Source organism: Bifidobacterium dentium JCM 1195 = DSM 20436, assembly GCF_001042595.1.
In the GTDB taxonomy this organism is placed as follows: domain Bacteria; phylum Actinomycetota; class Actinomycetes; order Actinomycetales; family Bifidobacteriaceae; genus Bifidobacterium; species Bifidobacterium dentium.
On the sequence record NZ_AP012326.1, the window covers coordinates 690135 to 1612880 of the forward strand.

The 922746-nt window shown below is 58.6% G+C and carries 771 protein-coding genes, 23 tRNA genes, 1 other RNA gene, 9 pseudogenes, 1 CRISPR repeat array and 3 riboswitches (2 of these 808 running past the window's edge); of the genes and pseudogenes, 448 read left to right on the plus strand and 356 right to left on the minus strand.

The annotated features are described in order from the left end of the window. The 8 genes from BBDE_RS02890 to BBDE_RS02925 all read left to right on the plus strand — a co-directional run. Positions 1-168, plus strand: partial view of a hypothetical protein gene (locus BBDE_RS02890; protein WP_003837111.1) — the 3' portion only. It extends 198 nt beyond the left edge of the window; only the last 168 of its 366 coding nucleotides appear in the window; its start codon lies off the left edge, out of view; its stop codon occupies positions 166-168. Between the two features lie 3 nt (positions 169-171). Further along, positions 172-462 (plus strand): hypothetical protein, encoded by a 291-nt coding sequence (locus BBDE_RS02895; protein ID WP_003837109.1) that lies wholly within the window; start codon positions 172-174, stop codon positions 460-462. A gap of 165 nt (positions 463-627) precedes the next feature. Further along, on the plus strand, positions 628-2490 hold the full coding sequence (locus tag BBDE_RS02900; protein WP_003837107.1) for a tape measure protein: 1863 nt from the start codon (positions 628-630) through the stop codon (positions 2488-2490). Between the two features lie 11 nt (positions 2491-2501). Further along, a complete protein-coding gene (locus BBDE_RS02905) occupies positions 2502-4001 on the plus strand; it encodes a hypothetical protein (protein WP_012901938.1) in 1500 nt (499 codons plus the stop codon). A 15-nt stretch (positions 4002-4016) separates the two neighbouring features. Then, positions 4017-5243: an SGNH/GDSL hydrolase family protein gene (locus tag BBDE_RS02910; protein WP_003837104.1), complete on the plus strand. Its 1227-nt coding sequence runs from the start codon at positions 4017-4019 to the stop codon at positions 5241-5243. 2 nt (positions 5244-5245) lie between these two features. After that, a complete protein-coding gene (locus BBDE_RS02915) occupies positions 5246-5488 on the plus strand; it encodes a hypothetical protein (protein WP_003837101.1) in 243 nt (80 codons plus the stop codon). Between the two features lie 42 nt (positions 5489-5530). Then, the gene (locus tag BBDE_RS02920; RefSeq protein ID WP_003837098.1) at positions 5531-6280 is read left to right on the plus strand and encodes an endolysin-like domain-containing protein; all 750 of its coding nucleotides are present in this window, start codon (positions 5531-5533) and stop codon (positions 6278-6280) included. Next, complete coding sequence (locus BBDE_RS02925; RefSeq protein WP_003837096.1) at positions 6277-6519, plus strand: hypothetical protein; 243 nt, start codon at positions 6277-6279, stop codon at positions 6517-6519. Before BBDE_RS02920 ends, BBDE_RS02925 begins: the two co-directional genes overlap by 4 nt. On the opposite strand, the gene BBDE_RS02930 is transcribed toward BBDE_RS02925, so the two are convergent. Beyond that, positions 6499-7344: a tyrosine-type recombinase/integrase gene (locus BBDE_RS02930; protein WP_033489576.1), complete on the minus strand. Its 846-nt coding sequence runs from the start codon at positions 7342-7344 to the stop codon at positions 6499-6501. The genes BBDE_RS02925 and BBDE_RS02930 overlap by 21 nt on opposite strands. A 51-nt stretch (positions 7345-7395) precedes the next feature. On the opposite strand from BBDE_RS02930, the gene BBDE_RS02935 reads away from it, so the two are divergent. The 11 genes from BBDE_RS02935 (at position 7396) to BBDE_RS02985 (ending at position 16843) form a co-directional block, all read left to right on the plus strand. After that, positions 7396-7469: transfer RNA gene (locus tag BBDE_RS02935), tRNA-Ile, on the plus strand. A gap of 293 nt (positions 7470-7762) precedes the next feature. After that, on the plus strand, positions 7763-7975 hold the full coding sequence (gene rpmE / locus BBDE_RS02940) for a 50S ribosomal protein L31 (protein ID WP_003837091.1): 213 nt from the start codon (positions 7763-7765) through the stop codon (positions 7973-7975). A 158-nt stretch (positions 7976-8133) separates the two neighbouring features. Next, the gene (gene prfA / locus BBDE_RS02945) at positions 8134-9222 is read left to right on the plus strand and encodes a peptide chain release factor 1 (RefSeq protein ID WP_003837090.1); all 1089 of its coding nucleotides are present in this window, start codon (positions 8134-8136) and stop codon (positions 9220-9222) included. A gap of 95 nt (positions 9223-9317) precedes the next feature. Next, on the plus strand, positions 9318-10184 hold the full coding sequence (prmC, locus tag BBDE_RS02950; protein ID WP_187116110.1) for a peptide chain release factor N(5)-glutamine methyltransferase: 867 nt from the start codon (positions 9318-9320) through the stop codon (positions 10182-10184). A gap of 63 nt (positions 10185-10247) precedes the next feature. After that, positions 10248-11444, plus strand: coding sequence for an ABC transporter substrate-binding protein (locus BBDE_RS02955; RefSeq protein ID WP_003837087.1), 1197 nt, complete (start codon positions 10248-10250; stop codon positions 11442-11444). A 30-nt stretch (positions 11445-11474) separates the two neighbouring features. Beyond that, entirely contained in the window at positions 11475-12401 is a 927-nt protein-coding gene (locus BBDE_RS02960) for a branched-chain amino acid ABC transporter permease (protein ID WP_003844912.1), read from the plus strand. 2 nt (positions 12402-12403) lie between these two features. Beyond that, complete coding sequence (locus tag BBDE_RS02965) at positions 12404-13495, plus strand: branched-chain amino acid ABC transporter permease (protein WP_033489574.1); 1092 nt, start codon at positions 12404-12406, stop codon at positions 13493-13495. Continuing rightward, positions 13492-14292, plus strand: coding sequence for an ABC transporter ATP-binding protein (locus BBDE_RS02970; RefSeq protein ID WP_003837083.1), 801 nt, complete (start codon positions 13492-13494; stop codon positions 14290-14292). Before BBDE_RS02965 ends, BBDE_RS02970 begins: the two co-directional genes overlap by 4 nt. Next, positions 14292-14996 (plus strand): ABC transporter ATP-binding protein, encoded by a 705-nt coding sequence (locus BBDE_RS02975; RefSeq protein ID WP_003837080.1) that lies wholly within the window; start codon positions 14292-14294, stop codon positions 14994-14996. Before BBDE_RS02970 ends, BBDE_RS02975 begins: the two co-directional genes overlap by 1 nt. A 48-nt stretch (positions 14997-15044) precedes the next feature. Next, entirely contained in the window at positions 15045-15707 is a 663-nt protein-coding gene (locus tag BBDE_RS02980) for an L-threonylcarbamoyladenylate synthase (protein WP_003837078.1), read from the plus strand. Next, on the plus strand, positions 15704-16843 hold the full coding sequence (locus BBDE_RS02985) for an MraY family glycosyltransferase (RefSeq protein ID WP_003837075.1): 1140 nt from the start codon (positions 15704-15706) through the stop codon (positions 16841-16843). The genes BBDE_RS02980 and BBDE_RS02985 overlap by 4 nt, the downstream gene beginning before the upstream one ends. A gap of 243 nt (positions 16844-17086) precedes the next feature. Here the strand turns inward: BBDE_RS02985 and BBDE_RS02990 are convergent, their stop codons facing one another. Both BBDE_RS02990 and BBDE_RS02995 read right to left on the minus strand, forming a co-directional pair. Further along, positions 17087-18262, minus strand: coding sequence for a tyrosine-type recombinase/integrase (locus BBDE_RS02990; RefSeq protein ID WP_159430552.1), 1176 nt, complete (start codon positions 18260-18262; stop codon positions 17087-17089). Next, positions 18262-18963 carry a hypothetical protein gene (locus BBDE_RS02995; protein ID WP_003837070.1) on the minus strand — a complete coding sequence of 234 codons (702 nt, stop codon included), beginning with the start codon at positions 18961-18963 and terminating at the stop codon, positions 18262-18264. Before BBDE_RS02995 ends, BBDE_RS02990 begins: the two co-directional genes overlap by 1 nt. A 700-nt stretch (positions 18964-19663) precedes the next feature. Here BBDE_RS02995 and BBDE_RS03005 point away from each other — a divergent pair. The 6 genes from BBDE_RS03005 to guaB all read left to right on the plus strand — a co-directional run bounded on the left by BBDE_RS03005 (position 19664) and on the right by guaB (position 27120). Further along, the gene (locus BBDE_RS03005) at positions 19664-19888 is read left to right on the plus strand and encodes a hypothetical protein (protein ID WP_003837065.1); all 225 of its coding nucleotides are present in this window, start codon (positions 19664-19666) and stop codon (positions 19886-19888) included. 118 nt (positions 19889-20006) lie between these two features. Further along, positions 20007-21197, plus strand: a complete 1191-nt coding sequence (locus tag BBDE_RS03010; RefSeq protein WP_003837063.1) for a DUF3631 domain-containing protein — start codon at positions 20007-20009, stop codon at positions 21195-21197. A 35-nt stretch (positions 21198-21232) separates the two neighbouring features. Beyond that, complete coding sequence (locus BBDE_RS03015) at positions 21233-21472, plus strand: hypothetical protein (RefSeq protein WP_003837061.1); 240 nt, start codon at positions 21233-21235, stop codon at positions 21470-21472. 69 nt (positions 21473-21541) lie between these two features. Beyond that, a complete protein-coding gene (locus BBDE_RS03020; RefSeq protein WP_003837059.1) occupies positions 21542-22147 on the plus strand; it encodes a hypothetical protein in 606 nt (201 codons plus the stop codon). A gap of 523 nt (positions 22148-22670) precedes the next feature. Continuing rightward, positions 22671-24677, plus strand: a complete 2007-nt coding sequence (locus BBDE_RS03025) for an HK97 family phage prohead protease (protein ID WP_003837056.1) — start codon at positions 22671-22673, stop codon at positions 24675-24677. Between the two features lie 898 nt (positions 24678-25575). Further along, a complete protein-coding gene (gene guaB / locus BBDE_RS03030; protein ID WP_033489571.1) occupies positions 25576-27120 on the plus strand; it encodes an IMP dehydrogenase in 1545 nt (514 codons plus the stop codon). Positions 27121-27745: 625 nt separating this feature from the next. Here the strand turns inward: guaB and BBDE_RS03035 are convergent. Together BBDE_RS03035 and BBDE_RS03040 are read right to left on the minus strand one after the other, a co-directional pair. After that, entirely contained in the window at positions 27746-28729 is a 984-nt protein-coding gene (locus BBDE_RS03035) for a CTP synthase (protein WP_033489569.1), read from the minus strand. 561 nt (positions 28730-29290) lie between these two features. After that, a complete protein-coding gene (locus BBDE_RS03040; RefSeq protein ID WP_033489567.1) occupies positions 29291-30325 on the minus strand; it encodes a LacI family DNA-binding transcriptional regulator in 1035 nt (344 codons plus the stop codon). A gap of 332 nt (positions 30326-30657) precedes the next feature. On the opposite strand from BBDE_RS03040, the gene BBDE_RS03045 reads away from it, so the two are divergent. The 5 genes from BBDE_RS03045 to BBDE_RS03065 all read left to right on the plus strand — a co-directional run bounded on the left by BBDE_RS03045 (position 30658) and on the right by BBDE_RS03065 (position 36986). Further along, a complete protein-coding gene (locus BBDE_RS03045; protein WP_003837045.1) occupies positions 30658-32415 on the plus strand; it encodes a glycoside hydrolase family 13 protein in 1758 nt (585 codons plus the stop codon). A gap of 28 nt (positions 32416-32443) precedes the next feature. Then, positions 32444-33724 (plus strand): MFS transporter, encoded by a 1281-nt coding sequence (locus BBDE_RS03050; RefSeq protein ID WP_003837044.1) that lies wholly within the window; start codon positions 32444-32446, stop codon positions 33722-33724. Between the two features lie 121 nt (positions 33725-33845). Next, positions 33846-34499 carry an oligoribonuclease gene (gene orn / locus BBDE_RS03055; RefSeq protein WP_003837043.1) on the plus strand — a complete coding sequence of 218 codons (654 nt, stop codon included), beginning with the start codon at positions 33846-33848 and terminating at the stop codon, positions 34497-34499. 85 nt (positions 34500-34584) lie between these two features. Further along, a complete protein-coding gene (locus BBDE_RS03060; protein WP_012901954.1) occupies positions 34585-35478 on the plus strand; it encodes a Cof-type HAD-IIB family hydrolase in 894 nt (297 codons plus the stop codon). 101 nt (positions 35479-35579) lie between these two features. Continuing rightward, entirely contained in the window at positions 35580-36986 is a 1407-nt protein-coding gene (locus tag BBDE_RS03065) for a PIF1 family DEAD/DEAH box helicase (RefSeq protein ID WP_003837039.1), read from the plus strand. Positions 36987-37005: 19 nt separating this feature from the next. On the opposite strand, the gene BBDE_RS03070 is transcribed toward BBDE_RS03065, so the two are convergent. Continuing rightward, complete coding sequence (locus BBDE_RS03070; protein ID WP_003837038.1) at positions 37006-37392, minus strand: hypothetical protein; 387 nt, start codon at positions 37390-37392, stop codon at positions 37006-37008. 150 nt (positions 37393-37542) lie between these two features. On the opposite strand from BBDE_RS03070, the gene BBDE_RS03075 reads away from it, so the two are divergent. Next, positions 37543-39378, plus strand: coding sequence for a proline--tRNA ligase (locus BBDE_RS03075; protein ID WP_003837037.1), 1836 nt, complete (start codon positions 37543-37545; stop codon positions 39376-39378). Between the two features lie 406 nt (positions 39379-39784). Then, a complete protein-coding gene (locus BBDE_RS03080; protein ID WP_228369744.1) occupies positions 39785-40447 on the plus strand; it encodes a single-stranded DNA-binding protein in 663 nt (220 codons plus the stop codon). Positions 40448-40459: 12 nt separating this feature from the next. Here the strand turns inward: BBDE_RS03080 and BBDE_RS03085 are convergent, their stop codons facing one another. After that, positions 40460-42541, minus strand: coding sequence for a M13 family metallopeptidase (locus BBDE_RS03085; protein WP_003837031.1), 2082 nt, complete (start codon positions 42539-42541; stop codon positions 40460-40462). Between the two features lie 175 nt (positions 42542-42716). Here BBDE_RS03085 and BBDE_RS03090 point away from each other — a divergent pair, with 175 nt between their 5' ends. The 3 genes from BBDE_RS03090 (at position 42717) to BBDE_RS03100 (ending at position 45711) form a co-directional block, all read left to right on the plus strand. Further along, a complete protein-coding gene (locus BBDE_RS03090) occupies positions 42717-43463 on the plus strand; it encodes an HdeD family acid-resistance protein (protein ID WP_012901957.1) in 747 nt (248 codons plus the stop codon). 38 nt (positions 43464-43501) lie between these two features. Continuing rightward, on the plus strand, positions 43502-44278 hold the full coding sequence (gene map, locus BBDE_RS03095) for a type I methionyl aminopeptidase (protein ID WP_003837028.1): 777 nt from the start codon (positions 43502-43504) through the stop codon (positions 44276-44278). Positions 44279-44418: 140 nt separating this feature from the next. Then, positions 44419-45711, plus strand: a complete 1293-nt coding sequence (locus tag BBDE_RS03100; protein WP_003837026.1) for a citrate synthase — start codon at positions 44419-44421, stop codon at positions 45709-45711. A gap of 20 nt (positions 45712-45731) precedes the next feature. On the opposite strand, the gene rlmH is transcribed toward BBDE_RS03100, so the two are convergent. Both rlmH and dapD read right to left on the minus strand, forming a co-directional pair. Next, the gene (gene rlmH, locus BBDE_RS03105) at positions 45732-46211 is read right to left on the minus strand and encodes a 23S rRNA (pseudouridine(1915)-N(3))-methyltransferase RlmH (RefSeq protein WP_003837023.1); all 480 of its coding nucleotides are present in this window, start codon (positions 46209-46211) and stop codon (positions 45732-45734) included. Continuing rightward, positions 46208-47197, minus strand: a complete 990-nt coding sequence (gene dapD / locus BBDE_RS03110; protein WP_003844859.1) for a 2,3,4,5-tetrahydropyridine-2,6-dicarboxylate N-succinyltransferase — start codon at positions 47195-47197, stop codon at positions 46208-46210. Before dapD ends, rlmH begins: the two co-directional genes overlap by 4 nt. Before the next feature lie 206 nt (positions 47198-47403). On the opposite strand from dapD, the gene BBDE_RS11630 reads away from it, so the two are divergent. The 14 genes and pseudogenes from BBDE_RS11630 to BBDE_RS11655 form a co-directional block, all read left to right on the plus strand. Then, positions 47404-47535 (plus strand): hypothetical protein, encoded by a 132-nt coding sequence (locus BBDE_RS11630; RefSeq protein WP_003837018.1) that lies wholly within the window; start codon positions 47404-47406, stop codon positions 47533-47535. 181 nt (positions 47536-47716) lie between these two features. Then, positions 47717-48847 carry a peptide chain release factor 2 gene (gene prfB, locus BBDE_RS03115; protein WP_033489589.1) on the plus strand — a complete coding sequence of 377 codons (1131 nt, stop codon included), beginning with the start codon at positions 47717-47719 and terminating at the stop codon, positions 48845-48847. 17 nt (positions 48848-48864) lie between these two features. Continuing rightward, positions 48865-50091, plus strand: coding sequence for a cell division ATP-binding protein FtsE (gene ftsE / locus BBDE_RS03120; protein ID WP_003837013.1), 1227 nt, complete (start codon positions 48865-48867; stop codon positions 50089-50091). Next, complete coding sequence (gene ftsX, locus BBDE_RS03125) at positions 50091-51014, plus strand: permease-like cell division protein FtsX (protein WP_003837012.1); 924 nt, start codon at positions 50091-50093, stop codon at positions 51012-51014. Before ftsE ends, ftsX begins: the two co-directional genes overlap by 1 nt. Positions 51015-51132: 118 nt before the next feature. Further along, positions 51133-52566, plus strand: a complete 1434-nt coding sequence (locus BBDE_RS03130) for a CHAP domain-containing protein (protein ID WP_003837010.1) — start codon at positions 51133-51135, stop codon at positions 52564-52566. Positions 52567-52684: 118 nt separating this feature from the next. Continuing rightward, a complete protein-coding gene (smpB, locus tag BBDE_RS03135) occupies positions 52685-53164 on the plus strand; it encodes an SsrA-binding protein SmpB (protein WP_003837008.1) in 480 nt (159 codons plus the stop codon). Between the two features lie 119 nt (positions 53165-53283). Then, positions 53284-54225, plus strand: a complete 942-nt coding sequence (locus BBDE_RS03140; RefSeq protein ID WP_033489564.1) for an ABC transporter substrate-binding protein — start codon at positions 53284-53286, stop codon at positions 54223-54225. A gap of 151 nt (positions 54226-54376) precedes the next feature. Then, positions 54377-55303 carry an ABC transporter substrate-binding protein gene (locus BBDE_RS03145; protein ID WP_012901961.1) on the plus strand — a complete coding sequence of 309 codons (927 nt, stop codon included), beginning with the start codon at positions 54377-54379 and terminating at the stop codon, positions 55301-55303. A gap of 36 nt (positions 55304-55339) precedes the next feature. Then, positions 55340-56321, plus strand: a pseudogene (locus BBDE_RS03150) (amino acid ABC transporter permease). A gap of 10 nt (positions 56322-56331) precedes the next feature. After that, entirely contained in the window at positions 56332-57126 is a 795-nt protein-coding gene (locus BBDE_RS03155; protein WP_003837000.1) for an amino acid ABC transporter ATP-binding protein, read from the plus strand. A gap of 260 nt (positions 57127-57386) precedes the next feature. Further along, complete coding sequence (gene glmS, locus BBDE_RS03160; protein ID WP_003836997.1) at positions 57387-59279, plus strand: glutamine--fructose-6-phosphate transaminase (isomerizing); 1893 nt, start codon at positions 57387-57389, stop codon at positions 59277-59279. Between the two features lie 9 nt (positions 59280-59288). After that, a complete protein-coding gene (locus tag BBDE_RS03165) occupies positions 59289-60083 on the plus strand; it encodes a pseudouridine synthase (protein ID WP_003836995.1) in 795 nt (264 codons plus the stop codon). A gap of 123 nt (positions 60084-60206) precedes the next feature. Then, positions 60207-61499, plus strand: a complete 1293-nt coding sequence (sstT, locus tag BBDE_RS03170; RefSeq protein WP_003836992.1) for a serine/threonine transporter SstT — start codon at positions 60207-60209, stop codon at positions 61497-61499. A 496-nt stretch (positions 61500-61995) separates the two neighbouring features. Next, positions 61996-63292: pseudogene (locus tag BBDE_RS11655) on the plus strand (ABC transporter substrate-binding protein); the annotation flags it as partial. A gap of 111 nt (positions 63293-63403) precedes the next feature. Here the strand turns inward: BBDE_RS11655 and BBDE_RS03185 are convergent. Then, complete coding sequence (locus tag BBDE_RS03185; RefSeq protein ID WP_033489561.1) at positions 63404-64411, minus strand: LacI family DNA-binding transcriptional regulator; 1008 nt, start codon at positions 64409-64411, stop codon at positions 63404-63406. A gap of 234 nt (positions 64412-64645) precedes the next feature. Here BBDE_RS03185 and BBDE_RS03190 point away from each other — a divergent pair, with 234 nt between their 5' ends. Genes BBDE_RS03190 through BBDE_RS03200 form a run of 3 tightly spaced genes read left to right on the plus strand, consistent with a single transcriptional unit; the run spans position 64646 to position 68700 of the window. Continuing rightward, the gene (locus tag BBDE_RS03190) at positions 64646-65575 is read left to right on the plus strand and encodes a carbohydrate ABC transporter permease (protein WP_048349412.1); all 930 of its coding nucleotides are present in this window, start codon (positions 64646-64648) and stop codon (positions 65573-65575) included. Between the two features lie 49 nt (positions 65576-65624). Then, positions 65625-66617: a carbohydrate ABC transporter permease gene (locus tag BBDE_RS03195; RefSeq protein WP_003836982.1), complete on the plus strand. Its 993-nt coding sequence runs from the start codon at positions 65625-65627 to the stop codon at positions 66615-66617. A gap of 10 nt (positions 66618-66627) precedes the next feature. Continuing rightward, on the plus strand, positions 66628-68700 hold the full coding sequence (locus BBDE_RS03200) for a beta-galactosidase (protein WP_003836981.1): 2073 nt from the start codon (positions 66628-66630) through the stop codon (positions 68698-68700). A gap of 169 nt (positions 68701-68869) precedes the next feature. Here BBDE_RS03200 and BBDE_RS03205 read toward each other — a convergent pair whose 3' ends face one another. Beyond that, complete coding sequence (locus tag BBDE_RS03205; RefSeq protein WP_003836979.1) at positions 68870-70429, minus strand: alpha-N-arabinofuranosidase; 1560 nt, start codon at positions 70427-70429, stop codon at positions 68870-68872. A gap of 273 nt (positions 70430-70702) precedes the next feature. On the opposite strand from BBDE_RS03205, the gene BBDE_RS03210 reads away from it, so the two are divergent. Together BBDE_RS03210 and BBDE_RS03215 are read left to right on the plus strand one after the other, a co-directional pair. Beyond that, positions 70703-72058 (plus strand): ABC transporter substrate-binding protein, encoded by a 1356-nt coding sequence (locus tag BBDE_RS03210; RefSeq protein ID WP_012901967.1) that lies wholly within the window; start codon positions 70703-70705, stop codon positions 72056-72058. A gap of 176 nt (positions 72059-72234) precedes the next feature. Next, positions 72235-73665: an ABC transporter substrate-binding protein gene (locus BBDE_RS03215; RefSeq protein ID WP_003836975.1), complete on the plus strand. Its 1431-nt coding sequence runs from the start codon at positions 72235-72237 to the stop codon at positions 73663-73665. Positions 73666-73740: 75 nt separating this feature from the next. Here the strand turns inward: BBDE_RS03215 and BBDE_RS03220 are convergent, their stop codons facing one another. Beyond that, positions 73741-74511 (minus strand): type III pantothenate kinase, encoded by a 771-nt coding sequence (locus tag BBDE_RS03220; protein WP_003836973.1) that lies wholly within the window; start codon positions 74509-74511, stop codon positions 73741-73743. 11 nt (positions 74512-74522) lie between these two features. Beyond that, positions 74523-75818, minus strand: coding sequence for a bifunctional phosphopantothenoylcysteine decarboxylase/phosphopantothenate--cysteine ligase CoaBC (gene coaBC / locus BBDE_RS03225; RefSeq protein WP_003836971.1), 1296 nt, complete (start codon positions 75816-75818; stop codon positions 74523-74525). Between the two features lie 155 nt (positions 75819-75973). On the opposite strand from coaBC, the gene BBDE_RS03230 reads away from it, so the two are divergent. The 5 genes from BBDE_RS03230 (at position 75974) to BBDE_RS03250 (ending at position 81077) form a co-directional block, all read left to right on the plus strand. After that, positions 75974-77608: an ABC transporter substrate-binding protein gene (locus BBDE_RS03230; protein ID WP_003836969.1), complete on the plus strand. Its 1635-nt coding sequence runs from the start codon at positions 75974-75976 to the stop codon at positions 77606-77608. Positions 77609-77691: 83 nt separating this feature from the next. Further along, positions 77692-78672: an ABC transporter permease gene (locus BBDE_RS03235; protein ID WP_003836968.1), complete on the plus strand. Its 981-nt coding sequence runs from the start codon at positions 77692-77694 to the stop codon at positions 78670-78672. Continuing rightward, positions 78669-79538, plus strand: coding sequence for an ABC transporter permease (locus BBDE_RS03240; protein WP_003836966.1), 870 nt, complete (start codon positions 78669-78671; stop codon positions 79536-79538). Before BBDE_RS03235 ends, BBDE_RS03240 begins: the two co-directional genes overlap by 4 nt. Beyond that, positions 79535-80323 carry an ABC transporter ATP-binding protein gene (locus BBDE_RS03245; protein WP_003836964.1) on the plus strand — a complete coding sequence of 263 codons (789 nt, stop codon included), beginning with the start codon at positions 79535-79537 and terminating at the stop codon, positions 80321-80323. Before BBDE_RS03240 ends, BBDE_RS03245 begins: the two co-directional genes overlap by 4 nt. Next, positions 80316-81077, plus strand: a complete 762-nt coding sequence (locus tag BBDE_RS03250) for an ATP-binding cassette domain-containing protein (RefSeq protein ID WP_003836962.1) — start codon at positions 80316-80318, stop codon at positions 81075-81077. The genes BBDE_RS03245 and BBDE_RS03250 overlap by 8 nt, the downstream gene beginning before the upstream one ends. Here the strand turns inward: BBDE_RS03250 and BBDE_RS03255 are convergent. Continuing rightward, entirely contained in the window at positions 81041-81847 is an 807-nt protein-coding gene (locus BBDE_RS03255) for a histidine kinase (RefSeq protein WP_003836959.1), read from the minus strand. The genes BBDE_RS03250 and BBDE_RS03255 overlap by 37 nt on opposite strands. Positions 81848-82484: 637 nt before the next feature. On the opposite strand from BBDE_RS03255, the gene BBDE_RS03260 reads away from it, so the two are divergent. The 5 genes and pseudogenes from BBDE_RS03260 to BBDE_RS03280 all read left to right on the plus strand — a co-directional run bounded on the left by BBDE_RS03260 (position 82485) and on the right by BBDE_RS03280 (position 88070). After that, complete coding sequence (locus tag BBDE_RS03260) at positions 82485-83495, plus strand: cystathionine beta-synthase (protein WP_003836955.1); 1011 nt, start codon at positions 82485-82487, stop codon at positions 83493-83495. Positions 83496-83567: 72 nt separating this feature from the next. Beyond that, positions 83568-84747, plus strand: a pseudogene (locus BBDE_RS03265) (cystathionine gamma-synthase). A gap of 17 nt (positions 84748-84764) precedes the next feature. After that, positions 84765-86726 (plus strand): DNA helicase RecQ, encoded by a 1962-nt coding sequence (recQ, locus tag BBDE_RS03270; protein ID WP_003836952.1) that lies wholly within the window; start codon positions 84765-84767, stop codon positions 86724-86726. Between the two features lie 135 nt (positions 86727-86861). After that, a complete protein-coding gene (locus BBDE_RS03275; protein ID WP_003836951.1) occupies positions 86862-87347 on the plus strand; it encodes an S-ribosylhomocysteine lyase in 486 nt (161 codons plus the stop codon). A gap of 237 nt (positions 87348-87584) precedes the next feature. After that, complete coding sequence (locus BBDE_RS03280; protein WP_003836948.1) at positions 87585-88070, plus strand: GNAT family N-acetyltransferase; 486 nt, start codon at positions 87585-87587, stop codon at positions 88068-88070. Between the two features lie 37 nt (positions 88071-88107). On the opposite strand, the gene BBDE_RS03285 is transcribed toward BBDE_RS03280, so the two are convergent. Further along, a complete protein-coding gene (locus BBDE_RS03285) occupies positions 88108-89535 on the minus strand; it encodes an amino acid permease (RefSeq protein WP_003836946.1) in 1428 nt (475 codons plus the stop codon). 234 nt (positions 89536-89769) lie between these two features. On the opposite strand from BBDE_RS03285, the gene alr reads away from it, so the two are divergent. From alr to BBDE_RS03305, 4 genes are all read left to right on the plus strand, one after another. Further along, on the plus strand, positions 89770-91128 hold the full coding sequence (gene alr, locus BBDE_RS03290) for an alanine racemase (RefSeq protein WP_003836944.1): 1359 nt from the start codon (positions 89770-89772) through the stop codon (positions 91126-91128). Positions 91129-91226: 98 nt separating this feature from the next. Then, positions 91227-92480 (plus strand): deoxyguanosinetriphosphate triphosphohydrolase, encoded by a 1254-nt coding sequence (locus BBDE_RS03295; protein WP_003836942.1) that lies wholly within the window; start codon positions 91227-91229, stop codon positions 92478-92480. Positions 92481-92646: 166 nt separating this feature from the next. Then, complete coding sequence (gene dnaG, locus BBDE_RS03300) at positions 92647-94728, plus strand: DNA primase (RefSeq protein WP_003836940.1); 2082 nt, start codon at positions 92647-92649, stop codon at positions 94726-94728. Between the two features lie 372 nt (positions 94729-95100). Then, positions 95101-96297: an anion transporter gene (locus tag BBDE_RS03305; RefSeq protein ID WP_003836938.1), complete on the plus strand. Its 1197-nt coding sequence runs from the start codon at positions 95101-95103 to the stop codon at positions 96295-96297. Positions 96298-96364: 67 nt separating this feature from the next. Here the strand turns inward: BBDE_RS03305 and BBDE_RS03310 are convergent, their stop codons facing one another. Then, complete coding sequence (locus BBDE_RS03310; RefSeq protein WP_003836937.1) at positions 96365-97000, minus strand: VanZ family protein; 636 nt, start codon at positions 96998-97000, stop codon at positions 96365-96367. A gap of 463 nt (positions 97001-97463) precedes the next feature. Here BBDE_RS03310 and BBDE_RS03315 point away from each other — a divergent pair. The 3 genes from BBDE_RS03315 to BBDE_RS03325 all read left to right on the plus strand — a co-directional run bounded on the left by BBDE_RS03315 (position 97464) and on the right by BBDE_RS03325 (position 101327). After that, positions 97464-97537 (plus strand) — tRNA-Arg (locus tag BBDE_RS03315). 246 nt (positions 97538-97783) lie between these two features. Then, positions 97784-98749, plus strand: a complete 966-nt coding sequence (locus BBDE_RS03320) for a DMT family transporter (RefSeq protein ID WP_003836936.1) — start codon at positions 97784-97786, stop codon at positions 98747-98749. A gap of 544 nt (positions 98750-99293) precedes the next feature. Further along, positions 99294-101327, plus strand: coding sequence for an elongation factor G (locus BBDE_RS03325; protein ID WP_003836931.1), 2034 nt, complete (start codon positions 99294-99296; stop codon positions 101325-101327). Between the two features lie 127 nt (positions 101328-101454). Here the strand turns inward: BBDE_RS03325 and BBDE_RS03330 are convergent. The 4 genes from BBDE_RS03330 to BBDE_RS03345 form a co-directional block, all read right to left on the minus strand. Next, positions 101455-101530 (minus strand) — tRNA-Gly (locus BBDE_RS03330). Between the two features lie 33 nt (positions 101531-101563). Further along, positions 101564-101636: transfer RNA gene (locus BBDE_RS03335), tRNA-Val, on the minus strand. 44 nt (positions 101637-101680) lie between these two features. Beyond that, positions 101681-101752 (minus strand) — tRNA-Val (locus BBDE_RS03340). Between the two features lie 75 nt (positions 101753-101827). After that, positions 101828-102706 carry a GNAT family N-acetyltransferase gene (locus BBDE_RS03345; protein WP_003836929.1) on the minus strand — a complete coding sequence of 293 codons (879 nt, stop codon included), beginning with the start codon at positions 102704-102706 and terminating at the stop codon, positions 101828-101830. A 266-nt stretch (positions 102707-102972) separates the two neighbouring features. Here BBDE_RS03345 and BBDE_RS03350 point away from each other — a divergent pair, with 266 nt between their 5' ends. The 20 genes and pseudogenes from BBDE_RS03350 to BBDE_RS03450 all read left to right on the plus strand — a co-directional run bounded on the left by BBDE_RS03350 (position 102973) and on the right by BBDE_RS03450 (position 122628). Further along, positions 102973-103629, plus strand: coding sequence for an amino acid ABC transporter permease (locus BBDE_RS03350; protein ID WP_003836928.1), 657 nt, complete (start codon positions 102973-102975; stop codon positions 103627-103629). After that, positions 103616-104290 carry an amino acid ABC transporter permease gene (locus tag BBDE_RS03355; RefSeq protein WP_003836927.1) on the plus strand — a complete coding sequence of 225 codons (675 nt, stop codon included), beginning with the start codon at positions 103616-103618 and terminating at the stop codon, positions 104288-104290. Before BBDE_RS03350 ends, BBDE_RS03355 begins: the two co-directional genes overlap by 14 nt. Beyond that, a complete protein-coding gene (locus tag BBDE_RS03360; protein WP_012901981.1) occupies positions 104283-105101 on the plus strand; it encodes an amino acid ABC transporter ATP-binding protein in 819 nt (272 codons plus the stop codon). Before BBDE_RS03355 ends, BBDE_RS03360 begins: the two co-directional genes overlap by 8 nt. Positions 105102-105137: 36 nt before the next feature. Then, a complete protein-coding gene (locus tag BBDE_RS03365) occupies positions 105138-106043 on the plus strand; it encodes a cysteine ABC transporter substrate-binding protein (RefSeq protein WP_033489701.1) in 906 nt (301 codons plus the stop codon). Positions 106044-106311: 268 nt separating this feature from the next. Further along, the gene (locus tag BBDE_RS03370) at positions 106312-107322 is read left to right on the plus strand and encodes a ketopantoate reductase family protein (protein ID WP_003836922.1); all 1011 of its coding nucleotides are present in this window, start codon (positions 106312-106314) and stop codon (positions 107320-107322) included. Between the two features lie 58 nt (positions 107323-107380). Continuing rightward, on the plus strand, positions 107381-108247 hold the full coding sequence (locus tag BBDE_RS03375) for a MetQ/NlpA family ABC transporter substrate-binding protein (RefSeq protein WP_003836920.1): 867 nt from the start codon (positions 107381-107383) through the stop codon (positions 108245-108247). Positions 108248-108355: 108 nt separating this feature from the next. Continuing rightward, a pseudogene (locus tag BBDE_RS03380) lies at positions 108356-109434 on the plus strand (methionine ABC transporter ATP-binding protein). Between the two features lie 5 nt (positions 109435-109439). Continuing rightward, positions 109440-110099 (plus strand): methionine ABC transporter permease, encoded by a 660-nt coding sequence (locus tag BBDE_RS03390; RefSeq protein WP_003836915.1) that lies wholly within the window; start codon positions 109440-109442, stop codon positions 110097-110099. Positions 110100-110204: 105 nt separating this feature from the next. Further along, on the plus strand, positions 110205-111380 hold the full coding sequence (locus BBDE_RS03395) for a pyridoxal phosphate-dependent aminotransferase (RefSeq protein WP_003836913.1): 1176 nt from the start codon (positions 110205-110207) through the stop codon (positions 111378-111380). 246 nt (positions 111381-111626) lie between these two features. Beyond that, positions 111627-112838 carry a trans-sulfuration enzyme family protein gene (locus tag BBDE_RS03400; protein ID WP_003836911.1) on the plus strand — a complete coding sequence of 404 codons (1212 nt, stop codon included), beginning with the start codon at positions 111627-111629 and terminating at the stop codon, positions 112836-112838. A gap of 34 nt (positions 112839-112872) precedes the next feature. Beyond that, positions 112873-113625 carry an amino acid ABC transporter ATP-binding protein gene (locus BBDE_RS03405; RefSeq protein WP_033489703.1) on the plus strand — a complete coding sequence of 251 codons (753 nt, stop codon included), beginning with the start codon at positions 112873-112875 and terminating at the stop codon, positions 113623-113625. A gap of 144 nt (positions 113626-113769) precedes the next feature. Next, entirely contained in the window at positions 113770-114543 is a 774-nt protein-coding gene (locus BBDE_RS03410; protein ID WP_228369745.1) for a transporter substrate-binding domain-containing protein, read from the plus strand. A gap of 81 nt (positions 114544-114624) precedes the next feature. Further along, positions 114625-115287: an amino acid ABC transporter permease gene (locus BBDE_RS03415; protein WP_003836905.1), complete on the plus strand. Its 663-nt coding sequence runs from the start codon at positions 114625-114627 to the stop codon at positions 115285-115287. Between the two features lie 427 nt (positions 115288-115714). Next, positions 115715-116881, plus strand: a complete 1167-nt coding sequence (locus tag BBDE_RS03420) for an iron-containing alcohol dehydrogenase (RefSeq protein WP_003836903.1) — start codon at positions 115715-115717, stop codon at positions 116879-116881. Between the two features lie 39 nt (positions 116882-116920). Then, positions 116921-117988 carry a methionine ABC transporter ATP-binding protein gene (locus BBDE_RS03425; RefSeq protein WP_126622061.1) on the plus strand — a complete coding sequence of 356 codons (1068 nt, stop codon included), beginning with the start codon at positions 116921-116923 and terminating at the stop codon, positions 117986-117988. Next, entirely contained in the window at positions 117985-118662 is a 678-nt protein-coding gene (locus BBDE_RS03430; RefSeq protein WP_003836900.1) for a methionine ABC transporter permease, read from the plus strand. Before BBDE_RS03425 ends, BBDE_RS03430 begins: the two co-directional genes overlap by 4 nt. A gap of 42 nt (positions 118663-118704) precedes the next feature. Beyond that, positions 118705-119571: a MetQ/NlpA family ABC transporter substrate-binding protein gene (locus tag BBDE_RS03435; protein WP_003836898.1), complete on the plus strand. Its 867-nt coding sequence runs from the start codon at positions 118705-118707 to the stop codon at positions 119569-119571. Positions 119572-119605: 34 nt separating this feature from the next. Further along, a complete protein-coding gene (locus tag BBDE_RS03440; RefSeq protein WP_033489708.1) occupies positions 119606-120463 on the plus strand; it encodes a DUF1684 domain-containing protein in 858 nt (285 codons plus the stop codon). Between the two features lie 34 nt (positions 120464-120497). Beyond that, positions 120498-121577: an iron-containing alcohol dehydrogenase family protein gene (locus tag BBDE_RS03445; protein ID WP_003836894.1), complete on the plus strand. Its 1080-nt coding sequence runs from the start codon at positions 120498-120500 to the stop codon at positions 121575-121577. Positions 121578-121731: 154 nt separating this feature from the next. After that, positions 121732-122628, plus strand: coding sequence for an SPFH domain-containing protein (locus BBDE_RS03450; protein ID WP_003836892.1), 897 nt, complete (start codon positions 121732-121734; stop codon positions 122626-122628). A 178-nt stretch (positions 122629-122806) separates the two neighbouring features. Here the strand turns inward: BBDE_RS03450 and BBDE_RS03455 are convergent, their stop codons facing one another. After that, positions 122807-123244 (minus strand): hypothetical protein, encoded by a 438-nt coding sequence (locus BBDE_RS03455; RefSeq protein ID WP_003836890.1) that lies wholly within the window; start codon positions 123242-123244, stop codon positions 122807-122809. A 374-nt stretch (positions 123245-123618) separates the two neighbouring features. On the opposite strand from BBDE_RS03455, the gene BBDE_RS03460 reads away from it, so the two are divergent. The 3 genes from BBDE_RS03460 to BBDE_RS03470 are packed head-to-tail and all read left to right on the plus strand — an operon-like array spanning position 123619 to position 127050. Continuing rightward, positions 123619-124308: an ABC transporter ATP-binding protein gene (locus tag BBDE_RS03460; protein WP_003836887.1), complete on the plus strand. Its 690-nt coding sequence runs from the start codon at positions 123619-123621 to the stop codon at positions 124306-124308. A 34-nt stretch (positions 124309-124342) separates the two neighbouring features. Next, positions 124343-125566, plus strand: a complete 1224-nt coding sequence (locus BBDE_RS03465; RefSeq protein WP_003836885.1) for a COG1361 S-layer family protein — start codon at positions 124343-124345, stop codon at positions 125564-125566. Next, positions 125563-127050, plus strand: a complete 1488-nt coding sequence (locus tag BBDE_RS03470) for an ABC transporter permease (protein WP_003836883.1) — start codon at positions 125563-125565, stop codon at positions 127048-127050. Before BBDE_RS03465 ends, BBDE_RS03470 begins: the two co-directional genes overlap by 4 nt. Before the next feature lie 3 nt (positions 127051-127053). Here the strand turns inward: BBDE_RS03470 and BBDE_RS03475 are convergent, their stop codons facing one another. Continuing rightward, positions 127054-129000, minus strand: a complete 1947-nt coding sequence (locus BBDE_RS03475; RefSeq protein WP_003836881.1) for a 1-deoxy-D-xylulose-5-phosphate synthase — start codon at positions 128998-129000, stop codon at positions 127054-127056. Positions 129001-129159: 159 nt separating this feature from the next. On the opposite strand from BBDE_RS03475, the gene BBDE_RS03480 reads away from it, so the two are divergent. The 5 genes from BBDE_RS03480 (at position 129160) to BBDE_RS03500 (ending at position 134460) form a co-directional block, all read left to right on the plus strand. Beyond that, positions 129160-130149 (plus strand): zinc-binding dehydrogenase, encoded by a 990-nt coding sequence (locus BBDE_RS03480; protein ID WP_003836879.1) that lies wholly within the window; start codon positions 129160-129162, stop codon positions 130147-130149. A 53-nt stretch (positions 130150-130202) separates the two neighbouring features. Continuing rightward, positions 130203-130700: a 5-(carboxyamino)imidazole ribonucleotide mutase gene (gene purE, locus BBDE_RS03485; RefSeq protein ID WP_003836878.1), complete on the plus strand. Its 498-nt coding sequence runs from the start codon at positions 130203-130205 to the stop codon at positions 130698-130700. Next, entirely contained in the window at positions 130684-131859 is a 1176-nt protein-coding gene (purK, locus tag BBDE_RS03490; protein ID WP_003836876.1) for a 5-(carboxyamino)imidazole ribonucleotide synthase, read from the plus strand. Before purE ends, purK begins: the two co-directional genes overlap by 17 nt. Positions 131860-131870: 11 nt before the next feature. After that, the gene (locus tag BBDE_RS03495) at positions 131871-132266 is read left to right on the plus strand and encodes a Fur family transcriptional regulator (RefSeq protein ID WP_003836874.1); all 396 of its coding nucleotides are present in this window, start codon (positions 131871-131873) and stop codon (positions 132264-132266) included. Between the two features lie 145 nt (positions 132267-132411). Further along, a complete protein-coding gene (locus BBDE_RS03500) occupies positions 132412-134460 on the plus strand; it encodes an LTA synthase family protein (RefSeq protein WP_228369746.1) in 2049 nt (682 codons plus the stop codon). Positions 134461-134626: 166 nt separating this feature from the next. Here BBDE_RS03500 and purD read toward each other — a convergent pair whose 3' ends face one another. The 3 genes from purD to purF all read right to left on the minus strand — a co-directional run bounded on the left by purD (position 134627) and on the right by purF (position 138619). After that, entirely contained in the window at positions 134627-135889 is a 1263-nt protein-coding gene (gene purD / locus BBDE_RS03505) for a phosphoribosylamine--glycine ligase (RefSeq protein WP_003836870.1), read from the minus strand. Positions 135890-135970: 81 nt separating this feature from the next. Further along, on the minus strand, positions 135971-137005 hold the full coding sequence (gene purM, locus BBDE_RS03510) for a phosphoribosylformylglycinamidine cyclo-ligase (protein ID WP_003836869.1): 1035 nt from the start codon (positions 137003-137005) through the stop codon (positions 135971-135973). A 99-nt stretch (positions 137006-137104) separates the two neighbouring features. Beyond that, on the minus strand, positions 137105-138619 hold the full coding sequence (gene purF, locus BBDE_RS03515) for an amidophosphoribosyltransferase (RefSeq protein ID WP_003842451.1): 1515 nt from the start codon (positions 138617-138619) through the stop codon (positions 137105-137107). Positions 138620-138804: 185 nt separating this feature from the next. On the opposite strand from purF, the gene BBDE_RS03520 reads away from it, so the two are divergent. The 3 genes from BBDE_RS03520 (at position 138805) to BBDE_RS03530 (ending at position 141621) form a co-directional block, all read left to right on the plus strand. Next, positions 138805-140397: a Y-family DNA polymerase gene (locus BBDE_RS03520; protein ID WP_003836865.1), complete on the plus strand. Its 1593-nt coding sequence runs from the start codon at positions 138805-138807 to the stop codon at positions 140395-140397. Next, on the plus strand, positions 140394-140621 hold the full coding sequence (locus BBDE_RS03525; protein WP_003836862.1) for a hypothetical protein: 228 nt from the start codon (positions 140394-140396) through the stop codon (positions 140619-140621). Before BBDE_RS03520 ends, BBDE_RS03525 begins: the two co-directional genes overlap by 4 nt. A gap of 388 nt (positions 140622-141009) precedes the next feature. Beyond that, on the plus strand, positions 141010-141621 hold the full coding sequence (locus tag BBDE_RS03530; RefSeq protein ID WP_012901997.1) for a DUF4230 domain-containing protein: 612 nt from the start codon (positions 141010-141012) through the stop codon (positions 141619-141621). 409 nt (positions 141622-142030) lie between these two features. On the opposite strand, the gene BBDE_RS03535 is transcribed toward BBDE_RS03530, so the two are convergent. From BBDE_RS03535 to purT, 3 genes are all read right to left on the minus strand, one after another. After that, positions 142031-145765, minus strand: coding sequence for a phosphoribosylformylglycinamidine synthase (locus tag BBDE_RS03535; protein ID WP_003836859.1), 3735 nt, complete (start codon positions 145763-145765; stop codon positions 142031-142033). 100 nt (positions 145766-145865) lie between these two features. Beyond that, entirely contained in the window at positions 145866-146618 is a 753-nt protein-coding gene (gene purC / locus BBDE_RS03540) for a phosphoribosylaminoimidazolesuccinocarboxamide synthase (RefSeq protein ID WP_003836857.1), read from the minus strand. 122 nt (positions 146619-146740) lie between these two features. Continuing rightward, the gene (gene purT, locus BBDE_RS03545; protein WP_003836855.1) at positions 146741-147994 is read right to left on the minus strand and encodes a formate-dependent phosphoribosylglycinamide formyltransferase; all 1254 of its coding nucleotides are present in this window, start codon (positions 147992-147994) and stop codon (positions 146741-146743) included. Between the two features lie 26 nt (positions 147995-148020). On the opposite strand from purT, the gene BBDE_RS03550 reads away from it, so the two are divergent. Next, positions 148021-149196, plus strand: coding sequence for a glycosyltransferase (locus BBDE_RS03550; protein ID WP_003836854.1), 1176 nt, complete (start codon positions 148021-148023; stop codon positions 149194-149196). A gap of 36 nt (positions 149197-149232) precedes the next feature. Here the strand turns inward: BBDE_RS03550 and BBDE_RS03555 are convergent, their stop codons facing one another. Both BBDE_RS03555 and BBDE_RS03560 read right to left on the minus strand, forming a co-directional pair. Beyond that, positions 149233-150258 (minus strand): threonine aldolase family protein, encoded by a 1026-nt coding sequence (locus BBDE_RS03555; RefSeq protein ID WP_003836852.1) that lies wholly within the window; start codon positions 150256-150258, stop codon positions 149233-149235. 81 nt (positions 150259-150339) lie between these two features. Continuing rightward, positions 150340-150412 (minus strand) — tRNA-His (locus BBDE_RS03560). Positions 150413-150625: 213 nt separating this feature from the next. Between BBDE_RS03560 and BBDE_RS03565 the strand changes: the two genes are divergently transcribed. From BBDE_RS03565 to BBDE_RS03625, 13 genes are all read left to right on the plus strand, one after another. After that, positions 150626-151681, plus strand: coding sequence for a bile acid:sodium symporter family protein (locus tag BBDE_RS03565; protein WP_003836849.1), 1056 nt, complete (start codon positions 150626-150628; stop codon positions 151679-151681). A gap of 779 nt (positions 151682-152460) precedes the next feature. After that, positions 152461-152832: a 30S ribosomal protein S12 gene (gene rpsL / locus BBDE_RS03570; protein ID WP_003808601.1), complete on the plus strand. Its 372-nt coding sequence runs from the start codon at positions 152461-152463 to the stop codon at positions 152830-152832. A 5-nt stretch (positions 152833-152837) separates the two neighbouring features. Further along, positions 152838-153308, plus strand: coding sequence for a 30S ribosomal protein S7 (gene rpsG, locus BBDE_RS03575; protein WP_003825775.1), 471 nt, complete (start codon positions 152838-152840; stop codon positions 153306-153308). 31 nt (positions 153309-153339) lie between these two features. After that, positions 153340-155469 (plus strand): elongation factor G, encoded by a 2130-nt coding sequence (gene fusA, locus BBDE_RS03580; protein WP_003836847.1) that lies wholly within the window; start codon positions 153340-153342, stop codon positions 155467-155469. 172 nt (positions 155470-155641) lie between these two features. Next, positions 155642-156841: an elongation factor Tu gene (gene tuf, locus BBDE_RS03585; protein WP_003836844.1), complete on the plus strand. Its 1200-nt coding sequence runs from the start codon at positions 155642-155644 to the stop codon at positions 156839-156841. A 183-nt stretch (positions 156842-157024) separates the two neighbouring features. Continuing rightward, the gene (efp, locus tag BBDE_RS03590) at positions 157025-157588 is read left to right on the plus strand and encodes an elongation factor P (protein WP_003836842.1); all 564 of its coding nucleotides are present in this window, start codon (positions 157025-157027) and stop codon (positions 157586-157588) included. 25 nt (positions 157589-157613) lie between these two features. Then, positions 157614-158057, plus strand: a complete 444-nt coding sequence (gene nusB / locus BBDE_RS03595; protein WP_003836841.1) for a transcription antitermination factor NusB — start codon at positions 157614-157616, stop codon at positions 158055-158057. Positions 158058-158146: 89 nt separating this feature from the next. Continuing rightward, positions 158147-159364 carry a glutamine-hydrolyzing carbamoyl-phosphate synthase small subunit gene (gene carA, locus BBDE_RS03600; protein WP_012902005.1) on the plus strand — a complete coding sequence of 406 codons (1218 nt, stop codon included), beginning with the start codon at positions 158147-158149 and terminating at the stop codon, positions 159362-159364. After that, positions 159357-162737, plus strand: coding sequence for a carbamoyl-phosphate synthase large subunit (gene carB, locus BBDE_RS03605; protein ID WP_012902006.1), 3381 nt, complete (start codon positions 159357-159359; stop codon positions 162735-162737). Before carA ends, carB begins: the two co-directional genes overlap by 8 nt. A 2-nt stretch (positions 162738-162739) precedes the next feature. Continuing rightward, positions 162740-163669 carry an orotidine-5'-phosphate decarboxylase gene (gene pyrF / locus BBDE_RS03610; protein ID WP_126622084.1) on the plus strand — a complete coding sequence of 310 codons (930 nt, stop codon included), beginning with the start codon at positions 162740-162742 and terminating at the stop codon, positions 163667-163669. Between the two features lie 59 nt (positions 163670-163728). Then, on the plus strand, positions 163729-164337 hold the full coding sequence (gene gmk / locus BBDE_RS03615; RefSeq protein ID WP_003844862.1) for a guanylate kinase: 609 nt from the start codon (positions 163729-163731) through the stop codon (positions 164335-164337). 128 nt (positions 164338-164465) lie between these two features. Continuing rightward, positions 164466-165026, plus strand: a complete 561-nt coding sequence (locus BBDE_RS03620) for an IS3 family transposase (RefSeq protein WP_003837948.1) — start codon at positions 164466-164468, stop codon at positions 165024-165026. Beyond that, entirely contained in the window at positions 164987-165832 is an 846-nt protein-coding gene (locus BBDE_RS03625; RefSeq protein WP_080513433.1) for an IS3 family transposase, read from the plus strand. Before BBDE_RS03620 ends, BBDE_RS03625 begins: the two co-directional genes overlap by 40 nt. 83 nt (positions 165833-165915) lie before the next feature. Here BBDE_RS03625 and ilvD read toward each other — a convergent pair whose 3' ends face one another. After that, positions 165916-167775 (minus strand): dihydroxy-acid dehydratase, encoded by a 1860-nt coding sequence (ilvD, locus tag BBDE_RS03630; protein ID WP_003840836.1) that lies wholly within the window; start codon positions 167773-167775, stop codon positions 165916-165918. A 201-nt stretch (positions 167776-167976) separates the two neighbouring features. Here ilvD and rpoZ point away from each other — a divergent pair, with 201 nt between their 5' ends. The 5 genes from rpoZ to fmt all read left to right on the plus strand — a co-directional run bounded on the left by rpoZ (position 167977) and on the right by fmt (position 173807). Beyond that, entirely contained in the window at positions 167977-168261 is a 285-nt protein-coding gene (rpoZ, locus tag BBDE_RS03635; RefSeq protein WP_003840835.1) for a DNA-directed RNA polymerase subunit omega, read from the plus strand. A gap of 183 nt (positions 168262-168444) precedes the next feature. Beyond that, a complete protein-coding gene (gene metK / locus BBDE_RS03640; RefSeq protein WP_003840833.1) occupies positions 168445-169659 on the plus strand; it encodes a methionine adenosyltransferase in 1215 nt (404 codons plus the stop codon). A gap of 54 nt (positions 169660-169713) precedes the next feature. Continuing rightward, entirely contained in the window at positions 169714-171945 is a 2232-nt protein-coding gene (locus BBDE_RS03645) for a primosomal protein N' (RefSeq protein ID WP_003840831.1), read from the plus strand. A gap of 107 nt (positions 171946-172052) precedes the next feature. Beyond that, positions 172053-172763: an HAD family hydrolase gene (locus BBDE_RS03650; protein ID WP_003840830.1), complete on the plus strand. Its 711-nt coding sequence runs from the start codon at positions 172053-172055 to the stop codon at positions 172761-172763. Between the two features lie 78 nt (positions 172764-172841). Then, positions 172842-173807, plus strand: a complete 966-nt coding sequence (gene fmt, locus BBDE_RS03655) for a methionyl-tRNA formyltransferase (RefSeq protein WP_003840827.1) — start codon at positions 172842-172844, stop codon at positions 173805-173807. Between the two features lie 185 nt (positions 173808-173992). On the opposite strand, the gene serB is transcribed toward fmt, so the two are convergent. Continuing rightward, positions 173993-174667 carry a phosphoserine phosphatase SerB gene (gene serB, locus BBDE_RS03660; protein ID WP_003840825.1) on the minus strand — a complete coding sequence of 225 codons (675 nt, stop codon included), beginning with the start codon at positions 174665-174667 and terminating at the stop codon, positions 173993-173995. Positions 174668-174696: 29 nt separating this feature from the next. Between serB and arc the strand changes: the two genes are divergently transcribed. From arc to BBDE_RS03685, 5 genes are all read left to right on the plus strand, one after another. After that, positions 174697-176286 carry a proteasome ATPase gene (gene arc / locus BBDE_RS03665; protein ID WP_003840824.1) on the plus strand — a complete coding sequence of 530 codons (1590 nt, stop codon included), beginning with the start codon at positions 174697-174699 and terminating at the stop codon, positions 176284-176286. Positions 176287-176331: 45 nt separating this feature from the next. Continuing rightward, positions 176332-177915: a depupylase/deamidase Dop gene (gene dop, locus BBDE_RS03670; RefSeq protein ID WP_033489184.1), complete on the plus strand. Its 1584-nt coding sequence runs from the start codon at positions 176332-176334 to the stop codon at positions 177913-177915. Between the two features lie 131 nt (positions 177916-178046). After that, on the plus strand, positions 178047-178877 hold the full coding sequence (locus BBDE_RS03675) for an inositol monophosphatase family protein (RefSeq protein WP_003840822.1): 831 nt from the start codon (positions 178047-178049) through the stop codon (positions 178875-178877). A 102-nt stretch (positions 178878-178979) separates the two neighbouring features. Beyond that, complete coding sequence (locus BBDE_RS03680; RefSeq protein WP_012902012.1) at positions 178980-179171, plus strand: ubiquitin-like protein Pup; 192 nt, start codon at positions 178980-178982, stop codon at positions 179169-179171. Next, positions 179171-180634, plus strand: coding sequence for a proteasome accessory factor PafA2 family protein (locus BBDE_RS03685; protein ID WP_003840819.1), 1464 nt, complete (start codon positions 179171-179173; stop codon positions 180632-180634). Before BBDE_RS03680 ends, BBDE_RS03685 begins: the two co-directional genes overlap by 1 nt. 61 nt (positions 180635-180695) lie before the next feature. Here the strand turns inward: BBDE_RS03685 and BBDE_RS03690 are convergent, their stop codons facing one another. From BBDE_RS03690 to BBDE_RS03755, 14 genes are all read right to left on the minus strand, one after another. Continuing rightward, the gene (locus BBDE_RS03690) at positions 180696-181496 is read right to left on the minus strand and encodes a dioxygenase (RefSeq protein ID WP_003840817.1); all 801 of its coding nucleotides are present in this window, start codon (positions 181494-181496) and stop codon (positions 180696-180698) included. Then, the gene (locus BBDE_RS03695) at positions 181493-181852 is read right to left on the minus strand and encodes a hypothetical protein (RefSeq protein ID WP_003840814.1); all 360 of its coding nucleotides are present in this window, start codon (positions 181850-181852) and stop codon (positions 181493-181495) included. The genes BBDE_RS03690 and BBDE_RS03695 overlap by 4 nt, the downstream gene beginning before the upstream one ends. Before the next feature lie 146 nt (positions 181853-181998). Further along, positions 181999-182280: an HU family DNA-binding protein gene (locus tag BBDE_RS03700; RefSeq protein ID WP_003808664.1), complete on the minus strand. Its 282-nt coding sequence runs from the start codon at positions 182278-182280 to the stop codon at positions 181999-182001. A gap of 155 nt (positions 182281-182435) precedes the next feature. Continuing rightward, on the minus strand, positions 182436-184886 hold the full coding sequence (locus BBDE_RS03705) for a lysylphosphatidylglycerol synthase transmembrane domain-containing protein (RefSeq protein WP_003840812.1): 2451 nt from the start codon (positions 184884-184886) through the stop codon (positions 182436-182438). Positions 184887-185004: 118 nt separating this feature from the next. After that, positions 185005-186447 (minus strand): adenylosuccinate lyase, encoded by a 1443-nt coding sequence (gene purB / locus BBDE_RS03710; protein ID WP_033489302.1) that lies wholly within the window; start codon positions 186445-186447, stop codon positions 185005-185007. An 81-nt stretch (positions 186448-186528) separates the two neighbouring features. Beyond that, positions 186529-188007, minus strand: a complete 1479-nt coding sequence (locus tag BBDE_RS03715; RefSeq protein ID WP_003840809.1) for an esterase/lipase family protein — start codon at positions 188005-188007, stop codon at positions 186529-186531. Beyond that, on the minus strand, positions 188004-188198 hold the full coding sequence (locus tag BBDE_RS11535) for a WXG100 family type VII secretion target (protein ID WP_012902016.1): 195 nt from the start codon (positions 188196-188198) through the stop codon (positions 188004-188006). The genes BBDE_RS03715 and BBDE_RS11535 overlap by 4 nt, the downstream gene beginning before the upstream one ends. A gap of 289 nt (positions 188199-188487) precedes the next feature. Further along, on the minus strand, positions 188488-189066 hold the full coding sequence (locus BBDE_RS03725) for a DUF6466 family protein (RefSeq protein WP_012902018.1): 579 nt from the start codon (positions 189064-189066) through the stop codon (positions 188488-188490). Continuing rightward, the gene (locus BBDE_RS03730; RefSeq protein WP_012902019.1) at positions 189063-190082 is read right to left on the minus strand and encodes a vWA domain-containing protein; all 1020 of its coding nucleotides are present in this window, start codon (positions 190080-190082) and stop codon (positions 189063-189065) included. Before BBDE_RS03730 ends, BBDE_RS03725 begins: the two co-directional genes overlap by 4 nt. Next, positions 190079-191146, minus strand: a complete 1068-nt coding sequence (locus BBDE_RS03735; RefSeq protein WP_003840801.1) for a VWA domain-containing protein — start codon at positions 191144-191146, stop codon at positions 190079-190081. Before BBDE_RS03735 ends, BBDE_RS03730 begins: the two co-directional genes overlap by 4 nt. Beyond that, on the minus strand, positions 191147-191671 hold the full coding sequence (locus BBDE_RS03740; RefSeq protein ID WP_003840799.1) for a hypothetical protein: 525 nt from the start codon (positions 191669-191671) through the stop codon (positions 191147-191149). Further along, on the minus strand, positions 191668-192621 hold the full coding sequence (locus BBDE_RS03745; protein WP_003840798.1) for a DUF58 domain-containing protein: 954 nt from the start codon (positions 192619-192621) through the stop codon (positions 191668-191670). The genes BBDE_RS03740 and BBDE_RS03745 overlap by 4 nt, the downstream gene beginning before the upstream one ends. Then, positions 192618-193685, minus strand: coding sequence for an AAA family ATPase (locus tag BBDE_RS03750; RefSeq protein ID WP_003840795.1), 1068 nt, complete (start codon positions 193683-193685; stop codon positions 192618-192620). The genes BBDE_RS03745 and BBDE_RS03750 overlap by 4 nt, the downstream gene beginning before the upstream one ends. An 18-nt stretch (positions 193686-193703) precedes the next feature. Further along, positions 193704-194414, minus strand: coding sequence for a uracil-DNA glycosylase (locus tag BBDE_RS03755; protein WP_033489192.1), 711 nt, complete (start codon positions 194412-194414; stop codon positions 193704-193706). Between the two features lie 140 nt (positions 194415-194554). Between BBDE_RS03755 and BBDE_RS03760 the strand changes: the two genes are divergently transcribed. Both BBDE_RS03760 and groL read left to right on the plus strand, forming a co-directional pair. Next, positions 194555-195193, plus strand: a complete 639-nt coding sequence (locus BBDE_RS03760) for a LytR C-terminal domain-containing protein (protein ID WP_003840792.1) — start codon at positions 194555-194557, stop codon at positions 195191-195193. 282 nt (positions 195194-195475) lie between these two features. Continuing rightward, a complete protein-coding gene (groL, locus tag BBDE_RS03765) occupies positions 195476-197092 on the plus strand; it encodes a chaperonin GroEL (protein WP_003840790.1) in 1617 nt (538 codons plus the stop codon). Between the two features lie 139 nt (positions 197093-197231). On the opposite strand, the gene BBDE_RS03770 is transcribed toward groL, so the two are convergent. Next, positions 197232-197522, minus strand: a complete 291-nt coding sequence (locus BBDE_RS03770; RefSeq protein WP_003840787.1) for a WXG100 family type VII secretion target — start codon at positions 197520-197522, stop codon at positions 197232-197234. An 82-nt stretch (positions 197523-197604) separates the two neighbouring features. Here BBDE_RS03770 and BBDE_RS03775 point away from each other — a divergent pair, with 82 nt between their 5' ends. The 5 genes from BBDE_RS03775 to BBDE_RS03795 all read left to right on the plus strand — a co-directional run bounded on the left by BBDE_RS03775 (position 197605) and on the right by BBDE_RS03795 (position 202825). Further along, positions 197605-198504: a TPM domain-containing protein gene (locus tag BBDE_RS03775; protein ID WP_003840785.1), complete on the plus strand. Its 900-nt coding sequence runs from the start codon at positions 197605-197607 to the stop codon at positions 198502-198504. 4 nt (positions 198505-198508) lie between these two features. Then, the gene (locus tag BBDE_RS03780) at positions 198509-199240 is read left to right on the plus strand and encodes a response regulator transcription factor (protein ID WP_003840783.1); all 732 of its coding nucleotides are present in this window, start codon (positions 198509-198511) and stop codon (positions 199238-199240) included. 13 nt (positions 199241-199253) lie between these two features. After that, the gene (locus BBDE_RS03785) at positions 199254-201101 is read left to right on the plus strand and encodes a sensor histidine kinase (protein ID WP_003840782.1); all 1848 of its coding nucleotides are present in this window, start codon (positions 199254-199256) and stop codon (positions 201099-201101) included. Between the two features lie 164 nt (positions 201102-201265). Then, positions 201266-201655: a cold-shock protein gene (locus tag BBDE_RS03790; protein WP_003840781.1), complete on the plus strand. Its 390-nt coding sequence runs from the start codon at positions 201266-201268 to the stop codon at positions 201653-201655. Positions 201656-201658: 3 nt separating this feature from the next. Beyond that, entirely contained in the window at positions 201659-202825 is a 1167-nt protein-coding gene (locus BBDE_RS03795; RefSeq protein WP_003840779.1) for a DUF3027 domain-containing protein, read from the plus strand. Positions 202826-202963: 138 nt separating this feature from the next. On the opposite strand, the gene BBDE_RS03800 is transcribed toward BBDE_RS03795, so the two are convergent. Beyond that, positions 202964-203983: a universal stress protein gene (locus tag BBDE_RS03800; RefSeq protein ID WP_003840777.1), complete on the minus strand. Its 1020-nt coding sequence runs from the start codon at positions 203981-203983 to the stop codon at positions 202964-202966. A 139-nt stretch (positions 203984-204122) separates the two neighbouring features. Between BBDE_RS03800 and BBDE_RS03805 the strand changes: the two genes are divergently transcribed. Continuing rightward, a complete protein-coding gene (locus BBDE_RS03805) occupies positions 204123-206714 on the plus strand; it encodes an ATP-dependent Clp protease ATP-binding subunit (protein ID WP_012902026.1) in 2592 nt (863 codons plus the stop codon). Positions 206715-206888: 174 nt separating this feature from the next. On the opposite strand, the gene BBDE_RS11540 is transcribed toward BBDE_RS03805, so the two are convergent. Next, entirely contained in the window at positions 206889-207428 is a 540-nt protein-coding gene (locus BBDE_RS11540; protein ID WP_012902027.1) for a hypothetical protein, read from the minus strand. A 908-nt stretch (positions 207429-208336) separates the two neighbouring features. Then, complete coding sequence (locus tag BBDE_RS03815; protein WP_012902028.1) at positions 208337-209773, minus strand: DUF349 domain-containing protein; 1437 nt, start codon at positions 209771-209773, stop codon at positions 208337-208339. Between the two features lie 117 nt (positions 209774-209890). Between BBDE_RS03815 and hisS the strand changes: the two genes are divergently transcribed. From hisS to BBDE_RS03860, 9 genes are all read left to right on the plus strand, one after another. After that, positions 209891-211282 carry a histidine--tRNA ligase gene (gene hisS / locus BBDE_RS03820; protein ID WP_033489198.1) on the plus strand — a complete coding sequence of 464 codons (1392 nt, stop codon included), beginning with the start codon at positions 209891-209893 and terminating at the stop codon, positions 211280-211282. A gap of 62 nt (positions 211283-211344) precedes the next feature. Continuing rightward, positions 211345-213144: an aspartate--tRNA ligase gene (gene aspS, locus BBDE_RS03825; RefSeq protein WP_003840765.1), complete on the plus strand. Its 1800-nt coding sequence runs from the start codon at positions 211345-211347 to the stop codon at positions 213142-213144. 155 nt (positions 213145-213299) lie between these two features. Beyond that, positions 213300-214844, plus strand: coding sequence for an ABC transporter substrate-binding protein/permease (locus tag BBDE_RS03830; RefSeq protein WP_003840763.1), 1545 nt, complete (start codon positions 213300-213302; stop codon positions 214842-214844). Next, positions 214841-215635, plus strand: a complete 795-nt coding sequence (locus tag BBDE_RS03835) for an amino acid ABC transporter ATP-binding protein (RefSeq protein WP_003840762.1) — start codon at positions 214841-214843, stop codon at positions 215633-215635. Before BBDE_RS03830 ends, BBDE_RS03835 begins: the two co-directional genes overlap by 4 nt. Positions 215636-215955: 320 nt before the next feature. Continuing rightward, a complete protein-coding gene (locus tag BBDE_RS03840) occupies positions 215956-216753 on the plus strand; it encodes an amino acid ABC transporter ATP-binding protein (protein ID WP_003840758.1) in 798 nt (265 codons plus the stop codon). 32 nt (positions 216754-216785) lie between these two features. Continuing rightward, positions 216786-217628, plus strand: coding sequence for a glutamate ABC transporter substrate-binding protein (locus tag BBDE_RS03845; protein WP_033489200.1), 843 nt, complete (start codon positions 216786-216788; stop codon positions 217626-217628). A 2-nt stretch (positions 217629-217630) separates the two neighbouring features. Further along, positions 217631-218308, plus strand: coding sequence for an amino acid ABC transporter permease (locus BBDE_RS03850; RefSeq protein WP_003840755.1), 678 nt, complete (start codon positions 217631-217633; stop codon positions 218306-218308). A 6-nt stretch (positions 218309-218314) separates the two neighbouring features. Continuing rightward, the gene (locus BBDE_RS03855) at positions 218315-219448 is read left to right on the plus strand and encodes an amino acid ABC transporter permease (RefSeq protein ID WP_003840752.1); all 1134 of its coding nucleotides are present in this window, start codon (positions 218315-218317) and stop codon (positions 219446-219448) included. Positions 219449-219624: 176 nt separating this feature from the next. Next, positions 219625-220536, plus strand: a complete 912-nt coding sequence (locus BBDE_RS03860; RefSeq protein ID WP_390622463.1) for a PPK2 family polyphosphate kinase — start codon at positions 219625-219627, stop codon at positions 220534-220536. A gap of 11 nt (positions 220537-220547) precedes the next feature. Here the strand turns inward: BBDE_RS03860 and BBDE_RS03865 are convergent, their stop codons facing one another. Then, positions 220548-223106 carry a DEAD/DEAH box helicase gene (locus tag BBDE_RS03865; RefSeq protein WP_012902034.1) on the minus strand — a complete coding sequence of 853 codons (2559 nt, stop codon included), beginning with the start codon at positions 223104-223106 and terminating at the stop codon, positions 220548-220550. An 84-nt stretch (positions 223107-223190) separates the two neighbouring features. Between BBDE_RS03865 and BBDE_RS03870 the strand changes: the two genes are divergently transcribed. The 9 genes from BBDE_RS03870 to nhaA all read left to right on the plus strand — a co-directional run bounded on the left by BBDE_RS03870 (position 223191) and on the right by nhaA (position 232626). Continuing rightward, positions 223191-224567, plus strand: coding sequence for a replication-associated recombination protein A (locus tag BBDE_RS03870; RefSeq protein ID WP_003840747.1), 1377 nt, complete (start codon positions 223191-223193; stop codon positions 224565-224567). A gap of 126 nt (positions 224568-224693) precedes the next feature. Beyond that, on the plus strand, positions 224694-226211 hold the full coding sequence (locus BBDE_RS03875; protein ID WP_003840746.1) for an MFS transporter: 1518 nt from the start codon (positions 224694-224696) through the stop codon (positions 226209-226211). 101 nt (positions 226212-226312) lie between these two features. Then, positions 226313-227971 (plus strand): peptide ABC transporter substrate-binding protein, encoded by a 1659-nt coding sequence (locus BBDE_RS03880; protein WP_003840745.1) that lies wholly within the window; start codon positions 226313-226315, stop codon positions 227969-227971. Positions 227972-228077: 106 nt separating this feature from the next. After that, on the plus strand, positions 228078-228698 hold the full coding sequence (locus tag BBDE_RS03885; RefSeq protein WP_100070439.1) for an ATP-dependent Clp protease proteolytic subunit: 621 nt from the start codon (positions 228078-228080) through the stop codon (positions 228696-228698). A 2-nt stretch (positions 228699-228700) separates the two neighbouring features. Then, on the plus strand, positions 228701-229402 hold the full coding sequence (locus BBDE_RS03890) for an ATP-dependent Clp protease proteolytic subunit (RefSeq protein ID WP_012902038.1): 702 nt from the start codon (positions 228701-228703) through the stop codon (positions 229400-229402). A gap of 104 nt (positions 229403-229506) precedes the next feature. Further along, positions 229507-230823, plus strand: coding sequence for an ATP-dependent Clp protease ATP-binding subunit ClpX (clpX, locus tag BBDE_RS03895; RefSeq protein ID WP_003840742.1), 1317 nt, complete (start codon positions 229507-229509; stop codon positions 230821-230823). Between the two features lie 87 nt (positions 230824-230910). Then, positions 230911-230987: transfer RNA gene (locus BBDE_RS03900), tRNA-Arg, on the plus strand. Positions 230988-231028: 41 nt separating this feature from the next. Then, a tRNA-Arg gene (locus tag BBDE_RS03905) sits at positions 231029-231102 on the plus strand. 144 nt (positions 231103-231246) lie between these two features. Continuing rightward, positions 231247-232626 carry a Na+/H+ antiporter NhaA gene (gene nhaA, locus BBDE_RS03910; protein WP_003840740.1) on the plus strand — a complete coding sequence of 460 codons (1380 nt, stop codon included), beginning with the start codon at positions 231247-231249 and terminating at the stop codon, positions 232624-232626. Between the two features lie 34 nt (positions 232627-232660). Here nhaA and BBDE_RS03915 read toward each other — a convergent pair whose 3' ends face one another. From BBDE_RS03915 to BBDE_RS03945, 7 genes are all read right to left on the minus strand, one after another. Next, on the minus strand, positions 232661-233332 hold the full coding sequence (locus BBDE_RS03915; protein WP_012902041.1) for an O-methyltransferase: 672 nt from the start codon (positions 233330-233332) through the stop codon (positions 232661-232663). Positions 233333-233337: 5 nt separating this feature from the next. Further along, positions 233338-234264, minus strand: coding sequence for a succinate dehydrogenase/fumarate reductase iron-sulfur subunit (locus tag BBDE_RS03920; RefSeq protein WP_033489203.1), 927 nt, complete (start codon positions 234262-234264; stop codon positions 233338-233340). A 59-nt stretch (positions 234265-234323) separates the two neighbouring features. Continuing rightward, positions 234324-236183, minus strand: a complete 1860-nt coding sequence (locus BBDE_RS03925) for an FAD-binding protein (RefSeq protein ID WP_003840734.1) — start codon at positions 236181-236183, stop codon at positions 234324-234326. Positions 236184-236242: 59 nt separating this feature from the next. Next, positions 236243-237592, minus strand: coding sequence for a DNA-processing protein DprA (locus BBDE_RS03930; protein WP_003840733.1), 1350 nt, complete (start codon positions 237590-237592; stop codon positions 236243-236245). Next, positions 237589-239115: a YifB family Mg chelatase-like AAA ATPase gene (locus BBDE_RS03935; protein WP_003840732.1), complete on the minus strand. Its 1527-nt coding sequence runs from the start codon at positions 239113-239115 to the stop codon at positions 237589-237591. Before BBDE_RS03935 ends, BBDE_RS03930 begins: the two co-directional genes overlap by 4 nt. Beyond that, positions 239115-239567, minus strand: coding sequence for a YraN family protein (locus tag BBDE_RS03940; RefSeq protein ID WP_003840731.1), 453 nt, complete (start codon positions 239565-239567; stop codon positions 239115-239117). The genes BBDE_RS03935 and BBDE_RS03940 overlap by 1 nt, the downstream gene beginning before the upstream one ends. A gap of 161 nt (positions 239568-239728) precedes the next feature. Continuing rightward, on the minus strand, positions 239729-240604 hold the full coding sequence (locus BBDE_RS03945) for a bifunctional hydroxymethylpyrimidine kinase/phosphomethylpyrimidine kinase (protein ID WP_012902044.1): 876 nt from the start codon (positions 240602-240604) through the stop codon (positions 239729-239731). Positions 240605-240933: 329 nt separating this feature from the next. Here BBDE_RS03945 and BBDE_RS03950 point away from each other — a divergent pair, with 329 nt between their 5' ends. The 7 genes from BBDE_RS03950 (at position 240934) to BBDE_RS03980 (ending at position 250219) form a co-directional block, all read left to right on the plus strand. Further along, complete coding sequence (locus tag BBDE_RS03950) at positions 240934-242244, plus strand: O-acetylhomoserine aminocarboxypropyltransferase/cysteine synthase family protein (protein WP_003840723.1); 1311 nt, start codon at positions 240934-240936, stop codon at positions 242242-242244. Positions 242245-242525: 281 nt separating this feature from the next. Further along, positions 242526-243065: an ECF transporter S component gene (locus BBDE_RS03955; protein WP_012902045.1), complete on the plus strand. Its 540-nt coding sequence runs from the start codon at positions 242526-242528 to the stop codon at positions 243063-243065. Positions 243066-243187: 122 nt separating this feature from the next. Continuing rightward, a complete protein-coding gene (locus BBDE_RS03960; protein ID WP_003840719.1) occupies positions 243188-244777 on the plus strand; it encodes an ABC transporter ATP-binding protein in 1590 nt (529 codons plus the stop codon). Next, positions 244777-245586: an energy-coupling factor transporter transmembrane component T family protein gene (locus BBDE_RS03965; protein WP_003840718.1), complete on the plus strand. Its 810-nt coding sequence runs from the start codon at positions 244777-244779 to the stop codon at positions 245584-245586. The genes BBDE_RS03960 and BBDE_RS03965 overlap by 1 nt, the downstream gene beginning before the upstream one ends. Positions 245587-245598: 12 nt before the next feature. Further along, positions 245599-246618, plus strand: coding sequence for an Lrp/AsnC family transcriptional regulator (locus BBDE_RS03970; RefSeq protein WP_003840715.1), 1020 nt, complete (start codon positions 245599-245601; stop codon positions 246616-246618). Between the two features lie 120 nt (positions 246619-246738). Beyond that, positions 246739-247530: an ABC transporter ATP-binding protein gene (locus tag BBDE_RS03975; protein WP_012902048.1), complete on the plus strand. Its 792-nt coding sequence runs from the start codon at positions 246739-246741 to the stop codon at positions 247528-247530. A gap of 49 nt (positions 247531-247579) precedes the next feature. After that, positions 247580-250219: an ABC transporter permease gene (locus tag BBDE_RS03980; protein ID WP_033489207.1), complete on the plus strand. Its 2640-nt coding sequence runs from the start codon at positions 247580-247582 to the stop codon at positions 250217-250219. A 133-nt stretch (positions 250220-250352) separates the two neighbouring features. Here BBDE_RS03980 and BBDE_RS03985 read toward each other — a convergent pair whose 3' ends face one another. Together BBDE_RS03985 and BBDE_RS03990 are read right to left on the minus strand one after the other, a co-directional pair. Further along, on the minus strand, positions 250353-251099 hold the full coding sequence (locus BBDE_RS03985) for a response regulator (protein ID WP_003840710.1): 747 nt from the start codon (positions 251097-251099) through the stop codon (positions 250353-250355). A 30-nt stretch (positions 251100-251129) separates the two neighbouring features. Continuing rightward, positions 251130-253667 (minus strand): sensor histidine kinase, encoded by a 2538-nt coding sequence (locus BBDE_RS03990; protein ID WP_003840708.1) that lies wholly within the window; start codon positions 253665-253667, stop codon positions 251130-251132. 229 nt (positions 253668-253896) lie between these two features. On the opposite strand from BBDE_RS03990, the gene BBDE_RS03995 reads away from it, so the two are divergent. The 8 genes from BBDE_RS03995 (at position 253897) to BBDE_RS04030 (ending at position 262186) form a co-directional block, all read left to right on the plus strand. After that, positions 253897-255234 carry an alpha/beta fold hydrolase gene (locus BBDE_RS03995; protein ID WP_003840706.1) on the plus strand — a complete coding sequence of 446 codons (1338 nt, stop codon included), beginning with the start codon at positions 253897-253899 and terminating at the stop codon, positions 255232-255234. A gap of 16 nt (positions 255235-255250) precedes the next feature. Further along, positions 255251-256051 carry a pyrroline-5-carboxylate reductase gene (gene proC, locus BBDE_RS04000; protein WP_003842373.1) on the plus strand — a complete coding sequence of 267 codons (801 nt, stop codon included), beginning with the start codon at positions 255251-255253 and terminating at the stop codon, positions 256049-256051. Positions 256052-256068: 17 nt separating this feature from the next. Further along, the gene (ychF, locus tag BBDE_RS04005; protein WP_003840703.1) at positions 256069-257166 is read left to right on the plus strand and encodes a redox-regulated ATPase YchF; all 1098 of its coding nucleotides are present in this window, start codon (positions 256069-256071) and stop codon (positions 257164-257166) included. 326 nt (positions 257167-257492) lie between these two features. After that, on the plus strand, positions 257493-257945 hold the full coding sequence (locus BBDE_RS04010) for a GntR family transcriptional regulator (protein WP_003840701.1): 453 nt from the start codon (positions 257493-257495) through the stop codon (positions 257943-257945). After that, positions 257942-259048 (plus strand): DUF1648 domain-containing protein, encoded by a 1107-nt coding sequence (locus BBDE_RS04015; RefSeq protein WP_003840700.1) that lies wholly within the window; start codon positions 257942-257944, stop codon positions 259046-259048. The genes BBDE_RS04010 and BBDE_RS04015 overlap by 4 nt, the downstream gene beginning before the upstream one ends. Before the next feature lie 226 nt (positions 259049-259274). Next, complete coding sequence (locus BBDE_RS04020; protein WP_003840698.1) at positions 259275-260057, plus strand: hypothetical protein; 783 nt, start codon at positions 259275-259277, stop codon at positions 260055-260057. Positions 260058-260137: 80 nt separating this feature from the next. Further along, the gene (locus tag BBDE_RS04025; RefSeq protein WP_003840695.1) at positions 260138-261088 is read left to right on the plus strand and encodes a DMT family transporter; all 951 of its coding nucleotides are present in this window, start codon (positions 260138-260140) and stop codon (positions 261086-261088) included. Positions 261089-261121: 33 nt separating this feature from the next. Continuing rightward, positions 261122-262186 (plus strand): YeiH family protein, encoded by a 1065-nt coding sequence (locus tag BBDE_RS04030; protein ID WP_003840692.1) that lies wholly within the window; start codon positions 261122-261124, stop codon positions 262184-262186. Here the strand turns inward: BBDE_RS04030 and BBDE_RS04035 are convergent. Further along, positions 262131-263456: a Na+/H+ antiporter NhaC family protein gene (locus tag BBDE_RS04035; RefSeq protein WP_003840690.1), complete on the minus strand. Its 1326-nt coding sequence runs from the start codon at positions 263454-263456 to the stop codon at positions 262131-262133. The two genes, BBDE_RS04030 and BBDE_RS04035, sit on opposite strands and share 56 nt — an antisense overlap. Before the next feature lie 148 nt (positions 263457-263604). Between BBDE_RS04035 and BBDE_RS04040 the strand changes: the two genes are divergently transcribed. The 10 genes from BBDE_RS04040 (at position 263605) to BBDE_RS04085 (ending at position 274219) form a co-directional block, all read left to right on the plus strand. Further along, positions 263605-264546: a LysR family transcriptional regulator gene (locus tag BBDE_RS04040; protein WP_187116108.1), complete on the plus strand. Its 942-nt coding sequence runs from the start codon at positions 263605-263607 to the stop codon at positions 264544-264546. Between the two features lie 108 nt (positions 264547-264654). Continuing rightward, the gene (locus BBDE_RS04045; protein ID WP_003840686.1) at positions 264655-265572 is read left to right on the plus strand and encodes a DUF362 domain-containing protein; all 918 of its coding nucleotides are present in this window, start codon (positions 264655-264657) and stop codon (positions 265570-265572) included. Between the two features lie 64 nt (positions 265573-265636). Continuing rightward, positions 265637-266215, plus strand: a complete 579-nt coding sequence (locus BBDE_RS04050) for a uridine kinase family protein (RefSeq protein ID WP_012902054.1) — start codon at positions 265637-265639, stop codon at positions 266213-266215. Positions 266216-266287: 72 nt separating this feature from the next. Beyond that, a complete protein-coding gene (locus tag BBDE_RS04055; protein WP_003840682.1) occupies positions 266288-266863 on the plus strand; it encodes an ECF transporter S component in 576 nt (191 codons plus the stop codon). 174 nt (positions 266864-267037) lie between these two features. Further along, positions 267038-267874, plus strand: a complete 837-nt coding sequence (locus BBDE_RS04060) for a sulfite exporter TauE/SafE family protein (protein ID WP_003840680.1) — start codon at positions 267038-267040, stop codon at positions 267872-267874. A 196-nt stretch (positions 267875-268070) separates the two neighbouring features. Next, the gene (locus tag BBDE_RS04065; RefSeq protein WP_003840679.1) at positions 268071-268817 is read left to right on the plus strand and encodes a helix-turn-helix domain-containing protein; all 747 of its coding nucleotides are present in this window, start codon (positions 268071-268073) and stop codon (positions 268815-268817) included. 131 nt (positions 268818-268948) lie between these two features. Then, positions 268949-269761: a histidine phosphatase family protein gene (locus tag BBDE_RS04070; RefSeq protein WP_003840675.1), complete on the plus strand. Its 813-nt coding sequence runs from the start codon at positions 268949-268951 to the stop codon at positions 269759-269761. A 125-nt stretch (positions 269762-269886) separates the two neighbouring features. Beyond that, complete coding sequence (locus tag BBDE_RS04075) at positions 269887-271176, plus strand: uracil-xanthine permease family protein (protein ID WP_003840672.1); 1290 nt, start codon at positions 269887-269889, stop codon at positions 271174-271176. 147 nt (positions 271177-271323) lie between these two features. Next, positions 271324-272034 (plus strand): SDR family oxidoreductase, encoded by a 711-nt coding sequence (locus BBDE_RS04080; protein ID WP_003840670.1) that lies wholly within the window; start codon positions 271324-271326, stop codon positions 272032-272034. Positions 272035-272104: 70 nt separating this feature from the next. Next, the gene (locus BBDE_RS04085; RefSeq protein ID WP_003840668.1) at positions 272105-274219 is read left to right on the plus strand and encodes a DEAD/DEAH box helicase; all 2115 of its coding nucleotides are present in this window, start codon (positions 272105-272107) and stop codon (positions 274217-274219) included. A gap of 120 nt (positions 274220-274339) precedes the next feature. On the opposite strand, the gene BBDE_RS04090 is transcribed toward BBDE_RS04085, so the two are convergent. The 3 genes from BBDE_RS04090 to BBDE_RS11405 are packed head-to-tail and all read right to left on the minus strand — an operon-like array spanning position 274340 to position 276087. Further along, positions 274340-275128 (minus strand): ABC transporter permease, encoded by a 789-nt coding sequence (locus BBDE_RS04090; protein ID WP_003840666.1) that lies wholly within the window; start codon positions 275126-275128, stop codon positions 274340-274342. After that, a complete protein-coding gene (locus BBDE_RS04095) occupies positions 275125-275868 on the minus strand; it encodes an ABC transporter ATP-binding protein (protein ID WP_003840663.1) in 744 nt (247 codons plus the stop codon). Before BBDE_RS04095 ends, BBDE_RS04090 begins: the two co-directional genes overlap by 4 nt. Positions 275869-275928: 60 nt before the next feature. Then, a complete protein-coding gene (locus tag BBDE_RS11405; protein ID WP_155115369.1) occupies positions 275929-276087 on the minus strand; it encodes a hypothetical protein in 159 nt (52 codons plus the stop codon). A 194-nt stretch (positions 276088-276281) separates the two neighbouring features. Here BBDE_RS11405 and BBDE_RS04100 point away from each other — a divergent pair, with 194 nt between their 5' ends. The 4 genes from BBDE_RS04100 (at position 276282) to gndA (ending at position 282529) form a co-directional block, all read left to right on the plus strand. Then, a complete protein-coding gene (locus BBDE_RS04100) occupies positions 276282-277667 on the plus strand; it encodes an alpha/beta hydrolase (protein WP_003840658.1) in 1386 nt (461 codons plus the stop codon). 19 nt (positions 277668-277686) lie between these two features. Continuing rightward, entirely contained in the window at positions 277687-280242 is a 2556-nt protein-coding gene (locus tag BBDE_RS04105; protein WP_033489211.1) for a bifunctional lysylphosphatidylglycerol flippase/synthetase MprF, read from the plus strand. Between the two features lie 116 nt (positions 280243-280358). Continuing rightward, positions 280359-280973 carry a Type 1 glutamine amidotransferase-like domain-containing protein gene (locus BBDE_RS04110; protein WP_003842336.1) on the plus strand — a complete coding sequence of 205 codons (615 nt, stop codon included), beginning with the start codon at positions 280359-280361 and terminating at the stop codon, positions 280971-280973. 107 nt (positions 280974-281080) lie between these two features. Continuing rightward, a complete protein-coding gene (gene gndA, locus BBDE_RS04115) occupies positions 281081-282529 on the plus strand; it encodes an NADP-dependent phosphogluconate dehydrogenase (protein ID WP_003840654.1) in 1449 nt (482 codons plus the stop codon). 100 nt (positions 282530-282629) lie between these two features. Here the strand turns inward: gndA and pgl are convergent, their stop codons facing one another. The 5 genes from pgl to BBDE_RS04140 form a co-directional block, all read right to left on the minus strand. After that, entirely contained in the window at positions 282630-283421 is a 792-nt protein-coding gene (gene pgl, locus BBDE_RS04120; RefSeq protein ID WP_003840653.1) for a 6-phosphogluconolactonase, read from the minus strand. 30 nt (positions 283422-283451) lie between these two features. Further along, positions 283452-284411 carry a glucose-6-phosphate dehydrogenase assembly protein OpcA gene (locus BBDE_RS04125; RefSeq protein ID WP_003840651.1) on the minus strand — a complete coding sequence of 320 codons (960 nt, stop codon included), beginning with the start codon at positions 284409-284411 and terminating at the stop codon, positions 283452-283454. After that, the gene (gene zwf / locus BBDE_RS04130; RefSeq protein ID WP_033489263.1) at positions 284408-285979 is read right to left on the minus strand and encodes a glucose-6-phosphate dehydrogenase; all 1572 of its coding nucleotides are present in this window, start codon (positions 285977-285979) and stop codon (positions 284408-284410) included. The genes BBDE_RS04125 and zwf overlap by 4 nt, the downstream gene beginning before the upstream one ends. A gap of 107 nt (positions 285980-286086) precedes the next feature. Further along, positions 286087-286755 carry a RibD family protein gene (locus tag BBDE_RS04135; protein ID WP_012902061.1) on the minus strand — a complete coding sequence of 223 codons (669 nt, stop codon included), beginning with the start codon at positions 286753-286755 and terminating at the stop codon, positions 286087-286089. 214 nt (positions 286756-286969) lie between these two features. Then, positions 286970-287761, minus strand: a complete 792-nt coding sequence (locus BBDE_RS04140; RefSeq protein WP_003840645.1) for an SDR family NAD(P)-dependent oxidoreductase — start codon at positions 287759-287761, stop codon at positions 286970-286972. A gap of 201 nt (positions 287762-287962) precedes the next feature. On the opposite strand from BBDE_RS04140, the gene BBDE_RS04145 reads away from it, so the two are divergent. After that, a complete protein-coding gene (locus tag BBDE_RS04145) occupies positions 287963-288472 on the plus strand; it encodes a methylated-DNA--[protein]-cysteine S-methyltransferase (RefSeq protein ID WP_003840644.1) in 510 nt (169 codons plus the stop codon). Positions 288473-288482: 10 nt separating this feature from the next. Here BBDE_RS04145 and BBDE_RS04150 read toward each other — a convergent pair whose 3' ends face one another. Next, positions 288483-288998: a flavodoxin gene (locus BBDE_RS04150; protein WP_003840640.1), complete on the minus strand. Its 516-nt coding sequence runs from the start codon at positions 288996-288998 to the stop codon at positions 288483-288485. Between the two features lie 169 nt (positions 288999-289167). Then, entirely contained in the window at positions 289168-289950 is a 783-nt protein-coding gene (locus BBDE_RS04160) for an SDR family oxidoreductase (protein ID WP_003840638.1), read from the minus strand. Positions 289951-290100: 150 nt separating this feature from the next. Here BBDE_RS04160 and BBDE_RS04165 point away from each other — a divergent pair, with 150 nt between their 5' ends. After that, a complete protein-coding gene (locus BBDE_RS04165) occupies positions 290101-290997 on the plus strand; it encodes a LysR family transcriptional regulator (RefSeq protein WP_003844161.1) in 897 nt (298 codons plus the stop codon). Positions 290998-291038: 41 nt separating this feature from the next. Here BBDE_RS04165 and BBDE_RS04170 read toward each other — a convergent pair whose 3' ends face one another. Then, complete coding sequence (locus BBDE_RS04170; protein WP_033489265.1) at positions 291039-291623, minus strand: sugar O-acetyltransferase; 585 nt, start codon at positions 291621-291623, stop codon at positions 291039-291041. 161 nt (positions 291624-291784) lie between these two features. Then, positions 291785-292300: an NAD(P)H-dependent oxidoreductase gene (locus BBDE_RS04175; protein WP_003840634.1), complete on the minus strand. Its 516-nt coding sequence runs from the start codon at positions 292298-292300 to the stop codon at positions 291785-291787. Positions 292301-292461: 161 nt separating this feature from the next. On the opposite strand from BBDE_RS04175, the gene BBDE_RS04180 reads away from it, so the two are divergent. The 17 genes from BBDE_RS04180 to BBDE_RS04255 all read left to right on the plus strand — a co-directional run bounded on the left by BBDE_RS04180 (position 292462) and on the right by BBDE_RS04255 (position 311612). Then, positions 292462-293232, plus strand: coding sequence for an AzlC family ABC transporter permease (locus BBDE_RS04180; protein WP_003840632.1), 771 nt, complete (start codon positions 292462-292464; stop codon positions 293230-293232). Further along, positions 293229-293567: a branched-chain amino acid transporter permease gene (locus BBDE_RS04185; protein WP_003840631.1), complete on the plus strand. Its 339-nt coding sequence runs from the start codon at positions 293229-293231 to the stop codon at positions 293565-293567. The genes BBDE_RS04180 and BBDE_RS04185 overlap by 4 nt, the downstream gene beginning before the upstream one ends. Before the next feature lie 229 nt (positions 293568-293796). Then, positions 293797-296211, plus strand: a complete 2415-nt coding sequence (locus BBDE_RS04190) for a carbon starvation CstA family protein (RefSeq protein ID WP_003840629.1) — start codon at positions 293797-293799, stop codon at positions 296209-296211. A gap of 51 nt (positions 296212-296262) precedes the next feature. Continuing rightward, positions 296263-296415, plus strand: a complete 153-nt coding sequence (locus BBDE_RS11030) for a CstA-like transporter-associated (seleno)protein (RefSeq protein ID WP_074696000.1) — start codon at positions 296263-296265, stop codon at positions 296413-296415. 177 nt (positions 296416-296592) lie between these two features. Beyond that, positions 296593-299817, plus strand: coding sequence for a UPF0182 family membrane protein (locus BBDE_RS04195; protein WP_003840626.1), 3225 nt, complete (start codon positions 296593-296595; stop codon positions 299815-299817). Between the two features lie 91 nt (positions 299818-299908). After that, on the plus strand, positions 299909-300421 hold the full coding sequence (locus tag BBDE_RS04200; protein ID WP_003840624.1) for a GNAT family N-acetyltransferase: 513 nt from the start codon (positions 299909-299911) through the stop codon (positions 300419-300421). Positions 300422-300480: 59 nt separating this feature from the next. Continuing rightward, positions 300481-301080 carry an aminoacyl-tRNA hydrolase gene (gene pth / locus BBDE_RS04205; RefSeq protein ID WP_003840623.1) on the plus strand — a complete coding sequence of 200 codons (600 nt, stop codon included), beginning with the start codon at positions 300481-300483 and terminating at the stop codon, positions 301078-301080. Beyond that, positions 301070-304591, plus strand: coding sequence for a transcription-repair coupling factor (mfd, locus tag BBDE_RS04210; RefSeq protein ID WP_003840620.1), 3522 nt, complete (start codon positions 301070-301072; stop codon positions 304589-304591). Before pth ends, mfd begins: the two co-directional genes overlap by 11 nt. 120 nt (positions 304592-304711) lie before the next feature. After that, complete coding sequence (gene eno / locus BBDE_RS04215; protein WP_003840619.1) at positions 304712-306010, plus strand: phosphopyruvate hydratase; 1299 nt, start codon at positions 304712-304714, stop codon at positions 306008-306010. A 72-nt stretch (positions 306011-306082) separates the two neighbouring features. After that, positions 306083-306643, plus strand: a complete 561-nt coding sequence (locus tag BBDE_RS04220; RefSeq protein WP_033489268.1) for an FtsB family cell division protein — start codon at positions 306083-306085, stop codon at positions 306641-306643. 14 nt (positions 306644-306657) lie between these two features. After that, positions 306658-307224 carry a DUF501 domain-containing protein gene (locus BBDE_RS04225; protein WP_003840615.1) on the plus strand — a complete coding sequence of 189 codons (567 nt, stop codon included), beginning with the start codon at positions 306658-306660 and terminating at the stop codon, positions 307222-307224. Between the two features lie 33 nt (positions 307225-307257). After that, a complete protein-coding gene (locus BBDE_RS04230) occupies positions 307258-308253 on the plus strand; it encodes a Ppx/GppA phosphatase family protein (protein WP_003840613.1) in 996 nt (331 codons plus the stop codon). A gap of 41 nt (positions 308254-308294) precedes the next feature. Then, positions 308295-308374: transfer RNA gene (locus BBDE_RS04235), tRNA-Leu, on the plus strand. 187 nt (positions 308375-308561) lie between these two features. Next, a complete protein-coding gene (locus BBDE_RS04240) occupies positions 308562-309131 on the plus strand; it encodes a hypothetical protein (RefSeq protein WP_003840610.1) in 570 nt (189 codons plus the stop codon). Between the two features lie 44 nt (positions 309132-309175). Next, complete coding sequence (locus tag BBDE_RS04245; protein ID WP_033489306.1) at positions 309176-310633, plus strand: L-serine ammonia-lyase; 1458 nt, start codon at positions 309176-309178, stop codon at positions 310631-310633. A gap of 51 nt (positions 310634-310684) precedes the next feature. After that, positions 310685-311092, plus strand: a complete 408-nt coding sequence (locus BBDE_RS04250; RefSeq protein WP_003840606.1) for an FKBP-type peptidyl-prolyl cis-trans isomerase — start codon at positions 310685-310687, stop codon at positions 311090-311092. Positions 311093-311132: 40 nt separating this feature from the next. Then, positions 311133-311612 (plus strand): GreA/GreB family elongation factor, encoded by a 480-nt coding sequence (locus BBDE_RS04255; protein WP_003840604.1) that lies wholly within the window; start codon positions 311133-311135, stop codon positions 311610-311612. A gap of 117 nt (positions 311613-311729) precedes the next feature. Here BBDE_RS04255 and trhA read toward each other — a convergent pair whose 3' ends face one another. Next, positions 311730-312626, minus strand: a complete 897-nt coding sequence (gene trhA, locus BBDE_RS04260; RefSeq protein ID WP_003840601.1) for a PAQR family membrane homeostasis protein TrhA — start codon at positions 312624-312626, stop codon at positions 311730-311732. A gap of 133 nt (positions 312627-312759) precedes the next feature. Here trhA and BBDE_RS04265 point away from each other — a divergent pair, with 133 nt between their 5' ends. Next, positions 312760-314244: a sensor histidine kinase gene (locus tag BBDE_RS04265; RefSeq protein ID WP_003843901.1), complete on the plus strand. Its 1485-nt coding sequence runs from the start codon at positions 312760-312762 to the stop codon at positions 314242-314244. 102 nt (positions 314245-314346) lie between these two features. Here BBDE_RS04265 and BBDE_RS04270 read toward each other — a convergent pair whose 3' ends face one another. The 4 genes from BBDE_RS04270 to BBDE_RS04285 all read right to left on the minus strand — a co-directional run bounded on the left by BBDE_RS04270 (position 314347) and on the right by BBDE_RS04285 (position 319470). Then, positions 314347-314625 (minus strand): WhiB family transcriptional regulator, encoded by a 279-nt coding sequence (locus tag BBDE_RS04270; RefSeq protein ID WP_003809589.1) that lies wholly within the window; start codon positions 314623-314625, stop codon positions 314347-314349. Positions 314626-314709: 84 nt separating this feature from the next. Continuing rightward, positions 314710-316533, minus strand: coding sequence for an FtsK/SpoIIIE domain-containing protein (locus BBDE_RS04275; protein WP_003840599.1), 1824 nt, complete (start codon positions 316531-316533; stop codon positions 314710-314712). 93 nt (positions 316534-316626) lie between these two features. Next, the gene (locus tag BBDE_RS04280) at positions 316627-318009 is read right to left on the minus strand and encodes an LCP family protein (RefSeq protein WP_171843672.1); all 1383 of its coding nucleotides are present in this window, start codon (positions 318007-318009) and stop codon (positions 316627-316629) included. A 69-nt stretch (positions 318010-318078) separates the two neighbouring features. Continuing rightward, positions 318079-319470: an LCP family protein gene (locus BBDE_RS04285; RefSeq protein ID WP_442857952.1), complete on the minus strand. Its 1392-nt coding sequence runs from the start codon at positions 319468-319470 to the stop codon at positions 318079-318081. Between the two features lie 274 nt (positions 319471-319744). Here BBDE_RS04285 and BBDE_RS04290 point away from each other — a divergent pair, with 274 nt between their 5' ends. The 3 genes from BBDE_RS04290 to BBDE_RS04300 are packed head-to-tail and all read left to right on the plus strand — an operon-like array spanning position 319745 to position 324707. Beyond that, entirely contained in the window at positions 319745-320044 is a 300-nt protein-coding gene (locus BBDE_RS04290; RefSeq protein WP_003840592.1) for a WhiB family transcriptional regulator, read from the plus strand. 32 nt (positions 320045-320076) lie between these two features. Beyond that, positions 320077-323175, plus strand: a complete 3099-nt coding sequence (locus BBDE_RS04295) for a glycosyltransferase family 2 protein (protein ID WP_003840589.1) — start codon at positions 320077-320079, stop codon at positions 323173-323175. Next, entirely contained in the window at positions 323172-324707 is a 1536-nt protein-coding gene (locus BBDE_RS04300; RefSeq protein WP_012902072.1) for a DUF5719 family protein, read from the plus strand. The genes BBDE_RS04295 and BBDE_RS04300 overlap by 4 nt, the downstream gene beginning before the upstream one ends. Before the next feature lie 4 nt (positions 324708-324711). On the opposite strand, the gene BBDE_RS04305 is transcribed toward BBDE_RS04300, so the two are convergent. Continuing rightward, positions 324712-325140: a metallopeptidase family protein gene (locus tag BBDE_RS04305; protein WP_074695905.1), complete on the minus strand. Its 429-nt coding sequence runs from the start codon at positions 325138-325140 to the stop codon at positions 324712-324714. Between the two features lie 81 nt (positions 325141-325221). Between BBDE_RS04305 and BBDE_RS04310 the strand changes: the two genes are divergently transcribed. Both BBDE_RS04310 and BBDE_RS04315 read left to right on the plus strand, forming a co-directional pair. Beyond that, positions 325222-326037 (plus strand): HAD-IIB family hydrolase, encoded by an 816-nt coding sequence (locus BBDE_RS04310; protein ID WP_033489277.1) that lies wholly within the window; start codon positions 325222-325224, stop codon positions 326035-326037. Next, entirely contained in the window at positions 326021-326779 is a 759-nt protein-coding gene (locus BBDE_RS04315) for a ComF family protein (protein ID WP_003840582.1), read from the plus strand. The genes BBDE_RS04310 and BBDE_RS04315 overlap by 17 nt, the downstream gene beginning before the upstream one ends. Here BBDE_RS04315 and BBDE_RS04320 read toward each other — a convergent pair. The 3 genes from BBDE_RS04320 to glgB are packed head-to-tail and all read right to left on the minus strand — an operon-like array spanning position 326758 to position 330839. Further along, a complete protein-coding gene (locus tag BBDE_RS04320; RefSeq protein WP_012902075.1) occupies positions 326758-327834 on the minus strand; it encodes a sensor histidine kinase in 1077 nt (358 codons plus the stop codon). The genes BBDE_RS04315 and BBDE_RS04320 overlap by 22 nt on opposite strands. An 11-nt stretch (positions 327835-327845) precedes the next feature. Next, positions 327846-328568, minus strand: coding sequence for a response regulator transcription factor (locus BBDE_RS04325; RefSeq protein WP_003842169.1), 723 nt, complete (start codon positions 328566-328568; stop codon positions 327846-327848). Positions 328569-328583: 15 nt separating this feature from the next. Further along, positions 328584-330839, minus strand: coding sequence for a 1,4-alpha-glucan branching protein GlgB (gene glgB / locus BBDE_RS04330; RefSeq protein WP_003840577.1), 2256 nt, complete (start codon positions 330837-330839; stop codon positions 328584-328586). A 137-nt stretch (positions 330840-330976) separates the two neighbouring features. Here glgB and BBDE_RS04335 point away from each other — a divergent pair, with 137 nt between their 5' ends. Next, complete coding sequence (locus BBDE_RS04335; protein ID WP_003840576.1) at positions 330977-331573, plus strand: CarD family transcriptional regulator; 597 nt, start codon at positions 330977-330979, stop codon at positions 331571-331573. 9 nt (positions 331574-331582) lie between these two features. Further along, positions 331583-332059, plus strand: coding sequence for a 2-C-methyl-D-erythritol 2,4-cyclodiphosphate synthase (gene ispF / locus BBDE_RS04340; RefSeq protein ID WP_003840575.1), 477 nt, complete (start codon positions 331583-331585; stop codon positions 332057-332059). Positions 332060-332061: 2 nt separating this feature from the next. Here ispF and BBDE_RS04345 read toward each other — a convergent pair whose 3' ends face one another. From BBDE_RS04345 to BBDE_RS04355, 3 genes are all read right to left on the minus strand, one after another. After that, positions 332062-332898: a metal ABC transporter permease gene (locus tag BBDE_RS04345; RefSeq protein ID WP_003840574.1), complete on the minus strand. Its 837-nt coding sequence runs from the start codon at positions 332896-332898 to the stop codon at positions 332062-332064. Further along, the gene (locus tag BBDE_RS04350; RefSeq protein ID WP_012902077.1) at positions 332895-333782 is read right to left on the minus strand and encodes an ABC transporter ATP-binding protein; all 888 of its coding nucleotides are present in this window, start codon (positions 333780-333782) and stop codon (positions 332895-332897) included. The genes BBDE_RS04345 and BBDE_RS04350 overlap by 4 nt, the downstream gene beginning before the upstream one ends. A gap of 140 nt (positions 333783-333922) precedes the next feature. Further along, a complete protein-coding gene (locus BBDE_RS04355) occupies positions 333923-334969 on the minus strand; it encodes a metal ABC transporter solute-binding protein, Zn/Mn family (RefSeq protein WP_003840572.1) in 1047 nt (348 codons plus the stop codon). A gap of 141 nt (positions 334970-335110) precedes the next feature. Here BBDE_RS04355 and BBDE_RS04360 point away from each other — a divergent pair, with 141 nt between their 5' ends. The 6 genes from BBDE_RS04360 to pyk all read left to right on the plus strand — a co-directional run bounded on the left by BBDE_RS04360 (position 335111) and on the right by pyk (position 343197). Continuing rightward, complete coding sequence (locus BBDE_RS04360; protein ID WP_003840571.1) at positions 335111-335986, plus strand: bifunctional methylenetetrahydrofolate dehydrogenase/methenyltetrahydrofolate cyclohydrolase; 876 nt, start codon at positions 335111-335113, stop codon at positions 335984-335986. A gap of 155 nt (positions 335987-336141) precedes the next feature. Beyond that, positions 336142-337614, plus strand: coding sequence for a 30S ribosomal protein S1 (rpsA, locus tag BBDE_RS04365; RefSeq protein ID WP_003840569.1), 1473 nt, complete (start codon positions 336142-336144; stop codon positions 337612-337614). Between the two features lie 203 nt (positions 337615-337817). After that, the gene (coaE, locus tag BBDE_RS04370; RefSeq protein ID WP_033489308.1) at positions 337818-338441 is read left to right on the plus strand and encodes a dephospho-CoA kinase; all 624 of its coding nucleotides are present in this window, start codon (positions 337818-337820) and stop codon (positions 338439-338441) included. Between the two features lie 5 nt (positions 338442-338446). Continuing rightward, positions 338447-340558 carry an excinuclease ABC subunit UvrB gene (gene uvrB, locus BBDE_RS04375; protein ID WP_033489310.1) on the plus strand — a complete coding sequence of 704 codons (2112 nt, stop codon included), beginning with the start codon at positions 338447-338449 and terminating at the stop codon, positions 340556-340558. 39 nt (positions 340559-340597) lie between these two features. Further along, positions 340598-341581 (plus strand): TerC family protein, encoded by a 984-nt coding sequence (locus BBDE_RS04380; RefSeq protein WP_003840565.1) that lies wholly within the window; start codon positions 340598-340600, stop codon positions 341579-341581. 173 nt (positions 341582-341754) lie between these two features. Further along, positions 341755-343197 carry a pyruvate kinase gene (gene pyk, locus BBDE_RS04385; protein ID WP_003840563.1) on the plus strand — a complete coding sequence of 481 codons (1443 nt, stop codon included), beginning with the start codon at positions 341755-341757 and terminating at the stop codon, positions 343195-343197. A gap of 124 nt (positions 343198-343321) precedes the next feature. Here pyk and BBDE_RS04390 read toward each other — a convergent pair whose 3' ends face one another. After that, positions 343322-343930, minus strand: a complete 609-nt coding sequence (locus tag BBDE_RS04390; RefSeq protein ID WP_003840562.1) for an NUDIX domain-containing protein — start codon at positions 343928-343930, stop codon at positions 343322-343324. 187 nt (positions 343931-344117) lie between these two features. Here BBDE_RS04390 and BBDE_RS04395 point away from each other — a divergent pair. Beyond that, positions 344118-344191: transfer RNA gene (locus BBDE_RS04395), tRNA-Leu, on the plus strand. A 348-nt stretch (positions 344192-344539) separates the two neighbouring features. Here the strand turns inward: BBDE_RS04395 and BBDE_RS11680 are convergent. Further along, positions 344540-344716: pseudogene (locus BBDE_RS11680) on the minus strand (hypothetical protein); the annotation flags it as partial. A 113-nt stretch (positions 344717-344829) separates the two neighbouring features. Here BBDE_RS11680 and BBDE_RS11685 point away from each other — a divergent pair. Both BBDE_RS11685 and BBDE_RS04410 read left to right on the plus strand, forming a co-directional pair. Beyond that, a complete protein-coding gene (locus BBDE_RS11685; RefSeq protein ID WP_003840560.1) occupies positions 344830-345009 on the plus strand; it encodes a helix-turn-helix transcriptional regulator in 180 nt (59 codons plus the stop codon). A gap of 28 nt (positions 345010-345037) precedes the next feature. Further along, entirely contained in the window at positions 345038-345424 is a 387-nt protein-coding gene (locus BBDE_RS04410) for a hypothetical protein (RefSeq protein WP_003840559.1), read from the plus strand. A gap of 108 nt (positions 345425-345532) precedes the next feature. Here BBDE_RS04410 and BBDE_RS04415 read toward each other — a convergent pair whose 3' ends face one another. Further along, positions 345533-345901 (minus strand): hypothetical protein, encoded by a 369-nt coding sequence (locus BBDE_RS04415; RefSeq protein ID WP_228369748.1) that lies wholly within the window; start codon positions 345899-345901, stop codon positions 345533-345535. 345 nt (positions 345902-346246) lie between these two features. On the opposite strand from BBDE_RS04415, the gene BBDE_RS04420 reads away from it, so the two are divergent. From BBDE_RS04420 to BBDE_RS04445, 6 genes are all read left to right on the plus strand, one after another. Then, positions 346247-347482, plus strand: a complete 1236-nt coding sequence (locus BBDE_RS04420) for a helix-turn-helix domain-containing protein (protein WP_003840556.1) — start codon at positions 346247-346249, stop codon at positions 347480-347482. A gap of 91 nt (positions 347483-347573) precedes the next feature. Further along, entirely contained in the window at positions 347574-348809 is a 1236-nt protein-coding gene (locus BBDE_RS04425) for a DUF2637 domain-containing protein (protein WP_003840555.1), read from the plus strand. Between the two features lie 48 nt (positions 348810-348857). Beyond that, complete coding sequence (locus tag BBDE_RS04430) at positions 348858-349661, plus strand: hypothetical protein (RefSeq protein WP_003840554.1); 804 nt, start codon at positions 348858-348860, stop codon at positions 349659-349661. Between the two features lie 382 nt (positions 349662-350043). Beyond that, on the plus strand, positions 350044-351327 hold the full coding sequence (locus BBDE_RS04435) for a winged helix-turn-helix domain-containing protein (RefSeq protein WP_003840552.1): 1284 nt from the start codon (positions 350044-350046) through the stop codon (positions 351325-351327). Between the two features lie 359 nt (positions 351328-351686). Next, positions 351687-352016 carry a hypothetical protein gene (locus tag BBDE_RS11545; protein WP_230454358.1) on the plus strand — a complete coding sequence of 110 codons (330 nt, stop codon included), beginning with the start codon at positions 351687-351689 and terminating at the stop codon, positions 352014-352016. Continuing rightward, on the plus strand, positions 352013-352360 hold the full coding sequence (locus BBDE_RS04445) for a hypothetical protein (RefSeq protein ID WP_003840549.1): 348 nt from the start codon (positions 352013-352015) through the stop codon (positions 352358-352360). The genes BBDE_RS11545 and BBDE_RS04445 overlap by 4 nt, the downstream gene beginning before the upstream one ends. Here the strand turns inward: BBDE_RS04445 and BBDE_RS11690 are convergent. After that, entirely contained in the window at positions 352329-353024 is a 696-nt protein-coding gene (locus BBDE_RS11690) for a DUF6037 family protein (RefSeq protein WP_222705295.1), read from the minus strand. The two genes, BBDE_RS04445 and BBDE_RS11690, sit on opposite strands and share 32 nt — an antisense overlap. A gap of 246 nt (positions 353025-353270) precedes the next feature. Here BBDE_RS11690 and BBDE_RS04450 point away from each other — a divergent pair, with 246 nt between their 5' ends. From BBDE_RS04450 to BBDE_RS04505, 10 genes are all read left to right on the plus strand, one after another. Continuing rightward, positions 353271-354233: a Fic family protein gene (locus tag BBDE_RS04450; protein ID WP_228369750.1), complete on the plus strand. Its 963-nt coding sequence runs from the start codon at positions 353271-353273 to the stop codon at positions 354231-354233. A 457-nt stretch (positions 354234-354690) separates the two neighbouring features. Further along, complete coding sequence (locus BBDE_RS04460) at positions 354691-355494, plus strand: hypothetical protein (RefSeq protein WP_003840543.1); 804 nt, start codon at positions 354691-354693, stop codon at positions 355492-355494. A gap of 253 nt (positions 355495-355747) precedes the next feature. Then, positions 355748-356131: a hypothetical protein gene (locus BBDE_RS04465; protein ID WP_003840538.1), complete on the plus strand. Its 384-nt coding sequence runs from the start codon at positions 355748-355750 to the stop codon at positions 356129-356131. Between the two features lie 11 nt (positions 356132-356142). Then, on the plus strand, positions 356143-356340 hold the full coding sequence (locus tag BBDE_RS04470) for a hypothetical protein (RefSeq protein WP_228369751.1): 198 nt from the start codon (positions 356143-356145) through the stop codon (positions 356338-356340). Beyond that, positions 356337-356576, plus strand: coding sequence for a hypothetical protein (locus BBDE_RS04475; protein WP_003840534.1), 240 nt, complete (start codon positions 356337-356339; stop codon positions 356574-356576). The genes BBDE_RS04470 and BBDE_RS04475 overlap by 4 nt, the downstream gene beginning before the upstream one ends. Next, complete coding sequence (locus BBDE_RS04480; protein WP_003840532.1) at positions 356573-356752, plus strand: hypothetical protein; 180 nt, start codon at positions 356573-356575, stop codon at positions 356750-356752. Before BBDE_RS04475 ends, BBDE_RS04480 begins: the two co-directional genes overlap by 4 nt. Continuing rightward, positions 356749-357234 (plus strand): HTH domain-containing protein, encoded by a 486-nt coding sequence (locus tag BBDE_RS04485; protein WP_003840530.1) that lies wholly within the window; start codon positions 356749-356751, stop codon positions 357232-357234. Before BBDE_RS04480 ends, BBDE_RS04485 begins: the two co-directional genes overlap by 4 nt. Before the next feature lie 484 nt (positions 357235-357718). Further along, entirely contained in the window at positions 357719-357919 is a 201-nt protein-coding gene (locus BBDE_RS04495) for a pyruvate formate lyase-activating protein (RefSeq protein ID WP_033489283.1), read from the plus strand. Next, on the plus strand, positions 357916-358200 hold the full coding sequence (locus BBDE_RS04500) for a hypothetical protein (protein WP_003840526.1): 285 nt from the start codon (positions 357916-357918) through the stop codon (positions 358198-358200). The genes BBDE_RS04495 and BBDE_RS04500 overlap by 4 nt, the downstream gene beginning before the upstream one ends. Continuing rightward, complete coding sequence (locus BBDE_RS04505; RefSeq protein WP_003840525.1) at positions 358197-358388, plus strand: hypothetical protein; 192 nt, start codon at positions 358197-358199, stop codon at positions 358386-358388. The genes BBDE_RS04500 and BBDE_RS04505 overlap by 4 nt, the downstream gene beginning before the upstream one ends. Positions 358389-358651: 263 nt before the next feature. Here the strand turns inward: BBDE_RS04505 and BBDE_RS04510 are convergent, their stop codons facing one another. Both BBDE_RS04510 and BBDE_RS04520 read right to left on the minus strand, forming a co-directional pair. Continuing rightward, on the minus strand, positions 358652-359530 hold the full coding sequence (locus BBDE_RS04510) for a hypothetical protein (protein ID WP_003840523.1): 879 nt from the start codon (positions 359528-359530) through the stop codon (positions 358652-358654). An 838-nt stretch (positions 359531-360368) separates the two neighbouring features. Continuing rightward, positions 360369-360749 (minus strand): ASCH domain-containing protein, encoded by a 381-nt coding sequence (locus BBDE_RS04520; protein ID WP_003840520.1) that lies wholly within the window; start codon positions 360747-360749, stop codon positions 360369-360371. A 550-nt stretch (positions 360750-361299) separates the two neighbouring features. Between BBDE_RS04520 and BBDE_RS04525 the strand changes: the two genes are divergently transcribed. The 13 genes from BBDE_RS04525 (at position 361300) to BBDE_RS04590 (ending at position 375187) form a co-directional block, all read left to right on the plus strand. Beyond that, positions 361300-361911, plus strand: a complete 612-nt coding sequence (locus BBDE_RS04525) for a DUF4192 family protein (protein ID WP_003840518.1) — start codon at positions 361300-361302, stop codon at positions 361909-361911. Positions 361912-362375: 464 nt separating this feature from the next. Beyond that, positions 362376-362576, plus strand: a complete 201-nt coding sequence (locus BBDE_RS04530; RefSeq protein WP_003840516.1) for a hypothetical protein — start codon at positions 362376-362378, stop codon at positions 362574-362576. A gap of 75 nt (positions 362577-362651) precedes the next feature. Then, positions 362652-363011: a hypothetical protein gene (locus tag BBDE_RS04535; protein ID WP_003840514.1), complete on the plus strand. Its 360-nt coding sequence runs from the start codon at positions 362652-362654 to the stop codon at positions 363009-363011. A gap of 381 nt (positions 363012-363392) precedes the next feature. Then, the gene (locus BBDE_RS04540) at positions 363393-364136 is read left to right on the plus strand and encodes a DUF2786 domain-containing protein (RefSeq protein ID WP_228369752.1); all 744 of its coding nucleotides are present in this window, start codon (positions 363393-363395) and stop codon (positions 364134-364136) included. Positions 364137-364149: 13 nt separating this feature from the next. Further along, the gene (locus BBDE_RS04545; RefSeq protein ID WP_003840509.1) at positions 364150-364788 is read left to right on the plus strand and encodes a 3'-5' exonuclease; all 639 of its coding nucleotides are present in this window, start codon (positions 364150-364152) and stop codon (positions 364786-364788) included. A 356-nt stretch (positions 364789-365144) separates the two neighbouring features. Beyond that, entirely contained in the window at positions 365145-365624 is a 480-nt protein-coding gene (gene ssb / locus BBDE_RS04550) for a single-stranded DNA-binding protein (RefSeq protein ID WP_003840508.1), read from the plus strand. A gap of 1135 nt (positions 365625-366759) precedes the next feature. After that, positions 366760-367422: a hypothetical protein gene (locus tag BBDE_RS04555; RefSeq protein ID WP_228369753.1), complete on the plus strand. Its 663-nt coding sequence runs from the start codon at positions 366760-366762 to the stop codon at positions 367420-367422. A 36-nt stretch (positions 367423-367458) separates the two neighbouring features. Then, a complete protein-coding gene (locus tag BBDE_RS11550; RefSeq protein WP_012902084.1) occupies positions 367459-367959 on the plus strand; it encodes a hypothetical protein in 501 nt (166 codons plus the stop codon). Then, the gene (gene mobF, locus BBDE_RS04565; protein WP_228369754.1) at positions 367950-372140 is read left to right on the plus strand and encodes a MobF family relaxase; all 4191 of its coding nucleotides are present in this window, start codon (positions 367950-367952) and stop codon (positions 372138-372140) included. Before BBDE_RS11550 ends, mobF begins: the two co-directional genes overlap by 10 nt. A gap of 155 nt (positions 372141-372295) precedes the next feature. Beyond that, positions 372296-372610 carry a hypothetical protein gene (locus tag BBDE_RS04570; protein WP_003840499.1) on the plus strand — a complete coding sequence of 105 codons (315 nt, stop codon included), beginning with the start codon at positions 372296-372298 and terminating at the stop codon, positions 372608-372610. A gap of 278 nt (positions 372611-372888) precedes the next feature. Further along, positions 372889-373461 (plus strand): hypothetical protein, encoded by a 573-nt coding sequence (locus tag BBDE_RS04575; RefSeq protein ID WP_003840495.1) that lies wholly within the window; start codon positions 372889-372891, stop codon positions 373459-373461. Positions 373462-373472: 11 nt separating this feature from the next. Beyond that, the gene (locus BBDE_RS04580; RefSeq protein WP_003840494.1) at positions 373473-374672 is read left to right on the plus strand and encodes a helix-turn-helix domain-containing protein; all 1200 of its coding nucleotides are present in this window, start codon (positions 373473-373475) and stop codon (positions 374670-374672) included. 302 nt (positions 374673-374974) lie between these two features. Further along, complete coding sequence (locus tag BBDE_RS04590) at positions 374975-375187, plus strand: hypothetical protein (RefSeq protein WP_003842093.1); 213 nt, start codon at positions 374975-374977, stop codon at positions 375185-375187. Positions 375188-375550: 363 nt separating this feature from the next. On the opposite strand, the gene BBDE_RS11065 is transcribed toward BBDE_RS04590, so the two are convergent. Next, positions 375551-376123: a DUF2599 domain-containing protein gene (locus BBDE_RS11065; RefSeq protein WP_074695894.1), complete on the minus strand. Its 573-nt coding sequence runs from the start codon at positions 376121-376123 to the stop codon at positions 375551-375553. Between the two features lie 175 nt (positions 376124-376298). Continuing rightward, positions 376299-376487: an RDD family protein gene (locus tag BBDE_RS11555; RefSeq protein WP_228369755.1), complete on the minus strand. Its 189-nt coding sequence runs from the start codon at positions 376485-376487 to the stop codon at positions 376299-376301. An 810-nt stretch (positions 376488-377297) separates the two neighbouring features. Here BBDE_RS11555 and BBDE_RS04600 point away from each other — a divergent pair. Both BBDE_RS04600 and BBDE_RS04605 read left to right on the plus strand, forming a co-directional pair. Then, the gene (locus tag BBDE_RS04600; protein ID WP_003840486.1) at positions 377298-377873 is read left to right on the plus strand and encodes a replication protein RepA; all 576 of its coding nucleotides are present in this window, start codon (positions 377298-377300) and stop codon (positions 377871-377873) included. A 132-nt stretch (positions 377874-378005) separates the two neighbouring features. After that, entirely contained in the window at positions 378006-378848 is an 843-nt protein-coding gene (locus tag BBDE_RS04605) for a hypothetical protein (RefSeq protein WP_228369756.1), read from the plus strand. A 384-nt stretch (positions 378849-379232) separates the two neighbouring features. Here the strand turns inward: BBDE_RS04605 and BBDE_RS04615 are convergent, their stop codons facing one another. The 5 genes from BBDE_RS04615 to BBDE_RS04635 all read right to left on the minus strand — a co-directional run bounded on the left by BBDE_RS04615 (position 379233) and on the right by BBDE_RS04635 (position 384774). After that, on the minus strand, positions 379233-380408 hold the full coding sequence (locus tag BBDE_RS04615) for a glycoside hydrolase family 1 protein (protein WP_003840481.1): 1176 nt from the start codon (positions 380406-380408) through the stop codon (positions 379233-379235). Positions 380409-380419: 11 nt separating this feature from the next. Then, positions 380420-381298 carry a carbohydrate ABC transporter permease gene (locus BBDE_RS04620; protein WP_003840479.1) on the minus strand — a complete coding sequence of 293 codons (879 nt, stop codon included), beginning with the start codon at positions 381296-381298 and terminating at the stop codon, positions 380420-380422. A 1-nt stretch (position 381299) separates the two neighbouring features. Next, a complete protein-coding gene (locus BBDE_RS04625) occupies positions 381300-382217 on the minus strand; it encodes a carbohydrate ABC transporter permease (protein WP_003840478.1) in 918 nt (305 codons plus the stop codon). Positions 382218-382221: 4 nt separating this feature from the next. Next, positions 382222-383520 (minus strand): extracellular solute-binding protein, encoded by a 1299-nt coding sequence (locus BBDE_RS04630; protein ID WP_003840476.1) that lies wholly within the window; start codon positions 383518-383520, stop codon positions 382222-382224. Positions 383521-383646: 126 nt separating this feature from the next. Then, entirely contained in the window at positions 383647-384774 is a 1128-nt protein-coding gene (locus BBDE_RS04635) for a LacI family DNA-binding transcriptional regulator (RefSeq protein WP_003840474.1), read from the minus strand. Between the two features lie 603 nt (positions 384775-385377). Here BBDE_RS04635 and BBDE_RS04640 point away from each other — a divergent pair. Beyond that, positions 385378-386223 (plus strand): hypothetical protein, encoded by an 846-nt coding sequence (locus BBDE_RS04640; protein ID WP_012902088.1) that lies wholly within the window; start codon positions 385378-385380, stop codon positions 386221-386223. Here BBDE_RS04640 and BBDE_RS04645 read toward each other — a convergent pair. From BBDE_RS04645 to BBDE_RS11410, 8 genes are all read right to left on the minus strand, one after another. Continuing rightward, on the minus strand, positions 386186-386554 hold the full coding sequence (locus BBDE_RS04645; RefSeq protein ID WP_228369757.1) for a hypothetical protein: 369 nt from the start codon (positions 386552-386554) through the stop codon (positions 386186-386188). The two genes, BBDE_RS04640 and BBDE_RS04645, sit on opposite strands and share 38 nt — an antisense overlap. After that, the gene (locus BBDE_RS04650; RefSeq protein ID WP_003843921.1) at positions 386551-387300 is read right to left on the minus strand and encodes a hypothetical protein; all 750 of its coding nucleotides are present in this window, start codon (positions 387298-387300) and stop codon (positions 386551-386553) included. The genes BBDE_RS04645 and BBDE_RS04650 overlap by 4 nt, the downstream gene beginning before the upstream one ends. A 17-nt stretch (positions 387301-387317) precedes the next feature. Continuing rightward, entirely contained in the window at positions 387318-388712 is a 1395-nt protein-coding gene (locus BBDE_RS04655) for a hypothetical protein (protein WP_033489298.1), read from the minus strand. Then, positions 388696-390231 carry a hypothetical protein gene (locus BBDE_RS04660; protein ID WP_003840464.1) on the minus strand — a complete coding sequence of 512 codons (1536 nt, stop codon included), beginning with the start codon at positions 390229-390231 and terminating at the stop codon, positions 388696-388698. The genes BBDE_RS04655 and BBDE_RS04660 overlap by 17 nt, the downstream gene beginning before the upstream one ends. Further along, entirely contained in the window at positions 390218-392239 is a 2022-nt protein-coding gene (locus BBDE_RS04665; protein WP_003840462.1) for a type IV secretory system conjugative DNA transfer family protein, read from the minus strand. The genes BBDE_RS04660 and BBDE_RS04665 overlap by 14 nt, the downstream gene beginning before the upstream one ends. 46 nt (positions 392240-392285) lie before the next feature. Then, complete coding sequence (locus tag BBDE_RS04670) at positions 392286-394022, minus strand: hypothetical protein (RefSeq protein ID WP_003840460.1); 1737 nt, start codon at positions 394020-394022, stop codon at positions 392286-392288. Between the two features lie 124 nt (positions 394023-394146). Further along, the gene (locus tag BBDE_RS04675; RefSeq protein WP_003840459.1) at positions 394147-394392 is read right to left on the minus strand and encodes a hypothetical protein; all 246 of its coding nucleotides are present in this window, start codon (positions 394390-394392) and stop codon (positions 394147-394149) included. A gap of 106 nt (positions 394393-394498) precedes the next feature. Beyond that, positions 394499-394648, minus strand: coding sequence for a hypothetical protein (locus BBDE_RS11410; RefSeq protein WP_003840458.1), 150 nt, complete (start codon positions 394646-394648; stop codon positions 394499-394501). 358 nt (positions 394649-395006) lie between these two features. Here BBDE_RS11410 and BBDE_RS11480 point away from each other — a divergent pair, with 358 nt between their 5' ends. Continuing rightward, positions 395007-395540, plus strand: coding sequence for a hypothetical protein (locus BBDE_RS11480; protein ID WP_187116106.1), 534 nt, complete (start codon positions 395007-395009; stop codon positions 395538-395540). Positions 395541-395886: 346 nt separating this feature from the next. Here BBDE_RS11480 and BBDE_RS04685 read toward each other — a convergent pair whose 3' ends face one another. The 4 genes from BBDE_RS04685 to BBDE_RS04700 all read right to left on the minus strand — a co-directional run bounded on the left by BBDE_RS04685 (position 395887) and on the right by BBDE_RS04700 (position 402325). Further along, positions 395887-399780, minus strand: a complete 3894-nt coding sequence (locus tag BBDE_RS04685; RefSeq protein WP_033489300.1) for an LPXTG cell wall anchor domain-containing protein — start codon at positions 399778-399780, stop codon at positions 395887-395889. A gap of 219 nt (positions 399781-399999) precedes the next feature. After that, positions 400000-400965: a hypothetical protein gene (locus tag BBDE_RS04690; protein ID WP_003840451.1), complete on the minus strand. Its 966-nt coding sequence runs from the start codon at positions 400963-400965 to the stop codon at positions 400000-400002. A gap of 196 nt (positions 400966-401161) precedes the next feature. Beyond that, positions 401162-401683: a PBECR4 domain-containing protein gene (locus tag BBDE_RS04695; RefSeq protein ID WP_228369758.1), complete on the minus strand. Its 522-nt coding sequence runs from the start codon at positions 401681-401683 to the stop codon at positions 401162-401164. Between the two features lie 321 nt (positions 401684-402004). Continuing rightward, complete coding sequence (locus tag BBDE_RS04700) at positions 402005-402325, minus strand: hypothetical protein (protein ID WP_003843888.1); 321 nt, start codon at positions 402323-402325, stop codon at positions 402005-402007. Between the two features lie 165 nt (positions 402326-402490). On the opposite strand from BBDE_RS04700, the gene BBDE_RS04705 reads away from it, so the two are divergent. Beyond that, on the plus strand, positions 402491-403114 hold the full coding sequence (locus BBDE_RS04705; RefSeq protein WP_012902096.1) for a hypothetical protein: 624 nt from the start codon (positions 402491-402493) through the stop codon (positions 403112-403114). Between the two features lie 40 nt (positions 403115-403154). Here the strand turns inward: BBDE_RS04705 and BBDE_RS04710 are convergent, their stop codons facing one another. The 4 genes from BBDE_RS04710 to BBDE_RS04725 all read right to left on the minus strand — a co-directional run bounded on the left by BBDE_RS04710 (position 403155) and on the right by BBDE_RS04725 (position 405829). Further along, on the minus strand, positions 403155-403466 hold the full coding sequence (locus BBDE_RS04710; RefSeq protein ID WP_012902097.1) for a hypothetical protein: 312 nt from the start codon (positions 403464-403466) through the stop codon (positions 403155-403157). Between the two features lie 37 nt (positions 403467-403503). Further along, the gene (locus BBDE_RS04715) at positions 403504-404280 is read right to left on the minus strand and encodes a hypothetical protein (protein ID WP_012902098.1); all 777 of its coding nucleotides are present in this window, start codon (positions 404278-404280) and stop codon (positions 403504-403506) included. 360 nt (positions 404281-404640) lie between these two features. Beyond that, on the minus strand, positions 404641-405519 hold the full coding sequence (locus BBDE_RS04720; protein WP_003840440.1) for a hypothetical protein: 879 nt from the start codon (positions 405517-405519) through the stop codon (positions 404641-404643). 73 nt (positions 405520-405592) lie between these two features. After that, entirely contained in the window at positions 405593-405829 is a 237-nt protein-coding gene (locus BBDE_RS04725; RefSeq protein ID WP_012902099.1) for a hypothetical protein, read from the minus strand. A gap of 220 nt (positions 405830-406049) precedes the next feature. Here BBDE_RS04725 and BBDE_RS04730 point away from each other — a divergent pair, with 220 nt between their 5' ends. Next, positions 406050-406355 (plus strand): hypothetical protein, encoded by a 306-nt coding sequence (locus BBDE_RS04730; protein ID WP_003840436.1) that lies wholly within the window; start codon positions 406050-406052, stop codon positions 406353-406355. A 2-nt stretch (positions 406356-406357) separates the two neighbouring features. Beyond that, positions 406358-406705 (plus strand): hypothetical protein, encoded by a 348-nt coding sequence (locus tag BBDE_RS04735; RefSeq protein ID WP_003843910.1) that lies wholly within the window; start codon positions 406358-406360, stop codon positions 406703-406705. A gap of 395 nt (positions 406706-407100) precedes the next feature. Here the strand turns inward: BBDE_RS04735 and BBDE_RS04740 are convergent, their stop codons facing one another. From BBDE_RS04740 to BBDE_RS04775, 8 genes are all read right to left on the minus strand, one after another. Then, on the minus strand, positions 407101-407307 hold the full coding sequence (locus BBDE_RS04740) for a hypothetical protein (RefSeq protein ID WP_033489777.1): 207 nt from the start codon (positions 407305-407307) through the stop codon (positions 407101-407103). A 118-nt stretch (positions 407308-407425) separates the two neighbouring features. After that, on the minus strand, positions 407426-408742 hold the full coding sequence (locus BBDE_RS04745; protein ID WP_012902102.1) for a HipA domain-containing protein: 1317 nt from the start codon (positions 408740-408742) through the stop codon (positions 407426-407428). Between the two features lie 438 nt (positions 408743-409180). Beyond that, positions 409181-410635, minus strand: coding sequence for a PrgI family protein (locus BBDE_RS04750; RefSeq protein WP_012902103.1), 1455 nt, complete (start codon positions 410633-410635; stop codon positions 409181-409183). A 119-nt stretch (positions 410636-410754) separates the two neighbouring features. Continuing rightward, positions 410755-412320, minus strand: a complete 1566-nt coding sequence (locus BBDE_RS04755) for a type IV secretion system protein (protein ID WP_003840420.1) — start codon at positions 412318-412320, stop codon at positions 410755-410757. An 85-nt stretch (positions 412321-412405) separates the two neighbouring features. Continuing rightward, a complete protein-coding gene (locus tag BBDE_RS04760) occupies positions 412406-412771 on the minus strand; it encodes a hypothetical protein (protein WP_003840419.1) in 366 nt (121 codons plus the stop codon). 74 nt (positions 412772-412845) lie between these two features. Then, positions 412846-413523 carry a hypothetical protein gene (locus BBDE_RS04765; RefSeq protein ID WP_012902104.1) on the minus strand — a complete coding sequence of 226 codons (678 nt, stop codon included), beginning with the start codon at positions 413521-413523 and terminating at the stop codon, positions 412846-412848. Between the two features lie 17 nt (positions 413524-413540). Beyond that, on the minus strand, positions 413541-415028 hold the full coding sequence (locus BBDE_RS04770; protein WP_003840415.1) for an aggregation-promoting factor C-terminal-like domain-containing protein: 1488 nt from the start codon (positions 415026-415028) through the stop codon (positions 413541-413543). 157 nt (positions 415029-415185) lie between these two features. Next, positions 415186-416517 carry a tyrosine-type recombinase/integrase gene (locus BBDE_RS04775; protein ID WP_012902105.1) on the minus strand — a complete coding sequence of 444 codons (1332 nt, stop codon included), beginning with the start codon at positions 416515-416517 and terminating at the stop codon, positions 415186-415188. An 816-nt stretch (positions 416518-417333) separates the two neighbouring features. Here BBDE_RS04775 and BBDE_RS04785 point away from each other — a divergent pair. The 8 genes from BBDE_RS04785 to glgX all read left to right on the plus strand — a co-directional run bounded on the left by BBDE_RS04785 (position 417334) and on the right by glgX (position 427840). Then, positions 417334-417783: a DUF3290 domain-containing protein gene (locus tag BBDE_RS04785; RefSeq protein WP_003840411.1), complete on the plus strand. Its 450-nt coding sequence runs from the start codon at positions 417334-417336 to the stop codon at positions 417781-417783. A 1-nt stretch (position 417784) separates the two neighbouring features. Further along, entirely contained in the window at positions 417785-418444 is a 660-nt protein-coding gene (locus BBDE_RS04790; protein ID WP_003840409.1) for a DUF421 domain-containing protein, read from the plus strand. A 1034-nt stretch (positions 418445-419478) separates the two neighbouring features. After that, positions 419479-420096: a CPBP family intramembrane glutamic endopeptidase gene (locus tag BBDE_RS04800; RefSeq protein ID WP_003840405.1), complete on the plus strand. Its 618-nt coding sequence runs from the start codon at positions 419479-419481 to the stop codon at positions 420094-420096. A gap of 345 nt (positions 420097-420441) precedes the next feature. Then, complete coding sequence (locus BBDE_RS04805) at positions 420442-421218, plus strand: ANTAR domain-containing response regulator (protein WP_003840404.1); 777 nt, start codon at positions 420442-420444, stop codon at positions 421216-421218. Further along, positions 421208-424057, plus strand: a complete 2850-nt coding sequence (polA, locus tag BBDE_RS04810) for a DNA polymerase I (RefSeq protein WP_003840403.1) — start codon at positions 421208-421210, stop codon at positions 424055-424057. Before BBDE_RS04805 ends, polA begins: the two co-directional genes overlap by 11 nt. A gap of 25 nt (positions 424058-424082) precedes the next feature. After that, positions 424083-424988, plus strand: coding sequence for a Nif3-like dinuclear metal center hexameric protein (locus BBDE_RS04815; protein WP_003840402.1), 906 nt, complete (start codon positions 424083-424085; stop codon positions 424986-424988). Between the two features lie 2 nt (positions 424989-424990). Beyond that, complete coding sequence (locus BBDE_RS04820; protein ID WP_003840401.1) at positions 424991-425617, plus strand: NUDIX domain-containing protein; 627 nt, start codon at positions 424991-424993, stop codon at positions 425615-425617. Between the two features lie 99 nt (positions 425618-425716). Then, positions 425717-427840, plus strand: coding sequence for a glycogen debranching protein GlgX (glgX, locus tag BBDE_RS04825; RefSeq protein ID WP_003840400.1), 2124 nt, complete (start codon positions 425717-425719; stop codon positions 427838-427840). A 72-nt stretch (positions 427841-427912) separates the two neighbouring features. Here the strand turns inward: glgX and BBDE_RS04830 are convergent, their stop codons facing one another. Then, positions 427913-429082 (minus strand): hypothetical protein, encoded by a 1170-nt coding sequence (locus BBDE_RS04830; protein WP_003840399.1) that lies wholly within the window; start codon positions 429080-429082, stop codon positions 427913-427915. Between the two features lie 105 nt (positions 429083-429187). Between BBDE_RS04830 and BBDE_RS04835 the strand changes: the two genes are divergently transcribed. Both BBDE_RS04835 and aroA read left to right on the plus strand, forming a co-directional pair. Further along, positions 429188-429261, plus strand: a tRNA-Pro gene (locus BBDE_RS04835). Positions 429262-429456: 195 nt separating this feature from the next. Continuing rightward, positions 429457-430809, plus strand: a complete 1353-nt coding sequence (aroA, locus tag BBDE_RS04840; RefSeq protein ID WP_003840398.1) for a 3-phosphoshikimate 1-carboxyvinyltransferase — start codon at positions 429457-429459, stop codon at positions 430807-430809. 25 nt (positions 430810-430834) lie between these two features. Here the strand turns inward: aroA and BBDE_RS04845 are convergent, their stop codons facing one another. After that, entirely contained in the window at positions 430835-431818 is a 984-nt protein-coding gene (locus BBDE_RS04845) for a restriction endonuclease (protein WP_012902106.1), read from the minus strand. Positions 431819-431926: 108 nt separating this feature from the next. On the opposite strand from BBDE_RS04845, the gene BBDE_RS04850 reads away from it, so the two are divergent. The 4 genes from BBDE_RS04850 to BBDE_RS04865 all read left to right on the plus strand — a co-directional run bounded on the left by BBDE_RS04850 (position 431927) and on the right by BBDE_RS04865 (position 436046). Further along, positions 431927-432247, plus strand: coding sequence for a hypothetical protein (locus BBDE_RS04850; RefSeq protein ID WP_003840396.1), 321 nt, complete (start codon positions 431927-431929; stop codon positions 432245-432247). A gap of 123 nt (positions 432248-432370) precedes the next feature. Further along, a complete protein-coding gene (locus BBDE_RS04855; protein ID WP_033489749.1) occupies positions 432371-433696 on the plus strand; it encodes a hypothetical protein in 1326 nt (441 codons plus the stop codon). An 85-nt stretch (positions 433697-433781) separates the two neighbouring features. Further along, on the plus strand, positions 433782-435029 hold the full coding sequence (locus tag BBDE_RS04860) for an SPFH domain-containing protein (protein WP_003840393.1): 1248 nt from the start codon (positions 433782-433784) through the stop codon (positions 435027-435029). Between the two features lie 180 nt (positions 435030-435209). Continuing rightward, positions 435210-436046, plus strand: a complete 837-nt coding sequence (locus tag BBDE_RS04865; protein ID WP_228369759.1) for a hypothetical protein — start codon at positions 435210-435212, stop codon at positions 436044-436046. 96 nt (positions 436047-436142) lie between these two features. Here BBDE_RS04865 and BBDE_RS04870 read toward each other — a convergent pair whose 3' ends face one another. From BBDE_RS04870 to guaA, 4 genes are all read right to left on the minus strand, one after another. After that, positions 436143-436772: a response regulator transcription factor gene (locus BBDE_RS04870; RefSeq protein ID WP_003840389.1), complete on the minus strand. Its 630-nt coding sequence runs from the start codon at positions 436770-436772 to the stop codon at positions 436143-436145. A gap of 14 nt (positions 436773-436786) precedes the next feature. Continuing rightward, the gene (locus BBDE_RS04875; protein ID WP_003840387.1) at positions 436787-438307 is read right to left on the minus strand and encodes a sensor histidine kinase; all 1521 of its coding nucleotides are present in this window, start codon (positions 438305-438307) and stop codon (positions 436787-436789) included. Beyond that, positions 438304-440061 carry a histidine kinase N-terminal 7TM domain-containing protein gene (locus BBDE_RS04880; protein WP_003840385.1) on the minus strand — a complete coding sequence of 586 codons (1758 nt, stop codon included), beginning with the start codon at positions 440059-440061 and terminating at the stop codon, positions 438304-438306. Before BBDE_RS04880 ends, BBDE_RS04875 begins: the two co-directional genes overlap by 4 nt. 207 nt (positions 440062-440268) lie before the next feature. Further along, on the minus strand, positions 440269-441831 hold the full coding sequence (gene guaA / locus BBDE_RS04885; protein ID WP_003840382.1) for a glutamine-hydrolyzing GMP synthase: 1563 nt from the start codon (positions 441829-441831) through the stop codon (positions 440269-440271). Between the two features lie 454 nt (positions 441832-442285). Here guaA and BBDE_RS04890 point away from each other — a divergent pair, with 454 nt between their 5' ends. The 4 genes from BBDE_RS04890 to BBDE_RS04905 all read left to right on the plus strand — a co-directional run bounded on the left by BBDE_RS04890 (position 442286) and on the right by BBDE_RS04905 (position 450014). After that, positions 442286-444763, plus strand: a complete 2478-nt coding sequence (locus BBDE_RS04890) for a phosphoketolase (protein WP_003840380.1) — start codon at positions 442286-442288, stop codon at positions 444761-444763. A gap of 170 nt (positions 444764-444933) precedes the next feature. Further along, positions 444934-446634, plus strand: a complete 1701-nt coding sequence (gene pta / locus BBDE_RS04895; RefSeq protein WP_003840378.1) for a phosphate acetyltransferase — start codon at positions 444934-444936, stop codon at positions 446632-446634. 90 nt (positions 446635-446724) lie between these two features. Next, the gene (locus BBDE_RS04900) at positions 446725-447954 is read left to right on the plus strand and encodes an acetate/propionate family kinase (RefSeq protein WP_003843955.1); all 1230 of its coding nucleotides are present in this window, start codon (positions 446725-446727) and stop codon (positions 447952-447954) included. A 236-nt stretch (positions 447955-448190) separates the two neighbouring features. Further along, positions 448191-450014: an acyltransferase family protein gene (locus BBDE_RS04905; protein ID WP_012902108.1), complete on the plus strand. Its 1824-nt coding sequence runs from the start codon at positions 448191-448193 to the stop codon at positions 450012-450014. Between the two features lie 79 nt (positions 450015-450093). Here BBDE_RS04905 and BBDE_RS04910 read toward each other — a convergent pair whose 3' ends face one another. Continuing rightward, on the minus strand, positions 450094-451452 hold the full coding sequence (locus BBDE_RS04910; RefSeq protein WP_003840373.1) for a nucleobase:cation symporter-2 family protein: 1359 nt from the start codon (positions 451450-451452) through the stop codon (positions 450094-450096). Between the two features lie 62 nt (positions 451453-451514). Continuing rightward, entirely contained in the window at positions 451515-452096 is a 582-nt protein-coding gene (locus BBDE_RS04915) for a xanthine phosphoribosyltransferase (protein WP_003840370.1), read from the minus strand. Between the two features lie 188 nt (positions 452097-452284). On the opposite strand from BBDE_RS04915, the gene BBDE_RS04920 reads away from it, so the two are divergent. The 5 genes from BBDE_RS04920 to rpsD all read left to right on the plus strand — a co-directional run bounded on the left by BBDE_RS04920 (position 452285) and on the right by rpsD (position 458720). Next, positions 452285-454906 (plus strand): ATP-dependent helicase, encoded by a 2622-nt coding sequence (locus BBDE_RS04920; protein WP_390622462.1) that lies wholly within the window; start codon positions 452285-452287, stop codon positions 454904-454906. A gap of 510 nt (positions 454907-455416) precedes the next feature. Further along, on the plus strand, positions 455417-455815 hold the full coding sequence (locus tag BBDE_RS04925) for a DUF4418 family protein (RefSeq protein WP_003843793.1): 399 nt from the start codon (positions 455417-455419) through the stop codon (positions 455813-455815). Position 455816: 1 nt separating this feature from the next. After that, complete coding sequence (locus BBDE_RS04930; protein WP_003840365.1) at positions 455817-457028, plus strand: ABC transporter permease; 1212 nt, start codon at positions 455817-455819, stop codon at positions 457026-457028. A gap of 2 nt (positions 457029-457030) precedes the next feature. Then, the gene (locus tag BBDE_RS04935; protein WP_003840363.1) at positions 457031-457840 is read left to right on the plus strand and encodes an ABC transporter ATP-binding protein; all 810 of its coding nucleotides are present in this window, start codon (positions 457031-457033) and stop codon (positions 457838-457840) included. A 253-nt stretch (positions 457841-458093) separates the two neighbouring features. Then, entirely contained in the window at positions 458094-458720 is a 627-nt protein-coding gene (rpsD, locus tag BBDE_RS04940) for a 30S ribosomal protein S4 (RefSeq protein ID WP_003841914.1), read from the plus strand. A 120-nt stretch (positions 458721-458840) separates the two neighbouring features. Here the strand turns inward: rpsD and BBDE_RS04945 are convergent, their stop codons facing one another. Next, entirely contained in the window at positions 458841-459218 is a 378-nt protein-coding gene (locus tag BBDE_RS04945) for a phage holin family protein (RefSeq protein ID WP_012902109.1), read from the minus strand. A gap of 52 nt (positions 459219-459270) precedes the next feature. Between BBDE_RS04945 and BBDE_RS04950 the strand changes: the two genes are divergently transcribed. The 6 genes from BBDE_RS04950 to mltG all read left to right on the plus strand — a co-directional run bounded on the left by BBDE_RS04950 (position 459271) and on the right by mltG (position 465083). Further along, positions 459271-459945 (plus strand): histidine phosphatase family protein, encoded by a 675-nt coding sequence (locus BBDE_RS04950; RefSeq protein ID WP_003840360.1) that lies wholly within the window; start codon positions 459271-459273, stop codon positions 459943-459945. An 87-nt stretch (positions 459946-460032) separates the two neighbouring features. Beyond that, a complete protein-coding gene (locus BBDE_RS04955) occupies positions 460033-460419 on the plus strand; it encodes a DUF948 domain-containing protein (protein WP_003843863.1) in 387 nt (128 codons plus the stop codon). Continuing rightward, on the plus strand, positions 460419-460655 hold the full coding sequence (locus tag BBDE_RS04960; RefSeq protein ID WP_003840355.1) for a hypothetical protein: 237 nt from the start codon (positions 460419-460421) through the stop codon (positions 460653-460655). The genes BBDE_RS04955 and BBDE_RS04960 overlap by 1 nt, the downstream gene beginning before the upstream one ends. Positions 460656-460743: 88 nt before the next feature. After that, on the plus strand, positions 460744-463422 hold the full coding sequence (gene alaS, locus BBDE_RS04965; protein WP_003840353.1) for an alanine--tRNA ligase: 2679 nt from the start codon (positions 460744-460746) through the stop codon (positions 463420-463422). 10 nt (positions 463423-463432) lie between these two features. After that, a complete protein-coding gene (ruvX, locus tag BBDE_RS04970) occupies positions 463433-463909 on the plus strand; it encodes a Holliday junction resolvase RuvX (protein ID WP_003840352.1) in 477 nt (158 codons plus the stop codon). Next, on the plus strand, positions 463902-465083 hold the full coding sequence (mltG, locus tag BBDE_RS04975; protein ID WP_003840350.1) for an endolytic transglycosylase MltG: 1182 nt from the start codon (positions 463902-463904) through the stop codon (positions 465081-465083). Before ruvX ends, mltG begins: the two co-directional genes overlap by 8 nt. Before the next feature lie 14 nt (positions 465084-465097). On the opposite strand, the gene BBDE_RS04980 is transcribed toward mltG, so the two are convergent. After that, on the minus strand, positions 465098-465568 hold the full coding sequence (locus BBDE_RS04980) for a prepilin peptidase (RefSeq protein WP_033489693.1): 471 nt from the start codon (positions 465566-465568) through the stop codon (positions 465098-465100). Positions 465569-465615: 47 nt separating this feature from the next. Between BBDE_RS04980 and aroC the strand changes: the two genes are divergently transcribed. The 11 genes from aroC to BBDE_RS05035 all read left to right on the plus strand — a co-directional run bounded on the left by aroC (position 465616) and on the right by BBDE_RS05035 (position 482489). Next, the gene (gene aroC, locus BBDE_RS04985) at positions 465616-466809 is read left to right on the plus strand and encodes a chorismate synthase (RefSeq protein ID WP_003840345.1); all 1194 of its coding nucleotides are present in this window, start codon (positions 465616-465618) and stop codon (positions 466807-466809) included. A gap of 12 nt (positions 466810-466821) precedes the next feature. Beyond that, on the plus strand, positions 466822-468441 hold the full coding sequence (locus tag BBDE_RS04990; RefSeq protein WP_003840344.1) for a bifunctional shikimate kinase/3-dehydroquinate synthase: 1620 nt from the start codon (positions 466822-466824) through the stop codon (positions 468439-468441). 45 nt (positions 468442-468486) lie between these two features. Beyond that, complete coding sequence (locus tag BBDE_RS04995) at positions 468487-468936, plus strand: type II 3-dehydroquinate dehydratase (protein WP_003840343.1); 450 nt, start codon at positions 468487-468489, stop codon at positions 468934-468936. Positions 468937-469406: 470 nt separating this feature from the next. Continuing rightward, positions 469407-474479: a type I pullulanase gene (gene pulA, locus BBDE_RS05000; protein WP_003840341.1), complete on the plus strand. Its 5073-nt coding sequence runs from the start codon at positions 469407-469409 to the stop codon at positions 474477-474479. A 125-nt stretch (positions 474480-474604) separates the two neighbouring features. Beyond that, on the plus strand, positions 474605-476266 hold the full coding sequence (locus BBDE_RS05005; protein ID WP_003843912.1) for a CTP synthase: 1662 nt from the start codon (positions 474605-474607) through the stop codon (positions 476264-476266). 196 nt (positions 476267-476462) lie between these two features. Continuing rightward, a complete protein-coding gene (gene sufB, locus BBDE_RS05010) occupies positions 476463-477917 on the plus strand; it encodes a Fe-S cluster assembly protein SufB (RefSeq protein ID WP_126622086.1) in 1455 nt (484 codons plus the stop codon). 5 nt (positions 477918-477922) lie between these two features. Then, on the plus strand, positions 477923-479146 hold the full coding sequence (gene sufD / locus BBDE_RS05015) for a Fe-S cluster assembly protein SufD (protein WP_003840336.1): 1224 nt from the start codon (positions 477923-477925) through the stop codon (positions 479144-479146). Between the two features lie 19 nt (positions 479147-479165). Beyond that, positions 479166-479945: a Fe-S cluster assembly ATPase SufC gene (gene sufC / locus BBDE_RS05020; RefSeq protein WP_003840334.1), complete on the plus strand. Its 780-nt coding sequence runs from the start codon at positions 479166-479168 to the stop codon at positions 479943-479945. Further along, positions 479942-481216 (plus strand): cysteine desulfurase, encoded by a 1275-nt coding sequence (locus BBDE_RS05025; protein ID WP_012902113.1) that lies wholly within the window; start codon positions 479942-479944, stop codon positions 481214-481216. Before sufC ends, BBDE_RS05025 begins: the two co-directional genes overlap by 4 nt. 6 nt (positions 481217-481222) lie before the next feature. Then, positions 481223-481774: a Fe-S cluster assembly sulfur transfer protein SufU gene (sufU, locus tag BBDE_RS05030; RefSeq protein WP_003840330.1), complete on the plus strand. Its 552-nt coding sequence runs from the start codon at positions 481223-481225 to the stop codon at positions 481772-481774. Between the two features lie 124 nt (positions 481775-481898). Further along, positions 481899-482489 carry a metal-sulfur cluster assembly factor gene (locus BBDE_RS05035; protein WP_003840329.1) on the plus strand — a complete coding sequence of 197 codons (591 nt, stop codon included), beginning with the start codon at positions 481899-481901 and terminating at the stop codon, positions 482487-482489. A 133-nt stretch (positions 482490-482622) separates the two neighbouring features. Here BBDE_RS05035 and glgC read toward each other — a convergent pair whose 3' ends face one another. The 3 genes from glgC to BBDE_RS05050 form a co-directional block, all read right to left on the minus strand. After that, on the minus strand, positions 482623-483867 hold the full coding sequence (gene glgC, locus BBDE_RS05040; RefSeq protein WP_003840326.1) for a glucose-1-phosphate adenylyltransferase: 1245 nt from the start codon (positions 483865-483867) through the stop codon (positions 482623-482625). A gap of 148 nt (positions 483868-484015) precedes the next feature. Further along, the gene (locus tag BBDE_RS05045; RefSeq protein ID WP_012902114.1) at positions 484016-484882 is read right to left on the minus strand and encodes a TrmH family RNA methyltransferase; all 867 of its coding nucleotides are present in this window, start codon (positions 484880-484882) and stop codon (positions 484016-484018) included. A gap of 56 nt (positions 484883-484938) precedes the next feature. Beyond that, a tRNA-Leu gene (locus tag BBDE_RS05050) sits at positions 484939-485025 on the minus strand. 120 nt (positions 485026-485145) lie between these two features. On the opposite strand from BBDE_RS05050, the gene BBDE_RS05055 reads away from it, so the two are divergent. The 6 genes from BBDE_RS05055 to era all read left to right on the plus strand — a co-directional run bounded on the left by BBDE_RS05055 (position 485146) and on the right by era (position 490523). Continuing rightward, positions 485146-485943 carry a 16S rRNA (uracil(1498)-N(3))-methyltransferase gene (locus BBDE_RS05055; RefSeq protein ID WP_012902115.1) on the plus strand — a complete coding sequence of 266 codons (798 nt, stop codon included), beginning with the start codon at positions 485146-485148 and terminating at the stop codon, positions 485941-485943. A gap of 75 nt (positions 485944-486018) precedes the next feature. Further along, on the plus strand, positions 486019-486354 hold the full coding sequence (locus tag BBDE_RS05060) for a histidine triad nucleotide-binding protein (protein WP_003840321.1): 336 nt from the start codon (positions 486019-486021) through the stop codon (positions 486352-486354). Positions 486355-486397: 43 nt separating this feature from the next. After that, positions 486398-487540, plus strand: a complete 1143-nt coding sequence (locus BBDE_RS05065) for a PhoH family protein (RefSeq protein ID WP_003840319.1) — start codon at positions 486398-486400, stop codon at positions 487538-487540. Next, positions 487530-488075 carry an rRNA maturation RNase YbeY gene (gene ybeY, locus BBDE_RS05070; RefSeq protein WP_003840318.1) on the plus strand — a complete coding sequence of 182 codons (546 nt, stop codon included), beginning with the start codon at positions 487530-487532 and terminating at the stop codon, positions 488073-488075. The genes BBDE_RS05065 and ybeY overlap by 11 nt, the downstream gene beginning before the upstream one ends. 32 nt (positions 488076-488107) lie before the next feature. Continuing rightward, positions 488108-489529, plus strand: a complete 1422-nt coding sequence (locus BBDE_RS05075; protein ID WP_012902116.1) for a hemolysin family protein — start codon at positions 488108-488110, stop codon at positions 489527-489529. Beyond that, the gene (gene era, locus BBDE_RS05080) at positions 489522-490523 is read left to right on the plus strand and encodes a GTPase Era (RefSeq protein WP_003840314.1); all 1002 of its coding nucleotides are present in this window, start codon (positions 489522-489524) and stop codon (positions 490521-490523) included. Before BBDE_RS05075 ends, era begins: the two co-directional genes overlap by 8 nt. 218 nt (positions 490524-490741) lie before the next feature. Here the strand turns inward: era and BBDE_RS05085 are convergent, their stop codons facing one another. Then, a complete protein-coding gene (locus tag BBDE_RS05085; RefSeq protein ID WP_012902117.1) occupies positions 490742-492778 on the minus strand; it encodes an AMP-dependent synthetase/ligase in 2037 nt (678 codons plus the stop codon). A gap of 247 nt (positions 492779-493025) precedes the next feature. Between BBDE_RS05085 and BBDE_RS05090 the strand changes: the two genes are divergently transcribed. Genes BBDE_RS05090 through BBDE_RS05100 form a run of 3 tightly spaced genes read left to right on the plus strand, consistent with a single transcriptional unit; the run spans position 493026 to position 495929 of the window. Further along, positions 493026-494171, plus strand: a complete 1146-nt coding sequence (locus BBDE_RS05090) for an NAD(P) transhydrogenase subunit alpha (protein WP_012902118.1) — start codon at positions 493026-493028, stop codon at positions 494169-494171. 9 nt (positions 494172-494180) lie between these two features. Further along, positions 494181-494486 carry an NAD(P) transhydrogenase subunit alpha gene (locus BBDE_RS05095; RefSeq protein WP_003809446.1) on the plus strand — a complete coding sequence of 102 codons (306 nt, stop codon included), beginning with the start codon at positions 494181-494183 and terminating at the stop codon, positions 494484-494486. Then, positions 494487-495929 carry an NAD(P)(+) transhydrogenase (Re/Si-specific) subunit beta gene (locus BBDE_RS05100; protein WP_003840307.1) on the plus strand — a complete coding sequence of 481 codons (1443 nt, stop codon included), beginning with the start codon at positions 494487-494489 and terminating at the stop codon, positions 495927-495929. Positions 495930-496019: 90 nt separating this feature from the next. Here BBDE_RS05100 and BBDE_RS05105 read toward each other — a convergent pair whose 3' ends face one another. Then, positions 496020-497270, minus strand: coding sequence for an MFS transporter (locus tag BBDE_RS05105; protein WP_003840306.1), 1251 nt, complete (start codon positions 497268-497270; stop codon positions 496020-496022). A 107-nt stretch (positions 497271-497377) separates the two neighbouring features. Then, the gene (locus tag BBDE_RS05110) at positions 497378-498046 is read right to left on the minus strand and encodes a TetR/AcrR family transcriptional regulator (RefSeq protein WP_003840304.1); all 669 of its coding nucleotides are present in this window, start codon (positions 498044-498046) and stop codon (positions 497378-497380) included. 185 nt (positions 498047-498231) lie between these two features. On the opposite strand from BBDE_RS05110, the gene BBDE_RS05115 reads away from it, so the two are divergent. The 3 genes from BBDE_RS05115 (at position 498232) to BBDE_RS05125 (ending at position 502817) form a co-directional block, all read left to right on the plus strand. Continuing rightward, positions 498232-500295 carry a glycoside hydrolase family 31 protein gene (locus BBDE_RS05115; RefSeq protein WP_012902119.1) on the plus strand — a complete coding sequence of 688 codons (2064 nt, stop codon included), beginning with the start codon at positions 498232-498234 and terminating at the stop codon, positions 500293-500295. A gap of 2 nt (positions 500296-500297) precedes the next feature. Then, on the plus strand, positions 500298-501323 hold the full coding sequence (locus tag BBDE_RS05120; protein ID WP_003840301.1) for a LacI family DNA-binding transcriptional regulator: 1026 nt from the start codon (positions 500298-500300) through the stop codon (positions 501321-501323). Positions 501324-501476: 153 nt separating this feature from the next. Then, positions 501477-502817, plus strand: a complete 1341-nt coding sequence (locus BBDE_RS05125; protein ID WP_033489687.1) for an MATE family efflux transporter — start codon at positions 501477-501479, stop codon at positions 502815-502817. Between the two features lie 23 nt (positions 502818-502840). On the opposite strand, the gene BBDE_RS05130 is transcribed toward BBDE_RS05125, so the two are convergent. After that, complete coding sequence (locus BBDE_RS05130; RefSeq protein WP_003840298.1) at positions 502841-503866, minus strand: aldo/keto reductase; 1026 nt, start codon at positions 503864-503866, stop codon at positions 502841-502843. 166 nt (positions 503867-504032) lie between these two features. On the opposite strand from BBDE_RS05130, the gene BBDE_RS05135 reads away from it, so the two are divergent. From BBDE_RS05135 to BBDE_RS05160, 6 genes are all read left to right on the plus strand, one after another. Further along, the gene (locus BBDE_RS05135) at positions 504033-504440 is read left to right on the plus strand and encodes a cupin domain-containing protein (protein WP_003841865.1); all 408 of its coding nucleotides are present in this window, start codon (positions 504033-504035) and stop codon (positions 504438-504440) included. 197 nt (positions 504441-504637) lie between these two features. Then, complete coding sequence (locus BBDE_RS05140) at positions 504638-505399, plus strand: ABC transporter ATP-binding protein (RefSeq protein WP_003840290.1); 762 nt, start codon at positions 504638-504640, stop codon at positions 505397-505399. 2 nt (positions 505400-505401) lie between these two features. Beyond that, complete coding sequence (locus tag BBDE_RS05145; protein WP_003840289.1) at positions 505402-508392, plus strand: ABC transporter permease; 2991 nt, start codon at positions 505402-505404, stop codon at positions 508390-508392. Positions 508393-508410: 18 nt separating this feature from the next. After that, complete coding sequence (locus BBDE_RS05150) at positions 508411-509016, plus strand: PadR family transcriptional regulator (RefSeq protein ID WP_003840288.1); 606 nt, start codon at positions 508411-508413, stop codon at positions 509014-509016. Between the two features lie 33 nt (positions 509017-509049). Beyond that, positions 509050-509472, plus strand: a complete 423-nt coding sequence (locus tag BBDE_RS05155) for a fluoride efflux transporter FluC (RefSeq protein WP_012902121.1) — start codon at positions 509050-509052, stop codon at positions 509470-509472. Between the two features lies 1 nt (position 509473). Further along, positions 509474-509845: a fluoride efflux transporter FluC gene (locus BBDE_RS05160; RefSeq protein ID WP_012902122.1), complete on the plus strand. Its 372-nt coding sequence runs from the start codon at positions 509474-509476 to the stop codon at positions 509843-509845. 45 nt (positions 509846-509890) lie between these two features. On the opposite strand, the gene BBDE_RS05165 is transcribed toward BBDE_RS05160, so the two are convergent. Next, a complete protein-coding gene (locus BBDE_RS05165) occupies positions 509891-511054 on the minus strand; it encodes a PucR family transcriptional regulator (protein ID WP_003840283.1) in 1164 nt (387 codons plus the stop codon). 311 nt (positions 511055-511365) lie between these two features. Here BBDE_RS05165 and BBDE_RS05170 point away from each other — a divergent pair, with 311 nt between their 5' ends. From BBDE_RS05170 to BBDE_RS05190, 5 genes are all read left to right on the plus strand, one after another. Continuing rightward, complete coding sequence (locus BBDE_RS05170) at positions 511366-512583, plus strand: aspartate aminotransferase family protein (protein WP_003843914.1); 1218 nt, start codon at positions 511366-511368, stop codon at positions 512581-512583. Positions 512584-512634: 51 nt separating this feature from the next. Then, the gene (locus tag BBDE_RS05175) at positions 512635-513225 is read left to right on the plus strand and encodes a cytidylate kinase-like family protein (RefSeq protein ID WP_003840277.1); all 591 of its coding nucleotides are present in this window, start codon (positions 512635-512637) and stop codon (positions 513223-513225) included. Between the two features lie 92 nt (positions 513226-513317). Further along, entirely contained in the window at positions 513318-515990 is a 2673-nt protein-coding gene (locus BBDE_RS05180; RefSeq protein WP_003840275.1) for a bifunctional amino acid transporter/iron-containing alcohol dehydrogenase, read from the plus strand. A 193-nt stretch (positions 515991-516183) separates the two neighbouring features. Continuing rightward, on the plus strand, positions 516184-516912 hold the full coding sequence (locus tag BBDE_RS05185; protein WP_003840274.1) for a LysE family translocator: 729 nt from the start codon (positions 516184-516186) through the stop codon (positions 516910-516912). A gap of 60 nt (positions 516913-516972) precedes the next feature. Next, positions 516973-517386 carry a GNAT family N-acetyltransferase gene (locus BBDE_RS05190; protein ID WP_012902123.1) on the plus strand — a complete coding sequence of 138 codons (414 nt, stop codon included), beginning with the start codon at positions 516973-516975 and terminating at the stop codon, positions 517384-517386. Positions 517387-517398: 12 nt separating this feature from the next. On the opposite strand, the gene BBDE_RS05195 is transcribed toward BBDE_RS05190, so the two are convergent. After that, positions 517399-518397, minus strand: a complete 999-nt coding sequence (locus BBDE_RS05195) for an alpha/beta hydrolase (RefSeq protein ID WP_012902124.1) — start codon at positions 518395-518397, stop codon at positions 517399-517401. A 260-nt stretch (positions 518398-518657) separates the two neighbouring features. Here BBDE_RS05195 and BBDE_RS05200 point away from each other — a divergent pair, with 260 nt between their 5' ends. From BBDE_RS05200 to BBDE_RS05210, 3 genes are all read left to right on the plus strand, one after another. Next, on the plus strand, positions 518658-519254 hold the full coding sequence (locus tag BBDE_RS05200) for a 50S ribosomal protein L25/general stress protein Ctc (RefSeq protein WP_012902125.1): 597 nt from the start codon (positions 518658-518660) through the stop codon (positions 519252-519254). Positions 519255-519478: 224 nt separating this feature from the next. Then, a complete protein-coding gene (locus BBDE_RS05205; RefSeq protein WP_012902126.1) occupies positions 519479-520606 on the plus strand; it encodes a branched-chain amino acid aminotransferase in 1128 nt (375 codons plus the stop codon). Between the two features lie 203 nt (positions 520607-520809). Beyond that, positions 520810-521556 carry a trimeric intracellular cation channel family protein gene (locus BBDE_RS05210; RefSeq protein ID WP_012902127.1) on the plus strand — a complete coding sequence of 249 codons (747 nt, stop codon included), beginning with the start codon at positions 520810-520812 and terminating at the stop codon, positions 521554-521556. Positions 521557-521613: 57 nt separating this feature from the next. Here the strand turns inward: BBDE_RS05210 and rpsT are convergent, their stop codons facing one another. Beyond that, positions 521614-521874, minus strand: coding sequence for a 30S ribosomal protein S20 (gene rpsT, locus BBDE_RS05215; RefSeq protein ID WP_003840264.1), 261 nt, complete (start codon positions 521872-521874; stop codon positions 521614-521616). A gap of 156 nt (positions 521875-522030) precedes the next feature. On the opposite strand from rpsT, the gene lepA reads away from it, so the two are divergent. The 12 genes from lepA (at position 522031) to BBDE_RS05275 (ending at position 542953) form a co-directional block, all read left to right on the plus strand. Beyond that, complete coding sequence (lepA, locus tag BBDE_RS05220; protein ID WP_003843805.1) at positions 522031-523911, plus strand: translation elongation factor 4; 1881 nt, start codon at positions 522031-522033, stop codon at positions 523909-523911. After that, on the plus strand, positions 523911-525119 hold the full coding sequence (gene hemW, locus BBDE_RS05225) for a radical SAM family heme chaperone HemW (protein WP_003840262.1): 1209 nt from the start codon (positions 523911-523913) through the stop codon (positions 525117-525119). Before lepA ends, hemW begins: the two co-directional genes overlap by 1 nt. 190 nt (positions 525120-525309) lie before the next feature. Beyond that, the gene (gene gltB, locus BBDE_RS05230) at positions 525310-529881 is read left to right on the plus strand and encodes a glutamate synthase large subunit (RefSeq protein WP_033489684.1); all 4572 of its coding nucleotides are present in this window, start codon (positions 525310-525312) and stop codon (positions 529879-529881) included. Position 529882: 1 nt separating this feature from the next. Beyond that, complete coding sequence (locus BBDE_RS05235) at positions 529883-531430, plus strand: glutamate synthase subunit beta (protein WP_003840258.1); 1548 nt, start codon at positions 529883-529885, stop codon at positions 531428-531430. Between the two features lie 204 nt (positions 531431-531634). After that, complete coding sequence (locus tag BBDE_RS05240; RefSeq protein ID WP_012902128.1) at positions 531635-532096, plus strand: membrane protein; 462 nt, start codon at positions 531635-531637, stop codon at positions 532094-532096. Positions 532097-532252: 156 nt separating this feature from the next. Then, on the plus strand, positions 532253-533497 hold the full coding sequence (glgA, locus tag BBDE_RS05245) for a glycogen synthase (protein WP_003840254.1): 1245 nt from the start codon (positions 532253-532255) through the stop codon (positions 533495-533497). 151 nt (positions 533498-533648) lie between these two features. Continuing rightward, the gene (locus BBDE_RS05250; RefSeq protein WP_228369760.1) at positions 533649-534500 is read left to right on the plus strand and encodes an ABC transporter ATP-binding protein; all 852 of its coding nucleotides are present in this window, start codon (positions 533649-533651) and stop codon (positions 534498-534500) included. 75 nt (positions 534501-534575) lie between these two features. Continuing rightward, the gene (locus tag BBDE_RS05255) at positions 534576-535631 is read left to right on the plus strand and encodes a tRNA (adenine-N1)-methyltransferase (protein ID WP_003840250.1); all 1056 of its coding nucleotides are present in this window, start codon (positions 534576-534578) and stop codon (positions 535629-535631) included. Positions 535632-535719: 88 nt separating this feature from the next. Beyond that, positions 535720-536277, plus strand: a complete 558-nt coding sequence (locus tag BBDE_RS05260) for a SixA phosphatase family protein (RefSeq protein ID WP_003840249.1) — start codon at positions 535720-535722, stop codon at positions 536275-536277. A gap of 327 nt (positions 536278-536604) precedes the next feature. Continuing rightward, positions 536605-538911, plus strand: a complete 2307-nt coding sequence (gene metE / locus BBDE_RS05265; protein ID WP_003840247.1) for a 5-methyltetrahydropteroyltriglutamate--homocysteine S-methyltransferase — start codon at positions 536605-536607, stop codon at positions 538909-538911. Between the two features lie 15 nt (positions 538912-538926). Beyond that, the gene (gene metF, locus BBDE_RS05270; RefSeq protein ID WP_003840245.1) at positions 538927-539766 is read left to right on the plus strand and encodes a methylenetetrahydrofolate reductase [NAD(P)H]; all 840 of its coding nucleotides are present in this window, start codon (positions 538927-538929) and stop codon (positions 539764-539766) included. A 94-nt stretch (positions 539767-539860) separates the two neighbouring features. Further along, the gene (locus BBDE_RS05275) at positions 539861-542953 is read left to right on the plus strand and encodes a bifunctional [glutamine synthetase] adenylyltransferase/[glutamine synthetase]-adenylyl-L-tyrosine phosphorylase (protein WP_003840243.1); all 3093 of its coding nucleotides are present in this window, start codon (positions 539861-539863) and stop codon (positions 542951-542953) included. 195 nt (positions 542954-543148) lie between these two features. Here BBDE_RS05275 and BBDE_RS11485 read toward each other — a convergent pair whose 3' ends face one another. Further along, positions 543149-543421: a hypothetical protein gene (locus tag BBDE_RS11485; protein ID WP_012902130.1), complete on the minus strand. Its 273-nt coding sequence runs from the start codon at positions 543419-543421 to the stop codon at positions 543149-543151. A 119-nt stretch (positions 543422-543540) separates the two neighbouring features. Between BBDE_RS11485 and BBDE_RS05285 the strand changes: the two genes are divergently transcribed. The 8 genes from BBDE_RS05285 to pyrE all read left to right on the plus strand — a co-directional run bounded on the left by BBDE_RS05285 (position 543541) and on the right by pyrE (position 550705). Further along, positions 543541-544230, plus strand: a complete 690-nt coding sequence (locus BBDE_RS05285) for a pentapeptide repeat-containing protein (protein ID WP_003840240.1) — start codon at positions 543541-543543, stop codon at positions 544228-544230. 142 nt (positions 544231-544372) lie between these two features. After that, positions 544373-545335 (plus strand): aspartate carbamoyltransferase, encoded by a 963-nt coding sequence (pyrB, locus tag BBDE_RS05290; protein WP_012902131.1) that lies wholly within the window; start codon positions 544373-544375, stop codon positions 545333-545335. Further along, positions 545335-545754, plus strand: coding sequence for an aspartate carbamoyltransferase regulatory subunit (locus BBDE_RS05295; protein WP_003840238.1), 420 nt, complete (start codon positions 545335-545337; stop codon positions 545752-545754). The genes pyrB and BBDE_RS05295 overlap by 1 nt, the downstream gene beginning before the upstream one ends. A 3-nt stretch (positions 545755-545757) precedes the next feature. Beyond that, positions 545758-547176, plus strand: a complete 1419-nt coding sequence (locus BBDE_RS05300) for a dihydroorotase (RefSeq protein ID WP_003840237.1) — start codon at positions 545758-545760, stop codon at positions 547174-547176. Continuing rightward, positions 547176-548138 (plus strand): orotidine-5'-phosphate decarboxylase, encoded by a 963-nt coding sequence (gene pyrF, locus BBDE_RS05305; RefSeq protein WP_003840236.1) that lies wholly within the window; start codon positions 547176-547178, stop codon positions 548136-548138. Before BBDE_RS05300 ends, pyrF (BBDE_RS05305) begins: the two co-directional genes overlap by 1 nt. Before the next feature lie 69 nt (positions 548139-548207). After that, positions 548208-549026, plus strand: a complete 819-nt coding sequence (locus BBDE_RS05310; RefSeq protein WP_003840235.1) for a dihydroorotate dehydrogenase electron transfer subunit — start codon at positions 548208-548210, stop codon at positions 549024-549026. A 4-nt stretch (positions 549027-549030) separates the two neighbouring features. Then, a complete protein-coding gene (locus tag BBDE_RS05315) occupies positions 549031-549984 on the plus strand; it encodes a dihydroorotate dehydrogenase (RefSeq protein WP_003840234.1) in 954 nt (317 codons plus the stop codon). A 28-nt stretch (positions 549985-550012) separates the two neighbouring features. Further along, positions 550013-550705: an orotate phosphoribosyltransferase gene (gene pyrE / locus BBDE_RS05320; RefSeq protein ID WP_003840233.1), complete on the plus strand. Its 693-nt coding sequence runs from the start codon at positions 550013-550015 to the stop codon at positions 550703-550705. A 59-nt stretch (positions 550706-550764) separates the two neighbouring features. Here the strand turns inward: pyrE and BBDE_RS05325 are convergent. The 4 genes and pseudogenes from BBDE_RS05325 to BBDE_RS05340 form a co-directional block, all read right to left on the minus strand. Beyond that, positions 550765-551688: pseudogene (locus BBDE_RS05325) on the minus strand (LysR family transcriptional regulator). A 126-nt stretch (positions 551689-551814) separates the two neighbouring features. After that, a complete protein-coding gene (locus BBDE_RS05330; RefSeq protein ID WP_003840231.1) occupies positions 551815-552450 on the minus strand; it encodes an HAD family hydrolase in 636 nt (211 codons plus the stop codon). 86 nt (positions 552451-552536) lie between these two features. Then, positions 552537-553316 carry a gamma-glutamyl-gamma-aminobutyrate hydrolase family protein gene (locus tag BBDE_RS05335; RefSeq protein WP_003840230.1) on the minus strand — a complete coding sequence of 260 codons (780 nt, stop codon included), beginning with the start codon at positions 553314-553316 and terminating at the stop codon, positions 552537-552539. Between the two features lie 122 nt (positions 553317-553438). Beyond that, a complete protein-coding gene (locus tag BBDE_RS05340) occupies positions 553439-554032 on the minus strand; it encodes a TetR/AcrR family transcriptional regulator (RefSeq protein ID WP_003840229.1) in 594 nt (197 codons plus the stop codon). Positions 554033-554207: 175 nt separating this feature from the next. On the opposite strand from BBDE_RS05340, the gene BBDE_RS05345 reads away from it, so the two are divergent. Both BBDE_RS05345 and BBDE_RS05350 read left to right on the plus strand, forming a co-directional pair. After that, positions 554208-554909: an ABC transporter ATP-binding protein gene (locus BBDE_RS05345; protein WP_012902132.1), complete on the plus strand. Its 702-nt coding sequence runs from the start codon at positions 554208-554210 to the stop codon at positions 554907-554909. Continuing rightward, positions 554903-558199, plus strand: a complete 3297-nt coding sequence (locus BBDE_RS05350; RefSeq protein ID WP_003840227.1) for an ABC transporter permease — start codon at positions 554903-554905, stop codon at positions 558197-558199. Before BBDE_RS05345 ends, BBDE_RS05350 begins: the two co-directional genes overlap by 7 nt. 117 nt (positions 558200-558316) lie before the next feature. On the opposite strand, the gene BBDE_RS05355 is transcribed toward BBDE_RS05350, so the two are convergent. Further along, complete coding sequence (locus BBDE_RS05355) at positions 558317-560098, minus strand: bifunctional ADP-dependent NAD(P)H-hydrate dehydratase/NAD(P)H-hydrate epimerase (RefSeq protein WP_003840226.1); 1782 nt, start codon at positions 560096-560098, stop codon at positions 558317-558319. 95 nt (positions 560099-560193) lie between these two features. Between BBDE_RS05355 and BBDE_RS05360 the strand changes: the two genes are divergently transcribed. Further along, complete coding sequence (locus BBDE_RS05360; protein WP_012902132.1) at positions 560194-560895, plus strand: ABC transporter ATP-binding protein; 702 nt, start codon at positions 560194-560196, stop codon at positions 560893-560895. Positions 560896-561064: 169 nt separating this feature from the next. On the opposite strand, the gene BBDE_RS05365 is transcribed toward BBDE_RS05360, so the two are convergent. Beyond that, a tRNA-Asn gene (locus tag BBDE_RS05365) sits at positions 561065-561137 on the minus strand. A gap of 34 nt (positions 561138-561171) precedes the next feature. After that, positions 561172-561244, minus strand: a tRNA-Asn gene (locus tag BBDE_RS05370). Between the two features lie 264 nt (positions 561245-561508). On the opposite strand from BBDE_RS05370, the gene bsh reads away from it, so the two are divergent. The 4 genes from bsh to BBDE_RS05390 all read left to right on the plus strand — a co-directional run bounded on the left by bsh (position 561509) and on the right by BBDE_RS05390 (position 565090). Further along, on the plus strand, positions 561509-562459 hold the full coding sequence (gene bsh, locus BBDE_RS05375; RefSeq protein WP_012902133.1) for a choloylglycine hydrolase: 951 nt from the start codon (positions 561509-561511) through the stop codon (positions 562457-562459). Between the two features lie 240 nt (positions 562460-562699). Next, entirely contained in the window at positions 562700-563170 is a 471-nt protein-coding gene (locus BBDE_RS05380) for a MerR family transcriptional regulator (protein WP_003843611.1), read from the plus strand. A 45-nt stretch (positions 563171-563215) separates the two neighbouring features. Continuing rightward, positions 563216-564262 carry a zinc-dependent alcohol dehydrogenase family protein gene (locus BBDE_RS05385; RefSeq protein ID WP_003840217.1) on the plus strand — a complete coding sequence of 349 codons (1047 nt, stop codon included), beginning with the start codon at positions 563216-563218 and terminating at the stop codon, positions 564260-564262. Positions 564263-564331: 69 nt separating this feature from the next. Continuing rightward, positions 564332-565090 carry a carboxymuconolactone decarboxylase family protein gene (locus tag BBDE_RS05390; RefSeq protein ID WP_012902134.1) on the plus strand — a complete coding sequence of 253 codons (759 nt, stop codon included), beginning with the start codon at positions 564332-564334 and terminating at the stop codon, positions 565088-565090. A gap of 74 nt (positions 565091-565164) precedes the next feature. On the opposite strand, the gene BBDE_RS05395 is transcribed toward BBDE_RS05390, so the two are convergent. After that, the gene (locus BBDE_RS05395) at positions 565165-566286 is read right to left on the minus strand and encodes a 5-methyltetrahydropteroyltriglutamate--homocysteine S-methyltransferase (RefSeq protein WP_012902135.1); all 1122 of its coding nucleotides are present in this window, start codon (positions 566284-566286) and stop codon (positions 565165-565167) included. A 217-nt stretch (positions 566287-566503) separates the two neighbouring features. Between BBDE_RS05395 and BBDE_RS05400 the strand changes: the two genes are divergently transcribed. Together BBDE_RS05400 and BBDE_RS05405 are read left to right on the plus strand one after the other, a co-directional pair. Then, positions 566504-567217, plus strand: coding sequence for a GDSL-type esterase/lipase family protein (locus tag BBDE_RS05400; protein ID WP_003840211.1), 714 nt, complete (start codon positions 566504-566506; stop codon positions 567215-567217). An 85-nt stretch (positions 567218-567302) separates the two neighbouring features. Next, entirely contained in the window at positions 567303-568328 is a 1026-nt protein-coding gene (locus BBDE_RS05405) for a cation diffusion facilitator family transporter (protein ID WP_003843567.1), read from the plus strand. Positions 568329-568360: 32 nt separating this feature from the next. On the opposite strand, the gene abc-f is transcribed toward BBDE_RS05405, so the two are convergent. After that, a complete protein-coding gene (abc-f, locus tag BBDE_RS05410; RefSeq protein WP_003840207.1) occupies positions 568361-569962 on the minus strand; it encodes a ribosomal protection-like ABC-F family protein in 1602 nt (533 codons plus the stop codon). A gap of 167 nt (positions 569963-570129) precedes the next feature. Further along, positions 570130-570768 (minus strand): AAA family ATPase, encoded by a 639-nt coding sequence (locus BBDE_RS05415; RefSeq protein WP_012902136.1) that lies wholly within the window; start codon positions 570766-570768, stop codon positions 570130-570132. 255 nt (positions 570769-571023) lie between these two features. Between BBDE_RS05415 and BBDE_RS05420 the strand changes: the two genes are divergently transcribed. After that, on the plus strand, positions 571024-571629 hold the full coding sequence (locus BBDE_RS05420) for an isochorismatase family protein (protein ID WP_003840203.1): 606 nt from the start codon (positions 571024-571026) through the stop codon (positions 571627-571629). A gap of 539 nt (positions 571630-572168) precedes the next feature. Next, entirely contained in the window at positions 572169-572702 is a 534-nt protein-coding gene (locus tag BBDE_RS05430) for an ATP-binding cassette domain-containing protein (RefSeq protein ID WP_228369761.1), read from the plus strand. Between the two features lie 104 nt (positions 572703-572806). Here the strand turns inward: BBDE_RS05430 and BBDE_RS05435 are convergent, their stop codons facing one another. The 3 genes from BBDE_RS05435 to BBDE_RS05445 form a co-directional block, all read right to left on the minus strand. Next, positions 572807-574396 carry a malolactic enzyme gene (locus tag BBDE_RS05435; RefSeq protein WP_230454353.1) on the minus strand — a complete coding sequence of 530 codons (1590 nt, stop codon included), beginning with the start codon at positions 574394-574396 and terminating at the stop codon, positions 572807-572809. A gap of 242 nt (positions 574397-574638) precedes the next feature. Continuing rightward, entirely contained in the window at positions 574639-575418 is a 780-nt protein-coding gene (locus tag BBDE_RS05440) for a DNA alkylation repair protein (protein WP_003840197.1), read from the minus strand. A 75-nt stretch (positions 575419-575493) separates the two neighbouring features. Then, a complete protein-coding gene (locus BBDE_RS05445) occupies positions 575494-576156 on the minus strand; it encodes a YczE/YyaS/YitT family protein (RefSeq protein ID WP_003840195.1) in 663 nt (220 codons plus the stop codon). Positions 576157-576852: 696 nt separating this feature from the next. On the opposite strand from BBDE_RS05445, the gene BBDE_RS05455 reads away from it, so the two are divergent. Both BBDE_RS05455 and BBDE_RS05460 read left to right on the plus strand, forming a co-directional pair. Beyond that, positions 576853-577860 carry a VanZ family protein gene (locus BBDE_RS05455; RefSeq protein WP_003840190.1) on the plus strand — a complete coding sequence of 336 codons (1008 nt, stop codon included), beginning with the start codon at positions 576853-576855 and terminating at the stop codon, positions 577858-577860. A gap of 126 nt (positions 577861-577986) precedes the next feature. Continuing rightward, positions 577987-578062: transfer RNA gene (locus BBDE_RS05460), tRNA-Gly, on the plus strand. A 53-nt stretch (positions 578063-578115) separates the two neighbouring features. Here the strand turns inward: BBDE_RS05460 and BBDE_RS05465 are convergent. Then, entirely contained in the window at positions 578116-578484 is a 369-nt protein-coding gene (locus BBDE_RS05465; protein WP_033489781.1) for a cupin domain-containing protein, read from the minus strand. 560 nt (positions 578485-579044) lie between these two features. Between BBDE_RS05465 and BBDE_RS05475 the strand changes: the two genes are divergently transcribed. From BBDE_RS05475 to BBDE_RS05545, 15 genes are all read left to right on the plus strand, one after another. Next, entirely contained in the window at positions 579045-580577 is a 1533-nt protein-coding gene (locus tag BBDE_RS05475; RefSeq protein ID WP_003840186.1) for a DUF3375 domain-containing protein, read from the plus strand. A gap of 5 nt (positions 580578-580582) precedes the next feature. Further along, positions 580583-581290, plus strand: coding sequence for a DUF4194 domain-containing protein (locus BBDE_RS05480; protein ID WP_003840184.1), 708 nt, complete (start codon positions 580583-580585; stop codon positions 581288-581290). After that, on the plus strand, positions 581287-584796 hold the full coding sequence (locus tag BBDE_RS05485; protein ID WP_003840182.1) for an ATP-binding protein: 3510 nt from the start codon (positions 581287-581289) through the stop codon (positions 584794-584796). Before BBDE_RS05480 ends, BBDE_RS05485 begins: the two co-directional genes overlap by 4 nt. Positions 584797-584915: 119 nt before the next feature. Continuing rightward, positions 584916-587855 carry an excinuclease ABC subunit UvrA gene (gene uvrA, locus BBDE_RS05490; RefSeq protein WP_003840180.1) on the plus strand — a complete coding sequence of 980 codons (2940 nt, stop codon included), beginning with the start codon at positions 584916-584918 and terminating at the stop codon, positions 587853-587855. After that, positions 587852-590170, plus strand: a complete 2319-nt coding sequence (gene uvrC, locus BBDE_RS05495) for an excinuclease ABC subunit UvrC (RefSeq protein ID WP_003840178.1) — start codon at positions 587852-587854, stop codon at positions 590168-590170. The genes uvrA and uvrC overlap by 4 nt, the downstream gene beginning before the upstream one ends. Before the next feature lie 63 nt (positions 590171-590233). Then, on the plus strand, positions 590234-591181 hold the full coding sequence (locus tag BBDE_RS05500; protein ID WP_012902141.1) for a shikimate dehydrogenase family protein: 948 nt from the start codon (positions 590234-590236) through the stop codon (positions 591179-591181). Continuing rightward, positions 591181-592119: an RNase adapter RapZ gene (rapZ, locus tag BBDE_RS05505; protein WP_003840174.1), complete on the plus strand. Its 939-nt coding sequence runs from the start codon at positions 591181-591183 to the stop codon at positions 592117-592119. Before BBDE_RS05500 ends, rapZ begins: the two co-directional genes overlap by 1 nt. A 149-nt stretch (positions 592120-592268) precedes the next feature. Next, the gene (gene whiA / locus BBDE_RS05510) at positions 592269-593219 is read left to right on the plus strand and encodes a DNA-binding protein WhiA (protein WP_003840173.1); all 951 of its coding nucleotides are present in this window, start codon (positions 592269-592271) and stop codon (positions 593217-593219) included. A gap of 130 nt (positions 593220-593349) precedes the next feature. Then, positions 593350-594555: a phosphoglycerate kinase gene (locus BBDE_RS05515; RefSeq protein ID WP_003840171.1), complete on the plus strand. Its 1206-nt coding sequence runs from the start codon at positions 593350-593352 to the stop codon at positions 594553-594555. Positions 594556-594655: 100 nt separating this feature from the next. Further along, the gene (locus BBDE_RS05520; RefSeq protein WP_003837948.1) at positions 594656-595216 is read left to right on the plus strand and encodes an IS3 family transposase; all 561 of its coding nucleotides are present in this window, start codon (positions 594656-594658) and stop codon (positions 595214-595216) included. Continuing rightward, positions 595177-596022 (plus strand): IS3 family transposase, encoded by an 846-nt coding sequence (locus tag BBDE_RS05525; RefSeq protein WP_080513433.1) that lies wholly within the window; start codon positions 595177-595179, stop codon positions 596020-596022. Before BBDE_RS05520 ends, BBDE_RS05525 begins: the two co-directional genes overlap by 40 nt. Positions 596023-596159: 137 nt before the next feature. Next, positions 596160-596954, plus strand: a complete 795-nt coding sequence (tpiA, locus tag BBDE_RS05530) for a triose-phosphate isomerase (RefSeq protein WP_003841753.1) — start codon at positions 596160-596162, stop codon at positions 596952-596954. Between the two features lie 114 nt (positions 596955-597068). After that, positions 597069-597317: a preprotein translocase subunit SecG gene (gene secG / locus BBDE_RS05535; protein WP_003840168.1), complete on the plus strand. Its 249-nt coding sequence runs from the start codon at positions 597069-597071 to the stop codon at positions 597315-597317. A 90-nt stretch (positions 597318-597407) separates the two neighbouring features. After that, positions 597408-598259 (plus strand): HAD family hydrolase, encoded by an 852-nt coding sequence (locus BBDE_RS05540; protein ID WP_012902143.1) that lies wholly within the window; start codon positions 597408-597410, stop codon positions 598257-598259. Between the two features lie 160 nt (positions 598260-598419). Then, positions 598420-599961 (plus strand): aminotransferase class I/II-fold pyridoxal phosphate-dependent enzyme, encoded by a 1542-nt coding sequence (locus tag BBDE_RS05545; RefSeq protein WP_012902144.1) that lies wholly within the window; start codon positions 598420-598422, stop codon positions 599959-599961. A 92-nt stretch (positions 599962-600053) separates the two neighbouring features. Here BBDE_RS05545 and tal read toward each other — a convergent pair whose 3' ends face one another. Both tal and tkt read right to left on the minus strand, forming a co-directional pair. Further along, positions 600054-601157 (minus strand): transaldolase, encoded by a 1104-nt coding sequence (gene tal / locus BBDE_RS05550; protein ID WP_003840161.1) that lies wholly within the window; start codon positions 601155-601157, stop codon positions 600054-600056. 90 nt (positions 601158-601247) lie between these two features. Continuing rightward, entirely contained in the window at positions 601248-603356 is a 2109-nt protein-coding gene (gene tkt / locus BBDE_RS05555) for a transketolase (protein ID WP_012902145.1), read from the minus strand. Between the two features lie 378 nt (positions 603357-603734). Here tkt and hrcA point away from each other — a divergent pair, with 378 nt between their 5' ends. Both hrcA and dnaJ read left to right on the plus strand, forming a co-directional pair. Next, positions 603735-604862: a heat-inducible transcriptional repressor HrcA gene (gene hrcA, locus BBDE_RS05560; protein WP_187116105.1), complete on the plus strand. Its 1128-nt coding sequence runs from the start codon at positions 603735-603737 to the stop codon at positions 604860-604862. A 52-nt stretch (positions 604863-604914) separates the two neighbouring features. After that, complete coding sequence (gene dnaJ, locus BBDE_RS05565; RefSeq protein ID WP_003840156.1) at positions 604915-606063, plus strand: molecular chaperone DnaJ; 1149 nt, start codon at positions 604915-604917, stop codon at positions 606061-606063. A gap of 91 nt (positions 606064-606154) precedes the next feature. Here the strand turns inward: dnaJ and BBDE_RS05570 are convergent, their stop codons facing one another. Next, a complete protein-coding gene (locus BBDE_RS05570; protein ID WP_012902147.1) occupies positions 606155-606946 on the minus strand; it encodes a fructosamine kinase family protein in 792 nt (263 codons plus the stop codon). 146 nt (positions 606947-607092) lie between these two features. Between BBDE_RS05570 and BBDE_RS05575 the strand changes: the two genes are divergently transcribed. Next, complete coding sequence (locus BBDE_RS05575) at positions 607093-607974, plus strand: undecaprenyl-diphosphate phosphatase (RefSeq protein WP_012902148.1); 882 nt, start codon at positions 607093-607095, stop codon at positions 607972-607974. Between the two features lie 101 nt (positions 607975-608075). On the opposite strand, the gene BBDE_RS05580 is transcribed toward BBDE_RS05575, so the two are convergent. After that, entirely contained in the window at positions 608076-608897 is an 822-nt protein-coding gene (locus tag BBDE_RS05580) for a PAC2 family protein (protein WP_003841745.1), read from the minus strand. A 227-nt stretch (positions 608898-609124) separates the two neighbouring features. Between BBDE_RS05580 and BBDE_RS05585 the strand changes: the two genes are divergently transcribed. The 9 genes from BBDE_RS05585 (at position 609125) to BBDE_RS05620 (ending at position 612157) form a co-directional block, all read left to right on the plus strand. Continuing rightward, positions 609125-609197 (plus strand) — tRNA-Gly (locus BBDE_RS05585). Positions 609198-609227: 30 nt separating this feature from the next. Further along, positions 609228-609298: transfer RNA gene (locus BBDE_RS05590), tRNA-Cys, on the plus strand. A 42-nt stretch (positions 609299-609340) separates the two neighbouring features. After that, positions 609341-609412: transfer RNA gene (locus tag BBDE_RS05595), tRNA-Val, on the plus strand. Between the two features lie 29 nt (positions 609413-609441). Then, positions 609442-609517, plus strand: a tRNA-Val gene (locus tag BBDE_RS05600). Between the two features lie 512 nt (positions 609518-610029). Continuing rightward, positions 610030-610158, plus strand: a complete 129-nt coding sequence (locus BBDE_RS11635; protein WP_003840145.1) for a hypothetical protein — start codon at positions 610030-610032, stop codon at positions 610156-610158. A 104-nt stretch (positions 610159-610262) separates the two neighbouring features. Beyond that, positions 610263-610451: a hypothetical protein gene (locus BBDE_RS05605; RefSeq protein ID WP_003840143.1), complete on the plus strand. Its 189-nt coding sequence runs from the start codon at positions 610263-610265 to the stop codon at positions 610449-610451. A gap of 74 nt (positions 610452-610525) precedes the next feature. Beyond that, the gene (locus BBDE_RS05610; protein WP_033488966.1) at positions 610526-610963 is read left to right on the plus strand and encodes an FHA domain-containing protein; all 438 of its coding nucleotides are present in this window, start codon (positions 610526-610528) and stop codon (positions 610961-610963) included. Between the two features lie 96 nt (positions 610964-611059). Continuing rightward, on the plus strand, positions 611060-611683 hold the full coding sequence (locus tag BBDE_RS05615; protein WP_012902150.1) for a MerR family transcriptional regulator: 624 nt from the start codon (positions 611060-611062) through the stop codon (positions 611681-611683). Between the two features lie 90 nt (positions 611684-611773). After that, positions 611774-612157: a hypothetical protein gene (locus BBDE_RS05620; protein WP_003840139.1), complete on the plus strand. Its 384-nt coding sequence runs from the start codon at positions 611774-611776 to the stop codon at positions 612155-612157. Between the two features lie 133 nt (positions 612158-612290). Here the strand turns inward: BBDE_RS05620 and BBDE_RS05625 are convergent, their stop codons facing one another. The 6 genes from BBDE_RS05625 to BBDE_RS05650 all read right to left on the minus strand — a co-directional run bounded on the left by BBDE_RS05625 (position 612291) and on the right by BBDE_RS05650 (position 620015). Further along, positions 612291-613016, minus strand: a complete 726-nt coding sequence (locus BBDE_RS05625) for an HAD hydrolase-like protein (RefSeq protein ID WP_003840137.1) — start codon at positions 613014-613016, stop codon at positions 612291-612293. A gap of 103 nt (positions 613017-613119) precedes the next feature. After that, positions 613120-613467 carry an RNA polymerase-binding protein RbpA gene (locus BBDE_RS05630; protein ID WP_003841738.1) on the minus strand — a complete coding sequence of 116 codons (348 nt, stop codon included), beginning with the start codon at positions 613465-613467 and terminating at the stop codon, positions 613120-613122. Between the two features lie 91 nt (positions 613468-613558). Further along, entirely contained in the window at positions 613559-616165 is a 2607-nt protein-coding gene (locus BBDE_RS05635; RefSeq protein ID WP_012902151.1) for a DEAD/DEAH box helicase, read from the minus strand. A 19-nt stretch (positions 616166-616184) separates the two neighbouring features. Further along, entirely contained in the window at positions 616185-616502 is a 318-nt protein-coding gene (locus BBDE_RS05640) for a hypothetical protein (RefSeq protein WP_003840130.1), read from the minus strand. Positions 616503-616511: 9 nt separating this feature from the next. Next, positions 616512-618428, minus strand: a complete 1917-nt coding sequence (locus BBDE_RS05645; RefSeq protein WP_003840129.1) for a helix-turn-helix transcriptional regulator — start codon at positions 618426-618428, stop codon at positions 616512-616514. A gap of 138 nt (positions 618429-618566) precedes the next feature. Continuing rightward, on the minus strand, positions 618567-620015 hold the full coding sequence (locus BBDE_RS05650; protein ID WP_003840126.1) for a UTP--glucose-1-phosphate uridylyltransferase: 1449 nt from the start codon (positions 620013-620015) through the stop codon (positions 618567-618569). Positions 620016-620199: 184 nt separating this feature from the next. On the opposite strand from BBDE_RS05650, the gene BBDE_RS05655 reads away from it, so the two are divergent. Together BBDE_RS05655 and BBDE_RS05660 are read left to right on the plus strand one after the other, a co-directional pair. After that, positions 620200-620276, plus strand: a tRNA-Pro gene (locus BBDE_RS05655). 209 nt (positions 620277-620485) lie between these two features. Beyond that, positions 620486-620911 carry a hypothetical protein gene (locus BBDE_RS05660; RefSeq protein ID WP_003840123.1) on the plus strand — a complete coding sequence of 142 codons (426 nt, stop codon included), beginning with the start codon at positions 620486-620488 and terminating at the stop codon, positions 620909-620911. Between the two features lie 79 nt (positions 620912-620990). Here BBDE_RS05660 and der read toward each other — a convergent pair whose 3' ends face one another. Continuing rightward, a complete protein-coding gene (gene der, locus BBDE_RS05665) occupies positions 620991-623120 on the minus strand; it encodes a bifunctional cytidylate kinase/GTPase Der (RefSeq protein WP_003840121.1) in 2130 nt (709 codons plus the stop codon). Continuing rightward, positions 623117-623890 carry a pseudouridine synthase gene (locus BBDE_RS05670; RefSeq protein ID WP_003840120.1) on the minus strand — a complete coding sequence of 258 codons (774 nt, stop codon included), beginning with the start codon at positions 623888-623890 and terminating at the stop codon, positions 623117-623119. The genes der and BBDE_RS05670 overlap by 4 nt, the downstream gene beginning before the upstream one ends. Before the next feature lie 139 nt (positions 623891-624029). On the opposite strand from BBDE_RS05670, the gene BBDE_RS05675 reads away from it, so the two are divergent. After that, on the plus strand, positions 624030-624974 hold the full coding sequence (locus BBDE_RS05675) for an MIP/aquaporin family protein (protein WP_012902153.1): 945 nt from the start codon (positions 624030-624032) through the stop codon (positions 624972-624974). Here the strand turns inward: BBDE_RS05675 and BBDE_RS11095 are convergent. The 39 genes from BBDE_RS11095 to BBDE_RS05860 all read right to left on the minus strand — a co-directional run bounded on the left by BBDE_RS11095 (position 624891) and on the right by BBDE_RS05860 (position 661876). After that, the gene (locus BBDE_RS11095) at positions 624891-625172 is read right to left on the minus strand and encodes a hypothetical protein (protein WP_003841723.1); all 282 of its coding nucleotides are present in this window, start codon (positions 625170-625172) and stop codon (positions 624891-624893) included. The two genes, BBDE_RS05675 and BBDE_RS11095, sit on opposite strands and share 84 nt — an antisense overlap. A 127-nt stretch (positions 625173-625299) precedes the next feature. Then, positions 625300-626928 carry a bifunctional phosphoribosylaminoimidazolecarboxamide formyltransferase/IMP cyclohydrolase gene (purH, locus tag BBDE_RS05680; RefSeq protein ID WP_003840116.1) on the minus strand — a complete coding sequence of 543 codons (1629 nt, stop codon included), beginning with the start codon at positions 626926-626928 and terminating at the stop codon, positions 625300-625302. Continuing rightward, a complete protein-coding gene (locus tag BBDE_RS05685; RefSeq protein ID WP_003840114.1) occupies positions 626876-628258 on the minus strand; it encodes a cell division protein PerM in 1383 nt (460 codons plus the stop codon). The genes purH and BBDE_RS05685 overlap by 53 nt, the downstream gene beginning before the upstream one ends. Next, complete coding sequence (gene sucD / locus BBDE_RS05690) at positions 628255-629178, minus strand: succinate--CoA ligase subunit alpha (RefSeq protein WP_012902155.1); 924 nt, start codon at positions 629176-629178, stop codon at positions 628255-628257. Before sucD ends, BBDE_RS05685 begins: the two co-directional genes overlap by 4 nt. Before the next feature lie 2 nt (positions 629179-629180). Beyond that, on the minus strand, positions 629181-630374 hold the full coding sequence (gene sucC / locus BBDE_RS05695) for an ADP-forming succinate--CoA ligase subunit beta (RefSeq protein ID WP_012902156.1): 1194 nt from the start codon (positions 630372-630374) through the stop codon (positions 629181-629183). A gap of 47 nt (positions 630375-630421) precedes the next feature. Further along, positions 630422-631003 carry an adenine phosphoribosyltransferase gene (locus tag BBDE_RS05700; protein WP_003840110.1) on the minus strand — a complete coding sequence of 194 codons (582 nt, stop codon included), beginning with the start codon at positions 631001-631003 and terminating at the stop codon, positions 630422-630424. A gap of 107 nt (positions 631004-631110) precedes the next feature. After that, positions 631111-631485 carry a preprotein translocase subunit YajC gene (locus BBDE_RS05705; protein ID WP_012902157.1) on the minus strand — a complete coding sequence of 125 codons (375 nt, stop codon included), beginning with the start codon at positions 631483-631485 and terminating at the stop codon, positions 631111-631113. Positions 631486-631575: 90 nt separating this feature from the next. Then, positions 631576-632649: a Holliday junction branch migration DNA helicase RuvB gene (gene ruvB, locus BBDE_RS05710; protein ID WP_012902158.1), complete on the minus strand. Its 1074-nt coding sequence runs from the start codon at positions 632647-632649 to the stop codon at positions 631576-631578. Between the two features lie 11 nt (positions 632650-632660). Then, a complete protein-coding gene (gene ruvA, locus BBDE_RS05715) occupies positions 632661-633278 on the minus strand; it encodes a Holliday junction branch migration protein RuvA (protein ID WP_033488944.1) in 618 nt (205 codons plus the stop codon). A 44-nt stretch (positions 633279-633322) separates the two neighbouring features. After that, positions 633323-633904, minus strand: coding sequence for a crossover junction endodeoxyribonuclease RuvC (ruvC, locus tag BBDE_RS05720; RefSeq protein ID WP_003840101.1), 582 nt, complete (start codon positions 633902-633904; stop codon positions 633323-633325). Positions 633905-633910: 6 nt separating this feature from the next. After that, positions 633911-634666 (minus strand): YebC/PmpR family DNA-binding transcriptional regulator, encoded by a 756-nt coding sequence (locus tag BBDE_RS05725; RefSeq protein WP_003840100.1) that lies wholly within the window; start codon positions 634664-634666, stop codon positions 633911-633913. A 53-nt stretch (positions 634667-634719) separates the two neighbouring features. Further along, positions 634720-635913, minus strand: coding sequence for a glycosyltransferase family 4 protein (locus tag BBDE_RS05730; RefSeq protein ID WP_012902160.1), 1194 nt, complete (start codon positions 635911-635913; stop codon positions 634720-634722). Between the two features lie 4 nt (positions 635914-635917). Next, complete coding sequence (locus tag BBDE_RS05735) at positions 635918-636934, minus strand: phosphatidylinositol mannoside acyltransferase (protein WP_033488942.1); 1017 nt, start codon at positions 636932-636934, stop codon at positions 635918-635920. Then, a complete protein-coding gene (gene pgsA / locus BBDE_RS05740; RefSeq protein WP_003840088.1) occupies positions 636927-637592 on the minus strand; it encodes a phosphatidylinositol phosphate synthase in 666 nt (221 codons plus the stop codon). Before pgsA (BBDE_RS05740) ends, BBDE_RS05735 begins: the two co-directional genes overlap by 8 nt. Positions 637593-637695: 103 nt before the next feature. Next, positions 637696-639729, minus strand: a complete 2034-nt coding sequence (thrS, locus tag BBDE_RS05745) for a threonine--tRNA ligase (protein WP_012902162.1) — start codon at positions 639727-639729, stop codon at positions 637696-637698. Positions 639730-639872: 143 nt separating this feature from the next. After that, positions 639873-640703 carry a DUF881 domain-containing protein gene (locus BBDE_RS05750; protein WP_003840085.1) on the minus strand — a complete coding sequence of 277 codons (831 nt, stop codon included), beginning with the start codon at positions 640701-640703 and terminating at the stop codon, positions 639873-639875. A 6-nt stretch (positions 640704-640709) separates the two neighbouring features. Continuing rightward, on the minus strand, positions 640710-641042 hold the full coding sequence (locus BBDE_RS05755; RefSeq protein WP_003840083.1) for a small basic family protein: 333 nt from the start codon (positions 641040-641042) through the stop codon (positions 640710-640712). Further along, complete coding sequence (locus BBDE_RS05760; RefSeq protein WP_033488940.1) at positions 641043-642017, minus strand: DUF881 domain-containing protein; 975 nt, start codon at positions 642015-642017, stop codon at positions 641043-641045. Then, a complete protein-coding gene (locus tag BBDE_RS05765; protein WP_003840080.1) occupies positions 642007-642624 on the minus strand; it encodes a CDP-alcohol phosphatidyltransferase family protein in 618 nt (205 codons plus the stop codon). The genes BBDE_RS05760 and BBDE_RS05765 overlap by 11 nt, the downstream gene beginning before the upstream one ends. Positions 642625-642637: 13 nt before the next feature. Further along, on the minus strand, positions 642638-643489 hold the full coding sequence (gene hisG, locus BBDE_RS05770) for an ATP phosphoribosyltransferase (RefSeq protein WP_003841694.1): 852 nt from the start codon (positions 643487-643489) through the stop codon (positions 642638-642640). A gap of 48 nt (positions 643490-643537) precedes the next feature. Beyond that, positions 643538-643801 carry a phosphoribosyl-ATP diphosphatase gene (locus tag BBDE_RS05775; RefSeq protein WP_003840073.1) on the minus strand — a complete coding sequence of 88 codons (264 nt, stop codon included), beginning with the start codon at positions 643799-643801 and terminating at the stop codon, positions 643538-643540. 35 nt (positions 643802-643836) lie between these two features. Beyond that, positions 643837-644502: a ribulose-phosphate 3-epimerase gene (gene rpe / locus BBDE_RS05780; RefSeq protein ID WP_012902166.1), complete on the minus strand. Its 666-nt coding sequence runs from the start codon at positions 644500-644502 to the stop codon at positions 643837-643839. Between the two features lie 34 nt (positions 644503-644536). Further along, positions 644537-645556, minus strand: a complete 1020-nt coding sequence (gene lgt / locus BBDE_RS05785; RefSeq protein WP_012902167.1) for a prolipoprotein diacylglyceryl transferase — start codon at positions 645554-645556, stop codon at positions 644537-644539. A 66-nt stretch (positions 645557-645622) separates the two neighbouring features. Continuing rightward, positions 645623-646501 carry a tryptophan synthase subunit alpha gene (trpA, locus tag BBDE_RS05790; protein ID WP_003843614.1) on the minus strand — a complete coding sequence of 293 codons (879 nt, stop codon included), beginning with the start codon at positions 646499-646501 and terminating at the stop codon, positions 645623-645625. Positions 646502-646520: 19 nt separating this feature from the next. Then, positions 646521-648614: a bifunctional indole-3-glycerol phosphate synthase/tryptophan synthase subunit beta gene (locus BBDE_RS05795; protein ID WP_003840065.1), complete on the minus strand. Its 2094-nt coding sequence runs from the start codon at positions 648612-648614 to the stop codon at positions 646521-646523. A gap of 45 nt (positions 648615-648659) precedes the next feature. Continuing rightward, positions 648660-650216: an anthranilate synthase component I gene (trpE, locus tag BBDE_RS05800; RefSeq protein WP_033488938.1), complete on the minus strand. Its 1557-nt coding sequence runs from the start codon at positions 650214-650216 to the stop codon at positions 648660-648662. Further along, positions 650213-650620 (minus strand): phosphoribosyl-AMP cyclohydrolase, encoded by a 408-nt coding sequence (hisI, locus tag BBDE_RS05805; RefSeq protein WP_003840060.1) that lies wholly within the window; start codon positions 650618-650620, stop codon positions 650213-650215. Before hisI ends, trpE begins: the two co-directional genes overlap by 4 nt. A gap of 57 nt (positions 650621-650677) precedes the next feature. After that, positions 650678-651448: an imidazole glycerol phosphate synthase subunit HisF gene (hisF, locus tag BBDE_RS05810; RefSeq protein WP_003843624.1), complete on the minus strand. Its 771-nt coding sequence runs from the start codon at positions 651446-651448 to the stop codon at positions 650678-650680. A 93-nt stretch (positions 651449-651541) separates the two neighbouring features. Further along, positions 651542-652723, minus strand: coding sequence for a 23S rRNA (adenine(2503)-C(2))-methyltransferase RlmN (gene rlmN / locus BBDE_RS05815; protein WP_126622065.1), 1182 nt, complete (start codon positions 652721-652723; stop codon positions 651542-651544). A 25-nt stretch (positions 652724-652748) separates the two neighbouring features. Beyond that, positions 652749-653735, minus strand: a complete 987-nt coding sequence (locus tag BBDE_RS05820; RefSeq protein ID WP_012902172.1) for a phosphatidate cytidylyltransferase — start codon at positions 653733-653735, stop codon at positions 652749-652751. A gap of 56 nt (positions 653736-653791) precedes the next feature. After that, the gene (gene frr / locus BBDE_RS05825; RefSeq protein WP_012902173.1) at positions 653792-654346 is read right to left on the minus strand and encodes a ribosome recycling factor; all 555 of its coding nucleotides are present in this window, start codon (positions 654344-654346) and stop codon (positions 653792-653794) included. A gap of 48 nt (positions 654347-654394) precedes the next feature. After that, on the minus strand, positions 654395-655144 hold the full coding sequence (gene pyrH / locus BBDE_RS05830) for a UMP kinase (protein WP_003840051.1): 750 nt from the start codon (positions 655142-655144) through the stop codon (positions 654395-654397). Then, positions 655141-655290 (minus strand): hypothetical protein, encoded by a 150-nt coding sequence (locus BBDE_RS11415; protein WP_003843583.1) that lies wholly within the window; start codon positions 655288-655290, stop codon positions 655141-655143. Before BBDE_RS11415 ends, pyrH begins: the two co-directional genes overlap by 4 nt. A gap of 31 nt (positions 655291-655321) precedes the next feature. Then, entirely contained in the window at positions 655322-656173 is an 852-nt protein-coding gene (gene tsf / locus BBDE_RS05835) for a translation elongation factor Ts (protein WP_003840049.1), read from the minus strand. A gap of 73 nt (positions 656174-656246) precedes the next feature. Beyond that, positions 656247-657065 (minus strand): 30S ribosomal protein S2, encoded by an 819-nt coding sequence (gene rpsB / locus BBDE_RS05840; RefSeq protein WP_003840047.1) that lies wholly within the window; start codon positions 657063-657065, stop codon positions 656247-656249. Positions 657066-657346: 281 nt separating this feature from the next. Further along, a complete protein-coding gene (locus BBDE_RS05845) occupies positions 657347-657832 on the minus strand; it encodes a peptide deformylase (protein ID WP_033488936.1) in 486 nt (161 codons plus the stop codon). A 2-nt stretch (positions 657833-657834) separates the two neighbouring features. Then, a complete protein-coding gene (locus tag BBDE_RS05850; RefSeq protein WP_033488934.1) occupies positions 657835-659883 on the minus strand; it encodes an AMP-dependent synthetase/ligase in 2049 nt (682 codons plus the stop codon). A 115-nt stretch (positions 659884-659998) separates the two neighbouring features. Beyond that, the gene (locus BBDE_RS05855; RefSeq protein WP_003840042.1) at positions 659999-660616 is read right to left on the minus strand and encodes a hypothetical protein; all 618 of its coding nucleotides are present in this window, start codon (positions 660614-660616) and stop codon (positions 659999-660001) included. Between the two features lie 135 nt (positions 660617-660751). Beyond that, positions 660752-661876 carry a GuaB3 family IMP dehydrogenase-related protein gene (locus BBDE_RS05860; RefSeq protein WP_003840040.1) on the minus strand — a complete coding sequence of 375 codons (1125 nt, stop codon included), beginning with the start codon at positions 661874-661876 and terminating at the stop codon, positions 660752-660754. A 136-nt stretch (positions 661877-662012) separates the two neighbouring features. Between BBDE_RS05860 and BBDE_RS05865 the strand changes: the two genes are divergently transcribed. After that, positions 662013-663233 carry an NADP-dependent isocitrate dehydrogenase gene (locus BBDE_RS05865; protein ID WP_003840039.1) on the plus strand — a complete coding sequence of 407 codons (1221 nt, stop codon included), beginning with the start codon at positions 662013-662015 and terminating at the stop codon, positions 663231-663233. A 141-nt stretch (positions 663234-663374) separates the two neighbouring features. Beyond that, positions 663375-664904, plus strand: a complete 1530-nt coding sequence (locus BBDE_RS05870; RefSeq protein WP_033488932.1) for a type 1 periplasmic-binding domain-containing protein — start codon at positions 663375-663377, stop codon at positions 664902-664904. An 87-nt stretch (positions 664905-664991) separates the two neighbouring features. Here the strand turns inward: BBDE_RS05870 and BBDE_RS05875 are convergent, their stop codons facing one another. After that, positions 664992-666803, minus strand: a complete 1812-nt coding sequence (locus BBDE_RS05875; protein WP_003840036.1) for an AMP-dependent synthetase/ligase — start codon at positions 666801-666803, stop codon at positions 664992-664994. Between the two features lie 101 nt (positions 666804-666904). Beyond that, entirely contained in the window at positions 666905-667558 is a 654-nt protein-coding gene (locus BBDE_RS05880; RefSeq protein WP_003840035.1) for a M23 family metallopeptidase, read from the minus strand. A 101-nt stretch (positions 667559-667659) separates the two neighbouring features. Here BBDE_RS05880 and BBDE_RS05885 point away from each other — a divergent pair, with 101 nt between their 5' ends. Then, the gene (locus BBDE_RS05885) at positions 667660-668037 is read left to right on the plus strand and encodes a transcriptional regulator (protein ID WP_171843645.1); all 378 of its coding nucleotides are present in this window, start codon (positions 667660-667662) and stop codon (positions 668035-668037) included. A 32-nt stretch (positions 668038-668069) separates the two neighbouring features. Here BBDE_RS05885 and BBDE_RS05890 read toward each other — a convergent pair. From BBDE_RS05890 to BBDE_RS05960, 14 genes and pseudogenes are all read right to left on the minus strand, one after another. Further along, positions 668070-668145: transfer RNA gene (locus tag BBDE_RS05890), tRNA-Asn, on the minus strand. Positions 668146-668207: 62 nt separating this feature from the next. Continuing rightward, positions 668208-669251, minus strand: a complete 1044-nt coding sequence (tsaD, locus tag BBDE_RS05895; RefSeq protein ID WP_003840033.1) for a tRNA (adenosine(37)-N6)-threonylcarbamoyltransferase complex transferase subunit TsaD — start codon at positions 669249-669251, stop codon at positions 668208-668210. Between the two features lie 15 nt (positions 669252-669266). Further along, entirely contained in the window at positions 669267-669764 is a 498-nt protein-coding gene (gene rimI, locus BBDE_RS05900; protein ID WP_003840032.1) for a ribosomal protein S18-alanine N-acetyltransferase, read from the minus strand. A 10-nt stretch (positions 669765-669774) separates the two neighbouring features. After that, the gene (tsaB, locus tag BBDE_RS05905; RefSeq protein ID WP_012902180.1) at positions 669775-670542 is read right to left on the minus strand and encodes a tRNA (adenosine(37)-N6)-threonylcarbamoyltransferase complex dimerization subunit type 1 TsaB; all 768 of its coding nucleotides are present in this window, start codon (positions 670540-670542) and stop codon (positions 669775-669777) included. 69 nt (positions 670543-670611) lie between these two features. Beyond that, positions 670612-671187, minus strand: coding sequence for a tRNA (adenosine(37)-N6)-threonylcarbamoyltransferase complex ATPase subunit type 1 TsaE (gene tsaE / locus BBDE_RS05910; protein ID WP_003840030.1), 576 nt, complete (start codon positions 671185-671187; stop codon positions 670612-670614). Beyond that, entirely contained in the window at positions 671184-672170 is a 987-nt protein-coding gene (gene holA / locus BBDE_RS05915; protein ID WP_167555763.1) for a DNA polymerase III subunit delta, read from the minus strand. Before holA ends, tsaE begins: the two co-directional genes overlap by 4 nt. A gap of 41 nt (positions 672171-672211) precedes the next feature. Continuing rightward, a complete protein-coding gene (locus BBDE_RS05920; protein ID WP_228369670.1) occupies positions 672212-673819 on the minus strand; it encodes a ComEC/Rec2 family competence protein in 1608 nt (535 codons plus the stop codon). Positions 673820-673929: 110 nt separating this feature from the next. Next, a complete protein-coding gene (locus tag BBDE_RS05925; RefSeq protein ID WP_003840027.1) occupies positions 673930-674325 on the minus strand; it encodes a ComEA family DNA-binding protein in 396 nt (131 codons plus the stop codon). Between the two features lie 431 nt (positions 674326-674756). Then, a complete protein-coding gene (leuS, locus tag BBDE_RS05930) occupies positions 674757-677729 on the minus strand; it encodes a leucine--tRNA ligase (RefSeq protein WP_003840024.1) in 2973 nt (990 codons plus the stop codon). 72 nt (positions 677730-677801) lie between these two features. Further along, a complete protein-coding gene (locus BBDE_RS05935) occupies positions 677802-678647 on the minus strand; it encodes a transporter substrate-binding domain-containing protein (RefSeq protein ID WP_003840022.1) in 846 nt (281 codons plus the stop codon). Positions 678648-678710: 63 nt separating this feature from the next. Further along, entirely contained in the window at positions 678711-679661 is a 951-nt protein-coding gene (locus BBDE_RS05940) for a magnesium transporter CorA family protein (protein WP_003840021.1), read from the minus strand. A 207-nt stretch (positions 679662-679868) separates the two neighbouring features. Further along, positions 679869-680696: a histidine phosphatase family protein gene (locus BBDE_RS11565; RefSeq protein ID WP_003840020.1), complete on the minus strand. Its 828-nt coding sequence runs from the start codon at positions 680694-680696 to the stop codon at positions 679869-679871. A gap of 211 nt (positions 680697-680907) precedes the next feature. Then, positions 680908-681588: pseudogene (locus tag BBDE_RS11570) on the minus strand (class C sortase); the annotation flags it as partial. A 12-nt stretch (positions 681589-681600) separates the two neighbouring features. Next, positions 681601-683397 carry an isopeptide-forming domain-containing fimbrial protein gene (locus BBDE_RS05960; protein WP_228369671.1) on the minus strand — a complete coding sequence of 599 codons (1797 nt, stop codon included), beginning with the start codon at positions 683395-683397 and terminating at the stop codon, positions 681601-681603. A gap of 108 nt (positions 683398-683505) precedes the next feature. On the opposite strand from BBDE_RS05960, the gene BBDE_RS05965 reads away from it, so the two are divergent. Together BBDE_RS05965 and BBDE_RS05970 are read left to right on the plus strand one after the other, a co-directional pair. Beyond that, a complete protein-coding gene (locus tag BBDE_RS05965) occupies positions 683506-684777 on the plus strand; it encodes a sensor histidine kinase (RefSeq protein ID WP_003840013.1) in 1272 nt (423 codons plus the stop codon). Then, positions 684774-685553, plus strand: a complete 780-nt coding sequence (locus tag BBDE_RS05970) for a response regulator (RefSeq protein ID WP_003840011.1) — start codon at positions 684774-684776, stop codon at positions 685551-685553. The genes BBDE_RS05965 and BBDE_RS05970 overlap by 4 nt, the downstream gene beginning before the upstream one ends. A 76-nt stretch (positions 685554-685629) precedes the next feature. Here the strand turns inward: BBDE_RS05970 and BBDE_RS05975 are convergent, their stop codons facing one another. The 7 genes from BBDE_RS05975 to BBDE_RS06010 form a co-directional block, all read right to left on the minus strand. After that, positions 685630-686034, minus strand: coding sequence for a pyridoxamine 5'-phosphate oxidase family protein (locus tag BBDE_RS05975; RefSeq protein WP_003840010.1), 405 nt, complete (start codon positions 686032-686034; stop codon positions 685630-685632). Positions 686035-686261: 227 nt separating this feature from the next. Next, positions 686262-686334: transfer RNA gene (locus tag BBDE_RS05980), tRNA-Ala, on the minus strand. An 88-nt stretch (positions 686335-686422) separates the two neighbouring features. Continuing rightward, a complete protein-coding gene (locus BBDE_RS05985; protein WP_003840009.1) occupies positions 686423-687478 on the minus strand; it encodes a hypothetical protein in 1056 nt (351 codons plus the stop codon). 65 nt (positions 687479-687543) lie between these two features. Continuing rightward, entirely contained in the window at positions 687544-688290 is a 747-nt protein-coding gene (locus BBDE_RS05990) for a histidine phosphatase family protein (RefSeq protein WP_003840007.1), read from the minus strand. A 20-nt stretch (positions 688291-688310) separates the two neighbouring features. Beyond that, the gene (gene rsfS, locus BBDE_RS05995) at positions 688311-688715 is read right to left on the minus strand and encodes a ribosome silencing factor (RefSeq protein WP_012902188.1); all 405 of its coding nucleotides are present in this window, start codon (positions 688713-688715) and stop codon (positions 688311-688313) included. 2 nt (positions 688716-688717) lie between these two features. Beyond that, positions 688718-690100: a bifunctional UDP-N-acetylglucosamine diphosphorylase/glucosamine-1-phosphate N-acetyltransferase GlmU gene (gene glmU / locus BBDE_RS06000; RefSeq protein ID WP_003840004.1), complete on the minus strand. Its 1383-nt coding sequence runs from the start codon at positions 690098-690100 to the stop codon at positions 688718-688720. Between the two features lie 543 nt (positions 690101-690643). After that, the gene (locus BBDE_RS06010) at positions 690644-691951 is read right to left on the minus strand and encodes a hypothetical protein (protein WP_003839999.1); all 1308 of its coding nucleotides are present in this window, start codon (positions 691949-691951) and stop codon (positions 690644-690646) included. 277 nt (positions 691952-692228) lie between these two features. Here BBDE_RS06010 and BBDE_RS06015 point away from each other — a divergent pair, with 277 nt between their 5' ends. Both BBDE_RS06015 and BBDE_RS11575 read left to right on the plus strand, forming a co-directional pair. Then, positions 692229-693041 carry a hypothetical protein gene (locus tag BBDE_RS06015; protein WP_012902190.1) on the plus strand — a complete coding sequence of 271 codons (813 nt, stop codon included), beginning with the start codon at positions 692229-692231 and terminating at the stop codon, positions 693039-693041. Then, positions 693038-693223 carry a hypothetical protein gene (locus BBDE_RS11575; protein WP_003839996.1) on the plus strand — a complete coding sequence of 62 codons (186 nt, stop codon included), beginning with the start codon at positions 693038-693040 and terminating at the stop codon, positions 693221-693223. The genes BBDE_RS06015 and BBDE_RS11575 overlap by 4 nt, the downstream gene beginning before the upstream one ends. A 782-nt stretch (positions 693224-694005) precedes the next feature. On the opposite strand, the gene BBDE_RS06030 is transcribed toward BBDE_RS11575, so the two are convergent. The 4 genes from BBDE_RS06030 to BBDE_RS06045 form a co-directional block, all read right to left on the minus strand. Further along, complete coding sequence (locus BBDE_RS06030) at positions 694006-694296, minus strand: hypothetical protein (protein ID WP_003839988.1); 291 nt, start codon at positions 694294-694296, stop codon at positions 694006-694008. 193 nt (positions 694297-694489) lie between these two features. Then, a complete protein-coding gene (locus tag BBDE_RS06035; RefSeq protein WP_003839986.1) occupies positions 694490-697027 on the minus strand; it encodes a DUF2075 domain-containing protein in 2538 nt (845 codons plus the stop codon). A gap of 187 nt (positions 697028-697214) precedes the next feature. Next, a complete protein-coding gene (locus BBDE_RS06040; RefSeq protein ID WP_012902193.1) occupies positions 697215-698027 on the minus strand; it encodes a hypothetical protein in 813 nt (270 codons plus the stop codon). 190 nt (positions 698028-698217) lie between these two features. After that, the gene (locus tag BBDE_RS06045) at positions 698218-698958 is read right to left on the minus strand and encodes a hypothetical protein (protein WP_003839983.1); all 741 of its coding nucleotides are present in this window, start codon (positions 698956-698958) and stop codon (positions 698218-698220) included. A 155-nt stretch (positions 698959-699113) separates the two neighbouring features. Between BBDE_RS06045 and BBDE_RS11640 the strand changes: the two genes are divergently transcribed. The 5 genes from BBDE_RS11640 to BBDE_RS06065 all read left to right on the plus strand — a co-directional run bounded on the left by BBDE_RS11640 (position 699114) and on the right by BBDE_RS06065 (position 702349). Beyond that, positions 699114-699239: a hypothetical protein gene (locus tag BBDE_RS11640; RefSeq protein ID WP_003839982.1), complete on the plus strand. Its 126-nt coding sequence runs from the start codon at positions 699114-699116 to the stop codon at positions 699237-699239. 230 nt (positions 699240-699469) lie between these two features. Next, positions 699470-699724 (plus strand): hypothetical protein, encoded by a 255-nt coding sequence (locus BBDE_RS06050; protein ID WP_003839979.1) that lies wholly within the window; start codon positions 699470-699472, stop codon positions 699722-699724. A gap of 137 nt (positions 699725-699861) precedes the next feature. Then, a complete protein-coding gene (locus BBDE_RS06055) occupies positions 699862-700509 on the plus strand; it encodes a 5' nucleotidase, NT5C type (protein ID WP_003839977.1) in 648 nt (215 codons plus the stop codon). Positions 700510-700511: 2 nt separating this feature from the next. Continuing rightward, complete coding sequence (locus BBDE_RS06060; protein WP_003839975.1) at positions 700512-701189, plus strand: hypothetical protein; 678 nt, start codon at positions 700512-700514, stop codon at positions 701187-701189. A gap of 11 nt (positions 701190-701200) precedes the next feature. Continuing rightward, a complete protein-coding gene (locus tag BBDE_RS06065; RefSeq protein WP_003839974.1) occupies positions 701201-702349 on the plus strand; it encodes a zeta toxin family protein in 1149 nt (382 codons plus the stop codon). Positions 702350-702432: 83 nt separating this feature from the next. Here the strand turns inward: BBDE_RS06065 and BBDE_RS06070 are convergent, their stop codons facing one another. Continuing rightward, positions 702433-703764: a 3'-5' exonuclease gene (locus BBDE_RS06070; RefSeq protein WP_003839972.1), complete on the minus strand. Its 1332-nt coding sequence runs from the start codon at positions 703762-703764 to the stop codon at positions 702433-702435. Between the two features lie 388 nt (positions 703765-704152). On the opposite strand from BBDE_RS06070, the gene BBDE_RS06075 reads away from it, so the two are divergent. Genes BBDE_RS06075 through BBDE_RS06085 form a run of 3 tightly spaced genes read left to right on the plus strand, consistent with a single transcriptional unit; the run spans position 704153 to position 707744 of the window. Further along, positions 704153-705442, plus strand: coding sequence for a hypothetical protein (locus tag BBDE_RS06075; protein WP_012902195.1), 1290 nt, complete (start codon positions 704153-704155; stop codon positions 705440-705442). Beyond that, on the plus strand, positions 705442-706377 hold the full coding sequence (locus BBDE_RS06080) for a hypothetical protein (RefSeq protein ID WP_012902196.1): 936 nt from the start codon (positions 705442-705444) through the stop codon (positions 706375-706377). The genes BBDE_RS06075 and BBDE_RS06080 overlap by 1 nt, the downstream gene beginning before the upstream one ends. Continuing rightward, the gene (locus BBDE_RS06085; protein ID WP_003839968.1) at positions 706374-707744 is read left to right on the plus strand and encodes an ImmA/IrrE family metallo-endopeptidase; all 1371 of its coding nucleotides are present in this window, start codon (positions 706374-706376) and stop codon (positions 707742-707744) included. Before BBDE_RS06080 ends, BBDE_RS06085 begins: the two co-directional genes overlap by 4 nt. Positions 707745-708091: 347 nt before the next feature. Then, positions 708092-709151: a CRISPR direct-repeat array (repeat unit 36 nt; unit sequence ACTGGGAATTAGCTTCTACCCTTCTTGATAAACTTG). 50 nt (positions 709152-709201) lie between these two features. Here BBDE_RS06085 and cas2 read toward each other — a convergent pair. From cas2 to glyA, 13 genes are all read right to left on the minus strand, one after another. Next, positions 709202-709534 carry a CRISPR-associated endonuclease Cas2 gene (gene cas2, locus BBDE_RS06090; protein ID WP_003839959.1) on the minus strand — a complete coding sequence of 111 codons (333 nt, stop codon included), beginning with the start codon at positions 709532-709534 and terminating at the stop codon, positions 709202-709204. Beyond that, positions 709521-710438 (minus strand): type II CRISPR-associated endonuclease Cas1, encoded by a 918-nt coding sequence (cas1, locus tag BBDE_RS06095; protein WP_012902198.1) that lies wholly within the window; start codon positions 710436-710438, stop codon positions 709521-709523. Before cas1 ends, cas2 begins: the two co-directional genes overlap by 14 nt. A 6-nt stretch (positions 710439-710444) precedes the next feature. After that, positions 710445-713810, minus strand: coding sequence for a type II CRISPR RNA-guided endonuclease Cas9 (cas9, locus tag BBDE_RS06100; protein ID WP_003839956.1), 3366 nt, complete (start codon positions 713808-713810; stop codon positions 710445-710447). A gap of 746 nt (positions 713811-714556) precedes the next feature. Continuing rightward, the gene (locus BBDE_RS06105) at positions 714557-714745 is read right to left on the minus strand and encodes a hypothetical protein (RefSeq protein WP_003839951.1); all 189 of its coding nucleotides are present in this window, start codon (positions 714743-714745) and stop codon (positions 714557-714559) included. Between the two features lie 2 nt (positions 714746-714747). Beyond that, positions 714748-718164: a DUF499 domain-containing protein gene (locus BBDE_RS06110; RefSeq protein WP_003839950.1), complete on the minus strand. Its 3417-nt coding sequence runs from the start codon at positions 718162-718164 to the stop codon at positions 714748-714750. Positions 718165-718179: 15 nt separating this feature from the next. Then, positions 718180-720942, minus strand: coding sequence for a DUF1156 domain-containing protein (locus BBDE_RS06115; RefSeq protein ID WP_003839948.1), 2763 nt, complete (start codon positions 720940-720942; stop codon positions 718180-718182). A gap of 99 nt (positions 720943-721041) precedes the next feature. Then, positions 721042-724587: a helicase-related protein gene (locus BBDE_RS06120; RefSeq protein ID WP_228369673.1), complete on the minus strand. Its 3546-nt coding sequence runs from the start codon at positions 724585-724587 to the stop codon at positions 721042-721044. Between the two features lie 185 nt (positions 724588-724772). Next, positions 724773-724843: transfer RNA gene (locus BBDE_RS06125), tRNA-Gln, on the minus strand. A 146-nt stretch (positions 724844-724989) separates the two neighbouring features. Beyond that, on the minus strand, positions 724990-726012 hold the full coding sequence (locus tag BBDE_RS06130) for a ribose-phosphate diphosphokinase (protein WP_003839946.1): 1023 nt from the start codon (positions 726010-726012) through the stop codon (positions 724990-724992). Between the two features lie 91 nt (positions 726013-726103). Continuing rightward, the gene (nadD, locus tag BBDE_RS06135; protein ID WP_003839944.1) at positions 726104-726832 is read right to left on the minus strand and encodes a nicotinate-nucleotide adenylyltransferase; all 729 of its coding nucleotides are present in this window, start codon (positions 726830-726832) and stop codon (positions 726104-726106) included. Positions 726833-726846: 14 nt separating this feature from the next. After that, the gene (locus tag BBDE_RS06140; RefSeq protein WP_003839943.1) at positions 726847-727398 is read right to left on the minus strand and encodes a hypothetical protein; all 552 of its coding nucleotides are present in this window, start codon (positions 727396-727398) and stop codon (positions 726847-726849) included. Then, a complete protein-coding gene (locus tag BBDE_RS06145; protein ID WP_003839942.1) occupies positions 727395-728708 on the minus strand; it encodes a glutamate-5-semialdehyde dehydrogenase in 1314 nt (437 codons plus the stop codon). The genes BBDE_RS06140 and BBDE_RS06145 overlap by 4 nt, the downstream gene beginning before the upstream one ends. A 115-nt stretch (positions 728709-728823) precedes the next feature. Beyond that, positions 728824-730131 carry a serine hydroxymethyltransferase gene (gene glyA, locus BBDE_RS06150; protein ID WP_003841639.1) on the minus strand — a complete coding sequence of 436 codons (1308 nt, stop codon included), beginning with the start codon at positions 730129-730131 and terminating at the stop codon, positions 728824-728826. A 208-nt stretch (positions 730132-730339) separates the two neighbouring features. Here glyA and thrC point away from each other — a divergent pair, with 208 nt between their 5' ends. Both thrC and BBDE_RS06160 read left to right on the plus strand, forming a co-directional pair. Next, positions 730340-731827 carry a threonine synthase gene (gene thrC, locus BBDE_RS06155; RefSeq protein WP_003839937.1) on the plus strand — a complete coding sequence of 496 codons (1488 nt, stop codon included), beginning with the start codon at positions 730340-730342 and terminating at the stop codon, positions 731825-731827. Positions 731828-731924: 97 nt separating this feature from the next. Then, positions 731925-733229, plus strand: coding sequence for an MFS transporter (locus BBDE_RS06160; protein WP_012902202.1), 1305 nt, complete (start codon positions 731925-731927; stop codon positions 733227-733229). Between the two features lie 314 nt (positions 733230-733543). On the opposite strand, the gene BBDE_RS06165 is transcribed toward BBDE_RS06160, so the two are convergent. Beyond that, complete coding sequence (locus tag BBDE_RS06165; protein WP_003839931.1) at positions 733544-734545, minus strand: LacI family DNA-binding transcriptional regulator; 1002 nt, start codon at positions 734543-734545, stop codon at positions 733544-733546. A 240-nt stretch (positions 734546-734785) separates the two neighbouring features. Between BBDE_RS06165 and BBDE_RS06170 the strand changes: the two genes are divergently transcribed. The 4 genes from BBDE_RS06170 to BBDE_RS06185 all read left to right on the plus strand — a co-directional run bounded on the left by BBDE_RS06170 (position 734786) and on the right by BBDE_RS06185 (position 740162). Next, the gene (locus tag BBDE_RS06170; protein WP_003839930.1) at positions 734786-736036 is read left to right on the plus strand and encodes a sugar ABC transporter substrate-binding protein; all 1251 of its coding nucleotides are present in this window, start codon (positions 734786-734788) and stop codon (positions 736034-736036) included. A 186-nt stretch (positions 736037-736222) separates the two neighbouring features. Continuing rightward, positions 736223-737281 (plus strand): carbohydrate ABC transporter permease, encoded by a 1059-nt coding sequence (locus BBDE_RS06175; RefSeq protein WP_230454363.1) that lies wholly within the window; start codon positions 736223-736225, stop codon positions 737279-737281. After that, the gene (locus BBDE_RS06180; protein WP_003839928.1) at positions 737278-738129 is read left to right on the plus strand and encodes a carbohydrate ABC transporter permease; all 852 of its coding nucleotides are present in this window, start codon (positions 737278-737280) and stop codon (positions 738127-738129) included. Before BBDE_RS06175 ends, BBDE_RS06180 begins: the two co-directional genes overlap by 4 nt. 29 nt (positions 738130-738158) lie before the next feature. Continuing rightward, positions 738159-740162: a glycogen debranching N-terminal domain-containing protein gene (locus BBDE_RS06185; protein WP_033488922.1), complete on the plus strand. Its 2004-nt coding sequence runs from the start codon at positions 738159-738161 to the stop codon at positions 740160-740162. A 292-nt stretch (positions 740163-740454) separates the two neighbouring features. On the opposite strand, the gene BBDE_RS06190 is transcribed toward BBDE_RS06185, so the two are convergent. Both BBDE_RS06190 and BBDE_RS11580 read right to left on the minus strand, forming a co-directional pair. Continuing rightward, on the minus strand, positions 740455-741015 hold the full coding sequence (locus BBDE_RS06190; protein WP_033488920.1) for a pyridoxamine 5'-phosphate oxidase family protein: 561 nt from the start codon (positions 741013-741015) through the stop codon (positions 740455-740457). After that, on the minus strand, positions 741012-741566 hold the full coding sequence (locus BBDE_RS11580; protein ID WP_012902207.1) for a CBS domain-containing protein: 555 nt from the start codon (positions 741564-741566) through the stop codon (positions 741012-741014). Before BBDE_RS11580 ends, BBDE_RS06190 begins: the two co-directional genes overlap by 4 nt. A 448-nt stretch (positions 741567-742014) precedes the next feature. On the opposite strand from BBDE_RS11580, the gene BBDE_RS06200 reads away from it, so the two are divergent. Beyond that, entirely contained in the window at positions 742015-742392 is a 378-nt protein-coding gene (locus BBDE_RS06200) for a GntR family transcriptional regulator (protein ID WP_003839915.1), read from the plus strand. 73 nt (positions 742393-742465) lie between these two features. Here BBDE_RS06200 and BBDE_RS06205 read toward each other — a convergent pair whose 3' ends face one another. The 3 genes from BBDE_RS06205 to BBDE_RS06215 form a co-directional block, all read right to left on the minus strand. Continuing rightward, on the minus strand, positions 742466-743143 hold the full coding sequence (locus tag BBDE_RS06205) for an HAD family hydrolase (protein WP_003839913.1): 678 nt from the start codon (positions 743141-743143) through the stop codon (positions 742466-742468). A gap of 73 nt (positions 743144-743216) precedes the next feature. Further along, positions 743217-744947 (minus strand): DNA repair protein RecN, encoded by a 1731-nt coding sequence (gene recN, locus BBDE_RS06210; RefSeq protein ID WP_003839912.1) that lies wholly within the window; start codon positions 744945-744947, stop codon positions 743217-743219. A gap of 9 nt (positions 744948-744956) precedes the next feature. After that, positions 744957-745931: an NAD kinase gene (locus BBDE_RS06215; RefSeq protein ID WP_003843608.1), complete on the minus strand. Its 975-nt coding sequence runs from the start codon at positions 745929-745931 to the stop codon at positions 744957-744959. A gap of 185 nt (positions 745932-746116) precedes the next feature. On the opposite strand from BBDE_RS06215, the gene BBDE_RS06220 reads away from it, so the two are divergent. Both BBDE_RS06220 and BBDE_RS06225 read left to right on the plus strand, forming a co-directional pair. Then, on the plus strand, positions 746117-747580 hold the full coding sequence (locus tag BBDE_RS06220; RefSeq protein WP_003839908.1) for a potassium transporter TrkG: 1464 nt from the start codon (positions 746117-746119) through the stop codon (positions 747578-747580). Between the two features lie 63 nt (positions 747581-747643). Then, entirely contained in the window at positions 747644-748297 is a 654-nt protein-coding gene (locus BBDE_RS06225) for a potassium channel family protein (RefSeq protein ID WP_003839906.1), read from the plus strand. Between the two features lie 12 nt (positions 748298-748309). On the opposite strand, the gene BBDE_RS06230 is transcribed toward BBDE_RS06225, so the two are convergent. The 4 genes from BBDE_RS06230 to tyrS are packed head-to-tail and all read right to left on the minus strand — an operon-like array spanning position 748310 to position 753286. Continuing rightward, positions 748310-749068, minus strand: a complete 759-nt coding sequence (locus tag BBDE_RS06230; protein WP_003839904.1) for a TlyA family RNA methyltransferase — start codon at positions 749066-749068, stop codon at positions 748310-748312. Between the two features lie 13 nt (positions 749069-749081). Beyond that, entirely contained in the window at positions 749082-750110 is a 1029-nt protein-coding gene (locus BBDE_RS06235; RefSeq protein ID WP_003839903.1) for an HAD-IIA family hydrolase, read from the minus strand. 15 nt (positions 750111-750125) lie between these two features. Further along, positions 750126-751907: a tetratricopeptide repeat protein gene (locus BBDE_RS11105; protein ID WP_074695872.1), complete on the minus strand. Its 1782-nt coding sequence runs from the start codon at positions 751905-751907 to the stop codon at positions 750126-750128. Positions 751908-751963: 56 nt separating this feature from the next. Beyond that, entirely contained in the window at positions 751964-753286 is a 1323-nt protein-coding gene (gene tyrS, locus BBDE_RS06250; protein WP_003839897.1) for a tyrosine--tRNA ligase, read from the minus strand. Between the two features lie 175 nt (positions 753287-753461). Between tyrS and BBDE_RS06255 the strand changes: the two genes are divergently transcribed. Continuing rightward, the gene (locus tag BBDE_RS06255) at positions 753462-755267 is read left to right on the plus strand and encodes a DUF975 family protein (RefSeq protein WP_228369675.1); all 1806 of its coding nucleotides are present in this window, start codon (positions 753462-753464) and stop codon (positions 755265-755267) included. Positions 755268-755289: 22 nt separating this feature from the next. On the opposite strand, the gene BBDE_RS06260 is transcribed toward BBDE_RS06255, so the two are convergent. The 14 genes from BBDE_RS06260 to BBDE_RS06325 form a co-directional block, all read right to left on the minus strand. Further along, positions 755290-756072: a putative ABC transporter permease gene (locus BBDE_RS06260; RefSeq protein WP_003839895.1), complete on the minus strand. Its 783-nt coding sequence runs from the start codon at positions 756070-756072 to the stop codon at positions 755290-755292. 7 nt (positions 756073-756079) lie between these two features. Further along, positions 756080-756586, minus strand: a complete 507-nt coding sequence (locus BBDE_RS06265; RefSeq protein WP_003839894.1) for an HD domain-containing protein — start codon at positions 756584-756586, stop codon at positions 756080-756082. Continuing rightward, entirely contained in the window at positions 756586-758067 is a 1482-nt protein-coding gene (gene argH / locus BBDE_RS06270) for an argininosuccinate lyase (RefSeq protein WP_003839892.1), read from the minus strand. Before argH ends, BBDE_RS06265 begins: the two co-directional genes overlap by 1 nt. A gap of 140 nt (positions 758068-758207) precedes the next feature. Beyond that, positions 758208-759464, minus strand: coding sequence for an argininosuccinate synthase (locus BBDE_RS06275; protein ID WP_187287356.1), 1257 nt, complete (start codon positions 759462-759464; stop codon positions 758208-758210). A 77-nt stretch (positions 759465-759541) separates the two neighbouring features. After that, positions 759542-760060 carry an arginine repressor gene (gene argR, locus BBDE_RS06280; RefSeq protein WP_003841604.1) on the minus strand — a complete coding sequence of 173 codons (519 nt, stop codon included), beginning with the start codon at positions 760058-760060 and terminating at the stop codon, positions 759542-759544. After that, complete coding sequence (gene argF / locus BBDE_RS06285) at positions 760060-761028, minus strand: ornithine carbamoyltransferase (RefSeq protein WP_003839887.1); 969 nt, start codon at positions 761026-761028, stop codon at positions 760060-760062. Before argF ends, argR begins: the two co-directional genes overlap by 1 nt. Before the next feature lie 18 nt (positions 761029-761046). Beyond that, positions 761047-762342 carry an acetylornithine transaminase gene (locus BBDE_RS06290; RefSeq protein WP_003839885.1) on the minus strand — a complete coding sequence of 432 codons (1296 nt, stop codon included), beginning with the start codon at positions 762340-762342 and terminating at the stop codon, positions 761047-761049. Next, positions 762332-763288, minus strand: a complete 957-nt coding sequence (argB, locus tag BBDE_RS06295) for an acetylglutamate kinase (protein ID WP_003839883.1) — start codon at positions 763286-763288, stop codon at positions 762332-762334. The genes BBDE_RS06290 and argB overlap by 11 nt, the downstream gene beginning before the upstream one ends. A 9-nt stretch (positions 763289-763297) precedes the next feature. Next, the gene (gene argJ, locus BBDE_RS06300) at positions 763298-764470 is read right to left on the minus strand and encodes a bifunctional glutamate N-acetyltransferase/amino-acid acetyltransferase ArgJ (RefSeq protein ID WP_003839881.1); all 1173 of its coding nucleotides are present in this window, start codon (positions 764468-764470) and stop codon (positions 763298-763300) included. Further along, positions 764467-765561 (minus strand): N-acetyl-gamma-glutamyl-phosphate reductase, encoded by a 1095-nt coding sequence (argC, locus tag BBDE_RS06305; RefSeq protein WP_003839879.1) that lies wholly within the window; start codon positions 765559-765561, stop codon positions 764467-764469. Before argC ends, argJ begins: the two co-directional genes overlap by 4 nt. Positions 765562-765694: 133 nt before the next feature. Further along, positions 765695-766432: a hypothetical protein gene (locus BBDE_RS06310; RefSeq protein WP_003839877.1), complete on the minus strand. Its 738-nt coding sequence runs from the start codon at positions 766430-766432 to the stop codon at positions 765695-765697. Positions 766433-766464: 32 nt separating this feature from the next. Continuing rightward, a complete protein-coding gene (gene pheT / locus BBDE_RS06315; RefSeq protein WP_126622067.1) occupies positions 766465-769074 on the minus strand; it encodes a phenylalanine--tRNA ligase subunit beta in 2610 nt (869 codons plus the stop codon). Between the two features lie 7 nt (positions 769075-769081). After that, the gene (gene pheS / locus BBDE_RS06320) at positions 769082-770149 is read right to left on the minus strand and encodes a phenylalanine--tRNA ligase subunit alpha (protein ID WP_012902218.1); all 1068 of its coding nucleotides are present in this window, start codon (positions 770147-770149) and stop codon (positions 769082-769084) included. Positions 770150-770214: 65 nt separating this feature from the next. Then, positions 770215-771087 (minus strand): TrmH family RNA methyltransferase, encoded by an 873-nt coding sequence (locus BBDE_RS06325; RefSeq protein WP_003839872.1) that lies wholly within the window; start codon positions 771085-771087, stop codon positions 770215-770217. A gap of 191 nt (positions 771088-771278) precedes the next feature. On the opposite strand from BBDE_RS06325, the gene BBDE_RS06330 reads away from it, so the two are divergent. Next, a complete protein-coding gene (locus BBDE_RS06330; protein ID WP_003839870.1) occupies positions 771279-773000 on the plus strand; it encodes an FtsX-like permease family protein in 1722 nt (573 codons plus the stop codon). An 11-nt stretch (positions 773001-773011) separates the two neighbouring features. Then, complete coding sequence (locus BBDE_RS06335) at positions 773012-773695, plus strand: ABC transporter ATP-binding protein (protein WP_003839868.1); 684 nt, start codon at positions 773012-773014, stop codon at positions 773693-773695. A gap of 6 nt (positions 773696-773701) precedes the next feature. Here BBDE_RS06335 and BBDE_RS06340 read toward each other — a convergent pair whose 3' ends face one another. After that, the gene (locus tag BBDE_RS06340) at positions 773702-775069 is read right to left on the minus strand and encodes a dipeptidase (RefSeq protein ID WP_003839867.1); all 1368 of its coding nucleotides are present in this window, start codon (positions 775067-775069) and stop codon (positions 773702-773704) included. 123 nt (positions 775070-775192) lie between these two features. Between BBDE_RS06340 and BBDE_RS06345 the strand changes: the two genes are divergently transcribed. The 4 genes from BBDE_RS06345 to glnA all read left to right on the plus strand — a co-directional run bounded on the left by BBDE_RS06345 (position 775193) and on the right by glnA (position 779993). Next, positions 775193-775792 (plus strand): DUF3043 domain-containing protein, encoded by a 600-nt coding sequence (locus BBDE_RS06345; RefSeq protein ID WP_003839865.1) that lies wholly within the window; start codon positions 775193-775195, stop codon positions 775790-775792. A 105-nt stretch (positions 775793-775897) separates the two neighbouring features. After that, positions 775898-777379, plus strand: a complete 1482-nt coding sequence (locus tag BBDE_RS06350) for a dihydrolipoyl dehydrogenase family protein (RefSeq protein WP_003839863.1) — start codon at positions 775898-775900, stop codon at positions 777377-777379. 108 nt (positions 777380-777487) lie between these two features. After that, positions 777488-778270 (plus strand): DUF4191 domain-containing protein, encoded by a 783-nt coding sequence (locus BBDE_RS06355; RefSeq protein WP_003839861.1) that lies wholly within the window; start codon positions 777488-777490, stop codon positions 778268-778270. A gap of 286 nt (positions 778271-778556) precedes the next feature. Continuing rightward, a complete protein-coding gene (glnA, locus tag BBDE_RS06360) occupies positions 778557-779993 on the plus strand; it encodes a type I glutamate--ammonia ligase (protein ID WP_003839859.1) in 1437 nt (478 codons plus the stop codon). A 441-nt stretch (positions 779994-780434) separates the two neighbouring features. Here glnA and BBDE_RS06365 read toward each other — a convergent pair whose 3' ends face one another. The 3 genes from BBDE_RS06365 to BBDE_RS11115 all read right to left on the minus strand — a co-directional run bounded on the left by BBDE_RS06365 (position 780435) and on the right by BBDE_RS11115 (position 783604). Continuing rightward, positions 780435-781649, minus strand: coding sequence for an ATP-grasp domain-containing protein (locus tag BBDE_RS06365; RefSeq protein ID WP_228369677.1), 1215 nt, complete (start codon positions 781647-781649; stop codon positions 780435-780437). Between the two features lie 305 nt (positions 781650-781954). Then, the gene (locus tag BBDE_RS11340; protein WP_126622068.1) at positions 781955-782353 is read right to left on the minus strand and encodes a hypothetical protein; all 399 of its coding nucleotides are present in this window, start codon (positions 782351-782353) and stop codon (positions 781955-781957) included. Positions 782354-782365: 12 nt separating this feature from the next. Then, positions 782366-783604, minus strand: a complete 1239-nt coding sequence (locus BBDE_RS11115; RefSeq protein ID WP_012902222.1) for an MFS transporter — start codon at positions 783602-783604, stop codon at positions 782366-782368. Positions 783605-784287: 683 nt separating this feature from the next. Here BBDE_RS11115 and BBDE_RS11345 point away from each other — a divergent pair. After that, positions 784288-784689, plus strand: a complete 402-nt coding sequence (locus tag BBDE_RS11345; RefSeq protein WP_003839853.1) for a Fic family protein — start codon at positions 784288-784290, stop codon at positions 784687-784689. A 528-nt stretch (positions 784690-785217) separates the two neighbouring features. After that, complete coding sequence (locus BBDE_RS06385) at positions 785218-785508, plus strand: type II toxin-antitoxin system HicB family antitoxin (protein WP_003839849.1); 291 nt, start codon at positions 785218-785220, stop codon at positions 785506-785508. 612 nt (positions 785509-786120) lie between these two features. Here the strand turns inward: BBDE_RS06385 and BBDE_RS06390 are convergent. The 3 genes from BBDE_RS06390 to BBDE_RS06400 form a co-directional block, all read right to left on the minus strand. Further along, complete coding sequence (locus BBDE_RS06390) at positions 786121-786336, minus strand: hypothetical protein (RefSeq protein WP_003839844.1); 216 nt, start codon at positions 786334-786336, stop codon at positions 786121-786123. Between the two features lie 197 nt (positions 786337-786533). Beyond that, on the minus strand, positions 786534-787568 hold the full coding sequence (locus tag BBDE_RS06395) for an alpha/beta hydrolase (RefSeq protein WP_003839841.1): 1035 nt from the start codon (positions 787566-787568) through the stop codon (positions 786534-786536). Position 787569: 1 nt separating this feature from the next. Further along, positions 787570-789018: a sugar porter family MFS transporter gene (locus BBDE_RS06400; RefSeq protein ID WP_003839840.1), complete on the minus strand. Its 1449-nt coding sequence runs from the start codon at positions 789016-789018 to the stop codon at positions 787570-787572. Between the two features lie 200 nt (positions 789019-789218). Here BBDE_RS06400 and BBDE_RS06405 point away from each other — a divergent pair, with 200 nt between their 5' ends. Next, positions 789219-790103 carry an AraC family transcriptional regulator gene (locus tag BBDE_RS06405; RefSeq protein WP_003839839.1) on the plus strand — a complete coding sequence of 295 codons (885 nt, stop codon included), beginning with the start codon at positions 789219-789221 and terminating at the stop codon, positions 790101-790103. Between the two features lie 76 nt (positions 790104-790179). Here the strand turns inward: BBDE_RS06405 and BBDE_RS06410 are convergent, their stop codons facing one another. The 11 genes from BBDE_RS06410 to BBDE_RS06460 all read right to left on the minus strand — a co-directional run bounded on the left by BBDE_RS06410 (position 790180) and on the right by BBDE_RS06460 (position 804757). After that, the gene (locus BBDE_RS06410; RefSeq protein ID WP_003839837.1) at positions 790180-790950 is read right to left on the minus strand and encodes a type I restriction-modification enzyme R subunit C-terminal domain-containing protein; all 771 of its coding nucleotides are present in this window, start codon (positions 790948-790950) and stop codon (positions 790180-790182) included. Between the two features lie 273 nt (positions 790951-791223). Further along, positions 791224-791664, minus strand: a complete 441-nt coding sequence (locus BBDE_RS11645; protein ID WP_269447084.1) for a sortase — start codon at positions 791662-791664, stop codon at positions 791224-791226. 709 nt (positions 791665-792373) lie between these two features. After that, the gene (locus tag BBDE_RS11420; RefSeq protein ID WP_003839829.1) at positions 792374-792535 is read right to left on the minus strand and encodes a hypothetical protein; all 162 of its coding nucleotides are present in this window, start codon (positions 792533-792535) and stop codon (positions 792374-792376) included. Positions 792536-792722: 187 nt separating this feature from the next. Then, complete coding sequence (locus BBDE_RS06425; RefSeq protein ID WP_003839827.1) at positions 792723-793328, minus strand: hypothetical protein; 606 nt, start codon at positions 793326-793328, stop codon at positions 792723-792725. Positions 793329-793688: 360 nt separating this feature from the next. After that, positions 793689-794228 carry an LOG family protein gene (locus tag BBDE_RS06430; protein ID WP_003839826.1) on the minus strand — a complete coding sequence of 180 codons (540 nt, stop codon included), beginning with the start codon at positions 794226-794228 and terminating at the stop codon, positions 793689-793691. 78 nt (positions 794229-794306) lie between these two features. Further along, positions 794307-795131, minus strand: coding sequence for an energy-coupling factor transporter transmembrane component T family protein (locus BBDE_RS06435; protein ID WP_003839824.1), 825 nt, complete (start codon positions 795129-795131; stop codon positions 794307-794309). Continuing rightward, complete coding sequence (locus BBDE_RS06440; protein ID WP_003839822.1) at positions 795128-796621, minus strand: ABC transporter ATP-binding protein; 1494 nt, start codon at positions 796619-796621, stop codon at positions 795128-795130. Before BBDE_RS06440 ends, BBDE_RS06435 begins: the two co-directional genes overlap by 4 nt. Positions 796622-796725: 104 nt before the next feature. Next, positions 796726-797337, minus strand: coding sequence for an ECF transporter S component (locus BBDE_RS06445; protein WP_003839821.1), 612 nt, complete (start codon positions 797335-797337; stop codon positions 796726-796728). A 27-nt stretch (positions 797338-797364) separates the two neighbouring features. Next, positions 797365-797470, minus strand: a riboswitch (TPP riboswitch). Between the two features lie 35 nt (positions 797471-797505). After that, entirely contained in the window at positions 797506-798630 is a 1125-nt protein-coding gene (locus BBDE_RS06450) for an Mrp/NBP35 family ATP-binding protein (RefSeq protein ID WP_003839820.1), read from the minus strand. 85 nt (positions 798631-798715) lie between these two features. Continuing rightward, positions 798716-801409, minus strand: a complete 2694-nt coding sequence (ligA, locus tag BBDE_RS06455; RefSeq protein WP_003839818.1) for an NAD-dependent DNA ligase LigA — start codon at positions 801407-801409, stop codon at positions 798716-798718. A 15-nt stretch (positions 801410-801424) separates the two neighbouring features. Further along, positions 801425-804757: a hypothetical protein gene (locus BBDE_RS06460; protein WP_033488956.1), complete on the minus strand. Its 3333-nt coding sequence runs from the start codon at positions 804755-804757 to the stop codon at positions 801425-801427. A gap of 146 nt (positions 804758-804903) precedes the next feature. On the opposite strand from BBDE_RS06460, the gene BBDE_RS06465 reads away from it, so the two are divergent. The 3 genes from BBDE_RS06465 to BBDE_RS06475 all read left to right on the plus strand — a co-directional run bounded on the left by BBDE_RS06465 (position 804904) and on the right by BBDE_RS06475 (position 809778). Further along, positions 804904-807069, plus strand: coding sequence for a hypothetical protein (locus BBDE_RS06465; RefSeq protein ID WP_003839814.1), 2166 nt, complete (start codon positions 804904-804906; stop codon positions 807067-807069). 143 nt (positions 807070-807212) lie between these two features. Further along, positions 807213-808880 carry an aryl-sulfate sulfotransferase gene (locus BBDE_RS06470; RefSeq protein ID WP_003839813.1) on the plus strand — a complete coding sequence of 556 codons (1668 nt, stop codon included), beginning with the start codon at positions 807213-807215 and terminating at the stop codon, positions 808878-808880. A 55-nt stretch (positions 808881-808935) separates the two neighbouring features. Then, complete coding sequence (locus BBDE_RS06475) at positions 808936-809778, plus strand: ATP-binding cassette domain-containing protein (protein WP_048349418.1); 843 nt, start codon at positions 808936-808938, stop codon at positions 809776-809778. 6 nt (positions 809779-809784) lie between these two features. Here the strand turns inward: BBDE_RS06475 and BBDE_RS06480 are convergent, their stop codons facing one another. Both BBDE_RS06480 and ppgK read right to left on the minus strand, forming a co-directional pair. Beyond that, a complete protein-coding gene (locus BBDE_RS06480; RefSeq protein ID WP_003839809.1) occupies positions 809785-810951 on the minus strand; it encodes a pyridoxal phosphate-dependent aminotransferase in 1167 nt (388 codons plus the stop codon). Positions 810952-811029: 78 nt separating this feature from the next. Continuing rightward, positions 811030-811797 (minus strand): polyphosphate--glucose phosphotransferase, encoded by a 768-nt coding sequence (gene ppgK, locus BBDE_RS06485; RefSeq protein WP_003843557.1) that lies wholly within the window; start codon positions 811795-811797, stop codon positions 811030-811032. Between the two features lie 241 nt (positions 811798-812038). Further along, a riboswitch (FMN riboswitch) is annotated at positions 812039-812191 on the plus strand. 5 nt (positions 812192-812196) lie between these two features. Here ppgK and BBDE_RS06490 point away from each other — a divergent pair. The 4 genes from BBDE_RS06490 to BBDE_RS06505 all read left to right on the plus strand — a co-directional run bounded on the left by BBDE_RS06490 (position 812197) and on the right by BBDE_RS06505 (position 816915). Continuing rightward, positions 812197-812799, plus strand: coding sequence for an ECF transporter S component (locus BBDE_RS06490; RefSeq protein ID WP_012902234.1), 603 nt, complete (start codon positions 812197-812199; stop codon positions 812797-812799). Then, positions 812799-815102: an energy-coupling factor transporter ATPase gene (locus tag BBDE_RS06495; RefSeq protein ID WP_003839803.1), complete on the plus strand. Its 2304-nt coding sequence runs from the start codon at positions 812799-812801 to the stop codon at positions 815100-815102. The genes BBDE_RS06490 and BBDE_RS06495 overlap by 1 nt, the downstream gene beginning before the upstream one ends. Before the next feature lie 42 nt (positions 815103-815144). Beyond that, a complete protein-coding gene (locus BBDE_RS06500; RefSeq protein WP_003839801.1) occupies positions 815145-816503 on the plus strand; it encodes a metal-dependent hydrolase family protein in 1359 nt (452 codons plus the stop codon). A gap of 106 nt (positions 816504-816609) precedes the next feature. After that, a complete protein-coding gene (locus tag BBDE_RS06505; RefSeq protein WP_003839799.1) occupies positions 816610-816915 on the plus strand; it encodes a YhbY family RNA-binding protein in 306 nt (101 codons plus the stop codon). Positions 816916-817055: 140 nt separating this feature from the next. On the opposite strand, the gene tenA is transcribed toward BBDE_RS06505, so the two are convergent. The 4 genes from tenA to BBDE_RS06525 all read right to left on the minus strand — a co-directional run bounded on the left by tenA (position 817056) and on the right by BBDE_RS06525 (position 824302). After that, positions 817056-817808 (minus strand): thiaminase II, encoded by a 753-nt coding sequence (gene tenA, locus BBDE_RS06510; RefSeq protein WP_003839798.1) that lies wholly within the window; start codon positions 817806-817808, stop codon positions 817056-817058. Beyond that, positions 817809-817914: riboswitch (TPP riboswitch) on the minus strand. It lies immediately after the preceding gene. Between the two features lie 78 nt (positions 817915-817992). Further along, on the minus strand, positions 817993-821844 hold the full coding sequence (locus BBDE_RS06515) for a DEAD/DEAH box helicase (protein ID WP_003839796.1): 3852 nt from the start codon (positions 821842-821844) through the stop codon (positions 817993-817995). 22 nt (positions 821845-821866) lie between these two features. After that, the gene (locus BBDE_RS06520) at positions 821867-823303 is read right to left on the minus strand and encodes a C1 family peptidase (protein ID WP_003839794.1); all 1437 of its coding nucleotides are present in this window, start codon (positions 823301-823303) and stop codon (positions 821867-821869) included. A 162-nt stretch (positions 823304-823465) separates the two neighbouring features. Then, a complete protein-coding gene (locus BBDE_RS06525; RefSeq protein ID WP_003839792.1) occupies positions 823466-824302 on the minus strand; it encodes a MazG nucleotide pyrophosphohydrolase domain-containing protein in 837 nt (278 codons plus the stop codon). Between the two features lie 152 nt (positions 824303-824454). Here BBDE_RS06525 and BBDE_RS06530 point away from each other — a divergent pair, with 152 nt between their 5' ends. After that, positions 824455-825354 carry a GmrSD restriction endonuclease domain-containing protein gene (locus tag BBDE_RS06530; RefSeq protein WP_407921652.1) on the plus strand — a complete coding sequence of 300 codons (900 nt, stop codon included), beginning with the start codon at positions 824455-824457 and terminating at the stop codon, positions 825352-825354. A gap of 63 nt (positions 825355-825417) precedes the next feature. Here BBDE_RS06530 and BBDE_RS06535 read toward each other — a convergent pair whose 3' ends face one another. The 3 genes from BBDE_RS06535 to BBDE_RS06545 form a co-directional block, all read right to left on the minus strand. After that, positions 825418-826140 carry a potassium channel family protein gene (locus tag BBDE_RS06535; RefSeq protein WP_003839788.1) on the minus strand — a complete coding sequence of 241 codons (723 nt, stop codon included), beginning with the start codon at positions 826138-826140 and terminating at the stop codon, positions 825418-825420. A 107-nt stretch (positions 826141-826247) separates the two neighbouring features. Next, a complete protein-coding gene (locus tag BBDE_RS06540; protein ID WP_003839786.1) occupies positions 826248-827633 on the minus strand; it encodes an MATE family efflux transporter in 1386 nt (461 codons plus the stop codon). 180 nt (positions 827634-827813) lie between these two features. Next, entirely contained in the window at positions 827814-828806 is a 993-nt protein-coding gene (locus BBDE_RS06545; RefSeq protein ID WP_012902240.1) for a D-2-hydroxyacid dehydrogenase, read from the minus strand. A gap of 142 nt (positions 828807-828948) precedes the next feature. On the opposite strand from BBDE_RS06545, the gene BBDE_RS06550 reads away from it, so the two are divergent. Further along, positions 828949-829323: a DUF488 domain-containing protein gene (locus tag BBDE_RS06550; protein ID WP_003839785.1), complete on the plus strand. Its 375-nt coding sequence runs from the start codon at positions 828949-828951 to the stop codon at positions 829321-829323. Positions 829324-829346: 23 nt separating this feature from the next. Here BBDE_RS06550 and dtd read toward each other — a convergent pair whose 3' ends face one another. The 7 genes from dtd to BBDE_RS06590 form a co-directional block, all read right to left on the minus strand. Further along, positions 829347-829826: a D-aminoacyl-tRNA deacylase gene (gene dtd, locus BBDE_RS06555; protein WP_003839781.1), complete on the minus strand. Its 480-nt coding sequence runs from the start codon at positions 829824-829826 to the stop codon at positions 829347-829349. A gap of 212 nt (positions 829827-830038) precedes the next feature. Beyond that, a complete protein-coding gene (locus BBDE_RS06560) occupies positions 830039-830632 on the minus strand; it encodes a TetR/AcrR family transcriptional regulator (RefSeq protein WP_003839778.1) in 594 nt (197 codons plus the stop codon). Between the two features lie 74 nt (positions 830633-830706). Beyond that, entirely contained in the window at positions 830707-831060 is a 354-nt protein-coding gene (locus BBDE_RS06565) for a hypothetical protein (protein WP_003839776.1), read from the minus strand. Positions 831061-831272: 212 nt separating this feature from the next. Continuing rightward, positions 831273-832079, minus strand: a complete 807-nt coding sequence (gene ucpA, locus BBDE_RS06570; protein ID WP_003839772.1) for an SDR family oxidoreductase UcpA — start codon at positions 832077-832079, stop codon at positions 831273-831275. A gap of 90 nt (positions 832080-832169) precedes the next feature. Continuing rightward, complete coding sequence (locus tag BBDE_RS06575; RefSeq protein WP_228369678.1) at positions 832170-833612, minus strand: APC family permease; 1443 nt, start codon at positions 833610-833612, stop codon at positions 832170-832172. Between the two features lie 225 nt (positions 833613-833837). Beyond that, positions 833838-834785: a zinc-binding dehydrogenase gene (locus BBDE_RS06580; protein WP_003839768.1), complete on the minus strand. Its 948-nt coding sequence runs from the start codon at positions 834783-834785 to the stop codon at positions 833838-833840. Positions 834786-835169: 384 nt separating this feature from the next. After that, positions 835170-835538 (minus strand): metallopeptidase family protein, encoded by a 369-nt coding sequence (locus tag BBDE_RS06590; RefSeq protein WP_012902245.1) that lies wholly within the window; start codon positions 835536-835538, stop codon positions 835170-835172. Positions 835539-835753: 215 nt separating this feature from the next. On the opposite strand from BBDE_RS06590, the gene BBDE_RS06595 reads away from it, so the two are divergent. From BBDE_RS06595 to BBDE_RS06605, 3 genes are all read left to right on the plus strand, one after another. After that, positions 835754-836221, plus strand: coding sequence for a D-aminoacyl-tRNA deacylase (locus BBDE_RS06595; protein ID WP_003839761.1), 468 nt, complete (start codon positions 835754-835756; stop codon positions 836219-836221). 37 nt (positions 836222-836258) lie between these two features. Then, positions 836259-837284, plus strand: a complete 1026-nt coding sequence (locus tag BBDE_RS06600) for an adenosine deaminase (RefSeq protein ID WP_003839759.1) — start codon at positions 836259-836261, stop codon at positions 837282-837284. Positions 837285-837432: 148 nt separating this feature from the next. Then, on the plus strand, positions 837433-837900 hold the full coding sequence (locus BBDE_RS06605) for a macro domain-containing protein (protein WP_003839757.1): 468 nt from the start codon (positions 837433-837435) through the stop codon (positions 837898-837900). Positions 837901-838010: 110 nt separating this feature from the next. Here the strand turns inward: BBDE_RS06605 and BBDE_RS06610 are convergent, their stop codons facing one another. From BBDE_RS06610 to BBDE_RS06620, 3 genes are all read right to left on the minus strand, one after another. Beyond that, positions 838011-838772, minus strand: a complete 762-nt coding sequence (locus tag BBDE_RS06610; RefSeq protein WP_206690733.1) for an alpha/beta fold hydrolase — start codon at positions 838770-838772, stop codon at positions 838011-838013. A 237-nt stretch (positions 838773-839009) separates the two neighbouring features. Then, positions 839010-839621, minus strand: coding sequence for a sugar O-acetyltransferase (locus BBDE_RS06615; protein ID WP_033488912.1), 612 nt, complete (start codon positions 839619-839621; stop codon positions 839010-839012). A 162-nt stretch (positions 839622-839783) separates the two neighbouring features. Continuing rightward, positions 839784-840164 carry a VOC family protein gene (locus BBDE_RS06620; RefSeq protein ID WP_003839749.1) on the minus strand — a complete coding sequence of 127 codons (381 nt, stop codon included), beginning with the start codon at positions 840162-840164 and terminating at the stop codon, positions 839784-839786. Positions 840165-840281: 117 nt separating this feature from the next. Between BBDE_RS06620 and BBDE_RS11130 the strand changes: the two genes are divergently transcribed. Continuing rightward, the gene (locus BBDE_RS11130; RefSeq protein ID WP_074696071.1) at positions 840282-841175 is read left to right on the plus strand and encodes an AraC family transcriptional regulator; all 894 of its coding nucleotides are present in this window, start codon (positions 840282-840284) and stop codon (positions 841173-841175) included. Positions 841176-841497: 322 nt separating this feature from the next. Here BBDE_RS11130 and BBDE_RS06625 read toward each other — a convergent pair whose 3' ends face one another. Continuing rightward, a complete protein-coding gene (locus BBDE_RS06625) occupies positions 841498-843654 on the minus strand; it encodes a DUF2075 domain-containing protein (RefSeq protein WP_033488910.1) in 2157 nt (718 codons plus the stop codon). A gap of 27 nt (positions 843655-843681) precedes the next feature. Between BBDE_RS06625 and BBDE_RS06630 the strand changes: the two genes are divergently transcribed. Further along, complete coding sequence (locus BBDE_RS06630; protein WP_003843634.1) at positions 843682-844005, plus strand: nucleotide pyrophosphohydrolase; 324 nt, start codon at positions 843682-843684, stop codon at positions 844003-844005. A gap of 142 nt (positions 844006-844147) precedes the next feature. On the opposite strand, the gene BBDE_RS11590 is transcribed toward BBDE_RS06630, so the two are convergent. Next, the gene (locus BBDE_RS11590) at positions 844148-844426 is read right to left on the minus strand and encodes a M78 family metallopeptidase domain-containing protein (RefSeq protein WP_012902249.1); all 279 of its coding nucleotides are present in this window, start codon (positions 844424-844426) and stop codon (positions 844148-844150) included. 509 nt (positions 844427-844935) lie between these two features. Next, entirely contained in the window at positions 844936-845811 is an 876-nt protein-coding gene (locus BBDE_RS06640; RefSeq protein WP_228369679.1) for a CPBP family intramembrane glutamic endopeptidase, read from the minus strand. Between the two features lie 456 nt (positions 845812-846267). Between BBDE_RS06640 and BBDE_RS06645 the strand changes: the two genes are divergently transcribed. Further along, the gene (locus BBDE_RS06645) at positions 846268-846810 is read left to right on the plus strand and encodes a GNAT family N-acetyltransferase (RefSeq protein ID WP_003839731.1); all 543 of its coding nucleotides are present in this window, start codon (positions 846268-846270) and stop codon (positions 846808-846810) included. Positions 846811-846869: 59 nt separating this feature from the next. On the opposite strand, the pseudogene BBDE_RS06650 reads toward BBDE_RS06645, so the two are convergent. After that, positions 846870-847199 (minus strand): annotated as a pseudogene (locus tag BBDE_RS06650) (3-hydroxyacyl-CoA dehydrogenase family protein); the annotation flags it as partial. A gap of 347 nt (positions 847200-847546) precedes the next feature. Here BBDE_RS06650 and BBDE_RS06655 point away from each other — a divergent pair. Next, positions 847547-848296: a YdcF family protein gene (locus tag BBDE_RS06655; protein WP_033488908.1), complete on the plus strand. Its 750-nt coding sequence runs from the start codon at positions 847547-847549 to the stop codon at positions 848294-848296. A 68-nt stretch (positions 848297-848364) separates the two neighbouring features. Here the strand turns inward: BBDE_RS06655 and BBDE_RS06660 are convergent, their stop codons facing one another. The 8 genes from BBDE_RS06660 to BBDE_RS06695 form a co-directional block, all read right to left on the minus strand. Next, entirely contained in the window at positions 848365-849351 is a 987-nt protein-coding gene (locus BBDE_RS06660) for an exonuclease (protein WP_003839720.1), read from the minus strand. A gap of 43 nt (positions 849352-849394) precedes the next feature. Beyond that, positions 849395-850765, minus strand: coding sequence for a trigger factor (tig, locus tag BBDE_RS06665; protein WP_003839718.1), 1371 nt, complete (start codon positions 850763-850765; stop codon positions 849395-849397). A gap of 53 nt (positions 850766-850818) precedes the next feature. Then, the gene (locus BBDE_RS06670) at positions 850819-852111 is read right to left on the minus strand and encodes an HRDC domain-containing protein (RefSeq protein WP_204311270.1); all 1293 of its coding nucleotides are present in this window, start codon (positions 852109-852111) and stop codon (positions 850819-850821) included. Positions 852112-852130: 19 nt separating this feature from the next. Beyond that, entirely contained in the window at positions 852131-852781 is a 651-nt protein-coding gene (locus tag BBDE_RS06675) for a DUF3000 family protein (RefSeq protein WP_003839715.1), read from the minus strand. A 141-nt stretch (positions 852782-852922) separates the two neighbouring features. Next, positions 852923-853804: a pyruvate formate-lyase-activating protein gene (gene pflA / locus BBDE_RS06680; protein WP_003844037.1), complete on the minus strand. Its 882-nt coding sequence runs from the start codon at positions 853802-853804 to the stop codon at positions 852923-852925. A gap of 116 nt (positions 853805-853920) precedes the next feature. After that, positions 853921-856296 (minus strand): formate C-acetyltransferase, encoded by a 2376-nt coding sequence (gene pflB / locus BBDE_RS06685; protein ID WP_003839712.1) that lies wholly within the window; start codon positions 856294-856296, stop codon positions 853921-853923. Positions 856297-856544: 248 nt separating this feature from the next. Continuing rightward, complete coding sequence (locus BBDE_RS06690; protein ID WP_003839710.1) at positions 856545-857684, minus strand: glycerate kinase; 1140 nt, start codon at positions 857682-857684, stop codon at positions 856545-856547. Between the two features lie 49 nt (positions 857685-857733). Next, a complete protein-coding gene (locus BBDE_RS06695; protein ID WP_003839708.1) occupies positions 857734-859092 on the minus strand; it encodes a GntP family permease in 1359 nt (452 codons plus the stop codon). Positions 859093-859122: 30 nt separating this feature from the next. Between BBDE_RS06695 and BBDE_RS06700 the strand changes: the two genes are divergently transcribed. Beyond that, the gene (locus BBDE_RS06700) at positions 859123-860415 is read left to right on the plus strand and encodes a CdaR family transcriptional regulator (RefSeq protein ID WP_003839706.1); all 1293 of its coding nucleotides are present in this window, start codon (positions 859123-859125) and stop codon (positions 860413-860415) included. Positions 860416-860440: 25 nt separating this feature from the next. On the opposite strand, the gene BBDE_RS06705 is transcribed toward BBDE_RS06700, so the two are convergent. The 6 genes from BBDE_RS06705 to BBDE_RS06730 all read right to left on the minus strand — a co-directional run bounded on the left by BBDE_RS06705 (position 860441) and on the right by BBDE_RS06730 (position 866612). Continuing rightward, positions 860441-860671, minus strand: coding sequence for a hypothetical protein (locus BBDE_RS06705; RefSeq protein ID WP_003839705.1), 231 nt, complete (start codon positions 860669-860671; stop codon positions 860441-860443). 22 nt (positions 860672-860693) lie between these two features. Continuing rightward, positions 860694-862391, minus strand: a complete 1698-nt coding sequence (locus BBDE_RS06710) for an NAD+ synthase (RefSeq protein WP_012902257.1) — start codon at positions 862389-862391, stop codon at positions 860694-860696. 108 nt (positions 862392-862499) lie between these two features. Next, complete coding sequence (locus BBDE_RS06715; protein ID WP_003839699.1) at positions 862500-863648, minus strand: M20 metallopeptidase family protein; 1149 nt, start codon at positions 863646-863648, stop codon at positions 862500-862502. A gap of 42 nt (positions 863649-863690) precedes the next feature. Further along, positions 863691-864380, minus strand: a complete 690-nt coding sequence (locus tag BBDE_RS06720; RefSeq protein WP_003839697.1) for a methionine ABC transporter permease — start codon at positions 864378-864380, stop codon at positions 863691-863693. Between the two features lie 5 nt (positions 864381-864385). Further along, positions 864386-865525 carry a methionine ABC transporter ATP-binding protein gene (locus tag BBDE_RS06725; RefSeq protein ID WP_003839695.1) on the minus strand — a complete coding sequence of 380 codons (1140 nt, stop codon included), beginning with the start codon at positions 865523-865525 and terminating at the stop codon, positions 864386-864388. A gap of 115 nt (positions 865526-865640) precedes the next feature. Further along, complete coding sequence (locus BBDE_RS06730) at positions 865641-866612, minus strand: MetQ/NlpA family ABC transporter substrate-binding protein (RefSeq protein ID WP_003839694.1); 972 nt, start codon at positions 866610-866612, stop codon at positions 865641-865643. Positions 866613-866889: 277 nt separating this feature from the next. Here BBDE_RS06730 and BBDE_RS06735 point away from each other — a divergent pair, with 277 nt between their 5' ends. Then, on the plus strand, positions 866890-867696 hold the full coding sequence (locus BBDE_RS06735) for a Cof-type HAD-IIB family hydrolase (RefSeq protein WP_003839692.1): 807 nt from the start codon (positions 866890-866892) through the stop codon (positions 867694-867696). Positions 867697-868304: 608 nt separating this feature from the next. Here BBDE_RS06735 and BBDE_RS06740 read toward each other — a convergent pair. Further along, the gene (locus BBDE_RS06740; RefSeq protein ID WP_003839685.1) at positions 868305-869210 is read right to left on the minus strand and encodes a DnaB-like helicase C-terminal domain-containing protein; all 906 of its coding nucleotides are present in this window, start codon (positions 869208-869210) and stop codon (positions 868305-868307) included. A 96-nt stretch (positions 869211-869306) separates the two neighbouring features. Here BBDE_RS06740 and BBDE_RS06745 point away from each other — a divergent pair, with 96 nt between their 5' ends. The 3 genes from BBDE_RS06745 (at position 869307) to BBDE_RS06755 (ending at position 872256) form a co-directional block, all read left to right on the plus strand. Beyond that, positions 869307-870071: a hypothetical protein gene (locus BBDE_RS06745; RefSeq protein ID WP_033488905.1), complete on the plus strand. Its 765-nt coding sequence runs from the start codon at positions 869307-869309 to the stop codon at positions 870069-870071. 27 nt (positions 870072-870098) lie between these two features. Further along, positions 870099-871637 (plus strand): cell division protein FtsZ, encoded by a 1539-nt coding sequence (locus BBDE_RS06750; protein WP_003839683.1) that lies wholly within the window; start codon positions 870099-870101, stop codon positions 871635-871637. A gap of 193 nt (positions 871638-871830) precedes the next feature. After that, positions 871831-872256 (plus strand): hypothetical protein, encoded by a 426-nt coding sequence (locus BBDE_RS06755; RefSeq protein WP_003839681.1) that lies wholly within the window; start codon positions 871831-871833, stop codon positions 872254-872256. 359 nt (positions 872257-872615) lie between these two features. Here the strand turns inward: BBDE_RS06755 and BBDE_RS06765 are convergent, their stop codons facing one another. Beyond that, positions 872616-873455, minus strand: a complete 840-nt coding sequence (locus BBDE_RS06765; protein WP_003839678.1) for a GIY-YIG nuclease family protein — start codon at positions 873453-873455, stop codon at positions 872616-872618. Between the two features lie 15 nt (positions 873456-873470). Beyond that, a pseudogene (locus tag BBDE_RS11145) lies at positions 873471-873928 on the minus strand (IS3-like element ISBlo10 family transposase); the annotation flags it as partial. 572 nt (positions 873929-874500) lie between these two features. Between BBDE_RS11145 and BBDE_RS06775 the strand changes: the two are divergent. After that, positions 874501-875040, plus strand: a complete 540-nt coding sequence (locus tag BBDE_RS06775; RefSeq protein WP_012902264.1) for a peptidylprolyl isomerase — start codon at positions 874501-874503, stop codon at positions 875038-875040. A 179-nt stretch (positions 875041-875219) separates the two neighbouring features. Here the strand turns inward: BBDE_RS06775 and BBDE_RS06780 are convergent, their stop codons facing one another. From BBDE_RS06780 to BBDE_RS06790, 3 genes are all read right to left on the minus strand, one after another. Next, a complete protein-coding gene (locus BBDE_RS06780; protein WP_003839668.1) occupies positions 875220-877544 on the minus strand; it encodes a RelA/SpoT family protein in 2325 nt (774 codons plus the stop codon). 105 nt (positions 877545-877649) lie between these two features. Then, positions 877650-878126 carry a dUTP diphosphatase gene (gene dut / locus BBDE_RS06785; RefSeq protein WP_003839667.1) on the minus strand — a complete coding sequence of 159 codons (477 nt, stop codon included), beginning with the start codon at positions 878124-878126 and terminating at the stop codon, positions 877650-877652. Further along, positions 878126-878419, minus strand: coding sequence for a DUF4193 domain-containing protein (locus BBDE_RS06790; protein ID WP_003844001.1), 294 nt, complete (start codon positions 878417-878419; stop codon positions 878126-878128). Before BBDE_RS06790 ends, dut begins: the two co-directional genes overlap by 1 nt. A gap of 151 nt (positions 878420-878570) precedes the next feature. Here BBDE_RS06790 and sepH point away from each other — a divergent pair, with 151 nt between their 5' ends. After that, positions 878571-879590, plus strand: a complete 1020-nt coding sequence (sepH, locus tag BBDE_RS06795) for a septation protein SepH (RefSeq protein WP_003839663.1) — start codon at positions 878571-878573, stop codon at positions 879588-879590. A gap of 15 nt (positions 879591-879605) precedes the next feature. Here sepH and BBDE_RS06800 read toward each other — a convergent pair whose 3' ends face one another. After that, positions 879606-880835 (minus strand): alkaline phosphatase family protein, encoded by a 1230-nt coding sequence (locus BBDE_RS06800; RefSeq protein ID WP_012902265.1) that lies wholly within the window; start codon positions 880833-880835, stop codon positions 879606-879608. A gap of 187 nt (positions 880836-881022) precedes the next feature. On the opposite strand from BBDE_RS06800, the gene BBDE_RS06805 reads away from it, so the two are divergent. Continuing rightward, positions 881023-883716, plus strand: coding sequence for a DNA gyrase/topoisomerase IV subunit A (locus tag BBDE_RS06805; RefSeq protein WP_003839659.1), 2694 nt, complete (start codon positions 881023-881025; stop codon positions 883714-883716). Between the two features lie 3 nt (positions 883717-883719). Here the strand turns inward: BBDE_RS06805 and BBDE_RS06810 are convergent, their stop codons facing one another. From BBDE_RS06810 to BBDE_RS06820, 3 genes are read right to left on the minus strand one after another with little or no spacing between them, the layout of a single operon-like run. Beyond that, entirely contained in the window at positions 883720-888471 is a 4752-nt protein-coding gene (locus BBDE_RS06810) for a DEAD/DEAH box helicase (RefSeq protein ID WP_003839658.1), read from the minus strand. A gap of 29 nt (positions 888472-888500) precedes the next feature. Further along, positions 888501-888716, minus strand: coding sequence for a helix-turn-helix domain-containing protein (locus tag BBDE_RS06815; RefSeq protein ID WP_003839657.1), 216 nt, complete (start codon positions 888714-888716; stop codon positions 888501-888503). Between the two features lies 1 nt (position 888717). Continuing rightward, on the minus strand, positions 888718-889251 hold the full coding sequence (locus BBDE_RS06820; protein WP_003839656.1) for a DUF2975 domain-containing protein: 534 nt from the start codon (positions 889249-889251) through the stop codon (positions 888718-888720). A 156-nt stretch (positions 889252-889407) separates the two neighbouring features. On the opposite strand from BBDE_RS06820, the gene BBDE_RS06825 reads away from it, so the two are divergent. Further along, complete coding sequence (locus tag BBDE_RS06825; protein WP_228369681.1) at positions 889408-890814, plus strand: DUF4153 domain-containing protein; 1407 nt, start codon at positions 889408-889410, stop codon at positions 890812-890814. On the opposite strand, the gene BBDE_RS06830 is transcribed toward BBDE_RS06825, so the two are convergent. From BBDE_RS06830 to BBDE_RS06845, 4 genes are all read right to left on the minus strand, one after another. Beyond that, positions 890799-892031, minus strand: coding sequence for an MFS transporter (locus tag BBDE_RS06830; protein WP_171843688.1), 1233 nt, complete (start codon positions 892029-892031; stop codon positions 890799-890801). The two genes, BBDE_RS06825 and BBDE_RS06830, sit on opposite strands and share 16 nt — an antisense overlap. A 161-nt stretch (positions 892032-892192) precedes the next feature. Further along, positions 892193-894529: a DNA gyrase/topoisomerase IV subunit B gene (locus BBDE_RS06835; protein ID WP_012902269.1), complete on the minus strand. Its 2337-nt coding sequence runs from the start codon at positions 894527-894529 to the stop codon at positions 892193-892195. A 99-nt stretch (positions 894530-894628) separates the two neighbouring features. Further along, on the minus strand, positions 894629-896014 hold the full coding sequence (locus BBDE_RS06840; RefSeq protein ID WP_003839652.1) for an RNA polymerase sigma factor: 1386 nt from the start codon (positions 896012-896014) through the stop codon (positions 894629-894631). A gap of 146 nt (positions 896015-896160) precedes the next feature. Next, positions 896161-896700 (minus strand): DUF4192 domain-containing protein, encoded by a 540-nt coding sequence (locus tag BBDE_RS06845; RefSeq protein WP_228369682.1) that lies wholly within the window; start codon positions 896698-896700, stop codon positions 896161-896163. Positions 896701-897094: 394 nt separating this feature from the next. On the opposite strand from BBDE_RS06845, the gene BBDE_RS06850 reads away from it, so the two are divergent. Together BBDE_RS06850 and BBDE_RS06855 are read left to right on the plus strand one after the other, a co-directional pair. Then, positions 897095-898174 (plus strand): polyprenyl synthetase family protein, encoded by a 1080-nt coding sequence (locus tag BBDE_RS06850; RefSeq protein WP_012902271.1) that lies wholly within the window; start codon positions 897095-897097, stop codon positions 898172-898174. Between the two features lie 120 nt (positions 898175-898294). Then, on the plus strand, positions 898295-900454 hold the full coding sequence (locus BBDE_RS06855) for a Stk1 family PASTA domain-containing Ser/Thr kinase (protein ID WP_003839649.1): 2160 nt from the start codon (positions 898295-898297) through the stop codon (positions 900452-900454). 40 nt (positions 900455-900494) lie between these two features. On the opposite strand, the gene BBDE_RS06860 is transcribed toward BBDE_RS06855, so the two are convergent. Beyond that, positions 900495-901184 carry a lysophospholipid acyltransferase family protein gene (locus BBDE_RS06860; RefSeq protein WP_003839648.1) on the minus strand — a complete coding sequence of 230 codons (690 nt, stop codon included), beginning with the start codon at positions 901182-901184 and terminating at the stop codon, positions 900495-900497. A gap of 51 nt (positions 901185-901235) precedes the next feature. Between BBDE_RS06860 and BBDE_RS06865 the strand changes: the two genes are divergently transcribed. Further along, positions 901236-901790 carry a hypothetical protein gene (locus BBDE_RS06865; RefSeq protein ID WP_003839647.1) on the plus strand — a complete coding sequence of 185 codons (555 nt, stop codon included), beginning with the start codon at positions 901236-901238 and terminating at the stop codon, positions 901788-901790. Positions 901791-901969: 179 nt separating this feature from the next. Here the strand turns inward: BBDE_RS06865 and trpD are convergent, their stop codons facing one another. From trpD to hpf, 3 genes are all read right to left on the minus strand, one after another. Beyond that, positions 901970-903022, minus strand: coding sequence for an anthranilate phosphoribosyltransferase (trpD, locus tag BBDE_RS06870; protein WP_033488900.1), 1053 nt, complete (start codon positions 903020-903022; stop codon positions 901970-901972). 230 nt (positions 903023-903252) lie between these two features. Then, positions 903253-906129 carry a preprotein translocase subunit SecA gene (gene secA, locus BBDE_RS06875; RefSeq protein WP_012902275.1) on the minus strand — a complete coding sequence of 959 codons (2877 nt, stop codon included), beginning with the start codon at positions 906127-906129 and terminating at the stop codon, positions 903253-903255. A 192-nt stretch (positions 906130-906321) separates the two neighbouring features. Continuing rightward, entirely contained in the window at positions 906322-906978 is a 657-nt protein-coding gene (gene hpf, locus BBDE_RS06880; protein ID WP_003839643.1) for a ribosome hibernation-promoting factor, HPF/YfiA family, read from the minus strand. Positions 906979-907156: 178 nt separating this feature from the next. On the opposite strand from hpf, the gene rnpB reads away from it, so the two are divergent. After that, positions 907157-907514, plus strand: an RNA gene (gene rnpB, locus BBDE_RS10905) — RNase P RNA component class A. Here the strand turns inward: rnpB and BBDE_RS11150 are convergent. The 7 genes from BBDE_RS11150 to BBDE_RS06915 all read right to left on the minus strand — a co-directional run bounded on the left by BBDE_RS11150 (position 907508) and on the right by BBDE_RS06915 (position 914568). Beyond that, positions 907508-908185, minus strand: coding sequence for a regulatory protein RecX (locus tag BBDE_RS11150; protein ID WP_074695997.1), 678 nt, complete (start codon positions 908183-908185; stop codon positions 907508-907510). The genes rnpB and BBDE_RS11150 overlap by 7 nt on opposite strands. A 3-nt stretch (positions 908186-908188) precedes the next feature. Beyond that, positions 908189-909349: a recombinase RecA gene (gene recA / locus BBDE_RS06890; RefSeq protein ID WP_003841471.1), complete on the minus strand. Its 1161-nt coding sequence runs from the start codon at positions 909347-909349 to the stop codon at positions 908189-908191. Between the two features lie 258 nt (positions 909350-909607). Beyond that, the gene (locus BBDE_RS06895; protein ID WP_012902278.1) at positions 909608-909841 is read right to left on the minus strand and encodes a DUF3046 domain-containing protein; all 234 of its coding nucleotides are present in this window, start codon (positions 909839-909841) and stop codon (positions 909608-909610) included. A gap of 105 nt (positions 909842-909946) precedes the next feature. Continuing rightward, complete coding sequence (locus BBDE_RS06900) at positions 909947-910456, minus strand: helix-turn-helix domain-containing protein (protein WP_003839635.1); 510 nt, start codon at positions 910454-910456, stop codon at positions 909947-909949. Positions 910457-910517: 61 nt separating this feature from the next. After that, positions 910518-911081: a CinA family protein gene (locus tag BBDE_RS06905; protein WP_003839632.1), complete on the minus strand. Its 564-nt coding sequence runs from the start codon at positions 911079-911081 to the stop codon at positions 910518-910520. A gap of 5 nt (positions 911082-911086) precedes the next feature. Beyond that, positions 911087-911746: a CDP-diacylglycerol--glycerol-3-phosphate 3-phosphatidyltransferase gene (gene pgsA / locus BBDE_RS06910; protein WP_003841467.1), complete on the minus strand. Its 660-nt coding sequence runs from the start codon at positions 911744-911746 to the stop codon at positions 911087-911089. 35 nt (positions 911747-911781) lie between these two features. Beyond that, complete coding sequence (locus BBDE_RS06915; protein WP_012902280.1) at positions 911782-914568, minus strand: FtsK/SpoIIIE family DNA translocase; 2787 nt, start codon at positions 914566-914568, stop codon at positions 911782-911784. Between the two features lie 262 nt (positions 914569-914830). Between BBDE_RS06915 and BBDE_RS06920 the strand changes: the two genes are divergently transcribed. Both BBDE_RS06920 and BBDE_RS06925 read left to right on the plus strand, forming a co-directional pair. Further along, complete coding sequence (locus BBDE_RS06920) at positions 914831-917869, plus strand: glycosyl hydrolase (RefSeq protein ID WP_003839628.1); 3039 nt, start codon at positions 914831-914833, stop codon at positions 917867-917869. Between the two features lie 113 nt (positions 917870-917982). Continuing rightward, positions 917983-918774: a Fic family protein gene (locus BBDE_RS06925; RefSeq protein WP_033488897.1), complete on the plus strand. Its 792-nt coding sequence runs from the start codon at positions 917983-917985 to the stop codon at positions 918772-918774. A 20-nt stretch (positions 918775-918794) separates the two neighbouring features. Here the strand turns inward: BBDE_RS06925 and miaA are convergent, their stop codons facing one another. Beyond that, the gene (gene miaA / locus BBDE_RS06930) at positions 918795-919799 is read right to left on the minus strand and encodes a tRNA (adenosine(37)-N6)-dimethylallyltransferase MiaA (protein WP_003839624.1); all 1005 of its coding nucleotides are present in this window, start codon (positions 919797-919799) and stop codon (positions 918795-918797) included. Then, on the minus strand, positions 919783-921237 hold the full coding sequence (gene miaB, locus BBDE_RS06935) for a tRNA (N6-isopentenyl adenosine(37)-C2)-methylthiotransferase MiaB (RefSeq protein WP_033488952.1): 1455 nt from the start codon (positions 921235-921237) through the stop codon (positions 919783-919785). Before miaB ends, miaA begins: the two co-directional genes overlap by 17 nt. A 116-nt stretch (positions 921238-921353) precedes the next feature. Between miaB and BBDE_RS06940 the strand changes: the two genes are divergently transcribed. Next, positions 921354-922100 carry a GTP pyrophosphokinase gene (locus BBDE_RS06940; protein ID WP_003839619.1) on the plus strand — a complete coding sequence of 249 codons (747 nt, stop codon included), beginning with the start codon at positions 921354-921356 and terminating at the stop codon, positions 922098-922100. Between the two features lie 3 nt (positions 922101-922103). Here BBDE_RS06940 and BBDE_RS06945 read toward each other — a convergent pair whose 3' ends face one another. After that, positions 922104-922746 carry the 3' portion of a DMT family transporter gene (locus BBDE_RS06945; RefSeq protein WP_003839617.1) on the minus strand. Its footprint extends 371 nt past the window's final position, so 643 of the gene's 1014 nt are visible here — the last part of the coding sequence; its start codon lies off the right edge, out of view; its stop codon occupies positions 922104-922106.

A 922746-nucleotide genomic window follows, 5' to 3' on the forward strand; every position in this document is an offset into this window, starting at 1 on the left:
GGACGCAAGGCCGTGCCCTATGCCGGCCCGATCAACTACGGGTGGCCCGCACACCATATCAGCCCACGCCTGTTCGTCAACACGGGCGTGGCCCAGTCCGAGCCGCAATGGCAGCGGCTCTACCTCGATTTCATCAACAGGACACTCAGCCGGATACAAGGAGCATGACCAATGGCAAACGCGAAGATCACCTACACCGACGGCAGCGAGGACATCGTGCCGGTCACCATGCGCGCGACCTGCAAGGCCGAAGCCCACGCGTTGGAGGAAGGATGGGGCACCGTGCAGCAGTCCCCGGTACGCTGCGGCGCCTACGCCGCCTATGCGGCCCTGCGCATGGCCGGACGCAGCGTACCGCCGTTCGACAAGTGGCTCGACGGCGTGGAAAGGCTCGACATGCTCGCCGCCGCGCCGCGAAACGACGACGTGGAGGACACGGACCACGCAAACCCTACGGACTGACGGCGTGGCCCGAAGGGTCGCTGGGCCGGCTGAGTTTCCTGCTGGCCCAACGGTTCGGCGGCACGCCGTGGCAATGGCGCGAGAGGGCCGACGAACGTGACTGGGGCACCGGCCTGAACCAGCTGATCAGGGAACAAGAGGAACGCGAAGCGAAGGGGTGAGACCATGGGCCGTTCGGCCATCATGTCGGTGAGAATCACCGGCAACGCGGACGACGCCGTCAAGGCGCTGGAGAGGACCACCACGAAGGCGGCCGCGTTCGGCTCGGCCCTGGGCGGTCTCGCGGTCAAGGGCGTGACCGCCCTGTGGGACACGGTCAAGGGCTTCACCTCAGACGTGATCGCCATGTCGGACGGCACCGACAAGTTCATGAACACCATGAGCTTCGCGGGCATCGACTCGTCGGCCGTGACCGCCGCCGCGCAGGCCGCCCGAAAGTACGCCGACGACACGGTGTACGACCTGTCCACCATCCAGAACACCACCGCGCAGCTGGCCGCGAACGGCATCGGCAACTACACCGAGCTGACCGAGGCGGCCGGCAACCTCAACGCCGTGGCCGGCGGCAACGCCGACACCTTCAGATCGGTCGCGATGATGCTCACCCAGACCGCGGGCGCGGGCAAGCTCACCACCGAGAACTGGAACCAGCTGGCTGACGCGATCCCGGGCGCGTCCGGCAAACTGCAGGAGGCGCTGCTCAAGAACGGCGCCTACACCGGCAACTTCCGCGACGCCATGGCCGACGGGCAGATCACCGCCGACGAGTTCAACCAGGCATTGCTGGACCTCGGTATGACGGACGTGGCCAAACAGGCCGCGACCAGCACCCAGACCATCGAAGGCGCGATGGGCAACCTCGAGGCCGCCGTGACCGGCGGCCTGACGGACGCGTTCAACCTGTTCAAGCCGACCGTGACCGGCGCGATCAACACGGCCAGCGGCCTGGTGACCGATCTGGCCACGTCGGGCGTGGCGAACCTGCAGACGTTCTTCAACCAAGTCAAGGACACGGGCGCGTTCGACAGGCTCATCGCCGCCGGCAAAAGCGTGGGCGAGGGTTTCAAAAGCCTTTTCGACGGCGTGAGCGCCGTGGCCTCCGCCATGACCGGCGGCCAGCCGGCCGGCACATCGTTCGGCAATATGCTCGACACGCTGGCCGGCGCGGCGGCCACCGTGGGCGGCTGGCTCAAGACCGCCGGCGACTGGATCAGCCGGAACACGGACCTCGTGACCCCGCTGGTGGCCGCCATCGGCGGCGCGGTGGCCGTGGTCACCGCCGTAAGCACGGCCATGCAGGCGGCGGCCGCCGCGCAGGCGCTGCTCAACGCGGTCATGGCCGCGAACCCCATCATGCTCCTGGTCACGGCGATCGCCGCACTGGTCGCCGGGCTGGTCTGGTTCTTCACCCAGACCCAGACGGGCCGGCAGATCTGGTCCGACTTCACGGCGTTCATCTCGCAATGCGTGACCAGCATCGTGGGCTTCTTCACCTCGCTGGGGTCGTCCATCGGCACAGCGTTCACCAACGCGGCCAACGGCGCCAGGAACGTGTGGAACGGAGTGGTCGAATGGTTCGGTTCCATCCCGGGCAAGATCAAGGGCTTCTTCTCGAACGCCGGATCGATCCTCAAGGACGCGGGCGCGGCCATCATCAACGGTTTCCTCAACGGGCTCAAGGGCGCGTGGAGCAACGTGACCGGCTGGATAGGCGGCATCGGCGACTGGATCAAGGAACACAAGGGCCCGCCCGCCTACGACGCGGTCCTGCTGACCGACAACGGCCGGCTGATCATGCAGGGCTTCGCCAAAGGATTGAACCAGGGATTCGACACGTCCGTGGCGGCCGCCATCCGACGCGCCAACGGCAGGCTCGGCAAGATCGACCTGCACATGGGCACGGACGGCACGGCCGCGGGCAACACCACCATATTCAATGTGACGGTCCAGGGCGAGGTGCTCGACAAGGAAGGCGTGGCCAAGGCGATCAGGAAGCTGTTGGACGACTACGCGGACAGGCGGCGATGATGAGACAACCGATGCTTTACGTGGACCGCGGGCAGGGTTGGGAGAACCTGACCGGCCATGCGGGCTCGCCCGCCGCGCTCTCCTCCTTCTCCATCGATTGGGGCTCGGCCTCGCCAAAGGAACAGCCCACGGTGAACGTGCTGCACTTCCGGCTGCTCGACCGCACCGGCATGCTGGCCGGCAACAGCACGCGCCTGGCCGGCATGAAGGTGCTGATCCAACTGTCGCGACGCCCCGCATGGCGCGACCTGAACGAACCGTCGTCCTGGAGCCGGCAGGCCGACACGCTCACCTGGGACGGTCTGCACCTCGCGCACCGGCCCGACCCGACCGAGGGGCCGGACCCGACCGCATTGACCATCTTCACCGGCAACACCGCCACCGGCGGCGAGATCGAACAGCGTGCCGACGGAACCTACCTGCTCGACCTGTACGCCAACGCGCAACTGGTCAGGGCCGGCCGCACCACGCAGCAGGGACCCGTCTCGACGGACGCGAGCCTGACGGGCCTGCACTGGACCGGCAGCGCGGCGCAACGCGTGGACGAGATCAACCGGCGGCTCACGACGCTCGGCTGCCCGCCACTGTCGGACGAGGCCGTGACATGGCTCAAAACCAACGCGCCCACGCCCGCACCCTACGAGGCGGATTCCCATCCCGACCTGTCCACCATCCTGCACTCACTGGCCGCCACCCATCCCGACCTGCCGCTCTACTACGAGCGTCACCGGCACGGTTCCGAAAACCTCGACCTCGTATTCGCGGGCCGGCCGGCGGCCATCACCATGCACGCCGACGGCCGGCTGACCGTCGAGGGAGCGGGCCTGGAACAGGAAGCCGCGCCCGCCGACGCCATCACCGTGGACGACACCGTGCTGACCATGCCCGCTCCCATCTGCCAGGTGACGCTCAAGACACGCGCGGTCAAATGGGACGAATCCGGAAACAGGTTCGCCTTCGAGGACGACGAGGTGGACATCACCGACCGCGGACGCCTGCCGGCCAATCTCACGGAAACCACCGCCGCGGCGACGTTCTCGTCGGACGCCATCACACGCGACGATTCCGGCGGCCGTTGGAAAGGCGGCGTATGGGCCCCCACCGACACGCAGCGCGACCAGTGGGCCGAATGGCTGGCCGTGCAGACATTGAGACTACGGCCCAAAAGCCTGACGGCAAGCAGCCGACGGCTCGACATCGACCTGTTCGAGCAGGCATTGCAGCCGACGGCGAGCCTGTGGGCATTCGTCAGCACCCGGTATACCAAACTGCTGTCGGACGACGGCACGCCGGCCACGTCGGGCGCCTGGCTCGCCACGGGCGGCACCCTTTCGTTCGACTGGCGCGACGGGATGCCGGTGCTGTCCAACGAGCTGGATGTCAGCCCGCTGCCCATGCGTCCCAGCACGCTCAGCCGGTGGCGGGACCTCGAACCCATCGGCATCGCCTGGAAGGACATGCCCGCGTTCACATGGGGCGAGATGTCGCAGATCACCTACTTCACCGATTAAACAGAAAGGACCATCATGGCAAACGAATCCTTCGACCCGTCCAAGATGCCCACGACGCCCCGCTACGGCATCCGCTATCCGGGCGCCACCGACCTGGTGCGCTACGCGTCGCAGCAGTTCAAGGCCATGGCCGAAAGCATCGACGACAAGATCGACACGTTGCCCGCCTCGGTCACCGCGCGCGTGGACCAGGCGGCCACGCAGGCCGCGGCCAGCGCTCAGACGGCCCAGGCGGCCGCCGCGACGGCCGGAACCCTGGCCGACCAGAACATGGCCGCCAACCTGAACAACAAGGACTCGAAGACATCCCTCGCGCTCGACAAGGTACTGAACAACGGGCCGCGCTGGCGTAACGCCGTGATCATCGGCGACAGCCTGTGCAGGGGACACTATTCCAGCGCGGACCATGACGGCCAGGGCATCGGCGACGTGGTGTGCAGGATCCTGGGCATAGCAAGCGTGCAGAACGTGGCCGTGTCCGGCAGCGGCTTCACCGTCGGCGGGACCAACACGTTCATCAACCAGTGGAACCGCGTGACCAACAAGGCCGACGTCGATCTGGTCCTGGTCATCGGCGGCGTGAACGACAACAACAACGACTGCGGCGCGGCCTGCACGCAACTGGTCAACGCGATCCGCACCTCGGCCGCCAACGCCCGCATCTACGTATTCCCCGTGGCCGGAGGCCTCGGCCTCGGACTGGCCGGCCACTACACGGCCCTGCACTCCATCAACAACGCGATCATCGCCCTGCCGGGCCAACATCGCGGCGTGGTCCTGATGCAGGGCTGCCACAGGTGGGGCCAGATGATCGCGGAAAGCCAAGCGGACGGCACCATCCACATGAAGAAGGAAGGCTACGAGGCATGGGCTCGTATCGCGGCGCGCCTGATGCTGTCGGGCCAGAACACGTTCTGGCCCGAATACGCGCGCGACCTGAACGTGACCAGCATCAGCGGCGACCCGCTGTTCGACCAGATCCAGTGCAAGCGGTTCATCGAGGTCAACGGCACGATCACCCTGCAGATCCGCGCGCACACCGGCCGCGCCATCGACACCGGATTCACCGTATTCACGGCGGACAAGTACCTGTGCGGCGACATCACGACCAAATACCTCCAATGCGGCGCGGGACTGGATTCATACCTGACCGTGGAGAGCGGCGGTCTGAAGGTGCAGATGGCACAACTGCCCAAGGACAAGTGGGTGCTGATCGAATCCTCCTGGATCGCGGGCATGTGACCATGACGTTCGATGTGCTCATCGCATTGATCACGACCGGCGGAGTGATCGTCGGCGCCCTGCTCGGCTTCGCGGGAACGTCCGTCAGGAACCGGCTCGACGCCTACCGGATCGCGCAGGACATGCAACAGGACAACCAGAAGCTCTGGCAGTGGAACCGCCAGCTCGTGGACCACATCTACAAGAATCTGGGCCCACCGCCGCCACGGCCGCCGGACGACCTGTTCAAACACGACAACGACTAGGAAGGAGAACAATTGGCGGACCTCAACACACTGTGCGCGCGCATGCGCTACTGGTGTCAGACCGCGAACATGGGCTACTCACAGACCGACCGGTGGCATTTCGACCCGGCCGGCGGCAACTGCGACTGCAGCAGCCTGGTGATCCACTGCCTGCAGGAAGCGGGATTCGATACCGGCAGCGCCGGATACACGGGCGACCTGAGCCGGAACCTGACCAGCCGCGGCTGGACGAGACTGCCCGCCGACGGCCATCCGATGGCCGGCGACATCCTGCTGAACGACGCCGATCACGTCGCCGTCTACCTGGGCGACGGCCTGCTGGCGCAGGCCAGCATCAGCGAAACGGGCGGCATCACCGGCACGGCCGGCGACCAGACGAACGGCGAGACGAACGTCTCACCCTACTACGACTACCCATGGGATTGCTATTTACGATACGAAGGAGAAACCATGCCAACGGCACAGGAGATCGCGGAAGCGGTCTGGGATTTCGAGCAGAACGGCGTCAAATGCCGCGACAGGCTGCAAGGCACCGACGAGGCCGCCAACGCGGCGGCCGAAAGGGTCTGGACGTTCCTCATCCAGGGCGTTCAGGCACGCGACCGGCTCTACGGACTCGACAACATCCAGACGCCACAGCTCGCGGCCACCGTGGCGGCCCAGTCGGCGGCGCTCGAGACATTGGCCAAAAGCGTGGGCACCGACCCCGACACCATCGCGGCCAGCGTGGAACAAGCCGTCAAGGCGAGACTCGCCACGCTCAGAATCACAGTGGAAGGAGACCAGTCATGAGCAACACGCCAAACATCGCGGATCACGCATCCGACACCAGTCAGGACACCTACCGGCCCGTCTTCAACGACACCGTGCGGACAGGGATCTACCTGCTCAGCCTTGTCTGCGTGATCGTCGGTTTCGGATTCTCCCGGTTCGGCGACCCCGCCATCGGCGATTACATCACCACGGCCGGCGGGATCCTCGCCGCGGGATTCGGCGTAGCCTACAACCCGCTACGCATGAACGCGAAGTGAGCTGACCACCTTACGGAGTTCCTCGGGCGGCATGGCCACGTACCTTTGCGTCGTGGCCACGCTGCTATGCCCGAGAAGCGTGGACACCGCCAGAAGATCATGTGTCGCCAGATACGCCTGCGTGGCGGCCCTGTGCCGGAGACTGTGCGTCCCGTACGATTGAGGCAGCGCACTGCCTACGATCTTGCCAACCCGGCCGGCGGTGAGATGGCTGATTCCGTGATCGTTACGGGACGGGAACAGCCAGCCGTCCCCAGTCTGACGGATTCGCACGGCCAGATCCTGCGGCAACGGTATCAGCCGCTGCTTATCGCCCTTGCCAACGACCCGCAATAGCGCATTATCGGCCGGCCCGACCACATCACGACCGGACACCTTCGCTATCTCGCTCCTGCGTAGCCCCAGTTCGGCCCCGAGCCTGACCATGAGCCGGTCACGTTCGGACAGGCCATCCATCGCCTCCCTGATACCGGTTTCCGGGCAGGGACGAGGGTGTGGCTTCGATCCCGCGACATGTGGCAGTCCGATGGCCGGATTGTCGGATCTCAGGTCGTGATCGACGCACCAGTCGAAATAGCTCGTCAACGTCGCCCGTATCCCCTTGCGTGTCTCGGCCGAAAGACCTTCCCGTCCCATCCATTTCTCGCAATCGGCGCGCGTGACGTTTTCCGGCGGCTTGCCGGCAAGATAATGCACGAAACCCCATAGTTTCACCCGTCTCGTCTTAATGGTGCTCGGCATCCTTCCCGCCGCTCTCAGATATGTCAGCCACTGATCCACGCTTTGTTCCCAGGTCTGCGGGAACGGTTCAGGTCGCAATCGCATTTTGACCACCTCCATCAGGTGGTGATACTATGCTTTAGCCGATTATGGCGTGGGGTGTTAGCTCAGTCGGTTAGAGCAGCGAACTCATAATTCGTCGGTCCGGGGTTCAAGCCCCCGACGCCCCACTGGTTGATTTATGCGGCTTGCGTCAGATCCAGGAATCTGAAGCCGCTACCCACCCTTTGCAATAAGTCGTCACGGGCTTGTACCGTGGACCCGCCGGTCCACGGTACAAGCCCGTGACGCCCCACCATTCCCTCCGGGCATTGGCAGGTACGGTTTTACCGCCGGCCAAGAAGCGCTCAGCGAACAGATGAGACAAAGTCCGGCCTTCTGCTATAATCCCAAAGGTTATCCGGTTCACGCTCTGCCATAGGGGCATTGCGACCCGGGTTCCCCGAATCTCTAGGAGACAATTATGCAGCAGGGTATTCATCCTGATTATCACGCAGTGCAGGTTACCTGCTCTTGCGGCAACACCTTCGTGACCCGTTCCACCGCCAAGAGCGATCATATGACCGTCGACGTGTGCTCGAGCTGCCACCCGTTCTATACCGGCAAGCAGAAGATCCTCGACACCGGTGGTCGCGTGGCCCGCTTCGAGAAGCGCTACGGCAAGAAGGCCAAGTGATTCTTATTGCCTAGGCAATGAAAACGCCAGCCCGTTATGGACTGGCGTTTTTTCGTTTCCGGGGCACCTTATATGATGAACAGGTTGAGTAGGTTTCGGCGACGCTGAAAAACCGTGAACAAGTCGCTGAAAATCATGAAGTAAAGAAAAGGCGTACATTGGCAGACGAACAGTTCCCCGCAGCGGTCACCGCGCTTGAGGAATACCGCAATATCGAACAGCAGATGGCCGAGCCGGAAGTCGCATCGGATCCCGACAAGATGCGCAAGCTGGGTCGTCGCCATGCCGAGCTTGGCGCAATCGTCTCCGCCTACACCGCCTATAAGCAGACGAAGGATGATCTGGAAGCCGCCAAGGAAATGGCTTCCGAAGACCCGGACTTCGCCGAAGAAGCCAAGCGACTGGAAAACGAATTGCCGGAGATCGAGGAGAAGCTGCGCACCGCGTTGATTCCGCGCGATCCGGACGATGCCCGCGACACGATCATGGAGATCAAGGCCGGCACCGGCGGCGAGGAGGCCGCATTGTTCGCCGGCGACCTGCTGCGCATGTATATGAGGTATGCGGAGAAGCGTGGCTGGGCAGTGACCCTGCAAAGCGAGAACACCACCGAATTGGGCGGCGTCAAGGACGTTCAGCTGGCCATCCGCGCCAAGGGAACGCCTGCGCCGGAAGACGGCGTGTGGGCGTCGCTCAAGTATGAGGGCGGCGTGCACCGTGTGCAGCGTATCCCCGTGACCGAATCGCAGGGCCGCATCCAGACTTCCGCGGCCGGCGTAATCGTGTTCCCGGAAGCTGATGAGGATGACGATGAGATCGATATCGATCCGAAGGATCTCAAGATCGATATCTTCATGAGCTCCGGTCCGGGCGGACAGTCCGTGAACACCACCTATTCCGCGGTGCGTATGACGCACATTCCGACCGGCATCGTGGTGAGCATGCAGGATGAGAAAAGCCAGATCCAGAATCGTGCGTCCGCATTGCGCGTGCTCAAGAGCCGTCTGCTTGCCATGAAGCATGAGGAGGAAGCGGCCCAGGCCGCCGACATGCGTCATTCGCAGGTGCGTTCGCTGGACCGTTCCGAGCGTATTCGTACGTACAATTTCCCGGAGAATCGCATTGTCGATCACCGCACCAATTACAAGGCCTACAATCTTGACGCCGTGCTTGACGGCGATTTGCAGGCCGTGATCGACAGTGACATTCAGGCGGATGAGGCCGACCGTCTTGCCAATCAGAAGTAAGGGTTCGAGTGACTGACGTGGCGAAGCCCCTCCCCGCATCGGCGCGGTCGACCGGAGACGAGACCGTGGCGACCATCGTCCGCGGTGCCGCGGCCATGCTGCGCGCCGCAGGTGTGGATACACCCGAACATGATGCGAAACTGCTGTGCGCGGAGGCGTTCGGCGTTGATCTGCAGAGCGTGAACAAAGCCATGCTGCTGGGCGATGGGCTTCTCGGACTGGCCGAGGATCCCGTGAAACCGCTCGAAGCATTCCACGCGATGATCGACCGTCGTGCCCGGCGCGAACCGCTGCAGCACATCACCGGCCATGCGCCGTTCCGCTATCTCGACTTGAAGGTCGGTCCCGGTGTGTTCATCCCACGGCCGGAAACCGAGCTGATCGTGCAGGAAGGCATCGATTGGATCACCCGCAACGGCGGATACCATGCCCGTGTGGTCGACCTGTGCGCCGGAAGCGGCGCCATCGGTCTGGCCGTCGTCACGGAAGTGCCGGGCAGCGAGGTGTGGGCCGTGGAGAAAAGCGAGCGAACCGCCGAATGGACCCGGCGTAACCTCAATGAGACGGCCCAAGCGCATCCCAGCATCATCGGCAATTATCATCTGGAAATCGGCGATGCCACGCAGATGCCGACACTGCACCAACTGGACGGCACCATCGACATCGTGCTCACGAATCCTCCATATGTGCCGCTCAGCGAAATACCCGAACAGCCGGAAGTGCGCGACTATGATCCCGACATGGCGTTGTACGGCGGTTCCGCCGATGGCACGCTGATTCCCGAACGCATCATCTTACGCGCAGGCAAACTGCTGCGACCAGGCGGTCTGCTGGTCATGGAACACGACATTTCACAGGGCGAGCGTCTGGCCGCTTATGCGAACGCGCACGGCTTCGCCAACACCCGGGTACGCAACGACTACACCGGCAGACCCCGATATCTTATTTCGGGAAAATCGTGACAATTCCGCGGAACCGTACTATAACGGACTGCGCTTGGTAGACGAGAAGGGAACGAACGGCACATGAGATTCAAATATGCCGAAAGGCTGGCCGTGCTATGTCTCGCAGCGGCGACGACGCTGTCCGTATCCGCCTGTTCCGGCGGCAACATGTATGCGTCAAGCAACGACAGCAGCAGCATCGCGGACAACGATGTGATCACCATCGGATCGGTCACCACCAATTCCGGTGCAGCCGCCGCCTATGGCGAATCCGAAGTCAGCGGCTTCAAGCTTGCAATCAAGGAAATCAACGAGAACGGCGGCATTTTCGGCAAGCAGGTCAAGCTTGAATCCATGGACGACAAGGGCGACGTCATCGAAGCGTCCAATGCGTTCAACCGTCTGGCAGGCGAGAAGAACGTCATTGCGGTGCTGGGACCGACCATCTCGTCGACCTCCGGAGCCGTGGCGCCGCTGGCCGACCAGAATCAGATGCCGTCCATCGCACCTGCCGCCACCGCCGACTCCGTGGAAACCGGCGGATACCTGTTCCGTACATGCTTCAAAGACTCCTATCAGGGCGAGATCGCGGCCAAGTACGCCGCCGAGACCCTGAAAGTCAAGAAGGTGGCCGTACTCTACGGCACCGGCGATCCCTATTCCTCCGGTGTGGGCAAAGCATTCGTGGCAGCCGCAAAGCAAGCCGGGCTTCAGGTCGTGGCCGAAGAGAACTCCTCCAGCACCGACGATACCGAATACTCGTCACAGCTGCAGAAAATCGAGGCGTCCGGAGCCGAATTCCTGTACGCGCCGTACTATTACTCCGCCGTTGGTCCGTATATCGTGCCGCAGGCGCGCTCCGTCGGCTACGACGGCTACATCATGGGACCCGATGGCTATGACGGCTTGAAGACCACCGGCAACAAGGCTCGTTACGATAAGGTGCTCTACACCACACACTATTCACCGGACGACAAGTCCAACAAGAAGGTGCAGCGGTTCATCACATCGTACAAGGCCGCCAACAACGGCGAGTCGCCGAACACCTTCACCGCGCTCGGATACGATTCCGTCTACATGTTCAAGCAGGCCATCGAGCAGGCAGGCGAACACGCCACCCGCACCGACATCCGCAACGCCATCGCCGGCATGAACTTCTCCGGCGTCACCGGCGCATTCACGCTTGACAAGCACGGCTCCCCGAAGAAATCGGTCATCGTGCTGGAAATGAAGAACGGCTCACCGACCTACAAAGACACTATTCAGCCGGCCGAATAAGCCGCATAACGCAACAAGAAAGGAGGAATGATGGGCGATCAGATCATCATGTTCATCAGTCAGATCTTCAACGGTCTGAAAATCGGCAGCGTGTATTCGCTGGTGGCATTGGGCTACACCATGGTCTACGGCATCATCCGACTGATCAACTTCGCGCACGGCGACTTCATCATGGTCGGCTCCTACGTGCTCATGCTTACCATTCCGTTCATCCTCGCCTGCGGTCTTCCCGCATGGCTTGCCGTCGTTCCTGCGATTCTCGTATGCGTGGCCGTCGGCGTGATCGTCGAAAAGGCCGCCTACAAGCCGGTGCGCGAAAAGGGCAACAACATGACCGCCCTGATTACCGCCATCGCCATGAGCCTGTTGCTGGAAAACGGCTCCCAGGCGATTTTCGGCGCCGACTATCAGACTGTGCCCACCGTCATCCAGATTCCGACCTTGGCGCTCGGTGGGCTCAAGATCGACGGTGCCACCATCCTGACGGTGCTGTTGGGCCTGGTCATCATGGTCGCGCTGCAGCTGTTCGTGACATACACCAAGCAAGGCAAAGCCATGCGCGCGGTCTCCGAAGACAAGGAAGCCTCGATTCTGATGGGCATCAACGTGAACTCCACCATCACCCTCACCTTCGCCATCGGCTCCGGTCTGGCCGCGGTGGCCTCGCTGATGTACTGCGTCTCGTATCCGCAGGTTTCCCCGATGATGGGCGCCATGCTGGGCCTGAAAGCCTTCGTCGCCGCGGTGCTCGGCGGCATCGGTTCCATTCCGGGCGCCATGGTGGGCGGTCTGGTGATCGGCGTGGTCGAAAGCCTCACCAAGGCGTATATCGGCACCATCACCGCTGGCGTGATCACATCGGCGTTCTCCGATGCCATCGTGTTCGGCATCCTGATCATCGTGCTGCTGGTCAAGCCGTCCGGTCTGATGGGTGAGCCGGAAAGCGAGAAGGTGTGATCATGAAGAAATCGATGCTTTCCATCAAGCAGTCGTATCTGGTATGCGCCATCGGCGTGGCGGTGCTGTTCGGCCTGCTCATGGCCGTGTGCGAAACCGGCGTGGCCTCGCTGTATGTCAAGGGCATCATCATGACCTGCTGCATTGCGGTGATCATGACCACGTCGCTGAACCTCACCATCGGCGTGCTCGGCCAGCTTACGCTCGGCTGTTGCGGATTCGAGGCGATCGGCGCCTATTCGGCGGCTTTGCTCAGCAAGTTACTCGTCGCCAACGGCGTGCAGATGGATGCGACGCTACGATTCCTGCTCGTCACCTTCGCGGGCGGTGTGGTTGCCTGCATCTTCGGCATCCTGGTCGGCATTCCGGCATTGCGACTGCACGGCGATTATCTTGCGATTATCACGCTCGGTTTCGGTGAGATCATCCGTGTGATCATCCAGAATCTGAAAGTGGCCGGAGGCAAGGGCCTGTCGGAAGGCCAGCAGGGACAGGCACTGATCGGCATCGACCGTCTTGCCAATCTGTATGTGGTCTTCTGGATCACCGTCGTGACCGTGGTGCTGCTGTTCATGTTCGCCCGGTCACGGTACGGCCGTGCGGTCAAGGCGATTCGCGACGATGAGATCGCGGCCGGCGCGTCCGGCATCAACATCACCTACCTGAAGGTTATGGTGTTTGCGATTTCCGCGTTCTTCGCGGGCATCGCGGGAGGTATCTTCGCACAGTACATCGGCGCGTTGACGCCAAGCATGGCTGGCTGGCTGCAGTCGATTAACTACGTGATCATGGTGGTATTCGGCGGCATGGGATCACTCACCGGCTCCATCGTGGCCGCCGTGGGCCTGACGATTCTGCCTGAACTGCTACGTGCCTTCTCCGAATACCGCATGCTGGTCTATTCGGTGGTGCTCGTGCTCATCATGGTGTTCCGTCCGCAGGGCATCTTCGGCAACTGGGAGTTCTCGCTGCCGAAACTCGTGAACAAGCTGTTCTATCCGTCGCGCATCAAGGCGCACGGCAGGTCCGCCACCGTGGCAAAGACCGACGGGAAATCCTCCGATGGCGCCGATGACAAGGAGGCGAAGGCATGAGCGAACCGATTCTGCGCGCCGAACACCTCGGCATCACCTTCGGAGGCCTCAAAGCCGTCTCCGACTTCAACATGACCATCAACGCGGGCGAACTCGTCGGACTGATCGGCCCGAACGGCGCCGGCAAAACCACCGTGTTCAACCTGCTGACCGGTGTGTATCAGCCGACCGAAGGCGAATTCTTCCTCGACGGCAGGCGTATGAACGGCAAGAAAACGTATCAGGTGGTGCGTGCCGGCATCGCAAGGACCTTCCAGAACATTCGTCTGTTCGACAAGATGACCGTGGAGGAGAACGTGCTTGTCGCGTTCGACCAGTCCTTCACGTATCGGTTGGGCGGTGCGATCTTCCGAACGCCGAAGTTCTGGAAGCAGGAGCGTGACATGCATGCCAAGGCCATCGACCTGCTGCGCATCTTCGGTCTGGAAGGTCTGGCCAACACCGAAGCGGCGAATCTGCCGTACGGTGCGCAACGCAAGCTGGAAATCGCGCGTGCGCTGGCGACCGGCATGAAACTGCTGCTGCTCGACGAGCCTGCGGCCGGCATGAATCCTACGGAAACCGAAGATCTGCTGCACTGCATCAACGTGATCCGGGATCGTTTCGGCATCGCCATCCTGCTCATCGAACATGACATGAGTCTTGTCATGAACGTGTGCCAGCGCATCCAGGTGCTCGACTACGGACGCACCATCGCATCGGGACTGCCCGAGGAAATCGCCAACGATCCGCAGGTGATTTCCGCGTATCTGGGTGCCGATGACACCGACGAAACCGCCGAGGGGAGAGAAGCCTGATGCTGGAAATCAAGAATCTGAGCGTCTCCTACGGGGCGATCGAAGCGGTCAAAGACATCAGCCTTACCGTGAACGACGGTGAGATCGTATCGCTGATCGGCGCGAACGGCGCCGGCAAAACGACCACGTTGCACACCATCACGGGCCTGACTCCGGCGCAATCCGGCTCCGTGATGTTCAATGGCGTTGACCTGCTCAAAACGCACAGCAACAAGATTGTGACCCTTGGCATGGCGCACATTCCTGAAGGCCGCCACGTGTTCACGCGCATGAGTGTGCAGGAGAATCTCGAGATGGGTGCCTTCAGCCTGAAGGATCGCTCCCACATGGCCGCCGACCTGAACATGGTGTTCGACTATTTCCCGCGACTGAAGGAACGCCGTAACCAGCTGGCCGGTACGCTGTCCGGCGGTGAGCAGCAGATGCTGGCCATGGGGCGTGCGTTGATGAGCCACCCGAATACGATTCTGATGGACGAGCCGTCGATGGGTCTGTCGCCGAAGCTGGTCAAGGAGATTTTCGCCATCATCCGCAAGCTTCATGACGAAGGAATCACCGTACTGTTGGTCGAGCAGAACGCGAAAATGGCGCTATCGATCGCCGATCGTGCATATGTGCTCGAAACCGGGCGCATCACCATGGAAGGCGATGCACAGGATCTGCTGCATGACGAGCAGGTACGCAAGGCCTATCTTGGTGCGTAATGTTCTGCCTTACAATAGTGAGGTCGACAAGGCTATGAGGGAGGTGTCATGAGCGAGGTTCGCACAATTACGGACGAATCCCTGGCCCAGGCCGTCGAAATCATACGTGACGGCGGATTGATCGTGATTCCTACGGATACGGTGTATGGCGTCGCCTGCGATCCACGCAACGTCGAGGCCATCAGGAAAATCTACATGGTCAAGCAGCGGCCGAAATACAAGCCGTTGCAGGTGCTGTTGGCTTCGATCGACGGTCTGGACGCGCTTCGGCTCGATCTTCCGGTGCCGTTGAACCGGCTGGCCGCCATGTTCATGCCGGGCGCGTTCTCGCCGATTGCCGAAGCGCGAGACAACTGTTCGCTGGCCACGATTCGCAGGGATCCGGCCACCGGCAAAACTACGCAGGGCGTACGCATTCCGAATTCCGCCGCCACATTGCGCATCCTGCGCGCAGTCGGCCCGCTGGCGGCAACCAGCGCAAACCGTTCCGGCGAGGAAAGCGCGCAGACCGTCGACGAGGCGGTCGAGGCCTTGGGCGATGCCGTCGGCCTGTATCTCGATGGAGGGGCGACGCCAGGGCATGTGTCGTCCACGGTGGTCGCGGCCGATCCTCATGGACGCGACGGTATCTCGATCCTTCGAGAGGGAGTGATACGCGAAGCCGTGATCCGTAAGGCGCTGACCCTGAATGGCGGTGCATTGGGCATATGAGAATCTACCTGTTCATCGCGGCCATCGCCGGCGGGGTCACCTATCTGATCACACCGTTGATTCGCCACGTCGCCATCGAAATCGGCGCCGTCGGAGAGGTGCGCGCACGCGACGTGCACACCATTCCGACGCCGCGGCTGGGCGGTCTCGGCATGCTCATGGGCTTTACGGTTTCCATGCTCTTCGCGTCGAAGATCCCGTTCATCGAAGTGCTGTTCGCGCAATCGAAGCAGGCGTGGGTGATTCTTGCCGGCGCGGTCATGATCAGCCTGCTCGGCATGGCCGACGACCTGTGGGATCTTGATTGGATGCTCAAACTTGCGGGGCAGCTGCTGATCTCCGTATTCGTGGCATGGGGCGGCCTGCAGATCATCTCGCTGCCATTGGGCTCGTTGGTGACGGCATCGCCGAGTCTCTCCATGGCCATCACCGCGTTCCTCATCGTTGCCTCCATCAATGCCGTGAATTTCGTAGATGGTCTTGACGGCCTCGCCTCCGGCATCGTCGCCATCGGTGGCATCGCATTCGCCATCTACTCGTATATCATCGCCCGGAATTCGCCGTCGTACGCGTCGATGGCGACGTTGATCGACATCGCCATGGTCGGCATGTGCGTCGGATTCATCCTGCATAACTGGCATCCTGCGAAACTGTTCATGGGCGATTCCGGTTCCATGCTGCTCGGCTATCTGATTACATGCGCATCCATCGTCATGACCGGCCGGCTCGATCCGGCCACCATCCATGCCAGCATCTATCTGCCGGTATTCATGCCGATTCTGTTGCCGATTCTGGTATTGTTCCTGCCGATTCTCGACATGTGCCTGGCGATCGTACGGCGTGTGAGCAAAGGGCAATCGCCGATGCATCCTGACCGAATGCATCTGCATCACCGCATGTTGCGCATCGGTCATTCCGTGCAGGGAGCCGTGCTGATTCTGTGGGGCTGGGCTGCGCTGATCGCATTCGGTTCGATTATGACGTTGTTCTTCAAGGCGCAGCATGTGCTGATCGGTTTCCTGATTGCGACCGTATTGCTGACGATCGCCACGATGTATCCCTATCTGAAGCATAGGATTCCGGAATTGCGCGAAGAGAACGCCCGGGCCGACGCACAGCATGCCAGGCACGACTGAGCCGCATCCGCGAATCCTACGGAAACGATGCACCCCTATGAACGGCCACGGGGTTATGTGACGTACCGGCCTTACGATTGGTTTCCGTGTAGATTCCGTCGTGTCGCGCTAAGTCAGCACGCGTTCATATAGTGTGTCTATTAACGTGATGCCGCTAGGTAAACCCGTCAACGCCTTGTATTGCAACGCTTTTCAGCGCTCAATACGATGGTCCAAAAACGCTATTAGCAGACAATCCGGCATTTATCCGGCATTTTCAATCATCGTCTCGAGCGCGTTCGCGGCCTTGCCGCTGTTGCGTCCCCGGGCGATATACACGTTTTCCGTGGTTGCCGTATCGGAATGGCCCAGATAGTCGGCGACGTCCAGAGTGTTCAATCCGGCGTCATGCAACAGCGAAGCGCATGTTTTCCGTAGCGAGTGGGGTGACAGGCTCTCGCCTTTTCCGAAACCCAACGCCTCACGTTCACGCCGCAGATCACTGGCCACGACATTGGGAGAACGTACCAGGTATTCGCATGAGCCACCCGACAAAGGGCGCGGGAACACGAGGTTATGAGGGTTCGGGATGCCGCCGGTATCAAGGCTTATCCTGCGTAATTCCAGCATGTGCATTATCGATTTGGGGGCTGTGATGGTCCTTCGACTGTGTTCGGTCTTGGGGTGCGCCTGCAACGTCATGCCCTCGCCCTTACATCGGATCGCTATACGTTCGACGCTCAATGTCCCCGCCGTGAAATCCACGCAATCCCAGCATAGGCCGCACGCCTCGCCTACGCGTAGGCCGGTGTACAGCATCAGACGGATTATATCGGCTTCGTCATGGCTTACGAGCCATTCGTTTGTTTCGACGGCCTTGAGGAACTTCTGCACCTTGTCGGCAGGGATCGCCACGGATCCCTCCCGGTGCCTGCTCATTCGTTTCAGGTCCCGCACGGGATTGTGCAGAATCGCGCCCTGGGCCACGGCCATCTCCATCATGCCGGAAAGCACAAGTTTGACCATGGACACCGTGGCGCTGCCTGATCCGCCGGCCACGCCATCGAGGAACGTCTGCAATACGAGCGGGGTTGCCTCGGCGATGGTCAGCGAGTCGAGACGCGACACGTATTTCCGGTAGGCGTTCGTGTAGGCGTTGATGGTGTTTTCCGCCTTACCGGTTTGCGTGGCCAGCCACAGGCCGGCGAGATCGCCTAGGGTCGTGTTCGGTTCGATGGCGCCGAACGTCCTGCGTTTCAGCTGCTGGCAGTACTCCTCGAGTAGGATTCTCGCGCGTTCCTTTGATGGGGCGGAACGTTCCAGTTGCCGGAAACTGCCGTCGTTCATGCGCATGCGGCAGTGCGCCACCCACTGGCCTCCTTCGTTGTGGGTGTAGCGGAACGTGCCATGCTGTCCGATGGGAATACGTGGCCGTGGCATCATTCGCCGCCCACGCCGGTGACGCGGTAGAAACGTTGTGCTATGTCTTCCTCTGTCTCCATCTTCAGTGACGAAAAGTTTTGTTCCAAATCTTCTACGTTCCTATCCATGATGCTTTCTGGCCACACTCGTTCTTTCATTAGTTTCACCCAGTGCGATGCGGTACGCATGGGAATATCGAACCGTTCGGAAACGCTTTTTGCGGGAGACTCGCGGAATAATTGCGCGACGTAGTAGATTCTAGCAACCCATTTCAAGGTGTTGTCGCATGGCCCTTGCTCACGGTATTCGGAAAAAGGCACTTTTGACAAAACGGCATCCCAATCTCCAAGTATGCCGCATGGTGTGCCATCATCAATCACATATAGATCAGGCGGGAAATCTTTCACTATCCGTTCAATAGGTAATTTATGCATGTTGCTGACTTTTAAGCCACCGAACCAAGTTTCACCGGTGAAATCGCACTTGCTGATAATCATCTGGTTTTCGGTGGCCGAATAAGTTAGTCCAATTTCGACATGCATGTATGGTCTGAGTGGATCGTTTACATCACTCGCGTAAACGTGGATCAATGCATCGTAGGGATGAATTGCTAGATCCGGTGCTATTGGAGTGAACAGGCCACTAAGTGAATCTTCCTCGCCCCATACCCGATATATGGTGCTACCGCTAGTGAAATTTTTACCTTCATTAAAACTCATATGTTAATTATGCGTACTTATTGCGACACGCGCAATTGCTTACTAATTTATGTATGCGCAAACAAGTGCTATCATCTGTCTTAGGTTGCATACCGATTAATGGGTACGCAATGGCGGAAGGATAGAAATGGACACACAGGTTTCCCAGCTCTGGACCGTAAAAGATCTCGCGCAGTATCTAGGCGTCAGTGTTTCGGCGATCAATCACAAGCGATGCTATGCGCCGGATCAGGTTCCGCCGGCCATCAAGATAGGGAGCCGCGTTCGTTGGCGTCCCGAAACCGTTGAGGCATGGCTGGACGCACACACGGAGGTGGCTGCATGACCGACGTAAGGAAAAAGGCCGCGACGGGGGCAACCGTCACGGCCAGCGAAAAAAGGACTATCCCTAATCCGTCTACCAGTCTACCCGAGGTGATGCCCCGATGGATACAGGAAACGCCCATGCTGGCAGGTCTGGCGATGACGCCGCTCGCCGCGGGACTGGCCGAATGGCATCCGCTGGCCGCCCTGATCGTGGCGTTGGCGGGACTGACTGGCGTACTGCTTACACGGAATACATGCGGCTGCTCAACATCCTCCGGGAGATCGGCACGGGCCAACGCGCCCGGCCCACGGGTTGTTACTTCGGGGACGGGGTGGCGCGGACCCTCGACGGCACGCCCTTCGAGCCGCTCGACTGGGGAGAGGTGAGGCAGGCATGAAGGATTTGCGTCTCATTCATTGCGTGGATTACGACAAGTTCGGCGTCCCTACCACGCAACCGGAACTATTGCGGGCGACCCGCGATAACGACACCATCACCATCGGCATCGGCGCGGATCCGCTCACCCGCAAGGAATTCGCCATGACCGCGGGAGAAGCACGACGGCTGGCCGACTGGATCCGGCAGGAAATCGGGAGGAAGATCGATGAACGGCAATGAGATGGGAGGCGTGGCGGCCGCGCTATCCCCGAAAAATGTGCCACATGTGCCACTTGGCGACACATCAAGGTTCTCAGGTGTTACATCGGCGCTACATCCTGTTACGCGTGGCACGTGTGTGGCACGTGAAAACCGCGAGGTAACGCCAAGTGGCACATGTGGCACTTTTTCGGCGGACAGCACGGAACGTGGCGACCGGCTGCTGTACGAGACGCGCAGATTCATCACGCAATACGTCGATTTCCCATCCGAGGACTTCGCCACCGCGGTGACGCTGTGGATCGCGCACACATGGTTCGCCGACACCCTCTACACCACGCCGCGGCTCATATTCTCCAGCCCGGAGAAACGCAGCGGCAAGACCCGCGCGCAGGAGGTGACCGCGCTGCTATGCCCCAATCCCGTCAACACGATCAATGTGAGCCCGGCCTACCTGTTCCGCAAGCTGCAGCCGGACGAGGGCGACATGCTGCCGACCATCTTCCTGGACGAGACGGACGCGCTGTTCACCGGCAAGGCCAGCGAGAACACCGAGGCCATCCGCGGGATCATCAACGCCGGCTACAAGCGTGGCGCGACCGTGGGGCGTGCGGAGATCCGCAACAAGACGGTGGAGGTCTGCGACTATCCGGTATTCGCCCCGGTCTGTCTGGCCGGTATCGGCGGACTGCCGGACACGATAGAGGACCGTGCCGTGATCGTGCCGATGAAACGCCGCAGGCCGGACACCAGGCTGAAACCGTTCCGCGACCGCAGCGCCACGGCCGAGGCCGCGCCCTTGCGCGAACGGCTGGAGCGCTGGGGACGGGTGCAGGCGTCGATAGTCGAAACGTGGAGGGATGCCGACTATCCCCGGCTGCCGGACGCGATCCAGGACAGGGACGCGGACGTGTGGGAGCCGCTGTTCATCGTGGCCGGCCTCGCCGGGGGCCCTTGGCCGGGCATCGCGGCGGCGATAGCGCCGAAAATCATCGCGGGGCAGCATGTCGAGCCCACCAGCGCCGGCGAGAGGCTGCTCTACGACATTCGCACCGTGTTCGACGCCACCGGGGAGCAGTCACTGCCCACCGTGACCCTGATCGGCAGGCTGAAGGAACTGGAGGACTCCCCGTGGGAAACGATGGGGGATTCCGGAATCGGCGTGAGGGATCTGGGCAGGATGCTCAAGCCATACGACATCGGGATTAGACACGGACACCAACATTCGATCCGATGGCACGGCAGCCCGGTGCGCGGATACCGACGCGAGGACTTCGAGGACGCGTGGGCGCGATACCTGCAGCCCGCGCCGGCCGCGCGAACGGCATAGGCCGCGGCACCCATGTCCTTAAGGGGTATCGAGATATGACGAACATCCTGCATTACATCGACGACTCGACGCCGGACGGCACCAGGACGACCACGCTATGCGGTTCCCCGCTGACCGCGGACCGCGCGGGAGCCGCCAGCATCATGGCGACCGGGAGCTGGACCATGTGCCCCTTGTGCGAGCTGCGCCGCACGCTGATCGGCATGGGACTGGAAGCGGACCCCTACCCGGAACGCCCGGCACGACGGCGATGGGAACAGCCCCCGCTGTTCTAGCCTCGCCGCCACGAATCCCGACCGGCTTCGCGAACCATCAACAACCAACCATCCGAAAGGAAGCATGAAATGACCACCACAACCACCACCACAACCACCACCAAGGCCGACGCGACCGTCATCGACGTGGACGCCGACGGGCGCATCACGCCTCCGGTCTACCCGCACGTCGCCGGCGAGGCGTGGGTGTTCGACACCGACTGGGCCGAGGACGCCATACTGCTGTTCGACGGCACGGACCCGGTCTACGGGTTCGAGTACCGCATCTACCTCAACGACGACGAGGACATGCCCCGCGCGTCCCTGATCTGCGACGGCTACGACGACACGTTCGACACGGCCGGCATCGTCCACGATCTCGCCGACGCGACCGCCGACGGGTTCGTCGCGTGGCTGCACGACTGCGCCGCCTGCTACTCGTGGACCCGCGCGCTGGCCGCCACGGGCGGGCTCGCCACGCTATTGGAGCAGCGGCTGCTGCCCGAACGCGGGACCGGGAGGGCGACGGACCGGCTGCGCCTGTACGAGTCGCTGCTCATGGCCGCCGCCCGCGAACTGCGGGACGTGCTCGACCGCCGGAACCTCGCGTTGGAGATGCTGTTCGACGCGCACGGCGCGACATGGGCCGTCAGGGCGAACGAACACGACGAGACCGTATACGAATGCGCAGCCTGACCGAGGTGCGCGCTTGGCTCAAAGGCGTGGAACTCAGGGAACAAGGGGAGTGAACGGCCCCGTAACGGATTTTGCGCCGCCCGCGCGCTTCGCGGGCACCCAACCCCTCATACAGTAAGGAGATAAACACATGAACGACAAGCAGATCAGCCCGAAGGCCATGCTCGACTGGGTGGACGCGATGGAAAGCGTCGAATACGCCGAGGACGTCCTGCGGCAGGCCGACGAGGCGGGCATCGAGTAGACCCCGTCCCCGCAGTGTTCCCCATTGACCGGCGGCCGTTGTGGTAGCATGGGACGTATCGGGCCCATGCGCCGAACGGCCGCCGACCTTTCCGGTTCGCGAACGTTCCGCCGGGGTTCGGACGATCAGCCAGCGACGGCCGGCATCAACGCCCGCCAACGTTCGCAACCGTGAACGGCCGGACACGCGGCCATCCGCCACATATGGCATGGCAGGGATGCGTGCTTTCCGACCAGCAGCATATTTTCCCTTTTTCTATTTTTTAAGGCTGATTCATCTATGCATATCAAAAGCAACGAATCGCATATCGCGGTAAAAGGCGACAAGACGGGCCGGTCCTTGCAGGAAGGCCAGTTCACCGCCTACGCGTCCACATGGACGCGCACGCCCGACTGCTACGGCGACGTGGTACGCAAGGGCGCGTTCGCCGACACGCTGCGCGCGTGGGGCGAAACGGGGGACAGCATCCCCATCCTGTACGGGCACAACGAGTCCGACCCCGACTACAACATCGGCTACGTGACCGAGGCCGTGGAGGACGATCACGGCCTGCGCGTCACCGGCCAGCTCGACATCGACACGAACCCGAGGGCCATGCAGGTGTACAGGCTGCTCAAGGGCCACCGGCTCAACCAGATGTCGTTCGGCTACGAGGTCATCGACCAAGGGCCGGCCGACAGCATGGCGGGCCAGTGCAACGAACTGCGCGCGGTCAAGCTCCTCGAGGTCTCCATCGTGCCGCGTGGCGCGAACCCGGACACCAGCATCGAGGGCGTCAAGCAGGCCCCGGCCGAAACGTACACGCCGAACACGTCCGGCATGACCTCCGAGCAGGTCAAGGCCGCGTACGCCGAACAGTTCCAGCGCAACACCACCCATCTGGCGGACGCCCACAGGAAACTCACCAAGGGCGTGGACGACGGGAGCAGGGAGCGCATCCTCGACGCCAACCGGCGCATACTGCAATACCTCGAAGATCAGAGCCCGCACACCATCTTCACCAAGAGTGCAATGGACAAGCAGACCGAGCAGGCCGGCACCATCCGCCGGCGGGCGCAGATCGAGCAGCGCGCCATCACGCCCGAGGAACAGGCCACGCTGGACAATTACGAACTCTTCAAGGAGTTCCGCCAAGACCTTGAACAGAGGGCACGCAAGGAAGACGAGAAGCTTCGCCGCATGCTGGCCGCGTCCGTACCGTCCGACGACGTGTCAATCCACTCCCTTACCGCAACATCGAAAGCAGGATACGAGGAAACCATGAACGACAACATCAACACCAAGGCATACACCTTCGCCCGCAACGAGGACAACGGCCACGCGATGAACCCGACCCTGAGGAAGGGCCGCGTCGCCATCCGCAGCGTCAAGGAATCCATGAACGCCGCATGGAACGGCCACAACGCCACGAACGCGACCAAGACGGCCCCCGCACTGACCGGCAGCGCGATCTTCCCCGTGCCGATCATCAACGCGAACGAGCCCATCCGCGACGCCGCCGACGAGGTGCCGCCCCAGCTGCTCGAATACATTCCCGCGTTCCTCTGCCAGAGCGGCGACTACGACATACTTATGGAGAAGACCCCGGACAATCCCGGTTCCGCCGCCGTGGTGCCGGCCGGACAGGAGAAGCCGACCTTCAGCATCGGACTCGAGAAGCAGCGCCGCCAGCTCAAGGTAATCGCGGTACTGTCCGACCCCATCGACAAGTACGTGCTGCTGGGTGGCGGCGAATACGGCGGGCTCGACGTGCAGGAACACATCACCGGCCGGCTGTACACCGAGATCCTGCGCACCCTCGAAAGGGAGATCCTCACCGGCGACGGCAGCGACGCCCACCTGCTCGGACTCGACCACATCGAAGGCGTCAAGACGCAGGCGTTCGCCGGAGGAATCCTCGACACCATCGTCAACGGCATCGCCCAGATCGAACGGCAGGGCATCACGGTACAGACCATCGCCATCAGCCCGGCCGACTGGCTGGCCGTATGCACCGCCAAGGACACCACCGGCCGCTACCTGACCAACAACGCCATCGACCCGGTGAACATGCGTCTTTGGGGCAACAACGTGGCCGTGGCCGCCGGACTGCCCGAAGGCACGGCATGGGTCATCGGCTCGGGCTCCCTGCAGATCGCCACCGACGCGACGATGGCCCTCGCATGGGACGCGTACGGCACCCTGTTCAAGACCAACGCCGTGCAGTTCCGACTCGAGGCACGCTACAGCCTCGACGCGCTCAAACCGCACGCGCTGTGCAAGGTCAGCCTGAGCGCCGGCAAGTAACCATTCCTCCCCGCCATCCGTCCTTAGCGTTTCCATCGGACGGCGGGGACACGCACGGGCCCGGCCGAACGCCTCCCTACCGGCCGGGCCCACCCCCACACCCTAGGGGGCGTTCCGAAAGTTCGATGGAGGGCGCCAAAAGCGCGCCGCCGAAACTCTCCTTTTCGTGTCTGGGGTTTATGGGGCCGAACCACCGGCAGGGATGCCGGCATGGCGTCGTTTTCCACGGGGTGGTCACGTCGGCCCCGACCGTGTGCATCGCGCACATGGTTGCCGCCCGCGCGCATGAGGGTGAGCTGTGCGTATCATACGCACAGTTGGGTTCGGGATACTCGCCAAGGGAGTACCCCGGATATGGGGATTTCCCATGTTCGCCCGGCAACGAATCGTTGACGGGTTCAGTATTCATGAAGTCACCGCCGTTGGCTCGTTCGATGAACCTCCCTAATACGGAGGATACTGATTCTGAGAGGGTACATGTCCCATCGGTACCCTTGAAATGGTAAGGGTTTCTTGGGTTTACCAGATGGCCCTGCAGTATCCTCATTGCCTATCGATACCTCTCAAAAGTCGTAGGCCACGTGGGGCACGTGGGCCACACGGGACACATGCGCGGCCTATGTGTCCTATCCGGCCTACGTGTCCTACGCCATTCGCATGGTGTCCCTGGACCCGACCTAGGGCGTCGGCATTCCACCGACCCATGCACCCACATCATGATTCGTGAGATCGCGTGTCCTAGTGTATGTGACACCAGAATTGGCCGGCATTTACTCGGCAGAATCAACTGCATCATCTGACATCCGGTTATACCGGTTGTCCTGTATTTCTAAAGGCGACGACAATTCTTGACACCCAGCAATAACCCCTAATACATAGGGCGTTATAAAGTGTGTCTATGGCTACAATTCCTGATATGAATGCAGATTCCACGTACGCTCCACTTCCACCGATTTTCGCTCAGCTTGGCCTCGCTTATGACGATGTGCTGTTGCTGCCGAACGAGACGGATGTCATTCCGTCCGAGGTGGACACCACCACTCATCTGACCCGTAACATCACGATGAAGGTTCCGGCCATTTCCGCCGCCATGGATACCGTCACCGAGTCCGACATGGCCATTGCCATGGCTCGTAACGGCGGCATCGGCGTGCTGCACCGCAACCTCTCCATCGACGATCAGGCCGCTCAGGTCGATGTCGTCAAGCGTTCCGAATCCGGTATGATCAACAATCCGCTCACCGTGAGCCCGGATGTGACGCTGGCCGATCTCGACAAGCTGTGCGGCCGTTTCCATATCTCCGGCCTGCCGGTCGTCGATAAGGACAACAAGCTCGTCGGCATCATCACCAACCGCGACATGCGCTTCATCGCTTCCGAGGATTACGATCACCTCAAGGTCTCCGACGTGATGACCCGCGAGCATCTGATTACCGGTCCGTCCAACATCTCCAAGGAAGACGCCCACGACCTGCTGGCCAAGTACAAGGTCGAAAAGCTGCCGCTGGTCGACGCCGAAGGCCACCTGACCGGTCTGATCACCGTGAAGGACTTCGTCAAGACCGAGCAGTATCCGGATGCCACCAAGGACGAGCAGGGCCGTTTGCGCGTTGCCGCCGGCATCGGTTTCCTGGGTGATGCCTACAACCGTGCCTCCGCCTTAATGGAGGCCGGCGTGGACGTGTTCGTGGTCGATACCGCTAACGGTGAGGCCAAGCTCGCCCTCGACATGATTAGCCGTCTCAAGTCCGATTCCGCTTTCAAGGGCGTCGATATCATCGGCGGCAACGTGGCGACGCGTCAGGGCGCACAGGCCATGATCGACGCCGGAGTCGACGCCGTCAAGATTGGCGTGGGTCCGGGCTCCATCTGCACCACCCGCGTGGTCGCCGGTGTCGGCGTTCCGCAGCTCACCGCCGTGTATGAGGCCGCTCAGGCCTGCCGTGCCGCCGGTGTTCCATGCATCGCCGACGGTGGCATCCACTACTCCGGCGACATTGCCAAGGCTCTTGTGGCCGGCGCATCCTCCGTGATGCTCGGCGGCACCCTCGCAGGCTGTGAAGAGGCTCCGGGCGAGAAGGTGCTCCTGCACGGCAAGCAGTACAAGCTGTACCGTGGCATGGGCTCCCTTGGCGCCATGGCTCCGCGCGGCAAGAAGTCCTACTCCAAGGACCGCTACTTCCAGGCCGATGTCACGTCCAACGACAAGGTCGTTCCGGAAGGCGTCGAAGGCGAAGTGCCGTACCGCGGACCGCTCAACGCCGTGCTGTACCAGATGATCGGTGGCCTGCACCAGTCCATGTTCTACATCGGCGCCCACAATATCGCCGAAATGCCGGAACGCGGACGTTTCATCCGCATCACCGACGCTGGTCTGCGCGAATCCCACCCGCACGACATCGTCATGACTGCCGAGGCGCCGAACTACTCCGGTCGTCAGTGAGCCTGACCGGCCGGTGGGCCGGGCGGCAGCTATGAGGTGGTATCGAACCTTTATGGTTTGATACCACCTTTTGTTTGTAGGTACTGAATGACTTGGAACGGGCCGCCATAATGGTCCGCCATGTGATTGAATGGGCTTTTGCCTGTGAGAACCGGTCCGTTACCCAACGGTTGCGCCCCCAACCCCTGCTGTTGCGGGCCGTGTCCTGCAAGAACCATCCCATTGCCCGACAGTCATTCCCCAGACCCCAACTCCGGAAGCCGTATCCTGCGAGAGCCGTTCCGTTGCCCGACGGCTACGTCCCCAACCCCCTGCTGTCATAGGCCATGTCCCGCGAGAGCCGACCCGTTGCCCGACGGTTGCGCCCCCCAACCCCGCCGTTGCGGGCCGTGCCCTGCGAGAACCGGCCCATTATCCAACAGCTACAACCCCGAACATGGTCATCAGGGGCCGCGCCCCGCGAGAACCGGTCCGTTACCCTGCAACCGTGCCCCAAGCACCACATCTGGAGCTGTGGCCGTAGAGAACCGGCTTATTGCCCCAAAAACCAGCCACTGAGAATGATTCCCGCACGAATCCGATGCATTTCGGGTGCAGATGAATCAATCCCCGGTCCGAAGACTGTCTATGACAAACTGGGTTGCATTCGTACGAACGGGCGAGGCACTCCGGCTTGGCAGAGCTTGCTTACCAGGCCAGTTCGATTCACTGCGTCTTCGTAATACAAACGTACTATTTTGGTCACGCCCCAACTGCAGAGCGACTGCTCGCGATCTCGTTGTTCATTGACGATTGTCTGGATGTTTTTCCTGTCGGTCATCATGGGATCGGTGTACTTCGCCATGCCATCGTATTCGGCGACGATAATCCGTCCGTCAGGCAGGAACCAGATGAAATCGACCCGATACCATTTACCGCCACCGGATGGATCATGGATTACGTGCTGGATGAGCGGATTTTGGAATCCTTCCTCGATCATCGTTGCGCGGGTGAACGATTCGCCTCCGTTGTCGGATAGTGGGTTGCAGTACGCAAGCAGTTTCTTCAAAGCATCTGTGTTTCGCCGAATCCTTGGAATGAGGTCCGTGATTTTCTCGCTAAGCTCTGAATCCTGTGCCATTGCGGAATCGAAGATGGGCAACACCTTGCGGAAAGGGAACATCAACGAGCAGTCAAGAAGCGTCCGTTCCGGTGTGGTGACGCGTATTCCGTTGATGATTCGTTCGGAAATCCTTGGCATGTAGATGCGCCCAAGAGCATGATTCGTAGGTTTTTGATTGCCGCGCGAGCAGTCCGCGCGGTATATTCCGCTTGCATGTATGCTCCATGGATGTTCATATCCATATACGGCCACTGCGCTCGGACCGGCAAAGATGATTCGTGGATTTTGGATCTGCAGGGCGCGAACCTGATGAATGGTTCTTTGTGCAGGGTCCAATGTGTTCCAGTATTCGTTCTCCATGAAGAGGCCACGGTGCGGCGAGCAAAGTTCCCCGTGCTCCACTCGCTTACGCAGCGCCTTCCCGTCGGCCTGCGTTGCGGGGATGGCGCATCGGCTCTCACGCTTTGCCTCTTGAAGAAGTTGGACACATCGCTTGTTCGTTCTCATGAGAGCGAAGATAAATCATTTGGTTTGTGCGGATGATGTTTTTTCGTCCTGTGGTCGGAGAATGGCCTATTGGCGTGTCGGAAGCTGAAGAACCTTGAAAATCCAACCTTTTCCGATGTGGATAACTTCTCCCATTGTCGCGTCATGGTATTGGTCCATGGGCCAACGTGGGCAATTATGGGACGTGACTGTTGGGCAATGGGCCGGTTCTCGCAGGTGGCGGCCTGCAACGGCGGGTTCGGGGACGTAGCCGTCGGGCAGCGAGCCGGTTCTCGCAGGACATGGCCCGCAACGGCAGGGTTTGGGGGCGCAACCGTCGAGCAACGGGTCGGCTCTCGCGGGACATGGCCTATGACAGCAGGGGGTTGGGGACGTAGCCGTCGGATAATGGGCCGGTTCTCGCGGGGCGCTGCCTCTGATGGCCATGTTCGGGGCTGTGGCCGTCGGGCAATGGGACAGTTCTCGCAGGTTGCACCCCCGGAGGTAGGGCGCCTGTTGGTCAGCGGGACGGTTCTTGCAGGACACGGCCCGCGACGGCAGGATTTGGGGAAGTTGGGGCAATCAATGCACGCGTTCCGTGGTGCTTCGTAGCACAAGGGAAGTGGATATGACGGAGAACGGTTCCTCCAAGGTTTCGCCTGCCAGCAACGCGAGTGTCTTACGTGCCGCAATGCGTCCGATTTCCGTAGGATTCTGGTGCATGGTGGTCATGTCCACAATCGAGGCGCTTGGATCGTCATCGAATCCGACTACGGATACATCCTGAGGCACACGCCATCCCATGCGGCGCAGTTCCTTGAGAAGGGGAACGGCCGCCGCGTCGACGGATACGCAGATGCCGGTCGGCTGTTTTGGTGCGCTGAGCAGTTGTGCGACGATGCCGGAATAGATGTCCTGTTCGTTTTGCACGTCCATATGGGTCAACGATGGCACGATGATAATGTCATCATCGCCGTAGCCGCATTCCTTGGCGGCGTCCAGAAACCCTTTTTCGCGCACGATGTCCGAGCAGATGAACGGTGAGGCGTTGACGGGTTGCCCGATGTAGGCGAGCGTCTTGTGTCCCAGTGACTTGAGGAAGCGTACGATTGCGCTCATGGCCGCCGCGTCATCGATTGCGACTCCGGCGTCGAGTCCGTGCGTGCTGGGGGCGTTCATGCCGACCACAGGGATGGTCAGTTCGCCGAGTACCCGCTTCTTTGCCTCGTCGAAGTCGAAGGATGCTTCGATGATTGCGTCGACATTGCGATTGCCTGGCAGATTCTGGAAGAAACGATCCAGATCTTCCTGCGTCCACACGATGTAGGGAACGACGTCGTAGTCGGCCTTTGACATCACCTCGTAGATGCCTTCGAAGGCGTGGGAGTTGAACCAGCTGCTGATTTCGCTCGGCAACAGCACCGCGATACGCATGGTTTTGCCGGATGCCAGGGATGATGCGCTTTTCGAGAAGGAGAAGTGGAGACGGTTGGCCTCTTTTTCGACACGTTCTCTGGTTTCGGGGTTGACTCTGTCCAGTCCACGCAGTGCTCGGGATACGGTGGAGACGGATACTCCGGCCGCCTTGGCCACGTCTGCGATGGTGGTGCGAGTCACGTTCGGTTCTCCTTAAGTCGGGTTTTGCGATTCATATTTGCTTCGTTCGTCACCCTACCATATCACGACACGCCCATTTTGTAAAAACGCTTGCATGACTGCAAACACTGTAATTATTGCCTTTTCTGGCATACTTTGAAGATGGCTGGGATTATGACTTGCAAAAATTTGCGCAAGCGCTATTATGAGATTAGTCAACCAATGCACAAACAACAATGTGGTTGCGAAGAATAGTCAAATAATTGCAAGGAAAATCAATGCTGCCTAGCAATGATGGGTGACATTGATTGCCGTTAAAAGGTGTACAAACGCTTGCATGATAGGAGGAAAAAATGACTGAAGTCACCGATCCCGCACTGTGGTGGAAGCAGGCCGTGGTCTATCAGGTCTACCCGCGTTCCTTCAAGGACTCCCGTGGCGAGGGACTCGGCCAGATCGCCGGTGTGACCGAAAAGATCGACTATCTGAAGGACCTTGGCGTCGACGCCATCTGGCTCAGTCCGTTCTATCCGTCCCAGCTGGCCGACGGTGGCTACGACGTGGACGATTACCGCAACGTCGACCCGAAGCTCGGAACCATGGATGATTTCGACGAACTCGCCAAGGCCGCACACGCACGAGACATCAAGGTCGTGGTCGACATCGTGCCGAATCACAGCTCCAATCTGCACGAATGGTTCAAGGCCGCCCTCGCAGCCGAACCGGGATCGCCGGAGCGTGACCGCTATATCTTCCGCGACGGCAAGGGTCCGAATGGCGATCAGCCACCGACCAACTGGGAGAACCATTTCGGCGGCCCGGCATGGACCCGCGTGCCCGACGGCCAGTGGTATCTGCATATGTTCACCAAAGAACAGCCCGACTGGAACTGGAACAATCGTGAGGTGCGCGACGATTTTCTCAGGACCTTGCGCTTCTGGCTCGATCACGGCGCCGATGGCTTCCGCGTGGACGTGGCGCACGGCTTGGCCAAGGATCTTGACCGCGATGACCTCGATGACTATGTGGTCTGGTGCACCAACGACCAGCCGGAGGACGGTTCTCATCCGGTAATCGATCGTGACGAAGTACATGACATCTATCACGAGTGGCGCAAGGTGTTCAACGAGTACAATCCTCCGGCGTTCGCCGTGGCCGAGGCCTGGGTGCGTCCGAGCCGACAGCATCTGTATGCCTCGCCGGACGATCTTGGCCAGATCTTCAACTTCGAATTCGCCAAGAAGGACTGGATCCGCGACGACATGCACCTGGCCATCGAGGAGGGGTTGGAGAGCGCGGAACGTTCCGGCTCCACCGCTACGTGGGTGATGAGCAACCATGATGTGATCCGTCATGCCACCCGTTACGCCCTGCCGCAGGTGCCGACCGGCGAATATCATCGTCTGGCGCTTGATTGGCTGCTGCGCGACGGCACCACGTTCGAAGAGAATCGCGAGCTCGGCACCAAACGCGCCCGCGCCGCGATCATGATGGAGATGGCGTTGCCCGGTTCCGCCTACGTGTATCAGGGCGAAGAGCTCGGCTTGTTCGAGGTGGCCGACATTCCGTGGGATGAACTGGAAGATCCGTCCGCATGGCGTACGTCCCGTTCCGCCAGCACCAAGGGCCGTGACGGCTGCCGTGTGCCGTTGCCGTGGGTCGCCGCGGACGCGCCGAAACTGGATGATCCAGACGATGAATTCGGTCACGAAGGTTCCTTCGGATTCTCCCCGGCCGGCGCCACTGCCGAACCGCATCTCCCGCAGCCGGCATGGTACAAGGATTTTGCGGTCGACGTGGAATCCGCCGATCCTGATTCCATGCTGAACCTGTACCGCCGCGTGCTGGCATTGCGCCATGACATGCAGACCACCGACCTGAGCGTCGAATGGCTGCCGGAAGACCGACCGGGCAAAGCGCATGACGGTGCCAATGGATTCCCCGGCGGCACCATCGCCTACAAGCGTGCCAATGGATGGGCCTCCATCACCAACTTCGGCGAAGAACCGGTCGCACTGCCGCAGGGCGATGTGCTGCTGACCTCCGGACCGCTCACCGATGACGGCAGGCTGCCGCAAGATACCAGCGCCTGGCTGAAATTGGCCGACTAATCGCAAACATCGCGTAAAGGGGATAATTATGTCGAAAATCACTACGGTCGCATCCACCGTGCCGGTCGTAACGGAGGAAGGATCGGCGGATAGTGCCAAGTGGCGTTTCACCGGAGGCTTTCTTGCCTTCTCGGTGCTGTCCGGTGCGGCCTTCTACATGACGATGTCGGTGCTGGTGCCACAGCGCCTGCGTGACATCGGCATCGCCAACTCCACTGCGGTGCTTGGCACCATCAACGCGGTCGGCTCAATCGCTTCCATCTTCATCGCACTGTTCATCGGCGCGCTATCCGACCGCACCGCAACCCGTTGGGGCAGGCGCACGCCATGGATCTTCTGCGGCGCGTTCATCTACGGCGTCTGCTTCTGGGCGTTGAGCCGTCCGATCAGTGCCGTGATCATCGGCCTCGTCTACGTGCTGGCGTTGATTGGTCTGAACATGGTGCAAGCCCCGATTTACGCCCGTATCTCCGATCAGGTGGCTCCGACATCGCGTGCCACCGTGTCCGCCGCAATCGGTGCGGGCGGTGTGATCGGCCAGGGCATCGGTACGTTGGTCGGCTCCTCGCTGATCGAACATATGGAACTCGGCTTCATCTGCGCAGGCATGTGTGCGCTGGCCGCGGGCGTACTGTCCGTGGTGATCGCTCCACGCGAGCCTTCCAGTGAAAACATGCCGAAGAACACCGACGAGCCGCTGTGGAAGGTCGTGGCGGCGTCGCTTACCCCGCCGCTGAAGAATTGCGCCGACTTCTACCGTGCGTTCATTTGCCGCACCTGCCTGATCGTCGCCTACCAGATGGTGTTCAGCTATCAGCTGTACATCCTGCAGGATTACATCGGCCAGGACAAGCTGTCGGCGGCGGCTTCCATCCAGGTCATTTCCGTGATCACCATGATCGTGTCCATCATCGCGTCCCTGGTGGCAGGACCGATTGCGGACGCTCTGAACCGCCGCAAGGCGCCGATCATCGTGGCATGCACGTTCTTCGCCATCGGTTTGGCCATGCCGTGGATTTTCCCGACGCAACAGGGCATGTTCCTCTTCGGCGGCATCGCCAGCTTCGGCTATGGCATGTACCTGTCCGTCGACCAAGCGCTGAACGTCGATGTACTGCCGAACAAGGAAACCGCCGGCAAGGATCTCGGCTTCATGAACATCGCCACCTGTGCGGGGCAGGCCATCGGCGTGGCCATCACCTCCACGCTGGTGAGCGTGCTCGGCTCCTATACGGTGGTGTTCCCGGTGGCCATCGGCATGACCGCCATCGCCGCCATCAGCGTGCTGGGCATCAAACGCGTGCGCTGAACAACGAACCGGAGCGCACCGCATACCGCAGGGCGGGGAAGAATCTCCCTACCCTGCGGTATCTTCATATGTTCGGCTCCACGCAGCGGGCGCGGCCGCAAACATATGAAACGAGGCAACAATGGTAGATGCGCATGACGGCGAAACATACACCGCTGAAGGCTCGCGTCTGATCTGGATCGACTGCGAGATGACCGGCTTGGATATCTTCGGCGGCGACGAACTCGTCGAAGTGTCCGTAGTGCCGACCGACTTCGATCTGAACGTGCTTGACGAGGGCGTCGATTTCGTGATCAAGCCCAGCCAGAAGGCCGTGGATCATATGAACGACTTCGTGCGCAACATGCATACCCGCTCCGGCCTGATCAAGGAGTGGGAACACGGCCTTTCTCTCGACGAGGCGCAAGCCAAGGTCGTCGAATACGTCAAGCGATTCACGCCGGACGGCGTCAAGCCATTGCTGGCCGGCAACACCATCGGCTCCGACAAGAAGTTCCTCGACCACTACATGCCGGAACTCATGGAGCACCTGCATTACCGCACCATCGACGTAAGCACGTTCAAGGAACTTGCCCGTCGCTGGTATCCGGCCGTCTACCTCAACCGTCCTCCGAAGAACGGCGGTCACCGCGCGCTCGCCGACATCATTGAGTCCCTGGATGAACTGCGTTACTACCGCAAGGCGTTCATGGCGCCGACGCCGGGACCGGATGAGGCCGAGGCCAAGGCCATCGCCGACGATATCAAGGCCACCAGTCTGATCGGCGAGAACTGATCGATTCGGGCGCATGGAACGACGGCGGTCCATGCCGTCCGTGATGTTTCCCCGACAATCGAAGGCAATGCAGGAAAGGACCCTTATGAGCGTAGCCGACTGGACCACCATCGACCAGCCGCAGGATATCCGACTCGTGGTCGCCGATATGGACGGCACCTTGTTGGACGAACATGGCCGGATTCCCGAAGGCTTCTGGGACATGCTCGCCAGACTGCGTGCGCGCGGCGTCGAATTCGTGCCGGCTTCCGGCCGCCAGTACGCCACGCTGCGCAACATGTTCGCTTCGAAGGCGTCCGAAGTGCTGGACGGGGGAGAGCTTTCCTATATCGCGGAGAACGGCAATGTCGTGGCGGTGGACGGCAAGGTCGTCGAAGTACATGGCGTCGATCTGGGCATCACGCGTCGCACCATCGACATGGTGAACGCCTCCGTGTCCGCCGGCGAATACGATATGGGTCTGGTGATCTGCGGTCTCAACACCGCATACGTGCAGCGTACCGATACGCCGTTCCTTGACGAGGTCGGCAAGTATTACGCGGCGTTGAAGATCGTCGATGACCTGCGCAAGGTGCTGGATTTCGCCGTCGAACCGGACGATTACGTTCCGGGCGAAGAAATCATCCTGAAGCTCGCGATTCTCGATTTCGGCAGTTCCGAGCAGATGACGAACAACAAGCTCGCTCATGTAAGGAACGATTACCAGGTGGTCGTCTCCGGGCAGCATTGGGTGGACATCATGAATCCGGCCACCGACAAGAAGCAGGGCGTCGAGGCGTTGCAGCGCGCGTTGGGCGTCACTCCCGCACAGACGGCGGTGTTCGGCGATTATCTTAACGACCTGCTGATGCTTGAGGCGGGTGACTGGTCGTTCGCCATGTCCAATGGCCATCCGGACCTGCGGGCGGCCGCACGTTATCTTGCGCCGTCGAACGCCAGTCGTGGTGTGCTCAAGGTTGTTGATAGGCTGATTGACTGACGGATGATTGCGCGCGGAGGCGCGATTGCCCGGTGACGGCCATGCGATTCGGTCGTAGCCGAGTGCGGGCGGTCACATGACGGAGGGGAAGGCGGTGCGATATGCGGCAGGAAGAGGCTCTTGCGATTCTGGGCACCGGCGCGAACGTCTTTCTGACCGGTGCGCCCGGTGCCGGTAAGACCTACGTGCTTAACGAATTCATACGTCAGGCGCGTGCGGATGGCGCCTCCGTGTCGGTCACCGCGTCGACCGGCATCGCGGCCACGCATATCAATGGAGTTACCATCCATTCATGGAGTGGCATAGGTCTTGCCAACGCGCTGTCCGATAAACTCGTCACCACCATTCGCATGCGACGCAAGCGCAAGCTGCAGGCGGCCGACATCCTCATCATCGACGAGGTTTCCATGTTGCATGCGTGGCTGTTCGACATGGTCGATCAGGTGTGCCGTATCATTCGCAAGGATTCGCGGCCGTTTGGCGGACTGCAGGTGGTGCTTTCCGGAGACTTCTTCCAGTTGCCGCCGGTGTCCGTTTCCGGGCGCGATCATGACCTGATCGTGCCCAGTCCGGAATTCGCGGCATCTCGTGAACGTTATGCGCGTGCCGGGCTCAATCCTGAGGGATTCGTCACCGAATCGTTGGTATGGCAGGAGTTGAGCCCTGTTGTCTGCTACCTGACCGAGCAGCATCGTCAAGATGACGGCAAACTGCTTGGCGTACTCACCGACATCCGGGAGGGTTGCGTCAGCGATGAGGATCGTGATCTTCTGTTGACCCGGCTGGGCCGTATGCCAGAGCCGAATCAACGGGCCGTGAATCTGTTTCCGGTCAACAGACAGGCCGATTCACTCAACGACATGCGTCTGTTCGCGATCAGGGAGGAACCGCACGAGTATGTCGCCGAATCCTCCGGCCCGGCAAATCTGGTGGAACGGCTCAAAAGGAACATGCTCGCGCCGGAACATCTGTTGCTCAAGACCGGAGCTGCCGTGATGGCGGTGCGTAACGATACCGACCGTCAGTTTGTGAACGGCTCCTTGGGCACGGTGCGTGGGTTTGCCTCTGATGCCAAAGGCGGCTGGCCGATCGTCGAGTTCGAGAACGGCAATATCGTGACCATGAAGCCGAACTGTTGGCAGATGCAGGACGGTGATACCGTGCTCGCCTGCGTGAATCAGGTGCCGTTGCGCTGCGCGTGGGCCATTACGATCCACAAGTCGCAGGGGATGACGCTCGACCGTGCGGTCATGGATCTGCGGCGCACTTTCGCGCCCGGCATGGGGTATGTGGCGTTGTCGCGGGTGGAGAATCTTGAGGGGTTATATCTGGCGGGCGTGAACGAGCGTATGTTCCTGGTCTCGCCGGATGCGGTGCGGCTTGACGGCGAGCTCAGGCTTGGTTCGGCGAATGCCAGCGATGCGCTTGCCAGATATGGCGCCTCTGCCTTCATGCCGTTGCCGTCGAGCGATGCGGACGACGAGTTCGCCCAGGATGCCCTGTTCTGATTCGCTTTGTGGCCCTTGGTCAGCCCATCGCCTGCAATGAGCGGGCGAGATCGGGGTCGAGCTCGACTTCCGTCTCGACGTCTTCCGGATCCGGATCCCAGCAGCTGACGATCACGCAGGCCAAGCCGATCAGCAGCCAGATGGGATTGTGCTGCAGGAACGTGAACCCGGGAATCGCACGTGTGACGACGAGCCATGCCATCATGCCGACCAGCGCAAGGACATTGAACAGTTTCTTCCATGGCAGTGAAATCAACACCACGCACAGCAGGGCCATGCTCAGACCCACCCATGTATTGCCTTCCGACAGTACTTCCGGTGCGGCTGCGGCGAATACGAAATAGCAGATGATGCCGATCCAGCCGAGTTTGTTCCAAATCGAAATGTGCGCGGTAATGTGACGCATGACATGCCGTCCTCTCTCAACGTGCGCCGCTCAATCGTCAGTTTCCTGAGATTATATACAGGCCACATGACTTATTTATAACTCTATAAATAAGATGTTTTCCGAGTGTTCGTAGCAGTTACGTCGCCTTGCCTGAGTAACTTGGGGCGTATGACCAAAGCACTTCGTATGTCTACCATGTTCCTGCGTACCCTGCGCGAGGACCCTGCCGATGCCGACGTCGTGTCGGACAAGCTCCTGCAGCGCGCCTGCTACCTGCGCAAGGCCGCCCCGGGCATCTGGACCTGGCTGCCGCTGGGCCTGACCGTTCTGAACAAGATCGAGAACATCATCCGTGAGGAGATGGCCTCCATCGACGCCCAGGAGGTTCATTTCTCCGGCCTGCTGCCGCGCGAGCCGTATGAGGCCACCCACCGTTGGGAAGAATACGGCGACAACATCTTCCGATTGAAGGACCGTCATGAAGCCGACTATCTGCTGGCGCCGACCCATGAGGAAATGTTCACCCTGCTGGTCAAGGACCTGTATTCCTCGTACAAGGACCTGCCGGTGACCCTCTACCAGATCCAGACCAAGTACCGCGACGAATTCCGCCCGCGTGCCGGTCTGATCCGAGGCCGCGAATTCATTATGAAGGATGCCTACTCCTTCACCCTTGACAAGGAAGGCCTCGTCAAGGCCTATATGGACGAACGCGGTGCCTACGAACGCATCTTCGACCGCCTTGACCTGAAGTATGTGCCGGTGCATGCCATGGCCGGTCCGATGGGTGGCTTCGAATCAGAGGAATTCCTGGCTCCGATGGAGATCGGCGAGGACACTTTCGCGCAGTCTCCGTCCGGCAAGGCTTGGAACGTCGAGGCGTTGACCACTCCGGAGCCGGAAGCCATCGATTGCACCGACACCCCGGCCGCCGAGAAGCGTCCGACCCCGGATGCCGCCACCATCGACAAGATGGTCGAATTCGCCAATGCCAACCATCCGCGTTCCGATGGTCGTGCGTGGCAGGCCTCCGACATTCTGAAGAACGTGGTAATCGCCGTCATGCATCCGCAGGACGACAACCATGACGAACCGTGGCGCGAACTCGTGGTCGTAGGCGTGCCCGGCGATCGTTCGGTCGATATGAAGCGTCTCGAGGCTCAGTTCACCCCGGCCGAAATCGAAGAGGCCACCGAAGAGGATCTGAAGAAGCATCCGGAACTTGTCAAGGGCTATATCGGCCCGATGGCGCTCGGTCCGCAGGCCCGTGATGGCAAGAAGGCCGAAGCCGCCGAAGAGACCGGCGAAGCGCTGCGATACTTCGTGGATGCGCATATCGCCCGCGGTTCCGCGTGGTTCACCGGCGCCGACGAACATGAGGTTGACTATTATGACCTTGTCTACGGGCGTGACTTTGAGGCCGATGGCACCGTCGAGGCCGTTGAGGTGCGTCACGGCGATATGAGCCCGGACGGTTCCGGCCCGTTGAGCTTCGAGCGTGGCGTGGAAATCGGACAGGTGTTCCAGCTGGGCCTGAAATACTCCAACGCCCTTGGTTTGAAGGTGCTCGACCAGAACGGCAAGACCGTTCCGGTGTGGATGGGTTCCTATGGCATCGGTGTGTCCCGTGTGATGGCCTGCATCGCCGAAACCCACCATGACGACAAGGGTCTGGCTTGGCCGGCCGTCATCGCCCCGGCCCAGGTGCATGTGGTCGCTACCGGCAAGGATGCGGCAGCGTTCGAAGCCGCGGAACAGCTGATCGCCGAACTCGAGGCCAAGGGCATCGAGGTCATTTTCGATGACCGTAAGAAGGTCTCACCGGGTGTGAAGTTCAAGGATGCCGAGCTGATCGGCGTACCGCTGATCGCCGTTGCCGGCCGCGACACCGTGAACAATGGCACCATTGAAGTGCGCGATCGCAATGGCGAGAACGCCGAGGCGGTGCCGGTCGCCGATGCGGCGCAGGTGATTGCCGACCGCGTCGCAGCTCTGCTCCAATAGCGGCAAGCGCCACCTGTTGTTTTCCGAACGGGCGCAGCGAAGCCGAGGATTCTACGATATTGGGGATTCGAGGCCTTGTTGCGTCCGTTCATCATGACGGGCATTGTTTGTGTGGGGAGATCGAAGCACAGTCCATACACAACCGATTGTGGATGAGTGTGGATAGTGGGTGTCTTGTCCACCCATTGTCCACGACTCGCCCGGAGGTCTTTCAGTTATCCACATTCCCCATTCGGCGTTGCGTCGGCCCGTCATCATCGGCGATAGTGGAATCACCGCGGAAACGCAAGGATGCGGGAAGTCGTACGGCGCTCCTCTCTCTCATACCCCTTTACCTGACCGTATGTGCTTCCGTACCGATTCGGTACTTTCCGCGGCCCACATCCGTTGGCAGAAAGGGCCGATCATGGCACAGCAACAAGGCTTACTCACCATCACCGGATATGTCGGCGCAAATCCGGTGCCATTCAACAGGGAGGGCATGCCTCATGCAAGCTCGTTCCGTCTGGCCAGCACCCGCCACTATTTCGACAATCGTGCGCAGCAATGGCGTGACCTGCCGACCACATGGATTACGGTGAAAGCGTATCGGACGTTGTCGGAAAACATCTGTCAATCATTCAAAAAGGGCGAGCCGGTCATAGTGACCGGTGTGCTTGCCACGGAGACGTGGAATGGCGAAAACGGGGAATTGCGGTCCCGCACGGTGCTTGAAGCCAGCAATGCGGGGCATGATCTCAATTATGGGGTCACCGCATTGCGTCGATTCGCCAAACCCAATGCGGCCAATGCCGAGTCGGCGACGCAGACGCCGGCGGCTCGATCCAATGCCGGAGTGCAGATCGGCGTCGATCCGTACACGAATCCACAGGGTGCGACCGGTACGGCGGTTTCGCAACCGGTGGAGGTATTGCCTCACGATGAACCTGAACTACAATCGGCGGAGGTCGGCGCTGACGCACCGGGCGATTCTTCGGGATGGCCGGCGACTGACGTGCAGCCGGATGAATATGCGAAGGCCGCCGAATCCGTCAAGGAAGAAGGGGAATTCGGCGGCCAGGAGTTTTAGCGGCCTGTTCGTCTACCAGATGCGCACGCGCTGTTCGGGGGCAAGCCACATGCCGTTGTCCGCAGTCACGTCGAAAGCCTTGTAGAACAGGTCCACGTTGCGTGCGATGCCGTTCGTGCGACACTCGGCGGGGGAGTGCGGATCGATCTGCAGATACTGCTCGGCCAGTTCGTCGCGGTTCTTGGTGCGCCAGATGGAGGCATAGCTCAGGAAGAAACGTTGCAAGCCGGTGAAGCCGTCGATTTCAGGCGCTCCGGCCAGAGAGGACTCAATGGCCTCCTCGGAACCGTCCTTTTCGCGGCCGGCAGCGTCATCAAGAGCGAATGCGTAGGCTTTCAGTGCGATGTTCACGCCGCTCAGATCGCCGATATTCTCACCGATGGTCAGTGCGCCGTTGACATGCGGGGCTTGGGACGGGTCATCGGAGTACTTCTCGGCGAGCTGTGTCGGCACGAACTCGTTGTACTGGCCGATGAGTTTGCGCGTCAATGCCTCGAAGTTGGCCTTGTCCTCTTCGGTCCACCAGTCGTTGAGCTTGCCGTCGCCGTCATACTGCGAACCCTGATCGTCGAAGCCATGGCCGATCTCGTGACCGATCACCGCGCCGATGCCGCCGTAATTCGCGGCGTCCTCGGCATCCGGGTTGAAGAACGGCGGCTGCAGAATGGCGGCAGGGAATACGATCACGTTCATGGTTGGCTCGTAGTAGGCGTTCACCGTCTGCGGGTTCATCAGCCATTCGTCCTTATCAACCGCCTTGCCGACCTTGGCCAGTTGGTAGCCCGTCTCATACAGGTTGGCCGCGTGCATGTTCTCGGCGAATCCTGCTTCCTCGCGAACGTCCAGTGCGGTGTAGTCGCGCCAATGGTTCGTGTAGCCGATCTTCGGCACGAACTTGGAAAGCTTCTCCAACGCCTTGGCCTTGGTCTGCTCGCCCAGCCAGGCGGAGTTGGAGATGGAGACGCGGTAGGCGTCGATGAGGTTGGCGACCAGCTGTTCCATGCGCCGCTTGGAGGATTCGGGGAAGTGACGTTTCACATACTCACGGCCGATGTCTTCGCCGCAGACGCTGTTGACGAGCGAAACACCGCGTTTCCAACGGTCGCGCTGCTGCTTCTGGCCGGAAAGCACCTTGCCGTAGAAGTCGAAGTTGGTGTCGTCGAACTCATGCGGCAGTTCCAACGTGGATCCGATGATCACATGGACGCGGGCCCACAGTTTGAGGTCATCCAGATCGGCGGCGGCCCAGAAGGCGTTGAGGCCTTTGACGAAGCTCGGTTCATGCACGATTGTGCGGGAGAAGCATCCTGCGAAATCAATCGGCTGCGTCGCGGCCGCGGTGGTGGTGTTGTACGCCTCCTGCCAGGACTCGATCCAGGCATCCAGGCCATAGTCGGCAAGCATGGTGCTCAGCTCGGCATGACCGGTGGGGTTATAGGTCTTCTGCGAATCACGGGTGGCGACATTGTCCCAGTGGTACGAGGCGATTGTCGCCTCGACTTCAAGGAGGCGTCTGGCTTGGGATTCGGCCTCATCGTCGGCTTCGACGAGTTTGGCGTTGGTGAGCTGCTTGGCCACCATCTTGACGTAGGCTTCGCGGATCGGTGCGTAATGATCCTCGCGATAGTAGGCCTCATCCGGCAATCCGAGACCGGCCTGTTCGATGTGGATGATGTTGGTCTCCGGGGCGCCGGGATTGCCATAGACGGCGATGCCGAATAGGTCCGGTCCGCCAATCGGGTTCATTGCGCCCAATGCGCGCACCAGCCCGGCCTTGTCGGTGGCTTCGTCGATGGCGTTGAGTTGGTCGGCGATGGCGGTGAGTCCGGAGGCATCGATGGCGTTCACGTCGAGGAAGCTCCTGAACAGCGTGCGTGACTTGACGGCCGGACAGTCATCGTCTTCGAGGATGTCGTGAATCTGGTTTTCGGCGTCCTCGGCAAGCTTGTCGAAGGAGCCGTAACGGGAGCGGTCGTCGGGGAGGCGGTACATGTCGATCCACGGGCCGTTGACATAGCGGAACAGATCTTGTGCCGGAGCGGTCACAGCGGAGAACGATGCCGGATCGATGCCGGAAGTCAAAGTGGTACTCATGGCTTCACACTATCCATATTTGGTGACAAAACGTTGTTATGCATGCCGGTGCTCCGGCTTGGCCGAACCCCCGATATCAGCCGACGGCAAAATAGACAGCTTGTCGAATAGTGTTGATGGTTAGAATTAGACAAGCTGTCTAAGATAGTGGCGGAACGTAAAGGAAGGAACGACCATGACCGATCCGAATATGCATGATCCGCAGGAGCAGCCGGAATATGGCGCCTACGACCGGAGCCACTACGACCGGAATCGCGACGAGGCGCAGACGCCGCGCTATTTCAATCCTTATGGAAATCCTTATATGGCCGGCGGCAATCAGGGGCAGGATGGCTCCTGGCAGCCGGTGAGCCCGTTCAAGCTGGTGGAGGAATGGCTGCCGCAGCAGGCGAAGAACGCCATTCGCGGCGTCTACGGCGTACTCGGCGTCGTCGCCCTCATCCTTGGCCTGGCCCTGCTGATCTGGCCCGGTGCCACCTTGAAGGTGGCAGCCATCGCGTTGGGTGCCTATTTCGTGGTCTCCGGCGTGATTCGTATCGTCACCGCGGTCGTGGAACTCGGCCTGCCGGGAGGGTGGCGCGTGCTGGACATCCTCATCGGCGTGCTGCTGACCGTCGGTGGCGTGATCGTACTGAAGAACGCCGCGCTGTCTGGTGCCACGCTCGCCGTGCTCATCACCATGGTGGTCGGTCTCGGCTGGATGATGGAAGGCGTGATGGCGCTCGTCGAATCCTGGCGTATGCCAAGCTCCGGATGGGCCGTGGTCTATGCGCTGTTGTCGATCGTGGCCGGTTTCATCGTGCTGTTCTCCCCGGTGAGTTCCACCGCATGGCTCATCCTCTTCGGCGGCTGCGCCCTGATCGTGCTTGGCGTCGTCGCCATCGTCCGTGCCTTCACCTTCGGCAAGCCCCGTCGCGGGTAACGTCGCCGCTGTAGGGCGTGCGAAGTAGGGTTGGAAGCATGATTGAACTGAAAACTCCAAAAGAGATCGAAGCGATGAAGCCGGCCGGTCGTTTTGTCGGCGGAATCCTGCGCGACCTGAAGGAATTCACCAAAGTCGGCACCAACCTGCTTGAAATCGACGAATTCGTGCATAAGCGCATCGTCGACCGCAAAGGCGCCACGTCCTGCTACGTGGACTATGCCCCGGATTTCGGCACCGGTCCGTTCGCCCACTACATCTGCACTTCCGTGAACGACGCCGTGCTGCATGGCGTGCCGTTCGACTACAACCTGAAGGATGGCGACCTCATCAGCTTGGATCTCGCCATCAACGTGGACGGCTGGGTGGGTGATTCCGCCATCAGCTTCGTGGTCGGCGACCACAAGGATCCGGAGGACCTGCGCCTGATCAAGTGCACCGAAGAGGCGCTTGAGGCCGGTATCGCCGCCGCGCAGCCGGGCAACCGTCTTGGCGACATCTCCAGCACCGTCGGCGACGTGGCCCGTGAGTATGGCTATCCGATCAATCTGGAGTTCGGCGGTCATGGCGTGGGGCACATCATGCATGGAGACCCCCATGTGCCGAACGACGGTCGTGCGCATCACGGCTACAAGCTGCGTCCGGGTCTGGTCATCGCCATCGAGCCATGGTTCCTCAAGACCACCGATGAAATCTATCAGGATCCGAAGGACGGTTGGACCCTGAGGAGCGAGGATGGTTCACGTGGCGCGCACAGCGAGCACACCATCGCCATCACCGAAAACGGTCCGGTGATCCTCACCGTTCGCGACTAGTCGATTCGCAATGCAAAACCTCCCTCTGGCGAAGAGGGAGGTTTTGCATATGCGGCGGCTATTTTTGAGACGTAGGTTTGTCGCGAAACAAGCATGCCATATAGTGAACACTACTTTGAACGGTTAAGGAGCGTGCGAGTATGGCCACAGCCCATCTGAGTGTGGAATCAAAGGACTTCACCCTGCCGGTGGTCGAGGCCACGGCAGGCGCGGACGGCATCGTGGTATCCACGTTGCGCAACGATGGCTGGGTCACGCTCGATCCGGGCTTCCTGACCACTGCGCAGTGCGAATCGAAAATCACCTACATCGACGGCAAGAACTCGATTCTGCGATATCGAGGCTATCCCATCGAGCAGCTGTGCGAAAAATCCGATTTCCTTGAAGTCGCCTGGCTGCTGCGCCACGGTGAGTTACCCAACCAGGAACAGTACGACCGATTCATCTCCGACATCAACCACCGTACGATGGTAGGGGAGGACTTCCGCACGTTCATGGGCTCCTTCCCGCGCACCGCGCATCCTATGAGCGTAATGGCATCCGCCATCAATGCGCTTGCCACCTTCTATCCGGACACCACCGACATCACCGACTCCGACCAGCTCGACGAGGCGGCGACCATCATCATGGCGAAGGCCCGTACCATCGTGAGCTACATCTTCCGCCGTCGCCGTGACGAGCCGATGCTATACCCGGATTATTCACGCGGCTATGTCGATGACTTCCTGCGCATGTGCTTCGCCGTTCCGTACGAGCCGTTCGACTCCGATCCGCTGTATGTGCACGCGCTTGGCCGACTGCTCATCATCCATGCCGACCATGAGCAGAACTGCTCCACCTCGGTGGTACGCATCGCCGGTTCCGCACACGCCAATCTGTATTCCGCCGTCGCGGCCGGCATCAATGCGCTGTCGGGCCCATTGCACGGCGGTGCGAACGAGGCCGTGCTTCGCCAGCTCAAGGCCATCCGCGATTCCGGCAAGTCCGTCAAGGAATTCGTGGAGGATGCCAAGGCCAATGGTCAGCGCATCTCCGGCCTCGGCCATCGTGTGTACAAGTCGTACGATCCGCGCGCGGCCATCGCCAAGACGTATCTGCAGAAGATCATGGAGCGTGCCGATACCCTGAAGCTGCCGGCCGATGAACGCGCACTGTTCGACGTGGCCACCGAGCTGGAAGAGATCGCGCTGAACGACGAATACTTCATCACCCGTCACCTGTACCCGAACGTCGACTTCTACACCGGTCTGATCTACCGTGCGATCGGCTTCGATCCATCCATGTTCACCACGCTGTTCGCGTTGGGCCGCATTCCGGGCTGGATCGCGCAATATCGCGAGATGCTTGCCGATCCGAACACCAAGATCGGCCGTCCTCGTCAGGTCTACACCGGCTACACCAAGCGTGACTACACCCCGATGGACAAGCGCTGACCACCGGAATCGCGCCAAGACTACTTGTGGTAGGGCTCGCCGGCGTTGATTTTGTAGGCGCGGTAAATCTGTTCCAACAGGATGACGCGCATTAGCTGGTGCGGGAAGGTCATTCTGGAAAAGCTCAGCAGATAGTCGGCACGTTGGAGAATCGACGGGTCGAGGCCAAGCGAGCCGCCGATGATGAGCTGGATGTGACTGGTGCCATGCAATCCGAGGCCGTCGATTTTGGCGGCCAGCTCCTCACTGGTGAGCTGCTTGCCTTCGATGGCCAAGGCGATGACGAACGCATCGTCACGGATATACCTGGCGATGCGTTCGCCTTCCTTCGCCTTGATCTGGCGTTCCAAGCCCTCGCCCGCGTGCTCCGGCGTCTTCTCATCCGCCACCTCCACGATGTCGAGCTTGCAATACCGGCCCAGCCGTTTCGAATATTCCGCGATGGCGTCTCGAAGATACTTCTCCTTGACCTTGCCGACGGTGATAAGCGTTATTTTCAATTGTTGTGAAGCTTCTCGTTGAGTTCGATGCCGGTCTTGCGATACCGGGCCTCAATGCGGCCGGACACCGAGTTGCGGATGAACAGGATGTTGTCCTTGCCGGACAGATCCGCGCCCTTGACGGTCTCGAGCGGCTCTCCTGCGGCGACCTTGGCCTTGTCGTAGATGGTGACCTTCGTGCCGGCGGTCACGTACAAACCGGCTTCGACCACGCAGTTGTCGCCCAGGGAGATGCCGATGCCGGCGTTCGCGCCGAGCAGGGAGTGCTCGCCGATGGAATTCTTCAGCTTGCCGCCGCCCGACAGGGTGCCCATGATGGAGGCGCCGCCGCCGATATCGGAACCATTGCCGACCACAACACCCTGAGACACGCGGCCTTCGACCATGGAGACGCCGAGGGTGCCTGCGTTGAAGTTCACGAAACCGGCATGCATGACGGTGGTGCCCTCGGACAGGTGAGCGCCCAGACGCACGCGGTCGGCATCTCCGATGCGTACGCCGGTCGGCACGACATAGTCGACCATGCGGGGGAACTTGTCGATGGACAGTACGTTCACATCGGCCTTCGGCAGGCCCGGGGCGGCCTGGTTGGCAACGTTCATCACGTCGAGTCTGCGCAAGGCGAAATCCTCGACCGCAAACGGACCGTAGTTGGTCCACACCACGTTGTTAAGCGCGCCGAAGATGCCATCGAGGTTCAGGCTGTTCGGCTGGGCCAGACGCATGCTCAGCAGATGCAGGCGCAGATAGGCGTCGGCGGCGTTCTCGATCGGCTCGTCGAGTTTGGAGATGGTGAACACCGGAATGCGACGCACCCCGCGGGCATCGGTGCCCTCATGGGCCAGATTGCCGAAGCCGTGGTTCGGGCGGGAGACTTCTTCGGGAGCTTCGCCGAGCTTGAGCTCCGGATACCATACGTCCAAGGTGTTGCCGGCGGCGTCCACGCTGGCCAGGCCCCAACCCCACGCAGTGCGCTGATCGGTCATTTGACTCTCCTTCAATGCGAATATTGCTTGTTCCGTTAGCAACATTAGCGTCAGGGGATGGCGTTGGGCGCCAAGATTCCATGTGTCGGGTGTCACCGGGCATGGCCCCTGCCCGGGGCGGTGTGCGCGGGCCCTCATCGGAAGAGGCGGGGCGTGACATCGGAAGAGGGGAGCAAAGTACGACGTGTTGCGTATACTTTGGCAACGTGAGTGACTATCAGAACAATCGTGAGCAGCGTGAACGCCGCCGTCGCACCGTAGTGCGTGCGGTGGGCATCATCATTGCCGCCGCGATGTTGCTGAGTGTGGTTATTCCTGCTATCTACGCAGGTCTTTGACGTCGTTAGGCCCGCATGGTCCGGAGCGGGTCTGCATTCCCCCAAGCGAGAACAGGTTCGCGGTTTCGCTGCAAGGGAAGTGCGTGCGGGCTCGCGGAAACACCGAAGGATTGTGCGAGAGCTGTAAGCGGCTCCCCGACAGATCAAGATAATCAACGTAAAGAAATGTATGGTGTACACGATGGCAGAATTTGATTATTCCCAGGCTATTGGCGAGGCACGCGCCAAGTATGAGTCCATTTCCAAGGCGCTTGACGTCGATCGCCTTACCGCCCAAGCCAAGGAGCTTGAGGTGCAGGCGGCCGAGCCGGGTCTGTGGGACGACCCTGAGAACGCCCAGAAGATTACCAGCAAACTCTCCGCGGTGCAGTCGCAACTCAAGCGTCTCTCCTCCGCGAGCCAGCGCATCGACGATGTGGAGACTCTCGTCGAGCTCGGCCGCGAGGAGGAAGACGCCGACACCCTCGAAGAGGCGAAAAACGAGATCGAAGGCATTCGGCACGATCTGGACGATATGGAGATCCAGACCCTGCTCGACGGCGAATACGACGAACGTTCCGCCGTGGTGACGATTCGATCCGGCGCCGGCGGCGTCGACGCGGCCGACTTCGCGCAGATGCTGCTGCGCATGTATCTGCGTTGGGCCGAACGCAACGGATACAAGGCCAAGGTCATGGACACCTCCTATGCGGAAGAGGCGGGCATCAAGTCCGCCACCTTCCAGGTGGATGCTCCGTATGCCTACGGTCGTATGAGTGTGGAGGGCGGCACCCACCGTCTTGTGCGCATCTCCCCGTTCGACAACCAGGGCCGCCGACAGACCAGCTTCGCCGCCGTGGAAGTGGTGCCTCTGGTCGAGGCCACCGATCATATCGACGTGCCGGATTCCGAAATCCGCGTCGACACGTATTGCTCTTCCGGCCCGGGCGGCCAGGGCGTGAACACCACGTATTCCGCGGTGCGCATCACCCACATTCCGACCGGCATCGTCGTGACCATGCAGGACGAGCGTTCGCAGATTCAGAACCGCGCCGCCGCCATGGCCGTGCTGCAGTCCCGACTGCTGGTGCTGCGTCACGAAGAGGAAGCCAAGAAGAAGAAGGAACTCGCCGGCGACATCAAGGCCAGCTGGGGTGATCAGATGCGTTCCTACGTGCTGCACCCATACCAGATGGTCAAGGATCTGCGCACCGGCTACGAAACCTCCCAGACCCAGGCCGTGTTCGACGGCGACATCGACGCATTCATCGAGGCCGGCATCCGTTGGCGTCATGAACAGCGCCGTGCCGCGGCCGAAGAGGCAGAAGCGTAACGCAAAGGGGAACCACGATGGCGCTGATCTCGCTCGATCACGTAAGCAAAGTCTATCCGAAGGGCACGCGTCCGGCATTGGATGATATCAACCTCTCCATCAATCGAGGCGATTTCGTCTTTTTGGTGGGCGCATCCGGCTCCGGCAAAACCACGCTGCTGAGCCTGCTGCTTCGTGAAGAGGAAGCCACGGATGGCGAGATCCGCGTCGCCGGCAACGATCTGAGACGGCTGGCCCCACGTCAGGTCCCGTTCTACCGTCGTACCATCGGCTTCATCTTCCAGGATTACAAACTGCTGAACAACAAGACGGTGTGGGAGAACGTCGCCTTCGCGTTGGAGGTGATCGGCACAAGCCGGTCCACCATCAAGTCGCTGGTGCCGAAAGTGCTGGAGACGGTCGGTCTGACCGGTAAAGAGAACAGCTATCCGCATGAGCTTTCCGGCGGTGAGGCCCAGCGTGTAGCCATCGCACGCGCCTATGTGAACCATCCGCAGATCCTGCTTGCCGACGAGCCTACCGGCAATCTCGACCCGACTACGTCGCTGGGCATCATGGAGGTGCTGGACGCCATCAACCGTACCGGCACCACCATCGTGATGGCCACGCACAACGAAGAGATCGTCAACTCCATGCGCAAACGCGTGGTCGAACTGCATACCGGGAAAATCGTGCGCGATGAACAGCAGGGATCGTACGATTCCGCGCTGTACTTCCCGGACGCCGAAGTCGAATCCAAATCGCATCAGGCGTTGGGCACGTCCGATAAGGACCAGCGGTATCGCGCCCCCAATGCCATCGAAACCGGTTCGCAGGTGGATGTGGAAGGCGAGACCCGCATCGAGACCGCGGCGAATGCCGTCGACGCCATCACACAGACGCTGAGTTCCGGGGCAGGGGACGAAGGCATCGCCCGACTGGCCAACTCCGTGCATTCCGGACGTACCGGACGATATGGCGATGCCTTCGCCTCTCCGGAAGACACCATGACCTGGGGCAAGGGCCTCAAGCTTGACGATATCGACGGGTCTGAAGGGCAGGCCGAAGCCGTGAGCGAGCCTCCCGCACCGCCGACGGCGGTAAAATCCGAGACGTCTGCGGAATCCGAGGTGACCGCAACGACCGAGACTGCCACGGCAGCCGAAACACCGGGAGAGAACGAGACCCTGAATCCTCCGGCACCGCCCGCTCCATCCGGCGATGCCGCCCAAGAGGCGGAAGAAGTACACAAGGAGGACGACTGATGCGCCTGCGCTTCATTCTTTCCGAAACCTGGACCAGCCTGACCCGCAACGTGTCGATGATCATCTCCGTGATGCTGGTCACCTTCATCTCCTTCCTGTTCATCGGTGCTTCGGCCCTCATGCAGGTGCAGGTCACCGAGGCGAAGGGCGAGTGGTACGACAAGGTGGAGGTCGTGGTGTGGCTCTGCCCGGATGGCACCAGCCAGGCCGCATCCTGTGCCGCCGGCACGGCACCGACCGATCAGGAGATCGTCGATCTCGAGAACCTGATCCATCAGGAAGCAGGCAAGGTCGTTTCCAAGATCACCTATGTGAGTCGTGAGGACTTCTACAAGAACACCTTCCTCAAGCAATACCCCACAGGTACCTATCAGGGCCGTACGTTGACCGCCTCCGATATGCAGGCCTCCCTACGGCTGAAACTGAGCGATCCGACCAAGTATCAGGTCGTTTCCGAAATCCTCAACGGGCGAACCGGCGTGGAGGAAGTGCAGGATCAGCGCAAGATCTTCGATCCGGTGTTCTCCGTACTGAACCGCGCCACCGCGGTGACCATGGTGCTTGCGGCCGTGATGATAGTGGTGGCCATCATGCTGACCGGCACCACGATTCGTATGAGCGCCGCCTCGCGTAAGAACGAGACCGAGATCATGCGATTGGTCGGCGCTTCCAATTGGACGATTCGATTGCCGTTCGTGCTGGAAGGCGTATTCGCCTCATTCCTCGGATCGTTGCTTGCGGCCGGTGCGTTGAGCGGCATCGTGAAGGTGTTCATTACCGATTGGCTGTCGCAGACCGTGCAGTGGATGCCGTTGATTACGCAGAAAACGGTGTGGTTGGTCGCGCCCGCTTTGATTCTCGGTGCGGTCGCGTTGTCGGTCGTCGCCTCCAGCATTTCGCTGAGAAGGTACCTCAAGGCGTAGCGGCTCCCAAGGTTTTTCCGGCATGGTCCCAGGAAGTTTCATTACTTGGACTTCCAGCTTTCTTCTGTACAATGCCGAAAGAACGGTTGGTATCGGAAAGGCTTCAATGTCAAGGAAAATGGTTCAACGGGCACACGCCGTCACCGGCATGCTGCTGGCCTCGGCGATGCTGTGCGCTACGGGGATGGCGGTCATGGTGGCGCCCGCACCGCAGGCCCGTGCGGTGAGCGTCTCCGAATATCAGAACAAGGTTGCGGATCATGCGAAGCTGAAAGCCCAGCTTTCCGGCGTAAGCAGCGATCTTGCCGATACGATTCTGCAGCTTGCGGATCTCAACGACAATCAGATTCCGGCCGCCGTCGAGGCCGCCGACGCCGCTCAGCAGGCGGCTCAGCAGGCGCAGAGCCTGGCCGATGCCACTGCGGAGCGACTTGAGGCGGCCAAGCAGGATAAGGCGACTTTGGAGGAGCAGATCGCGCAGACCGGCAGCGATTACGATGATGCCAAGGCCGCGGTGGCCCAGTTGGCACGTCAAAGCTTCCATGGTTCCGACGTGTCCGATGTGTTGGACGTGGTGACCAACTCGACCACGACGGACGAATTCGTGAACAAGATGCAGTCCGAAGCGGCGGTGACCCGTAGCGAAACGAACGCGGCGAGCGATGCCGCGAACGATCTGAACACATCGATGAATCGTGAGGAACGTCTGAGCGCCATCGAAGACAAAATCACCCAGCTCAAGACCCAGGCCGATGAACAGGCCGCCAGCGCCCAGCAGGCCGCCAGCGACGCCAATGCCAAGAAGGAGGCCCTGCAGCAGCTGCGCGATGAGGGTGCGGCGAAGCGTGAACAGCTGGAGGCGCAGAAAAGCCAATTGACCACGCAGAGTGCACGTGAGGCCGCGGACATCGTGGCCATGAAATCACAGATCGATTCGTGGAACAACCAGTACAACAGCGGCAATAGCGCCACGCCGAATCCAGGAAACAACCAGCAGCAGTCCGGCGGCAATTCCAGCGGCAACACATCGTCGAACAATTCCGGCACCAACACCGGTGGCAACGGTCAATCCACCAATACCAATACCGGTGGCAACACCAATTCGGGCAGTGCCAGCGGCATGGACTACTCCGTTCCTGGCAGCTGCCCATCCGGTTCCGGATACTGCTACGGGCATAACACCGGCAATACGGTCGGCGGCTCCGCCTATCCGGCACGGCAGTGCACGTTGTGGGCATACCTGCGGCGCTCCCAACTCGGGCTTCCTGTCGGATCCTATATGGGCAACGGTGCCGAGTGGGCCAATACCGCGCGCAGCCTTGGCTATCTGGTGAACAATACCCCGCATTATGGCGCGGTCATGGTGTTCGCCCGTGGGCAGAGCGTCGGAGGTCACTGGACCGCCGATTGGCAATATGGGCATGTGGCCGTGGTGGAACGCGTCAATGCGGATGGTTCGGTACTGATCTCCGAAGGCGGCACCGGATTCTCCACGTTCCCCGCATGGGAGACGATCTCCAATGCGGGAGCCTATCAGTACATCCATTACTGACATATCGGTGAATGTCCTGTGGCCAAGCGTGCCGTTCGAATCGTCGGGCGGCACGCTTTCGTGATATTGTCTGTTGTTGCATCGCATCGCACCATGGGAAACCGGAAAGGAGGTCCGGATGGTCAAGGAACAGGGAACGAAACCGATTGCGCAGAACAAGAAAGCGCGGCACGATTACGCCATCGAGGACAAGTACGAGGCCGGTCTGGTGTTGACCGGCACCGAAGTGAAGTCGCTTCGTGAGGGGCGCGCATCGTTGGCGGAATCCTTCATCACCATCGATCGCCGCGGCGAGATATGGCTTGAAGGAGCGAATATTCCCGAATATCTGAACGGTACGTGGAATAACCATGCGCCCAAGCGCAAGAGGAAGCTTCTGCTGCATGCCGAACAGATCGCCAAGCTCGCACGGCAATCGGAAGCCAAGGGGTACACCATTGTGCCGTTGAGCCTGTACTTCAAAGACGGACGGGTCAAGGCGGAAATCGCGCTCGCCCGGGGCAAGAAGGAATTCGACAAGCGGCAGGCCCTGCGTGAGGAGCAGGACAAACGTGAGGCACTGCGTGCCATGCGCTACGCCAACAGGCAGGTCCGCTGACCACATTTCGAACATTTTGCGCAGGATTTACGTAGCTGTAGCAATGGCCTCTTATCGTGCCTGACATGACCCGGTTTGGCTGGGTCGGCTTGGCTGGGTCTTTAGAGAGAGGACTTGATATGGCATTCAGGAACATGAAGGCGTGCGCGGCGATTGCATTGAGTGCCGCAATGGTGCTGTCGATGGCCGCCTGCGGTACTTCAGACAAGGCGGATTCCTCCGCTTCCGGCGGCTCAAGCTCGTCTTCGAGCACCACCGGTTACGATGTCTCCGGCGTGAAGAAGGACGACGACATCGCCGCAATGCTGCCGGATTCGGTGACGAAGGACGGCAAGTTGTCCATCGGCATGGACACTTCTTACGCTCCGGCGGAATTCCTTGCCGAAGACGGCAAGACCCCCGTCGGCTTCGATGTGGACATCGCCAAGGCGTTGGCCAACATCTTCGGCCTGGAAGCGGATCCGGAGACCTCCAACTTCGATTCGATCATTCCATCCGTCGGGTCCAAGTATGACATCGGCATCTCCTCCTTCACCATCACCAAGGAGCGTATGGAGGCCGTCGACTTCGTGAGCATGTTCAAGGCCGGCTCCACGTGGGTCGTCAAGAAGGACAATCCGAATAAGGTGGATACCTCCAGCCTGTGCGGACTCAAGATCGCGGTGCAGACCGGCACCACCCAGGAAGAGGAAGTCAACGAGGCCCAAGAGCAGTGCAAGGCCGACGGCAAGCAGGACATCCAGATCCTGTCCAACAAGCTGCAGACCGATGTGACCACCAACGTGGCCACCGGCAAGGCCGACGTGTTCTATGCGGACTCGCCGGTCGCCGGCTACGCCATCGCGCAGACCGAGGATACGCTGGAGGCCCTTGGCGAGGATGTCGGCGTGACCAAGGAGGCCGTGGCCATCAAGAAGGGCGATTCCGACACTGCCAAGGCCGTGCAGGCCGCCCTGCAGAAGCTCATGGATGACGGCACCTACATGAAGATCCTCAAGCATTGGGGCGTCGAATCCGGCGCCATCGACAAGGCCGAGATCAATCCGACCGATCTAAGCTGATTCCTCCGATTCCCGCCTCTGGCGGGGGAGGAAATACTCACGTAGCATTACTGCCTTATCGTACCCATTTGGGATACTGGGGATTCGTTGCTTCGGGAAGCGATGAATGTTCGGTAGAAGAAGAGAAGACAGAAGAAAGAAGAATACGATAATGGCAGTGAAATTCAAGTCCATGGCGGCCCTCGCGCTGAGCGCCGCCATGCTGCTCTCCATGGCCGCCTGCGGCACCACCGACAGCGCCGATTCCAGCGCCTCGGCGAGTTCATCAAACACCACCACCGGCTATGACGTCTCCGGCGTCCAGAAGGATGACGAGCTGGCCAAGCTGGTCACCGAAGGCACCACCGTCAAGGACGGTGAGCTGTCCTCCGGTATGGAACTTTCCTACGCTCCGGCTGAATTCTATGCCGAAGATGGCAAGACCCCGGTCGGCTACGACGTGGACATGACCAAGGCCATCGCCCAGGTGCTGGGCCTGAAACCGAAGATCGTCTCTTCCATGTTCGACACCATCATCCCGTCCATCGGAACCAAGTACGATCTGGGCATTACCTCCATGACCATCACCAAGGAACGTATGGAGTCCGTGGACTTCGTCAGTTATTACCGTGCCGGCTCCACCTGGGCCGTGCAGAAGGGCAATCCGAAGAAGCTCGATGCCTCCGACATGTGCGGCGCGAAGATCGCCGTGCAGACCGGCACCACCCAGGAGGATGACGCCAACGACATCGCCAAGGGATGCAAGGCCGACAACAAGGCCGAGGTGCTCTCCTATAAGCGTCAGGCCGAAGCCGCCACCGCCGTGGCCACGGGCAAGGCCGATGCCTTCTACGCGGATTCGCCGGTTGCGGGCTATGCCATTTCGCAGACCGACGGCCTTGAAGCTCTCGGTGACGTGGAAGGCGTCGCCAAGCAGGGCATCGCCATCGAAAAAGGCAACGAAAAGCTGGATGAAGCCGTGCAGAAAGCCCTGCAGAAGCTTATGGATGATGGCACGTACATGAAGATCCTCAAGCATTGGGGCGTCGAATCCGGCGCTCTTGACAAGGCCGAGATCAATCCGACCAATCTCGACTGATTCCGGCGCAAGCGGAGACAAAAGGAAGTCAGCATCATGGCGAAGAAACAAGTCGACGGCGACGGCCTCGATATTCCGAATCGCATCAAGGCGTTGCCGGTCAGGCGCACCGGTCCGATCGTTGCGGCCGTCATCGTCGCGCTGTTCGCCGCGATGCTGGCGCAAGGCCTGATTACCAACCCGCGTTTCGAGTGGAACGTGGTCTGGAAGTATCTGTTCAACGAGAATGTGCTGGAAGGCATCAAGTACACGCTGTTGCTGACGGTCATCTCAATGGTCATCGCCATTCCTTGCTGTGGTTCTGGCCGTGATGCGCAAATCCATCAACCCAGTGCTTCGTGGCGTGAGCTGGTTCTATATCTGGTTCTTCCGTGGCACCCCTGTGTACACACAGTTGGTGTTCTGGGGCCTGTTCGCCGTGCTGATTCCGCGTATCGGCATCGGTATTCCATTTACCTCCATCGAATTCTGGAGCGTCGACTCGCAGTCCGTCATCACCGCATTCAACGCGGCGTGGCTCGGTTTGGTGCTGAATGAGGCCGCCTATCTGGCCGAAATCGTGCGCGCGGGTCTGGAAGCCGTCGATCCGGGCCAGACGGAAGCCGCCAAGGCTTTGGGAATGAAGCGTTCTCTGATCATGCGCCGCATCGTGCTACCGCAGGCCATGCGCATCATCATCCCGCCGACGGGCAACGAATTCATCGGCATGCTCAAGACCACGTCGCTGGTCAATGCCGTGCCGTTCACGTTGGAATTGCAGTTCGCCACCACCGCCATCGCGACCCGCCTGTACAAGCCGATCCCGTTGCTGATCGTGGCCTGCATCTGGTATCTGGTGATCACCTCCATCCTGATGATCATCCAGTCCCGCCTTGAAAAGCACTTCGGCAAGGGCTTCGACGCACGCCCCGCCGGTGCCCGCGGCAAGCAGACCCCGCTTCCGGGCAAGACCGAAGGTGAGCCGCAGGATGACATCAACAAGCAGAACGAAGCCACGTTCGCTGGCATGAACGCGTGAGGGAGTGGCAATGACTGAAACAACGATTGATGGTGTCGTTCCTGCAGTGAAGGCCACGCAGGTACATAAGGCCTTCGGCAGCCTGCACGTGCTCAAAGGCGTTGACATGACCGTAATGCCGGGAACCGTGACCGTGATTCTGGGTCCTTCCGGTTCCGGCAAATCCACTTTCCTGCGCCTGATCAATCAGCTTGAGACGCTGACCGGCGGCGAAATCGACGTCGACGGCGAGATGATCGGCTACAAGTATGTCGACAAGGGCGGTCGGCAGGTGCTGCAGACCTTGAATGACAAGGAAGTGTCCGTGCAGCGTTCCAAGCTGGGCATGGTGTTCCAGCGGTTCAATCTGTTTCCGCATATGACCGCGCTCGAAAACGTGATGGAGGCGCCGGTCCGCGTCAAGCACATGGGCAAGAAGGAGGCCCGCAAGCTGGCCATTCAGGAACTGGAACGCGTCGGCATGGGGGAGCGTCTTGACCACTATCCGGCACAGCTTTCCGGCGGTCAGCAGCAGCGTGTGGCCATCGCCCGTGCCCTTGCCATGAAGCCGGAGATCATGCTGTTCGATGAGCCTACCTCCGCACTTGATCCGGAATTGGTGGGTGAAGTGCTCAACGTCATGCGGTCGTTGGCCAAAGCGGGTATGACGATGGTGGTCGTGACCCACGAAATCGGCTTCGCTCGCGAAGTCGCCGATCAGGTCGTATTCATGGACGGCGGCGTGGTCGTGGAGCAGGGCGGCCCTGAAATCATCGACAACCCGCGGGAGCCGCGTTTCAAGGACTTCCTGCAGCACGTGCTGTAAGACGGTTCGAAGGCTCAATCGCAACCTCCCAAACTGCCGACGCTGACAGGCTGATAAGCGTCGGCAGTTTGGAAGGTTTCGCATTCTGCCGACGCTGACGGGCTGTCAGTGTCGGTGGTTTGGGTGATTCTCCAATCTGCCGATGCTGACGGGGCGGTCAGCGTCGGCAGATTGGATTTTTGCGTTCATATGGCAAAGGTTCGTGAGAACGAGGCGGTTCGTTTCGTGCTTGACACCATCAACCGATAGGCTAGGTATCTATGTGTGGAATCGTAGGATATGCAGGAAACGTCAAGACCGCGTGCGGCAAGCCCTTGGAAGTATGCCTTCAAGGACTGCAACGTTTGGAATACCGCGGTTATGATTCGGCCGGTGTGGCGCTGACCGCGCCCGGCATGGGCCACGTGGAAGTACGTAAGAAGGCCGGTCGTCTCGCCAATCTGGTGGAAGACGTTGAACGCAATCCGATGCCGCTGGCCACCGTAGGCATCGGCCACACCCGTTGGGCCACCAACGGCGTGCCGAATGACGTCAATGCGCACCCGCATACCTCCCGTGACGGTAAGGTCGCCATCATCCATAACGGCATCATCGAAAACGCCTCCCAATTGCGTCTCGACCTGCAGACCGAAGGCTACCATTTCGCCTCTGAGACCGATACCGAAGTCGCAGCCAAGCTGCTTGGCAAGATCACCGACAAAATCATCGAGGAGGAAGGCGGGCCCGACCTGTTCAAGGCCGTGCGCCGTCTCGCACGGATGCTTGAAGGTGCGTTCACCATTCTGGCCACCGACTGCCGACAGCCGGATATCGTGGTCGGCGCACGCCATGATTCGCCACTTGTGGTGGGGCTCGGTGAAGGAGAGAACTTCCTGGGTTCCGATGTGGCCGCATTCGTGGCCTACACCAAGCGAGCCATGGAAATCGATCAGGATCAGGCCGTCATGGTCTCCGCCAACAAGGTGGTCGTCTCCGATTTCATGGGCAATATCGTGCCTGATCCGAAGATCTACACCGTGGATTGGGATGCTTCCGCCGCCGAGAAGGGCGGATGGGACTCCTTCATGGACAAGGAGATCCATGAGGACCCGGCCGCAGTGCAGCGCACGTTGCTAGGTCGTCTCGACAAGGATGGCAACCTGAACCTCGATGAAGTGCGCATTGACGAACATGACTTCAAGGCCATCGACAAAATCATCGTCATCGCCTGCGGTACGGCGGCTTATGCCGGTATGGTGGCCAAGTACGCCATCGAACATTGGGTGCGCATCCCGGTCGAAGTGGAGCTCGCCCACGAATTCCGCTATCGTGACCCGATTCTTACCCCGCGCACGCTTGTGGTGGCCATCTCGCAGTCCGGTGAGACCATGGATACGCTGATGGCGTTGCGTCACGCCCGAGAACAAGGTTCCAAAGTGCTGGCCATCTGCAATACGCAGGGGGCATCCATCCCGCGTGAATCCGATGCGGTGCTCTATACGCACGCCGGTCCGGAAGTGGCCGTGGCCTCCACCAAGGCGTTCGTGGCGCAAATCACCGCAGCGTACGTGCTTGGCCTGTATCTGGCGCAGATCAAGGGTGCGATGTTCCGCGACGAAATTCAGCAGACGCTTGACTCCCTCAAGGACATGCCGCGTAAGATTCAGTGGGTCCTCGACACGCAGACCAAGGCCGTACATGATGCGGCCGCACAAATGGTTGATGCGAAGTCCTTCCTGTTCCTCGGCCGTCACGTCGGCTATCCGGTAGCCATGGAAGGCGCGTTGAAGCTCAAGGAGATCGCCTACACCTTCACCGAAGGCTTTGCGGCAGGTGAATTGAAGCATGGACCGATCGCGCTGGTCGACGAGGGCGAGCCGGTCGTGTTCATCGTGCCGCCGGCACGCGGACGCAACGTGCTGCACGCCAAGGTCATTTCCGGCATCGAAGAGGTCAAGGCGCGTGGCGCGTATATCATCGCCGTGGCCGAAGAGAACGATCCCGATGTGGAGCGATACGCCGACGTGGTGTTCTGGCGTCCGGCATGCCCGACGCTGATGAGCCCGCTTGTGGATGTGGTGCCATTGCAGCTGTTTGCCATGGATATGGCCAAACTTAAGAACTATGACGTGGACAAGCCACGCAATCTCGCCAAGTCCGTCACCGTCGAGTAGTGGCGACGTATGGTTCCGTCGGAACCCGGCAGGGCCTCGCAGGAAGAGGTCGTGTTGCGGCAGGAGCGCAGACATAGATATGTGATTGCGGAACCTCATATTCCTTTCGAATATGAGGTTCTGTATGAGGATGACGGCATCATCGTCATCGACAAGCCGCATTTCCTCGCGACCACGCCGCGCGGCATGTGGTATCGCGAAACGGCGCTGATACGGTTGCGCGAGAGGTACGGCGAGCCGGATATCGTCCCGGCACATCGGCTGGATCGGTTGACCGCCGGTGTCGTCGTATTCGTACGCAAACCGGAATTACGCGGTGCCTATCAGATGCTGTTTCAGGAACATAGGACCGTCAAGACCTACGAATGTTTGGCGCCGCTCGCCCCTGTCGTACGACCGCGGTACGGCACCGTCACGAGAATCGATCGGAATCAGCCGTTCCCGCTGGTACGCAGATCGCATATCGCGAAAGACCGAGGTAGGTTGCAGGCATACGAAATACCGGCGGCCGTCAACGCGGAAAGCCTGATTGAGCGCGGCGACAATCCGCGCATCATCGATGGCAACGTGGTGATCAACTACGTCTTGCATCCCAAAACCGGCAAAACGCATCAGTTGCGCGTACATATGAATTCGCTGGGGCTGCCGATTCTCGGCGATGTTTTCTATCCAGATGTCATCCAGCGACCGTATGACGATTTTTCACGGCCATTGGAGCTGGTGGCGCGCAGGCTGGAATTCGACGATCCGGTAACGGGAGAATCCCGCGCGTTCGTATCCAACGCATTGCTCGGCGACGCGTGAATCTCATGGTGGGCGTGTCTTCCGTTGTGGACATGGCCTTTTCCCGACGCAAACGTGACGGTAGGATGATTTTCTGCTTGACGGTCGGGTGGAACACCGGCCGAGAACACGAGAGAGAAGACTATGAAGCATATTTCAGGAGCGGCCAAAGCCGTCATCGACAAATATAATGGCACGGAGCTGATCATCCGCATCATTGTCGGCCTGATTGCCGGCACCATCCTTGCCCTGATCATGCCGCACATGACATGGATCGGCGAATTCGGCACCTTGTTCGTCAATGCCCTGAAAGCCATCGCCCCGATTCTGGTGTTTGTGCTCGTGGCCAGCGCACTCGCCCAAGGCGCATCCAAGCTTGATCGCCGTTTCGGCACGGTGATTTTCCTGTACCTGTTCACCACCTTTCTGTCCGCGGTCGTAGCCGTGCTTACTTCCCGTGCCTTTCCGCAGACCCTGTCGTTAGGCAAGGCGGCCAAGGCCGATGTGGTGCCGCAGGGCCTTGCCGAAGTGGTGCAGACGCTGTTGACCAACATCGTGTCCAATCCGATTCAGGCCATGATCGATGGCAACTACATCTGCATTCTCATGTGGGCCTGCCTGTTCGGCCTGGCCATGAAGGCCATCGCCACCGAAAGCTCCAAGGCGTTCATGGCCAACGTGGCTGACGGCGTATCCCAGGTGATTCGTTGGGTCATCAACCTCGCTCCGTTCGGCATCATGGGCCTTGTGTTCACCAATGTGGCCGATAACGGTCTCGCAGCCTTCACCAAGTACGGCTCGCTGCTTCTTCTGCTTGTCGGCACCATGCTGCTCATGGTGCTTGTATTCGGACCGCTGGTCATCTTCATCTACCTGCGCCGCAATCCGTACCCACTGGTCTACCGTTGCTTCAAGGAATCCGGCGTGACCGCGTTCTTCACCCGTTCCTCCGCTGCGAACATTCCGGTCAATATGCAGCTGTGCGAAAAACTCGGCCTCGATAAGGACATATATTCCGTATCCATTCCGCTGGGCGCCACCATCAACATGAATGGTGCCGCCGTGACCATCACCGTCATGGCCATGGCCGCTGCGAACACGCTCGGCATCCAAATCTCTCTGCCGGCCGCCATCCTGCTGTCCGTGGTCTCCGCGCTTGGCGCATGCGGCGCTTCCGGTGTGGCCGGCGGTTCCTTGCTGCTCATTCCGATGGCTTGCTCGCTGTTCGGCATCAACAACGACATCGCCATGCAGGTGGTGGGCGTCGGCTTCATCATCGGCGTCATTCAGGATTCCGTGGAAACTTGCCTGAACTCCGCCTCCGACGTGGAATTCGCGGCTACCGCCGAATACCACTCCTGGCTCAGGCAGGGCCGCCAGTTGCCGGCCTTCATGTATTCCAAGAAGGAGCGTCAGCGGCTCGGCATCGAAGCCTGAGTCTTTCCTGTACGGATATCGTTGGTGTCACAAGAAACCGGTGTATTCCATTCGAGATGCAGATTGATCGATATGCCATGCACTTTCTTCATGGCACATCGCGATTGTCTTACCTTGTAGATGTGGCAATCGTACCAGCTCTTTTAGAGTGTGTATTCGAATGGGAATTATACCGGTCTTACATTTTGCCAACAGAGGAGCGTCGCTGACATGCTTGTGCGTACTGAGGTGGCCGCTAGAAGCAGCCATTGAAGTTGTTATTAATTTGAGATAACTCATTACAAATGTTTGCATGAGTGCTTCTAGAGAACGTTATATTTCAAAATTGCTGGAAGGGCATGTATGATAAATTTGTTTGCGCAAACATTAATTTCAGCTATGCTCATAGCCAGCGAAAAAGGTGCTCAATGGTTGAGGGTTCCACGCTGGATGAGCCGGTGTGGGGCCGGATAAAAAGGAAGGAAGAACGATAAAGCTCAACAAGCGAATTATCGCTATGATTGGGGCAACCGCTATGGCTGTGCCGCTGGCTGTATGTGGAGATTCTGATTTGCTATCGAGCCAGCCAGCTCAGGAGAGTGATGTCAAAGAGATTACCGTCTGGGCATGGGATCCGACTCTTACGTAGGTTGCCAAGGATTATGAGAAGAAAACCGTCATCAAGGTGAACCTTAGGAACGTCGGTACCGATACCAAGGAATATTATGCACTCGATAATGCCGTGGAAGCCGGCTCCGGTGCCTCTGACGCGGCTCAGATTGAGTATTATGCCGTTCCGCAGTATGCGATTAAGGACAATCTACTGGATATTACAGATAAGACTCCCGGATATAAAGATTTCTACACTCTAGGACCGTGGGCTTCTGTTCAGTTTGCCGGCAAAGTGTACGACTTGCCGATGGATTCCGGCCCGATGGCTTTTCATCGTAATAAGGAGGTCTTTGACAGGGCTGGTGTCGATGCCGATTCTATTAAGACTTGGGATGATTACTATGAGGCTGCCAAGAAGATTCATGCGCTTGGAGACAGTTATTACATCACATCCGATTCAGATGATGGTGGATTCTATGACTCCATGGTTTGGCTCGCTGACATACCATCAAAACCTCATCCGATAGTACCGAGGTGACTGCCAACCTGACAGGTGACGAAGGGGTCAGGAAGTTTGACACATTCTGGCAGAAGATGTTGGATGAGGGGCTACTTGATACCAAGACCACCGGTTGGACTGAAGGCTGGTTTAAGGCATGGTGGATGGCGTCATCGCTTCGTTATTTAGTGGTGCTTGGATGCCTGCCGACATTGCCAATTCCGCCGCAGATGGTGCTGGTAAGTGGCGTGTGGCCCAGATGCCGACTGCTGATGGTTCCTCTACCAACGTGGAAAATGGTGGTTCTTCTCTGGCAGTGCTGTCTTCATCCAAGAAAGCGCAGGCGGCTTATGATTTCATTGAATATGCCAACCATGGTGATGGTGTGGCCGCTCGTGTCGCTGGCGGCGCTTTCCCGCTGATAAGAAGTCTTAGGGGGATTCCTTCAAAAATGCCAACATTGTCAAGAATTCCGATGGTGAGGAAGTGGGCTACTTCAGTGGGCAGAAATATAACGAAATTCTGGCTCATGCTGCTGAGAATGTGTCTTCCTATTATCGTTTCTGCCATTCGAAGTGAAGTGAAGGCCAGCAATGTGTTGGGTGACTACTTTGGTACACCGGTGATCAGAAGCTCTCTAATGGCGTTGCGGCTTGGCAGAAAGCCTTTGCAGGGTTATAGCAGGGAGCAAGGCTTCACACTGAGCAACCATCGCTGCTTTCATAATGAAAAGGTTGCCGTGGCAACCTTTTCAATTCGATACGTGCAATCGCGGGTGCGAAAAAGAGAGAGGGAGTGATGTTGTGATTAATGTCTAGTTGAGCTCTCGTACGGATCCTCGGTCGATGAATTCGGGAGGAATCACCGTTTTGATGCCCGAAGGCACTTTTTCACCGTTGCACTGTCGTTCGATCATCGAAAAGGCCTCGTTGCCAACGACTTTGAATTTCAGCCGTAATGTGGTCAACTCAAGGCGCGGGACAACGCCTTTAAGTGAATCATCCACTCCGATGATGCTGACATCCTCCGGAACGCGTTTACCGGCTGCCCTCAATCCGAGCATGGCACCATAAGCCATTTGATCGTTGGCTGCGTAGACTGCAGTGCAGTCATGCTCGTGTGCGAGTGCCAAACCCGCCTGATATCCGCTATCGGCTTCCCAATCACCAACATACATAGGGGGGGTGGGAATGCCGACTTGGGCCAAGGCATCACGCCATCCTCTGATACGGCTTTGTGCCGCGCGCGAAGTGGATGGGCCTGCGATGTGGTATACAGTTTTGTGCCCCTTCGATAGAAAATAATCGACAGCCGCAGTGGAGCATCCGTAGGAGTCGGAATCGATGGTGGGACAGTAATTTGCCGGTTCTTCGGAAATAAGCACGACGGGCAAATCCCGTGACGGTTTAAACTGGTTGAAATCGGTGAAGTTGCGTTCCATGATGACGACTGCCCCGTCAAGGGGAAGCTGCTCCACCAGCTTCAGGGCACCGGACAAGGAGCGGTCTTGTAGGTTGTCGAGGGTTCGAATGGTTGTAGAGTATCCGTTATCGGCCGCGGCGCTGACAATTCCTTCAAGGGTACGAGCATTACCATATGCTGACATATGCGATAGCAGTACGCCGACATTATTGAATTTTCCGCTTTTCAATGCGCGTGCAGCATAATTTGGGCGATATCCGAGACGTTCCATTGCAACCTCGACTTTCCGTCGTGTTCCCGGACGAACGGCTGCGCTGCCATTCGCGACGCGAGAAACAGTCTGCGAAGAGACGCCGGCTTCTTTGGCGACGTCCTGCAAGGAGACTGAGATTCGATCCATGTCTTCTACCTCCCCTGATGAATGCGTGTAGTATCCATGGTACATGTATGTTGGATATAATGTTTTCGTCATCATAGTGCTTGCGTTTCAGAAAAATATAAAGTAGACAGAATTACGTTAAAGTAGACAAAATAGAGTTATAGTGTTATTCTGATAACGTAAACATTTTAAAGAGGTTACTTCGTATTTGCGATGTTGAAATATGAAGTGGCGTTACCTCGAAGGAGAGGCATAATGTCCGCAATGGAAGTTGCTTCCGATGTGCCAGCGCGTTCGGCAATTGTCCGCGTCAATAGGCATCATGCGGATTGGCGTGGTTGGAAGTTCATGTGGCCGTTCGCGTTGGTGTTCGTGTTCGTGTTCGTCATCCCGATCATGTACGCGGTGTACATCAGTTTCTTCCAGAACAGGATGATCGGGGGCACGCGGTTCGTGGGATTCGACAATTACGTCCGTCTGCTGCACGACCGGCAGTTCTGGAGCGCGGTGGGCCGGGTGGCGCTGTTCACGGTGGTGCAGGTGCCGGTCATGCTGTTCCTGGCCGCGGCGATGGCGTTGGCCCTGGATTCCATGAAATTGCACGGCACCAGGTTCTTCCGTATCTCCACGTTCCTGCCGTACGCGGTGCCGGCCGTGGTCTCCACGCTGATCTGGGGGTTCATGTACGGCGCGAAGTACGGGCTGGTGGGCTCGTTCAACGGCTTCTTCGGCACGCATCTGGACGTGCTGGCCCCGGGCGTGCTGCTCGCCTCGATCGGCAACATCGTAACCTGGGAGTTCACGGGCTACAACATGCTGATCTTCTACAGTTCGCTGTCCACGATCCCGCATTCGCTGTACGAGGCCGCGTCGATCGACGGCGCGAGCGAATGGCAGATCGTCAGGTCCATCAAGCTGCCCGAGCTGCGCGGCAGCCTGGCGATCACGGTGATCTTCTCGATCATCGGCTCGTTCCAGCTGTTCAACGAGCCGAGCATCATGCAGAACATGGTGCCGGGCAACGCGATCGGCACGTACTACACGCCGAACATGTACGCGTACAACCTGAGCTTCGCGGGCAACCAGAGCAACTACGCGGCCGCCCTGGCGATCACGATGGCGGTGATCACGATGGCGATCGCGTACGCGGTGCAGCTCAGGAGCATGAAAGAGCAGATGAGGTAGGCGCGCGGGCGCGTCGCCTCACGGGCATGAGGATTCAAGGAGCATCAAGATGAGCAATGCAAGCAGCGCCGCCGCGGCGGGTCCGAAGGGGCGGGAGAAGGCCGCCTGGAAGGCGGAGAGGGAACGCCGCAGGCGTGTGGCCAGGGACGAGAGGGCGGAGCGGGCGAGGGCCGCGAGGTCGGGGTTCGCGAACGTCGCGAACCCCAGGCGCAGCGCCCTGCTGACCCTGGTATGCGCGGTCTTCGCCGTCTACTGCCTGTTCCCGTTCTTCTATCTGCTGGTCAACGCGACCAAGACGCAGGCGGACTTCACGTCGACCTTCGGTCTGGGGTTCGGCAAGACGTTCGCCCTGTGGGACAACGTCGTCACCGTGTTCACCTATGACGGCGGGATCTTCGGACGCTGGTTCCTCAACACCGTCCTGTACGTGGTGGCCGGCGCGGGAGGGGCCACGCTGCTGGCGATCATGGGCGGCTACGGTCTGGCGAAGTTCCGTTTCCCGGGGCGCAGGGCCGTGTTCGTGGTGGTCATCGGCGCGATCAGCGTGCCGGGCATCGCGTTGGCGGTGCCGCAGTTCCTGCTGTTCGCCAAGCTGAACCTGACGAACACGCCGTGGGCCATGGTCATCCCGAGCCTGGTGTCCACGTTCGGCCTGTACCTGATGTGGATCTTCTCGGACCAGGCCGTGCCGACCGAGCTGCTCGAGGCGGCGCGCGTGGACGGGGCGGGCGAGTTCCGTACGTTCTTCCAGGTGTCGCTGCCCTTGCTGGCGCCGGGCATCGTGACCACGGCCCTGTTCGCGATCGTGGCGACGTGGAACAACTATTTCCTGCCGTTGATCATGCTCAAGGATTCGGATTGGTATCCGCTCACGATCGGGTTGAACCAGTGGAAGGACCAGGCCTCCACGGCGGGTGGGCAGGCGATCCAGAACCTGGTGATCACGGGTTCGTTGGTCACGATCGTGCCGTTGGTGATCGCGTTCCTGTGTTTGCAGAGGTATTGGCAGTCCGGCCTGTCCGCCGGCGCCGTCAAGGAATGATTGGAGAACAATGACGCAGCGCAGAGCACATCGTTGGCCCAAGCCGTTGTCGGGTCGGTCGGAACGCATCTGGTACGGAGGCGATTACAATCCGGATCAGTGGCCCGAGGACGTATGGGATGAGGATATCCGCCTGATGAGGCAGGCGGGCGTGAACCTGGTGTCCGTGGGCATCTTCTCCTGGGCGCGGATCGAGCCGGAGGAAGGCGTGTATGACTTCGGCTGGCTTGACCGCATCATCGACAAGCTCGGCAAAGCGGGCATCGCCGTGGATCTGGCGTCCGCTACCGCTTCGCCGCCGATGTGGCTCACCCAAGCGCATCCCGAGGTGCTGTGGAAGGACGAGCGCGGCGATGTGTGCCAGCCGGGCGCCCGCCAGCACTGGAGACCTACCAGCCCCGTGTTCCGTGAATACGCGCTGAGACTGTGCCGTGCGATGGCCGAACATTACAGGGACAACCCGTATGTGGTGGCTTGGCATGTGAGCAACGAATACGGCTGCCACAACCGGTTCGACTATTCCGAGGACGCCGAGCGCGCGTTCCGACAGTGGTGCGAGGAACGCTATGGCACGATCGAGAAAGTGAACGACGCGTGGGGCACCGCGTTCTGGGCGCAGCGGATGAACGACTTCTCCGAGATCATCCCGCCGCGTTTCATCGGCGAGGGCAACTTCATGAACCCGGGCAAGCTGTTGGACTTCAAGCGGTTCAGCTCCGACGCGCTCAAGGCGTTCTACATGGCGGAACGCGATACGCTGGCCGAAATCACGCCGGATCTGCCGCTGACCACCAATTTCATGGTCTCCGCGAGCGGCACCGGATTGGACTATGACGATTGGGGTGGCGAGGTCGACTTCGTATCCAACGACCACTACTTCACTCCGGGAGAGGCGCATCTGGACGAGCTGGCGTTCTCCGCGTCCCTAGTGGACGGTATCTCGCGCAAGAACCCGTGGTTCCTGATGGAGCATTCCACCTCGGCGGTCAACTGGCGTCCGATCAACTACCGCAAGGAACCCGGGCAGTTGGTGCGTGACTCCCTGGCGCATGTGGCGATGGGTTCGGATGCGGTGTGCTATTTCCAGTGGCGGCAGTCGAAGGCGGGCGCGGAGAAGTTCCATTCCGCGATGCTTCCCCACGCTGGTGAGGACTCGCAGGTGTTCCGTGACGTGTGCGAATTGGGTTCCGACCTGAACGCGCTGGCGGACAACGGACTGCTTGGCACCAGGCTGGCGAAATCCCGTGTGGCCGTGGTGTACGACTATGAGTCCGAATGGGCAAGCGAACACACCGCCACCCCAACCCAGAAGGTCCGTCATGTCGACGAGCCTCTCGCATGGTTCCGTGCGCTGGCGGACAATGGTGTGACCGCCGACGTCGTGCCGGTACGTTCGAATTGGGACGAGTACGAGGTGGCCGTGCTGCCGAGTGTGTACATCCTTTCGGAGGAGACCACGCGCCGTGTACGCGAGTACGTGGCGGGCGGCGGCAGGCTGATTGTCACGTATTACACGGGCCTGTCCGACGAGAAGGATCATATCTGGCTTGGCGGCTATCCGGGGTCGATTCGTGATGTGGTCGGCGTGAGGGTCGAGGAATTCGCTCCATTGGGGGACGATTGGCCGGGGACTCCCGAGTACCTCGATCTTGACAACGGCACGACGGCGCATGATTTCGCCGACGTCATCACGTCCGTGGGCGAGCATGCCACCGTGATCGCCTCGTTCAAGGATGATCCGTGGACGGGAATGGACGGACGTCCCGCAATCGTCGGCAACGCATATGGCGAGGGACGTACGGTGTATGTCGGGGCCAGTCTGGGCCGTGATGGCATTGCCAGGAGCCTGCCCATGATGTTCTCCTCGTTGGGCGTGGAGGTTCCCGAAGCGAGCGATCCGGGGCTGTTACGTGTCGAACGCGTCGACGAGGCGAGCGGGGCGCGCTTCGTATTCCTGTTCAACCGCACGCATGCCGTGATTGAAGCCATGCAGGATGGCCGGCCGGTCATCGCATCTCTCGCCGATGTTGGCGATGGCAAGGTGACGGTGCGGCCCAACGGCGTAATCGTGCTCAGGAAGTAACACAGGCCAATCACATATAGCCGTCGGCAGGTTGGGTGTTTCCCAAGCCACCGACGGTTGGCCCTATCCAACCGTCGGTAGATTGAGCAATCACCCAAGCCGCCGACGGCTGCATGCGTCTGAGCGTCGGTGGTTGGGGTGGTTCTTAGACTGCCGATGCTCAGAAGGTCTATGCGTGGAATTCCACGGCGGCCCAGCTGATTGCCGGCAGAGTGGATGAAATGGTACCGTCCGCGACGGTAACGGTCAGGCTCCGCGGCACGACGGCTGTCGGGTCGTAGGCGGTATTGCGGCGATGCGGATCGTCGTCATGCAGCATAATCGCCTTGTCCACACCGCAAGCGGCGATATCGAAGCCGGGCAGACCGGCCAATGAGATGACGACGTCGTGCGCGTCGACCGCATCGCGGTTCACCATCAGCAGCAGGCCGGTGCGGGAATCGTCATCCCAGGTGATCACCGAATCAAGCGCACTGGTCGGACCGAACGATTCCGTCCCGACTTCCGGAGAGTCGATGGTTGGGCTATAGGCGGTGCCGCGGGCATGGCGCGCCGCCTCGGCGAACGGATAGAACACGGTTTGACGCCACGCCGGTCCGTTCTCCTCGGCCATGATCGGCGCAATCACATTGACCAGCTGTGCACGTGAGGCGGAGCGCACGCGATCGCAATGCTTGAGCAACATGATCATCAACGATCCCTCAACCACCGCATCGGCCGCATTGTAGATGTCTTCCAGCAGATGCGGTGCCTTTGGCCACGACTCATGATGAAGATTCTTGCCGGACTGTGCCTTCCACTCGGCCTCCTGCCGGTTCCATACGTCGGAATACCAGGCGCCCCACTCGTCGAACGACAATGCGATGTCATGATCGCCATGGTGCGCGGCCTTGGCCTCGTCGGCGCATTCGGCGACCGTGGCGATGAATCGCTGCATGTCCTGCGCGCTGGCCAAGTAATCCTGCAGTGACTTCGCGCCACGCTCATAGTAGTAGGCGTGGCAGGAGATGAAGTCGAGGTTGTCGTATGCCTTGGTGAGCACATTGCGTTCCCATGAGCCGAAGGTCGGCATATGTGCACTGGAGGAGCCGCAGGCCACCAGCTCCAAGCCTGATTCCGCCAGCTTCATGGCATGTGCGACGCGGTCCACGGCGGCCGCATACTCGTCGGGGCTCATATGCCCAACCTGCCAGGGACCATCCATCTCGTTGCCGATGCACCACATCTTGATGTCCATTGGCTCGGCAATGCCATTGCCTACACGGCGGTCGGCCAATTCGGTGCCAGGTGCGCCGTTGACGTACTCCAGTTCTTCGAGTGCGGCCTTCAACCCACGGGTGCCCATGTTGACGGCCAGTATGATTTCGGTGCCGGCCTTCCTGCTCCAACGATAGAAATCATCGATGCCCACTTCGTTGGTTTCGGTGCTATGCCAAGCGAGGTCGCGCCGTACCGGGCGTAGTTCGCGCGGGCCGATGCCGTCCTCCCAGTTGTAGGCGGAGACGAAATTGCCGCCGGGATAGCGCACACAGGTCACGCCCAGTTCCCTGACCAGGTCGATGACGTCTTGCCTGAAGCCGTTCTCATCGGCGGTGGGGTGGCCGGGCTCGTAGATGCCGCCGTATACGCAGCGGCCGAGATGCTCCACGAAGGAGCCGAAGATGCGTGGGGGAATATCGGCGACGGCATCGTCCGCCTGTACCGTGATTCTTCCGGTTGTAGGGGTCATGGCGCAGTTCCTTCCAATGTTGTGAGAATAGAATGCCTACGTTGCGCGAACAACATTGTGCGCAACATTGTCTGTAATCATAACGTGTTTACGTGAGTAAACAAAAAGTCATCTTCATCTCAATGTTGTTGAAAAATAGGTGATTCACGTTTTGTTTGCGTAAACATATATTTTATGCTATCCTCGTTGCTATCGTAAGTGGGTCAATGACGGACCCGCAATCGATAATGCCGACCGATGAAGGAAGCGGTCGTGTTTAAGGAAGGAAGAACGATGAAGTTCACTGCACTTAAGAAAATCATTGCCCTGACCGGCACCGTAGCAATATTGGCAAGCGTTGCTGCCTGCGGCACCTCGTCGAATTCTTCAGGATCCTCGAAAGATGATGGTAAGACCGAGATTCTGGTATGGTCTTGGGACTCCACCCTAGCCCGTACGGTCAAAGATTTTGAGGCGGCTAACCCGAATATCAAAGTCAAGGTGACTAATGCCGGTACGAATAAGACGGAATATACAGCCTTAAACAATGCCATTTCCGCAGGCAAGGGGGCGCCGGACTTGGTGCAGATTGAATATTATGCACTACCTGAATATCAGATTCGCGATGAAATAGAGGATTTGAGCCAGTTTGGTGCAGATAAGTTCTCCGATTTCTATACGCCTGGAACCTGGGCCTCCGTGAACCTCGACGGTGGTGTCTATGCATTACCAATGGATTCCGGCCCTATGGCATGGTTCTATAACAAGGATGTGTTTGACAAGGCTGGAGTTGATCCAACTCAGGTGAAAACATGGGATGACTTCTATGATGCAGCCAAGAAAGTCCGTGCAACCGGATCATATATCACTTCTGATTCCGGTGATGCTGGTTTCTTTGACTCCATGACTTGGTTGGCTGGTGCGAAGCCGTTCTCGACAGGGTCTGATGGACAGTCGGTCACTATCAACCTCAGCGGTGACTCCAAGGTCAAGTCCTTCATCGATTTCTGGCAAAAGATGATTGACGATGATCTTATCGATACGAAGACCGCTGGCTGGACTGACGATTGGAACAAGGGGTTGAACGACGGGTCCATCGCATCCTTGTTGACCGGTGCATGGATGCCATACAATTTGCTCTCTGGCGCGCCTGATGGGGAAGGAAAGTGGCGTATTACTCAAATGCCAACCGCCGATGGCTCCGAAACCAATGCGGAGAATGGTGGTTCCTCGCTAGCCCTAGTCAAAACCGATGATAAAGCGAAGGCTGAAGCGGCATACAAATTTGCTGAATATGCATGCCACAATGCCAAAGGCATCAAAACACGTGTAAATGGAGGCGCTTTCCCCGCGGATAATGACACCCTTAAGTCCGATGATTTCCTAAATATGACTGCCCTGACTGATTCTGATGGTAAAGCTCACGAATACTTTGGAGGACAAAAGTTTAACGAAGAGCTAGCTAGGGCTGCGGCTAATGTCTCGACCGGCTATAAGTTCCTGCCGTTCGAAGTTTATGCACGCGGTGTATTCGGTGATGATGCAGGTGCGGCTTATACTGACAAGTCCATTACTCTTGCCAAAGGCGTGCAAGCTTGGGAGAAGAATCTTAAGGATTATGCATCGCAGCAAGGATATACGGTAAAGTAACTGAATTGTATTCGTAAAAGCCGATTACAGTATATTGGTGTGTGGGGCGTTACGACATATGGATATGTTGTAACGCCCCACGTTGTTTTTTGTGAACTTCTGTCATCTGCGAGTGTGGATTCGACTGTCTGACGTACACTCGAAACGTATTGCGAATGAGGACGTCACAACACAGGATGAGGGGAGCGGGCGTGAGGCTGAAGCTGGTGAAACGACTGGTCGCCGTCTGCTGCGCCGGCATTATGGCGGCGAGCGCCGCGGCCTGCGGAGCCAGCCAGGATACCCGTACCGAAATCACCGTATGGTCGTGGGAGCCCAGCATGAAGTCGGTGATCGCCGGTTTTGAAAGGGAGAACCCCGACATCCATGTGATTTGGAAGAACACCAGCGGGTATGACAAGCTCAACAATGCCATTCAGGATGGTTACGGCACTCCCGATGTGGTGCAGCTCGAGTACTATGCGCTACGGCAGTATGCGGTGAGCAGCCAGTTGGTCGACATTACCGATCGGGCCGATAACTATCAGGATTTCTTCACGCCTGGCACTTGGTCATCGGTGCAGCTCAACGGCCGCATCTACGGACTGCCGATGGATTCCGGTCCGATGGCGTTCTTCTACAATGAGGATGTGTTCGAGCAGGCCGGAGTGGACGCTTCCAAGATTCGTACGTGGGACGATTATTATGAGGCGGCCAAGAAGCTCAAGGAAATCGGCGTATACATCACGGCGGATTCCGGTGACGCCAGTTTCTATGATGCGATGATCTGGCTGGCTGGTGGCCGTCCGTTTTCCGCGTCCAACGATGGCAAGAACGTGAGCATCAACCTGACCGATGATTCGGGCACGAGAAGATTCACCGAATTCTGGCAGAAAATGATCGATGAGGGGCTGGTCAACACCAGTCTGAGCACTTGGTCCGACGGATGGAAGGAAGCCGTGGGCAACGGCACCGTTGCATCCATGTTCTCCGGAGCGTGGATGCCGTCATTGCTGATGTCGGATTTGCCCGGTACCGCGGGCCTATGGCGTGTATCCCAGATGCCGACCCCGGATGGCAAGGCCGCCACGGCGGAAAATGGCGGATCGGCGCTCGCCGTGCTGCAGCGTTCTCGTAAGCCCGAAGCGTCCTATCGGTTCATCGAATACGCATGTCATGAAGCCGATGGCATCAAGACGCGCGTGGATGGTGGAGCGTTTCCGGCCGACAACGATACCCTGTCCGATGCGGAATTCCTCAGCAAGACCACGGTGACCGATGACCGGGGCATCGAAGTGCCGTATTTCGGCGGGCAGGAATATAACAGGGTGCTTTCCCAAGCCGCCGAGAATGTGACGACGGGCTACCAGTATCTGCCTTTTGAAGTGTATGCGCGAAGCGACTTCCGCTCCACCGTGGGCAAGGCCTACAAGTGGGCCACGTTGCTGCGTCGCGAACAGGATAGGCTGAACATCATTGCCGCCGGTGGTGAAACCGACGCGTCCGGCATCGGCGACGCCTTGAAGAACACCGATTCCTCCGACCGGCTTAAGCTGAAAAGCGGCATTGCGCTGTGGCAGAAGGATCTGAAGGAGTACGGCAACAATCAGGGCTTTACCATTCAGTAGGCTCAGTAGGCCGAGCATGCGGCCGCATGTATGGGAGGCGGCGGATCGGTCGCTCCGGTCAGGGCCGATCCGTGCTTATCGTACGTTGCGTTCGTAGATGTGCAGCATGCCTTTGAAGATGAGTTCCGGATCGTAGATGTCAATCATATCGGTGTCATCGGCGAACACGCGGCTTAATCCGCCGGTCGCCACCACGCGGAAGTCCTCGTCGATCTCACGATGGAACTGCATGATGGTGCGTTCGATACCGCCCAGGAAGTTATAGTACAGGCCCGCCTGCATGGCAGGTTTCGTGCTTGTGGCGAGAATCGACTTCGGGCGCGTGATCTCCACCTCGGGCAGCTGTGCGGTCGCATCCCATAACGCCGCCGCGCCGGTTCGGATGCCCGTGGTGATGAGCCCGCAGATCACCGACGCGTCGGCCGTCACATAGTTGAACGTGGTGGCCGTGCCGAAATCCGCCACCAGAATCGGTCCGCCATACTCGTAATATGCTCCCGCGCAGTCGGCGATGCAGTCGGCACCCATGCTTTTCGGATTGTCTATGCGGATATTGATGCCGGTTTTGACGCCCGGACCCACGATCATCGGATCGATGTCAAGGAACTTCACGATGCTCGCGCGGAACGAATGCATGACCTTCGGCACCACGGAGGAGATGATCACGTCATCTACATCCCCCGGCGCGAAACCGCTCAGTTTAAGGAATTGCGTGATCATCAGACCATACTCGTCGGAGGTATGGTTCGCCTTCGTGGTGATGCGGTACGTGCCTGCGATCCTGCCATCGTGGATGAATCCGAGCACGACGTTGGTGTTGCCGATGTCCACTGCGATCAAAAGCATGCCAAACTCCTTTACGATTCCTGGGAACCCTGTTCGCCGGCCACGTCGACATGCAGTCCGGCAAGTTCCGTGAGCATACGTTCGGCCAGGTTCCGTTTGCTCATCTTCTGCCAATGTTCGATATGAGGCCGCTCCGGGATCGATCCCGGCCGAAGCACGGTCACCACATTCGTGTCGGCGGCAAAACCGGCGCCCGGCGTGCGCAGATCGTTCGCGACCAGCATGTCGCAATGCTTGGAAGCGAGCTTTTTCGCCGCGTTGCCTTCAAGATCCTGCGTTTCCATGGCGAAGCCGCACAACGTCTGCCCGTCGCGTTTGTTGGTGCCCGCCCAAGCGAGAATGTCGGGATTCGACACCAGTTCAAGCGTAATGCGCTCGCGTCCGTTTTTCTTGATTTTCTCGGCGGACCGCTCGGCCGGACGGAAGTCGCCGACGGCCGCGGCCATGATGGTGATGTCGGCATTCGCAAACGCATCCTGCACGGCCCGGAACATCTCCTGGGCGCTCCGCACGTTGACGACATCGACGCCATGCGGCGCCTGAAGCGAAACCGGTCCGGACACCAGCGTCACCTTCGCGCCCATGTCCCGCGCCCGTTCGGCGATGGCATAGCCCATCTTGCCCGTCGAATGATTCGTCAGATAGCGTACCGGATCGAGCGGTTCCTGCGTAGGACCGGCGGTGACCAGTACGTTGCGTCCCTTCAACGGCAGCGAATTGTCCGGAAGATCGCCGTGCAACAGATCCGCCACGGCCGCTTCGATGCCGGCCGGCTCCTCCATACGTCCCTTGCCGATGTCGCGACAGGCAAGCATGCCGGATTCCGGCTCCACGATCGTCCAGCCAAGTTCCCGGCACGTCTGCAGATTGCGTTGCGTCACGGCATTGGCATACATGTGCACGTTCATGGCGGGGCATAGCACCTTCGGGCCCTCGTCATAGGCGAGAATCGTGCTCGTCAGCTGATCGTCGGCGATGCCGCATGCGATTTTCGCAATCGAATCGGCGCTCGCCGGCGCCACCACCAAAATGTCGGCCCACTTCGCGTCATCCACATGATTGATCTGCGTGGAGTGCATAGCCGTTGCGGAAACATCGCCGTCAGTACGCTGGGCGGCGAACATCGCCGTGCGTGTCGGCGTATGCGTCAGTGACGTGAACGTCAATGGAGTGACGAACTCCTGCGCGGCCGCGGTCATCACCACACGCACCTCATGGCCCTGCTTGCTCCAGTCGGAGGCGAGATGGCAGGCCTTGAAGGCGGCGATGCTACCGGTGACCCCAAGAAGAATATGCGCAGTGGTCATGGCTTCACAGGTCCTTCCATAGAGCGAGCCGACGACGAGGTCAAGTATATATCGAAGCGGATGCGGCCGCGGGTACGCCGAGCGGTAGAATCAGACAGTGGTGATCGACCCGGTATGGGCGGTCAACCATGCATCGCAATCACATAGGAGCAAACATGTCGCAACCTTCAGGTGCGCACGGCGAAACCGGCGCAACCGAAACGAAGACCAATGCGGCGAGCACCGACGCGACGCTCAACGCGCGCGTCAAATCGCCGAAACCCAGCGGATTCAACAAGTGGATCCCCATCATCATCGCAGCCGTCGTCACACTCGCCGTCATCATCGGCATCGCGGTGGTGCGCAACGGCGGCAAAACCGACGGATCCGCCAACACTGCGAATACCGCCGATACCGTGACCATCGGGCTCAAACTCGCGCCCGTCAGCCTCGACATCCGCCACCAATCCGGTTCCGCCATCGAGCAGGTGCTCATCGGCAACGTCTACGAGGCGCTGCTGTCGCGCGATTCCGACAATCAGGTGCAGCCGGGGCTCGCCAAAAGCTGGGACATTTCCGAAGACGGCAAGACCTATACCTTCCATCTCAACAAGAACATGAGCTTCTCCAACGGCGACAAGCTCGACGCCGAAGACGTGGCATGGTCCATCAATCAGCTCAAGGAACAGCAGTACTACAACGCCAATCAGGTGGCGAGCCTCGAAAAAGCCATAGCCGTCGACGCCGACACCGTGCAACTCACGCTGTCGAGTCCCGACTCCAACCTGCTATGGTACCTGACCGGCCGCCCGGGTCTCGTATTCGACAAGCAGGCCAAGTATGACGCGAAAACCGAGGCCATCGGCTCCGGGCCGTATACGGTCGAATCCTTCGACTCCAGCAGCAAGATGGTGCTCAAGGCCAATCCGAAGTATTGGGGCACCGCACACAAGGCCGTCACGCAGAACGTGATCCTGCGGTTCCTGACCGATGACAATGCGGCGGTCAACGCCCTGAAAAGCGGTGACGTGGACGTGCTCTCCCCGGTCAACGCCACGCTTGCGAAATCGCTGGACGCCAAAACCTACAAGGTTTCCGCGGCCGACGGCAGCGACAAATACGTGCTCGCCTTCAATTGCACCAACGCCAAGCTTTCCGACAAGCGCGTACGGCAGGCCATCCGCTACGCCATCAACCATAAGGAAATCATCGCCTCCAGAGGAGACGTCGACTATGCGCTCGGCGGTCCGATCCCATCCGTCGACCCCGGCTACGAGGACCTGACCGACCTGTACCCGTACGACCTCGACAAGGCCAAGTCCCTTATGGCCGAAGCCGGCTACTCCACCGACAAGCCGCTTACGCTCACCCTTACCTACGCCAATACGTACGGCACCGAACTCGGCGACCAGCTACGCAGCCAACTTGCCGACATCGGCATCGAACTGAACATCAACTATGTGGAATTCTCCACATGGCTGCAGGATGTGCACGCCAACGGCGACTACGAACTGTCGCTGGTGGACCATGCCGAAAGCCATGATTTCTACAAGTGGACCACGCCGGACTACTACTACCATTACGACAACAAGGAAGTGCAATCGCTGTATGCCAAGGCGTTGGCCGCGACCGACGATGCCTCCCGCGACGACTACCTCAGACAGGCGGCGAAGATCGTCAGCGAGGATGCGCCGGCGGACTGGCTGTTCGGATACCGCGTGAGCGTGGCCTATAGCAGGAACATCTCCGGATTCCCGGAGAAACTCAGCCAGACGGTACTGCCGCTGTGGCAGATATCCAAGGCGCAATAGCCTCTCGGCCACGAGTGGCGCATACTGGCCTTCCGTTCGTGACGCTGACACGTTGCGATTTGAAATGGTGAAAGAGACATATCATGAGATTCCTCGGTAAGCGGCTTCTGCTGTTTGTGGGGGCGTTGGTAGGGTTATCGCTGCTGGTGTTTGCGCTGCTGCGAATCCTGCCGGGCGATGTGGCGGCCGTGGTGGCCGGCACCAATGCGACGGCGGAACGGTTGACGTCGCTGCGCGCGCAGATGGGGCTGGATAAGTCGTATGCGGCGCAGTATGGCGATTGGGTGCTCGGCTTGCTGCACGGTGATCTCGGCACTTCCGTGGTCAGCGGCAAGGCGGTGTCCGCACAGGTGTCCTCGCGCGCTTCCGTCACCTTCCCGCTGATCGTGCTGAGCCTGCTGATTGCGCTGGCGATCGGACTGCCACTCGGATGCGCGGCGGTGTTGACCCGCAATGTGCGGCTGCGCGGGGTGTTCCATGCGGCTGCGATCGTAGCCGGTGCGATTCCGGCGCTGTGGGGCGGCTTGCTGTTGATTCTGCTGTTCTCGAAGGGCATTGGACTGATGGGATTGCTGCCTTCGCAGGGATTCCCGGACGCGGGATGGGCCGCTCCGCTGAGCGCGATGGCCGCGCTGGTTTTGCCGGCTTTGGCCACAGGCATTACCGCAGGTGCTTCGATTATGCGTTACACGCGTGCCGCGGTGGGGGACATGGCTTCCTCCCAGGCGGTCGCCATGGCCATGGCGTGCGGCATGACACGCAGGCAGGCCGTGTTGCGTGTGGCTTTGCGTCTGGCGATTCCGCAGCTGGTGTCGGTGATTGGCCTGACCTTCGCGCAGATGGTCACCGGGGTGATGGTGGTGGAGAACCTGTTCGCGCTTCCTGGCCTCGGTTCGATGCTGGTCACCGACGTCGGCAATCGGGATCTGACCGCGGTGCAGAGCGAACTGTTCCTGCTGGCGGCGTTTTTCCTGTTTCTGGGACTGCTGGTCGACCTGCTGCATCGCATGCTCGATCCGCGACTGAAGAATGCGACCATTGGTTCGGGTGAGGTGCTTTCATGAACGATCGTATGCATGCCCTGCGAGTCGTGCTGCAATCCATGTGGAACCGTGCGGGCGGCCGCTATGCGCTTATCGTGATGGGTCTGTGGCTGCTGGTGTCGGCGATTTCATTGGCATGGACGCCGTATTCGCTGTTGGCCACCGACGGTTTCAACACATGGGGCTCGCCGTCCTCTGCGCACCTGTTGGGTACCGATGGTGTGGGTGCGGACGTACTGAGCTGGCTGATGGCCGGTTCTCGTACGAATCTCATGATCGCCGTGCTTACGGTGGCGGTCTCGGCCGCGTTCGGCCTGCTGCTCGTCGCCGCCATGGTGTCGCGTCATGGCGCGTTCTCATCGGTTTCCGTGGTCGTCGTGGATGCGTTGATTTCGATTCCGACGGTACTCGTCGCACTGATTCTGTCCGTACCGTTCGGCGCGTCCGTGGTGGTGATCGTCGCCGCCTGCGGATTCGCGTACGGGCTGAATCTGGCGCGAATCCTAAGACCTTCCGCTCTGCTGGCCGCACGTTCGGCATACGTGGAATCGGCCATATGGTCGGGAGCCGGCCCGATTCGCGTGTTCTTCACGCATATTGTGCCGAACACGTTGCCGGTACTGTCGGTGCAGCTGTCGATGAGCGCCGGAACCTCGCTGCTCGCGGAGGCCGGCCTGACCTATCTCGGCGTCGGCGTCGGCGCGGGCGTCCCCAGCTGGGGACATTCCCTTGCCACATCCGTGCGGTTCATCAGCATCCACCCGTTGGCCGTGGTATGGCCGGGCCTGGTCGTGACGCTTGTGGTCATAGCGTTGAATCTGTTCGGCGATGCCCTGCGTGACGCCATCGATCCGCTGGTCAATCCGGCATTGAGGGAGGTCGCATGAGCGTAACCATCCGCAATCTCACCATCGTCATCGGCGGCAAAGCGATCGTCAGCCATGTCGATCTGGATATCGCCGACGGCGAGCGCGTCGGACTGATCGGCTCGTCGGGTTCCGGCAAATCCATGATTGCCAAGGCCATGATGGGGCTGCTGCCAGCCACTGCGCAGGTGAGTGGCTCCATCGAAATGGGTGGCAGGCGGATCGTCGGCGCTACCGACGCCGATATCGCCGATTTGCGTGGACGTTATGTGGGCATGGTGTTCCAGAATCCGGCTGCGGCGCTGAATCCGGTGATGACCGTGGCACAGCAGATCGGCCTTCCCCTGTATCTGCATTACGATCTGACGGCGGCGGAACGTGCGGAGCGCATCAGGGTCATGCTTGCCAAGGTGGGGCTTGACGAGGATGTGTTGCGCAAATATCCGCATGAACTGTCCGGCGGCCAGCAGCAACGCGTCGGCATCGCGACCGCGCTGGTCTCCTCCCCTCATCTGATCATTGCGGACGAGCCGACCACGGCGCTGGATTCCATCACCCAGCGGCAGATCGTCGGCTTGTTGACTTCGCTGGTGGACGATGCCGGAGCCTCCATGCTGTTCATCACGCATGATTTTGCGGTATTGCATCATGCGACCACACGATGCTATGTGCTTGAGCGCGGCGGCATCATCGAATCGGGGGCAACGGCGGATCTACTGGCTTCGCCGCATACCGGGCAGGCCATACGGCTGGTTGAGGCGGCTCGGGAACTGTCGCTTACGACGAAGGAGTCCGATCGTGTCTGACATCGTGTTGCAGGGGCGTGGCATCGACAGGTATTTCGGTTCGGGAAAGCACCGCAGGCAGGTGTTGTTCGGTGTCGATATCGATGTCTATGCGGGTGAGTGCCTGGCGGTGATCGGCGGTTCCGGTTCCGGTAAAACCACGCTTACGCGGGTGTTGCTCGGACTGGAATCCTCGGATGGCGGCGACATCACCTATCAGGGGGTTGGCATCGTTGGTGGCGCGGAACGATTGCGCCGGCAGTCTGGTCTGGTGTTCCAGGACCCGTTCGGCTCCCTTGACCCACGTTGGCGTATTGAACGTTCCATCGCCGAGCCGTTGCGTCTGCATCATCCCGACTGGTCGGACGAGCGCGTGGGCGCCCGCGTGGCCGAGTCGTTGCGTATGGTCGATTTGGATCCGAAGGATTTCCTCAACCGTTTTCCCATGGATCTTTCCGGCGGGCAGGCGCAACGGGCGGCGATAGCGCGCGCCATCGTGGATCATCCGCGGATTCTGCTTGCCGACGAGCCGATGAGCGCCATTGACGTGGCCGCAAGAATCCGAATTCTTGATTCCTTCCGGCGAATTCGACAGGCGGAGCCGGACATGGCGTTGATTATGGTCTCGCATGATCTTGGCGTGGTACGGCATATCGCCGACCGCATCATGGTACTGCATGACGGACGGGTGGAGGAGAGCGGCCTGACCGGTGAGGTGCTGGACGCTCCGCGGCGCGACTACACCCGTGAGCTGATTCGGGCAGCCTCGCTGTAACCGGTGCGATTTGGCTGGCCCGTCCGTTGCGCGATGGTCAACATGAGCATTGCGTGATCGGCATCCCGTTGTACGACCAGATCGCCGCCGCATAGCATCCGCATCCGTTCGCGGACGTTGCTGAGATCGATGATCGCCTGCCGGTCGTCCTTCAGACGGGTGCATGGCGCGTCGGACATGACCTGTACGTACCAGTATTGCCGTTCCTTCCATGAGCTGACCGTCAGATGAAGGCCGCTTTTGGAAGTTCTGCCATAGAGCAGCATGTATTCGATGACCGTCTGCAAGGACATGGGAGGAATCCGGAACGCTTGCTCCTCGAGTCGCCAATCGACGTGGATGGTTTCCGTCGGATCGAGTTGCTCCAACTTGATGTATGACTTGCAGAAAGCGACCTCGTCGATGAGCGGTACGGTCTGGTCGTTGCCGAATACCGACAGATTGCCACGCAGATATGCGGAGAAGTCGGCGATGATGCGGCGGGCCTTGGAGGGATCCTCATCGCATAGCTCCTCAATGGCGGTCAGTGAGTTGAAGATGACATGCGGCTGCCCGGCGAGTGTGATGGTTTTGCTGATGGCCAGATCGATTTCGTGCTGCAGTGCGCGTTGCGCGTTGCGACGTTCATGCAGCACGTACAGGAGTACCAGCGCCATCAATGTCCCGATGATGAGGGTGATGACGGCCAGATGCCGCAATTCGATGACGTACGTTGAATCCGCGGACGCGAATGCCCATGCGAATGGGTTTCGTACGTGTGTCGGATTCATGTTCCCCCCTGATGCCCGAGTACGCGGGTTCCTTCTCTTGTGCACCATAGCGGATGAACCGTATCAGAAGCGTATCTGACGACCCTGTAAGGCGGCGTCAAGTCCAAGATGCCGTTTGTGCGGAAACGATGGGGAGAGGTTGGTGGGCTCATCGGTAAGGTCATTCATGCCGGTCTTTGCGAAATCGGTTAAGCGTCGAGCGTTCACGTGTCGCAGCTGTTGCCGGTGTGGTGGTGACCGTGTTGCGCAGGGGGTGACACGCCGATGTCCGAGGGTGTGGTATTGTTTGAGCCATGTTCAATTTCTCATGTTGTTGCTGTCGCTGACCAACCGCCCGAGGGGCGCGCGGTTCATCGACGCATAACTTGAGATAGGACATTCTTCAGCGTCTGCATGCTGCAGACGGTTGTGAATCGTCAGCCTTTCGTTCTTCCGACGGCATGAGTGCCGCGGTTGGAAAACATGCGCAACGCAACGAATCCCATAACCATGTACGGTGCGGACGAGCGAAGAACATACGACATCACAACGAGTCCCGTTTCAACACTGCACGTGACATCGCGAGCTTCTCGAACACAACGAACACGACGCTTGAATATCGAAAGCCCCCGAAACCACACTGCACAAAGGAAACGCCATGACCATCCACGATTCCCTGGCCGAACTCATCGGCAACACCCCGCTCGTCAAACTCAACCATGTGACCGACGGCATCAAGGCCACCATCGCGGTCAAGGTCGAATACTTCAATCCGGGCGGTTCGTCCAAGGACCGCATCGCCGAACGCATCATCGATGCGGCCGAGCGAAGCGGCGAACTAAAGCCCGGCGGGGTGATTGTGGAACCGACCTCCGGCAACACCGGCGTAGGTCTGGCTCTGGTGGCGCAGCAGCGCGGTTACCGTACCATCTTCACCCTGCCCGACAAGGTCTCCGAAGCCAAGCGCGCCGTACTGCGCGCCTATGGGGCCGAAGTGGTCGTGACCCCCACCGACGCCGGTCCGGACGACCCGCGTTCCTATTATCAGGTGGCCGAACGCCTCGCCAAGGCGATTCCCGGCGGCTATCGCCCGAACCAGTACGACAATCCGAACGGCCCGGAAAGCCACTACCACACCACCGGCCCGGAAATCTGGCAGGCCACCGACCATAAAATCACGCATTTCGTGGCCGGCATCGGCACCGGCGGCACCATCTCCGGCACCGGCCGATACCTGAAGGACGTTTCCGACGGAGCCGTGCAGGTCATCGGAGCCGATCCGGAAGGCTCCATCTATTCCAATCCCGACGACGTGCACCAGTACAAGATCGAAGGCGTCGGCGAGGACTTCTATCCCAAGGCCTTCGACCGTGGGCTGCCTGACGAGATCGTGCAGGTGAACGATGCCGAAGCCTTCGAAATGACCCGTCGACTCGCAGGCGAGGAAGGCCTGCTGGTCGGCGGCTCGTCCGGCATGGCCGTCGTGGCAGCCATCAAGTACGCCCGCGAGCACGATTTGGATGAGCGCCAGACCGTCGTAGTGCTATTGCCGGATTCCGGTCGTGGATACATGGAGAAGATCTTCGACGACGACTGGATGCGCGCCAACGGCTTCGCCGACATCGTGGAACGCACCACCAAACCAAGCTTGGCCGAGCAGTACCTGTAATACCGGCCATCCATCATCATGTCAATCATCCGTTCAACCCAGACCATACGCTACTTCCAAGGAGTTCCCATCATGACCATCTCGACCAACACCGCAGCCCTGAACGCCACCGCACTCGCCACCCGTGCCATCCACGCCGGACAGGAACCCGACCCGACCACCGGAGCCGTGGTCACGCCGATCTACATGACCTCCACGTTCAAGCAGGACGGCGTCGGCGGGCTACGCGGAGGCTACGATTACAGCCGTTCCGTCAACCCGACCCGCAACTCCTTCGACGAGCAGCTCGCCGCAGTGGAAGGTGCCAGGTATGCGCTGAGCTTCTCCTCGGGCCTGGCCGCCATCGATGTACTGCTGCGTTCCACCATCAGGCCGGGCGACAACATTCTGCTCGGCAACGACGTGTACGGCGGCACCTATCGATTGCTGTCCAAGGTGTTCGTGCCGTGGGGCATCGGCCTCGATGTGGTCGACATCACCGACACTGCGGCCGTCTCCGCCGCGCTGGGCAAGAAGCAGTACAAGTACATCTGGGTCGAAACCCCCTCCAACCCGTTGCTGAACATCACCGACATCGCCGCCACCTCCGCAGTGGCGCATGCGCACGGCACCAAGGTGGTCGTGGACAACGTTCGCCTCGCCGGTATTGCAGCATCCATTGGCCGACGGTGCCGACGTGGTCGTCTACTCCACCACCAAGTACATCGGCGGCCACTCCGACGTGGTCGGCGGCGCCGTGGTTCTCAACGACAAGGAGACCCGAGACGAGGTGGCCTTCCTGCAGAACGCAGCCGGTGCCGTGCCGTCCCCGTTCGACTCCTGGCTCGACATCCGAGGCCTGAAGACCCTTGACTTGCGTGTCAAACAGCACAGCCGCAATGCGCTCAAGGTGGCGCAGTGGCTCGAAACCCGTCCGGAAGTGGAACGTGTATGGTATCCGGGTCTTGAATCCCATCCGGGACACGAGATCGCCGCACGTCAGATGCACGGCGGCTTCGGCGGCATGATCTCCGTGCAGATCGCGGCCGGTTTCGAAGCGGCCAAGAAGTTCGCTGGCGCCACCGAAGTGTTCACGTTGGCCGAATCCCTGGGCGGTGTGGAATCGCTGATCGAACATCCGGGTGCCATGACCCACGCCTCCGTGGCCGGTACCACCCTTGAAGTGCCTGCCAATCTGGTTCGCCTGTCCGTCGGGCTCGAAGACGCCGACGACCTGATCGCCGACCTCGAGCAGGCGTTCCGCCAAATCTGATTGCTACACTAAGGGGCATGACGGCAATAACGGATTCCCGGGCACTGGACGCACTGAAACAATACTTCGGCTATGAAGCGTTCCGTCCCGGGCAATCCGGCATCGTCGGCTCCATCATCGCCGGACGCGACGTGCTCGGCGTCATGCCGACCGGTGCGGGCAAGTCCGTCTGCTACCAGATTCCAGCCACAATCCTGCCGGGCGTCGCCATCGTCATCTCACCGCTGATCTCGCTGATGCGCGATCAGGTCGATGCCTTGAACGACGCCGGCATTCCGGCCGCGTTCATCAACACCACGCAAACGCCGGACGAACAGTCGTCCGTATTCGCACAGGCCTCGGCAGGCTTCATCAAACTGCTGTACGTCGCCCCGGAACGTTTGGAAACCGAACGTTTCCGCAACTTCGCAAGCCGTACGCCAATCTCATTGGTCGCCGTCGATGAGGCACACTGCGTATCCCAGTGGGGACAGGATTTCCGCTCGTCCTACCTCGGCATCGGCGAATTCATCGCAAACCTGCCGGCACGTCCGACCGTAGCCGCATTCACCGCGACCGCAACGGAACGTGTACGTCACGACATCGTCTCCATGCTGGGATTGCGCGACCCGGATGTGACCGTCACCGGCTTCGACCGACCGAACCTGTATTTCGACGTCATCAAGCTGGAAACTAGGCATAAAGCCTTCTGGGTGGCAAAATACGTTGCCGAACATGCCGACGAATCCGGCATCGTCTACTGCGCGACACGCAAGGAAACGGAGGCGCTCGCGGCCTCGCTCAACCATGCCGTGGCGGAATTGCGCGCGGCGGACGGTGCCGATCCGGGGCAGGCGGGTCCCATCGCGGTCGCCTATCATGGCGGCATGTCCCCGGACGTGCGTGAGCGGGCGCAACGCGACTTCGTGACTGACCGTGTGCCTGTGGTCGTGGCCACCAACGCATTCGGCATGGGCATCGACAAATCGAATGTGCGCTACGTGATCCACCACAACATGCCTGAATCCATTGAAGCCTACTATCAGGAGGCGGGCCGTGCCGGCCGTGACGGCGAACCCAGCCGCTGCACGCTACTGTGGAACGAATCCGACATCGTTACGCGTCGTCGACTGCTTGACTCTGACTATGAGAACGAACGACTGACGCCCGACGAGCAAGAAGTCGTACGTAGGGCCAAGCGCCGTCTGCTCGACGCCATGGTCGGATACTGCCGTACCACCGACTGCCTGCATATCTATATGACCCGTTATTTCGGCGAGAACGATACGGTCGGCGGCACGTCTGACGGCAAGTGCGCAGGTGGCTGCACCAACTGCGAGCACACCTTCGAAACCGTGGACGTCACCGAAACGGCACGAGCCATCAGCCGATGCGTGCACGATGTGAATCAGAACGTCGGTATGGGCAAGATCGTCAAGATTCTGCGTGGTTCGAAAGCGCAGGATCTGAGCTATCTCAATCCGGAGAGCATGCCTACGTTCGGTATGCTCGAAGGTGTGTCGGAGGCGCGCATACGTGATGTGCTCAGTCAGATGGCAACCGACGGATTTCTGTTCATCTCAGAAGGACGTCTGCCGATCGTGAAATTCGGAACGCGCGCGGCGGAGACGGTCGCACCGGGATTCCATTACGAAATCAAGAAAATCGAGCGCACAAGCCCCACGAAACGTGGAGGAGCGGCACATGGAACGTCTTATGAGGCAGGCGATGAGATAAGCTCCACGGCGGTTGGCTCCTATATTCCCGATGATGATGCCGAGGCGTTGTTCCAGAGGCTACGCGAACTGCGCCTCGACATCGCACGCGAAATCGGCAAACCGCCGTACATCGTGTTTTCCGACAGGACGTTGCGCGACATGGCACGGATACGCCCGGTCACCAATGCGCAATTCCTGGCCGTCAATGGCGTGGGCGACAACAAGCTCAGACTGTATGGCGAGCGGTTCATGAATCTGATCCGTTCGATCAATGCCGGCTGAGCGTGGCCTTTCCGCCGGATTGCAGCGCGTTATCGGCAAAACGCATGACGCTTCGGTTGACTGCGCCCCATGAAACGACAACAGTAGGAACGAACATCGCTTATGCGGGACAGTTCGCAGGAAAGGACAACAGCAATGGCAGACGACAAGCCGGTCGTGGAAAGCTTCCAATTGGACCACACCAAGGTGAAGGCGCCGTATGTGCGTTACATCGATACCGAAAAAGGACCGAACGGCGACGTGGTGTCCAACTATGACCTGCGTTTGGTGCAGCCGAACGAGAACGCCATCCCCACCGGCGGATTGCACACCATCGAACACACCATCGCGGTACTGTTGCGCGAACGCATTCCGGGCTACATCGACTGCTCGCCCTTCGGATGCCGTACTGGCTTCCATCTGCTGACCTGGGGCGAACACTCCACCGAGGATGTGGCCAAGGCTCTGAAGGAGGCGCTGGAATTCATCGCTTTCGAAGCCACTTGGGATGATGTGCCGGCCACCACCATCGAAAGTTGTGGCAATTATCGCGATCACAGCCTGTTCACGGCGAAGGAATGGTGCAGAGACATTCTCTCCAAGGGCATCAGCTCTGATCCGTTTGAGCGCAAGCTGGTATGAGAAGGCTATCTGCCTTATAGATGGCACGTATTCGTCGCATATCAGGCGAAAAGCCCGGGAAAGATACCCCCTAAGTGGCAATTTGCCCTAGGTATCTGCCATCTATAAGGCAGATAGCTGGATGTGTGCGGCCTGTGCAGTGAGCATGGTATTTTTGACGCTCGGAATACGAGAGAACGAATCAGAGGTGAACAGGTGAGCGAGACCATTCCTGAACGGCGCTTCCGCCGCGCCACGATGGCTGATCTTCCGATCATGTTGGAGATTTACCGGCATGCGCGTGAACTCATGGCCGCCAACGGTAATCCCACGCAATGGGGCAGCACATTCCCGCGCGAGGAAGTGGTTCGTGAGGACATCGAGATGCAGCGTACCATACTGCTGGTCGACACCGTTGACGGCAAGGAGCGTGTGCTCGCCCAATTCGCCCTGTGCCTAGGCATTGATCCGACCTATGTGAACATTGACGGTGCCTGGTTGGATGACGACCCATATGTGACCATCCACCGCATCGCCTCGTCCGGGCTCGGTAAAGGTGCCGCCAAGGACTGCATCAATTGGGCCCTTGAACATTACGGCAACGTGCGTGCGGATACGCATCCGAACAACAAGGCCATGCAGCACATCTTCGAATCCAATGGATTCGCGCGCTGTGGTCTGATCCAGCTGCTGGATCGATCCACCGATACCACACGTATCGCCTATCAGCGCCACGAGTGGTGATAAAAAAATGCTCCCCATCGGGGAGCATTTTTTTTATTTAGAACAGGCCCGGTTCGTTCAGCTTGGAACGCTTGCGGCTATACGCGAAGTACACAATCAGGCCGAGTCCGAACCACACGGCGAAACGCACCCAGGTTTCCCAGTTGAGGCCGAGAATCAGCACGAAGCAGAACACGATGGCCAGAATCGGCGTGAACGGTACGCCGGGAGCCCTGAATCCACGGTGCGCATCCGGCTGGGTCTTGCGCATCCACAGAATGCCCGCCGATACGATGATGAACGCGGACAGCGTGCCGATGTTCACCAGTTCGAACAGTACGTTGATGTTGATGAAACCGCCGGCGACAGCCGTCAGAATGCCGAAGAACCAAGTACCCTTGAACGGGGTGCGATACTTCGGGTGCACTTCGCCGAAGAACTTCGGGAACAGGCCGTCACGGCTCATGGCGTAGCAGATACGGGACTGGCCGTACAACTGGACCAGCATCACGGTGGTCATGCCGAGCAACGCGCCCAGGTTCACGATGAATGCCAGCCAGTTGAGACCCGTTTCGAGAATCACGCCTGCGACCGGTGCGTCGATGAACTTCGCGAATTCCTTGTACGGTACCACGCCGGTCATGATGAGCGTCATGATGATGTACAGCACGGTCGACAGCGCCAACGAGATGAGAATGCCGCGCGGCAGCGTCTTGTTCGGATTGATGGTCTCCTCGGCGGAGGATGACACCGCGTCGAAGCCGATGAAGCTGAAGAACACAATCGATGCGGCCGGCACGATGCCGTATGGCTGCGTCGAACCCGGCTGGAACGTGTAGATGCCGTAGGGGGAGAACGGCTTCCAGTTGGCGGGGTTCACATACCAGACGGTGCACACGATGAACAGTACGATGATGGCCAGTTTGATCAACACCATGATGTCATTGGCCTTCTTCGTCTGGTTGATGCCGATCGACAGCAGCCATGTGATGACGAGCACGATCACGAAGCCCGGCAGATTGAAGTAGGTGGTGACTCCCGGCGTGGTACCGTAGGCGGCGGTCAGCTCGACCGGCAGATGCAGTCCGAAGCCTTCCAGCAGCTTGTTGAAATAACCGGACCAGCCGGCGGAGACGGTGGCTGCCTGCAACGCATATTCCAGAATCAGATCCCAGCCGATCACGAAAGCGATCAGTTCGCCGAACGCGAGATACGCATACGAGTAGGCGGAACCGGAGACCGGTGCCATCGCGGCGAATTCCGCATAGCACAGGCCGGCAAAACCACAGCAGATGGCCGCCAACAGAAAGGAGATGCACAGTGCCGGGCCTGCGGTGAGAGCGCCCTTACCGGTGAGCACGAAGATGCCGGTGCCGATGATGGCGCCGATGCCCAACATGGTAAGGTCAAAAGTTTTCATTGTTCGCTTGAGCGGGGTCGACTCGGAGACGAGTTGATCCACAGATTTCTTGCGAAATAGATCCATGGTCTTCTTTTCCCTTTAAATGGATTCCTTATGGGCTGAACCGGACGGATTTCCGGGACTCTGGCACGCCTCAACGCCAGAAATCAAATGGGTCTTCCTAACAGCATCGAAAGACCTCGTGTATGGAGAGTGTAAAGACCGGCCGCGGACAAAATCGTGGAAACCGCGTGAAATGTCTCATAATCCGCGTGTGCGCAACATGGCACGTCACACAACGGCGTAACAATAGGAGCCATGACTTTGAGCGCTACACGTGAATGGCAATTCTCATCCGACCAGGGCAAGGCGAATTATGAGGCGGCCCGTCGGCGGTATCCGGCGCAGGCGATCGTCGATCTGGCCGCGTTGCGTGACAACATGCGCCACTTGGTGAGCGTGGTCGGCGGACCGAATTCGGGTACGGCCGTGATGGGCGTGGTCAAAGCCGACGCCTATGGCCATGGCCTGATTCCTGCAGCCTTGGCTGCCTTGGCGGGCGGCGCGACTTGGCTCGGCACCGCACAATCGCATGAGGCGCTCTTGCTGCGCAAGGCCGGTATCGGCTTGGACCGCTGCCATATTCTGACATGGGTCTACAACGGCACCGCGGTGCCGTTCGCTGAGCTGGTTGCCAACGATATCGACGTTTCCGTCGGTTCGCTTGGTGGTATCGACGGCGTGGCCGAGGCCGCGCGTCGTCTCGGCAAAACCGCCCGTGTACATGTGAAGGTCGATTCCGGTTTCGGACGTAACGGCTTCACTCCGGCCGGTTTCGACGCGGCACTCGCCAAGTTGGTGCCGCTCGTCAAGGAGGGCGTGTTGCATGTCGTCGGCCAGTGGAGCCATCTGGCTGTCGCGGATGCGCCGGACGTGCCGGAATTCGTAGCCTCCACCGACCGTCAGATTGAGAATTTCAAGGATTTCACCCGCCGTATGGAAGCGGCCGGCATCGCCCCGGAGATTCGTCATCTTGCCAATACCGCCGCCACGTTGAGCCGTCCGGAAATCCATTTCGAGCTGACCCGTCCGGGCATCGGCCTGTACGGTTACGAGGCGGATCCGGCCATGGGCACGCCCGGTACGTATGGTCTGAAGCCGGCCATGACCTTGCAGGCGCAGCTCGGCACCGTCAAGGATGTCGAGGCGGGACATGGCATCTCCTATGGCCGCACCTATCTGACCCCGACCGACACTTCCACGGCGATCGTACCAATCGGGTATGCGGACGGCATTCACCGTTCCGCTTCCGGCTTCGATATGGAAGGTGCCAAGCATGTGGTCAAGGCTGGCGGCCCGGTGCGTGTGATGACCGCTGAAGGTCCGCGTCTGTACCGTGTGTCCGGCCGGGTATGCATGGACCAGTTCATTCTTGACCTGCATGGCTCCGCGGATGCGCTCGGCATCCACGAGGGAGATACGGTGGAACTGTTCGGTCCGGGTCGCGGCGAGGATTACGCCGAACCCACCGCCGACGATTGGGGCCGTGCCGCCGACACCATCAGCTATGAGATCTTCACCTGCCTGCGCAATCGCATCCCGCGCCTGTACGAGCATGCCACGGAGGTGCTGTCCGCCGAAGATCTCGCCAAACTCGATTCGAACAGTATTCTGTAAAGTACCTGATTCGTCGGAACGATGGGTGCCAGTCGAGCGCCTGCCGGCGGGAGCGGTTGGCCTTCAGGTCGACCGGGGTGTGCTGAGCGGAGGTGCCCATGACGGTTGGTTACACGTCTTTCGATGAAGAACGGTGGGCCCCGGAACCGCCGAAATCCAGTACGCGCACCGCCTTCCAGCGTGATCGGGCCCGGCTGATTCACTCGTCGGCACTCCGTAGGCTCGGCGCGAAAAGTCAGGTGTTGGTGGCCGGTACCGACGATTTCGTACGAACCCGACTCACGCACACGTTGGAGGTTGCGCAGATTGGCCGTCAGATTGGCGCCTCCCTCGGCTGTGATCCGGATGTGGTCGACTGCGCCTGTCTCGCGCACGATCTCGGCCACCCGCCGTTCGGACACAACGGAGAGCGTGTGCTTGCTGAAATCGCGGAACATATCGGCGGTTTCGAAGGCAATGCGCAAACCTTGAGATTGCTCACCCGGCTCGAACCGAAAATACTGTTTCCCGATGGGCGCCCCGCCGGAGTGAATCTGACACGTGCGGCGCTTGACGCCACCGTCAAATACCCGTGGACCTACGCCGAGGCCGCCGAGCATCCCAAAGGGGAACGCAGCGCGAAATTCTGCGTCTACCCGGATGACGGGGGAGTGTTCGAATGGCTCAAGCAAGGCGCTCCCAAGGCTGCGAGGCCGGTTGAGTGCCAGGTCATGGATCTGTCTGACGACATCGCCTACAGCGTGCATGACGTGGAGGACGCCATCGCCACCGGATCGTTCAATCCGGACGTACTGCACGAAAGCAGTGTGATCGACGCCGTCATTGAGGATTCACGTAGCTGGTACGGCCGGCAGTGGGATCCCGACCAACTTGTGGCGGCATTTCATCGTATGCATCATCGTGGCACTTTTCCCGGCTACTTTGACGGATCTCGCCATTCGCTGGCAGCCCTGAAGAATATGACCAGCGACCTGATCGGACGGTTCGCGAACTCCGTCGAAGCCGCGACGCGGGACGTGTACGGCAGCGATCCGCTCACCCGCTACCATGGCAATCTCATCATCCCTGAGGAAACCAGCTACGAAATCGTGGCGTTGAAAGGCATCACCGTGCATTTCGTGATGGCCCCGGGCGAACGTGAACCGATGCATGATGCGGAACGACGGATTGTCGCCGATCTGGTCGAAGTGTTCATGGCCGACGATCCGCGCCCCTCCAGCGCGCTCGAAAGCGTGTTTCTCGACGATTGGAATGAGGCCGCCGACGACAACGCCCGCCTGCGCGTCGCAATCGACCAGGTCGCCAGCCTCACCGACACCTCCGCACTGGCCCTTCACTCCTTGCTTTGCTGACGGGCGGACAAACGACAACCCCAAGCAATCCCAGTTCTTTCCCGCTTCCTGGCGCAGCGGCGGATGCGATGCGCGATCGCGGTCTTGGCCGAACGGCCTTGATCGTGCCGTGCGTTGCATGCGCCGCGTAGTCATAACCTGTGGGCACGCTGGTACTCTGGAACGTATGCCGGGAATGATTCTGAAGGAAGATGTCGAAAAAGTACGTGCCGCAGCCGATCTGTATGACATCGTGTCCGCAACGGTCACGCTCAAACCTTCCGGAACCGGCACTTACGTAGGCCTATGTCCCTTCCATGACGAGAAGACCCCGAGTTTTTCGGTGCGTCCCGCGCTCGGCGTGTGGCATTGTTTCGGCTGTGGCCTCGGCGGCGACGTGTTCGGCTATGTGGAGCAGCAGGAAAACATCGACTTCCGTGATGCGGTGGAATTGCTGGCCGACAGGTACCATATCGAGTTGCGTTACGATCAGGCGAACGCCAAGCCCGAGCATGCCGGTTCGAAGCGTGCCCGTCTGCTCGAAGCGAACGAAGCGGCGCAGGAGTTCTTCGTATCGCAGTTGATGACCAGAGAGGCGCTTGCCGCCCGCAAACTGCTCGATGGCCGTAATTTCAGCCAGGCTGACTGCCAGCGATTCGGCTGCGGATACGCGCCGCAGGGTTGGGACAATCTCGTACGCCATCTGGCGGGCAAGGGCTTCACGCAGAAGGAGATGCTCGATGCGGGCCTTGCACGTCAGGGTCAGCACGGCGTCTACGATTATTTTCGCGGGCGTGTGACCTGGCCGATTCGCGATTCGACAGGCCGTACGCTTGGTTTCGGCGCGCGCAAGCTGTATGAGGATGACGCGATCAACGCGAAGTACATCAATACCCCCGATACGCAGTTGTATCGCAAGAACCAGGTGCTGTACGGCATCGATATGGCAAAATCCGCGATCGTGAAGAAGCGTCAGGTGGTGATCGTCGAAGGCTACACCGATGTGATGGCCATGCATCTGGCCGGCATCGATACCGCCATAGCCACTTGCGGTACTGCGTTCGGTGCCGAACATGCCAAGATCGTGCGGCGTCTGATTGCCGATGATTCGCTGGGAGCCGTACAGTTGGTCGGACCTTTGAAGGTCGAAGGTCAGGCATTGAGCTCGCGCATCGTATTCACTTTCGATGGCGATGCGGCCGGGCAGAAGGCCGCCATCCATGCGTTTGGCTTGGACTCGGCGTTTCTGTCGCAGACCTTCGTGGCCGTGGCCGATGACAACCTCGATCCATGCGACCTGCGCATCAAACGGGGCAACGAGGCGGTGCGTTCTCTGATTGAGCAGGCGAAACCGCTGTATGACTTTGTGATCGAGGCGGCGATCGGCCGGTTCGACACCACCTATACGACCGGTCAGATGGGGGCGGTCAAGGCGGTCGCGCCACTGATCGCGCAGATTCGGGATCGTTCGCTGTTGGACCTGTACACCCGCAAGGCGGTTCGTCGTATCGGCATCGATCTGGACATCATGCAACGTGAAGTGCGCGATGCCCGTCGTAAGCTCAACGTACGCGATGACGATGCCTACGCGCCGAAACGACGCTACGTCGGTGGCAACGCCGTGGAACAGCGCGTGGAACAAGGTGCCAACCCGTATGAGAATCGCTCCGTGCGGAAGGCCTTGGAGCATCGTGACGCCACCGAGCAGACCTACTACCGTATCGATGATGCCGTGTTCATCTGCGAACAGCAGTTCATGGCCACGCTGATTCAGGTGCCGCGTGCCGTGGAGCCGAGCATGTTCGCAGGGCTCACATTGTCGAACTTCATTACGCCGGTGTTCCGTTCGTTGTTCCAGGCCGTGGCCGCGGCAGGTGGCTTGCCGAGCGAGGATACGCCGCAAGGTCTGTGGATGCATAATCTGACCAAGGCCGGCGGGCCGATGCTCGAATCGGTAATCAACGAGCTGGCGGTCATGCCATTGCCGCTGCCGCCGAGCGAAGACGACATGAACATGGGCCGGGCGTCGCGGGAGCAGGAAGGTGCCGTGCAGCTGCGCAAACCGACGGATGCCGAACGGCGTTATGCCTCCGAGCTGCTGGCCCGCCTGCTAGACATGGGTCTTATGCGTAAGATCGGTGCGGCCAAGCGTCGTATGGCGCAGTTGCCGGATGGCGGTGAGAAGATCGAGTTGCTCGGTCAGGTCACGAACATGGAGGCCCTGCGCAAGGATCTGCAGGCGAAGGTGTACGGCAACAACATCGCCTGACGAAGGTTCGCCGAATGATCCACCCACTTAGGTAGGAGCCCGTCATGGGCGTCTTCGTGCATGTCGACGTGTCGTTTGGCGAACGGAAGGTGACGAAAGCGAACCGGTGCTGAACGCTATCCGAACAATAGACGAAATCCTTGTTGAAGACTTTATCAATAACAGGTCCATGGCAATGCTTTTGGGTGTTTTGCCGGTTTGCAATGGCATAAGGCAGTAAGGCGGAGTGGTCGAAAAACGTTGGAATGGTCGGAATTTCAGCACGCCGAGGCCTTATGATAGGCGGAGTTTCGGGTAAAGTGGGTACGGCATTTGATGAACATAGCTCACTGTTGCAGACGATGTTGCAGGTGAGGATTCCTGGAGGAATGGATGCGACGTTTGGTGGTCAAGGTCCTGAAGAACGAGACCATTCTCGTAGTGGCTTCCATACTCGCCGTGATCTCGTGCTTCATCGTTCCGCCGGATAAGGAGTATGCCGGCTATATTCATGCCAGCACCATCTCGCAGCTCATCTGCCTGATGTTGGTGGTGTGCGGGTTCCAACGCATCGGTGTGTTCCGTATCATCGGCTCGCGTCTGCTGCATCATGTCAGCACCGCACGCGGTCTGGTGATCACGCTGATTTCGCTCACCTATTTCTCCGGCATGCTGATCACCAACGACGTGGCATTGGTCACGTTCATCCCATTCGCGTTGGCCGTGCTCACCATGGCTCATATGGAGGAGCATGCGGTGCTCGTCGGCACGCTGATGACGGTCGGTGCGAACGTCGGCAGCATGCTCACCCCGATCGGCAATGCGCACAACCTGTATCTGAAGGCGCTTACCGGCATGCCATCATCTGAAATGATCGGCATCATGGCACCATATTCGGCGACCGCGGCGGTGCTACTGGTACTCATCACTTGCGTGGTATTCGGCAAGAAGCCGGTTTCCGAATTCTCTTCGATCGACGGTGTCGGCATCGAACAGAACGTGCTCGCTCCTCGCGCCGACCAGCCGCAGCCGGATGAGATCCGCGTGACCGGCTATGGTGCCGGTTATGGCGGCTGGCGCACGCTGGTATATTGTGCGCTGTTCGTGGTCTGCCTGCTCGCGGTGAGTGATTTCATTCCGCTGTGGGTCATGTGCGTGATCGTGGTGGCGGCTTTTCTGCTGTGCGATCGCCGCGTATTCCGCAATGTCGATTGGGGACTGCCGCTTACGTTCTGCATGTTCTTCATCTTCATCGGCAACATGAAGCGTGTGCCGGAATTCTATGAGCTGGCGGCCTCGCTGGTGGGCGCGCACCCGCTGGAGGTGTCCGTAGTCTCCAGCCAGTTCATCTCCAACGTGCCGACCACGCTGTTGCTCTCCGGTTTCTGCGACCAGTGGCGTGAGCTGATCATCGGCACCAATCTGGGTGGCATGGGTACGCTGATCGCATCCATGGCCTCGCTGATTGGCTACAAGAATGTGGTGCGCAAGTATCCGAACAAGAAGGGCCGCTATCTGGCCGTCTACTCCGCGGTGAACGTGCTGTTTCTCATCGTGCTCGTAGGATTGAGCTGGATTATCGAGCCGTGAGCCGGTTGTGACTGGGCGATTCGATGGATTGTCCGCGGTGTCGGACATATCGTCGAATTCAAGGGCGTCATCGTTTGCTGATGATGACGAAGTTCCCTTGTCTCTGCATGCTCCATCCGCGGGAATCGGTATGGTTTTGCGCAAGAAAGCCAAGGGCGAAGCCAAAGGTGTTGAGCAGGATGTCATCAACGTCGAAAATACCCAGATGCAAGATGCTTTGGATGAGTTCGCAAATCGTAATGAATGCGAGGAAAAGCAGGATTGTGACTTTGGGGGACTGACACTTCCATGCCAGCATAAAGCCTATTGGCATGAATGCAAGCATGTTGAACAGAACTGTGAGAGGTGCTTGAAGGAGTTCTTGGACAATCAATAATGGGTTAACATTAAAGCCGGATATTCCTCTACTTTTAAGCATTATTATTGCAAAAATTAATAAAAGATATAATGCAGTGATGAAATATAGCAATAGAACATGAATTTTACCTATGCAGATTTGATATGTAAGCAGTGCCGTGATTAATGAGCAACAGGTAAGCAAGGCGATGATGCATACGTGGGATTGCATGAAAGGATGGAGCGATCCCAGTATGGATTCAATGGTTTGCCATATTTCGATGCAATCCACAAGCGCAAAACGAAATAGGAAAAAGGATAGCACGCCAATGCAGACGGCGACAAGCAAAGATTCTCTGCGTTTCATTCGTTGACTCTTTCGCCGCTGTGAATGATAAGGCATTATCTGTCGCGCGGCCGGTATGCGGTACTTTCAAATCCTTATGCGGGTAATTCTACTCCGGTCGCCAATGGTGTGACAATTACCGTGAATTACGGGCAGACTCGTAATTATAGGGCGAACTGCGGCATAGCGGTCTGTGCGGTAAAGAGGGGCGTAGGGATGTGGTCCCATTGTCTTGCGGGGCGTTCGAGTAAGATGCATCTGGGTTTTCACTGTAAAAACACCGGGTGAGGGAGCGTATAAACTTCGTTGCATCTCCTCTGCTGCCCTAATGGTATGGGTTCGCAACGAGCGACATGTTATCGATGATTGAGCTCAGGGATGCCGGATTGCGCTTGTTGATGAGGGGAATGTGACGGGGTGGGGCAGAATTGTTGATGTGTCAAGTTGGCAACCGCGTGTGAACTGACTATACTGAATCAGGTTTGGCCCTGTAGCTCAGCTGGATAGAGCATGTGACTTCTAATCTCAAGGTCGGGAGTTCGAGTCTCCCCGGGGTCACGATCAAGTCCTCGCCCCCATACGGAGCGGGGACTTTTCCATAGTTCCCCCCAATCTACCGACGCTAAGATACGCCTCACCATCGGTGGATTGGGAGAACATTCAATCCACCGACGCTGACATGCCATCTACCGTCGGTGGATTAGGATCTTTCCCAATCCACCGACGCTGACGGGTTCTTAGCGTCGGTAGTTTGGAAATTGCATCCTACTATAGTGACGTGCTGGAGGAAGAAGGAGTCAAGGCATGCTGCAGTTGCTGTTGGGTGTTTTTTCGGGTTCCATTACGCCGGTGCAAACAGCGGTGAACGCGCGTCTGGGCCGTTCTGTCGGTTCGCCCTTGCGTGCCTCAATGGTGTCGTTCAGTGTGGGGTTGCTGTCGATGCTGGCCATTGTGTTGGCGACGGGGCCTTATCCGTTGTTGTCGGCTACGGCGGCGGACGGCCCATGGTGGATGTGGCTCGCCGGTGTGTTCGGCGTGACGTTCCTGACCGGCAACGTGTTGCTATTGCCGAAATTAGGTAGTTTGAGGACCGTGATCATGACGGTCGCGGGGCAGATCGTCATGGGATTGCTGATCGACGCTTTTGGCTGGTTCGGCGCACAACAGCGGGCGATTTCACCGTTGCGTGTATGCGGCACGGTTCTTGCAATGGCGGGTTTCCTGCTTGCCGTCATGGGGGCCGGTCTGCAGCTGGGTCATCGAGATGCGGCGGATGATGCAGGAGTGAGACGACATGTCAATCCGGGAGCTTCGCACGATGTGCTTGCGATGGCGCTATGGAGTTTGGCAGGGGTATCCTTCGGCATGTGTTCGGCTGTTCAAACGGCCTTGCTCGGCAGACTTGGCGTCTCGTTGGGATCTCCCGCCAAGGCTTCGTTGGCCTCCTTTGTCGTCGGGCTGGCTGCTCTGACGATTGTGGTGGGTCTGGTCGACCATACCTACAGTCTCGGCGATGCGTTGGAAAAAGGCAACCCATGGTGGATGTGGGTAGGCGGATTACTGGGGGCGACTCTGGTGATGTGCAATGCATATCTGTCCTCGGAAATCGGCACCGGTATGACGGTCATGCTCATATTGCTCGGGCAGGTTGGCGGAGGGCTTGTGGTCGACCGATTCGGCCTGTTGGGAGTACCTCGCAAACATGTACGAGCCGCCCAATACATCGGGGTGATTCTCGCCGCAATGGGTATTGTTCTCAAAGCCTTGTGAACACCGTGGCTATGAGTTTGCATGGTGCAAACCCTTTCGCGTGTGTTCGGTCGATGCGACGATGAGGGGTTCCCGTAATGATGCCAACATCCTGTTTGATTGGTTGAGGGGATAAATAATCCAGTGGGTGGATGATGTATCCCATTCACAAACCCTGCAGCGGGATGATTGCGCCAGTCACTGGAGAAATCGGGACGTTGAGAAGCCATTTGCAGGGGTGATTGTTCCAGTGACTGGATGATTTGGTGCATTGCGGGAGCGCCCAGCGGGATGATTCATCCACAGGCCGGATGATTTGGGACGCTGAGAAGTCTGTGAACGGGGTGATTGTTCCAGTGTCTGGATGTTTCGGGATTCTGAGTGGCTTGCGAGCGAGGTGATTCACCCACAAGCTGGAATAATTTGGACGCTGAGCCATCCGAGATCGTTGGCACATGGCCAAGGATGGCGGCATTGCACGTGCCCTTCGCGACGACGATTGCGATTGTTGAGACAGGGGCGGTGTGTATGTTGTTGATAGGTTAGTCGGCCTGTGGGAGGGATTATGAAACGAATCGTCACCGGCATTCTGGCACATGTGGATGCGGGTAAGACCACATTGTCGGAGGCGTTGCTCTATGCCACCGGTCAGGTGCGCAGGCTTGGCCGTGTGGATCATGGCGATGCGTTTCTCGACACGAATGCAATGGAGCGTCAGCGCGGCATCACCATCTTCACCGAACCGGCCATCATCAAAGCGGACGGTCTTACGCTGACCCTGCTTGACACTCCAGGCCACGTCGATTTCTCCGCCGAAACGGAACGCACCCTGCGTGTACTCGACTATGCGATTCTGGTGATCTCCGGCACCGACGGCATTCAGGGTCATACCGAGACGCTGTGGCGATTGCTGGCACGTTACCAGGTGCCCACTTTCGTCTTCATCAATAAGATGGATGCGCCCGGTGCCGATAAGGCGACATTGTTGAACCAACTCAAGCAACGTTTTTCCGATGGCTGCATCGACTTTACAGGTTTCACCGGTGCAGGGGAGCGGGGCGCAGACAATCCCGCATTTGCGGATGCCATGGAAGCAATCGCCATGCAGGACGAATCCGCCATGAACGCCTACCTCGAAGCCGGAACCGTTTCGGATGAAACCATCCGTACCATGATCGTGCATCGCGAGATCTTCCCTTGCTTCTTCGGTTCGGCTCTGAAAATGGAAGGCGTCGAAGCATTCATGTCAGGCTTCGAACGATACGTTGAAGAGCCTTGCTACGGCAACGAACTCGGAGCGCGTATATATAAGGTGTCACATGATGCGCAAGGCAATCGCCTGACTTGGTTGAAAGTGACGGGCGGCGACTTCGCGGCGAAGGCATTGCTGACCGGCACGGTGCGGGTCGGTTCCGCCACGGCAGGCGACGGTTCGTGCGGTGAAGACGGTACATGGCATGAAAAGGCCGATCAGGTGCGTGTCTACTCCGGTGCGAAATTCACCACGGTTGACACGGTTCCGGCCGGTACGGTGTGTGCGGTGACGGGCTTGACACGGACATTCCCCGGCGCAGGCCTGGGCTTTGAACGCAACGGTGAGAGTCCGATACTGCAGCCGGTGCTCACCTACACGCTGCTGCCAGGAGAGTGTGACATCCACAAATGCCTCGTGGCGTTGCGCGAGTTGGAGGATGAGGATCCGCTACTGCATGTCGTGTGGCAGACGCGTCTCGAAGAAGTGCACTTGCAGTTGATGGGTGCCGTACAGCTGGAGATTATCCAGCAGATGATGCACGACCGTTTCGGATTGGACGTTTCGTTCGGTCCGGGCAGCATTCTCTACAAGGAGACGATTGCCAAACCGATTGAAGGCGTGGGCCATTTCGAACCGTTACGTCACTATGCGGAGACCCATGTGCTGCTTGAGCCGTTGCCGGCCGGAAGCGGCATGCGGTATGCGACCGTGTGCAGCGAGGACGTGCTTGACCGTAACTGGCAGAGACTGATTTTGCAACATTGTCAGGAACGTGAACATCTGGGTGTGCTTACCGGCTCGCCTATCACCGATATGAGGATTACGTTGTTGGTCGGCCGTGCGCATCTGAAACATACGGAGGGCGGTGATTTCCGCCAGGCCACATATCGTGCGATCAGGCAGGGCCTGATGGAGGCGAAGAAGCAGGGCGATTGCCGTCTGTTGGAACCGTGGTATGGCTTCCGTCTGGAAGTACCGCAGGACATGGTCGGTCATGCCATGGCTGACGTGCAGCGGATGGGTGGCACATTCGAGACTCCGAGTCCCGATGGTGAGTACATGGTATTGGATGGCACCGCTCCGGTGGCCGAAATGCAGGACTACGCGATGGATGTGAACGCCTACACGCATGGCCGCGGACATTTAAGTTGCGTCTTCGCCGGATACCGTCCTTGCCATAATGCCGATGAGGTGATTGAGAACGCGGCATACGATCCGGAAGCCGATCTGGAAAACACGCCGGATTCGGTGTTTTGCGCGCATGGTGCGGGCTATCCGGTCAAATGGTACAAGGTGCCGGAATTCATGCATCTCGGCTATGCATGGAGTGGCGTGGGGGAGTAGGAAGCATCGTCGGGTTGTCCCGATTATCGTCGGCGCATGATGGGGACAACCCGACGGTAGTCTGATGCGGTGAAAAGAAAAAACCCCAGTATCGAATGATGCTGAGGTTTTGCCGAATGAGATTTACTGGAGCGGACAACGGGACTCGAACCCGCGGTCTCAACCTTGGCAAGGTTGCGCTTTACCAACTAAGCTATGTCCGCAAAGAATTTCTGCCGTGAGAAGCAGAAATTCAGTGGGTGATATAGGAATCGAACCTATGACCCCTTCCGTGTGAAGGAAGTGCGCTAGCCGCTGCGCCAATCACCCGTGGATGTCTCCACCGGCTTGCCGGCTTCGTCATCCGCTTCGCGTGGGCGATACAAGATTCGAACTTGTGACCCCTTCCGTGTCAGGGAAGTGCGCTACCTCTGCGCCAACCGCCCGAAGCGAGTGCTAACTTACGTGGATAATCCACGAAATGCAAATCATCGGCGTGTCGTAGGGTGTGCGGCGAAACGTCAGCTCTGTGCGGTCACCGCTGGAAACTCCGTGGTCTCGGGAACCTCGCGATCCATGGTGGCGGTGGCCTCGCTCATGGCCACACGAATGCTTTTCGCGGTCGCCATCGCGGCAATTTTGGCGGGAAGCGTGGCATGGCTGCTGGTATTCAGCGTGTCGGCTGAGGCAGGGGCGTACTGCGGGAGGGTGGCGGATTCGGTCGCAGCACCGATCGCATCGCCTATGCCGGGCTCGGCGGCCTCCACTGGCCTGGTCGGCGAGCCGGAAGGCATGCCCGCCTTGACCACGGCGATGGCCGCGGTGACCTCGCCAGGTCCTTCGGCGGCGCGATCGGCCTGCTCGGTGGTGGCATGCGTGAGTTTTAATCGCATCTGATGCCAGACCACATTGCCATGGGTGGATGAGGAAACGCCCTCATCCACGAATCCCAAGCGGGCGTAGAATCCAATCAGACGTTCCTTGCAGGTGAGCACGATGCCGTTACGTCCGGCGAGCACCGAATCCAATATCACGCGACGCAGCAGATAGCTGGCGCAACCACGATGCTGATACACGGGAGCCGTATCCACGCCGAAGATCATCTGCCATGCCCCGTTCTCGTCATGCATGGAGGCGTCATCGTACATGGCGTCGCTGAGATCCGGTTCGTCGGTGGTCATGCCGTTGACGAAGCCTACGAGCGTGCCATCCTGGACGGAAGCGGGGAAGCAGGCGTCATCGTCGCTTTCGGTGTTGACCAACAGCCAGAAATGGTCGGGGTACGCGGCGACGCGAGCGGTGAGGCTTTCGTTGCTCGCCGCCTCCGCAGGAGGGAAGCACGCGGCTTCGACCGCCACAATCGCGTCAAGGTCATCCATGGTTGCATGTCGAATGAGCATGTGCCTACTCTCTCGCGAGGTGTACCCAATCTTCACATTCGGTCATCGGCTTACAGCAGAAACGCATGCTGTGCGATACTGTGAAAGGATTGCCGGGAGGCCGGTTCGCGGGTTCCTGATAAGTCCCTATATGAAAATCCGATAACGCCATGGCCTGTTGCCGGTCCGTTCCGCGCTACGATGGGCCGCGCCTGTCAAACAGGTCGTACGACAGTGCGCATCGGATATGGACACGCGAATAGCGATGAGAGGCGAGGAGGTGACACGTGCTCGACTGGACGTTTATCACGCATTATGCGCCGTTTTTTGTCACAGGCTCTGAAATGACGCTGTTCATCTCGGTGTTCGGCATCGCCCTCGCGATTGCCGTCGGTCTGGTCTGCGCGGGCGTTGAAATCGCACGTATCCCCGTCCTGCGGCAGATCGTGCGCGTTTACATCGAACTGAGCCGCAACACCCCGTTGCTGGTGCAGCTGTACTTTCTGTACTTCGGTCTGCCGAAGCTCGGCGTGGTTTGGTCGGCCGAACAATGCGCCATCGTGGGACTCGGTTTTCTCGGCGGCTCCTACATGGCCGAGGCGATGCGCGGCGGACTTGAGACCATACCCAACGTACAACGCGAATCCGCCTACGTACTGGGATTCAATACATGGCAGACCCTGAGCCGTGTGGTTATTCCGCAGGCCGTCAGCACGTCCATTCCCGGCGTGGTGGCCAATGTGATCTTTCTGATCAAGGAGTCTTCCGTGGTTTCCGCCATCGCGCTCGCCGACGTGATGTATATGGCCAAGGATCTGATCGGCATGTATTACAGCACGTATGAGTCGCTGTTCATGTTGGTGGTCGCATACTTGATTATTCTGCTGCCGATTTCGCTGTTCGGCACATGGCTGGAGCGGAGGTTCGACTATGAACGGCGCTGAGATTCTGCTCCAGCCGGGCGTCTTTCCACGCTTGCTGCAGGGACTGTGGGTCACGGTGTGGATTGCCGGCGTGTCCGTCGTGCTTTCCGTTCCGGTCGGACTGATCGTCGGTTGGCTGATGACGATGAACAATCCCGTCATCCGATTGCTGACCCGCATCTATCTTGATTTCATTCGCATCATGCCGCAGCTGGCATTGCTGTTCATTGCGTTCTACGGTTTTGCCCGCGCCTGGAACTGGAACCTGGATGCGACCGGTGCCTGCGTGTTCGTATTCGTGCTGTGGGGCGGCGCCGAGCTGGGCGATCTTGTGCGTGGTGCGCTCGAATCGATTCCCGACGCGCAATATGAGTCCGCTTACGTACTGGGACTTGGTCCCTGGCAGACCTTCACCCGGGTGATTCTGCCGCAGGCGTTGCGCAGGCTTCTTCCGGCTTCGGTGAATCTCGCCACCAGAATCGTCAAGACCACTTCGCTGGCAGTACTGCTCGGTGTGGTCGAGGTGATCAAGGTGGGCCAGCAGATTATCGATGCGAACCGTTTTCAATACCCGACCGGAACCTTGTGGATTTACGGGGTGATCTTCTTCATGTACTTCATCGTGTGCTGGCCGCTGTCCATCGTGGCCCGCCGACTGGAAAAGAGGTGGTCGCATGACTGACATGCAGCAGCCAAGCCTTCAGGTCGCGCATCTGGTCAAGCAGTACGCCAACGCCGACAGGCCGGTGCTGAACGATATTTCCTTCGAGGTACCGCACGGCAAGGTGTTCGTGATCGTCGGACCTTCCGGTTCCGGCAAATCGACGCTGTTGCGCACCATCGCGGGACTCGAGCCGATCCAGGGCGGTACCATATCGCTCAATGGCGAGGTCATCGAAACCGGCAGGCCGGGCACCGAATCCGCAGGTCGCAGCAAGCGCAGCAGTGAGTTGCGCACGCGTATCGGCATGGTGTTTCAAAGCTATGACCTGTTTCCGAACAAAACCGTACTCGGCAACATCACGCTTGCGCCGACCCTCGTGCAGAAGCGTGACAAGGCCGAGGTCGAAGAGGAGGCCGTCGCGCTGCTGGAACGTGTTGGACTGGCTGATCGCAAGGATGCCTGGCCACATGAGCTTTCCGGCGGTCAGCGTCAGCGTGTGGCCATCTGCCGAGCGTTGATTCTGCATCCGGAAGTGCTGCTGTTCGACGAGGTCACCGCCGCGCTTGACCCGGAAATGGTGCGTGAGGTGCTCGACGTGATGCTCGAACTCGCCGATCGCGGCCAGACCATGCTCATCGTCACGCATGAGATGCAGTTCGCGCGGGCTATCGCCGACCAGGTCATCCTGCTTGAAGACGGTGGCATCGTGGAGCAGTCCGATGATGCCGAGAGATTCTTCACCCACCCGCAGACCGAACGTGCGCAGCAGTTCCTGCACACCTTCGAATTCGACAGGCATCGCACATCAGGCGATGCCGTCGACCAATAGATTGTGATGGCAGTCATCTTGAAGAGAGGAGAAACCATGACCGCATCAATCATCAGCAAAACCGTAAAGAACATCGTGGCCGCATCGGCCGCGTTGATCATGGCGGCCTCCGTGGCTGCATGCGGCCCGTCCGCAGCGACCCCGAGTGACGAGGGTTCCACTGCGAGCGGCTCCAGTTCGAGCAAGACCACCGCCCGTACCCTGGACGAAATCAAAAAGTCCGGTGAGCTCAAGGTGGCCGTGTTCTCCGACAAGGCCCCGTTCGGCTATGTCGACAAGGACGGCAACTACGCCGGCTACGACGTGTACTTCGCCGAGCGTCTCGCCAAGGATCTGGGCGTGAAGGCGGCCTACACCTCCGTCGATCCCGCTGCCCGTGTGGACGTGCTCACCTCCAACAAGGTCGACGTCACCCTCGCCAACTTCACTGTGACCGACGAACGCAAGGAGAAGGTCGACTTCGCCAAGCCGTACATGAAGGTCGCGCTCGGCGTCGTTTCCCCGGAAGGCGCTGAAATCACCGATGTAAGCCAGCTCAAGGGCAAGACCCTGATCGTGGCCAAGGGCACCACCGCGGAAACCTACTTCGAGAAGAACGAGCCCGACATCAAGCTGCAGAAGTATGACCAGTACGCCGATGCCTATAATGCGTTGCTCGATGGTCGTGGCGACGCATTCTCCACCGATAACACCGAGGTGCTTGCCTGGGCCAAGTCCAACAAGGGCTTCAAGGTCGGCATCACCAAGCTCGGTGACGAAGATACCATCGCTCCGGCCGTGCAGAAGGGCAACAAGGAGTTGCTCGACTGGATCAACGAGGAAATCGACAAGCTCGGTGACGAGAACTTCTTCCACAAGGATTACGAGGAGACTCTGAAGCCGGTGTACGGCTCCGACGTCGACCCGGACGACATCGTCGTGGAAAAGGGCGTCGTCGACTGACGATAGCCGTCGACCTGCGATTTGCAAGACGACACCCATGGGAAAGGCCTTTCGCTTTCGCGGAAGGTCTTTTTTGTTGGGATCCCGGTCGCGCCCCTGTTGATGCCGACATCCTGATAACGCTCCATAAATATTGATTATTACGATTTGCGCCTTCCATAAGAAGTGCGTATAGCCACGCCGGTATCCGGCTTGATTATTTCCGATATCTTGTGATTGTCCGTTTGAAAAGACGGTGAAAAGCACTGACGAGAGAGGAGATCGGGGCATGAAGTACGCAGTGATCGGTGCCGGCGGAATGGGCATTCAGTATGGTGTTCTGTTGCAGGAGTTCGCGCATAAGGACGTTGATTTCATCGATACGTGGAAGCCGAACGTCGAGAAGATTCGCGAACAGGGCGGCGCCTATGTGTCGCAGGATGGCGAAGACCGCCATCTGGTGCCGATCGACGTCTACTATCCGGAAGAATACACCGGCGAGCCGGACGTGTGGATCGTATTCGTCAAGCAGATGCAGCTCGACGCCGTGCTCAAGCGCTGCGCCCACCTGTTCAACGACCGCCAGATCGTGTTCTCCGCGATGAACGGGTACGGCCATTTCGAAAAACTCAACGAATACTTCTCCAAAGACCGTATCTACGGCGGTACGGCACTGATCGGCGCCTACGTATATGGTCCGGGCGACTTCAACTTCACCGGTGGCGCCCATGCCAAGGCCATGAACCTGTGCTCCTACGCCGACGATCCGAGCGAGGGGGTGAAGGCGGCCGAACAGGTGCTGTTCGAGGATTTCACGGCGGCCACGCTGAACCCGACTATCGTGGAGAACTTCATCGGCATGTGCATGGCCAAGATCGTGTTCAATGCCGTGCTCAACACGCTGTGCACCATGTATCAGATTCGCTTCGGCGAATTTCACGCACATCCCGACGCGCGCTGGCTCACCGAACAGCTCGTGGACGAGGCCTACGGCGCGGCCGAGGCGGCGGGATACGAACTGCTCGGCACACGTGAGACGGAGGTCGAGACCATTCTGCACACCGCCGGAGTGGCTCATCCGCTGCACTACCCGTCCATGTATCAGGATCTGACCAAGGGACGTCCCACGGAAGTCGACTACATCAACGGATACATCGCCAAGGTGGGCCGCGAAAACGGCTACGTATGCAAGCTGCATGAATTCCTCACCCGAGAGGTGCATCTTGCGGAACGTGCCTTCGCCATCCACAATCCGGATATCGTAGCCCAGGCCGAAGCCGACGCCGAGGCAAGCAAGTGACCGTATAAGTAACCATATATCTTCGTTTTTTCTGACACACATACGAGAGAGGAAACCCATGACCATCAACATCCTGAAGAAAGCGAACGACGTCAAGCGCGTGTTCGCAGCCGTACTCGCCGTCACGACGCTCGTCTCCGTCGCCGCCTGCGGCTCCGACAGCACCTCGGCCAGCCTCGACTCCAATAGCGGCAAGACCACCAAGATCACCGTGGGCGTGTGCCCCGGACCATATGGTGACATGGTCGAAAAGGTCATCGGCCCGCTCCTCAAAGACGACGGCTTCGAACTCAAGACCAAGCTGTTCAACGATTACGTGCAGCCCGACAAGGCGCTCGCCTCCGGCTCCATTCAGGCCAACCTGATGCAGCACATCAACTATCTGAACAAATTCACGAAGGACAACAACCTCGATCTGACCTCGCTGGGCCAGGTACCGACGCTGGGCCTGGGCATCTACTCCAAGAAGTACCAGTCCATCGACGATATCGAAGACGGCTCCACCGTGTCCATTGCGGCCGATGGCTCCAATCTGGCACGCTCGCTTGGAGTGCTTGAACAGCAGGGCCTCGTGACCCTCAAGGGAGACATCGACTCCACCAAGGCTTCCGTCAACGACATCGCTTCGAATCCGAAGAACCTCAAGATCAAGACCCTTGACGCGGCCCAGCTGGCCCGTTCCGTCGATACGGTCGATGTGGCGCTCGTTCCGGGCAATTTCGCCTGGGCTGCGGGACTCAAGCCAGCCGAGGCGCTTGCCACGGAACAGCAGGACGAAGGCGTGATCAATGTGTTCGTGGTCAACACCAAGGACGTCGACTCCGACTTCGGTAAGGCCGTCAAGAAGTTGCTGACCAGCCAGGAATTCAAGGACGCCATCGCCAAGAGCGATTTCAAGGATTTCGGCAAGCCGACCACTTGGTGAACCGTCGACTGGCCTGATCGGTGGGTTTCCCGTGTGAGATGCGTTGAGCGGGAAAGCCCACCGATTCGTCAATCGAGTTACCGAGCCAATCGAAACAACGAGGGAACAATGAGCGTCATCGAACTGAAGGATGTATCCGTCACCTTCCATGAAGGCGGCCGAACCGTCGAAGCCGTCAAACATGTGACTTTGAACGTCGACAAAGGCGAGATCTTCGGCATCGTCGGTTTTTCCGGTGCCGGCAAATCCACGCTGGTACGTACCATCAACCTGCTGGAACGCCCCACCGGCGGACAAGTCGTCATTGACGGCAATGACATCACCGGGCTGAGAGGTGCGGATCTGCGCGGGCTGCGCAAGAAAATAGGCTTCATCTTCCAGGGCTTCAACCTGATCGGCAACGTCACGGTCGGCAAGAACATCGAATTCGCGCTTAAAGCGGGCGGATATCCGAAGCCGCAATGGCAGGAGCGCATCCGCGAACTGCTTACGCTCGTCGGACTGGAAAACAAGATCGACAGCTATCCGTCCAGCCTTTCAGGTGGGCAGAAGCAACGTGTATCGATTGCCCGTGCGCTTGCCAACGAGCCGGAGATCCTCCTGTGCGACGAGGCCACCAGCGCGCTGGATCTTGAAACCACGGAAGGCATTCTGGCGCTATTGCAACGCATCAATCGCGAGCTTGGCATCACCATCGTATTCATCACGCATCAATTGGATGTGGCCAAGCAGATCTTCGACCGCGTGGCCGTGATGGAAAACGGTGTGGTAGTGGAACAGGGCAACACCTTCGACGTGTTCAGTGCGCCGAATCATCCGACCACCAAGGCGTTGGTGGAACCTACCTTGGCATCGCCGTACCGCCGCAGTTGGTGCCGTCGCTACCGGTCGGCACCATCGTGGAGCTGCGATACAAGGGCGATGCGGCGCTTGAGCCGCTCATCAGCCAAGTGGCACAGGATTACGGCGTAAGCATCAACGTGTTGCATGCCAACGTGGAATACTTCGGTTCGCAGGCCATCGGCATTCTCATCGTGTTGGTGGGCGGAGCGGGCGAGCCGCTGGTACAGGCGCTGAATCAGTTGAAAACGCACGTGTTCAGCTACCGGGAACTTGATCGCGGACAGCTGGCGATCGCTCCTGAAACCGCCGATTCCGTTGCATCCGCTCAAGCTCAGGAGGTGTGAGAGATATGGAAGAAACCCTTGAGATCCTTCAGGAAAATCTTGCTCAGGCGCTATTGGATACGGCGTATATGGTTGTCATTTCCGCCATCATCGGCGTGGTGCTCGGCACTCTGATCGCGCTGTTGCTGTATTTGACTGAAAGCCGCCTGTTCAAGCCGAATCGTGTGGTCAACACCATCGTCGGATTCATCGTCAACGCCATTCGATCGCTACCGTTCCTGATTCTCATGGTCGTGCTCATCCCGGTTGCGCAGCTCTTGCTCGGCGACCCGTACACGCCGACCGGCGGCGCGATCTCCCTGTCGATCGCCGCAGTGCCGTTCTTCGCCCGAATCGCGGAAAGCGCGTTTTCCGAAGTCGATCCGGGCCTTTTGGAGGCGGCCATCTCCACCGGTGCCACCACCAGGCAGATCATCTGCGAAGCGGTGTTCCCACAGGCGTTGCCGTCGTTCATCCGCGGCGTGGTGCTCACCATCATCTCGCTGATCGGCTACTCCGCGATGGTCGGCACCATCGGCGCGGGCGGCATCGGCGACATGGCCATCCAGTACGGCTATAACCGGTACGAAACCGGCGTGCTCGTGGCGATCGTGATCATTCTGATCGTCATCGTGCAGATCATCCAATGGATCGGCGATGCCATCGCACGCAAGGTGACTCACTGAGCTTGACGGTGTCGTAACAAAGGTTGACGGCGTACGTGGCAAGCTGAGGCTGTTTTCGGTCCCGGCTCCACGTACGCGGTTGCTTTCAGCAAGGCAGGTGTTTTCATGACTTCATACGTTTCCCCGGTCGCGTTCACTACGGTCGCGCAGTCGATTCCGCCGAATGTCTTCGCCGACATGGACCGCAAGGTCGCTGCCGCCGTCGCGGGCGGCGCCGACGTGATCGATCTGGCGAAAGGCAATCCGGACGCCTTTCCGGCGGATTTCATCCGTGACGTCGCCAAGCAGGCCGTCGATGACCCCGCGAACGCGCGGTATTCGCCGTTCGACGGCAAACCGAGTTTTCTGCAGGCGGCCGAGCATTGGTATCGCAATACGTACGACGTCGACTTGGATTGGAGGACGCAGTTGTTTGCGGTGGAGGGCGCCGTCGATGGATTGGCGGCGCTGTTTGCGGTGCTGGTGTCTGAGGGAGACGCCGTTGCATACGCGGATCCGTATTATCCGTCGTACCATTGCATGACACTGATGAGCCGCGCTGAGGAGATTCTGCTGCCATCGCTTGCCGAGCGCGGATTCCTTCCCGATCTGGATGCGGTGCCGGGGGAGACCTGGGATCGCGTCAAGGTGCTGATTCTGAACTATCCCAACAATCCGACCGGCGCGCAGGCGCCGCGTGAGTTCCTGGAACGCGCCATCGAGCTGGCTCATGAGCACCGCTTCGTGATCGTACAGGATTTCGCCTATGCCGGTTTGGGTGTGCGCAATCAGCAGATCAGCATCCTATCGTTGCCGGATGCGTTCGATGTGACCGTCGAGGTATGCTCACTCTCGAAGATGTACGCGATGGCCGGTTGGAGGGCCGGATTCATCGCCGGTAACGACGACATCGTCAGCCACGTCAAACAGTATCACTATCAGATGGGTTCCATGGTGACCGGCAACGTGCAGGATGCCGGTACCGTGGCCTTGCAGTCCGATCAGGAATGCGTGGCCGAGTTGGCTTCACGCTATGCGTTGCGTCGGCAGATCGTCGCCGACGGTCTGCGCGATGCCGGCTTGGACGTGTTCGATTCGGACGGTGGCATATACGCTTGGGTGCATGCTCCGGAAGGGCTGACCGGCGAGCGGTTCGCCGATCTGCTGCTGGAACGTGCCGCCGTAGCCGCGCTGCCGGGTACCTGTTTCGGCAAAGTCGGCGTCGACTATGTGCGATTCAGCCTATTGAAGTCAGAGGATCAACTGCGGGAGGCGGTGCGCCGCATAGCCGCCGTGCTGTAGTTGCTAATGGTCGGGCGGTCGTTCTCTGGATGAGAATCGGCCGCCCGGCCATTGTTTTGTCGGTATGTGCCGGTATATGAAAAATCGATAGTGCCTTCAAGAACCCCGAGGTCGCGCGGGAGCGTCAAAAGACCATAAGCAAAGCCTATAAGAAGAGCCGTGTTTCACGGTTTTCGATGGTGTTCAATGACGAATGTCGCCGCATGAAAGATATGCGGCCTGATTGAACCCGAGGGGGTGCGCATCATGGCCAGATTCAATACCCAGCTTGTCCACGGGCTACCGGTCAACGACAACAACACCGGAGCCGTGAACCCGCCGATCTACAACTCGTCCACCTATGCTTTCGAATCGGTCGAGTCCATGCCTCGCTGGGATTATGCGCGCAGTGGCAATCCAACCCGCGAGTTCCTAGAAAAGCAGATCGCGCAACTTGAGCATGGCACACGTGGTTTCGCTTTTGGTTCCGGCCTTGCCGCCATCCATGCGGTGTTGTCGATCTTCCAGCCCGGCGACCGTATCATCGCTGGAGATAATGTATATGGCGGGTCATATTCGCAGTTGAACGAACACTTCAACCGCTGGGGTCTTCTCGTTGATTCCGTCGACACCTGCAATCTGACAGATGTCGAGCGGGCCGTCGCAGGACATGATGCAAATGGTAGATTTCCGGCAAAGGCAATCTACTTTGAAACCATCACCAATCCCTTGCTGAAGGTGAACGATGTGTATGCGATTGCTGAAATCGCACATCGTTACGGGGCGATAGTAATCGTCGATAATACGTTCGTTACGCCGTATCTGCAGAATCCGCTTGATCTCGGGGCGGACATCGTACTGCATTCGGCTACGAAGTACTTGGCCGGACATTCCGATGTGATTGCGGGTTTGGTCGTGACGAAGGATGATCGGCTTGGACAGCGTGTATACTTTGCACAAAATCGTCTTGGTGGAGTGCTCGCTCCGACGGAGTGTGATTCGGTGCGTCGGGGCATTCAGACGTTAGCGTTGCGATTGGAACGGCAGCAGGAGAACGCGATTTCGGTGGCGAAGTACTTGTTGAACCATCCGCTAGTGAGGAACGTCTATTATCCAGGACTCACTGATGGTGAGAATCTGGTTGCTAAGGGGCTTCGTGGCGCCGGTGGCGTCCTGAGCTTTGAGGTCGTCAAGGGAATCGACCCATCTGACGTGTTGAACAACCTGAGGCTATTCCGTTTGGCGGTTTCCTTGGGCGCTGTTGAGAGTCTCGCCGAACTACCGTGCCGTATGACGCATTTCGAACTTCCGCGTGACGAGCGTTTAAAAGTCGGCATCACTGATGAGCTGATTCGCCTATCCATCGGCATTGAAGATGCTCGTGATTTGACGGAAGATCTGGCTCAGGCATTTGAGAAGGCTGCAGAAGCTTGTTTGATTGCGAGGGAGAAACCGCTTGACGAGAGTGCGCTGGTCTGAGAGTCAGCTATCACGTGACGATTGAGGTGTAAGCATGATAAAGATTCGAGGCGTACGAAAATCGTTCGGGACGCAAGCGGTACTTAATGGCATCGATTTGGATATTCCGCAGGGCAACGTCGTTTCAATCATCGGGCCGAGCGGGTCTGGAAAATCGACGCTATTGCGTGTGATTGACTATCTGGAGTCTGCCAATGATGGGACGATTGACTTCGGTCAAGGCATTGTTTCTTTGGCCAGTGCCAGGCCTAAGGATATCTTTTCGGTTCGTTCGAAGATTGGATTCGTGTTCCAGAATTACAACCTTTTTCTGAATAGAACCGCTTTAGATAATGTTGCGCTTGGCTTGATGCATGTCAAGGGACAGAGCCGCAAGGAGGCTGAACGTACTGCGCTTGATGAGCTTGAACGGGTGAAAATGGCTGATTTTGCCGACAGATATCCGAGCAGGTTGTCCGGAGGCCAGCAGCAGCGTATCGCCATAGCTAGGGCGATCGCCTTGGAGCCGGAGCTGTTGGTGTTGGATGAACCTACGTCTGCTTTGGATCCGGAAATGGTGGGCGGAGTGCTTGCCGTTATCAGGTCTTTGGTTGATTCCGGAATGACCATGCTTATGGTTACGCATGAGATGCGTTTCGCTCGTAATGCATCTGATCATGTCGTGTTCTTCGAAAGCGGCAAAATCGTGGAGCAGGGTAGTCCGGAACGAATCTTCAATCACCCGACTGAAGTGCGTACTGCGCGGTTTCTGGCTTCGATACACGATTCTAGTTTAATTTATAGCTAGAAATCTGGAGACATTATCTTAGTGGAATCCGGGGAATCGCGAACATCATCTGCTTGTAATTTTTAGTGAAATTGACTGAATGGTAATCATTGGAAGTAGGAAATAATGTCTAGGAATATTTCAGTGTGGAAGAAATTTGTGACTGTGACAATTGCAGCAATCTCGATTATCGGTTTTGGTGCATGTGGTTCATCTAATAATTCCTCATCAGTCGGTGAGCTTGATCAAATTAAGGAGAATGGAGAAATTGTTTTCGGAACAGAAGGCACATATGCTCCATTTTCCTATCATGATGCTGATGATAAGCTGACTGGTTACGACGTTGAAGTTGCAACGGCCGTTGCCAAGGAACTTGGCGTTAAGGCCAAGTTCGTAGAAGCCAATTGGGACTCTCTTCTTGCTGGAGTGGATGCAAAGAAGTTTGATACCGTAGCGGATCAGGTGGCGCCGAGTGATGAGCGCAAACAGAAATATGATTTCACTGATCTCTACACCTATTCGCAGGGTGTTGCGGTGACGAAAAAGGGAAATGATGACATCAAGACCTTCGCTGATATCAAAGGTAAGAACGCAGCCGAAACCAAAACCAGCAACTGGAACCAGACCGCCCAGGAAAATGGCGCCAATATCGTGTCCGTCAATGATTTCGCCCAAGCCGTTGATGCCATCACATCTGGTCGTGCAGAGGTGACGCTCAATGACAAGTTGGCGGTTCTTGACTATCTTAAGCAAAAGCCGGATGCGGAAGTTCAGATTTCCGCAAAGTCCGAAGTCAGTCCTGCTGCGGCCTTCCCCATTCGTAAGGGTGAGGACGATCTGGTGAAAGCCGTCAATGATGCTCTTGCCAAGCTACGGAAGAAGGGTGTCTTGGAGAAGCTTTCCGTTAAGTACTTCGGTGAGGATGTCTCTGTCAAGTAAATCCGTATTCGTGATTTCACGGTGGTTGCGGGACTGTGATTCGTGGCCGCCGTGGAATGTGATGTAGAGACAGGAGGAATCATGGACGGCAGGCTTTGGGGAGTCATTGTTGACTCCTTTGACAAATTGTTGATTCCGGGGTTGACGGTGACCATCCCGTTGACTCTCATATCTTTTGTCGTCGGATTGGCGTTGGCCATTGCAGTTGCGCTTGTCCGTGTGGCGAAAGTGCCGGTAATTCAACGGATTGCCCAATTCTATGTGTGGGTGTTCCGAGGAACTCCCCTGTTGGTTCAATTGTTCGTGATTTTCTTTGGTTTGCCATCGGTGGGCATTGTCGTTCCTGCTTTCCCGTCTGCGATCATCGCGTTCTCTCTCAACGTTGGCGCTTATGCTTCGGAGACGTTGCGCGGGGCTATCCTTGCAGTGCCTAAGGGTCAGATTGAAGCCGGCCTGACCACTAACTTGAATTATCTGACCATCATGCGGCTTATCGTGTTGCCGCAGGCGTTCAAATCTGCATTCCCCGCATTGTTCAACACTTTCATCTCGTTGGTGAAGGACACCTCGCTTGCTGCAAACATCACAGTGGCCGAGATGTTCATGGCCGCGCAGCGTATCGTCGCGACTACGTATGAGCCTTTGGTGCTGTATTGCGAAGTCGGTCTTATCTATCTGGCGTTTTGTACGGTATTGACTTGGCTGCAGGGGATATGCGAAAGGCAGCTTGCCAAACGTTTCTGATTTTGCCGTATTGGCGGATCATCGATTGACGGCAATGACATCGAAGTTGCGAATCGGCTCATCTCATGCTTCCGGGTCGGTCGAGTCGATACCCTGATGGGACGGGTTTTGGATTTGTTGGTTGTCTCTTTGCCCATATGCCTGTAAATAGTTAACATCGGCGTGGCTGTATTGCTGGCATTTACAAGATAGTGCTTGGTGTATTTTGCTGATAAGTAAGGAAGCGAATACCGTTAAAGCATTAATCTAGTGTGATGTTATTAATAATATTGATGATTCTTTATTAAGATAATATTATTCTTTGCGTAGTCGGAAAGCTATAGATTATACATATATCGCAAGTCGCGTGGAGCACGCTTTTATGTGCTTTACTGTGGTTTAGTGCAAACAATAATTAATTTTTTGAGAATATAAAAGGAAATGTATTATGTCTTTTATCTACTATACGCAAAGCAAATTGGTTTTTGGCGTTGGTTCCCAAAATCAATTGGAGGCATTATTGCGAGAGAATGCGGCAACCTCCATTTTGCTGATATACAGCGGTGATTATGTATTCGACCTCGGCATCCATGATGTCATCAATCAGGCTGCACGCAACATAGGGGCGAATCTGATTGAGAATGGCGACGTTGTGCCAAACCCGCATATCGACCTGGTTCGGAATCTGATTGATCAGGCTCGGGCGGCAGATGTCGACTTCATCTTGGCGGTAGGCGGCGCAAGTTCGTTCGATACGGCCAAGGCGGTGGGTGTTGGTCTTGAGTACGATGGGGACGTCTGGGATTTATTCACTGGAGTTGCCGAACCACAGAGCAGTGTTTCGGTCGGCGTGATTTCCACGATTCCCGGGAGCGGTTCCGAGGTATCGGATTGCGCGGTGCTTCAACAAGGACATGACAAACGCGCCTTAGAGAACCGTATTGTGATTCCGAAATTCGCCATAGTCAATCCGGAGTATTCCCGTACCGCTCCTTATCGATATCAGGCGGCTGCGGTAGCGGATCTCGCAGTTGGCTTCCTAGAACCGTATTTCACGGCGAAAGATCATTTGGAATCCGAGGACAGATTACTCGAAGGGGGCCTGAAGGCGGCACTGGTGGCAGGCAGGCGATTCGTGGAGGATCCTCAGGATTTGAAGAATCGCACCGAACTGCATTGGCTGTCAGCAACCATGTTCAATCATTGCTTTCTGGCCACAGGTTCGGAGAATGACTGGACCACTCACCGGATCGAACATGAGCTGGGTGGTGAGTTTGATGTTATTCATGGTGAGGGAATTTCGGCAATTCTGCCATCGATCATCCGTTATGTGGCTCGACGCCAACCGAAGAGGTATGCCCAGCTCGCCGTTCGGGTATTCGATGCCGATCCCTACGACAATGACGCGGAACAGCTTGCCAACTACTTCGCCAATCGAATCGAAGAGCATTTCAAGGCTTTTGGACTTGCCACGAGCCTGCATGAACTGGGGATTGCGGAGAGCTCCATTGAACATGTGGCTGATCGATTGACTCTTAATGGAAGCAAAACAGTCGGCAATTATTCACCGCTCGACCGGAATGATGTCATAGCGGTACTTCGCCTCGCTTACTGAACATGGCTGTGAATTGTCACGAAACCGTAAGGAATGGATATGACGGATGAAACGACAATATCGTATCAGCGAAATCTGGTGACGATAAGGAATCTCAAAAAAATATACCGCACCGAAGATGGTGAGAAGGTGGCTTTGCATGATGTGAACCTGAATATCACCAAAAGAGACATTTACGGCATCATAGGATTGAGTGGTGCCGGAAAATCCACACTGGTACGGTGCATTAATGGCCTGGAACGATATGATGGCGGCTCCATGGTCGTTGATGGACACGAAATCACAGATCTGTCCAAAAAAGACCTCAGGGCGGTACGCCGCTCCATCGGCATGATTTTCCAATCATTCAATCTCATGCCTTCCAGAACGGTGGCGGGTAACGTTGAGCTGGCATTGCTTGATTCAGGTCTTGGCAAGGGTGAGCGGGAATCCCGTGTCAAGGAACTGCTTGAACTAGTGGATTTGTCCGAAAAGGCCGATAATTATCCGAACGAACTATCTGGTGGTCAGAAGCAACGCGTTGCCATCGCACGGGCATTGGCCAACAATCCTAGCATCTTGCTCAGTGATGAGGCCACCAGTGCACTTGATCCCAACACTACGAAGTCCATTCTGAGACTGCTCAAGCATCTACATGACACTTTGGGGCTGACGATTGTCATCATCACGCATCAGATGTCGGTGATCAAGCAGATTTGCAATCGCGTCGCGGTGATGGATCGCGGCACCGTTGTGGAGGAAGGCAAGGTATTCGATATCTTTGCCAATCCGAGGGCTCCTCTGACGCAGGCTTTCGTAGCGACGACTTCGAACCTTGGAAAAATCAGTGATCTGCTTGAGGACGGCTCGAACTTGGTTGATCTCAATCCGGGTCAGGTGCTGCTACGTATGAAATACATATCGAAGGAAGTGTCCGAAGCACTCGTCTCGCATATCTCTCGCTCATTTAATATCGACGTCAACATCATTTTCGGTGACATCGACATTATCGACGATGCGCCGTTGGGCGGTCTGGTGGTGATTTTGGATGGTCCCGCCGACCATATTGAGGCTGCAATCGACTATCTGAAGAGTCGCAATATCGGAATCGAGGTACTGGCGCAATGAACATCCTTGCTCAGTGGTTTCCCAATGTGGTCCATCGACTACCTGAATTCATCGACAGTTTCGTTCAGACGCTTATCATGGTTGCGGTCACTGGAGTGCTTTCCTTCATGTTGTCCACTGTTTTTGCCGTGGGCCTGACACTGACCCAGCGGGACGGTCTTGCTCAGCAGGCCGTGGTTTTCAATGTTCTGGATAAACTGATCAATCTGTTCCGATCTATTCCGTTCATCATTCTTGCGGCGGCTTTGGTGCCGTTCACTAGGGCGTTGGTCGGTACGGCAATCGGAACGAAAGGAGCGATTTTCCCACTGGTCGTCGGTATTACGCCGTTTTTCACCAGACAGATCCAATCCGCTCTTGCGGGAGTTGATCCAGGTCTCATCGAGGCGGCGGAATCCATGGGCATGAGTACGTCGAAGATCGTATATCGCATCTATCTCAGAGAGTCCGTTCCATCCATTATTCGTGTGAGCGTCATCGCGATTGTGAGCCTGATCGGTCTCACCGCAATCGTCGGCATTGTCGGAGGCGGCGGCTTGGGCGATTTCGCCATCCGTTATGGCTATCAACGGTACATGCTTGACGCCACCTATGCGACCATCATCGTCTTGGTCATGCTCATCGGCGTGATCGAATTCGTCGGCAGACAGTTGGTTGCGTTGACCGAACACTGATTTCACAACATTGCACAACAAAGGCAAAAAAGGAAGGGAAACATGGCAACTTCAAACAAAGCAAAAGCCAAAAGGAATCTGATCACCGTGCTGGTCGCATTGGCATTCGTGATTGTAGGAATCGTTGGATATTCGATATATCGCAACGCACAGAGCAGTGGCGGCACCGTTGTGACGGTTGGCGTGGTCGGCAATTCCGATGATGCCATCTGGGAGGCTGTGCAGAAGGAGCTTGACGACGAGAACTCCGGTATCACAATTCAGACCAAGGCTTTTCAGGATGGTATCTACGCCAATCAGGCTCAAGCGAATGGCGAGCTTGATTTGACGGCATTCCAGCACTATGCATTCCTTAATCAGGAGAAAGAACAGAAGGGGTATAAGCTCACGGCAATTGGCGAGACCTACATTTCACCGTTGAATCTTTATTCCCAAAAATACAAGAGCGTGAAGGATTTCAAAGCCGGAGACAAAATCGCCATCCCCAACAATGCGACGAATACCGGCCGCGCATTGAAAGTTTTGGATTCCGCAGGCTTGATTAAACTGAAGGACAACACCAAGGCGAATCCGACCGTTGACGACATCGCGGAGAATCCCAGCGGCATCGATATCGAACTCAATGATGCCGCTGCCATCATCAACCTGCTTCCGGACTACGCAGGTGGCATCACCAACACCAACTTCATCATCGATGCCGGCATGAGCGTGGATGATGCCCTCTATCAGGCGCCGATTGATTCCGGCAACAAGAGTTTCAAGCCATACATCAATATCATCGTGGCTCGCGATGATCAGAAAGACAACGCCACCTATAAAAAAATCGTGGATGCCTACCATACCAAGGCCGTGGCGAATGCCATCACCAAGAACTACAAGGGTGCCGTGGTACCGGTGTTCAAGTACTGAGCGGTCGGTCGAGCGATTAGAAAGGAAAACCGGTATGACGAATCACAACGTTCCCCAAGACGCACATAAAGCGGATCCATATATCCAACAGTGGCATATCTGGCATGCGCAGCGTGTCGAGGAGTTGTCCTCGCCACATGGATATCTCTCCCCGACGTCCATCAATTGGATCAATGATGGTCAGAGCAAAACCATAGAGGGCATCCCAGGAACCTGGTCGTCTAAAAATGATGTGTTGGTCTACACTCCCGAAGAACGTGCACAGGTATATAACGCGGAGACGCTCGTTGAACAGCCACTCGTCTTTGTACCGACAGCCTTTGGAGAGGAGGCGTTGGGCTATCTCGATTATGGTGATATTCGAATCGAAGTCAATGCGCAAACCAATCTTAACGATCAGAACAATCATCTGTTCTGGCTCCGTGTGAAAGATCCCGATGCAGAACGTCGTAAAGCCTTCAAAGGCATCGAACATTTTCCGATTGACCGCAGATGGCGATTCCCCGCGACGTTCCGCCGGGCAGATGATGACGAATTGGATATTCATGATTCCGTCGTCAAGACGGTTCTGCAATCCTATCCGGTATTGGGCTTCGTGGAATTCGATTATGGCGGTGGACATCATTCGCTGGTGGTCTCGAACGTATTCGGTCATGTTACGGTGTTTTTCTCAGATGAAACGACCGGCAAGGAAACCTATGGTATCGGGCGGGTGCTGCATCTTGATCCATTGAAACTCGATGCGCTTGATGTCATCGATTTCAACTACGCCTTTAACTATCCGTGTGCGTTCTCGCCATATTGCACGTGTCCGATTCCTTCTCGAAGGAATCATCTGCCGTTCGCGGTGACGGCAGGGGAGAAGACTCCTGAAGACAGTGCGCAGTACTGATATCGTCGAAACGGGATGACGCATAGGGGGTGTGATGAGCTCAAATGTTCATGATGATGATGTACGAAGCGGACCGGATCGCTACATCAGCGAGTTGGGCGTCGCCAAGGACATTGGTCGGTACCTGTCTGATTACCGGCATCCCGTAATTGTAAGCGGAGAACATTCATGGAATGCCTTTGCCGAGTATGCGGATGAAGTCCCCGAATATCCGGTGTTCAGATATGATGGCAGTGCCACGCTACGTAACGCACAGGAGTTGGCGCAAATCATCGGGACGTCGCAGGCGGATGCCATCGTGGCCATCGGAGCCGGGAAACTTTCCGATACGGCGAAGAATGTCGCTGAAATTCTCGGCATTGATTTGATAATGGTGCCGACGTTGGCAGCCACTTGCGCGGCCTACTCGGCACTGTCCGTCAATTATGATGACCGGCATCGCTATGTCGATGCACCGTTGCATTCCCGCAATAGCAACTTAGTTCTAGTCGATGCAACTTTGATCGCAACCGGGCCATATGAATATCTGGTCGGAGGCATAGGCGATACTTTGGCCAAATGGTACGAGTCTAGGCCCGTGTTCGAAAGTGGCGCTTCGCTCGCCATCTTTGACAGGCTTTCACGACAATCCGCACTGCTGATTCGTGAGACATTGCTCAAAGAGAGTGAACTTGCTCTGAAAGCTCTGCGGAGAGGAGAAGCCAATGAGCATCTTCGGCTGGTCGTGGATACGAACATCGGTCTGGCTGGGACGGTTGGTGGTTTTGGAGGGTGCAAGGCACGGGCCTCTGGTGCCCACTCCATGCATGATGCGCTCACTTTGTTGCCGCAGACGGCTTCCGTCGTGCATGGGATGAAAGTCGCATATGGCATCATGGTTCAGCTTGTCGCGGAGGGGCGAAGCAGCGAGGCTCGTGCCTTGATTCCGTTCTATGATGCGGTGGGGTTGCCCCATTCGTTAGCTCAGATTGGTGTCGATTCGTGGAATAATGCAGTTCTGCGTAAGGTTGCTGAATTAGCATCCAGCGAACAGGCGGCTTTTGCGCGGGCGGTTCCTGGAATCACCGCGGATGATGTGATGCAGGCAATGGAACAAGTTGAGCGGTTGCAGTAGCGGGGTGCACCGACTGGCCGGCTTGCGCATCGCGGTTCCGCTTCCGGACAAACCATGCAAACGAATGCAATCTGCTGATATGGTTGACGGTTAGGCGTCACAATGGTTGCGACGCTTGGATCTATCAAGAGAAGCCAGAGGAGGAAGTGACGATATGGGCTTTCTATATGCTCTCCTTGTCATTGCGGTGATCATCGCCATCCTGTTCCTGTCCACGCTATTCATCGTGCCGCAGCAGCAGGCCTACATCATCGAACGGTTCGGCAAGTTCAACAAGGTGCAGTTCGCCGGCATCCATATTCGTATTCCGTTCGTCGACCGCATCGCCATGAAAACCAACATGCGTGTCAACCAACTCAACGTGCAACTGGAAACCAAGACGCTCGACAACGTGTTCGTCACCGTCGTGGCCTCCACCCAGTTCCGTGTGAACCCGGAGAACGTGGCCACTGCTTACTACGAGCTGCGCGATCCGGCGGGCCAGCTCCGCTCCTACATGGAGGATGCCTTGCGTTCCGCCATTCCGGCGCTGACCCTTGACGATGCGTTCGCCCGTAAGGATGACGTGGCCTTTGACGTGCAGAAGACCGTCGGCAATGAAATGGCCCGTTTTGGCTTCACCGTGGTCAAGACGCTGATTACGGCCATCGATCCGAGCCCACAGGTCAAGAACGCCATGGATTCCATCAACGCGGCCCAGCGCGAGAAGGAAGCCACCCGTCAGCGTGCCGAAGCCCAGCGCATCCAGATCGAGACCCAAGCCGCCGCAGAAGCCGAGAAGACTCGACTGCAGGGCGAAGGCCAGGCCAACTACCGTCGTGAGATAGCCAACGGCATCGTCGATCAGATCAAGAGCCTGCAGGCCGTCGGCATGAACATCAACGACGTGAACAACGTGGTGCTGTTCAACCAGTATCTTGATGTGATGCGTTCGCTCAGCGAGTCCGACAACACCAAGACCGTGGTCTTGCCGGCATCGACGCCAGGCGGCTATCAGGATCTGTATGAGCAGGTCACCAAGGCCATGCTCACCGCCGGCGAAGCGAAGTGATGTGAAGGCTTTCGCCTGCCACTTTCTGTATTGTCACGGTAGGTGAAACCCCTCCTTTCGGTGGAAACCGCATGAATGGTGACGGAGAGTGCGGAAAACCCGAAAGGAGGGGCTTGTCATATTCGGGTGCACTGCATATCAGCGGTGCACGTTTGATTGGCGGGCGGAAGGATGCGTGTCAGGCGGCGCTTCCGACCAGTTGTCGTACCGGCATCATTGTCACGGTGTCGGTGTTGCCGACGGTTTCGAGGGCATTGATGCGGGTTTGCAGATCGATGACCTTCTTCTCCAGCCATTTAATGGTCATGGATTGGGTGAGTACCAGCAGATCGTGCTGATCGGAGCCGGATGCATTGGCGAAATCCCGTGCTTCGAGCATGATTTGCGGATCGGCCTTCCAGCGGGCGATGGCACGTTCGATGCGTTTGCCGCCGACGATCTTCGGATCGAGGCCGGCGCTGGCGAAGATGCTGGTCGGGCCATTGCCCCGCAGATACTGCGCCATGCAACGTACCTGGAAGTCGTGCGAATAGGTGATGCGGTCGGCGGAGGCCCGCTCGACCGCGGGCAGGGTATTCAGATAATACACTTCGGCCTGAGTGAAACGACGACGCATGATGATCCCCTTTCTAATGATCAGCTTCGGCTTTCGGCGCTTCTCTGAATGTCGAAGCTGATGATTTCATTCTATTTTCATGATTTGCGGGGTGAATGGCTTCTGGCACGAAACGGGGTGTTCTTGGCGCGAAACGAGGGGGTTATCATATCGACGAGAGATGACGAATATGGCGATAAGCCGGTGAAATCAGGTGGGTCAGGGTGTTCCCCTAGGGGATGCAAGGATGATGAAAAAGGTATAGACTCAACCCCAGAACCTCAAGGGGAAGGCGAAGAAGGCTTGTGGAAGGGACCGTACCATTGCATCCGATATCGGTTGAACGAACAGGTGCAACGGCATCTGCCGGCACCGTTGTCAGACCAATCATCGAGGTGAGGAACCTGCGCAAGGAATATCCGGTGCTTGACGAAACCGTCGTGGCGCTGGAGCGCATCAATCTCAATATTCCACGTGGTCAGATTTGCTGCATCTACGGCGAATCGGGTTCCGGCAAGTCAACATTGCTCAATCAGCTGGCGGGCATGGAAAAACCGACGAAAGGCGGCGTGCGCATCGGTGGCGTGCCGATCTCCCGCCTCGATGAACGGCAATTGGCGGAATTCAGGCAGAAACACCTCGGTTTCGTGTTCCAGTCCTACAATCTGCTGCCGAATCTCAATGCCATCGAAAACGTGGCGATGCCGTTGATGTTCCGGGGCGTGCCCAAACAGAAGCGCGAAGCGGTCGCCAGAACCATGCTCAGGCGTGTGGGCCTTGGCAAACGCATGAGGCATTATCCGACGCAGATGTCGGGCGGTCAGCAGCAGCGCGTCGGCATAGCGAGAGCCTTCGTGGCGCGACCGGAGGTCGTATTCGCCGACGAGCCGACCGGCAATCTCGACTCCAAGACCAAAACCGACGTGATGGATATGATCTGCGCGTTCGCACACGATTTCAATCAGACCATCGTGCTCGTCACGCATGACGACAACATGGCGCAATACGCCGACCGCATCGTCACGTTACTTGACGGGCGCATCATCGACGACCGACCCGTGCATCACGGCCGAAACAGGGCATGACGCAGACAGATACAGAGAAGAAGGACCGTTTTTCATGACCAACACCAATCGCAAGACTCGATTCGTCAACCTGCTGATCGCCACGGTGGCGGCAGTGGTCATCATGCTGACCTGCATGGTGCCTCATGCGTTCGCCATGGCCGGAGGTGCGGAATATGAGGCGGCACGGGCCGCGGCCGGTCAACTGGCCGACACCAATGCCGACGCGGGCACGGGATCGGACGGCACCGTCAATCCGGCGAATGGAGGCTCTGACGGCAGCGATGGCGGAAGCGAACAGATTGCCGGCCCCGTGCCGAACATCATCATCACCAACTTCACCTATGGCGATGGCTCCGTATCGGTCGGCAGTAGCTTCAATCTCGGTTTCACCTTCCAAAACATGGGCAAGGTGGCCGTGCAGAACATGGTCGTGACCGTTGACGGCGGCGAAAGCTTCGCCATCAACGGCGGCACGAACACCTTTTACTTCGATTCGCTGTGGGCAGGCTATTCGCTCACGCAGAGCGTGCCGATGCAGGCATTGTCCAGCGCGAAGAGCGGCGCCCAGGGCATTACCGTAAGCTTCAAATACGAATACGTCGATAATAATGTGCGCAGCTCCAACAGTTCCGACATCAAGATTTCGGTACCGGTCTCGCAGCCCGACCGTTTCCAACTGAGCGATCCGGTGCTCCCCGACATCATCAACGCCGGTGAGGAAGCCACCATCACCATGGCATACGTGAACAAGGGCAAGGGCGACATTTCCAATGTCGAGGCATCCATCGAAGGCGACGGCATCACCAGCACCCAGGCCACGCAGTACATCGGCAACGTGGCGTCCGGAGCGTCCGGATCCATAGGCTTCGCATTCACGCCGAACGAGGCGACAGAGACCGAGGCCAAACTGCGCGTGACCTACGAGGACTCCGACGGACAGTCGCAGACCAAGGAATTCCCGGTAAAGTTCACTGCGCAGGAAGCCGCCAAGCCTGACATCAACGACGGGATGACGCCTGATGATGGGCAGAACCAGCAGGGTGTTCCGGCATGGGTGTGGGCGCTCGTCGCCCTTGCCGTCATCGTGGCGATCGTGTTGACCGTCGTGTTGGTCCGCCGTCACAGGAAGAAGGCCAAGAAGCACGATATCGACGAGGATTGGGACGATTGGGCGTCCGGTGATTCTGCCGGTTCCGCCGCGGCCGACGAGGCGCCGACGCAGACGATTGCACCTGCCGATCCCGCATCCGCCGATTCCGCCAAGGGGCAGGCATGAGATTTTCCGATATCCTGCACACCTGCAGTCAGAATCTGTTCCGACGAAAGTCGCGCACGATTCTGACGGTGCTCGGCGTGGTCGTCGGCTGCTGTTCGATCGTGCTCATGATCTCGATCGGACAGGGCATCAACGAACGGAACGAGCAGATGCTCAAAAGCATGGGCAGCCTCAACGTCATCACCGTATACGCCGGCAGCGGCTCCCAAGGAGGGGGCGGATATGACGATGCCGTGAACTCCGCCGGTTCTTCGACGGAGGCGAAGCTGAACGACGATGCCGTGCAGAGCTTTCGCAATATTGCGGGCGTGAGCGGCGTGCTATCGGAAAAGACCCTGCAATATACCACTGATGCCACTGCAGGCGTCGGCAACCGGTATGCGGCGCAGTATCTGTCGGTCATGGGTGTCAACACGTCGCAATTGGAGGCATCCGGCTACACGCTCAAAAGCGGCCGATTGCCGTCAAGAAGCGGCGAAGTGCTCGTCGGCGAAGGCACCGCCTACAATTTTCTCGACAAATACCGGTCCGGCGCGGACATACAGCGGACCGCACCGGGCGGCTACGTCTGCGATGCGAGCGGCGAATGTCAGGAAAGCGAAGGTGAGGAGCCGTTCTTCGATGTGCTCACCACGAAAATAACGCTGATCACGGGGGCGAACTATCAAAGTCCGGACGATTACCGTAAGGTCGGCAGTGGGACTTCGGGCGGATCCGACACGGACGGCAATGCCGGCCAGCAGACTCCGACCATCTCCAACGAATACACGCCGGTAGGCGTAGTCAAGTCGAGCGACAACGGTTACGATGCGTTGAGCAACGGTGTGGTCATGACCATGGACGATATGAAGGCCTTGATGGCCAAGGCGGCCAATACCAGCGTCACGGACGTATCCCGCAACTTCACTTACGATCAGATTCTGGTACGGGCGGAAAACATCAAAGATGTGCCGAGTATCGAAGCCCAGATCAAGTCAATGGGGTACCAGACCTCGTCCTTCGAGCAGACGCGCAGGGAGATCGAGAAGCAGACGCAGGGCATTCAGTTGGCGCTGGGCGGTATCGGCGGCGTTTCGTTCCTGGTGGCCGCCATCGGCATCGCCAATACGATGATCATGTCGGTATCGGAACGAACGCGTGAAATCGGCATCATGAAGGCGCTTGGCTGTTATGTGCGTGACATTCGCGTGACCTTTTTGTGCGAGGCCGGTGCAATCGGTCTGATCGGTGGCGTGATTGGCTGCCTGATTTCCGCTTTTGGTTCGCTCGGCATCAATCTGGTGGCATTGCACGGATTCAGTTGGGAGAACGTCATCAAGGCCATCATGGGCGGTGATGACGTCAGCAGAATCTCCGTGATTCCGTGGTGGCTGTTTGCGGCCGCAACCGTGTTTTCGATCGCAGTCGGCGTGCTTGCGGGTTTCGGACCGGCCAATAAGGCCGTGAAGATTCCGGCGCTCGACGCCATCAAAAACGAGCAGTAGGCACTAGGGACGCGCCTGACGAATACGGTTGACGATACACTCGGACGTCAGGCCGTAACGCCGGTTGAGATCGGCAAGCGGCACACGGTCGGTGAACTCCTTGACCGCACCGAAATTGAGGACATGCACGGCGTTCGCCCGCGAATCGGTCGAATTGGCGTAGAAGGCGGTGATCTTCTCGCCCCATCCGCCCTCCAGTTGTCCATCCTCAAGGGTCACCACGATCCGGTGGCCATCCGCCAACATGGACAACAGTTCCTCATCCAACGAGGAATACTGCGGCACCGCAATCAGCGTGGCGGTCACCGGGAGAGCCGGCAGACCGTTCGAATCGCCATCGGCGCCGCCTTCCGACAGGCGGTCGACCACTTGGGAAGCCAACGCGACGGTGTTGCCAAGTCCCAGAACCGCGATATCCCGCCCCGCCTGAAGAATCTGATACCTGTTGAACGGACAATCGCCGGCATTGTCGACAGCCGGAATGACCGGTTCGTGGCCTGCGGCACGTGCTATCGGATCGAACGCCATATCCGCGGCGCGTTCCAACTCGAGAATCTGCTCGCCGGGCATGCGGATCGCCACCACGCCATGTTCGGACGGGCCGGTGGCCCACGCCAGCATGTCGAGCATCTGCTCGCCGCTGGTCGGCGCAAGGCAGGTCAGATCCGGGATATTCGCGAACATCGTGATATCAAAGGCGCCGGAATGCGTGTTGTCCGTACCGGAAAGGCCGGCGCCGAAAATCAGCAGCGTCACCGGAACATGGTTCAGCGACAACTCCTGCTGCAGCTGATCGAACGTGCGCTGGAAAAACGTGGCGGAAGTCGCCAACACCGGTCTTCCGCCGGCTTTGGCGATACCTGCCGCGAACGCCGCGGCATGTTCCTCGGTGATGCCGGTATCGATATAGTGCGCACCCGCGCGTTCACGGAAATCACGGGTTATGCCGTTCGACCCGGGTGTCGCGGGGGAGATGACCACCAATCCCGGTTCGTTCGCAAACCGCGATTCGAGCGAGTTCATCGCCATGGCGCCATAGTATTTACGCGCGTCGAGCGCCGCGTTGAGCGCAGAATCGGGATTCTGCCAGTGATTCGCCTCGCATTGGCCGGCATGCGGTTCGGTACCTGTCTGGTTGCAGCCATCCGAACCATTGTTGCCATCGCCGGCCGCTTCGTCGAATCCGAGTCCCTTGGTGGTATGCACATGCACCACGATCGGATGGTCGATGTCCTTGACTGCGCGCAGCGCCTCCACCAGCGCGTGTACATCGTTGCCCCGCTCCACATATCGGTAGTCCAGACCGAACGCTTTGAACAGGTTCAATGCGGCCGTGCCGTCCGACTTGCGCAGCGCCGCCAGCGAGCCGTACATGCCGCCGAAATCCTCGGCTATCGACATCTCGTTGTCATTGACGATGATGATGAGATTGCCGCCCTGTTCAGCCGCGTTGTTCAGTCCCTCGAAGGCGATCGCCGAGCTCAACGCGCCGTCGCCGATCACGGCGATCACATTGCCGATCGCGCTGGAACCGGAGGCACTGACCTGCATATCGCGGGTCTTCGCAAGACCGCAGGCCAATGAGATGGATGTGCCGGTATGCCCCAGCACGAAGGAATCGTGCTCGCTTTCGAGCGGATTCGTGAAGCCGGTCACCGACCCGAACTGTTTCGGATCGGTATAGGCCGTGGCACGCCCGGTCAGCATCTTATGCACGTAGCTTTGGTGGGAGACGTCGAAGACAAGACGGTCACGCGGTGAATCGAATACGCGGTGCAGGGCCACCGTCAATTCCACGACACCCAGATTCGAGCCGATATGGCCACCATGGCGCCTGCCGTATTCCAACAGGGTGCCACGGATTTCAGCGCACAGATCGGCAAGCTGCGAAGAGGAAAGGGCATGCACGTCGGCCGGAGAGTGTATCGAATTCAACATGCCAACGGTCATCTTGTCCAACGATCCTTTCCCTTGCCTTCCAAAGGCGAAATCCTATCGCACCATGTGCCCCCGCGGTGAGATTTGCGGGCAAATGACTGCAAAGTCTTCTCAACTGCGGCACAATGGAGTCTACGAAACGTTGCACACAGTATTCGCAAAGGAGGGCCAATGAGGGCCGTATACGCTGCAGGGGTGGATTACGACGATCCGCTGTCCGTGCTGGAGGTGGGCGAGCGGCCGGAACCACAAGGCAAGCCGTTCTGGTCGACCATCAGCGTGCATGCCTCCACCGTGAACCACCATGATGTCTGGAGTCTGCAAGGCGTGGGCCTGAGCGCCGATGCCACGCCGATGATCCTCGGCACCGACGCGGCCGGCGTGCTCGAAGAGGACATTCCCGTACGCAAAGGGCTCAAAGCCGGAAGCGAAGTGGTGCTCTACACGTTCATCGGCACCGACGGCGCAGGGGTCATGCCAGGGGAGCGACGCACCATCCTGTCCGAAAAATATGCGGGAACCATGGCCGAGCTGACGCAGGTACCCAGCGCGAACGTGTTCGCCAAACCGTCCAACCTGAACCTTGACGAAGCCGCTGCGCTTGGCACCAGCTGGTTGACCGCGTATTCGCTATTGTTCACCTCGGCGAACGTAAAACCCGGGGATACGATTCTGATTCAAGGTGCGGGCGGCGGCGTGTCCACTGCGGCCATACAGCTCGCGCATGCGGCCGGTCTGGAGGTGTTCGTCACCTCCCGCAGCGAAGCCAAGCGCGCCAAGGCCGTGGAACTCGGTGCCGACGCGGCCTTCGAACCCGCCGCACGACTGCCACGCAAGGTTGATGCGGTCATCGAATCGGTGGGCGCGGCCACATGGAGCCATTCGGTCAGATCGGTACGACCCGGCGGCACCATCGCCATCTGCGGCGCCACCACCGGCGACCAGCCCGGAGCCGAACTGACTCGCGTGTTCTTCCAAGACATCCGCGTGCAAGGCAACACCATGGGATCGCGAGAGGACTTCGCAAGACTGCTCCGCTTCGTGGAACACGCGGACCTGCATCCGGTGATCGACTCCACGTTCGCGCTCGCCGATGCGCGTCGCGCCTTCGCCAAAGTGATCGACGGCGATGTTTTCGGAAAGATAGTGCTGCACATCTAGCCGATTGCGTAAAGTAGCAAAGGTATTCTTGGCTATTCTCTACGGAGGTTTTCATGGCAGACAATAAGCCCGAAGTGGCGGTGATCATGGGCTCGGCGAGCGACTGGGAAACCATGAGGCATGCATGCGAGATACTCGACGAGTTCGAAGTGCCGTACATGAAGCAGGTGATTTCCGCACACCGCACTCCGGAACTCATGGGTGAGTTCGCCCATGACGCCCGTGCCAATGGCCTGAAGGTCATCATCGCCGGCGCTGGTGGGGCGGCCCACCTGCCGGGCATGGTCGCAGCCCAGACCACGTTGCCGGTCATCGGCGTTCCGGTGCGTTCCCACGCCCTGTCCGGCTGGGATTCGCTGTTGTCCATCGTGCAGATGCCTGGCGGCATCCCGGTGGCCACCACCGCCGTGGGCAACTCCGGTGCCACCAATGCGGGCCTGTTGGCCGTGAGCATGCTGAGCACCACCGACGAGCGCTTGGCCGAGGCTCTGCAGGAATACCGTGATTCATTGAAGGAAAAGGTGGCTGAATCCAATGCCCAGCTTGTCTGAGGAAACCGACGGCCGTGTCGAGCGTCTGATGCCGGGGGCTACCATCGGCATCATCGGCGGTGGACAGCTTGGCCGTATGATGGCACTGTCCGCACGATATATGGGCTTCAGGATCGGGGTGCTCGACCCCACCCCCGATTGTCCGACCGCGCAGGTGGCTGATTTCCAGATTGCCGCCGAATACGACGACATCAACGCCATCCGCGAACTGGCAGAGCGATCCGACGTACTCACCTACGAATTCGAGAACGTGGATGCCGATGCCATCGATCAGGTGCGCGCCCTTGCTGCGGCACCGCAGGGTACCGATTTGCTGCGCGTTACGCAGGATCGTGTCAATGAAAAGCGTTTCATCAACGATCATGGCACCGAAACCGCTCCGTGGAAGGCCGTGAACAGTTTTGAGGAACTCGACGCGGCATTGGATGAGATTCATTATCCGGCCGTGCTGAAGACCCGTTCCGGTGGTTATGACGGTCACGGTCAGACTGTACTTCGTTCCGAAGCGGATTTGGAGAAGGTGCGCGCCCGTGGCGATCGCGGCGGTGGCTTCCCTCCCAGCATTCTTGAGGGATTCGTCGATTTTGCCTTCGAGGCGAGCATCCTTGTGGTTGGCAACGGCAAGGACTACGTGACCTTCCCGATCGTACGCAACGAGCATCGCAACAACATCCTGCATATGACCATCGCACCGGCCGAAGTGAGCGATGAGGTGGCGTGTGAGGCGCACGAACTCGCCCTGCGTTTGGCTGAGGGCTTTACGCTGGCTGGTATTCTGGCCATCGAGCTGTTCGTCACCAAGGATGGCAGGGTAGTGGTCAATGAATTGGCTCCGCGCCCGCACAATTCCGGACACTACACCATTGAGGCATGCTCTTTCGACCAGTTCGACGCACACATCCGTGGCATCGCCGGATGGCCGCTCGAACAGCCCCGGCTGTTGAAACCGGCCGTGATGGTGAATGTGCTCGGCCAGCATGTGGCGCCGACCCGTGCCTTGATCGCCGATCATCCCGAATGGAACATGCATGACTATTGCAAGGCCGAAGTGCGTCACGATCGTAAGATGGGACACATCACCGTGCTGACCGACGACACCGCCGAAACCGTGGCCGATCTGGAATCGACCGGCTGCTGGAACGACTTGAAGAAAGCCTGAAATTCGAACCAATGAGTGAACACATCGTACGTCAGACCCGTCAGAAGGATGCGATCCGGGAGGCGCTGAGCGGCAATGACGAATTCATCTCCGCCCAGGACCTGCACCGCAAGCTGGAAGACGAGGGTGTGCATATCGGTCTGGCGACGGTGTACCGCCAACTCAACGCGCTGGTCGAGTCGGGCCGTGCCGATACGGTACGGCTCGACGGCCAGCAATTGTACCGTTTATGCGGTGACGACGGGCATCACCATCATCTGGTATGTACGTCATGCGGTAAAACCGTGGAAATCGACCCTCCGAGTGAAGACTGGCTGCGCGGCATCGCGGAAAAGCACGGCTTCACCATCGAATCGCACACCGTCGAGGTGTTCGGCCTGTGCCCCGACTGTCGGCACCGTCGATAGCCGCACGGGAAGACGTAGCATTATCGCCCGCGAGTAGCGAAAATCGTAAAGAAATATGCTCGCATACCGCTCTTTTCAGGAACATATATCACAATGAGCATGGCAAAACGTGAACAAAGTGGGGAAACGCGTGACCAGAACATCCGTGAACAAACCAATTGAAGAACTGAGCATCGCAACGGTCGGCCCGTCCGCTCGCGGCAAGGAACGCAAGGCGTTCCCGGGTTGGCTCTACGCCGTGCTGTTCCTGGTATTCGATTTTCTTGCGATTGCGATTCTGCAGTGGGGCGTGACGCTGTCCAGCACTAGGGTGACGCTGTCCAGCCCGCTCAACGGTCTGGGTGACCTCGTCTCGAAAATGTGGCTGAAGCTGAATTTCGTGCTTCTGCTGAACATGATCATGGTCGGCATCGTCTATCTGGTGCTGCTCATGCTGTGCAATCGTTTCTGGATAGCCACGCCGGTACTGATCGCAATCGCCACGGTCATTGCGGTAATCGAACGATTTAAGGTTGAGATTCGTTATGAGGCGATTCTGCCGTCCGATCTGAACTTCCTCGGTTCGAACACCGGCAATCTCATGAGTTTCATGCCATCGAACGCGCCGCTGGTGATTGGCGTTGCCGCGGCCGCGTTCGTCGTGTTCGTGGCATTGATCGTGTTCCTCAACCATATCGACGGGCGTCATGGTCGCATGATCCGCAGTGCCAACCCCGGGCTTGCCGCAGTCACCCGACTGCTGCTGATTGCGGTGCCCGGTCTCGGATTCGGTCTGTATGTCGCGCAGGTCGGCACCGTGGATTCATGGGCATACGGCCTATCCCGAGGCATGGGAGACACGCCTTCCATGTGGGATTCCGTCTACGATGCGCAGCGCAACGGCCCGGTCGTCTCCTTCGTGCGTCAGCTCAATCCGAAAGTCATGGACAAGCCTTCCGATTACAGCGAAGAGACCATGAAGGCCGTGGCCGCACGCTATGCAAAGGCCGCGAAGAAGATCAACGCGAATCGTTCCGCGAACATGACCGACAGTACCGTGATCTATGTGCTGTCCGAATCCTTTTCCGACCCCTCGCGTGTGCCGGGGCTGAAGGTTAACAAGGACGCGATGCCGAATATCCGTTCCATCAAGGAGCACACCACTTCCGGCCTGATGCTCTCTTCCGGATACGGTGGCGGCACCGCCAATCTTGAATATATGGGTCTGACCGGCCTGAGCATGGCGAATTTCGATTCGTCGCTGACCAGTCCCTACCAGCAGCTGGTGCCGACCGAGCATTGGACGCCGACCATCAACCAGATGTGGGGCGCTGCCAAGAACTCCATCGGCCTGCACCCGTACGAGCCGTCCATGTATTCGCGCGCCACGAATTATAAGAAGTTCGGTTTCTCGCACTTCTACACGCTTGAAGGCGATGACATCATCTCGCATCAGGACAAGATCGATGATTCCCCGTACGTCAGCGACGAGGCCGCCTATGCGAGCACCATCGAAGAGGTGAAAAAGAGCAAGAGCGGTCAGTTCCTGCAGCTCATCACCATGCAGAATCACATGCCGTATAAGAATTGGTACAAGAACAATGAGTTCAAGGCCGAATCGACCACCGGCACACCGCTGGGGGAAGGCGAAACCGAGTCTATCGAAACCTATGCCAAGGGCGTGGAACTGACCGACACCGCCACCAAGGACTTCCTTGAGCAGCTTGACGAAATCGACAAGCCAATCACCGTAGTCTTCTATGGCGATCATCTGCCGGGCATCTACTCATCCGCCAGCGAGGATGAGGATAATTCGCTCGACCTGCACCTGACCGACTATTTCATCTGGTCCAATAAGGCCTCGTCCTCGGCCAATACCAAGATTTCCGACGACAATTACTCTTCGCCGAACTTCTTCGTGGCCGAGGCGGCCGAACATATGGACGCCAAGGTATCGCCGTATCTGGCGTTCCTTACGCAGATGCATTCCAAGATCGCCGCCATGGAACCACCGGTCGTCAACAACATCCAAGGCTGGGATCGCATTCCCGAAGGTCAGAACATCTATCTTGACCAAGACGGCAAGCCGATGGCCGAAAAGGATCTCGATGCCGAAACCAAGCAGTTGCTGGCCGACTACAGGCTGATCCAATATGACATTACGGCAGGTAAGAACTATCTGAAATCCACCGGTTTCATGAATCTGCCGAAGTGATGGCGGCGGCATGCCGCGAACGGTGCGGTTGACGGGATCGGGGGCGACCATTGATCCCGTCCGCTCACGAATGAGGTCGAAATTCACGGCGAGCCCGCCAATCGAATGGTTTCCTGGCTGTACAGGCATTCGATCGGCGGGCTCGCCTCGTATGTTCGTATGTCGTTTATGCGTTCAACGCCTTGGAACCGATGTCGTGGCGGTAGAACATGCCTGTGGTGTCAAGCTGGTCGATGATTGCGTAGACCTTGTCCTGAGCGGCCTTGATGTCGGCGGCGGAGGTTTCGACGAGCAACACGCGGCCGGAGCTGGCCACCAGACCGTTGTCGCCATTGGCCACGCCGGCGTAGTAGACATGGGAATCCTGATCAACCGGAATCTCAGGGATTGCGGCACCCTTGACCACGTTGACCGGATAGCCTTCGGCGGCGAGCACCACGCCAAGGGTGGCGTTCTCGCCATCCCAAGTGAACTCCGGGGCTTCGCCATTAAGAATGGCATTGATGCCGGCACCGAGGTCGGAAGTGAGTTTCGGCAGCACCACTTCGGTTTCCGGATCGCCGAAGCGGGCGTTGAACTCGATGACCTTCGGACCGTCGGCAGTGGCGATCAGACCCGCATACAGAATGCCGGTGAACGGTGTGCCTTCGTCGGCCATGGCTTCGACGGTCGGTTTGACGATGGTCTCAATGGCGGTGTCGATCACATCCTGGCCGATTTGCGGCACCGGGCTGTAGGCGCCCATGCCGCCGGTGTTCGGGCCCTTGTCCTCGTCGTAGGCGCGCTTGTGATCCTGCGAAATCGGCATCGGCCAGAAGTCGGTGCCGTTCACGAAGCTCATCAGCGAGAATTCCTGTCCTTCGAGGAAGTCTTCGATAACCACTTTGGCACCGGCGTTACCGAAACGGTGATCGACGAAAATATCTTCCAAAGCGGCAATGGCGGTTTCCTCATCCATCGCAACGGTCACGCCTTTGCCCGCAGCCAAACCGTCAGCCTTGATCACGATCGGGGCACCATGTTCGCGCACGTAGGCTGCGGAACGGTCCAGGTCGTCGAAGGTCTGATACTTTGCGGTTGGAATGTCGTGACGTTCCATAAGCTGCTTGGCGAAATCCTTGGAGCCCTCGATCTGGGCGGCGGCCTTATTCGGGCCGAACGCCTTGATGCCGGCTGCGGCGAAATCGTCGACAATGCCTTCGATCAACGGCACTTCCGGACCGACGAATACCCAGTCGTAGTCGTTGTTCTTCACGAATTCGACCAGCGCGGCATGGTTGGAAGGATTGAGCTGCGTAGTGCGGATGCCGTCCAGTTCCATGCCTGGATTGCCCGGGGCCACGGTGACCTCGCTGACACTGCCGCCACGCATCAACGCGTGCGCGATGGCGTGCTCGCGCGCGCCGGAACCGATAACCAGAACCTTCATATTTCCTCCTATCACTGTCCCCGCCGAGGGGTTGCTACGAAATGATCGGGGTGAACCGATCCGGTTCACCCCTTATTGCCATTACTGAAGTTCGACGTCGTCGTTGGTCTTCTTCACAATGCTGCCCAGCACATAGCCGGTCTCGCCGTTGCTCTTCAGCAACTCCATGGTTTCATCCGCACGGTCGGCGCTCACGGCCAGCACCATGCCGATACCCATGTTGAAGATGTTGAACATTTCCATATGATCGATTTCGCCGGCCTTCTCGAGTACGTCGAAAATTGGCAGGATCGGCCAGGAGCCGAGGTTGATGCGGGCGGCAAGGCCGTCCGGAATCATGCGCGGGACATTCTCGATGAAACCGCCGCCGGTGATGTGGGCCACGCCCTTGACCACGCCCGCCTCGAACAGTGGGGAAAGAGCCTTCACATAGATTTTGGTTGGGGTGAGCAGCACGTCGCCGAGCTTTTCACCGTTCAGCTCGTCCAGCACGGTGTCCACGGTGTAGCCGGCCTGTTCGAACAAGGCTTTGCGTACCAAGGAGAAGCCGTTGGAATGCACGCCTGTGGATGGCAGGCCGATGAGCACGTCACCTTCGCAGATGGTGGAGCCGTCGACGATTGCGGACTTTTCAGCCACGCCGACTGCGAAACCGGCCAGATCGTACTCATCTGCGTCGTACATGCCCGGCATTTCGGCGGTCTCGCCGCCGATCAGACCGGAACCGGCCTGCACACAACCGTCGGCGACTCCTGAAACGACCTGCTCAAGCAGGGCCGGGTCGTTCTTGCCGCAGGCGATGTAGTCCAGGAAAAAGAGCGGTTCTGCACCTTGGGCGGCGATGTCGTTGACGCACATGGCCACGCAATCGATGCCGATGGTATTGTGCTTGTTCGCCATCTTGGCCACGACCAACTTGGTGCCGACGCCATCGGTACCGGAAATCAGCACAGGCTCCTTATAGCCGAGAGAAGCGAGGTCGAACAGGCCGCCGAAGCCGCCGATGCCGCCGACCACGCCAGGACGGTTGGTGCGTGCCACATGGGACTTGATGCGCTTGACGACTTCGTAACCGGCTTCGACGCTTACGCCGGCCTCTTCATATGCTTTTGGCATATCAAACCTTTCTAGGGTTCCAGTGTTCTTCTTTGTGGTTGCGGACGTGTAATGAGTCGGGTTCCGGATGGTCGAATCGCCATGCGGAACCCGAAACGGTTATTCTTGTGCCTCCGTCGGCTGCACCTTGTACTCGTTGCCCTCGTACTTGCTCTTGTACAGGGCGAACTCAGGCAGACGCACGCGATCCTCAGGGGTGAGGGATTTGAGGAAGTCGGCTTCGTAGTCGGCAAGGGCGGTGGGGTAGTCGCCGTTGAAGTAAGCGACGCACAGGCCTCCGTAGGGCGCATCCGCACCCAGACCGATGGATTCGACCAAGCCGTCGAGCGACAGGAACGCCAAGGAGTCGGCACCGATGAAATCGCGAATCTCCTCGACCGATTTCTTAGCGGCGATGAGCTCCTTGGTGGTGGAGATGTCGATGCCATAGAAACACGGATATTTCAGCGGTGGTGAGCTGATGCGCATGTGCACCTCTGCCGCGCCGGCCTCCTTGAGCAGCTGCACGATGCGCTTGGAGGTGGTGCCACGCACGATGGAATCGTCGATGACGACCACCCGCTTGCCTTTGACCACGCCGCGCACAGCGGACAGCTTCATACGCACGCCCTGTTCGCGCAGTTCCTGCGTTGGCTGGATGAAGGTGCGGGCTACGTACTGGTTTTTGATCAGGCCCATTTCGTTCGGCAATCCGGCGGTTTCCGCATAGCCGGAAGCGGCGGAGAGCGAGGAGTTCGGTACGCCGATGACCATGTCGGCCTCGACCGGGGATTCCTGCGCCAGTCGTGCGCCCATGCGCTTGCGGGCGGAGTGCACGTTCACACCGTAGATGTCGGAATCAGGGCGGGCGAAGTAGATGAATTCCATCGAGCAGATGGCCAACTGCGTCTGGTTGGTGTATTGCACGATCTTGTAGCCGTGGTCATTGATCACTACGATCTCGCCCGGACGGATATTGCGCACGAGTTCGGCGCCGACGATATCGAGCGCGCAGGTCTCGGAGGCGAGCACATAGGCGCCGTTCTTCATCTTGCCGAGGGAGAGCGGTCGGAAGCCATTCGGATCGAGCGCGCCGATCATGGCGTCTTCGGTCATGATCAGATAGGCAAAACCGCCGTGCACGGTGTTGAGCGCTTCCTTGAGTTTGTCCATGAACGTACGTTGCGTGGAACGACGCAGCAGGTGCATGAGCACTTCGGTATCGGAGTTGGAATGGAAGATCGCGCCTTCATCTTCCAGCTTGCGACGCAGGGACGGGCAATTCGTCAGATTGCCATTGTGGCATAGGGCCATATCGCCGTCATGGAAACGGAAAATGAACGGTTGGATGTTGTCGGTGCCGCCCGAACCGGCAGTGGCGTAACGCACATGGCCGATCGCCCTGTCTCCCTTCAGACGTTCGATTTCACGTTCGTCGCTGAACACCTGGGTCAGCAGACCCGTTCCGCGATGACCGATGAGATGACCATTATCATTCGAGACAATGCCGGCGCCTTCCTGACCGCGGTGTTGCAACGCATGCAGACCGAAGTAGGTGAGTCGGGCGGCGTCCGGGTGGCCCCAAACGCCGAAGATACCGCATTCCTCGTGGATGTCTTCGAGTTCAGCTGACAAGCCAAAGCTCCTTCCAAAACCATGGAGACAAGGGGTTCGCTACCGTTCAACCCTACCAACCGCCGGCTACAACCGGCGGGTTTGGAAGGAATGATGAAACACGCGGCATGTCGAACGGATGTTCGAAAACCTTGCTATGATGAGGGGGTAAATCGTCCATTGTCGGAAGGGTGGAAGGAAGGACCATGGCCGAACGTACCTATATCGCCATCGACCTGAAGTCCTTCTACGCCTCGTCCGAATGCGCGGAACTTGGTTTCGATGCGTTACGCACGCATCTGGTGGTGGCGGATCAGTCGAGGAGCGACAAGACCATTTGCCTGGCGGTATCTCCGTCACTGAAGGAGTACGGGCTTCCCGGGCGTGCGCGGCTGTTCGAAATCAAAGCAAAACTCAAGGAGGTCAACGCGACTCGGCGCAAGGCGGCGCCAGGAGGCGTGCTCATCGGCGAATCGTACAAGGCGGATGAGCTGGAGGCCAATCCGAATCTCGCCGCAGGCGTGTACATCGCCAAACCCCGCATGTCGCACTATCTCGCCGTCAGTGCGAAAATCTACGGCATCTATCTGCAGTATGTGGCTGCGCAAGACATTCATGTCTATTCCATTGACGAGGTATTCATGGATGTCACCGGGTACCTGCGTGCCTACGGCAAAGGCGCGCACAATCTGGCGAAGGAAATCATCCAACGGATCTTCGACGAAACCACCATCACCGCGACGGCCGGCATCGGCACGAATATGTATCTTGCAAAAGTGGCCATGGACATTGTGGCGAAGCATATTCCGGCGGATGCGGACGGCGTGCGCATCGCGCAACTGGATGAGATGTCATACCGGCGTCTGCTGTGGAACCATCGGCCGTTGACGGATTTCTGGCGCGTGGGCCGCGGATATGCGAGAAAACTTGAGGCGCAAGGGTTGATGACCATGGGTGATATCGCCCGATGCTCGCTGGGCAAGGCCTCCGAATACTACAACGAGGATCTGTTGTACAAGCTGTTCGGTGTGAACGCGGAGCTGCTCATCGACCACGCGTGGGGTTGGGAACCGTGCACCATCGCCGATATCAAGGCGTATAAGCCGGCCGGGCACAGCATGAGTTCCGGGCAAGTGCTCACGGGTGCCGTTGGTTTTGAGACCGCACGACTGATCGCCAAGGAGATGGCGGACACACTGTCGTTGGATCTGGTGGCCAAAGGCGTGAAGGCCGGCCGTATGGGACTGATGGTCGGATATGACACCGCCAGTTTGGACCCGAAACGGTTGGGGGAATGCGGTACGCCGGAATTGAAGATGATTGCCGAGCGGGCGGCGGCTGAGTACGACGGTCCGATTGCGGTTGACCGATATGGCCGCCGTGTGCCCAAACCTGCGAACGGATCGATTGATCTGAGGGAGTGCAGTTCCTCATCGGCCCGTATCCGTGACGCCGTGGATGAGCTGTTTTGCGCGATTGCGGACAGGCGGTTGCTGGTGCGGCGGTTGAATGTGGTCGCAGCGGAATTGGTTGCTGAAGAGGAATTGGCCGCACGACGAACGGTTCCTGACTATACCCAACCAGACTTGTTCGATATTGTCGAGGGAGATGTGGAAGCGCAGGACGTTGCGGCTCGCGGTGCTCGGCCGGAACCGGAAATGACCGAACGCCATGTACAACGAACCATCCTTGACATCAAGCGCAAGTTCGGCAACAACGCAGTCATCAAGGGTATGGACCTCTTTGATGACGCTACCGGTCAGCAGCGCAACAATCAGATCGGGGGCCATGCCGCATGAGCCTGCAGGAGACCCATCGCTACGACGACATCATCGATCTACCGCATTGCCAGTCGCGCACGCATGCGCACATGAGCACGCATAATCGTGCCGCCCAATTCATGCCGTTCGCCGCACTGACTGGCTATGGGGATATCATCAGACAGACCGCTGAATCCAGCAATGCGGCCGTCGAACGAGCCAACGCGCCCGTGAACCTCGAAGACGGTTACTTTTCCGCCTGAGTCTACGGGTTTGTCAGTGCTCGCCAACGTGTTTCTTGGCATGTTTCCGGCGTCGACTGAATGCGTGTGAATCTTGCTGGGTCATAATCATGAGCGAACTGTCCGTATATGTGAGAGAGAGGGGCGGTCATTCCGTCTGCCCAAGTGTCGAATATGCGTCGTGCAACAGCGGGAAGATTGTTGACCGTGCTGTAGCAGACGCAGACTTGGTTGCTTAGTATAAATGGTTTCTCGTTGGTTTCGCTAGCCAAGTAATCGACATTCATGCCGATGAAATCAGCGATAATGGCGTATGGTAAGGCCAATGATATGACATACGACGTCGTAGTCACTACGGGCCTCTCAAGAGAAAGAGAAGATTATGACGGCAAAATCCGTTATGAGGAACATGAATAGCAAGAAGGCGAAAACGATCATCATCGTTGTAGGCATCGTGGTCTGCGTTCTGCTGGGAATGTTGATCTACCGCAAGGCTGAGGATTTTTTTAATCCTCAGAAGGAGGGGTCTACAATCACTACGACGATCGTTTCTCGTCAGCTTGAAAAGATGCAGGATCTGACCACCGCGAAGGAGAACGACTACGGGTTTGAGGAGTTCTCCGAGGGCAAGGTCTCCTATGTGAACAAGAAGAAGTTCACCATGTTCTACAGTTACGAGATTCGTGCCGGTGTCGACTTGTCTAAGGCGAAGATTGCGGTTGATAACGAAGCCCACACGATTTCCATCACATTGCCGAAAGCGGAGTTGCAATCGGTGTCAGTCGATCCTGATTCTCTGAAATTCTTTGATGTGGAAAACTCATTGTTTAATGGCAATGATGTGACCGACACCGCTGACGCGTTGAAGGAGGCGAAGAAGGCGGCATCGAACAAAGCCAACAAAAGCGAGCTTCTTCAGGAAGCCAACGATCAAGCTGTGGAAATCGTTGAAAAGGCGTATGCGCCGATTGCAAAGGCAGATGGATATAAGGTCAACGTTCAATTCGCCGACAAGCAGTAAGCGGTTCCGTCAATGGAGGTGTAATTGATGCAAGGCCTGATTCATATCAGATGAACATCATTTGAGTGCAGAGTCGGTGAATTTGATGTCTGGTCTCGGCTTATTTCGCTTATAGATGGCGGTTCCATAGCAGAATGACGGTTAAATTTGTAATGAATATACCCCCTAAGCTGGATTTCCATTTCTTCATCTGCCATCTATAAGCGAGATAGCGTGAAGAAGCGGTTGGACTGGCGTGGCTCCATGACATGAAACATGTAAGGCTTGGAAGAAGATTACGGTCGGTGCCACTGGATTGAAGACTAACTGTATACGGATAAGGTTCGGCGGCGGAAAGACAGGGGAGGGTTGGAATCCACGCAGGATTCCAACCCTCCCCCTTTGGCCTATGCGTTCACTGCCGAGGTGCTCAGGCGGTGAAATACTCCACACCGGCTGCGAACAGCGGCTGGTCCTTCTCGCCTGGCACGTTCTTGAACGTGCCGTTACTGTAGCGCTCGGAGTGGCCCATCTTGCCGAACACGCGGCCGTCCGGGCTGGTGATGCCTTCGATGGCCAGCAGTGAGCCGTTCGGGTTCACGTCGAGGTCCATACCCGGCACGCCGGCCTCGTCCACGTATTGCGTGGCGATCTGGCCATTGGCCTTGAGCTGGGCGAGCACGTCGTCGGAAGCCACGAAGCGGCCCTCGCCGTGGGAGATGGCGATGGTGTGCATGTCGCCCACCTCGGTTTTGGCGAGCCACGGGGAGAGGCTCGATGCTACGCGGGTGCGCACCAAGCGGCTCTGGTGGCGGCCGATGGTGTTGAACGTCAACGTCGGGCATTCGGCGGTCATCGGCACGATATCGCCGTACGGCACCAATCCGAGCTTGATGAGCGCCTGGAAGCCGTTGCAGATGCCGAGCATCAGACCGTCGCGATTGTTCAACAGGTCGCGCACGGCCTCGGTCACGGCCGGGGCGCGGAAGAATGCGGTGATGAACTTGGCGGAGCCGTCCGGCTCGTCGCCACCGGAGAAGCCGCCAGGAATCATGATGATCTGGCTCTTCTTGATCTCCTCGACCAGCGCGGCGGTGGATTCGGCTACGGCAGCCGGGGTGAGATTGTTCACGATGAGCGTGCTCACGTCGGCACCGGCACGCTCAAAGGCGGCGGCGGAATCATATTCGCAGTTGTTGCCGGGGAACACCGGAATCACCACATGCGGCTTGGCGATGCCGGCGCCGGTATACAGGGTCTTCTTCGGCGCGTTGAAAGACACGGTTTCGACGGTCTTGCCCTTGTCTTCACCCTTGGAACGGTACGGGAATACGGATTCGATGCCGCCCTCCCAAGCATCCTGAAGTTCGGCCAGTTCCAGCGTCTCGCCGGCGGCTGAGAAGGAATACTCCTCGGTGGTCTTGCCGATCTCGCCAACCTCCACCAGATTGGACATGGACGGAATCTTGGCACCGTCGGCCAGCTCCACAATGAAGGAACCGTATGCCGGAGCGAACAGGTCGTCCACGGAGATGCCGTCAGCTAGCTTCACGCCAATCTGGTTGCCGACGGTCATCTTGAAGATGGCCTCGGCGGTGGCGCCGTAACCCGGTGTGGATACAGCCAACGCATCGCCGAATTCAGTGAATGATTCGATGGCGGAGAACACTTCGAGCAGCGCATCTTTGTCCGGCATCAGACCATCAGCCTGGTAACGCGGGGCGATGCGGACCACGCGGTGGCCGGCGCCCTTGAACTCGGGGGAGGTAGCGCGCTTCATATTGCCCACCGCCACGGCGAAGGAAATCAGGGTCGGCGGAACGTCAAGCTGCTCGAAGGTGCCGGACATGGAGTCCTTGCCACCGATCGCACCCGCACCCAGATCGATCTGGGCCATCAGGGCGCCCAGTACGGCGGCCATCGGCTTGCCCCAACGCTCCGGTTCATCGCGCAGCTTCTCGAAATACTCCTGGAAGCTCAGGTAGGCCTTCTCGTGCTCGAAACCGGCGGCGACCAGCTTTGACAGGGATTCGACCACGGACAGGTATGCGCCCGTGAACTGGTTCTTCTCCATGATGTACGGGTTGAACCCCCAGGCCATCGCGGAGGCGGTGGTGGTTTCGCCGAACACCGGCAACTTGGCGACCATGGCCATGTTCGGAGTCAGCTGCCTCCTGCCGCCGAACGGCATGAGTACGGTGCCTGCGCCGATCGTGGAATCGAAACGTTCGCTCAAGCCCTTGTTGGAAGCCACGTTCAGGTCGGTGAGCATGGTGCGCATACGCTCGGACAGCGAGCCGGAAGCCCACGGCGTGGCGTAATCATGCTGCGTTTCGACATGCACCACCTGATGCTTCGGAGCGCCATTGGAGGCGAGGAATTCGCGGGACAGGTCCACGATCGTGTCGCCATTCCAGACCATCGTCATACGCGGATTTTCGGTCACGGTTGCGATGACCTCGGCTTCGAGGTTCTCTTCCTTGGCGTAGCTAAGGAACTCGTCCACATCCTCCGCAGCCACATCCACGGCCATACGTTCCTGCGATTCGGAAATCGCAAGCTCGGTGCCGTCCAGACCTTCGTACTTCTTGGATACCTTGTTGAGATCCACATACAGGCCGTCAGCCAGCTCGCCGACCGCCACGGATACGCCGCCCGCGCCGAAATCGTTGCAGCGCTTGATCAGACGGCATGCGTCGCCACGACGGAACAGACGCTGCAGCTTGCGTTCGACCGGTGCGTTGCCCTTCTGCACCTCGGCACCGTCGAGTTCCAGCGATTCGACGTTGTGGGCTTTGGAAGCGCCGGTCGCGCCACCGATGCCGTCACGTCCGGTACGTCCGCCGAGCAGGATGATCTTGTCGCCCGGAGCCGGGGTCTCACGGCGCACATGATCGGCCGGAGTCGCGGCCACGACCGCACCGACCTCCATGCGCTTGGCCACATAGCCCGGGTGGTAGATCTCGTCGACCTGGCCGGTGGCCAGACCAATCTGGTTGCCGTAGGAGGAATAGCCCGCAGCCGCCGTGGTGACGAGCTTGCGCTGGGGGAGCTTGCCCTCAAGCGTTTCGGAAACCGGAACGGTCGGATCGGCGGCGCCGGTCACGCGCATGGCCTGGTATACGTAGGAACGGCCGGACAGCGGATCGCGGATGCAGCCGCCGATGCAGGTGGCCGCGCCACCGAACGGCTCGATTTCGGTCGGGTGATTGTGGGTCTCGTTCTTGAACAGGAACAGCCAGTCCTCATCCTGACCGTTCACATCCACCTTCACCTTGACAGTGCAGGCGTTGATCTCCTCGGATTCGTCAAGGTTCTTCAGGATGCCGTTCTTCTTGAGCCACTTCGCACCGATCGTGCCCATATCCATCAGGCACACCGGCTTGGCGTCGCGGCCCAGTTCGTGACGCATCTCAAGATACTTGTCGAATGCGGCCTTGACGGTGGCATCATCGATGGTGACCTCGTCAAGCTGCGTGCCGAATGTGGTATGTCGGCAATGATCGGACCAGTAGGTGTCGATTACCTTGATTTCGGTGATGGTCGGATCGCGTTGCTCCTCGGTGAAGTGCGCACGGCAGAACTGCAGGTCGGCCAGATCCATGGCGAGACCACGGTCGGCGATGAACCGCTCAAGCTCGGCGTCGCTCATGGTGCGGAATCCGTCGATGACCTCCACCTTGCCCGGGACCGGCACCTGGGTCCTGAGTGTGGTCTTGGTGTCCAGCGAAGCCTCACGCGCTTCGACCGGGTTGATTACGTAATGCTTGATGGCGTCGACGTCTTCGGCGGAAAGATCGCCTTCCAACGCATACACCTTGGCGGAGCGCACGGTCGGGCGCTCACCCTGCGAAATCAGCTGGATGCATTCGCTGGCGGAATCGGCACGCTGGTCGAACTGTCCAGGTAGATATTCCACTGCGAACACGGTGTCCGTGCCAAAATCCGGCAAATCGGCGGATACGTTGTCCACCTGCGGCTCGCTGAACACGGTCGGTGTGGCCTGGGCGAACAGTTCTTCGCTGATGCCTTCAACGTCGTAACGGTTGACGAGACGCACGTTCTTCAATGCCTTGATGCCGAGAATGGTCCTGAGCTCGTTGGCGAGTTGTCGTGCCTCGACGTCAAAGCCGTGCTTCTTTTCCACGTATACGCGAAAAACCATGTGTCATCTCCTTCTCACAAAAGTTTCGGGATTCCAAAGAATGATGAAAACAAATTGAGCCCGCATCCGGCTTGTGCTTCAGATGCGGGCTACACACGTATTATTCGGCTACTTCGATGCCTTCGGACTTGGCGAGCTCGGCCAGACGGCTCTCAATCTCCTCATATGCGGGGATGATGTCGCCCAAGTCGCGGCGGAACAGATCCTTGTCGAGATGTTCGACCTTGCCGGACTTGTCGCGCTGATCCCACAGGCGGCAGGAGTCAGGAGTGATCTCATCGGCCAGCAGCAGCGTGCCATCGGAGGTACGGCCCATTTCGATCTTGAAGTCCACGAGCTTGACGTCGATCTTGGCGAAGATCTCGATCAGGGCCTCGTTGATGCGGCGGGCGAGTGGTGCGATTTCGGCGAGATCCTCGCGGGTGCAGGTGCCGAGAGCCACCAGATCGTCGTCGTTCACGAACGGATCGTGCAGGTCGTCGTTCTTCAGGAAGTATTCGAGCACCGGCTCCTTCAAAGCCATGCCCTCTTCAACGCCCAAGCGAGAACAGAAATGGCCGGCGGCGGTGTTGCGCAGCACGATCTCCAGCGGGAACATGGTGACCTTCCTGACCAGCTGGGAGGTGTCACCGACGCGGGCCACAAGGTGGCTTTCGATGCCGCGTTTCTTCAGAAGATCGAAGATGAGGGTGGTAATGAGATTGTTCAACCTACCCTTGCCGGCGAAGTCTTCCTTCTTCTCGCCGTCACCTGCGGTAGCGGAGTTCTTGTATTCGACCCAAAGCACTTCCGGATCGTCAGTTGCGTACAGTTGCTTGGCCTTGCCCTCGTAGAGCTTTTCCAGCTTCTCCATTACTCGCCTTTCCTGGGGTTGGTAGGTAGATAGTTTGGTGAACTTGACGGTTAACAAGATACCAACGGGAGGCTACAATCGGGGCGTTTTCGGTGCGTTCCGAAAACGCCCTCGAAGGGTGGTCAGGCTACGCTGACCGTAAGCGTTTCGGCTACATGTGCGGCTTTGGCCCGAGCGTCGGATTCGCTGGCTCCGATGGCCAGCGCCACCGCCATGCGACGATGGCCATGCACCTCAGGCTTGGCGAAGATGCGTAGGTCGGTTTCCGGCTCGGCCAACGCATCGGCGACGTTCGTGAATTCAGCCTCGCCGTCACCCGCCACCACGATGGCATGGCTGGCGGCGACGGATCCTGCCGGAATGGAAAGCGCCACGTGACCTTCCGTAATCGGCAGGCCGAGAACCGCGCGGGCGTGCAGGGCGAACTCGCTCAGGCGCTGCGAGGCCATGGTCACCATGCCGGTGTCGTGCGGTCGGGGCGAAACCTCATTGAACAGTACGGAACCGTCGGTCAGCACGAACAATTCCACGCCGAACACGCCCCAACCTTGTTCTCCGGAGGCCTTCGCCTTCGCCACAAGGCCTTCCACCGCAGTTCGTGCGATACGTTGCGCCTGTTCGAGCACGTTTGTGGTAAAGGCGGCCGGTTGCCAGGATTCGCGGTAATCGCCGCTTTCCTGACGTTGCCCGATCGGAGCGCAGGTCACGATACCTGCCGAGGAGCTTACGGTCAGTACGGTCAGCTCGTAGTCGAGCGGGGCCAACGCCTCCACGATCACGCGGGACACATCTCCCTCATCATGCGCACGCCGACCCTCCTGAGCTTCCGTCCAAGCGGCGTCAATCGCACCTGCGGAACGTACCACGGACTGTCCGTGACCGGAAGAGCTCATGATCGGCTTGACTACGCAGGGATATCCGACGACTTCGGCACCGGCGCGAAGTTCCTCGAGCGAACCGGCGAAACGGTACGGCGTGGTCGGCAGTCCCAAATCCTCATGCGCAAGTACACGCAGTCGTTCACGATCCATGCAGATCGCCGCGATTTCGGCACTCGGCACCACCTGCGCACCATGAGCGGCGGCTGCGGCCAGTTCGGCGGTGGCGATCGCTTCGACTTCCGGCACGATGATATCCGGCTTGACTTCATCGAATAGCGCACGCAGTCGTTCGGCGTCCGCCATGTCAAGCACACGGTATTCGTGAGCGACTTGTTGGGCGGGGGCGCCGGCGTAGGAATCGGCCGCACACACCCAGGCGCCGAGCCTCATCATTTCGAGGGCAACCTCCTTGCCCAGCTCACCGGCGCCAAGAAACAGAACGCGGGTCGGATGGTTGCCAAGCGGAGTGCCTAAGGTACGATTCTCTTCAGTCATGATTCTTATTGTGCCATCGGCGTAGGATGGGGCGCATGCTTGAGAACGAAAAGAAGGAAGCCGACCGACCGTTGACCATCGCCATGGTGGTCGACACATCGGGCAACCGGGGCAACGGCACTTCGAATTCCGCCCTGCAATGGGCGCAGGAGCTGGAACGTCAAGGGCATCATGTGCGTCTGGTCGGCATCGGGGCGCCTGATTTCCCGGCTCGTGTAAACCATGTGCCACTGGTGAGCTGGGTGGCGAAGCAGCAGCAGATGCAATTCGCCGAACCGAGCGATACGCTGTTCCGCGCGGCGTTCCTGGGCGTGGATGCGGTGCATATCTACACGCCGTTCCGTTTCGGACAGCATGCCTGCAAGGTGGCCAGGCAGATGGGCATCGCGGTCACTGCCGGATACCATGTGCAACCGGAGAACATCACCTACTCCGCGGGGCCCCTTAAATACGTGCCTGGCATTGACTCATTTATATATTGGCTGTTCAATATGTGGTTGTATCGCAGGATCGGCCATGTGCACGTACCTACCGAGCTTGGCGCCAGTCTGTTGCGTTCGCATGGGTATAAGGCGAAACTGCACGTGATTTCCAACGGATATGAGACTCGTTTCACGCCGAGACGGCAACGGAGGGAAGACGGGGCCGTCGCCAAGCCGTTCCGTATCGTCGCGTCGGGTCGCCTGACCCACGAGAAGAATCATGTCATGCTGATTCGTGCCATCGCGCGATGCCGTCATGCGCAGGATATCGAATTGACGATCGCCGGCACCGGCCCGTTGAAAAAGAAGCTGCAGAGGATGGCCGACCGTCTGCTCGCCCGCCCCGCCTCCATCGGATTCCATAGGAACGCCGATATGCCGGCCCTGCTGCGTTCCGGTGACCTGCTGGTGCATCCGTCAATCGCCGATCTGGAATCGGTGAGCGTGATCGAAGGCATGGCATCCGGCCTGGTGCCGGTAATCGCTTCGTCATCGTTGAGCGCAGCCGGACAGTTCGCGTTATGCGACGAGTCGCTGTTCCCCGTTGACGATGTGGATGCGCTGGCCCGCCGCATTGACTGGTGGATCGACCATCCGGCGGAACTCAACGAGTGGGGTTCCGTCTACGCCGAACATACCAAGGAACATTATTCGGTGGCCGCTTCCGTACGCAAGTTCGTGGCCATGGAGCGCGAAGCCATCGCGGACAACGCGAAATAGCCGCTCGTGCCGGACCGTCAGGACCGGTGGAGTGAGCTAGAGCAGTGCGATAAGCTCCTCGACCTGCTCATCGGTGGTGGCCCAGCTGGTGCAGATACGCATTACGGTGTGCGTGTCGTCGGCCTTCTCCATGAAGCCCAGACGAACATGCCGCTGCAGACGTTCCGATGTCTCATTGTCAAGCGTGATGAAAATCTGATTGGTCGGTGCGTCGAAGGTCAGTACATAGCCGCGTTCCACGAGTGCTTCGCGGATACGGTCGGCTGCGATGTTGGCACGACGTGCGATGCGGCTGTACAGATTATCGGTGAACAGCGTGTCGAACTGCAGCCCGAGCAGCCAGCCTTTGGCCAGGAGGGCACCATGCCGTTTGATGAGCGTGACGAAATGCTTCGGCACGCTGCCGTGCGTGAACACCACGGCCTCGCCGAACATCGCGCCCACCTTGGTGCCACCGATATAGAACACGTCGGCGAGCCTTGCGATGTCTTCAAGGGTCACGTCGTTGCCGGTGGCGGTCAGCGCGTAGCCGAGGCGTGCGCCGTCAATGAACAGCGGCAGTTCGTATTCGTCGCATACCTTGCGGATCGCCTTCAGCTCGGACAGCGTGTACAGCGTGCCGTATTCGGTGGCTTGCGAGATGTAGACACAGCCCGGAAACACCATATGCGTGTAGTTGCCGTCCGCGTAGAAGTTCGCACAGTACTCATCAAGCTCGTTCGCATCGATTTTGCCGTCATGATGGGGGAGCGTCAGCACCTTGTGCCCGGTGCATTCGATGGCGCCCGCCTCATGAACGTTCACATGGCCGGTATCGGCGGCCACCACGCCGGCGTACTGCGGGGTGATGGAATCGATGACGATCTGGTTGGTTTGCGTGCCGCCGACCAGAAAGAAGATCTCGGCTTCCGGGCTTGCGCATGCCTCACGGATTTTCGCCTTGGCGGATTCGCAGATTTCGTCGTTGCCGTAGCCGGGATACTGTTTCGTGGCGGTATTCCGGATGCTCTCGATGATTTCCGGTGTCGCGGCGCAGGAATAATCGTTTTCGAAAGACAGCATGATGCTCCTTAGCTGGTTGCCATCGGTCGTATGTCTTCGGGAATAACAAAAAACCTCGGAATGTCTTCCGAGGTTTACCGGGGTGGCTAACGCGGCTCGAACGCGCGACCTTCTGAACCACAATCAGATGCTCTACCAACTGAGCTATAGCCACCATGTCGTTACTCCCCTAAGGAAGCGCAACAGGTGAATACTATACACGATTTTTCGGGGATGGATATTCCGGCGTGTTGCGTTGGAAGAAACGGCATCCGTCGTTCGGCATATGAACGCGGTGTCACATGCGCGGTACACGTTGGCATAGGTTGTATCCGCAATCCAAAAGATGATGTTGACGTATCAATGACATTGCTGAATCGAGAGAGAAATGCAGAAAGTCAAAGCCTTTGGTGAGTGGCTCACCAAATGGTTCACCGCAATCGTGATCGTGTGGGCCGTATTCAATTATTTCGTTCCTCAGGCCAGCTTGTGGGGCAAGTCCTATACCGGTTACTTCCTGGGCATCGTGCTGTTCGGCATGGGCCTGACGTTGACGCTTGATGATTTCAAGCGCATCCTTACTCAGCCGTTGATGGTGATCGTCGGCACCGTGGCCCACTTCGTGATCATGCCGCTTGTCGCCGTGCTACTGTGCTGGATCTTCCGTCTTGATGGCGCACTGGCCGTCGGTGTGATTCTGGTCGGCTGCTGCCCGTCCGGCACCTCATCCAACGTGATGAGCTACTTGAGCCGTGGCGACGTGGCCTTGGATGTGTCCATCGGCATCCTGTCCACGTTGTGCGCCCCGTTCATGATTCCGCTGCTGATGCAGTGGCTGGCCTCCCAGTACGTGACCGTACCGGTCGAATCGTTGTTCCTCAACGCCGTCAAGGTGGTGCTCTTCCCGATTGCCCTCGGTGTGATCTGCCATGCCGTTTTCAAGGAGAAAATCGAGAAGATCACGGTGGCGCTGCCAATCGTCTCCCAGGTCGCCATCCTGCTCATCATCGGCGTGGTGGTCGCGGCCAACGGGCCGAAGCTGTTCGTGGCCTCCTCCCTGCTGGCCATTCCGGTGGTCATGCTGCACAATCTGTGCGGTTACGCGCTGGGCTTCGGATTCTCCAAGCTGATGTACAAGGTGTATCCGAAGGGTTTCCGCTATGCGCAGCAGAAGGCCATCACCTTCGAGGTCGGCATGCAGGATTCCGCTTTGGGTGCCACCCTGGCCCTGACCTCCTTCGCGTCCAACCCGTTGGCAGCCGTGCCGTCCACCTTCTTCAGCGTGTGGCACAACATCTCCGGCTCGGTGCTTTCCAGTTGGTGGCGGGAGCATGACGACAAGCATCGGATTCACCCCGATTCCGACAACGGCGAGAAGGGAACCGCGACCAAGGCCGATGCCGACGAAGTCGAATCAAAGGCCACTGAATCGACGAATGCCTGATTCGTTCCGCTTGATCGCCTGATGGCGATATGTGTATGCAACCCCTGAACCGCTCAGAACGGCTCAGGGGTTGTTCGTTTTCGACGGTAATTCCGGATTGTCTGTTCGGTTTTGTCGCTTTGTGCCCGTAAGGCGTAAAGCATTGGAATTGTTGGGATTTGACAGTGTCGCTACCCGTGTTTCGCGTGCGGTTTAGGGTATACTGATAAGTGAAGGCCGGAGTTGTGGATCGGTCGAGAAGTCGGCAGGTCGCAACGAAGCGTCCACGGCCGCGAGGCACATGCGCAACGCCTTCAAGATAATTGAATAATAACTGAAGAATAATTGAATATAGCGATTCGAAAAGGCGGCAAGAGGCAGTACGGCAGGGAGGCCGGGCCGCAGCAAAACAGACAGTAGGCATCGCATTTGGGTTATTGTGAACGCGCAAGGTGGCGCGTAAGAACCGAGAGTGGGAACCTCCTTCCCCGAGCGAATGGTCCCGGTGGCCGGTAAGCCACCGGGACCATTCTTTATGCCATGACACGACGGGAAAGGTATTGTCCGGCAAGAGCGTATACTAGTAATTCGTGTGTGCCAATGGCATGCCTTATGTAACAGGCGTGCGGATTGGGATATCCCGGAACTCGTGCGAATCACGCGCAGTAATGCGGCGGTGAGAGAGGAACGGGCCATCGGGCCGGTGGACTGTGGCTGTCTTTACGATTCGGTGTCGTGAAGTGTGCGCAGTGCGGCGGTCACACGAAGACAAAAGAAACCACTGAATCGGAGAATTCAAGTTGCCTACTATTGAACAGCTCGTCCGTAAGGGACGTCAGGCAAAGCCGAAGAAGTCCAAGACTTTGGCGCTGAAGGGAAGCCCGCTGCGTCGCGGCGTGTGCACCCGTGTCTACACCACCACCCCGAAGAAGCCGAATTCGGCACTGCGTAAGGTCGCCCGTGTGCGCCTGAGCTCCGGTGTGGAAGTCACCGCTTACATCCCGGGCGAAGGCCACAACCTGCAGGAGCACTCCATCGTGCTCGTGCGCGGCGGCCGTGTCAAGGATCTGCCGGGTGTTCGTTACCACATCGTGCGTGGCGCCCTCGATACCCAGGGCGTTAAGGACCGCAAGCAGGGTCGTTCCCTGTACGGAGCAAAGAAGGCGAAGTAAGAGATATGTCACGTAAAGGACCTTCCAAGAAGCATCAGCTGCTGCCGGATCCGATCTACGGTTCCACCGTTGTGGCACAGCTCATCAACAAGATTCTGCTCGACGGCAAGAAGTCGATCGCCGAAGACATCGTTTACTCCGCTCTCGATATGGTCAAGGAAAAGACCGAGCAGGAGCCGGTGGCCGTTCTGAAGCGCGCTCTCGACAACATCCGCCCGTCCCTCGAGGTTCGCTCCCGCCGTGTCGGTGGCGCCACCTACCAGGTTCCGGTCGAGGTGAAGCCGGCTCGTGCCAACACCCTGTCCCTGCGCTGGCTGACGGACTTCTCCCGCGCTCGTCGCGAGAAGACCATGGCCGAGCGCTTGGCCAACGAAATCCTCGATGCCTCCAACGGTCTCGGTGCCTCTGTCAAGCGCCGCGAGGATACTCATAAGATGGCGGAAGCCAACAAGGCATTCGCTCATTACCGCTGGTAATTAGTCGAGTAACGAGAGTTAAGGAATACTCATGGCACTAGACGTGCTTACTGATCTCAACCAGATCCGTAACATCGGCATCATGGCTCACATCGATGCCGGCAAGACCACCACCACCGAGCGTATCCTGTACTACACCGGCAAGAACTACAAGATCGGCGAGACCCACGATGGCGCCTCGACGATGGACTTCATGGCTCAGGAGCAGGAGCGCGGCATCACCATCCAGTCCGCGGCCACCACCTGCTTCTGGAATCGTCAGACCCATGACGAGAAGCAGAAGTTCCAGATCAACATCATCGATACCCCGGGCCACGTGGACTTCACGGCCGAGGTGGAACGTTCCCTGCGAGTGCTCGATGGCGCCGTTGCCGTGTTCGATGGCAAGGAAGGCGTGGAGCCGCAGTCTGAGACCGTGTGGCGTCAGGCCGACAAGTACGGCGTTCCGCGTATCTGCTTCATCAACAAGATGGATAAGCTCGGCGCTGATTTCTACTACTCCGTCGACACCATCAAGACCAAGCTGGGTGCGACCCCGCTCGTCGTGCAGCTGCCGATCGGCGCTGAGAACGACTTCGCCGGCGTCGTCGACCTGATCCGCATGAAGGCCTACGTCTGGAACGACGTCAAGGATGATATGGGTGCCCACTACGACACCACCGACATCCCGGCCGATCTGCAGGACAAGGCTGAGCAGTATCGTGCAGAGCTGCTCGACCAGGTCGCCGAGTCCGACGAGGAACTGCTCGAGAAGTACCTCGAGTCCGGAGAACTGACCGAAGACGAGATCCGCTCCGGCATCCGTAAGCTCACCATCAACCGTGAAGCCTATCCGGTGCTGTGCGGCTCCGCCTTCAAGGACAAGGGTGTTCAGCCGATGCTGGACGCCGTCGTCGACTACCTGCCGAGCCCGGAGGACGTGCCGTCCATCGTCGGTTTCGATCCGAAGGACGAGTCCCACGAAATCGATCGTCACCCGACGACCGATGACCCGTTCGCCGCTCTGGTCTTCAAGATCTCTACGCACCCGTTCTACGGCAAGCTCGTCTTCGTGCGCGTCTACTCCGGCGCCGTCAAGCCGGGCGACACCGTGCTCGACTCCACCAAGGAGAAGAAGGAACGCGTCGGCAAGATCTTCCAGATGCACGCCGACAAGGAGAACCCGGTGGACGCCGCCGAAGCCGGCAACATCTACACCTTCGTGGGCCTGAAGAACGTCACCACCGGTGACACCCTGTGTGACGAGAAGGCTCCGATCTCTCTCGAATCCATGACCTTCCCCGATCCGGTGATCGAGGTGGCCGTGGAGCCGAAGACCAAGGCCGATCAGGAGAAGATGAGCATCGCTCTGGCGAAGCTGTCCGACGAGGATCCGACCTTCCAGGTGAAGACCGACGAAGAGTCCGGCCAGACCCTGATCTCCGGCATGGGCGAGCTGCAGCTCGACATCATCGTCGACCGTATGCGTCGTGAGTTCAAGGTGGAGTGCAACGTCGGTAACCCGCAGGTTGCATACCGCGAGACGATCCGCAAGGCCGTCATGAACCAGGAATACACGCACAAGAAGCAGACTGGTGGTTCCGGCCAGTTCGCAAAGGTTCTGATGAACTTCGAACCGCTGAACACCGAAGAGGGCGAGACCTACGAGTTCGCCAACGAGGTTACCGGCGGCCACATCACCAAGGAATTCATTCCTTCCATCGATGCAGGCGTGCAGGAAGCCATGGAATCCGGCATTCTCGCCGGCTTCCCGGTGGTTGGCGTCAAGGCAACCGTCACCGACGGTCAGGTCCACGATGTCGATTCCTCCGAAATGGCCTTCAAGATCGCAGGTTCCATGTGCTTCAAGGAAGCTGCCCCGAAGGCCAAGCCGGTCATCCTCGAGCCGATCATGGCCGTGGAAGTGCGTACCCCGGAAGAGTACATGGGCGATGTGATGGGCGATCTGAACGCCCGTCGTGGTTCCATCCAGTCCATGACCGATTCCACCGGTGTCAAGGTCATCGACGCCAAGGTTCCGCTGTCCGAGATGTTCGGCTACATCGGCGACCTGCGCTCCAAGACCCAGGGCCGTGCAATGTTCACCATGCAGATGGACTCCTACGCAGAGGTTCCGAAGAACGTCTCCGAGGAGATCATCAAGGCCCAGCGCGGCGAGTGACACACGCCGCCGCTTCATTGGAAACTGTCTCCAGTCAGCGTTAGTATTTTGTAGCGCTGACTGGGTTCGGGCTCCAAAGTGGCACAAACCCGTCAAACCCAGTAATATGTAGCGAGTGCCTTGAACCGAGTTCAAGGCTGTTTACTACGAGACGTCCAGGAGGACAAAACACATGGCAAAGGAAAAGTACGAGCGTACTAAGCCGCACGTTAACATTGGTACCATCGGCCACGTCGATCACGGTAAGACTACCCTGACCGCAGCCATCTCCAAGGTCCTGCACGAAGAGTACCCGGACATCAACCCGGCCTACGACTTCAACCAGATCGACGCCGCTCCGGAAGAGCAGCAGCGTGGTATCACCATCAACATCGCCCACATCGAGTACCAGACCGCTGAGCGTCACTACGCTCACGTCGACTGCCCGGGCCACGCCGACTTCGTGAAGAACATGATCACCGGCGCTGCCCAGATGGATGGCGCTATCCTCGTTGTGGCCGCCACCGACGGCCCGATGGCTCAGACCCGCGAGCACGTGCTGCTCGCTCGTCAGGTGGGCGTGCCGCGTATCCTCGTCGCCCTGAACAAGTGCGATATGGTCGACGACGAAGAGCTCATCGAGCTCGTTGAGGAAGAGGTCCGTGACCTCCTCGACGAAAACGGCTTCGATCGCGATTGCCCGGTCATCCACACCTCCGCCTACGGCGCGCTGCACGATGACGCTCCGGACCACGACAAGTGGGTTGAGTCCGTCAAGGAACTCATGAAGGCCGTCGACGAGTACATCCCGACCCCGACCCACGATCTGGACAAGCCGTTCCTGATGCCGATCGAAGATGTGTTCACCATCTCCGGCCGTGGCACCGTGGTTACCGGCCGTGTCGAGCGTGGTAAGCTCCCGGTCAACTCCAACGTTGAGATCGTCGGCATCCGTCCGACCCAGACCACCACCGTCACCTCCATCGAGACCTTCCACAAGCAGATGGACGAGTGCGAGGCTGGCGACAACACCGGTCTGCTGCTCCGCGGCATCAACCGTGACCAGGTCGAGCGTGGCCAGGTTCTGGCTGCTCCGGGCTCCGTGACCCCGCACACCAAGTTCGAGGGCGAAGTCTACGTGCTGACCAAGGACGAAGGCGGCCGTCACTCGCCGTTCTTCTCCAACTACCGTCCGCAGTTCTACTTCCGTACCACCGACGTCACCGGCGTCATCACCCTGCCGGAAGGCGTTGAGATGGTGCAGCCGGGCGATCACGCTACCTTCGGCGTTGAGCTGATCCAGCCGATCGCTATGGAAGAGGGCCTGACCTTCGCAGTGCGCGAAGGTGGCCACACCGTCGGCTCGGGCCGTGTCACCAAGATCATCGAGTAGTTTTACCCGATATCGCAAGGCACGCTTGAACTAGCGTTTCTCAGGAAAACCTCCCCAGACCCACGTCTGGGGAGGTTTTCCCATATATATGGAAGGTGCGCAATCAAAGTATGCACGCCGTGGCATAATGGGCAAGGCTATTTTTGAGCTTTCCCTGTTAGTCGAAGAAATAGGTGAGTTAATTTGGCACAGACTACCAATGACATCAAGAACGGTTCCGTCCTGAACCTCGACGGCCAGCTGTGGTCCGTCATCAAGTTCCAGCACGTCAAGCCGGGCAAGGGTCCCGCCTTCGTGCGCACCACCATCAAGAACGTGCTTTCCGGCAAGATCGTCGACAAGACCTTCAACGCTGGCATGAAGATGGAATTCGAGACCGTCGACAACCGTAACCTCCAGTATTCCTATGAGGACGGCGACAACTTCGTGTTCATGGACATGACCACTTACGACCAGATCTACATCCCGAAGACCTTGGTCGGCGATCAGGCCAAGTACCTGCTCGAAGGCACCGACTGCGTCGTCTCCTTCCATGACGGCACCCCGCTGTCGGTGGAACTGCCGGCCTCCGTGATCCTGACCGTGACCCACACCGAGCCGGGCCTGCAGGGCAACCGATCCAACGCCGGCACCAAGCCGGCCACCGTCGAGACCGGTGCTGAGATTCAGGTGCCGCTGTTCATCGGCGAAGGCGAGAAGGTCAAGGTGAACACCACCGACGGCTCCTACCTCGGCCGCGAGAACTGAGAGTAGAAGGACGAAAGAAGCTTCCATGGCACGTTCCACCGCTCGCAAAAGGGCTCTGAATACGTTGTATGAAGCGGATGAGAAGGGACAGGACATCCTGTCCCTTCTTGCTGAGCGCATCGAGCAGCCCGGCGCTCAGACACCGCTGCCTGATTATGCCATCGAAATCGTTCGTGGCGTTGCAGAGAATCTTTACCGGATCGATTCCGTGCTTGATGAGCACTCCACGGGTTGGAAGGTCAAGCGCATGGGCGTTGTCGACCGCAATATCCTGCGCATTGCCGTTTGGGAGATCATGTTCAACGATGATGTGCCCAATATGGTGGCGATCGATGAGGCTCTGGGCCTCGCCAAGACATTGTGCGATGACGATTCCCCGGCATTCATCCATGGCCTGCTCAGCGCGGTGAGCGCCGACGCGGGTGATGTTCAGGTGGATGACCACCCGACCGACGATTCGGCTCAGTAAACAGCCGAAAGGCAAGCGATTCGGCCGGGTCGCGAGTCCTAACCGGCCGCTATCCTTGGTACGAATACCTTGACTATAAGGGGGTTTTGGTGAACCAGTATGATTCCGAAGCCGTGACTTTTGCCCCTCAGGATGCCGTTCTCGTTCTCGAAGACGGTCAAGTGTATGTGGGCGAACCTTACGGTGCGATCGGTACGACCAGCGGGGAGATCGTTTTCGCGACCGGCATGACCGGATATCAGGAAACGCTTACGGACCCCAGCTACGATCGTCAGATCGTGGTACAGACGTTCCCGCACATCGGGGACACGGGAATCAACCAGGAGGATCCGGAATCCTCCAGAATCTGGGTCGCCGGATATGTCGTGCGTGACCCCAGTCCGAACGTGAGCAATTGGCGTGCCACGGGTAGCCTTGACGATGATCTGGAATCGAACCATATCGTCGGCATCAGCCATATCGACACCCGCAAGCTGGTACGCCATCTGCGTTCCGCGGGCGTGATGCGTGCCGCCATTTTCTCCGGAGACGCCCTGCTTGACGCATCCGGCAAGCCGCGCACCATTGAATCCATGCTTGACGAGGTCAAGGCCACTCCGCAGATGAAGGGCATGAGCCTGTACGACGAGGTCAGCACCGACGAGGCCTACACCATCGAGCCGTGCGGCGAATTCGAAGGCAAGGAGCCGCTGTTCACCGTGGCTGCGGTCGATCTCGGCATCAAGGCCATGACACCTCACCGTATGGCCGAACGTGGTTGCCGCGTGCATGTCGTGCCGTCCACCATCACCTTCGACGAGCTCGAAGCCCTCAATCCCGACGGCGTGTTCTTCTCCAATGGCCCGGGCGACCCGGAACAGGCCGATCCGGAAGTGAGTCTGCTACGCAAGGTGCTTGACGCGGGCCATCCGTTCTTCGGCATCTGCTTCGGCAACCAGCTGCTCGGTCGCGCACTCGGCTTCGGCACCTACAAGCTGAAGTTCGGCCACCGTGGCATCAACCAGCCGGTCAAGGACATGACCACCGGCAAGATTGAAATCACCGCTCATAACCATGGCTTTGCCGTGGATGCCCCGATCGGCGAAACCGTGGATGCGCCGTTCGGCGACGGCAAGTATGGCAAGGTGTTCGTCAGCCACATCGACCTGAACGACAATGTGGTCGAAGGCCTGCAGTGCGTCGACATCCCGGCGTTCTCCGTGCAATACCATCCGGAGGCCGCCGCCGGCCCGCACGACGCCGCATACCTGTTCGATCGTTTTGTGGATCTCATGCGTTCCGCCAAGGAGGAAAACCGCAATGCCTAAGCGCACAGACATCAAGTCCGTGATGGTCGTCGGCTCCGGCCCGATTGTGATCGGCCAGGCCGCGGAATTCGATTATTCGGGCACCCAGGCCTGCCGCGTGCTTCGTGAAGAGGGCATTCGCGTCATTCTGGTCAACTCGAATCCGGCCACCATCATGACCGATCCGGAAATGGCCGACGCCACCTACATCGAACCGATCTCCACCCCGATTCTCGAACAGATCATCGCCAAAGAACGTCCTGACGCACTGCTGCCGACGCTCGGCGGCCAGACCGCCCTGAACGCCGCCATGGCTCTCGGTGAGGCCGGTGTGCTGAAGAAGTACGACGTCGAGCTGATTGGTGCCTCCCTCGAGGCCATCGACCGCGGCGAGGACCGCGAACTGTTCAAGAAGGTCGTGGAGGAGGCCGGCGCCGAATCCGCACGTTCCGACATCGCGCACTCCATCGAGGAAGTCGACAGGATCGCCGAAAAGTTCGGCTATCCGCTGGTCGTCCGCCCGAGCTTCACCATGGGCGGCCTTGGTTCCGGCATCGCGCACGACGAAGAGGAGTTGCACCGCATCGCCGGTGCCGGCATCCATTATTCGCCGACTGACGAGGTCCTGATCGAAGAGGGCATCGAGGGCTGGAAGGAATATGAGCTCGAGCTGATGCGCGACAAGAAGGACAACGTCGTGGTCGTCTGCCCGATCGAAAACGTTGATCCGGTCGGCGTGCACACCGGCGACTCCATCACCGTGGCCCCGGTCTTCACTCTGACCGATCGCGAATACCAGAAGCTGCGCGATATCGGCATCGCCATCATCCGTGGCGTGGGCGTCGACACCGGTGGCTGCAACATTCAGTTCGCAATCCACCCTGATACCGGCCGTATCATCGTCATCGAGATGAACCCGCGTGTGTCCCGTTCGTCCGCGCTGGCTTCCAAGGCCACCGGCTTCCCGATCGCCAAGATCGCGACCAAGCTGGCTCTTGGCTACACGCTCGATGAAATCCAGAACGATATCACGCAGTCCACTCCGGCCAGCTTCGAGCCAACCATCGACTACGTGGTCACCAAGGTGCCGCGCTTCGCATTCGAGAAGTTCCCGGGTGCCGACCCGACCTTGACCACCTCCATGAAGTCTGTCGGCGAGGCCATGGCACTGGCCGGCAATTTCCAGGAATCCCTTGGCAAGGCCATGCGCTCCATCGACAAGCGTCATATGGGCTTCAACTGGGACGGCGACAAGCCATCCGCCGAAGAGGTCGAACAGCTGCTCGAAGCCATCAAGGTGCCGACCGAACATCGCTATCTGCAGATTCAGCGTGCCCTGTGGGGCGGTGCCACCGAAGAGCAGATCTTCGCGGCCACCAAGATTGATCCGTGGTTCATCCGCCAGTTCGAACTCATCAATGAGACCGCATTGGAGGTCAGGAACGCTGAGAAGCTCACCGGAAGGCTGCTCAAGAAGGCCAAGCTCGCAGGTCTGTCCGATCTGCAGATCGCTCATCTGCGCCACCTCGGCGATGAAGGTGAGAACACCATCCGTGAACTGCGCTGGACCTATGACCTGCGTCCGGTGTTCAAGACCGTCGACACCTGCGCTGCCGAATTCGATGCGGCCACGCCGTATTACTACTCCTGCTATGCCGATGAGACCGAATTGCGTCCGCGTGATCGCGAGGCGGTGATCATCCTCGGTTCCGGTCCGAACCGCATCGGCCAGGGCATCGAGTTCGACTATACCTGCGTGCACGCCGTGCAGGAGCTGGGCAAGGACTATGACACCATCATGGTCAACTGCAACCCGGAAACCGTGTCGACCGATTATGACATGTCCGATCGTCTGTACTTCGAGCCGCTCACCTTCGAAGATGTGCTGGAAATCTACGAAGCCGAAAAGAAGATGGGTCCGGTCAAGGGCGTCATCGTGCAGCTCGGCGGTCAGACCCCGCTGTCGTTGGCCGCGCGCCTCAAGGCCGCCGGTGTACCGATTCTCGGCACCACGCCGGAATCCATCGACTTGGCCGAGAACCGTGAGCTTTTCGGCGAGGTGCTCAAAAAGGCCGACATGAACGCGCCGCGTTACGGTACCGCATTGAGCTTGGAAGAGGCTCGCGAGGCTGCCCATGGCATCGGCTACCCGGTGCTGGTGCGCCCGAGCTACGTGCTTGGCGGCCGTGGCATGGAAATCGTCTATGACGACGCCCAGCTGCGCAAGTATGTCGACCGCGCCCTTAGGGAGGCCCAGGCCGATACCGTGGTCTCCGGCCGTCTGCCTTCGCCGTTGCTGATCGACAAGTTCCTGCAGGATGCCGTGGAAATCGACGTCGATGCCTTGTTCGACGGCGAGGAACTCTACATCGGCGGCATCATGGAGCATGTCGAAGAGGCCGGCGTGCATTCCGGCGATGCGGCCTGCACCTTGCCCCCGAGCACCCTGTCCGACGACCAGATCCGTCGTCTGCGTGAGGGTACGTACGCCATTGCCAAGGGATGCGGCGTTCAGGGCCTGATCAACGTACAGTACGCCTTCATGGCCAATACGCTGTATGTGATCGAAGCCAATCCGCGTGCTTCCCGTACCGTGCCATTCGCCTCCAAGGCCACCGGTGTGGCTCTGGCCAAGGCCGCCGCCCGCATCATGGCCGGCGAAACCATCCAGCAGCAGCGAGACAATGGCCTGTTGCTGCCTCACGGTGACGGTGGTGACATCCGCCGTGGCCAGCAGGTGGCCGTCAAGGAATCCGTATTGCCGTTCAAGCGTTTCCGTACCTCGTTGGGCAAGACCGTCGATGTGCTGCTTGGACCGGAGATGCGTTCCACCGGTGAGGTCATGGGCTTCGACCGTGACTTCCCGCACGCCTTCGCCAAGAGCCAGCTCGCCGCCTACGACGGAGGCCTGCCGACCAGCGGCAACGTGTTCATCTCCGTGAACGACACCGACAAGCGTCAGCTGCCGCTGTTCGCCGCCCGATTGGTGGAGCTCGGCTTCAACATCTGGGCCACCGAAGGCACCGCCTCCGTACTGCGCCGCTATGGCATCGACTCCAAGATCGTGGATAAGATCAGCGTGCGCATGGATTCCGATCCGGAAGATCCGGTCACCACCTACCACGCGGAGGGCAGCGTCGGCAAGAACGTGGTTCAGCTGATTGAGGAGGGTGCCATCGACCTCATCCTCAACACGCCGAATTCCCGTGGCTCCCGCTCCGATGGCTATGCCATCCGTTCGGCCGCGATTGCAGCCGATCTGCCTCAGTTCACCACCATGACGGAGTTCTCCGCCGTGCTGATGGCGATCGAGGCCGTAAAGAATAATGATTACCAGATCATGAGCATTCAGGATCATTCCAAGCAGCTGTTCGAACTGGAAAGCCGTGAGTAATGATGAGTAGCCTCAGCAATGAAGAGTTAAACGCCCAACGGTCCGATTTCGGTCTGCGTCTGAGCAATTCCATGGCCAAATATGGTCCGTTGTGCGTCGGTATCGATCCACATCGACAACTTCTCATCGACTGGGGCTACAACGTGGATGCCTTGGGTGCGGAGCTATACGCCATGCGTATGCTCCAAGCCGCCAACGGTCGGGCTGCGGCCGTCAAATTCCAATTCTCCATGTTCGAGCGCTACGGTTCCAAAGGCATCGCGGCGCTCGAGCGTGTGCTCTATGCGGCACGTCAGATGGGCACCATCACCATCGTGGACTGCCTGCACGGAGGGTTGCCGACCACGGTTTCGGCATTCGCCGACGCCTACTTCAAACCGGGCGCTCCCTTGCTGGCCGATGCCATCACGTTGCTGCCGTATTACGGCGCACGTTCGCTCGGAGGCGTCATCAACGACGCCCTCAACAACGGGCGGGGCGTATTCATCGCATCGTTGACCTCCAATCAGGAGGGGGCCAGCCTGCAGACCGCCATCCGCCAGGCAGGGGAATACAAGGGCAAGACCGTGGCCTTCGGTATCGCCAGCACTGCGCAGAAGTTCAATAACGGCATTGATGGCATGGGCTCCGTAGGTCTGATCATCGGCGCCACCATCGGCCAGTGGATCAACGACAGCGGCGTGGATCCATCGAAATTCACCGGCCCGATCCTATCGCCGGGTTATGGATGGCAAGGCGCCGAAAAACGTGATCTGAAAACCGTGTTCAAAGGCACCAAGGGCAACGTGCTGGTCACTGTCTCCCGCTTCATCGCGGCACATGGCCCCAGCATCGCCGCTCTGACTGAAGCCACTGAATCCGTGGCTCTTGACATTCGTCAGGCGTTGCTGGAAGCTTCCACCGAAGGTGACGAGATCGACGAAGTCGACTAGGCGAATGCCGTTTTCCGGCTTGCATACGCAGACGATAACCAATCAAGGATGTTGCATTCATGACTTGTGTACATAACGAAGACGCAACCACCCGTCACGGAAGACTGATTGTGCTGTGCGGACCCGCAGGCGTAGGCAAAGGCACCGTACTTGGCCGTGTACGTGCGCAGCATCCGGAAATCTGGTTATCGGTATCGGCAACTACGCGTCAGCCACGCCCCGGTGAGGTGGATGGCGTGAACTACTACTTCATGAGCGAACGGGAATTCCTCGACAGGGAGGCCCGAGGTGAGTTTCTGGAAACCGCCGACGTGTTCGGTCTGGCGCATTACGGTACGCCGATTCAACCGGTTGTGGAACATTTGGAACAGAATGTTCCGACCGTGTTGGAGATTGATATCCAGGGAGCACGACGTGTCAAGGAACGGGCGGAAGAGCTCGGCCTCGATGTGATGACCGTGTTCATCGCACCGCCGTCGTTCGAAGAGCTCAAGCGGCGCTTGATCGGGCGTGGTACCGAAACAGCGGAACAGCAGGCCAAAAGACTTGAAACGGCGAAGATTGAACTGGCGGCCGAATCGGAATTCGATGTGGTGATTGTCAACGAAGTGGTGGAGGATGCAGCCGCGCAGCTGTGGAATATCATCGCCACGGAGTTCGGACTGTAGGTTCCAGTCGGTACGACGACCGCAGAGGGCGGGAATACGAAAAGGGGGTTACGCGGGTTTTTGAACCGCACCCCGATTATTGGACTGAAGAAATTCGGATTCGATGATTGGAGGTGTGGTTCTTTCGTATGCGTGAGGATCGGAGGAAGCACTATGACGACGGGTTCCGGCGCGAGGCGCTGAGGCTCATTGAGGCCGGCGTGGGCAAACGCTCCCTCGCCCGTCGGTTTGCGATGCCCGTGCAGACTGCGGAAAAATGGATCATGCTGTACAGATCCAACGGCGGGGAGGCGGTCATGGGAACCACCGGCAACAGGCGTTATGACTGGGAGACGAAGGTCGCGGCGGCGCGGGACCACGTCGAGAACGGCTTGAGCGTGGCCGAGGTCATGGCCAGGTACGGGATAGCGAGCATCGCCCCGCTGCAGCGTTGGTGCCGCGAATACCGTGCCGGTGGCGCGGAGGCGTTGAGGCCGAAGCCCAAGGGCAGGCCTAAAGGCGCGAAATCCAAGCCAAGGCCGAAACCCACGCGGGAGCAGGAGCTGACCGAGGAGGTCGCCTACCTGAAGGCGAAGGTCGCGTACCTGGAAAAACTCCGGGCCCTGCGGGCGCAGAAGTCACGAAGCGCGAGCGAAGCGCCGTCGTCCGACTGCTCGCAGGGCAGGGGCACCGGCTCGACCACCTGCTGAAGATCAGCGGGTTGGCGAGATCCACGTATTTCCACCATCTGTCGCATCCGGCGCATGAGACGCGCCCCGACCTCGATCCCATGGTCGCAGAGATCTGGGAAAGGACGGCCAACGGGTGCGGCCACCGGCAGATCCATATGTGCCTGGTCCACGAGTTCGGACAGAAGGTGTCGGCCAAGAGCGTCCTGAGGGTCATGCGCCGCATGGGACTCAGATGCCCGATCCGCGCCAGGAATCCATGGAGAGGCTACAGCTCGTACAGGGGCGACGCTGGCGGAGGGGTGCCGAACCTGCTCAAACGCGACTTCACCGCCGGCAAGCCGTTCGAAAAACTCGGCACCGACGTCACCGAATTCAAGGTCGCGGGCGGCAAGGCCTACCTCGCGCCCGTGTACGACATGGCCAGCAAGGAAATCGTCGCCTGGGACGTGAGCCGGCACCCCGGCATGGGGCAGCAGCGGCGTCTGCTCGCCATGCTCGAAGCCAGGCTGCCCGGGGGCGCGAACCCGATCCTGCACTCGGACATGGGATGGCAGTACCAGCACCCGTGGTGGCGCGGGGAGCTCGAACGGCTGGGCATCCGCCAGTCCATGAGCCGCAAGGGCAACTGCCTGGACAACGCCGCCACCGAACAGGTCTTCGGACACCTCAAGGACGAGTTCTACCGGGGGCGCGAATTCGACTCGTACGAGCAATTCAAACGAGAACTTGACGCGTACGTCATCCACTGGAACACCAGACGACGCCAGATACGACTCGAGGGACACACCCCGGAGGAATTCCGAAGCGTGTCCCTCGCAGCCTAGACCTGTATCCTATTTAACAACGTCCAACAATCGGGGCGCAGTTCATTTCCGCGTAACCCCCTTTTTTGAGTTCTACAGGGTTCTCAGGCGAGACCGGAGAGCCTGTTGATCAGCTCCGGGTCTCGGGTCGCACCCTTGTCGGCGGAGCGGGCGAAGGCCGCATAGGCCTTGAGCGCCTGGGACACCTTGCGGTCGCGGTGCGCCACGTAGCCGTCTCCGGCTTCGATCTCGGCGCGACGCTGGGCCAGCTCATCATCGGTCAGCTCGACGTTCACAGTACGGTTCGGAATGTCGATGGTGATGATGTCACCGTTCTTGATCAGCGCGATCGGTCCCTTGTTCGCCGCTTCAGGCGCGATGTGGCCGATGGACAGGCCCGAGGAGCCGCCGGAATAACGACCGTCGGTCAGGAGGGCCACTTCCTTGCCGATGCCCTTGCCCTTGACGAAGGAAGTCGGATACAGCATCTCCTGCATGCCCGGTCCGCCCTTCGGACCCTCATAGCGAATCACCAGGGCCATGCCTGGCTTCAGCGTATCGTTGAGGATGACCTCGATGGCCTCCTCCTGGGATTCCACGACCAGAGCCGGTCCACGGAACGTCCAAATCTCCTTCGGCACGCCTGCGGTCTTGACCACACAGCCGTCGGGAGCGAGGTTGCCGCGCAACACGGCTAGGCCGCCTTCGGTGACCGCCGGATGGTCGATGTCATGGATGGCGCCGTTGACACGGTCGCGGTCGAGCGAATCGAACAGCGTGGTGTGCGTCCACGGATCGGGGGAGACGATGTGGCCCGGAGCGGCCTTGTACATCTGCTGCGCCTCCTCGGTGCAGGAGTCGCGCATGATGTCCCAATCGTTGAGCTTGTCTTCCAGAGTCTTGTAATCGACGGAATGCACGTCGCGGTGCAGCTTGCCCGCACGGTCGAGTTCGCCGAGGATGCCGGTGATGCCGCCTGCGCGGTGCACGTCGGAAATCTCCCATTCACCGGACGGCGAGGCCTTGCAGATGCACGGCACGGTATGCGAGATGCGTTCGATGTCGTCAAGGGTGAAGTCCACATCGGCGGACTGGGCCATGGCGAGGATGTGCAGCACGGTGTTGGTGGAACCGCCCATGGCCACATCCATGGTCATGGCGTTCTCGAAGGCCTTCTTGGTGGCGATGGAACGCGGCAGCACGGTCTCATCGTCCTCGTCGTAGTACTGCTTGGCGATCTTGACGATCTGTTCGGCGGCGCGCTTGAACAGATCCTTGCGGTAGGAGTGGGAGGCGAGGATGGTGCCGTTGCCGGGAAGCGCCAGGCCGATGGCTTCGGTCAGGCAGTTCATCGAATTGGCGGTGAACATGCCGGCGCAGGAGCCGCAGGTCGGGCAGACGGTCTTCTCGTAGGCGAGCAGGGCCTCTTCGTCCAGATTGTCGTCGGCGGAGGCGTACATCACGTCGATCAGATCGGTGTTCTTCTTCACGGTGCCGTCGGGCAGTACGGTGGTACCGGCCTCCATCGGGCCGCCGGAGACGAATACGGTAGGGATGTTCAGGCGCAATGCGGCCATGAGCATGCCCGGCACGACCTTGTCGCAGTTCGGGATGCAGATCAGGGCGTCGGCGCAGTGCGCATTCACCTGGTATTCCACGGTGTCGGCGATGATATCGCGGCTCGGCAGGGAGTAAAGCATGCCGGTGTGACCCATGGCGATGCCGTCGTCGACGGCCATCGTGTTGAACTCACGGGGGATGCCGCCGGCCTCCTTGATGGCTTCGGAAATCAGTCGGCCGACCTTGTTCAGGTGCACATGGCCCGGCAGGAACTCGTCAAAGGAGTTGGCAATGGCGATGATCGGCTTGCCAAAGTCCTTGCCGTCCACGCCGGCGGCACGGTAGAGGGCGCGTGCGCCCGCGAATACTCGTCCATTCATCAGTTTTGCAGATCGCATTTCCATGCCTTCTATTGTGCTGGCCGAACGGGACACGCGTTTTGTCAAGAGTCACTATGTGGAATTTTCATAAGCGTTACATTCCCCGGACGGCAAGGCGGCTCCGAATGCCCTGTGTGGGGATTGCGTCCGTCCAGCTGCGCCTCTATACTTACGAGATTGGAAAAGAAGCTTCGCGCTTATCTGATGATTGGGAGATAATCAACTATGGCATTCGGCACTCAGCCAACCCCGACCGGACTTGCGGATCCGCCGATCGACGATCTGATGGAGCATGCGGACTCCAAGTACGCCTTGGCTATTTTCGCCGCCAAGCGTGCTCGCCAGATCAATTCCTACTTTACCCAGCTCAATGAGGGTCTGCTGCAGAACGTCGGCCCGCTGGTGGAGTACCAGAACCAGGAAAAGCCGTTGTCCATCGCGTTCCGCGAGATCAACGATGGTCTGCTGGAGGAGACCCTCGGCGAGGACGACCTGACCGAAGGCAACTGATTTCCAAGGAATCGCGCCTGATTTATTTTCTTTCGCCCCGATACCTGAACGGAGCGCATGAGATGATGGTTGCAAAACCATTGATTGCGTCCTGAGGGTTGGGGCGTTTTCTATATTCGCCATTCACGACAACAGACATCCGGGCGGAGTTGGGATGACCGCCCTAGGAAAGGAGCAGCCGGCATGGCTGAATTGAAGTTGATTTCCGCCGAATCGGTGACGGAAGGACATCCGGACAAGGTCTGCGATCAGATTTCCGATGCGATTCTCGACGATATGCTGCGTCAGGATCCGCAGTCGCATGTGGCCGTGGAAACCTGCGCTACCACCGGACAGTTCTTCGTGTTCGGCGAGGTGACCAGCGAGGGATATAGCGACATCCAGAACATCGTGCGTACCGTGGTCAGGAACATCGGTTACACCAGTTCCAGGGTCGGCCTCGATGCCAACTCCTGCGGCGTGATGGTCTCCCTGACCGAGCAGAGCTCCGAAATCAACCAAGGTGTGGCACGTCTCGACCGTGAGAAGGAGTCCGCGGCCTCCCGCGAAGAGCGCTATGAGGCGCAGGGAGCCGGCGACCAAGGCGTGATGTTCGGCTACGCCTGCGATGAGACCGACGTGCTCATGCCCTTGCCGATCTATCTGGCCCACCGCCTGGCCCATCGTCTGACCGAAGTGCGCAAGAGCGGTGAAGTGACGCACCTGCGACCGGACGGCAAAACTCAGGTGACCATCGAATATGACGACGACGATCGTCCGGTCCGTCTCGATACCGTGCTGGTCTCCACGCAGCATGATCCCGAAGTGGATCAGGCTTGGCTCAAGGAACAGCTGACTGAACATGTGATTCGCCCGGTGCTTGACGACGTGCTTGCCGATCGCGTGACGCACGATGAATACCGTGTGCTGGTGAACCCGACCGGCTCGTTCGTACTTGGCGGTCCGGCCGCGGATGCGGGACTGACCGGACGCAAGATCATCGTCGACACCTATGGTGGCGCGGCGCACCACGGCGGCGGTGCCTTCTCCGGCAAGGATCCGAGCAAGGTGGATCGTTCCGCGGCCTATGCGGCCCGTTGGGTGGCCAAGAACATCGTGGCCGCAGGCCTTGCCCGCAAGGTCGAGGTGCAGGTGGCCTACGCCATCGGCGTGGCCGATCCGGTATCCATCAACGTGGAGACCTATGGTACCGAAATGGGAGTGACCCGCGAGCGGATTCAGCAGGCGGTACGCAAGGTATTCGATCTGCGTCCGGCCGCCATCATCGACGAACTTGACCTGAAACGCCCGATTTACGCCAAAACCGCCGCATATGGTCACTTCGGGCGCGCTGACGCCGACTTCACGTGGGAGATCGTCAACAAGGTCGATGACCTCAAGGCGGCGATCGCCGAGTAGGGCGAACGCCGAGAGTACGTATGTCAAACGGGTGGCTGCGTTACTCTTGGAATCATGACCTTTGAGGATGCCGAGCAGCTGGCGCTTGACGGGCTTGCCCCGCGCAAGCGGCGCAAACGCATGCCCGTAGCCAAAACGCCGGCTGCCGAGCATCCCGTGGCCCAAGTGGTGTTGGACGTGCAGGCCACGCATCTGGGACAGACCTTCGACTATTACGTCGAGGAGAAATATTCCGAGGTGGCCCGGCCCGGCGTGATGGTGCGCGTGCGATTCGGAGGCCAACGCGTCAATGGCATTATCTGGAATCGGACGGATGTCAGCGATACTCCGGCGTCCGCATTGCGCTTCATCGACCGTGTGGTCACCGACGGCGTGCTGGTTCCAAAGGCCATGCGCGAGGACATTACGTTGATCGCCGACGCTTTCGGGGGTACCCGCGCCAATATTCTGCGTCTTGCCGTGCCGCCGCGTGTGGCACGAGTGGAGCAGGAACAGCGACGAAGCGGATCCACGGCACGCGAGGGCAGGGCAAGGGCGGAACGTCTGCTCGCCGTGGAGCAGGAGCACTTCGACCAGCTGAAGGCCCGGTACGGTGGCGTCAACCTGCTACGGGAGGCTCTGGAAGGCTCGCGTTTTCAATCCTTCGTATTCGACACCCTTCCGGGATTCGACCATTGGCGACGATGTGCGGCATGGATGGTGGCCGCCGCGCTTTCGCACAACAGACCGGCCGTGATCGTGCTGCCTACCATGCGCGAAATCAACGATATGATCGAAACCCTGCAATCCATCGGACTGCGTGTGTTCGCCCAAACCAACGCCTCCAGCGGCGGCTACGACGGTGACATGGCCGTGCTGAATGCGCAGATGCCGCCTGCGGAACGATATCGTGCCTATCTGGCTGCGAGCAGTGGACGGGTGTCATGCATCATCGGAACGCGGGCCGCCATGTATGCGCCGGTGGAAGGTCGTGCCCTGTTTCTGATCGTGGATGATGTGTGCTATCAGGATGCCGACGGCATGATGCCTTACGCCAATGCCAGAGGGGTATTGCGTCTGCGTGCCAAGGCCCATGGCGGAGTATTCGTGGCGATGGCGAATGCCCGAAGCGTGCAGAGCCAATGGGAAACCGATGCCACACATGTGGGGGAGACGCCGGTCAGCGGCTTCAGTACGCCGATTCATGCGCTTCCGGCGGTGACTAAAGAGGCGAGTCCGTGGATTCGCTGGCTCAACCGTGACGAGTTGGCGCGTGTCGCGGATCCGACCATCGGCGCCCGTGTGCCGCACACGGCCGTACGCGTGCTGTCCAAGGGACTGGAAAGCGGTCCGGTGCTGTTGTCCATTCCGCAGGATGGCATCACCGAGGCGCTGAGTTGCTCGCAATGCCACCGCCAGGCGCGATGTGCGCAATGCACCGGGCCACTGGAACGCTTGCAGGACGGTTCGATTCGATGCCGTTGGTGCGGTGCCGCCACCGTGCAATGGTCATGCCCCGCCTGCCATAACGAACGTATGCGCGTGGTGCGGGTCGGTGCGGCCGGTACCGCGCAGGAACTGGGCAAACTGTTCCGTGGCGTGCCGATCGTGATATCCACGCCAAGCCAGCCACGAGGCATTGTGCCGGACATTGCCTTTGCGCCGCAGCTGGTCATCGCCACCCCCGGCGCCGAACCTCGTGTGCGGGGGACCAGCCCGTACGAGTGCGAATATCGGGCGGTGGCGATTCTGGATGCCTGGATCAGCCTGTATGCATTCGGCATCGATGCGGGCGTGGATACGCTCACCGCCTGGATGCGTGCGGTGTCGCTGTGCGCGCCACGGGTCAGGGACGGACAGGCGTTGCTGCTTGGCGAGACCGATCCGGTGCTCGCCCAATCATTGATGTTGTGGAATTCACCGCGGTTGGCGCAGACCGAGCTTGAAGAGCGTGCGCAGACGGCCCTGCCCCCGGTGTTCGCGGCGGCATGCGTATGGGGTCGCCGAAGTGCGGTGAAAACGGCGCTGGAACGAATCGGCGCTCTGTCGGGCGGTGACTGGGCCACCATCGAAACCGTGGAAGGTGTCATGCCTTCGGTGCTGGGCCCCGTGCCGATTCCGCAGCCACGCACCATCGATACCCGTGAGCTGGAGGTGACCGCCGACCGGGTCAAGGCGATCGTGCGTGTGCCGCAAGGCAAACGTGCCGAACTGGCCCTGCGACTGCGCAACGCCAGCGCAAGGCATGTAGCCGCACGGGAGGCGGGCGAGCTTCGGTTCCAACTCGATCCGAAGGAACGCATCTAAGCATTCCAAAAGCGCCTTGTCGAAACCATTTGTGAAGGTCACGTCCTCTCGCCGTGAAACACTATGGAAGACCTGAAGGACTCCATCGAATATGAACGGAGGAACGCATGAAAGGCTGGCCTGGAGAGCCCGACATGGAATACGACGTGCTGATGGCCGACGGCGAGGCGGCCGCCAACGCGGGCAAGCCGATCACCGATGTGATCTTCGATTTCGGCAATGTGCTGATATATTGGGATCCGGCCGCGGTGATGACGCCGCGATACGACGATGAGCTCGTCGAGCGGTTCCTCGACAACGACATCTCGGGCTTCTACGACATCAACAACCTGCTGGACGGTGGCATGTCCAACGACGAAGGCGTGGCGCTGATGCGTAAGACCAGTGGCGACCAGTGGGCCGACATGCTGCAGTACTATCTTGACAACTTCGTCGATTCACTCACAGGCGTCGTGCCCGGCGCCCGTGTGCTGATCAACGATTTGAAGGCCGCTGGCATCGGCGTCTGGGGATTGAGCAATTGGCAGAAGGACCTGTTCCCGATTGCGCTGGAACACTACGATATCCTGCAGACGCTGAACGATCGCGTGGTTTCCGGCTACGTCGAGCTGCGCAAGCCGCACAAAGACATCTATGAGCATGCGTTGGACCGGTTCGGCATCAATGCCGCAGGTGCGATGTTCGTGGACGACAAGGCGATGAACATCGTCGGGGCGAACGAGGCCGGCATTCGTGGTGTGCGATTCAAGGATTCGCGTGCCCTGCGCAGGTTGCTAATCGCCAACGGCGTCGATATTCCCGCCGTACTGCAGGCGTGACGTTCGCGATCGTCGCGGCATCGATCCCGCGACGTCGATGATGGTTTGTGATTGAGATGTGGACAAGGAGTCTGATTCATGCTGAAAGTGCTTTTCGCCGGTTCTCCGGAAGTCGCCGTACCGTCGCTGAGGATGCTTGCCGAAGATACCGAGCATTTTGAGGTAGTGGCCGTACTCACCCGTCCGGACGCACCGACCGGCCGCGGACGCAAGCTCGTACCGAATCCGGTCAAGCAGGCCGCGCTGGAATTGGGATTGCCAGTCATCGAATCCGATCCGAGCGAAGAGACCTTCATCAACGAACTCACGGCCACCGGCGCACAGGCCGCCGCCGTGGTGGCCTACGGCAAGATCCTCAAGCAGGAGGTCTTGGACGCCTTGCCCATGGGCTGGTACAACCTGCATTTCTCGCTGTTGCCGCAATGGCGTGGCGCCGCTCCGGTGCAGCGTTCCATCTGGGCAGGGGACACTTTGACCGGCGCCACGGTGTTCCGCATCGTCAGGAAGATGGATGCAGGCCCGATTCTGGCGCAATCCACCGTGGAAATCGGTGCGCACGAAACCTCCGGCGAACTGCTGAACCGTTTGGCTGAAGATGGCTCCCGATTGCTGGCCGCTTCGCTGCAGGCCTTGGCCGATGATCAGATCGCGCCGGTCGAACAGCCCGCAGGCGCCTATGAAATCGCCCAGAAGATCACCGTTGAGGATGCGCGCATTCGCTTCGACGTTCCTGCGTTCGCCGTCGACCGGCAGATTCGTGCCTGCACTCCGAATCCTGGCGCCTGGTGCGAACTGCATGCCAGCGCTGACGCCGAGCCGACCACCCTGCATGTGTTGCGTGCGCAGACGTCCGACATGGACAATCCGAATGTGCCCGCCACGCTCGAACCGGGACGAATCGTGGCAGGCAAGAAGCATGTGTGGATCGGCACCGCCACCCAGCCGTTGGAGCTGCTCGAAGTCAAGGCTCAGGGCAAAAAGGCCATGCGTGCCGCTGACTGGGCCCGTGGAGCCCGCCTCGACGGGACGGCTTTCTGTAGGTAACAGTCGGCTATGGCGTCCGCAGTGACGGACGGCATGCATTGACGACACGCTCCGGGCCGTTCAGGACAAGTCTTTACGGCTCTTTACGGCCTTACAGCGCATGCCAATCCGACACCTGCCGTACGTGCGGATGCTACGTCATTCCGCAAGCCGCGCGGTTGCGACGGGTACGCGCAGCGGAGGGGCTATCTGAGAAAATCGAGGATCTTGATGAGGTCACGTTCGTTCAGACGGTGCGGAGCCTCCTGCTGGACCTTCGGTTTGGCGCAGAATGCCACGCCCAATCCCGCCGCATGAATCATCGGCAGATCGTTGGCTCCGTCGCCCACGGCCACGGTTTGCGCCATGCTGACTCCCATTCGGCCGGCCCATGTGCGCAATGATTCCAGCTTGACGTCCTTGGTGACGATATCGCCAAGGACGCGGCCCGTCAGCCTGCCACCGGCGGTTTCGAGACGGTTCGCAATCCAGTAATCGATGTTTGCGTCGGATGCGAGACGATCCACGACTTCATGAAATCCTCCGGAGACGACGCCGATCTTCCAGCCATAGTCGTGCAACGCATCGATGAGGGCAAGCGCGCCGTTCGTGAAATGGACGGCATGGTAGACATCGTCGAACATCGAAATCGGCAAATCCTTCAGCAATGCGACGCGGGCACGCAACGCATCGCGGAAATCCAATTCGCCGTTCATCGCACGGGCGGTGACGGATGCGATTCGATCACCGACGCCGGCGGCGACGCCGAGCTCGTCGATGACCTCTTCGTCAATCAACGTGGAATCCACATCCATTACCAGCAGTCCGGGGTGGGACAACGTGGGCACGGTGGCAGCATTCAGCGTTTCTTCTTCAAGCATGGTTTCGATTGTCGGAAAGCATTAGGACAATGGGTATTCTGGACGGTGAATCGAAGAAAGCGAGGGTCGGCATGGAACGGCAGGATGAGAGGTTGCGGTCCCTCAGTGAGGCCAATGACCGGCTGATGGCCAAGAACCATGCGTTGGCGAAGGCATTGACCCGTGCCACGCAAGAACTCACCAAGGCCAAGGCGCAACTGAATCAGTTGGCCGGGCCTCCCATGACTTTCGCCACCATGATACGCGTGCATGCGGCGAACACCGACGAACAGGGGGTGCAGCACGCCAGCGCCGAGGTGATTTCGGGCACGCGGCGCATGATCGTGCCGGTGGCGGCGAACGTACAGGCGTCGCGGCTGGAGGCGGGACGTACGGTGCTGCTCAACGAGAACATGGTGATAGTGGATCAGCATGACACCGACACCTTGGGTTCGGTGCGCACCGTCAGACAGGTTCTTGACGACGGTCGTCTGCTGGTGGCCGACAGTGGAGGCAACGTCACGTTGGTACGCCGTGCCGGCACACTCGCCAAGGAGAACGTCAATACCGGCGATCGGGTGAGCGTGGATTCCTCCGTCCGCTTCGCGCTGACCCTGATTCCCGTCGAGGATGACGCCGATCTGGTGCTTGAGGAGACTCCGGACGTCACCTTCGACGACATCGGCGGTCTGGACGAACAGATCGAGCGCATCCGTGACGCCGTGCAGATGCCGTTCCTGCACCGTGAGCTGTTCGAACGCTATGATTTGAAACCGCCGAAAGGGGTGTTGCTGTACGGCCCGCCCGGCAACGGCAAGACGCTGATCGCCAAGGCCGTGGCAAACGCGCTCGCCGAAGGTTCCGGCGCGGGGTCGGGCGTGTTCCTTTCCGTGAAGGGGCCGGAGCTGCTCAACAAGTTCGTCGGTGAGTCGGAACGTCTGATTCGCATGATTTTCAGACGTGCGCGCGAACGTGCCGCCGACGGCAGGCCGGTCATCGTGTTCATCGACGAGATGGATTCGTTGCTGCGCACTCGCGGTTCCGGCGTGTCCTCCGACGTGGAAACCACCATCGTGCCGCAGTTCCTCTCCGAACTCGACGGTGTGGAAAGCCTTGACAATGTGATGGTGATCGGAGCCTCCAACCGCATCGATATGATCGATCCGGCCGTGTTGCGTCCGGGTCGACTGGATGTGAAAATCCGTGTGGAACGTCCGAAAGCGAAGCAGGCCGAGCAGATCATCCGCCACTATCTGACCGACGACCTGCCGCTCACGCCGGGCATCGAGGCGAAGGCCCTGACCAGCGTGCTCGTCGCCGACATCTATGCGGTCAGCGAGCATCGCCACCTATGCGACGTCTGCGACGAACACGGGCAGTGGTCGCCGGTCTATCTGGCCGACGTGGTTTCCGGAGCGGTATTGAAGAACGTCGTGGATCGCGCCAAGACAAAGGCCGTCAAAATCTCCATCGAATCGGCGGAGCCCGCGGCGATCGGCGTGAATCTGCTGGCGAAGGCCGTGCAGGAGGAATTCGAAGAGACCCGTGACGCCGTGCTGGACGCCGATCCGGTGCAGTGGAGTCGAATCAACGGATTCGAGGCCGGGCATGTGACACGCATCAGGCCGACGGCGCAATAACCGGATCGGATCGGCCGGTATAGGGCAGAGGAAAGGAATCGGGAGATGAGCGTTCGTCGAGTAATGGGAACCGAAACCGAGTATGCGGTTTCCAGTCGTGGGCAAGGCCGGTACAATCCGGTGCAGCTATCATTCGATGTGGTCGGCGCCGCCGCGGATGAACGCACGAAGCATATCCGCTGGGACTATCGGCAGGAAGATCCCGTCAACGACGCCCGCGGCACCCGTATGGAACGCGCCTGCGCACATCCCGACCTGCTCACCGACGCGCCACAGCTCAACATCACCAACGTGATCGCAGCCAATGGCGGACGCATATATGTCGACCACGCGCATCCGGAATACTCCGCGCCGGAAACCACGGACCCCTTCGAGACGGTGCTCTACGACCATGCCGGTGATCTGATCATGCAGCAGGCCGCGCAGAAGGCGAGCGGCATCACGGGCCGCGCCATCATGCTGCATCGCAACAACGTGGACGGCAAAGGCGCCAGTTGGGGCACGCATGAAAACTATATGATGCTGCGTGCGGTGCCGTTCGAGCATGTGGCACGGCTGATGACCGCGCATTTCGTTTCGCGGCAGATCTATACAGGCTCCGGTCGCGTCGGCCTGGGGGAGCGCAGCGAGCGCGCCGGCTACCAGCTCAGCCAGCGCGCCGACTACTTCCACATGAAAGTGGGACTGCAGACCACCTTCGACCGGCCCATCATCAACACCCGTGACGAATCGCACAGCACCGATGCATACCGTCGATTGCACGTGATCGTGGGCGACGCCAACCGTATGGACGTGCCGCAGGCGCTGAAACTCGGCACCACCAGCATGCTGCTGTGGGTGCTCGAGCATGGCAGGGAGGCGGGACTCGATCTGGAGGCGATGATGGACGCGCTGGCGCTCGCCGATCCGGTGGAGGCCATGCATACCGTCTCGCACGACCTGACGTTGAATGCCGAACTGCCGTTGCGCAACGGCGGCATGACCACGGCATGGCAGATGCAGGTCACCTTGCGGAGCATGGTGTATGCGGCGGCCGCGATGGTCTACGGCAGCGACACGGCGGGAGAACCCGTCTGGCCGGACCGTTCCACGCGCAACATCATGGCGATGTGGGGTCAGGCGCTCGCCGACGTGGCTGCCATCCGCCATGCCGACGACGATCGGCGTCTGGCCATGCGCGAAGAGGCAGGCCGCATCGAATGGCTGCTCAAATGGCGGCTGCTGGAGAAACTGCGCCGTAAAACCGGTTCCGATTGGGCCGACCCACGTTTGGCCGCCGTCGATCTGAGATGGGCCGCGTTGGATTCCTCGGATTCGATATTCATGAAACTGACGCCCCAGATGGAGCGGCTGGTCGATGATGCGCAATTGAGGCGGGCAATCTCGGAACCACCAAGCGATACGCGTGCCTGGCTGCGCGCGCAGATGATCCGGCGTTTTCCCGAACAGACGGTGGCCGCATCCTGGTCTCATCTGACCGTTCGCAGTGAGATGAGTGGTGATGAATCCGTGGAGAATGCCATGACGTCATTGGATATGTCGGACCCTTTGGACTTTGGCGAATCCCAATGTCTGCGAGCCTTCGAGGGGGCATCGGACGCGCAGACGGTCATGAACCGCTTACGCTGAACATCACGTCGGTCGCGTACTATTCGTGATGATGGTATAACCATGCCAGGCAACAGGAACACAGAAACAGGCCCTGATATCAGGAGAGAACATATCGGGCGCGCAGTATGACGAATGAAAAGGCATAATCTATGGAGTTGAGGCAAGCGGCCCTCGAAGTGGCCCGTATTCTGCAGGATGCAGGCAAACACGCATTGAACGATCAGACCAATCCGCGCGATATGAAAAGTCTTGAGCTGTCGGACGACCACCTGCATTTCACGTCGGATCTCGACAAGCGTCTCGCACAGTTCATCAGCAACCGCATCACCTATGTCGACGTATTCGATGGATTTTGGCAGTTCCGCCCCGAAGAATGCCATCCGGGGGAACGGTACTGGTGCGTCGGAGGCATCGACGGCGTGATCAATTTCGCCCACGACATGCCGGAGTGGGCCATCACCGTGACCTTGTTCGAATTTAACGAGCAGTGCTCCGCACAGCCGATTCTCGCGGTGGTGCATGCCCCGGCGTTGGGTTTGACGTATCTTGCCGTCCGTGGCTCCGGTGCCATTCGTATCCGTCGCACCCCGTTGGGCGACAAGCGCGAGAAGATCATCCCCTCCACCACACCGTCATTGGACGGGGCCGTGGTGAGTTTCGGCATGTCGTACGTGCCGGCGGAATCCAAGCGATCACTTGACGTGGTGGCGCGCATCGCCGGACGTCCGGCCGACATCAAGCGCGTGGGGCCGGTGTCGCTGGATCTGTGCAAGGTGGCTGACGGCACGTATGATGCCTATTTCGAGCCGCATCTGCATAAATGGGATGTTCCCGCCGTGTCGGCCGGTGCCATGATGGTCTGGGAGGCGCAAGGTCACCTGAGCCAATGGAATGGCGACGGCGTTCACTGGCGTCAGGAAAACGACGTGGTCGCCACCAACGGACTCATCAACGACGATTTACGTCAGTATTTGGTATAGCGCCATAGGGCCTGTCTCTCATGGCCTCATGTGTGGCGCAGTCGGCGCCGTTGCGATTGGTGCAATCGCTGGCGGATGCCGAACGTATCGAAAGGGAAAGCCATGCCTCAGGAATTCGAACAGATCCGATCCGCGGACCAGCCGTTGGACAGCGAGGAGAGCGCTCCGGTCGCCGGTGCGCGAACGGATGATACCGTGGATGCCTTGGATGCCGTGCTGGATGATATCGAATCCGTATTGGAAACCAACGCCGAAGAATATGTCGGCAGTTTTGTGCAAAAAGGCGGCGAGTGATGCCCCAGCTGCGCGACAGCGGCAATCATTCGACGGCCCCGCTTGACGGCAGGACCCGCGGTGAGGTCGACGCGTTCATCCGCATCTTCGGCATCGAAACCGAGTATGGAGTCAGCGTGACCGGAGCCGATGCGCCCTGTGATGCGGGGCAGACGGCCATGATGATGTTCCAGCCGATCGTGGCCCAGGCCAGATCGACGAACACTTACATCGAAAACGGTTCGAGACTCTATCTTGATGTTGGTTCGCATCCGGAATACGCCACGGCGGAAGCCCGGGATCCCATGGATGCGTTGGCGCTTGACGCGGCCGGCGAGCTGGTGATGCGCGATCTTGCCATGGACACCCAGCACAGGTTGCGGGAAGGTCATGGCAGGCGTGCCATCGTGCATGTGTTCAAGAACAACGCCGATTCGGCCGGTCATTCCTTCGGTTGCCATGAAAATTATCTGGTGCGGCGTTTCGTGCCGTTGGAGACCATCGAACATGAGTTGTTGCCATTCTTGATCACCCGGCAGATATTCACCGGTGCCGGTCGTGTGGGCGGACAAGGCTTCCAGATCACGCAACGTGCCGATTTTCTGGATGAGGCCGTGTCTTCGGCCACCACGCGCTCGCGCCCGATGGTGAACACGCGCGACGAACCACATGCCGATCCGGACGCGTTCCGTCGTCTGCATGTGATCATCGGCGATTCCAACCGGTCCCAGTGGGCTACGATGATGAAACTCGCCACCACGCATCTGGTGTTGTGCGTCATCGAACAGGCGGGGCGTGAGGGGCGTGAATCCGGATTCGCACGGTTCGCCTTCGCCGACCCCGGCGCGGCGAATCATGCCGTCAGTCGCGATGCGAGCGGCGTCGGTGCGGTCTTTGACATGGCCGATGGCGATGTGATTCGCGGTGGTGCGGTCGCCGTGCAGGAACGATATCTGGCGGCGGTGGAACGTTTCGTCGAAGATCATCCCGAAGTCGGGGCCTCGTTGCCTCGTACCGATGTACATGATGTGATCGCTCAATGGCATGAGGCGTTGGAAGCGTTTCGTTCCGGTGACGTCGACGCTTTGGCCGATAGGGTGGATTGGGTGTGCAAGAAGCGCTTGTTCGATGCCTTGCAGGCTCGTACCGGCCATCTTCCGGCAAGCAGACTCGAGCAGTTGGACATGGACTATCACGATGTGGCCAACGGTACCGTATATGCTTCGCTGTGCCGCCGTGGCGGCATGCGCACGTTGTTGGGGCGGGATGCGGCGGATCGTGCCGTCCACATGCCTCCTGACGATACCCGTGCGGCTTTACGGGGCAGATTCGTGCGGGAGGCGAAGGCGAAGGGTGCCCGGTATTCCTGTGATTGGACCAGACTCACGTTGATGTCGCCCCACCATTCGGAAATGGTGTTGCTTGATCCCTTCGATTTCGAGGAATCGGAGCGGTTCCGGCAGATGATGGATATGCTGGCCTGAGTTCAAGCCGGAGGGGGTATGCGCCTGATCCGGCATCTTGGCTGATGCGAGGAGGGAAGGTTCAGGCTTCGCCGCGGTATTTGGCCATCATCTGCGACTGCATCTGTTGGGCGCTTGGCGGCGTCCAGGTGATGGCGTCGGCTCCGGCGTCGATGGTGGCGAGAATACGTTCCTCGGAGCCGCCTCCGGAAGCCAGGATCGGAATTTCCGGATGGTGCTCTCGAATGCTGGAGACCACCTGTGCGGTTCGTGCGCCCGCCGCGACGTTGATGATGGCGGCGCCTGCGATGATTTTGCATTCGGTGACTTCGTCATCTTCGGTAACGGTGGCGATGACCGGAATGTCGATCATGGACATGGTGGTTTCGATGGTTTCCGCCGGAGCGGGGGCGTTGATGACCACACCTGCTGCGCCCTGCATCTCCGCCACCATGGCCAATTCGGCCACACGCGGGCCGGTGGTGGTTCCACCGCCCACGCCTACGAACAACGGCATCTGGGCCACCGTCAGCAATGCCTGCGTGATCACCGGCTCCCCGGTGAACGGATACACCGCCAGAATGGCGTTGGCGTTGGTATTGCGAATGATCACTGCATCGGTGGTATAGGCGAAGGATTTGAGCGTATGCCCCTTCACCGTAATGCCGCCGCACCGTTGCGCGATGATTTCCGGCACGCGTGCGCTTGGAGAGGTCAATCGTCCTTCGACGATGGCGGTGCCATACGCGGTGCGGGACACATATGGCGTGGCGGAATGCTGTTCCACGGCGACATCCGCGCTTGGCGTGAACAACGAACGTTTGCTGATGGGGATAAGAGCCGGATCATTCGGCTCCGGAGTGCCTGTTTGATCGATGCTCATTCCTGTGCCTCCGTACCTGAACGATCGAGCATGAGAAACTCATGAATGGCTTTGCGTCGTTCGGTGATCTCCTCGTCCAGAAGTCTGGTATCGGTGTTGTCGATGATACGCTGCAGGTATTCGCTGAGAGTGGAAAGTTCATCGGGATTCAGGCAGTCGAACATGCGCAGGGCCGATTCGGTCTGCTCCTTGATGGGGCGCATGAGGGGTCTTCCGCGACGTGCCGCATCGACGTTTCTGACCGTTGCCGCCGCGCGACGTGCCGTTCTGGCCCTGGTCGCCTTGAGTTTGGAATGCAGCAGCAGGATGTTGAGCTCATGGAGCTGATTGATTACGATCTTCCTCTGGTCGGCCATGGCGGTTCCTGTCTATATGGACACGATGTCTAATATGTAAAGTCTATCTGGAAAATCAGGAAACGCAACCCGTCGCTGCAATGTCGTGAAACGACTGGGGCCCCGACCATCATGGTCGGGGCCCCAGTCGCCAATGAATCAGAGACTCACTTGGTGACGGCCTTCTTCAGCAGGGAACCGGCGGAGATACGAACACCGTAGGTTGCCGGGATCTCGATGGTCTCGCCGGTGCGCGGGTTGCGGCCGGTACGAGCGGCACGCTTGACGCGCTCGGCGGAGAACAGACCGGTCAGCTTCAGGCCTTCGCCGGACTGCATTGCCTCGACGAACACGTCCTGGAAAGCGTTCACAGCTGCCTCAGCCTGTGCCTTGGTCAGGTTGGACTTCTGAGCGATCTTCGAGACGAGATCAGACTTGTTGTATGCCATAAAGCATCCTTCTTGGGTCAGGGGACATCCTGATTACTCTGATGTCCACGTTCATTACGATATTAGCGCACCTTACCGCCGAAAACCGCATTCTATAAGGGTTTTGGCGAGATTTTTTAGAAAAACGGACCAAAATGACCGGTCACGAATCGATTCTAAATCAGATTATGCCTGTCAAGCCACTTCATGGCCAACGCACCGACCGGGATCCGTAGCCAGTAGAAGGCAATTCGGTAGACGAGAGTAGCGGAGACGGCGATCGTGGAAGGAACCCCTACGGCGGTGAACGCCACGGACAAAGCCGCTTCGACCGCACCCAAGCCGCCCGGTGTCGGCACTGCGGAACCGAGCGTGTTCGCCAAGAGAAAAATAAAGGTCGTTTCCACGGGATTCGTATGGTATCCGAATGCCAGCAACGCGGCCCAGAATCCCAAACCGGTACCGATATTGAGAATGAGTGCGCCCACGATGCCGAAAAGCAGTTCCTTCGGCCTGGTAAGCACATCCACCAGATTGCGCGCATACGACATGACGATCGGCAGATACTTGTCCGTGACCAGATGACGCACCGGCGGAATCGCCATGCCCGCAGACACGATCAGTGCAACGATGGCGATTACCATGATCAACGTATTGGTGGGAATCATGCCGGAAAGCGTGTTACGGCCGGTGAATACGCCGATGACCAACAGCAACACTATCGTAGTGGCGCCCTGCACCGCCCAGACGGCACTCATGATGGCGGTCGCCTTGGTATTGCGATAGCCGCTTTTGCGCAGGAACTGCAGATTGACGAATGCCGGACCTACGCCCGCGGGCATGGAAACCGCGGTGAATCCTGCGGCCATCTGCGAACACATCAGACCGATGGGATTGCGCTTGTCGGCATCCATGAATCCGCCCAGCGTCATGGCGGAACCGAACCAAGCCACGAACCCGAGAGCCACGCAGACCAACGCCATGGCGAGATTCGCCTCTTTGACGGCCTTGATCATCTCACCCGGCTGAACCTGCGTGAACACGACGTACACGGCCACTACCAGCAGTGCGATGGCGATGAACGAACGGAAACTGAATCTCGAAAGCGTGACCTTTTCCATGGAATCGGCCATTTCCTGCGGAGCGAGGGCGGAGATGCGGTCGCGAAGCCGCACCAGTAATTGCTTGTCCCATCCAGGCAGGGCGCGAGTGGCGGCAGGGGCGGCGGCCTTCTGCACGAACGGGGCCAGATCGATGAGCCGATCGTCGCCCCATGTCCGACGGGCGCAGGCCATGGCACGATCCACGCCATTCAGCGCGCTCAGCACAATCAGCAGCTGCACCTTGTCGAGCGCGAAATTTGGCGCACTGCTGCCGTAGTCGCCATTCTGCCAGCCGGCGATCACCGGAGTGCCGTCCTCCATGCGCGAAAGCGTGTTCGGCGTGATGCGACGGTGGGTAAAGCCATGGCGGTGGGCCTTGTCCAGATACGCCATGAACTGTTCCATGTCACTGTCGCTCATGGTATTGAGATTGCATTCCAAAGGCATGCGGCCGGAACGGAACACCAGAATCGAGGATTCGCCGTTGTCGGCCACGCCATAGACCCCCGGCGCGACGAGACCGGCGTTATGCAGTCCCAGCAACATGGCGTAATGATGATGGATGGCGTCGATGGAGGAACGGTCCCGGCGCATGGACACGCCGGTCAGCCGAATCCATTGCCACAGCTGATTGAGATATCCGGCGACATGCACCTGATTGTCGAGCACGGATACGATGAAACGGTCGCCGTTGGCGTCAACGGCATCGTAGATGCGGGAGTTTTCGATGAGATCGTCATCGAGAATGGCCTGCAGCATGCCCGAATCGGCACCGGAATCGAGACGGCGTGACAGAGAAGCGACATCGATGCCGATGGAACGCAACGACTGCACCACCTGCGAACCCCATGCTCCGTTGGTCTGCGTACCGATGGCGAAACGAATCAGCATGCCGATGATACGGCCGACCGCGAACGAGACCAGCACTCCGGCTACGGAATTCCACGACAGCACCACCAACAGCACCGCCACGGTATAGAGGACGTTCCATCCCCATTTCACGGCGGATCGTGTGCGTCTTGGGCCCGCGGCGGTAAGGAACGCGGCCATGGCCGCATAGAAATCAGGAAGCAGACCGGTGCCGGTAACCGTGCCGTTGGAAAACAGGGAGGCGATCAGCAGCGTATTGCGAGTGCCGGTAATCAGTGCAGACACGCCCCAGACAGCGGAGAATCCAAGAATCAACGCGATGGCCGAGGTCACGCTCTGCAGCCACTCCTTGGCAATCAGCAGCTGCAGCAGTACGCTGACGGCAATGAACACGATGGCCAGTTGCTGCAGCAGGGAAGCCGGCACGTCCATAAGCCAGCTCACCGCGTGACTGGCCGAGCGCACGTCCGACTCGACGCCGGAGGCCGTGCCATGCAGGTAGATCGAGAACAGGATGACCACCACTGCGATGATCAATGCGAATCCGGCGTGCAACAGATCTGCGAAATCCCGGCTACGACGCGGCGGAATATCATCGATGCGCACTTCATGCTTGCTGGCGGCGGGGGCGTGAGACACTATGACATGCTCCATACATACGGTTAGACAAAGACGGTGACTGCTGCCGTCATCGCTTTCGATGATACAACTTGGGGCGGCTGCGGGGGAAACGCAACCGCCCCAAGAGGCTTATGACCGTACGTGAACCGGATCAGCGGGCGAAATCGACCAGTCGAGAGGCCACACCGGTATACGTGGCCGGAGTCAGTGCCTTCAGACGTGCCGCAGTGGCCTCGTCGAAGGACTGCTCGTCGATGAACCTCTCGACGGCATCCTGGGAGATTTCATGGCCGCGCATCAGTTCCTTGACTTTCTCATAGGGCTTGTCCATGCCCGGCAGGCCGGCCAGCTCGCAGGCGCGCATGGCGGTCTGGATCGGCTCGCCCAGCACTTCCCAGTTGGCGTCAAGCTCGGCCTGGATGGCGATGTCGTTCGGATGGATGGAATTCAGTCCGCCCATCAGATTGTTCAGTGCCAGTACGGAGTAACCCAGGGCCGAACCGATGTTGCGCTGCGTGGTGGAGTCGGTCAGATCGCGCTGCCAGCGGGATTCGACCAGTGTGGCGGACAGGGTGTCGAGCAGCGAGCAGGAGATCTCCAGATTGGCCTCGGCGTTCTCGAAGCGGATCGGATTGACCTTATGGGGCATGGTGGAGGAGCCTGTGGCACCCTTGACCGGGACCTGGGCAAACACGCCACGGGAGATGTACATCCACACGTCCACGCACAGATTGTGCAGGATACGGTTGGTGTGGCTGATGGTACCGTACAGCTCAGCCTGCCAGTCGTGGGATTCGATCTGCGTAGTCAGCGGATTCCAGGTCAGGCCCATGCGGTTGGTCACGAACTCGCGGGACACGGCAACCCAATCCACATCCGGGCAGGCCGCCAGATGGGCTCCGAACGTACCGGTCGCACCATTGATCTTGCCGAGGTATTCCTGATTCCTGACCTTGTTGAGCTGACGGCTCAGGCGGTACACGTACACCGCAAGTTCCTTGCCCAACGTGGTCGGTGTGGCCGGCTGGCCGTGGGTCAGCGACAGCATGGCCTTGTCACGGTATTCCTCGGCCTTTTCCGCCAGATGGTCGACGATGGCCTGCGCGCCCGGCAGCCATACGTTCTCGATACCGTTTTTCACGCAACGGGCAATGGACAGGTTGTTGATGTCCTCGGACGTGCAGGCGAAATGCACCAAGGTCTTGAGTTCGGTGAGCTGCGTCTCGTGACCGAGTGTTTCTGCCGCCTTGTCGAGCTGATCGTCGATGTAATACTCGACGGCCTTCACGTCATGGTGGGTCACGGCCTCATGGGCGGCATGCTGGGCGATGCCTTCGGCGCCGAAATCCTCCGGAATGGCGCGCAAAAACGCCTGCTCCTCATCGGTAAGCGGCTTGATACCGGGAACGATGGTCTTGAAACCGTTGCCTTCGAAACCATTGGCAAGCAGAATCATCCATTCGACTTCCACGCGCATGCGCTCGCGGTTGAGCGCAGGTTCGCTCAGATACTCGACGAGGGGGGCGGTCTGCTGATGATAGCGGCCATCGAGGGGGGTCAGGGCAATTGCAGGGGAGATGTCAGTAAGATTCATGTTGTACAGCATACTTTTAGCCGTAAACGAGATTCCGTCGGTGTCCGCTCGCCGGTTGCCGATGACACGCCCGCGAGGAGCTCACTTGCTCATACGGCCTTGCCAGTAGGTGACTTCCTCCAGATCGCCGTCGATGACGTTGCGGAAATGCCGTTCGTGGTTTTCCAGGGCGGCCGATCCCATATCGGAGGCATTTCGATAGGCTGCCTGATGGTATTTGAGCCAATGGGTGATTTCCTTGGTGTCGGGCGCATCCTGCACTTCGGTACCGGTGAAGAGAGAGCCGTCGTCAGAGGTCTGGCTGACCGTGCCCCGTACGGTGAGCCAGTGTTCGGTATTCGGATTGACCGCGCCGTCCAAGGCTGCGACCAGTTCGTCATCCATTTCCACGCTGGTGACCCATGTGCTTTCGGGAATCGGATGGTTGGCCACGGGGGAACCGGCGGTCACCACATGTTCGATGTCGTATGCATCCTTGAGATCCGAAGCAAGCGTGGCCGCAACGATGCCGCCTTGGGAATGACCGATCATCGCCACCGGTTCGTCCGGACCGATGCCTGCCCGTTCCATGGCTTCGGCCACCATGCGGGCACTATCGGCCTGCATGCGTTGCTGGGAATCCGAACTCATGAGTTCCACGTTCTGCGGCCATCCGAACGGCGAATCCGGTTTGCCGTCGGTTCCGGGAATCGTGACCAGCCAGGCGTTGGATCCATCTTTTCTGCGGTATTTGGAAATGGCTATGGTGCCGTAGTCCAAGCCGCTGCCAAGATCGATTGTGCCGAGGCGTTCTTCGGCAAGCCGCCGCAGATCCTCCATGGAATCGGCCACACTGTGCGATTCGCGCACCACGGTGGCATTGGCATGCACTTGGGTGACGCTGAGCTCATTGCCTTGAATGAGGTCATATCCGGGTGCCGTGACCTTGGCGATGCGCTTGGCCGCGATATTGACCTCATCGGTATGGAAGAGCCCGCGCAATCCGCCGAGACCTGCAATGGCGGAACCGGCGCCGCTCATCAGTCCTTCCTGCGCCCAATCCAGCGAATCCAATGCATGGATTCCATTGGGGTCGCCTTCTTTCGCCGAGCCAAAGACAAAGCCTCCGAGCGAAAGGAGGCCGGCCGCTGCAAGCGACTCCTTCGGGAATGTGGTAACCGTGGCCTGGAGCAATTCATTGAGTATGCGCCGGTTGCGGTCATCCGCCTGGGCATACAGGGAGTGCGCCCTGATGACCAAATCGGCGAGCCATGTGAGCTTTTCCGCCATGACGTTACAGGCGCTTGCATGTTCGGCGCAACGTTTGATGATTCGATCGTAGGGGAACGATATATGGTCGTCCCCGTTGCAGATGATGCCGTTTCCGCCGAGCGCTGCGGCGAAGGGCGTGCCGTAACGCTGGGCTTGAAGCTGCAGTACCGTTGCATTCCATGTGTTCGACATGACCGCATATGTTCGGGAAGCGTCCGACAGGGCGGTGGCGACGCCAAGATATTGGTTGTAGTCGGCGGTCGAATACCTGCGACCTCCGCTGATGGTGGATGTGACCTGCCAACTCATGCCGCACCTACCGACCACAGCGTACGTGAAGTGGTTCGCAACGCTTCCTTCAGGGTGGTGGATAGGCGATGCAGTTCCGTAAGCTGACTACGGAAGGATTCCGCTGCGGTACCGTTCCAATCCGTCAACTCGCTGCGTGCAAGCGTGGACTCAAGCTGGTCGAGGCCCGCGCTGCATGATCTGATTCGCATATCGACAAGATTCTGACTGATCCGTATGCCGGCGCGGCACCGGCATGTTGTACCGGGCGGAGCGACGGACCCCATCGGCAACGGAGGATTCGCGACCGTGCCGGATGCGCTGTATGCAAGTGATGTGTTCATGGTGTCATTGAACACGTATGCACGATGAGGAGTGCAGGAAAAATGGGGTCGGTGGTCGAAGGACGCGAGAAAAACACGATGCCGGCGTGTCATCGTTGAAAAGACAACGGAAACGCGCCGGCAATGCGGTGGATAAGTCAATTCCGACCGGATTCCGTCACCATGGTTTGGTCTGGGTCGAAGATGAATCCGAATCCTGGTTGGCGGCCGAACCTTTGGATGATTCATCACTCGAATCAGGCGATGTGGATTGCGTGTTCTGCTGAAGGAGTTCCTCCACCTTCTTGCGTTGTTCCTTGGTCAGGTTGCCGCCGCTTTGCTGTTTGTCCGTATCGTTCTGCGAGGACTCGTTCTGGACGTTTGTGTCGGAATTCTGAGGATCGCTCGTTGCCTTGATTGTTTTGAGCGTGCGTTTGGTCAATTGCTCGGATACCGCACTGTTATGCTTGATCGCCTCACGCAGCTGCGGCAGCAGCAGCGCCCCGACGGAAGCGGCATCCCGGAATTGCGCGTCCGTTTGCTGTTGTTGCGCGTTCAGTTTGTCGAGGTCGGGAGTCTGCGACTGACTGGTCTTGATGTTTTCAATCAGACTTTGCGTGGCCTGATTGTACTGGTTTGCGGCCACGAGATTCACGACGGCCAGCGCCGCGACGGCGACCAACGCCACGGCGATGACGATCAGTGCGACGCGTACCGGCAATGAGGCGCGCGCCTTACGCGGGGATGATGCATTCATAGCAACCTCCTTGATGACGCCAGCCATGCGCCGAGCTCACAGGATAACAAGAATGCCACCGCAATCGCGAATGGCCAGACCAAGGGAGTGACACGTGTTCGCTGCTTGGCGGTCTGCGAGATGCGCCATTGGCTCGAGGCTTCTTTCGACATGCCGGAACTCATGGTGTTCGAGGCGTTCAGTTGCAGGGCGGTACCGCTGAGCTCATCGGCGATGGTCTTCATGGTATCCGCATTCATGCGGGATATGCCCGGCTGGCCGGTTTCCGGATCGGTGACCCATTGCTGATCGGTTTCGCCCACGCCATCGACCGTGACGGGAATCTGGCCTCCTTGTTCGCTACCGACCGCCACGGTGAACGCATCGTTGAGATATCGTCGCAGTGAGGAGAAGGTGCGTCGGGTTTTCGAGGAGGTCTGTTCGCCATCGGAGATCAGATACATCACGATGGCATCATCGGGATGTTGCTCATGAATTGACTTGCAGGTCAACAACAGCTGATCGATCGGAACGTCAAGCGTGGAGCCGGATGAAACGGAGGTCGCCTCCGGGGCGAGGGTGTCGGCCCAATTGTCAATCGCCTTGGAATCAGGGGTCAATGGAACATCCAACGTACCGCTGGCGCCGAAACGCACCGCGGCGAAACTGGAATTCGGGTACAGGCCGGTGATGTCCTTCACCGCCTGCTTGGCCACATCCAATCGGGTTTGCAGCTCGTCGGAACCATATTGCGCATCCTTGACCGCCATGGAGCCGGTCACGTCGACGGCGATCACCACATCGGTGGCGTTGATCGCACGGTTATGCGTGGACGATACGATGCTGGGCGTCAGGATCATGACCGCAACCAGCAGGCAGATCAGGGTACGTCGCGTGCAGGCCCATACGGTTTCGTCGCTGTCGGCGCGCCGCCTTATGTGCAGCATGACCTCGATTATGGCGGCCGCCAGCATGACGGCGGCCAATACGCCGCCCGCCGGCCATCCCAGCGCCGGTGAGAAAGTCAGATCGTTCATCGTCTCAACCTCCATGCGAGCGCCAGCCAGATGATCGTCAATACGGCCAGGGCCAACGTCCACCAGCCGGGAGCGTCGACGAGTGAGGCCTTGCTGTTCGCCGCATTCTCATGGCTTCGGCGTGAATCGATCTGTTTGACCAGTTCGGCCACGGATGAGCCGCCGGATTGCGTCAGGAACACACCTCCGTGCGCTTCGATTTCGGATTTGAATGCGGAGGTCGTCTCGTCGCCTTCGCTTTGCTTCGGCCCGGAGAACAGGCCGTCCACGGTGATTTTCGCCTCGGAGGTCAGTTGCAGAGCCTCATTCAGGGTGTAGATGGGCGTTCCGGACACGACGTTGTCGGTGGCCAGCACGATGGAGGCCGCACGCTGACGGGCCGCATTGTCCGCATTGGCCTGACCATAAGCGAAACCGGGCAGCATCGCGGCGCAGCTGACCACACCGTCGCCTATCAGCGACGTGGCTTCCTTGCGGTTCTGCGTTCCCTCCAGCCAATCGGAGATCTTCTGGTAGTCGCTGTCCTTCATCTTATCGATATCGTCCTGTGATTCGACGCCCTTGAGGATCTTGCTGGCCTCGGCAAGCTGCTTGGAAACCAGCTCATAGTCGTCGGTCAACGGGAACACGGTCCGCGATGTCGAATTGAAGATGCTCAGACCAATGCGTTCGCCTTTGAAATTGCTTACCAGCTTGCGGTAGGTATCGATGACCTCGCGATCGTAGGGAAGCGTGGAACCGGATACGTCAAGGCACAGCACGATGTCACGGCTGCCGGCGCGTTCCTCACCCTCGTCGACCTGGCTCGGTCTGGCGACCAGGGCTACGGAAACGACCAAGGACAGCGTCAGCAGCACTGCTGCCAGGCGAGACAACGTGCGCCACAGGCGGAAAAGGCGGGAGGCCGTTTCCGTGTTGAGATCGTCATCCAAGCTGAACGAACGAGCGGCGTCGGTGTCATGCCTCTGCGCATGCGAGGCCACCAACATCAAGACGGCGATGACGGCGATGGCGCCGATGACGCCTGCGACGGCGGCCCAAGGCCAATGCCATGACAGTTCCATCTACCGCCACCTTTCCACAAGATTGGCCACCCATTCCCCGGCCTGTTCCACCGTTGCCTCACGTGCGATGCCGTTGTTCGCGGCATCGGCGAATTCGGGCGGATACAACGCCTCGATGGTTTGACGAAGCAACGTGATGCCCTCCTGATTACCGGTGGTGCGCGGAGCGGCGTCGATGTCGGCGAGCGTGCGGTTGCGGATGTCGACGCCGGTGACGGTCGAAACGTAGTCCCGGGACAAGGCCGCCAGCTCGGCAAACGCGTCCTCACGGCTGATTTCGCCCCTATCATGACGGGTCACGATGTCATCGATCCGTTGTCTCCACAGCGCCCTGTCCGTCAATTCGTCATGCCGACCGCGAGGTTGCCGACGTGCGGCTTTTCGGCCCGGACGGGACAGCCCTATGGCCGCGGCCACCGTCATCGCGGCCAGAACCAGGCAGATGACCAGCGTCACGATCAGCGGCATCTGCAGGTCGATCAGGCCCAACGGCTTCAAGTCGGTTTCGGACAAATGGAGCGTCATGACTTCCCTCCCGACGATAGGCGTGCGGGGGAGCGTAGCGGGTTATGCGAAGACCCGGCCAAGGCCATGGAAACCATGTGCACGAATTCGTCGAACATGCGCTCGCTGGATCCGGCATGAATCACCGTGGACCCGCAACGATTCAACTCCCGGCGCACGGCCGCGGCGAGATACCCGCGATGCGTACGCACCTCCTGCGCCGTTGTGCGGTTGCGCAGGAATGCGGGGACACGGCGAGGGCCGTTGCCGTCGAAGACATGCGTGAAACGTCCATATTCGAACGGGTTGATGGTGGCTACGTCGATAAGCACCATGGGATGCGTACGCGCAATGCGTCTTATGGCTTCGATATGGCGCTCCTGTAGGGCGTGCTCATCGGTGGCAAGCACCACCAGCGCTTCGCGGTCACGAATGCGACGCGCGTATTCCAGCAGCGCGTCGATATTGCGCGGATTGAACCAATCACGTTCCAATGCCTGATCCAACGTCTGTTCGAATTGTGCGAAGCCCCCGTTGAAAGGTATCCGCGTGATCGAAGCGGAGTCGCCGAAGACCACGGATACTTCGTCGCCACGACGCAGACTCAACGCGGCGAACATGCACAGCGCATTGGCTGCGACCTGATACGCCTGTTCGCCCGAAGGGCAAGTGCCGGTCATCTCCTGGCCGACATCCAGCAACAGCCATGCACGGGAAGTCGACGGACGTTCCCTGAGCACCACCATTGGGCGGCCGACGCGGGCGCTGGTCTTCCAATCGATCTGTCGAGCCTCGTCGCCGGCCTCGTAGACGCGGATGTCCATCACATCATCCGATCCGAAGCGTTTGTTCGAAGCGTGGGCACCCTCCAGCACGCCCAGCGCCTTGCGAACGGTAGGCAGGCTCAACGTGGTTCCGAGGGCTTCGATCTTTCTTCGGATCGGATTGTCGGAACGGTTCTGATCGATCATGGAACGGGAACCGCCTGCACGATCGAATCGACGACTTGATCGCTGTTCACACCGTCGGCCAGAGCCTCGAACGTAAGAATGATGCGATGGCGAAGTACCTCGTGGGCGAAGGCCTTGACATCTTCCGGCACCACATAGTCGCGACCTTGCAACAGCGCATTGGCCTGGCCGATGCGGGTCAGGGCAATGGAGGCGCGCGGCGAGGCGCCGAGGCGTACCAACGAGGACAGTCCCTGCACCGGATGCGATCCTGCGCCGCGGGAGGTCGCCGCGATATCGACGGCATACTGCATGATCGCGTCGGACACATGTACGCGACGGGCGCATGAACGCAGGAACTCCGCGTCGCTGATGGAAATGACCTCGGAGGTGATGGCTCTCGGATCGAAGGTGTCGGAACCGCGACGAGTGAGCATGGCGAGCATGCGCTGCTCCTCCTGAGCGCTCGGATAGGTCATGACGGCCTTCATCATGAAACGATCCATCTGGGCTTCGGGGAGATTGAACGTGCCTTCCTCCTCGATGGGGTTCTGCGTGGCGATGACCATGAACGGCTTCGGCAGCGCGATACGCTGGCCGCCGATGGTAGTGGCGCCTTCGGCCATGGCTTCCAGCATGGCCGACTGGGTTTTCGCGTTGGAACGGTTGATTTCGTCCAGCAGTACGAAATTCGCGTGAATCGGACCGATCTGCGTGGCGAATCGTTGTGTGGAGAAATCAAACACCTGCGTGCCGATCAGATCGGATGGCATCAGATCCGGCGTGCACTGTACGCGCTTGAACGTACCCGACACGGAGGTGGCCAAGGTCTGAGCAGCCGTGGTCTTGGCAAGACCCGGCACCGATTCGATGAGAATATGGCCGCCGGCCACCAGCGTGGTGATCAGGGATTCGCGCAGATTCTCCTGGCCGACCAGGGTCTGGGCGAATCGGGCGCGAATCTGCGAACCCAGTTTTTTCGCGCGGTTGATGTCTTCTGCGGATAGTGCGACTGTGGTCGGTGCAGTCGGGGCCGGAACCGACGCCGACTGGGGAACCTGCGGTTTTGGAGGGAATAAAGCCATGCCATCTACTGTAACTGGTTAAGCTGACGGCAAAGACCAATCGACAGGCGAGGATCCCATCGAAGTCAGCGCCGCGTTGGCGCGAGAGAACGGCTTCGAGCCGAAGAATCCATAACGTGCCGACATCGGACTTGGATGGGGAGATTTGATGATGAAGGCATTCGTGAGCAACGGCTCCAACGTCTGCGCATTGCGACCCCAGAGTATGGCGACGAGGGGCTTGGGGGTGCCGTCCGCGTTCGTCCTCGCGTTCAACGCGCGGATCGCCGCTTCGGTGACGGGCTCCCAACCTTTGCCCTGGTGGCTGTTCGGATGGCCGACCCCCACGGTCAGGCACCTGTTGAGCAGCATGACGCCCTGCCCGGTCCACGGTGTCAGGTCGCCGTTGGCCGGCATGGGCAGGCCAAGGTCGTCGGTCAGCTCCTTATAGATGTTGGTGAGGCTTCGGGGAATCGGCCTGACATCGGGGGCCACGCAGAAACTCAGGCCGACCGGATGGCCCGGGGTGGGGTAGGGATCCTGACCGACGATCAGCACCTTGATGTCGTCGAACGGAATGGTGAATGCACGCAGAATGTTCTTGCTGGCGGGCAGGTAGGGGCGGCCTGCGGCGATCTCTCCCCTGAGGAAATCGCCCATGCGATGCACCTGCGGCTCCACATCGGACAGCGCCGTGGCCCAACCGGGCTCGATAAGTTCGGATAACGGCTTGATATGAGCTTGAGTCATGGGTATTACTGTACGACCCATGGTACGACCTTGTACGCCTATGTCGTGCGTGCATGACTGGGGCACGCGACGCGAATTGGCCGCTGACTGCAGTGGTCAGTACACTTTCAGTGTAAGTGTGCGAGAAATGAGGTCGTAAGATGGCTCAACAGGACAAGGAAACCTATGATTCCTATGCCAAGGATGCATTCGACAATCCCCCGGCGGGGCCGATGGGCGTCCACCGGGGTGCGCGATCGGCCGCATCCCGTGCCATGCCGTACGTCATAGTGGTCGTGGTGGCATTGCTCGCCGGTCTGCTGTTCTGGGGAATCTATTCCGGTGAAATCGGCAAGTTGAAGATGCCGTGGTCATCGTCGCAGGCAAGCTCGTCACAGACCGCATCCACCAAGAAGACGGCTACGGCCGAAGCGCAGTCCAGTGATACGGCCACCGCCACGCAGACTCCGGACGCCACGGGGGAGGCGAGCGATACGGCGTCACCGACCGAGTCCGCGACGCCGGAGCAGATCGTGAACAAGGACACCCAGATCCGTGTGATCAATGCCACGAACGTCACCGGTTACGCACAAAGCAAGGCGAACGAGCTGACCAACGCCGGATATACGAGTGTGACCCCCAGCAACCCGACCGGTACGGTTCCCACGCAGACCGTGGTCTGGTACCAGAACGAAACCGACAAGGCAACCGCCGAAGATGTCGCCCAGACGCTGGGAATCACCAATGTCGAGCAGAGTGACGGATTAGTCACCCCGATTGTGGTGGTGCTGCTGAACTGAGAGCGCGTCACGAAAAACGCCGGGACCCCTGTCCGTATCGGGCAGGGGTCCCGGCGTTGGAAGAATACCGGAATCGCAGGGCTATGCCGTGGCGTCGAAGGGGCCGGTGTTCTTGCCGATAGCGCAAAGCACGCACCTCGGTTTGGCACTCGAGGCCCGAGAGTGCTAATCTGCACAATTAGCACTCGAGGAGTGAGAGTGATAACTGGCAGCTGACGGCCGGCATCACGGACTCGTCTCCGACAGTGGGAACAATACCGTGTAGCCATATGTGGAGGAACAATGGCAAAGATCATTGCATACGACGACGAAGCGCGTCAGGGAATGCTCGCGGGCCTCGACAAGCTCGCCGACACCGTCAAGGTCACCCTTGGCCCGAAGGGCCGCAACGTGGTTCTGGACAAGACCTACGGCGCCCCGACCATCACCAACGACGGCGTTTCCATCGCCAAGGAAATCGACCTTGATGACCCGTACGAGCGCATCGGCGCCGAGCTGGTCAAGGAAGTCGCCAAGAAGACCGACGATGTCGCTGGCGACGGCACCACCACCGCCACCGTGCTGGCCCAGTCTTTGGTGCATGAAGGCCTGAAGAACGTCACCGCCGGCTCCAACCCGATCGCCCTGCGTCGTGGTATCGAGAAGGCTTCCGAGGCCATCGTCAAGGAGCTCGTCGCAGCTGCCAAGGACGTCGAGACCAAGGATCAGATCGCTGCCACCGCAACGATCTCCGCCGCGGATCCGGAAGTCGGCGAGAAGATCGCCGAAGCGCTGGACAAGGTCGGCCAGGATGGCGTCGTGACCGTCGAGGACAACAACCGCTTCGGCCTGGATCTTGACTTCACCGAAGGCATGCGTTTCGACAAGGGCTACATCGCCCCGTACTTCGTGACCAACGCCGAGGATCAGACCGCGGTGCTCGAAGACCCGTACATCCTCCTGACCTCCGGCAAGCTGAGCTCCCAGCAGGATGTCGTGCATGTGGCCGAGCTGGTCATGAAGACCGGCAAGCCGCTGATGATCATCGCCGAGGACGTTGACGGCGAGGCTCTGCCGACCCTGATCCTGAACACCATCCGTGGCACGTTCAAGTCCTGCGCCGTCAAGGCTCCGGGCTTCGGCGACCGCCGTAAGGCCATGCTGCAGGATATGGCCATCCTGACCGGCGCACAGGTCGTGTCCGACGAGCTGGGCCTGAAGCTCGACTCCATCGACATGTCCGTGCTCGGCACTGCCAAGAAGATCATCGTCTCCAAGGACGAGACCACCATCGTGTCCGGTGGCGGCTCCAAGGAGGACGTGGCAGCCCGCGTGGCTCAGATCCGCGCCGAAATCGCCAACACCGACTCCGACTACGATCGTGAAAAGCTGCAGGAGCGCTTGGCCAAGCTGGCCGGTGGCGTCGCGGTCATCAAGGTGGGTGCCGCCACCGAGGTCGAGGCCAAGGAACGCAAGCACCGCATCGAGGATGCCGTGCGCAACGCCAAGGCCGCCATCGAGGAAGGCCTGCTGCCGGGCGGCGGTGTCGCTCTGGTCCAGGCTGCCGCCAAGGCCCAGAAGGACGTTCAGCTCGAAGGCGACGAAGCCACTGGCGCCGCAATCGTGTTCCGCGCCATCGAGGCCCCGATCAAGCAGATCGCCGAGAACGCCGGCCTGTCCGGTGACGTGGTGATCGACAAGGTTCGCTCTCTGCCCGACGGTCAGGGTCTGAACGCCGCCACCAACGAATACGAGGATCTACTGGCCGCCGGCGTCACCGACCCGGTCAAGGTCACCCGTTCCGCCCTGCAGAACGCAGCCTCCATCGCAGGCCTGTTCCTGACCACCGAAGCTGTGGTGGCCAACAAGCCGGAACCGCCGGCAGCCGCTCCGGCCGCTGGCGCCGACATGGGCTACTGATCGGCCTGATATAACCGATCGGTCCGATCGCTGACTGAGCGAACAGACATTACGGGAACCCGTCTTTCCTTTGGGAGGAGACGGGTTCCTTGCGTTTGCCGGCCATGCGGGGTGATGCCACCACTTACTGATGCCACCACTACTGTGCGAATAGGCGGGACGCCTGCATTTCCGTGTCCGCGTACAGCGAGGATGCCTGCATGAGCGCATGTTGAATGGATTCCAAGGACCGTTCCATCTGCTGCTGCGCCGCACGCCATTGTTCGGCCACGGCATTGAACTGTGTGGCCGCGCCGCCCCTCCAGACGCTCTGCAGGTTGTTGAGATTGCCGTACATGCCCTGTACCGCTTGTCGAATCGATTGGATCGAGGCGCTCACTGCGGCGCTGGATGACTGTATCTGTTCCGAATCGACTTGAAACTGTGGCATGGTGTGTTCCTTTCATCGTTGAATGTGTGCATATCAGCCGTTCGCTTACTGATTGGCGTATCCGAACGGTAAGGTGGAGCGTATGGCAAAAGTGAGTGGAACCAATGCACAATCGAAGGCTGTGGTCGGAGGATGGTCCCAAACCGGATGCATCGGCGTGTCGCGTCAGTATGCCCAAGGCGAACATCGCTGGATTCACGCGCTTTTCATACTGTTGGCAGCCATGTTGTGCTGCTGTATGACGTTGTGCATAACTCCCGTCGGATGGGCCGATGATACGCAGACGAACGATACACAGACCGGCATCACCGCGACGGATAACATCACCGATACTGAAAACCTGCTTGGATCGAATGTGTCCGAAATCACCGACGCCATCAAGAACACCAAAAAGGAGACCGGGGTCACCGTTCGACTGCTGTACCTGTCGACGTTCAATACGGGTAAGAAGAAGCCATCCCAGTGGGCGAGCGATTTGCTGGAATCCCTGAAGCCCCAACCGAATACCGTGCTGCTCGCCGTGGCCGCGAACGACGGTAACCTAGTGGTGGCGGTATCGTCGAACTCCGACGAATGGCTGAAGAAGAAGTCCACGGTGGACGCGCTGTCGGATGCCGCGCAGAAGCCGCTGATGGAGTCCACGCCCGATTGGTCGAAATCGGCCACGGCGATGATGGATCAGATCGTACTGGCCAAAAAGACGTCCACGTCATCGAACGTCACCATGATCGGCGTAGGCATCATGGGAGCCGTTCTGGTGCTGTTGGTCGTCATCATCGTAGTGTTCCACATCTATCGTAAGAAACATCCGAAGCGGCGCAGGAAGAGGCGCGGCAGCCATCGCAAGACCAAAGGCGGCGAATTCGAGACGTATCGTGAGGTCGAGGAGAAGACGGAGCCGGCAAAGGCGTGGAATCCGCAATCTTCAACGGAAGACCCAGATATCGTTCAGGAAACGTCCAGCGAATCGAGTGAAGCTTGAAGGCATGAGTAAGCCTATTGAAGCATCAATTGTCGTTGTCGATGACGAACCATCCATTCGCGAGTTGCTGGTGGCCTCGCTGCATTTCGCGGGATTCGAGGTGAATACCGCGGCCTCCGGTTCCGAGGCCATCGAGGTCATCGAAAAAACGCAACCCGATTTGATCGTGCTGGATGTGATGCTTCCGGATATCGATGGTTTCACGGTGACCCGACGCATTCGTCAGGAAGGCATCGCCACACCGGTGCTGTATTTGACGGCACGCGATGACACCCAAGACAAGGTCATGGGCCTGACCGTCGGCGGCGACGATTACGTGACCAAACCTTTCAGCCTGGAGGAAGTGGTGGCGCGCATCCGCGCCATTCTGCGCCGTACCCAGGAACAGGTGGAGGACGATCCGATCATCCGGGTCGGCGATCTGGAGATCAACGAGGATTCGCATGACGTATCCCGTGCCGGCCAGCCGATCGATCTGAGCCCCACCGAATACAAACTGCTCCGTTACCTGATGGACAACGAAGGCAGGGTGCTTTCCAAGGCGCAGATTCTTGACCATGTGTGGCAGTACGACTGGGGCGGCGACGCAGCAATCGTGGAATCCTACATCTCCTATCTACGTAAGAAGGTCGACGGCATCGTGGTCGAGGACGCCGACGGCGAAGAGCATAAGGTGACCCCGCTCATCGAAACCAAACGTGGCATCGGCTACATGATTCGCGCACCCAAGAACTGAGACGATCCGATCGATGAGCCGGGACACCAAGCGAACACAACCTGACGATGCAGGCGTTCAGGGCGGGCCTGCGGCGCAGGCCGCATCTCAAACGTCGCCAGCCCGTCGCCCATCGTTGTTTCGACGTATCGGCAGACGGGTCGATGCGATTCCTCTGAGCACGAAACTGGTCACCTGCATCATCGTGCTGCTGACCATCGGTACCATTGGCATCTCGTTCTCCATCCGAACGCTGGTCGGCAACTACCTGCTGCAGAAAACCGATACGCAGCTGATCAACCAGGCGCAGCTGGTGTTCAACAATATGGATTCGCTGGGCGATACCACCGACAGCGAGAACAGCAGGAACAGCCTGATGAACACCTACTACGTGGAGGTGCGCACCAGTGACAGCAAAATCACCGGAACCGGGTTGGTGCCGGTGCTCAAAGACGGAGTGGTTTCCGAACCGAGCCTGCCGGCGGACGGCAGCAGCGACGGCGTGACGCTGGGGCAGCCTTTCACCACTCAGGCCGTGGTCCATGTCACCGGTAACCATGTGCCGGATCATTCCACCATGCAGGCGGCCCAATCGCCGTGGCGTGTCGTAGCCCTGCCATGGAGCGAGCGAGGCAAGGACGGCCAGGTTAAAAACAGCGGCATCGTGTACATCGGCCTGTCGTTGAGTGACCAGATCGATACCACGAATACGCTGACCAGGTACTGCGCGATGGTAGGTATCGCCGTTGTGCTGCTCGGCGCGATTCTAGGCACCATCGTGGTGCAGAGCACACTCACTCCGCTCAAGCGCATCGAGAAGACGGCGGCGAAAATCGCGGCCGGCGACCTGAGCCAGCGTGTTCCGGATATGCCGGAAAACACCGAGGTCGGCTCGCTGTCGGTGTCGCTCAACACCATGCTGACCCGTATCGAGGAGAGCTTCCATGCACAGGCGGAGACAACGGAGAAGATGAAGCAGTTCGTCTCCGACGCCAGTCATGAGCTGCGTACGCCGTTGGCCGCCATTCATGGCTATGCGGAACTCTATAAGATGCAACGCGATATGCCGGGGGCGCTTGAACGCGCCGACGAATCCATCGAACATATCGAAGCCTCCAGTGCGCGTATGACGGTGCTGGTGGAGGATCTGCTGTCCTTGGCGCGACTTGACGAAGGCCGCGGTATCGACATCACGCAGCAGGTTCCGCTCACTTCGGTGGTGCGCGATGCGGCCGATGATCTGCACGCGCTTGATCCGGACCGTGGCATCCGCTGCGGCCTGATAGCGATCAAGCCTGGAACCGATCTGGAGCACCCGTCCGACTTCACCTTCCAGGATGATGACATGCCGGCGATCACGTTGACCGGTGACGCCTCAAGACTGCGCCAGGTGGTCACCAACATCGTGGGCAACATCCACCGGTACACGCCGGCCGATTCGCCGGTGGAGATCTCCATGGGCGTGCTGCCGGCATCGATCAGCCCGGAATCGTTGTCGCGCATGCCCGCCAACGAACGGTCCATGCATCATCTGGTCGAGGCCATCGAAGTGGGCCAATCCATGCAGGTGGGCATGAACTATGCCATCGTACGATTCTCCGATCACGGTCCGGGCGTACCGCCTGAGGCCCGATCGAAGATCTTCGAACGTTTCTATACCGCCGATCCCTCCCGCGCACGGCAGAAGGGCGGTACCGGACTCGGCATGGCCATCGCGCAATCGGTGGTCAAAGCGCATCATGGTTTCATTTGCGCATCCGGCAGTGAAGGGGGAGGCCTGACGTTGACGGTGGTACTGCCGGTCGCGCCGGTCGAGCCACGACCCGTGCCGGAAGCGGAAACACGCAAGGCGGACAAGAAGGGCCGGAAAACGAAGAAATAGAGGCCGACTGGCGCGAACAATGGCGGGTGTGATCATATTCCCGTCTTCTGCGAAGGGCCGGCATTGGTCATCATCCCACCTCTTGCGCTAGACTATATCCTTGGTTTGCAATAGGCGGATGACGAGCATCCGCAAGCAGGTATGTGAAAAGTAGTGAGGTGACAATGCCTAGCGGACGCGTTCGTTGGTTTGATACGAACAAAGGCTATGGATTCATTCAGAACGAGCAGGGCGCCGATGTGTTTCTGCCCGCCGTTGCGTTGCCCGAAGGCGTGAAGACGCTGCGTAAGGGCGCGAAGGTCGAATACTCCGTAATCGAAGGGCGTAGGGGACCTCAGGCGATGAACGTGACATTGGTCGCATCGGCCCCGTCACTGGTCAAGGCCACCCGACCGAAGCCGGATGACATGGCCGCCATCGTCGAGGATCTGATCAAGTTGCTGGATTCCGCAGGGAACCAGTTGCGTCGACATCGCTACCCTTCGCCGGCCGAAAGCAAGAAGCTGGCCACGCTGATGCGTGCCGTTGCCGATAATTTCGACGTACAGGACTGATTTATGCCCGATACCACTTTGGATCCCCAGGCGATCGCCAAGGCGGTGGCCATCGAAGTCGCCGACGAGGACAATCAGGTCGGTGACTTCGTCGAAGCCATCGACCTAGGTGATGACGTCACCGATTTTCGTTTCGAGACGCGTGTGCGCGGCTATGAAGGCTGGCAGTGGTCGGTGACGCTGTACCACGACGTGGAACTCGATCATTGGACGGTCAACGAATCATCGTTGGTACCGACGGATAAGGCATTGCGCCCGCCGGCATGGATTCCCTGGAAGGACCGCCTCGAACCCACCGATCTGGCGGTGACCGATTCCATCGGCACCGAGCCGGATGATCCTCGCCTGGAAGAGGGCTTTCGTGCGACGGACGCCGGTGAAGGCGCTTCGGCCGAGACGCCCGAGATGTCTGAAACGTCTGAGACATCCAAGGAGGATGTCGAAGATGCGGTTGAGGAATTCGAACTGTCCCGCAGGCATGTGTTGACGCCCTTGGGGCGTGCACAGACCGCCAAGCGCTGGTATGAGGGGCCGCGTGGCCCGAAGTCGCTGTCCACCAAGACGGCTGACGGCAATCCTTGTTCCACCTGCGGTTTCTTCATTCCCCTGAAAGGTGAGCTGAATCTACTGTTCGGTGTGTGCGCCAACAAGTGGAGTCCCGATGACGGTCGCGTGGTGTCAGTCGACCATGGATGCGGCGAGCATTCCGAAATCGAGCCGCCGGAGCCGTCGCATCTGTGGGTGCAATCCAAGCCGGCCTTCGACGACCTGCATATCGACATCATCGCCCAAGCTCCGCGTGAGGAACGCGGTTCCGTCGAACTGATCGAACAACTGGAAGGCGAGGAGCCCAATCCGAACGATGAGGAGGAGGCTTCGGAAGAAGACATCGAAGCCAACACCATCGATGACAACGAGGCATCGCAGGAGGACGTGCAGGAACATGCCGAACCTGCGGACAGCCCTGAGGTGGAGACCACGCTCGATCTGAGTGAAGACGAAGAGACCGAGAAGTCCTCCGATGATGAGGAGCCTGCTGAAACCGGGGAACAGCCCGTGAAACAAGAGGCTGGGGGAACCGGGGATTCCGCCGGACCGGAGGAATCCCCCGAGTCGACGGAATCGGAGAAGCCATCCGAGACGGAGTCCGCGGAACTGACTGAACAGTAACGCCTTCCTCACGTTACTGTAGACAATCGAAGCGAGTCAAGGAATCCTGATGCCCGTGTGATGCCGGTGTCGGTTGGATTCCCTGATTCGCTTCGATCATTTACGCTTCAATCGTTCACCATGACGAATGTGCATCGTTCAGTGCACGACGGTGACGGTGCAATCTGCGAAATTCACGATCTGCTTGGATACCGAGCCGAGGAAATGCGCATCCATGCCGGACAGTCCACGTGATCCAACCACCAGATGGCGGGCGAAGCGCGAGGCCGCGATAAGGCCTTTCGCGGCGGAAATGTGGAAGGCATGCGATTCGATGTCGAAATCATCGGGAATGTCTCGCGCGGGAATCTCAATGGAATCGATCATCTCGTCCAACAGATGCTCGGCTCGCTCCTGGCCAACCGAAATCGGTGCGACGGCGTTTTCATATCCTTCGATCACGCCGAGATCCTTCAACTGCCAACAGAACATAACCTGCAACGGCGCGTGATGAATGGACGCCAGCTCAATGGCGAACTGCAACGCGTGCTTCGACGTTTCCGAGCCGTCCACCCCGACCACGATCGGACGTTGGTTCTTCGGCAGCGGCGATCCGGGCATGTCGAAACGCACCTCCCGATCGCCGGGGGTCAGCGCATTGGCGATGGCATCTTGCACGCTGGCCTCCTCATCATCGAGAATGCGCACCACGGTGACCGGAACCTTCGCCTCCTCGGCCAGCGATGCCGACAATGAGCCCAAAAACCATCGGGCCACGCGACCGAGCGACCGGCGGCCCACTACGATTTGTTGCGCGTCCTTGCCGATTTCCAACAGGGCTGCGGTGCCGGAAGCCCTTACGGAAGTGAGTTTGACACGGTCCTCATTGATGGCCATGCCGGAACTGGCCTGCGCCACCCAGTCCCGCAGACGTTTCGCGATGCCATGGCGCATGGCCGCCCACTGCTCTTCGGAATCCGGTTCCGAACCCATATCCCACGAATGCGTCCAGCCATATACCGCATTGACCCGCTGGCCGGTGAGGGATGCCTCCTGCAGTGCCCAGCGCAACGCGGCGAAGGATTCGTCGGAACCGTCGACACCGACTACGATGTCACGTTGACGAATGTCCGTGTCAACGCCGGCTTCGGTGGTTTGTAGGGTGGTGTCGCTACTCATGATGACCTCCTTGGTCGTTGCCCTATACCAAGCATATCGGTTTGGTTGCGTCGAGAGCGCAAATTCACATGCGCGTGGGAATAAACGTCATCGTGAATCGGTAGAGTGTTGAAGGACTAATAAGAGTGGAAGGACAAGCATGTTCGAACGGTTTACAGACCGTGCCCGGCGCGTGATCGTGCTGGCTCAGGAAGAAGCTCGTACCCTCCAGCACAACTACATCGGTACCGAGCATCTGCTGCTCGGCCTGATTCGTGAGGGTGAGGGCGTCGCCGCGAAGGCGCTGGCCTCGAAGGGTGTGTCGTTGGACGATACCCGCAAGCAGGTCGAAGAGATGATCGGTAAGGGGAATGCGTCGCCGAACGGCCACATTCCTTTTACTCCGCATGCCAGGCAGGTGTTGGAGCTGTCGTTGCGTGAAGCGTTGCAGCTGGGGCACAGCTATATCGGTACCGAGCACATTCTGCTCGGCCTGATTCATGAGGGCGAAGGCGTCGGTACCCAGGTGCTGATCAAGATGGATGTCAATCTCGGCGAGCTGCGCAGTGCGACCATCGATCTGATCCGTGGCAATTCAGGCGGTAGCCAGGGTGAAGGCAAGGGCGATCTCGCCAATGCCGGCGGCGTGCAGGATAGGCGGAACCAGAGCGGTTCGGCCATTCTCGACCAGTTCGGTCGCAATCTGACCGCCGAAGCCGCTTCGGGTAAGCTCGACCCGGTGATCGGTCGTTCGAGCGAGATCGAACGCGTAATGGTGGTGCTGAGCCGGCGTACCAAGAACAATCCGGTGCTGATCGGTGAGCCGGGCGTCGGCAAGACCGCCGTGGTCGAGGGTTTGGCCCAGAAGATCAACGCCGGCGATGTGCCGGAGACGTTGAAAGGCAAGCAGGTCTATTCCCTGGACTTGGGTTCCATGGTGGCAGGTTCACGCTATCGTGGCGATTTCGAGGAACGCCTGAAGAAGGTCTTGAAAGAGATCAAGACCCGTGGTGACATCGTGCTGTTCATCGACGAGATCCATACCATCGTGGGCGCAGGTTCCGCGGACGGTGCCTTGGGCGCTTCCGACATGCTTAAGCCCATGCTGGCTCGCGGCGAACTGCAGACCATCGGCGCCACCACCACCGACGAGTACCGCAAGTACATCGAAAAGGATGCGGCGCTGGAACGCCGTTTCCAGCCGATTCAGGTGCATGAGCCGACCATCGCCGAAACCATCGAGATCCTGAAGGGTCTGCGTGAACGCTACGAGAATCACCATCATGTGACGATTACCGATGGTGCGCTGCAATCCGCAGCAGAGTTGTCTTCGCGTTACATTCAGGACAGTCATCTGCCCGATAAGGCCATCGATCTGATCGATGAGGCCGGTGCGCGCCTGCGTATCCGCCGTCTGACCGCCCCGCCGGAGCTCAAGGAGCTTGATGCGAAGGTGGCCAAGCTGGCCGAAGAGAAGGATCAGGCCATCAAGGACCAGGACTTCGAGAAGGCGGCCGAGCTGCGCGACAGGCAGGAGAAGCTGGAAGCTGAGCGCAAGGAGAAGGAATCGTCCTGGCGTGAAGGCGAATCCGACGTGAAGATGGTCGTGGACGAGGATGTGATTGCCGAAGTGATCTCGCAGACCACCGGCATTCCGGTGTTCAAGCTCACTCAGGCTGAATCCAAGAAGCTCATGAGCATGGAATCCGAGCTGCACAAGCGCATCATCGGTCAGGACGAGGCCGTGTCGGCGCTGTCCCGCTCCATCCGCCGTGCGCGTGTGGGCCTGAAGGACCCGAAGCGCCCGTCCGGTTCATTCATCTTCGCCGGCCCGACTGGTGTGGGCAAGACCGAGCTGGCCAAGACGCTGGCGGAGTTCCTGTTCGATGATGAGGACGCGTTGATCCGCGTGGATATGTCGGAGTTCTCCGAAAAGTACGCCGCATCGCGTCTGTTCGGCGCCCCTCCGGGATATGTCGGCTATGAGGAGGGCGGCGAGCTCACCGAAAAGGTGCGTCGCAAGCCGTTCTCCGTGGTGCTGTTCGACGAGATCGAGAAGGCGCATCCGGACATCTTCAACACATTGTTGCAGGTGCTCGATGATGGTCATCTGACCGATGGCCAGGGCCGCAAGGTAGATTTCAAGAACACCATCATCATCCTGACCACCAATCTCGGCACCCGCGACATCGCGAAGGCCGCCAACACGGGCTTCAATCTTGGTACGAACACCGAGTCGAGCTACCAGCGCATGAAGGATCAGGTCTCTTCGGAATTGAAGCAGCAGTTCCGTCCGGAGTTCCTGAACCGTCTGGACGACATCATCGTGTTCAAGCAGCTTACCGAGCCGCAGGTGCGCCAGATCGTCGACCTTGACGTCAAGCAGCTCAACGACCGTCTGTTCGACCGCCACATGTCGCTCGAGCTCACTGATGCCGCCAAGGACCTGCTCGCGCAGAAGGGCTTTGACCCGCTGCTCGGTGCCCGTCCATTGCGCCGCGTGATTCAGCGCGACATCGAGGATGCCATATCGGAGAAGATTCTGATGGGCGACCTCGAAGACGGCCAGCGCGTGAAGGTCGATGCCGAAGGCGAGGGCATTCTGGGCGAATTCACCTTCTCCGGAGAGGCGTTTGAGGAGCCGGTGACGGCGGACGAGTCGTCTGAGTCGTCTGAGTCAGATTCCGCCGAGCCCGTCGAGGTTTCGGCCGGGATTGCCGATTCGGCATCGGAATCTTCCGAAACCGAATAAGTGACTCGGATACCGCACTAAGCGGCTGAAATCCACAAAAAGCGGCTTATCCATGACAGATTGTTGTCATGGATAAGCCGCTTTTTGTGGATTTCATATATGTGTTGTTGGATATGGATCAGTATTTTGGCGTCGTGTTTGTCCTGCACGGTGTACACACGCTTGTATCGCAGATTACCGATGGTGGGGCAGCGAAGGCTTGGCTGTGAACGGTATTCCGGCCGCACGTAATTTGTTGATGAGCGGCGTGCGCCTGACCGCATCAAGAAAAGTGAACCTTACGACGGCATCGACGCCGCATGCTCGTAATGTATCGGATCGCAGTCGTTCCTCTTCCACAATGTCGCTGATCGTATGTCCTCCGGTCATCGTCGGATTCACGTATTTGTCCTGTCCGTCAAGTTCTCCGACAATCGTTCGGCCATCCTCCGTATGCCATACATAATCGGTGCGGCGGCGCTCGCCGGAAACAGGATGCACGAATTCCACCTGTTGCGTAGGCAACGCAACGCCTTCTTCGATCATGGTTGCCAGGCAAAATGATTCCCCGCCGTTCTCGCTAATGCCGATGGCATGTTGTGCGACGGAAATCGCCAGCTCACGTTTTCTGCCGACATACGGCTCATCGCAATAGTCGATGATCTGCTGTCGCGAAGCATGCCCGTCTCGAATCGCGGATTCGAAAATCGCAAATGCGTTACGAAAAGAGAGCATGCGTCCGCAATCAAAAAGAGTGCGGAATATGTCGGTTGACTTGGCGCCATCCAGATTTACGGCTTGGTCCAGAAATCTTGATGCCGTATGTACGCGTTTGATTTGATTGCAGTAGCTTCCACCCCTTCCTGACGTAGAGGCGATGTAGATGGTGCCGTTGCTGTGCAAAGCGGTTGAATGGTCGAGTCTCCATAATGCCGCCGCGGAGAGCGAGCTGAAAATCATGTTGGGATGATGTTGGGCCAGCGTTCTGCATATATGTCGGGATCGTTCGATTGCGTCCAGACCATTCCAGTATGTTTTTTCCGCGTACATTCCCGGATAGGGACGGCATGTGATGCCTTGCATGGTGAGTCTGTGAAGCAAGGCGCTTTCATTGTTGTTCCGTGCGAGAACGCACATGCGCCGGGACTGTGCCTGCCGCAGGCGTTGTCTGATAACTGCCCTGATGTTCATTGTTCGAGCATAGGGAAACCCATGTTCTGTGGTCTAGTCGATTTGGCGATTGTGGATAACTTAAGGGTCGCTACGGGGTGGTATCGGCGTGTTACGGTCAAAAGAGGTGTGGATAAGTCTTTTGGCGCTTGATTTGGTCGTTTGATGATTGATATGGTCCGATGCTCGGCGGTGCGCATCGCACAGTGATGTAGACGTCTTGAATGTGTCTTGAATCCTGCAGATACCAGCTTTGTTCCAGCGAAAAACAGTCTGATTCCACACATAGGAGCTTATTCATGACATCTGGTGCTGGATATAGGGCGGTTTTTGTGGATATAGATTGGTTTCGATGGGTGAATTCTCTGGATATGACGAAAGGGCGGGTACGCAACCTTAAAAAAGTTACGTACCCGCCCTTTTGCGTTACGGACCGTGCGTGTGACGTCAAGTCGCGTGCAGCCGAACCAAGGCTATTTGATGGCGTTCAGCCACTGTTCCTTGGTAGCCTTTTCGGCCTCGAGCTTGGCCTTCTTCTTCGGATCGGACTCAGCGGCGATCTTGGCGTCGAGCTCGGTCAGCTGGGCGTTCAGCTGTTCCTCGAAGGAGGATTTGCGGGCGTCGGCTTCCGGATCGGACTGCTTCCAAGCAGCATCCTCGACGGCCTTGATTTGCTTATCCACGGCGTCAAGACGGCCTTCGATGCGGCGGACTTCGTCGCGCGGCACATAGCCGATCTGATCCCACTCCTCCTGAATGGCGGCAAGTGCCTGACGCGCCTGCTTGGCGGCCTCCTCATCCTTGACCGGAACAAGGGCTTCGGCCTTGACCAGCAGTTCCTCCTTCTTGGCCAGGTTCTCCTTTTCGGAAGAGCTGATCTGGTCACGGTCCGCCTGACGTGCGTTGAAGAAGGTGTCGGCGGCGGCACGGAACTGGGCCCACATGGCATCATCCTCGCGGCGTCCCGCACGGCCGGCCTTCTTCCAACGATCCATCAGCTCGCTGAACTTGCGTGAGGTTTCCACCCAAGCGGTGGAGTCCTTCAGGGCTTCGGCCTCGGCAATGATGGCTTCCTTGGCCTCCTTGGCTTCGTTGCGTTCGGCGTCGCGGGTCTGGGCCCACTTGCGGCGTGCCACGTTGAAGGCGGTGCGTGCCGTGGAGAAGCGGGACCACAGCGCATCGGCATCGGCCTTGTCGATGCGCACATTGTTGCGCTGATGCTCCTGCCACTGCTGGAAGAGCGAGCGGAACTTGTCGGAAGTGGAACGCCAGTTGGTGTTGCTGTCAAGACCGGCGGCAAGGGCTTCGGCCTTTTCCACGATGACGGTGCGTTCGGCCACTGCCTTGGCCACGGCTGCCTTACGGGCTTCGGAAAGCTGGGCCTTCTTGGCCGCACCCTCTTCCTTCAAGGCTTCGAACTGCGCCTTGAGGGCCGCCAGATCACCGACGACGGCCGGCTGTTCGGTCTCTTCGGACAAGGTCTTCAGCGAGTCGTCGATTTCGCGGGACTTGACGCTGCTGGACTTGAGCCTGTTCGCAAACAGGTCGAGCTTGGCCTTGAGATCGAGGTAACGGCGTGCATACAATGCCAGGGCCTCTTCTTTGGAGGCATCCGGGAACTGGCCGACCTCACGTTCTCCCTCTGCCTCCTTGACGAATACGGTGCCGTCATCGGAGACGCGTCCGAAAGCCTCGGCGGCTTTGACATCAGCCTCGGAGAAGCCGGTGCCGGTGGCTGCCGGAGCCGGGTGGGACGGAGTCTTCTTGGCGAATGCGGCGGGGGATGGGGCGTGCGGCTTCATCGCTGCCGGGCTTGGAACGGCCGGTTTGCTGGCCTGGGCTGCGGGCGTCGTCGCCTGCTCGGTGATTTCATTGGTGTTCTCGGACGCGGTGACATTCTCGTCGGCCATGGCCAGCTCCTTTAAGTAAGCTTCATGTAGTGCAGGGAAGCGGATGACGCAGATCGACCCAGGAAAGCCTGAACAATCGTGCGGCATTTTCCGCAACCTCATTTATTATAGGGAACCGTGGCAAAAGGCGCATCTATTTCAGGATTTCCAGAGTGGCTCCCCTCTGAACGTGTTGTGGAGCAGCGTGTTATCGACACGCTCCGTAATGTATTCGAACTCAATGGCTTCATCGGCATTGAAACTCGTGCGGTTGAGCAGGGTTCGAGCCTGTTGAAGAAGGGTGAGACCAGCAAGGAGATTTACCTGCTGAGTCGTCTGCAGGAGGTCGGTCACGAGTCCGACACTCCGATTGAGGATCGTTTGGGCCTGCATTTTGATCTGACGGTTCCGCTGAGTCGGTATGTGGTCGAGCATTCAGGTGACCTCGCCTTTCCCTTCAAGCGTTGGCAGATTCAGAAGGTGTGGCGTGGCGAGCGTCCGCAGGAGGGCCGTTTCCGCGAGTTCGTGCAGGCCGATATCGATGTGATCGGCAATGGCGATCTGCCTGACCATTACGAGGTCGAATTGCCGCTGGTCATGGTGTCGGCGCTCGAACGTCTGCGCGAGTTCGGCTTGCCGAAGGCCACCGTGCATGCGAACAACCGCAAGCTGTCCGAAGGCTTTTATCGCGGTTTGGGACTGACCGACGTCGAAGGCGTGCTGCGTGAGATCGACAAGCTCGACAAGATCGGCGCCGACGAAGTGGCCAAGCTGCTCGTCGAAGGCTGCGGTGCAAACGAAAATCAGGCACGAGCCTGCCTTGAACTGGCCGAACTGACCGCCGCAAATGGAGCCGATCTGGCCGAAAAATTCGATGCGTTGTGCGCGAAGCACGACATCGCGGCCGATTCCGACGCCTACGTGCTGGCCCGTCAGGGCCTCGACACCTTGGCGATGATCGTTGATGAGGCAGCGCGCATTCGTCCGGGTTCCGTGATCGCCGACCTGAAGATCGCCCGCGGTCTGGACTACTACACCGGTTCCGTATATGAGACCTTCCTTGATGGCGCCGCATCACTCGGCTCCATCTGCTCCGGTGGCCGCTACGACAACCTCGCCTCGCAGGGCAACAAAAAGTATCCCGGCGTCGGCCTGTCAATCGGCCTGTCCCGTCTGGTCTCCTACATGCTGCATGCCGCCGGTGCGCACGCCAACCGGGTTTCCCCGGCAAGCGTGCTCGTGGCCGTGTGGAACGAAGCCGACCGTTCCGCTTCCAACGTAATCGCCAACCAGCTTCGCGCACGCGGCATCGCGGCCGATGTGGCCCCGACTGCGGCCAAGCTCGGCAAGCAGATCAAATACGCGGACAAGCTGGGCGTCCCGTACGTGTGGTTCCCCTCCGATGCCGCCGAGGATGGTGTCGGCGACGAAGTCAAGAACATCATCACCGGTGACCAGCAGCCGGCTGATGCGAGGTCGTGGGAGCCGGATACTGTGTATGCCCGGCAAACCGTTACCGTCGAAGCCTGAACATCAAGGCATACGGTATTGTTTCGTTCATTGAACATAAGGAAACAAAGAATAGAGGAAGCATGAGCCAGACGGCTTATAGAACACATCATGCCACCGAGGTGACCGAGGAGCTCGTTGGCCAGAAGGTGACGCTCGCCGGTTGGGTGGATCGTCGTCGTGACCACGGCGGTGTGGCCTTCATCGATCTTCGCGACAACACCGGTCTGGTGCAGGTCGTGATCTACGACGAGGAAATGGCGCGTCCGTTGCGCTCCGAGTTCGTGATCCGGGTCATCGGCGAGGTGCGTCTGCGTCCGGATGGCAACGAGAACGACCATCTGGCCACCGGCAAGATCGAGGTCGTTGCCGAAACCATCGAGGTGCTCGCCAAGTCCGACGCTTTGCCGTTCCAGGTCTCCACGGCTCTTGAAAACGAGTCTGAAAACAAGTTGCCGGGCGAGGACGTGCGTCTGAAGTACCGTTACCTCGATCTGCGTCGTCCATCCATGCAGCACAATCTGAAACTGCGCTCCCAGATGTCGAAGGCCGCACGTCACGCCCTCGAGGAGATGGGCTTCGAAGAGGTCGAGACTCCGACCATGATCAAGTCCACGCCGGAAGGCGCTCGCGACTTCGTGGTGCCGGCCCGTCTCGTGCCGGGTTCCTGGTATGCTCTGCCGCAGTCTCCGCAGTTGCTGAAGCAGCTGCTCATGGTCTCCGGTGTGGAGCGCTACTATCAGTTGGCCCGTTGCTACCGCGATGAGGATTTCCGTGCCGACCGCCAACCGGAATTCACCCAGCTCGACATGGAGATGGCCTTCGTGGATCAGGAGGATGTGATGGCCATGGCCGAGAAGGTCATCGCCGCCATCTGGAAGTCCGCGGGTTACGAGATTCAGCTGCCGATTCAGCGCATCACCTGGCAGGAAGCCATGGATAAATATGGCTCCGACAAGCCGGATCTGCGCTTTGGCAACCCGCTGGTCGAGCTGACCGACTATTTCAAGAACACCCCGTTCCGCGTGTTCCAGGCACCGTACGTCGGTGCCGTGCTCTTCAAGGGTGGCGCTGCCACGCCTCGCCGTCAGTTCGACGCATGGCAGGATTGGGCCAAGCAGCGTGGCGCCAAGGGTCTCGCCTATGTGGTCTTTGCCGAGAACGGTGAGCTTAAGGGTCCCGTTGCCAAGAATCTGTCCGAAGAGGAGCGCAATGGTCTGAAGGAAGCCGTTGGCGCCGAAGACGGAGACGCAGTGTTCTTCGCCGCCGGCCGTCGCACTTCCGCGCAGGAACTGCTGGGCGCCGTGCGTGTGGAGCTGGCCGATCGCGCCGGCTTGCTCAAGCCCGACGATTTCGCCTTCACCTGGGTCGTGGACTTCCCGTTGTTCAAGACGACCGATGATCCGGATGACGATGATGTGGCAGTCGGTCACTCCAAGTGGACCTCCATGCATCATCCGTTCACCATGCCGTCGAAGGATTGGATCGACACCTTCGACAAGGATCCGGAACATGCCATGTCCGACTCCTACGACATCGTCTGCAACGGCAACGAAATGGGCGGCGGCTCCGTGCGTATCCACCGCGACGACATTCAGGACCGTGTGTTGGACGTGCTGGGCATTACTCCGGAAGAGGCCGCCGACAAGTTCGGCTTCCTGCTTGAGGCCTTCAAGTACGGTGCTCCGCCGCATGCCGGCATCGCCCTCGGCTGGGACCGTACCGCCGCCATTCTGGCAGGTGCCGATTCCATCCGTGACGTCATCGCCTTCCCGAAGGCCGGCGGCGGTCGTGATCCGCTGACCGGTGCTCCGGCTCCGATCTCCGATGAACAGCGCGCCGAAACCGGTGTCGACTATGATCCGGATGAGGACGAGGACTGACACCTCTTCTTGCGGTAGGACGAGGGCTGTTCGTGCATGACACCATGCGCGAACAGCCCTCGTTCATGGTTGGAGCACCTGTTTTCGTATGCGTTCGCTACAGTGAGAAAGAAGGGGAACGCTAACTATTACCAAGAAAGAGTTATTTTCACAGGATGATTTCCGATATAGAAACGCTATTTCGTAGTGCATGGGTTCGCCTGTGCACGTTGTTGATGGTCGTTGCGGTTGCGGTTCTGGGCCTTGCGGCCGCTGCTCCCGTCGCCCATGCCGCTGAAGTCGGCGACCCGGCGGCAACCAAGGGCAAGACCTACAAGATCGGTACCGACACCACGTTCGCTCCTTTCGAATATCAGGAGAAGGGCAAGATGGTCGGCATCGACATGGAGCTGATCCAATCCATCGCCAAGAAGGAAGGCTTCAAAATTGAGATTCAGGCCTCCGGTTTCAATGCCGCATTGCAGGCGTTGAGTTCGAATCAGGTGGACTTGGTCATCGCGGGCATGTCGATCACCGACGAGCGCAAGGCGACCTATGATTTCTCCGACCCGTACTTCCAGTCGGGCATTCAGATGGCCGTCGCCGCCGACAATGACGACATCAAAAGCTATAAGGACCTCGACGACAAGACCGTGGTGGCGAAAACCGGTTCCGAAGGCGAGGCCTATGCCAAGGAACATGCCAAGGAATACGGCTACACCGTCACATCCGTCGACCAATCCTCGACCATGTACGAGATGGTCAAGTCCGGCAACGCCGTCGCCGTATTCGACGATTACCCGGTGCTGGCCTATGGCGTATCCCAGCACAACGGTCTGAAGATCGTCACCCCGAAAGTGCCGCACGGCGAATACGGCATGGCCGTGAACAAAGGCAAGAACGCCGATCTACTGGCAGCCATCGACGATGGTCTCGCCCAACTGATCTCCTCGGGCGAATACGAGACGATCATCGCGAAGTATCTCGGTGCCGAGGGCGCCAAGGCGCAGGTCAAGGCCATTTCCGGCATGGTCACCGACAACGATGCCACCGCAACCGCCAAAGCCAAGGTCGGGTTCCTGGGACTGGCCAAGCAGTCGCTGCCCGCGTTGATGATTGGCCTCAAGAACACGCTGTTCATCACTGTCATCTCATTCGCCATCGCCCTGCTTCTAGGTGTGGCCTTCGGCCTGATGCGAGTAGGGGAGAACAGGGTCGCCTCCGGCGTCTCCAAAGTGTATGTCGCCATCTTCCGTGGTACTCCGATTCTGGTGTGGGCGTTCTTCTTCTACTTCGGCGTGCCGCAGCTGATTGGGCACAGCGTGAACATCTGGATTGCCGGTGCGCTGACGCTGTCGCTCAACTCAGGCGCCTACCTGGCGGAAATCGTACGTGGTGCCATCCAAGCCGTCGATCCCGGCCAGATGGAAGGCGCTCGCTCACTCGGTCTCAATCGTCGTCAGTCCATGGCGCGCGTGATCCTGCCGCAAGCCAGCAAAATCGCCATGCCATCGGTCATCAACCAGCTGGTCATCATGATCAAGGATTCCTCACTGCTGCTGGCCATCGGCTTCGGCGAACTGCTCTACCAGGCCCAGCAGCTGTATGCGGCGAACTTCCGCGTCACCGAAACCCTGCTGTTGGTCGGCGTGATCTACTTCGTGGCCATCACCATGCTGACATGGCTGGCCAATATCGTCGATAGGAAGGTGAATCGATGAGCGAAAGCAACGTCAGGCATATGATGCTCGATGACGGCATGACCGGCGGAACCGGCACCGACGATGTGATGATCGAGGTCACGGATCTCCGCAAGAGCTACGGCAATGTCGAAGTCATCAAAGGAGTGGATCTGACCGTGCACCGTGGTGAGGTGATCTGCATCATCGGTCCCTCCGGCGCGGGCAAGTCCACGTTGCTGCGCTGCCTTAACGGATTGGAACACGCCACCAGCGGCCGGATCGTGGTCAACGGGCATGACCTGAACGACCCGAAGGTGAACATCGACAAGGTGCGCGAACAGGTCGGCATGGTCTTCCAGCACTTCAATCTGTTCAACAACATGAGCGTGATCGACAACATCACGCTTGCGCCCAAGTTGGTGCACAAGGAGTCCGAGATCCAGGCACGTGAGCACGCCATGCGGCTGCTCGAAACCGTCGGACTGGCCGAAAAGGCCGACGCCATGCCACGTTCGCTTTCAGGCGGCCAGAAGCAGCGCGTGGCCATCGCGCGTTCGCTGGCCATGCGCCCGAAGGTGATGCTGTTCGACGAGGCGACCTCCGCGCTCGATCCGGAAATGGTCGGCGATGTGCTCGAGGTCATGCGAGAGCTCGCCAAGGAGGGCATGACCATGGTGTTGGTCACCCATGAGATGGGCTTCGCCCGCGAGGTGGCCACGCGAGTCATCTTCACCGATGCCGGTGTGATCGAAGAGGAGGGAACTCCCGACCAGATCTTCAATCACCCGAAGAGCGAAAGGCTCAGGACCTTCCTTTCCAAGGTGCTGTAGCGGGTGGCGATCTGCACGTGGAAGTCAGGCGAACGCCCATGAGAATTCACCCTGCGTTCGCCTGTCTCACCCTTGGTCGTTGCTTTACGGCCATAGCCTTGCCGGTATGAACATTAGTGAGATCTGCCGGCGCTGCATCAAGGCGTTCACCAATAGGGTGCCGGCGAGGGTGACCTACGGGGTGGCGGCCGCTTTGGTCGTCGTGGCGGTACTCGTCATTGAATTGCCGCGGCTGTGGTGAGGTGACACCGTCTCACAATGCGAACTTCGTCTCATGAGGAAACAGGCAGGGAAACAAAGGCTCCCTATACTTGCCGGTTATGTCTGATATGAACGAAACCACAGCAAAGCGCCCGTTGGTGCCGGGCGCCGAAGTCAGCGATCGTCCACTCGTCGAACTGACCCATGTCGAGAAGCACTATGGTGACCTGCACGTCCTGAAGGACATCAATCTCACCGTCAAGAAGGGTGAGGTACTCGTCATCGTCGGTCCGTCCGGTTCCGGCAAGTCCACGATGTGCCGCACCATCAACCGTCTGGAGACCATCGATTCGGGTGATATCCGCATCGACGGCAAGCCGTTGCCGCAGGAAGGCAAGGAGCTTGCCAGCCTGCGTGCCGAGGTCGGCATGGTGTTCCAGTCGTTCAACCTGTTCGCCAACAAGACCATTCTCGAAAACGTGACGCTCGCGCCGATCAAGGTGCGCCACATGGACAAGAAGGCCGCCGAGGACCTCGCCATGGATTTGCTCGGTCGAGTCGGCGTGGCCTCACAGGCCTCCAAGATGCCGTCACAGCTGTCCGGCGGCCAGCAGCAGCGCGTGGCCATCGCCCGAGCGCTCGCCATGCAGCCGAAGGTGATGCTGTTCGACGAGCCGACCTCCGCGCTCGATCCGGAAATGGTCAATGAGGTGCTCGATGTCATGGTCGAACTCGCCCATGAAGGCATGACCATGCTGTGCGTGACCCATGAGATGGGCTTCGCGCGCAAGGTGGCCGACAAGGTCGTGTTCATGGCCGACGGCCAGATTCTCGAACAGAGCACGCCGGATGATTTCTTCGAAAATCCGAAGACCGATCGTGCCAAGGACTTCCTGTCGAAGATCCTCACCCACTGAGCGATTCGAACACGCAGAAGAGGGATTTTCCAATGACATCACTTTCAACCAGGGCGAAGCGTATGCTGCGCAGGGCCGTTGCGGCCCTCTGCGCATGCGCATGCGTGTTCGCCGTCTCCGCGTGCGGCGCGGATGATGCGGATGGCAAGATCCGCATCGGCATTAAATTCGACCAGCCCGGTCTGGGCTTCAAGAAGAACGGCACCTACGTCGGCTTCGACGTGGATGTGGCCAAGTACGTGGCCAAGAAGCTCGGTTATTCCGAGGACCAGATCGTATGGAAGGAGGCGCCCTCCAAGCAACGTGAGGCCATGTTGCAGAACGGTGACGTCGACTTCATCGTGGCCACCTACTCCATTACCGACGAACGCAAGAAGGTCGTCTCCTTCGCGGGACCGTATTTCGTGGCCGGTCAGGATCTGCTCGTTCGCAAGGACGAAACCTCCATCAAGGGGCCTGAAGACCTCAACGGCAAGCGTCTATGCTCCGTGACCGGCTCCACCTCCGCCGTGACCGTCAAGGAGAAGTTCGCCAGCGAGGTCCAGCTCATGGAGCAGCCCGGTTACGCCGAATGCGCGACCGCACTGTTCTCCGGCATCGTCGATGCGGTGACCACCGACGACATCATCCTGGCAGGTCTTGCCTCCGCCGCGCGCGGACGCCTACGCGTGGTCGGCAAGCCGTTCACCCAGGAATACTACGGTGTCGGCATCAAGAAGGGGGACACCCAACTGGCCACCAAGATCAACAACGCCATTGCCGACATGATTCAGGACGGCTCCTGGAAGCGTGCCATCTCCGACAACACGAAGGGCACCTCCTATACGCCGAATGCCAAATACAATCCGCCGGAGCCGACCGAGGGGGAGAAGTAGCAATGGAAGCGTTCATTTCGCTATTCAGCCAGTACAACGTGCCGGCCGCCTTCTTGGTCAACATCGAGCTGACCCTGTGGTCGACTCTGTTCTCCACGATTCTCGGTGTGATTCTGGTCATGATGCGCATCTCGCCGGTCTCCTCGTTGCGTGCCGTGGCCGGTGCCTATGTCGAACTGTTCAAGAACCTGCCGTTGACCATCATTATGGTGTTCATGGTGCTGGGCGCCTACGCACAGCTGAAACTCAGTTTCTCCGACACCTTCGCCACGAACTTCTTCTGGCTGGCCGTCACGGGTCTGAGCCTGTACACCGCGGCCTTCGTATGCGAATCACTGCGCTCGGGCATCAACACCGTGCCGCTCGGCCAGGCCGAAGCGTCCCGTGCGCTGGGCCTGAGCTTCATGCAATCCGCCACACAGATCATCCTCCCGCAGGCGTTCCGTGGCTCTGTGGCGCCTCTGGGCAACACGTTGATTGCATTGCTGAAGAACTCCACCGTCGCGGCCGCCGCGTCCGTGGCCACCGAAACCTCATCGTTGATGAGCGAGATGATCGAGTACCGTTCCGACGTGATCGTGCCGATCTTCCTGATCTTCGCCTTCGGCTACGTGATTCTGATCATTCCGATTGGCATGCTGACGACGTATCTATCCAACAAGCTCGCGGTGAGGAGGTGACGCACCATGGCAAGCAATGAAAGCGCCGTACTGTTCGACCAGCCGGGCCCGAAGGGCCGCAAGACCATCCGTATCGTCAATTGGGTCGCAGGCATCGTCTTCGCAATCGTGCTCGTGCTGATGCTGATGCGTCTGCACAACCCGCCGGACGGCGAGAACCAGCTGAGCTGGGAATTGTGGAAGCCAGCCCTCGACAGTGAGGCATGGACCGATTTCTACCTGCCGGGTCTGTGGGCCACGGTTCGCGCCACCATACTCGCGGTGATCGGGGCCGTGGCGTTCGGTCTGGTCTTCGGCATCGGCCGACTGCTGCCAAGCCTGATCATTCGCACCGTTTCCGGCGCCATCGTGGAATTCGCCCGAGCCGTGCCGGTGCTGTTGCTCATGATCTTCTTCTGGCGTTGGTTTGCCTTCGCGGGCCTGCCAAGCCCGGCTTACTGGGCCGTGGTACTCGCATTGGTGATCTATAACGGCTCCGTGGTCGCCGAGCTGGTTCGCTCCGGTGTGGGTAACCTGCCGAACGGCCAGAGGGAGGCATCCCTCGCCCTCGGTCTGACCCGTACGCAGTCACTCATGCAGATCGAAGTGCCGCAGGCCATCTACGCCATGCTGCCGGCCGCCGTGACCCAGCTGGTCGTGGTACTGAAGGACACCGCCCTCGGCTCGATTATCATGTACACCGACCTGTTGCAGGAGTCCCGCCGACTCGGCTCGATGTACTTCAACATCCTGCAGACCCTCGTGGTGGCCGCAGTCGTGTACTTCATCGCATGTTGGCTGCTGAGCCGGTTGGCCGAATGGCTGCCGGAACGCATGCAGAGGCACACCGCCGCCCCCGCCGAACCCGAGCCGGTCGCCCCGATCGCCATCATGGATCCGTCTAACGTGAACCAGATCGCCGTGGCCAAGGAAGGCGTGCCGCTGGGCGGTGCGCAACGCCAGTACCATGTGCACCATCGTGGTACGAACGCGTCGATTCGCCACTGGCGTCAGACGCGGTACGACCAAGGCTACGATGAGACGCATCCGGAAAGCCAGATCAAGTTCGACAAGAACGGCAAACCGCTTCGCGAGAACCCGTTCGGTGATCTTCTGAAGGAAGCTAAGCCGAAGGAAGACAAGCCGAAGGGCAGCAAGTAACACACCATGACCGATTCTTTGGGGGTATCCCCGAGAATCGGTCATTTGCGTCTACCATGGGAACCATCAATCGTCAGGCAGGGAGGCTTGGGATGGCGGATAAGGATTCGAAGAAGGGTGAGGCAAAGAACCCCGCAATCGCGAAAACGCTCAACAAAGTGGAGGAACGACTCGACATGGGAGAACGTTCCGATTCGGTGGCGGAAGGCTTGGCGAACGTAGCCAAGGCGAGCGAATTGCTGAGTTCGGTGTGGACGTTGCCTCCCGGGCAGCTGTTGCGATTCCACCACGATACGAAGGTGGCCGAACTTGACGGCGATTCCACGCCGGGATTCGACGGCAACAAGGAGGATGCGGAACGGTTCATCGGCATCAGCTCCGCGGAAATCGCACGATACCAGCGATTGATGTATGCCAACGGCGTGAAGGGGTCACGTAGGCGCCTGCTCATCGTGTTGCAGGGCATGGATGCCTCGGGCAAGGGTGGCATCGTACGGCATGTGTTCAGCCAAGGCGATCCGATGGGCATGCACTATCACGGTTTCGGAGCTCCCAAAGGCGAGGAGCTCGATCACGACTATCTGTGGCGTATCAAACGTGAGTTGCCCAAGAACGGCTGGATCGCCATCTTCGACCGATCCCAGTATGAGGATGTCGTCATGCCGCATGTCCACCGCACCTATCCGGAAGAGGTATGGCGGCCCCGATACGACGAAATCAACCGTTTCGAATTGCAGTTGGTATCCGACGGCTGCGCCATTATCAAAATCTTCCTCGTGGTCAGCAAAGAGGAGCAGAAAAGGCATTTCCTGAGCCGACTGGACGATCCGACCAAATATTGGAAATTCGATCCCAGTGATCTTGAGGCGCGTGAACGCTGGGACGACTATATGGATGCCTGGCAGGAGGTATTCGTGAAAACCAGTACCGAGCAGGCGCCATGGTATCTGGTACCTGCCGATAACCGCTGGTATTCCAGGGCGGTGGTCTCCGAACTGTTGCGCAATACGCTCAAGAACATGAATATGATCTGGCCGCCGCTCGAAGTCGACGCCGACGAAATGCGACGTCGACTCAACGACATGTGACGGCGTGACGGTCAGTTGGTGACGGAATAGTCGAAGAATACGACCTCGCCGCTGGATTGCGTGGCATCCAAGTCGACCACGCCGGTGATGGCCCAATCATGGTCGCCGTCGGAATCGTCGATGATCTGGCGTACTTTCCAGCTGTGTTCGTCTTTCTCCTTGCTTTCGTCAAGGATGAACAGTTCGCCGCTGCGCGCCTTCGCATCGGTGTTCACATACTCGTGTTCGTCGTAGAAGTCGTCAAGCACGTCCTCCCACTCGTGCACTCCATAACCCCAGTCCTTATCGAGAGCCCCCAACTCTTCGGGTCTGTCGAGATCCATGAGTTGCACTCGGCGGAACATGGCGTTGCGTATGAGCACGGTAAGGCCACGACGATCCTCAACCACGGCGTTCCTCGTGCCGGGAGCCGCCAGATTCGCGGCGGCTTCGGCGGCTTCGGCATCGGCCCCGGCATTCTCCCACTCGTCAACCAGACTCGAATCGATGGAACGTACCACCACACGCAACCATGAGATGATGTCATGCAATTGCTCATCACGTTTCTCGGCCGGTACGGTACGGGCCAATGCACGGTAGGCGTCGGACAGGTAACGCAGCAGCGTGCCCTCGGAACGGGCGATGGCATAGCGGGCGATGTAGCCGGTGAAATCGGAAGCCGTCTCGACCATGTCTCGCACCACTGACTTCGGGCTCAGCCAATAATCGTTCGCCCAAGGCACATCATGGCGATATTCGTCGAATGCGGCCTGCAGCATGTCCTCCAACGGCTTGGGATAGGTGATTTCCTGCAAGCGGTCCATGCGTTCGTCATAGTCGAGGCCGTCCTCCTTCATGCGGATCATCGCCTCATCGCGCGCCTGGCGTTCCTGCGCGCGCAACACCTGCTTGGGATCCTCCAACGTGGCTTCCACCATGGAGATCACATCCAGCGCATACGTTTCCGACTCCGGATCGAGCAGCTCCAAGGCTGCCAGCAGAAACGGGCTCAGCGGTTGATCGAGTGCGAAATCGTCAGGCACGTCGACGGTCATGAAATAGTTCTTACCACCGTCGTCACGGTCTTCGGTCTCGATCACGTTCGTGTCGAACAGTGTCTGGAAGATCTCGTCGGCACGCGCATGCAGACGTTCCTTCTGCTCCGGACTCTGCGCGGAATCGTCGATAAGACAATCCACGCGGTAGCGTGCGTCGCCGCCCTGCTCCACTTCGTTCAGCACCATCGAATGCGTGATCTTCATATGTGGCACCAATGTTTCCGGTGCGGCGTCGATGAGTCTGTCGAATGTGCTCTCGTTCCATGTCACGAAACCTTCCGGTGCCTTTTTGCGCTTGACCTTCTTGAGTTTCTTCGGATCGTTGCCGGCCTTGGCGAGTGCCTTGGCGTTCTCGATTTCGAATTCGGGGCCTTCGGCGATGACCAGGCCTTCCGTGTCGAAACCCATACGGCCCGCACGACCTGCGATCTGGTGAAACTCGCGGGCGCGCAGCCTGCGCATCTTCGTGCCATCGAACTTGGTCAAAGCCGTCAACACCACGGAATGAATCGGCACATTGATGCCGACCCCCAACGTATCCGTGCCGCAGATCACCGGCAACAGCCCCTGCTGGGCGAGCTGTTCGACCAGACGGCGGTAGCGGGGGAGCATGCCGGCATGATGGATGCCGACGCCCGTACGCAGCAGGCGTTGCAGGATCTTGCCGAATGCGGTGGTGAACTTCGTGCCTTTGATGGCCTCGGCGATGGCGTTGCGTTGCTCCTTGCTGGACACGCCCGTGCTTGCCAGCGCATTGGCGGTCTCCAACGCCGCATCCTGAGAGAAATGCACGACGTAGATCGGCGTCTCGCCTTTGCCGAATGCCAGTTCCACCGTCTTTTCCAACGGGTCGAGCGTGTATTCGTAGGTCAATGGCACCGGGCGGGGCGCATCGGCGATGATATCGACATCCGTGTCGGTCATGCCTTCCAGCCTGTCGGCGATGGCATCGACGTTGCCGAGCGTCGCGCTCATCAGCAGAAACTGCGTATCCGGTAGGGTCAACAGCGGTACCTGCCAGGCCCAACCACGTTCGGGATCGCCATAGTAATGGAACTCGTCCATCGCCACGCATCCGACATCGGCATGCCGTCCCTCGCGCAATGCCTGATTGGCGAGAATCTCGGCGGTGCAGCAGATAATCGGCGCATCCGCATTGATATGGGTGTCGCCGGTGATCATGCCGACATGCTCACGGCCGAACACCTCGACCAGATTGAAGAACTTCTCGGAGACCAGCGCCTTGATCGGAGCCGTGTAGTAGGAACGCCGTCCCGTGCACAGAGCCGCGAAATGCATGCCGAGAGCCACCAACGACTTGCCGGAACCGGTCGGGGTGTTGAGAATCACATGGTCGCCCGCCAGAAGATCCATGATCGCCTCTTCCTGATGCGGCCACGGTTCGACGCCCTTGACGTTCGCCACCCAATCGAAGAAACGTTCGTAGATCTCATCCGTATCGATGTTGCGTTCGCCCTCGTCCCAACGCGGCGCCAACGCGCCCAACGAGCCATAGTTCGTATCGTCTGCCATAGCTGCAAGTCTACCGACGGGTTACAAACGCGCGTGTCGAACGTGTGTTCGAATTTTGTGCCTCGTTGGAGTAGAGTTGGCTTCATGACTGAGGATTTGTTCGGTGCGATGGAGGCGCCGGAGGAGATGACGAGACCACTGGCCGTGCGCATGCGCCCGTCAACGGTTGATGAGGTCGTCGGGCAGGGGCGTGTGCTGGGAGAGGGTTCGCCGCTGCGCAGGCTCGCGAATCCGGCTTCCAGGAAATCGCTTACCGCGCCGAGCTCCATCATCCTGTTCGGGCCTCCCGGGGTGGGCAAGACCACACTCGCCTACATCGTCGCCAAGCAGTCCGGTCGTGTATTCGAGGAGCTGTCAGCCGTGACTTCCGGTGTCAAAGACGTGCGGGACGTGCTCAAGCGTGCGCACGACCGACTGGTCGCCGAAGGCAAGGAGACGGTGCTGTTCATCGACGAAGTGCATCGTTTTTCCAAATCACAGCAGGATGCGCTGTTGCCCAGCGTGGAAAACCGCGACGTGACCTTCATCGCGGCGACCACCGAGAATCCGAGCTTCTCCGTCATCAAACCGCTGCTGAGCCGGTCGGTCGTCGTCAAACTCGAATCGCTGGAACCGGATGATCTGAGAACCCTCATCAACCGTGCCGTCGAAGACGAGCGAGGGCTGAACAACGAGGTGCGAATCCGCGATGACGCCGTGGATGAAATCATCCGCATGGCCAGTGGCGACGCACGCAAGACACTGACCATCCTCGAGGCGGCCGCGGGTGCGCTCACCGGGGACAAGGAGCGTAAGAAGGGCGCGAAACGACCTGTCATCACACCTGACGTGGTATCGAAGGTCATGGATGTGGCCACCGTGCGTTATGACAAGGACGGCGACGACCATTACGATGTGATCTCAGCATTCATTAAATCCATGCGCGGCTCCGATCCGGACGCCACCATGCACTATCTGGCTCGTATGCTGCGTGCCGGAGAGGACCCGCGCTTCATCGCCCGCCGCATCATGATCGCAGCCTCGGAAGAGGTGGGCATGGCCGCCCCGCAGATTCTGCAGGTCACCGTGGCGGCCGCACAGGCCGTAGCCATGATCGGCATGCCGGAAGCGCGCATCATTCTGGCGGAGGCGGCGCTCGCCGTGGCGACCGCGCCGAAATCCAACGCCAGCTACAACGCCATCAATTCGGCGCTCGCCGACGTGGATGCGGGGCTGATCGGGCAGGTGCCACTGCACTTGCGCAATGCGCCGACGGCCCTGATGAAAAGCTGGGGCAACCACGAAGGGTACAGATACGCGCATGACTGGCCGGGTGCGGTGGCTCCGCAGCAGTACATGCCCGACGAATTGAAAGGCCGCGAATACTACCATCCGAACGACCGTGGCTACGAACATGAGGTTAAGCCGCGGCTGGAGAAAATCCGCCGGATTCTTCATGACGAGGATGAGACGCAGCAATAGGCGACCCAAGTGGGCCGGCGGTGAAAGCGTGTCGAAAACGGTCAGGGCCTCCGCTACACTGCTAGATGGCTTTCCGGCAACGGCCATCGCACTTGGCCGTAGGAAAAAGTGCGCAGACAGGGAAATATGGAAGCAGAGAACATCGTAAAGAGCAACGAATCATCAGGCAACGAAATAACACATAACACGACGGTCGCCAATCCCACCCCAGACGAACGTATCCCAAGCAAACTCATCGGAGCCATCGTGGCAGTAGGGTCGTTGGCGTTCATCGGCATTCTCACCGAGACGGTGATGACCGTGCTCTTCCCGCAACTCATGAGGGAATTCGACGTCGATACCGCCACCGTGCAATGGATCACCACCATCTACCTGCTGGTGGTGGCCTCCACCATGCCATTGTCTTCCTACCTCAACCGCAAGTTCAGGCACCGCACGCTGTTTCTGGCCGCGGTGGCGCTCGCGGTGTTGGGATCGCTGATCATGATCTTCGGCCATGCGTTCCCGGTGATTCTCGTCGCACGTGTGGTCCAGGGCGTCGGATCGGGCGTGGCGACTCCGTTGATGATCAACATCATCCTCGAGCAGGCTCCGCGCACCAAGGTCGGACGTCTGATGGGCGTAGGATCGCTCGTCATCACCGTGGCCCCAGCCATCGGTCCCACCGTCGGCGGCGCCATTTCCAGCATCCTGCCATGGCGTGCGATTTTCGTCATCGTGATTCCGGTGATTTTGCTGATCTCGTTGCCGATAGGCTTGCGGTGCATCGAACAGCACCGTCCGATCGAAGAGGCGCACCTGAATCCGCTGCAGTTCATGGCGATCGTATTGTCGCTATGCGGTCTGGTGATGTTCCTCAACCAGGCCGGCGTGGCCATCGGTGCCGAGGTCGGTGGCGGCAGTGCGCTACCTTCGACCGCCATCGCGGTCATCAGCCTGATCGTCGGCCTGGGTTCGCTGGCGTTCTTCGGCTGGTCCTCGAGGCGTTCCTTCTCACCGCTCATACGTCTCGGTTGGTTACGCGATCCGATGGTGCTGTTGCATCTGATCGCCTACATGATCCTGCCGATCGTCGGCATCGGATTCGGCTATGTCATCACCAATCTGGCTCAGCTTTCGCTTGGCACGAACGCTTTCGTCGCCGGTGCGCTGGTGTTGCCGGGCGCACTGATCGGCGCCTTCTTCGCACCGGTAGGCGGCATGCTCTACGACCGATTCGGCGCGTTCCGTCCGATTCTCGGGGCCTTCTGCGCGGCCATCTGCGGTCCGGTTCTGCTGTTGGCATTCTCGATGCATCTGACTCCGGCGATGCTGGCGGGCTTCTATTTCATTTTCGGACTCGGCTATTCGCTGGGATTGTCGAACATCATGACCAACGCGTTGAACCATATCAACCCCGTATTCATGCCGGACGGCAACGCCGTGTTCAATACCGGACTGCAGTTCGGCGGTGCAGCCGGAACGGCGCTGTTTTCCACGATTCTCGCAGTGGCCCAGGCCGGAGCCGGCAAGGAGGGGAGTGACGCTTTCCGCCATGCCACGGCCGTAGGCGGAGGGTGGACCTTCGCCACGATGATCGCCATCGTCGCCATCGCCATCTGTTGCCTGATCGTGGCGTTCCGTATCGGTTCGAAGCGTCGATAACGTGCCATGGAAAACGCCTGTAGCGTAATGTGAAGTGGGCGCTTCGCAAGGGAATCGGGGCTTGCTAATCTGTCTCTACCGTCTAATCGAGAGGACAGGATATGAAACCCGGATACCCGCATAACGGCATCACCACGGCATTGTTCAAGCCAGTCGCGGCAGCGCTTTCCATCGTCGCGCTGCTGGCAGGTTGCGGTTCCGTGGAGGCGAAGGATTCCAAGACCGAGATCGCCAGCATCGATAAGGTGGTCAGCGTCAACATCACCGAGCCGTCCAACGGCCTGCTCCCCAGCGATACCAGCGATATGTCCGGATGGAAGATCGTCAGTCAGCTATATGACGGGTTGGTCACTTTCGACGCATCGGGCAACGAAACGCTTGTCGAGGCCGAATCGATCACTCCGAACGATGACGCATCCGAATACACGATCGTCATCAAACCGGATCTGGCGTTCTCCAATGGCGAGAAGATCACTGCCAAGACCTATGCGCGGAGCTGGTCGTTCGCGGCCAATGCGGCCAATGGGCAGGTGGGGGCCTCCATTTTCGAAGACATCCGGGGATATGACGAGTTGCAGGATGAGAAAGGCTCCAAGACCGCCCAACTATCCGGCCTCGACGTGGTGGATGACACCACATTGAAGGTTACGCTCAAAGCGCCCAACTCGGCGTTCCTGTACAAGATCGGAGACATCGCCTTCCTGCCGATGCCATCCGAAGTGATCGAGAATCCCAAGGAATATGGGCAAAAACCGATAGGCAACGGTCCATACAAGCTGAAGGCGTACAAGGGCGGCGAGGAAATCATCCTCGAACGTGATGCTTCCTATACCGGTCCACGCAAGACCAGCAATGCCGGTATCGACTTCAAGGTCTACCAGAGCCTCGACGCGGCCTACTCGGATCTGCTGGCCGGCAATCTCGATGTGCTTGACTCCATTCCGACTTCCGCGCTGAAAACCTATCGGAGCGAGACATCCATCACTGCGGTCAGCAAGCCAGGCCCGGCGTTCTCGGCCTTCACCATTGCCCAGAACCTCAAGCATTTTCAGGGCGAGGAAGGCAAATACCGCCGCCAGGCCATCGCACATGCCATCAACCGTGAGAATATCGCCAAGGCGATTTTCGGTGGCACCGTGACCCCGGCCACGGACTTCCTTGCGCCGGTGATCAAGGGGTATGACGCCAATCTCGACACCGATGGCGTGCTGGCATACGATGAGACGAAAGCCAAGGAGCTGTGGGCCAAGGCGGACGCCATCTCGCCATGGGACGGCACCTTCCGCATCGCCTACAGCGCCGACGGCACCGACAGGGAATGGGTGGAGGCCGCGGCCAACTCCATCCGCAACACGCTCGGCATCAACTCCGAAAGCTACCCATTCGCCACGTCCAAGGAATTGAAGAGCGCGATTCAGGAACGCACCGTCAACGCGGCGTTCAAGTCGGGCATGCAGTCCGACTACCCGCATCCGGAAGGCTACCTGGTGCAGGCGTACGATTCGTCGGCGGCTGACGGCAAAGGCCTGAACAACGGCGATTACAAAAGCGACCAGTTCGACGCACTGATCGACCAGGCCTCGGCCGAAACCGATCTGGACAAGGCGGTGAGCCTGTACCGACAAAGCGAACGCGTGCTTTTGGAAGACCTGCCGGTGATTCCACTGTGGTATACCAACGTCACCGCGGCGGCGGTCAAAGGCGTGCAGGTGGACTACAACTACATGGGAGTCCCGGAGTACAACACCATCGTCAAATAACACCTTCAGCAGCGTGACGGAGACTCCACCATAGGCGCAAATCACACACCCGTCGCTTCGAAGCGGTAGGCTGAAGAACTATAGAAAACACTGAAAAGGAGACAAGGTGAGCAACCTAAGTGCACCCCTGCCCGTTATGGCCGGCGAAGACATGCCGGCAGGGCCCACCGATCCGATTTTCAATCGTCTGCTGAAGGACCGCATCATCTGGATGGGTGAGGAGGTCAAGGACGATATGGCCAATCGCATCTGCGCACAGATGCTGATGCTGGCCGCAGAGGACCCGAAGAAGGACATCTGGCTGTATATCAACTCCCCGGGTGGTTCCATCACCGCAGGCATGGCCATCTACGACACCATGCAGCTCATTGAGCCCGATGTGGCGACCGTGGGCTTGGGCATGTGCGCGTCCATGGGGCAGTTCCTGCTGAGCTCCGGCACCAAGGGCAAGCGATTCCTGACGTCGCACGCCCGCGTGCTGATGCATCAGCCGTCCGGTGGCATCGGTGGCACCGCCACTGACGTGCGCATCAACGCCGAACTCATCATGGACATGAAGAAGACCATGAGCGAGCTGACCGCCGAGCAGACCGGCCACACCGTCGAGGAGATTTACCGCGACAACGAATACGACCACTGGTTCACCGCGCAGGAGGCGTTGGAGTACGGCTTCGTAGATAAGCTCGTTTCCACGCACGACACGATGAGCGCCACCAAGGGAGAGTGATTATGGCAAGCGAAGAAGCACAGTTCGTAGCCCGCGCCGAGCATCTTGCCGGCCCGACCGGCGTGGTTGGCTTTCAGACGCGCGCCGCACGCGAGGCCGCATTCGCCCCGCAAGACCGTTATGTGCTGCCGCAGTTCGAAGAGAAGACTCCATACGGCTTCAAGAGGCAGGACCCGTACACCCGCCTGTTCGAAGATCGCATCATCTTCATGGGCGTGCAGGTGGATGACACCTCCGCCGACGACATCATGGCCCAGCTGCTGGTGTTGGAAAGCCAGGATCCGAATCGTGACGTGATGATGTACATCAACTCTCCGGGTGGTTCGATGACGGCCATGACCGCCATCTACGACACCATGCAGTACATCAAACCGGACGTGCAGACCGTGTGCCTGGGCCAGGCGGCCTCCGCGGCGGCCATCCTGCTGGCCGCCGGTACCAAGGGCAAGCGGCTGATGCTGCCGAACGCCCGCGTGCTCATCCATCAGCCGGCCATCGACCAAGGTTTCGGCAAGGCTACGGAAATCGAAATCCAAGCCAAGGAAATGCTACGCATGCGCGAATGGCTGGAAGACACGTTGGCCAAGCATACCGGGCAGGACGTGGAGAAGATCCGTAAGGATATCGAGGTTGACACCTTCCTGACCGCGGCCGAAGCCAAAGCATACGGCATCGTGGACGAAGTGCTCGAGCATCGTTCCTGACGGTTCGTATCGGTCCGAGCATATCTTCACAAATCAATGCCCCTGCACCCAACCGGCAGGGGTATTGTGTTTTCTCAACACAAGGATTTCGAAAAGGGGTGCGAATGGGACGTGTGGTCGACTACAACGACGCAGCGCCAAGATGCACGTTCTGCGGCAAGTCCGAGAATCAGGTACGCAAGCTGGTCACCGGTTCGGGTGCGGCCATCTGCGACGAATGCATCGAACTGTGCGTGGACATCATCTCCGAGGAACGTGTCAAAGACGCTCAGATCAATACGTTGCAGTTGCCCAAGCCGGCGCAGATCAGTGCCTACCTCGACGGTTATGTGGTAGGGCAGGAGGCGGCCAAACGCACGCTGTCGGTGGCCGTATACAACCATTACAAGCGTGTCAACATGGAGATGCGCGAATCTGCCGAGTTGGCCGATTCCGCCACGCGGCGCAATCAGTCCGATCCTTTGGCTGACGTGCAGGTAGCCAAGTCGAACATCCTGCTGCTGGGACCGACCGGCGTGGGAAAAACCTATCTGGCGCAAACGCTGGCGAAAGTGATGAACGTACCGTTCGTCATCGCCGACGCCACCACGCTCACTGAAGCCGGCTATGTGGGAGACGACGTGGAGACGGTGTTGCAGCGCCTCATCCAGGCTGCGGACGGTGACGTGGCGCGTGCACAGCAAGGCATCGTCTATATCGACGAAATCGACAAGATCGCGCGCAAAAGCGGCGAGAACACCTCGATCACCCGCGACGTATCGGGTGAAGGCGTGCAGCAGGCGTTGCTCAAGATTCTGGAAGGCACCATGGCGTCGGTGCCGATGGAAGGCACACGCAAGCACCGCGAACAGGAAACCGTGCAGATCGACACCCGCGACATCCTGTTCATCTGCGGTGGCGCCTTCGTAGGGCTGGACGATATCGTGGCGCAGCGTCTTGGTGCCAGGGAAAGCGGTTTCGGTGCGGCTTGGCATGACCATGAGGTACCCAAACGTGAGTTGCTGGCGCGGGCCAGCGCCGACGATCTGGCCGATTTCGGTCTGCTTCCCGAATTCATCGGGCGTCTACCGGTGGTGAGCGTGCTGGAGGAGCTTACCGAAGACGACCTGGCCCGCATCCTCACCCAGCCCGAAAATGCGCTGGTCAAGCAATATCAGAAGCTGTTCGCCGTGGATGGTGTGAAGCTCACGTTCACCGAGGAAGCGGTGCGGCAGATCGCGGCCACGTCGATTCGTCGCGGCACCGGCGCCCGAGGACTGCGTTCCATCATCGAAAAGACCTTGGAAGATACGATGTTCCAATTGCCTAGTCTGGACGATGTGTCGGAAGTGATCGTGGACGCCGCCTCGGTGCATGGCACCGGCACTCCGAAATTTCTGCGCACCCCGACTCAGGAGATTCCTCGGCGTAAAGCGGCCTGAACCCTGTGAATCGCAGCGACACGCCGAAATTTTGACTCAAGGGTGTTTGGGTGTATCTTATTCGAGTTGCCAAAAACAAGCAACGTTGCGCGAGTAGCCCAGCGGATTAGAGCAGCTGACTACGGATCAGCAGGTCGCAGGTTCGAATCCTGTCTCGCGCACCAGCCGCCGATCATCAGGCGGCGCAAACAAATGAGATGATGTTGCGCGAGTAGCCCAGCGGATTAGAGCAGCTGACTACGGATCAGCAGGTCGCAGGTTCGAATCCTGTCTCGCGCACAAGGATCTCCTTCGCGAATGCGTTGGAGGCTTTCTTTTTTCTCAGAGGTATGCTCACAGTCAACGCCAAGGGTGTTCGGTACACTGGTGTACGGCATTTTTACGTGCGATTCGGCCATATTGAGAACGCAGACAAGGAGCATAATGACCGCAGAAAAGCAAGGACTTTGGGTGACCATACGGCGCATCGCCGCCTCCGACCGCATATCCGGCCTGATCATGCTCGGTTTCGCCCTTGCCGGTCTGCTGCTCGCCAACCTGCCATTCACGGCGCATGCCTTCGAACAACTTGAGGAATTCCGTATAGCGATTCCGCGCACCAACATCGACATGGGACTCGGACATTGGGTGCAGGATGGTTTGCTGACCGTATTCTTTCTGACGGTCGGTCTTGAGCTCAAACAAGAACTTACCACGGGATCACTGTCCAATCCGAAGGCCGCGGCCGTGCCGATGCTGTGTGCGGTGGGAGGCATGCTCGTTCCGCCGGTACTGTTCATCGCGGTCATCGCGTTGTTCGCGCATTTCGGCCCTGGCGGAGTGGGGGAGCTGGTCATCGCTTCCGGCACCGATTTTTCCTTCGGTGAGATGTCTCATGGGTGGGCGGTGCCCACCGCCACCGACATCGCATTCTCGCTGGCCGTGCTTGCCCTGTTCGCCAAGGCGCTGCCAGGTTCCATCCGTGCATTCCTGATGACTCTCGCCACGGTGGACGATCTGTTGGCCATCATTCTGATCGCCGTGTTCTTCTCGTCGGTAAACGCTTGGTACTGGTTCATCGGCATCGCCGCATGCGCGGTCGTCTGGTATTTTCTGGTGCGTATGCAGAAGGTGCCGTGGCTTGCCGTGGCCATCGTAGGCATCCTTGCATGGGTCATGATGTTTGAAGCGGGCATTCACCCCACACTTGCCGGTGTGTTGGTGGGACTGCTCACCCCGGCCCGTGAACGATTCGGCGAGAAAAGCCCACGTGCGGAACGGTATGCGGATAAGCTGCAGCCGTTCTCCGCACTGTTGGCCTTGCCGATCTTCGCCCTATTCGCCACCGGCGTGCATTTCGAATCGTTGACTTGGGCGCTGTTCGTCTCACCGGTGGTAATCGCCGTGATAGTGGCTCTTGTGGTGGGCAAGCCCTTGGGCATTATGATCACCGCATGGCTGTCCACGCATCTGGCCGGCCTTAGGATGGCCAAAGGGCTTCGTGTGCGTGACATGTTTCCGGCGGCATGCGCGTGCGGCATCGGATTCACCGTATCGTTCCTCATCGCCTCATTGGCATATCAGGATGCCGAACTGTCGGCGGAAAGCCGTTTTGGCGTACTGATCGCCTCATTGATCGCGGCGGTGATCTCAGGCATTCTGTTGAGTCGTCAGTCCAAGCGCTTTGAGGCCGCACAACGGCAGTCTTCCGAAACGGACGACCGGTATGCCGATGACGGCACCGATGATGAGGTTGAGACCGTGCTCGAAGACGGCACCATTGCCGTCAGCCAAATGATTGGCACGCGGAACGAGACGAAGTGATACGCGGCGCCCGTTGCCGGGCGCCGACACGGTGTCATCGTTTGACGGCTACAAGAAGACCGGTGCCGGTAGGGGTGAGCGTGGTGACGAAACGTTCGTCGGATTCCACGGTTTCCAGCAGTGCACGCATGGCCACGGATTTGGCGTCCCTATTGGCGGGATTCAGTACGCCACCCGCGGATTCGGCCGATTCGAAAGCCAACATGTCGGTGAAGACGATGACACCATGGGATTTGAGTAGGCGGGGCGCCTGTTCAAAGGAAGCGTCATAGTTACCTGGATCGCCGGCAACGACAATCAGATCGTAGGTTTCGGCATTCAACCGCGGCAGAAACACTCCCGCCGGCGCGTTCACCGCACGAAGCGTGGTCTGAATCTCATCGGATAGGTGATTGAACAAAGTACGGATGAGCGCAATGCCTTGGGAGGAGGAATCGACGGCGGTCAGTTGGCCACCGTTTTCCAAGCCGTTGACCAGCTGTAATGTCTCCACTACGGAACCGGTGCCGACGGCGATTACCGATGAGGCGCCAATCATATGCACCAGTACGCGCAACAGCTCGGCCTGAGCGGCGGACCCCTGCGTGATACCAGTCTCCTCGGCACGTGTGCGCACCGCATTCAGCTCGACGGACTGGCGTGAGAACGCATGATCCTCAACAAACTCCCAGGCTTTGGCGAGATTGGTGTACGACGTTCTATCCATGACTTTCAGCGTTCCTTGATTTGGGCGATCAGCTGCCAGATTTCCTCACCGACGTCAATGCCACGCGGGCATTCACGGCTACAGGCGCGCACCGACTGGCATGCTGCGATGCCGTCGGCCGAATCGATGGCATCCATACGCGCAGAGGCCTGTGTATCTCGTGAATCGTTGATGAAACGGGAGGCGGTGATGAGTGCGGCCGGACCGATGAAGGCTTCGCCGCCGGCATATACCGGGCAGCTACCCTCACAGGTACCACACGCAATGCAGTTGCTCAGCTGTTCGTATTTGGCGAGTTGTTCGGGGCGTTGCAGATATTCGAACGCATCGATCTTACCTTCGGCGGTGGTGGCCAGCTCACCGTTCGCCTGCAGATATGGCTTGAGCCTTCTGATTTGGTCGAGCATCTGGTCGATGTCGGCGATCAGATCGCGCTGTACCGGAAAGCCCGGCAATGGTGCCAACTCGATGACGCCGAGACTGCCGGAATCATCGGCGGCACCGTCTTCGACCGCCACGGCATCTCCCGTATGGCGGAAACCTTCGTCATCGACCATGGAGCTATTCGGCTGCTTGGCCCAGTCTTTGATGGTCGCAGTGCACAACAGGGTGGGGGTGCCGTTGATGGCCACGGCGTCGGATCCGCACATGCCATGGCCGCAGGAGTAGCGGAAGGCGAGCGTCGGGTCGATGGTGCGTTTGATGCTCAGCAGGCAATCAAGCAGCGTATCTTCCGGGCGTGCATTCAACGTATAGTCCTGCACCCACTGTTTGCCGCGAGGACGGCGCCGCGACGATGCGCCCGAGTCGCCGAAGGGTGAGCTTTTCTTCGCGAACGGGCTGCCGCCACGACCGCGGTCGCGATCCGGGCGCGGAGCGAACCGATTCACGCGCAATGTCACCGTGCTCACGCCGTTTCCCATATCGCTCATGTACCCGCCTTTCCGATGAAAACCGTCAACCAGTTTGCCATATGCTGTGCCCAGAAACACTAATATTCACGGGTTTTTGGCGGCATGTCCACAATATGCACGGGCTGCCAGGAGACCTGACCGTCCGCATCGACCATGGAATGGGCGAGGAAATGCTCGTCGTCGCGTTCAGGGAAGTCGAGGCGCTTCAGGGATCCTCGGGATTCATGGCGTGCATCGGAGGCCTTCAGTACGGCTTCGCCCAGCTCGATGAGATGACGCACCTCCCAGATGGCGGTAATCTCCTGATTGAAGGTCGGTGCATCGGAATGCGCGTGCAACCGTTCGGCCCGTGGCTCAAGCTCGTCATGCAGTACGGTGAGCGCCCGCTCAATGCCGTCCTCGTCGCAACGTACGGCGACGGCGCGCTCCATCACCGATCCCAGATCGGCCATCAGCTGATATGGATTGTCCCGGCCTGCTTCGTCATCTTCCGGTGCCGTCACCAGCAGATCCTTGATCTCGGCGGTACGTGCGGAGGCCGTTCGCTCCACGACGTCGACTCCGGCATCTTCCATCGGTTCCTCAGCCATCGGATCATTCACCGGATCATTGACGATGCGTGCCGCCATCGCCTGACCGGAACGGGTGCCGAACAGGCAGGCGTCCAGCAGGGAGTTACCTCCCAGTCGGTTCGCGCCATGCACGGATACGCAGGAACATTCGCCGGCGGCGAACAGTCCCGCGACCGTATGACGTTCGTCATCGTGCCAGCGGTAGACCTCGCCATCGGTACTTACGGGCATGCCGCCCATCGTGTAATGCGCGGTCGGCTTGACCGGTACGTAGTGCACGGTCGGATCGAGGTCGGCGTACTTCTCAATGGTCTCGACCACCTGAGGCAGTACCTCGTGCATGTGCCGGGCTTCGATGCCGGTCATATCGAGCCATACGCAATCCTTCGGGCCTTCCGGATCCTTCGGATCGGCGACTCCTCGCCCCGCGTCGATTTCGGCCATGATGGAGCGGCTTACCACATCGCGGGCGGCCAGATCGGCATGCCCCGGCGCGTAACGTTCCATGAAAGCCTCGCCATCGGCATTGCGCAGCACGCCGCCTTCGGCACGAGCCGCTTCGGACAGCAGAATGCCCGTATGCGCGAGCCCGGTCGGATGGAACTGCACGAATTCGGCGTCCTCAAGCTGCAGCCCGGCAGTCAACGCCAATGCCATGCCATCGCCTGTCAGATCCCAGGAATTCGAGGTGGTGTGGAACAACCGTCCCGCACCACCGGTGGCGATAAGCACATTGCGTGCATGAATGGCATGCGCCACACCCTTATGCGTGTCGAACGCCACCACGCCTTCGACCTTCGAACCGTCCTGTGAGACGACCAGGTCGGTCACATACCATTCCTCGGCGAATTCGATGCCTTCGGCCACGCACTGCTGCCACAGCGAGAACAGGATCTGGTGGCCGATGCGGTCGGCCGCATAGGCGGCACGACGGACGGGTGCCTTACCGAAATCCTTGGTATGGCCTCCGAAACGACGCTGGGCGATATGGCCGTCCTCGGTACGGGAGAATGCCACGCCGGCATGTTCGAGCGCGATGACGGTGGCGGGGGCCTCTTGGGCGAGCAGACTGGCGGCATCCTGATCCACCAGCCAATCGCCGCCCTTGACGGTGTCGAAATAATGCCAGTGCCAGTCATCTTTCTCGACATTGCCCAGGCTGGCGGCGATGCCGCCCTCGGCTGAACCGGTGTGCGAACGCAACGGCTGGAGTTTGGAAACCACTAGGATGTTCGGGTCGATGCCTCTGGCCTTCAGGTCGCGCATCTGTTCGCTGCGCAGCATTCCCAACGCCGCCGACAGGCCCGCCGCGCCGGCTCCTACGATTACCGCATCATACAGATCTTCAACATGCTTCGGACTCATACCAACGATTCTCGCACAAGGTACGACGAAACGGCAGAGCCCTCGTGTGGATCGCGACCTTACGCACCGCCGGATGCGATGGCGATCCGCCCCGCCTCCATGGTGATGATGCCGGAAAGCTCCAATGCGCCAAGCTCCTGCATGATCGCCGCAATGGAGTATTCGTCCGGATGCGATTCGTTCAGCATGTCGAGGATGCCGTCGGCCGACACGGTGCCGTAACGGCTGCGGCATGCGCGAATGGCATGCAGGATGTCGTTGCCGGCCGTGTTCGTGCCATCGTCTTCCTTGCAGTGGTCCGGGTCGTCGGATGGCGGGAGGTCTTCGGCTTTCGACGATGCGGTGATATGCGGCCGATGTGCCTCATGGCACAGTTCGCCGATGTCGCTCAGCGAGCAGACGATTGACGCCTTGCCGTCCTGAATGAGCCGGTTACATCCGGTGTTGTGGGGCATGGTGACGTCTCCGGGAACGGCGTAGAGTTCGCGATTGAGCTCGCCGGCCCATCCGGCGGTGTTCAGGGCTCCTGACCTGGCTCGTGCCTGCGCCACGATCACCGTTGACGACAATGCGGCGATGAGTCGGTTGCGTAGGAGAAAACGTCGTGCCTCCGGAATGGTCGCAGGGCATAGTTCGGAGACCAGGGCGCCTTTGCCGTCGACGATGCGTTCGAACAGTCGCGCGTTGCTCTTCGGGCCGATGTGGTTGAGCCCTCCGGCGAAAACCGCCACGGTTCTGCCGCTGATGCCGGCACCGACCTCATCCATGGCGGCCAACGCTCCCCAGTGGGCGGCGGCATCCGTGCCCAATGCGCCGCCGGACACGACCGTATGTCCGGCTCGGGCCGCTTGACGGGCGAGTTCGAACGCGCACTGGCGACCATAATCGCTGACGCCCCGCGAGCCGACTATGCCCACCGGTTTGGGGCAGGAGACCAGTGCTTCAGGATCGCCACGCCCCCATAGGCATAGTGGGGCGGCCCAGTCGGTACGCAACGACAGATCGGCGAGTTGGGATGGCCAATAGGGATGGTGAGGGGCGATGATCCACTGCGTGCCTGCGGCCGTGAACCAGCATTCCAGCTGCTGAGGGTCATGTGAGGGCAACGTGGCCAGACGCTGTTGCCATGACGCGAGCGAACCATGGAATGAAGACATGCCGCGAGCGTTGATGGTGCGTCCCCACCGGGTGATGCCGTTGATGAAGGCCGCGTCCAATGCTTTGCAGGCTGCGGTGACTACCCCTTCGTGTTTGCCTGGACCGCAGTCGGCGATCAGTTGCAGAGCGCTGGTGGCGCTGCCCGTACCCTTCAGCAGCGCATACATCATGGCGTCCGCACTGTCCAGGCAGTACGTCAGTACGGCCCTTGCCAAAGTCTCCTCGTCGACTGGATGGAGCGTCTCATTCATGACAACCTCGTTCGCATGGAGATTCCCTGCATCATTTCCGTGGGCCCGGGGGAGGATTTGCCGGCCAGATCGGCGAGTGTCCAGGCGAGGCGCATGGCCCGGTCCGCCCCGCGTAGGCTGAGCCGCTCGCTTGCCAGAGCTCGATTGACCAATGCGATGGCCTTATGTGAGGTATTGGCGCGCAACCACGTGCCGGTGGCTTGCGCGTTGCAGGACCATCCGTATTCGCGGAAGCGTTCCTGGGCCATCTGTCGGGCCACCATGACCCGCAGTCGGATTGTGTGGCTGGATTCGCCGGTCTGTCGGCTTCCCGAATCGATGCGGTCGACCGGCAGCACTTCGACTTGAATGTCGATACGGTCGAGAATCGGACCGGAAAGACGGCTGAAGTATTTGATGCGGTCCTTCTCTTTGCAGGCGCAACGTTCGCCATTGCCATAGGAAAAACCGCAGGGGCATGGGTTGGCGGCCATGATGAGCTGGAATCGGGCCGGGTAGTAGGTGGTGCCTTTCGAACGCGAGATCGCCACGTAGCCCGACTCCAACGGTTCGCGCAGCGTCTGCAATGCGCGTGCGGAAAATTCCGGGGCCTCATCCATGAACAGGATGCCACGATGCGCCCTGGTGATGGCACCTGGTTGGGCCAATCCCGTTCCTCCGCCTACCAAGGATGCCATGGAAGCGGTATGGTGCGGCGCTTCGAATGGCGGAACATCGGTGATGCCATAGCTGGGTAGCGTGCCGCAGAGCGAACGGATCGAGGCGATCTCCAGTTGCTCCGTCTCATTCAACGGGCTCATGATGCCGGGCATGCGAGAGGCAAGCATGGTCTTGCCGGTGCCGGGAGGGCCGGTCATGAGCAGATGGTGGCCTCCGGCCGCCGCGACTTCCAAAGCCCATTTGGTCGATTCCTGGCCGACAACTTCGCACATGTCTCCGGGCGCAGAGCATTGGGTGACGTCCATACCGGTTCCGATATCGCGCTGGGTGTCCGGTATATGGTATGTGGCATGGCCTCCCATCAGTTCGATGAGTTCGCCCACATGACGTACGCCGATCACGTCGATGTCGTCGATGAGCCGGGCCTCGTCGATGTTGGCGTGGGGTACGATGACCTGCCGTATGCCCTGTTCCCGCGCATGCAGCATGATCGGTAGCAGGCCGTTGACGGGAAGTACGGTGCCGTCGAGATTGACTTCGCCCAATACGATGGTGTCAGCCAAGCAATCATGCCCGATGGTGCCGGATGCACTGAGTACGCTTGCCGCGATGGCCAGATCATGCGAGGATCCTTTTTTCGGCATGGAGGCGGGGGAGAGATTTACCGTGACACGGGTTTCGGGCCATTTGAAGCCGCTGGCCTGACATGCTGACTTGACCCGTTCCTTCGCCTCGGAAAGTGAGGTGTCGGGCAGTCCGATGATGGAAAAATACGGTAGGCCGGGGGATATGAAGGCCTGAATCTGGATGATGAAGGCCTTCAGTCCGATCAGACCGACTGACAATGCGCTGCCGATGGCCATCAGAACGCTCCTTCGATATGATGCACCAGCGGTCTGCCTGCGCGTACGATGACGGTGATGACGTCGAAGCGCACCCCATTATGGGGAACGCGGTGACTGGGTTCCATCAGCCATTGCACCGCCGCATGTCGCAGGTTGATCTGCTTGGAAGCGGTGACCGCCTCCTGCGGGGTGCCATAGCGAAGGGTGCGTCTGGTCTTGACTTCGACGAACGTGATGCAACCCGCTTCGCTGCGGGCCACGATGTCGAGTTCGCCATAACGGCAATGCCAGTTACGGTCGAGAATGCGCCAGCCGCGGCACTGAAGCCATGCGGCGGCGTATTGTTCGCCGAGCGCGCCGATTTGGCGGGTGGATAGCGTGCCGTCGTGCAGCCGCTGTGCAAGAGAATCAAGGGGTTGCTCCGATGGCGGCGTCGCGACCGGAAGCTCGGGTGTGATGTTGCCGTTCATGATTCAAGTGGAACAGAGACGGATGTCCCGAGGCAAGGCCGAATGGCGAATGTGGATAAGTCGAACGTCTTCGGGCGTGTTGTGGATTGCCGGTGGATGGCGATCATCAATCCACAACAATCCACAACACGCCCGAACCATGAGGGAGCATCGCGGAAGGACTAACGGCGCACGAGTCCCGTCAGCTCTCCCAGATTCAATTCGAAGCTGACGCCACGTTCGTCGTGGTGCGGCTGATATTGTGTGCTTTCCATGGCGTGACGTACGAATTCGCCGGCGATATACGCGGATTCACCCAGAGACCTGCCGGCCATCACAGCCCCGCACAGGGCCGAGGCGAACGCATCACCGGTGCCATGCGTCATGAACGGAAGCTTGTCGTGTGCCAGTTCCTGCTTGCCCGAGGCTCCCGATATCGCGGACGCGACGTAGTTGCGAATCTTGCCGTCGTTTCGATCGATTCCCTTGAGCACTACGTTTTTCGCGCCACGTAACAGCAGTGCGTCGATGATGTCGTTCACCTGGGCATCCGAAATGTTCTGTCCGGGATATGCGCGGTCCGTCAGCAGGGAGGCCTCGGTCAGATTCGGCATCAGCACATCCGCGCCGTCGACCAGCGAACCCATCGCCTCGCACAGTTCGGGCGTGTAGGTGGCATAGATCTGCCCGCCGTCGCCCATCACCGGGTCCACCAATCGCAAGGCGTGCGGGTATTCGTCATACAGACGCCTGATGATCGCGACCTGATCCGCGGAACCGAGGAAGCCGGAGTAGACGCCGTCCAACTCGACGTTCTCCTTGCGCCATGCATCCAGATAGCCGTCCAGGATCTCGGTCGTATCGTGGAACGTGAAGACCGTATAGCGCGTATGCGCGGAAAACAACGCCGTCGGCACCGGACACACGTCGCAACCGGCCGCCGACAGAATCGGAATGGCCGCCGTCAGCGAACATTTGCCATAGCCGCACATGTCATGCACTGCGGCCACACGCGGAATGTACTGTGGGTCACGGTCGTACAGAATCTCGTCGCTCATATCGAAACCTCTTCCGTCGGTCATATCTGTTGAACGACTTTAGCCGGTGCGTTGACCTTGGGAGGAAACCGTTTTCGGCGCCACGGATTCGATTCGCCCCGACATCGGCGTGTCGTCGGCCTGTGCAGAAGGTTTTCGAGGTGAACGGCAAGGTGGGAAACCAATGATTCCAACGCTTTATAAAGGGGTATAGGTAAGCGCGATAACGTTCGGCTTGCGCAGGGCTTCACCCCCGGTTTATTGTCGCTAGCAACACCCGACCAACCGCCAAGCGCACGGCAGGGCGGAAGGTCGAATATCAGGCACGAATCCATCCGAAGGAGACCACCATGGCAAACGAGAACTATCGTTTTGAGACGTTGCAGCTGCATGTCGGACAGGAGCAGGCCGACCCGGCCACCGACTCCCGCGCGGTGCCGATCTACCAGACCACCAGCTACGTCTTCCATAACTTCGATCACGCCGAGGCCCGCTTCGGTCTGGCTGACCCGGGCAACATCTACGGCCGTCTGACCAACTCCACCCAGGGTGTGTTCGAGGATCGCATCGCCGCCCTCGAAGGCGGTACCGCCGGCCTGGCGGTCGCTTCCGGCGCCGCCGCCGTGGAGTATGCCGTGCGTAACATCACCCAGAGCGGCGACCACATCGTGGCGGCCAAGAACATCTATGGCGGCACCTTCAACCTGCTGCGTCACACCCTGCCGCGCGACGGCATCACCACCACCTTCGTCTCCGCCGAGAACCCGCAGGAGTTCGAGGATGCCATCCAGGAGAACACCAAGCTCGTCTATTTCGAGACCTTCGGCAACCCGAACGCCGACCTGCCGGACTTCGAAGCCATCACCGCCATCGCCCATAAGCACCATCTGCCGGTGATCGTCGACAACACCTTCGCCACGCCTTATCTGTTCCGTCCGCTGGAGCACGGCGCGGACGTCGTGGTGGAGTCGGCCACCAAGTTCATCGGCGGCCATGGCACCACCCTCGGCGGCGTCATCGTGGAAGGCGGCAACTTCAACTGGGCCGAGGTGCCGGGCAAGTTCCCGACCCTGACCGAGCCGGATCCGTCCTACCACGGCCTGAACTTCTACGAGGCCCTCGGTGGTGCGGCGTTCGTGACCCGTGTGCGTGCCATTCTGCTGCGTGACACCGGTGCCACCCTGTCCCCGTTCGCGGCCTTCCTGCTGCTGCAGGGCACTGAGACCCTGTCCCTGCGCGTCGAGCGCCATGTCGAGAACGCCCTGAAGGTCATCGACTACCTGAAGACCGTTCCGGAGGTCGAATCCATCTCCCATCCGTCCATCGAAGGCCGCAAGGATAACGATCTGTACAAGCGGTACTTCCCGAACGGCGGCGGCTCCATCTTCACCTTCGACATCAAGGGCGGCAAGGATGCGGCACGCGTGTTCATCGACAATCTGCACCTGTTCAGCCTGCTGGCCAACGTGGCCGACGCCAAGAGCCTGGTGATCCATCCGGCCTCCACCACGCACTCCCAGGAGACCCTTGAGGAGCTCGAGGACCAGGGCATTCACCAGGGCACCATCCGCCTGTCCATCGGCATCGAGAACATCGACGACATTCTCGATGATCTGAAGGGCGGCTTCGAGGCCCTGCGTGCCTCCGGCCTGGCCGAGTGACCGACCTGCGGGACCTAGCGAAGGGGTGGTTCCGCATGCGACCGTAAGGTCGTAGGATGGGGGTCCCGTGCTTCCTGCGAAGCGCGGGACCCTTCATGTTGCCCGTATGTCGTCGGTAAAACGGATGTGAGGGTTTGTAGCATGGATGGTATATCATCTCGATTGTCACGAAAAACAATATCGATTTTTTATCTTTTGAATAAAAAAACTATAATTCATTTCAAAATATATGATATTGATTGAGATATTGACGATTTGTTAAAGTGAGAAAGAAGGTATCCATGGCCACTGGAATCAAGAAGACGCTGCGGGCCAACATCATTCCGCTCATCGCCATCATGACGGCCGTTACCACCGTGCTGACCATGTTCGTGAAGATCCCGACCCCGACCCGTGGCTATCTGAACCTGTCCGACACCATGATCTTCTTCAGCGCCTATGCGTTCGGTCCATGGGTCGGCGGCATCGTCGGCGGTCTCGGTCCGGCGTTGTCCGATCTGATTTCCGGATATCCGCAATGGGCCATCTTCACGTTCGTCATCGATGGTCTGCAGGCGGTCATCGCAGGGTTGATCATCAGGGAGTTCAAGCCATTCAACATCATCGCCGGTTCCTTGGTGGCCGGAGTGTGGAAGGTGTTCGGCTACTTCATCGCAGGGGGCATCCTGTCCGGCTTCGGTCCGGCGCTTGGGGAGATTTTGGGAAACTCCTTCCGGATGGTGGTTGGCCTGATTGTGGGACTGGCGCTGTTTTCCGCCGTTCGCAAAGCGTATCCGCCGTTGGCGCGAATGGGCAATCTCGGCATCAAGACCAGTGAGTGAGTGATACATTATTCTGAGAAAGATGTCAGACCCGTGGGATTCACCGTTGAATGGGGGAGCCCACGGGTTTTGCTTGTCGGAATCTGAACGAAGCGTGTCAATAGGAGCATGGGGTGAGTGGCATGATCACGGTTCGCGACCTAGGGTGGAAGTATGCGCCGTTAACGGACGGGGGTAAGGCCGTCGAGAGTCTGAGGCATATCGACTTCGATGTTCCATCCGGCTCGTTCGTAGGCGTCATCGGCCCGACGGGAGCCGGAAAATCCACGTTGTGCATGGCGTTGGCCGGCATCATCCCCAATCTTGCCGATGGCACGATGAGCGGCACCGTCGTGGTCAACGGCATGAACACCGCCCGATACTCGGTCTCGCAGCTTTCCCAACACGTCGGATACGTGCAGCAGGATCCGGAATCCCAACTGTTCTGCGCCTCCGTAGAGGATGAGATCGCCTTCCCCTTGGAAAACCGAGGCATTGACCCCGAAACCATGGACCGTCGCATCGATGACATGCTTGAACTGGTCGGCATGACCGGTTACCGCAAGCGCGTGCCTACCAGCCTGTCGGGCGGGCAGATGCAGCGTGTGGCCATCGCCGCGGCTCTGGCGGCCGAACCCGACGTGCTGATTCTCGATGAACCGACCGCCGCGCTCGATCCGGAGGGCAAGCAGGAGGTGTTCGACGCGCTCGAGCGCATTCGCCGAACCCGTCAGCTGACCGTGGTCATGGCCGAACAGGATACCGAACATATCGCACGCTGGGCCGATCAGGTGCTGTTTCTGGTCAATGGCGAACTCGTGCGCAACGGCGACGCGCGCATGTTCACCCGTGAACGTGCCATGCTTGAATCCGCAGGCGTCGAAATGGCGGCCGACCCATTGCCGAGAATCGTTGCGATGCCGGAAGCGGCCGCCGGCGAACCCGTCATCGCCATGGAGCATGTGACGCATCGTTATACGGAAGGAGGCAACGCTTCCGCAGCGCTTGACGACGTGAGCGTCCGCATCATGCCCGGCTCCTTCGTCGGGCTCATCGGCCGAAACGGTTCCGGCAAGACCACGTTGGCCAAGCATCTCAACGGTCTGCTCAAACCTGACCGCGGCACCATCACGGTGGATGGGCTTGACGTGGCGAAGCACAGCGTAGGCGAAATGGCGGCACATGTCGGCTTCGTGTTCCAGAATCCCGACCACCAGATCTTCTGCTCCAGCACGCGCGAAGAGATCTCGTTCGGTCCTACGGCACTCGGATTGGACGGTGGAACCGTATTCAGGCGGGTGGATGAGATGATGACGCTGTTCGACCTGCACCGCTATGAGGAGGTGTCGCCGGCCACGCTTGGCTACGGTGAACGACGCGCGGTGGCATTGGCTTCCGTACTGGCCATGCGCACGCCGATTCTGGTGTTGGACGAGCCAACGGCAGGCCTCGATCACAGGCTTTCGCAGCGTTTCCTTGGCGCAATCAAACGGTTGAACGAGCAGGGCACCACCATAGTGATGATTAGCCACGATATGCGTGCCGTCTACCGATACTGCTCCCATGTGCTGCAGTTGCAGGATGGCCATGTCGTGCAGTTCGGTCCGATAGACAAAACCGGATCGGCGCAGCATCCGCAAGCCGACCAGCACGAACGGCATGAACCGATCACGAATACGCATGGACTCAGAAAGATCTCCAAACATCACAACAAGACAGGGAGGAAGCGCTGATGGACGCCGATCTGTATGTTCCCGGCGACGGTTGGCTGCATCGTGCCGACCCGCGCGTGAAATTCCTCATATCCGTAGCCATGCTGGTACTGTGCCTGGTCTGGCGCAACTGGATGTTCATCGCCGCGATTCTCGTCATCGAGCACATCATGCTCGTCACCGACCATGTGCCTGCGGAACGTATCGCCTGGGTGTGGAAGATCCTTGCCCTAATCATCGTGCTCATCGTTGTGCTATGGCCGATTTTCGACACTTCCGGCACACATGTGCTGTGGCGCTGGGGGTGGTTGAGGCTCACCCAGGAGAACCTGCTCATGGCCGCGGTGATGGGCCTGCGCATCCCGGCACTCGGCTTCGCCTGCTTCATCACGCTGTTCACCACCGACCAGCCCAAATTCATCCGTGGGCTTGTCTCATTGGGAGTGCCATACAAGGCGGGCCTCACCCTTGCCACCGCGCTACGGTACATTCCGGTGTTTTTCTCCATCTTCCAGTCGGTCTCGGCCGCACAGCGCGCCCGAGGGCTCGACCTCAGCGGCAAGGTCACCGCGACCGGCAGGAAACGCAATGCGGTCGTACGCATCGTCGACCGCTTCACATCATATCTGCCGATCATCATCGCCGTACTCATCCGTGCCTACAAGATGAGCCAAAGCGTGGGCTGGGCCATGGAATCGCGCGGTCTCAACCTTACGGGAGCCAGGCGCACCTATCGTGTAAAACTGCATATGCGTGCGCAGGATTGGGTAATGTTGCTCATCACCGTGGCTGCGATCGTATGCAGTGTATGGTTAATGATATGGCTCTAATGGGGGTATGCGATGATGCAGGAAATCAACCGTATGGCAATCAGCGCCCGTGATCTCAAAGTGGTTTCGGCCCTGCAATGCAACGGACGCATGACCATGCAGGCGCTCGCCGACAAGGTGGGCATTTCCGTGTACGCGGCCACGGAAAGCTACCGGCGTTTGACCGAATCGAATATCATGACCATCGTTCCGGTGGCTAACCCGTTAAGTTTGGCCAACTACTGCCAGATATTGGTGGGGTTGCGCGTCAACGGTCATCGCGATGAGGCATTGGCCGCACTGAAATCGTTGCCGCAGGTCACCTACGTGGTCTGTGCGCTGGGCGATGCCGACATCATCGCCGAGGCGGTGGTGTATTCGGCCGAAGGCATGGACCGCTTCCTGAAGCATGAGCTGCGTTCCCTGCCGGGGTTGACGCGCATCCAGGTATTCTCCTGCGGACGACTGGTGCTTGACGACCATAATGTCAGTGTGGTCAACCGTCTTCTGGCGGCGCAGGGGGAGCACGGTTTCATGACGAAACGCGAGGCGAGCGTCGGCACCGATATACCGGTGCATCGTCTGGATGCACGCTTCGTGCACACCTTCAATCAGTTGCAGAAGGATGGCAGGGCCAGCTATGCGGCGTTGGGGGAGAGCCTCGGCGTGACGCATACCGCCATTCGCGGGCGTATCAAGAAACTGGAGGATTCCGGGGTGATGCGCATCATGGCCACCGTCAGTCCCATGCGACTCGGCGGATTCCGCCAGGCGTTCCTCGGCATCGGCGTCAAGCCCCCGTATCGTCTCGATGCCGAACAGCTGCTCGACATCGACGAGGTCACCTACGCGATGAGCGGAGTCGGACTGAACGGAGCCGACTATCTTATCGAGATCATCGCCGATGACGATGAGGATCTGTGGCGTGTGGTCGACGAATCCATCCGTTCCCTGCCGGGCGTCGAGCAGACCTGGTGGGCATCCACGGTCAGTGTGGAGAAGGAATCCTACTGGTTGGAGCCGCCGCGGGAGGGCGTGTTGCTGGATGACTGACCGTACCCCCTAGAGGTCATCATACTCAAGGATGAGATGAAAAGTCAGACCGGCGCATGATGTCGGGAAACGTCATCGTTCCCTACCTTTGGAGATATGTCCGAGGAAAGGAACAATGACATGGATATCAGGGACGTACTGCAAACCAACGATACGGCCATCGAGGCCGTGGACCTCGTCAAGGATTACGGCCGTGGCGAAAACGTCGTGCATGCGCTGCGCGACGTGAACGTACGCTTCGAGCGTGGCAGGTTCACCGCGATCATGGGGCCGTCCGGCTCCGGCAAATCCACGTTGATGCATACGCTGGCGGGGTTGGATTCGGCCACCGGCGGCCACATCGTGTTCGATGGCGACGATCTGACGCGATTGAACGACAATCAGCTCACCCTGTTGCGTCGTCATAAGATCGGATTCATCTTCCAAAGCTTCAACCTGCTGCCGATGTTCACCGCGGAGCAGAACATCCTCATGCCGCTTACCTTGGCCGGTGAGAAGCCGGACCGGCAATGGCTGGCCCTGCTGGTCGAGACACTCGGATTGAAGGAACGTCTGCATCACCGGCCGAACGAATTGTCGGGTGGCCAGCAGCAGCGCGTTGCCATCGCGCGCGCCCTGATCACCAAGCCGCAGCTGGTGTTCGCCGATGAGCCGACCGGCAATCTCGACTCCATATCCAGTGCTGAGGTATTGAGCTTCCTGAAACGTTCCGTCAACGAGCTCGGACAGACCATCATCATGGTTACGCATGACCCCGTCGCGGCCTCCTATGCCGACCGCGCCATCGTGTTCGCGGATGGTCGCATCGTGGCCGATGTCGACGATCCGACCGCCGACCAGATGAGTGATCTGCTGATGAAGGAACGAGAGCTTTCCACGCGGAACGCGTCCAATGCACGTCACGCCGGCTGACCGGCGCATTACAACGGTTCAAGAATCTGAAGAAGGAACGACGGCAACCATGTGGTCCATCACAATAAAACTCATGCGCAAAACCAGACGCATGCTCATCCCGGCCGGCATCGCCATCATGATCGGCACGGCGTTCATCGCCAGCACTTTCCTGTTCGGCAACGCCATGAATGATTCGCTTTCCCGCCAGGCGACCTCCATGTTCGGCAAGGCGAACTATGCGATCAGCCCCTCCACCGATGGGTTGAGTGAGCAAGCACTGAATGACGTGTATTCTACGACCGTCGGTGACTTCCACCTCGACCGGATGAACGGCATCGAAGGCGTCAACGGCGTGCGGGTCGCCTTGGAAAGCGGCGTAACCGTCTCCAAAGCAGGCAACAATATCAGCGGCGAGGCCATCTCCACCGCACGGAACGGCAAACTGCTGCCGGTCGACATCACCGAAGGCAGCCGGCCCATCGACAGCAACGAAGTCGCGTTGCCGAGCAACATCATCAAACAGCTGGGCGTGAACATCGGCGATACCGTGACACTGACCTCGCGTTACGCCACCGACGACGAGGGCGGCAAGGCCCAGGCCGAGAACGTGCGGGTGGTCGGCATCACCTCCGATCCCAATGGCGTCTACTCATATTATGGAGGCGCGATCGTGGCTTCCGACAACCTCATCGCACGGATGCAGGGAGTGAGTGACTTCAATTCCGCAGTAGCCACCATGGTCTACCTCGACCTCGCCAAGGACGGCAATACGGTATCCGCGAAAACCATCCACGAGGTGAACGGGCTTCTGCCGAAGCATTTCAGTCTCATGTCGCGTCAGGAAGTCAGCAGTGCCTACATAAAGAGCATCGGTGTGGGCGAAACCAGCATCGTCACCATCTTCCTGCTGTGCTTCGGCGTGCTGGCCATGCTCGTGGCGGCACTCGTCATCGCCAACACCTTCCAGGTACTCGTGGCCCAACGTCGCCGTACGCTTGCCCTGCTACGCACCATCGGCGCGAAGAAAGGGCAGCTGTATGCCTCCGTGCTGCTTGAATCCTGCCTGCTCGGCTTGATCGCATCCATGTTGGGCGTGGCGTTCGGGTGCGCGCTTATGGGAATCGTGTGCGCCAGCGGCGTCATGAAGCAGACCATGCATCTGATTTTCTCCTGGCAGGTGTTCGTGGCGCCGATCGCATTCGGCGTCATCATGACCGTGCTCGCCTCCTTGGGTTCCGCACGTTCCGCGACGTCGGTGACCCCTCTGGAGGCGTTGCGTCCGCTCGAACTGACCGATGATCGTCGCTCCGGTCGTGCGCGCGCCATCTTCGGCATGTTGTTCGTCGTGGTTGGTATCGCGCTTGTGGCGTTCTCGATATGGCAGATGCAGACCACCGGCGATGTCGATATGCTCAGCGGCAATCGGTTCGTCGTGATCCTGCTTGCCGCCATCGCCGGTGCCGGACTTGTGTTTCTGGGACTCGTGCTTACCGCCGTCTTCTGGCTGCCGATATTCATGAAAGGCGTCGGCGCGCTGGTAGCGCTGTCCGGTCCCTCCGCCAAGGTGGCCCATGCCAATATCCAGAAGAATCCGCGTCGCATCGCCGCTACCGGAGCCGCATTGCTCATCGGCGTGACGCTCGTCTCCACCATCGCCACCGGTGCCGCCAGCGCCAAGGAGACCATGAACGATGCGCTCGCCACCCGCTACAGCGTTGATGTCGTGGCCACGGGAAGTGACATCAGCCAGCAGATGGCCAGCGCCGTCAAGGCAGTCAAGGGCGTGGCGGACGTCGTATATGCTCCATCCGCCAACGTGCAGCTGAAAGGCTCCGATGGCAGTGTCTCCGCCAGTACGCTGCTTATCGGCGTGAAGAACATCGGCGAGTTGCAAAACGTGATTCGAGCGGATCTGGGCGACTCCACCATCGATGCCGGAACCGTGCTCATGCCGCAATACAATGCGCAAAGCGGCAAACGGATGACGTTCCGTCAGGGAACCGCCACCTTTGGCACTGCATGGGATGAGAACGGCGACACGAAACGCACGCTCGAACTCAAGGTCAAACAGGCCGACTACCGGCGCATCTCCAGCGGGTACGGTGCCGTGGGATTCGTGGATGGGAGCCATTTCACGAATGGCGATCTCGATACGAACTCGCACACATTGCTGGTAAAGATCAACGAAACCGGCACTACGCTCAGCGGTGTATTCGACAGCCTCCAATCCGCACTCTCGAAGAGCACCGACGCAACCGTATCCGGTCCGATCGCCGAACGTGCGCAGTGGGGGAAGACGATTGATTCCATGATGATGCTCATGGTGGGTCTGATCGCCGTGGCCGTGCTCATCGCACTGGTCGGCGTGGCCAACACGCTGTCGCTGTCCGTGATCGAACGCACCCGTGAATCCGCCACCCTGCGCGCCATCGGCATGACCCGAGGCCAGCTCAGGCGTTCACTGGGCGTGGAGGCGTTGCTCATCTCACTGGTGTCCGGCGTGGTCGGCGTGATACTCGGCACCCTGTTCGGCTGGCTCGGCTCGTATGTGGTGTTCAGCATGTACGGCACGGTGGCGTTCCCGTTCGAATGGACCGTCAACGGCATCGTGTTGGGTGTGGCCGCCGCTGCCTCGCTGCTTGCCAGCGTGTTTCCGGCGCGACGTGCGGTGAACACCCCGCCGGTCGAAGCGCTTGCAGAGTCCTAGGGTACTCAATGAGCGGTTCTGGCCGTGAAACCGGTCCATAACCACGGAAACCGGCCTGTTTATGACATATCTGCGTCATAAACAGGCCGGTTTCCGTGGTTATGAATCGTTTTTTGCAGTGCCGATGAAACTGTCACACCAGATGGTTTTCGTAGGCGAAGACGACCGCCTGTACACGATCGCGGGCGTTGATCTTCGACAGGATATGCGCCACGTGCGTTTTCACCGTCGGCAGGCTGATGAACAACCGGTCGGCGATTTCCTGATTGGACAGACCGTGTGCGATTTCGATGAGGACCTCACGCTCACGATCGGTCAGTTCATCCAGTTCCGGGTCAGTATATGCCGGCCGTGATGGTGCAGTGTCCGCCGACGCGGGGATGGTGAGGGAGTCTTGATCGGTCAGCCCACCTTCCATCATTCTTTCAATCAGTCGTTTCGTTGCGGACGGTGCGATGATCGCATTGCCTTGGAATACGGTGCGAATCGAATTGAGCAACGTTTCCGGTTCAGTGTCCTTGAGCAGGAAACCGGATGCTCCGGCATTGATGGCGGCCATCACGTATTCGTCCAGATCGAACGTCGTCAAAATGATCACACGGGTCCGCCGCGGGCCGGTTTGCGCTCCAGTTGCGGCGAAACGATGTTGCAATGAACTGATCTGGCGTGTCGCTTCGATGCCGTCCATGCCGGGCATGCGCACATCCATCAGCACCACATCGGGATGCAGTGTTTCGGCCAAGGCCACCGCTTCCGCTCCGTCGCGAGCCTGACCGGCGACCATCATGTCGGGCTGCGAGCCGATTACCATGGCGAAACCGGCGCGTACCAGTTCCTGATCGTCGGCGATGATCACGCGAATTCTCTGCTCTTCACTCATGCCTTCCACCTTATCGGCAGCATTGCGCCGTCAGCGTTGGAACATACCCCGAAAAAACCCTGATTTCATCTGTTCGTCCAATGAGGCAGCGGGTTTGAGCCGCATCTCTTCGGACTTGCCGGCATGAGCCTCATCGCTGAATCCGGTCTCGCGCAGTACCCGCAGCAGTTGGCGCATATGGGCCAATGCTTCACGCCCCTGACTTCCGATGGCCGCGAACGCAGACGCGATCGATTCCGCCGAGGGCTCTTCACCGTGTGCCTTGGCTTCATCGAGCATGCGTAATCCGGAGATGGTCTGGTCGATGACGCTGTTAAGCGTGGCGGTGACCTCCGACTGAATGTTCGTGCTGATACGATCCCGTTCCAGATTCGCCGCAAGAATCTTCTGCTTGTCCTGTTCGGCGATCAATGCCTCCTCCCTTGCCTGCAGGACGAGTGCGTTCGAGCAGCTGGAACGGGTCCATCGAGCCATGGCGATGACGCCTCCGCATGTAGCCAGGACAGCCATGGTGTAGACCAGGCCGGTGAATATCGCCCCGGATGCGAGCCATGTGGTCCGTCTCGGCTCGTATGTGATGATGCCTTGTATCAGGAAAACCGATATGCTCGGGTAGTCAAGCAGCGACAGCATGACCTTCACGCCGACCAAGAGAGCATTGATGATGGAGACGAGTCCGGTCCAACGCCACGCTCTTTCCCTTCCGTACAGTACCGCCGCATGCAATGCGCTCATCGAAGCCACGATATTGGCAAGATCGATGGGTTCGAAAACGATCAGTTGCAACGTGGAGAGTATGGCTATGATCAGCGCGCAGCTTTCCGGGAATCTCCTTCGCATGCATAACGGCAGCAGTTCCATGACGATCAGCATGCGAAATGGTAGCTGCTCCGGGCCCATGCCGTAGGAGAACAGGCTGATCGACGCCGAGCCGAACGTCATGATGAGCAGCGCCGTGACGATGGTGTCCACCAAGACGTAATGCCGTTGCGTCCATTGCGAAAGCCGCTCCACCCAATTGAACCGACGTCCGGAGATATCGATGGCCTGGGCGATCGGCTTGGACCGCAGACTGGCTCGTATCGTCTGCATCGTCGGCAAGGTCGGCAACTTCGGCGAGAGGATCGTTCTCGTCTCGCCGGATGTCCCGTATTCAGACAACCGCATGGCCGGAGCGTCGGCCGGCAGCCCGTCGATCGCCATCGACGCCGCATGGGCGTCTTTGCATGAGGAGTGCGAGGACATCGCACTGGCATTCGTGGCGAACGGCACCGTCGCGCATACGGCGAACCCGCCTCCTATCCTCGGGCCGAACGTCACCGATCCTCCCACGGCTTCGATGCGTTCGCGCATGCCCGTCAATCCGTAGCCGGGCGCATGCCCGTCCAATCCGGCCGAAGCGCCACGCCCGCTATCCGTGACGGTCACGGTCAATGTGCCGTCATCCCATGATTCCGTGACATGTACGGTCACCTTCGGTCCCGCATATTTGCGGATGTTCGTCAACGATTCCTGCATCACATGGTAGATGGCCACGCTTGTCCGATCTCCCAACATGTCGGGACGTGCATCTCCGATGATCTCCCGTGTGATGACGGTGTCGGGTGCCACGGTACGTGCCTGTGCGATCAATGCGTCGATATCGGCGTAGTCGGCATGGGGAGATCCGCCGAATACGCCAAGAAGTCTGGTCATGTCATGCAGCGCATGCTCGGATTCATGTCTGATCGTCTCCATGGTGGAACGTGCCACGACGGGATCGTTCGCGCCGGCGTACCGGCCACCGTCGGACTGCACGATGATGATCGACAACGTATGCGCCACCACGTCATGCATGTCCCGCGCGATGCGTGCACGCTCCGCCAGCGCCGCGATATTGCGCTCCTCGACCTCGCGCGCGGCAATCGCGTCATTGCGTTCCTGCATCATCCGTACCGTCATCAAACGGGCACGCTGCCAGTAGGCGATGATGATCGTCGACGCCAAGCACAGCGCGATGGCGACGAACATCATGACCATGTACTGCAGTATCGTATCGGTGCAGTCGTTCGACAATCCCCGACCGGAATAGACGGTGTTGCAGGAGGAGAGACCATTCAGTACCGTTGCGTCGACGGCGGAGAACTGTCCGGTGCCCACGGCCAGGATCGGACCGACCGTCATCGCCCAGCCCATGATGATTGAGGCCAGGCCATCGACGGCGAATGCCAGCACGATGAACACCTTCGAATTATGCGGGTTGCCGTACAGAATCACCGAATACAGCATGAACGTCGCAAAAAAATCGGTGATCAGCATGCATGGGCCGAACAATAGATGCAGCAGCACCAGTACCACGAATGCCAAGGCACTGATCTGAGGCCATCGCCGGCGCGTGATGAGCGGAACGAGCAACGCGATCGACCAGACCATCTGCACCTGCGCCGGATAGTTATACAGCAGTCCGGGATTGAACTCGATGTTGTTGCCAAGGCCAAACATGAATAGGGCGAGCAATGCGGTGATGATGCTGTCTGCGACGATCACATGGCCGCGAATCCACGAAAACAGGCGCTGCAGTCTAGTCATAGTGGTTCAAGCGTAACGCGCGGCTGGCCATTACGGTATCATGCGCAGGTATGAGACGGGCCTGCCGTGTATGGTGGAAGATCCAGCGACCCTTTCCGGCGAAAGGCAAGGGTGACGGCGACGTCGACGGGAGGAAATGAATGCAATCGAACCCACATGCCGTCCTTGTCGACGATGCGCCCGCCGTTCTGTTCGCTGCAGAAGGGATATCAGGAAAGGTGGATGCACGATGACGCTGCTGACCGAGTATTACGTGCCCGGATTGCATGTTGAGGACCATTCGATCAAAGTGCCGTTGGACTGGTCGGGTCATGAACCCGGCCACGGTTTCGATGGCCCGTCAATCAGCCTGTTCTACCGCGTCGTCACCGCTCCCGAACATGTACATGATGAGCTTCCGTTGCTGATTTTCCTGCAAGGCGGCCCCGGCGGGTGCGGGCCACGTCCGCTCAACCCGCAGTCCGACGGCTGGATCGAGGAAGCCATCAGGCATTTCCGGGTGGTGCTGCCCGACCAACGCGGCACCGGGCGCTCATCCCGCATCGATACGCACATCATGAAGACCATGGATGGCGAAGCGGGAGCCGCATTCCTGAAGCATTTCCTCGCCGATTCGATCATTCGTGATTTCGAACACCTGCGCCGTACCGAATTCGGCGGCGCACGTTGGGCCACGCTGGGGCAGAGCTATGGCGGATTCCTGACGTTGACCTACCTGTCGCTGTTCCCGAAGGGTGTGATCGCCAGCTTTACCACCGGTGGCATTCCGCACGTACCCGCCGATGCCACCGACGTGTACCGCCACACCTTCCCACGTATGGCATCGAAGACGAAGCGGTTCTACGAGCGTTACCCAGTGGATGTGGAACGCGTTGCCGCGCTCGCCGACATTCTGGATTCACGGGAGGTCGTTTTGCCTAATGGCGATCCGCTGACCGTAGAACGTCTGCAATGCCTTGGTGCCGACTTCGGCATGAAGCCCAGTTTCGAGCGTGTGCATTGGATGCTTGATCAGGCATTCCTGGACGGTGACGGTTCCGTATCCGCCGGATCCGAAGTGTCGGATGAATTTCTGCATGGCGTCATGAACGCCACGTCATCCCGCCCTCTGTATTGGCCGTTGCAGGAGTTCATCTATGCCAACGGCGAGCTCGATGAGCCGATTCGATGGGCGGCGCAGCGCGTACGTGACGAGCATCCGGAATTCAACACGGATGTGCGTCCGTTGAACTTCACCGGCGAATGCATGTTTCCGTGGATGTTCGAACGGGAGAATGCGCTTCGACCGTTCAAGCCGGCCATGGACGTGCTCATGGGGGACACGCATTTCGGGATGATCTATGATGCCGACCAGCTGGCCCGTAACGAGGTGCCGCTGCAGGCCGCCGTCTACTATGACGATATGTACGTCGATTCCGGACTGCAGCTGGACACGTTGTCTCGCGTGGCCCGTTCACATTACTGGACTACTAATGAATTCGAACATGACGGTGTGCATGGCTCCGTGGTGTTCGCGCACATCTTCAACGAGGCCCTGAACCGCGGTGACCTGCAGGAACTGTTCTAGACGAAGGAAAGAAGCAATGACCAATCCAACCATCGGATTCATCGGATACGGCAATATGGCCCAAGCCATCGCTTCGGGCATGGTCGACGCCGGCGTGGTGAACGGCGGTGACATCGTGGCCTGCGCCGCACATTATGACAAGCTCGAAAGGACTACTGCCAAGCTGGGTGCGCGGCCGTTGCACACCGCAGCGGAAGTGGCCGAAGCCGCCGACGTGATCGTCATCGCAATCAAACCGTACCAAATCGAAAGCGTCATCGGGCCGATAGCGAAGGAGCTGGCCGAACCGGGCAAGATCGTCGTGTCCATTGCGGCCGGCTGGGATCTGAACAAATTCCGTGAACTGTTCGGAACCGACTTCGTCGATGCGCACGTCCAATGCACCATTCCGAATACGCCGATGGCCGTCGGCAAGGGCGTGCTCGTCACCGAAATCGCCAATACGCTCACCGAAGCGCAGACCGAGACCTTCGAACGGCTATTCGCGCCGATCAGTCTGATCGAGCGCGTCGACAGCGCGCATATGGGCATCGCCATGTGCATTGCCGGCTGCGCTCCGGCTTTCACCGACATGTACATCGAAGCGCTCGGTGACGCCGGTGTGAAATATGGCCTGCAGCGCGCCACCGCATACCGGTTGGCCGCCAAGATGGTCGAAGGCGTCGGTGCGCTTTACCTGGCCAGTGAAACCCATCCGGGGGCCATGAAGGATGCCGTTTGCTCGCCGGGCGGCACCACCATCAAGGGTGTGGCGTCCCTCGAGGAAAGCGCCTTCAGAGGGGCGGTCATCAAGGCCGTCGACGCCATCGAAGCCTAGAGCTAAGCTAGGGAACCATGTCTCTTACTATCGGAATCGTCGGACTGCCGAATGTCGGCAAGTCCACCATGTTCAATGCACTGACCCGCAACAACGTGCTGGCCGAGAACTATCCGTTCGCCACCATCGAGCCGAACACCGGCATCGTGCCGTTGCCGGACGATCGTCTGCCGATCCTGGCCAAGCTCGTGCACACCGAGAAGATCGTGCCGGCCACCGTCACCTTCGTCGATATCGCAGGCATCGTCAAGGGTGCCTCCGAAGGCGAAGGGTTGGGCAACAAGTTCCTTGCCAACATTCGTGAGGCCGATGCGATCTGTGAGGTCGTGCGTGCTTTCGAGGATGATGACATCGTGCACGTCAACGGCAAGGTCGACCCAGCCGATGACATCGACACCATCAACACCGAATTGATCCTCGCCGATTTGCAGACCATCGAAAACGCATTGCCGAAACTCGAGAAGGATCTGCGAGGCAAGAAGATCGACCCGGCCTATATGGCGGCCGTCAAGGAGGCCAAGGCCATTCTCGAATCCGGTGAGACCATCGACAAGGCCGCTCGCGAGGGTCGCTTCGACAAGGACTCCGTCTACGATCTGCACCTGATGAGTGCCAAGCCGTTCATCTATGTGTTCAACGTGGACGATTCCGAACTGCAGAACAGGGAATTGCAGGACAAGCTCGCCGCCTCCGTGGCCCCGGCTCCGGCCATCTTCCTCAATGCGCAGTTCGAAGCCGATTTGACCGAGCTGGACGAGGAAGACGCCCGTGAGATGCTCTCCGATGCGGGGTTGGAGGAGTCCGGTCTCGACCAGCTGGCACGCGTGGGCTATGACACTCTCGGCCTGTCTACTTTCCTGACCGCAGGAGAAAAGGAAGTGCGCGCCTGGCAGATTCACAAAGGCTACACTGCACCGCAGGCCGCCGGCGTGATTCACACCGATTTCGAAAAAGGCTTCATTAAGGCCGATATCGTTTCCTATGACGATTTCGTGGCTGCCGAAGGCTCCATGACGAAGATCAAGGAGGAAGGCAAGCTGCGACAGGAAGGCCGCGACTACGTGATGCAGGACGGCGATATCGTGGAATTCAAGTTCAACGTTAGCAAGCACTGATTCCAGTGCTTCGGAAACGGCGTGATTGCAACGGTTTTAGACCTCGGGACCGTTGGAACCGCGCCGTTTTTGAATGCGCGCGGAATGGCGGTTTCCGCCACGTTTCGGGCGGCTGTTGCCAACGTTAGTGTGCTTTTAGTGTGCCCTTAGAAGGGTGCGACGATTGCCGTGACGATTTTCTTCTTGCTCATGCGCCGCCTGATTGTCGGAAGTGTTCGTAGGGGCGTGAATGCATGGCGTGAGGATGGCTACGTTGTTGACGATCGGTCATCACAATGTTATATTGTTCTATATCAACTAGAATAATATGGGAAAGAGGGACGGATGTGATTATCACCGTGGATAAGGCCGATGCCCTTCCTCTATATGAGCAACTGCGTCGGCAGATCATTGCCGGCCTGGCACGTGGCGAGCTTGAACCGGGCGATATGCTGCCTTCGGTGCGTCGGCTGGCGAAAGATCTTGGCATCAATCTCCATACGGTGAACAAGGCTTATGCCATGCTGAGAGACGAAGGCCATATCGTGATGCGTCGAGGGTCCGGCGCCATGGTTGCGCCCCGCGACGTCGGTTCCCTGTCGCAGCAGCATGATCGTGAAATGCGCCGCATGCGCGACGATATCTACCGCATCGCCGTCGAATACAAGGCCCATGGCGGCTCGCTGGACGAATTCATGGCCGATGTGAAGCATAATGCTTCCGCCGTTTTTCAGGACGAAACCATCGACCGGTCCGGGGATCATGCCGACAATCAAGAAGCGGAGGAGGGGCTCCAATGACAAATTGGATGATGGTCGCAATAGTTGCGTTGGAAGGCGTCAGTGTGGCTCTCGCTCCTTGGGTGGTGCGTCGCACGGTGTGCTTCGGGGTGAGCGTACCGGTTTCGGCGCAACACGACCCTGGGATCAGACGTGCGAAAATCGGATATACCGTTTGTGCCGGATCGGTAAGCGCGATGGCGGTAGCCGCAAGCGTCGCCTGCCTGGTGTTGTGGGGAGCCCTCGGCGGAACCATTGCGGTGACGACAATGTCGTTGCTGTTGATCGTGGCCTCATTCGCGCTGATTGTGAAGTATCGCAAGCGCACCATGCGAATCAAACATGAACGTGGCTGGAAGGCCTCCACGCTCGAACGCGCCGCGTTCCTTGCCGAAAATGCCGGTCCGGAGCCGCTGGGGCTGCAATGGGAATTGCTGCACCTCGTGCCGGTCAGCATCATGACCGCCTCCGCGTTCATGCTGTATGACAGCATGCCCGACCGTCTGCCCATACACATGAACGCTGCAGGTCAGATCGATGATTGGCTGGATAAATCGTTGTGGGTGGTGCTTGGCATGCCCCTACTGATACAGCTCATCATGGTTGCGACGATGACCGCCGTTCATGCAATGATCATCCATTCGCCGCGGCAAATCGACCCGGAGCGTCCTTCCATTTCCGGCTATGCATATGGACGCTTCTCCCGCGCATGGAGCGTCTACGTGTTGATTGTCGGCTTGACGGCGAATCTCGGATTCGTCGGACTGATTCCCATGTATGCGAACTGGTGGGATATTCGCGCATGGGGCTCGGTGATGATGCTGATCGCATTGGCGATCATTGTTGCGGAGTTGGTTCTTGCCGTAGTCTTCGGTCAGTGCGGTTCTCGGACATGGCGATTGGATGGCGAGAACGACGACGGAAACAACATGGCCGATGACGATGACGACGAATGGGTGCTGGGCATGTTCTACTATTCGCCTGAAAATCCGGCCATCGTGGTGCCCAAGCGCATGGGGGTCGGATACACTTTCAACATGGCGCATCCCTTGGTCTGGCTGATATGCGCGGCGTTGGCGCTGTTGCTCATCGTCGGCGTCGCATTGCCCATTATCTCAGGTTGAATCAACGATGGATGTCCTACTGGAATGGCCTGATATGTCATAAGCCGACATGAACGAATTCAAATTCGCCGTGTCCGAAAGGTGATGTGACGCGATGGTGCTTTGCACCGTACTCATACTGTGCTGAGAGCAATAGGGCCCGATTCGAACGGTTGGTTTCGAATCGGGCCTTACAATAAGGGTGGCAAACGGCTATGAAACGAACGTGGGACTTCGGGGTGAATGCATGATGAATGAAGCGAAAGAGAGGCATTCGGGTTCGCGTTGGCTTGCTGTCGTGGCCATCATCGCGGTGCTGGGCGCGGCGGGTACGGTCGGAGCGTACGCCTATCACGCCAAACAGCGGGAGGTGTTGGCGGAATGCCGTCAGTCCGTGGCCGAATTCAGTTCCGCACGCAAGGCGATTCTCGACACTTCCGACAACGGCGGCGAACTGCAGAAGCTCGTCCGTAGCGTGCTCGGAGTCAACGACATCCTTGATGCGTTTGCTGATGCGGCCACCAGTGCGGAAGGTACCGTCGATACCGAGGGATGTTCCGCCAGTGCAACCATCACGCAGCTCAACCTGGTGTCAAAAACGCTGAACAGCGCCACGGAGTCGTTGAAGGACAGTCTTGCGAAGATCCAATCCAAGAACCGATCCTCCATGTCGAACGGTTCAGGTGACGCCTCCGACGATACGAGTTCAGGCGGCGATTCCTCAGCGAACTCCGGCGACAGCGGCAATGCAACCGATGATAAGACCCTGGGTAAAGCCAAGACGCAGCTGCAGGAATCCATCGACAAGGCCCAGAGGTTGCTCAAACGGTTGTCTGACGATTCCAATACGACATTGACGGGCAGGAAACTTCTCAACGCCCTATCGAAGGCCGTGGATGCCGGACAGAAACTCGTCGATGACGGCGGCGTCAAGGATTCCAAGTACTACAAGGCGGCCAAGGTCACCCTGGACGAGGCCATCACCATGGCCGACAACTGGGTTGACGGCCAAGCTTCCAAGGCCGAGTAACGGTCCGCGTGTCGCTTTTCAGCAGGGGCATACAGTGGCACGTGGAATATACGACGGAGAGGGAGAAAGCGTAGGTCGCCATGAGCGAAGTGAGCCACGGCGTAGAAAGCGTGCAGGTTGCGCAACCACAGCAGGAAGGCATTGTCGTATCCAAACCGGTCGCCCGTGTGATGATGTTGGTCAATGCCATTGTGTGGGGTACTGGCTACACCATGCTTAAGCATGCGCAGGATAATATGCCGACGCAATGGCTGATGTTCTTCCGCATGGGTGCCGCCACATTGCTCATGGCCATGGTGTTCTTTCCACGGTTGCGCAGAATCCGTCTGCGCCGTTACGTCATGCCCGGACTGGTGCTTGCCCTGACCTACTGGATGGGTTTTCTGTTCCAGCTCAAAGGCTTGGAAACCACGTCACCTGGGCGCAACAGCTTCTTCACCGACACGTATTGCGTAATGGTGCCGTTCATCGTCTGGGCATTTACTCGGAGACGTCCCAACTGGCAGCATCTGGTCGCCGCGTTCGTATGCGCGTTCGGCATCGGTCTCGTGTCGCTCAGCGGCGGTGGCGGGGACGAACTCATGCACATGAGTTTCGGTGACACCATGACCATCATCGGCGCGTTCTTCTTCGCCCTGAACTTGGTGCTGGTCGGATTCATGGGCAGGGGTTTCGATGCGATCGCATTGATGCTGATGGAATTCGTCTGGTGCACCATGCTGTTCGGCGGCGGTGCCGTGCTGTTCGAAGGTGCTCCGTCCGTGGCGTGGGCGCGTTGGGATATCATACTGTGCATCGGGTATCTGGTGGTCGGCTCCACGGTGATCGCCCAGGTGTTCCAGACGATCGCCATACAGAATCTGCCCACTTCCGAAGCTTCCGTGATTCTGAGCACCGAGTGCATTTTCGCCATGCTCGTTTCCGTGCTCTTTGCCGGCGAGCGTCTCACCGTTCCGTCGGTATGCGGTTTCGCGCTGATTTTCGGTGCCATTCTGCTCTCGGAAGTTCAGTTGCCGGCTCGACGGCGATAGTTTGTCCGTGGACACCGGAAGACTTGGAATCTCGTGAAAGAGTTTTGCGAGAAGTGGTGGAAGCGTATCGCCACCAAAGAAATGGTCTTCATCGGTATTGTGACGCTGCTTGCGTCGCTCATCGCCTCATGGTTGAAGCAGTTCCCGGGATTCAGCCTGTTCGGTGCGCTGATTATCGCGCTGCTGATCGGCATGATCGTGCAGTTTCCGATTCGTCAATGGTATGTAGGCCGATCCGCCGAACATAAGGCCGGTGTGAAGGATGCCGCCGGAGTGATCTCCAACAAGCTGCTACGGTTGGGCATCATTCTGCTTGGCTTCAAGCTCAACCTGACCGTGCTGTTCACGCAAGGTATCAAATGTCTGCCGATCGCCGCTGCAGTGGTGGCGCTTACCATCGTCGTATGCTATGGCATCGCCCGCAGGCTGGGCGTCGATCCGCAGCTGGCGATTCTTGTGGCGGGCGGCACCGGCATCTGCGGCGCTGCGGCCGTCATGGGTCTGTCCGGCTCCATCAAGGTGCCGCCGGAGCAGGAGGACGACAAGGCGAACAATGAGGTGATGGCCGTGGCCATCATCGCCATCATGGGCACCATTTTCGCATTGCTGGAAATCGCACTCGGCCCGTTGACCGGTCTTACCAAGACGCAGCTGGGCATCACCGCCGGCGCATCCCTGCACGAAATCGCGCACGCCGTCGCCGCGGGTGACGCATTCGGTGCGGTTGACATCGCCACCATCATGAAGCTTTCTCGCGTGCTTATGCTGGTGTTCGCGGCCATCATCATCGCCGTCTGGTGGGACAGGAACCATTCCGAAATGCCGGCCGACGGCAAACGCAAGGTTTCGTTCCCGTGGTTCATGCTTGGCTTCATCGGTGCCTCTGTCATCGGCACTTTCGTGCCGTTCATCGCCACGATCACTCCGCAGCTGGTGGATTTCGCCTATATCGTGCTCGGCATGGCCATGGCCGCGCTCGGCATCAACGTGAACTTCAAGGCCATCGCCAAAAAGGGACGGAAAGCGTTCCTCGCCAGTTTCCTCACTTCGATTCTGCTGATGTGCTTTGCGGCCGGTGTGGCGTTCGTTTTCTTCTAATGCAACGATAGAGCGGCAGCAGATATAGGAAGCATGCGAATGACAGACTGGCGGTCGGGGCTCCGACCGAGGCAAGTGGCACGGCGCCGGCAATCGACCAGGGGATGAGCGGCGCCACCACTACGGCGGTGTCTTCCAGATTGATTGCATGCCGCTGCTCGTCCGGCTCGACTTCACGGCATAGCTGGTCGGTGAGCATGATCGACAACGTTTGATTGCATGCCACACAACTCGTCACGATGGATGTGATGAGCGTGGCGCAGAATCCTCCGACGCGGTTCGCAATGCGTCGGATCATGCGATGTGCGCCGCCCAGCAGGCCTGTTTCTTGAAAAATGCCGGAATATGATGACGAAATGCAGACGATCAACATCACCTTGATCATGGAGATGACGCCGCCGCCGTCGATCAGCGGCGCCACCTGTGCATTCGGACAATGGTAGCCGAGCATCAACGCCCGGCCTACGGAAAGCCAGTCCATATGCTGTACGAATAGGCATATCGGCAAGGCCGTGCAGATGCTGGCACCCATCGTGAGACGCACGTCCACGCGTGCGACCGCTAGAACGATCAGTACCACGGCCGGCAACACGGTCACCCAATGCAGGTTGAACGCCTCGGCGAACAGGCCGGCCACGTCCATCGAGCCGACGGAAGGATGCGTACACAACGCCAGCGCCGCGTAGACGACGCAGGTCAGCGCGAACGGCACCGCGGCTGTACGCAGCATGAGCCGAATATTGTCGAAAATGTTCGTATGCGTCAGTGTCTTGACCAGTTGCGCACTGGTGGAGACAGGAGAGCAACGATCGCCGAAATACACGCCGGAAAGAATTGCACCGCCTAAGAACAGCGGCGAGACCTGCATGGATGTTCCGAGCGTCATGGTGATCACGCCCATGGTCGCGGCCGAGGCGAATGATGAGCCGGTCAAAAGCGACATCAGGCAATTGAGCAGGAATGCCAGCAGGATCACCACATGCGGGCGTATCAGAGTCGTCGTGTTCGCCACGATGAACGGCACGGTACCGGCCGCGCGCCATAACGTGGTCAACAGTCCTATCAGCACGAACGTGACCACCACGATGCTCGCCGCCTTCATGGTGGTGAAGCCCTTGCGAAGCATGGGCTTCCAAGCGTGCCCGGTCAGACGTCCATGAATGAGAAAGACGAGTACGCCGACAGCCAATGCCGGGACTATGGAAATACCGGCTGCGATACATGCGACAAGCGCCGTGCAAAACAGCGCCATGGTGACGATCTCGGCCATGAATCTCCTTTTCCCGGCCTATGGCTGGCGTTGCGCCGGAATCGGGTGTCTGAAGCCCATCCGGCGCATTGGTTTGAACGAAACCTTTGCAAGATTAACAGGCTTATTACGAAATAATATGATTCGGGTCACAGGTAAAATACTGTGTATGAACTTCCTGAGTATGGACTACTTCATCATGGTCGCCAAGGAACGCAGCTTTACCAAGGCCGCGAAACGACTTGGCATCACGCAACAGACGCTGAGCGCGCATATCGCGAGCCTCGAACGGGAGGTCGGTTGCGACCTCTTCGTCCGCCACGTTCCGCTGGAACTGACCTATGCGGGGGAGACGTTTCTGAGATATGCCACTGATTTCCAGCATGATCACACGATGATGATGCAGGAGTTCGACGATATCGCACACGATGAAACCGGTATCCTGCGTGTTGCCGTCGCACATACCAGGGAGCGCACCATCATGCCGCGCATCATCGCCGCCTACCAGCGCAAAAGGCCCGGCATCATGGTCGACATGATTGAGGGAGCCAATGAGCAACATGCAAGACATTTGGTCGACGGTGAGGTCGACATCGCCATAGCACATTTCGATCGTGCGCCGGTCGGTGTGGAATTGGTCGACTTCTACAACGAAGAAATGGTATTGATCGTTTCCAACCGGCTGTGGATGAGTGCCGTCGCCGGCGGTTCCGCCTGCGGCGTCGGCTCCGACGAGGCGGAACGACGCATTGCGCAAGGGGATTGCCTGCCACTGAAGGATTGTCCGTTCATACTCGGTCAACCTGACGATATCGATGGCCATATCGCAGCCGAGTTATTCCGGCGTGCAGGGTTCAGACCTCAGGTCAAGGCCCGTTCCGGCAATCTGCAGACCGCGCTCGCATTGACGCAGCTCGGTGTGGGCGCAAGCCTGACGATCCGCCAGTTCCTTGATGAGATGCTTGATGACGAAGCGCGCAGGTCTTTGCGTGTGCTGCCGATCGGTGAGGATGCGCGCTATGCCATCAGCTTCGGTGTGCGCAGGCAAAGCTATCAATGGAGCGCCATCACTGACTTCATACAGGTGGCCCGTGAGATATTGGCATCTTGAGATTGTTCGCCCGCCGAGCTTGCCCGAGACGACACAGGACGTGATTTGCTTCAAGTTGACTTGAGGTTGCTAGGCTGAGAGCGACAATATGAAGAATCGAGGACGATTATGACCGAAATCGACATCACCCGACTGGAACGACTGGAACACCGCACCGACGACCCTCAGGCCCCTGAGGTCTTCTTCACGCCAATCATTGCGCCGGACAGCCTGATCGCCGTCTACCATGCGTTGGGCGCAACGCCGGAAGGCAAGGTGGCCATCAAGATCCATTCGGGTGAATCCGAGAAATCCAACAATCTCAATCCGTCGCTCGTCAAGGATCTCGTACAGGAGATCGGTGGCACGCTGGTGGAATGCGCCACCGCATACGACGGCAACCGCGAAACCCCGGAAAAAAGCCTCAATGTGTTCAAGGAGCGTGGCTACGGCGACATCGCCCCGATCCAGATCATGGATATGGGCGGTGAAATCGAGATTCCGGTCGCGAAATACAAGCATATCCCGTACGACATCGTCGGTATGCACGTTGACGATTACGATTCCTTCTTCGTGCTTTCGCATTTCAAAGGGCACCCGATGGGCGGTTTCGGCGGCGCGCTGAAGAATGTGTCCATCGGCATCGCCTCTTCGAATGGCAAACGTTGGATACACTCCGCCGGCAAGGTCAAGGACCGCTGGATCGACACGCCGCAGGATGATTTTCTCGAGTCCATGGCCGAAGCCGACGAGGCCGTGATCAGCCATATGCACGGCAATATGATGTACCTGAACGTAATGAACCGTCTGTCCGTGGATTGCGATTGTTTCGCAACGCCGTCCGAGCCGGATATGCATGATATCGGCGTGCTGTCTTCACTCGACCCGGTGGCGCTTGATCAGGCGTGCGTCGATCTGATTCACGTGGCTCCGGATGGCGCTTCGGTGACCGAACGCATCGCCACGCGGCATGGCGAGCACACGCTTGAGTATGCCGAGGAGCTGGGCATCGGCTCGCGCGCCTACCGTCTGACCGTACTCGAGTAGCCCGTTCGAATGATGCGATCGCGGTGCCTGTAGTGCCGCGAACCGTATGAAGGGAGGCTCATCGATGGAATCCGTCGAAAGCATGAAATCCGCGATTGATCGTGTGGAACGGTTGCTGGCCGAAGGCTGGTGCGCGTTCGTCGCCATTGACGGTCCATGCGCATCCGGCAAAACCGTGTTCGCCGCTAGCCTGCATGAGCGTTTCGGCGGCAATGTGCTGCACATGGACGACTTCTTCCTGCGACCCGAACAACGTACGCCTGAACGTTTCGCAGAGCCTGGCGGCAATGTCGACCGTGAGCGGTTCGAAGCCGAAGTGCTGAAGCCATTGGCGGCGGGAAAGGCGGTACGGTACCGGCCGTGGGATTGCCATACCGGCGATTTTGCGACGTCACGCAGTGTCGAACCGGCCGCACTGACCGTCGTTGAGGGAAGCTACAGCATGCATCCTGCATTGCGCGGCTACTACGATCTGACGATGTGTCTCATCGTCGACCCGAGTGAACGGCTTCGCCGTCTCGAGGCGCGTAATCCTCGCATGCTGCAACGATTCATCGATGAGTGGATCCCACTCGAAAATCGTTATTTCGAATCCACCAATACCCAAGGAAGTGCCGATCTTCTCGTCGACACCGCCCTCTAGAACCATCCTTCCAATCCTCCCTCCGGCGAGGGAGAGCGCCCTACGGGGCGAAAGGAGAGCAAAGGAGAACCAATGTCCACTTCATCCACATCCATCGCATTGCGTCGCGCCGATTTGCCGCGTCTGAGCCTGACCGTCAAGGCCGCTGCCACCGTGCTCGCCATCGTGGCTGCGGTCGCCCTGCCGCAGCTGTTCCACGTCATCGGTGCCGTTTCCGGTCAGGGGACCATGCTTGGCGTCGCGTTCCTGCCGATGCATCTGCCCATCATCTTCGTCGGTCTGATCGCCGGCCCGGCCGTCGGAGCCATCGCCGGTGCGGCGGCTCCGCTGGTCAGCTTCCTGCTGTCCGGCATGCCGATGCTGGCCATGCTGCCGCTGATGATGATCGAATTGTGTGCATACGGTCTGATTGCGGGCCTGCTGCGTTCCGTGAAGTTGCCGAGCCTGGTGAAGGTCGTACTTGCCCAGTTGGCCGGACGAGTGGTACTGACGGTCGCCACCGCAATCGCCGTGTTCGCCTTCGGATCAAGCGATTCCATCGCCGCCACGTGGACCAGCGACCTTGCCGCGGGTCTGCCGGGTCTGGCCCTGCAGTGGGCGCTTATTCCGCTTGCGGCCTACTGGAGCGAGTCTCTTATCAGGCGTTAGCCGCAATCCTTTCTCCGCATTCATCTTGCCCCCTTTGGCAAAGGGCGCTTCCGGGTGAGGCGGAGGGAGGATTGCGCCACGTTCTGAACAACGTATGACCTTTACGAGCCAAGTCACTAGACTTGGCTCTCGTCATCCATGAGGCCGCACATCTAGCGAAATATAGGGAGTGCCATGATTGCCGGAGTGTCCGTCATCACGTTGTTGCTTGTTCTGGTCGCCGGCATCGGAGCCGGATTCGTCGGCTATGCGGTCGGCGCGTCCTCGCTGATCTCCTACCCGGCACTGCTTGCGTTCGGCATTCCGCCCGTGCTATCGAACACGACCAACACCGTCGGCGTGGTCGGCACCGGCATCGGCGGTCTGCTGGCGGCGCGCAAGGAGCTCAACGGACAGCGCACCCGTGTGATCGTCTATGCGTTGATCGGTCTGGTCGGCGGCATTATTGGCGGCCTGTTGCTGCTGGAGCTGCCCGCCGAGGTCTTTGAATTCGCGGTACCTCCACTGATTCTGTTCAGCTCGATGATCATCGCATTGAACCCACGCAAGAAGGCGGCCGCGCGAGACGCCGTAGCGCAAGCGTTGCCCGAATCACAGCAAGGCGAACGTGCCGCACTGATCGCAGGCAAGGCGAGTGGCGGCAAGCTGCATGATCCGTGGTGGCTATGGCTGGGCGTGAGTTTCGTCGGCGTCTATTCCGGCTATTTCGGCGCGGCCGCCGGCACGCTGGCCCTAGCCGTACTTGATTTGGGCAAGATCGGCCCGTTCCATCAGATCAATGCGTTGAAGACCGTGGTGGGTTTCGGTGCGAACATCTCCGCCGCCATCATGTTCATCGTGCGTGGCTCGGTCTATTGGCCGTTCGCCATCATGATGTGCCTCGGCTGCATCATCGGCAGCGCCATCGCGCCACCGGTCACCCGCCATATTCCGGAGAACATCATGCGCGCCGCCGCCGTCCTGACCGGCGTCATCCTGGCTGTCAAGCTCGGCTGGAGCACCTACATTTAGACTCGATGCCTCATCGGGACAAAAAGGCCTTGTCCATGGATTGCCGCCGATTTACATGAACGCAAACTTCGCCAAAAGGCTCAGGTATTGAATGACAACGCCGCCGAATTGGGAATGGCTGCGAACATGCTTGCCGCGAACATGCTGAAAACCTTTATGCTTGAAGGTGGATTCGATTTGGATGATTGGAAGCGGCATGGCGGTTGTTGACGAGGCGAAACTGCGGTATCTGGACTTCCTCTCGCGCGAGGACAGGGTACGTCATCACCGGTACGTGGAAGAGATGAAACAGTACGACCTGATGCGTTCGGGTGACATCAGCGCCATCTCCGAAAGCACCAGACTGTGGGACTCGGGACTGTACGGCTACCTGTCGGATGATCCGCTCAAGAATGCGAAATACCGGTTCGTCACCACCATCACGCTCGCCACACGGTTCGCCATCGAAGGCGGTATGGATGAGGAGGATGCCTACAACGCCTCCGACCTGTACATCCAAGATCTTGACAATTGCAAGACCCCCGACGATGTGCGCCGGTTGCACACCGACATGATGACGTTCTTCACATGGGCGATGGCGGATATGCAGAAAGCCGAGACGCATTCCAAGGCGGTGAACGAATGCATGGACTACATCCACTACCACCTGCATGAGAAGATCACCGTGTCCATCCTCGCCGAACATGTGCATCTGAACCCTACATACCTATCGGAACTGTTCGTGCGGGAGACGGGAACGTCGCTGTCGCAGTACATCACCGACAAGCGCATGGAAGCGGCCGAGAACATGCTCAAGTATTCGGAATACAGCTTCAATGAGATCGCGCAGATTCTCGCATATCGGTCGCAAAGCCACTTCACGAAGGTATTCAAGAAGCACAGCGGGATGACACCGGGAGAATACCGCAACAAGTATGCGCAGAACGGCATTTGGCCGGAATAGTGAACGTCCGGTGGCCGCAGGGCGAAATTTCTTCGCGAATGGCCAACAATGCGGAGGATTCTTCCCGTAATCCGCTACGGTAGAGATGGTTCAATGACGACGGATGAAGGTAAGTAAAGGAATAATCGAATATGGGAATGCCTCTTGATCTGTACGTGATTCGCCACGGTGAATCCGAGGCAAACGTCATCATCAGCGCCGGTGAGCAGGGCGACGATTCGCTGTTCACTCAGGATAACGTGACCGTGCCGGACCGCTCGTGGAGACTCACCGCGATCGGCCGCAAACAGGCCGACTGCATCGGCCGATGGTTGGTGGCGCAGCAGCAGCTGTTCGACCGTTATCTGGTCTCTCCGTATGTGCGCACCCGTGAGACCGCGGCGACCATGGCGCTGCCGAAGGCGAAATGGGAAGAGACGCGCGTGCTGCGCGAACGTTCATGGGGTGAGATCAACACCATCACCAAAGACGATTTCAAGAGCAACTACGCACGCAATTGGATGTTCAAGAACACCGATCCGCTGTACTGGAGGCCGCCGGCGGGCGAATCCATCGCCGATGTGGCCGAGAACCGTGTGCATAATCTGCTCACGTCCCTGAATCGCAAGTCGGATGCTGAATCCGTGGTGATGGTCAGCCATGGCGATCTGATGCTGGCGTTGATGCTTACGTTGGAAGACCTGTCCGACGAGGAGTTCATGCATCGTGCGGCATCCGACGAATGGAGGATCACGAACTGCACCTGCTTCCATTATTCCCGTCGTGATCCGGCGACCGGACGCACCTACAAGCGCTTCCGTTGGGAGCAGACCGCGCGGCCGGTGTTCGATGAGGTCGGAGGCCGTTGGGTGGTGAAGGTCGACGAATGGCGTGAGTTCAGGCGTCCGGTATTGTCCAACGGCGATTTGGTGGATGTGGTGCATGCCGTTGACCGCCACCTGTGACACCGTTTGATGCCGAAGCGTTCATTTGCTGAAACGTGCCGTGCGTTCGGAGCCATTACAATGGCGTGTGACGTGCGGCACGTTTTCCGTTATTCCGCCGCGCGAGAGAGTTAAGGAGACATAGTATGTCCAACTTGTTCACGTGGAAGATCCACGGTGACGGCAAGACGCTGCGCCCAGGCGAAGTGGTCGAGCCCGATGAGCGCCTGACCTGGCCTCGTACCGCGGAAATCGGTGCACAGCACGTGATCGCCATGTTCGGAGCCACCTTCCTGGTGCCGATTCTGACCGGTTTCGATCCGTCGACCACGCTGTTCTTCACGGCGATGTCAACCGCGCTGTTCCTGCTGATCAACAAGAACGTACTGCCAAGCTATCTGGGCTCGTCCTTCGGCTTCATCGCTCCGATCACCGCGGTGACCACCGCGAACAAGGGCATCGCCGTCGCATCCTTCGGCATCATGATCACCGGTCTGTTGCTGGCCCTGGTCGGTGTGCTCGTGCACTTCGCCGGCGCCAGGTGGATCGATATCATCATGCCGCCGGTCGTCAACGGCGCCATCGTGGCCATCATCGGTTTCAATCTGGCTCCGAGCGTGTGGAGCAACTTCCAGAAGGCTCCCGACACCGCGGTGGTGACCCTGCTCGCCGTGTTGCTGGTCGCCGTGCTGTTCAAGGGCTTGCTTGGGCGACTCAACATTCTGATCGGCGTGATCATCGGCTACATATACGCCTGCATCCGCGGTCAGGTCGACTTCTCCGCCATCGGCGAGGCCTCGTGGGTCGGCCTGCCGAACTTCCACCTGCCGCAGGTCGACTTCTCCATCCTGCCGATGTTCGTGCCTGTGGTGCTCGTGCTCGTCGCCGAGAACGTCGGCCATGTGAAGTCCGTCTCGCAGATGACCGGCCGTGACTATGACGACCAGATCGGCACCGCCCTGTTCGCCGACGGTCTGGGCACCACCATCGCCGGCTTCGGCGGAGGCTCCGGCACCACCACCTATGGCGAGAACATCGGTGTGATGGCCGCCACCAAGGTGTACTCCACCGCGGCCTACTGGTGCGCCGCCGCTTTCGCGCTCATTCTGAGCCTGTGTCCGAAGTTCGGAGCCGTCATCAACACCATTCCCGCAGGCGTACTCGGCGGCGTGACCACCCTGCTGTACGGCATGATCGGCATGATCGGCATCCGCATCTGGGTCGAGAACAAGGTCAACTTCGACAAGCCGATCAACATCATGGTCGCCGCCATCACGATGATCATCGCCATCGGCCAGTTCGCGTTCGCGGTCAACGGCATTTCGTTCAACGGCATCGCCATCGGCACGATCGTGATTCTCGTCGCCTACCACGGCCTCAAGGCCATAGGCAAGGCCACCGGCACCATCGCCAAGGATGATCCGGATATCCTCTAGAAGATGAATGGTCGACGCTCCCCTCAGGCGAGGGGAGCGTCGACGCATATATACGTATGTATGTCAATCGTTTTGACCTCAAGTGCGGTTGAAGACCTATGATGATGAGCGTCGGGCAACGCAGACAACACCAGTAGGGGAGTCATCATGAGTACCACAGCAGGTAAGAAAATCGCCATCGTCACCGGTTCCGCACTGGGCCTTGGCTATGAGCTGGCCCGTCAGCTGATTGACAGGGGCTGGTTCGTGGCCGGTATCGACTTCAACGCGCAACGTCAGGCGGAGTTGTCTCAATCCTTCGGCAAAGACGAATACCGTGCCTTCGTGGGTGACGTTTCCGACGAATCCTTCGTGAAGAATTCCATCGCGGCCATCAGGCAAATCGGCCATATCGACCTGCTGATCAACAATGCCGGGCAGCCATCGTTCAAAGTACCGACCGCATATGAGGGTGCCGACGTCGACAAGTGTCTCAAAGGGCTTAAGGGCATGATCCTGTGGAGCGTCGAAACATTGAAGGCCGACGATGAGCACGATCTCAAAATCGCCAACGTCATGAGCACCGCCGCGACCCGTGGCAACGCCAACGAATCCGTGTATTGCGCTACCAAGTGGGGCGAGAAAGGTTACACGAACAGTCTCAAGGCGGCCTATAAGGGTTCCAGCGTGAAAATAGTCGGCGTGTATCCGGGCGGCATCGACACCGACTTCTACCGTGACAGCCATGACTATGTGTCCGAGGACAAGCAGCACACCTTTATGAGCCCGGCCGAATTGGCGGAGATCATCCTGTTCAATCTGGTCAATGACGCCAATCTGACCGTTTCCGACATTCTCATCGAACGTAACTACCGCTGAAAGTATCGGGCATGGGCTATTGTTAACAGGTTTGCGCAACGTGCGCAAAAGTTTGACATGAAAGGCCACTGTGCCCGATACCGTTTTTGAAGAAGATGCCCTCGCGGACAATGTGTCCGAATATAGCGAGGAAGAGGAGCGTCCGCTGACCTTCGCCGAGTTGGGCGTTCCTGGCCCGCTCGTACGCGTGCTTGCGGCGGATGACAAGAAGACCGCGTTCCCGATCCAGGCGGATACTCTGCCGGATTCCCTGGCCGGTCGCGATGTGCTTGGCCGTGGCCGTACCGGCTCCGGCAAGACCCTGGCGTTCTCCATTCCGATGGTCGCCCGCCTTGGGGAGGTGGATGCCGACGAATACGAGAACATGAGCCAGTTCCGTCATGAGGTCAAACGCGTGCAGCAAGGCCATGCCGAGGAACGTCGTTCCGAGGATTTCGTGCCGAGACCACGCGGCTTGGTACTCGCCCCCACCCGCGAGCTTGCCAATCAGATCAATGACGTGCTGACGCCGTTGGCGCAGATCTATGGCATGAGCACCACCACGATTTACGGTGGCGTGCGGTATGCCCGCCAGATTCGCGACCTGCAGGCCGGCGCCGATATCGTGGTAGCCTGCCCGGGTCGACTCGAAGACCTGATCCAGCAGCATGCCCTGACCTTGGAGAACGTGCAGGTCGCCGTAATCGATGAGGCGGATGAGATGGCCGACATGGGCTTCCTGCCCCCGGTCAAACGACTGCTCGCCCAAGTGTCGTTCGATGCGCAGATCATGCTGTTCTCCGCCACGCTCGACCATGGTGTGGATGAGGTCGTGAACACGTTCCTGTCCGATCCGAAGGTGCATAGCGTCGATTCCGCCACCGCGGCCGTCGATGAGATGACCCACCATGTGTTCGAGACCACGCAGGCCGAACGTGCCGAGCTGGTACGTACGCTCGCTTCCGGCTCGGGCCGTCGCATCCTGTTCACCCGTACCAAATTCCAGACGCAGAAACTGGCCAAGGACCTGACGAAGCGGGGCATTCCCGCAGCCGAACTGCATGGCAACCTGAGCCAGAACCAGCGTGACCGCAATCTTGCCGCCTTCGAATCCGGCGATGTGAACGTGATGGTCGCCACCGACGTGGCCGCACGAGGCATTGACGTGAGTGGCGTGGAACTCGTGGTACAGGTCGAACCGCCGGAGGATTCGAAGTCCTTCCTGCACCGTTCCGGTCGTACCGCACGAGCCGGCAAATCCGGTGACGTGGTCACCATCGTATTGCCGAACCAGCGCCGTAGGACCCGTCGCCTGCTACATGAGGCGGGGCTTAAGATCAAGCCGATCGAAGTGACGCATGATTCCCCGGAAGTGCTTGAGCTCGTAGGGGAAGTGGCCGAACCGGTATTCGGCTGGACGCTCGAACAGTCCCAGCCGACGGGCAATCCTCGTCGCAAGAGGAGCGGCAGGGATAATGCCGAGCGCGGTGATCGTTTCGGGCGTTCGAACCGTTCCGGCGGGCGCAACAAGGATCGCGGTAAAGACAAGGGCGGCAAACCCTTCAAATCCGAGCGCGGCGATCGCAATGAACGTTCCGAGAGGCACTCCGATACCTACGAGGAGCGTTTCAAGCCGGCGAGGAATCGCGCCGAACGTCGTGCCGAAAAGTTCAGAGGGCGAGACAACCGAGAGGCCATCGCCCGTGAGGAACGTTGGGAAAATCCTGAAGTCCAGGAAACCCGTCGCGACGAACATGAAAGGAAGCGCAACGACAAGCGTCGCGAAAAGTACGCCCGTCTCCATGAGCAGCAGCGCACCGAGGCGGACGAACCGCAGGAATTCGGCCGTCGCGGGTCTTCCGGCAAAAAGGCCAAGCAGTCCCGTAAGCAGTTTGATAAGCGGCAGGGCGCTCCTTCCAAGAAGCAGCGCAAAGCCGACGCGCGAGAGCAGCGCCGTTTCGCAGACGACCGTCAAGGCGGCCGCTACGGGCGTGCCGATCGCGATGGATACCATGACGGGCAACAAGGTGGCGGAAAGCGCATCCACCGCAAGGAGATTCGCGTGATTCAGGACGAGCGTTCCGGAGACGCGAAACGCCATGATCGTCGTATGGAGGCCAAACGCGGTGAACGTCACGACAAGCATGCCGGCAAGCCGTTCCGCAAGCATGCGAAGATTCGCAAGGCGCCGTTCCGTGCGCGCTGAGCATCAGTGATCAGGTGACTGTCGAGTGGTCGTTCATCGTCCCCTTACGGGGGATGATGAACGACCACTTCGTATATCGGGCGACTCCTTTCCGAATGATCGCCGGATCGCAATGGCCCTTCAGCCGGCAATCGGCTGATACTGGTCCTCGGCGGTGAAGCAGCGCCTATACACCATAAGCATGATGATGCTGTCGGCCAGCAGGGTGAGCGCGGCGATGGCGGCGAGAATCATGAACTGGTATTTCGCCGCGTCGATCGGATTGCCTCCGGCGATGATCTGTCCGGCCATCATGCCAGGCACCGTTACGATGCCGCTGGACGCCAGCGAAGCAGTGGTCGGCAGCAGTCCCAAGCGAATCGAAGAGACGATTGACGGACGTGCCGCCTCCCAAGCCGTGGCCCCAAGCGCAAGCAATGTGTCCACCTCGTCTCGGCGCTCCCTCATGCTTTCGAAAAAGCGGCTCAGCCCTACGGCCAGGGCGGAAACGGTATTGCCCAACAGCATGCCGGTCAGCGGTACTACGAGTTGCGGCGCATACCATGGCCGAGGGCGAACGATCAGTTCGGTGACCAACGAAATCATGATGAGCATGGTGATCACCAAACTCAGGAATACCGGGCATGCCAAGCCTTTCGGCACGCCTTTGGCACGTGACAGCGTGATCTGCACGGCGGCGATCAGCATGAACGATACGAGCAGCAAGACCAGCCATGGATTGTTCGAGGCGATGACGAACTCCATGATGAAGCCCATCGCGCATAGTTGCAACAGTGCACGGCAGGCCGACCACAGCAACGTTCTGCCGACGCCCATGCGCATGATTTCGGAGATGCCTGCGGCGATGGCCACCATGATCAAAGCCGTGACCAAGCCCCAGATATCGATGGAATAGTAACCGCCGTTCATGCGATTCCACCTCCATTGGAAATTTCGACTCGCGATTCGTTCTCGATCTGCGTCAGTATGCCGTCGGCAAGCCGCATGATGCGCGTCGCACGACCATCGGGCGGACGATGCCGGATACGGATGACGGCCATGCCGTTCAATGCGGCTCGTTCCAGAATCGCCGCCACCTTGTCGGCATTCTCATCATCAAGACCGGCGTCCACCTCGTCGGCAAGCAGTACTTTGGGGTCGGTCAGCAACGTACGCGCAAGACTCACGCGGGCCGCCTGACCTCCTGACAGATCATGCGGTGCGCGGCCAAGATCAATGTCGGCGCAGCCGATGGCATCCAACGTTTCACGGATGCTCACATCCGACAGCAGCTCAACCGGCTTGGCCTTACGACCATTGGCCTGCGTAGCGGACTGCCGGATCGCCAGCGTATACGGCAGACGAATCGCATCGGCCACGCAATCTCCCAACAACACCGGCTTCTGCGGCAGATATGCGATCCGTGCACGCCATTGCTGCGGCGTAAAAGCCGAAGCGGGATGTCCTTGCAACACAAAGTCGCCGTGCGCCCGCGGATTGAGTCTGGCAAACGCCATCAGCAGACTGCTTTTGCCCGAACCGGACGGGCCGACCAGATCCACTATCTCACCTGGTGCGATCGCCAACGAGACATCCTTGAAAATCGTGCGTCGCTTGCCGTCTACCACAATCTCACAGGACACATTCGATGCCGAAAACATATGTTGCATAAGGGAACCATACCGCGATTGCCAAGTCGGTGAGCCATGCACAGCGTTTCCTGCCATCCGTCAGGGTATGGAGACATGCATGGCATGAAATCCGCAGGTCCATCCGTCATCCGAGGGTTCGCTGAGCGTGGAATCGATTTCGGACGAAACCCCCATGGATCGGCCGCCGTCCCATGGACCGACGATGATACGTCCGATTGGCGTATGCGTTGCAATCATTGGTTTTCCAAAGAAAGATCTTCATGATGGTGGGGGTAATGAATGATCAGGATTTTCCCCCGGTCATCGGTGAAAATCAATCTTACGGATGACTCGCGCCCCACGAATATGTACTACAACTACACCATGGAAGCAATATGACGGAAAGCCGTGAGACGACGGTTTGGGCGATGGTGTAGTGAGAGGAATTGCGAATGCGGCAGTGGCTGATGAACGTGAGTTTGTTGCAGGGATGGCTGCCGGCGACGTTGTTTGCGATTACGGCAGCGCTGATAGTGATTCTGCTGATCGGTGCCATTGCGACCATACGTAAGGCGGGCCTCAAGCCGGTACTGATGCCGCTGGTGGTTGCAGCGGTTGCCGGTGCCGTGGGGTTCGTGATCACCTGGCTGCTTTCGGATGTGTTCATGGTATTCGGCGTGGAACTTGGCCCGCACGTGTTCGTGTGGACGAGCGCCGGTTGCGCGACCGTGGGATTCGCCGTCACGCATATGGCTATGCGGAGGCGTGCAAGTCGTGCATTGGCCGTGATCCTCGTGATATTCGCGTTGCTCGCCTCCGCTCTCGGCATCGATCAGGCATATGGCGAATATGCCACGTTAGGTTCGTTGTTCGGTGTGGACTCCTATCATGAAGCCGATCTGACCGGCATGGCCGACCGCAGGGACCTCATCACCATCGCGCAGTGGAGGCAAGGCGTCGCTGACCATACCATCCGCAACGTACCATCCCATGGTGCGGTCGACAAAGTGGATATTCCGGCGACCACATCCGGTTTCAAGGCACGCAAGGCGCTTGTTTACCTGCCTCCTGCGGCATTGGTCCCAACCAAAGCCAAGCCGGCCCTGCCGGTCATCCTGATGCTGAGCGGGCAGCCCGGATGCCCGAATCGTGTATTCAACGCAGGTGGCATTCAGACCATGATGGATGACTATGCCCAGCATCATCAGGGTCTTGCGCCCATCGTCATCGCCGCCGACCAGCTTGGTGCGGATTCGCATAACACCCTGTGCGTGGATTCGCAGGTATACGGCAACGCGTTGACCTATCTGACGCAGGACGTGGTCGATTGGGTGAAAGACAATCTGCCCGCTGCGCAGGATGCCAAGGATTGGGCCATCGCAGGATTCTCCCAAGGAGCCACCTGCTCCATGCAGATCGGACCCAACTATCCGAATCTGTTCGGCACCATCATCCCCACCGGCAGCGAAATCGGACCGAGCAACGGCAGCGAGCAGGAGATGATCGACCGTTTCTTCGATGGCGACCGCGAAGCGTATGAGCGCCAGATCCCGATCAACGCCATTCGCAATCATGCTCCCTCCGATCAGACGCTCATCATGGGCACGGGGGAGAAGGACGTCGAATCGTTGCGCAACATCGAAGAGATAGCGCCCGTGGCCCGTAAGGCGGGCATGCACGTCACCGCCGTGGAATCGCTTGGCAACGCGCATGACTGGCATGCGGTGCAGGACACGTTGCGGTACGGGCTTGCCGTATTCGGGTATGACACCGGCATGAGCAGCGTGAAACCGAAGCTTTCCGACTATACGAATCTTCGCCGTATCAAGATTTCCTGAAGAACCGACTCGAAAACGAATGGACACCATGACTGAAACGCAAGCAAAGCAACAGAAGATGAAGCCGCTGTTCGGCTTCCGGGCCCTGCTGGCCGACATCGCGGATTGGATACGCCACCATCTGCTGACCGTCTGCTTCGCATTGTTCATTCTGCTGGTCAATGTGATCAGCCGGATCGTCTGCGCCGTTGCGCACTGGCAGTTTCCTCCGCACCTGGCCAAGGTGAGTTTCGAAGCGTTGGCGCACGGCAGATGGTATACGGCACCCATCTCCATGCTGTACATGTCGCATCTGGGGCGTCTGGTCATCGATATTCCGCTGATTCTCATCGCATTCGGCCTGTCCGAATCGGTGATCGGCAAGATCAAGACCATGTGGGTGTCCGTCATCACTACGCTTGGTGGCATCGCACTCGGCATGGGGCTGTGCTCCCTGCTCTCCAGCCATAGTCCGCAGTGGCATGCGATTTCCCGTGACGGTGCGATTCTCGGGCCGCTGATCGTGGTGACCGGTACGCTCATGTGCGCCAGTGCGTTCACTTCCGTGCTGTGGCGCCGCCGCATTCGTGTAATCGGCTACGCCATCGTGCTCATCATGTTCCTCTACCGCGGTGAAGCCAGTGACTACTGTCTGCTTTCCGCGACGTTGCTCGGTCATGTGCTTGGCTATCTCATGGCCTCCGACGGGCGAGGCGACTCCTATCGCAACGGTGCGATCTACGAGATGCGCCGATTGGTCGGCGTCGTCGCCGGCGTGCAGGCCATCGGCTCGCTGGTGGCCGTATCGTCACGCCAATCCTTCGGACTGCTGTCGATGTTCGGCCTGCTGACCGGATCGACCGAGTTCGACACCGGCAGGGTGCTCTACTGCCTGGATGGCACCTCGCGTGTGAACTGCTTCGCACAGTACCGTATGTTGCGCTTCTCCATGCCGGGCAATTGGCTGGTTTCCATCATGCCGACGCTGATGCTGTTGCTCATCGCCTGGGGGCTATATTGTGGCCGTCGCTTGGCGGCGGTACTGAGCGTCGTCTTCAATGCGTGCACGATCGTGTTGGCGTTCCTGTTCTATCTGGTCATTCCGATGTCGTATGCGACCGATGACCATACCATGACCGCGCTGGTACGACATGGCGCGTTGCATGCGATGTTTTCCACAATGGCGTTGCCGCTGATTTTCGCGATCGTCGTGATTGCATTCCGCCAATGCTTTACGATCCGTACCAAGAGCGAAACGATTCTGCGCGATGTCGCGATCGTGCTTTCCGCTTTCATCCTGCTGGGACTGCTTTACGTCGGCTACGGGCTGAGCGTTCCCACCGACTTCAACGAAACGCCGCAGTTGCTCGAATTGATTGCCGATTATGTGCAGCGTCTGCTGCCGATCGGTCTGCTCAGCGGGGTGGAACCGGCCTTCATTCCGGTCGGTTGGCTGTCCCAGGCCATCTATCAATGCGTCGGCCCGGTATTCTGGATCGTGGCACTGTATTGTGCGTGGGATTGTCTGCGTGACCGTTCCATGGTCAACGATGCATCCCGGCACCGTGTGGACGAAATCATTCCGCTTGGAGGCGAATCCATGTCGTTCATGGCTACTTGGAGCGGCAACGACTACTGGTTCTCCGCAACCGGGCGCTCGGCCATCGCCTATCGCGTCTCCTACGGCATCGCGTTGACCGTGACCGGTCCATTCGGCGATCCAAGCGAATACCGCGACGACCTGCACGCTTTCGCACGATTCTGCGCCCAGCATTCCTGGACGCCCGTGTTCTACAGCATCCATGCGGCCCAGCGTGACGAGCTGTTGTCGGCCGGATGGGACTCGCTTGATGTCGGTACCGAAATGATCGTCGATCCGAACGCATGGCAGACACGTGGCAAGAAATGGCAGGATGTACGCACCGCCATCAACAAGGCCAAAAGGGACGGCATCACCGATGTGCTCACCACCTTCCGCGAGGCACCGTTCTCCGTGCAGACGCAGATCCGTGAGATATCCGCGCAGTGGGCAGGCGAAAAGGCGTTACCGGAGATGGGATTCACCTTGGGTGGCCTTGACGAACTGGTCGACTCCCGTGTGCAGCTGCTCTATGCGGTCGACGAAAGCGGCAAGGTACTCGGTGTGACCAGCTGGTTGCCGACCTACCGCGACGGCAAGGTGATCGGCTGGACGCTTGACTTCATGCGGCACCGCACCGACAGCGTCAACGGCATCATGGAATTCCTCATCGCACGCATGGCCGAACGTCTGCGCGACGAAGGCGACGTGGAATTCATGAGCCTATCCGCGGCCCCACTGGCCGGTATGGGCGACGATCCGGACAGGGCCGAGGAAAGCGCCGTGCTACGTCATGCCCTGCAGATGGTCGCCGACATCATGGAACCCGCGTACGGCTTCCACTCGCTGTTCCGATTCAAGCTCAAGTTCCACCCCGAAGAAGCCAAGGTGTACATCTGCTATCCGGACGCAGCCAAGCTGCCGCAGATCTCGCTGGCCGTGGCGCAGGCCTACGTTCCTTCGCTCACACCGGCCGAGGCGATGCGCTTCGTCAAGACCATCATGCCCCACGACTGATTCGTTGTGCCGGGTTGTTCCGAACGCGAATCCCAAGGTTCCCGCGATTCGAATGCGTTATAGTGAGTGCGCAAACACCAAGTAACGCAATTGCCAGAAACGGAACCGAGGTCATCGTGAAGAAGCTGATGCTGGTTTCGGCATTCAATCCGGTCAGTCGACTGCTGCCTCGCGTGGAGCCGGAACTCAAGGCGAAAACGGTGGCGTTCATCCCTACCGCCAGCAAGGGGAGCCTGTACTCGCCGATCATGGGTCTTGCCAAACATGCCCTACGGCGTATGGATGTGAGCATATACAGCCTTGACATAGCCAGTGCCTCATACGGGCTCATCCATGATGTGATCGAAGCCAGCGACATCATCTACGTGGGTGGAGGCAATTCCTTTCTCCTGCTACAGGAAATGCGCCGTTCTGGGGCCGATACGATCATCACCGAGGCCGTGACGAACGGCAAACCGTATATCGGCGAATCCGCGGGAGCGGTGGTGGCCGGTCCCGATATCGGGTACATCCGCGATATGGACGATGCGAAGGCAGCGCCTTTGCTGCATGATTCACGGGGTCTTGGACTGGTGGATTTCCGAGTGGTTCCGCATTGCCACGGACCGTTCCTCGGCCGCAAGGCCGCCAAAATCGCCCGTCGATACGCCGATGCGTCCGACCTGCGCACCATCACCAACCGTCAGGCCGTCGTGGTGCATGGCAGCAAGGACATCACCGTCAGCAGGTGATCAGGCGCGATAATCTCCATGAGATGACGGATGGTCGCTGGGGTTGCTTGGGTCTAGACTGAAAGACGGCTCATAAAGTACTACTTATTTTTTGACGGAGGACCAGCATGTCAGCTGAAGCAAACGTCGGTGTGGTCGGCCTTGCCGCAATGGGCGGCAGTCTCGCACGCAATCTCGCACACCACGGCAACAAGGTCGCCGTGTTCAACCGCTCCTACGGCCGTACCGAAAAGCTCATGAACGAGCACGGCACCGAAGGCGAGTTCTATCCGGCGAAAACCCTCGAGGAGTTCGTCGACAGCCTTGTCAAGCCACGCACCGCCATCATCATGGTCAAGGCAGGCGAGCCGACCGACGCCATGATCAACGCGCTCGCCGATCTCATGGAGCCGGGTGACATCATCGTCGACGCAGGCAACGCGTACTTCCCGGACACCATCCGCCGTGAAAAGGAAATCAGCGCCCGCGGACTGCACTTCGTCGGATGCGGCGTTTCCGGAGGCGAGGAAGGCGCCCTGCTCGGCCCCTCCATGATGCCGGGCGGCTCCGAAGAATCCTGGAAGACGCTCAAGCCGATCTTCGAGTCCATCGCGGCCAAGGCCGAAGGCGAACCGTGCGTGACCCACATTGGTCTGAACGGTGCCGGCCACTTCGTCAAGATGGTGCACAATGGCATCGAATACTCCGACATGCAGCTCATCGCCGAAAGCTACGACCTCATGCGTCGCGGCCTCGGCATGACCCCTGCCGAAATCGGCGACGTGTTCGAAGAGTGGAACAAGACCGAACTGGACTCCTACCTGATCGAAATCACCGCCGAGGTGCTGCACCAGGTCGACAAGAAGACCGGCAAGCCGTTGGTCGATCTGATCGTGGACCACGCCGGCATGAAGGGCACCGGCACCTGGACCGTGCAGACCGCACTGTCTTTGGCCGTGCCGGTCACCGGTATCGCCGAGGCCGTGTTCGCACGAGGCCTGTCCTCCGAAGCCGACCTGCGCGAAGAGGCCCAGAAGCAGGGCTTCGCCGGTCCGAACGGTGAGCTGGACCTGAATGACGAGGAGAAGAAGGCCTTCATCGAAGATATCCGCCAGGCCCTCTACGCCTCCAAGATCGTTGCCTACGCGCAGGGTTTCAACGAAATCACCACCGCCGCCAAGGAATACGATTGGGATATCGATCTGGCCGCTGTGGCGCGCATCTGGCGTGGTGGCTGCATCATCCGTGCGAAGTTCCTCAACCGCATCTCCGAAGCGTTCGAATCCGGTGAGGCCAATGTGTCGCTGTTGTTCGCACCGTACTTCAAGAACGCCATCGAAGCCGCCGAATGCTCCTGGCGCAACGTGGTGGCCGAAGCCGCACGCAACGGCCTGCCGACCCCGGCATTCGCATCGTCGCTCTCGTACTTCGACGGCCTGCGTTCCAAGCGTCTGCCTGCCGCTCTGATCCAGGGCCAGCGTGATTACTTCGGTGCTCACACCTACCAGCGTGTGGACCAGCCGGGTGCATTCCACACCCTGTGGGCCACCGAGGAACGCAACGAGATCGAAGCCTGATTTCGATTGGTATGAAAGAAGTCCCGCAGACCACGGTGGTCTGCGGGACTTCTTTCATACCAAGCCATCAATCCCTGTTCGGAGCTTCCTTTGCGGCTCTTTACAGCTTGGAAGCGGCATCTTCATCGATGAGCCAAAGCAGCTCCTCACCATCGGCGTAGGAGCTCGGCGCATGCGGATTGTTGCGCCGAGCGAAGGCGGCCCGTACCGCATCGGCTTTGCGCTCCTCGGAAGTGAACACCCACGTATGCTTCGAATGGGCGATCATCGGCACAGTCAGTGTCACGCGCAGTGGCGGCGGTTTCGGCGAATCACGCACGCCGACCACCAGCACATGCGGGTCATTGATTTCGGCTTCACCATGATCGGGGAACAGGGACGCGAAATGCGCGTCCGGCCCAACGCCGAACATCGCGATATCGAGCGACGGCTTGTCGCCAAGCTGTTCGATGAGCTCTCGCTGATATTCCGCTGCTGCGGCTGCCAGCACGGCGTCGGTCTGTTCCGGAGTGGCGGTGGTGATTTCATCGTCGCTGCGTCCATCGGCCGGCATCTCATGAATGTTCTCGGCCGGCATACGGCCGTCTTCGATGAGCTTGCCGAACCAGGCCTCGCGAGCCTGCTTGGCATTGCGGTCATCGCTGTCGGCGGCCACAAAGCGTTCGTCGCCCCACCACACGTGCACGCGGGACCAGTCCACGGCCTCGGCCAAAGGGCTTTCGCCCATGACTTTCAGCACATAGATGCCGTCGGTGCCGCCGGTCACGGCAATATCGACGCGCTGACGATTCGGCTCGGCCAGCAGATCGGCGATGGTCAGCAACGTACGTGCCGCCACGGCCTGTGCCAGCACTTCGGGATTCGGGTATACGACAGTCTTGCGTTCCGTCATTGAAGGATTCCTTGTTTTTTGGGTTTCGATTCAGTGCGTCGGATTGATGAGGTCCCAGCCCTGTGTCACGACTTCGGCATAGATCTCGTCGGGGTAGAGACGGCCGAGCTCCTCGCTCAGACATTCTTCAATCGTGCGTGCAGGTACGCTGATGGTCTGGGGAGACTGTCCGGGCACGCTCTGCACGGCTACGCCGTCATCGGTGGAAGGGCGTTCCAAACTCAGCACGCCGTCGGCGCGGGTCAGATACACGCCTGTCACGGCCTTTGCGCCCGGAACGTCCTCGACGACCACCGGCACGTTCAGACGCAACCGTAGCCAAGCGGCCAGCAAATCCATTGGTAGGAAATCCTTCGGGCCGGTCACTCGCACGCTGCTTACCGGCAGATGCGGCGGCTGATCGAGCATGGAGGCAAGCATGGCGCGCCACACGGTCAGACGCGTCCACGACATATCCACGTTCTTCGACGACCAGTTGCGGCGCAGATCATCCATCGTGCGCATCGGATTCGATGAGTTCATCGCATCGGTAATGCGGCTGCGGGCCATCGAACCCAGCAGATCCTTCGACAGGTTCGCCGGAGCTTCGTTTGGCCACCAGGCCACGACCGGCGCATCCGGCACCAACAACGGAATCACCAACGTATCCGGATGATGCACCAGGCCACCGCGTGGCCGCAATACGATGATCTCACCTGCGCCGGCATCGGAGCCGAATCGCACTTCGGCGTCGAGGAAGGTGTGATGCCCTCCATCGGCATGCTCTTCGGTTTCCACCTTGCGTGAGCTCGGTGCGATGGCGATTACGCGGCATGGATGTTCGCGGCTGGCGCTGTTCGCCACTTCGAGATCATGCTCCAGCGACGCCTCGTTCGTGGAGATCAGCAGCGTGAGCACTCGACCCAAGGCGGCTTCGCCGCGCTCCTCGTGCAGTTCATCGATTTTCGCCGAAATCTCACGGGTCTCGGTGTCTTGCATGATGATGATCATGGCATCCTCCAACGGTGTCCGTCGCGGGCAAGCATCTCAACGGCCTCTTCCGGGCCCCACGTGCCGGAGCGATATGGTTGCGGCTGGCCGAGTGTGGACCAGAATTCCTCGATCGGATCGAGGATTTGCCAGCTCAGTTCCACCTCGCGTGTGGTCGGAAACAGCGGCGGATCGCCCAGCAGCACGTCGAGAATCAGACGTTCATAAGCTTCCGGTGAGGATTCGGTGAACGAGCGGCCATAACCGAAGTCCATCGACACATCGCGTACCTCCATGGAGGTGCCGCCAGGAACCTTCGAGCCGAAACGCATGGTCACGCCCTCGTCGGGCTGCACGCGGATCACAATCGCGTTCTTGCCGAGCTCCTTGGTGGCCGTCGATTCGAACGGCAGATGCGGGGCACGTTTGAACACCACGGCGATTTCCGTAACGCGCTTGCCCAGTCGTTTGCCGGTACGCAGATAGAACGGCACGCCGGCCCAACGGCGAGTATCGACGTCCAATCGGATCGCCGCATACGTTTCGGTGGTGGACGCCGGATCGATGCCCTTTTCGTCCAGATAGCCGACCACTTCGTGCGATCCCTGCCATCCAGCCGCATATTGGCCGCGAGCCGTATGCGCGGCCAGATCCTTCGGCAGGCGCACAGCGGAAAGCACCTTCGTCTTTTCGGCCGTCAGGTCGGCGGCGGAGAAGGAGACCGGCTCCTCCATGGCGGTCAACGCCATAAGCTGCAGCAAGTGGTTCTGGATGATGTCACGTGCTGCGCCGATGCCATCGTAATAGCCGGCGCGACCGGCCACGCCGATGTCTTCGGCATGCGTAATCTGCACGTGATCGACGTAGTTGTTGTTCCAGATCGGCTCGTACATGGCGTTTGCGAAGCGCAGCGCCAACATGTTCTGTACGGTTTCCTTGCCAAGGTAGTGGTCGATGCGGAATACGCTCGACGGGTCGAACACCTCGGAGACCACACGGTCAAGTTCCTTGGCGCTGGCCAGATCATGACCGAATGGCTTTTCGATGATCACACGACGCCAGGCGCCTTCCGAAGACTTCGCCAGGCCGCAGTCGGCCAGCTGGCGGGAGACCTGTGGAAATGCGCGTGGCGGCACCGACATATAGAAGGCGTGGTTGCCTCGGGTACCGCGGTCGCGGTCAAGTTCGGCCACGGTATCGGAAAGACGCTCGAACGCCTTCGGATCGTCGAACGTGCCCTGTACGAAGCGGATGCCGTCAGCCAGCTGCTTCCAAGTCGATTCCTTGAACGGCGTGCGGCAATGTGCCTCGACGTTTTCCTTGACGAACTCCTTGAAATGGTCCTCGGTCCAGTCGCGGCGCGCAAAGCCGGTCAGGCCGAAGCTCGGCGGCAACAAGCCGCGGTTAGCCAAGTCGTAGATTGCCGGAAGCAGTTTGTTACGTGACAGGTCGCCGGTTACGCCGAAGATCACGATGCTGCACGGTCCCGCGATGCGTGGAAGCCGCAGATCACGTGGATCTCGCAAAGGATTTGTCCACGTGCCGGAGGTGTCAAGCACGGATGAAACGGTTTCAGTCATGCAATTCATAGTAACGCGTGGATCCTCTCCATGTCATGACAATTCCAACAGTCAAGGTTTTGTGTCTTGTGGCTTCCCGCAAATCATCGGCGATTCGCGGAAAGCCGTTCCGAAAGTCACAGCGAATAGCGCAACCAGACCGCGCCGTCGTCATAAGGAGTGACGGATTCGAGTTTCAGGGCGACGGGCCTGTGGTTCATCGGCAGTCCATCGAAGGCGGCGGACATGCCTTTGCGGCCATCGATGCCGGGGCCGATCAGGATGCTCACCTCGTCGAGCAGTCCGGCGTCGAGAAATCCGCCGTTGATGGTGCCTCCGCCGACTACGGCCATGCGTTCCACGCCGAATTCCTCGTTGAGAATCTCGCTGGCGCGTGCCAGGTCGATGCGGTCGCGTCCCGTGGCGATCCACGAGATGTTGCGTGAATCCAGGAATGCCAGATAGTCCTCGGATACCTGCTCGCAGGTCAGGATCACCAGTGGCTTGGCGCTGCCGGAATCATCCGACCAGCTCAGCGTGCCTCTGGTGTCGGGAATCACGTTGTACCCTTCGGCATCGGTCTTCTTGGAGAAGGCCTCATGGCCGAGCGGCTTGCCGGTGCCGTGGAATTTCCCGGAGGCCATCTCCAGCTGTGCGGTGACGCGTCCGCTTACACGGGTCGGGGCGTTCAGCGCCGCCAGCGTCTCATAGTATTCATGATTGCCTGCCAGTCGCACGGTCATGCCGCAGTCGATGCGGCCATCGATCGACATCATCATGTGGCATACGATGTAAGGTTTGCTCATGGTGTTCTCGTTCCTTTCCCTTGGTATGCCTGGAAGCCTACGACAAAGTGTTTCGCATATCCAATGTCGATGAAACATGTCGATTCATGCAATTCCGTTATTGAATCTGTGTGGTTGAAGGCGTCTGATATCGTCCGGCATGACTCCTGCAATGCCAGCTGGAACACGGGGAACGGGCGTATGCGGAAGAAGAGGCGTTGAAGGGTGGGGTTGCCTAGCCCCTTCGTTTCGGATCGCCACCATTCATGAATGCGGCGAGGCGACGGGTCAGGCAGCGGGGGAGTACTCGTTCGGCGAGGGTGCCGGATTTCGTGAACATGCTGTGGTAGGCAAGTGTTCGACCCCGCAACATCTTGTGGTATGCATAGGTGGCGAGCTGACGGGCCGTGGCGGGTCTGGTCATGGTGAAGAAGTTACGTCCGCTCATTTTTGCGGCTTTCTCGAAACCGGTTGCGGTCGGACCGGGGCATACGCAGGTCACGGTCACGCCGGTGCCGCGCAGTTCATACGCCACCGCTTCGGACAGCGAACGTACGAACGCCTTTGACGCGAAATACATGGCCATATACGGTCCGGCCATCATGGAGGCGACTGATGAGACGTTGAGAATCCTCCCCGCACCGGCATCGCGCATGTCCCGCCCATATCGGTAGGTGAGTTCGGCCAGTGCGTTCATGTTGAGTTGCATCATCTCATGCTGTCGGCGCCAAGTGCCGTCCAGAAACCCAGTCCATTCACCGAATCCGGCGTTATTGACCAGATGGTCGATGATGAAGCCATGCGAGGTCGTGTAGTCGTACAGTTTCAGCGGGGCGTCGTTTTCGCTCAGATCGATGGCGAACGTTTCGACGTGCACGCCGTAACGTCGTTCTAGGAGGCTTTTCACCTCGGCGAGTGAGGTTCGATTCCTGGCCGTGATTACCAGATCGTGCCCATCCGCCGCGAACAGTGAGGCCAGCTCTCGCCCGATGCCACTGGATGCTCCTGTAATCAACGTGTATCCCATGCCAGCTCCTTCGTCCAGGCCACCTTGATCGTTGTATCACCACTATAGGTGGCGGATGCTTTCACCATCAAAGCCAAATAACCTTGGACACATACCCCCTAACCTTAGGATGAGTCGAAGAATCCGCCATCTATAAGCCAAATGGGTATCCGTCGATGGTGGGGTTGACCTGCATCTGGATGACCTTGTATGTTGTGAAGCGTGGATAAGTTCAAGACGCATTACGATTCGCCGATTGGCGGCATTACGATGATTGCGGACGGCGAAGCGCTACTGGGACTGTGGTTCGACGGGCATACGGAAGATGCTGACGATGACAATGCGGTATGGACGGACGACCTGCCGATTTTCGGACTCGCCTTTCGTTGGCTGGATGAATATTTCGCAGGGCGTAAGCCGAAAGTGCATGTGCCGATTCGACTGGAGGGTACGCCGTTTCGTGAGGAAATCTGGGCGTTGCTGCGGGAGGTCCCCTATGGCGAGACCGTTTCGTACGGTGAGCTTGCGCACCGGTTGGAATCGAAACATGCCGACGGCCGCAAGGTTTCGGCACGGGCTGTCGGCGGTGCGGTGCACCACAACCCGGTTGGCATCATAGTGCCATGCCACCGTGTCATCGGTGCTGACGGCAGTCTTACCGGTTATGCGGGCGGTCTCGATGTCAAAGCCCGGCTTCTCCGGCTTGAAGGTGTGCTGGAAAAGCCGGACTGATGACGAAGGGTCATAGACCGGCCTTGGCAATCCATTCACTGACCGCCTTGGCGGTTTTGTCGGCGTTGTTCTGCGCGTCGGTGCCTCGCACGGCAAGACCGGTCTTCACGATTGCGCCGGTGGCGTCAGCAATGTTGTTTGGGGTCGATCCCAAACCGCTACCTTCGTGCGTGCAGAACGGATGGATGGTCTTGCCCGCCCAATCGCGTCCTTCGAGGAACGTGTATATCGGCATCGGCGCATCGCCCCACCAGATTGGGTAACCGAGGAATATGGTGCCGGCCGATTCCAGGGCATCGGCGTCGCCGTTGAGCGTGATTTGCGGGCGGGCGTTGTCTCGTCGCTCGTCCTGTGCCACGCTGGTGGCCTCGTCATAGCCTTCCGGATAGGGTTCGTTGCGGGTGATCTCGATGAGCGGAGCGTCGGTCTCTTCGGCGATCGCCTCGGCAAGTTTCGCCGTGTTGCCGACTTTCACGTTGCCCACGCCGTAATTCTCGCCGGCGCGGGAAAAATACACCACTACCATGCTGCTTCCTTTCGATGAATTGGTTGCTGTTTGTCTGGATGATTCGGGCTTCGTATCGGGTATCGATCCGCATCCGCCGAGTGTGAGTGCGGTGATGCACAGACAGGTCGAAAGTGCTTTGCGAGCGTTCATGGTCTTCCGCCGTCCCAACGTCATGGGGCTTTCGTGGTCAGGCCAGTGACTGGATCGTGTCGAGATCCCTGAGCACGCGTTTGGGCTGGGCGGAGAGCGGGAAGTTTGCCTCGTCATGCACGCCGTCGAACGAGCCGGCCGCATCCGGCTCCAAGCCTTCGAACAGGGGAGACAGGTCGGCTTGTGCCGGGCCTTGCTCGGCGATAAGCTCCAACGTTTTGTGGTCGGCTTCGTCGCTGCCCAGCGCCGACACCAGTACGCGCGCAATCTGTGCGCGTGCGACTGCGCCGTCTTCGGGACTTGCGTGACGATGCGTGTCACCCTGCAGGAATACGAGTCGTTGCTGGTCGGAATCGTTGTAGTCGAACCAGCCGGGGCGCACGATGGTGTATTCGTTGCCGCTGGTGCGCACCAGACGTTCGGAACGTCGTTTCCAATCGTGCGCCTGATAGTCACGGTTGTATTTCGAATCCATGTAGGTCACGCCGATCGCCGTCATCAGGGCGATGCGCACCTTACGCCCATCCAAGGCGAGCAGGGTGTTGCGCACCGCGCCGTAATCGATCTTTTCGATCATCGAAGGACCGTCGTGCGCACCCATGGTGAATACGATGCCATTGATGCCGTCCAATGCGCTTTTCAGTGATTCGATGCTGGTCAAATCGCCTTCGAACATGTTTACACGGGCATCAAAGTGTGCGCGACTTGTGTCACGCACCAAGGCGCGCACCTGATAGCCCTGGGCCAATCCTTCTGCCACGGCTAGCCGCCCGATGCTGCCGGTTGCACCGACAAATAGAACATGGGTTGGTTTGGTCATTTCAATTCCTCCGATGATGAGCGCTGCGTACTGCTGTCATCGTATGGTCGGAAGGAAGATATAACAAATACAAATCAGCAATAGTAATTAATCGAAAAAATGCATATACTTAATGTGTTGATGCATAGTGGGCGGCGGAACGAGACGATTATGGAAATCAAAATATTGCGCAATTTTATCGCGGTAGTGCAGGAAGAGGGCGTCACCGCCGCCTCCGACGTACTGCGTATCAGCCAGCCGGCGTTGTCTCGGCAGATCAAAGACCTGGAAGAAGAGATGGGTGCCACGCTGTTCGTACGAGGCAATCGTGGGCGTGCGTTGGAGCTGACGCATGAAGGGCAACTGCTGTACCGGCGTGCGCGCGAAATCGTGGAGCTCGCTGACCGCACCAAATCCGAAATCGCTTCTGGCGAGGAGATTGAGGGCGACGTGCATATCGCGGCCGCTCAATCTTCGGTCATGGATGTGCTTGCCAAGGCCGCCGTGCATGTTCGGGAGCTGCATCCCGGCATCCGTGTGCAGCTGCATGATGACTACGGCGAAAACATCGTGGAACGGCTTAACAATGGGTTGGCCGATTTCGGTGTGCTCGTGCAGCCGACCGATATGGGCCGCTATGACCATTTTCCGTTGCCGGGCGGAGATCAGATGGGCGTGCTCATGCGATCGGACGATCCGTTGGTGGCGAAGGATGGGATCCGTGCCGAAGACCTGCAGGGATTGCCGATGATCGTACCGAAGGGCGCGTTGGTCAGGCGTGACCTGTCGGGTTGGTATGGTGCCGATTTAAGGCCTTACCACATCGTCGGCACCATGAATCTGGCCTATAACGCCAGCCGATTCGTGCGTGCCGGATACGGCTATGCCATGAGCCTCGGAGGATTGGTGGACACGGGCGAGGGAAGCGGACTATGTTTCCGTCCGTTTGACCCACCCGTACATGTCGCGCTCCATATGGCGTGGAAGAAGGACCAGCCGCTTACCCCGTCCGCACAGGCCTTCCTTACCTGTGTACGCGAGGTGGTGGCGAAGATGGCCGAAGGCTAGGTGGGTGTTCCGGGACGGAGGAATCCGCCATCCGGCCGGGGCTACTCCTGCTGCTCGTTCGGATCGAGCATCTTGATGACCTTTGCGGGGGTTCCTACGGCGACCCCATAGTCGGGAACGTCTTTGGTGACGACGGCGCCGGCGCCGACCACCGCGTATTCACCGATGGTCACACCGGGGCAGATGGTTACGTTCATGCCGATCCACGCGTTTTTCTTGATGGTCACCCTGCCATAGGTATACATGGAATGGCGCGCGTTGAAATCATGGTTGATGGTCGCGATGCGAACGCCCGGCGCCACTTGTACTCCGTCGCCGAACTCAATGCCGCCCGAAGCGGACAGGATGGCGGAATGATTGATGAACACGCCTTTGCCAAACGTCACGCGGTTGCCGAAGTCGCAGGTGAACGGCGTCAGGATGCGCACATCGTCGAGCTTGCGGCCGAACAGCTCCTCGAGATGACCGACGTAGCTTGGGTCGTCGGGCAGGGTTGCGTTCGCTTTCGCGCACAGCGTACGGGCGCGCATCATCTCGTCGACCGCCTCTTTGAAGTACGGTTCGCGGTTGTCGGTCGGACCGCCTTGGTCCATCAGTTCGTATACATGGCCTTTGCCGTATTCCATCATGAAATCCTTCGAATCGTATTTTGCCGATGTTGGTGCGGACCTCATTATGGAACCGAAATCGCAGGCAAACCAATGTGCGTGATGGGCGCGTTGACATGCGTTTTATGCATGCCAACGCAAATCCATGCCTGACGACCGAGGCGGATGCCGGACGAGAGTCAGTCGACCAGCGCCGCCGGATACTGGGCGACGGCCTGATCGATCTGCGCCTCGGTGGAGGTGGCGACGCCCTGAATCAGGAACGGCTTGAGATACGTGGCATGCACGTGGCGGAACGTCGTTTCGAACGGGGAGAGCAGCTCCTCCATGGTACGTACGTGGCTGCCTTCACGGGTATACGAATCCGCCGGAGAACCGGTGGAGACGGCCACCATGAATTCCTTACCTTCCAGTGCGTGTCCACCGCCATACGCCCAACCGGCCTGCAGCACCGCATCCTCCCATTGTTTGAGCAATGCGGGGGAGCTATACCAATAGAAGGGGAATTGCAGCACGATACGGTCATGCGATTCGATGAGCTTCTGCTCGCGCTCCACATTGATGTGGAAATCCGGATATTCGGCATACTCGTCGATTACGGTTACGTCACCGGTCTCATTGGCGATGTCCATGAGCTTGCGATTGACCTGCGACTTTTCCAGATGCGGATGGAACACCAGTACCAGCGTCTTCATCGATACTCCTTAGCTTTGCGAGTCCACAGTGGTGGATTCATATATGAGCATAGTAGGGTGGCCGCCCTTATTAAACCCGTCATAAGCAGCGTCGATAGTCGATGGGCGTTTGTGCGACGATGGTGCCATTAGTGTGATTCTCGAAGGATTCGTCGGGCGCGATGATGAAGGAGGAGATGCCGGTGCGGCAGGGGGAAGGCGTGAAGACCAGGGCCTTGCGGGCCGCCGTGCCCAAGGTGCTGCCGATTTGCATTAGCTTCTTTTTCCTTGCCATGTCGTATGGCCTGCTGATGGGCACCCGGGGTTTCTCGTTCCTGTGGCCCATGTGCATGAGTGCGTTCATCTTTACGGGCTCCATGGAATTCGTTACCGTGAACCTGCTGGTCTCCGCCTTCAATCCCCTCGCCACACTGATGCTTGCGGTGATGATGGGCACCCGTCATGTGTTTTACGGCATCTCCATGCTTGGCAGATTCAAGAGCATGGGGCTGAAGAAGCCGTACCTTATCTACGCCATGTGCGATGAAACCTTCGCCGTCAACAATAGCGTACGGATTCCCGATGGTGTGGATCGTGGCTGGTTTTACTTCTTCGTATCGCTGCTCGATCAGTCATCATGGGTCCTTGGAGCCACCGTCGGCGGCATCGTCGGCGGACGGCTGACCTTCGATACCTCCGGATTGGATTTCGTGATGACCGCGTTGTTCGTGGTCATCTTCGTGGACCAGTGGATGAATTCGAAGCGCAGAAGTCATATGGCCGCTTTGACCGGCATCGTCGTGCCGGTCATCTGTCTGGCGCTGTTCGGAGCCGACGATTTCATGATTCCCTCGTTGCTCGCCATGCTGGTGATGTTTCTCATGGTCCGGCCGTATCTTGGCGATTTGAAAACCGACGGGGGATTCGACGAACGGGAGAATCGCGCGAGATGATCATGACTACCTGGCAGGGCGTCGTAACTGTGCTGATGGCGGTGCTCGGCACCGTCGTCACTCGATTCCTGCCGTTCCTGCTGTTCCCCGAATCCAAACAACCGCCACGTGTCATTGAGTATCTTGGCAAAGTGTTGCCGTATGCCATGACCGGCCTGCTTGTCGTCTATTCGTTGAAGGGAGTACAGCCGCTTTCCGGCAACCACGGCATTCCCGAGGCGATCGCCATCATCGTGATCGTGTTGCTGCACCTATGGAAGAGGAACATGCTGCTGTCGATTGCGGGCGGCACCATCGTCTACATGCTGCTCATCCAACTGACATTCGTCGCGTAGATGCGAGCATGATGTGGTGTGGCGCTGTCATCATCGAACGAGTGTGGCGACAGGGCGGTCCGTAACAATTGCGGGCCATCCCGTCCATAGCCCCCTGGCATGTCCCATATCGTGAGAAGTAACTCAGAAATACATTTCTCTCGCTTACGCTGTTGCCTTAGCCACAAGCAAGAAGGGTTCGATTACTCGAATCCGGCTAAACCCAACAGTTAATTGAGAGAGAACGATAATGACTAGTGCAGCAAGCACTGCCGGCGCCCAGGTCCCTGCGCCCGGCAAGCTGGAGTTCAAGGATGACTATACGCCGGAAGAGGCGCAACGCGTCATTCGCAATTCGAAAGGCCTACCGGTCGGCGTGAAGCCGAAGATGGTATGGACTTGGCCAAAGGCCTTGCTGTGGGCCGCCATTTCCATTGTGTGCGCCATTGGCTGGGCCATTCTGGCCGTGTCCCGTGGCGAGCAGATCAGCGCCATCTGGTTCGTGGTCGTGGCCATCTGCTCCTATGCCATCGCATACCGTTTCTATGCGTATTACATTCAGATTAGAATCATGCGCACCGATGACGCGAACGCCACCCCGGCCGAGCGTGTGCATGATGGCGCCAACTTCGAACGCGCCGATCGCCGCGTACTTTTCGGACAGCACTTCGCCGGCATTTCCGGCGCGGGCCCGCTCGTCGGCCCGATTCTGGCCGCTCAGATGGGTTATCTGCCGTCCGTGCTGTGGATCATTCTCGGCGTGATCTTCGCCGGTGCCGTGCAGGACATGCTCATGCTGTGGATTTCCGCCAAGCGCCGCGGCCGTTCCTTCGGCCAGATGGCCGCCGACGAGATGGGCAAGTTCGGTGGCATGGTGCTGTCGATCTTCCTGGTCGTCATGACCGCCATCGCCATGGCGTTCCTCGCCCTTGTGGCCATCAAGGCCATGGCCGCCTCGCCGTGGGCCGTGTTCTCCATCGGCATGACCATCCCGATCGCACTGATCATGGGTTGCTACCAGCGCTTCCTGCGTCCGGGACGCGTCATCGAAACCACTGTCCTCGGCTTCGTGCTGCTCGTGCTTGACATCGTGGCCGGTGGCTGGATCGCCGATTCCCCGGTGCTTGCTCCGATCTTCACCCTGTCCGCCAAGGAACTGGTCATCGCTCTGGTGATCTACTCCTTCTGCGCGGCCGCTCTGCCGCACTGGTTGCTTGTCACTCCGCGAGACTATCTGTCCACCTTGATGAAGATCGGCACCTTGGTGCTGCTCGTCATCGGCATCATCATCGCCAATCCGTCAGTCAAGGTGCCGGGTCTGACCGAGCTCGCCTCCACGTCGACCGGGCCGACCTTCTCCGGCAACCTGTTCCCGTTCCTATTCATCACCATCGCCTGCGGTGCCCTTTCCGGCTTCCACGGCGCAGTGAGCTCCGGCCTGACCCCGAAGGCCCTGGAGAAGGAGAACCAGATCCGCATGATCGGCTACGGCTCCATGCTGGTCGAATCCTTCACCGCCGTCATCGCACTGATTGCGGCCATCACCATTTCCCAGGGCGTGTACTTCTCCACCAACATGTCCGCAGCCCAGATCTCCGCCGCTTCCGGTGTGACCATCACTTCCACCTCCACCGCCGACGAGCAGGCCGATGCCGCCGTCAAGGCAGTGGGTTCGATGAAGGTCTCCGACATCGAAGGCAACCAGATGAAGGTCACCTGGGATTCCGAGGACTCCAACGGCGACGTCAAGACCTATGAAGGCGCCGAGGCCCTGAAGCAGGCCGCTTCCGATATCGGTGAGAAGTCCATCGTGTCCCGTACCGGTGGCGCCACCACCTTCGCCATGGGCATGGCCTCCTTCCTGAAGTCCTATCTCGGTGGACAGAACTCCATGGCCTTCTGGTACCACTTCGCCATCATGTTCGAAGCGCTGTTCATTCTCACCACCGTCGACAACGGCACCCGCGTCGCCCGCTATCAGATCGGCGAGATGCTTGCCAACGCCAAGAGGCTCAAGAAGTTCGGCGATCCGACTTGGCGTCCGGGCAACATCATCACTACGCTGATCGCCACTGCGTTGTGGGGCACCATGCTGTACATGGGCGTTTCCGACGCCAACGGCGGCATCAATGCCATGGTTCCGATCTTCGGCATCTCCAACCAGCTACTTGCCGCCGCCTGCTTCATGTTGGTGACGGTATGCGTGGTCAAGATGGGCCGCGCCAAGTACGCATGGATTCCGGTCGTGCCGCTGGTGTGGGACGTGGCCGTGACTTTCACCGCCGACTTCCAGAAGATCTTCGATTCCAAGATCGGCTATTTCGCCGCGGCCAAGACCTGGCAGACCAAGATCGACTCCGGAGAACTGACTGGCGAGGCATTGGCCAATGCCAAGGCATCGCTGTCCAACGCCTATCTCGACGGCGTGCTGTCCGTGTTCTTCTTCATCATGATGGCCACTTTCCTGATTTGCGGCGTCGTGGTAATCGTGAAGACCCTCAAGGCGGGCAAGTTCGGTGTGGAAACCACGTCCGAGGATCCGTTCGTCGAATCCGAATGGTTCGCTCCGTCCAGCCTGATCGCCACATCTCTCGAGAAGAAAGTCGCCCGCGAGTATGCGGCCAAGTCCTATGAGCTGGCCCACGAAAGCAAGGCGGCCGCCTGATGTCGCGACGGTTGGTGGCGACGCTGTCCAAGGCGTGGCGTGGTCTGGTACATGCGGGAGATCAGCGGCGAAGCAAGATACGATCATTATCTTGAGCACTTCGCCGCCGAACATCCCGATGAACGGCCATTGAGCGAGAAGGAGTTCCTGCTCGCCCGCGAAGCCTATGACAGGGAGCATCCCAACACCAGCTGCTGTTGCTGACAAGGCATGATGAGCGTCCCCGTTTCCCGATTTGGGAACGGGGACGCTTCCATATGGTGGACGATTGCATGCGGATACGCACTGAATTCGGTGCAACGAGATTGATGGCAACCGTCGTTTCATCATGAACCATTCGGGCTCTGACACGCGTTCCTTGCCTGTCTGTAGGCTGGAAACATGTCTTTCTTCGATATGTTTGGCCCCCTGTTCGATCCTTCGGAAGGTGCGAACCGTTCCGACAGGCAACGTTCCTCGAATGATGATCCGATCATCCTCAATGTCGAGACCGATGGCGACACCACTTCGCGGTCCGGTTCGAGCGTGCCTCCGAAAGGTCCTTCCCGTCCGCGTATCGCCCGGCGTCCCAACCGCCCCCGAAAAGGAGCATCGCGCGGCAACAAGATTCTCATCGGCATAGTTCTGGCCTTGGCCATCGTCGTCGGCCTGTTTTTCGCATTGGCGCAGTTCATCACCGATGTCATGTGGTACGACCAACTTGGTTTCCAAAGTGTGATATGGACGCAGCTGGGCACCAGGATCGGTCTGTGGATCGCCTATGCGCTGTTGCTTGCCGGTGTCAGCTTCATATCCGCAACCTTGGCGATTCGGGCGCGTCCGGACGCAGCCGACGGCTCCACCATCCGTGTCAAGGGCGACACCATCGAAATAGGCAAGGGCGTGAGTTCCAGAAACGCCCGTCGCGTGGCCGTGGTCGTCTCGCTGATCGTAGGCCTGATCTTCGGTGCACAGTTCAACTCGAACTGGTCCGAAATCCTGCTCATGTTCAATGCGCAGAGCTTTGGTACCACCGATCCGCAATTCGGACTTGACAACGGCTTCTACGTGTTCGTGCTGCCTGGACTGCGTCTGATCATGTCGGCCGTATCGCTGTTGTTGCTCGCCGGCATCATTTTCTCCGTCATCACGCATGTGCTCATGGGCGGCATCCGCATCACCATGCCGGTCAACGGCCGTGGTCTGTTTAACATCACCAAGCGTGCCCGCCGTCAGATCGGCATCTGGCTGATGCTCAACATGTTCGCTTGGGCCGCCAACCAGGTGGTCGGTGTGTTCTCCACCCTCACGACGGAGGGTAGTCGCATTACCGGCGCGACCTACACCACGGTGAACGCCACCATTCCGGTCACCTTCGTCATGGCCGCCATCACCGTCATCCTCGGTGTGGTGTTGGGCATATGGATTATGAAATCCCATGCTCTGGAAGGCCAGGCTCCTATCGCTGTGCGTGCCTCCGAAGCGTTGAAGGCGTGGAAGGTGCCGACCGTGGCCATCGCATCCGCCGTTGTCGTCAGCCTGGTGCTCACCGTTGCATGGCCCATGCTGTTGCAGCGTTTCCGTGTCAATCCGAACGCGCAGGAGATGGAATCCACCTACATCCAGCGCAACATTGACGCCACTCGCGTTGCTTACGGCCTGAACAAAGTGAAGACCGAGCAATATAAGGCCACCACCGAAGGCGAGGCCGGCGCGTTGGCCGATTCCGCCGAATCCACCGCGCAGATCCGACTGCTTGACCCGCAGATCGTCTCGCCGACCTTCAAGCAGCTGCAGCAGTCCAAGCAGTACTACACCTTTGCCGACACGCTGTCGGTCGACAAATATGAGGTGGACGGTGTGAGCCAAGACACCGTCATCGCGGCCCGCGAACTTGATCTTGACGGCCTTGACAACCGTAATTGGGTGAATGACCATACCGTATACACGCACGGTTATGGCGTGGTCGCCGCCTATGGCAACAAGGTGACCAGCGATGGCCAGCCGAAGTTCTTCGAATCCGGCATCCCCAACCAAGGCAAACTGACGGATTCCGAACAATACGAGCCACGCATCTATTTCTCCCCGAACGCCTCCGAATACTCCATCGTGGGCGCTCCTGATGGCACCAAATCCTGGGAATTCGACTACCCGACCGGCTCTGAAGGTGCCACCAACACCTTCAAGGGCGATGGTGGTCCGAAGATCGGCAACATCTTCTCCCGTCTGCTGTATGCGATTCGTTTCGGTTCCGATCAGATTCTCTTCTCCGATCGTGTGAACGCCAATTCGCAGATTCTCTACGATCGTTCCCCGAAGGAACGCGTGGCCAAGGTCGCTCCGTACCTGACCCTTGACGGCCGCGTGTATCCTGCCGTGGTCGACGGGCGTGTGAAGTGGATCGTCGACGGCTACACCACCTCCGATGCCTACCCATACTCGCAGATGACCGATTTGGGAGATGCGACCAAGGACTCCACCACGGAGACCTCGTCCACCGTCACGGGTTTGAATTCGCAGAACGCCAACTATATCCGTAATTCGGTGAAGGCCACCGTCGACGCCTATGACGGTTCGGTGGATCTGTATGTGTGGGACGAATCCGATCCGGTCATCAAGGCATGGGAACAGATCTTCCCCGGCCAGTACCATCAGCTTTCCGAAATCTCCGGCGATCTGATGAGTCACCTGCGTTATCCGGAAAGTCTGTTCAAGGTACAGCGTGAGCTGCTCGCCAAGTATCATGTGTCTTCCGCGAACCAGTTCTTCTCCGGCGAGGACTTCTGGCAGACCCCGGTCGATCCGACCGAATCGCAGCAAGCCCAGCAGCGTGACATTCTGCAGCCGCCGTATTATCTGACCTTGCAGACCGGCGGATCCAACGAGCCGGTGTTCTCGCTCACCTCATCGTATATTCCGGCAGGTTCCTCGACACGAGAGATCCTGACCGGCTTCCTGTCGGTCGATTCCGATGCAGGCAACGAGAAGGGCAAAATCGGTTCGAACTATGGCACCATCCGATTGCAGGAGTTGCCGAAGGACTCCAATGTGCCCGGTCCGGGACAGGCACAGAACAACTTCAACGCCTCGGCAGACGTATCCAAGGAATTGAACCTGCTCGAATCCGGTTCCACCAACGTTCAGCGAGGCAATCTCCTCACCTTGCCGCTTGGCGGTGGTCTGGTGTACGTCCAGCCGGTGTACGTGAAATCCTCCGGTTCCACGAGCTTCCCGCTCCTGAAGAAGGTGCTTGTGGCCTTCGGTGATCAGGTCGGGTTCGCCAACACCTTGGACGAGGCGCTTGATCAGGTGTTCGGCGGCAATTCCGGAGCATCCGCCGGTGACGCCGAGAACGTCGAAGGCGGTACTTCGTCCGGTAAGACGGATGGCAAAACCGACTCCAGCGGCCAGCAGGGTGATACCTCGCAAGGCGGATCCACGGATTCGAGCACCGGAAATGACACGAGCGGCACGGCAAGCGGCGATTTGAAGAACGCGCTGAACGATGCCGCCCAAGCAATGAAGGATTCCGACGCCGCCATGAAGAAGGGTGACTGGAGCGCCTACGGTGAGGCGCAGAAGAAGCTGCAGGAAGCCTTGAACAAGGCCATCGAACTCGAGCAGTAGCTTCCCTGTGCGTCTTTTCGGAGAGGAGTCGTGTCCGCGAGTGTGGATGCGGCTCCTCTTTCGTTATTCGGGAACGCTATGGTAGGCAACCATGACCGAATATACCTATCGAATCGCCGGTGAGCACGACCTCAGGGCCATCACCGACATCTATAATGCTGCCGTCATCGCCGGCGGTTCCTCAGCCGACCTTTCACCGCGCACCCTTGAACAACGCAAGGTCTGGGTCGAATCGCACCAAGATCCATATGCGGTGTTCGTCGTCGAAGCGGCGGATGACGACGGTAACCCGCAGACGGTCGGTTTCGGTGCGTTGTCCGTGTTCTATGACCGTGCCGGCTACGACGGCGTCACCGATCTGGCCTACTACGTCGATCCTGCATGGCAGGGCAAGGGCGTGGGTACCTACACCCTGACGAAGCTGCTTGAGGAATGCCGCAAGCGTAATATGCGCAAGGCCTGCGGCATCATCTTCGCCGACAATGCCGGCTCCATCGCGCTGATGAGGCGTTTCGGCTTCACTCAATTCGGCCTGATGCCGGCGGCCGCCACCGATTCCACCGGCACCATGCGTGACATGAGTTACTGGTATCTCGACCTGTAAGTACAATTTTCCCGGTCAACGACAGAGGAAACAGTAGAACGGGAACGTAGGAAAGAACGATGGCATCTGATTTCTGGCTGATTGCAGGATTGGGCAATCCGGGCTCCAAGTACGAAGGAACGCGCCACAACATGGGATTCATGACAGCCGACCTGCTGGCGGAACGCTGGTCGGTCAATTTCTCCGATCACAAGGGGCTGGCCATGCTCGGCAAAGGCGTAATGAACCTGTCGGGCCGCAATGTGAAGTTCTTTCTGGCCAAACCGCTGACCTACATGAACGATTCCGGCAATGCGGTGGCTTCCATCAGCTCGTACTACCAGATTGAACCGAATCATATCGTGGTAGTCCATGACGACATGGACCTTGATTTCGGCCGCATCAAGGTCAAGTCCGGAGGCTCCGCCGGCGGACACAACGGCATTAAGTCCATTGATCGTTCGCTTGGCACGCCGAAATACGCCCGTGTGCGTATGGGCGTCGGCCATGCCCAACGCGGTGCGCACGCCCACGACAATACGGTGAACTGGGTGTTGGGCGGATTCGGGCCGGACCAACGCAAGCAGTTGCCTGAATTCCTTGCCGATGGCGCCGATGCGGCCGAGACCATCATCTTCGACGGTCTCGCCAAGGCTCAGGAGCAGTTCAATGGCCGCTGAGCTGTCCGGCATCCTTGACGTACTGGAAACGGATGACGATTTCCGTGCGCTGATTTCCGGTGAGGTCGAGGAACCGGAATCCGACATCGATCCCAGCATCACCGTAGGCGTTCCCGAAGGTCTACGGCCGGCTCTGGCGGCCGGTGCCGCCGGCAGCAGGCCGGTCGTGCTCGTTGTCGCTTCCGGGAGGGAGGCGGAGGAGACGGTCGAGGCGATTCGTTCCTGGTACGGTGGCGACCCGCAGGATGTGGCCCAGTTGGAGGCTTGGGAAACGTTGCCTCATGAACGTCTGTCTCCCCGTGCCGATACGGTGGCCAGCCGCATGGCGGTGTTCCGCAGGTTGAAACACCCCGAAGAGGGGAATGCCATGTTCGGTCCGATCCGCATTCTGGTAATGCCGGTGCGATCCCTGATTCAGCCGGTAGTGGCCGGTCTTGGCGACATCGAACCGCTGGTATTCACGCAAGGCGAGGAATTGGCGCTCGATGAAGCGTCGAAACGATTGGTGGAGAGCGCCTATACGCGTGTGGACCTTGTGATGGACCGTGGAGAATTCGCCGTGCGTGGAGGCATCATCGACGTATTTCCGCCGACGCTGCCGCATCCGGTGCGTATCGAATTCTTTGGTGACGAAATCGATGCCATCAAGCAGTTCCATGCTTCCGACCAACGTACGTACGGAGAGCCGCTGGAGAGCGTCTGGGCCACGCCATGCCGTGAATTGCAACTGACGGACGCCGTTCGCGATCGGGCGAAGTCCCTGATCGGTTCCATTCCCAACGCCGAGGATATGCTGGAATCCATCGCCAACGCCATTGCGGTAGAGGGTATGGAATCGCTGTTGCCGGCGCTCGTCGACGACATGGAATCGGTGCAGGGCATGTTGCCGCCGAATGCGCTGATCATGCTTTCCGATCCGGAAAAACTGCGCAGAGGCGCCGATGATCTGGCCAAAACCGCCAACGAGTTTCTGGCTGCCAGCTGGCATGTGGCCGCGTCCGGTCATGGTAGTGGTGCGCCCATCACCTTCGATCAGGCGAATTTTCTTGACTTCGAAGAGACCATAACGTCTCTTGCGTTCTCGCAGCATGACGTTTGGAAACTCACCAGTTTCGGTGTGGATTCCAGTCTGCCCGGCCATGTACGAATCGATGCTTCGAATCCAGGCGAATATCGTGGTGACGAACACAAGGCCGCCTCCGGCATTGAGGGGCTGCTCGCAGCTGGCTATGACGTGACCATCACGGCAGCCGCACAAGGCACGTTGGCCCGCCTGAAACGCGCCATCAACGAAACCGGCATCACCAACTTCGAGTGCGTGCGATCCCGTGCCATCGACGGATTCGTGGATAATGCGGCGAAAACAGCATTGCTGACCGAGCGTGACCTGACCGGCCGCACTTCGGCTGCGGGCCAGGCCAAAACCCCGAAGCGCCGGCGCAAGGCCATCGATCTGATGGAACTGAAATCCGGCGATTACGTGGTGCACGAGCAGCACGGCATCGGACGTTTCGTTGAAATGCGTCAACGTACTATCGGTACCGGCGCCAACAAAACCACCCGCGAATATCTGGTCATCGAATATGCGCCGAACAAACGCGGCGCCCCGGCCGACAAACTGTTCATCCCCACCGACCAGCTCGATCAGATCAGCAAGTATATCGGCGCCGAGGCGCCGAAACTCAACAAACTGGGCGGTTCCGATTGGGCGGCCACCAAAGCCAAGGCACGTAAACACGTGCACGAGATCGCCGAGGATCTGGTCAAACTGTACTCGGCCCGCCAGCGTACGCCCGGTTACGCCTTCGGCAAAGACACGCCATGGCAAAAGGAACTGGAGGATGCCTTCCCGTATCAGGAGACCGCCGACCAGCTCACCACCATCGACGAGGTCAAATCCGACATGGAACGATCCGTACCGATGGATCGTCTCATCTGCGGCGACGTCGGTTTCGGCAAGACGGAGATCGCCGTACGTGCCGCTTTCAAGGCGGTGCAGGATTCCAAACAGGTGGCCGTGCTCGTACCGACCACGCTGCTGGTGCAACAGCATTTCGAGACGTTCACCGAGCGCTATGAGGGCTTCCCGGTGAATGTGGCCGCAATGAGCCGATTCCAGACCGCCAAGGAAATCAACGACACCATTACGGGTCTGGAGGACGGCACCGTCGACGTGGTGATCGGCACGCATAAGCTGCTCAATCCGAAAATCAAATTCAAGGATCTGGGACTCGTCATCATCGACGAGGAGCAACGGTTCGGCGTCGAGCATAAGGAGACGCTCAAGGCGTTGCGTACCAATGTGGACGTGCTGAGTCTGTCGGCAACGCCTATTCCACGAACGCTTGAGATGGCCGTCACCGGCATCCGTGAGATGTCCACACTGGCCACGCCTCCCGAGGATCGTCTGCCGGTGCTCACCTATGTCGGCGCATATGAGGATGCGCAGATCACCGCAGCCGTACGTCGAGAACTGCTACGTGGTGGCCAGGTCTTCTACGTGCACAATCGTGTGCAGGACATTGCGTCCGTCGCGGCGAAGATTCATGACCTCGTGCCGGAAGCGCATGTCGGCATTGCGCACGGCAAGATGGGGGAGAAGCAGCTCGATGGCGTGATCCGTGACTTCTGGCATCGTGACATCGATGTGCTGGTATGTACCACGATTATCGAGACTGGTCTTGATATCTCCAACGCAAACACGTTGATCGTCGATCATGCCGATCGTTTCGGTCTCAGTCAGCTGCACCAGCTGCGAGGACGAGTCGGACGCGGCCGTGAACGCGCCTACGCCTACTTCCTTTATGATCCGGCCAAGCCGATGACCCAGCAGTCGCATGACCGTCTTGCCACCATCGCGCAGAACACGGCGCTCGGTTCCGGTTTCGACGTGGCCATGAAGGATCTGGAGTTGCGTGGCACCGGTAATCTGCTTGGCGATGAGCAGAGCGGGCATATCGAGGGTGTGGGTTTCGACCTGTATGTGCGCATGGTCTCCGAGGCCGTGGAACAGTACAAGGAGCCGGAACGCACCGAATCGGTGGCCGTGAGCATCGACCTGCCGATCGAGGCGTCCATTCCGGTCGACTATATCGATTCCGACAAGCTACGGCTTGAAGCCTATCGCAAGCTGGCCGCGGCCCGTACGGAAGGCGATCTCGAGGAACTGCGTGACGAGCTTGCCGACCGTTATGGCAGGCCGCCGGCCGAATTCGGCGCATTGTTCGACGTGGCTCGATTGCGGGCCAAGGCGCGAAGGCTTGGCATCACCGAGATCATCGCACAGGGCCGTAATGTGCGTGTGGCCAAGTTCGAGCCGCGTGAATCCGTGCAGCTTCGCATGGCCAGGATCTACAAGGGCATCCAGTACAGACCGGTCACCAAGACGTATCTGGTTCCCGCCCCCTTTGCAGGTTCGCTCGGGTCGAAGCCGATGGGCTCCGACGAGGTGGTGCAGTGGACGGATCAACTGTTGGACGACCTCGATTGGTCTCCCACCCCTCGCAAGTGAGGATGTCCGCAGATGTATGTGAGCGTTCACATGATTCGTGTCGGAAAAGTTTGCGCTACGTCCACAAAACGCACTATTCTAGGCATTGTCATCACAACCTAACGTTTATAAGGAGTAGTTGTGGCAGTAATTGAAAGCGTTTACGCGCGTCAGATTCTCGATTCCCGCGGCAACCCGACCGTTGAGGTCGTTCTCGACACCGAAGACGGTGCCCAGGGCCTGGGTCTCGTTCCCTCCGGCGCTTCCACCGGTGAAGCCGAGGCTTGGGAGCGTCGCGACGGCGACAAGTCCGTGTACATGGGCAAGGGTGTGCTCAACGCCGTCAAGGCCGTGAACGAAGAGATCGCTCCGAAGGTCATCGGCATGGACGCTTCCGATCAGCGCGCTCTCGACGAGGTCATGATCGAGCTCGACGGCACCCCGAACAAGGGCCGTCTGGGCGCCAACGCCATCCTCGGCGTGTCCCTGGCCGCTCTGTATGCTTCCGCTGAATCCACGGGCCAGCCGCTGTACCGCTACATCGGCGGCACCAACGGCCACATCCTGCCGGTTCCGAACATGAACATCATGAACGGTGGCGCTCACGCTGACTTCGCCACCGACATCCAGGAGTACATGATCTCCCCGTACGGCTTCGATACCTACAGCGAGGCTCTGCGCGCAGGCGTCGAGGTCTACCACACCCTGAAGAACGTCCTGAAGAAGGAAGGCCTGGCTACCGGCCTCGGCGACGAGGGCGGCTTCGCACCGAAGATGAAGTCCAACAAGGACTCCCTGAACTACATCATGGACGCCATCTCCGCCGCCGGCTATGAGCCGGGCAAGCAGATCGGCATCTCCCTCGACGTGGCCTCTTCCGAGTTCTACAACAAGGAGACCGGCAAGTATCACTTCGAAGGTGATGACCGTGAGGCCGGCTACATGCTCGACTTCTATGAGAACCTCATCAACGAGTACCCGATCGTTTCCATCGAGGATCCGTTCCAGGAAGAAGGCTGGGAAGACTGGGCCGCCATCACCGCCAAGCTCGGCGATCGTCTGCAGTTCGTCGGCGATGACCTGCTGGTCACCAACCCGGCACGTCTGGCCAAGGGCATCGAGCTCGGCGCCGCCAACTCCCTGCTGGTCAAGCTGAACCAGATCGGTACCGTCACCGAAACCCTCGACGCCATCGAGCTGGCCACCAAGAACGGCTTCACCTCCATGGTCTCCCACCGTTCCGGCGAAACCCCGGACACCACCATTTCCGACCTCGCCGTGGCAAAGAACACCGGCCAGATCAAGACCGGTGCCCCGGCCCGTGGCGAGCGTATCGCCAAGTACAACCGTCTGCTCGAGATCGAGGAGGAGCTCGGCTCCACCGCTCAGTACGCCGGCTACAGCGCTTTCAAGGCTTGCAAGAAGTACATCGCCAAGTGAGACCGCGCTGGTAAGTGCTAATTGAAATGCCCGCCGCATCCCTCGTCGAATGCGGCGGGTATTTTCATTGCTATGAGTACAAAGACACGCAGGACCGGCAAAGGCAAGTCCAAGGCGAAAGGCACGGCCCGATATAGCAGCGCAGGGCCGATCGCTTTTTTCTTGTCATTGTTTATCGTGGCGTTGGGGGCCATCCAGTTGGTGTCAACCTTCCATACCTACGCATTGAATCTGGCGGAACTCAACGGGCTGAAAAAACAGGAGGCGTCGCTGATCGCCCAGAAGCAGGAGCTGGAGAACGACATTGCGAGATGGGATGACAAAGCCTATGTAACGGCTCAGGCCCGCGACCGTCTTGGATTCGTTTTTCCGGGGGAGCAGGCCATCCGGGTGCAGCATCCCGAAGCCGTGACCGGCGAAAGCGCCGCGAACGCCAATGACGCCTCACAGAGTAAGTCGCAGAAGACGTCGTTGCCGTGGTATAAGGAGATGGCTTATTCCTTCAAACAGGCCGATCAGGCCGATGACAAGAAGGCGGCTGCAAATGGCGGTACGACGGAAAGCAACGGACAGCAAGACGAATCATCCGCAAATACACAGAACAACGACCAATCACAGTCAGGAGCGCAATAGGAGTGACACAGGACATGACGATCATCGAACAAGCCGAAACCCTCGCGGCGAAGGTACTGGCCACCCCGGCGACCGATCAGGACATTGACACGGTGAACAAGCAGCTTGGTCGTTACCCGCGAGGCATGATCGCCGTCGGTGCCCGATGCGCGTGCGGACGCCCACTGGCTGTGGTGACCCGACCGTTGCTGCCTGGGGGAGTGCCCTTCCCTACGACCTGCTATCTTACCGGCCCCGAAGCGGTGAAGGCCATTTCCCATATCGAGGCTGAAGGCAGGATGAAGGAATACAACGACCTGCTGGCCGAAGATGCGGAGGTAAAGGCTCAATATGAGCGGGCTCATGAGCTGTATTTGGCGTTCCGTCACGAGATCGCCAAAGCCGTAGGCGATAGCGAGGAGCATATCGAGGGCACCAGTGCGGGTGGTATGCCGGTGCGCGTCAAATGTTTGCACGCACTGCTGGCCCAGACGCTGGTTATGGGGCCGGGTGCCAATCCGATCGGTGATCTCGCCCTTCAAGCCATTCGTGACGAATTCGACCCGAACGTGTGCCGCTGTGCGGTCGATATCGAAGCGTGAACGTAAACCATAGTGAAAACCCAAGGTGAGAAGATGAAGTCTGTTACCGTTGCCGGCATCGATTGCGGCACGAACTCAATCCGTTTGAAGGTCTCCCGTGTGGATGAGAACGGCGTGGAAGACATCGTGCCCCGCATTCTGCGCGTAATCCGCCTGGGGCAGGATGTCGACAAGACCCACCGTTTCGCCGATGAGGCGTTGGAACGTGCCTATGCGGCCGCTCGTGAGTTCGCCGGGATATTGGCTGAACATCCGGTCGATGGCATTCGCTTCGTGGCTACTTCGGCCACTCGCGACGCCGAGAATCGTGAAGAGTTTGAGGATGCCATCGAGCGTATTCTCGGCGTCCGTCCGGAAGTCATTCCCGGAACGGAAGAAGCCGATCTGAGTTTCCTTGGTGCGACGAGCATCGTACGCAGGGATGTCGAAGCCCCATATCTGGTGGTCGATCTGGGCGGAGGCTCCACCGAACTGGTGCTGGGCGGTGACGGTGTGACCAAGCCGGTCACGCAGGTGCAGGCGGCCTTCTCCATGAACATCGGCTCGGTACGCATGACCGAACGCCATCTCAGGAACGATCCGCCGACCGAAGCGCAGATCGACGAAGCCATCCAAGATATCGACGAGCACATCGACGAAGCATTCCGGACCGTTCCCGCAGGCAAGGCACGCACCATCATCGGCGTGTCGGGCACGGTGACTACGATGACCGCACTGTCGATGGGGCTGACCGAATACGATCATTCCGTGGTCGACGGAGCACGCTGCACCCTTGAGGATGCATTCGCGGTGGATGACAGGTTCCTGCGCATGCCGCGTGAGGAGCGTTTGACTTACAAGACCATTCATCCCGGTCGTGTGGATGTGGTCGGTGGTGGTGCGCTGGTGTGGAGTCGCGTGCTCGCCAGGGTTTCCGAGGCGGCGCAGGCCGACCATGGTCAGGCCATCGATTCCTTCATGGCCAGCGAACATGGCCTGCTTGACGGTATCGTGCTGGATTACGGCACCAGATTGCTTGCTGCGCGCTGACGTGGCATAATATCTTCGCATCGTCCTTTCGGGGACGATATGCCTCCATGGCGAAATCGGTATACGCAGTCGACTTAAAATCGACCTCTTCGGATTGTGGGTTCGAGTCCCACTGGAGGCACGGAAAAGCAGGTGGCAGTGACTCCGAGCCAAGCTGGGCAATGCCATGTGATTGATATCCGCCGATGAATGTGCAATGTGGCTCCAACATGGATTGGCGTATCCATGTTGGACTGAATACGAAACATACCGTTATTACACTGACTGGCGTTGATAACCCGTAGATTCCATACGAACGGAAAAATGACATGACGTCGAAAGATACCAGACCAGTAATCGAACAGCCCGCCACCGATATTCCGCTGATGCTGTCGCAGGCAATCATCATCGGCGGGGTGCTTTGCATCGGCGAGGTGATATGCTCCCCGCTGTACTACACGTTGCTGAAAAGCTCTCTGGCGTTGTTGCCATGGGCTTTGGAAGCATGTTTCATGGCGGTGGCCTTCACCTATGTCGTCGGTTTCGCGCTGCTGTGGTGCTCCGAGTCGTTCACCTTCAAACTACGCGAGAAATTCCGTGCTTTCGGATACGCCGCCGTGGGACTTATCGGCTATGGCGTATGGAGTCTGCTGGTCTTTACCGCAACCATCAATTCCGTATTGGCCAACGTAGGTGAATCCGTGCTCACCAACGGGCAGGTCGGGGCCATTGCGCTCAATGGCGCGGCATTGGGCTTCATCGCGTTTTTGCTGGCGAAACTGCTGGATGTCGAACTCGCCAATCGCAAGGGCATGGCCATCGCTATGCTCATTGCGGAAATTGTGGTTGGCCTTGTAGGGCTGCTTATCATGATTCGCATGTTCTCTGTGCTGTACTGAATGTCCGGATTCGTACGGCTGTCGTTCAGGAAGGCAGGGTGCTCGTGTTCAGCATTCTTGAAATGTTCAAGATTGGTGTTGGTCCAAGTTCCTCGCATACCGTCGGACCCATGGTCGCGGCTCATGAATTCGTGACCGCGCTGGAACGTGACGGTTCCCTCGAACGGGTAGGTCGCGTGCGAACCGTGCTGTATGGATCCTTGGCGCTTACCGGATTGGGGCATGGTACCGATAGAGCCACAGTGGCCGGGCTGGAAGGCAATATGCCGCAAAGCGTCGATACTGACCATGTGAACACCATTCGGCAGGAATGCGAGCGGTCGGGTGAGCTGTCGCTGAACGGCACGCATCGTATTCCGTTCGACTACGCGCATGATGTGGTGATGGATGTGTGGCATCGTATGGCGGCCCATCCCAATGGCATGCGATTCCAGGCCTTCGATGCGTACGACAATCTGATCGAGGAACAGGTTTGGTATTCCATCGGGGGAGGATTCGTCCGTCGAGGATCCGTCGAGGATCCGATGATCGGCATCCACGATCGGCCTCCGGCAGGAAGCGCCTTTTCGGAACGGGACGATGATTCTTCCATTGATACCGCCGCAGTACCATATCCCTTCACGACCTGCGACGAGCTGATCGCATTGTGCGACGAGCATCATATGAACATCGCCGACATGGTGTGGGCCAATGAGACGGCCATGCGTTCGGCGGTGCAGGTGCGCAGCGAGCTGGATAACGTGTGGCGTGTGATGCGTCGATGCGTGCAGCATGGCTGCAACACCCTGGAGACGGTGCTTCCCGGCGGGCTCGAAGTGCCGCGCAGGGCACCGAAGATGTATGCCAGGCTTGCGTCCAACAGCGATGTGCTTGGCAGTGACCGCCGCCGTGCGGATGCCGTACTCGAATCGTCCGATGCGGCATGGGTCGATCTGTTCGCGCTGGCGGTATCGGAGGAGAATGCCGGCGGCGGCAGAATCGTCACCGCACCCACCAACGGCGCCGCAGGCGTCATACCGGCCGTGCTGCACTACTACTGGCATTTCGTCGATCATGCCGGTGAGGAAGGCGTGGTCACCTTTCTGCTTACCGCAGGAGCGATCGGTTATCTGTTCAAACGCAATGCCTCAATCTCCGGCGCCGAAGTCGGATGCCAAGGGGAGGTCGGAACGGCTTGTTCCATGGCGGCGGCAGGACTGTGTGCCGTGATGGGAGGTACGCCGCGACAGGTTGAGAACGCCGCCGAAATCGGCATCGAACATAATCTGGGATTGACTTGCGATCCGGTCGGCGGACTTGTGCAGATTCCCTGCATCGAACGCAACGCTATGGCCGCCAACACCGCCATCAATGCGGTGCGCATGGCCATGTTGGGGGATGGCACGCATATCGTCAGTCTCGATCAGGCCATCAAGACCATGAAGGATACCGGTGAGGACATGATGGCCAAATATAAGGAGACCTCGAGGGGTGGTCTGGCGGTCAACGTCGTTGAATGCTAGTTTGAATTAGTGCTAATCTAAGTGGCATTGTGTTTTTCAAGGAGGTTCATCATGGCATCTGAAATGCCTACCGCAACCGGCGAATTCGGCGATCGTCCGGCGTTCGAGTTCCCGTCCGAGACCGCCCCGGCCGGTCTGAAGGTCGTGGAGCTGTTCGAAGGCAACGGGCCGATGGTCCGCCGCGGCGATACCGTTACCGTGAACTACCATGGTGTGGTCTGGGGCAAGGACACTCCGTTCGATTCCAGTTTCGACCGTCATCAGCCGGCCAGCTTCGGCATTGGCGTGGGGCAGGTCATCAAGGGCTGGGATCAGACCGTTCCGGGGCATAATGTCGGCTCCCGCCTTATGGTCTCCATTCCGCCGGAGTATGGTTACGGCTCTCGTGGCGTGCCACAGGCCGGTATCGGTGGTGACGACACCTTGGTGTTCGTAATCGACATCATCTCCACCCGCTGACAACCGGGTATCATTCTTCCAAGGTCAAGGAGGACGCAATATGGCCGAAGAAAAGACGCTGCTGCTCACGCAGGAAGCCTATGACAAGATGAAAGAAGAGCTCGCTTGGCGTGAAGGCGAGTATCGTGACGAAATTCTCTCCAAGGTCTCCGCGGCTCGTGCCGAAGGCGATCTGAGTGAAAACGGCGGCTATCAGGCGGCTCGTGAGGCTCAGCGTGTAAATCAGGGCCGTATCGACGAGCTGACCGTCAAATTGCGCAATGCGAAGATCCTGACCGCCCCCAAGGAGGGTGAGGTCGGCGATGGCTCCGTGGTGACGCTTGAACTCAACGGCCGTGAATTGGTCTATGTGCTGGGAACGCGCGATCTTTCCATCGCCACCGACTATGACATCATCAGTCCGGAATCGCCGATCGGTGCGGCCATCAATGGTGCGCATGCCGGCGATACCGTGTCGTACACGGCTCCGAACGGCCGCGAGATTTCCGTGACCATCAAGGACGCCAAGCCGCTCGTCTGAATGCGGTGAGCACGTCGCCAATGTGATGTACGAAGAGCGGGTCCCGTCGAAACATGACGGAACCCGCTCCTTTAGTATGTGCAGCCGTCATACGGCCACTGGCCACGAACCGGCAGGCTATGCCATAATCGTCCACAATTGCACGATCACCATGTAGATGGCCACCATGTGGCAGGCATATCCGGCTACGGTCCCCAGATGGAAGATTTCATGGAACCCAAACACCTTCGGCCATGGGTCGGGTTTTCTCAGGCCGTAGACGATGGCTCCGGCGATATAGCAGGCGCCGCCGGCGGCAAGCAGCACCACGACTGCAGGCCCGGCATACGGGGAAATCCAGAACAGACCCATGAAGGCGACGCCGGAAACGCCGAAGAAGATGTAGACGATCACATACAACCAACGCGGCGCACTGATCCAGATCACATGGATGACCAGCGCCACGATGGTGCACGTCCACATGCCGATGATGATGGAGTCGCGCCAAAATGAGCTGAGGGCGAACGAGACGGGAGTGTATGTTCCCGCGATCAGCAGAAAGATGTTCATGTGGTCGATGCGACGCAATACGTCGGTGACCCGAGGCGACCAGTCACCCAGATGATAGCAGGCGGAATTGCCGAACAGTACCAACGAGCAGGTCATGAACACCGCGCACGCCCATTTCAGGCCCGTCCCGTGTGCCAGGCAGATCAGTACGATGCCGGCCGCCAATGCCAATGGTGCGGCGATGGCGTGAAGCCAGCCACGCAACATGGGTTTGGGGCGTCCGTGCACGTCAAGGCGGATCTTGCGTTCGATTTCCGCGGGGACGATGCCTTCGACCTTCGCCGCATGCGCTTCACCTTTGGCGATGATCAGCTTGGCTTTCTCGTCGGCCTTTCGTCGGATGTTCTCGGCCTGATTGCGTGCCTTGATTCGAATCACGTCCGCTTTGGCCTGCAACGCCTGTTCTCGCGCTTCGCTAATTGCGGCGCGTTTTGCCTCTATCTCTGCTTCGGTGGGTTTCGCCATCGTGCGCCTCCACTATATGTTACGGAACCGTAACCTACGTTACCGTAACATATGGATATGTCAAGCGGCATCTTCGCCATACCGACGGACCATGACGCGCGTATCCTCGTGTGCGTTGCGTATGATGGGGTGCATGGCTGATTTCTCACATATTCTGACGACTCGACCGGATTTCGATGACGAAGATCGCGAATGGCTGCATCATCTGGTGGCTGACTGGCAGGTAATCGCAGACCTGAGTTTTGCGGATCTGTTGCTGATTCTGCAGAACGGCGATGGGAAGTACATCATAGCCGAGCAATGCCGACCGTCCACGGTGATGAGTTTGAGGACCGACGATGTGGTCGGCGACGAAGTGCCCGCGGATATGACCGGCGAACTCGATGCCGCCATGTGCTCCGAAACGGTGTTCCGTTCCACGGTGCTGCGCAAAGTCGGCAACTCTACGGTCTGTAACGTGTATGCGCCCGTACGTCACAATGGCAAGACGCTCGGTCTGGTGGTTCGCGAAACCAATATGGCGACGCGCGAATCGAACGGCCGGTACGAATCCGAAAGCATCGGTGCAGGCAAGCAGTTGTATGAGATGATTCCGCGAGGTCAGTTCCCGTACCGTAACCCGATCATGAACCAGCGGCATAACGCCCGTGTATCCGACGGCTTCATTGTGCTGACGGTTGACGGCATCGTACGTTACGCTTCTCCGAATGCCATCAGCTGCTTCCGTAGGCTCGGCTCGGTCAGCACGATGCAGGGGGAGTACCTCAGTGAGATCGGTACCAGACTGCTGCATGAGAACGATCCGGTGCTGGAGACGCTGCCGTTGGTCCTGAGCGGCAAGGCGGCGGTCGATTCCGAGCTGGACGCCAACAAGTCGGCGGTCTCGATGCGCTCATTGCCATTGATGGATACCAATGGACGCTGTGGCGGTATCGTGCTTTGCCGTGACGTCACCGAACTGCGTCGCCGTGAGAAGGAGTTGCAGACCAAGGATGCGACCATCTCCGAAATCCATCATCGTGTGAAAAACAATCTGCAGGCGGTTTCCGCGCTGCTCAGGTTGCAGGCACGCAAGACCAAGTCCGAAGAGGTCAAGAAAGAGCTGAAGGAGGCCCAGCGTCGTGTGCAGACCATCGCCATGGTGCACGAGGGCCTGAGCCAGACCGCCGACGAGATCGTGGACTATGACAAGGTCATTTCCAGCCTGTTGAAGATGGCCGTCGATTTGGCCACCATGCGCGACCAGCACATCAACATCGACTTCATCGGCAAGTTCGGCATGATGCCTGCGCAGGATGCCACGCCATTGTCGCTGGTGCTTACGGAATTGATCACCAACTCCGTGGAGCATGGCTTCGAGGGACGCAAGGATGGCCGTATTACGATTTCCGTGGGTCGTGGTGGCAACAACCTCAATGTTGTGGTCGAGGACGATGGTACGGGTCTGGCCAACGAAGAACATGATGGCATGGCACGTTCCTCCGGTTCCGGGTTGGGCACACAAATCATCAACACCTTCGTCACCAATGATTTTGGCGGCACCGTGCGTTGGGAGCCACGCCATGGCGGGGGCACCCGGGTGGTGCTGGATATGAAGCTGCGTGCGGCCCAGGACTGACCCGGGACGAGCTGTACCGAAAAAAACGAAAGGCCGGTCGGATTCAATCCTTGTGAATCCGACCGGCCTTATGATTACGATCGATGTGGGCCGAAAACCGTGTCAGACCTGCATCTGCATAGCCTGGGAACGGCGTGCCCGCATGGCACGACGCTTCAGGGCGCGGCGCTCATCCTCACTGAGGCCTCCCCAAACGCCATAATCCTGGTTGGTGTCGAGCGCGCACTTCAGGCACGCATCAATCACCTTGCAGGTACGGCAGACGGCTTTGGCCTCTTCAATTTGCTGATAGGCGGCACCGGTGTTACCGACCGGGAAAAACAGCTCCGGATCCTTGTCACGGCACGCGGCCTTGGCTCGCCAGTCAAAAGCACTGCTCATATATTCGCCTTCCTCCTGCCTTAGTGGCACTGTAAGTCTGTTACTCAGATAACCACGAATCACACGACTTTTCAAGAGTCCTTGCTAAAAAGAATCACTCGGGTCTGCGAAATCCTTCCGTTCCACGCACTGGACAAGACAGGCCGACGCCTGACGTATGAACACTGCACGGCCGGCGATCATGTAATCATCGGGTTCGAATCCATCCAGTATCGGGCCCGGAATGCCGTTCATCAGGTCATTGGTCCGATCTCCGGTCGGGAACACGATACGGGTGGGGCATCGGTCAGCGAGTACGGCATTCGGCTTCTCCACGGCGCAGATTACGGTGACATCGGGATCCGCCAATGCCATGCGCAGGTCGTTGGCCGCATCATCGGTGCGAAATGGATCGAGCAGATCGTCGGCGTCGTCCACGAACCAGGCAAGACGCCCGTGGCCTTCGGAAACGTAGGTATCGCGCGTATGCCGGGCATCATGGTTTTCCCTGCCGGTATGGTAGACGTTCCGTATCTTGTAGGTGTATCGCACCATGCGCATGCCGCTCAGATACAACTGCGATGCGCAATGCAGCAGAAGATTCGTCTTGCCGCGGCCATAGGCGCCGATGATGGCGATATTGCCGTGAGCGATGTCCAGGGAGATAGGCTCGACGACGACGCCGTTATCCGCCAGTGCGAACGGTATGCCATGCCAAGGTTCATCGCCGAGCATCCGCAAATCCCGCATGGTCACATGTTCGGCGAGCGGTGCCGAAAAGAGAGGTTGTTGGAGCGTGCATCCATGGAAGCGTGCGGCGGTGTCGATGGCATCGACCAATGTCTCAACATGACGTACCGCACTGCAACGGAACCCCATGACTCGTTGGCCGTCATGGCAGTAGGCGCCTCCCGGCATGGAGGGACTGATGTCTGCGGCGGCATTGGTGCCGATCAATTCGTGGGATTGCATCCGATCGGTGACTCGTAGGCAGACGTTCAGCGAGATATTGGCCTTCATGTCGGCATGCACCTGCCCCACGGGATTCTGGGTACAGACGATCAGATGCATGCCCAGCGACCGCCCCAACGAGGCGAGCCGATTGAGTCGTTGCATGTAGTCGGGCAGCCGATCGCGCAGGGCATGGAATTCATCGATGACCACCACGAGCCGTGCCGGTGGATGCTTCAGTTGATTGATGTGCGATACCCGCTCCTCACTGACCAGCGCCTCACGCCGTATCAGTTCCCGTTCGATGGCGTTCAAGGCACGTATGGCATGCGATAGGTCGAGATCGCATACGTTGCCGACGGTATGGGGCAGATGCTCCAACATGTTGAACGTCGATCCGCCCTTGAAATCAAGAAAGACGAAATGCAATGCCTCCGGACTGTACCGTATGGACAGTGCCATGCACCAACTGATGAGCAGAGCGGACTTTCCCGATCCGGTGGTGCCGGCCACCATGGCATGAGGTCCGGCGTGAACCAGATCGATCGCGAACGGTGCATGAGCAGTCATGCCGATGTCGCAGCCGGAGGAATTGGTCTCGAACCAGCGGCGTACTATGCTACGCCATATCAACGGATCGTCATCGAGATGATGCAATTGCTCGAAGTCGATGCAGGGAATTCGTGAGAGATCGGACGACGACCGGCTCGATTGCCAGGCCACGTCGGGCGATGTCTGGCTGTTGGAGATGCCGGTATCCGCCTGCGACGTCGCCTGACGGGCACGTCTCGACCGTATCGCCATCACGGCCAGCGACAGTGCGCTGCCGAGCAATCCCGGAGCAAGCATCAGCACATACAGCCAGTGACGTTGCATGCACATGATGATCAGCATGACGAACTGCGCCAGTACCGGAGTGGACCAACTGAGCAACATGAGCCGGTCATCGTCGAGTTGGGGATGGTGAGCGTTGTTCATGACGGCAGTCTGGACGCCGCCACGAACAAGGAGCAAGTCGAATCGGGGGTTGTGGTCGGAGGACGTGGGTTATCCACATCCTCCGGCGTGTCGTCAGCTTTGCTCGGCCAGCGTTCCCACGGTGCCGGAGGCATGCTTGCCCGTTGCGAGCTGCGAGAACAGATCGAGATTCTTCTGCTCATCGAGCAGTACGCTCGAGCCGACGCCGTCGACATAATAATCGGGATCCGTCCAATACACGCTTCCCGAGATGCCCTTGTCTCCGGATGCGCTCTTGAACGCCAACGCCATGCGCAGCAGGGAAGCGGTGGAAGCCTTCTCATCCACCGTCACGGAACTCAATGCGGCCTGGGCCACGGTTTTGGCCTTGGCGAAGTTCATCAGGGTCTGTCGGGACGCGGCCTTTTTGACGATGGCGTTAATGACCTGTCGTTGCCGCGCCGCGCGGCCGAAATCACCTTGTGCATCGGCGTAACGCATACGGGAGAACGCCAAAGCGGTGTTGCCGTCCGCGGTATGGCAGCCGGCGGTCCAATTCAGACTCGAATACGGATCGTCCACATCTTGGTCGTAGCACAGTTCGACCCCGCCAAGCGCGTCCACGACCTTGACCAGGCCACCAAACTGGATCAACGCGACATGGTTGATCTTCTGTCCGGTGATGTCCTCGACCTCGTTGACCAATTGCTTGCCGCTATACAGCTGGGCGACGGCATTGATTTTCATATACTGCTGATCGATCTCCACCAAGGAATCGCGAGGAATGGAAATCAGCGACGAAGGGCCTGACGCCGGTTTGGTCAGTACCAGAATCGTATCGGTGCGAAAACCGGTGACCTCTCCGGTGTCGCCGGTGGTGCCGTCTCGTTCGTCGGATCCGAGAATGAGCCAGCTTTCCCCAGCCGTATCAGCCTTGCTTGTGAGCCAGGATTTCTTGTTGAGCTGGCCGTCCACCCAGTTCCAAGCGGAGAAAACGGACAGTCCGAGCGCCATGATCAGCACCAACAGGACCGTGAGTGCTATGCGGCCGGGATTATGGCGGTTGCGTGACTTCATCTTTACGGCCGATGCCGTGCCTGCGGAGACTCCCCGTGCAGCGGGGGCGGAGGATGCCCTGCTGATCTGAGTCGTTCCCCGCACCTGCCCTGTTCGCGCGTTTGCCGGAGCGAATGAGGCTGGGGTTTGGCTCGCATGCGTCCGGTCACCATGTGATTGGGTGTCGCGGTTTGAGGGAGTGATGCGGCGAGGGGCATTGGAAGGACGGGTCGCGGACGGTTGGAAACTACGTGGGACGTCACCTGACACACCCGTGCCGGAACGCGCCGGCTTCGCAGCAGGGGAAAAGCTGGGAATCTGCGAAGCCGCACCTTGGGCCGCCGGCTTGCGTGACTGTGATGTCGATTTTCGACGCCCTGCGGACGGAATGAAGCTTGGCGGTGTCCCGTGCGGCTCCGTGCCGCCGGTTTCTTCGGTCATAGTTCCTCCAGTACGAATCGTCCCTACACCCATTTACACCGAGTGGAACCGGGAAGAGTCGTCAACGGCCTAGTTCTTTGCCGGAACGGCACATACCGTGGCATTCAGATAACGGTCTGCGATGCCGATGTACTGACCGGTGGTTGCATCATGAATCGAACCATCTTCCGGATCGACGGTGCCGCCGGTGTTCGGGTCGATCAGTGTGCCGTCGGCTCGGGTGATGAGGCCGGTCGTCGCGTCGGGGGTTTCGGTGGATTGCGCCTGTTCGCCGGAATTCTCATCGGTGTTCTGGGATTCAGTGGTGCCGTCGGTGGTCGTCGAATCAGTGCTGGTTGCGTTTGTCTCGGTTGATTCGAAGAGCGACTTGCCTTCACGCATCTTGGCCCATACTTCGTCGGCGTTATCGGCCCAAACGGATCGGTTTGGATCGGACGGCGCCGCGACCACTGGGACGGTCTGCGTGTACAGGTGCGACATGTTGAAGTTCTTCAGGCTCATGGCCAGGCCGACCAGAGCGGCGGTGTCGGCCATGCCTTCGGAGATATTGAGGGATTCCAGTGCGGATTTCGCCAACTGGTACAGCTGTGCCGTATCCGTGAACAGGTTCTTGCTCAGGGCTTCGCTCATCAACTGTTTGATCAGATACTGCTGGCGCGTGGTGCGGGCGGTATCCGAACCATCTCCCAAGGTGTAGCGGGTACGGGCGTACTGCGTGGCCTGAGTGCCGTCGAGATGCTGCATACCCTTTGACAGCTGCAACGTGGAGTAGGGGTCATCGATATCCTGCGGCACGCAGATGTCGACGCCGCCGATGGCATCGATCATCTTCACCAGACCGGCGAAATCGACGACGATGAAATTCTGGATGTTAAGGCCGGTCAGACTGTTCACGGCGTTTAGCGTGCAGCTGGCCGCAGAGGCCAGATCGCCGCCGGTCTGGTATGCGCCGGCGAAGATCGAGTTGAACATCACGCCGTATTGCGCGGGAATGGTGCCCTTGGAAGTCTCACATTGTGGAACGTCGACCAAGGAATCGCGGGGGATGGATACCAGATTGATGGCCGAGCGGTCGGCGGAAATCTGCAGCATCATGGCAGTGTCGGCCTGATGATTGCCCGTCATGTCGCCGCCGATGGCCTGGTTCCCCTCACCGTCACGCGAGTCCTGACCGAGTAGCAGGATTTCGATCGGCTTGCCGGAATTCGGATCGATGATGGTCGGTTCGGCCGACACGGATCCTTGTCCGATCACATCCACCTTCTGGTGCTGAATGACATTGTCCACGTCCAGCCATGTCGCGGCGGCTGCGGTTCCCGCGAACACCAGCATGGCCACGATGACCGATGCGACCACGGTCCGCGCGCGATGCTGCACGCGGTACCCGAGGCTGTGCCTTGGATTGGAGTCGCGCAGGCCATTGATGTTAGGAAGCTTGTTGCCGGCAGGAGAAGAGGTCACGGTATCGCCTTCCTGATCTTGAAGTACTCGCGTCGATCGTTCGACGCACCCTGAAAACATATAACACTACTAAAGCATGTGATTATAGGCCCATCACATGAGATTCACCGATTCTACGGCAAATCACCTTATCCGCGTGGACAAGAAGGAAGGGTGTACCACATCACGCCGAAAGCAAGGGTATTGACACGTCATGAAATTTGACAAAAGCAAATTGCATGTGTGTAATTTATGACGTTGCAGAAGGTGCACATTATAGATAAAGGAGGGACGCATGTGGGGCGTTGTCGGCGATTCCTCCGAAAATCCGCTTGCTGAACTATGGGGGCTGTTCAAGCAGGATGATGATGTGTCATGGCAGCACAAGGCGTTATGCTCGCAAACCGATCCGGAAGCGTTCTTCCCTGAAAAAGGCGGTTCCACCAGAGACGCCAAGCGGGTATGCGCACAATGCGAGGTTCGTGAACAATGCCTCAAATGGGCCATCGACCATGACGAACGGTTCGGCATCTGGGGCGGCATGAGCGAACGTGAACGTCGTCGGTACAAGAAAGAACGTAGGGAGCGTGCGTGACGCATGGCGTTCCGCATGCGTACACTTGAGCTATGAGTTCCATTGCCAGCAGCGATATTCAAGAGACCGTGACCGGCCTGCTGAACAGCAGGCCATATTCTCATCGTCAGGATGTCGATGCATCCGTCGCCGCGGTGATAACGGTAGAGGAGGATCTGCGCTTCTTTCCGTCCACCTTCACCGCAGTGCTGTCGCAGCGGATGTTGCCAGGCACCATTGTGGTGGTGGACTGCACCGGCGGAATCATGCAGCCCATGCAGATGTCCTTCGAAATCATTCCCTCCCCGGCAGGACCGATCATCGAAATGCCGGAGGGCAAGACCGTCCGCGTGGTGCTGCTTGGCGTCAAGGGCGCGACCTCCTTCTCGAATGCCGTTGTGCGCGGGATCGGCAAGATCGATCTTGATCCATCGGTGCAGGCCCTGTGGCTGATGCACGACGATTCCAGGCCTGCCGATGAATACTGCCTGGAATCGTTGCTGGATGCCTGGCGCAATACTCCCACGGCATCGCTGCTTGGTGCCAAACAGCTTGACTGGCAGGGCGAGACGTTGCACGACGTCGGTCTGTATGCCGGTAACCATGATGTCACATCCTTGGTGGTGGATGGCGAACCCGATCAGGAACAATATGATGGGCGACAGGACGTGTTCGCGGTCGATCTGGCAGGCGCTTTGGTGCCGTTGTCCACATTGCGATCCACCGAAGGCATCAACCCATGGTTCACCACATATGGGGAATCCATTGATTTCTGCCGACGCATATGTCTGGGCGGCGGTCGTGTGGTGGTGGTTCCCAAGGCCCGGATCGCCCACAGGAGAGCACGGTTCGAGGGTGTGAGGACCAAGGACGGACAGCCGTTGGATGATGAGGACCGCATCGATCCGTATATGGGCGTGGTCGTATCCGAAACCCGATATTCCTACACGGATCGGCATCGTTCCTGGTGGCCGTTGTTGTGGCTGTGGTCCATCGTACAGTCGTTGGGACTCGCAATACTGTGTCTGACTCGCAAGCGGCCATATGAGGCATGTTGTACGTTGGCGTTGCCGTGGAGGACCTTGTGGCGCCTGCCTTCGGCGTTGCGTGCGCGAGGCGAGGTACGCAGGCAAAGCAAGGTTTCGATGAAGTCATTGTCCACGTTGCAGGTGACCCGCCAGCAGATCGCACAGTGGCGTGACCGTCGCCAGGCATTCCTTGATCAGCGCAATGTCGTGGTACTCAGTCCTCTTGCCAAGGAGCATCTGCGCAGAAGACTCGTCCGTCGTTGGTCTTTCGCCCTGATCGCTGCGATCATCGCATTCGCATGGATCGCCATACCGTACTGGAATGTATTGCGCGAAGTATGCTCCGGTGCGGTCATGTATTCCGATACACTGCTGCCCACGTCGGCGAAGTTTTCGCAATTGGTCGAAACGGCGACCACATCATGGGCCTATGCCTCCGGTACCGGGATCAGTGCGCCGAGTGCCCCATGGCTGCTGATATTGGTGTGCGTGTCGGTGTTAACCGCGGGCCATGTCGCGGCGGCCGTCGCAGTGGTGTTCTTCCTGTCCGCCCCATTGTGCGTGATGTCGTTCTGGGCTTTGGCGGGCGTTTTCACCCGATCGGATACGGTACGCTCCGTGACCGCATTGGCTTGGTTCGCGTTCGCAGTGGCACTGGGCATCTACCGCGACGCCGATGTCGCCATGATGACGGTGATGGTGTTCCTGCCGGCGGCATTCGCCTTCTCATTCCGCGCGGTGGGTATGTATCGTACGGAGGAGCCGACGCAACCCCATGCTTCGGTGCAGGCCGCCGCAATCGCCGCACTGTGCTTCATTCCGGTGGTCGCCGCCGAACCGCAACTGCTCTTGCCGCTGATGGCGTCGTTCCTGCTGTTCCTGATGCTGGTGCGCAGCCACAGGCCGGCATTGTTGCTGATTCCGTTGCCCGCGGCCTTTGTGTGCGCCCCTACGTTGGTGAATGCGGTGCGTTTCGCTACCGTCGGATCGTGGCGGCAGATTTTCGGCAGCATCATGCTTCCGGATTCCGCGCACGATGGCTCTCCTGCGATACTCAACCTGTCCGATGTGCTTTCCCGCGCGTTCGGCATCTCCACGGTGCCGAAGGGCGTTTGGGGAGCGTTGATGCTGGTGTTGCTGGCCATGCTGGTGTTGCTGGCCGTAGTCTCGTTGTTCCTTCCTTTTGCCCTGCGTGTTTCGCGCATGATGTGGGTGGTATCGCTCGCCGGATTCGTGACAGCACTGCTCTCCGCAGCGGTGGCGGTAGCGGTTGACGCGGACGGTGTCGTGGCCGGCTCGGTGTTGCCGGGTGTCTCTTTCATGATGATGGGCGTGCTGGCCTGCGTCTGTCTTGTTGCCGGCGGTGCCGTACAGCGTTTCGTGTCATTACGCGAATCGGCGAGCGGTGCGGTGCAGATCGAAACGCGGCATCGTGTGCTGCCGACCGTAATCCGCACGGCACGCATCGCCTTGGTATGCCTGCTGCTCGCCTCAGTGGTGGCCTGCATGGGTTTTGACTGGTTTGAACATGATCGGAACCGGGTGCATACGAGCCGTTCGGGATTGCCTATGGTGGCTGCGGATTACCTTGAGCAACGGTCCGACCATCGTGTGCTCGCTCTGCGTGCCGACGGCGCCAATCATGTCAGCTACACCGTGATGCGTACACAGTCCGGCGATCTGATCGACAGTTCCCCGGCGCAACGCATCGAAATGGTTGCAGGCCGTGTCGACGATGCCAATGCGCGCATCGCCAAGGACAGCGCGCGCCTGCTTTCGAACGCCGATGCCGATGCCATCGCCGATTTGAGCGCGTTGGGCTTCGGCGGCATCTATGTGGTGCGTGCCGACGACAACGCGTCCCAGAAGGAGTCAGCCGATCAGCTGAGTGCGAACATCGGCGCATCCGACGGCACGCAAAGTGTGGTGAGTTCCGAGCAAGGCACCTATTACCGCCTTACCATTCAGGACTCGGCCAAACAGCATGTCAACGGTTCGGGAATCAGAACGGCAACAAGCAGCCCATGGCGTTTCGCATGGCTGTGGTGCATGGGCGTCATTATCGCGTTGTACTGCCTGGTAGCTGCGCCCCGTATCCGTCATCGCAATCAGGAGGCAGCATGAGCCGTCATTCTCGTACCCGTACAGGTGTGGCCTTGCGGGTGGCGCTCGCAACCGTGTCGACGGTGATCATCATCGCATTGATGGTCGTATCGCTGGTCTACCGTCCTTCTTGGCTGAATCCTGATTCATCCGCGATCTCACGATCATTGGTGTCCCATACCGTAAGCCCGACGCAGTTGGAGACATATTGCCCGGCTCGCATGACCATAGCCGATACCGAAGCCTATGGCGACAGCGAATATCAGGCATCCAACGGCAATGTCGCATCCTCCGTGCGATACACGGCGTTCGGATCAGTGTTCCGTTCGTCGGCGCTTACGTTGGGATCGGAGGACACGTCATCCGCAACGACGTTGAGTAAGCAGGATGCAAACGATGATGACGAAATCTTCGTGGCTTCCGGCAACGTCGATGACGGCGCCAAACTGCAGGATACCCGTCTGCTGGCTTCCAGCGACGGTACCGGAGCCGTCTCGTCGGTGATGTCGTGGGCCACCGACGGTGATTTGAAAGGCGTTTCCGCAGCCTCCTGCGTGGCACCTGCACTGGAACAATCGTTCCTGGTGACCGGCACTCAGGCAGGCATGACCCAGCAGCTGGTGGTGGCGAATCCGTCCGCCAAGGCCACTTCGCTGACGGTTAAGGTGTGGGGTGCGGATGCCTCGGGCGCATTGGCCCTATCCACGGGTTCCACGCTTACCGTGGCGGCGAATGGTGAGACGGTGATGAATCTTGCGGCCGCAGCTGCCAAGCAGGATGCGCTGTACGTTACGGTGTCCAGCGATGAGACACCGGTTGCGGCGATCGTTCGCAGCATCGCCATGGATGGCCTGACGGCCAAGGGCTCTGACTATGCGGTCGCCAACAACACGGCATCGAAGAAGCTGGGATTCGGCGCACTGAACGAAGGCGATGCGGTGAAACTGTACCTGTTCGCCCGCCGGAGCGCCGATGTCACGGTTTCTTGGGTGGATGGCAAAGGACTCAAGCAGGCGCATCGGCAGACCATCGAAGGCGATCGGGCGTCGGTCATCGACCTGGGCGACGTGCCCAAGGGGGTGACGGGCATCATCATCAGCTCCAGCCAACCGATTTCCGTCTCCGCGAAGATCGATGACGACGGCAACGACGGGCAATCCGATTTTGCATTGGTGAATGCGGCAAGTCCGTCGCATGTCTCCGCTGTGGCGATACCCGATCAGGCTTCGGCGAAACTGGGTGTCATGAATGCTTCCGATCAGGAAGCATCCGCCGTGCTGCGCTGCTATGACGCAGACGGCAAGCGAATCGACGAACGCACCATCACCCTGAAGGCGGGGGCGGCCACGATGTTGGATCTTGCGGATGTCGATGGTACCGTGGCGGCCGTGAGCCTGAACGATGACGACGGGGCCATGGTATGGAACGGACGCATCGGGCAGGAAGACGTGGCAAAAGCCAAGATGGCGGGCCTGTCCATCATCTCGCCCGTCGATTTGAAGGAGACGAAGGAGCGGATCTGGGCCAACGCCGACATGACCGTCGTACGGTAATGACCTACATACCCCAGTCAGGATCGATTTCTTCGGGACGTCGGCCGTAAAGTTCAGCCAAACGCGAGACCACTTCGTCACGGATGGCGAACTGCAGATCCATGCGGCTGCGTGCGTGGGACTGCAGCGGCATGCGGTAGAGCACAATGCGAGGCGGTATGCCATGATCAGCGGGGAAACACTGCGATCCGAAGTGAGGCACGGCCTCCCAAGGGGCGGGATCGGACGGCGGCACATCCTCGACGGCGAACTGCACGGGAGCTACCAATTCCGGCCATGCGCCATTAAGACGTCGAATCTGCGCCACCACCATATCGTCGAACATGCCGCTTCTCGTACGATATCGAGGCAGACGCGTACCGAACATAGGCGTTCGAATGCCCCTTCCATGACGATTGCGGTACACTGTAGACTCCCAAGGCAGTTGATGCATAGCCTCTACCATAGCAAGGCGGAGGTCGTGTCGTGCGCTACCATAATGACATTGGTCCAGCGCGGGGAAGGAAGGCATACATTGGCGGTGGTTTCAGTACCGATGTGGAACGACGTGGATGTCGACGCCCTGTGTTCCGGTGCCCGTGTGGTGGCCTTCGACCTTGACAATACGCTGGCGCGCTCGAAAAAACCCATGAAGGATGACATGGCCGAGCGATTCTCGCTCCTCACCACGCTGATTCCCGTGGCCGTGGTCTCAGGCGGGAAATACGCCTTGGTGACCAGTCAGATCACCGACCGCCTGACTGCCGAGGCCAATCGATTCCATCTGCATCTGATGCCGACCAGTGGTACCCGGTATTATCGCTGGGACGGCGGGGCTTGGGAACAAGTCTTCGCCCGTGACCTCAGTAGCGAGGATCGCGCCAAGGCCATAGCATCCCTGGAACGCAACGCCAAGGCGCAAGGTGTGTGGTCCGGCACTCCGTGGGGGGAGCGTATCGAGGACCGTGGTAGCCAGATCACTTTCTCCGCACTCGGGCAGAATGCACCCGTGGAGGCGAAGGAGGCATGGGACCCCACCAATGAGAAGAAGAATCGCCTTGCGCAGGCGGTCGCTACCGATCTGCCGCATTTGGCGGTACGTTCAGGAGGCTCTACCAGCGTCGATATCTCCGCGCGCGGCATCGACAAATCATTCGCGGTGCAAGAATTGGCGCGGATTCTCGGCATAGACGTGCATCAGATCATCTTCGTGGGAGACCGCATGGATCCCGATGGCAACGATTATCCGGCCGCAGTGGCGGGTACGCGTGCCGTACGCGTCACCGGGCCCGCCGACACCGTGATGCTGTGTGACGACATCATCGAATCCCTGCGTGGGCAAGCCGGGTGATCGCATGGGGGAGGCGGCGCGCATGGCGGCGATGATCGCCGACCTGATGTTCCCCAGAGGTTGCGCAGGATGTGACTGCCCGGATGCCGTGTTATGCGTGGAATGCCGGAAACTGTTCCACCAACATGTGGAGCGATCCTTGCCAGGCGTTGTGATGGATCGCTGGTTTGCCTGCGGTTGGTATCGCGGTTCCGTACGTCGCGCGATTCTGTCGTGGAAGGACCATGGTGATGAGGAATGTGACGGGCCGCTATGCGAGATGCTGCACGACCTCGCGCGATCCTGTGGGCTGATTGATCTGCTTCGTGGCGGAGTGCCATACGATGGCCCCATTCTGATTATTCCGGCGCCATCATCCCGACATTCTGTACGTCAACGTGGACGCAGACATATGATGCAGCTCGCCAAACGTCTGGCCCGCGACGTTCGGAGGACAGGCCTTTCGGCAAAGGCTTGCAACGCATTGGAAAGCAGAGGGGTAACACGCAGGTCGGTGCAGATGCAAGGCGTCGTTCAGCGTTCCCGGCGATTGAAGGGCCATGTTACCGTCCGATCGGGAATCGATGTACGTGGCGTGCCCGTTGTGTTGATTGACGACATCATCACATCCGGTACCACGATGCGTCGCTGCGTCGAGGTTTTGCAACAGGCCGGCGCGACCGTGGTCACCGTGCTGGCGTTGGCTTACACGCCGCCCTGCGGATCGACGCAGGAAAACGATCACTCGTCATCGGCGGTGTGATATTTCGGCAGGGTGATTTCAAAATCGGCGCCACGTTGGTCATCGACCACGCGTACGGTACCGCCATGCAGCTGTGCCGCCCATCGGGCGATCGACAGTCCCAGTCCGGTGCCGCCCGATTCGGTGCCGGGACCGGTTTTGCCTTTGACGAAGCGGCGGAAGATGTCGGATCGTGCCTCTTGCGGAATCTGCGAGCCAAAATTGACCACATTGGTCACGATGGTACCGAAATCCTTGTTCTCATGCGCCTCGATGAGCACCGTGGTGTCATCGGCGGAATGCTTGAGCGCATTGGCGATGATGTTGGTGAACAGCTGGCGCAGGCGATCCTGGTCACCCTCCATCTCGATGTTGGCGGGTATGTGCATTTCGATGTCATGCGCATGGCCGGCATCCGCTATCTCCAACGGTTCCACGGTTTCGTCAATGAAATCACGGAAATTGAACTTTTCGATCTGGAGACTGGCCGCGCCGGCCTCCATGCGCGACAGATCCAGCAGAAACGCGATGAGGTCGGACAGGCGGTGCGTCTGATTCAGGATGCTTTCCAGATTGGCCGGCGTAGGCTCGACCACGCCGTCGGCCATGTTTTCGACCATGGCCTGCAACGCCGAGACCGGAGTGCGCAATTCATGGCTGACGTTCGCTACCATATCTCGGCGCATCTGGTCGGCATGCTGCAGTTCCTCGGCCATCTCGTTGAAGGAGATGGCCAACTGGCCGACTTCGTCGCGGCTGTTCGAATCGACATGCACGCGCACGGTGTAATCGCCATCGGCCATGGCCTCGGCGGCGTCTCGCATCTGACGCAACGGAGAGGTAAGCCCCCGGGAGAAGAAATAGGTGATGCCCAAAGCCACGGCAAGCGTAATCGGCATGGCGATCCATACGCTTAGGCCTACTTTAAGCAGGAACCAGGCCATGATGAACGCGATGGCCGTAGCGATGACGATCAACACGCTCAGTTCGATTTTCAACGAGGACAGCAAACCAATGGGGCGTTCGGTCTCCAATGGATTGACCGAACGCCCCTTATTCGAATCGGAAGTACGCATATTACCGCATACTACTGCTCCGGTGGCTCGAATGCATAGCCGACGCCATGTACGGTGCGAATGGTCTGCGAACCCAGCTTGTGGCGCAATGCCTTGACATGCGAGTCCACGGTGCGGGTGCCGGAGGCATCCACCCAGTCCCACACTTCTTCGAGCAGCTTCTCACGGGTGAGCACGGACTTGGGCTTGCGGGCCAGCGTGGCCAACAGGTCGAATTCCGTGGGAGTCAGATGCACCTGCTCGCCATTGACGGTGACGATGCGTTGCGCCGGATCGATGACCAGCGAACCGAAATCGAGGATCTTCTCGTTTTCGGAGTTCTTCGCGATGACCTTGGCACGGTCTACGCGGCGAAGCAACGCCTTGCAGCGTGCGATGAGCTCGCGCATGGAGAACGGCTTGGTCATGTAGTCATCGGCTCCGGCACCGAGACCGATGACCTTATCGGCCTCGTCGTCCCGCGCCGTCAGGATCAGCACGGGAACCGGACGTTCCGCCACGATGCGCTTGGTCGCTTCAAGACCGTCCATCACCGGCAACATGATGTCCATGATCACCAGATCGGGACGTAGCTGCGTGGCAGCCTGTACGGCGCTCGCGCCGTCGGAGGCCACGCGGGCCGTCCATCCTTCCGCGGTAATGCGCTGCGCGATGGCAGTGGCCAACGTTGGTTCATCCTCGACCACCAAAACGGTACGTGGGGTGGCCGAAGGTCGTGCTGATGTGTTGAGCATAGCGATCCGCCTTTCTCAGAGTTCTGGCTTCAAGAATACTGCGCCCAAAGCCGGAACGGTGATGGTTGCGGACCAATCGCGCGAATGGTATTCGCCTTCGACCGCTTCGAACGTGCCGTTATGGATGTCGGATCCGCCGTAAATCTTGTCGTCGGTGGTCAGCACCTCGGTCCACTTGCCACCCTTGGTGAGCGGCACCTGGTAATCCTGCCAGGCTTCGCCGGAGAAGTTCACGACGACGACCATCTGCTCGCCATCCTTGCCGATTCGCACAAAGCTTAACGTATTGTGGTCGGCATCATCGCTGGTGAGCCACTGGAAGCCGGCCGGTTCGAAATCCTGGCTCCACAGTGCAGGCGATTCCTTATAGAGCGCATTGAGATCGGCGACGAGCTTCTTCACGCCGCGATGATCGGGCCAATTGAGCGCATCCCAATCCACGGAGCCGTCATGGTCCCACTCGCCATACTGGGCCACCTCGTTGCCCATGAAGGACAGGTTCTTGCCCGGATGGGCCCACTGGTAGGCGAACAGGGCGCGTACACCGGCATAACGTTGCCAGTCGTTGCCTGGCATCTTGCCGAATACCGAACCCTTGCCGTATACGACCTCGTCATGGCTGATGGGCAGCACATAATGCTCGGAATACGCGTAGACCATGGAGAAGGTGATCTCGTTATGATGCCACTTGCGGTTGATGGGCTCCTCGTGCAGATATTGCAGGGTGTCATGCATCCAGCCCATATTCCACTTGAGGCCGAAGCCGAGGCCTCCGGCATCGGTCGGTGCGGTGATGCCGGGGTATGCGGTGGATTCTTCGGCGATCATCATGATGCCGGGATTGTTCTTATATGCGGTGGCGTTGGCTTCCTTGAGGAAATCGATGGCCTCAAGGTTTTCGCGGCCGCCGTAGATGTTCGGATGCCACTGGCCCGGCTCACGGCTGTAATCGAGGTACAGCATCGACGAGACCGCGTCCACGCGCAGCGCGTCGACATGATACTCGTCCAGCCAGAAGCAGGCGTTGGCCACCAGGAAGTTGCGCACTTCGCGGCGCCCGAAATTGAACACGTAGGTGCCCCAGTCCGGGTGCTCGCCACGCATCGGGTCCGGATCTTCATACAACGGGGTACCGTCGAAACGGCCCAATGCGAACGCATCCTTCGGGAAGTGGGCCGGAACCCAATCCATGATTACGCCGATGCCGGCCTCATGGAGTTTGTCGACCAGATATTTGAAGTCGTCCGGGCCGCCGAGTCTGGAGTCGACCGCGTAATAGCCAGTGACCTGATAGCCCCAGGAGCCGGAGAACGGGTGCTCGGCCAGCGGCATGAACTCCACATGGGTGAAGCCCTCTTCGGCCACGTACGGTACGAGTTTGTCGGCCAACTCGCGGTAGTTGTGCACATCCTTGCGCCAGCTGCCTGCGTGCACCTCATAGATGCTGACAGGGCCGTTGTGCGGATCGGTGACGGCGCGCTTGGCCATCCACGCCTCATCATGCCATTCATGTTCGGAGTCGACCACGACGGAGCCGGTACGCGGCGGAATCTCATGCGAGCGCTCCATCGGGTCGGCCTTCATTGTCCACTCGTTGTTGGCGTTGAGAATCTCGTACTTGTAGATCTCACCGTCGCCGACACCTGGCACGAACAATTCCCAGACGCCTGAGGAACCCAGCTCGCGCATGGCGTGCGTACGGCCGTTCCAACCGTTGAAGTCGCCGACCACGCGTACGGCATGCGCATTCGGAGCCCATACGGTGAATGCGGTGCCGACCACCTGTTCGCCGGGCGTACCATCCGCGGAACCCATGGGATCGTCGTAGCGCAGCACATGCGCGCCGAGAGCCTCCCACAACCGTTCGTGACGGCCTTCGCCGAACAGGTACATATCCATGTCGCCGATGGTGGGCAGGTAACGGTACGGATCGTCGGACACCACCACGGTACCGTCTTCGTATTCAGTGCGGATGCGGTAGTCCGGCACACCATAGCTGTCATCGTTCCGAATCGCCTTGACGAGGGCTATGAACACGCCATTGAATTCATGAACCGCCTCGGTCTCGGCGTTCTGCGTGATGATCGTCACGGATTTCGCCAGCGGACGCAACACGCGGATCGTGACGACATCCTCGTGCTTGTCGGACCCGAGATGCCCGCCGAGCACCTCATGCGGATTGTAAAACGTACCGTTGCTTACTGCATCCAGGTCGCCCTGAGCAACAGGAACGGCAACGACATCTTCTTTGATCTTGGATTCTGTAGCCATGGCAAAAGTGTAAGCACGATTGGTCGAAAAATGGCTTCGTGTCGCGCTTTATTTTCATTTTTTCGCTGGTTTTTGGACAAGTCCATGCCGGATGGCACAATAATTCGGGTTTTGTGTAAGCTTTTCACGGAGGATTCATGGGTTACAAGGTCGGCGACATGGTCGTCTATCCACGTCACGGCGCTGCGAAGGTGGAGGCCATAACCGAGCGGACGGTCAAGGGGGTTACCCGTGAATACCTGCAGCTGTCGGTATTGTCGTCTGACGGTTTGGTCATCAATGTTCCGGTGGACAACGCCAAAAAAGTCGGCGTGCGCGACATCGTCGATGCCAACGAGGTGGCGAAGGTCTTTGAGATCCTGCGCACTCCGATCATCGAAAAGGAAATGAACTGGTCCCGTCGTTACAAGCTGAACGTCGAGAAGATCGCCACCGGTGACGTCAACAAGATCGCCGAAGTGGTGCGTGATCTGGCGCAGCGGGACGTGGATGAGCATGGTCTGTCCGCCGGTGAGAAGCGTATGCTTACGAAAGCCCGTAGCATCCTCACCTCCGAGATCTCATTATCTGAGCATCTCGAGGAAGGCGAGGCCCAACGCCTGCTTGACGTGAATCTGGGGTACGAAGCTCCGCAGCCAGGAGACGACCAGCATCACACCGAAGCCCCGCAGGAGGCCGCGATGGATACGTTGGCCCGTGTTGAGGCCGAAGGCAAGAAGTCCAAGAAGAAGTAAGGCTCTCTGATGCGCATCGGTCAAGGTTTCGACGCCCATCGATTCGCTGATTCCAATGCAGGCAGGCCGTTATGGCTTGCCTGTTTGCATTGGGAGGGTGATGGCATAGCGGGTGATTCCGATGGTGACGTCGTCGCACATGCGCTGATCGACGCATTGCTGGCAGCCGCGCACCTTGGTGATATCGGAACGTTGTTCGGCGTGGGCGAAAATTCCGACGGTGCCGGCAAACATGGTGCCGAAATGCTGCGTACCGCTGTCGGCTATCTGAAGGACCATGGTATGCGGCCGATAAGTGCCAGCGTGGTAATCATCGCCAATCGCCCGAAGATCGGCACGCGTCGCATGGAGGCGGAAGCGGTGTTGTCTGCAGCGATCGGTTGCGAGGTGTCGGTGACGGCCACCACTACGGATGGCATGGGATTCACCGGTTCGGGGGAGGGCGTAGCCGCCATCGCCAACGCCCTTGTGGAACCGGTGGAGTAGGGCTATCTTCTATTCAGCGCACCCACTGCCTTGGTAATGGCCCAGAACAAGGTGGAGATGGTCACGATGATGAAGCTCGGGGGAGCTGGGAACATCGCGGACAGGATCAAGCCGCCCCAGATGGAGACCAGGCAGATCGCACTGGCGATGACCATCGCTTTGAACGGCGAACCCGCGAGAATGTTCGCGGTCGCGGCAGGGGTGATGACCAATGCGAAAATCAGCAACGTACCCACGGCGGGCACGGCGATGGTAATCACGCCGGCCATGATCGCCATGAACGCGATGTTCATCAGGCCGACGGGCACGCCCTTGGCCTGAGCCACCTGCTCATCCAATGAGCTGAACAGCAGTGGACGGTAGATGAGCGCCAACACCGCCAACAGCACGATGTCGAAGACGGCGAAGCCGATGATCTGGCCGGTGGTGATGGTCAGAATCGATCCGAATAGAATCGACTGCATCTGTTGCGAGGCGGAACTTGAGAGTCTGGCAAAAAACAGACCCATGCCAGTGGCGAAGGCCAACACAGTGCCGGTGGCGATTTCGCGTTGCGACGCCTTCTTGCCGAGGGCTCCGATGACCAAAGCCCCGCCGAGAGCGAATATCCCCATGCCGACGGAGACCGGCAGTCCAATCAATATCGCACCGGTGGCTCCAGGCAGTCCGATATGCGCCAAGGCGTGCGAAGCGAATGTGGAATGGCGTGCGATGGTGAAGTATCCCATCACACCCGCAGCCAGGGCGATGCACAATCCGGCGAGAAATGCGTTGGCCATGAATGGTGCCGTCAGCGTCGACATCCAGTCCGGGTCGAATGCGAATGCGGTGTGGCTCATGCGTGTTGCCTCTTTCCGGTGTGCTGGTGGAATTGCGCGACCTCTTTGGGATCGTGTGCGTCGACGATTGCGTTCCTAGGTTCGTCGTCGCTGGGTGTCACGAACATGTCTCCCTGCGGCGTGGTGACCACCTGCACGGTGGTGCCGTACAAGTGGGTGAGCAGTTCCGAGTCCAATACCTCGTTCATGCGTGCATAATGCGGGTGTCCGTCAAGCAGATACACGGCACCGGTAAGAATCGGCAACAGCATGTTGAGGTCATGGGCGACCACCTGAATGGTCATGCCGAGTTCTCGATTGAGTTTGGCAAGTACATGCACGGTGGCTCGCTGGCTGGCCAGATCGAGGTTGGCGAGCGGCTCGTCGAGCATCAGTAGCTGCGGGTCGCTCACCAATGCCTGGGCGATGGCCGCACGTTGGCGCAATCCACCCGACAATTCGGAAAGCCGGTATGAGGCCTTGTCGAGAAGACCGACGAATTCCATGGCTTTGCGGGCCTTCTCACGTTGGGCGCGCGTGACGGGATGAATGCCGAAACGAGTGCCGGTCAAGCCAAGCAATACCGATTGTTCGGCGGTGAGATTCGACTCGATGTCGACGGCATAGCTTTGCGGTACGTAGCCGATGTGCTGATTCATGGCACCGGCCGGTTTGCCGAGCACCGTGATGCTGCCGGCCGTGGTATCGATCAGACCAAGTTCGGCCTTCATCATCGTGGTCTTGCCTGCGCCGTTGGTGCCCACGATGGCGGTGACCGAACCGCTGGGAATGCTGAATGAGCCATGCCGCCAGATCACACGTCCGCCACGTTTGACGCAGGCATCCTTGAATACAATCGCGGCTTGCGGTGCCTGCCCGTCGGGAGAGTCGGTGCCATCGTGCATGAAAAGCTCCTTTATGATGTCGTTTCCGTTCGTATCATGACAAACAGTGTTGACAACCATTCTCAATAAGAGGGGGTGTTTCCCGTAATGATCGCGGGAAGCACCATCCTTAAGGCGAGCCTTGGAATGCGTCTGCGGCGTTATTTGCCGGGATCCGGCTGTGACTCCTCCGTCGCATTTTCGGATGGCGAGGCCGATTCGGATGATTCGCTCGGCGATGACGTCGCGTTTTCGGAGGAATCGTCTTCGGCATCGGTCGTCGCCATCGTTTCCGTCAGGGATGTGACCAGCGACAGGATCCAGGAGGTCAGGCTCGACTGATCGGCCGGCATCTGTTCCGTGACGTCGAATACCGGAACGTCGGACTTCTGTGCGGTGCCGGTCAGCAGATTCGTGGCATCGCTGGCTTCCTGCACGTTGTTGACCAGCAGGTCGACCTGATGCTTTTCCAGCAATTCCTGGAAGGCCTGTAGATCGGCCGGCGCCGGTTCCGCGTCGGAGGCGGCCGATTGCGCATATCCTTCGGGGGTCTTGTCATCAAAGCCCATATCGCTCAGCAGATAGTATGCGACCGCTTCGGTGGCCGCATATGTGGCGCCTTTATGCGTGCTGCTGAAGGTTTTCATCGCCTTCTCGACCTTGCTCTCCCGTTTGTTCCACGCGGAAAGCTTGCCTGCGAAGTATTTCTTCCGTGCCGGCATGATGCGGCTGTAGGTGTCGGCCAGCTCCTTGGCCATGGCGTTGCGGGCGTCGTTGGAGAACCACAGGTGAGGATTGTCCCCCTCCATGGCTCCGACCATTTGCGCCGCAGATACGCTGACGGTGCCCTTCGTCAGATTCTTCGTGGCCCAGGCGTCATAGCCGGCTCCGTTGGAGACGACGACCTGTGCCTTCTGAAGAGCGGCGACATCGGCGGTCTTGGGCTCGAAATCATGGGCGTCCACGGAGGTCGAGTTCAGAATGGAAGTCACCTTCACATAGGTTCCGCCGATCTGCTCCGCAAGGGAGCCCCATTGATTGACCGATGCGACTACGGTGATGGGGGAGGTCTGCTCGCTCGTCGAAGCCGAAGCGGTCGGTCGCTCGTCCGGCGAATCGTGGCCGAAGCAGGCGGTGGCGCCGAACACCATGCACATGACGATGCCGGCGGCAACGGTACGTAGGAGGGAACGCTGATGCAGACGCATGCTGGAATGCCTTCTTCCTAAAATCATCCCGGTCGTGTTCGTCTCGCGAACGTGCGCACGACTTCCGACTGAAACCAAGATAGCCTACGATACATGCAAACGCCAATAGGCCAAGGTCATCTACACGAAGGGAACGCCCGTATGGCAACGAAAATCGACGGCAAGATGATATCCGCACGCATCAAGGAGGACCTTGCTCGGCGGGTCGCCGCATTGAAGCAGCGGGGCGTCGAACCGGGATTGGGGACCATTCTGGTCGGTTCCGACCCGGGTTCGGTCAAATACGTCGCCGGCAAGCATGCCGACTGCGCCGAGATCGGCGTGACGTCCATCAAGCGCGAATTGCCTGCGGATGCCACCTTCGATCAGATTGCGGCGGCGGTGAATGAACTGAACGCCGACCCCGCCTGCACCGGCTACATCGTGCAGTTGCCGTTGCCGAAAGGCATTGACGAAAACGCCGTCATCGACCTGATCGATCCGAAAAAGGACGCGGACGGCATGCATCCCTACAATCTGGGCGAGCTGGTGTTGCATCCCCGTGGCGAGATCGCCACGCCGTTGCCGTGCACGCCACGTGGCGTCATCGAACTGCTTGGAGCCTATGACATCGATCTGAATGGCAAGGAGGTATGCGTGCTTGGGCGCGGCATCACCATCGGCCGCACCATTGGACTGATGCTCACGCGCAAGGAAGTCAATGCCACGGTCACGCTATGCCATACCGGTACCAAGGACGTGCGAGACCACATGCGTCGCGCCGATGTGATCGTGGCCGCGATGGGTTCCGCCGCGTTCGTCAAACCGGACGACATCAAGGAAGGGGCGGTGCTTGTCGATGTTGGCGTCTCCCGAGTATTCGATGAGGAGGCCGGCCGTTACCGTGTCAGGGGTGATATCGACAAAGCCTGTTACGAGAAGGCCTCGGCCTATACGCCGAATCCAGGGGGAGTGGGTCCGATGACCCGTGCCATGCTGCTGGAGAACGTGGTCGAAATGGCCGAACGCCGGCACTGAGAGAGCAAGCCGATTATTTCGGGCGTGTCGCGTGAAGATTCCGCTCGTTTTTGTGCACGGTCTCCTGTAGACTTAAGTTTTGTGTGTGCTGTACGCGCACCCGGTATAACTGAAGAACGATTTTATCCATCCACTATTTGTAAGAAACCAAATTAATGGCAGAGAACAATAACGAAGTCGCCAAGGTCGCCATCAACGACATCGGCACCGAAGAGGACTTCATCAAGGCAGTCGATTCCACCATCAAGAACTTCGATGATGGTGATCTGGTCGAAGGTACCGTCGTCAAGGTCGATCACGACGAGGTGCTGCTCGACATCGGCTACAAGACCGAGGGCGTCATTCCCTCCCGTGAGCTTTCCATCAAGAAGGACGTTGATCCTGACGAAGTCGTCGAGGTCGGCGACACCATCGAGGCTCTTGTCGTCACCAAGGAAGACAAGGAAGGCCGTCTGATCCTGTCCAAGAAGCGTGCACAGTACGAGCGCGCCTGGGGCGATATCGAGAAGATCAAGGAAGCCGATGGCGTTGTCGAAGGTACCGTCATCGAAGCCGTCAAGGGCGGCCTTATCGTCGACATCGGCCTGCGTGGCTTCCTGCCGGCATCGCTGGTCGAAATGCGTCGCGTGCGCGACCTGTCCCCGTACATTGGCCAGAAGATCAAGGCCAAGATTCTCGAGCTCGACAAGAACCGCAACAACGTGGTCCTTTCCCGTCGTCAGTACCTCGAAGAGACCCAGTCCGAAGTGCGTGAGACCTTCCTGTCTCAGCTCAAGAAGGGCCAGATTCGTGAAGGCGTCGTGTCCTCCATCGTCAACTTCGGCGCATTCGTCGATCTGGGCGGCGTTGACGGCCTGATTCACGTTTCCGAGCTGTCCTGGAAGCACATCGACCACCCGTCCGAGGTCGTCAAGGTCGGCGATAAGGTCACCGTCGAGGTGCTCGACGTCGATCTCGACCGTGAGCGCATCTCCCTGTCCCTCAAGGCCACCCAGGAAGATCCGTGGCAGCGCTTCGCTCGCACCCACGTTCCTGGCCAGATCGTCAAGGGCAAGGTCACCAAGATCGTTCAGTTCGGTGTCTTCATCTCCGTCGAAGACGGCATCGAAGGCCTCGTGCACATCTCCGAGCTGGCCAACCGCCACGTGGAGAACCCGGAGACCGTCGTCAAGCCGGGCGAAGAGGTCTTCGTCAAGGTGATCGACGTCGATCTTGATCGTCGCCGCATCTCCCTGTCCCTCAAGCAGGCCAACGACTCCGTCGATCCGGCTTCCGAGGACTTCGATCCGGCTCTGTACGGCATGCCGGCAGAGTACGACGAGCAGGGCAACTACAAGTATCCGGAAGGCTTCGACCCGGCAACCAACGAGTGGATCGCTGGTTACGAGAAGCAGCGTGAGGAGTGGGAGGCCCAGTACGCGGCAGCCCACGACCTGTGGGAGCAGCACAAGGAGTTCGTCGCCAAGGAACTCGAGAACGCAGCCGCTTCCGCCGCCGAGGACGGCCAGGCTCCGAAGGAAGAGAAGGTCGAAGAGGTGTCCAACTACTCCTCCGAGAACACTTCCGCCGGTACCCTTGCCGACTCCGACCAGCTCGCCGCTCTGCGCGACCAGCTGCTCGGCAAGTGATTGGCCTGTGCTGACGGGCAACCGTTAGGCAGATGACTTCAAACCCCGTACCTATGTGGTGCGGGGTTTTTCGCTGCCATAATCTTCTTCCCGTCACTCCGATGGATATCATGCATACCTTCCATCGCCGTGAGCGGAGCATGTTGAGCCCGGAGCATTGCACCGCCTTGCCGGTGTCCGTTCGACTCGGCACAATGACAGATGTGACGATTCGAATTGGTCTGACTGGCGGCATCGCAGCCGGCAAAAGTACGGTATCCGCCCATCTGTGCGATCTTGGTGCGTTCGTCATTGATTATGACGAGCTGGCTCGTGAGGTGGTTGCCCCGGGAAGCGAGGGGCTGCGTCGAATCGTTGATTCTTTCGGTGCGGATGCGCTGGATGAGCGGGGCGAGCTGAATCGTGCGTGGATGGCGGAACAAGTGTTTTCAGGCCAGACTTCGGCGGGGATGCGGAAACGGCTCGACGACATCGAACATCCGCTGATCTATCAGTTGGCGTTGCGCAGGGAGCGTGAGGCAATGGCGGCGAACCCGCAGGCCGTGATCGTGCATGATGTTCCGCTGTTGGCTGAGGTCATCGACGACATGCCGGTGCGTTTCGACCATATCGTCACCGTCGAGGCGCCGGAGGATATGCGTGTGAGACGGATGATGGCGACCCGGAACATGAGCGAGGAACAGGCCTGGGCGCGTGTCGGCCATCAATCCTCGGCACAGGAACGCATGGCCATCGCCGATGTGGTCATCGACGCCACACATAATATAGAACGTATGTTCGAAGATGTTGATAGACTGTACGCACAGTGGCGCTTGGAAGCAAGGTGATCGGCATGGGATTCGAAATCGAACGTGTAGACAAACCGTTTGTGGTCAAATCACCATATCGGCCGTCAGGAGACCAGCCGAAGGCCATTGAGGAGCTGGCCACCCGTATCGAAAACGGTGAGAACGATGTGGTGCTTATGGGCGCTACGGGAACCGGCAAAACGGCTACCACCGCATGGCTGATCGAACGGTTGCAACGCCCGACGCTCATCATCGAGCCGAACAAGACGCTCGCTGCACAGCTGTGCGCCGAGTTCCGCGAGCTCATGCCCGACAACGCAGTGAGCTATTTCGTCTCCTATTACGACTACTACCAGCCTGAAGCCTACATTCCACAGACCGACACCTATATTGAAAAGGACTCCAACATCAATGACGATGTGGAGCGGCTGCGTCATGCGGCCACCGCGAACCTGCTGACACGGCGTGATTGCGTGGTCGTGGCCACCGTCTCCTGCATCTACGGCTTGGGCACCCCGGAAGAGTATGCCGGCCGCATGCTGTTTCTCAAGGAAGGCCAGCAGATAGATCGCGACGAGCTGTTGCGCATGTTCGTGTCGATGCAGTACAAGCGTAACGACATCGCCTTCACCCGCGGCACCTTTCGAGTGCGTGGTGACACCGTCGAAATCATTCCGGTATATGAGGAACTCGCCATCCGCATAGAATTTTTCGGCGATGAAATCGACCATATCTCGACCCTGCATCCCCTGACCGGCGACGTGATCGATCACGAGCCGCAGGTGCACATCTTCCCGGCCTCGCATTATGTGGCCGGACCTGAACGCATGGAGCGTGCACTGGCCACCATCAAGGAGGAACTCGACCAACGTGTGGCCGAATTGCGTAAGCAGGGCAAGGAACTCGAGGCGCAGCGCCTCACCATGCGCACCACATATGATCTGGAAATGCTCACCCAAGTGGGTGTATGTTCCGGCGTGGAGAATTATTCCCGTCATTTTGACGGGCGCGAACCCGGTACCCCGCCGCACACCCTGCTCGATTTCTTTCCCGACGACTTCCTGCTGGTCATCGACGAATCACATGTCACCGTGCCGCAGATCGGTGCCATGTACGAGGGGGATGCCAGCAGAAAACGTACCTTGGTGGAGCACGGCTTCCGTCTGCCCTCCGCAATGGACAATCGTCCGCTCAAATGGCCGGAATTTCTGCAACGCGTCGGCCAGACCGTATATCTGTCCGCGACGCCGGGCGATTACGAACTGGGTCTGAGCGATGGTGTGGTGGAACAGATCATCCGTCCGACAGGCCTTGTTGATCCGAAGATCGACGTACGGCCCGTGGAAGGGCAGATCGACGATCTTCTGGCCGAAATCAAGGATCGTGTCGCCAGGAACGAACGTGCGCTCGTCACCACGCTCACCAAGAAGATGGCCGAGGACCTTACCGATTATCTGTTGGAACGCGGCATCAAGGTCGAATACCTGCATTCCGACGTCGATACGTTACGCCGAGTCGAACTGTTGCGTGAACTACGCGAAGGTAAGATCGACGTCATCGTCGGCATCAATCTGTTGCGGGAAGGCCTCGATCTGCCGGAGGTCTCGCTGGTGGCGATTCTCGATGCCGACAAGGAAGGATTCCTGCGCTCCTATCGTTCGCTGATTCAGACCATCGGCCGTGCCGCACGAAATGTGTCCGGCACCGTCATCATGTATGCCGATGACGTCACCGAAGCCATGCACAAGGCCATCGATGAAACCAACCGTCGCCGTGACATTCAGATTGCCTACAACAAGGAGCATGGCATCGATCCGAAACCGTTGATCAAAAAGATCAGCGACGTCAACGATATGTTGGCCAAGGAGGACGTCGATACGCAGACCTTGCTCGGCACCGGCTACCGTAACGCCGACAAGGCGGGCAATTCGCATCTGGGCGTGCCGACCTTCGACAGGAGCGAATCCGACAAGCGCCATGAGGAGATACTTAAGGCCGGCCTGCCGGCACAGGATCTCGCCGACCTTATCCGTCAGCTCTCCGACCAGATGCATACGGCGGCCGAACAACTCCAATTCGAGCTTGCGGCACGTCTGCGTGACGAAATCAGGGATCTGAAGAAGGAGCTGCGGCAGATGACCGAGGCCGGCAAATGATGTTCGTCCGGTCATGTGGCTTACGTACCATGGGGAATTATGGCTGAAACCCCTCTTGCATTCATGATCGTCACATTTGTGACGCTTGGTATCTTCTTCATCGTCGATTTGTTCGTGATCGGTCGCAAGCCACATGTGCCCTCCACCAAGGAATGCGTGCAGCATATCGCTTTTTTCGTGGTCATGGCATTGATTTTCGGCGGATTGATGTGGTACTTTGCGGGTGCCAAGCCGGCCATTGAATTCTATTCGGGCTGGCTTACCGAGTACTCCCTAAGCATCGATAACCTGTTCGTGTTCGTCATCATCATGTCGAATTTCGCCGTGCCGAAACGGCTGCAGAAATTCGTGCTGTCCGTTGGCATCGCCGTCGCCCTCATACTGCGCGGTTGCTTCATTCTGGTCGGTGCGGCCATTATCTCCCGCTTCACGTGGGTGTTCTTTCTGTTCGGCGCGTTCCTTATCGTCACCGCCGTCAAACTCGTCGCCGGAGAAGAGGAGGACGAGGAATACCACGAGAACGGACTGATTCGCGCGCTGCACAAGGTCATCAGGATCACCGATGAATATGACGGCGAAAAACTGCGTACCGTGAAGAACGGAGTCAAGTACTGGACACCGATGCTCATCGTGTTTCTGACCATCGGTACCACGGATGTGATGTTCGCCTTCGACTCGATTCCGGCCATCTTCGGACTGACCAAGGACCCGTTCATTGTGTTCACCTCCAATGTGTTCGCATTGCTTGGTCTGCAACAGCTGTATTTCCTGCTTGGCGAGTTGCTCGACAAGCTGGTCTATCTGCCGCTTGGTCTGTCCGTCGTGCTCGGCTTCATCGGCGTGAAGCTCATCATGGAGGCCATGCACGGCAATTCCCTGCCGTTCGTCAACGGCGGAAGGCCCGTTCACTGGGTTCCGGAAGTGCCGACATGGCTGTCCTTGGCCGTGATCGTCGTGGCCATAGGAGGTTCCGCGCTGGCCAGTGTGCTGAAGATGCGATCCGTGGAGGCCAACGCCCGGTGACTGGTCGGTGAACGGCATGAAAACTGAGGTTTTCGTTCTCCCGACAAAAATGTGAGCGCTCACAACACGCCTCTGTCCGGAGTGGAAGTGAGCGCTTTTTGCTAGTAAACTATGCCATTGGAAACAGGGTCGTCAGATCCAAATCAAATTAGAACAGGAATAGGCAGGCATACATGCGTAAAGCCAAGATCGTAGATACCATCGGTCCCGCTACCGAGTCTCTGGAAGGCATCACCAGCCTCGTCGAAGCAGGTATGGACGTTGCTCGTCTGAACCGCTCCCATGGCACTCCTGAAGACCACCTGAAGGTCTACAACAACCTTCGTGCAGCCGCCAAGGCCACCGGTCGCAATGTTGCCGCACTGGTCGATCTGCAGGGCCCGAAGATTCGTTGCGGTTGGTTCAAGAAGAACGCCGAAGGCGAAGACAAGGTTCAGCTGACCGAAGGCCAGGAGTTCGTCATCACCACCGATGACATCGAAGGCGACGAGCACATCACCTCCACCACCTTCAAGGGTCTGCCGGGCGATTGCCACGCCGGCGATCCGATTCTGATCGATGACGGCAAGGTCCGTCTCGAGGTCACCAAGGTCGAGGGCAACAACGTGTACACCAAGGTCGTTGTGGCCGGACCGGTTTCCAGCCACAAGGGCATCAATCTGCCGGGTGTCGCCGTGTCTCTGCCGGCACTGACCGAAAAGGATGAGGCCGATCTGCGTTGGGCCATCCAGACCGGTGCCGACATCATCGCCATGTCCTTCGTGCGTTTCGCCACCGACATCGATCGTGCCCATGAGATCATGGACGAGGAAGGACGCCGCATTCCGGTCGTCGCCAAGATCGAAAAGCCGCAGGCTCTTGAGAACCTCGAAGAGATCGTCAAGGCTTTCGACGGCATCATGGTCGCCCGTGGTGACATGGCCGTCGAGTGCCCGCTCGAAGAGGTCCCGCTGGCTACCAAGCGTTGCATCGAGCTCGCACGCCAGTATGCCAAGCCGGTCATCGTGGCCACCGAGGTCCTCGGCTCCATGGTCAACTCCCCGGTCCCGACCCGTGCAGAGGCCTCCGACTGCGCCAACGCCATTCTGGACGGCGCCGACGCCACCATGACCTCCAACGAGACCGCCGTCGGCAAGTATCCGGCGGTCACCGTGAACACCATGAGCCGTATTTCCTCCTTCGCCACCGAACACGGTTTCGACCGTATCCCGGAGCTGAAGAACCTGGACATGTCCTCCACCGGCGCAGTGTCCTCCGCTGCCGTCGATCTGGCCGACAAGCTCAACGCCAAGGCCATTGTCGCCTACACCCAGACCGGTTCCACCGTGCATCGCGTCTCCCGCGAGCGTCCGGCCACCCCGATCTACGGCATCACCAACAACGAGCACACCTATCACTGGCTGGCCCTGTCCTGGGGCACTGAGTCCTTCCTGCTCGATGAGGATTACCATGACAAGTCCCGCAAGGACCTGATGATCTTCACCGACAAGATCCTCAAGGATGCCGGCAAGGTCGTCGATGGCGACAAGATCGTCGTGCTGAGCTCCGCTCAGGGCGAGCACCAGCCGGGCCGTACCGACTCCATCTACGTCCACACCGTCGGTGCCTGCGACTGAGATCGGAACAGGGCGACTGACTGATTGACATCAGAGGAGCTCCTACCACATCCTGGTAGGAGCTCCTCTGATGTCTGTGCCGGGTTCTTGGGCGATGGCGTATGCTACGGGGCGTGCATGGACGTTATTCGTTCAATCCTTCGGCCAGATTGTCCGGCCCGCAGTGCAGCCGCAGGATGGCGATGATGGTCTTAGCGTCGACAATCGTGCCGTTGATGACCATGTCGTATGCCTCATCCAACGAAAAGAGACGCACTTCCGCACGTGGCGTTTCCGGACCGAGCTTGCTACGGTCGGACGGCGTCAGTCCTGTGGCCAGAAACAGCGCCGTATGTTGGTTGGAGGAACTTGGCGTATTGATGAAACGAGAGAACTGGCTGAACCGTTCCGCCTCGAATCCCGCTTCTTCGCGTAGCTTGCGTGCGGCCACATCCAATGGGCGCTCGTCAGGGGAAAGGGCATGTCCCGCCGGAATTTCCAGCGTCCAACGGTGGGTGGGAATGCGGTACTGTTCCACCAGTGGAATTTGTCCGTCTTCGGTGACGGCAAGCACGCCAACGGTGTCTCCACCGTTCTCCTGAACCAAGTAACGCTCGAAATGGCCGACCTCGGATGAATTGAACGCAACGTGATCCACATTGAAATAATGGCTTGCGACAATTTGTTTGCGGACTTCCTCTTTGACCGGGGCGGTGCGCCATGGATCGAAGCGACGATAGGTCTCATTGCTCATATGTGCCCTCCTTACAGGGGATGTGCAATCACTTGCCATTGTAAGCCGAAAGCGATCGATAACGCAGAGGGCGAAAACGTGTTCCGCGACGTGGTCGACCGGATGAATCGTGGTGAGAAGGTTCGCGACACCGCCGAAGGTTTTGCAAAATCCCCTTCATGTGGTATAGTTCCATAACTGTGCGCAAGCCCCTGTATCCCAATTGGTAGAGGAAGCAGCCTCAAAATCTGCGCAGTGTGGGTTCGAGTCCCACCGGGGGCACCCAAAACGGGATCTCGCGGAGAAGCGGGAACCCATGGCCCCGGGGCCGATCAGATCGGCGTCCAGGGAAGCCATCACGAACGCGCGAGGTCCGACGGCCCCGTGCGTTTTGTTTTCTTCGCCTCCTTCCGGTTGCCTGTAGTATCGTGCCATACCCGCACCAGCTGAGGCGCTGCCGGAGGCACTGACAAGCTCATGTTGAGAATTATCACTTGGCGCATCATGCGCCAAGTGATAATCCCGATAGGCAGGCTCCTCGAAGAGATAGTCTTTGAGAGCCGTCGGAGAGACGAGAACGTAGAACGGCAGACTGAAGTACGTGGCCGCATTTGCGATATCCGCAGAAGTCCATTCAGCTTTGTTGTTCAGCTTGCGACTGACTGATGCTTGGGCGAGACCTAAAGCGGCAGCAAAATCGCTTTGACTTTTCTCGGGGAATCGGGCTAGCAGCATTCTTATGTTGTTACGGACGATTCTCTGCATATCTTGCGCAGCTTGTGTTTGATTATTTTCTTTCTTTTGCATGCAATCAATTCTAAACACACCAATTTGATATTTTGACTGAAGCTGTTATTGTTATACGCATGACGTATAAAACACTCTCACATCGTATTGAATTTCTGAGGAGAGAACGGCACATGAATCAAGCTGAGTTCGGAAGACTCCTAGGCATAACCCAGGCGACAGCATCGCGGAAACTGAATGGTCAGATACCGTTCAGTACTGATGAGGTACTTCGCTGTGCGATTGTCTTTGGCGTGTCTACGGAAGCCTTGTACGGCCGAGAAGACCTTGAAGATCTCAAACAGCCTGTCTAGCGAACGAGAACAGAGAAGGAGAAGAAAAATGCGCACCAAGGAAAAACTGTGGCTGCAGGCCCGTGTTACGGATTCGGAACCCACGAACGGGGAACTGATCGGACTGACGATCCTCAACATCGACACGGGACACCCGAAAGTCGACCACGCGATCTTCAAACCACTGAAACCAACGACACACTGGGACGAACGCCTCACCGGGGGAATCACCAAGGAAGACGCAGGAATCCACCTGCCATTCAGCTTCTACCAGCCGGAAATCCAACACATGATGGACCAAGCGGAAGGATTCGAAGGACCGAACATCGTCCGGGACCTCGGATTCCTCCAAGCGCAAGGCATCAGACCCCCCGTGACCGCATGGATCAGACAGACCGAGCAGGAGCCACGACGGAAACGCACGCGACACAACTGAACAGGCAACAGACGTCCGTGAACGAATTGCAGTTCGCAACGGGCGATGAACCAGATCCAACCAACAACCAGCAGACGAAAGGAGGACGGCATGACACGGCCACGACAATCACAAGACGCGACAGACATGACGGTGGCCATTCACCGCGGCCACCACATCACGCATATACGCGAAGCCGGCCTCCTCGAACAGGGAGGGGAGCAGCAGACGCTCCAACAAGGCCACGTCCGCACGCTCCGATTCCGTCAAACCGCATCCGGTGGCATCAAAACCGGGACGATGCTCCTGCACGACACGGAGCCAGCAATCATAGGCGCGTGCGGCCCGCTCGACCGGAGGAACGGAACCCAAGGGATCCTCGAACACGACGGCCGCGACGGCATACCACATCCCGCAAGAGGAACAATCCTCAAGAAGACCGACGGTGCGGGCAGACGGCCATCCGCCGGACACACGCCACCCGGAATCCTCACACATCAGCCTCACCATCCAGAACGAACTTCGATATCACTCCAACCACCGAACGCGGAGCCGATAACGAACCGATAGAAAAGCCCGCACACGAGTTGCAGCTCACATGCGGGCGATGAACCAGATCCAAATAACCACTTTCAGTCCCTAGGTAACCAGCCGAGAGACCGAATCCAATCAAAAGAAAGGAGGTACAGACCGAAGACAGGAACAAAGCCCGATCATCAGACATCCAGACCACCCAACCGTGATGGAGGGGTTCGGTTCAGATACCAACCCCAAGGAAACCAACACAACCATCAATCCACAAGGGGTTAATGCCGATCAATCCCTAGAAAAGGAGTCAATACCATGACTGATTATTTCACACTCGACAACGATGACGCCACCCGATATCCGGAATCCACGCAAAACGAAAACGGATTCCGGACCGTGATCGACGCGGAGGTCGTGGATGCCGACGAGATCCTGGACGACGGGACCGGTCTCGACGCGCCCGAACCCATCCGCCTCATTGACGAGCCCATGGAAGACGACACGGACGAAGTGGACGACAATCCCGTCGCGGCATTGGCCGACACGTTCCCCGTCCAGGTCAAGCCCCTGGCCGCGGGCGAGAGCGCGTTCAACGAGGAAGAGGCCCGCAGAAGGACCGAGGAACTCAAGGTCAAGCTCCTGCACGCCCTCGAAGCCCAATACGACCTCATCCAAGCCGCCCAAGCCGCGTTCGAGGGACACATCTGGGTCGCGATCGGCTACCCGCAAGGCATGCCGGGATGGGAAGAATACTGCAAGGACCATTTCACCTCCGACCAGATCCGTGTGACCGGGCAGGCGCGCACCGACCTGATCCTCGGATTCGATCCGAGCAAGATCAGCAACCGCGGCATCGCCGCACTGCTCGGAGTCCATCACTCGACGGTTGATCGTGCGATCACGAAAGCCGGCCGTGAGAAGGCACGCAAGTTCGTCGGCGCGGACGGCAAGGTCTACAGCACCGACACGCTCACCAGCGAGGAGACCGCCGAACTCGCATGGCGGCTGAAGCAGGAAGGCAAGACCCAGAACGAGATCGCGCAGGAACTCGGCAAAAGCCAGTCCACCATCAGCACCGCGATCAGCCGCGAACACAACCGTCTCATGAGCGAAGGCCTCAAAGCCGTAGCCAAACCCGAAAGCGACGAATTCATCCACGCGGACGACGACGAGATCATCGACACATCCGACCAGCTCGGCGAGGAATTCGACCAGGACGTCATCACCACCATGACCCGAGACATCGCCAACCTCGCCGAAGCGATCGACGAGGTCATCAACGACCTCGAATCCGACGAATGGAAACCCGGCAGCCTGCTCGTGTCCACCATCATGGAGAAAAGCAACCGCAGGCTCATGCACTTCTACGACGCGTTCTGCAAACTCCTACGCCTGCACTACATCCAATCCGACGACCTGTACGACGGCGACGACAACAAATACGACATGTTCCTCGAAATGATCATGTTCATCCGCAAAACCATCGAAAGCATCGAGAACGACCGCGAGGACGAAGCCGGGGAATTCGACTTCTCCAAATTCGAGGACTGACACCGACGACCGTCGAACCCCGGGGCGTGCCCGCGCAGGGAACGCGCACGCCCCGCAAGGCCAACGCTGACACACGAGAAGGAAGGACACCATGAACGACACCAACAGCAACACCAGACCGGAAACGGACCGCACAAGCGTGAGGATGTGGCCCGGCATCACCGCCGGACTCGTCATCGGCCTGATCGCCTTCATCCTCAGCTTCGACGCATTGCGCCTCGTATTCGTCTCCTGCGGCATCAACCCGTACCTCAGCTGGGGAGGACCCGTCTGCGTGGACGGCACGATCCTGTTGTGCACGTGGGCCACATGGGGCTTCAAGAAAGGCCACATCCGCGGCGGCTGGTACCCATGGGCGGGACTCGTCCTGTTCTCCGGCTGCTCGATCGGCGGCAACGCATTGCACGCCCTCATCAACAACGGGCTCGAACTGCCCGCATGGGCGCCGGCCACCATCATGAGCATCCCACCCGTCGCGATGCTGTACGCCACCCACCTGATCGTCATCATCGCCGGCGACCGGCTCGACAAGGTCAACGCCCTCATCGGACGAACCCTCGACGACACGGAAACGAAGACCCCGACCGAACCCATGACGGCATCCACGGCCGAACCACTCACGACGCCGTCGTCGGCGCCGGTCCCGCCCGCGCCGGCAACGCCCGCATACGAAACGGTTCCGCCTGCATACGAGCCGGCCACGGTGGAGAAACCGAATCTGAGGGACTTCGCATGGAGCGCACCCACCCCCGCCGACCTCGCCATCGACGACACGGAGGCCGATGCCTCCCCAAAAGCCGTTGAGGCGAACGCCACGGCCGACGCCTCCACCACCGAAAACCCCGCACTCGACATCCAGGCCGATCCCCGGACCATGCCGGAGACCGAACACACGCCGACCATGACGGAACCGGCCGCACCGGAACCGCAGGACGAACCCGAACCGGAATCCGTGAGCGTCGAACCCGAACCGGAATCCGGGGAAACGGCCGGGAACATCGACGGCCCCGACACCGTCACCGTCGAACCATCGGCCGAGACGACACGGGAAGGCGAAGCCGACCCCACGCAGGAGAAAGCGGCGGACGACACGGACAGCGAACGGACCGGGGAACAGGAGCCGGAACCACTGCCGGCACCCTTGGCGGCGTTGAGCAGGAACGAGGCAAGGGACGCCGCCAAATGGCTCGCATGGGCCGACCGCATGCACGAGCAGGGACTCCCGCTCAACTGGCAGACCGCGCAGGACGCCGGAATCGTGTCCAGCACCAGCACCGCGAAACGACGACTGCGCGTCTACAGGCAAGCCTACCCGGACCGGTTCTAGGCCGGGGATGCGCAGCAAAAGGGAAGAGACCGGGAAGGAAACACCACCATGACAGGCCATGTCTACGTCTCCGACAGCGATCGGGAGTTCCGGGCCGTGTACGGCGTCACACCAAGCGAGGTCGACGAGGCCATCGAGGAGAACCGCAGCCGCATCATCAAGAAGCTCAACGAGTGGGGCCAGGTCTGGGCCGTCGACGAGATCGTCATGAACATCTGGCAGGAACTCATCGAGGGCGGACTGAAACGATGGGCCGCATACGCGGACCGCAGACCGTTGGGCGCGTTCGTCAACAGCCTCGTCGACCAGAAGATCGGCGAATGGATGAACACCGACCGGCCCAAATACCGGTCGGGCATGACCTACGCGCCCCAGAACCGCCGCCACAGGAACAACACCCATGACGGGAACGGCGGGCCGGCCGACGAACCGGACGCGGAAAGGATCCGCCGCCAGCTCAGGGCCGAAATCCGTGCCGCGGCCCGTGACAGGCTGTGCGAGCCGGACGACGTGTTCGGCACCGATGACGGTGACATGATCGGCGCCCCCGCCGGCGACAAGGCCAGCTGGCAGGAATGGCAGATCGGCGAGGGAACGCAGGAACAGGCCCACGTGTCCGACGACTACCGGGCGGCCATGCGCGCCCTGTCCTACAAGGTCTGCGCCAAAGCGGGCAAGAAAGCCTGGAGGATCCTCGTCCAGCAGGCCATGCAGGCCACGGGACCACAGGGCGACAGTCTGCGTCGTGAGATCCGCCACTGGCTCGAAAGCCGCCATTACGGCCACGACCCTTCGTTCGACGACTACCCGTACATCCTCAAAACCATCGACAGGCACAGGAGGAACCACTGAGGCGAATCGTCATGGCCCTCGCAGGAGGCGGAGGCGTTCCCACCATGAATCGGCGGATGACGGCGCCGTGCGACGTGGGCATATACGCCGGCCGGGATCTTCCTTTCCGACATCCACGGGCCGGCCACGTGACCGGTGACGGCGCCTCCGCATACGGCATGGCCTGCATCCCCTCGATCAACGAGAACCTCGAAAAGCGACCGACACGAACAAGGAGAACGAATGAGCATCAACGCGATCGCATGGGCGAACGATTCCAAACCGGCCGGACCCGTGGAGAAACCCACGCCCATCGGCCCGGCCCGCCACACGGCCGCCAACGGCACCACCAGACACTGACCACGGAAACCGGAAAACAGCATACATCAAGGAGCATGCCATCATGAGCGTCAGAGCGGTGTCCTGGGCCATCGACCAAGCCCCGGTAGGAGGCAACACCACGGCCCGGATGATCCTCGTCAGCCTCGCCGACAAAGCCGACGAGTACGGCAGGGACGCGTACAAATACGTCTCCGCCATCGCGGACAGCATCCGCAAGTCCGACAGCACCGTCTCGAGGAACCTCGCATGGATGGAGGAGATCGGCGTCATCGAACGCGGCAACCAGCATCTCGTCGACTCGTATCCGGAATACGCGAGACCCATCGTCTACGACCTGCGCCTCGACCTCGTGCAGGAGCCCACCGAAAGGCAGACCAAGAAGGGCCGGCCCGGCCGGCCACGCAAGACCGTCAAGGACCCGAAACCGGCCAGCGAACATACGCCCTCCCAACAAGAGGACAACACCCGGAGAAAAGACGATGATGTCCCGAAAGCCAATGATTCCAACGAAAATAAAACCCTCACCCAAAATAGGACCGGGTTTTTCCCGCAAGAGACGACAGCCGGAAACCCGGTCGCACCGGTGCACCCACCCCGGTCGCATCAGTGCACCCACCCCGGTCGCACCGGTGCACTACATAACGTCCTAAAACACCCTAAAACAAATAACCCCACTGTCCCTACGGGACATCTCCCCGCGGAGGAGACGGATCGGGCGGACGGCGGGAGGGAAGACGAACCGCGGGCCGATGCCGCCGTGACGGTGCTCGACCGGCTCGCCCTGATGCGTTCGAAGCTCGGACTGTCCACCCCGGCCACGACCAAGACGGATCTTCGTGACATCGGCAGGCTCATCGCCCGCGTCACCGAAGCGAACGGCGGCGACATCGCAAAATCGCTCCCGCTCGTCCTCGCCGTGATCGACTGGATGCCCGCGAACACGTTCTGGCTGCGCCGCATCCTGACCGGACGTGATCTGAACGGCAACTGGGACAAGATCGCCAACGACTACGCCGTCGACCGGATCGAGGAGACCCGCCGGCACGACGAAGAGGCACTCGACCGCGGCCGGCCTGCCGCCACGAAACCGGCACACGTCCCGGACGGGCATGTGTCCCGCCACGTGCACACCGCGTTCTGCGGGCACGTCCTCGCCGACATGCGGCCGCACGAAGGCGAATACGACCACGAAGGAAGCCTGCGGGCCGGCAATCCCAGCGAATGGTGGATTGCCTGCGACAGGCACGCGGACGAGCTCAACCGACGAGACGGCATCGAGGAAGCTGCCCGAGAGACTTCGATGCAACGGGACGCGACCAGACCCACGGAAAGGGCAAAGCCATGACACGAGAAACACCGGATGACGAGCTTCGCGCCGTCAACCAGAAAAACCAGACCGGCAAGGCCGCGATCCACGCGCTTCGAAGAGGATCGCCGCCACCGGTCCGATCCCGAATCACGCCTCGAATATCCAAGACCCAATCGGAAAAGACGGACACGCGGACCATCCCGCGAAACATTCCAGGAAACCGATCGAAGGAGCACGATGATGGGATCCGTCCGACATATGCCATCATGCCGGATGAAAGCCCGTCCGCCGCGGCAGTGGACGCATTCGGCGCATCCCGCATCCCTGAACGGAACCGTACCCCGACTGCCCGTGACCGCATGGAAAAACCATTGAAAAGGAGGACGAAACAGGATATGGGAATGCATCTGGAAGCCTTCTGGGAGCCGGACAGGGTCGACGCACACACCGACAGACCGGTCGAAGGGTCGCGAATGCTCTGCCACCTGGCCGTGACCATTGCCATGCCGGCCGATGACATGTCCGTGATCATGGACGGCGATCGGATCGACATGACCATGACGCTCACCCCGGAGCAGATGATGCGCGTGGGGGAATTCCTGACCGTCCAGGCCGGACGTGCCGGCGAGTACCTGCACCGTTACCGGTATCCCGATATGCCTGGCGGCATCGCTCCTGGCGCCTATATCCGCATTCCCTTCGACTTGGAAGGGGCGGGACGATGACGGGTCGGGACATCATGGTGGCCGTCGTCCCGTGGCCGACACGCATCGACGGCGATGCCGGCGATCCGGAGCGTTCCGGGATGCGGGCGGACGGGAGGCTCGCCTACATGCTCACGGTCGAGGGGGACACGGCCGCGGGCGCGCAGGCCGTGTCCGTCAGGAGGGGCGTGACGACCATGACGGTCGGACCCTTGGACGCGGACCAGCTCAGGAGGCTGGGGCGGACGCTCATCCGCAAGGCTGACGAGCATGACCGCCTGCTGGCACGGTTCAGGGATTCCGACGACGCGTTCGGCCTGCGCGCGCAGACAGTCAGCCTATGCGAGATGACGGTCCACCCGTGATCTCATGCCTCCGGAAGTCAGCCAGAGTCAGAGGAAAATCAGCGCGGCTGGCATCAGGGTCAGCGGACCAACATGTCGAAACATCCATCGATCTGCAAAGTTCCGCTATCTCCCGCCCAAGCCAACGCAATGTCTTACGGTAATTTGTCTCGGACTGATGCCTACCGGGCGGGTTCTGTCTCCATCCACACCAGTAGACCTTGTCCGATTCCTCCACGCCCTTCCTATATACAGCGGGAAGATCCAAGGCCGTGCGAATCCGATGCGCGCTCCAATGTGAGGAAACATCGAACGAGGAAGATTGCACGTGGTCCAGGAATTTTCTCGCGCTCCAGGGATTTCCGCTAGGGTGGCCAGTGATGCCGAGAATGCGCATGAGATCCCCAATGCCGTTTCCAATATAGGGGTCGGTGAATAATATCCCAGTGCCACGGTTCATGCGCACTCGATAGATGTGCGCCCAAGACATCGTTCCCATGGAGCCATCCGGAACGTAGGCGACCATCAACGGACAGTAGGCGCCGTGCCCGTCATATTCGAGAGGATCCGAAGAATAGAACGCTTCAAAACATGCGCCGCCATCACGGAAGCGCCATCTGAAACGGGTCGCGTTGTATTCATGGAGGACAAAGCCGCTCACTCTGGTTAGGATGGGAAGATCCATAGGCGCCACTCCCAATCAAACATGGCCGATATCGGCAAGCATATATCGACTTATAGTCCGAAAACGGTCCAACGGAGCGGAAGCGATAGCCCCATTCATCGCACTCACGCATCCCTGAACGGGACCATACCCCGGGTACCTAAAACCGAACCGGAAAACGAAAAGGATCCCGACGGCCATAAGGGCGGGAAGTAGCCGATGAAACCGGATACCATGGATATGAAAACAAGCCGAAGGAGCATGACAATGGGCAGCAGGATCGTGGAACGACTCATATCGGAAAGGGATGCGCGATACTCCAACGGCATCTACGTGGCCACCCAACTGCAGTTCGCGTGGAACTCCAACCACATGGAGGGATCCACCCTCACGCCGAAGCAGACCGCCCAGATCTTCAACACCGGAACGTTCACCATGGACGGGACGGAACGCGTCAGCGTCGATGACGCGATCGAGACCAGGAACCACTTCATCGCGTTCCGCTGGATCCTCGACCATGCCGACGAGCCCGTGGACAAGGACCTCGTCTGCCACCTGCACGCCATACTCAAGAACGGCACAAGACAGGCCGACGAACCCGTATACAACGTCGGAGGATACAAGACGGAACCCAACATCATCGGCGACATGTCCGCGCCGGCGTGCGTGGCCCTGCCCGAAGACGTTCCACAGACGATGGACAGACTGTTCGACATCTACGCGCATCTCGAGGACGATCCCTATCAAATAGCCCGCGCGCATTGGATGTTCGAGAAGATACACCCCTTCTCCGACGGCAACGGCAGGGTCGGCCGGCTCGTCATGTTCAAGGAGCTGCTGCGCATCGACGCCCTGCCCGCCATCATCCACGACTCGCTGCACGACAGGTACACGCACAACATGAGCAAGTTCCCCGAGGAACCCGGATGGCTCGTGGACCTGATCCTTTTCGAAAGGGACCTGTATCGCAGCAAGGTCCTGGACCGTGTGCGGGCGGACGTCGACTACACGTACAACGACCGGTGGAGCGAATCGGACCATACCATCCAGCTGCGGGAGGACACGGAATTCAAGAACGCGTTGGAGGCCCGGTCGAAAAGCACCGTCGACCAACTCCAGGAGGATATGGACGACCTGCTCTGGGGCGGTCCGGCGAACCTGCCGTATCCGACCGCGGAACAAGCCCCGCAGACCGGAACCGACACCACCGGGAACGGGATCGAACCATAGCCAGGCCGATGCCGGTGACCTCTACGACGAGGATCCCCGGTGTCATACCCGAATAAACGAATCCGACGGGAAGGACACGAAATCGGATGGAAACGTCACCCTCGTGATGGCCGACGGGGCCACCGTCTCGATCGGATCCGGAACGGGCATGGGCGGACCCGAATGCACGGCCAAAGCCGGGCGCCAGCCCAGCATCCCCGAACGCCGGACCATGGACCATCGGACGAGGAACGACGAATGAAATCGGACCGGCCGCCCATAGCCCGGCGCCCATAGGGCCGATACATCCCTCCAAGGTGACGAAACCCGCTACGCGCGCCGCCATACCCGTTCCCGACGACCATCCCGACATGGACGGGAAACAAGCATGCGGTCCCGTCCCGTTCCGGATGACGCGACGAGCGGGAGCATGACCCGGTATCTTCGCCATATCGGGGCGGGACGGCGTGGACATGACATGGGACGGAACCTCCCGACCAACGGCACCAAGGAAGACTCCGTACCCTCCCATCTCAACGCATTCACCGCAACCCGAACGGAGGGAAGACAACACATGTCCGAAAACGCGCAGACCATGACGGAATTCACATTCGCGCCAGGCGAGAAAAACATCGTCGGCGACAGGTTCAGTCCCAGCGTCATCATCTTCTGGCTCAAGACCTCGATCGCCGCGTCCAGCACCCGGATCCAATACAAGGCCCCGAACACCCTGTTCGGCCTGATCCCGTTGGGAGCGTCCACCAAGACCATCCCGTTGCGCAACGTCGCCAGCGTGGACACCAACACGAAATTCAACCTGGGAAGCCTCGTATGGGGCCTGATCTTCCTGTTCGTCGGATTCGGCATGTTCGACTCCAACGCGACGGCGGCGATCATCCTCCTGCTTATCGCCGCCGCGAACCTCGCGAACGTGATGAGCGCGAGCCTGGTATTCCGCGACCCGAGCGGCGGGGCGAACGCCATCACCGCGAGCGTGCTCGAGAAGGACAGGCTCATGGGCCTCGCCCAGGAGATCCAGGCGCTGGTGTTCACCGACACGGACCAGCTACGCCACGAGGAAAGCATGCACATGGCCGAAAAGCAGTACGAGGCGCAAACCAACAGCGTACTCATCCAGCAGCGGATGCTCGCCAACCAGCAGAACCGACCCGTCCAGGCGCCCGCATCCACCGACCCGGACACGGAACCGGCGCGGACACCCGAACCGAATGAAAAGGAACCCCACGCCGACACGGACCAGCAGGATCGGCACACGATCTGAAACGATCCCACCCACACGAAACACGAGGGGCGTGACCCGATACGGGCCACGCCCCTTTCCCATATCCGAAGCCAGCGTCAGGAAGGCAAGACCGACACGAAAGAAAAAAGGGGAGAAGACCCACCGTTATCGACCCCCGCAAACGTGAATCCATAGGAGCATGACCCGTTGCCACGCAAGGACGGACGAGACAGGCCCCACGGCATGGACGACATGCCGGACCATCGGCATAAGGGAAGGAAGAATCCCGAACATGGAAGACAGAACAGCCGAACTGACCGACCGGACGGTGAACTTCGCGACGGCCCTCGCCGCACGGGCGCGGACCACGGACCCACTGGACGGAACCGGCGCCACGCGCGGCGTGAACGCGGCATACGCGCACATGAGCAGGACCATGACGGAACTCGGCATCCATATCCCGCAAGAAGCGCCCCTCCCGCAACCCGGGCCCGGGGAATACGCGGCCACGGCCGAGAACCTCTACCATGACCTGATCGCCGGCAGGCCCTCGGCCGGTTCCACGGACGGACACGTCCTCATCCGCCTCGCCCAGGCCGTCAACCGCGCATGGGCGGAACTCACCCTCGCAAACGGAACGTCACAGGCATTCCATGCCGGCGACATCGACGGATGAAGGACGACGAGATGGTGAAGACCCTCGAGGCCCTGACGCACCTGGCCGGACAACTCGACGGGATCGTCCGCAACGAGCTCGAGACACGCGAAGCCATCGCCCGGATGAACGGACAACTCGACATCATCCGCATCCAGATCGGACGACTCGACCCACACACCGCCACACGCGTCCACGGACGCCACGCACGAGGAAGGAACAACGCATGACCGACACGCGCACCTGCACCCTCTGCAGCTGGCCCACCGACCGGGAACACAGCGGCACATACATACTCACCCTCGTACAGACCAGCGGCGGAATCAACAGCCAACGCCGGGAACTGACCATCTGCGACCACTGCCTTGAACACCGCGACACCATCGCGACCATCGGCCGCGGCCGCGAAGGCAGAACCGCGATCACCGTGAACGGATACGTCCGAGGGAAAGGAGCCAGACAATGACAGCCTCACCGACGCCACGCGCCGACGACATGGTCAGGAACCAGGCCGTGGCAAGCCTCATGCGCCAGGAACTGACCGACGAGACACCGGCCGAAAGCTACTGCCTGGGCTACATGGCCGCATGGCATGACGCGATCGACTTCTGCATCCGGATCGAGAAGGAGCTGGAACGATGACCCGAAAGACCTTCACCAGCGAAGAGACGGCCATCCTGCGGACAAGCCCGGCGGTGATCAGGACCACCAGCCGCAGGATCACCTACGCCTCGTGGTTCCGCCGGTACGCCGTCGTCATGAGCCGGCGCGGGGAACGTCCCTCCGACATCTTCCGCGGCGTCGGGCTCGATCCGGGGATCCTCGGCACGAAACGCATCGAACGGTGCATGAACAGGTGGCGTACGGAATACGCCGGCACCGAGTTCGGCCCGCACGAGGTCGACGGGCTCCTCGGACATGCCGGCAGGTCGGACGCGGAAGGCCTCCTGGAGTCGCTGGACCGCATGAACGACCAGCTCGACTGCCTCGCCGCATGCGTGAACGTGGTCATCGCCCATACGCGTGACGTCATCGACGGCATGGACGCCACGCGCAACGCCATGACGGCCGCGAAACGGCAGTCCGCCCGGCTGCGCGACGCCATCCAGGCCGACAGGCGCTGACAAAGAAACCACATGACCGAGTCCGTCACCATCCCCGGAAAGGAAACCATGAAGGACCACGTCAAACCCAACGGCCCGATCCCGTCCGACACCCATCCGCGCGTGGAACACCGAAGCCGGAAAACGAAAGGACCGGAAGAAAACCCGACCATGACGCAGGCAACCCTCCCGACCATGAACGCAACCGGCTCGACCATCCCGACGGGACCGCGACCGGCTCGACCATCCCGACGGGACCGCGAGGGGACCATAGGCCGGAAGACATCGAACTATGCGACAGGATCGCCAGACAGATGCGCCGGCACAACCTCGCCCACAGGAACGAGGAAGGAGACGCGTTCTGCTGGTGCGGCCTACGGTTCGCGACCCTCGACGGACTCTACCGGCACTGCGCCCGCCACTACCTCGAAACCATGGACGGCCGGACGGACATCACGACGGACGGCCGTCAGACGGCCCGGAAAACCAAGGAAAGGAAAACGACATGAAAGACATGAAAGACGAGACGCCGGCCGCATGCCCCATCGCATGCCCATACTGCCATGCCAACGCGGGATTCGACCGTGAACGCATGAACGGGATCAGGACCGATGAAACGACGCATGCCACATGCCACGCATGCGGCGGACGCTACCGTATCCAACCGGTTCACCGCTACCTCGTGGACAAGGAGCCCGAACGATGAGAATCACCTTCGACGGGAACGACAGAGCCCACCTCACGGGCCTCAAGGCCGTGGACCGTTGCGGCGAGACGCGCATCCGCCGGAACCACGGCTTCGCCGAGGAGACCATCCGACGCGTCAGGGCCGGCGGATCGCCCGCACGCCCGTTCGAACGGGCCGGCCGCGGGCCGAAGATCATCGGACGCAAACGCATCGAACGATGCATCGCCCGTTGGAGGGCCGCCCGGCCCGAAGGAAACGACGTCCACGAAACCACGGAAGAAGAAGAGGGGAAGGCATGAGGAACGACGATCCTGTCATGAAGGCCATCATCCTGCTGGCCGCCAGCATCCTGTCCATCATCCTCACGCTTGCGGGCTGCGTCATCGCCCCGGGCCTCGGATGGCTGTGGCTCGTCATGCTCGTGACCTTCATCGCCGCGGCGGGCTTCTGCATCCGGACCATCATCGGACGACGACCCCGCCGATAACGCGACGGCGACACGTGGACATGACGGGACGGGAAAGACGCCTGTCGGCGATCCAGGACTCTCAAAGACAGAAAACAGGCGACATGCGGCCGCGCCACATGCATGACAGACCCACGGTACGCAGCCAGGCCGCCAGCCGCCCGTTCCCGCCCGCATGCCCCTGTCTCGCCGGGGCATGCGCATATGCGTCGACGGCCCTCCACCGCAAGCCAGGTGGAGGGCCGTCGTCATTTCCTCCGCACGGGAGCCGGCGGAACGCGCGGTCAGTCCCGACCGTCGGATCCCGGGTATCCGATGATCCGCTCGTCGACCAATCCGCGCAAACCGTCGCCGATCCGCTCCACATCCAACAGCCAGGCCGTGTCCAGGCGCGGATTCCACAACCCCAGCCGGCGGATCGACCTGTAGACGGGATAGCGCGAATGCAGGCCCATCCGCCAATACGTCAGGACCTGCAGCGTGCCCATGGGGGTCGGAGGCCGCTTCGAGACCTTGAAATCCCATAACGTGTCGCATGTGAGGAAATCACCGTCGCCGGAGGTTATCAGATCCGTGTAGCCGCCATCGAAACGGAAATCACGCCACACCACAGGACCGTACTCGTCGAGGAACGCGAGACTGCGGGCGACCATGCGCGACAGGTTCCAGCACGTCGGCCCGTCCACGTCGATACGCCGCGGCCGCCAGCCCCCGGGACCATGCCTGGACGCGCGGTCGTAATCCAACAGCATGCACGCGGCACGGATCGACCCGCCGGAGAATCCATCCACCATGGAAACGAGCCGTTCCGCCCTGGCGCCGTCACCCACCAGCCGTGCGCCCGTCAAAGGGATGCGGAACGCGTCGCGCACATCGGATCCCGTCATGGCGCGCGTCATGTAATCCACATACAGGCCGGCGATGTCGGCGGGCACGGTCTCCGCCACACGGTCATGCAGGGGTATGGGATCGTCCATCACGCGACGGGAGAACAGGGAGACCGGCAGCAATCCGCCCGGAGGCTGATGCCACGCATGCACGCGCGCGACCACGCTCATCGGATGCAGCCTGCGACGCAGATCCGTCTCGCGTCGTTCGGCCTCCATCATCTCCTCGGCTGACCGCAAATCGAAACCATACGCGTCCGCATCGCGATAAATCATGTGACCCTCACGCGGGAACGGGGGAGGAGAACGCCGATGGACGATAGGACCGGCGGCACGTGGCTTGCCGGGAAGCCCGGCACCGTTCCGAAAGCCTCTTCGCCATGCCCCGGTCCGCTTTCGGGCCGCTCGAAGACGGTGTCGTTTCCGGATTTTCCGGGAGGATGGGGAGGATTCTCCGGGACGAAGGTGAACGTGGACATCCGAACAACCATCGCACATCCCGATTGTCATTCGAAAGACAGCCCCGGAGAAGCCCTGCGGCCATGCTACACAGTCATATCCCGAAAATGGCCGACACGTCCCGTGCAACGGTGCGCCACACCACGCTCGAAACCGCATGCAAACTCGCCCTCGCGCTCGGAGTACGCGTCGAGGACCTCCTCGAGAACGATGCGCGCGAAAGCATCGACAAATGGCATAGTCCCGCCATCCCCGGCATCCGAGAGCAACATGAACGCGACCGACGACCGGACGGAATAGGGCCCAAAGGCTGCCGGGCCTCATCACCGTTCGGATCCGGAGACATGGAATTCAAGCCCTTCGAACCGTTCGAGCCATTCGACTGGAGCAACGAAGAAGAGGACGAGACCGAGAAGGATATCAAGGGCAAGAAGAAAGGCAAGGGCTCGGATGGCATGGGACTTCGCACTCCCATGCCATCCGAGCCCTCCCTTTTTATGTTCCCTCGTCCCAATCATTGCCGATGCGTCTTTACTTGGCCTCCGCCGATCCTCCCGCATGCGAAAGAACCGCACCTTCCGCTCATCGAATCTGAATTTCTCCAGTCCACCAATCGGAGTCGGTTCAGAATGGGTGGCACTCTTACGTCCTCGTGTCAATCAACGTAAATAAATGATTGTGGAGCACTCTTCACCTCGGGCGCATACTCCGACAAGGTTCGGGGCCTGCCAAAACGGCGCACGGATCGCAGTTCGATGGCATAGGCCGTCTCCCTGCCGGCAAAGTAATCCATGAACCGATCATGGCTGATGCCACCATACCTGTTCGTGCGCTTCCAGATGTCCTCCGGAGTGGATTCCATGATGCCGCCTATCCGTGCCTCGGCCACAACCCTGCATTGCGGTCTGGTCGCATAGATGACGAGGATATCCACATCCTTACGTTTGAATATCCGACGGCGGAACTCATAGATCTTCTCTCCGGAGAGGATCTTTTCAGCGTACTCCGGCTTAACCGACAACAGGGCCTTCACCATTAGCCTCTCCCATCCTGAGAATCGTTTCGAATGGATGTTCGTTAATTACCACGCGGGTTAGTCGCTCGTTGGCATTGATGACCTGCGCGCTGATGAGTCCTTCCCGGTTGGGACGATGGTTGAGGGGAAAGCCGAACAGCATCGAAATCACTCATCGGTGTTCCCCACCGTTCCGGAAATTCTCAAGTCCCTTCCCGTCTTCGGCTTCCATCATCCGACTCTTTCTGGACGGTCCGCAATCATGCCATCACGCCGTAAACGGACCCTCCGCCTGTGGCTCCGGGACCATCCCGACAACGGACCGTGCCCCGCCATGCCCTGGCGCGGCGGGGCCGGGAAACGGAACGGCACGCAGGCGTGCCGCCATCCTGTGATTTTCTTTCGGACCGTTCGGCTACGCCGAATGATCGTAACGGCCTGCCGCGTCCGCGCCACGCATCCCGAACTTCGTTCGGCGTGCTCGCGGACGCTGCGGCCGTCAGCGCTGACGCTCGACCAAACGGTCCGAAAGAAAAAAATCAGGGACTAACCGGATTCAAGGAGGTTCATCATGAACGACACCGCAGCCATGACCATCAAACAGACCGCCGAGGAGTTCGCACGCGCGAGGGAACGGCACGATTGGCGGGAAATCGCGGGCGAGTGGTTCGAAGCTCCCGTCAGGAGATGGATCGGAACCCTCGACGCCGACGGCGAGCCGGAAGACGATACGGGGGACGCCATCACCCTCGCCGTGGGCATGAGGGAATTCCTCTCCCTACGGGACGTCATGCTCGTCGCCGCCATCTGCGGGGAACGGACGGACTTCACCGCGGACAGGGCCATCGACTTCCTCAGACGCCCGATGATAAGGAACAACGTCCGGTGGATGGAGAACATGCTCACCGAAACGTTCCACGGGTCGCAGGCGCCCGACCGGCAACGTTGCATGAAAGCCGTGGACCTCCTGCTCGCCCTCATCGACCGATTGGACGGCGAGGACGACGGATGGCAGGCGCAACCCTATGCGACCGTCGCATACATCCTGTGGTGGCTCGGCGACGAACGCGCCCTGCCCATGGCCGTCCGCGCCCTCGCCTGCGACGAGGGATGCTCCCTCGCCATCATCGTGGCCAGCGCCATCCGTGCCGGCATCCACCCGGACCGCACGAACGCCGAATGACAGGCAATCCGGCCGCCCCCCGCACCGAGGCGGCCGGAACCGCCCCGGTGCCGTATGACCGCGGGATCGACCCCGCGCCATACGGCATCCCGCGTCCCGCGTCGGCGGGCCGGAGGGGACGTATCCGCCTCCCCCTCCCGGACCTCCCTCACGGCCGGAAACCCGATGTTTCCGGACCTTCGCGAAACCCGCGGCCCGGGACCGGAGGCCCGGGCCACGCGTCCAACGGAACGGCACGCAGGCATGCCGCCGCCCAATGGTTTTTCTTTTTTGCCGGTCGGCTAAAGCCTTGGATCATATCGGCGTCGCGGAACCCGTCAAACCCGCCGCGCACGGTCCCAAGGGCCCGGGGCGTCGCGTTTGACGGAACCCGCCCGAGGCCGATAACGCTTCGCTTGACCAACCGGCCAAAAAGAAAAAATCAAGGCCGCAACAGGACCCCAGCCAGGCGAAAGGAACAAGAAATGTTCGGATTCCTCAACCTCCTCACACCGGACGACCGTGCGGAACTCGTCGGCAACATCCTCCTACTCATCGTCATCGCGATACCCACCGCCGTCGTAAACGCCGGCCGTATCCGCCGACGCATCACCCGCACATGGCGAATCCTCAGGAAAGGCACCTCCGCCACCCGCACCATCATCGGCCGAGCAGGCATCCGATAGGAAAAAGACACGTCGGGACGTCCGATATCAACGGGCGCCACCCGTGAAAAACCGGAACAAAGAAGGGCAAGAACAATGTGCAACTACAAGCTGACCGTCACCATCAGCAAGTCCACCGACATCGTAGACGGCGGCGGCTGGGCCACCGGCATGACCTGGCGCAAGACCGTCATCCTCGAGGAATCCGAACGGGCCGACGCCATCGCCCTGCGCGACCTGCTCAACGGCGGCAGACCCGCGACCGACGACCTGGGATACCTCATGTGGGACCGCTGCTACGGAATGTGCAATCCGCAATGCTGGCAATGGGAACTCGCCTGCCGTCACAGCGCATGCGTCAACCAGATCCTGCGCAAGGCCGGCATCGACTGGCCCGAGGACGGTCTGCCCGACATCGACCTGCCAACCATCACCATCAACCTCGCGATATGCTAACCGGAAAGGAGACCGCCGGACCCGCATGGCGGTTGAAGCAGGAGGGCAAGACCCAGAACGAGATCGCGGAAATGCTCGGCAAAAGCCAGTCCACCATCAGCACCGCGATCAGCCGCGAACGCAACCGTCGCATGGGCGAAAGCCCCGAACCGTCAAGGCCCGGCGACGAGACTCGCGGCATGAGTCAAACCCCGGTTCCCGACGGCGCATATGATCCCGTCATCCCGGCCGATCCGAGGTCGGGCGAAAAACAACGCGGACGGGTCGGAAAACCTCATGAGGGAAGCGTACCGGCAGGGCGTCGCGCAGGCAATGAGCCAGTTCGGCATCGAAACCTGACGAATACCTTCGAAATCACCATCATCGGAAAGGAAAGATCCTTTGGAAACCGAACGCATCATGGAACGCGTGCGCAGACTGCTCGCCCTCGCCAACGATCCGGCCGCGTCCGACAACGAGCAGCGTATCGCCCTCGAACAGGCACAACGGCTCATGGACAGGCACGCCATCGAGCAATGGCAGCTCGAAAAGGACCACGACGACATCGAGATCATCCGCAAGAAGATCGACCTGGAAACGAATCCATGCAACCGTTTCATGGCCAGCCTCGCGTACATCGTGGCCCAAGGGAACCGCTGCCGTGCCACCTACTGGTTCCGCAAGGCCGGAAACGGCCGGAGCGTCATCACCGGAATCACGCTCTACGGCGTCCGCTCCGACGTCGACAAGACCGAGGCGATCTGGACCGCCATGGAAACCAGCCGCGCCGTCATGTGGCGGGAACGCGCCAGGACGACACGCAACGCGAAAGCGAACGCCGCCTGGAGGAACGGCTACTACCAGGGCTTCCAGGAGGAGATCGCCCACCGGTACGAGATCCTCCGCCGGGAAATGGAATCGGACGACACGGGCAGGGAACTGGTCGCCGTCCGCTCCGACCAGGTCGACGCGTGGATCGAAGCCAACGTCACATTCGCCGCCAAGCACCCGAAACTGGCCGGGATCGCCCGGGCCAGCCGCGCCGCCTACCGGCATGGCCGCGAGGACGGATCACGACAGGCGATCGGCCTGACGGAAACCGGCGGGACAAGCCAACGGACCCTGCAGGCAAGACGGAACCAGTGAAAGGAAACAACACATGTATTGGGATCGCTACATCAACCGAAATAATCCACGTCGCATCGAACCACTCGACAAGCCGCTCGACACGTACGTGATGCTTGACACGGAAACCACGGGACTCCATCCCGAGGAAGGAGCCACGATCATCGAGATCGGCGCATTGCTCGTGACGCCGGGCAACGAGAACGCAAGGCCGAGGTTCGAGCAGCTGGTCGACCCGCAACGTCCATTGCCGGAATTCATCAGCCGACTCACCGGCATCAGCGACGGCATGCTTCGGGACAAGCCCACCGCCGATGCCGCGATGCTGCGCTTCCACCAATGGCTCGACGACGTCTGGCCGACAGGGAAACCCTTGACCATCATCGCCCACAACGCCGAATTCGACATCGGCTTCCTTGACGCGGCCGAACGCGCCCATGATCCGGATGCGAACGAGTTCGACTGCCGTTGGCTGTGCACGAAGGAGATGAGCTGGGAGCTCAACCCGCGGAAACGCCATCACCGCGTCAGCGACCTGATCGTCGACTACCGCATCGGGGACGTCGAGGAACATCGCGCGCTGTCCGACGCGATCCAGGAGCAGATGATCTACCGGGCCCTGTGCCGGGAAGCGAGCATGCGAGGGAGGTGGGGACGGGAACGAGTCTCATGACGGGTTGCCTCAAATGGTTGGCGTCATGCGTGCCGGCGCAGCGAACCTGATAGGCTGAAGACATGTATTCATCGGGGTCCCCGCCCGGGTCCTTTGAATATGGGGTTGTTTCAGGGGAGGATTCCATCCTCCCCTGAAATGTCTTTCACGGGCCCCATCCCGATACTGATCCATTGCCGAGGGGAGCGAAGAGGCAACCCCAGACGGCCGATCGCAGGAAGGATCACAGGATCAAGACCCGCAAGCCACGGCATCCCAACCGGAAACAGCTTGCGGACGATGATATCAGCGAGGATTGAAGTGGAGTGAATGAGCCCGTCAAAAGAGACGGGCCATCCACGAGGAAAGGATCCATCATGGCAACCATCAACCAGATTCCCATGACCATCATGGGCAATCTCGTATCAGGCCTCGAACCCAAGCGCACGTCGGGCGGCAAAACCGTCGTCAACTTCCGGGTCGCGCAGACCAGCAGCACCGAGAGGAACGGCAAATGGGAGGATGGCGCGACCACGTTCATCCGATGCGTGGCGTACGGTCCGATCGCCGAGCACATGACCGAGTCCGGGATGGGCAAGGGCACAAGGGTCGTCGTTACGGGACGATACGTGCAGCGTGACTATCAGACCGAGGCGGGGGAGAGACGCAGCGTCTACGAACTCGTTGCGGACGATATCGGGGCGTCGGTACGATACGCGACCGTCCGGATCACCAAGGTCAACGGAAACGCACAGCGGTCCGTACCGGCCCAACAACAGCCCCGGATGATGCGGACGGATCCGTGGCCGGCCACGACCCAGGATCGGTTCGCGGAACCGCAGGAACCGAGCCTCTGAATCAGGAAGCCGAGAATCGAGCCCATGACGTGTCCCGAAACGTCATGGGCTCGAATCGTCCGTGGACTCACCGCGGAGACACCGACCGTTTACGGGCCCCTGGTGGACCTGACCGATATCGAACCAATGGACCCATGCGACCCGGGCCATTCGGACCGTGGGCTAAAACCAGTGAAGCAATGTGAACCGAACCGATATCGGACCGGTCGAACGTGACCCGTCCTCCCCGGACCGATCGATATCGATGTCCGATAGGGTCAAAACCACGGGTCAAAAGACCCGGGTCAGAATTTGACCCGGTACGACCGGGGAGGGTCAAAAAGACAGATGGACCCGGAGGAAACGGCCCGATTCCAACGATTCAGTCCGACGGGTCAAATGACCCTCCGGCGATCCAAGCCGATCCGGCCCCGGATCCCGTGACGCCGATATCGGCTCATGGCAGGGTCAAATGGTCCGCAGACGGCCGGGGTCAAAAAGAGCCGGATCAGAATCGACCCGACAGCCGGGCGAGGGTCAAAACGTCGCCGCATGCCACGCAGAGGATTACCGCCTCATCTCGAGGCAATGATGTTTTGGCCCCTCTCGTGTGCCGCATCCGGAACGGTCGAAAGACGGGAAGGGCCCGATCCGTTCATGGGCCTTCCGGACCGGTCCGGGCCACACGGGTGAACCGATACCGGCCCCTGACCCGATATCGGCGGGACGACGATCCCTCACATGGGTCAAAACCCGCGGACCGGGACCGGATATGATCCGCGCCGAAACCATGCACCCAGGATGCCCCTTCCTCCCGGAACCCGGAACCAGGCCAAGCAGAAACCAGCAGAACCGAAAAAACCAGACCCAACGAAACCAGGACAAAGGAAAACACAGAAAGACAGACCAAGCAGAAAGAACCAGAAAAAACAAGCACCCACACCACAACCAAGCCAGAAAAACCAGAAGACCAGAAAAAGACCCCGAAACCAACAAACCAGAAAACCCAACATCACCAAACGACAACCATGCGCGTCTTGCACCCGCCCCGTTGGGGGACGCCGAGAACGGCGTCATTCGTAGGTCGTGTGACGTGTTTAGATGGGTTTTCGCCCGATATCGCGACAAACCGTATGGGAATCCGCGTGGGATGGGCATGGATGACAATGAAAAACCGCCCGTGTGCGAGGCCTGCGGCAGGCCCGTGACGGAGCGCAGCAAGGTGAACGGGGCATGGCTGAAGAGCCATCGAGGGTGCAAGGACCGGATCCGGACCATCAGGCGCAGGCGTGCGGCCGAGGAGAACGAGGAGCGTCTCGAGGCCATGTTCCTCGAAGCGTTGGAGGACCGCAAACGGGCCGCGAACCAGTGGCGGTGGCAGATCGAGAACCGCAACGAGCTCGCGGACGAGCACGACCGGGTCCTGGCCGCCACGCTGCTCGTGTCATACCGGTGCATGATCGCCGCCATGAACGTCATGCCATCCGCGCTCATCCAATATCGGGAGCCATGGGCCGTGGACCTGACCCGGATGCTGGGCCGACGGACAGTGGCGCTCATCGCCCGACGTGACGGCTGGACCCACACCGCATTCTGGGAGCATGATCCCGAATGCAGCGAGGACGGCACGCTGACCCGCGTGGGCGCCGGGGAATGGGCCCTGCCGATGGAAGGCATGGAGGACGAGTACCGCGACGATCTGGATCATGAGGACGGTCGGGGCCGGCGGACGTTCTCGGACGTCAAGGCGCTGCAGCGGCTATGGGCCGAGGACCATGTCGGCGGCCAATGGGATCCGGGCCCGTGGCGGTTCAAGTGACGACACGGCAAGGACCCGGATTCGAAAGGAGGACAGATGGCGGTACATCGGATAGACGGGATCTGCAGACACTGCGGGAAGCATACGCAGGTATGGGAGGACGGATACTGTTCGGGCAAATGCCGTCGCGGCGCGTGGCGTGCCGGCGACAGGATCATCGCGGGCGTATGCGAGGTGTGCGGCCGGCCCGTGTGCAAGCCTAGGAGGGGACCCGTGCCGCGATACTGCAGCCGCCGATGCCAGCAGCGACGGTACCGTGAGAAAAGGAACGTGCGGGAGGCCGGCCGGCAGCGGGCCGGCATGGAGCATCTCCAACGGCTGAAGAAGGAGACGGAGGACCTCAGGACACGCATCAGGGCATGCAAGGAACACGAAAGGATCCTGGGCGAACAGGCCGACAGGCTCAAACAGACGTTCCGCGACAATGCGGACCTCCTGCTCAGACTGGCCGAAACGTCGGACAGGGATCTGATCGACGACGCGCCCAAGGGAGGCTACATCGACGAACTGCGCAAAGAGGAAACGACATGGCAATGAACCTCACCAAACTCGCGAACGCGGAATACACGCTACAGGATATCCAGGAAGCACTCGACGCGGACGGGGCTACGGTCGGCACGGGACCAAGCGGATACTACACCGCGAAAGGCAACCCGCCCGGACGGTGGATAGGCTCCGGCGCCAAACTCCTGGGAGGCTCCGTCGGACGGACGGCATCGTCGAAAACGGTCCGCAGCCTCATCAACGACAGCCGTGACCCGTCAACGGGAAGGTTCCTGGGCGACGTGAAACTCACCAAGGGCGACGACGGCGAACCGCCGGTCGCCGGCTGGGACTACACCACCAGACAGCCGAAAAGCGTCAGCATCCTATGGGCGTTCGGCGACGCGGAAACACGCAGGGGCATCGACGAATGCCTCCAGAAAGCCACGGACATGACCATCGCCTACCTCGAAGACGAATACGCTTCGACGCGGGCGGGGCAAGGAGGGGTCGCATCCGTGGCATGCGACGGCGTCGCCGGATTCGTGTTCGACCATTTCGACACCCGTGACGGCGACCCGCAACCACACAAGCACATCACCATATCCAACCGCGTGCGCAGAAGCTCCGACGGGGTATGGACCGCGCTCGACGGCAGGAAACTGTACTCCAGCATGGTCGAGATCTCCGAAATCCACGAGAACCTCCTCCAGGACCTGCTCACCCAACGATTCGGATGGACCTGGACCACCAAGGTCAACGAACAGGGAACCAAATCCGTCATCAACGAGGTGGACGGGGTACCCGCCGAACTCATCGAGGCATTCAGCGGCCGTCACAGCGAGATCGCGAAACAGGTCGAGCAGCGGGTCCAACAGGAAGAGGCCCAGACCGGACGGCCCGTCAGCTTCCAACGACGCGCGCAGATCGACCTGGAAGTATGGCAGGCCACCAGGAAGGCGAAACCGGAAATCCAACCCAGCCTCGCGGAAAAACAACGGCACTGGTGGAAGAAACTCGGGCAGACGGCGCCCGACATCGACATCCGGCACGTGTGGGACACCGTCAACTCCCGCAAGACCAGCATGCTGCACATCGACTCCACCTGCCAGGAGGACATCAGCCGGCTCCTGCTTGACCAGATCGCCGACATGAGCCGGACGGGCAGGAACGGCCTCCAACTCGAACGGGAACTCGTCGACCTGTCCTACCGCAACGTATCCAAAGGCCGGACCACATGGAAGAAGACCAACGTGAGGGCCGAAGCCGAACGACTCCTCAGAAGCGTCCGCATCGACCCCGAACAGCGGATCATCGTCGCCAACCGGATCGCGGACCTCGCCCTCGCACGATGCGTCAAACTCACACCCGGCAGATACCGGATCCCGCAGGACGTCAAGGACAGTCCCACCCTCACCAACGGCAACGGCGTAAGCGTGTTCGACGACGACAAGCTCGACCTATACACCAGCCGGGAGATCCTCGACGCCGAACATTATATGATCGAACAGGCCGGGAAGCCGGCCGTCACCGGATTCACCGCGGACGAGGCCCGCATATGGCTGCAGGGATGGAACGAGCACGCCGGGCGGAACGGCGGATACCCGCTGGCCGCCGACCAGTTCGAAGCCGCCGTCTACGCATTGTCCAACCCCAGAATGGTCGGCGCGGTCATCGGACCGGCAGGCACGGGAAAGACGACCACCATGCGCGCGGTGGCGGACGCATGGCGCGCCAAATACGGTCCCGACAGCGTCCTGGGACTGGCGACCAGCCGCAGGGCCGTCGGCGAACTGAGGAACAGCATCGGATGCAACAGCATCACCATCGCCAAACTCCTCTACCACAACGACATCGACCAGATCGAGCGACACCGACGCGACATCGCCGTGCTCGACCAGCAGATCCGGTCGACGCCCGACCCGGTCCAAAGACTCGCCTGCCGTATGCGGCTGAGCCGGATCCTCGCCGAGGAAAGCACCTACTCCATCCGGCCGAACCAGCTCGTGATCATCGACGAGGCCGGCATGGTCGACACCAGGCACATGGCCCAGGTATCAAGAATGGCCGAACTCATGGGGGCCAAGGTCACCCTGACCGGAGACCCGCTCCAACTCGACAGCGTCTCCGGAGCCGGCGGCATGCTCGGCTGGATGGAACGGCACGGCATGTATCAGATGCTCTCAAGCCTGTGGCGGTTCACCTCCAAGGCCGACAAATGGGACGGGGACCCCCACGGCGGAAGGGACTCCATCCGCAGATGGGAAGGCGAGGGACGGGCGACGCTCGAACTCAGGAAAGGCGGCGACCGCGCCGATCCCGAAAGCGTCGCCGCATGCGAACGGCTCGTGCAACGGTACGTGGACCACGACCGGCTCCACTGGGGAGAGGACGTGCAATTGGAGGAGGAGTCTTACGTCCAGTGCATCGAATGGCAGGACCAGGGCAAAAGCACCCTGCTCATCGCCGGCACCAGGGATCAGGTCAGGGACATCAACAGACGGTTCATCCTCGAACGACGTTCCAAAGGGCAAAGCGAAGCCGACCCCGCCAAAACCGTCGCGCTCCGCGACGGCCTGGACGTCGGCCGAGGAGACCAGATAGTGTGCAGGAAGAACGAAGACGACATCACCTCCGACGGCAAGTCGATGGAAAACGGCATGACGTTCCGCATCGAAAACGTCGGACGGCGGGACGTCTCATGCGTAAGCCTGGTTGACGGCAGCCGTTGGGAGATCCCGCGGGAATTCCTCGAAACGGGATGCGAAGCCGGATACGCCTGCACCGTGCACCGCTGCCAGGGCATGACCGTGGACCGTTGCGCGGTACTGTTCCCGTCCGACGCGAACACCCCATGCAACCTGCAATACGTCGCGGGCAGCAGAGGCAAGGAGGAGAACCACTTCTACTACGCCTGCCCGGACGAGGAGCAACGCAAGGTCAGACACCAACTCTCCGGCGTCGAGACGGACCCCAAGGCCATCGCCATGTCGCGTATGAAAGCAGGCCTGCTCAACCATCCCGACGCCGCGACCGCCACTGAAACCCTGGAACGTGAACGGACGGACCGCATGGACCTCAAACGGCTCATGCGCGAACACGACTACGCCGCCGGCCTCATCTCCGGCCCGCACCTCAACGCCATGCTCGCCAGACGCCACGATCCCAAAACCGTCGACAAGATCACCCGTAGCCCAAGCTACGAATGGCTCCGCGGCGTCTGGTCACGCGCCTACATGACCGACGCGAAACGCGCCCTCGCGATCATCGGCCAGCCGCTCGACCCCGACCGTCTCAAAGGCCGTCGGCCCGACCGCGACCAGCTCGTCGGGAAGATAGTGCGAACCGCCAGGGTTCTGCATCCCGACCGGATGGACGATACCACCTACCGTATCGACATGGACGTCAGCAGGGATTCCGAACAGGCGCGATACGTCACGGAGATCCTCGAACGCAGCGACATCCCCTACGCTCTCTCCGACGCGCTCGACGGCAAGGCGATCACCATCGACGTGGACCGTTCCTGCATCCCCGCGGTCAAGACCATACTCGACGGCCTGTGCCAGACGGTCAAGGGCTTCGACCAGAGCCTGTTCCCCCGATGGCGTGAACTACGCAGGGAAGAGGGAAGGATCTTCAAGGAGAATCCCGACATGAGACGGCAAAGCCGGCCCGTGGAACCCGACTGGGCCGCCACCATCGCGGGACGGCTCAACGCCGGACTGCTCGACCGGGTGAACGGCGCCGTCCACGAGGAATGGTGCGCCGGCGTCATCCCGCGCATCCGGGCCAGCCGGCACGGCAGCGAACTCGACATCGTAAGACAGAACGAACGACTCATCGAACTGAAAGTGGGCGAACTCGTCCGCGACGCACAAGCCTCAAACCAGCCATGGACCGGAGGGATACTCGAAGCATCGGCCGACGACCCGACCCTGTTCCGAGACGTCGTCGTCTACCGGGCCATGTGGCAGGTCGACGAGGAAGATGATCCGCTGGGGGAGCGACCGCCCGCGTCAAGCGGACGTCAGGAACAGCATTGGGCCAACCTCGACGGGCGGATCAACCACACCGACGGCGTCGTCAACCCCGGCAGACGGCACCGGCCATCGGCGAACCGGGACATGTCGGCCGTCAATCATGCGGAGGAAACGTCGACGAGACCGGAAGAGACAACGGCATGGCAGCCATCACGGGAGCCTTCCGACAAGCCGCGTAACGGGTTGCGGATATAAGCCGATGATCCGGGGATGTCCACGTCGTCCATGCCGCGACACCCCAGCCGCCAGTCTCCTTGTCGAGCGGATCGTGCAGGTGCGAATCGGCCGGCATCGGCCGCAAAGCATGTGGAGGAGGAAAAGGACCTCGAAAACCGGAAAGGACGGCGGACATGGCAACCATCACTGGATTGCGCGGATCACTCACGCATTGGCTCGTCCTGGCAAGCCAATGGTTCCACGATTGGGATATCACACTACTGGCATCGGCGCTCATCGTCCTCATCGTGATCGCCGGCGTGACCGGTCGGGCGGCTATGGTTCCACGACTGTGGATGCAACTCGTGTGGGGGACCGTGACCGTCGTCGTCGGACTGATCGAGGTTGCGATCATCTGGACCATCGTCACCCGCTATCTGCCGGTCTGTGACATGGGCATCCTGATACGAAACATGCTTCGACACGAACCACCGACGGTGATTGCATAGGTTCATCCGACGGGACCGACCGAACGTTTCTCCGCCCGACCGACCACATGCGCACGCCTCCGCAAAAGCCGACGATCCGACGACCCACGCGCGGACACGCCGATATCGGCACTAGCTCCTGTTTCGGACATGAAAGAAGACACGGACGGCGGAAAAGCCCACAGCGGCGGGAGGCGAAGGGCAAGCCCTCTGACGCATCCATATCGGGGACGAAACGTTTGAAGGGCCCGTGAACCCCATGACGGGACGAACGATCCCGTCATGGAAGGAACGGGCACATGAACGACACCGACGATCCGGATACCGATATCGCCATCGAGATCCGTCGCAAGGAGGCCTGCAGGACCGCCATCGAGAGCATGGGCCGGATACGGCGGACGCCACGGAACATCCAGCTCCTGCATGACCTGGTCGACGAAATCAACGATCTCAGGCCAGAAAGCGTGATCGGACACTACAGGATATGGCCGTCCGGCCAGGTCAACCGTCTCACCGCCGGATGGAACCTGACCGGCGAGGACGTGAAAGGCAAGACGCGATACGGCGGCTGGGACCCCGAACGCGACACATACATGAGGATCAACGAGGACGGCGACTTCGAGGGACTCGACCAGACGGGTGCGGACCGACTCGTCTGGAACCATCGGGAAGACATCATCGCCGCAGCGTCCTGGACCCCCATCAGCATGGCCTGCATTGATCGTATCGAACGAATGGCGTACCTGGACGACGATCCCATACGCGACGCGCCGGCCAACATGACCATCGAAGTCTTGAATGGGTCTTTGCCGCCGGCCGATCCCATGATCCACCCCGTGTCCGCTCCCGTCGATTCCGGACTCGGCATATAGGAGGGGTGGGAATGGACACGCTCATCGACCTTAACCGTCTGCGCGCGGACCTCGATGCCAAAAGACAGGCGTTCGGCGTCAGTTGGAACACGTTCGCCGGGTTCGCCGGCGTCAGCCCCGCCATGTTCAGCCGGCTCAACGCCGGTTCGACCATCACCCTCGACACGTTCGCCAGGCTCTGTGCCACATGCGGTCTCGACCCCGCCGACTACATGCCCGGTCTGGACGCCGAAGACATCAGCGACGTCATCGACATGGCGAAAAACCGGTCCATGACGGCGACCCGACCCAAGGAGCCCGACATGGACGGCAGGCTCGAATACCACGGTATCCGGTTCACCCTCGACGACCTGCGCGAGAACATGCGCGCCAAATATCGGAACGAACGGCCCAGATTCTATTACGACACGCCCGACGGAACACCGCTCGGATACGTCATGACCCTTCCGGACGGCGGCTACATCGCACGACTCGAAGACACGCAGGCCTGGCATGCCGGCCCATACGACTCCGAAAGCGACGCGTTCGAAAACCTGTTCCGGATGATCTCACGATACTATTCCGTCGATGACCCGCCCGCGCACGCACGGGGCATCGAAGGCCCGTTCGACGAGCGGAAGGAAGCCTTAAGGCTCTGCGAAACGCAGGCCACGGCGACGGGAGAAAGCCTCGGCTGGTATGCGTTGCCGGCACGCGACGCGGTACGGCAGACCATGGATCTCGCGGACATGCTCGAACGCCGATACGCCGACAACCCGCACGTCACCATCAGCATGAACGACACCGGAAACCCGGTGGGAACCACGGACCCCGCCCGTGTGGAGGTCCTGATAGACATCGACAACGGCACCGTCTTCACCGCGGGGGTCGACATGGATCCGAACGGGCGTACGCATCCAAGCCTCATGCGCCTCGACGGCGGCGAAACGACGAAAGCGGAACCTCTCGACGATATGCGGCTCGATGAGAAGGAGACCGTGGACCTCATCGACGTGAGAATCTACGAGGCCGGCCTGCAGGGCCGTGATCCATGGGAGGGCGACCCGTGGGCCGATAACCTGAGCCGATCCTTGGAGCCGGTCGAATCCGACGCCATCCAGACCTCCGGCGTTGACCCGTGGGCCGGCATCGGATCCGGTACGCTGCCGCTGCCCGATCCCATTGACGGTCCCGGACTCGACAGGTCCGACGATCCCGGCCTCGACATGTAGGAGGGGCGGGCACGACGACATGCGTTTCGAAGGCGAACGCGAGGCCGGCGAGCCCATCGCCGGCACGGTAGCCGTCAGGAAGGCGACGGCGCGGAAAAGACGCCCCGACCACTGCCGGGCCGGGCCGATGAGATCTTCCCGTGGGCATGAATCCATGGGCGAGGCGTCCGACGAGTTCCGGGACGCCCTAGAGAGGGCTATGTCGCGCCAGTTGAGAGAATTGCTCGACTAGGATCCGCAATGTCTGTAGTCTTCACCAGATCTAGGCACATCAAGCCCGGCGACGAACTCTCGGACTTCCATTGAGGCAGGGAACCTCGCTCGACTCGTGGCTGGTCCGTCATGTACTCAACACGTTAGACAGGGTCACCACCGTCACCTACGTGGCCATGGATGGTGCCGGTGTGTTGGACGGCTTCTACCCGTTGTCTGCGAACAGCGTGAACTGCATCGGCATCGGTCAGCGTCTCGATTCGGAGCGACACCGACTGATCCGACAAGCGAATCGAATATGATGTAACGTTACTTGATCCTCGTGTACTCCTTGACAAGGTTCATGGAACAATACGTGGATACACAGAAGTTCATCACACAGGTCGCTGCTGGCGCCAGCCGTATAAACCTCTGGTTGTAGAAATCGAGGACATCGGGATCCAGGAAGCCCGCGCACACATCGAAAAATAGGTTCGATACAAGCATCAGTACGGAGCTTGCAAAGAACAACATCCAAATGATGGATAACCGCAGTATGAGAATCTTTTTGTTCTTTGGATGGATGTTTCTCGAGAATAAGATGAAGACCCAAGAAACAATGGTAAATAAGGCGCCTGTCGAATAAAGCAGGCCAGGAATCTTGTCATACATGGCACCACCTCACTTCAGTTACAGGTGATCTGGCTTATTGATGTCCTAGAAGGTTCAAGATTGTATGGTGTTTTGAGAGTGCCATACCTGACGTGGCAATCAAATTGTTCTTTCATCATTTTTGATGCAGTCGGATAGGCTGTCCAATGGCGACTCGAACTAAATTGTGGAGGAATCGTTGCCCATGCCGATTCAGCATAATAATAGCGCGTTGGAGTGGCTGCAGCAGCCCACCAAGTAGGTTGCAGAGATAGCGACCACATGCCATCGCGTGCGATCCAAACTCCTCTAGAAAACCATTGATTTGACCAAGAACCGCGTGTAATTGCGTTATCTGTTTGGATGTTAGGAGATCGCTCTTCCTCTGCCGATGCAATCAGATATTGCATCACCTCATCTTCCGTCTTCCCGTATACGTTTTGCCTCGAATCTTGAACCCAAGAGACTATTTCCGATCTGTCCATTCCTATTTTTTCATATATCGACTGACTGTATTTTATGTCATCGGCCAATGCCGTGGTTGGAGTGATGACTACGATACTAATAGCTGTTACTACTGCAAAAGCGGACAGAATCTGCTTTTTCATATGTTCTTCTTTCGTTCAGGCCATCCACCTTGAGGGCATTAGGTGCCCCTGTAACACCTACTGGTTAGTGTAGATAACAGAATTTCCGGTAGTGGTCAAGTGATAATGTTTATTAGGCTAAATCCACTTTTTATGTTTTAATTAGCAACGCGTCTTTGCGTCATTTCAAGTATACCTATTTTTCAGTGATTACGATAGTCCTAGCGATCTTATCTGCAAAGGTCTGTCCCCTGTTGTCCCATAAAGGCCAAAGGAATCCGATGAAAGGTGACACGAAATCGGCCAAGTGCGCTACCTCTCGTATACCCATTCTCATGCCGGATATGGGCAGATTGGAATCCTGATCGAGTACTTGTATCCTCAAGAGGCGGTGTGCCCAAGACTGTCCATTGCGTGTAGACTAGGAAGAAATCACACGGACAACGACCGCAGAAGAGCAATCAATCCAGAACCCTATGGCCCCACCGGGGGAAGATCTTCCGCAAAAAACACTACCCACCAACTGCGATAGCAACGAGGCAGGTAATATTATACGGAGAATATAAGCTACTGCTCTGCGCCACCATATGTTCACTATTGGCACCCCTTTTTTAATACTGACCAGATTAATGCCTTACCTCAGTTATAAATGGTCAGGATTGTGTCATCAATTCGATTAGCGTGTGTTAGCGATTTGACGGCAAACATACCCCCATGTCCGCGATCCTAACCTTATCTCCATAATTTCTATATATAATCGATATAATAAATCATTATATAAATCTTATTTGATTTCTTTTTTATGGAGGGGACCGTCGGGCTTGCCTGCGACCGTTAAAAAGCCTCGGCCGACCATGGGGTTCCAGATTTCCCGGGCATGCCGGATTGCATCGTGATCCGAGTGAATGCACATATGTTCACGTCATTTGCCCCTGTTCCGGGACGCATAGAGCATGGCATGAACCGCACTGTTCAAACACATTGGCAGACGCCAGCTGAAGAGCATCAAGCCGTAAATGGAGCGACTGTTCAAATTGCGTATACATCATTAGCAACAACACTGAATCAACGAGCTAGGGCGTGAACTTCACCGTTCCCGAAAAGTACCCGATCGACTGGTCGAACCCGAATCTTCCTTCACGGAAAAGGCAAGATAGCGGACAATTGGGTGCGGCTCAGTTCCGAATATGTGGATATGCTGCGGGATAATCCGGTACCGGTCGATCTCAAGGTGATCTCGGCGCTGAAAAAGCCGATGGCTATCGACATCTACTGGTGGTTGACCAAGCGCGTCTACAACCTGCATGAGCCGGCCACGATCAGCTGGCAGCAGCTCTACCAACAGTTCGGCTCCGATTCCGAGCTCAAGAACTTCAAACGGAAATTCAAAAGGGCTTTAGGGGATGTGCTGGAAGTCTATCAATGCAAGATCACGGTCGGCCCTCAACGCGTGACTGTCTTCCCGAGCCAGACCAGCGTCCCGACCGTCGCACAGACCCGCAGTGCAGAGAAGCAGGCGAGGTTGGAGCGAGTGCGTGATTCGCGCTCGGCGTCGGTGAAGGCGGCCGATCCGGAGGATACCGGCCACTGGCAGACGTTCGACGCCTCCTGGCAGGTGTTCACCACATCCGACCTGTTCGACGTGAACACGGCCCGTGAACACAGGGACGGCCTCGTCCCGTGCGGGGAATGCCGGTACTGCCGCTTCGACCAGAGCAACGAGGAGCATCACGGTGAGAACGCCGAGATGTCGGAAGTGCCACTGTTCTAGTTTTGGCCGAATTGCATGGTGGCGTCCCGCAAATGGACGTTTCAGGAGGCTCATAGGGGACAGGCAGTCGTCCGGCTGATCGTCCGGGTAGGATTGGCCATGTCTCCGAAAGCCAGAAGGAGGAATGCATCCATGCACATTAAAACCGTGGGGAACCTGCTCAAACAATTGTTGTCTTACGTCATGCTTTTTCTCTCCGGGTTTGCCGTATTCGTGGCTTTTCCCCTGTATATCCTGGGTCATGCTTTTGATCAGAAGAACTTGCTTCAACTCATTTGGTCATGGCCTTCTTTGCTCACGGTCATGCTTTGGGGCCTATGGGTTAGGGGCTTTCGTATGCACCGCGAATCTTTTGCCTGGCAAATCATATATTTCCTTTTCGTGATTTGCTCACTCAGGATCATCGAACTCCAATACGATTGGAGTGAAGAGCAGGAGATGGCGAACGCGCTCTTTTGCTTGATGGAACTCATGTTTGTCACCGCACTGCTGGTGCTGGAGATAATCGCGTGGTTGAACAGGCGTAAGCCCGTCAGGAATAATGAGTTCGAGATAAACGCTTGGAGAATGCTCTCCTATCTCCTTGTTTTCTTTCTTCTGGGCGGTTTGATAAATGTCATACCGGGAATGACGGAACTCATCCAAAAAGAGGATGTCGGAAAAGCGATGATAGCTCTGCTCGTCATCTCATATCCGTTGGAAATTCTCAACATCTTCTGGAATGCCATAGAAAATGACGGGGGGAAGAACGATTCCCGGAATACTGAGAATGAAATCGATAGGAAGTTGGATGACTTGTGCGTGAAGGTCCAAAATTCTCTGGACGATTCCCAGCAAAAGATTGTGGAAAGCGTCCGAGACATCGACGAGAAGATCTCCAAGGTGACAAGTGATACGCCCTGCATGTCATTTCGACGGACCGATTCGACGTATGAGTTCAAGGTGGTCATGCGACGTCAAAATCACCGGAAATAAACGTTGTGCTAGTTTGATGCGCCGCGCGCCAACATGTCGCCCACATTATCTCGGCTTATCCATCCCTACCGAGTGCCTCCAGTCCTATTCCCTCGACGAAACAAGTGGCTGTACATTCGCTCACAGTGCCACATACCGAGCGATCATCATTCCTCCGCGGTAGCTTGCATGAAATAAATTGAAGATGGCCGGAGGAGTCGTGGACGATGAAGAACTTGATGAAAACGATGACGGTGCCGGGGTTGAGCGGAACCCGACGGCTGACAAGATTCCGGGAGGAATCGATGCGGAACGCGAGGACGAACCTGGCGAGGCAGACAGGAAGCCGATCAATGGCCGTAGACTCCACGGCTGCACATCCTTTCCGGAAATGGGAAAGGCCTTCTATCGTGACATGACACCTGTCTTCGCAATCATTCCCAGCCAATTCAGGGACGGTTTCGGATGCCGTTCGAATGTGTCCTTATCCCAACAGGCCAATCCAAATGTCGGGGCAAATGAGCCCCATTCATAGTTGTCAAGCAAGGACCAGTGGAGGTATCCTCTCACATCGACACCGTCAGCCATCGCATCGTGCATGCCAGCTATGGCGCCGAAGGTGTAGTCGATCCTCCGGCGGTCGTCGGCGGTGGCGATGCCGTTCTCAGTGACGATTATCGGCGTGTGTCCGGCGACATTCCACGTGTGTCGGATTGCGATGCCCAACGCCGGCGGGAAGTACTCCCAGCCGGTGAGGGTGCGTTCCGCGTCCTCGGGGACTGGCACAGGTCCGTCCTTGCCGATGAAGGTCCTTAGATAGGCCTGCACCCCGATGAAGTCGTCCCCGGCTGCGGCCTCGGTGAAGTAGTCCTCTCGTGGATACTGGTATTCCTCCATCTCCTGTTCGCATCCGGGCATAGCGTGGAACGCCTGGCAAGCGATGGTCCATCCGGACTTGATACGCGGATTCTCGGACAGTATTCCTCGGGCCTCCCTGTGCGCCTCGACGAGCGCGGCGGAGATGTCCAGATCGGGTGCGGGCAGCGAGGCAGACACGAAGTCGCTGCCTTCGGTCCCGCCACGGGTCAATGCGACCATGTTCGGCTCATTGATGGTACACACCCAAGTGACGTCGTGGAGTATCGGCATCAAGTATCGTACGTATCTGTCGAAATAGTCAACTGCCCCATCATTGAGCCATCCGCCCTTGACTGCGAGCCATAGTGGCAATGTCATGTGGTTCAGCGTGACCATGGGCTCGATGCCGTTCTCATGGCACGCATCGATCATGTGACGATAGTGCAGGAGCTGTGCCTTGGAGAAGCAGCCCTCCGCGGGCTCGATGCGGGCCCATTCGATAGAGAAGCGGTACATGCCCAATCCGGCGTCGGCGAGCATTCTGATGTCCTCGCCGTAACGGTGGTAGCTGTCGGCCGCGTCTCCCGACGGTTCGCTGAGGTCCGCGCATTCGGCGTGCTCCCTGGCCCACCAGTCACTCGCGACGTTGTTCCCCTCGATCTGGTGCGCGGCCGTGGATGCGCCCCAGATGAATTCCTGCGGGAACTCGTATGTTTCTCTCATATCATGTCTTTCTATTTGATGCCCGTTCCGGCGACGCCCTGGATGAAGTAGCGCTGCAGGAAGACGAACAGGAGAAGGATCGGGGTGACCACCAGCACGGCTCCGGCGAGCAGGACGCTGTAGTTCGTGGCGTTCTGGCCGGTGGAGTAAAGGGACAGGGCCACGGGCAGCGTGTACTTCTCCTCGGTCTGGGCCGCGACCAATGGCCACAGGAAGTTATTCCAGGAGGACAGGAACGTGAGGATGGACAGCGTCGCCAGCGGCGGCCCGCACTGGGGAAGGACGATCTGGAAGAATATGCGCAGCTCACCGGCGCCGTCAACTCTCGCAGCTTCCATCAGTGCGTCGGGAATGCCCGAGATGAACTGGCGCATCAGGAAGACGCCGATGGGCTGGCATAGGAACGGGAGGATGAGCGCCGCATAGGAGTTCGCAAGTCCCATGTTCGAGATGATCACGAACAGGGGGACGAACGTGGCCACGCTCGGAACCATGAGCGTCACCATGACGGCGCCGAACAGGATATTCTTGCCGGCGAAGTCCATCTTCGCCAGGGCGTATCCGACCATGGAGCAGAACACCATGTTCCCGAGGACGGTAATCACGGCGACGACCATGCTGTTGGTGAAATAGATGCCGAAATTCAGTTCCCCGAACCATTTCGCGAAGTTGGCGAGCGAGGCGTGCTCGGGCAGGAGCTTCGGTGGTTTGGCGAGGATCTCCCTCTGGGTCTTCAGGGAGCCCAGCGCCATCCATAGGAACGGAAAGATCCAGAAGACCCCGATCACCGCCAAGATGCAGTAGGAAAGATCGCGCCCTTTGACGAATCGATGCCAGAGCGACTGCTTGTTGCTTTGCGGCTTCGAGGCTACGACTGTCATGACTGCCATTTCAGTCCTCCCTGAGAATGCGGAACTGGAGCATGCTGACCAGTGCGATGATGATGAACAGCACCCAGCTGGCCGCGGAGGCGATACCGTACTGTCCGAAACCGAACTTCTGGTACACGTAGTACGCGGCGGAGAGCGTCGAGTCGAGCGGTCCTCCTTGGGTCATCACGAAAGATTCCTCAAAGAACTGCAGGTAGGCGACGGAAAGGAGCACCGCACCCAGCAGCAGCGTGGGTTTGAGCAGCGGGAGTGTGATGCTGCGGAAGGTGCGCCATTTTCCCGCGCCATCGATGGCCGCGGCCTCCTTCAGCTCCTCGGGGATGGCCTGCAGACCGGCGAGGAAGATGATCATCAGCGTTCCCATGTTGCGCCAGATGGTCATGACCATCAGTGCGGGCAGGGCGTAGCGGGTGTCGTGCAACCAGTCCGGACCGGCAATGCCGAAGACGGACAAGAGCAGGTTGAGGAGCCCATCCTTCTGGAGGATATACCTCCACACGACGGAGACTGCGACCACGCTGGCGACGACCGGAGCGTAGAACAATGCTCTGAAGAACGCGTTAAGGCGCTTGGAACCTTTGTTGAGAGCCACCGCGAACGCGAGGGCGATCACCATGGTGATCGGCAGGCCTACGAGCACGAAGATCCCAGTGACGTCCAGTGCATGCAGGAAGCGATGATCTTGGGACAGGGCGATGTACTGGTCCAGTCCCACGAAGTTGACGTTGAACGGGGTGCGGAGGTCCTTGGAGGTGATGTCGGTGAAGGACATCGCCATCGAGGACAGGAGGGGGATCAGCATGAACACGCAGAACATGACCGCAAAGGGCAGAGCGAATCCCCATGCGAGAATCGTCCGACGTCGGCGGAGGACGTTGCCAGAGCCCTCCGTCTTCGCCTTTTTTGTTCCGAATCCCATATGCTCAGTTTCCCGTTCCGATGGAGTCAGCTTCGGACTGCAGGTTCTTCAGGCCCTCGTCGACGGAGACCTGTCCCTTGTTCATCTGTTCGAGGATCCGGTCGGCGGCGGAGGACACCTGGGACCAGGTGGACAGCGCCGGCGGGGCCATGGTGTTCTTCAGTTGGTCGCCGAACGCCGCGAGCTTGTCATTGCCGGAGAGTGCGTCGTCGTCCCATGCCTTCTGGGAGGCGGGCAGATCGGAAGATTTTTCGTACCATTTAGCCTGTGTCTCAGGCTTGCTGGCCCATTGGATGAACTTCCATGCGGACTGCTTGTTCTTGGAGTCCTTGAACGTCACGAGGTCGCAACCTCCGACGAAGGACGTGGCAGGGCCCGAAGAGCCGTCCATCGACGGCAGGACCACGGTGGCGTACTTGGATTCGAAACCGTCGCCACCCAATTCGTTGATTTGGCTGACGGCGGTCGGACCCTGCAGCATCATCGGCGTGTCGCCGGATACGAAGTTCGCTATGTCAGCGCCGGGGCTTACGTCGGCGTTAACATCCGCCACACCGTCCCTGTAGAGACTGGTGGTAAAGTTCAGTCCCTTCTTTATGCCAGTATCTTCGAAAGTCCATTTCGTCTGTTCCTTGTTAGTCAAGGACGCCCCGGCCGAGTAGGAGAACGGCAAAGTTCCGAGGAACGCGTCAGTGCCAGATGGGTTGAGGTTCATGCCGTATTTGACCCCATCGACCTTCTGCATGTCCTTAGCCATCTGCTTAAGCTCATCCCAAGTCTTCGGAGCTCTGCTCCAACCAGCCATCTCGGCGATGTCGGTGCGGTAGTACAGCACTCGGGTGTCGATGTACCAAGGCACGCCGAGCTGTTTCCCGTCGACCTGGCCCGCAGCCTTGGAGCCGTTGGAGAAGTCGGACATGTCAAGGTTGTCGGGCACGGTGGAGAACGAGTTGGAGAAATCGGCCATCCAGGTGGTGCCCATCTGCGCAAGGTCGGGACCGTTGCCCGCGGCGATGGCGGTCTGGAGTTTGTCGTGCGCTGAGGACCATGGGATCGCGGTGACCTTGACCTTGACGTCGGGGTTCTCCTTTTCGAATCCCTTGACGAAATCACCCAGCAGGTCGCCCTCGTTGCCCATGGCCCAGATGGTCAGGCTGCCGGTGGCCTTGCTTGAATCGATGGCCTTGACCGCATCGGGATCGGAATCCGCGCTGCTTGCGGATCGCCCGCACGAGGACATGCTGATAACCATGACCGCACTTGCGGCCACCGCGACAGCCGCCTTGAAAAACGATTTCATCATTGAAACTCCTTATTAAATGTGAGCATCAATCTAAGCGGTTAGACTGACGCTTATATTTAAGCGCTTAGATTGTTTTAAGTCAAGGAGACACGCCAATAAGGCTTCGTGCTTCTGAGTTTTATTTCATCAGGGGCACCCACAGCTACCGCGCACGACGAGACGAACGGGCAATATTCGTTTCTCCGGTTTTTCCCAAGGCTTCCCATTCCTGGAAAGCAGCATCCGTGCAGCCTTGCGTCCCAGATCCTCCATAGGCTGACGGACGGTCGTTAGGTGTGGAGTCATCAGCCTGCCCGCCAAGATGCCGTCAAAGCCGGTGACGATGACGTCTTCAGGGACGCGGACTCCGGAATCCGCGAGCAGTCTAATCACGCCAAAGGCCGTCTGATCAGTGCCGCACACCAAGGCCTGCGGCAACCGATTAGATTCTATCGCCTCACACAGGCCGACCAAATATTCATCAGACGTGGCGAAAGAGTCATCCAACAACGCCCCTCTGGAGTCCAGCCCGCGTTCCTCGAGATATTTTTTAAACGCGTCATAACGCGAGACGACGTCATCAGTGTCGGCACCGCTCTCGAACGCTTTATCATTGACGCCGCCGACGAATGCCATATCGTTGATATGGTGAACATCGACAAGATGGTCGACGATCTGCCTCATGCCCGATGCGTTATCGCATTGCAGGTACGCGGCCGGCAGTTTTTCATCGCCCACACCCACCATTACAAGCGGGATGGTCTTCGCCAACATGGAAAGAGGAAGCGCATCGTTATATCCGCTTGGCATCAGCGCCAGTCCATCAACGCGGCCGGCGATATCCGTTACCGATCTGTGATCATCCCTTTCCGAGGCGGCTCCCATAAGTATTCCCTTGCCACTCTTCCAGCATTCGAGTTCGAAACCACGAAGCACCTCATCAACGTATAACGGATATACAAGAACGTTGGGTTCGTCACCGTCCAGAGGCTCGTCGATGGATCTGGGGGAAACATCAGGCCAATCATCCTCAAGGTTGCTTCCCTGAGGTCTTTCCAGCAACATATCGAATGCATACATGCCCAAAGTGTCGGTGCTACCCTTAGCGAGTCCTTGGGCATTACCGCTGGGCACATAACCAAACTCCTCAGAAATCCTCAGGATTCTGGCCCTGGTATCATCTTTTACCTTATCCGGATGTCTAAAAGCAAAGGAGACCGTCGCGGTCGATACACCAGCTTTTTTTGCGATATCATACACAGTGATTCTAGCCATGTTAACAATTTAAGCGCTTTGGTACAGAGGACACACTTAAAATTGGCTAAATTGCATTTTGACGTTCCTGATACATTGTCAAGCGCGTCGGTGTGTTGGTTTTGTCTGATGGGCGGTCGTAGCCAGTCGATGATTCTATTTTCGAGTCCGGGTAGGTCACGGATCCCTCTTTCGATTTCGCTGATGTGTCTGAAAGGCACGCAACGACGCTTTGCCGATCCACCGTTGAGCGACGCCGCGGCCGACGCGCAGTCTGGCACCTCTGCACCTCTGTATTTAGTCAAGTCGGCGTTTCGTGACTAATCCGATGTGGTGACGTTTTCTTGGACTCCCTGAACGGGAAGAGAACCCTTTTATTTATGGTGGTGTGCAATAAGAAGTAGAACGACCACGCAGTCGATCTCTACGAACGGTACGATTTCAGTTCCATGGCCGTGATTCATGAGCTCGGATACCCGTTGGAACCGTCGCTGAAGGCATGGTGCCGGGACCGGGGCGCGAACGGACGACGGGCGAGCCATCCAGCGTGGCGCGCATCGGCTTCGTGACACGGATGGGCAGAAATGCGCGGCGGTCGATGACTGTCTCCCGCACGGACGTTACATGGCAAGCATGATGCGGTGTCTGGGTTATCCGAAGAGCAAGGCGCTGTTCACCGCGTGGATCGACGGGCTCGCCCCCGGCCAGCACAGGCTGCGCCATGGGCCAGTACCCGAGGAGCTGAGATGCAAGGCGGTGGTCGCGGTCGCGTCCGGTGGGCCGGAGTCGTGTGAGGTCGCCACCGAACTGGACGTGGATCCGTCGGCCGTTGGGAAGCTGGAAGCGGCGGATGCTCGACCAGTCCGGGGAGAAGACCATGACCGAACCGACCATGAAGCCCGAAAAGCCTGGGAAACCAAGAAAAACGGGACCCGTGAAACCGGCGGAGGAACCGGAGCCGGCGGTGAGGCCGGGCGGGCCGGTCGCTTCGGCGATGCCAGAGGAGTTGGATGCGGAGCTCGCCGACAAGATCCATCTCGAGGAAAACGATATGAACGGTCTGGAACGCAGAATGGCCGACATGCTGGCCACAACTGCGGCAACATTCTCCGGTGGCATAGAATCAAGGAATCACACGGGGGAGAGTTCTCCATCAACGGCTTCCTCAACCATTACCCGGACTTCCTGTCCATGACCAGGACCGGCCGGATACTCGCCATCGAGACCAAGGGTGAAATGCTGAAGGGCGACGACAGCCGGGACAAGCTCAGCCTGGGCAACATGTGGGCGAACGCCGTCGGAGACGGCTACCGGTACTTCATGGTGTTCGAGAACGATCCGCTGGACGGTCCGGGATCCTACACCTTGAAGGAGTCCGAGAGATATCCTGAACCATCTGGCATGACCGGCACGGCCATGTCCGTGGACGCGTTCAGTTCCCGCCTTCCATACGGCTGGCGTTGGTTCTGACCACGTTCATGTCATGGACGACGACCGCGTAGTGGGTGTCTCCTCCCGCGTCACGTCGTTCGCCGGACATGCCGACGAACTCGATGACGTCCCCACGGTTGACGTCCTGCATCATCTTCGATACGCGACCGTCATACGGCACCAGCAGCACGTACAGGCTCCGGCCTCCCTCGCTCCAGACGCCGCGTAGGGCCGGACACCTGCGCCCGTCGGAGGTACGCAGACGGGTGATGCCCGCCATGGGCACGCTGACGCGTCCCACTTGCGGGCTCATGCCGATCATGCCGTCATGGGGCAACAGCATTCTCCAGGACTGGTTCGTCGCGCTCACCGCCCATCACCCCCATCCGTGCCGTCGGTCGATCCCTGGGCCTGGCCGAAGACCTTCGTCAGCTGGTCTCCCTCAAGGCTCGCGGCGCAGCCCGACGTCGCGGACGTGAGGTCCTGCTGGGCTTTGGTCAGCGCGTCGTAATCCTGGGATTTGCCGTTCACCAACGATTTCGCGGTCTCGTACGCGCCGCGCAGGCTCTTGCAGGATGCGTCAGCCGAACCCAACCGGTCGAGCCGGTCGGCCGCCCTGCCCGCGCCGGACAGTGCGGACTCGAGATCATCGAGCCTCGCGTCTATGGCCGCCCGCATGGCCTGTGGATACCATTGCCGTGCCAGCGCACGGACCCGTTCCACCGGCCTTTCGGAGCCGATGGCGTCGTACAGGTCGCTCGCCTCCGCGAGATCCCGATGGTCGTGACGGTACAGCAGGTTCGAAAGCGTGTCCACGTTGGAGTCCTCCGGGGCGTTGAGCAGTTCGCGTACCTCGTCGGCGATGCTTTCCGCATCCCCGGTGAACATCGTGGCCGCCTGCTGTTCCAACGTCCCGTTCCTCACCTTTTTCGACGGGTGTCCGGACGAGGTGGCGGACGATGATGCGGAAGCGGACCCCGTGGCCGTGCCACCGGTGGAACGCCACGGGTTGAACGCGAGGACCATCAGCATTACGCCGATGACGGCGATGATGATCCATACGCGCGCCTGACGGACCTGGGACGGTGTCGATGAGGGACGTTTGCTTCCTGACATGTGATGCTCCTTGTCGTTCACAGGCTCGAATCGGATTCGGGCAGGCCGTCATCGGTTTCGGGCGCGGGTACGCTCCATCCGCCGGAGTTCCCGGAATCCGCCTGTCCGGAGGAGGAGCCGCTACCGGAACCACTGTGCGAGCCTCCGATATCGCCGCCGGAGGATGGGGCCTGGTATTGGGGCGTCGTGGTCTGCTGGGACTGCGTCTGACGGCGTGCCTGTTCCTCCTGTTCGGCCTTGGCCTTCGCGTCCGCCTCGGCTTTGGCCTGTTCGTCCGCCTTGCGTTTCTCCTCGACGAGCGTGGACACGCTCCCGTATGCCTTGTCGAGTCGAGCGCGAACCCTGTCGATCCGGTCGGCCGTCGCGTCGTCGGACAATGATTCGGCCTGCCCGATGGCCTTGTCCAGATCGGACAGGGCCCTCCTGACGTAATCCTCCGATTTGACGGAGGATTTCAGATTCCTGGCCTTTTTAAGACTCTCCCGCAGCTTCTTGGAGGCGGTCTCGCGTTTCCTGTCGGCGGCGGACGTCCTGACCTTCCCGTTCAGTGAGAGGGTGCGTTTCGTGGCCATGTCGGCCTTGCCGGCCAATGATTCGGCCCGCTTCGCGTCCAGTCCGTCGTGGGAGGTTCCGAGGATGACGCGATTGGTCTTCACCTGGGCGGAGAGTTCGTCGAGCAGGTCCGGATCGGACAGGTCATCGCTCCCGTACGAGCCGAGCATCCCACGCGCCTTGCCGTTCGCGCCCTTCAACGCGTCCATCGACGAGGTGACGTGCCGTGACGCCTCCAGAAGCGCGTTCTCCCGGGCCTTTCCGCCGACGACGGCCAAGCCGGTCAGAAGGACGGCGAGCACGCATACGGCGATCAGGATCCGATGCGGCCATTTCCCCGCGCGGGCGGGTCCGCCGTCGGCGGGATCGTCATGGTCCGCCACGGCCTGCAGGCTTTCCCTCATGCCCTTGCACGTCTCGGCCGGCGTGATGGACGAAGCGTCGCCGGCGGGCAGGGGAACGTCTACCGTCAGTGTGATGGACGGGCCTATCGGCGGGTTCGCCATGCCGTCCGCGTCTTCGGATGCGCTCACCAGCGACGGCACGGCGGACCCCGGCGGAATCGTGGGCCGTTCCGGCCCCGTCATGCTCCCATCCGCGACGGGTCCGCCCGTCGTGGCCCTCCCCGCGGGCATCGGTAGGGGAGCCGTCTCCGGTACGGTCGGATCCGTTTCGGCCATGGCGATCCCATGCCCGTCCGTCCGGCTCCTTGCGCGCCGGCGCCGGGAACGTTCCTCCGTCCCGCCGTCCCGCGTGCCGGAGGCCTTCATCTCCTCGAACCAGTCGAGATCGTCCTGCCCGTCGCCTCCGCCCAGTTGGTCGAACAGGCTCGGCCGCATGCCCTCATTCATGCCGTTCATCGTCGAAAACCTTTCCGATCGTCCCAAGAAGCCGTTCGATCCGGTCGAACGTGCCGGTGCCGTTGTCCGTCAAACGTTCCAACAGTTCCACGTCGTCACGCTGCAGGTCCAACGGCAACGGCGTGTACCCGTCGTCGGACGGGCTGCGGCCATGCTCGCGCAGTACGTCGCGGATCCGTCGCGTCTCGTCCATGAGCCGTCGGCGGTCCTCCCCGCGCATGCTCCCGCCATCGTCGCGAAGACGCAGGCCCGCGGCGGACAGGGCGCGGTCGAGCCGGTCGCGTTCCTTCGATTCCAGTGACCGGTATTCCAGCCAACGGCGTCGCGCCTTCTCCTCGAGCAGGCCCGCATGTTTCAACACGTCCCGGCGGGCATCGTCGTCATCACGGGCCAACGTCCGCTCGAAATCATGGCGTGTCGCCTCCAGTTCGACACGCCATGCGGCCAGGTCGGAGCGTAGGCTCCCGTCACTGACCTCAGCCTCGTATTCGACATGATGGCCCGTGGGCAGGTGTGCGATGTCGTCCAACGCGTCCTGATCCGTCATGAACGATGCGGCCGGCGTCATCTCGCCGGTCATCCCGTCGATCTCCTGCATGCGGTAGCCCCAGTATCCCGGATCGAAGTCCTGCCGTCGGATCGCTTCGGCCCGTTCATGTTCGTCAAGACCCGGATCCACGACCGGAGCCCATTCGCCCTCATGCCGGTACCATTGCGCGTATGCCTCACGACGCGCGGCCTCACGTTCCCGGGCCTCCGTATCGGAGAGATGATGCCGGTGATCGTCGGATTTCGCGTTGGAATCCTTCAGATCGTCCTTGACCCGGTCCAACGCCTGATGGATCAACGCCTGCAGGGTCGGCATGTACAGGCCGCCATTGCCGCTGCCCACCACGAGGTCCATGTAGCATTTGAGGCTGAACACCTCGTGGACGATGTCATCATGCAACAGCCAGCAGGAAGGCAGCGTCTGGTCCCACGACGGATAGTGCGTGGTCAGGAACACGCCCATGCGCACGGTGTGCAGCATCATCAGGTCGATGTCGCGACGGGGCGGGGCTCCCAACAGGTCCACCGGACGGGCGACGGTCATCTCCTTCTTCAGGTCGGTCTGGCGCATGTTCGCCCACCGGCCCGGCCCGTACTCCGGTTCCACGGGAGCGGGGTCGAACATCTCGCGGGCGAGCGTGATCAGGTTGTTCACCATCGGCCCCGGCATGCTGGCGCCACGGATCCGGGCGAACCGTTCCCGTGCGAAATCGACCAGATCCTGCACCGCCTGGTCCTGGTCGGAACGGTAGTCGGCTCCCATGGGAGTGACAGGCTCCAGGTCGTCGGCCTTCACGGACCGTTGCCGGCGGGCGTCCGCGTCGGCAACGGCTTCCGGTTCCGTCCGTTCGATCTCGTCGCCGAAATCGAACGTGTCCTGCGCCATGTGACGTTCCGTTCCCGGATCCCGCCTGCCCTCCTTGGAGCCGGCGGCCTGCATCATCCGCCGGTAATGCTCATCGACGTCCATCGACCCTCACGCCTCCGTCCCTGCCGGTCCCATGCCCTTGCCACGACCTGGCCCGCGGTTGGATCCGCTCGAGGCCCGGACGCCACCAGTTGCGTCTCATGAACTGGATCGTCTCGACCAGGGCAGGCTGCTGTCCCAACGGTTCGACCATCGCATATCCGCGCGGGAGCATGCTCAATTCCCGTCTCGTGACGGAATCCTCACGTTCGTGACGGCTTGAGAAGCCGCCGATCGGCCCCTGGCCCGGATTCCAGTTGCGTTCCTCCCTGGTGCGCCCATGCCGGCCGATCTGGCTGATCCACCAGTCGAGCGTGTCATCGTCGGACACGCCCTTGAGCATGATCCGATGACAGTTCTCCCACACCGTCCGTTCGGTTTCCCGCCCATAGCCGTCCTTCTCGTCGGCCATCTGCTGGCGGGACTGCTCGACGATGATGACCTGATAGCCGTTGCCGCCGCCCTGCGTGATCGCGTTACGCAATCCGCCCCATTTCTCGATGTTCGACAATTCATCCAATACAAAACGGGCGGGAGGTTCGATCTTGCCCCGTGAACCCGAGGTCGGGTCGAACGCGAGATCCTGGCACGCCTCCTGGAACGTGTCCAACAACAGGCTCACGAACACGCCCGCATTGCCGGAACTGCCGCCTTCACGTTTCGGTTTGGACAATACGAACACGGTGTCTCCGCGCATGACCATGCGTTTGGGATCCATCAGACGCGGGTCGGACGGGCTGAAGTCCATACGCTCGCGCACACGCGGGTCCGCGAGGATCGCGAACGCGTTTCTCACGCCGAACCATTCCGAACCTTTCTGTCGCGGATCCACATGGGGCAGCGCGTTCAACGTCGTGGCCCACTGGTTCATCTCACGCTGCGGCGTGTTACGGCGGATCAGGTCGGCGGCCTCCTGCGCGGCCTCGGGACTCAGACTCCACTGGTAGCAGTCGCCGATGGTCCTATCCGAGATCGCCGCCGCATACAACATGGCCTGCACGTACATCGCCGCGGATACACCCCACTCCTGGTTGTTCGATCCGGAACCCATGCCACCGATGCCCACCAGGGTCTGCGCGCGGCGCATCGCCACGGACGGATCGTCGCAACCCTGCAAAGGCGTCCAGAACATGTTGTGACGGGTCAGCGGATCGTTCTCCGCGACGCCTTCCGGGTCGAAGATATGGGTGGTTCCCTCGCCGCGCGCCCCGTACACGGCGCCCGTGGCACGGTCGGTCACGCCAAGCTCGCGCAGGAGACGGGTCGCCTTGATGATGTCGCCGCGCGTCGAGGTGGCAAGGACGAAACCCGGGGCCTCGACCACGGCGGGAATGACCACGCACACGGTCTTGCCCGAACGGGTCGGCCCCAACACGTACAGATGCCGTTCGCATCCCAGCCATACTTCCATGTGATGGCTCCACCCCACGAGCATGGCGGCATGCCATGGCTTCGGCATGACCGCGCCCGGCCTGCGCTCCTGGAATTCGGACAATGTGCGCGGCAGGACCGCCGGTACCACGTCGCGCATCACGCTGCGCGGACCATAGGAGTCCGCGATCTGACGCCACGAGGCCATGCCCGGACGCGAACCAAGCCAGTCGGCCGCACGCTCGCCCGAATCCCGGTACGAATCCCAGAAGATCCACAATGAAAGGATCGTGACGAAACAGCCCACCCACCAAGGCAGGCAGGCGAGGACCGTCGTCAGGGGATCGCCCCCGGCCATGACGAACGAGAACAGGGTGGCGATCACGGCGAGCAACAGTGCAATGGCGCCCACGTGCTTGACCAGGACGCTTTCCTCATCCGACAATACCTCATACAGGCGCGTGTGCCGGTCGAGCCAGACGCCCAGATCGGAATCCTCGAACCGTTTCCATTTCGCCATGGCCTCGCGTCGGTTCTCCGCGTTGAGTTCCTCGGCGTCGTACCGCAGACCCGTGCGCGGGCCGTCCGCAAGGTCCCCGTCGGGTGCCAGCGTCTCGTACCATGGTCGTTCGTCCATCATGCTCCTTCGTTTCCTGATAGGTGGCCTTTTTCCGGGTCCCGTGGCCTTAGGATGCCTTGCGCAGTCCGGAAGTGTCGAACGTCGCGGCCCAACGGGGGCCCGCGACGGGAAGAATCATGCGCGGATGGGACCGGCCGATACGCCAGATGCCGAATCCCTGCGCCAATTGCGGGATCATGTCCAGCTCGTCCTCGCTCAGATCGGGAACCAGCTGGTTGAGCAGTGCGATGTTCTCGCCTCCCTGACGGTAGATGATCTTCGTCTCCATCAGGTTCATCAGCTGTTCGACCTTGCCGCGCAGGCCGGATCCCTGGTTGAACACCTGCGTCATGTCCGCGACGCCGTGCACGATCAGCCATGTGGCGCAACCCCAATGGCCGGCGGAACGCTGCCTGGTCTGCAACGAGTCGACCAGCTGCGGGTTGCTCAGCAGGTCCCACGCCTCCTCGCACACGATGATGCGGCGCAATCCGTCGCGCGCCTGCAGCAGACGGTCGATCCACGAGCTGACCGCGGCCGTGTACACGCGTTTCAATGTGGGATCCTGGAACACGGGGCCGGAAGTGTCGAACACGATGATCGGCGCGTCCGGATCCAACGTGATGGTGCTTTCCCGATCGAACATGCCGCTCATCGTTCCCCCGTGGACCATGGGCGCGAACACTCGCGCGGCCTCGCTGGCCTTCTCACGCGCCAGATCCCGGTAATGTTCGAAGCCGCGGATGTTGGCGTACACGGAATCCACCCACTGCCAGTCGCTCAGACGGTCCACGGCCGCCTCCAACGTCATTGGCCCGGTGTCGTACGAGGCGATCAGCTGGTCGATCAAGGACAGCATGTCCTTGTCCAACGGGAAGGGCCGATCCTGTTCGCGGACGGCTTCGGCCAATGCCATGACGGCGCTCTTGCGGCCGGCCAGGACCTCCTGGCGGAACGCCTCACGCTCCTCCCTGCCGGTCAGATGGCTCGCGTCGGGCATGGCGAACGGGTTGAGATAGTTGCCCGCGCCCGGGGAAACGACCTGTCCGCCGGGAATGTCCCGTGCGATGCGCACCCATTCGCTCTGACGGTCCGACTGGACGATCACGTGCCGGCCGTAGCCCATCTCCCTGACCGCGAGGGTCTTCATGCAGAAGCTCTTGCCCTGGCCGCGCAATCCCGACGTGAAGATGTCCGGACTGGTGGTCAGCCTGGCATCGTACGTGCCCCAACAGTCGAAGGTGAACAGTTCACGGCTGAACACGTCCAGGCCGACGGGCGGGCCGGGGATCACGGGAGCGCCGCTGCCGGCGACGAACGTGGTCAATACGCCCGCACGACCCGTGCTGGTCTGATGCCAGGGGATCAGCGGACGGGCGTTGAAGTCCTTGGTGATGAAATCGATGGGCGTGGGCGAGCCCAACGGAAGCTGGCCGGCGGCGTCGCCCAGACGCTCCCTGCGCGCCTTCCGGGCTTTGCGGATCTGCCCGGCGACCATGCCCGACAGGCGGCTTCTCGCATCCGATACCGCGTTCCCGTCGGCCCGTGTGAACGCGTGCGGGGGAACGGGCGGCAGATCGATGCCGTCCAGTCGCGCCTCGGCCGATGCCTGCAGCCATGCCAGTTCCAGGAGCGTCGGCCTGGTTGGGGCGGGTACGAAGCCGATGCAGTCGGCTCCGCGACGTGCCTGGGAGCCGAGACGATGCCCGTCATCCTCCAATGCGGGAATGGCGTCGTCCCCGGCGATCCCGTCCGTGTCGGCGTCGTCGGCGTTCTCCCATCGTTCGTTCTCTTCCGTCATCATGTCCACATCGGTCCGATCCTTGAAAAACGTTACGGAACGCGGTCCCGTCCGGTGAAGCGTTCCACCGGACGGGACCGACGGACAGGCCGGGTGAGCCGGCCTGTTTTCCCCATTGACGCGGCCGTCACACCGCATAGCCCGAATGGGCGAGCACGATGCCGACCGTGATCATGAGCAGGAAGCAGACCACGGCGCACACGAGCATCACGATCGCCCTGGATCTACGTTTCCTCATACCCATGGCGAGCACACGGTCCTTGGCCCTGCGACCCACCGTCGTGCTGTTCTCCTTGACGGTCAGCAGCACGAACGCCCTGTACAGGAACGTCGCCGCGCCGGCCATGAGAACGACCATGATGATTGCTGGCATTTGGATCCTCCCTCACCGATGAAACACGTCGGAAGACGCTCTCGAGGATCGTCCTCCGTCCAATCCACGTGAGGGCGGGCCGATATCCGTACGGGACGGCGCGATATCATTCCAGGTCCCGGCCGGCACGGTCCCGTTCCGAATGCAGGCGCCGCGCCTGCATGTCCCCCATACGCGCCGCGACGCATAGGGAGACGACCAACATGCCACCGGCCATGCCGGCGACGAACAATACGATGTCGATGACGAGCCCCATCACGGTTCCTTCCCATAGGCGAGAGGTCTTCCGGAGGAACCACCCCGCACGCCCGCGATATCGCGGATGGGACGGCCACGCCATTCCCTTTCCTTGCCCATTCGGCGATTCCCGCATGAGGGAGGGATTGTCAAGGGACGCGGCGACGGAAGGCCATGCTGCCTCCGACCGGTCACGGGACCGCATTGACGGGAATCGGCCCGGCCGTCTTCCGGATCGGCGATCGGATCGGTGGATTGTGCGGTGTCGGATGAAAAACGTCTCGCCGATCTCTGATGACCGACGAACGTTCCCTCATCGCGGAGACGATTCGTTCCGTGACGACGGGGGAGAGACGCTGGTCGGAGGAAAGCTGGCCATGGATGATGGCGGGCACGTCCGCCAGCCGGTCCGGATCGTATTTGCCCCGATCGTCGATGAGGGACAGCCGCCGGTACGCATTGTCCCCGTCTCCCTAATCGTCGATCCGGAATGGTTTCGTCCGACAGTCGCCGTTGTTCATGGCATCAGGTTCCATGCCGTTCCGCGGGCTCGCCCCGCTGTCGAAGATCGGCGCCAGTCTGATCGCGAAGGCCTCCACATCCCTTATCAGGCCGAGATCGTTGCGGTGCCGGTCCGTGTTACGCAACGGGAAGTCAAGGAAAAGGAAATCATCGGTGGCACGGCGGGCCGCGTCACGGTCGACTCCGAGCCGTTCGCAGGCATCCGCCCAGCCATCATCGGCCTACGTGACACGATGATCGGATCCGGACCCTTCCATGGCAGCAATGGAGGCATCGCCGTCCCTCAGAAAAAAGAATCAAAGCCGGAACGGTGCGGTTTACGTTCCGGCCCCGCATGGGAACCCGTGTTTGCATTACCCTCCGCCAGACGACCCGGCTCACTGCGATGAAACGGCATGAGCGGCGCGACGGAAAGTTCCCGTACGGTAAGACATGAACCACATGCCCGGCCTCCCGGACGGAAGGAAGGGCATGAAGTTCAAGCCATACCCCCAATGTATCCACGATTCCCGCAACACGCCAAACGGACCCCTGAGCGGACCGGAGCCGGAAAGGAAACCGGCCGTTCCGGACGGGGGACCGACGTTGGGGCATGGAATCGAGAAAGAAGGAGGGGTGGAGGATGGCCGTTCGCCGGATCATCCTCCACCCCTTCACGGTGCCAGGCCCGTGGAATCCCGTTTCCCGTCCCATGGCGTGGGCTGGGAAACGGGATCATTGACGGGATCTTCTCGCTCACCTGCCGGAGTGCGCGCCGCGCGGGCCGGTGCCGGCCGCCTTGCGGCGTGCCAGGAGCAGGCCCGTGCCAAGAGCGCCGACCGCGATCACGGCGAGCAGCATGCCGCCGATCGCGGCGCCGGTCCGGGCGAGGGACGGGCGGTAGCCGCTCCAATCGTCGGTGTTGGACTCGACCTTCGTGTCGGAGCACAGGGTGACGGTCTTGTCGCCGTCCTTGACGTCGACGGCGTTGGACGGACGGGTCTCGTCGTTCTTGCCGCCGAACGGGTCGGTGTCGGTGACGGGGCATTCGACGAGCGGCGTGCCGGTGACCTTGACGCGGTCGGTGTGCCTGCCGCCCTGCCGGACGCCCTTGAGCGTGCCGGTCACGATGGTGGACTCGCCGGGCTTGAGCACGAGGGTGTCCCAATCGTCCGGATACTTCAGGTCCACGACCTCGCCCTCGCCGGCGATGGTCTTGTCGACCATCTGCAGATCCCTGGCCAGATACCAGGCGCCCTCGCCGGTCGAGGAGTCGGTCTTGGACGTGTTGGTGATCTTGAACGCGATCTGCTGGCTGTCGCCGGCCATCTTCAACGCGTCCTTCACATCGTCGCGGTCACCGGCCTGTTCGCCGGACTCCACGTCGTACTTCTCGATGTGGATGCTCGGGGTCATGTCCGGGGTACGGGTCCACACGATGTTGGACGGGAGGACCTTGTCGTTCAGATACTCGGTGAACTGGTTCTCGATCTTCTCGCCGACCTTGACGCGCTTGCACTGGATGTACGCGCGCCAGCCGTTCTCATGGTCGTTGTCCGCGGACACGAGCTTGCGATAGGCCTCGGTGGCCTCGACGGTCACAACGCCCTTGTCGTCGGCGGATGCGTCGAACAGGTCGCCGCCGAACTTCGAGGAGTCGAAGCCGTTGCCGGCGATCCTGTCGCCCTTCGCGGCGATCACCTTGCCGTCCCTGTACAGGTCACGGCTCGCGTACACGGCCCACTGGCCCGTGTACTGGTCGTATGCGGTGTTCAGCGGGTCGACGATCTTCCACTGGTCGACCTGCGGGTAGGCTCGGCCGGCCGGCAGGATGGAGCTGTCGAGCTGGTAGAGGAAGGTGCGGTTGAGATACACCGACTTGCCGTCGATGCTTTCGCCGCCGACCTTGACGGTCACGTCCTTCTTCGGGTTGATGGGCTTCAACGGGTTGGACACCTCGTTGGTCTCCTTGCTCAGATCGTTGGTGACCTGGATGGCCTTGTTCATCACCGTGTAGCCGTCCTTGACCTTGGAGACCTTGTACGGCATGATCACCTGGTATTCCTGGCCGAGGAGGTTCTGGTCGATCGCCGGATCCGTCATCGCGTCGAGCTTGCGGGTCGAGTACTCCCGCAGGTCGGAGGGCTGCGGGTCGCCCTTCACGGTCTCGCCGGTCGCGGGAATCTCGGTGTCGACGGTCTTCGCGAACACGTAGGCGACGCCGTCCTTGATCTGGACGTTGAACTTGCCGGTCACGTCCTGTCCCTTCTCGTCCAACACTTCGATCTTGGTCTGGTCGACGTCCAGGTACTCGTCGTCGAAATCATCGACGATGCCGAGACGCTGGACCTTGTATGCGGTGGAGTCCTTGGACAGGTGCTTCGCGTCCAGGGTCACGACGTAGTTGCCGGTGTCGCACAGGAGCAGGGTCTTGCCGTCGATGCTGACGGTCTTGTCCTTGCTGGACACGTCCTCCTTCTTCGGAACGAGTTCCGGGGGCGTGTTGTACACCCTGTTCGACGGGGTCAGGCTGTTGTTCAACGTGAGTCCCCACTGGTTGCCGACCCTGTGGTCGGTCGGGGCCTTCTCGCTCACGGTGCCCTCGAAGCGGACGAGCACGCGCGGGTTCTGGCCCTTGCCCCAGTTCGCCTTCACGTACGCGGCCGTGAAGTCGAGGCGGAAGCTGTGGGACTTCTCGTCCCACTTCGTCGAATACTGCTTCTTGGAAATGGTCTTGCCGGATTCCAGGTCGCGGACCTCCAGGGTCTGCTTGTCCGGCACGAGATACTGGTCGTACGTGTCGGTGAAGACGACCTGCTCGACGTCGTCCGCGAGCTGGGACGGGAGCTTCGGCGTGGTGGCCAGCTGGTATTCGACCTTCTGGCCCGGGAACACGACCTTGCCCTGCACGCTTTCCTGCTCGCCGCCCTGGCTGGCCTCGGACACGACGTCCTTCCTGACCGGCGGCACGTAGCCGCAGATCTTCGGCTCGTTCGTGCTGACGGCCTGGTTGTTGACGATCTCCTTGCCCGCATTGGTCAACGCGTGCCCGTCCTTGCCGGCGGTGCAGAACGTGGTCTCGTCGCCCTCGGCCACGCCCATGTCCTTACGGACCTGGGCCGCGCCCTTGCCGTTCGCGAAGTTGATCTTGCCGGGGATCAGGAGCGTGACCTGCCTGGCCTTCGCCATGCCGGTGAGTTCCTTCAAATGGGCGGCCTTCGCGGTGGCGGTGACCTTGGTGTCCTCGACGGTGATCGTGTACTGGTCGGTCACGTCCTTGCCGACGGTGTTGATGCCGTTGACGCTGGACTGGTCCTCACGGTCGGCGTCCGCCTCGTACACGCGGATCTCGGACTTCGCGTCCGCGTCGAACAGGTAGTCGGCGTTCGCGTAGTCGTCCTCGATCTGGAAGGTGGCGAGCTGGTCCTTGACGAGGTCCTTCGCGACGGTCGCGTTGACCGCGCTGGCGGCCTTGTCGCCGTCGAGGAAGACGTTGTCGTCCGCGCCGGTCGTGTTGCTTTCGGTCGGGTCGATGACGGTCTTCCAGGTCTTGGACTTGGCGTCCCACTTGACCCAGCTTTTGTCCGGGTTCGGCTTCCAGGTCGGGAACTCGTGTTCGGGCGTGTCCTTGTCCTGGCTCTTGGTGACGCCCTTCCAGGACACGTGGCCCTTGTCCTTGACGAGGCTGGTCTCGGGCGTGTGCACGGTCACGTCGAATGCGAACTCGAAATCATGGTCGTCGGGCAGGCTTCCGCCGTTCCATGTGGCGGTCAGCACGTTGCCGGACGGTGTGGCTCCGTTGGCGCTGTTGAACGTGTAGGAGCCGGTCATGTCCTTGCCGGCGGTCTTGTCGGTGACCTTCAGGTTCGACACGGTGTACTGCTGGCCATGCGGGTCGAACGTGTCCTTGAAGTCGAGCTTGGTGCCCTTCCTGCCGGTCTTGGATTCAATGGTCGTGGTGTTCGTCATCGAGTCCGCGCTGACGCCGTCGCTGATGCGCTTGGTCGGAGCCGCCGGTGGAGTGTCGACCGGCGGCTCGTCCTGGTCGAGGACGATGGCGATGACGGCGCGTGGGGCCTTGTCCATCTCACGGATGGCGAGACTATTGATGGAAGTCTGTCCATCAGAGAAGAACGAACGGGTCGTGTAGTTGACTCCCTGATAGGAATAAGTGTTGCCCGGAATGCCGGAATCGTTGTAGGCCTTCTTCCACTGGGCGGCATTGAAGGTGCCGTTCGCGCCCGTGTACCAGTCGCCGGACGCGCCGGGCGTATGCACGAAACCCACGGACACGAGGCGGCAGTCCGGGCTCTGGTTGCCGGAGGCCTTCGCGCGCGCCACGCATTCGTCCTTCGCGCCGGTGACGGCATCGTCGATGACTTGGTTCGATTCGGCGCCGTCCATCGACCGCACGCCAGCGGACGCCATCGCGGCCTTCACGTTCTCACGGGTCGGCGCGCCGAAGGAGTCCTTGTACACCCAGCTGATAGTGCCGGTGCCGCCTGCGGTGCCGTCGCCCGACCCGGACCCGGATCCGGATCCGCCGCCGCCGTCAGCCGCGAGCGCTCCGGCCACCGGAGTGCACAGGGTCGCTGCGGCGACCATGGTCGCCAGAGCGGTTTTGCCCCATTTCTTGTTTGTGGAACCCAATGTCCCGTCTCCTTTCAGATATTTCTGCCTGCAGATTCGTTCCCCGCCTATGCGGGCCGGGAACGCCGGATGGCGGAAACGCGTTTCCCCTCCATCCAATCCATTCCACGCGCGCACGCCTCGATGAGGGGCAATATCGATTCGGGGCGTATGCCGTATGAACGAAAACGGCCCCGTCCAAAAATGGACGGGGCCTGCGAAGGACAAGGGGAAAATGAGTCATCCAAGTGGACAGAATTTATCCGGCTGGCAATTGTATTGATCCCCAGTATTGTCTTCCCAGTCGTAGTGGATGTCGTCAGAGGCAGAAGACGAGGAAGAGCCCGCGTTTGAGGAAGAGCCTCCCTGGGAGCCGCCTGAATACGATCCGCCGGAATAGGACTGTCCACCGGCGGAACCGGACCAGCCGCCGGACGAATACGAACCGTACGAGTACGAGCGTTGCGCCTGCGCCTGCTGTTGGGCCTGCTGTGCGGCGGCCGCCTGGGCCGCGGCCTCCTGTTCGGCCTGCGCCTTCGCGGCGGCCTCGGCGTCGGCCCTGTCCTTCGCCGCCTTCGAATCGTTCACGGCCTTCACGGCCTTGGCGATGGCATCCGCGTCGCGCTTGGCGATGGCCTGCTTCAACGCCTCACGGGTCTTCTCGTCCTGGACCTTGCCATCCGTCGACGAGTACAGTCCGTCCGCGTCGGCCACCGTCTTGTCGAGCTTCGACGATTCGACCGCCCTGACGGCCGACTCCAACGTCTTCGCATCCGCCTTCACGCCCTTGGTCGTCTTGTCCGCCTTCGCGGCGGCCTCGTCCAGACCGGTCTTGTCGGACGCGTCGCACCTGACCATGCCGGGCGTCTCCACCCCAACGGCCTGCTTCAACGCGTCAAGGGTCTTCGCGTCCTTCACGCTTGTCGCATCCGTCTTCAACGCGGCCGTCGTGGCGTCCGCGTTGAGCAGCGCCTTATACGATTTCACGGCCTTCGACTGATCCGCGACGGCCGATGCGCACGCCTGGCGCGCCAGAGACACCCGATGGTTCTCGTAAACCCTGTATCCGCACACGCCGCCGACAGCCAGGACGGTCGCCGCGACGGCCGCCACGGCGATGATGATCGGCCTGCGGTCCCTCCTCGTTGGAATGTCCTCCGTGCCGGCCGGTGGAATGGCTGCCGGGACAGTGTTCTTCTCTTCCATGACGGTTCCTCCTTGATGTCTTTTCGATATGCTCATACTACCCACATAACCCCCTGACAATATCGGCAGGGGAGAAGCATGGGTTTTTCGGTCTGGCGGCCCGGAAGGAACGTCCGCCCATGGAGTTCGGAATCCGGGAAACGGTTGCGGATGGAAAACAGGAGTCGCGGAACGCCATGGGAGCACCACGTAGCAGTCAACTCAGAAGGTCGATACTCCGGACATAGTGGAGGCTTGTTCCCGGTTTCCTTTCATCGGACGTCGGTCCCTTCTTCAACGACTTCGGATAATACAGTCCGTTGTCATCCCGTCCCAGACCAAGATGCCATGCCGAGCCACCGAAATACAATCGGACACGACTATTGCCCGACTCCACCACGAGTTCGGCCTTATCCAATTCGAATGCGCCGGCAATCACATCGGCCTTGGCTTTCAACCAGTTCGCATCACCGGTCGGCGCGACCCTCTTCGGAGAGATACGCTTCCGCGCGAGCAGATCGACATACAGACGACGTGCGGGCAATGACCGCCTGCGATGGTCGTCGGCATAATAATCCAAGCCACACAAGTGAGCGAAGTTCTCAGCCCTCCACCGTATCGCCACCTCGAAACCGTCGTCACAGACGATTCGCGTGGTCCGGCCAACGAGACACTGGTACGACAGGGCGGCCTTGCGCGCCTCGCCAAGCATGCGCTCCTTCTCCCTGGTGACGTTCAAACCCGATCCTCCCGCGAAAAAAGAAGGGGCGTCGAACCAACGCCCCTTCGGAAGCAGACGGCAAGTCTTTTTACAGTCTTCTGCGTGACTTGACGCTCCCTTGTCAGGGAGGATGAACGGCTTCGGCCCGTTCCGGCCATCTGGTCCAGCCGCTGGACGAGACGTCCCGCTATCGCGGATGACGCGGCCATCGTCATCGGACGCCTGCGGCAGCATGCCATCTGTTCCGGACCCGAAACCCCGCCCACGACCAAAACGGGGTCAGGCTTCAAGGTCTATACGATTCTATTCACAGACCATGGACGAGTCCATCCAAAGGATTCATAGGCTCCTGCCATGTGTGCGGACGAGCAGGTACGCCCAGACCATCAGATTCACGGCCTGCACCACCAGCAGAATCACATCCACGCCGGAAACAGTGCCGGTCCAACCATCCCGTATGCGCATGAGCCCATGACCCAACCCGTACGAGTAGGCGAGCACGCCGATCCACCCGGCCAATCGGCACACCGAGTCGCGCCGCCGTTGTTCTTCCGAACATCGACGGGAACCGTTCGGGATCATGTATGGTCCGACCAGTCGGACGCACGCCACGAGATTCAGCACGCATACAAGGCTTTTCAACAGGTTCACCCAATTCACTGAATGTCTCCTTCCCACCATCCGGCGCTTTCGCGCACCTGTTCCATCAGATCCTCCAACGTGGCCTGTGCCGTACGACGGGACGTTCTCCTGCAGGCGATCCCCTATGATGATAGCGTTGATGATACGAAAATCCCGTATGCCGGGCGAATGGAAGGAGAGGCCATGAGCGTTCAATTCCGACCCATCACGGGCAGGGAGGACGGGGACTGGTTCGACGAGGAGGAACCGTTCCGTATCCCGCCCTCGTACATGCTCGTGGACAACGGTCTCGTATGGGCATGGTCGCCGAACGGATGCTACAGATGCTCGTTCCGGTATCTGGAAAGCGCGATGGTGTTCACGTTCCTTGACCGGTGGGGATACCGGCATGACCGGATCGTCGCCTGGAACGTCCTGGACGACATGGGATTCCTCTCACGGGCCTTCAAAATCCAGATCGGCAGGGAACTGTCGGTGAGGACGAATTACTCGAAACTCATGGGGGAAAGCTACCTGGCCGTCAACTGTTCACACTGCGGCGCCATCCAGGGAGTCAACTTCATCATCAACGACTACCTCGGCAGGGGCGGCGTATTCTCCAACCCGCGATATGATTCGATCCCCATCCAGGTCAAAAGGCTCCCGCTCCTCACCCGGGACAAGCCGGGAACGTACCGGTGGGCGTTCGAGGACCCGTTCACGCGCGATGTCCCCGCACGCAGGCTCGTGGCGGACCAGCCGTTCCGTTTCCACCCGGCCCCCACGTCACGGAATCCTTCGCCATGGAACCCTCAGGCAAGACCATAAGGCCATGACGCCATGAAGGGCACGGGGAACGGTCCGGCAGTCAGCGTCCGCGATGCCGCCAGGCGAGGATGATCCACACGAGCGTGTTGGCCGTGACCAATGCCAGATTCACGTAATCGACCGGCAGCACATCATCATCCCACCCGAACCGCAGGTACATCAGGCTCTTGCCCACGCCGCACGCGTACAACACCGTCAGAATCCATCCCGCAGCACGCAGTCCACGGGCCATGCCCGTGGACGGGTCGGGACCGTGACGGCCTGCCGGCATCATCCGATCGCCCAGCACCTTCACGCACAGGATAAGCTCCACCGCGTACATGACGCCTCTTGCCAGATCGGTCCAGTTCATCCATGCCTCCCCGTTCCGGCGGAACGCGTTCCCGCCGTCATCCGTCATCCTCCTCCGACCCCTGGCCGGCACGTATGGAATCCACGGTCTGCTCCGACAATGATTCAAGGATGGAGGCCATGCGATCCAATTCGTCCGGATCGGCCGACCCCGCATCCATTTCCTTCGCCTTGTCGTACTCCTGGCCGAGTCTCGTGCGCAGATACGGCAGGTTCAGGTCCGCGTCCCGCGTATCGTCCAACGTGCGTTCGGCCTTTTCCAACGCCGTATGGAACCGTTCGCGCCTGTCCTTGTAAGCCGTGCGGCCCAGCACGTCCGACGCCTTCCCGTACAGGGACTTCAGGGTCCTGCGGGCCTTGCGCATCCGCGTGGCTTCACCGTCGGCCTTTTCCTTGGCCCTCTTCAACGTCGCATTGTCATGATCCGCGTCGCAGCTGATCTCCGACACGCTCGGACGGTTCCTCGCCTTGACCCAGCGTCGTGCCAGGTCCTCGTCGGCCTTACGCAACGCCCTCACGTCGATGTTTGTCCCGTACCGTTCCGAATCCTTGTCGAACAGGCCGGCCTGACGGTCGCGTGACAGCACGGCCCGCTCGCATGCCGTCACGTTCCCGTCATGCGCCATATCCATCCGATCCACGAGGATGATGCCGCCGACACCCGCCACCGCGCATACGGCCGCGCCTATGGCGATGATCCTCACCATGGGAAAGCCGCCGGGACGACGATCACGACGATCATGCCTCCCGCCGTCATCGGTGCCGGCCGCAGTGTCATACGCCGTCGGCATCCAGTCGGCATTGAATCCTTCCATTCGCGTCTCCTCCTTCGGGGCTCGTCGTGGATTCCGCCACGGAAAACGGCCGGCCCCGACGCTCAGAGAGAGAAGAAGGGGAAGAGACGCGTCGGGGCCGGCATCCATGCCCGAACGGAGAGAACCTTCGGACACGGCCTGTTCAATTATCCGAGGACGGGAGCGGGGGAGAGACCATGAATGGCCAAGGGGAAATGATCCCGGACAGGGGGAAGCGTCCGGAGAAAGGAGCAGGCGTCCACGGACCGGCTCTCCCGTCCCGTCATGACCATCACGCGACCCGTATCCGATATCGTCACGCGAAACGATGCGACGGGGCGGATGCCGACGATCCACGATCGAAACGAACCCGCCGATAACCTATCCCAGCACGTCGGCCGCCAACCCCAACAGGCGACGGCTCTCATGCCAATCAGGCATGTTCAATATGCGGCTGAACCATTCCGGATCCGTACGAACCTGGATGAAACCGCCGATCTGACGTCCCTCATGCAACAGGCATAGCGGGAAGTATTCGACCATATGCTCGCCGTCCTTCCGTTTGGATGGAGGACCGAGCGTGAACGTGACGTTGGTGAAACGTGTGGTGGAAACGCGAACGTATTCCTCGGAAAAATCCACGGGTTCCAATCTGACGTCGTCAAGAGTGGAAAGAGCCGCAGCGACCGGACCATCCTTGGACACGCATTGACCGTACAGGTCCTGTTCCGGCAATCCCATGAACAACATCTGCGGCAGGTTGCAGTAGGTGGAATCGTAATTCAGCCATGCCTTGTCGTTCCGCCATAGGATCAACGCCCTCTGCAGTCTCTTGATGCCAAGGCGTATTCCCGAAGCGCGCCGCCACGCGTATTCCACCCGGTCGAACCGGTCCCTCATAATCCGGTACAAGGCCAATGCCGTGGGATTGGACGGGGGACGACGCGAACCGGGATCACGATGATATCCCGGATTCGAATACGAGCATTCCAGATACGCCGTCTCGTCATATACGGCCACTCCAGGCACGTCATGCCCGACGTGTCTTCCATACGGGCGTCGATGACCGGCATCCAGTTCGCGACGGTTCAGACCGACCATGCGGACGGGATTGTCGCATTCGGGACAGACCGCGTACAACCTCCTATGCCCGCCCTCCGCAACCACGAAAGGCTCCATGCCCTTGGTCTCCATGAAATAATTCTCCTGACTGATGGCAATGGCCCTGCATTCCCCGACACGGGTCTTGAACACATCCATAGGACACCTCCGATTGGAACCGATATCGGTTCCAATCGTAGAGCCGTTCGACCATCGACGGTTCGGACGGGGTCTACCGGTATCTCCTGTTGATTCCTATCCACCATTCCGGTGGCAGTGGTGGTATCGCCCGCTCGTGTTCGGCGAATGCCAGGCACGCGAGGACCGTGGTCAGTCCGATGCCGAACTCGCGATCGTCCTGGCGCATGAGGAACACGTAGTCCTCCGTGCAGTCGTCGCAGTCCATGTGGTCGATGATCCGTCTGCGGGCCAGACGCGCCAGATCGGGTTCGGCCGTATCGTTCGTCATTCGTTCGCCTCGTTTCCGTATGATGTCCGGGCCGATCCCGGACGGGCCTTCCGTCATATCCACATGCACTGCAGACGCGGATGGGCGATGGATGAGGCATCGGGACACGATCGCTTCGCCTTCCCCCGCACGCATTCCGAACACACCCATCGGAAAAGACCTCCGCGATCGGAAAACCGAGAGCCCGACCCGGCCCAATAATTGTGGTACAATTATTTCCGTGATTATCTTCGATTCCAAATCGGCCTACAAACATTTCGAGGAGGATCGGCTTGACGAGGATGAGATACGCAGGGCCATGGCGCACCCGGAATGGATCGCGCTCATTGACCCCGCCGACCCATCCATCCCGCCCGGAACACCCGGCAACACGGCGGCGCTCGTCATATGCCTGCGCCGTCCCGGCGCATGGCATGACGACCTGATAGAAGTGCTCGCACGACCGCAAGGACGCGACATGCTCGTGTTCCATGTCGAGCATCTGACTGACAAATGGCGTGACTATTGGATGAAATGGAGACGATAGCAATGACCGATATCTACGAACGGCTGGCCGACGAAAACGACCCGGCCCCCACGACAGCTCCGGCCGCGCAGTTCACGGGCGGCCGGGCTTCCGACCTGATGGCCTCGCTCATGGCCGAGGACGCCGATGCCACGGCCATCCTCACCGCGCTGGCCGGCCCGGGCCGCCCGACGGGCGATGAAAAACGTGAGAAAAGCGTACAGGAACGCTTCCGTGTCCCGGCCTCGTGGAGCTCGTACATAGAGTACGCGGCGAAACGCGAGGGACTTAATAAAAGCAGATACCTGAAAGCCCTCATCATCCAGGATGCCCGCGCGCACCACGAGGAGCATCGCCTGCAGGCCGCATGACGCGATGGCACGAGAAGGCCCACGACGTTCGGGAGCGTCGTGGACCTTTTTCATATCCGGGGCCGTGGATTTCCGGGAAAACGGCCTTAGGCGTCGAGATCCGTGGTAGATGTTGAAACGAATGGTACGGACGGGCGACGGAAAGGATATGCCAGATGTTCAAATCGAAGAGGGAACTGCGCGCGGATAACCGCCGGCCTCGGTAGGAAAACGAAGACCTGAAGAAACAGAAGGACACACTGAAGGACGAAGTCAGTGTGTACAGACAGAAAATCGAATGCGCGACCGGGCATGTCAATATCAACCCTCTCATAGAAACGGTGGAGGCGTTATGCACCAATCCTGAATATGACAAGTGGGCTAACCATCCCGCGGCGACGATCCTCGTTCGCCTGTCATCCGCGCAGCATCTCCTCCGCATATGCGCGACCGAGATGGATCCCGGGGGAAGGCTCCCATGCCAGGGCGACGTTGTCGAACTCACGATCGTCCTGGCGCATGAGGAGCACGTAGTCCTCCGTGCAGTCGTCGCAGTCCATGTGGTCGATGATCCGCCTGCGGGCCAGACGCGCCAGATCGGGTTCGGCCGTATCGTTCGTCATTCGTTCGCCCCGTTTCCGCATGATGTCCGGGCCCATCCCGGACAGACCCTCCGTCATACCCACATGCACCGAACGGGTCGAAAGACGATAATAGGGACACCGGAAACGGAGAGGAACGCTACCGCAGCCCGGCATCGTCGGCGACGGAAAGGGCCGGTCCAGGGAAAGGATCCTCCGCATCCGAGGACGAGGGCATGGGAAGATCGTCCGTCGACCGGTCCGGCGTAGGCCGGGGGATGGTGAGACATGTGGTCCCATGATTGGATGAGACCGTCTCGTCACGGACCGTCACGGCCGTTGCGACACGCTTCACGAGGCTCGACCTGATCGCTTCGATACGGACCGGGGAAAGCATGCCGTTGGCCGTCAGACGGTGGGCCACCTCGTCGGGCCAATCCGCCAGAACGTCAAGATCGTACCTCGACCAATCCGCGATGAGACGCAGCTGACGCAACGCCGTAGGGGCCTTATAGGTCGAATAGAACGGTTTCGTCCTGTAATCGGCATTGTCCACCCTCAACTCGCCGGCCCACAGGCTCATCCCCGTATCGAACAACGGGGCGGGCCGCACCTCAAGACTGTCCACGTTCCTGATCAGGCCGAAATTGTTGTAATGCCTGTCGATGTTACGGACCAGCCAGTCCACGAGAAGCCAATCGTCGGTCGCGTCGCTGACGGCTTTGCGCGTGCAACCCAGCGAGACCGCGTCCGACAGCCATTGATCCCGCATGCTCAGCCTGTTGTCACGCTTGATGGATCCCATGAGCTGCCATGCGGGGATCAGTTCCTCGTCACGGGAGAGCATCTCGTCGCACAGGCTGACGGGACGGTTGCCGTATTCCCCGAGCCGGTACTCCACGGCCCGGATGCCCAATCCGCGCGCGAGACGCGAGGCTATGAGCTCGTTGACGGGTTCCTGTCCGGTCCTGCCGCCCTTGACGAGGACCCTCACACCGGACGGGCCGATGGTCCAACGTTTGGGCAGGTCGCCGCCGGTGGACGCGTCCGGCACGTTGAGGCTGAACCCGTGGGACGAGGAGACAGGGGTGAGCAGCATTCGCCCGAACTCCTCGTCGAATGGATTGTCGAAGAAGTTGACGTCCTCCCAACGTACCGGGTCGGAAGCGTCCCTGACCCAATACTGGTCGGATAGGCTCAACCCGTACGACCGGTTCAGGAGATCCACCGTGGAACGCACCCCAAGGAGATCCAACGCGCGGCGGATGCCGTCCCGTGAGGAGGGGATGGCCCGCCGGCGCCACCACATGTCGACCCGTTTCGCGTAGACCGCGCTCTTGCCGTGCGTGGTCAATTCCAACGGAAGCCTCGCCCTGTCTAGGATCGTGCCAGTCCCGACGGCGCAGGCGCGACGTCGGTCGTAATCGAAGGAAAGCACCGGGCGACGTGCGCACATCAGAAGACGTTCGACGCTCATCAAAACCACCTTCCCGCCCAACGGGCCACGACGGACACGACCACATGCCTCATACTACCCGCCAAAACCCGGATCGGCCCCGCCCCACGGGAATCTCAGGCGTCCACAGGCAGGACGAACGGCTCGCCGCCCACGGTCCAAAGGTTCCTTTCCCCGGTCCGGGCGTTCATCCGAGGATACGGCCGGCAATCTCGAGAAGGCGCTCGTCCCTTCTGCCATGTGTCAACGTCCGGGTCCGTTCGAGCCAGCCGCCCTCGGCCGTGATGCGCAGGTCCGAGGCCACCTCGCGACCGTCGACGCGGATATGCGATGGAATGAAGAACTTGTTTCCGCGGGAGCTGTCACGCCGAAATCTTCGTAATGCTCACGGCATCATCGCTTGAATCAGGAATCTCATCGTGAGCACGTCCAAGAGGAACGAGCTCAATCGACAACAGCTCAGATACCCAATGGCAGGATCGCGGTCAACGCGGCCCGCTGCTGGCCCTTCATCGAGGAGAGCCTCATATGCCAGTTCTTGGCCTTCTGCTGCATGTCACGGTCGAACACGTCCAGGTCCGGCAGGCTTTTCGCGAACAGGGCGATAAAGCCCTGATGATCCGTATCGGGCCAGTTCGCCTCCTGTTCGAGCTCACGTAGCCGCTGTTCCTTCTCCTCACGACGTTCGTCGCGGTTCTTCTCGCGCTGGTCCTGCAGCCTGCTACGTTGGCGGATGCTGCTCTTCCTGTTGCGCAGGTCCGCTTCCGACTGGTCCATCGTCAACGGACGCCAGATATGACAGAACGCCATCATGCGTTTACCGGCGACCAGGTCACGGATCCAACCGGCCTGCACGTCGGTGTCGGGCCATTGGTAGACCCAATACGTTCTCGCGACGCAGGAATCCAAGGTGATGTAGTCATGCTCCTTGGCTTCCTCGCACCAGGTCACCGTCGGATCATCCCTGTTGACGTGGACGCGATCGGCCGCATGCTCGGGATCCGCGACCGTGCGGATCAGATAGCGCAGGTCGTCCACATCGCACCAGTGGATGCTGCCGCGTCGGGCGCCGCAATCCAGCAGGTCGGGCGCCATGGTCCGTTTGACAAGCTCGCCCAACGCGATGCCCACGCTCGCGCGTTCCGTCTTCGCGTGACGGTTCACGCCCGCAAGCCGGTCGGCCGACACGCTCGCGCTGATGTAGTTCACGTTCTGCAAAGGAGTGAGGATGTCGGGCATGCGCCACAGGTCGGACAGATCGTCACGGGCCCACTGCGGGGTCGACTCATCCCGCAGATACGCGGGTTCCGGGGGAGTGGGTCCCGGCAGGACGAAACTCGTCTCCTTCAGTTCGACGAACCCGTCCGTTTCGGACAGGTCCTTGAGCATCGTGTTCAACGCCATCGCCCGGGAGGCCTTGCCCTCGTCGGATGACATCGTCCACTCCTCGACGTGCGCGGTCAACGTGGCGGTGGCCTGACGCTTGTCGGGATCCCACAGATAGCAGGCGCCCATGAACGGCGTGCCTATGACCTCCACGTCACGGCCCTCGATGGCCTGCGCCCGATCCTCGGCATGCCCATACAGGCCGAGCGCGCCCAACGGGCGGCCCGCGGCGAGGGGACTGTAGGCCCAACGGTTCGTACCGTCCTTCAACCTAGCCCGCCATCGCATCCAGATCCACGTCCACGACAACAGGCTCAGCCCATGCACGCGCATCACGCCATACACGATGGCCAGCCCGCCGACGATCATCAGCGGGCCGTTCAATCCCATGGCACCTCCCGCGACCAGCAGGGCGACGCCCATGACCGTGACGATCAACTGCGCCTTGTCCAGGCCGAACAGCACGTTCGTGGCCGACAGTCGACTGAACGACGCGGCCGGGACCTTGGTCTTTTCCTGTGCATCCATGGGATCCGACACCTCCAAAATATGCGATCACGGCATGACCCGGACAAAAGGGAAACGGGCCACGCCTAGGATTCCACGTGGAATCCCGAGGACACGACCCGAATAAAGGGAAAACCAGGTCAGCCGACGGTCGGACCCGACGGACCGCCGGGCGATGGCGTGGGGAAACCGACGCCGCCATCGCCGCCACGGCCTCCCGTGCCGCCATGCGCGGTGGCGTCGCCTCCCCGGCCGCCCTGTGACCGGGACCGCGACGACGAGCTGGAATCGCCGCCATGGCCTCCCGTTCCTCCGGAAGCGGTGGCGTCGCCTCCCCGGCCTCCAGGCGCGCCGGACACGCCCGGGGAAGGTGACGTGGAACCGGAACCGTCCCGTCCGCCGTCCGCGGCGGGAATCCCGGAAACGGGTTCGGGCTGCGGCATGCCGGACGTTTGGACGTCGACCCCGTCCACAACGGACCGGCCCGCGTCATCGGTGCCGGGAACACGATCCGGTGACGGCGCCTGGGAAGGCATGGTCGTCGGCAGACCGTCCTCCGTGCCGGTCTGACCCGACGTGTCGGACGCGTCCGACTGGTTCCGGCCGGCTGCGTCCACGGTGGGTGAGGAGTCGGAATCCGAATGCTTGCCCTTGCCGTCGGATTTGTCGTCTTTGCCGCCCAGCATGTCGCCGATGGTTTCGCCCGCACCGGACGCGTCTCCCCTGAGCATGCCGCCGACCATGTCCGCCAGACCGGACGTGGCGCCGCCGACGCCCGACAGGCCCGCCGTGGCCGAAGCCACGATACCCGCCGTGACCTGGGCCGCGGTCTTGACGGCGCCGGGACCGACCTTGCCGCCACGCTCCTGCATCTCACCGGTCACGTTGGCGCCGATGAAACTCACCGCGGGCATGACGAGACGCGGACTGAAACAACACATGAACAACGTCGCCAAACCGATGAGGGTGGGAAAGAACGACGAGGAGACGTTCGTATCGTTGTTCGCGACGTTGAGCAGTGCGCTGCCGACCATGAGGATCAACGCCGACAACGGTTTGACCAGCATCACGCCGGCCACCGCCTCGACCCATTTCAAAGCGGCCGGGCGGGTGGTCCTCCAGCCGGACATCATGATCGGTAGCGGAGCCACGGCGGCCAGAAGAACCAGGCTCAGCAATCTGGCCGCGAGCATGCCCGACAACGCCAGGGATGCGAACCACACGAGGACATAGACGACCAGCCGGATCAGCATGTCGGCCTGCGCACCGTATTTCGTCGCGGTACCGACCAGATTCGACACGACACTGTCACTGAACGCGCCGGAAGCCGTATCGCCGGACAACTGCACGTTCAGGATCTTCGCGCTGACTGTCCCGACGATACCCTCCAACGTGATCATCACGCTCACGCTGACCGCGGTCAAAGGCCAGGCGAGCACGCACATCGCGAAACTCTTGACCGATTCGGCCACGCTGCCCTTGACCGCGGCATGCAGCGAGCCGATGATGCATATCGCCATGTTCACGAAACCCATGATCCAGCCGATACGGTTCGCGGCGGTGATCGCGATGTTCCACTGACTGTTCGACACCGTTCCGGCCGTGCCGGTGAACGCGCCCGTGATCATGCTGCTGGCCGCGTTATCCAGGGGTTTGAAAAGCCAGTCGATGAAATTGCTGAGAACGGTCTGGACTATCTCGGACATGCGCGCCTCCCCGCGTCATCGCAGAAAGGTGCCGCGACCGTGGCACGGCCACGGCGCCCATCGGATTGAAAGGGCATCATCCTTTTCAGAACAGCGCCTGCGTCGCGAAGAACTTCACGATCGCCATGGAACTGCCCAGGATCATCGTCGCCAGAGCGCACCAGATGAACACGGTGCCGGAATACTGCTGCATCGGACCCGAATGGATCACCCTGCCCATGATCCATGCGATCGCGGCGCAGATCCAGGCGGCGATGGCGATATACAGGCTCATCGCCCACAGGCCGCCGACCATGTTCTGCACAAGCTCCATGAACGGGAAGAAACTGAAGTTCGGGCTCACGTTCAGACTCGAGAGATCCGAATCGGTCAATCCGGCGGCGACGGTCAGGAAACCGTTCGCCGTTGTCAGGGAAGAGACGGCGGCGACGGCCGTAATATGGTGAAACATGATTCACACTCCTTTCAAGCAGACCCACGCCGAGCCCGGACATAGCAAGCCGATAATCGGATAGGAGGGACGGTTCAACGGTCGCCGGACGATCCGCCGCCCGAACCGTTCGTCTTCTTGGAAGAGGTCTTCTTGGATGCCGGCGACGAATCCCCGGAGGTGTCCGAACCGTTGCCGAACGCCTCGTCCCACGTCTTCTTGATGTAATCCCAACCCTTTTGGAACACGTTGCCGTCACCGTCGCCGCCCGTAAGCCACTTCCAGCCCTCCAACGACTTCTTGACCGTGGACGACACGGCATCCTTCACCGTGTCGCCGATGGAGGAGGCGATGTCCTTGCCGAGCTGGGAGGCCAGGGAACCGAGACTGTCGCTGCCTTTCTCCCGACCGTCCTTCAACGCGTCGCTATCGACCTTCCGTCCGGCGACCGAATACGAGGTGTTCGACTTCAACCCATCGCTGCCGAACAGGTTCGCGCTCCACGCCCAACCGGTACACGCCGCACCGATCGTGAAGGGGACCATGAGCGCGGCGGCCAGACGCTTCCAGGAGAACGCCCGTTCCATCATGTTGTTCGTGATCAGTCCCGGCACCATGCTGATGCATCCGATGACGATCACGCCCACGGCGAGGACGAGCGCGACCGCGACGACGCCGCCGACCATGTCGCGTACGCCCTGGACATCCCAGGAAGCGTCGGGCACCAGTCCCTTGAGCTCCTCGTCCGCAACGATAACCATGCCGATCATCATGTCTCCCTCCATATATGTCAGTACCAGTTCCGCGTCTGCCAGACGGCCCACGCGCCGCAAGGCGTCTTGTATCGTTGGAGGATGTAATCCAAACCCCATTTGATCTGCGTCGAGGCATTGTCCCGCCAATCCTGTCCGGCCGACGCCATCTTGCTTCCCGGCAACGATTGGGGGATGCCGTACGCTCCGGACGACGTGTTCTCCGCGTTCCACCGCCAACCCGACTCGCGGGTCCAGATCTGCACGAGGCACTCATACTCGTCATCGTCATCCCACCCATAGGCCTTCATCCTGCTTCTGGCGATCTTCTTCGCGTCCTCCGCGCTGGCATGCGTGCCGTCCACGTCACCGTCCGAACCGGACGACGACGCCACGCACTGCTCCACATCGGACGAGCCCGCCGTGCCGGCGCCGGTGATCTTGCCATCGGGCAGCACGTAGGTGCCACCGTTAACGATCGGCATCGTACGCGAATACACCTTGTAGCCGGCACCCTTCTCGCTCGTGGTGATGGTGCCTTTCGCGGTGTCCACGGACTCGACGACGCCCACATGACCGTATGTGGGATCCGATCCCTGCACGCCGGCCGGCCAGCTGATGATCGCACCGGCGACGGGAGCGTTCTTGGTGGTCCTGAAACCGGCCTTCGCGCCGCTTGAGGCCCAGTCCTGACCATTGCCCCAATACCGGCCCACACCCGTCCAGCCGAGTTTCTTCGCCCTCATGCACGTCCACCAGGTGCACTGGCCGTACGCGTAGGTGGCGCAGAAATCGTCCGGCCCCTGCCGGCCGTCGAACCAGGCCATGGCATCCTGTTCGCTCATGCCGACCAGTTCGGTCGATCCGGTACCGCCCGAAACGGCCTGCCCGTTCGACGTGCCCGACGATCCGATGATGTTGCCCGTACCCTTATAGCGGAAATAGGCGGTGTATCCAGCCGCATACGAGGTGACGCTGATCTCGTCGCCGGTCTGGTCCCCGGCTTTGCCTCCGCTGATGCCACCGTTCTCGTCCTGATGGGCGCCAACGAACCGGCCCTCACCGATGTAGATCTCCGTATGAGCGGACTGCCAGACCACATCACCGGTCTGCAGGTCGGCGACCTTGGTCCAGTCATGACGTTCGAACCCGGCCTTCTCCAATATGGCCGGCTCGCCGGTCGTGTTGAACGCGTAGGAACCGACGTCCAATCCCGCGTTCTTCAACGCGTAGTACACCAGGCTCGAACAGTCATAGTCCGGATCGCCGTTACGATTCGACTGGCTGTACCCGTGGGAATCGTCATCCGCGATCCGTTTCGCCCACGCTACCCATGAAGTCGATGACAGCGAATCCGAACCGCAGGTCGTGCCATATTGCGATTGGACCAACGCGACCAGGATCGTCATCAATGACACGACGATCACCAACGGGATCACGAAAACCGCCACCGGCGCCACGATACCGGCGATGACCATGGTGCCGGCGCCACGCCCGGCGTTCGAAGAAGCCTTGGATCCGGCCATGAGATCTTCCCTCCCGCACGACGACGAACGGCCCCGTGGAATGGACCCTGGGACGCGGCCCGACGTGCGCCGATACGACAACAACGATTTACAACCAAGGTCACGCGTCCGAAGAACGGAAAGCGGCCGATAATCGGCCGAACGGGGATTTTCGAACCTAGGAGCCGGAACCGGCCAAGGGCGAGAGGATGTCCAGGATCAGACTGAGTTTCTTGCCGAGATCCGAATCGGCCGGATCCCATCCCCCGAACGAACCATCGGCCGCACGCACGTCAAGGATGCGCTGCAGGCCGACGCTGCCGGACACCATGCCACCGGCCATGCGATTGACGACCTGCCGCTGATGCTCGGGCACGGTACGCGTGTAGTGACGCACCACGACCTCCTGGGTCGAGTCGCCGATGCTGTCCATCGCCTCACGGATCGTGCCGCCGGATTGCATCAACAAAGTCGTATGGGTCACCCTCAACGTCCGGAACGTCGCGGTCGGGCATCCCGCAGCCTCACGCGCCCGACGGAAATGGTTGCCCAACGTCTGCGGCGGCAGGATCATGCTCCTCTTTCCCTGGAACACGTAAGGGCTTGACTGGTCGCGACGCGTCCGGATATGCTCACGGATCAAAGGGACCAGCAGATCGGGCAGCACGCACACCCGTTTCGAATGATCGGACTTCACCGGCCCCAACCGCAACGGTCCCGAATCCTGATCGCCACGGCATACGGAATGGTTCACGCTCATGGTCCGCGCCTCGAAATCGAAATCGTCCACCGTCAACGCGCACACCTCACCGATCCTCATGCCACCGGCCCACGCGGCCAGCAACACGCTCAACCGGTCGGATTCCGGCATCGACTCGTACAAAGCCGCCAACTGCACGCCCGTCAACGGCGGCACGCTCCATGACTTCGGTTCCGGATCCGGCGGTATCGGCAACACGAACGGATTCGACTCCAACAACGGCATACCCGTACCGAACCTGTCCGAACAGGCGATATCCAGAATCGCCTTCAACCGTTGACAGGTCCGGGGAAACACCCACGCACCCTCGTCATGCGGGCCGAAATACCATTTCGAGACCACCTCCGGGGTGATGTCCGTCAGACGCATCCCGCCGAACACATCCTTCAAATGCTGCACATCCGTCTTCAGGTTACGTTTCGCCGCGCCCCTCAACGCGGTCCCGTCCGGTTTGCGATGCGTGTCGACGTACCAGTCGGCCAGCTCGTCGAACTTCATGAGGGAAGCGCGGGCACGCCGGGAACGCGCGGTGGGGTGCACCCATTTCTGTACGCCGCGTCGATGCAGATTAACGAGCATCTCCTCGCCGTTAAGCCAGGCCTGCGCATCCTCCGAGGTCCTGAAGGAACGCTGCACACGCCGCGAGGGATCCAAAGGAGACGCGTAGCGAGCGAGCCAGGAACCTACGCTTCCATCGGCTCTTTTCCTTGCGATCACTGTGCCGAATCGGCGGCGCCTATCCGCTTCCATCCACATCTCCTTCCAGGGATTCCAATTCGAGATTAGTCCCGGAATCCCTGGAATAGTGCACCCGAATTGGAACCTATCATCACGAGATCAGGGGAGGCTTCTTCGCCTATCCTCCCAGTTCGGGCTTATTATCCGTCCCTCTCATAGGGAATCTCGCGAGTGTCTAGGACGCTATCCCTCGAGGGTCTCAACGTGATTCCCGCTCTTCTGGAACTGCAGATGCAGCCAGAGCAGGATGAGAATCATGAGAATCTGGTTCGAGTCCCACCGGGGGCACCATCGCGACGAACGGCCTTGGCCGGGCAACACCGGCCGAGGCCGTTCCGTTGTTCCCGGCCTCGGGCCTGACCGGATAAAGGGGTGTCCCGGCGCCTACGGGAACGCCTTGCCGGTCTTGATGCTTTTTCATTCCGAGCTCATTCATGAACGCATCATTCATGAGTTCGTCGGGTGTGGCGTCCAGGAAATTCGCGGCATTGACCAGATCGGAGACGGACCAGGCGCTTTTCCTCGCGAGCTTCACTGAGATTGTCGATCTTTTCACACCGGGGAACATATTCGAGACCCGCCCTCGCGGTGTGGGCATCGGCGGGATCATGCGTGTCACCACGGCCACGAGTGCCGGATGTCCGGATGACGGATTCCTTTCGAAATTCACCCAGTCCCGCCGTCACCCGGACGGGGACGCAACTCCCGTCGGATTGAGGAACGGCATCCGGCACGAACGGTCCGGTGGATGGCTGGTGTAGACTTTTCGGGAGAGGAACGGTCCCGCCGCCGGGCGGGAACTCCATTGGAATCAAGACCAGGTGACGCATGGACTTCTATGACCTCGACTACATCGTCTCGCATCAGTCTTCCGATTCGGCGCTGCGCGTGGCCGCGATACTTGTCCTGCTCGTGACGGGCATGGTCTTCGGCGTGCTCTACCTACGCGACAGGATACGGACCCGGTGGAGGGACGTGGGAGTGGGCGCCCTCGTCCTCTCGCTGATACTGATAGGCGTGCAGGCCGAACAATACCTCCAGGTGAGTAATCGGATATCCCAGTCCCAACTGCTCGTGAGCTTCATCAAGGGCGTCGCCAAGGATCAGCACGTTCCGGAGGACGAGGTCCTGGTGAATTCCACGAGCCTGAAGGACGGCATCATCGTGCGTTTCAATGAAAGGGATTACCTCGTCCACCTCAACGACGACAACAACTCCTACACGCTCGAACGGACGCACATCATTGATCACAATGTCTACGTGAACGGGAATCGCTGACATGGGTTTCTATACATTGACGATCATCAAGTTCTCGCTGGGCATGCTCGTGATGATCCTCCAGATCAACATTCTCGGGAAACGCGAATTCTCCCTCAATACCCCGCTCAACCAAGTCCAGAACTACGTGCTGGGCGGCATCATCGGCGGGGTGATCTACAACCCATCGGTCACGGTGCTCCAGTTCCTGATAGTCCTCCTCATCTGGTCGCTTGTCATCGTGGCGGCGAAGCTCCTTTTCGGGAGCAGCGGGACGCTCAGACGGGCCATCGCCTGCCAACCCGAGCTCCTCGTCTGCGACGGGAAGGTGGACATCGCCCGATGCGCGAAGGTCGGCCTCACCGCGGAACAGCTCAGTGGGAGCCTGCGTGAGAAGGGCATCCCCAGCGTGGCGGATGTGAAGGCGGCCGTCATGGAGACCGATGGCAGGCTCACGATTCGCGTGGCCGGCACACGGGATGGGAGCCCGCTGCTGCCATTGGTGAGCGACGGACATCTGGTCCGTGATGGTCTGAAGCTTGCGGGCAGGGACGAAACATGGGTGACGGAACGGCTCAGGGAACAAGGGTATGGCTCGGTGAGGCAGGTCTTCCTAGCTGAACTCGTGGATGGGAGCCTTGAAGTGGTTCCGTTCTCGGACGCGGCACGCTCGATGGCCTAGTTCCCATCGCCATCACGCGGGTCCCATCCACATGACCGACGGCCCACGCAAAAAACGAGTGGCATCCGCACTTTGGCGATCGTGTTTTAGAAAATCGCCGGCCTCGCCGCCGGCCAGAGCAGACAGGTAAATCGCAATCCGTGTGTATGCGGGTGTCGCAACGTATCGCATCCTTAATGTTTTGCCGTCCACTGGTCGGATTCGCCATGATTCGGGTTGCGGATCCGGTGGAATGGGCAGCATGAAAGGATTCGTCTCGATGAGAGGAGAGGCGCCGTCGCTTGGTTTCGTGGCTTCTTCCAGGATTGATTTGAGTCGTTCGCGTTCCTTCCAAGGTCTACGAGGAGCTTTTCCTCCTCAAGCCAGCTTTGTGCCTGGATCCTGCCATCCTTGCCGAATGAGCGTTGGCAACGGACTCCCTTGTAGGTGTATCGTCCGATCCATGTCTGGGTCTTGCCGCTGGGGTGCCTTCTGAGCAGCACGGTCCCGAATTGGCGTCTCTTTTTCCTCTTCTCTGTCATGCGGCCGTCCTTTTTTCCGGTTATAGAAACAGCCCGTCGGAAAATGTCATCCTTGGGTTAATGTGTCACCCTAGGAGACGCCTTCGCGACGGGCTGAAACGGGGATTCAGGTTCGGGCTTTGTGAGAGATGCGTATGCGGGCTGTGATTGTCATGCTGTAAAGCAGCAGGAGACAGGCGGGGTCTGGGATGATGGGGTCCGACTCGTCAGTCTGGCCTATGGTCATGGGTTCGAGTTCCGCCGGGGCACCTGAAACGACGAAGAATCGCGGATAGGCCGATTGGGAAATGATCGTGTCCGCGAGATTTCGATGATTATGGACGATGCATATCCTCCAAACTCAGCGCAGGTGATGGTTTTCGAGGAATATGCATGCGCTGGATATCGCATGCGAAGATGAGGTGGACTATCTCACACGCTTAAGCGTTTTTGGTGTAATTCTTCTTGAAATAGTATCATGTTGATGTCATATTTTCAGTCTCAGTACGTGCGATTGCGGTACGGGAGGGCCTGATGGATTTGTTCGTTCATACGCTCGTTTCCGGGCTTGTCCAGTTTGCGCTGGCCGTGCTCATCGCTTTCGTCTGGTGGTGGTTTAGCGCGCGCCATCAGCGGCGGTTCACTCAATGGATCGGTCTTACGAAGATCAAGGGCGGGACGAAGACCTTCTCGTTCATGCTCCTTACGCTTCTGATCCTGTTCGGGTGTGGCTGGCTTGTCATTCAGGTGATACCGAGTACATATACCTATACCGCGTCCACGCAATTCGGAGGTTTGGGATGGGCGGCTCTGCCATCCGTTCTCGTACATGCGTTGCTGAACACGTCGGGGTGGGAGGAGATCTTCTTCCGGGGACTCCTGTTGAAGCGTCTGATGGGCAAGTGCGGACTGCTCGTCGCCAATGCCCTTCAAGCCGTCCTGTTCGGTCTTATGCATGGTGTCCCTTTGTTTCTCATGACGGGAATGAGTGTCGTTCAGGCCGCTGTCATCACCCTGTTCACCGGATTGGCGGGCTGGTGCATGGGGTATATGAACGAAAAGCATGCGCAAGGGTCCATCTTCCCGAGCTGGACGGTGCATATGCTGTCCAATGTGGCGTCGGGAACGCTATCAGCCTTCAACATGCTCTAAAGCATGGGCATGACTTGCAAAGGTATGGAAGAATCGGCGCATCTCATCACATAGCAGGATGGGAACGTTCCTCCGGCGTCCGGCGACTTCGTCATGTTGGAACGCAAGCGCAGACTTGGTTTACGCGACACGCATATATAGGCGGCTGCTATTATCATTTCAGAAAGAACAAGGAGGCAGGCTGGCTGGAGCCGTCTGCTGCCGGCTTTATGCGGATTGAACCAGAGCCTTGCGGAGGTGGTGTTCGAGTCCCGTTCGGGGCGCGTGACACACGTCGAATCAATCCGGGTCTAGGTGGGATTGGCATCGAGCCGGGCATGGGTGCGATAGTGAAAAGAGACTGATATGGCTGCAAGGAAGAAGACCACTGATTCGGCTGAAGTGAGCGAGGTGCTCACTGACGAAGAGCTCAAGGCCGCTGCGGAGCCTGAAGAGGCCTCAACCAAGGAAGGCGAACCGCATAAGCGTACCGTTGTGGTGGCCGAAGATGAATCGGTGAATCGCATGGATCTGGTCGCCATGCTTGAAGACAACGGCTACGAGGTCGTCGGTGAAGCGGCCAATGGTGAGGAGGCCATCGAACTGACCCGTAAGTACCGTCCGGACGTGGTGTGCATGGATGTGAAGATGCCTCGTACCGACGGCATCACCGCGGCCGGCGTGATCTGCGATGAGAACATCGCCCCGGTCGTCATGCTCACCGCATTCTCTCAGCCTGATTTGGTCAAGCAGGCCACCGGCGCGGGTGCCATGGCATATGTGACCAAGCCATATGAGGAATCCAAACTGCTGCCGGCCCTCGAAGTGGCCATGGGTCGCTTTGCTGAGATCAATGATCTGCTTGACAATGTGGAGCGTAGCGAATCCAAGTTGCGCGACACTGAGGAGCAGCTCAAAAAGGCCGAGGAACAGCTTAAGAAGGCTGAGGAGACCCTTGAGGAACGCAAGCTTGTCGATCGGGCCAAGGGCCTGTTGATGGACAAGGCGGACTTCTCCGAGCAGGGCGCCTTCCGTTGGATTCAGAAGACCTCCATGGATCAGCGCATCCCGAAGAAGCGTCTGGCCATGGCCATCATCGCCAAGTATGGCGAGCAGAAGTCGGAAGCAGAGGATGAGCGCTAACACAGCAACTGTGGAAGGCACTTCACGCGGAACGCTATTGGTCGTTGATGGCCATTCCTTGGCGTTCCGCGCTTTTTTTGCCTTGCCCGTAGAGAATTTCAGCACTTCGGCCGGTCAGGCCACCAATGCGGTATGGGGCTTCGCCACCATGCTGTCGCAGGTGATTGACACTGAGCATCCCGACCATTTGGCGGTGGCGTTCGATGTCAAGGGCGGCACCTTCCGAAATACGATGCTGCCGCAGTACAAAGGCACACGGGATGCCGCTCCGGAGGATCTGCTCAGTCAGCTGCCATTGATTCAGAGGATGCTTTCCGCCCTAGGAGTCACCTATATCGAACAGCCCGGCTATGAGGGCGACGATGTGATCGGCACCTTGGCGACCATGGGAGACAAGGCCGGATACCGTACGTTGGTGCTTTCCGGCGACCGTGACGCCTTCCAGCTGATCAATGACAACATCACCGTGTTGTATCCAGGTCATCATTTCAAGGATTTGAAGCATATGACCGCTGAGGCGGTGGTGGAAAAATACCATGTCACACCGGAACAGTACCCCGATCTGGCCGCATTACGTGGTGAAACCGCCGACAATATCCCGGGAGTGCCGGGCGTGGGTGACGGGTTCGCCGCGAAATGGATCAACCAATATGGCGGACTTGACCAAATCATCGAGCATGCCGACGAAATCACGGGCAAAAAAGGCGAAGCCCTGCGTGAGAACATCGAACAGGTCAAGTTGAATCGTTCCGTGAATGCGTTGGTGCGGGATCTCGAACTTGATGTGACTCTTGACGATTTGACGTTCGGAACCGTTGACACCGCGCGACTCAATGACTTGTTCTCCAAACTGGAATTCGGCATTCGCACTAGAAATCGCGTGCTGAAGACCTTCAATGCGGGCACGACGACGGGCGTCACGGTCCAGACGGAGTCCAATCGGGTCGTGCTGCCGGAAGTCATGACGATTACCCATGGAGACGAGCTGCGTACATGGGTGGATGCGAACATGCCACCGGCCGATGAACATCTGCATGGGGATGATGAGGATGCGAATCCGGCCATTGATGCCGGATCCCTCATTGAGAACACCATGACATGCACCAATGCCGTCAACCATTCCTGGGTGCTACAGGCCGAAGGCGTGGCCAAGCCAGGAAACGCAAGCATGGCTTCACTGATGCTGATGGTGAACGGCAAAGGTGCCCAGATCGAGCATGTCGATGACTCGATTGCGAACGAACTTCAGCATATGCTCGACGGATACCACCGTTCTATGGTGGTGCACGGCTACAAGGAACAGCAGCATCTGCTCGAATCCGTCGGCATCACCTTGCCTACGCCGCTGTTCGACACCAAGCTGGCGGGCTATTTGGTACACCCGGATTTCCACGCGGAATCGCTTGAACAGGCGGCCGGCCACTTCCTTGACCTGCACTTCGAGGAGCAGTCGTCCGAGGCCACGCAGGGCACACTTGATCTGGATGATATGGACGGATCCTCGAATACGCAAGCCGATGAGCTGCAACGTCATGCGGCCATCGTCGACATGCTGGCGAATGTGCTGGCGGACCTGCTGGATCAGCGTGCACAGTTCGGGCTGCTCAAGTCCATCGAATTGCCGGTATCGAAGGTACTGTATGGCATGGAGCATGCAGGCGCCCAAGTCGACATGATACGTTTGACCGAAATGCGTGACCAGTTTGCCGCCGATGCGCGTCAGGCCCAGGAGATCGCTTGGGAAAGCGCCGGCGAGCGTGTGAATCTGCAAAGCCCCAAGCAATTGCAGAAGATCCTGTTCGAAGACATGGGCCTGAAGCCCACGAAGAAGACCAAGTCGGGCTCCTACACCACGAATGCGGCCGCATTGCAGACACTGTACGAGCATTCCCTCGATAATGACCGCGCGAACCAGTTTCTGGGAGCACTGCTGAGGCACCGCGAAACCAACAAGCTCAAGCAGATCGTACAGACGCTGATCGACGCCACGAACCCTCGTGACGGTCGTATTCACACGACGTTCGAGCAGACGGTCGCTGCGACGGGCAGACTCAGTTCCGTGGATCCGAATCTGCAGAACATTCCCAATCGCAATGCGGCAGGCCGGGAGATTCGCTCGGCATTCGTGCCGGGGGAGGGATACGAGTCGCTGCTCAGCTCCGACTACTCGCAGGTGGAGCTACGTATCATGGCCGATCTTTCCGGCGACGAGGCGCTGATTGAAGCATTTCGTTCCGGTAGGGACTTCCACAAATATGTGGCCAGTCTGGTCTATGGCATTCCTGTGGAGGAGATCACTTCCGACCAGCGTAGCCACGTCAAGGCGATGAGTTACGGTCTGGCCTACGGCCTGAGCACCTATGGGTTGGCTCAGCAGCTCAAAATCTCCCCGAAAGAAGCGGAGTCATTGAGGAACCAGTACTTCGCCACTTTCGGCAAAGTACATGAATACCTTGAATCACTGGTCTCCACTGCACGCGAGAAAGGCTATACCGAAACGATTTATGGTCGTCGCCGGTATTTCCCCGGATTGAAGTCACCGAATCGTGCGGTTCGTGATGCGGCCGAACGTGCCGCGTTGAACGCTCCGATTCAAGGATCGGCCGCCGATATCATGAAAATCGCCATGATTCGTGCTGCGGATTCCTTGCGCGACGCGTGCCTGAAGAGTCGAATCATCCTGCAGATTCATGATGAACTCGTCGTGGAAATCGCTCCGGGCGAAGCCGAACAGGCCACTGCATTGGTCAGGAACGCGATGGAACACGCCGTTACGATGGCCGTGCCGTTGGACGCTTCCACAGGTATCGGTTCGGATTGGCAGCTTGCAGCACATTGATCACAGCGAGGAAGGGAATCATTCAATGGCAACCCTCAAACAGGTCGTCGACGTATTGGAAACGCTGTATCCGCTACGCTATGCGGAGGAATGGGACGAACCCGGTCTGATTGTGGGCGATCTTCGACATGAAGTCTCCAATATCGCATTTGCGGCCGATCCTTCCATGGCGGTGATCGATGAGGCCATCGTCAACCACGTTGATCTGCTGATCTGCCATCACCCGCTGTTCTTCCGTTCCGTGCATGCGGTTTCCGGACTTGGATTCCGTGGTGAAATCGTACGCAAGCTCAATGAGGCGGGATGCGCTCTGTGGGTAGGGCATACGAACGCCGACGCCTCATATCGAGGTGTCGGTCAGGCGGCTGCCGATATGTTCGGTGTGGAAGATCAGCGCCCGCTGGTGCCCATCGATGATGCGAAGGCCGAGCATGCGATCGGATTGGGACGCGTGGGGCGTTTGTCGGAACCGATGCCTCTGCGCGATTTCGCCCGTCGTGTGGCGGATGCGTTGCCTTATACCGAGCTCGGTGTACAGGTTTGCGGCGAACTCGATGCCCCGGTGCGTACGGTGGCCGTGCTTCCAGGTTCCGGAGACTCGCTGTTCGACGAGGTTCGTGCCGCGGGAGTGGACGTGTATGTGACCAGCGACCTACGCCACCATCCGGTGACGGATGCTATAGAACAAGCCCGATACGAAGCCTCCATGCGTGCTCAGGGAGTGTGCATCGGCCAAGGCGACGATCAGGTACGTCCCGCGTTCATCAATACGCCGCACAGTGCCATCGAATCGATGTGGTTCCAGTATGCTATGGGCGACGTGCCTCGTGCCGTAGCTGAAGCCACCGGCGACATTCCGGCGGTGCGATGGATCTCCATGAACACCGATCCATGGAATCTAGTGCTACCGTCAAGCGGTCAGGAACGTTGAATATGAATATCGACAGCGTGAACAAAGCGCTGGAGCGTTCCGGAGACGGTGTCGATATGGAACGTCCGGTCACGGTGGTGAGTCGCGAGCTGGTATATCAAGGGGCGATTTTCAGCGTCGAGGATATGCGGCTTGGACTCCATCTGCACCACGGCGGGCAGACGGTAATCCGCAGACAGGTCATGCGTCATGCGCCTTGCGTGGTCATGCTGGTGCATGACCTGAAACGGGACCTGTACCTGATTGAACGGGAATACCGTGTCGGCAGCGATATGTTTGCTTACGGTCTTCCCGCCGGTCTCATCGATGATGGCGAAGACGTCGAACAGGCCGCGTTGCGTGAGCTTGTCGAGGAAACCGGTGTGAGGCCTATCCGTGGCGACGATATGGCGTTCGATCATGTGGGGGAGTTCTATTCATCGGAGGGCATGACCGATGAGCTGGCCCACATCATGATCATTCGTCTTGGCTCCTGGCAGTCCGTTGAACGGCATTTCGATGCCGACGAACATGTCGAATCCGCGTGGATCACTTGGGAGCAGCTGCGGAGGACGCGTATCACGGCGTCCAATTCCATGATTGCGATTCAATACGAGCAGATTCGTAGAATGAAGGAAAACGGGCGATAAAATTTCAAGTCGCACTACAATCGCCGGAAAAATCGCAGATAAACCGGTTCCGCCCGAAGTCGTGAGATACTTGAAGGTATGCAAATCAGACCTGGTTCGATGTATCCACTCGGAGCAAGCTATGACGGGGCGGGAGTGAACTTCGCCCTTTTCTCTCAAGTTGCACAGAAAGTGGAGCTCTGTCTCTTCGACGAAGAAGACAATGAAACCCGCATCGAAATGACCGAACAAAATTCTTATGTCTGGCATAACTATCTGCCGGGCATACAGCCCGGGCAACGATATGGATACCGTGTCTACGGACCATACGACCCGTCGCGCGGCCTACGGTGCAATCCGAACAAGCTACTGCTTGACCCATATGCGAAAGCCATCGAAGGCAACATCGACGGCGACGAAAGCCTGTTCTCCTACTGGTTCAGCAGTCCCGACGACCTAGGGAACATGAACACGCTGGACTCGTCCGCACACACCATGAAAGCGGCCGTGGTCAACCCGTATTTCGACTGGGGCAACGACCAGCATCCGAACATCTCATACCACGATTCCGTCATCTACGAGGCCCATGTACGCGGCATGACCAACCTCAACAAGGACGTACCTGCGGATATTCGAGGCACCTATGCCGGACTGGCCTATCCGTCGGTCATCGAATACCTTAAGAAACTCGGTGTCACGGCCATAGAGCTCATGCCGATTCACCAGTTCGTCAACGACAGTTTCCTACAGGAAAAAGGACTGAGCAACTACTGGGGCTACAACACCATCGGCTTCTTCGCACCGCATAACGCCTACTCCAGTTCCGGGCAACGCGGCGAACAGGTCAACGAATTCAAATCCATGGTCAAGGCGTATCATCGCGCCGGCATGGAAGTGATTCTCGACGTGGTGTACAACCATACCGCCGAAGGCAACGACCGTGGCCCCACCTTGAGCTTCAAAGGCATTGACAACGGTTCTTACTATCGACTCGTCGACAACGATCCACGACACTATTTCGATACCACCGGCACAGGCAACTCCCTGCTGATGCGCTCGCCGCACGCGCTGCAGCTCATCACCGACAGCCTGCGCTACTGGGTCACCGAAATGCACGTTGACGGCTTCCGCTTCGACCTGGCAGCCACACTGGCCCGCCAGTTCCAAGAGGTCGACAAGCTATCCGCATTCTTCGACATCGTCGAACAGGATCCGGTCATCTCCCGCGTCAAGCTCATCGCCGAACCATGGGATCTCGGTTCCGGCGGCTATCAGGTGGGAGGCTTCCCGTCCAGCTGGTCGGAATGGAACGGACGCTATCGCGATTGCGTGCGTGATTTCTGGCGCTCGCAGCCGTCCACGTTGCCGGAATTCGCCAGTCGACTGATGGGCAGCTCCGACCTGTACCAGATGAACGGTCGCCGCCCGGTCGCCTCCGTGAACTTCATTACCGCCCATGACGGCTTTACGATGAACGATCTGGTGAGCTACAACGAGAAGCACAACATGGCCAACGGCGAAGGCAATAGAGACGGCGAAAGCAACAATCGTTCGTGGAACTGTGGTGTGGAGGGCCCCACCACCATCAAGGACGTGAATGACCTGCGCCAACAGCAGATGCGCAACATGTTCGCCACGTTGCTTCTGAGCCAGGGAATTCCCATGATCTGCGGCGGCGACGAGGTGGCGCGCACCCAGCAGGGCAATAACAACGCCTATTGCCAGGACAATGCGATTTCCTGGACGAATTGGGATCTGGACGACACTCAGAAGGACCTGTTCGAGTTCGTTGCGAAGCTGATTCATCTGCGTCTGGAACATCCGGTGCTGCACCGCCGTCGTTTCTTTACCGGGCGTGAGCCTGGCGATGCCAGCAGCATGATTCCCCAAGTCGAATGGATGGATCATACCGGTTCCATCATGGACATGGACGATTGGTCGAATACGCACGCGTTCTCGGTGATGATCTACCTGAACGGTTCGGACATTCCGGAAACCGACTGGTATGGCAATCAGATGGTCGACAACGACTTCATCCTGATCTTCAACGCACATTACGAGCCGATCATGTTCACCCTGCCGGACGAGCAATATGGCAAGAAATGGCGTCTGGTCATCGACACGCATAATCCGAAGGGACCGGAGCTCAACTATGAGGCCGGTTTCGCGATCACCGCGCAGTCGAGAAGCTTCCTGCTGCTCATGAGCGACAAGAAGCCGGATAAGAAGGTAAACGAGTTCTAACGTTTGCCGCAGGCAAAGGCTGTGGGCCACCCATATCCAACATGGGTGGCCCACTACTTTTGATGCGGCCGATCAGCGTTCAGAGGCCAGACGTGAGGTTATATCCGGAACAACTGCATTTGCCTCGACGATGTCCTCGACGTTCTTCGGTCCGCTGGTCTGTGCCAGCACCAGCTGCGTTTGCACGCGATCTGCTTCGATGGCGGCGATCTGGCGGGAGAAGATAATGAACCAGCCGAGGAACATCAGACCGGCCAATGCCTCGACGTTCGTCAACGTATTATGCCCGCTCATCCACTGGAATCCAGCGAAAGCACCGACGGCGATCGCGAGATCCGACACGACATACACCGCTTTGGAAAGCTGCGGGGCGAGCCAAGGCAATCCTATCAACAGTACGCTCATCAGGCAGGGGAGTCCTCGCGCGAACACGTTATGCAGAATCGGATGCGGCGTATACCGAAACATGCCGATACCGATGAAGGCGACGCCCGCCAGCGTCAGCATGAACGCCAATAGCAGGATTCGTATTTTGAAATGCCTGGGGGATTCGTCAAGCCCGGTCTGCTGCGCATACTCCCGACGCAGTCGATTGGTGGTGATCAGCTCGGAGATGGCGAAGTAGCTGATAATGATGATGCAGATGCCAGCCAGCATCAGCGTGGAGTTGAACATGCGCGCCGCGAACGTGGTGCGGTCACCCAGCTGGGAGAAGTTGTTGTTATACCAATACGGATCGTCCGAGGTAAGTCCGGCGATGCTTACGCCCGACACCACGAAGAACGGCAACAACGCGGCGATGGTTTTGGCATCCATCAGTTCCGCTTGCACGAAGGTAATGTAACCTACGATGCCTGCAATGCCGGCGCAGAGCATCGGCAGATAGCCGTTAAGCGTACGTGTGCCCATGATGCTGTTGATGATGGAAAGCATCATGAATGAGGTGACGAAGATCGTGGAGGCGTAGACTACCGAGAGGGCCAGGATTTCGAATATACGGCGGATGGGGACCATCCAGCCGTGTTTCAGCGTGAGCGAACGGGACTTACGCGCATAGCCCAAGCTGAAGGAAACCACGCCGCAGGCGGCCACGATGCCGGAGCAGATGGTGAACAGGCGCTGGCTGACACGCCAGATGGCCGGGGCGTACTGCGTGTACAGATCCATGGCGAAACCTGCGACCACGGCGCAAATCATGAAGGAGATAATGCCGGAGGTCTCGGCCTGTTGATGACGTCCCATATCTGCCCCTTCATGCTAAACACTCGCCATTCTAGCCTGTCGTTGTCCAAACATACGCTACAATGGTTCCTTGTGCTCATGCGCTAATTGCGTTTCGTGCACGAACGGGCTGTAGCGCAGTTTGGTAGCGCGTCTGCTTTGGGAGCAGAATGTCGCAGGTTCAAATCCTGTCAGCCCGACCGAAAGCCCGGAATTCCAACAATTGTAATACCTAGGATTCCGGGTTTCATTGTCCTTGGGTACAGTGGGGCACAATGACCGCGCAACCTCCTCGATTGCAGTCATCCGTTCCGTGATCGCGGAACGCACCGATCTCGTTCACTATGTCATCCAAGGCGAGACGAACACGATGTTTTCCGCGGGCTTTGGCTACGATGGGGGACATGAACGCACCTCAAGAGAACCTGTGGCCGGCACTGTTCGCCGGCAAGCCCCTGAACGCCACCGTAGTGGTGCCGGGCAGCAAATCACTGTCGAATCGTTATCTCATTCTCGCGGCGCTTGGATCCGTACCCGTCCGTCTGGTCGGCTTGCTGCGCTCGCGTGACACCGAGCTGATGATGGACGCGTTGCGTGCGCTTGGCGTACGTTGCGAGATCGATGCCGCTACCGATACTACGGTTACGGTTGTTCCGCCTGCGGATGGTCGGTTCCGAGGCAATACAAAAGTATTCTGCGGTCTTGCGGGTACGGTGATGCGCTTCGTGCCAGGGCTTGCGATGTTCGCCGACGGTCCCGTCGACTTTGATGGCGACGAGCAGGCGTACGCCCGTCCGATGAAGCCGGTGTTGGATGGTCTGCAACAGTTAGGTGCGACCATCGAATACCACGGTGAGGAAGGCCGTCTACCGTTCACGATCACCCCGCCTACGGTTGACCCGGCCGCACGGGCGACGCCGAGCGTGGTCTCCATCGATTCGTCCGGCTCGTCGCAGTTTATCTCCGGTTTGCTACTGGTTGGCTCGCGTGTACCGGGCGGTCTTGAGTTGCATCACACGGGGGAGAAGACCCCAAGCCTGCCGCATATCCGCATGACGGTCGCTGATCTTCGAGGTTCCGGCGTGAGCGTTCAGGCTGACGAAGAGGCACGTGTATGGACCGTGCGACCAGGCGCCGTACAGTTGCCGAATGCGGTGACCGTCGAACCTGACTTGTCAAACGCCGCGCCATTCCTGGGAGCCGCACTGATTGCGGGTGGAACGGTTCGTGTGCCGCATTGGCCTGAAAACACCACGCAGCCTGGTGGACTGCTTCCCGGATATTTGAAGCGTATGGGGGCGAAGGTGTCGTTCCTTTCGGAGAACGGAATCCGCTACTGTGAAGTGAGGGGAGACGGCCATATCAAAGGCCTTGGCGATTTTGATTTGACTGCAGCCGGTGAAATCGCACCGTCACTTGCCGCAGTGTTGGTGTTTGCTGATGAGCCGACCCGCATGTTGGGTATCGGGCACCTGCGTGGCCATGAGACCAACCGTTTGGAAGCGCTGGTCAATGAAATCAAGCGCATAGGAGGAGAAGCCCGTGAGCTGTCTGACGGGTTGGAAATTGTTCCGGTGAGTAGCGAAAACCTCAAACCGTCTGAAATGGAAACCTATGCCGACCATCGTATGGCTACGTTTGCCGCCATGCTGGGCCTGCGCATCAAGGGAATTCAGGTTCATAACGTAGCCACTACCGCGAAGACCCTACCGGATTTCGTGAACATGTGGAACGGCATGCTTGCGTGAATGGCTCAGGGCGTTCCAATAGTGGTTATGCCGGCCACCAGATGCGGGTGAGCGGAAGGATTGAGCGGGTTTCTTCGTCGGCTTTGTCGTAGACTTCAACATAGTGGCGTACGAACGAGTCAAGATCGAGCAGACGTATGGGGATGGTGGCTCGGTCGGCTTCGTAGCGGGCTTCCTTGGTGAATCCGCCGGTAGACACATACAGGCCGCGATCCCCGGCTCGAAGTCCGCCAATGAACGAGCGTACCGCCGGAGCGCCCATGGCACCTTTGCGGTGTTTGACTTCGGCCACGATGCGGGGAGATTCCAATCCCAGCGCGTCAGGCGATGCCACTACGTCGCGGCCGCCATCGGGGCCTTTGGGTGTGACACGTGCACAGTAGCCCATGGCCTTGAGCAGACCTGCTACCAGACGCTCCATATCTTCCCAACCGACTTGGTTTACACGATCCTTGATGAGTTCGATGCCGTTATCGTAAGTGGCGGCACGGGCATCGTCATCTGCTGCATCGTCCTCGGTTTCGTCGGGTTGGTTGCTCGTTTCACTCTTTGATGCTGATTTAAGGTCCGCTATGACTTCATCCGATATGGAGAAGATGGTCTGGATGCCGCCAAGGGAGTTCTTAGACGATGTTGTGAGCGCATCGCGTTGGGCGGTCTGCTTCCATTTAACCGCTCGCGTGAAGGTTGCTTCTTCGATGTCGGTGGCAGGTTTGCAAGGGCCTGCGATGATGCCGATATGGTAAAGGCGTGTCGCCGGGTCATACATGACGACGGTCGATCCTTGTTCCATATCATGAGCAAAACAGTAGATCTGTCCCACTGCGGCGGCCAATTTGTTCTTGCTGTCGTTGGGATGTTTGATTGCGTAACCGGAACGAATCTGTTCCCGGCTCATGGAAGCGATATCGGTGGCGCCAAAGTCCCAACCGATGCCCACAAGTCCGCGGTTGAGCCAGTCCGCCGCGTATATGCCTCCTCTGCCCGCACGAATCATCCAAGAGCTCATGATTTCCCCCCTCCAAGCTAATTTACATATGTATTATTCCACCGTGCTGCATTTCTTACCGTATTGAATGGCGTGGTTTGTCGGGCTGTGGCGGGTGTCTGCAATCTGATGGCAACGGCAACGTCTGGGCTATCATTGCACTCCGGCGAAACCGCGTGCCTCAACCGCAACTTCGTATTGGCTACGGTCAGCGGGTTCATCGTCTTATTTGCCATGATGGCCGCCATGTCGCACCTGCCTACCTATCCCCAACTAGCGCACGGTATTATGGGTGCCACCGCGGCGGCCTCCGGTTATGGCACGCGCGAATACTACGTGTTCTTGGCAACTGGCACTAGGGATCTTGCGTATCAGGCTTTGACAGCGCAGATAAAATGCATGAAAACACTGGCGAACGCTTTTGATGCAATGTCTGTTTTCGTGGTTTGAAAAGAGTTGTGACCTATGTCCCACGACATGCGCCCATACGGGCCGTAGGGGCATTCTCTCTTCACCCGTGCTTTTTTAAAATCGGGATAACGGATTAGCTCGATGATGAGAAGGGAGACAGCCATGGGTGTAGAGAGCGTCAATTACCAGTGTCCGGCATGCGGAGGCCCCCTACGCTACGACGGTGCGAAGGCGCTACTTGTTTGTGACCACTGCGACTCGGAATTTGCGTTGGCCGATATCGAGGCCCGCTATGCGGCCAAGCAAGAGAGCGCGGAAGAGAGAGCCCGAGCAGTTGCAGGCAACGCTGGCGGTGCGGCGCAAGCAGGGGCCGCAACTGAAGCCGAGAGCCTTAACGGCGCCTACGTGTGCTCGTCTTGTGCAGCCGAGCTTGTCTGTGATGATACAACCGCCGTTTCCGAGTGCCCCTACTGCGGAAACCCCGTGGTTGCGGCTGGGCGCTTCTCAGGAGATTTCCGTCCCGATCTTGTGATTCCTTTCAAACTTGATCGCAAGGCGGCCGAGAGTGCATTGGCCGAGCACTACAAGGGCAAGGTGTTGCTTCCCAAGAGTTTTGCCGGCGGCAACAGAATCAAAGAAGTCCAGGGCGTTTACGTTCCCTTCTGGCTCATGGATGCCGACGCTGCGGGCTCCGCGACCTTTGAAGCCACGCGTACGCGTCGGCATTATGAGGGCGATGACGAGGTTATCGAGACCGATCACTTCAACGTTGAGCGTGAGGGCTCCGTATCCTTTGAACGTATTCCAGTGGATGGCTCGAGCAAGATGCCCGATGCCCACATGGATGCCATCGAGCCGTTCGACTACGGTGCGCTTGTGCCGTACTCGGTGGCCTATATGCCGGGATTCGTGGCAAACCGCTACGACGAGGACGCTGAGACCTGTCGCGGACGTGCGGAAAAGCGCATTGATACGAGCGTGCGCCAAGCGCTCGAGAACTCTATTGAAGGCTATGACGACGTTACGTGCGATAGCTGCGAAGTCGAGAAAAACTGGGCTGATCCGGTCTATGCGCTCATGCCCGTCTGGATGCTCGGTACCATCTGGGAAGGCGAGCAGTTCCTCTTTGCCATGAACGGCCAGACGGGTCGTTTGGTGGGTGACCTGCCGGTGGACAAGAAAAAGCGTACGTTCATAGGCGTGGGTATTTTTGCCGCTTTCTTCCTCATCTGCTTTGCCGCGGTCAACTTCGGTGGATTCCTTGCCGGGAATGCAGCGGCTTTACAATGGGGCTTCATGCTCCTCACTCCACTGTTGGTGGCGCTTATCGTATGTGCGGTGCTGACGGGTCAGATGAAAAGCGCGGTCGAAGCAACAGAAGCTGACCGTTACCTTGACGCATCTTCGATAAACATCACGCGCCAGCTCGACACCTTTACGCATACCACCACCAAGCGCATCCATCACGAGAAAAGTGAAAAGGATTAATCGTTTGACTTCCGGTTCGTCATAACGAATGCGAGCTCGGGGTCATAAGTTTTGACGAAACGGTTTTTCATGAAAGGAGAAGATCATGGGACTTCTGAAGGCAGGCGTCGGGGCGGCTGGCGGCGTATTGGCCGATCAATGGCGTGAGTACTTTTATTGCGAGGCTCTGGACGCCGATACGTTGGTTGCCAAGGGCGAGAAGCGTGTTGGCAAGCGCGGATCCAACACCAAGGGAGAGAACAACGTTATCTCGGACGGCTCGATCGTGGCGGTAGCCGACGGCCAGTGCATGATGATCGTCGAGAATGGTGCGGTGGTTGACGTCTGCGCCGAGCCCGGCGAATTCGTCTACGACACGGGTACTGAGCCCTCGGTGTTCTCGGGCAAACTCGGCGACATGGTCAAGAAATCGTTCGAACAGGTGGGGCGCCGCTTTACTTTCGGCGGGGACGCTGGCAAGGATCAGCGCATCTACTACTTCAACACCAAGGAGATCGTAGGCAACAAGTACGGCACCGCAAGCCCTGTGCCGTTTCGCGTGGTCGACGAGAAAATCGGTTTGGATGTCGACATCACCGTGCGCTGTAACGGCGAGTACTCCTACAAGCTGGTCGATCCGCTGATGTTCTACAAGAACGTCTGTGGCAACGTCGAGAGCGCCTATACGCGCGATCTCATCGACTCGCAACTCAAGAGCGAGCTGCTTACGGCCCTGCAGCCGGCTTTCGCCCGCATCAGCGAGATGGGCATTCGCTACAGTGCCGTGCCCGCCCACACCAGGGAGCTGGCCGATGCGCTCAACGAGGAACTTTCGCACGAGTGGAAGGAGCGGCGTGGCATCGAGATCGCGGCCTTTGGCGTAAATACCATCTCGGCGCCCGAGGATCAGGAACAGATGATTCGCGACCTGCAGAAGGCGGCCGTCATGGCCAATCCTGCGATGGCGGCGGCCAACATCGCCTCGGCGCAGAGCGATGCCATGCGTACCGCTGCGGCCAATCCTGCCGGTGCCGCCATGGGCTTTATGGGCATGGGCATGGCCAGCGGTATGGGTGGCATGAACGCCGCGCAGCTCTTTGGCCAGGCGTCTCAAGCGCAGCAGGCTCCCGCTCAGGCGCAGCCTGCTGGTGCAGCTGGCGGAGTTGCGGCGGGTACCGGCACGGCGGCAGCGGGAGCCGCCTGGACCTGTTCGTGTGGTGCTCAGAACACCGGAAAGTTTTGCGGCAACTGCGGGAGCCCTAAGCCCGAGGCTGCAGGACCCTGGTTCTGCACCAACTGCGGCACCCAGAACACGGGGAACTTCTGCTCTGGCTGCGGGAGTAAACGCCCGTAGCCAGAAGATGCGGGGTCACAGGACGATGGCATGATGTCGCGCGCATAAGTCGCCGTCGACAGCCGGCTTGGCTGGCGTGTTATAGGGTACGTATCCCAGTCCGAAGTGGCCGTCGGCGGCCCTGTGATCCCGTTTGTCTCATTCAATAAAAAGCAAGATCGCGTGAGAAAGGAGCACGCCATGAAAAAGAAACTCAACTCCCTTATTGCTGTGGCCCTGTGTGCGCTTGCTACATGCTTCGTGCTCGTCGGTTGCTCACCCGTTTCCGGTGGCAAGAACGCGAAGATGGTCGGTTACTGGGAGCTTGTCAGCGGTACTTCCGGTGGTCTTGAAATTACCGAGGACGACGTCAAGACCATGTCGGAGGAGGGGTCACAGTGCATCCTGCATCTAGGCGATGACGGTAAGGCTACGCTCGATCTCTTTGGTGATATCGAAGACGCGGCGTGGGACATGGACAAGGCGACCGTGGACTTCGATGACGAAGATGGCGTTTTGGTGCTCTCCGGTGATCGCCTGACCCTCTCCAATAGGAATGATGATGACGAGAAGCTCGTCTTTAAGAAGGGCGACGACAGCCTGAAAGAAAAAATCAAGAAGGATCGCAAGTCGCAGGAGGAATCCAACGAGAGTGCCGATGTTGCCAGCGGAAACGACGCCAAGACCGAGAGCGTGGCAATTGACCCGGTGGTGACCATCGCCGACGATGAGACCGCGACCATTACCGCAACTGCCCGTGTTGTGGACGAAAACGGCATGGCCGGCATCATGTTCTCGATTACCAACAACAGTGAGGCCAGGATCTGCATGCATATGCTCGACGATTCCACCGTCAACGGCGGCACGTATGAAAACTACTTCTACGGGGACGTCTCACCGGGGGAGACAGCCAACGAGATCTGCGCTTACGACGGCCTTACTTCGATAGACGAGTTGAAAGACATTCATGCCCAGCTCAGTGTGTACGACAGCAAGACCTTTGCCGACATCGCGATCTACGATATCAACATCGAGTAAGAGATGTGATGGCATTGGCTGGCTCGTGAGATAGCAAGGCGACGAGGCGGCCGGGGATGGTAATCTCCCGGCCGCTTTTTGCTGGGGATACTTCGATTACGCCTCGTCGTTCAAGCCGGGAACGATATTGCCCTCGGCCACCGCATGCACAGCCAGGCGCAGGATGTTGTCGTAGCCGGTCTTGGCGAGAATTTCGCCGATACGCCGCTTAACGGTTCCCTCGCTCATGTAGAGCTCGGCCGCGATCTCTTTGCGCGTTTTGGCCTCGCACGTCAGTCGTAGGATCTGAATCTCTACGTCCGTGAGCGAGGCTGTGCCTGAAAAGATCGAGTCAGGCGTTTTTTGGGGAAAGGTCTGGTAACCCGAGGCGGTCGAGCGCATGACGGCCATGAGTTCGCCGATGCCGACGTTCTTGTATACAAAGCTGTCGACGCCGGCGGCTTTTGCCTGCTCGACAAAAGTAACTTCGGGCATACCCGTCATGATGACCACGCGCACCGTGGGGTCCGCCTCCTTGATGCGCCGGGCGGCCACGATGCCGTTGGAGCCGTTCTCGGTGCAGACGTCCATGAGCACGAGTCCGCATCCGAGTCTGGCTGCGCGCTCAGGGGCCTCAGTGGCGTCTGCGAGGCTAGCTGCGACGTGCATGTCCTCCTGGGCGTTTATCGCGCAGGCCAGGCTCTCGCGTAACATCGCCTGATCCTCAACGAGCAGAACTTCAATCATTGCCAGTCCCCCCTCTATGCAAGCGGCTCCATCGTAGGCTGTTGCGTCGTGCGGCACGGTGTTGTTGCCCGTTCCCTCGTGCTCCCGCTAACGGGGATTTCGACACGAACCGTGAACGTCGGCTCCCAGCCCACGCTCAGCGTACCGCCCAACGATGCTATCTCTCTTCTCATTCCCGTGATGCCGCCCCGTTCAATAAGCGGTTGTGGTGACGACTCGCCATCGTCGGTGATGACGAGGTGGGCTGTGCCGCCAGTACACTCCAGCTCAACAAAAACCTGTTTGGCATGGGCATGCCGACATGAGTTTGTGCAGGCCTCTCGGATTATGTGCGTGAAGGCTACGCCGGCACTGCCCTCCGGAAGCTTACCGTTCATCTTAATCGCGACGCCCACCAGCGCAAAAGCCGATACAACGGCTTCGAGCTCGGTGGAAGCGTCGGCTTCCGTGCCACGGCGCAAATCGACCATGACGGATGAGAGGAGCCGCTCGAGTTCGGCAACCGATGCGGGGTCGGTCATGCCCATCTCGAGATAGCGATGGAGAATCGAGAGCCGCTGCCCAATGACGTCGTGCACACGCGAGCGCATACTCAGGTAGGCGGAGGCTTGTGCCACGCGCTCGATGTCGGCAAGGCGCATCCGTAGCTCGGTGGCGGCCTCCTCAAGTTCGCGGTTGGTCTTGGCGAGGGCCGCATTTGCACGCGCTGCCTCGGTGACGTCGAGGCATACGATTCTTCTCAGGGGACGGTGGCCGCCGGTTGTATCTCGGACGAATAAACACGTTGTGCTATCGGGAAGATTCACCAAAAGGCGGTCTTTATCCTCCATTAGCGTCTCGGGCACGCCTAGGAAGTCTGCTTCAACGGCCAAGTCGCGGCCGATTTCGGAAAGGCTTGCCCACAGCTGGGTCTGATCTCCGAGGTCGCAGGGCAACTCCAATGCAGAGAGGCATTCCCTCATCCGCACGTTCATAAAGGTGGATCCGCCGGTGGGGCCGATGACCAGTACGCCCGCGGGCATTCCCATTAACGTTTCGGCCGTGCTGAGTTCCGAAAGGCCCTCTGAGCGTCTGACGAGATCGCGAGCGATTCCAGAAAGTCCGCGGAACAGGAACCAGGTTAGGTCGAGCAAGGCAATTAGGTTCCATAACGTGCTGAGCGCGGTGATGGCCGCTGGTGTGCACAGGGCCATGAGCAGGGCGTCGAACATAAAGTCGATGCGTCTTGCACGTAATGCGAGGGCAAACGTCCATGCTGCAAAGAGCGCGTTGATCCATAGCACGTCAAAGGCGGGAAAGGATGCCAGTGCCCGGGCCAGGACCGGCGCACCGATGAGCCCTGCACCGACGGTGAGGATTAACGCAAGGGCCAGGTGACCCAGAATCGCAGCCTCGAGGATGCACATGAGCCGCCTTGATTTCGGAGCCGTCTGAAACGCAACCAGGAACAGGTGGACCACCTGAAGGCTTGCGCACACGAACTCGCCGGCAACCACGAGCATCAGGCAGGGCTCGTTGAGCAAGAGCGGGTTCATACGCACTCACCGCCTTTTACGCGGGCGAGCAACACTAGCTGTCCGGTATTGCCGGTCAGCGCGTAGATGACGTCGCATTTGTCTAGGCGTTCCCGCAAGGCCTGCGTGCGGGGTAGTGAGCTAAGGTCTTCTTCGTCGTCGGATTGTAGATGGGCCCGTAGCTCAATCAAGCCGTCATCGCGTTCGCCAAGATGATAGATGAGTGCTGGAGACGAGCATTCGAATGCCATAAAGGCCATGTCGTAGATGCAGTCGTAGAGCGTGCTCGCCTGCTGGGCCGCAACGGGATGGTCGAGATTGACGAGAGCGGCGCAATCGATACCGACGGCGCGCAGATCACAGGCCAGCTCGTTAGCGATAAGGCGGATACGGTCGCGGTCAAGCTCCGGGTCGGCCGCTTCTGCAAGGACGAGCGAGCCCTTGCGCTTGCAATAGGCAACGAGCATGCGCGCACGTTCCAGCTGTCGCTGGCGAGCGTGTGGCTCGGTCGGCAGGTTGTTCAACAACGCTGTGACCTCGGCCATGGACGCGGATAGTGCGGCGTCGACATCGTCCACAAGGCGCGACTTCACCTCGAGTTCCGTCAGTAGCTCGACAAGCTCACGGTCGTGTTCGAGGGCCTCAAGGTCGCGTTTGAGTTCGGTGCCTTGTTTGCCCAGGGTTCGGTTGAGCTCGTTGAGTCCGCTCATGTCTTGGGTGAGGAGCGCCGTTCCGCCAGAAAGCGGCCAGACGATGAACAGACTGTCGGGGAGGCCTGGCAGTCTGAACGATCCTGGCGCGCCGTGATTTGCGCGGTTGACGGCGTTTGCATTCAGCGGGCCGGCCACTTTGGTCTGGTGATACAGAGAGCCGTTGCGTGACAAGATCTTGAGATCGAAAGGAAGATCGTCGAATACCTTTTTGAACGACCTCGTGGAGGGGATGAGCCCTACGTCGAGGCAGAGTTCGAGTGTCACCATGACGATGATTCCGTACACGAGGGAGAAGTTGAACGAAACCGCCCATTTCGCACGGAGGGCGTAAGCGGCGCAAAAGAGGAGTCCTGCCGTTGCGACCGTGGCTGCTGGCACCACGAGACCGCGCATTGCGCTTCTGCTCGAGCGCCACAAAACGCAGAAAAAGGCGAGGTAATACAGGGTATTGTAGGCAAAGAAGGCCCAGTAGGCAGGGCCGTAGGAGTACATGCCCACAAGGCCCGGGTTGGGTACGTCAAAGGTAAAGAAGAGCCGGTGGACGTCGTTGGTGAGCGCGAGCACGGCAAGCACGATGCCGAGCGCTATGCAAGCGGTTTTAAGCCGTACAGCCGTTTTGCCAAGCTCAATGCCGGCTGACTTCAGCGCGCAGGAAAGGCAGAGCGGTGGCAGACAGGCCATGGGGATGTAGTAGCCGTACCAGAGGTAGCGCGCAAGCTTGAGGTCGGTCGTGTTCCATTTGATGGTCACGGCCGTGAGCCACAAGGTGAGTATCACGGCTATGGCGGCAAGGCGACGTGAGATTCGCGGGTCGAGGCAACGCAGGTAAGCCATGACGCCCCAGAACGAGAACACGATGCCGAAGATGCAGTTGAGAGCGGTGCGATCGATGAAAGAGAAGGCACTGGCGTTATCGGAGGACGGCACGGGGGCCGAGGGAGGCCAGGCGCAGGCGAGGGCGATTACCAACGCAAGGTAGAGGAGGGTGACACTCGCGCATATGGTGGTCAGGAGGCCGCGGCGTGAGCGTGTGAAGATGGACAAAACGGTGCCGTTGGGCATATGAACATCTCCCCGTTACAGAAAAGTTGATAGCGCGCCGAAAGTGAGTGCTGGCACTTGGCATCTATCTGATATCCTGCCCATGCACATGCGAAATAGGCCCGCATGGCATCTTGACTTACGGCTAAGCGCGACGATGGCATCCATGACAGCATGCGTCATGGATGCCATCTATCGTATCGTGCACGTATATCGCACGTATTCCTGTTACTCCCACTCGATGGTTGCCGGCGGCTTGGAGGTGCAGTCGAGTACCACGCGGTTGATTTGGCGGCATTCGTTGGTGATGCGCGTCGAGATGGTGGCCAGTACGTCGTACGGAATGCGAGACCAGTCGGCGGTCATGGCGTCTTCGGAAGACACCGGGCGCAGCACGATCGGCGAACCGTAGGTACGCTCGTCGCCCTGCACGCCCACGGAATGCACGTCGGCGAGGAGCACGACCGGGCACTGCCAGATGTCGCGATCCAGACCGGCCTTTGACAGTTCCTCACGGGCGATGGCGTCGGCTTCGCGAAGCAAGTCCAAACGTTCCTTGGTGATTTCGCCGATGATGCGGATGCCCAGGCCCGGTCCCGGGAACGGCTGCCGCCAGACGATCTCGTCCGGCAGGCCAAGTTCGGTGCCGATGGCGCGCACCTCATCCTTGAACAGGGTGCGCAGAGGCTCGACGAGCTGGAACTTGATGTCATCCGGCAAACCGCCCACATTGTGATGCGACTTGATGTTGGCCGCACCGTCGCCACCGCCGGATTCCACGACATCCGGGTAGAGGGTGCCCTGCACGAGGAACTTGACTTCCTTGCCGGAAGCGCCGGCTTCCTCGATGACCTGACGCTGGGCCTTCTCGAAAGTACGGATGAACTTCTCGCCGATGATCTTGCGCTTCTTCTCCGGCTCGCTCACGCCCTTCAGCGCGGTGAGGAAGTCCTCGGAAGCGTCGACGGCGATGAGTTTGATGCCCGTGGCCTCGACGAAGTCGTGCCTGACCTGCTCGGCCTCGCCCTTGCGCAGCAGGCCGTGATCAACGAACACGCAGGTGAGCTGGTCACCGATGGCCTTATGTACCAGCGCCGCGGCGACGGCGGAATCCACACCGCCGGACAGACCGCAGATCACCTGGGCGTCGCCGACCTTGTCGCGAATCTTCTTCACTTGGTCTTCGATGATGCCGGAGGCATCCCAGTTGTTCGGCAAGCCGGCGCACTTGTGCAGGAAGGTTTCGATGAGCTGCTGTCCCATCGGGGTGTGCTTGACCTCCGGATGCCACTGCACGCCGTACAACTTGCGGGATTCGTCCTGCATGGCTGCGACGGGGGCGCCTTCGGTGTGTGCCAGCACTTCGAAGCCTTCCGGAGCGGTCTTGACGGCCACTCCGTGGCTCATCCATGTGTTCTGCTCGGCAGGGGAGCCTTCGAGCAGGCCTTCAGCCTCATCGATGGTGGTCTCGGTCTTGCCATACTCGCCCAAAGCCGCCTTGTCGACATCCGCTCCCAGCGCATAGGCCATGGCCTGGAAGCCGTAGCAGATGCCCAGCACGGGGACGCCAGCCTCGAACAGCTTCTTGTCCACGCGCGGGGCGCCGGGTTCGAACACCGAAGCCGGGCCGCCGGAAAGGATGATGGCCTGCGGATCCTTGGCCAGCATCTCGTCTACCGGCATGGAATGCGGCACGAGTTCCGAATAGACGTTGGCCTCACGCACGCGACGTGCGATCAGCTGGGCGTACTGGGCTCCGAAATCAACAACGAGCACAGGACCTGTCGCCATAACACTCTCCCTTGGTACGAGGTAATTAGAAACCGACAATGATAATGGCTCCATTGTGGCGGTGCAAGGCGACATTGGAAACGCTGTAAACACAAGGTGAACGAATCTCACAATTGCTTACTATGTTCGACTCAACACGCCGCGAGTGAACATCGTAAAACGAACGTGGCTATATGTCTCAATCGATTGAAAATCGTTGATATTGAGCCGTTTATAACCCCTTTTCATGATACTGCGAGTATTCACAAAAGCCCCGATAAAAGCTCTCAGTTTGTATCAAAATAACAACATTTGCGCACACAGTCGCAAAAAAACAGCCAAAAGTCGCACCTCGCTCGTAATATGCTCAAGTGATTGGGAATGAACCAGCCGCGCAACCGCAAGGTTTTGCGAGGTTCAGGACCTAATGAAAATAAACAATCGCACAACACAGTGCAGGAGTACAGGAGTACACATGACGAGTCCTGTTATTGGCACCCCTTGGAAGAAGCTGAACGCTCCGGTTTCCGAGGAAGCTATCGAAGGTGTGGATAAGTACTGGCGTGCAGCCAACTACCTCTCCATCGGCCAGATCTATCTGCGTAGCAACCCGCTGATGAAGGAGCCCTTCACCCGCGAAGACGTCAAGCACCGTCTGGTCGGCCACTGGGGCACCACCCCGGGCCTGAACTTCCTCATCGGCCACATCAACCGTCTCATCGCTGATCACCAGCAGAACACCGTGATCATCATGGGCCCGGGCCACGGCGGCCCGGCTGGTACCGCTCAGTCCTACCTGGACGGCACCTACACCGAGTACTTCCCGAACATCACCAAGGATGAAGCTGGCCTGCAGAAGTTCTTCCGCCAGTTCTCCTACCCGGGCGGCATCCCGTCCCACTACGCTCCGGAGACCCCGGGCTCCATCCACGAAGGTGGCGAGCTGGGTTACGCCCTGTCCCACGCCTATGGCGCTGTGATGAACAACCCGAGCCTGTTCGTTCCGGCCATCGTCGGCGACGGCGAAGCCGAGACCGGCCCGCTGGCCACCGGCTGGCAGTCCAACAAGCTCGTCAACCCGCGCACCGACGGTATCGTGCTGCCGATCCTGCACCTCAATGGCTACAAGATCGCCAACCCGACCATCCTGTCCCGCATCTCCGACGAAGAGCTGCACGAGTTCTTCCACGGCATGGGCTATGAGCCGTATGAGTTCGTCGCCGGCTTCGACAACGAGGATCACCTGTCGATCCACCGTCGTTTCGCCGAGTTGTTCGAGACCGTCTTCGACGAGATCTGCGACATCAAGGCCGCCGCTCAGACTGACGACATGACTCGTCCGTTCTACCCGATGATCATCTTCCGCACCCCGAAGGGCTGGACCTGCCCGAAGTTCATCGACGGCAAGAAGACCGAAGGTTCCTGGCGCTCCCACCAGGTTCCGCTGGCTTCCGCCCGCGATACCGAGGCTCACTTCGAGGTCCTCAAGAACTGGCTCGAGTCCTACAAGCCGGAAGAGCTGTTCGACGCCAACGGCGCCGTGAAGCCGGAAGTCACCGCCTTCATGCCGACCGGCGAACTGCGCATCGGTGAGAACCCGAACGCCAACGGTGGCCGCATCCGCGAAGAGCTGAACCTGCCGGCCCTCGAGGACTACGAGGTCAAGGAAGTCGCCGAGTACGGCCACGGCTGGGGCCAGCTCGAGGCCACCCGTCGTCTGGGCGTCTACACCCGCGACATCATCAAGAACAACCCGGACTCCTTCCGTATCTTCGGACCGGACGAGACCGCTTCCAACCGTCTGCAGGCCGCATACGACGTCACCAACAAGCAGTGGGACGCCGGCTACCTGTCCGCTCAGGTTGATGAGCACATGGCCGTCACCGGTCAGGTCACCGAGCAGCTCTCCGAGCACCAGATGGAAGGCTTCCTCGAGGCCTACCTGCTCACCGGCCGTCACGGCATCTGGAGCTCCTACGAGTCCTTCGTGCACGTGATCGACTCCATGCTGAACCAGCACGCCAAGTGGCTCGAGGCTACCGTCCGCGAGATCCCGTGGCGCAAGCCGATCTCCTCCATGAACCTGCTCGTCTCCTCCCACGTGTGGCGTCAGGATCACAACGGCTTCTCCCACCAGGATCCGGGTGTCACCTCCGTCCTGCTGAACAAGTGCTTCAACAACGATCACGTGATCGGCATCTACTTCCCGGTGGATTCCAACATGCTGCTCGCCGTGGCTGAGAAGTGCTACAAGTCCACCGACATGATCAACGCCATCATCGCCGGCAAGCAGCCGGCCGCCACCTGGCTGACCCTGGACGAAGCTCGCGCCGAGCTCGAGAAGGGTGCCGCCGAGTGGGAGTGGGCCTCCACCGCCAAGTCCAACGACGAAGCACAGATCGTGCTCGCCTCCGCTGGCGATGTCCCGGCTCAGGAGATCATGGCCGCTGCCGACAAGCTCGATGCCATGGGCATCAAGTTCAAGGTCGTCAACGTTGTGGATCTGGTCAAGCTGCAGTCCACCAAGGAGAATGACGAAGCCATCTCCGACGCCGACTTCGCTGACCTGTTCACCGAGGACAAGCCGGTCCTGTTCGCCTACCACTCCTATGCCCGCGACGTGCGTGGTCTGATCTACGATCGCCCGAACCACGACAACTTCAACGTCCACGGCTACGAGGAGCAGGGCTCCACCACCACCCCGTACGACATGGTGCGCGTGAACAACATCGATCGCTACGAGCTCGTTGCCGAAGCTCTGCGCATGATCGACGCTGACAAGTACGCCGACAAGATCGACGAGCTCGAGGCCTTCCGCAAGGAAGCCTTCCAGTTCGCAGTCGACAACGGCTACGATCACCCGGATTACACCGACTGGGTGTACTCCGGCGTCAACACCAACAAGCAGGGTGCTGTCTCCGCTACCGCCGCAACCGCCGGCGATAACGAGTGAGCCTAGGCGTTACAGCCTGATCGCTTGAATAAGACCCCCGAGGGACTTTGTTCCCCCGGGGGTCTTTACATTGCGCACGTAAGATGGACCCCGACACCCCGATCCACATAGGTGCACTCATAATCGTTCACGCATTACAATTGCTGATGGTGTGAACAACGCAGTCACCCATGCATATGAATGAAGGAATAGGAGACACCGTGAGTCTTACCAGCGTCACCATCATCAGCCCTGAAGCCGCGAACGGTCGCAATGTCGTGGCCCTAGGAGTCGTCACAGCACTGGCGTCCATCAAGAAGACCGCAGTGTTCCGCCCGGCCGTATGCCGTAAGGATACGTTCACCGACATCCTGCTTGAAGCCAGCAACACCGGTCTGACCCGTGAACAGTCCGTCGGCGTCTGCCCACGCCGCGCCCGTGAAGACAAGGCGGGTTCTCGCGCCGACATCGTCGCCGCATATACCGAGGCCATTGAGGCCGCACAGCCCGAAGCCGTCGTCATCGTGGGCACCGACAAATCCCCCGTCAATGATCCCGCTCTTTTTGCATTCAACGCCGATATCGCCGCCGACCTTAAGGCCCCCGTTCTTTTGGCCGTCTGTACCATCAAACGTACTCCGGAACAGGTGAGGTTCACCGTCGAAGCTTCCACCGCCACCATCGAGGCGGCCGGCACCAAGGTCGTCGGCGTGTTCATCACCGGATGCAAGGACGATCAGCCGGAAGCCCTGCATGCTGAATTCGCGGATTATCCGGTTCCCGTATGGACGCTTCCCGCAGTCGATTTCAGCGAGGAAGGTGCCGTCGCAAAGGCCTCCGAAGCGTTCTCCTTCAACGTCGACACCGCCGACCTTCTGGCGGCAATCGACGCACCGTTCGAGGTGCCGACTACGCCATATGCCTTCCAGTACAGCCTACTAGGCAAGGCCAAGGCCGATAGGAAAACCATCGTACTGCCGGAAGGCGAAGAGGACCGTATCATCAAGGCGGCCGATTACCTACTGGAGCGTGACGTCGTCGACCTGATCATCGTGGGCGACGAGAACGCGATTTTGGCCCGAGGCGAGGAACTGGGCCTGAAATCCCTGAGCAAGGCGAAGTTCCAAGCCATGGATGATGAGGAAGTGCTCACGCCGATGGTCGCCAAGCTGTGCGAACTGCGCGCCAAGAAGGGCATGACCGAGGATCAGGCGCGTAAGCAACTGACCGATGCCAGCTATTTCGGCACCATGCTCGTGGTGCTCGGCCTGGCCGACGGTCTGGTGTCCGGATCCGTCAACTCCACCGCCAACACGGTTCGCCCGGCATTGCAGGTCATCAAGACCAAACCGGGCACCTCGTTGGTTTCCGGTGCGTTCCTCATGTGCTTCAAGGATCATGTGGCCGTATTCTCCGACTGTGCCATCAACCTGAATCCGAACGCCGAACAGCTGGCGGAAATCGCCATCCAGTCCGCCGAAACCGCCAAAGCATTCGGTTTGGAACCGAAAGTCGGCATGCTCTCATACTCTACGCTCGGCTCCGGCAAGGGCCCGGATGTCGATTTGGTCGAGGCAGCCACCGCAATCGTCAAGGACAAGGCTCCTGAACTGGCCGTGGTCGGTTCCATCCAGTTCGATGCCGCCTGGTCGCCGACCGTAGCCGCAACCAAGGCTAAGGGCGATCCGGTTGCCGGACACGTTAACGTGTTCGTGTTCCCGGACCTGTGCGCCGGCAACATCGGCTACAAGGCCGTGCAGCGCTCTTCCGGCGCGGTGGCGGTCGGCCCGGTGCTGCAGGGGCTGAATCGTCCGGTCAACGACCTGAGCCGTGGCGCCACCGTGCAGGACATCATCAACACCGTTGCCCTGACGGCCATCGAAGCCCAGTAATACGGCATTTTGTAGCAAGCAACGAGTAATCTAAGGTTTTGGAAAGTCGCGTAAGCGGCACATCGATATAACACATGGAGGATGCCCACAATGGCGAAAACCGTCCTTGTCATCAATTCCGGTTCCAGCTCTATCAAGTATCAGCTGGTTGATCTTGAAACCGGTGAAGGTATTGCTTCCGGCCTGGTCGAGAAGATCGGCGAGCCGGTTGACGGCCACTACAAGCACGAGTTCAACGGTGAAAAGCATGAGCTGGAAGAGCCGATTCACGACCACGAGCAGGGTCTGAAGCGCGTTCTCGGCTTCTTCGATGAGTTCGGTCCGAAGCTGGACGAAGCCGGCATCGTCGCCGTCGGCCATCGTGTCGTTCAGGGTGGCTCCCTCTTCCCGGATCCGGCCCTGGTCACCGACAAGACCATCAATCAGGTCAAGGATCTTGCCGTGCTCGCTCCGCTGCACAACGGCCCGGAGGCCAAGGGCGCCGAAGTCATGCGCTCCCTGCTGCCGGATGTTCCGCAGATCTTCGTGTTCGATTCCTCCTTCTTCTTCCAGCTGCCGAAGGCGGCCAGCACCTACGCGCTGAACAAGGAGATCGCCGACCAGTACCACATCCGTCGTTACGGTGCCCACGGCACCTCCCACGAGTTCATCTCCTCCGTGGTGCCGGCCGTCATCGGCAAGCCTGCCGAGGGCCTGAAGCAGATCGTGCTGCACATCGGCAACGGTGCTTCCGCCTCCGCCGAAATCTCCGGCAAGCCGGTCGAGACCTCCATGGGTCTGACCCCGCTGGAAGGCCTCATGATGGGTGGCCGTACCGGTGACATCGATCCGGCCGTCGTCTTCCACCTGATCCGTAACGCCCACATGAACGTGGACGAGCTGGATGCCCTGTTCAACAAGCGTTCCGGCATGATGGGCATGACCGGCTACGGCGACCTGCGTGAAGTGCATCGTCTGGTCGGCGAAGGCAATGAGGACGCCAAGCTGGCGCTGGACGTCTACGTGCACCGCATCGTCGGCTACATCGGCAACTACACCGCCCAGATGGGTGGCGTGGACGTGATCACCTTCACCGCAGGCGTTGGCGAGAACGATGACATCGTGCGCAAGATGGTGTGCGACAAGCTCGCTCCGTTCGGTGTCAAGCTGGATGAGGAGAAGAATGCGACCCGCTCCAAGGAGCCGCGTATCATCTCCACTCCGGATTCCGCAATCACCATCTGCGTCATCCCGACCAACGAGGAGCTGGCCATCGCCCGCAAGTCCGCCGCTATCGCCGATGCCGGCCAGGACACCTACGGCAACACCTTCTCCAAGTGATGAGAGGCGTTTCCTCACAAATATAGGGGAGACCCCGTTCGTAAAACCGTGTTTCGAATGCAGTCGCATTGTCGATCGCATTCGAAACACGGTTTCGTTTTTTCGGATGATTGCCGGTCCGATGTGAGACCGCTCGTTGCGTTCATCGCATCGTATGAATGAGGGACGCATGGTAGTACGATACGAAGGTCACGCTTGATGGCGTGCATGTGTTCTTTCGAGGGAAGCGGTTTTTCGTGGTTGGACGACGATTTGTCGGTTTGGATGGGCTGAAGGGCATCGCCCTGATCGCGATAGTGCTCTACCACTGCGATCAGGGCGTCCTGCCCGGAGGATTCCTTGGCGTCGATGTGTTCTTCACCATTTCGGGTTTCCTGATCGTCTCTTCGCTGCTACGACGTATCGATGCCGGCAGGGGCATCGGCTGGGGCGAGTATTATCTCAAACGGTTTCGGCGAATATACCCGGCGTTGCTGGCGCTGATTCCCATCACGGTGGCCATGGCGTGGTTCATCAATCGCGACATGCTCGTCGGTATACGCAATCAGATACTCACCGTGTTGCTCGGCTGCTACAACTGGTACGCCATCAGCAACGGAAGCAGTTATTTCGCGCAAATGAATCCCGACATGTTCCGGCATATGTGGTTCATGTCCGTACTCATGCAGTTTTACCTGCTGGTGCCGATTGCGGTGTACGTGTTGTTGAAAAGCCTACATCGGTGGATTCCCGTATTCGTATTGACCGGATTGGCCATATGCAGCGCCCTGTCCATGGGACTGCGGTACCACATCGACGACGATCCCACACGCGTGTATTTCGGCTCCGATACGCATGCCATGGGATTATGGCTCGGCGCCGCATTCGCTTGGGCGCTGATGCTACTCAGGCACGGCAACGGCCGTGTCTCCGAAACACAGCTGATGGACCGTATTCACGCACGTTGGGGACGGATCGGTCCGATTGCCGCATTCGTAGCGTTATTGGCGTTGCTGTGGATGATGCGTCATATCGGTCAAGGAGCCATGTCTTTCCGCTTCGCTATTGCGTCGGCTTCGACACTGTCCGTAGTATTGATAGCCGGCTCCATTCCCTTCGGATCATGGATGCAGGACTTGCTGGTGTTCAGACCGCTTGCCATGATCGGCCGTTATTCCTACGGCATCTACTTATGGCATTGGCCGTTATGGCTGCTCGTGCGGGCCGTGTTCCCGCAGTGGGGTGCGCGATATGCCGATCGTACACTGGCGGTGACCGTCATGCTGACCGCCGTATTCGCGGTCCTTTCATGGATGCTGTTTGAGCGCCCGGTGGCCCGTGCCGGTTTCATCGCGCTGATTCGCCCGACAGACACATTTGATTCGGATAACGGCCTACGATTGTGGGCCACCGTGCTCGTATTGACCTGTACGTGGAGTTTTGCCGGATATGCCGTTGCCAATGCGCCTGCGCAGACCGGCGTTCAGACTTCGTTGGAAGCCAATGCCAGAATGTTGCAACGTCAGCGGCGACATGACGTCTTGGACAGACGTAAGGTTCCAAGGCCGAAAAGGCCCGTGCATACGATGCCGTCCGGGCACCAAATGACGGCAATCGGCGATTCCGTGATGTTGGCTTCCAGCAAGGGTCTGCAGTCCGTATTTCCTGGAATCGCGGTGGATGCCGAAACCTCGCGTTCAATGCTTAAGGCACAGGGTCTTATCGATCAGGCAAAAGGGCAGTCCGATGGGCTGCGCCAGTGGGTGTTGATCGGGCTGGCCACCAATTCCGTGGTGACGGATGACCAATTGAATGACATTCTTGACGATATCGGACCGGAACATGTACTGGTGCTTATCAATGCGCATGCGCCGGTGTCATGGGTTCCTGGCACCAATGACACGCTGCGGCGATTCGCTGAGGCGCACAGCGACGATGTGGTGTTGGTGGACTGGGATGCGGCGATTTCAGCCCATGCCGACGAGCTTGCCGGAGACGGCATCCATCCGGGAGTGACCAACACCATCTACGCTCAAACCGTCAAGGATGCGATTCAGCGCTGGATTAAGCAAGGCCATTGATCGGTGAAAAACAGCGAAGCCCCCGGTCCGAGGTCGGATCGGGGGCTTCATATACTGATCGTTGTCGATGGGCTGAGCCTTAATCCTCCTGATGCTGCGGAGCGGACAGGAAGTGCTCCTCACTCGGTAGCACCGCGTTGAGAATCACGGCGACCACGAACGCCACCGCGATGCAGTTGGATGCGAAGATCGACTGGAACAGCGGAGGGAAGTTGGTGAAGATGTCGCCGACCTGCGTGAAGCCGATGCCGATGGTCAGGCTCAGCGCGGCGATGGTGATGTTGCGCTGCGTGTACCCCGCTTCGGAGATCATCTGGAAGCCCGACAGGATGATGTTGCCGAACATCATGATGGTGCAGCCGCCAAGCACGGCCTGCGGCAGGGAATTGAACACTTCCGCCACTGCCGGCACGAAGCTGGCCAGCACTAGGATCAGGCCACCCGAAAGAATCACCTTGCGGTTGATGACCTTCGTCATGGCCACCAGACCGATGTTTTGCGCGAAGGAGGTCAGCGGCAGGCAGCCGAACAGTCCGGAGACGGAGGAGATCAGACCATCACCGGCGATGGCGCCGGCGGTTTCCCTGTCGGTGGGCTGACGGTCGAGACCCACCTTGGTGAGGGCTGCGGTATCACCAAGCACTTCCACGGAGGAGACCACATACAGCAATGCGAAGGAAATGATCGCACCCGGATCAAACTCAAGCTGGAACGGCATGAAGTGAGGGACCGACACCACCTGCAGGCTCGAGAAACCGGAGAAATCGACCTTGCCCATGACAATCGCAACCATGTAGCCGACAACCAGGCCGAACAGCACGGACAGCTGCTTGGCGGTGCCCTTCATCAGCAACTGGAACGCGAGGCATGCCACCAGCGAGATCAGACCGAGCGTAAGATTTTGCCAGCTACCGAAATCCTTCGCGCCGGAACCGCCGCCAAAGCTGGTGGCACCGACGGACAGCAGGGAGAAGCCGATGGACGTGACCACAATCGCGGATACGATCGGAGGCACGAAACGACGCCAATATTTGGCCGTCAAACCGAGCACGACCTCCAACAGGCCTCCGAGCACGACCGCACCGGCGACGGCGCCATAGCCCTGATTCTGGGCGATCGACATGGCGGCGGCGACATAGGTGAATGAAATGCCGGTGACCATCGGCAGACGGGAACCGATCAGCCACAGGCCATACAGCTGCAGGCAGGTGCCCAGGCCGGCCACCAGCAGACCGGCCTGAATGATCGTGGCCGACTGCGCGGCATCCATCTTGGCGGCCGAGGCCACCAGAAAAATCGGTGCCAGATTGGCCACGAACATGGCCATGACGTGCTGCAGGCCGAACGGAATGCCCTTCCAGAACGATACGGGTGCGTCCAGGCTGCTCAACGCCTCGAACGAGACACTCGTCTTCGTGATGTTCTTCTCTTCGCTCACAGTAAATCCTCTCTTAATTCATGAATGAGCGTTGTGCAGTGCAATCGTATGAGTCGAAACGACTATGCGCGGAATGTAATGGAACCGGTCTGGGAATCCATCGATTCCACGATCGCCAGCGAATCGACGTCATAGCCTTCCTCGCGGAGCTTGTCGCCGCCACCTTGAAAACCCTTCTCCACGGCGATGCCGATGCCCTCCACCACGGCACCTGCCTTATGACACAGCTCAATCAGACCTCTCAATGCTTTGCCATTGGCCAGGAAATCATCGATAAGCAGCACATGATCGCCCTCATTGAGGTAACGCTTGGAGACGATGACGGGGAATTCCTTCTGCTTGGTGAAGGAATAGACGGTGGTGGTGTACTGATCGCCGTCAAGGTTAATGGACTGCGCCTTCTTGGCGAACACCACCGGTGCATTGCCGAAATGACGGGCCGCCACACAGGCGATGCCGATGCCGGAAGCCTCGATGGTCAGAATCTTGGTGATGGTCTTGCCTTGGAAATGCTCGGCCCAGGCGGCGCCCATATGATCGAACAGTTCCACATCGCACTGATGGTTGAGGAAGGCGTCGACCTTCAACACGTCGCCCGACTTGACGGTACCCTGTTCGCGAATGCGCTCTTCAAGCTCCTTCATGAATCCCCTTAGGTGTTGTCGGCTGCGAACGCAGCATGGTAGGTAGCATGCGGCGAGCCGCATATGGCAGTCAATATACGCGCGTCAATTGACTATCCGAACGTCTTCCTCTGACCTGCGCGTGTGGTAGATATGTATTCCGCGAATATACGATGTCGAGAAGGAAAGTGGAACCGGTGCAGCAGAACATGGGACCCGTCTTGTGCGATCCGCAAACGTTGATCAAGGATCTCAATCCGCAGCAGAGCGAAGCGGTGAAGTACTACGGTCAGGCATTGCTTATCGGCGCAGGTGCGGGATCAGGCAAGACCCGTGTGCTGACACGCCGTATCGCATGGCTTCTGGCTCATGGCATCTGGGCAAGCCAGATTCTCGCCATCACTTTCACCAACAAAGCCGCGGCCGAGATGAGGGAACGTCTCGCCGCAATCGTCGGACCGGAAGCCGAACGCATGTGGATTTCGACGTTCCATTCCGCCTGCGTGCGCATCCTGCGACGCGACGGCGACCAGATCGGCCTGAAATCCGGATTCTCCATCTATGACACCGCTGACAGTGAACGACTGATCAAGCTGATCGGCGCCGATCTGAACATTGACCTGAAGCGCTATACGCCGCGCATGATTCTCGGCAAGATCTCCGACTACAAGAACTCACTGATCTCGTGGAAGGACCAGCTCAAGACCTATGCCGCCGATTACCGGCCGGGGCAACGCGGCTACCAGCTGGGACGGTTCGACAACGTCGAGGAACTGTTCGCCGTGGTGTACTCCGAATACCAGTACCGTCTGGCCCAGGCCAACGCCGTGGACTTCGACGATCTGATTATGCGCACCGTCGAACTGCTCAGAACGTGCCCGCAAGCGAGCGATTATTACCGGCACAAATTCCGTTACATTTTCGTGGACGAGTATCAGGACACCAATCACGCCCAATACGTATTGGTGCGTGAACTTTCCGGCATCGATTCGGGCGAGCAGGCCGATCCGCATGCCACGGGCGCGGGCCGGGTCGGACCCTCCTGGGTTACCGTCGTCGGTGACTCCGATCAGTCCATATACGCCTTCCGCGGCGCCGACATCCGCAACATCCAGGATTTCGAAGAGGACTTCCCGAACGCGAAGACCATCATGCTCGAACAGAACTACCGTTCGACGCAGACCATTCTGGATGCGGCGAATGCGGTGATCGCGAAGAACGAGAACCGCAAGCCGAAGAAACTGTGGACCGCACTCGGCAAAGGCGATCCGATCATCGGCTATGCAGCCGACAACGCGCAGCAGGAGGCCGGCTATATCGCATCCGAAATCACAAGGCTGCATACGGAGGAAGGCATCGCCTACAGCGACATGGCCATCATGTACCGGGCCAACGCGCAATCGCGTTCACTGGAAGAGGCGATGATCAACGCCAACCTGCCATACCAGTTGGTAGGAGGCACCAAATTCTACGAACGCAGAGAAGTCAAGGACGCCATCGCATATTTGCAGGCCATCGTGAACCCCGCCGACGACGTGAACATGCGTCGCATCCTGAACGTGCCGAAACGAGGGCTGGGCGCCCGTGCGGAAGGGCTGGTCGCCATGTATGCGGATCGGCATGGCACGACGTTCTTCGACGGCATCGAACATCTTGACCAGATCGAAGGCATGACCGGACGAACGGCGAAGCCATTGGGAGCGTTCCGCGACCTGATGCACGAATTGGTCGACTTTGCGAAGGCGCATGACGCCAAACCATCCGAAGTGGTGGCGGAGGTGCTGTCCAGAAGCGGACTTCTGGAGGAACTGCAACGCTCCGAAGATCCGCAGGACGCCTCACGCGTGGATAATCTTTCGCAGCTGCAATCCGTAGCGGCGGAATTCGAACAGAACACGCCGGACGCCACATTGGCGGGATTCCTGGAAACCACCGCATTGGTGGCGGATTCCGATCAGTTGCCCGGTGAGAACGAGGATTCCGGCAAGGTCACGATGATGACCCTGCATACCGCCAAGGGCCTTGAATATCCGGTCGTGTTCCTCACCGGCATGGAGCAGGGTACCTTCCCTCATTCACGAGCCATGGAAGATACGAGTGAGCTTTCCGAGGAACGTCGTCTTGCCTATGTGGGCATCACCCGTGCGAAAAGGCGTCTGTATGTGACCCGAGCGGCGGTGCGTGCGCAATGGGGACAGGCCAACGAAATGATGCCAAGCCAGTTCCTCGATGAGATTCCGGAGGATCTCATCGATTGGAAGCGTAAGGAAGCCGGCATGGAACGCATGCGCGGCGGTTGGCAGAGCGGCTTCGACGATGACGACGAATTCGGCGGTTGGGGCGATGACGACTTCGGCACCTCGTCGTTCGGCGGCTCCGGATATGGCTCACGTGGCGGATCCTATGGTGGAACGACCTCATACGGTTCTCGCTCTTCGTATGGAGGATCGTCATATGGCTCGTCATCCTCCCGTGGTGGCTCGTCCTACGGTTCGGGCCGTGCCGCGTACGGTTCGAGTTCGCGATCCTCGTACGGATCGTCTTCCTACGGTTCCGGCAAGTCCGCTAAGGCCGGCAAGGTGACCACCCGTCACACCAAACCGAAGGCGCTTGACAAACCGAGAACCACACCCGCCTCCGCACTGAGCAAGGACAATAACCTCAATATCGAGGATTTCCATATCGGAGACAAGATCACGCACGACCAGTATGGCTTGGGCACCATCGTCGATACGCAGGACAAGGGCCGCAATTCCGTTATCACCGTGGATTTCGGCACGGATGGCATCAAGCGGCTGATGCTGCGCGTGGCGCCTATCGAAAAGCTCTGAGAGCTTTCGACAGGCGCCCTTCGCGGCGGTGCCGCTCACTTCACCTACGTGGAACCCACTGGGTTCCCCGTTTGACGGTTCAGCTATCGAAAAGCTCTGAGAGCTTTCGACAGGCGCCCTTCGCGGCGGTGCCGCTCACTTCACCTACGTGGAACCCACTGGGTTCCCCGTTTGACGGTTCAGCTATCGAAAAGCTCTGAGAGCTTTCGACAGGCGCCCTTCGCGGCGGTGCCGCTCACTTCACCTACGTGGAACCCACTGGGTTCCCCGTTTGACGGTTCAGCTATCGAAAAGCTCTGAGAGCTTTCGACAGGCGCCCTTCGCGGCGGTGCCGCTCACTTCACCTACGTGGAACCCACTGGGTTCCCCGTTTGACGGTTCAGCTATCGAAAAGCTCTGAGAGCTTTCGACAGGCGCTTTATCACTACGAACGTGAAAAGTCAAGACTTTTCTTTCATGGTCAACACTGCGATAATCGGGCGTTGCCTGATTATTTGTCGAGAGGAAATCATGAACAAGAAACTTTTCGCAGCCATTGCGCAGTTCGTCCTTGGCGTGCTGATCGCCGTCGCCCCGCGAACCTTCGCCCATGTGTGCGAGGTCACGGACATGCCGATGGCCTGCCATTACACCGCGCAGGCAGCGCTCGGCATCGGCATCGTCATCGCACTGCTCGCCATCATCGGTCTGTTTGTCGCCGAAGCGACCCGCGCCGGTCTGGACATCGCCAACGCCGTACTGGGCGTGCTGGTGATTCTGGTACCGACCGTGCTGATCGGCGTGTGCAAGGGCGCGATGATGCATTGCCACATGGTGACGCTGCCTACGCTGATCGTGCTGGGCGTACTCACCACGGTATTCTCCGTCATCGCCGCATACCTTGACCTGAAGCCGGCAAAGCATCGCTGATATGAATCATGTCACCCTTGCCGGCCTGCCTGTGACGAATCTCAGGCGCAAGCCGTTTCGGACCACGGCCCTCGTCATCGTGGTCACCATGCTCACCGTCGCCTTTTACGGAGGCTCCCTGCTGTCGATGAACCTTGAAGCGGGATTGAACAGCATGCAGGAACGTATGGGCGCCGATCTGATGGTTACCCCGCAGAATACGAAAAACGAAGCCGAGGCGTTGCTGACGAATGGCGGATCGAGTACCTTCTACTTCACCAACGACATCGAAAACGAGGTATCGAAGGCCGACGGCATCGACGAAATCACCGCACAGACCTACATTTCGTCGCTGGCCGCCGCATGTTGCGACGACAAGGTGCAGATCATCGGCTTCAACCCGCAAACCGATTTCGTCATCACCCCATGGATTGGCTCGCAATTCGACGGTGTGCTCGAAGACGGCCAAATCATCGCCGGAGCCAGCATCAACGTATCCGGAAACAACACCGTCAAGCTGTATGGGCACGAATTCCCGGTCGCCGCGCAGCTGGCGAACACGGGTACGTCACTTGACAATTCCGTATTCGTCAATATGAACACTGTCCCCGACGTCGTTTCCTATTCCGCGAAGGTCGGGCATCCCGCCATTCCGCAGGAATATGCCGACAAAGCGGTCTCCGCCATCCTGATCAAGGTCAAGGATGGCTATTCCGCACAGCAGGTCGCCTCCAACATCACCAAAGCTACGGGACTCAAAGGCCTTGGCTATGTCTATCCGGGCGGCATCACCGCAACCACCAAGAACAATCTGACGGTCATCGTGGGATATGTGACGATTTTCGTGGCCGTGTTCTGGATCATGGGGCTGATCGTACTGCTTGCGGTATTCGCCTCCGCCATGAATGAGCGCAAACGTGAATTCGCCGCGTACCGCATCATGGGGGCCACACGCTCCACATTGGTGGGCATCATCATCAGGGAATCCGTCATAATCGGCGCATTGGGCGGTGCAATCGGCGTGGCGCTCGCTTCGCTGGCGATCTTCCCCTTCAGCACGCTGATCGGCAGACAGCTGCAACTGCCTTATCTGCAATCCGGCGTGTGGAACGTAATGCTGCTGATCGCCGTGAGTTTCGTATTCGCGGTGATTACCGGTGTGATCGCATCCATCGCCACCGCGGTGAAACTGTCCGCACCGGAAACCTATCTGACGTTGAGGGAGGGGGAGTGAGCATGAACGTATTGGAGCTGCACGATCTGACCCGTGAATTCACGCGCCGTGGCAAGCCGTTCGCGGCGGTCGATCATGTGAACCTCATTCTGAGGGAAGGTGAATTCATCGCCATCGTGGGGCGTTCCGGCAACGGCAAGAGTACGCTGCTCAACCTCATTACCGGATTGCTGCGTCCTACTGACGGCACGATCACGCTTGATGGGCGGAATATCGTCGCCTTACGTGACAGACAGATGTCGGCGATACGCAACCGGGTGATCGGATTCGTGACGCAGAGTCAGACGTTGCTGCCGAATCTCACCGTAATCGATAACGTGATTCTTCCGGCGGTACTCGAGCCCGGCAATCAAGAGACCGATGGCAACGATGATGCTCAGGAGAACGATGATGCCGAGAAGATGCCTTCCGGCCAGACGCAGGTGGACGACGGTCTGCCAGATGTAATCGCGGCGGCACCGATCGCCACGGATACGGCCGTCCGTTCTTCCGACCGTCTTGTCGGGCGTGCCCGTGAGTTGCTGGAAATGCTGGAAATCGCCGATCTGGCCGACTGTTATCCGAAGGAGCTCTCCGGCGGTGAGATGCGTCGCGTCTCCATCGCACGCGCGCTGATGAATCGGCCGAAGTTGCTCATTGCCGATGAACCCACCGGTGATCTGGATGCGGCAAGCACCGCGATCGTCATGCGGCTGCTACGGGATGTCGCGAATGGCGGTACCGCTGTGTTGATGGTCACGCATGACCCGGACGCTCTGGCATATGTGGACTACGTATTCCGCATGGATAGGGGAGTGCTGAGCGAGGCATAGGGCAAGACATGCCGAATGCCAGGCTGTTCGATGCTAGTCCCGCCCCTGTGTGTATCATTGACGATTGGTGTGCGTCTTGTAGACGTATGCCGTCTGGAGTCTTAGCCCATCAGTGGGTCGGCGGCCGACCTTGTCGAAGGTTGCCGTTCGCGCTTGCCGCGAAGGAAGCACTGGAGAGGCTGGCTCAGCGCGGGTCGAGTGATCGACGCGCGTTCCGTTCAGACAACGACAGAACAAACAAAGGATTAAACCAATGACGAACGTTCAGCGTTCTCGCCGTCAGGTGCGTCTTTCCCGCGCCCTCGGCATCGCTCTGACCCCTAAGGCTCAGCGCATCTTCGAAAAGCGTCCGTATGCTCCGGGTGAGCACGGCCGCACCCGCCGCCGCACTGAATCCGATTACGCAGTGCGTCTGCGCGAGAAGCAGCGTCTTCGCGCTCAGTACGGCATTTCCGAGAAGCAGCTTCGCGCCGCTTACGAGAAGGGCACCCACACCGCCGGCCAGACCGGTAACGCCATGCTGACCGATCTCGAGACCCGTCTTGACGCCCTGGTTCTGCGTGCAGGTTTCGCTCGCACCACCGCCCAGGCCCGTCAGTTCGTGGTCCACCGTCACATTCTCGTCGACGGCAACATCGTCGACCGCCCGTCCTACCGCGTCAAGCCTGGCCAGACCATTCAGGTCAAGGCCAAGAGCCAGACCATGGTTCCGTTCCAGATTGCTGCCGAAGGCGTGCACCGCGATGTGCTGCCGGCGGTCCCGGGCTACCTGGACGTCAACCTGCCTTCCCTGAAGGCTACCCTGACTCGTAAGCCTGAAGCCGAGGAAATCCCGGTGCAGGTCAACATCCAGTACGTGGTCGAATTCTACGCCCGCTGATCTGGATTCACATACTGTAAGAACATACAGTATAAGGACATACAGCAAGAGCCTCGCCGCCGTTATGGCCGCGAGGCTCTTTGCTATCTGCGTTATCTGCGGGGATTCCGCAGGTGCTGATCAGTCCGCGAACATGCCGCCGATAATGCCGCCGACGATGGTGGATACGATCGACATGATCAGCGAACCGATGACGGACCACCAGAAGCCGTCGATGACGACGCCCACGTCGAACAGGCTCATGGCCAGCCAGGAGGCGAGCTGCATGAACAGCCAGTTGATGATCAGGGCGATCAGACCGAACGACAGAATGGAAAACGGCAACGCTATGGCATGCACGATCGGTTTGATCGAAGCATTGATCAGTGCCATGAACAGTGCGAACGCCCCGATGCCAAGAATCGGAGGGTCTCCGATGGCATGCATGCCGGGCAGCAGGGCGACCATGACCCCGGCCGCTATGGTCAAAACCAGCCAACGTGAAATGAAATGACTCATAATCCCATCGTAGTGCATGCGTTTCTCCCACTTCAGCGGGTAGCATGAAAGCATGTTGCTTCATCTCCATCTCGTCCGTCACGGACAGACGTTCTTCAATCGATACAACCGTCTGCAAGGGTGGTCGAATTCGCCACTGACGCAGTCCGGCATCGCCGATGCCGACAAGGCCGCAACCAAGTTGCGCGATTACGATTTCGCCGCCGCCTATTGTTCCGACACCACGCGCGCCCAGATAACCGCGCAGCGCATTCTCGACATGAATGAGTTGGCAGGGCATGTCCGTCCGGCGTTGATCAGCGACATGCATTTGCGCGAACAGTTCTATGGATATTTCGAGGGACAGGACATGAGCGTCGCATGGACTGCTGCCGGCGGGCCTCACGGGGCCAAGAACTACAATGACATCGTGGCGAAGTTCGGCCTTGCGGCCACCCGTGACTTTCTGAAAGAGGCCGATCCGTTCCATGACGCCGAGTCCGATGCCGAATACTGGGAACGCGTCGAGGGGGGATTTTCGCTGATCGCCGCAAATCCGTTGCTGAAGGACGGCGATCATGTGCTGCAGATTTCTCATGGCAATACCTTGCTGAGTCTGATGCATCGTTATGCGCCTGAAGGCTATGACCTCAGCGAACGACCGGCAAACGGGTCGGTCACCAGCCTTGATTTCGACACGGAACAACCAATCGATCAGGCAGTGACCGTCATTTCATATAACCAGTGAACGAATTTGCCTTCCGTCGTGGCTTTTGACTACTGTTAGGCGGGTATTGTGTTCGCGGGTCACCGTGGGACAGAAAAGAGGTACATGATGGGTGTTGGAGAAATCGCCGGTCTGATTGCGGCAATCGCGTTCGCGATTCTCGCCGGTTTCATGATCTACCCGTTGATCCGTCTGGGCAAGCTGTTCGATCAGATCGCGCAGACCGTCAAGGACACCGGAGACCATGCGATTCCGGCGCTTGACGAAAGTGTGACCACCGTACAGCAGGTCAATAAGTCACTGGAGGATGTCAACAAGATCTCCGCGGCAGCCTCGACCACGGCCAACAATGTGGGCGCCCTGACCGACCTTTATGGATCCTTCCTTGGCAAACCGGTCATTAAGATCGCTTCGGCCGTCTATGCTCTGAAGTCCACGGCACAGTCCTTCATGAACAATCGGACCGCCGACCGTGCCCAGAACAAGGGGGAGTGATGTTCAAACGTCTCTTTTGGATTTCCCTGGGTGTAGGCATCGGGGTCATGGCCGTCACCAAGGCGCAGGCCTATATCAAGGCCAATACGCCTGACGTGGCGCGCCAGTTCCTGCTCGGCCCTGATCAGGACCACGTGACCGTACGCACGCTTGAAGGATTGGTCAACGAGTTCAATGCCACGCGTCGAGCCCGCGAGGCTGAACTTAACGCCAGATATGCCGACAAGATCGACTGATCTTCGCGCTTCAATCCGTATAGGCAACATTTGTACAAGACGTTCGGAGGGCATCAGACCCTCCGGCAATAAAGGAGCTCAATCTCACATGCGCACTTCTGAAATCGCGAAGCGCTACCTTGATTATTTCCAGAAGCATGATCACCTTATCGTGCCTTCCGCGTCGCTGATCTCGCCGAATCCGACCACCCTGTTCACCATCGCAGGCATGGTCCCGTTCATCCCGTACCTCATGGGCGAGCAGACTCCGCCGAAGAACCGTATGGCCTCCAACCAGAAGTGCGTGCGTACCCTGGACATCGACGAGGTCGGCAAGACCACCCGTCACGGCACCTTCTTCCAGATGCTCGGCAACTTCTCCTTCGGTGATTACTTCAAGGAGGAGGCCATCCATTACGCATATGAGTTGCTGACCACCCCGCAGGACCAGGGCGGCTACGGCTTCGATCCGGAAAAGCTGTGGATGACCACCTTCACCGATGACGAGGAAGCCCGCTCGATGTGGAAGAACGAAGGCGTCGATCCAGAGCATATCCAGATCATGGGCATGGAAGACAACTTCTGGACCACCGGCGGCCCCGGCCCAGGTGGCCCTTGCTCCGAGATCTACGTTGACCGTGGACCTCAATACGGCGTCGAGGGCGGCCCGATCGCCGATGAAAACCGTTATATCGAGATCTGGGATCTCGTGTTCGAAAACTATGAGGTCGACAACGTCAAGTCCAAGACCGACTTGCATATCGTCGGCGAGCTCGAGAACAAGAACATCGATACCGGCGCCGGTCTGGAGCGTCTCGCCTACCTGTTGCAGGGCAAGCAGAACATCTACGAGACCGATGAGGTCTTCCCGGTCATCGAGGCCGCCCAGAAGCTGTCCGGCCGTACCTACGGCGACGATGAGGCCATGGACGTCAAGTTCCGCGTGGTCGCCGACCATGTGCGGTCCGCTCTTATGATCATGTCAGACGGTGTGCGTCCGTCCAACAACGGCCGTGGTTATGTGCTGCGCCGATTGCTGCGCCGCACCGTCAAGGCCATGCGCGCCCTCGGCGTGACCGATCCGGTGCTGCCGACCCTGTTCCCCGTCTCCAAGGAGGCCATGGTCCCGAGCTATCCGGAGCTGGAGAGCACATTCCACGAGGTATCCGAATCCGCCTACGGCGAGGAGGACGCATTCCGTCGTACCCTCGAGTCCGGCACCGAGATCTTCGACCTGGCCGTGGCCAAGGCCAAGGAATCCGGCAAGACCGTCGTTTCCGGTGATGACGCTTTCAAGCTGCACGACACCTACGGCTTCCCGATCGAGCTGACCCTTGAAATGGCCGAGGAACAGGGCGTGAAGGTCGATGAGGTCAAATTCCGCGAGCTCATGGCCGAACAGAAGGGCCGTGCCCGTGCCGATGCGTTGAAGAAGCGTCACAATGTGGATCTGTCCGTCTATGACGATTTCAAGAAAACGCTTGTCCAGCCGATTGACTTCCTGGGCTACACCGATATGTCGGCGCGCGCCCGCGTGATCGGCATCATGCAGGAAGGCAAGGGTTCCGTACCTGCCGTCACCGGTCCGGCCAACATCGAGGTCATCCTCGACCGTACTCCGTTCTATGCGGAGGCCGGTGGCCAGCTCGCCGACCAAGGTGAGATCCTTTCCGACGACGGTGCCGTGCTTGAAGTCGATGATGTGCAGAAACCAATCAAGGACCTCATCGTGCACCAGTGCCGCCTGACCGAAGGCACGCTGGTGGTGGGCGCCGAGGTCAACGCCAACATCGACCTCGACCGTCGTGGTGCCATCGCACGTTCCCACACCGCCACCCACATGGTTCATAAGGCTCTGCGCGAGGAACTCGGCCCGCAGGCCACCCAGCGTGGATCCGAGGACGCTCCGAACCGTCTGCGCTTCGATTTCCAGTGGTCCAAGGCTCCGGCAAGATCCGTGATGGACGCCGTCGAAGCCCGAGTGAACGATCGCATCCGTGATAACCTGTCCGTTACCACACAGGAAATGAAGTTCGATGACGCCATCGCCTTGGGTGCCATGCACCTGTTCGGCGAAAAGTACGGCGACGTCGTGCGTGTGGTCTCCATCGGCGAGGATGGCTGGAGCCGTGAGCTGTGCGGTGGTACGCACATCGACCACGTCGGTAAGATCGGCGCCGTCAACATCATGTCCGAAGCCTCCATCGGTTCCGGCGTACGCCGTGTGGATGCGCTGGTCGGACAGAGCGCCTACGAATTCAACGCCCGTGAGCATGCCTTGGTTTCCCAGCTTTCCGATCAGCTCAACGCCCGTCCGGATGAGCTGGCCGAACGTGTGAATACGCTGTTGGCCAAGCTTAAGGAATCCGATCGTCGCCTAGCCGCCATGTACGAAGGCCAGCTGGCCGCTTCCGTGCCGGCTCTCGTCGCCGATGCCAAGGCCTCTCAGGCTCCCGTCAAGGTGGCTTCCAAGAATGTGGGACATTTTGGCTCCTTTGATGCCCTGCGCAAGACCGTGCTCGACGTTCGAGGGCAGCTTGGCGAGGATATGCCGGTCGTCGTGGCTCTCGCCGGCGTGAACGAAGACGGTAAACCGATGGTCGCCGTGGCCACCAACGATGCCGCACGCAAGCAGGGCATCAAGGCCGGCGACCTGGTCCGTGGCGCCTCCAAGATCCTTGGCGGTGGCGGTGGCGGCAAGCCCGACTTCGCTCAGGGTGGCGGCTCCGATGCCACCAAGATCGACGCCGCGCTCGAGGCTCTGGTCGATCAGGCCATGAAGGGCTGAACCTCCGGGCATGGTATGGCTTGGAGTTGACTTGGGTGATGCCAGGGTCGGGCTTGCACTGTCCGACCCCGAGCTCACCCTTGCCCACCCCGCGGGCAATATTCAGGTTTATGGGGATTCATTCCGGGCATTGGATGAGGTCATCGACGTCATTGAGGACGAATCGGTGGATCATGTGGTGGTGGGTCTGCCGTTGCTGTTGAACGGCGAAGCAGGCAAAAGTGCCAAGAAGGCACGACGTTGGGCTGCTAATCTGGAAAAAAGAATGCAGGCGGCGGCACAGGATGAGTCGGAACCGCTCAATGTCATTCCGACAATTGAATTGGTCGATGAACGTTTGACCACGGTGACCGCGCACCAGCAACTGTTCGATGCGCAAATCGGTGGTCGCAGGCATCGTCCGATGGTTGATCAGCAGTCTGCCGTAGTGATTCTGCAGACAGCATTGGACCGCGCAGAGAGGTACAGAGGAGCGATCGATGGCTGAGCATCTGGATGATTTTTTCTCCGACAACGCACAATGGGTTGAACCTGCGCAGGAGACCTTCACCTCGGCGTTGCCTCCGGAACCGCCGAAATCTCGTCGTGACATGCGCAGACACCGTGCGAAACGCAAACACCGTCGTATCATCACATGGATTGCGGTCATCGTAGTGGTCGCCCTGATTGCGGTCGGATCGATTTTCGGCATTCGCATGCTGAAGCATTGGAAGGCGATCAACACCGCCGATGAGCAGATTCAGGTTGAGGATTATTCAGGTCCTGGAGATCAGGACGTGAGCTTTACCGTGGAATCCGGGCAGGGTGCTTCCGAAATCGCGCAGAATCTCGTCAAGGCCGACATCGTCAAATCCGTCGACGCGTTCACCAATGCCGTGTCCGCAGGCGATTTCACACTGTATCCGGGAACGTATTCGCTGAAGACGCATATGAAGGCTTCCGATGTGGCGAAGATCCTTTCCGATCAGAGTCAGGCCGGTGGTTTCGTGGAGGTGAGGGCCGGCGAACGCGTGTCCGATGTGATCACCGCCGCCGCACAGGCTTCCGGCAAGGATGTTTCGGAATTCCAGAGCGTCATCGACGGTGGTGGCGATGGCATTCTGCCGAGTGAGGCGGGCGGCAAATTCGAAGGCTGGTTCGAACCGGGAACCTATGATGCCCAGAACAAATCGGCCGAAGACATCATCAAGGCCATGGTGGAGGCGCGCATAGCCAAACTCGACAAGCTTGGCGTGCCCACGGGAAGCGACCGTGAGCGCATCCTGATCATCGCGTCCATCGCCGAATCCGAGGTCGGCAGCGAGCAATACTACGGGAAGGTCGCACGGGTGATTCTCAACCGCATCGATGCGGGCATGCCCTTGGGCATGGATACCACCGTCGCCTATGGTCTGGGTATTTCCGCCAGCCAGCTGACGGACGACCAGCTGAACGATTCCAGTAATCCGTACAACACACGAATCAACAAGGGACTGCCGCCGACTCCGATCAGCAATCCGGGAGACGGTGCCATCACCGCGGCCATGGACCCACCGGAAGGTAAATGGCTGTATTTCGTGACCACCAATCTGAAGACCGGTGAAACGAAGTTCGTCGAAACCGAAGACGAGTTCTGGAAGATTCGCGACGAATACAAGAACAACAACGAAAACGCCAATTAGTCGCGGTTCAGGTGCTACAGCAGGGAGCAGATCGCGATACTGATCGCCCCGGCTACCACGATTGCCGGGGCGAACGGCGTTCTGCCGGCATATTGCGTATGCCTCTGCGGGTCGAAACGGGTCCAGAAGGCGATCCACAGCAGGCCGATGACGGCGATGAACAGCCACCACAGCACCATGGCGTACAGGCCGAACATGCCTACGCCCAATCCCATGACCGACGTGACGGTCACATCACCGAAGCCGAGTGCCCCCGGTCTGATCAGGGCGAGTGCGCACTGCAGGACGGCGGCGAGCACGGCGAAGAGGAGGGATTGCAGTGCGAGGAACAGCGCATTGACGGATAGCGCGTAGATGATGTTCACGATGATCTGCGCCATGCAGCCCACGGCAATCCATGCGCGGGGAACACGGCGCACGCGAACGTCCTCGACGCTGACGGCCAGTCCACAAAGCAGACTCGGCAGGCAAATCATGTACCACATACCGTTAAGATAGTCCACTAGTTGCATTCGGTAGAAAAGGAGAGGGCATGTTGCGCTGGCAGACAGCAGGCGAATCGCACGGCGAGGCACTTGTCGCCATGATCGAAGGGCTGCCTGCGGGCATCCACATCACCACGGAGGATATCGTCGGCGCATTGGCGCGCCGTCGTCTCGGCTATGGCCGTGGTGCACGTATGAAGTTCGAACAGGACAAGGTGCGCATGCTTACCGGCGTACGTTTTGGCGAGACCATCGGCTCCCCGGTGGCCATCGAAATCGCCAATACGGAATGGCCGAAGTGGACGGAAGTGATGAGTGCGGATCCGCTTGACCACGACATTCCTCGCGAGGGACGCAATGCGCCGCTGTCCCGTCCACGCCCGGGCCATGCCGATCTGACCGGCATGCGCAAGTACGGCTTTGATGACGCGAGACCGGTGCTGGAACGTTCCAGCGCACGTGAAACCGCTTCTCGTGTGGCTTTGGGAGAAGTGGCCAAACAGTTCCTCGAGCAGACGTTCGGTATCCGTACGGTCTCCCACGTGCTATCCATCGGCGGTGCGGGCATTACCGACCCTGCCGAGGCGGTGTTGCCCAAGCCGGAAGATCTCGAGGCTTTGGACGCCTCGCCGGTGCGTACGCTTGACAAGACGGCCGAGGAACGAATGATCGCCCGCATCGACGAGGCCAAAGACAATGCCGATACCTTGGGCGGGGTGATTGAAGTCGTGGTGTACGGCGTTCCCGCAGGCGTCGGCACCTATGTGGAGTCCGATCGCCGCTTGGATGCGGCTCTTGCCAGCGCGGTCATGGGAATCCAGGCCATCAAGGGCGTGGAAATCGGCGATGGTTTCCTTGAGGCCATGCGGCCGGGTTCCGAAGCCCATGATGAGATGGTGGTCGGTGAAGACGGGCGCATTGCACGCCTGAGTAACCGGGCAGGCGGTATTGAAGGCGGCATGTCGAACGGTCAGCCGATCGTGGTGCGTGCCGCGATGAAGCCGATTCCGTCCATTCCGAAGGCGTTGAGGACCGTTGACGTGACCACCGGCGAAGCCGCGCAGGCCATCAACCAGCGTTCTGACAACACCGCGGTGCCGGCGGCAGCGGTCGTGGCCGAAGCGATGGTGAGGCTCACCATCGCCGCATATGTGCTGGAGAAGTTCGGCGGCGACAACGTAGCCGAAACCAGGCGTAACGCCGAGAACTATCTGGCCTCTTGGCCGGAACACATGAGGTGATGCGTCGTGACGATGCATAGGCCCGTTGCCGTGATCATCGGCATGATGGGGGCGGGAAAGACCCGCGTCGGCAGAGAAGTCGCGCAGATGATGAATCTGCCGTTCCTGGATGCCGACAGCGAGATCGAACATGACGCCGGCATGAGGATTCCGGAATATTTCGAACGCTATGGCGAACCGGCGTTCCGTGATCTTGAAAGCGATGTCGTACTTGACATCCTTGAGGATTTCGACGGTATCTTCTCGCTGGGTGGGGGTGCGCCGATGACCATATCCATCCAGAAGGGGCTTACCGACTACATCGCGGACGGAGGCAAGGTCGTCTATCTGATGGCCGACCCCAAGGAAGCCATGGAGCGAGCCAATCGTGGCGGTGGCCGACCGATGCTGAACGGCGATGCCAACGAGCGTTGGAAGAAGCTGTACCGTGATCGTGATCCGGTATTCAGGCAGGTCGCGAACGTGCATGTGCGCACGCATGGTCAAACGCCGCAGGCCGCGGCGAGAAAGCTGATGGATATGATCGCTCAACGAACCGTACATGTCACCGGTGCCACGATCGAGCCTTACGACGTGAGCATCGGCGAAGGTGCGATGAACCAGCTTGCGCAGGTATTGGGGGACAAGCCCTCCAAAGTGGCGCTTATCCACACCCAGCCGGTGCAGCGTCATTCCGACCGGGCACGCACCTTGTTGCGCCAGGGCGGATACGAAGTGTATGACATCGTGATTCCCGACGCCGAAGCCGGCAAGACCATCGACGTGGCCAACGGCATCTGGCAGCGTCTGGGAGACGAGGGATTCACCCGTTCCGATGCAATCGTCGGTCTGGGAGGTGGTGCGGCCACCGATCTGGCCGGTTTCGTAGCCGCCACATGGATGCGTGGCATCCGCTACGTGAACTGTCCGACATCCTTGCTGGCCATGGTGGATGCCTCCACTGGCGGCAAGACGGGTATCAACACGCCACAGGGCAAGAATCTGGTCGGTTCGTTCTACACGCCGGCCGGCGTGCTCGCCGATATGAAAACGCTTGTCTCCCTGCCCAATGACATCTTCATCGAAGGTCTGGGCGAGGTTGCGAAGTCCGGTTTCATCAAGGACCCTGAGATTCTGAGGATTCTCGAAGATCATGCCGATGAGCTGCGTTCCTTTGACGGCGCTACCTTCCTTGATTCCAATTTGAAGGAAGTCGTCGCCGAGCTGATCGAACGCACCGTGACCGTGAAGGCCTATCATGTATCCGCCGACCTCAAGGAGGCGGGATTGCGTGAATTCCTGAATTACGGACACACGCTCGGCCATGCCATCGAGAAGCTCGAACATTTCCGCTGGAGGCACGGCAACGCCGTCGCAATCGGTTGCATCTATGCCGCCGAACTGTCACATCTGCTGGGCTACATCGATCGGGATCTGGTGGACTATCATCGTTCACTGCTTGGCTCGCTGGGCCTGCCGACCTCGTGGAACAACGGAACGTGGGATGATGTGCTCGCCCTCATGCACCGTGATAAGAAGGCCCGCGGCAACAAGCTGCGTTTCGTGGTTCTCGACGGCATCGGCCATCCGATTCATCTTGAGGATCCGCCGGCGGATGCCGTCGAAGAGGCATTCCGCCGCATTCAGCACTGACATGGCCGGCGGAAAGCGGCAGACAAGAATCGTAAGGAAGTGATCATGACCAAAGTAGTGGTTGTCAACGGACCGAACCTCGGTCGCCTCGGTGTACGCCAGCCAGACGTGTATGGCAGGCAGGATCTTGAGACTCTGCGCACACTGTGCACCGAATGGGGCAAGGAATTCGGTCTTGACGTGGAAGTGCGCCAGAGCGATGACGAGGCCGAGATGATCGGTTGGATGCATCAGGCGGTTGACGAGAAAACGCCGATCGTCATGAACCCGGCCGCCTTCACGCACTACTCCTACGGCTTGTCCGACGCCGCCCATATGGTGATTGATGAAGGCCTGCCACTGATGGAAGTGCACATCTCCAACCCGTCCGCACGAGACGAGTTCCGTAAGCGCTCCGTGATTTCGCCGGTCGCCACCGGTACCATCACCGGTATGGGATTCTACGGTTACAAGCTTGCCCTCGACGCCGTGGCCCATCTGCTTGAAGACAGGTAGAATCGCCTGGTTGCACATGATGTCGCAGTCGGATGCCGGAGGAAACGGCATCCGACTTTCATTATGCCGTCACGGCTTTCCGAAGTTCCGATACGTCTCGGACAATGAGTACGAAACCGGATGGCAGAATGTCGAGAATTGCGTCAGTTCATGAAAAATAATCGTGTTTGCAGCAATACGGCAAGAATATATTGCCATGATTGCATACACGAGGGGAAGTGCTTGTGACGGATTGCATACGGGCGATTCGAAGTTTGGCTTACGGCACAAGGGGTCACGCTGTTTCATTGCCTTACGCAGCTTTTCCGGTACTATAAAGCGCAACTTAAGGTGCAAACGTATGCACATTCATCGCAGAGTGTGTCTTGGGTTGCTCGCTACCGGCGAGTGCAAATGACGCATACGTTGTCAGACGATGGGGTTCTGTTGAGGAACTCGTTCGCTGATCTCGATGATGAGAACGGAGAGTTATGGCCGTCCAGAATCGACCGATTGGCCGGGTGGTGGCGATTGGCGTCGCCGTGGCCATGTCGTGTGCCGCGCTTGTGGTGCCGACAATGGCCCAGGCCCAGTCTGAAGCGCGGACGAGCGCGAAGAAGGATGTGCAGGTCATCGCCTTCCAGCAAAGCTGGAACACGATTGCCAAGGAATGCACCGACACCTATGGACCTGAAGGCGTGGCATATGTGGAAGTGTCGCCGCCGCAGGAATCCATTCAAGGCACACAGTGGTGGACGAGTTACCAGCCGGTGAGCTACAGACTTGATTCCAAACTCGGCACCGAGGCCGAATTCAAGAACATGATCAAGCAGTGCAACGCCGCCGGCGTAGACATCATCGCCGATGTCGTAATCAATCAGACCACCGGTTCCGACGTCGCAGCCGGAGAACAGAAGGGCGTGGCCGGCAGTGATTACAACGGCTCCACCGGATCCTATCCGGGCTTCGCCACCAAGCGGTATCCGGACGGCATCACCGCCTCCGACTTCCATAGCTGCACCAAGAACATTTCCGACTACGGCAACCAGTGGGAAGTTCAGGAATGCCGCCTGAGCTCCATGTGGGATTTCGACTCCGAAAGCGAGAAGGTGCAGGACATCCAGTCCGATTACCTGGTATCGCTGTGGAATGCCGGCGTGCGCGCGTTCCGGATGGATGCCGTCAAGCACATCAATACCAGCAGCATGAAGGCGATCAAGGAGAAGTTCGCGCAGAAGATCGGCAAGAATGCGGATGACATCTATTGGATTCAGGAAGTCATCGGCAACTCCTCAGAAGCCGCGGGCATTCAGCCAAGCAATTATGTGCAGAACGGCACCGTAACCGAATTCGGCTTCAAGTCCGAGATGAATCAGGCTTTCAAAGACAAGATCGCCAATCTCAAAGGACTGGATGAACGGCTGAGCAAGGATCTTTCCTCCGAAGACGCCAACGTGTTCGTCACCAACTGGGACACCGCACGCAACGAAGGCGCACTGACCTATAAGGACGGTGCCAAGTACCAGCTGGCCAACGCCTTCATGCTGGCCTACGATTACGGCACCCCACGTCTGATCTCCGATTACAAGTGGAGTAACGGCGACGACGGTGCGCCCGGAGCGACCGCAACCTCCGTACCGGACGTGGACATGGACAAGGTCTGCTCCACCAATGATTCCGACTGGAACTGCGAGCAACGCTGGACCTCCACCCGCGGCATGATCGCCCTGCGCAACTACGTCAACGGCACCGAAGTGACCGACTGGCAGGACGACGGTGGGGACAACATCGCCTTCTCCCGTGGCAACAAGGGCTTCATCGCCATCAACAACGGCAAGAACGACAAGGACGCGTCATACGCGACATCCCTCGCGGACGGCGAATACTGCAACGTGTACGCCACCATGGATTGCTCCAAGACCGTGACCGTCAAGGGCGGCAAGGTGGAGGCTACCGTACCGGCGCATTCCGCCATTGCGTTGTATGCCGGATCCACCAAGGACTCGCACCCGGCCTCCTCCGCGACCACCGATCCGTCCGATCCCGACGTGAGCCAGGAGGAAGATGACGCACTGCCCGATGACAGGAGCGTCACCATCTACTACAAGCCCGCCGACTCCAGCTGGAAGACCCCGAAGGTCCACTACGGTCTCGGCGACGAATGGAACCAACCGGACGCCGATATGATCCTTGATGCGCAAGGCTATTACACCGCCACCATCAGCACCAAAGGCAAGAAGATCGACTTCGTGTTCCACGACGCGGATACCGACCAGTGGGAGAACCCGAAGGGCGGAGGCAATTACTCCGCCAACGCGGGCATCACCTATGTGGGCGTGGCCGACCAGACCTCGACCGTGGGCAACCCCGAATCCATCGGCGGGCAGACACGTCTCGTCGTGCACTACAAGCCCTCCGGAGACTCGGACAATCGCGGCGTGTACGTGTGGGGCACCGATGCGAACGGTGCCGGCATGAGCGCCGAACACCACGCATTCACCGGCACCGATTGCTGGGGCAAGGTCGCCGTGCTCACCTTCGACGGCAAGTATGACAAGTTCGGCTTCATCATCACCACCAGCGAGTGGAACAAGTATGGTGCCGACCGCAGTGCCACGGTAAACGCCGATGGCACCGCCGAGGTGTGGATCGATGGCACCAAGTACCAGGATCAGGGCGAATCAACCACCATCGAGACCCTGGATTCGGCACCATCGGACTATGCGTGCAAGGCCAACGCCGTCACGGTAAAGGTCCACTACAACCGCGACGACGGCCTGTACTACAACGCCGAAGACACCAGCGTCACCGTTCCGCAGTGGGACATCTGGACCTGGGCCTCCAATTGGAACGGCGGGGCCGCCACCTTCGCCTCTCATGACGATTGGGGAGAGGTAGCGGAATATTCCTTCACCAACTACACCTACTACAACAACGACGGCGTTTCCGATATCGGCATGCTACGCCGTTACGGCAAGGACGCGTGGAAGGCCAAGGATCCGGATGATTCCGATCATAAGATCCCCTCCGACGCACTCGTGTTCGATGCCGACGGCAATGCCTCCGCCGAGGTGTGGCTGATGAGTGGCGACGCTACGGTGTACTCCTCACGCCCATCCCTTGGGGCTTCCGTGAAGTCCGCCGAGATTTCCGACACTAACCAGTTGTCCGCCAAACTTTCCAAGAAGGTCTCCGCGGACGACTTGGACGGCAAGATCTCCGTCACGGACGCCGGCGGCAAGAGCGTCAAGATCAAGAACGTCAAAACCGACGGCAACAAGGTGATCGTCACCACCGACAAGGATCTTGACGTTCGTGGCAGGTACACGGTCGAAGTCAAGGACTTCGGTTCTCAGGACGCCATCGCCGGCGCGGTGGTCCGTACGGATGCCTTCGACAAGAAGTACGCCTACAGCGGCGATGACCTGGGCGCGACGTTCCAGAAGAACCAGACCGGTTTCAAGGTGTGGGCTCCGACCGCCACCAACGTCAAGCTCGTTACCTACAGGTCCGCCGATCCGAATGCCGAAGTCGACAAGACCATCGACATGACGGGCGAAGACAAGGGCGTGTGGAGTGCCACCGTGAAGAAGCTGGCCTCCGGCACGGCCTACGCCTACCAGCTCACCTTTGCGGACGGCACGGTGAACGTCTCCGCCGATCCGTACGCCACCGCCGCGGTGGCCAACGGCGAGCGTTCCGTCGTGCTTTCCCAGAAGGACATGGGTTCCGCAGGCGATCGCATGCCGGCCTTCGGCAAGACCACCGACGCCACCATCGCCGAGATGAACATCCGTGACTTCTCAATCAGTCCGGACTCCGGCATCGCCGCCGACAGGCAGGGCAAGTACCTCGGTGTCGTGCAATCCGGCACGAAGACCGCCAAGGGTGCGACTTCCGGCCTGGACTATCTGAAGTCCCTGGGCGTCAGTCACGTGCAGATCATGCCGATGTACGACTACGGTTCCGTCAACGAGACCGGTGACCTGAGCTACAACGCCGCCGGCGCACAGAACTGGGGCTACGATCCGGAGAATTACAATGTGCCGGAAGGTTCGTATTCCTCCGATCCAAGCAATCCGAGCACACGTGTCGCCGAAATGAAGCAGATGGTCAAGGAACTGCACAAGAACGACATTCGCGTGATCATGGATGTGGTCTACAACCATGTCTATAACGCGGCCAGCCACTCGTTCAACAAGACGGTTCCGGGCTACTACTTCCGGTACGATGCCAACGGTGCGCTCGTCAACAATTCCGGTTGCGGCAACGATACCGCCTCCGAACGCAAGATGATGCGCAAGTACATCGTCGATTCGGTGACCTACTGGGCCAAGAACTACAACGTAGACGGCTTCCGATTCGATCTCATGGGTCTGATCGACCTTGAGACGATGAAGGAGGTCCGTGCCGCGCTCGACAAGATCGATCCATCCATCATCATCCTCGGTGAAGGCTGGGATATGAACACCACGATGGATAAGAGCAGGATGACCATCCAACCGAACGCCTATGAAGTGGCCTCCGATGGCAAGAACAACGGTATCGCCTTCTTCAACGATTCCATTCGCGATGGGATCAAGGGTTCCGTATTCTCCGACACCGACACGGGCTTCGTCTCCGGCAAGGCTGGACAGGAGGGGCTCATCGCGCACAATGCGCTCGGATGCCGGTATGATGCGGATGCGGATACGACCTGTTGGAACGGCAATGCACAGGATCATTACGCGGATGCCGGTCAGGTGGTCAACTACGCCGAAATCCATGACAACATGACCCTGTATGACAAGCTGCGCGCCTCGGTCCCGACGGATGACGATGCCACCACCGTGGCCCGTGCCAAGCTCGCCGATTCCATCGTGTACCTGTCGGAAGGCATCCCGGCCATCCAGCTCGGTCAGGAATTTCTGCGCACCAAAGGCGGCAACGGCAACAGCTACAACACCGGTGACGCCATGAATGCCATCGATTGGGACCGTACCACGCAGTATGCCGACTCCGTCGACTACGTCAAGGGTCTGATCAAACTGCGCAAGCAGATCAAGGCGCTACGGCTGACCGACTACGATGATATCGGCAAGGATGTCAAACTGATCAAGTCCGCCGACGGCGTGGTGGCCTATCGGGTCAAGGACGAGAGCGGCACGTACGTGGTGATCTTCAACGCCAATGCCGATGCCGCCAAGATCGAAGGCCTTGATTCCGGCTCCTACAAAACGCTGATCGCCGATGGCAAGGTGAATGCCGATGCCGCCACCGTGACCGTGGACAAGGACGGTTCGTATGCCGCCGGCGCGTTGTCTGCCACCGTGTTGCAGCTTGACACGGCGAAGAAGGACGGCGGCAAGGCCGACAATGGCAAGACTGACAATGGCAAGACCGTCCCGGTCAAGCCATCCGCCAACAAGCCGTCTTCCAACGACGCGAAGGGCGCATCGGCCGCATCGGCCGGAGTCGCCGCGACCGGCACCGACATATCCGGCATCATGCTGGTGGCGGTGTTGCTGGCCATCGTTTCCGGAACCGTGCTGATCGTGAGAAGCGGAAAGGAGAACAGCCTATAGCCAATATGATCGTTTGAACGTTGTTCCACTCCTGCAGGGTGGGGTCGTCGTAATGGAAGGCGACCCCACCTTTCCCATATGGTCGAAACACGCCGCGTCATGCGTCGATGATAGGCTGGAGTTCCATGGTTAGAAGACAACATGGCAATTCTCAAGAGCACGTTACCAAGCATATTTTCGTCACCGGTGGCGTGGTTTCCTCTCTCGGCAAAGGCCTGACCGCCTCCTCCCTCGGCCGCCTGCTCCGTAGCCGTGGCATCAAGGTTTTGCAGCAGAAGCTCGATCCGTACATCAACGTGGATCCGGGCACGATGAATCCGTTCCAGCATGGTGAGGTCTACGTCACCGAAGATGGTGCCGAAACCGATCTCGACATCGGTCACTACGAGCGCTTCCTCGACGTATACCTAAGCCAGAAGGCCAATGTCACCACCGGTCAGATCTATCAGGAGGTGCTGCGCAAGGAACGTGCCGGCGAGTATCTCGGCCAGTGCGTGCAGGTCATTCCGCACATCACCAATGAAATCAAGTCCCGCATGCGTGCCCAGGCCTCCGATGACGTCGACGTGATCATCACCGAGATCGGCGGCACCGTCGGCGATATCGAATCGCAGCCGTTCCTCGAGGCCGCACGCGAAGTGCGTCGCGACCTGGGTGCCGACAACTGCATGTTCGTGCACGTCTCCCTCGTGCCGTACATTGCGGCCGCCCACGAACTCAAGACCAAACCGACCCAGCATTCCGTGATGATGCTGCGCCAGCTCGGCATCTCCCCGGATGCCCTGGTGCTGCGCTCCGACCGCCCGCTCAACCAGTCCATCAAGGACAAGATCTCCCTGATGTGCGACGTGGATTCCGAAGGCGTGGTCAACTGCGTGGATGCCCCGAGCATCTACGACGTGCCGAAGACCCTGTTCGACGAGGGGCTCGACGCTTATGTCGTGCGTGAGCTCGGTCTGCCGTTCCACGATGTCGACTGGGATGAGTGGGAGGATCTGCTCGAGCGCGTGCACCATCCGAAGCATGAGGTCAACGTGGCCATCGTCGGCAAGTACATCGACCTGCCGGACGCCTACCTGTCCGTCACCGAGGCCATCAAGGCCGGCGGTTTCGCCAACTGGGCCAAGGTCAACGTCAAGTGGGTGGCCGCCGACAAATGTGCCACCGAGGAAGGTGCGGCAGCCGCACTCGACCAGGTCGACGGCATCGTGATTCCCGGCGGTTTCGGCATCCGTGGCATCGACGGCAAGATCGGTGCACTGCGTTATGCCCGTGAAAACGGGCTGCCTGCCCTTGGTCTGTGCCTCGGCCTGCAGTCCATGGTCATCGAATACGCCCGTGACGTACTCGGCATCGAGGATGCGAATTCTTCCGAATTCGAGCCGGACTGCGCAAATCCGGTCATCGCCACCATGGAGGAGCAGAAGGATATCGTCGCCGGTAACGGCGACATGGGTCACACCATGCGTCTGGGTTCCTATCCGGCCGAGCTGGAGGAAGGCTCCATCGTTGCCGAACTGTACGGCACCACGCATGTCACCGAGCGTCATCGTCATCGTTACGAAGTGAACGTGGCCTACAAGGACCGTCTACGCGAAGCCGGACTGCGTATTTCAGGCCAAAGCCCCGACGGTGAGCTCACCGAATTCGTGGAACTGCCTCGTGAGGTGCATCCGTTCTTCGTGGCCACTCAGGCCCATCCGGAGTTCAAGTCCCGCCCGACCAAGCCGCATCCGCTGTTCGCGGGTTTGGTCAAGGCCGCACTTGACCACCAGCAGGCACGCTAAGTGAAGGCATTCGGGGGAGTCGATAAATCGGCTCCCCGTTTTGTTATATACATCACGTTGGTCGGAAGCCGAATTTCGAATGGGTCACTGGTATTTAGCCATGCATTCTGTTAGGTTGTCATAGGTACTAATCAGTGAATGGAGGCAGCGTACGGTGGCAGAAAACCAAGCGCCTAACGCCGCGGCTGACGTGGAGATGAGTCAGTATGTGGCTGATCGTTCGCGTGTGAACGAAGACAAGATCAAACAGGATGATGAAATCATCCAGCAGTTCGGTGACTACACCTATGGCTGGCATGATACGGACTTCGCGGGCGAAGCGGCGAAGAAAGGCATTGACGAGAACGTGGTACGTGCCATTTCCGCCGATAAAAACGAGCCGGAATGGATGTTGGAGAAGCGACTTGAGGGGTATCGTGACTTCATCAATCGTCCGATGCCGCAATGGGGCGTCGATCTGAAGGATTGCGACGCGGACGATTTCAAGTACTACGTCAAGCCGATCGACAAACAGGCCACGACCTGGGACGAGCTGCCTGAGGAAATCCGCAGCACCTATGACAAGCTGGGCATCCCGGAAGCCGAAAAGAGCCGCCTTGTTTCCGGCGTCGCCGCACAGTACGAATCCGAAGTCATCTACAACTCAATCCAGAAGGAGCTTTCGGATCAGGGCGTGATCTTCGTCGACACCGACACTGCCGTGCAGCGGTATCCGGAAATCGTCAGGAAATACTTCGGTAAATGCATTCCGAGCAACGACAACAAGTTCTCGGCGCTGAACACCGCCGCATGGTCGGGCGGATCGTTCGTATACGTGCCCAAGGGTGTGCATGTCGACATCCCGCTGCAGGCTTATTTCCGCATTAACACGCCGAATATGGGCCAGTTCGAGCGTACGCTCATCATCGCCGACGAAGGCTCCTATGTGCATTACGTGGAAGGCTGCACCGCTCCGATCTACTCCACCGACTCGTTGCATTCCGGTGTGGTGGAGATTTTCGTGGAGCCGCATGCCCGCGTGCGCTACACCACCGTGCAGAATTGGTCGAACAACGTGTACAATCTGGTGACCCAGCGTGCCTACGTACGTGAGGGAGGCACTATGGAGTGGGTCGACGGCAACATCGGCTCCAAGGCCACCATGAAATATCCGGCCTGCATCCTCGCCGAACCGTACGCCAAGGCCAGCACCATGTCCCTGGGATTCGCCGGCAAGGGGCAATATCAGGATACCGGCGCGAAGATGATCCATCTCGCCCCGCATACCAGCTCCACCATCGTAGCCAAGTCGATTTCCCGCGGCGGCGGCCGTTCCGCCTACCGTGGGCTGGTCAAGATCGTCAAGGGCGCGGAGGGCTCCTCGAACTCGACCGTGTGCGATGCATTGCTGGTCGACGAATTCAGCCGTTCCGACACCTACCCACATGTGGACGTACGTGAGGATGACGTGTCCATGGCGCATGAGGCAACCGTCTCCAAGGTCTCCGAAGACCAGTTGTTCTATCTGATGAGCCGTGGCCTTTCCGAAGACGAGGCCATGGGCATGATCGTGCGTGGCTTCGTGGAGCCGATCAGCCGCGAGCTGCCGATGGAATACGCACTCGAGCTGAATCGACTGGTGGAACTGCAGATGGAAGGATCGGTGGGCTGATCACCATGGCACAAACTCAGGAAATCAACATTCCCGTCGCGGATCCGAACGATTCGTATGCGAATCCGGCGGCCATGCCGTCCTCGGCCGACCGCGCGCCGCGCTCCTTCGACGTGGAGGCCTTCGCCAAGCCCGATCGCACCCAGGAGGATTGGCGTTATACGCCGGTTGAACGTGTCGAGGAATTCTTCGACACGTTCCAGCCTTCCGGCGATACCGAAATCTCCGTCAGCATGATTGACGGAGCGCCATTGGCCGATGGCGCGACCTTCGAGCGGGTCGCATTGGGCGATGCCGGTACCGGCATCGTCTCCGAGCCGAATGACCGCGTCTCCGCCGTGGAGTGGAATTCCGGCAAGCAGGCGACGGTGCTGAAGCTCGAAGGTGAGATCGAACAGCCGGTACTGGTCAAAGTGCACGGCAATGGCTTTGATATGGACGCCTTCCATCTGGTCATCATCGCCGCGGACCATGCGCATGCCGATGTGGTCGTGGAACATGACGGCGACGCCCGCATCGCCGAAGGCGTGGAAATCTCCACCGGCAGGGATTCGCACATCTCCACCACGTTCATTCAGGAGTGGAACAAGGGTTCCAAGCAGGTCGGCAATCAGCGCATTCACATGGGGGAGGGCGCCTCGTTGCGTCATTCCGTGGTGACGCTCGGCGGCGACGTGGTCCGCATCCGCATGGATCAGGACTTCGGCGGCGAGCAGGGTGATCTCAACATGCTCGGTATCTACTTCGTGGATCCGGGCGAACACATCGAACATCGCACCATGATCGTGCACAACCATCCCGAATGCAGAAGCCGTGTGGTCTATAAAGGTGCGCTTGACGGCAAGGATGCGCACTCCACATGGGTGGGCAATGCCCTGATCGCGCCGACCGCGCCGGGCACCGATTCCTATGAGCTCAATCGCAATCTGGTGCTTACGCCGGGCGCGATCGCCGATTCGGAACCGAACCTCGAAATCGAGAATGGCAATATCATCGGCGCGGGCCATGCATCGTCCGTCGGACGGTTCGACGATGAGGAGCTGTTCTACCTGCAATCCCGCGGCATTCCGGAGGTCGAGGCACGCAAGCTCGTGGTTCGCGGCTTCTTTGGCGAACTCGTCGAGGAGATCGGCATTCCCGCCATCTCCGAGCATCTGATGACCGTCATCGACAGGCGTCTGACACGCGGCGAAAGCGACGCGATGGCGCAGGTATTGGAAGAGAAGTAAGGAATCGTAGGAGCATAACATGTCAACTCTTGAAATCAAGGATCTCTATGCGCACGTCGAAACCAAGGATGGCATCAAGCCGATCCTCAAAGGCGTGAACCTGACCGTCAACTCCGGTGAGACCCACGCCATCATGGGCCCCAACGGTTCCGGCAAATCCACGCTGGCCTATACGTTGGCCGGCCATCCGAAGTACATCGTCGATTCCGGCCAGGTATTGCTCGACGGAGAGGATATCCTCAAGATGACTCCGGACGAGCGCGCCAAGGCCGGCATCTTCCTCGCCATGCAGTATCCGGTCGAGGTTCCGGGTGTGTCCATGACCAACTTCCTGCGCACCGCCAAGACCGAAGTCGACGGCAAGGCACCGGCCATTCGCACGTGGACCAAGGAACTGACCGAAGCCATGAAGCGTCTGAGAATGGATCCGAAATTCGCCACCCGCTCCGTGAACGAAGGCTTCTCCGGTGGCGAGAAGAAGCGTGCCGAAGTACTGCAGCTCGAACTGCTCAAGCCTAAGTTCGCCATCCTTGATGAAACCGACTCGGGCCTTGACGTCGATGCGTTGCGCATTGTCTCAGAAGGGGTGAACCGCGCCAAAGAGGCCAATCAGTTCGGCATTCTCATGGTGACGCACTACACCCGAATCCTTAAGTACATCAAGCCTGACATCGTACATGTGTTCGCCGCGGGACATTTCGTCAAGACGGGTGGTCCGGAACTTGCCGATGAACTCGAAGAGAAGGGCTACGACGCATATCTGCCGGAAGGCGCCGATTCCGAAAGCGCGCTGGCATGACGGATTTTGCATCGATCCGTGAGGAATTCCCGATTCTGGACCAGCAGATTCACGGGCATCCGTTGGTGTATCTGGACTCCGCCGCGACCTCGCAGAAACCGCAGTGCGTGATTGACGCGGAGGCGGAATTCTATAGGACGATCAACGCCGGCGTGCACCGCGGTGCCCACGAACTTGCCGCGCGCAGCACCATGGCGTTCGAGGAGGCCCGCGCCAAGATGGCCCGGCTGGTCGGCGCCAATGCGGCGGAAGGCGAGGAGGAGGTCGTCGTCACCTCCGGCGCGACCGCAGGGCTGAATCTGCTGGCCACGGCCTTCGGCAATGCCTCGCTCGGTCGTGGAGGAGCGGCGGCCAAACGCTTCGCCCTCAAGCCGGGTGACGAGATCGTGGTGTCCAAAGCCGAGCATCATTCGATGTTGCTGCCATTCCAGGAACTGGCGGCCCGCACCGGAGCCAGCCTGAAGTGGTTCGATTTGGACGATGAGGGTCGTATCCGTTCCGATAGCACCGACGAGGTGATTACCGAACGCACGAAAATCGTCGCCGTCACGCATGTGGGGAACACCACCGGTGCCATCACCGATATCGCACCCATCATCAGGCGTGCGCATGAGGTAGGCGCGGCGTTCATACTTGACGCATGCCAGTCCGTACCGCATCTGAAAGTCGATTTCCATGCTCTGGATGTCGATTTCGCCGCGTGGAGCGCACACAAGATGTACGGTCCGACCGGTGTCGGCTTTCTCTATGGCAAGCGGGACATGCTCGAAGCCCTGCCGCCGGCGAATTTCGGCGGATCCATGGTGGAACTCGCATGGATGGACCAGGAAGCGCGGTACATGGAACCTCCGGCACGTTTTGAGGCCGGTACCCAGCCGGTCGCCCAAGTCGTGGCCGCGGGCGTGGCCGCTGATTGGTTGATGTCCATCGGCATGGAGAATCTCGAAGCGCATGAAAGGACCATCACCGACGAACTGCTCGCGCTTGGCGACATCGAAGGTGTCCGCATTCTTGGACCGCGCAGCAATGAGCGTCGCATCGGCACGATCGCGTTCGAGGTGGAGGGCGTGCATCCCCATGATGTCGGCCAGTTCATCGATGCGCAGGGCATCGCCATCCGCGTCGGCCACCACTGCGCGCAGCCGGTGCACCGGCATTTCGGCGTGTATGCTTCCAACCGTGCGTCCAGCGGCATCTACAATGCCGTTGAGGATGCGCAGGCGCTTATCGAAACGGTGAAACAGGTCCGTCCGTTCTTTGGAGTTAAGTAAACCAGTATGAATGAATTTGCAATGTCCGGCGACGATCTCGAGCAGATGTATCAGGAAGTCATTCTTGAGGCGGCCCGTGATCCGCACGGCAAGGAGCATTTTGCGCCTGATCTGGCGTCGGAAAACGCCTCGCAGGCAGGGGATACCATTGTACAGGCGAGTCACGAGTACTGCACGCCCGGCGAATCCCACCAGTTCAATCCGACCTGCGGCGACGAAGCGACCGTGCATGTCGAGGTTTCCGACAACGAACCTCACACTATCGAGCGTCTGGTATGGGACGGCCACGGCTGCTCCATTTCGCAGGCCAGCCTGTCGGTAATGGTCGACCTCGTCGAAGGCAAAAGCGTCGACGAAGCCATGCATCTGGCCGATACCTTTCATCGGTTGATGGAATCACGAGGCAAAGGTCTTGACGATGAGCATGCCGAGGAGGAATTGGAAGACGGCATCGTATTCCAAGGTGTTTCCAAGTATCCGATGCGCATCAAATGCGCATTGCTCGGCTGGGAAGGCATGAAGGATTCCGTGGCCAAGGCTTTGGCGGCCAAGAGCTGATACGGCGGCACGTCGGCGTCCCCGGTGGGGCTGTGTTCGGCGATGAACGAAACGCCGATGACAAACCCGCCCCCGAAGCGATAATCTACTCAACAGCATTATCCGTGAGTGTAATGGAGCGACAATGAGCGAAAACCTGGTGCCCGAGCCGCAGGCCTCCGTGTTTGATTCCGTGGCCAAGGCTTTGGACAATGACGAAGACGCTGCGCGTCGCGTCATGCTTAACCCTAATCTGGCCAAAGGATTCAAGGATGGCAAGCCGGTGGAAGTCGAACATAAGGAGACTCCGCAGCAGGATGCCTGCGGATGCGGTGACCATGCCGGAGCTTGCGGCTGTGAAGACGGGCAGGATGACGGGATCTCGCTGAAGGCTTTCGACGAGATCGGCCGCGCGACCGCAGCCGATGTGAAGGAGGCCCTGCACCAGGTCATCGACCCGGAACTCGGTATCGATGTGATTGATCTGGGATTGGTCTATGGCATCGAAATCGATGAACTTGGTCGTGCCATCATCACCATGACGCTGACTACGCCGGCATGTCCATTGACCGATCTGATTGAAGACGAATGCGCCAGCACCTTGGCAGGTCTGGTCGAGGAATTCCGCATCGATTGGACCTGGCAGCCTCGCTGGACCATGGAGAAGATTACGCCGGAGGGCCGCGAGCAGCTGGCGGCCATCGGTTTCAGCTTCGATAATCTGCCGAAATACTGATTGTTCGCCGGTGATTTCCGGAACAATGTGATTGCGTTGCGGCCTGTGCCATGATGCAATGGTTTGTGCAGATGAAGAAAGGCGTGCTCCCGATTGGTTCGGGAACACGCCTTTTTGTTCGTGTTGCGGAGCGTCAGTCGTCGACGACAGTGCCCTTCGGAACCACGGTGATGCCGTCCGGCGTGACCGTGAAGCCACGGGCCAGATCATGCTCGGTATCGATGCCGACGGTCGAATTTTCGGTCAGCACGACATTCTTGTCGAGAATGGCCTTGTATACACGTGCACGACGGTTGATGGTCACATTGTCGAACAGAATCGAATCGACGACCTGCGACCACGAGTGGATGCGCACATTCGGCGACAGTACGGAATGATGCACCTCGCCACCGGAGACGATGACGCCCGGGGAGACGATCGAGTCGGTGGCATGACCCAGACGATCGCGACCGGCATGGACGAACTTCGCCGGCGGCAGGTTGCCGGACAGCGTATAAATCGGCCATTCGGTGTTGTACAGGTTGAATTCGGGCACATAGGAAATCAGGTCCATATGTGCATCGTAGAACTGCCTCAACGTACCCACATCGCGCCAGTAGGCGTGATCGGTCGGCGTGGCCCCCGGAATCTCATTGGAATTGAAATCATAGACGCCGGCCTCATGGCGGGCCGCGAAGTACGGGGCGATGTCACCGCCCATGTCATGCTTGGTGTCCTCGGCCTTCTCGTCAAGCGACAGGGCCTCGAACAGAGCATCGGTGTTGGCTACGTAGTTGCCCATGGAAGCGAGGATGGAATTCGGGTCATCCGGCAGACCGGTGGTGGTCTGCGGCTTCTCCTGGAAGCTCTTGATCATGTTCGGATGCTCCGGGTCGACCTCGATCACGCCGAACTGGTTGGATTGGCTGATTGGCTGACGGATGCCGGCCACGGTGAACTCCGCGCCGGAATCGATATGCTGCTGCACCATCTGCTGGAAGTCCATGCGGTACACATGATCGGCGCCGACGATGACCACGATGTCCGGCTGTACGTCCTCGATGATGTTGATGGTCTGGTAGATGGCGTCAGCGGAACCCAGATACCAGTGCTTGCCAAGTCGCTGCTGAGCCGGCACAGGGGAGACGTAGTTGCCCAGAAGCGGCGAGAAGCGCCACACCGTCGAAATATGGCGGTCAAGCGAATGTGACTTGTACTGGGTGAGCACGACGGTCTGCATGTAACCGGAATTGACCAGATTGCTCAACGGGAAATCGATCAGACGGAACACGCCGCCAAACGGAACGGCCGGCTTGGCCCTATCCCGGGTCAGGGGCATTAGACGCGTGCCTTCGCCACCTGCAAGTACGATGGAAAGAATTTTCGGATTCTTCGCCATGAGAACTCCTCTCTTAGAGCGTCATATCGACACCGCACAACTTCGTTCGGAATGCTTCTTCGCAAACCGCCTACGCACACAATAATTGCATATTTTCTGCAACTTGCAAGGCATTCGCCCCGCGAGTCTCGAACTTTTTCAAGACTTTTCAGCGAATTGCGGTTGAATAGAAAGCCACGGCGCTCGAAGCCGCCACGTTGAGGCTGTCCACACCGTGGCTCATGGGAATCTTCACGGTGAGGTCCGCACGGGATATCGTATGATGCGACAGGCCATCCCCTTCGGTGCCGAAGATCAACGCCAGCCTGTCGATATGGTCGGTCTCGGCCGGCCCGTTGTTGAGTCTGCGTACCAGTTCGTCCAGGGAGACGGAATCATCCTCCAATGCCATGGCCACGGTGGTGAAGCCAAGATCATGCAGTTCCCGCATGCCGGTGAATGGCCAGTAATGTTTGTCATCGCCGCCGATGCGGGTCCACGGAATCTGGAACACCGTACCCATCGACACACGTGCGGCCCTTCGATACAGCGGATCGCCGCAGGAGGGGGTGACCAGCACGGCATCGACATCAAGGGCCGCGGCCGAACGCATCAGCGCACCGACGTTCGTGTGGTCGACGATGTTCTCCATCACCGCGATGCGCCGCGCCCCACGGCATACCTCTTCGACGCTCGGCAGGGTCCAACGCCTCATGGCGGCCAACGCGCCACGGTGCAGACGATAGCCGGTCAGCCGCTTGAGCTGTTCCGGAGACGCCACATACACGGGAATGTCTCCGCCCCAATGTTCGTCGATGCAGACGAAGGTCCGAGACATGCCATCGATCCACGGTTCCTCGACCAGCAGTGAGATCGGCTCGCGTCCGGATGCCAAGGCGCGGTCGATCACCTTGGGTGATTCGGCGATGAACAGTCCCTTGCTCGGCTCCAACCTGTTGCGCAACTGGATTTCAGTGAGATTGGTGTAGGCGGCGACACGCTCGTCGTCGATGGAATCAAGATGGATAAACTGCATTTCGCCGGCTTTCGCTAGATACAAGAAAACCCCTTGTTTCCAAGGGGTTTATCCGGTGTCCGGAGCGGGACTTGAACCCGCACGCCTGTATAAATAGGCACTAGCACCTCAAGCTAGCGCGTCTACCATTCCGCCACCCGGACAGGTGCTTGTTGCTCGCGGCAACGAATGAAAACTATAGCAGCTGATTTCAGCCGTGCAAGTCTCGGCGTGTCGCTCGATTGTCGCCGGCATTGCATGGGGTGATGATAGGCTCGGGAGCTATGACTGAAGCCCTTTTCCTGCTTGATACGGAACATGATGACGTGCCGGTGAACAGCGACGAGCTCAATGCCGGTTGGAAGTTGACGTTGCCCGCTTCGGTACGACGTCATGCGATTCAGGCCATGCGTTTGGAGGACGGCGACGAACTGCAGCTGTCCGATGGCAAAGGGCTTCGCATTCATGCCGTGTTGCGTGATGCGCAGCAAGGCATAGCGGAAGTGCTGCGATTCGGCAGGGAATCCCAGCCGACCATCAGGCTTGCATTGGTGCAGGCATTGGCCAAGACCGGCCATGACGAACAGGCCATCGACACCGCCACGCAGATCGGCGTGGATGAGGTGATTCCATGGCAGGCCGACCGTTCCATCGCCAAGTGGAAAGCGGGGCGCACGGACAGGAAGTGGCGTCAGGTACTGGTCGCGGCGACGGAACAGTCGCGTCGTTCTTGGTCTCCCGAATTGGGGGAGTGCGTGACCAGCAAGCAGGTGGTCGCCATCTGCAGGCGCGCCTGCGTGCACGGGGACTTGGTGATCATTCTGCATCAGGATGCCACGAAAACCTGGATTCAAATCGAGCAGGCCATTGCCGGTCTGTCGGATAAGTGCCTGGAAGACGGCCGTCGGCGTACCATCTATGTGGTGGTCGGTCCGGAGGGCGGCATCAGCGATGCCGAAGTCGCTTCCTTCACCGAGGCCGGCGCCGAAGTGTGCGTGTTGGGGAACAACATTCTGAGGGCTTCGACGGCGGGGCCCGTCGCGTTGTCGTTGCTTGCCCGCGCGCTGGGTCGCTTCGCGTGACGCCGCTGTATGGGGTTTATCCCGGTTGGGCAATAGCATGGAGGCAAAGGTTCGCAAACGAAACGAAGGAGCGTCATGAGCGATTCGGATTGCCTGTTCTGCAAAATCATTGCCGGTGAGATTCCAAGCGAAAAGGTGTATGAGGATGACACCACCTATGCGTTCAGGGATATCAATCCGAAAGCCAAGGTACATGTACTCATCGTGCCGCGTGAGCATTATGCGAACGTCGCCGAACTGGCTGCCGATGATGCCGATCAGCTGGCGCATATGGTCAAGGTCGCGCAGCGGATTGCCGACGACGAATTCCATGGTGACTACCGTCTGATCTTCAACACCGGTCTCGATGCCGGCCAGACCGTATTCCATGTGCACGCCCACGTGCTGACCGGTGAGAAGCTCGACGAATAGTTCCTGTTCCGCTTTCCGACGTCAAAACATAAGAAGAGGTTTTGTGGCTACCACTACACGTACCATCACGATTCCCCGGCAGCTCGATCCGGTGACGGTTCTCGGCCCGATCGACGAGGTGCTCCGCGAAGTCGAAAGGGCATTTCCCGATCTGACCATCATCGTGCGGGGCGATCGCATCGCGATCATGTCACGTTCCAAGCAGTCTGAGGCGCAGGCGGCGCAGGCCGAAGATGTGCTCGCCGACATCATTCAGGCCGCGTATACGGCTCCGATGGATGCCGATACCGTGCGGCGCATGCTTGACCAGAACGTACTGAAGAATTCCGTGCGGCAATCCCATCCCGGACACGGGCGTGTGGTGGAGGAGTTGCGTCTGCAGAAGCATGCGCAGGGCGCGGCCATTGCCCGTGACGAAACCGCCGATCGACGTAAGCCGCATGTTCCGGGAGTCATCACCTTCGCCTTGGGCAAGCCGGTACGCGCGAAGACAGCCGGGCAGATCGCCTATGTCAACGCCATCGAATCGCATACCATCACCTTCGCCATCGGTCCGGCAGGCACCGGCAAGACCTATCTGGCTGTGGCCAAGGCCGTGCGAGCCTTCCAAGATCGGCAGGTGCGTCGCATCATTCTGACGCGACCGGCCGTGGAGGCGGGAGAGAACCTCGGCTTCCTGCCCGGCACATTGAACGAGAAGGTCGACCCATACCTGCGCCCGTTGTACGATGCGTTATCCGACATGCTTGGGGCCGACCAGCTGAAGCGGTATATGGATGACGGCGCCATCGAAGTCGCTCCGCTCGCCTACATGCGTGGACGCACGCTCAACGATGCGTTCGTGATTCTCGACGAGGCGCAGAACACCACGGAACAACAGATGAAGATGTTCCTCACCCGACTTGGTTTCAACACCAAGATGATCATCACCGGAGACGTGACGCAGGTCGATCTGACCGTGCCCAAGTCGGGACTCGCCACCATCGAACGCATCCTGGACGGCATCGACGACATCGCTTTCGCCCACCTTCAGCCGGAAGATGTGGTAAGGCATGCCTTGGTAGGCAAAATCGTCGCGGCCTACGACCGGCATGCGGCCATCGCCGGAGATCACAGCAGACAGGGACGCAGGCACGGCAACGAGATCGAAACAACCGAAAGGAACGAACACGCCGATGAGCGTTGAAGTCACGAACGAAACCATCTGGCAGGTCGACGGCAAGGTCTTTTCGAACCTCGGCGTCTGGGTGATGGACCAGATGCGTGTCAGCACGCAGTCCGACCTGACCATCATGTTCGTGGATCCCGATCCGATCGCCCAGCTGCACATGCGCTGGATGAATCTCGAAGGTCCCACCGATGTGATGAGCTTCCCCATGGACGAACTGCGACCCGGAGACGGGCGGACCGTCATGGAAGGCGTGCTCGGCGACATCGTAATCTGTCCATGGGTCGCAGCGCAGCAGGCGCTCGCAGCCGGCCACAGTACCATGGAGGAAATGATGTTGCTGACCATCCACGGTATTCTGCACCTGCTCGGATACGATCATGTGACCCCGGAGCAGGAACGTCAGATGTTCGGTCTGCAACGGCAACTGCTGCTGACGTTTTTCGCACTCCGGCAGGGTGTCGGCGCACAGGCGACATTACCCGCCGGCGCATCGGATGCGCTTGCCGAATGGGACCGTGAGCATGGTTCCGGCCGGCAGATCGCCAAATAGCCCATGCAGGCATAGTGGGAGGAACGACAACCATGGAAGGCATGACCATCGTCATCATCGCCGTGCTGATTATCGTGGCGTTGCTGCTGGTATGGCTGTCGCTGTCGATGGCGGCAACCGAAGGTGCGGTGGCGCGTGTAACCAGGGCCAGCCTGAACAATCTCATTCTTGAGATTCAGACGGACTCCGAAATCTCGCCATTCATCAGGGGCAAGAAGATCAAGCGCATCCATAAGGTGCAGCGACTGGTTTCCGATCGATACGCGACGGCAGGATCCTGCGCGTTCTTTCGTATCACCTGCAATGTGCTCGACGGCGTGCTAGTGGCATGCATCGCGGTGATGTTCGATGCACCGTTGTGGTCCGAGCTGCTATGCGGATTCGTCTTCGCGTTGATCGTGGCCGTGATTTCGTTGCTGGTGCGTCCGCGTAGCGCGGGAGCGTCCAAGCCTGTGGACATCATGCTGCAACATGCCAATGCGGTGTCGGTCGCGACCATGCTGACGCCATTCGCCAAAATCGGAGGGCAGCAGGATTCCAAGCGCCGTAATGGCGACCTTTCCGACGATGAGGAGTTGGAGAAGATTCAGCTCGAACAGGGACGTGCAACCATCGACCGCTTGGTCAAAGCGAACGATTTCGATCCAGAGGTTTCCGAAATGCTACGCAATGTGCTCATGCTCTCGGAAACCCTGACCCGCGAAATCATGGTGCCTCGCACCGATATGATCTGCGTCGAACGAGACGAGACATTGGAGAACATGCTGAAACTCTGTTCCCGTTCCGGTTTCTCCCGGGTGCCGGTCATCGGCGACGACGTCGATGACCTGGTAGGCATCGCCTATCTCAAGGATGCGGTACGGGCGACCGCCTTCAATCCGGCTGCGCTGTCCCGCGATGTGGAATCGATCGTACGCGATCCGATGCTGGTGCCGGAATCCAAGCCGGTCGACGATTTATTCCATCAGATGCAACGCACGCGTCAGCATGTGGCGGTCGTGGTGGACGAGTATGGCGGCATCGCCGGTTTGGTCACCATCGAAGACACCATCGAACAGATCGTGGGCGAGCTCGAAGACGAACATGACCGCACCCAACATGCCGAACCCGAAAGACTGGGGGAGAAGAAGTGGAGCATGCCGGCCCGTACCACCATCGCCGATCTTGAGGAGATCTTCGAAATCGACATCGATGAGGATGATGTCGACACGGTGTACGGCCTGTTGACCAAGCTGTTGGGACGCGTGCCGATCGTCGGCGCATCCGCGGTGACCCGTGGCCTGAGACTGACTGCGGTGGACTCCGCCGGACGGCGTAAGAAGGTGTCCACCATTGTGGTGGAACCGGCGCACGTCGAGGGCGTGGACGAAACTGAACACCAGAACGAAGAACCGAACGACGCTGCCGATCAGGCGTCGAGTAACGACAAGAATTCCAAGGACAAGCATGACTGACCCACACGATATGACCGACTCCACCTCCATCTCCGCGGATTCCGCAGCGCCTGTCCCATATCGTTCCGGATTCGTCGCCGTGGTCGGACGTCCGAATGTGGGCAAGTCCACGCTTATCAATGCATTGATCGGCACGCAGATCGCCATCGCGTCATCCCGTCCGGAAACCACGCGTAAGGCCATTCGAGGCATTCTCACCACCGATAACGCGCAGATCGTGCTGGTGGATACCCCTGGCATTCATCGACCCCGTACGCTGCTCGGCCAGCGTCTCAATGACGTGGTCGACGAGTCCCTGGCAGACGTGGATGCCATCGCGTTCCTGTTGCCGGGAGATCAGGAGATCGGCCCCGGCGATAAGCGTATCCTCAGCCGACTGCGTTCCGAATTCGCGGCGAAGCGCGATGACGGCACGTTCAAGTGGAAGGTGCCTTTGATCGCCATCGTCACCAAAATCGACGAGCTTTCTCGTGAAGGGCTGATCAACAAACTCATCGAAATCAACGAATTCGCTGATTTCACCGATATCGTGCCGGTCAGTGCGCTGAAACACGACAATCTGTCCGAAGTCAGGAACGTGCTTGTGGAGAACATGCCGGAAGGCCCACAGATGTACCCCGCCGAGCAGATTACCGAGGAACGTCCGGAAGACACCATCGCCGAACTGGTGCGTGGCGCGTTCCTTGAGGAGTTGGACGACGAGTTGCCGCATTCGCTGGCCGTGGTCGTGGATTCCATCGAGTATCCGGAAGACAACGAGAGTGGCATGGCCTATGACGGCAAGGCGCAAGTGATCGTATCCATCTATGTGGAGCGTGATTCGCAGAAGCCGATCATTATCGGCAAGGGTGCGGAGCATCTGGTACGTGTCAAGAAGAAGCTGCGCACTCCGGTCAACCGCATCGTCGGCCAGAAGGCCCGGCTTGACCTGCATGTCAAGGTCGCCAAGGGCTGGCAGTCGGATCCTAAGCAGCTCGAGAAGCTGGGCTTCTGATCTGCTTCGTGGCGCTCGGATAACGTGTCGCCTACTACTGAAGAATGTCGTTTCGCGCGGGAAACATGGTGGTGGTCCGCACGAAACGACATTTTGCGATACGACAATGTCGTTCCGCCGCGATTCTTTTCATGTTTTTCGCGGCGGAACGACATTGCAGGGTGATCGTCATGTCGTGAAGGCATCCATCATGACGATCACAACATGATACGAAGTGATCACTTCTTCTTGGTGTACATCTGCGTATTGAGCAGGGTGGAATAGCGCTTGATCACCTTCGGACGGATCACCTTCATGGAAGCGGTCATCAGACCGTTTTCCTGAGTGAACTCCTCCGGTAGGATGATGAATTTACGCACGGATTCGGCGCGGGATACGCCCTCGTTGGCCTGGTCGACCCACTTCTGCACTTCAGCACGTACCGCCGCATTGTTCGCGGCTTCCTCAAGCGGCATGTCGCGGTTGAGCCCCTTGCTTTCCAGCCACGGACGAAGCGACTCCTCATCCAGCGTGATCAGTGCGGAGATGAAGGGGCGCTTGTCGCCAAGCACCAACGCCTGCGACACGAACTCACAACGCTGAATGACCTCTTCGATCGGGCCGGGGGAGACGTTCTTACCGCCTGCAGTGATGATCAGGTCCTTCTTACGACCGATGATATACAGGAAACCATCATCATCGATGCGGCCAAGGTCGCCCGTGGCGTACCAGCCGTCTTCGACGAAGGAATCCTCGGAAGCCTCCTCGTTCTTGTGGTAGCGCGGGAACACGGCGGTGCCTCTGACCTGAATCTCGTCGTCTTCGGCGATACGCAACTCAAAGCCGGGGAACGCGATGCCGACGGAGCCTTGATGGTACGGTACACCCACCGGATTGAAAGCGCATGGCGCGGTGGTCTCGGTCAGACCATAACCCTCATATACCGGCACGTTTGCGCCGCGGAAGAACGCCATCAGTTCCGGATCAAGCGGAGCGCCGCCGGCTACGATCCACTTGGCGCGGCCGCCGAGCACTTCGCGCAGCGAGGCATAGACCATCGGGTCGAACGCCGCTCGACGTGCCTTGGCCAACGCTCCGGCCTTGCCCTTGGCGCTGACTTCCTTCATATAGTTCTGCGCGGCGACCACGGCCGCGGCGAACGCCACGCCCTTGGCACCGTGACCGGCTTTCTGGGATGCGGCGTTATACACCTTCTCCAATACACGCGGAACCACGATCATCACGGTCGGCTTGGCCACCTGCAGGTCGGTGATCAGCGTCTTGATGCCCTGCGCGATGTAGATGTGCAGCTGGCTGGCCACGCAAATGTAGTTGATGGCACGTGCGAAGGAGTGCGCCTGCGGCAGGAACAGCAACACGGTGTGCCTGCTGTTGCGCAAGAGGTCGGGCATGTATTCCGGCAGGTTCAATGCGGTGGTGCAGTAGTGCTCGTGCGTCATCTCCACGCCCTTGGGGGCCGCCGTGGAACCGGAAGTATATACGATGGAACACAGATCGGTCTTGTGAACGGAATCAATGCGTTCGTCAAGTTCTTCGTCGCTTACGACGGAACCGTATGCCTTGATCTCATCCAGGCCACCGTTTTCGAAACATACGATATGCTCCAGCGTCGGGCACTCATCTTCCGCACCATCGGCCTTGTCGCGCATGTCCTTGGTCTCGACAACCAGCAGACGGGCATCGGAATTGTTTACGATGTTACGAATTTGCTCGGCGGAATCGGTATCGTAGATGGTCGCCAGCACGCCGCCGCAGGCCATGACCGCCGCGTCGAAGATATCCCACTGATATGAGGTGCGGCACATGAACGCCACACCGTCGCCTTTCCGCAGGCCGTAGTGCAGCAGACCCTTTGCGGTTTCGCGGATTTCGGCAAGGACCTCGTTGCCGGTCTTGGTGATCCACTCGCCGTTCTCCTTATAGGTATAGAGAGGCTCGTCACCCATGCGTTCGGCGCGATCCGCGTAGATGTCGTAGATGGACATGCCATCATCCAACGGCGGGTTGCCTTCCGTTTTCGTGGTCAGCAGGCCCGTTTCGGGGTCAAGGAAGGTCGTTGACAGGAAATTCTGCCCCCATTGCGCGGTATGAGGCAGATCGATATGGTCGTCGGTCGAGACGAGGGTGTCGGGATCGTTGTAATCGGGGGTGTTGCCGGAGTCGTCGCTGACCGGATGGACGAAATCACCTCCCAGACGCAACGCCTTCTGCGTGAGATTGGCGGCTTGCTTGCTTAACGAGGTGATGACAGACACGTAACGCTCCTTGGCCCTACTTACAATATATGACTTGGTATCTGTGTAGGAATGATAATCCCTCAACCGCGACACGTCACCTTACGGTAGCGTAAGGAAGTGTTATGATTGCGTCGTTTTGGGCCATATCCGACAGATGCCTCATATTCGACAGATGAAATTTCGCTCCGGGATAGGTGTGACCTACGTTACACTGTTGCGCTGTATCTGTTCAATAGATTTCTTTAACGAGGAAGAAAGGGCACCTATGGCTGAAACACCAGAAGCCACCGTGGCCTTCGGAGTGCTCAACGAGACCTCCGAACACGAGTCCCGTGTTGCTCTGACACCGGATATCGTAACAAGATTGCGTAAGGCAGGCGTTACATGCCTGATCGAATCCGGTGCGGGAGCCGCATCGCATTACGTTGATGCGGATTATGTCAAGGCCGGGGCACAGGTCGTCTCCGCCGCCGACGTGATTGCACGCGCCGATGTGCTCGGTTTTGTCGATCGCCCAAGCAATGAGCTGCTGAGCCGCGTGAAGAGGGGCACGTGGGTCATCGGCATGCTCGGATCGTTCACCGACGCCGATTACGTGGCCGCACTTGACAACGCCGGCCTGGTCGGCGTCGCCATGGAAAAGCTGCCGCGTCAGCTGAGTTCGGCTCAGTCCATGGACGAGATGACCTCGCAGAACTCCGTGATGGGCTACAAGGCCGCCATCGTCGCCGCCGACGCGTACGGCTCCTTCCTGCCGATGATGACCACCGCCGCCGGCACCATACGACCGGCCAAGGTACTCGTCCTGGGTGCCGGCATCGCCGGACTGCAGGCCATTGGCACCGCCAAGCGTCTTGGCGCGGTCGTGACCGCGTATGACGTCCGTCCGGCTTCCAAGGGTGAAGTCGAATCGCTGGGCGCTAAATTCCTGGATCTTGGTCTTGATTTCTCCAAGGGGCAGGGCGAAGGCGGCTACGCCCGTGCGCTGAGCGCCGAGGAGCAGGCCCAGCAGCAGGCCGCCGTCGACCAGAAGGCCGCCGGATTCGATATCGTCATCACCACGGCCAAGGTTCCGGGACGTAAGCCTCCGGTCCTGCTGACCCGCGCCGGTGTGGCGGGTCTGCACCGCGGTGCCGTGATCGTCGATTGTGCCGCCAGCGATCTGGGCGGCAATGTCGAGGGTTCGGCCGTCGGCACCCAGGTGACCGAAGGCGGCGTGACCATCATCGGTGCGCCATATCTGGCAAGTGGCGTGGCCACCACCGCATCCAACCTGCTGAGCCGCAATGTGGCCGACGTGCTCGCGCACTTCGTACGTGATGGCAGGCTCGTCATCGATCTCAATGAGGAACTTGACAATGCCATGGTCGTCGCCGGCCGCGGCGAAGAAGCCAAGAAGGAAGAAGAGTAAGGAAGAACGATGGATATCGTCGTTGCAATCACGCTGTTCGTCCTCGCGCTGCTCATCGGCGTAGAGGTCATCGGCAAGGTACCTGCCACCTTGCACACCCCGCTCATGTCGGGCGCCAACTCCATCCATGGCATTGTCATTGCCGGCGTCGTCATCGTCGCCGCGCATGCCACCAGTCCGCTCGCCTGGGTATTCATCTTCCTAGCCGCCGTGCTGGGCACCATGAACGTCGTAGGCGGTTACGTGGTCACCGACCGCATGCTGGAGATGTTCAAGTCCGATAAGGGCAAGAAGAAGGAAGAGGAGGCCAAATAAATGGGTACTCTGGCCGAAATGCTGAGCACTCCGCTCGGTGTCGTCGAATGGTTCGTCTACCTGCTGGCCGCCGTGATGTTTGTCATCGGTCTGCATCTGATGAATTCCCCGAAGACCGCTCGCAAGGGCAACATGGTCTCCGCGATCGGCATGGCCATGGCTGTCGTCATGGCGTTCATCGTGCTGTTCGCGGGTGAGGTCTCCAACGGATTCAAGCACTCCGTGGCCGTAGTCGTGCTGATCGTAGGCATTGTCATCGGTGCCGTCGCCGGCGTGGTCTCCGCAAAGAAAGTGCAGATGACCGACATGCCGCAGCTGGTCTCCGTGTTCAATACCGTAGGCGGTGGCGCCGCGGCGCTCGTGGCGTTGAACGACATCCTGACCTCCGATGGCGCTCCGTCCCTCGTGGTGCTGATCACCGCAGGTCTGGGCATCGTCATCGGTTCCGTCACGTTCTCCGGCTCTCTTATCGCAGCCGGCAAGCTGCAGGGCATCAAGTTCATCAAGAAGCTCACCCTGCCGGGCAAGAGCGTCTGGAACGTCGTGTTCATCATCCTGACCGTCGCCTCCTTCGTAATGCTGTGCGTGCAGCCGGAACAGCGTCTGCTGTGGTCGATTCTCGCCACCGTGTTCGCTCTGTGCTACGGCCTCGTCTTCGTCATCCCGATCGGTGGCGCCGATATGCCGGTCGTCATCTCCGTGCTCAATGCATGCACCGGTACCGCAGTGGCCATGTCCGGCCTTGCCATCAACAACATCGCCCTGATCGTGGCCGGCGCCCTCGTCGGCGCGGCCGGCGTGACCTTGTCCATCGCCATGTCCAAGGCCATGAACCGTCCGTTGCTGTCCGTGCTGGCCGGCGGTTTCGGCGGATCCAGCTCCGTCGCCGCAGGCGAAGGTCCGGAGGGCACCATGAAGGAGACTTCCGCCGATGATCTTGCCGTGCAGCTGGTCTATGCCGAGAAGGTCATCTTCGTGCCGGGCTTCGGTCTGGCCCAGGCTCAGGCGCAGCGCGAGCTCGCCGATCTTGGCGTCCTCCTCAAGGACCATGGCGTCGAGGTCTCCTATGCCATCCACCCGGTGGCTGGCCGTATGCCCGGTCATATGAACGTGCTGCTCGCCGAAGCCAACGTGCCGTACGAGGAGCTCGTCGATCTGGATGACATCAATCCGCAGTTCCCGCAGGCCAATGTCGCCCTTGTCGTCGGCGCCAACGATGTGACCAATCCGGCCGCCCGCAAGCCGGGCACCCCGGTCTCCGGCATGCCGATCCTCGACGTGGACAAGGCGCAGAACGTGGTGGTCATGAAGCGTGGCCGTGGCACCGGTTACGCCGGCATTCAGAACGAGTTGTATTTCGAAGACAACACGCAGATGCTGTTCGGCGACGCCAAGGCGAGCCTGCAGGCCGTCATCGCTGCCGTCAAGGAACTGATCAACTAGCATCATAACGAAGCGTTATCCGCTTGGGGATGCATATGCCGATCATGCAAGGTCCTCCCCCTAGGGGGAGGACCTTGTTGTATCTGGGGGCTATGACTCGAGCTCGTCGAACATCGGACGCGCCATTGCGGCGAACGGCAGAATCGCCAGTGACGAACCCAAGAGGATCAGACAGACTGGCAGGCATCCGTGCAGCCAGCCGTATGCCATCTGTCCAAGTGGTTGGGAGCATGTGGCCACGGAGGTGACCAAGGCCATCACTTTGCCGGTCATGGATTCCGGGGTCTTGAATTGGATGGTCGGAAACGTGATGAGGTTCAGGAAATCAACGGCGACCATGCCAATCGCCAAACAGCCGGTGAGTACCAGCAGTCGCGTCCATGCATCGACCGGCATCATGAACGAGATGGCCGGTGGCAGGATCAGAAGACCTTCAATGCATAGCGAAAGAGAGGCATGCCGGGGCCGTAGGCGCGTTGCGCATACCCCGGCGACGAACGTGCCGATGAGGCCCGCAATGCCGACGATGCCGTCGCAGGTGCCGTAGACGGCAGCGTCGAAACCGAGCGTGTTCCGTACGATGAACGGGAAACTCACCGAACTGAAACCGACCAGAATGAAATTCAGCCACGCACACAGCGCAATCAGTCTCAGTAGTGCCGGTTGCTCGCGAATCAGGAACAGGAAGGCGATTCTCAGGTCGCCGATAGGCGAAAACGGCTTTTCCCCGTCAGACTCGGCACGTGGGGATTCGAGATGGATGCGGCATTCGACGAGGGCCGCCACTGCGAAGCAGAGCGCGGTAATGGTCATCATGAGACGGATGCCGAAGCATGCATACAAGATACCGCCTATGAAGCTGGGAATCAGATTGCTGAGCTGCTGCACCTGATTGATGACGGCCATGCCTTGCCGCAAGGTCCCTGCGCCATAACGTTTGAACATCTGAGGGAGCGCCGCCTGTACGGTCGGCGTCTCCAAAGCGTCCAGAACGGCCAAGGTGATCTGCACGCCCGCAATGACGGTGATGCTGAAGCCTACCCGGGTGATCCAGATCAGCGAGAGAACGGTGACGATACCGGATAATACATCCAGCCCCACCATCATGGTGCGTCGGTTGATGCGATCGGCCAGTACGCCGCCAAAAGGGCCGATGATGATCGTCGGGATGACGGAAACCGCAAGTACCGTCGCGAAGGCCGTCGGGGAACCGGTCGCATCCAGCACCCACATCGACATGGCGAATCGTAGCATGGTGTTGCCGAATAGCGAGATGCCTTGACCTGCGACCAATGCAATGAACGTAGAGGTAAGTAGAGGGGATCGGGTTTCTCTGAACATGGAGGACCTTTCTGGTGAGGATGTGATTGATACCGACCGACGGTATGTATCAATGAGAAGGCGAAACGCATTGCGTCGAAGGATAGGCTGAGTGGCGTTTGCGGCGACTATGGTTCGGCGATGTGCTCCGGTTTTGCGTTGAGCATGGCGATCCCTTTCGCCAGGGCGTCGATTTCGGGGGAATCGGGATCGAATAGCGGCAGTCCGATCGCGGTGAGCATGGTCAGGAGGCATCGGATGCGGTGTTTCAATTCGTCCGTAGTGGCTGGATAGAACATCGGTGCAAGCCAATAGTTGGACAGCAACGCCAGTAATTCGGCCGCCTCTCTTGGATACTGCGTGGTGATGGAACCGTCCGTGATGCCATCTTCGATGCATTGACGGAACATGTCGGCATTCGTGGTTCGCCAGTACTTGAGGTTTTCGGACAGCATCTTCGGGTCGTTAAGCAGGGGAAACGCATCTCGCATGAGTAGCATGTGCTCCTGGTCGGTGGCGTTGGCAAGCAGCCAGTGCTGAATCTTCTGCAGTCCGTTCAGGGAATCGTCGTCAAGCGGTAGGGTGGCGTTGACCCGTGCGGTATCGACTTCGGTAAGTGCGTAGAGAATGGCGGCCTTACTGGGGAAGTGGTGGTAGATGGCGCCCTTGCTCAGGTCGCCGAGTTCGTTGATGATGTCTTGGATGGAGGTGCGCTCGTAGCCCTGCCTGGCGAACAGCGTTCGTGCGGCGTCAAGGATGCGCTGACGTGTTACTTCGGGGTGTGCGTTGCGTGCCATCTGCCACCTGCCACATGATTGATCGGTGATGTTGGCACAATTATACATACCAGCGGTCGGTATTGATGACGAAGGCATTGTCCGAGGTGCGGAAGAATGGGACACGCAAAATTGTAACGCTACAATTGTAGCGCTACAATTTTATGGTGACAATGAAGTGCGTGCGACTGGTAAGGAGCAACATCATGACACGCGAAAACACCGGAGTTACTTTCACCATCGACGATGACGCATTGAACTGGACCGGCGACGGCGAATATCTTCGTATCGAACCGTGGGGAACGAACAGCGTGCGCGTGCGTTCCAGGCTCATGCAGCCTGTCATCGATGCCGATTGGGCGTTGCTGGAAGCGAAGGCCGACCCGCAAGAAGTGAAGATCGCCATCGATGGCAATCGAGCGGAATTGACGAACGGACTCATAACGGTACGGGCCGAACAATATGAACAGTCTGCGGATGTCAGCATCTGCCGATTAACGTTCCTCAACACCGAAACCGGTGAGAGTCTGCTACGCGAATGCACTGATGGCGGTGCATTGCGTCTGCGTGCACGCGCGCACAATCCGCGTATGGACGGGGCGGAATCGCCCACCGTCATGTTCGAAGCGAACGCGGGTGAACATATCTACGGCATGGGCGAATACCAGCAGCCGGTCATGGACCTCAAAGGCTCCACTTTGGAACTGGCGCATCGCAACTCCCAAGTGTCCATCCCGTTTATGATTTCCAGCAAAGGGTACGGATTCCTGTGGCACAATCCGGCGGTCGGTTCCGTGACCTTCGGCAACAACCGCACCGAATGGAAGGCGGGAGTCGCGGACCAGATCGACTATTGGATCACTGTCGGCACCAATGCGCAGATTGAAAACCAGTATGCCGACGCCACCGGGCATGCTCCTGTCATGCCCGAATGGGGTCTCGGTTTCTGGCAATGCAAACTGCGTTACTGGAATCAGGAGGAACTGCTGAACGTGGCGCGTACCTTCAGGAAGAAGCGCATTCCGATCGATCTGATCGTCATCGACTTCTTCCATTGGCCACTTATGGGCGACTTCCGCTTCGACGAGGAATTCTGGCCCGATCCGAAGGCCATGGCCGACGAGCTGCACGAAATGGGCATCAGACTCATGGTCTCCATCTGGCCGCAGATCGACCTGCAATCCGAGAACTACGACGAGATGCGACACCACAACTACCTCGCCAAAACCCGCCAAGGCAAAGACGTGGGCATGTGGTGGCCGCGTGATAACCAGTTCTTCGACGTCACCAATCCGGCGGCACGTGACTTCGTATGGGAATTATGCCGTAAGAACTATACCGATCTCGGCGTCGACGCCTTCTGGCTTGACGAGGCCGAACCGGAGTGGGGCGGTGACTATGATTACGCGCACTACCTGTATCACATCGGACCGGTGGGCAAGGTCGGCAACGTGTATCCGCAACTGTACAACAAGACCTTCTACGACGGACAGCGTTCCATCGGCCGCGAGGGCGACATCGTGAACCTCACGCGTGCCGGATGGGCGGGCTCGCAGCGTTACGGATCACTCATCTGGTCGGGTGACGTGCACTCCACCTTCGAGGACCTGAAGGCGCAGATCACCTGTGCGATCCACATGGGCGCGGCCGGCATTCCATGGTTCACCACCGACATGGGCGGCTTCAACTATGGCGGTCTGGACGACGAGGAATTCAAGGAGCTGTACGCACGTTGGTGCGAATTTTCCTGTTTCTCGCCAGTCATGCGAAACCACGGCAATCGCGTGCCCTACACCAAAATCGAAGGCAGGCCGACCGTCGACCGTATCGGCAATCCCATCGACCACATCACCACCGGTGCCGATAACGAACCGTGGAGCTATGGCGAAGACATCGAAAGGCTGATGGTCAAGTACATCAACCTGCGCGAGGCCATGCGTCCCTACACGCGCCAGTTGTTTGCGGCGGCGCATGAGAGCGGCCAGCCGCTTGTGCGTGGTCTGTTCTTCGATTTTCCAGGTGACAACGAGGCCGCAAACATCGCCGACGAATACCTGTTCGGGCCGGATCTCCTGATAGCGCCCGTCACCGAATCCGGTGTGCGCTCGCGTAAAGTGTATTTGCCGGGTGGACCGGAAACGACTTGGATGAACCTGCACGACGGCAACAGTCACGAAGGTGGGCGGACCGTCACCGTCGAAGCGCCGCTCGATGTGATTCCGGTATTCGCGCGCAACGGCGCCGATCATGGGCTGAACGGTATGATCTGACCATGACTACTTTGGATGATGTGGCCCGCCTTGCCGGGGTCTCCCGCATGACGGCCTCCAACGCGATGCGCGGCAAGGCGATTGTCAAACCTGAAACCGCGGCACGCGTGCGGGCGGCCGCGGCGCAACTCGGCTACCGACCGAATCTGGCGGCACGACAACTGAGTTCCGGCAAAAGCCACATCATCGGCGTCACCATCTCCGATTTCGATCTGATCTTTCCGGCCGAGCTGGCCGCATGCGTCTCCGACATCGCGCAGCGTCATGACTATCAGACCGTACTGCAGCAAACCCGCTTCTCCAGCGACTTCGAAAAACGTATGCTATCCAGTGCGGCCATGCAGGTGTGTGACGGTACCATCATCTGCTGGCCGAGTGGCACGGATGCGCCGATCGTCGAATTCGGCAAGACCCATCCGCTGGTGGTCATCGACGGATTCGGACTTCGGGGAAGCGTTGACTGTGTGTTCACGCCATGCTTCGAAGGATCCGCGGCAGCCATCCGGCATCTGCATGCGCATGGGCGCTCGCGGATCCTTCTTCTCGGCTTGTGGCCCAACGGGCTCGAGCGGCTTGAGACGGCGCCGAACTCCGCGGCGTTGCGATTGCAGGGCTCAATCGAGGCGCTGGACGAACTCTCGCTGGACTGTAATCTTGCGAAGAATGCGGTTCCATGTGCATGGAACCGGCAAGCCGGATACGAAACCATGCTTCGCGTACTCGGTGAGCGCAATGACTTCGACGCGGTGTTCTGCGCCACGGATCCAATCGCCATCGGTGCCATGCGCGCACTTGTCGAATGCGGCCTCAGCGTGCCGGACGATGTCGCCGTCATCGGCTTCGATGGTCTGGAGGATGGCGCCTACACTAACCCCGGATTGACCAGTGTGTCCGTCAGCCCGCAGGATATGGCGGCGGCAAGTCTGGATATGTTGTTCGGCAGGATCGAGTCCGATTCGGAAGTGATTATCGAGCCGCGATCGGTGACGGTCGATTTTCACATCATCGAACGAGGCAGTGCGGAGTAGATGCGGAAATCAGCCGCGTCGTAGCGATTTCCGCATGCTGTGCCGCTGAGAATATGTGTCACATAGTGGGCATGCAGGGGCGCCCGAATTGACTGCATGACTGTTGAAGGGGTTAGTCTGACTGCTGGAAACCATGACGGTCAAGAGGGGTATATGGAGAAGAATCTGACTAGCGGCAGCGTGTTCAAAACCATCGTCACGTTCGCCTTGCCGTACCTGCTGTCGTATTTTCTGCAGACGTTGTACGGCATGGCCGACCTGTTCATTGCGGGACAGTTCATCGGCGTGGATGGCATCACCGCCGTTGCGAATGGCAGTCAGGTGCTCTACATGCTCACCGTCGTCATCGTCGGGCTCGCCATGGGCGCCACCGTGACCATCGGTCGGACGGTAGGTGCGAACCGACTTGACGATGCCGCCGAGGCCATCGGCAACACCATCACGTTATTTGCCGGCGTCGCGCTTGTGCTCACCGCCGTGCTGCTGCTCAACGTGCAGGGCATAGTCACGCTTATCGGCACTCCCGCCGAAGCGGTCTGCGGCACCACGCAATACCTGGCAATCTGCTTCATCGGCATTCCGTTCATCGTCGCCTACAACATCATCAGTTCGATTTTCCGTGGTCTGGGCGACTCGAAAAGCCCCATGTACTTCATCGCGGTGGCCTGCGTCTGCAACATCGCGCTTGACTATCTGTTCATGGGCCATTTCCGGCTTGGACCGTCCGGCGCGGCGCTCGGCACCACACTCGCGCAGACCATCAGCGTGATCGTGGCGTTCGCCGCCATCCGGCACAAGCGAACGGGCATACGCCTGCATGCGGCGAATCTGCGTCCGCGGCGCGATGTGCTTGGCGGCATTCTCAAAATCGGCGTGCCGACCGCGGTGCAGGACGGCTGCATCCAGGTCGCGTTCATCATCATCACCATCATCGCCAATTATCGCGGTCTCAATGATGCCGCGGCCGTCGGCGTGGTCGAAAAGGTGATCAGCATGCTGTTCCTCGTACCATCCTCCATGCTTGCCACCGTTTCGGCGATATCCGCGCAGAACATCGGCGCAGGCAAACCGGAACGTGCAATACGAACGCTCAAATACGCCACGGCGATCACCGTGGCGTATGGCATCGCCATCTCCGTCGTCGTGGAATTGACCGCAAGCTCCATCATTGGTCTGTTCACCACCGATGCCACCGTGATCGTGCTGGGCGTCCAGTACATTCGCAGCTACATCGTCGACGCGATCTTCGCCGGCGTGCATTTCTGTTTCTCCGGTTTTTTCGCCGCCTGCGGACGTTCGTATATCGGCTTCATCCACAACATCATCGCCATCACGTTGGTGCGCGTGCCCGGTTCATACCTGGCGTCGAAGATGTTCCCGCACACCTTGTTCCCGATGGGTATCGCAGCGCCGGCCGGCTCGCTCCTGTCCGTGTTCATCTGCCTCGGCTTCTACGCATGGCTCAGGCGCCGAAGCGTACTTGAGGCGAAATAAAGGCCCGGAAAACGAAGACGAGTCTACCTGCGCTTCGGTGCGAGGGTGCCGGCCAAGGCGCGCTCGCCGGGGCGGGCCAGAGGGCCCACCAATTCGTGTGCGGTATATGGTTCCTCGATGTAGTCGATGTCCTCGGCGGTGAGTTGCAGGTCAAGCGCGGCGATGGCGTCATCCACGCGTTCCGGTTTCGAGCAGCCGACAATCGGTGCGGTCACGCCTTTGACCCAATGCCAGGCTAGGGCGACGCGGGCCATCGGCACGCCGATGCGCTCGGCGACTTCGTGGACCCGCCTGATAATCGGCAGATCCTGCTCCATGCCCCGATCATATTTGCTGCGCATCGTATTGTCCGTGATGCTTCTTTTGGAATCCGAATTCCATTTCGGTCTTGCCAAGTGGCCGGAAGCCATGGGGGAGTATGGGGTCAGGGCTACGCCGTACTGGCGGCAGACCGGAATCATCTCGCGTTCGTCCTCGCGGTAGAGCAGATTGTAGTGGCACTGCATGCTGGTGAACTTCGTCCAGCCATTCGCCTCCGCCGTAACCTGCATGTTGTGGAATTGGTAGGCGTACATCTCGCTGGCGCCGAGCGCACGTACCTTGCCGGCTTTGACGAGTGCGTCCAGCGCCTCCATGGTCTCCTCGATGGGTGTGCCATAGTCGAATCGATGAATGATGTACAGGTCCAGATAGTCGGTGCCAAGCCGCTTGAGGGTGCCGTCGATTTCATGATTGATGGCCTCTTGCGATAGATGCCCTTCGTTGAAATACACTTTGCTGGCCAAAACCACTCTGTCGCGACTGATGCCCAGACGTTTGAGCGCACGGCCGATGTACGTTTCGGAGGTGCCGAACGCATAGCAGTTGGCGGTGTCGATGAAATTGACGCCGCTGTCGATGGCATGGCCGATGACGCGTTCGGTGGCATCCTGGTCGATGGTCCACTGGTGGAAATCCGGGGATGCCTCGCCGAAGCTCATACCGCCGAGGCAGACCTTGGAGACCTGAATGCCGGACCATCCCAGAGGCGCATATCGCATGTCTACCATATCGTGCTCCTTCGCTTATGATCGAAACGGTATGATTCGAAGCTATCATGTTCGACCGGAGGAAACCAATACCCTGCTTATCATCGGTTTCCATGCAAAAAAACTATGGAAGAACATGTCGGACACTCATTGGACATTCTTTTTGCATGGGCGTTGAATACGTGGTATGAACAATCCAAGTGCATTTCCGATGGGCGATCCGAATGACGGTTTCGCACAGTATTTCGTTGGACAAAGTTATCTGGCGCCGGTGCTTGATGCCCCGGAAATCGCCATCCACAACGTAACCTTCGAGCCTGGATGCCGCAATCATTGGCATATCCATCATGGTGGCGCGCAGGTGCTCATCGCAGTAGGCGGACGTGGCTATTACCAGATCGACGGGCAGGAGCCGAAGGGGCTCAAGGCGGGTCAGGCCGTGTGCATTCCGGCCGATACCAAGCACTGGCACGGCGCCGCTCCGGGTGAGGCGTTCTCGCACCTCGCATTCATGGTGCCTGCCGGTGACCCTTCCGCCATGAGCAACGAGTGGCTCGAACCGGTCGACGCCGTGGCATACGAGCGTCTCGACTGACCGTTTGGCCGCATGTTCGACCGTAATCCCTGACATCGTGGAGGCCGTTCGGGAAGGCATGTTTCGCACAAGGCGAAATCACCTTCCTGAACGGTCTCCACGGATATGGCGGCGCATCGTCTTCGGCGTTTCTCAGGATGGTTACTGAGTAACATTATGGATAAGGTTACTCAGTAACTACATGGGAAGGGGATGACATGGCCGACTTCGGAACGAATGCCGAAGATGCACCGGTATTGCGATTTGCCGATGTGTCACGAGTCCATGAAGCGGGTGCCAGCAGGGTGGTGTCGCTGGAGCATGCGGATCTCACCTTGCATGCCGGAGAATTCGTTGCCATCATGGGGCCATCGGGCTCGGGAAAATCGACGTTGCTCAATCTCGCCGGCGGGCTCGACCTGCCTACGGAAGGGCGCGTGTTCGTCGACGGCGTCGATCTGACGAAACTCGATGCGGCGCAGCGGGCCATGTTGCGGCGGCGACTGATCGGCTATGTCTTTCAGGATTACAATCTTCTGCCGTCGCTTAGTGCAGTGGAGAACGTGTCGTTTCCGCTTGAGCTGGATGGATGGGCGCCGAGGAAGGCTCATGATGCGGCAATGGAGGCATTGCGCGAAGCGGGCGTTGAAGATCTCGCCGACCGCAGGCCGGAGGATATGTCGGGCGGTCAGGCTCAGCGCGTGGCCATCGCCCGTGCCTTGGTCGGTCCACGGCGGCTTCTGCTGGCCGACGAGCCGACCGGGGCTTTGGACTCCCATACCGGATTGAAGATTCTCGAAGTGCTGCGTGCACGTGCCGACGCCGGTGCCGCCGTGCTCATGGTCACCCATGAGCCACGCTATGCCGCTTGGTCCGATCGCACGGTGTTCATCCGAGACGGAAGAATCGTGGATGAGACCGGACCCACGGATTTCGATGCCATGCTTGAATCCGATGATGCCGTGGAATCGGGGCGATAGACATGGCCCGTATCTTCGCCCTTCGATCCGTGCTGCGACTTGCCTGGCGTGATATGTGCCGTCATCGTGCTCGGACGACGTTCTCCACGCTGCTTATCGCCTTGCCTATGATGGCGTTGATCGTCGGCGCCACATTGATGACGGGTGCTCCGCCCATGCGGGAGCGGGCGTTGCGAAGCATACCGGAAGGCGCTCAAGCCGTAATCACTGCAACCGCGGTAAAGCGCGACGGGAATCCGTTCGAACAACCCCCTGAGGGAGCGTCCATCTGGATGGATGAGATTACTCAGCAACCGGCGAGCGAAGACGAGCTCAAACGTATTGTGCCGTCCTCGGACAAGCTGCTGCCGTATTGGGATTCCGAACAGCTCATAGCCGCCATGGCAACCGGCCTGCAGCCGGGGCAGGTCGAGTCGGCGAAGAATTCGTCGATCGGCGGCACCCTGGCGCAATCCGGCACGGGCACCGCACGGCTATGCGAGGCCGGCGCGGAAGCGCTCGGTATGCTACTGCCGAAGCTGAGCGAAGGAACGGTTCCGAGCAATGCCGATGAAATCGTCGTCACCAGTGGATTGGCTTCGCGGATCGGAGCCGACATCGGCGATACGATTACACTGATAGCCCCGCCTTTTCAAGGATCGTATAGCACCAATGGCCGCATAGCCGCAGTCATACAGAATTCACAGCGTGCCTGGCGCATCAGTGGCATCGTTGCCGATGACGCCATCTCCAAAGCCTGGGCCCGGGACGGATGGATGTCCGGCATGGTCGCCCGCGACGGTGGTGCCGGAGTGGACAGACATTACCTCGTGGTCGGCGATAAGCCGATCACTTGGCGGCAGGTCAAGAAGATGAATCTGCTTCAGACGGTGGCGGTATCACGGCATGTGCTTACCGATGGGTACCCGAATGCTTCCGAGCGATATCCCTCGCGTATCGATAGCCAGGCGCTACTGCAGTACGCCGTGGGATTCATAGTCGCCGTGGCCATGGGCGTCGCGCTCGTGCTATGTCTGGTTACGCCTGCATTCTCGATATCGGTCGATCAATCACGTCGCACGATGGGTCTCGCCTCAGCCTGCGGTGCCGGGCCACGCGATGTACGGAACATGTTCGGACTGCAAGGCGTCTGTTCGGGATTCGCCGGTGGTGTCATTGGCATGCTGGCCGGTATCGGAGGAATATATGCGATGGCTCCCTCCGTCATACATGTCGACGTTCATGAGATCCCGCAGGTGATTCCATGGGGGCTGTTCCCGCTGGTCGTCATGACGTCCACGTTGATCGGAGCCTTCGCCACATGGATGCCGGCACGCCGTGCAGGACGTATGAATGTGGTCGATGCGCTGCGGGACCGGCCCGATGGGCTGGAACGTGAGCGTTATGCAGGAAAAGGTGCCGGAAAGATTGCGCTGATATCGGGACCCATGCTTATGCTGGCGGCCTGCGGATGCGCCGTGACGAGCATGCGGGTGAAGGTTTCGGATGTTTCTTCGCCGGGAGTGTTGCCGGAAGGCTCAGGAACATCCCTGGTGCTGTTGGTCGCCGCCATCGTGCTGGCCATGATTGGCCTGGTGCGGCTGGTGAAAGGCCTTATCGTCATATATGGTGCGGTCGGTCGAAGTCTGCCCTTGTCCATACGAACGGGTTTGCGTGATTCGGCGGAACACCATCGCAGGTTCGTACCTGCCACCATCGCGGTCGTGCTGACCATGGCATTGGCCTCCTATGCCATGGTGCTGATCGGCTCGACTCTGGCCAACGATAGGAGCATGGAACTTGTGCACGGTCAATCCCATGTGATTCTGTCCGCGGAGGTGCCGGTGAACGACGATACCGATCGCATGGTGGTTGCCGACGGCATACGTAAGCTGGGCGATACCGCATCGTTCAAAGACCACCAGCCGATCTATGCCTTGGCTCAGCCGGATGCGGAATCCACGATGAACCTGACGGGCAAGGCATACGACGACATCTACGCACAATACCCTACCGTCAAGGCGCTTCCCGCCACCGAACTGCACTGCGAGGTGAACGAACGGCAGCAGTATGGGCAGGATATGGCATCCGCCTTCGACCCGAACGGTACGCCATACTGCGTGAACTGGTCCAAGTCGTACGAGGCGGTCGGATACACAGGCCTTTCCATGATCAACATGGATCCCAGCGTGATCATCATGTCTGCCGATGCGATGCGCATGACGGGTTTCCCGAATGCCGAGCAGGCCGCACGCACCTTGGAGGAAGGCGGTGTGGTCGTCGGCAATGCGGCGGCATTGCGAGAGGACGGTACGGTCACCCTGCAGGTGAGCCACCGCACCCTTGATGATGACGGGAACAGCGGTTCGGAACATGTCGTAAGGCAATCCGTCCGCAAGGCGACATGGATGAAGGGCTTTTACCCGCTGGCCATGAGCGAGCGTACGGCACGTGAGCTCGGCATCGTCAATTTGCGCTATGTGGGCGACATCGCCGCATTGGACCATGTGCATGGATGGAGTGCCATCGAGCGGTTGCGCAAGGCGACGAGCGGCATGCCATTGGTGAACATGACCAGTCAACGGTACCAATACGAGTGGGCGACGGATGCCGATGGTGCGAAAATCACGCTTGCTCCCATCGTGGCGCTTGGCCTGCTTGCCCTGACGGCCACGGTGGTGTCGCTGCTATTGTCCCGAACCCAGACCATCCGTGACATGACCACCATGCATGCGGTGGGAGCCTCACCGGGATTTTTACGTCGCCTCGGTCTTGTGCAGGCGATGACGATACTGTTGCCGGGGGTGCCGTTAGGCATGATCGCCGGCCTCGCCCTTGGCTGCTACCACATTGCGTGGTGCCGGCGTATCGGCATCGACGGTGCATGGCTGGAAACCGTACCTTGCTGGCAACTGCAGATTGCGCTTGCCATAACGGTCATTGCGGCGGGATCGCTATCGGCCTGGCTGGTAACCAGTCCTCCCCGCAATCTGACGCGACGTACCATCGATTAAAGGGAACAGGAGGACGATATGGCCATACGAGAGGCATTGCTGGCGTTGCTTGAACAGAGCCCATCCACCGCATATCAACTCAAGCAGGGATTCGAACGCACCACATCAAGGATTTGGCCATTGAACATGGGGCAGATCTCGACCACCCTGCAACGGTTGCATCGGGATGGGTTGATCGAGGAGGAGCCTAAACGACACGACGAGGCCGTGGTGTGGAAACTGACGGATGATGGACGTCGGGAAGCCGAGCAATGGTGGTTGACACCGGTCACGCTGGAACAGCGTGGCAGGGATGAGTTGGTCATGAAACTCGCCTTTGCCGCGGTCACGCCGGGGGTCGATCTTGATCGGTTGATCGAACGGCAACGTATCTGCCTGCAGCGGCTGTTGCATGACGTCACCCGCGCCAAACGACTCACCGACGCCGATAACATTGCGGCGCGCCTAGTGCTGGATCATCATATCTTCGCCACCGAAGCTGAATTGCACTGGCTGGATACGTTCGACGAAACCATGCTGCGCAATGCCGCGCGCCGCAACCAGACCAGTGTCGGAAATGCCGATGACAAGCAGGAGGCACCGTCCCGTTTCCCTGTGCCTGACCTGCATGTTCACAAGGGCTGAATCCCGGTCGTGGAAGTGACTATACTGGCGGGCATGTCACGACAACACATCATTCGATGGGATTTGATGGGCGTGGTGTTCGTCGGCGGATGCATCGGCACCGGCCTGCGGTATGCATGCTCGTTCATCGCCGATTACGGGGCGTTTCACTTCGGTACGTTCACGGCGAACATGATCGCCTGCTTCGCCTATGCGACGTTATCCGCATGGTTGGGCGGTTCCGCGCGTCTTACGGGCAATGTCAAGGAATACGTGAACCGTGGTTTCGGCATGGGCCTGTGCGGCGGGCTCTCCACCATGTCGACGCTCGCCTTGGAACAGTTTACGTTGCTGCATGGGGGAGATACTCCTGGCGCCGTCATCTACTGCGTCGTGACGTTCCTTGCCGGATTCGCGTTCGCCTATGCGGGCTCCCGTACCGGTTCGCATATCGCGAATACGAGGAAGGGGGCATGAAGTGAATGCATTCCTGCCGATTCTGGTGTGCCTGTGTGGTGGACTCGGCGCTTCCGCGCGTTATGTCTGTGATTCGTATATCAAGGCGTGCTGGCATAGGGCATTCCCGATGTCCACATTCGTCATCAATGTGATAGCCGGTTTTCTGGCGGGAATCGTCGCCGGCCTGTATGCGCGTTCCGTCGTGCCTCAGGCTGCCCGTCTGCTGCTCGCCACCGGTTTCCTCGGTGGATTCTCGACCTTCTCAACCATGATGAACGAAACCGTCACCTTGCTGCGCGGCGGTAGGATAGCGGCGTTCGCCGGATACTTCGTGGCGTCCGTCTTCGTTCCGGTCATTGCCGTCGCCTGCGGCTGTATGATCGTCGAATGATGCGGCGGGAGGGGCGGATGCATATCGTAGAGTGAATGGCTGACCCTACATCATGTCCATCAGCATGAAGGCGAGCAACAGCTGCAGCCTGCTGTCAAGCTTGGACAGGTCCATGCACAGGATTTCCGCGGCCTTGGAGATTTTGTAATTCACCGTGTTGCGATGTACGAACAGCTCGTCGGCGGTCTCTTTCACGCTGTCATTGTGATTGAGATAGCACCGCAGTACGTCCAGCAGGTCGGAGTCGGATTCCTTGTCGTATTCGATCAGCGGCCCCAGAATCTGCGTGTGGTATTCCCGTGAGATTTCCGGATCCTCGATGCCGAGCAACACCCGGTATGCGCCGAGGTCGTCGAAGAAATTGATGCGGTCCTCCAGCTTTTTCCGTGATTGCAGCTTCAGGATGGAGGCCGCCTGACGGTGGCTTTTGCTGACGCAGCGTATGCTTTTGGTAAGTTTTCCCACGCCGATGGAGGCGGTCTCCTGCCGGCGCAGCGCGTGCTCGACGATCGTCAGTATGCCGCGCCCCCAGTTACGCAGCTGTTGCGGTTCGTCGCAGTGCATGACGACGATAATCTGTTTCCAGGCGCTGAATACGGTGCTGAAACGTACGTCCCTGTGCAGGTATCTCCTGATTTCCGCGGCGATGAGGTTCAGTCGCACATACGGGTCGCCCGCATAGTTCTCGACCTGCACGATTGCCACGGCATAACGCCATTCGATTTCGAAATGGAATTCCGAAAGCGTCGCCGTATACAGTTCCTGCTGGTCGGGGAAGGAGATGGCGTTCTGGAACGCGGCGCTCACCATGCGTTCCTTCGTCTCCTCCTCGATGAGGCGGCGGCACAGCGGGCGGGCGATGTTTTCGAACGGCGCGCTTTTCGGAATGGTGAACAGTGGGAAGCCGTGCTCTTCGCAAAAGAGCACCACATCCTCGGGCGGCTCCATAAAGAAATGCCCGATGTCGAGGGCGATGCCCGCCGCGCGATGCTCGTACAGGGACTTGACGTGTTTAAGCAGAGCCCCATCCTCCTGCAAGGCGATGCCGGTGACGAGGATCAGTTCGTCGCCGGCCAAGTAATCGATCATCTGAGTGGACTCCAGCACATGTACCCAAGTGACGTGGTGACCGAGTCCGTCTTCGCCGGCGGCCGGATGAAGAGGAACGTCCGGACACCCTTCAATCAGCTCCCGTAATTCCAAAGTCATGTGTAATCTCCGCGAAATATAGCTTTTACAGTGTGTTTCGAGATGTCGTGGACATCGCGTTCGCATGGCTGCGGCCAAGCACCATCATATCGGCCCCATATTACCGTTCTTTACCGATCGTTCATCCGTTCTTCAGCGTCGTACGTATGTTACGACAAATCGATTGTGCTCAAGCACAACCAAATTTGGGCTTGGATGACTGGAGAAACGGTTTCGAGAGGAAACATAATGAGTCCCAGTTCCGGCCGGAAGAGACGACCGGGCAGGCCGTTTCAAGACCTTTCGTCACAAGAAGCAAGGAGAGTCGCATCATGAGGCTGCAGGACACCGGATTGACATTCGAAGACATCAAGAGCAAGGTCGACACCTATATGATCGAAACCTACGAGCGTTTCGATTTCCTTGCGGATCACGCCAAGGGCGTCTATATGTATGACGAGAACGACACCCCGTATCTCGACTTCTACGCGGGCATCGCCGTCAACTCCGTCGGCAACTGCAATGAAAAGGTCGTCAAGGCGGTGCAGGACCAAGCCGCCACCCTGATGCAGACCTTCAACTATCCGTACACCGTGCCGCAGGTGCTGCTCGCCGAAAAGATCTGCAAGGCCATCGGCATGGACAAGATCTTCTACCAGAACTCCGGCACCGAATCCAATGAGGCCATGATCAAGATGGCACGTAAGTACGGCGTCGAGAAGTACGGCCCGAACAAGTATCATATCGTCACCGCCCGTGAATCCTTCCACGGCCGCACCTTCGGCGCCATGTCCGCGACCGGTCAGCCGGACAACGCCTGTCAGGTCGGTTTCGGCCCGATGACCGACGGCTTCTCCTATGCTCCGTTCAACGACCTTGAAGCCTTCAAGGCGGCCTGCAACGAGAACACCATCGGCATCATGGTCGAGCCGGTCCAAGGCGAAGGCGGCGTGCATCCGGCGACCAAGGAATTCCTGCAGGGACTGCGCGAGTTCTGCGATGAGAAGGGCATTCTGCTGCTGCTTGATGAGGTGCAGTCCGGTTGGGGCCGTACCGGTGCGCTCATGTCGTACATGAACTATGGCATCAAGCCGGACATCGTCTCCATGGCCAAGGCCATGGGCGGCGGCATGCCGATCGGTGCGATCTGCGCCACGCAAGAGGTGGCCAAGGCCTTCACCATGGGCTCTCACGGCACCACTTTCGGCGGTCACCCGGTCTGCTGCGCAGCCTCGCTTGCCGCAGTCACCGAAATCATCGATCGTGACCTGCCGGGCAACGCCAAGAAGGTCGGTGCCTACTTCATCGATAAGCTGTCCAAGCTGCCGCACGTCAAGGAGGCCCGTGGCCAGGGTCTGTTCGTCGGCGTCGAATTCGACGGCACCATCAATGCCGTGGATGTCAAGCATGGCTGTCTCGACCGCAAACTGCTCATCACGGCCATCGGCAAGGACGTCATCCGCATGGTCCCGCCGCTGATCATCACCGAGGAGGATGCCGACAAGGCGACCTCCATCATCGCGGAAACCATCGAGGCCCTGTCTGAGTGATCGGCCCGTTGGCTCCCGAATCGTGAACATACCTATGAAAGGAGGAGCAGTATGAAGCACATGGTCATCACCATCGGCTGCGAATACGGCGCCGGTGGTCCGGAAATCGGAAAGATGCTCGCCAAGGCGCTCGGCATCGAATATTACGATCGTGACCTCGTCGATAAGATCATCAACGATCTGGACGTGGACAAGGAGCTCGTGGAAAAGGCCGATAAGGGAACGAACGTCCCCTATACCTTCGAGACGACACTCGGTCCGCGTTACGCGAACCTGACGAACAAGGTCATCTCCCTGCAATACCAAGCCATGCACAAGATGGCCGATCAATCATCCTGCGTCATCATCGGCCGCAGCGCCAACTATCTGCTGCAGGACAGGGACGATCTGATCAACATCTTCATCTATGCGCCGGAGGAGGACCGCATCCGCGCGATCATGGAAAACCAATCCGTGAGCGAGAAGAAGGCGCGCGAGATCGTCAGCTACAACGACGAGAAGAACCGCAGCAGGCATCAGTACATCACCGGCACCAATCGTGGTGACCGGAGCCAGCGCGACCTGCTGATCAACAGCAGCCTGCTCGGCTGGGAGAAGACCTGCCAGTATCTGCTCATGCTCGTCGAAATGCTGAACGAATAACCGGACACAGGGGCCGTAACTCGAGGGGAGCGCGGCCTCTTTCCGCTTTTGTGAATCGCCATCGCAGAGCTTACGTGAGGAAGGAACTTTCGATGGAAACGCCAACTAAAAAAACTTCGGAATTCAAAAAGTCATTCAGTTCCCTTGACATCCTGATGATCGCCTTCGGCGCGATGATCGGCTGGGGATGGGTGGTCTCCACCGGCGACTGGATCGGTACGGCAGGCGTGATCGGCGCCATGCTCGGCTTCATCCTCGGCGGCGTGATGATCTTTTTCATCGGCATGACCTATGCCGAGCTGACGCCGGCAATGCCCGAATGCGGCGGTGAGCATGTGTTCAGCATGCGTGCCATGGGACCGATCGGCTCATTCGTCTGTACCTGGGCCATCGTACTCGGTTACGTGAGCGTCGTCTGCTTCGAGGCGTGCGCCTTGCCGACCATCATCACGTATGTGTGGCCGGACTTCCTGCAGGGGTACCTATACTCCGTCGCAGGATTCGATATCTACGCCACATGGCTGGGCACCGCCGTGCTGTTCGCCGTCTTCATCACCGTCATCAATATCATGGGTGCGCAGATCGCGGCCAAGCTGCAGAACATTCTGACCCTATGCATCGGCGCCGCCGGCATCCTGCTGATCGCGGCATCCGTGATCACCGGAGATGCCTCCAACCTGCAGGACCAGATGTTCGAAGGCTCGGGCATGGGCGGCATGATGGCCACCATCGTCAAGGTCGCCGCCGTCAGCCCGTTCTTCTTCATCGGCTTTGACGTGATTCCACAGGCCGCCGAAGAGATCAACGTGCCGCTTAAGAAGATCGGCAAGATCCTCATCCTCTCCATCGTTTTGGGCATCAGCTTCTATGCGTTGGTGATTTTCTCCGTAGGCTACGTGATGACCGGCGATCAGGTCGCCGCCTCCGCCAATGGCACCGGCTTGGTCACCGCCGACGCCATGGCCGCGGCCTTCCACAGCAACATCATGGCGAAGGTGCTGATTCTCGCCGGCATGTGCGGCATCCTCACCAGCTGGAACTCGTTCATGATCGGCGGCAGCCGCGCCATGTACTCCATGGCCGAGTCCTATATGATCCCGCGTTTCTTCACCAAGCTGCATTCCAAGGCCAAGACCCCGTACGTCGCCATCATCGTCGTCGGCATCCTGAGCGTGCTCGCACCGTTCGCCGGACGTAAGATGCTCGTGTGGGTTGTGGACGCAGGCAACTTCGGATGCATCCTCGCATACTGCATGGTGTCGCTGTCCTTCATCATCCTGCATGTGAAGGAACCGGACATAGTTCGCCCGTATCGGGTGAAGCATTGGAAGCTCATCGGCACCATGGCCGTGCTGATGTCCGGCATCATGATCATGCTGTACATCCTTCCGGGCACCGGTGTGACCCTGGCTCCGCAGGAATGGCTCATGGTCGCCGGCTGGTCCGCGCTCGGCGTCGTGTTCTTCATCTTCAGCAAGATGGTCTACAAGGACAAGTTCGGCTATTATGCGCAGCTGTACGTCAGCGAACTCGATAACGGCGACGAACAGGAAAAGACGGTTTCCGAATCCTCCGCGATCATCAACCTTGCAGCGTCCGAAGCCAGCGCCCCCGACGAGTGGGCGAACGGTTTCGGCTACTTCCTGCCGATCAATCTGGTGTTCGGCAAGGGCAAGGTGCGTGAGGTCGGTACGATCGCCTCCGCGCACGGTACCACCGCAATGATCGTCACCGGCGGCCATTCCGTGAAGAGCAGCGGCACCTACGACAAGGTCCGCGGCCTGCTCGAAGAAGCGGGCCTGACCACGGTGCTCTTCGACAAGGTCACTCCGAACCCGCTGACCACCACGGTCGATGAGGGTGCCCGACTCGCCAAGGACCGGCAGGTCGATGTCGTGATCGGTCTGGGCGGCGGCAGCACCATGGATGCGGCCAAGGGCATCGCGTTCATGGCCGAAAACGAGGGTGGCGTCAGCGAGTACATCTATGGCGAGCGTACCTCCGACAAGGCCCTGCCGCTCATCCTCGTGCCGACCACCTTCGGCACCGGATCCGAGGCCAACGGCTTCGCGGTCATGACCAACCCGGACAACGGCGACAAGAAGTCGTTGCGCAGCCCGGCGCTTGTGGCCACCGCGTCCATCGTTGATCCCGACCTGATGCGCACGATGCCGAGCAGCGTGATCGCCGCCAACGGTTGCGACATGCTATGTCACTGCATCGAGGCGTTCACCGCCAATAATGCACAGCCGTTCACCGATGCGCTCGCCCTGTATGCAATTCCGCTCATCGCCAACAACATCGTGAGCCTGTATCGAGGTGAGGGCACCGACGAACAGTGGGCCAAGGTCTGTCTCGCCGGCACCATCGGCGGCATGGTCATCAACACCGCCGGCATCACTCTGGCGCACGCCATGGAACATCCGGTCAGTGGTCTGAGGAACGTCACCCATGGCAAGGGCCTGGCTGCCATCGAGCCGACCGCCATCGAAGCGACCTATCAGTGCAACCGCTTCAAGTACGGTCGTATCGCGAGGATTCTGGGCGGCTTCACCGCCGAGGATTGCGCGCCACGAGTGAAGAGACTGCTCGCGGATCTTGATCTCAACGTGACGCTACGCGATCTCGGCATCGAGAAGAAGGACATTCCATGGTTGGCGCAGAACGCCCAGAAGGTCTCTCCGGGCAATCTTGTGAACACGCCGGGCTCCCAGCTCGTCACCACCGAGGAATCGTTGGAGAAGCTGTACGAGTCGATGCTCTGAGTGCTCAGTCACATCGATTCGCCGATGGATGGCCGTTGGGAATCCCAAAGGCGAATGCGATATGAGGGTGTGATGTCCCACCGTGGATAGCGGCGGGACATCACGCTTTTTCATGTTTGGAGGCTTTTCTGCATAGGGGAAATGACCTTCCATGATGGCATAGTGGAATGCGTCACGCAATGGGAGGAACGACATGACGTACATGCAGGCGTTGCTGGGGTTCGCGGTGCTGGCCGGAGCCATGGCCATGGTGCCAGGTCTCGACATGGTGATGACCATGAACGAGGCAATCCACTATGGGCGACGCAACGGCATCATGGCGGGATTCGGCATCCAATGCGGCGTGCTGGTATGGGCCGTCGCCGCGTCATTGGGCCTGGCCGCACTGATTTCCGCATTCCCGCTGGCCTATGACATCATCCGCGTGATCGGAGGCATGTATCTGTTCTATCTGGCATGGAGCATGTCCGGCATGTCCGATTGGGCGAAGCGCAAGCTTGGCATCGCAACGAAGCAAACCGAAATGCAACCTCGGGAAGCCGCCGATGACTCCACCGCATCCACGGAATCCGTCGCACGGTCCATGATCGCCCCGACCTCCAGGCCAAGCCTGTTCTCTTCATGGTGGCGCGGTTTCCTCACCGATTTCTTCAACCCGAAAATAGGCGTTTTCTACATCGCAGTCATCCCGCAGTTCCTCGTGTCCGGCGTCGGCAATCTCCAAATGGGTCTGTCGCTTGGACTGATCCACGCCATCGAAGGCGGTGTGATTCTCACCGTCGTGGCCTGTGCGGCCGCCACCTTCTCCGCCAAACTCACCAGTTCACGCGGCAAAAGCATCCTTTCCATCGTTACCGGTGGCGTCATGGCCCTGCTTGGAGGCGCAACCATCCTCGACGTGGTGCGAAGCCACACCGCCTGACGGAAGATCACGGCCTCGCCTTTGATTGTCAAGGGGGTAGCGTGTGATACCGTGCAGGTTATGGAGATTACATATACCGATGAGAAGAAGTTCACCAAAGAGCAGACGCAGCGGCTATTCCGTTCCGTCGGCTGGGTGTCAGGGGAGTATCCGGAACGCCTGTACAAGGCGTTGATGGGCTCGTCCACCGTGTTTTCGGCTTGGGATGGTGACCGTCTTGCCGGTTTGGTGCGCGTGCTTGACGATACCGAGATGGTGGCCTACATGCACTACGTGCTTGTAGATCCGGAATATCAGGGTCACGGCATCGCCGGGCATCTGGTCGGCATGGTCAAAGACCGATACCGTGATTACCTGTATATCGAGGTCATGCCGGAGGAGAGCAAGAACGCGTCGTTCTACCAGAAGCACGGCTTCCAGATCATGGAGGACGGCGTGGCCATGCAGATCTGCAATCCCGGCGAGAAGCGGTGAAACGGACGAATCCTACAATCTGAACGTTCGCCTGACGAATCGTTCGATCTTGCGCCAGTACACGTCCGGCGCCACCACCGAGCCCATCACATGATCGGCGCCTGGCACCAGCAACTTTTCACGGTCGAGACTTGAGCAGGCGTTGAAATTCATATCGAGGAAACGTGGGGATACGAAGGTGTCGGCGTCTCCGTGGACGAACAGCACCGGAATCGTCGCATGGCGGAGTTGCTCCATACTCGAGGCATCGTTGAAGTCGTAGCCGGCCTTGTACTTGCAGACAAGTCCCGCCGCGTCCACGCACATCGCCGCGAGCAGCTTTGGCAGATGGAACATCGCACGGGACGTATCGATGAATTGCAGTCTCACCGACGCGTAGCCGCTGTCTTCGATGGCGGAAACCACATTACGGGGCAACCTTGGGTCTCCGACGGTCATCATCACCGTTGCCGCGCCCATCGAATTGCCATGCAGCAGGATACGGGCTTCGGGATCGCTTTCGATGATCAGATGAATCCAATTGAGCAGGTCATTGCGTTCCAGCCATCCCATGCCGGTATAGCGCCCCTCGCTCATCTCATGCGCGCGCTGCGCCGGCACCAGCACCGTGAAACCGAGGCGTGCAAAGCGATGCGCCCATGTTGCCATCTCCGCGGGCTCACCCGTATACCCATGGCAGCAAATCGCGTAAAGATGCGGTTTCGGGCTTATGCAATCCGGGTCGAACAGCCAACCATGCAACGTAAGACCGTCGAAGCTCGTGATGGTGACCGGCTGCTTGGTCTCTTGAAACCATACGCCGGCTTCGCGTGCCTCGCCGGTATTCATCAGACGTTCGCGTTCCGGATCGTCCGGCGGGGACTGACGGAACATGGACTTCTTGCATTGCGAGTCCAAAGCGAACCTGAACAGCGAATTTGCACAAATGGCCAGCGCTCCCGCAGATGCCACGGCCGCGGCTCCCGTTGCAATGCAGATGGTGCGGGCGATATCAGAATGGGTGCGCCTCATTGCTGCCTCGATTCTTTGATTTCGTGTATTCGTTCCCTGTTCATACATGATGACCGATGTGTTCGATTGTACGTGTGTTCCGCACCTTTGCGGCGTTGAACACGCATTGTCAGACCGATGTGTATACTTAAGGACTGTTGTCTTGGCGAGGGAAGCATGAGCTTCCGTAATCGACTCGGCGTGTGAGTGCACTCCTTGAGTGTCTTCGCGGCTCGTTGATGCGCCGAAACAGAAGAACGAATATCAAGGAGATATCGATTATGGCTACCACCATTACCCTCGAAGGCGCCGCTCGTACCGAGTTCGGCAAGGGCGCTGCCCGCCGTCTGCGCGTCGCCAAGCTGATTCCGGCCACCGTGTACGCCGGCGGTGAGGCTCCGGTCTTCGTGCAGCTGCCGATGAAGGAGACCACCCTGTCCCTGCGTCACACCAACGCTCTGTTCACCATCAAGTACGGCGAGCAGACCAAGATGGCCATCGTCAAGGACGTGCAGCGCAATCCGGTGAAGCGCATCGTCGAGCATGTTGATTTCTATGAGGTCAAGGCCGGCGAGAAGATCGACGTCGAGGTGCCGGTGTTCGTCGAAGGCACTCCGAAGGGTGCCGCCGTCGCGTTCGTCGACATTCAGGAGCTCAAGGTCCGCGCCGACGTCGCCAACCTGCCCGAGAAGATCGTGGTCAACGTCGATGGCCTGACCGATGGCGCCAAGGTCTTCGCCAAGGACGTCGTGCTGCCGGAAGGCGTCGTGCTTGACGTTGAGGATCCGGAAGAGTCCGTCGTCACCGTCGAGGTGCCGGAAGATGCCGCTGAGGCAGCCCCGGCCGCCGACGCCGCCGAGACCGCCGACGCCGAGTGAGATAGCTCGTTTCCGCAAGCGTTCGATTACGGAGTCCGCGCATGTAGATTGCATGCGCGGACTCCTTTGTTTCCGCTACGTTTCATGCCATCTCATATCGCGAACGATGGTTATCGATTGAGATTATGGTGTGAGAAAGTACTAACCAGAGCCGGCGCCACAAGCGCTGGCATGTCAACATCCGCATGCCGCGAAAGCGGCTGATGCATAAGAAGAAGTTAAGAATGACTGAACAGAATCATCACGATCCGGCGGAGCTTGACAAGCTCACCGAGAAGTTCACCGTGCTCCCTAACGACAACCCGGCATCCGACGCCAAGCGCGCCGAGCTCATCGACAAGCCGGCCTTCGGTCAGGTGTTCTCCGATAATATGGCCCACATGACCTGGACCAAGGGCGAAGGCTGGGGCGATCGCCGCATCGAACCGTATACGCCGCTGAAGATGGATCCGGGCGCATCCGTGTTGCATTACGCTCAGGAATGCTTCGAAGGTCTCAAGGCCTACCGTCACGCCGACGGCTCCACTTGGCTGTTCCGCCCGGATGCGAATGCCGAACGATTCCAGAATTCCGCCAAGCGTCTGTACCTTCCGGAACTGCCGATTGACGATTTCATCGGTTCCGTGGCTGCTCTCGTCAAGCGTGATGTGAACTGGGTGCCGTCCCGTCGTGAGTACACCCTGTACATGCGTCCGTTCATGTTCGCCTCCGAGCCGTTCCTTGGCGTGCGGGCACCGCATGAAGTGGACTATTGCGTGATTGCTTCCCCGTCTGGTCCGTACTTCCCGGGCGGTGTGAAGCCGGTCAGCATCTGGGTTGAAGACAAGTGGTTCCGTACCGGCCCTGGTGGCACCGGCTTCGCCAAGTGCGGTGGCAACTATGCGGCTTCCCTGCTCGGTGAATACACCGGCATTGACCACGGTTGCGAACAGGTCTGCTTCGTGGACGCCGCCACCAAGACCTACCTCGAGGAGCTTGGCGGCATGAACATGATGGTCGTGCACAAGGATGGCCACGTGGAGACTCCGTCCCTGACCGGCAACATCCTGCCGGGCGTGACCCGCCGCTCCCTGATTCAGCTCATCCAGGACAATGGCCACGACGTGGTCGAAACCATGATCGCCTTGGATCAGCTGCTCGAAGACATCAAGTCCGGCGAGGTCACCGAGGTGTTCGCCTGCGGTACCGCAGCCATCATCACCCCGATTGGCCGTTTCAAGTCCGAGAAGTTCGACGTGACCGTCGCGGATGGCGGCTCCGGCGAATTCACCGTCGCCCTGCGCAACCAGCTGCTCGGCATTCAGCTCGGCGAGATCGAGGATCCGCACAACTGGATGTGGAAGGTCTGCTGATCTCCGCTAAGACCGTTTCCTGACAGCGCGTAGACCGCCGGAGGGCGGTATATACATCGTACGATCGTAAACTTGGCCTGAAGGCCGGACGTGTCGTACGATGCATATACCGCCCTCCGGCTCTTTTATGGTGATATGGCACCTGCGGGCTATGGTATTTTTGCAGTTGCATGAAGAAACCTTGTGAGGGAGGGGGAGAAGATATGGAAGTGGCCCTGGAAAGCAACGGGTTTTTCATGGGCATCGAATACCTGGCGACGTTCTGCTGCGGTATGGTCGGCGGACTTGCCGCCGTGCGCAAGGGATATGATGTCTTTGCGATTCTCGTGACTACATGGCTCACCGCATTGGGAGGCGGCATCATTCGTGATGTGCTGCTCGGTGCGCTCCCTCCCGCAGGCGTCTCCGACAAGGGGCTGGTAATCACCGCGCTGCTGGCGGCCGTCACCGTGGCCGTCGCACATCCGGAAATCAACAAACTCAGATGGTCCATGCTGTCGTTGGATGCGCTGGCGCTGGGATTGTACGCCGTTAACGGTACCAGTAAGGCCATGATGTACCACATGTCCGGCACCACGGCGATTTTTCTGGGCATGTTTACCGCATTGGGCGGCGGACTGATCAGGGACATGCTCATCAATGAAGTTCCCATGGTGATTCGTGACAAACATTGGTATGCGGTGCCATCCGCCGTCGGATGCATACTCACCGTGTTGGTGTGCAAGGGTGTGAATGCCGGCATCATCGCTTTCCCGGCGGAGGTCGTGCTTGATGTGCTCATCGTCGTACTCATGGTCGGTATGCGATTGGCGTCGGTGATCTTCGATATTCAGTTGCCTGGCGCTCTTGCACGGCACAATACGTATCTACCGGGTGAATCAAAGTATCTGAAACGCCCTGTCATCCATCCAGACAAAGATGATGACGGCAAAGACGACAGGCATGAATAGCAGAAGCCCCGCAGGAGAATCTGCGGGGCTTCCATATAAACGGTGAGTTACGAAAACTCAGAGAGCGTTGATGGCCACGGCGAGACCGGACTTGCGGTTGGCAGCCTGGTTCTTGTGGATCACGCCGGCGCCAGCAGCCTTGTCGAGCTTCTGGGCCGCGACCTTGTAGGCGGCCTCGGCGGCGGCCTTATCGCCGGCGGCGATGGCTTCGCGGGTGGCGCGAACGGCGGTCTTCAGGCCGGACTTCACTGCCACGTTACGCTTGTGGGCCTTCTCGTTGGTGAGAACGCGCTTCTTCTGCGACTTAATGTTTGCCACTATTACTCCAAACGACGTTTTCTATAAGGACATACAAACGAAAATGATAACATGGCGCGCGGATAAATCGCCAGCGGGCCTAGGAGTGTCGCGGCGCACCCTGCCGATACCAGCGGTTAGAATCGTTTGCGTTACGTATTTCAGGAGGAGGATGGCGTGGGCCAGCAGCATAATCAGCCCGGTTTCACCGATCAGTCGTTGATCCGCAATTTCTGCATCATCGCGCATATCGATCACGGCAAATCGACGGTGGCGGACCGCATTCTGCAGCTCAGCGGCATCGTACCGGAACGAGAGATGCGTGACCGCTTCCTCGATCGCATGGATATCGAGCAGGAGCGTGGCATCACCATCAAATCGCAGGCCGTGCGCGTGCCGTGGACCTTTGATGGCACCGAATACACACTTGGCATGATCGATACTCCGGGCCACGTCGATTTCACCTACGAAGTCTCCCGTGCGCTGGCCGCATGCGAAGGTGCCGTGCTGCTCGTCGACGCCACGCAGGGCATCGAAGCGCAGACGCTGTCCAATCTGTACATGGCCATCGACCATGATCTGGCCATCATCCCGGTGCTGAACAAAATCGACCTGCCGAGCGCCGAACCCGACAAACACGCCGAGGAGATCGCCGGCCTGATCGGCTGCGATTCGTCTGACGTGCTACGCGTCTCCGGCAAGACCGGCGAAGGCGTGGCCGAACTGCTTGATCGCATCGTCACCGATATACCGGCTCCGAAAGGTGAGCCGGATGCTCCCGCCCGCGCGTTGATCTTCGATTCGGTCTATGACTCCTACCGAGGCATCGTCACCTATATCCGTATGGTCGACGGCGAACTGCGTTCCCGTGAGAAACTGCACATGATGGGTATCGGCATGACCCATGATCCGATAGAAATCGGCGTGATCAGCCCCGACATGATGCCGACCAAGGCACTTGGAGCCGGTGAGGTCGGTTACGTGATCACCGGAGCCAAGGACGTCAGCCAATCCAAGGTCGGTGACACCATCACCTCCGCCGCGAATCCGGCCACTGAGCCGCTGGAAGGCTATCGCGACCCGCAACCGATGGTCTATGCCGGCCTGTTCCCGATCGATAACGCCCAATTCCCGGAATTACGTGAGGCGCTCGACAAGCTCAAACTCAACGACGCGGCCCTCATCTACGAGCCGGAGACTTCCGTGGCCTTGGGCTTCGGCTTCCGGTGCGGCTTCCTCGGCCTGCTCCACATGGAGATCGTGACCGAACGGTTGAGCCGCGAATTCAATCTCGATCTGATTTCCACCGCCCCAAACGTGCCGTATGAGGTCACCGCCGAGGACGGTAGCGTGCATCGCGTGACCAATCCGAGTGAATTCCCCGACGGCAAGATCAAGAGGATCGTCGAGCCGATGGTCGCCGCCGATATCATCACACCGAAGGACTTCATCGGTGCCGTGATGGATCTGTGTCAGGATCACCGTGGACAGATGGGCACCATGGAATACATTTCCTCTGACCGTGTGGAGATGCACTACCGCATCCCGCTCGCCGAAATCGTGTTCGACTTCTTCGACCAGTTGAAGAGCCGCACCAAGGGCTATGCTTCGCTCGACTACCACGAGGACGGCGAGCAGGCCGCCGATCTGGTGAAGGTCGACATTCTCATCCAAGGCGAGAAGGTCGATGCCTTCAGCGCCATCGTGCACCGCGATAAGGCATATTCCTACGGTGTGATGATGACGAAGAAGCTACGTGAGCTCATTCCGCGCCAACAGTTCGAGATTCCGATCCAAGCGGCCATCGGCTCACGCATCATCGCCCGCGAGAACATTCGCGCCCTGCGCAAGGACGTGCTTGCGAAGTGCTATGGCGGCGACATCTCACGCAAGCGCAAACTGTTGGAGAAGCAGAAGGCCGGCAAGAAGCGCATGAAGATGCTCGGACATGTCGAGGTGCCGCAGGAGGCGTTCATCGCCGCCCTGTCCACCGGCGATGCCGGCAACGACCGTGACACGAAGGACAAGATCCGCGCCGCCCAGAAGACCGAAGGCTGATGTTCGAAGTCTACATTCATGTGCCGTTCTGCATGAGACGTTGCGGATATTGCGATTTCAACACGTATACCGCCATTGACATGGGTGCGGGCGCGTCCCGGGGCAACTATGCCAACATGGTGATTCGCGAGATGGCGATCGTGCGTGATTGGCAGGAACGTCACGGCATCGTCGAACCGCCGGCCGGCACTGTTTTCTTCGGCGGTGGCACGCCGACGATTCTCAAGGCCGCGGATCTGGTGGCCATGCTGGATGCCGTACGCGAGACATGGGGAATCGCGGACAACGCCGAGATCACCACCGAGGCGAACCCCGATACGGTGAACGCCGATTACGTGCGCGAGCTTGCCGACGGCGGCTTCAATCGTATTTCCTTCGGCATGCAGTCCGCGGTTCCGCACGTCCTGAAGACGCTTGACCGCACTCACACGCCGGAGAACGTCGAGGCTGGCATCTCGGCCGCGAATGCGGCCGGCATGCGTTCCAGCGTCGACCTGATCTATGGCGCGCCGGGGGAGAGCCTTGATGATTGGCGTACCTCCGTGAATACGGCCCTCGATCTGGGAGTCAACCATATTTCCGCATACGCGTTGACCGTGGCTCCGAACACCACCATGGGTCGGCGAATCGCGGCCGGCATGTTGCCGACCCCGGACGATGATGACGAGGCCGCCAAATACGAAATCGCCGATGCGCTACTGTCCGCGGCGGGACTTGAATGGTATGAAATCAGCAACTGGGCGCGTCCAGGTTACGAATCACGGCATAACCTCGGCTACTGGCGCAACGTCGACTGGGCCGGACTCGGACCCGGGGCGCATTCCCATTACGATGCACCCGCCCTTTTCGAGCGAGGAACCGCCAGAAGAGGCCAGGCCGATGGAGAGGACAGCGCGACGGCCCTGCGTTCCTGGGACATCGCACATCCGCGCCTGTGGGGTAGCGCCATCAGCGAGGGCAGGATCCCGTGGGCTGGCAGCGAGAACATCACCGTCGAGGAGAATCTCGAAGAGACCATCATGCTTGGCCTGCGTATTCGAGGGGGCCTTGACATCGCACGGCTCGGCAATGCCATCGCCGAAACCACATGGCGTGAGCTGGAGCATGACGGCCTGATCACCGTTGAGCATCATCATGCCATCCCCACGCTTCGCGGGCGCCTGCTCAACGACACCATCATCGCCAAACTGCTGGAATCATTGGACTGACGATATTGCATAACGGCGATGCGAGGTCGTTTTCGCATGCTTGGCGAGAATCATTACGTGGGTATTGACAATGCCGTCGATTCGTTATATGGACACCTGAAACGCTATCGACATGGGGGCGCGGTATTCTAAACCACGCATTAAAGAACCGCAAGACTTTTCTTGCCCAAAAACATTGAAGGTGGTTTCGGTGACTTTCCACGCCCCGTTAGATCTGACGATCCATGATTCCCAAGGTATGTATGATCCCGGCGCCGAGCACGACGCCTGCGGCGTGGGTATGGTCACCACCCTCAACAAACGACCGGAGCGCAAGATCGTTGACGACGCCATCGAAGTGCTTGTCAACCTGAACCATCGTGGTGCGGTCGGCGCCGAAGAGAATACCGGTGATGGCGCGGGCATCCTCATGAGCATGCCCGACGAGTTCATGCGTGCCACCGTAGGTGTGGAACTGCCTGAGGAAGGCCACTATGCAGCCGGCATCGCATTCCTCGACCGTGACATCGCCACCTCCGGTCAGCAGGAGCAGGCCATCGCCCGAATCGTGCGTGAAGAGGGTCTCGAAGTACTCGCATGGCGCATCGTGCCAACCAACCCGGACGGACTCGGCCTGCAGGCTCTTGCCAGCATGCCGGCGTTCAAGACCCTCGTTGTGGCCGATCCGGACAATCAGCTCGCCGGCATCGAATTGGATCGCAGGACCTTCCGCATCCGCAAACGCGTGGAGCACGAGGTTGGCATCTACTTCGCGTCCCTGTCCGCGCGCACCATCACCTACAAGGGCATGCTGACCACCATGCAGCTCAAGCCCTTCTTCCTGGATCTGTCCGATGAGCGCATGAAGGCCAAAATCGCCATCGTGCACTCCCGCTTCTCCACGAACACGTTCCCGAGTTGGCCGCTGGCCCAGCCATTTCGTCAGCTGGCCCACAATGGCGAGATCAACACCATCCAGGGCAATCGCAACTGGTTGTCCGCCCGTGAAGGCCGACTGAGCTCCGAACTGCTCGGTGAGTTCAAGCCGCTGCTGCCGATCGCCACCCCGGGCTATTCCGATTCCGGTACCTTCGACGAGTGCCTTGAGCTGCTGCATCTCGCCGGCCGCTCCATGCCCCATGCCATCTCCATGATGCTGCCGCCGGCATGGGAGAAGAACGATCAGCTCGACCCGGATGTCAAGGCGTTCTACGAGTACAACAACACGTTGATCGAGCCGTGGGACGGTCCGGCGCATATCATCTTCACCGATGGCACCCAGGTCGGTGCGTTGCTCGACCGTAACGGCTTCCGACCGGGCCGTTGGCAGCTCACCGATGACGGCTACATCGTGCTCGCCTCCGAAACCGGCGTGCTGCCGGAGGTGGCTGAGGAGCATATCGTGTCCAAAGGCCGCCTCGAGCCGGGCAAGATGTTCCTCGTCGACACCAATGAAGGCCGTATCATTCCGGACGAGGAGATCAAGAAGGCTCTCGCTTCCCAGCACCCGTACCGTCAATGGGTGGAAGGCAACTCCGTCGAAATGAGCGAACTTCCCAAGCGCGAGCACGTCAACCACTCCGGTCAGTCCGTGCAACGTCGACAGCGCGCCTTCGGCTACACCGAGGAGGACCTGAAGCTCCTGCTTGCCCCGATGGCCAACACCGGCAAGGAACCTCTGGGTTCCATGGGCAACGACGCGCCTATGGCCGCGCTGTCCAACCGCAGTCGCATGCTGTTCGACTACTTCACCCAGAAGTTCGCACAGGTCACCAATCCGCCGCTCGATTGGGAACGCGAAAAGATCGTGACTTGCCTTGAATCCGCCATCGGTCCGGAACCGAACCTGCTGGCCGATTCCGAATTGCACGCCAAGAAGATTCTCATTCCGCTCCCGGTGCTTAACTCCGACGAGATGGCGCAGCTCAAGCGCCTCGACCGAGCCAAGTTGCTCGGCGGCTATTACAAGCCGTTCATCGTCAAGGGTCTCTATCAGGTCGCCGGTGGCGGCAAGGCGCTGAAGGAACGTCTGAACGAGATTTTCGAGGAAATCGACAAAGCCATCGAAAACGGCTCCAACTTCCTAGTGCTTTCCGACCGCGATTCCAACTACGCATGGGGTCCGATTCCGTCGTTGCTGCTCACCTCAGCGGTACAGCACCACCTGCTGCGCCGTCATACCCGCACGCAGATCTCCATGGTGGTCGAAGCCGGCGATGTGCGCGAAATCCATCATGTCGCGTTGCTGATCGCCTATGGCGCGGCGGCAGTGAACCCGTATCTGGCCTTCGAATCCGTTGAGGATCTGGCTCGCAAGGGCTACCTCAAGGTGGACGCCGAAACCGCCGTGAAGAACCTGACCGGCGCGCTATCCACCGGCGTACTCAAGATCATGGCCAAGATGGGCGTCTCCACCATCATGAGCTATCGTGGCGCCCAGCTGTTCGAAGCCATTGGTCTGAACAAGGATGTCATCGACGAGTATTTCGCCGGGACCACCTCCCGCGTGGGTGGCGTCGGCCTCGACGAACTCGCCGAAGAAGTGGCCATTCGCCACCGCGTGGCCTACCCGACCCAGTGGACTGCGCGCCCGCATCGTAATCTGCGTACCGGCGGCGAATACAAGTGGCGCCGCACCGGTGAGGATCACCTCAATGATCCGGAGGCCATCTTCCTGCTGCAGCAGTCGACCCAGCGTGGCGATTACGAAATGTTCAGGAAGTACTCGAACCACATCAACGACACCTCCAACCGTCTGATGACGCTACGAGGCCTGATGAAGTTCAAGTCCGACCGCAAGCCGATTGACATCTCCGAAGTCGAGCCGGCCAGCGAGATCGTCAAGCGTTTCTCCACGGGTGCCATGAGCTATGGCTCCATCTCCCAGGAGGCGCACGAAACCCTCGCCATCGCCATGAACACCATCGGTGCGCGTTCCAACTCCGGTGAGGGCGGCGAATCCGAGGACCGTATCAACGACCCGTTGCGCTACAGCAAGATCAAGCAGATCGCCTCGGCTCGCTTCGGCGTGACCAGCGACTATCTCGTGCATGCCACCGACCTGCAGATCAAGCTCGCCCAAGGCGCCAAGCCGGGCGAAGGCGGCCACCTGCCAGGTGCCAAGGTTCCGCCGTGGATCGCCAAGGTGCGTCATGCCACCCCAGGCGTGGAACTCATTTCCCCGCCGCCGCATCACGACATCTATTCCATCGAGGATCTGAAGCAGCTGATCAACGATGCGAAGATGGCCAATCCGAAGGCCCGCATTCACGTCAAGCTTGTCTCCGAGTTCGGTGTCGGCACCATTGCCGCAGGTGTGGCCAAGTGCCATGCCGACGTGGTACTGATCTCCGGCTATGACGGCGGTACCGGTGCGGCTCCGCTCAACGCCATCAAGCATGCCGGCACTCCGTGGGAGATCGGCCTGTCCGAAACCCAGCAGACGCTGGTACTGAACGGCTTGCGTTCCCGCATCACCGTGCAGTGCGACGGCGAGCTCAAGACCGGCCGCGACGTCATGATCGCAGCTTTGCTCGGCGCCGAGGAATTCGGTTTCGCCACGGCTGCGCTGATCGTCGAAGGCTGCGTCATGATGCGCGCCTGCCAGAAGAACACCTGCCCGCAGGGCATCGCAACGCAGGATCCGGAACTGCGCGCCCGCTTCAGAGGCAAGCCGGAGCATGTCGTCAACTTCTTCATGTTCATTGCCGAAGAGGTGCGCGAACTGCTCGCCCAACTTGGCTTCCGTACGCTGGAGGAGGCGGTCGGCCACGTCGAATGCCTTGATCAGAACGAAGCCATCAGGCGATGGAAGTCCGACGGCATCAATCTGAGCAATGTGCTCATGCAGCCGGGCCCGATTCCGGGAACCATCCTGCACAAGACCATCGATCAGAACCACGAGCTCGATAAGGCACTCGACAACAAGCTCATCGAACTTGCCCAACCGGCCTTCGACAAGAAAGAGCCAGTGCGCATTGAAATGCCGATTCGCAACGTGTACCGTACGCTTGGCACCATGGTCGGTTACGAGATCACCAAGCGCTATGGTGAGGAGGGCCTGCCGGATGACACCATCGACATGACGTTCCACGGCGCCGGCGGACAGTCCATCGGCGCGTTCATCCCGCGTGGCGAGACCATTCGTGTGTACGGCGAAGTCAATGATTACGCCGGCAAGGGTCTGTCCGGCGGCCGCATGGTGGTTCGCGCGGAATCGAATGTCTCATTCGACCCGCATGAGAACGTGATCGCAGGCAACGTCACCGGCTTCGGTGCGACCTCCGGACAGATGTTCGTGGCCGGACGCGCCGGCGAACGCTTCGGCGTACGTAACGGCGGCGCCACCTTCGTGGTGGAGGGCGTGGGCGACCACGGCTGCGAATACATGACCGGCGGCACGGTCGTCATCCTTGGCTCCACCGGCCGTAACCTCGGCGCAGGTTTCTCCGGTGGCAACGTGTACGTGCTCGATCTCGACATGAAGCAGGTCAATCCGGCGGCCGCCACCAATAGCGCGCTGCTGTTTGAGCCGCTCGACGCCGAAGCGAATGAACTGGTGCACGGTCTTGTCAAGCAGCATGCCGAGGAGACCGGCTCCGCCTTCGCGGAAGGCCTCCTCGCCGACTGGGAGAACAGCGCCAAGCGGTTCACCCACATCGTTCCGAAGCACTTCCTTGCCATGCAGAAGGCGATGAAGAACGCCGAGGAGAACAACATCGATTTCAATACGCCCGGCGTCTGGGAACAGGTGTACGAGCAGGTTATGGAAGGAGCGCGCTGACATGGGAGATCCTCGTGGATTCCTGAAGGTCCGTACCCGTCGCGAACTAGCCGAACGCCCCATTGAGGAGCGCATCAAGGACTGGTTCGACGTCCACGCCGAATCCGGCCTGCAGCCGTGGACCACCGAACAGGCGGCCCGCTGCATGGACTGTGGCACTCCGTTCTGCATGAGCGGCTGCCCGCTCGGCAACATCATCCCCGAATTCAATGATCTGGTGCGTCAGGAGAAGTGGGAGGACGCATACAATCGTCTGTCCGAAACCAACAACTTCCCGGAAGTCACCGGCCGCATCTGCCCGGCTCTGTGCGAAGCCGCCTGCGTGCTCGGTATCCACCAACCGGCCACGATGATCAGGAACGACGAATGCACGATCATCGACCAAGCGTGGGATCTGGACTATGTCAGGCCCCTGCCCCCGCAGCGACTGACCGACCAGACCGTTGCCGTGGTTGGTTCCGGCCCATCCGGCCTTGCATGCGCGCAACAGTTGACCCGCGCCGGCCATACCGTGGTCGTGTATGAACGTGATGACGCCATCGGTGGTCTGATGCGTTACGGCATTCCGAACTTCAAGCTCGACAAGCGACTCATTGACCGTCGTGTGGAGCAGATGGAGGCCGAAGGCACCGTGTTCCGCACCGGCGTGGAGATCGGCAAGGACATCTCCTGGGATGATCTGCGTTCCCGTTACGACGCCGTGGTGGTGGCCATCGGCTCCACCGTGCCACGCGATATGAAAATTCCCGGCCGCGAACTCAAGGGCATCCATTTCGCCATGGAATTCCTGCCCGACGCCACCCGTCGCGTGTACGGCGTCAAACCGGTCAACGACATCACCGCCGAAGGCAAGCACGTGGTGATCATCGGCGGCGGCGACACCGGTTCCGACTGCCTGGGCACTTCCATCCGCCAGGGCGCAAAGGACGTCACCGTGCTGCAGATTATGCCGCAGGAGCCGACCGAACGTCCGGGCAACCAGCCGTGGCCCACCTTCGCGCGTCTGTACCAGAAGACCACTTCCATGGATGAAGGTTTCGAGACCCAGCGTGCCGAATACGTTTACAGCACCGATTCGGTGAATTTCGTCGGTACTGAGGAGGAACAGGCCAAGGTCAAGGTGGAGGACGCCACCGCCACCGAAGGTTTCGTGGCGGACGAGAACGGCCACGTGACCGGTTTGAAGGTCGTGAACGTCGCACCGGGCGAAAATGGTCCATTTACCCGTCAGCCGGGTACCGAACGCGTGATTCCGGCTGACTTGGTGCTTATCTCCGTGGGCTTCCTGCATCCGGATACCACCACGTTGGTGGACCAGTTGCCGGTCGACCTCGATGGCCGCGGCAACGTGGCGCGTAACGACAAGTTCGCCACCTCCCAGGACGGCGTCTTTGCCTGCGGTGACGCCGGTCGTGGCCAGAGCCTCGTGGTGTGGGCCATTTCCGAGGGCCGTTCCTGCGCGGCCGCCGTGGATGAGTACCTCACCGGATCCACCGAGCTGCCGGCTCCGATCGTCGCATCCAAGCGACCGATGATGCTTCCGCGCTGAGTGACAGCACGGTAGAAGACGAACGTAATCGCACGTGAGACGGCCTTTTCCGAATCAACGGGAAGGGCCGTCTTGCCGTATCCGACTCCGAGCCGTTCAACATCGACCATTTCAATATCGACCATATGACGTGCTGCGTTCATGAAAAAGCGGCGGGCGTGCGGTAGAGTGGCATGCAGCAACACGTAACAAAGGAGTGCTTCAATGCCAAACCGTGCAGAACGTCGAGCCCAAGCCAAGCAGAATCGCAGGGGAGTGCCGCAACAGTATGACCAGACCCATGGCCGCGCACGTTCCGGAATGATTGACGAATACCAACTGCAGGAGAAGTCCCGTAGGTTGCAGGAGGGCACAGACGGGCCGTGGAAGCCGACCGGTGGCACGGTCGAAGTGACCGAAAACCTGCTGACGACCAACCCGGACTATACGAATCCGAAGATGTTCAAGGCTCCGCATTCCACCCGCCAGTGGTTCCGTGTGGCCAGCTGGGTGCTGATCGCGCTGTCGGCCATCGCCTTTTTCGTGATCATGTGGCTGCCGCAGCATCCGATGTGGCTCATCGCCACGGTTTCCGCGGTCTTCGCGGTAGGTGTGATCAGCCTGTTCTTCACTGCGGGCAATCCGCGGCACAATCCGAACCTTGATCAGAACGGGACCGCCGTCTGATGCGGAGTCGTTGCAGACGTCTCTGAACATTTGCAGATGATATTGAATACAACGCACGATTGTCATGACACGAATGCAACAATCGTGCGTTTCGCATTGTCTTGGCCTAAAGTGGAACACGGAACGACTATCTGACTCGAAGAGGAGAGTGCAGTTATGAAGGTTGACATCCTTTCCCGGGAATACCCACCGAAGGTGTACGGCGGCGCAGGCGTACATGCGGAAGAGCTTTCCAAGGTGCTGGCGGAACGTGTCGACGTGACCGTCCGTGCGTTCGACGGCCCGCGCGCCGAAGCCGATGTTCCCGCCATTCCCGGCGATGCCCCGAAAGGCTCGCTCACAGTCGTCGGCTATGACGTTCCGAAGGAATTGGAAGGCGCCAATGGCGCGCTGAAGACCTTCGGCGTTGACTTGCAGATCGCCAATGACGTCGATGCCGACATCATCCACGCCCACACCTGGTATGCATGCCTGGCCGGCTATCTCGCCAAGATGCTGCATGGCACGCCGCTGGTCATCACCGCGCATTCGCTTGAACCGTTCCGCCCGTGGAAGCGTGAACAGCTCGGCGGCGGCTACAACCTGAGCTCCTGGGCCGAAAAGGACGCCTACGAGCATGCCGACCGTGTGATCGCCGTGTCCGCGGGCATGCGTGAGGACATCCTCACCGCCTATCCGAACCTCGACCCGGACAAGGTGGTCGTGGTACACAATGGCATCACCATGAGTCAGTTCGAAACCCCCGCCGACGACGATCCGGGTTGGAAGGTGTTCGAGCGCTATGACATTGACCGGAACAAGCCGACCCTGCTGTTCGTCGGCCGTATCACTAGGCAGAAGGGTTTGCCATACCTGCTTCAGGCGTTGCACTTCGTCGATCCGGGCATTCAGATCGTGCTGTGCGCAGGTGCGCCGGACACTCCGGAGATCATGGAGGAGGTCAAGACGGCCTTCGCCAAGCTTGACGAGGAACGCGGCAATATCATCTGGATCGAGGAGATGCTGCCGAAGCCGGAACTGAACGCCCTTGAGCATGGCTGTGACGCGTTCATCTGCCCATCCATCTACGAGCCGCTCGGCATCGTGAACCTGGAGGCCATGGCATGCGGGCTGCCGGTCGTCGCCTCCGCCACCGGCGGCATTCCGGAAGTCGTCGTCGACGGCGAGACAGGCTATCTCGTGCCGGTCGACCAGTTGCATGACGGCACCGGTACCCCGACCAATCCGGACAAGTTCGTACATGATATGGCCGACGCCATCAACAGGATCATGGCCGATCCGGAGAAGGCGAAGAAGATGGGACAGGCCGGCTATGAGCGTGCACGGGACCACTTCAGCTGGGAATCGATTGCCGACAAGACCGTCAAGGTCTACGAGGATGTGATTGCCGAACAGGAGTAGCCGCAAATCGCCGATCGGTCCATGACCGACAGGCAGACGCAGGCCATTCGACGCCTCCCGCCATGCATTATGCTGGCAGGAGGCGTTTCGCATATGCGATCATAGGATGATTATCATGGCGCAATCCTATGCAGAAGGAGAGGGAGAAAGCATGGTCGAGCAGGACACGGCACTGAAACTTACTGACGTGGAATTTCGCCGCAACAGGCGCGTGATCCTCACCAAAGTCAATCTGGAAATCAAAAAAGGTGAGAAATGGGTGCTGTTCGGACCCAATGGCATCGGCAAATCCAGCCTGGTACAGATGATGAGCACTCGCGGATTCCCATCCTGCGGCACCGTCGACATCCTCGGCAACCGATTGGGCAAGGTCAACGTATTCTCCTACCGCAACCGCATCGGACTGAGCTCGGCCGAACTGGGGCGCGCGTTCCCTCCTCAGGAGGATCCGCTCGACGCTATCGTGACAGCGTTGACCGCCATCACCGGCCGTTGGCGTGACACCTACACTGATGAAGATTATGCCAAGGCGCGTTCCCTTATGCGCGAATTCGGTATCGAATACCTCGAAGGCAAGATGATGTTCAAGCTTTCGGAGGGCGAACGTACCCGTGTGCTCATCTGCCGTGCGCTGATGGCTGATCCGGATCTATTGATTCTGGACGAGCCGACCACCGGTCTCGATCTGGGCGGCCGTGAAATCGCGTTGCGCGCGTTGAGCCGTGTCGGCGCGGAGGAATCGGACCGTGCCGTGCTGCTGGTCACGCACCGGCTTGAAGAGATTCCGCAGGGTTTTGACCATGTGGCGATTATGGGTCGCATCACCGGCAACGAGGCGGACGCCTATGCGGACAATGTGGCCGGTAACGATCCGGCTCCGGGCACCATCGTGTATACGGGCGACCTGGAACATGGCTTCACTTCCGAGCGGCTGAGCCAGGTGTTCGGCCTTGATTTGAATGTGACCCATGCGAACGGACGATGGAACGCCTACGCCGTATGATGCCTTCGCCGTTGCGCGTGCGATAGCATGAGTAGTCGAAATCAGCTATGCATGAAGAACATGAAGGAGTGATTGATGCGTCGAGGACCGCTTGAGGCCGGAGAGAAAGTGCAGTTTACGGACCGCAGGTCCAACAAGATCACCGACCAGCTCGTGCCGGGCGGCGTGACGCAGACCTCGCACGGCATCATCCTGCATGATGAGGTGATCGGACGGACGGAAGGCTCCGTAATCGTGACGGTCAGCGCCAAACGTGAGGCGCAGATCAACCAGGACCATCCCGAACGCGACGCCAACAAGCCATGGAAGGGTACGCGTGCCATCGGCGGCTGGGAATTCGCCGTGATGCGTCCGCGGCTGGCCGATTATGTGCTATCCATGCCGCGCGGCGCGCAGATCATGTATCCGAAGGACATTGCGCAGGTAATTCAGCTCGGCGACATCCGTTCCGGCATGAACGTGCTCGAATCCGGTGCGGGCTCGGGCGCCATGAGCATCAATCTGTTGGATGCGGTGGGGGAGGGCGGCAGGCTCACCACCATCGAGATGCGTTCGGAATTCGCGCGTGTGGCCGAAGCCAATGCCACGATCTATTTCGGCGGCCGCCCTGCTTGGTGGGATCTGAAAACCGGCGATTTCGATTCGGTTGCGGCCGGACTGCCGGAGCATTCCTTCGACCGCATCATGCTCGATATGCTTGACCCGTGGAACCGGCTCGAACAGGCATACCGCGTGATGGCACCAGGGGGTGTGCTCGTGGCATACGTGACCACCACTACGCAACTGAGCCGCATGGCCGAGGCGTTACGTGACGCGGGCTGTTGGACCGAACCGGACATTCAGGAGACGCTGGAACGCAACTGGAAGGCGCAGGGACTGGCGATTCGTCCCGACCATCAGATGATCGGACATACCGGTTTCCTGATGGTCTCGCGGGCCATGGCCCCTGGATTCCAGGCGTTGCGCAAACGTGACCGTGCCACGAAGGACACGACTACCGACATTGACTCACTGAGTGCCGAGGAACGCGCCGAACAGCTCGAGGATCTCGAGCTACGTGACATCTCCGACCGCAAGCTGCGTAAGGTGTTGCGTGACCTCGACGCGCAGGTGAACGCAATCGACGAATAATGCGCGGGTCTTGCCATGTGTTCTGCGACAATGGAAGATGCGACGGGTACCGTTGTAAGCCTGAACCGAAGATGGGGAGCATGCGACCATGGGAACAAGCCTGAAGAAGGTTGCCAAAAAGGCCAAGGATTACAAGTATGTGTTGATGGTGATGCGTCACGCCAAGACCGAGCCATTTGGCAACGGTGGAGATGCCGGCCGTGAGCTCACCGACAAGGGGCGCAAACAGGCGAAGTCGGTGGCCAAGGGATTGGCGTCCTTCAAGCTGGTTCCGGATCGCATAGCATGTTCCAGTGCGACCCGTGCGCGCCAGACCTGCGACCGTATGCTCAAGGTGTTCGGCGATGACCCGAAGGTCGATTATCGGCAGAGTCTGTACGAAGGCGGCGTGCAATCCGTGTTCGACGAACTTGCGCAAACCAAGGAGAAACGCCGCGTACTGCTGATTCTCGGTCATGAACCGACCGTATCGATCGCATGCCAGTGGATTGCCAGCTCCGAATCCGATCCGACATTGCTCGATCTGTTGAATCTGGGCATGTCCCCAGCCTCGATCGCCGTGTTCGGTGCGGACGAGCCGTTCAACCAATGGCAGCTGCACAGCGGCGAACTCATCGCCCTGCTTACGGCCAAGGATTTCGACTAGGCCCGGGTTCATGGCGGGAGGACGACCATAACGGCTGGCGGGAACGGCTCCCTTACCGCTCTGCTTGGGCAGTGTTTCACGGCGGACACTGTTTTGCACGTGGCTTGTCTTTTCGGACAAGAGACTGGTAAACCGAGTTGGAAGAATCCGGGGTCTCCTGAACGCCATGGCTTCCGTGACATAGCAGTAGGAAGTCGAGCATGTTTGGCGGCGAAGCTGACATATAAGGCTGGCTTATAACGACATTCAAATTTTCCTAATGCCTTATAGCAGGGCATTCTGTGATAGCTTGGGCGGGTTGCATTGTTCATGTCAGATGGAGGATTCATGTCCGCTCTCACTTCCGTCTCCGGTTTTCCGCGCATCGGCCAAAACCGTGAGCTGAAGAAGATCATTGAAGCATATTGGAAGGGCAACGCCGCCCTTGATGAGGTGCGTGCCACCGCCAAGGAGCTGCGCGCCAAGCACTGGAAGTTGCAGCAGGCCGCAGGCGTCGATCTGATTCCCAGCAACGACTTCAGCTACTACGATCAGATGCTTGACACCGCCATTCTGCTGAACGTCATTCCGCAGCGCTACCAGCGTCTCGCCTTCGATAATCCGGAAGAGACCCTGTTCGCGATGGGTCGTGGCTACCAGGGCGACAAGGGCGACGTGACCGCCTTGCCGATGAAGAAGTGGTTTACCACCAACTATCACTATCTTGTGCCGGAAGTCGATGCGGCCACCGATATCAAGCTCAACGGCACCAAGCCGTTCGACGAATTCAATGAAGCCAAGGAGCTTGGCGTCATCACCAAGCCGGTACTTATCGGTCCGTACACCTTCCTTAAGCTCGCCCGCAACCCGCAGGCCGAAGAACTCGAATACGACAAGGGCCTCGTGAACGCGGTTGCCGCGGTCTACGCCGAAATCATCTCCAAGTTCGCGGAGCTTGGCGCGGAATGGGTTCAAATCGACGAACCGTACCTCGTACTCGACAAGGAACCGGGCGACGTAGAACTGTTCAAATCCCTGTATGCCAAGATCCTGCCCGCCCGCGAAGGCAAGATCAAGATCCTGCTCAACACGTACTTCGGTCACATTGCCGATGTCTATGAAACCGTCAACCTGCTCGGCTTCGACGGCATCGGTCTTGACCTCAACGAAGGCAAGGACGAAAACCTCGCTGCCGTCGAACAGTACGGCGTAGCGGAAGATACCACTCTCTTCGCCGGCGTGGTCAATGGGCGCAACATCTGGCGCAACAACTATGCCGTGAGCCTCGGCCTGGTCGATGCCCTGAAGAAGGTCACCGACAACGTGGCCGTCTCCACCGCCAGTTCCTTGCTGCATGTGCCGTTCAGCACCGAAGGCGAGGACGGTCTCGCCGACGAGGTGCGCAGGCATTTCGCCTTCGCCGTCGAAAAACTTGATGAGCTGCACGAAGTTGCCGTGCTCGCCGACGCCAGCGAAGACGAGAAAAAGGCCTCCGCCGAACTCAAGGCCAATCAGGCGCTTTTTGATGGCACCCGCGTCGCCGTCGATCAGGCCGTAGCCGATCGACTCGCCGCACTGAACGCCGACGATTTCGTTCGTCAGCCGGCCCGCGCCGAGCGTCAGAAGGAACAGCGTGAGGCCCTCGGCCTGCCGCTATTGCCGACCACCACCATCGGCTCCTTCCCACAGACCAAGGAAGTGCGTGCCGAACGCGCCAAGCTGCGTAAGGGCGAAATCACCAAGGCCGAATACGACGACTTCATGAAGTCACAGATCGACGCCTGCATCAGGCATCAGGAGGATCTCGGACTCGACGTGCTCGTCCACGGCGAATTCGAGCGTAACGACATGGTCGAATACTTCGGCCAGAACCTCAACGGATTCCTGTTCACCAAGAACGCCTGGGTGCAGTCCTATGGCACCCGTTGCGTCAAGCCTCCGATCGTGTGGGGCGATGTGTCCCGCGCCAACCCGATCACCGTGGAGTGGAGCTCCTACGCGCAATCCCGCACCGACCACGTGATGAAGGGTATGCTCACCGGCCCGGTGACCATCCTCAACTGGTCTTGGCCGCGCGAGGACATCACCCACGAACAGCAGACCCAGCAGCTCGCGCTCGCCATCCGTGACGAAGTGCTCGATCTTGAGGCTGCCGGTATCAAGGTCATCCAGATCGATGAGGCCGCGTTGCGCGAAAAGTTGCCGTTGCGTAAGACCGACTGGCATAAGAAATACCTCGACTGGGCCATTCCGGCATTCCGTCTGGTGCACTCCGCCGTCAAGCCGACCACACAGATCCACACCCACATGTGCTATTCGGAGTTCAACGACATCATCAAGGACATCGATGCCATGGACGCCGACGTAATCTCCTTCGAAGCCTCTCGAGGCGATCTTGTGGTGCTCGATGCCATTCACGACGCCAGCTTCGAAACCGAAGCCGGTCCAGGCGTTTACGACATCCACTCGCCGCGCATCCCGTCCGAACAGGAGATCGAGGAACGAATCCATGAGATCCTCAAGAAGATGGATGTCGAAAAGGTGTGGATCAATCCGGACTGCGGCCTGAAGACCCGCGGCAACGCCGAAACTTGGCCGAGCCTCGAACATCTTGTGACCGCGGCCAAGGCCGTACGCGCCAAGCTCGCCAGGTAAGGTGCAAAGCATCCCATGCATTCACCACTGTTTTCGCTTGAGGTATTCCCGCCGAAGCGAACCTCCCCTGTAGGCACCATCTACGACACATTGGATGGCCTGCAGGGGCTGGATCCCGATTTCATTTCCGTGACCTACGGTACCGGCAGATCGTCCGACCGGACGCTCACCGCGCGCATTGCGCATACCGTGAGCGAATACGGCATACCCTGTGTGGCCCACCTGACCGCACAGTACCTCAATAAGGATGATGTCGATCAGGCACTCGACATGTTTGACGAAGCCAAGGTTTCCGGCGTGCTCGCCCTGCGTGGCGATCGCGTGGAAGGTGCCGAACCGGCCGGCGTCTTTGAGCACGCCAGCGATCTGGCTGCCTACATTCGCGAGGAACGTCCGAATCTCAAGATCTACGGAGCCTGCTATCCGGAGAAGCACCCGCAGTCGGCCACGCTGGAAGATGACATCGACAATCTCAAGAAAAAGGTCGATGCCGGCGTCACGCACCTTATCTCGCAGCTGTTCTACGACAATGAGGATTTTCTACGCTTTCTCGACAAGGTGCGTGCGGTCGGAATCGAGATACCGATCGAGGCCGGCATCATGCCGGTGATGAACGCCAAATCCGTGCGTCGCATGGCCGGAATCTGCCAGTCTCGCGTACCGGAGAAGCTGGAAGTCATGCTAGACAAGTGGGGCGGCGACAATGCCGTACTCAAGGAGGCCGGCATCGCCTACGCCTCCGAGCAGATCAGCGATCTGGTGGCGCGTGGCGTTGACGGTGTGCACCTGTATACGATGAACCACCCTTGCGTCAGCAGACGCATCTGGTCCAACGTCAAACCATTTTTCGTCTGACGCCAGACGATGCAACAAACACGAGGGGCGGTCGCGAGCATTTCGCGACCGCCCCTACGTCATTGCCGACGCTATATTAAATACCATGGGTTCTATGCAACATACGTTTGGAGTGCGCGAGCTGATTCGTGCCGGACTGCAGGATCTCGACAGAGCACGCGAGCTCCTGCAGGAACTGCAGGACAATGGCGTAAGCGACGATCGGCTGCAATCGTTGATGGCTACGTTGGAACATTCCTGCGACCCCGACGTGGCGCTACGTAATCTCATCGATATCATCAAAGCATTGCAGAGCCAAGGCAGAAGGTTCGACGACATCGTAACGAGCGGAGAGGGTCTTACCCGGCTTGTCACCGTGCTCGGCGTTTCCGACGAAATGGGCAAGCTCATGCGCTTCAGGCCCGAACTGGTCGCAGCCGCCGCCAATGACGCTTGCGAAAGCCACCTGTACAATCACGCACAACGGCGCGCGCATGTACTCGAAGCGGTAGGAGCCGACCCGCAGGAATCCGCCATGCCCAAGGCCAGTCTGCCCCTGTCGGAGGCGGCGACGGCATTGCGGCAAACCTATCGCAAGCAACTGGCGGCCATCATGGCACAGGATGCCATGGAAACCGATCCCACCACCATTCAGCCGCGTATCAGCCAGGAACTGTCCGACCTGGCCGACGCGGCGCTCGAAGGCGCGCTCGCCATCGCCCGTAACGAGATTGAGGGCAGCGAGCATGTACGTTTCACCATCATCGGCATGGGTAAGCTCGGCGCGCAGGAGTTGAACTACGTTTCCGATGTGGATCTCATTTACGTGGTCGAACCAGCCGATCCCGATACCAACGGCATGACGCTTAATCGTATCGGCACCAAACTGGCCACTACCCTACAGCGCGTATGCCAGTCGGTGATCATGGGCGTAGCCGAACCGACTCTGTGGCAGATCGACGGTGGATTGCGACCCGAAGGCAAGGACGGTCCGCTCGTTCGCAGACTCGAATCGCACGAGGCATACTACGAGCAGTGGGCGGAGAACTGGGAATTCCAGGCGTTGCTCAAGGCGCGACCCGTCGCGGGCGATCCCGAGCTCGGCAAGGCTTATATGGACATGACCCGGCCGTTCGTATGGACCGCATCCAAACGTGACAACTTCGTCTATGACTGTCAGCAAATGCGCAAACGAGTCGAAGACCTTATTCCGGCACCGCTCAAAGATCGTGAGATCAAGCTTGGTCGCGGAGGTCTGCGTGATGTGGAATTCACCGTGCAGATGCTCCAGCTCGTGCATGGTCGTTCCGACGAATCGCTGCGTACCCGCTCCACCTTGGAATCGTTGCAGGCGCTGGCCGATGGTGGGTACGTGTCGCGCAAGCAGGCAAAAAAACTTTCCTGGGACTATCGCTTCGAACGAGTGATGGAACACCGGCAGCAAATGTGGGCCCTGAAACGCACGCATCTGTTCCCGGATCTTGGCAACGCCGGTCTCGGCGGCATCGAGCGCAAGCGTGACGTCGATGTGGATGCGTTGAACCGGAATCTCGAATTGCGCAGGCTCGCGCGTGCCTTCCACCTGCATCCGGAAGAACTTGTCGACAAATACGACGAGACCCGCCGCGAAGTACGCCACCTGCACATGGACATCTACTATCGCCCGATGTTACCGATCAATGCCGGCTTGGATGACGAGCAGGTCGAACTGTCGGAGAAGGCCGCACACGAGCGTTTCGAATCCATAGGATTCGCCGACGCCGACGCCGCCATGCGCCACGTCGTAGCGCTTACCGCCGGTATATCCCGTGCCGCAAAGATCAACCGGATCCTGCTCCCGGCTGTGCTGCAGTGGCTTGGAGAAGGGCAGAATCCCGACATGGGCCTGCTCAACTGGCGCAAGCTCGAAGAGAACTTCGGCACGGAAAGCGAATACCTCGGATTCCTGCGCGATTCGCCATCCGCGGCGCAACGCCTGTGCCATGTGCTTTCAAATTCCCGGTTTCTCGGCGACACGCTCAACAAATCGGTCGAATCGGTTACCTGGCTCGGCAACGATGAGGAACTCAAACCCCGTACGCGTGAAAGCCTTGACATTCAGACCAAGGCCGCACTGGAACGTAATGCAGGCAGCATCAACGATTTCGCGAATTCGGTACGTGTCATGCGCAGGCATGAGATCGAACGCATCGGCCTGGCTTGGATGAGCGGCGTGACCGACGACGCGACTTCGTTGGCCGGCATGACCGACGTGTATGACGCCATCATCGAGGCGTCGTTGCGGTGGGCTATCCGCCATCAGCTTGACGAAATGCGGTTTGATGAAGCGCCGGCCGCAATCGCCGTCATCGGCATGGGCCGTTACGGCGGCAGGGAGGTGAATTTCAGCTCCGACGCCGACGTGATCATCATCTACCGTCCGACCGAAGAGGCTGACGATGGTCAAGCCAACCTATTCGCGCGCAAGGTGCAAGAGGATTTGCGTGCCATCCTGCAAGGTCCTACCACCTTCGAGCCGAAGATCGAGCTCGACATGGACCTGCGCCCGGAAGGCAAGAACGGCCCATTGGTACGCTCCTACGCATCGTGCGAGGAGTACTACCGTTCATGGGCCAGCACGTGGGAGCATCAGGCGCTGTTGCGTGCCCGCCATGCCGCCGGTGACGTCGCACTGGCCGAGGATTTTCTTGTCAACATTGCCAATCCGCTGCGCTATCCGAAGACGGATCCGACCGAAACGCAAATCGCCGAAATCCGTAAGCTCAAGGCTCGCATGGAGGCTGAACGCCTACCGCGCGGCGTGCGTAGGGAGCGCCATCTGAAACTTGGCAAAGGCGGTCTGTCCGACGTGGAGTGGACCATTCAGCTATTGCAGCTGCAACATGCGGGGGAGAATGCGAACCTGTGCGTCAACGGCACGTTGGAAGCGCTTGACGAGCTGGAACGTCGCAGGTTGATTGACGCCGGAGATGCCGTCATATTACGCAAGGCGTGGCGCATGTGCACCGCGGCCCGCAACGGCAGTTATCTGTGGAGCGGGCGTGTCAATCAGGCCGACATTTTGCCTGATGACACATACTCACTCGGAGGCATTGCGGTCTATCTGGGCTACGACGCGAACCGCGGTCAGCATTTCGAGAACGATCTACTTGCCGTAATGCGCAAGAGTCGCGACGTAATGGAGCGACTCTTTTATGGTCGCGCATGACATGCCAGCCACCCAATACCCCTAAATCGTTATCTGCCCGCCGTGTGAGCGGAAAAACGAGTGACCATATTAATCTGATTCGAGAAACGGCTGTTTTACGACCCTTTTCAAAATCGGACACTCGGATTATTCGTCGCAATGCTCACACGGCGGGCAGATAGCGATTTAAGGGGTATGTCGTAGTGTGTCGGAGGGTCAGTGCACGTACATCGACAGCACAATGGCCACCAATGCCACGAAAACCGCGGAGCAGACGGCGAGTATCGCATTGCCGTGTTTGCGTGTACCGAATACCGTTACCAGCGAGATGACGGCGAATACGATGGACACGTCTACGAAAATCGAACAGAAGAATTTGGCCAGTACCGGTTTGCCAAATGCCAGCGGAATGGAAATCACGGCGAATACGATTGCCGTGATTGCGCTTTTGGAAATGGGTTTCTTCGTTGAATTGCTTACGTTGCTCATAAGGACAATACTCCTGCTGCAGTTTGACATTCTATGTATAGGTTCATAGATAAAACATAGGCGCATGGTCATGCGAATACACTGGTGAGTGTCGCCATATTCGGACAGGGAAGATTGTGATGCTACCAGATTCTCGTGTGAAGAAGACCGTTGCTCCTCGCGTGCCCACGCTGAAGAAGCCGTCCGTATTGGCTGAGATGCGTATGGGCGCGGTCGAGCCGGAAGGCTCCTATGACACCATCCGCATTGAAGGGCAACATGCCGCCGATGCAATCTCGGATTGGACGTTGACCACCTTTCTGGACTGCTCTCTGGAAAACCTGACGTTCGAAACGGTGTTGTTCGACCATGCAGCCATCACCAGTACGAGGTTCGCCGGATGCGGCATGGTGCACTCGTCGTTCGTGAACGCGTCCATATGCTCAAGCACCTTTGAACACTGTCGGTTCGGTGCCTGCGACGCTTGGGATTGTGAGACTCGATCCGTCATATTCACAGGCTGCCGGTTTGGCTATCTTAACTTGCGTGGCGCCAAGTGGCACGATGTGGTCTTTCGGGATTGCGTGATCGACGATTTCGATGCGGCTCATGCGGTGCTGGGACGCATCGCGTTCCCCGGTACCACGATTCATGCCATCAATCTGCAGCATGCCGTGGCCGATGACGTTGATCTACGTGGCGCAGAACTGCAGGAGATTCACGACGTCGCCGGCTTGCGCGGCACCACCATGCTCGTAGACCAGATCTCCCAACTTGCCCAGTCCTTCGCCGCCAGTCTTGGCATCCGACTGGAGGAGCCTGAGGGCTAGGAATCATGAACACGCGGTGAATGGGAGGGTCAGTGGTTCAGGCTATAGTTGGCTAGGTCACTTCGGGTGGCCACCTTCAACTACAAGTTGCATGAAAGGTGAGCCGTTGTCCTCAGTACTCGAACCGGCGACAGAGACGCCGATGGTCGGAAAAAGCGTCATCACTCTTGACGATCTTTCCATTCGTCAGATTCAGGAACTGCTGCACAAGGCGCAGTACATCGATTCCCATCGCAAGGAAGTGGCGCACACCTGTGAAGGCAGGGTGCTTGCCACTTTGTTTTATGAGCCGAGCACGCGTACCCGACTGAGCTTCGAAACCGCCATGTTGCGACTCGGTGGCAAGGTGATCGGTTTTGCCGGCGCCCAGCTCGCCTCCGTGACCAAGGGCGAGACCATTGCCGATACCCTGAAGACCGTTTCCAATTACGTTGATGTGGTCGCCATCCGCCATCCGAAGGAGGGCGCCGCGCTCGTGGCTTCTCGCGCAGCATCCGTGCCGGTCATCAATGCCGGCGATGGCGGGCACATGCACCCGACGCAGACCCTTGCCGACCTAGCCACCCTGCAGTCCCGTTTCGGACGCATCACCAACCTGACCGTCGGATTGTGCGGCGATTTGACGTTCGGGCGCACCGTGCACTCCCTGATCGAAACGCTGTGCCGCTTCGGTAACGTGAACTTCGTACTTATCAGCCCTGACGAGCTCAAGACTCCGCGTTATGTGCTCGACCGTATCGATGCCACCGAATCCTGCTCCTACACGGAGGTCAAGGACCTGGCTTCCGTAATCGGCGACCTTGACGTGCTGTATATGACCCGTGTGCAGAAGGAACGCTTCTTCAACGAGGATGACTACCTGCGTCTGCGTGATACCTATATTCTCGACGAAGCCAAGATGAGCCTCGCCAAGAAGGACATGGCCGTGCTGCATCCGCTGCCGCGAGTCAATGAAATCGCAGTTGAAGTCGATGACGATCCCCGCGCCGCCTACTTCGAGCAGGTCAAGAACGGCATGCTTATGCGTATGGCATTGGAAAGCTCGGTGGTCGGCGACAAACTGCCGGGATACGAACCGCTTGAATCGGAGGAGGTTGCGGCCTGATGGAAGTCACTAGCATTCAGAATGGCATCATCATCGATCACGTGCCTGCCGGCACTGCGCTCAAGGTGCTCGAATACTTGAAAATCGACCCGTCCAAGACCAAACTCGCGTTGATCATGAACACCGACAGCCATATGTATGGTACGAAGGACATCATCAAGATCGAAGATGAGACCGAAGCCGTCAACCTGGATGTGCTTGGCCTCGTGGCCCGCACCGCAACCGTTGGCGTGGTGCGTGGCGGCAAGATCGTCGAAAAGAAGCAGCCGACGCTGCCGGAGCATGTCGTCAACATCATCAAATGCGTGAATCCACGTTGCGTGACCACCACCGAACCGGCCGTGCAGATGTTCCATCTGGTACACTCCGACCGTGCCGAATACCGTTGCGATTACTGCGATGAGGAAGCGAAGTTCTGACCCATGGCCCTCACCCTTCACGACATCAAGGTCTGGAATACCGGCGAAGTCATCGACCTGATCGTTCCTGCCGACACCGACGAGACCGTCGACGCCTCAGCCATGACCATCGCGCCGGGCTTCGAAGACCCGCATGTGCACTTCCGCGATCCCGGGCAGACCTACAAGGAATCGATGGTGTCCGGCTGCACCGCAGCCGCTTCAGGTGGTTACACGAACGTACTCATCATGCCGAACACCGTTCCCGCCATGGATGGCGTGAAGGTCAAGGCCGGTCAGCAGGGCGCTTCCGAGGTGCTTGATGCCGGTTACGACACCGTCATCGATTATCTGCAGCATTACGAAGCGGTCCATGATGTGAAACTGCCGGTCCGCTACGATTTGTGCGTATGTGCGTCCAAGGGTCGTGCCGGCAAGGAGGCTACCGATGTGGCCGACTGGATCGGCTACCTGCCGGGGCATGGCGATGATGGGAAGGACCCCTACCAGCTGGCCCATCCGGTGACCGCCATCAGCGACGACGGTTCCGCCGTCACCCCGGAGATTCTTGACCAGGTATTCACCAATGTCAAGGAGTCCGGTCTGTACCTGATCGAGCATTGCGAACATCACGACACCGGTGCGGTCAACGACGGCCCGGTCTCGCGCAAACTCGGTGTGCCCGGCATCCCGGAGGACACCGAATTGAGAATCGTCGAACGTGACATCGAGATGGCACGCAGAACCGGCGTGCACGTGCATTTCCAGCATGTGAGCACCGCAATCTCATTCGATGCGATTCGCAAAGCCAAGGCCGAGGGGCTGCCGATCACCTGCGAAACCGCGCCGCACTACATTGCACTGTGTGATGAAGCGTTGCTGGAATACGGCACGCTCGCCAAGATGAATCCGCCGCTTCGCTCCGAAGCCGATCGACAGGCCACCATTGCGGCCGTGGCCGACGGCACGGTCGATCTTTTGGCCACCGATCACGCGCCGCACACCATGGAAGAGAAGGAACTCGGCTTCCTCGACGCCCCCAACGGCATCATCGGCCTCGAGTGCGCCTATGGCGTGTGCCATAAGGTGCTCGTCGACGGCGGTCACATTTCCGATGAGCGACTCATCGAACTCATGGCGACCGGTCCGGCAACGCTCATGGGCCACGAGAACACCGACATGACCGTGTTGCTCGACGAGAACGCCGATGCGGTTCCCGGTGATTCCAACACCAAGCGAGTGCTTGACCTCGGTAAGGTCACGCACCCCGAAAATGTAGACTTGGTGGTGCTCGACACCACCGAGGAATGGATCGTCGACCCGGAGAAGTTCCATTCCTCGGCACGCAATACCCCATTTGGCGGATGGCATGTCACCGGCCGTCCGCTGGCTACCGTCATCGGCTCGAAGCTGGCCTTCAGCCGCATCAACAAGGAGGATTGATGGACCGTCTGATCGAAGCGATCGAATCCAAGCAGAATCCGAGCGTCGTCGGACTGGACCCGACTGAAGCCCTCGTGCCGGCACAGATTGTGTCGGACTTCGCCGACGAAATCGCCGAACAGGTCGAAGATCCCGCAGAGGCGCCCGCTGCTCAGCTGTCCGTCGCCTTCTTCGAATTCAACCGTGCCGTCATCGACGCCGTGGCCGACATCGTGCCGGCCGTCAAGCCGCAGATCGCCATGTATGAGGCACTCGGTCCGGCAGGCATCGACGCCTACACCATGACTTGCGAGTATGCCAAGCAGCAGGGCCTGTACGTGCTCGGCGACGTCAAACGTGGCGACATCGGCTCCACTGCGGCTGCATACGCGCACCATCTGAGCGGCGTGGCGGAGCAGGGAACCGTCTTCGATCCATGGCATGAGGACGCCGTGACCGTGAACCCATATCTTGGCACCGACGGCATCACCCCATTCGTCGATGCGGCCGCCGCCACCGACAAGGACATCTTCGTACTGGTACGCACCTCCAACCCGTCCAGCAGCGAATTGCAGGAATTGGAGCTTGCCTCCGGCGAACGCGTGTACGAACACGTCGCCGACCTGATCGAAGGCTGGGGTGCCGAAACCATCGGCAGGAACGGCTATTCCCGAGTCGGAGCCGTGGTCGGCGCCACGCATCCGGAGGAGGGCAAGGCACTGCGCGCCCGCATGCCGCACACCTTCTTCCTGGTGCCGGGATATGGAGCCCAGGGCGGCACCGCACAGGGTGTGGCCGGCATGTTCGACAAGGACGGTTCCGGGGCACTGGTCAACTCGTCCCGTGGCATTATCGGCGCATGGATGAAGTCCGGCAAGTATTCCGACGGCATGAGCGCCGAATCCGCGCTTGAACTGGTCGCCGAATCGGCCCGCGAAGCCGCCAAGGACATGCGCGACAATCTGCGCGCGGTCCTACCATGAGTCCAGGCGAGCCGGGCCAAATTCGTAATTTTTCAAGCCAAACCATCGAACGCAACAGAGAGGGAGTCCATGACCACCGCAACAACGTTCGCTCCGACCGTCGCCGAGGCGACTGAGGCCGGCTTCTTTCCAAGCCGCCACGAGGTCGAGATCGTTGATAACCGGGAACTGACCGACGGCGTCTATCGCCTGACCTTCCGAGACGAATACATCGCCAGCCATGCCAAGCCGGCGCAGTTCGTCGATGTGTATTCCAATGATCCGACCAGGCTCATGCCGCGTCCGTTCGGCGTGGCCGAGGTCAACGGCGACGAAGTAAGCCTGATGTTTGCCGTGGTAGGCAAGGGCACCGCTGAATTCGCGAAGCTGCAAGCCGGAGACGCCGTGCGTGTGATGGGGCCCTTGGGCAACTCGTTCAAGACCAAGGAGCCGGCCAATTACGTATTGGTCGCCGGCGGTCTCGGCGTACCGCCGCTAGTACGGGCCGCACAGGCCATCGCCGGCATGCAGGGCGCGACAAGCACTGCCGTATTCGGCTACCGCAACGTGCATTTCGGCGACGAATACGTGGGCAGATATGCCGATTCGGTGTACAGCATCGATGAGTCCGAAGGCAACGTCATCACCTTGCTTGACCGAATTTCGGATGAACTCACGAACGGGGAACTGAAGCCGGTCATCCTTTCCTGCGGACCACTGCCGATGATGAAGGCCGTGGCGGCGTGGGCGGCCAAGCGCGGCATCGAATGCCAGCTGAGTCTCGAGCAGCGCATGGGCTGTGGATACGGTACGTGCGTGCTGTGCACGGTCGACACGTTGGACGGACGACTGAAAGTATGCTCCGATGGACCGGTGTTCACACGCGAACGTTTGGGATGGGGTGAGTGAAGGCATGACGACTGACAACATGCAGCACGGCAATCTGTACGAACGATACGAGTGGAAGCACCCCACCCAGGTGGCGGGCGTTCCATGGAAGAATCCGGTCGCCACCGCTTCCGGCACGTTCCAATACGCGGCTGTGCGTTGGTTCTATGATGTGAGCCAGCTTGGGGCGGTCACCACCAAGGGCGTCTCTCCGGTGCCATGGGAGGGCAATCCGGGCATCCGCACCGCCGAAGGCCCGTCCAGCAACATCAATGCGGTCGGTCTGCAGAATCCGGGCGTCGACCACTATCTGGAGGATGACCTGCCCAAACTGAAGGCCATCAACGCGAATGTCATTGCCAATGTGGCAGGCCACTGCGATGACGATTATGCCGAAGTCGTGGCCAAGCTCAACGATTCACCAGCCGACATGCTGGAAATCAACGTGAGTTGCCCGAACGTATCCGCCGGTGGCATGAGCGTGGGTACCGATCCGGTGGCGTTGAGTCGTCTGATCACTCGCCTGCGCAAGATCACCGATAAGAAGATGATCGTCAAGCTCACTCCGAACGTCACCGACATCACCGTTCCGGCACGTGCGGCCGTGGAAAGCGGTGCCGACGCGCTGAGCCTGATCAACACATTGCTCGGCATGCGTATCAACATTCGTACTGGCGAGCCGATCATCACGCATGTGACCGGCGGCGTGTCCGGTCCGGCCGTATTGCCGGTGGGTCTTGCCGCCGTGTGGCGCGTGCGCACTGCGTTGCCTGAGGTTCCGATTATCGGCATCGGTGGCATTGATTCCGGCGAAAAGGCGCTCGAATATCTGTATGCAGGCGCCAACGCCGTGGAAGTCGGTGCGGCCGCGTTGTTCGAGCCGACCGCGCCTCTGCGTGTGGCCCGCGAACTTGACGCCCTGCTTGACGCACGTCCGGAACTGGCTGACAAGCTCGCCAAGGGCGAAACCTGGCGCTAACGACCATTCATCGCATGAAGGAGTGACTATGGAATCCCTTGACCACCGTTTTACCGAATTCCTGCTGGAGTCGCAGGCGTTGAAGTTCGGTGAATTCACATTGAAGTCCGGCCGCAAGTCCCCGTACTTCATCAACGCCGGCGCCTTCAACGACGGCAGGAAAATCGCGACACTCGGCGCATTCTATGCTGAAAAGATCGCAGCCGAAATCGAAGCCGGCAACCTGCCGGAAGACATCGACACCGTATTCGGTCCGGCTTATAAGGGCATTCCGCTGGGCGTCTCCACCGCCATCGCCCTGACGGCCGGGTACGGCATGGAAGTCGGCTACACGTTCGACCGCAAAGAGAAGAAGGATCACGGCGACGGCGGCATGATGGTCGGCACCCAACTGACCGATGGCATGAAGGTGCTGCTCGTCGATGACGTGATGACCGCAGGCACCGCCGTACGCGAGGTCATTCCGAAGCTTAAGTCCGAAGCGAACGTCGAAGTCGTGGGCTTGGTGCTGTCCGTGGACCGTATGGAGAAAACCAAGGATTCCGACACCTCCGCAGTGGAAGCCGTCGAAGCGGAATTCGGCTTCCCGGTGTTCGCCATCGCCAACGTGAAAGAGATCTTCGAAGCCGGCCAGCACATCGAGACCGCGGACGGCGCCCCGTATGTCACGCCGGAGATCAAGGCCGCCGCCGACTCCTATCTCGAACGGTATGGTGCCTGACCGCTCGATACTTGCCGAATATGGAAGATCCTCCTTCGCACAATGAAGGAGGATCTTTGTTAATCGATGAGATTGTATCCGTGGTCGGCGACGACCGACTTGAGCTTTTCAAGATAGTTTTCGGCCGCTTTCGACAGCTTCGCACGCTCGTTGGTGATCCAGCCGACCAGCATCGTCTCGTCGGTGTCGAGCGGCACGGTCACGATCTTCTCGTTGTTGAGGTCACCGTTGTCGATGCCGGTGCACACCGTGTAACCATTCAAACCGATGATGAAGTTCAGGATCGTGGCACGGTCGGTCACGTTGATCTGCTTGGGGGAGTATTCCGGCCAGACCGCTTCCTCGGCGAAGAAGAAGCTGCCTTCCTCGCCCTGCTCGTATTGAATGAACGGGAACGGCTTCAGGTCTTCCATCGTGACCTTCTTCTTGCCGGCCAGCGGATTGCTGCGTGAGATGAATACATGCAGCGGCGCGCGGAACAACGGATGGAATTCAAGATGCTTCTCGCGCAACATCTTGCCGATGACGTCCTTGTTGAAGTCGGACAGGTAGATGATGCCGATCTCCGACAGCATGTTGGCGACCTGGTTGATGATGTCCTTCGTGCGGGTCTCGCGGATCGTGAACTCGTATTCATCGGACTTAATGGAACTGATCATCTCCACGAACGCCTCGACGGCGAATATGTAATGCTGCGTGGATACGGAGCATTACTGCTTGCGCGGCTTCGCGTTCTTATAGCGCTCCTCCAGCAGGGAAGCCTGATCGAGCACCTGACGAGCGTAGGTGAGGAATTCCGCGCCATCCACGGTCAACGCGATTCCTTGAGACGAGCGGGTGAAGATCTCGATGCCCAGCTCGTTCTCGAGTTCCTTCACCGAGGAACTCAACGCCGGCTGCGACACGTACAGCTCGTGCGAGGCTTCGTTCATGGAGCCGCATTCGACGATTTTGACGATGTACTTCAACTGTAGGAGAGTCATAACACCCATTTATAGCAGCGGCCATTTACGAAAGAGCAGTTTATAACGTTCGGTTTCTGCATTGTGGACGGATGCATTCCGCCATCGGCATATCGCGACCATGGCGGAATGACTATGCCCGGACGATCAGATCCGCACTCCCAAAGATGCAAGGTCCTTGCGAGCCTGTTCGGCATCGACGAAGCGGAAGGCGTGGATGCCCACCTTGCCGGCTCCGTCCACGTTCTTCGCGGTGTCATCGAAGAATACCGACCTTTCGGCTTCGATGCCAAAACGTTGCAGTGCCAGCTCGTAGAAATCGGCGTTGGGCTTGAACATCTTCTCCTCGCCTGACACGACCGTGCCGTCGAGAATTTCCGTAAGCTGCGGAAACTTCTCGAAGGCGAAATGAATGGTCTCGTACGACCAGTTCGTAAGCCCCCATACGCCATAACCGGCGGCTTTCAGGTCGCGTAGCAGCCGTTCCGAGCCGGGCAGCAGGCGAACCAGGGAATCGTCGTAACGCGTGATGTAATCCTCGAAAATATCGGCGATCTCCTTGCCGTGGTCCTGCTCGACGCTTGGTAGCACCTCAGCCAGGGAAGCGCCATGGTCCATGCGGTCCTCATAGTCAAAGAAGCCGAACTCGTCGTCATCCGAGCAGATGCGATCCACCAGCTCCTGCGGGTAATGTCCTTCCAGCCCCGCGCGAGACTGCCAATCGACCACGACTCCGCAGAAATCGAAAATGACGTCGGTGATGGCGGGGACTGCATTGACCATGGGGAACCTTCCTCGTAAAGCGTGTATCTGCTGTTCGTCAGTGTAGCGTAACGGGGTGGCGTAAGCGGAATGCTGGAAGCAGGGGGTTATCGCCGTGCCGCATTGACGAACTCGGAGAAGATGGTACGGCTGCGCGCATCGACGTTGTGCAAAAATTCCGGATGCCACTGCACCGCCCACAGGAATCGGGATTCCGGCCGGTATACGGCTTCCGTGATGCCGTCCGTGGCCGTCGCCATGACCTTCAGCGTCGGTGCAACGGTCCGTACGGCCTGATGATGGTAACTGTTGACGGCGATCGACCAGTTGCCGTCGTCGTTGCGTTTCATGGTTGACTCGTCGACCTGCGATTGCGGCATGCCATTGAGCATATCGTCCAGCGGCGTGCCCGGTTCCACGGTCACGTCATGGCCGAATGCATCGTATGGGGGCTTCATCATATGATGCTTCACATCGCTCGGATGTTCGCTCGGCAGATCACGCCACAGCGTGCCTCCAAGGCAGGCGTTGATCAGCTGAATGCCGCGGCAGATCCCTAACACCGGTTTGTCGAGCCGGATCATCGTGTCAAGCAGCGGTGGCTCCATCGCATCACGTTCGGCGCTCAGTTCCGGCTTCGTCGCCTGATATTCGGGTGTGACCTTCTCGCCGTAGAGCGTTGGATTCACGTCCTGCCCGCCGGTGAACAGGATGCCGTCGCACATATCGGCCAACTGGCGGATTTCATGGTCATCGGAGGTTAGCGGCAGCATGATCGGCAGTCCGCCTGCCTCCTCGATGCCGTCCATGTATCCGGGTAACAGCCACAGGCTGTCCCGTTCGTAATCGAACAGGGGAGTGATGCCGATGATCGGACGGCTTTTCATGAATGCCACCTTTCCCGTAGTTGAACCCTACGACCCTACTGATGGAACGACAGCATAGTTTCCCGATATTTCACGATTGTGCGGTGTGCATTGCGGGGATGTCAAGTATTCAACCGACGGTTTCAACGCAGTATGTCCACGGGGGCGATGGATTTGCTGCGTTCGATGATGCCTGAGATGGTTTCCGGCGATTCCTGGCAGCCGCGGCGTAGCCACAACCACAATATGGACGAAGTGGATGAGACGAGGATCTCCATGGCGTATTCCCCGGGGATGCCCGGTGTGTCATCCGGTGCCTTTCGCAGTCGTGACACCTGCCCGAGCAGCAGTTGCTTGATGACGTCCTTGACGCGCTCGTACAGCTGCATGTCGTTGCCGCTGCTGGAGATGGCGTCGAAGAACGCATAGTCTCGTTTGAGATAGCGCATGGCGGATACGAGGTTGCGGGATTTAATGATGTCTTCGACATCGAGCGGCTCGTTGTCATCGTCTGATTCCGGGATGAGTATTGCGGCCAGATCTGCGATGACGTCGTCGAGCAGCTGGTCGCGCAGGTCGAATTTGTCGACATAGTGCATGTAGAAGGTGCCGCGATTGATGTCCGCCTCGCGAGCCAGGTCGCTGACGGTCATCGCGTCGAAGCCTTTGTTCTTGACGAGCGTGGTGAACGCCGCTTTGATTTTCGCTTCCGTTTTGGTTTGTCGTTGTCGTACCATGCCTGCCAGTTTAAATCAACATGTTGTGCATTCCAGTGGTAATCAACAGTTTTCCATAAAGCGTCTAAACTGAACGGTTTCAGGGGAAATGATCATTGTTCTGTTCATGTCGGGAAAGATACAATCATGCGGAAATTAAATCAACATGTTGTCTATTGATGGAGGCGATACGTCAATGGCGTATATCGAGATGGTGCATAGCTCCAAGCGTTATCAGATGGGTTCCACGACCATCGTTGCGAACGATGATGTGAGTTTCGGCATCGAGAAGGGTGAGCTGGCGATCATTCTGGGCGCTTCGGGTGCGGGCAAGTCGACGGTGCTCAACATTCTGGGCGGTATGGACACCAATTCCGAGGGCAGGGTCGTCATCGACGGGCGGGACATCTCTGGCTATTCGGCCAAGCAGTTGACGGCCTATCGGCGTACGGACATCGGTTTCGTGTTCCAGTTCTACAATCTGGTCGCCAATCTGACGGCCAGGGAGAACGTGGAACTGGCCTCGCAAATCGTGGCCGATGCCATGGATCCGGTGAAGGCGTTGGCGGACGTGGGGCTTGCCGACCGTGTGGATAATTTTCCTGCGCAGTTGTCGGGTGGCGAGCAGCAGCGTGTGGCGATCGCGCGTGCGGTGGCCAAGAATCCGAAGATCCTGTTGTGCGATGAGCCGACGGGCGCGTTGGATTACAACACGGGGAAGCAGGTGTTGCGGATTTTGCAGGATATGAGTCGTGAGAATGGTGCGACGGTGGTGATCGTGACGCATAATTCCGCCATCGCGCCGATCGCCGATCGTGTGATCCGCATGCATGACGGCCGCGTCACCGCGGTCGAGACCAACGAGCATCCCATGGACATTCAGGAACTCGAATGGTGAAACGCATCCTATGGAAGGACATTCGTCAGACACTGTCCGGCTCGATAGGACGATTCGTTTCGATCGTCTGCCTGATGGCATTGGGCTCGTTCGCCCTGGTCGGTCTCAAAGTGGCCGGTCCGGACATGCAGGCCACCGGTGCCGAATTCTACGGGCGCAACAATCTTGCCGACGTTACGGTCGTATCCACGTATGGACTGTCCGAAGACGATAAGGACGTCATTGGCAGGGCTGACGGCGTCAGAGGCATCGAATACGGCTATTTCAAAGACGTTGTCATCAAGGGCACCGATTCCAGCATGCGCGTCTTCTCGAAACCGGAACATATCTCCACCTATGACGTGGTGGAGGGCAGGATGCCGAAACGGCAGGGAGAAATCGTCCTTGACCTGAACCAGCGGAGCGCATTCGCTGTGGGCAGCATGCTTGACGTCACTGAAAAAGCCGACATCTCCGGCAGTACCGTATTGCGTCATCATCGCTTCGAAGTCGTTGGTTTCGTGCGCGCAAGCGAAATCGTATCCGGACTGAACATGGGCCAGTCCACATCCGGCAGCGGCACACTGACCTCATACGCCGTGGCCATGCCGTCGGAATTCGACTCCGAGGTGACGATGATCGCACGCATCGTCTACAACGATACTGAACATCTCAACTATTGGACGGATGATTACCGCGACCGCATACAGAAACACAAGGACCAACTCGTCAAACTTCTTGCCGGCCAACCGGAAGCACGAGAGTCGAGCATCCGTGAGCAGCAGCAGGAGAAAATCGATCAGGCCAGACAGCAGGTCAAGGATTCCGAACAGCAGCTCGCCGACGCGGAAGCGCAGCTTGCCGATGCCAAAGCGCAGATCGCAAGCGCCAAGGACCAGATGAGCGAAGGCGAAACGACCATGGTGCAGGAAGGTTCCGCGGCCATCGCACAGCTTGCGTCGGCACAATCGCAGATCGCCTCGGCCAACGCGTCGGTCGCGGCCGGCCAAGTGCAACTGCAGTCGGCGCAGACGAAACTCGTCGAAGGACAAGACCGGCTCTCCGAATCATGGAACAAGCTTTCCGACGCCAAATCGCAGCTCGATGACGCTCGCACCCAGCTTGAACTCACCAAAACCATGCTCGACCAGGCCGCAGCCATGTTGAACAAGATGGAACGGTTCGGCACCACGGGAGCGGTATACGAACAACTCAAGCAACGGTACGAGACGGTGCTGGGCCAATACAACACGTCCGTGCAGGAATACAATGAGCGGCTGGAAGAATACAACAACGGTCTTCAGCAGTATCAGGATGGCGTGAACCAGCTTGAACAAGGATCGCAGGAATACCAGAACAACGCCGACAATCTTGCACAGGCCTCCAACCTCATAGCCAACAAGCAGGCGCAACTTGGCCAGGTGGCCTCGCAGGCAAGTAGTACGGCCGTAGACGGAGCCGAACAGCTTATCGAAGGCCGACGAAGCATCGAGAAGGCCGAAGAAGAGTACGAGAGCAAACTCGCCGAATTCAACAGCAACAAACCGAAAGCCGAAAAGAAAATAGCCGAGGCGAAAACACGGATCGAACTGGCGCAGGAACAGGCCGACAACCTTACCATTCCCGCATACTCGGTCAGCGGCAGGCGTGAAGGGCTCACCTCGCAGGGCTACCGCGTCTACATGGTCATTGTGAACATCATCGGCAAGCTGGCGAACATCTTCCCGATTTTCCTGTATTTCGTCGCAGCGCTCGTCACCTTCACCACCATGGGGCGCATGGTGGACGAGGAGCGTACGAATTCCGGCACGCTGAAAGCCCTCGGTTATACGAACGGCGATGTGATGCTCAAATTCACGGTCTACGGTTTCACGGCTTCGACCATTGGAACCGTCATCGGTGTGCTGGCCGGGCATACGGTGCTTCCGCTCATCGTGGAGCACGCCTACAGCAGTGGTTTCACCATGCCCTCCATCAAGCTCGGATTTCACCCGTGGGTCACATTGGTTTCGTTCCTGCTAGCCTGGATGAGCGCGGTCGTGCCCACGTGGATCGTTGCCTTACGGGAGTTGCGCGAGAAGCCGGCTGCCCTGCTCCTATCGAAGCCACCGGCGAAAGGCTCCAAGATTTTCCTGGAGCGTGTTACGCCGATCTGGAATAGGCTCAACTTCACCCACAAAGTGACTGCGCGCAACATCTTCCGTTACAAGATGCGTATGTTCATGACCATATTCGGCGTTTGCGGCGCTGTGTCGCTGCTCACCGCAGGACTTGGCGTGCAGGCGTCCATCGGTCAGATAGGCGAGCGGCAGTTCGACGAACTGATTCATTACGATCTGATCGCGGTCGAACGGTCAAGCGCGAATTCCGCTCAGATCGATGAGCTCAAAAAAGCGTTGAACAAGGATTCGGTGAGTTCCTCGATCGCCGCACATTACGAGGAATTGTCGAAAACATCCGGCAAAAACAGCGACAAACAGCAGATCACGCTGCTTGCCACGGATGACGCATATAATTTCGGCACGTATCTGACCTTGCGCGATAGATCGTCGCATGAGAAGCGGATCATGGTCAACGATGGCGCGATCATTTCGGAGCGGCTCTCCGAAATGCTGCATGTGTCCGTGGGAGACAGCTTCAGCGTGACCGATGCGGGCGGCGTGGAACGTACCGTCAAAGTATCCGGCATCTGCGAAATGTATATAGGCCATTTCGTATTCATGAACGCGCAATGCTATGAGAAGATGTTCGGCACGGATTACTCGGAGAACTCGTACATGGTGCGTCTCAAGGATTCAAGCGTGGCCAATGCGGAACGTCAGGGCGCGCGACTCATGAAACTGTCCGCAGTGCAAAGTGTGGTGCAGAACACGACGCAGAAGAACATGGTGTCCACGATTGTGGAATCGCTCAATCAAATCATGGAAGTACTGATCATCGTCGCAGTGATGCTGGCGGTGGTGATCCTGTACAATCTGACGAATCTGAACGTGTCCGAGCGTATCCGCGAATTGTCCACCATCAAAGTTCTGGGATTCCACACCAATGAGACGACGATGTACATCTACCGCGAAACCATGCTGTTGTCCGGTCTTGGCATTCTTGCCGGCTATGGGTTCGGCGCATGGCTGCACGGCTATATCGTCACCGAGGTGCCGCCGGACGAGGTCATGTTCGACCCGGCGCTTGGATGGAAGGCTTTCGTCGTGCCGCTCCTAGTGGTCGGCGTAGTGTTGGCCGTGCTTGGTTGGGTAGTGTACCGCCGTTTGAAGACGGTCGACATGCTTGCCGCGCTCAAATCCGTAGAATAGGACGTCGGCCGAATGGCAGCGGCCATCCAGCGATCGCATCTCGCATAAGCGCAGGTACGAGTGCCGGATGACCGCTGCCGTTATCTTCGGTGCTTTGCCGCTTGACGTCGTTCCCGACTACTGCAGCAGCTCCATGAACGCCGTCCGGATGCCGTCGATGATGTCGCTGGCAACAATCGGATGTCCGATCGTGCCGAAATGATGATGGTGAGATTGCCCGTAGATTCGCGGACGATGCCAGCCGCGCTGATCGGATTGTGATTCGGCCGCCGCCGCAAGACCATGCAGATAGGCCGCCGCAGCGGCAACCTCCGGAACGAGCGCCGGATCGTCGGCGAGCATGTCATCCTGTTGTGCGAGCATGGCGCCCAGCATGCCAGCCAGTACGTCTCCGGCGCCGGCGGTAGCCAGCCACGCTGGCGCCCGGCCGGAAAGAATCACCCGTTCCTCGCCATCTCCATCCTCACCGACCACAATCGTCACCGCACCCTTGAGCAGAACGGTCGCGCCGGTCAGCTCATGGGCCCTGCGGGCATACGCAAGCGGTTCGGCGTACACGCCGTCGACATCGATGTCGGTATGCTCAATCCTGTTCAGCAATCGGGCCAATTCGCCGACGTGCGGAGTGATGACCACCTGCGCCGGCACATGTTCCGGCAGCAGATCCAGCGCTCCGGCATCCACCACGATCGGGGGCATCGCATGTACGCGTTCGTTCAACTCCATGGACGACCCATCGGCATCGGACCGTTCCAACGTGTAATGCTTCAGCAACGCGGCAATCGTCTCACGTTGCATATCCTCATCAGCCGTTTCGTCATCGCCGGCGGGGACGCCCGAACCGACCACCCAGGATTGCACGCGCCCTTTGCCGATAACTGCCTCCGGCAACGCCGAAAGCACCATATCCTGCGCATGCTGCGGGCCCATGTAACGCACCATGCCCGAATTCGTACGCGCCGCAGCCCGCGCCGACAGTACTGCCGCACCGGGATAACGGGCGGAACCGGTCACCAACCCGACCACACCACGCGAATACTTACCGTCCGCAAGCTGGGGCAGACGAATCGAATCCGTGACGAAATCACCGTCCGTCATCTCCGCCGCGGGAATCGAATCGTCAAAGTCGAAACCAAAATCAACCAGCGTCAGCCTGCCACACGCATACGAGGCGGGCGGCACCATCGCACATGGCTTCATCGCGCCGAACGTCACCGTAACATCAGCCGGAATATACGGACCCGGCAACGAACCGTCATTCACACCCACGCCGGAAGGCGTATCGATGGCCACCACCAGTGGCAAATCCGCGGACGGCTCATTATTCGGCAGGGCGGGACGGTCAGGCAACTCGCCAACCAAACCCAACGAAGCCGCAATCGTACCGGCGACGCCACGTAGCGCACCCGTCACGCCGATACCGGTCATCGCGTCGAGAATCACGTGCGAGCCCTGCGCGTACTCGACGGCCGCCTGCAGGCGCTCGCCGGCCTCGCCTGCGGAAAAACCAGTGGTGCATCCGGGAATGTCGGCGGCGGGATCGAGCACGAGTACACGTCCGCCGGCATGCACGAACGCTGCAAAGGCCTCTTCGTGAAGGGAACGGCCGACGGCGATCGCCGTAACCTGCGCACCTTCCTGTGCAAGTTCGGCACCGGCATACAGGCCGTCACCGCCGTTGTCGCCGGCGCCGACCAGCAGGGTCACGCGCGCGTCCTCAACGGCCAGATCCTCATCGTCGAGCAGCTCCATCGTCACGTGCGCCGCGGCGGATGCGGCCATGCGCATCAGTGGAACGCCATCGTCGAGCAAAGGGCGTTCCATCTCGCGCACGGCATCGGAATCATAGGCGCCGTACAAGAGCGTCTGCAGGCGGTCGGCTTCATTGGCGGTATCCATGGAATCCCTCCCTTACGGTAACGATATCCCTTACTTTAGTACGTACAATTAAAGCCGTACTGTGTCTCGTGGCGGATTCAGGAATGGAGATGGCAATGGCGTATATCGAGATGGTGCATAGCTCCAAGCGTTATCAGATGGGTTCCACGACCATCGTTGCGAACGATGATGTGAGTTTCGGCATCGAGAAGGGTGAGCTGGCGATCATTCTGGGCGCTTCGGGTGCGGGCAAGTCGACGGTGCTCAACATTCTGGGCGGTATGGACACCAATTCCGAGGGCAGGGTCGTCATCGACGGGCGGGACATCTCTGGCTATTCGGCCAAGCAGTTGACGGCCTATCGGCGTACGGACATCGGTTTCGTGTTCCAGTTCTACAATCTGGTCGCCAATCTGACGGCCAGGGAGAACGTGGAACTGGCCTCGCAAATCGTGGCCGATGCCATGGATCCGGTGAAGGCGTTGGCGGACGTGGGGCTTGCCGACCGTGTGGATAATTTTCCTGCGCAGTTGTCGGGTGGCGAGCAGCAGCGTGTGGCGATCGCGCGTGCGGTGGCCAAGAATCCGAAGATCCTGTTGTGCGATGAGCCGACGGGCGCGTTGGATTACAACACGGGGAAGCAGGTGTTGCGGATTTTGCAGGATATGAGTCGTGAGAATGGTGCGACGGTGGTGATCGTGACGCATAATTCCGCCATCGCGCCGATCGCCGATCGTGTGATCCGCATGCATGACGGCCGCGTCACCGCGGTCGAGACCAACGAGCATCCCATGGACATTCAGGAACTCGAATGGTAGCCGGCATCGGAAGATGACATCGCCCCAAGCACTGCGCGTCAGGGCAAGTTCGCCACGGACGGCACCCTGCATCTCACCGAACAGGACAACGGGCCGGGGAATCGGACGGCGTGGGCGCAAAGGCCTATGCGAAACAGAAAAACCCTCGGATTTCGAGGGTTTCAACAAGCTCCTGCGACTGGGCTTGAACCAGTGACCGTCCGATTAACAGTCGGATGCTCTGCCAACTGAGCTACGCAGGAATAATCCCGCATGGGAATCGCTTCCCATACTACGCTCCTGCGACTGGGCTTGAACCAGTGACCGTCCGATTAACAGTCGGATGCTCTGCCAACTGAGCTACGCAGGAATGTGCGTCATGTTCCGGAATTGCTTCCGTGCACAAGTCATACATAATACACACATTCATCATCTATGCAAATCATGCGCGTGTCCGACGTGTCGTGATGTGTTTCCGACCGTGAATGCATCGGGTTGCAAAGTGTCATCGGTCTCGTCGAGCTATCGTAGGAGGGTGGTTTATCCGCTGGCAAAACATAGCGTCCATTCAGAAAGCGGAGGGTACCATGAACGCGTCAACAGGCAAATGACAAGCAAATGGAAGGAGTCCATTATGTGCACTGGCGTCCGTTTCTCCGATGCGGAAGGAAACATGTATTTCGGCCGTAATCTCGACTGGAGCTTCTCCTACGGAGAGACCATTCTGGTCACCCCGCGTGCCTACAAGTATGACTATGTGTTCGGAGCCGAGGCTAAGGCCGAACCGAATGCGGTGATTGGCGTCGGTGTGGTCATGGCCGACAAGCCGATGTATTTCGACTGCGCCAATGAGAACGGACTGGCCATCGCGGGGCTTAACTTCCCCGGCTACGCCTCCTTCGCCCATGAGCCGATCGACGGCACCATCAACGTAGCCACCTTCGAATTCCCGTTGTGGGTGGCCCGTAACTTCAATACCGTGGATGAGGTCGAGGAAGCCCTGAAGAACGTGACCCTCGTCTCCCAGATCGTGCCCGGCCAGCAGGAATCCCTGCTGCACTGGTTCATCGGCGATGGCACCCGTAGCATCGTCATCGAGCAGATGGCCGACGGCATGCACATCCACCACGACAACGTGGATGTGCTCACCAACCAGCCGACCTTCGATTTCCATATGGAGAACCTGCGCAACTACATGTGCGCCGGCAACGAGATGGCCGAACCGACCACCTGGGGCAAGGCCGAGCTGACCGCATGGGGCGCTGGCGTGAGCATGCACGGCATCCCGGGCGATGTGAGCTCCCCGTCCCGCTTCGTTCGCGTGGCCTACACCAACACCCACTACCCACAGCAGGCCGACGAACAGTCCAACGTATCGCGTCTGTTCCATACTCTCGGTTCCGTGCAGATGGTCGACGGCTGCGCCAAGATGGCTAACGGCAAGTTCGAACGCACGCTGTTCACCAGCGGCTACTCCGCCAAGACCAAGACCTACTACATGAACACCTATGATGATCCGGCCATCCGCTCCTATGCCATGGCTGACTTCGATATGGACTCCTCGGAGCTGATCACTGCCGAGTAATTCTTCCACTTTATGGATTCTCGGATGATGAGGCGCCAAGATGCCCCATATATTGCGGATATGGCTTGAAGGGCCGGGTAAGATCGTTGAAATCCCAATGTTCTTACCCGACCCTTTTCATGTATGCACCGCTTGGATACGGCAGAATCCCGTTATCCATCCAGAGATGGAAGCAAAAGGCCAATGACGGGCAACACACCGAGTGGACTTCGAGTGCTTTAAGTTCGTACAGTGCGAGATATGAGCACTGCAACAACCAGATGGCATACGATTCGCGAGGCATCCATGCTTTCGGGACTTCCCGAATCGACGTTGCGTTACTATGAGCAGATCGGCATCATCGATCCGATCGCACGCGATCCGAGCTCCGGACATCGTGCCTATTCCGATGACGACATTCAGTCGTTGGTCACCATCTCCTGCCTTGCGGCGACTGGCATGCCGTTGGAATCCATGCGAGAATACCTGAGAAACCGCTTCGACGGTGCGGAAGGCGCCCGCAAACAGATGGAACTGCTCGACGCGCAGTCCATCAGGCTCGCCGCCAAGGCAGAGGCGTTGCGTATGCAGCAATCCTACGTAGCGTTCAAAACGCTTTACTGGCGGGCCATCGCCGAAGGCCACGAAGATGAGGCCGAGCGGTTGCTCGAAGAAAACAAAGACATCATCGATACCGTCAAACGGCAACAACACGCCAAAGTCGGTTCGTGACGGAACACATATGGACCAACCACACAACAACAAAGGAGCATTCATATGAAGGCAGCAATCTATAAGGGCATCAAGCAAATGGCATGCGAGGAACGCCCGAAACCGACAATCATCGACGACGGTGACGCAATCATCCGCGTAGTTCGCGCCTGCGTATGCGGATCCGACCTGTGGTTCTACCGTGATGGACGTGAGGCCGACACGCAGACCGGTCATGAGGCCATCGGCGTCGTCGAATCCGTCGGCGACGATGTCACCATCGCCAAGCCGGGCGATTTCGTAATCGTGCCGTTCCCGTACAGCTGCGGCAAGTGCCCGGTATGCAAGGCCGGCTTTGAATCCAGCTGCCCGCACGGCGGCTACTTCGGCAGCGGCGATGGCATGGGATGCCAGGCCGAATACCTGCGCGTGCCGGAAGCCGACGGCACTCTCGTGGTCGTGCCGGCAGATGCCGAGGACCTCTCCGACGAGATGCTCGCATCGTTGCTGACCCTATCCGACGTGATGTCGACCGGTTACCATGCGGCAGCCTCGGCCGAAGTCAAGCCGGGCGACACCGCGGTTGTGTTCGGCGATGGTGCGGTCGGCCTGTGCGCGGTACTTTCCGCCAAGTTGATGGGAGCCTCCCGCATCATCTCCATGAGCCGCCATGCCGATCGTCAGGGAATCGCCCGCAAGTTCGGCGCCACTGATTTCGTTGAGGAACGCGGCGACGAAGCCGTGGCCAAGGTACTGGAAATGACCGACGGTTACGGTGCGGACGCCGTGCTCGAATGCGTGGGTTCCGCCTTGTCGAACGACACCGCCATGAAGGTGGCCCGCGCCGGCGCGGTCGTCGGCCGTGTCGGTCTGCCGCATGACGTCGAAGTCGACATTCCAGGCCTCTTCTATCGCAACGTCGGCCTGCGCGGAGGTCCTGCGCCGGTGCGCACCTACGACATGCAGCGATTGCTTAAGGAAGTGCTTGACGGCACCATCAACCCGGGCATCGTCTACACCAGCGAATACACGCTCGACGACATCCAGGAGGCATACGCCGCCATGGACGAGCGGCGTACCGTCAAGTCGCTGCTGCGTATCAGCGAAGTCTGATCGTTCGTCGCTCCCGTTGACATTCGGACGGTATGGTGTACACGGATGAAAACACTACGAAAGGTAGATATGTTTGAAGAACTGCACAGGAAGATGAACTCCTTTTGGAATAATGACCGGACACTGTCCGAGACGGATCCGGAATTCATCAAGCTGTTCTCCGATTTTGCCTACGACGAGGTGGTGAACGAACCAGGAGCCAATCATCCCGAACTGGATGACAGAACGCGCTCCTTGGCGATTCTTGCCGTGTTGGTCGGATGCCAGGGCGTTGAGGCATTCGAGATGATGCTACCGGTTGCCTATGAGGCCGGATTGACGTCCGTGGCCATCAAGGAGATGGTGTATCAGGCCACCGCATACTGCGGATTCGGCAAGACCTTACCGTTCCTGAAGAAGCTCAACGACTTCCTTGGCGCCGCCAATGTGCATCTGCCGCTCAAAGCGCAAGGCACCACTACGCCGGAAACTCGTGCCGAGGCGGGCGAGGCCAAACAGATCGAGATTTTCGGTGAAGGCATGCGCGGCTTCGCGCAATCCGGCCCGGAAGAGACCCGCCACATCAACAAGTGGCTGGCCGACAATTGTTTCGGCGACTACTATACGCGAGACGGCCTCAACACCCGCGAACGCGAGATGATCACGCTATGTTTCCTTGCCGCACAGGGTGGTTGCGAGCCGCAACTGACCTCGCACGCCAGAGCGAACATGGCCGTCGGAAACGAGAAGGCGTTCCTGATTGCCGCGGTTTCCCAGTGCATGCCATACATCGGCTACCCGCGTACGTTGAACGCGATTCGTTGCATCAACGATGCTGCGCAGGGCTGAGTCGAACGGGAGCGCATCGAAAGGAGGGTCATCCGTGTAATGACGGATGACCCTCCTTTGTGTCATGAGCGGAATCAGTCGCCCCAAACGTCCTTGGCCACGGACTGCACGAGCGCGATCTTGGCCCACTGCTGGTCTTCGGTAAGCTTGTTGCCTTCCTCAGTGGAGGCGAAACCGCACTGGGTGGACAGGCACAAGCGGTCCAGCGGAACGTACTGGGACGCTTCCCGGATGCGCGCTTTGATGGTTTCCGGATCTTCGAGGTCCGGCTTCTTTGAGGTGATCAGACCGAGCACGACCTTCTTGTCGCCGGAAACCTCGGCGAGCGGCGCGAAATCGCCGGAACGGTCATCGTCGAACTCAAGATAGTAGGCGTCCACATGCTCCTCGCCGAACAGTTTGGCGGAGACTGGGGCATAACCGCCCGAAGAGAGCCAAGTGGAGTGGAAGTTGCCACGGCACACATGGGTGGTGATGACCAAGTCATCCGGCTGGTCGGCGATTACGGCGTTGATGACGTCGAGATTCTCCTGCTGCAGACGCAGGGCATCCTCGTCACTCCAGCCAAGACGCTCACGCACGCTCCTATCGCATAGGCGGGTCCACGTGCAGTCGTCGAACTGTACATTGCGGCAGCCGGCGGCATACAGGTCGGCGATGACCCGACGGTAGGCGGCGACGATATCATCGGTCAGCTCGTCATCGTTCCCGTAGAACTCGTCGTACGGATAGGCAGAGGCGTTGCCGGTGAGCACGAAACGGGTCTGCGCGGGGGAGGGCATGGTCTGACGGGCCACGGTGTTTTCGTCCTCGAACTGCTTGACGAACTTGAAATGCTCGACGAACGGATGGTTTTCGCCGGAGATCTTACCGGTCACGGTGGCGGTGTCGGCCGGGGTCACCTCATCATGGAAGGCGACACGGTGCGCGGCCGCCGCATGATCCACGCCGTTGAAGCCCCACATGAAGTCGAAATGCCACCAGCCACGGCGAAATTCACCGTCGGTGATTACATGCAGGCCGGCGGCTTTCTGCTTGGCCACCAGCTCGGTGATGAGCTTGTCTTCCACGGCCTTGAGTTCGGCTGCACTGATTGTGCCGGCGGCGAAGTCCATACGGGCGACCTTGAGTTCGGACGGGCGCAAGTAGGAACCGACCACATCGGCATGGAACGGTGCGTTATGGGAATACGCCATTGGATGCTCCTTCGAGTGTCACTATCAAATACCTACAGAACAATACCCAACACCCCCGAAGCAGACGGTCGTGCCGTCAAACATATGAGATGACGGTGATTCCCGTTGGCCGTAATAAGGACGGTCATCCTTGATTGATGTGTTGATTTTTGGTCATCGCTGTTCCTGTGTGCGACTACGGTACGATACAGGACATCGAAACGAGAGGGAGCCCATCATGAACGTTCTGGCATTGGCGGAGGCTTGGTGGGCGCAACACAGCATCCATCTTGATCAGGAACCGGGCGGAGATCGTTTCGGCACCATCATCATCGAAGGGGATACGCGGGCGGCACCATTGCGCATGGTGGCCATAGGCGATTCGATGATCGCCGGTTGCGGCGTCGATGATCAGGCGCATGGATTCACTCCGGATCTGGCAGCTGTTTTCTCCCGCGTGCTGAATCGTTCCATCGCATGGGAATCTTATGGCAAACTCGGCGCCACCGTTCGCCGTGTACGCTATCGTTTGTTGCCGGAGGTCGAAGGCAGGGCCGATCTTCTGGTGCTGTGCGCCGGCTCCAACGATTTGATGGCACGACGTAGTCTGGAGGAATGGCGGACCGATCTGGCCGCGGCCATCGATGAGGCGAAGAGGCTCAGTGACAATATCGTCGTGTTCAGTGCAGGACAGCTTTACCGCAGTCCCTCTTTGGGTAAGGCATTGCGTCAGGTCATCAAGCGTATGACCGACGAACAGACCGCCGCCAGCAAAGCCATCTGCGAACAGAAGCAGGTGCTGTTCCTCGACATGACCCATGAAGACGTGCATGCCGATCAGGAGCGTTTCTACGCACATGATAATTTCCATCCAAGCGACTACGGCTACTCCTACATGGCCGAATGCACCGCAACGATGGCAGGGGACTGGCTGAAAGCCCGTCTCGGTTGATATTCGAAGGAAATGCGACGGCATGACCGGTACTCATGATTGAATGGGACTGACAACCAACCGCATCGTAAGGAATGGAAAGGCAATGAGCGAGTCGCACGACCCCGCAAATGACGGTATCGACATGGGCAGGCCGGGGGAGGTGCGGGAAACCGAGCATCAGGGTGCGGCCGTCAAGGCGGCATTGGGTGCGAACATCGGCGTCGCCATTGCGAAACTCTGCGCGGCGTTCTTCACCGGATCGTCCGCCATGCTGTCCGAATCCGTGCATTCCATCGCCGACTGTTCCAATGAAATCGTGCTGATGGCCGGTGGCCGGTTCTCCCGGCGCCAAACCGATGGCGACCATCCGTTTGGCTTGTATCGTGCCAAATATCTGGCATCGTTCGTCGTGGCCACGTTGCTGTTTTTCGTCGGCGGATTCTTCTCGACGTCCGAAGCGGTCAAGAAGCTCATCGCCATCGTTGAGCACCCGGCATTGCGTGATGTGAACCGGATGGAATTGCTCGTCGCGTTCGTCGTGGTGGTAATCAGTGCGGTTCTCGAAGGCTACGGCCTGCACCAGAGTGTCAAGGAGGCCAATGAGCGCATGGACCGCACGGACACCCCGCGTATGGGAATGTTTCGGTTCTGGCGCCACACCAAATCCGCTGAGCTTGCTTCGGTGATTATGGAGGATACGCTCGCCCTGATCGGCCTGGGCTTCGCAGGCGGCGGCATCGGACTTGCGATGCTGCTTGACAATGAGATGTTCGATGCGTTGGGCGGTCTGATGGTCGGCCTTGTGCTGATCGCAGGCTCGCTGCTGCTGGCGTTCAAATCGGGTTCGTTGCTGATCGGCGAGGCGGTGGAACCGGATACCCGTATGAAAATCGTCAACGCGGTCACCACCACGCCGGGTGTGGAGCGGCTATTGAACATGCAGACCGTGCACATGTCGGAAGACGACATCCTACTGTGCGTCAAGGTGCAGACCAGCAAGCTCGATCGCGACTACGACGTCGAAACCGTCGATAAGATCGAGCAGGCCGTACGTAACGCCCTACCGTGGTACAACTTCGAAATCTACGTGGAACCCGACATCTACAGCGCCAGGCACGTGCAGGCGTAACCTGCCGGCTGGCCGGTGGAAGAAAAGCCCCGCTACTCTTCAGCGACCAGTTCCAGATACGAATCGTTCCACAAATCTTCGTCGCCATCGGGCATCAATAGCACGCGTTCCGGGTTAAGCGCCTGTACCGCACCCTCATCGTGCGTGACCAGCACAATCGCGCCCTCATACTTGGCGATGGCCTTGAGGATCTCTTCACGGGATGCCGGATCGAGATTGTTGGTCGGTTCGTCAAGCAGCAGCACGTTCGCGCGCGAAGTCACCAAAGTCGCCAAAGCCAATCGGGTCTTTTCGCCGCCCGACAGCACGCGGGCCGGCTTCAACGCATCATCACCCGAAAACAGGAACGAACCCAGAATGGAACGAGCCTGTGTGTCATTCAGCTCCGGCGCGACATGAATCAGATTCTCCAACACAGTGGCATCAAGATCCAGCGTGTCATGTTCCTGCGCAAAATAGCCGATCTTGCAGCCATGACCGTATTCCACGGAACCGGTGTCCGGATCCTCCAAATGGGCCAGTAGACGCAGGGTGGTGGTCTTGCCGGCGCCGTTGTACCCCAGAATCACTACGCGTGAACCCTTGTCAATCGCCAGATTCACGCCGGCGAATACGATGTTCGAACCGTACGCCTTGGAGATATCCTTCGCCATGATCGGCGTACGGCCGCAGGCCGCCGGCTCCGGGAACCGGATATCGGCCACCTTCTCCTTCTTCTGCGCCTCGGACGTGTTCTCCAGCAGTTTTTCGGCGCGGCGCATCATGTTCTGCGCTGCCACGGCCTTGGTGGCCTTCGCATGCAGGCGGATGCCCTGCTGCATCAGGCGTTCGGCCTTCTTTTCGGCGACTTCGCGTTCGCGGCGGCGACGCTCCTCATCGACCACGCGCTGGTGCAGATACGCCTTCCAGCCAAGGGAATACATGTCGATTTGGCCGAGTTGCGCGTCCAGATGCCACACCTTGTTCACCACTTCGTCAAGCAACTCGGTGGAGTGGGAGATGACCAGGAACCCGCCCTCGTATTTCTTCAGGTAGCCACGCAGCCATTCGATGGAATCGGCGTCCAAATGGTTGGTCGGCTCGTCGAGGATCAACGTATCCGCGTCGGAGAACAGGATACGCGCCAACTCGATGCGGCGGCGCTGACCGCCGGACAACGTGCCCAGCTGTTGGCCCATCACATCCTGTGGCAGGCCAAGGCTCGCCGCCATCGCGGTCGCCTCGGACTGCGCCGCATAGCCGCCGGCCTTCTCAAAATCCTGCATGGCCTTGTCATAACGATTCATGGCCTTGGTCATGACGTCCGGATCCGGATCGGTCATGTCCCTTTCGGCCTTGCGGATGCGCCTGATGATGGTGGCGATGTCGCGCGCGCTCATCATGCGGTCGAGTGCGGTCTGTTCCGGATCCGCGGCATGCGTGTCCTGCGGCAGATAGCCGAGCTTGCCGGAAACGCGCACCTTGCCGGCAGTGGGCAGCATATCACCGGTGATCACGCGGGTCAACGTGGTTTTGCCGGCGCCGTTGCGGCCGACCAGACCGATCTTGTCGCCTTTGGCGACATGGAAGTTAGTGGGATGCAGCAGCGTGCGTGCGCCGATCTGAATCTCAAGCTCCTGCGCTTCAATCGCCATGCCGTAACACCTCTAGTCTTTCATGTTTCTTCAAATGCCAATCGAACATCATAGCGAACACCCGCAACCGTTTCCGGCCGTCTCACGGTTCATTTCCAAACAGATGACGAAACAACGATTCGCGACGATCGATGAAGGTCTTGGTGATTCGATAGCTGTCCGTATCCTCATAATCGCAGGGATGGACGCCGGTTTCGTCGAATGACAGGATTCCCGCATCCCGCATCCGGCAGGCCGAGCAGGATCGGTGAATGGGTGGCAATGATGAATTGCGATCCGCCGTTCGTCATACGGTGCATGTGCTCCAGCAGAGTCAACTGTCGTTGCGGCGAAAGTGCGGATTCGGGTTCATCCATAAGATAGAGGCCCCTTCCCGTGCGGGACAGGAGAATCTCCAAAAAACCTTCGCCGTGCGACATCTCATGCAAACGGGACATGTTGTCGTAGCCGCGACCGTACTCACGGGCCTGCGTCGCCAACGTGAAGAAGCTTTCCGCACGCAGGAAAAAGCTGGATGGGCCGATCGCACGTTGCCGGTATACCGTCATCGCTTCGGCGAGGTCTGACGTGTCGTCGTACGTGCTGAACCGGTAGTTGCGCGTGCCTCCTTCCGCATTGAAGCCGCAGACGACGGCGATGGCCTCCAGCAGAGTCGATTTGCCGCTACCGTTCTCGCCGACCAGAAAGGTGATGTTCTTATGGAATCCAAGTTCGTCAAGCGAACGCAACGAGGGGATTCGACTGGCGTATGAATCGGCCAGCATACTCCAATCGATGCGCAGTCCCGACACAATCAGATCGTCCATGCTCCCTACGAAACCACACTTCCACATCCGACGGAACCAACTTACAGACCGGTGGCGTGACTCGATGCACGCAACGACTCCACCAGCTTCGTATGTCCCTATAGCTCTCCTGCATAACGCATACGCCATTTCAAATTATATGGCGGTCCGCAGGGAAGGATGCTGTATCGCGTTGCCGCAGCGGATGAAACGAATCAGCCACTCGCGTGAGCGATTCGCTACAGTGGAAACGAAACCGTTCAGGAAGGAAGAGTCATGGCAAAGGCTTTGATCGTGGTGGATGTGCAGCCGACGTTCTGCGAAGGAGGCGAACTTGGTGTGCAGGGAGGCAATGCGGTCGCCGAACGTATCGCGGATTATGTGAACGCACATCGGAGCGAGTACGCATATATCGCGACCACGCAGGACTGGCATATCGAGCCGGGGACTCACTGGTCCGAGCATCCTGACTTCGTGGATACCTGGCCGGTGCATGGCAAGGCCGGAACCGCCAATGCCGAACTGCATCCCGCCATCGCCGCATTGAACGTCAAGCATCATTTCAAGAAAGGTCAGTATTCGCCATCATATTCCGGCTTCGAAGGCTTCGAGGACAACACCGACCGCATCCCCACCCGCGAAGAAGTCTCCATCGCCATGGCCGCGGGCAAGACACTTGCCAACGGATTGAAGACTGCAGGCATCACACGGGTCGATGTGGTCGGCCTGGCCGAATCACACTGCGTCAAAGAGACCGCTCTCGACGCAAAAAAGCTGGGGTTCGAAGTGCATGTCATCGAAAACCTGACCGAACCGGTCAGTGAGGAACTCGGTATCGCAGCCCGTCGGCAAATGAGCGAAGCCGACATCATCCTCGACTGATCGGTCCCAATCAGCAGATATCAATCCGACTTCCAAATACTAGGAGGGACGACCAATGAAAATCGAACGAAAAATGCCCACACCCGAGCAATTCGAGGCGATATATCGTTCTGTGGGATGAGATGCACCTGGATTGGAACAGATCAGGGTTGCATTGAATCACTCGTTGCAAGGATTCATGATTTTTGATGATGGCAAGCCCATCGGTATGGCCAGACTCCTCGGTGATTACGCCATGGCATATCTCATCAAAGATGTGGCAGGGCTTCTCGAGTATCAACATAGGGGAGCTGGCACCCTACCTATGCTACGATGGGATACGTCAAATGTTTTAAATCCTCCCATATGCCAAGAGGGTTTTCGGGAAAGAGAAACGGAACATTGCGTATCTAACGAGCGACGGATACCGTCGGCAGAACTGTGCGCGTTGAAGCGCACTGCCGCGTAGCTTACTCGTATGCACATTTCACGGTTCCGTATTCGTTCGCTTTTTCGCAATGAAGACCCGCAGTGCGCCTGTATGAGAAAGAAGCCCATACATGGCCCGGACAACAATGCTCACGCTTACTGATATCTCTTACACCTACCCGTCCACGCCCGAACCACTGTTCGAACACGTGTCCGCATCTTTCCAACAAGGATGGACCGCTGTGCTCGGCGACAACGGCCTCGGCAAAACGACCGTGATTAACGCATTGCTGGACAGCATGCCGGAAGACGTGCCACATCCGATCATCCGGCAGCAAACGGGAGAAGCCGTGTTCTCTCAAACCATGAGACGACTCGCCGCATTACAGGGCAAGGAGCGCTCGCAGGTGCTGGCCGCCTTCGCCCAGCTCAACGCCGATCCGGATAAGTTGCTTTCCAACGAAGCGCCATCTCCGGGCGAACTACGCAAGCTCATGTTGTGTTTGGGCATTCTTGATCGGCCCCAGCTGATTGTCATGGACGAGCCGACGAACCATCTTGACCTGGAATCCAAGGTGGCTCTGGCAAGATGTCTTGCCGACTATCCGGGAGCGTTGCTGGTGGTCAGCCATGACGAGTGGTTCCTCGACCAAGTAGTCAGATAGGCCAGGCGACGACCATGTCATCGAAGGCGGGTTTGCGCTCCGCGTGATCAGGACGCGTAAGCCCGCCTTTCATCAATGCCAGGCCTCAAAACCAAATCATGCCTTTAATAGCGTGGCTCCCACTGAATATCGTGCACCGCAGCCGCCATGTCGGTCTGGTCGGTGCGCGACAGGCCCCGTTCCTGAGCCTTACGGGCAACGGCCTCGGCGATCCTGGTGGAAACCCGCCTGACATCCTTGAATGGAGGCAATACCGGAGCTCCCGGCTGGGTCGCATCGACCATGCCACCCAAGGAATGCGCCGCGGCGGAAATCATCTCATCCGTCAGCAAGCTCGCTTCGGAAGCCAACATGCCCAACCCAAGGCCCGGATAGATCAGCGCATTGTTCGCCTGCCCGATAACATGCTCAACACCCTCATAAGTCACACTGCCGGCCGGAATGCCCGTGGCCACCAACGCCTTGCCCTCCGACCAGACAATCAGATTCTGCGCGGTCGCCTCGGCAAGTTCAGTCGGATTGCTCAGCGGGAAGATGATCGGGCGCTCGCAGGTCTCGCACATCAACCTGACGATACTCTCGGTGAAAGCGCCCGGCTGCGTGGACGTGCCCACCAGAATGGTCGGTCGTATCGTACGGATGATTTCTTCCAGATCGGTCAGTTGGTCTGCATTCTTGAAGTCGGAGCGCTTCCTGGCAAACGGCCTCTGTTGCGGTGTGAGGTCATCCATGTCGTCGAACAGCAGGCCCTGCCGGTCGACCATATAGAAATGGTTCAGTGCTTCCTCACGCGACAGGCCTTCGCCTATCATCTCGTCCATGACTCGTTCGGCGATGCCCGCACCTGCCGTACCGGCGCCATAGCACAGGTACGTCTGGTCGGTCAGCTTACCGCCGGAGATGTTCAACGCACCGAGAATGCCGGCCAGGGTCACGATGCCGGTGCCTTGGATGTCATCGTTGAATGTGGCGATGACATTCTTGTACTTGTTCAGGATGGTTGCGGCGTTTTCTCGGCCGAAATCCTCCCAATGCAGGTACAGCCGCGGGAAGAGCCGTTCGGCGGTCCGTACGAACCGGTCGATGAACGCGTAGTACCGTTCGCCCCTGATGCGTTCGTGCCGTGTTCCCAGATACAGCGGGTCGTCGAGCAGTTGCCGGCGGTTGGTGCCGGCGTCGATGACGATGGGCAGCACCGAAGCGGGGTCAATGCCCGCCGCAGCGGTGTACACCATCAGCTTGCCTACGGAGATATCAACGCCGTTCGTTCCCCAGTCTCCGATGCCGAGGATGCCTTCTGCATCGGTGACCACGATCAATCGAATATGCCGATCGCCCGCCGCATTCCTCAACGTCGCCTCGATATTCTCGGGACGCTCCACATCAAGGTATGCCGCGTACTGCGATTGCACGTACAGATGACTGTAGTTCTTGATGGTCTCGGCGATTTCGGGATCGTAGACGATGGGATTGAACTCGTCGAGGTGATGGGCGAACAGATAATAGAACAAGGTGCGGTTCGTATTGAAGATTTCCATAAGGAACAAACGTTTCTCCAGATTCGTCCCTTTCGACTGAAATTGGAGATACGCTTGCTGCTCCTGCTCCTCAATCGTCTGCACGTAAGGTGGAAGTACGCCTACAAGACCCATTTTTTCGCGCTCTTCAAGCGTAAAGGCGGTGCCCTTGTTCATGAATGGGTCATTTAGTATATTCTGAGCCGTTGCCATTAACAACCTCCTACAATACCTGCCGTCCGCCAGATGGTATCCTTCCGTAATCAGGGGGATTGGCGGAACGGCGAACTGTGAATCGAACTATATCAAGGTTGTCTGTGCCATATCAGGGTTGTTTGGCGCAATAATCTGACAGCCTAACCGTCATGGCCGAGCCGCCGGGGTCGTTCCTACGAACGTGCCGGATGCGACGTATACGTCTATTCCCTGTGGGAGTTCCTCTTCAAGGTTCGAAGATACGACTTCCGTTCAGCGGTGATGCGGCGTGACTCACAAGCTTTTTGAATGCTTTTGTTGTGGGTCCAGTCATCCAGACGCAGTTCGCCCGGAGCGTCCGGGAAGAGCATGACTATGGTCGCATCCCATTGTTTGGCCAAAGCCGTTGCCACATACCATGCACGGACCATGTTGACGTAATAATCGTCGGATCGGATACCGGCGACGAGCTCCAACTGTTCCGGATCGAAACGTGGATCGTCAAGAAAGTCCTTCATCAGAAGGTCAACCGCATAACGGATCGTGTACGTGTCGCCGCTGCCCGTCCAAGCATTGATTTTGCGGAGAACGGCATGTGAATCAGCCTTTGAGGAGCGGAACGCCCTGACGTTAAGTGCGTCGCAAACCGCCCAATTGTCCACATGGGGAAGGAACCGGTCAAGCATCCTGAATGCCTCATCGGCGGAATGCACGGTAAGGTTAAGTAGCATCGCGTGAAGCATGTTTTCCTCGAACAGGGTGTGGGGGAGTGCTTCGAGGAAATCCTCAACGACATGGGTGCCGCCATCCATGTCCGATCGCAGCAGTTCCTTGGCATAGCTACGCAACTGGGGAACACGGATGCCGAGCATCGTCTCCGGAGACACGTTTGGGATCAACGCGGCATTGAAGGCCTTGTAGGAGGTATCGGCCAATGCGTGCAGATGGCCGGCTATCACTTCATGTCCCACGATTGCCACCTTGTCTCTGCCGATCCGTCGCATGCCTTATATGAGCTGAAGACCAATTATTCTCCGTGGCATTGATTAACCGTGGCGGTACGGGGCGCCGAAGATGGTTCAACGGTTGCGGTCCGTGACCAGGGCGAGCGAACGGATGCGGGCGGGGAACCTAAACCGACGATTGATGCAGTTGATGATGGGTCCTACGCATAATGCGGAAACGATGGTTCCCACGCCTACGCCGCAAAGACCTCCGAAGAACACGAAGGAAAGGACGGTGGCGATGGCGATCAGCGTTACGTCGAAGATGATTTTCGTGGTGCCTAGCTTCATTTTGGTAACGATGGACAGTGCATGGACAACACCTTCGCCGGGCACCATGAGCACATTGGGGGAAACTTCGACCACGATGCCGAACGCCAGGATAATGCAGCCGATCGCCACACATAGCAGTCGCTCCCACAGGGCGGTCGGATTAAGGAAACCCAGCAGGTTCATACTGACGTCAATCATGAGGCTGAACACCAGGTTGACCGCCACCTGCAACAGTTGAACAGGGCGGAAATTATGCCTTAGCAAGGCGACCTGCATGATGATGAACAGCAGATTGAAGATGAACGTGGCCGTGCCGAAACTCAACGGATACTTCAGGCTGAACACGTATGGCACACTGGAGATCTGCGAGGTTCCCATATTGCCTTTGGTGATGAAGGCGATGGCGAAGGAGTTGATTACCACTCCCAAAACGAAATACAGGTAACGACGCGGCAGATGGTTCATATGATCCTTTCTCTCGGTCCTTCGGATGCATGTGGTGGCGAGACCTTGCCCTGCGTGCGTGCCGGGCCGATGTGCGGCCGAAACCGAACGTAAGCAACCGTCTCGACACCGATGCCCATGACGTGTTTCCGCTGATTTCATCCAGCCGATTGGGTTCACGCCACGTTGAGGAGTCGTGAAATATTCCGATGGTTTTGGGTGCCTTTGCCCTGCGGATAGATAAACACCCCTTCACTCACTATCTGGCAGTCATGCGAGCGCAGGATGCCATTCAAACCCGTTTCGCCTTCGAGTATCAGGGAGCCTATCATGGCCGGGGAAATCAGTGGCTTTCCGATTTGGATAAGCGCGATTACCTGTCCAGGAATGACTGGCAACTGCTGGAGCCATATTCCAGACCCTCTCAGATGCCATTCCAGGGGGTATGCATGCTTTAATGCACACATGGGAAGAGGGTTCGAATGTTGGGCGTCTTCGTCAATTGAACGTGCATTTTTGGGTGAATCGAAAACCTGAGTTCGATGGAGGCGAAAGGCATGGTCGAACTCATACCTGGGAACGAGAGGGGACGTGGTCGATTAGCTGAAAACTGAATCCGACGAACGATGTCGAAAAGATGATTGGTTCGCCTATCGTAAATACCGGAAATGCGAATCGCATGAGAAACGTGAAAAAAGAAGGTAGAGGTAATCCAAGATGGCGTTCATCGAAAGCTTCACCCGGCCGTTCATGCTGGCGGTCATGTTGTGGCCGTTCCTGTCGTTCGTGTTGACGTTGCCGGTGCTCGCACTGCTGTATCATCGGGACAACCGCATCCGGTTCACGTCGGCGTTGACCGCATATCTGATTGTGCTGTACCTGCTGGCGCTTGCATGCTTCACCACGTATCCGATGCCGGAAGATCCCATGGCCTATTGTGCCGTGCATCACTTGCAACCACAGCTGAACCCGTTCGAATTCATTCATGACATCCGGTCGGCCGGCATCATCGGTATCCTGCAGATCATGTTGAATGTCGTATTCTTCATACCTCTTGGCTTCTTCATGAAACGCACCTTCCGATGGAGGCTTGTTCTGGCGGCGCCGGTCGCGTTTTGCTGCTCGCTGCTCATCGAAACCACGCAGTTGACGGGCGATTGGGGCCTGTATCCTTGCGCTTACCGTCTGTTTGATGTCGATGATCTGATCACCAATACCGTCGGTGCGCTCATCGGCTTCGCCTTGGCCGGACCGTTCAACAGAATCGTGCCGGACGAGCGCATCGAACCGAATGCCATCACTACCCGTCCGGGTTTTCTGCGTCGTTTTGTGGCCTTGATGATTGATGTTGTGCTGATTGAGGTTACGGCATTGTCCGTGAGCCTGCTGACCTATATGCTGCTGCGCACTTTCGAATTTGGCTCCGTAGAAGCGATGAGCGTCAGCGATACTTTGTATGCCACTGTCGTCATGTACGTGGTCTTCGAGGTGATCATTCCGTGGTTCCGTGAGGGACGTACGCTTGGCGGGGGGTTCACCCGTATGACGGTCGAGACGACCATGCGGTGCGGTTGGCGGCGCGTCGCCTTCTATGCAGTGCGTGCGGCGGTGTTGTACTGTGCGGTGTTCGGGGCGACGGTGCTTGGTCCCTGGCAGCTGTTGGTGGTCGTGGCTTTGGCGATTTTCTGGATCGCCAAACGATGCATGCCATATGACCTTATCTAAATAGGGGCATTCCGAATAAAGGCATCGGAGACTTAAGCCTCGCAATACTGCGACACGCCGGAGTTTGCGCCCCCGTTGGAGCTCGGGTATATTACTAACTCGTTGCTCACCACGGTGGGAACGCATGCGGACATAGCTTAGTTGGTAAAGCGCAACCTTGCCAAGGTTGAGACCGCGGGTTCGAGTCCCGTTGTCCGCTCCAAATAAAAAGCTCCCCTTGCAGGGAGCTTTTCTTGTATTCCGGGATATCTCCCGTCAGGCACCGATATTGTTGCGTGCCGGCGTGATCATGGTCAGCATCATGATGGACGGTTCCTCCGCATATACCGCATGCGGAATTCGGGTAGGGAAGTAGGCCAGGCCGCCGGGAACCAGATCCACGGTCCTGCCATTACCGGTCACTGTGAGACGGCCCTTCAGCGTCTGCACGAAAACAGGCATGGCGGCGGTATGCTCGCTGAGTTCCTCTCCGGCGTCAAAGGAGAACAGCACCACGTTGCCGCCTTCCCGTTGCATCACAGTGCGGGAAACGGTGGACCCCTCCTGCACGCTGATCATGTTTTCGAGACTTTCGATGAATCCCAGTTCGACCGGCTCATGTCCGGATGCCTGTTCAACGCTCATATTCGCTCCTTTGAGATCGGATACGCCCATAGTAGCGGCAGACATGCGTGTTTGAACATGAATTCATACGTTTGGAGGAAAGGCCTTTGCCATGGGCCGACCACGATGTGAATACCCTCTTGAAAAAGACGATGCGGCATCGGACACTGATGAAGGTTATGCATTCGACAACGATGCTGAATTGCAAGCCATGGAGGTTGTGGAAATGAATGAGAACATTGATTTCGTGCCGGATGATTCCGCAAGCCATGTGTGGACGGAACGTGACAGCGAACTCGTCGAGCAGTATGCCGCACAACTCATGAGTATGAACATCGGGTGAATGGCCCCAACCTTGCATGAGACGTCCCACACCTTCATCCCATGATGCGGGACGCATCCCATGCCGATCGTTCTTCACGATTCTTTCTGCGGCCACCGCACTATGCCTTCCCCTTGCCTCTTACCCGGGGACGGCCCCACATGACATGCGCAGGCCCGTATCCGACCGCCTTCCGACACTCCGCGGCCCGAGCAAACTCTCGCCTACAATGGAGACTCGGACTATCCGGCACTGAAATATGGAAGGCGAATCGCCATTGGCTGACGTGAGACGAGAAATGGAGCGGCTACGGCCCGTGTACGAGACCGGCGTGCTACGACTCCTGCTACGCGGCAATTCGATGTTGTACGTCGCATTGCTGCGTTCCTCGTTCGATCCGCTCACCGGCGAACTGCCACGCGATGTATTGGAGGAGCGTATCTCACGCAGCCTGTCGCGGCTGGCCGAAACCGGCGATTATACGGTGAAAGACGACCAGACGGTAAGACAGGCCGCGCATGCGATCCTACTCGAACTGTCCCGTGAAGGCGATGATGACTACGCCTGGCTCGCCAATTCACTGGATGTCGCCTCGCACCGTTACCTGTACCGTCTGACGGCTCGCGCACATCGTGCGATTGAAGCGTTGCATCGACTGGAAGACACCACGCAGGCGTTATCCGGCGCGCAAGCCAACAGCATCATCATGGAAATCGAACACGCACGCATGCAACTGACCGCCGACCCACGTGAACGCATCAAACTGCTCAGGAAGGACATCGAGGAACGTCAAAAAGAGATCGACGAGCTTGAACGCAACGAAACCATCGAAAGACTGACTTCCGAGCAGGTCGGCGACATCATCAACGTCATCCACAACACGCTTCGGGGCGTGCCGATCGATCTGCGTGAACTGGCGCTCGCCGAACGTGACAACGGCGACGCGCTGCGCCGGCGCATGCAGTCGGGTGCCATGAGTGTGGAAGACATCCTTACCGCCTATCATGACGAATACCGTAAATCGTTCCGTGAATCCGACAGCGGCAGACGCTTCGAGGACGCCTTCCAGGTGATCGTCACCGACGAAGGACGTCAGGAAATCGACGATGCCGTACGTGACATCGCCAAAAACCCGTATCTGGACGGTGAGCCGGGCGCGCTGCTCGGTCAGGTTCGTGCCGAACTCGAACGCATTTATTCGGGCATCGAGGATGTGCGCAGGCAGACCCGCGCCTCCGATGAGGCAATCAGCCGACTCGTCCGCCAGCAGACCGACACCCGCTACCGTACCATGCTGGCCACATTGAACCAGCTGTTTGCCAAAACCAACGCCGAAGCCAAGGCGAGTCCGAACGCCACGGACCGGCCATATCACACTGATACGGGTCTGTCACAGATTGCGGTATTGCCTACCAAGCCGGCCAAGACCATGGTACGGAACGCCACCGCGGCACTGAATGACAGCGCTCCAACCGTCGGCCTGCCCGACCTCAAGGCCATGATCGAAGTGTGCGGACCACGTCTGCGCCACATGGTCGATCTGATTCATCGCAACCCCGTCATGTCACATGACGGCACGCGCGTGGACTTTGCGGCAAGCTTTAACCGACTGCCGGCCAGCGAACGCCGAGAAAGCGAAATCATCGGCTTCCTCAGCGCGTTACGCACCGAAAACGACATGGCATGCGCCACCTGGAACTGCGTATCGCTCGACGGCACCCCCAGAACATGGCGAACCAGACCGATACTCGCTACCGCACAGACGCTTGATGACATCATCAGGGAAGGCTGAACGCAATGACAGACGAACACAGCGAAACCGTCGGCATCGAACGGTCTCTTCCAACCGTCGAACAACCCGCCCTCTTCGACGGCGACACCGGCGACATGACCGCCGATGCCCGCATGGCCGCCATCGCGCTGAAACGAGAACGCTACATTTCCGGAGAACTGTTCGACCTGGTCAAAGACAACGTCGAAGCCGTCGAACGATCCCTGAACAACGACATGCTTCGCCTCGTATCCAACGAGAAATACCACGTCATGTACGCGGCACCCGTCAGCGGCATCGAATCGAACATCCGTTCGTTGAAAACCCGTGCGAGTCTCAGCCGTGAGGATGCGGCCATGCTCGCATTCCTGCGCATCCACGTACTCGAATACGAGAACCAGAAAACCCCGGTGGCCGACTGGCAGGTCAGCCGCGATGAAATCCGTGCCGCGCTCGCCACGGGCGCCGGCTATCTCGCGGGCGGCAATGATGAGGAAGGCACGACGAAGAAGATCGCCGCCGCCATCTCCCGTATGACGACCTACGGGTATCTCGAGCCGACCGATGACGACGAGATGCTTGCGATCACGCCGCTGGTACCGATTGTGCTTGACCGGCAGCTGGCCGACGAGTGGCTGGACATGACCACGCCGTCCATGACGCACGATACCGATGCGGGAATGTTGGATCCCATATCCGAAGAAAACGAAACGACCGACGAAGAGGAGCGATGATGGCGGGAGACGATATGAAAATCATCGCCGATCGATGGATGATGGAAAGCCGACAGATCGTCAACTGGGGTTCCTATGACGGCTACCAGGAATTCAGGCCGTCCATCGACGCCGAATCGCCAGTCACCCTCCTGGCCGGCGCCAGCGAATCAGGCAAATCCACGCTCGTCGACGCGCAGATTTCCCTGCTATACCCCAATGGCACGCCCTATAACAAGGCGTCCAATGCGGGTCGATCCGAGCGCAACGATTACACGTACCTGCGCGGCATGATCGGCATCAGTGACGGTGATAACGGCGAAACGCAGATCTTCCTGCGAGGACGTGACGCCAATGGCACGCCACAGGCCATATGGGGCGCCATCGTCGACACATACGTGAACCGTACCACCGGAAGTACGCTCTCCTGCGGCAAATTCCTCTACCTGCCCGCCGGAGACGGCAAAGACGAGGTGCGCCGTCGCTACATTGCATGGAATCGCAAAATAGATCCGCAAATCATGGACCGGTACCGTGATACGCCATTCACCCCCAGCATGTTCAAGAAAGCGTATCCGGATTGCAGCATATTCCCCAATGCCAGCGCATTCCACGCATACATCTGGCAAGAGATGGGCCTCAGCGCCGAAGCATGCCGACTCCTGCACAAAATACAATCCGCTGACGCCCCGTCGCGACTCGACGACATCTTCAAACAAGGCGTGCTCGACGTGCCCGAGGCGCTCAGACTCGCACAGGACACCGTCGACGACTACGATCGGTTCAACGCCAACTTCCATAGCATGGAAGACAAAGCCAGACGCGTCGCCAAACTCCAAGACATCCAAACCCAATACGACGCATACGCCAAACACCTGACCCAAGTGCGTGAATACGAAGCCGTGAACCCCGAAAGCCAGCAGGGCCTCGAAACCCTGACCCTATGGATGCGTTCGCGCATGGCCAGCGAAGTGCGAGCCGGACTGCCCGCCGCCGAACGCAAGGTGAAGCAGCAGGAATGCGACCTGCACGAGGCACAGGAGCGGATCTCCGATGTGAACAGGCAACGCGAAGCCATCGTCGAACGCATCAAAGGCATTGACGGCGGAACCTTGCAACGGCTGAGCGATGACCTGGAACGCGCCCGACGCGACATGCAGGATGTGCGCTCGCAGCGTCAAAGCATCGTCGAGAAATTCGAGGGCGTCGAAGGTGCATTGCCATCCGACGAGACGTCCTGGAACGCGAAACGTGACGCATTGGCCCGATCCATGGAAACGTTCGACGAACGCATGGGGAATCTGGAATCCAAGCGGGATCGTCTGATCGGCGAGCGCACCGCAGCCAGTCAGGAATGTGCGCAGTTGCGCCGGGACTATGATCGCAAACGCAGGCAGAGGACCCGCATCACCCAGGCGATGGATGAGGCTCGTGCGCTGATCGCGAAGGCGGTGGGCCTGAGCCCGGACGAATTGCCGTATGCGGCGGAGCTGATGGATGTGTGCGAGAGCGACGAACGTTGGCGCACCGCCATGAACGTCACGTATGCGCCGATTGCGCAGACCATTCTTGTCGACAGCCGCCACGAGCGGGGATTCGCGGCGAAGATCAGCGCGATCGATCCGGCGCTGATGATCCGGCGCACCTGGCAGTTCGTGGATGTGGACAAGAGCTATGATTGCACCCGCAATGACGGTTGGATGTCGTCGAAATTGCAGTATTGTGAGGATTCGCCGTTTGCCGGATGGCTGAAGGAACAGACCGCTTCGGCCCGTTTGGACGCATTGTGCGTGGAGACTATCGACGATGCCGCACACGAACGCCGTCAGGTGCAGGCTGATGGTCAGATCAAGTCCGGCGTGCATGGTTTCCATGGCATCAAAGGCATGAATCCGATCATCGGTTTCGTCAATGAAGGCTATCTGACGGAATTGAAGAAACAGCTTGACGAAGCGCATCATAGATTGTCCGATACCGAACGTCGCTGCGGCATGGTGCGCAAGAGCATCGACCTGATGCACGCGGAAAAGAATCTTGCGGATCTGGTCGCGAATATGACGTGGAATAAAATCGATGTGGTCGGTGCGGAAACGCTTGTCGAGAATCTGAAACGGCGAATCGAACAGATTGAAGACAATCCTGAAATGACGCGGCTTGCCGAGCGACGCGAGGAAATCGACAGGCTGCTTGATGAAGCGAATGCCCGCTTCTACCACGCCAAAAGCGAAATGCAATCGACCCAGGCGGCGGTCGATGCCGAACATGCGTGGCTGGAAGCATATGAGGGCATCGAATTTGACGATGATGCGCTATCCGGCGATGTATCGAACATGCTGGCCGACGTATATGAGGGATGTTTCGGTGGTGTGGTCCATGCCGAGGACAGACCGAAGCTGATCGCCGGCGGGAACGATGAGATCGGCGGGCATTCGTTCGAGACACGCGTCGGGCACGCCATGGAACGCGCCATGCGCGAACAGAACGCGGCATTGGGCAAACGTGCAGGGGAGTTGCGTACCGTCGTGGAACAGAGTATGGCCTCCTACTTGGAGAGATACGCTCCCGACGATGATTCCGCGACAGGCGGCGTTGAGGATTACAGGTTCTATCTTGAGGAGCTGCACAGTCTGCAGATGCTCGTCACGCGAGAGGCGACCGACGAAGAATACGCCAACAGCCTCGACAAGCTCACCAAGAATTTCCTGCAACTCAACCGTGCGCTCAACACCGACCAGGAAAACGTCAAGGACCAGCTCGAACGCATCAACGGCATGCTCGCCGGGCAGAAATTCGGCCCGCGCGGCGGCAGGCTGTCCATCGACGTGGAATTCCGCCCCATCGAACGTGCATTCGTCTCATCCTTGAAGGCCACGCTGAACAAGCTCGACGAATGGTTCAGGAACGACAAGGACGATCCTGATGCCACACGCAAGGCATTCACCTCCTGCGCCACGTTCATCGAACGTGTTCGTCGGGAACTGGAACAGGTACGCGACGTGAACGGCATCAGAAGCTACGGCGCACGCAACCTCGACCCGCGTGCACGAAGCACGTTCTACGCCATCGTGCATCATGACGACGGTCCTGACGAGCGCATCAGCTCCACCGGCGGCAAATCCGGCGGCGCCCTGCAGGAACTGACATCGTTCATCTACGGCGCGGCGCTCATCTACCTACTCGGCGGCGACGTGACCGGCAGCCCCACCTATACGACGCTGTTCCTCGACGAGGCCCTCATCAAGGCCGACGGCCGCTACACGCAACGTGCGCTCAACGTGCTGCCTCGTCTCGGCTTCCAAGTCATCGTATCCGCACCGGAAAGCAAGACCGCCGAAATCCTCGGCGTATCCACCAAAGCGTACGTGGCCTACAAGGATCCGTCGGTAGGCCGTTCGTTCCTGCAGGAGCTTACCTCCGAAGACATCGCCCGTCAGGAAGCCGAGCTCCACGATGCAATCGACGACATGCCGGCGGCCCCGAACGATATAGGGCCCACAACGGCCACGATTCTCGAACAGGTGTTCTAAAACACTCCGAAAATGCGGTATCCTTAAGGACTGAAACCCGGAAAAACAGTGAGCGGAGGATCGTTGTGGCTGCGAGGCGGACGAACGCAACAAACGGCGAAGTCGTAGTGGAACGCGTCATGACCAGTGACGCGTTCCTGGCACGAGAAATCAAAAAAGCGCCGATGAAAGCCGAAAACGGTTCGCTGGTAGCTGACTTGAAACACCTGCCCAACGATCTCAAAATCGTCATCCAAGGCGCTCGCGAGCATAATCTCAGGAACGTCGATCTGGAGTTTCCTCGAAACCGTATGGTCGTATTCACCGGTTTGTCCGGATCGGGCAAGTCCTCGCTGGCGTTCGATACGCTGTTCGCCGAGGGCCAGCGTCGCTATGTCGAGTCATTGTCGGCGTATGCACGTCAGTTCCTCGGCCAGATGGACAAGCCCGACGTCGACTTCATTGAGGGACTGAGTCCGGCGGTCTCCATTGATCAGAAGACCACGAACCGTAATCCGCGTTCCACCGTCGGAACCATCACCGAAGTCTATGATTACCTGCGACTGCTGTTCGCCCGTACCGGTATTCCGCATTGTCCGGAATGCGGTTCGCTGGTCAGCGCGCAGACCCCGCAGCAGATGGTCGACGCATTGTTGACGTATCCGGAACGTACGCGATTCCAGATACTTGCGCCGGTGGTACGTGGGCGCAAAGGTGAGTTCGAGGATCTGCTGGAGCTGCTTCGCGGGGACGGCTATGCCCGTGCTCTCATCGACGGTGAGATGAGGCAGCTGTCGGATGATATCAAGCTCGCCAAGCAGAAGAAGCACACTATCGAGGTGGTGGTGGACCGTCTGGTGGTCAAAGACGGTATCCGACAGCGCCTGACCGATTCGGTGGAGACCGCGTTGAAACTCGCCAAGGGCGTGATCGTCGCCGATTTCGTCGATTTGGATGAGAAGGATCCGGACCGACGCAAGCCATTTTCCGAAAAACGGGCATGCCCGAACGGCCATCAACTGGAACTCGACGAGATCGAACCGCGTACCTTCTCCTTCAACGCCCCATATGGCGCATGCCCGGTGTGCACCGGCATCGGATACAAGCTGGAAATCGATCCGGAACTGGTGATTCCCGACCCCGATAAGACGCTCAACGAGGGCGCCATCGAACCATGGGGATTGACCAAGGGCACCGGCGAATATTATCGTCATGTGCTTGAAGGCCTTGGCGATGAGATGGGCTTCAATCTGGACACTCCGTGGAAGAAGCTTCCGGAGGAGGTCCGTCATGCCATCATGTATGGCCGTGATTTCAAGGTGCAGGTCTCATACCGTAACCGTTGGGGCCGCATGCGCGAGTATTCGACCGGTTTCGAGGGCGTGGTCCGCACGCTCATGCGCCGCCATGATGAAACCGACTCCGACCAGATGAAACAGTACTACGAATCGTATATGCGTGAAGTGCCATGCCAGGCATGCCATGGTCGTCGGTTACGTCCGGAAGTGCTGGCCGTCACCGTCGGCGACGAATCCATCGCGGACGTGTGCGACATGGCGGTCGAACACAGTCTTGACTGGATCAACAATCTGCAGCTCGAAGGCTCCGCCGCGCAGATCGCGGGAGAGGTGGTCAAGGAAATCCGTGCACGATTGGGCTTTCTCAACGATGTCGGTCTGAACTACCTGACGTTGTCACGAGCCGCCAAGACATTGTCCGGCGGCGAGGCGCAGCGCATTCGTCTGGCCACGCAGATCGGCTCGGGTCTGGTCGGCGTGATGTACGTGCTCGATGAGCCTTCCATCGGGCTGCATCAACGTGACAACGAGCGTCTGATCACCACGTTGCATCATCTCCGCGACCTCGGCAACACGCTGATCGTCGTCGAGCATGACGAAGACACCATCACGAACGCCGACTGGGTGATCGATATCGGTCCCGGCGCAGGAGAACATGGCGGGGAAGTCGTATATTCCGGCCCCGCCAGAAAACTCACCGACGCGCCGAGGTCCATCACTGGCGACTACCTTGCCGGACGTCGTGAGATCACGGTGCCCGAATCACGTCGCAAGGTGCGCAAGACCAAGCAGCTGCGCGTGGTGGGTGCCCGTGAAAACAATCTCAAGGATCTGACGGTGAACTTTCCGTTGGGAGTGTTCACCTGTGTGACGGGCGTTTCCGGATCGGGAAAATCCACGCTGGTCAACCAGATTCTCTATCCGGTCCTCGCGGACAAGCTCAACGGCGCACGTATCGTGCCTGGCAAATACACCCGTGTGGAAGGCGTCGATCAGTGCGACAAGGTGATCCATGTCGACCAGAATCCGATTGGACGCACCCCGCGCTCCAATCCGGCCACCTATACCGGCGTATGGGACAAGATTCGCACCCTGTTCGCCAAAACGCCCGAAGCGCAGGTGCGCGGATACGGTCCGGGACGATTCTCGTTCAATGTCAAGGGCGGTCGATGCGAAGCCTGCCATGGAGACGGTACGCTGAAAATCGAGATGAACTTCCTGCCGGATGTCTACGTTGACTGCGAGGAATGTCATGGCAAGCGCTACAACCGTGAGACCCTCGAGGTGAAGTACAATGGCAAATCCGTCGCCGACGTACTCGATATGCCCATCGAGGAGGCCGCTCGATTCTTCAAGGCGTATCCTTCCATCTCGCGTTATCTCGATACCTTGGTGCAGGTCGGCCTCGGATATATTCGCCTTGGACAGCCGGCCCCGACGCTGTCCGGCGGCGAATCCCAGCGCGTGAAGCTCGCCACTGAGCTGCAACGCCGTTCCACCGGCAAAACCGTGTACATTCTCGATGAGCCGACCACCGGCCTGCATTTCGAGGATGTGCGCAAACTGTTGCTCGTGCTCCAAGGATTGGTGGACAAAGGCAACACCGTCATTGTGATCGAACACAATCTCGATGTGGTGAAATCAGCGGATTGGATCATCGATCTGGGACCCGAGGGCGGTGACGGCGGCGGCACCATCGTCACCGAGGGAACGCCGGAGCAGGTCATCCAATGCGAGCGGTCCTGGACCGGCAAGTTCCTCAAAGGCATGCTGCGGGCATGATGATCGAACGACATAGTCCGGAGGTTTGGAGGAAAACGGCTGCGAGTCTGCGGGATGACGCTTCATATGCCATGGAAGGTGATGGCAGGGGAGTGAACAGGAACGGAGCTCCCCTGTTGGGAGACACGCGTGACCTGTTCAGGCCGAAACCATCGGATATTCCGGCACGGCCGGGCGTCTATAAATGGCGTGACGGAGAAGGTCGCGTCATCTATGTCGGCAAGGCGAAGAACCTGCGCAACCGTCTGGCCAACTACTTCCAACCGCTCTACCAATTGCATCCGCGCACGCAGACCATGGTGCTCACCGCACGTAGCCTCGAGTGGACCGTGGTCGGCACCGAACTGGAGTCGTTGACGCTGGAATACACGTGGATCAAGGAGTTCGATCCGCGGTTCAACGTGGTGTTCCGTGATGACAAGACGTATCCATATCTGGCGATTTCATCAGGGGAACGGGTTCCCCGCGTATGGATCACCCGCAGCCGCAAGCGTCGTGACACCAGATATTTCGGCCCCTATGCGAAAGTATGGGACCTGCGGCACAGTCTCGACCGATTGTTGAAGACGTTCCCCGTACGCACCTGTTCGCAGAGCGTCTACCACAAGGCCGAAGTCACGAACCGGCCATGTCTGCTGGCCTCCATCGGCAAATGTTCGGCGCCATGCGTCGGACGCATCGGCGTGGATGAACATCGTGCAATGAGCGAACAGCTTGTCGGTGTGCTCACCGGTCGAATCGGCAAATCGTACATCGCGCAGCTTACGCGAGAGATGAAGGCGGCCAGCGCCGAACTCGAATTCGAACAAGCGGCCCGGTTGCGTGATCAGATCCAGATGTTGCAGACGGTCATCGAACAGAACGCCGTGGTGTTCGACTCCGACGTCGACGCTGACATCTTCGGCATCGACTCCGACGAACTCGAAGCTTCCGTGCACGCATTCTTCGTACGCGCCGGCTCGATCCGAGGCGAGCGCAACTGGAGTGTGGAACGGGTGGAGGATATTGGCGACGAGGAGCTAATCGCCGACCTGATCATGCAGGTGTATTCGGAAGCGACGGGAGAGGCCGGCCTGAATATTGAGCATGAGACGGTGACGCAGGGTACCGTCATCTCCGAACGGCGCAATGCCATCGGATCCACGCAGTCCATAACCGCCACCGACGCCATTGCCCGGGCGCAGGCCACCCGTGAGCGTAACGAACGGCAGGAGCAGACCGGCCGGGCCGACCTGCTCGCTCCGATTGCGCCGGTGCCACGAGAGGTCGTCGTACCGATCGAACCGGCACGGCGTGAAGACCTCGAACGATGGTTGAGTGGCCTGCGCGGATCGGCAGTGACCATTCGTGTGGCCAGCCGAGGCGACAAGAAGCAGCTTATGGACCGTGCCAGCGACAACGCCAGACAGGCGATGCAGCGCAGCAAGATGAGCCGCATCAGCGATATGGGCGCGCGTACCACCGCCATGAACGATGTAGCCAAGGCCCTGGGCCTCGAACAGGCGCCGCTGCGCATTGAATGCTATGACATCTCCAACACCGTCGGAGGCGCCTTCCAGGTCGCTTCGATGGTGGTGTTCGAAGATGCCATCGCAAAGAAGTCCGAATACCGCAGGTTCGCCATCCGCGGCGCGGACGGGCAAGGTGCATTGGACGATTTGAACGCGCTGTATGAAACGCTGACCCGCCGGTTCCGACACGGCAATATCGCGGGCGATACCGGCGAAAGCATGGACAACGAACAACGGGAGGCACGAACATCCCGGACCTGCGAAAATACCGACCCGGGCAACGTTCCCGTCCGGCAGAACACGGACCGTCGCCACTTCGCGTATAAGCCGAATCTCGTGGTGGTCGACGGTGGCAGGCCCCAGGTCATGGCGGCCGCCCGCGCCCTGGAGGATTGCGGCGTCGATGATGTGGCCGTCTGCGGTCTGGCCAAGCGTCTTGAAGAGGTGTGGGTGCCTGACGATGACTATCCGATCATCCTCAAACGTCAATCGGAAGGCATGTACCTGCTGCAACGTGTACGTGACGAATCACATCGTTTCGCCATCACCTATCACCGCCGAACCCGGAGGAAGGGAGCATTGCGATCGGTCCTCGATGATATTCCCGGTATCGGCGAATCCTATCAGAAACGATTGCTCAATCATTTCGGCTCGGTTCGTGCCATGCGTGAGGCGAGCGTCGAGGACTTTGAACAGGTCAAAGGCATCGGACGCGCCAAGGCGGAATCGATATACCATGCCCTGCATGCGCAGGACCAGGACCGGGAGCGATCCGAGAACATTCCGAAGGATGGAACGAAATAGGACCATGCAACGCAAAACGGCGGCGGAGTTGTTAGCATGAGGGTGAACGTCAAGGAGGGGAACATGCCGAATGCGAATCATCGTTGCGCCGTTCTGGGGAAGCCCATCGCGCATTCCCTTTCCCCGGTGTTGCACAATGCGGCCTATCATGCGCTGGGACTTGAGGACTGGTTCTACGACAAACACGAAGTGGGGGAATGCGACCTCGAGGATTTTCTGAAGTCGCTTGATTCCGGTTGGGCGGGACTCAGTCTGACCATGCCGCTGAAAAGAACGATTCAGCCGTACGGCGAACCATCCAATATATGGGCGAAGGAACTGAACGTCGCCAATACCGCCATCTTCGACTGGACCCGTTCTCATCAAGTCGGAGATGCGGATCTTCCATACATCAAGTTGTATAACACGGATGTGCCGGGCATCCAGATGGCATTCGAGCATGCCTATCGGATGCGGAACCAGAATGCGCCCGCGAATCATGCAGGGAACGCCGTGATCATAGGCAACGGCAACACCGCCACCTCCGCATTGGCCGCGTGCACGGCCATGGCGGGAATCAGTCATATCACAGTGGTTGCGCGGCATCCCGACAAGAATGCGGAATTGGAACCTCTGGCGAGAAAATTCCTTTCGGGCGAGCATCCCATCGACATCGTCACCATGGATGATGCCATGGATGCGTTGAACGAAGCACGGGTGGTGATCAATACGATTCCGGGGCTGGCCGCCGACGGTATCGCCACGGCCTTGGCGGCCAGCGGTCTTGAGGTGAATGGCACATTGCTGGATGTCGTCTACGATCCACGTCCGACCAAGCTCATGCAGGCGTGGAGATGGCAGGGCGGGTATGCCATCGGCGGTGAGGAAATGCTACTGTATCAGGCCATGATTCAGGTGCTGCTGATGACCGGCATGTGGGATGGGGATCCCCCTACGAACGCTGCCGTCGATATCAAGCAGGACGAACGATTGGAACATGCGATGCGCATGGCGCTGGAGGAGGCATTGTGATGGCACAGGACAATGAGATCGACAGGCAGCACACAGGCACACATTTCAGCGCAGCCGCGCCGGCGGAGGGCTTCGAGGTGCTGCTCATCACCGGCATGAGCGGGGCGGGGCGGTCCCATGCGGCCGACAGCGTGGAGGATATGGGCTGGTACGTGGTCGACAACATGCCTCCGAAACTGTTGGTGCCACTGGTCGACATGATGACCACCGCCGGGTCGGGCATCCACAAATTGGCGGCCGTGATCGACGTGCGTTCCCGTGACTACTTCGACGATCTGTCGGCGGTGCTGAGCCATCTGGACGATTTGGGCGTCAAGACGCGCATCCTGTTCCTCGATGCCAGCAACGAAGTGTTAATCAAGCGTTACGAATCGGTGCGCAGGCCGCATCCGTTGCAACAGGGCAACCGCCTGATCGACGGCATTCTCGAGGAGCGCGATCTGCTGGAGAATCTCAAGGAACGTGCCGACATCGTCATCGACACCTCCAAACTGAGCATCCATCAATTGTCGACGAAGCTGTACGAGGCCATGCTCGGATCCGGACCGACCACCGTTTCCGTGCACATCTTCAGCTTCGGATTCAAATACGGCATTCCAATCGACGCCGATTTCGTGGCCGACGTTCGCTTCCTGCCGAATCCGTTCTGGGTGCCGCAGCTGCGTTCCATGACAGGCAAGGACCAGCCGGTCAGTGATTATGTGCTTTCCAGCGATGGGGCCCAGGAATTCCTCGATGCCTATGAACGGGCCATCGCGGTCGCGATCGAGGGGTATGCGCAGGAGGACAAACATTATGTCACCATCGCCATCGGATGCACCGGTGGGCAGCATCGTTCCGTGGCCATGAGCGAGGCCCTTGCCAAGCGTTTGCGTACGAGAGGTCTTTCCGTCACCGTCTCCGCACGTGAACTCGATAAGCGCTCTGCGGAAAAATGACCGTATGATGAGAATGTAACGTCCGAACATAACGAAAATACACTGTGATTGTCCAAGATATTCGGTATCACAGTAAGCCGTGGCAGTGCGGATTTACCCCGCGACTCGCCTGAAATTTTGGGAAGAACAGGAAAGTAGGAGGTTGGCTCTTGGCTCTTCTGGATGATGTCAAAAGCGAGCTGGCCGCAATCGACAACGAATTGCCCATCGCCAAAAAGGCGCAGGCCACTTCGATGATTCGATTCGGCAATGGTTTGCACACGGTGGATCATCATGTTCTGGTGCAGGCTCAGCTTGACTCCAAGGATGCGGCTTTGTGGCTGCAGGACACCATCAAGAATCTGTATGGCCATGAAACCACGTTGACCCCGGTCTCCAGGCAGACTCCGACGGGCATCGTTCAGCGCTACGTGATTCGAGTCCCCAAAGGGAGCGCGGCTCTTGTGCTGCAGACCGGTCTGTATAGCCGCTATACCAAAAACATGGTGCTCGGACTGCCCAGCGAAATCATCAACGGCAAGATCACCCAGATCAAGGCCGCTTGGCGTGGTGCCTTTCTGGCGAACGGTCGCCTGTCCGACCCCGGCAAGGCGAGCTACCTTGAGATCGTATGTCCGAACCATGAGGCCGCCTTGGCCTTGGTATCCACGGCGAGGCGTCTGGGCATCACGGCGAAGTCCCGCCGTCTGCGCAGCTCGGAGCGTGTGACCCTGCGTGATCCCGATGCGATCGAACGCATGCTCATTCTGATGGGCGCCCCCCATTCCGCTCGTGAATGGACCGGTAAACGTTCCGACGGTGAAGCGCGGGGCAAGGCGAATCGTCTGGCGAATTTCGATGACGCCAATATGCGCCGTAGCGCCAAGGCCGCTGCCGAGGCATGCGACAAGGTGCGTCAGGCCTTTGAGATTCTGGGGGATGACATTCCCGACAATCTCAAGTCCGCGGGACAGTTGCGACTCGACCATGCCGATGCCTCTTTGGAACAGTTGGGACGTCTTGCCGAGCCGCCGATCACCAAGGATGCCATCGCAGGCCGCATCCGTCGACTGCTTCAGCTCGCCGAAAAGACCGAGAAGGCACGACGACAGGACGCCTGAACGACGAAACGCCATACAAAACACCATGCACGTTTTCGAACGGCATGGTGTTTTTGTTCGTTTGGGCTTGTATGATTCAGAAGTGGCAATATGGCCATTCCATGCTTATTGCGGCTAGGAAAGGAAATACATGAAGACACTTAAGGATCTTGGAGATCTCAAGGGCAAGCGCGTTCTGGTCCGCGCTGATTTCAACGTTCCGCTGGACGGCACCACGATCACCGATGACGGTCGTATCAAGGCCGCTCTGCCGACCATCAAGGCCCTACGCGAAGAAGGCGCAAAGGTCATTCTGATGGCTCATCTCGGTCGTCCGAAGGGCAAGATTGTGCCGGAGCTGTCCCTCGCACCGGTCGCCACTCGTCTTGGCGAGCTGCTCGGCGTTGAGGTCCCGCTGGCCTCCGATACCTATGGTGAGGACGCCCAGGCCAAGGTCGCCGCAATGAACGACGGCGATGTCGTACTGCTGCAGAACGTGCGTTTCAATCCTGAGGAGACCAGCAAGGATCCGGAGGAGCGTGCCGCATACGCCAAGAAGATCGCCGCCCTTGGCGAGGCCTTCGTATCCGATGGCTTCGGCGTTGTGCATCGCGCTCAGGGCTCCAATTATGACGTTGCCGCCGATTTGCCGGCCGCCGCAGGTCTGCTGGTCGAGAAGGAGGTCAAGGCCCTGTCCCGTGCCACCGTCGATCCAGAGCGTCCTCTGACCGTCGTACTCGGTGGTTCCAAGGTCTCCGACAAGCTCGGCGTGATCGAGAACTTGCTTGACAAGGCCGATCGTCTGGTCATCGGCGGCGGCATGGTCTACACCTTCCTCAAGGCAAAGGGCCTCGAGGTGGGCACCTCCCTGCTGGAAGAGGACCAGGTCGAAACCGTCAAGGGCTACATCGAGCGTGCGGAGAAGAACGGCGTCGAACTCGTGCTGCCGACCGACATCGTCGTGAACCCGGTCTTCCCGAAGTCCGATGAGGACATCGCTCCGGAAGTCGTGGCCGCCGACGCCATCCCGGCCGACAAGATGGGTCTGGATATCGGCCCGGATTCCCAGAAGCTCTTCCACGACAAGATCGTCGACTCCAAGACCGTCGTGTGGAACGGTCCGATGGGTGTGTTCGAGGTTCCGGCCTTCGCAGCCGGTACCGAGGCCGTTGCCCAGGGTCTGGTCGACGCCACTGCGGCCGGTGCGTTCACCATCGTCGGTGGCGGTGATTCCGCCTCCGCAGTGCGCAATCTCGGCTTCCCGGAGGATGGCTTCTCCCACATCTCCACCGGCGGCGGCGCCTCCCTCGAGTTCCTCGAGGGCAAGGAACTGCCGGGTCTGAAGGTGCTCGACTGATTCCACGAATCATGAAGGGTGCTCTCTCATCTTTGAACCGCACCCCGATTATTGGACTGAAGAAATTCGGATTCGATGATTGGAGGTGTGGTTCTTTCGTATGCGTGAGGATCGGAGGAAGCACTATGACGACGGGTTCCGGCGCGAGGCGCTGAGGCTCATTGAGGCCGGCGTGGGCAAACGCTCCCTCGCCCGTCGGTTTGCGATGCCCGTGCAGACTGCGGAAAAATGGATCATGCTGTACAGATCCAACGGCGGGGAGGCGGTCATGGGAACCACCGGCAACAGGCGTTATGACTGGGAGACGAAGGTCGCGGCGGCGCGGGACCACGTCGAGAACGGCTTGAGCGTGGCCGAGGTCATGGCCAGGTACGGGATAGCGAGCATCGCCCCGCTGCAGCGTTGGTGCCGCGAATACCGTGCCGGTGGCGCGGAGGCGTTGAGGCCGAAGCCCAAGGGCAGGCCTAAAGGCGCGAAATCCAAGCCAAGGCCGAAACCCACGCGGGAGCAGGAGCTGACCGAGGAGGTCGCCTACCTGAAGGCGAAGGTCGCGTACCTGGAAAAACTCCGGGCCCTGCGGGCGCAGAAGTCACGAAGCGCGAGCGAAGCGCCGTCGTCCGACTGCTCGCAGGGCAGGGGCACCGGCTCGACCACCTGCTGAAGATCAGCGGGTTGGCGAGATCCACGTATTTCCACCATCTGTCGCATCCGGCGCATGAGACGCGCCCCGACCTCGATCCCATGGTCGCAGAGATCTGGGAAAGGACGGCCAACGGGTGCGGCCACCGGCAGATCCATATGTGCCTGGTCCACGAGTTCGGACAGAAGGTGTCGGCCAAGAGCGTCCTGAGGGTCATGCGCCGCATGGGACTCAGATGCCCGATCCGCGCCAGGAATCCATGGAGAGGCTACAGCTCGTACAGGGGCGACGCTGGCGGAGGGGTGCCGAACCTGCTCAAACGCGACTTCACCGCCGGCAAGCCGTTCGAAAAACTCGGCACCGACGTCACCGAATTCAAGGTCGCGGGCGGCAAGGCCTACCTCGCGCCCGTGTACGACATGGCCAGCAAGGAAATCGTCGCCTGGGACGTGAGCCGGCACCCCGGCATGGGGCAGCAGCGGCGTCTGCTCGCCATGCTCGAAGCCAGGCTGCCCGGGGGCGCGAACCCGATCCTGCACTCGGACATGGGATGGCAGTACCAGCACCCGTGGTGGCGCGGGGAGCTCGAACGGCTGGGCATCCGCCAGTCCATGAGCCGCAAGGGCAACTGCCTGGACAACGCCGCCACCGAACAGGTCTTCGGACACCTCAAGGACGAGTTCTACCGGGGGCGCGAATTCGACTCGTACGAGCAATTCAAACGAGAACTTGACGCGTACGTCATCCACTGGAACACCAGACGACGCCAGATACGACTCGAGGGACACACCCCGGAGGAATTCCGAAGCGTGTCCCTCGCAGCCTAGACCTGTATCCTATTTAACAACGTCCAACAATCGGGGCGCAGTTCACTTCCGGTGGGAGGGCACCTCTTGTTTTGTTCATCGTTGCGCATATCTTGAACAATCGCTTCCACAGTACAGGCAGGGAATAGGATAGTCATATGACATCACGGCGCATTCCGCTGGTCGCGGGCAATTGGAAAATGAACTTCGATCATCTCGAAGCCACCTATTTCGTACAGCAGTTGGCCTGGAAACTGCGCGACGTGCATTTCGACCATAAACGCTGTGAAATCGCCTTGATGCCATCCTTCACTTCATTGCGGAGCGTGCAGGTGCTGGTGGAATCCGACAACCTGAAGATTCGTTATGGGGCGCAGGCGGTGTCCGTTACGTCGCAGGGGGCATTCACCGGCGACGTCTCCGCGGATATGATTGCGCATCTTGGATGTTCGTATGTCATCGTCGGCCATTCCGAACGCCGCAAATACCATCCGGAGGATGATGCGAATATCGTCGATCAGGTGCGTGCGGTGCTGGCGGCCGGCATGCAGCCCATCCTGTGCGTGGGCGAAAGCTATGAGGAGCGGCGTAAGGGCATTGAACTCGATTTCGCCGTCGGGCAGGTACATGACGTTACGCGTGATCTTTCCGATGAGGAAGCCTCCCGACTGATTGTGGCCTATGAGCCGGTCTGGGCCATCGGTACCGGCATGGTTGCCACGCCGCAATCCGCGCAGGATGCGGCGAAGGCCATCCGGGATGATCTTACGGCGACGTTCAGTGCCGCGGTTGGCGATACGGTGCGCATTCTCTACGGCGGATCGGTGTCTTCCAAGAATGCGGTCGAGCTCATCGGAGAACCGGATGTCGACGGATTCCTCATCGGCGGCGCCGCATTGAAGGTGGATGAGCTTACCAAAATCTGCCGTTTGACTCTCGAAGCGACCGCCTAGAGAGGTGTATTCGCCTTCATGATCCAATAGGTGTGGTCAGTATTCGATTTTCTCAACACCATGCGGTATTGTTGGCAACAGTGTTTACGAACTGGAGGTTCACTCGTGTCCGCTATGGCCATCGTCAAGCTTGTGCTACAGATTGTTCTTGTTATTTTCAGCTTGTTGCTCACCCTGCTGATTCTCATGCACAAGGGTAAGGGTGGCGGCCTGTCCGATATGTTCGGCGGAGGCCTTACCCAGAATGCAGGTTCCTCCGGTGTGGCCGAAAAGAACCTGAATCGTTGGACCGTCATCATCGCGTTGCTGTGGGTGGCCATCATCATCGCCCTCGGTTTGATGACGAAGTTCAACCTCATCTGAAACGTTTGCATGGTTTCGGCCCATGATCGGCATACGGTCATGGGCCGAAATTCGTTCTGCCTCCCCACGATGGATAAAGGACTGACTGACATGGCCTCTTCGAAAACCGGACGCGCTCATGCGACTACCATGGTCGTGGCCGATCTTGACGGTACATTGCTGCATGATGGCGAGACCTTCGAGGAACGTTTTCTGACGCAACGTTCCATCGACAGCATCAACCGGCTGCATGACGCCGGCATGACGTTCGTGGTCGAAACGGCACGGCCCGTCAGTACCGGATTGCAATTCGTGGATAAGCTGCCGGTCGATGCCGTCGCCTATCTGAACGGCGCCCTGATCGACTTCAACCCCGCCGCTTCGGATTATGAGATGCTTACTTCCGGCATACCTCCGAAAGACGGCCATCTGATGAAAATCGGCTTCTCTTCGCGGCGCGCTTGCGAAGTGTGCAGGTATCTGCTTGAGGAGCTGCCCGGCATGGAAGTCGGCATCGTCATGGATGATGTTCGGTACACGAATTTCGATGTCACCAAATATTGGAAGACGCAGACCTGGAGGTATACCGACTTCAATGATGTGCCTGAAGGCATCGCCGACAAGCTGATACTGTTTCCGAATCCGGAACAATGGAATCGTGTGCGTGAACTCATTCCCGCGGATTTTGACGTGCATATTTCGGAGGGATCGCTGTGGATGCTCATGAGCCCGGACGCCAATAAGGAACATGCCTTGAACATTCTGGCCGATCATTTCTCCACGCCGTTGTCACAGACGGCTTCATTCGGTGACGATTTGGTCGACATTTCCATGTTGCAGCAGTCGGGCAGGGGAGTGGCCGTGGCTAACGCCAATCCCGATGTGCTGAGAATCGCCGATGAGATTTGCCCGTCAAATAACGATGACGGTGTGGCGCAGTGGATCGAGCGTCATCTTCTGTGAACCCTGACGGATTGCACCGTCGGACGAGCTATAGATTGAACTTTCAGCTGATCTGGTTATCAAGGAGACACATCGCAGATTGAACTTTGAAGGTTTTTCTTCTGACGTGGTGCTAGACTTTGAACCAGTGCTTGATTGAAATTGAACTGGAAGGATCGGCATGACGAATACATCATTTTCCGTCCGGCTGAGCAGCGCCATGGCGCTTCGCAGGGTGAAGCAAATTGATTTCGTACACGCAGCTGAAAAGTTCAATATCAAGCTCGGAAAAAGCCACATGAGCCAGTATGTGAGCGGAAAAACCGTGCCCCGTGCTGACATCGCCCACTTTCTTGCGGCGTTCCTGCAAGTGAACGAGCAATGGTTGATGGGAGAAGACGTGCCGATGGATCAAGATGTCACCGCTTTGTCTGAGCCGGTTCCTACCGGTACCCATCATGATGATGCCGTGCCAGCGCCAACGCAATCAGCAGAAGGAAGAACCATGCGTACCTTTACTAAATCCCACAAGCTTGACAATGTGCTCTACGATGTTCGTGGTCCGGTTGCTGACGAGGCCGCACGCATGGAAGCCGCTGGAACGCATATTCTGAAACTGAACATCGGCAATCCCGCTCCGTTCGGATTCCGCACGCCGGATGAGGTCGTCTACGATATGTCGCAGCAGCTGCCGGACACGGAAGGCTATTCGCCGTCGAAGGGTCTGTTCTCGGCGCGCAAGGCCATCATGCAGTATGCTCAGCTGAAAAGCATTCCAAACGTGTCCATCGATGACATCTATACCGGCAATGGCGTCAGCGAGCTGATCAATCTGTCATTGTCGGCCCTGCTTGACAATGGCGATGAAGTGCTGGTCCCTTCTCCAGACTATCCGTTGTGGACGGCCTGCGTAAATCTGGCCGGCGGCACAGCGGTTCATTATACCTGTGATGAGGAATCCGAATGGTACCCGGATATTGAGGACATACGTTCCAAGATCACCGATCGAACGAAGGCCATCGTCATCATCAATCCCAATAATCCGACCGGCGCACTGTATCCGAAGGAAATTCTCGAACAGATCGTTGAAATAGCGCGTGAACATCAGTTGATGCTCTTCTCCGATGAGATCTACGATCGTTTGGTCATGGATGGTCTGGAGCATATCTCCATCGCATCGCTCGCGCCGGATTTGTTCTGCGTGACGTTTTCCGGCCTGTCGAAGTCTCATATGATCGCAGGTTGGCGTGTTGGCTGGATGATTCTCAGCGGCAACAAGCGCATCGCCAAGGACTATATCGAAGGTCTGAACATGCTGGCCAACATGCGTATGTGCTCAAACGTACCGGCACAGTCAATCGTGCAGACCGCCCTGGGCGGACATCAAAGCGTCAAGGACTATCTGGTTCCCGGAGGACGGGTCCATGATCAACGCGATCTCGTCTACAATATGCTCAATGAGATTCCGGGCATTACGGCAGTCAAGCCCAAGGCCGCGTTCTATATCTTCCCAAAGATCGATGTGAAGAAGTTCAACATTCATTCGGATGAGCAGTTCGCCCTTGATCTGTTGCATGACAAGCATATCCTGATCAGCCATGGTGGTGCGTTCAATTGGCAACAGCCGGACCACTTCCGCGTAGTCTATCTGCCTCGCATGGGCATGTTGAGGGAAACCATCGGTGAGCTTGCCGATTTCTTCGGTACATACTATCAGGACTGATATTGCAACGGTCCGAATAGCAATTGGCCCCCACCACAATGGATGGGGGCCAATTGCTATCTACCGGATGAACGGAGCGTCAGCGAATGAGTTCAGCCGTTGACGCGGTCGATGCCGGCCTGGACGTCGGTGAGGACGGAATCCCAGGACTTGATGAAGGCGGCAACGCCATCGGCTTCCAGCTTGTCGGTGACGGCCTTGAAGTCGATACCCAGCTCGGCGAGCTTGGCCATGATGGCGTGGGACTCTTCGTAGGTGCCCTTGATGGTCGGAGCGCCGTTGCCGTGGTCGGCGAGAGCGTTCAGGGTCTTCTCCGGCATGGTGTTCACGATGAACGGAGCGACGAGCTCGTCAACGTAGACGCAATCGGAGTAAGCCGGGTTCTTGGTACCGGTGGAAGCCCACAGCGGACGCTGCTTCTTGGCGCCCTTGGCCTCGAGGGCGGCCCAACGCGGATCGTTGGCGAACTTGTTCTCGAACAGTTCGTAAGCGAGACGAGCGTTGGCGATGGCGGCCTTGCCTTCGAGAGCCTTGGCCTCGTCGGAGCCGATCTCCTCGAGCTGCTTGTCGACGGCGGTATCCACACGGGAAACGAAGAAGGAGGCGACGGAACCGATGTGGTTCAGATCGTGGCCGTTGGCGTCAGCCTGGGCGATGCCCTCGATGAAGGCGTCGATGACCTGCTCGTAGCGCTCGAGCGAGAAGATCAGGGTGACGTTGACGGAGATGCCCTTGGCCAGGGTGGCGGTGATTGCCGGCAGGCCTTCGAGGGTTGCCGGAATCTTAATCATGGCGTTCGGACGGTTGACCTTCTCCCAGAGCTCGACAGCCTGCTTCTCGGTGGCTTCGGTCTCGTGAGCCAGACGCGGATCCACCTCGATGGAGACGCGGCCGTCAACGAAATCGGTGGCTTCGGCGACCTCACGGAAGATGTCGGTGGCGTTGCGCACGTCGGTGGTGGTGAGCTCGCGGATAGCGGTCTCAACGTCAACCTTGCCGAGTTCCTTAAGCTGGGCGTCGTACGGGCCGACCTGGCTCAGAGCCTTCTGGAAGATGGACGGGTTGGTGGTGACGCCAACGACGTTCTTGTCCTTGATGAGCTCCTGCAGGTTGCCGGACTCGATACGGGTGCGGGACAGGTCGTCCAGCCAGATCGAGACACCGGAGTCAGAGGTGCGCTGAGTTGCTTCAGTCATTGTTGTTTCTCCTTGATACCTATTTGGATCAAATCTTGTGTTGTTCGGTGAAAGGGGAGGGATACGGGCTTCGTATCCCTCCCCGATGCGTCACTTGGCGGCTTCGACTTCGGCGATGGAGGCCTTGGCGGCTTCCACCACATGCTCGGCGGTGATGCCCAGATCGATCATGTTCTGAGCGCCATCGCCCTGCAGGCCGAACTGTTCGATGGAAACGGGCTTGCCGAAGGAGCCAAGGTACTTGTACCACGGCATGGCAACGCCGGCTTCGACGGAGACACGGGCCTTGACGGAGGCCGGCAGCACGGCTTCCTTGTACTCGGCGTCCTGTTCTTCGAACCACTCGAGGGACGGCACGGACACGACGCGGGCCTTGACGCCTTCACCGGCCAGAGTCTTGGCGGCGGCAACGGCCCACTGAACCTCGGAACCGGTGGCCATGATGATGACATCCGGAGTGCCTTCGGTGTCGATGAGCACGTAAGCGCCCTTCTTCACACCTTCCTTGGCCTTTGCTGCGGTCTCGGCGAGGACCGGGACACCCTGGCGGGTCAGGACCATGGCGGCCGGGAGGGTGTTCTTCTTCTCGAAGAATGCACGGTAGGCTTCGGCGGTCTCATAGGCATCGGCCGGACGAACGACCTCGAGCTGCGGGATGGCACGGAAGGATGCCAGATGCTCGATCGGCTGGTGGGTCGGGCCATCCTCGCCGACGGCGACGGAGTCGTGGGACCACACGTACAGGTTCGGGATCTCCATAAGGGCGGCCAGACGCACGGCCGGGCGCTCATAGTCGGAGAACATGAAGAAGGTGCCGCCGAACGGACGGGTGTGGGAGCCCAGCAGGATACCGTTGGTGATGGTGCCCATGGTGAACTCGCGCACGCCGAAGTGCAGCTGACGACCGTACTTGTTGCAGTTCGGCCACTGCTTGGTGGCGCACTCCTCCGGAGCGAAGGTGGCGGCACCCTTGAGGTCGGTCTTGTTGGAGCCACCGAGGTCGGCGGAGCCGCCCCAGAGTTCCGGCATGACGGCGGCGATGGCGTTCAGCGCGGAGCCGGAAGCTCCACGGGTCGCGACACCCTTGCCAACTTCGAAGGTAGCCTCGAGGTCGTCGATGGCCTTATCGAAGCCTTCCGGAAGCTCGCCGGCCTTGATGCGGTCGTACAGGGCGGCCTTGTCCGGGTTGGCCTTGCGCCATGCGTCGTACTTTTCGTCCCATTCCTTATGGGCCTCGAGACCGCGCTCGGCGACCTTGCGAGCGTGAGCCAGGGCTTCTTCGTCGACGTGGAAGGATTCTTCCGGATCATAGCCGAGCAGCTTCTTGAGACCGGCGACGGCCTCGGCGCCCAGCTTGGAGCCGTGGGAGGACGGATCGTTGGTCTTGCCCGGGGTCGGCCATGCGATCAGAGTGTCGACCTTGATGAGCTTCGGCTGGTTCGGGGCGGCGGCCTGGGCCTTGGCGATGGTCTCGGCCAGACCGTCGACGTCCTCCTTGTAGGAACCGTCGGGCTGGATGAAGCTGAACTCATCGGTGTACCAGCCGTAGGCCTGGAAGCGCTTGAGCACGTCTTCGGCCAGCACCAGGTTGGTGTCGCCTTCGATCTGGATGCGGTTGGCATCGAAGATCACGGTCAGGTTGCCCAGCTGCTGGTTGGCGGCGAGGGATGCGGCTTCGCCGGAGATGCCCTCTTCGATATCGCCTTCACCGCAGATGACCCAGATGTTGTGATCGAACGGGGATTCACCTTCCGGAGCCTGCGGATCAAGCAGACCGCGCTCGAAGCGCTGACCGTAGGCAAAGCCGATGGCGGAGGCGAAGCCCTGGCCCAGCGGACCGGTGGTCATTTCGATGCCGGGGGTCAGGCCGTATTCCGGGTGACCCGGGGTGCGGGTATCGGCGCCGCCGCGGAAGTTCTTCAGGTCGTCCAGGGTCAGGCCGTAGCCGGAGAAGTACAGCTGAACGTATTGGGTGAGGGAGGCATGGCCGCCGGAAAGGATGAAGCGGTCGCGACCTTCCCACTTGGGATCATTCGGATCGTGCTTGATGAAGTGCTGGTACAGGGTGTAGGCGATGGGCGCCAGGGAGACGGGGGAACCCGGGTGGCCGTGTCCCGCACGCTCAACCGCGTCGGCCGACAGGACCTTGGCCATCTTGATGGCGCGCTCGTCCAGCTCGGTCTCCTTGAATTCGGTCATAGGATTACTTTCCTTCCAATTGGTCGGGCCGCGTATCCGGCTTGTGCCGAGCGCTTGACGCCCTCACATTGCGTATCCCATAGTAGCGATGCGCGATGACGTAGCAGTGATATTTTGGCGTGTTTTGGTAAGTTGTGTTCTGTTAGCGTTCACAATGAACATTTCCGTGCATTTGCACTGTTCGCATTGGGAATGCGCCGGTTATTTGAGAAGAACGGCTGCGGAGACGCAGCGGGGCTGTACTCTCGAAGCGAACGATTAGCACTCCTCGGCCGGGAGTGCTAAAACAATAGGAGTGTCGTAATGATGAGGCGGTGCGTTTCGATCCCGTTCGGCCGTGCCGCGCACACTCATGTCTTATATACCAAGGGGGCGCGCATGACGCAGTCGAGACGCATGCTGGTGTTGCGTGCCGTAGTCGAGGACTATATTCGCTCGCAGGAACCCGTTGGATCGACCACGCTGACCAGAGATCATGATCTGGGCGTGAGTTCGGCGACGGTGCGAAACGATATGGCCGCACTGGAGGATGAGGGCTATCTGATTCAGCCACACACTTCGGCGGGCAGGATTCCGACGGAAAAGGGGTACCGTTATTTCGTGGATCGGCTGGCGACCGTCATGCCGCTATCCGAGGCGCAGCGTCGAGGCATCAACAGCTTTCTGTCGGGATCGGTCAACCTTCAGGACACGTTGCAGCGTGCCGCACGTCTGCTGGCGCAGATCACCGGGCAGGTGGCCGTGGTCGCCGCGCCGTCGTTGTCCAAATCGATGCTACGGCATGTTGAAATCGTGCCGGTCTCCGTCAATACGTTGCTGGCGGTGGTCATCACCGACACCGGGCGCGTCGCCCAGCATATTCTGAACGTCGCCGAACTGCCGGATATGACCGTGCTCGCTCATCTGGTCAATGAGATCAATACGCAATGCGCAGGGGTCTCCCTGGCCCAGACCGCCGACTACGTACGCCGTATGGGGCCGCGTGATGCCTATCGTTCCATCAGCGCCTTGACGGAGACGCTGGCGCAGGCCTTCGACGGCATGGCGGATGATGAGCGTGCGGGTGAACTGTACATGGCTGGCACGTCGCGGCTGGCACATCAGCATACCGTCGCCGATCTGGCGCCGCTGTTCGACGCACTGGAGGAACAGGTCGTGCTGATAAAATTGATGAGCTCGTTGAGCGAGACCGCGCAATCCGCCGGGGTGGGCGTGGCCATCGGTTCGGAGACTCATACGCCGGGACTGCTGCACGCTTCGGTGGTCACCAGTGGCTATGGCCGTACCTCCGCCGGCAATGCAGGTGGTATGGGCACTGACAATCGCAGTGAAATCAACGATTTCGGCGACGAAATTCAGACGGAACCCGTCACCGAACCGGTGGCATTCGTCGGATCCATCGGGCCGACGCACATGGATTACGTGACTACCATGGCGGCCGTCAGAGCGGTCGCCCGTTACCTGACGGCGTTTCTTGCGCACGATGAGCGCCATACCAACGACTGACCCCGCCTTATGGCACAATGGCACGCGGAACCAATAGGGAGAAAGAGCGACTGTGACGGATTACTACGAAGTACTGGGCGTTGACCGATCTGCCAGTGATGATGAGATCAAAAAGGCCTATCGCAAGATGAGCCGCAAATATCATCCCGATATCGCAGGTCCGGAATTTGAGGACAAATTCAAGGAAGTCAACAACGCGTACGAGGTGTTGTCCGACCCGCAGAAACGACAGATGTACGATGCCGGCGTGGACCCGAACGATCCGAACGGCGGCGCAGGAGGCTTCGGAGGCGCCGGTTTCGGGGATATGGGTGACTTCCTGAACATCTTCACCGGCGGTGCCTTCGGCGGTGGTGCCGGAGCCGGCCCGCGTCCGCGTACCCAACCTGGTCGAGATGCCTTGGCCAGTGTGACCATCGATTTGAAGACGGCCGTGTTCGGCGACACCGCGCATGTGAGAATCAACACCTTCGGCCTGTGTCAGGAATGCGCCGGTACGGGTTGCCAGAAAGGTACCCAGCCGACGCAATGCCCCGAATGCCATGGCAAGGGCTTTGCGCAGCGTGTAGTCAGGACCATGCTCGGCCAGATGATGACCACCGCCCCCTGCGAGCGTTGCGAGGGACACGGCACCGTCATCGAAAATCCCTGCCCCTCCTGCCTGGGCCATGGTCGTGTGCGCACCACGCGCAATGTCGGCGTCTCCATTCCCGCAGGCATCGGCAACAATACGCGTCTTCGACTCGCCAATCAGGGCGAGGTCGGCGAGAACGGCGGTGTCGCCGGCGACTTGTATGTCGATGTGCGCATCTCGTCGGATGATACGTTCACCCGTGACGGTGACGACCTGCATTGCTGGATTCAGGTGCCCATGAGCTGGGCCGTATTGGGGCATGACCTTGAAATCGACACGTTCGACGGACCGCAATCCGTCAGCGTTCCGGCCGGATGCCAGCCGGAGGATACCGTGACCCTGAAGAATCTCGGCGTCACGCATATGAGCGGCAACGGTGACCGTGGCGACCTTGTGGCGCATGTCGTGGTGCAGATTCCGACCAAGCTCAGCGACGACGAACGTTCCCTGATGGAACAGTTCGCAGCCAGCCACGATGCTGGCGCATCCCATGTGCCGCAGAGCTCTCGTCCGACCGTGGGCGCGAAGAAGGGCTTCTTCTCCAAGCTCAAGGATGCGTTGCGCTAGACGATCGCTCCGCTTGAGACCCACACATCGTCAGGGTGTTTCGAATCATATGCTTCGAAACACCCTTTTTCGTTAGTTCGTCATCGCACGGCTACCGCAGCAGGGCACGGCACATGGCGCGATATTGGCTGACATATCCGCCGCCGAAAAAGACGCAATGCCCGGCGATCGGATACAGCTGCCATAATGTGGTACGTTCCTGCCAACCCGCCTTGAGCGGGTGTACCGACTGGTAGCCGTCCAGAATTTCGGTGAGATAGGACATGCCGAAAAGATTGAGCATGGCGAGATCCTCTTCGCGATGGCCGCCATGCGCGGCGGGATCGATCAGCACGGCTTCGACGGAACCGGAATCGGCGGTCCACATCACGTTGCCACTCCACAGGTCACCATGTACGCGTGCGGGCTTATCCGCGGCCGCACGACCGAGAATCTCCGGGAGCGCCTGAATCACCTCCTCGGTCAGGCCCATATCGGTATCGGTGAGCTCTCGTCGACGAATGCCAAGTTCGACCATCGGGCGAAGACGGCCTTCCGCCAGATAAGTGGCCGGATCGGTCCACGTACCGCAATCCATAGGCACCGGATCCTGCAGCGGTCCGAAATAGCAGGTACCCATGTAACCGGCGGGAGCCGAACCGAAGAACTCCGCACCGGAATCATGCATGCGGGCCAGTGCGGCGCCGAAATCGTAAGCGGCCTTGGGAGTGGGGGAACAGGAGTTCACGCGTTCGATGTCAAGAAAGTCCCTGCCCCACTCATAGACCTCGACCACGCGGGGGCCACCCTGGGCGTGCGCTGCGCCAAGCCATTGAAGGCCACGACCTTCGCATTCGAAGAAGCCGTCCGGGCTGAATGCCCTGCTCTTGCGATATTTCCCCATGTCGTGCTCCTTGGTACCACATTGCTTGTGATTGACGGTTCCCATTGTGTGCGCGGATTGAGACAACCCTGTGAAATCGATGAGAAATTTAGGCACCATTCGCTACGCTGGTGCTCGGAAAACAGACGAACACATAAAGAGGGTTCATGAATTTCTTCCAAGCGATTTTCCTGGGACTGGTGCAGGCATTGACCGAATACCTGCCGGTTTCCTCCAGCGCGCATATCCGCATCGTCGGTGATCTGATGTTGGGGTCCGACCCCGGCGCGGCCTTCACCGCCATTATCCAGATCGGTACTGAACTGGCCGTAATCCTGTACTTCCGCCGCGACATCATCCGTATTCTTGGCGCCTGGTTTGGCTCCCTGTTCGGCAAAGAGGGCAAGGACTTCAAGAGCCGTATGGGCGCGTATAACCGTGACACCCAGATGGGCTGGTTCATCATCCTTGGCACCATGCCGATCCTCATCGCCGGCGTGTTGTTCAAACATGTCATTGAAACTTCACTGCGCAACCTGTGGATCACCGTGACCGTGCTGGCACTGTTCGGCGTGCTGCTGTGGGTGGTCGATGCCCGCGCCAAGCAGATCAAAACCATGGAGGAGATGACCTGGAAGGATGCACTGGTCTTCGGCATCGGTCAGATGCTCGCCCTGATTCCCGGCGTTTCCCGTTCCGGAGGCACCATCACCTTCGGCCGCGCCATGGACTATACCCGTGAGGCCGCCGTGCGCGTGAGCTTCCTGATGGCCATTCCGGCCGTATTCGGTGCGGGTATTCTCGAAGCCGTCTCCGCAGTCAAGGATGTGGCTGCGGGTGATGCGGACATGTTCCCCGGCTGGGGTGCCACCATTGCCGCCACCATCGTGGCCTTTGTCGTCGGCTATGTGGTGATCATCGGCTTCCTGAAGTTCGTGTCCACCTTCTCATACAAGGCCTTCGCCATCTACCGCATTGCGCTTGCCGTGGTTGTGGCGTTGCTGCTGATCTGCGGCGTCATCTCCCCGTTGGAGATGGCCGCAGCCTGATCGTACCGCGCTACGATTCTCGGATACGGGTGGGTCCCTGCCGTCCTAACGATGGCAGGGACCCACCCGTATCCGTATCCTTCGCCATTACGAATGGCGAATCAGTGTTCGGCGAAAGGCTGATTCCTGAGAAAAGCCTCGGCCTCCTGAATCAGCTGCTCGCATGCGGGAGTGCCGTTCGATGCGATTTCCCGGGCTTTGACGTTGAGATCGTATTCGCGTTCAAGTTGTCTGATGTAATCACCGGTATGCATGTTTTCGACCATGTCATCGGCTTCTTTGCGCCATTGCATGGCCTTATTGGCGAGTTCTCCCTCATTGAGGGGTTGTTTCAGCAGAATGGACAGCGCGTGAACCAGCTCCAACGTGCCCTGCATGCATTCGACGTTATTGAAATATTGCGGCACTGATACCCACATTGACGTGGTGGAGAAACCGTTGTCGGCGGCGATCGCGTCGAGGATGTTGGGAATGCCGATCGGGCCATTGTACTTCTTGTCGAGCTCGCATTCGCAGTCACCCTTGGAGATGTCCAACGGAAGAGGTCTGGTATGCGGACAGTCGGCGAACATGGAACCTAGGGTGACGATTTCGTTCACGTCATAATCCTCGGCTATGCGCAGCGTCTTCCGGCAATATTCCTCCCACCGGTAATTCGGTTCCGGAGCTATTTGCGCGAGAAAGTGCGTCTCAGGGGAAATGGTGATGTCGTAAAAGGTGGTCTGCGGCCAGATGATACGCCTGCGGCCTTGTACCGAACAGATCATCGGACGGGCGACCTGATAGTCGTAGAAACCTTCGTCGTTGATATGCCGGATTTCCTGCGAATCATATCGTGAGACCAGGTGTCGAATGACGTTCGTGGCCGCTTGGCATGCATCGTTCCATCCCTCGAATGCGGCAAGCATTACTGTCTTAGGCATTGTTGGCTCCTTCACACATAGCATTAATGTAGCGCGAAATCGTGGGTGACGAAATGCTTATGCCATCGGTGAATAGCCTGAAATGCAAGGATTTGCGATTCTTGATCATGCCGTGAAGGGTGGTATTAGGGATAGCGGGTTTCGGCATACGACACGCTGACTTGCAAATCACACGGATGTGGTTATAGTAGATACTCGTGCTCAGGCAGTGATACTGCCGGTAACATGCGGACATAGCTTAGTTGGTAAAGCGCAACCTTGCCAAGGTTGAGACCGCGGGTTCGAGTCCCGTTGTCCGCTCGAAGGTTCCGAATTGATGTCAACCTTTATGGTGGGTTAGCCAAGCGGTTAGGCAGCGGCCTGCAAAGCCGTATAGACGAGTTCGACTCTCGTACCCACCTCTCATGAAACAGAATCGTATGTTCTGCGGAATGGTATGACCCGGGCGGTTGGCGCAGAGGTAGCGCACTTCCCTGACACGGAAGGGGTCACAAGTTCGAATCTTGTATCGCCCACTGGAGTTTGACTCCATATAAACCAACATGGGTGATTGGCGCAGCGGCTAGCGCACTTCCTTCACACGGAAGGGGTCATAGGTTCGATTCCTATATCACCCACCATGAAGCCGTCCGTATGGACGGCTTTTTTGTTATTGGATTGCCCGAGGCCTGTGACGGGGCGTGACCATACGGCAGCGGCGATGCCGACGCAGGCCTCCACGTCGCCGCGAGTCTGTGGAACATGGCGGTCAACTGATATCTGGATAACGAGCCAGTTTTGCGCAATCTCAAGAATAACCGATGAAAATACAAGAAATCGAACGAGGAGACCATGACTTTCACTGAGCGGGCCTCTATAGTGGACAACGTACACAACAGAAGATAGCAGGACGCAGGGTGCGTCACAGAATAACAGCAAGTAAGGAAACAACATGAACGACAACAAGATTTTCTCCGCCATCAAGCGCGGCTTCGAAATCAACGGTCTGATGGCGGTCAACACTCCGTCCGCAGGCAAGGCTCTGCACGAGCTGCTCAACAACCGCTGATCAGGCCCCGCGAGCAAAGCTTCGCGACGCAATCGCTATCGTTAATCGCAAACAACAGTCTTTATAGGAATTGAGGAATACAACATGAATAAGAACAAGATTTTCTCCGCCATCAAGCGCGGCTTCGAAATCAACGGCATCAACACCCTGTCCATGGCCGCGGGCTCTCCGTCGGTCAACAAGGCTCTGCAGGAGATGCTGGATCAGCGCTGAAACTAAGCGCACCACCTGTTAACAAACGCCTGGCGGCATATTTTCCATGTCGTCAGGCGTTTTTTCATGGTTTGCCATGGTTGGTGACATTAGAATGGACGATTATGAACGAATCGTTGAATCTCAACCAGCCTGTCAACGCCATGGGGCCGAATGAATTGGAGGCCTATGCCGCATTGGGAGACAGACAGCATGATGAGGCGAACAAGGAGCTGGAACGCCGTTGGCGTAGCTATGACGATATGCTGCCACATGACGAATTCGTGTCGATCATAGACAAAGCCCACGCATGAAAGCAGTGTATGATTCGTGACCATGGCCAAGACAATACCGGCTATATGCAAAGGGAATGTATAGAATGGCGAATATGACTGATCCGATTCCAAGCGCAGGCGAAACGACCATCATCGGTCTTCCTGCAATTACTGTACCGGTAACCTCCACCGGAGACCGTCCTTTGACGAAGGAGGACCTCGATACGATCATGCGTCTGTCCGATGGCACGGCGCTGTTGATCTCGACTAGGGGAGCGGTTTCCGGTTCGCGTTATCTGCTCGACGAAGATGAGATTACCGTGGGACGTGATCCGCGTGCGGACATTCTGTTGGATGACTCCACGGTTTCGCGTTCCCATGCCGTGTTCCGCAGGGTCAATGGTGCATATTCCGTCATTGACGCCGGTAGTCTGAATGGCACATACGTAAATCGTCAACGTGTCGATCAGAAGCAGCTGAACAATGGCGACGAGATTATGATCGGCAAGTTCCGTCTGGTCTATTTCACCAACTCCGCCGTCATTGCCTGATATTCCGCATGATGCGGGATAGACTGTGAACAGCGGCATCGCGCCCATGGGCTTCGTATGAATCTCATGGGCGTAGCAGTTCATAGGGAGAATACGATGAGTGATGCGGAGTCAACAATGCAGTTGCATCTGCGCGCGCCCCAAGCGGTGCAGGGGGAGTTGTTTCCTGCAACCGACACGCAGAACGTTACACGAGGCTATCGCGGTACCGTGGCGTCGAAAGTTGCCGGCATCACCTATAGACAGCTTGATTATTGGGCTCGTAAGCAGATCGTAGAACCATCGATCACGCCTTCGCATGGATCCGGTTCACGGCGTCTGTATTCATTCAAGGATGTGGTGATTCTGGCGGTCTCCAAAAAACTGTTGGATGCCGGCATCAATCTGCAGAACGTGACCACGGCCATTGGATTCCTGACACAGCGTACGATCGAGCAGCTGGAAGGCATCACCATCATGTGTGACGGTCAGGAAGTGCATGAATGCACCACCAGCGAACAGATGATCGAACTGTTGCAAAGCGGCAAGGCGATATTCGGTGTGTCCGTAGGCTCGTTATGGCGTCAAATCAAGAATGCACTGGATCATGAGGAATATGTCGACCTGACGAAACTGCAGACCAGTACGGATGGCAAGCGACCGATTGATGACATCGCGGCCATGCGGATGCGGAAAAAACTTGAAGCGCAGCGTAAGGCCAGGGCCGCCAGTGGCAGATAGGAATTGCCGGGAGTCGTGGTAAGACCGCGTGTGTAGGATGGCATCCTAGGAGATCGAAAGTTAATGGAATAATCATCAGGGGAGTGACGCATGCTCGATATTCTGCCGGTCTTGCTTTGGGTCATCGCCGCCGTCATTGCAGTGAACATATGTTCGATCTGTTCGATTCGTGGAGGCTTTTTTTCGCATAAGGAACGTCCGGTATATCCGGTGCGATGGTCGATCATCGGATTGCACTTCGCGTCATTGGTGCTCGGAGCATTGCCGTATCCGCTGTATTCCTTGTTCAAGGAAAGTATGTCGATGCGATTCCGGCGTTTCTACGAGCATATGGGATGGCCGTCGGCGGTGGTCATGATCGTGCTGATAGCCGCCGAGCTGGTGTTCATGTACCTACAGGCCAGAAAAGGCATGGCGAGCGAAATGGAACGCAAACTCAACCGGATCGGCGAGCCTGACAACGAGTCCGAATGATGATGACTACGACCGTGAGGCCGAAATCGAAAAACGCCCGGTTATGCCAGGCGAAGCCCAAAAGGGGCGGGCCGATATAACCGGGTGGCGTTATGTCAGGGCAGGCGGAAATTATTTTCTGACATAACGTACATTATCGGGAGTATGAGTTGAAGTATTCCTCAACGGCCTGCGCCAACTCGTCCACGGTATCGATGATGCGATACACGCCATGCTCCTGCAGTTCTCCGGATTCAGCGTAACCCCAACCGCATCCCAAGCAATCCAAACCGCATGCCTTGGCGCCGTCGGCATCGGTCCAGCGATCGCCGACCATCAAGGCTTTGTCTCCGGCGGATTCGTCGTAACCGATATGCTCGAACGCCCAACGGATTACCTGATCCTTGTCGAGACGCGAATTGTCCTTGCTGGCTCCATAAATGCCATCGACCATGGTGTCGAGATGGAAATGCTCGCAAATCGGAATGCACTGGTACTGCGGCTTGCAGCTGGCGATAATCAGACGATATCCGTCCGCACGTAGCCTGGCAAGCTGTTCGGGAATGCCTTTGTAGATGGTGTTGTTGAGACGTCCCGGCACTTTCTGCCCTGGGTTGTTGGGATCATCGAATACGGCTTCGTCAGCGTAGTATTTGCGATAGACGGTAACGGCCTTATCGAGTTCGTCGTCCGGAACGCCGTTACGTTGCATGGATTCGCTGATGGCCGGGCCGATGAAACGTTGCAGCTCGTCGGCATCGGGAATTGGATACCCCATTTCTTGGAAGGCCTTGACCACGCATCCGATAATGCCCGGATCGGATTTGGTCAGCGTGCCGTCGAGATCGAGCAGTACGACTTTTTTCGGATGTTCAGACATGAGGTTTGTTCTCCTCTGATTCCTTGATTTCATGTGATACCGGAAATAATTATGCCCGGTCGTTATGACCGGGCAAGGTGTTCATGTGTTGTTCAGCTTCAGGTCACTCGTAATCCGGGAACCAGCCGTCACGATGCATCTGCAGCCGCTTCTCCAACAGGGTCTTGAGCTCGTCCTCGCTACGACGTTCCAACAGCATATCCCAGTGGGTACGGGTCGGTTTGCTGATTTCATCGGCCTGACGATCCTCATCGCCTTCACGGTGCGCCACAGCACCGCAACGGCACTCCCATTCGTCAGGCACTTCGGCGCCTTCGGCGAATGGCAGAATGGTTCGGTGACCTTTCGGACATACGTATGCGATGTCGTTGCGTGCCGCGAAATCCACGTTGTCATCGGATTCCAGCGATTTTGCGCCGATGCTCATGCCTCGCAGACTGCGTTCTGCCATTTGCCTTTGCCTCCTTGGATTGTTGCTCTGTCTACGCTACAGAACAGTTCGGACGTGTCGATTATTCCAACAACCGGTATGCAAACGGGCGTCAGTCGACCCCTGAATACGCGACGACGCCATGATTTACGGCTTCCATCGCCTGTTTGGCCACCAGCGCCAACGTTCCGGCACGTTTCGTCAGATATGGTTCGGCGACGGCGATTTGCTGAAGTACATCGGCCAAGCGTTTGCAATTACGCACGAAATCGCCTCCGGTCAGATCGGTGCCGTACAACACGCGCGACAGACTTTCACCCTGAGCCCATTCGTAAACGATGTCAGCGATGCCGAAATCAAGCTGCCGGGGCTCTTCAAGGGCATGGTCCTCGCACATCATGGCGATCTTCGCGTGTACGCCGCGCAACTGTGCCGCGCAGACGGCAACGTTGCCTTGGATGCCACCGGGGTAATGGCGGGGCTCTCCCCCGCTTCCCCCACGCGCTTCATAGATGAGCGACGACAGGACGCTGGCCAGTTCCGGCGCGTCAAGCCCGTCGAAGGCTCCTTCGTCGATCGCTTGCGCCAACACCAGATCAAGTTCGCTGTACAGATGACGCAACAATTGGCCGCGCTCGGTCAGTAGGTAATCCGCATGCCGTGATTTGTCCGAATCACGTTCCAAATAACCGAGTTCCTCCAATACGGTGCAAATATGGTCGAACTGCCGTGCCACCGATCCGGTGCGCGATTCATAACGATGCCGCACCCGTTCCAGTTCGCGCATTTCACGCGACCAACGATGCCCCCATTTGAGATGCTGCTGCAGATCAGGGCATTTACGGCATGGATGATTGCGATCCAATTCACGCATTGCCGCGATTTTTTCGTCAAGATCCATGAACGCCTGGCTGCGTTCGCTCTGCGTGCGGAAAACCTCATGCTTGAGTCGGCGCCGTTCATTCTTTTCCAGCTCGCTTAGCCGCATACGCAGACGCATGAAATCAGCAAAATCGCCGAATTCACAGGTAAAGGCATGTTCGTACCCCTCAAGAGCCTTCTTCAACGTATCCATCTGGGCTTCGAGTTGCCATGCCGATTCATTGGCCTCCCATTGCGCGAATGAATGGTCAAGGGTGATGCGGGCCGTTTCATAGTCACTGGAATTCAGCAGGTTGACGGCCATGTTGAAAGTCGGACGGAAGCTGGAATGCAACGGGTACACACGTTTGCTGGACAATGCGGCGGCGGTGGCCGGCACGAAACCGCGATGGTCGACAACCACGGCATGGCCGATGGTGTCGATGCCACGACGTCCCGCACGTCCGGTCAGCTGGGTGAACTCCCCCGGCGTAAGCCCGACGTGCCCGGTGCCGTCGTATTTCTCAAGTTTCTCGACCACTACGCAACGCGCCGGCATATTGATTCCCAAAGCCAGTGTCTCCGTGGCGAACACCACTTTGACAAGACCTTCCTCGAACAAACGTTCGACAATCTGACGGAACAAGGCGATCATGCCGGCATGATGCGGTGCAAATCCTTCCTCCAAGGCAAAGCGGAACTGCGAAAAATGCAGAGCCTTCAAATCCTCTTGGCTGAGCTGTCCATCGATCATCTCATCGACAATGCGCCGAATGCGGCGCACCTCACCGTTGCTGGTCAGCTCCAGACCGGCGTTGATGCACTGTTCGACGGCCTGGTCACAGCCATTACGGGAGAAGATGAAATAGATGCCGGGCAGCATATCGAGAAAGTTCAGCTCGTCCACCACGGCCCAGCGTTTGGGAGTATGCCGCTCCACCTTATGTGAGGATTCCCGGTCATGCCACGGGCCCTTCCCCTTGCCCTTACGTCTCTCCGGACGTTGCGCCCCTTGCCTGCGTGCTGCCTGACGATCGAGCTGATCAAGGCGGTTCAGCAGTTGCGCATTGAGCTTGACTGTCTGATCACCATGCGCATCACGACGGTACAGATCAATGAGCTCCGGTTCGGTGCGGTCATCCGCCTGCACAAGTACATGTTGCTCCAACGGAACAGGACGCTTTTCCGAAACGATCAGTTTGGTGTCCCCTCGCACCGAGACGATCCAATTGGAGAAGTCCTCCACATTCGACACCGTGGCGGAAAGACCGATGATTTTCACGCTTTGCGGCAGATGGATGATCACTTCTTCCCATACCGGTCCACGGAATCGGTCCGCAAGATAGTGCACCTCATCGAGAATCACGTAACGCAACGCTTCAAGCGTCATGGAGTGTTCGTACAACATGTTGCGCAGCACTTCGGTGGTCATGACCACGATATCGGCCTCGGAATTGATGGACGTATCGCCGGTAAGCAGGCCCACCCGATCCTGCCCATACTGATCCACCAAATCATGATATTTCTGGTTGCTCAGTGCTTTGATCGGCGTGGTGTAGAACGCCTTGACATTACGTTCCTGCGCCAGATAGATGGCGAAATCGGCAACGACGGTCTTGCCCGCACCCGTCGGGGCGGCAACCAGCACATTGCTGTCGGCTTCCAGCGCCTCATTGGCTTCCATCTGGAAATCGTCAAGCTCGAATGGCATGGATTGCGCAAATCGCGTAGCGGCCATACCCTGCTTGCGCTGGGTCTGCTTGAACATGGCGTAGCGCTGTGACGGTGACGGTTCCACGGTCGCATTGGTGCTGGTGATATCCATGGAACCGTTACGCCGGTGACGATGATGAGTCATGATTCCTTAAGAGTATTGTTCAGTCGTTGAAATGCTTCCAGCGTCTCCACTGAGCGGCATGACGCTCGCGTTTCGCCTCACGACGTTCGATGACCTGGACATGGGCGTCTACATAGCGATCGGCGGCGTCTCGCAACGGTCTGGTGAAGAACGGTGCCGAATTCGCCTGTTCAACGGGCAACGTGTCCCCCATGGCTGCGAAACGTTCTCCGGCGCGGCTTCCCACTTGCGCAATGTCCTTGAACGCATGATAGCCGTGCAACACCACGTAGATGCAGCCGGCGACAATCATCGACAACATGAACAGGGCGAGCAGAAGCCAAATCCACCAAGGCATGTCGCTCTCCTATCGGTCTTCGCTCTCATGATCGCTGACGCTAAGCTCATGCTGGGCTCGCGCGATGATCATCGTACGCAGGGTTTCCGGCGCGACCGCGGTGATATGGCGAGCGTGTGAAATGCAGAAAGCGACATACCAGGAGTCGGAAGAGACAATCAGATGCACCTTCTTGCCATCGCCACATTGCTCGACGGTGGCACCGGGAAGCCGATCGATGAACGGCAGATCGGCTTGGTTGGTGATGAACACGGCCGCGGTGCCATTATCAAAGCTCCACTTGCGCAACTCGGACACCGGCACGTCGGGAATGTCGATCTTTTCGACCGGCTCCACCAGTTCGGCCTTCTCGATACGGGAGATGCGCAACACCTGCCAGATACGAGGTTTGCCGTTGGCCTTGTTGATCGTAGTGTCTTTCTTGACGAATCGCTGCCTGTCCTTCGGTGCGGCATTGGCCACGTCGGTCCATACCGCAACGAAGTACACTCCTTCATCGACGAAGATCTTATCGGGTGCGACAAGCTTACGACGAGTGTTCCCCGCGCCATCGGTGTACTCCATGTCAAGAAGGGCTCCCTTTGAGATGGCGCTCTTGACGATGGAGAAGTTACGCGGTTCCATCTCATAGCCGGTCAGACTGAGCCAAGGCATCTGACCGGGTTCAACATGCTGACGCAGGCGATGATACAGGGATTCAGCTTGGCCGCGCTGCTTATCCGGCAACAGCGGCGAATGGGCCAGATAGCTTACCGAAGCGGTCAGCATGCTCAGATATTGCTGGGAGATGCCGGCGAGACGCTCCAGACCGAGCGAGTTCGTGGCGGACACGATGCCTTCGGCGTCCAGCAGCGACCAGTCGATGTCGAAGAATTGGCTACCCGCCATCTCGCCATCGTCCGAAACCGTGGTAAGAGTATTGATGTCCTTATGGATGACGTTGACGTACTTCTTCATCTCATCGTCGGACTTCGGCTTGCCGATGAAACGTTCGGCCAGCTCCTCCAACGAATACTCCTCGCCAAGATGCGCCGAAAGGAACAGCATCAGACGCAGTCTGCGATCGACCTCGCTACCGGTCTGGAACGAGGAATTCTTCTTTGGACGCCCCTTGCCCTCTTCGGAATCGTCATCATCCGTGTTGTTACGATTGATTTCCGGTGAGATGACGGCGGAACGGTTGTTGCCAGCGGACTCATCGGCCGGTTGGAACTGTGTCGCGGCGTTCAGACGCCGATTGAACGCGTCAACGGCCTCTTGAGGGCTGATGATGCATGCGCCCGGATGGCTGAGCACGAACATGGCCAAATCGTCCGAATCGGTGTAGGCGACATTGAGATGTTCACCGTCGACATCCACGGTTGCGGCGAAGCGACGCTGATCGACCACCTTGACGAGTTCGTCGGGAATGGACTGGGTGCCAAGGCCCGGCGCGATGGAATCCAGTCCAAGACCAGGAATCGGGGTCTGAGGCACACGCGGTGCCGTACGGGAGGTATGTTGCACCTGTTGCACGGGGGTCGAGGAGATCGACATGGAACGAGCCAGATAATTCGCTGCGGCGAGAACGGGAAGATCCTCCTGCGCAAAGCGCAGTCGAACACGGGGCTCATCGCCCAGTTGCAGACGATATGAGGCGAAATCCTGGCCCTCAGACTTCGAAGAATACTCCGGTTGGCGGGATTCGATGGCGATGCCCATGGCTGCCAGCTTGGCGCGATCGCGCTGGAATTGCTTGGCAAACGCCGCCTTCGCCGCCTGATCGGCCAGTTCGCCATAGGAATCGGCGTACGCCTTCACGCGCTGGGCGATCTGGCGGGAGGTAAGCCATTGCGGGAAAGCTGAAGACAGCACAGCCAATACGTCGAGCTCGTGCTTGCCCCACTTGTCGGAAAAACGCCGCCTTCCGTTACTGCCCTCTGCCATTAGTCCTCACGTCTCGTTAACGTTTCGTTGTAAGTGTGCGGCTTAATGCCACACCTCATTCCATGATAGAGGGTTTTCGCGAGTATCGCGTTCAATTTACGAAAAAACAGTGTTTTTCGTGTTGGGCATAGCTTCGTTTCAGACCCAATCATCCGGCTCAACGCCTTGCGGCCCAACGTATTCACCGTTTGGCACATAACTTGGCTCATCCTGATCGGAGAGCCGCGCGTCGCCGAACATCATGACATCCCTGCCGAACGTCCAGTCCCCCTCGATGGTTACCGAATTGGCGGCGGCAAGCGACGGCACGGAATACGGGAACCGCGTGTCGAAATCATGGATGTTCTTGTAATAGCGTGCGTCGAGATGCACCGTGGGGAAAATGTAGTTGCCATCCTCCATCTCATACTGATCGGTCAGATGGAAACGATCGGAACGCATGATGAACAGATCATCCGTGGTCTTGACCGGCAGGAAGCGCATACGGTCCACGCATACGCAGGTTGCGCCGTCGAATAGCGTGACGGCCGCACCCATGGCCGTTTCCAGCTGAATGACCGGCTCGCTGGTCGAATCGGTGGGATCAACGGTCTTCTTGTTGCGAATCACCGGCAGAGGCAATACGCCATCGTACGCGGCAAGCTTGGCTTTCAACGCATCGATGCGCACCCAGATGCTGTTGGTGTTGAAGTACGGATGCTTGTCGATGTTCTGGGCGTCATCCTTGTCGTCAGGATGCACTTGGCTCATCTCGCGCAACATGAGACGTCCGGTCACCTTATCGCGTACGATATGGCCGCCCTTGCGGTCAGCCGGCGTGCGTTTGGCAACCTCGATCATGAATGGTGCGCCCGTGTTCTCGAAGTGTTGGGCGAGCGTACGGGACGGTCGCGCACCCAGATTGTCGGAGTTGGAAATGAACAGATACTTGAAGCCCCGCTCCTCAAGCCTGTCGAGCAGGCCGGACTCCCAAACGGTGGAGAACAGGTCTCCATGCCCCGGCGGGCACCACTCGAGTTCGGGATTCGAGGGGAAGGAAGCCGGCAAGCCGGTTTTGGCACTGATCTTCGGCTCCTGATGTTGGATGATTTCCATCGGAATCTCGTCCTGATGGAATTTTTTGTTGGAACGCAGCACCTTCATGGTGTCGTCGGACGTACGGAAGGAATTCATCAGGGTGAGCGGAAGTTCTACGCCCAGACGAGTGCGGGCGGTAAGCACCTGACCGATGATGATGTCGATGAAACGCATCTGGCGCGCCTTATGGCGGCGTACGGGCAATAACGACTTGGCGCAATCCAGGCCCATGGAGGTGCCAAGACCGCCGTTCAGCTTCAGGAAAGCGGTCTGTGCGAAGGCGTCGACCGCCTTGTCATGGTTGATGGTCTCGTACACATCATGGAAACTTGGCACGCCGGTAAGTGGCTCGACCTCTTCCTCACGAATCCAACTGCTGGCCTCCTCGTTCCGCCAGACCTCGTATAGGCGTTTGAACTGGGCAATGGCCATATCTGTCATTCCGTGCTCACGCATCTTTGCGGCGGACTGTTCGAATATGTCCTCAGTCAATGTGGCTCCCTTTCGCATCGGGCATCGGTCTAGTAACAACAGTGTAGTCATCTTACGACATTCTCGGTTCATGATGCCGGTTGAACATGCAACGGGGGGGCGAATTCATCACAAATGCCACACGACGACATCGGCGCGACACGTTGCGTTTGAAAATCATCATGAGATATGCTAGATTTCTCATTCGGTGCCTCGCACCGTTCGGACCATAGCGCAGTTTGGTAGCGCACTTGACTGGGGGTCAAGGGGTCGCGGGTTCAAATCCCGCTGGTCCGACCAAAAACCCCGGAATTTCAACGGTTTCGGGGTTCTTTCATGCGCAAACTTCCGTACACATACGTAACCGTTTACGGGTGTTTTTCAGAGTCCTTTCGTGTTCGTAGACAACGGCATCGGACATAATCCATGTCCATGAATCGTTCCTGATAGAATAAAATCCGAAAACTTCGGGTTTTTCCGTGCCCGGAAGAGAATATCTGCAATGAGAGGTGATTGATTTGGGGCCGAAGGAGAGGCAGCCGCAATTCGATGACATCGACGATCTGGCACATGTTTTCGACGAACACGTCCAACAGGAAGACGAATGGAAGATTCGATTGCCCAAGGAGCTTGGCATCGAGGCTCGCGAACGGGCGAGGCATGACGGCATCACGCTCACCGAACTGACCCGCAGAGCCTTGGAACGGGATGATCTCAATGCGGGTGACGACAAAGTACGTTTGGGACGTATGCCGAAGAACGGCGATGATCGCGAGCAATTGGGCGATGAGTGGAAGATCCGACTCCCCTATGATCTGGGGCTGCGTGCGCGACGTCGCGCCGAACGGGATGCCATCTCATTAAGTTCGTTGGCGCGTCGTGCCGTGAGCGGATACTTGGAATCTCGCGATGAGGAGGAAACGCCGTTGTTCTGACCGGAGAACAGCATGACGGTATGAGGAAGTTCGCATACAACATGGTTGTCCGCCTCATGTGAGGCGGACAACCATTCGTTTACTTGCGCTTTTTCTTTTCGCGAATGTTCACCGAAATCTGGACGGGTGAGCCATCGAAACCGAACTCCTCACGCAGACAGCGTTCGATATATCGACGATAGCCATGCTCCAAGAAGCCGGTGGCAAAAATCACGAAGCGAGGAGGGCGCGTCGAAGCCTGCGTGGCGAACAGGATACGCGGCTGCTTGCCACCACGCAACGGATGTGGATGCGCGGCTTGAATCTTGCCCAAAAACGCGTTGAGCTTACCGGTCGGAATACGCTTGTCCCAAGATTCCAACGCACCGCGCATGGCATTGGCAAGACGGTTGGTATGCCAACCGGTCTTGGCCGATAGGTTTACGCGTTGCGCCCAAGTCACACGGTCGAATTCGGTCTTCCACAGGCGTTCCATGCGCTGACGGTCGAATTCATCCATAAGATCCCACTTGTTGAACACGAGCACGATGGCGCGGCCCGCATCCACAGCCTGACTCATGACCTTCAGATCCTGATCGGAAATCGGTTGCGAAGCATCGAACAATACCAACGCGAGTTCGGATCGTTCGATGGCGGCCTGCGTGCGCAGTGACGAGAAATACTCGGCACCGGACAGCTTGTGCAGACGGCGCTTGATACCGGCGGTATCGATGAACAGCCAATCCTCGCCATCCACGGTCACGACTTCATCAACCGGGTCACGGGTGGTTCCGGCCAAATCATTGACCACGGAACGTTCCTCATGTGCCAACTGGTTGAGCAGCGAAGACTTGCCGACGTTCGGGCGACCGACCAAAGCCACCCGACGCAAATGCGACGGCGTAAGGAATCCGGAGGTCTTTTTCGCCTTCTTCAACGACTCCAATGCGACATCGAGCAATTCGCCGATACCGCGCCCATGCATGGCGGAGATGCCATACGGCTCGCCCATACCCATCTTCCAGAATTCGGCGGTCAGATATTCGCTTTCGCGATCGTCCACCTTATTCACCGCCAATGTCACCGGTTTGCCGGAGGCACGTAGCATCTTCACGATACGTTCGTCAGTGGAGGTGAGTCCCACCTGCCCGTCGACAACGAGCACTACGGCGTCGGCCAACTGCACGGCCATCTGCGCCTGCGAGGCGATGGCGGATTCGATGCCTTCAACGTCAGCTTCCCAGCCGCCGGTATCGACCAATTTGAAATCGGTGCCAGCCCATTCCGCATCGTAGCTTACGCGATCGCGGGTCACGCCCGGCGTGTCCTCCACCACTGCCGCACGACGACCGAGAATACGGTTCACCAGTGTGGATTTGCCCACGTTCGGACGGCCGACCACTGCCAGCACACCTACAGGCTTCGGACCGGCCTGAAGATCGCCTCCAACGAACGAAGAGCCGTCAATCAGACCTTCGTCGCCCTCATCCAGCTCATAATCGTCCAGGTTGGCAACATATTGGCGGTATTCCTGCTCCTCGATAGCATCGTCAACAATGCGCACGAGCACGTCCAACGTCTCGCTGAACTCCAAGTCGGAATTGTCTACGGTGAGCACGCCTTCAGCCGCGGAAGTGAAATTAGTGACCTTGGAATCGGCCTTGTCCCGTGCCGCGACGTTTTCGGTGCCAACTCCGGAAGCGGACTGTCCTGCGCGACGGGCTTGACGTACCTCTTCACGAGCGGTGAGCAGGATTCTCACTTCTGCGTCGGGGGCCACCACGGTGGTGATGTCACGACCTTCGGCGACCACGCCGAGTCCTCTCGAGAAGGAGTCCGCCGAAGCTTCGCGTGCGATATAGGCACGTTGCGCCGCAATCAGCACATGGCGTACCGGAATAACATTGGACACCTTGGAAACATGGGATGATACCTCAGAGGAACGAATTTCGGCACTGATATCAACGCCATCCGCCGTGACCTTCGGATTATCCGGGTCGACACTGATGTCGAAATGCCCTTCAGTAAAGAACTCCCCTACGGTTTCGGTGATGACCTGTTCGTCCACGATGTCGGCATCCAGATCAATGCCCTTATGCAGACACCACCAAGTGCAGGCACGGTACATGGCGCCGGTGTCGAGATATGCGAAGCCGTAATATTTGGCCAAGGCTTTGGAAGTAGAGGATTTGCCCACTCCCGCAGGACCATCGATAGCTACACGGATCACAGTCCCACCGCCTTCGACAGGGAACGCACCTCGACCTGCGAAAGCACCCGGTACGTACCGGACTTCAAATCGCCAAGCTTGATCGGACCGATCTGCGTACGGACCAAACGCCTGACCGGGAAGCCGATTGAGCCGAAGATACGACGTACGATGCGGTTCTTGCCGGAATGCAGCACCACTTTCACCAATGTGCTGTCACGGCTGGAATCGAGAATGGCGCAACGATCGAGTTTGATCCACCCGTCGTCGAGCTGCACGCCGGTGGTGACCAGACGGCGGCAGACCGTGCCGCTGATACGACCGTCGAGGGTGGCGATGTAGGTCTTCTCGACCTCATACTTGGGGTGCATGATATGCTGGCTGAGTTCGCCGTCGTTCGTCATGAGAATCAGACCCTCGGAGTCGTAGTCCAGACGCCCCATGTGGAAGATGCGCTCGTACTTGTCGCCGACGATATCGCGCAGGGTGTAACGTCCCTTCGGGTCATCCATGGCGCTCAGCACACGCTTCGGCTTGTTCAGGGCGAGTGTGACATGATTGGGATTCACGCGAACGCGGGAACCATCCACTCGAACCTCTTGGTGCTTCGGATCGACTCGGGTGCCGAGCTCGGTGATGAGTTCACCGTCGATCTCGACGCGTCCGTCGGTGATGATTTCCTCGCATTTGCGACGGGATCCGAAACCTGCCTGTGCGAGCAGCTTCTGCAGGCGGATACCTTCATTGTTGTTATCGTGCGCCTTGGCGGCGCGGGAATATGCGTTTGGCATCGTTCTCCCAACGTGGCCGGATGATAATCGGATTTCGGTGCCATGCACCGCTCTTGCAGGAGCTGCTGGTACTATGGCAGTCGTTTGGTAGGATCTTTGCGTGCCTACAACCAATTAACTATATGACAGAGGAAAGACTATGACAGCTGCTGAGGCAATACCAGTACCCGAGGAATCCAAAGAACAACCGTTGGCCGTACGCGTGGGCGCCGAGCTGGTGGGAAGCTTCTTCATCTGCTTCGCCATCTATACGATCTGCACGCTCGATGCCATTGTTTCCAACCTGAACATGGCGTTCATCGCATTGATGACCGGTGCGGCATACGCCGTGATGACCTTGGTTTTCGGCAAGATTTCCGGTGGACAATTCAATCCCGCCGTTTCCATTGCCGCGATGCTGACTGGCAAAACGCACGTGCTTGACGGCATTCTCTATATCATTGCCCAGTTGCTGGGCGGTATCGGTGCCGGCGCGGCCCTCCGTTTTCTGCTGCCGACATCCGAACAGGTTCCTTTTAAAAGCTGGCTGTCGTTGGCCGTCAACGGTTTCGACAAAGCCTCCATATCCTACTCCACCCTGTCCAGTCTCGGTCTGAGTTTCGGCATCACCCTGGCCGTCGTCGTCGAGCTGATCGCCGGTCTGATCATTGTCGCCACCGCCATGCGTGGCATGGGTGAGCGTGGTGCATCCAACACCAAGCATGCCATTGCCATGGGCTTGGCCTATGCGGTGGGAACCACCATCACCTATCCGGTGACGGGAGCCGCTTTGAATCCGGCACGAGCCACCGGCATTGCGATCTTCGCTCAAAATCAAGGTCTTAACGAGGAACCGCTGCAGCAGCTGTGGGTGTTCTGGATCTGTCCGGTTCTCGCTGCAGCCGTCGTGGCTCTGGTAATCATCGTCTTTACCATGATGCTCTCCCCGAACAAGAAGAACGCCAAGGCCGATGAAGGCGATGACGCTCAGGGAGAGGAATCATCCGAAACCGAAGAAGACCTACATGCCGACGGGGAACAGGATGAGCAGGACAAGCAGTCCGATTCCCAGAGCGATGCCGATGAAGGCATCGAAAACAACTGACCGCACCTTCCACGGACTGCGTTCGCGCAATACCAGCCGAACCAGTCCCGTGATCAGAGCCGTCACCGCGATAACCACGGTGGCGGCTTTTGTGTACCCGAGAAACGCCGACAATGCGGCAACCGCCACGCTGGCCGCCACCAGCCACTCGAACCAAGGCTTGCCCTCGTGATCTTCGGAAACGTAAGGATGCTTCATCGACCGGTGCACCTTCCTCGATGTTCATAAACGTAGCGCAGCAATCATAACAAAGTGTGGCGTCCGTCGTCTTCATGACCACGGACGCCACACGCTGTCTTCATCAGAGAGTCCTGAGAGGTTCCTATCAGTGGAAGAAATGGCGGGTGCCGGTCACATACATGGTGACGTTGGCCTTACGAGCCGCTTCGAACACCTCTTCGTCACGGATGGATCCTCCTGGCTGCACGATGGCCTTGACCCCTGCATTGATCAGGATCTCGGCACCATCGGCGAACGGGAAGAACGCATCGGATGCGGCTACTGCGCCCTTGGTGCGATTGGCCCCATCAGCCAGCGTGTTGGCGCGTTCGACCGACAGGTTGGCGGAATCCACACGATTGACCTGTCCCATGCCGATGCCGACGGTCGCCTGGTCGTGGGCAATCAGAATGGCGTTCGACTTGACGCAACGAATGGCTCGCCATGCGAAGACCAGATCCTTGACGGTTTCGGCGTCGGCCGGTTCGCCCGACACCAGCTTCCAAGCATCCGGATCGTCGCCAGAGGCGTCGATGAGATCCGTGGACTGCACCAGCAGACCTCCGTCGATCTGGCGGAACTGGGTCTTGGACTTCGGCGGCTCGGCGACCTTGAGGATACGCAGGTTCTTCTTCTTGGTCTGCAGCAGTTCAAGCGCCTGCGGATCGTAATCCGGAGCGACGATGACTTCGGTGAAGATCGGACGGACGCTTTCGGCCATTTCGAGGGTGACCTTGCTATTTGCCGCGATGACACCGCCATAGGCACTCATCGGATCGCATGCATGGGCCTTCTTATGAGCCTGTGCAACGGTGGCGCCGACGGCTAGACCGCACGGGTTGTTGTGCTTGACCACGGCGACGGCAATCTGTGGGGCGAAATCCCAAACGGCACGCCAGGCGGCGTCGGCATCGACGTAGTTGTTGTAGCTCATCGGCTTGCCACCGAGCTGTTCGGCATGTGCGAAGCCATTCTGGTTCAACGGATCAAGATACAGAGCTGCTTGCTGATGAGGATTCTCACCATAACGCAGCACATGGGCCCGATCCCAGGTACGAGTGAAGGCTGCCGGGAACTTGAGCTCATCCACCGGAGTCTCATCTTCTGCGACCGGCTGTTCGACGGAAGTCGGCTTCGGCCAATGCTTGGAGGTCCATTCGTTGATGGTCGCATCATAAGCGGCGGTATGTGCAAACGCCTTGCCGGCAAGCCAACGACGCTCTTCAAGCGAGAAGCCCTCGCCGTTTGCGATGCGAGCGGCTACCAGAGCGTAATCCTTCGGATCGGTGACAATGGCGACGGTGGCGCTGTTTTTGGCGGCGCCGCGCACCATGGAGGGGCCGCCGATATCGATTTTCTCGATGGTGGCGGCTTCATCGGCTCCGGAGCGCACGGTGTCGGCGAACGGATACAGGTTCACCACCACCAGATCGAAGGGCTTGATGCCGAACCGTTCCAGCTGGGCCGCATGGTCGGCATTGGTCATGTCCGCGAGGATGCCGGCATGAATATGCGGATCGAGGGTCTTGACACGACCGTCGAGGCATTCCGGAAAACCGGTGATCTCGGATACCTCGGTCACCTTGACACCCAGCTCGGCAAGACGCTTGGCGGTGGAACCGGTGGAGACCACCTCGGTACCTGCCTTGATGAACGCCTCGGCGAGTACCTCGATGCCTTCCTTATGGAAGACGGATACCAGAGCCCGTCGTATCGGTCGATTCGTTGTTGTCACCCTGCTCCTCCTTGTTGTTGATGGTCGAATTCACCGTGCGGGGAACGACGGTGGATTCACGCTTGATGGTATTCGGCTCAGAGGACGCGCCTCTTGCCTCACGGACACGCCTTATGAGCCAGCGTATCCCGAAAACAGCAGCCATACCAACCAATATGATGAGCCATGCCGAGAACAGACCCAATGCGGTTGGCTGACCGACCTTGCGAGTGGATGCAATCACCTGCACGCCGATGTGCGCGAGATGCTTCGTTCCCAAGGCTCCGTTTGAAAGTGCGAATAGCATGCTGGACAATACGGCGACCAAGGCGCTGGCAATACAGAATGCGCCTGCAGGGTAGGCGAATCCGGCAATCAGGCGGCTGACGTCAATTGGCTGATCCGGTTTGTTGATCCGTACGGCAAAGCCGCGATCGAACAGCATGACTGCCAATCCTGCAAGCAGTCCCGTCACGAATGGAATGCATAGCAGGGCGATACGGATCCACGGCGTGGATACGGCCTGTGGAAGTATGCCGAATGCCGGCAAACCGGGCAACGCACTCCCCTGGCCACTCCACATGGTGAAGGATGCGAGGTCGCCTATGGCGAAACCGGAACCGAATAGCCATGATACGGCCCAAATCATGACATTGGGCAGCCAGGCGATGACCGCGACGGTCGTGAGTATGCGTGAACCGGTTTGCATGCCGGAAAGCTCATAGAGTTTCACCACCGCGGATTGGTTCGCGAAGCACCAGTACAGCACGGCGACCAATCCCGCAATAAGATAGATGCCCGTCAACAGCATGCCCAGGCCCGTGCCAATTGACAGGGTCCTGCGTACCGGTGCGGAGACATGCGTCCGCACCTTCTCCAATAACGTACTCGTCAGTTTGCTTCGTGGGATTGCGGCGACGGCATATCCCACGATGAACACCAGCGCCGATTTCCACATCACACCGGGCAACTGGTCCAGTAACGTCACTTCCACGCTATGGGCGAAGAAGACGTTCATCAGCTCCCAGAACACCAATCCGGAAACAAACCCTCTGATATCGGTACCGAATCGTGTAGCGAAAGAGGCGATCAGCGCAATCAACAGCACTGTCAGCAGCAGAGGAAGTATTGTCAGCGTAATCGCACCGGCTTGAAAGCCGATGCCCTGGCTGAGCAGGACAACCGCCTCAGTCAGAGGTACGGAGAGGGCGGAAAGGTTATCTCCGCCCTCCTCCATGGAGATGACCAGAAGCATCAGCGCAATGTAGCAACCGAGGGCAACGGCATAGACAATCATGGACGTTGCGGCGACGGCAAGCCCTTTCAACCAATACTTCAGGTGAGTCATCATAGCGAGTTGGCCGCAAGCACCTCTCGCATGATTTCCGCAGTTTGTCCTGGAGTACGACCGACACGGATACCGATGGCTTCCAGCGCATTCTTCTTATCCTGCGCGGTGCCTTTGCCCCCGGAGACGATGGCGCCCGCATGGCCCATCTGCTTGCCTTCCGGTGCGGTGAAACCCGCGATGTAAGCGACAACCGGCTTGGTCATGTGTTCGGATGCCCACTTGGCGGCATCCTGTTCGGCGCTGCCTCCGATTTCGCCGATCATGACGACTGCCTTGGTGGCCTCGTCATTCTCGAAGGCTTCCAAAGCCTCCTGCAAGGTGGTGCCGACAATCGGATCGCCACCTGCACCAAGGCAGGCGGTAAACCCGATATCGGACAGTTCACCCATCAGTTGATAGGTCAGTGTGCCGGACTTGGAGACCAGACCGAGTGGCCCACGAGAGACGATGCCGTCCGGAATGATGCCGAGATTGCAACCGTTGGCATCTTCGTTCGACGGCAGCGTGAGCAGACCCGGGCAGTTCGGGCCTACGATGCGTACGCCCTTGCGCAAGGCAAGCTCGACGAAGTAGGCGCTGTCAGCGACCGGAATGCCTTCGGTAATGACCACGATCAGCTCGATGCCGGCTTCGATGGCCTCGACCACGGCATCCTTGGCGAAACGAGGCGGAACAAAGACCACGCTGGCCTTGGCGCCGGTGGCTTCCTTGGCTTCGGCGCAGTTGGCATACACGTGAATGGTCGCGTCCTCGCCGCTACGGGCATCGGGGAATACGACATCAATCCCGGCTTTGCGTGCATTGACGCCACCGACGATATTGGTGCCCGCTTTGAGCATACGGGCCGTGTGGGTCATGCCCTGATGTCCCGTCATGCCTTGTACGATGACCGGCGCACCATCTTCAATGAACAGCGTCATATTCAGCGAACCTCCCTGCCGTTGGCCGCAAGATGTGCGGCCTGCTGCGCGGCTTCTTCCATGGTCTGGGCGACATGCAGATTGGCGCGATCGGCCCGTGCCAGGATGCTCAGGCCTTCAGCCGCGGCATTGCCATCAAACCGAACGACGAGCGGCTTGGAACTGCCCAGTTTGTCAAGTGCTTCGAGAATGCCCTCGGCCACCTGTTCGCAGGAGGTGATACCGCCATATACGTTGACGAGCACGGATTCAACCTGTGGGTCGGACAATACGATTTCCAGACTGTCACACATGACCTGCGCAGATGCGCCGCCGCCGATATCGAGGAAGTTGGCGGGCTTGACATTCGTGCCCTGATCCTCGCTGGCGCCGGACACTGCGTCCAAGGAACTCATGACCAGGCCTGCGCCGTTGCCGATTACACCGACGGATCCATTGAGATGCACATAGTGCAGACCATGCTCACGAGCCTTCTGCTCAAATGGATCGACATGCACCGGATCGGCAAAACGCTTCCAACCGTCATGGCGGAAGGCCGCATTGTCGTCGAGTGAGATCTTGGCATCGAGCGCGCACAACGTCTTTGAGGATTCATCGTCGGGATCGCCGATCTTGGCGAGCGGATTGATTTCCACAAGGGTGGCGTCGTTCTCCTTGAAGCAACGCCACATCTTCAGCAGAATCTGTGCCGCCTGATCGACGTCGGCATGGTAGAAACCGATGCTTTCGGCCATTTTGGTGGCGGCTTCGATATCGAAGTCCTCCAAGGCGTCGATATGCAGACGCTTGACGGATTCGGGATGTTCCCGAGCGATTTCCTCGACCTCGGTGCCACCGTTTGCCGTGGCAAGGACGTCGAAATCACGTGAACTACGGTCCACGGAAATGGACACATAATACTCGTGCAGAATGTTTTTGGCTTCCGCCACGAGCACGCCGCTGACCTTGTGCTTGTGAATGGTCATCGGCAGAATGTCTTCGGATGCCAGAATGGCTTCGTCGCGCGTCTTGGCCAGTCTCACGCCACCAGCCTGGCCGCGATGTCCGATCTTCACCTGGGCCTTGACCACGCAAGGATAGCCGATTCCCTCGGCAGCTTGGGCCACCTCATGAGAATTCTGAGCGAATACGGCCTTCGGGGTCGCAATGCCCTGCTCTTCGAGCAGTTCCCTTGCTTGATATTCATAGAGATCCATGAACTTCTTCCCTTTGTGACTGTTGATTGTTGGTAATGATGGTAATGTCAGGCGGGCATGGTGACCAGCGAACTGGTCGGATAGTTTCCTAAGGCTTCGATGCCGTGAATGCCCAATAGTTCCATGACAAAGCTGAAGCCGACCACTTTGCCGCCGCATTTTTTGACAAGCTTTCGTGCCGCGTTGGCGGTGCCACCGGTCGCGATCAGATCGTCCACGATCAGGACCCGGGCTCCATCCGGAATGGAACCGGTTTCGATTTCCACGGTGGCCTGACCGTATTCCAGGTCATAGTTCTGTTTTACGGTTTCCGGAGGGAGCTTGCCGGCCTTACGTACGGCGACGAATCCCTTGCCCAAGCGTGCCGCAAGAGCGGGCCCGAACAGGAAACCGCGCGCTTCAAGTCCTGCTACAAGGTCAAAGGATCCTGCATCGACGGGAAGCGCGGCCTCAAGTGCGTTCATGAGAATGCCGAACGCGCGTGCATCAGCGAGAACAGGCATGAAATCACGAAAAATGATGCCCTCTTTGGGAAAGCCTGGAATCGAACGAATCAGCGAGACGAGGTACTTGGCATCGGTTTCACCCACTTTGGCCAAGCCTGCGATTTCGATATCCGATTGTGCCATAACGGTGGTTTTCCTTCTCCCTAGGTTTGTGGCAATTATATGATTGCCCCTGAACGCAAACGGCGAAAATCCCAGAATCGAGATTTTCGCCGTTCATGATACTGCTATCAGGCGTTCTTCGACTCCGCTTCAACCTCTTCGACGACCTGTGCAGGTTCGCCATCCTCGGCCTCGATCGGCTCCTGAGCGACCTGATCGGTCTCCTGCGGCAGCGGGTTGCCATCCTCGTCAACCTCATCGTCGTGCACATACGCCGGGCGGACGTACTCACGGCTGATGGCATTGAAAGCGAAACGCAGCTGGGAACCGTCGGAATCGATGACGATCTCTTCATACTCGGTATCGACGGAGACGACCTTGCCGATAACGCCGCCGATGGTGATGATTTCGGTGCCCGGTTGCAGATTCGCGCGGAAATCCTGGCGTTCGGCCTGCTGCTGCTTGGCCTTGCGAGACTGCAGGAACATCATGCCGAACATCATGACGACGATAACGATTAGAATTGCGTATTCCAAAGCAAAACTCCTTGAAGGTGGGGCACTCTATGGGACCGTTCGTCCAGAACACAGAGTCTATGCCAGCTTACTGACATCAAGCTGAGAATCATCAGGTCTGAGACCGAGATGTTCCCAAGCTTTGCGCGTCGCCACCCGGCCCTTGGGAGTTCTGATGAGGAATCCTTCACGTACCAGATACGGTTCGCAAACGGTTTCCACGGTCTCCGATTCCTCGCCGACCATGGCGGATAGGTTGTTCAGACCCACCGGACCGCCACTGAAGTTGGTGACGATGGCCTTCAGCACGGCAATGTCGAGCCGATCAAGTCCTTCGGTGTCGATCTGGTACAGTGCGAGGGCCTGCTTAACATCTTCGGGATGCACCGACTCAAGATCATGCACGATGGCCCAATCCCTGACACGACGTAGCAGTCTGTTAGCGATACGCGGCGTGCCGCGGGAGCGCATGGCCAACTGGTGGGCCGATCCCTCCTCAAGCAGGACACCCAGTACGACCGATGACCGCTCGATCAGTTTTTCAAGCTCGTCATGCGGGTAAAAATCAAGATGGGCGGTGAAACCGAAGCGCGCGCGCAACGGTGAAGGTAGCATGCCCTCACGCGTGGTCGCCCCGATGACCGTGAATCGAGGCAAGGTCAGCGGAATGGATGAGGCTCCCGGTCCCTTACCCACCATCACGTCGACGCGGAAATCCTCCATGGCGATATACAGCAGCTCTTCGGCCGCACGAGGCAGACGGTGGATTTCGTCGATGAACAACACCTCTCCGGCATCCAGAGAACTGAGAATCGAGGCGAGATCGCCGGCATGCTGGATGGCTGGTCCGGAGGTGACGCGAATCGGTACGCCAAGTTCGTTGGCCACGATCATCGCCAATGTGGTTTTTCCCAGGCCAGGAGGACCCGCAAGCAGAATATGGTCCGGCGGGACTTCACGCTTGCGTGCTGCGTCCAGGAACAGTTGAAGCTGGGCCTTGAGGCGTGGCTGTCCGATGAAGCCATCGAGTATGTGTGGACGCAGCTCCTCGTCACTGACCGGCTCATTGCCGACAGGTGAGGCCGACACCATACGCAAGGATTCCTCATTGGCACCGGTATTCGACTGCTCGAATGCGGAGTCGTTCGTCATGATGATTTCGTTCACCTACCTCGATCCAGCGACGTCAATGCGAGCTTCAACACACGTGGTACATCTTCATTGCTCAGGGGTGTTGCGATGTCGTTGCTCCTGCATACCTCCTGCACGGCATGCAGGGCGTCTTGCTGACGCCAGCCCAATGAAATCAGCCCCTCGACCACCTGTTCGGAACCAGTGTCCTCCGGCCGACTGATAACGGACGCCGCCGTCTCGATCTGGCTGAGATCGATGGAACCCTTAAGCTCGAGAATGATCTTCTGTGCGCCTTTCTTGCCGAGTCCCGGCGCCTTGGCAAGCGCGGTGGCATCGCCGTCGGCGACGGCATGGGCCAAACGATCCGGAGGCAGCGTGGACAGCAGGGAAAGCGCCACTTTGGGGCCGATGCCGCTGACCTTCTGCAGCTGTAGAAACATGCGTTTCGAAGCGGGAGTCAGAAAGCCGAACAGGGTGATGGCATCCTGCGAAACGTTTAACGAAGTATAGACCTTGACTTCCTGCCCCGCGTGCATGGACGCCAAATCCGCGGAAGGCATTCTGGTCTCGTATCCGACTCCACCGACTTCAATCAACGCCGAGGACATATCGACGGATTCGACCCGGCCGTGTAACATGCCTATCACTGTGGTGTCTCCTTCGTCAGCGTATAGAACATCTGTTCGATAGTCTACATGCCTCTACGGACGCCTTGCCTATGGGCGGCCTTCTGGGCGGCCTTGGCCCACTGTCGTTGCGCGTCAGTCAGGTGTTGCTCGCGTTCACCGCCTTGCAAGGCGCCTGCCGGGCGTAGTGCGTGGCAAATGGCAATGGCCAACGCATCCGCGGCGTCAGCCGGCTTGGGCAGGGTATTCAGTCCCAACATGCGTGCGACCATGCGTTCCATCTGAATTTTCTCGGCTTTGCCGTTGCCGGTGATGGCCATCTTCGATTCGGTTGGCGTATGCAATGCCACGGGAATGCCCCGCTGTGCGGCTGCCAACATTGCGAGGCCTGCCGCCTGTGCCGTGCCGAGCACGGTATTGCGGTTCTCCTGCGCGAACACACGTTCGATGGATACCGTATCCGGGGCGAAGCGTTCGATCTTCTCGACCAGACCATTGTAAATGGCCAACAGACGCAGATCCTGTGACATCTTCGGGTCGGAACGTACGACATCCACGTGAATAAACGAAAGCCGGCGGTACGCGCCGGCTTCGATCACGCCGACCCCGCACCGTGTCAGTCCGGGGTCGACGCCAAGAATAATCACGTTCGACTACTCCGCATCAAGCTGGGCCATCACTTCATCGGAAGCGGTCCAGTTCGAATAGATATTCTGAACGTCATCCAGATCGTCGAGGTTGTCGATGAGCTTGGAGACCTTCTGGGCATCCTCGAGGCTCAGCTCGACCTCGTTCTTCGGCATCATGACCAGATCGGCGGAATCATAGTCGAAGCCGGCATCCTGCAGGGCCTTGCGTACGTCAATCATCTCAGAAGGACCGGTGACGACGGTGTAGACTTCTCCGTCTTCGGTCACGTCTTCCGCTCCCGCTTCGGCGGCCTTTTCAAACAGATCATCGAAATCGACGCCTTCGGCGGGAACGATAATCTGGCCCTTGCGCTCGAAATTGAAGCTCACGGAACCGGTGGTGGCCAGGGATCCGTTGCCCTTGGTCAGGGTGGAACGGACTTCGGCGGCCGCACGGTTACGGTTGTCAGTAAGACACTCGATGATCAGGCCAACGCCTGCGGGAGCATAGCCCTCATACACGATGTCTTCGTAGTTGGCGCCACCGGCCTCTTCACCGGAGCCACGCTTGACGGCGCGCTTGATGTTGTCAGCCGGCATGGAGGCCTTCTTGGCCTTGTAGATGGCGTCATACAGCGACGGATTACCGTCGGGATCGCCGCCGCCCATACGTGCTGCGATTTCGATGTTCTTAATCAGCTTGGCGAAGAGCTTGCCGCGCTTCGCGTCGATGGCGGCCTTCTTGTGCTTGGTGGTCGCCCACTTGGAATGACCTGACATAATGCTCCTAGGCAGGTTGCGGATGTTTCAAACGAAATGATTCTAAAGCGGTTCTACGACAATGCGCGGGCATAGACATGCAGAACACGGTTCACCACGGCATTCCAGTCGAAATCCTTCGACCTTCGTTCCCCTGCGATGGCAAGATCGGAGCGTTCCCCGTCATCGGACAACAGACGGCAGATGACATCGGCGCAGGATGTCGCATCCCCGTTGGTGAACAGCGCCGCGCTTCGTCCGTCCTGGCTCACGGCGCGAAACGCGGCCAGATCCGAAGACACCACAGGGCATGAGGCGCTCATGGCCTCAGCCAAGACCATGCCGAAGCTTTCGCCACCGGTCTGGGGCGCGACATACAGGCTGAGGGAACGATAGAAGCGAGCCTTGTCGTTGTCCGAAATACGGCCCAGAAATTCGAAATGCGTCAGCAGATCCCCCGAAGGGTCCAGTCGCTTGACCATGGCTTCGCCGTCATTGTCGCCATCTCCGGCGCACAGGAAACGTGCATGGGGATATCGCCTCAGCACCTGCTTCGCCGCGGCAGCGAACACGGCGAAACCTTTGCGCTCCTCCCCCATACGTCCCAGAAATCCGATGGTCGGGGCTTGCGCGGTGCCGGTCCACCGTGGGTCGGGCACGGCATGGGCGAATCGATCATGATGGATGCCGTTAGGTATCACCGTGCGCCTGACGGATTCCGGCAGATAATGTTCGGCCGTTTGCCGAGCCGCGTCACTGACGAAAATGGCTTCGTCAAGGGGCTTGAGATATCGATGCAGGTAGCGTTCGAACACTTTCAGGCCGAAAGGATATGGATCGATCGCAGTGTGGAAGGTTCCGACCAACGGCGGATGACGGTGCATGGTGAACGGCTTATGGCTCAGCGATGGCGCCTCAGGCTCATGCAGATGCAGCAGATCGAAATGACCTTGGCGAATCCAACGTCGCGTCTGCAGTCCTGCGATGAGGAAATAACTCAGGTGCGCTACGGAACCGTTGTATGGAACGGCGAATGACGAACCGTTGGTATGCACCCACAGCGGCATGTCCTTGGTTCGTCTTCCCGGGGCGAACACTTGCACGTCATGTCCCCGGCAGATCAGTTCGTTCGCGAAATCCCTGATATGGGATTGCACACCCCCCGGCGTTTCAAACGCATATGGCGAGATGATGCCGATGCGGAGCCTGCGTCCGTGCAGGAAATCGTCAACATGTTCATCTTCATCAGATTCAGCCATACCCTGCATTCTCTCATTGTCCAGGGGAATTGTCAGCCATCCGCGAACACGGCTCATCGGCATCCTGCAGACGTGAATGGTCGAGATCCTCCCAGAACAGCGGCTGGAGCATGTGCCAATCCTGCGGATGGGCTGCGATCCCCTGTGCCCACAGATCGACCCATGCCTGCGAAATCGCATGCAGTGCCTCTTGGCGAGGCATGTCATGAAACGCATGGACATCGATGGGGCCGCTGATCTCACATACATATCCGTATGGCACGCCTGCCTGCTCTTCACGCCGTCCGCTGAGTTTTTCGCGATACAGATTCACCACGTACAGAGGGTTTCCGGTATCGTATGCCAACGCTGCCGGCCCACGGGCCACACGAATCACGGAATCGAAGGCATGTACGAAGACGCCGTGTCTGCCCAGGTCCCGGTCGGCCAGCAGAGGAACGACAACCGTGGAATCAAGCAGGACGTTGCGTAATCGGCCGGTAAGATCATGCTGACCGGTGAGCAGGATACGCATGCCAAGACGTTCGCGAATATCAACGAAGGTGTGGAGCAATTCGTCGTTGGCGAGTCTTTCGGCGACCGTCACCACCGGGGCGACCTCGAGTCGCGCCCAATACCCCGCGTAATCCCAATTGCCTTGATGCCCCATCGCGATGAGCGACGATACTCCTTGCCTTGCATCGCGAACGATGGAATCGAATCCGCTGCCCGTCCCCCGGATTCGTGCCCGAAGCTGTTGTTCGCTCCTTGCACCAACGGTCATCGCCTCGCAAAAATACGCGAAGTACGAGCGCATGCCCTGACGCGAACAGTGACGGACACGACGTCGTAGTTCACGATTATCGACCGATCCATGCGATCGGCGCATTTCACTGGCGAACACATGCGTAAGATTACGTTCCAGTTGTCGGACCCCTCCCACGCGGAACACCCATGCAATGTCGGCCGCGCACGTGAAAAGCCCTCTCAAGACGGCCTCCGGGATTCGGTCGGACCTTTTGGCCGCGGCGAGAAGAAACCGGTCAGACACGATATGTCTTCTTGCCTACGCGCATTTGTCTTTTCGCCTCGAAAATACGCTGGAAAACGGTGATGATACCGAGCGCCGCGAGTAATGCCATCGCAATGGCCAGCCATAGTCCTTGGTGGGTCAGACCGGTAATGGCCATACCCACCAGAATGATGACCAGCCGATCGGCCCGCGTAGCGACGCCGTTCTTCACTTCGAAGCCGACGGATTCCGCTCGTGCGCGGGCATAGGAGGTGACGAAAGAGGTCATGACGGAGACCATTGCGGCGATTACGCCGACTCGGCTCGTGTAATCGGGGAAACTGGTGTTTGTGCTGTCATACCACCAGTCGCTATGCGTCAGGAAGAAGATGATCACACCGGTGAGCACCGCCCAATCGGCGATGCGATCCAGTGTGGAATCAAGGAAAGCGCCGAATTCGGTGCCGCCGGTGGTGAGCTTGGCAATGGAACCGTCCAATGAGTCGGCCAACACCAGAATCGTCAGGACCACCGAGCCTGCGAACAGGTGGCCGGTGACGCCGGTGGCGATGGCAGCCACGATGGTGCCGACAGCGCCGATTATCGTCACCGCATTGGCGGTGAGCCCCATGGCGATCAACGCCTTGGCGATGGGTTCGATCAGTTTTTTGAATGGGTCGCGAAGATGCTCAAGCATTACGATTCCTGTTCGATCTATGGGAAAGCGGCATACGGAACGGCGGAATCGCTCCGCTGCTTCGTATGCCGCTCCCAGTCATGACTATGGCGTCCGTCTACCTTCAATCGGCGATGGCGGACTTGAAATCATCGGCGCTGTTGACCTGAACGCGCTTCCTGAGCACCGTCATGATCTGGTTCTTGGCCTCGTCGACTGGTACGCCGTTGAGCTGGCTGCCGTCACGGAAACGGAAGCTCACGGCATTGTTGTTCATGTCTTCCTCGCCGACGATGAGGATGAACGGCACCTTGGATTTGGATGCGTTACGGATTTTCTTGCCGAAACGATCGTCGGACATGTCGATCTCGCAACGGACGGTCTCCTCTTCCAGACTTGCGATGAACCGCTGCAGATGCGGGGCGAATTCGTCCGCGACCGGCACACCGAGTACCTGTACCGGGGCAAGCCATGCCGGGAAGGCGCCGGCATAATGCTCAAGCAACACGGCGAAGAAACGTTCGATGGAGCCGAACAGTGCACGGTGAATCATCACCGGACGCTGATGGGTACCATCGGCGGCGATGTATTCAAGCTTGAAACGTTCCGGCAGATTGAAGTCGAGCTGAATGGTGGACACCTGCCAGGTACGGCCGATGGCATCACGGGCCTGCACGGAGATCTTCGGACCATAGAAGGCGGCTCCGCACGGGTCGTCGACCAGTTCCAGACCGGATTCCTTGGCGACTTCGGCCAGCGTGTTGGTAGCCTCTTCCCAGATTTCGTCGGAGCCGACGTACTTGTGAGGATCCTTGGTGGACAGCTCCAGGTAGAAGTCGTCCAGACCGAAGTCCTTCAGTAGTCCAAGCACGAAGGTCAGCAGGTTCTTGAGCTCATCCTTCATCTGCTCACGGGTGCAGTAGATGTGAGAATCATCCTGGGTCAGGCCGCGCACGCGGGTCAGACCGTGCACTTCGCCGGACTTCTCGTAGCGGTACACGGTACCGAACTCGAACAGTCGCAACGGCAACTCGCGGTAGGAGCGCTGACGGGACTTGAAGATCAGATTGTGCATCGGGCAGTTCATCGGCTTGAGGTAGTAATCGAAGCCCTGCTTGATGATGTTGCCGTTCTCGTCCTTCTCCTCATCCAAGCGCATTGCCGGATACATGCCATCCTTGTACCAATGCAGATGACCGGAAGTCTCATACAGGCCACCCTTGGTGATGTGCGGGGTCTGCACGAAGCTGTAGTGATGCTTGCGGTGCATTTCACGGGAATAGTCCTCCATGGCGTTGATGACCGCGGCACCCTTGGGATGGAACACGGCCAGACCCGGGCCGATCTCATCCGGGAAAGAGAACAGATCCATCTCGGCGCCAAGTTTGCGATGATCACGCTTGGCGGCTTCCTCCAGACGGGTCTGATACGCCTTCAGATCCTCCTTGGTGGCGAAGGCCGCGCCATAGATACGCTGCAGCATGGGGTTCGCTTCGTTGCCACGCCAGTAGGCGGCGGCGGAACGTTCGATCTTGAACGCCTTGATGTAACGGGTGTTCGGCAGATGCGGTCCACGGCACAGATCCTTCCAGACCACATTGCCATCGCGGTCGATGTTGTCGTAGAAGCTCAGCTCCTTCTCACTGATCTCAGTGGCGGCTTCCGGGTCGAGATGCGCTTCCTTGTCTTTGATGAGTTCGAGCTTGTACGGCTGGTCGGCCTCTTCTGCCAAGGCCTCCTGCTCGCTCACCACACGGCGGCGGAAGGATTGGGAGGATTTGATGATGCGCTGCATGCGCTTTTCGATGTCCTTGAGATCCTCCGGGGTGAACGGCTCGACAACGTCGAAATCGTAGTAGAAGCCGTCTTTGATGACCGGGCCGACGCCAAGCTTGGCATCCGGACGGATTTCCTGCACGGCCTGGGCCATGACATGGGTCGCGGAATGGCGCATGATGGCCACGCCGTCCTCGCTGTCGAGTGCAATCGGCTCCACGACGTCACCGTCATGCAGTTCGGTATAAAGATCACGGGGTTCGCCGTTCAGGCGCACCGCAATGATGTTCTTGTCGTCCGCGAAGAGCTGGACACCGGTCTGATCCGCAGCCACCTCCTTCGATTCGCCGTTGAGTGTTATGGAGATGGTCTGTTCAGCCATGGGTTGTCCTTTGCTATCGGGGTCCGCGTTACCAATGTGCAGGCCTGGACTTTCTGTATCAACGATGAACAAGATAGGAACGAGTGCAGACATCGACGCGCGGCGACGGTGAATTCCATGCCAACGGCGGGTGACCGTTCATCCTACTGTTCGATGACATGCGCGTACGTGTACTGTGGTGCGGAACGGGTTGCAGTGATTTCCACGTCCTGAGAGGATTTGACCGAGACCGTTGCTCCGTATTTCACTTCCAGACGCGATCCGACGCCTCCGGCGAGATTCACCGCATTCTGTAGGTTGTCGCTGTCCCCTATCGCCTTGATGACGAAAGGGGCCTTCAATATGGTTCCATCACAGTCAAGTCCGTCACTGGCATTGCTGATATAGGTGCTGGTAATTACACGCACATCGTTGATTTCAATGACTTCGGCACCACTGTTGCGCAACTCTTCAAGCAAGGTGAACAATATGGACGCATCGATATCTTGCTTTTGCCCTTGGGAGATACGGATGACGACTCCTTCGCCGGAGGCTGGCAGACGGCCGGAAAGGATGCCATTGGATTCGGCGTTCTGCTTGGCGATTTCAGCGGCTTTGGCGTTCTTGTCGGCGGTATCCTTCAAAGAGTTGAGCTGGCTGGTCAACTCGCTTTTTCGTTGCTCCAGTTTCTGCACCTGCGAACTGGTTTCGCTGATAAGCCGGGTCAGTTCATCCTCGCTCATCGTCTCATACGTGGAATTCGTATTGTTGAGCTGAATGACGTAGCCGAATCCCAGCAACGCGCACAGCATGGTGACCAACACACTCGAATACAGCCGTGCCCGTGTCGATTTCGCATTCAACGACACACGTTTCGGCTTGCGCCGAATCACCGGAAACGAGCCGGTTTCAGTGCTGTCATTATCCTTGTCCTTGGCGATCTGGCCGTGCAGCTTGGCCAACACATCAGGCGATTCGTCGGTATGCCGTGTCATCGTGCATCAACCCTTGAAGATGAAGCGGCGAAGAGACGACACATTGGTGAAGATGCGGATGCCGAGCACGACGATGACGGCCGTCTGCAATTGGGATCCGACACCAAGCTGGTTGCCGAGGAATACGAGCAAGGTCGCGGTGATCACATTCGAGAAGAAGGAAATCACGAATACCTTGTCGGAAAAGCTACGTTGGAAATACGCCCGGGCGGCGCCAAGCAACGCGTCCAATGCGGCTACGACCATGATCGGCAGATATGGCTGCAGTTCAACGGGGATGTCCGGCTGCACGAACACGCCTATGACCACGCCGATGATAAGGCCCAAAACAGCTGCCATCTACCTGTCCCTTCTCGCGTACGTCACCTCACCGGTCACCGCTGCTTCCAGTGTAAGCGATGTGCTTTTGCTGACCTGCGGGTAGATGCCGGCTTCCTTGAATGCACTGTACAACGACTTCTGTGTTTTTTCACCCACCGCGTCGGCAAGTGCGTTCCTGTTGCCAATGGCTTCGATTTTGTAGGGGCTTTGCACGGAGCTGACACCAATCAGAATCGTGGATCCCGCAGTACGTATCGAGGTCTGGACCCCGAGGCGATTCCCGTTGATGGCAATCGCCTCGGCGCCTGCCTGCCACAGCAGGGAGACGAGTGTCTGCAGGTCGGAATCGGTGACGACCCGAATCTGATTGCCGCTTTTTTCATGGGACAATGAGGAATCGGTGTTATCGTCACCGACCGATAGAGGGTTTGCGATAGTGAGCGTGATACCCTCTCCCTGGACCGGAAGCACGCCATTGATCATTTCATCGTCCCGCGTGGTCTGGCTCAACGACCAGTTCGATATCGATTTCGATTCGCTTTCGACCTGGGAACGCAGGGAGTTTACCTCTTTGGTCAGGGACTTGACCTTATCGGTCTGGTCGGCAAGCTGGGATGAGAGCTGCTTGCGCACTTCCTTGCGCGGATCGGTGCTGAGCTGACGCACGAATACGCTTCCCGCCACACCGACGGCGATGCAGATGAGGAACACCATGATCCGCGTGGACCACACCGAAATAAGCGACGGCGATTTGGTGGCCAATCTCGAATCGGTGTACAGCACATCCATGGGACGGTTGGTCAGGTCATCGATCAAGCGTAGCGAATCATCTTCCGAATGACGCCTTCTGGCATGGCCGATCGGTTGCGAATCAGGTTGCACGTGATGTGATTCAAGACCCGCAAAGGAGGCTGAGAACACGGCACGATGCTTCATCGGCGTGTTCTCGGGCGACACTGGGAATGACGCGTATTCGGAAGCATCATGCGGCATGGAAGGTGTCCCCGTCGTTCCTCAACAGCCCGATGCCTTGGCGAACGTAGATATATCCGGCCAACCAGTACAGGCCCACACCCCAAATGCCGGTGGCAAGGCCGCACAAGTGCAATACATCAGTGGCTGAGTTCGACCAGATGTCGGCGAAAATCAGCGCAACGATGGCGATCAACAGCATGGCCGTTCCCGCCTTGCCGACGAAATGCACCGGTAGCGGTCCATAATCGTGCTGCGCCAGAACCAGCACGAGAACCGCCATGATCAGGTCGCGCAAACCCACGACGATCAACATCCACCACGGGATGATGCCTGCGATGCCGAGCGCGAGAATACTGCAGAAAATCAGCAGACGATCCGCGATCGGATCGAGAATCTGTCCTATTTTGCTTACTTGGTTGAACGAACGTGCGATCAGTCCATCAAGACCGTCGGATACTGCGGACAACGCCAAGACCACAAGCGCGCTCACCATCTCATGCCGGGCCACCAACATGGCGATAAGTGGAATCGAAATGATGCGCAGTAGGCTGATGAAGTTCGGAACCGTGAAATAGATATCCCGCGGTTCCGGACTGTACTGTTTCTTGATGATCAGTTTGCTCATACTGCGAGCAATACTACATTCTCGAGGCCTGCAATGCGGTGACGATTATGCCACGAGCACCAATTCCGTACAACTGGTCCATCAGCTGGTTCACCTTGGCCTTCGGAACCACTACGCGTACGGCGGCCCACTGCTTGTTATGCAACGGCGAAATCGTCGGGCTCTCGAATCCCGGGGTGACGGACACCGCGGCGGAGACCTTCTCCACGGGAATGTCGTAATCCATGAGAACATAACGTTGTGCGGTGAGCACGCCCTGAAGGCGACGGCTCAGAATCGTCAGTCGGTCATCATCCTCGTTGAGACGCGGAGAGCGGATAAGCACCGCCTCGGAGTGCAGCAGCGGATCGGCGAAGATACGCAGGCCGGCATTGCGCAGCGTGGTACCGGTGGAAACGACATCGGCGATCAGATCGGCGACACCGAGCTGTACCGAGGATTCCACCGCACCATCAAGATGCACCGTTTCTGCATTGATGCCATGCTCGACCAGATAGTCATGCACGAGCTTGTCAAAGGACGTTGCCACACGTTTGCCTTCAATGTCCTCGAGCGTGCTGATCGGGGATTCATTCGGTGCGGCGAATCGGAACGTGGAGGCACCAAAACCGAGCTGCATGTGCTCTTTGGCATCGGTGCCGGAATTCAGCAGCAAATCATGACCGGTGATACCGACATCGATGGTGCCACGGCCGACGTAGACCGCGATATCGAGTGGACGCAGATAGAACAGTTCCACATCGTTATCAGGATCCTCAACGACAAGCTGGCGAGGATTGCTGCGCAGACGGTAGCCGGCTTCGGCCAACATGTTCCAAGCAGGCTCGGATAGCATGCCCTTGTTGGGCACGGCGATTCTTAGCATTGTTCCTCCTCAGGGGCCGTACGACTCAACGGTACGGCCCGGGAAATATCACAGGTTCCTATAGATGTCTTCGAGAGTGATGCCGCGATCGATCATCATGACCTGCAGATGGTAGATAAGCTGGCTCATCTCTTCGGCGGTGCGATCCGCTCCCTCGTATTCGGCGGCGATCCAGGTCTCGCTGGCCTCCTCCACGATCTTCTTGCCGATGAAATGGGTGCCCTTGTTCAGCTCATCAACGGTCAGGGAGCCAGCCTGCTTGGTGTCCGCCTTCTCGCTCAGCTCGGCAAACAGTGATTCGAAAGTCTTCATGTTTCCTTATCTGTTCCTTTTGGATTTCGCGTTGTTCAGGCCCTGAACGCGGCTTCGGCCTTGTCACGGATGGAGTCGATGGCTTCGGCGGGGCTTTCGGCGCCATACACGGCGGAACCTGCGACCAATACATCCGCTCCGGCTTCGGCTACGATGTGCGCAGTCTTCGGACTGACGCCACCATCGACCTGAATCTTGGTCTTAAGGCCACGGCGGGTGATTTCGTCACGCAGACGACGCACCTTAGCCATTTGGTTGTCGAGGAATTTCTGGCCACCGAAGCCTGGTTCGACGGTCATGATCAGAATCATGTCGAACTCGTCGAGAATGTCGAAGATCGGCTCCACCGGCTCGGCCGGACGTACGGCGAAGCAGGCCTTGCATCCCATATCGCGCAACTGGCGCGCCAGACGTACCGGGGCATGGGTGGCACCCATGTGGAAGCTGACGGAGGCGGCACCAAGCTTGGCGTATTCCGGTGCCCAGCGGTCCGGATCCTCAATCATCAGATGCACGTCGACCGGCAGGTCAGTGACCTGGCAGATACGTGCCACGATCGGCTCACCCAGAGTCAGGTTCGGGACGAAATGATGATCCATCACGTCGACATGAACAAGATCCGCATTGGAGATGGCCTTGAGGTCACGCTCAAGGTTGCAGAAATCGGCGGACAGAATGCTTGGTGCGATTTGAATAGTCATGGTTCCCATTCTATGGAGGGTAAGCGACTTGACGCTATTGGATATGGGGCTGGCCATCGGCATTTGAGACGGTGGCGCCTTCATTGCCTGATTGTTCATCCGTCGTTCGTGCGGCGGTCGCACTGACCGGCGAAGACTTGGAGGAGCCGGCTTCGTCTCTGACTGCCAATCGCAGTTCGATTTCAGTGACGGTACGAAGCTTCTCGGCAAGCAATTCGGTGGATCGGCCCATCTGCTGCACGATAATGAAGGAAACCACGCCAAGCACGAAGACGGCAAGGGACACCCACACGTTGATGCGTACACCGAGGAATTCGTGGGCGTAGTCGATGCGCAGGGATTCGATCCAGGTACGTCCGGCGGTGTACCACATGATGTAGATGGAGAACAGGGAACCTGCCTTGAGCCTTTTCATGACTGTGGAGCCGATCCACACGATGATGGCGGCACCGATGAGATTCCATATCAGCTCATATAGGAAGGTCGGATGGAATAACGTGCCGCTTGGACAGGTCGCCCCGTCGTAGCACTGTTCGCTTTGACCGATGGCGGTGCCCGTATCATTGAGTTTGAGGCCCCAAGGCAATGTGGTGGGAGCCCCATAGAGTTCCTGGTTGAACCAATTGCCTAGGCGTCCGACGGCTTGCGCGACCAACAGGCCCGGAGTGATGGCATCGGCAAGCAACGCCATCGGATAGTGCTTATGACGGCACCACGCCCATGCGGCCAATGCACCGAGGGCGACACCTCCCCAAATGCCAAGGCCTCCGTTCCAGATACGGAACATCTCCACCCAATCGCCGTTCGCGCCGAAGAAGCGTTCCGGTGTGGTGATGATGTGATACAGACGCGCACCGACGATGCCGGATGGCACGGCGACCAACGTGATGTCGAGAATCTGGTCGAAGTTGCCTCCCAGTCTTTTCCATCGGTTGCTGGTGATCCATACGGCAAGCACGATGCCCATCAGGATGCACAAGGCGTAGATATGAATCGTCACCGGCCCGATGGAGAACTGCGAAATCGTCGGCGATGGAATGTATGCAAGTGTCATGGTTCCCTGATGGTAGTCCGCGCAGCCGATATGTGCGAGCTGCGCGGACCCCTTGTACGGTGTCTTTCAGTGGCGGGCGTTGTGGATGCCTTCGGCAAGTTCCTCGGCCTTGGCTGCAAGGGCCTTGAGGCCCGTCGTCTCGTCGACGGCGACCTTGCCGGATTCGTCGAGCATGGTGTGCACCAAGGCGGAACCGACGATGACGCCATCTGCATAGGAGCCGACACACGCCCCCTGTTCGGCGGTGGAAACGCCGATGCCGACGCACACGTTCTTCGCGCCCGCTTCACGAGTGCGTGCCACCAATTCCTGAGGTGAGGCATCGATGGTGGCACGTTCGCCGGTCACACCCATGCGGGCTGCGGCATAGACGAATCCACGGGCGTTGTCGGCCACGACCTTCAGACGGTCGGCGGTCGAGTCCGGGGATACCAGGAAGACGCGGTCAAGACCGTGGCGATCGGAGGCCTCGATCCATTCGCCGGCTTCATCGGGGATGAGGTCCGGCGTGATCAATCCGGCACCGCCGGCGTTTTCAAAATCGCGTGCAAAGCGTTCGACGCCGTAGTGGAAGATCAGGTTCCAATAGCTCATGACCAGAGGCACTCCCCCGGCATTGGCTACGGTCTCCACAGCCTTGAACACGTTGGCGATTGTTTCGCCGTTGTCGATGGCGATCTGGGAGGCGGCCTGGATGACTGGGCCATCCATCACGGGATCGGAATACGGCAAACCGATTTCCACGGCATCGACGCCATGCTCGACCATGGTCTTGAATGCCTTAAGCGAGTAATCCGGGTTCGGGAATCCATATGGAAGGTAACCGATGAACGCCGGTTCGTCGCTGGCCTTGAACGCATCGAACATGGCTTCGGTCGGGCTTGGCCTGTGGCTGATGCCCAACGGCTGGCCGGACGGGGTGGTTGCGGCGGTTGCATTCGTCATGATGATCGCTCTCCTTCTTTCACTCGCCGTCTGCATTGTTGCCTTGAGCGCCATTGGCTTCCAGCGCCTTGGCCTGCTCATCGGTCAGATAACCGAACCACTTGCCTGCGGTATTCATGTCCTTGTCGCCTCGACCGGAGATGTTGATGATCATCACCGGATGCTCATATCCCTTGGCTTTGAGATCCTCGGCGGCCTTGTACGCGCCGGCGACGGCATGAGAGCTTTCGATGGCGGGGATGATGCCCTCGGTCTCGCACAGATCCTTGAAACCGCTCATGGCTTCCTCATCGGTGGCCCACGAATAGTTGACGCGGCCGATATCCTTGAGCCATGCATGTTCCGGTCCCACGGACGCGTAATCGAGGCCCGCGGAAATAGAGTAGGTATCGAGCGTCTGGCCTTCGGCGTTTTCGAGCAGGTAGCTCTTTGCACCCTGGAACATGCCCAGCTCACCGGTTCCGGGAGCGAAACGAATGGCGTGGCGTCCGGATTCGGGACCGTTACCGCCAGCTTCATAACCGTATAGGTTCACACGTTCGTCATCGAGGAAGGCATTCATGACGCCGATGGCATTGGAACCGCCACCGACGCAGGCGCAGATGGCGTCCGGATGATCGATGCCGTACCAATCCTGCAACTGCTGCTTGGCCTCTTCGCCGATGATCTTCTGGAAATCACGCACCATGGCGGGGAAGGGGTGTGGTCCTGCAACGGTGCCGAGCAGATAATGCGTGTCCTTGACGTTGGTGACCCAGTCGCGCAGCGCCTCATTGATGGCATCCTTGAGAATACGGTCGCCCAACGTGACTTCCACGACTTCGGCTCCGAGCATGCGCATGCGGGCCACATTCAAAGCCTGACGGCGGGCATCGATCTGACCCATGTAGATACGGCACTTCAGACCGAGCATGGCGCATACGGTGGCAGTGGCCACACCATGCTGACCCGCACCGGTTTCGGCGATGACGCGGGTCTTGCCCATGCGCTTGACCAGCAGCGCCTGTCCGAGGGCATTGTTGATCTTGTGTGCGCCGGTGTGGTTCAGATCCTCGCGCTTGAGGAAGACCCGGGCGTCCAAACCGGTTTTCTCCCTAAGGCGCTCGGCAAAACGAGGAGCTTCGGTCAGTGGCGACGGACGGCCCACGTACTGCTGGTTGAGCCTGGCAAGTTCCTTGTGGAATTCCGGATCGGCCTTGGCCTGTGCGTAGACGCGTTCGAGCTCGTCAAGCGCCGTAATCAGCGCCTCCGGCACGTAGCGTCCACCGAATTGGCCGAAATATGGACCTTCATGTGTGCTCAACGGGGTTTGTTCGGATGCTTTCACTCTTGCTCCTGCCTTTACTAGACGTTCGACGGCCTGTTCATGATTGGCTGCGGTGGCGACGCCCTCACCTACGAGCACTGCATCGGCTCCGGCGCGGGCATAGTCTTCAAGCTCGACGGCTCCGAATACACCTGATTCGGCAACCCTGATGACATCGTCGGGTAGGTCGGCTGCGAGCTCGTCGTATTTATTGACGTCCACTTTCAGATCCTTGAGGTTACGTGCATTGATGCCGATCACACGTGCACCTGCGGCAATGGCGCGTTGAATCTCCTCGCGCGTGTGCGTCTCGACCAGCACCGTCATATCGAGGGTGTGGGCCAGATCGAGCAACGACCTGAGCTTGGCATCATCCAATGCCGCGACGATGAGCAACACCAGATCGGCGCCATGGGCGCGTGCCTCCCAGATCTGATATTCGGTGACGATGAAATCCTTACGGAGCACCGGAATATGCACGGCAGCGCGGACCTTGTCCAAATCATCAAGCGAGCCAAGGAAACGACGTCCCTCGGTAAGTACGGAAATCGCGCTTGCCCCACCGCGCTCATACTCCCGGGCCAACGCCGACGGATCGGGGATATCGCTGAGGTGGCCCTTGGAAGGCGAGGCCCTCTTGATTTCGGCAATGACCGGAATGCCATCCGCTTTCTTCAACCATCGGCGCGCATCGATCGGCGCAGGAGCCTGGGCCACCTGCCGCTTCAATTCGTCGAGCGACACGCTCTTCTCACGTGCCTGTTGGTCTTCGACGGCTCCTGCCACCAATTCATCGAGTACAGACATGGCGTTCCTTTCAGTGATTTACTCGATTGGTAAGCTTCTCGGCTTCTACAACTGGCGAAGTTGCGAAGCGATCTGCACCGCCTCGACGCTGGCCTCCGCCTTGTTGCGTGTTTCCTGCCACTCACTGGCCGGCACGGAATCAAGTACGATTCCGGCTCCGGCCTGCACGCTCGCTTCATGATCTCGGATGAATGCGGTTCGAATGGCGATGGCCATGTCGAGATTGCCAGAAAAATCGAAATAGCCGACGGTACCACCGTAGATGCCACGATCGGCGGGTTCAAGCTCGTCGATGATCTCGATGGCGCGAGGCTTGGGCGCACCGGAAAGCGTTCCCGCGGGGAATGCGGAGGTGAACACGTCGAACGAGGTCATATCGGGATTGACACGACCGGTTACCGTCGAACAGATGTGCATGATGTGGCTGAATCGCTTGATATCCATCAGCGAGACGACTTCTACGCTTTCCGGCTGGCATACACGGCTCAGATCGTTGCGGGCGAGGTCCACCAACATGATATGTTCGCTACGCTCCTTCGGATCGGCAAGCAGGTCCTTTGCCAACTGCTCGTTCTCCTCCACGGTGGCGCCGCGCGGTCTGGAGCCGGCAATCGGGAAGGTCATGGCATGGCCGTTGTCGACCTTGATCAATGTTTCCGGACTGGAGCCGATAACGTTGAAATCGCGGCCCTGGGCATCGGTCAGCGCCATGAAATACATGTACGGGCTCGGATTGAGCGTGCGCAACACGCGATAGACATCGAACGGATCGGCCGGTGAATCAATATCAAGACGCTGGGATATGACCACCTGGAACACATCACCGTCGATGATGTGCCGCTTGGCGACTTCGACGGCATGCTCATAATCGGCCTTCTCCGTACGGAAGCGAAGCTCAGGCTGACTGATGGTCTCATCCAGCACGTTGACACGTGCCTCTCCCCCGACCGGTGTCGCGGCCTTGCGCTGCATGGTGTCAAGTCTTGCGATGGCTTCATCGTATGCAGCATCCGCACGAGTCGGACGGTCATCGACGTTAACTGCGTTGGCGATCATCCATACCGAGCCCGACACGTGGTCGACCACGGCGATGTCGGTGGCCAATGCCAACACGGTCTCAGGCTGTCCGGTTTCGTTCGGGGCTTCGGCACGCAGGGTCGGTTCCCAATGACGAATGGAATCCCAACCGACAGTACCTACCAGACCGCTGGTAAGGTTCGGCAGACCGTCGACATGAGGAGCTTTCAGAGTCTTCAATGTGGCATGCGCCACCTCGACCACGTCGCCTTCCACGGGGATTCCCGCCGGAACCTTGCCCAGCCAGTCGGCCTTGCCGCCGTTGGAACGCAATTGAGCCATGGAGTTGACGCCAATGAAGCTATAACGGCTCCAGGTCCCTCCGAATTCAGCAGATTCGAGGATGAAGGTGCCGGAACGGCCTCCCGCCAAACGCTCATAGAAGCCAACCGGAGTCAGTGAATCGGCAAGCAGCCTGCGCACGATGGGGATAACACGATAGCCTTCGTCGGCGAGTTCATGAAACTGTTCACGGCTTGGCCAGGTGGCGCCCCACTTAAGGTTGCGTACGCTGCATCCGCTCATCGCTGTTCCTCCTGTTCCTTGGTTCGGTAGCCTACGACCACCGGCAATCGGCCACCTTCTTCGAAGCAGGAACGCTTGCCGGTATGGCAGGCGGCTCCGACCTGGTCGACTTCGACCAGGATGGCGTCTCCGTCGCAGTCCAAGGCGAATGACTTGACGTACTGCGCATGACCGGAAGTATCGCCTTTACGCCAGTATTCCTGCCTGGATCGGGACCAGAACGTCACTCGGCCAGTAGTTAGGGTGCGGCGGACGGCTTCATCGTCCATGTAGCCGACCATCAACACTTCCTTGGTGTCGAACTGTTGAATTACCGCCGCAACCAGCCCTTTCTCGTCACGCTTAAGACGTGCTGCGATGCGGGGGTCGAGATTGACGCTGTTATCGTATGCTTCGTTGGTCATGATGTTGGTGATGTCGTTCTTTTCGATTATAGGAACAGTTGATGGATTGACGTCATTTCATCGTACGGTATAGCCGGCGGCCTTGATGGCGTTCTTGACCTCACCGATGGAGACCTTGCCGTAGTGAAAGATCGACGCGGCGAGCACAGCATCGGCACCAGCTTCGATTGCCGGAGGAAAATCGGAGGCTTTGCCGGCACCGCCGGAGGCGATGATGGGAATCTTGACCTCCTTGCGCACGGCCTTGATCATCTCGATGTCAAACCCCTGCTGGGTACCATCGGCATCCATTGAGTTCAGCAGGATTTCGCCGGCGCCAAGTTCCTGCGCACGTTTGACCCACCAGATGGCATCGATGCCCGTGGACTTACGCCCTCCCATGGTGGTCACCTCGAAGCCGGACTGGGTATGGCGCTCCCCTTGCTCGCGACGGGCGTCGACGGAAAGCACCAGCACCTGGTTGCCGAAACGTTCGGCCACACGACTGATCAGTGTCGGATCGTTGATGGCCGCCGTATTGACGCCGACCTTGTCGGCACCGCAACGCAGAAGGGAATCCACGTCCTCCGGGGTGCGCACGCCACCGCCTACGGTCAGCGGGATGAAAATCTGCTCCGCGGTTCGGCTGACCACATCCACCATGGTCTGACGGTGGGAGCTGGAGGCGGTGACATCAAGGAAGGTCAGCTCATCGGCCCCCTGACGATAGTATTCGGCGGCGAGCTCAACCGGATCTCCTGCATCGCGCAGATTCTCAAAATGCACGCCCTTGACCACTCGCCCCGCGTCGACATCAAGACATGGGATGACTCGGACTGCCAATGACATGCTGTTTCTCCTCGCTCGCAGTTTCATGCAACGATTGCAAGAGTAACCGTTACGCGTTACGCATATTCGTATGAAGTCCGAGTAGCGGACAGACTATTGCCGTTCTTTTGCCGCAAGCTGCCCGCAGGCACCATCGATATCCTGCCCGCGGGTGTCGCGCAAGGTGGCGGTGACCCCCGCCTGATGCAGGATGTCAAGGAACCGCCGCTCATCTTCCGGCTTGGATGCCGTCCATTTGGAGCCTTCGATGGGATTGAGCGGAATGGGGTTGACGTGGGCCCAGTTATCCCCGTAATGGTTGAGGCGCTTCGCCAGCAGACGGGCATGCTCGGCTTGGTCGTTGATGCCGCGCATCAACGCATACTCAATGCTGACGCGGCGCTTGGAAGCCAGATAGTAGTCGTGAGCCGCATCCAACACCTGAGTGGTGTCGAAACGCTTGTTCATCGGCACCAGCTCGTCACGCAATTCGTCGCTGGGAGCGTGAAGAGATACCGCCAGACGCACCGGAATGCCTTCTGCGGTGAGCTTTTTGATTCCTGGAACCACACCGACCGTGGATACGGTGATATTACGTGCGGAGATGACGAAACCTTCAGGTGGCATGGCACTGATCTGCCGGACCGCGCTCAATACGGACCTGTAGTTGCCCATTGGTTCGCCCATACCCATGAACACGATATTGCTCAGACGTCCGGGACCGCCGGCAACCTCGCCGTCGCGCATGGCCTTCGCCGCTACACGCACCTGCTCGACGATCTCCCCCGCGGACATGTTACGTGTCAGTCCAAGCTTGCCGGTGGCGCAGAACGGACAGCCCATACCGCAACCCACCTGGCTGGAAATGCAGAGCGTGGTGCGTGTCGGATAACGCATCAGCACGGATTCGATCAACGAGCCGTCGAACAGGCGCCACAACGTCTTTATGGTAGTGCCTTCATCGGCTACCTGCCGGGTGACCTCGGTGATCAGCGTCGGGAAAAACGCTTCCGCCGCTTCGGCACGCTTGTTCGCGGGAAAATCGGAGAATTCCTCGGCATCCACATCGAAATGCCCATAGTAATGGTTGGCAAGCTGCTTGACCCGAAACCTCGGCAGACCAAGCTCCTTGGCCTTGGCGATCCGTTCGTCTTCGGACATATCGGCGAAATGCAGCGGCGGCTTGCCTCGACGGGCATGGTCCTTGGAAAGCACGTCACGGAACGCACCGGTGGTGCCTCCCGGCGTAATACCGGTTTCAGGCAGATCCTTCACGGTGTCCATGGAATCATTCATTGCGGTCAATCAATCCTCTTGCTCATCACATGCCGGTGGCCCACAGCAGTACGCACACGAACGGCGCGCACAGCAGTATGGAATCGACGCGATCCATTACGCCACCATGCCCCTTGAGCAGATGGCCCATATCCTTGATGCCGATGTCACGCTTAAGCATGGATGCGCACAGGTCGCCGAACGTGCCGGCGATGCCGATCATGATGCCGGCGATGACGGGCACCCACCAGCGGGACATCCAAACGGAAGCGTCATAGGTGCAGAACATCACCACGAACGCGCCCACCATGGCGAACACGATGGAGCCGGCCAGGCCCTCCCAGGACTTCTTCGGTGAAATACGGGGACTGAGCTTGTGCTTGCCCAGCCAGGCTCCGGCGAAGAGACCACCGGTATCGCTCAGGGCCGGCATGAACACCAGCATGATGGCATGCGCCACCGGATGATCGTTGAACGTCAACGGCATGATCAGACAGGAGGCGAGCAGTGGAATATACAGTACGGTGAACATGGAGACCGCCACATGGCTCAGACGGCTATGGCTGATTTCGCCTTGCTCATGGTTGAATGATGATTCGAGTCTTGCACCGGCATCGGTGTGGGACAGCTTGTTGGCGACGGCCAACGAGATTCTGCTGCCGAACGTCACTTTGGCGCTTGCCGCCATGGCGACCAGCAGCAGGGACACCAGCACGCAGATCGTCATGGCGACGATGTGCCGATCACTGTAGAAGGTGGCCAGCAAGGTCGCCGTGGAGCAGATCCATAACATCACCACCGGGATATGCAATCCGGCGGTGGCGAAATCGACACGCAGCTCCCACAAGGCAAGTAGCATGAACAGCACGACAAGATAGACAAACAGGTCTATGCTGATCAGCAGGCAGGCCAGAATAAGTATGACCAGCACGGCCGCGGTGGCGATGGCCTGCGGCATATTGCGCCCGGTTCTCTTATTGATGGCGTTGATGGCCTCTTCGGCTTCCTTCTCGCGCTGTTCCTGATGCTCCATCATGGTTCCTTGAGTGTCTTCGCTGACGTCGATCGTCGATTATGAATGTCTGTGAATCAGACCTCCATAATCTCCTTCTGCTTGGCTTCAAGCAGGGTGTCGAGTTCGTCGGTAGTCTGCTTGGTGACCTTGTCGAGCTCCTTCAGGAGACGATCGCCCTCATCTTCGCCCATGTCGCCATCCTTGATGGCCTTATCGATGGACTCCTTGGTCTTGCGGCGGATGTTGCGCACGGCGACCTTGCCGTCTTCCGCCTTGCCCTTGGCGAGTTTGACGTATTCCTTGCGACGCTCTTCGGTAAGTTCCGGCATGGTCAGTCGAATGACGTTGCCGTCACGGCGCGGGCTAGCACCAAGATCGGAATCACGCAGGGCCTTTTCCACGGCATTGGCCTGCGAGGCATCGAACGGGGTGACGGACAGGGTGCGTGGTTCCGGAACGCCGATGGTGGCGACGGCCTTCAGCGGCGTCGGCGCACCGTAGTAATCGACGGTGATGCCGTTGAACAGGGCCGGATTGGCGCGACCGGTACGGATGCCGGAGAAGTTCTCCTTGGTGGATTCGACGGACTTGGCCATCTGGGCCTTGGCCTGATCGACGATGTTTGCCATATTCATACTCCTTGTTTGTGATTGATCGATATTCGACGTTGAATGTCGTTACTCGGCCAACGAGGATTCCGCAGTGGAAACCATGGTACCAATTTCCTCACCGAGCAAAGCGCGGGTGACGTTGCCCTCGCCTTCAAGACCGAACACGCGAATGAGCTGCTTGTTGTCGCGCGCCATGGAAAGTGCCGAGGCGTCCATGACGGCCAGGTTGTCGACAAGCGCGCGGTTATAGCTCAAGGTCGCGAAACGCCTGGCGTTCTCGTCCTTGCGTGGGTCGGCGGTATAGACGCCGTCCACACCGTTCTTGCCCATAAGCACCTCATCGCAATGAATTTCCAGAGAACGCTGAATGGACACGGTATCGGTGGAGAAATACGGCATGCCCGCACCGGCACCGAAGATTACGACACGGCCCTTTTCGAGGTGACGAATGGCCTTGAGAGGAATGTACGGTTCGGCGACCTGTCCCATGGTGATGGCGGTCTGCACTCGGGTGGCCTGGCCTTCCTGTTCCAGGAAATCCTGCAATGCCAAGCAATTCATCACGGTGCCAAGCATGCCCATGTAGTCGCCGCGGGAGCGGTCGATGCCAGCCTGCTGCAGTTCCGCCCCACGGAAGAAGTTACCGCCGCCGACCACGATCGCTACCTGCACGCCCTGCTGGACAGCGGGAACGATTTCACCTGCGATGCGTCGGATCACGGTCGTATCGATGCCGACCTTGCCGCCACCGAATGCCTCGCCGGAGAGCTTGAGTAGCACCCTACGCGGATTGTCACCAGTGTTTTCGCCAGTCATGAAAAGCCTTTCTTGCCCGAAAACTCACGAAATTTACCGCTCTCCAGACTATCGGCAAACAACGACACCGCACTTGAACGACACAGCCCATAAAACAAAAAGCGGCCATCATGTACGATGATGGCCGCTTCGGGATACATCGTCATGCGATGCGTCCCGGCTTTACCGTAAGCGAGTTCACTCGGCTTCGCCCTTGCCGACCTCCACGCGAGCGAAGGCCAGAGCGGCGCCACCGACTTCCTTGAACAGGTCGCCGACGGTCTTGGACGGATCCTTGACGTAGGACTGCTCAAGCAGGACGTTCTCCTTGTAGAAGGCATTCAGACGGCCTTCCACGATCTTCGGAACGATTTTCTCCGGCTTGCCTTCGGCCAGGGACTTCTCGGTGGCCACGCGACGCTCGGACTCGACCACATCGGACGGAACGTCCTCACGGGTCAGCCACTGAGCGCCCATAGCGGAGATCTGCAGAGCGGCCTCGTGAGCCACGGCGGCACCTGCCTCGTCGGTGGCGATCATGGCCACGATGCTCGGCGGCATCTCAGCGGACTTCTTGTGGGCATAGATTTCGACGTGCGGACCGGCAACCTTGGCGAACTGGCCGACCTTGACGTGCTCGCCGAACAGGGCCGCAGCCTCTTCGACGGCTTCCTTCACGGTGGCGTCGCCGGAGGCGGCAGCCAGGACCTCATCCACGGAGGATGCCTCGGCCTTGACGGCGTCTTCGAGAACGCTGTCCGCGAATTCCACGAACTTCGGGGTCTTGGCCACGAAGTCGGTCTCGGAGTTAAGCTCGACGGCATAACCGGTCTGGCCATCGGCGGATTCCACGACCTTGGAGGCGATGGTGCCTTCCTGGGCCTTACGGCCTTCGCGCTTGCCTGCGGCCTGGATACCCTTGGCGCGGATGATCTCCTTGGCGCGAGCCACGTCACCCTCGGCCTCGGTCAGGGCCTTCTTAACGTCCATCATGCCGGCGCCGGTTTCCTCGCGCACCTGCTTGATCAGAGCTGCAGTGATTGCTGCCATTGATTTGTCTCCTCTGAAAAAATAATGTCCCATATGATGGGAGGCATTGCACCTCCCATCATAGAGGATGTGTTCACTCAGCCTTGGCTTCGCCTTCAGCTTCAGCCGGAGCTTCGGAGGCCGGAGCGCCCTCGGTCAGGAGCTCCTTCTCCCAAGCGGCCATCGGCTGCTCGGTCTCACCCTCGGCCTTGGCGGCCTTGCCGGAACGCTCCAGCAGACCTTCGGCCACTGCATCGGCCATGAGGCTGGTCAGCAGCTCGATGCCGCGGATGGCGTCGTCATTGGCGGCGATCGGGTATTCGACGGACTCCGGATCGGCGTTGGTGTCGACGATGGCGACGACCGGGATGCCCAGCTTGTGAGCTTCCTCGACGGCCAGCGCTTCCTTGTTGACGTCAACGACGAACATGGCGGACGGGGTACGGTTCATGTTACGGATACCGCCCAGCTGCTTGGCCAGCTTGTCCTTCTCGCGCTCGAGAAGCAGCAGTTCCTTCTTGGTCAGGCCGGAGCCATGCACGTCGGTGAAGTCCATCTCTTCGAGTTCCTTGAGACGGGAGACGCGCTTGGACACGGTCTGGAAGTTGGTCAGCATGCCGCCGAGCCAGCGCTCGGAGACATACGGCATGTTCACGCGGGTGGCCTGGGAGGACACTGCTTCCTGAGCCTGCTTCTTGGTGCCGACGAACAGCACGGTGCCGTTATGAGCGACGGTGGCCTTGATGAAGTCATAGGCGGCGTCGATCATATCGAGCGACTTGAACAGGTTGATGATGTGAATGCCGTTGCGCTGGGTGAGGATGAACTGCTTCATCTTCGGGTTCCAACGACGGGTCTGGTGGCCGAAGTGCAGACCTGCCTTCAGCATATCGCTCATAGTGATCTGAGCCATGGTATCGCTACCTCTTTCTTGTCGGTTCTTGCCTGGTCATGCGTCCCTGCGTGCAACCTCGCCTTGGAGGCGGGGCCGACCGACACAGGTCGTCGCGAACATGACGCGAATTTGCTGCATGCCGGTTGACGATAATGGTTGGTCCGAAGCGCTTGCGACTGCACTTCTCGCCGGGTGGCATACGAAGTATGAAGATACCACAGGGTCCCGTCTTTTTCGGACGGGACCCTGCCAAACCCTGTCAACAGGTGTAATTCCAAGCTCTTTGCCGGAACGGAAACCTACTGACGGTGATTGCGCATGTATCGCATCGCTTCGCGGCGTTCTTCCTTCTCGAGACGGTCAAGATAGACATGGCCATCCAGATGATCGGTCTCATGCTGCAACATGCGGCCCATGATGCCATGCCCTTCCAGTACGACCGGGTTTCCGTCCAGATCAATGCCTCGTACCCGGGCGTAATCGGCACGGCGGGTCTTGTACCACAGGCCCGGTACCGACAGGCAACCCTCATCGCCGTACTGTTCGCCGCTGGTCTCTTCGAGCACGGGATTCAGGACATAGCCGATTTTGCCATCGATGTTGTAGGAGAACGCACGTAGGTTCACTCCGATCTGGTTGGCCGACAGGCCGGCACGGCCAGGATCGTCAACGGTGTCCAGCAGATCCTGCACCAAGTGGCGCACGGCCGGAGTGATTTCCTTGATGGGGTCGCATGGGGTACGTAGCACCGGGTCTGGCACGACTCGAATCTCACGAATTGCCAAGATTATTTCTCCTCGTCTGTAATCGTTGCCTCAGATGCTGCGGAATCGTCCGGCGTCTCAGCTTCGCCATGCGATTCCTCAGTCTGTCTCTTGATTTCCTCCTGCATGGTATCAAATGCCTGCCGAACCTTCGGACTCACGGATTCCGATGCCTGACGGACGCTTTCGGATGCCTGCTTGACGGTTTCCGTAGTGCGGTCGAGAATCTGCACGGTCTTCGGCAATGGTTTCCCGGAAGGCTTCGGCGCGTACAGCACGTTTTCGATCGTTTCGGCGTACCGTTGCAGCACCTTCGGGCGGACCACCTTCAGACTGGCGGTCAACGTGCCGTTGTCCTGGCTGAATTCCTCGTCCAGCACCTCGAACTTGCGCACCGATTCCGCACGGGACACGTTGGAATTGGCTTTTTCGACGTACTGCTGGATAAAGGCGCGCACCGCATCATTGTCCGCAATCTGTGACAATGGCATATCGGCATCAAGGCCCTGCTGGGAGAGCCAGGAGCGCACCATATCCGGGTCGAGTTCGATCAATGCGCCGATGAACGGCTTGCCGTCCCCCACGACCACGCTGTGCGAAACGATCGGGCAGGTATTGATGATGTCCTCCATCGGGGCGGGACTCACGTTCTTGCCGCCGGCGGTGATGATGATGTCCTTCTTACGACCCGTAATGTACACGAAGCCGTCATCGTCGATGGTGCCGAGATCTCCGGTGCGCAGCCATCCATCGGGCAGCTTGACCTCAGCGGTAAGCTCGGGCTTCTTGTAATAGCCGAGGAACACATTCGGCCCCTCGACGAGCAGCTCGCCGTCATCGTCGACGCGCACCCCCATGCCGGGACCGGGCTTGCCTACTGATCCTACGCGATTGGCATCCTGCCAGTTGACGATCATCGGGGCCGCGGTCTCGGTCATGCCATACCCCTGAATGAACGTAATGTCATCCATGCCATTGAAGAAATGGGCCAGATCGACGTTCAACGGTGCGCCGCCGCACGCCAGATAGCGCATGTTCGGGCCAAGCGCCGAACGAATGGACTTGCCTACGGTGGACATGAAGAACGAATGCTCGGCACGCGAGGTGAGCGAATGACGACCGGTCTCCTGCTCATCCTTGGACCAGCGCACGAAATGTTCGAAGGCCTTGGCGAACAGACGGCCGCGGATGCCGGCACCGGCCTTCTGCGAGGCCGCGTTGTACACCTTTTCGAATACGCGCGGCACGCCGAGCAGATAGGTGGGCTTGAAACTGCGCAAATCGGCCAGCAAATGCTTGGCCCCGGGCAGGTAACCGACCACGCCTTGGCCGCCGATGGCCACGTACTGAATGTACCTGGCGAAACAGTGCGCCAACGGCAGGAACAGCATCAGTCGATTCGGCTGGTAGAGCATCTCGTCGAGAATGATGTAGCCGTTGAGCACGATATGAGTGAAATTGCGATGCGATAGCATCGCGCCTTTTGGCTTGCCCGTGGAACCCGATGTATAGACGATGGTCAGCATGTCATCGGCCTTGACCCGCGCAATGGCCCTGTCAAGCGTATTGCCGTCGACCGCCTGACCGAAATCGGCGACGGCATCGAGGCCATCCGCCTCGAAATTGAACACGTACTTCAAGCCATCGTGGCTGTCGCGAATCTGTTCCAGTGTCTGTGTATGCGCGAAATCACCGGCAAAGGCGATAACCGGGTTCACCTCTTCGATAATGGAGGCTGCCTGCCTGGCTGAATCCGTTTCGTACACGGGTACGCTCACCGCGCCGATCGCGGCGCATGCGAAATCGACGACGCCCCATTCGTAGCAGGTCGGTGAATAGATGACCACCATGCTACCGGCCTTGACTCCGAGTCCGAGCAGACCTTTGGCCACGCCGTTCACTCGATCGAGCATCTGTCCGGCGGTCACATCATGCCAGTGCCGGGTCTCATCATCCTGCCACTGGGCGATCAGATCGTCGGGATTCCGCTCCGCCCGTTTGGAGAGCAACGAATACACGGTGTCCTCATCAGTGGTGCTGTACGCAGGTTCCGGTATAAATTCACGCAACATGAGTCCCTATAGTAGTTGCCACTTTCTCAAGGCACGCTGAAAACCCTTGAAAATGGCTATTTTTCGCCGTTTTCAAGGGTTTTGCCTGTTTTTCTTCCAGCGATGGCGGGAAACGTCAGCCGATATCAGAATATGCGCATTTCCAAGCTGTTCCCATTCGTTCGAACACCATGTTGCAACACATTCGTTCGGCACCGATGCGCAACATGACCACGCAGTCGAATTTTTGAGGATTGACCAACCATCCGTTGATGGATCCCATGATGACCGGCAAGATTCCGATTCTGGCGTGCAATCTCGCATCTCTGCGCATGTGTTCGACCAACAGTTGGGAAGCGTTTTCCAAACGTTTCAGGCATGTCGGAGTCATCCTGCGTTCAATGCGCGCCGGTTTCGTCCTGCCACGGAAGATATCGGCGGAATCACAGGCGATACGTGCCGAGTTCATTGCCATGGCATGAGCCTGCTGAGGATCCCATTCCATGGCATCAGTGCGCACGAAGTGAAATGGAATGGGCTCGGCGGAGAGTTCGGCGGCGATGAATCCGTCGAAGACGGGCAATGGCGTTTTCTGCTTGGTGAGATACTCTTGCCACATCATATTGGTATCGCCATTCGGGTTCAGTACGGCATCCAACCCGGAGGACGGAATATCCTCCGAAATTTCATCGTCCTCCTCCTGCTCCTGCAGATCATCATCGGGAGGGGGGACGTCTTCTTCGGGATCCTTCATGGGGCTCCCCTTTCTTGTACGTTCATATTCACCATTGAATATGGGGGTACCCCTATTACAGCGTTAAAAATCCCTTCCGTCAAATCGGCGGAAGGGATTTGTGAATATGTGGATAACCCCTATCAGGGGTGGATGTCAGCGGGTGCTACGTGGGGCGACCGTCACCGAGCAACGCTGGAAGCTCTTGAGATCGACATAACCCGTAGTAGCCATGGCACGTCGCAGGGCGCCGATGAAGTTGGTGGTGCCATCGGCCTGATGGCTTGGGCCGAACAGGACGCTCTCCAAAGACCCTACCGTACCGACGTTCGTACGGAAGCCACGTGGCAGCGTCTGATGACGGGCTTCGGTACCCCAATGCATACCCTGACCCGGAGCCTCCTCGGTTCGAGCCAACGGCGAACCGAGCATCACGGCATCGGCACCAAGTGCAAACGCCTTGACGAAACTGCCGGAGTCCCCCATGCTGCCATCGGCAATCACCTGCACATAGCGGCCGCCAGATTCATCCATATAGTCACGACGGGCTTCGGCCACGTCGGCGATGGCGGTGGCCATCGGGGCATGAACTCCGATGGTGTTGCGATTGGCGGAGACCGCACCGCCTCCGAACCCGACCAGCACACCGGCCGCACCGGTACGCATCAGATGCAGCGCTGCGGTGTAGTTGGCCGCACCGCCGACGATGACCGGCACATCCAGATCGTAGATGAACTTCTTGAGATTCAACGGCTCATGGTTCTTCGACACATGTTCGGCGGACACCACGGTGCCGCGAATGACGAACAGGTCGACACCGGCATCGAGCACAGTCGAATAATAGTCTTGGGTGCGCTGCGGAGACAAGGCTCCGGCTACGGTGACTCCGGCGTCACGGATTTCATGCAGACGTTGCACGATGAGCTCCGGCTTGATCGGCTCGGCGTAGATCTGCTGGATGCGTCCGGTGGCCTGATCCGCAGGCAACTGTGCGATTTCGTCAAGCAACGGCTGCGGATCGTCATATCGGGTCCACAGGCCTTCCAAATCCAGCACACCCAGCGCGCCCATCTTGCCCATGGCGATGGCGGTGGCCGGGCTGGTCACCGAATCCATCGGCGCACCGATGACCGGAACATCGAATTCATAGGCATCGACCTGCCATGAGGTCGATACATCCTGCGGATCGCGAGTACGACGGGAGGGAACGATAGCGACATCGTCCAACGAATAGGCCAGACGGCCCTTCTTGCCCAAACCGATTTCAATTTCCTGAGACATGCCTTCAAGGCTAATGCTCAGCAATGACAGTGGGCGCACCGTGTCCACCTGTCGAATTTGGACATCGCCACACGGAATTAACACACTTCCGCTATGACGGAACACATAACCTTCAATCCCGACAGGAGGGCAACACATGGCCAAAATCAAGGTCGAAGGCAAGGTCGTCGAACTCGACGGCGACGAGATGACCCGCGTCATCTGGAAGGACATCAAGAATCGTCTGATTCTGCCGTATCTCGATGTGGATCTCGACTATTACGATCTGGGTATCGAGAACCGTGATGCCACCGACGATCAGGTGACCATCGACGCGGCCAAGGCGATCCAGCGCGAGCATGTCGGCGTCAAATGCGCCACCATCACACCGGACGAGGCCCGCGTCAAGGAGTTTGGCCTCAAGAAGATGTGGAAGTCCCCCAACGGCACCATCCGTAATATCCTTGGTGGCACCATCTTCCGCGAGCCGATCGTCATGAGCAACGTGCCGCGTCTGGTTCCAGGCTGGACCAAGCCGATCGTCGTGGCCCGCCATGCCTTTGGCGACCAGTACAAAGCCACCGATTTCAAGGTGCCAGGGGCCGGTACGCTCACCGTCACCTTCACCCCGGAAGACGGTTCCGAACCGATTGAGCATGTGGTCTACAACTATGGTGCCGACGGCGGCGTGGCCCAGGTGCAGTACAACGTCAACGATTCGATCCGCGGTTTCGCACGTGCCTGCTTCAACTATGGCCTGATGCGCGGCTATCCGGTGTACCTATCCACCAAGAACACGATTCTCAAGGCATACGATGGTCAGTTCAAGGACATCTTCGCCGAGGTCTTCGAAACGGAGTACAAGGGTAAGTACGAAGCGGCCGGTCTGACTTATGAGCATCGTCTGATCGACGATATGGTGGCCAGCTCCCTCAAGTGGCACGGTGGCTATATCTGGGCCTGCAAGAACTATGACGGCGACGTGCAATCCGATTCCGTGGCACAGGGCTTCGGTTCACTCGGTCTGATGACCTCCGTGCTCATGACCCCCGATGGCCAGACCGTCGAAGCCGAGGCCGCACACGGCACCGTGACCCGTCACTATCGCCGTTGGCAGAAGGGTGAAAAGACCTCCACCAATCCGATCGCATCCATCTTCGCGTGGACCGGTGGCCTCAAGCACCGTGCGGATCTCGACAATACGCCAGAAGTCAAGCATTTCGCCGAAACGCTGGAGAAAGTCATCGTCGACACCGTGGAAGGTGGCAAGATGACCAAGGATCTGGCCATGCTGATCGGCCCGGATCAGCCTTGGCTTGACACCGAAGGCTTCATGGACGCCCTTGACGAGGCACTTGCCGCGGCTCTGACGGCATAGGAGCCCCCTCCTTCCCCGTTTCATATGTTTACGGCCTGAATATGTGCGCATTCACGCATATGTTCGGGCCTTTTCGATGACCGGATATTACAATCATGGTCAGCATAGGAATATCAGAGACACCAGCGAAGGAACGACGGCATGACATTGCACTGCACGGCTATGGCGAAACGACTGCTCGCATTGACGGTATCGGCGGGGTTGCTCCTGACCATGACCGCCTGTTCGACATCGGGCGACGACGTCTCGTCGACAACGTCATCCTCCACCAGCGCATCCAGCACGACGGAGGATGGCAATGTCGTGATCTTCGCCCCCTCGGACGGCATCACCATCTCGCAGCAAACTCCCTTGAGCAAATGGGAAAAACTGGTGCCGGAGATTGTATCCTCCTTGAAATCCAAAGGCGTAAGCGGCGGGAACATCACCGTCAAAACCGCTTCGAGCCTAGATAAGCAAAGCCAGAACGTACAGGATTACGTGGTGAATCATGTGACGGGCTCCGCCAAGAAAACGAAGACCACGCTAGTTGTGGCCCCGGTGGCGAATACCACCGAATCAGACAGGCAATACGGCGATTATGTGAGCCGCGCCATCACCTGGAACGAGGATTCCTCTGATGAGGACGAGCAGGATTACGCGCAATCCGCGGAACGAATGGTCGCGGCACTGCGACTCGCCCAGGATGAGGGAATGAAGGTGGTACTGATCTCCAACAGCCTACAGGGGTACGTTCCGGATGCCTTCGTGAAGATGTCCGACGCCGAACAAATCGGTATGCTGCAGGCTCAGAAGCTGGTGAACAAGCTGGCTTTGGATAAGACGAGTTCGGATAATCCAAAGCATATCGAGGTGTTGCTTCCCTACGATACGACCGATGAGAACGGTCAGAATGCCGATGCGACTTTCGCGCAATCGGTGTTCAAAGGCATCTGGAAGGTGCTGAGCCCGTACTTCAAAGACGGCAAAGCCATAAGTCCATCCGGCAAACTGACTGCTTCCAGCACCGATGACGACTGGCGGGAAGTGGCGTTCGAAGCCACCAAAAGCGATCAGGTCAAGCAGGCGCTGGCCGAACGCCTCGGCATGGATAAGGACAAATCTCGCCATACGCGTATCGACGGCATCATCGCCTGCAACGACTTCGTGGCGGACTCGGTCATCGCCGAGCTGACGGATTTGGCGTATACCGGTTCGGCGGCGGATGTCAATCCTTCGATCACGATTTCCGGAATCATGGACAATATCGCCGGCAAACATGATTTGAAGAAAAAAGCCGTCCCCGATCCCGTCAAGGCCCCGGAGTCAGATGACGATGATGAGTCCACCGACGATTCCGGCAAGGACGAATCCATCGACAAGAAGAATGCGCAATGGCCGATCGTCACTGGCTATGGAGCCTATGCGAGTTCCATGCCGAGCATCGTGAACGGTCAGCAATGGATGACCGCACTGGAGAATCGCAAGGCTTTTGCACAGGATATCGCCGAGGTGTGCGTACGTTTCAACGCGGCGCGGAAGATCAGCGGATTACGGTTCGTCGATACCACCACCGTCGGCGGCCAGAAGACGCCCACCATCCAGGAAGACACCTTGGCGGTCAGCGCCTATAATCTGAAAAACACGCTCATCGAACCGGGATACATCTCACTTGCCGATGCCGGCATGTGACCGATTCCATCGAATCCGTAAGTGGCGCAAGGGCCCGCACCGGAGATTGCGGTGCGGGCCCTTGCGCCACTTACGGATGATAGGAGCCTACTTTTTCGGCACGTAGATCACGGTGTCAATCAGCGATCTATAGTGTTCGACGACTGCTTGACGACGTGCCTTCATGCTCGGTGTGACCAAGCCGTTCCCCTCGGTGAACTCATCGGGCACAATCTCGAACTTTCGGATGGATTCGGCACGAGATACCAGTTCGTTGGCTTTATTGACGGCACGTTCCACCTCAGCCCGCACGATCGGGTTCTTCGTGGCCTCCTCAAGATTCTCCACACGTTCAGCGCCTTGCGATTCAAGCCACAGATTCGTCTCCGCCAGGTCAAGGGAGATAATGGATGCAATGAACGGCTTACGGTCACCTATCACCACACACTGACTCACCACTGGAGAAGTCATGATGGAAGCTTCCATCTCGCTTGGGGAGACGTTCTTGCCACCTGCGGTGATGATGAGATCCTTTTTGCGTCCGACAATGGACACGAACCCGTCATCGTCGATGGATCCGAGGTCACCGGTGTGCAGCCACCCATCGACGATCTGCTGCTCGGTAACGTCCGGATGGTTATGGTATCCCACGCATACGGCCGGGCTCTTGATACAGAGTTCGCCCGTCTCGTCGACGCCCATGGTCACGCCTTGCAATGGCAGACCGATGGTGCCGATCTTATAGCCGACCGTTGGATTCACGCTGGAGGGAGCGCAGGTTTCGGTCATGCCGTATCCTTCGAGCAAAGGCAGTCCCACGCCATTGAAGAAGTGCGCGATGGAGGAGTCGAGCGGCGCGCCGCCGGAAACTGCGTATTCCACATGTCCACCGAACACATCCATGATCGACGAATAGACAAGCTTGTCGTACAGCGCATGCTTCATACCAAGCGCCAACGGAATGCCCTCGCCTGACTGCTGGGCGTAGGACCAGTCGCGCGCCACTTGAGTGGCGCCTGCGAATACACGGCCCTTAAGGCCGGAACCGGCCTTTTGCGAGGCCGCATTGTAGATTTTTTCGAAGATCCGTGGCACGGCTAGGATGAATGTCGGTTTGAATGCCTGGAAATCGGCCAAGATGGTTTTGAGATTGCCAGACAAGCCCAGTGAAACATTGCCGGCGAAGCAGAAGAACTGCATATAGCGAGCGAACACGTGGGCCAACGGCAGGAACAGCAGCAGTCGACGATTTGGCTTCATGGCGATGTCAGGCATGGAATTGACACCGGAATAGGTGATGAACACGAAGTTCGCGTGGGAGAGCTCGATGCCTTTGGGCGTTCCCGTGGAGCCGGAAGTATATACGATGGTCGCTAGGTCGGAACCTTTGACGGCATGTTCGCGTTCATAGAATTCCGCATCGGATACGGAGCGGCCGTATTCGATGATGGTATCGATCGCACCGAACCGAATCACATAGACGTCGCCCAGATCAGGACATTGCGCACGAACCGATTCGATTTTGTCCCGCTGGCCGTCATCTTCGGCAAAGGCCATCTTGACCTTCGAATCGTTGAAAATCATCGTGACCTGTGCCGGTGAATTCGTCTCATATACGGGCACGGTAAGCGCGCCAATGGACATGATGGCCAAATCGAGCGCCGTCCATTGCCAGCAGGTATGCGCAGTGATGGATACCGAGTCGCCTGGCATGATGCCGCGTGCGATCAGGCCTTTTGCAATGGCTATGACCTTGGCTTGGAATTCGGCCGCGCTGAAGGACGACCACTCCCCTGCCTCGTTCTTATATTCGATCAGAGAATCGTTCGGCGCGCGCCTTACACGCTCCTCGAGAACCGAAAAGACGTTCTTGTCGGCATCGATCGACTGTTCCAAAGGACGCGTGTATTCCTTATACATGACGCTATTCTCCTCAATGCATGAACCTACAAATATGCATCATAGTCGAGCCGATCATATTACTCGGAATTCGCCACACTCCTTCGGCTTCTTCACCGGTGTCACCCATCTGGTTTCAGCGCGATCGTCACTGCCCTAACTTTCCCCTCCGGATCGGTATAACCGTGATCCGCACCCTTGAGCCCCCAGTGCAGGCAGACATCCGCGCAATGGTCGGAAGAACCTTCGACGTGCGCAAAGATACGCCCGCCTTTGACCATTGTTCCGACGGGGAGATCGGTGGTGGCCGGCTCGAAGGTGGAAGTCAGCTCCCCGTGCAGCGTACCGTGACGTATGGTGACCACTGATTTGCCTGCCACGCTTCCCGCAAAGGCAATCATGCCGTCCGCTGGCGCAAGGAGTTCTTCGCCTTCCTCCACGTTGAGATCGATTCCCCGATGCCCTGAGAGCCATTGTTTTTCAGGTGCTTGGTATCGCTTCATTATGCTGGCGTCCGACACGGGCCAACGCATGAGTGCGCTGCACTCGCCGCTCGAATATGATGTCGTGTTCGATGTCGAAGCCTGCGATGGCCGTACCATCATGCAGCAGATGATCAGCGCCGCGATCGTGGTGATCAGGCAGGAGATGATCGCCCGTCTGCCTTGCCGCTCGCAATCGTTGCGATCAGTGTCGCATTGGTATCGGTATCGTCGGATTCTACGCTGGTATTCCCGTTCGTTCACCATGGCTCCTTTGCCGTTTTCTGCCAGCATGAGGACCCTTTATCTTCCCCGTCAAGTCGAAACGGAGGTTGTGGTCGGAGGACGGTGGTTATCCACAGGCTCCGGGCGTGTCGCAACCTACGATGGAAGGCATGAGCGACAATACCACGCAACGTAAGGCCCTACGGCAGCTGGAAGATGAACCGGCCGATGAACGGATCGCCTACTATCGCAAACCGTTCATGGTGCTATGGGCCGCCGTGCAGGAAGCCTCGAGCGAATTGCAGGACGATTATTCGCTCTCCCCTGAACTATCACAGCTATGGGTCGCCGAACGCATCCGCCAGGTGGCGGATTCACTGGTGGACCGCTTGGCTGAAACGGCGATTGCCCACGGGGAATCCAAATCGAACGTGGCGCGCGCGGCGGGCGCCAGCCCCGCGAACGCATTGCGTCGTTTCCCCCGCCTTCGTGAAGGCGAAGGGCGTGAGCGTACGCTTATCGATGAGGTATTGGATTCACTGGAATGACAAAAGCCCTCAGTATTTCGAGGGCTTTCCTATGGCTCCTGCGACTGGGCTTGAACCAGTGACCGTCCGATTAACAGTCGGATGCTCTGCCAACTGAGCTACGCAGGAATGCGCTGTGCACAAGATGAAGATGATACTCCGGAATGGTGCTACTGCAAAACCTCAGCGTGTCACATGGAAATTCTGGTTAAAGGCATGGCGGAGTCGATCGGAAAATCCGGAGCGGACGGCTTGACTCCCGCTTCGACCAGATTGACACCCAACATGGCCACCATCGCACCGTTGTCGGTACATAGTTTGATACGGGGAACACGAACCTCGACCCCCCGTTCCTTGCCGACTTCCAACAGTTTGGCACGCAACTGGGAGTTCGCGGAAAAACCACCGCCGACAATCAGTGTGCCGGAATCATACTGTTCACAGCCTCGCATGGCTTTTTCGGCAAGCACGGTGGCAACGGAGTCGGCCAGCGAAGCGCACACGTCGTCGACGGGAATCTCAAGACCTGCGGTCTGACGCTGTTCAATCCAACGTGCGACGGCGGTCTTGACCCCGGAGAAACTGAAGTCGTATGGGTGTTGCCTTCCGGCTTTGCCTTGGGTGAGTCCCTGCGGCACCTTGATGGCATGTGGGTCGCCCGACTGGGCGTGACGGTCGATATGCGGGCCTCCCGGATAGGGGAAACCGAGCAGTCGTGCCACTTTGTCGAAGCATTCGCCGGCGGCATCGTCAAGGGTGGTACCGACCACATCGATGTGCCGGGCCACATCTTCAACGTGCAGCAGCGAAGTGTGGCCGCCGGACACGATCAGCGCAAGCGTGTCCTTGGGAAACGGGCCGAACTGCAGTTGGGTGACGGCGATATGCCCAATGACATGATTGATGCCATAGATCGGCTTGTTCGCGGCCCAAGCCAGCGCTTTCGCCCCGGAAACGCCGACGGCGAGGCAACCGGCAAGACCAGGGCCCGCGGATACGGCGATGGCGTCGATGTCGGACAGCGTCATATCGGCGTCGGCCAGAGCCTTCGACACGCATGGTACGAAAGCTTCGGCATGCGCCCGTGAGGCGATTTCCGGAATCACACCGCCGTAGCGCGCATGGTCGTCCATGGATGAGGCCACGACGTTGGAAATCAGCGTTCTGCCCTGCACTACGGCCGCAGCGGTTTCATCGCAAGTGGATTCGATACCGAGTACGATTGGTTCGCTCATTGGTTGGACACTCCGTTAGTTCTGTGGTTGGAAGCCGATGGTTCGTGGCTCAAGATCGAGGCTCATGGTGTAGGCATCGATTCCTTCGGGCTGGTAATACCGTTTGCGCAGACCCATCCTGATGAAACCGAAACGTTCATATAATCCCAATGCCGGCACATTGTCGACGCGCACCTCCAAGAGCATGCGTTTCGCGCCCTGCCGTTTGGCCGATTCGATCAAGGATTGCAGGAGCATCGCCGCAATTCCCCTGCGCTGAAACGACCTGCCGACGCCGATGGTCATGATCTCCGCATCATCACCGTCATACCAGAAGCCGGCATAGCCGCGAACGATCGGAATCCCATCGTCATCTGACGGTTCAATATCCAACAGGTAAGTACGTGCCGGCGCATTGAGTTCCTGCCGGACCGAATGTTCGCTCCAGGCGCCGTGACCGAACAGATCAGCCTCCAGTGCGACGATCTGTCTGATGGCCGCATCTTGTTCAACCTGCGTATGATCGACAATCATATTCGCTGCATCACTCCGTTTTATCGGCACCGGCATGGTTGAGCACATGCTTGAGCGGATTCGGTACGGATACGTCAGGACGTCGAAGATACAGCGGTTCAACGGGAACGGGACGGGCCAGCGACTCGTCGGATGTGGCGAATGAGGCGAACCGTTCCAATCCGTAGGCTCCTTTATCAAGCAGCGTATCGTCGGACACGGAGCCGAGCGCAGCCAGCGAATCCCATGTCATAGCGTATTTCGAAGCGCCATGGCCTACAACGTCGACCACATACCGTACGTTCGGACGATCCGCTCGTAGCAGTTCAACCGCGGCATCGACCCGTCGCACGATGGATTGCGGATAGTCGATGTCCATGCCGACCAATGTTCGGGGCATGGCGCTCCCCCGTGCCGAATCCATCAGCATGAAGTACAGTTGCCGACGACGGGCATCGTTGATTGCAAGCGTCAGATGGCACGCGTCATCACTGGCGTATTCATCGACCAGTTGCGTTTGCGGTGAAAGCGCATCCTGTCCCACCAGTTCGGCTCCGGTGGCGAATGCCAGCGCCTTGGCTGCTACGATGCCCGCTCGGAGTCCCGTGAACGGCGCCGGGCCAATGCCTACCACGATGCGCTCGATATCCGTGGGTCTGAGTCCCGCCTGTTCGACGGCATGGGCGATGTTCACCTGCAGTTTCTCGACATGCGTACGTGAATCGGTCTCCACTATGGGCTCATGCCCGACCACGCCGACCGTGGAACCGTACGAGGTGTCAATCACCAGTGTCTGCATTTTCAAGAACTCCTTGTGCCAAACCTCTAGATACTGTACAACCGACGCTAGAAGCGGCCAAAACAACGATCAGCGGGATCCGTTTGCGAAATCGAAGCCACTCCAGGCCGCGCCGATCGGAATCATGGTGATGATGCGCACGCCATCGCCGGTCAGTTCCCTGTCATCCCCCGCCGTGTCGACATCGATCGGTCTGTCGATATGGATTTCCAACCGTTCCGGCGCAAGGGCCGCAGCCATCTGCTCGCCCCACTCCATAAGAATTACCGTATTATCGCTTGGATCCTCCAACTCCTCATCCAGTCCCAGAGATTCGAGCTCATCCAGCAGCCGGCCCACGGCATCCTGTCCGGGAGCGTAGGCATTGCCTCCAAGACGATAGGCGTCAACGTGCACCAGATGTGCAGAAGACCCATCGGAGAAGCGTCCCTCAAGCTCGCGTGCAATGGTGAATGTCGGAGACACGATGGGCTCCGTGATGCCGAGCCCCGCGCCGAAACCTTGCGCGAATGTGGTTTTGCCGGCACCAAGCGGCCCGGAAAGCAGCACCACATCCCCTCCGTGGGTCAGTTTTGACAATCGTTCGCCGATTGCGCGCATATCGTCGCCGGTCTCGACCATCATAGTGATGCCGTTACTGTTCATGACCTGTTGATCCGTCCTTTTTGACTAATGAGTTCGATGGAGCGTTCCAGCGCATAGACCGGGTCTCCTCCACTGGTTTTGCTTTGCTCGTCCGCCCATGCAAGCATCTGGATGCATCGGCCCAGACCTGCCGAAGTCCATCCGGGAAGTTGCCGTGTGGCATTCTTGAGTGCCCACGGGTTCGTTTTCGCCTCTGCTTGAGAAATGGTACCGGCACGCACAGCCGACGCTTTGGCGAGCGTACGCAGCTTCATGGCAAGGGCTCCGATCAGCGCAATCGGATCGATGCCCTGCTCCACCGCTGATCGCATGGCGATGATGGCATCGGCGGAACGACCGGCCATGGCCTGATCGGCTACGACAAAACCAGTGACCTGCGGGTTGGAATCAAGATACTGGTTCACACGATTCAATCCCATTGGATCGTCGTCGAAATCAAAACACAGCTGGGCGACCATCGCAGCAAGCTCACCGGTTTTCTCGCCGAGTACGGCCACGAGCTGCTGTGCTGCCATCGGGTCCACACGACGGTTTCTACGATCGAAGCATTGCATGACGAAGTTGAGCTTGGCGTCGGCCTTTTTCAGATCGGGCACGACTTGTTTGTCGGCTCCGGCCTTCGTGAGCTGATCCACCAGTCGTTTGCCTTTGACTCCGCCTTCATGCTGGCAGATGACAATGCTGCAGTCCGTGGGATCCTTGCATGCCTGCCTGCAATATTCGACCATGGCATCACCAAGCTTTTCGTCGGTGCCTTGCAGGTTGACGATTTTCACGATCGCCCGATCGCTGAGCAACGAAGGACTCACCGCTTCGTCGAAAGCATAATGATCCGCGCCCATTGCATCCAATTCGATCAGTTCCGCATCAGGATACTTGCGTTGCGCGGCAACACACTGATCGCGCACCGTCTGTTCATTCAGATACGAATCCCCGCCAAAGACGATGTGAAATGGCGTATTCGTTGCGGATGTTTTCGGCATAGTATTCAATCTCGCCGCATCGGTGGACAAGCGTGCCATCATCAGCCGGCATCCCAATGCATGTTTTTCAACGCGGCGAACGTGAGCGTACCCCACAGGCGCAATCGATCCATGGGATTGCTCAGCATACGACGACCGGGCATGCCCTGTTCCGGCGTTCCCGCGCGTCTTGCGATGCGACGCATCAACCATACCGAACAAGCGCAGACCGACTCGACAGCCAGAACCAACATCGCGCCTGGTATGCCGCCGGCCCATGGGATGGTGGCGTGATTGCCCGATCCCAAATGCAACGATACGATCTCCATGATTGCGGTGCCGCAACCGGATAGCCACGCCAGCACGAACCCGATATCGGGCAGTATCCAAGACAAGGCCAATGACGCCAGTCCAGCCAACGTGGAAAAACCGACGACAGGTGAGACCACAAGATTCGCCAGAATCGAAAATACCGGCAGCTCCGGTTCGATCAGCACCTGTAACGGCAAGGTGAACAGTTGTGCGGCGATGGTCATGCCTGCAGCCTGTGCCACGAATAGCGGCAACATCGCTTTCAGCCAATCGGTCATACGGTCCGCGAACAGCACTATGCCCAGCACCGCGGCACACGAAAGTGCAAACCCGAAGCTATATGACATGTACGGCTGGATAAGCAACACGCCCATAGCGGTCCAGCATAAGGTACTTAGCGCCTGCCCACGCCGTCCTACAAACAGACAGGTCGCGCCGGCCAGTCCCATCAGTAACGCACGGAAGACGGAATCCGAAGGAAACATGCAACAGGACAATGCAATGTAGGAAAGACCGGTCAGTATTGCCGTAATTCTTCGTGGTATTACGAAAAACGCGCAAATCGTACGGACCAGCGTGGCGACCACGGCAAGATGGCCGCCGCTGACCGCCATCAGATGCAGAATTCCCGATTTCCGGAAATCATCCTCCAATCGGCCGGCATAGGTGGCATCGATGCCGGATCCATCGGTCGAGTCTTCCGTCGGCACGTAATCCTGTCCGAGAATGCCCAATGTCAGCCCGGGAACCAGCACCTTGCCCTGATCCGAAAGCCTGCCGGTCTGTATGAAAAAGGAACGTTGCATCACATCGACAAGACGGAAGACGGCATTCGGCGCGCGAATCATCCGAATGTCGTCCACATCGGTCAGCCATATCGGCATGCTGCCATAGTCGGATGGCATCAGCATGCCGTCCAACTGGTATGTGCCGTCCTGCCGCAACATGGCGCAGTCGGGCTGATCGGCGTATACCCGTATACGACTGACCGATGCCCGAACGAGCTGGCCTTCGGTCACGGTTTGCAATACGGCATCCGCTTGGCAGTCATTGGCGCGCCTGTTCGAGGCAACCGTCGGCGAAACGACATGCAGCCGCACCGTAACCGGCGTTGTTCCCTTCCTCGCCAGCGACGAGGACACGTCATTCCACTGCACAAGATCATAGGTCAGTGCGGTGCAGGAGCATGCCAGCACGGCGGCGATGCATACCATGGCACCACTGTGCCAAGCCATCAGCTTGGCGGCGTTCGGGCCGCGCAGTCTCAACGACGCCAATCCCACACCGGCCACCACAGCCATCAGCAATATGATGGCGATTAGTGCCGGGCCTGCGTGTGTTCCGTTCGCCGTCATCATTGAGAACACAGCATGCGTGAGGAGACTCGCCGACCAACCCAGCACTGTCACGGGCAACAGGCGCCAGTCCCTGCTGCCTCGCTCACGTTCGGACCACCGACCTTTCCCGTTCATCGCACGCATACCTGATCACGGAATTTGGCCAACGTCTTGCTTCCGATGCCTTTGACCTCCATCAGCTGATCCACATTGTCGAAACGACCGAACTGCATGCGGTAATCAAGTATGCGTTGCGCGGTAACCGGACCGATTCCCTCCAGCGTCTGCAGTTCCTCCAAGCCTGCGGTATTGAGGTCAAGAAGGTCGGAAGTGGGATCGGCATCGGTCGATTCGGATCGTGCCGTATCCGGCTGTGCGGATGAGGCGGATGTCGACGGCGATGTGCCGGATGAAGGATGTGCGGTTTGCCGTACCGTGGGTTGCGTGGATTGCAGTTGTGCATAGTGGGTCGCCTGTTGGATAAGCATGGTCAGGCTTGCGCATAACGCGCAGGTCAGGGTCAGCATCGCAATGACCGCATGAATCGGCTGAAATATGATGCGTGGCTTATCTCTTCGGCTGCGATTGAGCGGCTCTTCGGAGTCTGATGGCTGGACACCCGCCAAATCGGCCAGTGATGGTTTGGCTGCAACGGCACGCCGCACTTGCGATGATGCCCGGGCGTACGATCGTGCGGGTTGAGGACAGTACGCAGACGGATGAGGCTCAGGCCTTGACGTTGTTTCGGGAGCATTCAACCGTTGCAGCCGCGTCATCGGTGCGGCTGCGCCCATATGCTTCTTTCTGATAACGAAAACGCCCATGACTCCACGCTGATGGAATCATGGGCGTTTGTCCAGTCGAAACGGCCCTTGTGGTCGAAGGACGTCAGTTATCCACAGGCTCGGCGTGTCGCCAAGCGGGAGAACGATTCAGTCCTTTCGAAGGCCTTCGGTCGTCATTCCGCGGGGACGATCGAAACGATCTTCGGCGCTTTGACGATCACCTTGCGTGGCTCCTTGCCGCCAAGACGGTCGGCGACCGCTTCGAGGGCCATCTGCTCAAGCTCCTTCGGATCGATATCCGGAGTGACCTCGAGTTTGGCACGCACCTTGCCTTTGATCTGCACCACTGCGGTAACGGTGTCCTGGCCGACATAACGTTCATCGGCCTTAGGCCAGTCGGCATGGGCCAGCGATTCGTCATGGCCGAGCCTGTTCCACAGTTCTTCGCAGATGTGCGGTGCAATCGGTGAAAGCATCAGAATCAGCGGTTCGATGGCGGCACGCGGCACATCATCAAGGCCAGTCAGATGATTGTTGAGCACAATGAGCTTGGCGATGGCGGTGTTGGGGCGCATGGCCTCCATTTCCACGGTCACGTCGGCAATCGTGTTGTTCAGGAGTTTCAGGGTCTTGGAGTCGAGGTCACCCTCGCTGACGCGAACCTCACCGGTGGTCTCGTCGATGACGTTACGCCACAGACGCTGCAGGAAACGCATGGAGCCGACCACGTTGCGGGTGTTCCACGGACGGGATTCGGCCAGCGGTCCCATGCCCATCTCGTATAGGCGGAAGGTATCCGCGCCGTAGTTCTCGTACATGTCATCCGGGGTGATGATGTTCTTCAGGCTCTTGCCCATCTTGCCGAACTCGCGGTTGGCGTGTTCGCCGTTCCAGGTGAAGGTCGGTTCGCCATTGGCATCGGCAGGACCTTCCACCACTTCGGCGGCCGGCACGTACTGGCCACGGTCGTCGGTGTAGGCATAGGCCTGGATCATGCCCTGATTGAACAGCTTATGGAACGGTTCGGCGGAGTCGACGAAGCCGAGGTCGAAGAGCACCTTGTGCCAGAAACGCGAATACAGCAGATGCAGTACGGCATGCTCCACGCCACCGATGTACAGGTCCACGCCACCGGCCTTGCCGGTGGTCTCGTTATGGTTCGGACCCATCCAGTAATCGTATTCGTCCTTCTCCACCATGTGTTCGGTGTCGGTCGGATCGAGGTATCGCATGTAATACCAGCAGGAGCCGGCCCAGTTCGGCATGGTGTTGGTGTCACGGTAGTAGGTCTTCTTGCCGTCGCCCAGATCAAGCTCGACCTTGACCCAATCCTCATTGCGGCTCAACGGTGCTTCCGGGTTGGATTCGGCATCTTCGGGGTCGAAGGTCTTCGGGCTGTAGTCCGGCACATCCGGCAGGTTGATCGGCAGCTGTTCGTCGGGCAGCAGATGCGGGGTGCCGTCCTCACCGTAGACGATCGGGAACGGCTCGCCCCAATAGCGCTGGCGGCTGAAGAGCCAATCGCGCAGACGGTAGCTGACGGTGCCCTTGCCGACACCTGCGGATTCAAGCCATGCATTGACCTTGTCAATGGCCTCGTCGACGCGCAGACCGTCGAGACTCAGGGCATCGCCCTTGGTCTTGGTGGACGCTACGGAAGAGTTGATCACGATGCCGTCGTGGGAGACGAACGGAGCCTTGCCCTCGTAGTCGGCCAGGTCATCGCCGGATTCCGGCAGTGGCTTGACGGTATATATGACCGGCAGACCGAACTTGACGGCGAAATCATAGTCACGCTGATCGCCACCCGGCACAGCCATGATGGCACCAGTGCCATAATCCATGAGCACGTAATCGGCGGTGAACAGCGGCAGCTTGGCTCCGGTAATCGGGTTGATGGCATACAGGCCAGTGAACAGACCCGTCTTTTCGCCCGCCTCGTCGACACGGTCCTTGGCGGTCTTGGCTTCGGCGGCCAGACGGTAGGATTGCACGGCTTCGACCGGAGTGGCATAGCCACCCTTCCAGTTCTCCGGGGTTTCGGCAGGCCACTCGTCGGGGACATCGGCGAGCAGGTGGTGCTCCGGAGACACGACGGCGAATGTGGTGCCGAACAGGGTGTCGGGACGAGTGGTGTAGATCTCCATGTCCCTGATACCGTTCGGGGTTTCGACGGTGAAATGCACGGAGGCGCCATGGGACTCGCCAATCCAGTTACGCTGCATCAGCTTGACTTTTTCCGGCCAATCGATGCCGTCGAGATCCTCGATCAGACGGTGACCGTAGGCGGTAATGCGCATGGACCATTGGCGTAGCTCGCGCTGGAACACCGGGAAATTGCCTCGTTCGGACTTGCCTTCGGCGGTGACCTCCTCGTTGGCGAGCACGGTACCCAGTCCCGGACACCAGTTGACCGGGGACTTAGAGATGTATGCCAGACGGAAGTCGTTGAGCACATCCGCCCGTTCGGCTTCATTCAAGTCGGCCCAGGACCTGCCCTCACAACCCGGAATGGCGCGCGCACCGGATTCGAACTGTTCGACCAGCTCGCTGATCGGTCTTGCGCAGCCTTTGGAACCGCTCGGATTGACGGCTTCCTCGTCATACCAAGCGTCATAGATGCGTGAGAAGATCCACTGGGTCCAACGCACATAACCCGGATCGATGGTGGCGAAGGAGCGACGGTTATCAAAGCTCAGACCCATGCGATGCAACTGGCGGCGCATGTTGGCGATGTTCTGTTCGGTGGTGATGCGTGGATGCTGGCCGGTCTGTACGGCGTACTGCTCGGCGGGAAGGCCAAAGGCGTCATAGCCCATGGCATGCAACACGTTCTCACCCTTCATGCGGTGATAACGGCTGACCACATCGGTGGCGAGATACCCCAGCGGGTGGCCCACGTGCAGGCCCTTGCCCGATGGATATGGGAACATGTCCATGGCGAAGTAGGATGGACGGCCTTCCGCGTTGTGGCCCTTGCCATCCTTCAGCTCGCCATTGACGTTGGCCGCCCAGAACGTACCCTCGTCATCCCAGATCTTCTGCCATTTCTCCTCAACGCCTTGAGCCAGCTTCGCATTGTAGCGAAACGACGGCTCGGCGGATTCGTTCGACTGCGCCTGTGCGCTTTTCTCGGTGTCATTCATAATGCATGAAACTAGCCGCGCAACTGGACACTTGGCAAGGCGATAATCATTATCCAAGAAGCGGCATGCAGATTAGTTTTTCCGCCGCACCGTAGGCGGGTTCGACGAAACGTCGACGGTGTATCCGATATCCTGCTTCAGGGCTTGCACCGCACTCGACCATGAACCGTCCGCGACCATGGCTTTGAGTGCCGCGTCAATCTGTCCGACCAGCTCGCTCTTACCATTCCTGACGGCGATGCCATAGGATTGTTCGCCGAACGGTTCGCCGACCACCTTCAGGTAGCCGCCTCCCCTGTCGGCCGCAAGTCCCGTAAGAATGGCGTCATCGGAGATGATGGCGTCGGCTTCGCCTATCATCAGCGCCGTGACGCACTGCGGATAGGTGTCACGTTCCTCGACCGTCATCTTGTCGGTCAGGTTCCGCATATCGGAGCCGGAGATGGATCCCTTGGCCGTGCATACGGTTTTGCCGTCCAGATCATCGACACTCAGGATCCCATCCTTATCATCGGCACGAATCAGCAAATCCCGACGTACCGTAAGATACGGTCCGGCAAAGGTCACTTCGTCGTCATGGTCGGTGTTCGTCGCGAAGGAATCCACGACCATATCGACATCCCCCGAAGTCAATGCCGAAACGCGAGTCGAGGGAATCACCTTTGCGAACACGACCTGCTTGTCGGCAAATCCTAGGTATTGTGCGACGTATCGGGCTACGGTGATGTCGAACCCGGAATAATCCTTACCGTGCAGCAAGCCGAGTCCCGGCTGATCGGTGGCTACGCCGATGGTGATGGTCGGCCCCTGCGCCTGGCCGTTGGTCACCACAGAGATGGAGGTGCCGCATGCGCTCACGCCAACCACAATCGACGCGGCACACAGCATCGCCGCAATGTTCCGTATCCCGTGCGTCATGTAACCGCCCTCCGAACACCCATCATGCGCCGGCGGCGGGACCACCGGCCGGTGACGCACAATCTACTTGAACATGCGTGAACGAGTAAGGAACCAAGTGACGATTCCCGAAAGCACCAGTGAGATCAGGATGATCACCACGAAGCCCCACGGCTTGTCGGACAACGGCATGCCCAACATGCCTTGCTGGAAGTTCATGCCGTACATGGAGAAGATCAACGTCGGTATCGACAGCGTGATGGAGATGATGGTGAAGATGCGCATCACGTTGTTCAGGTTGTTCGACACGATCGACGCGAAGGCGTCGGTCATGTTCGCAAGAACGCCGCTGTAGATGTTGGCCATCTCGATTGCCTGCTTGTTTTCCGTGATGACGTCGTCGAGCAGATCCTCATCCTCCGGGTACTGCTTGATACGGGGCAGGGTCGTTAGCTTCTCCATCACGATTTCATTCGATTTGAGTGACGTGGTGAAGTAGACCAAGGTCTTGCTCAGTTCAAGTAGCATGAGGATCTCACGATTCTGCATGGAATGGCGCAGTTTCAGTTCGAGCTTGTCGCTCTCGCGGTCGATGATGCGTAGGTAACGCAGATACATGGTGGCGTTGCGGTAGAGGATCTGCAGGATGAAACGCGTTTTCATGTACGTGTTGAAACCGCGGATGGTACCTTCCATGAACGGATGCAGCACCGGGGTGTCCTGCATGCAGACGGTGATGATCATCGACTGCGTGATGATGATCGACAACGGGATGGTCTCGTACCAGTCACGACCGCCGCGTTCCTCGACGGTCGGGATGTCAACGATGATCATCGTGTAATCATCCTCGACATCGACTCGCGAGCGCTCTTCGTCATCCAGCGGGGCGCGCAGGTCGGCCAGGTCGATGCCGGTTTCTTGGGCGACGCTGGCGAGCTCCACGTCGGTTGGTTCGGACAGGCACAGCCAGGAGCCGTTCTCAGGTTTTTGAATCTGTTCCACCTGGCCGTTAATCGTTCTGAACATTCTCAACATGTCTCTCACCCGCCTTTCGCGCTTTCTGACGTTCTATCGCTGTACGGTAGCCCGAGATCCGCGGCAGGAAACCGTGTGACCGGGCATACAACCTCATTAAGGATAGTCCTATGCGCAGAATTTGCGATGCGCAAGGTGAAACGTTAACCGACTGTTCATGTTCCGGCTGTGGAATCGGGGTTTCTCGGGGTGTGTCCGTGAGCCCCTTTACTGCATGATCGGTTTCCATTGCGGCATGTTCGGTTCTCTGAGGTCGTCGGGTCCGTTCTCCCAGTCGGTGAATGCTGCAATGGCCGGACCTTGGTTGAATTCGTCAAGTGTCCATCGGGGTCGTTCCGCATCGCCGGCAGGCGTCATGCGTGACCAGAAGGCGTTGCGCATGGAGCCAAGGTTGTTGAGACTGTCGGGGTCCATGCCGAGCAGTGTTTCGATGGTGGCGACGATCCAGGATCCGTGGCCGACGATAAGCAGTGTGGTCGGCACGATGTTTTCGCGGTGTCGGTCAAGAATGTCGAGCACCGCCCGGCTTCCTCGTTGTCCGGTGTGGGTGCGGCTTTCCACGCCATGGTTGAGTTCTCCGCCGGTATGTGAGCGCCATGAGTCGTAGTCCGGGGCGTTGGCTTCTCGTATTTCCTCACGGGTCATGCCTTCCCACTCGCCGAAACTGCGTTCGCGTAGCCTGGAGTCGTATTCGACGGGCAGGCCGAGCAGGTTGGCGAAGGCGCGCGCGGTCTGTTGTGCGCGGAACAGGTCGGAGGAGATGATGGTCATCTGGCGTTTCGATGCCGGCGCTTGTGTGATTTCGTTCGGGTCGGCGAGATGCGCGTCCGGTCCGGTTGGTTGTTGCAGGGTTTCGGGATGCTGTGCCTGATTGGTGATTTTCGCCCAGTAGTATCGGCGGGCAAGTTCGTAGGCGCTTTGGTCCACCTGCCATCGGCCGACGATGTCGAGGGGGATGTCGATTTGGCCTTGCAGTCTTCTGCCAAGGTTGTAGGCGGTTCTTCCGTGGCGTAGGAACAGTACTTCGTCGATCATGATGCTCATTGTATCCGTGGGGGCGTCTGCGCCAGATGCGTCGGTAATGGCGGATGATGGCGATGGTGCCGCTCCAGATGATGGCAAGTATCGCTCCCGTCGAGGCAAGGACGTTGGCTATGGCGCATCCGGGGTCTTGGGATCGTTCATCGTGGTTGGGTATGCGGGTGCCGGTGACGAGCAGTCTATGCGTGTTGATGCCGTATGGCGTGCAGGTGAGCAGTGTGACCTTGTCTTGCCCGGTTTCCGGTTTGACCCAGCTTACGTCGTCAGGAGTGACGGTGCGTATGGATTCCACTCGGTAGGTAAGCGTTTCGTCTAGTGTCGTGAGGGTGAATTCATCGCCTTTCCTGGCTTGGTCGAGCTTGGTGAACATGAGTTTGTCGGCCAATCCCCTATGTGCGGTGATTACGGCATGGGTGCCTTTGCCGCCTATGGGCAGCGATGTTCCTTGCCAGTGTCCTGCGCCGGCCGCAAGCGAGTTCTCGTCGGCACCGTGACAAATCGGCAGATTGATGCCCAACTTCGGGTATGCGATCGTGGACATGATATCGCTGGGCGGTATGACGAGCTGTTGGGCGTATTCCGGTATGGTTTCGGTTTGCCGTGCCGTTTCGGACTCGAGGTCATTGCCGCTGGCGAGCCGTTCATTGTACCGGCGCGCGTCGGTTTTCGTCTGCGTGATGATTGCGAGCGCCGTATCGTTCACGGCGCTCGCATACGCACGCGTGTCGAACATTTGTTCGATATCGTCGATGGTGCGCAGGGTGAGCGGAAGGCTGACGAGCAGGGCCGTGGCCAGCAGCATTGCCGTTCCCGCAAGCCAGCGTATGCGTAGCCGCAAGGGTGGTTCATGCCTGTGCCGTGCCTTGCCTGTCCGCCTGTCCATCATTGCGAATTCCGTCTATCGGTCGGCGGATTCTCGTGTGATGCGCAGCAATGCGAGGCCTCCGGATAGCAGTGCCGCGGCCAGTAGGAGGATTGCGGTCAGTCCGGCCGCACCGGTCAATGGCATTTGCACTATCGATCGCACGTTGGTGACGGTCACGGTTTGCGTTCCGTCAAGTTTGATCAGCTTGTTGGGGTCGGATTTCACTTCCACGCCGTACGTCCCCTGTTGCTGGTTGACGTGTACGTTGATGACGGCGCTTGGCAGCATCAGTGATGAGAAACCTTCCGGGGCCTTCTTTTCGCTGATGGTGTATTCGCCGTTCAATCCTCTGATGCTTACATTGCCGGCCAGGATCGTCGTGGTGGTCAGTTTCGCCTCATCCTTGTCCGTGGCGAGACGGTAAGTGCCGTCGTCGATGCGGATCAGTTTCAGGGGCTCTCCTCCATTCGCACCTTCGGCAATGGTGAATTCGGCACCGCTGAGGTCTTTGCCGTCGGAGTCCACTTTCTTCAGGTTCACGGCGCCTGTGCAGACGTTGACTTCGTTGCCGGGCACATCGTTATGGTCGTTCCACGAATTCGGGTTGTGCGAGTATTCGAGGCTGATGGAATTGGGGTTGCATTGTGGCGCGATGGCGGCGTCTCCGTTGAGTCGCGCGGTGTAGGTGACGACGATTGTCGCCCCGACCGGCAGGGCTTGCTTGGAAGCGTCGGAGACGAGCACGTCGCCTTGTGCGTCGCCGAACAGCCAACTGACCGTATTCGAGGCTATGGTCTCATGGTAGAAGTCGGTCGGCAGGCTTTTGCCGTCAACGGTGATGGACTGTAATCCCGCATAGTCGATGCCCTTGCCGAAGGTATCGTTCAGTGCGAGGTAGTAGTGTTCGTATCCGGTCCAATTCGGGATTTTCTGCGTGATGCGGTAGGTTAGGTTCTTACCGATGGCTTCGGTGGTTCCCTCTTTCCATGCGTCGCCCTCCTTGACCCGCTTGTCGGGTGTTTCCACTTCGGAAAGCTTGTAGATGACCTGTCCGAGTTCGACGGTGCTGCCATCCGCCGTAATCAGTTGGTCTGCGCCGCTGACGCCGGTACCGTTCATCATCATGATTGACGCGGACTCGGATTGCTGCTCAACGGTGGCTGGAGTGCGGTCCACGACGGCGTAGATGCCCGGGGTCAGCACTGCTCCGGTTGAAATGGCGTCTCCGGCGGCATTGAGTTGCGTGAACTTCGTGCCTTGCTGTTGCTTGAACGCGTCCTGTTTGGCGAGGCTGTCGCAGAAATCGCGCAGTCGGCCGCCCCATGGATGAGTGTTCGCATCGGTGAGGGTCCTGACGACCCAGACCATGGGATCGAGTGTGCCGTTGACGTTCAGGTCTTTCTGCGTGGCGCCGATATCCTCGGCCGCCGACGCGATGGCATCGCGCAACGCGGGTATGGTGGTCAGGTCATATCCGACCATCTTGCCGTCGGTCACGTTGGCCGCGGTGTAGGAAGCCAACGGTATGGCCGTCAATGTCTTGCCTTTAAGACTCACCTGCGTGCCGGCCTGAACGCTCATGGATTGTTTGACTTTCAGGTCGGCCAATTGCGGTGTGGCCTGAGCCGCCGGCTGCAGGATCATCGCCGCGAGCGTCGCCATGCCAGGCCCGCCCATCGACGTCGTGTCGTTCGAGATGTCATGGTTCACCTTCTTTGGTCTATATGTCCTCGAATGGTCGTCATCGTCCACCCGTGCAGCCCAGCATGGCAGAACCTGTCCGCCCATGCCACCGGCTCGACGGATTCTGTGGATATGTGGATGAATCATGGTTATCCACCGCAATCCACACGCTCTTATGCCCCGTCTTGCACCCTCTTCTATACTGGTTCGTCAGGGGGGTGCGCAAGCGTGCCCCATTCGGGCAGAAGGGGCCTTATGGCTTGCAATACGATTAATTCCAGCATCGGAATCTTCACGCTGGCGATACTTGCGGTACTGATCGTCGCCGTGGCGCTCGGCGACGATACGCGCCGGAGTCGTATGGCATTCGCGGCGGTGCTGACACTGCACGCCGTCAACACGTTCGGAGGTCTGCTGGCCCAGAGGTTCACCGGTCTTGACGACACTTTCTCCATCATGATGACGTACATCGGCAACTATGGTACGTACATGGTGGGGCCTGTGGCCGTCACCGGCTTCATTCTGCTGGCATGTGCCAATCTGCCGACGGATCTTTCCCCGAAAGCGAGGCGTACGACCACCGGTCTCATCGTCATGCCGGGCGTTTTGAACATGCTGCTGATCATCCTCAACCCTTGGACCGGCTGGGTGTTCCGCATCGGGGAAGGCAATGCGTTCGCATGGGGGCCTCTGCACATGCTGCCGGATGACATGGCCGCACTGCAGATGCTGGTCTCCTTGCTGGTGGTGCCACTCGCGAATGCCGGAGGAGCCAAGCACGTCCTGCTGCAATGGCTGGCCCTGTTCATGCTACCGATCGCCGCTGGAATCGTGGAGAATCGCCATGATTCGTTGACGTTGATGTACCCGGCCATCGCGTTCTCCCTGATGATACTGTTCATTCTGCGGCGGCAAAGCAACGAAGAACGGCGAATCCTCGCCGAACATGAATTGGCGGAGAGCAAGGCGAAGCTGTTTACCGAGCAATTGCACCCACATTTCATCTTCAATTCGCTGACCGCCATCCAGGAGTTGTGCATGGAGGATTCCACCAGGGCGAGAAAGGCCGTGCAGGAGCTGTCCGTGTACCTGCGCTGCAACATCGATGCTGTCGGAGAATCCCAACTGGTGCCCGTGCGCAAGGAAATCCAGCATGTCAAGGCATACCTCGGCCTGGTGCAGACCGACACCCCGCACAGCATCAAAATATCCTGGAACATACGCACATTGGATTTCCGTCTTCCGCCACTCAGCATGCAGCCTTTGGTGGAGCATGCCGTCAAATTCCATCTTCCATACGCGTACGATCCGGCACTCGTCATCAAGGTATGGCACGATGACGTGGCTGACTACATCAGCGTGCATGACGATGTCGAATCCGAATGCCCCGAAGAAGCCGACCATCACACGGCCAGCCTGGATCGCGTGGCCAAACGGTTGGGTATCATCTGCAATGGTTCCCTCACATACGCCAGTGATCACGGAACGACTCTGACCATCACCATTCCCAAAGGCGGTAATGCATGAACATCCTCATCGTCGATGACAAGCAGCTTGCGATCAATGCATTATGCCGTATTCTGCGCGATGTCGAGCCTGACAGCACCTGCATGAAGGCGCTGTCGGCGCAACAGGCGTTGGACGAGGCTTCCCGAACCCATTTCGACGTGGTGTTTCTCGATATCGAAATGCCCGGCATGAATGGCATCGAATTGGCGCAAAAGCTCAAGGCAGGCAACGAGAGCATTAACATCATCTTCGTTACCGCCCATGCCGAGCACGCGCTCGAGGCACACGGCATGTACGTCAGTGGATTCCTGCTGAAACCCGCCAGCGAGGATGATGTGCGCACCGCATTGTCCAATCTGCGCAACCCCATCGAGTCGGAGAACGAGGAACGTATCACAGTACGCTGTTTCGGGGATTTCGATGTGTTTCATCACGGCGAACCGTTGAAGTTCGATCGCAACAAATCCAAGGAATTATTCGCGTATCTTGTGCATCGTAAAGGTGCACGCTGCTCCATCAGCGAACTCATCACCGCATTATGGGAGGATGCTTCCAACTCGGCGTCACGCCGCACCCAAGTACGCAATCTCATCCACGATCTGAAGACGACGTTGGAGCCGATCGGCCAAGATGACATCATCGTGCGCGGCCGTGACAGCGTGGCAATCAAGACGGAAGCGCTCAACTGCGACCTGTTCCGTTTCCTGAAGGGAGAGCCCGGCGCCGTGAATCTGTATCATGGCGAATACATGGCCCAATATGACTGGGCCGATATGACGGAAAGCATGCTGTAAAGCGTTCAATCCGCCATATCGGACCGGGTCCATCGGTCAACCATCCCGTACGGGTTTGGTGAACCGACCATGATCGTCAATCCTTGACGATGGTCTTTCCGGCCGTCGCCCCCGGTGTCAGATCCTGGATTTCCGTGATCTGCAACACCGGAATGGTCATGGGCTTCTTCGTGCCGCGTTCCTCGGCGATTTTGACCTGTTCCTCGTAAATCGCGTCGTTGTCGTGCAGTACGACATTGCCACGGAAACGGTAGCCTTTCCTCTGTTCGAGGTTCGCAACGGCAACGACCAATTCGCTGCCATCAAGCAGATTACGGTACATTTGTCCGGCGGTACGCTCGTGATAGCCGATGTGATTGTCGTCGATGATGAACATGCTCATCTTCGGTCCGAGATCCACATGGCCGTCCTTGCCGATGGTCGCGACCCATGCCAGATTGCCGTTGAGGAATTCCTTCATCTCCGCAGTGAGATTTGCCATGATTGCGGTCCTTTCCAACTCGTGCGTCTGTGGTGTAAGACGTGTTTCCAGACTACGGCAGCAAGGCTTTCGACACATGTTCACTCTGCGTGAATACCGTCACATTGACTGTGCTGCGCCAATGGCCTGTTGCGGTTGGTTCATATCGGCTCAGTTCATGCCACCGGTTCGGCAACGGTTCACCATACGAAAAAAGGGCTTCCGACTTTCATCGGAAACCCTGTTCGTGGAGCTAAGGGGATTCGAACCCCTGACCCTCTCCATGCCATGGAGATGCGCTACCAGCTGCGCCATAGCCCCGTGTCTGCTCTGCAAACCTTGTATAAGATACATCGCAGACTTGAATCATGCAATCCCGGCGTGTCGCTCAAGGATTGGATGCATGACCTCAGTTCGTCGTACCGGTCGTCCCGCTTGAATTCGTGCTGGTTCCGGAATCGGACGATTCGCCTGTCGAAGTGCCGGAAGTCGAATCGTTTGTGGTGGAACCGGAGGAATTGGAACCGGAACTGGTACCGGAATCGGTACCGGAATCGGTACTTGAGGAGTCCGAACCATCGGTCGACGACGAGCCGCCATCGGTGGTGCCGGTGCTGGAATCGGACGAGCCGCTGGTCCCTGACGTACTGTCGGAAGTGCTGCCGGAGGTCTTGTCACTGCCACTGGTGGTCGGCTGATCGGTCGCCCCGTCGGTAGTGTCGGTTCCACTCGTCGTGGTACCGGAACCTGAGGTAGGGGTACCGGAGACGGTACTGCCCGTATCACTCGAGCTCGTCGAAGGTGTGACCTTCTCGTACACCACGTCATGCACTACGGTGTCCGTGCCTTTGCCATGGGTAAAGAAAAGGATGAGGCCCGCACTCAGTCCTACGCCGACCAGCGCGCCGACGAATGCGATGATGGCCGGTGCGTATTTGCCATGCAACCACGCCATGACACGGGTCTCCCCCGTGTGGTGCATGGTCCGGGACCCGCCGGCGGACGAGCTTCCAGCTTTGACGCTCCGCTTGGTTTTCGTATTGCGTTCAGGGTTGGCCAATATGCTTGTGGCTTCCGTACCGTCCTTACCGGAGGCGATGACCCTTGGCGAGTCGGACATCACCGCAGTCTGGTCAGACGTAATGACCGCGGTATCGCTTCCGCCATGCCGGACTTCGCCGATGACCTGCGTGGCTTCCGTACCGTTATCGGTTTTGGCATCGCTTTCAGGGGTTTCCCCGTCCGAGTTCGAACCGAACGGCACCGCATTCTGAATCTTTTCGCCCGATGCCTTCAATACGTTCTTATAGATCTGCGTCGAAACGGCGGAGACGATGGATCCGGCCGCCACACCGATCACCGAACCCGCTATGCCGATTTTCGCGGAAAGGAGGAAGGACGTCACTGCGGCAAGCGCACCTGCCGAGATTGATGAAAATGAAATTCCCTTGAAAAAATTCTTCACAGCACACGACGATAGCGAGTATCGCTTCAAAAGGACTGGCGATTATGTGAAAATTCGTGGAATCCTTAAAAGTCAAGGCCTTGGCGGCGTGGATGTTCCCACTGTTCGGTATCGGCGATTGCCGGACCGTGATTGTAATCTAGCAATCTCCATCGCAGTGTGTCCCCTATTTCGATCGGTACAAGATGCACCCAATGTGCGTTGCGCATCGAAAGAATGGAGGCGAAATCGGGCTGTACTTCGTTCAGTCCCAACAACGTCTGCAGTGTCTGTGAGATCCAGGCGCCGTGGGAGAACACGAATAGGTCGGTGTCGGTTCCGGCTCGCATGGCCCAATCATTGAGGGCTTCCACGCCGCGTTTGCCGACGTGTTCCTTGCTTTCCGCGCCATATTTGAGTTCTCCGCCACGGAACTCGGCCCAGGAACGATAATCCTCCGGGTAACGTTCGGCGAGCTCTTCCACGGCGACGCCCTCCCAATCACCGAAGCTGCGTTCGCGCACACGCTCATCGGCATGCACCGTAAGTCCCAGCGGATCGGCAAAGGCATGTGCGGTGGCGGCCGCACGGTCGAGATCGGAGCAGACCACCAGTCGATTGGGAATATCCGGACGATGATCCACATAAAGCTCACGTAAGGCCCTTGCGGTCTGCCTCACCTGCCACTCGCCCACTTCGTCAAGGGGAATGTTGATCTGCCCCTGCAGGCGATGCTGCGCATTGAATGCGGTACGTCCATGACGTACCAGCGTGATGGCGTGCACATGCTGTGGCACATTGCCCCGTGATTCAATCGTTACGTTGCGCGGCATGCTTCTCCTCACGTCCTGGATTATTCCGCTTCGACGGCTTCCTCCGTCGTGTCCTGCGCGTGGTCGAGCTGGAGGTCGATGTTCGGGCAATCCTTCCACAGTCGTTCCAAGCGATAGAAGTCGCGTGACTCCTGATGCATGACGTGAATCACGAAGTCACCGTAGTCGAGTAGCACCCACTGCCCCTCGGTCAGGCCTTCGCGTGAACGTGGCTGACGCTTGCCGTCTTTCAGATAAAGGTCCTTTTCGATTTCCTCGGCCACAGCCAGTACCTGACGCTCGTTCGAAGCGCCGGCGATCATCATGAGGTCGGTGATGGCCAATGGTTCGGTGACATCGAAAGCCACGATGTCAGTGGCCTTCATGCGATCGGCCGCGGCTGCGGCGATGCGGATGGCGTCGATGGAATCTTGTACTGCCGGCATAATCAGCGCTCCCATTCGGGCTTCCAGCCCTCTACTACATGTTGCGTGTTTTCGGAATAGACCATGGAATCGGCCGGCACATCATGCCGGACCACAGAGCCTGCGCCCGTGGTCACGCCGTCTCCGACTTCGACCGGGGCGACGAACAGGTTACCCGCGCCCACATGCACGTTCGATCCGATGGTGGTGTGGTGCTTGTGCACACCGTCATAGTTGGCGGTGATGGTACCGCCGCCGATGTTGGTGCGCTCGCCCAGATCGGCGTCGCCGACATAGCTCAGATGCGGTACCTTGGTGCCGTTGCCGATGTGGGCTTTCTTCATCTCCACGAAGGCACCGGCCTTGGATTCCTCACCGAGGTCGTTGCCTGGGCGCAGGTAGGTCCATGGACCGATGTTGGCGGCACGTCCGATATGGGTTTCCTGCACGCGGGAACGTTCCACATGGGCTTCGGCGTCGATGGTGGCGCTGATCAGCGTGGTGTACGGGCCGATTTCGGCGGCCTCGCCGATCACGGTATGGCCCTGAAGGAAGCAGCCGGGTAGGATCACGGCGTCACGAGCAATCCGAACATCGTCTTCGATCCATGTGGTTTCCGGATCAAGAATGGTCACGCCTTCGCGCATCCAATGCTCGCACACGCGCGCATTGTGGGCTTTGGCCAGTGCGGCAAGCTGCACGCGGTCATTCACGCCTTCCACGCTCAACGGATCGGAAGCTGCGAACGCACCGACCGCGCCATGCGCCTTGGCGGTCTCGAGAGCATCGGTCAGGTAGAACTCGCCCTGGGCGTTGTCTGAATTCAGGTTGGCGATGGCCTCGGCCAGCAACTTGGCGTCGAACACATATACGGAGGTGTTCACCTCATGCACGGCCAGTTCACTGCTGTTGGCATCCTTCTGCTCCACGATGCGCAGCACATTGCCTTCGCTGTCGCGGATGATTCGACCGTAGCCGGTCGGATCATCAAGGACGGTGGTGAGCACGGTCGCTCCGTTGCCGCTCTGCTCATGGAAGGCAAGCAGTTGATTCAGCGTGCCGGCGTCAAGCAGCGGCATGTCGGAAGCGGCGATCAATACGACGCCGTCAAGCGCCCCATCTTCCTGCAATTGGGCCATGGCGCACTGCACGGCCCGGCCCGTGCCCGGAATGTCGTCCTGGTTGACGATGGTGACACGCTCATCGTAGGAGCGCGCCGCGGCCGCGACACGCTCGGCCTGGTAGTGCACCACCACGGCGAGCGTGTCGGGATTGAGTGCCGATACGGAATTCATCACACGGTTCAGAAAAGTCTTTCCCGCCAAGGTGTGCAGCACCTTCGGCTTGCTGGAACGCATACGGGTGCCCTCACCCGCGGCGAGGATGATTGCGGCGCTTAATGCCATCTTCCGCCTTCCGTCTTTTGATTCTCGTCAACAGAGATGTTCGGCCGTGCGACCAGCAACGTGTCGGACATCTCCGCAACCTCCCGCGGAGATTCTGGCAAAACCGTTTGCGCTACCGCTCCTGTTGCGCCTGCACGGCAGGGCGCACAGCGTGCCGGTCCCCTTGAATCTTGCGTGAGAACAGTTTTTCTGCTCGAGGATTATAACCGTTGGGGCCGGACTTTGGGCTTTCGCCGTTCCCCCATGGTGTAATGGCAGCACACGGCTCTTTGGAACCTCTTGTCTTGGTTCGAATCTGGGTGAGGGAACCTGCCAAAGGAAGGGCCTTCGCGAAAAACGGAAACCCTTTTCGGATATGCAAAATCTCTTTTGAATGATTGATAACAAGTGGATCAACGACGAAACCAATAAATCGTCGCTGTTCCTCCGGAATTTCGACGTCGGCAAATCAGTTCATCTTGGAACGGACTCATCTAATAAACCCACACCATTCCGGTCCATGGGGAAGATTTTCTCCATGGACCGGAAATCAGATCGCCACAGTCATTTTTTCAATGAATCATAGAACAGTTCAGTCACCTTTGCTGGAATCTTGGACGGGTCGTCAAGATCGCAGGCCTGAATCTCCTCAACAAGTTGTTTTGGAGTGACGCACTTGATGCCGCCAGTCCAGACGAGGTTCTCCACGTCTGGAAGACCGTTCTCCCCTGTCGGGACCATGCAGATATACGATTTACAATTAGCTCTCAGCAATCCCGGCATATGGCGCCAATTATTGAATTGGTTGGCCATGTTCTCCGAGGTGACAAGGTCGGGTTTTCCATCTTTTCCAGAAATGAGTGCATGCTTGAATTTGCTGATACGAGTTATCACATTATGCCCATTTTCATCATGTCCAACATTGACGTACTTGGTATCGGAACCACCTTTGTAGTTCTTCGCGTCTACGAACCAGACATGTACCTTGCCCGACTTGTTGACACCCACGAGTACACAGTCGACATCAGCATCCGTTGGATTGCCTTCGCTATCCTTGCCATATAGGGACCAGAACGACACGACCTTCAAGTCGCTGCCGACAATGATCCTTGCAAGGGCTTCCTCTCCGGCTCGGCCCGACGCGATGGCGTCGGAGTCGAACCGAGAAGCTTCCAAACCGCCGCCGGGCACGCCGTTGAGCCTACCATTGCAACGGGCCTGATACAGATTGATATCTTCAAAAGCCACATACCAAGGGTCGGCGGAGCCTTCTGCATCATGGCCTACGAGCTTGAAGCCAAGATAGTTGTTTTCATAAGACGTAGCCCATTCGACGCCGTTCTCAAGCGCCACAGTTGAGAAACGGCTTTCGAATGTGTCGGCATTCCATGCGGCGAGATTCTCTTTATTGGTCTTGCATAAACGCCTGTAACCGAGAAATAGCACGGCAAGCAGCGTGACGGCCACGATGAACATGATCTTCTCGGCGAGCTTCACCTGCCATGGCAGTGTGTTATCTTGCTCGACCACTAGCTTCGCATAGGACCTGCCGAAGCTGGCAAGGGCCTTGTGATAGCCCTTTTCGGATGATCCGTCCCAATCTTCGGTGTCCTTATACAGCCAATAATTATCCTGCAGGTCGCTGATAAGACAACAGCCATGCAACCAGAACCAGAGAACAATCGCAGCTGCCGCACCAATCGACTCTGCGTTGTAGCGCTCCTGATGGTTATCGAACCATTTCTGGCTGCATATGAACGGTTTACTTCCGATACGAAAGCCTCCAACGGTGAACGCCACCAGCGTCAGCCAGCCCCACAGGGTTAAAGGCAAATGCACGTACAGCAACATTGTTCTTAGAACCATCAACATGATGTTTCGCTTTCCTCTCTTTACTCATAATTGATTTCCGTCAAGGCTTTACTCGCTCGGAGCCATTGCCTTCACGTCTTCTCCACCGGACAATGCCGGCTTCCGCGTCATAAGGGAGGATTAAAGGTGGAAACCTTGTTTCACGAGATCAGAGAGTCCGCCAGAAACTGACGACGCCTCGATTAACCACGCGCGGACAGCGGTGAGCGAACAGAAACGTAGGGAATTTGTCCGGTGGGAATTTCCGCGAGAACGCACACGACAACGGGAAGGAATCATGCGAACCGTCAACTTCAACACCGACAGCTTCGGCGACGGAGCAATCCGAATTGGTGACACCACACGGTGCTCCGCGGTCTCCCGCGTGCAGAGGGATGTAGACACGATTGGCTGGCTTGGCGCGGACCCGCGGGTCATCGGCGTGGCCGATCTACGCAGCCTCTCCGAAACCGGCCGCCGCAGAGTGCCAGACAGACTGTCGTTGTATGAGAAGCCATTGGACGGACACGAACGCAGGACAGCTCGGAACGATCGCGCTCGCTCCATCGACATGCATGCGGCACGTCGTGACTGCCCCATCAACCATGACATCACCGCAGAACTGTTCATGTCGTACCGTCAGGGCGAAGACGGCCGGATCGTCGTCGACGAGACTGCCCGGAACGCTTACTGGGGAGTGATGAGGCATGCTGATGCGCGCAGGGATGATCTGTTCGTCGGGCCGGATGCTCCGCCAGCGGATTTCCGGAATCCAGGCCGTCCGGAAAGAGGTACCCGTGACCCGCACCTACTGGCTTTATGGGACAGGACGTCTGGTCTGGTGATTCCTTTGCCCGAGCATAGTCTGCTCCTGTACCGCTTCTGGAAGTCGGGGATGGGCATCGACCTGTATGTCATGGACGAGATCAGTATGCGTATCCAGCAGCGAAATCATCCGGAATGCTTCGACGACGGGTCCGATGAACGGGTCATCCAACGCGAGATCGACGAATGCGAGGCGGAACTTGCCTATGTCATCGGCAACAACATCAACCTCAGGAAGAATCCCGACGCATATGGAAACGTCCGGAGAAAGGAGTCAATGCAATGACCGTATTGATGGAGACACGTGTGGAAGCCAAGACCAGAACGGCCACGGCAATCAAAATCACGTCGGAAATTGTCGAATCGACGGACTTCAACGTATTCGACGATATCTTCGACGGATTCATCCCGTTCGGTGATGAGGATGACCGCGGTGGCGGGGACGAAAGCTGCGACAGCCAGTACTAAGAATGCGACGAACCCGCAAAACACTATGTGATGTTCGCCGATCCGCAGGGCAGGCAGGATTGCTACGGCAAGCTATACCTATGCCCGAAGCATTACGCGCAGTACCTGCATTTCATCCTCGATTCGATGCGTGTGAACAACGGGATGAAGGACTTGGACGACGATGGGACTCGATCTGCGATCCGTGCCTACGTCACCGGCTACGGACCAATCCGAAACAGATGATGTGGGAACGACAATTGCCCGGTAGGGGGGGCTAAGCGAATTACGGCGGAAAACATGCTGTACAGGCATGCGAAAACTGGGAAAGGCAATTAAGGGAAAGCTACTGCTTTCACAGCGGACACCAGAACGTTCCTCTGGATCTCGAAGGTTCCTTGCATACGGTGAGTCGCGACGATTTCGTGGACGAATTGTCCCCGACCGTGTTTCTTGTGACATGTTCGACGCATTCTCACCCATTTGCGACTGGATCAACGAGGAAATGTCCATCATTGAATCAAAATAGACAAGGGAAAACCAGCCTATGTCCACATTGGGAAGATACGCATTCTTCCTGAAGAAGGTTGGTTAAACGGACGGCAATAAACATGGCGACTTCACAATGAAGTCGCCATTGAAATCACTCATCCGTCTTCATATTCCGCTTGGGTCAGCCGAACAGTCCCTTGAAGATGCCGACGATCGTGCCTGCGAGACGACTGTTAACCAAAGGGCTTCCACAGCGGTCGCAGGATTTTCTTTTGTTTAAGGATTGTCTATCCGCACCTTCCGGAAGTTGTTCAGACGCCTTTCCTGCCCGGACATGACTTTTCCAAGCCTTCGTCTTCGTCCAATACTCCAATGAAAACGTCGAACAGTTTCATCACGCAGGAATCGGACAGCATCAACGCTTCTCTGCCGGCCTGCGTCAGGCCATAGGTGAAATCAGGATGGCCGTGCTTGGGCACGCCGATGATCAAACATTCGGAACCTGTATGCATCGTGAGCCGAAACCTCTTTTCCGTAATATCACTTCGCGTCAAATGAACCTCATCGTGCTCGCATCCTTCCGAACGATGACGCATATTCATATGTCACTGGATAAAACGCGGCTAAACCAGAGTCTGAATCTTCGCACTTGGTGGAACATGGATGGGCCAACGGCAGGCCCTGCGAGTCGTCGCTATCTCAAGGATTCCGATAGTGTCAAATCAGTGTTCGTCTTCTTCCGCATTCCAGTCACGGCAATGCGGAAGAAGACGAACACGTTTCTCACCCCAAGTTCTAGAGCTCACCCCGAGACGCCTTCTTGAGCTGGTTCTGTAGTATTGGGTCTACCGCGAACAGATAGAGGCCATGCACTCCACGAGTAAGAAGGACGTTGAGCTGGTTGCGCACGAAAACTTGAGCCAAGCCAGATTGAAGAAGAGCCTTCACGTTTACACCTTTATCTCGTGACTTATCCGGATTGAAACGAAGACAGTCGTGCTCTATGTCATATGAAACCGATGGCCCTATGATAACTCCCGCATAATTGAGATCGGAACCCTGGACAGTGTAATAAGAGCCTATTTCATCTTGCGTTTCCGAACGTGATACCCATGGCTCATTTGAAGGGCTCTTCTTGTACCTGTGAGATTTATTCAAATCATCTTCAACATCGGATGACTTGTCCCCGTTCCATTTCATAGAAAACTTGCAACCTTTAGTCTCATCCCAGTCGTCGGGAGGGATGGGATTGTTTTGCGAATCCCAACTCTTAGGCATTGCCCAAGTGCCACCAATCCTGTAAAGCGTAACATTTCCTTTCGAAGAAGAATACCTCCAGTCGTAGGTAGCGAGAACACGGCAAAGATCCCTCGGCATAGATGCACTAGGAGACAACTTCTTCTTCTTACGCTCGGCTTGTTGTTCTTTGTTGAGATCATTTCTCTTCTTGTCGATTGCCTCACGCAATTCTTGAGGCGAATCAAATACCTTAATCTCGTATGGCAAATTATTGTTTGAAGCGTAAATTCTATCTTCTTTTGGACGGGTTCCATCATCCTTGGGAATATTGGAGATATGAGGACCTTTCGAATTTGAGGTTGAATTCTCTTCACCGATGGGTTCTTCGTCGGAGGCATCTACCGTAATTTCTTGAATCCATTTAGTCACCTCTTCAGATGCGGAGATACGGAATTGCTCCTTCAAACTAATACTATACGTTTTGTATGTAGTTTTATTAATATGGATTTTATGAAAGCATCCGTCATCCTTTTTTTCCACAGCATCAGGGTTATAGCAAGCTACTTGGTATTTTTCGTCGTGGATAAGCAGTCCATCACCTTTCACACCTGACATATTTTCAAGAAACGGCTCCAGTTGAGTCGATGTCCATTTTTGATTGTTGTTCATAATCTGATTGGGATCGAAAACCGCAATAACGACCTTAGATCGTCGTAAAATATCATGCAGCTGGTTATGGCTCCCCATAGCCATGCACTTTTGAGTAAACAATAAATGAGCTTCATCCACTAATGCCACATCAACTGGATTATTTTGATTAGTTGGCATGAAATAGTTACGTACTTTCTTCCCTTTCTCACCAAAGACATTCTTTTCTTTTGAAGTAAATGAATGAATAAATTCAATTGGCGTAAGCACATCGTTGCTATTTGAGGAACTATTATCTGCAGCGCGCTTGGAATTATTTTCTATTAATCCTTGCAACCTTGCCATTGTTTGATACTGAGTAAGCAATTCATCATTATGAACCATTAATTTAACTGTTGGACTAGGTTCAATCGGCATACTGCAAAGCTTGTAGAAGAGGGTGCTGAGTAGAATTGACTTGCCGGTCCCAGCAGCACCTTGAATTAGTATTAGCTGTGCCTGATCGCCTGCGTGCCAATTCATTAATACTTTCTCGACATGTTGTTCAATACGATCAAGCGCTTTCTCTTGTTCTGCACCGAGCTTATGGAATGGGGAAATCTTGTAGAGCGCCGAATTCCAAATGTTTTTTTCAGTCGGAAAAAGACTTGGCACTTTTTCCGTATCTTTTTCCTCTGCAAGGATATTCTCATTATCCTTGACAAGACGCTTCCAGATGTCAGAAACGACATATTGAAGCGCATCATCAGTAAAGTATTTGCCTTGCGGATTGGTGCGCCCGTTGAGGCAATTCACGGATTCAATGGATTGCATGTAATCGATCAACTTGTTCTCGATATCCAACGTGAGGGATTTGTTGAAGAGCTTCTGCCAAATCACGTACTGGCGTACCTCGATGCCATCGGCCACCGCCTTACTGATTGCGATGTCCGCTGCAGTTTCCTTCTTTGACAGAGCTTCCTGATCGTTAACGTTTTCCGCCGTATCGTCCTGCACCTTCACCTTGATCACATGCTGAACGGTTCTTTTGACGATATGGTTGGTTTCGCCGACGTATACAGTCCAAGGCTTACCCTTCGGCGCTCTGGGATCATGGAAGTAGACAATGTAGACAGCGGGGACGTCAAGCAGGAAATTCGCATAATCCCTCGACTCACTGGCAGAATAAGGTTTCTCATGTAGATGAAGGAACCTGCCACTATAGGAAGCGTCTTCCGGATCCAGAGCCGCATGAAACACGCTTTCATAATTATCCCGAACTCTGTTGACCGCGTCCTCCTTCAGCCTGATTTCCTCTGGAGCGTCACCCTCCAGTGATGCGGATTCCTTCACAAGATTCCAACCTTGTTTCTCTCCAACTCCAAAATAGGGAACGTTCGCAATCACAGGTCGCATCCGCTCATCTTGTTTGAACGCGAGCTTGAGCTCCTCATCATATTTCGACACTGTAGACCTCCTTGTAATAACGGTTGCTGTTTTCTGATTCTACCCACTCGGGGGGGGTATCGGATGATATTCCTGAACCGATTTTGTAAATGCGACGCCCGTCCTCGGATTCATGGTTCCGATGATGGACGGGTGGTCTCACCGCTCCGTTTCACTTTAATGTCCCTTATGCGGTCTCCGAACCGTTTCACAGCTCAGGCTGCTCTTTTTCATTAGCATCGTTAAGTGACTCTAAAGTTAGGAACCGGCTTCGCAAGATTCCTGCGGCTTCTCGAAAGGCGTCCCTCCGTTCTCGTCCCTCGATTTCCGCTATGTGGCAATGATGCGTCACATTAGGCAACGGGGCCTCGTTCCGGAAGCCTGACTCACCGTCGGGAGTGACGCAGGACGCTGCGAACTGACGCCTTCCGAATGGCCATGCGCCCACTTTTAATGTCTCGGAGAGCAAATCCGCAACCATATCAAACAATGGCATTGGAGACGCACCATTTTCGAAATCATCGGATTGCGTTCCATAACACCACGGACGTATATCTGCAAGAGCCTCAGCCATGCCCGCATAATCCAGCCGCTGCAAAGCCTCGGTGAACCGATAACGCAACCGGAGAAAGCAGGAGGCCGACGCCATATCCTCACATCCTGGCTTGTACGCGTCGAGCATGCGTTGGAGCGAATCGTCATCCCCGCTTTCGGCGATAACCAGTTCGACACACCGCATACGTTCCACGTCCCGTAAACCATGCTCCCGCTGAGACTGTTCCTTCAATGCATCGATCAACCTTTTCCCTTCAGGGACTGCGTAGACCGTATCGGGCGTCAAATTCTTGTTGAGCATTTTCACGCCATTACCTTCGATGGTCTCGATGTCATAAGAAAGCTCGTTACCGAAGAAATCGTGATGGTTCACCGTGCAGATGAATCCGACATGCTCCGCATCATCCCATTTGAAGGCGACACGGCTCCATCTGCGGAATTCAACATATCCATAGCTGTATTGCATGATGTCATTCCTTTTTATGGATTTCGTAATGAAAAGGAATGACATCATGCAATACAGCTATGGATATGTTGAATTGCATGATGTCATTCCTTTTTATGGATTTCGTAATGAAAAAGAGCAGATCCTCATCCACCATCGGACTGGTCTCACCATTCTTGATAAAGCCAGCCCGAGGAGAATGGGATGGTTCCTACTGGCGGATCATCGTCCAGTATTCGGGCTTAATAGGTTCGAAGGATGACGAGTCAAGGGCGCAGTCGCCGAGGTTCCCGCCGTTGTACCACATATATCCCAAAGACCACGCGCAGTTGTTGTAGTACTTGCCTTTCGCCACCTTCTTCTGCTGCTTCTTGGAAAGAACGGGGCGTAGTGAGAACGAGCTGATGTAGCCATCGTCCGATCCTGTAGCGGGTTGGATTTCGAAGCGGGTGATGTCAAAGCTCTTGCCCTTGCACGCATCAAGGGTATCCGAGGTGTCGGAGGTGCATTCACCCATGTCGTCGAACCTGAGATCGAGGACGTAATAGCCGTTATCGTCAGGTTTATCCGAAATGGTGTAGGTGCCTTTCTTGGGCTCATCCTCGATTTCGGATGTCGTGATCACTCCATTGTTCAGCGTGAACGGACGGTCCAGTTCTCCTTGAGAGACCCAGGTTCCGTCGATGGACGGCGGGGCCTGTGTGGAAACGGCGCCTGCGACGCCGGAGACCTTTCCTGTCCCTGCGCTTCTGGTGGCTCCTAGTGTGACCAGTGATCCGGCCAATAACGAGAGGACAGCTGTGACCGCGATAATCGTAATCAGCCGCGCACGCGTGATCCGGACGATGAGCGTCGTTCCCTTCGTTCCCGCGTTCGCAGGTTTTTTCAGTCCGCAGCTCGGGCAGACACACTGTCCTTCGATCAGTCTTTTTCCGCAGTTGTCACAAAACATGTTTTCTTCGATCCTTCTTTCCTGAATGTGCGGATTGTCCGCATTTCGTTTTCGCCATCCAACCCACCGGACAATTGCGTGACGTGTATGGAGCGACTTGGAAAAACTATCCGGTGGGCTTGTTCTCCAGAACGTAAACGACAGAGGAAAGGGAGATGGCCATGTTCGTGGTCGGATTCATCATCGGGCTTCTCGCAGTGGCCATAGTGATTGGCGGATTGAGCCTGATTGGAGCAATCGCCGGCGTCATATACGGCTTTTTCAAGAGCCTGATTGGATAAACCGGACATTTCCGCCGAATAGAGAACTCATGCATAGGAAATCACAGATGCCCCAGCAACCGGGGAACTATCCGGTGGAGTGAATTTTGACGGGACCGCCGAAGGATGCGCGACGGTACCGTCGTAACAGGAAACGCATCGATGCATGGACCATCCATGCATAAAGATGTCGAAAACGACACAGGCATCGGGTCATGGGGACACGATGCGGAACGAAAGGAGCGCCAATCATGGCGAACAGCAATATTGAATACGCAATCCGTCGCATCTCAGACGGAGCATTCCTATGGGATGACGATTTCAACGGCGTCTACCAGTCGTGGGAGGACGACGATGAGAACGCGTCATGGGTCGATTCCAAGGACGAGGCTCTGCGTCTCGCCGAGCTCGCCGGACTGGTCAAGAACTGCCGCCTCGCCGAAGGCTATGAGATCACAGAACGTCCCTGGTACTACGAGGACGACATCGAAGAAGACGAGGAATAGATCTTCGTCCCCGCGGTGCCGCCGCCAACCCGATAATACGGAAATACGGGGCGGTGGCACCGCGGTTCCCCGTCGTCCGGCCATATGCGGGACGATAATCGAAAACAGAACGAACGACTTTTGAAAGAGAGGATACGATGACGACGATTCCCAAGGAATACGAGGACCAGCGGGTCGGCGTGAACGGATACCGCGTGCTCAACCTCGATCTCGACGGCGTGTGTGCTGACTATGCGGGGGCGATGCGCGACTGGCTCGTTGCCCACGGGCTCATGGATCCGGATGTCGTGCCGTCCTGCGACGAGTACAATCTGGTCGCCAACGACGGCTGGCCGTTCGCTGGCAGAGACGATTACCTCGCCGCGCATAAGGCCGCCGAGTCGGACCACCTGTACGCAACGATGAAACAGATCCCGGGGGTCTCACACGCGCTCAGACGTCTAGCGGACGAACACGTGTACATCCGCATCGTCACGCATCGTTTGTTCGTGTCCGGCCAGCATCGCATGGTCGTGTCCGACACAGCCCAGTGGCTTGACGAGCAACATATCCCCTACATGAGCCTGTGTTTCGCGGGATTGAAGGACAGCATCCAGGCGACCGTGCACATCGACGACTCCCCCGCCAACATCCGTGCGCTGCGCGGGGTCGGCCAGCATGTCGTCGTGTTCGATCAACCCTACAACCGCGGACTGGGCGGCCCTCGCATGACCGGCTGGGACGACACGAACGTGGACAGGCTCCTCAAATGGTTCGATCACTGGCCCGAAACCAAGAAGGAGTAGACATGGGCGTTCCCGTCGTGTACACGGATTTCGACGGCGTGCTGAACGCGTTCCCCGACCGCAAGGTCCTGCAACGCGGCGGCGTGAACCGCACGCAATGGCTGAAGGACGGCGATCCGCGCAAAGCCCTGTACAGTCCCGAACGTGCGTTCCACCTGGACGGCAACGCGCAGGCGCGTCTTTTCGTGGGCCGGTTCCGCATCCACTGGTCGCGCGAGCTGTCCGACGCCATGTACGGGCTCGCCAGGAACGGCCGTATCGAACTGAACTGGCTGACCACCTGGCAGCCATACTGCACGAACACGTTGGATCCGATGCTCGGCTGGGATCCCGGAATCGTCCGTACCGTCCCCTGGTACGACCCGGTCACCATGGAACGCAGGCTGACGGGCAAACGGTCGACGATACTGTCGCGCATCCAAGCGGAACGGAAGTCGGCGGACCCGTCGCCGGCCATATGGATCGACGACGAGGAATGCGACCAGGCCGCCATGGCGGAAATCAGAGCGGCCGAGCCCGCCGCTCCGGTGCTGATGGTGCGGCCCGACTGGCGTATCGGCATCAGCCGCCGCCAATGGCGGCTCGTCAACGACTTCATCGACGGTTGGGACGGTTTTCCGTCCGTCACGTTGGATGCGGAGGACGGCAGGCACGGCCACGGCGGCCATATCGGACTGTAAGGAAAAGGCGAATGGAAGATATCGGGAACGGGGAACGGCACGGCGACGTTCCCGAATGGGGTTTGGAGGATCTGACCGACAGCGTCCTGTACGACGTGTTCTACGAGTCGACGACCATGCTTGCCGGCAGGATGCTCGCCCAGCAACGATTGGCGGCGGGCCAAGGCAACCGGTACAGGGAGCATTGGGCCAGGATGAACCGGTACGGGCTGCTGTCCGACCGGGACAGGGTCGACCCGACCGACCGCGAGGCGCTTGTCAGGACGAAACGGGTGAACGATTCGACTCGTATGGGCCGCGCGCTCATGGCCGAACCCTGGCATGAGATCGGCCGGCAGTCCGCGGTCGACGTGGACCGGATCTGGAACGAAGACATCCTGCCAACGATTGAGGGCGTGGCCGGATCGGATGATCCGTGCACGGTGTTCGTCGGCGGGCAGCCCGGCGCAGGCAAGACCCGCGCCGTGCATATGATCCTCGACATGGGATTGCACGAGGGGACGCTCCTGCCGGTGAACGGCGACGATCTGCGCCAATACCATCCCGACTACGACCGTCTGTGCGACGAAGACCCTTTGGGCATGCCGCTCCGGACCGCAGAGGCGTCGGCGGAATGGATCCGCAGGACCATGGCGTACGCCACCGCGAACCGGATCTCCACCATCGTGGAAGGCACGTGGAGGAACGCGTCGACCGTGCTCGACGAGGCCTCGAACGCGAAACGCAACGGACGGACGACGCATGCGATCGTACTGGCTGTGCCGCCGGTCCTGTCGCGCATCGCGATCCTGGAACGTTACTACCGGGACCGCTCCGTAGGGCTACCATCACGTTGGACACCCACGTCCGCACATGAGAACACCGTCAGGAACCTGGCATCCACAGTCCGATTGATTGCCGGATCTCCGCTAATTGACCAGTTCACCGTGATTGACCGTAACGGCGTCGTTCTGTTTGATGGCACCGGTGACGGGGGAAAAGACGGTTGGCATGAATGGATGCATAAGGTGTCGCGAGTCAGCGGAATCGATGGCGACGCGCAACTGGCACGTGTTGATTTCCTCGAACGGGCGTGGTCGGCGTTCACCCCCGATAACGGCGATGCACGCATGCTTCTGAACAAGATTCATTGCGGATTCCATCCACGGATTCCGCAATGACGTGGACGGATACGATAAACGGCATGACAGGCGATTCGGCAACCGATATCGCTCATCATGCCGTTTAATGGTCGTGGTCGGCGTCAATTCACGTCTTGCATAACTTGCTCGCCATGCTCGTAACGGGAATGCAGTGCGTTGAGCTGGTTGCGCATGGCACGCATCATGATGTGCGCGTCCTCGAGCCCAAGATGACGCTCCTTCTCGCCCTGATCGAGACGAATCGCGCCGCCGTCATGGGACGGAACCTCCATGTCGCGGTCGGCGTCCAACGCGTGGTTGCGACGCGCGTAATCGTCAAGCTTGAAACCCTGTACACGCGCATCCTCGCTGTGCTGGGCCACTTTCATGGAGTCGACGATGCGGATGCGTCCGTCGCGTAATGCCTCCGCGTAGCCCTCGCAGTTGCCGATGAGGAAGGAGCGTTCGAAATTCGCATTGTGTGCAACCATAATTCTTCCGTCAAGCGCGGTTATTATCGTTTTCTGCGCGTTCGCGTCCTCTTGGAAGGGGATGCGCCCGCTGACATCCGCCGTGGTGATGCCAGTCAGTTCGGTGATGTTCCTACTGATGCCCAGACGTTCACGTTGCTTCGAGATGCCATAGGTGCGGCGTTGGGCTTCGAAGGCGCGCCCCATGGCCATGTCGAATAGTTCCCATCCGGCGTCGATGATGTAGTCCTGGTTCACACTGGTGCCGGTGGTCTCCAGATCGATGCCAACGAGGACTCCCGCCACGGGCTGTGTCCCGTATTCGGTGACGATGGATTCGGTCTGGTTCATGCCGTTCTTGATCCTGCGTTCGACCTGTTCGCGGACATCGTCCGGATTCCTGCCCTGAAGCCAAGCAATCTCTCTGTACACGTTGATGGGATCCGCGATTTCCGTCTTCGTGAGACGCGGCTTCGGCTTGGGCGCGCCGACCGATTCCCTTGTGGAGGATGTCCGGGATGGTTTGACCTGCTGACGTATCGCCCTCGCGGCCTGTGGACCGATGAGACCGGCGAGATATTCGGACTCGTCGTAGGCGTCGCGGGACTGCCATGTCAGCAGACGGATAGCGGACGCGTTCTCGACAATTTCGGATTGTCCTTCCAACCAAGCCTTCTTCATTGCCGACAGATATTCGTTGTTCTCCACGAGACGGGTGTAAGTGGCGCGGTACAGCTCATCGACCGCAACGTTGCGACCGTCCAACGCGCGGCCGTTGATGGAAAGCCGTAGCGGATCTTGCAGGCGGGAAAGCAGATGGTCCGTGGCACCGGCAATCGGTCCGCCGACGGATCCTTCTAGTCCGCGCCATTGTTCGACAGTATCCGTGGCAGATTGCGCGAGCCTAAGATACTCGCTTCTGCCCTGCTCCGTCGTAGCGACCTGTCCGAGGTATTCGTTCATCATCCTGTCGGCGCCGTTCATGACCGTCCCTTTCCGCGATACAAAATATCCGCAATCGTCCTATTGGTCAAATTGTTCATCCGACAACCACCGGATAATCGAAACCCGCTAATGGACAGAACAGCTTTTGTCCGGTGGTCTCGCCACGTAAGCCATATTTCGGAGGAAAGGAGCGCTGGGACCATGGGAACATCCGTATGCCCGGCATTGGTTACGACACCGTCCATATATTTCCCCGTGTCCGAGGGTCCCGATGATTAGAATCGTTTGTTGTCGGACATTGCGGGAGGGATGGATGAACGTGGGACAATCAGGGAAACGAAAAGTGAATCCGTTTGAACAAGATGGATATATCTGTATCACGCTGGAAGACCTTGAAAGGAACAGGGATAGGCTGATTGATGGTGAGATGGTCGAGACCGACGCACGACCCTATCAATGCGTGGATGACCTTGAGAGAAGCATGCTCGCCAAGCCGAATCCCTGTGATTGGTTCCAAAACTCATGCGATTGGCGTCTTCGCTACTACATCGCGAAAACCCTGCGCGAGAAATATCCGGATCTGACACGCGACTGCGCCAATGAACGTTCCAGACTCAACACGAGCTCGCCAATCGTATGGAAACTGAGGGACGCGTTCCTCGGTGCATCGAACGAAAGGGAAATCCCCGTCATCGAGACGTGGGCCGAGCGGGATGCGAGGCAGTCCTCCGTGAGAGAATGGCTGCTGACGTTGGCAGGAAAGGGGCACACACTACGAGACGAGAATGAACTCAGGAGTCTGCCGCCGGACTTCCTGACGTCGCTGATCAAAGTCGTAGAAGAGGATCCTGATGCGCGGACGCATCTCTATCCCGGGGAGGAGATGGTCACCCCGCCCCCGTACATAGGCTATTTCCTCTACCGTTTTCTGGTTCCGAAAGAGGAACGCGAAGCATCCCGCGGGTCACATCCCATCGCCTACTGGTCCACGAGCGAGGCGTGGAACAGACCCATGATCGTACGATTGTGGAGCAGGGAAGACAGGCATCTCGACAACCGGCAGTTCAGCAAGTTCCTGATGACGTCGGTCGAGGATTTCCTATCCAAGGCGAACGCCATGGCTTCGGCGACATACGGACTCAACGAATCCCTCAGGAAACGGCTCGCCAAAGCGCGCAGAGAGCGCGGCGAGTTCATCCGCGTCCTATCGGGCGACTCGGGAGACCCGTACATCGAGCAGATACGGCAGATTATCGCCTCCGGCGGAGAATGGGACACTGCCAAGGAGAAAAAACGGAACTACAACAGGAGCACGACGCGTTGGGGAAACTACGGCAATCCCGCGGAGATGTCCGAACTCATCACACAGCGGAATAATCTGGTCATCAGAACGATTAAAGCCAATCCGAAACTCCGTCACAAGTTCGAAACCCTCCAAATCAGAGTCAATAAAATGAAGCCAGGCGGCAGGAGCCCGAACATCGGCAAGAAAGGCGAATTGGAACGCTATCTGGGATTCTGTTTCGATGTGGCGCAGGGCACCTTGCCCATGCGTTCGATCATCGAGCTCGTATTGGAGAAATGCGAGGTCTTGCGGCCCGTCAATCTGGGCGGAGCCGAGAACAGGCAATCGAAGATCGGCAATTATTCCTTGGCCGATGCTGCGGCTTTGGAAATGGAGCGTTCCTTCAGGGACCCACAGGAGGAAGAGTGGTGATGGACAGCAGAATCGAGAAGCATCTTATCGACATCATCGCGAAACAATACCAGCCCGGCAAATTCCGGCAGGCGACGGATGAGGATCTGATTGCCTCGCGTTTGGATGAGCCCGTCGCAGCCGATCAGCTGTGGGAGGTCGATGACCGCAAGACGTGTGCGATGGTATTCGTCTCCGAAGTACCGGATGACAGGCGGCTCGTCCGTGTCATTCCAGTCGGGAACTACGAAAACGGTTTCGATTCCCGCGACCATGTCGTGTTCCCAGACGGATCCCCGACTGGTTTCCCGCTGATCGTATACAAGGAATTCGAGACGACGATACCCATCAGACTGCTGTCGGTTCCATACGGTTCGTTCGATGGGCATGTCTCGGATAACATTCGATCGTTCGAAGGCGTGTACGATCCTTACGACGACAACAACATCCCCCTCGTGAACCGTATGAACATCCGGGACCAGTTCGAACGATGGCACGAGCTGTGCGACCGGCTTCCCGAGCCGCAAGGCATCTCGGAAGAGGAATTCGGGACCAGGGAGGACATCGGCGACTACATCGAGGCGTTGCATTCCGTGCTTGGTCTCGCGCCTGCGCAGTGCCTTGCCGTGCGACGCGGTACTCTGGCGCTTACCGAAGAGCAGGAGAAGCGCATGGCAAAGGCCGGTTTCGGAAACCATCCGCAAACGACGGACACGCTGCCGAAGGCTTTCGTGGAACTGTCCGAACAGCCACGCTGGCGTTTCGTCGTCGACGATTACATCGACAGCCACCAAGAGTCCGCATCTTCGTTCGACATCGAGAGCACCGCCCGCGAAGCTCTCGCACATCAGGCGTTCGCCCTCGCAGCCAGAACCAACGGCTCTGGTGACGAGGCGATCAACGAATTATTGCAGAAGGCGGCCGGAAGCATGACGAGAAGCCGGAAGGCCGAATGATGGTCTCCGACCCCGCATACCGTGCCGGTCTGGACATCCAGGTCAACGGGATGCTCAGACTCGCCCGAAGGAAAAGCAGGTCGTTCGGAAAGGACTGCCTGTCCAATCCAGGAATGCTGCGGCAGCATTGGACGAAGCAACTGGACATCATCTACTATTCGCCACGGGAACAGGACCAGATCAAGACCATCAGGGAAGACGGGCGAACCGTGGACGACAACGCATCGTTCGCTGACCTTTTGGGCTTCTTCTCCCCCGCCTCCCATCCGGAGGCGGAACTGGACAAGGCCTATGTGGCCTGGGATGAAGGATCGTTCACGACGAGACGGAATTTCACACTGCTGCACGAAATCGGTCATTACCTCCAAGAGACCGATTTCGAGCTGATGAAACGGATCTGCTCGTTCGAAAGCGATTACGCCGGCAAGAGGTTCGAGGAGGATGCGTGCAACCGGTTCGCGTCGCTGGCGCTCCTGCCGGACAAATTCATCTCGAAATGGCTTGTCCTCGACCGTTCCCCATGTGCCAGGGACATTCATGCTGTCTTCGAGCACGGAAGGGAGTGCTCGGCTGAGAGGAACGAAGTCCGGGTTTCGAGAATCGCAGTGGTTCGCCGTCTCGGCGCGCTGCTCCCATCGTTGGGATACGCGTCCCTGATCAAAAAACCATACGAGAGGGATGAGCCGCCGGAAGTGGTCTGCCGTGCATGGAACGACGGCGCTGTGGATTTCTCTCCGGAATTCACAGTGGCGGAGAACATGCTGTACGCGCTTGCACAGAGTGGGAAGAAAAGACCAAAGAATGGGGATGGTTTCGCTTCGGACACTAGGATGTTCCTCGGCATGCCGACCGACGAACGTCCACTACGCGGTGACGTGGTCTTTTCCCACGGCAGACAGGAATTCGCTTTCCTAGTCGTGGAATATCTGCCCGAAGCGAGGAAAGAGACCATATGCGCCAACCAAGAACCATTCCACGAACTGGCTTCCACGATGGAACCTGCACCCGTTCGCGAAGCGGATGTGCCCGCCTATGTGTTGGACATGGAACAGGACATAATGACGGCTTTCGCCGAATGGAACGCAGTCACTCCTCACTGGAGGACGAAAAAAGTCCTCTCGGAACGAACCGCCAAGGAGCAACTGCGATTCCTGACGGACCTCGGAGAATCCATACGTGCGGTTGGCTGCGACGAGCTCGCCAACGAACTGTCCGAGACCGTGTTCTCATATGACACATACGACGCATTCTCACCCATTTACAGCCGGATTCGAGAGGGAATGCCCGTCATCGATCCGAAACGAACGAGGAAGGACCATCTCCTGTCCGCGCTGGGAAGATACGCATCTTTCCTGAATGCCGATTAAAAGGCGAGAAGCCGCATGGCATCTTCGAACGGGGATGCCATGGAGAATCCAGCCTTTTGGAATGTAGAATGATGCCACGCCGAGAATGAGGAAATCGAATCCCTTTGCCGGATACACGGATGACCCGACACCGTAAAACATGCAGCAGACGCCTGCGATCCTCGAAATCCAGTACAGCGCATGCAATGGATGCAGAATCACAGACATGATGACGTAACCGATGATGACACCAATAAAAAGGCCCTGACGGACTCCTCATCTTCAAATGTGACTGTGCGTTCCATTAGCTCGTATCTCCTTGGGATAGTGGATAAACTTGGAGAGCTCGGTCCCCAACTCGTCGATGTACTGGGAATTAGCTTCTACCCTTCTTGATAAACTTGAACGGCAACGACTCATTATCCGGGTTGAACTGGGAATTAGCTTCTACCCTTCTTGATAAACTTGATCGGAAGACATTAACGGACGTACCATTACTGGGAATTAGCTTCTACCCTTCTTGATAAACTTGTGGTATACGAGCGAATACAGTTCCTGCGACTGGGAATTAGCTTCTACCCTTCTTGATAAACTTGGCGCGGATCAGGTTTTCAAGGAATTCGTACTGGGAATTAGCTTCTACCCTTCTTGATAAACTTGTGCCGCAAAGGCGTGATGTGGAAAAACAACTGGGAATTAGCTTCTACCCTTCTTGATAAACTTGCATGTGCGCCAAGGAAGTGTACGTCGCCACTGGGAATTAGCTTCTACCCTTCTTGATAAACTTGCAACCACGAGAGGAAAGATGCCGGGAAAACTGGGAATTAGCTTCTACCCTTCTTGATAAACTTGGAGACGACGTGCATTGCACTGCTCGCAAACTGGGAATTAGCTTCTACCCTTCTTGATAAACTTGTCGGAGCCGTGGCGAACACGCCGACAAGACTGGGAATTAGCTTCTACCCTTCTTGATAAACTTGGTAGAGCACGCCGTCCACGTCCGACACGACTGGGAATTAGCTTCTACCCTTCTTGATAAACTTGTCCGCAACCCGCTCCACAGTCGCGAAGCACTGGGAATTAGCTTCTACCCTTCTTGATAAACTTGGTGCCAGCCGACCATAATGGCAAGGACTACTGGGAATTAGCTTCTACCCTTCTTGATAAACTTGTCTCGCCGCGCAACAATCCGGCGATAAGACTGGGAATTAGCTTCTACCCTTCTTGATAAACTTGGGCTTTCGTGTCGGGATGGTCGGGGCGCACTGGGAATTAGCTTCTACCCTTCTTGATAAACTTGCGAATGTCTTCGCAGAGGCTTTCGATGCACTGGGAATTAGCTTCTACCCTTCTTGATAAACTTGGAAACGGAACCGCTCGTAGACGTATTTCACTGGGAATTAGCTTCTACCCTTCTTGATAAACTTGTATGTTTGTCAAGAAGGGCCATTCTCCGCCTTTCAATTAGGTTCTTCTGTTCAAAAAAGTGTGAAATAGTCCGGCGTTTCATTAGTCTCCACCTGTTTAGAACTGGAAAAACGCAATGCGGTCGACCATTGATGATCGCTGACATGGAGAATTCGAACAATACCATCAGGAGGAAGATTCTCTTTTATTGCGATCACCGTCGATCTATTGCCTGATTGGGTCGGCGTATATCTTGAGTATACGGAATACTGCACCATGCTGTAGCCCATGCCTAAAAGCATGTTTCTGAACTCTGTCGCCTCTCGTCGTTGCCGTCTCGTTTTCACCGGCAGATCGAACATCACCAGACACCACATGCCATCACTGTCCTCATCCTTTTTCATAAGGGCCTCGATATTCTGGCACTTCCAATGCATCGATCTTCTTCTCGCAATACAAGCCAAATTGTTGTGCGAAATCGCTTATTGAACTTGGTATCGTCAGGCCAGATGAGTCGAACTGCTGATTGACGGAATCAGCAAGATATCTTTTGACATTCTTGTCGGATGGACCGTCTTCCGGCTCAAGTTGGGCAACCCAATAGTCGATAGCAGGTCTATAGACCTCTAATAAATCGTCTGCGAGACAGAAGTAATTGCTCCGGCCATGATGATTCACACCCAGCGTGGGAATCAATCCGGCACTAAGAATGGCTTTAACCGCAAACCCTCTGAGAATTGTATACGCATAGTCAAGTTGGGCGTTTCTGCCGGTTCCATCCCCTGGAATCCTTTTGAACCGTTTGCCATCACCGATAAATATCCTCTTCCAATATTCTCTTGCCGCGTATCCTTCGTAATTCGAAGTGTCTCCGGATCTAACCGAGGATGCGATACCGCGTAAGGCCCCTCCTCCCTCTATTCCGAGTGAATCAAGGCAAGAGGCTTGTCCCCGTATCTTTGCCTTGACGATTTTCGCCCATGCGTTCTTCTTTCTGGGCAAAGTCATCTCGCTTTGCGCAATCTGACGGACCGCCACCTCCGAAGGAACGTTGGTCCACGAATGCAATGCGGCATCGGGAATTCCCCTCCAGTCACAAAGCATTACCGACACGCCAGCTTTTGCCATTTCATGGAGTACTGCCGAAGAACAACAGACACGAAGTCCAATCAGAACAACGGCGGCCTGAGCCAGCGGAACGCAGACCGATTCGCTTTCACCATGCTTTCTCACTTTCATACGGCCACGCTCATATGAAATCGTTCCATCAAGATTAGTGCAGTCAATCACACGCCATTGGCTCTGCATCGGAACCTACCTGTCCCAGCGCCACGAGACAGGCATCCCGGAATTGGTCCGGAACCTTGGCTCGCCCAACGCATTCCGTCTTATCACGACAGGATGGTATTTGGCCAGTATATTAACCGCGACGACCCATCCTTTGCCTTCGATCACCTTCCGTGTCTGCTTTGAAAGCCGTTCAGATTCCGATCCGCTGTTTTCTAGTCCTTCTTCGGAAAGATAAGAGGGACGTAAGGCCAACTTACTGACATCAGATCCGACAACCACCCAGTGTCGTCGCTGCGCGAGCTCGGATGCGGTACCACTGAAATCATTCGCGTATGCACCGATTTTCTCGCTGTCTTTCATCCGGACGCCTTCGTAGCTAATCAGGATCTCATCGTTAGGGACGATATGGCCGAGATACTCCGCACGCCCCTCTTGTATCGCTTGGACCACATTCTTGTCCCCGTATCTCACGGAAACCGACTGGGACGGAAGCTGGACCGCAAAAAGATTCTCCGACGACGCATGGAGAAGGTCAATCTGGAATACTCGGATCATCCCATACACGTATTCCTGCGATTTTGCCCCAGTCTTTCGATAACGGTATATCCTCATATGGTGAATCGAATCCCCGATTTCGGCGGATCCGTTACGTACCATTAGCTGGGCGGCACCACTCGCAAAGAAATCGACTGTCTCAGTTGATCGAATATGCCTGCCGTTGAGCACAATCTCACGACCACGATTCTCGGGCAGACCCTTCTCGGGAGAATACTCCGGCAATCTCGTCAAAGCACAGTATAATGCGGGCGTGGATGCTCTGCGTATCAAATCGGCATCCATAGGCGAGAAAAGTTCCACACGCTTCATTTTTCTGATGGTCGCAGCATGCGCCTGGGAATTGCCGAGAGACATCCTCTGGCAACGCGTGACGGGAACACGGTCCGAGTCGAGTGCGTCATTCAGAAGGTCCAGAAGCGCATTCATGCAGTCGAGCCATTCCTTGAAACGCGTTTTCTTTTGACCTTCTGAAAAAGGATAGTTCTTCCATGTTTCCGGCTTCCTGGTTATCCATTGCGAGAGGCGAAGCGAATCACGTTCAACCAGGGTTTGCGCGGCGGAATGGTTCATCATCGCGATGACAGCGGCATCGACAGCATGATGTCGCCTGTCGAGACGGGTCTTTTTCCACTCTCCTGCGAAATGGATGCGCCCTTCGATCCCGCTGGCTTTACGGGCCAGTGCAGTCACCCGGCCTTGGAACACCCACACTTGGGTGGCTGGAGTATTCCCCGACACATCGGCATCCTGATTGAAATACGCCTCAATGCGGCGATGCAGCTCATCGGCCATCCACGCCACTGATTCGATCGAGCGATTGTCTATTGCCGGATCCGACTCGGCCTGTCTCAGTCTTGAGATTACGGCCTGTTTGAACGCGCGTTGCTCTCTTGGTGGCACGGACTTGTTAAAGATGAAGGTCTTAACCCTTTCGATTGCGTCACGCTGGCTGACCTTACGGTTGGCCGCGCCCTCCGTTCTCGCCCACACGGAAAAGGCTGTATTGGATTTTAGCTTGTTGCATGCCGCGCATGCGGCCGCGAGATTGACCCGCGTATTGGTCGAGCCAACGCCTTTCCTGGGAACAATATGGTCCATCTCACAGGTCCTGAATGTTATCGGTGACCCGCAATACAGGCACGTTCCATTCTGCCTTTGGACCGATTCCCAACGTCTGATGTCAGATTCACGTATCTTATTAAGTCCTTCCTGCTCGCAAAGCTCTCGCCTCAGATCATTGCGGTATCGTGCTCTTTCACCCTGAACCCTTTCCGTCTCTTTCGCTTTGGCGACGGAAGAAAAGCTCTCCCTCACGTGTTCGATCTGAACGCTCTGGGGATTCCTCCACCGTTTCTGGCATGCCAACAGATATCTGTTCACGATTTTCAGGACACGGTCAACGGCGGGATTCCCCACCGACGTGCTGATTGCATCGACTGGCGGCTTCCAATTGTCGTCAACGCCAAAAACCGCCTTGCGGGCCTCATGCAGGTCGTCATCTGTATTCAGCATTCTTTCCGTCAGCTGCTTCAATGTCTGACGTGAATACGCAGCACGTCCCGACAGGAGATCCACCGAATCCAGCGCAGTCAGTTCCTCGTCACCCAAGGAATCGATGAACGCGACCGCCGACGAGTAGTCCATGTCTTCGCGGACGCGGTCAATATCGACCGTATTCGAAAGGAGCTCTACCATGGTTTCCCGCACCGTGGGAGACGCAGCCTTCCACCACGCAACGAGCTTTTCCCTTATTACCGGTTTCGCCGAATGGATGTGCAGCGCGGTGATGTTACGTGGCGGAGTCGAGGAGATTCTTTCTTCGCCATCGGCGGTCAGACAGCCGACGCCTTGAATCTGCCTTCTTTCCAATCCCAATTTTTCGGCCACATCAATCCACGTAATGTCATCGGTCTCATTGGAAGAAAGAAAACCAAAGACACGCTGTTTCTCCGCGATTGTCAGTTTTCTCTTCGTCCCATCTTCTGAAATGACGAGATTCGTGAGGACATTTGCAATCCGATACTCTTGGAACGCCAACGATGCCTTAAGAGCACGGGGAAGTCCGGGAGCCAAGGCGTCCCTACCCACCCTCCGTTCCACGGACCCTTTCGGGGAGCACGCCTTGAAGACCGCCCTGAGCAGTTTTCTCCCCGTCTCATCGTCTATCCTCTGGACCTTGAATATCCTGCGAATTTCCGCGGCGTTGTCACTCTGCATCAACTTCGTCGGCAATAGTCCTTCTTTTTCCACCGCATTGCCATTCACGCCCTTACGGCTTCTGGTGCGCAACTGGACTTCACCAACCTGTCTCTTCAAGATGCATTCGACGATCTCCGCGGAAGTCGGGTTGCCGGACAGACTCGTGCCGAGCTTTTCCTCGGCCTTTCTTCTAAGCTCTTCGTATTGTTCGGAAGGTGCGACGTCCACGAACAGCGACTCGACGTTCGAATATGGGTTCCTCCACCCTCTATGCCGTGCGATATGCCGTAACGCAATAGAGACATCCTCTTTCCGGGTCTCGTCATCCTGAATATAAGAACTCGCCAATTTCGCGCGGGTGAGCCAAATCTCCCAAGTGTCTAGGGAATCCGGTTCGACAATCGGGAAGCCTAAACTCTCAAGAGTCGCATCCAACTGACGAAGACGCACGACCTTTCTTCTGCGCATGCGCCGGGTCCTTCGAGCGACGCCGGAAATGGCCTTGCGGGATATCGACTTCTTCTTGCCTAGCTGCGGGTCGATCCCACCATCATGGATTACACTCTGAATGTTCAAGATTCTGATGGGAAAGCCTGTTTCGTCTACTTCAATTGCGGCCAATCCCACAGACATAAGACCCACGTCAATTCCGATTCTGTAACGCCTATGACATCTGCACAACACTCGATACCCCTTTGTTCAACAGCAACGCACTTAGGGGTCATTGTATTCCTATTGTCGAAAAGACGCCGCGACATTCACATGAAAAATAAAAACGGGGCGGAAACCGCCCCTGCAGAAAACTGCTTAGCATTCAAGACAGCTATCGAGTCTGTCCTTACTGAGAATTAGCGACTTTATTGTAACCCATTCCGTATGACGAATCAACCCAACCCAGATTCGCTTTATAGCGGAATGGGATGCCGACGCCCATAATGACGGCAAAGCGGATCTCAGCTCATCCATCTGAGTCTGCCGTCTGAAGGGCGTTTCTCGTAATATTCGCTGTAATCTCCCACGCCGCCAACAAGTATGTAGTCGCAATCCTTGTTCAACCCTGCCGGCCGTAGCCTGGCAAAAGCTTCATCCCATGGCTCATCGACTGTGACAAGATTCGAGATGACACGGGTCTGGTCCTTAGGTCCGGCATGCCCTTGTACTCGGGAACCGTGTATCCGGACGAGGATGACGACGATTCACCATCCTCTATGTCGGAACACGCGTTGGCAAATCCTTGCATGGTCTTTTTTCGGGCGGGAAGAAGACGTTGATGCCGTCGCCGGCAAGTTTGGTATTGACGGGTTTTGACTCGGTTATTCTGCCAGCCGCCTCGTTATCGGCCGGATAGCAGATCAGTGCGTTGGAGAGGACAATGGCATTCAGGCTCTGAGAATCGACGGCATACTGACCTCGCTTGTCCAATCACGAATGTTCTTGCTGATGCTCCTGTGTTTTCTGCATATCCAGGCACGGACCTGCAACACCAATGTCCACAGCGGGTCTTCCAACGATTCCGCAGGGGCCGTCTGGAAACGGCATTTGTAGAGCGGGTCCGCGCCCTTGTGCATGGCTACTCCTCCTCGAACTCGGATTCCTTCACGTTCCTGAGACTTCTTGCGTTCTCGCCGATGACGTTCATGATGTTGTCGTCGAAGCCATCGGCGTTCTCGGCTTGGATGTCCAAGTTGATGGAAATGTGCGCGCGACCCATGCGCAGCTGGTCGAGGATCGCCTCGTTCAATTGCGCGAGCTGCCGGTTGAGGCTTTCCGGATCGAGTTCTACCGACGCGTAGTACCGCTTCTTCCGGACCTTCAAGGACTCAGCCGCTGCCGGAGCGCTGACAGCCGAAGAATCCGGCGTGTGCTTCGTGTCGGCCGAATCCCCATGTCCACCAGGAGATACGAGATCCGCTGCGACATGGTCGACGACGGAAACGTACGCCGCGGCCTCCCGTTGGAGTTCCTGCTCGTGCGCGGCAACCGCCACATCCCATTCCACCAGAAGCGTGGAGTTCGTGGCTTGGATGGTCATGGATTGCGGGGTGACACCCGGGATGATGAGGTTGTGGAAGTCCCCCGTTTCAGGGTCGCGTCCGGAGGCCAGCGCGAACCTCATGGATGGTTCCATCGGGTGGTTCGGCACGTCCTCGATGGCATGGTCGAGCACCTCGCGGTCAGCGAAGCGTGGCATGTACGGGAAACGCGTGATGAAGTCCCACAGCTCCCCCGCGGCCAGCACGCCGTCATGGAACGCGGAACGGACGTTAGAGATGATCTCGTATCCGATGTTGTCGCCTGAATAGCCTTCGATGAGCATGTCGTTCCGTGCCAGGAGATTTCCTGTGCGTTCCGCCATGGAACCGGTGCCGCTGTCCGGTACGCGCGACGAGTCGAGCGTGTAGGCTCCGGCTGGATTGTCTTGCTGCGGATACACACACCATTGGTACGCGTTGCGGATCCTGTCATTCAGGGTCCTGTCGAGCTCCTCTTTCCTGTCGTTCGCCTGATCGAGCTGCTGATGCGTGAGGTTCAGCTGTTTCTCCCTGTCCACCACCTGCTTCCAGCCTAGATACAGGCGCGTGGAGTCCTCGGCGAGTTCGAGGGTGTCCTTGTCCGCCACGAGGAACACAACCATGTTGCGGTTTGCGCGCTGCGCCGATCCACGGCGTTCGATGACGTCGCGGATCCATCGCGCCGTTTCGGAGGTGCCTTGGTCCTTCATGCCGTTCTTGTTGAGGGACCAACGGGGATGCATGATGACCAGTGTGACCTCGTCCACGTCGGGGATGCCGTCGGAACCGCCCGGCGCGACGCACACGCGGCGGAACTTGCCGCGCCTGCCGCCGGCCCCCTCGGATCTGAGTCTACGTGTGATCTCGTTGTACACGGTTTCCGGATCCTCACGGAGCCGTTCCGCGTAGTCGCGCGCGGTCTTCGTGATGGACGGTTGCAGGCTGTACCGGTAGCGCGCGCCCTCGTTGAAGAAGTAGGTGGAGTTCTGCTCCAGCAGACTCAGCGCGTTACCGAGATTGCCGTCCGCATCGCCTGGCATTTCCGTGCCGAGACGGATGTTCTGTTCGCCGACGTACGGGTTCTGTGCGTTGGCGCGGGGCGCGGATCCCATGAATATGGTGCGCGCGATGCGCTGCGTCAGATGACGTTGCCCCAATGCCGGTCGTTCTGCGTCGATGCTGGCCGGCGTGGAATTCGGGCCGGCGACGTCCGTGTCGATGATTGGCTTCCACGGGTCGTGCAGGTATTGGGTGAGGTTCGAGTTGACCGAATCGGCGTCCAACGGCACGTTGCCCGGCAGAATCAACGGACTGGTGTCGTCCGATGTCCACAGTTCGTGGATGATGTTCGACACGAGCGTCAGCACGCCACGCGTGCGTTGGAAGGTCTCCAGGCTCGACCAGTCCTCATACAGCAGATCCAATAGTTCCGGATGCAACGGGTAGGACGCACGTATGCGCTTCTCGTAATCCATACCGGACACGTCGGACGGATACGATTTCGGATTCGCCCGGTACATGTCCACGAAGCGACGTGCTGTCAGCGCGATCTGTTCCTGGGCCTCGGCGTCAGGCTCCTCGAACAGACGCTTGCGCACGATTTCAAACGATTCGTCCCTCGTGGATGGCCGCCACTGGTCCGCGGTCCTGCGCACGACGTTCTGCAACTCGCGCAGTGCCTGCTGTCCGTTCTCTCCGCCGACTTCGATGTCACTGCCCTGGCCGGTATCCGATGCGGGGATGGACATGACGAGCATGCAATGCCCTGATGTTCTGACTGCCTCAGTGAGGGACTGTGCGAACACGAATTGGTTGTCGAACGGTCCCGCGGGTAGGTCGTCGTGCCCGACGAGCTGTTTCGCGTAGGCGACCCATTCGTCGATCAGGATCAGGCATGGGCCATACTTGGCAAGGATGTCATCGAGCAGATGGCCGGGATTCGTGCCGTTCCTGTCATTCTCGGCGATCATGTCGTACGCTTCTCGGCCGCCGAGCTGCCAGGCGAGTTCGCCCCAGATGGTGCGCACCTCAGTACCGTCGTATTTCACGTCGGGCTTGCCGGCGTTCAGTTTGGTGCCTACGAGCGCGACCCTGCGGATGTTGCCTGGAGTCCATTCGACCCCCAGTCTGGACACGAGGTCCTGGACATCGGAGGACAATGCGCCTACCGGGGTGTCCCCGAACAGGTGGTACAGGGCGAGCAGGCTGTGGGTCTTACCTCCACCGAAATTGGTCTGCAGGTTCACCACGGGTGAGCCACTGCCGTCGCCTTCGAGTCTTTTGACCGCGCGGGACAACAGATCCTTCAATCCTTCGGTCAGATAGGTGCGGCTGAAGAACTCGACTGGATCGCCGTACGCGTTACCTGGCTCGCATATGCTTCTGTCGACCGCCACTTGGTACAGGTCGGCTGCGAACTCGGACGCGGTGAATCTTCCGGAAGCCACGTCATCATGAGGTCGGATGACCTCGCGCCACGGCTTCATGCCTTGGCCTGCCGCGACCATGAGGGTTTTGTTCTTGCTGATCTTACGAGTGTGGTCCTCGTATACGGTGCGCTGCAGGGTGTCGCGGATCCTGCGCACGTCAGAGGCCGAATCCGGTGCATCCATCGCGGCGAGCAGGAGTTCTATGGTGCTCAACGCGCGAATCGTCTCGTCCGATGTGAACGGTTCCATGTGCGCCCACTTCGCGCGCACTTCGCGCAGTTCAGAGGCGTACGCCTGCTGGGAGCGAGGCAGTATGCCGTTGAACTCACGTCCGAATTCGGTGATGGCGCGCAATTGGGTCTGCACGTCGCCCTTGGTCATATCCAATGGTTTGGACCCGTGCTTCTCCGCTTCCCTCTCTGACCAGGTCCTGTTCCAATCCTTGGTCTGGAACGTTTTCGTCATGATTTCGTCGACCGGGTCCATGAGTCCCTCGGCAAGCAGGTCGAGCGCCTTGCCGATACGGTCCCTGTTGTTCATCGCCATCGCTTTTCCTCCTTGTCAGACTTCCAACGTGCCTTGGACGTTCTCGCCCGCGTCGCGCATACGCCTCACGGCATCCGAGTACAGGTCGTCCCACATGGACGCCAGATTGTTGAATCGGATGGCTTCCTCGGTGTCCTTGCGTTTTTCCGCCTCGTGGTACATGCGGAAGACGAGGCTGCGGACTTGATCCAACGGCATGCGTTGTCCGACATGCGCCATCATCGGCGTCACCGCGTCCACGCCCTTCGCGTCCAGCACGCCGGCCATGCGCACTGCGGCCTCCCACAGGCCGGTGCGCACGTCGGTCAATGGGTTCCATTCGCCGGCCAGTTCCCCGGGCCTGAGCAGGCGCGCGTTGCCGCCGGCCGCCTCGAACACGCTGGAACGCACCAACGCGTCCGGAGACGTGCCGCAGGAACGCGACAGCTGGTCCGCGATGCCGCTGTCCTGCTGGCTCCACCCGTAGGACTGGTACCATTTCACCGCGAAACGGGTGTCGGGATCATAGTCGGAGTCTGCGTCGCCCATGACCTCGTCGATTACATGGTTGATGACCTCCAACGCACGCTGGATGGGCATGTCGGTGCCGTCGGCTTCGCGGATGCGCGAATAACGCGAGTAGACGCTGATGCCCGGCCCGATCGCGGCCTGACTCAAATCCACTGGGTCAATGCCGGATGCGATGAACGTGCGTAGTTCCATGGACAGTTCCGAACGCAGGACACTGTTGAACGCGCGCATCGTGGTCGCCGGGGCGTCCTCGGGGCGCGGACGACACGCCAGCACGATGGACGAAGCCAAGGCGTTCGTGCCGCTGGAAATCATGCGGTTGGACAGTTCACTGCGTACCGGCCAGGTGGCGGTGATTTCCCAACCACTGTGGATCAGTCCGTCCAACAATGCGTACCAGCCTGTCGAAGTGCCTGTTTTGTTGTCCTTCTGCTTGTATGCGTAATACACAGTCATAGGAACATCCGTGCGTGCGGTTTCGCGGATGTGTGCGAACACGTGGTTGAACCCGTCCACGAAGAACTGTGCGGCACCGTCTTTGCCGCCGTGACGGTATGGGTTGGCCACGAGCTCCTGCGTCTTCGGGGTGAGCATCGTGGCGGTCACGGACGGCAGGACCGGTTTGAGCATGCGGCGCAGCCACACGTAGAAATAATCCGACAGGTCCGAGTATCCGATGTTGTCGTAGTACGGCGGATCCGTGGATACCACCACGTTCGAATAGTCACGCGTGGCCGCGTCGGCCTGACGCGCCTCGCATTCCGGATATGCAGGCACGTTCTCCACAGCTTCGGCAACCCACTCTACCTGGCCGAGGAAGTTACCTGATTTGGATGAGAACGGGTTCGCCTCCGCGTAATCCCATGCCATAGGAATTGCCTGTCGTGCGAACACATTACGCATCTTTTCTCCGGTGTTATGCCACGTGCAGATGCTAGAGCTGTAGTCGGTTTGCCGACTGACGGCGAGACTCAGGTACACGGAGACTGCGTCCGCGTACGCCCGAGCGCCCTTTCCGCCATTGTCGAGTGGTTCGCCTTCCGGCATGCCTGCCGCCAATGCGTCCGCCAGTACTTGTTCGTGTACCTCGGCGACAGTGTCCGACAAAGTCGTCAGCACCGTCAACTGACGATTCGTAAACAAGTCGGACCAAAGCTTATATCCGTATGCCTGCACACGGAAGCCTAATGCTTTTTCGGGTAGAAGCTCCATAGGCTTATCCAGAGGCTCTGGAACGTTTGCTGCCTGTTCTTGCAAAGCTGACGCGCTGACATAAACGCGTCCGCTGGAGCTATCTCCGACGATGGCCATGAGCTGTGAGCCAATATGCCCAACTTGTCCTTCGGCACGAATGTATTCAAAATCGATAGGTGTTCCATCGACGATGGATACAGCTCCCTTGCGATTGACGGTTCCCTCGTCATCGCCTTTCGGTCCTTTATTGTCGTGTTGGATCTCGTAGGTGATGGTACCGTCATCCTGGACGGTGGGTTTGACCCACGCTTCGTGGCCTTTCTTCTTGGACAGCCACCAGGAACGTACCAACGGCACCTGCACCGGGTTCGCCGGGTTCGGATTCGTGACGGTACGCGCCCAGATCCATGCGATCACGGTGTGTTCCACGCCATCCTCGTCCTTAACCTTCGGGTACAGGTTTCCGACCTTTCCGAATGCCTTGTCGCACAGGATCCTGCCGTAGTAGCGGATGTCGTCGGCTAGGCCGCCGGTCTTGTCGCTTGTCTTGGCACCTTCGGTCGGATGGACGCTCGGCCGGTTGAAGAATATGGATGGGAATTCGATCAGTGCCTTGTTGATCGTTACAGCCAACGGATTCAGGTCGGACGCGTGCGATCTCAATCCGAGACGCTGCGCCTCCAAGGGGATGGCGCCGCCACCAGCGAACGGATCCAATATGTCCGGCATGACGCCGTCGTTCGAATCGAGAATCGCCTGTCTGGCCTCCTTGTACAGGTCCATGTCATGGATGTTCTCCCACTTCGCCAACCGTTCCATGATCAGATGGAGACGCTTGCGTTCGGTGTTCTGGGCCTTTTCGGTGGGGAACCTGTCCGGATGGGCGGATGGGTCGTCTACAAGCTGGGCGAACAGAATGGATCGGGTGGTAGCCAACGGGCGTCTCGCCCAATACAGGTGCAGGGTCGACGGCAACCCGTGACGCAACGACTTCTCACGCGCCGATTCCTCGTTGATCGTCTTCAACGGAATACCCGTCTCGATAAGTTTCTTCCTGCGCTCGCTTTCAGTCATGAAGTTGTCCTTTGGGGTATTTTCTCGTCATTCTGCCACCAGCCTACCTTTTCAAGTCGTTCACAATCGGATTTTTCACGAGGACACGCGGATTCTTCATCAAAACGGATTTCCGCCACGGTTCCAATAGTCGGCCAGCTGTTCGTTGAACGAGCGCGTGGAGCCTGCTGGCGTGATCGCATCGAACGCGTGTTCCACGTAACGGATGCGGTCATGCTCCTTGCCGAATGGACTCACACGCACGAGCGAGAGACGATGCCTGTTCCCTTGGGATTGGGCGAACGCGACCTCATTTGCGCTCACCGTGAACGTGTCCGCCTCAGGCAGGTCGATACGGCCTTTGACTTCGATGAAATACACCTTGCCCTGCGGGTCCGTGGAACGGATGTCGTATCCCTTGTTGTTGTGGGGCATCTCCACCGGCATGCGGCCGAGTCTGCGTTCCATCTCCATCGTCAGGTCGACGGCCCTGCGGTCCACCCCGGTCGTGTTCCTGGCGAACGGCCTGGATTCCGGCGGCGTGACAGGTTGCGGCAGCATACGTGACGGGATTATCAGCGCCATGCCGCGCACCATGGCCGGTTTTGCGTGCAGACGCACCGACGAGGACAGTTCATTCTCACGCAGTTCAAGCCTCTGCTCGTACTCGTGGGCGCGTTTGAACGCAATCGACGAGTTCATATTCCGGCCGCGTTTGCCATGGCGTTCGTCCTCCACGCACCGGTTGTACTGCTGGTACCAGTATTCGATTTCCGCGTTCAGCCTGTCATGCACTTGTTTGAGCACATGCCTCCTCTCCGCGTCCTTACTGGCCTGGAGCTCGGACAAGCGAGGTTTCGTGCCATGCGAATACACATAAGCTCGCATGCTGTCGTCATGGTCGGTACGGATCCATGGGAGACGGAGCAATCCGTCAATGGCTTCCTTTTCGTCTTGGCGGGGAGCGTCGTAGTCGAGGTACGGCGGAGCTGGCGAAAGCGCGAGTCCGTCATGTTCGTCGATCTGCAAATAGTCGAAATGCCGCGAAACAGGTCTTTCCATGGAATCCGTTATCGTTTGTTCGGCGGCCGCCATGAGCACCGGTTCCTCCGGCTGGCTGTCGGTGCGGTCCACGAACACAGCTCCATGGTCCAGACCATTGCCGTACCGTTCGATGATGATCTCGTCGACTGCGTCAAGCAGCGGGACTCCCGGCGCGACGAGCAGCGCGTCGGGCCTGCCGTCCACATGCTCCGCCGATGGGTCGAACGTGATGCGCTCGTAAGCGTCGGCTACGCCATGGCGGCGATCCAGCATGTCGGCCTTCGCGCGGATGGCGACCGGAACATGCATGATCTGCCAACGGTTCCTCTCACGTCTGCGCACGGTGCCGCCCAGTTTCCGGAACGCCTCAAGGAAGAAGGCTGAAATATACCCTGGCTGGAGCTTGCGTTCCCGGGTCTTCTCCATAAGCCTGCGTACCTCGTCCACGTCGAGTCTGGAGTAGCGTTCCGGATGCGCGGAACGGTCGTTGACCAGGTCCTGCAGTCCCTGGCTGACGCTTTGGTCGATGATCTGGTCGAGTCTGGCCTGTATATCCGGCCTGTCGCCGTACCGGATCGCTTCGATCATAAGGTCCTTGAGAGACTTGCCGTTAAACGCTCCGCCGTCGCCGAGCACGTTGAACAAACGGCCGCTGTACGCCTTGTCCATCGTCTCGATCTTCGTGAGCAATTTGCCGTACACCTCGCCCTCGCGAGTGTCCTTCGCGACCAAGTTCCACAGCCAGCACACGCGTTTCTGTCCGATGCGGTGAATGCGTCCGAAACGTTGCTCGATGCGGTTAGGGTTCCATGGCAGGTCGTAGTTGACCATCAGATCGGCGCGTTGCAGGTTCAGGCCCTCGCCGGCCGCATCGGTCGCGACCAGGATGCGCGTGGCCGGATTGTTCACGAACCGTTCCTGCACACGTTTGCGTTCCGCGCGGTCCATGCCGCCGTGAATCGTCTCCACGGCCTCAGGACGCCCCAGAAGCGTGTCGATCCTACCTTGGAGGTAGGTGAGCGTGTCCTTGTGCTCAGTGAACACGATCATCTTGTGGGGCAGTTCGGACGTGCCCGTGTTCAAGACCTTCTCGTGCAGGATGTCCGACAGCTGCGTCCATTTCGTGTCCCGTCCCGAGGCGCGCACTTCGGACGCCTGCGTGACGAGACGGTCGAGCCAAGCAATCTCGTTGGCCAGTTCCTCGCGGGTCCTTGCGCCGGTGACCGCATCCGTGATCTGGTTAATGTCGAACTCCAACTGGCCCTGCTGGTCTTCGTCGGTCTCATCCCACAGGTCGTCGAACGAGTCCATGTCCATGCCGACGTAGCGTTCCCTGTCGTCGTTGAGAATCTCAACGGCCTTGTCGGGATGAGCGTCAATCCTCTCCAGCAGGTCGGACAGCCTATCCCGTCTGCGTTCCAGCGAACGCAGAATCGCCTCCGGGCTCGACGCCAGACGCCGCTGTAGCACGGTCAGGGCGAAGCCGATGCTGTTGCCGCGTCTTTTATCCGACCGCATTATCTTCTTTGCCGCATTCATGCCGTCGCGCACGTATTCCGTAACCGCCCTGTACAGCGATTTCTCTCCGTCGGAAAGCTCGTACGCCACGGTTTCCGCATGACGTTCCGGGAACAATGGCTTGCCATCGAAAGTGAGCAGATCCTCCTTGACCATGCGGCGCATGAGGCCCGCCGTGTCGGTGTTGCGGTGCCGTTTCGGCTCGTAGCGTCCCGCGAACCGGTCCGGATCGAGCAGGGTCATGAATAGCTGGAAGTCGTCCTCCTTGCCCGAATGCGGGGTCGCTGTCATCAGCAGATAGTTCTCCGACGTCCTCGCGAGAATCTCCCCGAAATGAAAGCGTTTGGTGTAGTCTGTCTCGCCGAACACATTCTTGTAGTGGGCGCTCATACGGTGTGCCTCATCCACGACCGCGATGTCCCACGACACCTCGGACAGCATTTTCCGGTATTCATCGTTGCGTGCCACCTGGTCCATACGAACGATGAGTCTGGCGTGCTCGCGGAATGGATTGCCCGATTGGCTCAGCTCACGCATCGACGGCTGGAACACTTCGAAATCCAGATTGAACTTGTCGGCTAGCTCATCGCGCCATTGTTCGGCCAGTCCTCCGGGGCACACGATGAGCATGCGTTCCGCCGCCGAACGCAACAGCATCTCCTTGATGTACAGGCCTGCCATGATGGTCTTGCCAGCACCCGGATCATCGGCGAGAAGGAACCGCAGCGGCACTTTCGGCAGCATGTCCTCATACACCGCGCGGATCTGATGCGGTAGCGGGTCGATGTCGGACGAATAGACTGCCGACATGGGGTCATACAACGCGGCGTATTTGATGCGCAACGCCTCCGCGGCCAGCCGGAATTCGTCCGGATCCGCGTCGAATCTCGGTCCCGCGTTCTCCTGCGAGACGATCCGCAGACTTTTGACGGACTCTTCGTCAAGGACCTCACGTCCCGTGCTGCCGTCCGGATCGGTGTAGAACAAGTCGATGGAACCGCCCATCGGAGTGACTGCGATCACCTTGGCGGGACGATCCGAAATGATTCCGGAAATCAGCAATCCGGGTTCGATATCACCCAACGACAGTTCCATGTCATCCATGCCGCACCCCATGCATCATTCCGCCGGATAGTTAAACGCTACTCGAAGGTGGGAATGGTCTTCCGGCATGCGTGTCCTACGGGTGAAGGCCGTAGGTGATTAAGTCGGACAGCTTCAACGTCCTGAATCCGAATAGAGTCCGGGGCCATGGGTTCCCGCTTCCCCGCGAGAACCCACCTCGGTAGCTCCCCCACCTGGACTCGAACCAAGACAAAGGGTTCCAAAGACCCGTGTGCTGCCATTACACCATGGGGGAACGGCGGAATTTCACTGGGGAAATACCGCCAAGTGTTTATTATGCCATATCATGCCAACCCAGCGTGTCGCGAGGTGATGCCGCAGTTTCAGCAACGTCTCCCGCAAGCCACGGACCAACCGATATGGTCGCTGGTTCGACCGGCCTCAGGCGAACAGGAAACCCTGCCCGTGGTGTTCCGGATACGTGTCGAACAGCTCGGCGACCGAACCGTCCTCGAACACGGCGCGAATGGCGCTGGCCAGCAGCGGCGCGATGGACAGGACCGTCAGGCCATCCCAACGCTTCTCCTCCGGAATCGGCACGGTATCGGTGAGCACGACCTCGCGGGCGCCACTACCCTTCAGACGTTCGATGGCCGGACCGGACAGCACGCCATGCGTGGCGACGACGGTCACCGACTTGGCACCGGCGTCCTTGAGCACGCTGCATGCGCCGGCGATGGTGCCGGCGGTGTCGATCAGGTCGTCGACAAGCACGCAGTCCTTGCCTTCGACGTCACCGACTACACGGTTGGCGACGGCCTGGTTCGGACGGGTAATGTCACGGGTCTTGTGCACGAAAGCCAGAGGGCCGCCGCCAAGACGCTGAGCCCACTGTTCGGCCACACGGATGCGACCGGCATCCGGGGAGACCACGGCGACATTGTCGAGCTGGTTGGCGAAACGGTCGCGGATGTAATCGACCAGCACCGGCATGGCGATGAGATGATCCACCGGACCGTCGAAGAAACCCTGCGACTGGGCGGCATGCAGGTCGACGCTCATGATGCGGTCGGCACCAGCCGTCTTTAGCAGGTCGAACATCAGACGGCAGGAGATGGGTTCGCGACCACGATGCTTCTTATCCTGCCTGGAGTAGCCCAACAGCGGGCAGACCGCGGTGATGGAACGTGCGGAAGCGCGCTTGAGGGCATCGATCATGATGAGCTGTTCCATGATTGACTGATTGATCGGGTTGCAATGGCTTTGCAGTACGAACACATCCGCGCCACGCACGGATTCGGTGTAGCGTACGTACATCTCGCCATTGGCGAAATCATATGCCGTGGTTTCCAGAACATCGATGCCGAGCTGTTCCGCGACTTCCGCCGCCAGCTTCGGATGCGTCCTGCCTGTGACAAGGATAAGGTTTTTATCCGGCTTTCCTTCGAGGATTGCGCTCACCATGTCTCCAAACGTCTGTTTTCGCGTCAATTGGACGTGACCAATACTAACCGTTTACACAGACCATACGAGCCTCGCGTGTTCATGTGGAAAATCAACGGTACAGGCCGTGTTTGCCGATATATTGCACCACCCCGTCGGGCACCAGATACCAGACCGGTTCACCATGTTCGGCGCGTCGGCGCACGTCGGTGGACGAAATCGCCAATGCGGGAATCTCCAACGTGTCGACTTTGCCTTCCGGAAGTTTCACGCCTTCCGGAGACGAGTATCCGGGTCGTGTCACGGCCACGAAGTGGGCCAGCTCCCACATCTTGTCGGCATCCTTCCACTGCATGATCTCGGCGACCGCATCGGCACCGGTGATGAAGAACAGTTCCGCCTCCGGATGCTGCGCCCTGATGTCGCGTAACGTATCGATGGTATACGTGATGCCGGGACGGTCGATATCCACACGCGATACCGTGAATTTCGGGTTTGATGCGGTGGCGATCACCGTCATCAGATAACGGTCTTCGGCATTGGTGACCCTCTTGTCGAGTTTGAACACCGGTCGCCCTGTCGGTACGAAAATCACCTCGTCGAGATCGTAGACCCACGAGACTTCGGATGCCGCCACCAAGTGGCCATTGTGAATCGGATCGAAAGTGCCGCCCATGATGCCGATGCGAGGCCGACTGTGCCAGTTGCCGCGCGCCGACCTACGCCCGGAGGCCACTGCCGAACCGGAAACGTCGACGGACAGGTCCGCCATACGCCTTTCCGGTTCGATCACATAGCTGACGGCAAGCTCGGAATCGGCTTCGGCCGATTCCGGACGCATGCGTCGAGGCCCGGTCATGCGGTCTCCTCATCCTGTAGCTTGTCGGCGTCGGCGGTTTCACGTTCGATCTCATCCGCGGTGGGCGCGCCCTCCTGCGGGTCGATCTTGCCCATATCCTCATCCCATTCATCCTGCACGACGCGACGAATTTCGGCGAAGGTCGGCAAGGGAAAGTCAGGCTGGTACAAGCGCCGTACCTCGGCCACCCGTTCGGTGACGCGAATCAGGGTATCGGTCATGCCATCGATGTCACCCTCACGTTCCATTGCGCTGAATCTGGCAATGTACTGCTCCATCAGGTGCATCTGCTCGTCAATGCTCCTCAACTGGTCATCGTCAAGGTCGACTACATCTCCCGCATCGGTCTCCGGCCAGCCGATCAGCACCGCATCGGCGTATTCGAGTGAGGCGCGTTGGGCGGCGGAGGCTATGCCGTCCTCGATCTGCACGAGGAACACGTACCGTACGATGCTCAGACGTTCCGAGGCGAGGCGCAACCCGAGCCGAGGATCCTCACGATCGGCGTACCAAGGATTATCCATATCCTCCATGATCTGCTTGCTCATGCTCGCACCTGCCCCGTTCCATATCCGATCCACTTGGTCGTAGTCATTTCACGAAGTCCCATCGGACCTCGCGCATGCATCTTCTGCGTGGAGATGCCGAGTTCCGCTCCGAAACCGAACACTCCGCCATCGGTGAATCGCGTCGAGGCGTTCACCATTACCACCGCCGAATCTATCCGGGAAGTGAATTCCTCGATGGCCGAGTAATCCTCGGCGATGATGGATTCGGTGTGCCCCGTGGAATGCCGGTTGATGTGTTCGATGGCCTCGTCCAGCGAATCGACGATTCTGATGCCGATCTTCAATGCCAGGTATTCGGTATCCCAATCCTCATCGATGGCCTGCACGAAGTTCGCGCCATCGATGCCGGCCTTGTCGATCAGGCTGTAGGCCCGTTCGTCGGCATGCATCTCGACCTGCGCCTCGGCGAGCGCCCGCGCGGCCAGTGGAATGAACCGTTCGGCCACGTCGCGGTGTACGAGCAGCTTTTCGGTGGCGTTGCATACGCCGACGCGTTGCGTTTTGGCGTTGAGGAGGATCGGGATGGCCTTGTCGAGGTTTCCGGAACGGTCCACGTAGATGTGTACGTTGCCGGCGCCGGTTTCGATGACTGGCACTTTGGAATTGCGTACGACGGCTTGGATGAGTCCTGCTCCCCCTCGTGGGATGAGCACGTCGATGTGGCCGCGCGCCTCCATCATGGCTGTGGCGCCCGCGCGTCCGAATTCGTCGACGGAGGCGACCAGCGCCGGGGCGAACTCGTGTTCGGCGAGCACGTCGGAGATGATGTTCAGCGTTGCCGCATTCGTGCGTTCGGCGGCGTGTCCGCCACGCAGGAGTACTGCGTTGCCGGATTTGATGCATAGGGAGGCCACGTCGACGGTGACGTTGGGTCGGGCTTCGTAGATCATGCCGAGTACGCCGATCGGCACGCGTACCTGCTCGAGGCGCAGGCCGTTTTCCAGATGGTATCCGCGTACGATTTCGCCGACCGGGTCGGGTAGTGAGGCCACATGACGCACGCCTTGCGCGGCGGCGGTCACTCGCGGCACATCGAATTTGAGCCTGTCGAGTTTGCCTGCGCTCATGCCGGATTCGAAGGATTCCTGCATGTCGAGCGCGTTGGCCCCTGCGATTTCGTCGGCGCGTGCGTCGAGTGCGTCGGCGATGGCGAGCAGCAGTTCGTTCTTGGCTTCCGTGTTGGATTGCGCCAGCAGGCCCTGCGCGCGTCGTGCGGCGTCGCCCTTTGCGCAGACCGCCGCGAACGCGTCGGCACCGACTGCGCCTTGTTCCGTCTGTGGATTCGTCATAGTCTCCTACCATAGCGCGAAATCGCGCCATTCCCGGTTCATGGCCCATTTTCGCCGATGAACCGGGAAAGACGCGATTCGTGAATCATATTGGGTTGCGTCGCATGCCTGTCGATCAGTGGATCTGATCGAGGCCCGGGTACAGCGGGAAGTCTTCGGCAAGCTTGTCGACACGGGCCTTCAGTGCGTCTACGTTCGCATCCTTGCCGGCTGCGAGCGCGGTGCCGATGATGTCGGCGACCTCTTCGTATTCCTTGGATCCGAAGCCTCGGGTGGCGAGGGCGCTGGTGCCGATGCGCAGGCCGGATGCCACGGATGCCGGGCGTGGGTCGAACGGCACGGTGTTGCGGTTGATGGTGATGCCGCATTGTGCGAGCAGGTCTTCGCCTTGCTGTCCGTCCATTTCGCTGTTACGCAGGTCGACCATGACTAGGTGCACGTCGGTGCCGCCCGTCAGGACGCTGATGCCATTGTTTTTGACGTCGTCGGCAGTGAGGCGTTCTGCGAGGATCTTGGCGCCGTCGAGGGTACGCTGCATGCGGTCCTTGAATTCTTCGGAGGCCGCGACTTTGAAGGCGACGGCCTTGCCTGCGATCACATGCATGAGTGGGCCGCCCTGCTGTCCGGGGAATACGGCGGAGTTGAGCTTCTTGGCATAGTCCTGCTTGGCGAGGATGAAGCCGGAACGTGGTCCGCCGAGGGTTTTGTGCGCGGTGGAGGAAACGACGTCGGCGTATGGGACCGGGCTTGGGTGCAGCCCGGCGGCGACAAGGCCGGCGAAGTGGGCCATGTCAACCCAGAATTTGGCGCCGACTTCGTCGGCGATTTCCTTCATGGCTTTGAAGTCTTCGATGCGCGGGTAGGCGCTCCAGCCGCCGATGATCATGGCGGGGTGGGTTTCGAGTGCGCGCTGACGGATGATTTCCGGATCGATGCGGAAGGTTTCAGGGTTCACACCATAGGCTTCGGCATGGTAGAAACGGCCGGAGAAATTGATTTTCATGCCGTGGGTGAGATGTCCGCCGTGATCGAGGGCCAGACCGAGTACCGTGTCTCCGGGCTTGACGAGCGCCTGGTAGACGGCCGCATTGGCTTGGGCGCCGGAATGGGGCTGGACGTTGACGTATTCGGCGCCAAACAGGCTCTTGGCGCGTTCACGTGCGATGGTCTCGATCTTATCGACCTGTTCGCAGCCGCCATAGTAACGACGTCCTGGATAGCCTTCGGCATACTTGTTGGTAAGCACGGAGCCCTGAGCCTGCAGAACCGCACGTGGCACGAAGTTTTCGGAGGCGATCATCTCCAAGCCGTCTTGCTGACGGGACAGTTCGGCGTCGAGCACGGCGGCGATTTCGGGATCGGCCTGGGCGATGGGGGCATTGAACATGTCGTTCGGGGTCTGGGCGAGAGGTGATGCGGTCATGGGCTCTCCTTGGCTGGTACTGGTAGTCCGCGAGGAATGCGGCTTAAGGAAGCAGTCTACGACCCGCAATCGCTTTTGACGAGAGACGTTTCGAAACATGGAGGAAATCATCGTTCCATTTCACGGACTCAAGGCCCCTCGTTGCCCACCTTTACCACTACACTGGTGGTGTATTTACCTCTATCCGCCTTATTGCTAAGGATGTCCAGTGACCACGTTCCACAGCACACGCAGTACCACCGACTCGCTCACCTCCAAGCAGGCCATTCGCAAGGGCATAGCCGATGACGGCGGCCTGTTCGTCACCGACTCCCTGGGCGAAACCCATGTGGACATCGCGTCCCTGGCCGGCAAGTCCTACCAGCAGATCGCGTTTGACGTGTTGTCCGTACTGTTGCCGGATTTCACCGAGGACGAATTGAAGGAATGCATTACGGAGGCGTACGGGCCGCAGTGGTCCGATGGGAGAATCACTCCGGTCAAGCCGCTCGGCGACGATTTCGTGATGGAGCTGTTCAACGGACCGACCTCCGCGTTCAAGGATGTGGCCCTGCAGATCCTGCCGCGCTTCATGGCACGCACCACTCCGGCCGACGATGATAGCCACGAGAAGATCATGATCGTCACCGCCACCTCCGGAGACACCGGCAAGGCGGCCCTCGCCGGCTTCGCCGATGCGGCGGGCACTGGCATCACCGTGTTCTATCCGGAAGGCAAAGTCAGCCAGGTGCAGGAGCTGCAGATGACCACGCAGACCGGTTCCAACGTGAACGTGTGTGCGGTCAAGGGCAATTTCGATGATGCGCAGTCCGCAGTCAAACGCATCTTCGGAGACAAGGAGCTTGCGGAACGTCTGGCCGACGATTCCCATGTGGCACTCTCCTCCGCGAACTCCATCAACGTGGGTCGTCTGGTGCCGCAGGTCGTCTATTACTTCTCCGCTTATGCGCAGTTGCTGGAGCAGCAGGTGATCAATGTGGGCGACGAAGTCGAGTTCGTGGTACCGACCGGCAACTTCGGTGACATTCTCGCCGGCTACTACGCCAAACTGCTGGGCTTGCCGGTCAAGCATCTGGTAGTCGCCTCAGACAGGAACAACGTGTTGTTCGACTTCCTGACCTCCGGCACATACAATCGTCAGCGTCCGTTCTTCCAGACCATCTCCCCCTCGATGGACATCCTCATCTCCTCGAATCTGGAACGCATGCTGTACTACATGTCCGACAAGGACACCCGTCTGATCGCCATGCTGATGAACGATCTCAACCAGTGGGGAGCCTATGAGGTCCCCGAACCGATGCTCGCCAAGATTCGTTCGATTTTCGGCACCGGTTGGGCCGACGAAGACCAGGTGCGCGAGATGATCGCCGACTGCTGGAACAAGAACCACTACGTGATTGACCCGCACACCGCCTGCGGCTATTACGTGATGCAGCAGATGCCGCGCGATCCGCTCACCCCGCGTGTACTGCTTTCCACGGCCAGCCCGTATAAGTTCCCGCGCGTAGTCAACGAATCCCTCGGCTTGGATGCGTCCGGCACCGATTTCGAATGCATGGACGTGCTCGCCAAGGCCACCGGCACCACTGCTCCAGCCGCACTGCGCGGCCTTGAACACGCTGATGTACGTTTCGATGATGTCGTCGAGATTGACGGTATGGAGCATTTCGTCGAGCAGGCCGCCAAATCGTTGTAAGGTCGCCGTCAATCACGATATCCTATAATCGGCTGTCCGCTTAGGTGGGCAGCCGTTTTTCATATGTTTCGCTAAAGTATCAACACCGGAGGCGAAAATGACGCGATCTACTGCAAGCGATGCAAACGGATCGACCGGCTCCCCGGCCAATCCATCCGTAACATCCGGAAATTTCAACATTCCGGGCAAGCCGAAGAAGGACCGGCTGATCACCCGTGACGTGGCATTGGTCATGCTGGCGACGTTCTTCTTCATGACCAGCAACATGATCATCACGCCGATCATCGCCGGTTATGGCGAATCCATGGGTGCGGCCGGCACGATGATGGGCATCATCGCCGGCGTGATGAGTTTTGTCTCCCTGTTCTGCAGACCGATTGCGGGCAATCTGTCCGATCTGGTGAGCAAACGTCTGCTGGTGGCCGTCGGCACAAGCCTGTACATCATCGCCGGCATCATGTACTGCCTAGCGAATTCCACGGGGATGCTGATTGCGGCGCGCGTGGTCAACGGTCTGGGATTCGCCTGCGGTTCGGTGTGTCTGGCGACCTGGGTGTCGCTGCTGCTGCCGATCCGCCATATGGGCGCCGGCATGGGATTGTACGGCATCGTCAACGCGCTTGCGATCGCCGTCGGACCGGCACTTGGCATTCGCCTGCAGGCCGTGGTCGGCTACCATCTGACGTTCGTGTCGTCATTGGTGCTGAATGTGTTTACGCTGGTCGTCGTCATGTTGGTCAACAACGGCGGCCATCCGGCTCGAAAGACCGTGATGCCGTCACGGAACAACGCCGGATGGCGCAATATCGCACGTCATCTCCGTTTCAGCAATCTGGTGGAGCCGCGCGCGATTCCGTTGACGATGGTGTTCATGATGTTCGCCATCCCCTATTTCGCGAACCAATCGTTCATCGTGGACTATATTGCAGCACGTCATCTGGCGGTTTCTTCCGACCTGTTCTTCGTGTTCTATGCGGCCGCCCTACTGACTATGCGCATCACCATGAAGGATCTGTTCGATTCCAAAGGATTCAGGTTCTGGCTGACGATCTGCTCGATCGCAATGCTCGCCATGCTGACATTCCTGGCGTTCATGACGAACGACTGGTACCTGTTCGGCGCAGGAGTGGCGATGGCGGCCAGCTACGGTCTGATGAGTTCGGTCACTCAGGCGCAGGCTGTGGTGATTGCCGGCCGAGAGCGCAGCGGACTGGCCAACAGCACGTATTACATGGGTCTCGACCTAGGTATGGCATTGGGCCCGATTCTGGCGGGCATCTTCTATGGACACATGCCGATCAGCTGGTTCTATCCGGCGTTCATGTTGACGATGCCGCTCGCGTGGATCATCTATCTGGTGTTCGCACGCATCATCCATTCCACCGCTCGCACGGATGCTTGATGGCGAGCAAAGAACGGCCGGAACTGCCATTCTAGGTCCGTAGTCGATCGTCTTGGAGCTTCAGAGTGAGGCGCGTCCGCACTCACCTGCGCGGTGAAGCGTTCGATGAGCACAGTCTCGACACCTGCCTGTTCTCACTCATACGCCTCTTCATTGTCCCCATTACCCGTAACGCGTCTTCGGAGAGCGTTCCCATTGTCCGCTTCGACCGTGAAGGCTCGCGGTTGATGTAATTTCAAAACGGTCATCGTGGATTGCGCTCTGGATGCTGGAATGGTCAATATGGCTGCGGTACAGCAGCCGCCTTGCCAACCCTACCGAATGACGATGCTTGGGGCGAGCAGCATGTGCTTGCCATCATTGTCTCCCTCTTCGGCAACAATCGTTCCCAGTTCCTCTTGGATGATTCTGACAATTTCCTTTGCACAAGCTTGCAAAGGCTGATCAATCGTCGAAAAACCAAGGGATTGAGACGACATCGTATTATCGAAACCCGTCGCAACAACGTTGCTCCCTGACGGAAGCGCCATCACCGCTCCCGTGGCGATAGTGTCGCTGACACAGACGATGGCGTCGATATCCGGTCTGCGTGCTAATAGCGACACACACGCACGACGTCCGTCGTTTAAGGTGTCTTCCGTTGCTATGTGCAAGTCATTCAACTCCGATTCGGGGACCATCCTCGCCTCAAGCATGGTCTCTTTCCACCCCAGATAACGGTCCATACCCGTTCCTGAGAAATCCGGCCAGCCAATGAAGCCAATATTTTTACGACCGTGAAGAATCAGATACCTGACCATATTGGAGACGCCATTGCGACCATCCACGTCCACCCAAGGAATTCGCACGTCGTACATGTCCGGTACGCCCCAGGGTCGCCCGAACAACACAAATGTCTGCTGGTGTTCGTTGAGCCAGCCTATTCGCGGATCATCATGCGTGGTGTCGGTCAGAACGAAGGCATCCACATCGGATCCTGCCGTGAGGCTGGCAAACTGCCTGATTTCATCACGTTTGGAATCGATTTTATACAATATAACGCGTATGCCATGCGCGTCGGCCTCCGTCACCAAGGCATGCAGAAGACGGTCATACACTCGTGAATAGTTGACTGGGGCAATGCCAATGGCGATGGTATTGCTCCGTCGCATCCGCAAACGTCGAGCCGATGCATTCGGTATGTAGCCAAGTGATTCGATGGCACGCGCAACGATTTCCCTTGTGTTGGGTTTGACGATGCCAGGATTATTGATGTAATTCGACACAGTCTGTGGAGATACCCCTGCCGTTTTCGCAACATCCTTGATACTGACCATTCCAAACCTCCCATACAGGTCGTCCGTACAGACAGTCGAGTCTATTTGACAATCGATGACGACTACGGTTATTATAGAACCGTTTTTAGAACGTAACAATTCTAAGATAGGATTCAATGACGAGCTTCACCGTTGCAAAACAGTGGTTAATTATCCAATCGATGGCTCTCAACGGATTTTTTTTAGAAATAAATTAGAACGTTCTAATTATGACAAAGTGGTCGACAAAGGAAGTTGTAGATGAACAAGAAATTTAACCTGACGATCATCGCCGCTTTCACATCCGTCGCAATGTTGACAGGCTGCGGCGGCGGAAGCGGCTTCGACGGCGCAACCAATGATGGCAATGGCAACCTCACCTCAGACAAGTCCAAGGAGATCACGGTCCTGATCGGCTCATCAGGCGACGCCGAAACGTCTGCCGTAAAGAAGGCGGTCTCCGCATGGTCTACGAAGTCGGGACAGAAGGCCAAGGTCCAGGTCGCAAATGACCTGTCACAGCAGCTTTCTCAAGGCTTTGCCGGCGGTGACCCAGCCGATGTGTTCTACCTGGCCCCGGAGCAGCTGGCCGGCTACGCCGCCAACGGATCTCTGCTCGCGTACGGCGACCAGTTGGGGAACAAGGACGATTTCTACGATAATCTCCTGCAGACCTTCACGTACGACGGAAAACTCTACGCCGCACCAAAGGACGTCTCTACCCTCCAGCTGGTCATCAACACCGATATGTGGAAGGAGGCTGGTCTCACCGAAAACGATTATCCGAAGACTTGGTCCGAGCTGGCCACCATTGCGAAAAAACTGACCACCTCGGACCACAAAGGACTTGCGTTCAGCGGCGAATACGCCCGCATCGGCGTGTTCATGAAGCAAGCCGGCGGCGGACTGGTCAGCAATGATGGCAGCAAGGCCATCGCAAACACCGACCAGAGCGTCAAAGGATTGCAAGAAGTTCAGGATCTGCTTAAATCCGGCAACGTGGCATATGCGTCCGATCTCGGCACAGGCTGGGGCGGCGAAGCGTTCGGCACAGAAAAAGCCGCTATGACCATCGAGGGCAACTGGATCACCGGTAGCCTTTCCACCGATTATCCGAACGTCAACTACAAGGTCGTCGAACTGCCAGAAGGTCCTGATGGCCATGGCACCATGCACTTCACCAATGGCTGGGGCATCGCCGCGGACAGCAAGAACCAAAAAGGCGCCGTCGACCTTGTTGAATACCTCACCAGCGACGACGTCGTCATGGAATTCGCCAAAGCATTTGGCATCATGCCCGCAAGCAAGACCCTCTCCGACAAGTGGAAGGGTGAATTCCCGAATCTGAGTGCTTTTATGGACGGACTTGAATATTCCGTCACTGTACCGACCGCCAAAGGCGCCTCCGACGTCATCACCGACTTCAACGCGCAGCTCGAGGAGCTTAAGGATGGCGACGTCAAGAGCATCCTCGACAAGGTGCAGACGAATCTGGAAGCAATTCTCAAGTAATTGCAGCAATCGCGTCGTGCGGCATTCGCACCTTTAGAGGCGGATGCCGCACTCCCCCAATAAGTCATTCCCATGGAGGACGTGATGAGAGACCTGAAATCGAACGCAAAACAGGCATCGATGCCACGACATATCAAAAGAACTGGCCAAGAAATCTCGGGCTGGCTGTTCTGCCTCCCTATGATTGTGATTTTGGGACTATTCCTTTTCGTCCCCATCGTCATGGCACTGTGGGTCAGCTTCTCCGATTGGGCCGGCAGAGGGTCGCCGTTCGCCAACGGAGTGGACTTCATCGGCCTGAAAAACTACCAAGACATCCTTGTGACGGACGGTCTTGCCAAAAGTGATTTCGGTACGGCCATCAGGAACAACGCATGGTACACGCTGCTGGTAGTGCCGCTGCAAACCGTCATCAGCCTACTACTGGCCGTTTTGCTCAATCGTAAGATTCTCAAAGCACGCAGCTTCTTCCGCACCGCTTTCTACTTCCCATCAGTCACCAGTTCGGTGGCGATCACCGTACTGTGGCTATTCCTGTTCAACGCATCCGGTAGCATCAACGCGATGCTCAACTGGTTCGGAGTCAAAGGTCCGAATTGGTTCCATGACCCGCGCGGACTGGTACACATTCTGCTGTCTTGCTTCGGCATCGACAATGGACCGGCCGCACTTACGCAACACGGACTCCTCGGCATCAGTTGGTGGGATTGGCTTTCCGGACCGTCGGTTGCCATGTTCGCGATCATCCTCATGGTCATCTTCACAACGTCTGGAACGTTCATGCTGATGTTCATCGCCGCACTGCAGAACATCGGTGACGCAACCGAGGAAGCTGCAATCATGGACGGAGCGAATTCGTGGCAGAGACTATGGGAAGTGACCGTTCCACAGCTTAAGCCGACCATCTTCACCGTAATCACCTTGGGCATCATCGGCACCTGGCAGGTGTTCGACCAAATCTACACCGGCACGCAGGGAGGGCCAGCGAAGACCACTCTCACCCCTGCCTACCTCTCGTACAGCGCGGCGTTCAACAGCCAAGAGTGGGGACGAGGCGCAGCCATCAGCTTTGTGCTGTTCGCCATCATCGTCGTCATGACTTGGGCACAAAACCAAATCATGAAGGATCGGAAGCTTTCCCGCAAGCAGAAAGCCGACTACGAGGCAATGAAGCGTGAAGCCCGAAGCATGCCCCGGGACGAAGTCATGTCCCTGAGGATGACAAGAAAGGAGACCATGAAATGAAAATCAGGCAATCATGGTTCAAGCGCCTGTTCCACAGCGGCGTCCTGTTCTACATCCTTCTCGTCGCCTTGGCGCTGGTATATATTCTGCCGTTCATCATCCAGATTGCGACATCGTTCAAAACGGATGCGGAGGCCACTGCGAACCCGCTTTCTCTCATTCCTGCGACGTTGACGAACGCGTCGTATCGGAAGCTTTTCCTTAATTCCGATTTCCCCGTCTGGTTCAAAAATTCGATTATTGTGACTATTGCCGTCACGGCCGGTAGGGTGTTCTTCGATTCGCTCGCCGGATACGCGCTTTCCCGAATCGAATTCCGCGGCAGGAACGTCATCTTCGCGTTGCTGATGGCCGTGATGAGCGTACCGGCGGTCGTTCTGCTCATCCCGAAGTTTCTCATCATCAAAACACTGGGAATCTACGATAGCTATGCGGGCATGATCTTTCCGCTGCTGGTTGACGCATCAGGCGTGTTCATCATGAGGAACTTCTTCGAATCGATTCCCCGGTCCGTCGAAGAGCAGGCGATGATCGATAGAGCCGGCATGTTCCGCATCTTCTGGTCTGTCGTACTGCCCATGGCCCGACCGGCGCTCGTAACCATATCCATCCTGTCCTTCCAAGGATCATGGAACGAACTGTCGCACTTCATCGTCTCCACCCAGTCCTCGGAGCTGACGACCTTAACGAAAGGTGTCGCCTCCTTGGCTAGCGGCCAACTTTCCGCAGGAAACCAATATCCCGTAAAACTCGCAGCGGCAGTCATCATGACGATTCCCGTGGCGATTCTCTTCTTCATCTTCCAGAAGAAAATCATGAACACGTCCGAGGGTTCAGTCAAGGAATAATTTCAATCGCAACAAAAACGGAGTTACCAATGGCAGCACTAAACGATGGATATCCTCGCCAACCGTGGATGCACGATATGAACGTTCTGGTGTACGCACCAGCGCAACTATGGGCCGACCGAGATGGAAAGATCAATGGATCATCCACGCATGCAGGATCACCCAGTATAGCGGGATTCTACGTGGGAGACACGCGTATCATCTCCGACATCAACCTCGACGTGAACGGAGAAGAACCCGTCCGGGTGGCTTGGAACCAGACCGAGAAGGGACGTGGCCTTTCCTCCTGCATCGTGCGCAATATTGCCGGCCCTACCGTGGACCCCTGCATCTGCTGCGAAGAGGAACGAGTCGTCTCTCCTGACGGGCTCGCCATCACGGTGACGTTCCTCAACTCCAATGCGGATGATATCCAGATCGACTGCTCAATGATGTTCCGTATCGATATGTCCAACATGCAGGAGATTAAGGGCGGAAGTCCGTCATCGTCTAAAGCGGAGGGGCGCGTGAGCGTTTCATCCGACGGCACGGATAGTTTCGAAGCTTCATGCAACCCCGTCGCGATTAAGGTCCACGCCCCACATGCGGCCATACAGATTACAGGAACCGATGCCACGGTCGCATGGAATCTCGTCGTTCCGGCACGAGGTGAGGCTCGAGTAAGCATTAAGGCGCATATTGAAACGTCCAATATGGTTGTCGCCTCAGCCGAAACGGAATGCCCGTGGAAGAACATCCATCTCACCGCTTCGGACACACGTGTGCAAAGGTGGGTGAAGCAGTCTCTCCTCGATCTCGACGCACTTCGCATGGGCATCCCCGGTCATCCAGATAATGAGTTTCTTGCAGCAGGAGCTCCGTGGTTCTTCACCCTATTCGGCAGAGATTCCCTCTGGGCCGCAAGATTTATGCTTCCATTGACCACCCGCACCGCCATGGGTACCCTTCGGACGCTCGCACGCTTCCAGGCGACCGAACGCGATGAGACCACCAACGCCGACCCAGGCAAAATCATGCACGAGTTGCGAGCCGAGCCTTTGGTCTCGACCGGCGCTTTCTCACCGGATGGCATGTCACTGCCTCCGCTGTACTACGGAACCATCGATGCGACGCCTCTATGGATAACGCTTCTTGCAAAGGCTCTCGAATGGGGAGCCCCGGACGATCAGGTCGAGAATCTCCTTCCCAATCTTCAGGCGGCGCTGGCATGGTTACGCGACTATGGCGATTGCGACGGTGACGGTTTTCTCGAATATCTTGACCGCAGCGGGCAGGGCTTGAGCAACCAAGGGTGGAAGGATTCCGGTGACTCCATACGTTGGCACGATGGACGCATCGCCCACGGGCCAATAGCATTGTGCGAAGTGCAAGGGTACGCGTACCAGGCCGCGATGCTTGGCGCGGACGTACTGGACCACTTCCACGCGGAAGGTTCCGACGAATGGCGTGATTGGGCGGCCAGACTGAAGACGAGGTTCAACGAAACTTTCTGGGTGCATGACGAGAACGGACGTTATCCTGCCGTCGCTCTTGATGCCGATAAGCTCCCGGTCGATTCACTCACCAGCAACATAGGTCACCTTCTGGGCACAGGTATCCTCGACAAGCAGGGTGTCTACGATGTCGTCACACGCCTCTCCGATGCAGAGATGCTCAGTAGATACGGTATCCGCACCATGAGCTCCAAGGACAATGGTTTCTGGCCGCAAAGCTACCATTGTGGTTCCATCTGGGCGCACGACAGCGCGATAGTGATGCTGGGCATGTATGAGGAAGGCTACGTAGACGAGGCACTGCGAATCGCGGAAGGCCTGGTCAATGCCGCCGAGTCGTTCGGATATCAGATTCCCGAATTGTACTCAGGAGAATCATTCGAAGGCGGATCCTCACCATATCCGGCGGCATGCCATCCGCAGGCATGGTCAGCGTCATCCTCAGTGGCAGTGGTTTCGGTCCTGCTCGGCATTAAGCCTGATGGAACGATCAACCCCGCGGATTCTCCTCTTGCCTTGGGATTGAGTCTGGAACGATAGTCGCGCATGTCACCTTCAGTCAGCTGTGCTTGGTTACCTTCTCACCAAGGCGGAGGTAACCAAGCACAACGAAGGTGGACCATACGCAAAGCCCACTACCCTCGCCAATCCCGGCTGACGATGGTTTTGTTCATCTGATGAGAAGCGCCGCGTTCACGTAGGCAATCCCACAGATACGAAAGAACTATTCGACTGTTCTGAACACGATCTTCTAGCGGGCGCTCCTTTCCCGGATAATGATTGAGAACGCCGCCGCTCGCCAGGGCCGGATATGCCAGCATGACGGGGAAGACTACCGACGCGGCTGCGGTCTTTCACGCACCTTTGCCGTGACATAATCCGACTCGACCTTCCAGACGGTGACACTGCGGACCTGCTGGTCGGTGAATTCGACATGCTCCATGCCCGCCTGCTGCCTCATCAGCATCTCAAGCGCGAGACGAGATTCGTCCAGATCGCTGACGATGGAGGCGACACCGGTACCGACCACCGATTTGAAGGCCTCACCCCAATTGCACGGCACACGTCCCGCCACCACTTCACAATCGGTTTCCATCTCGAAGGCGACGGACAGCTTGTTGCCGGCGGCCTTGATGGCATCGATCTTACGGCCGATCGGCGCACTGTGGAAATAGAATGTCGGTCTGGTCGCATTTCCGATGCCTTCGGAGACATAGCCGAAGTTCATCGGCACTATGGTCAGCCCTTCTGCGTCCATGTAGGCGATGCGAATGATTTTGCAGGACGCGACGATTGCCGCAACCTGTGCCGGATCGGATACTTCGCGATCGGCGCGGCGCATCATTCGGTGCGCTCCCGCGGTTGTCCGCTCATCGTTACGTCGCGCCGTCATGCCGCAATCCTTTCGACTTGATGTTTCATTCCGTCTTGTCCACGTGTTCTTGTTCGGAGCCTGTCGTCAATGTTATCCCAATCGTCATGAAGACCCATGAAGACCTCGGCAGGCTCGTGTGGCGCATGGGAAAGTTCCGGGAATTCACCACGTGCCATGCCGGTGATCAACGTGGAAATGTCGGAGACCGGCAGATTGTCCTGTGCGAAGCGGCGCAACACATCGCTGTCGGACACGAAACCAACCACGGCACCCGTTTCGTTGACGATCGGCACGACCATGAGGAACTTGACGGTGATGCCCTTCCACACGGCGCGGTCGGTCTGTGCACAGAAGCGATTCATGATGGCGCGTGAGCTTGGCGTGCAGATGCATAGGTCGCAGATCATACCGATCACGTAGGCCAGCGGCCAGTTGAAGAATGCATAGCTCCATGCGGCGGTTCCGACGTCGCCGGTGCGTACGCCGTAGTTGAGTGCCGCCATCACGTAGATCATGATGGCCGACATGATGAAGCTGAAGAGAATGCCTTCCTTGCCGTTGCGGGGCATGATGAGGTTCCTTTCGTTATGTTGTGCGGTTGCGATTGCATCCGGCCCCACTTGTCTGTCCGTTAACTCGGACGGCGAGGGGGCGCATAACGAATGGTTCGAGATGGCGACTTCCTGGCAGGCGGATCGGCGTTGTTCACGTTGCATCCGTACGTCGGGGGCCGCTTGCAGGTTCCGTATTGTTCGCTGGGAGTTGGACAAGATCGTCGTGTCAAAACCGCACGGAATGGAAGCATGAGCGTATCACACATGTCCGAACGAGACCATCCCGCCATACCGGCAACCGCTCATAATCGTTGCAAATATTACTATTAAGCGGTTAATCACCATGAATTACAACTGTTATACTACGCACTTCAACAGTTATCATGAGTTGTGATACTGTTATATATAACAGCAGAACGGCAATCCGGTCGTTTGACCCTGTCACCAACAAAAGAGGCGCAGATTGAAACCGATCATCTCATCCACGTCAGGGGAACCGATTTACGAACAAATCAAGAATCAGATCCGCTCGGCGATTCTGTCGGGCGAACTCACGGACGGAGAGACACTCCCCTCCCTGCGCACACTTGCTAGGGAACTGCATGTCAGTGTGCTCACTATCACCAGGTCGTATGGCGAATTGGCCGACGAGGGGCTTGTGGAGAACGTGCAGGGCAAAGGCACTTTTGTAAAGGCCCATGGCAACGAGTTGATCAAGGAACGCGCCCGGGAACGTATCATGCAAGTGCTCCGGCAGACCGTCACCGCCGCCAAAGCCGCGGATATCGAACTGATCGACCTTCTTGGCATGTTCGAGAAGGCTTACAGGGAACAGTCATGAATGACGCCTTGCCTCTAGTCTGGCGCGGACTTCGGATGTTCGGTCCGAGAGGAAGGAACCGCACCTTTTCCGTTCAAAGCCGCCGCGGGGCGTCATGAAAGTCGAACATGACGCCGTCCGCGAGCTCGCAGATCTCGGACCAGTCGAGGTCGGAGGAATCGTCATGCATGGCCCACACCTTCATACCGACCGATTTGGCGGATCGCATGCCGACGAGCAGGTCTTCGAACACCGTGCAGTCCTCCGGCATGATACCAAGACGCGAGGCAGCCAACAGGTAGACGTCCGGCCGATCTTTGCCGACGTCGCCGGCATCGTCCACGCTGACGATCTCATTGAAATAGTCGAAGATTCCAACGTGCCGCATGGCCGGTTCACGCAATGCTGGCGGAAGCGAAGTGGCAACGGCCAGTCGAGCACCGCTATCGCGCAAACGCCGTAGGTATTCGCAGGCGAACGGCTTGGCCTCGACCACGGTGGAGTACATGACACGTGCCATGTCATCCCATTCCTGCATCAACTCTTCGGGAGTATCCTGCAGGCCGAAGCGTGCAATGGTGTATTCGGCGATCTGACGAAACTGCATGGCGGCGACTTTGGTCATGTAGTCATCGGGGACTTCAATGCCACGGCGTGACAGGAAGTCGATATCGACCTGATCCCACACACCCATGGAGTCAAGCAACGTGCCGTCAAGATCGAAAATCGCCGCCTTGCCCCGATTGATGCCAGTTTCAGCGGTTGCCGCCATGTCCGTTCTCCCCTCGATTTCAGTTCCCTACGCGAATTACGATTGCCCGTCTTGCCGCGATGCCGCATGCCTTTTACAGCACCGATGCCCGCAACAGCTCCTCGGCATGGTCGAGCGACGCTTCACTTTCGCTGCCCGACAGCATGCGTGCGATTTCATGCACCCGCTCGTCTCCGCTGACCTGCTTGATGGTGGTGACGACACCGCTCTCCCCTGCCGGCATGCCTTTAGAAACGACGTATTGCTCATCAGCCCAAGATGCCACCTGCGGCAGATGCGTGACGACGATGACCTGCGCGGACTGTGCGAGCTTGGCGAGACGAGCGCCCAGCTCAACGGCCGCCTTGCCGCCGACACCCGCATCGACTTCGTCGAAGATGAAGGTCATGGGAGGTACTGTCCCGCCAGCCACCACATGTCGTTCGGCGGCAACCAGTTCAAGTGCGAGCATGAGACGGCTCAGCTCACCGCCGGATGCGCTCTTGCCCATCGGCAGCCGCGGGGAACCCGGGAACGGGGTGAACAGGAATTCGATGTCGTCGCAACCGTTGGCATCCAATACGTCCGTCGAATCGGACCCGCCGTCGACGCGGGAATGCACACAGATTTCCAGCTTCGCGCCTCCCATGGCCAACGACGACAGTTCCTTCGTGACCTTGCCGGCCAGGTTCTCGGCGGCCGCCGCACGCAGTTTCGACAATGTCCGCGCCGCCTTCAACGCCTTACGGAACAGTTGGACTCGTTCCGTCTGTAGCTGCTCGACTTTTTCAGGAGATGCGTCAAGATCCTCCAAGTCGAATACGGCCTTGTCACGCCATGCGATGACGTCGGCAAGCGTCGGGCCCCAACGGCGAGTCAACTCGTCAAGTTCGTGAATGCGACCGTTGATGGAGTCAAGATCATCCACACTGCTTTCGTTGTCCACCTCACCGGAGAGCGTGAACACCACATCAGACAGGTCGGCGCCGATCGAATCCAACCGGTCGGCCAGATCGGAGAACACACCCTCCACATGAATGGATCGCAATGCCTGCGCCGCACGATCGATCAGTTCGGCGGCACTTGCGGCGTCGACGTCGTCACCGACCTGAGATGCATCCAACGCAGCCAACGCCGTGGCGGCACCCTGTGCGATTTCGGCTGCGTTTTCGATGCGGTCGCGTCGAGCGTGCAGTTCCTCACTTTCCCCCGGTTGTGGGTCGATGCGATTGATGCGTTCGATGGACTCACGAAGATAATCGGCCTGCTGCCTCATTGATGATTCCTGACTGGACAGTCGTTCCAGTCGCTCATCCATGGCGCGCAAGGCCTCCCACGCCCTGCCATAGGCGGCCATCGCCTCGTCGTTACCGGCGTAACGATCCAAGAATTCACGCTGTCGGGCGGGAGAAGCGATACGCAACTGGTCCGCCTGCCCATGGATGGTCACCAATTCAGACGCGACCGAATCAAGCACGGACCGTGGTACGCTCCGGCCCGACAGCATGCTGCGGGAGCGTCCGGAAGCCGGCACCTTGCGTGACAGGAACAGTTCACCGTCTTCCGGTTCGAATCCGGCCTCGCGAGCGGCGGCCACGGCCGCAACCGACGCGCCGACCTCGAACACGCCCTGCGCCCACGCCTCCTCGGCACCCACCGACACACGGCCTCCATCGGAAGGGCCGCCGGAAATCAGGCGAATCGCACTGAGCAGCATGGATTTGCCGGCTCCCGTCTCGCCGGTGATGGCCGTCATGCCGCCGGCCGGGGCGATCAATGCGGAACGGATAGGGCCAAGGTCGCGAATCTCAAGTTCTTCAAGCATGATCCGGTCTCACTCGCCGCCCGTCATATCCGCCATACCGTCAGCATGCTCCGTGCAGGCCGAGCCTTTCGGGAATACATGTCCATGATGAACGTCGCCGGTCTTACGGGCCTGTTCACGCCAGCCGACCACCGGCAGATCGAATTTCGTGACCAGACGGTTGGTAAAAGGCACTCCGGAAAGCCGGGCCAGCCTTAGCGTGCCCTTCGATTCACGCACTTCGATTCGGGTGCCCTTCGGCAGGGCCCGCTGCCGACGGCCGTCACAGCAGATCCAACCGTCCGACATGGAGTCGTCGAGAATGTCAATGGCGAACGTGGAGCCCGAACCGATGATCAAGGGTCTGGCGAACAACGCGTGGGCAGCCAGCGGAATCAACTGCAGTGCCTTGACGTTCGGCCACATCACCGGCCCACCCGCCGAAAACGCGTAGGCGGTCGACCCCGTCGGTGTGGACACGATCACGCCATCACAGCCGAAAGAGCTCATCTCCACGCCATCCACCCGAATCGACAGCTCCACCATTTTGCCGCGATCGGCACGTTCCAGCGTAATGTCATTCAGCGCCCAGTCCTCGATGGGCGCATCCGACCCCGGCAGCCACACGTCGGCATGCGCGATCATGCGCTCGTCGATGGAATAATCATGATCGGCGATTCTGCGGATCGCCTCACTCATCTGGAAGCTCTCGAATTCCGCGAGAAAACCGACATGTCCCAGATTGACGCCGAGAATCGGCACATCGGTGCAGTGCACCAGTTCGGCCGCACGCAAAATCGTGCCATCGCCACCCAGCACCACCACGATCTCCGTATCATCGGGCACTGCGGGAGGTTGACTACCGAAATCAGGCGCTTCCACGTTGTCGATGATCGACACCCGAAAGCCGGCCCGTGCAAGCTGCTCCACCGCCTCCTGCACCACCGTGCCGCTTTCGCGCAGACGACTATGCGTCACCACCACCGCATGCCGGGCATCGACCATCACAGACCCTTTCGACCAGAAGACGTCACCGACTCCAATACTAATCGAACAAATGAACGAAAACGAACGATCCGTGCCTGAAATTCGTGCGAGACCGGTCAGCGGGTCGCCCATTCGTCGCACATATGCCTACAATAGCTGATGAAAAGACGATTCCATATACATGCCGAAGGAGAGAGGAATACATGTCGAACCTCGTCTTTGACGAGTCCTCCTCCAACCGTGAGGCCTCGCATGGCTACGCCTGGTGGTTCTCGGGAGACACCTTCGAGAAAGCCATGGCAGAAGACCGCAAGCCCCGCAAACGCAGTCTCATGCACCGGCTGACCGCGCTTCCGGGACGGTTGACCATCATCTACTTCCTGCTACTGGTGGCAATCTCCACCAGTCTGCTCCTGACTCCGATCTCCACGCCACGGGGCGATACCACCGACTTCACCACCGCATTTTTCACCGCCGTTTCCGCAATCTCCACCTGCGGCATCTCCATCGTCAACTCCACCACGCATTGGACCACCTTCGGCCAGGCGGTGCTGATCTTCTCGGTGCAGATGGGCGGCCTGGGCGTCATGACCTTCGCCTCGCTCATCGCACTGGCGGTGAACCATCATCTCAAGGCTACGCAGCGACTGCTCACCGCCAACGAACTCGGCACCACGAAACTCGGCGAAATCAAGGGCGTACTCACCGTGGTCATCACCACCGCATTCGTCATCGAAGGCATCACGTTCATCGCACTGTTCCCCGGCTTGTACAAAATCAACCATGGCAATGTCCGTCACACATTGTGGGAATCGCTGTTCTTCGCCGTCATGGCATATAACAACGCCGGTTTCACGCCGGACGGCGCCGGTCTGCATGTCAACAACTGGGCCGTGGGACTGCCGATTCTCGCCAGCGCATTCTGCGGTACGCTCGGCTTCCCCGTCTTGCTCAATCTCATGCGTTCCTGGCGCATGCACAGGCCACCCAAGCGCTGGAGCCTGCACACCAAGCTCACCCTGATCACCACCTTCTGCATCGTAACCGCCTCACTCACCTGGTTCCTCATCGTGGAATGGAACAACAAGTCGCTGTTCCCCGGCAACAGTGTGGAACCCCGCTTGTGGCATGCCATGGTGGCGGCCGTCATGCCGCGAAGCTCCGGCTTCGACCTGTCGTGGATGCCACAAGTGAGCGATGCCACGAAAGTGTTCCTGAGCATCGTCATGTTCATCGGAGGTGGCAGTACCTCCACCGCAGGCGGCATCCGCGTAACCACCCTTGCCGTGATTCTGCTGGTATGCCGTGCCGCATTCACCGGCCGGAGGGAAATCAACGCCTTCCACCGCCGTATCCATACCCAGGCCGTCATGACCGCGGTCAGCGTCAGCACCGCCTGCCTCACCTTGGTGACCGTGGTATCAATGACGCTGATGATCATTACCGACTGCTCGCTATGCGACGCGTTATTCGACACATGCTCCGCTTTCGGTCTCGGCGGGTATTCCGTAGGCGTGGCCGACGCCGGCAATCCGGCGGCACTCTATGTGCTCGCCGCCACCATGTTCATCGGCAGACTCGGTCCGATGACCATCGCCTATGCCGTGTCGCGTCCACGCAATTTGGAGGCGGTACGCTACCCCACCGAGCAGATAGTGGTCGGCTGACGCAGACCATCCATATACTTGGACTTTGCAGAACACACAGTGGAAAGGGACACACGAAGAATCATGGCGAACAGCACCAGAAGCGTACTCGTGGTCGGATTGGGCCGTTTCGGCAGCTCCGTGGCCACCACGCTGGACATGATGGGTCAGGATGTGCTTGCCGTCGACAAGGATGGCGAACTGGTGAACCGCTGGTCATCGCAGATTCCCACCGTGCAGGCCGATATGACCGATGTGATGGCGTTGGAACAGATCAACGCCTCAGATTTCGACACGGCAGTCGTGGCCATCGGCGATAGCGTTGAGGCTTCCGTCATCACCGCCGGAAACCTGCTGGATGCCGGCATCTCCGATATCTGGGCGAAGTCCGTGTCGAAGGAGCATGCGCGTATTCTGCAGCGCATCGGCGCACGGCATATCATCAATGCGGAAACCGATGCCGGCAAGCGTGTCGGACATCTGGTCTCCGGCAATTATCTGGATTACATCGAGTTGGAAGGCGCCTACAACGTCGTCAAGATCCATACTCCCCCGCACGTGGTCGGCTATACCATCGGGGACGCACGCGTGCATGAACGTTTCGGCATCACCGTGGTCGGCATCAAATCGCCAGGCAAGGAATTCGAATACGGCTCGAAGGAACTGATCATGCATCGTAACGACGAGCTCATCATCATGGGCAAGCAGGATCAGATCGACCGATTCGCTCGCGGATAGTCTATGCCCGACTTATTTCACGGCATATAGCAGGTATTCGACGTTGCCGTGCATACCTTCGATCGGCGAAGGTCCGGTCGCGCGCACGTCAAGTCCGTTGGATTTCGCACAGGCAATGACATTTCGCAACGCCTGTTCGCGTAGTTTTTCGCTTTCGACGATGCCGTTCTTGCCGAGATTGCCTTTGCCGACCTCGAATTGCGGTTTGACGAGCAGTACGATCTGCGCATCATCGGCCGCGATTCGTGCAATCACCGGAATGACATAGGTCAGTGAGATGAAGGATACGTCGGAAACGATCATTTCCGGACGAAACGGCAGATCACCGACTTCGACGTCCCGTATGTTGACGCCACTCATTTCGATGATTCGGCCGTCGTTCGCGATTTTCGGATCAAGTTGCCCATGCCCGACATCCAATGCGATGACCTGTGCCGCACCATGACGGAGCAGCACGTCGCAGAATCCTCCGGTGGAGGCGCCGATATCAAGGCAACGTAAGCCTTTGGGAGGACGCAGCCCATCCTTGAAAAACAGATCGAAAGCGCCTACCAGCTTGTAGGCGCCACGCGAAACGTAGTCATCTCCCCTATCGGCGGCAATCACATCGTCGTCCGAGACCTTTGCCGATGCCTTGGAAACGACAACGCCGTTCACACTGACCTTGCCCTGGACGATCAGACGCTGAGCTTTCGACCTGCTGTCGGAGAGCCCTCGGTCCAGCAGGGCAAGGTCAAGGCGGACGGCATGTTGCGAATCGTTATGCTGCACTTGCTGCCAATCGTCAGTCGATGTGGAATTCCGGTACGGTGACGGCATTCAAGTCACGGCCGTTGTCGGCAGCTTCCCACATGGCGTTGCAGGCTGCACGAAGGCCGTCCACACTGGTGGCATCGTCGACTTCGAGTGCATTGCCGGCACATCCGGCCCGTACGCCACCACAAACCCAGGTACCGTCGGCGTTACGTTCCACAGCGGGCGCCGGCTCATTCAGCCCACGCAGGTCCTTGGCGATGAACGTCGGGCGCAGCTGCGCCGGGGCGAACATAAGTTCATGCGGATTGGTGACGCCGGTAAGCACCGCCAATGAATCGTAACCACCCCGATTACCGGCTTCGATATCGGTGTCGAGACGGTCGCCGATGGCGAGGCATAGTTCCTTGGCCACCGGTTCGGCGTCGTCATGCGCGGCGAGCAATCGTGCCTCGTCGTACATGGCGGATTCCGGTTTGCCCGCCGATGACACCGGTTCGACGCCGGTGGCGTTGATCACGGCCCTGATCATGGATCCGCACCCCGGGGCGATGCCGAGTTCACGCGGAATGGTGAGATCACGGTTGGTCACGAAATAGGTGGCGCCGTGTTCGACCGCATATGCGATCTGGGCCATCTCGTTCCATGACATATCCGGATACCAGCCCTGAATGGCCGCGACCGGCTTGTCTTCGGCGGAATCGACCACGACAAGACCCTGTTTGGCCACCTCCTCACGCAAGTGCCGTGCGCCGAGCACGAACACTTTGGCACCTGCAGGCACCTCACGGGCCACCATGCGGGCAGCCACCACGGAAGAGGTGATGACCTGCCATGGTTCGACGTCCAAGTCGAATCCTTTGAGCTGGTCGGCTACGACGGACTGCAGCCTAGACGAGTTGTTGGTGGTGTACTCCACCGTCATGCCCAGACGTTCCGCTTTGCGAATGTTCGCCGCCGCGTGCTCCACCGGGTTCTTGCCCCGGTACACCACGCCATCAAGGTCAAGCAACGCCAGCTTGTACGCTTCGCTTAGAGGCCGATTCGTGGACTTCAGCATGTGATCAACGTCACCTCACTCGTTGTCGGAGGATTCGTCGGAATCCTCCACATCGGGTTCGTCCGATGCGTCGGAATCCTCATCGGCTTCCTGCTCACGGGCCGGTTCGATATCCGATTCGGCACCCTCTACGGCTTCCTGGGCCGGCAGCTCAGTCTCGTCATCGGTTTCACCGTTGGCGTCGATGGCATCATCGGATGCTTCGTCGGAATCCTCATCCTCCGGAGCGTACTGGGCGTCCTCTTCGGTGATGCCCAGTACATCCATAAGTTCGTCGTTCAACTCCTGCATGTCATATTCGATGACCAAGTCATCCGAGGTCTCATCCATATCGGATTCGGCATACTGCAGTTCAAGTTTGTCGAGTAGCTGATCCAGCGCGATGGCTTCGTCGGTGCGTCCGGACTCTTCGAGGAAATACTGTTCGGCCTGCACCGCACGCATACGGTACTCACCCGCCAGACCCTTGGAACGACCCAGCTTGTGAACGATCTCAATGGCCTTGTCCCACATCTTGAGATCACCCAAAGCTCCCGCATACACGAGGAACATCTCAGCCTTGGCTTCGCCGCGCAGATACCTGGCATCATCGCTCATGGCGATTTCGATGGCCTTCTTCGGGTTGCCGAGGCCGCGCTCACAATCGGCGATGAACGGCAGATAATCCAAGAATCCATTCATACGGTAGGCCGTGCGGAACTCTTTCAACGCCAGCTTGTAATTGCCTTGACGGTAGGAGATGAAGGCCAGCGTCTCACGTGCGAAGTCGATACGGGATGCCTGACGGGCCACCCACTTGGCGTGCTCAAGGGCACCTTCCGGATTGCTCTCCTCCAACGTGTAGGCGGCAAGGATGTGCAGACCGATATTCTCCGCGTGCTCCTTGGACAAACCGCGCAGACGTTCACGATCTTCGGCGCTCAGCATGCGCCATTCGATGCTCTTCGGCATCTTGGGCTCATTGGGGCGACGATGCGTGTACGGATTCTGCGAGGGGAAGCTCATCGTGCCGTCGGAGTTACGACGCGGCTTCGACAGGTATTCACCGCGCTTGGCCTCGCGGTATTCCATCTTTTCTTCGCGGGTGAACTGCTTGGGATCTTCACCTGCGTTCCGCTGATCACGGTCCTTGCGGAAGTCTCGATGCTGGTCGTTGCGACGGAAGTCACGACGGCCGCCATCACGACGGTCATCGCGGTGGAAATCACGACGGCCACCGTTGCCGCGACGATCATCACGACGGTCACCATCACGACGGAAGCCACGATCGTTGCGACGCTCACCATCGCCACGACGGAAATCACGACGGTCATCGCGGTGGAAATCACGACGCTCACCATCACGACGATCGTCACGACGGAAATCACGACGCTCACCATCACGCTTGCGGAAATCGTGACGCTCACCGTCGCGACGATCATCACGACGGAAGCCACGATGCTCGCCATCACGCTGATAGCGCGGGCCGTCGTTGCCGCGACCGCCGCGGTAACCGCCGGAACGTTCACCGCCATTGCCGAACTTGCGAGGACCGCCGCGGAAGGAGCGACGCTCCTGACCTTCGCCATCACCATCGCGATGGAAGTCACGGTCACGACGGAATCCGCCGCCATTGCCCTTGCGGTAACCACCCTTACGGTCATCGTTACGGAAGCCACCGGACCTATGCCCATAGGACTTGCCGCCATCGCCACGCGGCTTGAACCCCTTGCCGCTACGGTTACCGGGCCGGCCCGAGCCGTAGGATTTGTGGTTGCCGTAGGACTTGCCGCGATTTGCGCGCTGTTCTTCTGCCATTCTTAATCCTTAAATATTGATCTGTGTCGTTGGTTATGTACGTTTGTCTTGACGGATCAGGCGCTTTCGACGGCACCCAACGCCTTCTTGCCGCGGCGAATCAGCGCGAAACGGCCATGCAGGAAATCCTCTTCGCCAAGCGTTTGCTCCTGATCATCCACACGCACGTTATTGAGATATACGCCACCGGATTTGATGGTCTTGCGTGCCTCGGAAATCGACTTGAACAGACCTGCCTTCATACCGGCTTCCGCCACTCGATCGCCCACTGCCGCCGGTGCGAAAATTTTCTCGCCATGCCCGTCTTCGACCTTGAGCCCCTCGATTGCGGCTTCAAGCGTAGCCTCATCGATGCTCGACAAATCCCCGCCGCGCCCGAACAACGCGCCTGCTGCCTCGATGGCCTGATTGGTCGCTTCTTCGCCATGCACAAGGCTGGTGACTTCCCATGCCAAGGTACGCTGCGCCTCACGCGCGCCCGGATTGGTTTCGCTCTCCTTGACCAGTCGCTCGATTTCGGTCTTCGGCAGGAACGTGAACGCCTTAAGCAGGCTTTCCATCTCCACGTCGGGTCGATTGAACCAGAACTGGTAGAACTTGTATGGGCTGAGCATGGTCGCGTCAAGCCATACGGCGTTGCCTTCGGACTTGCCGAACTTCTTGCCTTGCGCATCGGTGATGATCGGGCTGGTGAACACGTTCACATCCACGCCACGCACCTTATGAATCAGGTCAAGGCCGGAAGTGAGGTTACCCCACTGGTCGGAACCACCGATCTCCAGTACGCAATGATATTCGTCGAACAGGTGCAGGAAGTCGTTGCCCTGCAGCACCTGATAGCTGAATTCGGTGAAGGAGATGCCTTCCTCGGAGTTCAGTCGACGGGCCACGGTGTCCTTGGCGAGCATCGTGCCGAGACGGAAATTCTTGCCGACGTCACGCAGGAAGTCGATGACGGTCATGGAAGCAGTCCAATCGTAATTGGACACGAACCGCACCGGATTGTCGCCATCGGTTTCCAGAATGCCGCCGATCTGCTTCTTGAGGCGTTCGGCCCAACCGGCCACGACATCCTTCGGATTAAGCGTACGCTCGCCGGATTGGCGCGGGTCGCCGATCAGACCGGTGGCGCCGCCGACCAACGCGATCGGATGATGACCCGCAGCCTGCAGATGACGCATGTTGATGAGCTGTACCAGATTGCCAATGTGCAGGGAGGCCGCGGTCGGATCGAAACCGCAATAATAGGAAACCGGCTCCCCGTTCAACGCTTCGGCGAGTCGATCCCGGTCGGTGGACTGGGAAATCAACCCGCGCCATTCCAGTTCATCGAGGACGGAATCGAAGCCGGCCTCCTTGAAATCGATGACGTGAGCCATGACTGTTTTTCTCCCTATCGAATTGTGGGTCATTACCGCGCGTTTTGCGCACCCTACAGTTTCGCAGAAGACGACGACAGCCGAATGTGCCGTTTCCACCGGTCATCCCGGCGATTCCCATCCGACCCGCTACAGTGGGTACCAGCCACTCATCGCCGAGAGAGGAGGCCAGTTCATGAACCGTAGGGAAATGAAGGCGCAGGCTAGGCATCAGCTGCGCAGGCAGTATTGGATGATCGTCGTAATCTGCCTGTTCGCCGCGTTTTTCGGAGTCGAATACTCTTCATCGATGTGGGGCATCAACTTCGATCTCTCGTCCTTCACCGTCACCCAGCCCGGTAAGGGCTGGACCGATTCGAATCTGTCCGATGTGTTTCGGGATTTCCTGCTCGGCAAGGAGGATGTCGCCCGCAAACGAGTCGAATTCAATCAGGAACAAATCGTCCGCACCGACACCAACGCCATGTTCGGCAGGTCCCGAGGGTTCTTCGCCTCCCTACTCAATTCGTTCTCATCGGGTGCGGTAATCGTATCCATCGCCGACGCGACGCGTTCCATCGTTCATGATGCCAGAATCGCAGTCATCGTACCGGTCATGGTTTCGATGGCCGTATTCTTATTCGTCTGGCTGTTCATCCAACAGACATACCGCATCGTGATGCGTCGCATGCTGCTTGAGGGACGCATCTATGGCAAAATTCCGGCGAGCCGGTTCCTTTACCCTCTGCATACACGACAATGGCCGCGCATGGCGTGGACCATGTTCGTGAAGAATACCGCTCTGCTGTTATGGTCGCTGACCATCATCGGCGGCATCGTCAAATACTATTCGTATTTTCTGGTGCCTTACATAGTCGCCGAAAACCCGACCATCGGCGCGCGCAAGGCCATCGACCTGTCCCGCCGCATGATGAGGGGACATAAGTGGGAATGCTTCGTGGCGCAGCTGACGTTCCTAGGCTGGTATCTGCTTGACATCGCGACCGTCGGTGTGAGCGGCATATTCTATTCCAACGGATATAGCGCGTCGTTCTTCACCGAATATTATGCATACCTGCGCGCACTCTCCAAGGAGCAAGGCATCGAGGGGACCGAACTGCTATGCGACATTCATCTGTTCGCCAAGGCCGATTCCGAGGAGATTCGGTCGTCTTATGCGGACGTGGCCGAAGCCGTCGACCAAGTACGTTCCACCATGGTCGCTGCCGATAAGCCGTGTGGCTTCACAGGCTTTCTTTCCCAGTGGTTGGGCATTCGCACCATGCATTCCGACCAGGTGGCGCGCTATGAGGAATATCGGGAAGATTCCCGCCAGGTCCGCATCGGTCAGGAAATCCTTGACGGCATAGTCTATCCTGGGCGGCTCGCGCCGGCACCGATGCCGTTTACCTTCCGCGAATCACGTACCATCAGCGCCGATCGCAGCTATTCGTTGGTGAATCTGGCCATGATGTTCTTCATCTTCTGTTTCGTTGGCTGGGTGTGGGAGGTAAGTCTCGCGTTCATTACCGAAGGTGCCTTCGTGAACCGAGGCACCCTGCATGGCCCTTGGCTGCCGATTTATGGCACCGGCGGCATCCTCATCCTGACACTGCTCAAGAGACTGCGTGACAGGCCCATGTTCGAATTCACCACCACCGTGGTGCTGTGCGGTGGTCTGGAGTATTTCTCGTCATGGTATCTGGAGATGATGCACGGCGGCCGGCGCTGGTGGGACTATACCGGCTACTTCCTTAATCTCAATGGCAGGATCTGCGCCGAAGGACTGCTCACATTCGGCCTCGGAGGCTTGGCCATCGTATATCTGCTGGCACCGATGCTTGATAATCTGCTCAACCGGGTTGATGCGAAACGACTTGGGGTCATCGCCGTGCTGCTGTTGATCATCTATTGCGCGGACCAGTTGTACTCCGTAGAACATCCGAACATCGGCGCAGGCATCACCGATTATAAGGATTCCTTGACGGCGCAGGTTTCATGACCGGACGCTACGGATGGGACGTTCATTGGCGTCGACGCAGCATCTCACGCACGGTTTCCATGATTTTGCTGTATTTCGTGGATTCCGTCGATTTCATATGGGGGAAGGCGCTGATCATGCGTCGTTGCTGTCTGTTGAGCATGGACATGGCGCTATTCTGCATCTTGGAGATGACCTCCTGCGATGATTCCGACCAGCCACGTACCTTATCGACGAAGGCGTCCCTACCCCACTGCCAGGAATCACCGGCTTTCTCCGCATAGCTTTGGATGGCATCGCCGAATGCGGACAGACTTTCGCCCAGATCAACGATGCCCATCACGGTGACGCTGGTGTCGATGATGATCAGGATGGTGAATATCGAGCATAGCCAATGTACGACGGGCAACGGAATCATCATCGTCCAAATGGCGACCTGAGGCTGGATGATGTCGATGATGGCCACGCCGGCAATGCCGAATACCAGCGCTCCCGGCAAACAGATACGTCCCTGCAGATTGAAACGGTAGTCACTGTAATCCCACCATCTCGCGTGGAACATCTTCTCCATGGCCCAGGAAGTGACGTATTCGAGTACGCTCGCTCCGATTGCGGAGATCAGGAAAATCATGATCGGATTATGCATATTGTGCAACAATGCGATCGCCAGTGCCGCGCCGGCTCCGTAAATCGGGCACAACGGGCCATTGAGGAAGCCGCGATTCACCAGCCGGCGTTCCATGACGGACACCAGAATCGATTCGTAGATCCAGCCGATGAAACTGTACAGTACGAACCAAAGGAAGAGATGCTCCAGCGCTAACATGCAAAGGTCATTCCCTGCAGTCCGGTTTCCCGGACTTCGGCTTGTTGAATCGTTCCATGGAGAAAGTCTCCCTAGTGGCACTGATCTTGTCGGCCATGGTGACCAGATATCCTTCGATGTATCGTGGCGGCCTCGGGGTCAGGGGGAACATGTGGTTCGCGATGCTGTCGCGTTCGACATGATTGAGACGGAAGTCACGAACGGCGTTGCGTACGGCGGTGTTGCCGTGGGTGAAGCCATGCAGACGATGCTCGCCATTGTCCCAATCATGCCAATCGTAAAGGAAGTAGTCGTGCAGCAGCGCGGCACGGATGAGCGAATGCAGATCGACCCTGTACCACAGGTGCAACCGGTCCGCCATCCACACGGCGAGGCAGGCTACGCGCACCGAATGCGCGAACGTGGTCACCACGCCGTGCTGATAGCAGCTCCTTTCGATCTGCATATGCTCATGTTCGAAAATCTCCCGGCCGTGTCTGTGGACCAGCCGTTGGATCTGTATGCGAGTCAGCATTATTTCAGCAAGGATTCCGGGGTCTTATAAGCCGGGCCATCGCTGACGGAGTTGGCGAAGGCGCGCAGGGATTCCACCGCGGTCTTGGCTGCGACGATCTGCTCGCGTACACGCAACGGAGATGTGCCTCCCTTGCCGTTGCGGGCGGATACGGAACCTTCCGTGGAGAGCACCTCGCGCACCTGCGGTGCCTTGTCTGCCGGCAGGAAATCCTTGAACACCTCAATGAAGTCCTCGTCCGTCAGATCCCATAGTTCCTGACCGCGGTCTTCGGCGATCTTCACACAGGCACCGGAAAGTTCATGCGCGTGGCGGAATGGCACACCGTTCTTGACCAGCCACTCGGCGATGTCGGTGGCAAGGGCGAAACCGGTAGGAGCCTCGGCCTCCAGGCGCTCTGTATTGAAGGTCATGGTACCGATCATGCCGGTGAAGGCAGGTAGCAACACCTCAAGTGTGTCAACCTGGTCGAACACGGCTTCCTTGTCTTCCTGCAGGTCACGGGCGTAGGCCGTCGGCAGACCTTTCAGGGTGGCAAGCAGACCGGTCAGGTCGCCGATAAGTCGTCCGGACTTGCCTCGTGCGAGTTCCGCGATATCAGGATTCTTCTTCTGGGGCATAATCGAGGAACCGGTGGAATAGGCGTCGTCAAGACGGACGAAGGCGAATTCCTGGGTATTCCAGATGATGATTTCTTCGGACAGTCGGCTGATATCGACGCCGGTCATGGCCGCGATGAAAGCGAACTCCGCGACGAGGTCACGACTGGCGGTGCCGTCGATGGAGTTGGCGGTCACCTTGGAGAAACCGAGCTCACGGGCCACCGCCACCGGTTCGAGACCAAGGGTGTTGCCGGCAAGGGCACCGGAACCGTACGGACTGGCATCGATGCGCCCATCCCAATCGGCAAGACGCTCGACATCACGCAGCAACGGCCATACATGCGCCATGAGCTGATGGGCCAGTAGCACCGGCTGGGCATGCTGCATGTGGGTGCGTCCCGGCATGACGGTGCGACCTGCTTTTTCGGACTGCTCGATCAGCGTCGCGGCAAGCCCGAGCAACATCTTGGCGATGACGCGGCTCTGTCGGCGCAGCCACATGCGAATCAGGGCGGCGATTTGGTCGTTCCGCGAACGGCCGGCGCGCAGTTTGCCGCCAAGTTCGTCGCCTGCGATTTCCAGCAGACCGCGCTCCAGTGCGGTAGCCTCGTCCTCGTCATCCTCGATCGGGGCAAAGGCACCGGAGTCAACACGACGCTGCAGCTCATCAAGGGAATCCTCCATGCGCTGCAATTCGTCGGCCGTCAGCAAACCGGCACGGCCGAGGGCACGGGCATGGGCACGCGATCCCGCAATGTCGTCATCGGCCAGACGCCAATCGAACTGCGTGGACTTGCTCAGTCGAGCCAATTCCGGAGATGGGCCGGATGTGAAACGGCCTCCCCACAATGCAAGATGCTCAGTATTGTTTTCAGTCATAGCTACATACCTTACACATAAGGCTCCCACCGATGGAGCTGTCGGCCACAACCGACCGGAGATGACCGCCTTTCGAGGCATTCAGCCATCCTCAGCCACATTGTGCATGACAGCTCCATCGGTGGGAGCCTGAAACCCGATTACTCGACGGTGTTGTCCGGAACTTCGATGCCGTTGCCGAACTTGACATCACGGGTCGCGGCCACACGGCTCGGCAGTCCGTAGATATCGATGAAGCCGTTGGAGGACTTCTGGTCGAAGCTATCGCCGGAATCATAGGTGGCCAGATTGTAGTCATACAGCGAGGTGTCGGAGCGACGACCGGTCACCACTGCACGACCACCATGCAGAATCATGCGAATCTCACCGGAAACGTACTTCTGGGTGTCTTCGATGAAGGCGTTCAGGGACTGCGTCGCCGGGGAGAACCACTGTGCGTCATAGACCAGTTCGGCCCAGCGCTTGTCGATATCGCGCTTGATGCGGTGCTGTTCGCGCTCGAGGCAGCAGTTCTCCAGCTCCTGATGGGCGGTGATCAAGGCCACGGCACCCGGAGCCTCGTATAGCTCGCGGGACTTGATGCCAACCAGACGATCCTCAATCAGGTCGATTCGTCCGATGCCCTGGGCGCCTGCGCGGCGGTTCATCTCTTCGATGGCCTGCAACGGGGTCACATCGTGGCCGTCGATCTTGACCGGCACGCCCTGCTTGAATTCGATGACGACCTCATCCTCGACCGGCGGGAATGCCGGATCGTCGGTGTAGGAGTAGCAATCCTTGGTCGGACCGTTCCACGGATCCTCGAGGAAGCCGGTCTCGATGGCGCGGCCCCATACGTTCTGATCGATGGAGAACGGGCTCTTCTCGGTCTGCACGATAGGCAGCTGGTGCTCCTTGGCGAATGCGATCTCGACATCACGGGTCAGGGACAGATCACGAATCGGGCTGATGGCCTTCAGGGTCGGGTCGATGGAAGCGATGGACACCTCAAAACGCACCTGATCGTTGCCCTTGCCGGTGCAACCATGGGAGATCGTATCGGCTCCGAACTGGTGGGCGGCACGCACAAGATGCTTGGAGATGAGCGGACGGGAGATGGCGGAGACCAGCGGGTACACGCCTTCGTACATGGCGTTGGCCTTCAGGGCCTTCATGCAGTATTCGTCGGCAAACTCGTCACGGGCATCAACCACATAGGCTTCGACGGCGCCACAGGCCAGAGCACGTTGCTTGATGGTTTCAAGGCTTTCGCCGCCCTGACCGACGTCAAGGGACACGGCCACGACATCCTTGCCGGTACGTTCCTTCAGGTATGAAATGGCGACGGAGGTATCCAGACCACCGGAGTACGCCAGTACAAGACGATTCTGATCGCTCATGGTTTCCCTTTCTTGCATCAAATGTTATTCAGCAGTATATGCATTGCTCTGTATATTTATGCATATATGGTGAGTCGTGTCCACTATATGGTTATTCACCCCTTCGACACGACGTCAAGCAGCCATTGCGCACGTTGCTTCGCACCGTGATCATCGGCGCAGATCACCATAACGGTGTCATCTCCGGCGATGGTGCCAAGCACCCCTTCTATCGGTTGCCTGTCGATGACGCTGGCCACATATTGCGCCGCTCCAGAAGGTGTGTGCACTACGACAAGGTTACGTGCGGCCGCCACCGAAGTGACCAGGCCGGATAGCACCCGGCTGATCTGCTGTTCGGCCTTGGCATCCGGATTGGCCGCGGATCCCTCATCGGGCTGCTTCACACCGATGGCATAGGCTACGGTCCCATCGGACAGCCTGGTTTTCGTCGCATGGATCTCGTCCAGATCTCGGCTCAAGGTCGCTTGCGTCACCGCAATCCCCTGATTCGCGAGAATGTCGGACAGTTGGGATTGCGAAGTGACGATACGCGTGAGTAGCGCCTGCTCGATGGCACTCAGTCGAGCGGCACGAGTGGCAGGACGCTGCAACGCGGGGGTGTGATCAGTCATCAGACCAGCAGGCTTTCATCGCCACGGGCCTTGCCAGCCAGCCAAGTCAGCAGCGCCTTCTGCGCGTGCAAACGGTTTCCGGCCTCATCCCAAACCACGGACTGAGCGCCGTCGATGACCTCAGCGGTGACTTCCTTGCCTCGGTAAGCCGGCAGGCAGTGCTGGAAGATCGCATCCGGCTTGGCGAAGGCCATGAGCTCAGCGTTCACCTGATAATCCCAGAAGGGCTTGGAACGAATGGCATACTCGGCTTCCTCACCCATGGAAACCCAGGTATCGGTGAACACGCAGTCGGCATCGGCCACGGCTTCCTTCGGATCGGTGGTCACGAGGATGGATCCGCCGGTTTCGGAGGCAATGGCCTGCGCGTCGGCCACGATTCGCGAATCGGGCAGGTACCCATTCGGACCGGCCACGCGCACGTTCATACCCGCCACGGCACCGCCAAGCAGGTAGGAGTTCGCCATGTTGTTGGCGGCATCTCCCAAGTAGGCAATGGTCTGGTTCTTCAGATTGTCAACGCCGCCACGATGTTCGGCGATGGTTTGGAAATCCGCGAGAATCTGGCATGGGTGGAACTCGTCAGTCAGAGCGTTGACCACCGGATGGGTGGAGTATTCGGCCATCTCCTCGACCCTATCCTGCCCAAACGTGCGCCAGACCACGCCATAGGCCATGCGGTCGAGCACGCGTGCGGTATCGGCGACGGGCTCACCTCGGCCCAGCTGGGAACCGGACTTATCGATGACCAGCGGATAACCACCAAGCTCGGCGACGCCGATGGAGAAGCTGGAACGGGTACGCGTGCTGGGTTTATCGAACAGTACGGCGATGCCCTGCGGACCGGCGAACGGCTGGTGGTAGAAACGATTCTTGTGGAACTTGATGGCCAGTTCCAGCACCTGCTTCTGTTCTCCGTGGTTCAAGTCGTCGTCACGTAGCATGTGGCGCAGTTCCGGGGTTGCCATATGGCCTCCTTTCAAATATTAATCGTTGGGTAGATCGGCGGGAATCCGGGCGAGGATGGATATGGCCCGGTCGACGTCCCGTTCGGTGACGACCAGCGGCGGAGCGAAGCGCAGTGCATTCGGAGCCACGGCATTCACGATGAGACCGTGCTCAAGCGCCCAGTTCATGGCGGCATGGGAACATGGGTGAGACAGTTCCGCCGCATCCAGCAGGCCACGGCCACGCACCGATACGAACAGCGGATTACCGCAGGACATGATGCCGTTGCGCAACTGCTCACCTCGCGCTTCGGCATTCGCCACCAAATGTTCTTGTTCAATGACGTCCAATGTGGCTAAGGCCGCGGAGGCGCCCAAGGGATTGCCCGCAAATGTGGAGCCATGCGAACCGGGGGTGAACAATGCCGAAAGCTTGGCGCCGAAGGCGATCATGCCACCCATCGGGAAGCCGCCGCCCACGCCCTTGGCGAAGGTGACGATATCAGGAATAACTCCGCCGGAAAGATCCTCACGTTGGAAGGCGAACCAGGAGCCGGTACGGCCGATGCCGGTCTGCACCTCATCGATGATGAGCAGGGCACCGTGGTCATCGCACAGTTGGCGTGCCCTCTTCACATAATCGGATCCGACCGGACGCACGCCGGCCTCACCTTGGATTAGTTCCATGATGACCGCCGCGACCGGGCCCTTGCCATGGTGTCCCTGTCCCGTTTCGGCGAAGGCATCCTGCAATGCGCAGGGATCGCCGGCCTCAACGAATTCGATATTCGGGATAAGCGGCTCAAAAGGGGTACGAATGGCCGGTTTCCAGGTTGCGGAAAGCGCGCCCAAAGTACGGCCGTGGAAACCATGGGTCAGGGCGATGATACGTGCCGGCTTTCCTCCGATCGACGGCGATGCGCCCGGCAGGGTGCGACCATACAGTTTGGCAAGCTTCAAAGCCGCCTCATTGCCTTCGGCTCCGGAATTTCCGAAGTACACGTGGGAGCCATCCGGGGCTCCGGCCAGCTCAACGAGCTTGGCCGCAAGCCTGATCTGCGGTTCGGTGGCGAAGTAGTTGCTCACATGCGCGGCCTTGGCCGCCTGTTCGCTGACTGCCTTGACCCACTTCGGGTGGGCGTAGCCGAGCGCATTCACGGCGATGCCCGCCAGAAAATCGAGATACTCATTGCCGTCGACGTCCCAGATGCGGGCGCCTTCGCCATGATCCATCACGCGTAACGGAGTACCGAACACGTTCATATGCACCTGGGAGTATTCCCCCAGCCATTTCGCGTCTTCACTTCCCAACGCTTCCAGTTGTTCAGTTGCCATAAGAGCTCCTCATTTCGACGCCGTCCTCGGGGACGACCATGGTTCCGATGCCGGCGGAGGTAAAAATCTCATTCAGTATAGAATGCGGCTTACGACCATCGATGATGTGGGCACGTGGGACGCCACCATCGAGGGCGCGCACGCAGGCCTCCATCTTCGGACGCATACCGCTTTCCAAATCGGGCAGCATATCGCGCAGGTTCTCCACACCGATGCGCCCGATCAGGGAATCACGATCGGGCCAGTCGGCATACAGTCCATCGACATCGGTGAGAATCACCAGCTTGCTGGCACCCAATGCCGCGGCCAACGCGGCTGCTGCGGAATCGGCATTCACATTCAGCACTTCAGTGGCATCATCCTCATTCGGGGCCACCGAGGAAACCACCGGAATGCGTCCGGCGTTGATCAGATCCTCCACGGCGGAGGCATCGACGCTCACCACATCGCCGACCAGCCCGATATCGGTAGGTTCACCGTCGATCATGGGCTTACGTTGCATGGCGGAGAACAAGGCACCATCCTCACCGGACAGGCCAACCGCGAACGGACCGTGCGAGTTGATCAGTCCGACGAGATCGCGGGAAACCTTGCCCGTCAACACCATGCGTACCACATCCATGGCTTCCGGAGTGGTGACGCGCAGACCACCCTTGAATTCCGATTTGATGCCCAACGCCTTGAGCATCTGGGAAATCTGCGGACCGCCTCCATGCACCACGATCGGATGCAATCCCACCTGACGCAGGAATACCATGTCCTCTGCGAAACACTGTTTGAGGTGGTCATCGATCATTGCGTTGCCGCCATACTTGACGACGATGCGCTGTCCGGCGAATTCCTCGAGCCACGGCAACGCTTCGATCAGCACTTCGGCCTTCTGGTCGGCGCGCAAATCGGTATGCACATCGAAATGGAAACCGGGTCCCTTGAGTTCTGTTGTCATTGCCTGTGTTCAGCTTTCATAGTCAGCATTGATATGCACGTATTCGTGGGTCAGATCGTCGGTCCAGACGCTCGCTTCGGCATCGCCCTCGTTGAGGTCAATGTCAATATGCACCTCACGCGGCGTCATATCGACCTCGGAACGATCACGTCCGGCCCCACCGTTTTCGCAAATACGTACGCCATTGACGTCCACCGTGACCTTTTCGGCATCAAATGGCGCATCCTCCGGGGAAACCGTGCCCAGAGAACTCAGGATTCGTCCCCAGTTCGGATCGTTGCCCGCGATGGCGCACTTCAGCAGATTGGAGGCCGCTACGGCACGGCCGCATGCCAATGCCGCGTCCTCGGTGGTGGCTCCGGTGACCTTGACGCGAATGTCATGGCTCGCACCTTCACCGTCGCCGACGATCTGGCGCGCCAACGATGCGGTGGCCTTGGCCACGAGATCGTTGAACTCGTCCGGATCCGGCTCCACGCCGGAAGCACCAGAGGCCAGCAGCAGCACGGTGTCGTTGGTGGACATGCAGCCATCCACGTCAATACGGTTGAACGACATCTCCACGCCTGCGTTCAGTGCAGCCTGAAGCTGACCTGCATTCACCACGGCATCGGTGGTGATGACGCACAGCATCGTGGCCAGCTGCGGAGCGATCATGCCCGATCCTTTGACCATGCCTCCGACGCGAAAACCGGTGGAGCCTTCCAGCTCGACGGTCTTCGGCTTGGTGTCGGTGGTCATGATCGCATAAGAGGCGTTCTCTCCGGCCTCGACGCTATCGGACAGTGCGGCGAATGCGGCCTCCGTACCGGAAAGTACGTGGTCGAGAGGCAACAGTTCGCCGATAAGGCCGGTGGAGCATACCGCGACATCGTTTGCGGATGCGCCCAGCAGCTCGGCGACCTTTTCAGCAGTGGCTTGGGACTGCTCATAGCCCGGCTTGCCGGTGCAGGCATTGGCTCCGCCCGAATTGAGAATCACCGCTTTGACATGGCCATCGGCAACGACCTTGCGGGACCACTGCACCGGAGCCGCACAGAAACGGTTCGTCGTGAATACGGCAGCCGCCGCATCCAACGGACCGTTGTTGACCACCAAGGCCATATCCTTCTTACCCTCGACGGCGGAAATGCCAGCAGCCACACCGGCCGCGGAGAATCCTTGTGCAAACGTTACACTCATGGTGCCACTCCAATCTTCGTAAGTCCTGCGTCTTCAGGAAGTCCCAATGCCACATTCAACGACTGCACGGCCTGTCCGGCAGTGCCTCGGTTGAGGTTGTCAATGGCCGCAAACGCCAGCAGACGACCGGCATTATGATCGACGGCCACTTGGATGTGGGCCGCATTCGAGCCAATGATGTTGGCAGTGGCCGGCATCACGCCTTCCGGCAACACCACCATGAAATCCTGCCCTGCATAGGCGTCGAGCCATACCTGTCGGATTTCGGCATCGCTCATGCCCAACGCCTTGTCGGTGAGTCTGGCGGAAACGGATGCGAGGATGCCTCGTGCCATCGGCACCAGAATCGGCGTGAATCCAAGCGTGAACCCTTCAGCCGCGGAAGCTTGCTTACCGGCAGCATGAGCAAAGTTCTGCAGAATCTCGGGAATGTGACGATGCGTGCCGCCCACGGAATACGGCAGAGCCGATCCGAACGCCTCGGCGGCCAGCAGATTGGTGCGCTTGAGATTCTTGCCGGCACCGGAGTAGCCGACCACCAGATCGGCCACGATGTCTTTCGGCTCGATCAGGCCCTGGGCCACGCCCGGCTGCAGAGCCAATGTGGTGGCGGTCACGTTACAACCCGGCCCCGCGATGCGTTTGGATCCCGGGAGGGCCTCGCGCTGACGAACGTACGAGCCATCGGCCGAAGTACCGGTGATGAGTTCCGGCATGCCATAGGTCCAATGCTCGTAGAAATCACCGCCATAGAACTCGTCCCACGCCGAGCGCTCCTCGAGTCGGTGATCGGCGCCCAGATCCACCACCACGGCATTCGCGTCAAGCTTGGAGGCCAATGCCCCGGAAGCGCCATGCGGCAATGCGAGAATGATTACATCATGCCCATTAAGCACTTCGGGGGTGGTGTCCTCCACCACCAGATCGGCCAATTGCGGAATATGGGGCATGTGCTTGCCGAGCTTGTCCCCCACCGAGGAATGTCCGGCGACGCATGTCACCTCGAAATTCGGATGGGCGGCGAGTATACGGAGCGCCTCACCCCCCGCATACCCGGTCGCACCGGCCACGGCTACCGTATATTTGGCCATGTCACGTCTCTTTTCCTTGACTCACTGAAACACCCCCAGCATACACTTTATGCAGTACATTGCATAATTATGCATCCGAAATGTGTCGGATAGTGGTCATCGTGATGTGCCAGCATGGACGGCACGGCAACGGTCAGGCAGACAGCGAACCGGATTCCGACGAGCCTGAACCGCCGCCAAGCATATGCTGCAGCAGCTGATCATAAAGCTCGGTGGAAGAGATGCCGTGCACAGCCATCCAGATCACGCCGATGGTGTAGAGCACGTTGATTACCAATGCGGCTACGCCCAGCCAGAATCCTTTCATATGGAAGGTCTTGGTACGCCACATGGCCACGCCGCCCATCAGTGCGGGCACCACCGGTACCGGCAGAAGGATGGTGAACACCAGCGAAAGAATCGCATAGGAATCCCAATGCCCATACAGCGGGTTCTGATTGGGATCGTTCAGATCGATGTTGCCCCGCATTCGCGGCTGCCGTCCGCTCGGCGCCTGTTGATCGTACTGCTGCTGCGGGTTACCGTTCCAGCCATAGGGATTGTTCTGATACGGATTCTGGTTCTGGTACGGATTGCCCGGCTGGCCGCCATACTGCTGCGAATACGGATAGCCTGCGGGAGTAGGTTGTTGAGGCTGCCGAACCTCGGCGCCCTGCTGGTTGGAGGAATTCGTCTCGATTTCCGGCGCACCATAGACGTAGGGATTGTATCCGGAAGGGTATTGGTTGGCCATTGCACCATATTCCGGCTGGGCATACTGTCCGTATTGAGGCGTGTTCGAACCTTCGGAAGACGACGAAACCGGAGCGGCACCGGCCGTCCCCTGACGTTCATCGGGATTGTTCGGCTGATATTGCTCCGGTTCGTTCATCGTTATCCTCTTATCTATCGTTGCTCGAAACGTCAGGCGCGCAACTGTGCGCCCAATTTGCTTGCCTCGTCAACAATACGCTTGCGAATCGCCTCACTGTCTTCGGAAGTCAGCGTCTTATCCGGAGCGCGGAATGTGACTGCATAGGCCAGGGACTTCACGCCTTCGCCCAGTTGGTCGCCGGTAAACACGTCGAACAGCTTGATGTCTTCAAGACTATCGCCTGCGGCCTCGGCGATGACCTGCTGCAACGCGGCGGCGGTGACATCGTTCGGCACGGTGAAGGCCAGATCCTGCTTGACCGGAGGGAAGGTGGAAATCGGCTTGGCCTGCACCGGCTTGCCACTTAGGGTGGCGAACAACGCAGTCAGGTCAAGTTCGAAAGCCGCGGAATGCGCAGGCAAGCCCAGCGCTTCGTTCACATGCGGATGCAGTTCGCCGACCATACCGACAAAAGCATCGCCGGCCATCACGCGAGCGGCACGGCCCGGATGCCATTGCGCCGGAACATCCTCGGCCTTCGGCTGATCCAACGTAAGGCCAGCGCCAATACGATCGGAAATACGGTGCACGGCTTCAACGGCATCGCTCCAATCCACCGCACGACGTTCACCCAACCAACCGGTGTCGACGGCATTGCCGGTCAGGATGCCCGCGACATGCATCGGCTGATCCGGTAGGCCTGCGTCGAGCGCCGCCAACTGTTCGTCGGTCGGACGCACCGCGCCGGGCAACGCCGGGATGGCCGGCGCGTTCGGATCCCACAGATACACATGGCCGATTTCATACAGCGACACGTTCTCCACACCACGACGCAGATTGCGCTGTACGGTCTGGGCCAAAGTCGGCATGATGGCGCGGCGCAGGAACGGGCGGTCGCCGGCAAGCGGATTGGCGATCTCGACGCTGACCTTCTTGATCTCATCCTTGTCGTAGGCGAAGTACTTGTAGTCCTCGTCACCCACGAACGGGTAGCTCAACGTCTCGACCATGCCGTATTCCGCAAGCTCGTCGGCAATCTGGCGCTTACGCAGCTGTTCGGCAGTCAGTCCGACCTTACCTTCGACGGGAGCCGGCGGCACGGTGACAGGAATTTCATCGTAGCCAACCAGACGCGCCACTTCCTCCACCAGGTCGCACGGCTCATTGAGATCCGGACGCCAACTCGGCGCAGTTACGGAAAATTCGCCATTGCCGCCACCTGCGACGGAGCAGCCAATGTCGGTCAGGATGCCGCTGATGGTGTTCACGTCAGTGTCGAGACCCGCCACGCGAGCCACCTCGGTGGCTTTGAAATGGATGGTGCGCGCAGGGGTGACGGTGTTGACATCGGTGGGATGTTCGCTCGGCTCGCCATTGCCGTACTTGACCATGAGCTCGGCGGCCATCTGTGCGGCGGCCGGCTGCAGCTGATCGTCCACGCCACGTTCAAAACGGCGGGATGCCTCGGATGGAATCTTGTGGCGACGTGCGGAACGTGCAATCGACACCTGATCGAAATGCGCGGATTCAAGCAGGATGTTCTTGGTCTCGGCGGTCACCTCACCGTATAGGCCACCCATCACGCCGGCGATGCCGAGGATGCGTGAGCCATGCTCGCCATTGGGCGAATCGGTGATAAGCAGATCTTCCACGCTCAGGTCATGCTTCTTGCCGTCCAGCGTGGTCAGGGTCTCGCCCTCGACAGCACGCCGAACCACGATCGGGCCTTCGATTTTGTCGAGATCATAGGCGTGCATCGGCTGACCGAGGTCGAGCATCACGTAGTTGGTGACGTCCACAGCCAAGGAAATGGAGCGCATGCCCGCACGGGTCAGGCGACGGCGCATCCAATTCGGAGTGTGGCTTGCAGGGTCGAAGCCATGCACCGCACGGGCGTAGTATCGGTCGCAACCAATTACGCCGTGAATCGGGTTGTTGTCTTCGACGATCACCTCGATGTCGGTCTTCGTACCCTCCGGCAGGCCTTGGGTGACCGGCGCCTTTCCGTTCAATGCCACTGCCGGATCGACATAGGCCGCTCCGGTGGAGTGGTGATATTCACGGGCCACGCCGCGGTAGGAGAACGCATAGCCGCGATCCGGGGTGATGTTGATCTCCAGCAACGGCTCGTCCAAGTGCAGCAGGTGCATGGCGTCGTCGCCCGGCTTGAGCGCCTCGTACTCCTCCGGAGTGAAGCCGTACTTGCGAAGCAGGATGATACCGTCATGATTGTCGCCGAGGCCCAGTTCTCGCTCGGAAGCGCACATGCCGTTGGAGATGTGGCCGTAAGTCTTGCGCGGTTCGATCTTGAAATCGCCCGGCAGCACTGCGCCCGGCAGGGTCACGACGACCTTCTCGCCCGCGGCCATGTTCGGCGCACCGCAGATGATGCCACGCGGTACTTTGTTGCCGTTCTCGTCGGTCTCGTTATATTCGTCGCCGACGTCGACGTGGCACCAGTTGATGATCTTGCCGTTCTTCTGTGGTTCCGGGGTGGCGTCAACCACGTAGCCGACCACGATAGGTCCGACGAGCTGGGATGTGTGAATCTCCTCCTCTTCGAGACCGACCTTCACCAGATCCTTGGCAAGCTGTTCATAGGTAAGGCCTTCCGGAACCTCGACGTGGTCCTTGAGCCAATCAATATCTACCATTGGCATGGGTCAATCACTCCCCCATCACAAACTGTTCGCTGAATCGCACGTCACCTTCGACCAGGTCGTGCATGTCATTGATGTCATGGCGCAGCAGCAACGTACGCTCCACGCCGACGCCGAAGGCAAAGCCCGTATAGACTTCCGGGTCGAGGCCGGCGGACTTGAGCACGTTCGGGTTGACCATACCGCAGCCACCCCATTCGAGCCAGCCCGCACCACCCTTCTTGTCAGGGAACCACAGGTCGAGTTCGGCGCTCGGCTCGGTGAATGGGAAGTAGCTCGGACGCAGGCGGGTCTTGGCTTCGGGACCGAACATGGCCACGGCAAGCTTGTCAAGCACGCCCTTCAAATCAGCCATCGTCAGATGCTTGTCAACGGCGAGGGCCTCGACCTGATGGAACACAGGGGTGTGGGTGGCGTCAAGCTCATCGGTGCGGAACACACGGCCCGGGCAAGCGATGTACAGCGGCACGCCGCGGGTGAGAAGACCTCGTACCTGGTCGGAGGAGGTCTGAGTGCGCAGCACCATGTTGGAACCGACGAATCCAGCGGCATCCTTGGCCTGGTTGCCCTTGACATAGAAGGTATCCTGCATCTGGCGCGCCGGATGGTCCGGACCAAAATTCAGGGCGTCGAAGTCATACCACTCGGTCTCAACCTCCGGACCGTCGGAAATCTGCCAGCCCATGGAGATGAAGAAGTCCTCGACGTCTTCCATCAGCTTCGGCAACGGATGACGCGCGCCAAGCGGCTTGCGGTTGACGGGCAGGGTCATATCCACGGTTTCGGAAGCCAGCGCACGGGCCTCCTCCTCGGCCTTGACCTGCTGCTCCTTGGTGCCGTACGCACGACCGAAGTCAGCGCGCAGTTTACCCATGACCTTGCCGGCTTCCTTCTTCTGATCCTTCGGTAGCGCACCGATGGCCTTGCTGGCCTGCGTCATCGCGGAATCCGCGCCGGCGTATTGCGTCTTGATGGCTTTCAATTCCTCCATACTGGAGGCGTTTTCGATTTTCGCGATGCCCTCGGAAACCGCATCGGTCACCGCTTGGGCGTCGAACACCGCACCTTCTGCCACGAGATACCTTTCTAATTTCCCGTTTGTTTTACGCGAAAAACGCGCAATTTCAACGTTTTCCGACTTCACATTCTTTCAACATGACTCGACATAGCCAAGCTCAGCAGCATCACCGCCGCGCTGGTGCCGAGGTTCAGGGACTCCGCCTTGCCGTAAATCGGAATCGACACGATTCGGTCGGTCCGATCCAGCACTTCGCGAGTAAGTCCTCGCGCCTCATTGCCGAAGATCATCGTCTTGGCACCGGCCAGCGTGGATGGCTCGGCAAGCACATCGGTCAGCGGTTCCGGGGGCCTGGAGTCCGTGCCGTACACATCCGCCGCGTATATGGCGAGATTCCGCTCGTCGCACCAAGCGAAAAACGCCTCCGTACCCATGGTGAGTACCGGCAGATGGAACAATGAGCCCGCAGTGGAGCGAATCACCTTCGGGTTGAAGATGTCCACGCATTCGTCGACGAACACCACGGCCGCACAGCCGGCGGCATCCGCGGAACGGATCACGGTTCCGGCGTTGCCCGGATCGCGAACCTGCCAGAACGCAGCGACCATGGCATTGTCGCCAAAGGATTCCACGTTTCCGGCGGCGTCCAGAAATCCTTGCATGTCGGCCACGGCGAGCACGCCTTGCGCATCGGAGCTCATATGCCGCATCACCGCATGCGTCACCTTGTGGACATAGGCACCGGCCTGCATGGCCTTGCCTGCCATCTGCGCCACCGTATCGGTCAGGAACGGAGCGTCGGGTTCGGTGCCGATCGCCTCCACATACAGATCCCGCACGATGTCGGGATGCCAGGTCAGCAGCTCGCGTACCGATTGAGGCCCCTCCACCAGGAAGCGGCCGGCACGTTTTCGCCCCTTGCGCTCCGCAAGTTCGGCGACGCGTCGGATGCGTTCCGCCTTGGGATTCGCGATGACTTCGGTTTTAATAGGCATACGCGTTAGCCTAACACCATTGTTCCGCCGTACACCCCGTCATGTCGTATTGAGATTCAGTAAACATTCAGATTCGTTTCAGATTGCACCAAGTGTTCTTTACGCCATACGCCAAGATACGGTTTTTATCATCGGTTCATCGCCGATCGCGACGGCGTATCGTACAGCATCTTCGGCATCAAGGGATCATCATGTTCGTCGTAAAGAACGCATGGCAAAGCGTGACCAGAAACAAAGGCCGCAACATACTGATCATTGTGATCGTAACCATCATCGCCGCCGCAGCGACCATCGGCCTGTCCATTCGGCAGGCGGCGACGACCGCCCGCAACAGCGGGTTGGAGAACACGACCATCACCGCACAGATCAGTCTTGACCGCAATAAGCTCATCAGTGAATCGAAGTCCGACTCCAGCAGTTCCGACGGCAAGCCGGACTTTGACGCGATGCGTAGCGCATTGGCCGACAAGCAACTCTCGCTCAGCGACTATCAGAAATACGCCAAGGCCTCATCTTCCGTGAAATCCACGTACTATACCGAAACCGTGGGGCTTGCCGCAACCGATGATTTCCAGCCCGTCACCGATTCGACCAGTTCATCGAATTCCTCCGATTCGAGCGATTCCAGCTCATCTTCCAGCGATAGCAGCCAACCCCAAGGCAACGGCGGCCCCGGTGGAGGTGACCAGCCGGGTGGCGGAGACAGCAACGGCACCACTGCCGTCAGCGGCGATTTCTCGCTGGTCGGCTTCTCCTCCGACGAAGCGGTCTCCAATGCGTCGAACGGTAGTTTCACCATGGTTGACGGTAAGGTCTTCGGTTACGACGAAAGCAGCGACGGGAACGTGATCATCTCCAAGTCGCTCGCGGATTTCAACAATCTTTCCGTGGGCGATACCATCAGCGTGACCAACCCCAACGATTCGAGCACCACCTACAAGCTGACCATCGTCGGCATCTACAAGAACTCCACCGATTCCAATCAGGCCATGGGCGGTCCGATGGCCTCCACCGCCTCCGATCCGGCGAACGCCATCTACACTTCGGTCTCCACGCTCAAGTCGCTCGGCCTCGATGCGGATTCCAACGCGTCGAGTGATTCCGATACGTCCACGTCCACGACCCAGCTGAACTATACCTACGTCTTCGCCAGCAAATCCGATTACGAGACCTTTGCCAAGGATGCGAAGAAGGCCGGGCTGAGCAGCGACTACACCGTATCGTCCGCCGACGTGGAGAACTATGAATCCAGCTTGGTACCTCTCGACAACCTATCGAAGTTCGCACTGACGTTGCTCATCGTGGTGCTTGCCGTCGGTGGTGTGGTACTGGTGGTCATCACCTTGCTGAACGTCCGTGAACGCAAATATGAGATCGGCGTGCTGACGGCCATCGGCGTGAACAAGGTCAAAGTGGCCGCACAGTTCACCTTGGAGCTGCTGATCGTCACGATGATCGGTCTTGCCTTGGGCGCGGGCATCGGCGCGGCAGCCTCCGTACCGGTCTCCAACCAGCTGCTGTCGAGTCAGATCGCGCAACAGCAGTCGCAGCAGGCCAGCCAACGTGAGCAGTTCGGACGCGACATGCAGGGTACGGACTCCAACGGCGCCGGATCCTCCTCGGATTCCACGGACGGGAATTCCTCCGCCTCGACCGATTCCTCCAGCAAGTCGGGCTCTGGCGACACCAGTTCCTCCGATGCCACCAATGACGCCAAACAACCGCAGGGCGGTCCGGGCGGCATGATGAACCAGGCCGCGAACTACGTCTCCTCCATCAACGCCACCGTCAATCTGGCCGTGGTCGGGCAATTGCTGTTGGTCGGCATCGGCCTGACATTGGTCGCCGCGCTCGTGGCAGTCATCTTCGTCCTGCGCTACGAACCGCTGCAGATCCTCGCCGACCGTTCCTGAAAGGACCCATCATGACTGACAATACGACGACCACGGCAATCCTCAAGCTCGATGACGTCAGCTACGCATATACCAAAGGCGGCAAAAAGGTGCTGAAGAACATCAGCCACGAGTTTCGTGCAGGTACGGTGCACGCCATCACCGGGCCATCCGGCGCCGGCAAGACCACGATGCTGTCGTTGATCTCGGGACTGACCAATCCCACGGAGGGCCAGGTCCTCTACAACGGTAACGACCTGGCGAAACAGGACCGTTACCGCTACCGCAGCCACGACATCGGCGTGATTTTCCAAAGCTTCAATCTGCTGCCGAATCTCACCGTCGCCGAGAACATCATCCTGTCATTGGACGCTTCCGGCAAAACCTTCGACAAATCAAAGAAGGAGATGGTGCTTGATTTGCTTAAGCAGGTGCATCTGCCTAAGGAGTACGCGAACGAACGGATTCTGCACCTGTCGGGTGGCGAACAACAGCGCGTCGCCATCGCTAGGGCGCTAAGCTACAATCCCTCCATCATCGTGGCGGATGAGCCGACCGGTAATCTCGACCTCGCCACGCAGGATGACATCATGGGCATCTTCCGCGCACTGGCCCATGACGATGGCCGTTGCGTGATCATCGTGACACACAGCCCTGAAGTGTCCACGGCCTCCGACGAGGTTTTCGAACTCGCCCCGATTCGTCGGAGGCCATGACCGTCGCTATCTGGAGAGTTTGTCGAGCAGCAGGGCCTCGGTGATCACGTTGTTCTTCAGACCCGGCAGGCTGATGGACTCGTTCGGGCTGTGCGCATTGGCCTTCGGATCCTCCGGTCCGGTGACGAGCACCTGGGCGTTCGGGAAGATGCGCTGCAATTCCGGAATGAACGGGATGGAACCGCCCTCGCCCTTGTTGACCGGCGCCACACCGAAGGCCTGTTCCATGGCTTCCATGGCATCCTTGGTGGCTTCGGCATCGGGGTCCATGGCCCATCCCATGCCGTTGTCAAGTCTGTCGACCCACACTTCGGCACCGAACGGGGCATGTTCGACCATGAATTCGGCAAGTGCCTCCTGGGCCTCCTGAGGACGCTGGTTCGGTGCGGTGCGCAGACTCAGACGGAACGTGGTCTCCGGGGAAATCACATTGAAGGACCCTTCGACCGGGTGAGCGTCGAAGCCAATCACGGTGACGCTCGGCTTGGTCCACAGACGTGCCGCAAGCGAACCGGTTCCGGCCAGACGGTAGGAATCGACGATACCGGCATCCGCGCGTACGGTGGTCTCGTCAAGGTCGCGCTGCAAGCCTCCGATCGGCTCTTCCGCGGCGACGCCCGGCACCGCGAGATCGCCATGTTCGTCATACATGGAGGCGATCAGCATGGCCGCAAGCGTATTCGCATCCAGAATCGGTCCACCATACTGGCCGGAGTGCACCGGATGCTCAAGGGCCTTGACGTGCACGTCGATATCGGTGTTGCCACGCAACGAGGTGGTCAGCGACGGGATTTCGGCGGACCAGTTGCCTGAATCGGCCACGATGATCACATCGGACCTGAATTCGTCACGATGCTCTTCGATGAATGGGATGAAACTCGGCGAGCCCATCTCCTCCTCGCCTTCGATGAACACCTTGACATTGACCTTCAGATCGTCGCCGAGCGCCTTGAGCGCACCGGAATGAATAGCTATGCCACCGCCATCATCGGCGGCTCCACGGCCATACAGTCGCGTACCAATCTGCGTGCCGACGAATGGATCGGTATCCCAAGCACCTTCGTCGGGCACCGGTTGTACGTCATGATGTGCATACAGCAACACGGTCGGAGCATGCTCGTCAACGATCTTCGAGCCGATGACCTCCCACGCACCTGGTGTGCCATCGGGATTATGGGACTGCACCACCTTTGCGTCAACGCCGACCTTTCTCAGCTCCTCGGCCACGAATTCGGCGGAACGCCTCATATGTTCGGCGGTGATGCCTTTCGCGGAGATCGACTGCAATGCGATCTTCCGATTGAGCACGTCGACGATGCGATCCCAATCACCCTCCACACGTGCACGGATGTCATCGGCAAGTAATGCTGCCATGATTCTCCTTAATATTGATCGAGTACGGCCAATGCAAGCCATTGTATCCACAATCCCATTCGGCGTTCCGCGGCTTCGAGGCATACCGCCGAGGCGTCGATACGTCACCCTACCCTCATAGACATGAGTTTGTTTAAGAAGGAAGACAAGGCCCAAGAGCCTGTCGAACAGAAGGCGCAGGAGCCTACCGCCGGCAAAGGCCGCCCGACTCCGAAACGCAAGGATGCCCAGGCGCAGAATCTCCGCCCGCTGGTTCCCAAGGATCGCGATGCCAGCCGCAAGGCCGCAAAGGCACGTATGCGCGAACGTGAGAACGCCGAATACGAGGCCATGCAGACCGGTGACGTGAATCACATGCCGAAGGCCGAGCGTCTGCCATGGCGTATCTACATTCGCGATTATGTCGACGCCCGATTCAACCTCGGCGAGTTCTTCATCCCGGTCGCCTTCGTTATTCTGGTCGTCTCCATCTTCGTGACCTACAAGTGGCCTACCCTAGCTTTGCCGCTGATGGTGCTGATGTACGTGTATCTGTTCGCCGTAATCATCGACATTGCGATCATGTGGCGCAAGCTCAAGAAGAAACTCATCGAAAAGTACGGTGAGAAATCCGTGGCCAGGGGCATGCGTTCCGCCTCCTATGCGTGGAGCCGTGCCATTCAGATACGTCGTTGGCGTCTGCCGAAGCCGCGTTATGCCAAGCGTGGCCATTGGCCGGAATGATGCCTCACATGCATATGTATTGCCGTCAGCTAAGCTGACGGCTTTTTATTAGCATAGGATCAGTTGTTTTTCCACGGCTTTCGAGCCATGACATCAAGGATTGATATGGCACAGGAACATTTCGATATCGCGATTATCGGCGGCGGTCCGGGCGGCTATTCCACGGCGTTACGTGCCGCGGAGCTCGGCAAATCGGTGGTGCTGATCGAACGCGACGCCACACTGGGCGGCACCTGCCTGAATCGAGGTTGCATTCCTTCGAAGACGCTACTCACCGCCACGCATGCCGTGGAGAATATGCGTCACGCCAAGGCGATGGGTATCAACGTGTCAGTGGAGAGCATTGATTTCGGCAAACTGCGCACGTTCCGCACGCAGACCGTGGACACCATGACCAAGGGATTGGCGGGATTGCTGGCGCATCGCGGCGTCACCATCGTACGCGGAGAGGCCGTAATGCAGCCTTGCGGAAGCGTACATGTCACGCCGGTCGAAGGTCTTGGCCACATATTGCGATTCGTGAAGGCAGGCGTCGGCGAACCTATCGATGGCGAACTGGAGATCGTTGCCGAAGACATCGTGATCGCCACCGGTTCACGGCCGTCGCCGCTGCCGGACAATCCATTCGCCGGCGCATTGATAGATTCCACACAGGCATTGGAACTGGATACCTTCCCTTCAAGCGCTGTGATCATCGGTGCCGGAGCCGTGGCGCTGGAATTCGCCTCCATGTGGCGTACGGCCGGCTGCGACGTGACGTTGCTGATTCGCAAAGACCGGGTGCTCTCCGCATGGGAGCGCCGCACGTCGGCGACGTTGACTCGCGAGCTGAAGCGGCGTGGCGTGAACATCATCACGCACAGCCATGTGACCCATGTGGAAACCGGTGCCAATCTGGGCGCGACCGTGCACTATACGAGGGAAGGATCCGAAGCGGACATGAGCGCCTACGGCGAGGTCGTACTCGCCGCCATTGGACGCATACCGAATACCGACGCAGACTGGTTCGAGGCCTGCAAGCTGGAACGTGACGCCCGGGGATTTATCGGCATCGATGCATTTGGCCGCACCAATCTCGACCATGTGTGGGCTTTGGGTGACATCACCTCCGGCCATTCCTTGGCGCACCGTGCCTTTGAGCAGGGCATCGTCATCGCGGAGAAGATCGCCGGGCTCGATCCGAAACCGGTTGACGACGACACGATTCCGCAAGTCGTATTCTCCTTCCCCGAAGCGGCATGCGTGGGCTTGAGCCTTGATGAGGCACGGGCACGGAAGGACGTGGTCAATGCCCAGGAAACCGTGTATCCGATGCTGTCGAATTCACGTATGCTGATGAGCGGCTCGGGCGGGTCGCTATCCATTGTCAGCGGTGCCTATGCGGACAATCCCGAGGTGCCGCTGGTGCTGGGCGCACATATCGTAAGTCCCATCGCCAGCGATCTGATCGCGGAGGCCGAGCAGTTGGTGGGCAATCATGTGCCATTGCATGATGCGGCCCGCCTGATTCACCCTCATCCGACATTCAGCGAAACGTTCGGCGAAGCGTTGCTCAAGGCGGATGGCAGGCCTCTTCATACCCGCTGACCGGCGTGGGAGGGCCGGCGGCCCCGCAACCGGTGCTTACACTACGGCATAGCACCTGATAGACTACTGTTCCAGTGTGTTCAACCACGTAACCAAGTGAGGAAATTGATGGCAGACAAAGAAGAGCCAAAGAAGAAGCAGAACACAATCAAACAGATCATTCAGATCTTCAAATACACCTACTCGGAAGACAAGACACTCCCCTGGCTGTGCGGAAGCGTGTTCGTGGCACCGGTCATCGTGTTCATCGTGCTTGGCATCGTGTTCAAATGGTCGGTTATCGGCTGGATCACCTCAATGATCCTTGCCATCATGATCGGCCTGCTGTTCGCCACCATGATGCTCACCAATCGTGCCGACAAGGTCGGCTATGCCAAGCTCGAAGGGCGTCCCGGCGCCGCCATCAGCGTTCTCGGCAACGTCAGCAAGGCGGGTTTCAACTTCCCGCAGGAGCCGGTGTGGGTCGATCCGAAGACCAAGGATGCCATTTGGCGTGGCACCGGCTATAACGGCATCTACCTGCTTGGCGAAGGCGATTACGGCCGTGTGACGCGCGCCATGGATCGCCAGGAGCACAACATCAAGGGCGTGACCGCCGGTTCCGAAATCCCGGTCTATCGAATCTGCGTAGGCAAGGGGCCGAAGCAGGTCAGCCTGAAGAATCTGCGCAAGACCGTGCTCAAGTGCAAGTCCTATGAGCCGACGCATCACAAGAACAAGCTGATTGCGGCCATCCATCCGAAGCGTCGCTTCATGCTCACCAGGACCGAATTGAATGTTCTGAACGAACGTCTGCGTACTTTGCAGATGAAGAACGGCATGAACATCCCGAAGGGCATCGATCCGACGCGCCCACAGAGGATCAGCCGTCGCGCCATGCGTGGCCGCTGACGGTACATGCATGCGAACGCACTAGGAATCCCCGATCTGATTCGTCAGATCGGGGATTTTCAATTGTTGCGTCGCTTCATCGTCCCAGCCGTTCGATCCGTCCATAACATGAACGGATCCCCACCGTTGCATTTCGTCCCGCGAAACGTCGCAACCCCTATTTTTCGCGCAATCATGGAGGGAATACGTCATCTCGAAACATTCTCGTAACCCAAGTGGCGAGTGTGTGAAACGCGTTTTTCTAGACTAATAGCCTGTAAGTTACTTATTCGAAAGGAGCGGTCCCGTGACTGCACTCGAAACCAAGGCTGATGCTGAGGCCCTTATCAATAAGGAAGGCGTTGAATACGTCTCCGTTCGCTTCACCGATCTGATCGGCGTTCAGCAGCACTTCACTGTGCCGGCAAGCGAGTTCCTGAAGGATGCCTTCACCGACGGCATGCCGTTCGATGGTTCCTCCGTGGAAGGCTTCCAGGCCATCAACGAGTCCGACATGAAGCTGGTGCCGGATGTTTCCACCGCATTCATCGACCCGTTCCGCAAGCACAAGACCCTCGACGTGGCCTTCTCCATCGTCGACCCGCTGACCGATGAGCCGTACTCCCGCGACCCGCGTCAGGTCGCCGGCAAGGCCGAGGCTTACCTGAAGTCCACCGGCATCGCCGATACCGCCTCCTTCGCTCCGGAAGCCGAGTTCTTCATCTTCGACAAGGTGCGCTTCGAGAACAGCATGCAGCGCTCCTTCTACGAGGTGGACTCCGTTGAGGCTCCGTGGAACACCGGTGTTGACACCGAAGACGACGGCACCCCGAACATTGCGTTCAAGAACCGCGTCAAGCGCGGCTACTTCCCGGTTCCGCCGATTGACCACACCCAGGATCTGCGCGACGACATGGTCGCCAACCTGCAGAAGGTCGGTCTGATCCTCGAGCGTTCCCATCACGAGGTCGCCGGCGCAGGCCAGCAGGAGATCAACTACCGCTTCAACTCCCTGCAGCACGCAGGCGATGACCTGATGAAGTACAAGTACGTCGTTCACGAGACCGCCGCTCTGGCAGGCAAGGCCGCAACCTTCATGCCGAAGCCGATCGCAGGCGACAACGGTACCGGCATGCACTGCCACCAGTCCCTGTGGAAGGACGGCAAGCCGCTGTTCTACGATGAGAAGAACTATGGTGGCCTGTCTGACATCGCCCGCTGGTACATCGGCGGCCTGATCAAGCACTCCTCCTCCGTGCTGGCCTTCACCAACCCGTCCCTGAACTCCTACCACCGTCTGGTGCCGGGCTTCGAGGCGCCGGTCAACCTGGTGTACTCCGCTCGTAACCGTTCCGCCGCCATCCGTATCCCGCTGGCCGGCACCTCCCCGGCTGCGAAGCGTATCGAGTTCCGCGCTCCGGATCCGTCCTGCAACCCGTTCCTCGCCTTCTCCGCCCAGCTGATGGCAGGCCTGGACGGCATCCTGAACCACATCGAGCCGCCGGAGCCGGTCGACAAGGATCTGTACGAGCTGCCGCCGGAAGAGCACGCTGGCATCAAGCAGGTGCCGAGCTCCTTGGCCGAGGCCATGGACGCTCTGGAAGAGGATCACGACTTCCTCACCGCCGGCGACGTCTTCACCGATGATCTGATCGAGACCTGGCTGGGCATCAAGCGTGGCGAGATCGATCAGGCTCGTCTGGCCCCGACTCCGCTGGAGTACGAGCTGTATTTCCACATCTGATAGTCATTAGGGCAAAACGTAGTCGTCAGTAGGCTTTTCGCACTGTTCAGAGTGACCTACTGCACCTATACTGCACCTATCGGAACACGAGAAACCCCACTTCGTTCACAATCGGACGCGAGTGGGGTTTTCTCATGCCCGCCATGCAGGCAGCGAGATGAGCCATTCATCCAAATCCGCGCCGTCGGATGCGCACGGTCGGCGTGTAGGCGTAGCAGGCGATGAGGTCGCCGCGGCGCACGGCCTGACGGATGGTCTCTCCGTCAAACCGCACAAGGCGGCCGCCTCCGGCATCCCCAACGATACCAGTGTCACTATTGTATGGAAGAATTTAGATTCAACAGAATCATCAATTCTGAATAACAGTTCATCACCTCGAGAAGCTGTCACAAAATTAGTCACAATCGTTCCCTCGCAAAAAGCAAATTCTCAATCGTCGTATCAGCCGTTTATAAGATGATTGGAACGTTGAATGATTTCGGCTTCATTATTACCAGAAATGAGGAATTTTCTGTCAGAATCAACAGAATTATGGGCGATACCTTTTTTCCTCCCCACAGATTCTAAAACTGCCCAATCCGGAATTTCTTTTTCCTTTGGCCAGTTCAATCCAGCAGTTTCTAGTAGCATGCCATATTGGGATGATCGTGTGATATTTGTATTCGCATCGACAAGGCCAAGTTCCAATAAAAAGTTAGCTTTACTCTGATCTATGCCATAGGCGGCTATCAGCTCTTGCTTAATTAGCCCTCCTCCCCTACGTGCCGCCATTTCCCCAAATATGAAATCACCAGTTTCATTCTTATAGAATTCAATATGCATCACATTTGGGACCGTCTGATCTTTGAAAGATTTAATTAATTGCTTTGTCAGTCGGAGCAGTTCAGAGTAGTCGGCGCTGTTCTCGTCTAACATTACGGAACCAGTATTTTGTTTCTCGAAATCTAGCGGTGGGACAAAATATCGTGATGGCGAAATCAGGATCAAACCAGAATTGATATAGACCACATCCACATGGTAGACAGAACCAGAGCAGTATTCTTCTAGATAATACTGGTTTGAATGTACGCTTCTGACAATTTCCGGCTTAGCGGCTAACGCAGATAAGTCGTCTTTCGAATGCAGTATCGTAATGCCTGCAGACCCTGCACCCCATCGAGGCTTGAGAACAACCGTCTCCCAACGATCGAACGCCGCAATAATATCTCCAAAGCATTTGCAAGAGGTATAGGGAATAATCTTTAACCCAGCATTAAGGGCTGACTGCTTCATCGTAACTTTATCTCGACAGCTCAACGCTAATTCATACTTTAAACCGGGAATTTCAAATAAACTTCTCGCCTCCGCAACCCTCAGCACATCTTCTTCCGAGCCAGAAATTATCCTATCTGGTCTAAATTTCTTAACAACATCAAAGAATTCTGCAGTAGCGCTATCAGAGGAATAATTAGAAACTTCAATTTCTTTGATGACGGAATTCGGCCAACTATGGCGTATGGCTCGATCGTTCGATGTTAAGACTATAACTTCTAAACAATCAAAGCATTCTTGGACTTCTTCAATCCATTTTGGATAATTCGAGAAAGATTTGGGTTGTTGTAACAATAGTACTTTCATATCATTTCCCCCTGTTGTATTCGCCAAAGCATGAGACATTAACTTTGACCTCATCATTAAAATATTGCGTCTTCACTTCAATTGGACAACCATATGAATACGGATACGTGCTTCCCTCGGGTTAAATCCGCTAAAAGTGAAGACACTTCGTTCCTATGGGAAGAACGAGTTGCATTCAGAAAGTATGTGGGACAAGCTTCTGGACATGCATGCGGAGAGTTTGCTCGAAATGAGTTCCAAACGGTCTCTTGCCGTAACATTTTTTCATATTCCGCACTAATAGCAAGTAATTCTTCATCAACTGCATTAAATCTGCCGTGATAGTGGAAAACAGAATCGAACTGCTAATCCAACCCGTCATTAAAGAGAAGAACAGGGCAGCCAACTTGTTCGCGTCCATTTCGAGTTACATCGATAACAATGTTGTCAAGGTTGAGGCATTTCGAAGCTGCTTTAGTCAACGCTGCTAAGGAAAGTTTATCCAATAGGCCATATTGTCCTCCATCCCTTTCTTGCAGCGAACAGATGGAGTTATCGCTGATACCACATAGCGGTGATGAAACTGCGGAGTTACTTCCACCGCTTTCAGAACACCAGGAAGCAGAGAGACTGTCATTTCTCTTGATATCGGGAAGCCGCTCTACCGCTTTTCTTCCTTTTTTATCCTTAGCAGCCTCGCTATTGGGATGTTCGAGGGCATTTGTCAATATCTTCTCAAGTATGAATATTTTTTGTGGGTGCATGTGACTCCTCTTTTAGTGGCAGATAGCCTTTTTTCCATGTTTGTCAATTTGGTTAGCAGCGATTGCCGGCATTATTCCTACCAACGCTAATGTGCACCAGTACCAAGGTGTCATTCCTGCAGGGCGTAGTGCCGGAACAATCCAACCGCCAAGGAATGAACCTACTGATTCACCAATAGCTGCAATTATCAGCCGATAATTCAGAATGTCCACCAAAGGTTTATCTGGCTGTACTTCTACTAGAGCAATATTGATTAATGGTGCGTAGATACATTCTGCAATGGAAATAACAATCAATGATACAATGCATATCCACCAGTAGGACGAAACTCCACAGGCAAATATTGCAAAGGAAATGCCATAGACTCCCAAGCTTTTGATTATGAATGAGGTAGCATTATGCCCATTAGTCATACCTCGTGAAATAAATTTACTCACTGGCATTTGCAGTGCTATGACTGACAAGGCATCAATAGAATAGAACAATCCTCTTATGACTGGGCTATCGGATAACGAATAGAATTCCAATGCCATTCCTGCAAAAAGCTGACCGTTCATTATACTGCCCACAAACACCGCCAGGATAGCAAGAATAGTGCCAGAACTTTTCACTGAGTCTTTAATGGTCTTCACGATAGAAGAGGTATTTTGCTTACTACTTTCTTCACTGCGTATAAAGACATGATGAGCTAGCACAATCGGAGCTAGTAAAGCAGAAAAAACATAGAGTCCAATAATGACTATAAAAAAGAGTGTCTGCCCGAAAGATTTATATATATAATTCGAGGCCAGAGGACCAATTGCGGATCCAAGATTGGCAGTCATTGTCACTAAAGAAAATAAAGTAGCCTGAGATTTTTTATCCTTTACCATAGCAAGTATATGCCATCTTAGGGCAAAATTAACCAGTGAGAGTCCAAGTCCCAGCAAAGCTAAATCCAGAAAAAGGAAGCCGACAAAACTCTTCATTGCCGACTGTAGTAGCAAAAGCGAAAAAACTATGAATCCGAAACCAGTCTCAGTGAGAGATAAGGTTGATGAGCGTTCAATCAAATTGCCTATAAAAATAGTACTACCCCTAGAAAAAAGAGATAAAATTCCAAGTGCTAATCCAACATATAGTGATGACGTTGCAGAAACCTGACCAGTAAGGATAACCGAAAAAAGGGAAAAAAGCCCGCTATATGCAGCACTATTTAAAAAATAATTAACTGATATGGAGTCATTCTTGATATTGCTCAGCTTTTCCACATGAACAGACTTTCTTTTATGCTTTACAAATAATGTTCTTTCATGCTAGTCGTTATATGGAAATCGTTCGTTATTGCGTCCAGATATGGTAGTGAGTGCCCGGTTTCTTGCACACTTGGGGTTTTGCCTGTTTGCGACACGGTTGTCAGTTCACTGTGTCCCATGATGGCTGTGCTGGTCACGTCGTCCAGTCGGCCACAGTCCATGCGTAGTTCGTCCCAGATGCGGGACTTGAGCCTCGACTTGCAGATGTCATCCAGCCAATGATCGAGCCATTCGGCCACGGTGGGCGGCTTCACGTAGCCGACGCGGTGGGTGCAGTCGAACTCGGCGAGCTTGTCCTTCAACCGGTTTTCGGCCAATGTGCATGTGCGTCCGAAACCGGATACGCGGTGGTCCCCGCCGGTCAGCGGGTCGGTTACCGTCGCATATGCCCGGAATCCCTTTGGCGTGGCCGATATGCTATCCGTGCCGCGCGGTCGGCGTCCATGAGTATCGATAGTTTCATGTCGCCGGCCGAGTCGACCAGTGTGAGTGTGCATCTGGGCATGCGTTCCGTTTCGTTCATGCCCATGGGACTATGCCAGCCGAACGTAGGTGTACTTATCTCTGCCTTTCATAGCCGAAAATAGTCAAAAATGGCAATCTATCCAACAACATGAAACGGAATCTAAAACGTTGAAATGCAGCCATCTTCGGCATTTCCCCAACGTTTTTCTGCGGTACCTAGGAGGTATTTCGACTTCGTTTCTGGATTATGGCAGATCCATCCGTTCCGCGAGGGGAACACCAGAACGACCGCGGTGTTCACAATCATATATCTCAGACGTCTCGGATTCACGGTCGTCAACAAGCCGTTCGCCTCGAACGCCCGGCTTTTCCGCGACGCCCTCGCGTTGGACAACACCTCCGACCCCGATTTCAAGGATCCGGCACCTTTGAACCGGTTCATAGAGAAGACGCTTTTCGACTCGTCCATTACGTTGGAAAGACTGAGGGACTCCGCCCCACCCAATCAGACACGGACGGCTCTCCCCTGTTTTGATCCGAACCAGTCGGAGGACAACGGCCGGTGTCAGATATGAACAGGTAGTCGATAACGCCCTGAACCTCTCATTCAGTCCGTCGATGATTTCGTCTACCCAAAGCAGCCGCCAATCGTTGTTGTGCGTGTTGATGCCCTGCTCGATTTCAGCCAGATCGGACACGAAATAGATACCCTGCCGACGTTCGGCCATGGAAAAGCCGACTCGACCATGCGTTGCAGGAACATTTTCATATCGTCGTAGAAACCGTTGAGACTATAGAAAACGCATGGCCCTTTCAACTGATTAAGACAGATTTTCGACACCACCTCGCTGATTTCCTACAGCGTGCCTGTGCCACCTGTTGGCATGAAATAAATGCGCTAAAGTCTTATATTCCATACCTATGAGGACTTTAAACTATCTGTTGACTGCATCTGTGTTAGAGATAGTATCAAAATATGAAAGCAATCAAAGACTAACTCTAAGTACCATTGAAGATGCACTTACCTTCTGCGGAGACGGGCTCAGCCCCAGAATAGCGAAACCCATATAAAGTCAAGACGACCTCATCAAAAGGAACACCAAATGAAGCTTACGTATCCGATAGTTCTCATCCCATTCAGAGACGGCAGTGGCGGCTATACTGTCGAGATTCCGGATCTTCCCGGGTGCGTCACCGAAGGACGCGACCTGGCCGAAGCGTTGTTCATGGCCCAGGACGCAGCCAGCGGATGGGTACTCACGGAACTCAAAGACGGCAAACCAATCCCGACAACCAGCAACCTGACCGAGATCAAACCCGATAATCCGGACGCGATGGTGCGCATCGTCACGCTCGACATGGACGCATACGCAACCAAATACGGCAGGGAATAATCCACTTGATAGTGGATCCACAAAGACATCGCCGAAACTCGCCATCATAGTGTTTCCTCAAGTTTCCTTACATGCGAAAGGCCTATACTGTCCGTCAAGCGCAACGCGATGAACGATTCGGTAACTACGGAACAGCGATTCCCGTAGCGCGAGTAATCAAGCCGACCACATGCGGCATAAGTCCACGAAAGCAGACAGTCGCTCCCGTCCAGCCATGGAAGTAATCGAACTGGGAGCACTGCGAGACGACCGAGACTCAGCCCCGGCACACTCGCATGCAAGTCCCACCGGCAAGGATGGGAGCGTGATTTCATCTCCAACCGCAACAGATGACGCCACGGACGAAGCCCAGTCGAATAACGCGCATGATGGCGAGACACACGCTGCATAAAGAAGCGTTCCGATAATGCGTGCCATAGCGATGAAGTCGAGTCGCTCCGCAGCATATGCGTATTCATAACTAGCATAGAGATATGTGACGCATTCCGAGGAATCCCAGTCGGGCTCGTAGGCATCGAACAGCCTTTGCATGGAATCATCGTCAGCCGACTGCGCGATGAACAGACGTGGACACGAGGAATCTGGGTCAGAGGTGATGAGTCAAGAAGAAACTCACCGGTACACGGTGTGCACTTTGTCCGATGGAAGGTTCTTGTGCAACATGGTTTTGCTACCGGCCATGGTTTCAACGTCATGCGAAACCGCATTGCCATGAAAGTCGCTGTGATTCACCCTTGTGATGAAACCCGCACCATCGCATTCGACTACCACACGCGCAAACCTGCGAAATTCCGGATTGTCAACATCTTCAATATCGATCTCGCTCACACCACCATGATTGCATCCCCATCACAAATCTTCCCAATAAACAGCTCAATGAGTAGAAACTCTTGCGATACGAAAAGTGGCGTGGGATTCCATTCGTCAGAATCTCACGCCACATTATTCGAGCCGTCAATCCAGCCGTTGCAAAGCGGTCATGAATCAACGGATCACAGGAAGCCATTGCTCTCCGTCCGCTTGATTCAGATCCGCGCGTATGCGAAGTCGTGGATCATGCGGAGCGTTTCGCGGCTTTCGTCGAGCCAGGACATGCACACCGGGAATACGTGTCCGAGTGATTGGCCTTTGTGGGTATACCAGTCATGCAGTTCCACATCGTGCCCTGCGGCAACGAGCGCGGTAGCCAGTTTCAATGATTCGACGTGGATGAAGTCGTCACTGCTGGTGTTGATGAGGATCGGCGGGAATTCCACTTCCTCAGCCATGGTCGCAAGATTCGTCAGCTCTGTTTTTTTGGCGTGTAACTTCGCGAAGAACGTTGGCGCGATATGTTCGACGATTGAAGTTTCCTTGGATTCTTCAATAGTCTTTCGCGTCCCCGGCTCGCACAGCGCCAGATAGGGCGTCAGATCAGCCAATGGCGAAACGAACGCGCTACCAGCAACGGTAAGCCCCGACTGGCCGACACCCATTGCTTTGGCAAATTTGCCGGATCGTTCGATTGCCGTCATATAGAGCGCGAGCGTGCCGCCCGCCGAATCTCCCGTCAGGAACACGTTGTTCTGGTCGATGGGATATTCGTGTCGATGTATCCGGATCCAACGAAATGCCGCCGCGACGTCCTCCAATTGTCCGAGAAAATCGGTTTCCGGTGCGGGCCGGTAGTTCACGGAGAACACTGCGAATCCCAGTTTGGCGAGGTTTGTGCAGAAATTGCGGTTGAGCTCCTTGTATGCGTAGACGAATCCGCCTCCGTGGATGTCGATGTACACAGGAGTGGTCTTGCCTCCCCTGACTACACTGTCGTGGGGCAGGTACAGGTCAAGTCTGTGTGCACGGGTTCCGTCATCAACGTATGGCACGTCTTCGAAGACGTCGATTCCTTCGGGATCATGCCAGTAGTCGGTTCGCGATAGGTCCCCCCTGGCAAAGTCGAGACGTGAACGCAATACCGCTTCGGCAAGGTCGGGCTCGACTTCGGCAAGGTCCTCGTCGAGCGCGGTCCAGCTGAGGAACAGCTTACGCTCCTCGTCGGTGATCACAATGTTGTTGAGCACGTCATTCCGCCTTCATGTCTTCGAGCGCTACGCCAGCGGTCTCCGGCAGACCTTTGGTGACGAACAGGAAACTGATGGCCGCGAACACGCCGTACATCAAATACGCGCCGCTGAGTCCGACGCCGTGCTGCAGGGATGGGAACGAAGTGGATACGATGAAGTTGCCGATCCAGTTGAATGCGGTAGCCACCGCCATACCCATGGCACGGATGCTGTTCGGGAAGATCTCTCCAAGCACGACCCACATGGCGGGCCCCCATGTACCGCAGAACGTCAGGTAGAACAGGTAGACGGCAATGAGCGTGATCGGAGCCCACGCATCGTTGAGATGCAGGCCGGAGGCATCCATCGTGGCGTGGGCGAAGCCGAATGCTGCGACGAACAGGAATATTGCCATTCCTGCAGAACCGAAGGCGAGAAGCTTACGGCGTCCGATACGGTCGATGAGAACCATGGAGATGACCATCGGAATGAACGCTGCGAACGTGCGGATCATGGCGATGTCAAGCGCCTGCTGTTCCGAGAATCCCATGGAACGCCACAGGCTGGAATCGTAGTAGAGAATCACGTTGACGCCGCAGAATTGCTGGAAGAGAGCCACGAGGACGCCAATCCAGACAACCTTCTTCAAACCGAAAGTGCGTCCGAGCAGATCGGAAAGCTTCGGAGAGGTCTCGTTGCCGATGGATTCGCGGATCTGACGTACCTTATCTTGCGGATTCTGCGTGCCATTGATGCGCTTGAGTAGTTCGGCGGCCTCGTCGTAATGGCCTTTCATGACCATGTAGCGCGGGGTTTCCGGCAGTCGGAGTGCAGCCACCAGCATGATGATGGCGGGAACGAACATGACCATCAGCATCCAACGCCATGTGGAGAGGCCGAACCAGAGCGTATTGTCGGCGCCGCCTGAGCTTTTGGCGAGCAGGTTGTTGGCGATGGTGGATCCCAACATGCCGATACCGACCGCGAACTGCTGGAAGCTGGCAAGGAAACCGCGCATCTTGGTTGGCGATACTTCCGCGATGTAGGTAGGGCCGACGACCGATGCGAGGCCCACACCGAGACCGCCAATGAGTCGGAAGGCTATGAAGGGCCAGACGGCAGGGGCCAGAGCGGAACCGAGGGAGCTGATAATGAACAGGATAGCCGCTGTGAGCAGCGCTTTGACACGACCGTAGCGGTCAGCGAATTTTCCGGCGAACCATGCACCCAATACGCATCCGGCCAATGCACCGGAAACGGATAGGCCGCTCATGAAATCGTTGAGGCCGAATCCGGACTTGCTGCCTGCGATGGAATCGACCGCGCCGTTGATTACGGACGTGTCGTAGCCGAACAGCAGTCCGCCCGTAGCTCCTGCGAGGCATACGAGGATGATACGGCGTTTAATGGTCGGGGCGATGACCTCAACTGCTCCGCCTGCCTGCTCTGGCAGATTCGAAGATGACATGTTGACTCCTTCGTCTTATCTTGTAAGCGATGACAACATCAACGATATGGCCACACGAATCTAATGATCACACAATATGTGATATTTAGTCATATAATTGTGACCTACTGTCAATCCCTGTATAATTAAACATCACATTTTGCCATACTGAAGTCACAGGCCGCCGGCAAATATCCGTTGACGATGAAGTGGAGGGACTCATGGCCGTCGCATCTATGCCAATGACGTACAACACCCTGATAGGCCCTGATTACCGTGAGGAGAATGTCTATCCGGAAGGATTTCCCGGATTGGTGATCGTCCATGATTCGTTGGACGAAAGAGCGAAGCCTCACTGGCATCCGGGAATGGAATTCGTCTACTCGGCCCATGGCAGTTGCCCATTCATCGTGGACGGGCGGGAAATGGCACTCAACACCGGAGATCTTCTGCTCATCAACCCGTATTCGATTCACTATGGCATACCGGAGAGTACGGATGGAACATCTCCAGTGATACTGTCCGTAACGTTCAACGACGAGGTTCTAGAGCGTCTCTATCCCTTCGCCGACAGATACGAATTCTCCCTGCACTCCCCTCGCGTCACCAGGGACGACCAGGCCCGACTCATGCAACTAGCGGAAAACATCATCCGCTGGCAACGATCCGACGAAAGCATCCGAGGATTCAAACTCAACATGCTGCTGTATGAGCTGTTGTCCCTGCTGTATTCGAAATTCGTTTCCGGAACACGCAGTCCGGAACTGACACGCTCTGGACGCAATATCACCATGCAGATCATCGGATATGTAACCTCGCATCACAGGCAAAGAATTGACGCGGCCGACGTAGCCCGGGAATTCGGCTACAGCAGGGAGCATTTCTGCCGCATGTTCCGTAAGGCGACCGGAACGACATTCAAGGAGTTCCTGACCGAATTGAGGCTGGACGACGCCTGCAGAAAACTGTTGAATTCATCATCTTCCGTGGCCGCCATCGCAAAGGAATGTGGATTTCCCGACACCAGAGCCTTGCAGAACACCATGCAACGCAAGCGCGCGATGAGCGCGCAGGAATACCGTAACCGGAACAATGAACGGGACTGACGTGCGACGGACAGAATAACCCAATTTCGCCGCCGCGTTGAAAACTCAGCTTCCCGAACGCATTCCCTTCGAGACATTACGCGGTAGGAACCAATGCATTATGGTTCAATCGATCGATACCTACCTTCAGGTCCTTCAATCCCTTGCCAAACACCAAAATCAAGGATTTCAGCCCATCAAATGGCGGCTGAGTCAGCTGCTCGAACTGGATATATCCGTTCTGTTCAACATAACTAATGATCCTGTTCAGCGTGGCATTCTGCGACGGACTGAGCGAATGGTTGTTGATGAACTCGCCAAACGCATCCATGGTATCTTGATGGTCAAGCTTAACGATGCGTCGCACCAACAATCCGAGCGGAACGTCGTCAAACGCGTTCTGATATTCCTCCTCGGAACCGAGTTCATAAATCAGAGTGTTCTCCAGATTCGAGAAGTCCTCGCCGAATAGAGGCTCGTTGTAGGGAAGCTTTCGGATATCATCATCGTCGCTATGCTCATTGATGTACCGATTGACTTTCTGTTTGCAATCCTCGTAATGTTCGGTGATGTCGAAATCCTGCCCCTCCACTCGAGCAATGATTGGATCCTTCAAATCCGTGATAATCGTCCTTCTAGCGTTGGAATCCGCGATGAAACGAATCAGCCCACGCAACGTAACTCGAATCCGTTCCAACTCTTCAAGTGAAGCACCATCGAGGTATTCCGAATCATCGGCAATCCGTTTAACCATCCTCTCCTGTGCCTTGACCTGAAGAATGGTCTTGCCGATTTGTTCGCCGCCCTTGGTCTTGATGCCGCGCTCCATGAGTTCTTGCAACACTATGTCCACTGTGTCGGAGTTCATGATAAATCCGTTCAACAATTCAGCATTGATATGGTCAGGTACCTCGATGCTTCCTCTCCATCATCCTTACCGAAATCGTTCTCATAGCGTTCCTTGTCGGCTTCAGACAGATCATCGTATGTGATTGCCTTCGTTTGCGAACTTGGTCTTGGTCTCGATATTGTAGAACGGTACGAGGTAGCGGTCCGGCTCCACAACCGTCTTGTACTCGTAAAGGTGCGTCTGCCCGTTTTATGTGGTGGCGAATCTCATCATCGATGGATTCATAAACAATCATGCGGCATCATTCGGATTGGAATCTGTCTGAACCTTTATGGATTTTCTGTTCGTCAGTTTCCTTGCGGATACTCCTTGCTTTTCGCGAAGGTTCTTGACAGCTGGCTCCCGCGAGCGGTCCCGTTTCGCCGTGGACCTTCGGATTGCCGCGACGACGCCCGGGACCACTAGAAACGCCGCCCGGATGCCGATGGACTTCGCGTAATCGGATATCCAGGTTCCCGCGACCACGGTCTTCTTGGCTGTGCTCTTCTCTCGTTCGGCAACGTATTTCGTTCGAGTTTCCCTTACCAGCAGTCTGTAGTCGTTGATTCCGTAGGGCGTGTAGGTAGCCAAGGTCACGTAGTCCTTGTCACGTTCGATGGACAGCGATGAAACGTCTTCGGGAAGCACGGTGCGAACGTCGTCCACCTTGTAGGCGAGCGTCTTGTTCGACACGCGAATATAGAACTCGTCGGACGTCAATTCGACGGTCTTCACCACAGCACCGGTCTGCTTGTTCTTGATACCGACAGTGAGCCTGGGGGCGCTTGCCCTCGCACCCCGCGTCTCCCTGCCATTTCTTGTTGATCGTTATGGAAACGGTCTGGCCAGTATCGGAAGATGAGTTCCATCCACGGCTTGAGCGACCGAAGACGCCAGTAGTATGGATGCGCACAAGGCAATCACCGGCACGATCCCCAGCAGATGCCGCATGCGCCCTCCGAATTTTGCTTTCATTTCTCTCCTCGCCACGGTATGCGTGTCTAGGCTTCTTTCATAATCCAGAACCTCCACAAGATCGCGCAAATCCTTTTCGAGAACTCGGACTAACATGATGAAACCGTTGAAGTTTCAACGATCTTTGACTTATCCCCTTTGTTACCGGAGGTAAAAGTGAGATTTGTTGGAAACCTACCCCACCTTCACCTCCACCCTTGCAACCGTCTTCCGACACGCCGATATGATGTGGACTGCAGCACAGCGGAGGAAGAACAAAGCGTTTGGAGACACTTCGGACGCTCCGCCATAGCAGTCATTCGAAACATGATGTCAACCGGAGCCAACGGCAACCCGGGCGCACAAAAAGCCGGTCCTTCCCTGCTGATTTGCGATTGCCTCGAATCAGTCGGAAAGGACCGGCTTGATGACGGATCGCCCGCGCCGGCTACTGACCCACGTTAGAGAAGGCCCAATGCCGGTAGCCGGTGAAGTACGCCGTGGAAAGCGCTACCCCAGCATGAGCACGCAACTCGTGGCGATCCATACTGGCCATGTTTTGCGCGATACGATCCACCGTGATGGTTTCCAACCGTTTCTCCATCGTCATTCTCCCCCTCTTACGTTGATGCTTCGTGCGTCGAGCGCCTTCACCAACGCCTCGTCGTGAGTGACCATGATCACCGCGGAACCCTCGTCGCGCGCCATGACGATCAGTTTCACCATCTGGATTCGTACCGATCAGTTCCGGATTCGGGAGGCACCGACACACGCCAAGCATAACGAGCAGTGCGCCGTCACAAATCCTCAAGGTCGTCCGGAATCGGACTGTCGTCAAGATTGATGGTGAAGAGACGGTATTTGCCGGCATACAGACCGGCCTCGTACTCGGTGGTGAAGCCCATTTTGCGGAACAATTCGACTGTTCGTTCGTCGCGATAGTCGGAATACGCCGTCACCAACGGACTACGCTTGTTCCGCAAGGCGTTACTCTTGATACATATCAGCGCATCACGCAATGCGAAAAACCCCATTCGGATTCCCCTGCAGTCCACCGAGCGGGCGAGTGCCGAGATATGGTAGTGTCCCCTGTCATTGAACCACGTACCGCCATCCACGAGACGAATCCAACAAACGGACGTCACCTCATCCGTTTTCCAATCCACCATGCGCATGGAAAGCCGCACTCGGTCCTTCTCGCCGCTCACCGTATAAGGAAGCGCCGAGATCATGCATTCGACCTCGTACTCCCATGGTTGAAGGAACCGATCGCCGACCTTGATGGCCGTCGCCATTGCCCCTGACCCTCTTTCCACCGGAATGGCGCATCGCATGGGGGCGATGTCATCCCAATGATCTAGGCTCAGGTCAACCCATCGTAATTCGCGTGCGACGTTCAGCATCAAGACGTTCCATATAGCAGCGGAGAGCCATGCATGACATACGCTCGTCTCGTTCCACCCAGCGACGGTACTCCTTCCGTATTATTCTCAGCTCCTCCTCAGTGGGTCTTCCCCGCATGTCGGATTATCCTTTCTTACGGTTTCGTATACCTACAGCCTAGGCCATTCGTCATACAAAACAGGATTCTGCGCAAAACATTTTACAGCCATATCCCAATATTAGAAGTAATTCTTCCCGTAAGAATCGGTTTAAATCGTGCTTTCTGCATTTCTCCGTGATTAGCAAAACAGCCGCCCCACCTAATGGCGGGACGGCTGCATGTCATGCGCCGCGGCATTCCTCATGCCATCGGCATCGACTTATGGACGCTCCTCGATGATGCGCCGGATTTCCTTGAGATCATCGGCGAAATAGATGCCGCGCTGACGTTCGGGAGTGGAGAATCCTGCAGTGATCATGCGATCGAGCAACGACCTCATATCGTCATAGAAACCATTGAGATTGTAGAAGATGCAAGGTTGGGTCAGTTGGTTGAGGCAGATCTTCGAAACGACCTCGCTAACCTCCTCAAGCGTACCGGTGCCGCCGGGAAAGGCGATGAACACGTCGCCAAGTTCGATCATCTTGGTGCGACGTTCCGTGATATTCGATACGACATGCAATTCGGTGAGACCGTTATGTTCAACGCCTCGGTCCACGAACATCTGCGCCTCGATGCCGGTCACTTCGCCACCGGTCGCCATGACCGTATCGGCGAGCACACCCATCAGCCCCTCATCGGAACCGCCGTAAACCAGCCTGTTGCCGCTTTCGGATATCCACGTCGCCAGTTCCACGACGGCTTCCTTGAACGCAGGGTCATTGCCTTCGTGTGCCCCCAGGTACACCGTAATGTTCATGCATGTCTCGCTTTCCGTCCGCCGACCAGTCTACAAGAAGGGGTGTCTTCCATGCGGGCCGACCAAACCGTTTCGGCATCAATTACGGAAGGACCAATGCCAGTATCCGGTACGGTATGCGAGCAGCAACGCCGCGGCCGGTATTGCCATGCAGATCAGATAGAACAGCCAGTCGACCCCATGCAAGCGCGACGTACGCGCCTGACTGCGCGGAACGTCGCCGCCGAATCCACGTGCCTCCATGGCGGTGGCAAGCTTGGTTCCGCGACGAATCGACACGACCAGCAGGCTAAAGGCCTGCAGGAACACGCGTCTGATGGCGCTTCCGTCGCCCAGACCTCGCGAACGGCGGGACAGGCCCAACGCACGCCAGTCATCCTGCAACAATGTAACCATGCGCATGCCGGCCAGACCGCCGTACACGAATCTCGACGGCAAATGCAGAATCTGCACCAGACCATCCGCCAGATCGGTCGGATCGAGCCCAAGCGCGAAAATCACGCCGGGCACCGCGATGGCGGCGACACGCAGGAACGTCGCAGCACCCGCATACAACGAGCCTTCCGACACCGCCATAAGACCGAATGTGAACAGCGTCGCCCCGGAAGCGGTGCCATACAAGGTCACGGAAACGAAACTTCCTACCGCGGCAATCCATACCATCCAGGTTTTCCGCAGTACCGTCAATGGATTCACGCCACCGATCCACAGCAGCATGAGGTCGATCAGCAGTGCCGCAGAGGCGGAGACGACGTCCAATGATAGGAACATCGGCACGCATAGCAGAATAGCTCCGATGAAACGACTGACCGGATTCAGTTTCGCAATGAACCATGACGGCGACGTCGCCCGCGGCTCATCATGACGTTCCTCATGGGCCACAACGCCAATGGTTTCCATCATCGTCCCTCCTCACTTACCACGATGCGGCGCGCATCCAACGCTTTGACCAAGGGCTCGTCATGCGTGACCATGATGACCGCGGAACCCGCGTCACGCGCACCGGCGATAAGACGTACCATTTCCATCCATGTGGTGAAATCCTGTCCGAACGTCGGTTCGTCCATGATGATCACCTTCGGCGCCGCCGCCAGCATGGACGCCACCGAAAGCCGCCTCTTCTCACCCCCCGACAACGTGAACGGATTGGCCGGTGCGAACCGTTTGAGATTCATGCGTTCCAGCATCTCGTCGGCGATGGCATAGGCCTCCTCATCAGATTTGCCCATGGATTTCGGCCCGATCGCCACTTCATCCCGTACGCTGGATGCCACGAACTGATGCTCCGGCTCCTGGAACACCATGCCAATACGCCCAAGCAGATCGCGGCTTTTCCATGTGAACGGATCATTCTCACGATGCGCGGGCATCATGGAATCAGCCACGCGCACATGGCCGGCAATCGGCTTGAGCAGACCGGCCAAGGTCAGGGCCAAGGTGGACTTGCCCACGCCGTTCCTGCCGGTAAGCGCGGTGACCTCCCCCGCATGGAAACGCACATCGATGTGCTTTCCCAAAGGAAAGCTGCGACCGAAACTCAAATCATCGGTATACAGCACCACATCGCGATCATGTCCGGTTTGAGTCGGGGCATAGCTTGCGATGTCACGTCCCGGCACCCACGCCCCGCCTTCGGCGAGGACATCGCCCATGGCGTTGAACACCTCTTCAGGCGAGCCATCCGCAATGACGCCGCCTTCATACGAATCATCGTTCGGTCTGCCCAGTACGATCACACGGTCCACAAGGTCAAGCCACACATCGATATGGTGCTCCACCACCACCATCGTCTCATGGCCGCGCTCAAGCACTTGCCTGACCGCGTCATGCACCTCCTGCACGCCTTCCGGATCCAGGTTCGCAGTTGGTTCGTCGAGCAACAGCAGTCCGGGATGCATGGCAAGCACGCCCGCCAATGCCAACCGCTGACGCTGGCCGCCGGACAGCCGACGTGTGGAATGATCCGTACGCATGTAGTCTAGGCCCACGATATCAAGGGCCGCACGCACCCGCTTCCAGATGGCGTCTCGTCCGAGGCCGAGATTCTCGCAGCCGAAAGCGGTATTGTCACCTGCACGTTCAAGAATCGTCTGGGCGTCCGGATCCTGCATCACCAGGCCGCTCCTGCCGCGTGCCGTACGTGAATCGATGCCGTCGATCAGCAGGCTGCCTTCCTGTTCGCCCTCATCATCGCCGCCGAGCACGCCGGCCAATCCAGCCATCAACGTACTTTTGCCAGCACCGGATGCGCCAAGCAGCAGTACGCGCTCCCCCGGCTTGATTTCAAAATCGACATGTCGCAACGCGAAATCCTTACGCGAAGCATGTCTCCATCCCCAGTCAACCGCCTTCACACCGGCTGCGACCACGGTTCCGACTTCATCCGTCGTCATCTATAGGTTCTCCAATCCGCGGTATCCCCGACCATATGAAGAGGGTTTGCGGCGTACGCGGCATGTACGTCGCAAACCCTCGCCCGCCTTGAGCGCGACGGCGCTCAGACCAGTTCCTGCATACGTCCGGATTCGAAGCGGTCAAGCACGCCGGTCTTCGCCAAAGCGAACTGCACCACCCACATGAAGGCACCTCCCATCACCGCGCCGGAAATCACGCAGCAGATGGTGAACGTGCTACCCTGCAACACGGTCCAGCCGGAATGGGTGAGCCAATCATAGCCGCCGTTGAACAGGCCTGTCAGCGCGCCGGCCAGGGTGACGGAGGCAATGTTCCACTTCTTGTAGGCGAACACGGCGAAGCCGATTTCCGCACCGAGACCTTGGAACATGCCTATGATCAGGGAGCCTCCGATGCCGAACGGATTACCCATGAGCGCCTCGATGAGCGCTGCCACGGTCTCCGCGAAGAACGCGGCGCCAGGCTTGCGCACGATGATGGCCGCCAGAGGACCTGCGAACAGCCACATGAAGTTGAACAGACCGCCCAAGCCAGGTGTCAGACTGTCGAAAGCGCCGATCGGAACAGCGTAGATGATATCCCAAGCCCAGAAGATCACGCCGGACGCGACGGCGATGATGGCCGCCACGACGATATCGACCACGCGCCACTTGTTGGAGTGCTTCTTTACTGCGGAAGACTGAATGCCAGTCATGAATTGTGCCTTTCTATTCCATCAAGGCACGGGAAAAGAGAGACGTCCGTGCGCCGGCATTACCCGGTATACGTTCATACGGTCGAAGCGCGTTCGCTTCCTCTCAGCCTTAACGGCCCCCGTGTCTGTGACAGATACTACACAAGGCACACGATTTTCGCCACCGCCTTACCGTAGCGGGACACGCATCAGCGATTCCGCGAGTTGCCTGAAGGTCGCGCCGAGACCGTCGGTACGCAATGCGCCTTCTTCGGTCAGCACCGCAGGACGTCCCGCCTCGCCGGTCTCGCGCAGTTCAGGTTCCAGCGGCAACTGTGCGAGCAATGGCACCTCGTATCCCAGATTCTGGGATAGCTGGAGGGAGACACGTTCGCCTCCACCTTCTCCGAAGATCTTCAGCCGTTCGCCCTTATGCTCGAAATAGCTCATGTTTTCGACCACGCCCCGCACCTTCATCGGCACCTGCAGCGCCACCAGACCGGAGCGAACCGCAATGTCGGAGGCGGATGGCTGCGGAGTGGTGACTACCACGAGTTCGGCGTTCGGCAGGGCTTGCGCCACGGAAATCGCCATGTCTCCGGTGCCTGGCGCCAAGTCGAGCAGCAGCACGTCGGGCTCCCCCCACCACACGTCCGACAGGAATTGTTCCAGTGAACGCTGCAAGCGTGGGCCACGCCAGAGAATCGCACGGTCGGCTCCGGCGAACATGCCGATGGAGATCATCTTCACGCCCCAGGCGGTCACCGGCATAAGCATGCCGTTGAGGTTGGTGGGTTGCGTGTGCACGCCGAACAATCGCGGCAGCGAGAAGCCGTAGATGTCGGCGTCGATGGCCGCGGTGTCGTAGCCCAATGCGGCAAAGGTCGCGGCAAGGTTGGCGGTGACCGACGATTTGCCGACGCCTCCTTTGCCCGATGCGATAGCGAAGATACGGGTCTTGATGCCTGGCTTGTTGAACGGGTTCTGTTTGCGTTCCGCCTTGAGACCAGCCACCAGTTGGGTGAGCTTGTCATGGCTCATGGAACCGACCTCGATATGAGGCTGCAACGTGGCATCCGGATATGAGGCCACTGCACCATTGATCTGATTCGTGATGGTCTGCGAAAGCGGACAACCTTCCACGGTGAGTTCGACGGCGACGGTCACGTCGTATGTGTTGTCCTCCCCTGTGACCGGCGTCGCGTCGATGGAAGCGATCATGCCCAAGTCGGTTACGGAACGACCCAATTCCGGGTCGATCACCTTGCTGAGACGTTCGTAGATTTGCGCTTCGATCATGCGCTCGTCTGTCATGGTTCCTCCTTGTTGCCGCGTACCAGCCTAGCGGTCATGCATGCGGCATGCCAGAGCCTCGTAGGTTTTGCTCACGAGAACTGCATCACACCGTACCGCTGCTCAGCAGTTGTTTGAACTGGTCCTCATTGAGCATGGGAATGCCCAATTCCTCGGCTTTTGCGGCTTTGGATCCGGCGTTCTCTCCGACCACCACCCAGTCGGTTTTCCTGCTGACCGAGCCGGCCGCCTTTCCGCCATGGGAGATAATGGCTTCTTTGGCGGAGTCGCGGGAGAAATCGACCAATGACCCGGTGACCACCACCGTTTTGCCTGCCAAGGTCTGCGGCAGATCGTTGGTTTCGGCCACCACACCCACGCCGGCGGTCTTCCATGCATCCAACACCGTGCCACGCCAGTTGCCCGGTTCGTGTGCGGCAGTGAACCATGTGACCACGGATTCGGCGATTTCCGGTCCGATACCGTCGATTGCCGAAAGTTCCTCGACGCTCGCATGTTCGATTGCGTCGAGCGAGCCAAAGGCCGTGGCGATGGTGCGCGCGGTCGGCGGACCGAGGCGGCGGATCGACAGCGCCACGAGCACACGCCATAAATCCACGTGCCTCGCCTTTTCCATTTCGTCGAGCATCTTGCGCGTATTCTCAGCAGGGCGAACGTACACCGGCTGCACGCTGGTCACGCCGGTGCGCGACACCTTGGTATCCTCACGGATCACTACGGCGTCGGCCGGCACATTGTACTCTGGGTATTCCGAAACGGCGGCGCCGTTCACCTCCAGTTCGGCAAGTTTCTTGGCGGAGAGTTTCCTGGCCGAGGTCGGAGCGGTCCAGAATGCAGGCACCTGATGCCACAGTCCGGATCCTCCCACACGCTTGCGCGTCTTCTTGGTCTTGCCTGTATTGACGTCGACGGTTTCATGGATTTCGATGATCGGTGCCTCGCGCCATACGCGCACATCCTTCAGATCGGCGGCGGTCAGTGAGAACAGGCCCGCCTCGCTGGAGAGCACCGGCGTCTGCGCATCCGGCAACCGCAGTCCGGCAACCGGCTCGTAGGGTTCGGGCTCTTCGCCGGGTTGGACGAGTATTTCAGTGATCTCCGGCGCATACGTGTCAACGGAATCGGGGCGGTCCTCCTCCGGATTGGTCAGCGCGATCGCCGATTGATCGCCCAAATGTTCGATATCGAACGCCTTGCGGGAAGCCAAGTTGATGATGCGCTCGGTCAACTGCGCAGGGCATGATTCCACATTCGGGCAGCGAATGTCCTTGTCGCCCTTTTTGGCCGGAGCCAGTTCGGCACCGCAGCTCGGGCAGTGCGTTGGCATGACGAACGCGTGCAGACTCTCCTCCCGCCCCTTGCGGCGCTCGAGCACCGGGCCCACGAGCTCGGGAATCACGTCACCGGCCTTGCGTACCACCACGGTGTCGCCAATGAGCACGCCCTTGCGCTCCACTTCGAAAGGATTATGCAACGTGGTACGTGACACGGTGGAACCGGCCACATATACGGGCTTCAGGATGGCGACCGGGGTTACGCGGCCGGTTCGGCCGACCTGCACGGTGATGTCGAGCAGATCGGTGTTGACCTCTTCCGGCGGGTATTTGTAGGCGATGGCCCAGCGCGGCGCACGTGAGGTGGCACCGAGCGCGCGCTGCAATCCAAGATCGTCGACCTTCACGACGATGCCGTCGAGCGCGTGTTCGATATCGCCGCGATGTTCGCCGTAGTAGTCGATCATGTCAAGAATGTCGGTGAACGACGTGATTTCGCGATTATGCGGCGAAACCGGCACGCCCCACTTTTCATACAGCGCATATGCCTCGGATTGATGGTTGATCACGTCATGTCTGTCGGCACGTCCCGCGCCCCAGCGTAGTGAGCCGATGCCGTGCGCGTAGAAGCTCAGACGGCGCGTGGCGGTGATGCGCGGGTCTTTCTGTCTGAGGCTTCCGGCGGCGGCATTGCGTGGATTGGCGAATGGGGCTCGGCCGGCGTCCTCATTCTCGCCGTTCAATGCGGCGAAGTCGTCCCAGCGCATGAACACCTCGCCGCGGATTTCCACGAATTCGGGAATATCGCCTTCCGGGCCGGCCAGATTCTGCGGAATGGTCGAAATCGTCCGCACGTTGAGCGTGATATCCTCGCCGGTCACGCCATCGCCTCGCGTCAGTCCCTGTTCGAGCACGCCGTTACGGTACACGAGATTCAATGCCAGACCGTCGATCTTGACTTCACAGGTCATCGGCAGCGGTTTGGATTCCGGCCAGTCGAGATCGCGGATCACACTGTCGTACCAGTCACGCAGCTCTTCGATGGAAAACACGTCATCGAGGCTCATCATGCGCGAAGGGTGACGTACGGAGGCAAAATCGTTGGAAAAGGTACCGCCTACGCGATGGGTCGGCGATTGCGGGGTGTCCAAGGACGGGAATTGCGATTCCAATGCCTGTAGGCAGCGAAGCCGCGCATCATAGGCCGCATCGGACGATATGGGGGCATCGTCGATATAGTAGGCGATCTGATCGGATTCCACCCAGGCCGCGACCTTCGCCCACAGCCGGGCCGCCGCTTCGGCACTCAGCGAAGAGACGTCAAGCCGGTCGAGTCGCATGGCATCGGCGTCAGTGGACTGCAATGCCGCAATCCACCGTTCGGAACCGGGGACCAGTCGGGAGGCGTCGCCGTCGGCATCCACCGTAATCTCGGGTTCGGCGGTGCCATCGACCGAAACGTCGAAATCCCAAGCAAGCTGTTCGGAATCGTCATGCTGTGTCATGAATGTTATTCTCCGCTAATTGTTGAGCGAACGCAGGAACTGCATCTGTACCACGTCGGCACCGTCGCGCTCGGCGTCATCCATGCGCGAGGCAGCCACGGACAGCGTGCGCGCAGGTACGAACATACCCTCATCCACGCATACGCGCGCCGCCCTGCGTACCAGCGAGGCGACCTCGGTTTTCGGCCATACCGGCAGACCGGCCTGTTCCAACACCTGCATGGCTTCCGGCACGGTGGTCGGCACGGGAATGCATTGCGATTGCGCTCGTGCGATCAGTTCCCGCAGTTCGCCTTCCAACGAGCCGATGCGGCCCGAGGCGATGTCATCGCTCACAATATAGGCTGCCGCCGCGATGTCGAAACGATCGCACATCCATTCGGCATAGGCCAGCCGATAGTAGGCGAATGAGGCGTCGTCACGGTCCAAGGCCACATGCAAGGCGTTGAGGCAAGCCGCACGGGCCGGATCCCAATCCTCTTCGCGAGCCAGCTGGACGGCGAGTTTCAGATGCGACAACGGATAGGCGGGTGCGTACCGCACCATGGCGTTCAGATGAGGCAGTGCGGCCTTCGCGCCCTTGATCTGGGCAAGTATGTCGGCCAGTTCCATGTGGGCGTAGAACAGATTGTCGGGAATCAGCACGGTGCGCTCACCCTCGGTGGCGAACATGCGGTTGTAGATCACCCGTTCCGCATAGGAGTTGAAGTAGCGAGGCACGCCCGGATTGGACTCGAACAGCTGGTCCATGCGACGCAATGCCGCTTCGATCATCTCTACGGCCTGATCGATCTGGCCGCTGAACAGCAGATCACGGGCCTTCATGCGTTCGGCGTCAAGATCGTCGGCCAAAGTGAACGAGAAGTCCGGCGTATCATTGCCGTCGATCAGCGCACTGGTCACCTGTGTGGCGAGTCCCGTCAGTTCCGGGTCGCCTATGGCGTTGATGATGTCCATCGCACGCTGTGCCTTGGCCACGGAGGGCATGCCATCGTCGGCGGCCAACTGGTGGAACTCCCCCACGGCGCGCTGCAGCAGATCGACGCGTTGGATCGACAGTCCGGATACGTCCCCGCAACCAAACAGTTCGGCGCTTTCCCTGCCGAATCTTTTGTCGGAAAGCTCCGGCTCTTCCTGCGATCCGGTCGGGGAGAATCGACTGTCGCGCAGGTCGAACGTGGCATCGACCGGTTTCAGCGCGCCCATGCCGTCCACATCCATTTCCGCATCGAACATGCGATACGTGGGCACGGGGTTGGCCAATCCGTCCGTATGCAGACGTTTCAGGAATTCTTCACGTGTGAAGGTGACCGTCACCAGATTGCGCACGGTCGGGTTCTTACGCAGCTGGCTCATCGGATCGTCATCATCGCCGTTGCCGTCGATATCCGCATCCGTGAAGGCGATCATGCCTGCGTCGCCGATGTCGCCCGTACCTTGCACATCATCCTCGCTGTCGGATTGCGGCATGCTGAAGGTCATGTCATCGAAGTCGATGTCCTTCATCAGGTCTTCGAACTGGTCATCGAGCGCCGCATCATGGTCATCGGAGGAAGAAGTCGAATCCGCGGAGGTTTCGGAAGGGCGTGTGGGAGCCGTCATGGCCGGATCCCCGTGGAAGTCGCCGTCCTTCGGAGCCGCCTTGGAACGCGATGGGCCCATTTCACCGGTACGGATGCGTTCGAAGGCGCTCAATGCTTCGCTCATCAGCTCGCTGATGGCGGAGTCCTGCTCGGCGACGGCTTCTTCCAGACCGATGGAGTCGATGTGCATCGATACACGTCGCACATGCGGATCGGCACCGAAGCTCAATGCCGCCATGAGCAGACCGATGCGCAGATTGTAGTCGGCGCTCATGCGGGCGCGCTCCGCATCCCCCAGTTTCACCCATGCATGATGTTCCGGGTCGTATCGGGTGGAAGGCATCATGGACACTCCGGCCGAAGTGAAGCCGATTGCCACGTTGCCGTCTTCGAGGCTGCAACGGAATTCCACGTCGAAACGGTATGGCAGGCGCAGGCTTCGCAGCAGACGCGCCATGGCTTGGCGATACACCCATTCCGAGCCGCCTTCGGTGAGACATGCTTCGCTCGGCGATTCATCCTTGGTGTCTTCGGCAATGTGTCGTCGGGTCTCGTCGGCGATGTCGACGAGTCTGGCGACGGCCTGGATGCCGCTATCCTGATGTGAATCGAGGATGGCCCCGAATTCATCGTCGGGTTTCAAAGCGATCAATGCTGGATTCTCCAGCAATGCCAGATCGATCTGCGCGGCTTCGGCACGAGTGACCGTGTCTTCCGTGGGCAGGCATCCGATGCGCGCATTGCGTTCCAGCCAGGAGCTTACGGCGGCAAAACGGTTGAGATTGCCTTCGATGTTGAGCGCACGCAGGGCGGCACCGAACGGCAGGGTGGAATCCCATGCGAAGAAATAGCAGTTCGAATAGCTGGACGTATACAGGTGCAACGGTTCGGCACCATGTACCGCCTCCAGCATCTGGTTCTGCTCAAGCGCACCGGCCTCACGCATCAGATCGGCGAAATAGTCCTCCAGGCCGGAAGCGCGCATGCCATGTGAACGGGCGCTCATCGTATCGCGTATGGAACGTCGAATGGCCCCCATCGGGGCTTCGCGGTTGAGGCGGCGGAAGATGTTGCCCGAGCCGAAACCGATCAGCAGGCCATTCATCTGCGGCAGCATGTATGCGGCGAAGAATGCGATGGTCAGCGCATCGCGGAACTCCAGATCGTAACGCATCGCCTCCGGCAGTTTGGCACGTAGTTGTTCCAACGTGTACCGATTGCCGACCTTCAGCCATGAGGCGAGCCACATCATGCGCCCTCCTTCGGCTCGACCGACCACACCGCCCTGCGAGGCCTTCACCATTTTCGGCGGATTGGACGGCGCATGGCCGAAACGCATGCCGTCGGGCAGGGTCAGCTCCTCCTCTTTGACGAAGACGAACCGGGGCTCCATGCCCTGAACGTCCATGGACGGATCGGTTCCTGCGAATACACGCGCCTTGCTGTCGGCCAGAGCGATCTGCGCGAAATGGTCCTTATCGGTGAACAGGCCGATGGAGAACGCCTGTCCCTTGGTCTGAGGCAGCTGAGCCCAGCCCAGCCTCAATCGTCCGGGAACGCCTTCAAAACCGTCGAACACGCGCCTTTTGGTCAGAGGCCCCAATCGAACGGCATTGCGGGTCAGCTCGCCGACCACATCCTGCGGGGCGTTCAGGGCCGCGCCGAACGGATTGCCGAAGGTGGTATCGGACGCGCCGGCGTCAACGTGATCGCCCCGCAAACGTCCCAAGGTTTTGTGCACCCCGCGCATAAGGCGATCCAGCATATCCCGGTTCGCGCCCGGCTCATCCGCTGAAGGCGATGATGATGTGAGGTGAGACATGGTAGCCATTCTTTCAATCCAACCCGACATGCAGCCATTAGAATAATGACGTGATCTCTTCGAAGCAGCGTATTCAGACACGTCACCGCATGTGCGCAGCCATTCTATCCGCTCTTGCCATCATGGTGCTGATTGAGTGCGTGTTGTGCAACCTGCCGTTCTGGAGAACGCTTGCCGCCAGCGGTGATTCCGCCGCCGCAAGCAACACGTTGGGGCCGGGTCTGGAACGCACCGCCGACGGCATGCTCACCGTCACCGACCCCACGCAGGCCTATCTGCAAGTGGTCGCCGACGGTACGTCAGCCTACATACGCATCGATCCCGTATCGGGACGGACGATCGACAAAGCGCGCCAGGATGCCGAAAACAAGGGCACCGAACCACCGCTCACCACCATTCGGGTACGGCCGGACGCCGATCGGGTCGCCTGCACGATTCGCTCCGTGTCACTGTCCCTGCCCCGCTCGCTGTATGTGAAGGCGGAGGCCGGCAGAACGGTGCGCGTGCAGATTCTGGAACCGAAGGGTTCACGGATTCCGATTCAAGCCGTACGCGCCAATGTGCGCGTGCCTTTCGAAATCAGTCCGCTTCGTATCGGCCTTATGGTCATCGTGTTCGCCTTGCTGCTGCTATGGAGACCGAATTCGCGTCTGTGGAAGGTGCCGCTTGATACGTCCGCCGTTCGCCAGCGCACGGCCTTCGCCCTGCTCATGGCCATTCCCGCCATCATCACCATCTGGAACGTCGTATGGCAGATTCGTTCCGCCGTCCCCCTGCAGTTCCATGCCGACGGCATGTACACCTACGATTTCGACCAGTACGACCATATGGCGCAGGCGCTGCGCAACGGCCACACCTGGCTTGACCTGGAAGTGCCGGACGAGCTCCGCGACGCTGACAATCCGTACAGCGCCGAAACCCGGCAGCGTCTTCTTGACGACGGTGTCAGTCCGATCTATTGGGATTACGCCTACTATCAGGGTCATTGGTACTCCTATTTCGGCGTGCTTCCGGCAATCATGCTGTTCCTGCCGTTTCGTGCGATCACATCGCTATGGGTCGAGGGCGGGCTCATGTTGCCTTCCAGCGCGGCGGTGCTTCTGCTCATGTTCGGTTTTCTGGTGTTTGCCTGCCTGCTTACGGTGCGGCTGATCGAACGCATCCGCCCCGGTTCCTCCCTCGCGGCGGCCAGTCTGCTGTGCGTGTTCATGTTGTTGGCATCCAACAGCGTCTATCTGTGGTATCGCACGAATTTCTATTCGGTGCCGATCGCCGCCTCCCTGTTCCTGAGCACACTGGGGTTGTGGCTATGGTTGGGAGCCGCGAAGCCATTGCCTTCCGCATCCCATGACGACATGCCTGCGGTGGAGGATCCGCCGGCGTTGTCACTGCCGCACTTGGCGGCCGGCTCGGTATGCATCGCCGCGAACCTCGGCTGTCGGCCCACGTTCACGGTGGTGGCACTGCTGGCGTTCGCGATTTTCCGGCCGCAGATTCATGCCATCATCCGTCAATGCAAAGTGCGGCGTGACGGTGGATCCGTCAGCCACGGTACGGGCGTATTGCGGCTGCTACGCGCACCATTCGCCGTGCTGGTTCCCGCACTGGTCGTGGTCGTTCCACTGCTTGCCTACAATGTGGCACGATTCGGATCCGTCCTTGATTTCGGCAGCAGCTATCAGATGACCGTCACCGATATGACGAATTACCATCAGCCATTTGCCAACTTTCTGCTTACCTGCGGATATTATCTGTTTCTGCCGTTACGATTCACCGATCAGTTCCCGTTCCTAGCGGTCTCTCCGACGCCTTTGCCGTCGTGGGGCTTCACCGAGGCGATGCCCGGTGGCTTGTTCACAACGGTGCCGCTTGCCATCACCGCACTCGCGCAGCCATTCCTGCGGCGTCGCATGCACCGATCTGGCCGAGCGAATATGTGGGGTATGCTGACGGCATGTTTGATTCTGGGACTGCTGACCATAGCGCTTGACTCGCGCCTCGGAGGTCTCGGATGGCGATACATCGCCGATTTCGGCTGGTTGTTCGCGTTGGCCGCCCTGCCGGCATGGCTGTTCGCGCTCGATTGTTCCCGTCCACGACTGAGATGGCTGATGCGCGCGGGTGTTCTCGCGCTGCTGATGTTCTCGATTACGATCACCGTGCTGTCGCTGTTCATGCCAGGGCGCGAGGATGAGTTGATTCGCGCCAATTCGGTATTGTTCCTTGAAGTACAGTCATGGTTCGCACTGCCCTGATTCGTTGCGCATATGCCATTTACAGCGAATATTCAGCCTATTCTCATGATTCAACGAGCGAATTTACCTGTTGTCTTTGAGGTACGGCGATAATAGTGGCGGATATCCCCCTTTCGCCTTGAGATGAATATCGTCGGAGTCATATGTTTATGAAAAAGCTCGCCATATTGCCGAACCACCCTCGGGCCAGACGCTGGTCCGCCGCACTCATCGCCTCCGCCATCGCGCTGGGCGCATGCCTGTTGAGCTACGACAATGTAGAGGCGCAGATACGTCAAAACCGTATCGAACGGCTCAACGCCCGAATAGAAAACGTATACACCGCCGACTATCAGGACATGGCCGACGACAATCTCAAGGCCGAGAAAAGCCAGGCCGCGGCCACGGAAGACGACATCTTCGTCAAAGAGAACCCTTACGGCACCAACACCACGTCGCTGTACGTGTATTTCACCACCGATGACGCCGTCTCCGTCAGCTATACCGTGCACGCGGACGGATATGCCGACTTCACACGCACCGCATATCAGGAATCGCAATACCAGCGCACGCACGAATTCCAACTGCTGGGACTCATACCCGGCAAGACCAACACCATCACCCTCACACTGACCAACGCAGACGGCGACGCACGCACGCATACGATCACCCATAGGGGCGCCTCACTGCTCGGCAACGAGGAAGTGCAGCTCGAATCGACCAAGACCGCGGAAACCGGGGAGAATCTCGGTGATGGCCTGTATGCGATTCTCGGCAACGACAGCGACGAGCAGGACTTCATGTTCTACTACGACACGAACGGCGTGCTGCGCGGCGAGATCCCCGTGCTCTACTACCGTTCGCACCGTCTGCTGTTCGATGACGACGGACTCATGTGGTTCTCCGCCTCCACCAAGCACATGGTCGGCATGAACCGGCTCGGCAAGCTGGAGAAAATCTACAATCTGGGATCCGACTACATCCTGCACCACGACTACGCCCTGGACGATGATGGCAACATCGTGATGCTCGCCACCGAGCTGAACCGCAGCGACAACGCCGTACAGGATCAGGTCATCAAACTCGACACCACCACCGGCGAAGTGACCGGCCTGCTCGATTTCGGCGAGATGTTCGCCGACTACAAGGCCTCCTCCACGCATGCGGGCACCGACGAATCGGATTCCAACGCGAAGAACCGCTGGGACTGGCTGCACTGCAATACCATCCAACTGCTGGAAGACGGCTCCGCCCTGTTCTCCGCACGAGAGACGTCGACCATCATCAAAGTGAACGACTTGGAATCGAAACCGACGCTCGCCTACATGATCGGCGAAGCATCCGTGTGGGCCGGTACCGACGAAGCCGACTCGTTCCTCACCAAATCCGGCTCGTTCCCCGACACCGGCGGACAGCATTCGATCACCTACGTAACCGATGATTCACTGTCGGACGGCCAGTACTATCTGTACATGTTCAACAACAACTTCGGCACCGCCCTGACCCGACCCGAGTTCGACTGGTCCGTGATCGACGGCATTTCGACGGAGTTCTCCTCCGACACGGCGCGCTCGCAGTACCGCAAGTATCTGGTCGATGAGAACGCCGGCACGTACAGTGAAGTGTCGTCGTTTGACGTGCCCTATTCGCCGTACGTCTCCTCCGCGCAGGAGCTCGACAACGGCAACATCCTCATCGATTCGGGCATGAAGGGCCTGTTCGGGCAATACTCGTCCGATGGTACGCTGCTGTCCGAGTTCAGGATGACGCTCAACACCAGCTATATCTACCGCGTCTACTCCTACGATTTCCAAGGTTTCTATTTCGCCTGACCACACCCACCGACGACTCACGCCGATTGAGGATGGTCACTATACAATGATTCCCATGGGATTCTTCGATACGCTCTTCACCGCCAAACACGACACCCCCATCTCGACCGTGACCTTCACGCTCGACAACGCCGCACATACCTATGAGGACGGCAATATCGGCCTGGATGCCACAACGCTGACCATCACGCCCTCCGATAGGCGGGTGGCGGTGATCGGCCTGAATGGTTCCGGCAAGACCACGTTGCTGAAACTGCTTGACGGGGCATTGCCAGCCACCGCAGGCTCGGTCCGGATCACGGCCGACGGCACGGATTACGATCCATCCGTAAAGCGTGACCTGAAGCGTGTCGAGGATTGTATCGGACGCGTACGCCGCGAGGAGATTCCGAACGGCTATTACCAGGCCTCCTCGATACGCGAGGCGATCGACCAGCCGTTGAAAAAACATAAGGTTCCGGAAAGCGAACGTCAGGCGATCATCGGCAATCTGTTCGCTCATTTCGACCTGGCATCGGTCGCGAAGGAACCCGCTTCCGCCTTGGATGGCGAGAAACGGCATCTGCTGGCGATCGCTTCCGCGCTGAGCTTCTCCCCTGCCGCAATCGTAGCCGATGAACCGACCAAGGGATTGGATGAGGTCGCTTCGGCCAACGTGGCCAAGGCGCTGTTCAGCTATGACAGGCAGGTGATCTTCGCCACGCACGACACGGCACTCATCACCCGCCCCGAATATGCCATCGACCGTACGCTCGTGGTCGACGAGCACAACGTGGTCTTCGATGGCACGCCCCATGACGCCGTCGCCTTCTACACCGACCTCATCCGAGCCAAGTATGAGGCATCCAGATTCCCTCAATCTGCCGACGCTGACGGCCGCTCAGCGTCGGCAGATTGAGAAGGACTAGCCGATCAGTTCGTTGACGGTGTCAAGCACGATTTGAACGTTACGCCGAAAATCCTCCGGCTCCGGCAGCAGGGAAATCGCCAGATAGCCGTTTGACGTCATGTCGAAGAAGTAACCGGGCTGTCCGGAAACGCCATGCCGCTCGATCATGGCAAGCACCAGCTCGTTTTCGTCAAGCACGCTTGGCACGCGCAGAAGCACATTCCAGCCGCCTTCCGCCCGCAGCACGCTGACCAGACCATTCGGGTCCGTCTTCAGCATGGCGTGCAATGTCTGGAGATTGCTGCGCACACGCGCCCGTACACGTGTGGTTTGCTCCGGTGCGGCCTGAAGCATCGACGGAATCCGTTGGGCGATGATCTCACTCATCGGCAGATAGTCGTCGGCGATCACGTCCAGCCTGCGTTTGGCCTCGGCCACGTCCTCGACGGGTCCGGAGACCTGGATCCAACCGACTTTGGCGTGCGGTGCGGCGAGCATCTTCGAAAACCCGTCCAGCGCGAACGTAAGCACGCCATGCTCACCCGCCAATCGTGCGTTGCCTTCGAACGGTTCGAGATCGTAATCATAGAACACTTCGTCGGCGATGATGGCCACCCCATGCTCACGGCACAGTTGCACTATCGCCTCGCGTTCCGGCGTCTTGACATACGAGCCGGTGGGATTGTTGGGGTTGATGAGTATCAGCGCACGGATACGTCCACCATGTTCACCTTCCAATGCCTCGCGGAGCTCGGCGACATCAATGTACCAGGAGCCGTCGAATCGTTGCTGGTATTCAATCGTATCGACGCATTCGAGACGTGCGATGGATTCGATGAGCGGATAGCCCGGCTTCGGCGCGAGCACGGCATCGCCGGCATCGCATAGCAGCTTGATCAGCCAGGAATACGCTTCCGACGTAGAGCTCAGGATATAGAGGTCATCCGCTTCGCAGCGTCCGTTCCCCCGCCCGTTAAGGAACGTCGCCAATGCCTCGCGCGCATACCGTTGTCCTTTCGGTTCGGCGGAATAGACCTCCGGCACCGATGCCGGGGCAAGACCATGTCGGGTCGGATTGGAATCGTTCAGTTTGCCGAGGGTCACGCCTTGGCGTTTGGCCGCGGCCTCCTCCACCGCGATCGGATTGGGCTCACTGATATCGACTCGAGAAGAAAAACGCATGACTCCACCCTACTCCCCGGACGTACGGAAAAGGCCGCCTGACGAATCAGACGGCCTTGAACGATCGATGCTACGGAATCACTTCATCTTGGTGCTTGCATAGTACGCAGCGCCGATGATGCCGGCCTCGTTGTGCAGCTTGGCCGCGACGATCGGGGTCTTGATGTCGATGTACGGCAGGAACTTCTCGGACACGCGGGACACACCGCCGCCGACGACGAACAGCTGCGGATCCAGATAGAACTCCATGAGGGAGTAGTACTTGGTCAGACGCTTGGCCCACTTCTTGTAGCCCATGTCGAGCTTCTCACGGACGGATGAGGCGGCGTACTTCTCGGCATCGCCCTTGCCCTTGAGCAGTTCCAGATGGCCGAGCTCCGTGTTCGGGATGAGTTCACCGTTGAAAATCAGGGCGGTGCCGATGCCGGTACCCAAAGTGGTGGCCACGACCAGGCCGTTCTGCCCCTTGGCGGCGCCGAACTGCTGTTCGGCAAGGCCCGCGGCGTCGGCGTCGTTCACCACGGTGACCGGACGACCGCATGCCTCGGAGAATACCTCGGTGACGTCCACGCCAACCCAAGACTGATCCAGATTGGCCATGTAGCCGAGCTTCTCTCCCACATGAATCGGAGCCGGGAAAGCGATGCCGACCGGAGCGGTCTCCGGAACCTCAAAATGCTCGAGCTGCTGGCGAACGATTTCACCGACGGCCTTCGGAGTGGACACCTCCGGAGTAAGAATCTTCAGACGAGGCTCAGCAAATTCGCCCTTCTCCAGGTTAACCGGGGCGGCCTTAATGCCGGAGCCGCCGATGTCAACGCCGAAGGCTTGTGCAGTCTCAATCATCTCTGACCTCTCTATGCAGGTAATGGTGGGTGTAATCGAACCGGTATCCGCCATAGTAACTCGTGCCATACCCACTACACGCGCGGAACGCACAAATAGTGAATACGATTGCATGATTTGCCATACTTAACCGACTCAACATTCCGCTCCCCCGAGATGGATAACGATTGCGCCCCCGACCGGCCGCCTGAAACCGTAACCGGACCTCACCTATATCCATACCGGCGCGTATATATGGTTCCACAAGTTTCAGGGAAGGTGAAAACCCTTACTGGCGGTAACGGTGAAACCGATGACCATAACGGCCCACCACCGAAGCCCGCGACCCGCGAATGCGGCTGATCCGGTGAGAATCCGGGGCCAACGGTCAAAGTCCGGATGGAAGAAACGGAGCTCACCATGAGTGTATCTTCGCATAGCGCGCAGCAGTCCAACAACCAGTCCCGACCGGACAACGAGCATTCCACGGGAGTGGCCGATTCCGGTCGCTGGTCCACCAAACGCATCGCCATGTACGCGTTGTTCGTGGCATTGGCCATGGCCGTCAGTCTCATAGAATTCCCGATCATCCCGGGCGTGCAGTGGCTCAAGTACGATCCGTCGGGCATCGTCTGCCTCGTGGCGGGCTTCGCATTCGGCCCTTCGGCGGCCGTGATCGTGAGCGTACTCGGCTTCGTCCCTCATCTGTTTACCAATCCGTGGGGTACGCTGATGGCGGTGCTCGTGGCGTTGGCGCTATCGGTGCCGGCCTCGCTCATCTACCGCAGGAACAAGACCCGCAAAGGCGCGTTGCTCGGCATCGTCGTCGGCGCGATCATCGCGCTCGCGGCGGCGATCGTAGGTAACATCATCGTCACGCCGTTCTATGCGCACATGACCACCGCGCAGGTCGTGGCACTGATCATTCCGGCACTCCTGCCGTTCAACGCATTGAAGTTCACGATCCACGGCGTAGTCACTTTCCTGGTCTACAAGCCGATCTCCAACCTGCTGAACCATTGATGTCGAACACTCCCGTCATCGAGCTGCATGACGTTCGCTTCAGCTATGACCACGGCGCCACCTGGGCGTTGGATGGCATCGACCTGACCATCCTGCAAGGCGAACGCATCTGTCTGACCGGCGCGAACGGTTCCGGCAAATCCACGTTGTCCCGTGTGATCGCCGGGCTGGTCGCGCCCGATTCGGGAACCGTCACGCTGCTCGGCAATGTCGCCTTCGATGATTCCGGCACCCATGCCGACGCATACCGCACGGCCCGTCATGGCATCGGCGCCGTCTTCCAGCATCCGGAAGATCAGATCGTCACCACGATCACCGAGGATGATGTCGCCTTCGGTCCGGAGAATCTTGCAATCGCACATGATGATATCGGGACCAGGATCACCGCTTCTCTGAAAGCCGTCGGCATGCAGAACTACCGCAAGGCCGATCCGACCAGGCTGAGTGGCGGCCAACAACAACGCGTCGCGATTGCAGGCATGCTCGCCATGGATTCGCAAGTGCTGGTATTGGACGAGCCGACCGCCATGCTCGACCCGCAGGCACGCGCCGACATCATGCGGGTGCTCGACGATCTGCAGGAACGCGGCACCACCATCATCCTGGTCACGCATCACATGGACGAGCTCGTGCACGCCGATCGTGTGGTCCGGCTGGAGCGGGGACGCGTGACGGACACCGGTTCCAAGGGAAACCGTCCTACACCCCCGTCGCATTCGACCGACACTCGCCGACGGATTGGGAATCCGGCCGAAAGCGCTTCGTCGCAATCCGCTCCCATCATCAAGGTACGTGATCTCGCCTATCGTTATCCGAACGCCGACTCATCCGTCTTCGAGCATCTTTCGCTGACCATCAACCGGGGCGAGACGATAGCGCTTATGGGGCGCAACGGTGCAGGCAAAACCACCTTGGCCCGCATGCTTTGCGCATTGGAGACCCCACAATCTGGCTCCATCATCATCGACGGCATCACCGTTGCGCAAGCCGTCGGCTCCGGCGCATCGAAGCCGCTCAACCGCAAAGCCCGCGAAAAGCTCCGTGCCACCGTTGGCTTCGTCATGCAGCATCCGGAACGGCAGCTATTCGCCGAAACCGTCGCCGATGACATCGCCTACGGCCCACGCAATCAGCACCTGACCGAGGCACAGGTTCAGGAGCGGGTCGAGCAGTCCCTGCGGCTCTTGCATATCGAACATCTGAAGGATCGCTCCCCGTTCGATCTGTCCGGAGGCCAGCAGCGTCTCGTGGCCATCGCCGGTGTGATCGCCCGCAATCCACGCATACTCATCATGGACGAGCCAACCGCCGGACTCGACGAACAGGCGACCGTACGCGTGCACGAACTCATCCGCACGTTGCACGACGATGGCGTGACCACGCTCATCATCTCGCATTCGCAAGCGGAGGTCGACGCCATCGCCGATCGCACCATCACGCTTGAACCACAAGCGTCATCGACGACGCGGTCTGATGACGGCGAGCAGGATCCGTCCGCGGCCGCACCCATGAAATCGGGGCGGAGCGACGGCCGCAAGCCGTCCTTCATCGACGGTCTCGACCCACGTGTGAAGATGATATCCGCACTCGCACTGATGTTCTCCGCCTTCGCCATCAACTCCGGCCGGCAGTTGCTACTGTCCGCAATCTTCACCGGCATGATTATCGGCGCCGCCCGACTCAATCCATGGCGATTGCTCAGATCCGTGCACATGTTCCTGATGTTGTTTGCATGCTGTGGCCTGCTCAATGTCTTCTTCGTACGTTCCGGTACGACTGTGGCTCAGCTGGGACCGATCCCGATCACCGACGACGGCATCACCATCGCGCTGTTGTACGCCTGCCGGTTCGCCGTAGTCATCGTGCTGGGAGCGACATTCCTGAACACGACCACACCGACGGCAATGACCGACGCCTTCGAATCGTTACTGTCGCCTTGGAAGCGTTTCGGTATGCATACGCAGGAGACTGCGCTCGTCATGAGCCTGGCTCTACGCTTCCTGCCGACGCTCGGCACCGAGGCGAAATCCATTGTCGACGCTCAGGCGGCGCGTGGCGGCGTCATAGAGACCGGTTCGCCCGCACAACGCATCAAGGCGATGACGGCCATCATCATACCGGTGTTCGCGGGCACGATCCGGCACGCCGACAATCTGAGTCTCGCTCTTGATGCACGCTGCTATGAGGAAGGCGTGGAACGCACTCACTGGCGCGTCATGCGCGTCACCGCACGTGACATCGCTGCGGCCGCCGCAGTCATCGCCTATCTTGCGGCGTTGATCGCCTTGCCGGCGTTATGCTAGTGATTGTTCCGTCTGCGGTATCGCGACGATTAAGGAGCAGCGATGACGATGAAGTCAGGAATATCGAAGATTATCGAGCCGTTCGCCCTGGCTCACGTACGTCTGATTGTTGGAGATGCCAAGGGAACCGTATTGCCCGATATGACGGTTCTGGTCGGTGCGCATGGCCGGATCGAACGGGTCTCGCCAAGCTTCGACACCCCCGTTCCGGACGAATACCATTATCTTGACGGTACCGGAAAATATGCGATGCCAGGCCTGATTAACGCGCATACGCACCTGTTCTCGCAAGGACGCCCGTTGAATCCGAAGATGGCCACGCCGAAAGGCCAGCGCATCATCGCGGCCATGGTGCATTCGCCGTTCGGCAGACCATATGTCAACGCCATGGCGAAGGCGAGCATACGTACGCTGCTGGAGTCGGGCGTCACTACGATCCGTACGCTGGGCGATATCGGTTATGAGTCCGTGACGTTGCGCGATGAGATCGCCGCAAACGAAATGGTAGGCCCTCGTGTTCTGGCATCGGGACCGTTGCTGGCGATTCCCGACGGCCATGGCGCTCCCCTGATCGCGTTGGAAAGCGAAACCCCGCAAGAGGCACGTCTGCATACGCGCATGAACATCGAACATGGCGTCAATGCCATCAAGATCGCCGCAACCGGTGGCGTCACCGACTCCCAGGTGCTCGGAGAGGCCGGTTCCCCTCAGATGACCATCGAACAGATGCGCGCCATCTGCGACGAGGCCCACAACGCAGGCATCATCGTCGCCGCGCATGCGCAAGGCGCGGAGGGGGTTCGCAGAGCGTTGCAGGCTGGCGTGGATACCATCGAACATGGCAGCCGCCTTGATGATGAGCTGATCGAACTGTTCACGCACAATCCGAATGCGTTGCGCGGCCATTCCGCACTGGTGCCGACGATTTCCGCAGGATTCCCGCTGTGCGCATTCGGCCGCGACGTAACCGGCATCACCGAGATTCAGGCCGAGAATTCGAAACTCGTGGTCGACGGCATGATCGCCGGCGCCCGGGCCGCACATGACGCGGGCATTCCGGTCGGCGTCGGCACCGACACCGCCATGACTTTCGTAACGCAATACAATACGTGGCGCGAACTGGCGCTACTGGTGAAATTCGCCGGATTCACACCGGCCGAGGCCATCCATGCGGCCACCGCCGTGAATGCACGGATTCTCAACGTGTGCGCATCAACCGGTTCATTGGAGGATGGCAAGGTCGCCGACATGGTGGTGCTGGATGCCAATCCGCTGGAGTCTCTCGCCGCACTTGCCCGTCCGGCGCTGGTGATCGCCGCCGGTCATCCCGTATGGCATCCGCATGCCAAGCGGTTCGATGACATCGACCGCCTGCTTGATGAGGCGATGGAACGTACATGATATGCAGGGTTTTACCGACCTCACGCTATGGTAGAGCGAGCGTTATCGAAAGACTTTGATGCCGCGGACAGCACGCGGAAAGTTACCCAGAGAAAGCGAAACATATATGGCACTTACCAAAAAGCAGATCAAGCAGTTGCGAGGCATGGCCAACAAGCTCAACCCGATCGTTCAGGTCGGCAAGAATGATTTGAGCGAGAACGCCATCAAGCAGGCGGATGACATCATCGAACGACGCGAGCTCATCAAGGGCTCCGTGCTCGACGGTTCCGGTCTGACCGCAAAGGAGGCCGGCGAAGGCTTGGCCGAGCAGCTCGATGCGGAGCTTGTGCAGGTGATCGGCAACCGGTTCGTGATCTACCGCCGTTCCCAACGCGATGACGTGGAGCATATCCGGCTCGTTCGCGAGTAAGCGACTTCCCCTGATGGAGATCCGCGGGAAGGAAACTCCTGAGAAGACAAAGGTGGGTTGGCATCCGGGAATGGATGCCAACCCACCTTTGCAATGAAAACAAACAATCGAAAGTCAGCGGGCTCTGCACCGCAGCGGCGTCAGCGCCCCCGATCCCATTCGGGCTTCCACGTGTACTGCATGTCGTAGGCGCTGGACCAGAACATGTACTCGTTTTCGACACCGGTTACGAAAATGTCGATTAGTTCCCGTTTGCGTTTTTCGGACAGTCCTTCGGCCAACCGTTCGATATGTTCGATCAACCATGCGGAGCCTTCCCAGAACTCCTCGGTCTTATACATGTCGACCCAGCTCTTGTAAGGGTTGGCGTCTAGCGTGTCCGCGAATTCACGGGCGAGACGCTGGCCATAGTCGGCATATACCCACGCACACGGCAGCACGGCCACAAGAATGTCGACCAATTCCTTGCCATAGGCGATGGAAAGAATGTTCGACGTGTATGCGCGTGCGAATGCGGATTGCCGCACGCCGGCCATCTCCTCCTCACTCACGCCGTAGCCGGCCATATACTTGCGATGCACGTTGGTCTCCACGTTGAAGATCGCGCTTTGCACGCCGACCATGAACTGCATGACCTCGGTATCGTCGGTCTTGGTCAGGGCCAACGCGTGCACCTTGGCGTAATCGGAGAGATAGCGGTAATCCTGCAGCAAATAGAAGGCGAACTTCTCACGTTGCAGCGTACCCTCGCCAAGCTCACGCAGGAATGGCTGACGGTAGCCTTGCTCCCATACCAGATCGGCCGCCTCGCGCATGCGCTGCGCGAATGGGGGAAGATTGTCGAGCCGAACACCGCGTGCCGGATCATATGGTTTGTTGATTGCAGACATCATATCGCTCAAAGATATGCCTCCCTACGCTGGTATTAACCATCAGGTTCAAAGGGTCAGGCCTTACGCCTATCTCAACCCGGTTGTACGGGTTCCCCTGCATTACGCCGTTCATTATGGCAATACCGGCAGACACCCCATCTCGCTCCCGTGACGTGCCGCCGAACGCGGAACGTCGCCTCCTATGTCAGCTCAGCAGATCAAGCAGATCGTCCTTGGTGAGCGAGCCGACGCCGCCCGAAGCGCCACCGTCGGTGAATTGCCGTGCCAGCCGGCTCTTGTCCCGCTGTAACTTCAGCATGCGCTCCTCAATGGTGTCTTTCGCCACAATCCGGTACACGTTCACGTCCTGTGTCTGCCCGATGCGGTGTGCGCGGTCAGTGGCTTGGTTCTGTGCAGCCTCATTCCACCAAGGATCGGCATGAATCACCACGGATGCACCGACCAAGTTCAGGCCGGTATTGCCGGCTTTGAGCGAGATCAGGAACACGGGCGCATCATCGCCATTGAACTCATCCACCAGCTCCACGCGCTTCCTCTTCGGCGTCTCACCGGTAATCGCATGGAACGCAACGCCGTGTTCGGCGAGTCGCACGCCAATCAGGTCAAGGAACGACGTGAACTGCGAGAAGATGAGCACCTTCTTGCCCTCATCCATGCAGTTGGCCACCAAATCGTCGATGGCTTCAAGCTTGGCCGAGCCGTTTTTCGCGTCCGCATACACCAGCCGAGGATCGCAGCAAAGCTCGCGCAGCAACGTGAATTCCGCAAGAATGCGAATCCTGCTCGTGTTGAAATCGGCATCCCGTGTTTTGGTGAGTGCGGCGCGTAGCCGCTGTTCGTGCGCCGCATACAGTTTGCGTTGCTCCCCCGCCAGCTTCACGGTCACGACGTTCTCGAACTTGTCGGGCAGATCGGTAAGCACGTCCTTTTTCAACCGTCGTTTGATGAACAGGCCGACCAACGCCCGCAACTTGTCAGCCATGACGGACTGTTCCGGACCGGGCGCCAGAATCGGCTGCTCGTACCGTTCGCGGAATCGCGTATAAGTGCCCAGCAGCCCCGGCATAAGAAAATCGAAGATGCTCCACAGTTCGCTCAGACGGTTCTCGATTGGCGTGCCGGTCAATGCGAAGCGATGCGCGGCGTTCACCTGCTTGACCACTTTCGCCACCTTGGTGGCGTGGTTCTTGATGTATTGCGCCTCGTCGAGCACCATGCATGCGAACCTGCAGCCGGCGTATTCGTCGATATCGCGACGCAACAGATCGTAGGATGTGATGAGTATGTCCGGACCGTCCTCGCTTTCGGAGGATGCCTCGGAAACGGAGGATGACGAGGACTCCGATTTCGCCATTGCCCGTAGCCGCCGCAGCACGTTGCGGCGTTCCGTCTTGGTGCCGGCCACGACCTCCACGGTAAGATCGGCAGTGAATTTCTCGCATTCCGCGGCCCAGTTGTAGACGAGCGATGCCGGGCAGACGATGAGCGTCGGGCCATTCCCCTTACGTGCCTCGACAAGGGCAAGCAGTTGCACGGATTTGCCCAGGCCCATCTCATCGGCGAGAATGCCACCGAATCCCTTGTCCCATAATGTGGAAAGCCAGCGGAATCCCTCCGCCTGATATGGCCGCAGCACGTTGCGCAACGCTTGCGGTACCTCATAGCGACTCGGATCGATGATCTTCACATCGTTGACATACGAGGTGAAGGATGCGTTTTTGCGTTCATCCGGCACCTGTGCGTCCAGTAGAAACGCCTGATAGCCCGGAATGGCGATGGTTCCGCCGTCAAGTTGCGTTCCGGTCAGGTCAAGATCCGAGGCAATACGATCGAGTTCACCCAAATCGGCATCCCGCAGATCCACGAAGGTGCCGTCGTGCAGCCGATGGTAGCGACGTCTGCGCCGATAACTGTCAAGCAGTGCACCGACCTCGTTCATCGGTACTTCGTCGGCGATCGGCGAAATCTCGACAAGGTTCGATTCGACCGACAACCCGACCTTGACGCTCGGCTTCGACGGAGACATCAAGCCGTCGAAGGCGGCAGTGGAGAACACCTGACCCATCGATTTGAGAATCTCCACACCTTCGGTGATCAGCAGCAGAATGGCGTCTTCATCCTCTTCCCTGACACGCGCCGGATCGGTGGCGCTCCATGTCGGAAACAGCTGACGCGCCACTTGCACAGCGAGCGTCTCACATTCCTGATCGCGCTTGACCAGCGAAGCCTTGGATGTGGAGTCGGGGTTGACGACGCCACGCAACTCCTTGGCTGCGGGGACCAGCTGAAATACGAAGTCCCCATATCGTGCCACGACTTCACAGGTCATTCCGTACAGGTCACGGTCCAGATAATATTCAATCCGGCATTCCGCACCGATCGCATAGGCGACTTCCTGCGGCACATGCAAGCCGATGCCGGCGTCGGCGAGCGCGGGAAGTATGGTGCGTGCGAACATGGGCCAGTCCTCTTCGGCGATGAATACGCCGTCCGGATCGCCTACGCATAGTGAGGAGAGCTGGCCGAATGCCGGTTCCATTGCGGCGGAGCAACGGTAGAGTGCGGTATCTGCGTAGCCATTGGTCTGGGCGCAGATCATATAACGGCTGTGTTGGCCCGTTACCGTGCCCATGATCACCTTGTCGGCGATGATGCGTATGCCGCGATCTTCACCGTGACGTTCGTACGATACGTTGAAGCCGAACGCCGGATTTCCTTCGATGATGTTGAGTTCGCCGGCATGGCTCAGTCCGGAGGCGACCATGATGGACGTGGGCTTGTGTTGCGCCGGCCCTGCGATGTCGTCAGTCTCCATGGCATGCGTGTTCTCCGATGCCTCTCCGTTTGGGAGGGGTAATGGCAATGCGTCGTGCAGGTCGAGCAGGTCACAGACCTCCCAATCGGTGAGGAGCAGGTCTCTTTGCACGGTTACGGCATCACCGTAGGAGTATCGGTTTTGCATCTGTGAGATGGCACGTGTAGCGAGTACTCGGTTGAGCAATGTCAGGACGCTTTGCGAGAACCGGTCGAGCATATCCGGCGTATGGGTGAAGGCCAGCTTACGCCCATATGATTCATAGGCTCCCGTTCGCATGTTGGATACGAATCTCGAGATGTTTCTCAGAACGTACGAGGTGTTGTCGTGGCCGATGCGCAGGCTCAGCGACCAGGTCGTTCCTTCGGTGAGCGTGATCGTCGGTTCAAGATGCACGCTGCCCGGCAGCACGATGGCCGGGCCGTCGTTGTGGGAACCGCCCGCTTTGCCATGGTGGTCGGGCGCCAGCCATCCTTGTTCTTCGCCCAATCGCTGTTTCGCATTGGCGATGCGTTTAAGCAGGTCGAGCTGGGAGTCCTTGTTCGACGTATGTCGTTCGGCATCGATTCGCCTCATGTAGTCGGCGATGTATCGTGGGGTGGCATTGCCCGGCTGGTAGCCGTGGAAACGTTCCGGGGTTTGCACGAACAGCATGATCATTGCGGCGAGGTGCTTGCACATGCCGGTATAGCGGGATCCGGTTCCAGCGGAACGTCCGTCGGCGCTTCGACGGGATCTCCGGCCGAAGCCGTGTGGGCTTTGGTAGGCGTCGGCATCATCGTTGCCGTCGTCCACGTGACCGAATGCGGGTTCCCTGCCGAAATCGTCGTAATCGGCATCCTCGTAATCGTAGATTTCGTCGTCATCGGAGAAACTACGATAGCCGAAGCTGTCGCGGTATCCTCTGTCGTGAGCGGAATCGGCGCCTGCGAAGGCAGGGCAGCTGCAGTAGCGTGCGAGCAGCAGCTGGTCGCCCATATCGACGGTGGCTTGCACCGTGTAGTTGCTGGAAGGCGAAGTGGTGCCGCGTACGGAGGCGCTCAGTGTGATACGGTCCGCTTCAGGATCGTTCAGACAGTACAGATCCCGCATCTTGGCGCGCCATTGGTTGGTGATGCCGCGGGCACGCTGAAGCACCGCCGTGTTGCATTCGCTATGCAGTTCGTCGGAAAGCCACGTGAGTTCGCCTGGCACTTTTCGCCTTTCGCCTCGCTCTGCCATTATGTTGTCGACGGTGCCGCCGTTATCTGGAGCGCTTGGTCAGCGGCTCCCATGGGTCAAGTTCCACCGGCTCCGCGGTAAGCAGCGAACGGGTGGCTTCATCGAGGTATTCCTTGCGGATGATGATCTCAGTCACATAGCGGTCGAACCATGCGTCGGACGCCACGTAGTATCCGTCGTCGCCGTTGTCTTTGCCCCAGCTGTTTTCGACCTTCCAACGGTTCGGTCTGCCGTCGCCGTCAAGGTTCACGCCGGTGAAGGTCATGGCGTGGTTGCTCGGAGAATCGCCGTATTCAAGGCCTTGCGCCTTATCGAAGGTGAATTCGGTGCCGAACAGTTGGTCCACGCGCACACTGTCGCGGTCGAAGTATCCCGCGGAACGCAGGGAGAACTGCGTGCAGTCGCAGGCGAACCAGATCGGATGCCCGGCGCTGATCTGATCGATGGCCGCCTTCTTGAACGCGTCGAGCGGCACGTTGATGAATTCCATGTCACCCGCCTCAGCGACGTTCGCGGTGAAACGGATGCGGTAGCGCGTATTGAATGAGCGGGATTCCATCGGAACGTTGCATAGGGTGACCAGGTCGTTCACGTCGAGCGGCACGTACTTCCTATAGAATTCGATCGGAGTGATGCCGAATTCGCGAATCTGCCTGCGCTCGTCCTTGCCGGATTTCGGTTTGTCAGCCTTCTTGTCGGAACCTATCCCGTCGGAACCGGCGTCCTTCTTATCGTCGTCACTGGTGCGCACCAGAAAATCGAATGTCTCCGGCGGCTCGCCCAACGCAATCGCGCACATGCGGTATACGGTCGACATGTCCTCGTTTTTCAGCGTACGAAGCTCGTCGATCGGCGTACCGGCCGCATGCCTATCACGCAGATCGGCCGCGAACTCACGTAGTTTGGAGTTGAGATACTGTTTGAAGGCGTCGGAATCCTTGGAATTCGCGGACTCCGGGTATGCGTTCTTCGGAACGAGCCCGTACTTGTTCACCAAGGCGGCGAACATTTGCCACCAGCCGCCATCATCGGCCGGACCATCGTTGATCTCCTGAAAGATACGGCTATCGGTCGGCTCATCGAGTGTGGCGAGCACGTTTTCCAGATACGTGTTGGATTTCTCCATCGCATCCCAGAAGAACAGGTATGTTTCCGAGAATTCGAAGTCGTCGAGGTTCCACGTATGCATGAGCTCGTAGCGCAGCGTGTTGAGCGAGGCGAACATCCAGCAACGGCCGGAACGACGCTGGTTGGTGATTGACCCCTGTTTCAGCTCGATGGAAAAGTCACGCGGCAGCGAGCGCTGTCCCTTGTAGTCGGTGGCCGCTTCGAGTACGCCGGCGGAGACGGCCGCATTGGCGGCCACGAGGTTGGCCCGATCGGAGTTGAAGTCTTTGGCGTACCGTTTGAGCAGTTGTCTGTCGATTGCCTTTTCGTTGGTGTCATTGGATTCGATCATGCCGTTGATTGTCGTCGTATGCCCCGACTTGCGGCGGGCGGCGGCCACATGAATGTGACCTTCGCACCTGTAGTCGTCGGAGGAGCTCAGGATTCTCCGCTGGTAGGCAGTCGCGGAACGTGCCACGGAATTTCAGGTCATGCCAGACTGCGGGGTCTGCGGTCATCGATTTTCGCTTTCGATTCGTTCGATGGCGCATTCCAGATCGCGCAATCTGCAGCGTAGCTCTGATTCCACGTCGACGCCATTGCGCTGGGCGTCACGCAGTATCGCGATGATCCGGTCGGCGTACTGGTGGTCGTGGCCGGTATCGGACGGCTGCGACTCGACGGTGTATGCCTGTTCGAGTTGGGTCCGGTTCGCTGATTTGGCGACGCGTGAAACGACTTTGGCGGCTCTTGGCAGTGCGCCTTGGGCGTGTGAGATACCTTCGAGCACCGACTTGCGTTGCTTCTCCTTCTGTTTCATCCTCTCCCATAATTGCAGCGTCTCTTCAGCGGACTTCGGAGCATCCGATTCCGTTGCAACCGCATCATCGGGCATGAATACGTGCGGATGGCGGGTGATGAGCTTGTCGACCAAGCGGTCGCATACCTCATCGATGCCGAATGGATCGGTCTCGTCATGCGCGCACACCTGTGCCTGGAACACGGATTGCAGGAGCATATCGCCCAGTTCCTCGCGCATGTTCTCGCGGTCGTCGGTTTCGACCGCGTCGATGTACTCATAGGTTTCCTCGAGCAGAGGTTTGAGCAGGGATCGGTTCGTCTGCGAACCGTCCCACGGGCAGCCGCCCGGCTCGTGCAGTATTCGCACCACGGCCTTGACACGATCCAAGGCGGAGACCGCTTCGATTACCGGATTCAGCTTTGAGCAATACTCGAATCCTTCGGGAAGTTCGTACGCGTCACATGCAGCTTGAGTCATAACGCCGATTCTTGCCGCACGTCCCGACCGAATCATCACTGCCGCCGCTTTCATGCCGATGCGTGCCTTCATGCGGAATCAGTCTACGATGACTTCAGGGAACATGAGATGAGAAAGAGGAACCCGTGCGTTACCACAATGCAGTAATACGTCGTCTGATTGCCGTGAGCATGGCTTGTCTGCTGTCGATCGGCTTCGCCGCAGGCTATCATGCCGACTACTCCATGGCCGCAGAGGCTACCGATGATACCGGCGCCGGCGAGCTCGCCACCGATGTACTTGACACACTTACCGTCAAGGGTCGTGCGCCGAAGACCGGGTACAAGCGGGCACAGTTCGGTGAAGCCTGGAAGGATGTCGACCATAACGGATGCGATACACGCAATGACATTCTTAACCGTGATTTGACGAAAGTAAAGCATAAATCGCATACGCAGGATTGCGTGGTCAAATCCGGCAAGCTGCAGGACCCGTATACCGGTAAGGAAATCAAGTTTAAGAAAGGCGCGAAAACCTCTACCGCCGTGCAAATCGACCATGTGGTTTCCTTAAGCAACGCCTGGCAGAAGGGCGCACAGAAGCTTAGTAAGAGCAAGCGAACCGAACTCGCCAACGACCCGTATAATCTGCTAGCTGTAGACGGATCCGCCAATCAGAAAAAATCCGATGGTGATGCGGCTACGTGGCTGCCCTCCAACACAAGCTTCCGCTGCGAGTACGTGGCACGCCAGATCGGCGTGAAGCATAAGTATTCATTGTGGGTCACTCAGGCGGAGAAGGAAGCGATGAATAAGGTGCTGGGCTCCTGTCCGACGCAGGCCGTTCCCGACTATACCGGCACGAACACCGGCGAACAGCCTCAGACCGCAACCGCCGAACCGACTCAGGAACCTTCCTCCGAGCCTACTCAAACCGAGCAGCCCTCCACCGAGCAGACGGAGCAGTCTCAGACGCAAACCGAACAACCCGCTCCGGCTCCTCAAGTACAGCAAAACGACAGTTCCGATGTCTACTACCAGAATTGCTCCGCCGCGCGTGCCGCCGGGGCGGCACCGATCTATCAAGGTCAGCCGGGCTATCGTTCCGCATTGGACCGTGACCATGATGGGGTTGCCTGCGAATAGCGAACAACCGATTCACTCGTAAGTGATGCCGGACGGAAGTTGGACTCCGTCCGGCATCACTTGTTATCGCCTGTCATCTGCTGTTGGGGATTCGCGCAGTTTCGCGATATCGTCACGCAGTCGGTTGACGGCGTCGGTCAGTTCGGCGACGTTGCTGCTCAGCCGCGTGGTTTCCGATTCCGTCTCATTGGCACGCTTATCGGCTTCATCGCTCACCCGGTCGACGATCCATGACGCGAGCGTTGCGGTGATGACGCTGATCAGGGCGATGCCGGCGATCATAAGACCCACGGCGATGCACTTGCCTTGCCATGTCACCGGAGACATGTCGCCATAGCCGACCGTCGTGGTGGTGACGAACGCCCACCATATGGCCTTGCCGAAATCGGTGATGGTAGTGCCCGGAGCATTACGTTCCACATCCAATTCCGCAAGCGAACCGACGTAGATCAGCAATACCACGCTGGAACATACGTAGAGTGTGATGCGACCACGTACCGCCATGCCGCTGGTGCGATTGAGCACATTCAACACAGCCACCAGTCGCAGCAGTCTCAGCGGTCTGAAAATCGGCAGCATGATCGAGACGAGCAACAGCAGGTTGTTCTTGAACCAGGTCTTCCTATCGTGCGCCAGCGAAATCGAAACGACGTAGTCGACGATGAACACGATCCAGATGACGTTGATCGTGGTTTCGCACAGGGAGACATGCGTCCGTGCCAGCACCTCCCATGAATACGCGAGCAGGAACACCAATGCCAGTACGGTCAGCGGCCATTCGGTCATTCGTTGCCATTTGTTCAACGTCACAGCTCCCGCCTTTCCTCCCTAATGCCATCATACGGGCATTCTTTCGGCGTCGAGCCCGGCCTGAGCCTTACGCATGGCTGGCATCATTCATCGACGAGGGCGATCTTCCGGCTTTCGGCCTTTCGGCCACGCAACTCAGGCAGAAGAATCACAGCCAATACGACGGCAAGGACCGCAGTGAGCAGGTCGGCGAAGGCCTGCGCGGCAATGACCCCATGATATCCGGCGAGTCCGCTGCCTGCGAACAAGGTGATGGCGAGCATCACGCCCTGACGGCTGACGGACAGTAGCAGTGCGCCCAGAGCCTTGCCCGCGGATTGGAACGTACAGGTGGTCACGAGCACCACCGACACGCATACGGTGCTCAGCAGCTGCACACGTAGCATGCCGGTGCCGAGATCGACGATGCCGGTGTCGGTGCTGAAGAATCCCATCAACGGGCGAGCGCAGGCGATCAGCACCGCGGTCATGACCAATGCGAGCATGCCGAGGAACGAGTATGCGAATTTCAGCAATGCCTTCAACCGACTCATGTTTCCGGCACCATAGTTATAGCCGATGAGCGGCTGGCCGCCGAAGGCGAACGCCACGAGAATCATCACGGCGATCATCACGATCTTCAATGCGATGCCCATGGCCGCCACCGCATCGTTGCCGTATGGCAGCAGGAAGAGGTTGACCATGACAATGCCAAGGCTTTGCATGAGATTGGTAACGGATGCCGGAATGCCGATGGCGAAGATGCCGCTTGCCTCCTGCCTGCTGATATCGAGATGTCCGCTTCGGAACATGAGCCGTGGATCGATGGATAGGTTGCGGCTGCGTTTGAGCAGGAACCACACGAAGTAGAGGTCGGTGCAGATGTTGGCGATGACGGTCGCGCCTGCGGAACCGGCCGCGCCCCAGCCGAACACGTGGATGAACAGCGGGTTCAGGCAGATGTTGATGGCGGTTCCGGCGATCGAACCGACCGCGGAGGGGCCTGCGAAGCCTTCGGTGCGCAGTAGATTGCTTGGCGTCATCGACACGATGATGAACGGCGATCCGAGAATGATCAGCGAATAGAACTGCGAGGCATACCGCCATGTGGAATCGTCGGCCCCAAGCATCGTGAGGATCGGATCGTGGAACGTCAGGCCCAATATGATGACGATGATGCCGGTGAGCACGGCTCCCCAAAAGCAGAACACGCTCAGTCGCCGGCCGTCATCGAAACGACCTTTGCCGTAGAGGCGCGAGATTACGGAGCTTCCGCCGAGTCCGAAGATGTCGCCAAGCGCAATCATCACGGTGAATACCGGTGTCGCGATGGACACGCCGGCCACCATGTCGGTGTTGCCGGTGTGCGCGATGAAGTAGGTGTCCACGGTGTTGTAGACGAGGGTGACCATCATGCTCAGCACGACGGGTATGGCCAAGGTCATGTATGCGCGCGGAATCGGCGCCTTCTCAAACAGTTCGTTATCCATATCAGGTGTAGAGGGTACAACCCTAAGCGGGACATTCGTCAATCGACGAGACGAAATCGTCCACGGAGCGAGTCAGGGATACATCAGGGAATTCCTCAATCCGCGGCGACATGGGTTATCAGGATTGTCCGTATGGATCTTTTGGGTAATATTCTATGGCTGATTTCCAGCGGCGAATCCTCAGCCTTTCAAAGGCATGCGATTGTCGAGCGACTGACCGTTGGCGTAGCAGCGCACGTTGCCCAATGCGATGGCGATGATGCGCCGTTCCGTCACTTCCAGATGGTTGCCGCCCGCCACATGCGGGGTGATGAGACAGCGCGGTTCATGCCACAATGGCGAGTCGGCCGGCAACGGTTCAGGTTCGGTCACGTCGAGGCCGGCACCCCGTAGCTCGTTGCCCGTGAGCGCCGCTGCAAGGGCTTCGGAATCGATGGCATCGCCTCGGCCCGCGTTCAGTACCAGCGCTTCGGGTTTGAGCAGTGCCAGTCGATCGGCATTCAGCAGATGGTGCGTGGCCGGTGTGGACGGCACGCTCATGGCGACGACGTCGGCGTATGGCAATGCCTGTTCGAGTGATTCGAAGCCTATCGTGTGGTCGATGCCTTCCGCTTCGACGGATGGGTTACGTCGTACGCCGATGGTTTCCATGCCGACGCTCTTGCACAGTCTGGCGAAGTGCGAGCCGATGTCGCCGGTGCCGATCACCAATGCGGTCATGCCCGATGGGCTTAATGCACGGCCCGCGTCAGTCCAGTCTGCGTTGGCTTGATTGCCGGCATAGACGTGTAGGTTCTTCATGAGCGCCCACATCATGGCGAACATGTGCTCGGATACGCTCTGCCCGTATGCGCCGGAAGCGTTGGTGAGCATGGATCCGGGTTGCAGTACGTCGGGCCGCTGGTATTTGTCGACGCCGGCGCTCCAGGTTTGCAGCCATTCGAGTCTGGGGCATTGCGAGCATTCCTCCGGCGGTACGTTTCCGATGATCGCAGTCACCGATGCACGGAATTCCTTCGGGATGCGGGCGCTCCAGTTCATACTCCCCCGCTGCGTCGAGTCGCCTACGAATTCCTGCGGCACTCCCCTGGCCGCACGCGTGAATTGCGCCTTCTCCGACTCCGTCAACGGCAGACAGTTGACGATGAGCTTGTGATTGTTCTCAATTCCCATGGTCCTAACCCTAGAGTGAGCACCAGATAACTGTCTCAAATGCAGTCTCATTTTTCGGTCTTGTGCAGCTCTCTGACGACTGTGGTTCGCAGCCAGAGAAATTGTCTCGATCCCATCATTCGGGACATCTAGCATGGGTTGCATGGCGCAGTCGCATGTTCTTCAGATCAAACGCATATATGATTCCGCGCAGCCGACCGACGGTTACCGTGTTCTGGTGGATCGGGTGTGGCCGCGCGGCGTTTCCAAGGAGCGTGCGGATCTTGACCGTTGGGCTAAAACGGAGGTGACGCCCACCACGGACCTGCGCAAGTGGTTCGCTCATGACCCCGCTAAATTCGACGAGTTCAAGGCACGGTACATCGAGCAGCTTGACGGGCGCGATGAGGCCGCCGAATTCGTGTCGGACGTGCGCGACCATCTGCGAACAGGAAACGTCACCCTGCTCTATGCCGCCAAGGATCCCGCTTGCAACCACGCCGTCATCCTACGTGACTGGATCGCCGAGCATCTGTGACCCACCGTTGCCGGTGAACGGTGTCAGACTCCCAGTTCGTCCGTATCGAAGATGATGGTCACGGGACCGTCGTTAGTCAAGTTCACGCGCATGTGGGCTCCGAAACGGCCTTCTTTCACCGCAAGGCCTTCGGCCCGCAGTGTTTCGTTGAACTGCCGCCACACCTTGTCGGCATGGTCCGGCGACCCTGCCTTCACGAAGCTTGGGCGATTGCCTTTGCGCACGTCCGCATACAACGTGAATTGCGAGATGGAAAGGATCGAGCCGTTCACATCGTGAATGGAACGGTTCATTTTGCCGTTGTCGTCTTCGAACACACGCAGATTCGAGATCTTGTGCGCCAGCCACGCGATCTGCTTGGCGCCGTCCGAATCCTCTGCGCCGACAAGCAGCACATATCCGACGCCGATCCGCTGTGGTTCGAAGGTGGGATCCCGTTCGCCGGTGAGTTCATCAATCACATCCACGGACCCGTCGCTGACTTTCTGAAGCACAATACGCATGCCTCTTTCACACCTCATTCCTCGTCGTGGTAACGGATGCACCGCTCATTGTTCGGTTTTGCCCAGTGGCATCGTATTATTCCATCCTGTCACCCCATCCGTACAGCACATACCGGAATGGAGGTTTTGAACCGGAACGTCGTTATCCCCGGCCTCCGGCATTGGCGGTTATTGAATTTCAACCCGTTCTTTTCTTCGATGGATACCGGCTTTCATAGTCCCTCCTCACCATGCTGCATGCATCGCTGAATCACCCCTATGACGTATTCAATAGAATCGGCGCAATCATGCCTGAGCCACTCCGAGACGATCGCCATCAACCCTTGAATATAAAACGCCATGATGTAGCGTCTGTCCTGGTTCGGCACATGGTAACGGTCAAGGATCGGCGTGAACACATGGAAGAACATCCGATCGTAGTTTTTATCCAACCCCAGCGCCGCCGCGTTGTTCATGGCCGCGCGGAACAGTCTCTTGTTTTTCTTGATATAGCTCAGGTACGGCGTCAGATATTCCGGCGTGACGAGATACAGCTCGTCCACCGGACAGGTGCGCAGTTTCGTGGCAAAGGCTTCCACATCCCTGTTCATATGAATGAGGAAATGGTCGTTCATATATCCGACGCTCTCCGACAGCAGATCCGTCATCGACTCATAATGCAGATAGAATGTGGAACGGTTGACGCCAGCCACCTCACAGACCTCCTTGACCGTGATATAGGCGAGGTCCTTCCGTTCGAGAAGCTTCAGAAGCGCCTCGTCCATCCTGTCGGCCGTTGCGAAATACTTGCTTTCCGATTTGTTCAAATGCGTTCCGTCTTCTTTCTTGGGATCCTGCCATGCAGCAGCCTTCGAAAAATCGCCCTTGCCCGTTTCATGTATTACTTCTCGCTTATTTCTTTCGCCAGTTCCATGATTTCAAAGGCATATTTCTGCTTACCTTGTGCCAGCAGCTTCTTGTAGATGGGATAATTGACGCCCATCCCCAACAGTCCGATGATGCCGACGATTACGCCGAGGACGAAGGCAACGGTTGTGCCGCCGCCGATGACATTCATGGAAAGGCACATTCCCACACCGGCCACCAATGCGGATATTATGCCAAATGTGTAGGTGAAAACCGTGGCTGGGAGCTTCGCCCTGTTGTCCAGCTTGCGGAGTGCGACCACCTTGGACGTGTCCTTCGGCGCGTATTCGTTGGCGAGTTGTTCCGCGTAAATCTTATCGGTGTCCATGGCTTTCCGTCTCTTTCGTTTGATGGTCTTAATGTGACGGTTTCATGATATCCGTGAAGATCAGCGAGCCGAACGACACCGACAGTGCTTTGTGTTGATTTCAGAAATGTAGCCGGCACAGGCCACGGCCGGATGACGGTGCGGGCATGGGGATCCGCCCCTTGAAGATTCGGGAACGTTCCGTATGCTCCGCACCGTCATTATGCGGCGATTCAGTTGGTGCCGATGCTCATGGTCTCCGGCAGTGTGCTACCGCCGTCGATGACCACTTGTGCGCCGGTGATGTAGCTGGCCTCGTCGGAGCCTAGGAAGGCGAACAGTTCGCCCACTTCGGTCGGCTTGGCCAGTCGTTTCATCGGCACGCCGACCGCAATGTCGTTGATGGCGGATTCCGGATTGTCCGGATTGGATTCGACCGCCATCTTCTCCACCATCGGGGTGCGCGCATAGCCCAACTGCGAGCAGTTGACGCGGATGTTGCGGTCGGCGTATTCCACTGCCAGGCATTTGGTCAGCCCCACGAGTGCGGCCTTGGTCATGGCGTAGGCCGCTTCACCGGCATCGGCCACGATGTCGCCCGTCACGGAAGAGGCGATCACGATCGCGCCGCCACCGTTCTCCAACATGTACGGCACTACCGCCTGGCAGGTGTTCCATACGCCTTTGATGTTCACGTCGATGTGGAAATCACGCATCTCGTCAGGCATCTGCTCGAATGGCGCAAGCCGACATACGCCGGCATTGCAGCAGGCGATGTCGATCGGACCGAAAGCGTCCACCGTTGTTCTGGCGGCCGCGATCATCTGATCCTTATCGGCCACATTGGCCATGACGGTCACGATGTCGGCATCCGGATACATCTCACGGATCTTGTCCGCAGTCCTGTCGACATCGGCCGACAGGTCGACCATGCAGATCTTCGCACCGTACTTGGCGTACACTTGCGCGATTCCCTCGCCCAAGCCTGCCGCGGCTCCGGTGATGATGGCGACTTTGCCTTCGAGTTTCGGTTGAACCATGATTACTCCTTTGTTTGCTTGGTTCGGTTTCACGACGGATTGTTCTTCAGTTGCCTTTTGGCCGTTACGGCCGTGATGCGCAGAGCCGGTTCAGAACTCGACCTCGCCGTCCAACGTTTCGATGACGACCTTGGAATTCCTCCACCGGACCAGCACCATCCACAGCCAGATGGCCACGCCGATGCCAAGATATACGGCGAAGGAAATCCACGATCCTACGCCCTGTCCGAGTGTGCAGAAGAACGCGATGCACACCATGATCACCATGGCGAGCACACGGAACAGGTCACCGCCTGGCACCACGTTCCTGTTGTTCGCATACCATTCGGGATGCCTATGGTGAATACGCACGGCCGAGATCATCGTCAGCGCATAGGCGCAGGCGCAGCCGAACGACATGAGGTTAAAGAAGTCGTTCATGAAGCTGCCCGCATTCTGCAGGAGAATGAAGGTCAGGCTGATGGCTAGCAGGAAGATGTTTGGCAGAATCGGCTGCTGATGCTTGTTGACCTTGGTGAACACTTCCGGCAGAAAGTTTTTCTTGCCCATCGAATAGAGCATGCGTACGGTGGACATCCAGAATCCCAGAATCGAAGCGGTCATCCCCAGCAGGATGGAAATACAGCCGTACACGATCGGCCAGAATTTCCATCCCAGCAGATTCTGCATGGCGGTGATGGTCATGAAACCGTTCGCGTCATCGCCGGCAAGCAGATCCTTGACCGGTGCGAGACCGGCCACGCAGAAGAAAAAGATCGTGTAGATCGCACCGCAGGTGAGCACGGATCCGCAGATGGCCTTCTTCGTGTTATTGATGGGGAAGTCACCCTCTTCCACCATCTGAGGCACGGTTTCGAAACCGAAATAGGGCGTGATGAGCAATGCCATGCCGATGATCCACGCCGGAATGCCAAGCGTCGAAGCCTTCGAACTGAACGAGAACATGTCCGCCAGATTGGCGATGCTCCAATGACCGGAAGTCAGGATCAGCGCTGCGGTGATAAGCGTGGTGGCAATATTGGCGAACAGGCAGAACGCCTGTGCTTTGACCAGGAACTGCACGTCCTGCAGACTCATGATGAAGATGAGCAACAGGAACACGACGCCGATGATCACGGTGGTCTGGAAATTCAGATTCAGGTTGAAGAGTTTGCTGATGAACGTCGCCACGGCCATGACCACGGCCGGCGGCACGGAAATCCAAGCCGCCATGATAAGCCAGGATGCCAGAAAGCCGACATGCTTGTTAAAGCCGACCGTATTGTAGATGAGCTCGCCGCCCGCCGTTTTGAACAACGGTGAGATTTCACTGTAGACGAGTGCCGTCGGAAGAATCGCAACCGTCATCAGCGCGAAGGCGAGGAACGTTCCCGCCCCGCAATAGCTGAAAAATACGGAATCCCAATAGCTTACGTAGGTGAAAATCGAGCCGGTCGCCACCGTGTAGACGAAGATGAGTTTCAGACTTTTCTGCAGGCCGTTGCCTTCTGCGGATGGAGGTCTCTCCTTTTGTTTCATGCGATTGTCCGCCATACTTTCTCCTTTGAAAATATCAGCCGAAAAATATCCGGTGAAGACGGAACCATGCGGCATCATTGCCGGTTATCGTCCATCATCACTTAAGTAATGTTAGGGCTCTTTATGCATCGGGTCCAGTCGCCGACGGGCCGGCCAGCCCGTCTGCCCGGCTAGCCCGTCGAAGCAAGGAACCGACGAGCCGAAGCGTCAACCGGTTCCATCGGCGGGCAGACGGTGCTCTTACTCGTATCTGATGACGAGCCGGCCCTTCACATCGCCCGCTTCGAGCCGTTCGATAGCCTGCGGAACCTCGTCGAAGCTGATGCAGGTGGTGACGGGCGACAGTTTTCCGGTACGCATCAGCTCGTAAACGCCGCGAATATCGTCGGGAGTGCCTCCGTTTGAGCCACGCAGATCACACTGATTGACGATAAGCGACTTTGAATCGATGGTGGTCTCCAGCTTGCCCATGCCGACGAGCACGACCACACCACCCAGTCCGATGACGTCCACCGCGTCCGCCGTAGTGGTGCCAAAGCCCGCGAAATCGATGATGACATCGAACTTTACGTCGTTGAAGTCCTTGATGGATCTACGTACGTCCACCGCGCCGAGTTCCTTGGCAAGCGGCCAGATGTCCTCCTTGATTTCAGCCACATACACTTCCGCACCAAGCAGATACGCCACTCTCGCGCCAATTTGGCCAAGCCCGCCAAGTCCGATGATGCCGACCTTGTCTCCCGCCTTGACGCCACCTCGGCGGACCACCGCCGCATAGGATGTCATGCCCGCATCGGTTGCGGCGGCGCCGTTCACAAAATCGACTTCATCCGGGATGCGCACCAATGCTTCGGTCCCTATGACGATTTTCGGCCCGAAACCGCCATCAAACGATGAGCCGGGGCATCCTGCCGACGTGGTCGGGCAGATTGCTACACGGTCACCGACCTTGAAGTCGGTGACACCGTCGCCGACCGCGCTGATGACACCGGCATCCTCATGGCCAAGCGTCACCGGCACCTGGCCGAGCATGGTCATCCAACCGGGATCAGTCAGAATGCCGACATCGGTATGGCAAATGCCAGCCGCCTTCACATCGATGACGACCTTGCCCGGCCCGGCACTCGGTTCCGGCAGTTCTTCCAATCTCAATGGTTCGTTCGTTCCAGTGAATCTCCAAGACTTCATATTCGCTCCTTTGCATTGCCGACGCTATCGTGCGTCCGTGCATTCACGAACCGCCCCATTGCGATTCAGGTTCTACGCTACTCGCCAACCCTCGGAAAACCAAAGAGAACACAGTCATGTCACTCCCCTGGCTCATGTCAGCGGCTCAGCCATCCCGCTACAGAATGCGCGTAAGCGCCTCGCGCCTGAAAATCCGTTGATGCGTAGGACCACGTGGCGCTGCGGCTCGGGAGCGCCCTGCTGCTTTCCCACTGCCACTTGAATCATGGGGAACAGATCCGGCACGTATTGCGCCTCGTCGACAATGAGACGTTCCGAACGATTCCGGATGAATCCTATTCCGTGCCGAAACACGGCCTTGCGTGCGTCTTCTTGTAGCGGCCTCTAATAGCCATGCGCGTGCAGGTAGGCGTCGTCGAAGCCGAAGTAGTGGCCGATCTCGTGCAGCACGGTCTTGCGGATCTGCTCGACCATTTGCGCACGGGTGGCGCATACCCGCTCGTGCGGGCCCTTGAAAATAGTGATCACGTCCGGCATCACACCGCTGTAGGCCGCGGTTCGCCGCGTGATGGCGATTCCTTCGTACAGTCCCAGCAGTTCGCCGCCCGCGTCGCACATCGTGCCCAACTCCCGCTCGTTCGGCTCCTGCGCCATGGCGATCCCCACATTCTCCAGCACCTGCTTGAACCTGTCGGGAATACCCGCGAGCGCGTCTTCGATGGCCCGCTCGAACTCGTCGTCGCTCATCTTCATGTCGCCGACTTTAGCAGCTGTCTTACAGGCTTGCACCTCTCTTTGCGTCCGATTTTCTCCAGTCACTGGAGGAATCCCCTCCCCGACGAGAGCGCGGCAGCAAGGCAGCACCATGAATCCCCATCGTCCGGCCCGCCCCGCAACCCGCAATCCCGCGACCACAATTCGCTGATCACAGTCCGTGTAAAGCACTGCCGACAACCTATACTGGAACAATGAGAATTTCCGTGCAACGCGTGAATGAAGCGAGCATCGCCGTTTTGAACGACCTCGGTACGCTCGATCCGACGTTCGACGTGCAGCAAATCGGTCTTGGCCTACTGTTGACCGTCGAAATCGAACCCGACGATGACGAACCCACGATTGACATGATGGCGAACCGCGTCCTCACACTGCGTTGCTTCGACGGACCGCAAGGTTCGCTTCCTCAATCCGTGCAGGAAATCCGAGGAGAAATCCTATCCATTCCACAACCGCTCACCTCTTTGCACAGCCCCGCCACGGGACGTCCCCAACTCGTTGCCGAAGATACCGACAACGAGCATGCCAATCTCACATGGATCCGCTTCAACGAAGCTCTCCGCTCGGGCAACGTTCCCGTATATGAAGGCCGATATGGCGCTCGCATGCGCATTGGCTCCATCGTCGACGGTCCATTTCAGTTCACGCTCATTTCCGATTAGCCGACGGACCTCCATCGCAACACACGAAAGGATTCGCATGACTCACATCAGCCCGGCCACCGAACAGGCACTGCGTAAGCTGCCGAAAGCGGAGCTTCATCTGCATATCGAAGGCACCCTCGAGCCGGAACTGGCCCTGAAACTGGCCGAACGTAACAACATCAACCTGCCGTTCGCTGATCTTGACGATCTCAAGACACACTATGAGTTCGAGAATCTTCAGTCGTTCCTAGACCTGTACTACCAACTCATGTCCGTGCTGCGCACCAGGCAGGATTTCACCGACCTCATGCTCGCCTATCTGGCACGGGCGAATGCCGATGGCGTTCGGCGGGCGGAGATTTTCTTCGATCCTCAGGTACACATGAATAATGGTCTCGATTTTGATGTGGTGCTCGATGGCCTGCTTGAGGGTCTTCGCATCGGTCATGAACGTTTCGGCATCGATGGCGGGCTCATCATGTGCATCATCCGGGATATGCCCGTCGATTCAGCCGAGGCGTTGCTTGATACCGCGGCTTCACGGGCCGGGGACCTGCTCGGTATCGGTTTGGATTCCGCCGAAGTCGGATATCCGCCGGAACTGTTCAGTCATGTATATGAGCGTGCGGCGCGACTTGGCCTGCATCTCGTCGCGCACGCCGGCGAGGAGGGCCCGGCCGATTATGTCCGTCAGGCGTTGGACTCCCTGCATGTCGAACGCATCGATCATGGCGTTCGCACCGCCACCGATGGCGATTTGGTGGCACGAATTGCCCGTGATGGAATCGCGTTGACGGTGTGCCCGTTGTCAAACCATCGTCTGCAGGTGGTGCGGGACGTGGCCGATCTTCCGGTACGCCAACTGTTCGACGCTGGTGTGAAGGTGACGCTCAATTCCGATGATCCCGCCTACTTCGGCGGATATATCGGCGACAATTACATCGCCATGGCACGGACCGGCATGAGCTTGGATGAGTTGGCCACCATCGCGGAATACTCTCTGAAGTCCTCATTCGCAACCCCTGAGCAGAAAACCACTTACGCCAACGCTCTGGCCGACTGGAAGCGCATCCATCTTTAGCTCTTGAGCCGAAGTCCAGAAGACCATCATCTGGCTTCGCACGCACAAAGGCCGGATTCGCGCACATGTCGGCCGGCGGTTTCGATGATCATGAAAAGGCAAGTCAGCAACGTACAGTTGCACGTATCCAAGTAAGAGAGGAGTGATTATGCCATTTTCCGTGACGCATCAGGACATCACCGGCATGCATGTGGATGCCATTGTCAACGCGGCGAATACGGACCTCATGATGGGTGGAGGGGTATGCGGCGCGATTTTCCGCGCGGCGGGAGCGAACCGCATGCAGACCGCATGCAATCGCCTCTCCCCCATCCGTACCGGTGAGGCGGTGATCACGCCGGGATTCGATCTGCCGGCCAAGTACGTCATCCACACAGCCGGACCGGTTTGGCATGGCGGTGACCATGATGAGGAGCAGCTGTTGCGCGCCTGCTACCGCAATTGCCTAGCGATCGCCTCCGTGCACGGCTGCAAAAGCATCGCGTTCCCGCTGATTTCCGCCGGCATCTATGGCTATCCGAAAACCGAGGCCCAGGATGTGGCCGAAGATGAGATTCAGATTTGGCTGGCCGACACCGGCATGGACCTGGACGTTTGGCTCGTTCTGTGGCCATAGTCTTACAACGACCGTAACCCACCAGGCTGAACGTATGTGCGTCACATTTGACCAATACTCCAGTCGGATTCGCCTCACTTAACAGAAGCCACGAGTCACGACGGAAAGATTCAGGCCGAAACCCCCAGCAGAAAATCCAGGCACCGCCGCCTATAATCGGCGGCCTCATCGTATACGCCGTGACCATGGCTGCCATCGTAAATGTAGCTTTCGCAGCCAAGCGCCTCGGCGATCTGCTTCGACCCTTCCGCGGTCACGACACGGTCGCCCTCCGCACCGATCACCAAGACCGGGCACTGGATGGAGGAAAGCTCTCCGTAGCAGTCGAAGGTTTTGCAGGCTTCGGCCAGAATAATGAAGCGCCGATATTCCTCATCGCTGATACCCAGATTGGAGGAGATCAACGTTTCCCGATAGGCCTTCAGGGTGGACTCGGAATACACGTTGTCCGCGAAACTCTCGAGAAGCCCCAGCTCATCCTTCGCCCTGGCCAGCCGTATCCATTCGTCTATGACATGATTGAACGTGCCGTTGGGTTTTGCCAGCGTCGAGCCGAGAATCAGCCTGTTCACCATTTGCGGGTGATCGATGGCGAGATACATGGCGATCATGCCGCCTTGGGATGCGCCGAACACGTCGGCGTTCTTAATATTCAGCTCCCGCATCGCCGCCGCGGTGTCTTCCGCCATGTTTCTGACCGTGTAACCCTCGTGTATGTTCTCGGCCCTGTCGAAAACATACACGGTGTATTCCTCGCAGAAATCCTTGTACGCCTCCGCAATCGCGTCGGCCAAGCCCATCACGCTGTGCACCGACAGTCCTGGCAGTATCACGAAGTTCTTGGTTCCGCTGCCGAATACGATGTGCTTCATCTTCCGCACCTCCCGATGGAACTGTTCCATATTAGCCACACGGCCATACGCGTTATTGAAAGAAGCCGACCAAATGACACGGTGAGACAAGATGAACAGTGTCAGAAACTTGACAATGGAAATCGCGACACAGATACTATTTACAAGTAAAACACCAGCAAGCAAAGGATGAAGCAGTGTGCTTCATCCTTTGCTATTTACAAGCATAATCACATGATTATGAACTATTTACCTTTTCTATAGATCCTGCGGTATCTTTTTATTCTTGAAATAATACTCTTTATCACGCTCATCTACTTCCCGTAATATCTTGCACGGATTACCAACCGCCACAACGCAAGACGGCAAATCCTTTGTCACTATGCTTCCGGCACCGATCACAACGTTATCACCAATCGTAATACCAGGGAGTATAATCACCCCTGCACCAATCCAGCAGTTTTTTCCGATGCGAACAGGCGCATTATACTGATACCCTTTCTTCCGCAACTCCGGAAGAATCGGATGTCCTGCGGTAGCAACGGTGACATTCGGGCCGAACATTGTGTAATCCCCCACATAAATGTGCGTATCATCTACACAAGTCAAGTTAAAGTTCGCATAAATGTTTTTCCCGAAATGCACATGGCCTCCGCCAAAATTAGAATGAAAAGGCGGTTCAACGTAACAGCCTTCACCGATTTCCGCAAACATCTCTTTCATTAGAGTCTGCCTCTTTTTGAATTCGGTTGGCCGGGTCTGATTGAACTCATAAAGACGGTCAAGGCATTTTGTCTGCCATTCCATAATCTCGTGATCACCGGGAAGATACAATTCTCCCGTGTGCATTCTTTCTTTCATCGCACTCATTTGCATCCTCCTTTATAAACCCATCAATATCTTTCGCAACCTTTCACTACCTCCATAGGGAAAGCAATAGGACCCGAATAAAACCACTATCTTCGAACTCCCTATATTTTCGGAAAGGATCACAGTGCGCTTTTCCGTTTCACCTTCATATCTGAACTTCTGCTATTCCGTAATTTCTATAGCATTGCCGTTAGCATCGTATATGCTGCTTTCGTAACATCCGTCTCCGGTGGTCCTCGGATAACTTTTGACTACGTAGCCGTCTTTTTCGAGCCTGGCGGTCAATCTATCGACCTCATCTTTTGAACCAACCTGAAAAGCAATATGCGCATATCCGAGTTGCGGGTCACCATTCGGCTCCGAAATAACCGGTATATTCATGAGCTCCAGTCTTGTCGAGTCATCAAAAGACAGGAAGTAAGATGAAAAACCAGTATTCGGATTTACATAAAGCTCGTTTCGCCTTCCTTGAAAATAGGTCTCAAAGAAGCGAGCGCTTTCTTCCAAGTCTTTTACATAGATCGCTACATGTCCTATATTCATTTCGTCATACCTTCCTAGACAGAAACAATTTCATTCTATACAATTAGATTGTTAAATCCGTTTAATAGCTATCATTATTATGTTTGATTCAATAACAATCCTGCGAGGTTGCCAATTATGTTGTCTTTAGAGATGAGAGACGATCGCTCCGAAAAGGTGCGTTATGACTATACGGACTATCCCATTTACATTCGGAGAGCTTTGCTTTCCTCTTATCCCGGCTATGCCGCACCCACCCATTGGCATGATGATATTGAATTTATTGCCGTCTTATCTGGAGAAATGCAATACAATGTCAACGGTGAAATCGTTACTCTGGCTGAGAACGAAGGAATATTCGTAAATGCAAGACAAATGCATTTCGGCTTCTCACCAGGGAAAAAAGAGTGCGATTTTATTTGCATTCTTATTCATCCACTTATATTATGTGCAACTTATGCCTATGAACGCGATTTTGTACTACCAGTCATAAATAACAAGAATGCCTCTTATATTAAATTAAACTCTGACACTCCGTGGCATAGAACAATATTTAAAAACATTAGAATGATGTATTCTACAAGGAATGAAAAATCTGCTGTATTAAAAATACAGAATCTATTTTTAAATACATGGATACAACTTTACGAAAATATCCCCTCTGAAAGTCAACACAAAAATCAAAATGCCGATCTCTCCATTCTAAGAAATATGATAGGCTTTATACAACAAAATTACACAAACAAAATTACCCTTGCCGATATAGCCGCTTCAGGAGCAGTAGGACAGAGTAAATGTTGTAAACTGTTCGCAAAATACATCAAGCAAACACCCAATATATATTTAACACGATATCGACTCGATAAAAGTACAGTTCTTCTTAGCAATACAGATAGAACTGTAACGGAGATCGCTACAGCCGTCGGGTTTAACGGGAGCAGCTATTATGCAGAGGCATTTCGCAAATGGTACGGGAAAAGTCCCACCGAGTACAGAGCCACCTCAAACATACAACGACCGCGTTCGAGGTAGTTCAGGGCTATCGCCTTACCTATACGGGACTAACCCAACAGAAAGTCCATGCGCCGCTACCCGCATCGAATGAAAGAAACAATAAACCTCGTGAATCGTAACCCTAGTAAATGAAGCAACCCTCAACGCAACTTTCGGCGGGCACACATCATCATTCCCATCGGCAGCGATCGCGTGGCCGAATCCCGAACCCTTGATTCAATGCATGGTTACGATTCTGATGCCTTCCCTTTGGCGGTTCCCTGTATCTCCATTCGGCTGATATACGCCGTACGATAGGCTTCATTGCACGCTATCCGTAAGCCCTGTGCATAAACACAAATTATTCCCCAATGGCTTTCTTGAGCACAGCCTGTAGTTCGGGATCGACCGCGAACAAATACAGTCCGTGCACGCCACGCTTAAGCAACACATTAAGCTCATTGCGCAGATTCTTTTGAGAATAATCCTCTTTCTCACGCAGGTTGGTTGCGTTGGCGTTGCAACTCTTGGACTTGTCGAAGACGATCTGACCGTCCCGGTATGCGACAGACGGACCGATAATCACGCCAACATAGTTCAAATCAAAACCCTGTATGGAAAATGTGGAGCCGACTTCATTAATAGTATGCGAAGCTTCAGCCCATACTTGATCGGATGAAAGGCTCTTTTCCTTTCCTTGCGGCTTGATTTGATAGTTCCATGGATGGCAGAAGTAATTAGGGTCATCATCCGAGGTCTTTTCATTGTATCCGCGATTGGCCTTTAACCCAGGACCCATGTGCCATTGCCCTTCGGCATCGCAAAACATCTCGACATTCCACAGACCATCCGGACTGTCCGGATTCTCACGAACGCCGGTGTAAGACCAATCATACGTAGCGACCACCCTAGATAGACCATGCCCATCAACTCCACCCGCCTTAAGCTTGGCTTTCTCCTTGATTGCCTTGAATAACTCAACCGGGGAATCGAATACCTTGACTATATAGGGCTCGCGAATGTACTTGCCGGTTTTCGGATCCTTCTCACCGAGGTCTTTCTTCCACTTACCTATACGAACCCCGCCTGCGAAATCGTCTACCCATTGGATGGTCGATTCATCCGCCGCAATCCGAAACTGTTGACTTAGCCGAATATGGCTAAGCAAATACTCCCCTCCCCACCTATCAAGTCGTTCGAAAGGCTCCATCTCAGCATCACGTGACGACCAGGTCTTATCCAACTCGTGATGGGGGAACAAGGCCTGTAGATCTTCATCCTTCCACTGCTGCGCATTCTGCAGAATCTGATTGGGATCAAATACCGCAACTACGACCCTTGACCTGCGCAGCAAATCATGGAGCATGTTCCTTCCGGAATAACCCTGATTTCCTTGAGTCAGCAGAAGATGGGCCTCGTCAACAAGAACAATGTCCGCCTTGCCCTGCGGTCTGTCCGGAATGCCACGACCGTTCGGCTTCTTTACACTGAATTTGTTGATGAACTGGCTTGGCTTGAGCACCACTTCATCCGACTTCTTTTGCAATCCAAGTTTGGTTGCGATTTGGTTATAGACATGCACCTGCTGCTCATGGTTGACGAGAATATACGCCTTTCTTCGATCGACTACATTGAACGAAGAACCACGGTTCTCCATGAGCAGATCTTCATCGTCCTCATCATCAAGATGCCCATTGACGCCGAGCTCCGTCGATATGCGGTAGAACAGGTGGCTCAGTAACACTGTCTTGCCGGTACCTGCCGCACCCTGCACAAAAATCAAACGAGATGGAGAGGAGTCGGGGAAATCTGAAAGCACATCGGCAATCGCATTCATGATCGCAGTTTCCGCATTCATCTGGTCATCACTGAGCTGATGGAATGGCGAAGCTTTGAATAATGCGGAATCACGAATAATCTGTTCCGACGGGAATAACGTGGAATCCTGTTGATGCAGACCCAACCAGATATCGGAGAAAATCCGATCAAACTCATCTTGCGTATAGTAGTCGCCTTGGGCATTCGTTCTGCGATTGTTGAGATTTTTCACCGCGTCCGAGCCAAGCAGATAATGCATCAGCTTATTCTCTATATCCAATGTCAGAGACTTGTTGAAATGCTCATTCCCAATAACATATTGCCACACGGATCTTGGATCCTGTTCCAGTTTCTTCTGGAATTCCTTCCAATCATCGCGCGAATTTGGATCTGAACGCAGGTGTTGAAAAGTACGGTTTTTTATATTATTCGTTTCTCCAACGTAGACCGTGTACTCGGGAACATTCCTATACTGGCTCTGCTTCTCCGAATGGACGACGTATACCGTAGGATAGTTGAAAATGTAGCGCAAAGCACTTTTCTCCACAACTGACGCATATGCCCCATCAGTGGGATTGACCACGCTTTCCCACGCCGTCTCCTCATTACCGATATCGGCATATGGCAAATGAACGATAATCGGTTCCGGAAGTCTATCTGCTGTCATACAGCCATTATCGCCCTCTTTCTTGTCTTCCACGGTATTGCACCCATTAAACTCGAAATCATGATTTCCAATTCAACCATCAATCTAATCCGTGATTTCGTCTCCGCCCGTGACTGGGATCAGTTCCATACGCCGGGCAATCTCGCCAAATCAGTCAGCATTGAAGCGGCCGAGCTTCTGGAGTGCTTTCAGTGGAGCGATGAGCCACGCAATGACGATTTGGAACATGTTCATGAGGAGATCGCTGATGTGCTCATCTACAGCATCATGTTGTCCAACAAACTTGGGTTCGACCTTGATGAAATCATACTTGACAAACTCAGCAAAAACGCTCGGAAATACCCAGTCGAAATCTCACGAGGCAACAGCAAAAAAGCCAGTTGACGACTGTAATACTCCATACAGCATGCGTATGTTTGGCACTATCTTTTTCCCTTCTAGGAGGGGGCAGGCGAATGGCTACTCTCCCGTCTGGAAATTCCCATTGCCATGAAGGACCAGTTTGGTCTTGCTCGTCACGTTTCCATCAGCCGTTTCCCGTCCGCCTGAAGCGACCGTCATAAAGCTGCCGAATGAAAATATCAAAACGAACACGTTCCGGGATTTTATGCGCATCAACCGCAATATATGGTTGCCCATCAAACACGAAGCTGAACGCGTCGACTTCCTTGCCTACGGAAGGCAGGCAAAAAACACGAATACCGTGCGACTCAGCCAAGCTAACCATGTTGGGAAGAGGGTTCTCCCCATAACTCCAATCGCCGCGCAACGCCAAAGCCGAAGCTTCAGGAGGCATCTGCGCCATTTGCTCCATTGGGAGATCGCTGTTCGGAAGACGGAAATGGCTTTCAATCCAATGAAATAGCAGTGAGGCGCTCCTCCCATGCCCTATGGCGGATTTGCGTTGCCGTGCGGTTGATTTACGCAACGAGCGGAACCAAACCTGCTGTTTCGCGTATGCAACGAATACGAGTGGAATCAAGTAGAAAACAAGACCCATCATCTTGCGGAAATGGCGACAGCCACATCTCCGCTCTCGTTACGCTCATCATTATTTTCAGCCTCCGCGGAAAGCTGATTGAAATCAAGCGTCATCTGATCGGTCTGAGCATTGTGTCTTTGCTATTCAAGAGCAGTCACTGGTCCAAGGCGTCTAAGTCCAACCTCCTTTGACGAGAACCCCGTTGCGCTGTTGCCCGAGGTAAACGCCAAGATGAGACCATCATTACGGTACGCTCACGGAGACATACGATTATCAACATCCCTGTTGGCCTTCCGCTGTTTGGTATGGGTGAGACCTAGATAACTTTCTCTTTAGCTCTCCGTCTTCACTTTCCATATTCTCGACCATGTATCTGAAATCTCTATTCTTCTACTCTTTCTGAATACATAGAAGGCATTGGCGAAATACAAAACCGCGTATGCCAGCAAAATAACAGCGTCAGAAAAACTGGTGCTTTGCGACAGAATGGCGTCTCCACTCTGCGCTTCCGCACCAAGGAAATAGATGGTGTCTGTGATTGCATGCAGGAACATGGTGATCCAGATATCGCCTGTTCTCAGGTAGATAGCGGCGAACAAGAAGCCTACACCCGTCGCATAAATGACTTGGAACAATGTGGCGACGGGATTCGCTCCGGATAAAATATTAAAACCATGCCACAGTCCAAAAAGAAGACTGGTAAATACAACAACCGGTATAACCAGTCGTTCGCGTTCCTTGCTTCTCATGACAAGGGAAATCGGAATGACTCGGAGCATGATCTCTTCGCAGATTCCGGGCTGCATTCCCATCAGTAGTGCCACGCCGGGATTTCCATAGCTTTCATGTTCCAGTATCTCTGAAATCAAATTGAATGCACCTATTGCCAGCACACTCCACCCGAGAAGAACAAACTCGCCAAATCTTCTTGCATTGAAGAAACCCCGCAAATCTTTTCTGAATATGAGCCAATACAACAACAGAATGACTATGTGGGACACCATCGTAATCACTGTGGAAATTAGTCCCATATTTCCCATATATGCGCGATCCACTGAGCCATAAACAACCATGGCTGCGACTCCACCAGCGATAGCTTCAATGAACGTTTCGACTATTCCCGCCAATGCCATGGCAGCAGCCGCTACAACCAACGCATGCGCAACAGGATGCGTTTCAGACCAATTGCATTGCATTTCTCTTCTCACAGGTCACATCTCGCCTAAATTATTCTTCTGACCGCACTCATTTCGGCATTATTTTTGCCTAAAGTCATGTTGGCAATTCCATTTTCTTCTGCCACATCACTTAACTCCCGAAGTACTTTTTTGCATTTACACTGCTTCTATTCGATATCACATGAAATGTATGAACTGCACGCGTGCGAATATCTTATACCCCCTAATATTATCTTTGAAGCTGATCTTTGCACCGTTCAACACGCAAGGAAGTCTTGAAATCCTGATATGTTCCAAGACCTCCCTGATTCAGATTCGTGTATGAACGACAGTCGATCGGTCAACGGCCGCCCTCACCTGTAGCATGACTTCAGATGGCCGGCTACGCTGGATGCTGTAGGATAAATAAGGGGTTCCTGGGGGAATTTTGCCGGAAGCAACGTACGAGGAGCTTCCTGCCACGAAAAGAAGAAATGAGAGCGAAGCATGACACTTGAAACTGACAGACTCATTCTACGCCGATGGGAAGAAAGCGATGCGGAGGACCTATATACATACGCCAGCGATCCCGATGTGGGACCGATCGCCGGATGGCCCGCACATCAGTGTCTAGACGAGAGCCGGGACGTGATCAGGAATGTTCTTAACGGCAAAGAGGCTTATGCCGTCTGTCTGAAAGAAGACGGCAAAGCCATCGGCGCAATCGAGCTGAAGCTGAATGGCCATACCGATATGACCGACCAGGATGATGAATGCGAGATGGGCTACTGGCTTGGGAAACCCTTCTGGGGACGGGGCATCATGCCGGAAGCCGTGAAGGAAATGCTCCGCCATGCCTTCGAGGACTGCGGCATGCGCAAAGTGTGGATCAGCTACTACGAAGGCAACATCAAATCCAAGCGCGTCCAGGAAAAATGCGGATTCAAGTACCAGTGGAAAACGCAGGATGTGGATGTTCCGCTGATGCACGAAAAAAGGACAGGCAATGTGAGCCTGATGACGAGGGAAGATTGGCTTTCAGGAAAGTAAATCGGTATGGTGCCCTCGAACGCATCCGAGGGCACCATACGTTTCTGATTACCGGACTCCTATGCCTCTTCGCGGGCGTCTTCGACAAGCTGGCGAATCAGGTTCTCGTCACGTTGGCGAATGACCGCCTGCCCGGTCTCGCCGGTCCACTCGTAGAAGCCCCGACCGGTTTTGGCCCCCAGATCGCCAGCCTGCACCTTGGCTTCCAGCAACGGGCTCGGCTCGGTGCCGTTGTCCATGTCTTTGAGCAGATAGGTGCTGACGTTGTAGAACGTATCCAATCCGCCCAGGTCGGCGCTGGCGACCGGTCCGACCAGATTCCAGCGGCGGCCGAGACTGTATTTCACCACGGTATCGATGGTTTCCGCGTCGGCGATGCCTTCGTTCATATACGGACATCATCGTCCGCCAACGTCTTGTAGCCTAAGCCGCGAATCTGAACGTTTCATAAGAGCCCGCCTTCGTAAAGGAAGAACGTCTTCGGCATCCCATCCGCATCCACGTGGCGTTCAGCCCGTCTGAGAGCGATCTGCAGGCACGAAATCACGTATCGATTCGTTCCATTCGCGTCAAGGCCTTGTTCCGGTACACTAAATCCTCGCGAACCGTGAAGCCAAGCCTCTCCCGGAAGGCATTTGCGAATGGTTCGTATGGCCCGCGAATCATCAGGTCTTCGTACGGGTCCGGATGAGTATGCTGAAGTCAAGTCCGCCAGAGATACCGCGAGAGAGGCATTATGGGAACGGTTGCAAGACAAGTGGTGTTTGGTGTGTGCATGGTGTTGGCTTTCGCATGCGTCTGCTATGCATGGGCTGTATTCAAAACGCATTCCGGCACCAACTTCTGGATGGTCTGGGTCGTGTTCGCGGTGTTGTTCGAAGCGCTCGGGGGCGGTTTCCTGTTCCACTGGTGGGACGCGATGCCCCGTCTGATCCGTGACATTCTCGTGGCACTCATCTGCATCGCGGTGGTGGCGTTCGGAACGGTCGAAGGCTGCATAGTCAGCAAAATGGGTGCGCAGGGCAAACCCGGTCTGGATTATGTGATCGTACTCGGTGCGCAAGTGCATAGAGCCAGGCCGAGCCGCGTACTGAAATTCCGACTTGACAAGGCAATCGAATATCTGAACGACAATCCGAAGACCATCTGCATTGTTTCCGGCGGGCAGGGATCGAACGAGCCGTTCCCGGAAGCCCAGGGCATGGCCGACTATCTCAAGACGAACGGCATTGCCGAATCCCGTATCGTGGAGGAATCCAAGTCGAAGACCACCGAAGAGAACATCATCAACAGCAAAAAGCTGATTGCCGACGAAAACGCTTCAGTGGGCATCATCACCAACGACTTCCACGTATTCCGGGCACTGCAGATTGCACGGAAGAACGGTCTTGACGATGCGCAAGGCATTGCCGCCGGTTCTCCGCCGGACATGCTCGTCAACAACATGGTCCGCGAGTTCTTCGCTGAAATCAAATTCCTGCTGTAGCACGCTGAATTAAGGCCTTGCTCAGAGGCGGGTCAGCCGGATGCCGGAAAAAGCGTGACGGCGCGTCATCAGTAGTCGATGCCGTTCACCATGGCCTGTTCCAGCCAATGTTCCGCCACGATCGGAATGCCGTAATCGCGGGCCTTGCGCGCTTTGGTCGATTCGGAATAGGGGTCGGCGGCGACCACGAGCCTCACCTGTTTGGTGACGGATGGCCTGACTTCAAGCCCCATGCTCTCCAGCTCGGTCTCCCAGTCGGATCGCCGCTGACGCATCGATCCGGTGAGCACGATTTTGTCGCCTACGTGCAGACGAAAATCCTTCGGCAACGGTGGATTGAAACCGGTCGCATCGTCGGCACCGATTGCCGATGCGCCGCCGATCATGCATTGCAGATTGTTTTCGACGTGACTGCGGCGGGGCAGCCATTCCCGTCGTTCGAAGGACGTGAGTTCCGGCCAGTGCTCCCCTGCCTCTTCGGCGGCATCCAGTCGGCGTCGCCAGCCACTCCATTCCGGATCGGCGTCCATAAGTCTGCCAAGCAACAACGCCGTGGCGTGCGCGTCACTCAAGGCACTGTGCGCGTCCTCGTTGTCGATGCCGAATTCACGGCAACAATCGGCAAGACTGCCGACACCGATCAAGGATCGCGACAGTTTCATGGTGCACAGCATGGTATGCGAGTTCACAGGAATATCGGTACCCAACCGCCGATATTCCGACAATAGGAATTTCGAGTCGAACGCCACATTATGTGCCACGAATACACGCCCCGCAAGCAGGTCACGTAGTTCGCGCGCGATGCCTTCGAATTCCGGCGCATGAATGAGTTCGACGGCGCTGATGTGGTGAATCCACTGCGCGCCAATGTCACGGTGCACGCGAATCAGCGTCTCATGCTCGTCTTCAAGCATGCCGTCCGGTGCCACGTGCACCAGGCCTATTTCTATGGCTCTATCGCCGCGTGCCGGATTCAGTCCGGTGGTTTCGAAGTCAACGACCGCATATCCTTTGGAATTCACGTACGTAAGTATAGGAAAAAGGCTGGAACCCATTCGGATTCCAGCCTTTCATAATGCTTGATTCAGTGAGTCAGACTCACTCGGCATCCTTGTCGGCGGCGAGTTCGTCGGCCACGGCGGCGGCAGCGGAAGCGGCCTCGACGCTTTCGGCCTCTTCGTCCTCAGCTGCTTCGCCGAGGAAGGCGCTCAGGTCGAGGGTTTCACCGTCGGACTTGAAGGTCACGGCGCGCATGCCGGCAAGCAGGCCCTTGGAACGGCCGACTTCCTGCACGGCGGAGCCGAGCTGGCCATTACGCATGATGGCCTGGATGAAAGCGTTCGGATCCATACCGTACTGCTGGGCGATGGAGGCGAGGAAGTTGAACACGTCGGCCTGGGAGACCTTGACGTCCATCTTCTCAGCGAGCACGTCGAGCACCATCTGGTCGCGCAGTTCCTTCTCGACGGTCTCTTCGGCTTCGGCCTTCTGCTCCTTGGTGGCCTTGTCCGGGTCGGCGGTCACGTTCTTGAGCTGCTGCTCGACCATTTCGGCCTTGACGCCCTTCGGCACCGGAATCTCCAGGCCCTCTTCGAGCTTGGCGATGAAGGCATCGCGGGCGGCGGTGGCCTGACGGCCTTCGGCATCCTGGGAGGCGGCCTTCTTGAGGTCTTCCTTCAGCTCGTCAAGGGTGTCGAACTCGGAGGCTTCGGATGCGAAGTCGTCGTCGAGTTCCGGGAGCTCCTCGGTCTTGACGGAGTTGACCTTGACCTTGATCTGAGCCTTTTCGCCTTCGTGCTCGCCTGCTTCGAGGGTGCCTTCGAAGGTGGTCTCCTCGCCGGCGGACAGGCCTTCGAGAGCCTCGTCCAGACCGTCGAGCATGGTGCCGGAGCCGAGCTCGTAGCTCACGCCCTCCTGGGAATCGACGGATTCGCCGTCGATTTCGGCGTTCAGGTCGATGTTGGCATAGTCACCCTTGGCGGCCGGGCGGTCCACACCCACGAGGGTGCCGAAGCGCTGACGCAGGGCTTCCAGACGGTTGTTGATGTCTTCATCGGTGATTTCGGCCTTCTCGACCTCGATCTCCATGCCGTCCACTTCCGGCAGCTCGATGTCCGGGCGACGCTCGACGGTGGCCACGAACTTCAGCTTGGTCTCATCCTTGGCGGATTCCGGAACTTCCTGAACGTCGATCTCCGGCTGGGCCATCGGGTGGATCTTCTTGGTTTCGAGAGCCTTGGAATACAGCTCCGGCACGCCATTGTTCACGGCTTCGCCAGCGACGGCACCAAAGCCGATGCGCTGATCGATGATCTTGCCGGGCACGTGACCCTTACGGAAGCCAGGCACGTTGACCTGCTTGGCGATTTCCTTGCGAGCCTCGTCGAGATACGGGTTGAACTCCTCCGGATCGACGGTGACGGTGAGCTTCACCTTGGTCGGCTCAAGATTCCTGACGCTGATTTTCACGCTTGCGCTCCTGAAAAATACGGTTCTTCAACAGTTCTGCCGTTAGGCAACCTCTACATGATAGCGCGACTTACGGACTCTGCGATAAGCGACACCTGCCAATCGCGCGCGCCCTGCTCCTTAAGGAATCCGGCAACGTCGCGCTTTTGTGGTTCGTCCGTCCAGCATAGATTGCGCAAGTACTGCGGTTTGATGATAATCTCCGCAGGCGTACGCGTATCGACCGCGATCTGCTGCACCACTTTGCGTGCCTTCTCCAGCGTGCGCAATCGCTCCGGATAACGATCTTTCCAATACCGTATCGATCGCGGTGCGTGCGTCTGCGATTCGTCGTTGTTCGGTTGCGAGCTCGGCATGGTCGGCCATTCGCTTCTCGGCATGTCGAGCGCCTGCTGGATGACCGACTTCCAAAGACTCGGCTTCACCTTACGCTGGATGGGGGCATACCGTTCGAACATCTTCTCCTGCGCGGCGTCGGACTGAATGCGCACACGTTCGTTGATGGAACGGATGGCACGGAACTGCGCCGCATTATGAGGCTTACGTTTCGCCGCCTCAATGATTGAGAAATCGGACAGCAACAGAGCCGGAGCGATATCGAAACGCCGGGCCAATTCGTCGCGTTTCTCCCATAGGGCCTTCGCCACGGCAAGCGCCTGCCGGTCCTTGGCGATTTCCGTGATGCGGGAGATGCGCAGCCACGGTACCGGATGTTCCTTGCGCGGCCCCATCCCCTCGTGCAGCGCGTATGCGAACTCCTCTTCGGCCCAATCCCTTTTGCCCTGCCTCTTCAATTCTGTTCGCATGCGCTGTTCGAGCTCGATCAGCAATTCCACATCCAAGGCGGCGTAATTGCGCCAGTCGCGTGGCAACGGCCGGTACGACCAGTCGGCTGCGGAATGTTCCTTCGCCAATGTCAATCCCAGAAAATGTTCGGTAACTGCCGCCAAGCCAAAACGGTGCATGCCAAGCAGACGCGCCGCGATCTCCGTGTCGAACAGATGATGCGGCTCCATGCCGAGGTCCGCGAATCCTGGAAGGTCCTGCAGGGAATCATGCAGAATCCACGTGGCGTCGCCTACGGCGCGATTGAAATCGTTCCAGTCGGCCCCCGCTTGCGCCAATGCCTGCGGATCGAGCAGGCCGATGCCTGCACCGGTACGCTTGAACTGCACCAACCAATCCTCATGCCCGTAACGGTATCCGGAGGCACGTTCCGCGTCGGCGGCCAAAGAGCCTGTTCCGGCCGCCAGAAGATCGCAGTAATCGCGGAAGGCCGGCAACGTATCAATCACATCGGGTACGCCCTCACGCGGCTCGGACTGCAGCCTCGGCTCGTCAATCAACGGGAACACCTTCCTCGGATTACGTCATGGTTCGGAGGAACCAGGCCCACGATTCAACCTGAGCGCCGGCATCAAGACCCCCATCGGCATAGTCTAATGGAGTCCAAGACACACGAAGTTCGCAGCCCATGGACGGCACACCGCTCATCGATCCGAAGGTGGTGTTCCTGGTAACCGTGACGGTACCGGAAACATTCTCCGCACTGGCTTCGTCCAGATGTTCGAGCATGGAATCCCAATACATCGACGGCGTGAGGCAATCCTCCTGCTCATTAGGCAATGGCAAAGACGCAAACGCGACGCAACGCCAATGGGAATGCCAATCGTCAAGGCAATCGTGCGAATACAGCACCATGATCCAGCCGTCCGCTGTCGCGCAACGGTTCCCGGTCATGGCGCAATCATTGCGGAAATAGGATTTTTCGTCGCGATACGAGCTGCTCTCCAATGCCACGCCGACGCCAAAATCGGCCATGGCGCAAGGTATCGGAATCTCACGATAGGCCACGCCGTTCACTCGCCGCATATTGCGCACGGAAAGAACGGCATTCCACACGACATCGGGCACGCCGAGAGGTCTGTTCATCGGCATGTCGGCGGCATGGTTTTCCCTGTTGTCGGCACGCGCTGCAGTGGGCGTGCCCAAAGGGAAAGCATAAATGTCCGCCATGATTCAAGGCTAAGGCAGACATCATGCGATTCATGGTATTTCGGGGTATTTCACTTCGCGTCGAATGTGAAGATTTGCAATCCCCACCGTTCCGAGTCGGTTTCGCCGACGACTTCCGCCGGCGAAACCCCGGGCAAGACCTTAATATACGACGAATCCATGGGAGCGGAACTGGTCCATGACACGCTGCTTCATGGCCGCCGACGGACCCTTCTGATCTTCCAACGGGTACGGGATGCGCAGCTCATGCCACTTCGGGCGGCCGAGCTGGTGGAATGGAAGCACATCGATATGCTCCACCGCATCGCCGAACGTTTCGCAGATCTTCGCCACGTTCTCGACGTTCTCCTCCGCGGAGGTGAGATCCGGCACAAGCACGAACCGTATCCAGATCTTCTTGCCCGCCTTGGCGAGGCGCTGTCCGAAATCGATGGTGGGCTGCAGCACTCCCCCGGTCACGATACGGTAGGTTTCCTCATCACCGGACTTCACGTCAAGCAGACACAGGTCGATATCATCGATCATTTCGTCCGTATAGTTTCTGTTGAGGAAGCCGGAAGTGTCGAGGCAGGTGTGCACGCCCATCTCCTTGGACGCTCGGAACACGCGGGACACGAATGCCGGTTGCATCATCGACTCGCCTCCCGAGAAGGTGATGCCGCCACCGGTGGCCTTGAACAGGTCGGCATAGCGGTCGATCTTTTTGATCATCGCTTCCAGGTAGACGGGCTTGCCGTCGCGCATCTTCCAGGTGTCGGGATTCTGGCAGTACTGGCAACGTAGCGGACAGCCACTCATGAACACCGTCATGCGTGTACCTGGCCCGTCGACGGACGTGTTGATATCCCAGGAATGCACGAAACCGATGTCACCGCTTTTCAGCGCATTGATGCGGTCCCGTCGATCCATGCCGATCGGCGATTCGAAGCCGGACAGGCCTCCCATCAGCGTCTGGCTGGCGTAGGCTTTCGAGCCTTTGAGCATGTGCCTGGTGGTGGTGCGGAACTGTGCGATCTCAGACATCGATGTCCCTTTCATTTATTCCGAAGTCCCCCTATCCGGGAAACAAAATGCAAGGGGCGAAGCCTTTCAAGCACCGCCCCTTGCCGTATTACCGCTTCACGCGGCGCTCATCCGTCCTAGTCGACGACGGCGCCCTGGTGGAACGTACGGGAGATCACGTCGAGCTGCTGCTCCTTGGTGAGCTTGACGAAGTTCACCGCGTAGCCGGAGACACGCACGGTCAGGTGCGGGTACTTCTCCGGGTGCTCGACGGCATCCTCGAGCTGCTCCTTGCGCAGCACGTTGATGTTGGCGTGGTACAGGCCGTGGCCGTTGCCGGCGTCAAGGATGCCTACGAGGTTGCCGATACGTTCGTCCTCGTCGCGGCCCAGACCATCAGGGGTGATGGTGTTGGTCAGCGAGATGCCGTCAAGAGCGTCGTTGTAGTCGATCTTGCCGACGGAGAACATGGACGGCAGCATGCCGTGGGAATCCATGCCGTTCTCCGGGTTGGCGCCCGGAGCGTACGGGGTGCCCTTCTTGTGACCGGACGGGAAGGCGCCGGTGGCCTTGCCGTACTCCACGTTGGAGGTGATGGTCAGGATGGACTGGGTCGGGACGGCACCACGGTACACCGGCAGGCGCTTGACCTGGCCCATGACGGTGGAGACGACCCACTTGGCGATGTCGTCGGCGCGGTCATCGTCGTTGCCGTACAGCGGGAACTCGCCTTCGGTACGGTACCCGACGATCAGATCGTCATCGGCGCCTTCGACGTATTCGTCCTCGTGACCCGGGGTGGTCTTGGCATCCTTGTTGTAGATCGGGTAGACCTTGGCATACTTGCAGGCGGACAGGGAGTCGGCTGCAATCGACAGGCCGGACATGCCGCAACCCAGGGTGCGGTACACCTCCTTGTCGTGCAGAGCCATCTCGATGGACTCGTATGCATACTTATCGTGCATGTAATGGATGATGTTCAGAGCCATCACATAGGTCTCGGACAGCCATTCCAGAGCCTTCTCGTAGTTGGCCTTGACCTTCTCGTAGTCCAGGGTGCCATCGGCTTCCGGAGCGATCGGTTCGATCACGCCCTTGTCGATGACCTGCATGCCGGTCATCTCGTCGCGGCCGCCGTTGATGGCGTACAGCAGTGCCTTGGCGGAGTTCACGCGAGCCGCGAAGAACTGCATCTGCTTGCCTACGCGCATCGGGGAGACGCAGCATGCGATTGCGGCGTCATCGCCCCAGTGGCCGCGGATTTCCTTATCGGACTCGTACTGGATTGCCGAGGTGTCGATGGAGATCTTGGCACAGAAGCGCTTGTAGGCTTCCGGCAGCTTCGGATCCCAGAAGATGGTGATGTTCGGCTCCGGGCCAGGTCCAAGGTGCTCAAGGGTCAGGGTGTTGAGCAGACGGAACGAGGTCTTGGTGACCAGGGTGCGGCCGTCGTCGCCGAAGCCCGCATCGGACCAGGTCGCCCAGTACGGATCGCCGGAGAAGATCGCATCATAGTCCTGGGTACGCAGGAAGCGCACGATACGCAGCTTCATGACCAGGTTGTCGATGATCTCCTGAGCGTCGACCTCGGTAATCTTGCCGGCCTTCAGATCGCGCTCGAAGTATACATCGAAGAAGGTGGATACGCGGCCGAACGACATTGCGGCGCCGTCCTGGCTCTTGACGGAGGCGAGGTAACCCATGTAGGTCCACTGCACGGCCTCCTGGGCGGTCTGTGCCGGGCGGCTCAGGTCGAGGCCATACTCCTTGCCGAGGTTGATCAGCTGCTTCAGGGCCTTGATCTGTTCGTCGTGCTCTTCACGGAAGCGAATCCAGTGCTCGATCTCCGGCTCGGTGAAGTCGTTGCGATACGGCACGGAATCCTTGTCGCGCTGCTTGAACTTGATCAGGGTGTTCACGCCATACAGGGCCACGCGGCGGTAATCGCCGATGATACGGCCACGGCCGTAGGCATCCGGTAGACCGGTGAGGATCTTGTTGTGACGAGCGACCTTGATCTGCTTGGTGTACACGCCGAAGACACCGTCATTATGAGTCTTGCGGTACTTGGTGAAGATCTTCTTGATCTCCGGATCCGGCTCCTTGCCGGCCTCACGAATGGCCTGCTCGACCATGCGCCAGCCGCCGTTCGGCATCATGGCGCGCTTGCACGGCACATCGGTCTGCACGCCGACAACCACATTGTCGACCTCCGGGGAGTCGATGTATCCGGCCGGGAAAGAATCAATGCCTGCCGGGGTATGGGTATCCACGTCATAGACACGCTGCTTGCGCTCTACGGCCAGATAGTTATCGTCAAGATACTTCCACAGATGCTTGGTCTTGTCGGTGGCGTCGGCCAGGAAGGACTCGTCACCCTCATACGGCGTGTAGTTCTTCTGGATGAAGTCACGAACATCGATGTCCTTCTGCCAGTTGCCCTCGGTGAAGCCGTCCCAGGCCTTGGCCTCAAGCTCCTCCTGGGAGACCGCCGTTGCATCAACTGCTGCCATTTCCACTCCTTCTGGGTGTAGGGTTGGCGACGCATCGTTACGTCGTCGCTAATTCAAAATTCTATCGGTCCTCACCTGAGAACTGGCTGATATTCAAGCCGAATAAAAGTGATTTATTTCACATATCCAAGGTGTTGCTCAATGCCAAGTGTTTCCAATGCCTCCCGCAAGTCGGACGGATGAAATCCACTCCATCCGCGCTCCAGAGGACCCGTTGCATGTTCCATGAACATCGCTTACTTGGAAAATCACAGATTGCGGGCCAGCAGACGGGCCACGTTTTCGGCGGTACGGGCCAGGTTGTCCGCCGCATGGTCGACGGCGTCGCGCATGGTGGAGACGCCTGGCATGATGCCGAAAATCGCGTCGATGCCCAGGTCATACAACTGATCGATACCCTCCCCGATGCTGCCGGCCAGCGCCACCACCGTGCAATCCGGCGACGCCTGCTTGACCGCGCGGGCCACACCCATCGGCGTTTTGCCGTATTGCGTCTGAAAGTCGATGCCTCCTTCGCCGGTGAAGCAATAGTCCGCCCCTGCGGCCAGCCCCGCCAATCCGGTCGCCTCGATCACCAGGTCAACGCCAGATCTCATGCTTGCTTCGGTGAAGGCCAGGAATCCCGCGCCAAGGCCACCGGCCGCACCCGCACCCGGCACGGTCTCCACCTCGCGACCCAGCTGCTTGCGGATCACCGCAGCATAATGGGCCAGCGCGTCGTCCAACCGCTCGACCATGTCGGGAGTCGCACCTTTCTGAGGGCCGAACACGGCCGATGCACCGCGCACGCCGGTCAACGGATTGGTCACGTCCGAAGCCAGACGGATGCGCACGTCGGCAAGCCTTGGATCAAGACCGGAGACATCCACTTCAGAGAGTTCGGCCAGCGCCGCACCGCCAAACGGCAATGGCGCGCCGTTGTCGTCCAGCAGCCGTACGCCCAGTGCCTGTGCCATGCCCGCCCCACCATCGTTCGTAGCCGAACCTCCCAGTCCCACGATGATGTCGCTTACGCCCTGCTCCAGCGCATCCTTGATCAGTTCACCAGTGCCGTAGGTGGTGGCGATCAACGGATTGCGCGTGGTCTCGTCGATGTATTGGATGCCGCTTGCCGCGGCCATTTCGATGACCGCAGTGCGGCCGTCACCGAGAATGCCGTATTCCGCATTCGTCGGATGACCGAGAGGATCGGTGACCAATACGCGCATGATGCGCCCGCCGGTGGCATCCACCAGCGATTGAACGGTGCCTTCGCCGCCATCCGCCATGGGGATGCTGACGCATTCGGCTTCGGGCAGCACCCTGAGAATGCCGGATTCGATGGATTGCGCCGCTTCTCGCGCGGTAAGGGAGCCCTTGAATGAGTCCGGGGCGATGACGATTTTCATGGGAATCCTTTCGGGGAGGAATATGAATGATTAGGTTATCGGACAAGCGTTAGAACACGATGTTCAGTACCACGGCCACAACCGTCATGGTCAGGCCGACCAAGGCTTCGAAGGGCAGCACGCCCAGTCTTTCGCCGATGGACATGTTCATTGATTTGGCGGAGACGTGGAAGTAGTTGCCGTGCGGCAACGCGTCAATCACCGTGGCACCGGCCTGCATGGTGACCGCGGCGGCCACCGGCGTAGTGCCGAAGGCGAGAATCGTCTCGCCGAAGGAGCTCGCGCCGAGAATCACACCGGTAGAGGTGGATGCGGTGGCGGCGGCCATCAGGATGCCGGCGATCGGTGCGAGCAGCGCGCCGGGCACACCGGCGGCGGTAATCAGGCGCACGATCTGGTCGGGAAGGTCGGAGCTGGTGATAAGACCACCGAGAGCGCCAGCGCCGATCAGAATCATGACCACATCGATCATGCGTGCAATGCCGGCTTTGGTGTAATCGAGGATGCGCCGCCCCTGCCCCATGGCCAGCAGCCCCACGATGGCCGCAAACGGGAGAATGTACATCGCGTCGACCTGGAACATGGTGAGCGCCTTGATGCCCAGCACCGAACCCAGCGGATTGATGAGCAGTAGCACGACGGCGATTGCGGGCGCGACCATGGCCCTGCCGATGGAGGGCAATTCGCGAGAGGCCTTGCCACCGCTCTTCGCGCTTGCGTTCTCACCGCCGTTCAGATCGTCCATGGTAACGACCTGGCCACGATGCTGTACCAGCGTGGCCAGCAACACCGCCATGCCCAAGCCGAACAACGCCGGAATGAAGCTGGAGACCATCACTGCGGAAGGCTGGATGTCGAAGCCGGAAGCCGCAGCGATGGTGTTAGGATTCGGGGAGATGATGTTGCCGGCCTTGCCGCCACCGGAGAGCGCCACAAGCAGCGCCAATTTGGACACGTGCATCTTCGAGCCGACTTCAATGGCGATGGGCGCGACGATCAGCACCGCCACGGGAATGAACACACCCACGGCACAGATGACCATCGTGGCGAGCGCCAACGCGAAAATCGCAAGTTTCTCACCGAAGGTGACCACGATGGTTTGGGCGATGCGATTGGCCGCACCGGATTCCATCATCACCCCGGCCAACACGCCCGCGGCAAGTACACGCACCACCGTGCCCATCACGCTTTGTGTTCCAGAGACTACGATGTCAACGGTCTGCGACAGTGTGGCACCGCCGATGACACATCCGACCACGGCACCGAGCATCAGCGCGTAGGTGGTGTTGAGCTTACGCAGAATCAGACCGATGGCGAGCGCCAAACCAAGCAGCGCCGCCCACCAATGCAATGAAATGTCCACTTTGACACCTTTCGTAACGATGGATACGAAATCTTTTCGCTGCATTCATTATCCGTCGGGCACCCATGCAAAACCATGTGCCTTGCCCCAGGAACATTCCCCCTGTTCTACCGAAAGAAATGGTACGTGTACTATTTTTGTATGGAAATCGATCCGAATATCGCCACCGACATCGTGACGCATCTCAAGGATGCGCTGCGCCACGAAATCAACTTCTTCAATACCAGCGGCATCATCATCGCCAGCACCGACCCCACACGCATCGGTTCCGGGCATGACGGTGCGCGACTGGCCATCGCCAGCAAGCAAACCGTGTGCGTGGATGACGAGCATCGATTCGCCGGCGCCCGGAACGGCATCAACGTGCCGGTGCAGTTCGACGGCGAGCCGGTAGCGGTGATCGGCATTACCGGCGAGCGCGATGAGGTTGAACCTTTCGGCACCGTATTGCAGAAAATGACCGAGATACTGATCCGCGAGCATCTCGACCAGCTGGCCCGATTCAATCGACGGACCATGCGTGATTCGCTGATCACGGCATTGGCCTACGGCAGCGGGAATGTTGCGGACAACGAACGTCTCGCGGCCATGTTGGGCATCGATCTTGATCTGCCGTGCATGATCGCATCGATACGCGGCGTTGACCCTCACGACCTGCTGACGTATCAGGAACGAATCGTCTCCGCATTGGATCGGCAGGTCGAGGGCCGTCCTGACGTATTGGCCACGCTGACCCCACAGGAATGTCTGCTAGTTATCGTCGGTTCCGATGACGAGACCGCCGAATCCACCATCCGAGCCGCGGAATCGCTGATTTCGTCGTTCACCGGGCATGCCACGCATTGTGGTGTCGGCGGCAGGGCATCCACCATGCATGATTGTCGGCGTAGCTACGATCAGGCCGTGGCCGCGCTGCGCTGGGGCATCACGGCCCATGCTTCGCCACGGCCGGCATCCGATGAACGTGATAATGCCTCGCCCCGTACACGGATCGCATCAACGGAGCTTCAACATTGCGATGACGAAAACACGAGTCTCTCGACTTTCACCCGATACGAGGACCTCGACTTGGGGCTCATAGTTCCCGTAATTCCTCCGGAACAGGCGCAGGCGCTAACGCGATTGGTGTTCGGTGGGCTGGACGATGGCGTGATCGACGCATACGAGATTACGTTCGATGCCTACACACGGCATAACGGCAGCATTAGCGCCGCCGCCAAGGAGCTGTTCCTCCACAAAAACACGATGCAGAACCATCTGAACCGCATCGCCGCCATCACCGGTTACAATCCGCGCAATCTCAACGATCACACCATTCTGGCGCTGGCATTTCTTCTGCGTAGGCACAACAGCCGTTGTCTACGCTGAACGGGGCAGGACTGGACGAATCGGATCAGACCGAATCGGGCCGGTCGTCAGTGGAATCCTTCGAATCCTCCGACCAGCGCTTCCATTCGCGGTCCTGTTCTTCCCATTTGAGATTGCGCTCCTGCACGATCTTCCATGCGTCAAGCGCGTCCTCACGGGTTTTGTACGGGCCCATGCGATGGCTGGCCGGAGAGACCATGCCCAGCTCAGGCTGCTCGGTCACCGTGTTAAAGTACCACTGCTTTTCCATATCCATACTCCTTGACTCGCTTTGCCGTCTACTCACGGAAGGCGTTGGTGATTGGCAACCGGCGATCGCGTCCGAATGCGAGTGCGGTGACCTTCGGCCCCAACGGATACTGGCGGCGCTTCCATTCGGCACGGTCCACCAAGCGCATCACCGTGTCGATGGTGGCTTCGTCGAAGCCATCGGCCAGCAGGTCGGCGCGACCGTGCGCATGCTCGATGTACATGGCGAGCACCTGATCGAGCAACGCATATTCAGGAAGCGAATCGGAATCCTTCTGACCTGGGCGCAGTTCGGCGCTCGGCGCCTTCTCGATCGAATTGACGGGAATCATCACGCCGTCGGGCAACGGAACGCCAGCCGAACCGGATTCATTACCGACGACATGCAGCCCGCCGATACCCATGCCTGCGGCGGCCGCCTTGTTACGCCAACGGGAAATCTCCCAGACGCGCGTCTTGAGCAGATCCTTGATCGGAGCATAGCCGCCGACCGCATCACCGTAGATCGTGGAATAGCCGCAGGCGAGTTCAGATTTGTTCCCGGTGGCCACCGCAAGCAGACCCTTGGAATTCGAATAGGCCATCACGATCACGCCACGGATGCGGGCCTGCAGGTTTTCAGCCGCCACGCCTTCCAGATCAAGCTGCTTCTGATAGGCCACGAACAGCGGTTCGATGGGCTGGATGTCGTAATGCGCGCCGATGTTGTTCGCCAGATCGGCCGCATCGTCCTTGGAACCATCGGATGAGTACATGCTCGGCATGGAAATGCCGTACACGTTGTTGCCACCGACCGCGTCGGCCGCCATGGCCGCCACCAGCGCGGAGTCGATGCCGCCGGACAGACCGAGGCACACACCCTTGAAATGGTTCTTGGCCATGTAGTCCTTCAATCCCAATACGCACGCAGTGTACACCTCTTCGTCGGGATCGGGTTTGTCCGCGATGACGCCAACGCTCTGGCGTTCGGCGGTGGTATCGAGGTCGAAGAGCGCCAGGTCCTCCATGAACATAGGCGAGCGCTGTAGCAACGTGCCGTCGGCATCGACGGTGAAGCTGCCGCCATCGAACACGAGATCGTCCTGTCCTCCGACCTGGTTGAGGTAGATCATCGGCGCGTTTACCTCGGCCGCACGCCGCACCGCCAAGTCGAAGCGAGTGTCGGTTTTGCCCTCCTCATACGGCGAACCGTTCATGGTCAGCAACAGGTCGATGTCCTGTTTGGCGAGTTCTGCGACCGGGCCGCCGTCCTGCCAGATATCCTCGCAGATGGCCACGCCGATACGCGCACCGTCCACGTCGAGCACCATGGACTTGTTGCCCGGGCTGAAGATGCGGAATTCGTCGAATACACCGTAGTTGGGCAGGAAGTGTTTGTCATAGCCGGCCCAGACCACGCCATCGTGCAGCACGACGAGTCGGTTGCGTGGTTTGGAGTTCTCACGGTCGGTGCCCACGGTGCCGACCACCACGAACAGGTCATCGAGCCCATCTGCGGCGAGTTCGGTGGCAAGCCAGTTGGCTTTGTCCCATGCGGCCTTGCGGAAGGTGCCGCGGAGGGCCAGATCCTCGATCGGATAGCCGGTCAGGGTCATTTCCGGGAACACGACCACCTTGGCGTGCTGTGCTGCGGCCAGATGCGCGTAGTGCATGACCTTGTCGGCGTTGGCGTCAAGGTCTCCTACGCAGGTGTCGATTTGAGCGAGGGCGAAACGAATGTCAGTCATACTTGCCTAGTCTATTGCGCTGTGCGTATCGTCCACGCGAACGGCGCGCATATGGCATGAAAAACCACACGCGCGCCGTTCGTCCGCACCATTTCGCCCAGCTCGTCATCATGCGAGCTCGTTCAACACGGTAAGCGCCGCGTTGGCATAGAATTCCACACCGGCCTGCAACGACTCGTCGAGACCCACGAAGTTCGGACTGTGCCAATCCGGGCATCCCGCTTCGCCGTTGGATCCGATGAAGGCGAATACCGGCAGCGTGACCTTGCCGTATTCGCAGAAATCCTCCCCCGCCATCGAAGGACGGATCGGCTCGAGTTGAGCGTATTCGCGCACATCGTCCGCAACGGCCTTGGACAGTCCTTCGTCGGAAACAAGAGGATCCTGGAAATCATCCCAATCGATGTCGGCGGTGATACCGTACCCTGCCGCGATGGCGTTGACCTGTTCCGCGAAACGACGGCCGACCATCTCGCCATCGGACTTGTGGAAGTATCGTACGGTACCTTGGAAGCTGGCCTTATCGGGCACCACGTTCCACACATGGCCGCCGTGCAGTTCGGTGATCGACAGTACGAGCGGGTGGAATGGCGAGACGTTGCGGCTCACGATGGTCTGCAATGCCAGAATCATCGTGGCGAGCGCCTCGATCGGGCCGGTGCCCTTGTGCGGGTAGCCGGCGTGTGTTCCGGTGGCGTGCAGGGTCACGTGGAATTTCACGCAGCCCGCCATCATCGGTTCGGGGCCGATGGCCACCTGTCCCGGCGCATAGTTCGGATTGTTATGCGCGCCGATGGCCGCCGAGACATCGCTCAGCAGTCCGGCGTCAATCATGGCACGGGCACCGGTTCCCGTCTCTTCGGAAGGCTGGAACAGCAGTTTGACGGAACCCTTGATCTGCTTGCGATGCTTGGCGAGCCAGAATGCGGCGCCAAGAAGATACGACATATGCAGGTCGTGCCCGCATCCATGCATCACGCCGTCGTTCACGGATGCGAACGGTAGGCCGGTATCCTCCTGAATCGGCAGACCGTCGATATCGGCGCGCAGGGCGATGCGCGGACCGGGTTCGACGCCGCGTATCAGGGCGACGACGCCTGATTCCAGAGGATTGTTCAGGATTTCGATGTCATGTGCCCGGAGCAGCTTCTCAATGTAGGCACTGGTCTCATACTCCTTGAAACTGCGCTCGGGGTGGGCGTGCAGATGGTGTCGGATTGCTATCAGTTCCGGCGTGATTTCGATGTGTTCGGTCATTTTCCCGCGAACTCCTTGTCTTCTTCCGCGCGACAGACGGCGTCAACGCTTCAGCAGGTGCCTGGCGATGGAATTGGCGATGCCCTGCACAACCTGCACAAGCACAATCATAATGATGACCGCGGTCCATGTGACGGTTTGGTCGAATTTCTGGTAGCCATAGGCGATGGCGAAATTGCCCAAGCCGCCACCGCCGATGTAGCCCGCCATCGCAGACATGTCAAGAACGCCGATGAACAGGAATGCGTAGGCGAGAATCAGCGGCGCCAACGCTTCCGGAATCAGCACGGTACGTACGATGGTCGGTTTCGAGGCACCCATGGAACGGGCCGCCTCGATGACGCCTGGATCAACTGGGACGAGATTCTGTTCGACCAAACGCGACGTAGCGACCGTGCACATGATGATCATCGGGAAAATCGCCGCGACTGTGCCGATGGACGTGCCCACCACCTTGATGGTCAGCGGCTGCATGGCCGCAAGGAAGATGATGAATGGAATCGGGCGAATGATATTCACGATCACATCCAGGATGCGGTAGAGTACCGCGTTTTCGAATAGATTGCCCGGCCTGGTGCCATACAACACCACACCGAGAATCAGCCCGAGGAATCCGCCGACCACCAGTGTGATCAGCACCATCTCAAGGGTCTGCCCGATCGACTCGAACAGCAGCGGCCTCAGCACGCTCCAATCGCTGCGACTTGCCAGAACGATACCTTCTTGCGTCATATCCGTCACTCCTGTCCCGCTGTGGCCAAAGCCTGCTCATACGGCACTTGGTCATCCGCCGTGCCGAAATCGATGATGTCGCTGTTCCGTGCAAGTTCGGCAAGGAACGCGTCAACGCCGTCACCCGAAAATTCGTATGTGATGGCGCCGATGGCGACGCCGCGCACCGTGTCGATGCCGCCGTACTGCAGACTGCTGTGTATGCCGTGTTCGGCAATCAGCTGGGAGATGTTCTGCCCGGAAGCGCCGATGACCGAGCCGTCCACGGCGTCGGTCACATCATGCTGACGGATCAGCACGGTGACGATGTGCCCCGGACATTGCGCATGCAGACGTTCCACCCGGGATTTCTCGGGAATGCCACTGACCGCAGTGGAGATGAACCTTTTGGTGACTTTCTGGCGCGGCGCCGCGAACACGTCATACACGTCGCCTCGCTCCACCACTTTGCCGGAGCTCATGACCGCCACACGATTGGCGATCTGCTGCACGACATTCATCTGGTGAGTGATCAGCACGATGGTTACGCCCAATTCTTCGTTGACACGCCTGAGCAGGGACAGCACCTCCATGGTGGTTTCGGGATCCAACGCACTTGTCGCCTCATCCGCAAGCAGAATCTTCGGATTGGTGGCCAGGGCCCTGGCGATGCCGACACGCTGTTTCTGGCCTCCGGACAGTTGCGACGGATACTTGTTCGCATGCTCGCTGAGGCCGACGAATTCAAGCAGTTGCGAGACTCGTCTGTCCTGATAATCCTTACGCCAATGATCAAGCTGCAACGGGTAGGCGATGTTCTGTGCCACCGTCTTGGTGGAAAACAGGTTGAACTGTTGGAAGATCATGCCGATCTTCTGACGAATCGGCCGCAACTTGGCCTCGCTGAGTGCGGATACCTCGGTGTCAAGCACGGTGACGGTTCCCGACGTAGGCTTCTCCAAGGCATTGATCAATCGCACCAGCGTCGACTTGCCGGCACCGGAATAGCCGATGATGCCGAAGATGTCGCCTTCGTTGATGGTCAGGCTTACATCGTCCACCGCGCGTGCGACCGTAGCGCCTCTGCCTGATGCGGCATTGCCGCCGCGCTGTTTGAATTCCTTGACCACGTGGTCAAAGACGATAATCGGGGTAGGTTCTGTCATACTGTCACTTTCGTTGGGAACGACTCGGCGTATGCACCGGTTTCAGATGCCACCGGCATCTCATCATAACGAGAGGAAGCCCCCTCGAGACACGAGGGAGCTTCCCCATACGAAATCACTTGACTTCCTTGGCTTCCTTTTCGATCTTCTGCAGGTAGCTCTGCAGGTCAGAGGCGCTGAACTTGTCGGCGAACACCGCGGTACCGCCGGAATTCTCCTGTAGCTTGTCAAGCACGTCTTGGGTCTGGAAGATCTCGACGACCTTCTTGTAGACCTCATTGTTCACATCGGCCTTGCGGGTGGCGAAGATGTTGATGTACGGACGTGCCTCCTCGGATTCGGCATCATCCTGATAGATGGCATCGGAGGCTTTCAGACCGGCATCGGAAACGTAATCGTTGTTGATCACACCGGCGGCGACCTGCGGGTCCTTCAGGGAATTGGCGACCTGCTCGGCCTTCAGCGGAGTGACTTTCACCTTCGACTTCGCCTCATCGATGTCCTGCGGAGTGGAGAACGGCGTCCAATCACCCTTCAACGTGACCAGACCTGCGGCCTTCAGCACGCCGATGGCACGTGCCTGATTGGTTTCATCGTTGGGAATCGGCACGGTGGAGCCATCGGGAATGTCCTTGACATCCTTGTATTTGGTGGAGTAGATGCCCAGCGGGTAGATGGCCACACCGCCGATCGGCTGCAGATCCTTGTTGTTCTGCACGTTGTAGTTCGCCAGATACAGAAGGTGCTGGAATTCGTTGAGGTCAAGCTCACCGGAATCCACCGCAGGATTTTCGGACGTATAGTCCTGGAAATCAACGATCTTGACATACAGTCCGGCTTCTTTGGCCTTTTTCTGGAATTCCACCCACTGCGGGTCGGTGGCCCCCACCACGCCGATCTTCACCGGATTGGATTCGGTGCCCTTGGCATCGGCCGTCTTGGAGCCGTTCACCACACGCAGGCCGAAGAATCCACCCACCGCCACCAGAACGACCACGATTGCGGCGATGATGATGTTGCGAACGGTGTGATTGACACGCACCGGTTCTTCCGGAGCCCCGTTCGGTTGTTGAATCGAAGATGTCATGTCTGTCCCTCTCTCTTATGGAATCCTGCTCGTGATGTGGCTTCCACATCACGTGACGTCCTCTACCATACGGGATGAATTCAGCGGAAAAGGCGGAAATGCAAGGATTTCCTATCGGCGTTCGTTATAGCCTGTATTCAAGGCCAACATTGGCGCTGTTGGGTGGAAGATTATTTTCGACGCATATGCGTGCACGATTATGCTATCGCGTAGCGTGTTACCCGACCTATGCTTTTCTAGACTGGGCCAGACGGAATGTTTACGAAAGGTTGTTTCCATGCATGACACCTACGACATCAAGGCGGCGTTTTTCGACATCGACGGCACGTTGACCAGTTTTGTGACGCATGTGGTACCGCAATCCACCGTTGACGCGTTGCGAGCGCTGCAGGCCAAAGGCGTGAAGATCTTCATCTGTTCGGGTCGGGCGCCGTCCTACATGGGCGTGGTACTCAACACGATTCCCGTTACCTTCGACGGCATCGTAGGACTGAATGGCCAATATTGCATGGACAACACCGGACTCTCCTATCGTCACCCGCTCGATCAGGTCGACGTGGAAAGAATCACCGCATGGCTGGACGAGCATACGAACGTCATCGCCAACTATGCGGAAAGCGATCACGGGTATTTCAACCGCGTCGACGAGGCGATGCGGCAGACATGGAAGAGTCTGGGCAAAACCGCGCCGAAGGTCGATATCTGTGATCCGCATACCCGAATAACGGATCATCCCACTTTCCAGATCAGTCCTTACGTCGATAGAGCCGTCGAGGCTGAAATCACCGGAATCTGCGACAACGTGCGGGGAGTGCGCTGGCATCCGGATTTCACCGACCTGATTCCCGCCGATGGCGGCAAGGCGAAGGGCATGCAGGTCATGCTCGAACACTACGGATGGCACCGCGGCAATGCGATTGCCTTCGGTGACGGCGGCAACGATGTAGACATGCTGGAGTACGCGGGAATCGGCGTGGCCATGGGCAATGCCACCGAAGAGCCGAAACGAGCGGCCGACTACATCACCGACAGTGTGGATGATGCGGGAATAGCCAACGCCTTGCATCACTTCGCGATTTTGTAACGGCATCACGTTCGTCACGACTACCGTCACTATCGCATTGTCAATATGAACGGATCGTGCGCCTTGCCCGTATACGATTACAATCATGCGCACGATTCGAAAGCACCCCTCGCAAATCGAAATCGTGCACGCACAGCATGAGGAAGCCAGCCCTCTTTTCACGCACAGCCGGCCATTCCGATGCCCATAAACGACAGCGCTCAGCCCATATGCCCCAGATAGCTTACGATTCCGGCGAGCCGCAAGACATCCGTCATCCTTCGTGCCGGTCGGGAATCCACAATGAATGAAACCTGATGGTCCCGAACCTATGGGAGAATCGGGAACCATGACTACTATCATCATGCGCACGACGCATGATAATCGTGGCCAACTGTTTTTGGCTTTATTCTAGGGTTTCTGCCCTTGGGAAGTCTGCCGGTTACGCTCGTTTTCCATGAGGCACCTACAGGCACCCGAGAATAATCCAGGAACACCGCCAACTGCGACTCCAAACGTTTGTCGTTCCCCGGAGCAGTGGCGGACATGGCACACGCCAGGCATTTTCACCGCTGGCTGCAGGCCTTGATCCTTCGGTTCTTCCGGCACGTCATGTCTTTGCAGCTCTGTCATTGGTCTGTGAATTTTGAGTATTCTGGCTTGAGTCTGAGATTGAATGTGCACGGCGAGAGCCATGGGTGTTTGGCGAGGATGAGTTCGGTTTCGTTCGGGTCTGTCTTTTCGTCATATAATCCCGGGCGGTGCGCTATGAGCACGGTGTCCGCGTACTGGCATACAGTCTCCGAATTCTTGAGGTGGAGGAACAGATGTCTTCTGCCGTCTATGCGTGCCCGCCCCTGTTCCATTGCCGATGTCACAATGATGGCGGTGTCGATCTCGTTGGCGAATGATGCGAGTCTGTCCAGCGCCTTGCCTAATTCGCATCCTGAATTGTTGGCAATGGCGTCGATGCGATGCAGAGCTATGAGTTTCAGGTCTACGGTTCTTTTCAGTCTGCGGCAGGCATCCATGATGGAATCCAGAGTAATGGATCGTTCTGAATTGACATACAGCGGCATATGCTCGCAAAGCGAGCAGAATGCGTCGCATAATCCCCTTTCGTCCTCGTCGAGACTGTCGTCCGAGAGGAGGGCTTTCATCGGCATGTCAGTTTCCGCCGACATGATGCGCACTGCGATTTCGTAGCCGGACAATCGAGGACAGAAGATGGCGGACGGCAGTCCACTCACGGCTGCGTGGCGCACGATGTCCAGCTGCAGGTTCCTCGAATCGGCCAATGTCCATCCAGAGATGACCGTGAGCGTACCTCGGGCGAACCCGTTGGTGCGCTTGTCGTATCCCTCGAATCCGCTGGGCACGTAGTTTCCGTCCGCCGGATTGATGCGCGGCCTGCCCACCAGCTCCATGACCCGCAGCATCGCCGGATATATCGGCTTCAGGTCGTATGATCCTTCCCCGCTATGTGCGTCGGCTGGCGCATTGCCGCCCCTGTGTTGCGTAACGGTGTGGTTCATTTCGGTTCCTTTCTATAAAACGATGTTACAAGCATACCTGCTTATGTGGTATCTTATATACAAGATAACTTTGATACAAAAAAGGAGATACTAGCGATGGCGACATTGTTGCTCTGTTGCAGGCATCTGGTCATTGACCCGTGCAATCGCATGCCCGGTCATCTTCCTCGGTCCGACAGGTGGCTGGATGACCAGAACGATAAGTTGACGCAAATTGTATGTGATTGGCTGTCTGATCTGTCTTGGGACGGGTGGCGCGTGGAGGCCGGTGTCAGCTCGTTCGACTCCACCGCGGTCGACGTGCGGGACCTGCTGGAACTGCGTCCGGAGCGCGGGGAACGTGACGGTCGGGAGTTTCGGGTCACATGGTTTTCCGTTGAGCGTACCGATTCCGGAAAAACGCGAGTGTTTGACGAGGGCGGCGACGAGGTCGATGCCGAGTTCTTCGAGTGCGAGGCGTATCAGCGGCTCTGGAAGTCCATCGATCTGCTATGGCTGATTTTCGAGACCGGAAAGGAAGATGACGATTCCGACCCCGACAATCGCTGCCGCTCTCTCTGCCACCGGTCGGAATCTTCCTATGAAGATTCATTGCCTCCCGATTTGGCGATCCGTCTCCTGACCGCCAAGCGATCCTTGCGGCGGTTGCGGGAATCATTGGGATCTTTCCCCGGATACCGGCTGACGCTGTTCGGAGAGGAGGGCTTCATCGTGGACGACGCGTGGTTCGAAGCCATGGGGCAGGGCTGCGACCGGCTCAATGAACGCGTGCACGCCTATGCGACGCGGCCGTCATGCGCGAATCCCCCGAACGACGACTTCGATCGAGAATCGATTCCACCGTCTGCATACACACTGTAAAATAGACAAAAATCGAAAGGATCCGCAATGCTTACCGCCGACATCGATGTCGACCGCTCAATCGTCACGTTTCGCAGTGAGGATGACAAGACGGAGCTGACTGTTTCCACAGCTCCCCTTTCCACCGTCGAGGCGACTCCGGCCGCCCATCTTATCCCGTCTCCCGGTGTCAGTGCCGAGACCGCACTGAAACAGACCGCGGAGATCATCACATCGCTTACCGACTCGAACGGTTACATTCACATTGATTTTTCGGATGTCATTTCCATCTGTGCATCCGCGGCCATACGCATCATACGGTTCAATGCCGGTGATGATCCGAGCAAGGCGTTCTCGGACGTGCTCGCCGCACAAGGCATCGACCCGTCATGCTGCGACGGGGCGCTGATCAACATTGGGGCTCCCACCAATATTGGCCTGGCCGAAGCCACCTCATTGGTCACAATCGTGCAGGAAGCGATCCAAGACGATGCCTTGATCATCTGGGGTCTGTCACTGGACTCGCAACAAAAAGACACGGAAATCACCGTCATCCTCGCAGAACCCGAGAAAGAACTGCCGGTGCACGATGCTTTCATTACGCAACAACATTATGATAGAAAGGATGCTCAGATGATGCAGGGAGAAACGATGGATATACCAAACACACCGATTCGGTTCCTTGATTTGATTGGATTGGACAACGAGCAACTGAAGGATTTCACTATCAGGTTGAATGGCAACAAGCCTGCTTGGTTTGACGTACTTGATGCTTACTACTCATCGCATGATGCGCTGATGGAGTGGATGTTTATCAAACAATGGCCCGGGGAGAAAGTGAAGGGATCTTTCAAGCAGAAGAAGGTTCTGCAGTTCATTCAACTTCATCAGGAAGATCCGACGAAATGGCTGTTCATTGGTGCTTTTGAGGTTCTCGGCGAATATCAGAAGGAAGATGGCACTGTCGCGTACGACTATCGCGAAATACCGCAGTATGCTCCGTTGGATGCTCGTGCTGTGGTGTATTACAAGAAACGTCAAGGGCCCACTCAACTCATGAACGATATGGGCAACGATGAGTTACGAAATCGCTTCTCGGAAACCATGACCTTAGACCATTTATCGCAGTCCCCAATTTCCTCGCTTCCTTTCCCTGGTTTTGAAAACGTGCGCCTCACTCATCGGCAGCTAGTTGCCGCAGTGGGAAACGATACATGGAAAACTTCTCTGGGCAGCGTCCAAGCTATTTACCTGCAAACCGACCGGCGTACCGGATGGCATTATGTCGGTTCTGCCTACTCACACAAGGGTGCAGAGCAAGGATTATTGTCCCGCTGGTCGGAGTATGCCTATGGTGATCATTCTGGTGGCAACAAGCGTCTCAAGGAGCTGGGTGTCAAATATATCGAAGACAACTTCCAGTACTCGATTCTAGAGATTTTTGATATGCGCGCTTTGCCGAAAGACATCATTAATCGGGAGCATTGGTGGATGGACACTCTCGGTTCTGTGTACCATAGCGAAGATGAGCATCCGCATGGATACAATTCTGTTACAGAGCGTAATAGCGACAATCCTGTTGAGTGAGGCAGAAATCTTTATTCTGCCAATTAGCAGAATATGCCATAGAGGGGGCGTTTGTTTTCTAGGAAAGTGAACAAACGCCCCTCCTGCGTCGCTAAAGACACTCCTCCACTGAATAAGGAGGTAATTGCATGGGATGGTCTTTACATATCTTTCATTCAAGATGGCAGGTACGCAAGGCTGTAAGATATAGGGTATGACTGAAATTGTGACGATGAAACTTGGTCCCCGCAGGGAACTTGGCTGGGTCGAGGACCTGCCAGAGGGCGGCACTCGGCATCTGGTGGGATGGGATCCCAAGATGGAAGGCGACTTCGAGGAAATCTGGCGCTCCGGCAACAGCTGGTGGCGGCTCGAACCCGGCCGGGCGGTCCGCTGCGATCTCGGCATCATCCTGACCCCCGACAACGTGGTGGCATGCGTCGCCAAGATCAACGGCATCATCAAGCGCGACGATATGCGCATGGGCTTTATCGGCAAGCCGATCCACGGCGACTACGACAACTGGATCGGCAAAATCCTCGAACGCAACGACTCCAAGAACCCCATCGCCTACTTCGACGAGCGAGCCATCCTCCCTCCCAGCAAAGTCACCAAAGACACTGAAAAGCTTAATCGCTAATTTGATGGCTTGCACCGCCAGACAAGCTCGGTCTTGTACATGCCGTTGACGGATTCAGACATGGCATTGGCGTAGAAGTCGCCGACCATGCCGGTCGACGGCAATCCCATATTCCATCACCTTGGCGATGTACACGAGGCTGATGTACTGCGTCCCGTGATCACCGTGGTGCACGAGACCATCCGTGCCACCATGCACATAGGTGATGTTGACGGCATACAATCGGTTCGACGACTCGGCCTCGAACTTCCTGTTCACAAGGTCGGGACTGCCGCCTAGACGCGAAATGTTTTTCTTCTGGATAGATAAATGGCCGTCTCTCTACCGTAGAGACGGCCAGAATACTGAATCTTAAAGACTTAGTTGTTGTTATATCCATGCTTGCGACTGTCCAACGCTTCCTTCCACCATGATTCGCGTTTGAGGATACGCTTGTCGTCAGTACGTTCATTCCAATTTTCGAGAAGCGTGTAGGTGAAATTGTCCTTCACGTAGTCGAAGCCCTTTTCTTCTACTATTTTCCTGAGCTCAACATCGCCGCCATGACCGTTTTGCACGTAATCCGACCAACGCTTCAACAACATGCCCTTATCGCTTGTAGCCGACCCGACATACAGTTTTCCAGTCGCACGATCGGTAATCACATACACGCCTTTTTGGTGTTCCAAAGCATTACGCCAGTCCATAAGATTCCTAACAATGATGCGCTCAACTTCACGCCATGGAAGGCTGATCTGGTCATAACCGGGGAACGGATTATCATCAAACACGTCAGGCAAGACCTGAACCACTTCAAACTCATCCACGACTGTATCAGCATTCCGGAACTGGTACTGCCCCTTGTGGAATCTGATGATGACGCGACCGTACAGCGGCTTGTACTGCGTAAACTCCTTACCCTCATAGGCATAACTGTCCCACACGTCTAAATCTCTGACGACTTTCTGCATAGTTGCAAACAGCCAAAGGTTAGGATCGTTCTTTAACCTCACTAGGCAGATTGCATTTTCGCCAACATTAAAATGGTTCTGCTTACGACGATGAAACAACCAGCCAAGAATTTCTTCCGGATTCCTCTTGAACACTTCAATCGGATCATCATTGCTCCCTCCAGGAACGATGCAGAATCTAATCTTGGTGTGCTTCAGCTCCTCATCGTTAAGATGAAGCAAATCGTTCAGGGACAGGATCTCGTTCATTTCTACTCCTTTGCATCAGACGAAGTGGCCATGTTTTTCCGTCCTTATAAGGAGGCGGCCTACATCGATTGGTCTACATAATACTCGGTTTCGGCCTGTTCCGGTGTCCTACAGCCCAATGACTGGCGTAGCCGCTTCGAGTTCCACCACGAGACCCACCGGAACGTCGCCAGCTCCAGGTCGGCCGGATCCCGGAACGGCTTGCACCGCCATACCAGCTCAGTCTTGCAAGCGCCGTTGACGGATTCAAACATGGCATTGTCGTAGAAGTCGCCGACTATACCGGTCGACAACAGCATGCCATATTCCATCACCCGAGGGTGGTGTACAGCGTGTTGATGTACTACGGCATCATGATGGCTGTGGTGAACGAGACCATCCGCACCACCATGCACGTAGGTGATGTTGACGGCATACAATCGGTTCGACGACTCGGCCTCGAACTTCCTGTTCACAAGGTCGGGACTGCCGCCTAGACGCGAAACTTCTCCTTCGGACATGTAAATGTCCCCTCCCGGAGAGATGGCCAGGCTCTGTGAAGAACGTCAGCATCCTGGTCATCATCGGCGTCAGCCGCGAGACGATCGACGTGACGGAGGGGCACGAAAGAGAACGAGGCCGGCTGAGGACAGTTCGTCAGAGGCATGATCGAACGCGGATTGGAGGGGGCAACCGCCAGCTGTTTTACGCGAAGACATCGGGGAGGCCACTACCTACCTGCTGCCGGAGTATCGGACGAACGCCGCAGACGCATCTGCACGAACAACATGACGAACGATTGAGCCGGAAAACTGTCGACGGCGTGACCGCGTCATCGACAGTTTTCCGGATGGCAACAGCGCCCCTCATGCTCGTCTGCACTCGTATCCGCTACGTCACAGCCGACGAATAATCAGCCCGCCGCTACCTCGATATGTCCCGACTCGATGACACCCTACAGGCAACGAACTGATCATCACACCACAGACGGGCAAGACCATAAAAGCGCAAACTTTCGGACACTACATCAAAACCCCGGTCTCAAGCCCATGAGACACTGGGAACCATGACTACTATCATCATGCGCACGACCGAAGGCGACATCAAGATCGACCTGTTCGACGACAAGACCCCTGAAACCGTAGCCAATTTCCTTGGCCTGGCCACCGGCGAGAAGGAATGGACCGACCCGTTCACCGGCCAGCCGAGCCACGAACCGTTCTATGACGGCCTGACCTTCCATCGCATCATCAAGGACTTCATGATCCAGGGCGGCTGCCCGCTGGGCACCGGCACCGGCGGTCCGGGCTACAACTTCGATGACGAAATCGTGCCGGGACTGACCTTCGACCGTCCGTACCTGCTGGCCATGGCGAACGCCGGCCTGCGTCGCGGCATGGATGGCAAGGTGCACGGCACCAACGGCTCCCAGTTCTTCATCACCACCGTACCGACCGAGTGGCTCAACGGCCATCACACCATCTTCGGTGAAGTCGCGGATGATGAGTCCAAGGCCGTCGTCGACAAGCTCGACGCCGTGGCGACCGACCGTTCCGATGCTCCGCTCGAACCGGTGGGAATCACTTCGATTGAAGTCGTGAAGTAACACCATCAGCAATACACAGGGTTGGAGAAGCCTCCTTCCTGAGCCACACTCCTGCCGATCGTCGGTCTGAAGAAATCCAGATTCGATGATCGGCAGGAGTGTGGCTCAGGAAGGAGGCTTCTCCCGTCTCTCCCCATCATGCTTCGCACATCATACTCCTCATCCAGAGGAGGGAACCGCTATATCCTTCGCAAACGGGGTTCGGCTGAATCCTTGGCACCGGTGATGCGATACACGTCGAACACGCCTTCGATCTTGCGTACTGCCGCAAGCAGGATGTTGAGATGCTGCGGATCGGCCATCTCAAAGCTGAACTGACTGGTCGCCACACGATCCGTACCGGTGGAAATCGAGCCGGAGATGATGTTCACGCCATGATCGGACAGCACACGCGTCACATCGCTCAACAGGTGCGGACGATCGAGCGCCTCCACCTGAATCTTGACCATGAACACGCCCTTAGTACTGGTCCACTGCACGTCGACCACACGTTCAGGCTGCCGCTTCTGCAAGTCCAACATGTTCTGGCAATCCACACGATGCACGGACACGCCCTGGTTACGTGTGATGAAACCGATGATCTTATCTCCCGGCACCGGCATGCAGCAACGTGCCAGTTTGACCCAGATGTCACCCACACCCTTGACGGAGATGCCCAGCGAACTGGTGGTGTTCTTCTTGTTGCGCTCGACCTGTTTGAGAGGCAGCGCCTCCTGCTCCACCTCTTCGTTGACCTCGTCGCTGCCGGCATCCTTCACCAGATGCGAAATCACGTTCTGCGTGGAAATCTGACCGTCGCCGATGGCCGCGAACACGGCATCCGCGTTGGCGAGATTGAGTTCGTCGGCGATGCCGACCAACGCTTCCGGAGTCAGCAACGTGGTAATCGGCAGATTGCGCTTGCGCATGGCTCGTGTCAGCTCGTCACGGCCTTCTTCGATGGCTTCGGTACGCCGTTCCTTGCTGAACCATTGACGAATCTTGTTGCGGGCCTTCGGGCTTTTGGTGAAACTCAGCCAATCACGGGACGGCCCCGCGGTATCGGATTTGGAGGTCAGCACTTCGACGGTGTCGCCATTCTCCAGTTTGGTGTCCAACGGCACCAAGCGTCCGTTCACACGGGCGCCCATGGTGCGGTGGCCCACTTCGGTATGCACGGCGTAGGCGAAGTCAATCGGAGTGGCCTCGGCAGGCAACGACACGATCTTGCCCTTCGGCGTGAACACGTAGACTTCCGCGGAGCCCAGATCTTCTTTCAAGGAGCCGAGGAATTCGTTGGAATCCGGAGTCTCGCTCGTCCAATCGGCAAGCTGCTGGATCCATTTGAGATTATCAGCCTCGGAAAGCTCCTGGTTCTCACCGCGCTTGCGGTCGGACTTATCCGGTGACGACAGGGCACGGCCCGCCTGACCGTTCTCCTTGTACTTCCAATGCGCCGCGATGCCGAATTCGGCGCGACGGTGCATATCCCAGGTTCGAATCTGAATTTCCACCGGCTTGCCGCCTGGGCCCACCACCGTAGTGTGCAGGCTCTGGTACATATTGAGCTTCGGCATGGCGATGTAATCCTTGAAACGGCCCGGAACGGGGTTCCAACGCGCATGCACGGCACCTAGCGCCGCATAACAGTCCTGAATGGTGTCGACGATGATACGTACACCGACCAGATCGTAGATGTTGGCGAAATCATGGCCGCGCACGATCATTTTCTGGTAGATGGAGAAGTAGTCCTTTGGACGCCCGGTCACATAGGCCTTGATATGCTGCTCGTCGAGATCCTCATTGATCTCGGCGAGGATCTGCTTCAGATACACGTCACGCTGTCCGGCCCTGCGAGCCACCAATACCACGATCTCGTTATAGATCTTCGGGTAGAGCACCTTGAAGCTGAGCTCTTCCAGTTCGGTTTTGATGGCGTTCATGCCGAGCCTGTTCGCCAGCGGTGCATACACGTCGAGCGTTTCATGCGCCTTCTTCTGCGCATTGGATGGCTTGACGTAACGCCAAGTACGAGCGTTGTGCACGCGGTCGGCAAGCTTGACCACCAGAACACGCACGTCCCGGCTCATGGCCACCACCATCTTGCGGATGGTTTCGGCCTGTGCGGAATCCCCGTATTCCATTTTGGAAAGCTTGGTCACGCCATCAACGAGGCCCGACACGGTATCGCCGAACTCGGCACGGCACTCCTCAAGCGTGTAGTCGGTATCTTCGACCGTATCGTGCAACAGACCCGCCGCCACAACAATCGGTCCCATACCCAGATCGGCAAGAATCTGCGCGACGGCCAGCGGGTGGATGATGTAAGGCTCGCCGGACTTGCGCCGCTGCGTGCAATGCTGCTTGACGGCACGCTGATAGGCGCGCGCCAGAATACCCATATCCTCATCGGGATGGTGGTATTCGCACATCTTCAGAATCGGTTCAAGCGGATCAAGAGGATTCGTGCTGATCTCGCAACCCAACATGTGGGCCGAACGAACCTCGTTCTCATCGTCGCCCATCTTCCACCTCCTCTTGCAATGCTCCCTATCCTACCCGTGCCGCACGGCATGACCGACGCATCCGACCGCGTGTTGTGCGGTCGGATGCATGCGTGGCGAACAGCCTCAGGAGGCCACGTCGGTCGAGCCGAAGCCGCGTTCGGCGCGATCCGAACCCGGCAACGACGCCGCCGGCACGAATCTCGCCTCGACATAGCGCTGGATCACCAATTGCGCGATGCGGTCCCCCGGCTGGAATGTCACGGTGTGTTCCGGATCGAGGTTGATCAGCGGAACCTTGATTTCACCACGGTAGCCGGCATCAATCGTGCCCGGGGCGTTGAGCACGGTGACGCCGCGCTTGACGGCGAGCCCCGAACGAGGGTGCACCAGGGCGACGTAGCCAGCCGGTAGCGCAATGGCCACGCCAGTAGGCACCAGCGCCCGCTGGAACGGCTCCAAGGTGACCTCCTCCGTCGTTTTGAGGTCCGCCCCGGCATCTCCGGCATGGGCATAATACAGTTCCGCAGGTTGGTCGGGATTCAGCGACTTTACCAGAACTTCGACGTTTTCCGGCTCGTTGTATGCTTCGTCGAATGCCATCAGGCAGCGCACTCCTGACAGACGGGCTGCCCATCCTCGGTGGTGTAGGCCAGCTGGCTGCGATGCTTCACCAGGAAGCATTCAGAACAGATGAATTCATCTCCCTGCATGGGAATGACGGTCACCGAAGCGTCTTCATTGCTCAGATCGGCGCCGGGCAACTCATAGTCCTCGGCAATGGCGTTCTCGTCATCGTCCATATCGTTGGAGGAATTCTGCGAGCTTTTGCCCAGAGCCTGGAGCGACTCCTCGTCCTCGTCCTTGTTACGCGGGGAATCATAATCCTGTGCCATCGCGATTCCTTTCGTCATCTATGGTGCCTATGCGCCATAGAATACATGACATTTACCCCGCATAGGATACACGATTCGAAATACTCGTAAAATCCGACACGTGCGGCACAATGGAAATATCTGATGCCCGAAGAAGGAAAGTGGTGCGCTCATGCCTGAAAATCCGTTCGAGGAAGCCCGGTTCGATCATGTGGGGGAAACCGGTGAACTCGTCTTTGTTTCAGGTGCCGGAAAATTCGCCGTAAAGGTCGATGATGCGCTTGAGAGAGCCATTTTGGAGGCGAAACAGATTCGTTCCGAAGTACAACGGGAGCACCAGCCGCATACGTCCACAACGTTGCCGATCTCACAGATTCAGTCGCTGATTCGCGCCGGTGCCGATCCCGCGCGAGTCGCGGAACGATACGCTTTGAGCGAGGCTCTTGTTCGGCGTTTCTCGGCCGCGGTCGAAACGGAAAAGCAGTATGCCATCGAGCAGTTCCTCGCCGTGCCGGCACCGAAGGAGAGCCGCGTACGCACGCTTTCCGAGCTCATCGAACGCACGTTCGCAGCGGCCCGCGTCCGTTTGGAGGACGTGACTTGGAAGGCTACGCGACGCGGTCTGGAGCCATGGAAAATCACCGCGCAATTCACATCCAACGGCCGCACCATCCGTGCCGAATGGACATGGAACATGCACGACAACGCCGTGACTTGCCTCAATGCAACCGCCAAGAAACTCATCGGCGAACAGGACACGCCTAAAACGGGAGGCGCCGAAGATCATACGGTGGATGAGGATTTTCTGGCATCGTTGAATCTGCCTGGCAATTCCGCGCGCTCCGCCCGCATCGAACAGACCGTCTCAGCCTGGAACACGCCTGAGCCGACCATGCCAGCCGCCCGGCCGAAATCAGCCGCTCCCTCCGTGCCGTTGTCCCCCATCGATTCGAGCACGATCGCAACGACCCCGCCGATTCCCGAAGGAGTCGGCGCCGTGCCGATGCCGCAGTCCCCGAGCGAATCCGACATGCAGGCGCAGCCCGAACAGGACTCGCCGCAGACGAAGGGCGAAACATCGTCCCACACGGCTTCGACGCCTGACGAACATGGCCAAGGCGCCACGAAGGCGAAACGTCGTGCCGGACGTTCCGCAGTGCCCAGCTGGGATGAGATTCTGTTCGGCGACTGACCTTGCGGCACGCTGCTAGGCTATGTCGATCAGACAGGGAATGTCCGATTCCAGCATGGTCAGCGATCCGTGCACGCTAGGCAGGTGCGTCGCTTTCTCGGCCTGCGTCCGTGAGTCGACGATGGTCACGGATTGTGCGGCCGACACGATGACATCACCCAACATCGGTTCCACATACGGTTCGACCGGCCCGTACACGCCTTGTGCAATCGCCTCGGCACGCGTGCGCACCTGCGCCCGCTCCTCTAGGAAATCACGCCATCTCATGGCGATGTCCTCAGGGTTCTCGCCATGTTCGGCATAGAGCATCACGCAACGTGGTTCGCCGCCGATACTCGCCACACCTTGGGATAGCCGGGGCTCCCCGGCTATGTCGATGCGTTGTTGCGGATCAGCGGTGATCATGCCATGATCCGCGACGACAACGATCAGCGTCCCTTTGGGAAGGCTGCGTCTGAGCAGCCCAAGCTGACCGTCCACACGTTCGAAGGCCCCAATCCACTTGTCGGAATCCCAACCATAGTTATGGCCGACCTTGTCGGTATCACGCAGATAGACATAGGTCAATCCCGGCCTTCGTGCGGCCCTTGCGGCAACCGCGATCCTCGTGCGCGGATCCGTATTGGAGATGTAGTCGGTACCACGCAATGAAGACTGCGTCAACGCCGAGAACGCGAATTTAGGCAATCCGGAACTAGTGACGCGTACACCCTGTTCGGCAAGACGCTCGAATACCGTGGGCTGGCGTTGCAGATCAAGTGGGGCCATCGCGTTTTTGAATGATATCAGCTGGCAGATTTCACCATTGTTCGGATTCAGCTGCGTATATCCGGTCATGCCGGTCAATCCGGGGCATGTGCCGGTACCGAACGAGGCCATGGCGGCCACCGTGGTGCTTGGCATGCAGGTAGCAATCGGGCGTTGGTTGACGGAATCGTTCATCAGTGAACGGAGGTATGGCGCATGGCCGAGTCTCATATTGAGATTCCAGTAGCCAAGACCGTCAACCAGCACGATGACCGCCGATCGCGCATCGGGAAGCCCCAACACGGTCTGCAGGGAGAGCGGATCCCGATGAATCGCGGTCGGGATTGGATGGCCAAGGGCTGCGGAAATCGCCGGCAGCACCGCCGAAAGATGCAGCGCTCCCCCGCGTTCGCCCATTTTCGCCGACCTGCCGTCGCCGTATCGCGCGGGCGAGGTCATGGAAAGCAGCTCCTGCATATGCGGCACTTCAATACTCATGTCTTCCATTCAATCACCGCGTCGCGTCAGAAGCCGGCATATCGGGATCGTATGGACGTTCACCGAACGCGAAATCATCACGCTTTCGGCAGGACCGCATGCATTGCGATGCATGGAATTCGACATTACCGGCTGGTAATATGGGCAGGTTGATTACCGTCCGACGACTGTGAGGGAGAATCACTGCATGGTATCGCACCGCAAACCGGCACAACCCGCTTTCGACCCGCGTACGGTCAAGGAGCACATCGTCGAGACGCCTCTGAACGAGGAAATGAGCAAGTCGTTCCTCGAGTATGCATACTCAGTGATCTATGCGCGTGCACTGCCTGACGCCAGGGACGGTCTCAAGCCCGTGCAACGCCGCATCATCTACCAGATGGGCCAGATGAATCTCTCTCCCGACCGCCCATATATGAAATCGGCACGTGTGGTCGGCGAGGTGATGGGCAAGCTCCATCCGCATGGTGATTCCGCAATCTACGAGGCCATGGTGCGTCTCGCCCAACCGTTCGCGATGCGTCTGCCCTTGGTGGATGGCCACGGCAATTTCGGTTCCCTTGATGACGGGCCGGCGGCATCCCGCTACACCGAAGCGCGTATGGCACAGGCCGCACTCGGCATGAACGCGGACATCGCCGAGGACACCGTCGATTTCACCCCCAACTATGACAACAAGCTTCAAGAGCCGACCGTTCTGCCCTCGGCCATTCCGAATCTGCTGGTCAATGGCGGTTCCGGCATCGCGGTCGGCATGGCCACGAACATGGCCACGCATAATCTCGGCGAAGTCGTGGCGGCGGCCAAGCATCTGATGCGTCACCCCGATGCCACGTTGGAGGATCTGATGAGGTATGTGCCAGGTCCGGATTGGCCAAGCGGCGGCGTAATCGTGGGGCGGAGCGGCATTCGCGAGGCATATGAGAGCGGCCGTGGCGCACTGACCACCCGTTCGGTGACGCATATCGAAAACGTGACGGCACGCAAGAAGGCCATTGTCGTGACGGAACTGCCGTTCATGGTGGGACCGGAACGTGTGTTGGAGCGTATTTCCGAAGGTGTGAAGAATCGCAAGCTGGAGGGCATTTCCGGTGCGATCGACCTGACGGATCGACATAACGGCACACGGTTGGTCATCGAGATCAAGACCGGTTTCGATCCAAATGCCGTGTTGGCACAGCTGTTCAGGCACACGCCCCTGCAAGACAATTTCACCATCAACAACGTAGCTCTGGTCAACGGTCGTCCGCACACCATGGGATTGAAGGAAATGCTCAAGGTGTGGGTGGATCATCGTCGTGTGGTGATTCGCCGCCGTAGCGAATTCCGCAGACGGAAGGCGTTGGAGCGCCTGCATCTGGTCGAAGGCCTGCTGTTGGCCATGGTCGATATCGACGAGGTCATTCAGGTGATTCGGTCCTCCGATGACGCCGAGGCCGCAAAAACCAGACTGATTGCCGTATTCGATTTGGACGACATTCAGGCGCAGTACATTCTCGACTTGCGTCTGCGCCGCCTGACGAAGATGAGCCGTATCGAACTTGAGGCCGAACGCGACGATCTGAAGCAACGCATCGAAGAGCTGGAGCGCATCCTCGCCTCCGACGAAGCCTTGGACGGTGTGGTGATCGATGAGATGGACGAGGCCGTCGCCGCATATGGCACACCACGACGTACCGTGCTGTTGGACGAGGATGCCGACGGCGGTCTGGTACCGGTGACCGCGCATGGCGATGATGGTGTTTCCGCCACCGCGCTGGCTGCCGCCCGCACCGCCGCGACCGTGTCTTCGGCAGCCGCCGACGTGGCCGCCGCCGCGAAAGCCGCGAAAAAAGCCGGCGAGGATAATGCGACCGCGACCGCCTTGCAGATCGATGACGAACCCTGTGCAGTGATGCTGAGCGCCACCGGTCTGATCGCTCGCACCCATGAGGATGCCGTGGAACGTTGGGAAAACCGTTCCGGCTCGGATGCGCGAACCAAGGATGACCAGATCGTTTCGATCTTCCGCACGACCACGCGCTCCTCATACGGGCTGATCACTTCCGCAGGTCGCCTGGTGTTGGCGCATGTGGTCGAGTTGCCGGCCGTCGCCCCGGACGGCCCGTTGAACGTTTCCGGCGGCGTGAAAGCCGAGGAATTGCTAGGCATGACGGAAAACACCGATCCGATTCGCGGCGAACGTGTAATCGCCGCCATCGCAATGCCCTCCGTGGACGATGCCGGCAAGGATGGCGATGGCGCCGAACCTGCTCCGCTGGCGCTGGGTACGCGCAACGGTGTGGTCAAACGCTGGAATCGCGAGTCACCAACCACCATGGATTCCTGGAGCGTCATCGACCTGAAGGACGGTGATGAGGTTCTGGCCGCGGCCGAAGCGCGGGATGGGGATCGTCTGGTGTTCGTATCCACGGATTCCTCGCTGCTGACATTCGAGGCGAAGAACGTGCGACCACAGGGCCGTACCGCCGGTGGCATGGCGGGCATTCGTTTGGCCACCGGCTGCTCGGTCGCCGCATTCGCCGTGGTTCCGACCGAAAAGGTCGCTTGGACGTATGACGAAGGCGAGAATGGTCTGTTCTCCGCTTCCGGCGCCGTGGTGCTGACCGTCGCTGGTGATTCCGAGGCGTTGCCGGGTACGGAGAACGGCGCGGCGAAGGTCACGCCGTTGGAGATGTACCCGACCAAGGGCCGAGGCACTGGTGGCGTACGTTCGCAACGGTTCCTGAAAGGTCAGAATACGCTGATCTTCGCTTTCGTGGGTGCATATCCGATTCATGCCTCCACAGAGGGTGGCTCCGGTGTGGAGTTGCCCAAACCCGACATGCGTCGCGACGGCTCCGGTACGGATATGGCCGCCCCCATCGCCGTTGCCGGTTGATCGTCAGCGATAGAGTTTCATGCCTTGCGGGCTTTCCGTGAAGCCTGCGGCATGGAGCAGCCGCATGTATTTGTTGCGTTGTTTCAGCGATATGCCGTTCATCTCGTTGAAGCTGATGCTACCGCCGGACTGACGCTGCAGCGCGTAGACGAGTTCCGAACAGGCCTGGCGCAAGGTGCCTTCGGCATCGGTAAACGCCATGATCCTATGGCTTTTCGGCACGGCGAACAGCACAGGCTCACCCTGCTTGAATACGACGATCGACCCCGTTCTGCGTGCCGGCTTCGCACCACGCGAGCCATCAGCCTTCTCGGTTTTCGTCGGCTCAAGTTCAGGCCATGCGATTGCCGCGCCCGTAAGGCTCGCGGGATCGGTCACCTCAAGCGCCACACAGGATTGGCTATGCCACTGGTTTTCACTGCGCAACGCGTCCACGGTATCGTGACCGGCGAATTGCGCCGCACCGAAGCCATCTACGAACAGGCCCCGCACCAGCATGCCGTGCTCTTCCATACGTTTCAGAACGGGATACAGCCTTGAAAATCCGCCGGCAATTCGGTCTTTATCGATGAGTGGGGCCGCGATGACGCCGTATCGATCCAGCAATGATTCGATCCGCGCTATTTCACGTTCCTCCATGCCACCGTTCGATGTCGCCGTTCCGTTTTCGATCGGCCTTGGCGCGACGACCGCGGACCACAATCCGCCCAGTGTCATCGGCACCGCAGTATGCATGCGTACTCGCCTGCGTAAGGTGGCCTTTGGCGCACGTGCGATTCCGGAACCTTGCATCAATGCCCGTACGGGAGCAAAAGAGCTGTTGGTCACCCTGCCCTGCCATACGAGTGACCAAAGCGCTTCCTCGAATTGGCTTTCGCCCCATGCGGGAACGATGATTTCGCCCGTGGTTTCGTCCACTTGCGCCTCGGCATGCCGCTCCCACACCGATTTGGCGGTCGCCGACAACTGTGACGCATGGAAGGCGCCACCATCCTGCAATGCCGTGATGATGGCCTGCGGTACGGTCAGGGCCTCATCGTCTTCGGCTGTATCCGATGCGACCGTTTCGGAGACCAGCGGCGAATCGGCCGGATAGAATGCGATGTTTCCGACCTCCTTGGCGGCCGTGTCGCCGGCCCCTTCGCCAACCCAGATCACGTCGCCGGAGGCTATCAGCTCATCAAGCATGGAAGGATGATATCCGCGCACTCTCGTCGAAAACACGGAGGACTCCCAGATCTGGGCGGCCAAAGACACACCTTCGAGCTGTTCGATGACACGCATCAGACCGTCAATGCCCTCATAGCGTTCACCGCCGACCGGACCGACTCCCTGACGGTCAAGCAGGAAAGCCTGGTAGGTCTGCGGGCTGACCGGTTTGATGGCGTTACGCGCCTTGGCAAGGGACCTAGAGCGGATACGGCGAAAGACGTCCCTATGCAGCCACTGCTGCGACGACGTTCCATAATCGGTTTCGCCAATGGTTCCCGCGCGAGGAGACGAAGAGTGCGCAATCGGCGAACGAACATCAGCGGAGTCGGAATCCGTCAATGCGGCATCAGCCAATGCCTCGGCATCAGCGAAGTGGCCTGTAAGCAGATCCCCCTTGGCATGAAGCATATCGAGGGCACGCACAGCCTGAACGGCATCGATGTCCAGATCGGCAATCATCCGGTCCGCGACAAATGGACCATGCGTTTTGGCATAGCGGGTCACTCGACCGGTAACGTCGCCTTTATCCAGATCGTTCCAGAAGGTCTTTTCGGCTAACTCGTGCGCAACCTGTCTGATTACGTCGGCATCCAGTACGGTGGACATGTCGGTGCCGCCAAGCAGACGTTCCAGCACCTCTGGATCCATGGACAGCAATCGCGTGCTGCGCTCGGCCTGCGGCACGTCGTATTGGTACATGACCGCACCCACGAATCCGAAAAGCATGCTTTCCGCGAATGGCGACGGCGTTTCAGTGGTCACATCGCTCAGTGCGATCGTTGCGGAGTTCAGTCCGGTCATGATTCGCCGCAACGCCGGCAGGTCGTACACATCCTGCAGGCATTCGCGCGCGGTCTCCAGCAGTAGCGGGAAGTTCTGACGTGCACGGGCCGCGTTAAGCAGTTGGGCGGCACGCAGTCGTTGCTGCCAAAGCGGCACGCGCCTGCCGGGATCAGTGCGTGGCAGGAACAGCGAGCGCGCCGCGCATTCACGGAATCGTGCCGAATACAGCACGCTTTCGCCGACTTGCGCTTCGATGATGCGGTGTAGATCGTCGAGATCGAATAACACCAGTTCACGGATCGGCAGGGCACCATCGACATCCGGCAGGCGGATGATGATGCCGTCATCGGCCGCATACACCTGCCCATCGAACCCATATCGCTGCCTGATGCGCGTGGTGATGGCCATGGCCCACGGCTCGTGTACGCGTCTTCCGTATGGCGAATGGATGATAATGCGCCAGTCGCCCTCTTCGTCCCTGCAACGTTCGATGACCAGTTCACGGTCATTCGGGATTATGCCGGTGATGGCACGTTGCTCTTCGAGCAGGTCGGCCAGATTCCCGATGGCGTTGTCATCGAGTCCGTCACGGCGCAGTCGCGCGATGATCCTCGCATCGAAGCGTGATTCGACATCGACACCGTCAACGTTCGCATGCCTGAAGTTTTCAGCCGTCCGTGCGCGCAGTCCTTGGGAGATCTCACGGAGGAACCGGCCTTGGGCGAGACCGAAGCCATAGTCCCGCCCATCACCTTCGCCATGCCAGAACGGTAGCCGCGCGGTACGCCCGGGAGCAGGAACCACCACCACACGATCACGCGTGATCTCCTGAATCTGCCATGTGGAGGTACCCAAGGTGATCACGTCGCCTTCGCGTGACTCATAGACCATCTCTTCGTCAAGCTCGCCTACCCTCCGCGGGCCGGGACCGCAGTCCGTTTCGGGAAGCACCACGGTGTACATGCCTCGGTCGGGGATGGTTCCGCCACTGGTCACGGCCAGGCGTTGCGCCCCGGGACGTGCGGAGATGAGTCCGGATTCCTCGTTGCACTGCAGTGGTGGGCGGAATACGGAAAAGTCCTCGCTATCATAGGCACCGGTCATCATGCCCATCACCGCATCGAAGATCGACCGATCCAGATCCGTGAAGGAGGCCGCCTTGCGCACCCGCCCATACCACTCGTCAGGATCAAGATCGTCCATGGCCGCCGCGGCCACGGTCTGTTGGGCAAGGACATCCAGCGGATTGATCGGAATCGTCAACGGTTCGATATCACCTGCCCGCATACTTTCGATACAGGCGGCCGTACCGATGATCTGTTCGCGCGTGATCGGGTAGAACAACGCATGCGACACTCCCCCGACTTGATGATCGGCGCGTCCTACCCGCTGCAATCCCGAAGAGATCGACAACGGCGGTGCGATCTGAATCACTAGGTCCACCGACCCCATGTCAATGCCGAGTTCAAGGCTGGAAGTGGCCACCACGCATCGCAGTTGGCCTCGTTTGAGCCGCTCCTCGATTTGCTTGCGCCTGTCTTTCGACACGGATCCATGATGGGCCATGGCGATCGCATCACCATCTGCATGGGACCCGACCAGCATGGTGGTCGATCCAATCACGGAATCGTAGTGCCCGGCGAATCCTTCACGTCCTTCCGGTGAACCAACGTCGTGAGGCTCGGAACGGCACATGCCGGCATGCATGTCGTTGAGGCGTGCGGTGAGCTTTTCCGCCAGCCCTCGGGAGTTGACGAATACGAGTGTGGTGCGATGCTTCAGTATTTCGTCGAGAACGCTGCGTTCTATGGCCGGCCATACCGAACCGCCTACCAGTCCTGGCGAAGCGGGGCTCCCGGTCGTCGCTTTTCGAATGATGCCCTTGCGTTCGGCAAGCGATTCCATGGCCGGAGTCACTCCGGAAATACGCGGAGTACGGGGATTCGGAGAATCCACACCGCCAGCCCGACACCTGGCTTCGGAGGATTTGGGACCATGCACATACTCTAGAGGTTCCACGACCTTCAAATCCATTGCGGGGCGCGTTCCGGAATTGATGATCCGCACCGCTTGCGCGCCACCAAGGAATCGCGCGGCCTCCTCGGGTGGATTCACGGTTGCGGACAGACCGATACGTTGCACCGGATGACCGACGAGGCCATCCAACCGTTCCAGACTCAAGGCAAGGTGCGCGCCACGTTTGGAGCCTGCGACGGCATGCACCTCATCGACGATCACCGTCTCCACGGTCGAAAGGATGCGCCGGGCCTTGGATGTGAGCATCAGGAACAACGATTCCGGAGTGGTGACGAGAATATCCGGCGGATGGTTGACGATGGCGCGCCGCTCCTTCGGTGCGGTGTCGCCGCTGCGTATGCAGACCCGGACTTTCGGCGCGGGCAATCCCGAGGCCTTGCACTGATCGGCTATGCCGCACAACGGCGTTTCAAGATTCTTCGCCACATCGACGCCCAAGGCCTTCAAAGGCGAGATGTACAACACCCTGACGCCGCGCTTGGGCTTTCCCGACGTGTTTCCACCATCACCGACGGTACCTGCGGCAGACTCCCCCATCAGCCCGTCAATTGCCGAAAGGAACGCGCACAGGGTCTTACCGGAGCCGGTGGGCGCAGTCACCAGCACGTTCCCACCGGAGCGAATGGCCGGCCATGCCTGCCTTTGCGTGTCAGTCGGGCATTTGAACGCATGCTCGAACCATGCCTTGGTAGGCTCCGAAAACAGGTTCAGACATTCGTACATACGTTCGATTATGACATCAGTCACAGACGTCAGTCCTTATCGTCGTCGACCCACTCAAGCACATCGCCGGGCTGACAACCCAACGTCTGGCAGATGGCGTCAAGCGTGGAGAATCGAATCGCCTTGGCCCGTCCGTTCTTCAACACCGAAACGTTGACCGGCGTGATGCCTATCGCCTCGGCCAACTCGTTGACGCTCATCTTGCGTCTGGCAAGCATCACATCGAGGTTCACACGAATCGACATATCAAATCACCGCCGCCAACTCATCACGCTGTTCGATGGCCTGCATCAGCAATGAGCGCATTACCAGCATCAGCAGCTCGAACGCGGCAATCAGCAGCAAGGAAACCAGACCTGCGCCCAATATGGCGAATCGCACCAGATCCCGTTCGACGCCCAATACATCGGCCAACAACATCGAAGGCGACATCCAGATCTGAGACAGCATCAGCAGGACCACCAATACGGCCTCGGCTCCGGCGCACGCAAGAATACCGTTCGTCCAATGCACCGCCTCGCCGGAAAACACATCGCGCCGCCTGGCGAGGGTCAACAATCGCCACAACGGAATCAGCGCGATCTCGAAGCAGGCGACCATCAGCGCACCATCGATCACGTACAGCCAATGCAACGCATCGGCATGGGGGTGCGCGGCCGCGACGCCGCCCGCAACCACGAACAGACCTATCTGCAATCCCAAACAACACACGGCGAACAGTATGATCAGCACACGCAACGCACCAATCACCCCGCAACGGCATACCAAACGATCCGACATGACAGATCTCCCATCCTATTTTTGAATATCGATAATAATCTATCGAAACTCGATATGCAAATCTTGTGAAAGTAAGTCCATCGATATATTTCTATCGTTTTTCGATAGCTTACGATGGCGCCATACACACTACGTACCATCACCGAAAGGCTCCGCATGACGGCATTTCAATCCCAGGCACAACCGGTGGCCAATCCCCTACCTGCCGCATCCGGCCCGCAGAACGTCAAGCCGGAGGCGGATCCCACAACCAGGCGGCGGGAGATGGCGAGCCGACCGATCACCCAACGCACCATTGTCACCATCTGCGTGGCGCTGGCAATCACATTCGCCTTCGACCGGCTGGTCTGCGACATCACCCCAACATGGCTGTCCGGCTACGCGGTGCCGCTGTTCTGGGTGATATGCACCACGGCGCTCACCACGCTGCACTGGCGGACCGCCCGCAAGCGTCCGCTCGTCTGGCTGGTCTCAGGAAGCATCATCGCCATCGGCATATGGGAAGCGCTGTTCTCGTCCGTATGGTCATATTCGAACAATCTAGAATACGCATTGACCACGGCATTGGCCCAGCCCGCCCTGCTGATGCTGCATTGCCAACTGGTCAACGGCCAATATGACGTGCGGCACCCGTTCCAAATCGTGTGGAACTGGATCACCGGCTGGTTCATACAGCCATTCGTGAAGCTGAAAGGTTTCTTCGAGCCATGTGCAATCCTGTTCGCCCGATTCGCCACCGCATCGGGAAAGCGCTCGAAAGCCCGCGAAATCGGCATGGCCCTGCTTGTTTCGATTCCCGTGCTGTTGGCGATCGTCCCGCTGCTGGCGGACGCCGACCTCGTGTTCCGATATGAGCTGGCGAACGTTTTCGGGCACATCGACCCGACGGATTTCATCCTTCATGCGACCATCGTTCTTCTGCCATGGCCGTTCCTATGCTCGCTGCTCATCGGACTTGATGGCAAGCCCGCATCGCCGCTCCCGGAACGCCGCATCACATTGGGCACGACAACGACCATCGTGGTATTGCTGATGACGTTGCTCGTATACGCGTTGTTCTGCGTGGTGCAATTCCGCTTTCTGTTTGCGGGATTGTTCATGAACGGCTCTATCGCATTGCCTGACGGACTGACCTACAGCGACTACGCGCGCAGCGGCTTCTTCCAGCTGCTGACGGTCACGGCGATCAATCTGACCATCTTCGCAGTTGCGCTCACCTTCACGCCGCGCACACGTTCATTGACGGTCTCGCTGATCGCGTTGATGACGGAGACCGCCATCATGCTCGTTTCTGCGACGTTGCGCCTCGGCCTGTATATTGACGCATACGGGTTGACATGGCTGCGCTATGTCTCGATGACGTTCATCGCACTACTGGCAGTCGCGATCCTGCTGTGCCTGGTCCGACTGAAAGTGCAGCGCCTTCCGTTGACCGCAACGCTCGTCGCGCTGTTCATCGTCTGGTATGTGGCGCTTGGCTTCAGCAATCCCTACTGGATATGCGAAACCTACAACGCATTCCACGGCTTTGGTACAGTCGCATCGATTCAGCCGATTCGTTGACCGCCGCACTTCCTGCGCAGGGATTCATGCATGACGATCATGAGCACAAGGAAAACGACCAGATACCACGGGAACAAGGTGATGGTGACATGCTGTGCGATCAGGCCGAACACCGGCGGCATGCACATCGACCCGACATAGGCGCAGGCCATCTGCATGCCGACGATGGCCTGCGACTTGTCTTCGCCGAAATACGTCGGCGTGGAGTGGATGACGCACGGATAAATCGGCGCGCAGCCGAGTCCGACGACCATCAGACCGACAATGGTGCCAAGATGCTGCGGCAACGGTAGCAACATGACCACAACGCCAAGCAACACAAGGACCTGCCCCATGCGAATCATGGTCGGATCGTTGAATTTCATGGTGACGAAACCGCTCAGCAAACGACCAACGGTGATGCCGATGCAGAACAGACTGGCCCACATGGCCGCCGTGGTCTTGTCGATGCCCTTGCCGAGTGCCATGTAGCTGCTGGCCCATAGCATGGCGGTCTGTTCCAGTGCGCAATAGCAGAAGAACATGATGAGAATCTCGCGTGCGCCGCGGATGGCAAGCACCCCTCGAATGCCAAGTGGTTCGCGAGATGGCTCCTGGGCAAGCCCTTCGGCGGCGGATTGCTCAGTGATGTCTGCCGAAGGTTCCGTCTCAATGCTTTGCGGTTGCGGAACCCGTTGTTTCCATAACGGCAGGCTGAAAATCAATATGGCCGTCAAGACGATCTGCAGGATGGAGATGTAACGATACCCCCATGACCAGCCTTGTCCCGCATTCAACGCATATCCCATGATGTATGGGCCCGTCAGCGCACCAATACCCCACATGGCGTGCAACCAGCTCATGTGGTGGCTTTCGTAATGGATGGCCACGTAATTGTTGAGGGCCGCATCCACGCCGCCGGCACCGAGGCCATATGGAACGGCGAACAGGATCAGCACCCAATAGCTCGGGGCCATGGAGAATCCGAACAGGGCCAGTGCGGTCAATGCCACCGATATGGCGGTGACCTTGCCGGCGCCGAATCGCAGGGTCATACGATCCGACATCAATGCGGAGACGATGGTACCTGCCGAAATGACCATGGAAATGCCGCCCGCCCATGATACGGGAGCGCCCAGATCGGTACTCATGGTGGGCCATGCGGCACCAAGTACGGCATCGGGCAGGCCAAGGCTGATGAAGGCCACGTAGATTACGGCAAGTAGGAGATTGACCAATCTCGTCTCCTTTGGCGACATACGGTTACGACAACGTTTTCTCGACTAGTATTCTAGACACATCTATCTACCGATCGGTAACCAGTGGCTTGCATTATCGTTCGGGAAAATTTCAGTGTCCACCGGCATGCCCGATGCGGCGGAACCGGACCGGACGACGATCAGGTATCGATCTTGGAACGGTCGAAATCATCGGCGTTCTCGACGATGAACGCCTTGCGCGGCGGCACGTCATCGCCCATGAGCAGACTGAAGATCTCGTTGGCCTGTTCGGCGTCCTCCATGCGGATACGGCGCAGCATGCGCGTACGCGGATCCATGGTGGTGTCGGCGAGCTGGTCGGCATCCATCTCACCCAAGCCCTTGTAGCGCTGAATGTCATCGTTATAGGCGATATGTTTGCGCTCGAGCTCGGAAAGTTTGCCGGCCAGCTCGTCATCGGAATAGGTATAGATGTACTCGCCCTTATGCGCGCCGGTCAGGGCGATGCGATGCAATGGCGGAACGGCGGCATACACGTGACCGTGCTCGATGAGTGGACGCATGTAGCGGTAGAACAGCGTGAGCAGCAGAATGCGGATATGCGCGCCATCGACATCGGCATCGGTCATCATGATGATTTTGTTGTATCGTGCCTGCTCGATATCGAAACTGGCCCCGGAACCCGCGCCGACCACCTGAATGATGGCTGCGCATTCCTTGTTCGACAGCATTTGCGCCAGTGAGGCCTTCTGCACGTTGAGAATCTTGCCTCGAATCGGCAACAACGCCTGGAAACCGGAGTTTCGTGCGGCCTTGGCGGTGCCCAATGCGGAATCGCCCTCGACGATGAACAGTTCCGCCACATCATCGTTGCCCGGTTGGCAATCAGACAGTTTCGGCGGCATGGAAGCGGATTCGAGCGCATTCTTACGGCGGGTGACCTCTTTGGTCTTACGCGCCTGAATGCGGGCGTGCATCTCACCGACGATCTTTTCAAGTACGCGGCCGGATTGCTCCTTGTAGCCACGCTTGGAACCGGTGATCATCTCGCCGAACTGCCTGTCGGTCATGCGGGTGACGATCGGTTTGACCTGCGCGGTACCCAGCACATCCTTGGTCTGCCCCTGGAACTGGGGTTCGGCGATACGTACGGTCACCACGGCCACGAGGCCGGCCATGATGTCGTCGCGCTCGACCTTCATGTTGGAATCCTTGAGATTCACCTTGAGTTTGCGCGCGTTGTCCTCCACGGCCTTGCGGATCTGTTTGGTGATGCCTTGCAGGAAACCATCCACATGCATACCGCCGCCGGGAGTTTCGACCACGTTCACGAAGCTGCGCATGGTGGTGTCGTAACCGTCGGTCCAACGCATGGCGATATCGACGGCACAGTCGCGGGTGACCTTCTGCGCGTGCAGTTCGCCGCCTTCGCCTACGGCCTGGGTCTCCTCGACATAAGTGTCGTCACCGGTGATGCGCCAAATGTCGGAGACCGCCTCGCCTTTGGAGAGGAAGTCGACGAAGTCCTTCACCCCACCGTTGTGGCAGAATTCCTCGACACGCGCGTGACCGTAGCGCTGTCGCGCCGGTTGCGACGGTTGCTCCGGTTGCTCATCACCGGTAGCGTTCTCTGGGCTCTCAACTTCGTCGGCATTGTCTACCGCTACTTCATCGAAGCCTTCGATCGCCGATCCGATATTATCCGTATCGTCCACCTCGTCCGTAGCGTCCACCACGGCATCCGACGTTCCGTCCGCCGGTACGTCGATCTCCCGCATTTCGTCGATGGATTCGTCACCGGTTTCGGGAATATTCTCGTCAATGACGGTGATTTTCAGTCCCGGTACCAGAAAACTGGTCTGGCGTACACGGTCGATAAGCTGCTCATAACTGAATTCGGCGGTGTCATTGAAGATTTCCGGATCGGCCCAATATCGGATACGGGTACCGGTGGTCTTCGGACTGACCTTGCCGATGATCTCCAACTCGGTCGGACGGTTCTTGCGCGTGCGTTTGAACGGCGAATCGGGAGACGGATGCTCCGGATCCGCATCGGCGTACACACCGGGATGTCCCTGGTGGAACGACATGTGATGCGTTTTGCCGTCACGATCCACTTCGACGTCAAGTCGGGAGCTCAAAGCGTTGACCACCGAAGAGCCCACGCCATGCAAACCGCCGGAAGCGCCATAGGAGGAATTGCCGAACTTCGCGCCGGCGTGAAGCTTGGTGAGCACCACTTCCACGCCGGTAAGCTTGGTTTTCGGTTCCACGTCGACGGGAATGCCGCGGCCGTTGTCGGCGACTTCGACGGAACCATCGGAATGCAACGTCACGACAATATGGTTGCAGGCACCGGCAAGGGCCTCATCGACGGAGTTGTCGATGATCTCCCACAGACAGTGCATCAGACCCTGGCTGTCGGTCGTGCCGATGTACATGCCCGGACGCTTGCGCACCGCGTCCAGACCTTCCAGCACGGTTAGGCTGCCTGCGCCGTAATTATCCTTGGCCATACTCCTCATTCCACGGTTGTGTCGGTTACACGAGAGAAGTCGGGAAATCCACTTCTTTCAGGGATTTCCCGACTTCGTCCATACGTTTTTCCGTTCGAATCACTGATCCAGGAAGTCGCGTAGCGTCTGCGAACGGGACGGGTGGCGCAGCTTCGACATGGTCTTGGATTCGATCTGGCGAATACGTTCACGGGTCACGCCGTACACACGGCCGATATCATCCAATGTCTTCGGCTGGCCGTCTTCCAAGCCGTAACGCATCTTGATAACGCCGGCTTCACGCGGAGACAGGGTTTCGAGCACCTGCTTGAACTGCTCCTGCAGCAACGAGAAGGCGACCGCATCGGACGGTGCGATGGCGTCGGTATCCTCAATCAGATCGCCGAACTCGGAATCGCCATCCTCACCCAGCGGGGTGTGCAGCGAAATCGGCTCACGCCCGTACTTCTGCACTTCCTGCACCTTCTCGACAGGCATATCGAGCTCGCGCGCCAGTTCATCCGGCGTAGGCTCACGACCCAGATCCTGCAGCATCTGACGTTGCACACGGGACAGCTTGTTGATGACCTCGACCATATGCACGGGCACACGTATGGTGCGGGCCTGATCGGCCATGGCTCGGGTGATGGCCTGACGGATCCACCACGTCGCATAGGTGGAGAACTTGAAGCCCTTCTTCCAATCGAACTTCTCGACGGCACGAATCAGGCCCAGGTTGCCTTCCTGGATCAGATCGAGGAACAACATACCACGGCCGGTGTAACGCTTGGCAAGCGACACCACCAGTCGAAGGTTGGCCTCCAGCAGATGGTCCTTGGCCTTCTTGCCGTCATTCGCCGCCCACTTGAGCTCACGCCTACGCTTGAAATCCATCTGACTGGCCTCGGTGTCCAACAGATGCTGGGCATACAGGCCAGCTTCGATACGTTCGGACAGGTCGACTTCCTGTTCCGCATTCAGCAGGCTTACGCGTCCGATCTGCTTCAGGTAGTCCTTGACCGGATCGGCGGTGGCGCCGGCAGCGATTACACGACGCTTCGGGTTGCCGGACGGAGTCAGATTGTCGTCGTCATCATCATCTCGCACGACGAAAGCGCCCTTTTCCTTGGGCTCCTCAGGCTTCTTGCGTTCCTCGTCGTCCTCATCCTCGTCATCTTCAGGCTCGGATTCCTCATCCTCGTCGAGATCGGCCTCATCGTCTTCCGCGTCGACGTCGTCGAGATCATCGTCGAAATCGTCGAGATCGGCCTCATCGACCTGATCCTCTTCGCCATCAAGGGTATCTTCGTCCTCGATCGGCTCCTCCTGCCTCTTGGCGGGAGCTTTCTTCTTCGCGGTAGTCTTACGCGGGGTCTTCGTGGCCGGGGTCTTCTTGTCCGCAGCTTTCTTGGTGGATGCCTTGCGCGAGGGGGCTTTCTTCGTGGAGGTGGTCTTATCGGTCAGATCAGCCTGTTCAGTGCTCGCCGTCGTTTCCTTAGTGGCCAAACTTATCCTCCTGCATGATCCTGCCGGAAGCACGTACCACACGGGCCCACTTCTGGCAAGGGCAAATCGTCAACTATGTGAGTAAACCATCTTCCAAGGACGATTATTCCCCAATCGGCGAAGTCCCCCAGCGCCATTCATTCGACTCACGGTGTGTCGCCTATGGTTTCACCGATCCACGCCGGACCGACATGCCGATGCACGGCCGAGCAGACTATCGCTGCCAGCGAACACCCCTCATCGATCGCGAGGGCGCGCATCGCGCACGGCATGGCGCGATCGTCTCCCAGCCACCACAGGACGTAACTGGTTACCGCCAGCGGCTGCACATGGTAGGACTCCGGCACCATCGCGATGATATCGAGCAACATGCCAATGCCACGGCCACAACGCGCCATATCGGGATGCGTGGCGGCATCATGGAACGATGCGCTGAGCAACTCCTCCAGACGACGCGCATTGCGCGGCAGCATGGGCCGTGAAGCGAAGTCGAGCAGAAACTCACGCGGGCAACGTTCCTCATCGATGATGATCGAGATCAACAGGGCATCACGAATGGCCAGGGTCCGGCTCATACCGACCGCGAGCGCGGCCATGTCCGCCCGACCGAGATCGCCTCCGCACCGTAGCGTCTCCATCCAATGATCGAGTGGCTCCCGCAAATACATGCGAATGGCGTCACACATACCCTGCTCCCTGCAATGTTCACGAAGTATTCGACCCGTGGCGTCCAGTTCCCGTTCGGAAAATGGCATGGGGCGTTCGCCGTCGTCCGTTTGTGATGTCCGCGGCTCCTGCACGCGCGAACATGGGCCACGTTCCTGCCCATACCCGCACTTCCTGCCATCGTTGCCATCGTTCACACCGTCCATGTCATGAACCTCCTCGGTCGTTCTCGGTTTTCGGGTCCTAACAGGCCCTTGGAAGGCACTATGCCGTATCGCACGGCTTCATCCGTTCTTTTTCCGCCCCTGTGGTCGGAGGATGCGCCCCTCGGCGTTTCGTAACGGTTTTTTTCCGTGGCAGGCGTTGCGAATATTGAGATTCGCTCTTGTCGAAAGGCTGTGGATAACTGAAGGTATGAGTAGCTCCACGGATTTGGAACAGATCGAGTCCCGCATTGTCGAATTGGTGAAGGATTTCGTCACGCCGCATGCCGACGATGCGGTGGCTTCCTCCTGCAAAGACGTCGCCGATGCGGTGGCCCGTCAGGCGGTCACGTCCAGCGAAGGCGGCAAAAGGTTGCGCGCGTTGCTGACGCTGGATTCCTTCCGCGTATTCGCCGCCGATGCCGCTAAGGAGGCCGATTTCGACGCGGTGTTGGATCTGGCCTGCGCGGTTGAGGTGTTCCAGACCGCTGCCTTGGTGCACGACGACATCATTGATGACTCCGATTTGCGCCGCGGCAGGCCGTCCGCGCATCGGGCACTAGCTTCCGGCACGCATAGCGATGCGATAGGACGTGGCCTGGGCATCATGTTGGGAGACATGCTCGCGACATCCAGCGTGGATATCGCCAACCGTGCGGCACGTCGCCTGTCACGTTCCGATGATGTGGTCGGCGCGTTTCTGACCATGCATCGCGAGGTGGAGATCGGACAGGTGCTGGATCTTGCCGTGGAGTTGAATCCGCTGGATGATCCCGAGGAACTGGTCCGTGCCTCATTGAACGTGTTCCGTTGGAAGACCGCCAGTTATACCACCATCGCCCCTTTGGAATTCGGCATGCTCGCCGCAGGATTGGATGCCTCCGCCGCTCGCGACCTTGCCATGTCGATCGGCCTGCCGTTAGGTCTGGCGTTCCAGCTTGCGGACGATTTGCTGGACGTGATCGGCTCAAGTCTCAACACCGGCAAGCCTGTCGGCGGAGACATTCGTGAGGGCAAGCGTACCGTATTGCTGGCCGACGCCCTCAGCGGCGCCGACGAGCCGGAACGTGCGGAGCTTATCGGCATGTGGGAAGCGCCATCCCGCTGCGAGGAACAGGTGAGACGGGCCATCACGCTGTTTGCGTCAACAGGAGCCATCGAACGTTCCCATGGTCGGATTCGTAATCTATGGAACGCCTCGAAAAGCATCATCGACGCGTTGGACGTGCCAGATGACCGCAAGGAGTTGCTGATCAGGGCCTGTGCGCGGTTCGTGCCGACCGTCGTCTAGGAGAGGCGGCGGCAACACTCCCCCATGTTCTCGTTGCGGAATCCGCGAAAGCCTGCTTGTAGACTGAGGTGAGGATACCGCTTGTCGAGAGATTTTCAGAAGGAACCATACGGATCAACCATGAGTGAGGCTTCACACGCACCCGAAGGGCAAGTCATCGAAGGCCGCTATCGGGTCGTCAGCAAAATCGCCGAAGGCGGCATGGCCACGGTGTATCAGGCCATGGACGAGCGTCTGGAGCGCACCGTCGCCATCAAGATCATGCACACCCAATTGGCGCAGGGCCCCCATCGCGATCAGTTCGTACAACGGTTCCACCGCGAGGCCAAGTCGGCGGCCGCCATCGCCAACCCTCATATCGTACAGGTGTATGATACCGGCGAATTCAATGGTCTGGACTATCTCGTCATGGAGTACGTGCATGGCGTGAACTTACGGTACGAAATGAACCAGCAGGGCACGTTCAGCGTACGCGAGACACTACGCGTCGTGGGCGAAACACTGGATGGCCTTGCCTCGGCCCACCGTGCCGGCGTGGTGCATCGTGACATCAAGCCGGAGAATATCCTGCTCAACGATCGCGGGCATGTGCAGATCACCGATTTCGGTCTGGCGAAGGCCGCCTCGCAGGCCACGTTGTCTTCGACGGGGATGTTGCTTGGTACGGCGGCCTATCTGGCACCGGAAATGATTGAAAACAATCAGGCCACCCCTCAAGGCGATCTGTATTCCGTAGGCATCATGGCATGGGAAATGTTGACCGGAGAGGTGCCGTTCACTGCGGATAATCCGGTGACGCTCGTATTCAAGCATGTGCATGAGGATGTACCGTCCGTGTCCACAAAGTGCCCCGGCATCAATGCGGATGTGGCCGCGTTCATAGCGCATATCGCCGCCCGATCCGTCGATGCGCGCCCTGCCGACGCCTCCGTGGCGTTGCAAGAGCTGCAACGACTGCAGTCCAAACTGTCGATTGAGGATTGGCAATATCGTTTGCCCCCTTCCACCGACGTGACTGGCCCCGATGACGCCACTGCGCCCATGATTTCGCCGATTCCCGAACCACCAGCACCTCCGACGAAGACCACCGTCATGTCGCCGGACGCCACCACGCAACTGCCACCATCACTGGCGTTCCTGCAGGAGAACGCTCCACGGCGGACACCCGACGCCACGCAGGTAATCGGAACAGGTACGGGCAACGGCGGTGCCGCGCCGTCTTTCACCGGGCAGCGGACACCAAGCGAGAATGGCGAGGTCAAGGAGCAACGCAACAAATCGCATGGACCGCTCATCGCAGCCGCAGTCGCGGCGCTGCTGGTAATCGGCGGAATCGGCGGCGGTTGGGCATGGTGGTATTACCGTGGTCCCGGTAGCTACTGGACCATGCCGACCCCCACGGGAATCCAATGCGCAACCGGACAGACTTGCCGCATCACCAATACTTCATGGAGCGAATACGAACGGCTGCTGAAGGTCGCCAACATTCCATACTCGACCAGCAAAGCCTATGACGACACCATCGCCAAAGGCAACATCATCTCCACCGATCCGGCGAACGTGCTCGACCATGTCAGCAAGAGGAACGGTCAGAAGGTGAAAATCGTGATTTCCCAAGGAGTGAAGCAGGCGACCGTGCCCGCCGATATTCTCGATGCGACCAGTGCGAACGGCAAAGATCCGATCAATGCGCTAAAAAAGGCCGGCTTCGATGACATCGAACAAACCGCCGCCTCCGACGACGATTATTCGATGGACGTGCCGCAAGGCGCATTGCTGAGCATCAGCGTCGATCCGGGCGCGACGTTGCCTCATAACACGAAGATTTCGGTTACGCTCTCACAGGGTCCGAAGCCCGTGACCATGCCGGATATCGTCGGCAAGACGCAGGATGAGGCGCAACAGGCACTGGATGAGCTCAAGCTCACTGCGAACTGGACTGAACAGTTCGATGACAAGATTCCCCAAGGGCAAGTGATTTCAGCTTCCGCCAAGTCCGGTGACGCCCTGCATTGGGGAGATGAGGTGGATGTGGTCGTTTCGAAGGGTCCGGAAACGGTGACCCTGCCGAATTATGTGGGCCAAAAGGCATCCGAAGCAAAAAGCGCGCTGGAAAAGCTGGGCTTCAGCGTGAAAATCAGTTCGCAGTTGACCTTGGATTCCAGCCAGGACAAGAAAGTGGCCTCACAGGATCCGGTCGGCGGCACTGAGGTTCGTTTGCGCCAGGAGGACGGCACGCCGACCACCGTCACCCTGAAAATGTACTCATCCCTGTTCTAAGTCATCTTCCGGGTTCCCACCTGCGGGAACCCGGAAGGAATCAGGCCTCTTCCTTGGCTTTGAGTTGCTCCTTGATCTTCTGCGCGTACTCATCTACGTATTCCTGACCGCTCATCTTCTGGATCTCCATGGTCACGCGATCGGTCAAGGAACGCAGATCGTCATGAGTGATCTGGTCCGCCGGCTTCTTTTCGACTTCGATCGGCTTGCCGTAAATCACCGCGGTCTTGCCCTTGCCCGGAATGACCTGGCCGGGCACCTGCAACTCACGTGAACCGATGATGGCCGTCGGGATGATCGGACAGCCGGTCTCATATGCCAGTCGTGCGGCACCGGTGTGCCCCTTGTACAGTCGTCCATCGGGGCTGCGTGTGCCCTCGATATGGATGCCGAACAGGTGTCCGTCCTCGAGAATCTCACGGGCATGATTCAACGCGCCGAGCGACTTGGAACCGCCGGAACGATCCACCGGGAACACGCCGACGGAGGTGAACCACCACTTCTTGAACCGGCCCTTGATGCCTTTGCCCTCGAAGTACTCGGCCTTACCCATGAAGTGAATCATGCGTGGGCTGGTCAACGGCAGCAGTGCGTCGTCGATGACGGCAAGATGGTTGGCCGCAATGATGGCGCCGCCCTCGTGCGGAATATGCTCAAGCCCTTTGGCGGTCGGCCCCAAGCGATGGATGGCGATCGGTCCCAGGCCTTTCACGAAAAACCAGTAGAGCATTCTTCACGATCCTCCCAGCGGATTGGCCTCCGCTTGATTAGAGTTATAGGTATGACTGACCTCAACAATAGCAATGCCGACGAAGAACACCCAAACGCCACGTCGAATGATGGCGCCGATGACCTTGACGCCGCCTGGGCCGAATTCACCCAATCCCACGCCGACGATCTGAAGGCCGTGGAGCAGTCACGCAACGCCAAACGCTTCGAGAAGCATGCGCAACGCCGCGAGAAGGAGGCGTTGCTATCGATCAACGACCTCGATCACGGCACGTTCACCGACGATATCCCGCAAGGCCGTGGACCTCGTGATTTCACCGGCTCAAGCTGGCTTGACACAGATAATGTCATGGACCGTTATGGCGATGATTTCGTGCCGCCGAACCCGAAGATCGGTCACGTCAAACCATCGAAGCTGGTGTTCTGGGCATTGCTGGTCGTCGGCGTGGCCGGCATCATCCTCTCGGTATTCGTGCCGGCATTGGCCGCGATTCTGGGATCGATCTTCGGCGTGTGCGCGCTGGTCGGCGCCGCAGGCTTGATTGCGCAGCACAAGGGACATGCACAGACGCGCACTGACCCCTTTGACGATGGTGCACGCGTATAGGTACATACAGTTAGTGGCTGTTGGTTGCGAGTAACGGGTCATTACTCGCAACCAACAGCCACTAACCGGCCATCTTCAGGCTTCCAACTGCGAACAACGGGCTACTACTCGCAACCAAAGACCTCAAAGAGGCAATTTTAAGGCTCTTGATTGCGAGCATTCCCGGCGTACTGGCAGGTTCAGGCCTTCATTGCCTGAGCGGCGGTAATCCACTTGTCGAGCAGGGCCGTGGCATTGCCGGAATCGACCGTCTCCTCGGCGATGGCGTAAGCCACCTTGAAGCGTTCGGTCAGATTGGCGTCAGCCGGCACCAGATGACCGTCGGCCACGATGGCGGATGCCGCGTTCAACAGTGCGGTGGTGCGGAACGGCACATCCTTACCGGCGAAGAAGTCGCAGGCGAGCTGGGCGTTCAGTGCCGGCTCACCGCCCTTGAGGTCCTCGACGGTCACCTTGGCGAGACCGAGTTCCACGGTCGGGTCGAATTCGGTCTCGGTAACCTCGCCATCCTTGAATTCCCAAACGGATACCGGACCGGTCGGAGCCATCTCGTCAAGGCCTTCGCTGGAGGTGTAGACCATGCCGGTTTGCCCGTTGGCCGCATAGACGGCGGCCATGACCGGGCTCATCGCACGATTGGCACAACCGACGGCCATATGCTTCGGGGACGCCGGATTGGTCAGCGGGCCGAGCACGTTGAATACACAGGGCACCCCCAGAGCGGCGCGCACGGGGCCTACGAAACGCATGGCTGGATGGAAGGTGCGTGCGAACGCGAATGCGATGCCGCATTCGTTACCGACTTCAGCAACCTGCTCAGGAGTCAGGTCAAGCGGCAGCCCCAACGCTTCGAAACAGTCGGCGGTGCCGCACTTCGAGGAGGCGGCACGGTTACCATGCTTGACGACCTTCACACCGGAGGCCGCAGCCACCACGGCGCCCATGGAGGACAGATTCACGGTGGCGGCTCCGTCACCGCCGGTACCGACGATATCGGTGGTTTCGCCGTCAATGTTCAGTGGGATGGCATGGTCGACCATGGCCTTGGCCGCACCGCGCACCTCGTCCGTGGTCAGGCCCAGTTGCTGCTGGGTGGCGAGTACCGCACCCACTGCGGCCGGATCGGCGTTGCCATTCATCAGGTCATCAACGAACCACTCGGACTCCTCCGCGCTTAAGTGGTCCCCTCCGACCAGCTTGGTGAGGATCGACTTCCATGTGATTTCGGCCATGATGCCCTCCTTGGCGTTTCGGCGCGCCAGCGATGTATACGTAACGCCGCCAATTCTATCGATTCCAGATTTCCACACCACCCCTCGTCCATATCACGAACAAGGCAAGAGCTCCCACGGGTGCGAGTGCCAGACGTAAAGCTGACGACTCATACCAATGGGAGCTCCGTTAGGTCAGCGAGACCTGTCTATCCAAGGCATTGTGATGCCCGTTTGAGATGCGCCTTCCGTCACTGCTCGTTCTGGCCGTGGCACATCTTGTACTTGCGACCGGAACCGCACGGGCACTGGGCGTTCTTACCGGTTCCCGGGAAGGTACGGCCATCGGCCCATGGTGAGCGCAATTCCTCACTCTTCGGACGCTTGTTGGCCGGAACCTTGCCTTCGGCGTGGCTAATCGGCTGCATGCCGACGATGCCCGGCTCGGCCTTATGCTCTTCAGCAAGCTCGTCAATGGCGGCCTTTTCGGCTTCGTCATCGGTCTCCGGCTCAGCGGGAGCGGACTGTCCGGTGGGCTCTGCCTCGCCTTCAAGCCCCATCACGGCTTCGGCTGCGTTCACGGCCTCGTCCTCATCGGATTCGGTTTCAGTGTCCTCGGTGACGGCCACACGTTCGATATCCACGTGGAACAGCAGCTGGATGGATTCCTCCTTGATGGCCTCGATCATGGAGTTGTACATCTGGTAGCCTTCGCGCTGGTATTCGACCAGCGGGTCGCGCTGGCCCATGCCACGCAGACCGATGCCGTCCTTGAGGTAGTCCATCTCGTAGAGGTGCTCACGCCACTTGCGGTCGAGCACGGCAAGCACCACACGACGTTCGAGTTGGCGCAGGCCTTCTTCGCCGAGCTTCTCTTCGAAGTCGAGATACTGGTCCTTGGCGTCGGCGACGATGAGGTCCTTGACTGCCTCGACGGCCTTGTCTCCCTTGAGCTTGGAGACGGCATCCTTCGCGGCGTCCTGGTCCACCGCAATTGGATATACGGAGGCGAGTGCCTTGAACAGGCCTTCCCAATCCCAGTCCTTCGGCTTATCGGAGCCCTTGTTGGCCCCCTTGATGTAACTCGTCACGGTATCTTCAATGAAACGCAGGATATCGTCATGGATATCCTCGCCCTTGAGCACCGCCTGACGTTCGGCGTAGATCACGGTACGCTGTTTGTTCATCACGTCGTCGTACTTCAGCACGTTCTTACGGATTTCGAAGTTACGTGATTCCACGGCCTTCTGCGCGGTACGCACACCCTTGGACACGCTCTTGGCCTCGATCGGCTCGCCTTCCGGCATACCCTTGGCCATGACGCGAGCCACGAGCTGGGTGTTGAACAGGCGCATCAGATCGTCTTCGAGCGACAGATAGAAGCGGGATTCGCCCGGATCACCCTGACGGCCGGAACGGCCACGCAGCTGATTGTCGATTCGGCGGGATTCGTGACGTTCGGTGCCCAGTACGTACAGGCCACCGAGGTCGACGACCTCCTCATGCTCGTCCTTGACCTGCTCCTTGATTTCAGCCAAGGTGCCCGGCCAACGCTTCTCGTATTCGTCCGGAGTGTCGTCCGGCGAGTAGCCCTCGGACTTGAGCTTGGCGTCGGCAAGGAATTCGACATTGCCGCCGAGCATGATGTCGGTACCACGGCCGGCCATGTTGGTGGCCACGGTGACGGCGCCTTTACGGCCTGCGACGGCCACGACGGCGGCTTCCTTGTCGTGCTGCTTCGCATTCAGGACCTGATGCGGAATCTTGGCCACGTCAAGCAGTGAGGAGACGATTTCGGAGGATTCCACGGAAGCGGTGCCCAGCAGGACCGGCTGGCCCTTCTTGTGACGCTTGGCGACATCACGCACGATGGCGGCGAGCTTTTCCTTCTTGGTGCGGAAAATCAGATCGTCCTGATCCTCGCGGATCATCGGCTTGTTGGTCGGAATCGGAAGTACGCCGAGCTTGTAGGTGCCCATGAATTCGGCGGCCTCGGTCTCTGCGGTACCGGTCATGCCCGACAGTTTGTCGTACATGCGGAAGTAGTTCTGCAGGGTGATGGTGGCGAAGGTCTGGTTTTCGGCCTTGACCTCCACGCCTTCCTTGGCCTCGATGGCCTGATGCAGGCCTTCGTTGTAGCGACGTCCCGGCAGGATACGACCGGTGTGCTCGTCGACGATGAGCACCTCGCCTCCGGTCACGACGTAGTCGCGGTCACGCAGGAACAGCTCCTTGGCCTTGATGGCGTTGTTCAGATAGCCGATCAGGGCGGTGTTGTTCGGCTCGTACAGATTGTCGATGCCAAGATAGTCCTCGACCTTGGTGATGCCCGGATCGAGAATGCCGACGACCTTCTTCTTCTCATCGACATCGTAGTCCTCGTCGCGGGTGAGCTTCGGGACCAGGCGCGCGAACTGGCGGTACCAACGAGTCACGTCGCCTTCGGCAGGTCCGGAGATAATCAACGGGGTACGGGCTTCGTCGATGAGGATGGAGTCGACCTCGTCGACGATGGCGAAGTGATGTCCGCGCTGCACCAGGTCGGATTTTTCCCAGGACATGTTGTCGCGAAGGTAATCGAAGCCGAATTCGTTGTTGGTGCCATAGGTGATGTCGGCGTTGTACTGCTTGCGACGCTCCGGCGGCTTCTGATCGGTGATGATGCAACCGGTGCTCATGCCGAGGAATCGATAGACACGACCCATCAGCTCGGCCTGATAGCTGGCCAGATAGTCGTTGACGGTGACGACGTGAACGCCCTTGCCTTCCAACGCGTTCAGATATGCCGGCAATGTGGCGACAAGGGTCTTGCCTTCACCGGTCTTCATTTCGGCTATATTGCCCCAGTGCAGGGCGGCGCCGCCCATCAGCTGCACATCGAAGTGGCGCAGTCCGAGCGTACGCTTGGACGCCTCACGAACGGTAGCGAAGGCTTCCGGCATGATCTTATCGAGGGATTCGCCGTTGTCGATGCGTTCCTTGAACTTGGCGGTCTGGCCTTTGAGCTCCTCGTCATTGAGGGCCGCAATCTCGTCTTCCAGCGCATTGGTCGCCTTGGCGACGTTCTCAAGTTTCTTGATCTGTCGGCCTTCGCCCATACGCAGGGCTTTGTCAACGATATCTACCACAATCACTCCCTTGGTGTATGCGTGTTTCCTTAGGCGAGATTAGTCTTGCCGCACCGTTTTCGGAAAAACATCGTCCATTTTACGGTATTTTTCCGCGTGTTGCGTTCCGGCATGCAAAAAAGGGATCCGCACGATAAGTGCGAATCCCTTCAATGATCGGTTTCGGCGATTGCCGTCACCGAATGCCGAAAATCACTTCTTGACATTCTCCGGAGTATCGATCTCGAAGACGCCGTAGCTCCAGCCGTGACGATGATAGACGACGGACGGACGACCTGTCTCCTTGTTTACGAACAGGAAGAAGTCATGCCCGATCAGTTCCATCTCGTACAGCGCCTCGTCGATGGTCATTGGCTCGGCGACATGCAGCTTGCGACGGATGACGATGGGAGTATCGCCAACCTGGACTTCAACGGATTCACCAGGGCCGAGATCCGTAGCCACGGCATCGGCCGGGCTGTTGTTCGGTTCCTCGACCGGTTCCACAGTCGGTTCCGGCTCAACCACGCCCATGTCGACCGGGACCGGGTTGGTGTAGCCACGTCGATGATCCTTGCGGCGATCGCGGGTGCGGCGCAGGCGCAGGGTCAGCTTGTCAAGAGCCATATCCAGTGCGCTGAATTCGTCGGCGCTGGAAGCTTCGGCACGCACTACGGTACGGCCCGCGATGACGGTGATTTCCACGCGCTTGGCGGTGTCGGCCTGACGCGGATTGCCCTCATGCGACAGTACGATCTGCACGCGCTGCGCATCCGGAGCGATAGCGGTCACACGATTCATCTTGCTTTCGACAACGTCACGGAACCTTTGCTTGATCTGCGTATGACGTCCGGTAACGACGATTTCCATGTGGACCTCCCTAGACTCAAGCGGTGTTACCCGCTATATGTGGACCAAACGGCTGCTCCGCCGCTTGGGTAGTTTTATTGTAGCCGCAATCGTACGGATTTCACGGAATACCACTACAAGAAAACCGATATTTTTCTGATTTCCTTTTTCGTCATACCTATTGCTATCATGGTGCGTTTGAGACCTCTTGATGACCGCGATCATGAAGATGATTGAGGAACTTCCGGGCTCCACAGAGCACGATGGCGGATAACGTCCGCCCAGGGCGACCTGAGAGATAGCGCAACAGAGAACAGACCGCCGGTCTTCGGACCGGTAAGGGTGAAACGGTGGCGTAAGAGACCACCGGACCGCTGGCAACAGTCGGTCGCATGGCAAGCCTCATCGGGAGCAAGGCCAAGCAGAAGGCGTTTGAGGGCTGCTCGCCCAATGCCTTCGGGTAGGCTGCTAGAGCCTGACGGCAACGTCAGGTCGAGATGGATGGTCATCCGTGCCTTACGGCATGACAGAACCCGGGGTATAAGAGGTCTCAATCCCTTTCTTCCACGAACAGTTCCTGTGCAATTTCCCGCAGGATTTCGGGGTTATGCCCCTTGCGCCCCCCAGCACTCCACAGGCGGCGCCTTCGCACTTCAAGATCCATCCCGGCGGTCTTACGTGCGGTACGACGGCCCAACTCCCATGCGGCATCATCGAATACGCCTCGCGAATCGGCTTCGGCGCACACTCGTTGCGCCAACACACGATCGACGCCTTTGCGGGTCAATTCCGTCACCGCTCCCCTGCGCCCCATAAGACGGGCGGCGCAATAGCGCACCGCGGACTGTGCATAGGCCTCATCATCGATAAGCCGCACTCGAGTCAGCCGTTCGATGACATCATCAACCACATCGGGCAAATAGCCCTTGCCTAAAAGTCGTTCCCGCAGAGCCCCTGATGATCGAGGAGCCGCATCCAGCAGGCGCAACGCGGCCTCACGACACGCATCAAGGTCAGACGGGTCTCGCGGCGTGTCTGACCTTTGTCCATCGACATGCCGACGCGACACGCGCATGGCCGCGCGTCGGCGTTCCACCGGCGAGTCGCGCCGATTCCAGGAACGCCCATATTCGTCAGCGTGCGGCTCCCGATGCGAAGAGGGATCCTCACACACGACCTGAGTCGGCCGAAGATCCCGTTCTCTCAGAAATGATTCAGCGCTGATCATGCATCAGGCCTTGGTCGATGCCGGTTTGGCGCCCTTTGCCGTCTTCGACTCGCCTTTGCCGCTTTCGCTTGCCGCAGTCTCATTCCCATCGCCGTCTTCAGCGAACTGATCAGTCGGTTCAATCAGTCCAAACGCAGCCTTCACCCGATTTTCGATTTCTTCGGTGACCCCAGGATTGTCCTTAAGGAACTGACGTACGTTTTCACGGCCCTGACCAAGCTGGTCACCATCGTAGGTGAACCAGGAGCCGGATTTTTTGACGACATTGACTTGCAAGGCCATGTCGAGCACGGAACCTTCCTTGGAGATACCCTCGCCGTAGAGCACGTCGAATTCAGCGGACTTGAACGGCGGAGCCATCTTGTTCTTCACGACCTTGACCCTAGTGCGGTTGCCCACGGCCTCGTCACCGTTCTTGATGGTCTGTATGCGGCGGATATCCATGCGTACCGAAGCATAGAACTTCAGCGCCTTACCACCGGTGGTGGTCTCCGGATTGCCGAAGAACACACCGATCTTCTCGCGCAACTGGTTGATGAAGATTGCCGTGGTGCCGGCCTGGGCCAGCGCACCGGTCATCTTGCGCAAGGCCTGGCTCATGAGCCTTGCCTGCAGACCGACATGGCTGTCGCCCATTTCACCTTCGATTTCGGCCTTCGGCACCAACGCGGCCACGGAATCGATGACGATGACGTCAAGTGCGCCGGAACGAATCAGCATATCGGCGATTTCCAACGCCTGCTCACCATTGTCGGGCTGGGACACGATCAGCGAATCGGTATCGACACCCAGCTTGCGGGCATACACCGGATCGAGTGCATGCTCGGCATCGATGAACGCAGCGACGCCGCCCTTCTTCTGCGCATTGGCCACGACATGCAACGCGAGCGTGGTCTTACCGGAGGATTCCGGGCCGTAAATCTCGACAATGCGACCCTTCGGCAGACCTCCGATGCCCAATGCCATATCAAGAGCCAACGAACCGGTCGGAATGACCTCGACGTCCTGCTCCGGGCGGTCCCCCAGACGCATGGCCGATCCCTTACCGAAGTTTTTCTCGACCTGCGCCAACGCCGTTTCCAGCGCGGCCTGGCGACGGGGGTCAATGCCGTTGGCGGCTTGGTTCTGCACGGCGCCTTTCGCCGCTGCATTCGTCTGTGCCATGGCTACTCCTTCTTCCAAGAACAATGGCGAATCTTTCCATTCACCGTAAAGTCCGACGGTTCTTTCATGCAAGCCCGAACGACCATGGTGGTCGAAGGACGCATATTCCGACACGCCGGTAGGCCGCAAAGCATTGGCATGACACGGTTTCTGCCGTATCCCTGCCCAATGCCCCAGCCGGGCCTTGTCGAACATCTGTGGATAACTATACCCCATCGTACGAACATCTGTTCGAATCGTCGTTTCCGAACGTCACACTCAACGAACGGGCATGGGAGGCGCATTGTGATCCCTGCCCCAACGTTTGGAATCGGGGACGTTCATCTGATCACACAGCACATTCCAGATTACGCGAGGCTCCTCCCCCGCATCCAGTGCCTCAACCACCGTCATGCCATGCAATTCGGTCAGGCTCTGGTCATGGGCCAGCGATCGGCCATAGCTCCGCCCGAACACCTCTTCAAGCAACTGCCAAAATTCGCGTTCCTGCACGCGCCCAAGTGTACACAGTCCGGACCACATACGAAAAAGGCGCCCGGCATCACCGGGCGCCCAATATACGGAGATTCTCTCCACGCCGCGGGAGGGCAAAGCCTCCTACGCTCCTACGGAGTCGAGATAGTCGGCGACCATGCGCAGCATCTGCGCGCTACTCAGGCCGAGCGACTGCGCAATGGAGGTGAGCAGCTCCGAGCTGGCCTCCTTCTGCCCGCGCTCGACCTCGGATAGGTATCCGAGCGAGACGCCGGCCTTCTCACTGACCTCCCGTAGCGTCTTATGGTCACGGGTGCGCAGATCGCGCAACACGTGCCCGATCGCCTCACGCAGGGAGACCTCCTTGGTCTCGGCGACGATTTCCGCCACATGAGGCGCAGCATGCATGCGCACCTTGTCGGCATCTTCTTCCTGCCACATGCGGGTCAACGCCGCTTGGCGTTCATCTTTGGCCCTCTTGGCCGCACGGGCACGAATTACCTGCTGCTGCGCGAACATCACCGCACGACGTTGAGCCGGAGTGAGCTCCCTCATACGAGCGGTACCAGGCTGTGCGGCGGAGACCATCTTCTTGAGTTCCGCGCGTTCCTTGGTGAGTGTCATCGCTTCCATTGTCGCCTGCCCCTTTCGTTGCTTTCAAACGTCCATTGTGGATAACACCCATCATCGGAAATTATTCCTGTGAAATAGCTGAAAGAGAGCTCAGATTTTGCAAAACACGTTGCACTACAGTCATTCTTACCTGTTCCCGCGTCCCCTGTAATCGCATCTCAATCACTTTTGTACGCCGACAGCGAACATTGCCGAATCCGTCAGGCAAGGAAACACCGACGTATGCAAGGCCTGCCGGCTTGTCTCCATCCGGGCCGGGACCAGCCACGCCGGTGGTGGACAATCCCACGACGCAGTCGCCATCCTCCGGTTGTGCATACAGATCCGCAGCCGCCTCGGCCATCTGACGTGCGACCTCAGGATGCACCGCCCCCTCACGAGCGAGCAAATCGGCATCGACGCCCAGTATCGACGATTTGGCACGAATGTCGTACGTCACCACGGAACCGAGAAACACCTTCGAAGCGCCGGGAATGCGTACGAAGGCATCCGCCAGCAATCCTCCGGTCAGCGATTCGGCGGCGGCAATCTTGAAATGGCGCTCCTCGCAATATGCAAGAACGGCCGCGGCCAGCTCATCGCATCGTGCGTGCTGGCCCGCGACCGTCATCGGTTCTGCAGTCATAGCCGTTACTTGGATTCCTTCTTGCGCCCGCCGAAGGTGTTCACCAGATATTCGCCGCCGGAATACAGGCACAGGATGAGCGCCAGATAGATCAGCGCATAGGTGATGGTGTAGTAGACGGTCATCCACAGCGGAGTCGGCTGCAGGCTGTCGCCGGCCAGTTTCCACATCGGCAGCATGAGCATGGCCAGGCCGATGCATTGCGCCAGTGTCTTGTACTTGCCGGCTTGGGAGGCCGCGATCACCTTGCCGCCGGTGTCGATGACGAAGAAGCGCATGACGGTGATGCCGATCTCGCGAATGAGGAACAGGGCCGTAACCACCCAACCGAGAATCTGATTGCCGAATTCATTGAACGCCGCCGCCACGATCAGCGTGCCGCAGGTGAGCAGCTTGTCGGCGATCGGATCCATGAGCTTGCCCAGTTCGGTGACCTGGTTGTACTTGCGTGCCATCCAGCCGTCGAGTTTATCGGTGCACGCGGCGATGATGAAGATGACGGCCGCCGCCCAGCGCATGGCGACGTTATCGACCCCCCATGCGCCGGCCTTGACATAAAGCACCAGAAACACGATTACGAGGATGATTCGGGAGAAGGTGACGAGGTTCGGTGGCGCGTTCCAACCATCGAGCAGCGACGATTTACGTTTGTCTTGCTTTTCCATACCGTTCACGTTACCTCGAGACTTCTACCTTGTGACTATTGCATGCCGTCGGAGCCGTCCTGCTGCGGCGCGCCCGACGTAAGGGATGAGGTCTCCCCCCTGATGAAGGCGAGCACGGAAGGCAGGTCCTGCGGTTGCACCAACACCTCTCGCGCCTTGGAGCCTTCGGAAGGACCGACCACTCCACGAGACTCGAGCAGATCCATAAGCCTGCCGGCCTTGGCGAAGCCGACACGCAGTTTGCGCTGCAGCATGGAGGTGGAGCCGAACTGCGTGGTGACCACAAGTTCCGCGGCCTGCAGGAGCACATCCATGTCACCGCCGATGTCCTCGTCCGGTTCGATGGCCTTCTTCTCGGCCTCCTTGGCCATCTCTTCGATGTCTTCGCGATAATGCGGCTTGCGCTGGGTGCGCACGAATTCCACGGCCCTACGGATTTCGGATTCATCGACCCATGCGCCCTGCACGCGCAGCGGCTTGGCCTGCCCCATCGGCAGGAAGAGTGCATCGCCCTGTCCGATCAGCGTCTCCGCACCGGTGGAATCGAGAATGACTCGCGAATCGGTGGCGGATGAGGTGGCGAAGGCCAATCGTGACGGGATATTCGCCTTGATCAGACCGGTGACCACGTCGACGGACGGACGCTGGGTAGCGAGCACCAGATGCACGCCTGCGGCTCGCGCCAGCTGGGTGATGCGCTGAATGGAGCTTTCCACGTCGTTCTTGGCGACCATCATGAGATCGGCCATCTCGTCGACGACCACAAGAATATACGGGTATGGAGCCACCTTGCGTTTGGAGCCTGCGGGCGCATGCACCTTGCCGGCACGAACGGCGGCATTGAAGTCCTTGATGTGACGGAAGCCGAAGAATTCAAGGTCGCTGTATCGGGCATCCATCTCCTTGACCACCCATTCGAGCGCCTGAGCGGCCTTCTTCGGATCGGTGATGATAGGTGTAAGCAGGTGCGGGATGCCGGCATACGCCGACAACTCCACACGCTTGGGGTCAACCATGATCATACGCACCTGATCGGGAGTGGAGCGCATGATCACGGAAGTGAGCATGGAGTTGATGAAACTCGACTTTCCGGAGCCTGTGGCACCGGCTACCAGCAGGTGCGGCATCTTGGTCAGATCGGCCGTCACGAAGTGGCCTTCCACATCCTTGCCGACACCGGTGAGCATCGGGTTCGGATCGTTCATGGCCTTGTCGGAGCGCAGCACGTCGCCAAGCACCACGGTTTCGCGGTCGGTGTTCGGAATTTCGATGCCGATGGCCGACTTGCCTTCGATCACGGACAGGATGCGCACATCGGAGCTGGCCACCGCATAGGCGATGTTCTTCTGCAGGTTGGTGACCTTCTCGACTTTGACGCCCGGACCGAGCTCCACCTCGTACATGGTCACGGATGGACCTCGCAGGAAGCCGATGACCTTGGCATCCACGCCGAACTGCTGGAAGGTGCCGGTCAGGGCGCGAATCACACGGTCATTCTCCGGCGTGTGCACGGCATGCGGCACGCCTTTCTTGAGCATGCCGAGGTCGGGAAGATGATACGGGGCGTCCGGAACGTCAGGCTCCGGCCCATCGTCGCCATGCGAGCCATCCATGTCGTCCACGATCTCGCCGGTCGCGGCGTCGACCATCACGGCATCGCCATTGGCCGTCCCGTCTTCGTCGATGGTGGCCCACGGATCGTCGGCAACGGCACCGACCTGCTTGACCTCGCCCGCTGGAGTGGCGGCGGTCGGCATGGTGCCGCTTGCCGTGCCGATGGGTTCGGATGAGAAGGAGCGACCCGCAGACGGTTGCGCCATGGCCGTGGTATTGCCGGGGAAATCATCGGCGGACGGAGCCGCGGAGCCATCCATCGATGAGATGGTGCGCGCACCGCCGACCGGCTGATACGGCCGGTACGGATCCTGCACTATGGTCTCGGCCGTCTCGCCGTGGCTGGAGGCCGCATTGAGGAAGGCCTCATCGCCGGCATAGTGGTCAAGTTTGCCTTGTTCGTCCTTGCCTCGCCTGCGCAAGGAGAACCACTGCGACATTCTGGAGAACAGTCCACGCGTCGCCTGATCGTCATCGCCGGCGTCGGTGCCGTCGTGGGATGGCACGCCTTCGGCGAACGCAAGCGTGGTGTCGCCTACACGGACCTCGTTCGGGAACTGTTCGGCTTCGTCGTCCGCATGCGTCTTGCCTGAGCCGACGCCGAATCTGTCGCCCATCATGCGCAGGCCGTCGGGAATATCGGTCACCCGGGTATGGGTGATCAGCAGCAGCGAGAAGAGGATCACCACCACGAAGATGATGATGGCGAATGCCTTGGAAAGACCCCAGGCCAAAGGACATCCCAATACGTAGCCAAGCAGGCCGCCCGACCGTTGCAGCAGCGCCATGTCGAAAGCCGGCGAATCCGAAGCCATGGCCGCATCGAGAATTGAACATATCGACCATAGGATCATGAGCCAGCCCAACGCCATGCGAGCATTCTCGCTACGGCGTTCGGTTTTGCGCATGAGACTGAACACCACAAGGGCCAAGAACACGGGCAGTACCACGCTCATCAGGCCAAGAGCGCCGGACGCCAACGCGTGCAGGGCACGTCCGAACACGCCTTGTACACGGAACCATTCGGAAGCGCAGAAAAGCACGGCGAGAATCACCATGACGAAGCAGGCGATGTCGCGCCGGTATGCGGTGAGGATACCTGTCGTGGAGGACCGCTCGGGATCCATGACCTTGGTATCACCTGAGCGTGCCTTGCCCGGGGAGCCTTTGCCGCCTGTTTGTCCGTTGGAAGATGCTGTTCGTGCCATAACGGTCCTGATTTTACCCATTGGCACGCCCATGTCATGCCGTCGCTCCCGATTCGAACACAATCTCTAACTCAACCGAACGTCGTATTTCAGTAAAAACAACATTGTTAAGTACCTTTAAGCGGATTTCTCCCGAAATCACTGAAATCGACTGAAACACTCCCACTGTTACTTAAGCGGTTCAGTCGCTAGCGTGGGTAATACACGTTCTATCTCGACGCAGAGTACGTGTTCACACGATCAAGGAAGACAACGAAGGAACATGGGAACAGTAACGAAAAGATTGCTGGCAACGGTCGCGGCGGCCTCTACCATCCTCGGTATGAGCGCCCTTCCAGCCATTGCGGCAGAAGACAATCCGACCTCTTCGAACAACACGGTGAACATCAGTGACGTCAATGCCACGGACGAAATGAGAGCCTTGTTCGCCAAGCTTCGCGACAGCAAGGCAGGTGATCTGCGGTTCGGCCAACAGCATGCAACCGATGAACATATCAGCTCAACCGCTTCAGAAGGCGACGTCTACGAGATGACCGGCAAATACCCGGCCGTATTCGGCTGGGACGCTGGGCTCGCGCTACGAGGTGCGGAGAAACCAAGCTCCGGCAGCGACAAGCAGGCCAATGCCAAGGCACTGGCCCAGAACATCGTCGACGCAGATGCCAAAGGCGCCATCGTGACGCTATCCGCACACTGGTACAATCCAGGCACCGGCGGCGATTTCAACGACACCACCGCCGTCGCATCCGAACTGTTGCCGGGAGGCAAGTATTCCGGCACCTTCAATGAGGAGCTTGATGCCATCGCGGCCACCGCACAACAGGCCAAGCGCAGCGACGGCACGATGATCCCGATCATCTTCCGCCCACTGCACGAAAACAACGGGGGCTGGTTCTGGTGGGGATCGACGCACGCATCCGCCAACGAGTACAAGGAACTGTATCGCTACATCGTCGATTATCTGCGTGACGTCAAGGGCGTGCACAACCTGCTCTACGCCTACTCCCCCGGCGGCGTATTCAACGGCGACTCCACCGACTACCTCGCCACCTATCCGGGCGACCAGTGGGTGGACGTGCTCGGCTACGACGAATACGACACCGATAATTCCTCCGACGATTCGAACGACTGGATCAACACGGTGATCAAGGACCTCAAGATGATCGGAGACGAAGCGACCAGCCGCGGCAAGATCGTCGCCTTCACCGAGTTCGGGCGTTCGGGAGAGCGCAAGTTCAACGAATCCGGAACCGGAGACAAGGACACCAAGTTCTTCTCCGAGCTCGCCGATGCCATCGCCAAGGAGGTCCCGAACATCGCCTATATGATGACCTGGGCGAATTTCGGCGGCTCCGGCGAAGGATTCCAATCGTACACCCCATGGAAGGGATCCGATGGGGAACAGGACTTCAAAGACTTCGCCGACAGCAACGCGAACCTCATGGCATCCAAAGATAACGTCGATTATTCGAGCGCTCCGGCGGCCACGGAGCAGACCGGCACCGCACGCATCGTGACCCCTGTGGGAGGCAATCGCGTAACCGACACGAAACTCACCATCCGCGTCAAAACCGAAGGGCTGCAGTACTCCCGTCTCGACACCGAATCCGCCACCGTGACCACCGACCGTGGGCAGAACGTGAAGCTCACATACTCCTGCAACGGCTATTTCATCGGCACACTGGACCTTGAAGCGGCAGGCATCAAGCTCGATCAGTCCAAACTCACCTTGACCGCACATGTCAGCACCAAGGACGGCAGGGAGCTTGCGGCCGCCGACGGCGACGGTACGGTAAGCGTGAAGCTCGGCGCCAAGCCGGAACAGACCGTGGACGATGTGGAAAGCTTCGATTCCTACGATTCCGATGCCGAATTGCAGACGGTCTACTCGCCCAATCACAGCACGAAGGCCAATCTCACGCTCACCGACAGTCCGAAGGACGACGGCACCAAAGCCGGCAATCTTCATTATGATTTCGTAAGCTACCCCGACTACAACGGTTTCCAGCGCTCATACACGCCCAAGCAGGATTGGTCCGGCTTTTCCAAGCTGAACATGTATCTCAAGGCGGATGGCTCCGACCACAAGTTCGTGGTGCAGATCAACGCCGGCGGCGTGACCTTCGAAGCCTATCCGAAAATCGACGGCAAGGACGGGCACGAAGTGTCGCTGAACTTCGGCGACGCCGACGGCAATGGCGGCGATTTCGCACCGGCTTCCTGGGATACCGCCCATGCCGGAACGAAGCTCTCACAACAGCTGCTCTCCGAAGTCAGCTCCTTCGCCTTATACGTCAACGACAATGGCGGCGACCGACCGAAATCCGGCGATCTGGTGCTCGACTCCATCACCCTTGACGGCAAACGCGACGCCTACGTGCCGCAACAGACACCGTCCACGCCGAGCGACGCCGAACCGCAGATCGTCGATGATTTCTCCGAATATGCGGATGACGAAGCCCTCAGAAGCGCGTGGAACAGTCGCAAGCATACCGAAGTATTGTCGTTGACCGACGGTCCGACCAACGGTTCCAAGGCGCTGCGTTTCAAGTACGGTTTCGGCAACGGCGGCTGGTATGACGTGGCGCAATACTTGGGCGGCAAGAACTGGTCCGGCGAAGGCATGCTGAAGTTGCAGGTTCGCGGCGACGGCTCCGGCAACGCCATCGGACTGCAGATCGGCACCATGGATGGCAAATATTTCCACTACGACATCAAGCTCGATTTCGAAGGCTGGAAGCAGCTCGAGATTCCGCTGGTCGGCAATGGCGAATTGACCCAGACGTGGCCCGACGACACCAATAAGGGCAAATCCATGACCGATGCCGATCTGACCTCCATCAAGGAAATGGTGTTCGCATCCAACAAGTGGAATGCCGAAAGCACCGGCATCGACTTCGCCATCGCCGATATCCAGGTGGTCCCGGCCACCGGCTCCCCCACCGACGCCGATGCTCCGAAGGACGACGCCAGCGAAGGCACGAAGCAGGACGATGCCAAGGATGACGTCAAGGACACCTCCGCCGACGTCGCCAATCAGGATCCGGCGAGCTGCCCGATCACCGACGACTCATCCAACACCGCAGATAGCGGCAACGGCACTTCGACCAACCCCTCCACGCAGTCCGGCACGCAGACGTCCGATGCGGCGAAATCCGCCGCGCAGACGACGACGGCCAAAACCCTGTCGAACACAGGTTCCGGCATCATCCACGTCATTGCCGCGATGACCGTGTTGCTGCTGGGAGGATGCGCCGCATACATCGTCCACAGGTGGAAGGCACATGCCGGACAGCGGTAGACCCCCGCAAAGCAACATGACGACATGATCCGGTCAAGCCCTCCGTGATTTCCACGGAGGGCTTTTGCCATATCTGGCGTAAGCGTCACACGGTTCGCGCTATCATCGGGAATATGACTCCCGCAGAACGTGCGAGCGCAGTCGCATTTGCTCTGAAGAACTGCGCACTGGAAGCGATGACGCCGGGTCCTGCGACGATGCAGGCCGCAGCCGATTACGAACGCGGCTCAATCGATGTGTTGCGCCTGATTGAAATCGCCGACGATGAGTCCGATTCGCGAATCAGCCGCTATCGTCTGGCGGACGGCAGCCTGGACGATACCGCCTCCGATCATGCCTCAAGCCTGTTCGCAAGAAACGTGCTGCTGGCGGAACGCGGTTGGAAAACGACCGGAGACCTGAGTGAGCTGACCGCCATCCATAACGGACTGTTCACAGGGGTGTTCGATGATGCCGGCAAGCTACGCACTTCGAACACCACGCGCGAACGCAGTGACGACCGGGCCCGTGCCAAGGATCCGGAAGCGTTCTTCCCCGCCTCGCTCATCGAGACGGGTGCAATGAACATCTCCACCGAACTGGCGGAACAGCATAATCTGACTTGCCTGGACCGCGACGAGTTCATTCGAAAACTCGCCAAAATCTATGACGAGCTCGGCTACCTGCATCCATTCAAAGGCGGCAATGCGATGGTGCTGCGCATCTTCGCTTCGCGTCTTGCGCATGATGCCGGCTGGGACCTTGATTGGGGCCCGGTGACGCGCGAAACATATCGCAAGGCCAAGCATGACGCCTACCAAGGCAAGATCATCGCGTTCGAACGCATGTTCGAGGCGATGGTACGCCCGGCGAATCAGACACGTGTGTTCCTGATCGCCGGATGGGACCAAGGTCCCGCACACTGACAACCCCGCTCGGACCGTTCTCAGTCGATGTCACCGAGGTGATGTTGCGTGTAGGCATCGGCCTGTGCGTCAATGGCATCGTAGTCGCCGGCGTCCGCATGCCCGATGATGGCCATCGCGTTGTCAAGCAGGGCGGGATTGAGCGCCTGTAGCCAGTGGATGCGCGGATCCCGGCCGAACCAGCCCATCTGTTTGCGGGCAAGCCGTTTTGTTTTCTGCGCGATGTCCATGAACGTGTCGTTCAGATCACGCAGACCGTCCAGATAGTCGACGACCTGCTGATAGCCGAGCGCCTTGGCGGCGGTGATGCCGAGCCGAGGGCGAATCCGCTCCACCTCCTCGATGAATCCGCCTTCCAGCATCTGCTTGGTACGGATGTCGATGCGACGATCCAACTCTTCGCGTGGCAGATCAAGACCGATCTGCACGGTGGGAATCACATATCGATAGTGTGGCAGGCTTGCCGAATACGGACGACCGGTCACTTCGATCACTTCCAGCGCACGGATGGTGCGACGCGGATTATGTGGATCCATGCGCGCCGCCGCCTGCGGATCCTTGGCCTTGAGCTCGTCGAACAGCGCTCCGGCACCCTCCGTCCTCTCACGTTCCTCCAACCTGCCACGCACGTTCGGATCGGTGCCGGGGAACGAAATGTCGTCGATTGCGGCACGTGCGTACAGGCCGGAACCGCCGACCAGGATCGGACGAATGCCCTGCCCCTGCAGTTCGGCGATCTTCTCGCGTGCCAACTCCTGGAAGCGAGCCACCGACATGGCGTCATCCGGATCGATGATGTCGATGAGATGATGCCTGACCTGAGCCCGTTCCTCGGCGCTCGCCTTGGCGGTGCCGATATCCATGCCCCTATACATCTGGTAGGCATCGGCGTTGACGATTTCGGCCCTTTCGCCTTTGGACGCCAGCGCTTTGGCGATGGCGATGCCGAGTCCCGTCTTGCCGGATGCGGTGGGCCCCACGATGGAGACCACACGTCGCGACTGTTCCTCAGTGACGGACGGCATAGGTCTGGCCTGCCTTCGGATCGGGATCGGCGATGAGATTATGCCGGCCTGCATGGGTGACGGTGGCGGTGACGAAATCTCCCACCTGCGGCATCGGCTCACCTTCCGGAATGCCGACATGCACGAGCACTCCGGTCCTTTCGCGACCGGTCACGCGATGGGTGGCGGCATCCTTCCTGCCGGACGCACCGGTGACCATCACTTCGACGTCACGGCCTTCGAAGATCTTGAGATTCTCTTCGGTAATGCGCTCCTGCAGGGCGACAAGACGCTCGAAACGGTTCTGGACCACATCATGCGGCACCTGTTCCATCTCGGCGGCCGGCGTGCCGGGGCGTGGCGAGTAGATGAACGTGAATGCAGACGAGAATCTCGCCTCCTCGACCACGCGCATGGTCTCCTGGAAGTCCTCCTCCGTCTCGCCGGGGAAGCCGACGATGATGTCCGTGGAGATCTGCGCGTCCGGCATGGCCTCGCGAATCTTACGCAGAATATCCAGAAACTTCGCGGAACGGTAGGAGCGGCGCATCGCGCGCAGAATCCTGTCGGAACCGGATTGCAACGGGAAATGCAACTGATGCATGACATTCGGCGTTTCGGCCATGGCGGCGATCACATCGTCAGTGAAGGCTGCCGGATGCGGCGACGTGAAACGCACACGCTCCAGGCCCTCGATCTCGCCGCAGGCGCGCAACAGCTTGGAAAAGGCGAAACGATCGCCGATGCCGTAGCCGAAGGAGTTCACATTTTGCCCGAGCAACGTGATTTCCTTGGCACCTTCATCGACGCATTGGCGAATCTCGGCGAGGATGTCGCCCGGACGTCGATCATGTTCCTTGCCACGCGTGGTCGGCACGATGCAGAACGTGCACGTGTTATTGCACCCCACGGAGATGGCCACCCAGCTCGATACCCGAGAGTCACGATCGGTGGGCAGCTGGCTCGGGAAATAATTCAGTTCCTCCTCCACCTTGACCTGCGCATGCCCTTGGACGCGGGCCTGGTCGAGCAGCTGTGGCAGAGAGCCGATGTTCTTCGTACCGAACACGGCATCGACCCATGGGGCCTTCTCGGCGATCCGCTCACGATCGAGCTGCGCCATGCATCCACCGACGGCGATTTGCAGGTTCGGGCGTTCGCGCTTCATCTCGGCCCATAGGCCGATGGTGCCGTACATGCGTTCGGCGGCATTCTCGCGCACCGCACACGTATTCATGACGATCAGGTCCACATCATGATCCATATACTGTTCCTCGGTGGCCGGAACATAGCCGGCATTCTCAAGTACGCCCGCGATGCGTTCGGAATCATGCACGTTCATCTGGCAGCCGAGTGTATGCACGTAGAACACGCCCCTACCCCGCACGGGGGCCGTGTCGACGGTCGGTTCGGCCAGTTTCGAGGCACGCTCCGCCTCGGTCATCATGTCTTCATTCATAACGCACCATGCTATCGGCAGGGCCGCCCAGAGATTGATGAACGAGGCGACAATCATGGCGATTGCGTGAATACGAAGCGCTTCCTCGGTCTTTTCACAGTGTCGTTAGGGGCATCATGGGTACACTGTTGCCCGTGATACTTGACAGACAAAGCCGCATCAACACTGCCGATCTCAAAGCCAGATTGAAGAATGTGGACTTCGGCAAGGGGGCATTCCCTGCCGATCAGATCACCGAATTCATCGATCAGATGCAGGTGTATGAGGGTGCCATGTACGAGATCAGCACCAAGCTGGAAATCCTCGATTCGGAGTTCCAGGTACGCTTCTCGCATGATCCGATCCATCATATGGAACGTCGTCTGAAGTCCGTCAATTCCATTCTGGGCAAGCTGAAAAGGCGTGACCTGCCGCTTACCGTCAATGCCATCAAGGACAACCTGTTCGATGTGGCCGGCATCCGCGTGATCTGCAACTATCGGGACGACGTGTATTCCGTATCCAACTATCTGTCGGCTCAGAACGACATTCAGGTACTGCGGGTCAAGGACTACATCAGGAATCCCAAGCAGAACGGCTACCGTTCGCTGCATGTGATCTATGCAGTGCCGGTGTTCCTATCTTCAGGCCCGCACTACACACCGGTCGAAGTACAGTTCCGCACCATCGCCATGGACTATTGGGCGAGTCTGGAACATGCGCTGCGCTACAAGACGGATCTTCCGGATGCCAAGCTGTCCGAGTATTCGCAGACGTTGCTCGATTGTGCGCGCAGCCTGCAGAACATCGAAACGCAGATGCAGAACATCCATCGCGACATCAACGGCGCACCGCAGGTCGGCGAAGCCCCGAAGACCAGCTGATCATCATCTGCGCCGTTCCGCACCGAGCACCGCATCATCCGACTGCTCGCACCGCCGCAACCGTGGCACCCTGACCGGTATCTGCGCAAGCACGGTTCCCGCGAAAATCAGCGCACAGCCGACATAGGCACGCATCGTCATGACCTCACCAAGCAGCAGTGCACCGCCGATTACGGAAAAGAACGATTCGAGGGACATGATCACGGATGCTCGCGTGGGTGGCACCAATTGCTGTCCGACCACCTGCAGGGTGTAGGCTATGCCGGCGGATCCGACGCCCGCATAGACTATGGCGAACCACGCATGGCCCGCTCCCGCCCAGTCGACGGAGCCTTCGACGAACGAACCTACCCAGCTCAACACGGCGGTTGTGGCGATTTGACCGAACGAGAGCGCGATCACATCCATTTTCCGGCCGAACGTATCGATTACCAGGATGTGCGTGGCGAACAACACGGCGGTAAATAGGAGCACCACGTCGGCGATGGTGATGGAGCCAAAGCCATCGGTGACGCACAGCAGATAGAAACCGACCACGGCTATGGCCACACTGATCACGACGCTCAGATGGATGCGACGACGTAGCACCACGAAGGCAAGCAGCGGCGTCATAACGATATACAGTGCGGTGATGAAGCCGGAACGC

Bases quoted from the DNA above. Each gene is read 5' to 3' on its own strand.
- BBDE_RS02895 (WP_003837109.1), top strand. From the start codon at position 172: ATGGCAAACGCGAAGATCACCTACACCGACGGCAGCGAGGACATCGTG.
- BBDE_RS02900 (WP_003837107.1), top strand. From the start codon at position 628: ATGGGCCGTTCGGCCATCATGTCGGTGAGAATCACCGGCAACGCGGAC.
- BBDE_RS02905 (WP_012901938.1), top strand. From the start codon at position 2,502: ATGCTTTACGTGGACCGCGGGCAGGGTTGGGAGAACCTGACCGGCCAT.
- BBDE_RS02910 (WP_003837104.1), top strand. From the start codon at position 4,017: ATGGCAAACGAATCCTTCGACCCGTCCAAGATGCCCACGACGCCCCGC.
- BBDE_RS02915 (WP_003837101.1), top strand. From the start codon at position 5,246: ATGACGTTCGATGTGCTCATCGCATTGATCACGACCGGCGGAGTGATC.
- BBDE_RS02920 (WP_003837098.1), top strand. From the start codon at position 5,531: ATGCGCTACTGGTGTCAGACCGCGAACATGGGCTACTCACAGACCGAC.
- BBDE_RS02925 (WP_003837096.1), top strand. From the start codon at position 6,277: ATGAGCAACACGCCAAACATCGCGGATCACGCATCCGACACCAGTCAG.
- BBDE_RS02930 (WP_033489576.1), bottom strand. From the start codon at position 7,344: ATGCGATTGCGACCTGAACCGTTCCCGCAGACCTGGGAACAAAGCGTG.
- rpmE (WP_003837091.1), top strand. From the start codon at position 7,763: ATGCAGCAGGGTATTCATCCTGATTATCACGCAGTGCAGGTTACCTGC.
- prmC (WP_187116110.1), top strand. From the start codon at position 9,318: ATGCTGCGCGCCGCAGGTGTGGATACACCCGAACATGATGCGAAACTG.
- BBDE_RS02955 (WP_003837087.1), top strand. From the start codon at position 10,248: ATGAGATTCAAATATGCCGAAAGGCTGGCCGTGCTATGTCTCGCAGCG.
- BBDE_RS02960 (WP_003844912.1), top strand. From the start codon at position 11,475: ATGGGCGATCAGATCATCATGTTCATCAGTCAGATCTTCAACGGTCTG.
- BBDE_RS02965 (WP_033489574.1), top strand. From the start codon at position 12,404: ATGAAGAAATCGATGCTTTCCATCAAGCAGTCGTATCTGGTATGCGCC.
- BBDE_RS02970 (WP_003837083.1), top strand. From the start codon at position 13,492: ATGAGCGAACCGATTCTGCGCGCCGAACACCTCGGCATCACCTTCGGA.
- BBDE_RS02975 (WP_003837080.1), top strand. From the start codon at position 14,292: ATGCTGGAAATCAAGAATCTGAGCGTCTCCTACGGGGCGATCGAAGCG.
- BBDE_RS02980 (WP_003837078.1), top strand. From the start codon at position 15,045: ATGAGCGAGGTTCGCACAATTACGGACGAATCCCTGGCCCAGGCCGTC.
- BBDE_RS02985 (WP_003837075.1), top strand. From the start codon at position 15,704: ATGAGAATCTACCTGTTCATCGCGGCCATCGCCGGCGGGGTCACCTAT.
- BBDE_RS02990 (WP_159430552.1), bottom strand. From the start codon at position 18,262: ATGCCACGGCCACGTATTCCCATCGGACAGCATGGCACGTTCCGCTAC.
- BBDE_RS02995 (WP_003837070.1), bottom strand. From the start codon at position 18,963: ATGAGTTTTAATGAAGGTAAAAATTTCACTAGCGGTAGCACCATATAT.
- BBDE_RS03005 (WP_003837065.1), top strand. From the start codon at position 19,664: ATGAAGGATTTGCGTCTCATTCATTGCGTGGATTACGACAAGTTCGGC.
- BBDE_RS03015 (WP_003837061.1), top strand. From the start codon at position 21,233: ATGACGAACATCCTGCATTACATCGACGACTCGACGCCGGACGGCACC.
- BBDE_RS03020 (WP_003837059.1), top strand. From the start codon at position 21,542: ATGACCACCACAACCACCACCACAACCACCACCAAGGCCGACGCGACC.
- BBDE_RS03025 (WP_003837056.1), top strand. From the start codon at position 22,671: ATGCATATCAAAAGCAACGAATCGCATATCGCGGTAAAAGGCGACAAG.
- guaB (WP_033489571.1), top strand. From the start codon at position 25,576: ATGGCTACAATTCCTGATATGAATGCAGATTCCACGTACGCTCCACTT.
- BBDE_RS03035 (WP_033489569.1), bottom strand. From the start codon at position 28,729: ATGAGAACGAACAAGCGATGTGTCCAACTTCTTCAAGAGGCAAAGCGT.
- BBDE_RS03045 (WP_003837045.1), top strand. From the start codon at position 30,658: ATGACTGAAGTCACCGATCCCGCACTGTGGTGGAAGCAGGCCGTGGTC.
- BBDE_RS03050 (WP_003837044.1), top strand. From the start codon at position 32,444: ATGTCGAAAATCACTACGGTCGCATCCACCGTGCCGGTCGTAACGGAG.
- orn (WP_003837043.1), top strand. From the start codon at position 33,846: ATGGTAGATGCGCATGACGGCGAAACATACACCGCTGAAGGCTCGCGT.
- BBDE_RS03060 (WP_012901954.1), top strand. From the start codon at position 34,585: ATGAGCGTAGCCGACTGGACCACCATCGACCAGCCGCAGGATATCCGA.
- BBDE_RS03065 (WP_003837039.1), top strand. From the start codon at position 35,580: ATGCGGCAGGAAGAGGCTCTTGCGATTCTGGGCACCGGCGCGAACGTC.
- BBDE_RS03070 (WP_003837038.1), bottom strand. From the start codon at position 37,392: ATGCGTCACATTACCGCGCACATTTCGATTTGGAACAAACTCGGCTGG.
- BBDE_RS03075 (WP_003837037.1), top strand. From the start codon at position 37,543: ATGACCAAAGCACTTCGTATGTCTACCATGTTCCTGCGTACCCTGCGC.
- BBDE_RS03080 (WP_228369744.1), top strand. From the start codon at position 39,785: ATGGCACAGCAACAAGGCTTACTCACCATCACCGGATATGTCGGCGCA.
- BBDE_RS03085 (WP_003837031.1), bottom strand. From the start codon at position 42,541: ATGAGTACCACTTTGACTTCCGGCATCGATCCGGCATCGTTCTCCGCT.
- BBDE_RS03090 (WP_012901957.1), top strand. From the start codon at position 42,717: ATGACCGATCCGAATATGCATGATCCGCAGGAGCAGCCGGAATATGGC.
- map (WP_003837028.1), top strand. From the start codon at position 43,502: ATGATTGAACTGAAAACTCCAAAAGAGATCGAAGCGATGAAGCCGGCC.
- BBDE_RS03100 (WP_003837026.1), top strand. From the start codon at position 44,419: ATGGCCACAGCCCATCTGAGTGTGGAATCAAAGGACTTCACCCTGCCG.
- dapD (WP_003844859.1), bottom strand. From the start codon at position 47,197: ATGACCGATCAGCGCACTGCGTGGGGTTGGGGCCTGGCCAGCGTGGAC.
- prfB (WP_033489589.1), top strand. From the start codon at position 47,717: ATGGCAGAATTTGATTATTCCCAGGCTATTGGCGAGGCACGCGCCAAG.
- ftsE (WP_003837013.1), top strand. From the start codon at position 48,865: ATGGCGCTGATCTCGCTCGATCACGTAAGCAAAGTCTATCCGAAGGGC.
- ftsX (WP_003837012.1), top strand. From the start codon at position 50,091: ATGCGCCTGCGCTTCATTCTTTCCGAAACCTGGACCAGCCTGACCCGC.
- BBDE_RS03130 (WP_003837010.1), top strand. From the start codon at position 51,133: ATGGTTCAACGGGCACACGCCGTCACCGGCATGCTGCTGGCCTCGGCG.
- smpB (WP_003837008.1), top strand. From the start codon at position 52,685: ATGGTCAAGGAACAGGGAACGAAACCGATTGCGCAGAACAAGAAAGCG.
- BBDE_RS03140 (WP_033489564.1), top strand. From the start codon at position 53,284: ATGGCATTCAGGAACATGAAGGCGTGCGCGGCGATTGCATTGAGTGCC.
- BBDE_RS03145 (WP_012901961.1), top strand. From the start codon at position 54,377: ATGGCAGTGAAATTCAAGTCCATGGCGGCCCTCGCGCTGAGCGCCGCC.
- BBDE_RS03155 (WP_003837000.1), top strand. From the start codon at position 56,332: ATGACTGAAACAACGATTGATGGTGTCGTTCCTGCAGTGAAGGCCACG.
- glmS (WP_003836997.1), top strand. From the start codon at position 57,387: ATGTGTGGAATCGTAGGATATGCAGGAAACGTCAAGACCGCGTGCGGC.
- BBDE_RS03165 (WP_003836995.1), top strand. From the start codon at position 59,289: ATGGTTCCGTCGGAACCCGGCAGGGCCTCGCAGGAAGAGGTCGTGTTG.
- sstT (WP_003836992.1), top strand. From the start codon at position 60,207: ATGAAGCATATTTCAGGAGCGGCCAAAGCCGTCATCGACAAATATAAT.
- BBDE_RS03185 (WP_033489561.1), bottom strand. From the start codon at position 64,411: ATGGATCGAATCTCAGTCTCCTTGCAGGACGTCGCCAAAGAAGCCGGC.
- BBDE_RS03190 (WP_048349412.1), top strand. From the start codon at position 64,646: ATGTCCGCAATGGAAGTTGCTTCCGATGTGCCAGCGCGTTCGGCAATT.
- BBDE_RS03195 (WP_003836982.1), top strand. From the start codon at position 65,625: ATGAGCAATGCAAGCAGCGCCGCCGCGGCGGGTCCGAAGGGGCGGGAG.
- BBDE_RS03200 (WP_003836981.1), top strand. From the start codon at position 66,628: ATGACGCAGCGCAGAGCACATCGTTGGCCCAAGCCGTTGTCGGGTCGG.
- BBDE_RS03205 (WP_003836979.1), bottom strand. From the start codon at position 70,429: ATGACCCCTACAACCGGAAGAATCACGGTACAGGCGGACGATGCCGTC.
- BBDE_RS03210 (WP_012901967.1), top strand. From the start codon at position 70,703: ATGAAGTTCACTGCACTTAAGAAAATCATTGCCCTGACCGGCACCGTA.
- BBDE_RS03215 (WP_003836975.1), top strand. From the start codon at position 72,235: ATGAGGGGAGCGGGCGTGAGGCTGAAGCTGGTGAAACGACTGGTCGCC.
- BBDE_RS03220 (WP_003836973.1), bottom strand. From the start codon at position 74,511: ATGCTTTTGATCGCAGTGGACATCGGCAACACCAACGTCGTGCTCGGA.
- coaBC (WP_003836971.1), bottom strand. From the start codon at position 75,818: ATGACCACTGCGCATATTCTTCTTGGGGTCACCGGTAGCATCGCCGCC.
- BBDE_RS03230 (WP_003836969.1), top strand. From the start codon at position 75,974: ATGTCGCAACCTTCAGGTGCGCACGGCGAAACCGGCGCAACCGAAACG.
- BBDE_RS03235 (WP_003836968.1), top strand. From the start codon at position 77,692: ATGAGATTCCTCGGTAAGCGGCTTCTGCTGTTTGTGGGGGCGTTGGTA.
- BBDE_RS03240 (WP_003836966.1), top strand. From the start codon at position 78,669: ATGAACGATCGTATGCATGCCCTGCGAGTCGTGCTGCAATCCATGTGG.
- BBDE_RS03245 (WP_003836964.1), top strand. From the start codon at position 79,535: ATGAGCGTAACCATCCGCAATCTCACCATCGTCATCGGCGGCAAAGCG.
- BBDE_RS03255 (WP_003836959.1), bottom strand. From the start codon at position 81,847: ATGAATCCGACACACGTACGAAACCCATTCGCATGGGCATTCGCGTCC.
- BBDE_RS03260 (WP_003836955.1), top strand. From the start codon at position 82,485: ATGACCATCCACGATTCCCTGGCCGAACTCATCGGCAACACCCCGCTC.
- recQ (WP_003836952.1), top strand. From the start codon at position 84,765: ATGACGGCAATAACGGATTCCCGGGCACTGGACGCACTGAAACAATAC.
- BBDE_RS03275 (WP_003836951.1), top strand. From the start codon at position 86,862: ATGGCAGACGACAAGCCGGTCGTGGAAAGCTTCCAATTGGACCACACC.
- BBDE_RS03280 (WP_003836948.1), top strand. From the start codon at position 87,585: ATGGCTGATCTTCCGATCATGTTGGAGATTTACCGGCATGCGCGTGAA.
- BBDE_RS03285 (WP_003836946.1), bottom strand. From the start codon at position 89,535: ATGGATCTATTTCGCAAGAAATCTGTGGATCAACTCGTCTCCGAGTCG.
- alr (WP_003836944.1), top strand. From the start codon at position 89,770: ATGACTTTGAGCGCTACACGTGAATGGCAATTCTCATCCGACCAGGGC.
- BBDE_RS03295 (WP_003836942.1), top strand. From the start codon at position 91,227: ATGACGGTTGGTTACACGTCTTTCGATGAAGAACGGTGGGCCCCGGAA.
- dnaG (WP_003836940.1), top strand. From the start codon at position 92,647: ATGCCGGGAATGATTCTGAAGGAAGATGTCGAAAAAGTACGTGCCGCA.
- BBDE_RS03305 (WP_003836938.1), top strand. From the start codon at position 95,101: ATGCGACGTTTGGTGGTCAAGGTCCTGAAGAACGAGACCATTCTCGTA.
- BBDE_RS03310 (WP_003836937.1), bottom strand. From the start codon at position 97,000: ATGAAACGCAGAGAATCTTTGCTTGTCGCCGTCTGCATTGGCGTGCTA.
- BBDE_RS03320 (WP_003836936.1), top strand. From the start codon at position 97,784: ATGCTGCAGTTGCTGTTGGGTGTTTTTTCGGGTTCCATTACGCCGGTG.
- BBDE_RS03325 (WP_003836931.1), top strand. From the start codon at position 99,294: ATGAAACGAATCGTCACCGGCATTCTGGCACATGTGGATGCGGGTAAG.
- BBDE_RS03345 (WP_003836929.1), bottom strand. From the start codon at position 102,706: ATGCTCATTCGACATGCAACCATGGATGACCTTGACGCGATTGTGGCG.
- BBDE_RS03355 (WP_003836927.1), top strand. From the start codon at position 103,616: ATGAACGGCGCTGAGATTCTGCTCCAGCCGGGCGTCTTTCCACGCTTG.
- BBDE_RS03360 (WP_012901981.1), top strand. From the start codon at position 104,283: ATGACTGACATGCAGCAGCCAAGCCTTCAGGTCGCGCATCTGGTCAAG.
- BBDE_RS03365 (WP_033489701.1), top strand. From the start codon at position 105,138: ATGACCGCATCAATCATCAGCAAAACCGTAAAGAACATCGTGGCCGCA.
- BBDE_RS03370 (WP_003836922.1), top strand. From the start codon at position 106,312: ATGAAGTACGCAGTGATCGGTGCCGGCGGAATGGGCATTCAGTATGGT.
- BBDE_RS03375 (WP_003836920.1), top strand. From the start codon at position 107,381: ATGACCATCAACATCCTGAAGAAAGCGAACGACGTCAAGCGCGTGTTC.
- BBDE_RS03390 (WP_003836915.1), top strand. From the start codon at position 109,440: ATGGAAGAAACCCTTGAGATCCTTCAGGAAAATCTTGCTCAGGCGCTA.
- BBDE_RS03395 (WP_003836913.1), top strand. From the start codon at position 110,205: ATGACTTCATACGTTTCCCCGGTCGCGTTCACTACGGTCGCGCAGTCG.
- BBDE_RS03400 (WP_003836911.1), top strand. From the start codon at position 111,627: ATGGCCAGATTCAATACCCAGCTTGTCCACGGGCTACCGGTCAACGAC.
- BBDE_RS03405 (WP_033489703.1), top strand. From the start codon at position 112,873: ATGATAAAGATTCGAGGCGTACGAAAATCGTTCGGGACGCAAGCGGTA.
- BBDE_RS03415 (WP_003836905.1), top strand. From the start codon at position 114,625: ATGGACGGCAGGCTTTGGGGAGTCATTGTTGACTCCTTTGACAAATTG.
- BBDE_RS03420 (WP_003836903.1), top strand. From the start codon at position 115,715: ATGTCTTTTATCTACTATACGCAAAGCAAATTGGTTTTTGGCGTTGGT.
- BBDE_RS03425 (WP_126622061.1), top strand. From the start codon at position 116,921: ATGACGGATGAAACGACAATATCGTATCAGCGAAATCTGGTGACGATA.
- BBDE_RS03430 (WP_003836900.1), top strand. From the start codon at position 117,985: ATGAACATCCTTGCTCAGTGGTTTCCCAATGTGGTCCATCGACTACCT.
- BBDE_RS03435 (WP_003836898.1), top strand. From the start codon at position 118,705: ATGGCAACTTCAAACAAAGCAAAAGCCAAAAGGAATCTGATCACCGTG.
- BBDE_RS03440 (WP_033489708.1), top strand. From the start codon at position 119,606: ATGACGAATCACAACGTTCCCCAAGACGCACATAAAGCGGATCCATAT.
- BBDE_RS03445 (WP_003836894.1), top strand. From the start codon at position 120,498: ATGAGCTCAAATGTTCATGATGATGATGTACGAAGCGGACCGGATCGC.
- BBDE_RS03450 (WP_003836892.1), top strand. From the start codon at position 121,732: ATGGGCTTTCTATATGCTCTCCTTGTCATTGCGGTGATCATCGCCATC.
- BBDE_RS03455 (WP_003836890.1), bottom strand. From the start codon at position 123,244: ATGCGTCGTCGTTTCACTCAGGCCGAAGTGTATTATCTGAATACCCTG.
- BBDE_RS03465 (WP_003836885.1), top strand. From the start codon at position 124,343: ATGACCAACACCAATCGCAAGACTCGATTCGTCAACCTGCTGATCGCC.
- BBDE_RS03470 (WP_003836883.1), top strand. From the start codon at position 125,563: ATGAGATTTTCCGATATCCTGCACACCTGCAGTCAGAATCTGTTCCGA.
- BBDE_RS03475 (WP_003836881.1), bottom strand. From the start codon at position 129,000: ATGACCGTTGGCATGTTGAATTCGATACACTCTCCGGCCGACGTGCAT.
- BBDE_RS03480 (WP_003836879.1), top strand. From the start codon at position 129,160: ATGAGGGCCGTATACGCTGCAGGGGTGGATTACGACGATCCGCTGTCC.
- purE (WP_003836878.1), top strand. From the start codon at position 130,203: ATGGCAGACAATAAGCCCGAAGTGGCGGTGATCATGGGCTCGGCGAGC.
- purK (WP_003836876.1), top strand. From the start codon at position 130,684: ATGCCCAGCTTGTCTGAGGAAACCGACGGCCGTGTCGAGCGTCTGATG.
- BBDE_RS03495 (WP_003836874.1), top strand. From the start codon at position 131,871: ATGAGTGAACACATCGTACGTCAGACCCGTCAGAAGGATGCGATCCGG.
- purD (WP_003836870.1), bottom strand. From the start codon at position 135,889: ATGAAGGTTCTGGTTATCGGTTCCGGCGCGCGCGAGCACGCCATCGCG.
- purM (WP_003836869.1), bottom strand. From the start codon at position 137,005: ATGCCAAAAGCATATGAAGAGGCCGGCGTAAGCGTCGAAGCCGGTTAC.
- BBDE_RS03520 (WP_003836865.1), top strand. From the start codon at position 138,805: ATGGCCGAACGTACCTATATCGCCATCGACCTGAAGTCCTTCTACGCC.
- BBDE_RS03525 (WP_003836862.1), top strand. From the start codon at position 140,394: ATGAGCCTGCAGGAGACCCATCGCTACGACGACATCATCGATCTACCG.
- BBDE_RS03530 (WP_012901997.1), top strand. From the start codon at position 141,010: ATGAATAGCAAGAAGGCGAAAACGATCATCATCGTTGTAGGCATCGTG.
- BBDE_RS03535 (WP_003836859.1), bottom strand. From the start codon at position 145,765: ATGGTTTTTCGCGTATACGTGGAAAAGAAGCACGGCTTTGACGTCGAG.
- purC (WP_003836857.1), bottom strand. From the start codon at position 146,618: ATGGAGAAGCTGGAAAAGCTCTACGAGGGCAAGGCCAAGCAACTGTAC.
- purT (WP_003836855.1), bottom strand. From the start codon at position 147,994: ATGACTGAAGAGAATCGTACCTTAGGCACTCCGCTTGGCAACCATCCG.
- BBDE_RS03550 (WP_003836854.1), top strand. From the start codon at position 148,021: ATGGGGCGCATGCTTGAGAACGAAAAGAAGGAAGCCGACCGACCGTTG.
- BBDE_RS03555 (WP_003836852.1), bottom strand. From the start codon at position 150,258: ATGCTGTCTTTCGAAAACGATTATTCCTGCGCCGCGACACCGGAAATC.
- BBDE_RS03565 (WP_003836849.1), top strand. From the start codon at position 150,626: ATGCAGAAAGTCAAAGCCTTTGGTGAGTGGCTCACCAAATGGTTCACC.
- rpsG (WP_003825775.1), top strand. From the start codon at position 152,838: ATGTCACGTAAAGGACCTTCCAAGAAGCATCAGCTGCTGCCGGATCCG.
- fusA (WP_003836847.1), top strand. From the start codon at position 153,340: ATGGCACTAGACGTGCTTACTGATCTCAACCAGATCCGTAACATCGGC.
- tuf (WP_003836844.1), top strand. From the start codon at position 155,642: ATGGCAAAGGAAAAGTACGAGCGTACTAAGCCGCACGTTAACATTGGT.
- nusB (WP_003836841.1), top strand. From the start codon at position 157,614: ATGGCACGTTCCACCGCTCGCAAAAGGGCTCTGAATACGTTGTATGAA.
- carB (WP_012902006.1), top strand. From the start codon at position 159,357: ATGCCTAAGCGCACAGACATCAAGTCCGTGATGGTCGTCGGCTCCGGC.
- pyrF (WP_126622084.1), top strand. From the start codon at position 162,740: ATGAGTAGCCTCAGCAATGAAGAGTTAAACGCCCAACGGTCCGATTTC.
- gmk (WP_003844862.1), top strand. From the start codon at position 163,729: ATGACTTGTGTACATAACGAAGACGCAACCACCCGTCACGGAAGACTG.
- BBDE_RS03620 (WP_003837948.1), top strand. From the start codon at position 164,466: ATGCGTGAGGATCGGAGGAAGCACTATGACGACGGGTTCCGGCGCGAG.
- ilvD (WP_003840836.1), bottom strand. From the start codon at position 167,775: ATGGAAATGCGATCTGCAAAACTGATGAATGGACGAGTATTCGCGGGC.
- rpoZ (WP_003840835.1), top strand. From the start codon at position 167,977: ATGGCATTCGGCACTCAGCCAACCCCGACCGGACTTGCGGATCCGCCG.
- metK (WP_003840833.1), top strand. From the start codon at position 168,445: ATGGCTGAATTGAAGTTGATTTCCGCCGAATCGGTGACGGAAGGACAT.
- BBDE_RS03645 (WP_003840831.1), top strand. From the start codon at position 169,714: ATGACCTTTGAGGATGCCGAGCAGCTGGCGCTTGACGGGCTTGCCCCG.
- BBDE_RS03650 (WP_003840830.1), top strand. From the start codon at position 172,053: ATGAAAGGCTGGCCTGGAGAGCCCGACATGGAATACGACGTGCTGATG.
- fmt (WP_003840827.1), top strand. From the start codon at position 172,842: ATGCTGAAAGTGCTTTTCGCCGGTTCTCCGGAAGTCGCCGTACCGTCG.
- serB (WP_003840825.1), bottom strand. From the start codon at position 174,667: ATGCTTGAAGAAGAAACGCTGAATGCTGCCACCGTGCCCACGTTGTCC.
- arc (WP_003840824.1), top strand. From the start codon at position 174,697: ATGGGTATTCTGGACGGTGAATCGAAGAAAGCGAGGGTCGGCATGGAA.
- dop (WP_033489184.1), top strand. From the start codon at position 176,332: ATGAGCGTTCGTCGAGTAATGGGAACCGAAACCGAGTATGCGGTTTCC.
- BBDE_RS03675 (WP_003840822.1), top strand. From the start codon at position 178,047: ATGGAGTTGAGGCAAGCGGCCCTCGAAGTGGCCCGTATTCTGCAGGAT.
- BBDE_RS03680 (WP_012902012.1), top strand. From the start codon at position 178,980: ATGCCTCAGGAATTCGAACAGATCCGATCCGCGGACCAGCCGTTGGAC.
- BBDE_RS03685 (WP_003840819.1), top strand. From the start codon at position 179,171: ATGCCCCAGCTGCGCGACAGCGGCAATCATTCGACGGCCCCGCTTGAC.
- BBDE_RS03690 (WP_003840817.1), bottom strand. From the start codon at position 181,496: ATGAGCATCGATCAAACAGGCACTCCGGAGCCGAATGATCCGGCTCTT.
- BBDE_RS03695 (WP_003840814.1), bottom strand. From the start codon at position 181,852: ATGGCCGACCAGAGGAAGATCGTAATCAATCAGCTCCATGAGCTCAAC.
- BBDE_RS03700 (WP_003808664.1), bottom strand. From the start codon at position 182,280: ATGGCATACAACAAGTCTGATCTCGTCTCGAAGATCGCTCAGAAGTCC.
- BBDE_RS03705 (WP_003840812.1), bottom strand. From the start codon at position 184,886: ATGGAGCATGTCATAGTGTCTCACGCCCCCGCCGCCAGCAAGCATGAA.
- purB (WP_033489302.1), bottom strand. From the start codon at position 186,447: ATGAATCTTACTGACATCTCCCCTGCAATTGCCCTGACCCCCCTCGAT.
- BBDE_RS03715 (WP_003840809.1), bottom strand. From the start codon at position 188,007: ATGAGTTGGCAGGTCACATCCACCATCAGCGGAGGTCGCAGGTATTCG.
- BBDE_RS11535 (WP_012902016.1), bottom strand. From the start codon at position 188,198: ATGCGAATCAGATCATGCAGCGCGGGCCTCGACCAGCTTGAGTCCACG.
- BBDE_RS03725 (WP_012902018.1), bottom strand. From the start codon at position 189,066: ATGAATGCATCATCCCCGCGTAAGGCGCGCGCCTCATTGCCGGTACGC.
- BBDE_RS03730 (WP_012902019.1), bottom strand. From the start codon at position 190,082: ATGAACGATCTGACTTTCTCACCGGCGCTGGGATGGCCGGCGGGCGGC.
- BBDE_RS03735 (WP_003840801.1), bottom strand. From the start codon at position 191,146: ATGGAACTGTCATGGCATTGGCCTTGGGCCGCCGTCGCAGGCGTCATC.
- BBDE_RS03740 (WP_003840799.1), bottom strand. From the start codon at position 191,671: ATGACGCTCCATTTGTCCGAAACCGACTTGAAGCCGTTGGGCCTGATC.
- BBDE_RS03745 (WP_003840798.1), bottom strand. From the start codon at position 192,621: ATGATCGATCAGAACCGTTCCGACAATCCGATCCGAAGAAAGATCGAA.
- BBDE_RS03750 (WP_003840795.1), bottom strand. From the start codon at position 193,685: ATGGCTTTATTCCCTCCAAAACCGCAGGTTCCCCAGTCGGCGTCGGTT.
- BBDE_RS03755 (WP_033489192.1), bottom strand. From the start codon at position 194,414: ATGACTCAAGCTCATATCAAGCCGTTATCCGAACTTATCGAGCCCGGT.
- BBDE_RS03760 (WP_003840792.1), top strand. From the start codon at position 194,555: ATGGCTCAACAGGACAAGGAAACCTATGATTCCTATGCCAAGGATGCA.
- groL (WP_003840790.1), top strand. From the start codon at position 195,476: ATGGCAAAGATCATTGCATACGACGACGAAGCGCGTCAGGGAATGCTC.
- BBDE_RS03770 (WP_003840787.1), bottom strand. From the start codon at position 197,522: ATGCCACAGTTTCAAGTCGATTCGGAACAGATACAGTCATCCAGCGCC.
- BBDE_RS03775 (WP_003840785.1), top strand. From the start codon at position 197,605: ATGGCAAAAGTGAGTGGAACCAATGCACAATCGAAGGCTGTGGTCGGA.
- BBDE_RS03780 (WP_003840783.1), top strand. From the start codon at position 198,509: ATGAGTAAGCCTATTGAAGCATCAATTGTCGTTGTCGATGACGAACCA.
- BBDE_RS03785 (WP_003840782.1), top strand. From the start codon at position 199,254: ATGAGCCGGGACACCAAGCGAACACAACCTGACGATGCAGGCGTTCAG.
- BBDE_RS03790 (WP_003840781.1), top strand. From the start codon at position 201,266: ATGCCTAGCGGACGCGTTCGTTGGTTTGATACGAACAAAGGCTATGGA.
- BBDE_RS03795 (WP_003840779.1), top strand. From the start codon at position 201,659: ATGCCCGATACCACTTTGGATCCCCAGGCGATCGCCAAGGCGGTGGCC.
- BBDE_RS03800 (WP_003840777.1), bottom strand. From the start codon at position 203,983: ATGAGTAGCGACACCACCCTACAAACCACCGAAGCCGGCGTTGACACG.
- BBDE_RS03805 (WP_012902026.1), top strand. From the start codon at position 204,123: ATGTTCGAACGGTTTACAGACCGTGCCCGGCGCGTGATCGTGCTGGCT.
- BBDE_RS11540 (WP_012902027.1), bottom strand. From the start codon at position 207,428: ATGCTCTCTTTTCGTAACGCATTTGCGATTTTCGAATCCGCGATTCGA.
- BBDE_RS03815 (WP_012902028.1), bottom strand. From the start codon at position 209,773: ATGGCCGACGAGAATGTCACCGCGTCCGAGAACACCAATGAAATCACC.
- aspS (WP_003840765.1), top strand. From the start codon at position 211,345: ATGAGCCAGACGGCTTATAGAACACATCATGCCACCGAGGTGACCGAG.
- BBDE_RS03830 (WP_003840763.1), top strand. From the start codon at position 213,300: ATGATTTCCGATATAGAAACGCTATTTCGTAGTGCATGGGTTCGCCTG.
- BBDE_RS03835 (WP_003840762.1), top strand. From the start codon at position 214,841: ATGAGCGAAAGCAACGTCAGGCATATGATGCTCGATGACGGCATGACC.
- BBDE_RS03840 (WP_003840758.1), top strand. From the start codon at position 215,956: ATGTCTGATATGAACGAAACCACAGCAAAGCGCCCGTTGGTGCCGGGC.
- BBDE_RS03845 (WP_033489200.1), top strand. From the start codon at position 216,786: ATGACATCACTTTCAACCAGGGCGAAGCGTATGCTGCGCAGGGCCGTT.
- BBDE_RS03850 (WP_003840755.1), top strand. From the start codon at position 217,631: ATGGAAGCGTTCATTTCGCTATTCAGCCAGTACAACGTGCCGGCCGCC.
- BBDE_RS03855 (WP_003840752.1), top strand. From the start codon at position 218,315: ATGGCAAGCAATGAAAGCGCCGTACTGTTCGACCAGCCGGGCCCGAAG.
- BBDE_RS03860 (WP_390622463.1), top strand. From the start codon at position 219,625: ATGGGAGAACGTTCCGATTCGGTGGCGGAAGGCTTGGCGAACGTAGCC.
- BBDE_RS03865 (WP_012902034.1), bottom strand. From the start codon at position 223,106: ATGGCAGACGATACGAACTATGGCTCGTTGGGCGCGTTGGCGCCGCGT.
- BBDE_RS03870 (WP_003840747.1), top strand. From the start codon at position 223,191: ATGACTGAGGATTTGTTCGGTGCGATGGAGGCGCCGGAGGAGATGACG.
- BBDE_RS03875 (WP_003840746.1), top strand. From the start codon at position 224,694: ATGGAAGCAGAGAACATCGTAAAGAGCAACGAATCATCAGGCAACGAA.
- BBDE_RS03880 (WP_003840745.1), top strand. From the start codon at position 226,313: ATGAAACCCGGATACCCGCATAACGGCATCACCACGGCATTGTTCAAG.
- BBDE_RS03890 (WP_012902038.1), top strand. From the start codon at position 228,701: ATGGCAAGCGAAGAAGCACAGTTCGTAGCCCGCGCCGAGCATCTTGCC.
- clpX (WP_003840742.1), top strand. From the start codon at position 229,507: ATGGGACGTGTGGTCGACTACAACGACGCAGCGCCAAGATGCACGTTC.
- nhaA (WP_003840740.1), top strand. From the start codon at position 231,247: ATGACCGCAGAAAAGCAAGGACTTTGGGTGACCATACGGCGCATCGCC.
- BBDE_RS03915 (WP_012902041.1), bottom strand. From the start codon at position 233,332: ATGGATAGAACGTCGTACACCAATCTCGCCAAAGCCTGGGAGTTTGTT.
- BBDE_RS03920 (WP_033489203.1), bottom strand. From the start codon at position 234,264: ATGAGCGATATGGGAAACGGCGTGAGCACGGTGACATTGCGCGTGAAT.
- BBDE_RS03925 (WP_003840734.1), bottom strand. From the start codon at position 236,183: ATGAGTCCGAAGCATGTTGAAGATCTGTATGATGCGGTAATCGTAGGA.
- BBDE_RS03930 (WP_003840733.1), bottom strand. From the start codon at position 237,592: ATGAATGAGACGCTCCATCCAGTCGACGAGGAGACTTTGGCAAGGGCC.
- BBDE_RS03935 (WP_003840732.1), bottom strand. From the start codon at position 239,115: ATGGCCATCGGCAGCGCATTGTCAGTCGGTCTGATCGGACTGAAGGCC.
- BBDE_RS03940 (WP_003840731.1), bottom strand. From the start codon at position 239,567: ATGAACGGCAACATCACACCCGAGCTTCCGGTCGCGACGCCGCCATCG.
- BBDE_RS03945 (WP_012902044.1), bottom strand. From the start codon at position 240,604: ATGAGCGACGAGATTCTGTACGACCGTGACCCACAGTACATTCCGCGT.
- BBDE_RS03950 (WP_003840723.1), top strand. From the start codon at position 240,934: ATGGCAAACGAGAACTATCGTTTTGAGACGTTGCAGCTGCATGTCGGA.
- BBDE_RS03955 (WP_012902045.1), top strand. From the start codon at position 242,526: ATGGCCACTGGAATCAAGAAGACGCTGCGGGCCAACATCATTCCGCTC.
- BBDE_RS03960 (WP_003840719.1), top strand. From the start codon at position 243,188: ATGATCACGGTTCGCGACCTAGGGTGGAAGTATGCGCCGTTAACGGAC.
- BBDE_RS03965 (WP_003840718.1), top strand. From the start codon at position 244,777: ATGGACGCCGATCTGTATGTTCCCGGCGACGGTTGGCTGCATCGTGCC.
- BBDE_RS03970 (WP_003840715.1), top strand. From the start codon at position 245,599: ATGATGCAGGAAATCAACCGTATGGCAATCAGCGCCCGTGATCTCAAA.
- BBDE_RS03975 (WP_012902048.1), top strand. From the start codon at position 246,739: ATGGATATCAGGGACGTACTGCAAACCAACGATACGGCCATCGAGGCC.
- BBDE_RS03980 (WP_033489207.1), top strand. From the start codon at position 247,580: ATGTGGTCCATCACAATAAAACTCATGCGCAAAACCAGACGCATGCTC.
- BBDE_RS03985 (WP_003840710.1), bottom strand. From the start codon at position 251,099: ATGAGTGAAGAGCAGAGAATTCGCGTGATCATCGCCGACGATCAGGAA.
- BBDE_RS03990 (WP_003840708.1), bottom strand. From the start codon at position 253,667: ATGACTAGACTGCAGCGCCTGTTTTCGTGGATTCGCGGCCATGTGATC.
- BBDE_RS03995 (WP_003840706.1), top strand. From the start codon at position 253,897: ATGACGCTGCTGACCGAGTATTACGTGCCCGGATTGCATGTTGAGGAC.
- proC (WP_003842373.1), top strand. From the start codon at position 255,251: ATGACCAATCCAACCATCGGATTCATCGGATACGGCAATATGGCCCAA.
- ychF (WP_003840703.1), top strand. From the start codon at position 256,069: ATGTCTCTTACTATCGGAATCGTCGGACTGCCGAATGTCGGCAAGTCC.
- BBDE_RS04015 (WP_003840700.1), top strand. From the start codon at position 257,942: ATGACAAATTGGATGATGGTCGCAATAGTTGCGTTGGAAGGCGTCAGT.
- BBDE_RS04020 (WP_003840698.1), top strand. From the start codon at position 259,275: ATGATGAATGAAGCGAAAGAGAGGCATTCGGGTTCGCGTTGGCTTGCT.
- BBDE_RS04025 (WP_003840695.1), top strand. From the start codon at position 260,138: ATGAGCGAAGTGAGCCACGGCGTAGAAAGCGTGCAGGTTGCGCAACCA.
- BBDE_RS04035 (WP_003840690.1), bottom strand. From the start codon at position 263,456: ATGGCCGAGATCGTCACCATGGCGCTGTTTTGCACGGCGCTTGTCGCA.
- BBDE_RS04040 (WP_187116108.1), top strand. From the start codon at position 263,605: ATGAACTTCCTGAGTATGGACTACTTCATCATGGTCGCCAAGGAACGC.
- BBDE_RS04045 (WP_003840686.1), top strand. From the start codon at position 264,655: ATGACCGAAATCGACATCACCCGACTGGAACGACTGGAACACCGCACC.
- BBDE_RS04050 (WP_012902054.1), top strand. From the start codon at position 265,637: ATGGAATCCGTCGAAAGCATGAAATCCGCGATTGATCGTGTGGAACGG.
- BBDE_RS04055 (WP_003840682.1), top strand. From the start codon at position 266,288: ATGTCCACTTCATCCACATCCATCGCATTGCGTCGCGCCGATTTGCCG.
- BBDE_RS04060 (WP_003840680.1), top strand. From the start codon at position 267,038: ATGATTGCCGGAGTGTCCGTCATCACGTTGTTGCTTGTTCTGGTCGCC.
- BBDE_RS04065 (WP_003840679.1), top strand. From the start codon at position 268,071: ATGGCGGTTGTTGACGAGGCGAAACTGCGGTATCTGGACTTCCTCTCG.
- BBDE_RS04070 (WP_003840675.1), top strand. From the start codon at position 268,949: ATGGGAATGCCTCTTGATCTGTACGTGATTCGCCACGGTGAATCCGAG.
- BBDE_RS04075 (WP_003840672.1), top strand. From the start codon at position 269,887: ATGTCCAACTTGTTCACGTGGAAGATCCACGGTGACGGCAAGACGCTG.
- BBDE_RS04080 (WP_003840670.1), top strand. From the start codon at position 271,324: ATGAGTACCACAGCAGGTAAGAAAATCGCCATCGTCACCGGTTCCGCA.
- BBDE_RS04090 (WP_003840666.1), bottom strand. From the start codon at position 275,128: ATGAACGGCGGTTACTATTCCATCGATATCTGGGGCTTGGTCACGGCT.
- BBDE_RS04095 (WP_003840663.1), bottom strand. From the start codon at position 275,868: ATGCAACATATGTTTTCGGCATCGAATGTGTCCTGTGAGATTGTGGTA.
- BBDE_RS11405 (WP_155115369.1), bottom strand. From the start codon at position 276,087: ATGATTGCAACGCATACGCCAATCGGACGTATCATCGTCGGTCCATGG.
- BBDE_RS04100 (WP_003840658.1), top strand. From the start codon at position 276,282: ATGCGGCAGTGGCTGATGAACGTGAGTTTGTTGCAGGGATGGCTGCCG.
- BBDE_RS04105 (WP_033489211.1), top strand. From the start codon at position 277,687: ATGGACACCATGACTGAAACGCAAGCAAAGCAACAGAAGATGAAGCCG.
- gndA (WP_003840654.1), top strand. From the start codon at position 281,081: ATGTCAGCTGAAGCAAACGTCGGTGTGGTCGGCCTTGCCGCAATGGGC.
- pgl (WP_003840653.1), bottom strand. From the start codon at position 283,421: ATGACGGAACGCAAGACTGTCGTATACCCGAATCCCGAAGTGCTGGCA.
- BBDE_RS04125 (WP_003840651.1), bottom strand. From the start codon at position 284,411: ATGATCATCATCATGCAAGACACCGAGACCCGTGAGATTTCGGCGAAA.
- zwf (WP_033489263.1), bottom strand. From the start codon at position 285,979: ATGAATTGCATGACTGAAACCGTTTCATCCGTGCTTGACACCTCCGGC.
- BBDE_RS04135 (WP_012902061.1), bottom strand. From the start codon at position 286,755: ATGAGCAAACCTTACATCGTATGCCACATGATGATGTCGATCGATGGC.
- BBDE_RS04140 (WP_003840645.1), bottom strand. From the start codon at position 287,761: ATGGGATACACGTTGATTACAGGAGCATCCAGTGGCATCGGGCGAGAG.
- BBDE_RS04150 (WP_003840640.1), bottom strand. From the start codon at position 288,998: ATGGTAGTGGTGTATTTTTCCCGCGCCGGCGAGAATTACGGCGTGGGC.
- BBDE_RS04160 (WP_003840638.1), bottom strand. From the start codon at position 289,950: ATGACCAAACCAACCCATGTTCTATTTGTCGGTGCAACCGGCAGCATC.
- BBDE_RS04165 (WP_003844161.1), top strand. From the start codon at position 290,101: ATGGAAATCAAAATATTGCGCAATTTTATCGCGGTAGTGCAGGAAGAG.
- BBDE_RS04170 (WP_033489265.1), bottom strand. From the start codon at position 291,623: ATGGAATACGGCAAAGGCCATGTATACGAACTGATGGACCAAGGCGGT.
- BBDE_RS04175 (WP_003840634.1), bottom strand. From the start codon at position 292,300: ATGAAGACGCTGGTACTGGTGTTCCATCCGCATCTGGAAAAGTCGCAG.
- BBDE_RS04180 (WP_003840632.1), top strand. From the start codon at position 292,462: ATGATGAAGGAGGAGATGCCGGTGCGGCAGGGGGAAGGCGTGAAGACC.
- BBDE_RS04185 (WP_003840631.1), top strand. From the start codon at position 293,229: ATGATCATGACTACCTGGCAGGGCGTCGTAACTGTGCTGATGGCGGTG.
- BBDE_RS04190 (WP_003840629.1), top strand. From the start codon at position 293,797: ATGACTAGTGCAGCAAGCACTGCCGGCGCCCAGGTCCCTGCGCCCGGC.
- BBDE_RS11030 (WP_074696000.1), top strand. From the start codon at position 296,263: ATGCGGGAGATCAGCGGCGAAGCAAGATACGATCATTATCTTGAGCAC.
- BBDE_RS04195 (WP_003840626.1), top strand. From the start codon at position 296,593: ATGTCTTTCTTCGATATGTTTGGCCCCCTGTTCGATCCTTCGGAAGGT.
- BBDE_RS04200 (WP_003840624.1), top strand. From the start codon at position 299,909: ATGACCGAATATACCTATCGAATCGCCGGTGAGCACGACCTCAGGGCC.
- pth (WP_003840623.1), top strand. From the start codon at position 300,481: ATGGCATCTGATTTCTGGCTGATTGCAGGATTGGGCAATCCGGGCTCC.
- mfd (WP_003840620.1), top strand. From the start codon at position 301,070: ATGGCCGCTGAGCTGTCCGGCATCCTTGACGTACTGGAAACGGATGAC.
- BBDE_RS04220 (WP_033489268.1), top strand. From the start codon at position 306,083: ATGAGTACAAAGACACGCAGGACCGGCAAAGGCAAGTCCAAGGCGAAA.
- BBDE_RS04225 (WP_003840615.1), top strand. From the start codon at position 306,658: ATGACGATCATCGAACAAGCCGAAACCCTCGCGGCGAAGGTACTGGCC.
- BBDE_RS04230 (WP_003840613.1), top strand. From the start codon at position 307,258: ATGAAGTCTGTTACCGTTGCCGGCATCGATTGCGGCACGAACTCAATC.
- BBDE_RS04240 (WP_003840610.1), top strand. From the start codon at position 308,562: ATGACGTCGAAAGATACCAGACCAGTAATCGAACAGCCCGCCACCGAT.
- BBDE_RS04250 (WP_003840606.1), top strand. From the start codon at position 310,685: ATGGCATCTGAAATGCCTACCGCAACCGGCGAATTCGGCGATCGTCCG.
- BBDE_RS04255 (WP_003840604.1), top strand. From the start codon at position 311,133: ATGGCCGAAGAAAAGACGCTGCTGCTCACGCAGGAAGCCTATGACAAG.
- trhA (WP_003840601.1), bottom strand. From the start codon at position 312,626: ATGGCGAAACCCACCGAAGCAGAGATAGAGGCAAAACGCGCCGCAATT.
- BBDE_RS04265 (WP_003843901.1), top strand. From the start codon at position 312,760: ATGGCTGATTTCTCACATATTCTGACGACTCGACCGGATTTCGATGAC.
- BBDE_RS04270 (WP_003809589.1), bottom strand. From the start codon at position 314,625: ATGAGCAGTGCTTTTGACTGGCGAGCCAAGGCCGCGTGCCGTGACAAG.
- BBDE_RS04275 (WP_003840599.1), bottom strand. From the start codon at position 316,533: ATGAACAACGCTCACCATCCCCAACTCGACGATGACCGGCTCATGTTG.
- BBDE_RS04280 (WP_171843672.1), bottom strand. From the start codon at position 318,009: ATGACCGAAGAAACCGGCGGCACGGAGCCGCACGGGACACCGCCAAGC.
- BBDE_RS04290 (WP_003840592.1), top strand. From the start codon at position 319,745: ATGTGGGGCGTTGTCGGCGATTCCTCCGAAAATCCGCTTGCTGAACTA.
- BBDE_RS04295 (WP_003840589.1), top strand. From the start codon at position 320,077: ATGAGTTCCATTGCCAGCAGCGATATTCAAGAGACCGTGACCGGCCTG.
- BBDE_RS04300 (WP_012902072.1), top strand. From the start codon at position 323,172: ATGAGCCGTCATTCTCGTACCCGTACAGGTGTGGCCTTGCGGGTGGCG.
- BBDE_RS04305 (WP_074695905.1), bottom strand. From the start codon at position 325,140: ATGCATCAACTGCCTTGGGAGTCTACAGTGTACCGCAATCGTCATGGA.
- BBDE_RS04320 (WP_012902075.1), bottom strand. From the start codon at position 327,834: ATGCGTACTTCCGATTCGAATAAGGGGCGTTCGGTCAATCCATTGGAG.
- BBDE_RS04325 (WP_003842169.1), bottom strand. From the start codon at position 328,568: ATGCTCAACACATCAGCACGACCTTCGGCCACCCCACGTACCGTTTTG.
- glgB (WP_003840577.1), bottom strand. From the start codon at position 330,839: ATGGCTACAGAATCCAAGATCAAAGAAGATGTCGTTGCCGTTCCTGTT.
- BBDE_RS04335 (WP_003840576.1), top strand. From the start codon at position 330,977: ATGGGTTACAAGGTCGGCGACATGGTCGTCTATCCACGTCACGGCGCT.
- ispF (WP_003840575.1), top strand. From the start codon at position 331,583: ATGCGCATCGGTCAAGGTTTCGACGCCCATCGATTCGCTGATTCCAAT.
- BBDE_RS04345 (WP_003840574.1), bottom strand. From the start codon at position 332,898: ATGAGCCACACCGCATTCGCATTCGACCCGGACTGGATGTCGACGCTG.
- BBDE_RS04350 (WP_012902077.1), bottom strand. From the start codon at position 333,782: ATGCACGATGGCACCGACTCTCCCGACGGGCAGGCACCGCAAGCCGCG.
- BBDE_RS04355 (WP_003840572.1), bottom strand. From the start codon at position 334,969: ATGCGTCTGCATCAGCGTTCCCTCCTACGTACCGTTGCCGCCGGCATC.
- BBDE_RS04360 (WP_003840571.1), top strand. From the start codon at position 335,111: ATGGCAACGAAAATCGACGGCAAGATGATATCCGCACGCATCAAGGAG.
- rpsA (WP_003840569.1), top strand. From the start codon at position 336,142: ATGGCAGAGAACAATAACGAAGTCGCCAAGGTCGCCATCAACGACATC.
- uvrB (WP_033489310.1), top strand. From the start codon at position 338,447: ATGGGATTCGAAATCGAACGTGTAGACAAACCGTTTGTGGTCAAATCA.
- BBDE_RS04380 (WP_003840565.1), top strand. From the start codon at position 340,598: ATGGCTGAAACCCCTCTTGCATTCATGATCGTCACATTTGTGACGCTT.
- pyk (WP_003840563.1), top strand. From the start codon at position 341,755: ATGCGTAAAGCCAAGATCGTAGATACCATCGGTCCCGCTACCGAGTCT.
- BBDE_RS04390 (WP_003840562.1), bottom strand. From the start codon at position 343,930: ATGAGCAATGAGACCTATCGTCGCTTCGATCCATGGCGCACCGCCCCG.
- BBDE_RS11685 (WP_003840560.1), top strand. From the start codon at position 344,830: ATGAATCAAGCTGAGTTCGGAAGACTCCTAGGCATAACCCAGGCGACA.
- BBDE_RS04410 (WP_003840559.1), top strand. From the start codon at position 345,038: ATGCGCACCAAGGAAAAACTGTGGCTGCAGGCCCGTGTTACGGATTCG.
- BBDE_RS04415 (WP_228369748.1), bottom strand. From the start codon at position 345,901: ATGTGTGAGGATTCCGGGTGGCGTGTGTCCGGCGGATGGCCGTCTGCC.
- BBDE_RS04420 (WP_003840556.1), top strand. From the start codon at position 346,247: ATGACTGATTATTTCACACTCGACAACGATGACGCCACCCGATATCCG.
- BBDE_RS04425 (WP_003840555.1), top strand. From the start codon at position 347,574: ATGAACGACACCAACAGCAACACCAGACCGGAAACGGACCGCACAAGC.
- BBDE_RS04430 (WP_003840554.1), top strand. From the start codon at position 348,858: ATGACAGGCCATGTCTACGTCTCCGACAGCGATCGGGAGTTCCGGGCC.
- BBDE_RS04435 (WP_003840552.1), top strand. From the start codon at position 350,044: ATGAGCGTCAGAGCGGTGTCCTGGGCCATCGACCAAGCCCCGGTAGGA.
- BBDE_RS11545 (WP_230454358.1), top strand. From the start codon at position 351,687: ATGGGAATGCATCTGGAAGCCTTCTGGGAGCCGGACAGGGTCGACGCA.
- BBDE_RS04445 (WP_003840549.1), top strand. From the start codon at position 352,013: ATGACGGGTCGGGACATCATGGTGGCCGTCGTCCCGTGGCCGACACGC.
- BBDE_RS11690 (WP_222705295.1), bottom strand. From the start codon at position 353,024: ATGGATCTTCCCATCCTAACCAGAGTGAGCGGCTTTGTCCTCCATGAA.
- BBDE_RS04450 (WP_228369750.1), top strand. From the start codon at position 353,271: ATGGGCAGCAGGATCGTGGAACGACTCATATCGGAAAGGGATGCGCGA.
- BBDE_RS04460 (WP_003840543.1), top strand. From the start codon at position 354,691: ATGGGACGGAACCTCCCGACCAACGGCACCAAGGAAGACTCCGTACCC.
- BBDE_RS04465 (WP_003840538.1), top strand. From the start codon at position 355,748: ATGGAAGACAGAACAGCCGAACTGACCGACCGGACGGTGAACTTCGCG.
- BBDE_RS04470 (WP_228369751.1), top strand. From the start codon at position 356,143: ATGGTGAAGACCCTCGAGGCCCTGACGCACCTGGCCGGACAACTCGAC.
- BBDE_RS04475 (WP_003840534.1), top strand. From the start codon at position 356,337: ATGACCGACACGCGCACCTGCACCCTCTGCAGCTGGCCCACCGACCGG.
- BBDE_RS04480 (WP_003840532.1), top strand. From the start codon at position 356,573: ATGACAGCCTCACCGACGCCACGCGCCGACGACATGGTCAGGAACCAG.
- BBDE_RS04485 (WP_003840530.1), top strand. From the start codon at position 356,749: ATGACCCGAAAGACCTTCACCAGCGAAGAGACGGCCATCCTGCGGACA.
- BBDE_RS04495 (WP_033489283.1), top strand. From the start codon at position 357,719: ATGAAAGACATGAAAGACGAGACGCCGGCCGCATGCCCCATCGCATGC.
- BBDE_RS04500 (WP_003840526.1), top strand. From the start codon at position 357,916: ATGAGAATCACCTTCGACGGGAACGACAGAGCCCACCTCACGGGCCTC.
- BBDE_RS04505 (WP_003840525.1), top strand. From the start codon at position 358,197: ATGAGGAACGACGATCCTGTCATGAAGGCCATCATCCTGCTGGCCGCC.
- BBDE_RS04510 (WP_003840523.1), bottom strand. From the start codon at position 359,530: ATGATTTATCGCGATGCGGACGCGTATGGTTTCGATTTGCGGTCAGCC.
- BBDE_RS04520 (WP_003840520.1), bottom strand. From the start codon at position 360,749: ATGGTGAAGGCCCTGTTGTCGGTTAAGCCGGAGTACGCTGAAAAGATC.
- BBDE_RS04525 (WP_003840518.1), top strand. From the start codon at position 361,300: ATGAACGACACCGCAGCCATGACCATCAAACAGACCGCCGAGGAGTTC.
- BBDE_RS04530 (WP_003840516.1), top strand. From the start codon at position 362,376: ATGTTCGGATTCCTCAACCTCCTCACACCGGACGACCGTGCGGAACTC.
- BBDE_RS04535 (WP_003840514.1), top strand. From the start codon at position 362,652: ATGTGCAACTACAAGCTGACCGTCACCATCAGCAAGTCCACCGACATC.
- BBDE_RS04545 (WP_003840509.1), top strand. From the start codon at position 364,150: ATGTATTGGGATCGCTACATCAACCGAAATAATCCACGTCGCATCGAA.
- ssb (WP_003840508.1), top strand. From the start codon at position 365,145: ATGGCAACCATCAACCAGATTCCCATGACCATCATGGGCAATCTCGTA.
- BBDE_RS04555 (WP_228369753.1), top strand. From the start codon at position 366,760: ATGGATGACAATGAAAAACCGCCCGTGTGCGAGGCCTGCGGCAGGCCC.
- BBDE_RS11550 (WP_012902084.1), top strand. From the start codon at position 367,459: ATGGCGGTACATCGGATAGACGGGATCTGCAGACACTGCGGGAAGCAT.
- mobF (WP_228369754.1), top strand. From the start codon at position 367,950: ATGGCAATGAACCTCACCAAACTCGCGAACGCGGAATACACGCTACAG.
- BBDE_RS04570 (WP_003840499.1), top strand. From the start codon at position 372,296: ATGGCAACCATCACTGGATTGCGCGGATCACTCACGCATTGGCTCGTC.
- BBDE_RS04575 (WP_003840495.1), top strand. From the start codon at position 372,889: ATGAACGACACCGACGATCCGGATACCGATATCGCCATCGAGATCCGT.
- BBDE_RS04580 (WP_003840494.1), top strand. From the start codon at position 373,473: ATGGACACGCTCATCGACCTTAACCGTCTGCGCGCGGACCTCGATGCC.
- BBDE_RS11065 (WP_074695894.1), bottom strand. From the start codon at position 376,123: ATGAAAAAGCAGATTCTGTCCGCTTTTGCAGTAGTAACAGCTATTAGT.
- BBDE_RS04600 (WP_003840486.1), top strand. From the start codon at position 377,298: ATGCTGCGGGATAATCCGGTACCGGTCGATCTCAAGGTGATCTCGGCG.
- BBDE_RS04605 (WP_228369756.1), top strand. From the start codon at position 378,006: ATGCACATTAAAACCGTGGGGAACCTGCTCAAACAATTGTTGTCTTAC.
- BBDE_RS04615 (WP_003840481.1), bottom strand. From the start codon at position 380,408: ATGAGAGAAACATACGAGTTCCCGCAGGAATTCATCTGGGGCGCATCC.
- BBDE_RS04620 (WP_003840479.1), bottom strand. From the start codon at position 381,298: ATGGCAGTCATGACAGTCGTAGCCTCGAAGCCGCAAAGCAACAAGCAG.
- BBDE_RS04625 (WP_003840478.1), bottom strand. From the start codon at position 382,217: ATGGGATTCGGAACAAAAAAGGCGAAGACGGAGGGCTCTGGCAACGTC.
- BBDE_RS04630 (WP_003840476.1), bottom strand. From the start codon at position 383,520: ATGATGAAATCGTTTTTCAAGGCGGCTGTCGCGGTGGCCGCAAGTGCG.
- BBDE_RS04635 (WP_003840474.1), bottom strand. From the start codon at position 384,774: ATGGCTAGAATCACTGTGTATGATATCGCAAAAAAAGCTGGTGTATCG.
- BBDE_RS04640 (WP_012902088.1), top strand. From the start codon at position 385,378: ATGGCAAGCATGATGCGGTGTCTGGGTTATCCGAAGAGCAAGGCGCTG.
- BBDE_RS04650 (WP_003843921.1), bottom strand. From the start codon at position 387,300: ATGTCAGGAAGCAAACGTCCCTCATCGACACCGTCCCAGGTCCGTCAG.
- BBDE_RS04655 (WP_033489298.1), bottom strand. From the start codon at position 388,712: ATGAACGGCATGAATGAGGGCATGCGGCCGAGCCTGTTCGACCAACTG.
- BBDE_RS04660 (WP_003840464.1), bottom strand. From the start codon at position 390,231: ATGGACGTCGATGAGCATTACCGGCGGATGATGCAGGCCGCCGGCTCC.
- BBDE_RS04665 (WP_003840462.1), bottom strand. From the start codon at position 392,239: ATGATGGACGAACGACCATGGTACGAGACGCTGGCACCCGACGGGGAC.
- BBDE_RS04670 (WP_003840460.1), bottom strand. From the start codon at position 394,022: ATGATGACGGAAGAGAACGAACGATGGGAGAACGCCGACGACGCCGAC.
- BBDE_RS04675 (WP_003840459.1), bottom strand. From the start codon at position 394,392: ATGCCAGCAATCATCATGGTCGTTCTCATGGCCGGCGCGGCGACGTTC.
- BBDE_RS11410 (WP_003840458.1), bottom strand. From the start codon at position 394,648: ATGGGGCTCGTCATCGACATCGTATTGTTCGTCGCCGGCATGGCCGGT.
- BBDE_RS11480 (WP_187116106.1), top strand. From the start codon at position 395,007: ATGGATGATGGCGGGCACGTCCGCCAGCCGGTCCGGATCGTATTTGCC.
- BBDE_RS04690 (WP_003840451.1), bottom strand. From the start codon at position 400,965: ATGGAAGAGAAGAACACTGTCCCGGCAGCCATTCCACCGGCCGGCACG.
- BBDE_RS04705 (WP_012902096.1), top strand. From the start codon at position 402,491: ATGAGCGTTCAATTCCGACCCATCACGGGCAGGGAGGACGGGGACTGG.
- BBDE_RS04710 (WP_012902097.1), bottom strand. From the start codon at position 403,466: ATGAACTGGACCGATCTGGCAAGAGGCGTCATGTACGCGGTGGAGCTT.
- BBDE_RS04715 (WP_012902098.1), bottom strand. From the start codon at position 404,280: ATGGAAGGATTCAATGCCGACTGGATGCCGACGGCGTATGACACTGCG.
- BBDE_RS04720 (WP_003840440.1), bottom strand. From the start codon at position 405,519: ATGGATGTGTTCAAGACCCGTGTCGGGGAATGCAGGGCCATTGCCATC.
- BBDE_RS04725 (WP_012902099.1), bottom strand. From the start codon at position 405,829: ATGACGAACGATACGGCCGAACCCGATCTGGCGCGTCTGGCCCGCAGA.
- BBDE_RS04735 (WP_003843910.1), top strand. From the start codon at position 406,358: ATGACCGATATCTACGAACGGCTGGCCGACGAAAACGACCCGGCCCCC.
- BBDE_RS04740 (WP_033489777.1), bottom strand. From the start codon at position 407,307: ATGACGAACGATACGGCCGAACCCGATCTGGCGCGTCTGGCCCGCAGG.
- BBDE_RS04745 (WP_012902102.1), bottom strand. From the start codon at position 408,742: ATGAGCGTCGAACGTCTTCTGATGTGCGCACGTCGCCCGGTGCTTTCC.
- BBDE_RS04750 (WP_012902103.1), bottom strand. From the start codon at position 410,635: ATGGATGCACAGGAAAAGACCAAGGTCCCGGCCGCGTCGTTCAGTCGA.
- BBDE_RS04755 (WP_003840420.1), bottom strand. From the start codon at position 412,320: ATGTCCGAGATAGTCCAGACCGTTCTCAGCAATTTCATCGACTGGCTT.
- BBDE_RS04760 (WP_003840419.1), bottom strand. From the start codon at position 412,771: ATGTTTCACCATATTACGGCCGTCGCCGCCGTCTCTTCCCTGACAACG.
- BBDE_RS04765 (WP_012902104.1), bottom strand. From the start codon at position 413,523: ATGATGATCGGCATGGTTATCGTTGCGGACGAGGAGCTCAAGGGACTG.
- BBDE_RS04770 (WP_003840415.1), bottom strand. From the start codon at position 415,028: ATGGCCGGATCCAAGGCTTCTTCGAACGCCGGGCGTGGCGCCGGCACC.
- BBDE_RS04775 (WP_012902105.1), bottom strand. From the start codon at position 416,517: ATGGAAGCGGATAGGCGCCGCCGATTCGGCACAGTGATCGCAAGGAAA.
- BBDE_RS04785 (WP_003840411.1), top strand. From the start codon at position 417,334: ATGGACTTCTATGACCTCGACTACATCGTCTCGCATCAGTCTTCCGAT.
- BBDE_RS04790 (WP_003840409.1), top strand. From the start codon at position 417,785: ATGGGTTTCTATACATTGACGATCATCAAGTTCTCGCTGGGCATGCTC.
- BBDE_RS04800 (WP_003840405.1), top strand. From the start codon at position 419,479: ATGGATTTGTTCGTTCATACGCTCGTTTCCGGGCTTGTCCAGTTTGCG.
- BBDE_RS04805 (WP_003840404.1), top strand. From the start codon at position 420,442: ATGGCTGCAAGGAAGAAGACCACTGATTCGGCTGAAGTGAGCGAGGTG.
- polA (WP_003840403.1), top strand. From the start codon at position 421,208: ATGAGCGCTAACACAGCAACTGTGGAAGGCACTTCACGCGGAACGCTA.
- BBDE_RS04815 (WP_003840402.1), top strand. From the start codon at position 424,083: ATGGCAACCCTCAAACAGGTCGTCGACGTATTGGAAACGCTGTATCCG.
- BBDE_RS04820 (WP_003840401.1), top strand. From the start codon at position 424,991: ATGAATATCGACAGCGTGAACAAAGCGCTGGAGCGTTCCGGAGACGGT.
- glgX (WP_003840400.1), top strand. From the start codon at position 425,717: ATGTATCCACTCGGAGCAAGCTATGACGGGGCGGGAGTGAACTTCGCC.
- BBDE_RS04830 (WP_003840399.1), bottom strand. From the start codon at position 429,082: ATGGGACGTCATCAACAGGCCGAGACCTCCGGCATTATCTCCTTCATG.
- aroA (WP_003840398.1), top strand. From the start codon at position 429,457: ATGGGGGACATGAACGCACCTCAAGAGAACCTGTGGCCGGCACTGTTC.
- BBDE_RS04845 (WP_012902106.1), bottom strand. From the start codon at position 431,818: ATGAGCTCTTGGATGATTCGTGCGGGCAGAGGAGGCATATACGCGGCG.
- BBDE_RS04850 (WP_003840396.1), top strand. From the start codon at position 431,927: ATGGCAACGGCAACGTCTGGGCTATCATTGCACTCCGGCGAAACCGCG.
- BBDE_RS04855 (WP_033489749.1), top strand. From the start codon at position 432,371: ATGGGTGTAGAGAGCGTCAATTACCAGTGTCCGGCATGCGGAGGCCCC.
- BBDE_RS04860 (WP_003840393.1), top strand. From the start codon at position 433,782: ATGGGACTTCTGAAGGCAGGCGTCGGGGCGGCTGGCGGCGTATTGGCC.
- BBDE_RS04865 (WP_228369759.1), top strand. From the start codon at position 435,210: ATGAAAAAGAAACTCAACTCCCTTATTGCTGTGGCCCTGTGTGCGCTT.
- BBDE_RS04870 (WP_003840389.1), bottom strand. From the start codon at position 436,772: ATGATTGAAGTTCTGCTCGTTGAGGATCAGGCGATGTTACGCGAGAGC.
- BBDE_RS04875 (WP_003840387.1), bottom strand. From the start codon at position 438,307: ATGAACCCGCTCTTGCTCAACGAGCCCTGCCTGATGCTCGTGGTTGCC.
- BBDE_RS04880 (WP_003840385.1), bottom strand. From the start codon at position 440,061: ATGCCCAACGGCACCGTTTTGTCCATCTTCACACGCTCACGCCGCGGC.
- guaA (WP_003840382.1), bottom strand. From the start codon at position 441,831: ATGGCGACAGGTCCTGTGCTCGTTGTTGATTTCGGAGCCCAGTACGCC.
- BBDE_RS04890 (WP_003840380.1), top strand. From the start codon at position 442,286: ATGACGAGTCCTGTTATTGGCACCCCTTGGAAGAAGCTGAACGCTCCG.
- pta (WP_003840378.1), top strand. From the start codon at position 444,934: ATGCATATGAATGAAGGAATAGGAGACACCGTGAGTCTTACCAGCGTC.
- BBDE_RS04900 (WP_003843955.1), top strand. From the start codon at position 446,725: ATGGCGAAAACCGTCCTTGTCATCAATTCCGGTTCCAGCTCTATCAAG.
- BBDE_RS04915 (WP_003840370.1), bottom strand. From the start codon at position 452,096: ATGAAGGAGCTTGAAGAGCGCATTCGCGAACAGGGTACCGTCAAGTCG.
- BBDE_RS04920 (WP_390622462.1), top strand. From the start codon at position 452,285: ATGGGACCCGTCTTGTGCGATCCGCAAACGTTGATCAAGGATCTCAAT.
- BBDE_RS04925 (WP_003843793.1), top strand. From the start codon at position 455,417: ATGAACAAGAAACTTTTCGCAGCCATTGCGCAGTTCGTCCTTGGCGTG.
- BBDE_RS04930 (WP_003840365.1), top strand. From the start codon at position 455,817: ATGAATCATGTCACCCTTGCCGGCCTGCCTGTGACGAATCTCAGGCGC.
- BBDE_RS04935 (WP_003840363.1), top strand. From the start codon at position 457,031: ATGAACGTATTGGAGCTGCACGATCTGACCCGTGAATTCACGCGCCGT.
- rpsD (WP_003841914.1), top strand. From the start codon at position 458,094: ATGACGAACGTTCAGCGTTCTCGCCGTCAGGTGCGTCTTTCCCGCGCC.
- BBDE_RS04945 (WP_012902109.1), bottom strand. From the start codon at position 459,218: ATGAGTCATTTCATTTCACGTTGGCTGGTTTTGACCATAGCGGCCGGG.
- BBDE_RS04950 (WP_003840360.1), top strand. From the start codon at position 459,271: ATGTTGCTTCATCTCCATCTCGTCCGTCACGGACAGACGTTCTTCAAT.
- BBDE_RS04955 (WP_003843863.1), top strand. From the start codon at position 460,033: ATGGGTGTTGGAGAAATCGCCGGTCTGATTGCGGCAATCGCGTTCGCG.
- BBDE_RS04960 (WP_003840355.1), top strand. From the start codon at position 460,419: ATGTTCAAACGTCTCTTTTGGATTTCCCTGGGTGTAGGCATCGGGGTC.
- alaS (WP_003840353.1), top strand. From the start codon at position 460,744: ATGCGCACTTCTGAAATCGCGAAGCGCTACCTTGATTATTTCCAGAAG.
- ruvX (WP_003840352.1), top strand. From the start codon at position 463,433: ATGGTATGGCTTGGAGTTGACTTGGGTGATGCCAGGGTCGGGCTTGCA.
- mltG (WP_003840350.1), top strand. From the start codon at position 463,902: ATGGCTGAGCATCTGGATGATTTTTTCTCCGACAACGCACAATGGGTT.
- BBDE_RS04980 (WP_033489693.1), bottom strand. From the start codon at position 465,568: ATGTGGTACATGATTTGCCTGCCGAGTCTGCTTTGTGGACTGGCCGTC.
- aroC (WP_003840345.1), top strand. From the start codon at position 465,616: ATGTTGCGCTGGCAGACAGCAGGCGAATCGCACGGCGAGGCACTTGTC.
- BBDE_RS04990 (WP_003840344.1), top strand. From the start codon at position 466,822: ATGCATAGGCCCGTTGCCGTGATCATCGGCATGATGGGGGCGGGAAAG.
- BBDE_RS04995 (WP_003840343.1), top strand. From the start codon at position 468,487: ATGACCAAAGTAGTGGTTGTCAACGGACCGAACCTCGGTCGCCTCGGT.
- pulA (WP_003840341.1), top strand. From the start codon at position 469,407: ATGGCCGTCCAGAATCGACCGATTGGCCGGGTGGTGGCGATTGGCGTC.
- BBDE_RS05005 (WP_003843912.1), top strand. From the start codon at position 474,605: ATGGTTAGAAGACAACATGGCAATTCTCAAGAGCACGTTACCAAGCAT.
- sufB (WP_126622086.1), top strand. From the start codon at position 476,463: ATGAGTCAGTATGTGGCTGATCGTTCGCGTGTGAACGAAGACAAGATC.
- sufD (WP_003840336.1), top strand. From the start codon at position 477,923: ATGGCACAAACTCAGGAAATCAACATTCCCGTCGCGGATCCGAACGAT.
- sufC (WP_003840334.1), top strand. From the start codon at position 479,166: ATGTCAACTCTTGAAATCAAGGATCTCTATGCGCACGTCGAAACCAAG.
- BBDE_RS05025 (WP_012902113.1), top strand. From the start codon at position 479,942: ATGACGGATTTTGCATCGATCCGTGAGGAATTCCCGATTCTGGACCAG.
- sufU (WP_003840330.1), top strand. From the start codon at position 481,223: ATGAATGAATTTGCAATGTCCGGCGACGATCTCGAGCAGATGTATCAG.
- BBDE_RS05035 (WP_003840329.1), top strand. From the start codon at position 481,899: ATGAGCGAAAACCTGGTGCCCGAGCCGCAGGCCTCCGTGTTTGATTCC.
- glgC (WP_003840326.1), bottom strand. From the start codon at position 483,867: ATGGCGAAGAATCCGAAAATTCTTTCCATCGTACTTGCAGGTGGCGAA.
- BBDE_RS05045 (WP_012902114.1), bottom strand. From the start codon at position 484,882: ATGCAGTTTATCCATCTTGATTCCATCGACGACGAGCGTGTCGCCGCC.
- BBDE_RS05055 (WP_012902115.1), top strand. From the start codon at position 485,146: ATGACTGAAGCCCTTTTCCTGCTTGATACGGAACATGATGACGTGCCG.
- BBDE_RS05060 (WP_003840321.1), top strand. From the start codon at position 486,019: ATGAGCGATTCGGATTGCCTGTTCTGCAAAATCATTGCCGGTGAGATT.
- ybeY (WP_003840318.1), top strand. From the start codon at position 487,530: ATGAGCGTTGAAGTCACGAACGAAACCATCTGGCAGGTCGACGGCAAG.
- BBDE_RS05075 (WP_012902116.1), top strand. From the start codon at position 488,108: ATGGAAGGCATGACCATCGTCATCATCGCCGTGCTGATTATCGTGGCG.
- era (WP_003840314.1), top strand. From the start codon at position 489,522: ATGACTGACCCACACGATATGACCGACTCCACCTCCATCTCCGCGGAT.
- BBDE_RS05090 (WP_012902118.1), top strand. From the start codon at position 493,026: ATGGCTGAAACACCAGAAGCCACCGTGGCCTTCGGAGTGCTCAACGAG.
- BBDE_RS05095 (WP_003809446.1), top strand. From the start codon at position 494,181: ATGGATATCGTCGTTGCAATCACGCTGTTCGTCCTCGCGCTGCTCATC.
- BBDE_RS05100 (WP_003840307.1), top strand. From the start codon at position 494,487: ATGGGTACTCTGGCCGAAATGCTGAGCACTCCGCTCGGTGTCGTCGAA.
- BBDE_RS05105 (WP_003840306.1), bottom strand. From the start codon at position 497,270: ATGTTCAGAGAAACCCGATCCCCTCTACTTACCTCTACGTTCATTGCA.
- BBDE_RS05110 (WP_003840304.1), bottom strand. From the start codon at position 498,046: ATGGCACGCAACGCACACCCCGAAGTAACACGTCAGCGCATCCTTGAC.
- BBDE_RS05115 (WP_012902119.1), top strand. From the start codon at position 498,232: ATGACACGCGAAAACACCGGAGTTACTTTCACCATCGACGATGACGCA.
- BBDE_RS05120 (WP_003840301.1), top strand. From the start codon at position 500,298: ATGACTACTTTGGATGATGTGGCCCGCCTTGCCGGGGTCTCCCGCATG.
- BBDE_RS05125 (WP_033489687.1), top strand. From the start codon at position 501,477: ATGGAGAAGAATCTGACTAGCGGCAGCGTGTTCAAAACCATCGTCACG.
- BBDE_RS05130 (WP_003840298.1), bottom strand. From the start codon at position 503,866: ATGGTAGACATGCGATATGCGCCTCTGGGATGGTCCGGCATTCAGGTC.
- BBDE_RS05135 (WP_003841865.1), top strand. From the start codon at position 504,033: ATGAACAATCCAAGTGCATTTCCGATGGGCGATCCGAATGACGGTTTC.
- BBDE_RS05140 (WP_003840290.1), top strand. From the start codon at position 504,638: ATGGCCGACTTCGGAACGAATGCCGAAGATGCACCGGTATTGCGATTT.
- BBDE_RS05145 (WP_003840289.1), top strand. From the start codon at position 505,402: ATGGCCCGTATCTTCGCCCTTCGATCCGTGCTGCGACTTGCCTGGCGT.
- BBDE_RS05150 (WP_003840288.1), top strand. From the start codon at position 508,411: ATGGCCATACGAGAGGCATTGCTGGCGTTGCTTGAACAGAGCCCATCC.
- BBDE_RS05155 (WP_012902121.1), top strand. From the start codon at position 509,050: ATGTCACGACAACACATCATTCGATGGGATTTGATGGGCGTGGTGTTC.
- BBDE_RS05165 (WP_003840283.1), bottom strand. From the start codon at position 511,054: ATGACTTTGGAATTACGGGAGCTGATTGAAGGGTGTCCGGACGTTCCT.
- BBDE_RS05170 (WP_003843914.1), top strand. From the start codon at position 511,366: ATGAGGCTGCAGGACACCGGATTGACATTCGAAGACATCAAGAGCAAG.
- BBDE_RS05175 (WP_003840277.1), top strand. From the start codon at position 512,635: ATGAAGCACATGGTCATCACCATCGGCTGCGAATACGGCGCCGGTGGT.
- BBDE_RS05180 (WP_003840275.1), top strand. From the start codon at position 513,318: ATGGAAACGCCAACTAAAAAAACTTCGGAATTCAAAAAGTCATTCAGT.
- BBDE_RS05185 (WP_003840274.1), top strand. From the start codon at position 516,184: ATGACGTACATGCAGGCGTTGCTGGGGTTCGCGGTGCTGGCCGGAGCC.
- BBDE_RS05190 (WP_012902123.1), top strand. From the start codon at position 516,973: ATGGAGATTACATATACCGATGAGAAGAAGTTCACCAAAGAGCAGACG.
- BBDE_RS05195 (WP_012902124.1), bottom strand. From the start codon at position 518,397: ATGAGGCGCACCCATTCTGATATCGCCCGCACCATCTGCATTGCAACG.
- BBDE_RS05200 (WP_012902125.1), top strand. From the start codon at position 518,658: ATGGCTACCACCATTACCCTCGAAGGCGCCGCTCGTACCGAGTTCGGC.
- BBDE_RS05205 (WP_012902126.1), top strand. From the start codon at position 519,479: ATGACTGAACAGAATCATCACGATCCGGCGGAGCTTGACAAGCTCACC.
- BBDE_RS05210 (WP_012902127.1), top strand. From the start codon at position 520,810: ATGGAAGTGGCCCTGGAAAGCAACGGGTTTTTCATGGGCATCGAATAC.
- hemW (WP_003840262.1), top strand. From the start codon at position 523,911: ATGTTCGAAGTCTACATTCATGTGCCGTTCTGCATGAGACGTTGCGGA.
- BBDE_RS05235 (WP_003840258.1), top strand. From the start codon at position 529,883: ATGGGAGATCCTCGTGGATTCCTGAAGGTCCGTACCCGTCGCGAACTA.
- BBDE_RS05240 (WP_012902128.1), top strand. From the start codon at position 531,635: ATGCCAAACCGTGCAGAACGTCGAGCCCAAGCCAAGCAGAATCGCAGG.
- glgA (WP_003840254.1), top strand. From the start codon at position 532,253: ATGAAGGTTGACATCCTTTCCCGGGAATACCCACCGAAGGTGTACGGC.
- BBDE_RS05250 (WP_228369760.1), top strand. From the start codon at position 533,649: ATGGTCGAGCAGGACACGGCACTGAAACTTACTGACGTGGAATTTCGC.
- BBDE_RS05255 (WP_003840250.1), top strand. From the start codon at position 534,576: ATGCGTCGAGGACCGCTTGAGGCCGGAGAGAAAGTGCAGTTTACGGAC.
- BBDE_RS05260 (WP_003840249.1), top strand. From the start codon at position 535,720: ATGGGAACAAGCCTGAAGAAGGTTGCCAAAAAGGCCAAGGATTACAAG.
- metE (WP_003840247.1), top strand. From the start codon at position 536,605: ATGTCCGCTCTCACTTCCGTCTCCGGTTTTCCGCGCATCGGCCAAAAC.
- metF (WP_003840245.1), top strand. From the start codon at position 538,927: ATGCATTCACCACTGTTTTCGCTTGAGGTATTCCCGCCGAAGCGAACC.
- BBDE_RS05275 (WP_003840243.1), top strand. From the start codon at position 539,861: ATGCAACATACGTTTGGAGTGCGCGAGCTGATTCGTGCCGGACTGCAG.
- BBDE_RS11485 (WP_012902130.1), bottom strand. From the start codon at position 543,421: ATGAGCAACGTAAGCAATTCAACGAAGAAACCCATTTCCAAAAGCGCA.
- BBDE_RS05285 (WP_003840240.1), top strand. From the start codon at position 543,541: ATGCTACCAGATTCTCGTGTGAAGAAGACCGTTGCTCCTCGCGTGCCC.
- pyrB (WP_012902131.1), top strand. From the start codon at position 544,373: ATGGTCGGAAAAAGCGTCATCACTCTTGACGATCTTTCCATTCGTCAG.
- BBDE_RS05295 (WP_003840238.1), top strand. From the start codon at position 545,335: ATGGAAGTCACTAGCATTCAGAATGGCATCATCATCGATCACGTGCCT.
- BBDE_RS05300 (WP_003840237.1), top strand. From the start codon at position 545,758: ATGGCCCTCACCCTTCACGACATCAAGGTCTGGAATACCGGCGAAGTC.
- pyrF (WP_003840236.1), top strand. From the start codon at position 547,176: ATGGACCGTCTGATCGAAGCGATCGAATCCAAGCAGAATCCGAGCGTC.
- BBDE_RS05310 (WP_003840235.1), top strand. From the start codon at position 548,208: ATGACCACCGCAACAACGTTCGCTCCGACCGTCGCCGAGGCGACTGAG.
- BBDE_RS05315 (WP_003840234.1), top strand. From the start codon at position 549,031: ATGACGACTGACAACATGCAGCACGGCAATCTGTACGAACGATACGAG.
- pyrE (WP_003840233.1), top strand. From the start codon at position 550,013: ATGGAATCCCTTGACCACCGTTTTACCGAATTCCTGCTGGAGTCGCAG.
- BBDE_RS05330 (WP_003840231.1), bottom strand. From the start codon at position 552,450: ATGGTCAATGCAGTCCCCGCCATCACCGACGTCATTTTCGATTTCTGC.
- BBDE_RS05335 (WP_003840230.1), bottom strand. From the start codon at position 553,316: ATGAAAAGCCGTCCGATCATCGGCATCACTCCCCTGTTCGATTACGAA.
- BBDE_RS05340 (WP_003840229.1), bottom strand. From the start codon at position 554,032: ATGGTACGACAACGACAAACCAAAACGGAAGCGAAAATCAAAGCGGCG.
- BBDE_RS05345 (WP_012902132.1), top strand. From the start codon at position 554,208: ATGGCGTATATCGAGATGGTGCATAGCTCCAAGCGTTATCAGATGGGT.
- BBDE_RS05350 (WP_003840227.1), top strand. From the start codon at position 554,903: ATGGTGAAACGCATCCTATGGAAGGACATTCGTCAGACACTGTCCGGC.
- BBDE_RS05355 (WP_003840226.1), bottom strand. From the start codon at position 560,098: ATGGATACCGCCAATGAAGCCGACCGCCTGCAGACGCTCTTGTACGGC.
- BBDE_RS05360 (WP_012902132.1), top strand. From the start codon at position 560,194: ATGGCGTATATCGAGATGGTGCATAGCTCCAAGCGTTATCAGATGGGT.
- bsh (WP_012902133.1), top strand. From the start codon at position 561,509: ATGTGCACTGGCGTCCGTTTCTCCGATGCGGAAGGAAACATGTATTTC.
- BBDE_RS05380 (WP_003843611.1), top strand. From the start codon at position 562,700: ATGAGCACTGCAACAACCAGATGGCATACGATTCGCGAGGCATCCATG.
- BBDE_RS05385 (WP_003840217.1), top strand. From the start codon at position 563,216: ATGAAGGCAGCAATCTATAAGGGCATCAAGCAAATGGCATGCGAGGAA.
- BBDE_RS05390 (WP_012902134.1), top strand. From the start codon at position 564,332: ATGTTTGAAGAACTGCACAGGAAGATGAACTCCTTTTGGAATAATGAC.
- BBDE_RS05395 (WP_012902135.1), bottom strand. From the start codon at position 566,286: ATGGCGTATTCCCATAACGCACCGTTCCATGCCGATGTGGTCGGTTCC.
- BBDE_RS05400 (WP_003840211.1), top strand. From the start codon at position 566,504: ATGAACGTTCTGGCATTGGCGGAGGCTTGGTGGGCGCAACACAGCATC.
- BBDE_RS05405 (WP_003843567.1), top strand. From the start codon at position 567,303: ATGAGCGAGTCGCACGACCCCGCAAATGACGGTATCGACATGGGCAGG.
- abc-f (WP_003840207.1), bottom strand. From the start codon at position 569,962: ATGGCGATTGAAGCGCAGGAGCTTGAGATTCAGATCGGCGCACGCACG.
- BBDE_RS05415 (WP_012902136.1), bottom strand. From the start codon at position 570,768: ATGGACGATCTGATTGTGTCGGGACTGCGCATCGATTGGAGTATGCTG.
- BBDE_RS05420 (WP_003840203.1), top strand. From the start codon at position 571,024: ATGGCAAAGGCTTTGATCGTGGTGGATGTGCAGCCGACGTTCTGCGAA.
- BBDE_RS05430 (WP_228369761.1), top strand. From the start codon at position 572,169: ATGGCCCGGACAACAATGCTCACGCTTACTGATATCTCTTACACCTAC.
- BBDE_RS05435 (WP_230454353.1), bottom strand. From the start codon at position 574,396: ATGAACAAGGGCACCGCCTTTACGCTTGAAGAGCGCGAAAAAATGGGT.
- BBDE_RS05440 (WP_003840197.1), bottom strand. From the start codon at position 575,418: ATGCGACGGATCGGCAGAGACAAGGTGGCAATCGTGGGACATGAAGTG.
- BBDE_RS05445 (WP_003840195.1), bottom strand. From the start codon at position 576,156: ATGAACCATCTGCCGCGTCGTTACCTGTATTTCGTTTTGGGAGTGGTA.
- BBDE_RS05455 (WP_003840190.1), top strand. From the start codon at position 576,853: ATGGCGTTCATCGAAAGCTTCACCCGGCCGTTCATGCTGGCGGTCATG.
- BBDE_RS05465 (WP_033489781.1), bottom strand. From the start codon at position 578,484: ATGAGCGTTGAACAGGCATCCGGACATGAGCCGGTCGAACTGGGATTC.
- BBDE_RS05475 (WP_003840186.1), top strand. From the start codon at position 579,045: ATGGAAGGCGAATCGCCATTGGCTGACGTGAGACGAGAAATGGAGCGG.
- BBDE_RS05480 (WP_003840184.1), top strand. From the start codon at position 580,583: ATGACAGACGAACACAGCGAAACCGTCGGCATCGAACGGTCTCTTCCA.
- BBDE_RS05485 (WP_003840182.1), top strand. From the start codon at position 581,287: ATGATGGCGGGAGACGATATGAAAATCATCGCCGATCGATGGATGATG.
- uvrA (WP_003840180.1), top strand. From the start codon at position 584,916: ATGACCAGTGACGCGTTCCTGGCACGAGAAATCAAAAAAGCGCCGATG.
- uvrC (WP_003840178.1), top strand. From the start codon at position 587,852: ATGATGATCGAACGACATAGTCCGGAGGTTTGGAGGAAAACGGCTGCG.
- BBDE_RS05500 (WP_012902141.1), top strand. From the start codon at position 590,234: ATGCCGAATGCGAATCATCGTTGCGCCGTTCTGGGGAAGCCCATCGCG.
- rapZ (WP_003840174.1), top strand. From the start codon at position 591,181: ATGGCACAGGACAATGAGATCGACAGGCAGCACACAGGCACACATTTC.
- BBDE_RS05515 (WP_003840171.1), top strand. From the start codon at position 593,350: ATGAAGACACTTAAGGATCTTGGAGATCTCAAGGGCAAGCGCGTTCTG.
- BBDE_RS05520 (WP_003837948.1), top strand. From the start codon at position 594,656: ATGCGTGAGGATCGGAGGAAGCACTATGACGACGGGTTCCGGCGCGAG.
- tpiA (WP_003841753.1), top strand. From the start codon at position 596,160: ATGACATCACGGCGCATTCCGCTGGTCGCGGGCAATTGGAAAATGAAC.
- secG (WP_003840168.1), top strand. From the start codon at position 597,069: ATGGCCATCGTCAAGCTTGTGCTACAGATTGTTCTTGTTATTTTCAGC.
- BBDE_RS05540 (WP_012902143.1), top strand. From the start codon at position 597,408: ATGGCCTCTTCGAAAACCGGACGCGCTCATGCGACTACCATGGTCGTG.
- BBDE_RS05545 (WP_012902144.1), top strand. From the start codon at position 598,420: ATGACGAATACATCATTTTCCGTCCGGCTGAGCAGCGCCATGGCGCTT.
- tal (WP_003840161.1), bottom strand. From the start codon at position 601,157: ATGACTGAAGCAACTCAGCGCACCTCTGACTCCGGTGTCTCGATCTGG.
- tkt (WP_012902145.1), bottom strand. From the start codon at position 603,356: ATGACCGAATTCAAGGAGACCGAGCTGGACGAGCGCGCCATCAAGATG.
- hrcA (WP_187116105.1), top strand. From the start codon at position 603,735: ATGACGCAGTCGAGACGCATGCTGGTGTTGCGTGCCGTAGTCGAGGAC.
- BBDE_RS05570 (WP_012902147.1), bottom strand. From the start codon at position 606,946: ATGGGGAAATATCGCAAGAGCAGGGCATTCAGCCCGGACGGCTTCTTC.
- BBDE_RS05575 (WP_012902148.1), top strand. From the start codon at position 607,093: ATGAATTTCTTCCAAGCGATTTTCCTGGGACTGGTGCAGGCATTGACC.
- BBDE_RS05580 (WP_003841745.1), bottom strand. From the start codon at position 608,897: ATGCCTAAGACAGTAATGCTTGCCGCATTCGAGGGATGGAACGATGCA.
- BBDE_RS11635 (WP_003840145.1), top strand. From the start codon at position 610,030: ATGAATAAGAACAAGATTTTCTCCGCCATCAAGCGCGGCTTCGAAATC.
- BBDE_RS05605 (WP_003840143.1), top strand. From the start codon at position 610,263: ATGAACGAATCGTTGAATCTCAACCAGCCTGTCAACGCCATGGGGCCG.
- BBDE_RS05610 (WP_033488966.1), top strand. From the start codon at position 610,526: ATGACTGATCCGATTCCAAGCGCAGGCGAAACGACCATCATCGGTCTT.
- BBDE_RS05615 (WP_012902150.1), top strand. From the start codon at position 611,060: ATGAGTGATGCGGAGTCAACAATGCAGTTGCATCTGCGCGCGCCCCAA.
- BBDE_RS05620 (WP_003840139.1), top strand. From the start codon at position 611,774: ATGCTCGATATTCTGCCGGTCTTGCTTTGGGTCATCGCCGCCGTCATT.
- BBDE_RS05625 (WP_003840137.1), bottom strand. From the start codon at position 613,016: ATGTCTGAACATCCGAAAAAAGTCGTACTGCTCGATCTCGACGGCACG.
- BBDE_RS05630 (WP_003841738.1), bottom strand. From the start codon at position 613,467: ATGGCAGAACGCAGTCTGCGAGGCATGAGCATCGGCGCAAAATCGCTG.
- BBDE_RS05635 (WP_012902151.1), bottom strand. From the start codon at position 616,165: ATGACTCATCATCGTCACCGGCGTAACGGTTCCATGGATATCACCAGC.
- BBDE_RS05640 (WP_003840130.1), bottom strand. From the start codon at position 616,502: ATGCCTTGGTGGATTTGGCTTCTGCTCGCCCTGTTCATGTTGTCGATG.
- BBDE_RS05645 (WP_003840129.1), bottom strand. From the start codon at position 618,428: ATGGCAGAGGGCAGTAACGGAAGGCGGCGTTTTTCCGACAAGTGGGGC.
- BBDE_RS05650 (WP_003840126.1), bottom strand. From the start codon at position 620,015: ATGCGAAAGGGAGCCACATTGACTGAGGACATATTCGAACAGTCCGCC.
- BBDE_RS05670 (WP_003840120.1), bottom strand. From the start codon at position 623,890: ATGCCAAACGCATATTCCCGCGCCGCCAAGGCGCACGATAACAACAAT.
- BBDE_RS05675 (WP_012902153.1), top strand. From the start codon at position 624,030: ATGACAGCTGCTGAGGCAATACCAGTACCCGAGGAATCCAAAGAACAA.
- BBDE_RS11095 (WP_003841723.1), bottom strand. From the start codon at position 625,172: ATGAAGCATCCTTACGTTTCCGAAGATCACGAGGGCAAGCCTTGGTTC.
- BBDE_RS05685 (WP_003840114.1), bottom strand. From the start codon at position 628,258: ATGATGACTCACCTGAAGTATTGGTTGAAAGGGCTTGCCGTCGCCGCA.
- sucD (WP_012902155.1), bottom strand. From the start codon at position 629,178: ATGACGCTGTTCATTGAAGATGGTGCGCCGGTCATCGTACAAGGCATG.
- sucC (WP_012902156.1), bottom strand. From the start codon at position 630,374: ATGGATCTCTATGAATATCAAGCAAGGGAACTGCTCGAAGAGCAGGGC.
- BBDE_RS05700 (WP_003840110.1), bottom strand. From the start codon at position 631,003: ATGGCACAATCGGATATCGAAATCGCAGGCTTGGCCAAAGTGGGTGAA.
- BBDE_RS05705 (WP_012902157.1), bottom strand. From the start codon at position 631,485: ATGATGTTCGGCATGATGTTCCTGCAGTCTCGCAAGGCCAAGCAGCAG.
- ruvB (WP_012902158.1), bottom strand. From the start codon at position 632,649: ATGACGAACGACTCCGCATTCGAGCAGTCGAATACCGGTGCCAATGAG.
- BBDE_RS05725 (WP_003840100.1), bottom strand. From the start codon at position 634,666: ATGTCAGGTCATTCCAAGTGGGCGACCACCAAGCACAAGAAGGCCGCC.
- BBDE_RS05730 (WP_012902160.1), bottom strand. From the start codon at position 635,913: ATGCAGGGTATGGCTGAATCTGATGAAGATGAACATGTTGACGATTTC.
- pgsA (WP_003840088.1), bottom strand. From the start codon at position 637,592: ATGCTTGAGCATCTTCGCGACCCATTCAAAAAACTGATCGAACCCATC.
- thrS (WP_012902162.1), bottom strand. From the start codon at position 639,729: ATGGCTGAACAGACCATCTCCATAACACTCAACGGCGAATCGAAGGAG.
- BBDE_RS05750 (WP_003840085.1), bottom strand. From the start codon at position 640,703: ATGACACGGCATACCGACGAATCGCCTGATGTGTTGGCCAAGCTGCAC.
- BBDE_RS05755 (WP_003840083.1), bottom strand. From the start codon at position 641,042: ATGGCAGCTGTTTTGGGCCTTATCATCGGCGTGGTCATAGGCGTGTTC.
- BBDE_RS05760 (WP_033488940.1), bottom strand. From the start codon at position 642,017: ATGCCGCATGATGCTTCCGAATACGCGTCATTCCCAGTGTCGCCCGAG.
- BBDE_RS05765 (WP_003840080.1), bottom strand. From the start codon at position 642,624: ATGAGCAAACTGATCATCAAGAAACAGTACAGTCCGGAACCGCGGGAT.
- hisG (WP_003841694.1), bottom strand. From the start codon at position 643,489: ATGCTAAGAATCGCCGTGCCCAACAAGGGCATGCTATCCGAGCCTGCT.
- BBDE_RS05775 (WP_003840073.1), bottom strand. From the start codon at position 643,801: ATGAAGACTTTCGAATCACTGTTTGCCGAGCTGAGCGAGAAGGCGGAC.
- rpe (WP_012902166.1), bottom strand. From the start codon at position 644,502: ATGACTATTCAAATCGCACCAAGCATTCTGTCCGCCGATTTCTGCAAC.
- lgt (WP_012902167.1), bottom strand. From the start codon at position 645,556: ATGACACTTGCATACATTCCATCGCCGACGATTTCGCAGTTCTCCATC.
- trpA (WP_003843614.1), bottom strand. From the start codon at position 646,501: ATGACGAATGCAACCGCCGCAACCACCCCGTCCGGCCAGCCGTTGGGC.
- BBDE_RS05795 (WP_003840065.1), bottom strand. From the start codon at position 648,614: ATGTCTGTACTCGATGAATTGGTGGCAGGAGCCGTCGAAGACCAACAG.
- trpE (WP_033488938.1), bottom strand. From the start codon at position 650,216: ATGAGCGGATGCAGCGTACGCAACCTTAAGTGGGGCGCCACCTGGCCA.
- hisI (WP_003840060.1), bottom strand. From the start codon at position 650,620: ATGACCAACGAAGCATACGATAACAGCGTCAATCTCGACCCCCGCATC.
- hisF (WP_003843624.1), bottom strand. From the start codon at position 651,448: ATGTCATTGGCAGTCCGAGTCATCCCATGTCTTGATGTCGACGCGGGG.
- rlmN (WP_126622065.1), bottom strand. From the start codon at position 652,723: ATGAATGATTCCATGGACACCGTGAAGGATCTGCCTGAAACCGGTATT.
- BBDE_RS05820 (WP_012902172.1), bottom strand. From the start codon at position 653,735: ATGGAGCATCAGGAACAGCGCGAGAAGGAAGCCGAAGAGGCCATCAAC.
- frr (WP_012902173.1), bottom strand. From the start codon at position 654,346: ATGGCAAACATCGTCGATCAGGCCAAGGCCCAGATGGCCAAGTCCGTC.
- pyrH (WP_003840051.1), bottom strand. From the start codon at position 655,144: ATGACTGGCGAAAACACTGGTGACAATCCGCGTAGGGTGCTACTCAAG.
- BBDE_RS11415 (WP_003843583.1), bottom strand. From the start codon at position 655,290: ATGACGATGTATCCCGAAGCGGCCATCATCGTACATGATGGCCGCTTT.
- tsf (WP_003840049.1), bottom strand. From the start codon at position 656,173: ATGGCAGCAATCACTGCAGCTCTGATCAAGCAGGTGCGCGAGGAAACC.
- rpsB (WP_003840047.1), bottom strand. From the start codon at position 657,065: ATGGCTCAGATCACTATGAGCGATATGCTGAAGGCAGGTCTGCACTTC.
- BBDE_RS05850 (WP_033488934.1), bottom strand. From the start codon at position 659,883: ATGTTGCGTGAATTTATACCGGAACCTGCGTACAGCACCACTGATGAG.
- BBDE_RS05855 (WP_003840042.1), bottom strand. From the start codon at position 660,616: ATGAAGGATCCCGAAGAAGACGTCCCCCCTCCCGATGATGATCTGCAG.
- BBDE_RS05860 (WP_003840040.1), bottom strand. From the start codon at position 661,876: ATGTCTCAGGAAATTGAAATCGGTTTGGGCAAGAAGGGCCGTCTGGCC.
- BBDE_RS05865 (WP_003840039.1), top strand. From the start codon at position 662,013: ATGGCCAAAATCAAGGTCGAAGGCAAGGTCGTCGAACTCGACGGCGAC.
- BBDE_RS05870 (WP_033488932.1), top strand. From the start codon at position 663,375: ATGACATTGCACTGCACGGCTATGGCGAAACGACTGCTCGCATTGACG.
- BBDE_RS05875 (WP_003840036.1), bottom strand. From the start codon at position 666,803: ATGTATAAGGAATACACGCGTCCTTTGGAACAGTCGATCGATGCCGAC.
- BBDE_RS05880 (WP_003840035.1), bottom strand. From the start codon at position 667,558: ATGCTGGCAGAAAACGGCAAAGGAGCCATGGTGAACGAACGGGAATAC.
- BBDE_RS05885 (WP_171843645.1), top strand. From the start codon at position 667,660: ATGAGCGACAATACCACGCAACGTAAGGCCCTACGGCAGCTGGAAGAT.
- tsaD (WP_003840033.1), bottom strand. From the start codon at position 669,251: ATGAGCGAACCAATCGTACTCGGTATCGAATCCACTTGCGATGAAACC.
- rimI (WP_003840032.1), bottom strand. From the start codon at position 669,764: ATGATTGTCGATCATACGCAGGTTGAACAAGATGCGGCCATCAGACAG.
- tsaB (WP_012902180.1), bottom strand. From the start codon at position 670,542: ATGCAGACACTGGTGATTGACACCTCGTACGGTTCCACGGTCGGCGTG.
- tsaE (WP_003840030.1), bottom strand. From the start codon at position 671,187: ATGAACAGTAACGGCATCACTATGATGGTCGAGACCGGCGACGATATG.
- holA (WP_167555763.1), bottom strand. From the start codon at position 672,170: ATGCCGAAAACATCCGCAACGAATACGCCATTTCACATCGTCTTTGGC.
- BBDE_RS05920 (WP_228369670.1), bottom strand. From the start codon at position 673,819: ATGATGACGGCGAACGGAACACACGCAGGCCCGGCACTAATCGCCATC.
- BBDE_RS05925 (WP_003840027.1), bottom strand. From the start codon at position 674,325: ATGCTGACCCTGACCTGCGCGTTATGCGCAAGCCTGACCATGCTTATC.
- leuS (WP_003840024.1), bottom strand. From the start codon at position 677,729: ATGAATGACACCGAGAAAAGCGCACAGGCGCAGTCGAACGAATCCGCC.
- BBDE_RS05935 (WP_003840022.1), bottom strand. From the start codon at position 678,647: ATGACGCACGGGATACGGAACATTGCGGCGATGCTGTGTGCCGCGTCG.
- BBDE_RS05940 (WP_003840021.1), bottom strand. From the start codon at position 679,661: ATGTTGAGAATGTTCAGAACGATTAACGGCCAGGTGGAACAGATTCAA.
- BBDE_RS11565 (WP_003840020.1), bottom strand. From the start codon at position 680,696: ATGATCGACGAAGTACTGTTCCTACGCCACGGAAGAACCGCCTACAAC.
- BBDE_RS05960 (WP_228369671.1), bottom strand. From the start codon at position 683,397: ATGATTCATCCACATATCCACAGAATCCGTCGAGCCGGTGGCATGGGC.
- BBDE_RS05965 (WP_003840013.1), top strand. From the start codon at position 683,506: ATGGCTTGCAATACGATTAATTCCAGCATCGGAATCTTCACGCTGGCG.
- BBDE_RS05970 (WP_003840011.1), top strand. From the start codon at position 684,774: ATGAACATCCTCATCGTCGATGACAAGCAGCTTGCGATCAATGCATTA.
- BBDE_RS05975 (WP_003840010.1), bottom strand. From the start codon at position 686,034: ATGGCAAATCTCACTGCGGAGATGAAGGAATTCCTCAACGGCAATCTG.
- BBDE_RS05990 (WP_003840007.1), bottom strand. From the start codon at position 688,290: ATGCCGCGCAACGTAACGATTGAATCACGGGGCAATGTGCCACAGCAT.
- rsfS (WP_012902188.1), bottom strand. From the start codon at position 688,715: ATGCCGGCAGTACAAGATTCCATCGACGCCATCCGCATCGCCGCAGCC.
- glmU (WP_003840004.1), bottom strand. From the start codon at position 690,100: ATGGCATTAAGCGCCGCAATCATCCTCGCCGCGGGTGAGGGCACCCGT.
- BBDE_RS06010 (WP_003839999.1), bottom strand. From the start codon at position 691,951: ATGTTGATGGTTCTAAGAACAATGTTGCTGTACGTGCATTTGCCTTTA.
- BBDE_RS06015 (WP_012902190.1), top strand. From the start codon at position 692,229: ATGCGAACCGTCAACTTCAACACCGACAGCTTCGGCGACGGAGCAATC.
- BBDE_RS11575 (WP_003839996.1), top strand. From the start codon at position 693,038: ATGACCGTATTGATGGAGACACGTGTGGAAGCCAAGACCAGAACGGCC.
- BBDE_RS06030 (WP_003839988.1), bottom strand. From the start codon at position 694,296: ATGAATATGCGTCATCGTTCGGAAGGATGCGAGCACGATGAGGTTCAT.
- BBDE_RS06040 (WP_012902193.1), bottom strand. From the start codon at position 698,027: ATGCAATACAGCTATGGATATGTTGAATTCCGCAGATGGAGCCGTGTC.
- BBDE_RS06045 (WP_003839983.1), bottom strand. From the start codon at position 698,958: ATGTTTTGTGACAACTGCGGAAAAAGACTGATCGAAGGACAGTGTGTC.
- BBDE_RS11640 (WP_003839982.1), top strand. From the start codon at position 699,114: ATGGCCATGTTCGTGGTCGGATTCATCATCGGGCTTCTCGCAGTGGCC.
- BBDE_RS06050 (WP_003839979.1), top strand. From the start codon at position 699,470: ATGGCGAACAGCAATATTGAATACGCAATCCGTCGCATCTCAGACGGA.
- BBDE_RS06055 (WP_003839977.1), top strand. From the start codon at position 699,862: ATGACGACGATTCCCAAGGAATACGAGGACCAGCGGGTCGGCGTGAAC.
- BBDE_RS06060 (WP_003839975.1), top strand. From the start codon at position 700,512: ATGGGCGTTCCCGTCGTGTACACGGATTTCGACGGCGTGCTGAACGCG.
- BBDE_RS06065 (WP_003839974.1), top strand. From the start codon at position 701,201: ATGGAAGATATCGGGAACGGGGAACGGCACGGCGACGTTCCCGAATGG.
- BBDE_RS06070 (WP_003839972.1), bottom strand. From the start codon at position 703,764: ATGAACGGCGCCGACAGGATGATGAACGAATACCTCGGACAGGTCGCT.
- BBDE_RS06075 (WP_012902195.1), top strand. From the start codon at position 704,153: ATGGTCGAGACCGACGCACGACCCTATCAATGCGTGGATGACCTTGAG.
- BBDE_RS06080 (WP_012902196.1), top strand. From the start codon at position 705,442: ATGGACAGCAGAATCGAGAAGCATCTTATCGACATCATCGCGAAACAA.
- BBDE_RS06085 (WP_003839968.1), top strand. From the start codon at position 706,374: ATGATGGTCTCCGACCCCGCATACCGTGCCGGTCTGGACATCCAGGTC.
- cas2 (WP_003839959.1), bottom strand. From the start codon at position 709,534: ATGAAAAAGGATGAGGACAGTGATGGCATGTGGTGTCTGGTGATGTTC.
- cas1 (WP_012902198.1), bottom strand. From the start codon at position 710,438: ATGCAGAGCCAATGGCGTGTGATTGACTGCACTAATCTTGATGGAACG.
- cas9 (WP_003839956.1), bottom strand. From the start codon at position 713,810: ATGTCTGTGGGATTGGCCGCAATTGAAGTAGACGAAACAGGCTTTCCC.
- BBDE_RS06105 (WP_003839951.1), bottom strand. From the start codon at position 714,745: ATGCACAAGGGCGCGGACCCGCTCTACAAATGCCGTTTCCAGACGGCC.
- BBDE_RS06110 (WP_003839950.1), bottom strand. From the start codon at position 718,164: ATGGCGATGAACAACAGGGACCGTATCGGCAAGGCGCTCGACCTGCTT.
- BBDE_RS06115 (WP_003839948.1), bottom strand. From the start codon at position 720,942: ATGACTGAAAGCGAGCGCAGGAAGAAACTTATCGAGACGGGTATTCCG.
- BBDE_RS06120 (WP_228369673.1), bottom strand. From the start codon at position 724,587: ATGGATGACATGGAACTGTCGTTGGGTGATATCGAACCCGGATTGCTG.
- BBDE_RS06130 (WP_003839946.1), bottom strand. From the start codon at position 726,012: ATGGTGAGCGCAATCCTCGAAGGAAAGCCGGATAAAAACCTTATCCTT.
- nadD (WP_003839944.1), bottom strand. From the start codon at position 726,832: ATGCGTCCGGAATCGGCCGAAGCCGATTCCGAGCTTGCCGTCAGCTAT.
- BBDE_RS06140 (WP_003839943.1), bottom strand. From the start codon at position 727,398: ATGAGCAAGCAGATCATGGAGGATATGGATAATCCTTGGTACGCCGAT.
- BBDE_RS06145 (WP_003839942.1), bottom strand. From the start codon at position 728,708: ATGACGAATCCACAGACGGAACAAGGCGCAGTCGGTGCCGACGCGTTC.
- glyA (WP_003841639.1), bottom strand. From the start codon at position 730,131: ATGACCGCATCACCTCTCGCCCAGACCCCGAACGACATGTTCAATGCC.
- BBDE_RS06160 (WP_012902202.1), top strand. From the start codon at position 731,925: ATGACGCGATCTACTGCAAGCGATGCAAACGGATCGACCGGCTCCCCG.
- BBDE_RS06165 (WP_003839931.1), bottom strand. From the start codon at position 734,545: ATGGTCAGTATCAAGGATGTTGCGAAAACGGCAGGGGTATCTCCACAG.
- BBDE_RS06170 (WP_003839930.1), top strand. From the start codon at position 734,786: ATGAACAAGAAATTTAACCTGACGATCATCGCCGCTTTCACATCCGTC.
- BBDE_RS06180 (WP_003839928.1), top strand. From the start codon at position 737,278: ATGAAAATCAGGCAATCATGGTTCAAGCGCCTGTTCCACAGCGGCGTC.
- BBDE_RS06185 (WP_033488922.1), top strand. From the start codon at position 738,159: ATGGCAGCACTAAACGATGGATATCCTCGCCAACCGTGGATGCACGAT.
- BBDE_RS06190 (WP_033488920.1), bottom strand. From the start codon at position 741,015: ATGACGGCGCGACGTAACGATGAGCGGACAACCGCGGGAGCGCACCGA.
- BBDE_RS11580 (WP_012902207.1), bottom strand. From the start codon at position 741,566: ATGCCCCGCAACGGCAAGGAAGGCATTCTCTTCAGCTTCATCATGTCG.
- BBDE_RS06205 (WP_003839913.1), bottom strand. From the start codon at position 743,143: ATGGCGGCAACCGCTGAAACTGGCATCAATCGGGGCAAGGCGGCGATT.
- recN (WP_003839912.1), bottom strand. From the start codon at position 744,947: ATGCTTGAAGAACTTGAGATTCGCGACCTTGGCCCTATCCGTTCCGCA.
- BBDE_RS06215 (WP_003843608.1), bottom strand. From the start codon at position 745,931: ATGGTCGATGCCCGGCATGCGGTGGTGGTGACGCATAGTCGTCTGCGC.
- BBDE_RS06220 (WP_003839908.1), top strand. From the start codon at position 746,117: ATGTCGAACCTCGTCTTTGACGAGTCCTCCTCCAACCGTGAGGCCTCG.
- BBDE_RS06225 (WP_003839906.1), top strand. From the start codon at position 747,644: ATGGCGAACAGCACCAGAAGCGTACTCGTGGTCGGATTGGGCCGTTTC.
- BBDE_RS06235 (WP_003839903.1), bottom strand. From the start codon at position 750,110: ATGCTGAAGTCCACGAATCGGCCTCTAAGCGAAGCGTACAAGCTGGCG.
- BBDE_RS11105 (WP_074695872.1), bottom strand. From the start codon at position 751,907: ATGGCAGAAGAACAGCGCGCAAATCGCGGCAAGTCCTACGGCAACCAC.
- tyrS (WP_003839897.1), bottom strand. From the start codon at position 753,286: ATGGCTCACGTCATCGATTTCAAGGAGGCCGGCTTCGATTCCGTCCTC.
- BBDE_RS06255 (WP_228369675.1), top strand. From the start codon at position 753,462: ATGAACCGTAGGGAAATGAAGGCGCAGGCTAGGCATCAGCTGCGCAGG.
- BBDE_RS06260 (WP_003839895.1), bottom strand. From the start codon at position 756,072: ATGTTAGCGCTGGAGCATCTCTTCCTTTGGTTCGTACTGTACAGTTTC.
- BBDE_RS06265 (WP_003839894.1), bottom strand. From the start codon at position 756,586: ATGCTGACTCGCATACAGATCCAACGGCTGGTCCACAGACACGGCCGG.
- argH (WP_003839892.1), bottom strand. From the start codon at position 758,067: ATGACTGAAAACAATACTGAGCATCTTGCATTGTGGGGAGGCCGTTTC.
- BBDE_RS06275 (WP_187287356.1), bottom strand. From the start codon at position 759,464: ATGCAAGAAAGGGAAACCATGAGCGATCAGAATCGTCTTGTACTGGCG.
- argR (WP_003841604.1), bottom strand. From the start codon at position 760,060: ATGACTGATCACACCCCCGCGTTGCAGCGTCCTGCCACTCGTGCCGCT.
- argF (WP_003839887.1), bottom strand. From the start codon at position 761,028: ATGGCAACCCCGGAACTGCGCCACATGCTACGTGACGACGACTTGAAC.
- BBDE_RS06290 (WP_003839885.1), bottom strand. From the start codon at position 762,342: ATGGCAACTGAACAACTGGAAGCGTTGGGAAGTGAAGACGCGAAATGG.
- argB (WP_003839883.1), bottom strand. From the start codon at position 763,288: ATGACAACAGAACTCAAGGGACCCGGTTTCCATTTCGATGTGCATACC.
- argJ (WP_003839881.1), bottom strand. From the start codon at position 764,470: ATGAGTGTAACGTTTGCACAAGGATTCTCCGCGGCCGGTGTGGCTGCT.
- argC (WP_003839879.1), bottom strand. From the start codon at position 765,561: ATGGCCAAATATACGGTAGCCGTGGCCGGTGCGACCGGGTATGCGGGG.
- BBDE_RS06310 (WP_003839877.1), bottom strand. From the start codon at position 766,432: ATGAACGAACCGGAGCAATATCAGCCGAACAATCCCGATGAACGTCAG.
- pheT (WP_126622067.1), bottom strand. From the start codon at position 769,074: ATGCCAATGGTAGATATTGATTGGCTCAAGGACCACGTCGAGGTTCCG.
- BBDE_RS06325 (WP_003839872.1), bottom strand. From the start codon at position 771,087: ATGCCTATTAAAACCGAAGTCATCGCGAATCCCAAGGCGGAACGCATC.
- BBDE_RS06330 (WP_003839870.1), top strand. From the start codon at position 771,279: ATGTTCGTCGTAAAGAACGCATGGCAAAGCGTGACCAGAAACAAAGGC.
- BBDE_RS06335 (WP_003839868.1), top strand. From the start codon at position 773,012: ATGACTGACAATACGACGACCACGGCAATCCTCAAGCTCGATGACGTC.
- BBDE_RS06340 (WP_003839867.1), bottom strand. From the start codon at position 775,069: ATGGCAGCATTACTTGCCGATGACATCCGTGCACGTGTGGAGGGTGAT.
- BBDE_RS06345 (WP_003839865.1), top strand. From the start codon at position 775,193: ATGAGTTTGTTTAAGAAGGAAGACAAGGCCCAAGAGCCTGTCGAACAG.
- BBDE_RS06350 (WP_003839863.1), top strand. From the start codon at position 775,898: ATGGCACAGGAACATTTCGATATCGCGATTATCGGCGGCGGTCCGGGC.
- BBDE_RS06355 (WP_003839861.1), top strand. From the start codon at position 777,488: ATGGCAGACAAAGAAGAGCCAAAGAAGAAGCAGAACACAATCAAACAG.
- BBDE_RS06365 (WP_228369677.1), bottom strand. From the start codon at position 781,649: ATGTCTCATGCTTTGGCGAATACAACAGGGGGAAATGATATGAAAGTA.
- BBDE_RS11340 (WP_126622068.1), bottom strand. From the start codon at position 782,353: ATGCACCCACAAAAAATATTCATACTTGAGAAGATATTGACAAATGCC.
- BBDE_RS11345 (WP_003839853.1), top strand. From the start codon at position 784,288: ATGCAGCCATCTTCGGCATTTCCCCAACGTTTTTCTGCGGTACCTAGG.
- BBDE_RS06385 (WP_003839849.1), top strand. From the start codon at position 785,218: ATGAAGCTTACGTATCCGATAGTTCTCATCCCATTCAGAGACGGCAGT.
- BBDE_RS06400 (WP_003839840.1), bottom strand. From the start codon at position 789,018: ATGTCATCTTCGAATCTGCCAGAGCAGGCAGGCGGAGCAGTTGAGGTC.
- BBDE_RS06405 (WP_003839839.1), top strand. From the start codon at position 789,219: ATGGCCGTCGCATCTATGCCAATGACGTACAACACCCTGATAGGCCCT.
- BBDE_RS06410 (WP_003839837.1), bottom strand. From the start codon at position 790,950: ATGAACTCCGACACAGTGGACATAGTGTTGCAAGAACTCATGGAGCGC.
- BBDE_RS11420 (WP_003839829.1), bottom strand. From the start codon at position 792,535: ATGACGATGGAGAAACGGTTGGAAACCATCACGGTGGATCGTATCGCG.
- BBDE_RS06425 (WP_003839827.1), bottom strand. From the start codon at position 793,328: ATGCTGAACGTCGCACGCGAATTACGATGGGTTGACCTGAGCCTAGAT.
- BBDE_RS06430 (WP_003839826.1), bottom strand. From the start codon at position 794,228: ATGAACATTACGGTGTACCTGGGGGCACACGAAGGCAATGACCCTGCG.
- BBDE_RS06435 (WP_003839824.1), bottom strand. From the start codon at position 795,131: ATGATGGAAACCATTGGCGTTGTGGCCCATGAGGAACGTCATGATGAG.
- BBDE_RS06440 (WP_003839822.1), bottom strand. From the start codon at position 796,621: ATGACGACGGATGAAGTCGGAACCGTGGTCGCAGCCGGTGTGAAGGCG.
- BBDE_RS06445 (WP_003839821.1), bottom strand. From the start codon at position 797,337: ATGACTGGCATTCAGTCTTCCGCAGTAAAGAAGCACTCCAACAAGTGG.
- BBDE_RS06450 (WP_003839820.1), bottom strand. From the start codon at position 798,630: ATGACAGACGAGCGCATGATCGAAGCGCAAATCTACGAACGTCTCAGC.
- ligA (WP_003839818.1), bottom strand. From the start codon at position 801,409: ATGACACAGCATGACGATTCCGAACAGCTTGCTTGGGATTTCGACGTT.
- BBDE_RS06460 (WP_033488956.1), bottom strand. From the start codon at position 804,757: ATGCTGGATCGCCTTATGCGCGGGGTGCACAAAACCTTGGGACGTTTG.
- BBDE_RS06465 (WP_003839814.1), top strand. From the start codon at position 804,904: ATGTGCGCAGCCATTCTATCCGCTCTTGCCATCATGGTGCTGATTGAG.
- BBDE_RS06470 (WP_003839813.1), top strand. From the start codon at position 807,213: ATGTTTATGAAAAAGCTCGCCATATTGCCGAACCACCCTCGGGCCAGA.
- BBDE_RS06475 (WP_048349418.1), top strand. From the start codon at position 808,936: ATGGGATTCTTCGATACGCTCTTCACCGCCAAACACGACACCCCCATC.
- BBDE_RS06480 (WP_003839809.1), bottom strand. From the start codon at position 810,951: ATGCGTTTTTCTTCTCGAGTCGATATCAGTGAGCCCAATCCGATCGCG.
- ppgK (WP_003843557.1), bottom strand. From the start codon at position 811,797: ATGATTGAGACTGCACAAGCCTTCGGCGTTGACATCGGCGGCTCCGGC.
- BBDE_RS06490 (WP_012902234.1), top strand. From the start codon at position 812,197: ATGAGTGTATCTTCGCATAGCGCGCAGCAGTCCAACAACCAGTCCCGA.
- BBDE_RS06495 (WP_003839803.1), top strand. From the start codon at position 812,799: ATGTCGAACACTCCCGTCATCGAGCTGCATGACGTTCGCTTCAGCTAT.
- BBDE_RS06500 (WP_003839801.1), top strand. From the start codon at position 815,145: ATGACGATGAAGTCAGGAATATCGAAGATTATCGAGCCGTTCGCCCTG.
- BBDE_RS06505 (WP_003839799.1), top strand. From the start codon at position 816,610: ATGGCACTTACCAAAAAGCAGATCAAGCAGTTGCGAGGCATGGCCAAC.
- tenA (WP_003839798.1), bottom strand. From the start codon at position 817,808: ATGATGTCTGCAATCAACAAACCATATGATCCGGCACGCGGTGTTCGG.
- BBDE_RS06515 (WP_003839796.1), bottom strand. From the start codon at position 821,844: ATGGCAGAGCGAGGCGAAAGGCGAAAAGTGCCAGGCGAACTCACGTGG.
- BBDE_RS06520 (WP_003839794.1), bottom strand. From the start codon at position 823,303: ATGATCGAATCCAATGACACCAACGAAAAGGCAATCGACAGACAACTG.
- BBDE_RS06525 (WP_003839792.1), bottom strand. From the start codon at position 824,302: ATGAAGGCACGCATCGGCATGAAAGCGGCGGCAGTGATGATTCGGTCG.
- BBDE_RS06530 (WP_407921652.1), top strand. From the start codon at position 824,455: ATGGCCGCAGAGGCTACCGATGATACCGGCGCCGGCGAGCTCGCCACC.
- BBDE_RS06535 (WP_003839788.1), bottom strand. From the start codon at position 826,140: ATGACCGAATGGCCGCTGACCGTACTGGCATTGGTGTTCCTGCTCGCG.
- BBDE_RS06540 (WP_003839786.1), bottom strand. From the start codon at position 827,633: ATGGATAACGAACTGTTTGAGAAGGCGCCGATTCCGCGCGCATACATG.
- BBDE_RS06545 (WP_012902240.1), bottom strand. From the start codon at position 828,806: ATGGGAATTGAGAACAATCACAAGCTCATCGTCAACTGTCTGCCGTTG.
- BBDE_RS06550 (WP_003839785.1), top strand. From the start codon at position 828,949: ATGGCGCAGTCGCATGTTCTTCAGATCAAACGCATATATGATTCCGCG.
- dtd (WP_003839781.1), bottom strand. From the start codon at position 829,826: ATGCGTATTGTGCTTCAGAAAGTCAGCGACGGGTCCGTGGATGTGATT.
- BBDE_RS06565 (WP_003839776.1), bottom strand. From the start codon at position 831,060: ATGGACACCGATAAGATTTACGCGGAACAACTCGCCAACGAATACGCG.
- ucpA (WP_003839772.1), bottom strand. From the start codon at position 832,079: ATGGTTCAACCGAAACTCGAAGGCAAAGTCGCCATCATCACCGGAGCC.
- BBDE_RS06575 (WP_228369678.1), bottom strand. From the start codon at position 833,612: ATGGCGGACAATCGCATGAAACAAAAGGAGAGACCTCCATCCGCAGAA.
- BBDE_RS06580 (WP_003839768.1), bottom strand. From the start codon at position 834,785: ATGAAGTCTTGGAGATTCACTGGAACGAACGAACCATTGAGATTGGAA.
- BBDE_RS06590 (WP_012902245.1), bottom strand. From the start codon at position 835,538: ATGAAGATGAGCGACGACGAGTTCGAGCGGGCCATCGAAGACGCGCTC.
- BBDE_RS06595 (WP_003839761.1), top strand. From the start codon at position 835,754: ATGAGAATTTCCGTGCAACGCGTGAATGAAGCGAGCATCGCCGTTTTG.
- BBDE_RS06600 (WP_003839759.1), top strand. From the start codon at position 836,259: ATGACTCACATCAGCCCGGCCACCGAACAGGCACTGCGTAAGCTGCCG.
- BBDE_RS06605 (WP_003839757.1), top strand. From the start codon at position 837,433: ATGCCATTTTCCGTGACGCATCAGGACATCACCGGCATGCATGTGGAT.
- BBDE_RS06610 (WP_206690733.1), bottom strand. From the start codon at position 838,772: ATGAAGCACATCGTATTCGGCAGCGGAACCAAGAACTTCGTGATACTG.
- BBDE_RS06615 (WP_033488912.1), bottom strand. From the start codon at position 839,621: ATGAGTGCGATGAAAGAAAGAATGCACACGGGAGAATTGTATCTTCCC.
- BBDE_RS06620 (WP_003839749.1), bottom strand. From the start codon at position 840,164: ATGAATATAGGACATGTAGCGATCTATGTAAAAGACTTGGAAGAAAGC.
- BBDE_RS11130 (WP_074696071.1), top strand. From the start codon at position 840,282: ATGTTGTCTTTAGAGATGAGAGACGATCGCTCCGAAAAGGTGCGTTAT.
- BBDE_RS06630 (WP_003843634.1), top strand. From the start codon at position 843,682: ATGATTTCCAATTCAACCATCAATCTAATCCGTGATTTCGTCTCCGCC.
- BBDE_RS11590 (WP_012902249.1), bottom strand. From the start codon at position 844,426: ATGGCGCAGATGCCTCCTGAAGCTTCGGCTTTGGCGTTGCGCGGCGAT.
- BBDE_RS06645 (WP_003839731.1), top strand. From the start codon at position 846,268: ATGACACTTGAAACTGACAGACTCATTCTACGCCGATGGGAAGAAAGC.
- BBDE_RS06655 (WP_033488908.1), top strand. From the start codon at position 847,547: ATGGGAACGGTTGCAAGACAAGTGGTGTTTGGTGTGTGCATGGTGTTG.
- BBDE_RS06660 (WP_003839720.1), bottom strand. From the start codon at position 849,351: ATGGGTTCCAGCCTTTTTCCTATACTTACGTACGTGAATTCCAAAGGA.
- BBDE_RS06675 (WP_003839715.1), bottom strand. From the start codon at position 852,781: ATGGCGGACATTTATGCTTTCCCTTTGGGCACGCCCACTGCAGCGCGT.
- pflA (WP_003844037.1), bottom strand. From the start codon at position 853,804: ATGTCTGAGATCGCACAGTTCCGCACCACCACCAGGCACATGCTCAAA.
- pflB (WP_003839712.1), bottom strand. From the start codon at position 856,296: ATGGCAGCAGTTGATGCAACGGCGGTCTCCCAGGAGGAGCTTGAGGCC.
- BBDE_RS06690 (WP_003839710.1), bottom strand. From the start codon at position 857,684: ATGAAAATCGTCATCGCCCCGGACTCATTCAAGGGCTCCCTTACCGCG.
- BBDE_RS06695 (WP_003839708.1), bottom strand. From the start codon at position 859,092: ATGCAGCGAAAAGATTTCGTATCCATCGTTACGAAAGGTGTCAAAGTG.
- BBDE_RS06700 (WP_003839706.1), top strand. From the start codon at position 859,123: ATGTGCCTTGCCCCAGGAACATTCCCCCTGTTCTACCGAAAGAAATGG.
- BBDE_RS06705 (WP_003839705.1), bottom strand. From the start codon at position 860,671: ATGGATATGGAAAAGCAGTGGTACTTTAACACGGTGACCGAGCAGCCT.
- BBDE_RS06710 (WP_012902257.1), bottom strand. From the start codon at position 862,391: ATGACTGACATTCGTTTCGCCCTCGCTCAAATCGACACCTGCGTAGGA.
- BBDE_RS06715 (WP_003839699.1), bottom strand. From the start codon at position 863,648: ATGACCGAACACATCGAAATCACGCCGGAACTGATAGCAATCCGACAC.
- BBDE_RS06720 (WP_003839697.1), bottom strand. From the start codon at position 864,380: ATGACGCAAGAAGGTATCGTTCTGGCAAGTCGCAGCGATTGGAGCGTG.
- BBDE_RS06725 (WP_003839695.1), bottom strand. From the start codon at position 865,525: ATGACAGAACCTACCCCGATTATCGTCTTTGACCACGTGGTCAAGGAA.
- BBDE_RS06730 (WP_003839694.1), bottom strand. From the start codon at position 866,612: ATGACATCTTCGATTCAACAACCGAACGGGGCTCCGGAAGAACCGGTG.
- BBDE_RS06735 (WP_003839692.1), top strand. From the start codon at position 866,890: ATGCATGACACCTACGACATCAAGGCGGCGTTTTTCGACATCGACGGC.
- BBDE_RS06740 (WP_003839685.1), bottom strand. From the start codon at position 869,210: ATGAACCACACCGTTACGCAACACAGGGGCGGCAATGCGCCAGCCGAC.
- BBDE_RS06745 (WP_033488905.1), top strand. From the start codon at position 869,307: ATGGCGACATTGTTGCTCTGTTGCAGGCATCTGGTCATTGACCCGTGC.
- BBDE_RS06750 (WP_003839683.1), top strand. From the start codon at position 870,099: ATGCTTACCGCCGACATCGATGTCGACCGCTCAATCGTCACGTTTCGC.
- BBDE_RS06755 (WP_003839681.1), top strand. From the start codon at position 871,831: ATGACTGAAATTGTGACGATGAAACTTGGTCCCCGCAGGGAACTTGGC.
- BBDE_RS06765 (WP_003839678.1), bottom strand. From the start codon at position 873,455: ATGAACGAGATCCTGTCCCTGAACGATTTGCTTCATCTTAACGATGAG.
- BBDE_RS06775 (WP_012902264.1), top strand. From the start codon at position 874,501: ATGACTACTATCATCATGCGCACGACCGAAGGCGACATCAAGATCGAC.
- BBDE_RS06780 (WP_003839668.1), bottom strand. From the start codon at position 877,544: ATGGGCGACGATGAGAACGAGGTTCGTTCGGCCCACATGTTGGGTTGC.
- dut (WP_003839667.1), bottom strand. From the start codon at position 878,126: ATGGCATTCGACGAAGCATACAACGAGCCGGAAAACGTCGAAGTTCTG.
- BBDE_RS06790 (WP_003844001.1), bottom strand. From the start codon at position 878,419: ATGGCACAGGATTATGATTCCCCGCGTAACAAGGACGAGGACGAGGAG.
- sepH (WP_003839663.1), top strand. From the start codon at position 878,571: ATGCCTGAAAATCCGTTCGAGGAAGCCCGGTTCGATCATGTGGGGGAA.
- BBDE_RS06800 (WP_012902265.1), bottom strand. From the start codon at position 880,835: ATGAGTATTGAAGTGCCGCATATGCAGGAGCTGCTTTCCATGACCTCG.
- BBDE_RS06805 (WP_003839659.1), top strand. From the start codon at position 881,023: ATGGTATCGCACCGCAAACCGGCACAACCCGCTTTCGACCCGCGTACG.
- BBDE_RS06810 (WP_003839658.1), bottom strand. From the start codon at position 888,471: ATGTACGAATGTCTGAACCTGTTTTCGGAGCCTACCAAGGCATGGTTC.
- BBDE_RS06815 (WP_003839657.1), bottom strand. From the start codon at position 888,716: ATGTCGATTCGTGTGAACCTCGATGTGATGCTTGCCAGACGCAAGATG.
- BBDE_RS06820 (WP_003839656.1), bottom strand. From the start codon at position 889,251: ATGTCGGATCGTTTGGTATGCCGTTGCGGGGTGATTGGTGCGTTGCGT.
- BBDE_RS06825 (WP_228369681.1), top strand. From the start codon at position 889,408: ATGACGGCATTTCAATCCCAGGCACAACCGGTGGCCAATCCCCTACCT.
- BBDE_RS06835 (WP_012902269.1), bottom strand. From the start codon at position 894,529: ATGGCCAAGGATAATTACGGCGCAGGCAGCCTAACCGTGCTGGAAGGT.
- BBDE_RS06845 (WP_228369682.1), bottom strand. From the start codon at position 896,700: ATGTGTGACGCCATTCGCATGTATTTGCGGGAGCCACTCGATCATTGG.
- BBDE_RS06850 (WP_012902271.1), top strand. From the start codon at position 897,095: ATGAGTAGCTCCACGGATTTGGAACAGATCGAGTCCCGCATTGTCGAA.
- BBDE_RS06855 (WP_003839649.1), top strand. From the start codon at position 898,295: ATGAGTGAGGCTTCACACGCACCCGAAGGGCAAGTCATCGAAGGCCGC.
- BBDE_RS06860 (WP_003839648.1), bottom strand. From the start codon at position 901,184: ATGCTCTACTGGTTTTTCGTGAAAGGCCTGGGACCGATCGCCATCCAT.
- BBDE_RS06865 (WP_003839647.1), top strand. From the start codon at position 901,236: ATGACTGACCTCAACAATAGCAATGCCGACGAAGAACACCCAAACGCC.
- trpD (WP_033488900.1), bottom strand. From the start codon at position 903,022: ATGGCCGAAATCACATGGAAGTCGATCCTCACCAAGCTGGTCGGAGGG.
- hpf (WP_003839643.1), bottom strand. From the start codon at position 906,978: ATGGAAATCGTCGTTACCGGACGTCATACGCAGATCAAGCAAAGGTTC.
- BBDE_RS11150 (WP_074695997.1), bottom strand. From the start codon at position 908,185: ATGATCAGCGCTGAATCATTTCTGAGAGAACGGGATCTTCGGCCGACT.
- recA (WP_003841471.1), bottom strand. From the start codon at position 909,349: ATGGCACAGACGAATGCAGCGGCGAAAGGCGCCGTGCAGAACCAAGCC.
- BBDE_RS06900 (WP_003839635.1), bottom strand. From the start codon at position 910,456: ATGGAAGCGATGACACTCACCAAGGAACGCGCGGAACTCAAGAAGATG.
- BBDE_RS06905 (WP_003839632.1), bottom strand. From the start codon at position 911,081: ATGACTGCAGAACCGATGACGGTCGCGGGCCAGCACGCACGATGCGAT.
- pgsA (WP_003841467.1), bottom strand. From the start codon at position 911,746: ATGGAAAAGCAAGACAAACGTAAATCGTCGCTGCTCGATGGTTGGAAC.
- BBDE_RS06915 (WP_012902280.1), bottom strand. From the start codon at position 914,568: ATGGCACGAACAGCATCTTCCAACGGACAAACAGGCGGCAAAGGCTCC.
- BBDE_RS06920 (WP_003839628.1), top strand. From the start codon at position 914,831: ATGGGAACAGTAACGAAAAGATTGCTGGCAACGGTCGCGGCGGCCTCT.
- BBDE_RS06925 (WP_033488897.1), top strand. From the start codon at position 917,983: ATGACTCCCGCAGAACGTGCGAGCGCAGTCGCATTTGCTCTGAAGAAC.
- miaA (WP_003839624.1), bottom strand. From the start codon at position 919,799: ATGCCGTCCGTCACTGAGGAACAGTCGCGACGTGTGGTCTCCATCGTG.
- miaB (WP_033488952.1), bottom strand. From the start codon at position 921,237: ATGAATGAAGACATGATGACCGAGGCGGAGCGTGCCTCGAAACTGGCC.
- BBDE_RS06940 (WP_003839619.1), top strand. From the start codon at position 921,354: ATGGGTACACTGTTGCCCGTGATACTTGACAGACAAAGCCGCATCAAC.